General features: G+C 71.0%; 665 protein-coding genes, 1 tRNA gene, 6 pseudogenes and 1 CRISPR repeat array (2 of these 673 cut by a window edge). Of the genes and pseudogenes, 328 read left to right on the forward strand and 344 right to left on the reverse strand.

The features are described from left to right. The 3 genes from WMF34_RS33105 to WMF34_RS33115 all read left to right on the forward strand — a co-directional run. Positions 1-120, forward strand: the 3' portion of a protein-coding gene (locus tag WMF34_RS33105) for an HPP family protein (RefSeq protein ID WP_437990311.1). Its footprint begins 990 nt before the window's first position; 120 of the gene's 1,110 nt are visible here — the last part of the coding sequence; its start codon lies beyond the left edge, outside the window; the stop codon is at positions 118-120. Between the two features lie 478 nt (positions 121-598). Beyond that, positions 599-2,899: a CapA family protein gene (locus tag WMF34_RS33110; RefSeq protein ID WP_437990312.1), complete on the forward strand. Its 2,301-nt coding sequence runs from the start codon at positions 599-601 to the stop codon at positions 2,897-2,899. Positions 2,900-3,166: 267 nt separating this feature from the next. Next, positions 3,167-4,075, forward strand: coding sequence for a M23 family metallopeptidase (locus WMF34_RS33115; RefSeq protein WP_437990313.1), 909 nt, complete (start codon positions 3,167-3,169; stop codon positions 4,073-4,075). 28 nt (positions 4,076-4,103) lie between these two features. On the opposite strand, the gene WMF34_RS33120 is transcribed toward WMF34_RS33115, so the two are convergent. The 4 genes from WMF34_RS33120 to WMF34_RS33135 all read right to left on the reverse strand — a co-directional run bounded on the left by WMF34_RS33120 (position 4,104) and on the right by WMF34_RS33135 (position 9,685). Next, positions 4,104-5,048: an RluA family pseudouridine synthase gene (locus tag WMF34_RS33120; protein ID WP_044966392.1), complete on the reverse strand. Its 945-nt coding sequence runs from the start codon at positions 5,046-5,048 to the stop codon at positions 4,104-4,106. 5 nt (positions 5,049-5,053) lie between these two features. Next, a complete protein-coding gene (locus WMF34_RS33125) occupies positions 5,054-6,520 on the reverse strand; it encodes a hypothetical protein (protein WP_044966394.1) in 1,467 nt (488 codons plus the stop codon). A 62-nt stretch (positions 6,521-6,582) separates the two neighbouring features. Beyond that, positions 6,583-8,163, reverse strand: a complete 1,581-nt coding sequence (locus tag WMF34_RS33130; RefSeq protein WP_437990314.1) for a hypothetical protein — start codon at positions 8,161-8,163, stop codon at positions 6,583-6,585. A gap of 184 nt (positions 8,164-8,347) precedes the next feature. Beyond that, positions 8,348-9,685 (reverse strand): Stp1/IreP family PP2C-type Ser/Thr phosphatase, encoded by a 1,338-nt coding sequence (locus WMF34_RS33135; RefSeq protein ID WP_012239102.1) that lies wholly within the window; start codon positions 9,683-9,685, stop codon positions 8,348-8,350. A 260-nt stretch (positions 9,686-9,945) separates the two neighbouring features. Between WMF34_RS33135 and WMF34_RS33140 the strand changes: the two genes are divergently transcribed. Both WMF34_RS33140 and WMF34_RS33145 read left to right on the forward strand, forming a co-directional pair. Continuing rightward, entirely contained in the window at positions 9,946-10,683 is a 738-nt protein-coding gene (locus tag WMF34_RS33140) for a hypothetical protein (RefSeq protein ID WP_437990315.1), read from the forward strand. Positions 10,684-10,808: 125 nt separating this feature from the next. Beyond that, positions 10,809-12,020 carry a tetratricopeptide repeat protein gene (locus WMF34_RS33145; RefSeq protein WP_437990316.1) on the forward strand — a complete coding sequence of 404 codons (1,212 nt, stop codon included), beginning with the start codon at positions 10,809-10,811 and terminating at the stop codon, positions 12,018-12,020. Here the strand turns inward: WMF34_RS33145 and radC are convergent. The 4 genes from radC to WMF34_RS33165 all read right to left on the reverse strand — a co-directional run bounded on the left by radC (position 12,017) and on the right by WMF34_RS33165 (position 16,322). Beyond that, on the reverse strand, positions 12,017-12,796 hold the full coding sequence (radC, locus tag WMF34_RS33150) for a RadC family protein (protein ID WP_012239105.1): 780 nt from the start codon (positions 12,794-12,796) through the stop codon (positions 12,017-12,019). The genes WMF34_RS33145 and radC overlap by 4 nt on opposite strands. Positions 12,797-12,954: 158 nt before the next feature. Then, on the reverse strand, positions 12,955-13,683 hold the full coding sequence (locus WMF34_RS33155) for a competence/damage-inducible protein A (protein WP_012239106.1): 729 nt from the start codon (positions 13,681-13,683) through the stop codon (positions 12,955-12,957). 15 nt (positions 13,684-13,698) lie between these two features. Then, a complete protein-coding gene (xseB, locus tag WMF34_RS33160) occupies positions 13,699-14,073 on the reverse strand; it encodes an exodeoxyribonuclease VII small subunit (RefSeq protein ID WP_437990317.1) in 375 nt (124 codons plus the stop codon). Then, positions 14,070-16,322, reverse strand: coding sequence for a HEAT repeat domain-containing protein (locus tag WMF34_RS33165; protein ID WP_437990318.1), 2,253 nt, complete (start codon positions 16,320-16,322; stop codon positions 14,070-14,072). Before WMF34_RS33165 ends, xseB begins: the two co-directional genes overlap by 4 nt. 219 nt (positions 16,323-16,541) lie before the next feature. Between WMF34_RS33165 and WMF34_RS33170 the strand changes: the two genes are divergently transcribed. From WMF34_RS33170 to WMF34_RS33180, 3 genes are all read left to right on the forward strand, one after another. After that, positions 16,542-18,368: a radical SAM protein gene (locus WMF34_RS33170; protein ID WP_157907911.1), complete on the forward strand. Its 1,827-nt coding sequence runs from the start codon at positions 16,542-16,544 to the stop codon at positions 18,366-18,368. 206 nt (positions 18,369-18,574) lie between these two features. After that, complete coding sequence (locus WMF34_RS33175; RefSeq protein WP_437990319.1) at positions 18,575-20,332, forward strand: protein kinase domain-containing protein; 1,758 nt, start codon at positions 18,575-18,577, stop codon at positions 20,330-20,332. Between the two features lie 377 nt (positions 20,333-20,709). Further along, complete coding sequence (locus tag WMF34_RS33180; RefSeq protein WP_044969674.1) at positions 20,710-21,030, forward strand: hypothetical protein; 321 nt, start codon at positions 20,710-20,712, stop codon at positions 21,028-21,030. Here WMF34_RS33180 and WMF34_RS33185 read toward each other — a convergent pair. Then, positions 20,997-21,467 carry a GNAT family N-acetyltransferase gene (locus WMF34_RS33185; RefSeq protein WP_012239112.1) on the reverse strand — a complete coding sequence of 157 codons (471 nt, stop codon included), beginning with the start codon at positions 21,465-21,467 and terminating at the stop codon, positions 20,997-20,999. The two genes, WMF34_RS33180 and WMF34_RS33185, sit on opposite strands and share 34 nt — an antisense overlap. Before the next feature lie 375 nt (positions 21,468-21,842). On the opposite strand from WMF34_RS33185, the gene WMF34_RS33190 reads away from it, so the two are divergent. The 3 genes from WMF34_RS33190 to WMF34_RS33200 are packed head-to-tail and all read left to right on the forward strand — an operon-like array spanning position 21,843 to position 25,240. After that, positions 21,843-22,706: a lysophospholipid acyltransferase family protein gene (locus tag WMF34_RS33190; protein WP_012239113.1), complete on the forward strand. Its 864-nt coding sequence runs from the start codon at positions 21,843-21,845 to the stop codon at positions 22,704-22,706. After that, a complete protein-coding gene (locus WMF34_RS33195) occupies positions 22,703-23,638 on the forward strand; it encodes an SDR family oxidoreductase (protein WP_012239114.1) in 936 nt (311 codons plus the stop codon). The genes WMF34_RS33190 and WMF34_RS33195 overlap by 4 nt, the downstream gene beginning before the upstream one ends. Positions 23,639-23,674: 36 nt before the next feature. Further along, the gene (locus WMF34_RS33200; protein WP_437990320.1) at positions 23,675-25,240 is read left to right on the forward strand and encodes a dipeptidyl-peptidase 3 family protein; all 1,566 of its coding nucleotides are present in this window, start codon (positions 23,675-23,677) and stop codon (positions 25,238-25,240) included. A gap of 15 nt (positions 25,241-25,255) precedes the next feature. On the opposite strand, the gene WMF34_RS33205 is transcribed toward WMF34_RS33200, so the two are convergent. Together WMF34_RS33205 and WMF34_RS33210 are read right to left on the reverse strand one after the other, a co-directional pair. Next, complete coding sequence (locus WMF34_RS33205) at positions 25,256-26,947, reverse strand: hypothetical protein (protein WP_437990321.1); 1,692 nt, start codon at positions 26,945-26,947, stop codon at positions 25,256-25,258. After that, positions 26,944-28,056 carry a hypothetical protein gene (locus tag WMF34_RS33210; protein WP_437990322.1) on the reverse strand — a complete coding sequence of 371 codons (1,113 nt, stop codon included), beginning with the start codon at positions 28,054-28,056 and terminating at the stop codon, positions 26,944-26,946. The genes WMF34_RS33205 and WMF34_RS33210 overlap by 4 nt, the downstream gene beginning before the upstream one ends. A 223-nt stretch (positions 28,057-28,279) precedes the next feature. On the opposite strand from WMF34_RS33210, the gene WMF34_RS33215 reads away from it, so the two are divergent. The 10 genes from WMF34_RS33215 (at position 28,280) to WMF34_RS33260 (ending at position 39,647) form a co-directional block, all read left to right on the forward strand. Next, positions 28,280-29,626, forward strand: a complete 1,347-nt coding sequence (locus WMF34_RS33215) for a serine/threonine-protein kinase (RefSeq protein WP_437990323.1) — start codon at positions 28,280-28,282, stop codon at positions 29,624-29,626. 91 nt (positions 29,627-29,717) lie between these two features. Beyond that, complete coding sequence (locus WMF34_RS33220) at positions 29,718-30,704, forward strand: AAA family ATPase (RefSeq protein WP_012239119.1); 987 nt, start codon at positions 29,718-29,720, stop codon at positions 30,702-30,704. After that, positions 30,701-31,609, forward strand: a complete 909-nt coding sequence (locus WMF34_RS33225) for a DUF58 domain-containing protein (RefSeq protein WP_012239120.1) — start codon at positions 30,701-30,703, stop codon at positions 31,607-31,609. The genes WMF34_RS33220 and WMF34_RS33225 overlap by 4 nt, the downstream gene beginning before the upstream one ends. Beyond that, complete coding sequence (locus WMF34_RS33230) at positions 31,606-32,889, forward strand: hypothetical protein (RefSeq protein WP_437990324.1); 1,284 nt, start codon at positions 31,606-31,608, stop codon at positions 32,887-32,889. The genes WMF34_RS33225 and WMF34_RS33230 overlap by 4 nt, the downstream gene beginning before the upstream one ends. Continuing rightward, a complete protein-coding gene (locus WMF34_RS33235) occupies positions 32,886-34,031 on the forward strand; it encodes a VWA domain-containing protein (protein WP_012239122.1) in 1,146 nt (381 codons plus the stop codon). The genes WMF34_RS33230 and WMF34_RS33235 overlap by 4 nt, the downstream gene beginning before the upstream one ends. After that, positions 34,028-35,182 carry a vWA domain-containing protein gene (locus tag WMF34_RS33240; protein WP_437990325.1) on the forward strand — a complete coding sequence of 385 codons (1,155 nt, stop codon included), beginning with the start codon at positions 34,028-34,030 and terminating at the stop codon, positions 35,180-35,182. Before WMF34_RS33235 ends, WMF34_RS33240 begins: the two co-directional genes overlap by 4 nt. Continuing rightward, entirely contained in the window at positions 35,169-36,263 is a 1,095-nt protein-coding gene (locus WMF34_RS33245) for a tetratricopeptide repeat protein (RefSeq protein ID WP_437990326.1), read from the forward strand. The genes WMF34_RS33240 and WMF34_RS33245 overlap by 14 nt, the downstream gene beginning before the upstream one ends. Continuing rightward, positions 36,260-38,203, forward strand: a complete 1,944-nt coding sequence (locus WMF34_RS33250; protein WP_437990327.1) for a BatD family protein — start codon at positions 36,260-36,262, stop codon at positions 38,201-38,203. The genes WMF34_RS33245 and WMF34_RS33250 overlap by 4 nt, the downstream gene beginning before the upstream one ends. Continuing rightward, a complete protein-coding gene (locus WMF34_RS33255) occupies positions 38,200-39,036 on the forward strand; it encodes a hypothetical protein (protein WP_437990328.1) in 837 nt (278 codons plus the stop codon). Before WMF34_RS33250 ends, WMF34_RS33255 begins: the two co-directional genes overlap by 4 nt. 29 nt (positions 39,037-39,065) lie before the next feature. Continuing rightward, a complete protein-coding gene (locus tag WMF34_RS33260; protein ID WP_012239127.1) occupies positions 39,066-39,647 on the forward strand; it encodes a hypothetical protein in 582 nt (193 codons plus the stop codon). Positions 39,648-39,677: 30 nt separating this feature from the next. On the opposite strand, the gene WMF34_RS33265 is transcribed toward WMF34_RS33260, so the two are convergent. Next, positions 39,678-40,241 carry an ExbD/TolR family protein gene (locus tag WMF34_RS33265; RefSeq protein ID WP_437990329.1) on the reverse strand — a complete coding sequence of 188 codons (564 nt, stop codon included), beginning with the start codon at positions 40,239-40,241 and terminating at the stop codon, positions 39,678-39,680. A gap of 690 nt (positions 40,242-40,931) precedes the next feature. Here WMF34_RS33265 and WMF34_RS33270 point away from each other — a divergent pair. From WMF34_RS33270 to WMF34_RS33285, 4 genes are all read left to right on the forward strand, one after another. Continuing rightward, the gene (locus WMF34_RS33270; RefSeq protein WP_157907078.1) at positions 40,932-41,795 is read left to right on the forward strand and encodes a helix-turn-helix domain-containing protein; all 864 of its coding nucleotides are present in this window, start codon (positions 40,932-40,934) and stop codon (positions 41,793-41,795) included. A gap of 175 nt (positions 41,796-41,970) precedes the next feature. After that, positions 41,971-43,110, forward strand: coding sequence for a cardiolipin synthase ClsB (clsB, locus tag WMF34_RS33275; protein WP_231864373.1), 1,140 nt, complete (start codon positions 41,971-41,973; stop codon positions 43,108-43,110). 47 nt (positions 43,111-43,157) lie between these two features. After that, positions 43,158-43,997, forward strand: coding sequence for an AAA family ATPase (locus WMF34_RS33280; protein WP_437990330.1), 840 nt, complete (start codon positions 43,158-43,160; stop codon positions 43,995-43,997). Between the two features lie 2 nt (positions 43,998-43,999). Then, on the forward strand, positions 44,000-45,208 hold the full coding sequence (locus WMF34_RS33285; RefSeq protein ID WP_437990331.1) for a vWA domain-containing protein: 1,209 nt from the start codon (positions 44,000-44,002) through the stop codon (positions 45,206-45,208). Positions 45,209-45,231: 23 nt separating this feature from the next. Here WMF34_RS33285 and WMF34_RS33290 read toward each other — a convergent pair whose 3' ends face one another. The 3 genes from WMF34_RS33290 to WMF34_RS33300 form a co-directional block, all read right to left on the reverse strand. Continuing rightward, on the reverse strand, positions 45,232-46,095 hold the full coding sequence (locus WMF34_RS33290; protein WP_012239133.1) for a Uma2 family endonuclease: 864 nt from the start codon (positions 46,093-46,095) through the stop codon (positions 45,232-45,234). 58 nt (positions 46,096-46,153) lie between these two features. Then, positions 46,154-46,843, reverse strand: coding sequence for a sensor histidine kinase (locus tag WMF34_RS33295; RefSeq protein ID WP_012239134.1), 690 nt, complete (start codon positions 46,841-46,843; stop codon positions 46,154-46,156). A 110-nt stretch (positions 46,844-46,953) separates the two neighbouring features. Next, positions 46,954-49,890 carry a TIGR03960 family B12-binding radical SAM protein gene (locus WMF34_RS33300; protein ID WP_437990332.1) on the reverse strand — a complete coding sequence of 979 codons (2,937 nt, stop codon included), beginning with the start codon at positions 49,888-49,890 and terminating at the stop codon, positions 46,954-46,956. 125 nt (positions 49,891-50,015) lie between these two features. Between WMF34_RS33300 and WMF34_RS33305 the strand changes: the two genes are divergently transcribed. From WMF34_RS33305 to WMF34_RS33320, 4 genes are all read left to right on the forward strand, one after another. Further along, entirely contained in the window at positions 50,016-50,357 is a 342-nt protein-coding gene (locus WMF34_RS33305; RefSeq protein ID WP_157907079.1) for a hypothetical protein, read from the forward strand. A 121-nt stretch (positions 50,358-50,478) separates the two neighbouring features. Next, positions 50,479-51,564, forward strand: a complete 1,086-nt coding sequence (locus WMF34_RS33310) for a YihY/virulence factor BrkB family protein (protein WP_437990333.1) — start codon at positions 50,479-50,481, stop codon at positions 51,562-51,564. Positions 51,565-51,769: 205 nt separating this feature from the next. Beyond that, positions 51,770-53,644 (forward strand): ATP-binding protein, encoded by a 1,875-nt coding sequence (locus WMF34_RS33315; RefSeq protein WP_437990334.1) that lies wholly within the window; start codon positions 51,770-51,772, stop codon positions 53,642-53,644. Continuing rightward, the gene (locus tag WMF34_RS33320) at positions 53,641-55,914 is read left to right on the forward strand and encodes an ATP-binding protein (RefSeq protein ID WP_437990335.1); all 2,274 of its coding nucleotides are present in this window, start codon (positions 53,641-53,643) and stop codon (positions 55,912-55,914) included. The genes WMF34_RS33315 and WMF34_RS33320 overlap by 4 nt, the downstream gene beginning before the upstream one ends. A gap of 432 nt (positions 55,915-56,346) precedes the next feature. On the opposite strand, the gene WMF34_RS33325 is transcribed toward WMF34_RS33320, so the two are convergent. After that, entirely contained in the window at positions 56,347-58,617 is a 2,271-nt protein-coding gene (locus WMF34_RS33325; RefSeq protein WP_437990336.1) for a DUF3160 domain-containing protein, read from the reverse strand. A 510-nt stretch (positions 58,618-59,127) separates the two neighbouring features. On the opposite strand from WMF34_RS33325, the gene WMF34_RS33330 reads away from it, so the two are divergent. The 3 genes from WMF34_RS33330 (at position 59,128) to WMF34_RS33340 (ending at position 62,782) form a co-directional block, all read left to right on the forward strand. After that, complete coding sequence (locus WMF34_RS33330; RefSeq protein ID WP_437990337.1) at positions 59,128-59,754, forward strand: glutathione S-transferase family protein; 627 nt, start codon at positions 59,128-59,130, stop codon at positions 59,752-59,754. A 170-nt stretch (positions 59,755-59,924) separates the two neighbouring features. Further along, positions 59,925-62,021, forward strand: a complete 2,097-nt coding sequence (locus WMF34_RS33335; RefSeq protein ID WP_437990338.1) for an ABC-F family ATP-binding cassette domain-containing protein — start codon at positions 59,925-59,927, stop codon at positions 62,019-62,021. Further along, a complete protein-coding gene (locus tag WMF34_RS33340; protein ID WP_437990339.1) occupies positions 62,018-62,782 on the forward strand; it encodes a glutaredoxin domain-containing protein in 765 nt (254 codons plus the stop codon). The genes WMF34_RS33335 and WMF34_RS33340 overlap by 4 nt, the downstream gene beginning before the upstream one ends. Positions 62,783-62,845: 63 nt before the next feature. Here WMF34_RS33340 and WMF34_RS33345 read toward each other — a convergent pair whose 3' ends face one another. From WMF34_RS33345 to WMF34_RS33360, 4 genes are all read right to left on the reverse strand, one after another. Continuing rightward, positions 62,846-63,172 carry a hypothetical protein gene (locus tag WMF34_RS33345; RefSeq protein ID WP_437990340.1) on the reverse strand — a complete coding sequence of 109 codons (327 nt, stop codon included), beginning with the start codon at positions 63,170-63,172 and terminating at the stop codon, positions 62,846-62,848. 352 nt (positions 63,173-63,524) lie between these two features. Next, the gene (locus WMF34_RS33350) at positions 63,525-63,815 is read right to left on the reverse strand and encodes a hypothetical protein (RefSeq protein ID WP_437990341.1); all 291 of its coding nucleotides are present in this window, start codon (positions 63,813-63,815) and stop codon (positions 63,525-63,527) included. Positions 63,816-63,869: 54 nt separating this feature from the next. Beyond that, positions 63,870-64,238, reverse strand: a complete 369-nt coding sequence (locus tag WMF34_RS33355; RefSeq protein WP_044966407.1) for a hypothetical protein — start codon at positions 64,236-64,238, stop codon at positions 63,870-63,872. Between the two features lie 161 nt (positions 64,239-64,399). Continuing rightward, positions 64,400-64,840, reverse strand: coding sequence for a hypothetical protein (locus WMF34_RS33360; protein ID WP_012239150.1), 441 nt, complete (start codon positions 64,838-64,840; stop codon positions 64,400-64,402). A 415-nt stretch (positions 64,841-65,255) separates the two neighbouring features. Between WMF34_RS33360 and WMF34_RS33365 the strand changes: the two genes are divergently transcribed. Both WMF34_RS33365 and WMF34_RS33370 read left to right on the forward strand, forming a co-directional pair. Next, on the forward strand, positions 65,256-65,864 hold the full coding sequence (locus tag WMF34_RS33365) for a hypothetical protein (RefSeq protein ID WP_437990342.1): 609 nt from the start codon (positions 65,256-65,258) through the stop codon (positions 65,862-65,864). Beyond that, complete coding sequence (locus WMF34_RS33370) at positions 65,861-67,567, forward strand: M23 family metallopeptidase (protein ID WP_437990343.1); 1,707 nt, start codon at positions 65,861-65,863, stop codon at positions 67,565-67,567. The genes WMF34_RS33365 and WMF34_RS33370 overlap by 4 nt, the downstream gene beginning before the upstream one ends. Here WMF34_RS33370 and WMF34_RS33375 read toward each other — a convergent pair. The 3 genes from WMF34_RS33375 to WMF34_RS33385 form a co-directional block, all read right to left on the reverse strand. Next, on the reverse strand, positions 67,548-68,333 hold the full coding sequence (locus WMF34_RS33375; protein WP_437990344.1) for a leucine-rich repeat domain-containing protein: 786 nt from the start codon (positions 68,331-68,333) through the stop codon (positions 67,548-67,550). The genes WMF34_RS33370 and WMF34_RS33375 overlap by 20 nt on opposite strands. Before the next feature lie 60 nt (positions 68,334-68,393). Next, positions 68,394-68,864, reverse strand: a complete 471-nt coding sequence (locus WMF34_RS33380; RefSeq protein ID WP_012239155.1) for a ferritin-like domain-containing protein — start codon at positions 68,862-68,864, stop codon at positions 68,394-68,396. A 480-nt stretch (positions 68,865-69,344) separates the two neighbouring features. Then, positions 69,345-69,563 (reverse strand): hypothetical protein, encoded by a 219-nt coding sequence (locus tag WMF34_RS33385; protein WP_044969688.1) that lies wholly within the window; start codon positions 69,561-69,563, stop codon positions 69,345-69,347. Positions 69,564-69,948: 385 nt separating this feature from the next. Between WMF34_RS33385 and WMF34_RS33390 the strand changes: the two genes are divergently transcribed. Continuing rightward, positions 69,949-71,292, forward strand: a complete 1,344-nt coding sequence (locus WMF34_RS33390; RefSeq protein WP_437994681.1) for a DUF1552 domain-containing protein — start codon at positions 69,949-69,951, stop codon at positions 71,290-71,292. A 15-nt stretch (positions 71,293-71,307) separates the two neighbouring features. On the opposite strand, the gene prs is transcribed toward WMF34_RS33390, so the two are convergent. From prs to WMF34_RS33405, 3 genes are read right to left on the reverse strand one after another with little or no spacing between them, the layout of a single operon-like run. Continuing rightward, complete coding sequence (gene prs / locus WMF34_RS33395) at positions 71,308-72,231, reverse strand: ribose-phosphate diphosphokinase (RefSeq protein WP_012239158.1); 924 nt, start codon at positions 72,229-72,231, stop codon at positions 71,308-71,310. Next, entirely contained in the window at positions 72,228-74,249 is a 2,022-nt protein-coding gene (locus WMF34_RS33400; protein ID WP_437990345.1) for a class I SAM-dependent methyltransferase, read from the reverse strand. The genes prs and WMF34_RS33400 overlap by 4 nt, the downstream gene beginning before the upstream one ends. Beyond that, positions 74,249-75,274 carry a LolA family protein gene (locus WMF34_RS33405; protein WP_437990346.1) on the reverse strand — a complete coding sequence of 342 codons (1,026 nt, stop codon included), beginning with the start codon at positions 75,272-75,274 and terminating at the stop codon, positions 74,249-74,251. Before WMF34_RS33405 ends, WMF34_RS33400 begins: the two co-directional genes overlap by 1 nt. 286 nt (positions 75,275-75,560) lie before the next feature. On the opposite strand from WMF34_RS33405, the gene WMF34_RS33410 reads away from it, so the two are divergent. Both WMF34_RS33410 and WMF34_RS33415 read left to right on the forward strand, forming a co-directional pair. Continuing rightward, the gene (locus WMF34_RS33410) at positions 75,561-76,835 is read left to right on the forward strand and encodes a SpoIIE family protein phosphatase (RefSeq protein ID WP_012239161.1); all 1,275 of its coding nucleotides are present in this window, start codon (positions 75,561-75,563) and stop codon (positions 76,833-76,835) included. A 303-nt stretch (positions 76,836-77,138) separates the two neighbouring features. Continuing rightward, positions 77,139-77,657 (forward strand): nuclear transport factor 2 family protein, encoded by a 519-nt coding sequence (locus WMF34_RS33415; protein ID WP_437990347.1) that lies wholly within the window; start codon positions 77,139-77,141, stop codon positions 77,655-77,657. Between the two features lie 1,287 nt (positions 77,658-78,944). Here WMF34_RS33415 and WMF34_RS33420 read toward each other — a convergent pair. Together WMF34_RS33420 and WMF34_RS33425 are read right to left on the reverse strand one after the other, a co-directional pair. Then, entirely contained in the window at positions 78,945-80,060 is a 1,116-nt protein-coding gene (locus tag WMF34_RS33420) for an aminopeptidase (protein WP_012239163.1), read from the reverse strand. A gap of 107 nt (positions 80,061-80,167) precedes the next feature. Then, positions 80,168-81,514, reverse strand: coding sequence for an SAM-dependent methyltransferase (locus tag WMF34_RS33425; protein WP_012239164.1), 1,347 nt, complete (start codon positions 81,512-81,514; stop codon positions 80,168-80,170). 439 nt (positions 81,515-81,953) lie between these two features. Between WMF34_RS33425 and WMF34_RS33430 the strand changes: the two genes are divergently transcribed. From WMF34_RS33430 to WMF34_RS33495, 14 genes are all read left to right on the forward strand, one after another. Continuing rightward, on the forward strand, positions 81,954-82,817 hold the full coding sequence (locus WMF34_RS33430) for an urease accessory protein UreD (protein WP_437990348.1): 864 nt from the start codon (positions 81,954-81,956) through the stop codon (positions 82,815-82,817). 54 nt (positions 82,818-82,871) lie between these two features. Further along, positions 82,872-83,582, forward strand: coding sequence for an urease subunit gamma (ureA, locus tag WMF34_RS33435; protein WP_437990349.1), 711 nt, complete (start codon positions 82,872-82,874; stop codon positions 83,580-83,582). Beyond that, entirely contained in the window at positions 83,579-85,294 is a 1,716-nt protein-coding gene (gene ureC / locus WMF34_RS33440) for an urease subunit alpha (RefSeq protein WP_437990350.1), read from the forward strand. Before ureA ends, ureC begins: the two co-directional genes overlap by 4 nt. A gap of 103 nt (positions 85,295-85,397) precedes the next feature. Continuing rightward, positions 85,398-86,060: an urease accessory protein UreF gene (locus WMF34_RS33445; RefSeq protein ID WP_437990351.1), complete on the forward strand. Its 663-nt coding sequence runs from the start codon at positions 85,398-85,400 to the stop codon at positions 86,058-86,060. Between the two features lie 9 nt (positions 86,061-86,069). Further along, entirely contained in the window at positions 86,070-86,984 is a 915-nt protein-coding gene (gene ureG, locus WMF34_RS33450; protein ID WP_437990352.1) for an urease accessory protein UreG, read from the forward strand. Between the two features lie 318 nt (positions 86,985-87,302). Continuing rightward, the gene (locus tag WMF34_RS33455; RefSeq protein ID WP_012239170.1) at positions 87,303-88,163 is read left to right on the forward strand and encodes a response regulator; all 861 of its coding nucleotides are present in this window, start codon (positions 87,303-87,305) and stop codon (positions 88,161-88,163) included. Between the two features lie 139 nt (positions 88,164-88,302). Continuing rightward, the gene (locus WMF34_RS33460) at positions 88,303-88,998 is read left to right on the forward strand and encodes a succinate dehydrogenase cytochrome b subunit (protein ID WP_437990353.1); all 696 of its coding nucleotides are present in this window, start codon (positions 88,303-88,305) and stop codon (positions 88,996-88,998) included. Between the two features lie 19 nt (positions 88,999-89,017). Continuing rightward, positions 89,018-90,931: a fumarate reductase/succinate dehydrogenase flavoprotein subunit gene (locus WMF34_RS33465; protein ID WP_012239172.1), complete on the forward strand. Its 1,914-nt coding sequence runs from the start codon at positions 89,018-89,020 to the stop codon at positions 90,929-90,931. After that, entirely contained in the window at positions 90,931-91,704 is a 774-nt protein-coding gene (locus tag WMF34_RS33470; RefSeq protein ID WP_012239173.1) for a succinate dehydrogenase/fumarate reductase iron-sulfur subunit, read from the forward strand. Before WMF34_RS33465 ends, WMF34_RS33470 begins: the two co-directional genes overlap by 1 nt. A 1,170-nt stretch (positions 91,705-92,874) precedes the next feature. Continuing rightward, positions 92,875-93,657 (forward strand): DUF5995 family protein, encoded by a 783-nt coding sequence (locus WMF34_RS33475; protein ID WP_012239174.1) that lies wholly within the window; start codon positions 92,875-92,877, stop codon positions 93,655-93,657. A gap of 47 nt (positions 93,658-93,704) precedes the next feature. Next, positions 93,705-94,760, forward strand: a complete 1,056-nt coding sequence (gene msrP, locus WMF34_RS33480) for a protein-methionine-sulfoxide reductase catalytic subunit MsrP (protein ID WP_437990354.1) — start codon at positions 93,705-93,707, stop codon at positions 94,758-94,760. A 2-nt stretch (positions 94,761-94,762) separates the two neighbouring features. Further along, complete coding sequence (locus WMF34_RS33485) at positions 94,763-95,422, forward strand: sulfite oxidase heme-binding subunit YedZ (protein WP_012239176.1); 660 nt, start codon at positions 94,763-94,765, stop codon at positions 95,420-95,422. 108 nt (positions 95,423-95,530) lie between these two features. Further along, entirely contained in the window at positions 95,531-97,036 is a 1,506-nt protein-coding gene (locus WMF34_RS33490) for a hypothetical protein (protein WP_437990355.1), read from the forward strand. Between the two features lie 199 nt (positions 97,037-97,235). Then, positions 97,236-98,576, forward strand: coding sequence for an IS4 family transposase (locus tag WMF34_RS33495; RefSeq protein WP_012237105.1), 1,341 nt, complete (start codon positions 97,236-97,238; stop codon positions 98,574-98,576). 75 nt (positions 98,577-98,651) lie between these two features. On the opposite strand, the gene WMF34_RS33500 is transcribed toward WMF34_RS33495, so the two are convergent. After that, a complete protein-coding gene (locus WMF34_RS33500) occupies positions 98,652-99,242 on the reverse strand; it encodes a DUF420 domain-containing protein (protein ID WP_012239178.1) in 591 nt (196 codons plus the stop codon). A 158-nt stretch (positions 99,243-99,400) separates the two neighbouring features. Then, complete coding sequence (gene gor, locus WMF34_RS33505; RefSeq protein WP_437990356.1) at positions 99,401-100,828, reverse strand: glutathione-disulfide reductase; 1,428 nt, start codon at positions 100,826-100,828, stop codon at positions 99,401-99,403. 123 nt (positions 100,829-100,951) lie between these two features. On the opposite strand from gor, the gene WMF34_RS33510 reads away from it, so the two are divergent. The 9 genes from WMF34_RS33510 (at position 100,952) to WMF34_RS33550 (ending at position 109,997) form a co-directional block, all read left to right on the forward strand. Further along, entirely contained in the window at positions 100,952-101,986 is a 1,035-nt protein-coding gene (locus WMF34_RS33510; RefSeq protein ID WP_044969702.1) for a lysylphosphatidylglycerol synthase domain-containing protein, read from the forward strand. Between the two features lie 336 nt (positions 101,987-102,322). Further along, positions 102,323-103,129, forward strand: a complete 807-nt coding sequence (locus tag WMF34_RS33515) for an acyltransferase (protein WP_012239181.1) — start codon at positions 102,323-102,325, stop codon at positions 103,127-103,129. 15 nt (positions 103,130-103,144) lie between these two features. Beyond that, positions 103,145-103,375: an acyl carrier protein gene (locus tag WMF34_RS33520; RefSeq protein WP_012239182.1), complete on the forward strand. Its 231-nt coding sequence runs from the start codon at positions 103,145-103,147 to the stop codon at positions 103,373-103,375. Then, positions 103,372-104,547, forward strand: a complete 1,176-nt coding sequence (locus WMF34_RS33525) for a hypothetical protein (RefSeq protein WP_012239183.1) — start codon at positions 103,372-103,374, stop codon at positions 104,545-104,547. Before WMF34_RS33520 ends, WMF34_RS33525 begins: the two co-directional genes overlap by 4 nt. A gap of 70 nt (positions 104,548-104,617) precedes the next feature. Then, the gene (locus WMF34_RS33530) at positions 104,618-105,577 is read left to right on the forward strand and encodes a GNAT family N-acetyltransferase (protein WP_012239184.1); all 960 of its coding nucleotides are present in this window, start codon (positions 104,618-104,620) and stop codon (positions 105,575-105,577) included. A gap of 118 nt (positions 105,578-105,695) precedes the next feature. Next, positions 105,696-106,409 carry a pirin family protein gene (locus WMF34_RS33535; RefSeq protein ID WP_044966415.1) on the forward strand — a complete coding sequence of 238 codons (714 nt, stop codon included), beginning with the start codon at positions 105,696-105,698 and terminating at the stop codon, positions 106,407-106,409. Between the two features lie 323 nt (positions 106,410-106,732). Beyond that, positions 106,733-107,212: a hemerythrin domain-containing protein gene (locus WMF34_RS33540; protein ID WP_437524352.1), complete on the forward strand. Its 480-nt coding sequence runs from the start codon at positions 106,733-106,735 to the stop codon at positions 107,210-107,212. Between the two features lie 469 nt (positions 107,213-107,681). Then, on the forward strand, positions 107,682-108,329 hold the full coding sequence (locus WMF34_RS33545; RefSeq protein WP_231864378.1) for a hypothetical protein: 648 nt from the start codon (positions 107,682-107,684) through the stop codon (positions 108,327-108,329). Positions 108,330-108,392: 63 nt separating this feature from the next. After that, on the forward strand, positions 108,393-109,997 hold the full coding sequence (locus WMF34_RS33550; protein WP_012239188.1) for a S8 family peptidase: 1,605 nt from the start codon (positions 108,393-108,395) through the stop codon (positions 109,995-109,997). A 7-nt stretch (positions 109,998-110,004) separates the two neighbouring features. On the opposite strand, the gene WMF34_RS33555 is transcribed toward WMF34_RS33550, so the two are convergent. The 7 genes from WMF34_RS33555 to WMF34_RS33585 all read right to left on the reverse strand — a co-directional run bounded on the left by WMF34_RS33555 (position 110,005) and on the right by WMF34_RS33585 (position 116,374). Further along, on the reverse strand, positions 110,005-110,481 hold the full coding sequence (locus tag WMF34_RS33555; protein WP_012239189.1) for an STAS/SEC14 domain-containing protein: 477 nt from the start codon (positions 110,479-110,481) through the stop codon (positions 110,005-110,007). After that, the gene (locus tag WMF34_RS33560) at positions 110,427-110,852 is read right to left on the reverse strand and encodes an STAS/SEC14 domain-containing protein (protein WP_044966417.1); all 426 of its coding nucleotides are present in this window, start codon (positions 110,850-110,852) and stop codon (positions 110,427-110,429) included. Before WMF34_RS33560 ends, WMF34_RS33555 begins: the two co-directional genes overlap by 55 nt. A gap of 154 nt (positions 110,853-111,006) precedes the next feature. Further along, the gene (locus tag WMF34_RS33565; protein WP_044966419.1) at positions 111,007-111,432 is read right to left on the reverse strand and encodes an STAS/SEC14 domain-containing protein; all 426 of its coding nucleotides are present in this window, start codon (positions 111,430-111,432) and stop codon (positions 111,007-111,009) included. An 85-nt stretch (positions 111,433-111,517) separates the two neighbouring features. Continuing rightward, on the reverse strand, positions 111,518-111,943 hold the full coding sequence (locus WMF34_RS33570) for an STAS/SEC14 domain-containing protein (RefSeq protein WP_012239192.1): 426 nt from the start codon (positions 111,941-111,943) through the stop codon (positions 111,518-111,520). A gap of 139 nt (positions 111,944-112,082) precedes the next feature. Further along, entirely contained in the window at positions 112,083-113,726 is a 1,644-nt protein-coding gene (locus WMF34_RS33575; RefSeq protein ID WP_231864379.1) for an MXAN_6640 family putative metalloprotease, read from the reverse strand. After that, the gene (locus tag WMF34_RS33580) at positions 113,723-114,511 is read right to left on the reverse strand and encodes an HmuY family protein (protein ID WP_012239194.1); all 789 of its coding nucleotides are present in this window, start codon (positions 114,509-114,511) and stop codon (positions 113,723-113,725) included. The genes WMF34_RS33575 and WMF34_RS33580 overlap by 4 nt, the downstream gene beginning before the upstream one ends. 39 nt (positions 114,512-114,550) lie before the next feature. Then, positions 114,551-116,374 carry a hypothetical protein gene (locus WMF34_RS33585; protein WP_012239195.1) on the reverse strand — a complete coding sequence of 608 codons (1,824 nt, stop codon included), beginning with the start codon at positions 116,372-116,374 and terminating at the stop codon, positions 114,551-114,553. Between the two features lie 414 nt (positions 116,375-116,788). On the opposite strand from WMF34_RS33585, the gene WMF34_RS33590 reads away from it, so the two are divergent. Next, a complete protein-coding gene (locus WMF34_RS33590; protein WP_437990357.1) occupies positions 116,789-118,369 on the forward strand; it encodes an ATP-binding protein in 1,581 nt (526 codons plus the stop codon). 22 nt (positions 118,370-118,391) lie between these two features. On the opposite strand, the gene WMF34_RS33595 is transcribed toward WMF34_RS33590, so the two are convergent. Beyond that, positions 118,392-119,174, reverse strand: a complete 783-nt coding sequence (locus WMF34_RS33595) for a Uma2 family endonuclease (RefSeq protein WP_012239197.1) — start codon at positions 119,172-119,174, stop codon at positions 118,392-118,394. A 120-nt stretch (positions 119,175-119,294) separates the two neighbouring features. Here WMF34_RS33595 and WMF34_RS33600 point away from each other — a divergent pair, with 120 nt between their 5' ends. From WMF34_RS33600 to WMF34_RS33610, 3 genes are all read left to right on the forward strand, one after another. Continuing rightward, on the forward strand, positions 119,295-121,607 hold the full coding sequence (locus WMF34_RS33600; protein ID WP_012239198.1) for an ArnT family glycosyltransferase: 2,313 nt from the start codon (positions 119,295-119,297) through the stop codon (positions 121,605-121,607). Positions 121,608-121,662: 55 nt separating this feature from the next. Next, the gene (locus WMF34_RS33605; protein ID WP_437990358.1) at positions 121,663-122,262 is read left to right on the forward strand and encodes a TonB family protein; all 600 of its coding nucleotides are present in this window, start codon (positions 121,663-121,665) and stop codon (positions 122,260-122,262) included. A 216-nt stretch (positions 122,263-122,478) separates the two neighbouring features. Next, positions 122,479-123,525 (forward strand): hypothetical protein, encoded by a 1,047-nt coding sequence (locus WMF34_RS33610; protein WP_437990359.1) that lies wholly within the window; start codon positions 122,479-122,481, stop codon positions 123,523-123,525. Positions 123,526-123,549: 24 nt separating this feature from the next. Here the strand turns inward: WMF34_RS33610 and WMF34_RS33615 are convergent, their stop codons facing one another. Continuing rightward, positions 123,550-124,596, reverse strand: a complete 1,047-nt coding sequence (locus tag WMF34_RS33615; protein WP_437990360.1) for a glycosyltransferase family 4 protein — start codon at positions 124,594-124,596, stop codon at positions 123,550-123,552. Positions 124,597-124,970: 374 nt separating this feature from the next. On the opposite strand from WMF34_RS33615, the gene WMF34_RS33620 reads away from it, so the two are divergent. Further along, the gene (locus tag WMF34_RS33620) at positions 124,971-126,656 is read left to right on the forward strand and encodes a hypothetical protein (protein WP_437990361.1); all 1,686 of its coding nucleotides are present in this window, start codon (positions 124,971-124,973) and stop codon (positions 126,654-126,656) included. Positions 126,657-126,718: 62 nt separating this feature from the next. Here the strand turns inward: WMF34_RS33620 and WMF34_RS33625 are convergent, their stop codons facing one another. Further along, positions 126,719-128,560 (reverse strand): glycosyltransferase family 39 protein, encoded by a 1,842-nt coding sequence (locus WMF34_RS33625; RefSeq protein ID WP_437990362.1) that lies wholly within the window; start codon positions 128,558-128,560, stop codon positions 126,719-126,721. Between the two features lie 106 nt (positions 128,561-128,666). Between WMF34_RS33625 and WMF34_RS33630 the strand changes: the two genes are divergently transcribed. Genes WMF34_RS33630 through glyA form a run of 3 tightly spaced genes read left to right on the forward strand, consistent with a single transcriptional unit; the run spans position 128,667 to position 131,443 of the window. After that, a complete protein-coding gene (locus WMF34_RS33630; protein WP_437990363.1) occupies positions 128,667-128,807 on the forward strand; it encodes a hypothetical protein in 141 nt (46 codons plus the stop codon). A 57-nt stretch (positions 128,808-128,864) separates the two neighbouring features. Beyond that, positions 128,865-130,175, forward strand: a complete 1,311-nt coding sequence (locus WMF34_RS33635; RefSeq protein ID WP_437990364.1) for a dihydrolipoamide acetyltransferase family protein — start codon at positions 128,865-128,867, stop codon at positions 130,173-130,175. Then, on the forward strand, positions 130,172-131,443 hold the full coding sequence (glyA, locus tag WMF34_RS33640) for a serine hydroxymethyltransferase (RefSeq protein WP_012239205.1): 1,272 nt from the start codon (positions 130,172-130,174) through the stop codon (positions 131,441-131,443). Before WMF34_RS33635 ends, glyA begins: the two co-directional genes overlap by 4 nt. Positions 131,444-131,582: 139 nt before the next feature. Here the strand turns inward: glyA and WMF34_RS33645 are convergent, their stop codons facing one another. Beyond that, positions 131,583-132,404: a hypothetical protein gene (locus tag WMF34_RS33645; RefSeq protein WP_437990365.1), complete on the reverse strand. Its 822-nt coding sequence runs from the start codon at positions 132,402-132,404 to the stop codon at positions 131,583-131,585. Between the two features lie 272 nt (positions 132,405-132,676). Between WMF34_RS33645 and WMF34_RS33650 the strand changes: the two genes are divergently transcribed. Beyond that, positions 132,677-132,958: a hypothetical protein gene (locus WMF34_RS33650; RefSeq protein WP_012239207.1), complete on the forward strand. Its 282-nt coding sequence runs from the start codon at positions 132,677-132,679 to the stop codon at positions 132,956-132,958. 199 nt (positions 132,959-133,157) lie between these two features. Beyond that, positions 133,158-133,775 carry a hypothetical protein gene (locus WMF34_RS33655; protein WP_231864382.1) on the forward strand — a complete coding sequence of 206 codons (618 nt, stop codon included), beginning with the start codon at positions 133,158-133,160 and terminating at the stop codon, positions 133,773-133,775. Between the two features lie 204 nt (positions 133,776-133,979). Here the strand turns inward: WMF34_RS33655 and WMF34_RS33660 are convergent, their stop codons facing one another. Continuing rightward, a complete protein-coding gene (locus WMF34_RS33660) occupies positions 133,980-134,318 on the reverse strand; it encodes an HU family DNA-binding protein (RefSeq protein ID WP_012239209.1) in 339 nt (112 codons plus the stop codon). 351 nt (positions 134,319-134,669) lie between these two features. Further along, on the reverse strand, positions 134,670-146,840 hold the full coding sequence (locus WMF34_RS33665; protein ID WP_437990366.1) for a tetratricopeptide repeat protein: 12,171 nt from the start codon (positions 146,838-146,840) through the stop codon (positions 134,670-134,672). Between the two features lie 289 nt (positions 146,841-147,129). Here WMF34_RS33665 and WMF34_RS33670 point away from each other — a divergent pair, with 289 nt between their 5' ends. Together WMF34_RS33670 and WMF34_RS33675 are read left to right on the forward strand one after the other, a co-directional pair. Further along, positions 147,130-147,321, forward strand: coding sequence for a WD40 repeat domain-containing protein (locus WMF34_RS33670; RefSeq protein WP_157907083.1), 192 nt, complete (start codon positions 147,130-147,132; stop codon positions 147,319-147,321). 15 nt (positions 147,322-147,336) lie between these two features. Beyond that, positions 147,337-147,429: pseudogene (locus WMF34_RS33675) on the forward strand (hypothetical protein); the annotation flags it as partial. Between the two features lie 87 nt (positions 147,430-147,516). On the opposite strand, the gene WMF34_RS33680 reads toward WMF34_RS33675, so the two are convergent. Then, positions 147,517-149,544, reverse strand: coding sequence for a leucine-rich repeat domain-containing protein (locus tag WMF34_RS33680; protein WP_437990367.1), 2,028 nt, complete (start codon positions 149,542-149,544; stop codon positions 147,517-147,519). Between the two features lie 322 nt (positions 149,545-149,866). Here WMF34_RS33680 and WMF34_RS33685 point away from each other — a divergent pair, with 322 nt between their 5' ends. Continuing rightward, positions 149,867-150,595, forward strand: a complete 729-nt coding sequence (locus WMF34_RS33685; protein WP_044969704.1) for an enoyl-CoA hydratase/isomerase family protein — start codon at positions 149,867-149,869, stop codon at positions 150,593-150,595. Between the two features lie 124 nt (positions 150,596-150,719). Here WMF34_RS33685 and WMF34_RS33690 read toward each other — a convergent pair whose 3' ends face one another. Beyond that, on the reverse strand, positions 150,720-152,303 hold the full coding sequence (locus WMF34_RS33690; protein ID WP_157907084.1) for a HEAT repeat domain-containing protein: 1,584 nt from the start codon (positions 152,301-152,303) through the stop codon (positions 150,720-150,722). A gap of 344 nt (positions 152,304-152,647) precedes the next feature. On the opposite strand from WMF34_RS33690, the gene WMF34_RS33695 reads away from it, so the two are divergent. Beyond that, the gene (locus WMF34_RS33695) at positions 152,648-152,845 is read left to right on the forward strand and encodes a hypothetical protein (protein WP_437990368.1); all 198 of its coding nucleotides are present in this window, start codon (positions 152,648-152,650) and stop codon (positions 152,843-152,845) included. Positions 152,846-153,326: 481 nt separating this feature from the next. On the opposite strand, the gene WMF34_RS33700 is transcribed toward WMF34_RS33695, so the two are convergent. Next, complete coding sequence (locus WMF34_RS33700) at positions 153,327-153,479, reverse strand: hypothetical protein (RefSeq protein WP_437990369.1); 153 nt, start codon at positions 153,477-153,479, stop codon at positions 153,327-153,329. 178 nt (positions 153,480-153,657) lie between these two features. Between WMF34_RS33700 and WMF34_RS33705 the strand changes: the two genes are divergently transcribed. Continuing rightward, complete coding sequence (locus WMF34_RS33705) at positions 153,658-155,187, forward strand: IS1380 family transposase (RefSeq protein WP_437994682.1); 1,530 nt, start codon at positions 153,658-153,660, stop codon at positions 155,185-155,187. 461 nt (positions 155,188-155,648) lie between these two features. Here WMF34_RS33705 and WMF34_RS33710 read toward each other — a convergent pair whose 3' ends face one another. Then, complete coding sequence (locus WMF34_RS33710; RefSeq protein WP_437990370.1) at positions 155,649-156,326, reverse strand: DNA alkylation repair protein; 678 nt, start codon at positions 156,324-156,326, stop codon at positions 155,649-155,651. A gap of 1,287 nt (positions 156,327-157,613) precedes the next feature. On the opposite strand from WMF34_RS33710, the gene WMF34_RS33715 reads away from it, so the two are divergent. Beyond that, on the forward strand, positions 157,614-158,687 hold the full coding sequence (locus tag WMF34_RS33715) for an SBBP repeat-containing protein (RefSeq protein WP_437990371.1): 1,074 nt from the start codon (positions 157,614-157,616) through the stop codon (positions 158,685-158,687). Between the two features lie 129 nt (positions 158,688-158,816). Here WMF34_RS33715 and WMF34_RS33720 read toward each other — a convergent pair whose 3' ends face one another. The 6 genes from WMF34_RS33720 to WMF34_RS33745 form a co-directional block, all read right to left on the reverse strand. Next, entirely contained in the window at positions 158,817-160,139 is a 1,323-nt protein-coding gene (locus tag WMF34_RS33720; RefSeq protein ID WP_437990372.1) for a ferritin-like domain-containing protein, read from the reverse strand. A 146-nt stretch (positions 160,140-160,285) separates the two neighbouring features. Next, positions 160,286-161,863: a leucine-rich repeat domain-containing protein gene (locus WMF34_RS33725; RefSeq protein WP_437990373.1), complete on the reverse strand. Its 1,578-nt coding sequence runs from the start codon at positions 161,861-161,863 to the stop codon at positions 160,286-160,288. Positions 161,864-162,305: 442 nt separating this feature from the next. Continuing rightward, positions 162,306-163,892: a caspase family protein gene (locus tag WMF34_RS33730; RefSeq protein WP_437990374.1), complete on the reverse strand. Its 1,587-nt coding sequence runs from the start codon at positions 163,890-163,892 to the stop codon at positions 162,306-162,308. Beyond that, positions 163,889-164,656: a DUF4384 domain-containing protein gene (locus WMF34_RS33735; RefSeq protein ID WP_437990375.1), complete on the reverse strand. Its 768-nt coding sequence runs from the start codon at positions 164,654-164,656 to the stop codon at positions 163,889-163,891. Before WMF34_RS33735 ends, WMF34_RS33730 begins: the two co-directional genes overlap by 4 nt. After that, complete coding sequence (locus WMF34_RS33740; protein ID WP_157907086.1) at positions 164,653-165,162, reverse strand: RNA polymerase sigma factor; 510 nt, start codon at positions 165,160-165,162, stop codon at positions 164,653-164,655. Before WMF34_RS33740 ends, WMF34_RS33735 begins: the two co-directional genes overlap by 4 nt. A gap of 19 nt (positions 165,163-165,181) precedes the next feature. Next, positions 165,182-165,886, reverse strand: coding sequence for a hypothetical protein (locus WMF34_RS33745; protein ID WP_437990376.1), 705 nt, complete (start codon positions 165,884-165,886; stop codon positions 165,182-165,184). Between the two features lie 583 nt (positions 165,887-166,469). Here WMF34_RS33745 and WMF34_RS33750 point away from each other — a divergent pair. The 3 genes from WMF34_RS33750 to WMF34_RS33760 all read left to right on the forward strand — a co-directional run bounded on the left by WMF34_RS33750 (position 166,470) and on the right by WMF34_RS33760 (position 168,886). Next, complete coding sequence (locus WMF34_RS33750; protein ID WP_012239223.1) at positions 166,470-167,066, forward strand: hypothetical protein; 597 nt, start codon at positions 166,470-166,472, stop codon at positions 167,064-167,066. Positions 167,067-167,173: 107 nt separating this feature from the next. Further along, positions 167,174-167,857 (forward strand): hypothetical protein, encoded by a 684-nt coding sequence (locus WMF34_RS33755; RefSeq protein WP_012239224.1) that lies wholly within the window; start codon positions 167,174-167,176, stop codon positions 167,855-167,857. 498 nt (positions 167,858-168,355) lie between these two features. Beyond that, entirely contained in the window at positions 168,356-168,886 is a 531-nt protein-coding gene (locus tag WMF34_RS33760; RefSeq protein ID WP_437990377.1) for a hypothetical protein, read from the forward strand. 65 nt (positions 168,887-168,951) lie between these two features. On the opposite strand, the gene WMF34_RS33765 is transcribed toward WMF34_RS33760, so the two are convergent. From WMF34_RS33765 to WMF34_RS33785, 5 genes are all read right to left on the reverse strand, one after another. Next, complete coding sequence (locus WMF34_RS33765) at positions 168,952-170,019, reverse strand: hypothetical protein (RefSeq protein ID WP_437990378.1); 1,068 nt, start codon at positions 170,017-170,019, stop codon at positions 168,952-168,954. A gap of 197 nt (positions 170,020-170,216) precedes the next feature. Further along, positions 170,217-171,647: a M56 family metallopeptidase gene (locus WMF34_RS33770; RefSeq protein WP_437990379.1), complete on the reverse strand. Its 1,431-nt coding sequence runs from the start codon at positions 171,645-171,647 to the stop codon at positions 170,217-170,219. Then, positions 171,644-172,018: a BlaI/MecI/CopY family transcriptional regulator gene (locus tag WMF34_RS33775; RefSeq protein ID WP_437990380.1), complete on the reverse strand. Its 375-nt coding sequence runs from the start codon at positions 172,016-172,018 to the stop codon at positions 171,644-171,646. Before WMF34_RS33775 ends, WMF34_RS33770 begins: the two co-directional genes overlap by 4 nt. Before the next feature lie 104 nt (positions 172,019-172,122). Next, entirely contained in the window at positions 172,123-172,518 is a 396-nt protein-coding gene (locus WMF34_RS33780; protein WP_437990381.1) for a GFA family protein, read from the reverse strand. Between the two features lie 132 nt (positions 172,519-172,650). After that, positions 172,651-173,559 (reverse strand): pirin family protein, encoded by a 909-nt coding sequence (locus tag WMF34_RS33785; protein ID WP_437990382.1) that lies wholly within the window; start codon positions 173,557-173,559, stop codon positions 172,651-172,653. A gap of 1,087 nt (positions 173,560-174,646) precedes the next feature. On the opposite strand from WMF34_RS33785, the gene WMF34_RS33790 reads away from it, so the two are divergent. Next, entirely contained in the window at positions 174,647-175,402 is a 756-nt protein-coding gene (locus WMF34_RS33790; RefSeq protein WP_437990383.1) for an SIR2 family NAD-dependent protein deacylase, read from the forward strand. A 77-nt stretch (positions 175,403-175,479) separates the two neighbouring features. Here WMF34_RS33790 and WMF34_RS33795 read toward each other — a convergent pair whose 3' ends face one another. Then, positions 175,480-179,163, reverse strand: coding sequence for an SUMF1/EgtB/PvdO family nonheme iron enzyme (locus WMF34_RS33795; RefSeq protein ID WP_437990384.1), 3,684 nt, complete (start codon positions 179,161-179,163; stop codon positions 175,480-175,482). Positions 179,164-180,463: 1,300 nt separating this feature from the next. Here WMF34_RS33795 and WMF34_RS33800 point away from each other — a divergent pair. From WMF34_RS33800 to WMF34_RS33810, 3 genes are all read left to right on the forward strand, one after another. Further along, positions 180,464-181,876, forward strand: coding sequence for a spondin domain-containing protein (locus WMF34_RS33800; protein WP_012239241.1), 1,413 nt, complete (start codon positions 180,464-180,466; stop codon positions 181,874-181,876). A 307-nt stretch (positions 181,877-182,183) separates the two neighbouring features. After that, complete coding sequence (locus WMF34_RS33805; RefSeq protein ID WP_437990385.1) at positions 182,184-183,092, forward strand: alpha/beta fold hydrolase; 909 nt, start codon at positions 182,184-182,186, stop codon at positions 183,090-183,092. Positions 183,093-183,837: 745 nt separating this feature from the next. Continuing rightward, a complete protein-coding gene (locus WMF34_RS33810; RefSeq protein ID WP_437990386.1) occupies positions 183,838-184,761 on the forward strand; it encodes a hypothetical protein in 924 nt (307 codons plus the stop codon). A 161-nt stretch (positions 184,762-184,922) separates the two neighbouring features. On the opposite strand, the gene WMF34_RS33815 is transcribed toward WMF34_RS33810, so the two are convergent. The 5 genes from WMF34_RS33815 to WMF34_RS33835 all read right to left on the reverse strand — a co-directional run bounded on the left by WMF34_RS33815 (position 184,923) and on the right by WMF34_RS33835 (position 190,540). Further along, positions 184,923-185,933 (reverse strand): cupin-like domain-containing protein, encoded by a 1,011-nt coding sequence (locus WMF34_RS33815; protein ID WP_437990387.1) that lies wholly within the window; start codon positions 185,931-185,933, stop codon positions 184,923-184,925. 68 nt (positions 185,934-186,001) lie between these two features. Beyond that, positions 186,002-186,282: a CRISPR direct-repeat array (repeat unit 26 nt; unit sequence GGCGGCGGCATCGGCGGGATGATCTC). Positions 186,283-186,595: 313 nt separating this feature from the next. Next, positions 186,596-187,861 carry a hypothetical protein gene (locus WMF34_RS33820; RefSeq protein WP_437990388.1) on the reverse strand — a complete coding sequence of 422 codons (1,266 nt, stop codon included), beginning with the start codon at positions 187,859-187,861 and terminating at the stop codon, positions 186,596-186,598. Positions 187,862-187,939: 78 nt separating this feature from the next. Beyond that, positions 187,940-188,947, reverse strand: a complete 1,008-nt coding sequence (locus tag WMF34_RS33825; RefSeq protein ID WP_012239248.1) for an RNA polymerase sigma factor — start codon at positions 188,945-188,947, stop codon at positions 187,940-187,942. After that, positions 188,944-189,531, reverse strand: a complete 588-nt coding sequence (locus WMF34_RS33830) for a dihydrofolate reductase family protein (protein WP_437990389.1) — start codon at positions 189,529-189,531, stop codon at positions 188,944-188,946. The genes WMF34_RS33825 and WMF34_RS33830 overlap by 4 nt, the downstream gene beginning before the upstream one ends. Before the next feature lie 232 nt (positions 189,532-189,763). Continuing rightward, entirely contained in the window at positions 189,764-190,540 is a 777-nt protein-coding gene (locus tag WMF34_RS33835) for a DUF1287 domain-containing protein (protein WP_437990390.1), read from the reverse strand. A gap of 184 nt (positions 190,541-190,724) precedes the next feature. On the opposite strand from WMF34_RS33835, the gene WMF34_RS33840 reads away from it, so the two are divergent. Next, complete coding sequence (locus tag WMF34_RS33840) at positions 190,725-191,459, forward strand: iron-containing redox enzyme family protein (protein WP_437990391.1); 735 nt, start codon at positions 190,725-190,727, stop codon at positions 191,457-191,459. Between the two features lie 112 nt (positions 191,460-191,571). Continuing rightward, positions 191,572-192,567, forward strand: a complete 996-nt coding sequence (locus WMF34_RS33845; protein ID WP_437990392.1) for a hypothetical protein — start codon at positions 191,572-191,574, stop codon at positions 192,565-192,567. 13 nt (positions 192,568-192,580) lie between these two features. On the opposite strand, the gene WMF34_RS33850 is transcribed toward WMF34_RS33845, so the two are convergent. Next, positions 192,581-193,876, reverse strand: coding sequence for a serine hydrolase domain-containing protein (locus WMF34_RS33850; protein ID WP_437990393.1), 1,296 nt, complete (start codon positions 193,874-193,876; stop codon positions 192,581-192,583). 347 nt (positions 193,877-194,223) lie between these two features. Here WMF34_RS33850 and WMF34_RS33855 point away from each other — a divergent pair, with 347 nt between their 5' ends. Both WMF34_RS33855 and WMF34_RS33860 read left to right on the forward strand, forming a co-directional pair. Further along, the gene (locus WMF34_RS33855) at positions 194,224-195,831 is read left to right on the forward strand and encodes a sigma 54-interacting transcriptional regulator (protein ID WP_437990394.1); all 1,608 of its coding nucleotides are present in this window, start codon (positions 194,224-194,226) and stop codon (positions 195,829-195,831) included. Positions 195,832-195,899: 68 nt separating this feature from the next. Beyond that, entirely contained in the window at positions 195,900-196,280 is a 381-nt protein-coding gene (locus WMF34_RS33860; RefSeq protein WP_437990395.1) for a hypothetical protein, read from the forward strand. Between the two features lie 292 nt (positions 196,281-196,572). Here the strand turns inward: WMF34_RS33860 and WMF34_RS33865 are convergent, their stop codons facing one another. Continuing rightward, positions 196,573-197,082: a DUF4267 domain-containing protein gene (locus tag WMF34_RS33865; protein WP_437990396.1), complete on the reverse strand. Its 510-nt coding sequence runs from the start codon at positions 197,080-197,082 to the stop codon at positions 196,573-196,575. Positions 197,083-197,097: 15 nt separating this feature from the next. Between WMF34_RS33865 and WMF34_RS33870 the strand changes: the two genes are divergently transcribed. After that, entirely contained in the window at positions 197,098-198,033 is a 936-nt protein-coding gene (locus WMF34_RS33870; protein ID WP_437990397.1) for a cupin domain-containing protein, read from the forward strand. Between the two features lie 121 nt (positions 198,034-198,154). Here the strand turns inward: WMF34_RS33870 and WMF34_RS33875 are convergent, their stop codons facing one another. From WMF34_RS33875 to WMF34_RS33890, 4 genes are all read right to left on the reverse strand, one after another. Continuing rightward, positions 198,155-198,934 (reverse strand): hypothetical protein, encoded by a 780-nt coding sequence (locus WMF34_RS33875; protein WP_437990398.1) that lies wholly within the window; start codon positions 198,932-198,934, stop codon positions 198,155-198,157. Positions 198,935-199,394: 460 nt separating this feature from the next. Then, positions 199,395-200,363, reverse strand: coding sequence for a hypothetical protein (locus tag WMF34_RS33880; protein ID WP_437990399.1), 969 nt, complete (start codon positions 200,361-200,363; stop codon positions 199,395-199,397). Further along, the gene (locus tag WMF34_RS33885; RefSeq protein ID WP_437990400.1) at positions 200,360-200,899 is read right to left on the reverse strand and encodes an RNA polymerase sigma factor; all 540 of its coding nucleotides are present in this window, start codon (positions 200,897-200,899) and stop codon (positions 200,360-200,362) included. The genes WMF34_RS33880 and WMF34_RS33885 overlap by 4 nt, the downstream gene beginning before the upstream one ends. 122 nt (positions 200,900-201,021) lie before the next feature. Then, positions 201,022-202,089, reverse strand: coding sequence for a hypothetical protein (locus tag WMF34_RS33890; RefSeq protein WP_044966440.1), 1,068 nt, complete (start codon positions 202,087-202,089; stop codon positions 201,022-201,024). An 808-nt stretch (positions 202,090-202,897) separates the two neighbouring features. Here WMF34_RS33890 and WMF34_RS33895 point away from each other — a divergent pair. Together WMF34_RS33895 and WMF34_RS33900 are read left to right on the forward strand one after the other, a co-directional pair. After that, positions 202,898-204,778 (forward strand): thrombospondin type 3 repeat-containing protein, encoded by a 1,881-nt coding sequence (locus WMF34_RS33895; RefSeq protein ID WP_437990401.1) that lies wholly within the window; start codon positions 202,898-202,900, stop codon positions 204,776-204,778. A 101-nt stretch (positions 204,779-204,879) separates the two neighbouring features. Next, positions 204,880-206,718 carry a hypothetical protein gene (locus WMF34_RS33900; RefSeq protein WP_437990402.1) on the forward strand — a complete coding sequence of 613 codons (1,839 nt, stop codon included), beginning with the start codon at positions 204,880-204,882 and terminating at the stop codon, positions 206,716-206,718. 161 nt (positions 206,719-206,879) lie between these two features. Here WMF34_RS33900 and WMF34_RS33905 read toward each other — a convergent pair whose 3' ends face one another. From WMF34_RS33905 to WMF34_RS33915, 3 genes are all read right to left on the reverse strand, one after another. Further along, the gene (locus WMF34_RS33905; RefSeq protein ID WP_437990403.1) at positions 206,880-207,110 is read right to left on the reverse strand and encodes an alpha/beta fold hydrolase; all 231 of its coding nucleotides are present in this window, start codon (positions 207,108-207,110) and stop codon (positions 206,880-206,882) included. Between the two features lies 1 nt (position 207,111). Then, the gene (locus WMF34_RS33910; protein ID WP_437990404.1) at positions 207,112-207,720 is read right to left on the reverse strand and encodes an alpha/beta fold hydrolase; all 609 of its coding nucleotides are present in this window, start codon (positions 207,718-207,720) and stop codon (positions 207,112-207,114) included. 271 nt (positions 207,721-207,991) lie between these two features. Next, a complete protein-coding gene (locus WMF34_RS33915; protein WP_437990405.1) occupies positions 207,992-209,494 on the reverse strand; it encodes a hypothetical protein in 1,503 nt (500 codons plus the stop codon). A 165-nt stretch (positions 209,495-209,659) separates the two neighbouring features. Here WMF34_RS33915 and WMF34_RS33920 point away from each other — a divergent pair, with 165 nt between their 5' ends. Beyond that, entirely contained in the window at positions 209,660-209,845 is a 186-nt protein-coding gene (locus WMF34_RS33920) for a hypothetical protein (protein WP_157907098.1), read from the forward strand. 6 nt (positions 209,846-209,851) lie between these two features. Here WMF34_RS33920 and WMF34_RS33925 read toward each other — a convergent pair whose 3' ends face one another. The 4 genes from WMF34_RS33925 to WMF34_RS33940 form a co-directional block, all read right to left on the reverse strand. Then, positions 209,852-211,840, reverse strand: coding sequence for a DUF7151 family protein (locus WMF34_RS33925; protein WP_437990406.1), 1,989 nt, complete (start codon positions 211,838-211,840; stop codon positions 209,852-209,854). A 264-nt stretch (positions 211,841-212,104) separates the two neighbouring features. After that, positions 212,105-214,939 (reverse strand): serine/threonine-protein kinase, encoded by a 2,835-nt coding sequence (locus WMF34_RS33930; protein WP_437990407.1) that lies wholly within the window; start codon positions 214,937-214,939, stop codon positions 212,105-212,107. Between the two features lie 108 nt (positions 214,940-215,047). After that, on the reverse strand, positions 215,048-216,046 hold the full coding sequence (locus tag WMF34_RS33935) for a DUF6268 family outer membrane beta-barrel protein (protein ID WP_437990408.1): 999 nt from the start codon (positions 216,044-216,046) through the stop codon (positions 215,048-215,050). Beyond that, positions 216,043-217,395 carry an alpha/beta hydrolase family protein gene (locus WMF34_RS33940; protein ID WP_437990409.1) on the reverse strand — a complete coding sequence of 451 codons (1,353 nt, stop codon included), beginning with the start codon at positions 217,393-217,395 and terminating at the stop codon, positions 216,043-216,045. The genes WMF34_RS33935 and WMF34_RS33940 overlap by 4 nt, the downstream gene beginning before the upstream one ends. A gap of 100 nt (positions 217,396-217,495) precedes the next feature. On the opposite strand from WMF34_RS33940, the gene WMF34_RS33945 reads away from it, so the two are divergent. Further along, positions 217,496-218,158, forward strand: coding sequence for a TetR/AcrR family transcriptional regulator (locus WMF34_RS33945; RefSeq protein ID WP_012239279.1), 663 nt, complete (start codon positions 217,496-217,498; stop codon positions 218,156-218,158). 62 nt (positions 218,159-218,220) lie between these two features. Here the strand turns inward: WMF34_RS33945 and WMF34_RS33950 are convergent, their stop codons facing one another. From WMF34_RS33950 to WMF34_RS33965, 4 genes are read right to left on the reverse strand one after another with little or no spacing between them, the layout of a single operon-like run. Beyond that, complete coding sequence (locus tag WMF34_RS33950) at positions 218,221-218,670, reverse strand: hypothetical protein (protein ID WP_437990410.1); 450 nt, start codon at positions 218,668-218,670, stop codon at positions 218,221-218,223. 5 nt (positions 218,671-218,675) lie between these two features. After that, positions 218,676-219,500: a hypothetical protein gene (locus WMF34_RS33955; protein WP_437990411.1), complete on the reverse strand. Its 825-nt coding sequence runs from the start codon at positions 219,498-219,500 to the stop codon at positions 218,676-218,678. Next, positions 219,491-221,542 carry a hypothetical protein gene (locus WMF34_RS33960; RefSeq protein WP_437990412.1) on the reverse strand — a complete coding sequence of 684 codons (2,052 nt, stop codon included), beginning with the start codon at positions 221,540-221,542 and terminating at the stop codon, positions 219,491-219,493. The genes WMF34_RS33955 and WMF34_RS33960 overlap by 10 nt, the downstream gene beginning before the upstream one ends. 13 nt (positions 221,543-221,555) lie before the next feature. Further along, positions 221,556-222,209 carry a peptidoglycan-binding protein gene (locus WMF34_RS33965; protein ID WP_012239282.1) on the reverse strand — a complete coding sequence of 218 codons (654 nt, stop codon included), beginning with the start codon at positions 222,207-222,209 and terminating at the stop codon, positions 221,556-221,558. A gap of 229 nt (positions 222,210-222,438) precedes the next feature. Here WMF34_RS33965 and WMF34_RS33970 point away from each other — a divergent pair, with 229 nt between their 5' ends. After that, entirely contained in the window at positions 222,439-223,035 is a 597-nt protein-coding gene (locus tag WMF34_RS33970; RefSeq protein WP_437990413.1) for a hypothetical protein, read from the forward strand. Between the two features lie 181 nt (positions 223,036-223,216). Here WMF34_RS33970 and WMF34_RS33975 read toward each other — a convergent pair whose 3' ends face one another. The 9 genes from WMF34_RS33975 to WMF34_RS34015 form a co-directional block, all read right to left on the reverse strand. Then, the gene (locus tag WMF34_RS33975) at positions 223,217-223,951 is read right to left on the reverse strand and encodes a ferritin-like domain-containing protein (RefSeq protein ID WP_437990414.1); all 735 of its coding nucleotides are present in this window, start codon (positions 223,949-223,951) and stop codon (positions 223,217-223,219) included. Then, entirely contained in the window at positions 223,948-224,616 is a 669-nt protein-coding gene (locus WMF34_RS33980; protein WP_437990415.1) for a hypothetical protein, read from the reverse strand. The genes WMF34_RS33975 and WMF34_RS33980 overlap by 4 nt, the downstream gene beginning before the upstream one ends. 219 nt (positions 224,617-224,835) lie before the next feature. Beyond that, the gene (locus WMF34_RS33985; protein ID WP_437990416.1) at positions 224,836-227,613 is read right to left on the reverse strand and encodes a protein kinase domain-containing protein; all 2,778 of its coding nucleotides are present in this window, start codon (positions 227,611-227,613) and stop codon (positions 224,836-224,838) included. Positions 227,614-228,474: 861 nt separating this feature from the next. Next, positions 228,475-229,731, reverse strand: a complete 1,257-nt coding sequence (locus WMF34_RS33990; protein ID WP_012239288.1) for an MFS transporter — start codon at positions 229,729-229,731, stop codon at positions 228,475-228,477. Beyond that, entirely contained in the window at positions 229,728-230,138 is a 411-nt protein-coding gene (locus WMF34_RS33995; protein WP_437990417.1) for a hypothetical protein, read from the reverse strand. Before WMF34_RS33995 ends, WMF34_RS33990 begins: the two co-directional genes overlap by 4 nt. Before the next feature lie 2 nt (positions 230,139-230,140). Next, positions 230,141-230,767, reverse strand: a complete 627-nt coding sequence (locus WMF34_RS34000; RefSeq protein WP_012239290.1) for a YdcF family protein — start codon at positions 230,765-230,767, stop codon at positions 230,141-230,143. 24 nt (positions 230,768-230,791) lie between these two features. After that, the gene (locus tag WMF34_RS34005) at positions 230,792-231,958 is read right to left on the reverse strand and encodes a DegT/DnrJ/EryC1/StrS family aminotransferase (RefSeq protein WP_437990418.1); all 1,167 of its coding nucleotides are present in this window, start codon (positions 231,956-231,958) and stop codon (positions 230,792-230,794) included. Further along, on the reverse strand, positions 231,955-232,734 hold the full coding sequence (locus tag WMF34_RS34010; RefSeq protein ID WP_437990419.1) for a WecB/TagA/CpsF family glycosyltransferase: 780 nt from the start codon (positions 232,732-232,734) through the stop codon (positions 231,955-231,957). Before WMF34_RS34010 ends, WMF34_RS34005 begins: the two co-directional genes overlap by 4 nt. After that, positions 232,731-234,146 carry a radical SAM protein gene (locus WMF34_RS34015; RefSeq protein ID WP_437990420.1) on the reverse strand — a complete coding sequence of 472 codons (1,416 nt, stop codon included), beginning with the start codon at positions 234,144-234,146 and terminating at the stop codon, positions 232,731-232,733. Before WMF34_RS34015 ends, WMF34_RS34010 begins: the two co-directional genes overlap by 4 nt. A 152-nt stretch (positions 234,147-234,298) precedes the next feature. Between WMF34_RS34015 and WMF34_RS34020 the strand changes: the two genes are divergently transcribed. Next, a complete protein-coding gene (locus WMF34_RS34020; protein WP_012239294.1) occupies positions 234,299-235,564 on the forward strand; it encodes an oligosaccharide flippase family protein in 1,266 nt (421 codons plus the stop codon). Between the two features lie 52 nt (positions 235,565-235,616). On the opposite strand, the gene WMF34_RS34025 is transcribed toward WMF34_RS34020, so the two are convergent. From WMF34_RS34025 to WMF34_RS34035, 3 genes are all read right to left on the reverse strand, one after another. Next, positions 235,617-236,504: a sugar transferase gene (locus WMF34_RS34025; RefSeq protein ID WP_437990421.1), complete on the reverse strand. Its 888-nt coding sequence runs from the start codon at positions 236,502-236,504 to the stop codon at positions 235,617-235,619. A gap of 61 nt (positions 236,505-236,565) precedes the next feature. Further along, the gene (locus tag WMF34_RS34030) at positions 236,566-237,363 is read right to left on the reverse strand and encodes an SDR family NAD(P)-dependent oxidoreductase (protein WP_012239296.1); all 798 of its coding nucleotides are present in this window, start codon (positions 237,361-237,363) and stop codon (positions 236,566-236,568) included. Next, a complete protein-coding gene (locus WMF34_RS34035) occupies positions 237,356-238,408 on the reverse strand; it encodes a radical SAM protein (protein ID WP_437990422.1) in 1,053 nt (350 codons plus the stop codon). The genes WMF34_RS34030 and WMF34_RS34035 overlap by 8 nt, the downstream gene beginning before the upstream one ends. A 140-nt stretch (positions 238,409-238,548) precedes the next feature. On the opposite strand from WMF34_RS34035, the gene WMF34_RS34040 reads away from it, so the two are divergent. Beyond that, positions 238,549-239,487 carry a UDP-glucuronic acid decarboxylase family protein gene (locus tag WMF34_RS34040; RefSeq protein ID WP_012239298.1) on the forward strand — a complete coding sequence of 313 codons (939 nt, stop codon included), beginning with the start codon at positions 238,549-238,551 and terminating at the stop codon, positions 239,485-239,487. Positions 239,488-239,710: 223 nt separating this feature from the next. On the opposite strand, the gene WMF34_RS34045 is transcribed toward WMF34_RS34040, so the two are convergent. After that, positions 239,711-240,658 carry a glycosyltransferase family 2 protein gene (locus tag WMF34_RS34045; RefSeq protein ID WP_437990423.1) on the reverse strand — a complete coding sequence of 316 codons (948 nt, stop codon included), beginning with the start codon at positions 240,656-240,658 and terminating at the stop codon, positions 239,711-239,713. A 322-nt stretch (positions 240,659-240,980) separates the two neighbouring features. On the opposite strand from WMF34_RS34045, the gene WMF34_RS34050 reads away from it, so the two are divergent. Next, on the forward strand, positions 240,981-242,618 hold the full coding sequence (locus WMF34_RS34050; RefSeq protein ID WP_437990424.1) for a hypothetical protein: 1,638 nt from the start codon (positions 240,981-240,983) through the stop codon (positions 242,616-242,618). A gap of 142 nt (positions 242,619-242,760) precedes the next feature. Then, positions 242,761-244,083, forward strand: coding sequence for a winged helix DNA-binding domain-containing protein (locus WMF34_RS34055; protein WP_437990425.1), 1,323 nt, complete (start codon positions 242,761-242,763; stop codon positions 244,081-244,083). A gap of 66 nt (positions 244,084-244,149) precedes the next feature. Here the strand turns inward: WMF34_RS34055 and WMF34_RS34060 are convergent, their stop codons facing one another. Both WMF34_RS34060 and WMF34_RS34065 read right to left on the reverse strand, forming a co-directional pair. Beyond that, on the reverse strand, positions 244,150-247,569 hold the full coding sequence (locus tag WMF34_RS34060; protein WP_437990426.1) for a Kelch repeat-containing protein: 3,420 nt from the start codon (positions 247,567-247,569) through the stop codon (positions 244,150-244,152). Positions 247,570-247,818: 249 nt separating this feature from the next. Then, on the reverse strand, positions 247,819-250,755 hold the full coding sequence (locus WMF34_RS34065; RefSeq protein WP_437990427.1) for a hypothetical protein: 2,937 nt from the start codon (positions 250,753-250,755) through the stop codon (positions 247,819-247,821). A gap of 397 nt (positions 250,756-251,152) precedes the next feature. Between WMF34_RS34065 and WMF34_RS34070 the strand changes: the two genes are divergently transcribed. The 3 genes from WMF34_RS34070 to WMF34_RS34080 all read left to right on the forward strand — a co-directional run bounded on the left by WMF34_RS34070 (position 251,153) and on the right by WMF34_RS34080 (position 254,956). After that, a complete protein-coding gene (locus WMF34_RS34070; protein WP_437990428.1) occupies positions 251,153-252,520 on the forward strand; it encodes an endo-1,4-beta-xylanase in 1,368 nt (455 codons plus the stop codon). Between the two features lie 178 nt (positions 252,521-252,698). Next, a complete protein-coding gene (locus WMF34_RS34075; RefSeq protein WP_437990429.1) occupies positions 252,699-253,151 on the forward strand; it encodes a hypothetical protein in 453 nt (150 codons plus the stop codon). After that, the gene (locus tag WMF34_RS34080; protein ID WP_437990430.1) at positions 253,148-254,956 is read left to right on the forward strand and encodes an FAD-dependent monooxygenase; all 1,809 of its coding nucleotides are present in this window, start codon (positions 253,148-253,150) and stop codon (positions 254,954-254,956) included. Before WMF34_RS34075 ends, WMF34_RS34080 begins: the two co-directional genes overlap by 4 nt. Positions 254,957-255,169: 213 nt before the next feature. Here WMF34_RS34080 and WMF34_RS34085 read toward each other — a convergent pair whose 3' ends face one another. Continuing rightward, a complete protein-coding gene (locus WMF34_RS34085; RefSeq protein WP_437990431.1) occupies positions 255,170-256,579 on the reverse strand; it encodes a hypothetical protein in 1,410 nt (469 codons plus the stop codon). A gap of 62 nt (positions 256,580-256,641) precedes the next feature. Between WMF34_RS34085 and WMF34_RS34090 the strand changes: the two genes are divergently transcribed. After that, on the forward strand, positions 256,642-257,637 hold the full coding sequence (locus tag WMF34_RS34090; protein WP_437990432.1) for a TetR/AcrR family transcriptional regulator: 996 nt from the start codon (positions 256,642-256,644) through the stop codon (positions 257,635-257,637). A 512-nt stretch (positions 257,638-258,149) separates the two neighbouring features. Here WMF34_RS34090 and WMF34_RS34095 read toward each other — a convergent pair. The 5 genes from WMF34_RS34095 to WMF34_RS34115 all read right to left on the reverse strand — a co-directional run bounded on the left by WMF34_RS34095 (position 258,150) and on the right by WMF34_RS34115 (position 263,557). Then, complete coding sequence (locus tag WMF34_RS34095; protein ID WP_437990433.1) at positions 258,150-259,037, reverse strand: putative glycoside hydrolase; 888 nt, start codon at positions 259,035-259,037, stop codon at positions 258,150-258,152. Between the two features lie 215 nt (positions 259,038-259,252). Further along, positions 259,253-260,419, reverse strand: coding sequence for an ABC transporter permease (locus tag WMF34_RS34100; protein ID WP_012239323.1), 1,167 nt, complete (start codon positions 260,417-260,419; stop codon positions 259,253-259,255). Positions 260,420-260,469: 50 nt separating this feature from the next. Further along, positions 260,470-261,636, reverse strand: coding sequence for an ABC transporter permease (locus WMF34_RS34105; RefSeq protein ID WP_437990434.1), 1,167 nt, complete (start codon positions 261,634-261,636; stop codon positions 260,470-260,472). Further along, positions 261,633-262,331 (reverse strand): ABC transporter ATP-binding protein, encoded by a 699-nt coding sequence (locus tag WMF34_RS34110; RefSeq protein ID WP_012239325.1) that lies wholly within the window; start codon positions 262,329-262,331, stop codon positions 261,633-261,635. Before WMF34_RS34110 ends, WMF34_RS34105 begins: the two co-directional genes overlap by 4 nt. Further along, complete coding sequence (locus WMF34_RS34115; RefSeq protein WP_437990435.1) at positions 262,328-263,557, reverse strand: efflux RND transporter periplasmic adaptor subunit; 1,230 nt, start codon at positions 263,555-263,557, stop codon at positions 262,328-262,330. The genes WMF34_RS34110 and WMF34_RS34115 overlap by 4 nt, the downstream gene beginning before the upstream one ends. Before the next feature lie 400 nt (positions 263,558-263,957). On the opposite strand from WMF34_RS34115, the gene WMF34_RS34120 reads away from it, so the two are divergent. The 8 genes from WMF34_RS34120 (at position 263,958) to WMF34_RS34155 (ending at position 292,558) form a co-directional block, all read left to right on the forward strand. Continuing rightward, positions 263,958-264,785: a hypothetical protein gene (locus tag WMF34_RS34120; RefSeq protein WP_437990436.1), complete on the forward strand. Its 828-nt coding sequence runs from the start codon at positions 263,958-263,960 to the stop codon at positions 264,783-264,785. 813 nt (positions 264,786-265,598) lie between these two features. Further along, positions 265,599-276,272, forward strand: a complete 10,674-nt coding sequence (locus tag WMF34_RS34125; RefSeq protein ID WP_437990437.1) for a neuraminidase-like domain-containing protein — start codon at positions 265,599-265,601, stop codon at positions 276,270-276,272. A 45-nt stretch (positions 276,273-276,317) separates the two neighbouring features. After that, positions 276,318-277,574, forward strand: coding sequence for a glycosyltransferase (locus tag WMF34_RS34130; protein WP_437990438.1), 1,257 nt, complete (start codon positions 276,318-276,320; stop codon positions 277,572-277,574). Between the two features lie 17 nt (positions 277,575-277,591). Continuing rightward, entirely contained in the window at positions 277,592-284,872 is a 7,281-nt protein-coding gene (locus WMF34_RS34135; RefSeq protein ID WP_437990439.1) for a SpvB/TcaC N-terminal domain-containing protein, read from the forward strand. Between the two features lie 1,645 nt (positions 284,873-286,517). Next, positions 286,518-287,663, forward strand: coding sequence for a metallophosphoesterase (locus WMF34_RS34140; protein ID WP_437990440.1), 1,146 nt, complete (start codon positions 286,518-286,520; stop codon positions 287,661-287,663). Between the two features lie 141 nt (positions 287,664-287,804). Then, entirely contained in the window at positions 287,805-288,704 is a 900-nt protein-coding gene (locus WMF34_RS34145) for an MOSC domain-containing protein (RefSeq protein ID WP_437990441.1), read from the forward strand. A 684-nt stretch (positions 288,705-289,388) separates the two neighbouring features. After that, entirely contained in the window at positions 289,389-291,158 is a 1,770-nt protein-coding gene (locus tag WMF34_RS34150) for an RICIN domain-containing protein (RefSeq protein WP_437990442.1), read from the forward strand. A gap of 14 nt (positions 291,159-291,172) precedes the next feature. Beyond that, complete coding sequence (locus WMF34_RS34155) at positions 291,173-292,558, forward strand: WD40/YVTN/BNR-like repeat-containing protein (protein ID WP_437990443.1); 1,386 nt, start codon at positions 291,173-291,175, stop codon at positions 292,556-292,558. Positions 292,559-292,601: 43 nt separating this feature from the next. On the opposite strand, the gene WMF34_RS34160 is transcribed toward WMF34_RS34155, so the two are convergent. Further along, the gene (locus WMF34_RS34160) at positions 292,602-293,861 is read right to left on the reverse strand and encodes a peptide-N-glycosidase F-related protein (protein WP_437990444.1); all 1,260 of its coding nucleotides are present in this window, start codon (positions 293,859-293,861) and stop codon (positions 292,602-292,604) included. Positions 293,862-294,083: 222 nt separating this feature from the next. Between WMF34_RS34160 and WMF34_RS34165 the strand changes: the two genes are divergently transcribed. Beyond that, entirely contained in the window at positions 294,084-294,413 is a 330-nt protein-coding gene (locus WMF34_RS34165; protein WP_437990445.1) for a hypothetical protein, read from the forward strand. An 84-nt stretch (positions 294,414-294,497) separates the two neighbouring features. Here the strand turns inward: WMF34_RS34165 and WMF34_RS34170 are convergent, their stop codons facing one another. Continuing rightward, positions 294,498-295,463 carry a matrixin family metalloprotease gene (locus WMF34_RS34170; RefSeq protein ID WP_437990446.1) on the reverse strand — a complete coding sequence of 322 codons (966 nt, stop codon included), beginning with the start codon at positions 295,461-295,463 and terminating at the stop codon, positions 294,498-294,500. Between the two features lie 128 nt (positions 295,464-295,591). On the opposite strand from WMF34_RS34170, the gene WMF34_RS34175 reads away from it, so the two are divergent. Beyond that, on the forward strand, positions 295,592-296,263 hold the full coding sequence (locus WMF34_RS34175; protein ID WP_437990447.1) for a Mut7-C RNAse domain-containing protein: 672 nt from the start codon (positions 295,592-295,594) through the stop codon (positions 296,261-296,263). A gap of 463 nt (positions 296,264-296,726) precedes the next feature. Next, complete coding sequence (locus WMF34_RS34180) at positions 296,727-298,583, forward strand: glycoside hydrolase family 15 protein (protein ID WP_437990448.1); 1,857 nt, start codon at positions 296,727-296,729, stop codon at positions 298,581-298,583. A 149-nt stretch (positions 298,584-298,732) separates the two neighbouring features. Here WMF34_RS34180 and WMF34_RS34185 read toward each other — a convergent pair whose 3' ends face one another. From WMF34_RS34185 to WMF34_RS34195, 3 genes are all read right to left on the reverse strand, one after another. Then, entirely contained in the window at positions 298,733-299,446 is a 714-nt protein-coding gene (locus WMF34_RS34185; protein ID WP_437990449.1) for a hypothetical protein, read from the reverse strand. Between the two features lie 478 nt (positions 299,447-299,924). After that, positions 299,925-300,860 carry a hypothetical protein gene (locus tag WMF34_RS34190; protein ID WP_437990450.1) on the reverse strand — a complete coding sequence of 312 codons (936 nt, stop codon included), beginning with the start codon at positions 300,858-300,860 and terminating at the stop codon, positions 299,925-299,927. 228 nt (positions 300,861-301,088) lie between these two features. Continuing rightward, positions 301,089-301,883, reverse strand: coding sequence for a hypothetical protein (locus WMF34_RS34195; RefSeq protein WP_437990451.1), 795 nt, complete (start codon positions 301,881-301,883; stop codon positions 301,089-301,091). A gap of 730 nt (positions 301,884-302,613) precedes the next feature. Between WMF34_RS34195 and WMF34_RS34200 the strand changes: the two genes are divergently transcribed. Continuing rightward, positions 302,614-304,077: a serine/threonine-protein kinase gene (locus WMF34_RS34200; protein ID WP_437990452.1), complete on the forward strand. Its 1,464-nt coding sequence runs from the start codon at positions 302,614-302,616 to the stop codon at positions 304,075-304,077. Between the two features lie 132 nt (positions 304,078-304,209). Here WMF34_RS34200 and WMF34_RS34205 read toward each other — a convergent pair whose 3' ends face one another. Beyond that, positions 304,210-305,598, reverse strand: a complete 1,389-nt coding sequence (locus WMF34_RS34205) for an extracellular catalytic domain type 1 short-chain-length polyhydroxyalkanoate depolymerase (protein WP_437990453.1) — start codon at positions 305,596-305,598, stop codon at positions 304,210-304,212. A 176-nt stretch (positions 305,599-305,774) separates the two neighbouring features. Further along, positions 305,775-306,620, reverse strand: a complete 846-nt coding sequence (locus WMF34_RS34210) for a helix-turn-helix domain-containing protein (protein ID WP_012239348.1) — start codon at positions 306,618-306,620, stop codon at positions 305,775-305,777. Between the two features lie 71 nt (positions 306,621-306,691). Here WMF34_RS34210 and WMF34_RS34215 point away from each other — a divergent pair, with 71 nt between their 5' ends. Then, entirely contained in the window at positions 306,692-307,366 is a 675-nt protein-coding gene (locus WMF34_RS34215) for a glutathione S-transferase family protein (protein WP_437990454.1), read from the forward strand. Positions 307,367-307,432: 66 nt separating this feature from the next. On the opposite strand, the gene WMF34_RS34220 is transcribed toward WMF34_RS34215, so the two are convergent. After that, on the reverse strand, positions 307,433-308,386 hold the full coding sequence (locus WMF34_RS34220; RefSeq protein ID WP_437990455.1) for a pseudouridine-5'-phosphate glycosidase: 954 nt from the start codon (positions 308,384-308,386) through the stop codon (positions 307,433-307,435). A gap of 99 nt (positions 308,387-308,485) precedes the next feature. Here WMF34_RS34220 and WMF34_RS34225 point away from each other — a divergent pair, with 99 nt between their 5' ends. Then, complete coding sequence (locus tag WMF34_RS34225; protein ID WP_437990456.1) at positions 308,486-312,043, forward strand: protein kinase domain-containing protein; 3,558 nt, start codon at positions 308,486-308,488, stop codon at positions 312,041-312,043. A gap of 30 nt (positions 312,044-312,073) precedes the next feature. On the opposite strand, the gene WMF34_RS34230 is transcribed toward WMF34_RS34225, so the two are convergent. The 8 genes from WMF34_RS34230 to WMF34_RS34265 all read right to left on the reverse strand — a co-directional run bounded on the left by WMF34_RS34230 (position 312,074) and on the right by WMF34_RS34265 (position 321,915). After that, the gene (locus tag WMF34_RS34230; protein ID WP_437990457.1) at positions 312,074-312,394 is read right to left on the reverse strand and encodes a hypothetical protein; all 321 of its coding nucleotides are present in this window, start codon (positions 312,392-312,394) and stop codon (positions 312,074-312,076) included. 52 nt (positions 312,395-312,446) lie between these two features. After that, the gene (locus WMF34_RS34235) at positions 312,447-315,605 is read right to left on the reverse strand and encodes a CHAT domain-containing protein (RefSeq protein ID WP_437990458.1); all 3,159 of its coding nucleotides are present in this window, start codon (positions 315,603-315,605) and stop codon (positions 312,447-312,449) included. Next, the gene (locus WMF34_RS34240) at positions 315,605-316,996 is read right to left on the reverse strand and encodes a sigma 54-interacting transcriptional regulator (protein WP_437990459.1); all 1,392 of its coding nucleotides are present in this window, start codon (positions 316,994-316,996) and stop codon (positions 315,605-315,607) included. Before WMF34_RS34240 ends, WMF34_RS34235 begins: the two co-directional genes overlap by 1 nt. 68 nt (positions 316,997-317,064) lie before the next feature. Further along, positions 317,065-317,892, reverse strand: a complete 828-nt coding sequence (locus WMF34_RS34245; RefSeq protein ID WP_012239355.1) for a hypothetical protein — start codon at positions 317,890-317,892, stop codon at positions 317,065-317,067. Between the two features lie 327 nt (positions 317,893-318,219). Further along, entirely contained in the window at positions 318,220-319,026 is an 807-nt protein-coding gene (locus WMF34_RS34250; RefSeq protein ID WP_012239356.1) for an ABC transporter permease, read from the reverse strand. Positions 319,027-319,093: 67 nt separating this feature from the next. Further along, positions 319,094-319,930, reverse strand: a complete 837-nt coding sequence (locus tag WMF34_RS34255) for an ABC transporter permease (protein ID WP_437990460.1) — start codon at positions 319,928-319,930, stop codon at positions 319,094-319,096. After that, on the reverse strand, positions 319,927-320,925 hold the full coding sequence (locus WMF34_RS34260) for an ABC transporter ATP-binding protein (protein ID WP_437990461.1): 999 nt from the start codon (positions 320,923-320,925) through the stop codon (positions 319,927-319,929). The genes WMF34_RS34255 and WMF34_RS34260 overlap by 4 nt, the downstream gene beginning before the upstream one ends. A 351-nt stretch (positions 320,926-321,276) precedes the next feature. Further along, entirely contained in the window at positions 321,277-321,915 is a 639-nt protein-coding gene (locus tag WMF34_RS34265) for a hypothetical protein (RefSeq protein ID WP_437990462.1), read from the reverse strand. A gap of 1,212 nt (positions 321,916-323,127) precedes the next feature. Between WMF34_RS34265 and WMF34_RS34270 the strand changes: the two genes are divergently transcribed. The 5 genes from WMF34_RS34270 (at position 323,128) to WMF34_RS34290 (ending at position 330,834) form a co-directional block, all read left to right on the forward strand. After that, entirely contained in the window at positions 323,128-326,397 is a 3,270-nt protein-coding gene (locus tag WMF34_RS34270) for a glycosyl hydrolase 115 family protein (RefSeq protein ID WP_437990463.1), read from the forward strand. Positions 326,398-326,639: 242 nt separating this feature from the next. Then, the gene (locus tag WMF34_RS34275) at positions 326,640-327,878 is read left to right on the forward strand and encodes a glycosyl hydrolase 53 family protein (RefSeq protein WP_437990464.1); all 1,239 of its coding nucleotides are present in this window, start codon (positions 326,640-326,642) and stop codon (positions 327,876-327,878) included. Positions 327,879-327,900: 22 nt separating this feature from the next. Beyond that, complete coding sequence (locus tag WMF34_RS34280) at positions 327,901-328,839, forward strand: LysR family transcriptional regulator (RefSeq protein WP_437990465.1); 939 nt, start codon at positions 327,901-327,903, stop codon at positions 328,837-328,839. Positions 328,840-328,853: 14 nt separating this feature from the next. Beyond that, positions 328,854-329,483 (forward strand): class I SAM-dependent methyltransferase, encoded by a 630-nt coding sequence (locus WMF34_RS34285; RefSeq protein WP_012239363.1) that lies wholly within the window; start codon positions 328,854-328,856, stop codon positions 329,481-329,483. Positions 329,484-330,060: 577 nt separating this feature from the next. Then, positions 330,061-330,834 (forward strand): DUF6748 domain-containing protein, encoded by a 774-nt coding sequence (locus tag WMF34_RS34290; RefSeq protein ID WP_437990466.1) that lies wholly within the window; start codon positions 330,061-330,063, stop codon positions 330,832-330,834. A gap of 298 nt (positions 330,835-331,132) precedes the next feature. Here WMF34_RS34290 and WMF34_RS34295 read toward each other — a convergent pair whose 3' ends face one another. Genes WMF34_RS34295 through WMF34_RS34315 form a run of 5 tightly spaced genes read right to left on the reverse strand, consistent with a single transcriptional unit; the run spans position 331,133 to position 339,585 of the window. Continuing rightward, positions 331,133-332,827 (reverse strand): DUF262 domain-containing protein, encoded by a 1,695-nt coding sequence (locus tag WMF34_RS34295; RefSeq protein WP_012239365.1) that lies wholly within the window; start codon positions 332,825-332,827, stop codon positions 331,133-331,135. A 7-nt stretch (positions 332,828-332,834) separates the two neighbouring features. Beyond that, positions 332,835-333,812: a hypothetical protein gene (locus tag WMF34_RS34300; RefSeq protein ID WP_012239366.1), complete on the reverse strand. Its 978-nt coding sequence runs from the start codon at positions 333,810-333,812 to the stop codon at positions 332,835-332,837. Next, positions 333,809-335,074 (reverse strand): AAA family ATPase, encoded by a 1,266-nt coding sequence (locus tag WMF34_RS34305; RefSeq protein WP_012239367.1) that lies wholly within the window; start codon positions 335,072-335,074, stop codon positions 333,809-333,811. Before WMF34_RS34305 ends, WMF34_RS34300 begins: the two co-directional genes overlap by 4 nt. 9 nt (positions 335,075-335,083) lie before the next feature. Further along, positions 335,084-338,107, reverse strand: a complete 3,024-nt coding sequence (locus WMF34_RS34310; RefSeq protein WP_437990467.1) for a glycosyltransferase — start codon at positions 338,105-338,107, stop codon at positions 335,084-335,086. Positions 338,108-338,127: 20 nt separating this feature from the next. Further along, the gene (locus WMF34_RS34315) at positions 338,128-339,585 is read right to left on the reverse strand and encodes a formylglycine-generating enzyme family protein (RefSeq protein WP_437990468.1); all 1,458 of its coding nucleotides are present in this window, start codon (positions 339,583-339,585) and stop codon (positions 338,128-338,130) included. A gap of 1,182 nt (positions 339,586-340,767) precedes the next feature. On the opposite strand from WMF34_RS34315, the gene WMF34_RS34320 reads away from it, so the two are divergent. Then, entirely contained in the window at positions 340,768-342,018 is a 1,251-nt protein-coding gene (locus WMF34_RS34320) for a hypothetical protein (RefSeq protein ID WP_437990469.1), read from the forward strand. 213 nt (positions 342,019-342,231) lie between these two features. Here WMF34_RS34320 and WMF34_RS34325 read toward each other — a convergent pair whose 3' ends face one another. Continuing rightward, the gene (locus WMF34_RS34325; protein ID WP_437990470.1) at positions 342,232-343,023 is read right to left on the reverse strand and encodes a tetratricopeptide repeat protein; all 792 of its coding nucleotides are present in this window, start codon (positions 343,021-343,023) and stop codon (positions 342,232-342,234) included. 500 nt (positions 343,024-343,523) lie between these two features. Between WMF34_RS34325 and WMF34_RS34330 the strand changes: the two genes are divergently transcribed. The 3 genes from WMF34_RS34330 to WMF34_RS34340 all read left to right on the forward strand — a co-directional run bounded on the left by WMF34_RS34330 (position 343,524) and on the right by WMF34_RS34340 (position 347,298). Then, the gene (locus tag WMF34_RS34330; RefSeq protein WP_437990471.1) at positions 343,524-344,822 is read left to right on the forward strand and encodes an STAS domain-containing protein; all 1,299 of its coding nucleotides are present in this window, start codon (positions 343,524-343,526) and stop codon (positions 344,820-344,822) included. A gap of 342 nt (positions 344,823-345,164) precedes the next feature. Next, positions 345,165-346,658: a lamin tail domain-containing protein gene (locus WMF34_RS34335; protein ID WP_437990472.1), complete on the forward strand. Its 1,494-nt coding sequence runs from the start codon at positions 345,165-345,167 to the stop codon at positions 346,656-346,658. A gap of 454 nt (positions 346,659-347,112) precedes the next feature. Further along, positions 347,113-347,298 (forward strand): hypothetical protein, encoded by a 186-nt coding sequence (locus WMF34_RS34340; RefSeq protein WP_157907114.1) that lies wholly within the window; start codon positions 347,113-347,115, stop codon positions 347,296-347,298. Between the two features lie 13 nt (positions 347,299-347,311). Here WMF34_RS34340 and pssA read toward each other — a convergent pair whose 3' ends face one another. The 4 genes from pssA to WMF34_RS34360 all read right to left on the reverse strand — a co-directional run bounded on the left by pssA (position 347,312) and on the right by WMF34_RS34360 (position 351,139). Next, positions 347,312-348,238 (reverse strand): CDP-diacylglycerol--serine O-phosphatidyltransferase, encoded by a 927-nt coding sequence (pssA, locus tag WMF34_RS34345; RefSeq protein ID WP_437990473.1) that lies wholly within the window; start codon positions 348,236-348,238, stop codon positions 347,312-347,314. A 218-nt stretch (positions 348,239-348,456) separates the two neighbouring features. Continuing rightward, positions 348,457-349,095 carry a hypothetical protein gene (locus WMF34_RS34350; RefSeq protein ID WP_012239376.1) on the reverse strand — a complete coding sequence of 213 codons (639 nt, stop codon included), beginning with the start codon at positions 349,093-349,095 and terminating at the stop codon, positions 348,457-348,459. Positions 349,096-349,101: 6 nt separating this feature from the next. Further along, entirely contained in the window at positions 349,102-350,505 is a 1,404-nt protein-coding gene (locus WMF34_RS34355; protein WP_044966486.1) for a selenium-binding protein SBP56-related protein, read from the reverse strand. Between the two features lie 277 nt (positions 350,506-350,782). Next, a complete protein-coding gene (locus WMF34_RS34360; protein ID WP_012239378.1) occupies positions 350,783-351,139 on the reverse strand; it encodes an antibiotic biosynthesis monooxygenase family protein in 357 nt (118 codons plus the stop codon). A 457-nt stretch (positions 351,140-351,596) separates the two neighbouring features. Between WMF34_RS34360 and WMF34_RS34365 the strand changes: the two genes are divergently transcribed. From WMF34_RS34365 to WMF34_RS34405, 9 genes are all read left to right on the forward strand, one after another. Further along, a complete protein-coding gene (locus WMF34_RS34365) occupies positions 351,597-352,715 on the forward strand; it encodes an NAD-dependent epimerase/dehydratase family protein (protein ID WP_437990474.1) in 1,119 nt (372 codons plus the stop codon). Next, positions 352,712-353,848: an SDR family NAD(P)-dependent oxidoreductase gene (locus WMF34_RS34370; RefSeq protein ID WP_437990475.1), complete on the forward strand. Its 1,137-nt coding sequence runs from the start codon at positions 352,712-352,714 to the stop codon at positions 353,846-353,848. Before WMF34_RS34365 ends, WMF34_RS34370 begins: the two co-directional genes overlap by 4 nt. Next, positions 353,845-355,146 (forward strand): TIGR04295 family B12-binding domain-containing radical SAM protein, encoded by a 1,302-nt coding sequence (locus WMF34_RS34375; protein ID WP_437994683.1) that lies wholly within the window; start codon positions 353,845-353,847, stop codon positions 355,144-355,146. The genes WMF34_RS34370 and WMF34_RS34375 overlap by 4 nt, the downstream gene beginning before the upstream one ends. Then, positions 355,139-356,323: a glycosyltransferase family 4 protein gene (locus WMF34_RS34380; protein ID WP_437990476.1), complete on the forward strand. Its 1,185-nt coding sequence runs from the start codon at positions 355,139-355,141 to the stop codon at positions 356,321-356,323. The genes WMF34_RS34375 and WMF34_RS34380 overlap by 8 nt, the downstream gene beginning before the upstream one ends. After that, complete coding sequence (locus tag WMF34_RS34385) at positions 356,314-357,459, forward strand: CgeB family protein (protein WP_012239383.1); 1,146 nt, start codon at positions 356,314-356,316, stop codon at positions 357,457-357,459. The genes WMF34_RS34380 and WMF34_RS34385 overlap by 10 nt, the downstream gene beginning before the upstream one ends. Continuing rightward, entirely contained in the window at positions 357,456-358,595 is a 1,140-nt protein-coding gene (locus WMF34_RS34390) for a CgeB family protein (RefSeq protein ID WP_437990477.1), read from the forward strand. The genes WMF34_RS34385 and WMF34_RS34390 overlap by 4 nt, the downstream gene beginning before the upstream one ends. Then, a complete protein-coding gene (locus WMF34_RS34395) occupies positions 358,592-359,755 on the forward strand; it encodes a CgeB family protein (protein ID WP_437990478.1) in 1,164 nt (387 codons plus the stop codon). Before WMF34_RS34390 ends, WMF34_RS34395 begins: the two co-directional genes overlap by 4 nt. After that, positions 359,752-360,759, forward strand: coding sequence for a UDP-glucuronic acid decarboxylase family protein (locus WMF34_RS34400; RefSeq protein WP_437990479.1), 1,008 nt, complete (start codon positions 359,752-359,754; stop codon positions 360,757-360,759). The genes WMF34_RS34395 and WMF34_RS34400 overlap by 4 nt, the downstream gene beginning before the upstream one ends. A 129-nt stretch (positions 360,760-360,888) precedes the next feature. Continuing rightward, a complete protein-coding gene (locus tag WMF34_RS34405) occupies positions 360,889-361,851 on the forward strand; it encodes a hypothetical protein (protein ID WP_012239387.1) in 963 nt (320 codons plus the stop codon). Between the two features lie 44 nt (positions 361,852-361,895). On the opposite strand, the gene WMF34_RS34410 is transcribed toward WMF34_RS34405, so the two are convergent. Next, positions 361,896-362,537, reverse strand: coding sequence for a Uma2 family endonuclease (locus tag WMF34_RS34410; protein ID WP_437990480.1), 642 nt, complete (start codon positions 362,535-362,537; stop codon positions 361,896-361,898). 180 nt (positions 362,538-362,717) lie between these two features. On the opposite strand from WMF34_RS34410, the gene WMF34_RS34415 reads away from it, so the two are divergent. The 9 genes from WMF34_RS34415 to WMF34_RS34455 all read left to right on the forward strand — a co-directional run bounded on the left by WMF34_RS34415 (position 362,718) and on the right by WMF34_RS34455 (position 373,227). Beyond that, positions 362,718-363,479 (forward strand): TetR/AcrR family transcriptional regulator, encoded by a 762-nt coding sequence (locus WMF34_RS34415; protein WP_437994684.1) that lies wholly within the window; start codon positions 362,718-362,720, stop codon positions 363,477-363,479. 79 nt (positions 363,480-363,558) lie between these two features. Further along, positions 363,559-364,023, forward strand: a complete 465-nt coding sequence (locus WMF34_RS34420) for an ABA4-like family protein (protein WP_437990481.1) — start codon at positions 363,559-363,561, stop codon at positions 364,021-364,023. A gap of 1 nt (position 364,024) precedes the next feature. Next, positions 364,025-364,858, forward strand: a complete 834-nt coding sequence (locus WMF34_RS34425; RefSeq protein WP_437990482.1) for a hypothetical protein — start codon at positions 364,025-364,027, stop codon at positions 364,856-364,858. 249 nt (positions 364,859-365,107) lie between these two features. Beyond that, entirely contained in the window at positions 365,108-367,525 is a 2,418-nt protein-coding gene (locus WMF34_RS34430; protein ID WP_437990483.1) for a type VI secretion system Vgr family protein, read from the forward strand. 81 nt (positions 367,526-367,606) lie between these two features. Then, a complete protein-coding gene (locus WMF34_RS34435) occupies positions 367,607-370,528 on the forward strand; it encodes a DUF2169 family type VI secretion system accessory protein (RefSeq protein WP_437990484.1) in 2,922 nt (973 codons plus the stop codon). 7 nt (positions 370,529-370,535) lie between these two features. Then, a complete protein-coding gene (locus WMF34_RS34440; protein WP_437990485.1) occupies positions 370,536-371,627 on the forward strand; it encodes a pentapeptide repeat-containing protein in 1,092 nt (363 codons plus the stop codon). 67 nt (positions 371,628-371,694) lie between these two features. After that, positions 371,695-372,285, forward strand: coding sequence for a DUF3540 domain-containing protein (locus WMF34_RS34445; protein ID WP_437990486.1), 591 nt, complete (start codon positions 371,695-371,697; stop codon positions 372,283-372,285). A 33-nt stretch (positions 372,286-372,318) separates the two neighbouring features. Continuing rightward, positions 372,319-372,675 (forward strand): DUF4150 domain-containing protein, encoded by a 357-nt coding sequence (locus WMF34_RS34450; protein WP_157907928.1) that lies wholly within the window; start codon positions 372,319-372,321, stop codon positions 372,673-372,675. Between the two features lie 189 nt (positions 372,676-372,864). Then, a complete protein-coding gene (locus WMF34_RS34455; RefSeq protein WP_437990487.1) occupies positions 372,865-373,227 on the forward strand; it encodes a hypothetical protein in 363 nt (120 codons plus the stop codon). Between the two features lie 78 nt (positions 373,228-373,305). Here the strand turns inward: WMF34_RS34455 and WMF34_RS34460 are convergent, their stop codons facing one another. The 8 genes from WMF34_RS34460 to WMF34_RS34495 all read right to left on the reverse strand — a co-directional run bounded on the left by WMF34_RS34460 (position 373,306) and on the right by WMF34_RS34495 (position 380,634). Further along, entirely contained in the window at positions 373,306-374,361 is a 1,056-nt protein-coding gene (locus WMF34_RS34460) for a glycosyltransferase family 4 protein (protein WP_437990488.1), read from the reverse strand. Beyond that, positions 374,352-375,218, reverse strand: coding sequence for a PIG-L deacetylase family protein (locus WMF34_RS34465; protein ID WP_437990489.1), 867 nt, complete (start codon positions 375,216-375,218; stop codon positions 374,352-374,354). The genes WMF34_RS34460 and WMF34_RS34465 overlap by 10 nt, the downstream gene beginning before the upstream one ends. Positions 375,219-375,529: 311 nt before the next feature. Beyond that, the gene (locus WMF34_RS34470; protein ID WP_437990490.1) at positions 375,530-376,414 is read right to left on the reverse strand and encodes a beta-xylosidase; all 885 of its coding nucleotides are present in this window, start codon (positions 376,412-376,414) and stop codon (positions 375,530-375,532) included. Continuing rightward, positions 376,411-377,214: a TIGR04290 family methyltransferase gene (locus tag WMF34_RS34475; protein ID WP_437990491.1), complete on the reverse strand. Its 804-nt coding sequence runs from the start codon at positions 377,212-377,214 to the stop codon at positions 376,411-376,413. Before WMF34_RS34475 ends, WMF34_RS34470 begins: the two co-directional genes overlap by 4 nt. A gap of 11 nt (positions 377,215-377,225) precedes the next feature. Beyond that, positions 377,226-377,954, reverse strand: a complete 729-nt coding sequence (locus tag WMF34_RS34480; protein WP_012239402.1) for a sugar phosphate nucleotidyltransferase — start codon at positions 377,952-377,954, stop codon at positions 377,226-377,228. Between the two features lie 40 nt (positions 377,955-377,994). Then, positions 377,995-379,065, reverse strand: coding sequence for a CgeB family protein (locus WMF34_RS34485; RefSeq protein WP_437990492.1), 1,071 nt, complete (start codon positions 379,063-379,065; stop codon positions 377,995-377,997). Next, on the reverse strand, positions 379,062-380,045 hold the full coding sequence (locus tag WMF34_RS34490) for a DUF4202 family protein (RefSeq protein ID WP_437990493.1): 984 nt from the start codon (positions 380,043-380,045) through the stop codon (positions 379,062-379,064). Before WMF34_RS34490 ends, WMF34_RS34485 begins: the two co-directional genes overlap by 4 nt. A gap of 346 nt (positions 380,046-380,391) precedes the next feature. Next, positions 380,392-380,634: a hypothetical protein gene (locus WMF34_RS34495; protein WP_012239405.1), complete on the reverse strand. Its 243-nt coding sequence runs from the start codon at positions 380,632-380,634 to the stop codon at positions 380,392-380,394. Between the two features lie 357 nt (positions 380,635-380,991). On the opposite strand from WMF34_RS34495, the gene WMF34_RS34500 reads away from it, so the two are divergent. Both WMF34_RS34500 and WMF34_RS34505 read left to right on the forward strand, forming a co-directional pair. Next, complete coding sequence (locus tag WMF34_RS34500; RefSeq protein WP_437990494.1) at positions 380,992-382,101, forward strand: STAS domain-containing protein; 1,110 nt, start codon at positions 380,992-380,994, stop codon at positions 382,099-382,101. Between the two features lie 223 nt (positions 382,102-382,324). Continuing rightward, positions 382,325-382,786 (forward strand): macro domain-containing protein, encoded by a 462-nt coding sequence (locus WMF34_RS34505; protein WP_437990495.1) that lies wholly within the window; start codon positions 382,325-382,327, stop codon positions 382,784-382,786. 113 nt (positions 382,787-382,899) lie between these two features. On the opposite strand, the gene WMF34_RS34510 is transcribed toward WMF34_RS34505, so the two are convergent. From WMF34_RS34510 to WMF34_RS34535, 6 genes are all read right to left on the reverse strand, one after another. Beyond that, complete coding sequence (locus WMF34_RS34510; RefSeq protein ID WP_437990496.1) at positions 382,900-383,130, reverse strand: VF530 family DNA-binding protein; 231 nt, start codon at positions 383,128-383,130, stop codon at positions 382,900-382,902. 119 nt (positions 383,131-383,249) lie between these two features. Further along, positions 383,250-383,696: a DUF2147 domain-containing protein gene (locus WMF34_RS34515; RefSeq protein ID WP_012239409.1), complete on the reverse strand. Its 447-nt coding sequence runs from the start codon at positions 383,694-383,696 to the stop codon at positions 383,250-383,252. 457 nt (positions 383,697-384,153) lie between these two features. Continuing rightward, on the reverse strand, positions 384,154-384,579 hold the full coding sequence (locus WMF34_RS34520; protein ID WP_437990497.1) for a hypothetical protein: 426 nt from the start codon (positions 384,577-384,579) through the stop codon (positions 384,154-384,156). Positions 384,580-384,865: 286 nt separating this feature from the next. Beyond that, positions 384,866-386,158: a trypsin-like serine protease gene (locus tag WMF34_RS34525; RefSeq protein ID WP_437990498.1), complete on the reverse strand. Its 1,293-nt coding sequence runs from the start codon at positions 386,156-386,158 to the stop codon at positions 384,866-384,868. A 943-nt stretch (positions 386,159-387,101) separates the two neighbouring features. Beyond that, the gene (locus tag WMF34_RS34530; protein ID WP_437990499.1) at positions 387,102-388,844 is read right to left on the reverse strand and encodes a hypothetical protein; all 1,743 of its coding nucleotides are present in this window, start codon (positions 388,842-388,844) and stop codon (positions 387,102-387,104) included. A 192-nt stretch (positions 388,845-389,036) separates the two neighbouring features. Further along, positions 389,037-389,825, reverse strand: a complete 789-nt coding sequence (locus WMF34_RS34535) for a penicillin-insensitive murein endopeptidase (protein ID WP_437990500.1) — start codon at positions 389,823-389,825, stop codon at positions 389,037-389,039. Positions 389,826-390,047: 222 nt separating this feature from the next. Between WMF34_RS34535 and WMF34_RS34540 the strand changes: the two genes are divergently transcribed. Beyond that, positions 390,048-390,905 (forward strand): CvfB family protein, encoded by an 858-nt coding sequence (locus WMF34_RS34540; protein WP_437990501.1) that lies wholly within the window; start codon positions 390,048-390,050, stop codon positions 390,903-390,905. Between the two features lie 21 nt (positions 390,906-390,926). Here the strand turns inward: WMF34_RS34540 and WMF34_RS34545 are convergent, their stop codons facing one another. Beyond that, positions 390,927-391,394, reverse strand: a complete 468-nt coding sequence (locus tag WMF34_RS34545; protein WP_157907930.1) for a Dps family protein — start codon at positions 391,392-391,394, stop codon at positions 390,927-390,929. Between the two features lie 25 nt (positions 391,395-391,419). Continuing rightward, the gene (locus WMF34_RS34550) at positions 391,420-392,016 is read right to left on the reverse strand and encodes a YqgE/AlgH family protein (RefSeq protein ID WP_012239417.1); all 597 of its coding nucleotides are present in this window, start codon (positions 392,014-392,016) and stop codon (positions 391,420-391,422) included. A 162-nt stretch (positions 392,017-392,178) separates the two neighbouring features. On the opposite strand from WMF34_RS34550, the gene WMF34_RS34555 reads away from it, so the two are divergent. Genes WMF34_RS34555 through WMF34_RS34565 form a run of 3 tightly spaced genes read left to right on the forward strand, consistent with a single transcriptional unit; the run spans position 392,179 to position 395,354 of the window. Continuing rightward, complete coding sequence (locus WMF34_RS34555) at positions 392,179-392,589, forward strand: 6-pyruvoyl trahydropterin synthase family protein (RefSeq protein ID WP_012239418.1); 411 nt, start codon at positions 392,179-392,181, stop codon at positions 392,587-392,589. Between the two features lie 55 nt (positions 392,590-392,644). Then, on the forward strand, positions 392,645-394,147 hold the full coding sequence (locus tag WMF34_RS34560) for a DEAD/DEAH box helicase (protein WP_437990502.1): 1,503 nt from the start codon (positions 392,645-392,647) through the stop codon (positions 394,145-394,147). After that, positions 394,134-395,354: a DUF790 family protein gene (locus tag WMF34_RS34565; RefSeq protein WP_437990503.1), complete on the forward strand. Its 1,221-nt coding sequence runs from the start codon at positions 394,134-394,136 to the stop codon at positions 395,352-395,354. The genes WMF34_RS34560 and WMF34_RS34565 overlap by 14 nt, the downstream gene beginning before the upstream one ends. A 43-nt stretch (positions 395,355-395,397) precedes the next feature. Here WMF34_RS34565 and WMF34_RS34570 read toward each other — a convergent pair whose 3' ends face one another. Next, a complete protein-coding gene (locus WMF34_RS34570; protein WP_437990504.1) occupies positions 395,398-396,447 on the reverse strand; it encodes a PHP domain-containing protein in 1,050 nt (349 codons plus the stop codon). A gap of 221 nt (positions 396,448-396,668) precedes the next feature. On the opposite strand from WMF34_RS34570, the gene WMF34_RS34575 reads away from it, so the two are divergent. Next, complete coding sequence (locus tag WMF34_RS34575) at positions 396,669-397,778, forward strand: hypothetical protein (protein ID WP_012239422.1); 1,110 nt, start codon at positions 396,669-396,671, stop codon at positions 397,776-397,778. Positions 397,779-397,801: 23 nt separating this feature from the next. Here the strand turns inward: WMF34_RS34575 and corA are convergent, their stop codons facing one another. Continuing rightward, positions 397,802-399,007, reverse strand: a complete 1,206-nt coding sequence (gene corA, locus WMF34_RS34580) for a magnesium/cobalt transporter CorA (RefSeq protein ID WP_437990505.1) — start codon at positions 399,005-399,007, stop codon at positions 397,802-397,804. A gap of 320 nt (positions 399,008-399,327) precedes the next feature. Here corA and WMF34_RS34585 point away from each other — a divergent pair, with 320 nt between their 5' ends. Further along, a complete protein-coding gene (locus WMF34_RS34585; RefSeq protein ID WP_437990506.1) occupies positions 399,328-400,653 on the forward strand; it encodes a hypothetical protein in 1,326 nt (441 codons plus the stop codon). Between the two features lie 39 nt (positions 400,654-400,692). Here WMF34_RS34585 and WMF34_RS34590 read toward each other — a convergent pair whose 3' ends face one another. Then, positions 400,693-401,112 carry a GFA family protein gene (locus WMF34_RS34590; RefSeq protein ID WP_437990507.1) on the reverse strand — a complete coding sequence of 140 codons (420 nt, stop codon included), beginning with the start codon at positions 401,110-401,112 and terminating at the stop codon, positions 400,693-400,695. A gap of 225 nt (positions 401,113-401,337) precedes the next feature. Between WMF34_RS34590 and WMF34_RS34595 the strand changes: the two genes are divergently transcribed. Then, positions 401,338-402,882 carry a hypothetical protein gene (locus tag WMF34_RS34595; protein WP_437990508.1) on the forward strand — a complete coding sequence of 515 codons (1,545 nt, stop codon included), beginning with the start codon at positions 401,338-401,340 and terminating at the stop codon, positions 402,880-402,882. A 5-nt stretch (positions 402,883-402,887) separates the two neighbouring features. On the opposite strand, the gene WMF34_RS34600 is transcribed toward WMF34_RS34595, so the two are convergent. Then, on the reverse strand, positions 402,888-405,116 hold the full coding sequence (locus WMF34_RS34600; protein ID WP_437990509.1) for an NADP-dependent isocitrate dehydrogenase: 2,229 nt from the start codon (positions 405,114-405,116) through the stop codon (positions 402,888-402,890). A gap of 812 nt (positions 405,117-405,928) precedes the next feature. Here WMF34_RS34600 and WMF34_RS34605 point away from each other — a divergent pair. The 8 genes from WMF34_RS34605 (at position 405,929) to WMF34_RS34640 (ending at position 425,100) form a co-directional block, all read left to right on the forward strand. Further along, positions 405,929-407,137, forward strand: coding sequence for an ATP-binding cassette domain-containing protein (locus WMF34_RS34605; protein WP_012239428.1), 1,209 nt, complete (start codon positions 405,929-405,931; stop codon positions 407,135-407,137). Between the two features lie 113 nt (positions 407,138-407,250). Continuing rightward, positions 407,251-409,545 carry a hypothetical protein gene (locus tag WMF34_RS34610; RefSeq protein ID WP_437990510.1) on the forward strand — a complete coding sequence of 765 codons (2,295 nt, stop codon included), beginning with the start codon at positions 407,251-407,253 and terminating at the stop codon, positions 409,543-409,545. Positions 409,546-409,550: 5 nt separating this feature from the next. Continuing rightward, the gene (locus WMF34_RS34615) at positions 409,551-410,537 is read left to right on the forward strand and encodes a trypsin-like peptidase domain-containing protein (protein WP_049876467.1); all 987 of its coding nucleotides are present in this window, start codon (positions 409,551-409,553) and stop codon (positions 410,535-410,537) included. Between the two features lie 799 nt (positions 410,538-411,336). Then, positions 411,337-422,373: an amino acid adenylation domain-containing protein gene (locus WMF34_RS34620; protein ID WP_437990511.1), complete on the forward strand. Its 11,037-nt coding sequence runs from the start codon at positions 411,337-411,339 to the stop codon at positions 422,371-422,373. A 70-nt stretch (positions 422,374-422,443) separates the two neighbouring features. Beyond that, positions 422,444-422,995, forward strand: coding sequence for a transposase (locus tag WMF34_RS34625; protein ID WP_437990512.1), 552 nt, complete (start codon positions 422,444-422,446; stop codon positions 422,993-422,995). Between the two features lie 290 nt (positions 422,996-423,285). Continuing rightward, positions 423,286-423,489, forward strand: coding sequence for a hypothetical protein (locus WMF34_RS34630; protein WP_437990513.1), 204 nt, complete (start codon positions 423,286-423,288; stop codon positions 423,487-423,489). Between the two features lie 67 nt (positions 423,490-423,556). Next, positions 423,557-424,180: a hypothetical protein gene (locus WMF34_RS34635; protein ID WP_437990514.1), complete on the forward strand. Its 624-nt coding sequence runs from the start codon at positions 423,557-423,559 to the stop codon at positions 424,178-424,180. A 197-nt stretch (positions 424,181-424,377) separates the two neighbouring features. After that, positions 424,378-425,100 carry a hypothetical protein gene (locus WMF34_RS34640; protein ID WP_437990515.1) on the forward strand — a complete coding sequence of 241 codons (723 nt, stop codon included), beginning with the start codon at positions 424,378-424,380 and terminating at the stop codon, positions 425,098-425,100. Positions 425,101-425,688: 588 nt separating this feature from the next. Here WMF34_RS34640 and WMF34_RS34645 read toward each other — a convergent pair. The 3 genes from WMF34_RS34645 to WMF34_RS34655 form a co-directional block, all read right to left on the reverse strand. Further along, positions 425,689-430,785, reverse strand: a complete 5,097-nt coding sequence (locus WMF34_RS34645) for a protein kinase domain-containing protein (RefSeq protein WP_437990516.1) — start codon at positions 430,783-430,785, stop codon at positions 425,689-425,691. A 160-nt stretch (positions 430,786-430,945) separates the two neighbouring features. Further along, complete coding sequence (locus WMF34_RS34650; protein ID WP_437990517.1) at positions 430,946-433,090, reverse strand: response regulator; 2,145 nt, start codon at positions 433,088-433,090, stop codon at positions 430,946-430,948. Further along, on the reverse strand, positions 433,087-439,056 hold the full coding sequence (locus WMF34_RS34655; RefSeq protein WP_437990518.1) for an AAA family ATPase: 5,970 nt from the start codon (positions 439,054-439,056) through the stop codon (positions 433,087-433,089). The genes WMF34_RS34650 and WMF34_RS34655 overlap by 4 nt, the downstream gene beginning before the upstream one ends. A 480-nt stretch (positions 439,057-439,536) precedes the next feature. Here WMF34_RS34655 and WMF34_RS34660 point away from each other — a divergent pair, with 480 nt between their 5' ends. Genes WMF34_RS34660 through WMF34_RS34670 form a run of 3 tightly spaced genes read left to right on the forward strand, consistent with a single transcriptional unit; the run spans position 439,537 to position 443,510 of the window. Continuing rightward, positions 439,537-439,959: a hypothetical protein gene (locus tag WMF34_RS34660; RefSeq protein WP_044966516.1), complete on the forward strand. Its 423-nt coding sequence runs from the start codon at positions 439,537-439,539 to the stop codon at positions 439,957-439,959. Beyond that, positions 439,956-440,987, forward strand: a complete 1,032-nt coding sequence (locus WMF34_RS34665) for a peptidoglycan-binding domain-containing protein (protein ID WP_012239437.1) — start codon at positions 439,956-439,958, stop codon at positions 440,985-440,987. The genes WMF34_RS34660 and WMF34_RS34665 overlap by 4 nt, the downstream gene beginning before the upstream one ends. 3 nt (positions 440,988-440,990) lie before the next feature. Then, positions 440,991-443,510: a hypothetical protein gene (locus tag WMF34_RS34670; protein ID WP_437990519.1), complete on the forward strand. Its 2,520-nt coding sequence runs from the start codon at positions 440,991-440,993 to the stop codon at positions 443,508-443,510. A gap of 137 nt (positions 443,511-443,647) precedes the next feature. Here WMF34_RS34670 and WMF34_RS34675 read toward each other — a convergent pair. Continuing rightward, positions 443,648-443,825 (reverse strand): annotated as a pseudogene (locus WMF34_RS34675) (carboxymuconolactone decarboxylase family protein); the annotation flags it as partial. A 23-nt stretch (positions 443,826-443,848) separates the two neighbouring features. Further along, a pseudogene (locus WMF34_RS34680) lies at positions 443,849-443,980 on the reverse strand (helix-turn-helix domain-containing protein); the annotation flags it as partial. Positions 443,981-444,147: 167 nt separating this feature from the next. On the opposite strand from WMF34_RS34680, the gene WMF34_RS34685 reads away from it, so the two are divergent. Beyond that, a complete protein-coding gene (locus WMF34_RS34685) occupies positions 444,148-445,458 on the forward strand; it encodes an MBL fold metallo-hydrolase (protein WP_437990520.1) in 1,311 nt (436 codons plus the stop codon). A 53-nt stretch (positions 445,459-445,511) separates the two neighbouring features. On the opposite strand, the gene WMF34_RS34690 is transcribed toward WMF34_RS34685, so the two are convergent. Continuing rightward, entirely contained in the window at positions 445,512-445,991 is a 480-nt protein-coding gene (locus tag WMF34_RS34690) for a carboxymuconolactone decarboxylase family protein (RefSeq protein ID WP_044969807.1), read from the reverse strand. Positions 445,992-446,127: 136 nt separating this feature from the next. Between WMF34_RS34690 and WMF34_RS34695 the strand changes: the two genes are divergently transcribed. Further along, positions 446,128-447,021: a sigma-70 family RNA polymerase sigma factor gene (locus WMF34_RS34695; RefSeq protein WP_012239442.1), complete on the forward strand. Its 894-nt coding sequence runs from the start codon at positions 446,128-446,130 to the stop codon at positions 447,019-447,021. A gap of 50 nt (positions 447,022-447,071) precedes the next feature. Here WMF34_RS34695 and WMF34_RS34700 read toward each other — a convergent pair whose 3' ends face one another. The 7 genes from WMF34_RS34700 to WMF34_RS34730 form a co-directional block, all read right to left on the reverse strand. After that, positions 447,072-447,542 (reverse strand): cupin domain-containing protein, encoded by a 471-nt coding sequence (locus WMF34_RS34700; protein WP_012239443.1) that lies wholly within the window; start codon positions 447,540-447,542, stop codon positions 447,072-447,074. A 161-nt stretch (positions 447,543-447,703) separates the two neighbouring features. After that, the gene (locus WMF34_RS34705) at positions 447,704-448,390 is read right to left on the reverse strand and encodes a DJ-1/PfpI family protein (RefSeq protein ID WP_437994685.1); all 687 of its coding nucleotides are present in this window, start codon (positions 448,388-448,390) and stop codon (positions 447,704-447,706) included. Between the two features lie 179 nt (positions 448,391-448,569). Then, positions 448,570-450,045 carry a hypothetical protein gene (locus tag WMF34_RS34710; RefSeq protein WP_437990521.1) on the reverse strand — a complete coding sequence of 492 codons (1,476 nt, stop codon included), beginning with the start codon at positions 450,043-450,045 and terminating at the stop codon, positions 448,570-448,572. 86 nt (positions 450,046-450,131) lie between these two features. Further along, on the reverse strand, positions 450,132-451,067 hold the full coding sequence (locus WMF34_RS34715) for a hypothetical protein (protein WP_437990522.1): 936 nt from the start codon (positions 451,065-451,067) through the stop codon (positions 450,132-450,134). 150 nt (positions 451,068-451,217) lie between these two features. After that, positions 451,218-452,468 (reverse strand): pectate lyase family protein, encoded by a 1,251-nt coding sequence (locus tag WMF34_RS34720; RefSeq protein WP_012239447.1) that lies wholly within the window; start codon positions 452,466-452,468, stop codon positions 451,218-451,220. A gap of 242 nt (positions 452,469-452,710) precedes the next feature. After that, positions 452,711-456,586, reverse strand: a complete 3,876-nt coding sequence (locus tag WMF34_RS34725; protein ID WP_437990523.1) for a protein kinase domain-containing protein — start codon at positions 456,584-456,586, stop codon at positions 452,711-452,713. A gap of 287 nt (positions 456,587-456,873) precedes the next feature. After that, positions 456,874-457,203: a DUF2934 domain-containing protein gene (locus WMF34_RS34730; RefSeq protein ID WP_012239449.1), complete on the reverse strand. Its 330-nt coding sequence runs from the start codon at positions 457,201-457,203 to the stop codon at positions 456,874-456,876. Between the two features lie 378 nt (positions 457,204-457,581). Here WMF34_RS34730 and WMF34_RS34735 point away from each other — a divergent pair, with 378 nt between their 5' ends. After that, positions 457,582-458,676 (forward strand): sigma 54-interacting transcriptional regulator, encoded by a 1,095-nt coding sequence (locus WMF34_RS34735; protein ID WP_012239450.1) that lies wholly within the window; start codon positions 457,582-457,584, stop codon positions 458,674-458,676. A 375-nt stretch (positions 458,677-459,051) separates the two neighbouring features. On the opposite strand, the gene WMF34_RS34740 is transcribed toward WMF34_RS34735, so the two are convergent. Together WMF34_RS34740 and WMF34_RS34745 are read right to left on the reverse strand one after the other, a co-directional pair. Beyond that, positions 459,052-464,202 carry an AAA family ATPase gene (locus tag WMF34_RS34740; RefSeq protein ID WP_437990524.1) on the reverse strand — a complete coding sequence of 1,717 codons (5,151 nt, stop codon included), beginning with the start codon at positions 464,200-464,202 and terminating at the stop codon, positions 459,052-459,054. Positions 464,203-464,550: 348 nt separating this feature from the next. Continuing rightward, a complete protein-coding gene (locus WMF34_RS34745; RefSeq protein ID WP_437990525.1) occupies positions 464,551-465,342 on the reverse strand; it encodes a helix-turn-helix domain-containing protein in 792 nt (263 codons plus the stop codon). An 86-nt stretch (positions 465,343-465,428) separates the two neighbouring features. Between WMF34_RS34745 and WMF34_RS34750 the strand changes: the two genes are divergently transcribed. From WMF34_RS34750 to WMF34_RS34765, 4 genes are all read left to right on the forward strand, one after another. Beyond that, on the forward strand, positions 465,429-466,511 hold the full coding sequence (locus WMF34_RS34750; RefSeq protein WP_437990526.1) for a glycoside hydrolase family 16 protein: 1,083 nt from the start codon (positions 465,429-465,431) through the stop codon (positions 466,509-466,511). Between the two features lie 227 nt (positions 466,512-466,738). Next, complete coding sequence (locus WMF34_RS34755; protein ID WP_437990527.1) at positions 466,739-469,114, forward strand: alpha-amylase family glycosyl hydrolase; 2,376 nt, start codon at positions 466,739-466,741, stop codon at positions 469,112-469,114. 151 nt (positions 469,115-469,265) lie between these two features. After that, positions 469,266-469,751 carry a hypothetical protein gene (locus tag WMF34_RS34760; RefSeq protein ID WP_437990528.1) on the forward strand — a complete coding sequence of 162 codons (486 nt, stop codon included), beginning with the start codon at positions 469,266-469,268 and terminating at the stop codon, positions 469,749-469,751. 78 nt (positions 469,752-469,829) lie between these two features. Continuing rightward, positions 469,830-473,876, forward strand: a complete 4,047-nt coding sequence (locus WMF34_RS34765; RefSeq protein ID WP_437994686.1) for a kelch repeat-containing protein — start codon at positions 469,830-469,832, stop codon at positions 473,874-473,876. A gap of 139 nt (positions 473,877-474,015) precedes the next feature. Here the strand turns inward: WMF34_RS34765 and WMF34_RS34770 are convergent, their stop codons facing one another. After that, positions 474,016-475,218 carry a hypothetical protein gene (locus tag WMF34_RS34770; protein WP_437990529.1) on the reverse strand — a complete coding sequence of 401 codons (1,203 nt, stop codon included), beginning with the start codon at positions 475,216-475,218 and terminating at the stop codon, positions 474,016-474,018. Positions 475,219-475,694: 476 nt separating this feature from the next. Here WMF34_RS34770 and WMF34_RS34775 point away from each other — a divergent pair, with 476 nt between their 5' ends. The 3 genes from WMF34_RS34775 to WMF34_RS34785 all read left to right on the forward strand — a co-directional run bounded on the left by WMF34_RS34775 (position 475,695) and on the right by WMF34_RS34785 (position 481,097). Beyond that, complete coding sequence (locus tag WMF34_RS34775) at positions 475,695-476,105, forward strand: hypothetical protein (protein WP_437990530.1); 411 nt, start codon at positions 475,695-475,697, stop codon at positions 476,103-476,105. Between the two features lie 173 nt (positions 476,106-476,278). Continuing rightward, positions 476,279-480,343, forward strand: a complete 4,065-nt coding sequence (locus WMF34_RS34780) for a kelch repeat-containing protein (protein ID WP_437990531.1) — start codon at positions 476,279-476,281, stop codon at positions 480,341-480,343. A 103-nt stretch (positions 480,344-480,446) separates the two neighbouring features. After that, positions 480,447-481,097, forward strand: coding sequence for a hypothetical protein (locus WMF34_RS34785; RefSeq protein WP_157907123.1), 651 nt, complete (start codon positions 480,447-480,449; stop codon positions 481,095-481,097). Between the two features lie 181 nt (positions 481,098-481,278). Here the strand turns inward: WMF34_RS34785 and WMF34_RS34790 are convergent, their stop codons facing one another. Beyond that, complete coding sequence (locus WMF34_RS34790) at positions 481,279-482,316, reverse strand: D-alanine--D-alanine ligase (protein WP_012239464.1); 1,038 nt, start codon at positions 482,314-482,316, stop codon at positions 481,279-481,281. Between the two features lie 773 nt (positions 482,317-483,089). Here WMF34_RS34790 and WMF34_RS34795 point away from each other — a divergent pair. Continuing rightward, complete coding sequence (locus tag WMF34_RS34795) at positions 483,090-484,691, forward strand: ATP-dependent DNA ligase (RefSeq protein WP_437990532.1); 1,602 nt, start codon at positions 483,090-483,092, stop codon at positions 484,689-484,691. A gap of 268 nt (positions 484,692-484,959) precedes the next feature. On the opposite strand, the gene WMF34_RS34800 is transcribed toward WMF34_RS34795, so the two are convergent. After that, positions 484,960-487,680, reverse strand: coding sequence for an ATP-binding protein (locus WMF34_RS34800; protein WP_437990533.1), 2,721 nt, complete (start codon positions 487,678-487,680; stop codon positions 484,960-484,962). A 31-nt stretch (positions 487,681-487,711) separates the two neighbouring features. Then, positions 487,712-487,921, reverse strand: coding sequence for a hypothetical protein (locus tag WMF34_RS34805; RefSeq protein ID WP_157907124.1), 210 nt, complete (start codon positions 487,919-487,921; stop codon positions 487,712-487,714). 16 nt (positions 487,922-487,937) lie between these two features. On the opposite strand from WMF34_RS34805, the gene WMF34_RS34810 reads away from it, so the two are divergent. Beyond that, positions 487,938-488,030 carry a cell wall metabolism sensor histidine kinase WalK gene (locus WMF34_RS34810; RefSeq protein ID WP_231865082.1) on the forward strand — a complete coding sequence of 31 codons (93 nt, stop codon included), beginning with the start codon at positions 487,938-487,940 and terminating at the stop codon, positions 488,028-488,030. Between the two features lie 439 nt (positions 488,031-488,469). Beyond that, complete coding sequence (locus WMF34_RS34815) at positions 488,470-489,708, forward strand: IS3 family transposase (RefSeq protein WP_437994687.1); 1,239 nt, start codon at positions 488,470-488,472, stop codon at positions 489,706-489,708. 187 nt (positions 489,709-489,895) lie between these two features. Here the strand turns inward: WMF34_RS34815 and WMF34_RS34820 are convergent. Together WMF34_RS34820 and WMF34_RS34825 are read right to left on the reverse strand one after the other, a co-directional pair. After that, positions 489,896-490,144 (reverse strand): annotated as a pseudogene (locus WMF34_RS34820) (transposase zinc-binding domain-containing protein); the annotation flags it as partial. 21 nt (positions 490,145-490,165) lie between these two features. Continuing rightward, positions 490,166-491,053, reverse strand: coding sequence for a Kazal-type serine protease inhibitor family protein (locus tag WMF34_RS34825; RefSeq protein ID WP_157907125.1), 888 nt, complete (start codon positions 491,051-491,053; stop codon positions 490,166-490,168). Positions 491,054-491,422: 369 nt separating this feature from the next. Here WMF34_RS34825 and WMF34_RS34830 point away from each other — a divergent pair, with 369 nt between their 5' ends. Further along, positions 491,423-491,824, forward strand: a complete 402-nt coding sequence (locus tag WMF34_RS34830; RefSeq protein ID WP_437990534.1) for a hypothetical protein — start codon at positions 491,423-491,425, stop codon at positions 491,822-491,824. Between the two features lie 263 nt (positions 491,825-492,087). On the opposite strand, the gene ric is transcribed toward WMF34_RS34830, so the two are convergent. Then, positions 492,088-492,762, reverse strand: a complete 675-nt coding sequence (gene ric, locus WMF34_RS34835) for an iron-sulfur cluster repair di-iron protein (RefSeq protein ID WP_044969819.1) — start codon at positions 492,760-492,762, stop codon at positions 492,088-492,090. A 130-nt stretch (positions 492,763-492,892) separates the two neighbouring features. Between ric and WMF34_RS34840 the strand changes: the two genes are divergently transcribed. The 3 genes from WMF34_RS34840 to WMF34_RS34850 are packed head-to-tail and all read left to right on the forward strand — an operon-like array spanning position 492,893 to position 494,860. Beyond that, positions 492,893-493,873, forward strand: coding sequence for a sigma-54 interaction domain-containing protein (locus tag WMF34_RS34840; protein ID WP_231864408.1), 981 nt, complete (start codon positions 492,893-492,895; stop codon positions 493,871-493,873). Between the two features lie 52 nt (positions 493,874-493,925). Then, on the forward strand, positions 493,926-494,435 hold the full coding sequence (locus WMF34_RS34845) for a hypothetical protein (RefSeq protein WP_437990535.1): 510 nt from the start codon (positions 493,926-493,928) through the stop codon (positions 494,433-494,435). Further along, complete coding sequence (locus tag WMF34_RS34850; protein WP_437990536.1) at positions 494,432-494,860, forward strand: hemerythrin domain-containing protein; 429 nt, start codon at positions 494,432-494,434, stop codon at positions 494,858-494,860. Before WMF34_RS34845 ends, WMF34_RS34850 begins: the two co-directional genes overlap by 4 nt. 235 nt (positions 494,861-495,095) lie before the next feature. Here the strand turns inward: WMF34_RS34850 and WMF34_RS34855 are convergent, their stop codons facing one another. The 3 genes from WMF34_RS34855 to WMF34_RS34865 all read right to left on the reverse strand — a co-directional run bounded on the left by WMF34_RS34855 (position 495,096) and on the right by WMF34_RS34865 (position 497,637). Continuing rightward, complete coding sequence (locus tag WMF34_RS34855; protein WP_437990537.1) at positions 495,096-495,734, reverse strand: hypothetical protein; 639 nt, start codon at positions 495,732-495,734, stop codon at positions 495,096-495,098. 77 nt (positions 495,735-495,811) lie between these two features. Continuing rightward, positions 495,812-496,945 (reverse strand): hypothetical protein, encoded by a 1,134-nt coding sequence (locus WMF34_RS34860; protein ID WP_437990538.1) that lies wholly within the window; start codon positions 496,943-496,945, stop codon positions 495,812-495,814. Then, entirely contained in the window at positions 496,942-497,637 is a 696-nt protein-coding gene (locus WMF34_RS34865) for a hypothetical protein (RefSeq protein WP_437990539.1), read from the reverse strand. The genes WMF34_RS34860 and WMF34_RS34865 overlap by 4 nt, the downstream gene beginning before the upstream one ends. Before the next feature lie 601 nt (positions 497,638-498,238). Here WMF34_RS34865 and WMF34_RS34870 point away from each other — a divergent pair. Genes WMF34_RS34870 through WMF34_RS34880 form a run of 3 tightly spaced genes read left to right on the forward strand, consistent with a single transcriptional unit; the run spans position 498,239 to position 500,578 of the window. Beyond that, entirely contained in the window at positions 498,239-498,913 is a 675-nt protein-coding gene (locus WMF34_RS34870; protein ID WP_437990540.1) for a hypothetical protein, read from the forward strand. Positions 498,914-498,936: 23 nt separating this feature from the next. After that, positions 498,937-500,031, forward strand: coding sequence for a hypothetical protein (locus WMF34_RS34875; protein WP_437990541.1), 1,095 nt, complete (start codon positions 498,937-498,939; stop codon positions 500,029-500,031). Continuing rightward, the gene (locus WMF34_RS34880) at positions 500,006-500,578 is read left to right on the forward strand and encodes a hypothetical protein (RefSeq protein ID WP_437990542.1); all 573 of its coding nucleotides are present in this window, start codon (positions 500,006-500,008) and stop codon (positions 500,576-500,578) included. The genes WMF34_RS34875 and WMF34_RS34880 overlap by 26 nt, the downstream gene beginning before the upstream one ends. An 856-nt stretch (positions 500,579-501,434) precedes the next feature. Here the strand turns inward: WMF34_RS34880 and WMF34_RS34885 are convergent. The 4 genes from WMF34_RS34885 to WMF34_RS34900 form a co-directional block, all read right to left on the reverse strand. Next, entirely contained in the window at positions 501,435-501,944 is a 510-nt protein-coding gene (locus tag WMF34_RS34885) for a hypothetical protein (RefSeq protein WP_437990543.1), read from the reverse strand. Next, positions 501,932-502,258 (reverse strand): hypothetical protein, encoded by a 327-nt coding sequence (locus WMF34_RS34890; RefSeq protein ID WP_437990544.1) that lies wholly within the window; start codon positions 502,256-502,258, stop codon positions 501,932-501,934. Before WMF34_RS34890 ends, WMF34_RS34885 begins: the two co-directional genes overlap by 13 nt. Before the next feature lie 113 nt (positions 502,259-502,371). Beyond that, the gene (locus tag WMF34_RS34895; protein ID WP_437990545.1) at positions 502,372-503,748 is read right to left on the reverse strand and encodes a serine/threonine protein kinase; all 1,377 of its coding nucleotides are present in this window, start codon (positions 503,746-503,748) and stop codon (positions 502,372-502,374) included. A 53-nt stretch (positions 503,749-503,801) separates the two neighbouring features. Further along, positions 503,802-504,866 carry a hypothetical protein gene (locus WMF34_RS34900; protein ID WP_437990546.1) on the reverse strand — a complete coding sequence of 355 codons (1,065 nt, stop codon included), beginning with the start codon at positions 504,864-504,866 and terminating at the stop codon, positions 503,802-503,804. A gap of 414 nt (positions 504,867-505,280) precedes the next feature. Here WMF34_RS34900 and WMF34_RS34905 point away from each other — a divergent pair, with 414 nt between their 5' ends. Further along, positions 505,281-506,102, forward strand: coding sequence for a hypothetical protein (locus WMF34_RS34905; protein ID WP_437990547.1), 822 nt, complete (start codon positions 505,281-505,283; stop codon positions 506,100-506,102). Positions 506,103-506,570: 468 nt separating this feature from the next. On the opposite strand, the gene WMF34_RS34910 is transcribed toward WMF34_RS34905, so the two are convergent. Both WMF34_RS34910 and WMF34_RS34915 read right to left on the reverse strand, forming a co-directional pair. After that, entirely contained in the window at positions 506,571-506,852 is a 282-nt protein-coding gene (locus WMF34_RS34910) for a cupin domain-containing protein (protein ID WP_012239482.1), read from the reverse strand. 222 nt (positions 506,853-507,074) lie between these two features. Further along, positions 507,075-507,977: a nucleotidyltransferase domain-containing protein gene (locus tag WMF34_RS34915; RefSeq protein ID WP_012239483.1), complete on the reverse strand. Its 903-nt coding sequence runs from the start codon at positions 507,975-507,977 to the stop codon at positions 507,075-507,077. A 140-nt stretch (positions 507,978-508,117) separates the two neighbouring features. Here WMF34_RS34915 and aroA point away from each other — a divergent pair, with 140 nt between their 5' ends. The 15 genes from aroA (at position 508,118) to WMF34_RS34990 (ending at position 525,661) form a co-directional block, all read left to right on the forward strand. Beyond that, positions 508,118-509,503: a 3-phosphoshikimate 1-carboxyvinyltransferase gene (gene aroA / locus WMF34_RS34920; RefSeq protein ID WP_012239484.1), complete on the forward strand. Its 1,386-nt coding sequence runs from the start codon at positions 508,118-508,120 to the stop codon at positions 509,501-509,503. A gap of 53 nt (positions 509,504-509,556) precedes the next feature. Next, positions 509,557-510,369, forward strand: a complete 813-nt coding sequence (cmk, locus tag WMF34_RS34925) for a (d)CMP kinase (RefSeq protein ID WP_080599094.1) — start codon at positions 509,557-509,559, stop codon at positions 510,367-510,369. Continuing rightward, the gene (locus WMF34_RS34930; protein ID WP_157907128.1) at positions 510,353-511,333 is read left to right on the forward strand and encodes a hypothetical protein; all 981 of its coding nucleotides are present in this window, start codon (positions 510,353-510,355) and stop codon (positions 511,331-511,333) included. The genes cmk and WMF34_RS34930 overlap by 17 nt, the downstream gene beginning before the upstream one ends. A gap of 4 nt (positions 511,334-511,337) precedes the next feature. Then, positions 511,338-512,483, forward strand: coding sequence for a hypothetical protein (locus WMF34_RS34935; protein ID WP_437990548.1), 1,146 nt, complete (start codon positions 511,338-511,340; stop codon positions 512,481-512,483). Next, positions 512,381-514,468, forward strand: coding sequence for a 30S ribosomal protein S1 (locus WMF34_RS34940; RefSeq protein ID WP_437990549.1), 2,088 nt, complete (start codon positions 512,381-512,383; stop codon positions 514,466-514,468). The genes WMF34_RS34935 and WMF34_RS34940 overlap by 103 nt, the downstream gene beginning before the upstream one ends. A gap of 192 nt (positions 514,469-514,660) precedes the next feature. Continuing rightward, positions 514,661-515,047: a YfiM family protein gene (locus tag WMF34_RS34945; protein ID WP_012239489.1), complete on the forward strand. Its 387-nt coding sequence runs from the start codon at positions 514,661-514,663 to the stop codon at positions 515,045-515,047. A 118-nt stretch (positions 515,048-515,165) separates the two neighbouring features. Continuing rightward, positions 515,166-515,717, forward strand: a complete 552-nt coding sequence (locus WMF34_RS34950; RefSeq protein ID WP_012239490.1) for an HIT family protein — start codon at positions 515,166-515,168, stop codon at positions 515,715-515,717. Then, positions 515,714-517,171 (forward strand): AI-2E family transporter, encoded by a 1,458-nt coding sequence (locus tag WMF34_RS34955; RefSeq protein ID WP_437990550.1) that lies wholly within the window; start codon positions 515,714-515,716, stop codon positions 517,169-517,171. Before WMF34_RS34950 ends, WMF34_RS34955 begins: the two co-directional genes overlap by 4 nt. A gap of 167 nt (positions 517,172-517,338) precedes the next feature. Further along, on the forward strand, positions 517,339-518,286 hold the full coding sequence (locus tag WMF34_RS34960; RefSeq protein WP_437990551.1) for a hypothetical protein: 948 nt from the start codon (positions 517,339-517,341) through the stop codon (positions 518,284-518,286). Between the two features lie 147 nt (positions 518,287-518,433). Beyond that, complete coding sequence (locus WMF34_RS34965) at positions 518,434-519,375, forward strand: hypothetical protein (RefSeq protein ID WP_437990552.1); 942 nt, start codon at positions 518,434-518,436, stop codon at positions 519,373-519,375. 150 nt (positions 519,376-519,525) lie between these two features. Then, positions 519,526-519,951 carry an HIT family protein gene (locus WMF34_RS34970; RefSeq protein WP_012239494.1) on the forward strand — a complete coding sequence of 142 codons (426 nt, stop codon included), beginning with the start codon at positions 519,526-519,528 and terminating at the stop codon, positions 519,949-519,951. A gap of 658 nt (positions 519,952-520,609) precedes the next feature. Beyond that, positions 520,610-521,278 carry a carbonic anhydrase gene (locus WMF34_RS34975; RefSeq protein ID WP_012239496.1) on the forward strand — a complete coding sequence of 223 codons (669 nt, stop codon included), beginning with the start codon at positions 520,610-520,612 and terminating at the stop codon, positions 521,276-521,278. Between the two features lie 107 nt (positions 521,279-521,385). Then, positions 521,386-522,945: a SulP family inorganic anion transporter gene (locus WMF34_RS34980; RefSeq protein ID WP_012239497.1), complete on the forward strand. Its 1,560-nt coding sequence runs from the start codon at positions 521,386-521,388 to the stop codon at positions 522,943-522,945. A gap of 303 nt (positions 522,946-523,248) precedes the next feature. After that, a complete protein-coding gene (locus WMF34_RS34985) occupies positions 523,249-524,802 on the forward strand; it encodes an FAD-binding oxidoreductase (RefSeq protein ID WP_437990553.1) in 1,554 nt (517 codons plus the stop codon). Positions 524,803-525,094: 292 nt separating this feature from the next. Further along, the gene (locus WMF34_RS34990; RefSeq protein ID WP_437990554.1) at positions 525,095-525,661 is read left to right on the forward strand and encodes a PDZ domain-containing protein; all 567 of its coding nucleotides are present in this window, start codon (positions 525,095-525,097) and stop codon (positions 525,659-525,661) included. Positions 525,662-525,703: 42 nt separating this feature from the next. Here WMF34_RS34990 and WMF34_RS34995 read toward each other — a convergent pair whose 3' ends face one another. The 7 genes from WMF34_RS34995 to WMF34_RS35025 all read right to left on the reverse strand — a co-directional run bounded on the left by WMF34_RS34995 (position 525,704) and on the right by WMF34_RS35025 (position 535,558). Continuing rightward, complete coding sequence (locus WMF34_RS34995; RefSeq protein ID WP_437990555.1) at positions 525,704-527,122, reverse strand: pyridoxal phosphate-dependent decarboxylase family protein; 1,419 nt, start codon at positions 527,120-527,122, stop codon at positions 525,704-525,706. Next, positions 527,119-528,063, reverse strand: a complete 945-nt coding sequence (locus WMF34_RS35000) for an alpha/beta hydrolase (protein ID WP_437990556.1) — start codon at positions 528,061-528,063, stop codon at positions 527,119-527,121. Before WMF34_RS35000 ends, WMF34_RS34995 begins: the two co-directional genes overlap by 4 nt. Positions 528,064-528,191: 128 nt before the next feature. Further along, entirely contained in the window at positions 528,192-529,157 is a 966-nt protein-coding gene (locus WMF34_RS35005) for a PEGA domain-containing protein (RefSeq protein ID WP_437990557.1), read from the reverse strand. Beyond that, positions 529,154-530,113: a hypothetical protein gene (locus tag WMF34_RS35010; RefSeq protein ID WP_437990558.1), complete on the reverse strand. Its 960-nt coding sequence runs from the start codon at positions 530,111-530,113 to the stop codon at positions 529,154-529,156. The genes WMF34_RS35005 and WMF34_RS35010 overlap by 4 nt, the downstream gene beginning before the upstream one ends. 7 nt (positions 530,114-530,120) lie before the next feature. Further along, positions 530,121-531,866, reverse strand: coding sequence for a protein kinase domain-containing protein (locus WMF34_RS35015; RefSeq protein ID WP_437990559.1), 1,746 nt, complete (start codon positions 531,864-531,866; stop codon positions 530,121-530,123). Positions 531,867-532,116: 250 nt separating this feature from the next. Next, a complete protein-coding gene (locus WMF34_RS35020) occupies positions 532,117-534,615 on the reverse strand; it encodes a beta-glucosidase (RefSeq protein WP_437994688.1) in 2,499 nt (832 codons plus the stop codon). A 331-nt stretch (positions 534,616-534,946) separates the two neighbouring features. Continuing rightward, entirely contained in the window at positions 534,947-535,558 is a 612-nt protein-coding gene (locus WMF34_RS35025) for a hypothetical protein (protein ID WP_437990560.1), read from the reverse strand. A gap of 336 nt (positions 535,559-535,894) precedes the next feature. On the opposite strand from WMF34_RS35025, the gene WMF34_RS35030 reads away from it, so the two are divergent. Together WMF34_RS35030 and WMF34_RS35035 are read left to right on the forward strand one after the other, a co-directional pair. Beyond that, positions 535,895-536,461, forward strand: coding sequence for a DUF2127 domain-containing protein (locus tag WMF34_RS35030; protein ID WP_437990561.1), 567 nt, complete (start codon positions 535,895-535,897; stop codon positions 536,459-536,461). 108 nt (positions 536,462-536,569) lie between these two features. Continuing rightward, the gene (locus tag WMF34_RS35035) at positions 536,570-537,178 is read left to right on the forward strand and encodes a hypothetical protein (RefSeq protein WP_012239508.1); all 609 of its coding nucleotides are present in this window, start codon (positions 536,570-536,572) and stop codon (positions 537,176-537,178) included. On the opposite strand, the gene WMF34_RS35040 is transcribed toward WMF34_RS35035, so the two are convergent. Continuing rightward, positions 537,167-537,844 (reverse strand): RNA ligase family protein, encoded by a 678-nt coding sequence (locus WMF34_RS35040; protein ID WP_012239509.1) that lies wholly within the window; start codon positions 537,842-537,844, stop codon positions 537,167-537,169. The two genes, WMF34_RS35035 and WMF34_RS35040, sit on opposite strands and share 12 nt — an antisense overlap. Positions 537,845-537,943: 99 nt before the next feature. Between WMF34_RS35040 and WMF34_RS35045 the strand changes: the two genes are divergently transcribed. Next, positions 537,944-539,074 (forward strand): AAA family ATPase, encoded by a 1,131-nt coding sequence (locus WMF34_RS35045; RefSeq protein ID WP_012239510.1) that lies wholly within the window; start codon positions 537,944-537,946, stop codon positions 539,072-539,074. A 418-nt stretch (positions 539,075-539,492) separates the two neighbouring features. Here WMF34_RS35045 and WMF34_RS35050 read toward each other — a convergent pair whose 3' ends face one another. The 3 genes from WMF34_RS35050 to WMF34_RS35060 are packed head-to-tail and all read right to left on the reverse strand — an operon-like array spanning position 539,493 to position 544,477. Further along, entirely contained in the window at positions 539,493-542,660 is a 3,168-nt protein-coding gene (locus WMF34_RS35050; protein WP_437990562.1) for an ATP-binding protein, read from the reverse strand. A gap of 12 nt (positions 542,661-542,672) precedes the next feature. Then, positions 542,673-543,428: an enoyl-CoA hydratase/isomerase family protein gene (locus WMF34_RS35055; RefSeq protein ID WP_437990563.1), complete on the reverse strand. Its 756-nt coding sequence runs from the start codon at positions 543,426-543,428 to the stop codon at positions 542,673-542,675. After that, entirely contained in the window at positions 543,425-544,477 is a 1,053-nt protein-coding gene (locus WMF34_RS35060) for a RimK family alpha-L-glutamate ligase (protein WP_012239514.1), read from the reverse strand. The genes WMF34_RS35055 and WMF34_RS35060 overlap by 4 nt, the downstream gene beginning before the upstream one ends. 340 nt (positions 544,478-544,817) lie before the next feature. On the opposite strand from WMF34_RS35060, the gene WMF34_RS35065 reads away from it, so the two are divergent. The 6 genes from WMF34_RS35065 to WMF34_RS35090 all read left to right on the forward strand — a co-directional run bounded on the left by WMF34_RS35065 (position 544,818) and on the right by WMF34_RS35090 (position 550,010). Further along, entirely contained in the window at positions 544,818-545,987 is a 1,170-nt protein-coding gene (locus tag WMF34_RS35065) for an acyl-CoA dehydrogenase family protein (protein ID WP_012239515.1), read from the forward strand. Between the two features lie 222 nt (positions 545,988-546,209). Continuing rightward, a tRNA-Ala gene (locus WMF34_RS35070) sits at positions 546,210-546,282 on the forward strand. Between the two features lie 86 nt (positions 546,283-546,368). Further along, the gene (cobT, locus tag WMF34_RS35075) at positions 546,369-547,457 is read left to right on the forward strand and encodes a nicotinate-nucleotide--dimethylbenzimidazole phosphoribosyltransferase (protein WP_437990564.1); all 1,089 of its coding nucleotides are present in this window, start codon (positions 546,369-546,371) and stop codon (positions 547,455-547,457) included. Continuing rightward, complete coding sequence (locus WMF34_RS35080) at positions 547,454-548,221, forward strand: adenosylcobinamide-GDP ribazoletransferase (protein WP_437990565.1); 768 nt, start codon at positions 547,454-547,456, stop codon at positions 548,219-548,221. Before cobT ends, WMF34_RS35080 begins: the two co-directional genes overlap by 4 nt. A gap of 15 nt (positions 548,222-548,236) precedes the next feature. Continuing rightward, positions 548,237-548,869 carry a histidine phosphatase family protein gene (locus WMF34_RS35085; RefSeq protein ID WP_012239518.1) on the forward strand — a complete coding sequence of 211 codons (633 nt, stop codon included), beginning with the start codon at positions 548,237-548,239 and terminating at the stop codon, positions 548,867-548,869. A 22-nt stretch (positions 548,870-548,891) separates the two neighbouring features. Next, positions 548,892-550,010, forward strand: coding sequence for an arginase family protein (locus tag WMF34_RS35090; RefSeq protein ID WP_437990566.1), 1,119 nt, complete (start codon positions 548,892-548,894; stop codon positions 550,008-550,010). Between the two features lie 6 nt (positions 550,011-550,016). Here WMF34_RS35090 and WMF34_RS35095 read toward each other — a convergent pair whose 3' ends face one another. Further along, positions 550,017-550,889 carry a sulfurtransferase gene (locus WMF34_RS35095; protein WP_437990567.1) on the reverse strand — a complete coding sequence of 291 codons (873 nt, stop codon included), beginning with the start codon at positions 550,887-550,889 and terminating at the stop codon, positions 550,017-550,019. 750 nt (positions 550,890-551,639) lie between these two features. On the opposite strand from WMF34_RS35095, the gene WMF34_RS35100 reads away from it, so the two are divergent. Further along, complete coding sequence (locus WMF34_RS35100) at positions 551,640-551,942, forward strand: hypothetical protein (RefSeq protein WP_044966549.1); 303 nt, start codon at positions 551,640-551,642, stop codon at positions 551,940-551,942. 155 nt (positions 551,943-552,097) lie between these two features. Here the strand turns inward: WMF34_RS35100 and WMF34_RS35105 are convergent, their stop codons facing one another. The 3 genes from WMF34_RS35105 to WMF34_RS35115 form a co-directional block, all read right to left on the reverse strand. After that, positions 552,098-553,624 (reverse strand): DUF1552 domain-containing protein, encoded by a 1,527-nt coding sequence (locus tag WMF34_RS35105; protein WP_437990568.1) that lies wholly within the window; start codon positions 553,622-553,624, stop codon positions 552,098-552,100. Between the two features lie 83 nt (positions 553,625-553,707). Continuing rightward, positions 553,708-555,186: a DUF1592 domain-containing protein gene (locus tag WMF34_RS35110; RefSeq protein WP_437990569.1), complete on the reverse strand. Its 1,479-nt coding sequence runs from the start codon at positions 555,184-555,186 to the stop codon at positions 553,708-553,710. 521 nt (positions 555,187-555,707) lie between these two features. Further along, positions 555,708-557,768, reverse strand: a complete 2,061-nt coding sequence (locus WMF34_RS35115) for an O-linked N-acetylglucosamine transferase family protein (RefSeq protein ID WP_437990570.1) — start codon at positions 557,766-557,768, stop codon at positions 555,708-555,710. Positions 557,769-558,379: 611 nt separating this feature from the next. Between WMF34_RS35115 and WMF34_RS35120 the strand changes: the two genes are divergently transcribed. Next, the gene (locus tag WMF34_RS35120; protein ID WP_012239525.1) at positions 558,380-558,952 is read left to right on the forward strand and encodes a hypothetical protein; all 573 of its coding nucleotides are present in this window, start codon (positions 558,380-558,382) and stop codon (positions 558,950-558,952) included. 86 nt (positions 558,953-559,038) lie between these two features. Here the strand turns inward: WMF34_RS35120 and WMF34_RS35125 are convergent, their stop codons facing one another. From WMF34_RS35125 to WMF34_RS35135, 3 genes are all read right to left on the reverse strand, one after another. Continuing rightward, the gene (locus WMF34_RS35125; RefSeq protein WP_437990571.1) at positions 559,039-559,812 is read right to left on the reverse strand and encodes an FxLYD domain-containing protein; all 774 of its coding nucleotides are present in this window, start codon (positions 559,810-559,812) and stop codon (positions 559,039-559,041) included. Between the two features lie 196 nt (positions 559,813-560,008). Continuing rightward, positions 560,009-561,640, reverse strand: coding sequence for a DUF1552 domain-containing protein (locus WMF34_RS35130; RefSeq protein ID WP_012239527.1), 1,632 nt, complete (start codon positions 561,638-561,640; stop codon positions 560,009-560,011). Positions 561,641-561,659: 19 nt separating this feature from the next. After that, on the reverse strand, positions 561,660-563,417 hold the full coding sequence (locus tag WMF34_RS35135; protein WP_231864416.1) for a DUF1592 domain-containing protein: 1,758 nt from the start codon (positions 563,415-563,417) through the stop codon (positions 561,660-561,662). Positions 563,418-563,435: 18 nt separating this feature from the next. Here WMF34_RS35135 and WMF34_RS35140 point away from each other — a divergent pair, with 18 nt between their 5' ends. The 3 genes from WMF34_RS35140 (at position 563,436) to WMF34_RS35150 (ending at position 567,157) form a co-directional block, all read left to right on the forward strand. Next, positions 563,436-563,873: a hypothetical protein gene (locus WMF34_RS35140; RefSeq protein ID WP_437990572.1), complete on the forward strand. Its 438-nt coding sequence runs from the start codon at positions 563,436-563,438 to the stop codon at positions 563,871-563,873. A gap of 712 nt (positions 563,874-564,585) precedes the next feature. Next, positions 564,586-565,362: an FxLYD domain-containing protein gene (locus WMF34_RS35145; RefSeq protein WP_437990573.1), complete on the forward strand. Its 777-nt coding sequence runs from the start codon at positions 564,586-564,588 to the stop codon at positions 565,360-565,362. A gap of 250 nt (positions 565,363-565,612) precedes the next feature. Then, positions 565,613-567,157 carry a helicase HerA domain-containing protein gene (locus tag WMF34_RS35150; RefSeq protein ID WP_437990574.1) on the forward strand — a complete coding sequence of 515 codons (1,545 nt, stop codon included), beginning with the start codon at positions 565,613-565,615 and terminating at the stop codon, positions 567,155-567,157. 75 nt (positions 567,158-567,232) lie between these two features. Here WMF34_RS35150 and WMF34_RS35155 read toward each other — a convergent pair whose 3' ends face one another. The 5 genes from WMF34_RS35155 to WMF34_RS35175 form a co-directional block, all read right to left on the reverse strand. Beyond that, positions 567,233-568,918 carry a serine/threonine protein kinase gene (locus tag WMF34_RS35155; RefSeq protein ID WP_437990575.1) on the reverse strand — a complete coding sequence of 562 codons (1,686 nt, stop codon included), beginning with the start codon at positions 568,916-568,918 and terminating at the stop codon, positions 567,233-567,235. Between the two features lie 195 nt (positions 568,919-569,113). Continuing rightward, positions 569,114-570,715, reverse strand: a complete 1,602-nt coding sequence (locus WMF34_RS35160; RefSeq protein WP_012239533.1) for a DUF2254 family protein — start codon at positions 570,713-570,715, stop codon at positions 569,114-569,116. Positions 570,716-570,881: 166 nt separating this feature from the next. Further along, positions 570,882-572,000: a hypothetical protein gene (locus WMF34_RS35165; RefSeq protein WP_012239534.1), complete on the reverse strand. Its 1,119-nt coding sequence runs from the start codon at positions 571,998-572,000 to the stop codon at positions 570,882-570,884. A gap of 244 nt (positions 572,001-572,244) precedes the next feature. After that, positions 572,245-572,580, reverse strand: coding sequence for a hypothetical protein (locus WMF34_RS35170; RefSeq protein WP_044966555.1), 336 nt, complete (start codon positions 572,578-572,580; stop codon positions 572,245-572,247). Beyond that, a complete protein-coding gene (locus tag WMF34_RS35175) occupies positions 572,577-572,852 on the reverse strand; it encodes a hypothetical protein (protein WP_437990576.1) in 276 nt (91 codons plus the stop codon). Before WMF34_RS35175 ends, WMF34_RS35170 begins: the two co-directional genes overlap by 4 nt. A 614-nt stretch (positions 572,853-573,466) precedes the next feature. Here WMF34_RS35175 and WMF34_RS35180 point away from each other — a divergent pair. The 3 genes from WMF34_RS35180 (at position 573,467) to WMF34_RS35190 (ending at position 576,685) form a co-directional block, all read left to right on the forward strand. Further along, the gene (locus WMF34_RS35180) at positions 573,467-574,165 is read left to right on the forward strand and encodes a tetratricopeptide repeat protein (protein ID WP_437990577.1); all 699 of its coding nucleotides are present in this window, start codon (positions 573,467-573,469) and stop codon (positions 574,163-574,165) included. A gap of 64 nt (positions 574,166-574,229) precedes the next feature. Continuing rightward, on the forward strand, positions 574,230-575,636 hold the full coding sequence (locus tag WMF34_RS35185; protein ID WP_012239537.1) for a protein-disulfide reductase DsbD family protein: 1,407 nt from the start codon (positions 574,230-574,232) through the stop codon (positions 575,634-575,636). Between the two features lie 41 nt (positions 575,637-575,677). Continuing rightward, the gene (locus WMF34_RS35190; protein WP_437990578.1) at positions 575,678-576,685 is read left to right on the forward strand and encodes a hypothetical protein; all 1,008 of its coding nucleotides are present in this window, start codon (positions 575,678-575,680) and stop codon (positions 576,683-576,685) included. 36 nt (positions 576,686-576,721) lie between these two features. Here WMF34_RS35190 and WMF34_RS35195 read toward each other — a convergent pair whose 3' ends face one another. From WMF34_RS35195 to ribF, 3 genes are read right to left on the reverse strand one after another with little or no spacing between them, the layout of a single operon-like run. Beyond that, positions 576,722-577,699 carry a hypothetical protein gene (locus tag WMF34_RS35195; protein ID WP_437990579.1) on the reverse strand — a complete coding sequence of 326 codons (978 nt, stop codon included), beginning with the start codon at positions 577,697-577,699 and terminating at the stop codon, positions 576,722-576,724. Positions 577,700-577,757: 58 nt separating this feature from the next. Continuing rightward, positions 577,758-579,983: a hypothetical protein gene (locus WMF34_RS35200; protein WP_437990580.1), complete on the reverse strand. Its 2,226-nt coding sequence runs from the start codon at positions 579,981-579,983 to the stop codon at positions 577,758-577,760. A 49-nt stretch (positions 579,984-580,032) separates the two neighbouring features. Continuing rightward, positions 580,033-581,034, reverse strand: coding sequence for a riboflavin biosynthesis protein RibF (gene ribF, locus WMF34_RS35205; RefSeq protein ID WP_437990581.1), 1,002 nt, complete (start codon positions 581,032-581,034; stop codon positions 580,033-580,035). A 155-nt stretch (positions 581,035-581,189) separates the two neighbouring features. On the opposite strand from ribF, the gene WMF34_RS35210 reads away from it, so the two are divergent. From WMF34_RS35210 to rplI, 6 genes are all read left to right on the forward strand, one after another. After that, positions 581,190-582,152: a ribose-phosphate pyrophosphokinase gene (locus WMF34_RS35210; RefSeq protein WP_044966563.1), complete on the forward strand. Its 963-nt coding sequence runs from the start codon at positions 581,190-581,192 to the stop codon at positions 582,150-582,152. A gap of 214 nt (positions 582,153-582,366) precedes the next feature. After that, entirely contained in the window at positions 582,367-583,056 is a 690-nt protein-coding gene (locus WMF34_RS35215) for a 50S ribosomal protein L25/general stress protein Ctc (protein WP_012239543.1), read from the forward strand. Between the two features lie 124 nt (positions 583,057-583,180). Next, complete coding sequence (gene pth / locus WMF34_RS35220) at positions 583,181-583,852, forward strand: aminoacyl-tRNA hydrolase (RefSeq protein WP_437990582.1); 672 nt, start codon at positions 583,181-583,183, stop codon at positions 583,850-583,852. Positions 583,853-583,960: 108 nt separating this feature from the next. Further along, entirely contained in the window at positions 583,961-584,500 is a 540-nt protein-coding gene (rpsF, locus tag WMF34_RS35225) for a 30S ribosomal protein S6 (RefSeq protein ID WP_012239545.1), read from the forward strand. Positions 584,501-584,503: 3 nt separating this feature from the next. Further along, positions 584,504-584,824, forward strand: a complete 321-nt coding sequence (gene rpsR / locus WMF34_RS35230) for a 30S ribosomal protein S18 (protein ID WP_012239546.1) — start codon at positions 584,504-584,506, stop codon at positions 584,822-584,824. Positions 584,825-584,834: 10 nt separating this feature from the next. After that, the gene (gene rplI, locus WMF34_RS35235; RefSeq protein ID WP_012239547.1) at positions 584,835-585,287 is read left to right on the forward strand and encodes a 50S ribosomal protein L9; all 453 of its coding nucleotides are present in this window, start codon (positions 584,835-584,837) and stop codon (positions 585,285-585,287) included. 148 nt (positions 585,288-585,435) lie between these two features. On the opposite strand, the gene WMF34_RS35240 is transcribed toward rplI, so the two are convergent. Continuing rightward, positions 585,436-586,356, reverse strand: coding sequence for a PfkB family carbohydrate kinase (locus WMF34_RS35240; RefSeq protein WP_437990583.1), 921 nt, complete (start codon positions 586,354-586,356; stop codon positions 585,436-585,438). 508 nt (positions 586,357-586,864) lie between these two features. Between WMF34_RS35240 and dnaB the strand changes: the two genes are divergently transcribed. From dnaB to WMF34_RS35255, 3 genes are read left to right on the forward strand one after another with little or no spacing between them, the layout of a single operon-like run. After that, positions 586,865-588,367, forward strand: coding sequence for a replicative DNA helicase (gene dnaB, locus WMF34_RS35245; protein ID WP_012239549.1), 1,503 nt, complete (start codon positions 586,865-586,867; stop codon positions 588,365-588,367). 15 nt (positions 588,368-588,382) lie between these two features. After that, positions 588,383-588,811: a hypothetical protein gene (locus WMF34_RS35250; protein WP_437990584.1), complete on the forward strand. Its 429-nt coding sequence runs from the start codon at positions 588,383-588,385 to the stop codon at positions 588,809-588,811. Between the two features lie 44 nt (positions 588,812-588,855). Next, positions 588,856-591,654 (forward strand): CehA/McbA family metallohydrolase, encoded by a 2,799-nt coding sequence (locus WMF34_RS35255; protein ID WP_437990585.1) that lies wholly within the window; start codon positions 588,856-588,858, stop codon positions 591,652-591,654. A 123-nt stretch (positions 591,655-591,777) separates the two neighbouring features. On the opposite strand, the gene WMF34_RS35260 is transcribed toward WMF34_RS35255, so the two are convergent. Continuing rightward, the gene (locus WMF34_RS35260; protein WP_012239552.1) at positions 591,778-592,617 is read right to left on the reverse strand and encodes a hypothetical protein; all 840 of its coding nucleotides are present in this window, start codon (positions 592,615-592,617) and stop codon (positions 591,778-591,780) included. Positions 592,618-593,326: 709 nt separating this feature from the next. Here WMF34_RS35260 and WMF34_RS35265 point away from each other — a divergent pair. The 4 genes from WMF34_RS35265 (at position 593,327) to WMF34_RS35280 (ending at position 600,296) form a co-directional block, all read left to right on the forward strand. Beyond that, on the forward strand, positions 593,327-595,246 hold the full coding sequence (locus WMF34_RS35265) for an ATP-binding protein (protein WP_437990586.1): 1,920 nt from the start codon (positions 593,327-593,329) through the stop codon (positions 595,244-595,246). 222 nt (positions 595,247-595,468) lie between these two features. Continuing rightward, the gene (locus WMF34_RS35270; protein WP_437990587.1) at positions 595,469-596,458 is read left to right on the forward strand and encodes an L-threonylcarbamoyladenylate synthase; all 990 of its coding nucleotides are present in this window, start codon (positions 595,469-595,471) and stop codon (positions 596,456-596,458) included. Positions 596,459-596,775: 317 nt separating this feature from the next. Beyond that, positions 596,776-597,978 carry a YcbK family protein gene (locus tag WMF34_RS35275; protein ID WP_437990588.1) on the forward strand — a complete coding sequence of 401 codons (1,203 nt, stop codon included), beginning with the start codon at positions 596,776-596,778 and terminating at the stop codon, positions 597,976-597,978. Between the two features lie 260 nt (positions 597,979-598,238). After that, complete coding sequence (locus tag WMF34_RS35280; RefSeq protein ID WP_012239556.1) at positions 598,239-600,296, forward strand: PrkA family serine protein kinase; 2,058 nt, start codon at positions 598,239-598,241, stop codon at positions 600,294-600,296. A 67-nt stretch (positions 600,297-600,363) separates the two neighbouring features. Here WMF34_RS35280 and WMF34_RS35285 read toward each other — a convergent pair whose 3' ends face one another. After that, positions 600,364-600,681 (reverse strand): hypothetical protein, encoded by a 318-nt coding sequence (locus WMF34_RS35285; protein WP_012239557.1) that lies wholly within the window; start codon positions 600,679-600,681, stop codon positions 600,364-600,366. Between the two features lie 33 nt (positions 600,682-600,714). Continuing rightward, on the reverse strand, positions 600,715-601,470 hold the full coding sequence (locus WMF34_RS35290) for a PP2C family protein-serine/threonine phosphatase (RefSeq protein WP_012239558.1): 756 nt from the start codon (positions 601,468-601,470) through the stop codon (positions 600,715-600,717). A gap of 133 nt (positions 601,471-601,603) precedes the next feature. Here WMF34_RS35290 and WMF34_RS35295 point away from each other — a divergent pair, with 133 nt between their 5' ends. Next, positions 601,604-602,812 carry an FIST signal transduction protein gene (locus WMF34_RS35295; protein WP_437990589.1) on the forward strand — a complete coding sequence of 403 codons (1,209 nt, stop codon included), beginning with the start codon at positions 601,604-601,606 and terminating at the stop codon, positions 602,810-602,812. Between the two features lie 82 nt (positions 602,813-602,894). On the opposite strand, the gene WMF34_RS35300 is transcribed toward WMF34_RS35295, so the two are convergent. Continuing rightward, on the reverse strand, positions 602,895-605,294 hold the full coding sequence (locus WMF34_RS35300) for a protein kinase domain-containing protein (RefSeq protein ID WP_437990590.1): 2,400 nt from the start codon (positions 605,292-605,294) through the stop codon (positions 602,895-602,897). Positions 605,295-605,409: 115 nt separating this feature from the next. Here WMF34_RS35300 and WMF34_RS35305 point away from each other — a divergent pair, with 115 nt between their 5' ends. From WMF34_RS35305 to WMF34_RS35320, 4 genes are all read left to right on the forward strand, one after another. Continuing rightward, positions 605,410-606,477, forward strand: a complete 1,068-nt coding sequence (locus WMF34_RS35305) for an ABC transporter ATP-binding protein (RefSeq protein ID WP_437990591.1) — start codon at positions 605,410-605,412, stop codon at positions 606,475-606,477. After that, positions 606,474-607,280: an ABC transporter permease gene (locus WMF34_RS35310; protein ID WP_012239562.1), complete on the forward strand. Its 807-nt coding sequence runs from the start codon at positions 606,474-606,476 to the stop codon at positions 607,278-607,280. Before WMF34_RS35305 ends, WMF34_RS35310 begins: the two co-directional genes overlap by 4 nt. A 5-nt stretch (positions 607,281-607,285) precedes the next feature. Continuing rightward, positions 607,286-608,071: an ABC transporter permease gene (locus tag WMF34_RS35315; protein WP_012239563.1), complete on the forward strand. Its 786-nt coding sequence runs from the start codon at positions 607,286-607,288 to the stop codon at positions 608,069-608,071. 115 nt (positions 608,072-608,186) lie between these two features. After that, positions 608,187-610,094, forward strand: a complete 1,908-nt coding sequence (locus tag WMF34_RS35320; protein WP_437990592.1) for a PAS domain-containing protein — start codon at positions 608,187-608,189, stop codon at positions 610,092-610,094. Positions 610,095-610,158: 64 nt separating this feature from the next. Here the strand turns inward: WMF34_RS35320 and WMF34_RS35325 are convergent, their stop codons facing one another. Beyond that, positions 610,159-610,989, reverse strand: a complete 831-nt coding sequence (locus WMF34_RS35325) for an EI24 domain-containing protein (protein WP_437990593.1) — start codon at positions 610,987-610,989, stop codon at positions 610,159-610,161. A gap of 140 nt (positions 610,990-611,129) precedes the next feature. Beyond that, on the reverse strand, positions 611,130-612,095 hold the full coding sequence (locus tag WMF34_RS35330) for a hydrogen peroxide-inducible genes activator (RefSeq protein WP_437990594.1): 966 nt from the start codon (positions 612,093-612,095) through the stop codon (positions 611,130-611,132). Positions 612,096-612,241: 146 nt separating this feature from the next. Here WMF34_RS35330 and ahpC point away from each other — a divergent pair, with 146 nt between their 5' ends. After that, positions 612,242-612,805 (forward strand): alkyl hydroperoxide reductase subunit C, encoded by a 564-nt coding sequence (ahpC, locus tag WMF34_RS35335; protein WP_437710813.1) that lies wholly within the window; start codon positions 612,242-612,244, stop codon positions 612,803-612,805. Positions 612,806-612,900: 95 nt separating this feature from the next. Continuing rightward, positions 612,901-614,463, forward strand: a complete 1,563-nt coding sequence (gene ahpF, locus WMF34_RS35340; protein WP_012239568.1) for an alkyl hydroperoxide reductase subunit F — start codon at positions 612,901-612,903, stop codon at positions 614,461-614,463. Between the two features lie 41 nt (positions 614,464-614,504). On the opposite strand, the gene WMF34_RS35345 is transcribed toward ahpF, so the two are convergent. Beyond that, positions 614,505-615,407, reverse strand: a complete 903-nt coding sequence (locus WMF34_RS35345; RefSeq protein WP_437990595.1) for a LysR family transcriptional regulator — start codon at positions 615,405-615,407, stop codon at positions 614,505-614,507. A gap of 148 nt (positions 615,408-615,555) precedes the next feature. Here WMF34_RS35345 and WMF34_RS35350 point away from each other — a divergent pair, with 148 nt between their 5' ends. From WMF34_RS35350 to WMF34_RS35375, 6 genes are all read left to right on the forward strand, one after another. Further along, positions 615,556-616,179 (forward strand): glutathione S-transferase family protein, encoded by a 624-nt coding sequence (locus WMF34_RS35350; RefSeq protein WP_437990596.1) that lies wholly within the window; start codon positions 615,556-615,558, stop codon positions 616,177-616,179. Then, complete coding sequence (locus WMF34_RS35355) at positions 616,176-617,177, forward strand: flavin-nucleotide-binding protein (RefSeq protein WP_437990597.1); 1,002 nt, start codon at positions 616,176-616,178, stop codon at positions 617,175-617,177. Before WMF34_RS35350 ends, WMF34_RS35355 begins: the two co-directional genes overlap by 4 nt. A gap of 132 nt (positions 617,178-617,309) precedes the next feature. After that, entirely contained in the window at positions 617,310-618,785 is a 1,476-nt protein-coding gene (locus WMF34_RS35360; RefSeq protein WP_437990598.1) for a sensor histidine kinase, read from the forward strand. Beyond that, positions 618,782-618,907 carry a hypothetical protein gene (locus WMF34_RS35365; protein ID WP_012239573.1) on the forward strand — a complete coding sequence of 42 codons (126 nt, stop codon included), beginning with the start codon at positions 618,782-618,784 and terminating at the stop codon, positions 618,905-618,907. The genes WMF34_RS35360 and WMF34_RS35365 overlap by 4 nt, the downstream gene beginning before the upstream one ends. A 2-nt stretch (positions 618,908-618,909) precedes the next feature. Then, complete coding sequence (locus tag WMF34_RS35370; RefSeq protein ID WP_012239574.1) at positions 618,910-620,292, forward strand: sigma-54-dependent transcriptional regulator; 1,383 nt, start codon at positions 618,910-618,912, stop codon at positions 620,290-620,292. Between the two features lie 476 nt (positions 620,293-620,768). Beyond that, on the forward strand, positions 620,769-621,239 hold the full coding sequence (locus WMF34_RS35375; RefSeq protein ID WP_012239575.1) for a response regulator: 471 nt from the start codon (positions 620,769-620,771) through the stop codon (positions 621,237-621,239). 186 nt (positions 621,240-621,425) lie between these two features. On the opposite strand, the gene WMF34_RS35380 is transcribed toward WMF34_RS35375, so the two are convergent. Continuing rightward, positions 621,426-622,451 carry a Rieske 2Fe-2S domain-containing protein gene (locus WMF34_RS35380; RefSeq protein ID WP_012239576.1) on the reverse strand — a complete coding sequence of 342 codons (1,026 nt, stop codon included), beginning with the start codon at positions 622,449-622,451 and terminating at the stop codon, positions 621,426-621,428. A gap of 77 nt (positions 622,452-622,528) precedes the next feature. Here WMF34_RS35380 and WMF34_RS35385 point away from each other — a divergent pair, with 77 nt between their 5' ends. Next, positions 622,529-623,572, forward strand: coding sequence for an AraC family transcriptional regulator (locus WMF34_RS35385; protein ID WP_437990599.1), 1,044 nt, complete (start codon positions 622,529-622,531; stop codon positions 623,570-623,572). Positions 623,573-623,666: 94 nt separating this feature from the next. On the opposite strand, the gene WMF34_RS35390 is transcribed toward WMF34_RS35385, so the two are convergent. Beyond that, positions 623,667-624,857, reverse strand: a complete 1,191-nt coding sequence (locus WMF34_RS35390) for a hypothetical protein (RefSeq protein WP_012239578.1) — start codon at positions 624,855-624,857, stop codon at positions 623,667-623,669. Between the two features lie 401 nt (positions 624,858-625,258). Between WMF34_RS35390 and WMF34_RS35395 the strand changes: the two genes are divergently transcribed. The 3 genes from WMF34_RS35395 to WMF34_RS35405 all read left to right on the forward strand — a co-directional run bounded on the left by WMF34_RS35395 (position 625,259) and on the right by WMF34_RS35405 (position 629,308). Further along, positions 625,259-625,816, forward strand: a complete 558-nt coding sequence (locus WMF34_RS35395; protein WP_231865083.1) for a CAP domain-containing protein — start codon at positions 625,259-625,261, stop codon at positions 625,814-625,816. Between the two features lie 72 nt (positions 625,817-625,888). After that, on the forward strand, positions 625,889-627,028 hold the full coding sequence (locus WMF34_RS35400; RefSeq protein WP_012239580.1) for an acyl-CoA dehydrogenase family protein: 1,140 nt from the start codon (positions 625,889-625,891) through the stop codon (positions 627,026-627,028). 225 nt (positions 627,029-627,253) lie between these two features. Next, a complete protein-coding gene (locus WMF34_RS35405; protein ID WP_012239581.1) occupies positions 627,254-629,308 on the forward strand; it encodes a M3 family metallopeptidase in 2,055 nt (684 codons plus the stop codon). Positions 629,309-629,890: 582 nt separating this feature from the next. On the opposite strand, the gene WMF34_RS35410 is transcribed toward WMF34_RS35405, so the two are convergent. Together WMF34_RS35410 and WMF34_RS35415 are read right to left on the reverse strand one after the other, a co-directional pair. Next, positions 629,891-631,729 carry a hypothetical protein gene (locus tag WMF34_RS35410; RefSeq protein ID WP_049876472.1) on the reverse strand — a complete coding sequence of 613 codons (1,839 nt, stop codon included), beginning with the start codon at positions 631,727-631,729 and terminating at the stop codon, positions 629,891-629,893. A gap of 823 nt (positions 631,730-632,552) precedes the next feature. Continuing rightward, on the reverse strand, positions 632,553-632,729 hold the full coding sequence (locus WMF34_RS35415; RefSeq protein ID WP_157907138.1) for a hypothetical protein: 177 nt from the start codon (positions 632,727-632,729) through the stop codon (positions 632,553-632,555). Between the two features lie 201 nt (positions 632,730-632,930). Here WMF34_RS35415 and WMF34_RS35420 point away from each other — a divergent pair, with 201 nt between their 5' ends. Continuing rightward, on the forward strand, positions 632,931-633,260 hold the full coding sequence (locus tag WMF34_RS35420; RefSeq protein WP_044966576.1) for a PilZ domain-containing protein: 330 nt from the start codon (positions 632,931-632,933) through the stop codon (positions 633,258-633,260). Positions 633,261-633,766: 506 nt separating this feature from the next. On the opposite strand, the gene WMF34_RS35425 is transcribed toward WMF34_RS35420, so the two are convergent. Both WMF34_RS35425 and WMF34_RS35430 read right to left on the reverse strand, forming a co-directional pair. Continuing rightward, positions 633,767-636,370 carry a hypothetical protein gene (locus WMF34_RS35425; RefSeq protein WP_437990600.1) on the reverse strand — a complete coding sequence of 868 codons (2,604 nt, stop codon included), beginning with the start codon at positions 636,368-636,370 and terminating at the stop codon, positions 633,767-633,769. Between the two features lie 16 nt (positions 636,371-636,386). After that, positions 636,387-636,992: a 5-formyltetrahydrofolate cyclo-ligase gene (locus WMF34_RS35430; RefSeq protein ID WP_437990601.1), complete on the reverse strand. Its 606-nt coding sequence runs from the start codon at positions 636,990-636,992 to the stop codon at positions 636,387-636,389. Between the two features lie 335 nt (positions 636,993-637,327). Between WMF34_RS35430 and mscL the strand changes: the two genes are divergently transcribed. After that, a complete protein-coding gene (gene mscL / locus WMF34_RS35435; RefSeq protein WP_012239586.1) occupies positions 637,328-637,777 on the forward strand; it encodes a large conductance mechanosensitive channel protein MscL in 450 nt (149 codons plus the stop codon). 136 nt (positions 637,778-637,913) lie between these two features. Here the strand turns inward: mscL and WMF34_RS35440 are convergent, their stop codons facing one another. Then, positions 637,914-639,143, reverse strand: coding sequence for a phospholipase C (locus tag WMF34_RS35440; RefSeq protein ID WP_437990602.1), 1,230 nt, complete (start codon positions 639,141-639,143; stop codon positions 637,914-637,916). Positions 639,144-639,620: 477 nt separating this feature from the next. Here WMF34_RS35440 and WMF34_RS35445 point away from each other — a divergent pair, with 477 nt between their 5' ends. After that, positions 639,621-640,304 (forward strand): DUF885 family protein, encoded by a 684-nt coding sequence (locus WMF34_RS35445; RefSeq protein WP_437990603.1) that lies wholly within the window; start codon positions 639,621-639,623, stop codon positions 640,302-640,304. Here the strand turns inward: WMF34_RS35445 and WMF34_RS35450 are convergent. The 13 genes from WMF34_RS35450 to WMF34_RS35510 form a co-directional block, all read right to left on the reverse strand. Continuing rightward, positions 640,292-643,288 carry a toxin TcdB middle/N-terminal domain-containing protein gene (locus tag WMF34_RS35450; protein WP_437994689.1) on the reverse strand — a complete coding sequence of 999 codons (2,997 nt, stop codon included), beginning with the start codon at positions 643,286-643,288 and terminating at the stop codon, positions 640,292-640,294. The genes WMF34_RS35445 and WMF34_RS35450 overlap by 13 nt on opposite strands. A 363-nt stretch (positions 643,289-643,651) precedes the next feature. Continuing rightward, positions 643,652-644,098: a DUF4265 domain-containing protein gene (locus WMF34_RS35455; RefSeq protein WP_437990604.1), complete on the reverse strand. Its 447-nt coding sequence runs from the start codon at positions 644,096-644,098 to the stop codon at positions 643,652-643,654. A gap of 8 nt (positions 644,099-644,106) precedes the next feature. Continuing rightward, positions 644,107-646,341 (reverse strand): RHS repeat domain-containing protein, encoded by a 2,235-nt coding sequence (locus WMF34_RS35460; RefSeq protein WP_437990605.1) that lies wholly within the window; start codon positions 646,339-646,341, stop codon positions 644,107-644,109. 171 nt (positions 646,342-646,512) lie between these two features. After that, complete coding sequence (tnpC, locus tag WMF34_RS35465; RefSeq protein ID WP_012234914.1) at positions 646,513-648,177, reverse strand: IS66 family transposase; 1,665 nt, start codon at positions 648,175-648,177, stop codon at positions 646,513-646,515. After that, entirely contained in the window at positions 648,174-648,596 is a 423-nt protein-coding gene (gene tnpB / locus WMF34_RS35470; RefSeq protein WP_012234915.1) for an IS66 family insertion sequence element accessory protein TnpB, read from the reverse strand. The genes tnpC and tnpB overlap by 4 nt, the downstream gene beginning before the upstream one ends. Then, positions 648,590-648,928 carry an IS66 family insertion sequence element accessory protein TnpA gene (gene tnpA, locus WMF34_RS35475; RefSeq protein WP_012234916.1) on the reverse strand — a complete coding sequence of 113 codons (339 nt, stop codon included), beginning with the start codon at positions 648,926-648,928 and terminating at the stop codon, positions 648,590-648,592. Before tnpA (WMF34_RS35475) ends, tnpB begins: the two co-directional genes overlap by 7 nt. Further along, positions 648,846-649,283, reverse strand: a complete 438-nt coding sequence (locus WMF34_RS35480; protein WP_437990606.1) for a hypothetical protein — start codon at positions 649,281-649,283, stop codon at positions 648,846-648,848. The genes tnpA (WMF34_RS35475) and WMF34_RS35480 overlap by 83 nt, the downstream gene beginning before the upstream one ends. 17 nt (positions 649,284-649,300) lie before the next feature. After that, on the reverse strand, positions 649,301-649,669 hold the full coding sequence (locus tag WMF34_RS35485) for an SMI1/KNR4 family protein (protein ID WP_080599099.1): 369 nt from the start codon (positions 649,667-649,669) through the stop codon (positions 649,301-649,303). A gap of 86 nt (positions 649,670-649,755) precedes the next feature. After that, the gene (locus WMF34_RS35490; protein ID WP_044966583.1) at positions 649,756-650,973 is read right to left on the reverse strand and encodes an RHS repeat-associated core domain-containing protein; all 1,218 of its coding nucleotides are present in this window, start codon (positions 650,971-650,973) and stop codon (positions 649,756-649,758) included. Between the two features lie 24 nt (positions 650,974-650,997). After that, complete coding sequence (locus WMF34_RS35495) at positions 650,998-651,471, reverse strand: hypothetical protein (protein WP_231864420.1); 474 nt, start codon at positions 651,469-651,471, stop codon at positions 650,998-651,000. Positions 651,472-651,485: 14 nt separating this feature from the next. Next, a complete protein-coding gene (locus WMF34_RS35500) occupies positions 651,486-652,352 on the reverse strand; it encodes an IS4 family transposase (RefSeq protein WP_012239591.1) in 867 nt (288 codons plus the stop codon). 451 nt (positions 652,353-652,803) lie between these two features. After that, positions 652,804-653,244 (reverse strand): DUF4265 domain-containing protein, encoded by a 441-nt coding sequence (locus WMF34_RS35505; protein WP_080599100.1) that lies wholly within the window; start codon positions 653,242-653,244, stop codon positions 652,804-652,806. Beyond that, positions 653,244-663,455, reverse strand: a complete 10,212-nt coding sequence (locus WMF34_RS35510; protein WP_437990607.1) for a SpvB/TcaC N-terminal domain-containing protein — start codon at positions 663,453-663,455, stop codon at positions 653,244-653,246. Before WMF34_RS35510 ends, WMF34_RS35505 begins: the two co-directional genes overlap by 1 nt. A 336-nt stretch (positions 663,456-663,791) precedes the next feature. On the opposite strand from WMF34_RS35510, the gene WMF34_RS35515 reads away from it, so the two are divergent. Together WMF34_RS35515 and WMF34_RS35520 are read left to right on the forward strand one after the other, a co-directional pair. Beyond that, on the forward strand, positions 663,792-664,604 hold the full coding sequence (locus tag WMF34_RS35515) for a hypothetical protein (protein ID WP_437990608.1): 813 nt from the start codon (positions 663,792-663,794) through the stop codon (positions 664,602-664,604). A gap of 521 nt (positions 664,605-665,125) precedes the next feature. After that, a complete protein-coding gene (locus WMF34_RS35520) occupies positions 665,126-666,820 on the forward strand; it encodes an adenylate/guanylate cyclase domain-containing protein (RefSeq protein WP_437990609.1) in 1,695 nt (564 codons plus the stop codon). Positions 666,821-667,284: 464 nt separating this feature from the next. On the opposite strand, the gene WMF34_RS35525 is transcribed toward WMF34_RS35520, so the two are convergent. Together WMF34_RS35525 and WMF34_RS35530 are read right to left on the reverse strand one after the other, a co-directional pair. Then, positions 667,285-668,268 (reverse strand): phosphotransferase enzyme family protein, encoded by a 984-nt coding sequence (locus tag WMF34_RS35525; RefSeq protein ID WP_437990610.1) that lies wholly within the window; start codon positions 668,266-668,268, stop codon positions 667,285-667,287. 12 nt (positions 668,269-668,280) lie between these two features. Next, positions 668,281-669,594 carry an MFS transporter gene (locus WMF34_RS35530; RefSeq protein ID WP_437990611.1) on the reverse strand — a complete coding sequence of 438 codons (1,314 nt, stop codon included), beginning with the start codon at positions 669,592-669,594 and terminating at the stop codon, positions 668,281-668,283. Positions 669,595-669,627: 33 nt separating this feature from the next. Here WMF34_RS35530 and WMF34_RS35535 point away from each other — a divergent pair, with 33 nt between their 5' ends. From WMF34_RS35535 to WMF34_RS35550, 4 genes are all read left to right on the forward strand, one after another. Further along, entirely contained in the window at positions 669,628-670,431 is an 804-nt protein-coding gene (locus tag WMF34_RS35535; RefSeq protein WP_157907945.1) for a glycosyltransferase family 2 protein, read from the forward strand. A 1-nt stretch (position 670,432) separates the two neighbouring features. After that, the gene (locus tag WMF34_RS35540) at positions 670,433-671,893 is read left to right on the forward strand and encodes a C45 family autoproteolytic acyltransferase/hydolase (RefSeq protein ID WP_437990612.1); all 1,461 of its coding nucleotides are present in this window, start codon (positions 670,433-670,435) and stop codon (positions 671,891-671,893) included. 402 nt (positions 671,894-672,295) lie between these two features. Then, positions 672,296-674,803: a cytochrome c peroxidase gene (locus WMF34_RS35545; RefSeq protein ID WP_437990613.1), complete on the forward strand. Its 2,508-nt coding sequence runs from the start codon at positions 672,296-672,298 to the stop codon at positions 674,801-674,803. Positions 674,804-674,850: 47 nt separating this feature from the next. After that, positions 674,851-675,501, forward strand: coding sequence for a LolA family protein (locus tag WMF34_RS35550; RefSeq protein WP_437990614.1), 651 nt, complete (start codon positions 674,851-674,853; stop codon positions 675,499-675,501). A gap of 26 nt (positions 675,502-675,527) precedes the next feature. On the opposite strand, the gene WMF34_RS35555 is transcribed toward WMF34_RS35550, so the two are convergent. Then, positions 675,528-676,328, reverse strand: coding sequence for a hypothetical protein (locus WMF34_RS35555; protein WP_437990615.1), 801 nt, complete (start codon positions 676,326-676,328; stop codon positions 675,528-675,530). 245 nt (positions 676,329-676,573) lie between these two features. Here WMF34_RS35555 and WMF34_RS35560 point away from each other — a divergent pair, with 245 nt between their 5' ends. Next, positions 676,574-677,566, forward strand: a complete 993-nt coding sequence (locus WMF34_RS35560; protein WP_437990616.1) for an amidohydrolase family protein — start codon at positions 676,574-676,576, stop codon at positions 677,564-677,566. A 30-nt stretch (positions 677,567-677,596) separates the two neighbouring features. Here WMF34_RS35560 and WMF34_RS35565 read toward each other — a convergent pair whose 3' ends face one another. The 6 genes from WMF34_RS35565 to WMF34_RS35590 all read right to left on the reverse strand — a co-directional run bounded on the left by WMF34_RS35565 (position 677,597) and on the right by WMF34_RS35590 (position 687,361). After that, the gene (locus WMF34_RS35565; protein ID WP_437990617.1) at positions 677,597-679,168 is read right to left on the reverse strand and encodes a hypothetical protein; all 1,572 of its coding nucleotides are present in this window, start codon (positions 679,166-679,168) and stop codon (positions 677,597-677,599) included. A 111-nt stretch (positions 679,169-679,279) separates the two neighbouring features. Continuing rightward, complete coding sequence (locus tag WMF34_RS35570) at positions 679,280-680,332, reverse strand: hypothetical protein (RefSeq protein WP_437990618.1); 1,053 nt, start codon at positions 680,330-680,332, stop codon at positions 679,280-679,282. A gap of 98 nt (positions 680,333-680,430) precedes the next feature. Further along, the gene (locus WMF34_RS35575) at positions 680,431-681,750 is read right to left on the reverse strand and encodes a FecR domain-containing protein (protein WP_437990619.1); all 1,320 of its coding nucleotides are present in this window, start codon (positions 681,748-681,750) and stop codon (positions 680,431-680,433) included. Further along, positions 681,741-682,373 carry an RNA polymerase sigma factor gene (locus tag WMF34_RS35580; protein WP_012239606.1) on the reverse strand — a complete coding sequence of 211 codons (633 nt, stop codon included), beginning with the start codon at positions 682,371-682,373 and terminating at the stop codon, positions 681,741-681,743. The genes WMF34_RS35575 and WMF34_RS35580 overlap by 10 nt, the downstream gene beginning before the upstream one ends. A gap of 137 nt (positions 682,374-682,510) precedes the next feature. Further along, a complete protein-coding gene (locus tag WMF34_RS35585) occupies positions 682,511-684,385 on the reverse strand; it encodes an ABC transporter ATP-binding protein (protein WP_162144036.1) in 1,875 nt (624 codons plus the stop codon). A gap of 282 nt (positions 684,386-684,667) precedes the next feature. Next, positions 684,668-687,361 carry a penicillin acylase family protein gene (locus WMF34_RS35590; RefSeq protein ID WP_437990620.1) on the reverse strand — a complete coding sequence of 898 codons (2,694 nt, stop codon included), beginning with the start codon at positions 687,359-687,361 and terminating at the stop codon, positions 684,668-684,670. A gap of 270 nt (positions 687,362-687,631) precedes the next feature. Between WMF34_RS35590 and WMF34_RS35595 the strand changes: the two genes are divergently transcribed. Then, a complete protein-coding gene (locus tag WMF34_RS35595; protein WP_437990621.1) occupies positions 687,632-688,804 on the forward strand; it encodes an SUMF1/EgtB/PvdO family nonheme iron enzyme in 1,173 nt (390 codons plus the stop codon). Between the two features lie 157 nt (positions 688,805-688,961). Here WMF34_RS35595 and WMF34_RS35600 read toward each other — a convergent pair whose 3' ends face one another. The 7 genes from WMF34_RS35600 to WMF34_RS35630 form a co-directional block, all read right to left on the reverse strand. Further along, positions 688,962-689,960, reverse strand: coding sequence for a HupE/UreJ family protein (locus WMF34_RS35600; RefSeq protein WP_437990622.1), 999 nt, complete (start codon positions 689,958-689,960; stop codon positions 688,962-688,964). Then, positions 689,957-690,775 (reverse strand): peptidyl-prolyl cis-trans isomerase, encoded by an 819-nt coding sequence (locus tag WMF34_RS35605; RefSeq protein WP_437990623.1) that lies wholly within the window; start codon positions 690,773-690,775, stop codon positions 689,957-689,959. Before WMF34_RS35605 ends, WMF34_RS35600 begins: the two co-directional genes overlap by 4 nt. 137 nt (positions 690,776-690,912) lie before the next feature. Further along, positions 690,913-692,223 carry a polysaccharide deacetylase family protein gene (locus tag WMF34_RS35610; RefSeq protein ID WP_437990624.1) on the reverse strand — a complete coding sequence of 437 codons (1,311 nt, stop codon included), beginning with the start codon at positions 692,221-692,223 and terminating at the stop codon, positions 690,913-690,915. Between the two features lie 375 nt (positions 692,224-692,598). Further along, positions 692,599-693,486: a phosphotransferase family protein gene (locus WMF34_RS35615; protein ID WP_437990625.1), complete on the reverse strand. Its 888-nt coding sequence runs from the start codon at positions 693,484-693,486 to the stop codon at positions 692,599-692,601. 61 nt (positions 693,487-693,547) lie between these two features. Continuing rightward, the gene (locus WMF34_RS35620; RefSeq protein ID WP_012239611.1) at positions 693,548-694,591 is read right to left on the reverse strand and encodes an NAD-dependent epimerase/dehydratase family protein; all 1,044 of its coding nucleotides are present in this window, start codon (positions 694,589-694,591) and stop codon (positions 693,548-693,550) included. Between the two features lie 56 nt (positions 694,592-694,647). Then, entirely contained in the window at positions 694,648-695,685 is a 1,038-nt protein-coding gene (locus WMF34_RS35625) for a deoxyhypusine synthase family protein (protein ID WP_012239612.1), read from the reverse strand. Between the two features lie 355 nt (positions 695,686-696,040). Beyond that, positions 696,041-696,571 (reverse strand): cytochrome c-type biogenesis protein, encoded by a 531-nt coding sequence (locus tag WMF34_RS35630; protein ID WP_157907146.1) that lies wholly within the window; start codon positions 696,569-696,571, stop codon positions 696,041-696,043. A 346-nt stretch (positions 696,572-696,917) separates the two neighbouring features. On the opposite strand from WMF34_RS35630, the gene WMF34_RS35635 reads away from it, so the two are divergent. Next, positions 696,918-698,507 (forward strand): cytochrome B6, encoded by a 1,590-nt coding sequence (locus tag WMF34_RS35635; RefSeq protein ID WP_437990626.1) that lies wholly within the window; start codon positions 696,918-696,920, stop codon positions 698,505-698,507. Between the two features lie 260 nt (positions 698,508-698,767). On the opposite strand, the gene WMF34_RS35640 is transcribed toward WMF34_RS35635, so the two are convergent. Beyond that, the gene (locus tag WMF34_RS35640; protein ID WP_437990627.1) at positions 698,768-699,430 is read right to left on the reverse strand and encodes a peptide chain release factor-like protein; all 663 of its coding nucleotides are present in this window, start codon (positions 699,428-699,430) and stop codon (positions 698,768-698,770) included. Beyond that, complete coding sequence (locus WMF34_RS35645) at positions 699,427-700,662, reverse strand: RtcB family protein (RefSeq protein WP_437990628.1); 1,236 nt, start codon at positions 700,660-700,662, stop codon at positions 699,427-699,429. The genes WMF34_RS35640 and WMF34_RS35645 overlap by 4 nt, the downstream gene beginning before the upstream one ends. 197 nt (positions 700,663-700,859) lie before the next feature. Between WMF34_RS35645 and WMF34_RS35650 the strand changes: the two genes are divergently transcribed. The 5 genes from WMF34_RS35650 (at position 700,860) to WMF34_RS35670 (ending at position 706,600) form a co-directional block, all read left to right on the forward strand. Continuing rightward, positions 700,860-702,431, forward strand: coding sequence for a sigma-54 interaction domain-containing protein (locus WMF34_RS35650; RefSeq protein WP_437990629.1), 1,572 nt, complete (start codon positions 700,860-700,862; stop codon positions 702,429-702,431). Positions 702,432-702,650: 219 nt separating this feature from the next. Then, positions 702,651-703,802 carry a zinc-dependent alcohol dehydrogenase gene (locus WMF34_RS35655; RefSeq protein ID WP_437990630.1) on the forward strand — a complete coding sequence of 384 codons (1,152 nt, stop codon included), beginning with the start codon at positions 702,651-702,653 and terminating at the stop codon, positions 703,800-703,802. Positions 703,803-703,828: 26 nt separating this feature from the next. Then, positions 703,829-704,221, forward strand: coding sequence for a hypothetical protein (locus WMF34_RS35660; RefSeq protein WP_231864424.1), 393 nt, complete (start codon positions 703,829-703,831; stop codon positions 704,219-704,221). Between the two features lie 172 nt (positions 704,222-704,393). Further along, complete coding sequence (zwf, locus tag WMF34_RS35665; RefSeq protein WP_437990631.1) at positions 704,394-705,788, forward strand: glucose-6-phosphate dehydrogenase; 1,395 nt, start codon at positions 704,394-704,396, stop codon at positions 705,786-705,788. Then, the gene (locus tag WMF34_RS35670) at positions 705,785-706,600 is read left to right on the forward strand and encodes an HAD hydrolase family protein (protein ID WP_437990632.1); all 816 of its coding nucleotides are present in this window, start codon (positions 705,785-705,787) and stop codon (positions 706,598-706,600) included. Before zwf ends, WMF34_RS35670 begins: the two co-directional genes overlap by 4 nt. A gap of 39 nt (positions 706,601-706,639) precedes the next feature. Here WMF34_RS35670 and WMF34_RS35675 read toward each other — a convergent pair whose 3' ends face one another. Together WMF34_RS35675 and WMF34_RS35680 are read right to left on the reverse strand one after the other, a co-directional pair. Then, on the reverse strand, positions 706,640-707,239 hold the full coding sequence (locus tag WMF34_RS35675) for an HdeD family acid-resistance protein (RefSeq protein WP_012239622.1): 600 nt from the start codon (positions 707,237-707,239) through the stop codon (positions 706,640-706,642). 357 nt (positions 707,240-707,596) lie between these two features. Continuing rightward, a complete protein-coding gene (locus tag WMF34_RS35680; protein WP_231864425.1) occupies positions 707,597-707,986 on the reverse strand; it encodes a hypothetical protein in 390 nt (129 codons plus the stop codon). Between the two features lie 248 nt (positions 707,987-708,234). Here WMF34_RS35680 and WMF34_RS35685 point away from each other — a divergent pair, with 248 nt between their 5' ends. The 5 genes from WMF34_RS35685 to WMF34_RS35705 all read left to right on the forward strand — a co-directional run bounded on the left by WMF34_RS35685 (position 708,235) and on the right by WMF34_RS35705 (position 713,792). Further along, the gene (locus WMF34_RS35685; protein ID WP_269454205.1) at positions 708,235-708,360 is read left to right on the forward strand and encodes a hypothetical protein; all 126 of its coding nucleotides are present in this window, start codon (positions 708,235-708,237) and stop codon (positions 708,358-708,360) included. A 393-nt stretch (positions 708,361-708,753) separates the two neighbouring features. Further along, complete coding sequence (locus tag WMF34_RS35690; RefSeq protein WP_437990633.1) at positions 708,754-710,037, forward strand: PAS domain-containing protein; 1,284 nt, start codon at positions 708,754-708,756, stop codon at positions 710,035-710,037. Between the two features lie 199 nt (positions 710,038-710,236). Then, positions 710,237-711,310: a cyclase family protein gene (locus WMF34_RS35695; protein WP_012239625.1), complete on the forward strand. Its 1,074-nt coding sequence runs from the start codon at positions 710,237-710,239 to the stop codon at positions 711,308-711,310. Positions 711,311-711,611: 301 nt separating this feature from the next. Then, positions 711,612-712,019 carry a hypothetical protein gene (locus WMF34_RS35700; RefSeq protein ID WP_012239626.1) on the forward strand — a complete coding sequence of 136 codons (408 nt, stop codon included), beginning with the start codon at positions 711,612-711,614 and terminating at the stop codon, positions 712,017-712,019. Positions 712,020-712,661: 642 nt separating this feature from the next. Further along, positions 712,662-713,792 (forward strand): polysaccharide deacetylase family protein, encoded by a 1,131-nt coding sequence (locus WMF34_RS35705; RefSeq protein ID WP_437990634.1) that lies wholly within the window; start codon positions 712,662-712,664, stop codon positions 713,790-713,792. 23 nt (positions 713,793-713,815) lie between these two features. Here WMF34_RS35705 and WMF34_RS35710 read toward each other — a convergent pair whose 3' ends face one another. Continuing rightward, the gene (locus WMF34_RS35710; RefSeq protein ID WP_437990635.1) at positions 713,816-714,691 is read right to left on the reverse strand and encodes a helix-turn-helix domain-containing protein; all 876 of its coding nucleotides are present in this window, start codon (positions 714,689-714,691) and stop codon (positions 713,816-713,818) included. A 393-nt stretch (positions 714,692-715,084) separates the two neighbouring features. On the opposite strand from WMF34_RS35710, the gene WMF34_RS35715 reads away from it, so the two are divergent. Both WMF34_RS35715 and WMF34_RS35720 read left to right on the forward strand, forming a co-directional pair. Continuing rightward, entirely contained in the window at positions 715,085-715,990 is a 906-nt protein-coding gene (locus WMF34_RS35715; RefSeq protein WP_437990636.1) for an SGNH/GDSL hydrolase family protein, read from the forward strand. A 9-nt stretch (positions 715,991-715,999) separates the two neighbouring features. Then, positions 716,000-716,074 (forward strand): annotated as a pseudogene (locus WMF34_RS35720) (hypothetical protein); the annotation flags it as partial. 5 nt (positions 716,075-716,079) lie between these two features. Here WMF34_RS35720 and WMF34_RS35725 read toward each other — a convergent pair. Continuing rightward, positions 716,080-717,690, reverse strand: coding sequence for an FAD-dependent oxidoreductase (locus WMF34_RS35725; protein WP_437990637.1), 1,611 nt, complete (start codon positions 717,688-717,690; stop codon positions 716,080-716,082). 91 nt (positions 717,691-717,781) lie between these two features. On the opposite strand from WMF34_RS35725, the gene WMF34_RS35730 reads away from it, so the two are divergent. Then, positions 717,782-718,558 (forward strand): TetR/AcrR family transcriptional regulator, encoded by a 777-nt coding sequence (locus tag WMF34_RS35730; protein ID WP_437990638.1) that lies wholly within the window; start codon positions 717,782-717,784, stop codon positions 718,556-718,558. 11 nt (positions 718,559-718,569) lie between these two features. On the opposite strand, the gene WMF34_RS35735 is transcribed toward WMF34_RS35730, so the two are convergent. From WMF34_RS35735 to WMF34_RS35760, 6 genes are all read right to left on the reverse strand, one after another. Continuing rightward, a complete protein-coding gene (locus WMF34_RS35735) occupies positions 718,570-719,910 on the reverse strand; it encodes a cytochrome B6 (protein ID WP_437994690.1) in 1,341 nt (446 codons plus the stop codon). Between the two features lie 595 nt (positions 719,911-720,505). Beyond that, complete coding sequence (locus tag WMF34_RS35740; RefSeq protein WP_437990639.1) at positions 720,506-721,207, reverse strand: thermonuclease family protein; 702 nt, start codon at positions 721,205-721,207, stop codon at positions 720,506-720,508. Positions 721,208-721,560: 353 nt separating this feature from the next. Continuing rightward, positions 721,561-722,868 (reverse strand): hypothetical protein, encoded by a 1,308-nt coding sequence (locus WMF34_RS35745; protein ID WP_437990640.1) that lies wholly within the window; start codon positions 722,866-722,868, stop codon positions 721,561-721,563. A 197-nt stretch (positions 722,869-723,065) separates the two neighbouring features. Then, positions 723,066-724,610: a S28 family serine protease gene (locus WMF34_RS35750; RefSeq protein ID WP_437990641.1), complete on the reverse strand. Its 1,545-nt coding sequence runs from the start codon at positions 724,608-724,610 to the stop codon at positions 723,066-723,068. A 298-nt stretch (positions 724,611-724,908) separates the two neighbouring features. Beyond that, entirely contained in the window at positions 724,909-726,087 is a 1,179-nt protein-coding gene (locus WMF34_RS35755) for a lipase family protein (protein WP_437990642.1), read from the reverse strand. Positions 726,088-726,264: 177 nt separating this feature from the next. Continuing rightward, positions 726,265-727,443: a lipase family protein gene (locus WMF34_RS35760; RefSeq protein ID WP_012239637.1), complete on the reverse strand. Its 1,179-nt coding sequence runs from the start codon at positions 727,441-727,443 to the stop codon at positions 726,265-726,267. A gap of 1,150 nt (positions 727,444-728,593) precedes the next feature. On the opposite strand from WMF34_RS35760, the gene WMF34_RS35765 reads away from it, so the two are divergent. The 3 genes from WMF34_RS35765 to WMF34_RS35775 all read left to right on the forward strand — a co-directional run bounded on the left by WMF34_RS35765 (position 728,594) and on the right by WMF34_RS35775 (position 735,180). After that, positions 728,594-732,910, forward strand: coding sequence for a VIT domain-containing protein (locus tag WMF34_RS35765; RefSeq protein ID WP_437990643.1), 4,317 nt, complete (start codon positions 728,594-728,596; stop codon positions 732,908-732,910). Continuing rightward, complete coding sequence (locus WMF34_RS35770; RefSeq protein ID WP_437990644.1) at positions 732,907-734,160, forward strand: hypothetical protein; 1,254 nt, start codon at positions 732,907-732,909, stop codon at positions 734,158-734,160. Before WMF34_RS35765 ends, WMF34_RS35770 begins: the two co-directional genes overlap by 4 nt. Before the next feature lie 123 nt (positions 734,161-734,283). After that, entirely contained in the window at positions 734,284-735,180 is an 897-nt protein-coding gene (locus WMF34_RS35775) for a Uma2 family endonuclease (RefSeq protein ID WP_012239641.1), read from the forward strand. Positions 735,181-735,238: 58 nt separating this feature from the next. Here the strand turns inward: WMF34_RS35775 and WMF34_RS35780 are convergent, their stop codons facing one another. Both WMF34_RS35780 and WMF34_RS35785 read right to left on the reverse strand, forming a co-directional pair. Further along, positions 735,239-736,138 carry a dienelactone hydrolase family protein gene (locus tag WMF34_RS35780; protein ID WP_012239642.1) on the reverse strand — a complete coding sequence of 300 codons (900 nt, stop codon included), beginning with the start codon at positions 736,136-736,138 and terminating at the stop codon, positions 735,239-735,241. 63 nt (positions 736,139-736,201) lie between these two features. Further along, positions 736,202-736,609 (reverse strand): response regulator, encoded by a 408-nt coding sequence (locus WMF34_RS35785; protein ID WP_437990645.1) that lies wholly within the window; start codon positions 736,607-736,609, stop codon positions 736,202-736,204. A gap of 761 nt (positions 736,610-737,370) precedes the next feature. Here WMF34_RS35785 and WMF34_RS35790 point away from each other — a divergent pair. From WMF34_RS35790 to WMF34_RS35800, 3 genes are all read left to right on the forward strand, one after another. Beyond that, positions 737,371-738,291 (forward strand): protocatechuate 3,4-dioxygenase, encoded by a 921-nt coding sequence (locus WMF34_RS35790; protein WP_437990646.1) that lies wholly within the window; start codon positions 737,371-737,373, stop codon positions 738,289-738,291. Between the two features lie 202 nt (positions 738,292-738,493). Then, entirely contained in the window at positions 738,494-739,777 is a 1,284-nt protein-coding gene (locus WMF34_RS35795; protein ID WP_437990647.1) for a diaminopimelate decarboxylase, read from the forward strand. Positions 739,778-739,868: 91 nt separating this feature from the next. Beyond that, complete coding sequence (locus tag WMF34_RS35800; protein WP_437990648.1) at positions 739,869-741,914, forward strand: bifunctional metallophosphatase/5'-nucleotidase; 2,046 nt, start codon at positions 739,869-739,871, stop codon at positions 741,912-741,914. A 32-nt stretch (positions 741,915-741,946) separates the two neighbouring features. On the opposite strand, the gene WMF34_RS35805 is transcribed toward WMF34_RS35800, so the two are convergent. From WMF34_RS35805 to WMF34_RS35820, 4 genes are all read right to left on the reverse strand, one after another. Continuing rightward, on the reverse strand, positions 741,947-742,474 hold the full coding sequence (locus WMF34_RS35805) for a DinB family protein (protein WP_044966610.1): 528 nt from the start codon (positions 742,472-742,474) through the stop codon (positions 741,947-741,949). Between the two features lie 218 nt (positions 742,475-742,692). Continuing rightward, positions 742,693-743,808 carry a hypothetical protein gene (locus WMF34_RS35810; RefSeq protein ID WP_437990649.1) on the reverse strand — a complete coding sequence of 372 codons (1,116 nt, stop codon included), beginning with the start codon at positions 743,806-743,808 and terminating at the stop codon, positions 742,693-742,695. 426 nt (positions 743,809-744,234) lie between these two features. Next, complete coding sequence (locus WMF34_RS35815) at positions 744,235-746,238, reverse strand: hypothetical protein (RefSeq protein ID WP_437990650.1); 2,004 nt, start codon at positions 746,236-746,238, stop codon at positions 744,235-744,237. Between the two features lie 373 nt (positions 746,239-746,611). After that, the gene (locus WMF34_RS35820) at positions 746,612-747,529 is read right to left on the reverse strand and encodes a prephenate dehydratase (RefSeq protein ID WP_437990651.1); all 918 of its coding nucleotides are present in this window, start codon (positions 747,527-747,529) and stop codon (positions 746,612-746,614) included. Positions 747,530-748,070: 541 nt separating this feature from the next. On the opposite strand from WMF34_RS35820, the gene WMF34_RS35825 reads away from it, so the two are divergent. Further along, complete coding sequence (locus WMF34_RS35825; protein WP_012239653.1) at positions 748,071-748,712, forward strand: sigma-70 family RNA polymerase sigma factor; 642 nt, start codon at positions 748,071-748,073, stop codon at positions 748,710-748,712. 12 nt (positions 748,713-748,724) lie between these two features. On the opposite strand, the gene WMF34_RS35830 is transcribed toward WMF34_RS35825, so the two are convergent. Then, positions 748,725-749,171, reverse strand: coding sequence for a helix-turn-helix domain-containing protein (locus tag WMF34_RS35830; protein WP_012239654.1), 447 nt, complete (start codon positions 749,169-749,171; stop codon positions 748,725-748,727). Positions 749,172-749,521: 350 nt separating this feature from the next. Here WMF34_RS35830 and WMF34_RS35835 point away from each other — a divergent pair, with 350 nt between their 5' ends. After that, entirely contained in the window at positions 749,522-750,103 is a 582-nt protein-coding gene (locus WMF34_RS35835; protein WP_012239655.1) for a hypothetical protein, read from the forward strand. Positions 750,104-750,150: 47 nt separating this feature from the next. Here the strand turns inward: WMF34_RS35835 and priA are convergent, their stop codons facing one another. Beyond that, positions 750,151-752,574: a replication restart helicase PriA gene (gene priA, locus WMF34_RS35840; protein WP_437990652.1), complete on the reverse strand. Its 2,424-nt coding sequence runs from the start codon at positions 752,572-752,574 to the stop codon at positions 750,151-750,153. Positions 752,575-753,046: 472 nt separating this feature from the next. On the opposite strand from priA, the gene WMF34_RS35845 reads away from it, so the two are divergent. Beyond that, positions 753,047-753,646 carry a DUF2231 domain-containing protein gene (locus WMF34_RS35845; RefSeq protein ID WP_437990653.1) on the forward strand — a complete coding sequence of 200 codons (600 nt, stop codon included), beginning with the start codon at positions 753,047-753,049 and terminating at the stop codon, positions 753,644-753,646. Positions 753,647-753,710: 64 nt separating this feature from the next. On the opposite strand, the gene WMF34_RS35850 is transcribed toward WMF34_RS35845, so the two are convergent. After that, positions 753,711-755,177: a serine/threonine-protein kinase gene (locus WMF34_RS35850; protein ID WP_437990654.1), complete on the reverse strand. Its 1,467-nt coding sequence runs from the start codon at positions 755,175-755,177 to the stop codon at positions 753,711-753,713. Positions 755,178-755,348: 171 nt separating this feature from the next. Here WMF34_RS35850 and WMF34_RS35855 point away from each other — a divergent pair, with 171 nt between their 5' ends. The 4 genes from WMF34_RS35855 to WMF34_RS35870 all read left to right on the forward strand — a co-directional run bounded on the left by WMF34_RS35855 (position 755,349) and on the right by WMF34_RS35870 (position 760,126). Then, positions 755,349-756,347, forward strand: coding sequence for a helical backbone metal receptor (locus tag WMF34_RS35855; RefSeq protein ID WP_012239659.1), 999 nt, complete (start codon positions 755,349-755,351; stop codon positions 756,345-756,347). A 104-nt stretch (positions 756,348-756,451) separates the two neighbouring features. Then, complete coding sequence (locus WMF34_RS35860) at positions 756,452-756,718, forward strand: acyl carrier protein (protein WP_012239660.1); 267 nt, start codon at positions 756,452-756,454, stop codon at positions 756,716-756,718. Further along, a complete protein-coding gene (locus WMF34_RS35865; RefSeq protein ID WP_012239661.1) occupies positions 756,715-758,520 on the forward strand; it encodes a fatty acyl-AMP ligase in 1,806 nt (601 codons plus the stop codon). The genes WMF34_RS35860 and WMF34_RS35865 overlap by 4 nt, the downstream gene beginning before the upstream one ends. A 208-nt stretch (positions 758,521-758,728) precedes the next feature. Beyond that, positions 758,729-760,126, forward strand: coding sequence for an MFS transporter (locus WMF34_RS35870; RefSeq protein ID WP_437990655.1), 1,398 nt, complete (start codon positions 758,729-758,731; stop codon positions 760,124-760,126). A 58-nt stretch (positions 760,127-760,184) separates the two neighbouring features. Here WMF34_RS35870 and WMF34_RS35875 read toward each other — a convergent pair whose 3' ends face one another. The 7 genes from WMF34_RS35875 to WMF34_RS35905 all read right to left on the reverse strand — a co-directional run bounded on the left by WMF34_RS35875 (position 760,185) and on the right by WMF34_RS35905 (position 765,927). Beyond that, positions 760,185-760,790, reverse strand: coding sequence for an HAD family hydrolase (locus tag WMF34_RS35875; RefSeq protein ID WP_012239663.1), 606 nt, complete (start codon positions 760,788-760,790; stop codon positions 760,185-760,187). Positions 760,791-760,866: 76 nt separating this feature from the next. Next, positions 760,867-761,460 carry a Uma2 family endonuclease gene (locus tag WMF34_RS35880; protein WP_012239664.1) on the reverse strand — a complete coding sequence of 198 codons (594 nt, stop codon included), beginning with the start codon at positions 761,458-761,460 and terminating at the stop codon, positions 760,867-760,869. Positions 761,461-761,569: 109 nt separating this feature from the next. Beyond that, complete coding sequence (locus tag WMF34_RS35885) at positions 761,570-762,877, reverse strand: hypothetical protein (RefSeq protein ID WP_012239665.1); 1,308 nt, start codon at positions 762,875-762,877, stop codon at positions 761,570-761,572. Further along, entirely contained in the window at positions 762,874-763,791 is a 918-nt protein-coding gene (locus tag WMF34_RS35890; protein WP_437990656.1) for a hypothetical protein, read from the reverse strand. Before WMF34_RS35890 ends, WMF34_RS35885 begins: the two co-directional genes overlap by 4 nt. Continuing rightward, complete coding sequence (locus tag WMF34_RS35895; RefSeq protein WP_437990657.1) at positions 763,788-764,633, reverse strand: hypothetical protein; 846 nt, start codon at positions 764,631-764,633, stop codon at positions 763,788-763,790. Before WMF34_RS35895 ends, WMF34_RS35890 begins: the two co-directional genes overlap by 4 nt. Continuing rightward, the gene (locus WMF34_RS35900; protein ID WP_012239668.1) at positions 764,608-765,417 is read right to left on the reverse strand and encodes a ParA family protein; all 810 of its coding nucleotides are present in this window, start codon (positions 765,415-765,417) and stop codon (positions 764,608-764,610) included. The genes WMF34_RS35895 and WMF34_RS35900 overlap by 26 nt, the downstream gene beginning before the upstream one ends. Before the next feature lie 93 nt (positions 765,418-765,510). Continuing rightward, positions 765,511-765,927: a hypothetical protein gene (locus WMF34_RS35905; protein ID WP_044966617.1), complete on the reverse strand. Its 417-nt coding sequence runs from the start codon at positions 765,925-765,927 to the stop codon at positions 765,511-765,513. Positions 765,928-766,136: 209 nt separating this feature from the next. Between WMF34_RS35905 and WMF34_RS35910 the strand changes: the two genes are divergently transcribed. The 4 genes from WMF34_RS35910 (at position 766,137) to WMF34_RS35925 (ending at position 770,998) form a co-directional block, all read left to right on the forward strand. Next, a complete protein-coding gene (locus WMF34_RS35910) occupies positions 766,137-768,746 on the forward strand; it encodes a TonB family protein (RefSeq protein WP_437990658.1) in 2,610 nt (869 codons plus the stop codon). Continuing rightward, positions 768,743-769,480: a hypothetical protein gene (locus WMF34_RS35915; RefSeq protein ID WP_437990659.1), complete on the forward strand. Its 738-nt coding sequence runs from the start codon at positions 768,743-768,745 to the stop codon at positions 769,478-769,480. The genes WMF34_RS35910 and WMF34_RS35915 overlap by 4 nt, the downstream gene beginning before the upstream one ends. Continuing rightward, a complete protein-coding gene (locus WMF34_RS35920) occupies positions 769,477-769,935 on the forward strand; it encodes a hypothetical protein (RefSeq protein ID WP_437990660.1) in 459 nt (152 codons plus the stop codon). Before WMF34_RS35915 ends, WMF34_RS35920 begins: the two co-directional genes overlap by 4 nt. Before the next feature lie 133 nt (positions 769,936-770,068). Next, entirely contained in the window at positions 770,069-770,998 is a 930-nt protein-coding gene (locus WMF34_RS35925; protein WP_437990661.1) for a hypothetical protein, read from the forward strand. 45 nt (positions 770,999-771,043) lie between these two features. Here WMF34_RS35925 and WMF34_RS35930 read toward each other — a convergent pair whose 3' ends face one another. The 5 genes from WMF34_RS35930 to WMF34_RS35950 all read right to left on the reverse strand — a co-directional run bounded on the left by WMF34_RS35930 (position 771,044) and on the right by WMF34_RS35950 (position 778,128). Next, a complete protein-coding gene (locus WMF34_RS35930; RefSeq protein ID WP_437990662.1) occupies positions 771,044-771,784 on the reverse strand; it encodes a DUF4215 domain-containing protein in 741 nt (246 codons plus the stop codon). 106 nt (positions 771,785-771,890) lie between these two features. After that, a complete protein-coding gene (locus WMF34_RS35935) occupies positions 771,891-773,132 on the reverse strand; it encodes a hypothetical protein (protein WP_437990663.1) in 1,242 nt (413 codons plus the stop codon). Next, positions 773,129-774,712, reverse strand: coding sequence for a tetratricopeptide repeat protein (locus WMF34_RS35940; RefSeq protein ID WP_437990664.1), 1,584 nt, complete (start codon positions 774,710-774,712; stop codon positions 773,129-773,131). Before WMF34_RS35940 ends, WMF34_RS35935 begins: the two co-directional genes overlap by 4 nt. Then, positions 774,705-775,349 carry an RNA polymerase sigma factor gene (locus WMF34_RS35945; protein WP_437990665.1) on the reverse strand — a complete coding sequence of 215 codons (645 nt, stop codon included), beginning with the start codon at positions 775,347-775,349 and terminating at the stop codon, positions 774,705-774,707. The genes WMF34_RS35940 and WMF34_RS35945 overlap by 8 nt, the downstream gene beginning before the upstream one ends. Before the next feature lie 1,816 nt (positions 775,350-777,165). After that, a complete protein-coding gene (locus WMF34_RS35950) occupies positions 777,166-778,128 on the reverse strand; it encodes a retron St85 family RNA-directed DNA polymerase (protein ID WP_437990666.1) in 963 nt (320 codons plus the stop codon). A 316-nt stretch (positions 778,129-778,444) separates the two neighbouring features. On the opposite strand from WMF34_RS35950, the gene WMF34_RS35955 reads away from it, so the two are divergent. After that, complete coding sequence (locus WMF34_RS35955) at positions 778,445-779,605, forward strand: protein kinase domain-containing protein (protein WP_437990667.1); 1,161 nt, start codon at positions 778,445-778,447, stop codon at positions 779,603-779,605. Between the two features lie 287 nt (positions 779,606-779,892). On the opposite strand, the gene WMF34_RS35960 is transcribed toward WMF34_RS35955, so the two are convergent. Beyond that, entirely contained in the window at positions 779,893-780,237 is a 345-nt protein-coding gene (locus WMF34_RS35960; RefSeq protein ID WP_437990668.1) for a hypothetical protein, read from the reverse strand. Between the two features lie 133 nt (positions 780,238-780,370). Between WMF34_RS35960 and WMF34_RS35965 the strand changes: the two genes are divergently transcribed. Both WMF34_RS35965 and WMF34_RS35970 read left to right on the forward strand, forming a co-directional pair. Further along, on the forward strand, positions 780,371-780,694 hold the full coding sequence (locus tag WMF34_RS35965) for a hypothetical protein (RefSeq protein ID WP_437990669.1): 324 nt from the start codon (positions 780,371-780,373) through the stop codon (positions 780,692-780,694). Further along, positions 780,691-780,948, forward strand: coding sequence for a hypothetical protein (locus tag WMF34_RS35970; protein ID WP_437990670.1), 258 nt, complete (start codon positions 780,691-780,693; stop codon positions 780,946-780,948). Before WMF34_RS35965 ends, WMF34_RS35970 begins: the two co-directional genes overlap by 4 nt. A gap of 146 nt (positions 780,949-781,094) precedes the next feature. On the opposite strand, the gene tnpA (WMF34_RS35975) is transcribed toward WMF34_RS35970, so the two are convergent. Further along, complete coding sequence (tnpA, locus tag WMF34_RS35975) at positions 781,095-781,406, reverse strand: IS66 family insertion sequence element accessory protein TnpA (protein ID WP_437990671.1); 312 nt, start codon at positions 781,404-781,406, stop codon at positions 781,095-781,097. Between the two features lie 8 nt (positions 781,407-781,414). Next, a complete protein-coding gene (locus WMF34_RS35980) occupies positions 781,415-781,693 on the reverse strand; it encodes a hypothetical protein (RefSeq protein WP_437990672.1) in 279 nt (92 codons plus the stop codon). Positions 781,694-781,956: 263 nt separating this feature from the next. Between WMF34_RS35980 and WMF34_RS35985 the strand changes: the two genes are divergently transcribed. After that, positions 781,957-782,490, forward strand: a complete 534-nt coding sequence (locus WMF34_RS35985; RefSeq protein WP_437990673.1) for a hypothetical protein — start codon at positions 781,957-781,959, stop codon at positions 782,488-782,490. A 1,203-nt stretch (positions 782,491-783,693) separates the two neighbouring features. Further along, a complete protein-coding gene (locus WMF34_RS35990; protein WP_437994720.1) occupies positions 783,694-784,062 on the forward strand; it encodes a hypothetical protein in 369 nt (122 codons plus the stop codon). A 151-nt stretch (positions 784,063-784,213) separates the two neighbouring features. Here WMF34_RS35990 and WMF34_RS35995 read toward each other — a convergent pair. From WMF34_RS35995 to WMF34_RS36025, 7 genes and pseudogenes are all read right to left on the reverse strand, one after another. Further along, a pseudogene (locus tag WMF34_RS35995) lies at positions 784,214-784,599 on the reverse strand (hypothetical protein); the annotation flags it as partial. Between the two features lie 471 nt (positions 784,600-785,070). Next, positions 785,071-786,372: a peptidylglycine alpha-amidating monooxygenase gene (locus WMF34_RS36000; protein ID WP_437990674.1), complete on the reverse strand. Its 1,302-nt coding sequence runs from the start codon at positions 786,370-786,372 to the stop codon at positions 785,071-785,073. A 679-nt stretch (positions 786,373-787,051) separates the two neighbouring features. Continuing rightward, positions 787,052-788,575 (reverse strand): glycine betaine ABC transporter substrate-binding protein, encoded by a 1,524-nt coding sequence (locus WMF34_RS36005; protein ID WP_437990675.1) that lies wholly within the window; start codon positions 788,573-788,575, stop codon positions 787,052-787,054. Further along, a complete protein-coding gene (locus tag WMF34_RS36010; RefSeq protein WP_437852777.1) occupies positions 788,572-789,366 on the reverse strand; it encodes an ATP-binding cassette domain-containing protein in 795 nt (264 codons plus the stop codon). The genes WMF34_RS36005 and WMF34_RS36010 overlap by 4 nt, the downstream gene beginning before the upstream one ends. Continuing rightward, a complete protein-coding gene (locus WMF34_RS36015) occupies positions 789,363-790,652 on the reverse strand; it encodes an SUMF1/EgtB/PvdO family nonheme iron enzyme (RefSeq protein ID WP_437990676.1) in 1,290 nt (429 codons plus the stop codon). The genes WMF34_RS36010 and WMF34_RS36015 overlap by 4 nt, the downstream gene beginning before the upstream one ends. Continuing rightward, positions 790,649-791,614 carry an L-histidine N(alpha)-methyltransferase gene (gene egtD / locus WMF34_RS36020; RefSeq protein ID WP_437990677.1) on the reverse strand — a complete coding sequence of 322 codons (966 nt, stop codon included), beginning with the start codon at positions 791,612-791,614 and terminating at the stop codon, positions 790,649-790,651. Before egtD ends, WMF34_RS36015 begins: the two co-directional genes overlap by 4 nt. A 125-nt stretch (positions 791,615-791,739) precedes the next feature. After that, positions 791,740-792,000, reverse strand: a complete 261-nt coding sequence (locus WMF34_RS36025; RefSeq protein WP_437990678.1) for a hypothetical protein — start codon at positions 791,998-792,000, stop codon at positions 791,740-791,742. 887 nt (positions 792,001-792,887) lie between these two features. Here WMF34_RS36025 and WMF34_RS36030 point away from each other — a divergent pair. Together WMF34_RS36030 and WMF34_RS36035 are read left to right on the forward strand one after the other, a co-directional pair. Then, the gene (locus WMF34_RS36030) at positions 792,888-793,061 is read left to right on the forward strand and encodes a hypothetical protein (protein WP_157907150.1); all 174 of its coding nucleotides are present in this window, start codon (positions 792,888-792,890) and stop codon (positions 793,059-793,061) included. Positions 793,062-793,241: 180 nt separating this feature from the next. Beyond that, positions 793,242-793,433 (forward strand): hypothetical protein, encoded by a 192-nt coding sequence (locus WMF34_RS36035; protein ID WP_437990679.1) that lies wholly within the window; start codon positions 793,242-793,244, stop codon positions 793,431-793,433. Positions 793,434-793,462: 29 nt separating this feature from the next. Here WMF34_RS36035 and WMF34_RS36040 read toward each other — a convergent pair whose 3' ends face one another. Further along, positions 793,463-794,548, reverse strand: a complete 1,086-nt coding sequence (locus WMF34_RS36040) for an MBL fold metallo-hydrolase (RefSeq protein WP_437990680.1) — start codon at positions 794,546-794,548, stop codon at positions 793,463-793,465. 327 nt (positions 794,549-794,875) lie between these two features. Here WMF34_RS36040 and WMF34_RS36045 point away from each other — a divergent pair, with 327 nt between their 5' ends. Next, positions 794,876-795,496 (forward strand): TetR/AcrR family transcriptional regulator, encoded by a 621-nt coding sequence (locus tag WMF34_RS36045; protein ID WP_437990681.1) that lies wholly within the window; start codon positions 794,876-794,878, stop codon positions 795,494-795,496. 71 nt (positions 795,497-795,567) lie between these two features. Here the strand turns inward: WMF34_RS36045 and WMF34_RS36050 are convergent, their stop codons facing one another. After that, complete coding sequence (locus tag WMF34_RS36050; RefSeq protein ID WP_437990682.1) at positions 795,568-797,922, reverse strand: DUF3160 domain-containing protein; 2,355 nt, start codon at positions 797,920-797,922, stop codon at positions 795,568-795,570. A gap of 243 nt (positions 797,923-798,165) precedes the next feature. Here WMF34_RS36050 and WMF34_RS36055 point away from each other — a divergent pair, with 243 nt between their 5' ends. Together WMF34_RS36055 and WMF34_RS36060 are read left to right on the forward strand one after the other, a co-directional pair. Further along, positions 798,166-798,486 (forward strand): hypothetical protein, encoded by a 321-nt coding sequence (locus WMF34_RS36055; RefSeq protein WP_437990683.1) that lies wholly within the window; start codon positions 798,166-798,168, stop codon positions 798,484-798,486. Between the two features lie 62 nt (positions 798,487-798,548). Continuing rightward, positions 798,549-799,721: a hypothetical protein gene (locus tag WMF34_RS36060; RefSeq protein ID WP_437990684.1), complete on the forward strand. Its 1,173-nt coding sequence runs from the start codon at positions 798,549-798,551 to the stop codon at positions 799,719-799,721. 169 nt (positions 799,722-799,890) lie between these two features. Here WMF34_RS36060 and WMF34_RS36065 read toward each other — a convergent pair whose 3' ends face one another. From WMF34_RS36065 to WMF34_RS36075, 3 genes are all read right to left on the reverse strand, one after another. After that, the gene (locus tag WMF34_RS36065) at positions 799,891-800,322 is read right to left on the reverse strand and encodes a hypothetical protein (protein WP_437990685.1); all 432 of its coding nucleotides are present in this window, start codon (positions 800,320-800,322) and stop codon (positions 799,891-799,893) included. A 93-nt stretch (positions 800,323-800,415) separates the two neighbouring features. After that, entirely contained in the window at positions 800,416-800,955 is a 540-nt protein-coding gene (locus WMF34_RS36070; RefSeq protein ID WP_437990686.1) for a hypothetical protein, read from the reverse strand. Further along, the gene (locus WMF34_RS36075; protein WP_437990687.1) at positions 800,942-801,478 is read right to left on the reverse strand and encodes an RNA polymerase sigma factor; all 537 of its coding nucleotides are present in this window, start codon (positions 801,476-801,478) and stop codon (positions 800,942-800,944) included. The genes WMF34_RS36070 and WMF34_RS36075 overlap by 14 nt, the downstream gene beginning before the upstream one ends. Positions 801,479-801,656: 178 nt before the next feature. Here WMF34_RS36075 and WMF34_RS36080 point away from each other — a divergent pair, with 178 nt between their 5' ends. Both WMF34_RS36080 and WMF34_RS36085 read left to right on the forward strand, forming a co-directional pair. Beyond that, entirely contained in the window at positions 801,657-801,986 is a 330-nt protein-coding gene (locus WMF34_RS36080; RefSeq protein WP_012239696.1) for a hypothetical protein, read from the forward strand. Between the two features lie 200 nt (positions 801,987-802,186). After that, the gene (locus WMF34_RS36085) at positions 802,187-803,383 is read left to right on the forward strand and encodes an endo-1,4-beta-xylanase (RefSeq protein ID WP_012239697.1); all 1,197 of its coding nucleotides are present in this window, start codon (positions 802,187-802,189) and stop codon (positions 803,381-803,383) included. Between the two features lie 148 nt (positions 803,384-803,531). On the opposite strand, the gene WMF34_RS36090 is transcribed toward WMF34_RS36085, so the two are convergent. The 5 genes from WMF34_RS36090 to glgC all read right to left on the reverse strand — a co-directional run bounded on the left by WMF34_RS36090 (position 803,532) and on the right by glgC (position 808,499). Next, positions 803,532-804,413: an alpha/beta hydrolase gene (locus tag WMF34_RS36090; RefSeq protein ID WP_437990688.1), complete on the reverse strand. Its 882-nt coding sequence runs from the start codon at positions 804,411-804,413 to the stop codon at positions 803,532-803,534. Positions 804,414-804,505: 92 nt separating this feature from the next. Next, a complete protein-coding gene (locus WMF34_RS36095; RefSeq protein WP_012239699.1) occupies positions 804,506-805,264 on the reverse strand; it encodes an RsmE family RNA methyltransferase in 759 nt (252 codons plus the stop codon). Beyond that, a complete protein-coding gene (locus tag WMF34_RS36100) occupies positions 805,261-806,214 on the reverse strand; it encodes a 50S ribosomal protein L11 methyltransferase (protein ID WP_012239700.1) in 954 nt (317 codons plus the stop codon). Before WMF34_RS36100 ends, WMF34_RS36095 begins: the two co-directional genes overlap by 4 nt. Before the next feature lie 123 nt (positions 806,215-806,337). Continuing rightward, on the reverse strand, positions 806,338-807,033 hold the full coding sequence (locus WMF34_RS36105) for a metallophosphoesterase (RefSeq protein ID WP_012239701.1): 696 nt from the start codon (positions 807,031-807,033) through the stop codon (positions 806,338-806,340). A 197-nt stretch (positions 807,034-807,230) separates the two neighbouring features. Continuing rightward, a complete protein-coding gene (gene glgC, locus WMF34_RS36110) occupies positions 807,231-808,499 on the reverse strand; it encodes a glucose-1-phosphate adenylyltransferase (protein WP_044966636.1) in 1,269 nt (422 codons plus the stop codon). A 493-nt stretch (positions 808,500-808,992) separates the two neighbouring features. Here glgC and WMF34_RS36115 point away from each other — a divergent pair, with 493 nt between their 5' ends. Next, a complete protein-coding gene (locus tag WMF34_RS36115; RefSeq protein ID WP_012239703.1) occupies positions 808,993-809,697 on the forward strand; it encodes a hypothetical protein in 705 nt (234 codons plus the stop codon). A gap of 43 nt (positions 809,698-809,740) precedes the next feature. Here WMF34_RS36115 and WMF34_RS36120 read toward each other — a convergent pair whose 3' ends face one another. Both WMF34_RS36120 and WMF34_RS36125 read right to left on the reverse strand, forming a co-directional pair. Further along, a complete protein-coding gene (locus WMF34_RS36120; RefSeq protein WP_012239704.1) occupies positions 809,741-810,127 on the reverse strand; it encodes a hypothetical protein in 387 nt (128 codons plus the stop codon). Between the two features lie 99 nt (positions 810,128-810,226). Next, on the reverse strand, positions 810,227-810,595 hold the full coding sequence (locus WMF34_RS36125; protein WP_012239705.1) for a hypothetical protein: 369 nt from the start codon (positions 810,593-810,595) through the stop codon (positions 810,227-810,229). Positions 810,596-810,879: 284 nt separating this feature from the next. Here WMF34_RS36125 and WMF34_RS36130 point away from each other — a divergent pair, with 284 nt between their 5' ends. The 5 genes from WMF34_RS36130 to WMF34_RS36150 all read left to right on the forward strand — a co-directional run bounded on the left by WMF34_RS36130 (position 810,880) and on the right by WMF34_RS36150 (position 818,066). After that, the gene (locus tag WMF34_RS36130) at positions 810,880-812,778 is read left to right on the forward strand and encodes a chloride channel protein (protein ID WP_231864429.1); all 1,899 of its coding nucleotides are present in this window, start codon (positions 810,880-810,882) and stop codon (positions 812,776-812,778) included. Between the two features lie 335 nt (positions 812,779-813,113). Further along, complete coding sequence (locus WMF34_RS36135) at positions 813,114-813,581, forward strand: response regulator (RefSeq protein WP_012239707.1); 468 nt, start codon at positions 813,114-813,116, stop codon at positions 813,579-813,581. A gap of 53 nt (positions 813,582-813,634) precedes the next feature. Next, positions 813,635-815,263, forward strand: coding sequence for a circularly permuted type 2 ATP-grasp protein (locus tag WMF34_RS36140; RefSeq protein WP_012239708.1), 1,629 nt, complete (start codon positions 813,635-813,637; stop codon positions 815,261-815,263). Further along, complete coding sequence (locus WMF34_RS36145; RefSeq protein WP_012239709.1) at positions 815,260-816,297, forward strand: alpha-E domain-containing protein; 1,038 nt, start codon at positions 815,260-815,262, stop codon at positions 816,295-816,297. Before WMF34_RS36140 ends, WMF34_RS36145 begins: the two co-directional genes overlap by 4 nt. Before the next feature lie 23 nt (positions 816,298-816,320). After that, entirely contained in the window at positions 816,321-818,066 is a 1,746-nt protein-coding gene (locus WMF34_RS36150) for a class II glutamine amidotransferase (RefSeq protein WP_012239710.1), read from the forward strand. Between the two features lie 51 nt (positions 818,067-818,117). Here the strand turns inward: WMF34_RS36150 and WMF34_RS36155 are convergent, their stop codons facing one another. Together WMF34_RS36155 and WMF34_RS36160 are read right to left on the reverse strand one after the other, a co-directional pair. After that, positions 818,118-820,256 carry a glycosyl hydrolase gene (locus tag WMF34_RS36155; protein ID WP_437990689.1) on the reverse strand — a complete coding sequence of 713 codons (2,139 nt, stop codon included), beginning with the start codon at positions 820,254-820,256 and terminating at the stop codon, positions 818,118-818,120. 279 nt (positions 820,257-820,535) lie between these two features. Beyond that, a complete protein-coding gene (locus WMF34_RS36160) occupies positions 820,536-821,123 on the reverse strand; it encodes a peroxiredoxin (RefSeq protein WP_012239712.1) in 588 nt (195 codons plus the stop codon). A gap of 599 nt (positions 821,124-821,722) precedes the next feature. Here WMF34_RS36160 and WMF34_RS36165 point away from each other — a divergent pair. Both WMF34_RS36165 and WMF34_RS36170 read left to right on the forward strand, forming a co-directional pair. Continuing rightward, positions 821,723-822,907 (forward strand): acetyl-CoA C-acyltransferase, encoded by a 1,185-nt coding sequence (locus WMF34_RS36165; RefSeq protein WP_012239713.1) that lies wholly within the window; start codon positions 821,723-821,725, stop codon positions 822,905-822,907. Next, positions 822,904-823,779: an MBL fold metallo-hydrolase gene (locus WMF34_RS36170; RefSeq protein ID WP_437990690.1), complete on the forward strand. Its 876-nt coding sequence runs from the start codon at positions 822,904-822,906 to the stop codon at positions 823,777-823,779. The genes WMF34_RS36165 and WMF34_RS36170 overlap by 4 nt, the downstream gene beginning before the upstream one ends. A gap of 87 nt (positions 823,780-823,866) precedes the next feature. Here the strand turns inward: WMF34_RS36170 and WMF34_RS36175 are convergent, their stop codons facing one another. The 3 genes from WMF34_RS36175 to WMF34_RS36185 form a co-directional block, all read right to left on the reverse strand. Next, a complete protein-coding gene (locus WMF34_RS36175; RefSeq protein ID WP_044966643.1) occupies positions 823,867-825,342 on the reverse strand; it encodes a sensor histidine kinase in 1,476 nt (491 codons plus the stop codon). Between the two features lie 1,209 nt (positions 825,343-826,551). After that, positions 826,552-826,791 carry an MbtH family protein gene (locus tag WMF34_RS36180; protein ID WP_012239717.1) on the reverse strand — a complete coding sequence of 80 codons (240 nt, stop codon included), beginning with the start codon at positions 826,789-826,791 and terminating at the stop codon, positions 826,552-826,554. A gap of 525 nt (positions 826,792-827,316) precedes the next feature. After that, a complete protein-coding gene (locus WMF34_RS36185; protein ID WP_012239718.1) occupies positions 827,317-828,174 on the reverse strand; it encodes a GNAT family N-acetyltransferase in 858 nt (285 codons plus the stop codon). Between the two features lie 540 nt (positions 828,175-828,714). Here WMF34_RS36185 and WMF34_RS36190 point away from each other — a divergent pair. Continuing rightward, on the forward strand, positions 828,715-829,032 hold the full coding sequence (locus WMF34_RS36190; protein WP_012239719.1) for a putative quinol monooxygenase: 318 nt from the start codon (positions 828,715-828,717) through the stop codon (positions 829,030-829,032). On the opposite strand, the gene WMF34_RS36195 is transcribed toward WMF34_RS36190, so the two are convergent. The 3 genes from WMF34_RS36195 to WMF34_RS36205 form a co-directional block, all read right to left on the reverse strand. Further along, positions 829,013-829,915 carry a LysR family transcriptional regulator gene (locus WMF34_RS36195; protein ID WP_012239720.1) on the reverse strand — a complete coding sequence of 301 codons (903 nt, stop codon included), beginning with the start codon at positions 829,913-829,915 and terminating at the stop codon, positions 829,013-829,015. The two genes, WMF34_RS36190 and WMF34_RS36195, sit on opposite strands and share 20 nt — an antisense overlap. A gap of 122 nt (positions 829,916-830,037) precedes the next feature. Then, a complete protein-coding gene (locus WMF34_RS36200) occupies positions 830,038-830,838 on the reverse strand; it encodes a hypothetical protein (protein ID WP_044966645.1) in 801 nt (266 codons plus the stop codon). 334 nt (positions 830,839-831,172) lie between these two features. Then, the gene (locus tag WMF34_RS36205) at positions 831,173-835,147 is read right to left on the reverse strand and encodes a protein kinase domain-containing protein (RefSeq protein ID WP_437990691.1); all 3,975 of its coding nucleotides are present in this window, start codon (positions 835,145-835,147) and stop codon (positions 831,173-831,175) included. Positions 835,148-836,023: 876 nt separating this feature from the next. Between WMF34_RS36205 and WMF34_RS36210 the strand changes: the two genes are divergently transcribed. Then, positions 836,024-836,425: a hypothetical protein gene (locus WMF34_RS36210; protein WP_231864430.1), complete on the forward strand. Its 402-nt coding sequence runs from the start codon at positions 836,024-836,026 to the stop codon at positions 836,423-836,425. Positions 836,426-836,610: 185 nt separating this feature from the next. Here WMF34_RS36210 and WMF34_RS36215 read toward each other — a convergent pair whose 3' ends face one another. Then, positions 836,611-837,555: a LamG-like jellyroll fold domain-containing protein gene (locus tag WMF34_RS36215; protein WP_437990692.1), complete on the reverse strand. Its 945-nt coding sequence runs from the start codon at positions 837,553-837,555 to the stop codon at positions 836,611-836,613. A 364-nt stretch (positions 837,556-837,919) separates the two neighbouring features. Between WMF34_RS36215 and WMF34_RS36220 the strand changes: the two genes are divergently transcribed. After that, complete coding sequence (locus tag WMF34_RS36220; protein WP_437990693.1) at positions 837,920-838,648, forward strand: hypothetical protein; 729 nt, start codon at positions 837,920-837,922, stop codon at positions 838,646-838,648. Positions 838,649-838,661: 13 nt separating this feature from the next. Here WMF34_RS36220 and WMF34_RS36225 read toward each other — a convergent pair whose 3' ends face one another. The 7 genes from WMF34_RS36225 to WMF34_RS36255 form a co-directional block, all read right to left on the reverse strand. Beyond that, a complete protein-coding gene (locus WMF34_RS36225) occupies positions 838,662-839,534 on the reverse strand; it encodes a DNA-formamidopyrimidine glycosylase family protein (RefSeq protein ID WP_012239739.1) in 873 nt (290 codons plus the stop codon). 90 nt (positions 839,535-839,624) lie between these two features. Continuing rightward, positions 839,625-842,375 (reverse strand): hypothetical protein, encoded by a 2,751-nt coding sequence (locus tag WMF34_RS36230; RefSeq protein WP_437990694.1) that lies wholly within the window; start codon positions 842,373-842,375, stop codon positions 839,625-839,627. 115 nt (positions 842,376-842,490) lie between these two features. After that, positions 842,491-843,231 (reverse strand): phytanoyl-CoA dioxygenase family protein, encoded by a 741-nt coding sequence (locus WMF34_RS36235; RefSeq protein ID WP_157907158.1) that lies wholly within the window; start codon positions 843,229-843,231, stop codon positions 842,491-842,493. A gap of 32 nt (positions 843,232-843,263) precedes the next feature. Further along, on the reverse strand, positions 843,264-843,563 hold the full coding sequence (locus tag WMF34_RS36240; RefSeq protein ID WP_012239742.1) for a hypothetical protein: 300 nt from the start codon (positions 843,561-843,563) through the stop codon (positions 843,264-843,266). A gap of 253 nt (positions 843,564-843,816) precedes the next feature. Beyond that, positions 843,817-844,461, reverse strand: coding sequence for a DUF2267 domain-containing protein (locus WMF34_RS36245; RefSeq protein ID WP_437990695.1), 645 nt, complete (start codon positions 844,459-844,461; stop codon positions 843,817-843,819). A 233-nt stretch (positions 844,462-844,694) separates the two neighbouring features. Continuing rightward, positions 844,695-845,828 (reverse strand): PAS domain-containing protein, encoded by a 1,134-nt coding sequence (locus WMF34_RS36250; RefSeq protein WP_157907159.1) that lies wholly within the window; start codon positions 845,826-845,828, stop codon positions 844,695-844,697. Positions 845,829-846,014: 186 nt separating this feature from the next. Next, positions 846,015-846,926, reverse strand: coding sequence for a LysR family transcriptional regulator (locus tag WMF34_RS36255; RefSeq protein ID WP_044966663.1), 912 nt, complete (start codon positions 846,924-846,926; stop codon positions 846,015-846,017). A 99-nt stretch (positions 846,927-847,025) separates the two neighbouring features. Between WMF34_RS36255 and WMF34_RS36260 the strand changes: the two genes are divergently transcribed. Continuing rightward, positions 847,026-847,919: an SDR family oxidoreductase gene (locus WMF34_RS36260; RefSeq protein WP_437990696.1), complete on the forward strand. Its 894-nt coding sequence runs from the start codon at positions 847,026-847,028 to the stop codon at positions 847,917-847,919. Here the strand turns inward: WMF34_RS36260 and WMF34_RS36265 are convergent, their stop codons facing one another. From WMF34_RS36265 to WMF34_RS36285, 5 genes are all read right to left on the reverse strand, one after another. Next, positions 847,920-848,750 (reverse strand): SagB/ThcOx family dehydrogenase, encoded by an 831-nt coding sequence (locus WMF34_RS36265; RefSeq protein WP_044966665.1) that lies wholly within the window; start codon positions 848,748-848,750, stop codon positions 847,920-847,922. It abuts the gene before it with no gap. A gap of 124 nt (positions 848,751-848,874) precedes the next feature. Then, entirely contained in the window at positions 848,875-850,266 is a 1,392-nt protein-coding gene (locus WMF34_RS36270; RefSeq protein ID WP_437990697.1) for a YcaO-like family protein, read from the reverse strand. Next, positions 850,263-851,249 carry a TOMM precursor leader peptide-binding protein gene (locus WMF34_RS36275; protein ID WP_012239749.1) on the reverse strand — a complete coding sequence of 329 codons (987 nt, stop codon included), beginning with the start codon at positions 851,247-851,249 and terminating at the stop codon, positions 850,263-850,265. Before WMF34_RS36275 ends, WMF34_RS36270 begins: the two co-directional genes overlap by 4 nt. A 270-nt stretch (positions 851,250-851,519) precedes the next feature. Continuing rightward, positions 851,520-851,819 carry a hypothetical protein gene (locus WMF34_RS36280; RefSeq protein WP_437990698.1) on the reverse strand — a complete coding sequence of 100 codons (300 nt, stop codon included), beginning with the start codon at positions 851,817-851,819 and terminating at the stop codon, positions 851,520-851,522. Positions 851,820-851,961: 142 nt separating this feature from the next. Beyond that, the gene (locus WMF34_RS36285; protein ID WP_437990699.1) at positions 851,962-852,117 is read right to left on the reverse strand and encodes a hypothetical protein; all 156 of its coding nucleotides are present in this window, start codon (positions 852,115-852,117) and stop codon (positions 851,962-851,964) included. An 88-nt stretch (positions 852,118-852,205) separates the two neighbouring features. Here WMF34_RS36285 and WMF34_RS36290 point away from each other — a divergent pair, with 88 nt between their 5' ends. Then, positions 852,206-853,750, forward strand: coding sequence for a hypothetical protein (locus WMF34_RS36290; protein WP_012239750.1), 1,545 nt, complete (start codon positions 852,206-852,208; stop codon positions 853,748-853,750). A 530-nt stretch (positions 853,751-854,280) separates the two neighbouring features. Here the strand turns inward: WMF34_RS36290 and WMF34_RS36295 are convergent. Then, positions 854,281-855,201, reverse strand: a complete 921-nt coding sequence (locus WMF34_RS36295) for a transposase (RefSeq protein ID WP_044963635.1) — start codon at positions 855,199-855,201, stop codon at positions 854,281-854,283. Between the two features lie 328 nt (positions 855,202-855,529). Here WMF34_RS36295 and WMF34_RS36300 point away from each other — a divergent pair, with 328 nt between their 5' ends. Continuing rightward, the gene (locus tag WMF34_RS36300; RefSeq protein ID WP_437990700.1) at positions 855,530-856,849 is read left to right on the forward strand and encodes a DNA polymerase beta superfamily protein; all 1,320 of its coding nucleotides are present in this window, start codon (positions 855,530-855,532) and stop codon (positions 856,847-856,849) included. Further along, positions 856,846-857,625, forward strand: a complete 780-nt coding sequence (locus tag WMF34_RS36305) for a nucleotidyltransferase domain-containing protein (RefSeq protein WP_437990701.1) — start codon at positions 856,846-856,848, stop codon at positions 857,623-857,625. Before WMF34_RS36300 ends, WMF34_RS36305 begins: the two co-directional genes overlap by 4 nt. 36 nt (positions 857,626-857,661) lie before the next feature. Here the strand turns inward: WMF34_RS36305 and WMF34_RS36310 are convergent, their stop codons facing one another. The 3 genes from WMF34_RS36310 to WMF34_RS36320 all read right to left on the reverse strand — a co-directional run bounded on the left by WMF34_RS36310 (position 857,662) and on the right by WMF34_RS36320 (position 861,635). Beyond that, the gene (locus tag WMF34_RS36310) at positions 857,662-859,431 is read right to left on the reverse strand and encodes a serine/threonine protein kinase (protein WP_437990702.1); all 1,770 of its coding nucleotides are present in this window, start codon (positions 859,429-859,431) and stop codon (positions 857,662-857,664) included. A gap of 72 nt (positions 859,432-859,503) precedes the next feature. Further along, the gene (locus WMF34_RS36315; protein ID WP_012239756.1) at positions 859,504-860,100 is read right to left on the reverse strand and encodes a TIGR00725 family protein; all 597 of its coding nucleotides are present in this window, start codon (positions 860,098-860,100) and stop codon (positions 859,504-859,506) included. 254 nt (positions 860,101-860,354) lie between these two features. Beyond that, positions 860,355-861,635, reverse strand: coding sequence for a GDSL-type esterase/lipase family protein (locus tag WMF34_RS36320; protein ID WP_437990703.1), 1,281 nt, complete (start codon positions 861,633-861,635; stop codon positions 860,355-860,357). A 538-nt stretch (positions 861,636-862,173) separates the two neighbouring features. On the opposite strand from WMF34_RS36320, the gene WMF34_RS36325 reads away from it, so the two are divergent. After that, positions 862,174-863,808: a S8 family peptidase gene (locus WMF34_RS36325; protein WP_437990704.1), complete on the forward strand. Its 1,635-nt coding sequence runs from the start codon at positions 862,174-862,176 to the stop codon at positions 863,806-863,808. A gap of 26 nt (positions 863,809-863,834) precedes the next feature. Here WMF34_RS36325 and WMF34_RS36330 read toward each other — a convergent pair whose 3' ends face one another. The 5 genes from WMF34_RS36330 to rtcR all read right to left on the reverse strand — a co-directional run bounded on the left by WMF34_RS36330 (position 863,835) and on the right by rtcR (position 873,264). After that, entirely contained in the window at positions 863,835-864,995 is a 1,161-nt protein-coding gene (locus WMF34_RS36330) for a trypsin-like peptidase domain-containing protein (RefSeq protein WP_437990705.1), read from the reverse strand. Positions 864,996-865,069: 74 nt separating this feature from the next. Beyond that, positions 865,070-868,213: an AAA family ATPase gene (locus WMF34_RS36335; RefSeq protein ID WP_437990706.1), complete on the reverse strand. Its 3,144-nt coding sequence runs from the start codon at positions 868,211-868,213 to the stop codon at positions 865,070-865,072. Further along, positions 868,210-869,253, reverse strand: coding sequence for an effector-associated domain EAD1-containing protein (locus WMF34_RS36340; RefSeq protein ID WP_012239761.1), 1,044 nt, complete (start codon positions 869,251-869,253; stop codon positions 868,210-868,212). Before WMF34_RS36340 ends, WMF34_RS36335 begins: the two co-directional genes overlap by 4 nt. Positions 869,254-869,605: 352 nt before the next feature. Next, positions 869,606-871,360, reverse strand: a complete 1,755-nt coding sequence (locus WMF34_RS36345; protein WP_012239762.1) for an alkaline phosphatase family protein — start codon at positions 871,358-871,360, stop codon at positions 869,606-869,608. 251 nt (positions 871,361-871,611) lie between these two features. Beyond that, positions 871,612-873,264 carry an RNA repair transcriptional activator RtcR gene (rtcR, locus tag WMF34_RS36350; protein ID WP_437990707.1) on the reverse strand — a complete coding sequence of 551 codons (1,653 nt, stop codon included), beginning with the start codon at positions 873,262-873,264 and terminating at the stop codon, positions 871,612-871,614. 206 nt (positions 873,265-873,470) lie between these two features. Between rtcR and WMF34_RS36355 the strand changes: the two genes are divergently transcribed. The 3 genes from WMF34_RS36355 to argF all read left to right on the forward strand — a co-directional run bounded on the left by WMF34_RS36355 (position 873,471) and on the right by argF (position 876,849). Beyond that, complete coding sequence (locus WMF34_RS36355) at positions 873,471-874,697, forward strand: RtcB family protein (RefSeq protein ID WP_437990708.1); 1,227 nt, start codon at positions 873,471-873,473, stop codon at positions 874,695-874,697. Positions 874,698-874,749: 52 nt separating this feature from the next. Continuing rightward, positions 874,750-875,769, forward strand: coding sequence for an RNA 3'-terminal phosphate cyclase (gene rtcA / locus WMF34_RS36360; protein ID WP_437990709.1), 1,020 nt, complete (start codon positions 874,750-874,752; stop codon positions 875,767-875,769). A gap of 144 nt (positions 875,770-875,913) precedes the next feature. Next, entirely contained in the window at positions 875,914-876,849 is a 936-nt protein-coding gene (gene argF, locus WMF34_RS36365) for an ornithine carbamoyltransferase (protein WP_012239766.1), read from the forward strand. A 22-nt stretch (positions 876,850-876,871) separates the two neighbouring features. On the opposite strand, the gene WMF34_RS36370 is transcribed toward argF, so the two are convergent. Next, the gene (locus tag WMF34_RS36370) at positions 876,872-879,382 is read right to left on the reverse strand and encodes a PAS domain-containing protein (RefSeq protein WP_437990710.1); all 2,511 of its coding nucleotides are present in this window, start codon (positions 879,380-879,382) and stop codon (positions 876,872-876,874) included. A gap of 256 nt (positions 879,383-879,638) precedes the next feature. Here WMF34_RS36370 and WMF34_RS36375 point away from each other — a divergent pair, with 256 nt between their 5' ends. Further along, a complete protein-coding gene (locus WMF34_RS36375) occupies positions 879,639-880,184 on the forward strand; it encodes a hypothetical protein (protein WP_231864435.1) in 546 nt (181 codons plus the stop codon). Positions 880,185-880,213: 29 nt separating this feature from the next. Here WMF34_RS36375 and WMF34_RS36380 read toward each other — a convergent pair whose 3' ends face one another. After that, the gene (locus WMF34_RS36380; RefSeq protein ID WP_437990711.1) at positions 880,214-881,995 is read right to left on the reverse strand and encodes a hypothetical protein; all 1,782 of its coding nucleotides are present in this window, start codon (positions 881,993-881,995) and stop codon (positions 880,214-880,216) included. Between the two features lie 402 nt (positions 881,996-882,397). On the opposite strand from WMF34_RS36380, the gene WMF34_RS36385 reads away from it, so the two are divergent. Then, positions 882,398-884,725 carry an AAA family ATPase gene (locus tag WMF34_RS36385; protein ID WP_437990712.1) on the forward strand — a complete coding sequence of 776 codons (2,328 nt, stop codon included), beginning with the start codon at positions 882,398-882,400 and terminating at the stop codon, positions 884,723-884,725. Positions 884,726-884,774: 49 nt separating this feature from the next. Here WMF34_RS36385 and WMF34_RS36390 read toward each other — a convergent pair whose 3' ends face one another. Together WMF34_RS36390 and WMF34_RS36395 are read right to left on the reverse strand one after the other, a co-directional pair. Beyond that, positions 884,775-885,896: a DUF4419 domain-containing protein gene (locus WMF34_RS36390; RefSeq protein ID WP_437990713.1), complete on the reverse strand. Its 1,122-nt coding sequence runs from the start codon at positions 885,894-885,896 to the stop codon at positions 884,775-884,777. A 624-nt stretch (positions 885,897-886,520) separates the two neighbouring features. After that, positions 886,521-886,832, reverse strand: a complete 312-nt coding sequence (locus WMF34_RS36395) for a hypothetical protein (protein WP_044966675.1) — start codon at positions 886,830-886,832, stop codon at positions 886,521-886,523. Between the two features lie 1,129 nt (positions 886,833-887,961). Here WMF34_RS36395 and WMF34_RS36400 point away from each other — a divergent pair. The 4 genes from WMF34_RS36400 (at position 887,962) to WMF34_RS36415 (ending at position 909,240) form a co-directional block, all read left to right on the forward strand. Continuing rightward, the gene (locus WMF34_RS36400) at positions 887,962-905,700 is read left to right on the forward strand and encodes a hypothetical protein (RefSeq protein WP_437990714.1); all 17,739 of its coding nucleotides are present in this window, start codon (positions 887,962-887,964) and stop codon (positions 905,698-905,700) included. Positions 905,701-905,847: 147 nt separating this feature from the next. Continuing rightward, positions 905,848-907,107, forward strand: a complete 1,260-nt coding sequence (locus WMF34_RS36405; protein ID WP_012239774.1) for a metallophosphoesterase family protein — start codon at positions 905,848-905,850, stop codon at positions 907,105-907,107. 168 nt (positions 907,108-907,275) lie between these two features. After that, a complete protein-coding gene (locus tag WMF34_RS36410) occupies positions 907,276-908,493 on the forward strand; it encodes a cytochrome P450 family protein (RefSeq protein WP_012239775.1) in 1,218 nt (405 codons plus the stop codon). A 126-nt stretch (positions 908,494-908,619) separates the two neighbouring features. Then, positions 908,620-909,240: a Uma2 family endonuclease gene (locus WMF34_RS36415; protein WP_012239776.1), complete on the forward strand. Its 621-nt coding sequence runs from the start codon at positions 908,620-908,622 to the stop codon at positions 909,238-909,240. Positions 909,241-909,271: 31 nt separating this feature from the next. Here WMF34_RS36415 and WMF34_RS36420 read toward each other — a convergent pair whose 3' ends face one another. From WMF34_RS36420 to WMF34_RS36440, 5 genes are all read right to left on the reverse strand, one after another. Next, positions 909,272-911,344, reverse strand: a complete 2,073-nt coding sequence (locus WMF34_RS36420; RefSeq protein ID WP_012239777.1) for an amylo-alpha-1,6-glucosidase — start codon at positions 911,342-911,344, stop codon at positions 909,272-909,274. After that, the gene (gene treZ, locus WMF34_RS36425) at positions 911,334-913,280 is read right to left on the reverse strand and encodes a malto-oligosyltrehalose trehalohydrolase (protein ID WP_012239778.1); all 1,947 of its coding nucleotides are present in this window, start codon (positions 913,278-913,280) and stop codon (positions 911,334-911,336) included. Before treZ ends, WMF34_RS36420 begins: the two co-directional genes overlap by 11 nt. 345 nt (positions 913,281-913,625) lie before the next feature. Beyond that, on the reverse strand, positions 913,626-915,887 hold the full coding sequence (locus WMF34_RS36430; protein ID WP_437990715.1) for an ATP-binding cassette domain-containing protein: 2,262 nt from the start codon (positions 915,885-915,887) through the stop codon (positions 913,626-913,628). After that, positions 915,884-918,733 carry an ATP-binding cassette domain-containing protein gene (locus WMF34_RS36435; protein WP_437990716.1) on the reverse strand — a complete coding sequence of 950 codons (2,850 nt, stop codon included), beginning with the start codon at positions 918,731-918,733 and terminating at the stop codon, positions 915,884-915,886. The genes WMF34_RS36430 and WMF34_RS36435 overlap by 4 nt, the downstream gene beginning before the upstream one ends. 137 nt (positions 918,734-918,870) lie before the next feature. Further along, positions 918,871-920,040 (reverse strand): HlyD family secretion protein, encoded by a 1,170-nt coding sequence (locus tag WMF34_RS36440; RefSeq protein ID WP_044966681.1) that lies wholly within the window; start codon positions 920,038-920,040, stop codon positions 918,871-918,873. 168 nt (positions 920,041-920,208) lie between these two features. Between WMF34_RS36440 and WMF34_RS36445 the strand changes: the two genes are divergently transcribed. From WMF34_RS36445 to WMF34_RS36460, 4 genes are all read left to right on the forward strand, one after another. Then, entirely contained in the window at positions 920,209-920,430 is a 222-nt protein-coding gene (locus WMF34_RS36445) for a microviridin/marinostatin family tricyclic proteinase inhibitor (protein ID WP_044966683.1), read from the forward strand. 388 nt (positions 920,431-920,818) lie between these two features. Then, positions 920,819-921,055 carry a microviridin/marinostatin family tricyclic proteinase inhibitor gene (locus WMF34_RS36450; RefSeq protein ID WP_437990717.1) on the forward strand — a complete coding sequence of 79 codons (237 nt, stop codon included), beginning with the start codon at positions 920,819-920,821 and terminating at the stop codon, positions 921,053-921,055. 45 nt (positions 921,056-921,100) lie between these two features. Further along, a complete protein-coding gene (locus tag WMF34_RS36455) occupies positions 921,101-922,099 on the forward strand; it encodes an MvdC family ATP-grasp ribosomal peptide maturase (protein WP_437990718.1) in 999 nt (332 codons plus the stop codon). Next, positions 922,096-922,746: the 5' portion of an MvdD family ATP-grasp ribosomal peptide maturase gene (locus tag WMF34_RS36460; RefSeq protein WP_437990719.1), read on the forward strand. 375 nt of this gene lie beyond the right edge of the window; only the first 651 of its 1,026 coding nucleotides appear in the window; the start codon lies at positions 922,096-922,098; its stop codon lies off the right edge, out of view. Before WMF34_RS36455 ends, WMF34_RS36460 begins: the two co-directional genes overlap by 4 nt.

Genomic DNA, 922,746 nt, shown 5'->3' on the forward strand with positions numbered 1-922,746 from the left:
GTGCACGAAGCGCTGATCGTCGACGCCAAGATGCGCCTGCGCGGCATCGTGACCCAAACCGATCTCCTGGCCGTGATCGGCCGCGCGCAGCTCGCCAAGGGCTCGGCGCTGGTCGGGTAGCGAGCCCCGGGGCAGTACGCCCCTGTGCGACACAGGCGCGCATCGCCACAGCGCACCATCCATGCACACGCCTTCACGCGCAGGAACACCCTGCTACGCCGGCAAGACGACAAAACCACAAAACCACAAGACGACAAATCGCCGGCTGCTCCACTCGAGCGTATAGCGAGCGATGATCGAAGCATGATAGTCTCGAGACAATCGTCTTTGTCTCCAGCGCCATCGCTGAAACGGATCGAATCGTGCATGGGTCGGCGCTCTCGCGGCCTTTTTAGCAAGGGCTGAGCGGCCAATCGACGCTCGCGACCCATCGTCGGCCTTGGTCACCTCGGAGTTCGGTCACACGGCACATTTGCACGTTTGCACGCTTGCACGTTTTTTTTGCACGTGTTGAGCCGGCCCTGAAGGAGCTCTGGCGCCCATCACGCCTGTTGAGGTCATCCGTCCTCGAACAGGCCCCAACCGATCGGGAGCGAACATGGCAGAAAGACCCCTTGTCCGCGTCATCACCTCCACGCCGCTGTCCGTGTGCGCTGCGGCCTGCGCCTGGCTCGCCGCGAGCGACGCGTCGGCGGCGTTCCAGTTCGACGCCACGGAGGCCGCGTACGACGCGACCTACGCGGCGGCGCCCATCGACGTGACCGGCGTCGTCGTCGACGAGGCGGGGTCGCCGATCGCGGGGGCGGAGGTGACGGCCATCGGCTGGGGGAGCGGCGCGGTCAACCACGGCGAGATCGCGTTCACCGACGGCGCGGGCGCGTTCACGCTGGCGGCGCTCGCGCGGCGCTCGGTCCTGCTGCGCGTCGAGGTCGACGGGTACTACAGCGAGATCATCCCTGCCGATCTGCACCTGCCGCTCGCCGAGGCGGCCGCCGGGGTCGGCCGCGTCGTGCTGACCGAGCAGCGCGCGGGCCGCGCCCGGATCCTCGTGGGAGGCGACACGATGTTCGGTCGGCGCTTCATCGACAGCGACGAGGACGGCATCGAGGGAGAGGAGGGCGACCTGATCCGCCCCGCGACACGGCAAGCCGACGCGAGCGCCGTCCTCTCCTTCCTGCGCGACGTCCTCTCGTCGGCCGACTACACCCAGGTCAACCTGGAGTGCCCCGTCACCGCCAACCCGCAGACGCCCCACCCTTACAAGTCGTTCACGTTCTTCTCCTACCCCGAGACGGTCAGGGCGCTCGCGCTCTCCGGCGTCGACGCCGTGAGCCTCGGCAACAACCACATGTTCGATTACCTGGGGGCAGGCGTCGCCGACACGCTCACCGCCGTCCCGAACGCCGGCCTCGACTGGTTCGGCGCAGGGCTCGACGAGACGATGGCGAAGGGCACCGTGCTCTACCGGACGCTCCGCGGCGTCGACGTGGCCTTCCAGGGGTTCAACCAGCTCGTCAACGACGGGACGACGCTCCCGGAGTACACGCTCACCGCCTCCGACGGGCCTCCTCCCAAGGCCGGCGCGCTCGAGCTCAGCCTCGCCGAGATCAGCGACTTCATGGCGGAGGACGCGGTCGGGCGCTTCGCCATCCCGGTGCTGCACGGAGGCATCGAGTACAGCGACTATCCGTCGTCCGGCATGCGGCGGCGGTTCACCCAGCTCGTCCAGAAGGGCGCCGGCATGGTCGTGGCGCACCACCCGCACACGATCCACGGCATCGGGCTGTACAACGCCGGCGCCGGCCCCCGCTATATCTTCATGTCGCTCGGCAACATGGTCTTCGATCAGGACGTCTTCGAGACGTTCCAGTCGTACCTCGCCGCCATCGACATCGACGAGGACGCGAGCGGCAACCGCGCGGTGCACCGCGTGCAGCTCATCCCATTCCAGAACGAGGACTACGTCCCGAAGCTCGTGGGCGGCGCCTGGCTCGGCCGGGCGATCCGCCACATCGGCCACCTCTCCACGACGCTGCCGGCGGCGCCCGCGCCCGGCGAGGCGGCGGACGGCCTGACGGGGGCGGTCGTGTTCCCGAGCGGCCCGCGGGCCGCCGCGGCGAGCAGCCCCTCGCAGTACACGACGAGCGACGCGGTCGAGACGCGGACCGTGCCGCTCACGAGCCGCCGCACAGGCCCCCTCGCCCACCTGCGCTCGAACCCGGCGGACTCGCTCGCCGCCGTCCGGACGACGGCCGCCGCGAGCTGCGATTACGGCCGGGAGATCATGCTCTACGGCGACTTCGAGGACGGCGACGTCGACGACACCTCCCACGAAGGCTCGATGTGGTCGATGAGCGAATTCCGCTACATCGAGAACAGCGTCGTCCACAGCGGGACCGGCGCGATGGTGTTCCTGCGCAAGTCGAGCAACACGACCGAGGCCGCGACCTACATGAACAACCGCGTCAAGTTCGAGCCTGGCCGCAAATTGACCCTGACCGGCTACATGAAGGGAAACAACGCCGGCCAGATGCGCGTGCAGGTCTACTGGTACACGAGCGGCGGGACCAGCGTGTCGAACAGCGTCGTGTACACGCGCGCGGCTGGCACCTACGGCTGGCAGCCGTTCACCGTCGACCTGACCCCGCCGGCGAACGCGGGCTCGGTCCGGTTCTATTTCAGGGCGGGTGTGCCGGCGAGCGGCGAGGCCACCTCGTTCCTCGACGACGTGTCGCTCATCGAGTGGGAGGGCACCATCGCCGACAGCTCCCTCGGGTTCGCGTTCGCCACGCCGAACGACTGGAGCTTCGTGCGCTGCACCGCCACGGATCCGGCGCTCACGAGCCTCGGCGTGACGATGACGCACCGGTCGTACGCGCTGGCCGCGGCGACGCCCTGAGCGCGCCGCCGCGGCCCGCGAGGGCGGAAGGCGAAGCCGCCCGCGAGCTGCAGCCCCTCGGCGCGCCCCGAGACGACGCTCGCGACCCCGAGCTGGAGCCCGCTGCTCCGCGGGCGAGGAATCGAGCGGCGTCGATGGCGGCGCCGCATGGATCCATCACAGCACCCCTGACCTCGACTTCCGCGCGCTGCTTCGATAGCCTGCGTGTGGGCGCCGCGCCGTGGACTCGCCACCTGCGCGGAGCCCACGCGCCACGGACTCGCCACCATGAAGCCATCGTCTCTCGCGCCCGTGCTGGCCCTCTCCGCGCTCGCCGCCGGCTGCGGCTCGGAGCCTGAAGGCCCAGACCTCGTGTGGCCGATCGGGGGGACGGACGAGATCCAGCCGATGTCGTCGAGCTTCGGTCCCCGCCTGCAGACCTCGCGCGATGGCGTCTACGACTTCCACCGCGGCATCGATATCCCCACCGTCATGGGCACCCCGGTGTACGCGGTCGCCGACGGAAAGGTGATCCGCGCGGGCCGCTATCAGGATTTCGAGGACGTCGTTGTGCAGATCGAGCACTGCGATCCGCCGGGCCCGTGCCTCTACAGCACCTATATCCACCTGGCGATGCCGCTCGTCGAGACCGGCGATCAGGTCGGGCGCGGTCAGCACATCGGCTATACCGGGCTCGCCGCCAGCAGCCTGTTCCCCCACCTGCACTTCGAGATCCGCGAGGGAGGGCACGAGAAGGTGTACTGCGTGCACCCGCTCCGCTTCCTGCCCACGCCGGGCGGGCTGCCCCCGGCGCTCTCCGTGCGCCGCACCGACGAGGACGCCACGTCGAGCGTCTCGGTCGAGGTCGAGGCCACCCTGCCAGGCATCTCCCCGGGCCTCGTCGAGCTCGCGGTCGCGACGTCCAGCCGATCGACCGGGGAGGTCATCGAGGAGCGCGTGTTCAACTACGAGGAGTGGAACCGCAAGTATACAGGGGAGGGAGACGCCGCGACCATCGACGAACAGAGCCTCGGAGGCATCCGGATCGAGCCGGCGAAGTTCAACGCGCAGTCCGCGGCGTACGTGATCGCGTTCCGCTTCAGCGACCTCGGCGGGACGGCGTCGGCCGACGACCTCCAGATCACGGCGCGGGCGCGCGACGTCGACGGCCATGTCGTCGAGGCGCGCGCGCGCTGAGGCGACGCCGCGCGGCGCGGCGCGCGGCTCAGGCCTCGCCGACCAGCGCCGCCATGTCCGCGGGCAGCGACGACGTCACCACGAACGCAGGCACCGCGTCGCTGCCGCCCCACCCGATGTAGTGCGCGTGCAGCGCGTGGCGGCTCAGCCCCTCCACCGCGGGCCCGCCGTAGAGCACGTCGCCGGCCAGCGGGTGCCCCACCGACGCGAAGTGCGCCCGGATCTGGTGCCGCAGCGCCCGCGGGGCCCGCGCCTCGACGAGCTCCCAGAGCCCCACCTGCCGCACGCGCTTGTACATCGTCGCGGCCGGCCTCGGGGCGTATCGCGCCACGTCGCGCGGGTGGATGCACGGGTAGACCCGCTTCTTGTCCTTCGGGTGCGGCGCGAGCGGCACCTCGATCGAGCCCATCTCGGGGAGATCGCCGATCTGGCAGATCAGCAGGTAGCGCTTGTCGAGCCGCCCCTCCTTCAGCCCGGCGCCGAGCGCCGCGAACGCCGCGGCCGTGCGCGCCGCGAGCACGAGGCCGCTCGTGTCCGTGTCCAGCCGGTGGCACAACCCGGGCTCCCGCGGAGAGAAGCCGATGCCCGCCATCTCGGGGTACCGCGCCACGAGCGCGTTCGCGACCGTCCCGCGCTCGCCCGGATGGAGCGGCGCCGTCGGCACCCCGGCGGGTTTGTTCACCACCACCAGGTCGTCGCGCTCGAGCACCACGTCGAGCGGCGCGGAAGGATCCGGCGTCGCCGCGCCGGAGGCCTCCGTCGGCTCGACGTCGACCTCCAGCACCTCGCCGGCCGCCGCCACGTCGCCCTTCGACGCGCGCCGGCCAGCGCCGCTCTTCCCCACGCCGAGGACGCGCACGCGCCCCTCGGAGAACAGCCGCTTCGCGCCCGCACGCCCCAGCCCGGGGAGAAGCTGCACGAGCAGCTTGTCGAGGCGCGTCCCTGCATCCAGCTCGGTGATCGTGATCTTCATAGCTCCTACGGAATCGCCCCCTGCCACCCGAGGCCGAGCGCGGGCGCTCGCCGGCTCCCGACCACGCTCTCTCCTATCACTCCCAGCGTGGGCAGGCCGAACCGGTTCCACGAGGGGCCCGCGCTGCGGGCTCCGGCGCCGGCAGGGCGGGTAACGCGCCACGCGACGCCCGCCCCGAGCAGAAAGCCCGCGGCCGTGGCGCCGACCCAGGCCCGCTGCTGCGCCTCGGTCGGGGACTCGAACACGAGCGGGCTGGCCAGCGCGGCGGCGCCCAGCCCGCCGAGCATCGCGCCCACGTCGATCGCCAGGATCTCCGACGGCGTGACGTCGAGCTGCGTGGCCGCCGCGGCCGCCGCCAGCCAGCCGAGCGCCGCGCCGTAGCCCATTCCAGCGATCGGCGTCCGCTGCACGTCGCCCCGCCCCGCCCACTCGACGAGCCCGCCCAGCATGAGCCCCAGCCCACCGCCCGACTGCGCCATCAGCGCGCCGCCCTCGGACATCCGGCCCAGCGAGAGCCCGAGCGCCGCCAGCGTGATCCCGGCGGTCCCGCCGATCAGCCCGGACGCCCAGCGCTCCTGGGCCGGATCCGCCGCGTGCTGCGCGAAGCGGCCCTGGTAGATCAGGTGCCCCGCGAGCGTCGGCCACCACGTGCCGGACCCGAGGTACCACGCGTCGGCCACGCCGACGTCCCACTCCTCCGCGATGATGATCGCGCCGCCGAGCCCGATGCCGGCGCCGACCGCGAGGAGCGGATAGAGCAGGCGCGGATCGTCCGAGCCGCTCGATCGCTGGATCGAGAAGCCCACGAGGCCTCCGTAGAGCGTCGCGTTGGCCGCGAGCGTCGCCTTCCCCATGCTGCGCGCCGGCGTGGCGAGGCGCCCGCGGCACCGCTCGGGGCACGGCTCCTCGCGGGCCGACGCAGGGGCCGCGGCGGCGCCGGCGTCGAGCTCGGCCAGGAGATCGCGGAGCATCACCGCGGCGCGCACCGCGAGGTCGTCCCGCGCGACGCGCTCGACCCGCACCCTCAGCGACCTCGATCCGCCGGACGCAACGGCGAGCCTGAGCTCGGCCTCGTCGCCGTGCAGCTCGAGGCTCGGCGCGATGAAGAGCTTGTCGCCGGAGCGCGCGCGCTCGATGAGCTCGGCCTCGTCGGGGCGCGATCGCGACCCGACGCGGCCCGCGAGATCCACCGAGAGGCCGAGGTCCTGCGCCGTGTCCGACAGGAGCGCGTCGAGCGCGCTGGCGAGCGGCGCGGCGCGCTCCTCGGCCTCGGGCGCGACCGCGGTCGCGAGCACCACGGCCGATCGCGACGGCCGATCGGGTCGCGGCGACGGCGACGGTCGCTCGTCTCCTCCGGAGCGCGCGGGCAACGCCGCGCCTTCGGGCTGAGCCGACGCTGGCAGCGCCGCGGCGAGCGCCGCGGCGAGCGCCAGGGCGCCCGCGCCACCGCGGAGGTGCCTGGGGTCGATCATGGGGTTGCTGCTTCGGCCAACGGCGGCGCTCGCCGCGGTGGCCACGCCGCTCGGGGCGTCGATCAGAACATGAACGTGCCGCTCGCGAAGAGGTCGAACGTGTTGCTGTCGTTGACGTAGAAGCGGCGGCCGACCGCGTTGATGGTCGGGCGGTAGTTGGGGTTCGGGCTGCCGGTGACGGTGAGGCGCCCGTCCGCGTCCTGGCGGCGGCAAGGCCCTGCCGCCCCGAGGCTGTCCTTGAACTGGGAGTTGCACGGCTGGTCGCCGCCGATGCCGTGCCCCCCGTCGTGGCGGAAGCCCGCGCCGATCTGGAACTTCACGAGCTCGGCCGCCCGCCACGTCACGCTCGCCGAGGCGCGGTACGAGCCGTACGGCTGGACGTCGCTGAGCCCCGTGAAGTACGTCCGCTGCGAGCCCTGATCGACGATCGACGGCGAGCAGGCCCTCGCATCGCCCGTCCTGCACAGGTCCGGGTCGTACGCGTCGTTGTCGCGGAACGCCGCCCACTGCGGCTGGCGCAGCGAGCCCGCGTCGCTCGAGCCGAGCGCGTCGAACAGCTCCGAGTAGTCGCGCCCCTCGGAGTGGTACTCGCCGGTGAAGCGCAGATCGAGCGTGAGCCCGGTGTACTTCTCGCGGTTCTCCCACGGGACGATCATCACGCCGAGCATCACGCTGCCGACGAGCGGCGGGTGGTTCACCAGCGACGTCTTCAGGTCGGTGAGGCCGTAGTCGCTCGACTCCTGCTGGAACTCGAACAGCGCCTTGAACCCGCCGTACGGCTCGACGTACTTGATCCGCTTCGACAGGTACGTGTGGACCTCGAGGCCGATGGTGCCGCGCGACACGCCGGGGTCGCGCTGGGCGACCCGCTGCCCATCGAACTCGCTGTCGCTGCTGTTGTTCCGGTTGACGTCGGTCGGATCGGCGCACTTCACCTGGCCGCTCTTCGGCGACTCGGTGCAGGCGTGCATCGGCTCGCTCACGGGGAAGCGCCCCTCGACCCCGAACAGCCAGGTCGGCTTCGTCCGGTCGCGGGCCTGGTTCATGATGTTCACGTCGAGGCCGACGGCGAGGTACTCGATGCCGCTCCGGTTCGGCGACGTGAAGGGCATCTGGAACAGCTGCTCCCCGGGGGCCCCCGCGAGCGCGACGGCCTGCGCCTCCGCCCCGGCGCTGCCGTTGAGATCGGTGAGCTCGCGCGAGTGGTTCAGGATGAGCGGCATCCTGAGGTAGAGCGCCAGGTCCCGGTAGAGGCCGACGTCGAGGCGCAGGTTGAGCTTCGAGGTCGCCTCGTTGTAGGTCGCCACGTTGAGCAGGTTCGACGTGTAGCCGCCCGACGACAGCCCCGGCCCGGCGATGCTCGTCTCGCGCCGGATCTTCGCGCTCTTCGTCGCGTACTCGAAGCCGAAGCTGAAGTTCAGATCAAAGGTGTCGCCGTCGTCGAAGGCGTCGACGACGCTCGTGATCTCGCCGGTCTCCATCATGAGCCGCGGCTCGGTGGCGCTCCGCGGCTCGTCGGCGGCCGCGGGGGACGCCGCGAGGAGAGCCGCCGCTAGGGCCGCGAGCGACGCGAACGCCGAGCCCCCAGCCACGTTGATGGCGACGCGAGCGAGATGGCCTTCGCAGTACCTTCTGCCGTGCATGCTCATGGTTATCCGTCGGACGGACGCTACCGGCCGGGGTAGGAGGGTGTCAATCCGCGAATCGCTCGCCCGGCTCGTGCGGTCCCGCCCCGCCGCTCCCGCCGCGGCAATCCGCTCCGTTCCGCTCCGTTCCGCTCCGTTCCGCGCGGCCGCCGCCGCGGGGGCGCGGCCGCGGGGGCGCCGTTCAGCGCGCCGAGGAGCGCTCCTCGGGGGCGAACGGGCTCTTCCCCTCCTCGCTGTCGGGGAAGATCTCGCTCGTGATGTCCTCCGCGGCGAGCTCCTCGCGGGCGGTGCTCAGGTCGCGCGACGTCTGGTCGAGCCGGTCGGCGAGCACCCCCAGGAACTGCCAGAGCAGCTTCACGGCGAGCTCGTGCTCCTTGCGGAGGATCTCGAAGAAATCGGCGCGCCGGACGGCGATGAGCTCGCTCTGCTCCACGGCCGAGACGGTGGCCGAGCGCGGCATGCTGCGGATGAGGGCCATCTCGCCGAAGTGCTCGCCCGGGCCGACCTCGCTCAGCACCGATTCGCCGCGGATGATCCGGACGAGGCCCGAGAGCACGATGAAGAGCTCGTCGCCGCGATCGCCCTCGCGCACCACGATCTGGCCGGGCTCGAACGAGAGCACCTCGGCGACCTGCATGACCCGGAGCATCTCGCGCTCCTGCAGGCGCGCGAAGAGCGGCATCTTCGCGAGCACGTCGCGCTTCAGCGCGAGCAGCCGGGCGCGGACGCTGTCGCGGTGGTCGCCCTGGCCGAGCCGGACGAGGATCGCGGTGATGTTGTCCTTGCCGCCCTTCCTGTTCGCGAGATCGATGAGGCCGTTCGCGGCGATCTCGCCGTTCTCCTCCTCGAAGAACGGCTCGAGCTCCGCGGTGTGCGCGATGTACCCGTGGAGCCCGTCCGACGCGAGGAGGAACTGGTCGCCCGGGAGCACCTCGATCGTGAGCGTGTCGACCTCGACGCGCTCGTACACGCCGACGGCGCGCGTGATCGCGTTCTTCTGCGCGACCTTCTCGATCTGATCGCGCGTGAGCTTGCCGCGCTTGATGAGCTCGTTGTAGACGGTGTGGTCCTCGGTGACCTGCTGGATGCGGCCCTCGCGGAGGAGGTAGATGCGGCTGTCGCCGACGTGCGCGATGTAGCCGTGCGAGCCGGCGATGAGGAGCGCGGAGAGCGTCGTGCCCATGCCGCGCTTCGTCGTGTCGGCCTTCGCCTCCTCGTGGATCCGGGCGCACGCGCGCTGGACGGCGTGCTCGAGCAGGCTGAGGACCTCCTTCATCGCGGCGCGCCGCACGTTGCTGCGCGCCTGGTTCTCGATGAGGTCCCGCTCCTTCTTCAGCTCCTCGTGGATGATGCGGACGGCGAGGGCGCTCGCGACCTCGCCTGCGGCGTGCCCGCCCATCCCGTCGGCGACCACGAAGAGCGCGAGCTTCTTGTCGACGAGGTAGTTGTCCTCGTTGTGGTCCCGCATGCGGCCGACGTCGGTGGCCGCATAAAACCTGATGTTTTCGGACAGGCCCATCGGTTCGGGCAGGCTAACCGAGGGCGCGGGAGGAAATCACTACCGATTGCGCCCACCACGAACGAGACGGTGGAGGGCGTCGACGGACGACCTCCTCCCGTCCATCGCGCCCTCGCCGCGCCCGGGGCGTGCCCGCTGGCGTGGCGCGCGCGGCGCGCCGCGTGCGGCGTCGGGAGGCGCTCGGGGGGCGGGTGGGGAATCGACCGCGTGGCCGCGGTTACGAGCGGCGGTACATTCGGAGCGCGTAGAATGGGGGTTGTATGCGGCTCGTCCTCTTCGATAACACCGACGTCGGGTGGGGTAGCGCGCGGCGGGCGAACGGCGCGAGGCGGCGCGATGGCGCGCCGGCGCGCGCGCACCCAGCCGCGGCGGACTCCGCCGGTTCCGCCGAGACCGGGGACCTCGAGGTCCTGGGCGAGGCCGTGGGCGCGACGATCGGGCTCACGCCGATCTGGCGCGCCGGCGTGCTGCTGCACCGCATGACGGGCGCGGCCGACGCGTGGCAGTCCGCCGCGAGCTGGGCCGAGGCGCTCGGCTGGGCGGCGCGCGCTGCGCGGGAGCGCGGCCGGAAGATCGCGTCGCTGCAGGCCTGGGGGCACGGCGGCTGGGGGTACATGCGCATGGGCGCGACGCGGCTCGACGAGGCCGCGCTCCGGCCCGGCTCGCCGCTCGATGAGGCGCTCGACGCCCTGAGGGCCGAGCTCGCGGGGCCGGACGCCCTCGTGTGGCTCCGCTGCTGCAGCGCCTTCGGCCACACCGGCCGGTCCTTCGCGCAGGCGCTCGCGAGGCGGCTCGGCTGCCGCGTCGCGGGGCATACGTACATCATCGCGTTCTACCAGAGCGGGACGCACTCCCTGCGCCCGGACGAGACGCCGTCGTGGGATCCACACGAGGGCGTGCGCTTCGACGGCGGGGTCCCGACCGGAGCCAAGTGGTCGTCACGCGGGGCGCCGAACACCGTCTCGTGCCTGGCGGGCGATCTCCCGCGGGGCTACTGACGCCGAAGGCGCGGGTGAGGTGCCGCCGCGGGTGAGGCTCCGCCGCGGGTGAGGCTCCGCCGCGGGTGAGGCCCCGCCCGCTCCGGCGCTCGACCCGCGCCGCCGCGCCGGCGTACGCTGCCGCGATGACGTCGTCCGGAGCGCAGCGAGCGCGCGCGCTCGATCTGCTGAGCCGCGGAGACATGGCAGGCGGGATCGCCGGGCTCGAGGGGCACGTCGCGGGCGCGCCGGACGACGCGGGGGCGTGGCTCGCGCTCGGGGCCGCGTACGCGGCGGAAGAGCGCTGGGCGGACGCGGCGAGGGCGCTCGCGCGCGGGGTGGAGCTCGGCGGAGCGGAGGACGGAGGGGAGGAGCTGATCGAGGCGCGCCTCGCCTACGCCCGCGCCCTGGTCCGCCTCGGCCGGCTCGACGAGGCGGCCGCGGAGCTCCGGCGGGGCGCGGCGATCGAGCCGCCCGATCCGCGGGCGCTGCGCGAGCTCGGGGTCGTGCTCTACGATCTGCGGCTCTACGACGAGGCGGCGCGCTGGCTCGCGCGCGCGTGCGAGGCGGCGCCGGAGGACGCGCGGGCGGCCTTCGCGCTCGGGCTCGCGCACGAGGCGCGGCGGGAGATCGCGCCGGCCATCGCGGCCTACCGCGAGGCGGTGAGGCGCGCGCCCTCGTTCGCCGACGCCCGGCTCACGCTCGCGGACGCGCTCGCGTCGATCGGGGAGCACGAGCGAGCGCTGGGCGAGCTCGAGGCGCTGCTCGCGCGCGAGCGGAGCCACGAGCAGGCGGCGAGGAACCGCGAGGTGCTGCAGCGCGCGCTCGCCGAGATGCGCGCGCGCCGGCTGCTCGGCAAGACGGAGCGGGAGCTCGCGCGATCGGCGCTCGTCACAGAGGCGCAGCTCAGGCGCCGCGAGGCGCGCGCGGCGCCCGCGACCGCGGAGGGCGCGGCGGCGCGGCAGATCGTCCGCTACACGGCGCCGCTCCTCGAGCTCCACGTGACCCTCGACTCCCCGAACAATGGCCCCGGGAGCGGCGCGATCGAGGCGCTGCACCTCGCGCTGACCGATCCGGAGCGCGCCGCGCGCGCCGAGGACGACGTCTTCAAGGTCACGGTGATCGGCGAGGACGGCCGGCAGGCGCCGGTCAGCTACGCGACGGGCGCGTCGCTCACGCTCGTGCGCGAGGCGATCGGCTGCCCGATGACGCAGGCGAGCGCGCTCTATACCTCGCTGCTGAAGGGGAGCCCGTCGGTCGACTGGGGCGGCGCGACGCTGCGGTTCGCGAGCGTGCCGGGCACCGGAGGGGCGCCCGGCGGAGAGCGGCACGGCCTCCTGGTCGGCCGGCGCGCCTAGCCTCGGCTCGGCGGGGCGGCGCCGCGCGGCGCGTCGCCGGGCGCGATCATCCCGAGATCGAGCAGCGAGGAGTAGTGCCCGTCCGGCGCGAGGATGACGTGGTCGACGAGCGGCACGCCGATCACCTCGCCGGCGGCGGCGACCGCGTTGGTCATGGCCACGTCCTCGGGCGACGGAGCCGAGTCGCCGCTCGGGTGGTTGTGCACGAGCACGAGCGCCGAGGCCGCGTCCGAGAGCGCGGCGCGCAGGATGTCCCTGGCGGTGACGGAGCACCCGTGGAGCCCGCCCTGCGCGACCCTGCGCGCTCCCCTCATCCCGTTGCGGCCGTCGAGCGAGATCACCCACATCTGCTCGTGATCGAGCGGGCCGAGCTGCGCCGCGCACCACGCCGCGATCGAGGCCGAGGTGCGCACCGGAGGCCGCGGGCGCACCGAGCGCTCGAAGGCGCGCCGCCCGAGCTCGAGCGACGCCGCGATCCGGAGCGCCTTCGCGAGACCGAGGCCGGGGTGCTCGGCGAGCGCGTGCGGGCCGAGCCGCGCGAGCCCCTCCAGCCCGGCGAAGCGCGAGAGGAGCGCGGCGGAGACGAGCGTCACGGGGGTGCCGACCAGCCCTGTGCCGAGCACGATCGCGAGCAGGTCGGCGTCGCCGAGCGACCAGATCCCCTCCTCGAGCGCGCGCTCTCGCGGGCCGACGAAGGCGGCCAGCGCCGAGGGGTCGTCGGTGCACGTCTCGGGGAGGTGATCGGACAGCAGGGGGGCGCGCTTCCACGGGGTCATGCGCGAGCGACAAGCACGCGGCGGGCCCGCCCGCCCGCCCGGGGCGCCGCGGGGGCGCGCGCGCCGGCGAGGCGGCGGAGCGGCGGCGGAGGGTGGCGGCCGCCAGGCCCTCACGCCGTCGCGCCCTCGCCCGGAGCGGGAACGGAGACGCGCGCGCGTCACTCGACGCGGACGATCGTCTCCGCGGGGAGGCTCTCGGCGAACGCGTCGCGCGCCGCGCGCACCCTGGCCTCGACGAGGCCGTCGAACGTGAGCTTCGTGCGGTACTCGACGCCGGACCACCTCGGATAAGAGCCGATGTCGACGTCGCGGTGGGCATCGACCACGCGGTCGAGCATGGGCTTGAGCTGCCCCTCGTCGAGGGTCGTGAACACCGCGAGCGAGACGAACGGCGCCCCGCCGGAGAGCTCCGCCTGGATGAGCGCCTGCTTCGCCCGGAAGATCTGCGGCACGCCGGGCAGCATCCACACGTTGCGCATCACCACGCCGGGCCACGCGGCGCTGCCGCCGGTCACGAGCCGCGCGCCCTCCGGGATGCGGGCCATGAGCAGGTGCCCCTCGGTGAGCCGATCGCCGTAGTAATCGCGCAGGAGGCTCTCGATGTTGGGCGCGCTGACCACCGGCACGCCGAACGCGCGCGCGACGCCCGCGATCGTCAGGTCGTCGTGCGTCGGGCCCACGCCGCCGCTCGTGAAGACCCAGTCGTGCGACGCCGCGAGCGCCCGCACCTCGGCGGCGATCACCTCGAGCTCGTCGAGCACCATGACCGCCCGCTCCAGCCTGACGCCGAGCGCGCGCAGGGTGCCCGCGAGCACGACCAGGTTCTCGTCAGCGATCTTCCCGCTGAGCAGCTCGTTGCCGATGATCAGCGCCGCTGCGGTCCTCATGTCACCCTCTTCCGCTCAGCTCTCGAACTCGCGCGTCACCGGGCGCCCGTCGGCGTCCATCCCGAGCAGCTCCTCGACGCGCTTCTCCGCGCGATCGAGGCGCTCCTGCGCCGACCGCGAGAGGCGGATGCCCTCCTCGAAGAGCGAGAGCGCGCGCTCGAGCGGCAGATCGCCGCCCTCGAGCTCCGCGACGATCTTCGCGAGGCGGCGCGTCGACTCCTCGAACGACATCGCGCCGGCGCCCGCGTCGCCGCTCCGCGGAGCGCGCTCGGCCTCGGCCTTCGCCGGCGCCCCGGCGGCGCCGGGCTCCGCGCTCGGTTCGACGCGTGATTCGGCGCGTGATTCCACGCCCGCGCCGCCCTCGTCCGTCGCGTTGCTCATCGTCGTCATGAGCCAGCGTCCCCCGGGGGTGCGGCCGGCGCAAGCAGGACGGCGCTCGCGCCGGGCGGCACCGCCGGCACGAGGAGCACGCCGTCGGGATCGGCCACGACGGGGACCGCCAGCCCATCCGGCCGGACGAGCCGTGCCGGACGCGAGGAAGCGCTCCCGGACGCGCTCGGGTCGTTGGGGACGATGGCCACCCACACGACGCCCGTCGCCAGCGCGGAGCGCGGCATATCGAGGGCCCGCGCGTCGGCGCCGGAGAGGGCGGCCCGCGCGAGCGCGCGCACCCCTTCGTCAGGATCGAGATCCCGCGCCGCGACGAGGACGCGCCTGCGCTGCACCTCGGTGCGCCGGGACAGGCCGCGGACGATCGCGCGGCGCACCGCGGGGTCGTCCTCGAAGCGGTACGCGCGGGCGAGAAGGGAGACGCTGTCGGGCATCGGGTCGCTCCCGAGGCCGAGCGCGACGTGCGCGCGCACGACGGGATCGCCCCCCTCGAGCAGCCGCTCGATCCTGCCGCGGACCACCTCGTCATCGCGGGACGCGAGCGCTCGGGCCGCGAGCGGCGACAGCGGTCCGCCCGCCTCCGCGAGGGCGGCGAGCCGCGAGGTCGCGATCGCCCCGCCCCCGGGCTCCGCGAGCAGCGCGACGCCGGCGGAGATCGCCGCCGCGTCGGGCGCCGCGTCGCCGCTCTTCGCGGCGTTCGCGGCGTTCGCGGCGTTCGCGGCGTTCGCGGCGCCGGGCGCCGGGTCGCCGCCCGGCGCCGCGAGCGCCGCGAAGAGCGGCGCGAGGGCGGCGAGGGCGCGCTCGCCCCGAGCGAGCGCGCCGCGCGCCGCCGCGTGGACCGCCGCGCGATCGCAGGACGACGGGGAGCAGGCGCCGACGACATCGACCGCGTCGCGGAGGCCGAGCGCCACGGCGCCGAACACCCCGACCGCGCGATCGCTCGACCCGATCGGCGCGGCGAGCGCGGCGAGCAGCCGCTTCTCGAGCGCCTCGGGCGCGTCGCGCAGCGCGAGCCCGCGGACCACCCCGGCGCGCAGGCCGAGCCTGCGGAGGTCCGCGTCCTTCGCGGCGCGCGGGCCGTCGAAGAGCTCCGCGAGCGCGGCCCGCGCCTCGGCCCCCGGCATCGTCGCCAGCGCGAACGCGGCCGCCGTCGCCAGCTCGGGGCGCTCGCTCAGGACCCGGCGCAGCTGCCGCGCCGCCTCCGCGCCGCCCGCGCGGCCGATCGCCGCGACCGCGCGGGGCCGCGCGTCGTCGGGGAGCAGCGGGAGGGCGCGCGCGAGCGCCGGCGCGAGCCGCTCCGCCGGCCCGAGCTCGGCCAGCCTGAGCCCCTCCATCCGCCCGAGCTCGGATCCGAGCAGCGCGGCCACGGCGTCCGCCGCCTCCGGCGCGCCGAGGTACACGAGGATCTCCGCCGTCGGCTCGAAGAGCCCCGGCTCTGGCTTGCGGAGCCACGCGCGGGCCTTCGCCAGCGCCGCCTCGTCGCCGAGGCGCGCGAGGGCGCGCGCCGCGGCCACCTGCGCCGCCCTGTCGCCGCCCTCGAGCATCGGCCGGAGCGCCGCGATCGCCCGGAGATCGCCGAGATCGCCGAGGAAGCTCGCGAGCGCCGGCTCGATCCGCTTGCGGCTGCCGAGCAGGAGCTGGAGCGACGCGGGCGGGTGCGCCTTGATCGCGCGCGCGGCTGCCTCGCCCGCGGCCCCGCCCTGCACGATCGCGTTCACGAGCACGCCGAGCGCGCGCCGCTCGCCCGTGCGCGCGAGCGCGAGGGCGGCGGTGCCGCGCAGCACCTCGCCGAGCGGCGAGGCGGCGCCGCGCGCGGGCGCGCTCTCCGAGAGCTCGCGCGCGAGGAGCTGGCGCACGCTGTCGCGCCGCGCGTGCGGCGCGAGCGCCCGCACCGCCGCGAGGCGCGCCCTGGGATCGCGCGCCCCCGGGGCGCCGTGCTGCTCGAGCGCGGCGAGCAGCGCGCTCACCGCCTCCTCGGTGCCGATCGCCCCGAGGCGCTCGATGCCGCGGAGCCGCGCCGCCGGGTCGCTCGACGACAGCAGCCGCTCGCCGACGGGCACGCCGAGGCTGCCGCGCAGCGGCGTCGCGCCGGGCTCGGCCCTCGCGGACGCCTTGCCGCCTTCCTCCGCGGCCCGCGGCGCCCGGGCGGTCCGCGAAGCCGGCTGAGGCGCCGCCGGGCCCGCCATCGCGGTGGCCGCGAGCGCCGCGGCGAGGCCCAGGGCGCGGGGGTTTCCAGGGAGGAATCGCATTCGCTGCGCCGCACTATCCCGCGATCGACGGCCCGCTGTCACGCCCCAGGCCGAGCCGCGCCAGCGCCGCGTGACAGCCTGGAATTTGATGGAAGCACGCGCTAGGTCGACCTACCGTGCAGCCGCGATATGCGGCTGTGAGAGAGGTGACGCTTGATCGACCTGGTACGGACACTGGAAAAGGCCATCACGGTCTCCGCCGGCAAGGCGTGGCCGGTCTTGCAGCGACTGAGCCGCCTCGGCGGCGAGCCCAGGCCGTTTCACCCGAAGTGGAGCGATAAGCCGATCCCGAGGGGCGGCGAGCGCACGAAGCCCCCGCTCGGCTGGCCTCGCGAGACGGACAGCCTGTGCCCGCGCTGCGTCAAGGAGGCGCGCGCCGAGATCCTGAGTGGCAGGGCGGATTGGACCAAGCTCATCACGGACAAGCCCGGGGAGATCCGCGCCAGCATCGTCGCGCGCGAAGGCCGCGTGGTCATGGAGAAGACGTGCCCGAAGCACGGCTTCTTCTCGGACACGATCTCGATCGACCCGGCGTTCCTGGCCCGGATCGAGCGCCTGTTCGGCGGCCGCGACGTCGAGATGACGAAGGACAGGATCCACGACCACGGATCGAGCACCATCCGTTACGGTCGCGGCGCGGTGCTCACGGTCGACCTGACGAACCGCTGCAACATGATGTGCGACCCGTGCTTCATGGATGCCAATCAGGTCGGCTACGTGCATGAGCTCTCCTGGGAGGAGATCACGAGGATCCTGGACGACGCGGCGGCGGTGCGCCCGCGCCGCCAGATGTCGATCCAGTTCTCCGGCGGCGAGCCGACGCTGAGCCCGCACTTCCTCGACGCGATCCGGTACGCGCGCGAGAAGGGCTATTTCGCGGTGCAGTGCGCGACGAACGGGATCCGCTTCGCGGACGAGCCGGGCTTCGCCAGGAAGGCCAAGGAAGCGGGCCTCCGGATGGCGTACCTGCAGTTCGACGGGGTCACGAACGCCGCGAACGGCCACCGGAAGATCGGGAACCTCTACGACGTGAAGCTGCGGGCGATCGAGGAGCTCTCGGCCGCCGGGATCGACGTCATCCTGGTCGTGACGATCGTCAACGGGGTCAACAACGATCAGGTGGGGCCGATCATCGACTTTGCGGTCCAGAACGCCGACAAGATCACCGTCGTCAGCTTCCAGCCGGTCAGCTTCACCGGCCGCGACGAGGACATCTCCGACGAGCTGCGCGAGAAGCAGCGCTATACGCTGAGCCACCTCGCGCACGACATCGCCCGGCAGACCGGCGTGACCGACCCGCTGCGCGACTGGTTCCCCCTGTCGGCGCTCAGCCCCTTCGGCAACGTGACCGACCTCCTCGACGGCCCCGACAAGGACTGGGGGCAGATCAACTGCGGCTGCCACCCGAACTGCGGGATCGGGACCGTGCTGTTCGTCCACAAGAAGACGAAGCAGATGGTCCCGCTGCTCGACTTCATCGATGTCGAAGGGCTGCTCTCCGACCTGCGCGCGATCTTCGACGCGGGGCGCGGCCGCGCCCTCACGAAGGCGCAGGTCGTCACCGCGCTGCTGCGCCATTACCAGCCGGACAAGGCGCCGCCCGGCTTCCACCTCGCGACGCTCGTGAAGCAGTTCATGAGCCAGACGGGCGCCGCGCACGCCGGCGAGGGCGACGCCCGCGAGTACGAGTGGCGGGTCCTTTTCGTCGCGGGCATGTGGTTCCAGGACCTGTTCAATTACGACTTCCGCCGCACCGAGATGTGCATCATTCCGTACGGAACGCAGCTCGGCGAGATCAGCTTCTGTGCGTACAACACCGGGGCTGGATGGCGGAATATCCTAGAAAAAATGAAGGCCAATGCCACGGTGGCCGAGTGGTACAAGAAGCACGGTAGGCACCCTGTCTATGCGAAGAATCAGGATCTTCCTTTACCCGCCTACGACAACCCCCTAACGATCATCGAGCACGACCTTGCGTTGCGCGAGCGCGAGCAGGGCGGCGCGCGCTCACGGCGGGTGGCCAGGCGGCTGCCGATCGTGAGCTGATCGCGCTCCCACGCGGCGCGGCCCCGCATCGCCGAGAGACAGGTCACGTGAGCCGCTGGGCTCGGCGCCCCTGGGCTCGGCGATCAGTCGCAGGGCACCTCACATCGACACAGAATCCGGTTCTCCTCGCGGCCGTGTGGGAGGAGGCTCGCGTGAGCGGCGCGGGAGTCGTGGAGAACGCACCACGCATGGTGTAGTCTGGTCACGTGACCTTGCACGCGGGCCGCTATGAGAGCTTGCGCGCCATCGCGTCAGGCGGCATGGCGACGGTGTATCTCGGGCGGGCCCTGGGCGCCGGCGGGTTCGAGCGCCTCGTCGCCCTGAAGATGATGCACCCGCACATCGCGGCGGAGCCCGAGTTCGTCGCGATGTTCCTCGACGAGGCGCGCCTCGCGGCGCGGGTCCGCCACCCCAATGTCGTCGCGACGTTCGATCTCGTCGAGGACCCGCTGTTCCTCGTCATGGAGTACATTGAGGGGCCGTCGCTGCACAGCCTGCTCCGCACGTGCGCGCGGGCGAAGCGGCCCGTCCCGCTCGGGATCGTGCTCCGCATCTTCCTCGACGTGCTCGCGGGTCTCCACGCCGCGCACGAGCTCACGGGGAGCGAGGGCGAGCCGCTCAACCTCGTGCACCGCGACGTCTCGCCGCAGAACGTGCTCGTCGGCGTCGACGGCATCGCGCGCATCACCGACTTCGGCGTGGCCCGCGCCGAGACGAGGCTCATGTCGACGCGGGGCAACGCGCTCAAGGGCAAGCTCGCCTACATGGCGCCCGAGCAGATCCGGGCCGCGAACGTCGACCGTCGCAGCGACGTGTACTCGGCCGGCGTGGTGCTCTGGGAGATGCTCACGGAGGAGCGCCTGTTCAAGGCCGACAATGACGGCGCGCTGCTCGCGCAGATCCTCCAGGGCGCGCCCACGGGTCCGCGCGGGGTGGTCCCGTCGGTGCCGGCCGCGATCGACGAGATCTGCCTGCGCGCGCTGCGCACCGACCCCGACGAGCGCTTCCCGACCGCCGCGGCGTTCGCCGAGGCGCTGGAAGACGCAGCCACGCAGACGCCGGGCCTCGCCGTGTCGTCGCCCCGGGCGGTGGAGGCGCTCATCAAGGAGGTCGGCTTGCGCGGGCCGCCGGAGAGCCTCACCGCGCCGGTCAGCGCGCGGGGCGCTCCCGCCTCGGCGCCCAGGTCGGGGCGATCGCCGCTGAGCCAGCGCTCTCCGTTGAGCGATCCTCTGAGCCCGCGCTCTCCGTTGAGCGATCGTCTGCCCCTGAGCCAGCGCGCTCCCCTGACCCAGCGGAGCGTCGAGGCAGCACAGGACAACTCGGGCGCCGAGGGCAGCGCGCCGGGGCTGGGCGCCGTCGTCTCCGAGGCCGTCTCCCGCGGCCGGCACCACATCGTGCGCCGCCGCGTGCTCGCCAGCGCCTGCGCGGTCGCGCTCGCGGTCGGGGCGGGCGCCTTTCTCGCCGTCGGCCAGCAAGAGCCAGCCGCTCCCTTCACGGCGGAGAGCGCCTCTGTCTCCCGGGTCTCGTCCTTCTTCCCCGCGGCAGCGGCGGCCAGCGGGCCGGTCCAGGCGGCCGCGCCCGGGCATCCCGGCGAACCGGCCGGGTCCCCGGTCCCTGGGGGCTCCGCTCAGGGCGTGATTCCCGGCGGAGCCCCCCAGAGCCCCGCCCCTGACCGGTCCACCCACGGCTCCGCGCCCGGTGGGCCCGCGCAGGTCCCTGCCCCCACCGCCAACCGCGCGACGAGCCCCGCCCCGCGGCCGAGCTCCCGAGCGACCTCGCCCGCGGCCGTCAAGCCGAGGACGAGCCGGCCCGACACGCGCACGACCAGCGGATCCACGGCTCCGACGGCGAAGCCGGCCACCCGCTCCTCGACCGTTCGGAGCGCGGCGCCGAAGACCGCGCCAAAGGCGCCAGAGCCGAAGCGGAGCGCTCCGCGGACGACCTTCAAGCCATCCGGCCTGTGACGCACACAGGGCTGTGACGCACGACGTCACCGCCGAGATAGCCCAAGACGGTACGTGCGCATGGATCCAGCGCGCCCCCCGGGCCGAGCCATGATCCTTTTCGCCGCCTCGTCCAACACTCCGACCATGGAGACACGTCCAACACCTCGACGACCGCGAGCACCCGCGACCTCGGCGCCGACAACGCGACGTCGCGTCGCGCTATCGCACATTGAACGCGCGGCGTCGCCTACATGCTCACGGAAGACAGCAGAACGTCAGTGGTCGCCTCACGAGCGCGATATGGGAGGTAGGCTATTCTTGTCGTGGGGCGGTATGTGCTCGCCCAAGTGAAAGACGCGCCGCGCGTCGGACGTTACCCCGGGGGGAACCAGCTCATGCGCTCGCTTTTTGAGCAGGTCGTCGAGTGCTGTGGCCTCGCACCCGCGTTCGCCAGAAAGATCATCCAGGAGGCCTGCGAGCGGAGCGATGTGTCACCGCCCGAAGCGATGACGCCAGCCGATCTCATCCGCACGCTCCCTCACATCCGCCAGGCCCTCGGCGTCTTCCTCGATCCCGGGGAGGTGGCGCTGAAGACGGCCGCGATGCGAGCCCTCGTCAAGGGCTCCTGGCCGTCGATGGCCGCGGTCGTCCCCCCTGGTTCGAACCAGGAGACCCGGCCCCCTCAGGACGAGCCGAAGGCCAAATCGAGCTCGTAGAGCTCGTAGTGCGAACGCCGCATTCCGAGCGCGACGTACGTCGACTGCGCTCGCGCGTTCGCGGTCTCCACGTACAGGCGGATACCGCATACGTCCCCCGCGTCCGCCGCCATCTCGTGGACTCGCCGATACAGCGCCCGGAAGACCCCGCTGCGCCGCTGCGCGGGGGTCACATAGACGGACTGGATCCACCAGAAAGTACCGTTTCTCCAGTCACTCCATTCGTAGGTGATCATCAGCTGCCCGGCCATCTCGGACGCGTGCTCGGCCACCAGATAGAACCCTTTGGCGGCATCCGCGATCAGCGCGGCGGCGCCGCGGAGGGTGGTGGCGGCATCCAGCACCTTGCCCTCCGTCTCGAGCGCCATCGCCCGGTTGTTCGCCGCGATCAGCGCGGCGTCGGTGGGCGCCGCCCGGCGGATCACGAGCGCTGTCACGAGGCGACCTCCCGGCGGGCGTCGCAGGGACGTTCTCCGGCCGTACGGCCGGAAAGCGCGGAAGCGCGGCATCGGATCGACATGGTCGACCCCATACCGCGGGCAGCACGGCTGCTCAATGACGACGCGCACCACGCGCACCACGCGCGGCGCATCGATCCAGCGACGAGCGCGCGGCCGGTGACGACCGGTCGCGAAGGAGTCGCCGCGGCGCGTTATGTTTCGAGGAGCGATCCTCGACGAGCGCGCCCGGCGCTCGGCGCGTGGTCCATGGCTCCGCCGCGCCGGCGGCCTCTTGCGCCGGTTGGCGGAGGTTGTGCTCCTCGCCCGATCGCGCATACCCTCCGGGCGCCGAAGCCTCCCGGAGGGTGACCCTTGACACTGCTCGTCAGCGACTCGATTGCCCAGCGCGTCCAGCGGCTGGAGATCCCTTTCAACAGCTTCGGGGTCGATCCTTACGGCATCTCCCAGAAGCACCTGGGTCTCTTCTTCTCCCTCCTGGACTTCTTCTATCATCATTACTTCTCGGTGGGCGTGACGGGCCTGGAGAACGTCCCCGCGCGCGGCCGGGCGATGCTCGTCGGCAATCACTGCGGGGGAGTCGCCATCGACGGGGCGATGGTGGTCGCGTCGATGTTCTTCGCGATGGATCCGCCGCGCCTGGCCGAGGGGATGGCGGAGAAGTTCATCAATCGCCTCCCCTTCACCTCGCTCTGGTCGAGCCGCACGGGGCAGTTCACCGGCCTCCCCGAGCACGCGAGCCGCCTCCTCGAGGACGAGCGGCTGCTCATGGTGTTCCCCGAGGGGGCGCGCGGCACCGCCAAGCTCTACAGCGAGCGCAACTCGCTCGTGCACTTCGGATCGGGGTTCGTCCGGCTCGCGATGAAGACGAGGACGCCCGTCATCCCCTTCGGCTTCGTCGGCGGCGGCGAGGCGGTGCCGACCATCGCCAACTCGTACACGATCGGCCGGCTGTTCGGCGTGCCGTACATCCCGATCACCCCGTACCTCGTCCCGGCGCCGCTGCCGGTCCAGCTGGAGATCACGTACGGCGAGCCGATGACGTTCGCCGGGACCGGCGCCGAAGAAGACGAGGTGATCCTCGGCCACGTCGAGCAGGTGAAGGCGAGGATCGCCGAGCTCATCGAGGCCGGGCGAAAGCGGCGCCGCGGGAAGCTCTCGCTGGACTGGCGCGGCGCCACGCCGCCCAGGCCCGCCTCATCGAAGGAGCACGCATGAGGGTCCTCATCCCAGGGATCACCGGCCAGCTGGGCCGCATGGTCGCGACCCGCCTCCTCGAGGAGGGGCACGAGGTGATCGGCATCGACCGGCGGCCGTGGCCGGCCGCCCCGGCCGGCATCGAGATGCACAACGTGGATCTGCAGAAGCGCGCCGCGGAGGACGTGTTCCGCAAGAGCCGGCCCCAGGCCGTCATCCACATGGCGACCGTGACGCACCTCGTGGAGCAGACGGAGGAGCGGTATCGGATCAACCTCGGCGGCACGCGCGTCGTCTTCGACAACAGCCGCGCCTGCGGGGTCGAACACGTGATCTTCGTCGGCCGACACACCTACTACGGCGCCGGCCCCGAGTCGCCGCTCTACCACACGGAGGAGGATCCTCCGATGGCGGTGTCCACCTTCCCCGAGCTCGCCGACCTCGTCGCGGCCGATCTCTACGCCTGCACGGCGCTCTGGCGCGCTCCCGAGCTCTGCACGACCGTCCTCCGCATGTGCTACACGCTCGGCCCGACAGGCCACGGCACGCTGGCGAGCTTCCTCCGCGGCCCCCGCGTCCCGTACGTGCTCGGGTTCGACCCGCTGTTCCAGTTCATGCACGAGCAGGACGTCGTGACCGCCATCTGCCTCGCCCTCGAGAAGCGCATCCGCGGCGTCTACAACGTCTCTGGCCCGCAGCCTGTGCCCCTGTCGCTCATCATCCGCGCGGCGGGCCGGGTGGCGGTGCCCCTCCCCGAGTTCGTGCTGCGCAACGCGTTCGGCCGCTTCGGCCTGCCGAAGCTCCCTCGCGCGGCGCTGACCCACATCAAGTACCCCGTCGTCGTGGACGGGGCCGCGTTCCGCGCCGCGACCGGGTTCAAGCACGCCATCGACGAAGCCCAGGCCATCCGCGAGTACCGCGACGCCCACCCGGTCCCGGCGAGCCGCCCCTGAGCCGGGGACAAGGTATCATGAGATAAGGAGGTCCCGATGTTGTCCGAGAAGGTCAAGCAGTTCGCGCCGGCCAGGCTCACCGCGGACATCGACGATCTGCCCGAGCCGGAGAGGAGAGCGCTCGGCAAGCTCATCGAGGCTTCGCGGCAGCTCGATCCCGTGTTCGATCGGCAGGCCTACGCCGGGAACCCGGAGCTCCGCGAGGAGCTCGTCGCGGACGGCACCCCGGAGGGGCGGGACAGGCTCGCCTACTTCGACATCATGCGCGGCCCGTGGGACAGGCAGGATCACCACCGCCCCTTCGCCATCGACAGGCCCCATCCGCCTGGCGCTGGCTTCTACCCAGAGGATCTCTCGGCCGACGAGCTCAACGCGTGGATCGAGCAGCACCCGGGCGACAAGGAGGCCTTCGAGAGCCTGTTCACGCTCATCCGCCGGGACCAGGGCCGGCTCGTCGCCGTGCCGTACAGCCAGGCCTACGCCGCGTGGCTCGGCCCCGCCGGCGCGCTCCTCGAGGAGGCCGCGGCGCTCACCGCGAGCGAGAGCCTAAGGCGGTTCCTGAGGTCCCGGGCCGCCGCGTTCCGCTCCGACGACTACTATGCATCCGACAAGGACTGGATGGACCTCGACAGCCGCGTCGAGGCGACCATCGGCCCTTACGAGACCTACGAGGACGAGCTCCTCGGCCTCAAGGCCTCGTTCGAGTCGTTCGTCACGGTGAGCGACCCCGACGCTTCCCGGAAGCTTTCGAAGTACAAGGAGCTCCTCCCGGAGATGGAGCGCAACCTGCCTGTCCCCGAGGACGTGAAGACCGCGCGGGGCGGCGAGAGCCCCATCCAGGTCGTCGACCTCGTGTTCAGCGCCGGCGACGCCCGCAAATCGGTCCAGACGATCGCGTTCAACCTGCCGAACGACGAGCGCGTCCGCGCCGAGAAGGGGGCCAAGAAGGTCCTGCTCCGCAACGTCATCGAGACGAAGTTCGAGCTGATCATGCGCCCTATCGCCGAGCGCATCCTCGACCCGGCGCAGCTCGAACACCTGTCCTCCGACGCGTTCTTCAACGAGACGCTCTTCCACGAGCTCTCGCACAGCCTCGGCCCTGCGTTCACGACCGTGAGCGGGGAGCGGGTCGAGGTGCGGATCGCGCTCGGCCCGACGTACTCCGCGCTGGAGGAGGCCAAGGCCGACGTGATGGGCGCTTACAACGTCCTCTTCATGATCCAGCGAGGCCACTTCGCGGCCGATTTCAGGGAAAAGCTCCTCATCTCCTATTTCGCAGGGCTCTTCAGGAGCACCCGATTCGGCGTGGCCGAGGCGCACGGCAAGGGGGCCGCGCTCCAGATCAACCGGTTCCTCGAGGAGCGCGCCGCCCGCTTCGACCCGGCGACACGGCGCTTCACCGTCGACGCCGAGGAGCTCGAGGCCGCCATCACCCGCCTCGTCCGCGATCTCTGCATGGTGCAGCACCGCGGCGACAGGCAGGCCGCCGGCGAGCTCCTCGCCAGATACGGAGAGGTCTCGGCGCCGATGCAGCACGCGCTCGGCGGCCTCGAGGGGATCCCGATCGACATCCGGCCGATCTACCCGCTCGCCGGCGAGTGAGCCGCCAGCCGGCGCTCACGGCCCGATCTGCACGAGGAACGCGTCGCCGGCGCCCTGGCTCGCGCCCGTGGCTGCCTCGCGATCGAGGACGCCGTCGAAGCGGCCGGTCACCCAGCCATCGCCGAGGAGATCGACGGCGACGGCGGCGCCGCGCTGCTCGCCCGAGTCGCCGAACGAGCGCAACCAGATCGGGTTGCTGGCAGGGTCGAGCTTCGCCACGAACACATCCGCGGCGCCCACGGCCGAGTGCGCCTCCGTGCCGATGTCCAGGTTCCCCAGGAAGGAGCCGGTGAGGAGGATGTTGCCCGCGAGATCGACCGCGACGGAGGCGCCCTCCTGGTCGGCGTCGTCGCCGAAGTCCTCGCACCACTGCAGGACGCCGTTGTCGTCCAGACGGATGAGGAAGACGTCCTTGTCTCCATTGCTCGTGAGCAGCGACTCGCCGAGGGAGATCGCCCTCCGGAACGAGCCGGTCACGAGGATGTTGCCCGCTCCATCGATGGCCACGCCGAGCGCCTCGGCCGCGTTGGTCGCGTCGGCCGCCTTGCTCCAGACGTGATCGCCCGAGGGGTCGAGCTTCGCGACGAACAGGTTGGTCTTCGCGTCGGTGGTGAGCGGCCTCTCGCCCCCGAGATCGATCTCCCCGCTGAACCAGCCGACGACGACGATGTCGCCGTCGCCGTCGACGGCGACGCCGGTACCGGCCTGATCTCCCTGGCCGCCGAGCCGCTTGGCCCAGTCGACGTGGCCGGCGGCGTCGAGCTTGACCAGGAAGGCGTCGCTCCTGCCGTGGCTCTCGAGGGTGAACCGCTCGCCCCGGCGGCCCTCGCCGAAGTCGAGCGTGCCCGAGAACTCGCCGGTGATGAAGGCGTTCCCCGCCTGGTCCACGGCGACCGCCGCCGCGTGTTGCGTGGCGTCGTCGCCGAACCGCCGGCTGAACTGGTGCGCCCCGGTCGCGTCGAACCGCGCCACGACGACGTCGGCGCGGCGGCCGGCGCCCTCGAGCACGCCGCCGCCGAAATCGACGTCGCCGGCCGCGCTGCCCGCGAGCACCACGTCGCCCCCCGGCGCCAGCGCGACCGCCCGGGCGACGCTGTCCGCGAAGCGGCGGCCGAACCGGAACCGACCCTCGCGCCGGGAGGCGTCGCGGGAGAACGAGACGAGGAAAGCGTCCGGCTCACCGAGCGCGCCCAGCTCGTCCGATGGGCCCGCGCCGAGATCGGTGCTGCCCGACGCCGAGCCGACCACCACGACGGCGTCGGCGGAGGCGGCGACGCCCAGGCCCTGCTGAGCGCCGGCCCCTCCGAGCGCGACGCTGTGCACGGGGTCGCCCGTGCACGCTCGCCCGTCGCAGTTCTCGTCCTCGGGCGTGGCGCAGCTCTCGAACGCGGGCAGCACCTGGCCGACGCAGGCGCCGACGTCCGTCCCGTCGTCATTGCACGCGGCGACGCCGGCGACGCAGAGGCCGACGCCCTGCGTGCCCTGCGGCCCCGCGTAGCAGGCCGCCTCGGTGAGCGGAACGCAGATCTCCTGAACCTCGGCGCCGCCGCCCGCCCCGCCGCCGCCGCCGCCGCCCCCCTCGCCCACCGGCGCGGGATCCGCCGCGACGTCGGGGAACGGCGCGATGAAGGCGCACGCGCCGAGGCCTGCGCAGGCGAGGGCGAGCGCGGCGACGACGCCCGCTCCGGGGCGAGGTGCGCCGCTCACAGCACTCCCCGCACGGCGACCCCGGCGCCGTCCGCGCCGACCCACGGCGAGAGCGCCGTCGGGCGGGGGATGCGCGGCGCCGCGGGCGCAGGCCGCCGCCCGGCGGCGTCCGGAGGAGCGGCACGCGAGGAGGACGAGGGCCAGAAGAGGTAGGTGGCGAGGCCGCCCGCGATGACGGCGGCCCCGGTGAGCACCGTGCTCGTGACGGCGAGCGCTTGCCCGCGGTCGCGCAGCGCCTGCCGCTCGCCCAGCGAGCCCGGGGCAGGGTTCTCGTTCTTCTTCAGGAAGCTGTGCCGCACGTCGTACGCCATGGCGCCCGTGACCACGGCGCCGGCGGCGAGCGCGGCCGCCGTCCCCACGACGACCACCGGCGAGATGCGCGGGCCAGGCGCGGGCGCGCTGGGCAGCGCCTGGCGCGCGGGCGCGCGCGACAGCGGGACCGCGAGCGAGCGCTTGCGGCCGAGCTCGGCCCGCAGCTCGACGACCGCGCCCGTCTCGGCCTGCACCGTCGCCTCGAACCGCGCCGCATAGTTCTCGGCCGCCACCACGACCCGCCGCGCCCCGGGGCTCACGAGGATGGCCGCGCCGACGAGCGCGGCGTGGATCGGCTCACCATCGATCTCGACGCGCACGCCGGTCGCGTCCTCGGGCAGCTGCAGGACGAGCTGCGACGTCTTCACGCGAAGCTTCTCCAGTCGTGCCCGCGACTCCCTGGCGAGCGCGATCTCGTTCCGCGCGGTCGCGCCGGACGCAGCGAGCTCAAATGCGTTGAGCGCCTCGACGACGTGGCCGAGCGCCTCGTGACAGACGCCGAGGTGATACCAGAGCGGCGGGGAAACGACGATCTTGCTGATGCGCTCGTACGTCTCCAGCGCCTCTGCCCACCGGCCGCTGTCCTCCGCGGCGAGGCCGAGCGCGAAGAGGCGCCGCGCGGACGCGAGCTCCGCGGCGCTCGGCTTGTGGGGCGCAGCGACAGCCGCAGTGTCGCTCGCGACCGCGGCCGGCGGCGCGCGGCCGGCGTCCTCCGGGGAAGGCTCGGCGAACGCAGCCGGACCGACGCCGACCAGGGCGAAGAATACCACTCCGCCGATGGTGATCCGATGCTTCACCCACGCCTCCTTCCATCACCAAGCGATAGAGGCAGTCTAACCGTACTCACGCCGACCGATCCTCGACAACTGGAAAATTGTTTGAGATTGGCGTCCGATCCTGGAACGCTCTTGCACGACCCGCCTGGAACGCTCTCCCACTGTCGGTGAGAGCTTCAGCATGGTCGGACTCACGACGACACAGGAGTCGCAGGTACGAGCTGTGATAGCGCCCGTCGATCTTGTGCCAGGCCAGCTTCTCGGCCGCTATGAGCTGCTGATCGCCATCGCGCAGGGCGGAATGGGGACCGTGTGGGCGGCCCGAGAGCGCGGCGGGGCGGCGGGCGACAAGATCGTGGCAGTCAAGACGATGCTGCCGGCGCTCTCCAGCGATCCGCGCTGCAAGCGCATGTTCCTCACCGAGTCGCGCATCGCCTCCCGGATCAAGCACCCCAATGTGTGCGCGATCCTGGATCAAGGTGAGCAGAGCGGGGTGCTCTACTTCGTGATGGAGTGGATCGACGGCGACGCGCTCGTGGCGCTGCTCGGCGGCAGCACCCGCAAGCAGGGCAGCCCGCTCCCCCTGCCCGTCGCGGTGAGGATCGCGATCGAGGCGGCGCGCGGGCTGCATGCGGCCCACGAGCTACGGGACGACGGCGGCGCGCTGATCGGGCTCGTTCACCGGGACGTCTCGCCGCACAACATCCTGATCACGCGGGACGGCTCGGTCAAAATCGCCGATTTCGGCGTGGCCAAGGCCATGGCGCAGGTGGACAACCCGACGACCAACACCGGGCACATGAAGGGCAAGATCCTCTTCATGGCGCCCGAGCAGGTCTATAGCGAGCAGCTGGACCGGCGGTCCGACGTCTTCGCGCTCGGGATCGTGCTCTATCAGCTGACGACGGGCACGCACCCGTTCGCCGCCAGCCACGACCTCGCGACGATGGCGCGCATCGCGCGGCCCGAGCCGGTCGATCCGCCGGGCCCCCTCGTCCCCGGGTACCCCCCCGCGCTCGAGGCGGCGGTGATGCGCGCGCTGGCCAAGGATCCGGCCGAGCGCTTCGCGACGATGGCCGAGCTCGCGGACGCGCTCGAGGAAGTGGACGCCGCCCTCGGCAGCCGCCCTGGCGAGGTCACGGGGTACATCCGCAACGCGCTCGCCGCGCGCGCCTCGCGTCGCGCGGCGCTGATCAAGGACGCCTTGCGCGCCGCGGAGGGCAGGGCGCGGGGGCGCGCCCCCGCGCGCCTGGACCCGCGCCGCCGCGCCCGGACGATCGCCACCGCGGCGGCGCTCGTCGCCTCGGGCGCGCTGCTCGGAGCGGCGACGCTCCTGTGGATCGGCCTCGGGGAGGGCCCCGGCGCGCCGCCCGTGGCGGTGCCCGCGGCGCCGGCCGTCACGGTGGAGCCGCGCCCGGGGGTCGCCACCGCCGAGCCGCGCGCCCCGGAGCCCGCGCGCGTGTCAGAGCCGGCCCCGTCCACCGCGCCCGCGGCGCCGCCGTCCTCCACCCCCGCCGCGAGCGCGAGCCCGCCTCGCTCCCGATCGCCTGCCGAGACCGGGCGCGCCAAGTTCCGCGAGCCCGGCTTCTAGCGCGCGCCGCGGCCCCGCCTCGCGCCGAGGAATATTCGATCGGCGCCGGTTGTCCTCGGGCGGCCGGGCTTGCTATGAGCTCCCACCCGTTATGCACGACGTACGCGCCCTGAACGAGCTGGTCGCCAAAGAGAGCGCCTTCATCGACACCCTGCTGAGCGAGGTCGGCAAGGTCATCGTCGGCCAGACGTACATGATCGAGCGCATCCTCATCGGGCTGCTCACCGGGGGGCACGTCCTCCTCGAGGGCGTGCCGGGCCTCGCCAAGACGCTCACGGTGCGGACGCTCTGCGACGCCATCCACGCGAAGTTCTCGCGGATCCAGTTCACGCCGGATCTGCTGCCCGCCGACCTCATCGGCACCGTCATCTTCAACCACCAGAAGGGCGACTTCACCTCCAAGCTGGGCCCGATCTTCGCGAACCTCGTGCTCGCCGACGAGATCAACCGCGCCCCGGCGAAGGTGCAGAGCGCGCTCCTCGAGGCGATGCAGGAGCGGCAGGTCACGATCGGCGACACGACCTACCCGCTGCCGAGCCCGTTCGTGGTCATGGCGACGCAGAACCCGATCGAGCAGGAGGGGACCTACCGCCTCCCGGAGGCGCAGGTCGACAGGTTCATGCTCATGGTCAAGGTCGGGTACCCCGCGCGGGCCGAGGAGCGGCAGATCATCGACCGCACGACGGGGGTGGTCGAGGGCAAGGCCGCGAAGGTGACGACCCCCGAGGAGCTCGTGTCCGCGCGCAAGGTCGTGCGCGACGTGTACATGGACGATCGCGTGAAGGACTACATCGTGGACGTGGTCTTCGCGACGCGCGAGCCCGGGCAGAAGGGGATGCGGGAGCTGAGCAGCCTCATCGAGTACGGGGCGAGCCCGCGCGCCTCGATCGCGCTGGCGCTCGCGGCGCGCGCGCACGCCTTCCTGCGCCACCGGGGCTACGTCACGCCGGAGGACGTGAAGGCGATCGGCCCCGACGTGCTCCGGCACCGGGTCGTCCTGACCTACGAGGCGGAGGCCGAGGAGGTCACGTCCGAGCAGATCGTCCGGCGCGTGTTCGAGGTGGTCGAGGTGCCGTGATCAAGGCCTCCGGCTCGAAGAACCCGCTGCCGCCGGAGCTCCTGAAGCAGCTCCGGCGCATCGAGATCCGGACGCAACGGCTCGCCAACGAGCAGCTCTCCGGGACGTACTCGTCCGTCTTCAAGGGCCAAGGGCTCTCGTTCCGCGAGGTGCGCGCCTACCTGCCCGGCGACGACGTGCGCTGGATCGACTGGAACGTCTCGGCCCGCATGAGCGAGCCGTTCGTGAAGGTGTTCGTCGAGGAGCGGGAGATGACCGTCATGCTGGTCGTCGACGCCTCGCAGAGCGAGCAGTTCGGCACGCGGCGCGCGTCGAAGGCGCGCGTCGCCGCCGAGATCGCCGCGCTCTGCTCCTTCAGCGCCATCAAGAACAACGATCGCGTGGGCCTCGTGCTCGCGACCGAGGCCATCGAGAAGCTCGTCCCGCCGAAGAAGGGGGACAAGCACGTGATGCGCGTCATCCGGGAGATCCTCGGGCACGAGCCGAAGTACACGGGGACGAACCTGAAGCTCGCGCTCGAGACGCTGGTGAAGGTGGCCAAGCGGAGGAGCGTGGCCTTCGTGATCAGCGACTTCTTCGCCTCCGGCTTCGAGCGCTCGCTCTCGCTCGCGAGCGCCAAGCACGACGTGATCCCGGTGATGCTGGTCGACCCGCGCGACGAGGAGCTGCCCGACGTGGGGCTCGCGACGTTCGAGGACCTGGAGACCGGGGAAGAGGTCGTGGTGGACACCGGCGACCGGGCGGTGCGCGACCACTACCGCGCCGCCATGCGCAAGCTCCGGAGCGACCGCGACAAGCTGTTCAAGAAGCTCGCGCTCGACGCCGTGGTGGTGAAGACCGGCGAGAGCTTCGTGAGCCCGCTGCGCGACCTGTTCGCCAAGCGGGCGCGGAGGCTCAGGCGATGAGGGCGCGTCGCTCGGCGGTCCGCGCCGCGCGCGGCGCGAGCCCGCTCGCGTGGGCCGCGCTGGCGGCGGCGCTCGCGTGCGCGTCGCCGGCACGATCGCAGCCGGACGCCGGCGGCGCCGGAGGGCCCGCCGCTGACGACACCCCGCCGCCGCCGGCCCCGGCGCCGGCAGCCGCGGCGCCGGCAGCCACGGAGCGCGGCGGAAGCGTGTGGGCCTCGTGCGCGGAGCACGTGCCGCCCGGCGCGACGCGCCCCCGGATCGAGGAGACGTTCCCGAAGAACGGGTTCAGCGGGTACGCGGCCCACCTCGAGATCACGGTCACGCACGGCAAGGGCGAGACGGTGCTGCCGGAGGGCTTCAAGGTCCAGGGCGACAGCGACGCCGCGCGCGCGATCCAGAAGGCGGGGTTCGTCCTGCCGGAGGCCGACGCGGGCGCGGGGCCGACCAGCGCGACGACGGCGACCGACGCGGGCGCCACGACCCGGCTCGTCATCCCGTTCGTCCCGCTGCCCAAGGAGCCCGGGAGGAGCGCCCTCCTGCTGCCGCCGGTGCCGATCGCCGTGTCCCGCGCGAGCGGGGAGCTCGTCACCGTCTGCACCCGGCCGCACGAGATCGTGATCGAGGACCCGATCGCCAACGAGCGGGACCCCAAGGTGAAGCCGAACCCGCCGCCGCGGCCGCAGCGGGAGGAGTGGGTGCTCGCGAAGCAGCTCACGGCCGGCATCCTCATCGGCGCGGCGCTCGGGCTGCTCGTGGCGTGGCTCGTCCGGCGCTGGCTGCGCCGGCCCCGCGTGGTGGCCGCGCCGCCGCCCAAGCTGCCGTGGATCGCCGCGCTCGAGGAGCTCGAGGCGCTCCGGCGCTCCGACCTGCTCGGCGAGGGGCGGACCGGTGAGTACTTCGACCGCGTGAGCGACTGCGTGCGCAAGTACCTCGGCGCGCGGTACGGCTTCGACGGCCTCGAGACAACGAGCGACGAGATGCGGGATCTGCTCGCGCGGGTGCGCCCGCCCGTGCCGGTGCTGCCGCAGATCGCGCGGTTCCTCGCCGACTGCGACCTCGTGAAGTTCGCGCGCCTCCAGCCGAGCGAGGCCGACTGCCTCACGGCGCTCGACGACGGCGAGAACATCGTGCACCGCACGACCCCGCCGGCGGCGCGGCCCGGCGACGGCGCCGGCCCCCGCAGCTCGCCCGCCGGCGGGCAGCAGCCGCCCGCTCGCCCGTCCCGGGCGCCAGAGCCTGCTCGCCCGTCCCGGGCGCCAGAGGGAGAGGAGGCGCCTTGAGCCGCACGAAGCGCGCAGCGCTCGCCCTCATCGCGACGCTCGCCGTCGCCGCGCTCGCCTGCGTGTACCCCTACGTCGCGCGCCGCGACGCCTGGCCCTCGGCGAGCTGGCAGAACCCGTGGTTCTTGCTCGCGCTCGTCGCGGTGCCCGTCGTCTGGTACTGGGGCATCTTCGCGGAGGACGCGCGCAGGCCGCGGCTCCGGCTCGGCACGGTCGCGCCGCTCGCGCGCGGGCCGCGCGGCCTGCGCAGCCACCTGCGCGACCTGCCGGGCGTGCTGCGCGCCGTGGCGCTCGCGCTGCTCGTCCTCGCGATGGGGCGGCCGGTCAGCGTGCTCCGCGAGCAGCGCTCGGACGACAAGGGCATCGACATCGTCGTGGCGCTCGACCTGTCGGGCTCGATGCGCGCGATCCTCGACGCGCGGGCGAGCGACCTCCCCGGCCAGCCCAAGCTGCCGCGCGGCAAGCGGCTGACCCGGCTCGACACGGCCAAGCTCGTCCTCCAGGACTTCATCAGCCGCAGGAGGACCGATCGCCTCGGCGTCGTCGTCTTCGGCAAGGCCGCCTACGTGCTGTCGCCGCCGACGCTCGACTACCACCTGCTGACGCAGATGGTCTCGCAGATGACGCTCAACGTGATCGACGGCAGCGCGACGGCGATCGGCGACGCGCTCGGCACCGCGGTCGCCCGCCTGCGCAGGAGCGACGCGCAGTCCAAGGTCGTCATCCTCCTGACCGACGGCGACTCGAACGCCGGGGCCATCTCCCCCGAGTACGCGACCCACCTCGCGACCTCGCTCGGCGCGAAGGTCTATACGATCCAGATCGGCACCGACGACGAGGTCGAGGTCGAGGACGGCATCGATCTCTTCGGGCAGCCGCGCTACGTGCGCCACCGCTTCCCGGTGAACCCCGCGCTGCTCCAGGAGATCGCGCAGAAGACCGGCGGCGCGTCGTACGTGGCGACCGACGCGAAGGCGCTCGCGGACAGCATGCACGACGTGCTCGACCGGCTGGAGAAGACCCGCTTCGAGGCGTCGAGCGCCGCGTACGAGGATCTCTTCCCGTTCCTGCTCCTGCCCGGGGTGTTCCTGATCGGGCTCGACGCGCTCCTGCGCGCCTGGCTGCTCCGGAGGTTCCCGTGAACTTTGCGGCCCCCTGGTTCCTGCTCGGGACGGCGTTCGCCGCGCTGATCGGCCTCCTGCTCATCCTGGGCGGCTTCGGCGTGGCGCGCGCCATCAGGCGCTTCGGCGACGAGGATCGCGTGAAGGCGCTCACGACCGCCGATCCGGCGAAGCGCCGCGCCTGGAAGGGCGTGCTGCTCGTGCTCGCGACGGCGCTCGCGTTCGTGGCCGCGGCGCGCCCCCAGTACGGCAAAGGCACGCGGCTCGTGCCGGCGACCAACGTCGACGTGGTGGTCGTGCTCGACTACTCGAAGAGCATGTACGCGCGCGACGTCGAGCCGTCCCGCATCTTCCGGGCGAAGGTCGAGGTCGCCCGCCTCATCAAGGATCTCGAGGGCGCGCGCTTCGGCGCGGTCGCGTTCGCCGGCGAGCCGATGGGCTTCCCGCTGACCGCCGACGGCGCGGCGATCGCGCAGTTCTTCCGCCAGCTCGACCCGAACGACATGCCGATCGGCGGCACGGCGATCGCGCGCGCGCTCGACCAGGCGAACGAGCTCCTGAAGCGCGATCCGAAGTCCGCCGAGCACAAGCGGATCATCCTGCTCGTCACGGACGGCGAGGACCTCGAGGGCTACCCGCTGAGCGTCGCCCAGGCGATCGGCGCCCAGGGCACGACGATCCACGTCGTCCAGATCGGCGGGCGCACGCCGGAGCCGATCCCGGAGATCGGCCAGGACGGCCGCATCGTCGGGTGGCGGACGGATCGCCAGGGCAAGCCGCTCACGACCGAGCTGTCGCTGTCGGGCGAGCAGCAGCTCGCGTCGATCGCGCAGGCGACGCCGGGCGGGCAGATCATCCGCGCGGAGAAGGGGACCACGGGCATCGAGACGATCGCCGCGGAGCTCAGGCGGCAGATGAAGAGCGAGCTCTCGGAGCGGGTCGAGACGGTCTACGCGGACGTCTACTTCTACCCGCTCGGCCTCGCGATCCTGCTCCTCATCGCCGAGGTGTTCCTCAAGGACGCTCCGCGCCGTCGCTTCGTGGCGGCGCGCCCCGAGGCCGCGCCGAAGCGCGCCGCGTTGCTGAAGGGGCGCCCGCTCGGCGCGGACCTCGGGGCGGGAGCGGGGCAGGCTCCTGGGGGCAACGCGGGAGGGCCGCATGCCGCGTCGTGATCGCAAGCGCGTGGATCTCGCCGGGTTCTTCGCGCGCCGCGGGCGCTGGATCGCGATCGGGCTCGCCGCCGCGTGCCTCACGGGGGCCGCGTTCTCCGCGGCGACCGGGTGCAGCGGGTGGGATCCGACGTCCCCGTTCGAGCGGAACGCGCCGGCGGTCGACCAGGCGATCCGCGATCTCGACGCGGGCAACCTCGAGTCTGCCGAGCAGGCCCTCGCGAGCTACCTGGGGACGGGCCCGTGCAGCGACGCCGGCATCGGGCTGCCGGACTCCGTGCGCCAGAAGCCGAACGGCTCGTTCGATCTCGGGCTGACGCTGTTCCACCTGGCCGAGCGCTACGGTCATCGGTTCGGCGACGAGGAGCTCGCGGACGGCGGGCCGGAGCAGGAGCAGCGCGACGCGCTGCGCGGGATCGAGATCGACTGCGCGCTGATCCTCCTGAAGGCGATCGGGGCCGATCCGAGCGTGCCGGCCGATCTGCGCGCGCGGGCCCGCTACCTGTCCGGCAACCTCGAGTTCCTGCGGCGCAAGTACGAGGACGCCGTGACGTATTACGATCAGGCGCTGGCCATCATCCCCGGGGTCCTCGAGGAGGCCGGCGGCGACGGCGTCGGCCGGGACGCGGCCTGGAACCGGGCGATCGCCCTGCGGCGCATCGAGGACCAGAAGGACGCCGCGCCGCCGGACGCCGAGCCCGATGCGCCGCCCGACGCCGAGCCCGACGCGCCGCCGGACGCCGAGCCCGACGCCGAGCCCGACGCGGGCGACGACGGCGGCGACCAGGACGCGGGCGACGACGGCGGAGAGCCTGACGCGGGCGACGACGGCGGCGGCCAGGACGCGGGCAACGACGGCGGCGACCAGGATCAGAGCCCTGACGCTGGCCCGCAGGACCAGACGCCCGACGCCGGCTCACCCGAGCAACCCGAGCCGCCGCGCGAGCAGCCCCAGGAGCCGCCGCAGACCGGTCGGCAGGACGATCGCATCCTCGACCAGCTCGAGGAGGCGCCGACGTACCAGGAGCAGGAAGCGAAGAACAAGGCCGGCATGCGGCGCGGCCGCGGCATGGAGGACAAGTGACGCGCCCGCTCGCGCTCGCCCCCCCGCGCCTCGCGCCGCTCGCGACCGCGCTGCTCGTGGCGTTGCTCGCGTTGATCGCCCCGCTCCGCGCGCGCGCCCAGCAGCAGCCGGAGCTCTCCGCGCGCGCGAGCTCCACCGACGTCGAGGTCGGCGAGCCGTTCACGGTCGAGGTGAAGGCGCTCGTCGAGCGCGGCGCCGGCATGCCCTCCGATCCGGAGCTGCGTGTCCCGCCCGACCTCTCCATCGTCTCCGGCCCGAGCATCGGGACGCAGATGAAGACCCAGCTCGGGGGCGGCGTCATGATCACGCAGCTGGGCATCAGCGCGACGTGGCAGATCGTCGCGAACAAACCCGGCCGCTACACCATCCCGGGGCCGACGATCTCGTGGAACGGCAGGCGCCTGCCGGCGGCCCCGATCATGATCAAGGTCGCGCCGGCGAGCGGGCGGCCTCGCCGGCCGAACAACCCGTTCCTGTTGCCCGGCGGCCCGCTGCAGGGCTTCCCGTGGCCGTTCGGCGGCTCGGGCGGCCTCTTCGACGACGAGCCGACCCAGGAAGAGCCCGAGCCCGAGGCGACAGAGCTGGCGATGCCGCGCGAGCCGGACCCGGTGGTGTTCCTTCGCGCCATTCCCGACAAGACGGCCGCGGTGGTCGGCGAGCAGGTCACGGTCTCGTTCTACCTGTACTTCCGCGAGAACGCCGAGATGACCGAGCCCCGCGCGGCGCCCGCCGCGGACTTCCTTCGCCACCCGCTCCTCGAGGACCCCCGCAACGAGCGGCCCGTGTACACGCGGGTCGGCGGGCACCGCTACGCGGCCCGCCTCGTCGACAAGCTGGCGCTGTTCCCGCTGAAGACGGGCGAGCTGCACACGGGCAGCATGCAGACGCGCATCAGCGGGCGCCGGATCGGCGCGCGCGTGCTGCGCGAATCGAACGACGTCGTCGTCAAGGTCACGGAGCCGCCCCTCGCCGGCCGCCCGTCCGGCTATGTCGTCGGCGACGTCGGTCAGTTCACGCTCAAGGCGACGGTGCAGCCGCGCCAGATCGAGCAGGGCGGCTCGGTGGCCGTGACCGTGCAGATCGCGGGCACCGGCAACTTCCCCCAGTCGCTCCGGGTGCCGGAGCGGACCGGGCTCGAGTGGCTCGACCCGGAGAAGCGCGACGCGATCGAGCCGCGCGGCGGCGCGATCGGCGGCACCCGATCGTTCGGCTACGTCGTCCGGATCCAGGAGAGCGGCGCGGTCGATCTCGGGAAGATCGAGCTCCCCTACTGGGATCCGGCGCAGAAGCGCTACGTTGTCGAGCGCGCCGAGCTCGGCGTCGTCCAGGTCAGCCCGGTGGCCCCTCCGGCGTCGTCCGGGCCGCCGTCCGGGGCGCCTCGCGCCGGGGGCGACGGCGCTGGCCGGGGCGAGCCGTTCGCCGGCATGCCGGGGCTCCGCACGTCGCTCGGCCCGCACGCCCCGCCCGCGACGCTGCCCCTCGACGGCGCGCCGTTCTGGCTGCTCCTGGCCGCGCCGCCGCTCGTCGTGACGCTGTTCGGCGCGGGCGATCGGCTCCTGCGCCGGGCCCGCGATCGCCGCGCGGCGGGCGCGACCTCGCCCGCCCGGCTCGCGGCGATCGCCCAGCGCGAAGCGGAGGAGGCGGCCGCGCAGGGGGATCTCGGGGCGACGGCCGCGGCGATCGAGCGCGCGGTGCACCGGGCGATCGAGTCCGCGACGGGCCTCCGCTCGCGCGGCGTCCTGCTCGCGGAGCTCCCGGGCGAGCTCGGCCGGCGCGGCGTCCCCGGGCCGCTCTCGTCGCGCGCTTGCGAGGCGCTGGCCGCGTGCGAGGCGATCCGGTTCGAGCCGACCGCGCAGGAGGGCGGCGGCGCCGCCGCCGCGGCGCTCGTCGAGCAGAGCCGCGCCGTCGTGACCGAGCTCGCGCGATGGAAGCCCGCGTGAACGGCCGCCGCACGCGCCCCCTCGCCGGCGCGCTCCTCCTCGCCGGAAGCCTCGCGCTGGCGCTGCCGTCGAGCGAGGCGCGCGCGCAGCCGGCGGAGCCCCCGGAGGCGCTGTTCCAGGAGGGCACGGCCGCGCTCGGCCGCGGCGAGTACGGCGCGGCGATCGACACGTTCGAGCTGCTCGCCGACCGCGGCTTCGTGCACCCGGACGCGAGCTATAACCGCGGGCTCGCCTACGTCACGCGCGTCCGCGAGGGCGCGGATCGCCCGGGAGACCTCGGCCGGGCGGCGGCCGCGTTCGAGGAGGCGCTGCGGCTCCGCCCCGGCGACGCCGACGCGGATCACGCGCTGGATCTCGTGCGCGCCGAGATCACCCGCCGGCGCTCGCGCCGCGCCACGGATGCGGTCGACGTGCGCCCGACGCTCGGCCGGGTCATCGTCGGCCTCGCCTCGGAGCGCACCTGGGCGGCGGCCGCGCTCCTCGCGTCGCTGCTCCTCGCCCTGGGCGTGGTCCTGCGGCGCCGCCCTGCCGGTCCTGCGCACGTCGCGGGCAGCGTCCTTGCGCCGACGGCGCTCGTCGCGCTGCTCGCGCTGGTGCCGCTCACCTATGCGGCGCGGCAGCTCCGCCTCACGACCCGGGCTGGCGTCGTGGTGGTCCCCGAGGTCCGGCTCCTCGACGAGGACGGGCGCGCGCTGCCCCGCGCGGAGCAGAGCGCGATCCCCGAGGGCGCGTCGGTCGAGGTCGGCAGGAGATCGGGCGGGCTCGCGGAGGTCCGCTGGGGCGCCACCGAGGGCTGGGCTCCGGTGTCGAGCATCCGGTTGCTCGCTCCATGAGCCGCGCCATCGTGTGCTAGGTTGTCCGCGTGTGGGTACGCCGCGCAGCCATTCGCCCCGTCCCCTCGTACGCTCAGGTGCCGGCGCGCGTCCTGTCCGAGATCGAGGATCAGCTCGCCGAGGATGACGACGACTCGCGCAAGCAGCTCGACGACGCGTTCACGCGCTTCGAGCAGACGCAGCCTGCGCTCGCGGACCGGATCTCCTCGGTGCTGTCCGGCCCGCTCGACGAGACGGCGCTCGCCCTCGGCTATTTCCTGACGCTGGCGATCTGGCTCGCCTTCGACGAGCTGTTCGGTCAGGACCTCGACGAGGTCACCGAGACGGCGCTCACGGGCGTCGAGGAGTCGCTGAACCTGGACGAGCAGATCCGCCTCCACGATCCTGCCGAGGCGGTCGACTCGGACGACGTCATCGCGATGGAGCAGCCCGACGTCCTCGCCTTCGTGCAGGAGCACCTCGACGCGGCGCTCGAGGCGAACGCGCACGAGGTCGACGTCGACGACGTCCACGCGATCTACCGGGTGGTGCTGATCGAGGTCCTGGCGCTGAGCTACGCCGTCCGCCCGCCCTCGAACTGGGTAGCGCTGACGACCGAGTTCACCGCATAACGCGTTTCCCCCGTCTCGCGACCACCGCCCTCAACGTGCGGAGAAGGTGGCCAGGAAGGCTGGCATCTCGGCGCTGCGGCCGTCCTCGAGGAGGACGGTTCGGCGCGGGGCATTGATCGCGTCGAGCACGGCGACGAGCTCACGGAACGGCGTCTTGTTGTCGCTGTGGAGCACGGCTTGATCGGCGCGGCGGTCGCTCGGGGCGCGGTGCTCGCCGCTCCGCTCCCACTCGCGCCGGATGGCCTCGCCGAGCTCTCTGTAACGGATCGCGGTGGCTCCCGCCCCGCCGATCTCGACAGGACGTTTGGGGACGCTCACCTCGCTCAGGACGGTCGCGCCCTGCTTCCACACGAGGTTGAACCGGTCCTCGCCGACATGGACGTGCATCGTCCTGAGAGGCTCTTTCTGGCACTCCTCCCCGCACCCCGTGGCGGCAGGCACATCCGCGCTGGTCTTGAGCCGCGAGCTCGTGACCCACACCGCCGTGATCAGCAGGAAGGCGATGGTCACCATCAGCAGATCGATGAACGGAATCATGTTGATCTCGCTGTTTCGCGCCCGCCTCTCGCCACCTCCCACGTCGACGCCCGCCATGGCTGCCTCCTCGTGTGCTCGTGTTGTCGCCGCGCACTGGCCAGCTCCGCGGCCGCGCTGCGAGATAGGAGGACAGAGGGCGGCGCGCGCCGGATGTTCCTGGAAAGCACCAACGTCCGCTCCCCCCGCCACGGGTGAACCTCTCGCGCGCGTGGACCGCGCCGGCGATCCCGATGAGGGCAGAGCGCGACGAGCAATCCCTCGGGCGGCCCACGCTCCGTATCGTCCACTATTTCGGAGGCGCTTCGATCCGCCCAGCTCAAAAAAAGACGCAACGCGTCGTTATCGAGCAGCCTCATCCTCGGGCGCCCTGAACATGGAAAGGGCGGATGAGAAGCTCGATTTCTTCGGCGTAAGCGAAGATACGGCAACCTCGCGCCGTGGACGAGAGGGCGTCGTGCCGTCCTCGGGTCAACGCAGCGTGCCGCCCCTCGTGCGTCATGGCCGATCTGTCTCTTGACAGACAATCCGTTATAACGGATGATGTACCTACGGGTTGGAGGTGAAGCGGATGCGCCCCCAGAGTGCTCAAGTGATCGACCTCGAGGAATACCGGCAGCAGCGGCGGGCGGCTCGGAACAAGCATGTTCCCGAGAGCAACAGGCCGATGTCATCGGAAAGCTCTTTGACCATACCGGTCGTCCTCTGGTGGTTCCCGATCTGGACGTGGATGCCCATCTGGCAGGTGCGATGAAATCCGTCCGTCAGAACACGCCGCGGAGCTCGCCCGGGCTGGTCTCCGGCGATGGGCTCGGCGCGTCGTTGCCCGTGGAGGGCTATCAGAACGGCGTGCAAGCGTCCGCCGCATCGACGGGGCGACCCCCTCCGCCGGCTGGACCGCGCTCGCACCGCAGGCCGGAGAGCTTCGCTGGCCCCGCGAGCTCGTACTCCAGCCGCACCGACGGAACCAACGGAGAAGCGCCGCAGCGGGACGTGGACGAGGCGTCTGGAGACGCCTGGGCCTACGAGATGGCCCCGCAGGACGCCTCCTCGGCGCTCACTGGCATCGTCGGGGCCAACCTGCGTCGCCTCCGGACCAAGCGTGGGCTCTCCCTCGAGCGGCTGGCAAAGGCGTCTGGCGTGAGCCGGGCGATGCTCAGCCAGATCGAGCTCGGCCAGAGCACGCCGACGATCAACGTGCTCTGGAAGATCGCGCGGGCGCTCGGCGTGCCCTTCTCGGCGCTGATCAGCGACCAGTCGCTCGGCGGCACATCGCTCATCCTGGCCGCGCGCGCCAAGGTGTTGACGTCGCATGACGGCTCGTTCACGTCCCGCGCGCTGTTCCCGTTCGACGTGCCGAGGACCGTCGAATTCTACGAGATCACGCTCGCGCCTCTCGCCACCGAACACGCGGATCCTCACCCGCCGGGCACCGTGGAGAACCTCGTGGTGACCGCCGGGACGCTGGAGATGGTCGTCGGCGCCGAGCGCCATGTGCTCGCGACCGGCGACGCGATCATGTTCGACGCCGACGTGCCCCATCAGTACAGGAACCCGACCGATCAGCAGGTCATCCTGTACCTGGTGATGACGTACATCGAGAAGACGGGCTGATCGGGGCGCTCGACAGCCCGGATCACCGAGGCGCCAAGGACGCCGAGAGGAGAATCACGCCTTCCGGCGCTCCTCTTCTCGCTGACCGACGCCGGCCAAGCATCACGCCGGGGCGCCACGCGCCCGTCCGCGCTATCATCGCGCCGCCTCGTCCCGGGCAGCCTGGCCCCGCCGCATGTCCCAGCCCCCTCCCGCGCCCGCGTTCGCCGAGATGACCGTCGGCGCGCACCGCCTCGCGCTCCTCAAGGACGGCGCGCAGACCTACCCGGCCATGCTCGAGGCCATCGCCCGCGCCCGGCGCACGATCTGCCTCGAGACGTACATCCTCCGGGTCGATCGGACCGGCCAGCGCTTCGCCGAGGCGCTCATGGAGCGGGCGGCGGCCGGCGTCGAGGTGAACGTCCTGTTCGACGCCTGGGGCTCCTCCGTCTCGTCGTCCTTCCTCGACGAGCTCCGCCGCGCCGGCGTCCGGCCCCACGCCTTCCGCCCCCTCGACCTCTCCGCCCCGCTCGGGAAGGTCGCCCGCCGCGACCACCGCAAGGCGCTCATCGTCGACGGTGCGATCGCCTTCACGGGCGGCCTCAACCTCTCCGACGACTACGCGGCTCCGGAGGATGGCGGCGCCGACTGGCGCGATACCCATCTCCGCATCGAGGGCCCCGCCGCCGCCGAGCTCCAGTACTTCTTCTTGCGCACGTGGCAGCGCACGGGCGGCGCCCCCATCGACGACGAGCGCTACGGCTACGCCGAGCGCAGGCCCGACCCCGCCGTCCAGATCATCAGCAACGACCTCCCCCGCCGCAGGCACCGCCACGGCATCCGCGACGCCTACCGGCACGCCATCGAGCGCGCCCGGCGCAGGATCTTCATCACCAACGCGTACTTCCTGCCGCCGCTCCGGATCATCCACGCGCTCTCCTCCGCGGCCCGCCGCGGCGTCGACGTCAGGATCATGGTCGCCGGCACCACCGACGTGCCCGCGGTCCTGCTCGCGTCGCGCGCGATCTACGGCCACCTCCTCGACGCCGGCGCCCGCATGTTCGAGTGGCGCGGCCGCGTCCTTCACGCCAAGACCGCGGTCATCGACGGCCTCTGGTCCACCGTCGGCTCCACCAACCTCGACAGCCAGTCGCTCCGCATGAACCTCGAGGTGAACGCCGTCGTCTCGCACCGCGGGTTCGCGGGCGCGATGGAGCGGATGTTCGCCGACGACCTCGCCCACTGCCACGAGATCACCGCCGCGCGCTGGGCCGAGCGCCCCCTCTGGGAGCGGGCCGCCTCGTGGACGGCCTACCTCGCGCGCGACTGGCTCTGATCCCCGCGCGGTCCGCCGCGCTCGGCGGGGGGTGCTACCGTTCCGGCATGTCCGACTTCCGCCGCTTCCGCGGCACCGAACGCTACCTCACGAGCGAGGCGCTCGAGGCCGCCGTCAACTGCGCGCTGGTCCTGGAGCGGCCGCTCCTCGTCAAGGGAGAGCCCGGCACCGGCAAGACGCTGCTCGCCGAGGCCATCGCGCGGAGCCTGTCGGCCGAGCTCATCACCTGGCACGTCAAGAGCACCACGCGGGCCCAGGACGGGCTCTACGTCTACGACACCGTGCAGCGGCTCTACGACGCGCGCTTCGGCGACGGCGACGTCCGCGACATCCGCCGGTACATCAAGCTCGGCCCGCTCGGTAAGGCGTTCAACGCCTCGGCGCGCGCCGTGCTCCTCATCGACGAGGTCGACAAGGCGGACCTCGAGTTCCCGAACGATCTCCTCCACGAGCTCGATCGGATGCGCTTCCGCATCGCCGAGACCGGCGACGAGATCGCCGCGCGCGAGCGGCCCGTCGTCATCATCACCAGCAACAACGAGAAGGAGCTGCCGGACGCGTTCCTGCGCCGCTGCGTCTTCCACTTCATCGATTTCCCGGAGCCCGAGCTCATGCGGGAGATCATCCGCGTCCACCACCCCGATCTCGATCGGGCGCTCGCCGACCAGGCGATGCAGGTCTTCTACGAGATCCGGAAGAACACCCGGATCCGGAAGCGCCCCTCGACGAGCGAGCTCATCGACTGGATCGCCGTCCTGCGGAGGGCGGGCGTGGGCGAGGTGAAGCTCGACAAGGCGCTGCCGTTCCTCGGCGCGCTGCTCAAGAAGGAGCAGGACCTGGTCGCGCTGGCCGATCAGCTGGCGGGCGGCAGGCGGTTCCGGTCGTAGCGATGTTCGTCGCGTTCCTCTACGAGCTCCGGGCCCGCAAGGTCCCGGTCGGCGCCCAGGAGGCCGTCGGCCTCGCGCGCGCGCTCGCCGCGGGCCTCCACGAGAGCTCGCTCGAGGGCTTCTACCACGTCGCGCGGGCGATGCTGGTCCACTCGGAGGCGCACCTCGACGACTTCGATCTGGCGTTCGCCCAGCACTTCCGCGGCGTGCACGTGGAGGCCAAGGCGGTGACGGAAGAGCTCCTCTCGTGGCTCCGGGATCCCATCAAGATGCGCGCCCTCTCGGACGAGGAGAGGGCGATGATCGAGGAGCTCGATCTGGAGGAGGTGCTCCGGCGGTTCGAGGAGCGCCTCCGCGAGCAGCGCGAGCGCCACGACGGTGGGAACCGGTGGATCGGGACAGGCGGCACCTCACCGTTCGGCCGCGGCGGCTTCCATCCGAGCGGCATCCAGGTCGGCGGCCCCGCGGGCGGGCGCAGCGGCGCCGTGCAGAACGCCGACGCCCGCCGCTACCGCCCCTACCGCAGCGATGTCACGCTCGACGTGCGCCAGATCGAGGTGGCGCTGCGCAAGCTGCGCGCCTTCGCGCGCGAGGGCGGCGATCGCGAGCTCGACATCGAGGCGACGATCGACGCGACGGCCAGGAACGCGGGCGAGATCGAGATCGTCACGAGGCCCCCGCGCCGGCCGAACACGCGCGTGATCCTGATGATGGACGTGGGCGGCTCGATGGATCCCAGCGCCGCGCTCGTGTCGCAGCTCTTCAGCGCGGCGAAGCGCGCGACGCACTGGAAGGAGCTGAGGAGCTACTACTTCCACAACTGCGTCTACGAGAGGGTCTTCAGGACCGAGGGGCTCCTCGACCCGGTCCCGGTGCGCGAGCTCCTCCGCGAGTGCGGCAAGCACCACAAGCTCGTGATGGTCGGAGACGCCTCGATGGCGCCCTACGAGCTGCTCGGCTCGTCGGGCTCCGGCGGCGGCGCGGGCTCCTCGTTCGACCCCGACGCGCGGCTGCCCGGCGTCGCCTGGCTGATGATGCTGCGCGACCATTTCGACCGCGCCGTGTGGCTGAACCCGGACGGGATCGGCCCCTACCCCCACCCGACCGTCGACGCGATCAAGAGCATCTTCCCGATGTTCGCGCTGACGCTGGAGGGCCTAGGAGAGGCCATCGCCGAGCTCGTCCGCGGCCGCGGCCGCGGCCGCGCCTGATCCGCGCGGCGCGCGGGCCCAGGTCAACGGCCCGCGCGGCCGAACACCTCCGCCGTGGCCGACGCGACGAGGGCGCGGTCGAGCCAGAGGTCGAGCTCGCGCTCGCTCCTGCACGACGAGATCTTCGCGGCGGCCGCCTTCGTGAGCCGCAATCCTCGCCGAGCGAGGACACGCCTCAGCGCGTCGCGCTTGCCCTCGAGGATCCCCTCCTCGCGCCCCGCTTCGCGGCCTTCCTCGCGCCCCTCTTCGCGGCCTTCCTCGCGCCCCTGCTCGCGGCCTTCCTCGCGCCCTGCATCGAGCACGGCGTCGAGATCCTCGTATCCGCGCCGCTGGAGGAGGTTGGTCAGCGTGCTCTTCTCCGCCTCGCTTCGGTCGTAGAGCGCCTCGACCCGGACCGCGTTCTTCAGGATGCCCGGCGCGCTCAGCAGCTCCCCGGGGAGCGCGACGCGCACCTTCCGGCGGGGCTCGTGCACCTCGACCCGCCGTGGACCGGTGAGGCGCACGACCCACAAGAGCTTCGTACCGGCCTCGAGCAGGTCGGCGATCTTCTCCTTCAGCGCCTCCTCGTCCTGCCCCACGTCGGCGTACTCGATCGCGAGCTCCGGCACGCCCTTCACCCAGCCCGGCCTGTCGGGCACGTTCCCCACCGCGACGTCCGGCGCCCGGAGGGTGCCCGGATCCGGGGAGTACCCCGTGTCCACGCCCACCTCCTTGACCGCCGGGTCCCACCCCACGACCGAGCTGCCCAGGTGGTTCGGCCCCGAGGCACGCCCCCCCGTGGGGGCGCAGTAGACGGGGTGGCCGTTCGACAGCTCGTACGGATCCCCTGCGCGAAGGTGCTCCGCGCGGAAAGGGCCGCGCTCCGCCGTCCGGCGCTTCACCTGCATGAGGGGACGATAGCACGCCGGGGATGCGCCCCGGGGAGCTCGCCACGCTCCGCGCCCGTCACGCGTTCGGCAACCACATGCGGAACGCCGCGCCCCCGCACCGGCCCGCCGTCGCGGTGATCTCGCCGCCGTGCGCCTCGACGATGACCCGGCTCAGCGCGAGGCCGAGGCCGGTCCCCTTCACCTTGGCGGTCACGAGCGGCTCGAAGAGGTGGTCGGCCACGCACGGAGGAACGCCAGGGCCGTTGTCCTCGATCTCGAGGTGCGTGCGCTCGTCGCCCCTCCACGCCCGCGTGACGATCACACCGCCGGACCCCTCGTCGAACGCCTCGATCGCGTTGAGGTAGAGGTTCGAGAAGACGCGCTCGAGCAGGATCGGGTCGCACAGGAGCGTGAGGTCGGCCGGCGCGACGGCGACCTCGAACCGGACCGCCGTGGGCAGCACCAGCGCGTGCCGCGCGCCCTCGATGAGCCGGCCGAGGTGCGCCGGCTCGCGCCGCAGCGGCTCGCCGCGCGCCAGCCCGAGGACGCTGCCGATGACCTCGTGCGCCTTGCGGATCTCGCACGTCACCCGGTCGAGGTGGCGCAGCAGGCGAGGCCGATCGTCGAGGTCGCGCTGCGCCAGGTAGAGCGACGACTCCGCGACCGCGAGGGCGTTGCGCAGCTCGTGGGCGACGCTCGCGCCGACCGCCCCCGCCGCGGCCAGGCGCGCCGCGCAGCACGCCGTCTCGTGAGCGTCCTTTTCCATAAAGCAAAGCGCAGCGTAGCCGATCCCCGAGCGATCGCCCGCGCGCGCTCCAAGCTCCGCGCCCCGCCGCCGCCGGGAGGATCTTTACGACACGACCGTCCCGGGCTGGCTCACTCGGCGTCCGCGGCGAGCGGGAGGGCCGGCGTTCGCTCCGGAGCCGGCTTGACGCGGCGCGCCCGCTCGAGATCGAAGAGCGAGAAGCGCTCGCCCGCTGCGGAGCCCGCCGGCGAGGTACGGCCGAACAGCTGAAGCCGCACGGCGCGGTGCGGCGGCGGCGTGATCGCGCCCGGCGCCTCCCCCGGCTCTCCCGTGATCACCGCCGCGACCTCGGACGACTTCACCGCACCCGAGCCGCGGATATCGACCTCGACCTCGAGGGCGACGAGATCGCCGACGAGCCCGGCGCGCGCGAGCGCCGCGTGGACCTCGGGCCCGCCGACCTCGGCCCGCACGAGGTACTGGCGCACGTCGACCATCTTGGCGAGCCGGTCGATCTCCCGGCGGATCGGGAGCGACGCCGCCGAGAGGGCGGCGCTGCAGCGGGCGGCGAGGAGCGCCTCCGCGTCGCCGCCGATCGCGGAGCGCGCGAAGGCGAGCGCGTAGCGCGCGCCGGCGATGAGCTTGCTCAGGGACGGGTCCTCCGGGCCGAGCTTGACGGCGCCGCTGAACACGAGCCCGCGCGGGCTCGCGGCCGACATCGCGGCGACGAGCGCGTCGAGCGCGGCGGGATCGAGGTCGCGCTCGAGGCGGAGGTCGACGTACTCGTCGAGGCTGATCACGCCGAGCGAGAGCGCCGGCGAGAAGGTCATGTCGGGCTTCGGGTGGAAGCCCGCTGTGTAGGTCATCGGCGCGCCGACGCGCCGGAGCACGCGGGGCAGCTCGCGCACGACGTCGAGGTGGCCGAGCAGCGCCATCGGCCCGGCCTTCTCGAAGCGGAAGCGGTAGCGGAAGCCGCCGCGCCCCTTCGGCGCACGCGCGCCAGAGGGACCCGCGGCGGCCGCGGGCGGCGCGGCGGCCGCGGGCGGCGCGGCGGCCGCGGGCGGCGCGGCGGCCGCGGGCGGCGCGGCGGCTGCGTCGGTGAGCACCGGCAGCGAGCGCCGGTGGGCGCCGAGCCGATCGAGGAAGGTGAGCCGCTCCTCGCGCATCTGCGTCATGTCGCAGGCGACGCCGCAGTCGTAACAGACGAGCCGCCGCGCGTCGGCCTTGGCGTCGTCGACGTTCGTGTGGTGGACGAACATGCCGGCGACCTTGCCGCACGGCGGGCTGAGGCGGCTCTGGAGCGCCTTCCTGTACTCCTTCGCGAGGAAGCCCTCCTCGAGGCCGACGTCGATGTGATCCCAGGGCAGCCGCGCCGTCACCGGGAGGGTGCCGAGGTACTTCGCGCGGTCGACGCCGACGTGCGTGAACGCCTCCTCCCACACGGCGAGATCGAGCTTGTCCTCCCACGAATCGAAGCGGGCGCCGCGCCGCCAGGCCCGCTCGAGGACGTCGGCGAGGGGGCGGTCGCCGCGGGCGAAGATGCCCTCGAGGACGCTGGCGTGGGCCTCGTGGGTCTTCAGCGTGACGGCGCGGTACGGCCGCACCGTGTCCTTGAGCAGCTGCTGCTTGCGCCCGACCTCGCCGAGCGTGTCCATCGCCGCCCACTGGAAGGGCGTGTGAGGCTTGGGCACGTGGGTCGAGACGCTGACCGTCACGTCGACCGGCTTGCCCTTGCCCGCCGCCCTCCTCCCGGCGCCGGCCGCGCGGGCGCCCGTCTCGACGATGCCGCGCACGTCCTCGTCGGTCTCGGTCGGCAGGCCGATCATGAAGTAGAGCTTCATCTTGCCCCAGCCCCGGCTGAACACGCGCTCGGCCGTCTCGAGGAGCTGCTCCTCCGTGACGTTCTTGTTCACGACGTCGCGCATCCGCTGGGTGCCCGCCTCCGGCGCGAAGGTGAGGCCGGTCGCGCGCACGCGCTTGAGCTCGTCGAGCAGGTCGGGCTCGAGCCCGTAGGCGCGCAGCGACGACACGCCGAGCGAGATGCGCTCCGCGGTGAGGCGCTCGGTGACCTTCTTGATGAGCGGCGAGATGCACGAGACGTCGGCGGTCGACAGCGCCGTGAGCGAGACCTCGTCCTGGCCGGACCTCTGCACCGCGCGCATCACGGTGTCGACGATCTGCTCGGGATCGCGCTCGCGGACGGGCCGGTAGATCATGCCGGCCTGGCAGAAGCGGCACCCCTCGGTGCAGCCGCGGGCGATCTCGATCGACATGCGGTCGAAGATGGCCTCGGGCCCGCCCGTGGGGCTCTCGTCGGGGAACGGGTACCTGTTCAGGTCGACGAGGGCGCGCTCGATCGGGAACGGGATCCCGGAGGCGAGCGGGCGGTCCACGACCTCGAAGCCGGTGTCGGGGTCGAGCCGGGTCGCGTAGAGCGAGGGCACGTAGACGGCGCCGAGGCGCGCGATCGCGGCGAGCCGCTCGCGCCGCGGCACGCCCTCGCGCTTGAGCCGCGCCCACGCGAGGGCGACCTCGGTCGCCTTCTCCTCGCCGTCGCCGATGACGATGGCGTCGAGGAAGGGGGCGATCGGCTCGGGGTGGGTCGCCGTCGGGCCGCCCGCGATCACGATCGGGTCGTCCTCGCCGCGGTCCGCCGCGCGCAGCGGGACGCCGCCGAGGTGCAGCATCGTGAGGATGTTGGAGTACGTGAGCTCGAACTGCAGGGAGAAGCCCACGACGTCGAAGTCCCTGAGCGGGCGCGCGGACTCGAGGGACACGAGCGGCAGCCCGCGCTTCACGAGCTGGGCCTCCATGTCGACCCAGGGCGTATAACAGCGCTCGGCCAGCGTGCGCGGGTCGTCGTTCAGCAGCTTGTAGAGGATCTTGAAGCCGAGGTGGCTCATCCCGATGTCGTAGACATCCGGGAATGCCAGGCAGACGCGCGCCTCGACCGACGCCCAGTCCTTCACGACCGAGCCGACCTCGCCGCCCGCGTAGCGCGCGGGCTTCTCCACCTGATCGAGGAAGGAGGCGTACGGGTGATCGGCGAGCAGGGGGAGGCTGTCCATGGCGCTTCGGCGCGTAGCATGGCCGGCCGGCGCCGGCACCCGCGGCTCGCTCGAGCCAGCTCGAGCCGCCGTCCGGGGCCGCAGGCCGGAGCGGCGCGGCGGTCCGCTTGGGCTATGCTCACGACGTGCGCGAGCGTGATGCCCATCATGTGGAGATCGACCGGGCGAGGCACGTCGAGTACCGGGACCCCAGCGAGTTCGACCGGATCGCCTTCGCCATGCGCACGCTGGACCGCCTCCGGCCGAAGCGGATGACGGTGGCCGTCTACCCCGCGATCGCCGCGATGCGCGTCGAGCGCGGGAGCAACCTGCAGCGCGGCGAGGGCGGCTCCTGGGCGATCGTCGGCATCCCGCCGCACGCGAGCCGCGAGCACATCGCCTACGCCCTCGCCGAGCTCGCCGGCGTCGAGTCGGTGCCCTACGCCGTACAGAGTCTCCTCGCCGCCGACAGGAACACCGACGCCTAGGCGCGAGCCGTAGCGCCGGAGCGCCGCTGCGCGGACATCGCCGCTGTCCCGAGATGAGCCGCGCGCGGCGGCGGGGCGGATGGTGTTGCGCCCCGCACGAGGGAGAGCGACGCTGCCCTCCGTGCCTGCTCGGATCCGGCAACAGATCGCGCGCCACCGCGCAGCGAAGGCGGTGTGGAGCGTCATCGTCAGCCTGGATCGCCACAACGGGCCGCGGGCGGCGAGCGCGATGGCCTTCGACGCGTTCCTCAGCCTGATCCCGCTCGCCGCCTTCGCCGGCTATGTGCTCAGCCGGGTCCAGCGGTGGTCGGATGTGGTGGTGCGGCCCATCCTGCAGGCGGCGCCCCCGGACGTCGCGACGCTCGTCTCGGAGGAGCTCATCCGGCTCTCGCAGTCGTCGGCGGTCGCGCCGATCAGCATCACCGGCTTCCTCTGGATCACGTCCTCCGGGATCTCGACCGCCATGGGCGTGTTCGACACGATCTACAACACGCGCGAGCGCCCCTGGTACGTGCGCAGGGCGATCGCGGCGGCGTGCGTGATGGCCAGCCTGGCCGTGGTGCCCGTGGTCGCCGGCGTGGGCGTGCTGATCGGCACGCTCTCCGGATCGACCGGCGCCCGCATCGTCGCCTTCGCCCTCCCCGGGGGCCTCGTCATCTGCATGGTCGCCGCCTTCTTCAGGATCTCGATCCAGCGCCCGAACATCGAGCGACGCCGGATCTTCCCGGGCGCGGTGCTCACGGTGGTGCTCTGGTCCGCCGTGTCGACCCTCTTCTCGCTCTACGTCGCCACGCTCGGCCGCTACGCCACGTTCTACGGGAGCCTCGCGACCGTCGCGATCTTCCTGTTCTGGCTGTGGCTCCTGGCGCTCGCGCTGCTCATCGGGGGCGAGCTGAACGCGCGCCTGGAGCGGGAGCGCGCCGGCGTGACGTCGATCCCGCCCCCCGGCAAGTGGAGCGCGCTCGCGCTCTCCGATCTGCCCGAGCTCTCCGACCTGCCCCAGAGCGTCACGCCGCCGCCCCAGAGCGCCACGCCGCTGCCCCTGAGCGCCACGCCGCTGCCCCTGAGCACCACCCTCCCCCAGGGCGCAACGCTCCCCCGCGGGGTCGCGGCGCGGCTCGGCGACGCCCAGGGCGCGGGCAGCGCGGACGAGGACGAAGCGCGCGGCGCACCGAGCTCGCCGCGCGAGCACCAAGCCGCCGGGTAGGTCGAGGCGGCGGGAGGCCGACGCCCCCGGCGGCCGCGGGCTGAAGGACGGACGGCCGACGCCCGGCGGTTCGGCTCGGCACGGGCGGTGAAAGCGCCGTCGCTCGTCCGCCACTCGGCGCTCACTCGGCGCGCATTCGCACGGTGGGTGCGCGCACTTCGCGCAGGGGCATGTCGAGGGCGGGCGTGAGGGGGAGCAGTCGAGCGTGCACGCGCACTACGGAGCGGGGGGTGACGGGGGCGGCGACCGGCGCGCCGCGCCTTTGCCGGGCGACGCCGGGCTGTACTTTCTGGGGGCGCTGCACGAGCTCGTCGCCGTCGGCCTGCACCGCCCCGCGCTCGAGGCGCTGTGCGCGGGGCAGCGCGACATCGCGGAGCCGCCCATCGACCGCGCCTACCTGCTCAAGATCCTCGACGAGGAGATCTGCCGGCAGTTCGGGCATCCGCTCCGGCCGCTCATCGAGCTCGTGCTCAACGCCGCCGACGCGGCCCGCGCGCCGCAGCCCGTCGTCGACGTCGCCGTCACCGATGGGCGCGTCGAGGTCAGCGACGCCGGCGCCGGCATGGGGCTCCGGGCAATCCTCTCACGGCTGCTCATCCCGTTCGCGACGGACAAGCGGCCAGGGATCGATCTCGGCCGGTTCGGGGTCGGGTTCTTTTCCGTGCTCGGGCTGGGGCTCTCGGATCCGGAGAGCTTCAGCCTTCACGTCACCACCGGCGACGGCGTCGAGGGATGGGCGATCCGCGTCGTGGCCTGGCCCAGCGCGGGCGACGCGGGCAGCGCGCCTGCGAGCGCCTCGGAGGAGCCCGGGCAAGCCCGCGGCCGCGCGTCGCCCGAGCTCACCGCCGCCCTGATGTGCTCGGTGCGCCGGATCGCGCCGCTGCTCGGGACGCGCGTGCGCGTCACCTCGGCGCTGCTCGAGACGGCCACGGTCCGCGCGTACCTGCGCGACGCGCTCCACTTCTTCCCCGCGAGCCGCGCCCTCGTGCTGCTCGACGGCGCGGCCGTGAACGACGGCCGGCTGATCTCCGGCGGGCAGCTCATCCAGGAGCGGGTCGCGGTCGCGCCAGAGCCCCCCGGCGCGGCCGCGCTGGAGGCGCGGACCCACCTCGGCGACGCGCTCCTCGCGCGCTTCCACGTCGGCGGGCGAGGGCTGCTCCCGAGCATCTCGGCGGCCACCTTCCATGCCGGGGTCAAGGTCGACGCCTGCCTCGCCCTCGCCGAGCTCGCGCTCATCGATTTCCCGGCCGCCGTCGAGCTGACCGAGGGGCGGGACGCGCTCAAGATCGGGCCGGAGTTCACCGCGGTCGCGACGGCCTTCTACCGGCGCCTCATCGAGCTCGCGGCGGCGAGCGGCGAGGGCCGGCGCACGCGCGACAGGCTGGCCGAGATGGCCGCCCAGATCAGCGCGCTCATGCTGCAATCCGCGGGCTGGGACGAGGTCGCCCTCGATCTCGCGCGCGCCCTGCTCGGCCCCGGGCGCTGCATGGTGACCCCCGAGCGGCGCGAGGCGCTGCTCGGGTTCCTCGGGCCGAGCGTGGCCGAGCGGCTGTTCGTGCCGGAGAGCTTCTGGGCGGAGCGCGAGTGGCAGCCGCACCTGCCCGGCGAGCGCGAGCTGCTCGAGGACGAGCTCGAGATCGACGCGCCGGAGACGCTCTCGGCCCTGGCGCGGCGCCGCGGCGACCTCTCGGGGCTGCCGCTGCTCGTCGCGCGGGCGACGAGCCCGCACACGACGATGGTCGCCCTCTGCCGGAGCCGGCTCCAGCCGGACCGCGGCGCCGGCGCAGCGGCGCGCCGGGCGCCGGGCGCGCCGCCGCTCCCCGACGCGCCGGGGCGGCGGCCGGCGGGGCCGCTGCCGTGCCTCGGCACGCGCCGGCTCCTGCTCATCCGCGACGACAGCGCGGCGGTGCGGCGCCCCTCGGGCTGGAGCGACTGGTACGCGTTGCGGGCCGCCTTCGACCGGGCCTCCGGGGTGCGCGAGGCCGATCTCGAGCGCGATCTCATCGTCGGCGAACCCGTGGACGGGGCGGCCTTCGCGGCGCCCGGGCCCGGCGAAAGGACGTCTGGAGGCGAGCCATGACCCAGATCTCGTACGGGCTTTTCTCGGAGCTCTTGCTCGTGCGGATCCACGGGCGCGCCGAGGCCTACCTGCAGGCGAGCAGCGCGGAGCGCCTCGCGCTCGTCGCCGCCTGCCGCGGCGAGGCGACGGTGCCCGACCTCGCGCAGCGCATCCTCTCCCGCACCATCTACGCGCAGGCGTCGTCGCGGATCGGCCCGCTCCGCGAGCTGCTCCAGAACGCGCTCGACGCGTCGCCGCCGGGCGCCCGCATCGACGTCCGCTCGTCCGAGGACGGGCGCGAGATCTCGGTCACCGATCAAGGCCGCGGCATGAGCCGGACCGAGCTCCTCGCCGACCTGCTCGTGCCCTTCCGGAGCGGCAAGGCGGGCGAGCCCGACGTGATCGGCGAGCACGGGATCGGCTTCTTCTCCGTGCTCGAGATCGCGCCGTGGATCGAGGTGGTCACGGCGACGCCCTCGGGCGGGCACCGGCTGCTCGTCGCGCCGCTCGGCGGGGGGCCGCCCTACGAGGACTTCTCGTGGACGCTCCTGTCCCTGCCCCGCCCCCCGCCCGCGCCGTACGCGGACGGCGGCCGCGCGGGCGCCCCTGCGCGCCGTGTCGACGAGCGCGCCTCCGAGCCGCCCCGCCGCCCGACGACGGGCACCTCGGTGAGGCTGTCGCTCGCGCAGCCGATCTCGCGGCCCGCGCTCGCCGCGGAGGTCACCGCGGCGGTGGGGCTCGTCGACGCGACCGTCGCGCGGATCTACGTGGACGGCGCGCTCGTCAACACGGCGCGCGGGCGCCTCCGCCGCGCCGCGGAGGTGCCGCTCCGGCTCCCGCCGTCGGGCGAGCTCTGCGGCGCGGTCGAGCTGTTCGTGGGCCGGGGCGACGGCATCGAGCCGCAGCTCACGATCACCCAGAAGGGGCTCACGGTGGCGACGCGGATCGATCCGTTCCCTGGCCCCGAGCTCGGGCTTCACCGCGAGCTGGCGCGGGCGATCACGGCGGCGGGCTTCGGCCTGGTCGCGGAGCTGCCGCTCGGCGTGCCGCTCAACAAGGGCCGCTCGGCGGTCGCGGCGACCGCGTCCACGGCGGTCGAGGCGGCGCTCGTCGCGGCGTTCGAGCGGTTCGTCCTGCGCGACGCCCTGTACGACCGCGAGCTCCTGCGCGCGGTCGATCACCGCCTCTCCTCGGTCCTCGACCGGCTCCTCCACGCGGCGCTGCTCGGCGAGAGCATCACGATCGCGTCCGCGCAGGCGGTGGACGAGCTCGATCCGGTCGCGCGTACCCCCACGGTGGCTGCGCCCGAGCAGGTCATCCGCTTCGCGAGCGGGCTGCTCGACGCGCCCCTCTTCCGGTCGATCGTCGCCGACACCGGCCAGCGGCCCTCGGGCGCGGCGCTCTCCCCGCTCGGCCAGGTCCACTACCGGAGCGCGCCGCTGACGCTGCGCGAGCTGCTCCAGGCGCACCGGACCGGCGCGCTCCGCCCCCTCGAGGCCGCGCCGTCGCTGTCGTCGAGCCAGGTCCGCAGCACCGCCCGCTGGCCGCTCGGCGCCTCCGGTCCGGGGCCGGAGGCCGCCATGGGGCGGGAGGCCGCCGGCGTGCGGCCCGGGGATCTCGTGTACCTGGCGCTCGACGAGCCGCTCGCGCAGGCGTTCTGGCGGCGCCTCGCGAGCGAGGGCGCGGCGTCGCAGCCCCTCCAGGCCGCCGCCGGGGCGCCGCCGCGGGCGCCGAGCGCCGCGCCGTGCCCGATGCCCCGCACCTCGCGCGAGGCGCTCCTCAAGACCGCGATCGACGTGCCCGGCGTCCGCGCCGTGGCCGCGGCCATGACGATCATCGAGCGGCTCGATGCGGCGATCTCCGAGTCCGCGGACCTCCCGGCGTCGCCGATCTGGGTGCACCAGGACCTCTACGGCCCCGACGAGATGGCGCACACCGACGGGAGCGGGATCAGCGTGAACCTCGCGTCGACGCGGGTGCGGGCGCTGCTCACCGCGGTGCTCCTGCGCGACGACGCGGTCGCCTTCACGGCGCTCGCGGATCTCCTGCTCCACGAGAAGACGCACGTCTCGCTGGCGAGCTACGTCCCGCGCCCGACGGCCGAGCACGGCACGAGCTTCTACCGCCGCAAGGACTGGATGCGCCGCCGCCTGCTCGCGGCGATCGCGAGCGGCGCCGTCGCCGACCCGATGCGCTGGCTCGCGGTGGCGCGGCGGGGGCTCGCGAGCGCGGCGCTGCCGGCGCCGTCGGAGCTCTCGCAGGCGTTCCTGGCGGCGGCCGCGGCCGCGTGAGGCGCGCCCGGCGCCGCAGGCGCGAGGCCACCGTGGCGGCTGCGTTCAGCTCAACCCGGAGGCTGTCCGGAGCCGCCGGGCAGAGTTGAAACTCAACCCGGAGGCTGTCCGGAGCCGCCGGACAGAGTTGAAGCTCAACCCGGAGGCTGTCCGGAGCCGCCGGGCAGAGTTGAAACTCAAACCGGAGGCTGTCCGGAGCCGCCGGGCAGAGTTGAAGCTCAAACCGGAGGCTGTCCGGAGCCGCCGGGCAGAGTTGAAGCTCAAACCGGAGGCTGTCCGGAGCCGCCGGGCAGAGTTGAAACTCAACCCGGAGGCTGTCCGGAGCCGCCGGGCAGAGTCGAAACCCAAACCGGAGGCTGTCGTGGAACAGGCTGCCGTGTGCGGGCTCACTTCCGGACCGAGCGCCAGGCGCCGAGTCCGATGTACGCGAGGTCAGCGGGAGACGAGGTCCTTCATCCAGGCGACGTCGTCAGGCGTCGCCTGGTGGAGCTCGCCGGCCCACGCCTCGTCGGTCATGCGCTGGAAGTCCCCGGTGATCTTCTCGAAGTACGAGGAGGCGAGCCCCACGAAGGCGCGCGGCGTGCCGCAGGGATCGGCGGTGACGACCATGAGCCGCGGCAGGCCGGTGCCCACGTGCAGCACGCGCCCGACCGGCGCCCCGCCCTCGTCGGTCGGCTGCGTGTGCACGTCGGCGATCGTCGGGTCCTGGATCACGGTCTGGGACATGTCGAAGAAGAGCTCGGCGTACCAGCCATCCGCCCCCACGTCCGAGCCGCAGCCGCTCTGGATCCGGACGGCCTGGTTGATGAAATCGAGGTGCTCCGCCGTGAGGGGCACCCCGGCGCGCTCGTTCTCGGCCATCTCGCCGAGCGTCCGCGCGACGCTCTGCAGCTTCGCGAAGTACGCCGGCACCCGCTGACCCAGCAGCGACGGCGCGCCCGACAGATCGAGCGTCTCGACCACGCGGGCGCCCTGCTCGGCCAGATCGGCGATGCGCGCGAAGAACGCCGGGTACGGGTCGACGTAGGCGTCCGGGAACTCGCACGTGGCGCCGCCCGTGTACGACTGCTTGGCGTAGAGCAGCGTGTCGTGCCGGAGCTCGGCCCACGAGGCGAGCTGGGTGTTCAGGAGGCGCCGGCCCCACGCCTCGGTCTTCGCCACCGCCGGCAGCCCCGCGTCGTCGGCGAGCGCCTTCGACGGCGACAGCTCCCGCAGCGCGCCGAGCCAGTGATTGTAGAGGTTCTTGCTCCAGAAGTCGCCGGGGTGCGCGTCGACGAGCACGCGCATCATGTGCAGGTCCGGCGCGTAGGGGAACTGCCCGAGCTCGGGCGCGAGCAACAGGCCCGCCTGATCGTTGCCGAGCGCGGCGAAGCCCACGTCGAGCGGGCTCGGCATCATGCGCTTGACGGTGCCGCCCTTCACCCGGTCGTAGACCACGTTCGAGAAGACGTGCGAGTCGACGACGTACCGCTGGCCGAGCAGCGCGAAGCTCGACGAGAGCGGCATCGTGCCCTTGCCGAGGCCGTTGATCATGATGTGGCTCGAGATCCGCTGCGTCCCGTGGCCCTTCTTCACCACGACGTCGATGATCTGCTCGTCCGAGAGCCCGGCGAGGCCGGCGGCGCCGGCGAGGCCGAGGTCCGCGAGCAGGACGTCGAGCTCGGGCAGGGTCATATAGTCGCTCTCGCCGACGAAGGTCTGGACCGTGTCGTCGATGCGCGTGTACCGGGCGAGGGTCTCCGCGCCGGCGAGGGCGCGCAGCACATAGGCGCCCTCGAGCTGCCGCCGCTGCAGGACCTGCGTGCCGTCCTGCTGGGTCTCGAGGAAGCGGAAGTCGACGCGGCCGAGCCACATCATGCTGCGGAAGTAGCGCTGGAGCACCGGCGAGTCGGTGTAGTGGCCGCGTGGCTCGAACTGCGAGAAGTCCATGATCCGATCGGAGCCGAAGAGGCGCACGCTGCCCGCGCCCTCGTGCGCCTTGGCGCCCGCGACGAGCTCGTCGATCTTCGCGGCGTCGGCGCCCGCCACGGGCGCGACGGGCACGTCGTTCAGCAGCGAGAGCGCCACGGCCGTGAAGAGGTCGGCGTCGGCGCGCGCCTCGGCGCCGAGCTCGCCGCCGGCCCCTGCGGCGAGCTGCGCGCGCATCTCCTCGAGCATCGCCCCTAGCTCGGGCGCGAGCGCGGCGAGCTCCACGCCCTTCAGGATCGCGTCGTACGAGCGGTGGACCGCGTACAGGATGGAGTCGGCGGAGACGTAGAGCGGCAGATCGAGCGCGTAGATGCTCGCGTAGCCGTAAGCGAAGGTCGGAAAGGTCTTCTTCTCCGAGATGACGAAGCCGTTCGCGGAGAGCTTCGCGAGCTCGTCCTGGTCGAGGGCGAGCGAGGTGCCCTGGACGAGCGAGAGGCCCTCGGCGTCCGCAGGCGCGTAGGGCAGGCCCGAGGCGAAGGGGACAGCGTACCTCGAGGCGAAGTCCTCCGCGGTCATGTTCGCCGAGGACTCCTTCTCGTCGAGCAGCGCGCTGAGCTCCGCCTGCTGCTCGGGCCCGAGCGGCGCCGGCGGCTGCTCCGACTGCGTACCCCCGGTCTGCGTGCCGCCCGTCTCCGTGCCGCCGGTGTCGGGCTGCTGGTTGCTCTCGCCGGAGCAGCCGCCGGCGAGGGCGAGGAGGATCGGAACGACGTGAAAGTGAAGAAGCATTTTGCGCATCGTGTTTTCCTTCCAGAGCGCGCCTCCAGTGCAGTGCGCGGGGCGCGGCGCCCCCGCTGCGGGCAAGGACGGTGCCGCGGGAGCGAGGCGCGCTCCCCTCTTCGCCCGCAACAGGAAAGATCTGCTCCAGTGCAGCAGGATACGACACCATCGCGATGGATGCGGCGCCGAGGAGAGCTGACGTGATGTCACCGCGCCGGGATCAGGTCCGGTCGTTCGAGATCCGTGCTTCGCGCGGAGAGGGCGTGGTGAAACCGTGAAGACGGCCGGAGAGAAGAAGCGCTCGTGTTGTCCCGGCGACTGTCCTCTTCGCGTTCACGCCGATCGGCGCCTGAGCAACCGCCCTCGCTCACCCGCGCTCCCCGTCCGATTCTGTCGATTTCTTGCTCCCCATGACAAAGTGGGAACATCGATGTTTCGACGGGGCCCCGAGGAAACTTGGCGGTCCCATGCACGATGAGCGTGACGGCGGCGAATCGGATCCACTACAAGGGGCGCCGGAGGCGAACCATGACCATCACGTTCTATTACTCCCCCCAATCGAGCGCTGGGCGCATCCGCCTGACGCTCGCCGAGCTCGGTGTCCCCCACGAGGCCGTCCGGGTCGATCTGCGCGCCGGCGACCAGAAGAAGCCGGAGTTCCTCGCCCTCAACCCCAATGGCCAGGTGCCGACCCTCGTCATTGACGGCACCCCGATATTCGAGTCGGTGGCGATCCAGATCGCCCTCGGCGAGCGTTACGGCGTCGAGAAGGGCCTGTGGCCGGCCCCCGGCTCGCCCGAGCAGCTGATGGCCCTGACGTGGCTCGTCTGGGGCCAGGTCAACCTGACCAGCGCCCTGTTCCGCTACATCAAGAACACGAGCGACTGGTTCCCCAAGGAGCAGCAAGACGCGAAGCAGGCCGAGGCGGCGATGACCGAGGCGCGCGGCCTGCTCCGCATCCTCGACGGCCGCCTCGACGGCCGCCAGTACGTCACCGGCGAGCGCTGTACCCTGGTGGATCTCGACCTCGCGTCCGTGCTCGGCTGGGGGCTTCAGGCGGCCAAGATCGACATCTCCGAGCTGAAGAACTTGAAGGGATGGCTCGGCCGCATCATGGAGCGCCCGGCCGTGAAGGCGGTCATGGCCGAGGGCTGAGCCCGGGCGCCTCGCTCGCCCGGGCGGGCGAGGCGCGCCCCTGCCTCTTCGTCGCCCGCGGCGAGCGCTCACGGTCATCCACGTTGTCCACGCGATGTGGGCCGCGCCGTGTGGGCCCCGCGCCCCGAGCGCCCTTGCGCGCGCCGGACACATGCTAGAACTCGGCCGCAATGACGGTCCTCCAGGTCGCCGACCTCAGCTTCGGTTACGGCGCGGACAGGCTCTTCCAGGGCATCACCTTCTCCCTGGAGCAAGGCCAGCGCGCCGCGCTCGTCGCCCCGAACGGCGCGGGCAAATCGACGCTGCTCCGCCTCGTCGCCCGCGAGCTCACCCCCGACACGGGCGCTGTCGTGATCCGCAAGGGGATCCGGTTCGCGTACTTCCGGCAGTCGCACGAGCTCGCGGCCCAGGGCACGGTGCTCGACGCCTTCCTCTCCGGGTTCTCCGAGGTGCTCGAGCTGCGCCACGCCCTCACCGCGGCGCAGCACGCGGCCGCCAGCGGCAGCGAGGCCGATCTCGCCCGCCTCAGCGATCTCACCGACCGCTACCACATCGCCGGCGGCGACGACCTCGAGCGCCGCGTGGAGATCATCGCGGCCCACCTCGGGTTCTCGCCCGCCGACATGGATCGCCCCGTCTCGAGCCTGTCCGGCGGCGAGCGCGGGCGCCTGCAGCTCGGCGTGGTGCTCGCCATCGAGCCCGATCTCTTGCTGCTCGACGAGCCCACGAACCACCTCGACATCGAGACCATCACCTGGCTCGAGAAGCACCTCGCGGGCCTCGGCGGCGCGCTCCTCTGCGTCTCGCACGACCGCGCGTTCCTCGACGCCGTCTGCCCGCACACGTTCGAGCTCGGGCAGCGCAGCTTCCGCGCCTACCCGCTCAAGTACAGCGACTACGCCGTCGCCCGCGAGGAGGACCTCGCCCGGGAGCGGGAGCTCGCCGAGCGGCAGGAGGCGTTCGTCGCCAAGACCGAGGACTTCATCCGGCGCAACATCGCCGGCCAGAAGACGAAGCAGGCGCAGAGCCGGCGCAAGATGCTCGAGAAGCTCGAGACGATCGACCGGCCCGAGGACGTGTGGGCGACCGCCGAGAGGGTCCGGTTCCGGTTCGCGCCCGCGCCGCGCAGCGGGGACATCGTGCTCGACGCGCGCGGGCTCGGCGCCTCGCGCGGCGGGCGCACGCTCTTCTCCGGCGTGGACCTGCTCCTGCGGCGCGGCGACCGCGTCGGCATCGTGGGGCCCAACGGGACCGGCAAATCGACGCTGCTCAAGCTGCTCGCCGGCGCGGGCGCGCCCGAGGACGCGGGCGACGTGCGGCGCGGGACGAACCTCTGCCAGGGCTACTTCGACCAGCACCTCGGCTCGCTCGACCCGTCGAGGACCGCGGTCGAGGAGATCCGCAGCGTGCGGGCCGACATGAACGTCGACGCGACGCGCCAGTACCTGTCGCGCTTCCGCTTCTACGGGGACGACGCGCTCCGGAAGGTGCAGGGCTTCTCCGGCGGCGAGCGGAGCCGGCTCGCGCTCGGCAAGCTGCTGCTCGAGCCGCGCAACCTGCTCTTCCTCGACGAGCCGACGAACCACCTCGACATCCCCGCCGCCGAGATCCTCGAGGAGGCGCTCGCGGGCTTCGAGGGCACGGTGCTGCTCGTCTCGCACGACCGCAGGTTCCTGGAGGCGGTGACGACGCGCGTCGTCGCGGTGCGCGAGGGGCGCGTGGACATCTACCCCGGCGGCTTCCGCGACTACCGCGACAACCTCGAGAAGCTCGCGGCCGAGGCGGAGGAGGCGGAGCGCGCGCGCGAGGAGGGCGAGAGGGCGAAGGGCGCGCGGGGAGCGCGGAAGACGGCGAGCGCGCCTCCGCCGCGCGAGGAGCCGAAGGCGGAGGCTGCGGACCGGGGCGCGAAGGCGTCTGGCCGCGCGGTGCGGCGGAGCGGCGCGACGATGCCGCCGCCGGACGACGCGGGCGCGGGCGACGCGGCGGCGCGGCGGCGGGCGTTCGAGAGCGACAAGGCGGCGGCGCGGGCGGCGGAGCGCAAGCGCAAGCGGGTCAAGGAGCTGGAGGCGGAGATCGCGGCGGGCGAGTCGCGGCTCGCGGAGATGCGCGAGGCGCTGAAGCAGGACCCGGGCGGCGACTGGGCGAAGCTCGCGGCGGCGGCGCGCGAGGAGCAGGCGCTCGCGAAGCGCGTCGACGCGGCGATGGCGGAGTGGATGGCGCTCAGCGAGGAGCTCGGGGCCTCGGCGACGGCGGGAGGCGAGGCGTGAAGCGGCGGGCGGGGGGCGCGCGGGGGGCGCGGATCGCGGGGGTGCTGCTCGCGCTCGCCGCGGCGGCGCTCGGCCCGGCGTGCAAGGAGAAGCGCGACGACGGCACCACGCCCGCGCAGGCCGTCGCCGAGCTGCCGCCGCTCGAGCTCCGCGACGACACGGCGAACCTGATGCTGACGTGGATCGACGAGAAGGGCGACACGCACGTCGAGCTGCATCCGGCCGACGTGCCGGCCGAAGGCCGCGCGCTCGTGCGCGCCATGCTCTCCGACCGGACGGAGGGGACGCGGGACGCCTTCTACGTCGCGGATCTGACGCAGAAGCGGCCGGACGGCACGTATGCGGTCCGGACGATGCCGCGGAGGGAATGGGAGTCGCTGCTGGAGAAGCGGCGCGCCGAGCACATCGCGAAGACGGCGCCGCCGCCCGCGGCGCCGGGCCCCGGCGGCTCGGCGGGCGCCGGGGCGCCGGGCGCGCCGAGCCACCTCGCGGGGGTCACGGTGATCATCTACGGCGCCTCGTGGTGCAAGCCGTGCCACCAGGCCGCGGACTACCTGCGCTCGAAGGGGATCGCCGCGGTGGTGAAGGACATCGAGGAGGACGCGGGCGCGGCCGCGGAGATGCAGGACAAGCTCGCGAAGAGCCACCAGCGCGGGGGGAGCATCCCGATCATCGACGTGCGGGGGCAGATCCTCGTCGGGTTCAGCCCGGGGGCCATCGACCAGGCGCTCGCGCGCGCGGCGGGCGGAACGACGCTCTGAGGGGGCGGCTGCGGGCCGAAGCATCGATGATGCGGCTCGGCACATGCTCGCCGCGTCTGGACGTTATCCGATAAATATCTCTACGTCATCGTCAGCGCTGTTGATCCTGTCGAGCTCATCGATAAGCCGATCGAGACGCTCGAGGATCGCTTCGCGATGCGGCTCTGACGAGACCCACAAGGCGCGCAGAGCCGCGAGTTCTCGGATGACGTCCGGCAGGTCGCTTCGCTCCACTGGGATTCCGGTCTCGAACAAGGGGACCCACTCTAGCCCGAGCACCTCGGCCGCCGGCACCCAGAACTCCTTGAAGGTGGCCTGCGAAGCGACCGGAACGAGGCGATTCGACCTGGTGTCACCCTGCCGTGAAGTTGTCATCAGAACAACCGACATGGCCCCTCCATCTAGTTGCCCAATTCCGCAGTGAACGTCCAGTCAGGAAACTTCGCACCAGGCTTGCGATCTCGCATCGACGGCAGTCTGGCCAGCTCGGACGGGCCTGGATCAATCTGGCGCAAACGATGGTCTTCGCAACAGGTGCCGGCGCTGGGAACCGCTTTATGATCCGCTTCAGGCATTCACCATCCCCATCTTCGGCCCGCTCACCTGGCGCGTGGACATTGCTCAATGGCGAGGCTCAACACCAACAACGCGAGCCGTCGGAAGCGCATGGGCTCGGCGAGCGGCTTCCCAGCCCCACCAGCGTCGGCATCTTCACGTGGCGGACGGATGCAGTGTGACAGGGTCAGCCGCCCTCCAGAATCCATCCTTGTGAGATCTGGGCGGGCCAGTGACCTCGGAGCCGTATCAACGCGGTAAGGCCCTCCTGAATTTCGTCGATCTCGTTACTGTAGATGACGATTCCATCGATCAACAGATCAAGCTCGACCGGCTCCCCGTGTTTCACGCCCATCTCGTCGGCGCGGTGGGCAGAATGAACGGATTTACCCCGTGTGAACGTGCCATCGATGAGGCGACCTGTCACATGTGCCCCATCGGCTGTTGTTTTTATAGCGTAGACCTGGAATTTTCCCATATTCTCTGGTCGGGTAGGCCGGGGTCGACTACCCCCCGGCGTACCCGACTCGGCTCACACCATGATGAAGAAAGAGTTACCGTCGCGAAGCAACCTGAGAATGAACCTGAGCCAATAGTCCTCTTCCACCACACGGGAATCTATTCCCTCCAGTGCGATCCGCAATGCAGCAGATCGCTTCTGCGCGTCCTCCAGCGGCACATCACCCTCAATCTCACAGTCTGGATAGACTGGCCACGCCTCTCTGTCCACGCCATGTCGCTCGGCCAACGATTTCACCTCCTCTACTGAGGACCAACCGAGAAACTCCGTCCCTCCATCAACACCGACGACCTCCTGCTGACGCTCCCTCGATGGGTTGGTAACGTTCTTCAATTGGAACTCCTTGCCCCACACCAACGTCGCCGGCATATTCCTCACCATCTCATAGAGCGACCTGCTTTGGAACTGGTGACGCGCTTGATTTGAGTTAGCGTGTCATCGGATACAGGCAGCCACGGCGGGCCTCCGCGCTCGTCAGGGGCGCGGCCGGCTCGGCATCACCCCGCTCCCGCCGGTGTGCGCAGTCTCCTGGAGCTGCAGCGTCAGAACTGGCTGCACTCCACCTGCTCGATGGAGAGCCCCGCACGCGAGATCGCAGGGACGAGACGCTCGAGATACCAGGTAAAATCGACGATACCAGGGACCTCACGCACGTCGCGCACGTTGATGGTGAGGCTGACCCGCAACCAGTCATCGCTGGGATCCAGGAGGAATGCTCCGCCGGAACCAGCATCCTTGTGTACCAGGGAGACCCCCACGAGCTCGCCCACATCCTCCTTGTGCTTGATCACGGCAAGGACATCCGACCAGCGATCGAGCCGCGCCCACTGCCAGTCGAAATCCCCTCGATCCCCGGCCGGCAAGTAGCTTATATGCCCATGATCATCGTAGGACCAACCAGCTTCGAGCAAGGCGGCCACGACGTCCTGGAATTTCGAACTGAGTCCCGGAATGCGGACATCGATCGAGGCAGAGCGACTCATTCAAGCCTCAGTTGTTCACCGGGTGCGAGGACGGAGAGGCAGCGGCGCCTACGTGTATCCTACATCCTCCTGTCGCCGGCGAGAAAGATCTCGCGCATCACAGGAAGAACCCGAGGTTCGAGCAGGTTCGCGGGGGCTCCCCGATACAGCCTCATCGAGGGCTGATCCAGCACGACGTCGCCGCAGACACCGAAGAACGGGTCGTGTTCCTGGGATACGTCCAAGGCTCACCGGCGCGGCCTCCGCGGTCTGATCGACCCTGGCCTCGCTTGACACGCTGGCTCATGAAACCGCCTCGCACGGCGTTTGGTCGTCCGGATCACACCCGGGCGACATCGCGCTCGCGTGCCGCCATCCCCTGGCCACGCATGCGGGTTCTCGACTAGAATCGATGATCCCCCGTTCGGGAGGAGCCATGCGCGGCGTGCCTCTTGTTGTATTCATCCTCCTCTCTGTCGCGGTCGCCGCGTGCGACCAGGCCGCGCCCCCCTCCGAGTCGCCGCCCGATCCAGCGGCCGCCCAGCCGCTGTCCGCGGCGGCAACCCCGGTGATCTCCGCCGTCACCTGGCCGCCGGCCGCCTCGGTCGACCGGAGCGCGCTCGCGGCGCTCCCGGAGACGGCGGCCCACGCCGCCAGGGCCTCGCGGGTCCCGGTGCTCGTGCCGTCGCGGCGCGAGCTCCTCGCGGCGCCCGTCCTCGTCGCCAGGGAGCACTGGACCTCGTTCTGGGCAAAGACGGACGCGATCACCGTCTCGCTCACGATGACCCGCCTCGCGCACAAATATCCGAGCATTCCACCATTCCAGGGGTCCCGCGCCGTGCGCGGGGCGCCGGCGTTCGTCACGGCGAACGAGTGTATCTGGAGCGCGTCGTGGACCGAGAACGGCGTCTCGTACGCGCTCGACGTCGAGTGCGCCTCTCCTGAGGCGCCGGCCTGTGCCTCGGACGCGCTCGTCCTCGAGCTCGCCTCGGAGCTCGTTTATGTGGGCGGCGACGAGCCGAGGGCCGCGGGAGACATGCCATGATCGCGCCGCTGCGCCCGCTCCGCCCGCCGCGCCCCCGCCCCACCGCGCTGGCCTCGTTGATCGCGACAGCCACGCTCGCGCTCCCGCCGAGCGCCGCCGCGGCCGATCCGTTCTCGTACCGTCCGGCCGGCGAGCTCCTTCCAGGCTCGGGAGAGGGGCGCGCCGACGACATCGTGTATGCGCCCTCCATGCGCTTTCCGCTCGAGGAGGGCCCGGCGTTCGCCAACTCCCAGGTCTACGGCAAAGGCGGGAACGCGGGCCCGGCCGGTGGACAGTGCGATAGGGACAACTACGCCTATCCGTGGCGCGACAACTACTGCGAGTCGCGCTCGTGGGAGATGCCTCTCTGCCCCTCCGGCACGGGGCACCAGGGGCAGGACATCCGGCCGGCGACGTGCGAGGCGGGGAGACACTGGGTCGTCGCGGTGGTCGATGGCACCATCACGAGCGTCGGCGGCTACTCTGTCTACCTGACCGGCGAGGACGGGACTCGCTACGACTACCTGCACATGTCGGATGTCCAGGTCTCGCCCGGCCAGGACGTGTCGCGGGGAGAGCGCATCGGGCGGGTGTCCAACGTCTACGGGAGCACGCCGACGACCATTCACCTGCACTTCAACGTGCGGCAGTCCGTGAGCGGCGTCGGCGTGGTCTACGTGCCGCCCTACACATCGCTCGTCGCGTCGTACGAGGCGCTGCTCAACGAGCCCCCCGAGGGCGCCCTCGAGACAGCCGGCTGCAGCGGTATCGCGGGGTGGACCCGCGACCCGGACGCGGAGAGCGCGCCGGGCGACGCGCGGCTCTACTTCGACGTCCCCGCGACCGAGGAGGGCGCGGAGGGCTACAGCTTCCCCGCGGACGTGCGCCGCGACGACCTCTGCGAGCCGCTCGGCTCGTGCGCGCACGGCTTCGAGGCGCCGATGCCGCTCAGCCTGCTCGGGGGCGACCACGCGGTCCACGCCTACGGGGTCGACGCGCTGAGCGGCGAGGAGGTGGAGCTCGAGGGGAGCCCGAGGCCCCTCGAGTGCCCGCTCGACCTTCCCTCCGGCGTGAGGCGGCCGCTCGGCGGCGACGGCGCGCTGGACGCCTGGGGGTTCTCGCGGTTCTGGGACGTCGCCATCGCGCCGGACGCTGCCCTCCAGGCGCTGCCGGAGGGCGACGCGTTCCCCTCGTCGCCGCTGCTCGTGCGTGCCGACGGCGGCGCGGCCTCCCTCTGGCTGATCGACGGCGCCGAGCGGCGGGCCGTGCCGGACGCCGAGGCGGCGGCCGCGTGGCATCTCGATCCGGGCGAGGCCGTCGTGTGGCCGGCGGCGAGGCTCGCCGCGCTGCCGCTCGGGCCGGCGCTGCGGCCGCGCCCGTTCCTGGTGCGGGGCTCCGGGCCGGCGCTCCACGTCATCGACGCGCCGCCGCTGCCGGGCGAAGGCGGCGGCGCGGGCGCCGGCGGGGTGGGCGAGGCCGGCTCCGGGGGCGCTCCAGCCACCGGAGACGCGGAGGAGGGCGCGCCCGGCACGAACATCGGCGTTCACGGGCAGCTGCGCTGCGAGTGCGGCGCAGCCGGCGCGGGCGCCGAGGGCTCCCCTGGGGCGGGCTGGCAGCTCGGCCTCTTCGCGGCGGCGCTCGGCGCGGCCCGCACGCGGCGGCGCTCCGCGCGGCGCGCAGGCGGCGGCGCGAGGGCCGGCCGCCTCAGCCTTCGTGGATCTTGATCCCGGGGATCGACCGGAGCGGGCTCGCGTCCTCGACCCGCGAGCCCTCGAGGTAGACGTTCTTCAGGCTCTTGAGCTCCCGGAGCGGCGACACGTCGCTCACCCGCGTCCGCTTCATCTGGAGCATCTCGAGCTTCTTCAGGCCGGCGAGCGGGCTCACGTCGGTCACCTCGGTCTCATCGAGCTGGAGCTCGGTGAGGCTGGTGAGGCCGGCGAGCGGCGAGAGATCGGCGACGGGCGTGCGGCCGATGTCGAGCCGGTCGAGCTTGACCAGGCCGGAGAGCGGCGAGAGGTCCTTGACCAGGGTCGCCGAGACGCGCAGCGACTCCAGCCGGAGCAGGCCCTTGATCGGGCGGAGGTCGTCGATCTTGCCCGGCGGCAGGTAGAGCCCTTTGACGCCCGTGAGCTCGGGGAAGAGGCACGGATCGAGCTCGTCGAGCCCCTGGGCGTCCGACAGGTTCATGGTCTTGATGTTCTTGAGCTCGGCGCGCTTGATCGGCCCCTCGGGCTTCTGGAGCTGCTGCCGCACCCTGGCCTCGAGCGCCGGATGAGAGAAGGTCACCGGATCGCTCTTGGTGCACACCACCTCTTGCTTCTTCGGCGGCGCGCTGGCCGTGGCCGCGGGGCTCGCGGCGGGAGGCGCGTCGGCGGGCTTCGCAGCAGAAGGCGCGGCCGAGGCCGCTCCCGCGACCGGCTTCGGGGGCTCGTCGCAGCCGAGGAGGAGAAGGGCGACGCCAAGGGACGCAAGGACGAAAGGGCGAGTCATCGCCGCGATGATACACGAGACGACGGGAGAGGGCCGCGCCTTCCCAAGGGCGCTCGCGCGCTACAGCGGCAACAGCAAAAGCCCTTGTCGCGAGTCGAGCTGCTCGGAGAACCAGTCCCGGTGGCGCCGCTCCACCGCGAGCGAGTGCCGGAGGACGTCGCGCGCGCGCTCGGAGAGGCCTTCACGGAACGATATCATCCGCTCGTAAGCAGCGCAGCTGTCCTCCTCGTAATGCCTCATCGCCTCGAGGATCGCGCGATCTCCGACCATCCCGTTCGTCAGCGCCTTGCTTCTCAGCTTGGGTCGGACGGCGCTCTCCACCGGCGGCTCGCCGAGCTCGTGGGCCAGGGCGGCGAGCACCTCGAGGTGACGCTCGTGATCGTGAAGGAAGCCCGCGAGCCGGCTCTTGTCGCCTGGTCGGCTCATCCGCGAGAGCGCTGCTGCGAGCGCGTCCACCGTGGACCAGTTGAGCTCGATCAGTTCGGTCAAGGACCCGATGAACGCGGCTTCGCCGCCGATCACGGACGCCATGGAATATCGCTCCTCTCCTCGCGGAAGCTGACCGCCCGCGTGAAGAGGGAGGTGGGCGGGTGCTTCTCCAGGCCTTCGATGCTCGCAAGCCCGGTGCCGGAGCCCGCCTGTGCAGCCGCTATCCATCGCTGCGCGCGCGTCGTCCAGGAAACCCGCGGTTCTCCACGCTTGTCGCCCGCCGCCGCGCCCGAGACGGCCCGCTGGAGGGCCCGCGCTCGAGGAGATGCGAAGACTCAACCCAGATCGAGGCCGCGGCGGCGGCGCCGGGTCGAGCGCGCGCCGGACCAGGACGGAGCCGTGACGCGCCGGGGCGCGATCGGCGCATGCTCACGCCGCGCCAGGCAGCGAAGCGCGAGCACGTCCTGGACATGAGCGCGCCTCCAGCCGAAGCGCGAAGGCGGCGTCGTCCAGGTCAGGATCGAGAGAGGAGAGATGGACTTCGGTCGAGGGCGCTCCGGCGGCGCGCTCGGCGGAGATCCGCTACTTCTTGCCAAAAAGGCCGCCGAGCGAGCCTGCGAGGCTGCCGACGTCGAGGTTCGCGATGGCAGGGGCCGCCGCGCCGAGCGCGGTTTCGACGTGGGCGGCGAGCGGCGCGGGGAGCTTCTCTTTCAGAAAGCCGACCACCGTCTCCACGGCCACGCGGGCCTTGTCTTCCGAGATGCCAACCTTCTCTGCGACCTGCCGTACCAGCTCGTCCATGGCCTCGACGCTCATCCTTTCTGCGCGAGCCGCGCTCGCCGCGAGAGCATCCACGCGCCGATCGGCGCCGGCAAGGGAATTCGGCGCCGCGCGCTGCGCGCTGGACGACGTGGCCCCTCGCAGCAGCGCGCGGCGGCATGTGCTCGCGTGGTGAGCCGCATCGTCGTGAGCCCCGCACGACAATCCCCCTGGTCATTTCGTAAAGAGTGTTGTTCAATCACGGGGTCTCAGCTTGCCCGGTGCGGGCGAGGGAGAGAACGATGTCCGGGTCCTCAGGCCACGAACCTGCGCTTTTCGTCGAGCTCACCCAGACGGACGGTTTCCTCCACATGGCTGCCTGAAAGGAGCGAGGGGTATGTCGAGATTCCGCTTGAGCCGGCGCGCCATGCTGCGAGGCGCTGGCGCCATCGCCATCGCGCTCCCGTGGCTGGAGATCATGGGACCCGAGCGCCCGGCGCGCGCGCAACCCGCCCCCGCGCGGCGCTTCCTCGCCGTCTACACGCCCGGCGGGACCTTGATCGACCGCTGGCGTCCGACCGGCACCGAGACGAGCTTCACCCTGGGCCCCATCCTGGCGCCGCTCGCGCCGGTGCAGGACCGGCTGCTCGTCGTCGACGGCCTCGACATGAAGAGCGCGCGCGGGGAGCAGCACCAGAGCGGGATCATCGCCTGGCTCACCGGCACGGATCAGATGACCACCTCGACCGGCTACGCGAGGGGGCCGTCCATCGATCAGGTGATCGCCTCCCGGATCTCCGCCGGTCAGAAGGCGAAGGCGAGCGTCCAGCTCGCGGTGCGCTGGGGGACGGGCAAGTCCCACGGCCTGATGTCGCCGATGAACATCGTCAATTTCGAGGACACCGCGACCCACAACCCCATCCCGCCGCGTCTCGATCCGGTCGAGACCTTCACCGAGCTCTTTGGCACGCTGAACCCCGGCGCCAGCAACGACGCCGCCCTCCGCCTCGCGCGGAAGCGATCGATCCTCGACTTCGTCGACCGTCGCTACGCCGCCGTCTCCGCGAGGCTCGGCGCGGCCGACAAGCAGAAGATCGACCAGCACCTGACGAAGATCCGCGAGATCGAGCAGAGCCTCGGCAGCACGCCGGCTGCGACGAGCGCTTGCCGGGCCCCGACGAGGGTCGACACGTCCGACTACGACCCGAGCGCGGGGCTCAACTCGGACGACGCCGGCTCGATCGCGGACAGCTCGACCGACGCGGCGATCCCCAAGGTGGGCAAGCTGATGACGGACATGCTGGTGATGGCGCTCGCCTGTGACATCACCGCGGTCGGCACCCTGCAGTGGAGCGACACCGAGGCGAAGCACACGTTGCCGTGGCTGAACCTGACCGAGCACCACCATTTCTACCAGGAGATGGGCGGCTTCAGGCCGGCCGAGTGCGAGCTCATCTACACCTGGTACTCGGAGCAGCACCTCTATCTGTTGCAGGAGATGGCGAAGGTCGACATGGGCGGGCACTCGCTGCTCGACGAGAGCGTCGTCTTCTTCGGCTCCGAGATCTCGGATCCGCCGACCCACAGGAAGACGGACATGCCGTTCCTGCTGGCAGGCGGCGGCGGGGGCCTGCGCACCGGGCGCTGGGTCCGGTACCCGAGCCTCCCGCACAACAACCTGCTCGTCTCGATCTTGAACCTGTTCGGCGACCCCCGGACCACGTTCGGCTTGCGTGAGTACTGCACCGGGCCGCTCACGAACCTCACGTAGGGGGCCGGAGGCGCCCTAGGTCTCCCGCTCGAGCGCGCGCACGAGGAGCGGCGCCACCGAGTGGAGGGCGCCGGGCGCGTCGGCGAGCTGCTGGCTGCCAGGGTGGGAGTCGGTCCCGAGCAGCGTCGTGAACACGGAGGCCTTCCTGATCTTCTCGAGCGAGTCGCCCGGCAAGACGAGGTGGCTCGCGACGGCGTGGACCTTGGATGCGCCGGCGGCGAGGTAGGCGCGCCCCGCCTGGACGAGCGATGAGCCGGTGCGGACCATGTCATCGTAGATGACGACCTCGCGGCCGGAGACATCGGCGTTGATGCCGGTCACGCCGACGCCGTCGCCTCTCCGCTCCTTGTACACGAACGCCGGCTCGACGCCGAGGCTGCGGGCGAGGCTCTGCACCCATTTGGCCCGACCGGCGTCCGTCGCCGCCAGCACGTACGGGCGATCGCCCATCAGCTCGCGGACCGCCTGCGTGATGAGCGGAGCGCCGTAGAGGTGGCGCGTCACGTGCGAGTCGCTGAAGTAGAACTCGATGCCATCGGTGTGCAGATCGAAGAGGAAGATGCGCGTGCCCGCGTCACACGAGGGGATCGCCGAGATGAGCCGCGCCCGCGTCTTCGCGGTCACCACCTCGCCCGGCTTCACGGCCCTCTCCATGGTCGCGTAGCCGAAATAAGGCATCACGATGGAGAGCGACCGCGCGCCTGCGCGCGAGATGGCGCAGCCGAGGTCGTAGATCTCCAGCCAGTCGAGGTCCCGGGGGGCGCCGCCGAGCAGGACCACGTCGCGCCCCCAGCAGTCGACCGCGACGCGCAGGTAACGCTCGCCGTCGGGGAAGCTCTTGCGCTCGACGAGGCCGCGCTCGAAGTCGCCCGCGGCCAGGAAGGCAGGCTCGAGGTAGCTGTACGAGCTGATCGTGATGAGCAAACGCCGCTGGCTCATCGCGCACCTCGGCGGGTCGTCCGGGCCGGAGCGGGCCCTCGGCGCGCGCCCCGGGCGGGCGCGGCCTTCGCCGCCCTCGCGAACGGCGCGGCCTTCGCGGACGGCACAGCCTTCCCTGCCTTCGCGAACGGCGCGGCCTTCGCGGGCGGCGCGGCCTTCCCTGCCTTCGCGGATGGCGCGCCCTCTCGGGCCCTCGCGGACGGCGCGCCCACGCTGGCGAGGACGCTCTTCAGGTGGGACTCCGCGCCTGGTTCGCTGGGAAAATCGACGGGATCGGGGAGATCTTTCATCTGCACGACGTCGCATCCTGCTTCACGCGCGGCCTCGTGCAAATGGCGCCGGAACCTGGCGCGCGCGATGCCGCGGTGGTTGGTGCAGGCGAGCAGCCTGCCGCCTGGGGCGAGCACGCGGAAGGCGAGCGCCGCGAGCGCGCCGAAATCGCTCGCCGCGCTGAAGCGGCTCTTCTTCGTGGTCGCGAAGCTCGGCGGATCGAGCACGACCAGGTCGAAGCGCCGGTCGGACTGGGCGGCGGCCTTGAGCCACGGGAACACGTCGGCCTCGACGACGACGTGCGCCGCCGGGTCCGCGCCGATCGCGGCGAGGTTGTCGCGCGCCCAGGCGACCACGCCCCGGGACACGTCGACCGTCACGCTCTCGCGCGCGCCGCCCGCCACGGCCGCCACGGTGAACGCCCCCGTGTAGGCGAACAGGTTCAGCACCCGGGCCCCCCGGGCCAGCTCCCGCACCCGCCGCCGGTTCTCGCGCTGGTCGAGGAAGATGCCGGTCGAGAGCCCGTCGCCGAGCCGCACCTTGAACGGCAAGCCGTGCTCGAGGACGGTGAGCTCCTCCGGGGCGTCCTCCCCCCGGACGGCGTGCCGCGGCGCGAACTCCTCGCGCCGCGCGTCGACGATGACGCTCGCGTGCTTCGGGCGCGCCTTGAGGTAGACGCCCTTCGCCCCGAGCCGGTGGGCCGCGTCGAGCACGAGGTCCCGCGGCGGCGCGCCCGGCTCGCCCTCGCCCGCGCCGAACAGCGACACGACGAGGTGCTCGCCGTACAGGTCGACGGAGACGGAGGGGAGGCCGTCACCCGCGCCGTGGACGAGCCGGAGCGCCGTGGTGTCGCCGGCCCGCGCGATCCCGTACCGCCGCTCGGCGGCCTCGCGCATGGCGCGCTCGACGGCCGCGACGCCGCCCGCGTACGGGTCCACCGGCGCGGCGGCGAGCCACGCCTCGAAGACTGCAGGCAGCCGCGAGCGGAAGGTCGCGGCCGCGCCCGTGGCCGGGTGATCGAGGCGGAGCTCGGCGGCGTGCAGGAGCAGGCGCGGGGCCTCGGGGCCGCCGTAGAGCGGATCGCCGGCGATGGGGAGGCCGATCGCCGCGAGCTGCACCCGGAGCTGATGCGTGCGGCCTGTCTCGGGCCGGAGCTCGAGCAGGGCGCGGTCGCCGCGGCGCTCGAGGAGGCGGTAGCGTGTGATCGCCAGCACGCCGCTCGCGGCCCGATCCTCCCGCTTCGCGGCCCGATCCTCCCGCCCCGCGGCCCGATCCTCCCGCTTCGCGGCCCGATCCTCCCGCTTCGCGGCCCGATCCTCCCGCGCCCCGCCGCTCTCGGCGAGCGCGCGCATCGCACCTCCCGGCGCCGGGACGAGGCGGTGCCGCAGGGTGCCGCGCGGCGGGCGATCGCCGAAGCCGGAGACCGCGGCGACGTACGTCTTCTGCACCGTGCGCCCCTCGAACTGCCGCGCGACGGCCGCGTTCGCCTCACGCCGCCGCGTGAACAGGAGGACGCCCGACGTGTCGCGATCGAGCCGCTGGTGGATCCCGAGGTACGCCTCCGCATCGCCCCGGCCGCGGAGGAAGGCGCGGAGGCGCGTCACCATGTCGTCGATCCGCTCCGCCTCCGGCGCGTGCGTCGACAGGCCAGCCGGCTTGTCGACGACGATGAGATCGCCATCCTCGGCGAGGATCCACTCCGGATGGATGTCGGGAAAGAGCTCCGAGAGCGAGAGGCGCGGGGTCATCAGTTCTGCTTGACGTCGGTGCCGGGCGGCGCCGTGAACTGGAACTCCGCCGGATCGATCGACGCGGGCTGCGACGCGCTCTCGAAGTCGAACCGGTTCCGGTTGCCCTGCGCGTCGACGATGAGGACGCGGCGCACGACGCCAGGGTCCTTCTTCGCGAGGAGCGCCTTGTCGATATAGAACATCACGAATTCGTAGTGGGGAGTCGGCGCCCGCGGCTTGCCGACGAGCACGGGGCCGCCCTCGAACTTCGCCTTGTCGTTGAAGGTGAACGTGAACGACGGGCGGAGCCCGTGGCCCATGAGGAACGAGAGGGCGCCCGGATACTCCGAGTTCTGCACCGGCGTGACGAACATCTGCCGGTCCTCGGCGACGTAGACCTTGAGCGACACGCCGTCGGAGACGATGCGGTTCTGGTTCGGCGGATCGTAGCGAAACGAGATCCTGTCCGGCTTCTGGACCGACAGCGCGCCGCTCTGCTTCTTGACGGCCCCCGAGACCTTCTGCGTGTGCTCCTGCTTGAAGCGGGCGAAATATGTATTCTTGCCCACGAAGATCGCGTCGACCTCGGCCGCGACGGCGTCCGCGGATCCCGCCTCGGCGGGCGGCACCGCGGGCGGCGCCGCCGTGCCGGGCGCGGGCGCGGAGGTCGCCGCCGGCGCCTCGGCGCGCCCTCCGCCCGCGTCGCGCGCCGCGGCGTCGCCGGCGGGCGTCCCCGCGTCGCGCGCCGCGATCGCGGCGCCCGCGTCCTCGCGCTTCCGGCCCGCGTCCTCCACCGGCGCGCCCGCGTCGGCCGGCGCCCCCGCGTCCGTCGTCGGAGCGCCCGCGCTGGCAGCCGCCGCGGGGGCGCTCGCCTGCGGCGGCGCGTCGGCCGACTGCGGCGTCGCGTCGACCGGCTGCGGCTGGGCCGGCGCGGCGGAGGGCGAGGCGTCGGGCGCCGCGCCGGCGGGCGCGGGCGGCGCGTCGCAGGCCGCCACGACCAGGGCAGCGGCCGGGAGGAGGGCGACGAGGCGGAGGCGGTTCATCGAAGAGCTCGCTTTCAAGGAGAGTGCGTCGCGTGTTCTAGGACAGGTAGGGCCGAGGTGGTAGCGCCGACCTCCACCACCCCGAGCCCAGCGCCGGCGGCATCGACGGCGATCTCGCAGCGTCGCCGGGACGCTCGCGACCGTCGTCGCTCGAAAATTGGGCCGCGCCGAGGCCAGGAACGCCGACGCGCGCCGGGGCACGCGCTGGCGACGACGTCGTCATGAGCACCCGGGGCGAGACCATGTCTTGACCCCTATTTCCACGTAGCCCAAACTCTCCGGCCGCATGCGCGCCGGCACTCCCTCCCTGATCGATGCGTCGTCGCTCATCCTGATCCTGGACGTCTCGCGCAAGCTCGCGGCGCCGTGTGATCTCACGGAGCTGCTCGAGCTCATCATCAAGACGGGGCGGGAGGTGATAGGCGCCGACCGCGGGAGCGTCTTCCTCTACGACGAGGAGGCCAAGGAGCTTTACTCCCGTGTCGCCACGGGCGAGGCCCAGATCCGCGTCAGCATCGACAAGGGCATCGCCGGGGAGTGCGCGCGCAAGCGCCAGACCATCCTCGTCGACGACTGCTATTCCGACCCGCGGTTCAATCAGGAGATCGACCGCCGGACGGGGTATCACACCAAATCCCTCATCACGGTGCCGCTCATCGGGCTCGACGACAAGCTCGTCGGCGTGCTCCAGATGCTGAATTCGAAGGCGGACCACTTCGGCCCGGACGAGCGCGACGTGGCGGAGCTGCTCGCGGCGCAGGCGGCCGTCGCCGTGCAGCGCACGCTCCTGCTCGAGGAGCGCATGATCAAGCTGAAGCTCGAGCACGATCTCACCATCGCGCGCGACATCCAGCAGAACATCCTCCTGCGGCGGCTGCCGCGCTGCCCCGGCTATTCGCTGTCGGCGTTCAGCAAGCCGGCGGACGACACGGGCGGCGACATCTACGACGTCATCCGGCTCGACGAGCGCGTGGACATGTCGCCGATGCTCCTGCTGCTCGCCGACGCGGCCGGCCACGGCATCGGCCCCGCCCTCAGCGTGACCCAGTTCCGCGCGATGCTCCGCATCGGCCTGCGCCTCTCGGCCGACATGGACGCGCTCATGCACCACGTGAACCAGCAGCTCATCGAGGACCTGCCGAACGACCGCTTCATCACGGCGTTCCTCGGCATCCTCGACCCGACGACGCACCAGCTCCGCTTCCACGCGGCCGGGCAGGGGCCGCTGCTCCATTACCGGGCGGCCGAGGGCCAGGTCGTGTGGCGCGATCCGTCGACCGTCCCGCTCGGCATGTTCAAGGATCTCGACCTGCCCCCGACGCCGCCCCTCGTGATGGCGCCGGGCGATCTCCTCGTGCTGCTGACGGACGGCTTCTACGAGTACCAGGACGCCGCCGGGCAGGTGTTCGGCAAGGAGCGCGTCGGCGACCTCATCCACCGCCTGCACGCGCGCCCCACGTCCGACATCCTGGGCGCGCTCCTCGCCGAGGTGCGCCGCTTCGCCGGCTCGGCCAAGCAGATCGACGACCTCACCGCGCTGCTCGTGAAGCGCGACGCCTAGAGCGGAGCTCGCCCGCCTCCCCTCTCCCCGTCCTTGCGCTAGCTAGGCCGCGATGAGCGACGCCGGTGCCGCCGCATCTTCTACGGGCGCGCGGGCTTTCGATCGCTCTCGGCGAGTGCTGCGCCGCCGCCGACGATCCCGCGGCGCTGCGAGCTCCGCGCCCTGCGCGAGGCGCGCGATCGGTGCCTCGAGCCGATCGTGGGGCGATAGCTGCGATGGCCCACACAGCGGGCGCCAGCGGAATCGGTCCCGCGGTTCCGCGGTTCCGCGCGCTCGCGCGGCGCCTTCGCCTATACTTGCAGCATGAAACGCTGGATCCCGCTCGGGCTCATCGCCGCCGGCGCCGTCCTCGGCGCGGCGGCGCTGCTGCTGTCGCCCTCCGAGGAAGAGCGGATCCGCGACCGGCTCACCCAGCTCGAGAACGCGGTGCGCATCGACGACGGCGAGCGGAATCCGCTGGTGCGCCACGGCCGCATTCGCGGTGAGTTCGCCGAGATCTTCACGAAGGAGGCGAGCGCCCGCATCGCCGAGATCGGCGACAGCCTCCGCGGCCGCGACGAGCTCGCGAACGCGGCGACCCAGGCAGCGGTCGTCTATCAGACCGCGGAGGTGAGCCTGGGTAGCACGGAGATCCAGATCGACCCGGCCGGCATGACGGCGGAGGTGACCGCCACCGCGACGGTCACGGGCGCCCGGCATGGGCATGAGGTCCGGCGCGACGAGCTGCCCGTGGTGCTGCGGCTCGAGAAGATCGACGGCGAGTGGAAGATCATCTCTGCCACCGTCCACCCCAGGCACACACCCGGCGACGACGGTCGCTGACCGCGCTCAGACTCCAGACGTCGGCCGCTGACAACCGCGCTCAGGCCCGAGACGCGGCCAACAGCGAGCTTCACGGCGTCGAGGACGCGCCAGGGAAGCGCTCGTGCGCACAAAAAAAGAAAGGCCGGTCGGGAAGAACCCGCCGGCCTGAGGCCCGCTTTCGCGGACCCACCGGGACCGCACAGGAGCGCCGGTGGAGGGGAGTCCACCGGAGTCCTGGAGAGGCCCGCGATCAGAAGAGATCAGAAGTCAGAAGAGAGAAGTCAGGAAAGCGATACGAAGCGCAATCAAGTAAAGAGCGAAGAAAAAGCGAAGACGGGCGGGAGATTAAGACAATCCGAGAAGCCAGTCAAACCGAAAGATGAAGCTGAAGCGAAGTGCAAAGCGCAAACCGGAACCGAACGAGCAAGCTCAAGCAAAGCAGGGGAGAAGCTGAAGCGAAGCGGGAAGCAGGGTCGACATCGAGAGCGGCACAACAGATAAGAAAAGCTCAGACCGAGGTCTGACAAGCTGGTCATGCTAAGCCAACTCAATTGGCGACGCGCGTCGCGCGTGCCTCGGCCATCCCTCCTTAATCGCCTCGTAAGGCGTCTGTCGTCACGTGAACCGAAGCTCTCCGCCGGCACCCGGCGACAAGTCAATCAAGGAGCCCGATACCGCAAGGGCCATGGCATTCGGGTGACGGCGGGGTCGCGATCGCTCGGCTAGCGCCGCCGATCACCTCGCTTGGCGTCCCCCCCGAAGACCGGGGCAGCATTGCGAAGGTCATGCCAGGGGTCCCCCCTTCGAGTCCCCATTGAAACAGGACGACGAGCAGGGGCGACATCTGGTGGATACATAGAGCAACCGGCGGGCCAACGGCGAAGGAGCCGCGGTCCTGGCGCCCAGCAGCCAAAATTGCCGCTGAAACCCTCCCTCCGAGGCGCGCGCGCGAGCCAGGAGGCCAGCACCGGTCATACATTTCCGCAGGGACTGGTCCGATCCAGGGATGGGTTCAGATCCAGAACGCAAACCTTACCTGGACATGAATAGGTTCATCATCGAGCCGCTGGACGCCCCGCATTGCACCGTGGAAGCAAACAAATGCAATAGGACAGGACGACTGCCGTCGACGCTTTGCGTCGTGTCTCGACGGCGTACTCCCCGCCAAAGGCGCAGCGCGCTACGCGGTGCAGCCCGCAATACGCAGCGCGGCGCGCAGCTCACCGCACATCGGTGCAGCGCACGGCACATGGCGCATCGCACGGCACACAGCGCAGCGCGCGGCGCACAGCGCAGCTCGCTGGACTACCTGCAGCCGGCCTCGATGAGCGGCTCGACCACCCGGGCGATGTTCTCTTGGGGCGTGGAGAACTTGTGGCGCTCGAGCTTCCGCAACGCGCCCAGGAACCTCGGCCAGCTGCCACCGCAGGTCGCGAGCAGCGCCCGGAGCTCCGGAGTCCCCGAGTTGTAGACGCGGAACTGCACGAGCGAAGCGTTGTTGATCGGACGCCGCGCCCCGATGTCGGCCTTGAGCCGGGCGAGCACCGCGTCCTTCTCCGCCCGCTTCTCGGCGTCGGGCGCCGGGGACGCATACAGCCGATTGAGGTGGACGTAGGCCGCGTGCAGCGCGCGCGTCCGCACCTCGCTCCTCTCCATCTCCCTCATGTAGGCCGTCTTCTCGGCGGAGAAGGGGCCCACCCGCTCGTCCAGGTAATGCTTGGTGAGCTCGTCCCCGACGAAGCTCGCGAGGCTCTCGTTCAACCTCGTCTGCCCCTTCACGTACAGCGTCGCGTGCAGCGACTCGTGGAGCACCACGTTGGCGAGGTCGCCGAGCGCCTCGTCCCCGTCCGAGATCATCGTGGACAGGACCGGATCCTCGAGCCAGCCGAGCGTCGAGTAGGCGCCCGCCGGACGCACGTCGACGTCCCAGCCGGCCGCCTTGAGCGGCGCCGCGAACGCCTTGGCATCCTGGAGATCGAACCACCCCATGTAGGGGACCGTACCCACGATAGGAAAACTCCATGTCTTCGAGCGGAACCGCAGCGGCTCACACGCGCTCACCACCCAGACCGCGGCTGGGCGATCGAGCTCGACATACGTCCTGTAATTGCCGGTCGGGGTCAGCCCGTGACGCTCCCCGAAGCGCTTGATGTGCGGGACCTCGCGCAGCAGCGCGCGCGTCCGCCACGGCTTGCGGGCGTCGAAGGCGGCGTCCTCGAGCGACTCGGCGCGCCAGGCCATCGAGAGCTGGCCGAGGCTCGCCTGCGCGATGTAGCGGACCTGGGTACACGATGCGAGCAGGAGACAGAGCGCGACGAGCCCCGCGGCGGCGCAGACCAGGCGCGCCGCGGAGCGAGGGCGCGACACGGACCACGAGGGCGCGGCGCCGCGACGGGCGCTGGCCGCAAGCCTTTCGCTCATCCTTAGCTGATAGCTGGCCGCGCGGGCTTAACAAGCTCTTCCGCGCGATGGACGCGCGCGCCGCCGACACGCGCGCACGCGCGGGGCGCGCGGGCGCGCCCGACAGATCAGGACGGCAGCGCCGCCCCCCACGAACTGAGCTGCACGGCCGGGACGATCGGCGCGCGTTCCCGCAACGAGTGCTCCTCCGTGGCATACAGGGGCTCGCGTGCGAGGGGGTAGTCGCGTGGAGCCCCGTTCGCCAGCACCATCTGGATGGCGCCGAGGTGCCCGCTGCGGAACGCGGCGGCCGCGCACGCGAGATAGAACTCCCACGTCCTCATGAAGGCGCCGTCGAAGCCGGTGACCCGCTCGATCTTCTCCCTGTTCTCCAGGAAGTTACGGCGCCAGCAGCGCGCCGTGAGCGCGGAGTGGCGCCGCAGGTTCTCCGCGTCGAGCACGTCGAGGCCGCGCGCCGAGGCGCGCGTCGCCATCCCCTGGAGCGAAGGAGGCCAGTACCCCGGGAAGATGTGCTTTTGCAGGAAGGGGTCAGTCCGCGACGACTCCTGCTCTCTGGTGACGCTCTCGAGCAGGCACACGCCGCCCGGGGCGAGCAGCGCCTTCACCCTGTCATAGAACACCTCGATTCGGCGCTCGCCGGCATGGCACATCGAGCCCAGGGAGACGAGCCGCTCCCACCGCGGCTCGTCCTCGAGCTCGTCGCAGCTCATCACGCGGACCTCGACCGGGAGCCGCCGCGCCGCCGCCTGCTCGCGGATGTACCTCGCCTGGTTCTCGCAGAGGGTGATGCCGAGGCACTGCACCCCGTACGCCTCCGCGGCGTGGAACATGAGGTGCCCCCATCCGCAGCCGAGATCCACGAGCCGTTGCCCGCGCCGGAGCGCGAGCTTCCGCGCGACGAGGGAGATCTTGTGCGCCTGCGCGTCGTCGAGCGTCTCGCCCGGAGAGCTGAAGTAGCCGCACGACGTCTGGAGGCGCCTGTCCAGGTAAAGAGGGTAAAAGTCGTTGCCTAGCCCATAGTGACGCTCGACGGCGAGCCTCTCGCGCCTCGCCGCCCCGGAGAGCAGCCCGAGCCGGAGCGCGTCGAGCACGCCCGAGAGGCCGCGGTCGAACGACGACGACGCGGGCACGAGGCGCGGCAGGCGGGCCTCCACGGACCGCGCGAGCTGGAACAGCCCGGCGAGCGAGTCCTCGAGATCTCCCTCGAACGTGACCTCGCGCCGGACATACGCCTCACCGAGGCCGAGCGTGCCCCGGAGCGCCGTCTCGCAGAGCGACCGACGCGTCCTGAACGTCACGGCGAACTCGGGCGCGCCCGCGCCGAAGCGCAGCCGCTCGCCGCCCCAGAAGCGCAGCTCGAACGGGGTCCCGCCCTGGCGCTCCAGCAGGCGCGACGCCGCTTCCTTGAACCGACGAGACCACGGCGGCATTTCGCCCTTCCTGACGATGAACATCGGACCCCCTCCGCGGCCCCCCGGCCGCCCGACGAGCTGACCCGAGCTGGGCTTTCCCGTCAAGCAACATGTCATCCATGCAAACGACATCACAACGAGTCACGGAACGCCCACAGCGGCCGGCGGACACCCCGGACATGCGCTGTCGTCAGGGACAGGAGGAACGCAGTGGCTGGCTCGCTGATAACACCGTAGGGGTGTTCGGGAGAGCCCCGACAACATGTTCACATGTCCGGGATGTTTCATGTTCCAGGCGAAGAAGGGAAATCGGGAAGATGATTCGAATTTCTCCCTACCTTCCTGGTCGTGTTCCTCGTCGCGTGACGTACGTGTCCCCTCGTGTGCGCTGCGCCCCCTCGCGCCCGACGCGCGCTGCGCGCCCGACACGCGCTGCGCGCCCTCGCGGCCGGGGCGCGGTCCGTGGTACGCACGCCGGCCCGTGACCACGCCCAGCGATTCTCCCGCCGCCCTGCGAGACCCGCCGCCGCCCGCGCGGCGCGCGGGGAAGGCCGGCAGCGGTGAGCTCGTGTTCACGCGCGTCGCGGGGCGCACCGTGCTCGAGAAGGCGCTCGCCAGGAGCCCGCTCAAGCTGCTCGCTCCGAGGAACCACGGGCAGGCGGCGTGGGTGTTCGTCGCGAGCTTCGGCGGCGGCCTCGTCGGCGGCGACGAGCTCCACCTCCATGCGCGCGTCGGTCGCGGGGCCGCCGCGCTGCTCAGCACCCAGGCCTCGACCAAGGTCTACCGCTCGCCGCTCGTCAGCCGCCAGCGCCTCGAGGCCGAGGTTCAAGCAGGCGGGCTCCTCGTCGCGATCCCCGATCCGGTCGTCTGCTTCGCGGGCTCGCGGTACGAGCAGGACATCGACGTCGCGCTCGCCGACGACGCGTCGCTCGTGCTCGTCGACGCGCTGTCCTCGGGCCGGAGCGCGCGGGGCGAGCGCTGGGCGTTCGATCGGTACGCGTCGCGCGTCCGGGTGAGCCGCGGCGGGCGGGCCGTGCTGCTCGACGCGACGCGGCTCGATCCCGCGCACGGCGCGCTGCCCGAGCGCATGGGGCGCTTCGACGCCCTCGCGACGCTCGTCGCGCTCGGCCCGCGCGCCGCGAGCGCGGCGGAGGCGCTGCTCGCGCCGCGGCCGCCGCCCGAGCGGCGCGCCGAGCTCGTCGCGTCGGCCAGCCCGCTCCGGGGCGGCGGCGCCGTCGTGCGCGTCGCGGGCACGAGCGTCGAGCGCGTGGCCGGCTTCCTCCGCGGCGCGCTCGCCTTCCTCGCGGGTGAGCTCGGTGATGATCCGTTCGCACGAAAGTGGTAGCTTCGCGCCGCGCCGGCAAAGCCGCGGCATCGCCGCGCCGGAGAGAGGGCGAACATGCACCTTGCGCCTCGTGATCTCGACAAGCTCGTGCTGCACGGCGCGGGCTTCCTCGCCCAGAAGCGCCTCGCGCGCGGGGTCAGGCTCAACTACCCGGAGGCCGTCGCGCTCATCGCGACGCAGATCCTCGAGCTGATCCGCGACGGCCGCAGCGTCGCCGAGCTCATGGATGTCGGCCGCCGCCTGCTCGGGCGCGCGCAGGTGATGGCCGGCGTCCCAGAGATGATCGCCGAGGTCCAGGTGGAAGGGACCTTCCCCGACGGGACGAAGCTCGTCACCGTCCACCACCCGATCGCGCTCGAGCACGGCGATCTCGCGCTCGCGCTGTACGGCAGCTTCCTCCCCGTGCCCGACGTGTCGCTCTTCCAGCCGGCAGGCCAGGCAGAGGTGACGGCCGGCGAGGTGCTCGTGACGCCCGGCGAGGTGCTCGTGAAGCCCGGCGAGATCGAGCTCTCCCCCGGCCGGCGGCGGCTCTCCCTCCCCGTGAAGAACCTGGGCGACCGGCCGATCCAGGTGGGCAGCCACTACCCGTTCTCGGAGACGAACCGCGCGCTCGAGTTCGACCGGACGGCGGCGGCGGGGATGCGGCTCGACATCCCCGCAGGCACCGCGGTCCGCTTCGAGCCGGGCGACGAGAAGACGATCACGCTGGTGCAGGTCGGCCCGCACGGGGCGGCGCACGCCGCGCGGGAGGAGCAGCAGGCATGAGCCACACGATGCAGCGGCGGCACTATGTCGATATCTACGGGCCGACGGTCGGCGACCGGGTGCGGCTCGGCGACACCGGCCTCGTCGCCGAGGTCGAGCGGGATCACACGTCCTACGGCGACGAGTGCAAGTTCGGCGGCGGCAAGGTGCTGCGCGATCGCATGGGGCAGATGGCCGGCGCCTCGAACGACGAGGCGCTCGACTGCGTCATCACGAACGCGCTCATCGTCGACTGGACCGGCGTCTACAAGGCCGACATCGGCATCAAGCGCGGCCGCATCGCGGCGATCGGCAAGGCCGGCAACCCGAGGGTGATGGCCGGCGTCACGCCGGGCATGATCGTCGGCGTGACGACGGAGGTCATCGCCGGCGAGGGCCACATCGTCACGGCCGGGGGCGTCGACGCGCACATCCATTTCATCTGCCCGCAGCAGGGGTACGAGGCGCTCGCGTCGGGCGTCACCACGTTCGTCGGCGGCGGCACGGGCCCGGCGACGGGCACGAACGCGACCACGTGCACCCCGGGCGCCCGCCACATCTCGCTGATGCTGCAGGCGACGGACGTCCTGCCGCTCAACATCGGCCTCACGGGCAAAGGCAACACCTCGTCGCCCGAGGGGCTGCTCGAGCAGGTGCGCGCCGGCGCCGTCGGGCTGAAGCTGCACGAGGACTGGGGGACGACCCCGCCCGCCATCGACTGCTGCCTCAGCTTCGCCGAGCACGAGGACATCCAGGTCACGCTCCACACCGACACGCTGAACGAGTCGGGCTACGTCGACGACTCCATCGCGGCGTTCAAGGGCAGGACGATCCACTCCTACCACTCCGAGGGCGCGGGCGGCGGGCACGCGCCCGACATCCTGCGCATCTGCGGCGAGCCGAACGTCATCCCGAGCTCGACGAACCCGACGCGCCCGTACACCGTCAACACGCTCGACGAGCACCTCGACATGCTCATGGTCTGCCACCACCTCGACCGGAACATCCCGGAGGACGTGGCGTTCGCCGAGAGCCGCATCCGCGGCGAGACCATCGCGGCCGAGGACATCCTGCACGACCTCGGCGCGATCAGCATCATCTCGAGCGACAGCCAGGCGATGGGCCGCGTCGGCGAGGTGATCACGAGGACCTGGCAGACGGCGCACAAGATGCGGGATCAGCGCGGCCGGCTGCCCGAGGAGCAGGGCGACAACGACAACTTCCGGATCCGCCGCTACGTGGCCAAGTACACGATCAACCCGGCCATCGCGCACGGCATGTCCCACGAGATCGGGTCGGTCGAGCCGGGCAAGCTCGCGGACCTCGTGCTGTGGCGTCCCCAGATGTTCGGCGTGCGCCCGGAGCTCGTCATCAAGGGCGGCCTCATCGCCTGGGCGCAGATGGGCGATCCGAACGCGTCGATCCCGACGCCTCAGCCGTACTACATGCGCCCGATGTTCGGCTCGCTCGGCGCGGCGGTCGGCGAGACGAGCATCGCGTTCGTGTCGAGCCGCGCCATGGACGAGGGGAGCATCCGCCGGCTCGACCTGAAGAAGCGCCTCTCGGCGGTCCGCCGGTGCCGCAAGATCGGCAAGGCCGACATGCGCCTCAACAACACGCTCCTGCCGATCACGGTCGATCCCGAGACGTACGAGGTGCGGGCCGGCGGCGAGCTCCTCCGCTGCGACCCCGCGAAGATCCTGCCCCTCGCGCAGAGGTACAGCCTCTTCTGAGGCGGGGAGCCCGCTCTCGGCCGCTCCGCGCCTGCGGGTTCACCCTTCTCTCCGTCTGCTTCCGTTCGCTTCCGTCCGCTTCCGTCCGCTTCCATCCGCGCGCATGAACAGGTGGCTCCTCCTCCAGCTCTCCGATTCCGCGTTCCCGGTCGGAGGGTTCGCGCACTCCGCGGGCCTGGAGGCGGCGGTGCAGCTCGGCGAGGTCGGGCCCGGGAGCGCGCTCTCGTCGTTCGTCGCGAGCGCGCTCTGGCAGGTGGGCCTCGGCGCGCTGCCGCTCGTGCGGGCTGCGCACGAGCGCCCGCTCGACATCGCGGCCGTCGACGACGCCTGCGACGCCTTCCTCGTGAACCACGTCGCGAACCGGGCGAGCCGGACGCAGGGCCGCGCGTTCCTCGCGACGAGCGCGCGCGTCTTCCCCTCCGCCGAGATCCGCCGCCTCGACGCCGCCGTGCGGGCGCGGGAGGCGCTGGGCCACCACGCGCCGGCGTTCGGCGCGGCCCTCGCGGCGCTCGGCGTCCCGCGCGAGGACGCGCAGGCCGTCTACCTGCACGCCTCGCTCCGCGGCGTCGTCTCGGCGGCGGTGCGCCTCGGGCTCATCGGGCCGCTGGAGGCACAGCGACTGCAACTCGAGAGCGCGCCGCTCCTCGACGCGGTGCTCCATGAGTGTGAAGATCACGGCGTCGACGAGCTCGCGCAGCCGGCGCCGCTCCTCGATCTCTTCGGGGCCACGCAGGATCGGCTCTACTCGCGTCTCTTTCAATCGTGAGGTGACAGCATGCACGACCCCGGCGAGCACGGGCACGGGCGCCACGACCACGACCACGACCACGTTCACGACCACGACCACGACCACGACCACGTTCACGGGGGCGGCCACAGGCACGCGCACGAGCACGAGCACGAGCACGCGCACGCGCACGCGCACGCGCACGAGCACGGGCACGCGCACGAGCACGGGCACGCGCACGCGCACGCACACGAGCACGCGCACGGGCACACGCACGAGCACTGGGCGCATCCGGGGCTCTTCAGCGAGCGGGACGCGCCGAAGGACCGCGATTTCTCGGCGCGCGCGTTCACGGTGGGGATCGGGGGGCCCGTCGGCAGCGGCAAGACGGCGCTCGTGCTCGCGCTCTGCCGCGCGCTGCGCGACAGGATGCCGCTCGGCGTCGTCACGAACGACATCTTCACCCAGGAGGACGCCGAGTTCCTGCACCGCAACAAGGCGCTGCCGCCGGAGCGCATCCGCGCGGTGGAGACCGGGGGCTGCCCGCACGCGGCGATCCGCGAGGACATCAGCCACAACCTCGTCGCGCTCGACGACCTCATGGATCACGTCGCGCCCGCGCTCCTCATCGTCGAGAGCGGCGGCGACAACCTCGCCGCCCAGTACAGCCGGGAGCTCGTCGACTACACGATCTACGTGATCGACGTCGCCGGCGGCGACAAGGTGCCACGCAAGGGCGGACCGGGCATCACGCAGTCGGATCTGCTCGTCATCAACAAGACCGATCTCGCTCCGCACGTCGGCGCCGACCTCGGCGTCATGGAGCGGGACGCCCGGAGGATGCGGGGCGACGGGCCGTTCCTGTTCGCGCAGTGCAACCGGAGCCAAGGAGTCCCCGAGATCATTGACCACATCCTCTCCGCCATGCGCCGCGCGACCACCACGGCGCCTCCCGCGAAATAGGCCTCTATCGCGCGCCTGCCGCTGCGAGAAGCGCTCACGCTCCACAGGAGTCGGCATACCGGAGCACATCTGCGCCGGACGCGCGGCGCCGCACCCTGTTAAAGGAGGACCGCGGCAACGCCGCTTCGACTTCCGTTTCGCTGGAATACCGGTTCTATTGGACCGTAGGCGGACTTCGGACGGGTGGTAGAGGGCGGAGAGGGCTCCGCCGGGCGGCGCGACTTCCACCACGACCGCCGCGATCGCCACGCGATCACGGCAGCGCCGGATGGCGAGGCGGCGCGGCGCACCCGTCGTAGACCAGAGGAGGAGGCATCAGTGAGCCACGCCCGACCCCATGTGCTGGTGGTGGACGCCGAGAAGAGGGTCCTCGACAGGCTCGCGCTCGAGCTGCACCAGGGCGGCTTCGACGTCACCTGCGCCGAGAGCGGGCTCGCGGCGATCGAGCTCGTCAAGGCGCGCCGCTTCGACCTCGTGGTCGCCGATGTGGGGGCGCTCGGCAGGGAGGGCGGCGGGACGATCGCCGCGCTCAAGGCGCTCGGCCCGGACCTCGAGATCATCGTCGGCGCCCCGTGCTCGAGCGCGCAGGCCGCCGTGGAGTGCATCGAGCACGGCGCCTACGACATGCTGGAGAAGCCCTACGACATCGACGACCTGAAGCGGCTGCTCGAGGCGGCGATGCTGCGCACTCACCTCGACGCCGTGGCGGCCGTCCACCAGGCGAGCGCCGCCCTCGTCGCGTCCCTCTCGCGGGACGACTTCCCCGAGCGCGCCGTGGATCTCGCGGCGAAGGTCGTCTATACGACCGGCGCGGCGCTCTCGCTGGCGCTCGATCAAGGGGCCGCCCTGTACCAGGCGGCCTCCGGCGCCGAGGTGTCCGCGGCGTTCATCGCTCGGCTCGCCGGGCGCATCGAGGGTGCGCTCGCGCCGGTCCGCCTGTCCGCGGACGACGCGCCCGATCTGCTCTGCACCGCAGAGGGCGATCGCTTCGGCGCCGCCATCGTCGCGCCGCTCCGCCTGGGCGAGAGCTCGTTTGGCGGCCTCGTGGTGCTCCGCGACGAGCGCCTGCCTGCGTTCACCAGCCAGGAGGAGCAGGCCATCGGCATCTTCGCGATTGAGCTCGCGCTCGCCTTTTACGGCCACAAGGTACGGCGCTCGCTCGGCCCCTGCGCCGCCTGACGCGCGCGGGATGGATGATGAGGCGCGCGGCGCGCTCGTCCGCGCCGAGATCTGCGGCGAGCGCCCGCAAATTCTTCGGCGATCGAGCTCAAGATTCCCTCTGGCGAACGCGTTCGCACCCCACTAAAGGAGGGGAGCGATGAGCCCCACCGCTGCACCATCGACTCTCCCCGCCAGGGCCCAGCGCGCCGCGACCTTCTACCGGGACCTCGTCGGCAAGAAGATCGCGATGGCGCTGAGCGGCGTCATCTTCTTCGGCTTCGTGATCGGCCACATGACCGGCAACCTGCAGGTCTTCCTCGGCCGGGAGAAGATCAACGACTATGCCGCCTTCCTCCACGGGACGCCCTCCCTGCTCTGGGGGACGCGGATCGTCCTCCTCGCCGCCCTCATCGTCCACGTCTACACGGGCGTGACGCTCGCGCAGCACAGCCGCGCTGCCCGGCCGGTCCCCTACCAGGTGAAGGGACAGCGGCACCCGAACGTCGCCGCGCGGACGATGCTGCTGAGCGGCGGCGTCCTCGCCGCCTTCATCGTCTATCACCTGCTCCACCTGACGACGGGCACCCTGCACCCCGACTTCGTGCCGCTCGACGCCTACGACAACGTCGTGAAGGGCTTCAGCTCGGCGCCCGCGGCGATTGCCTACGTCGTGGCGATGGGCCTGCTCGCGCTGCACCTCTACCACGGCGCGTGGAGCATGTTCCAGTCGGTGGGCTTCAGCCATCCGCGCTACACGCCGGCGCTCAAGAAGCTCGCGGCCGCGTCGTCGATCCTGCTCTTCGTCGGCTTCTCATCCGTCCCGCTGGCCGTCCTGTTCGGCATCGTCCGCTGAGCCCGGAGCCTCCGTCATCATGCAGCTCAATGCGAAGATCCCCGAAGGTCCCATCGAGAAGAAGTGGGACCAGCACCGCTTCAACCTGAAGCTCGTCAACCCGGCGAACAAGCGGAAGTACACGGTCCTCGTCGTCGGCACCGGCCTCGCCGGCGGCGCGGCGAGCGCGACGCTGGCCGAGCTCGGCTACAACGTGAAGAGCTTCTGTTTCCAGGACTCTCCGCGCCGCGCCCACAGCATCGCCGCGCAGGGCGGCATCAACGCCGCGAAGAACTACCAGAACGACGGCGACAGCATCTACCGCCTCTTCTACGACACCGTGAAGGGCGGCGACTACCGCGCGCGCGAGGCCAACGTGTACCGGCTCGCGCAGATCAGCGTGAACATCATCGACCAGTGCGCCGCGCAGGGCGTGCCGTTCGCGCGCGAGTACGGCGGCGTGCTCGCGAACCGCTCCTTCGGCGGGGCGCAGGTGTCGCGCACGTTCTACGCGCGCGGCCAGACGGGGCAGCAGCTCCTCCTCGGCGCCTACCAGGCCCTCGAGCGGCAGATCGGCCTCGGCAAGGTGAAGATGTACCCGCGCACCGAGATGCTCGACCTCATCGTCATCGACGGCAAGGCGCGCGGCCTCATCACCCGCAACCTGATCACCGGCGCGCTCGAGACGCACCTCGGCGACGCGGTCGTCCTCGCGTCGGGCGGCTACGGCAACGTCTTCTTCCTCTCGACGAACGCGAAGGGGTCGAACACCACGGCCATCTGGCGGGCCCACAAGCGGGGCGCGCTCTTCGGCAACCCCTGCTTCACGCAGATCCACCCGACGTGCATCCCGGTCTCGGGCGACTACCAGTCGAAGCTGACGCTCATGAGCGAGTCGCTCCGCAACGACGGCCGCATCTGGGTGCCCGCGAACCCGGGCGACACGCGCCCGCCGGAGCTCATCCCCGACGGCGAGCGTGACTATTACCTCGAGCGCCGCTATCCGAGCTTCGGCAACCTCGTGCCGCGCGACGTCGCGTCGCGCGCGGCGAAGGCGGTATGCGACGAGGGCCGCGGCGTGGGGCCGACGCGGCTCGGCGTGTACCTCGACTTCTCGGACGCCATCCGGCGCCTCGGCAAGCCGGCCATCGCCGAGCGTTATGGCAACCTCTTCGACATGTACGAGCGCATCACCGGCGACGACCCGTACAGCGTCCCGATGCGCATCTATCCGGCCATCCACTACACGATGGGCGGGCTCTGGGTCGACTACAACCTGATGAGCACGATCCCCGGCCTGTACGTGCTCGGCGAGGCGAACTTCTCCGACCACGGCGCGAACCGGCTCGGGGCGAGCGCGCTGATGCAGGGCCTGGCGGACGGGTACTTCATCATCCCCTACACCATCGGCGATTACCTCGCGTCGACGAAGCTCGAGCGGGTCGACGACCTCCACCCCGCCGTGAGGGACGCCGAGCGCGACGCGAGCGCGCGGCTGAACAAGCTGCTCGGCGCGAACGGCTCGCGCACGGCCGACTCGTTCCACCGCGAGCTCGGCAAGATCATGTGGGAGCAGTGCGGGATGGCGCGCAACGCGGCCGGGCTCAAGGGCGCGCTCGCGCGGATCCCGGAGCTCCGCGAGCAGTTCCACCGCGACGTCCGCGTCTCGGGGACGGGCACCGGCCTGAACCAGGAGCTCGAGAAGGCGGCGCGCGTCGCCGACTTCTTCGAGCTGGCGGAGCTCATGTGTCGTGACGCGCTCGACAGGGAGGAGTCGTGCGGCGGGCACTTCCGCGAGGAGCACCAGACGCCCGAGGGCGAGGCGAAGCGCGACGACGACCGCTTCTCCTATGTCGCCGCCTGGGCATGGCGAGGCGAAGGTCAGGCCCAGGAGCTCCACAAGGAGCCGCTCCAGTTCAACGAGGTTCACCCTACGCAGCGGAGTTACAAATAATGCGCCTCACCCTCCATGTCTGGCGGCAGAAGGGCAAGTACGAAGCGGGCCGGTTCGTCACGTACGAGGTGCCCGACGTCAGCGAGCACATGTCCTTCCTCGAGATGCTCGACGTGCTCAATCAGCGGCTCATCCTCAAGGGTGAGGAGCCAATCGCGTTCGATCACGACTGTCGCGAGGGCATCTGCGGCATGTGCGGCTTCATGATCAACGGCCAGGCGCACGGCCCCCTCCGTGGGACGACCGTGTGTCAGCTGCACATGCGTCACTACAAGGACGGCGACGTGCTGTGGCTCGAGCCGTGGCGGGCGCAGGCGTTCCCGGTGGTGAGCGACCTCGCGGTGGACCGCAGCGCGTTCGACCGGATCATCGCGTCGGGCGGCTTCGTCTCGGTGTCGACGGGCAGCGCGCCGGACGCGAACGCGATCCCGGTGCCGAAGGTGGTCGCCGAGCGCGCCATGGACGCGGCGGCGTGCATCGGCTGCGGCGCCTGCGTCGCATCTTGTCCGAACGCGTCCGCCTCTCTCTTCACCGCGGCGAAGCTCACGCACCTGAACCTCCTGCCGCAGGGCGAGCCGGAGCGCGATCAGCGGAGCCTCAACATGGTCGCCCAGATGCGCGTCGAGGGCTTCGGCCACTGCACGAACGTCGGCGAGTGCGAGGCGGTCTGCCCGAAGGAGATCCCCCTCGACATGATCGCGAAGATGAACCGCGACTACCTGCGCGCGACGCTCGTCCACCGCGACGTGCAGGCCAAGGGCGGCACCGGCTGAGGCGCCGCACCGCCGGCCTCACCCGAGGCCGGCGGCGCTTCCTCTCCCTCCTCCCCTCTCCTCGACAGCGAACGCTCTCCTCCCGCACGTCATGAACGGCGGCGCTCCGTCGCCGTCACCCCGCCGCCAAGGCGGGCGCGCCCCGGATTGAGCACCGGCTCGCCGCCCGATGCCCCGCGCCGAGGGGTGCGCCTGTGGCCCGCGGGGTCAGGCTGGCCCTTCGGCCCATCACCGCCCGTACGGCCTGCCCCCGGTGCCTGCAGGCGCAGGCTGCAGCGCCTCGGCGCGAGGCCCACCCGAGCAGGGCCCCGCGGCATGACAGGCGAGCCCTGGTGCCGCGGGTGCGCCAGCACGATCCCGACGGCCGCCACCGGTGTGGCACGAGGCCGCCGTCATCCCCCTTTTTCGTACAATTTTTCACCAAAACCACAAGATTTTGCAGGCCGCCTGTGGAAAACAGACCGGGAGTTTCCTGATCATCGACTCAGGTACTTCCTAAACAATCTTCACATCACGAGCCCCAACCGTACAGTCAACGTGGGATAAGCACTCGGCATGTTTCGAGAACATCTCGTCGCGACTCGCGCCCATGCCAGTGGGGGCTTTTCGAGTGTGACGAGCCGTCGCTCCAGTAGCAGCGCAACCGCGAAGATGCCGTGGCGCTCTCCCGCGCCGCAATGAAACGTGTCAGGGTCAACAGGCACTTGTTCGAGGTCACGAGTTGGAATAACCTCGAAATTGTCCTGAACGGGATCAGGCGTCATAAGACAATTGTGGTCACCCCACACCATGTCGTAGACTAGGTCGAACTTAGAGCGCCGCAGCGAGGGGGGGGCATCCCGCGGCGAGCGCGTCGAGGATCGCATCGAGTATCGCTCTTCTGCGGAAGCCGGTTCGAGGGGAGGGCCGGCAGGAGGAGAAGCCAGAGGCAACGGCCGCGGCGACCTTTCTCCCGGCGGGTCAGGAGATCCGCTTTCCACATGGGAACGACGCGCACCGGGACCGCAAACCAGACCGACCGGGGCCGGGCAGATCGCCTGACGGCGCCCTGCTGCACCGTTCGTGCTGCGCGTCGCCGGCGCGCGCCGGGGCCTGCGAGGCTGGTCGGATGCGGGAGTTCGAACATCAGACAGGTCTCTTGGACGAGCGAAGAAGTAGGAGGGGAACTTCATGAGGTGCTGCATCGACGGCCTTAATCTGCATCCGACGAGCGTCCACGATGCTGCCGTTGCTCTCGATACCGTGACGGATCGGCTCCTCGCCGCGGGGGATCGGCGAGCGGCATTCACCGACGTCTACGGTATCGTCACGCGCGCGGTCGCGGCGCAGGTCGAGCGACGCGATGGCATGTTCCTCGAGCCGGCGTGGATCTCGCGCCTCGCGGGCCGGTTCTGCGAGCGTTACCTCGAGACGCTCGGCTGGTACGATCGGGGCGCGGCGCAGGACTGCGGCGCCTGGCACATCGCGTACGCGAGCACGGCGTCGCGGTTCACGCCCCCCGTGCAGAACGCGCTGCTGGGCTTCAGCGCCCACATCAACTACGACCTGATCTTCGGGATCCACGCGACGATCGTCGAGTTCGGGCACGGCGCCGACCGGGCGATGCTCGCGCGGCTCAAGCACGATCACGATCAGATCAATTCGCTGCTCCGCGCCTCGGTCATCGAGGCGCTCGCGCGCCTCGCCGCGCGGCACGGCTGCCCCCTCAGCGCGTTCTTCCTGGAGACCGCGCCGGAGGTCGCGGTCTGGGTGTCGATGGAGATGCTCTCGCGGTGGCGCGAGCGGGTCTGGGACGACGTCCTGGCGCTCCTCGCCGCGCGCGGCGGGAGCGAGCGGGCGGCGCTCTCCCGCGGGATCGAGCGGCGCTCCACGCGCATCGCCCAGATGCTCGCGCTGCCCTCGCTCCACCAGGCGCCTCACACGGCGCTCCGCCTCCTGTCAAGGGCCGCGTGATCGCGGCCGACCGCAACCGGAGCCTCGCCCGATCGTAGAATGGGGGCATGAGCAAGCTGCCCAAGGAGCCGCCCGCCGGCGAGATCACCCCTCCAGCGCTCTACCTGCGGCGGCGCGAGCTCCTCAAGAACGCGGCGCTCTTCGCCGGCACCGCGTCGGCCATCGGCGGCGGCCTCGTCTGGCTCACGGGCGGAGCGGCGCGCCTCTCGGCGGCCGGCGCCCCCGGCGGCGAGGCCACGCCGCTCGGCAGCGCGGCCGCGCCGCCCGGCAGCGCTGGCGCGCTGCCAGGGCCGCAGGCCGCCGGCGCGTCGTCCTCCGGGACGAGCTCGAGAGACCCGTTCGTTACCGACGAAGCGCGGACCTCCTACGAGGACATCGTTTCGTACAACAATTTCTACGAGCTCGGCCTGAGCAAGTCGGAGCCGGCCCAGAACGCCGGCCGGCTCAGGCTCCGCCCCTGGGCCATCGCGTGCGAGGGAGAGGTGAAGAAGCCCGAGGTCATCGACCTCGACACCCTCCTCCGATGGTTTCCCCTGGAGGAGCGCGTCTATCGAATGCGCTGCGTCGAGGCGTGGTCGATGGTGATCCCCTGGCTCGGGTTCCCGCTCGGCGCGCTGCTCAGGCGCCTCGAGCCGACCTCTCGCGCCCGGTACGTCCAGTTCACCACGCTGCTCGATCGAGAGCAGCTGCCCGGCCAGCGGAGCGACGTGCTCGAGTGGCCTTACGTCGAGGGGCTCCGGATCGACGAGGCCATGCACCCTCTCACGATTTTGGCCGTGGGCCTCTACGGCAAATCGCTGCTCGGCCAGAACGGAGCGCCCGTTCGCCTGGTGGTGCCGTGGAAGTACGGCTTCAAGGGGTGCAAATCGATCGTCAGCATCAAGCTCACCGAGCGGCAGCCGGCGACGAGCTGGAGCCGCGCCGCGCCGGACGAGTATGGGTTCTATGCGAACGTGAACCCCGCGGTGGATCACCCGCGCTGGAGCCAGGCGACGGAGCGGAGGATCGGTGAGCTGCGCCGCCGTCCCACGCTGCCATTCAACGGCTATGCGGAGGAGGTCGCCGGCCTCTACAGCGGGATGGACCTGCGGGAGAGCTTCTGACGATGCGCGCGCCAGCGAGGACGATCTCGCCGCCGCGCGCTGCCGGCGCCGGCGTGCCGGCTGGCCGGAAGCTCGGCTGGCTCCCGCCCGCGGTCGTCGCCGGCGGGCTGATCCCGCTGGTCGTGCTCGGACTGCGCGCCGGGGCCGGGGCGCTCGGCCCGGACCCCGTCGCCGAGGCGCTGAACCAGCTCGGCCTGCTCGCGCTCGTGCTGCTCGTCGCCTCGCTGGCGGCGACGCCGCTCAAGCTCGTGTCGGGCTGGACCTTTCCGCTGCGTATCCGCAAGGCGCTCGGGCTGCTCGCGTTCTTCTACGCGTGCGCCCACTTCCTGACGTATGCGATCGTCGATCAGGGCCTCGACGTGCGCGCGATCGTCGAGGACATCACGGAGCGCCCCTTCCTCCTCGCCGGCTTCGTCGCGCTCCTCGTGCTCGTCCCGCTCGCGGCGACGTCGACCGCGCGCATGCTGAAGCGCCTCGGCGCCGCGCGATGGAAGCGCCTGCACCGCCTCGCCTACGCCGCCGCCGTGCTCGGGATCGTGCACTTCTTCCTCCGCGTGAAGAAGGACGCGACGGAGCCGATGATCTACGCGGCGCTGCTCGCGCTCCTCTTCGCCGTGCGCATCGCGAGCGCCGTCCTGCACAGACGCGCGGCGCCGCGCTGAGGCGCCAACATCGCGCCGCCGCGCCGCCGCCGCGCGGCGAACCTGCCGCGCGGCGACGCGCGTTCGGATACCATGGGGCTTCGGCGTGGAACGCGTGAGGACGGCGTCATGAGGCTCTTCACCATCGGGGACAGCATCTCTCAGGGCTTCATGTCGCTCGGCGCGGCGCGCACCCAGCTCGCCTACTCCACGTGGATCGCGCGTGCGCTCGGCGTCGACGTCGGCGACGCGCTGTCGAGCCCGGCGTACCGCGTGCCCGACTACCCGGCCCACGGGCTGCTGCTCGATCTGGAGGTGGTGCTCCGCCGCCTCCAGCTCGCCTTCGGCACCACGATCGACAGGCTCGAGTGGGCCGCCGTCCTCCTGGAGATCAACCGCGTGCTCGACGTGGCCGAGGAGTACTACGAGCGCGGCGAGGGGGCCGGCCGCTACCGCGGCGGGAGCGTGCCCTGGTTCCACAACGTCTCGGTGTACGGCTTCGACGTGGCCGACGCGTGGCTCGTGACCCCGCGGCTCTGCAGGGAGCGGATCGCGGCGGCGCCCGGCGCCAGGGACGGCTTTTTCCAGGGGCCCAACGCGGCGTTCTACCGGACCGCGCTCCGCGTCCTCAACCCGTCGAGGGACGAGCGCCTCGACGGGTACAGCCAGCTCGACTGGCTCGGCCACCACGCGCGCGGCGAGGGCGTCGAGAACCTCCTGCTCTGGCTCGGCCCCAACAACGCGGTCGGCTCGGCGATCCTCCTCAGCGTCGCGGCGACCGAGGACAGGCCCGAGCGGCGGCCGGTCTCGCTCAGCTTCGACGAGCGGACCCGGGCGCAGTGGAACCTCTGGATGCCCGACGACTTCGTCGCCGAGTACGGCGAGCTGCTCGACCGGGTCGACACCCTGATGCGGCGCAACGAGAGCCCGGGCTGGCGGGTGTTCGTGGCCAACGTGCCTCACGTGACGATCGTGCCGATCGCCACGGGCGTCGGCGACCCGCTGCCCGGCCTCCCGCGCTACTACCCGTATTACACCTATCCCCCGCTCGCTCGGGGCACCCGCCTGATCGAGGCGGGCGCGCCGCACCTCACCGCGGCGGACGCGCGGCGCATCGACGAGACGGTCGACGCCTGCAACGCGCGGCTCGTCCGGCTCATTGAGGAGAGGAACGCCCGCCACCGCACGCCCCGGTATCACCTCGTCGACGTCTCCGGCGGCCTGGATCGGCTCGCGTACCGGCGCACCGGCGGCGAGCCGTCGTACGAGTTCCCCGCGTACTTCGCGGCCAACGTCGCGCCGCCGATGGACACCCGCTTCTACCACGTCGATCGCGCCGGGCGCCGCAAGGCCGGCGGCATCGTGAGCCTCGACGGCGTTCACCCGAGCGCCATCGGCCAGGGCCTCCTCGCCCACGAGTTCCTCAAGGTCATGAAGGAGGCCGGCGTCCCTGGCGCCGACCCGGACCGCCTGCCGTGGCCCAGCATCGTGGCGAGCGACACGCTCTACCAGGACCCGATCCCGCTGATGGAGGAGATCTACCAGTACGAGGAGCTCTCGTACGCCGTGCTCTCGGCCTACCGGTACGTCTTCGGAGGGCTCCAGGGGCGCCGCGGCAGCATCAAGGACTTCTAGAGCGGTTCCACCCGCCCCTGGAGCGTCGCAGAGCGGCGGTCACCCGCACAGGAGACGGGCCCAGATCGGCGTTTTCGGCGCGCAAGCGCACTCCAGTCTCAAGATCCTACACATCTCGCTTGATGTGTGCTGGGCGACGTGATCAAAGCTGCGGATGGGTTCACCTGCAGCAGAGCACGCAGCGGCACTCGCCGAGGAGATGAGCGACGCGCACTTCGGCGATGCGCGGCTTTCGAAGCGCCAGACCAAGCTGGTGCAGAAGCTGGCGCAGGCGCCGGACAAGAGCTTCCCCTCGCTCTTGTCCGACAGCGAGCTGGAGGCGGCGTACCGTTTCTTCGGCAACGACGCCGTCACGCCCGCGGCGATTCTGGCTCCGCATGTGCGCGCCACCCTCGCGCGCATGGAGGCCGAGCCGGTCGTGCTCGCCATCCATGACACCACGACCCTTTCCTTCCGCTCGGACGGCCAGCGGCAGGGGCTCGGACGGCTGCGCTCCTCGGGGCAGACGTTCTTCGCCCACTTCACGCTGGCGGTCAGCGGCGATGGAACGCGCCGCCCGCTCGGCGTGCTCGATCTGAGCACGCACGTGCGCGACGACGGCACGACGGACAACGAGCACGACCGCTGGGGAGAGCAGGTGGAGCGAGTCGCGGTCTTGGGCGCTGCGCCGCACGATGTGGTGCACGTCATGGACCGCGAAGGCGACGACTACGGCCTGTTCGCGCAGCTTCTGAGCGCAGGGCATCGGTTCGTGATTCGGCTCGCGCACAATCGCCTCGTCGAGGCTGACGCCCTCGGAGCGGAGGCCAAGCTCGAGCAGGCGCTCGCGCATGTTCAAGCGGTGGCCGTGCGCGAGGTAGAGCTTTCGCCGCGGCCGGCAGGCAATCGCAGCCCTCAACAGAAACGGCTGCATCCTCCGCGTGCAGGACGCTTGGCCAAGCTCGCCCTTGGAAGCACGCGCGTGACCCTGCGGCGACCGAGATCCCAGCCGCGCGAGCTGCCTGCGACGCTCTCGTTGCGGGTCGTACGCGTCTGGGAGATCGAGCCGCCGCCGGGCGAAGCGCCGGTCGAGTGGGTGCTGCTCACGAGCGAGCCGGTCGAGTCCGTCGAGCAGCTGACGCAGCTGGTCGACTGGTACCGGGCGCGCTGGATGGTGGAGGAGCTCTTCAAGGCCCTGAAGACCGGATGCGCCTACGAGAAGCGCCAGATCGAGGACCTGCACGGCCTGCGCAACGTGCTGGCGCTCTTCGCGCCCATCGCCTGGCAGCTATTGCTGCTGCGCAGCGAGGCTCGGCGCGCTCCGGAGCAGCCCGCGACCGCCGTGCTCACGCCCACCCAGCTCGAGGTGCTGCGGGTCTTCGCGCGCAAGCCCCTGCCCGAGAACGCCACGGCCCGCGATGCCTTCCTGGCGATCGCCGGGCTCGGCGGACACCTCCGGCGAAACGGCGAGCCCGGCTGGCAGACCTTGGGCCGTGGCTACGAGCAGCTGCTCACCCTCGTCCAGGGCTGGAGCGCCGCGAGGGAGGTGGGGAAAATATGATCAATCCTGAGACTCCAGTGCGCTGAGCACCGAAAACGTCGAGGTGGGCCCGTATCCGAAGCGGGTGACCGCCGCTCACGGCACTGCCGGCGTGCTGCCGCGCAGCATGAAAAAGATGAGCACCCCCGTTACGGAGACGTAGAGCCAGAGGGGCAGCGTCACCCGCGCGACCTTGGCGTGCTTCGCGAAATTCGCCTTGTAGGCGAAGTAGAACGACGTCAGCGCGAGCGGCACGATGCCCGCCGAGAGCACGATGTGCGAGATGAGGACGGCGAAGTAGACGGCGCGCAGCGGACCGGTGCCCTGGTACTTCGTGTCGCCGTGGACGAAGTGATAGGCGAGGTAGCCGACGAGGAACAGCGACGAGGCGGCGAACGCCGAGACCATCAGGTACTTGTGCACGACCATCGCGCGGCGCTTGATCGCGATCCAGCCCGCGACGAGGAGCGTGGCGGCCGTCGCGTTCAAGGCGGCGTTCAGCGGCGGCATGAAGCGGAGATCCGCGCCGCCCGCGCCCCGCCGGATGATGAGGATGTAAGCGAGGAACGCCAGCGCGGCCGCGGAGAGCACGGCATTGAAGGCGTAGAACGATCGGTCGCTGGTGCGGGCGAGCAGGCCGACCGGCTTCAAGTGGCTCGAGGCGTGGGACGACATCGCGCGGTCCATACCAGAGGAGCGCGCCGAGCGCGAACGCGAGCGAGCAAGCTCGGATCAGCGAACGGAAGCGGACGGAAGCGGACGGAAGCGGACGGGGACGACCGCCAGCGCTCGCCGACGGACCGAAGCGGACGGGCGCGGACGGCGCCGCCCCGCGTGACGCCGGGCTACGCGGAGCTCGGCGCGATCCCCATCGGCGTGGGGCTGCGATCCGCGTTCCGCAGCGGCTCGCGCATGGTCACGAACTCCTCGGCAGCGGTCGGGTGGACGCCGATCGTCGCGTCGAACTGCGCCTTGGTCGCGCCGCACTTCAGCGCGACGGCGAACCCCTGGACGATCTCGCCGGCGTCGGGCCCGACCATGTGGACGCCGAGCACCCGGTCGGTCGCGCGGTCGACGACGAGCTTCATCATCGTCTTCTCCTCGCGCCCGGAGAGGGTGTGCTTGAGCGCGCGGAAGGTCGAGAGGTAGATGGCGACGTCGTGGCGCTCTCGCGCCTGCGCCTCGGACAGGCCGACGGTGCCGACGCTCGGCTGGCTGAAGACGGCGGTCGGGATGCCGGCGTAGTCCACGCGCGCGCGCTCGCCGCGGAAGAGCGTCTTCACGAGCGCCATCGCCTCGGCGATGGCCACGGGCGTGAGCTGCACGCGCGAGATCACGTCGCCGAGCGCATAGATGGACGGGACCGACGTCTGGAATGCGTCGTCCACCACGACCGCGCCCTCCTCGTCGAGCTTCACCCCGACCTCCTCGAGGCCGAGCCCCTTGGTCTTCGGCAGGCGCCCCGTCGCGTACAGCACGCAGTCGGCCGCGAGCTCGGTGCCGTCGGCGAGCGTCGCGACGAGCGCGTCGCCCTGCCGCGCGAGGCTCTCGACGCTCGCGCCCAGGCGGAGGTCGAGCCCCTTCTTCTGGATCTCGGCGGCCAGGAACGCCCGGATGTCGTCGTCGAAGCCGCGCAGGAGGTGCAGGCCGCGGTGGATCAGCGACACCTTGGCCCCGAGGCCGTGCAGGATGCCGGCGAGCTCGACCGCGATGTAGCCGCCCCCGACGATGACCGCCCGCCGCGGCATCGTCTGAAAGTGGAACAGGTCGTCGGAGGTGACGGCGAGCTCGCGCCCGGGGAGATCGGGGATCCACGGGTAGCTGCCGGTCGCGACGAGGATCCGCTCGGCGGTGATCCTGACGCCGTCGATCTCGACGGCGTGGGGATCGACGACCCGGGCGTGCCCCCGCCGGACGTCGGCGCCCGAGTTCTTCAGGAGCCGCTCGTAGACGCCGTTCAGGCGCTCGATCTCCTTGTCCTTGTTGCGGAGGAGCGTCGGCCAGTCGAACGACGGGCCGGCGTGCCCGTTCCCGCTGGCGCCGTGGCCGGGCACCGTCCAGCCGTAGCCGGCGGCGTCCTCGAAGTCCTCGGCGTAGTGCGAGGCGTAGACGAGGAGCTTCTTCGGGATGCACCCCAGGTTGACGCAGGTGCCGCCGAGGTGGCGCGACTCGGCGACGGCGACCCGGGCGCCGTAGGAAGCGGCCATGCGGGCTGCGCGCACGCCGCCGGAGCCGGCGCCGATGACGAACAGATCGTAATCGTACTTGGACATGGCGGACGACTATGCCCCATGTGGGGCGCGGTCGCCGCGCGCCGTGCGGTCGCGCGCGACGGGCTCCGCTCCCTCCGGCTTCGGCTCGGCCACCGGCGCGGGGATTCTGCTACGGTCCCGCCGTTGCGCTCCTCGACCCACACGGGAACCTTCGCCGACGCTCCGTCACCACGCCCGCGCCCGCGCGACGGCGACCTAGAGGAGCGTCCCGCGCCGCGCCTCGCGGGGCGCGCGCGCCGCGCCCTGCCCTTCGCGCTGGCGGCAGCGCTCGTCGCGTTCGTCCTCGGTCGGCTCGACTTCGACGCCTTCCGCGCCGCCCTGTCGCGCGTCGACGCCCCGCTCTTCGTCGCCTTCGCCGCCCTCTTCGTGCTCGCGCTCCTCGGCGCCGACACGTTCGCGACCGTCCTCGTCTACCGCCGCCTGATCGCGCCCGTCGCCTTCCGCGATTTCCTCGTGCTCCGCGGCGCCTCCTACCTCCCGTCGCTGCTCAACCACCACGTCGGTCAGGCCTTCATCACGGTCTTCCTCGCGCGCGTGCACGCCGTGCCGCTCGCGCGCGTCGCCGGCGCGACGCTCGTCGTGTACGCGTCGTGGCTCGGCTGCCTGCTCCTCCTCGCCGCCGTCGCCGTGCCCGCGAACGGCGGGCCGCTCGCCGGGTCCGCCCTGCTCCTCGCGGCGGGCGCGCTCTACCTCGCGATCCTCGCGCTGCGCCCCGCCCGGCTCGCCCGCGCGAAGCTCCTCGCCCCGCTCTTCGAGGCGGGCGTGCGCGGCCACCTCGTCGCCCTCGCCGCGCGCATCCCGCATCTCCTCGTCCTGTTCGCCGGCACCTGGCTCCCCTTCTGGTTCTTCGACGTGCGCGTTCCTCTCGGAGCCGCCCTCACGTACATCCCGATCCTGATGGTGGCGGTGACGCTCCCCATCACGCCGCAGGGCTTCGGCACGCGCGACGTGCTCGCCGCCGCGCTCTTCGAGGGCTTCGCGGCCGGCGCGACGCGCGACGCACGCCTGGCCGCCATCGCCGCCTCGACGACGACGTGGGCCGTGGCGCTCACCCTCGTCGAGGCCGCGCTCGGCCTGGCCCTGCTCCGGGGCGTTTTGCCCCATATGGAGGCAAAGCGCCCCACGGACGCTCCCCCGTCCGGCCATGACGCGGCGTAACGCGGCTCGCCGTCACGTTATTTCAAAATCTTGCAACCAGGCTACTCGCCAACGTCGATTGGCGCATCGTTTGCCATGGAGCAGAAGAGCGGCGGAGAGCGGCGGAAGAGCGGCGGAGAGCGGCGGAAGAGCAGCCAAACAGAGGCCCAGCAGAAACCCGGCAGAGACCAAAGAGGCCCTGCGGAGGCCGAAGAGAGATAGGTCGGCCAGGAGCAGGTTCGGCGTGGCGAGTTTCGGGTTATAGTCTCCGGCCCCCTGGCGTTCGTTTCGTCCTTCTGGCCGCGTGCGACCCGCTGAACATCGCAGACTGGACCAGTCCGCGCCGAGCGACCCTCTATGAAGAATCTGGTTCGTTTCCTCGCCTCCTCCGATCACGACGTCGCCCGCGCCCTGCGCCACGTGCGCCGGCAGGTCCGCAGCTTCACCCTGCCCGCGCCGCGGCCGCTCGTGGTCCCGATGCGCATGGCGTTCGAGGCTGCGCGCGAGGTGTATTATTTCGGTGCGCGTGTGCTCGTCTGCGAGCCGCATTTCAAGTCGCACTGCGCGCAGTACGGCAAGGGTGTCCGGACGGGGACCTTCATCCACTTCATCAATGGGCGGGGCGACATCATCCTCGGTGACAACGTGGTGCTCGACGGCAAGACCGACTTCATCTTCGCCGCGCGGTTCTGCGACCGCCCCACGCTGCGGATCGGCGACAACACCGGGATCGGGCACGGCTGCCGGATCGTCGTCGGCAAGTCGGTCACCATCGGCAAGCACTGCATGATCGCGGCGGGCGTCTTCATCCTCGACTCGAGCGGCCACCCGAGCGATCCAGAGGCCCGGAGGCGGGGCCTGCCTCCCTCGGACGCCGAGGTGCGGCCGGTCGTCATCGAGGACAACGTCTGGCTCGGGACCCGGTCCACGATCTTCCCGGGGGTCACGGTGGGCGAGGGCAGCGTGGTGTCGGCGGGATCCATCGTGATGGCCGATGTCCCTCCGTACACCGTCGTCGCTGGCAATCCGGCCCGGCGGGTGGCATCACTCCGGACCGAGCCGCCGCCGCCTCCCGCGCCCGCGGCGGACCGCGCCGATGCGAGCGCGAGGAGGCACGGCGCGGACGACGCTGCGCGTCGCTCGGGCTCTGACAGCGCATCTTAACCCTGGAGTTCTTTCATGATGATCGAGGTGGAGAAGGTGATCGATGTCATCGTCACGGTCGGCCGCTTGCCCGCCGCGATCAAGCCCGATGACGACATCTACGACGCGGGGTTCTCCTCGGTTCGAGCGCTCCAGCTGCTCACCGAGCTGGAGGACCGGTTCAACGTGGCGCTGCCCGACGACCGGTTCAGCGTCGCCCGCACGCCGCGCGCGCTGAGCTCCCTCATCCAGGAGCTCGCGCCGTGAGGAGGGTCGTCACCGTCGAGCTCGCGGCGCCTGCGACCGAGATGGCGCAGGAGGAGATTCCCAAGCAGATCGCCTTTCTCTCGAAGGAGATCGCGAACATCCGCTTCGTCCGCGAGGGCGCCGCGCTGGAGTTCGAGGCCCCCGAGGAGCGCGCGGCCGACCTCGCGAAGGCGGCGGAGGGCCTCGCGCGCACCATGCAGCGCAGCCTGCGCCAGCTCACGCGGAAGCTCGTGTACCGCAGCCCGGCGTGTGATCGGGTGGAGTTCCGGGGCGGCGCGCTCCCCGCAGGGATCACGCAGATGGGCCAGGGCCAGGTCGCCCTCGAGGGCATCCCGCTGCGGCTCTACCGCTACTTCGATCGCTCGCTGGAGGCGCTCGGCGCGCCGTTCTCGCCGAGCCCGATCCTGGTGCCGACGTTGATCCCGGCGGCGACGCTGGCGAAATGCGACTACTTCCGCTCGTTCCCGCACATCGTCACGTTCACGTGCCACCTGCCGGAGGACATGCCGCTCATCGAGGATTTCCGGGCGCGGCATCAGGACCGGGACACGCTCGACGAGCGCGCGCTGAGCGACATGGCGCCGCCGGAGGTGTGCCTCTCGCCGGCGGTCTGTTACCACGTGTACGCGGCGAACCGGGGCCGGGTGCTGCCGGCTGGCGGCGCGCGCTACGCCCTCGCGGGCCGCTGCTTCCGCTACGAGTCGAGCAAGATGGTCGACCTGCGGCGGCTCTGGGAGTTCACGATGCGGGAGATCGTCTTCCTCGGGTCGCGGGAGAACGTCCTCGCGCTGCGCGAGCAGGGGAACGAGATCGTGGCGCGCTACCTCGACGAGCACCGGCTCGCCGGCGAGATCCGGACGGCGAGCGACCCGTTCTTCATCGCGCCGGACGCGGCCGCCAAGACGTACTTCCAGATCAGCAGCGAGACGAAATACGAGATCTCGTTGATGCTCCCGGAGGGCGAGCGCGTGGCGGCCGGCTCGCTGAACTACCATACCGACTTCTTCGGCCGCGCGTTCAGCTGCGATGTCGAGGGCGCGGGCCCGATGCACAGCGTGTGCATCGCGTTCGGCCTGGAGCGGTGGGTCTACGCGTTCCTGGCCCAGCACGGCGGCGATCCGGCCGGCTGGCCCGATGTCGTGCGGCGCGCTCCCGAAATGGCAACCCTGTAGAGCGGCGCATCGCCGCTCCGCCGCTTGCTCGCAGTTCCGTTTCCCGGGGGATGTGAGAGGCATCGCGTCCATGAAGTTCGAGCGCGTCGATCCGGTCGCGGCGGCGGAGGAGGCCAGCTTCGTCCTGCGCGAGGCGTGGCCTCCGCCGACCCTCCATTACACGGCCGGCTACCTGAGATGGCAGTTCGGCTTCCCCGGCCCGTCGCCGCAGGCCGTGCTCGCGCGAAAGGGCGGCGAGCCGGCCGGCTTCATCGGCGTCGCGCCGCGCCGCTTCCGGTTCCGGGGCGCCACGTCGGAGGGATATGTCCTCTCGTTCGTGAGCGTGCGGCCGAAGTTCCAGGGGCAAGGGCTGGCGAGCCGGCTGTACACGGAGCTCCTCGCCGGCCTCCGGACGACCCGCCTGCCCATCGCGGTGTTCGTGGAGGCGCGGTCCGCGCCCGCGCAGCGCGTGCTCTTCAAGGCGGTGGCGGCGGTGGGTCTCGAGCTGAAGCAGCTCACCACGTGCCGGAACCACGGCTTTCTCCCCCGGGCGAGCGCCGCGCCGCCGCGGGCCGTGGCCGCGCCGGCATCGGCCGTGCAGGACGTGCTCGCCGTGATGGCGGCGTGCAGCGGCGAGCGCGTGTTGTGGTCGGCGCCCGACGCGGCGCACCTCGAGCACGCCCTCCGCGATCCACGGCCGCGCCGGCTGTTGCTCGTCGAGGAGGCGGGCCAGGCCGTCGGCGCCGCGGTGGTGTTCCTGTCGGAGATCGCGACCGCCCGGGGGATCGACCGCGTGGCGACGCTCGGCGCGCTCTTCCTGCCGGAGCCGACCGCCGATCGGCTCGCGGCGGTGATGCGCGCGGCGTCGGAGGCTTTCGGCGGAAAGACGACCGCACCGACGGTGAGCGCGCCGAACCTGGCGATCGTCCCCCAGGACCAGCTCAGGCCGGCCGGCGTGCGCGCGACGGCCGCGACCTTCGACGCGTTCGTGATCCACCCGAAGGGCGGGCCCTGGCTGGACGCCGAGACGACCAACCTCGAGGTCGTCTGACGCGACCGTGTCCCAGGGGCATCCATCTACGTCGTAGATGGTTCCCATCAGAACAATGCCGATTCACAAGATGGATCGGCGGGCGCATGCTGAGTTCATGGCCAACAGCACTTCTTCGATGGTGATCCGGCGCTCTGGCGAGCGGGGCTATGCCGACCACGGGTGGCTGCAGTCGTTCCACACGTTCTCGTTCGCCGACTACCAGGATCCGGAGCACATGGGCTTCCGTGCGCTGCGGGTCATCAACGACGACCGCGTCGCCCCGTCGCGGGGGTTCGGGATGCACCCGCACCAGAACATGGAGATCGTCACCTATGTCCTGGAGGGGGAGCTCGCGCACAAGGACAGCATGGGGAACGGGTCGATCATCCGCCCTGGCGAGGTCCAGCGCATGTCGGCGGGGACGGGCGTGTACCACAGCGAGCACAACACCTCGAAGGCGGGCGCGACCCACCTGCTGCAGATCTGGATCGTGCCCGATCGGCGCGGGTATACGCCGAGCTACGAGCAGAAGGCGTTCTCGAAGGAAGAGCGCCAGGGCAAGCTGCGGCTCGTCGCCTCGCAGGACGGGCGCGAGGGCTCGGTCACGGTCCACCAGGACGTGAGCCTGTTCGCGGGGCTCTTCGGGCAAGGCGAAGAGGCGCGCTACGAGCTCCCGGCCGGCCGAAACGCCTGGGTCCACGTCGCGCGCGGGAGCGTCGAGCTGAACGGGACGCTGCTCGAGGCCGGCGACGCGGCGGCCATCGGCGCCCCCGGCGCGGGAGGAGCAGGTCAGTCGCTCCACCTCGTCGGGAAGGGCGCGGGCGAGGTGCTGCTGTTCGACCTCGCCTGAGGGGCGGCGCTCGCGCGCTCCGCTCGCCGGAAGCTCGATGGGACAGAGGAGACAGCGGGAGATCGCGCCCCTGATCCACGGCGTCAGGAGAGGCCTGCCGCCTGCAAGGGAGCTCCCTGGGGCAAACAGGCACCTTGCGGGCGGCGGCGCGACATACCGCCATGATCGTCATCCCTCTTCGCTCGACCCCCGCAGACGCGCCATGTCGCCGCCGCGCTGCGGATCCGACGCCAGGGCGCAGCTGAATCTGCGAGTCTCGATCTGACAGGCTTTGCGCGCCTCTCCGGCTTGCTCGCCGGCGGTATCCGCTCCATAGAGATCTCATGGATGCCATCGATCTCCTCGTACGCCACCACCGCGAGCTCGAGCAGCGATTCTCCGAGCTGAAGGAGGCCTCTTCCGTCACCGCGGCGCAGTTCTCCGCGGCCGCCGACCTCCTCGCCACCCACATCACGATCGAAGAGCAGGACTTCTACCCGGCGGTCCGGGCTCGCCGCACCGAGGATATCCTCCTCGAGTCGCTGGAAGAGCACCTGTCCATCAAGCGCGTGCTGGCCGATCTCGTGGCCCTCGACGCCGCGGACGAGACGTTCGGGGCCAAGCTCCATGTGCTCGCCGAGCAGCTCGAGCACCACCACAAGGAGGAGGAAGAGCACCTGTTCCCCAAGGTCAGGAAGCTCCTTGACGACGGCGCGCGCGAAGCGCTCGGGCAGCAGATGCACGCGAGGATGCGCGCGCTGCAGCAGGGGGAGCCCCGCAGGCTCGTCCTGGGCCAGACGGACGCCGCAGCGCCCCTCCCCTGAACCATGCGCTGCCTCTCCAGCCCCCTCTCCCCGGTGGCCCCCGGTGCCGTGAGCGCCCGGACACGCAGCTCAGAGACGGCCGGACGGCTGAGCGGCTGGATAACTGGACGGCTGGACAACGGGACGGCTGTTAGAAACGATACCCTCACGCAACACGCGCGTGCTGAAGCCGGACGTAAAAACCTGAGCCGCACGCACGCCCTAGCGCCACCCTACAAGTCAGCCAGACCCGAGAAATTCGTCGGAGCGAATGCGATTTTTCTAGTAGGAGTTTCCCTACGGTTGTTATCCTAGACTGCTGCAAGTCTCGTGGCAGGGGTCCGGAATGGCCGCGGGAAGAGAGCATGCTGCGAAGAAGCCGATGGACACGGCCTGATGCCGTACGCCAGCGGCTCGGCGCAGCGGGCGCTGTCCGGCGCGCGAGCGAGCGATGTCCAACGCGCACCGGGGGATCTTCGACGGAGGTAGGATGACGGCTCGACCTGTACTCTCGATTGACACATCCTTCGACCCGGACAGCGCGTGGTTCGCGGCCGGACGCACGCAGCTCTACGGGCGTATGGGAGAGCAGTTCTCCATCGTACCGTTCGGACGCGCCAGCGCGGAGCGGAGGCGGATACTCCGCCAGATCGCGCGCGCCGAAAGCACGGGCAATCCCTTCCGGGCGATCGTTGTGTCGTCCCACGGCAAGACGAGCTGCGTTGTGGACGACGAGTCGCCCGACGGCATCCTGCTGTCGCACGAGAGCCCGGCGCAGGAGATCGAGCTCTGGGCGCGCAATCGCGTGCTCTATTTTTGCTGCGGCGAGACCGCGACCGGCCCGCTGTTCGACAGGCTCCTCGACGCGGGAGCGCGGGCGGTGGTCGGCTTCACGGGGAGGCTCGGCGCCACGACCGTCGACGGCAAGTTCTTCTGGCGGCTGCTCGATCACGAGCTGGTGACCTGCGCGCTGCACGACCAGCAGGTGCCGGGCTTCGAGAGGGCGAGGCAGCAGTTCCTGGAGCGCGTCACGCTGCGGCTCACGTCGCTCCCCGACGGCGGAGCGGTGCGGGACGAGCTCTCGAAGATGAGGGACATGCTCGTGTCGATGGTGATCCGGGGCCCGGGGAAGGGCTAGCCCCACCGCGGCGCGCTCTCCGGTAGACCGAGCGCCGCGGGGTCCGGTAGATCCAGGAGAGCCATGAGACGCAAGCCGGCGGCGGTGCTCTCCTCGGCGGCGCTCCTCCTTGCCGCCATGGCGGGCGACGGCCTCGCCAGCCCGCGCGCGGCCGTGCGCGAGGATGCGGAGGAGGCGCGCGACGCGTGGTTCATGGACGGCGGGCGCCACGTCGCGGTCGAGCGGCTCGGTCCGGCCGCGCTGGGCGCCTCCTCGACGCCGCGCGCGCTCGCGCCGGTGCGGCTCCGCTATCCAGGCGGCCGGACGGTCGAGGCGAGCGTCGGCGCGACCGCGATCGTGGAGGTCGAGCCCGGCGCGCTGGACATGTTCGACGCGCTCGGCGCCGCTGGCGTGGAGCTGGTGAGGCCGCTGATGCCCTCGATCGGGCTGTGGCTCGTCCGGGACAAAGGCGGCGGCGACGGCCTCGACCTCGCCCAGCGCCTCCAGGGCGCGGCGCGGCCGGCCTTCGTGCGCGAGGCGATCCCGGACCTCCACGTGCGCCTCAAGGCGCACGGCGCGCCGTTCGCGCCGGACGATCCGCGCCTGCCCGACCAGTGGTATTTCGACGACCTCCGGATGCAAGAGGCCTGGGGGCGCGCGCAGGGAGACGCGGCCACGTCCATCGTCGTCATCGACACCGGCTGCGACCTCGATCACCCCGATCTCGCCGCGAAGATGGATCCGGGCCTGGACGTCATCGACGACGACGACGACCCCACCTACCAGCCGGGCGAGCAGAGCGTGAACCACGGGACGGCCTGCGCGGGCCTGATCGCCGCCGACACCAACAACGGCGTGGGCATCGCGGGCGGCTGCCCCGCCTGCAGGCTGCGGTGCGTGCGGCTGATCGACGACGAGCCGCGGCCGATCTCCGCCTCGGTCGACGCCTTCGAGTTCGCCCTGCAGGTGAACGCCGCCGTCGTGTCGAACAGCTGGGGGTACGCCGACCCGATGCCCGTCCCCAGGGTGGTCGAAGCCGCGATCAACCGCCTGTTCGACGCCGGGCGCAACGGGAAGGGGGCGCTCGTCCTGTTCGCCGCCGGCAACGACGACCGGGAGATCCTCGACGACGAGCTCCAGGCCGTGCGCGGCGTCCTGACCGTGGGCGCCGTCAACCACCTGGAAGACGCGACGTCGTTCACGAACCGCGGGAGATCCATCGATCTCGTCGCGCCCACGGGGACGCTGAGCACCGACATCGCCGGGAGCGAGGGGGACGACGCGAGCGACTACACCGACCGGTTCGGCGGCACCTCGTCGGCGTGCCCTGTCGCCGCCGGCGTCGCGGGGCTGCTCGTGAGCGCCGCGCCCGAGCGGACCGCGGGCGAGCTCTACGACGTCATGATCCGGACGGCGCGGCTGGCGCCCTACGCGGTCCCCGACGAGAGCGGGCACGATCCCATCTTCGGGCACGGGATCATCGACCCTGTCGCGGCGCTCACGGAGGTGCTCGGGGACGAGCCGCCGCCGCTTTCGGGAGGCGGCGAAGGCGCCGGCGACCAGCGCGCCGGCTGCGCGTGCGCTTCGACCGGCGCGGGCTCAGGCGAGCGGCGAGGCCTCGCGGCGGCGGCGCTCCTCGGCCTGGCCGCGGCGGCGCGCCGGCGCGGCGCGGCCCGCGCGCGCCGCTGAGGGGATGTCAGGCCCCGGGCTGCCGCCCCGTCCGGAGCGCGCCCCGCTGCGCGAGGAGCCACGCGCGCGCCTCGCCTTCCGTGTCGAAGAACGCGATGGCGTGCGAGCGCTGCGCGAGGAGGTTCATGCTCTTGAAGACGAGCGTCCCGATGACGCGGATGGAGAAGCTCGCTCCGAAGACAGCGACCGCATCGAGGCGCGCCGAGCTCAGCCCTTCCGCGAACGCCTTGCGCGCCGGAGGCGGGAGCGCCCCGTTGCCGCGCGCATCGGCGAGCACCAGCACGTCGCGGCCGCTGTCCCGCACGCGCTGGCACGCGGCGGTGATCGCGCGCGCTATCGGCTCCGAGATGTCGCCCACGATCGCGACGAACAGGACGCCGTCGGGCTCTTCGCGGAGATCGAGGCGCGCGCCCTCCGGTCGGGGATCGCTCACGCGCCCCGCCGCCGCGTCGCCCGGAGCGCGTCCCGCTGGGAGAGCAGCCATGCGCGCGCCTCGCCCTCCGTCTCGAAGAACTCGACCGGATAGGATTGCCTCGTCAGGATCTGCACGCTCTTCGCGGCGAGCGTGGAGACGACGCGCACGGCGAAGCTCGCGCCGAACACCGCGATCGCGTCGAAGCGCACGCCGCGGAGCTCCTCCGCCATCACCTTGCGCGCCGACGCCGAGATGGTGCCGGTGCGGCGCGCGTCGGAGAGCACGAGGACCGCGCGGCCGCTCTCCGACAGGCGCCTGCACGCGGCGGCGATGGCGCGCGCCGTGTCGTCCGAGATATCGCCCTCGATGGCGGTGCACAGGATCCCCTCGGCGTCCTCGCAGAGGGCCCGGCTTGCGTCGTCGATGCGGGGGTCGCTCATGGCGTGCACGGTAGCTCGTTTGCGCGGCGGTACGACGTTCGCTCGCTCACGGACGCCACCCGCGCGACGACCGGCGAAGCGGCCGATCGAGCGCGTGGGTCGCGGCTCGGGGCTGCGCATGCGCCGGGTCGTCCGCGCGCCGCCGAGGGTGACGTCACGCCTGGATCCGCCGCCCGACCCGGAGCGCTCCCCGCTGCTTGAGGAGCCACGCGCGCGCTTCGGCCTCCGTCTCGAAGAACACGAGCACGGGGAGCCGCTTCGTGAGGAGGTTGATGCTCTTCACGATGAGCGTCGCCATGACGCGGATGGAGAAGCTCGCTCCGAAGACCGCGATCCCGTCGAGGCGCGCCGAGCGCAGCCCGTCCAGGTACACCTTCCGCGCCGCCGGCGCGACCGCCCCGCAGCGACGCGCGTCGGCGAGCACCAGGACCTCGCGGCCGCTGTCCGTCAGGCGCTGGAAGGCGTCCACGAGCGCGCGCGCGTTGTCCTCCAGGACATCGCCGTCGGTCGCGATGACCAGGAGGCCATCGGGCTCCTCGCGGAGCTCGAAGCGCGCGCCCGCCGGACGGGGATCGCTCATGCCAGGCATGGTAGCGCGTCCCCGCGACGCGCGTCCGGCCCGCCGGCGCTGGGCCGGCGGCGCCCCCCCCGGAGGGCGGCGGGCGTCATGCGCCCTGCCGCTGCGTCGCCCGGATCGCGTCTCGCTGGGCGAGCAGCCACGCGCACGCCTCGTCCTCCGTGTCGAAGAACGCCATCGGATAGACCTCGCCCGTGAAGAATTGCACGCTCCTCGAGGCGAGCGTGGTCACGACGCGCACGGAGAAGCTCGCCCCGAAGACCGCGACCCCGCCGAAGCGCACGCCGCGCAGCTCTTCCGCCATCGCGCTGCGCGCCGCCGCCGTCAGGGTCCCGACGCGGCGGGCGTCGGCGAGCACGAAGACCTCGCGACCGCTCTCCGACACGCGCCGGAACACAGCGCAGAGAGAGCGCGCGATCTCTTCCGAGATATCGCCCTCGATGGCGAAGCGAAGAATGCCGTCGGCGTCCTCGCGGAGGAAAGGGCATACGTCCTCGGAACGGGGCTCGCTCATCTCCAGCAGGCTAGCGCATCCGGCTCACGGGACGACGAGCGCCCGGGGCCGGCGCGGCAGAGCGCTCGCCGGGTGACGCGGCTCACCGAGCGCCGCTCGCCCTGCCACCGAGCGCGTCGCCCGGCGCGTAAGCTCCCTTTCAGCGCCGGCGCCGGCGCGCGGCCAGCGCGAGCAGCGAGGCGCCCAGCGCGCAGCCGAAGGACGCGGCGGAGCTCGCGGCCGCGGCGGCCGGCGCCGCGACGCGGCAGCCGCACCCGCCGTCGTCGACGCCGCCCGCTGCGCCCTCGGCGGGCGCCTCGCCGCCGGCGCCGCCGCCGCCGGTGGCCTCCGCGGCGGCCCGGCACGCGGCGACCTCGTCCGGCGCGCCGATGCACAGCGTCGGCTTGCGAGATTCGCCTTCTTGCAGGCCGTTCACCACGATCACGGCGAGGTCATCGGCGCCCGCCGTATCGACCAGCGCCGCGCCGGAGGCGACGTCGCCGGCGCGCACCACCTCGCCGTACACGCGGCCGCGCCGCGGCGCGAGCAGCAGCGCGAGGCCGGAGAGCTGCGCCGGATCGCCCGCGGGCGCCGCGAGCGCGGCCGTCATGGTCGCGCGCCCGGCGGGGGAGACGCTGAAGTACTGCGCCGACGCGTGGAAGACGCGCAGCCCGTCCGCGTAGGGCGCGGCGACCTCCTCCGGGGCGAGCCCGCGGTAGCCGGACCCGGCGGCGTAGGAGCGCTCGGGATCCGCGGCCGATCCGGTGAGCAGGTTCCAGGCGGCGAACTCCACGAACGCCTCGGCGAACGTCGTCTGCGCCCGCGACGAGAGCAAGGGGTCGAGCTGCTCGAACCACACCGGATCCGCCTCGCCGTTCGCGCCGTCCTCGAGGCGCTCCCAGAGCGCGCGGACCGTGCCGTCTCCGAAGCGCTCCTCGAGGAACTGGAAGAAGAGCGCGCTCCCGTAGCTGAAGGGGTCGACCGGGCCGGTGAAGGGCACGTCGAGCGACCGATCCGTGTTCGCGAGGTAGCCGTCGACGAAGCCCTCGAAGTCCTTCAGCGAGGGGTCGAACGACTCGGTCGCCCAGACCGCGGTCCCCTCCGTGATCAGCGTGTCCTGGCCGTGGTCGTAGCCCGCCTGCACCGCGTGGAAGAGCTCGTGGCTCCCGAGGATCCGGTTCGCCGCCAGCGTCGACGGATAGCCGTAGCCGCTGTAGTCGTTCTCCTGGGTCATGAAGCCGGCGCAGCGGTCCCCGCCTTCCTCGGCGCAGGCGTCGACGCGGAACGCCCCGTCGCCGACGCCGGCGAAGTCGACGAGGTAGACGTCGAAGCGGCCGTCGCCGCCGTTGTCGGGCAGGTCCTCGTCGCTCCTCGGCGGCCGGAAGCCGAGGACGTCTCGGTAGTGGGTGATGACCTCGTCGTAGACGGCGGCGACCTCCTCGACGAAGTCGGGGACGCCCGTCGCGTCGCCGTCCTCGGCGGGCACCGCGCAGCGCCCCTCGCGCGCGAAATGGACGAGGAAGCTCCCGGACGCCGACGCGAAGGTCTCGACGACGTCGTCCGGATCGAACCGGAACTGGAGGCTCGTGCCGCGCGAATCGGGCCGTTCGAGCGGCGCCGCGGCGGGCCCGTCGAGCGGCGCCGCGGCCGTGTCGTCCGCGCCGCAGCCGGCGAGCGCTGGCGCGAGCGAGGCCGCGAGCGCCGGCGCGAGCCAGGCCGCCGCGCGGCCCAGGCGGCGCCACGGGGCCGCGGCGCGGGCCAGACCGCGGCGCCACGCGGGCGCCGCGCAGGCGGTCCGCGTCACGGCAGGAACGCCCACCGGATCTGGAAGTTGGCGGAGCCGGTGTCCTCCATCGGGATCATCCCGGTCTCCTGGCACTGCGCCTGCGTCTGCTCGTTGTAGAAGTGCGTGACGGTCAGCTTGAGGCGCCGGCCGTCGGCGAGCTGGAGCACGTAGACGAGGCCCGTCATCTTCACGCACCCGGGGTAGGTCCAGTAGCCGGAGAGCGCCGTCGCCGGGGAGTCCAGCCCGGAGCCGTCGGGGATGAGCCTGCAGCTCTCGGTGAAGTACTCGTCGCTGCGGAGCCTCGGCTCGCCGGGCGCCTCGGTGATCCCATCGTAGTCCGGGGTGCCCGGGAGCCGCGCCGCCGTGACGCAGGAAGGCCCGGAGTGGCCGCTGTTGATGCGCACGATGTAGCGCCGGAAGGCGATGTCCCAGTCCATGGACTGGAGCGATGCCTCGTCGGAGATCTCGACCTTCTCGAGGCCGGCGTCCGTGAACCGGGCATAGACGTAGGCGTCGGGCTCGGAGGCGAAGGGGCCGCCCGCGGTGGCGTCGACGAGGGAGCGGATGCCGGCGCCGTCCTGCTCGTTGACGATCTCCCCGGGCGCCACGGCGTCCTGGAGGTTCATCTGCTGGAAGACCTCGTCCTCGCAGGGCACCGGCGTGGGCTCCGTGCAGACGGGCCCGGCGGGGAGCCCGCCGCCCTCCGCGCCGCCAGGGCCCACGGGGTCCTCGGAGCCGCAGGCGCACACGGCGACGAGGGCGAAGCCGGCGGCGACGAGGAGAGACGCAGGCGAGGTGCGCATGGGCTACATGGTAACCCAAAGTCGGAGCCGGCGTGCCCGCTAGGGCGCGCCGCTGCGCCGGTAGAGCCACCAGTCTCCGACGTGGTCGACGGCGACGATGCTCGGGTCCTTCGCGAAGAGGTGATCCGCCCCTGCCCGCCGGCGGACGAGGAACCAGTCGAAGAAGGCGCCGTGGCGGCGCACGTCGAATATCGAAGGCGTCCACTCCCACCGGAGCGGCGTGGGCGGCGGGACGACGGCGCCCGGCTCCTCGCGGGGCCTGTAGGCGACGGGCGAGGCGTCCCAGACGGCGAAGTGGAAGCTGAGCCAGCCGCCTCGCGTGGCCTGCACCCAGGCGGGGAGATGGATGAACGGCGTCGTCGTCCGGGTGGAGCCGCCGTGATCGAAGACGAGGTAGAGCAGCCTCGGCGCCTGCGGGATGCGGGCGATGATGGCGTCGAAGTCCCGCGTGCTCTGGTCGAACCGGCGGTAGTTGTCGCGGACCACGGCGCCGAGGAAGACGGCGGCGGCCGACAGCGCGAGCACGGCCGGCACCTTGAGCCAGGGTGATCGCGGCAGGTCCGGGAAGGCGCCGAGGGCCAGGAACAGCGCGGCGACGATCTCGCGCGGATAGACGTACCACCAGAGGCCGATCTGCAGCGGCAAGCTCAGGAACAGGCCCAGGAACACGATCGCGCAGGCGACCGGGACGAGGGCGGCGAGGCGCGCGAAGGACCACTGCGGCGAGGGCGCCGCGCCGGCCCCGGCGCCAGCGGGTAAGCGCGCAGCATCGGCGCTGGCGCCTTCGGGTGAGCGCGCAGCATCGCCGCCGGCGCCTTCGGGTGAGCGCGCAGCATCGCCGCCGGCGCCTTCGGGTGAGCGCGCAGCATCGCCGCCGGCGCCTTCGGGTGAGCGCGCAGCGTCGCCGCCGGCGCCGGCGAGCCGTGCGGCGGCGCCGGCGGCGCAGACGAGCAGCGCGGCGAGCACGAAGCGCGCTGCCCGGCCGGCCGCCGCCGCCTCGGCGGGGTCGGTGAAGCTCGTGAAGAGGAGCGACGGGACCTCGCCGAGCCGCTCCCAGTGGAGCGCGGGCGCGATGGGCGCCGCGTGCAGCGTGTCGGTCCGGACCGCGAGCCACGCCGCGAAGAGGGCCAGCGAGGGCGCGAGCGGGAGCGCGATGGGGCGGAGCCGCCGCGTCGCCGGGAAGACGACGATCGCCGTGCCGACGACGGCGGCGAGCGCGAACGGGAAGCGGAAGATGTGCGTGAAGAACAGCGCGACGAGCGCGAGCGCGAGCGCGATCTGCCGGCCGCGCGAGGGGCGTTCGAGGAGCAGGAGCGTCAGGCCGACGACCATCGCGAAGAGGCCGAGCGCGCCCATGTGGTTGAGGAAGCCCCAGTGGGTGAGGTTGCACCAGACGAGGAGCAGGCCGAGGACGCCGAGGAGCGGGCTCCGCTTCAGGCCGTGAAAGAGGACGGCGAGGCCCGCGGGCAGGAGCGCGAGCATCGCCGCCGCCGCGACCTTCACCGCGGCCACGGGAGGGAGGACGAGCATCAGCAGGGCGCCGAGCGCGTACATGGACATGTACGGGACGGCGAGCGGCTGGAGCGTGAACTGCTCGCGGAAGTGCCACGCCGGGTCGAGGTAGTGCCTGAACGCCGCCGTCTCGGCCGCGTGGAACGGGAGATCGGTCATCGGCGGATAGCGGACGACCGCGAGCGGGACGGCGATCACATAGACGGACGCGGCGACGACGACGAGGGCGAGCGCCGCGCTGAGGGGCGCACGGCGCGCGGCGCCAGCGCCGCGGCGGAGCAGGCCGGAGAGCGCGCGGCGCGCGGGAGCGGGCGCCGCCAGAGGCTCCGCCGGAGGGGACGGGGTACCCAAGGTGGCGGGAAGCTACCATCTCGGAACCGACCCGAGGCCCTGGGAGGCCCTCCTGGAGAGGTCGCGATGTACCGGCTCCCCCTACCGAGGGGGGTTCGGTCGATCTGGAACCGACAATGGGGCCTGGGAGGCCCTCCTGGACAGGTCGCGATGTACCGGCTCCCCCTCCCGAGGGGGGTTCGGTCGATCTGGAACCGACAGTGGGGCCTTGGATGGCCGCCTGAAGAGGTCGCGATGTGCTGGCTCCCCCTCCCGAGGGGGGTTCGGTCGATCTGGAGCCGACAATGGGGCCTCGGATGCCCGCCGGAAGAGGTCGCGATGTGCCGGCTCCACCTCGGCGACGCCAGCGCCGCGACGCCCGCGCCCGCCGCACGGCCCTTGCGGCCACCCGGCTCCGGGACGCAAGCTGCGCGCATGGCACGCCGCTTCAACACGGCCGGCCCCTGCCGCCCCGATTTGCACTACATGATCCCGGCCGAGCGGCGCCTGCCCGAGGCGCCCGGCCTGGTGGAGCAAGGCGCCTATTTCGTGGTCCACGCGCCACGGCAAACGGGGAAGACCACGGCGCTCCGCGCGCTCGCCGATCAGCTCACCGCCTCCGGCCGCTGGGCGGCGCTGCACTTCTCCTGCGAGGCGGGTGAGGCGGCGGGCGACGACTACGGCGCGGCCGAGCGCATCCTGCTCAGCTCGCTCCGGGCGCGCGCCGAGCTCACCCTTCCCCCCGCGCTGCATCCGCCTGCCTTCTCCGACGCCCCGGAGGGCCACCGCGTCGAGATCGCGCTGCGCGCCTGGGCCCGCGCCTGCCCGCGGCCGCTGGCGCTGCTCTTCGACGAGATCGACGCCCTGCGAGGCCAGAGCCTGCTCAGCGTGCTGCGCCAGCTGCGCGCCGGCTTTCCCGATCGCCCCGCCGACTTTCCCGCCGCGGTGGTGCTCTGCGGGCTGCGCGACGTGCGCGAGTACAAGGCGGCGAGCGGCGGCGACCCGAGCCGCCTCGGCACGGCCAGCCCGTTCAACGTCAAGCTCGAGTCCCTCAAGCTCGGCGATTTCGACCCCAGCGAGGTGCGCGAGCTCTACGCCCAGCACACGGCCGACACCGGCCAGGTCTTTGCTGAAGAAGCGGTCGAGCGGGCCATCGCCCTCACGGCCGGGCAGCCGTGGCTGGTCAACGCGCTCGCCCGCGAGATCGTGGAAAAGCTCGCGGTGCCCGCGAGCGAGCCGATCACCGCGGCGCACGTCGAGACGGCCAAGGAGCGCCTCATCCTGGCGCGCGCCACCCACCTCGACTCGCTCGTCGCCCGCCTGCACGAGCCGCGCGTCCGGCGCGTGCTCGAGCCGATCCTCTCGGGCACGCTCGCGATCGTCGGCGACGCCTACCAGGACGATCTCCAGTACGCCCGCGACCTCGGGCTCATCGCGCCGAACAACCCCGCGCGCATCGCGAACCCGATCTACCGCGAGGTCATCGCCCGCGTGCTCGCCGGCGACGTGGAGCCCGTCATCCTGGCCGAGCCGAGGAGCTTCGTGCTGCCCGACGGCCAGCTCGACGTCGCGCGCCTGCTCCGGGAGTTCGCCGCCTTCTGGAGGGAGCACGGCGAGGCGCTCTCCGGCAACCTCGGCTACCACGAGGTCGCGCCGCAGCTCGTGCTGATGGCCTTCCTGCAGCGGGTGGTGAACGGCGGCGGGCTGCTCGAGCGGGAGTACGGCCTCGGCCGGGGGAGGATCGACCTCCTGATCCGGTGGCCCTACCGCGCGCCGGACGGGTCACGCGCCGCGCAGCGCGCGGCGCTGGAGCTCAAGGTCTGGCGCGAGGGAGAGAAGGATCCCACGCCGAAGGGGCTCGCGCAGCTCGACGGCTACCTCGCCCAGCTCGGCCTCGACGAGGGCGTGCTCGTGCTGTTCGACCGCCGCGCCGCGGCGGGGGACGTCGAGGCGCGCACGCGGATCGAGGAGGCCCGGACGCCGTCGGGCCGGCGGGTGACGCTGCTCCGGGCCTGAACGGCCGCGGGCCGCGCGAGGCTCACGGGGCCCCGGGTCCCTTGCCCCTCGCCCCCGCGGCGCTCGCGATCTGGGCCTCGAGCGCCGCCACGCGCTCCAGCGCGGCCTCCTTCGCCGCGCGCTCCGCCTCCTTCGCCGCGCGCTCCGCCTCCTTCGCCGCGCGCTCCGCCTCCGCGGCGGTCGGGAAGAGCTCCTCGCCCTCGGGCCCCGTGGCCAGCCGGAGGCGCGCCTCCTCGCCGGCGCCGATCACCCGCAGCCAGCAGCCGAGCACGCGCGCGTGGATCCTGTCGACGTTCGTCGTCTCCACCCGGACGAAGCCGCGCGTCTTCAGCCTCCGGTAGCGCTGCCACCGCACCCGATCGCGGCCCCGCTCCCAGTCGGGATCGAAGATCACGAGCTCCTTCACCCCGAGCTCCCTGTAGCGCTCGGGCGCGTCCACGTAGTCCTTGTAAGGCTCGTCGGACGAGACGACCTCGAGCGCGAAGCTCGGGGCGATGCCCGTCTCCCACACCTTCCAGCTCCGCACGCGCCGGCCCGGCGGCACGCCAGGGAGCACGTACACGTCCGGGGCCACGACCTTGGAAGGGTTGAACTGCTGATAATAGATGAACTGGTCCGCCCCCACGAACCTCGGCCGACCGAGCGCCTCGTACCAGCGCTCGATGAGAGGACGGAGGAGCTCCACGATCCACGTCTGAAGGGAGTCCTCCCCCATCTTCTTCTCCACCGGATAGAACGTCGGATCACGCTCCTTGCCGTCACGGTGCGCCCGCCGATGGACCTGCCTGTGCGCCTCGGTCGACATGCCCCCATCCTACCCGACCGGGGCGCGCGCATCGACCCGCGCCGCAGCGGCGCGCGGCGCCCGCTCCTCGGCGCTCCACCTGCCCGCGCGACGCCGCCGACGCGATAGGCTGCGCCCACGTTGCTGCCCCCGCGCCTCGCCCCCCGTCCGACCGACCTGCGCGGCCTCCCCGCCGCGTCCCGCCGCGAGGCCCGCGCGGCGCTCGCCGTCACCGCGCTCGCCACGGCGTGGTTCGCGCTCGCGGCGGCGTGGGAGATGTTCGGACCCGTCCTCGCCGGACATTACGCGTCGTCGGCGAGCGTCGGGATCATCGCGGAGAACATGCTCCGCTGGAAGATCCCCGGACCCGTGTGGGAGTACACAGCGAGCCGGCCGGCGCCCGGGATGTACTACTGCCACCACCCGTGGGGGATCTTCTGGACGACGGCCGCGTTCATGGAGGTCCTCGGGCGGCACGACGTCATCTGCCGCCTGCCCGCCGTCCTTCTGAGCGCCGCGACGCCGCCCCTGCTCTACGCCCTCGGCCGGAGCGTCTACCGCCCCGCCGCGGGGGCCGCCGCGGCGGCGTCGTTCGTCGTCCTGCCGATCACGCTCTCGTTCGCGAACTTCAACGCGCTCGAGGTCCCGGTCATGGCCTGGACGCTGCTCGGGCTCTTCGGCTACGTCCGCCTGTTACAGACATCCAGGCGCCGTTACCTCGCGCTGAGCGCGCTCGGGCTCGCGCTCGGCATGCACGCCGACTGGCCCGCGTTCGTGCTCACGGGCGGGCTGCTCGCGTTCGGCGCGATCCGGGCCTACCTGCTCCCGAGGCGCGTCTTCGGCCCGCTCCCCGAGCGGCGCTACGCCGCGTGGTGGGTGCTCACGGCCTCGCTCGCCGCGCTGACGGCCGCGCTCTACCTGGCCCTCTTCCAGCATGCCGGCAAGCTCGGCGACCTCCTGATGAGCTACGGGCTCCGCTCCTCGGGGAACGCCGAGCCGCTCGGCAAGGTGCTCGAGAGCCGGCGGTACTGGCTCGAGCTCTCGTTCACGCCGATCGCCATCGCCGCCGGAAAGCTCGCCGCGATCGTCTGCGCGGCGCGGCTCGCCCTGCTCCGGCGCGAGCACGACGCGCTGCCGCTGCTCTACCTCGCGACCGCGGCGGTGCAGTACGTCGTCTTCCGGCAAGGCGCCGACATCCACATCTTCTGGCCGCACTACTTCGCGGCCTACTTCGCCCTCGCCGCCGCCGCCCTCGTCGACACCGGCGCGGCGCTCCTGGAGCGCGCGGCCGCAGCGCGGCGAGCCGCGCGGGTCGCGACGCCGTCGGGCGGGCCGGCGCTCGACGCGCCGTCGGGCGGGCCGGCGCTCGCGGCGCTCGCGCTGTGGCTCGTGCCGCTCGCCGCCATCCTGCGCGACGGGCTCCCGGCGCTGCGTTATGCACGCGAGACAGGCGGGCGCTTCAACGAGCGGGGACACCTCATCGACTCCGACGGGGCGAAGACGGCGTTCCTGCGATGGCTCGCGCCGAGGCTGCCGGGGACGCCGACCGACGCGCCCGTCGCGATGCACGAGAGCATGAAGGCCACCTGGGCCCAGGTCTGGGCGCTCGGCGGGCGCGTCGTGACGCCGAGCCGACCCCCGCCGAAGGAAGCGCCGCCGCGCGGCGCCTACCTCGTGGACACGCGGTTCATGCTCGACCGGGATCAGGCGAGCCTCGCGCAGCGCTTCGACGTGACGGCGGTGGGCCCGTTCTGGGCGCTCGGCGCGGGCGCCGGGGCGCGCACGCTCTCGGCAAGCGGCGCGAGCGGCATCGAGGCCTTCTCGTTCCGCGAGCGAGAGCCGGGGCTCCTCGCCTGGTACCTCGTCTCGGGCACCGAGCCCGAGCGCGAGATCGTGCCCGATCCGTTCCTCACGTGGGAGCTCCGCGCGCACTTCGGACAGCCAGCGGAGCCGCCGGCCGCGCCGCCGGAGACGCTGGAGCAGAAGCGGATCGCGCACAACATGGCGCTCAGCGCGGGCGACGGCGCGCGCGCGGCGGCGCTCTTCGCGGAGATCCGCGCCGCGCTCGCGCCGATCGAGGCGCGGTTCGACGACGGCACGGAGCTGCTCGGGACGACGTTCCACGAGGGGGCCTGCTCGCTCCTCACGATCTTCGTGCGCGCGGGGGGCCCGGCGGCGAGCGACGTGGTGCTCGCGGTGCGCTCCCGGGTCGTCGAGCGCGCCCCGCTGTCCACGACGATGGCGGACCCGGTCGTCCGCGAGGTCGGACCACCGACGGCGATCTCGCCGCAGCGCTGGAGGACGGGCTTCCTTTATGCCGATCCGGTGCCGATCCGGAAGCGGCCAGGGACGGAGGTGTTCTGGGCGTCCATGACGGCGCGCGAGCGCGGCCGCGCGCCGAAGCTCGTGGATCGCGGCGGCGCGTCGGAGGTCGAGGTCCTGCGGCTGCGCTGAGCGAGCGCCGCTATCCCCGTGGACACGGCCCCGCGTTCGGGTTTTACCTTCGGGCATGAGCTCTCGCCGAACAGGGTTGGTTCTGATCCTCGCGCTCGCGGCGGGCTGCGGCGCCCCGCCAGCCGCCCAGTCGCCGGCGCAGCCCGCCTCGGAGGGGCCGAGGTCGTCGGCGTCCCCGGAACCGACGACCTCGGCCCCCCCGGAGCCGAAGCCCGCGGCGCCCCCGCCGGACGCGCAGGCCCCCGCGGCGGGGACGCCGGTCGATGCGCCCCCGCCGCCGCCGGCCACCGCGAGACCGGACGGCAACGTGAGGCCCGGCGCGGCCACCGCGACCGGCACGCTGGGGGGCAACATCTCCGAGATGCAGGTCCGCGACGTCGTGGAGAAGCACGGCGAGCTGTTCGACGAGTGCTACAAGATCGGCGTCAAGAGCTCGCCGAAGTTCACGGGGAAGGTGACCGTCAAGGCGACCATCGGTCCGACCGGCAGGGTGAACAGGGCTGACGTGGTGAGGTCGACGGCGAAGAATCAGCAGGTCGATCGCTGCGTGGCCGATGCCTTCGAGAAGATGCAGTTCCCCTCGCCGCAAGGCGGGGTGACGACCGTCATCACCTTTCCCATCGAGTTCAGCGGCGTCGAGCTCGTGCAACCCTGAGGAAGACCGCGTCGGGCTCGAAATTTACAGTACCCACGGTGCGACGTCACACCACGAGGCCATGACACACGCGGTCGACCCCAATGTCTGTCCTTAGAACCGCTATTTCGCGTTGCGCAAAGCCCCGCCCGGAAGACACCATGACACCTCGCTCTGGTGCTTTCGGCGACTCGCCTGGGTCCGCCGCCATCAACGCCTAACTTCTTGGAGAGAGCCATGAACTCGAGATCTCGCCTGTCGTCCTTCGGTCGGGTTCCGGTCGGACATCTGCTGCGGGTCGCGTGCATCGCTGCGGCGCTGCAAGCGGCCGCGTGCTCCAGCGCCGACGGCCCCAGCAGCGCCGGGAACAGCGGCGGCACGACGGGGAGCGCGGGCAGCGCGGGCAGCGCGGGCAGCACGGGCAGCGGCGGAGACGACGTCGGGGGCGTGGCCTCGAGCAGCGGCGGAGACGACTTCGGCAGCCTGACCACGAGCGCCGGCAGCGGCAACAGCAGCTCGGGGAGCGGCGCGCCCAGCAGCGAGGACACCTGCGATGGCCTGGACAACGACGGCAATGGCATCGTCGACGACGTCGACGTCGCCGGCGACGGCGTCTGCGACTGCCTCCGCATCGCCACGCTGGGCGAGCCGGGCCAGTGGGGCGACGGCGACGTCTTCGAGTCCTGGTTGGACCAGCGCAGCATCAACGGCGCCGTCGGCCTGAACGACGCCGAGCTCACCGCGGAGGAGCTCGCAAAGCACCAGGTCATCGTCATCCAGGACGTGAGCGAAATCGGGCGCACGTACTCGGAAGCCGAGGTCGAGGCGCTCCGCGACTGGATCTCGAAGGGCGGCGGCCTCATGACGTTGATCGGGTACGGCCAGACCCGGGAGCGCGCGAACGTCAACACGCTGCTCGCTCCGCTCGGCGTCAGCTACGACGCAGCGCAGATCCTCCCGAGGCGAGGCGGCGCCACGGTGCCCATCACGGAGTGGACCGCGGGGCATCCGGTGCTCGACGGGATCGAGGCGGTCGGCGTGGACACCGGTTACCCGGTGGTCGGCGAGGGCACCACGCTGGCGACCGGCGACGGCCACGACGTGCTGAAGGCGCTGGAGGTCGGCGATGGCCGGGTGCTGGTCTGGGGCGACGAGTGGATCACCTACAACAGCGAGTGGGTCGATCATCCCGAGTATCAGGTCGAGCGCTTCTGGCTGAACGCCATCAAATGGATGACGCCAGCCAACGAGTGCCAGGTGGCCATCCCACCCCAGGTCAACTGAGCCCCTCGACCTCCCGCGCGGCGATCACGCCGCCCGGGAGCCCTCGGCGCGCCGCGGGCCGGTCACGGTCCGGTAGAGCTCCTCGTATTTGCCCACCATCACGGCGCTGCTCCAGCGCTCGCGCGCGCGGCGCGCGCAGGCGGCGCGATCGAAGCGGGCCAGGCCCGCCGCGAGCGCGGCGAGGCGCGACAGGTCGCCCGGCGGCGCCAGGTAGCCGGTGACGCCCTCGTCGACGATCTCGGGGAAGGAGCCGCGGCGAAAGCCGAGCACCGGGGTGCCGCAGAGCATGGCCTCGATGGCGATCAGCCCGAACGGCTCCTCCCACTGGAGCGGGCAGAGGACGGCGCGGGCCCCGCGCAGGAGCGCGACCTTGCGGTCGTGGCCCATCTCCCCGAGGTCCGATATCCCGCTCTCCCGGAGGCGCGGGGCGACCTCCTGGAGATAATAGATCCGGTCCTTGGGGTGCGCGCGGCCCGCGAGCTTGATCGGCAGGCCCGCGGCCCTCGCGATGTCGAGCGCCAGGTGGGTCCCCTTCTCCTCGGCGTAGCGGCCCAGGTGGGCGAGGTAGCCCTCGTCGCTCAGGCTCGGCGGATAACGCCCCGGCGTGACGCCGTGATGGATGACGCACGAGCGCGGCAGCGGGATCTCCAGGGCGCGCTGCCGCGCGCTGATCGCCACGTACGCGACCTCCGGGTGGCGCGCGTAGATGCGCGAGCTCTCGCCGCAGGGCGCGTGGTGCAGGGTGTGCACCGCCGGGACGCGGACGAAGCGGGTGAACGGGACGGCGATCGGGCTGTTCACGTGGATCACGTCGAACCCGTCCTCGCGCGCGATCTCCGAGAAGGCCCAGGCGACGTGGTTGACCTCGTCTTCCGGCGCCGGAGGCCAGCTCGGGCTCCCGTAAAGGGACCGGCGACGGCAGCTGACCACCGAATCTCCCGTCGCGAAGAGCGTGACCTCGTGTCCGCGCGCCGACAGCCCCTCGGCCAGCTCGTGACAGAACAGCTCGGTCCCGCCGTACCCGGAGGGAGGCACCCGGATGAACGGGGTGGAAACGATCGCGATCCGCATGCTCTTTGCTCCTCGGTCGCCGCGCCGCGACCGGGGCCATGCTCGCCCCCGCTCGCAGCGGAGCGCATACCCGCACTCGGGACCCATCAACGAGCATGCCAGCGGGCTGCTCCCCACCTGCCCGGCCGAGGGAGCGCGCGAGGACAGCGGCTGCGCAGCAGACGCGGCGCGGCGCCCGCCAGCCAACGCGATCCGGACCGGCGCGCGGCGGTGCGGCGCTTTCTTCAAGCGTCTCATGCGTCTAGGATGCGCCCTCCCGCTCGCTCCTGCGCGCGGGGCAGCGCGGGGAGCGTCGCGAGCCCGAGCGCCCCGGCCAATCTGCACACAGGTGGTCAATGACTTCGAGATCGAATCGTTACGGATCGGCGCTCGCGTTGAGCATTTCGCTGGTGGCCACCGCGGGCTGCCAGATGGTCACGATGCCCGATCGCAGCCTCATCCATGAGGACACGGGAGGGAGCGGCGGACAGGGAGGAACGGGCGGAGGGGGCTCCGGCGGCAATGACGGCGGCGGCGGGAGCAGCGATGGCGGCGGCGGGAGCAGCGATGGCGGCGGCGGGAGCAGCGACGGCGGAGGTGGCTCCGGCGGTGGCGATGGCGGCTCCGGCGGTGGCGATGGCGGCTCCGGCGGTGGCAATGGTGGCTCCGGCGGTGGCGATGGTGGCTCCGGCGGTGGCAACGGCGGGAGCGATGGTGGCGCCGGCGGAGTCGATGGCAACGGCGGCAACGGAGGCGACGCTGGAGCCGGCGGGGACGGCGGAGCGGGCGGCATCGACGGCTCCGGCGGCGGCGGCGACGTCCCGTGCACCGGCGACACCGACTGCCCCGCGCCTGACGGCGAGTGCGCGGTCGCGAGGTGCGTCGACGGTGGATGCACGACCGAGCCCGTTGCCTCGGGGACGCCCGTGAAGGAGCAGATGGCCGGCGACTGTCGCGAGCGCGTCTGCGACGGTGACGGCGCGGTCATGGAGGTCGACGACGACGACGATGTGCGCGACGACCACAGCCAGTGCACGGTCGACTCCTGCCGCGATGGCTCGCCGATCAACGCCCCGGTCGAGGCCGGCACCTGGTGCCCCCTGGCCGACGGCGGGCTGTGCAACCCCGCCGGGGTCTGCGTGCAGTGCCTCGTCGACTCGGACTGCCCGACCGAGGTCTGCATCGACTACGTCTGCCAGGTCGCCTCGTGCGAGGACGGCCTGCACAACGGCGACGAGGGCGGCATCGACTGCGGCGGCAGCGCCTGCCCTGCGTGCGGAGCGCCGGCCAGGGTGACCTCCGTCGATTATCCGGTCATCGCCGTCGGCGGCGCGCTCGTGCTCACCGGCTCCGGCTTCACCGGGGCGACGGGGGTGACCGTGGGCTTCGCGCCGCAGCCCTTCACGATCGACTCCGACACGCAGATCACGATCCCCGCGCTCTCGGACGCGACGCCGATCGGCCCGGGGGACATCGTCGTGAACCGGCCGGGGGCGCGGTGGACGTCGTTCCCGGTGACGGTGATCCAGCTCCAGATCAACGAGGTCGACGCCGACACGGCGGACAGCGGCGACCTGCTCGAGTTCATCGAGATCAGCACGGGCTGGCGGTACGTGAGCCTCGCCGGCTACACGCTCGTGCTCTACGACGGGGCCACCGACGGCTCCTACCGCGCGATCGAGCTCGAAGGCACGACGGACGTGGGCGGGCTCCTGCTCGTCGGCACCAGCGGCGTCGTACCGACGCCCGCCATCGTCCTCCCGACCAACACCCTGCAGAACGGCCCGGCCGCGGTCGCCTTGTACCAGGCGCTGCCCGCGGAGTTCCCTGCGTCCACGCCGGCCACGGCGGCGCGCCTCATCGACGCGCTCGTCTACGGACCGGCGGCCGAGCCGGACGCGCAGCTCTTGAACGCGCTGATCTCGAGCGCTCCGGGGCGCGTCCAGGTCAGCGAGGGCGCGACCTCCGCGCTGTCGGAGGCGCAGTCGATCCAGCGCTGCGCCGACGGCCTCCGCGACGGCCGCCGCTTCGGGGCGGCGGCGCCCACCCCTCGCAGGCCCAACACCCTCCCCTGCCCCTGAAGAAGGCGCGGCGCAGCTGGCAGCGCGCCGCGCCGCCGCCGCCCGGCGCTGGGCTCCGGGGCTCAGCGCTCGAGGTGGATCTCGAAATCCTCGATGCTCACGGCGAGCTCGTAGCGCTCCTCGATGAGCCCCGCGAGCTCAGGGAACCCGTTCAGGGTGTCGCGCGAGTCGATCACGTCGCCGGTCACCGAGGGGAAGACGTCGTGGCGCTCGACCACGATCGCGGCCGGCGGGCTCGCGGCGAGGTCGCGCATCAGCGCGTCGCGCGCCTCCTGCCGGGCCCACGCCGCGCGCTGCGGGACGTTGTAGAGGTAGCGCGTCGCCGGCGGGCGATCGGCGAGATCGTAGATCACCGGCTCGAAGCCCCACACGAACACGGGGCGCCCCGGCGCGACGCGCTCGCGCAGCCACATGGCGACCTCCCGGTTCGCCGCGGCGTTGACGTCGGCGACCGACGCGAGGCGATCGAGGCGCGCCTGGTCCCTCGCGCCGGTGGCGAGCACCGCGATCCGCTTGGCGCAGCGCTCGATGTAGTCGTCGGCCACGTCCTTGGTCGCGGAGCGGGCGAAGGCGGTCGCGACGAGCGCCGCGAGGAGCGCCGCCGCGGCCGCCTTCGCGCCGGACCGGGTGCACCGCTGCCACGCCTTCCAGAGGCCGAGCGCGGCGAGCATCGCGGTGAGCGGCCACGTCGCGCCGTAGTGGTAGGGGAAGAACTTCGCCTGCATCACGACGCCGACGAGGTGCATGGCGATCACGCCCGAGAGCAGCGCCACGCCCGCCCGCTCGTGGCGTTCGGGGTGCAGCGCGACCAGGCAAGCGAGGCCGAACGCGAGCGGGCCGGAGTAGTGGACGAGCCACTCGCTGGCGCCGTACCACGCCATGCCGAGCACGCTCGCGCCGCGCCAGCCGAGCGCGGTGTAGTGCGGCGTGAAGACGAAGAGGACCTCCCGCAGATCGCCGAGCGCGCCCCTCAGGGCGAACCAGGCGGCGCAGGCGAGCACGGGGAGCACGCCGCCCAGCGCGATGAGCAAGGCGGGCCGGAGCGCCGCCCAGAGGAGCGCGGCCGCCGTCGATCGGACCGGCCCGGACGCGGGTGTCGCAGAGCGCGCCGGCTCGCCCTGGAGCGCGGTCGGACCGGCGTCGATCCAGCGCTGGACGGCGGCCCGCGCCGCGCCGCGCCGCGCGAGCTCGGCGAGGGCGGGCGCGGCCAGCGCGACGGCGAGCACGACGCCGCCCCCGGCGAGGGGCGGCTTGAGGAGGCCGGCGGCGCCGAAGAGCGCGCCCGACAGGACCAGCGCGGCGCCGCGCGGCGCCGGGCGGGGCGCGCCGTCGCGGCCGCGCGGCGCCGGGCGGGGCGCGCCGTCGCGGCCGCGCGGCGTGGCCACGAGCAGCGCGGCGATGGTGAGCATGCCGCCGAACGACTCGGGCTGCGCCGTGTGCCAGAAATCGAGCTGGGCGTGCACCAGCACGGCGAGCGCCGCGGCGACGACGCCGATCCGCCGGTCGCCGAAGAGGCGGGCGGCGAGCGACGCCATCGCGAGGCACATGCCGGCGAGGCCGAGGACCTCGAGGACGCGGATGCCCCACTGCGCGGGACCGAAGAGGGCGCGGGCGAGCGCGTAGATGAGGAAGATGCCGGGCGGCTTGAAGTCGAACGCGTCGCGGTAAGGCATGCCGCCGTCGAGCACCGCGCGCGCGACCATGGCGTAGATGCCCTGATCGCGGCCGTAGCCGTAGGTCAGCACCTGCAGCAGCAGGAACGCGATGACGCCGAGCGAGGCCGCCCGGATCGCCCGCGCCCCCACGACGCGCGGCGGCCCGGCGGCGAGGCGCTCGCGCGCGCTCTCGCTCGAGGGGGCCAGGGGGGCGGGGGCTGCGGTCGCATCCGGCGCGGCGTCACGCACGGGGCCCTTGTACCGGCTGGGGCCCGCCAGCGTCTACGTGCGTCGACATACGATTCCAGCCGCCCTGCGCCCAGGTGGAGGCGCGCCTCGGTGGAGGCGGCTCGCCGTGGCCGAGACCGACGCAACCGACGCGACCGACGCGACCGACGCGACCCACAAAAAAGGATACACACCGGACGAACACTGTGTCGTTGCTCTCGAAGGGCGGGCGGCGTATACGACCGTGCCGCCTAGCCCGGAGAGGTGAAACGGGCGCTCACGGCGGCGCGCGTTGGAGGCGCGAGAAGCGATGGTCGAAGTCCGCATGCCACAGCTCGGTGAGAGCGTGGTCGAGGGAACCGTCTCGAGGTGGCTCGTGCGCGAGGGCGATTTCGTCAAGCGCGAGCAGCCGCTGCTCGAGGTCGCGACCGACAAGGCCGATACGGAGATCCCGGCGCCCGTCGCGGGTCGTGTCTCGCAGATCGCGGTGGCCGAGGGCACCGTCGTCGCCAAGGAAGGTCTGCTCTGTCGGATCGACGAGACGGCGCAGGGCGAGGCCCAGACGACGGCCCAGCGCGCGAGCGCGCCGCCGGCGCCGTCCGAAGCGCGGCCCGCCGCGCCGGCGCCCGGCAGCAACGGACACGACGAGAGCGCCCGCCCCCTGACGAGCCCGTCGACGAAGAAGCTCGCGCGCGAGTCGGGCGTCGACCTGCGCGACGTGCACGGGACAGGCGATCACGGCCGGATCACCCGCGACGACGTGATGCGCGCGGCGCACGGCGCGTCGGCCGAGCCGGCGCCTCAGCCGAGCGCGGCGGCCCAGCCGGCGAGCGCGGCCGCGGAGCTCTCGCAGCTCATCCAGGCGAGCGGCGGGTTCGTGCCGCCGGTGCCCGGCGTCGGGTACGGCGCGTACAAGGTGCCGCCCTACTCCCCGAAGCCCGGCGACAAGGTGGTGCCCTTCAGCCGGCGCCGCCGCATCACCGCCGACCACATGGTCTATTCCAAGGTGACGTCGCCGCACGTGGTGACGGTCGCCGAGGTCGACCTGCACGAGACGTCGAAGCTGCGCGACCTCCACAAGGACGAGTTCAAGCGGGCGGGCGTGTCGCTGACGTTCCTGTCCTTCATCTGCGCCGCGGCCGTGCGCGCGCTGCGCGAGCACCCGGAGTTCAACGCTCGAGTGCTCGAGAACTCGTACGTGGTGCTGCGCGACGTCAACCTCGGCGTGGCGGTGGACACGCCCGGCGGCCTCATCGTCCCGAGCATCAAGCACGCGGACGAGCTGTCGCTGCGGGGCATCGCGAGGAGCATCGACGAGCTGGCCGGGCGCGCGAAGTCCGGCAAGATCACGGCCGACGATCTCGCGAACACGACCTTCACGGTCTCGAACCCCGGCCTCAAGGGGAACCTCTTCGGCGGCGCGATCATCTCGCAGCCGAACGTGGGCATCCTCCGGATGGGGGAGATCAAGAAGCGCGTCGTGGTGGTCACGAAGGACAAGGAGGACTCGATCGCGATCCATCCGGTCATGTTCCTCGCGCTGTCGTACGACCACCGCATCATCGACGGGGTGCTGGCGAACTCGTTCCTCTGGCGCGTCACCGACATCCTCACACGCGGGGAGTTCGAGGTATGAGCGTGACAAGCGAAGTGCAGGGCCTGCGGGCGCTCAACGAGGTCGATCCGGAGATCGCCGAGCTGATCCGCCTGGAAGAGCGGCGGGAAGCGGACACGCTCCGGCTCATCGCGAGCGAGAACTACGTGTCTCGGGCGGTGCTCGAGGCGACGGGCTCGGTGCTGACGAACAAGTACTCCGAGGGGTACCCGCACAAGCGGTATTACGAGGGTCAGCAGCAGGTCGACGTGGTCGAGGAGCTCGCGCGGACGCGGGTGGCCAAGCTGTTCGGGGCCGACCACGTGAACGTGCAGCCCTACTCCGGGAGCCCGGCCAACCTGGCCGTCTACCTCGCGTTCGCGCAGGCGAACGACACGATCATGGGCCTCGGCCTGCCCGCGGGCGGGCACCTGACCCACGGCTGGTCGGTGAGCATCACCGGGAAGTACTTCAAGAGCGTGCCGTACGGGGTTCGCGAGAGCGATCACCGCATCGACCTGGATCAGGTCCGTGACCTGGCGCGCGCCCACCGGCCGAAGCTCATCTGGTGCGGGACGACGGCGTACCCGCGCACGCTCGACTTCGCCGCGTTCCGGGCGATCGCCGACGAGGTGGGGGCGATCCTGGCGGCGGACATCGCGCACATCGCGGGGCTCGTGGCCGCGGGGGTGCACCCGTCGCCGGTGGGCATCGCCGACGTGGTGACGTCGACGACGCACAAGACCTTCCGGGGCCCGCGCGGCGCGATGATCCTCTGCAAGAAGGAGCACGCGGGCGCGATCGACAAGGCGGTGTTCCCCGGCCTCCAGGGCGGTCCGCACAACCACACGACCGCGGCCATCGCGGTCGCGGCGAAGGAGGCCTCGGAGGAAGGGTTCCGGGCCTACGCGAGGCAGATCGTGGTGAACGCGCAGGCGCTCGGGCGCGCGCTGGAGTCGCGCGGCTTCCGGCTCATCACCGGCGGGACCGACAACCACCTCTTGCTGATCGACATGACGCCGAAGGGGATCGCGGGCAAGCCGTACGCGCAGGCGCTCGATCGCGCGGGCATCGTGGCGAACTACAACTCGATCCCGTTCGATCCGCGCAAGCCGTTCGACCCGTCGGGGCTCCGCATCGGCACGCCGGCGGTGACGTCGCGCGGGATGGGCGTCGCCGAGATGGAGCGCCTCGCGGCGTGGATGGATGAGGTGGCGCAGAACGTGAACGACGAGGCGCGCATCGCGCGCATCGCCGCCGAGGTCGCGGAGCTCTGCCGCGGCTTCCCGGCGCCCGGCATCCGGCTCTAGCCAAACCTGCGGCGAGCCGCGGCGCTGCGGCCGAGGACGCCACGGAGAGCGATCTCCTGGCGTCCTCGGCGCTTTTGTGGCCGATACCCGAGGACGCCGGGGAGAGCGATCTCCCGGCGTCCTCGGCGTCCTGGCGGCGTCACTTCACGTAAAGCTGCGCGGCGGCGACGCCCGAGCCGGAGGTGGCCTTCACGATGTACTTGGCGTTGATGCCGACGGGGAGCGACCAGCGGTAGCAGTTGCCCCGACCGCCGAGCGCGGCGTTCGAGCCGCTCGAGTTGTCCTGCGCCAGCACCGATGAGCCCATCGGGATCGGGGTGAGCGCGACCAAGCTGATGTCGAGCTCGGTGATCCCCGCGCCGACACCGACGATCGTGTAGCACTTGCCGGGCATCAGCTGGATCTGCTGCTCGAGGGTCTGTCCGGCGCTGAACTGCCCCGCGATCGGCCCTCCCTCCTTCGTCATGCCGGGCGCCTCGGTCGCAGCGAGGTTGTTCAGCGGGATCGTCGCGGCGGAGGCGAGGTTCGGATCGATCGCCGAGGCGCTGCCGGAGCTAGTCCCGCCGCTCGGGGCCGGCTGCTGCCCGCCGGTCCCGCCGGTCTGCTGGCCAGGGAGCGGGAACGGCCAGGGAAAGCCGCCAGGCTGCGCCGTCGGGGCAGGCTGCGTCGTCGTCGGAGCAGGCTGCGTGGGGGCCGGCTGCGTGGGGGCCGGCTGCGTCGGGGGGGGCTGGTACCCCGGCTGCTGGTACCCGGGCTGCTGGTACCCCGGCTGCTGGTACCCGGGTTGCTGATACCCCGGCTGCTGATACCCCGGCTGCTGGTACCCGGGCTGCTGGTAGTAGCCGGGCGGGGGCTGGTTCGCGTAGTTCGGCGGCGGCGTGGACGCCTCCCGCTGTTGACAACCAGCAGCGAGGGCAGCGGTGAGGACCAGGGCAGGCAGGACGCCAATCGTACGGAGCAAAAGAACCTCCTCGAATTTCCGGCAGAACGCCGCGTTCAATCTCACTGACGGGCTCGCGACGCAACGGGTGGCTCGCGGGGAGCTCCCCGGCGCGCCCCCCGAAGCCCGCTCAACCGAGCTCCAGGTCCGTCCGCCGGATGTCGCTTTGGACGTGGCACGCCCTCGCTTTCATCGCGTCCATCCGACGGATTGATGCTGTTTCTGCCATGATTTCCCGGGTTATTGCGGCCAGGCGCGGCTGGCCGGGGCCCAAAAGTGAGGTAGCCTACGGCATGACCGACCACGGCTCCCGAGCGAAGCTCGATCGTCCCGGAGAGTTTGCTCAGTGGTTCCTGGAACGAGAAATGCTGGCGAGCGCCGGCATGGGGCTCGCGGCCGACAGGGCGCGGCTGCACCTCGGACGCGCGGTCACGTTCCTGGAGCAGGGGATGCTGCGCGAGTCGCTGGTGGAGGCGAACTCCGCCGCGTACCTCGATCAGGCGATCCGGCCCGAGGCGCTGCTCATTGCGCGCATGTGCATCCTGCGCGAGTTCGTGGGCGAGTCCGGCGGCTGAGCGGCGCGAACACCCGAACGCCCGCGCCAGCTTGCCTGCAGGCTTGCGCCGGCGGCGCGGCCGCGCAAGACGCTCGCACATAGCCCCCGCCCCCTGGCGGGTGTATGAGCGCCGCGAGCACAGCTGTCCCAACGAGGGGCCGCGGCGTGCGGCAGGGCTGTGCGCGAGGAGGCCGCAGATGACGGTGACGGGTAGGTCGTTGGGTTCAGCAGTGCTCCTGGCGCTGTCGGTGGCAGCGCTGGGCTGCGGCGGCAGCAGCAAGGAGTCGGAGTTCGCGGACGACGCCCCGGACGCGGGGACGCCGCCGCCGCCCCCGCAGCCGACAGCGTCCGTGCCGCCCCCGGACGCCGGCTTGCCCCCGGTCGCGGCGCCCACGGTGGCGCCCTGCGATGGAGTCCAGTCGCTCGCGATGACCACCATGTTCCAGGGCCGCGCCGCCGGCGAGGCGCCGAAGATGCAGCCGGAAGGGGCGCCCGTCTGCAGCGTGGTGCCCGAGGGACAGACGGCCTCTGGGCAGACCTTCATGCTCCAGCCGGGCAATTGCTACACGTTCCTGGCGCAGGCGCTCCCCACCGTCACCGAGGTGGACGTCCAGCTGGAGCTCGATCTGAACGCCGGAGGACAGCCAGGGCTCGCTGCGTTCAACCTGAAACCGGTGCTCGCCGTCGACTCGGACACCGGCCCGACTGCCGCCATCGGAGCCAAGCAGAGCTGCTACCAATGGCCGTTCCCCATCGCGGCGACGGCCAAGCTGGTTGTCAAGGCGCGCACCGGCTCGGGACCGGTGGCGGCGCAGGCCTACAGCCGCAAGAAGTGAGCTGACCTCGCCGCGGGGGCGGCGGCGGCATCGAGCCGCCCGGGCCCCCCCGGAGGCGGCGCGCGTCGCCGGCGCCGCGCGAGCCGCCCCGCTGCGCGCGCTGGGCGCCCTTCCGCCGCCCCGGCGACGGCGTGCCGAGGCCATGGAGCAAGAACGGCCACGTCGCCGTGGCCGCCCTGCGCTCCGCTGGGAGATCCCGTAAGACTACAGGAGCGCGTCCTTGATGGCCTTGATCGGCCGAGCGCGGACCGACTTGCTCGCCGGCTTCGCGGCGAAGGTCATCGGCTGCTTGGTAAACGGGTTGATCCCCTGGCGCGCCTTCGTCGCAGGGCGCTTGACCACCCGGAACTTCGCGAAGCCGGGCAGCGTGAACACGCCCGACTTCTTCAGCTCGCGATGACCGATCGTGATGAGGGACTCGAGAACGTTCTTGACCTGCTTGCGGCTCAGCTCATCACCGGCAGCTTCGGTGATGGCCTGGATCAGGCCGCTCTTGCTCAACGTCTTCTTCGCGCCGCCCCCGGCCGTCTTCTTACTTGCCATGGCACTCTCCTCGGACATGAGCTCGCGCGCGACACCTCGCCGCGCACAGCCTCAGTGAACCTTACACACGACACAGGACAAAAAAAGACAAAACTGCGGGGAGAAATAGCGATTTCTGAGACGGGGCATCGCGCGGACCCCTGAAAGACCGCGCCGGAGCGGCGCGCCAGAGGGGCAACCAGCCGCCGGGAAGGGCGGCGGCGCGGCGCCGTAGCGGGCCGGAGAGCGTCAAAAAACGCCTGGAGTCGCGCGGTTTTGCGCGCTCCACGCCCCGGCGCGCGCCGCCTGGGGCGGCCGCGGAGGCGGCCGCCGCGACCTGGGCATACCCGCGGAGACGCGCGGGACAGGCCCTCAGCCGGCGCGCAGCTCGTCGAGGAGCGCCCGGGCCGCCTCGAGCGAGCCGTCCTCCGAGACGGACTTGTCGAGCATCAGGCGCGCTTTCCGTCGGTCGCCGGCCGCGAGCGCCATCGCCCCGAGGTGGTAATAGGCGAGCGCCCGCGCGGCGGGCGTCGTGCCTCCCTCGCCGGGCTCGGGGGAAATCTTCATCAGGGTGACCGCGCGGTAAGCGCGCGCGGCGATGTCCTCTTCCCCCAGCCCGAGCGCGCTCTCGCCGAGCTCCATGGCGATCTCGCCGTTCTGAGGATCGTTCTCGAGCGCCCTCGTGAGCGCCGTGAGCGACTCGTGCAGATTGCCCTCGGCGTCCTCGATCCGCGCGACGCGGTGGTAGACGGCGCCGAGGTGCCGCGAGCGGCGCCCCTTGGCAGCCACGATGAGCTCGGCGGTGACCGCGCGCGCCTCTCTCGAGTCGCCCGCGGCGATCAGCGCGTCCACGAGCAGGAGGGCAACCTCGTTATCTTCAGGGCGCAGGGAGCGCGCCTCCCGGAGCGCCGCGGCCGCTTGCGCGGCGTCGCCGACGTCGAGCAGCAGGCGGCCGGCGGCGACGAGGAGCGTGAAGCGGCCGGCCACGTCGGACGCCGCGGCGGCGTCCTCGAGCGTGATGGCGGCGAGCTCGCGGTTCGCGCCGATCTCCGCGTAGAGCGCGCGCAGGCGATCGCGGATCTCGGGATTGCCCGGCGCGGCGCGGAGCGCGCGCTCGAGCCCGCCGCGGGCGTCGCCCAGGTGGCCCGCGCGCGCGCACGTGCCGGCCAGGAGGAGCGCCGTGGCGACGAGGGCGTCGCCCTCCTCGAGCGCGATGAGCCTGCGGTAGACGGCGCTCGCGGCGTCCCACCGCGCGGCGGACTCCTCGAGGCCGGCGAGCGCCTTGAGCGCGGCGCGGTCCTTGGAGTCGGCGTGGAGCAGATCGCCGAGGTGGGCGCGCGCGCGCTCGACGTCGCCCGAGCGCGCGAGGATCTCGGCGAGGCGCAGCCGGAGCGCGCGCGGCGAGGCGGCGCCCGCCGCGTCCTCGCTGAGCGTGCCGCCGGCCTCGGCCTCGGCGGACCGCGCGCCCGCGTGGTCCGCGCGCGCGAGCGCCCGCTCGAGCTCGGCGACGAGCTCGCTGGCGTACTCGGCGCCGCCGAGCGCGTAGGCGCGCTCGAGATCGGCGAGGGCGCGGTCGCCCTGGCCGAGCGCGCCGTGGACCTCGGCCCGCGCGCGGTAAAGCCACGGGTCGTCCGGGCTCGCCTCGAGCGTCGCCGTGAGCGCGCGGGCCGCGCGGGCGTGGTCGGAGACCGCGCCGCACGCGTCGATGAGCGCGATCAAGACGTCGCGATCCCCGGGCGCGACGCGGAGGGCGCGCTCGAGGAGCTCGGCCGCCGCCGCGGCGTCGCCCGCGCGATCGCGGAGGATCTCGGCGGCGCGGCAGAGCGACGCGACGCGCGCCTCGTCGCCGTCGGCGCCGTGCGCCGTCAGCACGTGGAGCTCGGCGAGGGCGTGCCAGGCCTCGCGGGCCGCGTAGCGCGACGCGAGCTCCTCGCGGAGCCGGTCGTTCGCGGGGTAGACGGCGTACCCGGCCTTGAGGGCGGCCTCCGCCGCGGCGTCGTCGCCGCGCGCGCCGTGCAGCTCGGAGAGCTCCAGGGCGAGCTGGGCCGCCTCGCCGCCCTGCTCGGTGCGCAGGAGCTTCTCGAGCGCGTCGATGAGGTCGTCCGCGTTGTCGCGCTTCCGGCTGAGGCGCACGAGCGCGCGGAGCACGTCGCGGTTCGCGCCGTCCCAGTCCGCGGCCCCGAGATAGACGTCGCGCGCGCCGCGGTCGTCGCCGCGCTGCTCGAGGAGGGCGCCGAGGCGCATCGAGATCGAGGCGATCGAGGCGACATCCGCGCGATCCTTGGCGGCGTCGAGCTGCAGCGCGAAGAGCTCGCCGAGCTCGTCGGTGCGGCCGGCCTCCTCGAGCATGGTGGCGAGGAGGATGGCGGCCTCCATCTGGGTCGGATCCTCGTCGAGGATGTCGCGGAGCAGGGCCGCCGCCTCCTCCGGCGACTCCCGCGCGAGGAGGCGCGCGCGCTCGAGGCGCAGCGCGCAGCGCTCGGCGAGATCGTCGACGAGGGGCGCCGTCTCCTCGAGCAGCGCGGAGAGGCGCGCCGCGTCGCCGCTCCGCCGGTACACGCCGGCGAGGGGCGTCCAGATCTCGCGCTCGGCGGGCTCGCGGGCGCGGAGCTCCTCGTAGAGGCGCGCTGCGCGGGAGAGGTCGGCGAGCGGGCCGGCGGCGAGCTCCGCGGCGTGCAGGAGCAGCGCGCGCTCCTCCTCGGGCGCCGAGGCGCGCGCGGCGCGCTCGCAGAGCGACGCGGCGGCCGCGAGATCGCCGGCCTCCTCGCGGAGCTCCGCGAGCGCGACGAGCGCCCACGCGGAGCCGGACGGATCGGACGAATCGGACGGATCGGATGAATCGGACGAAGATCGCGCGCCCGAGCCGACGATGCGCAGCAGGATCGACTCGGCCAGCCCGCGATCGCCGAGCGCGCGGGCGGTGCGGACGGCCTCCTCGAGGACCCCGGGGCCCTCGACCTCGGCGAGGAGCAGCAGCGCGTCCACGAGGGCGCGCGGCCGCCCGCTCTGCCGGGCGAGGCGCTCGAAGAGGCGGATCGCGCGCGGGTTCCTCGGATCGGCGCGGAGCGCGTCGCGCAGGATCGACTCGGCCCGGTCCGGATCGGCGTGGAGGTCGAGCGCCTCTTCGAGGAGCGAGATCGCCTGATCGACGTCCGCCGCGTCCGCCGCGAGCAGCGCGGCCAGGCGGTACCGCGGCCCGGCGCGATCCGCGCCGCCCGCGGGGGCGGCCGGCGCGTCGGCGAGGCCGATGCGCTTGCGGAGGACGTCCGCCTGCGCGGCGCGGTCGCCGAGGCGCGCGTAGATGGCCTCGAGCGAGCTCCACACCTGCTCGATGTCGGTGCCCGCGTCGCGGCCCGCGCGGGCGTAGAAGGGCGCGCCGGCCGCGATCTTCGCCTCCGCGCGGCGGTAGACGGCCGCGGCGCGCTCCTGATCGGCCGGCGAGAGCTCGAGGGCGCGGCCGAAGCGGAGCAGGAGCGCGACCTCGTACGGCTCGGACGCCGCCCGGGCGACGAGCCGCTCGACGAGGTCGAGGTACCGCTGCGTCTGGCCCGAGCGGCGCGCGAGCTCGAGGGCGGCGTCGTGCGCGGCGCCGGCGCCCGGCGTGAGATCGAGGGCGCGCAGGCGGGCCGAGAGCGCGGGCTCCGGGCGATCGAGCGGGCCTTCGTAGAGCGACGCGAGCTCGCCGAGCGCCGCGGCGGCGTCCTCGGCGGGCCCCTCGGCAGGGCCGGCGAGCCGCGCCTCGAGGGCGCGCGCGAGCAGGTCGTGGCGCCCGCGGGCGCGCAGCGCGGCGAGGAGCTTCTCGTGCTCGGCGTCGCTCTCGCGCGCCGCCTCGAAGGCGGACTCGACGTACTCCGCCTCGCGATCGGGCGCCCCCTGCCGGCGCGCGATCTCGCCGAGCGCGAGCAGGACCTCGGCCCGGCTGAACGAGGTCGAAGGCGGGAGGCCCACGCTGGAGCGCATCGGCGGCATCGTGCTGCGCCGCACGCCGACGAGCCCCTCGCCCTCGTCGCGGGGCCGGCGCGCGACGAGCAGCAGCGCGCGGTAGGCGCGGTGCGCGCGCTCGAGCTGGTCGTCCTCGAGGGCGAGGCCGGCGAGGCCGTGGAGCGCGTCGGGGTGCGCGGGGTCGACGCGCAGCGCGAGGTCGAACTCCGCCATCGCGCGGGCGCGATCGCCCGTCGCGAGCGCGACGCGGGCGAGCTCGTAGTGGACGAGCGCGCGCTCCTTGGGGCGGCGGGTGCCGAAGTCGGCGATGATCCCGCGCAGGGCCGCTGTCGCGTCGTCGGTCCTGCCGGCGGCGGAGAGGGCGCGGCTCCGCGCGAGGCGCAGCGAGAGGTCGTCCGGCGCGAGCGCGATGGCCTCGTCGAACAGCGGGATCGCGGCGGCGGGCGAGCCGCCGCGCGTGAGGTAGAGGTCAGCGGCCTCGCGGAGGAGCGAGAGCCGGGCCGGCGCCTCGTCGGCGCGCGCGGCGTCGCCCGCGATGAGCGCGGCCAGGGCGCTCCACGCGCCCGACGCGCGGTAGAGGTACGCGAGCCGCTCGCGCAGCGGCGCGGGCTGCGCGGCGCGGGGCAGCGCTCGCTCGAGGGCGGCGCGGGCGCGATCGGCCTCGCCGGCGGCGAGGTACGCGTCCGCGAGGCGGAGCGCCGCCTGGTGCAGCTCCTCGGGCGCCGCGCCGGCGCAGAGCCGCTCGAGCGCCTCGGCGGCGGCCGCGTGCTCGCCGCGGCGCGCGAGCAGCCGGGCGAGGGCGTCGAGCGCCTCGACGGACCCGATGTCCGCGGCGCGGCGGTAGCTGGCGATCGCGCGCTCGGGCTCGTTGAGCTCGTGCTCGGCGAGGGACGCCGCCTGGAGCCAGAGCTCGGCGGCCGCCATGCCGGCGTCCGCCGACCCGCGCGCCGCCGCCTGCTCCTCGCGGAGCAGCATGAGCTCCCGGTGCAGCCCGCCCGCCTCGAGGAGCGAGGCGAGCCTGTCGATCGACGGGCCGTGCCCCGGGCTCTCCGCGAGGTTCCGGCGGAGCAGCGCGATCGCCTCGGACGCGCGCGTGGCGTCCGCGAGGAGCTCCGCGGCGTCGTAGCGGAGCGCGACGCGGCGCTCGAGATCGCCGGAGACCTCGATCTGCCGCTCGCGCAGGCGCACGAGCTCCTCGCGCCGCCCGGCCGCCCGGAGCAGCGCGGCGAGGCTCTCGCCGACCGGCTCGTCCGTCGGATCGTCCGCGAACAGCCCGCCGTAGAGGGCGATCGCCTCGCCGGGCTCCGCCGCCTCGGCGGCGACGCGCAGCAGCCGGCGCCGCTCGCTCGGCGCGAACGGGAGCGCGGCGCCGCGCCGGCACAGCGCGACGATCTGCGGCCTGTCGCCCGCGCCCTCGAGCATGCCGACGAGCGCGTCGATCGCCCAGAGGGCGGCGCTCGAGGCTGGCCACGCGCCGGGCGCAGGGGGCTGCTCCTCCGCGTCGGCGAGGCGCTGCACGGCGATCTCGAGGAGCCCGGCCGCGATCTCGCGGGCCCGCACCGCGTCGCCGGCGTCGCGCGACGCCTCCACGGCCTCGCGGTGGAGGGCGAGGTCGTGCCCGGTCGCCGCGGCGAGCCGGAGCAGCGTCGGGACGAGCGAGGGCCCGCGCCGCCGCCGCAGGAGCTCCGCGAGATCGAGCAGGATCGCGCGGTTCGCCGGGTCGTGGAGGAGCGCGCGCTCGAACGCGCGCTCGGCGGCGTCCTCGTCGGCGCGCGCGTCGCGGTGCCAGCGGCCCACGCGGGCCGTGAGGTCGCGGAGCGTGGCGGCAGGGACGTCGCCGCGGCGCTCGAGCTCGGGCAGCGCGTCGGCGATCGTGTGCCAGCGGCCCGCGAGGTCCGTGAGCCGCAGGAGGCCCTCGGGCGGCTCGGCGCCGGGCGACAGGAGGAACGCGCGGAAGGCGAGCTCGAAGGCGCCCTCCCGGTCGGCGCCTCGCTCCTCGAGGAGCGCCGCGGAGGCCTTCAGGATGGCGACCCGCTCGGTGTCCGTCCCGGCCGCGGCGAGCCGCGGCTCGAGCAGCGCGATCTGGCCGCGCCAGTCGTCCGCGTCGGCGCAGATCTCGAGCAGCGCGCCGACGGCGGCGACCAGCGCGCCGCGGTGCTCGGCCGACGCCGGGTCGATGCGGCGGAGCAGCTCCTCGAGCCCCGCGCGCGGCCCGGGCGAGCGCGCGTCCCGCTCGCCTTCGGCCGCCCCCCACTCGCCCTCCCCGCCAGAGCCCTCGACGCCCGCGCGGCGCGCGTCCCGCTCGGCCTCGTGCGCGCGGCGGTAGCCCTTCACGGCGAGCTCCCACGCGAGCGTGCGATCACGGTGCGTGTCGCCGAGGCGCTGGAAGAGCTCCACGCTGCGCGCCGCGCCCGCCCCGCCGGGGAGCGCGCCGGCCGCGGACGCCTCGACCTCGAGCAGCGCGACGAGGTCGCCCCAGCGCTCCGCGCGCGTGTAGAGCGCGCAGAGCGCGTCCCCGCTCTCCGGGTCGGGCGCGAGCTCCTCGCGGATGCGGCGCCAGGTGGCGATGGCCTCGTCGGCGTCGCCGAGCTCGCGCTCGAAGAGCCGCGCGACGCGCCCGAGATCGCGGCGGCCGCCCGCGCCGCCGCGCACGGCCGCGCGGCGCTCCAGCACGGCCGTGAGCTCGCGGTACCGCCCGCCCTCCTCGAGGAGCGCCGCGAGGCCGTCGAGCGCCGCGAGATCCTGGCGGTCGTCGACGAGGCGCGCCGAGTACGCCGCGATCGCCCGCGCCTCGTCGCCGAGCCGCGAGGAGGCGAGCCGCGCGAGCTCGCCGAGGGCCTCGCGCCGCGCCGCCGGATCCGTCTCGATCGCGGCGAGCGTGTCGAGCACGTCGCACCGCTCGGCGACGCGGTCGGCCTCCGCGAAGAGCCGATCGAGCGCGCGGGCGGCGTCCCGCGCGGCCTCCGCGTCGCCGCTCGCCTCGGCGAGCGAGAAGAGCCGGCGGAAGAGCGCGATCGCCCCGTCGGCGTCGCCGAGCCGGTCGCGGCGGAGGAGCGCGGCGTCGCGCACGAGCGAGAGCGCCTGCCGCGCGTCGCCGGCGCGGGGCTCGGCCGCGGCGAGGACCTCGGCGAGGCGATCGTGCCGGCCGAGGCGCTCGGCGAGCTCGGCGAGCTCCGCGCGATCGCCGGCCTCCGACGGCCTGAGCTCGACGAGCTCGGCGAGCCGCGCGAACGCGCCCGGCTCGTCGCCGAGGGCGTCGCGGCGGAGCCGCACGATCTCGCGCAGCAGCGCCGGGCGGTCGCCGGCGTCGGCGCCCGCGAGCTGGATCTCGAGCACGCGCACGAGGTCCGTGGGCCTCGCCTCCTCGCGGTAGCGCTCCGCGAGCAGCGCGGCCGACCGCTGCCGCGCCGCGAGCGCGCCGGCCTCGCCGGGCGCCTGCTCGGGCGGCAGCGCCCCGAGGATCCGCTCGAGCAGCGCGAAGGCGTCGACGGGGCGCGGCGCCGCGCGGGCGGCGCGCGGCTCCGGGGGCGCGTCGAGGAGCCGCTCGACCACGGGGAGCGCCGACGCTGCGTCGCCGACGCCCTCGATCCAGAGGAGCGCGACGCGCTCGCGGAGCCGATCCGCGGCGTCGCCGGAGAGCCTCGGCAGCTCGGCCGACAGGAGATCGATGAGCGGGCGGTGCCTGCCGTGCCGCTCGTAGAGCCGCTCCAGCGCGGCGCGGGTGCGCGCGTCGTCCTGGAGCGGGAGGAGCTGCTCGAGGTAGCGCATCGTGCGCTCGCCGTCGCCGGCGAGGTCGCGCGCGACGGCCGCGGCGTCCTCCAGCAGGAAGACGCGCTCGTCGGCCGCCGAGGTGCGCTCGAGCATCCCGTCGTAGAGCGCGAAGAGGTCCTCCCAGCGCTCGGCCGCGTTGTAGGCGAGCTTCAGCCGCTCGAAGCCCCAGAGCGAGCCAGGCACGAGCTCGACGAGCCGGCGGAGCAGCGCGAGGGCGGCCTCCGGCGCGTCGAACCACTCCTCGTGGTGCTCGACGGCCCGCCGGCCGATCTCCTCGACGATGTCGGGCGGGAGCGCCGCGCCCGCGTCGAGCGCCGCGGCGTGCGCGGCCGCGACGCGCTCGGGCTGCTTCGCCCGGCGGCCGAGCTCCTCGAGGCGATCCCAGAGGGCGAGCTCGCCCGGCAGCTCGGAGACCGCGCGCAGGGCGACGCCGAGGCCGCGCGGCGCGTCGTGATCGTGGTGCTCGAGCAGGCGCTCGAACCAGCCGCGGCGGACGGCGGCGCGCTGCGCGGCCGCGAGGCTGCCCGCGTCGAGCAGGGCGCCCGGCGCGGCGTCCGCCGGCGAGCTCGCGAGGAGCGCCTCCAGCAGCGCGACGCGCGCCTCGGGGTCGTCGAGCGCGTCGCACGCGCGCTCGAGGAGGAGCGCCGCGCGCGCCTGCGTCTCGGGGCGCCCGAGCGCGCGCTGCGCGATCTCGACCACCGCGGGCCCGATCGTCCCGGCCTCGATCGCGGGCGCGACCGCGTCGAGCGCGTCCGCCGGTCGATCCAGCCGATCGAAGAGGAGCGTCGCGAGCTCGACGTCGAGCGCGACGCGCGCGCTGCCCTGGCTCCGATCGCGGCGCGCCGCGAGCACCTCCGCCGCGCCCTCGTGATCCCCCACCTCGGCGAGGAGGCGCCCCCGCGCCGCGAGCGCGTCGTCGTTCTCGGGATCCGCCTCGAGCAGCCGGGCGTAGAGCGCCGCAGCCGCCGCGCCGTTGCCGATCTCCTCTTCCCACGCGGCCCACGCGGAGAGCGCCCTCGGGCGCTCGGCCTCGTGCCCGCGCTCCACGAGGAGCGTGAAGAGCCAGCGCCGGTCCACGCGGCGAGCGAGCGTGTCGGCGCTCTGCGCGAGGAACGCGCGGAACGCCTCCAGCGCGGCGGCGTCGAGCGCGCCCGGCGCGGCGTCGCCGTCGTCCTGTGGCGAGAGCAGGCGCCGGTAGACGGACGCGGCGTCGTCCTGCCGCTCGGGATCGGCGGCGAGCACGCGCGCGAGCGCCGCCTCGATCGCTCGGGCCCGCGCCGCCGCCTTGCCGGCGGCCGAGCCCCCCTCCCCCTCGGCGCTCATGCGATCGCGGAGATCGAGCGCGGCGTCGACGAAGCGCGACGTCGCGCGCGCCCGGATCGCCGCGTCCTCGAGCGCCGCGAGCGCGGCGAGCGCCTCGTCGTCGGACGCCGCCGTCTCGAGCAGGACCTCGCAGACGGCCGCGAGCCGGGCCCAGGCCCCCTGCCCGCGGTAGAGCGCCGCGAGGCGGGCGGCGGCGTCGCGGTGCTTCGGCGCGACGGAGAGCACGCGCTCGTAGAGCTTCTGCGCCCGCTCCGGATCCGCGAGCGGCCCCTCGGCGAGCCCGGCGGCGCGCTGCCAGGCCGTCACCGCGGCGTCGAGGTCGCCCGGAGCGGCCTGCGCCGCCGGGGCGTCCGCCGCGCGCGCGGCGTCGGCCGCGTTGGCCGCGTGGATGCCGAACGCCGCGAGCTCGCCGAGGCGCTCCAGCCAGAGCGCCTCGTCCTGAGGATCGCCCGCGGCGGCGACGCGCCGCTCGAGCACCTCGCGGAGCAGCGCCGCGTCGCCCGCGGACAGCGCGAGCGCCTCCATCGCGGAGAGCGCGGCGCCGTCGAGCGCCGCGCCGCTCGAGAGGATCGCGCGGTAGTGCGCGACCGCGCTCGGGACCTCCCCGCCCCTCGCGGCCGCGTCCGCCATGCGCAGCTCGTGGGCGACGCGCGCGTCGGGCGCCACGCCCGGGAGCCGCTCGGCCAGCGCGCCGTAGAGCGCGCTCCACGCGTTGCCCGCCGCGTACGTCTCGAGCAGCGCCTCGTACGCCGCGTCGTCGCCCGGGTCGTCCTCGATGGCCGCGCGGTACGTCGCGGCCGCCCCGGCGAGGTCGCCGACGTCGCGGCGCTGGATGGTGCCGATCGCGTGCAGCAGCTCGCGCCGCCGCGCGGGCGCGCACGGCTGCGCGAGCGCCTCGCGGTAGAGCGCGAGCCGCTCCTCGGGGCTGCCCTGCTCGCGCAGGAGCGCGTCCACGCGCGCGATGAGATCGAGCGACGAGGGCTCGAAGGCGAGCGCGCGGCGGTAGAGGGCGAGGGCCTGCGTCACGTCGCCGCTCGCGAGCAGCGCCTCGCCCGCGCGCCGCGCGAGGTGCGACAGCGCCGGGCTGTCCACCGCGCGATCCCCGAGCGCCCCCGCGAGCGCCGGCGCGCGGCGCGCGGACTCGCTGCCGTGCTCCGTCAGCCGCTCGACCTCGGCGACCCACCGCGCGAGCCGCTCCGGCGCGTACGCGGTCGCGAGCGAGAGCCCGCGCGCCGAGAGATCGAGCGCCTTCTTCGGGTCCCTGAGCTCGCGCTCGGCCACGGAGGCCGCCTCCTCGAGCGCCGCGAGCCTGCCCGACACGTCGGCCGGCGCCGGCGCGGGCGCGCCGGGGGCCCACGCCACGGGCCCGAGCTCCGCCTTCGTCTCGAGCACGCGCACGAGCAGCGGCGCCGCCTTCTCCGCCCGCGCGATCGGCTCCAGCACCGCGCAGGCCGCGAGCCGCTGATCGTCGGTCAGCAGCAGGTGGGAGCTCTGCCGCGACGACTCCGCGCCGGCGGCGCCGTTGCCCGGGGGCGCGCCCAGCATCTTCTCGACCGCGAGCCGGCTCGCTCGGTCGGTCGGATCGAGCGCGAGCGCCTGGCGGTACGCGGCGATCGCGCCGGCCGGATCGTCGAGCCGCGCCATGCGGATCGCGCCGATCCGGGCGAGCACCGAGGCGCGGTCCTGCCCGGCCGCGAGCTCGGTCTCGGCCTCGAGGAGCGCCTCGAGCTCGGCCCAGCGCCGCTCCTGCTCGAGCAGCGGGATGAGCCGCGCGTGCGCCTCGCGCGACGCCCCGAACGCCGCGAGGTAGCGGCGCCAGGCGGCGACGGCGGCGGGCAGATCCGCGAGCCGGGTGCGCAGCTCGGCCGCGCGGAAGGCGAGCTCCCGCGCCGCGCGGCGGTCCGGCTCCGCCTCGGCGCGCCGCTCCAGCACCCACGCGAGGCCCTCGTGCGCCGAGGTGGCCTCGTACAGCCGCTCGAGCGCGGCGAGCGCGCCCGGCTCGCGCGAGGAGCCTGACTCCGCGAGCCTGCGGTAGGCCGCGATCGCGCCCGCGGCGTCGCCGAGCTCCTCCTCGTAGAGGCGCGCGAGCCGCTCCGCCGCGGCCTCGCGCGCCCCGGCCTCCGGCTCGGCCTCGGCGAGCCGCTCGAGCGCGCCCGCGAGCCCGCGCGCGTCGCGCTCGCGCTCGCAGAGCTTCGCGAGCCCGCGGGCCGCGCGCCGCGCGGCCGCGTCGTCGGGCTCGCCGTCGAGCGCCTGCTGGAACGACGCGCGCGCCTTCCTGCCGTCCCCGAGGCCCTCGTACAGCTCGCCGAGCTCGGCGGCGATGCGGGCCTTGAGCGGCTTGTCCTTGGCGCCGGCCGACGCGCGCACGAGCACGCGCGCCGCGTCGGCCTGGCGGTCGAGCGCCGACGCGAGCGCGACGAAGCGCTCGCGCACCGCCTCGTCGGACGGGTCGACCGCGAGGATCTGCTCCGACAGCGAGAACGCCGACGCGAGATCGCCGAGCCGCTGGAACTGCAGCTCGACGAGCCGCTTCTGCACCTCGACGCGGCGCGGCCCGCGCAGGTTCTCGATCTGGAGGGCCATCATCCGCGCCGCCTCCGGGTCGTCCCCGCGGCGCGCGTGGGCCGCCTCCAGCGCCGCGGCCGCGCGCACGAGCACGGTCTTGCGCGCGAGCAGGGCCTCACCGGCGCGGAGGGCGGCCTCGTGGCCCGGGCTCTGCGCGAGCACCTCCTCGACGTGCGGCAGCGCCCGCTCGAGCTCCTTGAGCGGGCCGCTGTAGAGGTCGATGAGCCGCCCGCGGATCTCGAGCGCTCCGTCCGGCAGCCCCTCTGCGGTGAGCGCCTGCTCGAGCATCCTCGCGATCTCCTGGTGCCGCCCGGCGCGCGCGTAGCGCGCCTCGAGCTCCCGGCGCGCCGAGGCGTCGCCCGGGTCGACCTTGAGGATCTGCTGGAGCAGCTTGATCGCGCGCTCCTCGTCGCTCGCGCCGCTTCCGGTGACGTCGACGAGCTCGAACGCGCGGCGGAGCAGCGACAGCTGCTCGGCGCGGTCCGCGCGGTGGCCCGCGGCGAGGGCGTAGAGGTCCGCGAGCTTCGCCGGCTCGTTCGCCTCCTGGAGGATGCGCTCGAGCCGGAAGAACGCCTCCTGGTGCGAGGGCAGCACGGAGAGCGCCCGCTCGAGGTAGGGGCGAGCGCCGCCGGGGTCGCCGAAGGAGTCGGCGAGGAACTCGGCGGCGCGCACGAGGACCTCGGCCTGGGCGGCCTGCGGGAGCATCCCGAACCGCCGCTCGCCGACGAGGCGCTCGTAGGCGAACGCGAGCTCGGAGAACCGGTCGTGGCGGGCGGAGGTCTCGTGGAGCTTCGCCCAGAGCTCCGGGTGCAGGCTCCCCTTGGCCGCCGCGGCCACGAGCACGTCGAGCGCGGCCGCCTCGTTGTCGATCCCCTGCTCCAGCGCGGCTTCGAGGTTGTCGATACGGAACGAGACGCGCGCGCTCTTCGTGTCCTGCTGCATGTGGATCCGGACCTCGGCTGGCGGTGGAGCAAGGGGCCGGCGTGCCGGCGCTGCCGTCGAACCTGCGCCCGCAGTGCGCTGCGGAGCGCTGCCCAAGGTAACAGGAGCGTTTCCCAAATGGGCTCGGGGATCGGGGCCCTGCGCTGGCGGGGATAGGCAGATCTTCGCGGGCGGACGGCGATCCTGCGCGGCGTGTGAGTGAGGATGCGGTCGCTGGCTGCCGAGCGGCGGAGGCGCGGAGAGGGGGAGAACATGCGACATCGGCGGCGCCCGATGTCCGGGGCGCGGATTGGCTGCACGGCTGAACTCGGCAACCGGAAGCGGTTCGCGGAGGGCAGCCTGGGACGAGGCACTCCGGCCCATCCGGATCCACTGCGGACCAGTTGACGGGGTTCGGAGCGTCGCGTTCTCGCCAGACGGCACCTTCCTCGCAGCCGGCTGCGGCGACGGCGCAATTCGCGTTTGGGAGATGGGCAAGTAGGAGCAGCCAGCGAGAGTCCTTGAGGGCAAGACGAAAAAACGGATTACGTCGGTCGCTTTCGGCTGGCGCCGAGACATGCTCGCCTCGGGGTCGCCCGATGGCACCGTGCGCCTCTGGAATGTCGCCACCGGCAAACTGGTTTACGTACTTCCCAGGCACAGAGGCGCTGTCGAGAGCGTGGCCATGCCCGCGGGCTCAGGGCGAGCAGGTCCCGGTACCGTTGTCCGCCGCGCGCACGCGGTCGGGCACCCAGTCGAGGCGCTCCACGAACGCCTCGACCTCGCAGCTCGGCAAGCTCTCGTTGCCCGAGATCTCGATCCAGCCGCTGACCGTTCGAGCGCCCAGGCCGCGGAGCGTCGCGAGCGAGCGGTTCCCGTCGACGATGAGGCTCTCGAGATCAGCCAGGCCCTCGAGTCCGGTCAGCCCGAGCAGCGCGTCGTTGTCCTGAATGGCGAGCTGGTTCACGCGGACCAGGCCACGCAGCGCGTCGATGTCCACGAGCGATTCGTTGCCTTCGAGCCTCACGACACCGGTCACGCCGTCGCCCTCGCTCAACGAGCCGAGCCCGTCGAGGCTGGTGAGCCCGGGGTTAGCGGCGATCTCGATCCCGTTTCGGACGTTGCGGAGGCCGCTCAGGTGCCGGAGATCCGTGAGCCGGGGAATGTTCGCGATCGCGAGCAGAGAGAGGTCCGAGATCTGCTCCACGCCTGTAAGGCTCATGAGTCCGGCGTTATTGCCCAGGGAGAGCACCGACAGCTCGGTCACGCCGGCGAGGTCGGACAGGTCCGCCAGCGAGCCGCAATCGGTGATGACCAGCTCTCGCAGGCGCGTCAGGCCGCCGAGATCGATCCTGGTGAGCTTGGGGTTGGAGGTGAAATAAAGCGACTGCACTTCGCTCGAGTCCGAGCCGAGGTGCGCGAGAGCGTCGGCGATCACCAGCTCGGGATTCGATTCGACAACGGCGTACAGGACACCACGGAGCGAGAACATGCCCGTGAGCGTGCCCATCGATGAATTGCCGGTGATGATGAGACCGTCGACGGTCTCGAGCCCCCCGAGCCCGACCAGGTGCCGGAGACGCTCGTTCCGCGCGATGGAGATGGATCCCGCGTGACGGAGCTGGTCGAGTCCGTACAGCGAGGTCAGCTGCGGGTTGTCCGCCACCACGAGGTCCTCGACGGTCGAGAGCCGCGAGACACCGTTCAGCTCGCGGAGCCCGTCGTTCCCGGAGATGTCGAGCACGTCGAGCTCCTCGACGGCCTCGAGGCCGTCGAGGCTGATCAGCGCGTCGTTGTCGATCACGCTGATCTGCCCGCTGCGCAGGCTCACCAGCCCGTGCAGCGTCAAAAGCCCGTCGTTGCCCTCGATCCAGAGCTCCCCCCGCTCGAAGCTCTCGAGGCCTGGCAAGAACAGCAGCGCATCGTTGTCGACAAGGCGGAGCGTCCCCCGGCGGAAGCGCTGCAGCCCGTCCAGCGACACGAGCTGGTCATTGCCCTCGATCCGCAGCACCCCCTCCTCGAACCTCTCGAAGCCTGACAAGGAATCGAGCGCATCGTTGTCGACCACGTGCACCTCGTGCAACGTCAACCCGACGCCGGCGACGCTCTCGAGGATCGGGTTTTCACGGATCTCGATGTTCCCCTTGACCTGTTGCAGGCTCGGAAGCCCGCCGAGACGGAGCAGCGACGCGTTCCGCGCCACCTCCAGCCGCGCCCCGATGAAGGAGAGGGAGTCGAGCCCGTCGAGGCTCGACAACAGCGTGGTGTCGCTGATCACGAGGCGGCCCGAGATCCTCGTCAGGCACGCGAGCGGGGACAGGTCGGAGACCTCGCCGCCGATGTCGAGCCTGCCGTTGAGCACGGTGACGCCGCGCAGCTTCTCGAGATCCTCCTGGCGATTGACATTCCAGGGGCCGCTTTCCACGCGGGCCGGGTCGCACCCCTGCTCGGCGCCCCCCGCGCCGCCGGCACCCGCGCCCCCCGCGCCACCGACGCCCGGCTCGCTCGGCCCGCCTCCCGAGGATTGACCGCCTGAGCTGGCGCTCGCGCCGATCGCCGGGTCGCCCGAGCTCGATGACGTGGCGCCGGCACCGCCAGCCCCTGCCGTCGATCCGACCTCGCCTTCCTCCGCCGGCGGTCCCTCGATGTCGAGCGCATCCCGGGCCCCACAGGCCGACGCGAGCGCAATCGCCGCAAACACGCCCACCCACCACGGGTTCCGCATGCTGCGATGTTGGGCTCACCGCGATCCCGCGTCAAGAACGACCGGGGGCTGGAACCGTGCGGCTGCAGCACGGAAATTTTGCAGGAGATGCTGAGCGCGTCGTGCCCGTCTCGCTCGTCTGGGACCTCTGACAGGTCCGCTCAGGGTGGCTGTGGCATGAAAGCGTGTTCGTTCGGCGCGTGGATCATCTGTTGATAGAGCGCCGCGTTTGCAGGAGGGATCGCCTGCGATCTCGCACACGGAGCCTGATCACCACGGCCGCGGCGCGGGGGCCAGGGCGAGCGAGCTTGCGCCGCGCTCGTCTCTGGGCGATCGTCTCTCCATGCAGTTCGTCGAGGTGCTCACCAGAGACGGCATCGCCGAGGTCACGCTGAGCCGACCGAAGGTCAATGCCATGAACCAGGCGGTGCTCCGCCAGCTGGCCGACGTCTTCCAGCGGCTCGCGGAGGACGACGCCACGCGCGGCGTGCTCGTCCGGGGCGCAGGCAACTGCCTCTCTGCGGGTCTCGATCTCCGCGAGGTCGCGTCGCTCGACCGAGAGGGGCTTGGAAGCTTCCTCGACGATTTCGACGCCGCCTTCGGCGCCGCTTTCCGTTTTCCGAAGCCGCTCGCCGCCGCCGTTCACGGCCATGCGATCGCGGGCGGGCTCCTGCTCGCGATGTGCGCCGACTTCCTCGCCCTGGGCGCCGGCGACTACAAGGTCGGTCTCCCCGAGCTCGCCGTGGGCATCGCCTTCCCGCGCGTCGCCTTCGAGATCGCCCGGACCGCCTCTCCCGCCCGCGCGCTCCGGAGGCTCGTCTTCGGCGCGGAGCTCCATTCCCCCGCGAGCCTCTTCGACATGGGCGTCGGCGACGCGCTCTCCGCCGAGCCGCTCGAGGAAGCGCGCCGCGTCCTCGCCACGGCGTGCGGCCGCCCCGCCGCGGCGTTCCGCCTCGCCAAGGCGAGCCTCCGCAGGGACGCGTGGGAGCGGGTCGCGGCGCAGCCGCCGGCCGAGCGGGAGGCCCTGATGGACGCGCTCCTCTCCTCGAAGCAGGCCTTTCTGCCGGCATGAACGCGCAGCGCCCGGCGCAGAAGGGCCGTCGCTCGCGCCCCTGAGCGCGCCAGTCGCCGAGCTCCCCGCCGCCTCGCAGTCTGCGGTGGAATCACTTCGTGGCTCGACGATCCAGCGCTCTCCTTCAAGGCCAATCGTCGACGGATGACCCCGCCGCCCAGGGCGCGAGCGCGAGCTGAACATCGATGTTGTCGACCTCGCTGAGCGCGTCGCACAGTCCCGGGTGGAGACCGAGACGCTCGCACGCGGAGAGGAGCGCGACGTGAACCGCCCAGGTAATCTGCGGCGGCTCGGCGAGCAAGGGGAGGAGCGCCACGACCTCGGCGTGCGCGCCGAGCTTCGCGAGCGCGTCCACGGCGCCGCACCGGACCGGCTCGCGCGCGTCGCTGCGCGCCAGCGCGAGCAGCCGGGGGATGGCCTCCTCCTTGAGCGCATGGGTCGCGTACGTGTTCAGGGTCTCGAGGGCATGCGTGCCTGTCGTCCCGAGCTCGCCCAGGTGCTCCCAGGCGGGCCCCGCGAGGGCCCGGTTCGCAGGGAGCTCGCCGAGGCAGTACATCGCGCTCTTCCTGACGTAGAAGGCAGGATCGCGGGTGAGCCCGAGAAGGGCCTCCTGCTCGTCCCACGCGGCGAGGAGCGACGCGGATCGCTCGCGGATCCAGGGATCCGGATGACCCGCCAGGAACGCCGCCGCTGCGCCGCGATCCGCCGCGACGCCCGCTGCTCGGAAGCGGTCCGCGAACCGATGCTTCCTCTCCGCCCAGCAGCCGTCGAGATCGGCATAGAGCGCGAGGAGCTCGGCCATCTCGAGAACTGCCTCGGATCCCTGATCGCCGCCGGGCGAGGAGATGGGGCCGCGCGCGGCGGGATCGTCCGCCTCCGGCGCGTCATCGTCTCCCAAAACGCCAAGGAGATGCCGGACCGGCTCCATCCACGCGAGGAGAAACCGCCGCTCGGCCGGCCCGGCGCGCTCGAGCGCCCACCGGAACCTCCCCTCGCGGATCTCGAAAGCGCAGGCGGCCGCCGCGGCGCGCACCCGCTCGTCAGGGTGCCCGCACAGCGCGGCGACCGCGTCGAGGCAGCGCCGGCTCGGGTAATAGTGGAGCGTCTCCAGCGCAGCGACGGCGACGTCGACCGCGGGATCCGCGGCGGCGCGCAGGAGCGGCGCCTCCGCCGCGACCGGCTCGTCCCATACAAGCGCGTCGGCGGCGACCTTGCGGATACCCGCGTCGGGGTGCCCGAGGGCGGCGATCATCAGCGCCTGGAAGCGCGGCTCCGAGAAGCCGAGCGCGAGGGCCTCTATCGCTTCCTTGTGAAGCGTGTGCGCGGGATCCCGGGCAACCGGCTCGACGAGGTCCGCCTCGGCGCGCCCCATGAAGAGCAGCGCGTGACGGCGAAGCACGATGTCGCCCTCCGCCCAGGCGGCCCTGAGCCAGGCGCCGCCCGGTGGATTCCCGGCGCTCCTCAGGATCGCGCCCGCAGCCTCGCGCGCCGCCTCGGGCAGCTCGCGCGCCTCCACGATGCGCATGAGCCGCGCCGCCGCGCGCGGGTCCTCGACGCGCGCCAGGGTCGTCGCGATCTCGTCCCGCTCGGCCTGGGAGCGCTCGGGCAGCACCAGCCAGCCGAGGAGCCGCTCGGTCCACGACCGGTCCTCGGCGCGCTGGATCTCGTCGTGGGGAATGGCCTGGAAGCTCTCGCGGCGATCGTTCACGGTGAGGCCCGCGATCCTATCAGCCGGCGAGGCGCTCACCGAGCGGCGGGAACGTGCGCCTGTATCGAGCGGGAAGAGGCGGGTCGAGCGGCGGATCGGCTCGGCCAGGAGAGGCCCGCCGTCGTTGCCGGAGGTCGAGGGCTGGTTGTGCGGCGCCCCAGCCGCGTTTACCGGCGGGCGCGCCGGTCAGCCGTGAACGCGGCCGGGACCTGCGCGACGGGAACGGCCGGAGGCCGCATCAGGGGAGCGGCGCCCACAGCGTGCCGCAAACCCCACCCGTGGAGTTGATGCGGTCCACGTATCCATACCCCGTGATTGGGGTGTCGGGACACTGGTATCGATTCGTGCCTATCGTGGTCGGGCTCAGGGACGACGGCGAGCCGGTACCCCAATCCCCCCCGGGCGTGCTGCACCGGACCTCCGGCGTGCAGTATAGCCCGGCACTCGTCGTGATGCACCGGACCGCCGTCGCGACCTTGTTGCTCGGGCAATCGGTCGTCCAGCCGTGGTTCGACGTGGACGATGGACCGGGCGTACAGTAGATCCGGAAACTGGTGCGAGCCGAATTGCTCTCCCAGCGGGTCGCGAAGCTCCCGTTCGCGCACGTGGGCTCGACGAAGGGGGTGCATCCATGGATTCCGCAGCTCCCCGACGACCACCCCGTCCAGCCCGACACCGTCGAGGCCAACGTCGCGTCACCGGTCTCCTCGGTGCCGTCCGACTCATCTCCGTCCGACGCGTCCATCGCGCAGCTCGCAGTGGCGAGGGCGATGCACGCGAGGAAAGCTGTTGCTAATGACCGTGTTCGCATATTCTACATCCTTTTGCTGTTGTGGGTGTGATGCCTGCCAGCGGTCCGTCCGCTTCGATGGATGCGGCTTGTCCGCGTCGAGGGAGAAGGGAGGGTGAACCGATCGGGGAATGTCGACTCGCCTGTAACGGCACGCCGCGACGCGCGCCGGTTGATACCGAGTCGGATGGCGCCATGCACCGCTGCAGCGGCGCGAGCGCTCGCTCGGCCCCTCACGTGTAGAAGTTGAATTCCCTTGGTTGGATGTCGAGCTGTCGTGCCTGGACATCGAGCTGGCCGCCCATTCGCGTGCCTCGTCCGATCCTTCCGGCGGCGAGCCCGGCCGCGAACGCCAGCGCGAGCGTCGCACCAGTCACGATGAGCACGCGATCAGCTCGTCACAGACGGCGCTTCAAGTCACCTTTCCCGTGACTGCATCTCGTTGATCGGAGTCTAGTCCTCAATCAAGCGCTTGGAGATCGCTCTTTTTCGGGATCAAAATGAAAAGCCCGGGTGTTTGTCGAGTTGCTGAAGCTTGACAGAGAACACCCGGAGGCTTTTCAGGTGAAGGATCGACGAAGTTGGGTCCGAAGTGAAGCGAGAAAGATCGCCCGGCGACTGAAGCCCGCCCAGGGTGGACGCGACCCGCGTGGAACGGGTCCCGAGCTCGCCGCTCGCACGATTCGTTACGAGGCATCGGATCGGGTTCACGCGATCCCGTGCGGCGGGATCGGTGCCCTTCATCAACTGGCCTGCAAGGTCGGGCTGGTGACCGCGCTCGACACGAGGCTGCCGATCTTAAAGCGCCGGCGCCCGTACAGCGAAGCCGACCATGTGCTCAATATCGCCTATAACATCTTGTGCGGCGGAGCCGTCCTCGACGACATCGAGGTACGCCGCAACGATGTGGCGTTCCTCGATGCGCTCGGTGCGCGCACGATCCCCGACCCTACCACCACGGGCGACTTCTGCCGGCGCTTCGAGGCCGAGCAGATCCAGAATCTGATGGACATCGTGAACGACGTGCGCGTCGGCGTCTGGCAGAGACAGTCGCCGGCGTTCTTCGAGCAGACGGCGCGCATCGACGCGGATGGCTCGATCGTCGCGACCAGCGGCGAGTGCAAGCAGGGCATGGACATCGCGTACAACGGCGTGTGGGGCTACCACCCGCTGGTGGTCTCGCTCGCGAACACCGGCGAACCGCTGTTCATCGTCAACCGCAGCGGGAACCGGCCTTCCCAGGAAAGAGCACCCGAGTTCTTCGCCCGTGCCATTGCGCTTTGCCGTCGCGCCGGATGGACAGAGATCCTGCTGCGCGGCGACACTGCGTTCTCGCAGACCGCGCACTTCGACCGTTGGCACGACGACGGCGTGCGCTTCGTGTTCGGCTTCGATGCGTCCAAGCCGATGGTGGAGCGCGCCGAAGGCGACGACACGAGCGAGTATGATGCGCTCGTTCGCGAGGCGGATACGGTCTTCGAGGGGAGGGAGAGGCGCGCGAAGCAACCACGCATCAAGGAGCAGGTGGTCCGCGAGCGCGAATATCGCAATCTGCGCCTCGAGCGTGAGGACGTGGCAGAGTTCGAGCATCGACCCACCAGGGCCACGCGGTCGTACCGTTTTGTCGCGCTCCGCAAGACCCTCGTCGAGGAACGGGGCCAGCGGTGCCTGGGACATTCCTTCCGCTACTTCTTCTACGTGACCAACGATCGCGAGATGACGTGCGAGCAGGTCGTCCGCGAGGCCAACGGACGCTGCAACCAGGAGAACATGCTCGCGCAGCTCAAGAACGGCGTCCCGGCGCTGCGCGCTCCCCTCAACACGCTCGAGTCGAACTGGACGTACATGGTGATCGCGTCGCTTGCGTGGTCGCTGAAGGCTTGGTTCGCTTTGATGCTGCCCACGAAGCCGCGATGGCGCGAAGCCCACGAGGCCGATCGAGAGCGCGTTTTGCGCATGGAATTTCGCTCCTTCGTGCAGCGGTTCATTCTCGTTCCGGCTCAAATTCTCCATACCGGTCGAACGCTCGTCTATCGGCTCCTCGCCTGGCGCCCCGAGCTGCCCGTTCTCTTCCGCTTCCTTGATGCTCTCTGACGACCGGGCTTGCCCGACGCACTGAGGCACGGGCAGGTCGACGGTGGACCCACAACCCCACAACATGAAACGAGGATTCCTTGACCAGCCGCAGCGACGATCACCGAGCTCCGGCTCTCCGGCAGGACGGATCCGTTCGACGATTCGAGACGGCGGACCGGCTCATTTCACGGATCGCCAAGCGCTTGATTCAGGTCTAGTGTGCTGCATCGCAAGGCGCAAGATCTGTCCGCGCCAATTCGGTGCACCCGATGCCGGCGCCCGACGGTCTGACAGACCATCATGGAATCATCCAGCACGGGAGCGCGCGCTTGACCTTACCCCCGGCGCAGTCTGCTCCTGTTGCAATTGGATTGTTCTGCTGTCCCCCGTCGCGTCGCGCCTCGCCTCGCGGCGGGCCGAGCGCAGGCGCGCGAGCATGCCGATTTCACGCCATCGGTAGCGGGGCGCGCCGCCCCCCTTCACTTGCCCCGCGTCTTCGCCGCCTTCTGCCGCCGCACCATCTCCGCAATCCAGACCGGCGCGAACGGCGGCGTGCAGCCCGGCGACGCCGGGTAGTCCTTGAGCACCTCGAGCCGCTCGCCGATGGCCACCGCGCGGGCGCGCAACCCGGGGTTGTGGATGCCGATCTCGGCGAGGCAGTGGTTCATCGACCACTGCTTCGGGCCTGGTGCCGCCTTCATCTCCGCCTCGATCTGGTCGAGCAGCGCGGAGAGATCGAGCCCGGCTGGGCTCTTCACGACGCGGTCCGTCGTCAGGCTCCAGCCGGCGCGCCCGACCAGCTCGCTCGCGGAGTCCTTCCAGCGGACACGCAGCTCCTCGACGTGCCGCGACGCCTTCACCACGTTGACGATGAACCAGTCGAGGAGCTTGGGATAGCCGATCTCCCGGACCATCGCGTCCAGCTCGTCCGCCGAGAAGGCCTTTGGCTTGAACACCAGCGTCGCCAGGAGGCGGGCGTCGGGGTCCCCGGTGCGCCACAGCTCGCCTGCCAGGGCGTGGTCCGCCTTCAGCTGCTTCGCGAGCGCGCGGAGCTGGGTGAGGTTCACGCCGTGGGCGTCTCCGGCGCGGGCGTTGACCTCGCGCATCTTCTCGTTGCTCAGCGCGGCGAGCTCCCGCAGGACGTCGGTGAGGTTCATGGTCTGGAGCTAACCGTATCCGCGCGCGCCGTCCAGCGGCGCGGCGCCGCCTCGGGTGGCTACGCGGATTGGTTGTTGAACCAGCGCCGTTGTTCCAGGAGGGCCGGCGTGCCCCCGCGCGGACGACCAGAGCGTGTCTCGAAGCGCTTTCGGGTGCTCGCGGTGGCGTGAAGGGCGCCACGCCCCACCGCGAAGCGTGGGGCGGCTCAGGGCGCCGCGGGCGGCACGGCGAACGCCGCCGGCTGAGCGTCGGAGGTCGTGGCATGCCGCTGAAAGGAAAGTCCTTCCCGTCGCAGGTGTACTCGAGGGGGAGGGTTTCCCCGAGAGCCCGAGCGCTGCGCTCAGCGCGAAGGCGTCAGGCGGCGGCAGCCGCCTCCCACCCTCGCATTGGATCGCGGAAGGCAGGGGCGCTCGCCCCATGACACCCGCAGATCGCCGCGAGCAGCAGCGCCACAACCTGTCAATCACACTGAAAGCGCGATCCTGCTCGAAGAACTCGCCGACTTCCTCAGCAGAGTGGCGTACGATACTTCAGCGCTCGCGCTGCGCGGGGGCAGTGGGGTCAGTATGCATTCAAACCACGATCGCCAGCGGCCAGCGTACCGCCAGGTCAGCGGCTTGCTCCTCGGCGGAATCGTCCTTCTCGGCTGCGGAAGCACGGTCCGCGAGGATGACACCCGGCCTTCTTCCGGAGGCACAGGCCACTCGGAAGGCACCGGAGCGACAGGCGGCGGAACATCGAGCGGAGGAACGGGCGCGAGCGGCGGCCTTGGGAGTGGCGCTGGGAACACGACCGCCGCCGCCGGCAACTCGGGCGGCAGCGGAGGGGCGTCGGGCGGAGCAACCGACGAAGGCGGAGGGACCTCAGGCGGAACAACGGGCGAAGGCGGCGTGGGGCCGGGCGGAGCCACGGGCGAAGGCGGAACGCCCGGCGACGGAGGAGCAGGTGGCGCGCCGGACGACAGACCCAAGATCTGTCCTGATGGCTCGTTCGACCATGACGGCGACCCCAGCAACACCTGCAAGGCGTGGTCGCGATGCCCCCCGGGTCAGTACATCGCGAAGGAAGGCACCGACACCAGCGATCGCCAGTGCGTGATCTGCGGCGATGGTACCTTTTCGACGATGCAAAACGTGCGCGCGTGCACGCCCTTCACGGATTGCGCGCCGGCTTCGAGCTCATGGCCACAGGGCGGTGTGGCGACCGCCGGAACAGCAACCGCCGATGCCGTATGCGCCGACCCTTATTACAAATTCGGTTCGGAGGGCTCGTACGCGGCCTTTGCCGTGGCGGTCGACGGCGGCGGCAACGTTTACGTCGCGGGAAACACCTACGGCGCGCTCGGAGCGGACGGCGGTGAATCGGACGCCTTCGTCCGCAAGCTCGATGCGCATGGAGCCGTTGTGTGGACTCAGCGGTTTGGGACATCGAGCGACGACCACGCCAAGGGCGTGGCGGTCGACGGCAGCGGCAACGTCTACGTGGCTGGAACCACGGGGGGCGGGCTCGAAGGCGCCAGCGGAGGCTTTGGCGACGCGTTCGTGCGGAAGCTCGACTCGAGCGGCGCGACGCTGTGGACACGGCAGCTTGCCACGTGGCGTTCGGAGTCGGCAAACGCCTTGGCTGTCGATGGCCAAGGAAATGCTTATGTTGTCGGAACCAGCTACGGCGGCGGCCAGAACACGGGTGAGGCGTTCGTGACCAAGATCGACACGAACGGCGCGCCAGCGTGGACTCAGCTGTTTGGTGGGCCAGACGAGGACGAAGCCATGGCCGTGGCGGTCGACGGCAGCGGCAACGCCTACGTCGGCGGATACACCTCCGGTGGCGTCGTCCCAGACTCGGACCGAGGACAGCGGGACGCCTTCGTCCGGAAGCTCGACTCGAGCGGAGCGACGTCATGGACTCGGCAGTTCGGCTCCACGGAGAACGACTTCGTCTTCGCCGCGCGCGTGGACGGCAGCGGGAACCTCTATGTTGCGGGGAGCACCGCCGGCGAGGTCGGCGGCCCGAGCGAGGGATCCCCGGAGGCCTTCGTGCGCAAGTTCGACGCAGACGGCGCGACGTCATGGACTCACCACGCCGGCAATGCGTCCTACGACTACGGCTTTGCCCTGGCCATCGACGGCAAGAACGACGTCTACCTCGTGGGATCCACGAGCAGCGGCGAAGAGGACGTCTACGTGCGCAAGCTCGACGCGAGCGGCGCAGCGCAATGGACCAAGGAGATCGGGACGCCGCGCAGCGACACGGCGCTCGCCGCGGCCGCAGACGCCGACGGCAATCTGTACGTCGCCGGGTACACCGGCGTGTTCTTTACCACGTCGGACCCATTCGTCCTGCACGTGCCCGCCGAATGACCCTGGGCCGTCCGCCCGACGGGCCGCCGGGACTACGCTGAGCGTCTCCAGCGGCGCAACTCTCCCGGCCCGTGGCGCCTGAATTTCCGGCGACGGCTCATTCTCAATCGGCTTTTCTCGCAGGATTTCTCACCCGCGGTGCTGGGCCGAAAGCAGCGTGCGCATGGCCGGCGTGATGACGTCCGCGATCGCGCGGCGCTGCGTGGTGGCCAGGGCGGCGCCTTCGAGCCGCCCGTGCGCGGCCAGGGCTGGAGCGGCCTGTGCCGGGGCGGCCGGCGGGGGCGCCGCGAGGGCGGCATCGAACGCCGCAGCGACCGCCCGGCGCACCGCATCGCCGCCCGCCTGGAGCGCCCAGGCCACGAAGCGCCACGCGAGTTCGGCGTGCCTGGCCTCGTCCTCGGCGATCGTGGCAAGGACGCTCCGGACCGCGGCGTCGCTCGCGTGCGCGAGCTGCTCGCTGGCCTGCACCGCGGCGAGCGTCTCGCCGACGCAGCCTTCACGGACGGCGCGCGCCGCCATCTCGGGGAGATCCGAGCTCACCTCGACGAGGCCGCCGAACTCGAACGGCGCGGGCTCTAGCGCCGCGCCCGCGTACGCGCTCGCCAGCCCGAAGCAGAGCGCCGCATGGCGCACCTCGTCGAGAGCGGCCTCGTGCGCGGCGGCGAGCATCGCGGCGGGGGCGCCGACGGCCATCATCTCCAGGGCGAAGCGCGAGAACGAGGCGATGGATGCGTGCTCGAGCAAGGCGTCGCGGAGCCACGCATCGGCCAGCGCGGCGCGATCTGCCGGCGTCAGCTGCGCGACGTCCGGGCGCACCGCTGCGCCCCACGCGCCCGCCTCCCGCCGCGCTGCCCGCGCGGTGCGGGCGCGCTCGCCCACGACGAATGGGCGGCCCACGGAGGCGCATTCCGCGGTGTAGTCGTAGCAGCACTGACCATCTCGAAGGACGCCCTCGCCGATCTCGTAGACTCCGCAGCCGCTGCCTGGGAAACGGTGTTTACTATCGTAAGGGTTGACAGGAGGGCACGGGCTCGCGGGCGCGCCGCCCTGGCCCCCCACGCCGCCAGCTCCCCCTGCACCGCCCTGCCCGCTGACCTCCTCCCGCGGGATGCAGTGGGTGCCTTCGACGGTGTCGTAGTAGACACCACCCGAGCTCGCCGACACGGGGCCACCGTCGATGCCGCCGCCTTGCCCGTCCATCTCACCACGCGATCCCGAGCTCGCGTCGTCCTCTCCACGCGATCCCGAGCTCGCGTCGCCCGAGGTGCGGCCGCCGCTTCCCGCGGTGAGGCCGCCGCCACCTTCGCCCGACGTGCGGTCCCGGACGACATCGCCGCTGCACGCGGCGCCTCCAGCCACCATGCCGAGCGTCGCCGAGGTGAGTATCGCGCGGGTCAGCCGGTGAGCGAGCGCGATCCGAAATTGAGCCGAAGAAAAGGATGTCGTTGTCATGGGGCCGCCTGTGAGCAGCAAGCATGCCAGACACGAGATCTTGGGGAATTCAGCGCTTCTGTGCCAGAATAGCCGGCACATCCTGACACAGAGATGGGCGCGCGTCGGTGTCGAGCGTCAACAGCGGCGGTGGCCTCCCCGCGGGCTCAGGGCGAGCAGGTCCCGGTACCGTTGTTCTCCTCGATCGTGCTCTCGGGCAGCCAGTAGAGGCGATCCATGAATGCCTCGACTTCGCAGCTCGGCAAGCTGTCGTTGTGCGCGATCCGCATCCAAGCAGCGATCGTTCGAGCTCCCAGGCCGCGAAGCGTCGCGAGCGACCGGTTCCCCTCGACGAAGAGGAAGGTGATCTCGGCCAGGTCCTCGAGCCCGGTCAGCGCAGGCAATGCGTCATTGCCCTGGATGGTGAGCTGGCGTACGTGGACCAGGCCGCGCAGAGCGTCGATGTCCACGAGCGCATCGTTGTCCTCGAGCGTCACGCTGTCGGTCACGCCGTTGCCCTCGCTGAGCGAACCGAGCCCGTCGAGGGTGGTGAGCGCAGGATTACCGACGATTCCGATCCCGTATACGTTGCGGAGGCCGCTCAGGGGTCGGAGATCCGTGAGCCGAGGATTGTGGCTGATCGACAGGTGATCGAGCTCCGAGAGCTGCTCGACTCCCGTGAGGCTCATGAGTCCGGCGTTATCGCCCACGCCGAGCGCCGCCAGCTGGGTGACGCCGGCGAGATCGGACAGATCCGACAGGGAGTCACAGCCGGAGACGGAGAACATTTGCAGGTGCGTTACACCGCCGAGATCGATGCGCGTGAGCTTGGGGTTGCCCGAGAAGTAAAGCGCCGGCATGAGGTCCTCGCCCGAGGGAACATGCGCGAGAGCGCCGGCGCTCACGAGCTCGGGATTCCCACTGACAGTGAGATACTGGATACCGCGGAGCGATAGCATGCCGTCGAGGCTGACCATCGAGGGATTGCCGCTGACCTCGAGAGAGTTGACGGTCTCGAGCGCCGCGAGCCCGGTCAGGTCCACGAGACGCTCGTTCAACCCGATCTCGATGAACCCCGCTTGGACGAGGCCGTCGAGGCCGCGCAGCGAGCTCAGCTGCCGATTCTTCCACAAAAAGAGGTGCTCGACGCTCGTGAGCCGCTCGATACCTTCCAGGCTGGCGAGCCCGTCGCTCTCGGAGATGGCGAGCTCATCGAGCTCCTCGATGGCTCCGAGGCCCTCGAGGCTGGTCAGCGCGTCGCTGTCGAAGACGGTGAGGCTCCCTCGGCGGAGGTTCCCCAGCCCGTCCAGCGTCGCGAGCCGGTCGTTGCCCTCGATCCAGAGCTCCCCCTCCTCCATGGTTTCGAGGCCTGACAAGGACTCGAGCGAATCGTTGTCGATCACGCGCAGCTCCCCTACGTTCACCCCGACGCCGGTGAGGCTCTCGAGGAGCGGGTTTTCACGGATGTCGATGATTCCCGTGACCTGTCGCAGGCTCGAAAGTCCGCTGAGGCTGAGCAGCGATAGGTTCCGCATCACCTCCAGCCGCATCCCGATGGAGGAAAGGGCGTCGAGACCGTCCAGGGTAGACAGCTGAAATGTGTCGTTGATATCGAGGCGGCCCGTGATGGTCGTCAGGCACGCGAGCGGGGACAGATCGGAGACTTCCCCGCCGATGGTGAGCCTGCCATCGAGCACGGAAACACCGCGCAGCTTCTCGAGATCCTCCTGGCGATTGGCATTCACGACGCCGCCGAGTGAACGGCCCGGCTCGCACCCCTGCGCAGCGCCCCCCGCTCCCCCGTCCCCGCCTGCGCCTCCGTCCCCGCCTGCGCCTGCGGCTCCGCCTGCGCCTGCGTCCGGCTCGCTCGGCCCACCTCCCGAGGATTGACCGCCTGAACTGGCGCTCGCGACGACCGCGGGGTCGCCCGAGCCGGATGACGTGGCGCCGGCACCGCCAGCCCCTGCCGTCGATCCGACCTCGCCTCCGCCCGCCGGCGGTTCTTCGACGTCACGCACAATCCGGCCATCACAAGCCGGCGCGAGCGCAATCAGCGCAAGCACGCCCATCCACCACGGCTTCCCCATCCCACGACGTTGAGCTCACTCCGATCCTGCGTCAAGACCCCGGGGCGACGCTGGAGGTGCGCAATGGCGACGCGGCAATTTTGCAGGATCGCGGCCCGCGTCAAAGGCTCATGCCCACGCCCACGCGGAGCCGCATGGCCACCGCGGCGCCGACCTCGCTTTCGTCGCTTCCCGCGCGTTGCTGCTTGAAGACGTACGTCTGCGCCGCCGCCTCGACGCCGAGGTAGAAGCCCTCCGCCAGATCGATGTTCACCCCTGCATCGACGCCGAACGCCCCTGCCAGGCCATGGCGGTCAGGCGCGCGCCCGGCGGTCTCGAACCGCTGCGTCATGACGGCGAGGCCGACGTCCACCCCGACACCGAGGCTGATCACGGGCAGATCCAGGGAGCGGGACAGGCGCACATCCAGGCCCAGCTCATCATTGCTCGCCGCGAGGCGCTCGTTCTGGAAGGCGCTGCGGCACGCGCTGAGCCGGGGCGCGACGCCGAGGTGCTGGAGCTCGATCCCGTATCCGACGAAGCCGCCGTGACAGAGCGAATCCCCCGGGACAAGAGGCGTCCTGAGCTGATAGCCCGCCACCGGCCCGTGCGCGACCTCGCGGACGCCGCCGCCCTTGCGCACGAGCCGGGCGAACATGACGCGGCTCAATCGCTCGTCGCCGACATCCATCGTCTGCCCTGCCCCGGCGTCGACGCTCCCCTCCAGGAGAAAATCGGGGCCTCGCCCCCGCACGAAGTAACGGCCAGGGCGCAGGCTGACGGTCCGCGTCGCGTCGCTCGCCCCCACCTCGGCCACCACCGCGCCCTCGCTGGAGTCTCGCATCACGAGGTAGGCCCTGCCGGCGGGAAAGCGGAGCACGCCCCGGAGCGACGCATGGACCGGCAGCTCGGTCAGGACGAGCTTGCCCTGGCCGCGGAGGTCGTAACGGAAGGTGGGGTGCTGCGCCCCGGCCCACGTGCGGCTCGTGGCGCGCAGGGTGCTCTCGTACGCGTGGCGGTACGCCTCCTCGAGGGAGACGGCGCCGTCCCGATCCGCGTCGGCCGTCCCGAGCAGCCCCGAGACGAGCGCGTGGGTGAAGAACGACCCTTTGAGCTCATCGGACTCCTGCGCGTCCTCGTTTCCGGAGCTCGACGTGAGCGTCACCATCCCTTGCCCGGCGAGCCGCTGATCGAGCTTGATGACGAAGGGGGGCGCGCTCGTGCCGCCCTTGACGCGCGTCAGCGCCCCGGAGCGGCACGAGTCGACGATCAAGAGCCGCGCCGAGGCCGCCGAGCCGCGGACGAGCTGCTCGAACTCCGTCAGCGAGAGCGGCGTCGGCCCGAGGTGAAGCGCGTTCGCGTCGGCGTGGCCGGAGTAATAGACGAGGTAAAGGACATCGGTGTCCGGGCTCGAGATGGCCGCGCGGACACGGTCGTTCATCGTGATGAGCGTGCGCCGGACCGTCTCCGCGCCCTCGCTCCGCAAGAGCACCAGGTTCGCCGGGGGAAAGCCGCCGAGGTCCTTGAGCACGTCGTACATCTTCGACGCGTCGTCCTCCGCGTACCGGAGCTCGACCTCGCCCTTCTCTCCGGCGTTGTTGCCGATGAGCACCGCGAAGCGCTCGATACGCGCCTCGGCCGGGGCCGCGGAGGCGGCGGCGGCAAGGCCGCACGCCGCGGCGAGCGCCGCTCTGCGACGGCGAATCACGGCGACGCCGCGACCTTCTCCGCCGTGAGCGCGTCGACGTCGCAGCCCGGCGGGGCGGGCGGCGCGCCGGGGTGAGCCGCGAGCGCGGCCCGGAGCGGCTCGACCGCGATCGCCTCCGAGCAGAACAGCCCGAAGATCCGCTCGGTGCCGAGCGTGTCGTCGAGCACCGTGCTCTGCGGGAGGAGGACCTCCCGGCCCGGCTCGATCCGCGCCGCGACAGGACCGCTCGGGTAATACACGCTCGCCTGGGAGGCCCCGTCGACGCTCAGGATCACGAGATATCGCGCCTCCGCGCTGGAGTACGTGAACTGGATCGCGTCGCCTGGATGGAGCCTCTCGCCCGCCCCGCCAGGCAGGACGCTCCCGCCGCGCTTGACGTAGAAGCCGATGTGCTCCGCGCCCTTGATGCGCTCGCCGGGGATCTCCGCGTCTCGTCCCTCTGGCGGGGCGTGGAAGCGGAAGAAGAAGAGCGCCGCTGCCGCCGCGGCGAGCGCGCTCGCCGCCGCGGGCGCCAGCCATCGACGCGGCGGGCGGACCTTCTCCGCGGCGCGGGCCGCCGGGGCGCCGCGGGCGAGCCGCAGGGGCGGCGCCGACGCCGCGAACGAGGCGCGCGCCGCCTCCATCTCGGAGCGCCGCGCCGAGCACCGCGAACAGCCAGCCACGTGCGCGCTCGCCCCCTGCGCCGCGGCCGCGTCGAGCTCGCCCGCCATGAGCTCGTCGAGCATCAGCTCCGAGAGGCACCCTTCGGGTCGCGCTGGCGTCATGGACTCGAACTCCCTTCTCTCATCCGGTCGGAGAGCGTGGCCTTCAGCCGCTCCAGCAGATTGCCGACGTGCCGGCGGGAACAGCCCATCACGCGCGCGATCTCCTCGTGGGTCATCTCATCGGAGTAATAGTGGACGGCGACCTGCGCGAGGTCGCCCGGGAGCTGCGCGAGGAGCTCCCGCGTGAGGAGGGCGTTCTCGGCGGACGCCGCCGCGCTCTCTTGCTGCAGGGGTGCAACGTGGGTGTCGAGGAGCCGCAGCCGGTTCTTGTGATCGCGGATGCGGTTCAGGCACGCGTGCGTGGTGGCGCCGTAGAGCCAGCCCACCATCGGGCCCTTGCCGTCGAGCTGCCCGGGCTCGCCGAGCAGGGACGCGAAGACATCCTGGAGGATCTCCCGCGCCTCCTGCTCGTTCCCGAGGAGCCGCCGCGCCCGGCGCAGCACGAGGTGCCCATGCTGCCGGTAGGCCGCCTCGATCAGCGACACCAGCGCCTCGCGATCCTCCACGTCCCAGCGTGTACCACGATCAGTGCCAGTCGGGGTACGTCAAATCCTGGGAGGGCGCCATCCGGACGGTGAGCGTCGTGCTCGACCCGCCGGCGGAGGGACGGATCTTGCTCTTCGCGTCATGCCCGTAGCAGGCCTTGTGCTCCGCCTCCGTCGTCGCCGCGGCGTCGCAGGCGTCGAAGGCCGCTTGCAGCTCTGCATCCACCTCGCCCTCGCGGCGGAACACATCCATGACGTGGAATCCGGGGGAGACCTGCCCTCCGAAGAAATTCGACCAGAAACCGTCTGCGGCCATCTCGCTCTCGACGTACACGATCACATGGTCCTCATCGACGCCGAGCGAGGCGCCCTCCCCGGCGGAGGCCTCGTCGAGCGCCGCCTCGATGGTGGCGATGCCGACCCGGGTGTCGACGAGGCCTTCCTTGCTGAAATCGTTGAGCGCGATCTCCTGCGGGGGCTCATGGATCGACAGCGTGAAGCTCGCGGGGAAGCTCCCGGTCACCGCCGCGCGGGCGGGGAAGCTCTCGACATCGCTGGAGCCGTCTACCGTGTTCCAGACCAGCACGGCGTCGACCGGCCCCGCAGGCGCGACGCTGAGCTCATTGACGATCGTCCCCTCGACCGTCAGCAGCGCCTCGCCCGGATACTCCGAGCCCACCTGGGGGTCGCCGCACGCGGCGAGCAGGAGCGGAAGAGCAAAAGAGAGCATCGAACGAAAGTTCATGACATTTCTCCTCGAAAAAAGAACAACGAGCCCTGGTGAACGAGCAAACCGTTTATCCGCGAGAGGACGCCACGCGCAGCGCGCGCCGCCACCGCCACGGCGCGGTCGCGCCGCCGGCGGAGCTCTCCTGGATGCACGGCGGGGCGCCTGCCGTTCAGTGCAGCGCGGCACCCCGGAGGGGGACCCGCCTTCGCTGGCCCCTTCGACCTGGAGAGACCGCAGGGGTCCCGGTTTGGGCACGGGTCGATGTCGATTGCTCGTATTACAGCCACGCCGTACGTTTACCTCCCCACCATCTGACCGAACCAGCTCGGGCCGACGACGCTCGAGTTGCGCGAAGCTGGCTCAAGCCGCTCGCCGCGCGCCGCGCGCGTCTCCTCCTGCACCCCCGTGAACGCCGGCGCGCGGCGCGCTCGCGGCGCTTGGCGCATCGGTTGCTATTCCACGTCGCCAGCAGGCGCTCGAACGCAGACGGCGAGGCCGCGTGGAGGTTCCCGACCCACGCACGCCTGGCCGGAACCCTCCGGCCGATGCCCGACCGACGATGCCCTGCCGACACGACAGAGAAAGGAGCCTTGCTGTCATGAACAAGATCGCCGTGCTGTTCGGAGGCTGTGTTGCGCTCGCGTCGATCGCCGCGGCCTCTCCCGCCCAGGCTGGCTGGACCGGCTACGTCTCGGAAGAAGACGCCCCCGCCTACTGTCCCGGCCCCGAGGCCGCCACCGGCTTCGCGTGCTGGGGGGATTACTGCGACGAGGTCGCGCTGCACTGCAACGGATTGCCCTCCTGGAGCTCTCTGGACATCTCCACCAGGTACTGGACGAGCTACTTCTCCGAGGAGGGGGACAGCGATCTCGGCGAGGTGGTGTGCTCGGACGGCCCGAGCGGCGGCAGCTGCGAGGCGTTCGAGCTCGGCGACAACGTGCGCTACTGCTTCGGCGGCCGCGGGAGCAAGGGCATCGTGACGGGCATCGATTGCGCGGACAGCTACTGCGACGAGATCTCGCTCGAGTGCACCAAACCTGCGGCTGGGCGCCTCACGGGCTGCTCCTGGTCGGGCTGGTTGTCGGAGGAGGAGTGGTACGTACACTTCGGCACGAACCGGTTCATCACGGCGGTGGAGTGCAGCGGCGACTACTGCGACAACAAGCGGTTCTACGTCTGCTCGCTCGTCCAGTAGCGGCCCGGGCGCCGCGGCGCTCGCCGCGGGGTCGGCCGGCGGCTCGTGCGTCACCGGGCGTCGAGTTGTGATACTGCTCGTCTCCCCGGGGGGAGAAGGAAAGCACCATGTCGGAGTCGAAGCTCGCCGCGCCGCAGATGGTCATCGACAGCCGTATGCTCTATTCGAGCTGGGTCCCAGCGGATCCGGCCGCCGCCGCGGCGCTGCTGCCGGACGGGATCAGGCCGGCGGAGAACAAGGCCATTTACATGAACCAGTACGTGGTCGACAAACCGGAGCAGACCTCCGGCTTCGGCGCATACTCGCTCACCTACCTGGGGCTGGATCTCGCGGATCACACGACGCCCGACGGCGGGGCCCCGGCCCGGTTCTTCACGCACTACTTCAACTCCTCCGAGACGGTGCGCCGGTACGTGCGCGAGCGCGGCGTGCCGGCGTCGCCCGGGGCGACGACGCTCGAGCTGCACGGCAGAGAGCTCGTGGTGACCACCTCGGTCGACGGCGTGCCCATCATCCGGACGAGGGCGCTCGTCGGCAACAAGATCGGCGTGGTCGCGCGCGGCCACCTCGCCTACGTGACGAAGGTCGACGGGCGGCTCGTCGCCGGCAACTACCCCTATATCGCGGACATGGCCGACCCGTACGAGCTCCTCGCCGTCGAGTTCCTCGCGAAGGATCACCCGGTGTACGCGCTGCGGCCCGGGAGCCCGGTCCAGGTGGTGAAGAGCGCCTCGTGGTACTCGCCCCGCAGCTCCTTCGTGTATCCGGGCGGAGAGCGGGACCTCTTCTGACAGACTCCCCCGGCAGCGCTTCGCTCCGGCGCGGCGCTCGCCGTGGCCGGCGCCGCAGCGCGTGCCGGGCGTTCACCAGGACGCCAAGGCCGCCAGGAGAGCCAGGATTTTCTCTCCCTTTCGTCCTTGCGCCGGATGGCTCGACTTCACGTCGTCCTATCCGCTTCGCCCGAGCACCAGAGCGCCGTCCCGTGTGGGCCCGCCGCCGCCATGGCAGGGCGAGCGGCCCTGTACCGATCCTGCCCGCGCCGGCGAGCGCGCGCACACACACACCGAGGGACAGGCGGCCAGGGTGGATTGGATGGGATCTCGACAGAGCGCGCGGTCGCGAAGGAGGGAAGGCTGGAAGACCCATGAGCGCTTCGTCCTCGATCATCGCGCCACGGGCGGCGACGGGGACCCGCGCGGCCCCGTCGTGCACAACGCGGCGCCGGGTACGTCGGTTGCTCCGAGCCCGTCCGCGGCCGGAGCCGGCCGCTCGTACAAGGGAGAGAACGAATGAATCGACTGATTCGACTCGGAGCACTCTCGGCCTTCCTGTCGCTCGTCCTCTGGGGCGGCAAGGATGTGGCGGCCGCTCCGATCCCCGCCGCGCTGAGCAGCAAGCAGCTCAAGGACCTGACGACCGCGGACGAAGACACGACGTGTCAATCGCTCACGCCGAACCTCGTGCTCACCAAGCAGGATACCTGCGAGTTCGTCGGGCTCCTGTGGTCCACGGTCGGGCAGGTGTGCACCGTCGTGAGGGACAAGTGCCTGGCCGAGGGCCAGCAGCCGCCGGCGCGAGCGGACGAGACGGCCACGCCGAGCTGTCTGCCGCCGGCCGATACGCGCGTCGGCTGCACCGCGACGGTAGCCGAGTACGAGGCGTGCATGCTGGCGAACGCCGAGAAGGTCCGAGCGCTCAGCTGCGATTCCGCGACGAGCGCGCTCGAGGCCCCCGTCGCGGCGTGTGACGTCATCGCGCAGAAATGCCCCGATCTCGGCAACACCGACGACGGCCAGGGCCAGGGCGAAGACCAGCCCTGACGCCGCCGCAGGGCGCGCCCCGCAGGACCCCGCCCGCCTCGGGCCGGCCGCGGGGCGCGCCGCGGCTACAGCGCCGCGCTCCCGATCTGCTGGATCGTCGCCTCCACCCGCAGCCGCCCTCGCTGCTCCGGTGACGACTGGATGAGCTCGTTCAGCTTGCTGTGGATGACATAGAGCTTTCCGTCGCGGAGCACGCCGGTCGTCGGATAGACGTCGCCGAGCCGCTCTACCGCGCGCAACCTCGCGGTGCTCCAGCCGTCCTCGCTCGACAGCGAGAACGCGGCGTTCGACGCGACGCCGGCGGCCTGGTTCGCGACGACCACGAGATCTTTTTTCCCCACCAGGGTCAGCCCGTCGCCGCCCACGAACCGCTCGGCGACATCGACCCTGGCGAACCGCGACGGGTTCGCGAGCGGCACCTTGAACAAACTGCCATCGCTCTTCTTGACGACCAGCAGATAGCCATCGGGGTGGACGACCACGCCGTTGAGGTTGATCCCATCGCCGGCAAATTGCTCGTCCCGCAGGAAGACGGCCGCGTTCCCCTGCGGATCGACCTTGTAGATGGTCGGCGAGAAGCTGTCGGTCACGTAGGCGTTGCCGGCGGAGTCCAGGGCGATGCCGTTCACGAGGTGAGCGCCGGGGGACAGCGGCGCGAGATCCACGTAGTGGATGGCCTTGCCCGTGGAGAGATCGTAGACGCCCACGGCGGCCAGGTTCTTCGGCCCCGCGGAAGACGGCTTGATGCTCGCGCCGAGATCGGAGCTCACCGCCCAGAGCCGCCCCCGCTCGACGTCCACGGCGATGCCGAGCACCGAGCAGAGGCGTGGGTCGTCGACGACACGGGAGACGCCGCCATCGCCGTCCACCGCGTAGATCGCGCCCTCCCTGAACGAGCTCACAAGGAACTTGCCTCTGCTGCTGTCGAATTCGATCGTCTCCGGATACAGCGCTGGCCTGTGGACGGTGATGGGCTGTCCCGTTCGCTTCAGGGTGACGACCTCCGCGCGCGCGCAGCCGGCGGCCGTCAGCCCGATCGTCGCGACCGCGCACAGCGCCCGGGCGGTCAACCCCGCACGCGCCGCGCGCGCAATCGTGCGCCGCGCGCTCGGCGTCCTGTTCATGATCGACATGTCAGCTCCTGTTCTGCCGAGACATCCCCTCAGTTTCTTTCGAGAATTCACAGGGAGGCGGGGAGACGGGGAGGAAAATCTTCAAAATGCTCCCTGTCTCCCCGCCTCCCTGTTCAATTTCCCCGCTGAAAACGGCGGCAAAATGAGGGGGATTCCTCGGCCTGTTCTGGACAGGCCCGTGCGGTGTGCGGAGCGCGCTACCGAAGCGCGCTGCCGGACGCCCGCGGGCGCCTCTCCCACGTCACCCATTCGTCGACGAATCGCTCTTCGATCCAGGCCTTCGCGGCGCGCGCGTGCCTCAGCTCCTGGCGCAGCTCGAGCACCCGCACGGCGGCCTGGGTGTCCGCGCGCTGCGCGTCGGGGAGGAGCAGCGCTTCCTCGAGCCGCGCCTCGATCTCCCGCTCGCGGCGCGCGAGCTCGGCCATCTGCTCGCTCGCCGCGGCTGCGTCGGGCGGCAATGCCGTCACGTCGAGGGCAGCGCCACGATCCCGCGCGAGCGCGCCAGCCGCGCTTGTCGCGAGCAGCGGCGGCCGCGCGCGCGCCACCTGGACGCTCAGGCCCGCAGCCGCCACGCCGGCCGCGGCGAGGCTCGCGATGGCGCGCCGCCGGGCCCGAGGGCTCGGCGTGGATCGCGCCCGGCTCCCCGCATCCAGGAGGCGCCGGACGCGCGGAAGGAGCGCGCCCGCCGAGCGCGCCATGGCCGGGACCAGCGGCCGCCGCGGGGCGAGCGACGCCCCCGACGCGACCTGGACCAGGGCGCGCGCCAGACCGAGGGGATCCCCCGTGAGCTCGACGGCGCGATCGTCGCAAGCGAGCTCCGCTGTCTGGCGGAAGCGGGACGACGCCCAGTGCACGAGCGGATGCGCCCACAGGACCGACTGCACGAGGCCAGCGGCCGGAAACCACAGCCCGTCGCGGCGCTCGATGTGCGCCAGCTCGTGCGCGAACACGGCGTCGACCTCAGCGTCGGTGAGGGCGGCGAGCCTCGCCAGCGGGACGCAGATCTCGGAGGCTCCGATGACGAGCGGGCTGCCGACACCGGCGCTCTCCGTCAGCGCGACCGGGCGCATTCCGATCCGGGCGCGCAGCCGCTCCAGCCGCCGGAGTAGCCGCGCGTCTTGCACCGCCCTGCGCCCGCGGAGGCCACACCACAGCAGCAGCGCCGACGAGGCGAACCGCAGCAGCCCCAGCGCGGCCGCTCCGGCCGTGCACGCGGCGAGCAGGTTCCACGCCTGGCTTCCCCCGGCGCGCCACGCCGGTGATCCGGCGCCGGCGCTCTCCCCGGTCGAGCCGCCGATCTCTCGTGCGGCATCAAGGACCGCCCGCGCGGGAGCGTCCTCGAGCGACAGGACCGCGATCTCTCCAGGAGATGCCGTGTCCCCGGGCGCACGCTCGAAGGCCCATGACATCGCCGCCGCGAGCAGCAGTGTCGCGAGCGGACCGAACAGCGCCATCTTCCAGAGCAGGTGCCGCGTGGAGGACGAGAGGGATCGCCGGCGAGCCAGGAGCGCCGCCGCCCCGGTCCACACCGCGGCGTGGGCCGAACAGGTGAGCAGCAGCGCCAGCCAGAGGGCCGCCATGCCGGGCCAGGCGCCCGGCCCCGCGAGCAGGTGGAGCGCCACGATCACGCGCCTTTCTCCTTGATCAGCCGCTGCATCTCCTCGAGCTCTTCAGGGCTGAGCTGCTCCGACTCGAGGAGCTGCGCGGTGAGGGCCGAGGCCCTGCCGCCGAAGAACGAGCGCAGCACGCGGTGGAGCACGCCCCTGGCCGCCTCCTTCTGCTCGACCGACGCGCGGTACACGAACTGTCTGCCAGACCGCTTGCGCTCCACCCACCCCTGCTGGCTGAGCCGCTGCAGCAAGGTCGCCACCGTCGTGGGAGCGAGCTCCCGCCCGTCCTCCGCCATCGCGGAGGCGACGTCCCCGACGGAGCCTTCCCCGACGGCCCAGAGGGCCTTCATCACCGCGAGCTGCAGATCGGTCAGCGCTTCGGTTCCCACGACGACAAGTGTCGTTCATGGGCGGCCCTCCGTCAACTACAAATGTAGTCGATCGAGCTCCGGGGCGGCGGCCTGCGGGATCCCGGGCCCGGTCGGGCCGCGTGTTACGCCGGCAGCTCCTCGAACTGGGGGTAGGCGTCGGTGATCTGATGCCAGGGCGCCTTCGAGCCGACGTAGATGTGGTGATCGGGCCCCTTCGCCGGCGCGCCGTCGAGCGTGCCGAGCTGCACGTGCGCGAACCGCTGCTCGCGGACGACGTCGTACACGGGCGAGAAGCACTGTTTGCAGACGCAGCGGTACCCGTCCTCGGACTCGCCGACCCGGAGCAGGTGCTCCCGCCCCGCGGTGACGCGGAGCCTGTCGATCTCGATTCCGCCGATGGCGGCGCATGCGGCACCGGTGCGCCTCCGGCACCTCGAGCAATGGCAGTAGAAGGCGTAGCCGAACGCGTCGTCGACCTCGAAGCGCACGGCACCGCAGTAACAAGCTCCGTTCAACATGGCCCGTCTATCTCCCTTGAACGCGGCGCCTGAGCGCGCCGCTCCGGCTCCCTCGAATGCGGCGCCTGAGCGCGCCGCTCCGGCTCCCTCGAATGCGGCGCCTGAGCGCGCCGCTCCGGCGCTCGCGCCCCCTCACCCGTCGGGGAACGGGATGAACTCGATGTCGTCGCCCGGCACCTTGGGAAAGAGCCCTGCCTTCCAGTCCTGCTTCGCGCGCTCGATGCGCTCCGGCGAGCTCGAGACGAAGTTCCACAGGATGTGACGGTCGCCTTCGAGCGGGGCGCCGCCGAGGAGCATCACGCGGCTCTGCGAGAGCGCGCGGAGCTCCGGCTGCGCTCCGGCGCGGAACACGAGCATCGTCCCCTCGCCGAAGCGCTGGCCCTCGCAGCCGACCGACCCGTCGATCACGTAGGCCGCGCGCGCCGCGTGCTCCTCGGGCAGCGGGAGCGTCGCGCCCGGGTCGAGCTCCGCGTGGACGTAGAGCGTCGGCGACAGGACGCCGACCGGCGAGCGCGCGCCGTAGGCGTCCCCCGCGATCACGCGCAGCGTGGCGCCTTCCCGGGTGACGACGGGGATCGTCGCCGCCGGGTGGTGCTCGAAGCGGGGCGCGTCCTCCTCGTGCGCCATCGGCAGCGCGAGCCAGCACTGGACGCCATGGAGGTGCGCCTCGTGCGCGAGGTCGCCGCGCTCGGAGTGGACGATGCCGCGCCCGGCGACCATCCAGTTGACGTCGCCCGGCCGGATCGGCTGCGCCGTGCCGAGGCTGTCGCGGTGGAGGATCTCCCCCTCGAACAGGTACGTCAGCGTCGCGAGCCCGATGTGCGGGTGCGGGCGCACCGAGATGCCCTGTCCCACGGCGAAGCGCGCAGGGCCCATGTGGTCGAAGAAGACGAACGGGCCGACGAGCCGGCGGCGGACCGACGGCAGCACGCGCCGCACGGAGAAGCCGCCCAGATCGCGGGCGCGCGCGTCGATGACGAGCTCGATCGCGTTCGCGGGCGAGTCCACGCAGGCGGGTTCATGGTCGGCGTAACGGCTCATCGGGGGCTCCTTCGCAGCGCTGGGCGGGGGTGCGCGGGGCGCCGCCTCGGTCCAGGGATCGCTACCCTAGCCCAGGAGGAGATGCCGATGTTTAGTTACTCGTCGCCCTAGTTTTTCCCTGGCTGCTTGGGGGTAGTGTCGAGCTCCCCGTGTTGAGAATCAAGCTGGTTGATGCTTCCTCGCTCGGGCTGGCTGATGACCATCGTGACGGTGAGCGGGCCCCGGTTACGGGCGTGATGGTCGGCTCATCGCGTCCTGAGCGTGCCGGGGTGCTCGGACGCGTCAAGGGTTCCCTCGCAGGGCTCGGCGGCTGCGCCGCGCTTGACGCGCCCTGCGCGCCCCGGCGGCCACGTCGCGCGGGCGATGGGCGGACGGAGCCTCCGGCGGGGGCTCCGGGCACCGGATGGGGGCGATGGCCATCGTGCGCGTGAGCGAGCCATCATCCTGCGTGAGCGAAAAGCGGCTCCTACCCATCATCTAACGGTAGCGTCAACAGTAGGGAAAGCGGCTCGGCCTCCTCCGCGAGAACAGCTTCAGCGACGCCGTCGAGCTCGTCAGGAGCGATCATGCCCAAGTTACCGACCCGACGGTGGCGCGGGTTGCGTCGCGCCGGACTCGGGCAGCTTCCGGTACCGATCCGCTGGCTCATCTCGCCCAGCAGGATCGGGGCCGTCGTCCCCACCCCGAGGTCGCGGCACGCCCCCTCCTGGAACCGCTCTGGCTGGTGGAGCCGATGCCTGCGATCGCTCGACCGCGCAGGGGAGCGCCGCGCATACTGAGTCGGTCAGATTGCTGCGGAAAACTGATGGTGGCTGCGCTCCCCGCGCTTCTGCATGTGCGGACCGAATCCGAGGCAGAAGTAGTTCCGCCGGTATCCAGGCGGCGGCATCCGCGCATGGAGAGCTGTCGAACGGACTTTCCCCACCTATTCGACGCATCGCATCATCATTCAACATACCCCGCTGATAATGATCTGCCCGTTCAGATTTTAGTGTAATGTCACTCTGTGGCGACCCGACGGCTTCCTAAAGCTATCCGCACGCAGCTCGACCCAGTTCGCGCGCTCCTCCATGGGGGGCAGAACGCGGTGCTACCCGTCATCGGCTCCGGGCTCTCGCAGGGACTACTCTCGTGGACCAAACTGCTCGAGCAGCTCATCGCCACCGTGCCCACCGCGGTGACTCGCAGCGAACTGAGCCACGAGCTGAAACAGGGGAAATATCTCGAAGTGGCCGGAGATCTCGAGCAGCTGCTCCATCCCGGGCGCGTGAGCGATGCGATTAAGCGGGAGTACCAGCGCCCAGCTGCGATCGCGCCGCGTGCGTACGAGCTAGTCGCCGCCCTGCCAGTCGCACACTTCGCAACGACCAACTACGACCCGTGGCTCAAGAACGCGGTGAGCCAGCGCCGCGCCCAAGCGCCGCAGGTCTATACGCCCTTCGATCCGGGGGCGTTCTCCGACCTCTCTGCCGGCGCACCACTGCTGGTATTAATGCTCCACGGGGATGCCGATCGCCCGCAAACATGCGTGCTCAGCGAGGCCGGCTACCGGCGCCTCGTGCACTACCCGGTCTACAGGGAAGCATTAAGAGTGCTCGTAGCGGCCCGTTCGCTGCTCTTCATTGGGCACTCGCTCACCGATCCGGATCTCCGGCTGGTGCTCGACGAGTGGCAGGAGGTGTTCGGCTCGGGTGGCACACCTCGGCATTACCTCCTTGGTGTGGGCATCTCGATGCGTGACCAGCAGCGCATGCTCGACCGAGGAGTAATGCCGATTGAGTACGGTGCGGCCGGGAACTACGCGCTGCTCGAGCCAGTGCTTGAGTATTTGGCCACGCCGTAACGGAGCGTAGCGCGCGCTGAGCAACAGACATCGGTGTTCGTTGTCCGCCAGGTGGCATGCCTCGCGTCAAATGCGAGTCACGTAGTTCTCGGGGCAGCTAGTACACACCGAAATCCAACGTATCTTGCTTGCATTTCGGGAGGGTACCAGTCACGCCTGCTCAGTCGAGGGGCATCAGGAACAACAACTGCATTGTAGCCTCGCTGTGCCCGGCATCGCCGTTTACCTTTATAATCCATGGTTTCACTTCCTAATTTTGGGGCCCTTGCCTCATCAAGTAAACAAGGATCTGGACCTAACAGATATGAGTACGCGCGGGGGTCATACCAGTCGAGACACCATTCAAACATGCATCCGACTTGATCCCAGCTTCCGTAAGGTCCATGGTTCGTCGGAAAAAGCCCAACTGGCAAAATTTCGCGGGGCAGATTCAGCCTCGTTCCTTTGAGTCCCCATGGCCAGCCGCGTTTCGGATAAGGATTCTTTTCTCGATCGATCAGATACTGTCCACCACGCGTCGCCTTCTCCCACTCCGCCTCAGTAGGCAAGCGTACCACTAGTCCATCTTCGGAGTGTAGCAAATGTGAATTAAGCCACCTGCAATAGGCCTCAGCCTCCCACCACGAGACACCACCGATCGGCACGTTGGCAAAGTTGACTCTCTGTCGAGACCACTCCGTCGGAGCCAGAATCCCTCGCCGTTCACGCCAGGACCATCCCTTACGGGACCACCATTGCTTCTCGGCGTATCCGCCATCCCTGAGAAACCGTGCATATTCGCCGACCGTGACTGGCCAGCGTTGGACGTAGAAGTCCGACAAGTAAACCCAACCTGACGGGGTGTTATCTAAGAGTGCTTCATCTGTAGAGACCTTTTCGTTCCCTCGCCAGAATTCGCCAGCTGGCACTTTTACCCATTGTCGATCCGGACGGAGTCGGGGGTCACCTTCCGAACACAGTGCGAGCGCGCCAGCGACGCCGACCCGATCGAGCATCGTTCCTGGCTGCGCTTCGGCTTCGAGCAACGGCTCCGCTATGGCAGCAATGATCTTGGCAATGCTATCAAGACCGCTCACATCATACTCGCGAAGATCGAACAACGCGCGTGCAGTGGTCGCCAGCGCAGCCATCTGATCATGCGCATCCGGCAGCATCTTCACGTGCTGAAGCAAGCCGTTCAGGATCTCTCGTGTTTGGACCTTGTCGGATAGTGCCTTGAAGGCGGGCGCGAGCACGACGACCTCGCGCCAAGATGCGTTCGCAATATACTTTGCCAGTAAGTCGATACGGTCACCGCGTTCTACGCAGATGCATCGCGCTGCAAGAAACTCCTGGAACTGGAGATGACGAAATCTATATGAACCGTCACGGTCCGGAACTAGCAAGCCACTCCGCTCCGCCATGGTGCTGATGATCGAGCGGCACTCAGCGGGTTCTCGGCGCCGCGACGATCCATCTGAGAGCCGTTCTGCAACGAGTTTTGTGAGCGGGCCGATTTCGATCGTCTGCGCATGTTCAACCGTTTCCTGGATGCGAAGCGCAATCTGCTGAAGTAGGCCAAGCTTCTGATCTTGCGTGAGTTCGTCAGGCCGGTCCATACCGTCTTCTACATCCTTCGCCTGCTGCCATAGATGGGCAAGAGATTGAACACAATGCTCGTAGAGATCCGCTCGACGCTCGGGTAGCCTGCCGTAACTCTGATGGACGACAGCAATTGCAGTCAGTAGGATTGGGGTGCGTGCCAAGGTAGCGAGATCGCCGCTCCGGTTTGTGACTTGACGAATACGCCCGAGCAAGTCGCTCGCCTGACGGTTCGCTTCATCCTCGCTGGTGAGCAGAGCGCGGTACCAGGCGTGGACGAACCGGTCTACCTGCGCGTCGTCGAGGGGCTGCACAGTCGTATGAGAGAGGTTGCCGAGCTCGGTGAGCATGCGTCTCGCGATACCCGAGAGACCCGCGGGACGGCTCGTGAGCAGAAAACGGCAGGCGGCGTGCTCGCGCGCGGCGTCGCGCACGATGTCCGCTGTCCGGTCGCGGAGGTGCGCGTCGGCGATCTCGTCCAGCCCGTCAAGGAGCAAAGCCACGCCACCATGCTCGAGTGCGGAGCCGAGCCATCCCCCGCCGCCGGTCATCGAGCCAACTATCTCGCGCAGATACTCGACGAGCAATTCCGCACCTGCGGTTCGCCGCCGCTCCTCGGGCTGCCTGCCCACCCAGCTCGCGAAACGCCTTAGGAAGACGAAAATCGGGACAGGGAATGGTGCTGAAAAGCCCATAGCGAGGGCGCGCGCAGGGTGGCCGCGGTGCGCCTCGACTAGCGCCATGGTGACGTGCTTGAGAACGGTCGTCTTACCCGCACCCGGTGCGCCTTCGATGAGGAGATGGCGCGCAGCCCGCACGGCGTCTTCGATTGATTGGCGGCGGAGTAGCTGCGCGAGTGCGTCGATATTTGTGCTCCCCGCATGGATTCGCGACCACATGGCCAGAAGCACATCCGGACGGTTTACCTCATCTTCGCTCGCCCCGATCGCGCGAAGCGCACTCATGATGAGAGGCCGAAGGTCATCGGGTACGTACGTTGCGGAGGCGAATAAGTGCCTATCTAACCTATACGCCAGCCGCGCAATAGGGTTCTCGCCATTGTCTGGACTTATTGCCCCCCCACGCGTACCTGTTCTCTTTGCATGGCGCCTTCGTTTGCTCGCACGTGTACCGTTATCGTTCGTGGGTTCGGCGGTCGTTCGCTCCGGCCGCGCAACGTCGAGCGACACGTACACCCTCTCCACTGGAACGGCCTGGACGGCGCGATCACGAAGCAGACCCGTGAGCACCACCGACCCGTGCTGCGAGTCGACGCAGTCGAGATAGCGCGACAGCTCGCGTCCCCTAAGGCTCTGAGCCTTGCCATATCCGGTGGCTGCCACCTGCGGTACCGTCGCGAGGCGTATCAACACTTGCTCAAGTGGATTGTCCCCCATGGAGATTAGGTCGAGCACCTCGACACCGCACCGTTCGAGTCTCTGCGCTGACATTTTGCCTACCTTCGTGCCGAGTAGGAAGTGCCGTAGGTCGCCGCCCGGAGAGAACACCGATTGCCATCCTTCGAGGAGTAAATGGAGGTCAGGGTCCAGATCCCCCGTACCGATGAGAAGCAGCGTACGCTGATCGAGAAGTGCGGACATCGCGGCGCGATACGCCTGGCCGTGGACAAGCTGGCGGTAACCAGTCTCGCTCGCCACACAGGTCGCCGGGCGATCCGCATCGCCATGCAGCATGAGGACGAGCGGCGGCGAAGAGGGCCGGGTGTCCCCGAACGCGCCCGGATCCTCGGGCACATAGACGCGCGGGGCCTCACGGACTTTCCGTGCGAGAGCATTCTTTAAGAATGGGTGGTACGCAGTCGTAGCGAAGTGCGTGACCGGCAGCATGGCAATGCGATTGAAGATTGGTGGCGCCTCCCTCTTGGGGCGGCGGTAGAGTTGCGCGATGCGTGCTGTGAGTTTGGACCTGCCCACGCTTCCATCCGCTTCGAGCGCGCTTGCCACGTCCTGGAACCGCTTCTGGGCAAGCGCATCACGCATCTCGCCGGCGAGCGCAGCATCCTCGACGAGCTCGATGAGGTCGACTAGCATCTCGTGGAACGTCGGCAGCCCGCTTGGCACGTCAGCACCGACGAGCGGGAGGATCGAATTAGTTTCGTTGTGGAGTCTTCGCCGGAGGAGTTCGATCCGTTCCAGCAACGATGCAGAGGGTTCGGTCATGCGTACATCCCCGCGATGCGAGACGTCATGCTGACGCACCCACATGGTCCACGTCAACGCCCCCGCCCACCACACGCTTCGGCTCGCCGTCATAGCAGATGGCCAGGGAGGCATGCGTCCCGGGGAGCTGGGGGCGACTACCCTAGCCGCCCCGACCGGCAAGGCCATCGGACATGCCGCTCCGTGTCAAGACGAGGGGCCGCGGCCAATGTAGGAGACTGGCTACAGGGCGGGACGTCACAATCAGCGGTTGCGTCCCCTCCTTCGCCTTGGCGCTGACAGCGCGCGAGTTCGACGTGTTGGCGCTGACAGCGCGCGAGTTCGACGTGCATCCGCGCCCTCAACCGGGTGCCCGCCGCGGAGCTCCGTGGAGTCTCGTACCATGACGTCACCCGCCGCGCCCACTCCTGGCAACCCAGCTCACATTGTTCGGGTCCCCAATCCAGCGTCGCCGAAATTTGTCAGGCACACGCAGGGCTCACTAAAGAGCATACAACGAATAGGCGTTTGCGGGACTGCGCCTGAGCAGCAGCGGCGGCGAGGTCCCGGCGCAGTCCCGCAAACGCCTATTCGTTGAGCCCGCGTTGGGCCAACCCGAAAACTGGGGTGGCCAAGCCCCAAGCTGAACCCATCGAAATCATTAAATTTATCCCCGTTCTCTCCTCGGTACCAGGGAAGTTCTTGGGCGACGGCGCTGGCGCGGAGGAACGAACGGCGGAGACTTCCACAATTCTCAATGGCTACACGGCGGGACACGGGCGGCTGACCCCTCTTCCGGTGTGGCCCGACGCGAGCCCAACCGGCCGCCTTGTGATCTCCGGTATGGACGAAGGTCACCCCCGGCCCACGAGGCCCTGCCGCCCGCGTTGCTGCTGCTGCCCGCGCCGGTGCCGCCGCCCGAGCGCCACGCTCGCGGCGATCGAGTGAAAGCTGCGGGCGTGCTGACCCCTCTACGCGAGCCGCGGTTTCGCCAGCGCTGCGGGCGTGCCGAGCGGGGCGCCGCCGGGTCGATCACAGAGGAGTCCGAAGTGAGGCGCCCACGCGCTCGAGGCGACCGACGGCCGCGCTGAACAATTCTTCCCGAGCGCGATCGTGCAGGCGCGTGCGAGGGTCGCGAAACCGATCTGCACCCGCCGCGTAGCACCCTCGAACCACGCGCCACTGGCCATCGCGGGCCGACGCGGGCGCCCGCGGCCGCTCCGGTCTCCAGCGCGTTGGAGGAACGATCGCTGCACGCCGCTCGCCGCGGCGGGGGCGATCCAGTTCGCGTCATCTCATTCACTGCTTCTGGAGGATCGTCATGAAGATTCGGCGTCGCACGCTGTCGGCCATGTCCCTTGTCCTCACCCTCGCCGCTGCTTGCAGCGATGGCGGAGGCGGCGATACCACAGGCGCCGGCGGCATGGGCGGGGAAGGCGCTGGCGGATCTGCTGTCGGGGATGCGGCCACGAGCTTCGAGGTGACCATCGAGAACGTGACACCCGCGCGGGATTACCGGGTGGCCGGCGTGTTCAACACGCCCGTGGGCGAGAGCATGCCCGGACCGCTCTTCCCAGAGAAGAGCTTCGAGTTCCGCGTCGGCGCCCTGCCAGGCGACAGCCTGTCGTTCACGACGATGTTCGGGCAGTCGAATGATCTGTTCTATGCGCCCGATGGCGCCGGGATCGCGCTCTACGACGAGGCGGGCAACCCGGTGAGCGGAGACGTGACCGGCCAGGTCCTGCTGTGGGACGCAGGCAGCGAGGCCAACGAGGAGCCGGGCGCGGGGCCGAACCAGGCGCCCCGGCAGAGCGGCCCGAACACGGGCGCCAAGGACCCGGACAACACGGTGCGGCTGGTCCAGGATGGCTATACCTACCCGGCGGTCGAGGAGGTCATCCAGGTGATCGTGACGCCGGAGCCGGGCAATGAGTTCACGATCCGGATCACCAACATGTCGGAGGTGGGGACGCTGATGCCCGAGGGCGGGGAGCCAGCCGCCGTGCCGCTGTCGCCGGGGCTCTTCGTGGTGCACACGATGGAAAACCCGCTGTTCACGGTCGGGCAGGCGTACCCCGGTAACGGACTGGAGGCGCAAGCCGAGGACGGGAACCCGATGATGCTGCACGAGGGGGTCATGCCCCGCGCGGGGCTGACCTCGCCGGCGGCGCCGGGCGTCGCGGTGGTGCACGGGGCCGCAGCGCCGCTGTTCAGGTCGGGCGAGGCGGACCGGAGCAAGGGACTCGAGATGCTGGCCGAGGACGGGAACCCGACCACGCTCGCGGAGTCGCTGGAGGCCGAGGTCGGGGGCGAGAGCGGGCTCTCGTCGGTGCTGGTCTACGACACGCCCGTGGGCGCCTCGATGCCGGGGCCGCTGCTGCCCGGCGCGAAGTTCAGCTTCAGGGTGACCGCGCGGCCCGGCGAGCGGCTGAGCTTCGCGTCGATGCTGGGGCAATCGAACGATCTGTTCTTCGCCCCGAGCGAGGAGGGGATCGCGCTGTTCGACGCGAGCGGCGAGCCGGTGAGCGGCGATGTCTCCGACCAGGTCTCGATCTGGGACGCGGGCACCGAGGCCAACCAGTGGCCCGGCGTGGGCCCCGACCAGGCGCCGCGCCAGGCCGGGCCGCAGATGGGCGCCGACGATCCCACGGACCGGGTGCGCTCCGTCGATGACGGTTATCTGTATCCTGCGGCCAGCCAGATGCTGAAGGTGACCATCAGCCCGGCGCGGTAGCGGGGACCACGAGCAGCAGCGCTGGCTGCTGAATCACGGCCCCGGGGACGCCCGGGGCCGTTCACGCGTGACCTCCGAGCCTGTCGCTCACGCAAAGGCCCAGTTCTCCTACCTCGGTAGACCGCTCGCGCTCGAGCGTGGCTGACCTCAGCAGAGCCTGCGGGCGCCGGCCAGTGGCAATGAGCCGGCAGCGAGCCGATGCGAGCGGCGGACTCGACTACCGGTCCGAGCTTGCTCGCCCCTCGGGTGCCACCGACAACCCGAGCAGCTGGTCGCGAGGTCGCGCATGCTACCGTCCGTTCCGATCATGGAAGGCTCGATCCTCCGGCACATCGTTGCAAGCGATGGGACGCGCATCGCGTGGCACACGCACCAGCGCCCAGGCGACGAGGTGCAGCTGCGGGATCGAGCGCCTGTCGTCCTCACGAACGGCCTCAGCACGACCGAGAACTTCTGGAAGCACCTCGTCAGCGCGCTCGCAACGACGACCCACCTGGTCCACTGGAGCTACCGGGGTCACGGGCAGAGCGAGACGGCGCGCTCGGGCGACTACGCCATTCCGACCCACGCAGACGACCTTCTCCGGGTGACGGAGGCGGTCCGTGCTCGTAGTACGTTCGCCGGCGCGCCGGTGCACATCGCCTTTTCCATGGGCGTCACGGTGCTGCTCGAGCTCTACCGCCGCCGCCCAGATCTCGTGCGCGCGATGGTGCTCATCGCCGGCGGCGCCGATCACCCTTACGCGTCGAGCGCCGCCTTCCGGATCCCCGGCGCGCGCGCGGCCCTCCGTGTGGCGCTCCGGACGGCGGCCCCCATCGTCCCTCGTAGTGCGCCGGTCGTGCGCCGCGTCACGGCGTCCAAGGCCCTCTTCCCCCTGGGCCAGGCCACGGGCGTCTTCGGGCCCGAGGCGCCTCGGGAGGAGCTCGAGCATTTCCTCCGCGCCGTCGGGACCATGGACCTTCGCGCTTACTGGGAGTCTCTGCGGTCGTTGATGGAGGCACGCGCGTCGGACGTCCTCCCCCAGGTGCGGGTGCCGGTCCTGGTGATCGCGCCCGAGCGCGACGTGATGGCCCTGCGGGCCGATCTCGACACGCTGCGCCGCCTCATTCCGGGTGCCGAGTGGATGATCGTGCTCCGCACAGGCCACGCGATGCTCCTCGAGGCAGGGGGCGCGGTATCGGCCCGCATACAGGAGTTCTTGCTCGGCCTACAGTAGCCAAGAGCCCATGGGCCAAGCTCCCGCCACCTGCACAGCCGCCTCGCCTGTAGCCGCTCCCTCCTCGCGCGGTGTCGCCGGGCGCGCTCGGTCCACAGGTGCCTATCGGTCTTGTCCCTCTCCAGCGGCAACAGACTGGACAGGACACGGGCATGATCGCCGAAGAGGAGGCTCGGGTGTACGAAGGAATTGTCACCTCGAGCCGGACCGCTTCGATATCACCCGGCAGCAGAGCCGGCACCTGACCTTCGGGAGCGGCGCTCATTACTGCCCCGGGGCCTCGCTCATCCGGATGGAAGTGGAGGAGTCGGTGCGCGCCCTGCTCTCGCTGCCGCGCTGGGAGCTCGCCGAAGAGACGTTGAGCTACGCCGGCTCGAACCTGCAGGACCGCGGGCCGAGCTCGCTGCGCGTTCGCTTCCCCGCAGCCTGTAGCGGGCGGGCTCGGCCCATTGGCCGGCGCGCCGCTGGCCGCTGACGCCCCGACCGAGGCGGCCACCCGAAAAGAGACAATCACCCAGCTCCTCGAGGACGTAGCCAGCGATCTGGAAGGCACGAGGGGCGCCGTGCGTCCCGATCGACGCAGGCCACGGATCGCCGCAGGAATCCTGGCGACACGCTCCGCACCGGACACGGCGAGCAGCGCACCGGTGGCGGGGACGATGGTACCAACCAGGCTCTTGCGGCGGGCGCTCCCGCTCGATATTCAAGCTGGACGATGTACCGTGCATCCGACGATGCGGCCCTCGTGCGAACGGCCGAGGCGCAGGTCCTCGCGAGCTACGCCGCGCTCGTGCAGGTCGTGGCGCGTGTCGCGGCCCTCAATGCGCGCCTCGTGGAAGGCGGGGTGGCTCCGATTCCGCTCGCCACGTACACGCCGCCGCCCGCCGCGGTGGGGGTGCCGGCCTCCGTGGATCTCCTCCAGGGCCAGCGCGCGTACTACACCGGAGAAGCAGCTCGCCTCGGCGAGGCCCTCCGCGCGATGGAATCGGTGCTTGCCCAGCGCGCTCGTCCTGTCGCGCCGCTCCGGCCGGGGCCGCGCGCCGTGCCTGCCGCGTACGTCTTCGCGGAGCTGTCCCGCGGGGCATGGTCCTTCTTCAAGATCGCCCTGTTTCCTCCCTTCACGATGCTGATCGCGCCGTTCCTGCTCCTCCCGTGGTACGCTGGGCCGCTCGCGGGCGCCGCAGCGATGGCTGCGTTCCTCGTCGTGCTCTGGGGCGTGTCGTTGGCGGTCGCGACGAAGCGCTTGCGGCTCCTCGCGCGCGGCGAGGTCGGCACGGTGCTCCAGAAGAGCGAAGCGTACTCGGGCGTGCGGCTCAGGAACTGGCCCGTGCTCTGGACGAACGGCTGGGACATCTCGCTGCGCGCGTACTCGGGCCTCGGCTCGGTGACGACGCTCACGGTGCAGACCCCGCGCGGACGCATCGCGCAAGTCACGGTGCGTACGGGGCCATCGTTCCGCGGCGTCGTGCTCGTCGATCCCGAGACGGGCGGCGGCCTGGCGAACTGCGACTTCGCCTCCGCCCCGCGGCCGGATGCGCGGGGCGAATGGGACCCAGCTCTCCCGGGGCGCGTCTGGGCGGCGGCCTGTTTCTCGGTCGTCGCGTCGCTCGCGCTCGCCACCGCCACGACCGTCGCCGCGCTCGTCTCTCTGGATCTCCTGGCGTTTTAGCTCGAAGCTCGCTCTGCGGAGCTGCCCACTTCCCCGTGTGCCGGGGCACGATCAAGACCGATTTCACGGATGGCCGCGGAAGGGGTATGCCTCCAGGAAGATAGGAATGCTCCTGCGACCACGTGAACGTTCACGCTGGTGACCGATGGTCGAGCGTCTCGCTAACCGATGTTGCTCGGCCGGTACCAGTCGAAGTCGTTGTGGAACGGAAAGCTGTTGATCCCCAGGCTGATGCTGGCGTCGAGCGCGCGGACGTGGTGCCACCAGCCCACCGGGATGAAGAGCGCATCGCCCGGCTCGAGCACGACGTCCTTCACGAGCACCGGGGCCATCGGGTCCTTCTCCGGATCCCGACCGGCGTACATCGCGCGTGCGCCATCGAACAGCGACGTCTCGAACGGCGCGATCATGCGGTAACGCTTCCTGCCATACACCTGCCCGAACAGGATGTTGGACGTGTCGTAGTGCAGCGGCGTGACGGTCCCGGCAGGGCCGAGCCAGAGCGCCGAGGCGCCCAGCAGCCGCTGCGCGGCGCAGTACCCGTCCGGGAGCACCACGTCGTCCAGTAGCGCGCCGAGTTTCGTCCGCTCGAGGACGCGGTTGTTCGCGACCATGTAGAAGTCGTTCGTCTCCTCGTTCGCGGCGCCGGCGATGCGCGCGACGAAGTCGCGCAGCGGCGTGCTCTCGGTGTGCCGCGCCGCGTGCATGTCGTAGTCGGGATCGCTCTGGCGTCCTGTCGTGACGTCGACCACGACATCGCCGAAGCGCTCGGAGAGGTACGCCGGGGTCCACCGGCCGAAGGCGGGCCAGCGGGTCACGACGTCGGTCAGGATAACCGGGATGTTGCCGGCGACATAGACGTCGCGGAGCTCCTCGCCAGACACGCCGGACCGCCGCGGGATCCCCGTCGGATCGCAGGCGACCGACGCCATTCTCTGCTGGAGCCGCGCCAGCATCTCGTGCCGCCGCGCCGACCTCGCGAAGGGCCGAGCGGCGACGAAGATGGGCGAACGGACGATGGCCGAGAGCAGCTCTCCGGCCTGCGTGCTGCTGACGCCGGCCGCCTGGAGCTGCTCCGAGATCTGGCCCTCGGGCACGCCGCGCAGCAGGTTCTCCGCGGCCCAGCGCCACCACTCGGGCGCAACTTCCAGCTCGCGTTCCTGTTCGCCCATCTTCGACCTCACGATGTTGGGGAGCGCAACGGTGCGACGATCGAACGCCTCACTTGCACGGGGGAGGAGGCGGCGGCATCGGCGGGATGATCTCCTCGCCCGGAGGCGGCGGCGGCGGCATCGGCGGGATGATCTCCTCGCCCAGAGGCGGCGGCGGCGGCGGCATCGGCGGGATGATCTCCCCCTCGTCCCCGACCGGCGGCGGCATCGGCGGGACAATCTCGCCGCCGTCGCAGTCCGGAGGAGGCGGCGGCATCGGCGGGATGATCTCCTCGTCCGGAGGCGGCGGCGGCATCGGCGGGATGATCTCCTCGTCCGGAGGCGGCGGCGGCATCGGCGGGATGATCTCGCCTTGATCGGGGTCGTGTCCCTCGTCGACGCCCGGAGGACCACAGGCGACGACGAAGACGGCAGCCGCCGCTACAGCCGCTCGAGACACCCGCTGCACCAGGGCCGCCGTCCGAGGCGGCGGCGTGGGCAGCGGCGATAACAAGGCTGCATCGTCCGAAAGAACGTCACGTGACATGAACACCTCCGCTCAACGCAGCGTGCAGGACATGTGCCATCTCGCTACCGCCGGATATCCCTGAAGATCTCGCCTTCTACAGCGCCGCCCGACGCACCCGTCGCGCGTGGCCCAGAGTGGCTCAGCAGCGCGCGGCTCACCGCAAGGCCCGCGCGAGCGCCGCCTCGTCGACCTCGTCCTCGGCGGCGCGCTCGAGCGCCGCGCGCAGCGCATCGTCCGCGGTGGCCCCCGCGGCGACGCGGATGCGCTCCTGCGCCTCGGGGTGGCCGGCGACGCGAAGGAGCAGGGCGGCGCCCACCCGGCGATCCCGCGGGGCGCTCACGTCGTCGAGGGCGAGGAGCGCGTCCTCGGGGGTCAGGCTGGCGGCGCGGTAGTCGCCGGCGGCGAGCAGCTTGCGGAGGTCCTCGCGCCAGGCCGCGAGGTCGCGGCCGCGCCGCTCCAGCGCCTCGGCGCCGCGCGGCGCCGCGCCGGCGGCGGCCCCCTCGTGCGCATCGCGGATGCGCTGCGCGAGCGCCTCGGTCAGGGCTTCCCCCGTCCGGAGCACGAGAGGGATGCCGCCGCCTCGGCGAGAGAGAACGAGCCGATCACCGCGCATCCCGACCGAGTTGAGCTCGGCGTAAGGGACCCAGACGGACGAGAAGGGCCGATCGATGCGCACGCCGTCGGTGCCCACCACGACCTGGGTGCGGCGCGCGGCGCGACGGAGGAGCCACGTCGACGCCAGGGCGAGGGCAAACCACGCCACGATCGGCCCGGCGCTGCGAGAGGCCGGCAGCGGCAGGGCGATCGCCGCGATCACGATGAGCCAGAGGATCATGAAGAGCGGCAGGCCGACGCAACCGGCCGCGAGCTCGCGGTGGACGCTGCCGAGCGAGACAGCGACGCGCCGCTCCGTCGGGCCCATCCCGAGGGCCGCGAGCAGGCGCGCGCCCTCCTCCTCCCGCGCGACCTGCACATCGATCACCCGCCCGCGGCTCAGGCGGAGCTCGACGCGGACGCGCAGATCCGACAGGACCATGCCGGAGCGGATCTCGGCGCGCGGGATCGAGCGCTCCACGGAGCCGAAGGCGAAGCGCAGCCCGGCCGCGTCCGCGGTCACGCGGACCGGCCGCTTCCAGCGGATGCCGGTGGTGATGGCCAGGGCGCTCGCGAGGGAGAGGCCCAGCGCGGCGACCACGCCGGGCACGGTCATGGCGAGGGCGCTGAGCGCGAACCCGCGGAGGCTCGGCTCGCCCAGCGCGCTTGCGAGGATCACGGCGAGCACGCTGGCCAGGAAAGGCCCCGCGATCGCGAGCAGCGCGAGGCCCGCGAAGATGCGGCCGAGGCCCTCGTGGCGCACCGCGAGCCGGTAGCTCGTGAACTCGAAAGCAGGTCCGGAGGTCGCCCCCATCGCCAGGGCCATTCTGCGCCCTTTGTCGGGGAGACCTCCAGCACGTACTTGTCGGCTTGCCCCTCGGCGTGATTCGCCGCGCTCGAGTCGCTAACCGTGGATCCAGTAGCGGTAGCCGTTCGTGCGGAAAGGCACGTCGAGCTCGCGGCAGATCTCGGCGATCACATCGGGGGTGAAGAAGTAGTTGCGGATGCGGGCGATGTGCTCGCCGTCGGTCTCGACGGTCCAGACGGTGCGCACCGCCGGTCCGGTGTCGTGATCGAACCAGAAGAGCAGCAAGAGCTCGCCGCGGTGCTCGCGCACCTCGCAGCGCGGCGGGCCGCCGAGGTAGCCGACCAGGTGACGGGCGTCGACCCCGCCGGCGTCGGTGGTCGTGATCGGCGAGAGGCTGCCGACGAACGACCCGGTGCGCGGATCCGCCGGGGGCTCGCGCCCGTACTCGGTCACCACGCCGACGATCTCGGTGATCGAGCTGTCGAGGAGCAGCGAGGTCAGGGCCGGCAGGTCGCGGGCGTTGAAGGCGGCGCAGAAGGCGTCGAGCACGCCCGGCGCGGGCGCCCGGGGCTCGTCGGCCTCGGGCGCCACGAGCTTGCCGCGGCCGCGGTGCAGCGCCGCCTTGACGGCGCCGACCGAGGTCGAGAGCGACGCGGCGACCTCTTCGAGCGAGAAATCGAACACGTCCTTGAGAACGACCGCCGCGCGCTCCTGGGGCGACAGGTGCGCGACCAGGGTGCCGGCGGCCTCGCGCGACGCCCGCTCGTCGGGCGCGTGCCCTGGCGCCACGGGCGCTGCCGCGGGCTCGCCGAGCGCGTCGCGCTCGAGCCGCTGCCGCCGGGCGCGGTCGATCCAGAGGTTCGACGCCACCCGGAACAGCCAGGCGCGCGGGTTGGGCAGCTCGTGGAACAGGGTGCCGAGCGTGACGAAGCCGCGGGCCATCGTGTCCTGCACCAGGTCCTCGGCGTCCCACGGGCTCCGGGTCAGGTAGCGGCAGTAACGGTACAGCTCGGGCCGGAGCGGCTCGAACACGTCGAGGAACCGCTGCCATGACGCCTTCACGTCATTGCTCAGCTCGCCGAGGTCGCGCGGCTCGTCGCTCATGACCAGACCGGCTCGTAGCACAGGACCGACAGCCCGCCGCCGAGGTTCTGGGTCCGGATCTGCCGCAGCGAGAGGCGCTTGTCGCGGCGCGCGAACAGCGGCGTACCGCCGCCGAGCACCACGGGGTGCACGATCAGGCGGAATTCGTCGACCAGGCGGTGCTCGATCAGCGTCGACACCAGCGCGGCGCCGGCCCACGCGACGATCGGCTTGCCGGGCTGCCGCTTGAGCGCGGCGATCTCCTCGGGGCCGCGGGCCACGCGGGTGTTGGCCCACGCGGCGTGCGTCAGGGTCCGGGACAGCACCACCTTGGGCAGGGCGTTCATCTTGCGCGCGAACGCGAGGTCCTGGGGCGAGCGCGGGTGGGCCTCGGCGTCGGGCCAGTACTGGAGCATGAGCTCGTAGGAGGTGCGCCCGTACACGGCCAGGCCGACGGAGTCGATCATCTCGTCGCAGTACCGCTCGAACTGCGGGTTGCCGTCCTGGAACCAGTCGAGCTCGCGGCCCGGGCCCTCGATGTAGCCGTCGAGGGAGGTGATCATGGAGACGTAGAGGCGTCGTTCGGTCGGGGTCGTCGTCGTCATGGCCCACCGACGAACGGCGCGGCCGGAAGGATACGGGGGGCGAAAAAAAATTGTCGGGAGGAGAGGAAGACGGAGAGATTCACAGGGAGACGGGGAGGCGGGGAGGCGAGAGATGGGGATCGGTCGTTCGAACCTGCAGGCTCGGCGCCGGCGGCTTCGGACGGCATCGCTACGGGGCGGCGAGCAGGCTCGAAGGAGGATCCCCACCTCTCGCCTCTCCACCTTGCTCTGTCTATCTCTCTCTCCTCCCCGTCTCCCCGTCTCCCTGTGCACTCTCTCTTGCTCTGTTGCCTGTCCCTGAGCGGCTCAGACGGAGCCTGAAGTGGCCAAGCACGGTCCACGCGTCAAGGGCGTCATCCTCGCTCGGCGTCGGCCCGATGTTGTGCAGGACGAGCGGGAGGCCGCGCGGCCCCTTGCGATCGCTGACGATGCCCACGTGATCCGGCGTGCACGAAGGGCACGGCTTGAGGGCCCAGACCACGATATCGCCAGGCTCCCAGGTGCGCGCCGCGGCCTCGTCGAACGTCCTGGGAAGCGACGTGGCGTGGGCGCGCAGGTAGGTAAGCATCGGCCCGACGCGGCGATGATCGATGTTGCGATCGGGACGCTCGACCGTCGTGTAGACCGCCCGGCGCGCGAGGATGTCTTCGTGGATCTTCTCCTGGAGATCGACGCCAGCGGCGCGGACGGCACGGACGACGACATCGGTGCAGACGCCGCGATCGGGGGCCGGATCACCGTTGGGGTAACCGATCGCGACCCACGCTGGATCGTAGGTGACGCCACGGGCGACCTCGAGGCGGGCGCGGGCGACGATCGGATCGCCTGACGCGGGCGCGATGGCAGGCTCGGCAGGAGGCGCCGGAGCAGGCTCAGGCGCGGGCGCGGGCGCCTCCGCGCGTCCAGGCCCAGCGGCCGACGCGTGGCGGCTCTCGCGCGGAGCAGGCCCTTGCGAGCCACAGGCCACGAGGGTGACCGCGGCGACGAATCCCCAGGAACGTGAGCTCATGGCGCGTCATCGGCCGGAGCGGGCGATCTGTGACAAGGACGGCGCACGAGCGCCCCCAGGCTCTCGAGCTCCCCCGGTCTGCCCTGGCGGCGCGCCGCCCTCCGCGCGACCTGCGACGACGGCGCTGGGCAGACGCCGTTGGTGCTGTACAACCAAGGCTCACCCCTTGCCGAGGAGCTGCCGCATGACGCGTCGTCTTCAGGAACGCCTGCTCGCGATCATGGACCGCAAGAACCACTGGGCCTGGGCGCACCTCACCGGCCCCGGCCTCACGCGAGACCAGCTCGCGGTTCACTTCAGGCACGAATACCGGGTCTACGTGCGCGACTTCCCGGTGCTGCTCGCGCGCGTGCTCGGCCAGTCGCCGCCGGCCGCGGTGCGCAGCGCCCTCGCCGAGAACCTCTTCGAAGAGCAGACGGGCAAGCTCTCGCTGGGCGTGTCGCACCCGGAGCTCTTCCTGGAGATGATCGACGGCCTGGGCATCCCGCGCGCGACCATCGAGGACGAGTCGCTCCCGCTCGAGCCCGAGGCCCACGCCTACCGGACACTGCTCGACCGCGCGAGCGCGGCGCCGCCGTGGGTCGTGGGCGCGGCGGTGCTGACGATCTTCGTGGAGGGCAGCGTGCACGAGCGCGCGGAGCTCCTCGGGCAGCGCGAGGCGCCGCCGATCGAGGAGGCGCTGCGCGCGCACCCGATGGTGCGGCACTACGGGTGTCCGCCCGAGCGCATGCGCCTGGCGAGGGCGCACCGGGCAGTCGAAGGAGGGCACCGGCGGGACGCGTGGGAGATGGTGCTGGGTCACGCGCCGGACGAGGGTCCGACGGCGGACGCGGTCGCGTCGGCGGTGGCCGCGGCGCACGCGGCCTGGCTGGCGTACCGGGATGGAGTCGCGCGCGCCATGGGGCTCCGGCAGGCCTGAGCCGGCCCCGGCGCACTCCTCCGGTTCTGCCTGACACGCGCGGGGTTCACTGATAGAATCGCGCGCATCGCTTGGGCCGTTCTGCGCCCGTTTCTTGAGGAGATCTCCCCGTATGTCCTTCTCGGCTCGTTCCTTTGCCTTCTTTGCCATGTACACGCTCGCGTCCGTGGCCGCGTGCGGCGGCGAATCCAGCTCCGGGGCCGGCGGCGCCGGCGGGTCGGGCGACGACGCCGCGGGCCCGGGCCCCGGGAGCACCTCCTCCGGCCCCGGCGCGACCAGCGGCGGCGCCACGAGCGGCGGCGGCGGCGCCACGAGCGGCAGCGGCAGCGGCAGCGCGACGACGAGCAGCGGCACGGGCGGCGCCGCCAGCAGCAGCGCCGCGAGCAGCGGCTCAGGCGACGTCACCACGACCACCACGAGCACCGGAACCGGCGACACAACGACCAGCACGGCGGCGACCGGGGGCACGGATCCCGGCGGGTGCAGCATCTTCTGCTCCGACTTCGAGGGCGGCTCGCTGCCTTCCGAGATCCAGTTCTTCCCGGACTACCTGCGGCCGAGGATGGGCGAGTTCGTGACGCTGGACAGCACCGGTCACAGCGGCTCGCGCTCCGTCAAGGTCACGGGCACGGACTTCAGCCAGATGCTCGGCGTGGCCGTGCCGAGCAAGTTCTGGGGCAGGATCTACCTCAAGAGCGCCACCGACATCCAGATGGGCCACAACACGTATGTCGCGGCCGTGGAAGGCAACGGGGATCCCAACAACGGGGAGCAGATCCGCATCGGCGAGCACCAGTGTCAGCTCGAGCTGAACCGCAAGAGCGACGACAAAGAGATGCTCTCGAACGGCGGAATGTACATGTGCAGCGGCGGCGTGAAGCTCGTCGCGAACACCTGGTACTGCCTCGAGTTCCACTACGACGGGCCGGGCCGCTCGGTGAGCGTGTTCGTGGACGGCACCGAGGTCAACGCGATGCACGTCACGGACTGGGGCCCGTACGACTACAAGCTCTTCAAGTTCGGGTTCGAGAAGTACCACGGCGGGGCCAAGACGATGTGGTACGACGACCTCGCGCTCCACTCGGAGCGCGTCGGCTGCGGCAAGTGAGCCCGCGCCGGGCTCAGTCGTCGATGACGGCGTTGACGATCCCGTCGAAGAACTCCGTGTTCCCGACCGCATCGAGCATCCGGTTCCAGCCGATCTCGTCGAACGGCGTCGGCACGCCGTGGTTCGTCAAGATGACCCCGATCAGCTCGCGGCGGCGATCGATCCACAGGAAGCACCCGGTGCCGCCCGCCTTGCCGTAAGAGCCGCTCGAGAGGCGCGACCCGCCGCTGGAGAAGCGGTGGGTCGCGAGCTCCCAGCCATAGCCCTTGGGCGTCAACAGGAGGTTCGCTATCGGCGATACGTCGGTCTCCGACGCCCTCACCTCGGGCGTCTGGTTGCTCACCATCGCGGCGGCGGCCTGGCGGCTCAGGACGCGGACGCCGCCGTACCTGCCGCCGTTCAGGATCATCTGGCAGAACACCGCGATGTCCCGCGCCGTCGAGAAGACGCCATCACAGCCGGCGATCCCGCCGAGCGCGTGATCCTGCTCATCCTGCACCTCGCCGCGCAGCACCCTCCCCCGGAGCTCGGAGTAGCCCGTGGCCGCGGTCCGCGAGATGAGCGCCGCCGGCGGGTTGAAGGTCGTGTCGCTCATGCCGAGCGGGCCCCAGATGCGCGCCTTCGCGAAGGCGTCGAGATCCATGCCCGAGGCGACCTCGATCACCCGCCCGAGGAGGCGGTAGGTGAGATCGCTGTAGAGCACCTGCGTGCCAGGCACGTACTCGAGCGGCGCCTCCGCCATGCGCTGCCAGACGCGCTCGGCGTCCGGGTCGTCCAGGAACTGGCTGTCCAGCGGCAAGCCGGCCGTGTACCGGAGCATGTCGCGCACCTTGATGGCCTGCTTGCCGTTGGCCGCGAACTCCGGGATGAAGTCGGCCACCCGATCGTTCATCCGCAGCACGCCGTCCTCCACGAGGATCACCGCCGACGTCGACGTCGCGAGGACCTTGGTGATGGAGAGCAGGTCGAACAGCGTGTCGAGCGTCATCGGCTCGTCCGCGCCGCGGACCCGGGAGCCGAACGCCCGGTGCCCGACGATCCTCCCCCGCCGCGCCACCAGGGCGACCGCGCCCGGGAAGAGGCCGTCGGTCACCCGTCGCTGGATGCGCGCGAAGACGTCCTCGATGCGCTCCGAGCACAGGCCGACGCCCTCGGGCCGCCCAGGGACGAGCCGCTCGTACGTCGTCTGGATATGCGCCTCAGCCACCCTGGCCGACAGGACCGCCGGCGCGAACGCGGCCACCGCCGCCGTGCGGCCCAGCCCCTGGAGAAGGCGCCTGCGATTGAAAAATCCATGCTCGGTGCACATGCTCGCTCCTGATCCGTGATCCGTGGGGGGCCGGGTCGCGCCGCTGCAGAGCCCGCTCGGGCGCGCTTTCGCGCGCCGTCGCCGAGGTCGCCATCGACGCTCGCGAGCGCCCGAATTCCTGGACAGCAGGAGGTGTGCCGAGCAGCGGACCCAGCGATTCGCGGCGCCGCCGCGCGAGAGCGCCGGCGGACCGGTGCGCCGATCGTGCACCCGCCTGCACGATCGGCCGCGCGATCGCCCGCGCGGTGCCGGCGCTCTGCACGGTCTTGCACGATTCGTGCAAATCTTCGTGCAGATCAACGCCGAACCAGCGCACGGCGGCGCGCGGCGCCGCGTAGGATGTGCTCGTGGACGAAGGCTTTCCCGGCAGCGATGTGCGGGGCTCCTGCGCGACGACGCTCCGGCTCGCGATCGTGGCCGGCAGCACGATCACCTTCGCCCCGCTGCCGCCCCACGGCCGCGTCGTCCTCGGGCGCGACGAGGGGTGCGACGTGCGGATCGACGATCGCTCGGTGTCGCGCCGGCACGCGGCCCTCCACGTCGGCCCGCCGCTCCGGATCGAGGACCTCGGGAGCGCCAACGGCACCTTCGTCGGCGAGCCGCAGGCCCGCGCGCTGACGGCGCGCACGCACCGCCTGCGGCGCCTCTCGCGGGAGAGCGCCGAGGTCGGCGTCGGCGAGCGCTTCAACCTCGGCGCGACCACCGTCGTCGTCGGCCGCGCGCCCGGCGGGGCGGCCGAAGAGCCCGACCGCGGAAAGCCGCCCGCGGACATCGTGCTGCTGGCCCCGGCGATGCTGGCGCTCTACGAGCAGGCCGCCCGCGCCGCGCGGAGCCCCATCAGCGTGCTCATCCTGGGCGAGACGGGGGTGGGCAAGGAGGTGCTCGCCCGGACCCTCCACGCGCGCTCTCCGCGGTCGAGCGGGCCTTACGTCGAGCTGAACTGCGCCGCGCTGCCGCCATCGCTCCTCGAGGGCGAGCTCTTCGGCCACGAGAAGAGCGCCTTCACGGGCGCCAGCCACGCGCGCCCTGGCCTGCTCGAGGCGGCCCACGGCGGCACGCTGTTCCTCGACGAGATCGGCGAGCTGCCCCTCGCGTTCCAGGCGAAGCTGCTCCGCGTCCTCGAGGACCGGAAGGTGCTCCGCATCGGGGGCCGCACCCCCCGCCGGCTCGATCTCCGCTTCGTGGCGGCGACCAACCGCGATCTCGAGGCGGAGATCGCGCGCGGCGCCTTCCGCCAGGACCTCTACTTCCGGCTGAACGGCATCTCCCTCGTCGTCCCGCCGCTCCGCGAGCGGGTCGCCGAGATCGGCCCGCTCGCCGGCAGGTTCCTCGAGGAGGCGTGCCTGCAGCTCGACCAGCGCGGCGCGCCGCGCATCTCGCCGGAGGCGCTCGCCGCCCTCGAGGCGTACGCCTGGCCGGGGAACGTGCGCGAGCTGCGCAACGTGATCGAGCGCGCGGCGGTCCTGTGCGCGGGGGAGTCGGTCCTGCCCGCCGATCTGCCGCCGCACCTGATGAACGGCGCCACGCCCCCGTCGAGCGGCGCCGCGTCGCGGCCGAGCGGCACCATCCCCCCGCCGCCGCCATTGCCGCCGAGCGGCGCCGCGCTGCCGCCCAGCGGCGCCGCGCTGCCGCCCAGCGGCGCCGCGCTGCCGCCCGCCGGCGCCGCGCCCCCGTCGAGCGGCGACGCCCCCCCGTCGGGCCGCGCCGCGCTGCCGCCACCTCCGCCCAGCGGCACCGGGCTGCCGCCGGCCGACGCGCCGCCGCCGAGCGGTGACGCCCTGGCGAGGCTCCGGCTCGAGATGAAGGCCGCCGACCGGCAGCGCGTCGTCGAGGCCCTCGAGCGGTCCGCGGGCAACCAGACGCGCGCCGCCAAGCTCCTCGGCGTCTCGCTGCGCACGCTGATCAACCGAATCGACGAGTACGGCATCCCGCGGCCGCGCAAGCGGTCGCCCTGAGCGCTCACGAGCGCGACGGAAGCGCCGCACCCCCGGCGCCCAGGGCGCGGGACGCCCGCAGAGGAATCATGACGGACAACTATCGAGCAGAACAGTTGTTTCCCATAGCAGCACCGCAATGGATTCAAGGCGACGACGGTGTATGGGTGCGTGACTGGGAAGTGCGTCTGATCGCGGCGCCAGATGAGCGGCAACTCGACAAACTGATGCATCTCTCAGAAGAGGGGATCGACGTCGTAGCCACAATGAGCCAGGACGGACGCACGATACGTCTGCGAAGCGCCACCAGGTTAAATCCGTTCGGCGATGACATCTTCCATGGCTCAGCCTATCGAATGCTGCGTAGGATCGATGGCGAGATAGGGCGCATCGAGTTGATTCAAGGGCAACCTAGGGGAGCCTGGCAGCCCTTTCGACAGTCCACACTGGGACACGATCGCGATTCCTAAGCAGACCTATGCACGATCACTACCGCTTTGACGGGGTTAAGGACTACGGCATCCCGCGGCCGCGGAAGCGGTCGCCCTGAGCGCTCACGAGCGCGACGAGAGCGCGGCGCGCTCGTCCGCCACGCCCAGCGCGGGCCTTGACGATGGGCGGCGGCTCGGTGGGGATGCCGAGACGGATCAGGAGCGCCACGATGGCTTCGCGCTCGGAGACGTCGGCGAGGAGCCGCCGGCGCCCACCACTCCCTGTGATCGACCATCGCCCCGATCGGACTCCTTCAAGCACCTGGAAGGATCACGCACGGCGGCGGAGCTGCAGCGCGCCGAGCGCGATGCAGAACACGGCGGTGCCCCAGTGGATCGCGAGGTAGCCCGGGTGAGCGCCGCGCCACGCGAGCACGATGGCTCCGTCGACGACGGGGATCACGGAGCCGAGGAGCAGCGCGAGCGCCGCGGCGCGCCGCTCGCCAAGGAGCGTGAAGGCGATGAGCAAGGCGCCGACGGAGAGGTCGCGCGCTCCCTTGGCGACAGCGTACGCGGCGAGGCCAGCGAGCGGCACGCCGAAGGCCGCAGCCGCGGCGCCGGGGACAACCAGGAAGCGCGCGCCGATGAAGCACAGGGTGAGGCCGGTGAGCAGCGTGGCGATGCCCGCGCCGCCGAGGCGGCGCGACGGGAGGGACGAGGCGGAGGAAGCGACGGTGGCGTTGTCCATGGGCTGGATGTAGCCCTCGGCGGACGCGCCCGCGATGGCCGACGCGCGCAACGAATGTCCCCAGACGCTCACGTTGCGCGCGTTCTGGATCATCGTTAGGATCGCACCATGTACCAGGATGATCCGCTTTCGAGCCGATTTTCCATGGCAAAACTCTCGTCCGAGCTCGTCTGCCGGACCGCTGCGCGAGGGGCCTGGGCGCTCGATCTTCCGGCGCGTCCGATCCTGGTGCTCCACCACGTGACCGAGGGGAGCTGCGTGCTGCGCGCCGGGCGAGAGGCGGTCTCGCTCTACCAGGGCGACGTGGCGCTGGTGCGACCGAACGTGGGGCACCGCGTCGACCACGGCGACGCGAGGGCGAAGCCCGTGCTCCTCGACCGGTGGCTCGAGGTCGCGCGAGAGGAGGACGGCGAGCGCGTGCTCGGCCGCGGCGCCACCGCGGCGCGCGCGCTGTGCGGCGTGTTCCGGTTCGAGCACGACGCGCTTGCCCCCTTGCTGCAGGTCCTGCCGCCGGTGATCCACGCCGGCGCGCGGGCCATCGAGGCGCGGCCCTCGTTTGCCGACGCGCTGGCGCGCCTCCGGAGCGAGCTGCGCGAGGCGCGCCCGGGGGCGGGGCTGGCTCGCCGTCGCTGGCTCGAGCTCATCCTCATCGAGCTCGTGCGGCTGCTCGCCGACCGCGAGCCCGCGAAGCTCGCCGCGCTCGGCGCCACGCAGGACGTCGTCGTCGCCCGCGCGATCGCCGAGCTCGTGCAGGACCCGGCGCGCGCGTGGGACGTCGACACCCTGGCGCGAACGGTGGGCGTCTCGCGCGCCACGCTCGCCCGGCGGTTCCTCGAGGCCACGGGCGCGCCGCCCATGGCGTACCGGGCGACGCTGCGCACCGAGCACGCGCGCCGCCTGCTCCGCGAGACGACGCTGTCGAACCAGCAGATCGCCCACGCGGTCGGGTTCGCCACGGTGCAGGCGTTTCAGCGCGCGTTTCGGCGCGAGACCGGGGCGACGCCGTCGGCTGTCCGCGCGCAGCTGCGCGCCGCGCACGGCTGAATCACCGCGCAGGAGCGTCGATCAGCGCGTGGCGTAGATCGAAACAAGCAAACGTCTCGTTCGCTCGGGAATCGCCAGCCCCTCGACGAGAGGATTCTTCTCCGTCACGGAGCCAGGGATGTCAGGGGCATCGAGCTGCGGTGTACTCGCCGTTGGCGTCGAAGTCGTGGGTATCGGTGCCGCTCAGCCGGATCACGACCTCCGCGGCGTCGATGCTCACGATCTCCATCGTGCCGGACCTGAAGGAGCCATCCCCCCACCAGCAGCCGCCCCTGTCAGGGCGGCTCACAGTGTAGTACGAGAACAACACCTCCGGCGCGCTCAGATCGATGATGCCGGGCACCTGCAGCGCAGGGGGAATGCTGATGCTCCACTGCCAGTTGCCGCAGCCGGTGGTCCCGGATGGATCCGAGCAGCGGCTCACCGGGGAGCCGAAGACGATGAAGAGATCGTTCGGAGAAGTGCCCGGCCCGGCGGACGAACCGGTCCCGGACTCTCCGGGGGACTCATTCCTGAAGAACGCGATCGCGCCGGCCGTCGCCGGCCCGGAGCCGCTCCCGGTCGAGGCGGAACCGCCGGCGCCTACCGACGAGGCGCCCCCGGTGCTGGAGTCGCCGCCACTCCCTACCGACGAGCCGCCCCCGGTGCTGGAGTCGCCGCCACTTCCGACCGACGAGCCGCCCCCGGTGCTGGAGTCGCCGCCACTCCCAACCGACGAGCCGCCCCCGGTGCTGGAGTCGCCGCCGACGCCGCCGCTGCCGGTCCCATTGGCGCCATCCTCGGGCCCGGCACCTTGACCGCCGTCGTCGCTGTCATCGCCGACCTCCACCAGGGCGGTGCATCCGGCGCCGAAGGTCTGGAGCATCATCAGCCCAAAGAACAATGAAATGGATGTGTTCACGAGGCGTCGCATTCGTATCTCCCCGGGCCTGTCAGCGCAGCCCGTTGTCACTCCATGAATGGCGTCGTTCGTCTGTTTTTATGATCTCCTGATCGATCTTCGTTCGGGTACGACGGCGGGCCTGAACAAGGCGGCGGCGCTGGATCGCCTCGAGGCCGCGCCGGCGAGAACGGTGAGCCGCAGCGCAGGAGCGGCGAGCGGCGCTCAGGGGCAGCGGAGCGCGTCGTGGACGCCGCTGACGTCGATGCCGAAGGTGTCTGTCCCCTCGAGCTTCACCACGAGCTCCGCGGCATCGCTGCCCACGAGCTCGACCGTGCCGTCGAGAAAGCCTCCTTTGCCGCGAGCAGAGCAGTCGTTACAACCGGCGTCCGGTGTGGCAACGCCGTGAGCCGGTGACCTCGAGAGATCCGCCGATCGGCGCCCTGGCCTCGCCGGGGCGACGGCAGCCCGCGGCCTGCTGTCACCGCTGCGCGCCTCTCAGCTCCGGAACGAGGATCTCGAGCCTGCGGCGGTAGGCGGAGCTCGGGTGCGCCGCGACGAAGCGGTTCGCGCGCGCGAGCGCCTCGCCGCCGCGGCCGAGCGCCTTCAGCGCGCCGACCGCGATCACCTCGCGCTCCTGGGCGAGCGCGCCGCCCGGGAAGCGCGCGAGGTGGGCGTCGGCGAGCGCGAGCGCCTCCGCAGGGCGCGCCGCGAGCGCGTCCTGCGCGCGCTGCAGCAGGCCGAGCTCCGTCTCCGCGTCGGGCAGCGCCGCCTGCGCCGAGCCGCCCGCCGCAGGCGCGCCGGTCGTCGCGGCGGACGCGCGCGCGGGCAGCGGCGCGCCGGCCGTCACGGCGGACGCGCGCGCGGGCAGCGGCGCGCCGGCCGTCACGGCGGACGCGCGCGCGCGCGGCGGCTCCGAAGGACGCGCGCGCGGCGGTTCCGCAGCGGGGGGCGCCTCCGCGGGCACCTCCGGCGCCCCCGCGGCGGACGCCGCTGCGGCCCCCGCCGTGGCTGCGGCCGCGACCACCGCCGCGCCGGGCGGCGCCAGCGGCGCGGCGGGCGGCGGCTGCGAGCGCGACGGCATGAGCCACACCGCCCCGACGAGGACGACGCCGAGCGCCGCGCCGACCGCCAGGCCGGAGAGCACCGACGGCGGTGCGATAGCCCCGGTCGCGGCGATCCCCGCCGGAGCGTGTGTTGCCGGGGCGCTCTCGCCGACGCCGGTCGCCGGGGCGCCCGCGCCGCCGCCGGTCGCCGGTCCACCGCCACCCGCGGGGCCGCCGGGGTCCTTGCCGCCGCCCGGTCCGCCCGGAGGGTGGAGCGGCAGCCGCGCCGCGAGACGCGCGAGCTGCGCCTTGTCCGGCGCGTCGCGCCGGGCCGCTTCGAGGGCCAGGCGGAGCACGTCCGAGCCGCCCTCCGAGCCGATCTGCTTGCGAGGATCGCCGCTCATACGTTGCTCCCCTCGGTGATCCGCGCGGCCCCGCCCCGCGGCGCGCCGAGCTCGTACCGGCGCATCGCCGCCTCGATCTGCACCCGCGCCGCGCGCAGCCGCGAGTACGCCGTCTGCAGCGGGCACCCCGCCGCCTTCGCGATCTCCGCCATGGGCACCTGCTCGATCTCGTACAGGACGAACACCGCGCGCTTGTCGTCGTCGAGCTGATCGAGCGCCGCGTCGAGCCGGTCGAGCGCGCGGCGGCGATCGAGCGTCTCGTCCTGCGGCGCGGCCATGACCTGCTCCGGAACGGCCTCGGCCACCTCCTCGCGCCGCCGGTGCGGCCGCCGCCGGTACTCCGACGCGAGCCGCAGGCAGATGCCGTAGAGCCACGTGCGCAGCGCCGAGCTGCCGTCGAAGGTGTCGAGCTTCCGATGCACCGTGAGGAAGACTTCCTGACAGACGTCCTCGACGTCGGCCTCGCCGACGCCGAGCCTCCGCAGCACGCGCCACACGTACGCCGCGTTCTCTTCGAAAATCTCCTCGAGGGTCATCGCGAGAGGCCGGGGCGCAAGGAAGCCGGGCCCTGACCTTGATGGTCGCGAGCGCGCGGTTTTCTGAAAGAAAAGCGACGCCGGGCTTCGAATCAGAAAAATCAGCGGAAGCTACGGAAGTATCACGGGAAATCGACGCCAATAACGACGTCCGCCGCCCCGGCGAGCGGCGCCATCCGGAAGACCTCGCGATCCCGGCCCTGCGCGTCGATGTAGTAGAAGGTGTCGCGCACGATCGGCACGATCAGCCCGAGCCCGCCCCCCACGGTGAGCGGGCCGGCGAGCTGCCGGGTGAGGCGGACGTCGAGCGCGCCGCCCGCGGTCAGGCGCTCGTCGGCGCGGTCGACGCCGAACCCGAGGCCGCCGACCTGGAGCGCGCCGAGCCGGACGCCCGCGCACGCGGAGAGCCGCGTCTCGCCCCCGAGCGAGACCGGGCACGCGGACACGAACCCCTCGCCCCAGGAGAAGCGCGTCGAGGAGGCGCCGGTGGTCGCCTCGTTCGGGAGCCAGATCGCCCCCCCGACCTCGAACGACCAGGACCGCGGGGGCGTGAGGCGCGCGCGGAGCGCGGCGGCGATGCCGGGCGAGGGCAGGAGGCCGAGCCCGAAGAGCGGGCCGGCGCCGACCTCGACGCGCCACGGCGCCGGCGGCGGAGGTGCCGGCGGCGGGACCGGGACCAGGACGCGCTGCACGATGACCTGCGGCGCCGGCGGCGAGGGCGCGGGCGACGGCGCTGGAGGCGGCGCCGGCGCCGCCAGCGGAGGCGCGCCGGGGGACAGCTTCGCGCTGGGGTCGATCATGAGCGCGATGGCCAGGGCGAGCTCGTCGTCGATCGCGCTGCAGCGCGGCGACGCCGTCGCGATCTCGCGCGTCCCGAGCACCGCGCCGCCCGCGTCGGCGACAGCGATCTCGGCGCGCCACCCGCCCGTGCCCCCCGGCTCGATGCGCCCTTCGACGGTGAGCTCGGCGCGGGCGGCCGAGACGAGCGCCGCGCGCCCGAGGCGCGCCTCCACCGCCTGCGCGAGCGCGCGCGCCCCGACGCACGCCTCGGCGCCGGCGAGCCGCACCCAGCTCAGCGACGCGGTCTGCTCGCCGGACGACGCGCGCGCGGGGCGCGCCGCGGCGACGAGCGCCGACGCGGCGAGCGCCGCAGCGACGAGCCCGAGGCGCGCTGCGCGGGGCGCGGTCACGGGCCCGGCGAGGCCGCGATCCCGACGTAGGTGGGCTCGGCGACCTCGGCGACGCGGCCGGTGGGCCAGAGGGCGCCGGTCGCCTCGCCCGCGGCGTGCTGCGCCCGCGTCCGGCGCCCGAACGCGGCCTCGCGAGGATAGCCCGCGCAAAGCCATTCCGACCTGTCAAGAATTTCCCGCCAACGACCGGCAGTCGACATAACGTTCAAAGGTACGATCCACTGATCCGCCTACAAAAATCAACAGACCCAACGAGCTCACTCGGCTGTGGTGGTTCGTCTACACCACGCTGGAGCCGAGGCTGCTCGGCGCGCACGATCTCTTCCTCGTTCTGGACGGCGATCCCTGCGCGCTGTCCGATTCGGAGGACTCCGCGACCGTGGACTGCGCCGATCTCGGGGATCGCCGGGACGGCTGTCTGATCCTCGTTCACGCGCGCCTTCCGGCGCGTGATCGGCGGGACCCCGGGGGCGTACCAGCGCGGACACGAAAGCGGAGCGAGGCCGGAAGACGCGCACGGGAAGGAGTCGAGGCGGCCATCGTCATGACGGTGGCGTTCGAGCCTCCAGCGACCCCGCCGCGGCGATCCTCACCGGACGGTGAATTTTGGCAAGCGCTGTCGCATCTAGGGTGGGAAGCGACGAACTCTGGACCGTGCAGCTCGACGGGCGCAGCGCGGCCCGGCGGGTCTCCGGGCAGATCCGATGTGCTCCCTGCCCCGTGCGCTCCGGTGCGAGCGCCCCGAAACCGAGGAGGAACGATGCGCCTTCACCGCAAAATTGGCTTTTTGCCATTCTGTACGCCTGGCTTGTTGTTCGGCTTCGCGCTGCTGCCCGATGCGGCGCACGCGGCCACCACCGCGATCACGTACACCATCGCCCACGCCGACTGCGGCGCGGACACCAGCTTCGCGCTGTACATGAACGGCACGCTGCTCGACACCGTGCCAAGCTCGAACGACTGCGGGTGCAACGTCTCGCCGCTCCGGGCGAGCATCACCGATCCGGCGTTGCTCGAGCTCTACAACCCCATGAGCTGTAACGACTTCCGGGTCGCGACGGTCGGTGATCATTTCGTTGCGTGGGGCTACGTGCGCATCGACGTCGCGTCGGACGAGGGGGCGGCGTCAGCGTGTCTGTTCGACGGCAACCTGTCCCGCCCCATCGCGCGCTGCGCCGATCGGGATATCTGCCTAGGCTACGCGCTCAATGCCCCCTCCGTGGGGAACCTGGACGGGGATGGCGACGGCGTCACGGCGGGTGCGGGCTCGGGGTGCGACAACTGCTTTGACGTCTACAACCCGGACCAGAGCGACGCCGACGGCGACGGGTTCGGCGACGCTTGCGACCGCTGCGTGGGCCCGGGGTCGTACGACGTCGACCGCGATAGCTTCTGCGACGACGGGGCGGACACCTGCCCCTACGACTACAACCCGGACCAGAGCGACGCCGACGGCGACGGGTTCGGCGACGCTTGCGACCGCTGCGACGGATCAGGGTCGTACGACGCAGACGGCGGTAGGCTCTGCGACGCCTGCTACGCGTCCGCGGACTCCGACGAGGACAACGACGGGATCTGCGACTCGGTGGACAACTGCTACTACTACAACCCGGACCAGTTCGACTTCGACATTGACGGCGTGGGCGACGCTTGCGACTACTGCGACCGAGGAGGGACGTCCGACCCCGACGCAGATGGGCTCTGCGACTTGGCGGACAACTGCCCCTACTACGGCCACCCGGACCAGAGCGACATCGATGGCGACGGCGTGGGCGACGCCTGCGACAACTGCGCGAGCGGGGCGAACTCCGGCCAGGAAGACAGCGACGGTGACGGGATCGGCGACCCCTGCGACGAGTGCGTAGGCCCAGAATCGGACGCCTTCGACTGGGATGGGCTCTGCGGAGTGGCGGACAACTGCGACTACCACTACAACCCCGACCAGAGCGACGCCGACGGCGACGGCGTAGGCGACGCCTGCGACAACTGCGCGGCCACGCCGAACCCCGGCCAGGAAGACGGCGACCATGACGGCGTGGGCGACGCCTGCGACGTCTGCTTCCGGTCCGCGAACTCCGACGGGGACACCGACGGGATCTGCGACTCGGCGGACAACTGCGTGGGCTACCATAACCCCGGCCAGGCCGACAGCGACGGTGACGGCGTCGGCGACGCGTGCGACCCCTGCGTGACGATCCAGCGGGGCACCTTCGGCCAGGTGGCGGACACGGCGATCTGGGCGCTGTACCCGAGCTACAACGAGGGCAGCTCTTCCTATGTCCACACGGGCCTGAGCAACGGTGCGGAGAAGAACGCGCTGTACCGCTTCGAGCTCGACTCCATCCCGTACGGGGCCACCGTCGCGTCGGCCACGTTCAGCACCACGCTCTACAGCTCCGGCACGGGCGAGATCCGGGTGCACCGCATCAACGCCTCCTGGGCGGAGTCCACGGTGACCTGGAGCAGCTTCGCCGACAGCTTCGAGCCGGCCGTCGAGGCGACGTTCCTCGGGGCCTCGTCCGGCGTCGCGACCGTCGACCTGACCGAGCTCGTCCAGGCGTGGGTCGACGGCGTGCACCCGAACCACGGTTTCCTCCTGGAGGAGGACCTGACGGCGCGCACCAGCTACCGCTCGAGCGAGCACGACATCCTCGGCGACCGCCCCTCGCTCGAGGTGTGCTTCCACTGACCGCCTCCTGACCCCGGCCGCTCCCGCCGCGTCGCGGGCCCGCCGGTTGAACGGGGCGAACCGCGGCGGCATCAGAGCCGCGTGCTAGCCCCGGAGGCCCCATGCGTTTCCCTCGGACGCTCGCCGGTTGCGCGGTCGCGTCGTGGATGTCCCTCTCGACCACCTCCGCGCTGGCGGAGGTGGTCCTGGACCAGATTCAGTTCTTCGGACGAACCACCTGGAGAAAAGATGACAAGAGCGCAATATCCGACTTCAACAACATCCAGGTCAGCATCGCCGCAATACCGTACGAAGATGTCTATTCCGTCGAAGCGGAATACGCAGGGGTGACGACCCCGCTCACCTTCAACGACTACAACGATCGCTACTACGCGACGATCGACACGAGCGCGGTGCCCTACGGCCCTCACACCTTGACGTTCACCGCGTACGACAAGCTCGGAAGGGCGTCGACGCGGCAGTATACCGTGCACAAGTACGCGCCGCCCAGCGTCTGGGTGGCGAGCCCGCGGCCAAACCGCACGCTGACCGGGGACACCCGCATCGCTGCGACGTGCGTGGGGACGCCTCCCTATTCCTGCACGCAGCTCAAGGCGCGCGTCCGGAGCCAGGTGCGCGATGAGGTGCTGGTGGGCGTCCCGTCGTCGGTGCCAGGGAGGATGGACGTGCTGCACTCCCTGTCATCGCCGCTTCAGTCGGGCGAGGTGCTCACGATCAGGCTCGAAGCGACGGACGACGTGGGCCCCATCTGGTACGGGCCGACCCTCGGCGGGGGACTCGGCTTCCACGACTGGGCGCTCCCGCGCGTCTACGTCGAGCGGAGCCCGAAGCTCACCGCCGTCCAGCGCGCCCCCGGCGCCATCCTCGATTTCGACGCGACGCGCGTCCTGTTCATCGATCACGCGCTCCAGATCGGCGTCGTCGATCGCATGACGCAGCAGGTGACGTGGCTCGGGGAGCTCCGGATGCACCATGATTGGATGCACAAGCCTGGTTACGGGGCGCTCACGCCGTCTGGCGTCGCCATGCAAGCGTGGTACGGATATGTCTTCCTGTGGAAGGACGGCGCGCTGGACCGGACGCCCAGGCAGGGCCGCCTCGACGCGGTGAACGGCGATACGCTCCTGTGGACGAGGGCCGACGACGACGAGGCCATCGTGCACACGTTCTCGACAGGCACCGAGACGAGCTTGTGGCTCGACCCTGGCAGCGCGTCGCCGTTCCAGGCGGACATCACGGCGTCAGGCGACACCTACTACAGCACGCACGAAGAGCCGTGGATCCGCGGGCCCGGCGAGATCCGCCTCGGGAACCATCCCGGCTACTTGCAACGGCCGATCACCGACGGGACGAACGTCGCCGGCCGGTGGTGGAACGGGTCCGTGAGCTCGAGCTACCTCTACACGGCCGGCGGCGCGGAGGTGTTCCTCGGCGACTCCAGGACCGGCGATGCGGCAGGGCTGCTGCTGCACGCAGGGTATGCGGCCTACCTGAAGAGCGACGGGGCCGTCAACCAGGTATGGCTGCGGACCCCCGCGGGCGACGAGCACCAGCTGAGCGACTTCGCAACGCCGAGCCGGTTCGATCAGCAGGAGCTGCGCATCGGGCACGACGGCATCAGCGACACCGGCGAGGTCATGTTCCTCAACGACAAGAAGCGTTACATCGGGCGGCCTGGCGCCGCCCCGGAGGAGATCAGCAGCGACCTCGGACACGGGCGCTGGTTCGACGGGGACTGGTACGTCACCCTCGGTGACACCTTGTTCAAGGTGGCGAGCGCAGAGGCGCCGGCCTTCCTCGCCGCGCTGCCGGGCGACGCGGCGCTCGTCAACGCCTGCCTTCAGGGCGACCGAGCTGCCATGTCTGCAAGCCCCGATCTCACGAATGAAAGGCATCGGACGTTTGCCTCAGGGAAAACCCGGGGAAAGCCTGAAGGATGACCCTGGCCCGCATCCTGCTAAGTGTGTAGACCAGAGCGCCCGTGACGGCTTCCCCCCCCGCCGTCGAATGGGCGCTCTTTTTTTGTGCCCTTGCAGGGGGCGCAGCCGGCTCCGCCCCGTGCGGGCAGGACCGGCGCGCTCGGCTCCGGGGCGTCCGTCGCTCAGGGCGCGCCGAGGAACTCCCGGATCGTTGCCAGCGCCTCGTCGCGCGCGTCGTCGAGCACCGCGTGCCCGGCGCGGGGGAAGCTGCGCGCCTGGACGAGCTCCCGGGGCAAGGCGGCGACGAGATCGCGCGCATCCGCGGTCGTCGCGAACGGGTCGAGATCGCCGGACAGCACGAGGGTGGGGCACCGGACGCGCGCGAGGTCCGCGCGCAGGTCGTAGGTCTGCATCTCACCCGCCACGAAATGGCCGCCCACGTCGAGGTGGAGGACCGCGCGGCGGAGCGCGTCTTCCTCCGGCGGCGACTGGCGGTAGAGCGGGAGGCAGACACGGATGTAGTCGTGGAAATTGGGCATGGGATCCGCGAAGAACCGGCGCGACGTCGGCCGCCTGCGCGCCCCCGAGCCGCTCGAAGACGTGCAGCATGCGATCGAGGCGGAGCTTCGCGGTCGTGCTCGTCAGGATCAGCTTCCCGGGGTGATCGGGGTATCGCGCCGCGTACGCCTGCGCCACCACGCCTCCGAACGAGTTTCCGAGCACGACGGGCCGCTCGATCCCGAGCGCGTCGCAGAACGCCCGCACGTCGTCCGCCCACGTCTCCAGGTTCCACCGCTCGGGCCCGCTGCGATCGCTGCGCCCGCAGCCGCGGTGATCCAGATAGACGACCTGCGCCACCTCGGCGAGCGCCGAGCCGAACGGCACGAACTCGGTATGATCGCTTCCCGGCCCGCCGTGCAACAGGATCACGGTAGGTCGCTCCCGCATCGCGGGCCCCTCGGGGACGAGCTTCGCCCCTTCCACATCGAAGAACAGCCGGACATCGCCTGTCTGCACTCTCATCGTGATCGAGTGAAATCACGGACCGCGGCGCGACGCCAGACCTCGCGCCGACGGCAGAACGCGCCATGTGTGGCAGATCGCCGCGCGACGCTCCGGCGGCGGCGGCCGGCGTCCGCCGCTGCTGCCGCGCTCGCCACGTCGCTGCGTCACCTGGCGAGCGCCGGGAGGCACCGGCTTGCTCTCGCCGCCGCCTTCCCTGAAGCGGCGCACCACCTCGCGGAGTTGCTCCCGGCCCTGCCGCAGGGCGCCGCGCGGGCGCCCTACCGGCGCTTCAGGGGCAAGGGCCTTCGTACGGGTAGCCATGCGCCCACCCGCACCAGTCCGCCTTCGACGACGACGTCGCATAAGGATAGTAGGCGGTGCAGTAGTTTGGGTCGCTGTGGTAGACGTACTGCGCGGGCGTGCCGCTCGTGGTGATGTTATAGCCGGGGTAGGCGTTATGCCCGCACAGCTCGGCCTCGCCCAGCGAGTTGGCGAGGTACACCGGGGTCGCGACCAGGCAGCCGACGACTTGTGCGCCGCCCACCATGTAGACTTCTTCGACGTTCACAGCAAAGTGCTGCGCCCCCGACCCGGCCGTCTGCCCCGAGCACGTCTTCGGAGCGCACGCGCCGCAGTCTTTCGAGCAGCTGTCGCACGTCTCGTTGTTGTCACAGACGCCGTTGCCGCAGCACGAGCCGCAGTCGGTCGAGCACGTGCTGCAACTCTCGCCGAGGCCAGGCTCGCAGGCGTGGTTGCCGCAGCACGAGCCGCAGTCGGTCGCGCAGTTGCCACACCACTCGTTGCCGTTGCAGATCCCGTCGCCGCACTTGCAGTCGGACGGACAGCTCGACGGCGTCTCGCCGTTGTTGCACGCGCCGTCGCCGCAGCCGGCCACCATGCACTCGCCGAACCACTTGCGGCACTTGCCGTACGTGTACCCGGTGCCGTTGTCGAAGCAGACGTCCGGGATGCCGCTCATGAACATGTCGTCGTCCGTGACCTTGGTCTTCTGCGCGCCGCCGTCCTCGAACAGACGGCACTCGATCGGGCGCCCGTCGGGCAGCGTTGCGGCGCCGAACCACTTGCGGCAGGTGCCGGTCGGGGTGCCGTCGGGTATGCACGCCTTGAGGTTCGACGTCAGGTACACCGCACCCGACGGGCTCGTCATGTCGGCCCTGCCCTCGTTGAAGACCGAGAAGAGCACCGGCGTGTGGCTCGGGTCGGTGGTGCGGCAGTTGCCGAACCACTTGCGGCAGGTGCCGCCCGGGGTGCCGTCGGGCATGCACACCTTGCCGTCACGCTTGAAGTAGAGCGCCTGCGTCGGCCCGGCCATCTCGGTGGCGCCGTCGTTGAACACGAAGCACTCGACCCCCTGCCCAACCGGCAGCGTCGCGCACTGGCCCGGCACGCCCGACGCGCCGCACGCCTGGCCCGCCGGGCACGAGCCGCCGGTGCAGATGCCGCCGCAGCCGTCGGGCGCCCCGCACGTCTTGCCCGAGCACTGGGGCGTGCACCCACACTGGTAGGCCACGCCGCCGCCGCCGCAGGTCGTGCCCGCCGGGCAGGAGCCGGCGCTGCACTTCCAGCCGCAGCCGTCGGACGCCCCGCACACCTTGCCCGCACAGCTGGGCGTGCACTCGGGGGGAGGCGGCGGTTCGCAATCCTCGCATTTGGCTGCTGCGCTATACGGCTCGAGGAATTCGGGCGGATCGGAGTCGGGCGAAGCGCTGCACGCGACGACGATCGCGGCGCCGCCGAGGGCGAGGGCGAGATATTTGCCGAAGGTCTGCATAAACAAACGCGTCCTTTCATGCCGGCCCGGTCGGGGCCGGCGAGGCGGCTGCGCGCGCACCCCCAAGGGCCCGCCGCGCGGCAGCGCGTTGGACGCATATCAACCGTCGTGCCAGCGGGATGAGCCAGGCTTTTCCGCCAAACGCGGGATTAGGTTGAGGTGGTCTTGCGCAAGTTGCGCCAGGTTCGCTCGAACCGGACCCGTCTTTACGGAAGGCGGCTCGCCGCGATGCGAGGGCAGGTCGCGAGCGCCCCGGAGCTGCACCCGGACCTCTCCGCCGCGCTCCTGCACGAGATGCGCGAGATGCGGCGGGAAGCCCGCGCGCTGGGCGCCGCGCGCGACCGGCCGTGACCGCCGTCACTCACACGTGCCGGCGTCGTCGTTGCCGCCGAGGTAGACCTGCTCCGCCTGCCCCGTGAGCTGGGCGGCGAGCGCCTCGGCCTCGCACTGCGGCAGCGCCGGGTTCATGGAGATGTTCAGCGCGCCCGGGATCCTGGTGAGCGAGGGAAGGGAGAGGTCCGTGAGGCGGTCGTTCGACGAGATGCCCAGTCCATCGACGCGGCGGAGCGCGGGCATGTCGACGACCCCGAGCCGGTCGTTGCCGCCGCTCCCGACGCGCCCGATCTCGATGAGCTTGGCCCGCTCCAGCCGCGCGAGCCCGACGCGCGTCATCGCGTGATTGCCGTGGATCTCCAGGAAGCCACCGAGGACCGAGAGCGCTGCGAGGCCAGAGAGATCCTCCAGCGCGAGGTTATCCTCGACGGTCATGAGGCGAGAGACGCTCTCCAGCTGCGCCAGGCCGCCCAGCCCGGCAAGCCGCGGGTTCCCCGACAGCGAGAGCCACTCGGTCTGGCGCAGCGCAGGCAGCGAGAAGTCGGTCAGCGACGGGTTGTACCAGATGCCGACCTGCTCCTCGACGGTGGCCAGCGCAGGTAGCGAGAACGAGGTGAGCCTCCCCTGATCGCGGATGATGACGCGCGGCGCGCTGGCGAGCCGCGGCAGCTCGAGGGCCGTGAGCTGAGCGCAGCGCGCGAGGACGAGGGTACCTCCCACGCCCCGCAGCTCCGGGAGCGACAGCCGCGCGGCGCCCTGCGCGTCCACCACGTCCAGATCGCCGGCGACCGTCAGGAGCCTCGGGAGCGCGATCTCGGCCGCCGCGATCCCCCATACGATCAGGTCGCCGCGCACCGCCTCCAGGACGGGGAACTCCAGCGCCTGGACCGCGAGGCTGTCCCGGAGCTCGAACCGGCCGGCTTCGATCAGCGCGGGGAACGCGACCCGCTCGAGCGCCGCGCCTCGGAGGTGGATGCCGCCGCCGCTGCGCCGGAGCGAGGGCATCGCGAGCTCCGCGAGCTCATCCGCCTGGATCGCTATCGCGTCGAGGCGGGGCTCCAGCCTGGCTCCGACCTCGGCGAGCTCCGGCAGCTCCGCCGCCGTGAGCTGGTCCACCCACGAGAGTCCCAGGGCGCCGCCCACGCGCGCCAGCGACGGCAGCGAGAGCGATCGGAGCGCTGGCGCGAAGATCACGGAGAGGTCGCCGCCGACCTGCGCCAGCGCCGGCAGCTCCAGCCGCTCCAGCGCGTACGCGTGCTCCACCTCGAACGAGCCGCCGACATAGACGAGGTCGGGGAGGGACACGACCGTCGCGAGCTCCGGAAGGAGGGTCAGCGTGCCCGTGATCACGCGGATGCCCTCGAGGGCCCGGAGGTCGTCGAGGTCGGTCACGGCGTAGTCGCCCACCAGCGACGCGCCGCACACGTGATCGGTGTGGTCGATCTCCTCGTCGTCGAGCGTGCCGTCGGCGTTGTCGTCCAGGCCGGCATGCACGGCCGCACCGCCGGCGATGCAGTTCGATCCCGCCTGCTCCTCGTCGATCCGGACGAGCCGCTCCGGCGTCTGCTCGGGCTCCTCGGGCGGGGCGCCAGCGCACACGTACGTGGTGCCGGAGACCTCCTGCGCGTCCAGCGCCCCGTCGCCGTCGAGGTCGAGCCCGGAGCGCACCGCCGTCCCGCCATGAGGGCAGTGCTCGCCCCGCGGCTCCTCTGCCCGCGTCGTGAGGAGCTCCGGCAGGTCTCCCTCTCCCGGCTCGGCGCAGACGTACTCCGTGGCGTCGATCTCGCCCGGATCGAGGACGCCGTCTCCGTCGTCGTCTTCCCCCTTGTGGATGGCGCGGCCCCCTTCAGGGCAGTTTGCGCCCGGGGGCTCGTCGTCGATCCGCACCGCGGGCGCCGGCGATCCGCCATCGTCGGCGGGCGGTGCGGCGGGGGGCTCGGAGCCGCACCCGCCGCTGGCGAGGGCGAGGGTCAGCAGCAAAGGGGCGAACGCGCTGGGGCGATTCTGGTGCATGGTGGGTGCGTTTCCTGTCCGTGGAGCGCAGGCGCTTTGCGAGCGCTGTACCAGGGCTGCGCCAGGGCCCCTGGCCGCCCGACCCACGCTGGCGGCGGCCGGGGCGCCCGGCGCCGCAGGTGGGCGGGTTGAGCAACACTGGCGCAACTCGCGCTGGAGCCGCTCGACGTCGGCCGGAACGAGCCGGGCGAGAGCCGTCGATAGACGACGGGGAGCACGCGCAACCAATACACGCGAGGCCTCGGAAGCGGCCTCCCCGAGCGCTCACGACCGCGACGAGGGCGCGGCCCGCTCGTCCGCCTCGCCCAGCGCGCGGGACGCCCCTTCCCGGATCCCGCGGAGCACCGCCTCGACGTCCCGCTCCGCGCCGAGGGCGAGCCCCCGGTCCGCGAGCGCCCGCGCGGCGGCCGGGTCGCTCCCGGCGAGCGCCTGCTCCGCCGCGTGCAGGTAGAACTCCACCGCGAGCCGCGGCTCGCCGCCCCGCTCGAAGTGCTCGGCGAGCACCTTGGCGTCGTGCTCTCCCGCCTGCAGCAGCCACTCGGCGGCGAGCCGGTGCCCGAGCGCGCGATCGTGGTCCGGCAGCATCGCGTAGCAGCCGTCGCGGATGAGCGCGTGCCGGAACGCGTACTCCTCCTCGTCCGAGAAGCGGCTCTGCTCGCGGCGCTCGAGCAGCTCGCGCTGGAGCATCCACGGCAGCCAGTCCACCGCGAGCGTCGACCCCCCGGCATCGCCGAGCAGGGCGAGCGCCCCGGTCTTCCAGAACGCCTCGCCGAAGATGCTCGCCGCCCGCAGCAGCCGCCGCGCCTCCGCGGGGATGGCCTCGAGCCGCGCCTCGACCATGCCCAGGATCGTCTCCGGCAGCCTGTCCGCGCGCCCCTCCGCGACCGCCCGGATGAGCTCCTCCAGGTAGAAGGCGTTGCCGCTCGCGCGCTCGACGAGGCGCGCGACCTCGGAGGGCGGGAGCCCGTCGCCGAGCATCTGCCGCACGAGCTCCTCGGCCGCGCGGCGCGGCAGCGCGCCGAGCGTGATCTCGTGGACCTCGCTGCCCTCCCAGAGGACAGGGAAGACCTTCCGCACCTCGACCCGCGCCAGGTAGAGCACCGCGAAGGGCCGGTCGCGGAGCTCCCGGAGGACCCGCCCGATGAGCTTCAGCGACGCCGCGTCGCCCCACTGGATGTCCTCGAGCACGAGCAGGTAGGGCCCCGCCGCGCACGCCGCCTCCATGAAGTCGAGGTAGGCGAGCGGGATCTGATCGGCCATCAGGGCCGGGCTCTGCCGCGCCTCGAGGAACCTCGGATCGGCCTCGCCCGGGAACGGCGTGCCGACGATCTCGCCGAGGAACGCGGCGATCCGCGTCCTCTCGCCAGGCGTCAGCGCATGGGCGCGGGCGACCAGCGAGAGGAGCCGCTCCCGCTGCGCCGGGGCGGGCTCGCCGCCGGTGATGCCGGCCGCGCCCCGGAGCGCGGAGCCGAGGAGCGAGAACGGCGAGCCCGCGCTCAGCGAGTCGCCGCGGCCGACCGCGACGGTGAGCTCGGGGTGCCGCTCCCGCAGGATCTCGATGAGCTCGTACCGCAGGCGGGATTTGCCGATCCCGGGCGGCCCGGTGATCAGGATGGCGCGGGGCTCGGGCCCGCCGAAGCTGTCTTCGAGGAGCTCGCGCAGGTTCCGGAGCTCCCTGTCGCGGCCGACGTAGGGGCTCGGCTTCCCGAGGAGCGTCCGCGCCGACCGCCCGACCTCGCGCTCCTGCAGCAGGAAGAACGTGCCGGGCCGCGCCGGCTCGATCTCGAACCGCGCGTCGAGCAGCGCCCGCGTCACGTCGTCGATCCACACGGGCGCGGGCCTCCGCTCCGGGCGCGCGTCGCGCTCCGCGAGGGCGAGGAGCGCGGCCGCGCGGTCCATGACCGGGCCGACCGGGAGGCTGCCGGTGTGCTCGGCGCGGCCGGTCGTGAGCACGACGGAGGCCTCCGGCACGAGCTCGACGAGCGTGAGGGCGCACCGCGCCGCGCGCGCCGCCTGCAGGGCGGCGTCGCCCACGCCGGCGATCGAGAGCACGATCGTCCCGTCGGCGAGCGCGTCCACGCGGGCCCCGAACGGCTGCGCGCTCGTGTAGAGCTTCCTCGTGAGGTCGCTCGGCTCCGCGGCGACGAGCGTGCTGGCCGCGCTGTCGCAGGCCGAGAAGCGCGGCTCCCGCGCGGCCACCAGCGAGAGCAGCCGGAGCTCGCACGCCGTGATCGCCTCGTACAGGACGGGGGGCGCGGCCAGGCCGCTCGTCGGATCGCGCTCGAGGGCGTCGAGCGCCTCGACGACGGCCGAGCCGTCGCGCGGCCGCTGCTCCGGGTCCTTCGCGAGCATGCGGGCGACGAACTCGTCGAGCTCCTGCGGCAGCTCGGGCCGGAGGTTCCGCACGCGCGGCGGATCTTCCATGAGGAGCTTCGCGAGGAGGGCCATCACGTGCTGGCCCTGGAACGCGGGCCTGCCCGTGAGGCACTCGAAGAGCACGGCGCCGAGCGAGAAGATGTCGGCCCGCGCGTCGAGGCGATCGCGCTCGCCGGTGGCCTGCTCCGGGGCCATGTAGCCCGGGGTCCCCATCACCGAGCCGGTCTGCGTGAGCGCGCCGATGGTGCGCTTCATCCGGGCGATGCCGAAATCGAGCACCTTGAGGCCGGTGACCTCGCCGCCGACGAGCAGCAGGTTGCCCGGCTTGACGTCGCGGTGGACGATGCCCCGCGCGTGCGCCGCCCCGAGCGCCTCGGCGGCCGCGCGGAGCAGGGCGAGGCTCTCCTCGAGGTCGAGCTTCTGCCGGGCGAGGCGCTGCGCCAGGCTCTCCCCTTCGAGCCATTCCATGGCGAGGTAGGGCACCCCGTCGGGGGTGATGCCGTGAGCCACGTGCCGGACGATCCGCGGGTGATCGAGCTCGGCGAGGATCCGCGCCTCGTGCTCGAAGCGGTGCGCGGCGCTCCGGTCGGGCTGGCCGAGGAGCTTGAGCGCGACCTGCGCCCCCGTGGCCCGGTCGACGGCGCGGTAGACCGTCCCCATCCCACCGGAGGCCGCGACGCGCTCGAGCTGGAAGCGGCTGTCGATGACCTCTCCCGGGCGCATAAGGCGGAGGATGCACCGGCGTCGAGCCGTCTTCAACGGTCCGGCGGGCACCCGCCCGTCGGTGTGCGGCTATACGCTCGCGGGGCGCGCCAGGCAGTGAGTCGCGCTTCAGCTCTTCGGGATGCGCCATGTCACGCCGGCGCGGAAGAAGAGCACATTCGGGATGCTCTGCCCGCCTCCGGGGATACCATCGTCCTCATCGTTCATCGGCTCGTAGCGACGGAACAGGCTGTGTCCCGCCTGGGCGGTCACCCACACCGACGAGAAGGCGCGCACGCCGAGGGTCACGCCCGCGGTCGCGACCGAGTAGGCGACATGATCGAGGCACTGCTCGGGCCGCGCCGCCCGCTCGTCCTGCTCGGTCGCCGGGTCGTCGGCCGGCTGGGCCGCGCACGGCCACGCCCCGGCGACGCGCGGGTCGCGCACGGCGTAGGCGTTCCCCGCCACGTCCGCGCGCAGGCCGACCTCGACGCGATCCGAGAACAGGAGCTTCGCCGACGCGAAGCCCGGCAGGAAGGCCTCGACGCGGAAATGGGGGCTCGGCGTCCACTCGACGTACGCGGCCGGCAGCGGGAGGAACGAGCCGAAGCTGTACGACGCGAGCGCGCCGCCGCCGAGGACGAGCTTCTCCGAGAGCGTGTGGGTCACGAGCCCGAGCGCGCTGACGCGGACGAGCCCGCCGTCGAAGGCCTCGAAGTCGCCCGCGAGCCCCGGCGCGACGCGCAGCGAGAGCGACCAGTCGTGGGGCAGCAGCTGGACGAACAGCACCGGGACGTCGACGGCATGGAAGGCCCGGAGCTCGTCGAAGCCGGGCGGGGCGCCGGCGTACGAGATCGCCTCGACGTGGTACGTCGCCCCCGGGATCAGGAACGTCCTCTCCCCGAGGGGGATCGGCACGTTGGCGTTGACCTCGTACGACGAGATCTGCGCCCGCACGGGGCGCGGGTCCTCGATCGCCGCGCCCGGCATGTACTGCGCGCTCAGGTCCACGAGATCGGGGAGCTGGGCCCACGCCGCGCGCGGCGCGAGGACCGCGACGACCGCGAGCAGCGGCGCCAGGGCGAGGAGCCGCGGGGGGCGCGCGGCGGCGCGATCGGCGGGCCTCATCGCGCCACCCGCTCGTCGAGCCAGTCGAACAGCCGCGCCTGGGCGAGGAGCTGGTTGCCGCCCTGGCAGTGGACCTGCGACGCCGTGCCCGCGTCGAATACCATCATGTGCTTCGGGCACGTGAGCGCGCCGTAGAGGCGCTCCGACTCGCCTGGAGACGCGTCCTCGGCGCTGCCCTCCATGATCAGTGTCTCGCAGCGGATGCCCGCGACGCCGTCGGCATTGTCGTACTTGCGGAGCTCGTCGATCACCTCGTGCGGCGTCGAGACGCCGTGCTTCCATGTCACGTCGTCGAAGTACCAGCGCGCGTCGGGCAGCACAACCGAGGCGGCGTCGATGGCGCGGTCGAAGGCCGCGGGGCCGCGCGCGTGCAGCTCGAGCAGGCCGGGCATCGACGCGAAGTGGCGCAGCATCGCGTCCCGCCAGCTGACGACGCCCGGGTTGGCGACGAGGGCGCGCAGGCGGCGCTCGCGCGAGGCCGCCCGCGGCGCGAGGTAGCCGCCGAACGAGAGCCCCATCAGGACGAGCTTGCCGGCGTCGAGCCGCTCGTCGCGCTCGGCGAAGTCGAGCACGCGCCCCACGGGGACCTCCCAGTCGGGCCGGAAGGGGTGCCCGTGGAGGCGAAGCGAGGCGCCCTGGCCCGGGCCGTGGAACGAGAGGACGTGGTAGCCCCGCTCGAGCGCGCCGTCGATGACCCACATGGTGTCCTCGGGCCACGCGTGGAGGCCCTGCTGCAGCACGATCGTGGGCGCGCGCGCCACCCCGGGCGCGTAATGGACGCGGCCGTGGAGCACGCCGCTCTCGTAGGGGATATCGACCTGCCGGGAGTCGTAGCCCCGCATGCGGAGCGCCCGGTCATGCAGGTCGAGCCCCGCGATCGTCGCCTCGACGAGGCGCGGGTCGGAGCGATCCGCGTAGCGCATCAGCCCGGCGCGGTAGTAGGCGCCCGCGCGCAGGAAGTGCGACGCGGCGCTGCGCGCGTGGCCGCGGGCCTCCGCCTCCTCGCCGTAGCCCTGCACCCGCTTCGCGGTGGCCAGCCACTGCTCGAACCACGAGCGCTCGTCGCCCGGGCGGATGCGGGTCGCTGTGTCCAGCACCTCGCCGACGTCGGTCAGCCCCATCGACGCGAGGCCGAGCCAGAACACGATCTGCGCATCCATCACCGGCTGGCCGATGAACTTGAACCGGTACCAGACGGGCGCCGCCTGGCCCTGCCCGAGCGTGTCGTCGCCGTGGAACCGGGCGGACGCGACCTCCTGATCGACCCCGCGGCGGCCCGACGCGAACCCGAGCGCCGCCGCGCCCCCCGCGACCGCCGTGTGGGTGAGAAATCTCCGCCGATCGAGCATCGGTGCACCTCCAGCGCCTGATGAAACAATTGATTGAAACAAGTGTTTCAAGCATTGACGCCTGCCAGGCGCATCGTCAAGGTGTGTTTCAAACAATCGTATGAACGACCGTGACCCCCTCGCCCCTGCGGACGATCTCGATCCACGGCAGCGGCTCGTGGTCGCGGCGATCGATCAGATCGAGAAGCACGGCATCGGGCAGCTGACGGTGCGGAAGCTCGCGGCGGCGGCCGGCGTCAACATCGCCGCGGTGAACTACTATTTCCGGTCGAAGGAGGCGCTCGTCGCGGCGGCGCTCGAGGGGTCGATCCAGAACATGCTGTCGGACAGCGAGGATTTCCTCGCCCGGATGCCGGGTGATCCCCTGGAGGCGCTGAGCGGGCTGCTCGGCTACTACCTCGAGGGCGGGATGCGGTACCCGAACGTGGGCAGGGCGCTCCTGCACGACGCGTTTCACGCGGACGACTACAGCGGCCCTTTCCCGAAGCTCTTCGCGCCGGTGATGGAGCGCCTGCGCGATCTCGTCCGGGCGGCGGTGCCCGGGCTCGAGGAGCGGGCGGCGGCGCGCCGGGTGGTGGCGGCGCTCTCGGCGGTCTTCTTCCCGACGTTCTTCGCGGGGCTTTACGAGGGGCTGAATGCGCTCGGCTCGCCGGCCGACCGCCTCGCCTACGCGCGAGAGCTGGCGCGGCAGACGCTGGCGCCCCCCGCGGTCCCGGAGCCGGCGGCGCCCGCGCCCCGCGGCAGGCCGCAGAAGCGCGGGTGACCCGCGGGAGAGCGCGGGAACCCGCCAGAGCGGCGGCTAGTCTCTGCCGCGCCCTTGCTCCTTCACTCGCACTGGGGCGGCGACGGCGCAAAGCACTCCCCCGCCGCGTTGCAGTACGTCCTGCCACACTTGAGCTTCGGCTTCGCATCGGGCAGCGGGCCGCGCGCGCCCGGCGAGGGCTTCCTGATCCCCGCGGCGCTCATGGACGGCGCAGCGCTCGCGGGCTGCGCGGGCGGCGCAGCGCTCGCGGGCTGCGCGGGCGGCGCAGCGCTCGCGGACTGCGCGGGAGCGGGTGCAGTGCCCGGCGGCGCGGCGGTCCCGGGCGCGGTCGCCACCTCGGGCGCCTCCGTGACGGCCCCGGGCGCCGTCGCTGCAACCCCGGGCGCCGCCGCGGCGCTGGACGCATCCGGCGCCGCGCGGTCGGGCAACGGCGCCTGGGAGCGACCGCAACCGGAGCTCGAGGACGCCGCGAGCCCCAGGGCCACGGCAACGACGCACGCTCGTGGGCTCATCTTCATCACCGATGGCTCCGTGCCCACGCGATCTCGCTCTGCCCGGCCGCGATCGCGTCCATCCACGCCGCGAGCCCCGGATACGCCGCCTTCACCTGCTGCGCGTACCCGGCAAACGCCCCGGGATCTCGCGCGGCCTGAAGCTCCGCGGCGAGCCCGCACGCCTCGGGCGCGAACACGCCGCCGAGCACGCGGAGCCGCGCCGGGTCGATGGCGGCGAGCTCCTCCGGGCCGTGGATCAGGTACTTCATGAGCCTCGGATACCGCAGCGGATCGCCCGGATCGGCGGGCGGCGCGAGCCGGGTCGGATCGGACGGCGGCCGGCGGAGCCACCGCCCGAACGAGCCGGCCGCCTCGACCTCGGGCCGGAGCTCGTCGAGCGACGCGCGCTCCGCGCCCGTGGGCTCCCGGAAGCGCAGCCGTCCGCGGCCGCTCGCGGCGACGTGCGGCGGGGCTCCGTAGAGCAGCACGCCGTCGACCTCCCCCGCCGCCAGGTCGTCCGGCAGGAGCTCGGCGATCTCCACGAGGAGCCTGCGGACCTCGCCGGCCCGCAGGCGGAAGCTCGGCGCCGAGAGATCGGCGTCCACCACGGCCGTGGGCGCCTCCTCGAAGAACGGCTCCGCTTCGCCCGGCCGCCACAGCCTGATGCCTATCGCGCCCCGCAGCGCCGCGGGCGACGGCAGCGGCAGCCGCATGAGCGACGCGCCCGGGGGCACGCTGCCGATCGTGATGCCCACGAACATCGGAAAGCCGAGCACATACTGCGGCTCGACATCGATGCCCACGAGGGCCGGGCCCGGAGGTGTGATGTCCGGAGCGCTCACTTCCACGCGAGCCCCTTGTTGTCCTCGAGGTGGACCCGCCTCACCTCCTTGAGGTGCCTGCCGCAGACGTCGCTGCCGGTCTTCCCCGACGTCCCCCGGATGAGGTTGCGCTTGTCGTCCAGCATCCAGTTGGGCCTGTAGTTCATGCAGCACGTCTTGTCCCGCGGCGCGCGGAAGTCGAAGTACCCGCACTTGTGCGGCATACCGAACGCGTGGACGAGCTCATGAACGATGGTCCCGACGATGCGGCCGCGGTACGTCGGCTTTGGCAGGCCGGTGCCCGCGTCGCGGTAGGCGCTGTGGTGCGTGAACATGATGGTCCGGCCAGCAAAGTACTCCTTGCCCTTGGCCGTCACCGTGGGGCTGATGCCGGCGGTGTAGAAGGCGCCCGGGTTGAACACCTTGGCCTTCACGTTTGCGGCCATCCCGTAGCCGCCCGGGGTCACGGCGCCGCCCTTCTTCCGGAACCTGGGCGAGTAGTTGAACCGCACCTTGTACGCATGCGCGAGCGACCCGTCGCCCGCCGTGAAGTCCGGCTGGGCGTCGTGCTCCACGATCCAGCAGCGCGTGATCGGGCCGGCCGCCGTCGTCTCGGTCTGAACGCTGAACAGGTTGAAGCCGACCGTCTCCGAGCCGGAGGTCAGCTCGGCGAAATCCACGTCGGGGAACGTCCCTGGGATCTCGAAGAACTCGAAGAGGTTGGCGCCCGCGCCGCCGCTCTTCAGCTCGACGTCCCCCTCGAAGACCTTGTCGCCCTTCTTGCTCGGCAGGGGGTGCGGCTCCATCGCGGAGATGACGCAGAACCAGCCAGGGTTCGACCTGTTCGAGAACACCTTGTTCACGTAGGCCACGCACTCGGTCTCGAGGTCGTCGTCCTTGGGCGCCATGTGCGGCTGGTCCGGCACCTCCTTCTCCGGCTCGCAATCGAGCTGGACGCAGCACGGCTCGAACGGCACGGGCACCTCGTCCATGGGCAGGGCGAACGCGCTCTTCATGCGGACGGACTCGACCCGGATCCGGTGCCACATCGTCATGATGCCGGTCTCGGCGCCGAACCCCTCCACGTGCGTTGCAGCGTCGATGTCCGCCCGGAGGATGAAGTTGTCCCCGGCCGTGTCCGGGCAGTGGAAGACGACCTTGCTCTCGTCGCCGACGATCGTCGTCTTCGCCTCGGTCGCGGCCGCGGACGCAAGCGCGAAGCCGGCGACCGCCTCCCAGGGCGGGCTCTTCGCTGGCTTGCCCTCGTTATCGGCCGCGCGCGAGCCCTTGTGATCCCCGGCGGCGTCATAGTCCTTCTTGTCGACGTACGCCCCCCACGCGGCGTGAAAGCCGGGATCGTCGTTGGTCGGGTCGTCCGGCTCGACGACCGTCCACCGGATCTTCGCGTCCGCGGGGAGCTTCCCCCGCTGGATCGTCACCTTGGCGGTGAGCTGGATGAGTTGCTTGTCCTTGGCCCAGCTCCCGGCGAGGTCGCTGTTGAGGTACACCCGGCCGAGGTGGTCCTGGCTCGTGTACCCGGGCCTCGCCTCGGCGCGCTTCACCCCCGGCGCCCCCGGCGAGACAGGCGCGTGAAGGCCCAGGATCTCCGTGATGGAGACGAGCACGGTGTTCGGCACGCGCAGCGTCGCGCGCGTCTTCTCCCCTTCGGCGACGCGGGGCACGAGCGCCGCGCCCGGCGCGGCGGGCACCTCGCGCGTGAGCACGTCGCAGCGCAGGAGCGGGCCTCCGCCGAGCTCGTGGACCCGGGTCGGGTAGGGGCTGCTCAGGCTGCCCGTCACGGCGCCGAGGCGCTTCGGGCCGGCGTCGCCCTGATCGTCCCAGATCTCGACGGCGACCGGGATCACCCCGTTCGCGGCGACCTCGAGCTTCCACGGGATCGCCTCCGCCGTCAGATCGACCTCCCTGGCGCCAGCCGGGATCGGCTTGCTGCGCCCGAAGCGCCGCCCGGCGATGAACCCCAGCGCATACGGCTTCTTCGCGCCGGCGAGCAGCCCGTCGACGCCGAGGACCTTCTGGAGGGTGATCGTGACCGCGGCCGTCTGTGCCATTCGTTCGTCCTCGTCACGCGCCGTCGTGGCGTTTCAGGAGCTTCGCCCGCGTCGCGTCGTCGAGGACCCCGGTCGGCGTCAGCCCCGACGCCGACTGGTACCACGCCACCGCATTGGCCAGCTCGGGCCCGTCCTTGCCGTCCACCTCGCGGGAGAAATAGCCGAGGTTCTTGAGGCGCCCCTGGACGCCGCTCGGGACCTCGATGGGATCGAGGTGCCCGAGCTTCAGCGCCCAGGTGACCCCGCCTGCGCGCGCCGTCTCGTTGCCCGGCGTGTCCGGCCAGGCCGCGAGTTCGGCGTCCGCCAGGTCGGCGGGGATGGGGTGCTCGATGGGGCTCTTGCCGTCCGTCGTGCCGGCGACGACGACGTCGCGGTACGTCAGCTCGTACGCGAACGGCTCCTCGACCTCGAGGAGGAGGCGGAGCATCGTCTTCGGGACCTTGACCGTGAAGACGTGCTTCCCGCCCGTCGCGACCTCGACCTCCTTTGGCGCCGCGTCCGGGATGATGAGGACGTCGCCCGGATAGATGAGGTTCGGGTTGGGGCGCTTCTTCTTGAACTCGGCGTTGTCAGGATGGTTATAGATGACGCGCCAGTCGGAGAAGCCGTACTTCGGGGCGATGCTCGAGAGGCACTCTCCCTGTCGGACAACATGCTGGTGGGGCATCGTTCATCCCATGATCCCATCCCATGCTCCCGGAGCGAGCATCCGCGAGCAGGCGATGCGTCGAGCACCGTAACGCGCCCGAGCGGCGCCCTCAAGCGCCGCGAACGGGCCGGCGCGAACGACCGTGAGGAGCGGGGGCGACGGGGGGGGCGCGACGGCCAGGCCCCCGCATCGATGCCCTGACCCGCTCCTGGCCCGCTCTTGACTCTCCCCCGCGCGGCGTGATGCCATGGTCGAGGGGCGAATCGAGAACGCGATGCGCGACCGCTGGGGTTTCGGCTGCTTCCCTGACAAGGTGTGGATCGCCCGGCGGGTCGATGCGCCGTTGCCGGACGGGGCCAAGGCCCTTCCTGCGCTGGAAGCGACGTGGCAGCTGGAGGCGTGGCTCTCCGACGGCGTCCACGGCAGGGTGCTCCTCGCCGAGATCGGCGAGGCGCTCGGCATTCCGGTGTCGACGGGGCCTTCGTTCGATCCGACGGCGCTCGGAGCGCGGCTGCGGGAGGCGCTGCTCGACGGCCGCCTCCACGCCTACCGGATGCCGTACGTCGCTTCCGGCGCGCGCTTCGCGCCGCCCGAGCCGCTCGAGCGCGACGCGCCAGCGCCTGCGCCCAGGGAGGACAAGACATGGGTCGGGATTCAGCTCATGGACGACGGGGACCCGCCGCAACCTGTCCCGTTCAAGAGATACCGTATCGAGCTGCCGGACCGCTCCGTTCGCGAGGGATTGCTCGATCAAAACGGCCAAGCCGTGATCGTCGGCATCGATGCCGGGACATGTAAGATATCGTTCCCTCAGCTCCACGCGGACGACTGGCGGCCCGCCTAGAGCGGCGGTCACCCGCACAGGAGACGGGTCCAGATCGGCGTTTTCGGCGCGCAAGCGCACTCAAGTGCGCTGAGCACCGAAAACGTCGAGATGGGCCCGTATCCGAAGCGGGTGACCGCCGCTCTAGGCGCACGTCGCCCTCCGGGCACTGGTCTGGCCCCGGATGCTCTTGCGGCTGCGCTCAGCAATCGAAGAAGCGGCGAAGCCCGGGGCGGATGACCTCCTCGATGGTCTCATCGAGCAACACCCGGGCTTTCAGGCCGCTGCACAGCCCGAGCTGCTCCCCGTCCGGCGGGGCGTCGTGGGCCGGTAAGTGCGCGTGCTCGTGCTCCACGAGGTGCCGGAACGCGACGGGCAGGTAGCGCTCGACCGCTTGCCGCTCCGCCGAGGAGAGCTCCGGCGCGACCTGCTCGAGGAGGCGCCAGCCGAAGCGGGCGTGTCCGACCTCGTCGGCGTAGATGCGCGTCAGCAGATCGAGCAGCGGCCCGGGCGGCATCTCCAGCCGCTCCGCGCCGATGAGGGCCACGGCCACCGTCTCGCTCATGCAGCAGATGTGGATCACGTTGCGGAGCGCGGCCGCGCGGGGGGGCGCGTCGCGGTGCAGGGGGAACTCCGGGCGCTCCGGGACGCTCGCGGTCGCCGTCCCGCCGAGGGCCTCCACCACGGCGCCGCAGAGGATCCCGTGGCGGCGCTCCTCGTCGGCAAAGCCCCGGCACGCCTCGACGAGCTCCGGCGGGAAGCTCGCCTCGGCGAGCTGGCCTGCGAGCGCCTCGAACACGGCCGACGACCCGTGCTCGTTCACCATCCGCGCGTGCCAGGTGCGGATCGCCGACGGGAACAGCGCCGCGGGATACCCGCTCACGTCGAAGGTACGCGCGCGCGCCTCGCCGCGGAGATCGAGCGTCGCGGCGTTCATGCGACCTCCGACGGGGCATAGGCGTCGAGCGCCGGCGGGACCGGGGGGCCCCAGGGCGTGCAGAATGTCCGCGTATAGAGCTCCGCCTCGGGAGCGACGACGTCGCCGAAACAGCAGGCGTGCCGGACGGGCTCGGCCTCTCTGTAGGAGATCGCGTCGGCGTCCACGCCCACGATCAGCGCCGTGCAGCAGTTCACGAAGGAGGCGTCTCCAGCGAGGGCCGCCCACTGCTCCTCGGAGATCCCCGTCCCGGGGGCGGGCACGTGCTGCGCCGTGTAGTCGACGCAGCACTCGAGCTCCGCGCGAGGGCGAGCCTCCGTGTCGTCGAGGCTCACCTGCTCGGCGCACGCGAGCCCGGTCGGCATGGGCGGCGCGCCGCCCGCCCCGCCCGCGCCACCCGCGCCGCCCTCGTCAGGCGTCGGAATGACCCCGCTCCCCGTCGAAGGTTCCCCACCGCCGCCGGTCGTCGCACCGACTCCGGTCGTCGCGCCGACTCCGGTCGTCGCCCCGCCGCTGGCCGGGGCCGGGGCGTCCGGCTCCTCCGCCGGGATCTCCTCGTCGGGATCCAGCGGAGACGACTGCCCGCCAGAGACGTAACGTCCGCTGCAGCCCGCCAGGGCGCCACAGGCCAGCGCTCCCAGCGCGACCCTCGCTGCTGCACGCAATGCTGCCCGTCTCGTCTCCTCACGCATAAGCTCTCCTCCAGTAAATAGGCTGTTTGCCGCGGGGCGCGGCGCGGGCCGAGCACTCGGCCCATGTGGACCAGTGTAGGCGCGCGACACGGCGAAGAGAATCTGCATTTTCCGCACACCATTGAACCGAAATTCAGAACAATGGCGCCGCCGGTTCCCATGGCCGGAGCGCGGCACGATGAGCGGGAGCGGTCACTCGACCGGTCGGCAGGCGATCGCCTTCATCCTCGCCCGCGCCTGCTCGGCGGTCACCGAGCGCGGGCTGGCGTTCCCCCAGCGATCGATCACGCTCGCGTAGGCCTCGCACGCGCCGGAGATCTCGCCCATCTGCTCGAGGGCCTGACCGAGGAACCAGAACGAGCGGACGTACCTTACGGGCCAGCCCAGCATATCGCACGTCGTGACCGCCTTGCGAAGCGTGGGGATCGCATGGAGAGGCATGCCCGCGAGGTAAAAGACAGCGCCGACGTCCGCCTGGACCTCTTGCCCGACTTGATTGCTCATCAGCGCGGTCATCGGCAGCACGGGGACGGCCTCCGCCGCCTCCTCGGGGTGCTCGATCCACCGCGCGTAGGCCTGCACCACGGCGGAGCGCGCAGGGTCGGCCGCACCCTGCACGCTCGACGGCGACAGGAGCTCGGCCACCTTCTCCTGGAACTCGGCCCTGGCGATGAGGCCGGCATGCAGCATGACCCGCAAGAGGTCCGGCGAGCCGCCGGCGCAAGCGCTGTAATTGTCAAGACACGTCTTGGCGATGTCCGCTGCCTCGCGCCTGCGATCGGTCTCGAGGCAGACATCGATGAGCGCGCGGACGACATCGGCATGCCCCCTGGAATCCGCGCTGATGTACATGCGCGCCTGCCGTAGCTGTCCCTCGGCCTGCGAGAAATTGCCCTGGATCGCGTTCAGGTTCGACTCATCGAGCAGCGCGGTAAAGCGCCGCTCCTTGTGCGGCAGCGAGACCCGGCTCTGCCGCATCGCCTCGCGGACCGCGTCGAGAGAGCGCCCTTGCGCATAGCTCGACCACGCAAGCCTGCGAAAGATCAGCCGGCCCCTTCCGCTCGTCGTGGGCCGCGTGAGCCACAGGTCCTCCTCGACGTCCGCGCAGCGTCCGAGCGCGCTGTGGTGCTCGCTCCGGATCTCGTAACAGCTGGCCGCCGTGGGCGAGATCGCGAGGCACCGGTCGAGGGCGGCAGCGGAGTCGTTGAAGCTCCCGAGCTGCCACAACGACTGCGCCAGCGTGGCCCATCCCTGCGCGTACTCGGGGTCGATCGCGATGACCCGCCTCGCCGCAGCGACGCTGGTATGGACGTCCGATCGCAGCGCGCACCGCGCGAGGAGGGCCAACAGCTCCGCGTCGCGATCATACGGGTGCCGCGCCGTGAGCGCGGTCAGCCGCTCCGTGCAGCGCGCCGAATCCGCGGGGTCACGGCCGAGCGCGGGCTCCATGGCCGCAAGGAGCGCTCGATCGCGGGGGTCGAGCTCGGCGCTCAGCTCCTCTGCGCGCCGATAGTGATCCCGAGCTTCGGCGGGCTCCGGCGCGTAGATCGCGAGGCGAAGGTGCGCCTCGGCAAAGGAGTCATCGACGGAGATCGCCTGCCGCAGGCCGTCCACCGCCTTGCCCTCGTTGGCATCGCCAGCGGCCTTCAGCGCGGCGCTGTACAGGGCGAGCGCCGTGGAGATGGAGCGCGGCCCGGGAACGGTGGTCGCCCCGACCGGACGAGGCCCTCCGCGCAGCGCGAGCGCCCCAGCGATGACGGCCGCGAGCGCCATGGCGAGGCTGATCTTCCAGGCCGCCGCCCGCAAGCCGAGGCGCCTTTCGGTCGAGCGGAGCTCATCGCGGCGCGCCGCGGCGCCGAGGCGCTCGGTCGCGGCCAGGGGGTCCACCACGTCCCCATCCGCCGCCTCGCCGCCCAGCGCCCTGGGCGGCTCGGAGATGCCCAATGCGGGCGGCTCCGGCGCGCCGAAGCTCGGCGCCGCGCCCTGCGCGAACGGCGCGAGCGCGCGAGCGACCTCGCTCAGGTCGGAGAGCCGAGCCTGGCGGTCCGTCGACAGCAACCGGCCAACCACCCTGGCGAGCTCCCGGGGCACGTCGGGCGCGACCTTCTCCAGCGGGGGAATCGCGCCTGTCACGATGATCTTGAACACCTGGCCGGCGTTGTCGGCCCGGGTCGGGAGCACGCCCGAGAGGCATTCGTAAAGAATGAGGCCGAGCGACCAGTTGTCGGTTCGGTGATCGATCTGTCGGTCTCCGAACGTCTGCTCCGGCGACATGTAACAGGGCGTGCCAAGCCTCGTCCCGCTCTCGGTGAGCCCCGTTGTCTGGGCGTCCTGTCCGCTCGTGGCCGTCAGCTTCGCGATGCCGAAGTCGAGGACCTTGACCCGCTCGCTCGATCCGTCGACAAGGAAGATGTTCTCCGGCTTCAGGTCGCGGTGGACGATGCCCAGCGCGTGCGCCGTCCCGACGGCGGAGATGACCGGCAGGAAGATGGAGGCTACCTCGCCGAGGGGCAGCCTCGGCTCGCGACGCAGCCTGCTCGCGAGCGACTCGCCGGACAGGAGCTCCATGACCATCACCGGCGCCCCGCCCTCGATCTCGACGTCGTGAACCTCGACGACGTTGGGGTGGCGGACGCTGCTCGCGAGCTTCGCCTCGCGCAGCAGGCGCATGCCCACCACGCCGCGCACGGCCCCGCCCTTCACGAACTTGAGCGCGAACGGCTTGCCAGTCAGCGTGTGGCTCGCGGCCCAGATCACGCCCATGCCCCCTTCACCGAGCAGCCGTTCGAGCCGGTACCGGCCGGCGACGACGGCACCTGGACGCCACGTAGGCCGCGCGCGCTCGTCGCCCTCGCCGCGCTTGTCGCCCTCGCCGCGCTCGTCGCCCTCACCCGGCGGAGCGTCTTTTCCCGCAGTGGGTTGGGTCGCCTCGAGGCCCTGCGTCAGGTCCGCTCTCGATGCGATACGCACGGCAGACTACACTACCCGACCGGCCCTCCCTGTCCAGATCGGAAACGAACGCGCCCGACGTGCTGTCAGCTCAACAGGAAGGCGGTAAAGCGAGGACACGTTTGCACGTTTGCACGTTTGCAAGTTTGCAAGTGCAAGATTCTTCCCACATCCCTGCAAAGTTCTCTGGGCAGCGAACAGCACCACGATGCGCCCGACGGCAAATCGCCCCTGCCCTCCTTGTTCAATTTGCCCGCTGAAAATGGCTGCAAGTGAGGGAATTTCTTAGTCTCTCCACAGCTCATCGCGTATGCGTCCCGATCCATCCGCTCGCTCGACGTCTGCCGAGCCATGACGCCGTGGCTCCAAGGACATCGTCATCACCAGATAGCGCGGTCGACCAAAGAGAGGCGTCGGCCATGAGCGGCGGCGTCTTCATCGCGACGCCCTTCGCGCCGCGCGCGCGCTCCTCGCGGGTGCCCGTGCCGGAGGAGGAGAGCGTCAATCCCGGCGGAGCGCTCGAGTGGCTCGTGGCGGCCGAGTCGCGCGTGCGCGGCGCGAAGGGCGTCCGCGGCCTGGTCGTGCGGCCGCCCATCGTCTACGGCGACGGCGGAGGCCCGGTGGCGGGCCTGGTGCAGGGCGCGCGCGCCGCGGGGGTGGCGCGTCCTATCGACGATGGCGAGAACCGCTGGTCCACCGTCCACGTGCGGGATCTGGCGGTGGCCTACGCCCTGAAGCATCCTCTCGAATTTTTTTCGGAAAAATTCACAGGGAGGCGGGGAGACGGGGAGTTGAAATCCCATGAATCTCCCCGCCTCCCCGTCTCCCTGTTCAATTTCTCTTTGTCAGGTGTGCTCCCACAGCCACACATCCATCCCCGCCTCACGGCGAAGCGCCGTCGCTCGCCGCCGCCTCCCCTGCTCGCTTGCTGTCGAGGGCGAGCAGCACGAGATAAGAAAAGGTACAGACAACGAGGCTGCCGAACACGAGCATCGGCAGCGAGTAGGCCAGCCGCTCCAGGCCCACCCCCTCGATCAGCTTGCCGGTGAGGGCCGGGAGGACCATGCCGCCGAGGCTGTCGCCGACCAGCACGAGCCCGGTCACGAACGCCGTCATGGGCACGATCTGCCCCGTGAGCGTGAAGCCGCTGGGCCAGAGCGGCGCCATGAAGAGCCCGAGCCCGAGCGCGACACCCCACAGGAGCGCGCTCGAGGGCGGCAGGAGCAGCATCATCGCGGACAGCACGAGACAGCCGCCCAGCCCCACAGGGATGACCTGGCGCGGCGTGAAGCGGATCGCCACCGGGATCGAGAGCAGCCTCCCGATCGTGAACGAGAGCCAGAACCCCGAGGTGAGGTACGCGGCCCCGGTCGCCGAGACGACGCCCAGCGTGAGGGCATAGGTGTAGATCCAGCTCCCGAACGAGATCTCCCCGCCGACGTAGGCGAACAGGTACAGCACCGCGACGAGCACCGGAAGGAGGGGCAGCGCGCGATCCGCGCCCTTCACCGCGGCGTCCTTCCCGGCCTTTTCCTGAGGCTCGGGACAGTGTCGCATCGAGAGCACGCCCAGGGCGACGAGCGCCGAGAAGGCGGCCACGGCCCAGTACGCCGCGTGGTAACCGCCCCAGGCGCCCGGGACGCGCGCGACAAGGAGCGGCGACAGGAACGCGCCCAGCCCGAAGCAGAAGTGCAGCCCGTTCATGTAAGGGCTGACCTTCTCCCCGTGCGTCCAGAGGAGCAGCGCGTTCGCGCCCGTGTTGACAAGCCCCTCCGCGAGACCCCGGCAGAACGCCACGACCACGAGCAGCCATAACCACGGGATGGCCGGGATGGCAGCGAGACACGCCGCGGCGATCAGGTGCGCTCCCCCGAGCAGGGTGTGCCCGTGCACGCGATCGAACAGCTTGCCTCCCCAGAGCGTACCGAGCGTGTAACCGACCCCCCCGCCGAGGAACAGCGAGCCCATGTCCCCGACGCTGGAGCCCGTCTGCCGCGCCAGGTCCGGCAGGGTCGGCCCGGTGATCGCCGTGATGAGGCCCAGGCAGATGAAGAGCCCGTAGTAGCCGGCCGTCTGGCGCAGCGCCCTGTCGCTCCACCGGCTCGAGACCGGACGCTCCTCCACGGCTGCAGTGCTCATCGCTTCGCTCCTTTTACCCGATGCGGGGACTCATGTTCCGGCCCCGGCGCGGCAGGGGATCCGGGGGGATCGTCGGCGCGCGAGGCGCTGGCCGCGCGCTCCCGCTCGTGCTCGACGCGCCACGACTCGAAGGCCAGCGCCTGGAGCGCGGAGAGGACGAGGACGGAGACGTCGGTGTTGACGTAGAGCCAGATGAACCCGAGCCCGAGGCCGCGCACGAGCAGGGCCACCGCCGCCCCGACGGCGACGTTGCCGCCCCAGAACAGGAGGCCCACGCCCACGCAGCGGATCGCGCGCCGGAGCGCCGGCGGGAGGAGCCCGGCGCGCATCCCCCGGCGGCGCCCCGCCGCGTAGACCACGCAGGACGTGGCGGCGACGACGCCCAGGATGTAGAGCGCGTCGGGCACCGCTACACCTCCCCGCGGAGCCGCGACAGCGCGCGCGCCGCGAGCTCCTGGAGCAGCCGGCCGATCGCCGAGAGGCGCTCCCCCGGGATGTTCGACGCCGGCGACCCCTCCGGGACGGGCGCGGCGAGCACCTCGAAGCCCGCGCGCTCGAAGAGCCGGCGCGCGCGAGCGATGCGGTGCGCGCCGGTGACGAGCAGGATCCTCCTTGCGCCCCTCGGCAGCAGGAGCTCCGCGCTGCGCTGGGCTTCCACCGCGGTCGTCAGCCCGCGCGGCTCCGTGAGCAGGGCCGACGCGGGGACGCCGAGGCGCTGCGCGAGGCGAGCGCGCGACTCGGCCTCGCTGGCCGGCCCGTTGCGGCTGCCGAGCATCAGCACGAGCGGCGCTCGCCCCTCACGGTACAGCGCGACGGCCTCGACGGCGCGCCGGAGCGAATCCTCCGGGAGCCGCCCGTCCGGATCGACGTCCGCGCCGAGGGCGACCACGGCGTCGGCCTGCCCTGCGTCGGGCGCCGACGCCATCCAGCGATCGAGCGGCGCGGCGACCGGGGTGAACGCGGCGACGGCGAAGGCCATGAGCCCGATCACGCCGGCCGCGGTGCTCACGCGGTCCCACGCTCCTTCCCTGCGCATGGCGTCGGATCCCTGGAGCCGCCCCTACGTGGCGCCCAGGAGCGCGGGCCTCGAGGAGCGCGCGGACAGCCGCCGCGCCTCCAGCTCCTCCGCGACGCCGTGGATGGCGGCCTCGACGCGCTCGAGCGTCTCCTCGCTCATCCGGCCGTGCAGGGGCAGGCAGACCTGGCCCGCGCAGAGCCGGTCCGTGTTCGGGAGGACGAGGCCCGCGGGGGAGCAGTCCAGCGCGTGCAGGGGCGGGTAGAAATACCGGCGCGCCTCGACGCCGCGCCGCGCGAAGGCCGCGATGACGTCGTCGATCGGGGCGTCGATCAGCCCGACGCCGAGGTTCTGCCCGTTGGGGTTCACGCCCGGCGGGATGCGCTGGGTGCGGTACAGCTGCGGGTGCCGCGACAGGGCCGCGCGCAGCCGGTCGAGGTACGTCCGCCTGCGGGCCAGCGCCTCCGGGAGCCGGCGGAGCGACGAGAGCGCCAGGGCGGCGCGCAGCTCGTCCAGCTTGGCGTTCATCCCCGGGACCGACGCCGAGAGCGGCTGCGCGAGCCCGTGGTTGCGCAGCCGGCGCATCGCCGCGCTCACCTCGCGGTCCGGCGAGACGACAACGCCGCCCTCCGCGGCAACGAGGACCTTGGTGGCGTGCAGCGAGTAGGTCGTCGCGGTGAGGAGCGCCTCGGCCTCCCGGCTCGCGGTCTCGGTGCCCATGCCGTGCGCGTTGTCGTAGATCACGGCCGCGCCCGCGCCGCGGGCCTCGCGCGCGATGGCGGCCAGATCGGGCGGGACGCCGAACACGTTGACCGGGAGGACCAACGTCGCGCCGTGCTCCGCGAGCAGGCGGCGCAGGTGCCCCGGATCCAGCGTCCAGGTCTCCGGGTCGATGTCGCAGAAGACCGGCTCGAAGCCCGCGTGCACCGCGGCGTTGAGCGTCGCGATGAAGGTGAAGGCCGGGAGGATCGCCTTGCCCCGCCGCACCGCCGCGGCCTCGATGGCGAGGCTGATCGCGACGGCGCCGTTCGAGACGGCCACGGCCTCCTCGACGCCGAGGAACGCCGCGATCGCCCGCTCGAAGCCCTCGGCGAGCGGGCCGCCGTTGCTGAGCCGCCCCGAGCGCAGGACGTCGGCGATCTGCGCCGCGATCGCGTCCGGCTCGTCCACCTGCGGCGAGACCATGGGGATGAAGGGTCGCTGGTCGCTCATGCTTGTCTCTCCGGGCGAAGGCGCTGGTGGACGACGCGGCCGATGAACTCCGGGATGCCGAGCAGGTACCGCCGCCAGAGCCGCCGCGGCTCGACCGCCAGGCGGTAGAGCCACTGGACGTGGCTCCGGCGCACCCACTCGGGCGGGTACGCGACGGCGCCCGCCACCTGATCCAGCAGCCCCCCCATACACCAGGTGGCGCGCACCTGGAGCGCCGCGAGGTGCTGGCTCACCCAGAGCTCCTGCTTGGGCGGGCCGAGGCCGACGATGAGCAACGCGGCGCCCGACCCGTTGATCTGCCGGACCACCGCCGCCTCCTCCTCGGGGGCGAAGTACCCGTGGTGAACGCCGGCGATCCGGAGCCCCGGGCGCTCCGCGACCAGGCGGCGCGCGACCTCGTCGGCGATCCCGGGCGCGCCGCCGAGCAGGAAGACCGACGCCCCGCGCTCGGCGCAGAGGTCGACGATCCGGCCCAGCTCGATCGGGCCCACGTTGATCCGCTCCGGGCACGGCCCGCCCAGCAGGCGCGCCGCCCAGACCACCCCGATGCCGTCGGCGTACACGACGTCGGCCCGGGAAACGGAGGCGCGGTACGGCGACTCGCGCGCCGCCAGCGTGGCGCAGTACGCGTTGACGTAGGTGTAGTAGTCGGGCCTCTCGCGCTCCGCCCGCAAGGCCTCGTCCAGGCGGCGCAGCAGCTGCTCGAAGGAGAGCCGCGCGACGGGGACGCCGAGGACGTCGACCCGGGGCGCGATCGAGGGCGCAGCGACGGTCATGCCTCTCCCCTGGCCGGCGCCACCTTGTCCTGCGCGCTGATGAACGCGCGAGGATCGCTGACCGGGGCGCGATCGAGGACGGGCCGCGCCTCGTCGGTGCCGAACATCGCGACGTAGTCGCCGTGGAACCCGTCGCAGATGTCGCGGAGCGCGCAGCGCTGGCACCCCGCGCCCTTCTGGTAGCCGTTGTGCTCGACGCGGTTCAGCGCGTCGTGGCGGTAGGCGGCGTCGCGATCCCCGCGGCGGCGGAAGAGCCGGTAGGACAGCCCTTCCAGCTTCCTCATCACGGGGCCGAGCCGCGGGTCCGTGTCGGCGCGGAGCATCCGGCCCCGGAGGTCGATCGCGTCCGCCAGGCGGAGGAGCGGCTGCCGGAGCCGGCCGAGGCGCGGCCGTGCGCCGAGCGGGACGGGCGGCGACACCGCGCCGGCCCGCATCCGCTGCGGGCCCTTGTTGGTCCACGTCCAGCTCGCGAAATCCCACTCGTGCGGGTCGTACGAGAGCTGCTGGTAGTTGTACACCGACGGCCAGTGGCGCTCGGGGACGATGCAGTGGGGCAGGTACCGGACGTTCGCCTCCACGCCGGCCTGCGCGAGCACGTCCAGGGCCTCGTCGAGCGGGCCCCGCAGGTCGCCATAACGAGGCACGTTCTCCGCGGTGCGGGCGCCTTCCTTGCGCTGATCCGCGAACGGGTTGAAGGCGAGGAAGTTGACGGCGCGCGCCCCCAGCTCCACCGAGAGCCTCGCGATCGCCGGGAGCTGCGGCACCGCGAGCTTCGACATCACGCAGTTCACGCGGAACGGCACGTCGAGCGCGATGAGGTGGTTCAGCGCGCGCATCTGGCGCACGTGCGCGCCGCTCACGCCCACGGCCAGGTCGTGCGCCTTGCCGAGCCCCTGGACGCTGACAAGGAAGTCGGCGACGCCGGAGTCCTTGAACTGCTGCGCCTTGTCGCGCTTGTCGAGCACCAGCGCGTTCGTGATGAGCGTCGGCGCGAGGCCGATCCCGGCGCAGTACCGGATGAGCGCATGGATGTCGCGCCAGATGGTCGGCTCGCCGCCCTGGATGTCGATCGCGTCGTTCCCGTAGAACTCGACGAGGGTCCGGCAGATCTCCTGCGCCTTCTCCAGCGACATGAACGGGTGCTCGGGGTGCTCCTTGTCCTCGATCCGATCGAGGAAGTAGCAGAAGTGGCAGCGCAGGTTGCACGTCTGCCCGAGCCACAGCACGCCGCGGCGCGTGAGCTCCCGGGTCCGGCCGTGGGGCCGCGGCGCGGCGGCCGGGCGCGTGGCCGGCACCGCCAGGGCGCGGGCTCGCTCGAGCAGGATCTCCGGCGGCTCGATGTCCGCCGAGACCAGCGACTCCTTTCGCCTGAGCTGCACCAACGAAACGTTGCCATCCGTGCTGGTCTTCACGTGGTCCTCTCCTCGATTGGATCCTTCACGTGAGGCGCGGCGCCCCGCCGCTCCACGTGACCGCTGACGGGAAGTTGAACCGCACCGCGATCGGGGCGATAGGGGAGCGGCATGCGCGCGCGGCGACCTCCGGAGAAGGATCTCCTCCATCCATGACGTCGTCGGCGCTCCGCGAGGACGCCCCGCCGCCGGCGAGGCGAAGCGTCTCGGGCAGCATGGCGCTGAAGACCGCGAGCGATCTCGTCTCGCGCGGCGTCCGCATGCTCCTCGCCGTCGTCGCCGCGCGGCTCCTGGGGCCCGCGGGCTTCGGCGACTACAGCTACGCCTTCGCCGTGGGCTTCCTGCTCGGCGAGCTCGCGGACCTCGGCCTGCACCTGTTCATCGCGCGCGAGGTGGCCCGCGATCCCGGCGCGCCCATCGGCGCGCTCGTGCGCCTCAAGCTCGCCGTGACGCTGGCCGCCGGCGCCGTCGGCCTCGTGGTCGGCCTCCTCGCGGGCGCGGCCTCGCCACGCCGGACGCTCGTGTGGCTGCTGACGGCCGCCTGGCTGATGGCCTCGTTCGTCGAGATGCTCAACCAGGTGTTCCGCGGGCACCAGCGGATGGAGCGCGAGGTGGCGGTCGCGGTCACCATGGCCATCACGTCCTTCGGGCTGGGGACGGGCGCGCTGCTCTCGGGGCTCGGCGCGCTCGGCCTGGCGTGGGCCCTCGTCGCGGGCCACCTGGTCGCCCTCGCGCTGGCCCTGGCCCTCGCCGCCCAGCTCCTCGATCGCCGGCAGTGGTCCAGCGAGGGCGCGGCGCTGCCGCAGGGCTTCCTCCGTGAGGCCGGGCCGCTCGCGGTGGTGATGCTCGCCAGCCCCCTCTACTTCCAGCTCGATCTCCTGATGCTGGGCTGGATGAGCACCCCCCACGCGGTCGGCGACATGAGCGCGGTCCAGCGCATGATCGGCGGCGCCATGATGCTGCCGGGCGTCGTGCGCGCGGCGGTCTTCCCCGCCTTCGTCGCCAGCCGCTCCGCGAGTGCCCGGAGGCGCCTCGCCACGCTCACCTTCGTCGGGCTCATGGCCGCGGGCGCGCTCATGAGCGCCGTTGTGTGGTGGATGGGCGGGCCGCTCGTCCGGCTCGTGTTCGGCCCCGACTACGCGAGCGCCGTGCTGCCGCTGCAGCTCCTGACCACGGCGCTCGTGTGGATGGTGCCGGAGCTCGCCATCGGCCCGATGCTCTTCGCCGCGGGCCAGCAGCGCCCGTACGCGGCCCTCTGGACGGCCACCGTGCTCCTCATCGCGGCCGGGGACCTGTGGGCGGTGCCCGCGCACGGCGCCGCCGGCGCGGCCGCGGTGAAGCTCGTCGTCACGCTCGGCCTGGTGGCCGGCGAGGTGATCGTCCTCTTTCGCGTCAGGGACCACCTCGGGGCCTCCTGAGCGGCCGGGGAGCGGTCCTTTCACGGCGTCGTCGATCGCCCGGCGCACGGCGTCAGTAGCTCCCCACGCCGAAGAGCATGCGCAGCGGCGTGATCGCCATGATCTTCAGGTCGCCCCAGAAGCTGGCGTTCGCCAGGTAGTAGATGTCGAGGATGACGCTCTGGTCGAAGGTCACCTGGTTGCGCGCCACGACCTGCCACAGGCCGGTGATCCCGGGCCGGCCTTCGGTCCGGAGGCGGTGCCACGGCTTGAGCGCGTCGAACTCCGCCATCGGATAGGGCCTCGGCCCCACGAGGGCCATCTCGCCCGTGAGGACGTGGAGGAGCTGGGGGATCTCGTCGAGGCACAGCCAGCGCAGGACGCCGCCCAGCCGCGTGACGCGCGGATCCCTCGGGTCCTTGGGGATGACGACCCCGTCGTCGCGCACGAAGCCGGGGATCTCGCCGCGGATGACCGAGAGCCGCGCGGCGTCGCCCCTGTCCTCGCCGTCCCGGCGCTGCGTCCGCATCGTCCGGTACTTGAAGAACCGGAACGGCTTCCCGCGCAGCCCTGCGCGCGGGGCGATGTGGAACGGCCCGCCCGGGGACTCGAGGTGGATCAGCAGCGCGATCGTCAGCCACAGCGGCGCGCCCCCGAGCAGCACCGACAGGGCCACGAGCCTCTCGACGGCCCGGGTGGCCGCGGCGTCGAGGCCGCCCCGCTCGCCCGAGCCGAACCGGACCACCGGGAGCCCGTCCGCGGTCCGCTCCGACAGGCCGAGGCGCTCCGCGAGCCACTCGAGGTCCCGCGAGGCGATCGCGACCGCCTGCCCCCGCCCGCGCGCCTGCCGCAACACCTCCCCCACCGCGTCGAGGCCCTCGACGACGACGGGCGCGCCCGGATCGAGCGGAGGAGGCGGCGCGGTTGCACCCTGAGGGAAGGACGTCGTTGCACAGGTCAAGAAAACCTCCTGGTGGTCTCCGGTCCGGCGTCGCGGCGGTCCCCCGCCCTGCCGTCTCGCCTCAGCCCTCTCTCAGCTGCTCCCCGAACGCCCGGCGCGTCCGCCACCGCGCCCACGCCGGAAAGAGCTCCCCCACCACGCTGCGGAGGCGGAGCCGCAGCGGAGCGCCGCCCTGCGCCCGCGGCGCGCGCCAGAGCGCGGCCACGCTCTCGGCGACCCGCTCCACCGGGACGCCGCCGTCGTGCGGCCGGGACACCGAGCCCCGGCGCCGCCGCTCGTCCTCGTGCAGGCCCGTGTCCACCCACCCGGGGTGCACCTGGGAGACCCGGATCCCCCGGGGCGCGAGCTCGAGCTCGAGCGCGTCGCTCAGCCCGCGGACGGCGAACTTCGTGGCGCAGTAGACGCTCTTCATGGGCACGGCGCGGAACGAGACCTCGGAGCCGACGTTGATGATGTGGCCGCCGCCGTCCCCCATCGCCTGCGCCGCGTGCCGGCATCCCAGGATGACGCCGAGGAGGTTGGTGCGGACGATCGCCTCGACCTCCTCGAGCGCCATCTCGTCGAGGCGCCCGTAGCCCTCCCGGGCGGCGTTGTTGACGACGACGTCGATCCCGCCGAGGAACGCGCGCGCCGCGCCGAAGAAGGCGCGCTGGGAGGCGTCGTCGCCGACGTCCACCGCGCCCGTGCCGAGCCGGCCAGCGCCCTCGGGCGCGGCGCCCTGCTGCAACGCGAGGAGCGCGCGCTCGTCCCGCGCGCCGGCGAACACCCGGTGCCCCTCCGCGAGCGCGCGCGCGACGATGGCCCGCCCGATCCCGCGCGAGCCGCCGAGCACGACGATGGCGAGCGTCCGCTCAGGCACGCGCGACCCGCGCCAGCAGATCTCGCCCCAGGCTGCGCGCGAGGAGCCGCTCGCTGCTCACGAGGTGCTGCTGGTTGAGCCACGGCGCCGCGCAGGCGAAGCACCCGTGATCGCGCAGGTGCTCCCACGCGGCCCGGACGCCGACCTCGAGCACGCTCCTGGCGGGGAAGTCCGCGAGCCGCTGGTTGCACGGGTACATGCGGCCGTCGCCGTCGATGAAGGCGTAGTACCGGCCCGCGCTGCACGGCAGGTACTCGAAGCGCTCCCGCTGCTCCTCGCGGGTGACGCGATCCCCGCCGTGGTGCTGCCACCAGCGCGCCATGTTCTCCCAGACGCGCTCGCGGAAGACCATCGGCGCCCCCCGGCGCTTGTGATCGAGCAGCGCGTCCGCCAGGGCCTGCCGCTCGCCCGCGTCGAGGGAGTTGTCGCCGTGCATGCGCAGCTGCCGATCGGACTGCGGGGCGTAGGTCATGACGACCTCGAGCCGCGCGCCGAAGCGGCCCGCCAGCTCGAGGAGCCAGGGCACCTGGTCCTTGTTCCGGCGGTTCAGCACCGCCTTCACGATGCGCGGAATGCCGCGCGCCTGGCACGCCTCGAGCGCGGCCATGGCCACGGCGAAGGTCCCCTGACCGCGGTTCAGATCGTTAATCGGCTCCGGACCGTCGACGCTCACGACGATCGAGCTCAGGCTGGCGAGCTCATCCACGCGCTCCTTGACGCGGAATCCGCTGGTGACCATTCCCACCGAGATCCCTCGGCTCACCGCCCGCTCGACGATGCGGCCAATGGATTTGTGCAGCATCGGCTCGCCGCCCGTGAGCGTCAGGACCGCCGTCCCCAGCGCCGCCGCCTCGTCCACGATCGCGAACAGCTGCTCGACCTTGAGCTGTCCGATGTCGTCGTGCCGGTGGTGGTAGTCGCCGTAGCAGTACTCGCAGCTCAGGTGGCATCGGTTGGTGACGCACACATCCACCCAGATGGGACGCGCTTCGCGGGAGAGCTTTGCGCGGACGAGCGAGCCCAGGTAACGAGGTGAGCGGTGCACGCGCTGCATGATAAGGAACTCGCCTCCAGATGTCATCCGGTCTTTGTAATACCTATTTCCTATGGTAAGGAGAAATCGACCAATCACGGCGCCACGGCCCAGAGCTTTACCGAACAGCGCGTCAAGGAGGTATTTTTCCGATGAGTGCGAGCAAGCGAATCCTGGTCACGGGTGGGGCTGGTTTCCTCGGGTCGCACCTCTGCGCGCGGCTCCTGGCCGACGGGCACCACGTGATCTGCGTCGACAGCATGGTGACGGGGCGTGACGAGAACCTCGGGCCGCTGCTGAAGAACCCGCGGTTCGAGCTGCACCGCTGCGACGTGAGCGAGCCGCTCCGCTTCGAGGTCGACCAGATCTACAACATGGCCTGCGCGGCGTCGCCCGTGAAGTACCGGGCTGATCCGGTGCACACGCTCAACACGAACGTGTTCGGCGCGATCAACGTCCTCCGCCTGGCGCAGGAGCTGGGGGCCCGGGTCCTGCAGGCCTCCACCTCCGAGGTCTATGGCGACGCGCTCGTTCATCCGCAGCACGAGGACTACTGGGGGAACGTCAACCCCATCGGGCCTCGGGCCTGTTACGACGAGAGCAAGCGGGTCGCGGAGACGTACTTCTGGGAGTACCGCCAGACCCGCAACGTCGATACCGTCATCGTGCGCATTTTCAATACCTATGGCCCGAACATGGACCGGAACGACGGCCGGGTCATCGCCAACTTCGTGGTGAAGGCGCTGCGCGGCGAGGCGCTGGAGCTGTACGGCGGAGGCCACCGCACGCGCTCGTTCTGCTTCGTCAGCGACCTCATCGAGGGGCTGGTCCGCGTGATGAACGCCAAGGACCTGACCGGACCGGTCAACCTCGGGAATCCGGCCGAGACGAGGATGCAGGACCTCGCCGAGCTCATCATCCGCAAGACCGGCGGGCGCGCGAAGCTGACGATGAGCGATGCCCTCATCGACGATCCCCAGCGGCGCAGGCCCGACATCTCCCGGGCCACCGAGCTGCTCGGCTGGCGTCCGGTGGTGGATCTCGACTCGGGCCTCGATCGCACGATCGACTGGTTCCGCCCGCGCGTCTGACGTCCGGCGATGCGCGCGGGGAGCCTTCGTGGGACACGGGATCGGCCGTACGAACACCGATCACGTGGATCGAGCGTGAAATAAACCGCCAAGAGCGCCAAGAGCGCCAAGAACAAAGAAAATATCTTGGCGTCCTTGGCGCCCTTGGCGGTTCGAAATTCTGCTCTTTTCTGGCGGGTTTGAACCGTTTGCCGCCCTGGAGGCGCCCTGCCGGGACGGGCGCTCAGCCGCCCTTCGACGGGAGGCGGCCGGAGGTGGCCATGACGCGCCCGCCGCGGCCGGCGCTGACGTCCGCCAGGATGCGGTCGCGCTGCGCCCGGATCCGCTCTCCGAGCACGCGGTGGATCGCAGCCCTGAGGGCCATCCCTCCGAGCCCGCGCGTGACCGCGAAAGGCCCCGGCGCCGATCTCAGCCGGTCCAGGAGGATCCTCGGCGCCGTCTGCGCCGAGAGCAGGCGGGCGCCGTCGCGCCGGTAGAGCTCCGGGTAGCTCGAGCGGAGCTGCTCTCTCGCGGCGGCATTGCGCGCCAGCGCGCGGACCACGTCGGCCATGCTGTCCACCTCGAAGTGGATGGGCGCCTCGGGGACCACGACCAGCGCGTCGCCGGCGACGAGCGCCGTGAGCCACGAGTCCTCGGTCACGAGGTCGACGGGGAGCCGAGGGAGCGCCCCGGCAGGCAGGAGCCCACGATCGGCCATCACCGCGCCCAGCCGATCGCGATCGATGGCATAGAGGCGACCGGAGATGTAGTCCTGACCGAGGCTGGTCGTCAGCAGGCGGAGGACGGTGCCGAGCGGCGGCGGCGGCGCCCCGCGCGGCTGCTCGAAGGCCGCGGCGACGGCGGCGCGCGGAGAGCGCTCGAGGGCGCGCAGCAGGGCCGAGATGGAGCCCTCGGCGGGGCGCACGTCCGCGTCCGTGAACACGAGGCGACGGTTGCGCGCCCGGGCCACGAGGGCGTTCCATGCGTTGTTCTTTCCGAGCTCGCTCTCGATGACGGCGAGCCGCGGCTCCCGCCCCCGGAACGCCTCGACGACGCGCTCGGTGCCGTCCGTGCACCCGTTGAGACAGACGAGGATCTCGTCCACCTCGGGGCCGAGCCGCGACAGCTCGGTGAGGGTCGCCTCGATGGTGCGGACTTCGTTGTACGCCGGCAGGCAGATGCTGGCAGCCATCGACTCCGACGCATACCACCACGCCGGCTCGGGTGTCACGCGGCGCGCGACGCGCGGGATGGCCGCCCAGGAACTGACGATGCCGGCGATGCCGACGATGCCGACGATGCCGACGATGCCGGCGATGTCGACGACGCTGACGCACCCGCATCCATTGCACGAATTTTATGCTTGGGTAAGTCTACTGATTATGTTAGCGTCGGAACAACCCCGCGTGACTACAAAGTCCGCCGGAGGTTCGCGCCGTCGCGCTGGTTTCGCGCCTGACGTCATCGTGATCCTTGGGTGTGCCGGTCCAGGTGCGGCGCTGAAGGGAGAGCTCATGCACAGGCTTGTTGCGTTCGTGCTCGCTGGCACGGTGCTTCTGGGGGCCTCGCCGCCGGCGCATGCGAAGCGCCCGGTCCTCGCCGAGGGCTCGCCGATGCACGGCACCAATGGGATGAATGTGGGGCCGGATGGTCGGCTGTACGTCGCGAGCTTCCTTGGCAATGAGATCGCCATCGTGAACCGCAAGAGCGGAGCCATCGTGGATCGGCTCGACGCGTCGGACGGGATCGATGGCCCGGACGACCTCACGTTCGGCCCGGATGGCTCGCTCTACTGGACCTCGCTCATCCCTGGCAATGTCGTGCGGCACGCGCCGTCCGGCGCGATCACCCAGCAGTTCGTCGCGCCGGGGGTCAACCCCATCACGTTCTCCGATACGGGGCGGCTCTTCGTGGCGCTCGACTTCTTCGGTGACGGGCTCTACGAGGTCGATCCGGAGCTGTCGGCTCCGCCGCGCCACATCGCGAGCAACCTCGGCTTCCTGAACGGCATGGACTGGGGGCCCGACGGCAGGTTGTACGGGCCGATCTGGACGCAAGGCAGGGTGATCAGCATCGATGTGGACTCCTGCACCGGCGCGGTCGACCCGGAGGTGGAGTGCGACCTCCAGACGGTCGCGGACGGCTTCGTCATCCCCGCGGCGGCCAAGTTCGACGGGCTCGGCCGGCTCCACGTGGTCGATCAGAACGGCGAGGTGGTGCGGATCGACATCGAGACGGGCGAGAAGGAGGTCATCGCGGAGCTCACGCCGGGGCTCGACAACCTCGCCTTCGACCCGCAGGGCAATCTCTACGTGTCGAGCGCCAGCGACGGCTTCATCGTCCGGATCAGGCCGAACGGCCAGGAGCGCACGATCATGCCCGGCGGCATGATCATGCCCGGCGGCGTGGCCGTCACGACCGAAGGATGTGCCGAGTCGGTCTATGTGGCCGATCTGTCGTCGCTGCGGAAGTTCGATGGAGACACGGGCGCTCCGCTGGGCGTCGAGCGGTCGTTCCTCGGCCAATCGGAGTTTCACGCGCCTGCCACGGTGTCGGCGGACGGCCCGAATTTGATCTTGACCGCGTGGTTCAGCAGCGTGGTTCAGACCTACGACCCGGCGACGGCGACGGTCCTCGAGACGTACAGCAACTTCGTCTCGCCGCTCAACGCGGTCCGGTTCCAGGGAGATCTCGTGGTGGCCGAGCTCGGCGCGGGGCCTGGCGCAGCGCGCGTCGCCCGCCAGACGGGCGGCGGCCCCGTGACGCTCGCGCCGATGACCGTGCCCTCGGGCCTCGCGGTGTCGGGAGGCGACCTCTGGGCCGCCGACTGGGCCACGGGCCAGATCCTCCAGGTGGCGGCGGGGGGCGTGACGCTCTCTCCGCCGCTCGTGGTGGCCGACGGCCTGGATCAGCCGGAGGGGATGGCCGTCGATCTGGACGGCACCCTGCTCGTCGTGGAGGTCGGAAAGCGCCGCCTGCTGCGCGTGGACCCGTCGACGGGGGACACCTGGGTCGTGAAAAAGCACCTCAAGGTGGGGCTCGACGCAGTGACGGGGACGGTGCCGACCTATGCATTGAGCAGCGTCGCCGTGGGCCCGTCAGGGACGATCTATGTCTCTGGCGACAAGGACAACGTGCTCTATCGATTCTGACCCAATCGCGACGAGGCGGCGCTGTTCTCGTTCGCCCTCACCCCCTGAATCCGGATGTGAGGCGCGCGACCTGCTGCGCTGGCCAGGAGCAGCGGGCGGCCCATAGAGGATGAGCCCCGTTTCGCGTAAGCTCGCGGGCTGCATGACCGTCCCGACGCTGACACGAAGAGACCTCAACCGGGCCACGCTCGCGCGGCAGATGCTGCTCGCGCGGGAGCAAACGTCGGTCGTCCACGGGATCGAGCGGCTGATCGCCCTCCAGGCCCAGCTGGCGCGGCCGCCTTTCATCGGGCTCTGGTCGCGGCTGGCGGCGTTCCGGCGCGAAGAGCTCGTCCAGCTCGTCGTGCGCCGCGAGGTCGTCCGGGCGCCGTTCCTGCGCGGCACGCTGCACCTCGTGAGCGCAAGGGACTACCTGGATCTGCACCCGGTCATCGCGCCGGTGCTCCACGCCGCGACGCGGTCGGTCCTCCGCGAGCGCGCGGACGCCCTCGACATCGCTCGGCTGGTCGCCCTGGCGCGCGCGTACTTCGACGCGGAGCCGCGGACCATGGACGAGCTGCGCGATCACCTGGCCGAGCTCCACGCCGGCGGCGACGTGCGGGCCATGGCCCTCGCGGTTCGCATGCACCTGCCGGTCGTCCAGGTGCCCGGCGAGACCCCATGGGGATACCCGGGAACGGCGGACTTCGCCCCGGCGGCGTCCTGGCTCGGCAAGCCGCTCCGCGACGGCGGCGCGCCGCAGGCGCTCGTGCTCCGTTACCTCGCGTCGTTCGGCCCGGCGACAGCGACCGATGTGCAAACGTGGTCCGGCCTGACCCGCGTCAAGGAGGTGCTCAACGCTTTGCGAGAGCAGCTCTCCGTGTTCCGCGACGAGCGAGGCCGGGAGCTCTTCGACCTGCCCGACGCGCCGCGGCCGCCCGCGGACACCGCCGCGCCGGCGCGGTTTCTCCCCGATTACGACAATCTCCTGCTCGCGCACGACGACCGCACGCGGGTCATCGCGGACGAGCATCGCCCGCGGATCGTCATGTCCGCCAACCTGCGCATCCTGCCGACGTTCCTCGTGGACGGGTTCGTGGCCGGCACATGGACGATCGAGCGGAAGAAGGCCACGGCCGCGCTCGTGCTCGAGCCGTTCGAGGCGCTTGGCAAGGCGGCGCGCGAGCAGCTCGCCGAGGAAGGGGAGGCGCTCCTCCGATTCATGGAGGAGGACGCCGGCGCGTTCGAGGTGCGCTTCGGGAAGGCGGGAGCCGCGAAGGCGCCTGCCGCGCGAGCGAAGGCGAAGAGCGACGGAGCCGCCAAGGCGCCTGCGGCGGGGGTAAAGGCGAAGAGCGGCGGAGCCGCCAAGGCGCCTGCGGCGCGGGCTAAAGGCGGGGGTGCAGCGAAGGCGCCTGCGGCGCGGGCGAAGGCGAAGAGCGGCGGAGCCGCCAAGGCGCCTGCGGCGCGGGCGAAGACCACGAGATGAGGCCGCCAGCTGCCCCCCTCATTTTAGTGGCATTGTGGCGAGAGAATTAGAAAGCAGGGAGACGGACTACCGAGGATGAGCGCGGCTGGAGCGGCCGCCGACCCGCGACCGCGAGAGTCGGCGCCGAAGCGCGGCTCCGGCGACAGCGAGATAGAAGGCCATGGTTCCGCTACCTGCCGCCGCTGGCCCCATGGTGCAGCCGTGGTCCCGCGGCGATCCCTCTCCGGAGCCGCTCGATGAGCTCGATGACCCGGTGTGTTCGTCGCCTCCGGCCCCCGCAGCGCTGCTCGATGCGGTAGCCGCCCCTGGGCCGCCGGCGCTTCCTGCACCATTCCCGCCGTCGCCGCCCGCAGTGCCCGTCGAGCTTCCGCCCGCCGAGCCAACGGATGAGCTCATTTCGCTTCCGCCGCCGGCGCCGCCCACACCACCAGCGCCGCCCACGGCGCTGTCGCCGCCAACGCCACCAGAGCCGCCAGCACCGCCCACACCGCCAGCACCACCCGCGTCGCCAACGCCACCAGAGCCGCCAGCACCGCCAACGCCACCAGCACCGCCCGCACCACCAGCACCACTTGTGTCGCCAGCACCGCCAGCGCCGCCAACGCCACCAGCACCGCCAGCGCCCCCCGCGTCGCCAGCGCCGCCTACGCCACCAGCGGCGCCCGCGCCACCAGCGCCGCCAACGCCACCAGCAGCGCCCGCGCCACCAGCGCCACCGGCGGCGCCCGCGCCACCAGCATCACCAGCGCCGCCAACGCCACCAGCACCGCCCACGCCGCCGCTTCCGCTGCCAGCGCCGCCCGCACCGCCGTCTCCACCGCCAGCGCCGCCCGCACCGCCGTCTCCACCGCCAGCGCCGCTGTCTCCACCCGGGCCGCAACCATTGTCCCCGGCGCTCCGCGGCTCGGGATCGTACAGCTCCGCGTTCGTGTTCCCGTCCACGACGAGGACCTTGTCGCCCGGAAGCAGCGCGGTCACATGAGCGAGGTGGGACATCACGGTGGATGGGGCGGGTGTCCAGGAGTTCGTCGAAGGACGATAGATCTGCGCGACCGTCCCGCCGATGGCGAGCACCTCGCCCGTCGACAACAGCAGGGCCGAGTTGTTCACGCCCGACCCAATCAACATCGGCCCCGTGGGTGTCCAGACGTTCGTCGCCGGGTCGTAGACCTCCGCCGTCGTGTCGACGACGAGCACGCGGCCGTCCAAGAGCCGCGTCGCCGCAGGGTGGCTCCGAGGCGTCCCCATGGGTGCCGCCAGCGACCAGGTATGGGTCGCTGGATCGTAGATCTCGGCGCTGGCGACCGCTACGGCGGTCGAGGGGCCCGTGCTGTCTTCGAGGCCGTTGCGCCCGCCGACGACCAGCACCCTGCCGTCTTGCAGCAGCGTCGCCGCGTGCTCCGCGCGCCCGACGTTCATCCGCGCCACAGGGACCCAGGTGTCGTCGACCGGCCGGTACAGCGCGGCCGATCGGATCCTGTCGATGGTGTACGGGTCGAGGGGGTCAAAAAACATCTCACCTCCCGCGATGAGCACCTCGCCGCTCCCGAGCAAGGTCGCCGTGTGTTTGGATCGCCACACGCCGTCCGGCGCGGCCAGCGTCCAGACATCCGTCGCCGGATCGTAGATCTCGTTGTTCAACTCCAGCGCTGGAGAGTCGTTCGGGATACCGCCGCTGATGAGCACCCTGCCGTCGGCGAGGCGTGTCAGATCGGGAGAAGACCGCGCGAAGTTCAAGGGAGCCGCCGTGGAGAGCGTCATGCTGGAGGGGTCGTAAAGCTCGTTGACCGCAATCGGGCCGATGCCGCCCGCGATCAGGATCTTTCCGTCCGGGAGCTCCACTGCCTTTGCGAAGTTCCGCGGCGTGTTCACCGGTCCGATCGGCGTCCCTGCGGGAGCGGCCGAGGGATCATAGATCTCGGCCCCCGGATGGCGCAGGCCGCCGACGAAAAGGACCTTGCCATCCGGAAGCAGGGTCGCCGTACCTGCGCGGCGGGCCCCGTCGTTCACGGGACCTGACGAGAACGTTCGCGTGCTCGGATCGTAGACCTCGACCGGGTAGGCAATGTGGAGGTTCGATCCCATGCCCGAGACGACGACCCGCCCATCGCACAGGCGCGTCGCCGTGTGCCTGTCGCGCGGCACGCTCAGCGAGCCCGCGGGCGTCCATGCGTTGGTGTCAGGATCGTAGACCTCGGTCGCGACCCCCCAGCTGGACACCACAAGCACGTCGCCGTCCTCCAGCAAGGTCGCCGTATGCCCGGATCTGGCTTGAAGCATGCTCGGCCCCGGGGTCCACGCGCCGGTGGTGGGGTCGTAGATCTCGACGCTGGAGGAGCTGTTGCTCGCCGCGGTCCTGCCTCCCGCGACCAGCACGCGGCCGTCCAGCAAGCGCGTCGCCGTGTGGTCATTGCGCGTGATGGCCATCGCGGGCGTCGGCGACCAGCCGCCCGTCGCGGGATCGTAGATCTCGGCGGTGGCCGCCGCGAGGCTCCCGGCGACGAGCACCCGCCCGTCGTCGAGCACCGTCGCGGTATGCGCCCCCCGCGCCCAGGTCATGGGCGCGGTGAAGGTCCACGTGTCGGTCGTGGGGTCATAGAGCTCCGCCGTGCCGAGCGCCCCGCCGCCACCCGTGACGAGCACCCTGCCGTCAGCAAGCAGGGTCGCCTGGTGATCCCCCCGCGGCTCGTTCATCGGAGCAGCAGGCACCCAGGCGTCGAGCGCGGGATCGTAGATGGCCGCGGTGGCGACCGCGAACAGCGAGTAATCGGTATCCTGCTTGTATCCGCCCGCGATGAGCACCCTGCCGTCCGCGAGCGAGGTCGCCGTGTGCACCTCGCGGAGCGTCGCCTCGGGTGCGGCCGTGACGGTCCACGCCGGGTCGACGAGGAGCGGCATGCCTGTCTCCTCGACCCAGAGCGAGATCACATCGCCTTGCACGTCCAGCCGGGTCGCGATGCGCCCGAGCGGCGAAGCATAGGCCTCGGGAGCCGACACGAGGATCCGCGCCTCCCCTGCCGCGTCGAGGACCTCCACGCTCGCCCCGCGGCGCTGGAGGCGCGCCCCTTCGACCTGCCACGAGGCGAGCGGTCCTCCGGCCGGCGCCCCTTCCGGGAACCAGAGCCATTCCTCCACACCGTGTCGCTGCGCAGTCCAGAGCGCAAAACCGCCCGCGCGAGGGTACGCGAGGGCGGCGCCGGCCTTCTGGCCTTCGCCGCGCACCCCGAGCTCGCGCACCTCGATGCCGAGCCCGCCCGGCAGGTCGAACCGCACGGCCCCGCTCCCGTCCGAGGGGAACGCGAGCGACAGGCCACCTCGCGACGGGCTCGGCGCGAGCTCGAAGCCCCCCGCGACGGGCCGGAGCGCATCGCCGCCGCGGAGCACGGCCCGGGCGCGCTCCTCGAACTGCGCCTCCAGCGCCTCGACATCGAGCGCGTCGCCCGCAGGCGCCGCACATCCGACGCTGCATGCCAGACCGACGAGCAAGAGCGCCGCCCCCCATCGCACGAAGCACCACGCAGCAAAGCGCCACGCAGGGCCGAGAATCGCCCCTGAGCCCATATTCCTCCTGTTCCTTGCGGACCGCCCGACCGAATCGCGGGTGTCCTCTCCCTGCGGTGCGGCTCGCCCTCCTGACATTCACATCGCCAGGAGGCCATGCCGCTGTGGAGCGCAGGAGGCCCATCGATGGACGATGGCTCGGGTCGCTGCGACCGACCTGCGGAGTCGCTCGACCTATGGCGCCAGCTTCACGAGGAAAGCGTCTTCCGTGCCGTCCGCGGCGAGCGTTCCCCCGCCGAGGTCGACCTCCCCCACCGTGCTGCCAGCGACGAAGGCGTATCCCCCGCTGTCCACGGCGACCGACCAGGCTTGCTGGACGTCGGGACCGGCGAGCTGTGCGACCGACAGCAGGTCGCCCGCGCCGCTCAACCTGGCCGCGAAGGCGTCGTAGTCGCTCTGGCTCCCGGTGGAGAAGGGGCTCCCGACGAAGTCGCCCGACCCATAGAAGCTGCCGCCGAGCAGCACGCTCGCCCCGTCGCTCGCGATGCTCGACACCCACACATGCAGCCCGAAACCTTTGCTCCAGAGGTGGTTGCCGAGCGGATCGAGCTTCGCCAGGAAGGACTCGTTGGCCTCTGGCAAGCTCGACAGCGGCCCGCCGCCGAGATCCAGGGTCGACCCGAACTTGCCCATCACGAAGAGGTTGTCGTCCGCGTCCACCGCGACCGCCCGGCCGGACTGCCACGCGTCGTCGCCGAAGTTCTTGCTCCACAGGTGATTGCCGAGCGCGTCGTACTTCACGATCAAGACGTCGTCCGAGCGCCGCGTGGCCTTCGACAGCGGCCCACCGCCGAAATCGGCGGTCCCCCGCAGCGCGCCCACCACGATCACGTTGCCGGCCCCGTCGGCGGCCGCGCTCCACGGACGCATGTAGTCCGTCCCCACGAAGCCCCTGCTCCAGAGGTGCTCGCCGCCCGGAGAGAGCTTCACGAGGAACGCATAGCGGCCGACCGTGTTCGTCGGAGGGACGCGGCCACCGCCGAAATCGATGCTCGTGTCGGAGCTGCCGGACAGGAAGATGTTCCCCGCGCCGTCGACCGCCAGCGCATCGAGCCACCTGACGCCGCCGGTGCTCAAGCGCTTGCTCCAGAGGTGGGCGCCGGACGGGTCGTATTTCGCCATGGCGATCGCCGGGATGCCGCGGCCGACCGGCCCGCCGCCGAGGTCGATGTCGAGCGATGCCTCGGCGCCCACGAGGAGGACGATGTTGCCAGCGCTGTCCACGACCATGCGCCGGATCGGGGTTGGCGAGAGCGGCGGGCCCACGTCGAAGGCCCTGCTCCATAGATGCTCGCCGGCCGGAGAGAGCTTTCCCAGGAAGATCGCGGGCCCCCCCGGCGCGAGCTCTCCGCCGCCGAGATCCACGGCGCCGCCGAGCGCGCCCAGGAAGACCGCGTTGCCGTCGCCGTCGGCTGCCACCTCCAGGATGGAGTGCTGTACGCCGTCGTCCTGCCTCCCTTCGCCGAGGTGGCACTGCGACGCATCGCCGCCGGTCGATGACGCGAACTCCACCACGAAGCTGTCATCCCAGCCGGGGGAGCAGCCGGGGAAGTTGTAATCGCGGCACCCGATGAGATCGCCTGGCTGGAACTGGCCGTCGTAGCGGCCCGCGAGCATCCCCCGCGGACCTTGTTCGGTGACCTTCCAGGCGAGCCCCGCCGCGCGCTGGTCCTGGGCGTCGCCTGCGCGGCGGCTCCAGAGCGGCGCGCCGCTCCCGTCGAGCGCGGCGTAGAAGAGGTCGTCGCCGCCGGCGCTCGTGAGCGGCCCCGCGCCGAGATCGATCTGACCCTGGAACTCCCCCGCGAGCAGGGACACATCCCCCTCCGCAGAAGCGATGGCCTTGCCGCGCTGATCGGCCTCGTCGCCGAAGCGCGCGCTGTGGAGGTGGTCCCCGGTCACGCTCAGCCAGGCCACGAAGACGTCGCGGCCTCCCGCGCTCACGAGCGGCCCCCCGCCGAAGTCCGCCTGTCCCTCCAGGTCACCTATCAGCAGCACCTCGCCCGTCGCGCGCGCGTCGAGGTCCCCGACATGCTGGTCCTGGGCGTCGCCGAAGCGCTTGCTCCAGAGGTGCTCGCCGTGGGCATCGAGCCTGGCCACGAACACGTCATCGCCGCCCGCGCTCACGAGCGGGCCGCCCCCGAAGTCCGCCTGCCCCTGCAGATCGCCGGCCACGAGGACGTCGTCCGCGCTGTCCACCGCGATCGCCTCGCCGCGCTGGTCCGCGGCGTCGCCGAACCGCTGGCTCCAGACGGCATTGCCGTCAGGATCGAGCTTGGCGACGAACACGTCGTCGCCGCCGGCGCTCACGAGCGGGCCGCTGCCGAGGTCCACCGTCCCCTGGAACCGTCCGGTCACGAGGAGGTTTCCTTCGCTGTCCGCCGCGACCGCCTCGCCGCGCTGATCTGCGGCGTCGCCGAAGCGCCGGCTCCAGACGTGCTGGCCGTCGGCGTCGAGCTTGACGACGAAGATGTCGTCGCCGCCGGCGCTCGTGAGCCGGGCGCCGCCGAGATCCACGGTTCCCTGGAACACGCCGACCACGACGACGTTCCGGGCGGCGTCCACGGTGACGGCGCGCGCCCGCTGTCCGCCGGGGCCGCCGAGCCGCCGGGACCAGAGGGGGATGTACGCCCAGTCGGGATCTTCGCTGTCGCGCACGAGCTTCATCACGAAGGCATCATCGCCGCCGGCGCTGTACATCGAGCGCCAGCCGTTGCGATCCATGGCTCCCGCGAAGTGGCCGGTGACGATCATGCCGCCGTCCGGATCGATGGCGACGTCGGCGGCGACCTGCGCGTGGGCACCGCCGAAGCGCTTGCTCCAGACATGGCCTCCTGTTCCGTCAGCGCCTCCGGTGCCGCCGGCGCCGCCTGTTCCCCCGACACCGCCTGTTCCGCCAGCGCCTCCGGTGCCCCCGACACCGTTCGTTCCGCCAGCGCCGCCGGTGCCGGCGGTGCCGCCTGTTCCCCCGACACCGTCCGTTCCACCCGCACCGCCGGCGCCGCCCGTGCCCCCGACTCCACCGGTGCCGCCCGTGCCCCCGGCTCCGCCGCCGCCCGTGCCCCCGGCTCCACCGGTGCCGCCCGTGCCCCCGGCTCCACCGGTGCCGCCCACTCCCCTTGCGCTCGCCTCGCTGGTAGCCGGAGATGATCCCGCTCCGCTGCTGGAGCCCTCCTGCTCACCGACGTCGCAGGCCAGCGCGGGCACGGTGATGGCCAGCAGGACAGCTGTCCTTGTCAGCCTTCGCGCCCCGCGGACCGATCGCCACCGCCCTCGCGACTCATCCTTCGCGCACATGCATCCTCCACCCGGCTCGCTATGTTGCGCCAGCTCGACAGGACATTCACGAGAAAGCTGGATCCCGTCAGGGTTCACCCGCGTGCGGAAGGAGAAAAGAACACCTACACCGAGACAATTTGTAATTAGTATTACCAAACAAACGGTGCTGGACGCCCTGACTCGCTGTCGCCGGCACGTATCGGGTAGAGTCCGGGTCCGAGGGATCGCACCGATGCGCAAGAATTTGATCTCGATTGGTTTGCTCAGCTGCCTGCTCTGGTCCTGCACCTCCTCCACGTCGACTCCAGACGACGATGCGGCCACGGGCGCCACCACCACCAGCAGCACGGCGAGCACGGCTCAAACGAGCGGAACATCGGCGAGCGCCGGGGGTGGCGCGGGCGGCAACGACGCTGGAGGCAGCGGCAGCACGTCGGCCGGTGGGGGTGAAACGAACGAGGGTGGAAGCGGCGGCACGGACAGCGCTAGCTCTGGAGGCACGGGCGGCGCGGGGACAGGCGGCGAGGGCACGGGCGGCATGCCCGATGAAGGCCCCCCCAAGAACCTCGCGGAGAAGTACGCGAGCCTCTTCCCGATTGGGGCAGCGGTGGATTCGCAGTCGTACATGACGCACGCCGCGCTGCTGAAGACGCACTTCAACAGCGTCACCGCCGAGAACGAGATGAAGTTCGAGTCCCTGCAGAGGAACGAGAACAACTTCACCTACGACGCGGCGGATCGCATCGTGAACTTCGCGGTCACGAACAAGATGAAGGTCCGCGGGCACGCCCTGGTCTGGCACAGCCAGAACCCGGCATGGCTGTTCTCTAACGGCTCTGGCGGCACCGTGTCGAGGCAGACCTTGCTGACACGCATGAAAAACCACATCAGCAACGTCGTGCGCCACTTCCGGGGCAAGGTCTATGCGTGGGACGTCGTGAACGAGGCCATGATGGAGGACGGCTCGTACCGCACGGGCAACCTGGCCGATGGCCAGAGGAGCCGCTGGCACGAGATCCTCGGCGAGAGCTACATCGCGGAGGCCTTCAAGGCCGCGCACGAGGCCGATCCAGACGCCAAGCTGTTCTACAACGACTTCTACAACTACATCCCCGCGAAGCAGCAGGGCATCTACAACATGCTCAAGGGCCTGCTCGACCAGGGCGTGCCGGTCCACGGCGTCGGGCTGCAGGCACACCTCAACATCGAGCCCTCCACGGTGACAACGAACCAGGCGTATCACCAGAACGTGGCCAACATGGAGGAGGCGATCAAGCTCTATTCGTCGCTCGGCCTCGATGTGCAGGTCACGGAGCTCGACATCTCGCTGTACATCCCCGGCGTGACGTACAACCAGAGCACGTTCTACACGACCGCGACCTTCACCGACGCGCTCAAGGCCAAGCAGGCCGCGCGCTACAGGGAGTTCTTCGAGCTGTTCCGGAAGTACAAGTCCGTGATCACGGGCGTCACCTTCTGGGGCATCGCGGACGACAACACCTGGCTGTCCGAGTTCAGCTCCGGGCGCAAGGACTTCCCCCTGCTCTTCGACGTCAATCACACCCCCAAACCCGCCTACGACGCCGTGGTGGGCTTCTGAGGGGTCATGGACGCCCGACGAGCCGGCCTGTCCCGGCTCGCGCTCGCGCTCGTCGAGGCGCGCCCGCGCCGCGGGCGATGACCTGAGCCTCCGGCTCCCACGGGCGTGGCCACTTCCGGCCACCCCATGGCCACTCACGGCCATTGTGCACGTGATTCCCGTGCTTTATCCCTCTGCCATGAGCTCCGAACACGCGCCATCCTCCACGGCGTGGGCCGTGGGCAAGGCCCTCTGCATCGTGTCGGCCGTCGCTTACGGCCTGTTGACCGGGCTGATCGACATCCTCGATCCGCATCACCTCCGGAACCCCGACTGGCCCGGACACGCGAGGTTCCACCTGCTCTGGCAGATCAGCGCCGGCGCCCTCGGCGCGCTCGCTTCCATCTACCTCTTCTGGACGGCCACGCCGCGCACCGTGGAGCGTGTCCGGACAGGCGCCTTCCTGGGTGCTCTCCATATCGGCGGGTTCATCCTGGCCGCCGCCTTCACGAGCGCCGCCGGCGCCGAGTTCGACGCCGGTGGCCGGGTCCTGCTCGGCTTTCTCCCGCCGAACATGCTGCACCTGGGCACGTCCGCAGCCCTGCTCTTCGCCGGCGTCTCCCTGTGTCACAAGAAAGGGGCCGCCACATGAGCCATCACACCGTCTCTGCTCCTGTCGTCATCATCGGCGCTGGCCCCTCAGGGATGGTGAGCGCGCTGTGCCTCGCCAGGCGCGGCATCGACTGCGTGCTCATCGAGCGCCGGCCGGGCCTCGAGAATCACCCCAAGGCCCACGAGCTCTCGGCGCGCTCGATCGAGATCCTCCACGAGCTGGGGCTCGGTCATGGCGAGCTGTCCGCGGAGGCGTCGCCGGAGGAGGACGCCGCCAAGATCCTGTTCTGCGGCACGATCGGCGAGGAGTTCGGCTGCATCGATCTGCGAGCCAACGGCGTCGGGCGCAAGTACCGAGAGCACCTCGAGGCGCCCATGCCTTACCTCAACCTCTCGCAGGTCGAGCTGGAGAAGCTCCTCCGCGGGCGCGTCTCGGCGTCGCCGCGGATCCAGGCGCTCCATCACCATCAGTGGGAGTCCTTCGAGCAGGACGCGGACGGCGTCACGAGCCGGATCACCGACCGGGCGACGGGCGAGACCTTCTCGGTCCGGAGCCAGTACGTCATCTGCTCCGACGGCGCGGGGAGCCGGAGCCGCAAGGCCCTCGGGATCGAGATGAAGGGCCCGGACAAGCTGCTCGACGTCGTCAACGCCTATTTTCAGGCCGATCTGCGCCGCGTGGTCCGCACCCGGGGCAAGCTCTACTTCATCTTCTCCCCCAAGGCGCCGGGCAGCGTGTTCATCGCCCACCACGTCGAGAAGCGCTGGGTCTTTCACCTCCCCGTGGCGACCCCGCACGAGAAGATCGAGGAGTACACGCCCGAGGTGATGAAGAAGAAGATCAAGGCGGCGCTCGGGCGGGACGACGTGGATATCGAGATCACCTCGATGAGCCACTGGCGCATGACGGCGCAGGTGGCGGAGCGCTTCCGCAGCGGGCGCGTCTTCCTGGTCGGCGACGCCGCCCATCGCTTCCCGCCCACGGGCGGGCTCGGCATGAACTCCGGCATCGGCGACGCGCACAACCTGGCCTGGAAGCTCGCGATGGTGATCGAGCGGCGGGCCGCGCCCGGCCTGCTCGACAGCTACGAGGCCGAGCGCCGCCCGGTCATCGAGACGAACTGCGACGAGAGCCGGCTCAACTTCGAGAGGATGAGCGAGGTCGCGGAGGCGTTCGGGATCGAGGTCGAAGAAGCGCAGTGGGTCAACGAGAAGCTGGCGAGCTCCACGATGCGCGCGCTGCCTGCCCCGCTCCGCGCCTGGACCGAGCGGCAGGTCCAGCACTACGGCGAGAGCATCCTCTCGCGGTACCATCGCGATCCCTCGGTGCGAGAGCGTGTCCTCGCGGCCATCGCGCAGCAGAGGTCCCATTTCGACCGGATCGGGCTCGACCTCGGCTACACGTACGAAGAGGGCGCGCTCGTCGGCGACGGCACGAGGCCGCCGGAGGTCGATGATCGGGTGTCCTCGTACCTCCCGTCGACGCGGCCGGGCGCGCGATTCCCGCATTTCTGGCTGGACGGCAACGGGAGACAGCGCGGCAGCCGCTCCATGATCGACTACGGCGCGTCGATCCTGCTGCTCGGCGCGGCCGTCGAGGCGCTGCCCGCGGACCTCGAAGCGCTGGAGGATGTCGAGGCGCGCCACGGCGTCCGGCTGTTCAGGTTCGGCTCGGCCGACATCCCTGCCTGCCACCAGGCCGCGGTGCACGCGCTCGCGCAGATCGAGCAGGACGGCGCGCTCCTGATCCGACCGGACGGGCATGTCGCGTGGCGCCAGCAGCGCGGCGTCACGCTGTCCGTGGAGCTGATCGCGTCGATCGTGGAGCAAGTCTACGGGGTCTAGTTCCACCCACCAGGAGTCCTGCCGCCTGGACGCGCTGGGGGTGGCTCGGGGTACGCGCTGCGGGCGGGGCGATGTCGGCGACGGCGTTCGGCCTGCTAGGGGCGGCGGCAGCGCGGGGGGCGCGCGCCGCGCGGGGGCGGCCGGCGGGGGCTGACAGGCGTCGTGGCGCACTGCGCTCCTCCGCAAGGCCGCGGGCGAGGGGCGGTCGCGGCGTCACGGCGTCATCGGCAGCGCGACCAGGAGGTTCAGGTTGCACATCTCGTTCTGCGTGCCCCACCCCGGCAGCACCGGGGCCTCGGCGTCGCGCGTGTCGAAGGTGCATGTCACCTCGAGCGAGGAGCTCGGGTCGAGCAGCGGGAGCGTGCGATACCAATAGACGCCCTGCCAGTGGACGTCCCAGTCGTTCACGCGCGCGATGCAGCTCTCCTGCGTCCCCGACCTCACGCGCAGGTCGAAGGTGCGCCCGCGCTCGTGCATGTGCGGCATCACGCCGAGCACCTCGATCGGCGGCAGCGCCGGGTCGAGCGTGAGCTCCGCCCGCGTCCTGCGCCATGTGTAGGCGGCGTCCTGCTGGCCGGGCGGCAGCGTGTCCGGGCCGTCCGGCTCGAAGAGGGTCGTCATGAAGCCGTCGTCCCCGATGAACACGGCGCGCCGCTCCACGGTGTCCTCGTAGCGGAGCCGGAGGCGCGTCGAGTCCTCGGCGGAGGCGCCCGCGTGGTCATGGATGTTGTAATGCACCTGGACGACGAAGGCGTCCTTCGCGGAGACCGGCGCCCCGGTGCCGCCGGGGAACTCGACCACGTCCTGCCCGGGCGCCCACGCGAACAGCGGCTGGAACGGCAACTCGTCGGCCGGTCCGCCGAAGCACTCCCAGCCGGGCCGGTCCGGCGAGGCCTCGTCGAGCTCCGTCATCACGTCCTGGTTCGTCTTTCCCTCCGCCAGCGACGCCTCCGAGGGGGTCACCCGATAGACCGTGACGTGATGAACGATGGACCGGACCCCGGGCGTCACCTGATATCCGGTGATGAAGCGGTCCGCGTCGAGGCTCGGGTCCACGGGGAAGCACCTCCACTCGTCGTGGGCCGCGAGGGGATCGGTGGGGTCGACCAAGGGGGTGATCGGCGGTGTCATGTAGTCGACCCCGCCCTCGAGCGTGGGCACGGGCGGGGTGGGCGGCGCGCCCGCGCGATCGCCCTCGGCGCGCGCCCCGGTCGCCCAGCGATGGATGACGTCGAGCTCCTCGGCGGTGAGCGTCTCGTCGTCCTTGAAGTCGCCGCACGAGCCGTCGTGCTTCACAAGGAAAGGGGGCATATGGCCGCCCCGCACCGCGTCGTCGATCGCGCCGGCGCGCGCCTTCGCCGAGACGTAGTCGTCGAGGCGGAAGGGCGCGAGCCCGCCCTCCTGATGACACGCGGCGCACTTGGACGCCGTTATCGGCGCGACGTCCTGCCAGAACGTCGGCTCCTGCGCCGTCTCCGCCTCCTGCGCCGCGCATCCGAGGGAAAGCGCGAGGAGCGGCACGGAGGCCGCGAGGCCGGGCGCGTGGAGGAGCAGGGTCGTCGTTCGCGTCGTTCGCGTCGTTCGCGTCGTTCGCCTCGATGGCCTCTCGTCGTGCTGCTTCAAGCGGACCTCCAGCAACTGTTTACGTCGTACACTGAATTGTGTGTGGTATACGCAGTTGAAGGATGGCTGTCAAACCAAAGAGACGGCGAAAAACTGCGACGGAGTACAGCGGGGGCGGCGACGCCGTGCGCAGCCTCGAGCTCCTCTGGGGGGTCAGGAAGCGGCCGAGCCGGGGGCCCAGGCCCGGCCTGAGCCTCGATCAGATCGTGCGGGCCGCGATCGAGCTCGCCGACGGCGAGGGGCTCTCGGCGCTGTCGATGGAGCGGGTCGCCGGGAAGCTCGGGTTCACCACGATGTCGCTGTACAGGTACGTGCCGGGCAAGGCCGAGCTCCTGGATCTCATGCTGGACACCGCGGCGGGGGAGCTGCCCCTCGTGGACAGCGTCCCCGGGGGATGGCGGGCCAAGCTCGAGGCGGCGGCGCTCGCCGACTGGGCGCTCTACCACCGCCACCCGTGGTTCTTGCTCGTGACGCCGGTGCGCCCCGTGATGGGGCCGAACGGGATGGCGGCGTACGACGCGGAGCTCCGCGCGGTCTGCGGGATCGGCCTCACCGGCCGCGAGGTGCTCTCCGCCGTCCACCTCGTCGACGGGTACGTCCGAGGCGCGGCGAGGCTCTCGGTGGACGCGGTCGAGGCCGAGCAGGAGACCGGCGTCACCGACGAGCAGTGGTGGTCCGAGCGCGCGTACTTCTGGGACAAGCTCTTCGACCCGGGGCGCCACCCGACGATGGCGAAGCTGATGCGCTCGGGCGCGTTCGACGACCACCCGTTCACGGAGGACGTGTTCCTGTTCGGCCTCCAGCGCGTGCTCGACGGCATCGAGGCGCTCGTCCGGTCGCGCTCCGGTCAGTGTGACGAAAGTCCCGAAACGTCACGACCCCCGGCGCGCGTTGGTGACGAAACTCCCGGCGACGCCCCCCGGCGTGACGAGGGGCCGACGTGCGCGCAGTGCGGCCGCGAGATCGCTCAGCCTGCCACGGGGCGGCCGCGGGCTTACTGCTCGCGGGCGTGCCAGCAGCGCGCTTACCGGGCGCGCAACGCGTCCGACGGGCGGTGATCGCCGCCCCTGTGCGCCTGCCGCCGAAGCGTGGCCGTACCCCTCAGCGCGGCCAGCATCCAGGCCGGCGCCCACCAGCAGCGGTGGAGCAGCCGGCGGTCGACGCGCGCGAAGCCGGCCTCGTGCAGCAGCGCCGCTCGCGCAGGCTGCGGAGTGAAAGCGGCCCCCTGGTCTAGGCGCCGACCCCGATCGGTGATGCCGCGAGCCCTTGACCGTCGTCGATGCGGCGGCGGAGGGCCTGGACCGCGGTCGATGCGGCGGCGGAGGGCGCCCCGTCGGGCCACGTCGGAGCTACCCGCGGCGGCGAAACAGGCGGAAAACCATGGAAATTCGCTACTGTTTTCGGCGACCACTCGTCATCGGCCGGTGTTTCTGGCGGGATTTCTGACCCGCGGTACTAGCCCGTCCGGTCAGGCGGCGGCATGCGGGCAGCAGCGCGGCATGGCAAGCGCTCTCGCCGCGGCAAAGCCGCCGGATGGCCCCGCTGCGGGCGTGCGAGAGCGGCCGCGCTCTCACGCCGTGTCCTGCGGCGCGCCGACGAACGCGCTCTCGTCGTAGTGGCTCCGGGGGTTCCACGCCGCGTAGCCCGCGCAGCCGGCGTCGTCGATCGCTCGGATCTGCTCCCGGATGTGCCACGGCGTGTACTCGTACCGCTGCATGGGGCGCGAGCTGTCCAGATCGAACGCCTGGATCCAGCTGCGCAGCAGCCCGATGCGCCCGGGGAGCGATGCCACCCTGCGCCAGCCGGCCGAGAGGGAGGCATACAGGGTCTCGTAGGGGTGATGCGCAGGGTTCGCGAACCCGAAGCTGCCAGGGCCCCAGTGCGATGGGTACGGCATCGGCATCACGTAGTCGAAGAGCTCCACGGCGTCCTCCAGCCGCTGGCCTATCCCGTCCTGCGGCCCGAGCAGCGTGAACCCGAAGACATCCGCGGAGATCGGGCGAGACGCGGCATTGCCGACCTCCGCGCGGAGGAACTCGAAGAAAGCGCGGATCGTCGGCGTCCTCTCCTCGATCGGCGTCCGCGACCGCGGCTCGCGCGCGGCGCCATAACGCACATAATCGTAGTTCACCTCGTCGAAGCCGGCGTCGTACGCCCGGAGCGAGATCTCCGCGATCTCCCGCCATCGCGGCTGAGATCCTGGGTCGTACCAGCCCCGCGGGCCGCCCTTGAACGCGACGAGCCGGGCGATGAGGTAGACGCCGGCCTCGCGCAGGACGCCCAGCTGGGCTTTTGTCACCTCGTCCCGCTCGAAGAGGAGCGCGCCCTCCTCCGATCGGATATCGATCACCAGGGAGTTCAGCTCTGTCCGCTGGACCAGGGAGGAGAGCCGGTTCAGCCGGTCCACGCTCCTCCCTGCCGCGAAGTTCACGTAAACCGCCTTGGTGATCGTGGGCATGCTGTTCCCCCCGCCGAGGGGAGAGCACGTCCCCGGCCAAGGGAGCGCCGCGCGCGCCGGAACACCTTTCGCGGCCCTTTTCAGCGGGGAAATTGAACAGGGAGGCGGGGAGACAGGGAGTATTTGAAGATTTACCTCCCCGTCTCCCCGCCTCCCTGTGAGCTTTCCGAAGAATTTGCGGGGGATGCCTCAGGCACCGCCCCCCGCGCCCCGGGTCACCCCCGCATCGCCTGGATCGGGCTGATCCGCGCAGCGCGGAGCGCCGGGAAAAACCCGCCGAGCAGGCCCATCACCGCCGCGATCGCCACCGACGTCAGCAAGATCCCGGGCGTCGGCTCGAACGTGAACACGACCTCCGACCAGCTCGCGAAATTGACGGTCGAGAAGCGCACGAACCTCATCCCGAGCGCGGCGAGCACGCCGAGCGCCCCGCCCGCCAGCGCGAGGAGGACCGACTCGATGAGGAACGACACGAGGATGCTGAACCGCGAGAAGCCGAGCGCCCGCAGCGTGCCTATCTCGCGCTGCCGGTTGGCGATCGACGAGTGCATCGTGATCATCGCGCCGATCATCGCGCCGATCGAGAAGAACACCGCGATGAGCACGCCCATCACCTTGATGAACATGCTCGTCCCCTCGGACTGCTTCTCGTAATAGACGCTCTCGCGCATCACCTCGAGCCCGAGGTTCCGGTTCTGCTCGATCGACGCCTCGAACGCGTCGAACTTGCTGGCCGAGGCGAGCCGCGCCCGCACCGCGGAGACGCCCCCCTCGCGCCCGAACGCCGAGCGCGTCGTGTGCAGGTCGGCCCAGACCTCGGACTCCGACGAGGAGCCGCCGTCCTCGAACACCCCCACGACCTTCACCGGCCGGTTCTTTCGGAGCTCGAACGACTCGCCGATCGACAGGCCCTTGAAGCGACCGCTGATCGCCTTGCCCACGATCACCTCGTCCGTGCCCGGCTGCGCCGGCCGGCCCTCGATGATCTTCACGTGCGAGCGGAACGCGAGCACGTCCTCGGGCACCCCGCGCACCTGCACGTTGGAGATGCCGTCCGTGCCGAGCTTCTCGAGGAGGATGACCGCGATCACCTCCCCCACCCCGTCCGGCTTGCCGTCCTGCCGCTTCGCGACCTCGGCGCTCGCGAGGATCACGCCGATCTGCTGCTCCTCGATGCTGCTCACCATCTCGGCGTCGGAGCCCTTCCGCATCACGATCGCGACGTCGTCGCGCGCGGTGCGCCCCAGGGTGCGCTCCACGCTGTTCGCGAGCATCAGCACCGACGCGAACACGAACACCACGAGGCCGAGACCGGACGCCGTCGCGAGGGTCGTCGTCTTGCGCACCACCAGATTTCGAACGTTGTAGGCGACGGGGATCATGAGCGCTCTCTCCCGCTTTCAGGGTGTCGAAGACAGGCTGCGTGGGTCGCTCACGCCACGCGCCGGAGCGCGTCGGTGACCGAGAGTTTCGAGGCGTTGTACGCCGGGATGAGCGACGCGACGAGCGACAGCCCCATCGAGAGCAGCACCGCCATGACCATCGTCGAAGGCTCGATCCGGAAATAAGGGAACCAGGCGCCCATGTCCTCCTCCAGCCACCGGCCCAGCCCGAGCTCGACGATCGGATACGAGACCACGAGCCCGAGCACCCCGGCCAGGAGCCCGATGGTCGCCGCCTCCCCGATGATGAAGATCCTCACGTGCTTCGGCTCGAACCCGAGCGCGCGCAGCACGCCGTACTCCCGCGTCCGCTCCCGGACGCCCATGGCGATCGTGTTGCCGAGGATCATCATCATGATGAGAAGGATGATGATGGACACGACGTTGAGCGCCGTCAGCACGGCCGACATCATCGCCATGAACGACAGGTTCATCGCCCGCTCGCTCATCGTCGCCGTCTGGACGTCCCTCTCGTCGAAGATCTTGTCGATCGCCGCGCTGATGTCCGCGCTCCGCGAGGGGTCGTCGATCCGGGCGGTCATCCAGCCGATCTGGTCGCGCTGCCGCTCGGGGAGCGACTCGTTCAGGTAGTCGTAGTGGAAGATGAACTGCGACCTGTCGATCGACTTGCGCGTCGCCGTGTAGATCCCCGAGACGTTGAACTGCCAGTTTCCCGGGTAGATCGTCCCCTCCAGCGTCACCGTGTCGCCCGGCTTCACCTTGAGCCGGGTCGCGAGGACGTCGCCCACGATGGCGCCCTTCCTGTCGCCCAGCCACCGCTCCATGTCCTCGGGCGAGACGACCATCTCGTCGTAGACCTTGAAGAAGGTCTTCGACTCGACGGCCATCGAGGCGAAGAAATTGTTGGCGTCGCGCGGGTCCTTGGCGCCGAACCAGCTCATGAAGGACCCCTCCGTCACGCCGGGGACCTCGCGGACCGTGTCCATGTAGCGCTTCGGCAAGGGGAGGATGAACGATATCTTGTGCCGCGTCGCGATCCGGTCCTTCGCCGCGTGGTCGGCGGCGACGTTCCACGCCGAGAGCACCGTCCGGAGGAGCACGAACGCGAGCACCGCCACCACCGCGCCGATCACGGTCAGCAGCGTCCTGAACTTGTTGCGAAGGACGTTCCTGGCGGCGACGGAGACGAGGTTCATGACAGGTTCCCCTTGTCGAGCCGGCGCGTCACCGTCGCGCGCTCGGCGGCCTGCGGATCGTGCGTGACCATCAGGATGGTCTTCTTGAACTCCTTGTTGAGCTTCTCCAGGAGCGCCAGGATCTCGTCGGCGCTCTTGCGATCGAGATCGCCGGTCGGCTCGTCCGCCACGATGATCGTCGGGTCGTTCACGATCGCCCGTGCGATCGCGACCCGCTGCTCCTGGCCGCCGGAGAGCTGCCGGGGATAGTGGCCCATCCGCTCCTCGAGCCCGACGACGCGCAGGGCCGTCTGCGCGCGCTTCCGCCGCTCGGACGAAGACAGGTTCGTGAGCAGGAGCGGCAGCTCGACGTTCTCGACCGCGGTGAGCACCGGCATCAGGTTGTAGGCCTGGAAGATGAAGCCCATCGTCCTGGAGCGGAAGCGCGCCAGCTCGCCGTCGCTCATCCGCGTGAGGTCCTGCCCCGCCACGCGCGCCGTGCCGCGCGTCGGGCGATCGAGCCCGGCAATCAGGTTCAGCAGCGTCGATTTGCCCGAGCCCGAGGGCCCCATCAGCGCCTCGTACGACCCCTCCGGGATGTCGAGCGTGATGTTGTCGAGCACCACGATCGGCTCCTTGTCGCGGAAATAGCTCTTGCCGACCCCCTGCAGCTCGACAATGGGCTTCGGCTTCCCGTCGCGATACCCCTCGGTCATTCGCTCCCCTTTTCCTTCTCTTTGATCTTCTGACCGTCCGCGAGCTCGGGGGACGGCCTCGCCACGAGGCGCGCCCCCGGGGCCGGGCCGTCGAGCAGCTCCAGCCCGCCGGGCGCGGGGCCGCCCACCTTGATGGGCACCATCTTCACCTGGCCCTCGTTGACCACGAACACCACCTTGGCGCCGCCCCGCTCGACCACCGCGGCCTCCGGGACGACCCGCTTCGGCGGCTCCTTCATCGCCTCCTCGGACAGCGCCTCGGAGAGGAAGCTGACCCGCGCGCTCATCTCCGGCAGCGCCTCCTTCGGCTCTCCGACGAACTTCACCTTCACCGGGATGGTCGCCTTGGCGCGGTTCACCCGCTTGCCGATCTCGAGCGTCGTGCAGCGGTGTCGCTTCGAGGGATACGCGTCGAGGACCACCTCGCACGGCTTGCCGGGCTCGACGAGGTAGAGGCGCGTCTCCGGGACATCGGTCTCGACGACGAGCGACGTGAAGTCGGCGATCTCGACGAGGTGCGGCAGCTCGAGGCCGACGACCTCGCCCACCTCCGGCGGCTTCGACATGATCGTGCCGCCGATCGGCGCGACGATCTTCCGGTCGGCCAGCGTGACCCGGAGGCTCTCGACGTCGGCCGCAGCGGCCTTCACCTCGGCGTCAGCCGCCGCCGCCGACTGGGTGAGCGAGTGCATGCGCGCGGTGAGGTCATCCATCGAGGCGCGGCCGGTCACCTGGCGCTCGACCAGCAGCCGCTCCCGCGCGAGCTGCTGCTCCACCTCGCCGATGCCCGCCCGGGAGGCCGTGGCGCGCGCCCGCGCCGCCGCGACCTTGGCCTGGGCCGCGGCCACGAGGCTCTTCTGGTCGGCGTCGTCGAGCTCCACGAGCAGGTCGCCCTGCTTCACCACGTCGCCTTCCTTGACGTGCACCCGCGCGATGCGGCCGGGGAACTTGGCCCCGACCTTGGACACCACCTGCGGGACCACGTACCCGGTCGACGTCACGGAGATCGACGCCTGCGCCGGCGAGACCAGCGCGACCTCCGTGGTGGTCACCTCGGTCTTGAAGAGCGCGCTCTGCGCCTTCGGCACGGCGAACGCGGCGGCGCCGGCGACCGCCGCGAGCACGACCGCGGCGACGAGGACGGTGCGGAGCGGGCTCCGCCGATCGGGATCGACGTCCCGCTGGATCCGCAGCGAGGCGAGATCCGAGCTGAGCTGGTCGGACACGGCGTCTCCTTAACACGCTTCCGGCGTCGCGTTGAAGTTCTATCGCCCATTTCTGACGCGCGGCGCCACCCGCGCCCGACACGCAGGATGCGGCCTCACGCCCGGCCCTGGAGCGGCGCTTGCTTCGTATCGAAATCGCCTCCCGCCGTGACAATCCGCCCGTCCAGACCGCAATGCGCAGCGCGGCTGTGCCCGCTGCGCCTCCCCTGTGGATGTGCGCTTCCTGGCGCGCAGCGGTGCTCGGATTGGTGCCTGCGGCGCTGTGCGGCGCTGTCTGTGTCGACGCGGGGCGCGGGGCCGCGGTGCGGCTAGGGTGCGAGATGCGCGCCTTGCGCTCCAGGGGCTCCGGAGACCAACACCCCGTCTCGACGCCCCGACGCCGCACGTCTACGCTGTCACGATGGGTTTTGTCGCGAGCCTTTTCATCGTCTACGGGGTCGCCGGGGTGGTGCTGGGTGTCGCGGTCGCCATCGCGATCGGGCGCTGCCTCCACCACCGGCGGCGCTCGCAGATCGCCGCGTATGCGCGGAGCCCTTCGGCGTCACCCGGCGCGATACGCGAGGGGTTTGCGCTCCTGCGCGGCGAGGTGAGCGCGGAGGACGCCGCGCCGGCAGACGCGGTGATCGCGGTCGAGATCCCGTGCGGCGGCCAGGCGGGCGCCGCGCCGAGCGCGTGGCAAACCCGGGCGCGCGCGTTCTCGCTCCGGCTGGCCTCGGGCGCCACCGTGCGGGTCGAGCCGGCGAGCAGCAGGCTGACCCTGGATACCACCTTCGTCCCGACGAGGCGTGGCGGCGCGCCCGCCTACGTGTCCGAGGTCCGCCCCGGCGACACGATCTACATCGCGGGCTCGGTGCGCCGCGAGATCGACGCGAGCGCCGCCGGCACGGGCTACCGCGACGCCGCGCGGGCCTGGGTGCTCCGGGCGCCCGCGCACGGCAGCCTCTGCGTCGCTTCCGAGACGGTCATCGCCCACCACGCCCAGCGCGCGCGGTTCCACCGATCCTGGGCGCTCGCGCTCGGCGGGGCGCTCGCGGCGCTTCACCTCGGCCTGTTCCGCGCGTTCCACGCGAGCATGCTCGGCGCCGTCGATTCGGCCGGGAGCATCGACATCGGCCCGGCCGCGCTCGCGCTCTTCTTCGTCGGCGCCGCGGCGCTCACGTACCGCACCCTGGCCGAGCAGACCTCTCCCTGGATCGAGCTCCGCGTGGATCGCTCGAGGGCGACCTAGCGCTCGAGGCGGCGAACCGGCGCGGTCCGTGGTTTCGAGCTCGCGGCGCCGAACCGCGGCGAACCGCCGCTCCGGCGCGATGGTCCACGACGACACCGGCGACGACGCGCAGCTCCGGATGAGCCGCGCCGGCGCCGACCGCGACGTCTTCACCGCAAAAGCTCTCACGCTGCTCCACAGGGCCGTAGGACCGAGCCTGCGCGAGGTTCGACCGCGCCGCCGCCGCCGCGCTGCCCCCGGCGGCGCGACTCGAGCACTCCCGCGATGGTCGTCAACAAGCCTGCTCGGGGGAGCAAAAGCCAGCCTGAGTGTCAGCACGCCGTGACGCGCTGCTCCCACTGAACGCGCCTGACTATCGAATTCTTCTCCGACGTCGGCTCCACGGGATCACCCGTCCATCTCCACTCGGGATCACCGTCCCAATGCCCCGGCCACGTGGTCTCGACCGGGTCCTAAGTCCATGGTCCGAGGTTGACCACCAGTCTGCACGCTGACATATTCGTCCATCGCGGAACGCCGCTCGCTCGCCAGCACTCGAGGGCAGACAGCCCGCGCAGCCGGCGAAGCCACGGCCGCCGCAATCGCACATCATCGAGCAAGCAACTGACGTCGAAAGCGCATTCCATCAGAATGCGACAGAAGCCGTAACGCGCCTGTCGCACACGGTTTGCGACGAGAACACGCCGCCACGCTGACGATCTGCCACGTTCCCCGAAAGGGAGCGCCGCCCCGGCACGGCCATGAGGCAAGCCAGGGTATGGCGCGCCATTGCCGCCATTGAGGTGCGCGCGAGCGTACCTGAGAGGAAAGAACATGTCAGTCCCGAACCCGTATCTCATCCACATCGACCTGTTCTGGCCCAACATGAGCCGTCCGACTCAGAACGAGATCGCGCGCGTGAGGGCATTCGACGTCAACAACTCTGTCGAGACGGAGGTAGGGCAGAGCGGATACGACGCGGAGACCGGCGGCTGGCAGCCGGTGATCGTGGAGAAAATCGAGGCGTTCTACCCGGGTCGAGAGCAGCCGAACCTGCGCTTCAGGGTCTACAACGCGAGCGGGCAGGAGGTGGGCTGGACGGACACCTTCAATGCGATCCAGAGCGGGTCGAAGGTGCGCATCATCATCGGCCAGAGCGCCGAGATCGTGGGAAGCGCGACCTGGAGCGCGTCTTCGCGCCAGCTTCGTGTGATCGGGACCGTGCGGAACAAGCTCGGGCTCGCCGTATCGGGCATCTTCATCCAGGCGTATCACGTCGCCTGGACGAGCACCGGCATCAAGGAGATCGCGCTCGGCACGGCGACGAGCGGCGCAGGGGGGGATTACGAGATCCCCTACGACCTGCCCCCGGTAGAGGCCACGCCGACCCTCAATGGCACGCCCGCGGGGCAGATCAACCTGATCGTGTACGCGAACGAGGTGCTGGATCCCGAGGAGCCGACGCTGAAGAGGCTGTCGTCCTCCGAGGTGATCTTCAATGCCACCCGCGAGCAGCGGCTCGATGTGGAGATCGATCGCGTGGCCGCCAGCGCAGACTCCGAGTACGAGCGCCTGAACAACGGCCTGAAGACCAGCCTGGGGATCGACGAGTTCGCCCGGATGTCGACCCTCCGCAGCCTCGATGAACGGCCAGATTTCCTGTCCCTCGTCGCGAGATCGAGCGGCTTCGACGAAGAGCAGATCCGTGCGTTCGCTCGGGCCTCGCTCATCGCGGCGGAGATCAACACACAGGTTCCTCCCTCGGCGCTGAGCCCGTCCATGTCCCCGGAGGTCATCTACCCGCTCGTGCGCGCTGGGCTCGGAGACAACCTGCACGCGCTGCTCGACGTGAACCCCGATCAGTTCTTCCAGACCCTCGTCGCCGCCGTCCACCGCGGGATGGTCTCCGCGACCCTCGAGGAGAAGATCTACCCGACCCTGGTCGGGGATTGGCGAACGGTGCTCGCGAAATCGATGAATTTCGTCCCGCTGACCCCGGGCAGCAAGCCGCCGTGGCAGCAGCAGCTGCTCGAGCTCGTGCTCGGCAAAGAAGAACGATATCCCAAGATCCTGTCCGTCACCCCACAGTCATTCGGCACCAATACCACAGATCACCTGGTCGTCATGCCCCCGACGACGGCCGGCGACCTGCTCATCGTGCTGTTCGCCTGCTCCACCGAGCCGGACGCGACGCCGGCCGGCTTCACGCAACTGTGGAACAGCAACCACCTTCCGAGCGCGCCAATGCGCATCAGCGGCTACGCCGCGGTGGCCAGCGGAGGCCCTGGCGGCAACACCGTCAATTTCCATACATCGAGCTCACTGCAGGCGGCGGCGCAGGTGTATCTGGTGGCCAAGAACAGCTGGAAGGGAACGATAGCCGAGGGCGTCGCAGCTGGAACAGCGGTCCATGACATCGCCAACCAGACGAATCCGCCGGTGTGCGACCCGCCGGGAGGTATCGCGGACACCCTGTGGATCGCGTGCGCGGCGATCACCGGCGGGCCGAATGTGTCATCGTGGCCCAACAACTATGAGGACCACCAAACCACGAAGTCGTCCTCGGGCGCCGAAAACTGCCTGCTGCTGTCCGCCTCGCACGCGACCCCAGGCAACAGCGAAAACCCGTCGAGCTTCGTCCTCGATACCCCCATTCCTCACGAGTGCATGGCGCAGACCATCGGAATTCTACGCATGCCCGCAGAGCAGAACCCGTACCGGGCCAAGAAGGAGGCGCTCATCGGCGCGCACTTCGACAACCTCGGGGAGCTCGCCGAGCTCCTCTCGGCGCTGGTCGATGATGAAGCGCTCACCGAGCAGGAAGCGGAGGACATCACCTTCGTGTTCGAGATGTACGAGAAGGTCGGCCGCCATTACCCGATCGTCGCCTCCGTCTACCCCCACAAGTCGACCCAGGGCTGGAAGACGATCGAGGATCTCGCCACGGTGCCGCTGGAAGGTCAGGTGTCGAACTACTGGATATACTATGCCATGCACGCGGAGCCCAACGGAGGATATCCGGGCGACCTCCCGGGACCTGGGCACTCCAAGGCAGTCATTTATGGCAGGCGCCTCTACGAGCTGTTCGGCAAGGTGAGCCCGCAGCGTCGCTTCACCGCGCGCATGCAGGAGGCCCCCGCTTTCGCGGCAGTGAGCCAGTTCTTGACGGACCACCCCAAGTTCAGCCTCGAGAAAGGCAACGTCGACGACTACCTCGCCGGCAACGAGCTCACCCTGGATGAAGAGATCGTCGATTCGATCAAGCAGATCCAGCGCGTATTTCGCTTGACCTCTGATTTCGAGGCTGCCGCTCACCTCATCGACCAGAAGCTCGACTCTGCGGTTCGAATCGCGCGCATCCCGGAAGACCGATTCCTGGCCGACCACGAAGAGCATGTGGGCGGACTCACGGCGGCGCGCGACATCCACCGCACGGCGTCTCATTACGCGAACGAGATCCTGTTCACGCTGGTCAAGTTCCACCAGAACCTGAACGAGGTAGGCGGGATGACCGCCGTGCCCGGGCCAGTCAATTTCTCCGTCCTCGATCCAGAACACGGCCACACCGCCGGTCTCGTGCAGACCACACCGGCGAGCACGGGGAGCCCGCAGAGGCTCCCGAACTGGATCACCCTGTTCGGCGACCTCAGCAAATGTGCCTGCAAGCATTGCCAGACGGTGATGAGCCCCGGCGCGTACCTGATCGACCTCCTGGAGTGGGTCGACGGTGCGCCCAAGAGAACGCTGTTCGAGCGCCGGCCCGATCTCGAGGACATCGAGCTCACGTGCGCCAACACGAACACGGTCCTGCCTTATATCGACCTCGTCAACGAGGTGCTCGAAGCAGTCGTCGAGCCGCTCGATTTCACCATCGACCTCACGCCCACGGCGCTGGACCCGGCAAAGGATGGTGATGCGGAGGCGCTCGGCTCGCTCCGCAGCGCCCTCGACGCGGAGGGGTACGTGCTCAGCGAGCGCGCGGTCGTCACTCGGAGCGCCGCCTATACCAACGCGAGCAACGAGTGGATCGTCGAGGAAGACGCCGTCCGCTTCAGGATCCGGGGCAACGCCGCGCCGCTCACGGTGTATCCGGCTCTCCAGACCAGCGGGACGAACGACTCGCTCGAGGTGTTCCCGGAGCACTTCAACAGCAAGGCTTACGACACGCTCGCGCAGGCCGTCTTCCCATTTCATCTTCCGCTGGCGCTCGGCAGGGAAGAGGTCGACGTCTTCCTCAAGCACAAGAACATTCGAAAGCATGAGATCCTCGAGGCGTTCTCGACGAGCGACGTCGACGTGAAGCTCGGGGATCCGGACATCGCGCTCGCCTACCTGAACCTGATTCCCTCCGAGGCTCAGGCGATCCTCGGCGCGGAGCGCCCCGTCTGGGACTACTGGGGCTTCACGCTCACGACCGGCGAGGAGGCGGTGACCATCCGGCGGCCCGACAAACCCACCGTTCAGATCACCGCCGCGACCACGCCGCCCGACGCGAGGCCGGCCTGGGTCAAGCTCGTGACCCTGGTGCCCGTGTTCCTGCACCGCACGGGGCTGAGCTACCAAGAGCTGCTCGAGCTCTTGGATACCCGCTTCGTCCACGTCCAGGCCGCCGATCCGCACGGGCTCCACGTCGTCTCGAGCGCGGACGAACTCGTCGAGTGCAACTACAACGAGTTCCAGATCGCGCACCTCAATTCGAACACGCTGCGGCGCATCAGCTTCTTCGTCCGGCTCTGGCGCAAGCTCGGCTGGAGCATGCGCGAGCTCGACGCCTATCTGATGGGCCTCGAGGGCGGCAACATTCCCAGCAACCTCGTCAGGCTCGCCCAGGTGAAGCGCCTGGTCGACGAGCTGAGGGTCCCGCCGCTCGACGTCGTCGCCTGGTGGGCGGCCCTCGACACGCGTCGCACCGGGCGAGTCAAGAAGAGCCTGTTCGACGAGGTGTTCCTGGTGGGCGCCCCGAGCCAGGCCGAGTACCAAGGGCTCGAGCGGGTGCGGCTCGGCGCGACGATCAACCTCTCGACGGTGACGGACGACGAGGACTATCCGGCGCACATCCGCGCCGCCCTTCGCCTGAAGTCGGCCGATATCGAGCGGCTCTGGGAGGCCGTCATCGAATCACAGCCGGGCACGAACCTCGGGCTGGCCGAGCTCACGAAGATGTACCGGGTAGCGACGTTCTCGAGAGCCATGGGGCTCTCGGTCGCCGAGTTCTACGACCTCACGGCGCTCGTCGGGAGCCCATTCACGACGGGGGGGGCCGATCTCCAGGCGGCCATCCTGAACACCTACGCCGCGATCCGAGAGCTGAAGCGAGCTCGGGCGACGCGCATGTCTGCCGCTGAGATCGCTTACTATCTGCGCCATGAAAGCGAGCCAGGCGACGCGTTCATCCCTGCGGCGGACGCCACGGATCGCGCCGTCCTGCGGCTCTCGGCGGCAGCGGCGGAGATCGAAGCGGCCTATCCGGACCAGTTCCCTGACGTGGCCACGCTGAGCACCGCCCTCACCAAGGTCATGCCGGCCGACAAGGTCGTGCGGATAATCCAGATCATCGAGGGGCCGCCCCCGCCGCCCAGCCTGGACGATTTCGACCCTGCCGATCCCGATCGGCAGGCGAAGTACAACGCCGCGCTCGTGGCGTACGAAGAGCTGATATTCCAGAACCGTGACGTCCTGTGGAACTACCTCTGGCGATTCGTCCCGCACGCGCTCAGCAACACAGTCCTTGAGCCATTGACCACCTACAACGAAAGTCTGTCGCGCCCGGCGCGCTACAAGATCGTATGGGACCTGATCCGCACTCACCTCGTCGAGCAGGCGCGGACGGCCTCGGCCATCACCGTGGCCGCCGAGCTCATGAACCTCGCGCAGGACACGACCCAGATCCTGCTCACGAAGGAGCTGAAGAGCTCGACCTCGGATCACCCCGCCCTCGACGAGTGGAAGAGCTTCCTGAAAGGGGGATGGAACACCGAGGTGCCGGGTGAGAGCAGGGCTTTCGTCGTCATCCCGCGGGACGGTATCTACCGCTTCGTCGTCTCCGTCGGCATACCGGACGGAATCGGCCTCGAGCTGACGTTATGGGCGAACGGCCAGTGGGTCCCCTTCAGCGGGTGGGGGCTCGGCCAGGGGAGCACACAGCTCATCTACGCCATGCAGACGTTCAAAGCAGGCATGGTCCTCGACATGAAGATCGACTATGCCGGCCCGGAGCCCGTCTCGCTGCACTGGCGAGTCGACAACGCGGACATCGCGCCCGTGCCGCCGAGCGCCATCATCCCATTCCGGCCGGAGGCTCATCTCAAGCTGTTCAAGGCCGCCGGGCTCGTGAGAGGTCTCGAGCTGAGGAATCCGGAGCTGAAATACCTCATCGAAGCAGCCAGCTTGATCGGGCTGTCGCTCGACGCGCTCCCCGTGCGTACGGCCGACGCGGACGTCCCGTGGTCGGCGCTCGCGGGCTTCATCGATCTGCTCGGCCTCCAGCGTTCGGTGGAGCTCAAGACGACGACCCTGTTCGAGTTCTGGAGCGAAGGCGGCGGCTCGGCCGACGCGAACATCGATGACGTGGCGGCCCTCACCGGATGGCAAGCAGACGACATTTCGGCCGTCTTCGACCTGCTCTATCCGGCTCCGCCCCCGCATCCGCCCTGGAATGGCCCGAATCGCTCGCAGCTGCTCAAGCTCTGGCATGTGCTCGAGGCGACGATGCGGATCGTGCGACGGCTCGAGCTCAAGGCGAGCCAGGTCATCGACCTCTTGCTCAGCCCGGCGCCGACGATCGGCGCAGCCGTTCGGCTCAGGAACGTCCTTCGATCGCAGTTCACCAGGGACGCCTGGAAGGAGGTCTTCAAGCCGCTGCGCGACCCGCTCCGGCGGCGCCAGCGCGACGCCCTCGCGGGATATCTCACGAGCCGCACCATCGAGATCGGCGGCAATGAGCACCACTTCTTCGACGAGAACGACCTCTTCGCTCACTTCCTGATCGACGTCGAAATGGAGCCCGACACGCTCATCTCGCGCATCCGGCTCGCCTTGAACGTCGTGCAGCTCTTCGTCCATCGCGTCTTCCTCGGGCTCGAGGACGACGCATCGCTGATCCAGCTCGAGCGGGCCAAGGACGAGTGGTCGTGGATGCAGAACTATCGGGTCTGGGAGGCCAACCGAAAGGTCTTCCTCTACCCGGAGAACTGGATCGAGCCCGAGCTGCGCGACGACAAGACCGAGTTCTTCACGGAGCTCGAGAACGAGCTCCTCGAGGGCGACATCACGCACGAGCGGGGCGTCACCGCCCTCCGCAACTACCTGGAGAAGATGAGCGAGGTGTCGAACCTCGAGGTGGTGGGCACCTACGCCGAGGACGTCTTCTCTTCCGGTGTCAATCACGTCCTGCACGTCGTTGGACGCACGCGCTCTCAGCCGCGGAGCTTCTACTACCGGACGTTCCAGGCCAAGCAGTTCCACGACGGGATCTGGACGCCGTGGAAGAAGATCAACCTCGAAATCAACGCCGACGTCGTCGCGCCGGTCGTCTTCAATGGCCGCCTGCATCTGTTCTGGCCCCTGGTGCAGAGCAAGCAGAAGCCACAGCCCCTGCCGGCGAACCAGAGCTTTGTGGACGGCAACAACGCGGGAAAGATGCGGGCGGAGTTCCAGGCGGAGATACGCCTCATGTGGAGCGAGTACGTGGCCTCCGACAACAAGTGGCTCAAGCCCAAGCTGTCCAAGAGCCGCGTGACGGACAACCATGCCGAGACGATCTTCGATCGGGAGCTCGGGGAAGAGCAGCCCCGGACGACGGGCTATCACCTGCGCGCCGCGGTCGCGAGCAGCGAGTACGTCTCCGTGGATGTCGTCAAGACGAACGTGCCGGGGGGGGACGGCGTGCTCAGCCTGAAGGACCTCAGCTCGTTCGCCGCCTGGTTCAGGCGCGACAAAGACTTGCTCCGCCCGACGCGGCTCGGCACGTTCGCCGTCTGGGTTACGGGCGAGGATACGCTGGGGTCCAGCGACCTCGTGCTCGCCCTGGGGGAGGACTGGCCGGAAGGAACCCTGCTCAAGCAGAACGCCGCCGTTGAGGTGACGTACCCCGTCAACAACAAGGTCGCCGGCGATGAGCTTCGCTTCCTGGGCAATACGCCGTTCTTCCGGAGGACCCCGGGCGTGTTTCGCGTCTTCGGCACGAACTTCCCCTATCTTGGCGGCGCTCAGCGCAAGCCCTTCTTCTACGAGACGCCCTCCAATAGCCTGTTCGCCGTGAGCAAGGGGGTCGTGACGCGGTCGGGCTTGAGCCGGGAAAAAACGCACGTCGCCTCGTTCTCGACCTTCCACCATCCGCTGGTGATGGAGGTGCGAAAGCGCCTGCAGGCGTTCGGTCCGGAAGGCATCATGAACCGCCCGACGCAGGCCCTGCCCGTCGCTGACAACCGGTACTACTCGAACTACTACTACAACTACTACGGCCATCTCTACCTCGGCTACCACATCGCCGGCGACAGGCAGGCCTGGGGCACGACGCAGCGCATGATCGAGGCGGAGCTTCACCCGAGCCGGAGCGTCGCGCAGCCGTATCCGCTGCCCACGATCGAGTTCGGCTATGGAACGCCGTTCGGCATCTACAACTGGGAGCTCTTCTTCCATCTGCCGATGCTGATCGCGGGACGCCTGAGCCAGGACTTGAAGTTCGAAGATGCGATGAAGTGGCACCACTATGTCTTCGACCCCAAGCAGGAGCTCACTCGATACGAAAATACCAAGCGGTGGGTCGAGGGCCTGCCGGTCGGCTGCCGCTACTGGAACTTCCTGCCGTTCTTCGCCAACAAGGACGCGACCGATAGCCTCTCGGCGACGCTGGGCCTCAACAAGGCGCTGTCGGCCTACGATCGCCAGGAGCTCACCGCGTTGATCGACGACTGGCGGAGTAACCCCTTCAACCCGCACCTCATCGCGCGGCAGCGCCTGGTGGCGTACCAGAAGTTCGTGGTGATGAAGTATCTCGACAACCTCATCGCCTGGGCGGATCAGCTCTTCCGGCTGGACACCATCGAGTCGATCAATCAAGCGACGCAGCTCTACATCCTGGCGGCCGAGCTGCTCGGCGATCGCCCCGAGGAGGTCGAGCCGCTGACGGGCGAGCCCAAGTATACCTATCGTGATCTCAAGGCGCGGGGCGTCGACGGCTTCTCGAACGCCATCGTCGACGTCGAATACCGGCTCGTGAGCAACAGCGAGCACCTCAAGCAGACCAAGCTCGACCCGGAGGGCTCGGCAGCCGCCTCGATCAAGAGCCTGTCGCTCAAGACCTTCTACTTCTGCGTGCCGAGGAACGAGCGGCTCGATCGCTACTGGGACACGGTGCAGGACCGTCTGTTCAAGATCAGAAACAGCATGAACATCGACGGTGTCAAGCGGCAGCTCAAGCTGTTCGAGCCGCCGATCGACCCGGCCCTGCTCGTGCGCGCCGCCGCGGCGGGCCTCGACCTCGGGAGCGCGCTCGTGCAGCTCAACGCACCGATGCCCTGCTACCGCTTCGGCACGTGGATCCAGCGTGCGGTCGATCTTGCGAGCGAGCTCAAGGGCTTCGGGGCGGCGCTGCTCGCGGCGCTCGAGAAGAAGGACGCCGAGGAGCTGCAGCTTTTGCGCCAGGGGCATGAGATCAAGATGCTCGAGCTCGTGCGCCGGACGCGGCAGACGCAGATCGCCGAGGCCGAAGAGAACATCAGGGCGCTCGAGCTGTCGCGGGCGCTCGCGGAGGAGCGCCACACGGAATACCGCACGCGCTCTCGCATCAGCAAGACCGAGAAGACGCAGATCTCGACGACCGAGTGGAGCAACCTGCTCGAGGTGGGTCAGGGTACATTCCACACGCTCGGCGGGCTGTTCGCGACGGTCCCCGACGCCGACGCAGGCGTGGTGGGGCCATTTCCGCTCATCAACGTGAACACGAAGATTGGAACCGCCTTCGTCACCACGATGAACTCCATTGCCAGCGCGCTCGGCGCCGCGGCCAGCTGGACGCGAGGCCGCGCGAACCTCGCCGGCATCAACGCCGGCCACGAGCGGCGCTGGGAGGAGTGGAAGCTGCAAGAGCGGCTGGCGCGGAAGGAGATCGACCAGATCAACCAGCAGATCGTCGCCGCGCAGATCCGGCGCGACATCGCGCAGCGCGAGCTCGAGAACCATGAGGCGCAGATGGAGCACGCGGAGGAGGTGCGCGAGCTCCTGCAGGAGAAGTTCACGAACCGCGACCTCTACCAGTGGATGGTGCGCGAGCTCAGCCGCACTCACCAGCAGGTGTACAAGCTGGCCCATGACGTGGCGAAGCTCGCCGAGCGCACCTTCCAGTTCGAGCTCGGCGTCGAGGGGGCGAGCTTCATCCAGTTCGGATACTTCGACAGCTTGCGGCAAGGGCTGCTCGCCGGCGAGAAGCTCGTCCTCGATCTCAAGCGCATGGAGGTGGCGTACCTCGAGCGCAACAAGCGCGAATTCGAGATCCAGAAGCCGATCTCGCTCGCCGCGATCAACCCGGCAGCGCTTCAAGACCTGCGCGAGAGGGGCGCCTGCGAGTTCGAACTGCCGGAGGTGCTGTTCGATCTCGACCACCCTGGCCAGTACTTCCGGCGCATCCGGGCGGTGCGGCTCACGATCCCCTGCGTCACCGGGCCGCATACCAGCGTCAGCGCCAAGCTCACCTTGCTCGGCAGCGCCATCCGCAAGCAGAGCACGGCCAATCCGGCGGCGTACGCCTATACCGGCTACGACGACCCTCGGTTCGTCCATGACCTCGTCGGCATTCAATCGATAGCGACGAGCAGCGCGCAGAGCGACGCGGGGTTGTTCGAGCTCAGCTTCCGCGACGAGCGCTACCTGCCGTTCGAGGGCGCAGGCGTCGTCAGCCGCTGGAGGCTCGAGCTGCCGACCGCGTACCCGCAGTTCGACCACAACACCATCTCCGACGTCGTCATGCAGCTCAGCTACACGGCGCGCGACGGCGGCGGGACGCTCAAGGACGGCGCTGAAGCCGCCATCGTCGCCGGGCTCAACAGGATCTTGAAGGTCGTCTCCGAGCCGGAGACCGGGCTCGTGCGGGCCCTTAGCCTGCGCAAGGAGTTCCCCGACGTGTTCCACCGCCTGCTCGTCAACCCGGGCGAGCCGGTCGATGTGACGCTCCTGCCCGAGCACTTCCCGTTCGTGATCCGGCGCGCCCGCATGACGCTCGAGCTCGCCAACGTCGTCAATGACGAGGGCTACGTCGACGTTCACGTCATCACCAAGCCCGGCGCCACGCTGAGCGGCGCCACCCTCTCGCTGAACGGCGGCCAGCAGAAGCCGGTGACCCCGCAAGATGGCATCGCTGTGCAGTCCCTGCCGAAGGGCGGCGATGACTCCACGACGCTGCTCCAGAGCTGGGCCGCCGAGACCTGGGCGCTGCAGCAACAGGGCATGAGCGCGGAAACCGTCGAGGACATCGTCGTTATCGTGAAGTACACGGCGGCGGCCGCCGGTTGAAAGCTGAACCGTCAACGGTCTCTACGACGTCATGAGGAGAGCAACATGGCAAGAGTAATGATCTGGCCCGACATCTACAGAGAGCAGGGGCACTGGCTCCCCTGCGTCAACCTGGCCAACTCCCTGCATAGCGCCGGCTATACCGTGAAGTTCATGGGCATCCCGGACTGCAGCGACATCATATCCCAGTATGGAATCTATCAGAGTCCGATTCTAGCATCGGTGTACCCGAGCGGATACTCGTTCGAGAATAAGCTCGAGCCGATCGACCAGCGCTGGAAGCCGCACCATCTGCTGCCGATATGCCGAGGCGAGCTCGATAATATTTTTCTCGGGCCGTCCGCGCCTGACCTGCTGATCAGCGGCTATTTCACCGCGCTTGAAACCCTGATCATCCACCGCAAATACGGGATCCCCTTCATCATCGTCACCACCTACCTCCGGCACCCCGACGACACGCCTCGGCTCCACGCCAAGACGAAGCTCGTCTACATGCCGCGCGCCGTCTCGCAGAAGATCATCGACGCCGTCTCGCCGGCGCCGGGCCTCGACATCGATCAATTCATCGAGCCGCTCCGAGACCGGCTCGAGTTGATCCCCTGCCCCCGTGCGTTCGACTTCACTGACGACGACTGGACCCATGGCGACCATGTCAAATACGTCGAGCCCATGATCGAGAGGCAATGGCTGGGCGGAGGCCCCCTGCCCAACGACCCGACCGACATCCCGACGGACAAGAAGCTCATCTTCGGCACCTCCGGCTCGCAGGTCCAGGACTACGAGTTCAAGGCACGGCAGTTCTTCAGCAACCTTATCGCCATGATGAGCACCCATGAGATGGACAAATACCACCTCGTCCTCGCCGTCGGCGACAAGCTCCTCGCCCAGCTCAGCGTCGAATACGGGATCGACGTGGACAGGCACAACAATCGCCTTCCGAAGAACGTCAGCCTCTTCTCCTGGGTCTCCCAGCTCGACATCCTGAAGCGAGCCGAGGTGGTGTTCATGCACGGCGGCCTCGCCACGATCAAGGAGTCCATCTGGGAGGAGGTCCCCATCGTCATCGTTCCCCACGGCAAGGACCAGATGGACAACGCCCTGAGGATCCGGCGGAGCGGCATCGGTGTCGTGTCCGAGGTCGCCGACCTCACTCCGCAGCAGCTCCGCGGCCTCTTCACGGCGGCCACATCGAGCAAGTGGATCCGGCAGAAGCTCGCGAAGATGAAGGCGTTGTTTCAGGTCGAGGAGAGCAAGGCACCGAAGCCCAGCATTCAACTGATCCAGAGCGTGGTGGCCCCTTGAACCGTCGGTGAGGCGTCATGAAAAAGAGAGAGCGATCCAGCGACGGCCGTAAAGGCCAACCGGACACGACGTCGACGAACCGCGCGCAGGCGGCGCCCGATCAGGGCGCTGAAGCGCGCGCTGCGCGCGAGGACGGCGGGTCCGGCGACGGGAAGGGCCGCGAACCTGGCGGGCAGCCTCTGTTGCCCGCGCTCACCCTGCCGAAGGGCGGAGGTGCCATCCGCGGCATCGGCGAGAAATTCTCGGTCAACCCGGCGACGGGCACCTCGTCGCTCGCCGTTCCGCTCCCCGCGTCGCCCGGCCGCGGCGGGTTCGGCCCCCAGCTCCAGCTCGCGTACGACAGCGGGGGCGGCAACGGCGCCTTCGGCCTCGGATTCGCTCTCTCGGTCCCGAGCATCTCCCGGAAGACGGACAAGGGCCTGCCTCGCTACCTGGACGACATCGATTCTGACGACTTCATCCTCTCGGGCGCCGAGGATCTGGTCCCCACGCTCAGCCAGACCGGCGAGCCTGAGCTCGATCGCGGTACCCATGTCGCGCTCACCTACAGGCCGCGGGTGGAAGGCCTCTTTGCGCGCATCGAGCGCTGGATCCGAAAGGACGACGGCGACGTGCACTGGCGTGTGACCACCAAGGACAATACAACCCACTTCTATGGCCAGACGCCCGAGACGCGCATCGCGGACCCCGGAGGCCCGGAGGTGGGCCGCGGTGCGCGCATCTTCAGTTGGCTGCTCGACGAGAGCCGCGACGACAAGGGCAACATCATTCGTTACGAGTACAAGGCCGAGGATCGCACCGGCGTCGACCCTTCGGACTTGAGCGAGAAGAGCCGCTTCGAGCGCCAGGGAGGGGATCTTGTCTTCCTTGCCACTGCCCAGCGTTACCTGAAGCGTGTCCGTTACTGCAATGCGGTCCCGTTCGTCGCGAGCGGCTTCATGATGGAGATGGTGTTCGATTACGGCGAGCACGCGCCCGCCGAGGCGACCACCACCGCCGTACCCACACCGGCGGACTCCGGACCGGGGACCTCGCCCTGGACGGTCCGCCAGGACCCGTTCTCGAGCTACAGGGCCACGTTCGAGGTGCGCACGTACCGGCTTTGCCGTCGCGTGCTCATGTTTCACCGCTTCCCCGCCGATGGCACGCCGGTGCTCGTCAGGTCGACGGACTTCGAGTATGACGCCAGCGGAGCGTTCACCTATCTCGTGGGTGTCACGCAGGCGGGTTATCTGTTCGACACGGTCACGAGCACGTGGCAGCGGCAGGTGCTCCCCACGCTGCGCCTCGACTACGTGCGGCCCGTCATCAACGACACGCTGAGCGCGCTCCCGCGCGACAGCCTCGTGGGGATCGAGGACGGCGTGGATGGAGCGGCCAAGCAGTGGATCGATCTCAACGGCGAGGGCATCCCGGGGGTGCTCATCGACGAAGGGTCAACCTGGTACTACAAGGCGAACCGCGGGCAAGGAAAGCTGGAGGCGCCCCGTACCCTCTCCGCCTTGCCCGCGCCGAGCACGCTCGTGGGGGGCATCCAGCAGCTGGAGGACCTCGGCGGGGATGGCCAGCTCGATCTGGTCGCCTACGGCGCGCCGCTCTCCGGCTACTTCTCGAGCACGAAAGAGGGCGGCTTCGAGGCGCTCCGGACGTTCGAGTCCCTGCCGAACATCGACTGGATGGATCCGAACCTGCGCTTCATCGACCTCGATGGCGACGGCCTCCCGGATCTGCTGATCACCGAGGACCACGCGTTCGTCTGGTACCGCTCGAAGGCGAAGCAGGGCTTCGGCGAAGCCCAGCGCGTCTTCCATCCGGACGACGACGAGCGCGGGCCGGCGGTCGTGTTCGCGGATCCGGAGCAGAGCATCCAGCTCGCCGACATGAGCGGCGACGGGCTCGTCGACATCGTCCGCGTGCGCAACGGCGAGGTGTGCTTCTGGCCCAACCTCGGTTATGGGCGCTTCGGCAAGAAGGTCACGCTGGAGAACAGCCCCGTCTTCGCGGCCATGGACGAGTTCGACGCGCGGCGCGTCCGCTTCGGCGACGTCGACGGCTCGGGCACCAGCGACATCTTCTATCTGGGGAGCGATCGCGTCGCCCTTTACCTGAACGAATCCGGCAACCGCCTCGCTGCGCCCGTGCACATTCACTCGCTGCCGCCGGTGGACAACGTCGTACGGCTTGGCATCGTCGATCTGCTCGGCCAGGGCACCGCGTGCCTGGTCTGGTCGTCGCCGCTCCCCACGGCGCGTTCCATCTTCTACGTGGACCTGATGGCGGGCGCGAAGCCGCACCTGCTCCGCTCGGTCATCAACAACCTCGGCGCGGAGACGACGATCAGCTACGCGCCTTCGACGAAGTTTTACCTGGAGGACAAGGCCGCCGGCATCCCATGGCTCACGCGCCTCGCCTTCCCGGTGCACGTGGTCGATCATGTCGAGCGCGTCGACGCGATCTCGAAGAGCCGGCTCGTGACGACGTACCGCTATCGGCATGGGTTCTTCGACGGCGTGGAGCGCGAGTTTCGTGGGTTCGCCCGCGTCGAGCAACGCGACGCGGAGGAGTTCACGGTGGGAGCCTCCGGGACCGAGCTCTTTCAGGCGCCGGTACGGACGGTGAGCTGGTATCACACGGGCGCTTGGCTCGAGAAAGAGCGGCTGGAAAGGGAGCTGGCGGAGGAGTACTTCCAGAAGGGGCCGGCCGCCATGCTCCTGAGGGACACCGTGCTCCCTCAGGGCATGTCCATTCAGGACGAGCGCGAGGCAGCGCGAGCGCTGCGCGGGAGGTTGCTGCGCCAGGAGATCTACGCGCTGGACGGCACAAACAAAGAGAACATCCCGTATCTCACGACCGAGCAGAGCTTCGAGGTCAGGCGCATCAAGACGAGCGAAGGCACGCGGCACGGCGTCTTCATGGTGCATGAGCGAGAGCGTGTCCTCATTCACAGCGAGCGCAAGGCCGACGATCCGCGCGTCGTCCACGACCTCGTGCTCGACGTCGACGAGTTCGGCAACGTCGAGCGCAGGGTATCGATCGCGTATGCACGCGCCACGGGAGAGCCGGAGCAGCGACGCGCATGGACGACAATGACGGAGAGCGATTACATCAACAAGCCAACGGAAATCACGTGGTACAGGGTTGGCCTCCAATGCGAAGAGCGGCTCTTCGAGCTCACCGGGCTCACGCTGCCGGCCGCTGGACAGGGCCTGCTGGCTCGCTCCGCGCTGCACGATGAACAGGGGACGGGTGTCCTCGATATGCTTGATCCAGAGGACGATTTGCCCTACGAGGGAGAGTCGACCGGCCTTGCACCCCAGCGCCGCCTGATCCAGCGAACGCAGCAGGTCTTCTACGAGGACGACCTTAGCGGGCCCTTGCCGCTCGGTGAAGTCGAATCCCTGGCGCTGCCCTACAAGCGCTACGAGCTCGCGCTGACGCCGGGGCTCGTGAGCGAGATCGTCCAGGATTCCGGGCAGTTCAGCGCGACGGCGTTCGACCCTGCGGTGTTGTTGTCCGAGGGGCGTTATGTCCAGCGCGACGGGGGGTACTGGACGGCCAGCGGCCACCTCGTCTTCGATTCCGCGCGCTTCTACCTCCCCGTCGAAGCGGTCGACCCGTTCGGCGAGCACTCCTTCGTCACCTATGACGATTTTGCGCTGCTCATCGAGACCACGACGGATCCGCTGAACAATCAGGTTCAGGCCGAGAACGACTACCGCGTCCTTGCCCCGTGGCACATCACCGACCCAAACCTCAACCGCTCCGCCGTCGCCTTCGACGCGCTCGGCAGGGTCGTCCGCAGCGCCGTGATGGGCAAAGACAACGCGAACGAGGGTGATACGCTCGACAACCCGACGTCGCGCATCGAATACGACATTCTTCGCTGGCAGGTCGAACAGAAGCCGGCCTTCGTGCACACGTACGCGCGGGAGGTACATTATGCCGACAGTCCGAGTACCCCGTTTCGAGAGAGCCTCGCCTACTGCGACGGCTTCGGTCGCGTGGTGATGCAGAAGGTCCAGGCCGAACCCGGCGACGCGCCGCTCCGCGACGTTCAAGGTGTCCTCGTGCGCGACGGAAATGGAGCGCTCGTCAACGGACCCGTGGCGGCCCGCTGGGTCGGGACAGGCCGCACGGTCTTCAATAACAAGGGCAATCCGGTCAAGCAGTTCGAGCCGTTCTTCAGCTCCACCGCCGAATACGAGGACGAGGCGGACCTGGTGGAATGGGGCGTCACTCCCATCCTGCACTACGACCCGCTCGATCGCGTCATCCGCACGGAGTTTCCCGACGGCACCGAATCCCGCGTCGAATTCGATACCTGGCTCACACGGACGTTCGATCAGAACGACGCCGTCATCGGCACGCCCTGGCTGGCCGAACGGCAGTCGGGCTCGGCGAGCCCTGCAGAGCAGCGGGCCGCGACGCTCGCGCTCGAGCATGCGGACACACCGTCGGCCACGCACCTCGATGCGCTCGGTCGTGCCTTCTGGACCGTGATCCCCAACAGGATCCACGGGGTGGATGCCCCCTCCTACCAGACACGCAGCAAGCTCGATGTGCAAGGCCATGTGCTCCGTATGCTCGACGCGCGCGGCGTCGAGGCGGTTACCGAGCAGTTTGACGTCCTTGGGCGGCGGTTCTCCACGGCGAGCCCGGACGGTGGAGTTCGCCTGGAGGTCGTCGATATCGGTAACAAGCCGGTGCGCAGTTATAACGGCAGAAGGCAGAATCGCCGTTACACCTACGACGCCCTACAACGCCCGACACGCACGTGGCTGTTTGTCGACGGCGAAGCCGAGCGCCTCGTCAAGCGCGTGGTCTATGGCGAAGCGCATCCTGAGGCGCAGCAGCGCAACCTTCGCGCGCAGGCGTACCAGGTGTATGATGGCGCGGGTGTGGTGACCAGCCAGGCGTACGACTTCAAGGGCAACCTGCTGCAGGCGTCGCGCCATCTGCGCAGCGAGGTGCACGCTGGCGCCGACTGGTCGGTGCTCTCGGCGCTCACGGACGTGTCGGCCATCGCCGCCGCGGCCGCCCCGCTGCTCGAGGCCGAGAGCTTCGAGACGCAGACGGAGTACGACGCGCTGAACCGGCCCACGCGCCTGATCGCGCCGGACCCGGATGCCAGCGAGATCAAGCCCACCTACAACGAGGCGGGCCTGGTCGAACGCATCGACGTGCTCATCCGGGACGCGGCGGCATGGACGACGTTCGTTGACAACATCGACTACGACGCGAAGGGCCAGCGAGAACGGATCGTCTACGGCAACGGCACGTCCACGGTGTACACGTACGATCCGCTGACCTTCAAGCTCGCGCGCCTCCGGACGACGCGCAGCTCGGACGGCGCCGTTCTCCAGAACCTCACGTACACGTACGACCCCGTCGGGAACATCGTCGAGATCAACGATAGCGCGCAGCAGACGGTGTTCTTCAACAACGCCGTGGTGTCACCGAACGCGCAGTACGTCTACGACGCGGTCTATCGCCTGATCGAGGCGACGGGACGAGAGCACGCGGGCGGGCTCGCCGACGTGCAGCGCGACCAGAACGACCTGCCGATCCAGGCGCTGCCCCACGCGAACGACACGCAGGCCCTCAGGAACTACACCGAGCAATACTTTTATGACGCCGTCGGCAACATCCAGCGGATGGAGCATCTGGCCGGCGCGGGGACCTGGATCCGGCGGTATTCCTACGAGATGACGAGCAACCGGCTCAAGAGCACCTTCGGGGATCCCGAAGACGAGCCGTCCAGCCCGATGTATCCCCATGATGCCCATGGCAACATGACGGCCATGCCGCACATCGCAGCGCTCACGTGGGATGAGAACGACCAGCTGCGAAGCACCGATCTCGACGGCGGCGGAGTCGTGTATTACGCCTACGACGCCGCCGGCCAGCGCGTGCGCAAGGTCTGGGAGCACAGCGGGCTCGTCGAGGAGCGCATCTACCTCGGCGGCTACGAGGTCTACCGCAAGCGCAACGCGACGGGGCTCGTGCTCGAGCGACAGACGCTGCACGTGATGGATGGCGCGCGGCGGGCGGCCATGGTCGAGACCAAGACGGTCGACACCTCGGGGCCGTTCACGGTGACGCCACGAGTGCGCTACCAGCTCGACAACCACCTCGGGTCGGCGTCGCTGGAGGTGGACGGGGCAGGGCTCGTGATCGGCTACGAGGAGTATCACCCTTTCGGGACGACGGCGTATTGGTCGGCGGCCTCGGGGATCGAGGTTTCGCAGAGGAGGTACAGGTACACGGGCAAGGAGAAGGACGAGGAGACGGGGCTGTACTACCACGGGGCAAGGTACTACGCGCCGTGGCTGGGGAGGTGGACGGCGGCAGACCCAGCGGGGATGGTGGATGGGCCGAATCTGTACATGTATGTCTCCGGGCGCCCCATCACGCTGACGGATCCGTCAGGCGCCCAAGGAAAATCGGGTGATGATAATCAGCAACAGCACAGCCATGATACTCGACCAAAGCAACCCCGCCGCTCGCCGCCCCCGGCATCACTCAAAGAGGCTATAGAGAAGTTCGAGGACGTCAAAATCTCAGAACCTAAGGATTTGACACCTGAGGAGCGCGAGCTCATTTTCGGCAAGCCGGACATCAATCAAGCAGAAGGATACTCCACTCCATGGGAGGCGGCGCGTGCAGCGCTGCAAAAATATAACCCGGAATCGATTTTGAGCAAAGAAGCAGCTCCTCCCGGCACCTCCGACGTCAACTTCGGCGTCGAGTATGGTGGACTCATCTACAAGAGTGGCGAACGCTTCTACTACACAGAAGCAGTAATAGGTACGAATGGCAACGAAGGGTCGCCTAGCGTTGATGTTTGGGAGACACTCAGCAACGTGCCCGGCGATCCGGAGCGACGCATTGTTGGCGACTATCACACCCATGGCGGGAAGGTCCGGGATATGGACGCCGAGCGCTTCTCGGGTTCGCCGCTAGAGCGACTGGACAAAATTAATGATGTTTCACCGGGAAAAGTTGTCATCGTCCCTGCGGAGGTAGCATTGGCTCACACCATGAAAACTTCAATAGATGTTGCGGAGAGCATACTCGAACAGCAGGCCAAGCGGGGAGACATCGCGGGAAGCAGGACAGATCTTGATAGGCAATCTAAGTATATCCTCGACAGAGAGACCTATACTTCTTTTCTGGGAACGCCGGAGGGCCGTTTCGGGATTTACATCCCAGCCAAGGATCTCGAATTCTATTTCTCTCCCAACGCGCGGTTGCTGCCGCCAGGGCAGCTGCCCCCGGCGGCCGCATACGCGAAATAGGCTCGTTGCTGAGAAGCATCCGTATCGTCCAAGGGGCAAGAATGAATTTCGCCAGGTGCGTCAAGTTTCTCTTCGTCTTCTGGGAAATTCTTGCGACGGCTGGCTGCGCTGCGGGAGCCGTGCATCGTTCAGGACAGGGGACTGCGGAACGTGGCCCCCCGGAAACCCCGACGGTGAGTGCGCAGGTCCAACCCGAGAAGCCGGCTGTGTGCTCGGGGGGCAAGTCGCAGCCGGAGGCTCGTCTTGTTGCTCTCCGAGATGTCCTAGACGACCCGGATCGGTATTTAGGTATCCTCGTCAAAGTGCATGCGTTCGCGGTGCTGAGGTTTGAGGCAAGCTCCCTCATCACGTCGGAGGGCATGCTCGCATTGGAGTGGACGCACATTCGATTCGTCCAGAATCATCAGGCATGTGATCAACGCGTGATCTATGTGGAAGGGCGGCTTCAGAAGCGCCAGTGGCGGGGGACTGAAACTCCAGTCTTCATCGCTGAATCGATGACATCGACAATGGTGCATAGCGAACAGTAGGGAGTTCAAAGCTGGAATCGAACCCAGGTTACTGCTTTCCCCCTCCTTTCCCCGAGGCACCAGAAGGTGAGAGATCCCGCACCTGCGGTCGCACCAGTGGTCCACGCCGAGGGAAGAATCCGCACCATGTCCATGCGCCACGTGAAGACGCCGAAGCGGGTGGGGCTGGTCGGTGCCGATCGCCGGGCCCGTGCGCCTTCGACCGGCCCGGTGTTGTTTTGGTATTGAGCCTCGCCATCGGGCTCGATGGAGGGTGCTCGTGTGGACGCCGAGGGCGGCGGCGACCTCTCGGATGGACCGACCTTGACCACGAAGCGCCACGGCCCGCCCGAGGTCGAACTCGACCCTGGGCCTGCCGGGCTTGGCGCCACGCCTCCCGAGCTACTCAATTCCGTCGGTCGAAACTCCGCCGGGAAACCGCTTGGACTTGTACAGGAAGGCCGAGTTTCGGACGATATTCGAGTTCCCCTAGCATCGGCGCTTGGTCCCGTGCATGGCCTTGACTACCGGGAGCGGTCGGTGTCCGGCTCGTTATCGCCCTCGGCGATGGCTTTGCTGTCTTCGGGCTCGTCCTCGTCCTTGGGCTCATCCATCAAATACATCGACTGATGTCATGGAATCTCGGAGCGGAGCAGTCATGAATCCTATCAACGCGCTTCGGCTTTATCTCATGTCACGTATGCGGAACAAGGAGGGTGTCGCAGGAGGCCTGAAGCGTTTAGGCGTCGATAGGGCGGCGTTCGATGTGGTGGTGGTCACCTGTCCGCGGAGCGACGTCCTCCAGGGCACGGAAGGTCCTTCCAAGCCCCGTCCCGAAGCCCGGCCTCTCTGGAAGCAGTACGGCGGAGAAGGGGGCGCTGCGCGCCTGCGACGCCTGCAAGTGATGGCAGGATGGCGCTCTCCCTCGTTCGATCTCATCCAGGCTCGGAGGGCTCATCCCCTGCCTCGTCGCGCTCGACGCTCGAGCGCCGGGCACTTCACGCGCGGCTCCTCACTCAGGTCATGGCCGAGACGGCCGAGCTCCGGATGCTCAAGACCAGCGGCGGAAGGCGGCCGTACAGCGTGACAATCGACAAGCGTTTGCCCGAACCTGAGGACATGCTAAAATACGCGCCATGGCCGCGCCTCAGCCAACGGTGACACCGCGGCGCATCTTCGTGATGGGCGACCCGCAGGCGCCGATGGCCAAGGTGATGGCCGTGCTCGCGTCGCACGCGTTGCTCGGTGCGGACGGCCGGCTGGTCAACGACGTCGTGCTCGTGTCGATCGGCGATCACTTCGACTATGACCTCGATGATCCGGTGGGCGCGGGCGCGGAGGGGCTCCGCACGCTGCGCTGGCTGGCCAGCCACGATCCCGCGCAGGTGAGGCTCCTGTTCGGCAACCATGACGCGGCGCGGGTCATGGAGCTCGCCGGCCTCGACGACGTGCGGTTCGCTGCGGCGCGCGCGCTCGGGCGCTCGATCAAGGAGACCAGGCGGCGTGAAGGCGCCGAGGCCGCCGCCCGGCGCCAGCGCGACGAGTTCGCAGCGCAGTTTCCCGATGTGGCGACCCCGGGGCTCGCGGCGCGTGATTACGCGTCGTTCAGCGAGTCCCAGCGCGAGCTCGTCATCGAGCTGCTGCTCCGCGGCCGCTTTCATCTCGCGCTCTCAGGCGTGCTGCCCGACGGCCGCGCTGTGCTCCTGACCCACGCGGGCGTGACCACGCGCGAGCTCGCGATGCTGGGCATGCCGGACGAGCGCGACCCGCACCGGCTGGCGGCGGCCCTCGAGCGACAGTTGCGCGCCGCGGTCGACGCGCGGCGCACGGAATGGCAGAGCGGCGCGCGCACGCCCCTTTCACTCGAGCCTCTCCACATCGCGGGCGCCGCGGGCAACGAAGGTGGCGGCCTCCTCTACCATCGACCTGCGTGCGTCGATCGCGTGGGCGGCGATCCCGCATGGGAGCTCGATCCGGCGCGACCGCGGCGCTTCGAGCCGCGTTCGCTCCCGCGAGGCCTGCGACAGGTCGCCGGTCACACCGGTCACAGGAAGTGCAAGGCGGAGCTCGGTCACGACTGGCTCACGGCGGCAGCGCACCAGAAGGAGATCGGAGGAATCCGCACGCTGCGCGTCGACGGCGATGTCGTCACGTACGACCTCGGAATCCTGGACGATCGACCCGGAGCTGCCGATCTCTACCTGATCGACGGGGAGATGCGGTTCACCGCGGCCGCCGATTACGCTTTGCTCCCGCTCGCCGAGCTGATCGTCCCCGTGTGAACCCGATGCGCGTGTTTGCCGCTGCGCGCATCTAGGCTACGGGCGGCGGCGGAGCCGAGCGAGGCGCGAGGCGCCGTGTCGGGCCGTCGATCTCCTGGCGCCGAGCTCGACCGGAGATCGAGCAACGAGTAAAGAGACGGCATGCACCCGGACGAGCAGCCCACCGGAACGGTAGTTTCGATATGGCGCTATCCGGTCAAATCGATGCAAGGCGAGGAGATCGACGAGGCGGAGATCACCGACCGCGGCGCGATCGGCGACCGCGCCTACGCCGTCCTGGACCGGGAGACGGGGCACGTCGCGAGCGCCAAGCACCCCGGCAAGTGGGGCGCGCTGCTCGCGTGCCGCGCGGCCTTCGCGGCGCCGCCGCGCCCCTCGGCGCCCTTGCCGCCCGTGTGGATCACGCTGCCGGACGGCGCCGTGCTCAGCAGCGCGCAGCCGGACGTGGATCGGGCGCTCTCGCGCGCCCTCGGCCGCGACGTCGCGCTCGTGAGCCGACCGCCCGACGCGGCGACGCGTGAGGCGGATCGGTCGCCCGCGGACGGCTCCGCGACGCAGGCCACGATCGTCGAGGAGCCGATGGCACTCGCCGCGCCGGCGGGCACGTTCTTCGACGTGGCCGCCATGCACGTGCTGACCACGGCGACGCTCGACCACCTGCGCGATCTCCACCCCTCGGGGCGCATCGAGGCCCCGAGGTTCCGCCCGAACCTCGTCGTCGCGACGGCCGCGGGCGAGCGCCGCTTCGTCGAGAACGGCTGGATAGGCCGCGCGCTGGAGATCACCCAGGAGGTCCACCTCGAGGTCATCGATCCTTGCCCCCGCTGCGTCGTCCCCACGCTGGCCCAGGGCGACCTCCCGCGCGATCCCGGCCTCTTGCGCGCGCTCGCCCGGCACAACGCGGTCGCGAGCGCGACCGTCGCCCCCGGCGTCGTGTTCCCGGCCGTCGCCGGGGTCTACGCGACCGTGCGCCGCGAGGGCGCGATCCGCCGCGGGGCCGCCGTCCAGCTGGGCGGGGCGCCCGTGTCCCCGCCCCGCTGAGAGGCCCTGCCGCGGGTCCCCTCAATCGCTCTCCGCGCTCCGCGCCCACGGCCAGGCCGCGCCCCGCGGAGCTCCGAACGGAGCGACGGCCGACAGGGCGCGCCGCGAGCGCGCCAATCTACCCACATCACCGCCCGCGCACTCACTGGAGAACTCACGCGCTCACCCGCGACCACGGATTGCCGCCCTCGCAGCAAATCGCGCAGAATGCCGGCCGAGTTCGCTCGATCGACCGAGCACAAGAGCTCATCCACCAACTCACGTGGTCTGACTGGGGTGGTGTTTTCATGTCCATTCAGGATCCCTCGCGATCCACGCCAGTCGCGCAAACATCATATCGGAGTGGATCACGGGCCGTCCTCATGTGATTGTTTCACCCAGAGAGGCGCGCCGCCCCTGTCAAGCCGGTAGCACGACTGTGGCCGCGGATTTGCTCTGAAGGCACAGGCACTCGCGAGGGTGGGTGGACGGCAGCACGCGCGGCGATCGCGAGCGATGGCCGCGCGGATCCGCGAGCGGATTGGCCGTCAAGTTACATCAGCAGCGGAGAGGCTGGCGGCGCTTGCGGCCTCTCCTTGGCAGCGCTCCGTCGCGCCGCGCCCTGGCTCCTGAGGGGGAGGGTGCGGCGCTCTCCGACCTCGGGGGAGATGGGCGCATCGGACCGAGCCAGGAAAGGAAGATCCAATGAAGCGCTTCAAGTCACACCTCACGACGGCTGCCCTCACCGCAGCGTGCGCTTTCGCGCCCGGCTGTCTGATCCTCGACGCCGGTGACGAGGGCGAGGGGCCGGCCCCGACCGCCTCGGGGACGCTGACCGTCGCCGTCGCGAATGGCGAGGCGCGGTACATGCTGGAGCGGGAAGATGGGGTGTTCGTGCGCCTCGACCTGGGCTCGATGGCGGACGCGGCGCCAGGCGCCGAGCCGTCGATCGACTGGCGCACGGCGAGCGGCTCCCCCGTGGACGTGTTCGGCACCGAGACCGGCGACGGGACGATCGTTGTCGCCACGATGCGGCCTGCCGAGGGGATCGGCGAGCTGACGAACGCGCTCGTCACGACCGGGACCAAGCGCGTCCTTGTGCTGCGCGTGCAGTTCGACGGCGGCCAGACGCTGGGCACGGAGCAGGACGTGCGCAACACGATGGCCGGCGCGGCGACCCACCTGGCGGGCTCGTCGTTCGGCAAGATGCAGCTCGAGTACGACGTCGCCGGCCCGTTCAACATCGCCTTCGGCAAGTGCGACGACTACAACCGGTGGCAGAACGAGGCCAGGACCGCGGCGAGGAACGCCGGCTTCGATCTGAACGCGTACCAGCACTACATGATCTGGGGGAAGATGGATTGCGGGTACGCCGGCATGGGCGCGCAGCCCGGCAACGCCACCTGGATCGCCGGCCTCTGGCCCGAGGTCGTCGTGCACGAGCTCGGCCACAACTTCGGCCTGTGGCACGCCTCCTCGCGGACGTGCCGCAACGCCGGGGCGACGGTGACGATGAGCAACGACTGCACCTTCGACGAGTACGGCGATCCGTTCGACCCGATGGGCAACGGCGGGAAGCAGCACTTCAACGCCAACTACAAGGTGAACCTCGGGTGGATCCCGTCGTCGCAGGCCCAGACGGTCACCGCCGACGGGACGTATACGCTCGCCCCGATGACCGAGGCGAGCACCGGGACCCAGCTCCTCCGCGTCAAGGGCCCGAACGACATCATGTACCAGATCGAGTTCCGCCAGCCGGCGGCGACGAACGTCGTCGACTCGCGCAACCTCTCCACGAAGGGCGTGCTCATCCATGCGTTCTTCACGCAGTCGCGGGAGAGCGGCCGGGCGCACCTGCTCGACATGATCCCTGGCGGGAACTTCAGGGACGCGCCGCTCGCCGTCGGCGCTTCTCATCAGCTCTTCGGGACGAACGCGACGCTGAAGCTCCTCTCCGTGTCGGCCACGGGCGCGCAGGTCCAGATCTCCGGCCTGGGCGGCGGCACGACCGACCCCGGCGGCGGCACGACCGACCCCGGCGGCGGCACCGGCGGCACCACCGGCCAGAGCCTGGCGGCCCTCCATTCCGGCAAATGCATGAGCGTCAACGCGGCGAGCCTGGACAGCGGCGCCACCGTCGTCCAGCGGCCGTGCACCGGGGCGAGCGACCAGCAGTGGAAAGTCGAGATCATCAGCGGCACCACGGCGACCGTGAAGAACGTGAACAGCGGAAAGTGCGCCGACGTGCAAGGGTCCAGCCGGAACAACGGGGCGAACATCACGCAGGCGGACTGCAACAGCAGCAAGAACAGCCAGAAGTGGGATCTCATCGATCGCGGCAACGGCGTCGTCTCGCTGCGCTCGGTCAACAGCGGAAAGTGCGTGGACGTCTACGGGGCCAGCACCGCCGACGGCGCCAGGCTCGCCCAGTACACGTGCAACAACGGGACGAACCAGCAGTTCCGGCGGCAGTAGCGAACCTCGCTTCGATGAACCGTATCGCTCTCGGGCTCGCCGCCGCCGCGGCGGGCCTCGCCCTCTCCGCCGCCCCGCCCGCGCGCGCCAACGGTCGATACCCCACCGCCGGCCAGATCCTCGTCGATCCCGCCGATCCCGAGCACATCGTCGTCCGCGCGACCTACGGCGTCCTCACCACCCATGACGGCGGCGAGCGCTGGTCGTGGATCTGCGAAGCGGCCATCGGCTACAGCGGCTTCGAGGACCCGATGCTCGTCGTCACCGCCGACGGCTCGATCCTCGCCGGGCTCTTCGACGGGCTCAGCGCGACGCACGACCGCGGCTGCGACTGGCATATCGCCGAGGGCCCGCTCGCCCAGCGCAACATCGTCGATCTGTCGATCGATCGCGCGGATCCCGCGAGCGTCCTCCTGCTCGGCTCCAGCGTCATGGCCAGCGACGCGATCTTGACGCAGGTCTGGGAATCGAAGGACGACGGACGGACCTGGACGCAGGCCGGGGGCGACCTCCCGAGCACGTTCCTCGGCGTGACCCTGGACAGCGCGCCGAGCGATCCGCGGCGCATCTACGTGAGCGGGCGGCGCAACGGCCCCACGTTCGAGGGGATCGTGCGGCGCTCGGACGATCGCGGCGCGACGTGGGAGGAGCTCGACGTCCCTGGCAGCGACGATCGCAACCTGCCGTACCTCGGCGCCGTGGACCCGAAAAACCCTGACGTGGTGTACGTGCGCCGCGACGGCGACGGCGCGGATGCCCTGCTGGTCTCGCGGGACGGGGGCGCCACGTGGCGCGAGGTGTTCCAGGCGGCGAGCCTGCTCGGCCTCGCCCTCTCGCCCGACGGGACCGAGATCGCGGCCGGCAGCGATCTGGACGGCCTGTGGGTGGCGCCGACGGATACCCTGGAGTTCACCCAGGTTGGGCAGCTCGGCGTCCGCTGCCTCACCTGGACGGCGCGGGGCCTCTTCGCCTGCGCCGACGAGCCCGTGGACGGCTTTTCCGCCGGCGTTTCCACGGACGGGGGCAGGACGTTCTCGCCGCTCATGACGCTCGACCGGCTCTGCGGCCCGCCGGAGACCTGCGGGGGCGACAGCTCGACCGGCCGGACCTGCCCCGGGCTCTGGCGGGCGACAGCGCGCTTCGTCGGCGCCGGGGCCTCGTGCGAGGCCGGCGCCGGCCCGGGCGGCGCCGCGGGCGCGGGCGGGGGCGAGGCGAGCGCCGGCGGGGGCGAGGCCGGCGCGGTCGCAACCGAGCCGAGCGCCGGCGGCGGCTGCTCCTGCGGGGCGTCGGGCGGGGGGCGCGCCGGGGCGCTGCTGAGCTGCCTCGCCGCGGCCGGCGGCGCGCTCCTGCGCGCGCGGCGACACGGACGCCGCCGCGCTCAGGCGCCGGGAGCGCGATGACGGCGCGGGCCGTTCCCGCGTCGGGTGCTCGCGTTTGAAGCTCCTAACGCGCCTGCACGTAGAGCGAGAACGGGATATTGCCCTCCCCGCCGACGAAGGTCGCGTCTGGGACGTCGATCACGAACTCGTGCGTGCCGGCGCTCGCGGCGCCCCACGGGACGATCCGGGTGTCGATGACGTCGCCAGGGCACCAGTTGCTGAACGACTGCCACTCTTTGTCCGACCGCGGGGACGGCCCGTAGATGCCGTTGCCCTGGGTGTTGTACTTGCGAAACGGCTCGCACGAGGTGCGCCCGGGCTTGTACTGCAAGGCCAGCTCGCCGTCGACGTACACGTAATGCTCGCGGCGAATATACTCCTCGCCGCCCTGGTTGGCGCCGTGATTCGACGTGATCAACACGAGCTGTGCATTCTGTGTATCCGCCGGCAATTCGAAGCTGACGGTCTTGCGGGTCGTGCCGACCTTGTCGCTGGCGCCCTTGGCGTAATTGTTGAATTCTTCGCCGATCGCCAGCGGCAGCAGGACGCTGAAGTCCTGGGCCTCCCGCGTGCTGTCGGTATACAACAGCAGCGATCCGAGCTGCGTGTCGTTGCGACCAGCGCACCCGCGGACCTCGTCGTTCGCGGCGTAAGGCACGCCGAAGATGCCCAGTTCGAACCAGAAATCGTGTTCGGCCAGGAGGTCGGGGTCCTTCAAGATCGGCACGAGGTTGCTGGCCTCCCACTCGTAGGGCACCGTCTTCGGCTGCTTGTTCATGTCCATGAACGGCGTGACGAACCGTGCGACCTCGATCCGGTCGACCTGGCCGGGAACGTAGGTCTGAGCCCCCTTGGGGACCAGCGCCAGGTTGACCGAGCCGAGCCGGTCGTAGTTGTCGCACAGCGCTCCCACGATGACGCGGACCTTCAAGGTGGTCTGGACCTTGGCGAGCAGCTCGCCGGTCAACCTGGTCGCGACAAGCGAGTTGTTGTGGCGGATCACGCCGGCCGGGATCGGTTCGTCAACGGTCTCGGCGTAGCCGTCGTAGAACGTGATGTCCTCCAGCACCGGAACCTCCTCGGGCTCCCGAGGCGGCACGTCGCCGCTGCCACCGCTGCCACCAGTGCCGCCGCTGCCGGCAGTGCTGCCACTGGCGCCCGTGCCGCCGCTGCCTGCGCTGGTCCCGGTCACTGCGCTCGTGCTCCCGTTGCTCTCGGAGGTCCCGGTGCCTCCGCCGGTGCCCGCGTCAGAGCGCTGTTCATCCGTGCACGCGGCGAGCAGAGCCAACGGACAGAGGAATGGGATCGCACGACGCAGGTTCATTCGTCGAACTTATCAGATCGCCCGCTCGATGTCGTGCTGGAGCGGCGGCGGAGGTCGAGAGATTCGGGGGCGCGTACCAGGCCGAGCAGCTCCCTCCGGGACTAGAATTATCCAGCGTGACAAGCATTGGACTCACATTGAGATCGTCCCGGCGAAACCGATGCGCGTGGATAAACTTCAGGAGCTACGCAACCAGATCAACGTGGAGAAGGAAGGGTCGTGATGACAGACGAGAGGCGACCGCTCGTCGCCAGGTTGGACCTGGGCGACTTTGGAGAGCTGGAGCAACTCGAGACTCACTCCAAGGGGTATCTGAGCACGGCATCCGTGTTGCTACCGGGCGGCGGGAGGATTCCTGTGTTCTTCTACGACACCGCCCGTTTGGCGCAGGATCTGGAGTCGGCAAAAGAAGCAGGGCGTCCATTCATCGCCGAACCCGGGATGATTGTCCTCGACGAGGTGACCCGCACCAACATGGAGAATGCGGTCGAGCATCTCGCCGAGGAAGGATTCTTTGACCGCTTCCTCCTCAGCGAGCAGACGTGGACGTAAAGCGGCGCGGTTGCCCGTCGTGACGACACAGCCAGCGACCGTGACGGCGAAGTCGGAAAGCCCCTCGCGCAGGCCGCAGGGCGCCTAACGTCGGCCGCGGCGGGCCTCACGCCTGCCGCGCTCGCCGGCGCGGGGGCGCCCGGCGGCGCGGAGCCAGGTGGCCGCGCCGACCGCGATGACGGCGAGCGGGGTGCTCCACTTCGATCCGGCGGCGGGCGGCGCCGCGCTGCAGCGGACCAGCTGGTCGTCGGCGCACTCGGGCGAGAACCCGTGCGGCGGGATGGGGTTGCAGGTCGACGCGGAGAGATCCCGAGGGGGGTAGATCTGGCAGATGCCGGCGATGTCGTCGTCGTGCAACGTCCGGAAGTTCATCGGGTCCGCCCTGTCGTACCTCGAGTGCATGGTCGCCTCGGGGCCGGCCATGGTGTGGTCGAGGCCCAGGAAATGCCCGGCCTCGTGCGTGACGATGGCGAGCAGATCTTCCCTCGGCGCGGCGGAGTCGTCCCCGACGGTGAAATCGTAGAGATCGGTGTTGATCTCCATGTCGGCCCCCCAGAGATTACCGGTCTTTTTGTCGAACTGCACCGTCGTGAGCGCGAGCATCTCGGTGTTGTGTCCCGCGGCCGCGAGCCACTCCAGATCGCGGAAGACGACCACGTTGGCGTTGCCCGGCACGAGGCCATCGACGATCCTGGTCTTGCCGTCCCTGGCGTTGAGCTCCACCGCTCCGCAGGCGACGGGCCCGAGGTTCTGGACGCGAAGCCCCGGCGTTCCCCCGTCGCAGGGCGCCTGCATCCACGTGTCGAACGCGGCCTCGAGCACGTCGGAGATCTCCTGGTAGGAGATCTCGCTGGACGCGTCCTCCTGGATGCTGAAGCCGATGCAATCGCCCGCCCAGCGGAGCGGCTTGCATTCGCCGACGGGCTGGTCGTCCTGCAGGCAGAGCTCCGACCTCTTGCAGGTGTTCGAGCGGCAGTAGGCCGACGCCTGCTGCGCGCTCGCCAGCACGGCGAGGGCGGCCGCCACGCAGGAGCACCTGGCACGCTTCATCGACATCGACTCCTCCACGATCGGTTGACCCTACAGCGACGGTAGCAGCGCGAGGCGGGCGCGTGGGGATTTCGCCGGCGGCGCCCTTGCCACCCGCTGGCCTTCCGCCATCCTGAGCGTGATGGGGCATGCTCGTGGGTGAGGCGGGCGGCGGAGCCGATCCGGCGCAGGGCGGCACGGCCTCGGCGCAGGACGGCGCGGCGGCGCAGGACGGCGCGGCGGCGCAGGACGGCGCGGCCCCGGCGCAGGACGGCGCGGCCCCGGCGCAGGGCGGCGCGGCGGCGCCGAGCTTCCTGTGCGACGCCATGCTGGGCGGCCTGTCGCGCTGGCTGCGCGGCGCGGGCTATGACGCCATGTTCGAGCATGGCATCGACGACGGCGATCTCGTGCGCCTCGCGCAGCAGACCGGCCGGGTGCTGCTGAGCTCCGACGCCGGCGTGTTCGAGCGGCGCTGCCTCCGCACCGCGGCCGTGCGCGGGCTCTACGTGCCGCGCGGGCTGCGGCCGACGGAGCAGGCCGGCTTCGTGCTGCGGGAGCTCGGGCTGCCCGTGCGGGACCCCCGCTGCATGGCGTGCGGCGGCGCGCTCACGGCCGCCCCGAAGGACAGCGTCCGGGATGCGGTGCCGGCAGTGGTGGCGGATCGCCACGACGAGTTCTGGCGGTGCGATCGATGCGGCAAGGTCCTGTGGAAGGGCAGCCACTGGGACGGCATCGTCGCCGGATTGGCCGCCGCGGCCGGCGTGGCCTCCACGACCGAGGCCGCTGCACCACCGGCGGGCGGCCGAAAGCCCCCGCCGTGACGCCGCGGGTGGGCACGATTCATTCATCGGCCAGGACCGCCCGCGTGCTGTAGATTGATACGTACGTGGGAACGGGTGCGAGGATGCCCGCGAGATGCCGTGGTCCGAAACACGGGCAACCCACGACGCGGCTCAACCTGAAGGTCAATCGCCTCCCGCCGCTCGGCCACGCTCGATGGCGGTCTCCCACTGTAGCTCCGCGACTCCGAATTCCCCATCGTCGACCTCCACGACGATCCGCTCGTCGCCGCTGAACTCCAGGGCGCAAACGCTTCCGTGTTCCTCGCAGACGAGCGTCGTGCCGCCCCCCGGGAGAGAACCTTGATGAGCTTTCTTGCTTGCAGCATGAGCGAGCGGACGCGTTGGGACGCGGCGCTGCGACCGCGGATCGGATCAGGCGGTCTGGGCGGCGAACGATCAGCACCAGGATTGCGGTCCAGGCATGGACACGCATAGTGTAGTCATGTCAGCTCCGCTCGAACACTACGGTCTCATCGGTGACACGACCACGGTCGGTCTGGTCTCGCGTTACGGCTCGCTCGACTGGCTCTGCCTGCCACGCATCGACTCAGACGCGTGTTTCGCGAAGCTGCTCGGACGCGACGACCACGGCTACTGGACCATCCGGCCAGCCACGGCGATACGAACCCTGGAGCGGCGCTATCGGCGGGACACGCTGGTCCTCGAGACCGAGTTCGCCTGTGAGAGCGGCCGCGTGCGCCTGATCGACTTCATGCCCCCTTGCGTCGCCCCGCGCGACGCCACCCGGCTCGTCGACGGAGCCCACGACGTCATCCGGATCGTCGAAGGAATCGAGGGCGAGGTCCCGATGCACTCCGACCTGAGGGCGCGGTTCGGCTACGGGCGCGTGATCCCGTGGATCCAGTGCGCCGGAGGCCGAGCGACGCTCACGTCTGGACCCGCCGCGCTCGCGTTCAGCAGCCCAGCATCGCTTGACCCCGACTGGAGCGCCGCCCGATTGGAGACGAACTTCGCCGTCCGCGCGGGTCAGCGCCTGCCGTTCACCCTCACGTTCTACCCGTCGCATGAACTCGCGCCGGCGCACCCCGTCGACGCGGAGCAGGAGCTCGCGCGGACCGAGCGTCACTGGCGAGAGTGGGCGGGCCGTTGTCGCTACCAAGGCCGCTGGCGTGATGCCGTCGTGCGGTCGCTCCTTACGCTGAAGGCGCTCACCTATGCGCCCACGGGTGGGATCGTGGCGGCGCCGACCACGTCTTTGCCGGAGGACCTCGGCGGCGTTCGCAACTGGGACTATCGCTACTGCTGGTTGCGCGACTCCACGCTCACGCTCGACGCCCTGATGCGCGGCGGGTACCTCGAGGAAGCTCAGGCCTGGCGCGACTGGCTCATGCGCGCGGTCGCGGGCGCTCCTGCGCAGCTGCAGATCATGTACGGCGTGGCCGGGGAGCATCGGCTCACCGAGATCGAGCTGCCGTGGCTCCCGGGATACGAGGAATCGAGGCCGGTGCGGATCGGCAACGGCGCCTACGATCAGTTTCAGCTCGACGTCTACGGCGAGGTGCTCAACACGCTCTACGATGCCCACGCGCACGGCCTGCCGGATCTGCCGCACACGTGGGACCCGATCGTGGAGATCGTGGACTTCGTCGAGAAGTCCTGGCAGCGGCCGGACGAAGGCATCTGGGAGATACGCGGGGGGAAGCAGCTGCACTTCACGCACTCGAAGCTGATGACCTGGGTGGCCGTGGATCGCGCCGTACGCATGATCGAGGAGTTCGGTGTAGGCGGACAGCATCGACTGGAGAAGCGGCTCCAGCGCTGGCGCGCGCTGCGCGAGGAGATCCGCCTCGACCTGCTCGATCGCGGATTCAACACACGCGTCGGCGCTTTCACTCAATCGTACGGCTCGGATGCCCTCGACGCCAGCGTGCTCCTGATCCCGCACATGGGCTTCCTGGCCGCCGATGATCCCCGCATGCTGTCCACGGTCGCTGCGATCGAGAAGGGCCTCACCCGGGATGGCCTCGTCCTGCGCTACGCGACCGAGACGGGGGTGGACGGTCTGCCGGGGGACGAGGCGACGTTCCTCATCTGCAGCTTCTGGCTCGCCGACAACTACGCGATGGTCGGTCGCCTCGACGAGGCGGAAGCGCTCCTCGATCGCCTGGTCTCCCTCCGCAATGATATCGGCCTGCTCGCCGAGGAGTACAGCCCCGAGCTGCGCCGCCAGCTCGGCAATTTCCCGCAGGCGTTCTCTCACATCGGCCTCGTCAACACCGCTCACATCATCGAGGCTAGGAGAGCGGGCAAGGAAGTGTCCTTGCCCTCCGCGGCGTAGGTTCTGGGACACAGCGTCCTGGTGGACGGCTCGCAGGGCTCGCCCGCCCCCGACGCGAGCAGCGCCTGAAGTCGCTCGTTGACCGATCGATGGTCAATGATCCCGGTGAAGACCGACGAGCGCAGCTAGCGTTAGACGCGCGTTCGACGCTACAGGCACGTGTTGTCGACGACCACGCCGGTCTCCCGGAAGCGCACGGTCCCGGGCTCCCCGTCGAGCGTGACGGTGATATCCATGTCGATGATGCACGGGATGTCGGTGTTCGGCTCAGCCTCCCACGACATCGTCCCGGTGGCCCCGGTCACGGTATACGTGCGCTCGTCGTCGGGCGGCATGCCCGGCCCGGTGCAATCGTCCATCTGATCGGTGAGCGCCACGTCCAGCACGCCCCAGAGGCCCTCCAGCTCGACCCCGGCATAGAGCGGATCGCTGTCGGCGAACGCGGCGATCGAGATCACCAGACACCGATCTCCTCGCAGGTCGGCGTGGTGCACGTAGACACGGTCGTGATCGGCGATCACGTAATCTGCGCTTGCGCAGACCGTATCCCTCGACGCGTTCACCCCGGCCGCGTGCGCCATGCACTCATTGCAATAGGTGCGCTGATCGCACCCGCAGACCCCCTGACATTCGTCCGGGCATTCCCCGACCCTCGGCCTCGGCGTGCATTCCCCCTGCGCCTCTGCGGAGCACGCCAGGTCGGGCGTCGCGCAGTACTCCGTCTCGCCGCAGGTCGCTCCCGCGCTCCCTCCGCAGGCGACGGGCGCTGCGCCTCCGCTTCCGCCTCCGCCGTCGCCGGTCGCGCCGCCGCCAGCGCTGCTGCTCGTGCTGCCGCCCGCGCCGCCGGCTCCGATCGGGGACACGGTTTCATCATCGCTGCAGGCGGCGAGGAGGAGGCCACACAACACGGAGCCAAGGATTTCATGTCTCATGAACGGACTATGCCACGACCGCTCGCCGGAGAGGAGCGGCCAGGGCGGTGTCATGCCCCTGTCGATCTCCGAAACGCCCGGCCCTTTGCGGAAGCAATGCCGTGCTTCCGCCGGCAAATCGCTCCAGCCAGCGCCAGCGCGATCGCCGCGAGCGGCGCTCCGAGCGAGCCGTGCGCGCCGGCCACGGTGCAGCCGCAGCCGCTGTCCGCGCCGGAGCCGCCCGCGCCGGAGCCGCCCGCGGCGGCCCCGCCCGAGCCGCCGCCGCAGACCGTGCCCTCCTCGCAAGTCACGGTGCTGCACGGGTCGACGGCATTACACGCCTTGTCCGAGGGGCACACGAGCTCTCCCCTGCCGCACGCCTGCACGCACACGCCCCGGTCGCAGACGTGCTCCGGCGGACAGAGGGCGCTCAGGCGACGCTGCGCGCGGGCCCGGACGCGGGCGCGGCGCTGTACGTGGCGCGATAGCGCTCGTACCGCTCGAGGAGCTCGCCCGTGGTCTTGGGCATCGGCACGCGCGCGCGCGTGATGTACGAGATCACGTTCTTGCCACGGACGATCAGCTCGACGCCTTGGGCCGCCTGCTCCCGCTCGTGCGGCGAGGCGTCCGCGCCGAGCAGCGGCTGGAAGCCGGCGAGCTTCTCCGCCGATACGACGAACGACGTCCAGACCTCGAAGATGTCGTCGTCGGTGCGCAGCGTCTCGCACTTGATCTTGGCCGCGTGCGCGAACTCGCGGGCCAGGCGGTCGAGCCCGGCGAACATCGGCGAGCCCGCGAAGGTGGCGATCATCGCGTCGCGAATGCCGTCGATCGCCCTCATGCTCTGGGCGATCTTGACATACCGGCTGTTGTAGAACGCCTCGATCGGGAACGAGAACGCCTTGAAGGGCTCGCCCCAGAGCTCGTCAAGACCTTCCTCGCCGCTGCGGTGGAGCACCATCTTCCCGAGCGTCAGCGCCTCGAGGAGGTGCTCTCCGCACTCGCGCATCAGGGCGTTGTCGGGCTCGATCGTGACCCCGAGCTCCTGGATCTCGACGAGCTTGGTGAAGATATCCGCCGCTCGATTGAAGATCGCGCCCGCGAGCATGGCGGCCTTGACGCGCTTCCGCTGCGGATCGGTCTCCGACTCGAAGGCGAGCCGCGCCTCGTCCAGCCGTTTCCCTGGGACGTTGATGCCGTGCTCGACGTGGTTGAACAGGCGCCGCGTCAGCGCCTCGATGAGGCGCTTCTTCGCGAGCAGCGTGTCGGCCGGCGCCTCGTAGGCCTTGATCCAGTAACCGTAGTAGTAGACCCGCAGCTGGCCGTCGATGATCTGCTTCTTCCCGAGCGGTATCGCGCTTTCCATGGCCCGCCTCCGATCGGCTGCCAGGCGGCGCCCCTGCGCGGGAGGCGCGCGGGGGAGCATGCCCGTGCGACAGCCGAGTAGCATGGGCGCAAGGCGGCCCGCAAGACGTGAGCGACGCGATCCGGCGGAGTTTTCCGCCGGAAACCGGGACTTAACCGACAGGAAAGACAGCGGCTCGCGGCGTCGCCGCGGCCGAGCGCCAGCCCGCGCGCCCGCCGACCTCGGGGGCTACTGCGCGCACCCCTCGAGCTCGGCCATCATGCGCCAGAACGCCATGGCCTTGTTCTCGCAGGCGCCCTGGGTCGTGTGGGTGTGCTCGTATTCCGCGTTGCCGGACGTCTCCACGTCGTAACGCGGGTGCTGCATCGGGATCTCGACGCCGTCCACCGTCGTGGTGTGCCGCTCGCCGTCCGCGTGGACGTCGAGGTCCTCGAAGTCATAGAGGATCTTCCCATGCTCCCGGCAGAAATCGCGGATCTGCTGGTTGCGCGCCGCGCGGTTCACGCCGTTGTACTCCTCGTCACCGGGCCCCGTCATGTAGATGAAGGTCACCTCCGGGAACTCCTGCCCGAGCGCGTCGAGCACGTCGAGGTACCGCTGCACGTCCTCCTCGGTCTGCTCGGAGATCTCCGAGGACCACGCCCACATCGAGTACCGGATCTCCGGGTGCCCTCCGAGGATGGTGCGCACGTCGTTGATCCCGGCCTCGGTCGCCCAGTACTGCTCGCCCGGGATGAGGTCGGTGTCGATCATCCCGTCCCACATCAGGAAGGCGCCTTCCTGCTGCGGGACGTCGCAATACTCCGTCTCGAAGGCGTAGGTAGGGGTCTTCGCCTCGATGCTCTCGGCGCCGACGATGATCTGGAAGCCGTGCGAGCGGTGGGCGTAGTGGAAGACGAAGTCCCCCGACTTGAGCGCCTCGGCGCAGCTCGCCGGGATACCGTCCAGGCTCGCGTGCCGGTGGTCGAAGGTCCGCGCGTTCGCGGGATCGGGATTGGGATCGCCGCCGGACGCCGTCGTCACCCCGCCGCTCGACGCCGACGTCGACGCGCCGCCCGACCCCGTGGTCGCCCCGCCGCCCGACCCGCTGGTCGCCCCGCCGCCCGAGCCCGTGGTCGCCCCGCCGCCCGACCCGGCGGTCGCCCCGCCGCCCGTTCCACTCTGGTCTGCCGGGCTGTCGTCTTCTCCGCAGGCCAGCGCGCCGAGAGCGAGGGAGAGACCAGCTGCGATGATAGTTGGATTGCGAAATAATTTGTTCATTGCAGTGTGGATTCTAGACGGGGGCAAGGGGATCGCAATAGCTCTCGCAGGCGGTCTCGTGCTTCCGCGCGGGTTCGGAGGTGGGGGCGTCGTGGTCTCCTCTCACGGCGCCGGCGCCGGCGCCGGCGGACCGCCGCGGAGGCCCGGCGTGCTGCGCTGCGCAAGCAAGGCCCCCGGTGCTCCGCGCGCGAACGCGCAGCGCCGGCGCGCGCGGCGCCCGCGCTCGCCGGCGTCCCGAGCGCATCCCCCCTCGCCGAACACCGCCGCTGTCAGGAACGTCACGCATTGATGGCGCTGTCGACGCCCGCGTCGGACCCGGACCAGCCACGGCGATCCGGGGAGTCATCTCGCGGCCGTGTCGAGCCCGAGGCGCCCGGAACGTGGCGCACAGAAGGATAATCCATCTGACATCTCCCGCCTCGTCGTGGCCGGCGCCTTTCCTATCCTGTACGCTCCCCTCGCCTCCCTCGGCTATCAGGAGGAAGCCATCACCATGCAGTTCGCTCCGGATTCCGTCGTAGGTGGGAAGTATCGTCTCGAACGACCTCTCTCGCACGGCGGGATGGGCTCGGTGTGGGTGGCGCGACACGTCAACTTGGGCTCTCTCGTCGCGGTCAAGTTCATGGACCCGACCTATGCTGCGTCGTCGACGTTCCTCGCCCGCTTCGAGCGTGAAGCCAGGATCGCGGCGAGCCTCCAGAGCCCACACGTCGTCTACGTCCAGGACTTTGGCGTCGACGACGACACTCCGTACCTCGTGATGGAGCTGCTTCAGGGCGAGGACCTGGGCACGCGCCTCTTGCGCGTCGGCCGGCTCTCTCTCGTGGACGCCACCCTGATCCTGGTGCAGGCCGGCAAGGCCATCCGTCGCGCGCACGACGCCGGCCTCGTCCATCGCGATCTCAAGCCTGCCAACCTGTTCCTCATGCGCCTGGAGGGAGAGCAGGACGAGGTCGTCAAGGTCCTCGACTTCGGCATCGTCAAGGACACCGGCGCGGCGCTGACGGAAGAGGTGACCCGCACCGGGGAGCTGCTCGGCTCGCCCCACTACATGAGCCCGGAGCAGGTCCGGGGCGAAAAGGACATCGATCAGCGCAGCGATCTCTGGTCGCTCGGGGTCATCCTCTTCTATGGCGTCACGGGCGAGCTGCCCTTTCAGGGGGCCCAGCTCGGCGCGGTGATCGCCAACATCCTGGTCGGTCCGGTGCCCAGCGCGTCCCTGATCGCGCCCGACCTGCCGCCGGAGATCGATGCCTTCTTCGCGCGGGCGCTGGCCCGCGAGCGGGCGGAGCGCTTCCAGTCGGTCGGAGAGATGATGGGCGAGCTCCGCCGTGTCGCGGGCATGGCGTCGCCATCGATTCCGGATCTGCAATCCCCGTGCTCCGGCGTGCCGAGCACCGCTCGGCCGAGGCTCAGCGGGACGATAGCGCTCGACGTCGCCAGGCTCGACGAGCCGGCGGCCGCGCCCCGCTCGGCGAGGCCAGGCACCCTGACCGGCGCCGGATCGACGGCGCAGGAGGCCCGACTTCAGAAACCTCAGCGCGCGAGGCAAGCGATCGGCATCGCGATGGCGATGCTCGTCGGGGCCAGCGTCACCATCGCGCTCCGTCGGGGCGGATCGAGCGCCGGGGGCGAGGCGGGCGCGAAGGTCGCCTCGGCCGGCGCGCCGGCGTCGGAGGAGGTCGCCGCCCGCGCGTCGGCAGAGGTCGAGCGCTCCTCGGAGCCGCTGGAGAGCGTGACGCCCGCGGCGCCCGCTGCAGAGGCGACGGGCTCAGCAGCGGACGCCGCCCGCGAGACGGCGGCGCCCCCGACGTCCACCACGGCAGCACGGCCGCCGTCGAGCGCCACGCCCAGGACACCGCACGCGGGTGTCCCGGCTCCTCCGAGGAGGCCGCCGAACCCGCCGACGACCGCGCCGGGGCACGACCGCGCGCCGATTCCGGAGGTGCCCTTCTAGCGCGGAGACCCCTTGTTGGCATTTTCAGGGAGAAATAATTGAACAAGGAGGCGGGGAGACGGGGAGAGTGATGGGATTTCGCTCCCCGACTCCCTGTGAATTCTCTCGAAAAAGCCGAGGGGTTGCTTCAGTTCATCGACAAGACACGTGTCGGGTGCGAGCGTTTCGCTGCTGGCGACGGAGCGTCAACAGCGCGAGGCCCATGGCGACGACCGCTGCGTACGAGCTCTTCGGCTTGGCATCGCCGGCGACGACGGCGCACCCACCCGATTCACCTGCAGACTCCGAGCCCGCGCCGGTGGTGGCGCTGTCCGCAGCGCCGCTCGTACCGCCCGTACCGCTCGTGCCGCTCGTGCCGCTCGGGTCGCTGCCGCCCGTCGTGGTGACCTCGCCGCCACCAGCGGGCTGCCCGCCAGAGCCGACGGTCACGCCCTCGCCCGCGCTTCCGCCGTCACCCGAGGCGCCGCCGCTCCCCGCAGCAGGCCCGGCGCCGCCGACGTTCTGATCACCCCCGGAGCCGTCGCCCGAGCCACCCGTGCCGCCGCTGCCGGCAGCCTCGGAACAGTCGGTCTCCGGATCGGCGCCACCGGCCTTGTCGAGCCCGAAGAACGCGAGGATGGCGTCGGCCTCGTACGGCATGGAGTGCGCGCCGTTTCTTCCCGACCAGGCCTCGAACACCGTCTGACCACACTCGTTCTTCCAGAACTGGCGATCATAGGTGGTCCCGCCCGATGTGATCATGTCGGTCGAGGTCGGGGTCTCGCTCAGCTCGAGCACGTTCGTCCATTCCTTGATCGCCTCGGCCTGGTTCTTGTAGTTGATCGTCGCGTCCGCCGTGCCGTGGAAGATCTGAAGGCGCGGGCGATGCCCCGTGTACCCAGGAAACATCCCGCGAACCTGATCTCCCCATTGCTGCGCCGACTTGCTCGTCCTGCCCCCCGCGCAGTTGTTGCTCCATTGCTGGCCCGCGTCGAAGCCGTCCGCCCAGCACCCGGCCGCCACCCCCGCCCTCGCCGCGCCGGCCCGGAAGATGTCCGGGTACACCGCCAGCATGGCTTGCGTCATCATCGCTCCGGACGAGCCGCCCATCACGTAGACGCGCTTCGGGTCGCCTTTGTACTTCTCGAGCGTGTACTTCACCATCTGAGCGACGGCCTGCGTGTCGCCGCCGCCGTCGTGGGTCAGCGATTTCGTCGTGCCCACGTCCCAGCAATTCCGGCCGGTGGCCTCCGGAAGGATGATGATGAAGCCGTTCTTGTCGGCGCCCGCCTTGATACCCGAGATGCTGTTGAAGAACGAGCTCAACGGCGTGCTGCACGAGTGGCAGCCCACCACGATGGGCGGATTCTCGGCCAGCTTGTCCGGCACGTAGATGTTCATGTTGACGTAGCTCGGGACGCCGCTCGCCCCCCACGTCGCCCGGCTCACCGCCTGCACCGACGCCGCGTACACCGGCATGGCCGCGAACAGCCCCGAAGAGAACGACGCGACAACGAAAACGCGATTCTGAAATCGACGCATGTTCGAATACCTCTAAAGCTGGAGTCGCCGACGACGGCGCGCGATTGGCGCGCGGATGCTATCGACAGGGGAAGTTCGACGCAAGCCGCTCGGGATCCTTCCAATCCGCAAAATTGAACCAAGACCTCGCGCGTCAACGGGTCTTCCCGCGCTGCGGATGGCCGTAAACCCGCAGCTCACCCGTTCACGCCGGGCGGGCCGCCTTTCGACCTCGCTGCCGCGCACCGCTCTGCATAGACGGCCGGCGTGAAGCCGACCTGGGCCTTGAATTCCCGGATCAGGTGCGCTTGATCATGATACCCGAGCTCCTGCGCGAGCGCCGCCCACGCGACGGGCGCGCCCGTGGCCACGCGCTCCGCGGCCTCCTGCACGCGTGACCGCCGGATGATCCACTTGGGCCCGACGCCGATGTACCGCTCGAACGCGCGGTGCAGCGTGCGCACCGAGACGCCCGCGATCCGGGCGAGATGCTCGGCGCGGTGGATGTCGCGGTCTTCCTGCGCGCGGACGGCCAGCGCCGTCGCCTCGCCGAGCCCGGCGTCCTCCGGGCCCTTGCGTGCGCGCAGGAGCGCCTCCACGGCGCGGATCGCGACGGCGTCGTCCGGCTGGTCGAGCACGGCGCGCTCGAGCGGCCCGGCCGCGCCGCCGAAGATCTCGACGAGGGGGACGACGCTGTCGACCAGCCGGCGCATGGGGAGGGGCGCGAACGGGAAGAAGCCGCCTGGCTTGAACTTCGTCGCGACGACGCGGCCCGTGCCCTCGAGCCGGACGACCTCGCGCCGGGTTCCGATGCCGTGCACCGCCGAGCCCGGCGCCTCGATGGCCAGGTTGACGCAGGGGTGCGGCAAGAGCTCCTGCTCGAACGGCGCGGTGAGCGACCAGCGGACGACCCAGTGCCAGTCGACGAGCCTGGCCAGGTCCGGCGCGGGCGCGTGGCGGTGCAGCTCGAAGGAGCGCTGGAGACCCGCGGCGGGGTTCAGGATGCCGCGGGTGGGGTCCTCGGGGGTGATGCTCGGGCTCATGATCGCGCGTGGCGCTGTTTTACAATACCGGGCCTGGCCCGGGCAGTAGCGTCCGCCCCGGAGGCAGCAACATGGCTGATTCGACCACGACCCCGAGGGGCAACCTCGTCTTGTTCCATTCCCCGAACTCGCGCTCGGTGGGCACGCGCATCCTGCTCGAGGAGCTGGGCGCGCCCCACGAGCTCCGCGTGCTGAACATGAAGGCCGGCGAGCAGCGCAAGGCCCCTTACCTCGCCGTGAACCCGCTCGGCAAGGTGCCCGCGATCCTGCACGACGGCGCGCTCGTCACCGAGCAGGTCGCGATCGTCATTTACCTCGCCGATCTGTTCCCGGAGGCCGGCCTGACCCCGGCCATCGGGGATCCGCTGCGCGGGCCGTACCTGCGGTGGATCGCGTACTACGGGTCGTGCTTCGAGCCGGCCGTCGTCGATCGGGCGATGAAGCGCGATCCGGCCCCGGCCGCGACGTCTCCGTACGGAGATTTCGATACGATGTTCGGCGTCGTCGCGGAAGCGCTCCGGAAAGGGCCGTATCTGCTCGGCGAGCGGTTCTCCGCGGCCGATGTCCTGTGGGGCAAGGCGCTGGAGTGGATGGTGAAGTTCAAGCTCGTGCCCGAGCTGCCGGAGGTGACGGACTACGTCGCGCGGGTGTGCAGCCGGCCGGCGTTCGCGCGGATCGCGGCGAAGGACGCAGAGCTCGCCGCGGCGCACGAGGCCGCGGCCGCAGCGGAGGCGCGGGCGAGCTGATCGCCGCCCAGAACCCCTCGGGGCCGACGATCACGTCGCCCACCGCGAGCGCGCGGTGGGCCTCGCTCATGCCTTGGCCTTCGACTTCGACTTCGACTTCGCTCCGAGCTCGCTCATCGCCGTGGCGATCTCCGCCGCCACCGCCGCGTTGTTCTCGACCAGCGCGATGTTCGCGATGAGGCTCTTGCCCTCGGTGAGCTCGAAGATGCGCTTCAGGAGGAACGGCGTCAGGTCCTTGCGGCTCACCCCCTCTGCCTCGGCGCACCGGATCGCCTCCTCGATCCGCGCCTCGATCGCCCTGGCGTCCATCGCATGGCTCTCGGGGATCGGGTTGGCCACAAGGACCCCGCCCATGCCGAGCTCGAACTGCAGCGCGATGACCCTGGCCGCCTCCTCGGCGCTCTCGATCCTGTGGTCCACCTTCTGCCCGCTCTGCCGCGCCCAGAAGGCCGGGAAATCCTCGGTCTTGTAGCCCAGGACCGGCACGCCATGCGTCTCCAGCGTCTCCAGCGTCTTGGGAATGTCGAGGATCGATTTGGCCCCGGCGCAGACCACCGCCACCTGCGTCTGACTCAGCTCCTCGAGGTCGGCGGAGATGTCGAAGGTCGTCTCCGCCCCGCGATGCACGCCGCCGATGCCCCCGGTGGCGAAGACCTGGATACCGGCCCAGGCCGCCGCCATCATCGTGGTCGCCACGGTCGTCCCGGCCATCCCACCCAGGACCAGGAGCGCCGCCACGTCGCGCCGCGAGGCCTTGGCCGCCTTGCCGCCCCCCCTGGCCAGCCGCTCGAGATCTTCCCCCTTCACGCCCACCCTGAGCTTGCCGTCCATGATGGCGATCGTCGCCGGCACGGCGCCGTTCCGGCGGACTACCGCCTCCACGCGCCGCACCATCTCGAGGTTCTGCGGATACGGCATGCCGTGCGTGATGATGGTCGACTCCAGCGCGACCACCGGCTGGCCGCCAGCGAGCGCTTTCCTGACCTCGGACGAGATGGAGAGGTGGTCCTTGATCGACACGCGGAGATCCTCCGGCTGCGAGGGTCTGGCGCGTATATCGCGTCCGCGCCGCAGCGAACACCGCTATACTCGGGCGCCGCGAAGCCCATGAGCGCCCCGGTGAGCCTCGGAGACGTCGTCGCCGGCAGATACCGCGTCGAGCGCCTGCTCGGCCAGGGCGGGATGGGCGTGGTCATGGCCGCCCGCCACCTGCACCTCGGCAACCAGGTCGCGCTCAAGCTGCTGCGCCGGGACGCGCTGGTCGACGCCGCGGCGCGGGAGCGCTTCCTGCGCGAGGGGCGGGCGGCGGCGGCGCTGCGCGGCGAGCATGTCGCCCGCGTCTTCGATCTGGGCTTCCTCGACACCGGGGATCCATTCCTTGTCTTCGAGCTGCTCGAGGGCTGCGATCTCGGCGCGCTGCTGCGGGCGCAGGGGCCGCCTCCGGTCGAGGTCGCCGTGGGGTACGTGCTGCAGGCCTGCGAGGGGCTGGCCGAGGCGCACGCGCGCGGGATCGTGCACCGCGACCTGAAGCCCGGGAACCTGTTCCTGGCGCGGCGGGCCGACGGCTCGCAGCTCGTGAAGGTGATCGATTTCGGGATCGCGAAGCACACGCTCGCGCCCGCGCCCGCGGCCGCCGGGGAGCAGCTCACGAGCACGTTCGCGGTGCTGGGCACGGCCCTCTACATGGCCCCGGAGCAGATGCGCTCGGCGCGCACCGCCGACGCCCGCTCGGACATCTGGGCGCTGGGCGCCGTGCTCTACCGATTGCTCAGCGGGGCGCCGCCCTTCCCCGGGGAGTCGCTGCTCGACGTCTGCGCGGCCATCCAGCGCGGTCCGGCGCCGCTCGCCGCGGCCCGCCCCGGCACCCCGCCGGCGCTGGAGGCCGCCGTGCTGCATTGCCTCCGGCAAGACCCGGCGGAGCGCCCCGCCGACGTGGCCGCGCTCGCCGCCGCGCTGGCGCCGTTCGCGCCGCACGAGGGGCAGGCCGCGGAGCGCGTCGCCCGCACGCTGCGGGGCGGCGGCGGCCCGGCGGCGCCGCCCGCGCCGCGCGGTCAGCCCTCGGGAGAGCCTGCGGCGGCGCCTCCCGAGATGGCGAGCGCGCCGGCCGCGCCGCCGCTCGCCGAGCGCTCGCCTGACACGGCCTCCGGCTCCGCCGCAGGCGCAGCGCCGACGCTCTCCCGGGCAAACGCCCCTCCAGCGCGCACCCTCTCCCGCGCCGAGGCCCCCGAGATCAAGGTGCACCCGCCGCTCATCGCCCGGCAGGCGGCGCTGGCGGCGCTGGCGGGCGCCGCGGATCAGATCGCCGGCGGGGCGCGCTTCGTGGTGATCACCGGCCCACTCGGTATCGGCCGCACGCGCGTGCTGCAGGCCGGGATCGAGGCGGCCGGGCTGCCGGCCGAGCGCGTGCTGCGCGGGAGCTGCTCGCCCGAGCGGCAGAGCCCGCTGCGGCCGCTGCGCCGCGCCCTCGACACGCTGCCGCCCGGCGGCCGCGCGGCCCTCGCCCAGCTCTCCGACGCCGTGGATCGCGCGCTCGCGCCGGCCGCGCTGCCCAGCGCCGGCGACGCGGACAGCGCGCTCGAGGGGGTCGAGGCGGCGCTGCTCCGCGCCGCCGCCGAGCCGCTGCTGCTCGCGCTCGACGACCTCCAGTGGGCCGACCCGACGACGCTGCGCCTGCTCTCGCTGCTCGCCGAGCAGGCCGCGAGCGGCGATCCCGCGCGGCTGCTCGTGCTCGCGGCGGCCCGCAACGAGCCGAGCCCGTCCCCGAAGCTGCGGGCCTTGCTCGGGGTCGTGCGCTCCAGGATACGGCCCGGGATCAAGCACCTCGCGCTGGAGCGGCTGGACGAGGCCGACTCCGAGCGGCTGGCGCACGCCATCGCGCCGCTCTCCGCGGAGCTCGCGCAGACGGTGGCGCGGGGCTCCGGCGGCGTGCCCTTCTTCGCGGTGCACGCGCTCCTGGCCTGGCGCGAGACGGGCGCCATCACGTGGCAGGACGGCGTGCTGCAGGCGGCCTCCGGGCGGGCGCTCCACGAGCAGGTGCCCGGCGTCGCGGAGCTGGTCGAGGACCGCCTCGCGAGCCACTTCGAGCCGGGCAGCGACGCCGAGCGCGCGGGGCTGCGCGCCCTGGCCGCGATCGCCCTGTACGGCGGCGGCCTCGGCTTCGAGGTCCTCTACCGCGTGGTGGCCAGCGACGAGCTGCTCGAGAGCGCCGTGCACGCCTGGGTCGAGGCGGGAATGCTCACCGTGTCGGGGGAGCCGCCGGAGATCGGCTTCGGGCAGGAGATGGTGCGGCAGGCGGTGCTCGGCGTGGCGCGCAAGCGCCCCTGGTTCCCGCGCCTGCACCGGGCGCTCCTCGACGCCATCGCCGCGGGGCCTGGCGCCGCGGCGGACGCGGCGTTCCTGGCCGCCGGCTACGAGAAGCTCGGCGCCGTCGAGCCGGCGCGGGCCTGGCTGCAGCGAGCCATGGATGCGGCCTTCGCGGCCGGGCTCTTCGAGGAAGCCGCCGGGCTCGGCGATCGGCTGGCGGCGCTGGCCGGCGATCCCGGCGAGCGCGCCGCGATCGAGCTCGACATCGTGCGCGTCCTCTTGCGAGGGCGCGCCTTCGAGGACGCGAGGCAGCGGCTGGAGCGGCCGGGGGCGAGCGCGGGCGCCCTCGCTCCGGCGAGCGCCGCGGGCCTGCGGCGGCGCATCTACCGGCTGGAGGTGGCCCGCGGGCTGCACGAGGCGGGCAGCGGGGACGAATCGCTGCTCGCCGACGCCGACGCGCTCGGCGACGAGCGGCTGCGCTGCGAGGCGCGGATGGCCCTCGCCGGGGTGACGCGCGGGCCTCGCGCCATGGCGCTCGCCGGCGAGGCGGTCGAGCTGGCGGTGCGCTGCGGCCCCGGCCTGGAGCTGCCGGCGCGCGTGCTGCGGTTCGAGCTCGACTACGAGGCGGATCGCTGCGACCTCGAGCTGGCGGACGCCGATCTGAAGCGCGCGCTCGAGCTCTCGGCGGCCAGCGCCTCGGTGTGGCGGCAGATCGAGATCGACGGCGATCTCGCGGTGGTCGAGGCCGAGCTGGGGCGGCTCGCGGCGGCCATCGAGCGGCTCTACGGGCTCGCGGCGCGGGCCGAGCGCTACGGCATGCGGGCGCAGCGCCGGCTGCTCCTGCAGAACCTGGCGGCCTTCCTGCTGCGCGCCGGCCGCGCGGCCGAGGCGGCGGAGGTGGCGGGGCGCTCCGCGGCGCTGGCGACCGAGGCCGGCGATCCGGCGCTGCGCGGCGTGGCGCTGTCGCTGCGGGCGGAGGCGCTGCGGCGCTGCGGCGACGCGGGCGCGGCGCTGCGCTGCGCCGACGAGGCGGTCGCGCTGCAGGAGAAGCGCGGCGACGCGATGCTCTCGCTGACCCTGCTCCGGCGCGCCGAGCTGCTCGCCGGCATGGGCCGCAGCGCCGAGGCGCTGGCGGACGCGCGGGCCGCGCGCCGCGTGGCCGAGCAGCACCGCGAGCGCGACCGCGTGCTCTGCGCGGATCTCTGGGAGGCGCTGCACCTGGCCCGGCGCGGCGCCGCGCCGCCCGAGGAGGTGGCGCGGGCGCTCGCCGAGGCGCAGGCCGCGGACGTGACGCTGCGCGAGCTGACGATGAAGCTGATGGAAGAGGCGCGGGCGTGGCTGGAGCAGCGTCCGGCGCCCGCCGCCTCGGGCTGAGAGGGCAGCGGGTCAGCGCGGAGCAGCGGGTCAGCGCGGGCGCTGGGGCACGATGACCCCGCGATCCGGCTTGCACGCCTTGTCCTTCTCGCTCCAGAAGCAGCCGGGCGGGCAAGCCGGCGGCGGCTCGGCGGGGGTGCCCGCCGGCCACACGCACTCCTCGACGACGCCGCCCGCCGCGGGCGCGGCCGAGCGATCAGGCGCCGAGCCATCGGGCGCGGCCGCCCCCTCGGGCGCGGCCGAGACATCGGGCGCCGCCGCCCCCTCGGGCGACGTCGGCGCATCGGGCGGCGGGGTGGAGCCGCACGCGACGAGGAGGGCGGTGAGTAAAATTACAATTGAGCGACTCACGTTGCTGCGCATCGCACCGTTTTCCTTCTTTTCTGTCCTCATGCGCAAGAGCTCAGGCGCGCCTGTCCTCGGGCCGGCGCTGCCGTCGAACGCACCCCAGCAGGAGCGCGGCGAGCGCCAGGGCTGCGGCGCTCCCGTTCGATCCCGGGCCGACGGCGCAGCCGCAGCCGCGCGGGCCGGGCGCGACCGGCGGGGGCGGCGCCGGCCGCTGCGGGACGTCCTTGCCGTCGAGGCTCGACCAGTCTCCGGCGCTGATGAAGCCGGCCCAGTAGAAGGGGTGCTGGTTGCCGGGCGCGGCGCGCACCGCGAGCGCGGCCTCGCGCAACGCCTCGCTGCGCCCGCCGCCGCCCTGGAGCCGGCGGTGGTACTGCACCATCAGATCGCGCGTCTCCCGATCGCTGATCTTCCACAGGCTCATCACCAGGGACTGCGCTCCCGCCATCAGCACCGCGCGCCGGAGGCCGTACACTCCATCGCCGCTGCGGGCCGCGCCGACCCCGGTCTCGCAGGCCGAGAGCACAACGAGCCGCGTCCCGTAGAGATCCAGGCCGGCGAGCTCGTGCGCGGTCAAGATCCCGTCCTCTCGCCCCGTGACGGGCTGGTTGGCCGTCGCCAGCGCCAGGCCGCCGCGCAGCAGCGGGCTCTCGAGGGCCCGCCCGGCCGACGCGACGACGGGCGGCAGGAAGAAGCCGTGCGTGGCGATGTGGAGGATGCGCGGGTGCGCCACGGCCTGCACGGCCTCCTCGGTCGCCGCGGCGCCGGTGAGCGCCTTCGCTCCCGGGATCACCGCGCCGATCGCCGCGATCTCCTCGGCCGTGCCGGGCAGCGGGCGGAAGCGGATGTCGCCGAGCTCGATCGAATCGGGGCCTGCCCCCGGGCGGTAGCGCGAGCGCTGCCGGTCGGGATCGCCGAAGTCCGGCGCGCCGATCAGCACGGCGGCCGGCCCGGGCTCGGGCGGCGTCTCATCGTGGAGGAAGCGCACGAGATCGCGCCCGCTCGACAGGTAGGTGAAGGTGAAGCGCTCGATCAGCGCGCGCCCGCCCTCGTCGAGCAAGGCGCCGAACGGGACCAGGTTGAGCTCGCCGTCCGGGCTGATCAGGATCCGGCGCGCGTCGCCAAGGAGCGGCCGGAGCGGCCGCAGCACGCGCTCGTCGAGGGCCCGGGCGGCCGGCGCCGGATCGCGCCGCGGGCTCGCCAGCGCCTGCCGCAGCTCGTCCACCAGGCCAGCGGCGGCGCGCGCCTCGCCGAGGTCCACGAAGCGGGCGGCGCCGCGCCGGCGCAGCACGTACGCCGCGAGGCGCGGGGCCTCCGCGGCCTCGCCCACGGGGCGGCGCACGATCATCTCGACGAGCGCCGCGTCCTCCGGGATCGCCGCCTTCACCTCGGCGAGCGTCACCAGCCGGTCGTCGCGCAGGAGGGTCGCGCCGCGCTTGCCCAGCTCCGCCTCGAGCCGGGCCTTCTGGCGCTCCAGCTCGGCGAGCGCGGCGTCGTGCTCCGCGGCCGGCACGGCGCCCGGGCCGCGCACGATGGCGTCGACGATCGCGCCCTGGATCGCCACGAGCTCGCGGAGCAGCCGCGCGTCCTCCGGCCTCTGCCGATCGCGCAGGGCGGCGCGGCCCGCCGCCAGCGCGTCGAGGGCGCGGCCTTTGCGCCGCAGGATCGTGGTAAGCGCCAGGTCCACCGCCGCGCCGCCCTGCGGCGAGGCCGCCGCGGGCAGCGCCAGGACGAGGTCGGTCTGGCCGCGCAGCGCCTCCACGGCGGCGAGCTTCTGCTCCTCGGAGCTGTCCGCGAGCAGCGCCGCCGCGCGGCGGTCGCGGATCTCCGTGCTCCGCGCGAGGGCCTGCGCCGCGCTCGGGATGCTCCCCGCGCGCAGGTGGCCCTCGGCGAGCGCGTCGAGCGCGTCGGCCACCCTGGGGTGCAGGGGGCCGAAGACCTTCTCGACGATCGCGAGGGCCCGCCGCGAGAGCGCCTCCGAGCGCCCCGGATCGGGCCGTCCGCCGCCGCGGGCCAGGGCGGCGCGCCGCAGCAGCGCCTCGGCCACGGCGGGGTGATCCGGCCCCGACGCCTCCTCGAGATCGGCCTGCGCCCGCTGGTAGAGCGCGGCGGCGGCGCCGTCGTCGCCGGTCGCGCGCCGCAGGTCGCCGAGGTGCAGGCGCAGCGCGGCGGTGGCCGGGTGCCCCGGCCCGAGCACCTGTTCGCGGATGGCGAGCGCGCGATCGAGCAGCGGCGCGGCCCGCGCCGGCTCGCCGCGCTGCATGTGCCCGAGCGCGAGGCCGTCGAGCGACTCGGCGGCCGCCAGGTGCCCGGGGCCGAGCGCCTCCTCCTGGAGCGCAAGCGCCCGCGTGAACGCCTGCACGGCGCGGTCGGGCCTGCCGATCGCCAGGTGGAGGCGGCCGAGGCTGTCGAGGACGCGGGCGAGGCGCGGGCTCGGCGTGCCAGCGCTGCGCGCGCGGGCGCTGGCGGCCTCGAGCGCCTTGACGAGCAGCGGCTCGGCGACCTCGGGCTCGCCCCTCTCCAGGGCCAGATCGGCCTGGTTGCGGAGCAGCTCGACCTGCACCGCGGGCGCGCCCCGATAGCTCTCCGCGGCGAGCCTGAGCATGGCCTCGGCCACGTCGTGGTCTGCCTTCATCGCGAACAGGCGGCCGACCTCGCTGTAGGCGAGGCAGGGGAACGGGCTGCCCAGCAGCGCGTCGAACGCGACGATCTCGCGCCGCAGCCCCTCGGCGGCGGCGCTGTCGCCGCGGAGGGCCGCGAGGCGCGCGAGCCCGGCGATCGAGAGGCCGGCGAGCTCCTCGTCGCCGGCGACGAGGATGCGCCGGTAGATGGCGTGAGCGCGCGCGAAGACCTCCTCGGCGCGCCGGTGCTGGCCGAGCTCGATCAGGATCCACCCGAGCTGATCGAGCGCCGCGCCGACGAACAGCTCGGGCGACGGCGTGGCCGGGGTGTGCTGCTTCGGCAGCCGGCCCTTGTAGAAGGCGACGACCTTCTCGTGCAGGGCGACGTCGCGCTCGGCGAGCGCGGCGGCCTCGGCCAGGCGTTCCTCCTCGAAGAGCCTCTCCGCCCCGAGGTGCGCGACGTCCGCCTCGTTCAACGTGGCGTTGAGCCCCGCCGGGCCCTCTGCGCCCGCAATGCCGGGCGGCAGCGCGAGCAGCAGCGCCACGCCCGCGGCGAGCCACGGCGCGCGGCGGGCGGCGGCCCGCGAGGCCGGCATCAAGGCTCCCCTTTCGGCCGAATTCCGTGCTTGTCGAGGAGCTTGTGCACGAGCTGCCTCGACACGCCCATGGCGCCGGCCGCGCGCGAGATGTTGCCCTTGTGGCGGCCCAGCCAGGCGGTCAGGTAGCTCCGCTCGAACTGCTCCATCACCATCTCGCGCGCCTCGAGCAGCGGCATCTCGAGCAGCGGGTCCAGGCGCGCCGCCGCGGCCACGGGCCCGGGCGCGGGGGCAGGTGGGCGCGCCGCCACGGCGCCCTCCTTGAGGGGCCGGAGCAGCTCGTCGACCGTCTCCGGGAACAGGAGCAGGCGCGCCACCACGTTGCGCAGCTCCCGCACGTTGCCCGGCCAGTCGTGGGCGGCGAGCAGCGACAGGGCGTTCGGCGGCAGATCGGCGAGGGAGCGAGGCGGGTTGTGCGCGGCGAGGAAGCGCTCCACCAGGGCGGGGAGGTCGTCCTTGCGCTCGCGCAGCGCCGGGACCTGGACCTCGACCACGGCGAGCCGGTAATAGAGGTCCTCGCGGAACTGCCCCTCCGCCGCCCGGGCGCGCAGGTTCCTGTGCGTGGCGGCGACGACGCGCGCGTCGAACGGCCGGAAATCGCTGGCGCCGAGCCGCCGGACCTGGCGCGCCTCCAGCGCCCGCAGCAGCTTGGGCTGGAGCTCGAGCGGCAGCTCGCCGATCTCGTCGATGAACAGCGTGCCGCCGCTCGCCTCCTCGAGCAGGCCGGCGTGCGCGGCCTGGGCGCCGGTGAAGGCGCCGCGGGTGTGGCCGAACAGCTCGGACTCCACCAGGTTGGCCGTCGTCGCGCCGCAATCGAAGACGACGAAAGGCCCGTTCCTGCGCGGGCTGTGCTCGTGGATGGCCCTGGCCAGCACCTCCTTGCCGGTCCCGGACTCGCCGAGCAGGAGGAGGGTCTGATCGGTGGCGGCGGCGCGCTCCAGCTTGGCGAAGAGCGCGCGCATGGCGAAGCTCCGGCCGATGGCGTCGCCGAACATGCCAGTCGGCGACAACGGCACGAGCCGGGGCTCGCCGGCCGGGTGGACGACGAGCTCCGAGTCGCCGACGAGCACGGCCACCCGGGGGGCGAGGCGCGCCTCCAGGATGGCCGTCTGGCCGAGCAGCGTGCCGTTCTTGCTGCCCAGATCGCGGAGGAAGATCCCCTCGGGCGTGAGGCGCAGCTCGCAGTGCCTGCGCGAGACCCGGGCGTCGGGGACGACCAGGGTGCAGTCCTGGCCGGTCCCGACGATGACAGGGCTGATATCGAGGGGCGCCTCCGTCACGTGACCTTGCGGCGAGGTGACGCGGACACGGAGGGAGGGCATGCGGAGCGAGCGATCGCGATCCACGCTCGTGAGCGTGCAGGGCTCGGGCTCGTCCCTGGCTGGCTTCATGCACCGGACAGTACGTGGATCGCCCGGCGAAAGCTATCGCGCGCGGCCGTCCCCGCGCGGCGCGGATCTCACTTCACGCGGGCCGTGCGCAGCCTCGTCTTGGAGTCGGCCTCGTCGCTCACGATGTCGAGGGCGTCGTTGGTCTTGGCCCAGTCGAACGGCATCCACGAGAACGACATGCCGTTCGCGTTCGAGGTGTCCTCGTCGTCCGTCATGATCCAGCCGTCCGCCCGGCTGTCGGAGAGGTGTGCGCGCGCCAGGATCCCGTAGCTGAAGCCGAGGTTCGGGAAGCCGATCATCGCGCCGGCGCTGCCGCGGAACAGGCAGAACCCGAGCGTGGTCTTCGAGGGGCTCTGCGTGGAGGTGTTGGGAAAGATGTTCCCCGTGGACGAGTTGCTGTTCGACGTGTCCTCGTTGTCGAAGGTGCGCGAGAACGCCTCGGAGCCGGCGGGGCAGGCGCTGCCGAGCCTGAGCACGGCGTACGGCTCCCCGCTGTCGAGCGGCTTGAAGAAGCTCCCCGGCACGCGGCAGAAGACGAACCTGGTGTTGCTATCGCTCTGCGTCGCGCCGATCCAGCCGGCGTGATCGTTGCCGTTGCTCGTGTCCTCGTCGTCCATGAAGATCGTGATCTGATCGAAATTGGAGGGGCACGCGCTTGCCGGGATGACGCCCACGTCGTTCACCCCCAGCGCCGACTCGGCCTCACCGACGTCCTCGGCCTCGCCCGAGCCGATGTCCAGGCCGTCGCCCAGCTCGTCCGCGCCGTCGCCCGGCTCGTCCGTGCCGGCGACGCAGCCCGGGGTCATCAAAGCGGCAGCGCCGAGGAGCGAGAGCGCGAAGGTGGTGTTGCAGAGAGCGATTCCGACGTGTCCGAGGGTCTTGTTGAGAGAGAGCATGGCAAGTTCTCCATTGTCATCGGGCGGCGCGGGCCGCCTCGCCGGTTTCCGTTGTTCTCCAGCGCGCGAAGCCCATTCTTCGCTGCCGTCTGGACGCCGGGGCGCTTTGGCGCTCTGGCGGTTCAACGAGTCAACGCTTCAACGCCTCGACGCTTTTGCAGGCAGCGTGCCGAGCCCGCCCCGCACGCATTCCTGCGGAGCGCGCCGCCGCGCGCCGCCTCCGGCTGTCAGCGACCATCGACAGCTGTCAGCGATCGATGACACCTGACAGCGCCTGCTGACAGCGCGGTGGCCTTTGCCCTTTGCGCTGGCCTCCCGCCCGCTGCTTCAGGACCCGGTGGACTGGTACCGCCGCTCCCCGAAGCGCCAGATGCGCAGCGACACGAGCAGGAACGCCACGCCCACGAGCGGCGACGCCCAGCGCGCGGCCTCCGGCAGCGCCGGGACCGTGGGGCGATCGAGCAGCGCCCCCGCGGGGATGTAGCTCACGAACGCGAGCGGCACGACGAACGTGAAGAAGCGCCGGAACCAGTCGCGGTACAGGGTCAGCGGGTACTGCGCCGCCTCCGTGCCGCCATAGGTCAACGCGTTCATGATCTCCAGCGACTCGACCGTCCAGAAGCACAGCGTCGCCTGGAGCACGAGGAGCCCGTAGAACACGCAGGCGCCGCCGACGATCGCGCCGGCGAGCAGCGCCAGCTTGGCGGCCGTCCACCCCACGCTCAGCGCGCTACCGGCCCACAGGAGCATCACGAGGCCGACGGCGAGCCGCCCTGCGCGCAGGAACTGGAACTCCCCGGTGGCGACCTGGAACGCCGTGGAGCGCGGGCGCAGGAGGAGCCGGTCGAAATCGCCCGATTTCACCATCGCGGAGAAGGTGTCGAACCCGCGGCCGAACGACTCGGCGAGCGCGAACGAGACGTTGACGAGGCCGAACAGCAGCGCCACCTCCGCGAAGCGCCACCCCCGGACCGCGCCGAACCGGTCGAACAGCGCCCACGCCCCGAGCAGCTCGATGCCCACCGTGATGAACTGCCCGACAGACCACATCACGAACGACGCGCGATACTGCATCTGCGCCCGCAGCGACGCGGCGGCCAGCCGGAGGTAAAGCCTCGTTGCATCGAGCGACATCTCGTCTGTTCCTCGTCTGTTCCTCGCCTCGCCTCGCCTCGCCTCGCCTCGCCCTCGCCCTCGCCCCTCAGCCGCCCTGCACCACGAGCCGGCGCAGGCCGCGCGCGACCATCGCCCTGCCGAGCGCCACGAACACGGCGGTCCACAGCGCCTGGTGCAGCAGCACGCCGGGGAGCGCCCCCGCGGGCAGGTGCCCGAGGTAGAGCCGGAACGGCGCGTCGACCATGCCCCGGAACGGCAGCGCGTCGAGCCACGGCAGCATCCACCCCGGAAACAGCGGCAGCGGCACGATCATGCCGGAGGCGACGAGCACGAGCGACGGCACGATCCGCGCGATGCCGTCGCCGGACGTCGTCCACAGCATCGTCGACGTCACCGCCGTCGCGAACGCGCCCACGAGCGCCGCCGCGCCGACCATCGCCGCCGCCCACGCGCCCGCGGCGGCCAGCGACGGCGGCAGCCCCATCCCGAGGAGCGGCACCGCGACCGCGAACATCGGGACCGCGCGCAGCAGCGTCGGCGCGACGCGCGCGGCGAGCGCGCGGGCGAGCCAGAGCGCGTGAAGATCGAGCGGGCGCGCCAGCTCGTAGCCCACCGCGCCGGTGCGGATCAGCTCGCGCACCTCGGGGTCGGGGTTCGTCGAGAACGGCAGCAGCTGGAAGAACGCCTGTCCGAGCCACGTGTACGTGATCGCCTGTCCGAGCGCCATCGGCGGCGGCGCGCCCGAGACGGCGTTCCCGTAGAACGCCTCGAGCACCATGACCTTGATGAACCCCCAGAACAGCTGCGTGCCGAATCCGGCCGCGGCGGCGGCGCGGTACTGCAGGAGCGCGCGGCAGCGCGCCCGAAACACGGCGACACAGGCGGCGAAATTGGCCGCGAAGCGCTCGAACGGCGCGCTCACGGCGGCGCCCCCGCCTCGCCGCCCTCGCCGTAGAGCCGCGCCACGATCTCGTCGATGGGCGGGTTCTGCACCAGGAGGTCGCGCACCGGGGCGCGGGCCGTGACGCGCCCGACCAGCTCCGCCGTCGAGATCACGGCGGGGTCGAAGCGCAGCGTCACGCGGGCGCCCTCGCGGCGGATCACCTCGGCGCGCGGCTCGGCGATCTCCGCCGCGGGGTCCGCCAGGTCCACGATGAGCCAGCGCTCCGCGGTGACCTGCGCGCGCAGCGCCTCGAGCGAGCCGTCCGAGAGCACCCGCCCCCCGGCGATGAGGATGACCCGCGAGCAGAGGGCCTCGATGTCGTCCATGTCGTGCGTCGTCAGGATCACCGTGACGCCGCGCTCGCGGTTGAGCCGCTGCACGAAGCGCCGCACCGCGAGCTTCGAGACGGCGTCGAGGCCTATCGTGGGCTCGTCGAGGAAGAGCAGGTCGGGCGCGTGGAGCAGCGCGGCCGCGAGATCGCACCGCATGCGCTGGCCGAGGCTGAGCTGCCGCACCGGCGTGTCGAGCAGCGGCCCGAGATCGAGCATCGCGACGAGCTCGTCGCGCGCGCGGGCGTGATCGGCCGCGCCGACGCGGTAGATGTCCCGGAGGAGCTCGAACGAGTCGATCACCGGCAGATCCCAGAGGAGCTGGGTGCGCTGGCCGAACACGACGCCGAGGCGCCCCACGTGCGCGACGCGCTCGCGCCACGGGACGCGGCCGGCCACCTCGCATCGCCCCGAGTCCGGCACGAGGATGCCCGCCAGGATCTTGACCGTCGTCGACTTGCCTGCGCCGTTCGGCCCGATGTACCCGACGAGCTCGCCCCGCTCGAGCGAGAACGAGACGCCCGCGAGCGCGTCGACGGCGCGGTAGCGCGGGCGCACGAGCCCGGCGAGCGCGCCCAGGGCGCCCGGCCGGCGCTCGGCCACCCGGTACGCCTTGCGCAGGTCCTCGACGACGATCAGCGGCATGACGGCGGCCAGGGTCTCACGGGCGGCCCGGGAGCATACTGGACCTCGGCCGGGCGGCCAGCGCCCGCGTGCCCCGACCTAGGTCAAGCCGCCTGCGCCGCGAACGCGGACCTCCAGCGCGCGTCTCTCGGCGCCTGCGGATACGCGCCTGCCGACCTGGGCCCAGCGCTGAGCCGCAAGCTGATGGCCCTCGCGCTGCTGCACCGGTACAGCCATCTCAGGTTCCAGCTCGGGCTCGAAGGCTGGGAGTCCCGCGTCTCCTCGCTGCCCGAGCTGGAACAGACGATCTGGCCGTTCTGACGGGAGATCTGGCCGAGCTCGGCGGCTCGCGGCCGGCGCGCCCCGCCGCGATCACATGGCCGCGAGCAGAGCGGCGACGTCCTCGCAGGAGTGCTCCTCGACGGCCCGGCAGTTCGCCACGTCAGCCCACGGCCGGAAGCCGCACCCCTCGGCGTCCTCCTCGCACGCCGCTTCGACGTCCGGAGAGACGACGAGGTCGCAGATCCGATGCGGCGACGGCGCCTCCCACACCGGCGTCGGCCCGCACTCCATCCCTTCGCGCCCGCAGTGCCTCTCGCGGGTCTGCACCAGCGCGGTGCCGTCGCCCAGCACGAAGATCAGCGATTCGGTCTCGTCGACGTACGGGCCAGGCGTGAGCAGCGAGCTGAGGACGCCCGTGCCGCCTCCGATCACCAGCTTGGCCGCGCACGGGAGCGCCTCTGGCGGGCTCGGATAGGCATGCATGGTGACCGGTTCACAGCTCGGCTCGAAGTTGCAGGCGAACAGATCCAGGGCCGGATCGGTCGCCTCCGCGCCGCCGCCCGACGTGGTCTCGGACGACTCCGGCCCGGGATCCGTGTCGTCGCCCCTGTCCGGCTCCGCCTCGGCCTCGGCGCCGTCCGAGCCCTCGACGCGCGCGCAAGCGACGATGAACGGAAGCTGTGCCGCTGCCAGCAGGAGCGCTCCCTGGATGACGCGATGTGCTCTCATGGTATTGCCCTTTCCCAACGAGCCTGTGGAGACTGTGCCATGCATGGCGCAAAGCAAGCGGCGCGCCACACCGTCCCCGCATCGCGGCGGCGCCCTTGCTCTCCGCGGCTCCAGCCTCCATCCGCAGGCGGACAGCGCGCGGGAGACGTCGCCCCCCGAAGCGCCACGATACTGACGCGCCTCCTTCAAGGCCTGCCGCTGACCCATGATGGCACAAACGGACCATCGGACCCGCCACCCGGCACACAATGACGCAACCCCGTGCCTCGAAGCTCTGCTGGGGCGCCCCAGAGCCTCCTCTTGCAATGGCGCTGTTCTCGAAGCAGTATCGCGGCGGAACGGGTCAGCCTGGCTCTACCCCTCTCTTCGTCTATTTGTAACGAGTCCTACTTATCCTTGTTCACTTCGAGGCAGCGTGGCTGACGCGGCCATCTTGGCGTTTTGAATGTCGTTGCGCCGTCGCTCTCGACGGTTGCAGATGCTCAGGGAAACATCGTTTACCAGAACAACGCCTTCTTCCCCATCGACGAGCGGAACTTCATAAACACTGTCACTCATCACCGCTGCGGTACGCCAGGAAAAGCGCGCACCAGGCCACAGCCACCGCGACGCATGGCGGCGTCCCCCCGTGCGCCACGATCACGAAAACGGATGCCGACCCTAAAAATCGAGGCGATTGCGTGATCAGATCGGCGTGCTGCGGGAATTCTCCCGGGCCACACCAGCGAGGTGCAACCTGGGTGACACCCAGCCAACTTGCGCAGAGAAGGCGTACTCTGCCTCCGAGCTTCATCTGTCAACGACCATCGACCACGGAACCCAGCCCGACCGCAGGCGACGCGGCGTGCAGCGAGGGGCCTTCCGCGCCGGACCGTGTCCGCGCGTCAAGGGCGCCTCGCCGCGGGCCACGGGACCGTCGGTGTGCATGTCACGCTCTGGTGAGATCACCCGGATCGCCACGGTGTGATCGCTCGGAACAGCGCCTCGTGATCACCGGGATCGCGATCACGATCGCGCGGATCGCCGCAGGGATTTGGACGATTGCATAGGAGCGCCCGGCCTCAGCGCCGGAGGTCACGGCCCGTGTCCAGCGCGGGCGCGTCGACGACGCCGGTCAGCCGCATCAACGAGGGAAACACCGTTATGAGTTACGCACGCATGGTCATCAGGAAGGGTCGAATCGGATCCTCGCTACTCTGCTTGCTGCTCCCCATGTCGCTCGCTTCGTTGACCGCCTGCGGGTCGGATGGAGCGAAGGGCGATCCGGGAGAGCCGGGCGCGCCCGGCGCGCCCGGAGAGCCGGGGCCCGAGGGCCCGCCCGGCGAGACGCCCGTGTCGCCGGTCGACCCGGTGACGGGCTCCCTGGAGAAGTACGTTTCAACCGAAGGTGGAGCGGGCCGCTTCCCCCTCGCCGTGGGCGGCAAGGTCGCTCCGCTGGTCGTCAGCGAGAGCGATTATGCGGGCGTGAACCGCGTCGTGGACGACCTCGCGGCGGACATCCAGCGGGTGACCGGCGCTGCCGCGGCCGTCGACAACGAGATCCCGGCGTCGGCGAAGGAAGTGGTCCTCGTCGGGACGGTGGGCAATAGCCCGATCATCGATCAGCTGGTGGAGGCCGATCGGCTCGACGTCTCCGGCTTGACGGGGAAGTGGGAGACGTTCGTCACGCAGATCGTCGAGCAGCCGGTGGAGGGCGTGGACCGAGCGCTCGTCATCGCGGGCAGCGACCAGCGCGGCACCATCTTCGGCGCGTACGACCTCTCCTCGCAGATCGGCGTGTCGCCCCTGTACTGGTGGGACGACGTCCCGGCCCAGAAGAAGCAGGCGCTCTTCGTGCTCCCCGGGCAGCACACCCAGGGCGAGCCGAAGGTGAAGTACCGCGGGTTCTTCATCAACGACGAGAACCCCGCGACGGGCAACTGGGCGGCCAAGATGTTCGGGCCGGGCAAGGCGGAGGGCTTCCCCGGAGGGCTCAACCACCTTTACTGGGAGAAGATCTTCGAGGTCGCGCTCCGCATGAAGGCGAACTACATCTGGCCGGCCGTCTGGGGCCGCGCGTTCGCCGAGGACGACCCGGAGAACCACGCGACGGCCACGCGGTACGGCATCGTGATGGGGACCTCGCACGAGGCCCCGATGATGCAGGGTATCGAGGAGTGGAATCGCCACGTGGTCGCGGCGCAGAGGGATGCGGCAGGCACCATCACCAAGGCAGGGAGCGATCCGTACGGCGGCACCGGCGAGTGGCGCTTCTCGGTGAACTCCGATGCGCTGAAGAAGCACTGGACCAAGGGCATCCAGCGGATGGTCGACGAGAAGATCGAGGGCGTCGTCACGCTCGGCATGCGCGGCCCCGGCGACGTCAGCCTGCCCCCGGCGGACGGCATCCCGCTCATGAAGAACATCGTCGAGTCCCAGCGGAAGATCCTCGCCGACGTGACGGGGAAGGACGTGACGACCATCCCCCAGGTCTGGACGCTGTACAAGGAGATCCAGGGCTACTGGGACGAAGGCATCACCGTGCCGGACGACGTCACGGTGGTCTATTGCGACGACAACTGGTCCAACATGAAGCGCCTGCCGAAGCTCGGCAAGCAGCGGGCCGGCGGCTACGGCCTCTACTACCACTTCGATTACGTCGGCGGCGGCCGTAATTACAAGTGGGTCGACACGATCCTCCTGCCCAACGTCTGGGAGCAGCTCCACCTCGCCTACAACTACGGCGTGGATCGGCTCTGGGTCGTCAACGTCGGAGACTTCAAGAACGAGGAGCTCCCGCTCCAGTTCTTCCTCGACTACGCGTGGAACCCGGACCGCTGGCCGGTCGAGCGCATCGGCGACTGGGAGCGGCGGTGGACCGAGCAGCAGTTCGGCTCCGAGCACGCGGACATCATCGCCGACATCCTGCACAGCTACTCGCTGCTTCAGTCGGATCGCAAGCCGGAGCTGACCAACCGGAAGATCACCGTCGATTACGACCTCATGGTCAGCGCGCCCACGACCGACGTGCCGGATCCCGACACGGCCGCCATCACGTACGACGACGGCGCGAGCCCGTTCAGCCTGACGAACTACCGCGAGCTCGAGAGCGTCACGGAGGAGTGGGAGGCGCTGGCCTCGCAGGCGGAGTTCGCGGCCAGGCTCCTGCCGGAGGAGGTGCAGGACGCCTACTTCCAGCTCGTGCTCTACCAGGTGAAGGCGACCGCCAACCTGTACGCGCTGCGCCTGGCTGGCTTCAAGAACAAGCTCTACGCGGCGCAGGGGCGCGCGGCCACGAACGACCTGGCGGCCGTCGCGGAGGCGCGGCTCCAGGACGATCTGGCGCTCTCCTACTACTACAATCACGATCTCGCCGACGGGAAGTGGGAAGGCTTCCAGACGCAGCCTCACATCGGCTACGGCGCGCCGGGGAACCCGTCCTGGCAGCAGCCGGAGCACCAGTACAACAACATCCAGGAGTTCATCTGGCCTGAGCTCGTCTCGATCGAGGTCCCCGAAGCGGCGGAGCTCGGCGTGGCGATCGACGGATCGAGCAACTTCTGGACGGCCGCCGGGGCAGGCGACGGGACCGCGGTGACCCCCGAGCTGCCGGCGTTCAGCCGGTATCAGACGCAGCCCGAGCAGTACATCGAGGTGTTCAACCGCGGCCGCGAGCCGCTCGAGTACGCGATCGACGTCGCTCTCCCGGTCGAGTGCCCCGCCGGCTGGGCCGCGAACACGCCGTGCCCGCCGTGGCTGAACGTCTATCCGAGCCAGGGTGTCGTCGACAAGGAGGTGCGCGCGACGGTGAGGGTGGACTGGGTCATGATCCCCACGAACCAGACGTTCCCGGTCGATGTCCCGATCACGGTCACGGGCTCGGACGGGAGCTCGGTGGTGGTCACGGCCCGCGTCGAGGACCCGCGGCAGGTCGCGTGGAAGCCGAACCGCTTCATCGAGGCGAACGGCTACGTCTCGATGGAAGCGGACCACTTCAGCCGCGCGATCGGCACGGATGACGTCGAGTGGAAGGTGCTCCCGGACATCGGGCGCACCGGGTCGGGGGTGACGCCGTTCCCTGTGACGGCCGAGGCCCAGGAGCCCGGCGCCGCGTCGCCTCGCCTCGAGTACGACATGCACCTCACGAGCAGCGGCCCGGTGAACGTGTATGTCTACGTGTCGCCCAGGAACAACTTCCAGAACTGGGCCGAGGGCCTGCAGTACGGCGTGTCGTTCGACGACGGTCCGGTCCAGAAGGTCAACACGAGCCACGCCGTCGAGCTCAACGGCAACGGCAACAAAATCTGGGAGCGGCACACCTCGGACAACGCCAACATCATGCGCACCAAGCACACGATCGCCGCGGCGGGTGATCACACGCTGAAGGTGTGGATGGTCCATCCGGGCGTGATCGTCCAGAAGATCGTGGTGGACGCCGGTGGCATGAAGGAGAGCCTCCTGGGCCCGCCCGAGAGCTACTGGATGGGCAAGGGGCCGGAGTAGCAATCAACCATCGTCTGTGAGCAGTCCGAGGGCCCGCCGCGCACACGCTGTGCGGCGGGCTCTCGCCATTTCTGCGCCCTGGCGCTCTGCGCCCTGGCGCCTGTCGACAGCGGATCTTTCTACCGGCGGCGCCGCGATCGTGGGCGCGCGTTCTTCGTGCGCCGTGATCGCGCGCATGGCCAATGGTAGGATCCTCGCCGGGATCAGGGATGCTGCGACAGAAGCTGGGATGGATGGGTGTGGTGACGCTGCTTCCTGCGCTCGCCGCGTGCGGTGAGAGCTCGGGGGCCGGGGCGGCCGGCGGGGGCGGCGCCGGTCAGGCCGCATCGACCGGCGCCGAGGCGTCCACGGGGAGCGGCGCGGGCGGCGCGAGCGGCAGCACGAGCGGCAGCGGAGCCGGCGCGGGAGGAGCGTCCGCGAGCACCGGCGGCGCGGGTGGGACCTCCGCGAGCGCGGGCGGCGCGGGCGGCGCGGGCACGGGCGGGAGCGGTGGCGACGGGACGCCGGGCGCGCCCCAGGGCTTCATCCTCGGCGCGGACATCTCCTGGGTGCAGGAGCGCGAGGCCGGAGGCAAGGTGTTCCGCGACATCGATCCACGGACCGGTGCGCTCGTCGAGAAGGACATCCTCGAGATCTTGAAGGCGCACGGGTTCAACTGGATCCGCTTGCGCCTGTTCAACGACCCGACCGCGGTGTACGCCGACGCGGCCGTCGACGACGACCCCTACTCGCGCGAGGGCTTCTGCGATCTCGAGCACACGATCGAGATGGCGCGGCGCGTGAAGCGAGCGAACATGGGGTTCCTGCTCGACTTTCACTACAGCGACGTATGGGCCGACCCCGACGATCAACACAAGCCCGTCGCCTGGACCGATCTCGAGGGCGGCGCGCTGGCGAGCGCCATGCGCGAGTTCACGCGGGACGCGATCGAGCAGCTGAGCGCCGCCGGCGCGCGCCCGGACATGGTCCAGATCGGCAACGAGATCCCGCAGGGGCTGCTGTGGCCTGACGGCTTCGTCACCGGGCAGGCGTTCCAGGGGCTCGGCTCGCTCCTGAAGGCCGGGATCCAGGGCGTGAAGGACGCCGACGACACGATCACCGTCATGCTGCACCTCGACCGCTGCGACGACAACGCGGCGACGCGCTGGTGGGTCGACGGGGTGCTCGGGCAGGGCGTCAAGTTCGACGTGCTCGGCCAGTCCTGTTACACCGAGTACCAGGGGCCGCCCTCGGGGTGGAAGGCGAACTTCGATGATCTCGTGAAGCGCTATCCCGACCTGAAGTTCGTGGTGGCGGAGTACTCGTGGGAGAAGCGCGCGGCCAACGACCTGATGTTCAACCTCCCGGACAAGCGCGGGCTCGGCACCTTCATCTGGGAGCCGACCGAGTGGCACGAGCGCATCTTCTCGCCGAACGGCGATATCATCGAGAGCATGATCGCTCCCTATGATCAGATGAAGGTCGACTACCAGGGCTTCTAGCGGCGTCGTGGACTGGGATGACGTGCGCCATTTTCTCGCGCTCGCTCGGACGGGCTCCGTCCGCGCGGCGGGCTCGCTGCTCGGCGTGAGCCACTCGACCGTGGCGCGGCGGGTCGAGGCCCTCGAGGCGCGGCTCTGCGTGAAGCTGTTCGACCGGCACCGCGACGGGTACCAGCTGACGGACGCGGGCAACGAGATGGTCTCGGGGGCGGAGCGCGTCGAGCGGGAGATGGCCGCGCTGGAGCGCGGCCTCGCCGGGCAAGACGCGCGGCTCGAGGGGCCCGTGCGGGTGACCTGCACCGACCCGTTCATCGCGAAGATCCTCCTCCGCGCCCTGGCCGGCCTCTGCGAGCAGCATCCCGGCATCGAGCTCGAGCTGGATGCCGACGCCAAGAACCTGGATCTGTCGAAGCGCGAGGCCGACGTCGCGGTGCGTGCGCTCGTGCCCGGCGCGTCCCCGCCGGAGCACCTGATCGGGCGGCGGCTCGCCCCCATCACCCTCTGCAACTACGTCGCGGCCGCGCACGCTGCCCAGCTCGACCCCGAGCGCGGCGCGCGCCCCGCGCGCTGGCTCGGATCCAGCGTGCACAGGATCGTCAGGGAGCTCGTCGCGTCGTCGAGCTATCCCGAGGTTCCCATCTGGGGCACGTTCGAGTCGATGGCGATCATGATGGAGGCCGCACACGCGGGCCTCGGCTTCGTGATGTTACCCACGTACGCCGGCGATCCGGAGCCCGGGCTGCAGCGCCTCGCCAGGCCGGACCTGCGCCACGTCGCCGATTTCTGGCTCCTCAGCCACCGCGATCTCCGGGACAACGCGCGCCTGCGGGCCGCGCGCGAGGCCATCACCGCGGCGATGACGGAGCGCGCGGCCCTGTTTCGCGGCGAGGCCGAGGGGTGGCGCGAAACTGCGCCCCTGCGTCACGAACTTGCACCGGGCGCAGGCGCGCCGCGTGCGTAGATTCTTCGACCACGATGACCGCCGACGCCAAGTTCTGGGACGACATCGCCGAGAAGTACGCCGCCAAGCCGGTGGAGAACGTCACCGCCTTCGAGCGCAAGAAGGCCATCACCCGCGAGCGCCTGCGCCCGGGCTCGACGGTCCTCGAGATCGGCTGCGGCACCGGCTCGCTCGCCCTGGAGATGTCGCCGTTCGCCGGCCACATCCACGCGATGGACGTCTCGGGCGAGATGATCCGCATCGCCAACCAGAAGAAGCAGGCCCAGGGCGTGACCAACGTCACCTTTCGCCAGGGCACGCTGGACGGACCTGCCCCGTACGAGCCCGAGCACTTCGACAGCGCCTGGGCCTACTCCATCCTCCACCTCGTCCCCGATCGGCGGCGCACCCTCAAGACAGTCTTCGATCTCCTCAAGCCCGGCGGCTCGTTCATCTCGTCCAACGTCTGCCTCGGCGGCACCTGGGTACCTTACGGCGCGATCATCACGGTGCTGCGCTGGTTCGGGAAGGCGCCGGTCGTCCACAGCTACGATCGCGAGACGATCCTCCGCGAGATGCGCGAGGCAGGGTTCGTCGAGATCGAGGAGCGGGAGGTTGGTGGCGGGAAGATGGTTGCGTTCGTCGTGGCGAAGAAGCCGGGGTAGCGCGCAGCTCGCCACGACCGACCCTCATGCGACCAGGTCGCCAAGGAGCCGCCGGATCCCCCTGGTCCTCGCCGCATCCGATGGCGTCCGCTCCGGGTCATGACGAATCCGTGAGCGCGCGCAATCCCGCCTCTTTTCCGTTGTGTTTATCGGACCCAACGGTTCAGCACCCAAGGCCCCCCCTTCATTATGCCGCCCCTTTTCAGCGGGGAGATGGAACAGGGAGGCGGGGAGACAGGGAGTATTTTGAAGATTTCCTGCCCCGCCGCCCGCCTCCCCTGTGAATCTTTTCTGAAGAATTAAAGTCAGGTCAATTTCGCGACGCCTCGTCGCTCGTCGAATTCTTGCTCCGACCAGCGTTTCACTCGGCAGGTCTGCTAGCACACTCCATTCATTCGTTGGAGGCGATCGTCTCCGGGCGAAGCACGGCGAGCAGGTGGCAGGGCGGCAGGGGCGTACCGTGCTCGCGACAGCTCGCCCCCTCGACGCGTGGAAGCCCATGAAGGCGCTTCGGGCCTGCGGACCGGCCGAGGCGCTCGCATCCACGTTGACCCGTGTCCGCTCCTGGAGAACACCGATGTTCAACCTCATCCATCATCGCCTCTCGCTGCTCTCCCTGCTCGGCGTGCTGGCCGCGCCAGCGCTCGCCTGCGAAGCCCCGCGCGAGGGCGGCCTCGCGGGGGACCTCGCGCAGGCCGAGCTCGACGTGGAGGACGATGTCGGCGCGCTTGCCGCGGCCGAGGTCGCCGTGGCGGACTATTTCATCGCGACCCGTCCTGACTACCGCAGATGCGCGGCGCCGATGTGCGGCGGCCATTTCGTCGCCCGCGTCAACACCAGCGTGGCCCGCTGCGCCGATGGAACTTGGCAAGAAGAATGCCACATGTTCGAGCTGGATCTGTCCGGGCTCGGGCTCGATCGCTCGACCGAGGCCAAGGCCAGAGAGGCGTTCGGTGCCGGGCAGGCGCTGGTCCGCGGCGGCCTGAAGCAAATCGTGCTCGGCGACCTGCGGTCGCGGCCGGCGGACGTCCTCGTCGCCAGCGAGATCTGGCTCGGGGCGACGGGCAATGCGCCGAAGGGCCACTTTTCTCGGGTCGACAGCAGCGGGATCGTGTGCGTGACGTATCCCTGTCCCTCCTTCTCCGAGCACAGCCTGAACACCAACCTGAGCGGCTCACTCGACGGCGTCGATCTGTCCGCGTCCGGGGCCACGGCGAAGCAGGTCGAAGGCGGCATGACGGCGCTCTCAACGACCGGTCTGCTGATCGCCGGTCAACATGCGATCATCACCGGTCCGGCCGGCTCGATGAACCGCCTCGACGCGGCGGAGTTCTACCTGCGCCTGAAGTGACGCCGGCTGGGCGGAGGCACCTGCCTTCCGAGCCCTCATTCATTGGCCAGAGCCAGTCCTGCGCGCAGCTGAGAAGCTACGCCGAGGGCGGCATCCAGCGCCGCGGGAGGTCGGCAGCGGCCGGTCGAAGCCCGACCGGACCCGCACCACCCATCCGTAGGGCAGCGCGATCTCGATCGGCTCCAGCGCGACGACCGATGCGTCCCTCACCACGTGGACCAGATCCACCCGCCGCCCTCGTGCGCGCCAGCTGTTCGAATTCGGTCGATTTCTCAGGCTCCGCAACAAGGGCTTGCCACTATATGCTTGGCGCTCCACCGAGCGTGGGATAAAGGCGCCGGAGCACGCGCTGAAAGCGCGCGTCTTCCAGGCCGTTCAGGTGGCCTTCGCGCAGCCGGACGAACATATCATAGTCGCCATCACGGAACGCCTGGTATGCCTCGTAGCTGATGATGTGGCTGGCGAGAAATTCGCTGGGCGGTCGCTCAGCCGACTGGAGGAGCCTTCGCATTGTACCAATGGATTCTGGGCGAACGAGGACGCGTGCGCCGGGGCTGCCGGAGACCGCCGGCCTCTTGGCCTGCGCCGAGGTGATGAGCTGTGTCATCGCACGGTTTCGGTGCGCCGCGAGAAGCCTGCTGCAATGCGCTCGCGTCACTTCTTCCGAGGGAGCCGAAGGAGCCCTCGGTTTGTACCTGGCCATCAACAGGGCCACGCCGCGCGCACGCGCATGACGAAAGTCGAAGCGCGGCAGCGGACGCTTGGTTGGCACCTTGCCAGGCGGCTGCGCGAGCATCTCCCCGGTGGCCAGCGCGCGAACGTCGTCGAGGAGCTGCGAGAACCGGGACTCGCTCATCTGCCGCTGGAACATCTCGGTGTAGGTGGTCAACCAGAGCCAGTCACGAAGACGTTCGAGCACGTCCGCATCCGGCTCTGGCCTCTCTCGAAAAGCTGCCGCGATGAGGACGATCTGCGCAGTGTAGGGGACCAGATCCGGAGCCCAGATCGACACTTTCGTCCTCAGGAATCGCGCGGCGTGACAGAGATGGGCCTCGACTTCTCCCAGGATGTCGGGCTGTTTCTTCAGTTCCTTACCGACAGCCTCAGAATCGTCATCATAGACGGCTACTCCGAGCGCGATCTTACAAACACGGAGGATAGTCTGGTCGTCGATCTCGTCCCATCCGAGCTCGGCAAGAGATCCCTGCTTCATCTCCTGCAGACGGTCGAGCAGGTCGAAGCTTGAGGACCACGTGAGCGCATTCACCATATGCACTTCGCTCATCGTGACGTGTTGGCTGTTCACGCGCTGAAAAGTCCGCGTTACGAGCTCGACGTTCTCCGACGTCACGGGGACCGTCGGAAATTTATACTGACGAAATGCATCGGCGATCTCATCTGACAAGCTCACGAGGTCATCCGCATCGGCATAGAGCTCGTGTTCCCTCCCGCCCGCACGCCTCTCACCGACCAGATTTCTCTGAAATTTGACCAAGCGGGCCCCCTGAAGCATATCCGTGAGTGGGAGATGGTGTGGGAGCACCGCCCCGAGATCCTGCCGCGTAACAAACACCTTAGCGCGCAGATCGTAATATACCTGAAACGCCTCCGAGGGCTCGTTCGTATCGTCGCTGTCTTGCTCCAACTTTTGGGCGCCGATGAGCGCGAAGTACAGCGTCGTGAGCCTCTGCTCCCCGTCGAGCAAATATTGACGTACAGGTGCACTCCTGTCCGCGATAGGCAACAGAAACGGACCAAGGCGCTCTTTCACTGACATCTCGCCGGAGCGCGTTCGCCAGAGCATGACGGTGCCGATCGGAATTCCTTCCAGAATGCTGTCGAGCAGCGCAAGCCTCATCTCCTTGGGCCACACGAGCGGACGCTGAAACTTGGGGATAACAATCTGGCCGCTACTGATCTCTTCAAGCACCTGCGGTAGGTACCGGATCTGCGGTTCGCTATAGAACCCTGCCAGTGACTCTCGTACCGTCATGATTCCCTCACCGGATCCGCTCGACGATTTCCCGAGCGAATTGCTGCACGTGGGCCACGACTGTCGCGCGCTCCAGCTCGTGAAACTGGACGTGACCGTCTCGGTACAAATTGGCGATATGCACATCCAATCCATGATGAAGCAACCGGCGCGTCTCGCCCGAGATGACAGCGAACAGCTCGCCTGCCCGATGGACGTTCGGCAGGTCTTTTTCGAAGCCCTCCTTCATATTGTAGTGTGCGCGCTGGTCGTCCCGGAGCGCGAAGAGCGCCTCAACCTGGGCCTTACGCTTGTCCCGCGTTCGCCCCTGCGCTAGTTGGCACCACCGTTCGAGCGCGGCACGCGGCAGATAGTTCTCGATGGCCCGGCGCTCGAGCTGGTGGTGGTGCACGTCGGGATAGCAAAGATTCCGGACGACCTCCGACTTCGAGCTCGGCGCTCCTGGCCGCATCGCATCGCTGTCGAACATGGCCGAGGAGCGCATCCGCGTCGCGACATGCCCTCGGACCTTCTTCACCCGCTTTTCGAGCTCGCCGAGCCCTCCGCAGTGCTCCGCCTCGACCCACTCTCGAGAGAGCCGCTCTTCCAGGAACTCACGCGTCGCGCGGTCGCACATGCTCAAGAGGAAGGCGCGGTCTGTTAGGCCATTCTCCAGGAGGAGTCGATAGGGACGCTGGAGGAAATCGATGGCGTCGCCGAATGTCAGTATCGGATGCGGGTAGGACCACGTCGACTCCCCGCGCGCCGTTACCCAGACCTCATGATAGGATGGTTCCAGCTCGCTCTGGCGGAGACCGTCCCCGACAACGCGTTCCCAGTCTGCGCGCGTCGCCTCGTCCAGCCCCGCGAGCCAGGCCGTGTACGCCGTCGCTTGGTCGTCGCGCACGACGATCCTATGCCTTTGAGTCGCGCCAAGCCATAGCAGCACCATCAGATCCGCGGTCGATGTGTCGACAAAGACCTCCGCGTCGAGCAGCACCATCATGACGGTACGCCCCTCCGCGCCAGGAAGAGCTCGCGCGCTATCTTCGCGTCCTCGGAGAAGACCCCCGCCGGCCAGTCTTTCGGACGCCCCCGAGCGTCCAGTGCGATCCCGCGGCAGTCGGACTCCCCGTTGGGCAGACTCTCGAGCCAGAGGATGGACACGTCCTCGGGCTGGAGTTTACCTTGCGCGATCAGCAGTTGCACGAAGAGTAGCAGGTTCTCTGAGTGGGTCTCGATCAGGAGCCTCGGGTGGGACGGCGCCTTGATCACCTCACCGAAGAACTCGGCCAGCGCCCGCTCGGCCCGCGGGTGGAGGTGCATCTCTGGCTGCTCGATGGCGAGAACGGCGCCCGGGGGGAGATCGCCCACGGCGGCCGTCGCACCGAGCACCAGCACCGGCAGGACCTGACTGACCCCCTCTCCGACATCGACGATCGAGATCCGCAGAGGCGCCCCTTCGACGGGCTCGAGCTCGATGGCGAACTCTTCTCCGCTGTCGCGAACGTCGATGGCTTGACCAAACATCTTGCGCAACACCGCCGAGACGCGAGGCAGAATGATTTTCCTGCCACGCGCGTCATAAGCGAGCTTTGCCGCCGCCTCCTTGCCGCTGCTCCCCAGCCGCACCGGCTCGCCCTGATAAACCCCGCGACGCTCGGGCGCCGCGCGTACCGCGCCCAGCCAGTGCACCGACTCCTGCAATGACTCCAATCGCTGCCAGCACTGGCCGAGCACCACTCGGACATCTCCGGGGACGGAGGATGCGGCGCCTTGCCCCGACAGCACAGGCCGGAGATCTTTGAACGAGAGCGTGACGGTCAGCAGCGGGCTGCCAGGAGCAGTGATCTCGTACCGGCCCGGCTCTCCGGGAACATCGATGGCATGGAGGAGCTCGGCGCCGTCCGCGTCGCGGGCGAAGAACTCGCTGACCAGGTGTCGCTTGTCGTCCTCGCGCAGCGAGATCTCAATGGCACGCGCCGGCTGCTCGTCGTCATCCCAGGTCAGGCCGAAGACGAGCTTGTTGCGCGATGAGAGCCGCGTCGCGATATCCGCGTAGGTCGGCTCGCGCATGCCCTCGGCCTTGAGCGCCAGCGGGCCCACGTTCGCGCCGCCGGACGACGCGGACAAGAGGGGCAGCGCCCGCACGAGCGCGCTCTTGCCAGCGCTGTTGTAACCGAAGAGGAGCGTCAACGGACGCAGCTCGACGAGCGTGCGCCGGACGAACGAACGGTAGCCTTCGACGCTGAACGAGGTGAGCGACACGCAGCGACCTTACCACGGGGACGCCTCCCGCCCGCCCAGGCACACGCCCACGTAATCGGCGACCATCCTCTCCAGCGAGAACCGCTCCCGCGCGCGCTCCCAGCCCGCCGCCCCCATGCGCGCCCGCCGTGCCGGATCGGCGCCGAGCTCCACGAGCGCCGCGGCGAGCGCCTCCGCGTCGCCCGGCGGCACCAGCCGGCCCGTCACGCCGTCGTCCACCTGCTCGGACATGCCGCCGACCGCCGTGGCCACCACCGGCAGCCCCTCGGCCATCGCCTCCAGCGACGCGTTCGGGCACCCGGCGGGCTCGGCGATCAGCGCGAACACGTCGAGCTCGCGCAGGAACGCGCGCGTGTCGGCGAGCTCGCCCACCCACTCGACCGACAGCCCCGCCGCCATCCGCCGCAGCTCCTCGGCGTGCGCCTCGGCGCCGCGCTCCACGCCGCCCGCGATGCGCAGCACGTGCGGCGGCAGCCGCGGCGCCACGAGGCGAAGCGCGGCGAGGAGCTCGTCGAGCTTCTTGTGCGGGTGGATCCGCGCCGCCGTCCCGATCGCGAGCCGCCCGTGCCCGCCGCCGGACGCGCGCGGCTCGGACGCCGGCGAGCACGACGCCGCCATCGGGCGCGGGCCGAGCGCCACGCCGTTCGGCACGACATGCGCCGGCGCCCCGAGCACCTCGACGGCGAGCGCCGCCTCGGCCCCGTACTTGACGATCACCCCCGCGAGGCGAGCGCCATAGTCGCGCGGCGCGCGGTACGGCAGCCCGCGGCGCGGCGAGGCGAAGTAGCGGCGCAGCGAGGCGAAGTACATCTCGCCCGGGCTGATGTCGAAGAGCGGGACGTCGAGCAGCCCGTCGGCCAGGAGCACCTTGTGCTCGGCGATCACGTTCCACATCAGCACGGCCTCCGGCGGGTCCTCCTCGATCGCGCGCAGCAGGCGCTCCACCGCCTCGGCCGGCTCGATGTCGGCCGGCGGCGGCACCGCCAGCACCGGGATGCCCGCGGCCGCGAGCGCGCGCCGCCCCGGCGTCGGGTACTCCGGCTGCTCCTCGATCACGGCCGCCCGGCCGCGCACGCCGGCCGCCGCGAGGCCGAGCAGCAGCCGGCGCGCGCTCGACTGGGCCCCACCCATCGAGAAGTTGTTCGTGACGAGGAGCAACCCGTCGCCCCGGTGCACCCCGCGGTTCCGCGCGATCGCCCGCGGGTAGAGCCGCGCGTACCCCTCGGCCATCCGCGCGAGGCTGAAGTGCCGCGCCACGACCTCCCGGCCGCTCGGCGGCCCCACGCCGGCGCGCGCCTCCGCCACGACCTCCCGGCCGCTCGTCGACGCGTCGCGCGCGCCGCCCTCGGCGCCGGCGCGCGCCGCCGCCACGATCGCCCCGGCGAACCGCTCGGGCGCGGCGTCGAGCGGCAGGTGGACCATCGCCGGCGTCTCGGCCGCGATCTCCGCGGTGCCGCCGGCGCCGGTCGCGACGACCGGGAGGCCCGCCGCGAGCGCCTCCAGGTGCGCGAGGCTCAGCCCCTCGTGGGCGCTCGGCGACACGAGGACGTCGGCCGCCGCGAGCAGCCCGGCGACGTCGCCGACCGCGCCCGCGAAGCGCACCTCGGCGCGCAGGCCGAGCCGGTCGACCTCGCGCCGGATCTCCGCCTCCGCGGCCAGCGCCTGCTCGCTGCCCGGCGATGCGCTCCCGGCGATGACGAGCCGAGCCGCTCGCGGGTCGCCGGCCGCCGCCAGCGCGGCCCGCGTGGCCGCGAGGATTCCAGGCAGCAGGTGCAGCCGCTTCTGCGGCCGCGGGTTCGCCACGGCGAGCAGGACGAGGTCGTCCGGCGCGATCTCGAGGCGCCGCCGCCACGCCGCTGCCTCCGCCGACCCGGCTCGGCGCACCGCCTCCGCCCCCCCGGCTCGGCGCACCGCCTCCCCCGACCCGGATCCGGACCGATGCGCCTCCGCCGCCTCGGCCCGGCGCGCCGCCTCCGCAGGCGCGAGGTCGATGCCGTTCCAGACCGTGCGCGCCGGGATCGGCAGCGCGCGCTCCGCGAGCTCCGCCTCGACCGCGCGCGCGCACGCAACGAGCAGCGCCGCGCCGTCCGGCGTGAGGCGATCGAGCCCCGCCGGCCAGCCTGCAGCCACGTTGTGCACCGTGACGAGCGGGCGGTACCCGCGCGCGGACAGCCGCGCGAGGTCCTCGGCGTCGAGCAGGTGCGCGTGCGCGAGATCCGCGCCCCACGCGGCGAGCCCGCGGGCGAGCGCGTCGAAGCGCGCCTCCCGATCGCCGCGCGCATCGGACAGATCGAGCGCCCCCGGCGGCGCGGCGAACGTGGCGCGGGTCGGCCGGTACACCGCGCAGACGAGCGAGCGCACGCCGCGCCGCGGCAGCTCCCTCGCGAGGTCGATCGCGATCCGCTCGGCGCCCCCCTGCTGCAGGCTGGTCACCACCTGCGCGACCCGCGGCGCCGCGTCGTCGCACACGTCGAGCGGCGCGTGCCGCACCACGCGCGCCCGCCGCGCCCCGAGCTCACCCTGGAGCGCGGCATCGAGCGGCTCGCCCGCGCCGAGCCGCGCCGCGACGCCCGCGGCGAGCGCCCCGTCGAGGTACACGCTCGCCGCGCGGGGCAGCCCCGGAGCGCGGCGGGCGCGCGCGGCGCGGCTCAGCTCGCCGCCCGTGGCCCGCAGCAGCTCGGCCCACGCCGTGGCGTCCGGCCCGGCCGCGGAGGGCGCGGCGAGATCGATCGGCGCAAGGACGGCGCCGAGCGCGCAGAGCGGCAGCCCGGTGTCGCTCGGCGGCGGGAACGGGTCCGGCTCGATCGCCGCGGAGAGCGCAGGCCAGGCGCCCCCGCGCACGAGCCACACCGGCCCCGCCGCGAGCGCCTCCGCCGCGGCCGCGAGCGGCGCCGCCGTGAGGTCGACCGGCGCGAGCCCGGCGAGCCGGAGCGCGCGCAGCGTGCGGCCGGCGCGGGCGCGGTGCGCAGGCGCTTCGGCGAAGACGGCGCAGAGCGGGCGGCGCATGCGGGAGCTGCGGAACGTGCGGGACATGCGAGGGCGAGCGGCGCGGCTCAGTAGGCCGACGGATAGCCGCGAAACGGCGCGGCGGCGGCCACGTCCGGCGCGCTCGAGATGCGGTCCCTCGACCGGTGCCGCCCGGCGGCCGCGCGCGGCGCGGCGGACGGCGCCGCGGCCCACCCGGCCGCGCGCGGAGCGGCCCACGCGGCCGCGCCGATCTGCTCGACCTCCACGGCGGACGGGACGCCGCCCGTGTAGACGAACTGCCCGCGCGGGCCCGGCTCGATCGGGACCGACGCGCGCCGCATCGCGCCCTTCACGAGGCAGCGGTAGTGGAGCATCGACCCGTGCAGGTGCGGGGGCGCGTGCAGCCAGAAGCCGTCGCCCTGCGGCCGGAACGTCACGCCGGGCGGCGCCCCCGCCATGGGCCTGCGGCCGACGGCGCGGTGCACGAGCAGGCCGATGAGGCCGATGACGGCGCTGGCCAGGACGAGGCCGCCGCCGACGAACCCCACCGTCGCCGCGGTCGACCAGGAGCTCGAGCGCGGCGCCTGCGCGGTCGCCGCCGGCGGCGGGGTCGGCCCTGGCGCCGCGGCAGGGGCGCTCGCCGAGAGCGCGGCGACAACGCGGAAGCCGTTGTCCGCGTTGCGGCTGCCCGGGTCGTTGCGGTACCGCGCCGCGGCGCGCAGGTGCTTCGCGTCCTTGAGCCACGACCCGCCGCGCAGCACGCGGCGGGGCTTGTCGCCGGCAGGGGGCGCCGTCTGCTCGGGGTCGACCGCAGGGCCGGGCGCATAGGGGCCGTACCAGTCGCGACACCACTCGTAGACATTGCCGCTCATGTCGTGCAGGCCGAAGGCGTTCGGCTGCTTCTGCCCGACAGGCCTCGTCCCGCTGCCCGCGTTGCCCTTGAACCACCCGATGGCGGCCGCGGCGCTGTCGGCGTCACCCGCGTAGAACCGCGTCTGGGTCCCCGCGCGGTCGGCGTACTCCCATTGCGCCTCCGTCGGCAGGTCGAAGGCGCGGCCGGTCTTCTGCGTCAGCCAGCGGGTGAACTCGCCCGCGTCCTTGAAGGTCACCAGGGTCACCGGGTGCACGTCGGTCTGCGGGAAGCCGGGAGTCCTCCAGGTGAACTCCTTGCGCTGCGAGAGCCCCTTGCCGTCGAACCCGAACCCGCCGGAGGCGCCGACCTCCGCCTCCGTGCGGTAGCCGGTCTCCGCGGCGAAGCGCGCGAACTGCCCGACCGTGACCGGAAACTTCCCCAGGTAGAAGTCGCGGCCGAGGGTCACGTCCCGGACCGCCTCGTCGTCGCCGCGCCCGGCCTCCGCGGGCGGCGAGCCCTGGCGGAAGCGCCCCGCCTTCACCAGCACGAGATCGAGCTGCACCCCCCCGAGGTCGATCGCGACGGCGGGCGCCGGATCCGCGGCCCGCGCCGAGTCCGGGGCGAGGAGGGCGACGGCCGCCCCGAGGGCGATCGCAGGAAGGACGTGGCAGGCGGTGGCGCGAGGCTGCACGGGCCCACGCTACCAGAGAGCGCGGCCGAGGTGCGCTCGCAGCGACCCGGGCGGCGCAGCCGACCGAGCGGTGACCGAGCGGTGGTGGCGCGGCGGTGGGCGCCCGGATGGCCCTCGCCCCGCCGGAAGAGCGGGCGCGCCGGCGCGCGCCCCTGCCTCGCTACCTTGCGCCACGCTCGCGACATCACACTTATGAAAACATCTTTACAGTTCTTCACTCAACACATGATCTGACCGGCACCAGCGCGAAAACAGCTACAAAACAGCCCGCCAATGCCGCTCCGGGTGACCCATCGGCGCCGGGAGCGAGGCTCGACAGGCGCTCGTCCGCATGGCATCCAGCGATGCTCGACGCCGGACTCCAAAGCGGCCCCGCGCGTCCTGGCCACAACTCACAGCGAAGCGAAAGGATGTACGCACTGTCGGCCGAGGCCTTCGATATGCCATGGTACGCGGGCGAGCGCGGGGCGCGTGGCTCGTCCTCCGGCGCAGAGGACGTCGTATCCTTGCTGCGCGATGGCCGCCTGACGACCGATCGTTCAGCGTGGGAGCTCACGGCGAACGACCCGCGGCGCGCCTTGAACCGCGCGCTGCGAGCGGCTGCACGAGCACAGCCTGTCCTCGCTCTCGCGACAGACTCACGTGTGGGTGGCGAGGGGATTCCCTCATCCCGCCGGCACGAGGGAGCCGCCGAGTCGTCCCATGCGCCCCTCGCCGCGGCGGGCGGCAGCGAGGACAGTGGGGAGTTCGGCGCGGCGCCGAGCGTACGTGTCGACGTGGTGAGCGGTACGATCATCGCTTTCGGCACGTCGGCGTTTGATCTGCAGCGAGGCGTCAACGAGGACATTGCTTTTGGCGGCGGCGATCACTATTGCATCGGGGCGACGCCGGCTCGCCTCGAGGCGCGGCTCGCCACGGACACGCTGCTCGGCCGCTCTCCGAGGTGGGGCTCGCGGGACCGGCCGAGCGGGCGCGGCCGCCCTCGATCCTGGGGATGACTTCATTATCCGTCCGCCTCCGCCCTCGATGGGATGAGGTCGGAGCGGACATGCCGGCGCGGACCGGCCGACTTCGATCGATTTCTCCGGGTGCGCGCCCCTCCGCGAGCGCCCGGGAGCCATGCGCGCGCGACACGACCGGCGCGCGCGAGATGCGATACCAACACACGGCAGGGATCAACGCATGCGAACAACGACCTCACTCATCGCTCTCCTCGGCGCAGTCGCGCTCTTCGGCTGTTCTTCCTCGGACTCCGGCCCTCAACCCTCCGAGGACGAGCTGCTCGCGCCGCCGGCCGAGGGCACCGGAGTGCAGTATCGGATGGTCTCCACGCTCGATCCGGGGCAGGAGATCGAGCGCTGCCAGCTCTTCGTCGCGCCGCCGGAGGGGCTCAACGTCAACCGGGAGCTGGTGCGGTATTCCGGCGGGAGCCACCATGTGCTCCTCTACGCGACGCCGTACACGTCGATCCCGACCGAGACGCGCCGGGGCGTCGCCCTGGACGCGACCCAGGTCCACGACTGCAACGACGGCCCCCAGGCCGACTGGGACGTCACCGGCGTGGTCGCCGGCTCCCAGTCGCCCGACGGCAACTCCTTCCTTGAAGGGCTCCCGGAGGGCGTGGCGCTCAAGGTCGCGCCGGGCACGGTGCTCCTCATGAACACCCATTACGTGAACGCTTCGCCCGAGGCCATCGAGACTGACGCGCGCATCAACCTCTACACGATCGCGGACGACGAGGTGAAGGTCGAGGCGGGCATGCTGTTCCATTACAACCCCTTCATCAACGTGCCGGCGCGCGGCAAGTCCACGGCGCGCATGCGCTGTGTCACCGAGAACGACATCTCGGTCGTGAGGATCCAGTCGCACATGCACCGCCGCGGCGTCGGCTATGTCGCGCACAAGGTCGGTCTCGACGGCACGATGAAGGAGCTCTATGCCCACGACCGGTGGGAGGGGGTCCCGTCCCAGGAGTTCACGCCGTTCCTCGAGGTCAAGGCGGGAGAGTCCCTGGACTACCGCTGCGAGTACAACAACGTCGAGGATCGCACCATCGCGCAGGGCCTGACCAGCCGCGACGAGATGTGCATGCTGATCGGGCCGTACTTCCCGCGCTCGCCGGCCTACGAGAACTGCCAGACCGAGGAGGGCCTGGTCGCGGCGACGTGGTTCGGCGACGGGACGGCCACGTGCGCCGAGACGTTCGAATGCATCAGCAACGGCAACGGGGAGGCCGAGGTCTTCGGCTGCGTGGTGAACAGCTGCGAGAGCGTCGGGCCCCAGCTCTCGGCGGCGCTCGCCTGCCAGATGACGGGAGGGAACGGCGCCTGCATCGAGGCGTGCAGCGGCGAGGACGCCCAGGCCTGCAACACGTGCGTGGGCGAGGCGTGCGCCGCGGAGATGGAGGCCTGCCAGACCGCGACGTGCGACTGACGTCGCGATGACAGGCGCCGCGGGGCGGCCCTGCGCCATCCCGCGGCGATCCTCCCGCTCCCGGAGACGATCCTCCCGCTCCCGGGGGCGATCCTCCCGCTCCCGGGGGCGATCCTCCCGCTCCCGCGCCGCTCGTTCAGGGAGCCGCGAGGAGCTCGGCCGCGAGCGCTCTCCCGTTCCACGCCCGCCTCGCGCATGGCGCCAGCGCTCGCGTCAGAACTTCCCCTGGAGCTCGATCCGCCCGAGGCCCACCCCGGCGCTCCAGACCACGCCGCGCGGCGCTCGCGGCGGCGCGCCCGCAGCCGCAGGCGCGCCAGCGGCGTCGGGCGCGCTGCCGCCGCCGGGCCGGACCACGACCAGCACGACGCCCGCCGCGGCCGCCGCCGCGCCCACGACGAAGCTCACGGTGGACACGTGGCCCAGCGTGGCCGCTGAATCGGCGTCGCCTTGCAGCTCTGCCGGGCAGCGCCGGCCCTCGCAGCGCGACCTGATGTCCGAGACCTGCGACAGCGACATGAGGCCGGTCACGGCGCCGACGCCGATGCCCACCGCCCCGAGCCCGAACGCGACGCCGGCGGGGACCAGCGAGCCGCCGCCCTCCGCCCCGGCCGGCGCCGCGGGCTCGGCGCGAGGAGGCGCCTTCGCCGCGGCCGCGTCCAGCGCGGCGCGCACGGCCGCGAGCTCGGTCTCGGCGTCCTTCCGCGCCTCGAGGAACGCGGTCGGCGGATCCTCCGGGAGCGGCTCGCCGAGGACCTGCTCGTACAGGTCGCGCGCGGCCTCCAGGCGGCCGAGCTTGCGCTGGCACCGCGCCATGTAGAGCACCAGCGTCGGCGCATGAAAGAGGCGATCCGCCTCCTGGAAGACGTCGAACGCCTCCTGCCAGCGGTCCGCGCCGTACAGCTTGAGCCCCTCGTGCGCCTTGGTCCGGGCGGCCTGCTGCGCCTCGGCCGCGGCGCCGTCCGGCGGAGGCGCCCCGAGCGCCGGCACGGCAGCCAGCAACGTCACAACGAACGCACACCGGCGAAGACAGTTCGAGAGCATCATCATCCTTGTCCGTCAGAAGCCGTCACAAGCGGTCAGAGCGGTCAGAAGCGGTCGAAAACTGGAGCAGAAGCCGGAGAGGGCGCCGCGGCCGTCGCCTGCTCCACGGCCCCGCGCGCGCCGCCTCGCCGCGGCGGCTGACACCTTAAGGGGAAGAGCGCACCACCGTCCAGCGACGACTCGGACGACTCGGATGGCGAGCGCCGTGATCTCCCAGGATCCCCGGCGCGCCCGCCGCCCGCCCGGCGAGGTCACCGCGGCGCCGCGGCGCTGGCCAGGGGCCGCGCGCGGCGCCGATCCATGGCGAACGAGCGAAACGAAGGGACGACGCCGCGTCGAAACGGATTCGATACATGGCGCATGGTACGGCTTCATGCATGACTTGCCCCCTCAAACGCTCGGATGAACTGGCGGCGCGAGCTCGATTGAGGCTCGACAATGTCCTGACGGATGAGCGGTCGCTCGTGGACCTGCTCCGGGTGGTCACCGTCGACGTCCACGAGGCAGCGAGCGTCGAAGAGGCGCTGCATCGTACCATCACGCACATCTGCAATCACCTCGGCTGGCCGGTTGGGCATGCGTACGTGCCGGCCGCGGACGATCCGTCTCTGCTCCTTCCCACGGCGCTCTGGCACCTGAGCGATGAAGCAAAGTTCGCGACGTTCAAGGCTGTCACGGAAGCGACGCAGTTCACCGCGGGGCTCGGTCTCCCCGGGAGGGTGCTCGCCTCGAAGGAGCCGGCGTGGGTGCGCAACGTCACGGTGGACGCCAATTTCCCGCGCGCCAGGCTCGCGAGGAACCTGGGCGTGAAGGCGGGGTTCGCGTTCCCCGTGGTGGTCGGCGCGGACGTCGTGGCCGTGCTGGAGTTCTTCTCCGACGCCGAGCACGCGGACGACGGGAAGTTCACGGCGACCATCGGCCGCATCGCGCGGCAGCTCGGCCGCATCTTCGAGCGCAAGCACGGGCAGGAGATGCTGAGCAGGGAGCGGGACTTCATGGCGGCCGTCATGGATCTCGTCGACGGCCTCATCGTGGTGCTCGACGCGCGGGGTCGCATCGTCCGCATGAACAGCGCCGCCGAGCAGGCGCTGGGGAGCGCGCGGGGGCTCCGGGAGGCCCGGTTCCTCTGGGATCTCACGCCCGATCCGCGCGCGTCGGCGCAGCTCAAAGACCTCTTCGAGCAGCTCGGCGCGGGCGGGTCGAAGAAGCAGGTGGAGGTGCCGTGGGCGGCTGCAGACGGCGCCCGCCGGGTGACGGCGTGGTCGGGCGCCGTCCTGCGCGGCAGGGACGAGCGGGTCCGGTTCGTCATCATGACCGGCATCGATCTGACGGAGCGCAAGCGCGCCGAGGAGGAGCGCGCGCGGCTGCAGGAGGAGGTGATCAAGGCCCAGGACGCCGCGCTGGCGAAGCTGTCCGTGCCGCTCATCCCGATTTGCGACCACGTGGTGGTCGTGCCGCTCATCGGCCCGCTCGAGGCCGGGCGGGTGCGCCGCATGATCGAGGCGCTGTCGCGCGGCATCGCGGACCGCCGCACGCGGATCGCCATCATCGACCTGACCGGCGTGGACGAGATCGATCCGCCGGCGATGGAGGCGCTGCTCGAGGCGGTGCGGGTCGCGGGCCTCCTCGGCGCGCGGGTGGTCCTCACGGGGATCCGCCCCGAGGTCGCCCAGCGCCTCGCCGAGCGCGGCGCGGACATGGGCCGCTGCGCGGTGAAGAGCTCCCTCCAGAGCGGGATCGCGTTCGCGATGGCGAGCCGCTGAGCCGCTGAGCCGACCAGCGCGCCCGACGTCGGGTGTCGTCCGTCCGTGACCGGAACGGCATCATCACTGCATGGAACAGGGACGAACGCGACACCGTCGCGCCCTCGTTCCGTGCTGTAATGAGGCGCTCCTGACAACCCCCCTCATTATGCTGGCATCTTCAGAAGATAAAATTCAACAGGGAGGCGGGGAGACGGGGAGAGAGAGAGAGAGAAAAAAAATTCATTGTTCTCCCCGTCTCCCCGCCTCCCTGTGAATTCTCTCGAAAAATTCGAGGGGATGCTTCAGGAGACGATCCCCAGAAAGGTCGGGTGCAGCGCTATGCGATCGACGTCTTCCCTCTTGAAGCGATCCTTATGGGTTCGGCTGCCTCTGCTCGCCTCGGCGCTCGCCGTGGCCGCGTGCGCGGCCGGTCCGCCGCTCGACGTGGACGAGGCCGCGGAGGCGGAGCTCCTCGGCGAGCACAGCGACGCGCTGTCGACGCGCGTCCGGCTCATGGCCGCCAACATCACGAGCGGCAACCACCAGAGCTACGATCCCGGGCACGGCCAGCGCATCCTGAAGGGAATCAAGCCCGACATCGCCCTGCTGCAAGAGTTCAACTACGGCGGCAACACCATCTCCGAGCTCCGCGGCTTCGTGGACGAGACGTTCGGCGCCGGGTTCAGCTACTACCGCGAGAACGGGGCGCAGATCCCGAACGGGATCGTGAGCCGGTGGCCTATCGTGGCGGCCGGCGAGTGGGACGACACGTCGGTGAGCAACCGGGACTTCGCGTGGGCGCGCATCGATATCCCCGGCCCTGGCCACGTGTTCGCGATCAGCGTCCACCTCCTGACGTCCAGCGCGGCGGCGCGCAACAAGGAGGCGCAGAACCTCGTCTCGTTCATCGAGGCGAACGTGGCCCAGGGCGATTACCTGGTCATCGGCGGCGACTTCAACACGGGGAGCCGGACCGAGGCGTGCGTCTCGAGCCTCTCGGACGTCGTCGTCACGGCCGGGCCCTATCCCGCCGACCGGAACGGGAACACGAACACCAACGCCGGCAGGACGAAGCCCTACGACTGGGTGCTCGTCGACGGCGATCTGGAGGCGTACGAGACGGCCGTCGTGATCGGCGGGAGCAGCTTCGCGAACGGCCTGGTGGCGGACACGCGCGTCTACTCGCCGCTCTCCGAGATCAGCCCCGCGCTCTCGCCGGACAGCGGCGCCCCGAACATGCAGCACATGGGCGTCGTGCGCGACTTCCTGGTCCCCGACGGCGGCGGCGGTGCCGGCGGAGCCGGCGGCAGCGGCGGGGCCGGCGGCAGCGGCGGAGCTGGCGGCAGCGGCGGAAGCGGCGGAGCCGGCGGAAGCGGCGGGGGCACGGGCACCGCCATCGTGATCATCAACGAGGTCCTCGCGAACGAGCCGGGCAGCAACACGGCCGGCGAGTTCGTGGAGATCGTCAATGTCGGCACGGCGGCGGCGGCCATCGCCGGATGGACGCTCTCTGACGGCACGTCGACGCGCCATACCTTCCCGGCCGGCGCGTCGCTCGCGCCCTCGACGGCCATCGTGGTGTATGGCGGCGCCTCCGCCGTGCCGAGCGGCAGCGGGGCCGTCGCGGCGTCCACGGGGTCGTTGAACCTCGGCAACAGCGGGGACACGGTCAGGCTGCGAAACGCCTCGAGCGCGACCGTGGACGCCGTCACCTACGCGAGCGGGCTCGCCGCGCAGGACGGCATCTCGATGAACCGCAGCCCCGACGCCTCCCCGGAAGCGCCCTTCGCCCTGCACAGCACCCTTGGCGCGAGCGCCTCTCCGGGCCGTCGCGCGGACGGCTCGGCGTTCTGAGGCGCCACCCGGACACATCCCATCGAGGTCGAGGCCGAGCGCTGAAGCGCCAAGTGCGCCGCCAGCACGAGCCTGCTCGCGGCCGCGCAATGGCCACGCCAGAGGCCGGTACCCAGGGTTGACGGGAACCACCAGGGCTCTAGATGGTGGAGCGCGTCAAGGCCGGAGAGGGGCCTGACGTACAGCCGATCGTTCGGGACAAGCATCGTTCTCTCAATGGCAGGAGGGGTGATCCATGAGCAGGCTACGCCGCGGTCTCGCTACCCTGGCCGTCGTGTCGCTCACGTCGGCGGCCGCCTATGCGCAGATGATGATCTATGCGTATTCCGGGCCGACCACCAGGGCCGGAGGGGTCACCGGGACCACCCATCGAACGTTCACCTATGTGTCGATGGGCAGATGGGAGGCACGAACGAAAAATATCTGGAGTGATGGGCTACAGGACCCCGAACAGGTGGATTACTACCTCGAGTACGACAGAGGGCCCGGGAAGGTCTGCTTGAGCCACGAGCACCAGGACCCGATCTGCCTCCTGGACGACGGGATCTACACGTATCGCGCGTGGCCGGGGTCCCCGAGCGCCGAGGTGAAGTGGTGGAAGCAGCAGGGGAACGGATACTGGCAGTCGGGGAGGCCGTGATCGGCGGGCCGCGCTACGGCCGCTCCTCGCCTCCTCCGGCGCGCGCCTCAAGCGCAGCCGGAGCGCCGCGCCGCAGCGCCGGGAGCCGCCAGAGCGACTCGACGACGCCGAGCAGGACATAGACGCCGAGCCCCCCGGCGAGGACGAGCGCGGGCCCCCATCGGATGGAGAGGAGCGCGCTCGATCCGAGCGCGAGCGCGATGGCCAGCAGCGTGCGGGGGCCCGGCCGGAGATCCTTGAACGAGCGGAACCGGAGGGTCGACACCATCAGCATCGAGAGGAGCAGCGTCGTCGCGAGGACCGCCGGCGCGACGCCGGCGCCGCCGAGCTGCCCGCCGGCGCCGTGGCGGGTCATGACGATCGCTATGAGGATCCCCGCGGCGCCCGTGACGGGGAGGCCCACGATGTACCTCGCGGGCGACGGCGGCCCGCCCGCCTCGCCCATGGAGAGGACGTTGAAGCGGGCGAGCCGGATCGCGCCGCACGCGGCGAACACGGACCCGCCGAGCACGCCGGCGAGACCGAGGCGGTGGAGCGACCCCTGATACACGAGCAGCGCCGGGGCCACGCCGAAGGAGACGAGATCGGCCAGCGAGTCGAGCTGGACCCCGAACGCGCTCTCGGTCCGGGTCATCCGCGCGACGCGGCCGTCGAGCGTGTCGGCGAGCATCGCGACGAGGAGGAGGAGCGCGGCGCGCTGGAGGTCGTCGTCGGACCGCGCGGAGGCCGAGAGCCGTATCGCGTCGAAGCCGCAGAAGACCGAGGACAGCGTGATCAGGTTGGGCAGGAGGTACAGGGCCCGCCTTGGCGCGGGCCGCGGCCGCTCCAGCGCCACCTCGCCGCGAGCGCGCTCGGGGCGCGCGCTCGTCGCCTGCCCCGGGCCCGCGGGACACCACGGCCCGACGCCGGTGTCCCACGCTGCTGGAGAATGTTCTGACATGGTGCCGATCCCGCGGGACAGGGGCGCCGCGGCTGAAGGCCGCTGCCCGATGAGCGCGCCCGGCCGGCCTCGTAGTACACGAGGCGGCTCGCGTTCAAGCGGCAGGCCGCTCGGCGGCGCAGCGGCGCGCAGGCGGGCCGTCGTCGCCCCTCGCGGTGTCGAGGCGGGCGCGGGCGAGCTCGGTGGCCAGGCCGCCGCCCGTCACGACGGCCTGGACGTCAGAGCAGCGCCGCGATGACGCCGGCCCCGATGAGCGCGACCGCCCAGGCGCGATCGAGGTTGAACCAGGCGGTGCGAAGGATGGCGACGCCGAGCTTGTGATAGACAACGAGCGCGACAGCGGCCGCCGCCCCCATCATGGCGGCCGTGTGGACGAGGACCGCGGCGAGGTAGCCCAGCGGGCTCGCGAGCGACAGGCCAGCCGCGTTGTGGCACCCGCCGCCGTGGCACGGAGCGGGGCTCTCGGCGCCGAGCAGGAAGACCGGGAGCAGCATGAGCCCCGCGCCGTGCGCTGTGGCCATCAGGAAGGACCACCAGGTCAGGTCGAGGAAGCCGACGCGCATCCCGACCCACCTCGGGTGGCGCGGCCTCACCAGCTTGAGCACGCCGAACACGACGAGCGCGGCCGCCGTGAGCCACCGCAGCGCCGCGGCGGGGACGCTCGCGAGCCCGACCCCGAGCAGCGCGACCGTGAGGCCGATCGACGCCGCGTGGCCGAGCGCGATCGGGACGAGCGCCCGCCGCACCGCGCCGCTGCTCTTCTCCTGCAGGCCCAGGGCGACCGCGAACAGCCAGCCCATGCCAGGGTTGATGCCGTGATAGGCGCCGAGGAGCGCCAGCGTGAGCCAGGGCATCATGGCCGGCTAGGGGTAGCAGAACGAGTCGGACGACGCGTCGCCCCCCTCGAGCCGCACCTGGTGAGGGCGCAGCGAGCCGAAATCGACGAAGAACTCGGGATCGACCGCGAGGCCCCCGCCCGCCGCCACATCGATCTTGGCCATCCAACCGCCGACGCCCTCGGGATAGAACTGCTCGTCCCACGACGCATACAGCGAGTTGGTGAAGTAGACGCGCCGGCCGTCGCGGCTCACCTCGACCATCTGCGGCCCGCCCCGCAGCGGGCCGGAGCGGGGATGCGCCGCCCGCCGCACGATGCCGCCGAGGTGCACCGAGCCAACCAGCTTCGGGTGGAACGGGTCGGATACATCGTACTGGCGGAGCTCGCCCGTGCCCCAGCAAGACACGTAGAGGAACCGGTCGTCGAGGGAGAGGTTGATGTCGGTGATCAGCGGCGGCACCGCCTTGAAGCCCTTGAGCAGCGGCGGCAAGAGGTCGGGATCCGCGGGCTCGGCCGGCACCTCGATCACCTTGCGGATCGCCCACCGGTCGCCGTCGCGATGCCAGAGCCAGATCGAGGCGGAGAGATCCTTGACGCTCACGACGACGCCGACGAAGCCATAGGCCTTGGTCGGATCGTGGGCGGGGCGGAGCTCCAGCGCCATCTGGTGCTCATCGCCCAGATCCAGCGCCTGGAGGTGCTTGCGCTTCCGCAGGTCCCACACATGAACGCGGTGGCCGTACTTCTTGCCGAGCAGGAGCTCCGGATTCACGCCTTCCTCGATCATCTTCGGCGTCCCCCACTCGCTCGTGAGGAGGGTGTCGTGGCCGAGGTGCCACCAGAAGTCGTAGTGAAGGAACTGGGGCCCTCGATCGATCTCCCATCGGCCGAGCACATCGAAGCTCTCGCAGTCGAGCACGAAGATGCCCCCGGGCCCGTCGCCGTCGGGGCCGCCGAGCGCGCTCACGTAGATGCCGTCGGGGCCGCAGTGCAGCGTGTGCGGGCGAGAGTAGCCTGCCCGCTTCGCGATCTCCTCGGCGCGCACCGTGTGGACGAGCTCGGGGCGGCGCGGGTCCGGCTTGACGTCGAAGACGAAGATGTTCGACGAGCGGAGCGCCGGGAGCAGGAGAAAGCGGCGCTCGACGTGGGGGTGCGGCGCGTAGGGGCACAGGGCGGCGCTGCACGCGTTCCAGCCGGAATGGTGCAGCTCGTCGCCGTAGGTCGGCAGCTCGTTGACCGAAACCAGGGTGCCGTACGCCGGCGACCGCGGATCGAGATCGACGACCGTGAGCGCGTCATGGCGCAGCTCGCCGGGGCGCTTCAGCGCGGCGCCCGCGTCGAGCGCGGTCACGTAGGCCAGCCGCTCGGGCGGCGCCTCCATCGCCAGGCGCGGCGACGGGTAAAAGGTGGGATCCGGACGAAACCGCATGCGCTGCGTCTCCTTGGTTCTGGGCGTTCGCGTGTCGTTCCAGGCGCCGCCCGCGAGGACGGCGCGCGCTGCCCGCGGCGCGAGGCCGTGAAGGGCGGCAGGCGACCTGGCCGATGCGCCTCCTCCCCGGGCGGCTCCGCGCGTCGGGCCGGGTTCAGTCAGACCGTCGACGTGGATCCGTTATAACAGAGGCCTCGCACGGGGTCTACCGTCCCGGCAGGCGCCGCGCTCGATCGCCGGCGCGCTCCGGGCCTACCCCTGCCGCCGCGCTCCGGGCCTACCCCTTCAGATCGGTGCTGAGGAACACCTCGTGGATATCGAGCTTGCTCGGGCCCGCGAACATCTCCTTCGGCGCGCGGTTCCGGTGCGCCTCCGCGAACGCGGGGCTCCTCGTCCAGGCGATGAAATCGTCCATGGACCGCCACCAGGTCTTCACCTCGTAGAACCCCTGCGCGTCCGGGTCCGGGCTCCACGCGCCGGTCGCGTGGTCCAGCTTCATCGGCTTCGGCCTGTGGACCTCGTTCCGGATGAAGCCGGGCGCCTGATCGACCAGGTGGACCCTGTTCTTGAAGCGATCCTCGAAATCGGCCTCGTGGCCCTCGGCGACGGGAATGCGGTTGGTGACGACGATCATCGCTCCTCTCCTTCTTGCTTTCTTGCTCGTGCGGGAGGCCCGCGCTGCGGGCGGCGGCAAGCTTAGCAGCGCCCGTGCCCGGCCGGGGCCGCGCGGCGCTGGCGCCGCCCGCGCGCTCGCGCCGCTCGCACGCCGGCAGAATGCCTGGGAATCCCCCGGAGCTCAACGCAATGCCGCTGGCGACACGCAAGCGATCAGAAGCATCGCTACGGATTCACCCTAACCGCTCCGACGTCAGCGGATCTCGCGCACTCGAACGGTACAGACTGGCCCGGTAGACAGACGGGAAAGCCCCTATGGGCTCGCCAGACTCGAGCATTCCTCAGCGGAGCACGGAAAATCGCACGGAGCGGGCCCTTGTTGAATACCTCACAAACCGTGTTGCGTGATCGTGAGTCGCATGATACTCGGATGGCGTCCGGGGCAACGATCATGCCCTGTTTCGAACCAGAGGGATATGACGAGTCACGTCCTCATCACCGGTGGAGCGGGGTTCATCGGCTCTCACGTGGCCGACGAGCTCCTGCGCCAGGGGGTCCGCGTCCGGGCGCTCGACAGCCTGGTCCCCCAGGTGCACGGCCCCGACCGCCGCCGCCCGGCGTACCTCGACCCGGAGGTCGAGCTCATCGTGGGTGATGTCCGCGACCGGGACGCGGTGAAATCGGCGCTCCGCGGCGTGGACGCGGTCGTCCACTTCGCGTCCGCGGTCGGGGTCGGACAGAGCATGTACAAGATCGCGGAGTACACCTCGATCAACAACCTCGGCACCGCCGTGCTGCTCGAGGAGCTCGCCGCGAAGCCGGTCTCGAGGCTGCTCGTCGCCTCCAGCATGAGCGTGTATGGCGAGGGGCTCTACCGGGCGGCCTCCGGCGCGGTGGTCCCCGGCGCGAGTCGGCCGCTCGAGCAGCTCAAGCGCGGCGACTGGGAGGTCCGGAGCGAGGCCGGCGAGGCGCTCGTGCCCATCCCGACGCCCGAGTCCAAGCCCCCGTCGCTCGAGTCGGTCTATGCGCTCTCCAAGTACGACCAGGAGCGGCTCTGCCTGATGATCGGGCGCGCGTACCAGATCCCGACCGTCGCCCTCCGCTTCTTCAACGTCTACGGCCGCCGTCAGGCCCTCTCCAACCCGTACACCGGCGTCCTCGCCATCTTCGCCGCGCGGCTCCTCAACGACCGTCCGCCCGTGATCTTCGAGGACGGGCTGCAGCGGCGCGATCTCGTGAGCGTCACCGACGTCGCCCGCGCCTGCGTCCGGGCCCTCGGCGCCGACGCCGCGGTGGACCAGGTGCTCAACATCGGCAGCGGGCGGTCGTACACCGTACGCGAGGTCGCCGAGCGCGTCCGCGACGTGATGGGGAAGAGCGGTATCGAGCCCGAGATCGTCGGGAAAGCCCGGCTGGGCGACGTCCGGCACTGCTTCGCCGACATCGGCGCTGCGCAGCAGAAGATCGGGTATGCGCCCCGGGTCTCGCTCGAGGAGGGGCTCCGCGATCTCGCCGACTGGCTCGAGGGGCAGGTGGCGAAGGACGCTGTCGCCCAGGCCCGCGCCGAGCTGGAATCCAGGGGGCTGACGGTATGAGCGCCGCGGCGGATGGCCCTGGCGGCGCGACCGCTGCGCCGGGGCGCCCGGCGCTGATCACCGGCGGCGCCGGCTTCATCGGGGCCAACCTGGCCCACCGCCTGCTCCAGGCGGGAGAGGCGGTGATCCTCTTCGACAACCTCTCCCGCCCCTCGGTGGCGCGCAACGTCGAGTGGTTGAGGCGCACCCACGGCGACCGCGTCACGCTGATCACCGGCGACGTGAGGGACGCCCGCGCGGTCGCGGCCGCGGTCCGGCGCGCCTCCAGCGTCTTCCACTTCGCCGCCCAGGTGGCCGTGACGACGAGCCTCGTCCAGCCGGTGGAAGACTTCGAGATCAACGCCCGCGGGACGCTCAACGTGCTCGAGGCGATCCGCGCCGAGAGCGCCCCGCCGCCGCTCCTTCTGACGTCCACCAACAAGGTGTACGGCGGCCTCCCCGACCTCCCGCTCTCGTGCAGCGGCCGGCGCTACGAGCCCGCGGATCCGGAGCTCCGGGCCTCCGGCGTCTCCGAGGCCCGCCCGCTCGACTTCCACAGCCCCTACGGCTGCTCCAAGGGCGCGGCGGACCAGTACGTCATCGATTATGCCCGCACCTTCGGGCTCCCCGCGGCGGTGTTCCGGATGAGCTGTATCTACGGTCCTCGCCAGTTCGGGACCGAGGACCAGGGGTGGGTCGCGCATTTCCTCCTCCAGGCGCTCCGGCGGGAGCCGATCACCCTTTACGGCGACGGGATGCAGGTCCGGGACGTGCTCTTCATCGACGACCTCGTCGACGCGCTCCTCCTCGCCCGCAGGGACATCCGGCAGATCGCGGCGTCGGCGTTCAACGTCGGCGGGGGCCCGGAGAACACCCTCAGCCTGCTCGAGCTGCTCGATCTCATCGAGGAGCTCGACGGCAGGCGCCCCCTGATCGGCTTCGAGGGGTGGCGGCCGGGCGATCAGCGGTACTACGTCTCCGACTGCCGCCGGCTCTCCGCGGCCACGGGGTGGTGGCCGCGTGTCCGGGTCCGCGAGGGGGTGCGCAGGCTGCACGGCTGGCTGCGGGAGATGACGGAGGCGACCGGCGCCGCGAAGGCCGCCGCCGGCGCCGGCCAGCCAGCGAAGGAGCCGTGCGCGGGGGGCGTCCGGTGAGGTTCGCGCTCGTCAACCCGGCCTGGAGCTTCGAGGGGAGCATCTATTTCGGCTGCCGCGAGCCTCACCTGCCCCTCGAATACGGCTACGCCAGGGCGCTGCTCGAGGCCGCGGGGCACGAGGCGACCCTCGTCGACGCCCAGGCCCGGGGCCTCGCCGACGGCGCCCTCCGCGACGAGGTGGCCGCGCTCCGCGCCGACGCCATCGTGGTGACCACCGCGCCGAGCTACCTCTTCTGGCGCTGCGCCCCGCCCGAGCTCCGCGTCCCGCAGCAGGCGCTCCGCGCGCTCCACGGGCTGCCAGGGCTCCGGCTCGCGGTGGGCCCCCACGCCTCCACCACCCCCCGCGCCACCCTGCGCAAGCTCGGGGTCGACGCCGTGGTGATGGGCGAGTGCGAGGACGTGCTGGTGGAGCTCGCCGATCGCCCGCGATCGCGCTGGGGCGAGATCGACGCGATCGCCTGGCTGGAAGGCGACGAGGCGCGCGTGCAGGGCGGCCCGCGTGCGTCGGACATGGCCCGGCTGCCGGCCCTCCGCTGGGACGACGCGACGGTGGCGCGCCACGCCCACCACCACCACCGCTTCGACACCGCGCCGATCGGCCCCGGCGCCGAGGTCGAGGCGTCGAGAGGGTGCCCCTACCACTGCACCTTCTGCGCGAAGGACAACTTCCGCGACGGCTACCGCAAGCGCCCCCTCGACGTGCTCCTCGACGAGATCGACGGGCTCGTCGCCCAGGGGGTTCGTTACGTCTATTTCATCGACGAGATCTTCCTGCCGGATCGCCCGCTGCTCGAGGCGCTCGTCGATCGCCCGGTGTCGTTCGGCGTCCAGATGCGCGTCGACAGCTGGAGCCGGGAGATGCTCGACCTGCTCGGGAGAGCGGGGTGCGTCTCGATCGAGGCAGGGGTGGAGAGCGTCACCCGGGAGGGCAGGAGCCTTTTGGCCAAGCGCTGCAGGCTCTCGACCGAGCAGCTCGGCGATCTCCTGATCCACGCCAAGAAGAGCGTGCCCTTCGTCCAGGCGAACCTGATCCAGTCGCCGACCGACGATCCCGCGGACGTCGCCGCCTTCCGGGAGCGGCTCCGGCAGCACGGCGTGTGGGCGAACGAGCCGGTGCCGATGTTCCCTTACCCGGGCTCGCCCGAGTACACGATGCGCTGGGGCACCCCCGACGACGAGGCGTGGGAGCGCTCGGTCGCGCACTACCTCGATCAGTTCGAGCGCTTCAGCGACCTCCAGGACAGCCGCCCTCTCCCGCTCTCCGCGCTGGAGATCGCGCCCCCCGGCCATGGCTGACGCCGCGCGCGCCCCCGGCTCGGTCCTGATGACCGCCGACACGGTGGGGGGCGTCTTCTCCTACGCGATCGAGCTCGCGCGCGCGCTCGCGGCGCGCGGGGTCCGGACGTCGCTCGCCACCCTCGGCGGGCCGCTCTCCGCGGCCCAGCGCGAGGCCGCGGGCCGCGTGCCCGGGCTCGCCGTCTTCGAGAGCTCCTTCCGGCTCGAGTGGATGGAGGACCCGTGGGACGACGTCGCGCGCGCCGGGGACTGGCTCCTCGAGCTCGAGGAGCGCGTCCGGCCGGCGCTGATCCACCTGAACGGCTATGCGCACGGCGCGCTCGGCTTCCGCGCCCCGAAGCTCGTGGTGGCCCACTCGTGCGTCCTCTCCTGGTGGGCCGCGGTCCTCGGCGGGGAGGCGCCGCCGCGGTACGATCGCTACCGGCGCGAGGTGGCCCGGGGGCTCGCCGCCGCGCCGGCGGTGGTGGCCCCGACCCGGGCGATGCTCGACGCGCTCCTGCGCCACCACGGCCCGCTCCCCGGGGGCGCGCGGGCGGAGGTGATCCACAACGCCGCCGACCCCGCGCGGTTCGCCCCGCGCCCCAAGGAGGAGCTCGTCCTCGCGGTCGGGCGGCTCTGGGACCAGGCCAAGAACATCGAGGCGCTCGGCGAGGTGGCCCCTCACCTGCCCTGGCCGATCCAGGTGGCCGGGAGCGACGTCCGCCCCGGCGGGGGCGCGGGCGGGACACCCCTCCCCTCGCCCCTCCCCTCGCCCCTCCCCTCGCTCGGACACCTCGGCGTGCTCTCGCCGTCCGCCGTCGCCGCCGCGCTCGGCCGCGCGTCGATCTACGCTCACCCGGCCCGCTACGAGCCGTTCGGCCTGTCGGTCCTGGAGGCGGCGCTCTCCGGGTGCGCCCTCGTCCTCGGCGACATTCCCAGCCTGCGCGAGGTCTGGGGGGACGCGGCCCTCTACGTGGATCCCGGCGACACGGAGGCGCTCCGGCGCGCGCTCCGGGCGCTCATCGACGCGCCCGGCGCGCGGCGCGAGATGGCCACGCGCGCCCGCGCCCGCGCCCTCGGCTTCTCGCCGCGGCGGATGGCCCGGAGCTACCTGCGCCTCTACGGCGAGCTCCTCGAGCGCGGGCCTGGCGAAGAAGATCGCTCGCCGTGGAGAGGGGAGCACGCGCCATGCGCATAGCCCTGTTCTGCCACTCCCTGCTCTCCGACTGGAACCACGGGAACGCGCACTTCCTCCGCGGCGTGGTCACCGAGCTCGCCGAGCGCGGGCACGAGGTCCGCGCCTTCGAGCCGAGGGACGCCTGGAGCCTCCAGAACCTCGTGGCCGATCACGGCGAGGCGCCGCTGCGCGAGGTGAGGGAGGTCTACCCGCGCGTCGATCCGATGAGGTACGACCTTGCCTCGCTCGACCTCGACGAGGCGCTCGAGGGCGCCTCGCTCGTCCTCGTCCACGAGTGGAGCGAGCCCGAGCTGGTCGCCCGCATCGGCGCGCACAGGGCACACGCGTCGCGCGCGTCGTACCGGCTGCTCTTCCACGACACACACCACCGGTCGGTCACGGATCCCGGGGCCATGACCCGCTACGACCTCACCCGCTACGACGGCGTCCTCGCCTTCGGCCGGGTGATCCGCGATATCTACCTCGCGCGCCGCTGGGCCCGCCGGGCCTTCGTCTGGCACGAGGCCGCGGACGTGCGCGTGTTCCGCCCGCGCCGCGAGGCCCGGCCGGAGCGCGATCTCGTGTGGATCGGCAACTGGGGCGACGAGGAGCGCACCCGCGAGCTCGACGCGTTCCTGATCGGCCCGGCGCGCGATCTCGGCCTCTCCGCCCGCGTGCACGGGGTGCGCTACCCCGAGCACGCCCGCGCCGCGCTCGACGCGGCCGGGATCGAGCACAGGGGCTGGCTCCCCAACTACCGCGCTCCCGAGGCGTTCGCGCGGGCCAGGGTGACCGTCCACGTCCCGAGGAGGCCCTACGTCGCCTCGCTCCCGGGGATCCCGACCATCCGGCCGTTCGAGGCCATGGCCTGCGCCATCCCGCTCGTCTGCTCGCCGTGGAGCGACGCGGAGGGGCTGTTCTCGCCCGGCCGCGACTACCTCGTCGCCCGGGACGGCGACGAGATGAAGCGGCGCCTCGCGGCCCTGCTCGCCGAGCCCGCCCTGGCCGCCGAGCTGGCGGAGCGGGGGCGCGCGACGATCCTCGCGCGCCACACGTGCGCCCACCGGGTCGACGAGCTCCTCGCCATCGCCGCCGAGCTCGGCGTCGAGGTCGACCGCCCCGCGCCCGCCGCCACACCCCAGCGAGCCACGTCATGAACCGACGCAACCCACGCCCGACCGCGAGCCGATCGCTCGACATCGCCTTCTTCGGATCGAGCCTCGTCTCCGCCTACTGGAACGGAGCCGCTACCTACTACCGCGGCATCCTCCGCGCCCTCGCGGCGCGAGGGCACCGCATCACCTTCCACGAGCCGGACGCCTACGATCGCCAGAAGCACCGCGACATCGAGGACCCGCCGTGGGCCCGCGTCGTCGTCTACTCCGGCACGGACCCGGCAGAGCCCAGGCGGCTCGTCGAGCAGGCCCGGAGCGCCGACGTCGTCGTCAAGGCCAGCGGCGTCGGCGTCTTCGACGAGCTGCTCGAGGCCGAGGTCGCCGCGCTCGATCGGCCGGGGCTCACCACGATCTTCTGGGACGTCGACGCCCCGGCCACGCTGGAGCGGGTCCGCGCCGCGCCGTCGGATCCCTTCCGCGCGCAGATCCCGCGCTTCAACCTGGTCTTCACCTACGGCGGCGGCGACCCGGTGGTGCGCGGCTACGAGGCGCTCGGCGCGCGGCGCTGCGCGCCGATCTACAACGCGCTCGACCCCGAGACCCACCTCGAAGTCCCGCCAGATCCTCGATTTCATTGCGATTTTGCGCTGCTCGCCAACCGCCTGCCGGACAGGGAGCGGCGCGTGGAGGAGTTCTTCCTGCGGCCCGCGGCCGCGCTCCCCGGGCTCCGGTTCCTCCTTGGCGGCAGCGGCTGGCAGGACAAGGTCATGCCCCCGAACGTCCGGTACGTCGGGCACGTCTACACGGCGGACCACAACGCCTTCAACGCCAGCGCCCGCGCGGTGCTGAACGTGGCCCGCGACAGCATGGCGTCGGTCGGCTTCTCCCCGGCGACCCGGGTCTTCGAGGCCGCGGGCGCGGCCGCGTGCCTCGTCACGGACGCCTGGGAGGGGATCGAGCTCTTCCTCGAGCCCGGGCGCGAGGTGCTTGTCGCGAGGAGCGGCGACGACGTCGTGGAGATCCTCCGGGCGCTCACGCCCGAGCGGGCCCGCGCCATCGGCAGGGCGGCGAAGCAGCGCGTGCTGGCGGGGCACACCTACGCCGAGCGCGCGAGGCAGGTCGAGGCGCTGCTGGCCCGCCCCGACGGCGCAACCCTCACCGCGATCGCGCCGCCGTGAAGCCCATCTCCTTCGTCTTCCTGGGCCTGTCGATCACCTCGTCGTGGGGCAACGGCCACGCGACGACGTACCGCGGGCTGCTCCGGCGGCTGGCCCAGCGGGGGCACGGCGTGCTGTTCCTGGAGCGGGACCTCTCGTTCTACGCCGAGAACCGCGACCTCCCGAGCCCGCCCTACGGCCGGACCGAGCTCTACCGGGGGCTCGACGATCTCCGCGCGCGCTTCGGGGGCGCGGTGCGCGACGCGGACCTGGTGGTCGTCGGGTCGTACGTGCCCGACGGCGCCGAGGTCGGCGCCTGGGTGACGGAGACGGCGCGCGGGAAGACCGCGTTCTACGACATCGACACGCCGGTGACCCTCAAGCAGATCGAGCGGGGCGGCGCCGGGTACCTGTCTCCGGCGCTCATCCCGCGGTACGACCTGTACCTCTCGTTCACCGGCGGCCCGACGCTAGAGCGGCTCGAGCGCCGCCACGGGGCGAAGCGGGCGCGGCCGCTCTACTGCGCGGTGGATCCGGACGAGTATTTCCCCGAGCGCGCGCCGCCCCGGTGGGATCTCGGCTACCTCGGCACGTACAGCGCCGATCGCCAGCCCACGCTGGACCGGCTCCTCGTCGCGCCGGCGCGCCGCTGGGGGCGAGGCCGCTTCGTCGTCGCCGGCCCGCAGTACCCGGCGGACATGGGCTGGCCCACCAACGTCGAGCGCACGGATCACGTCCCGCCGGGCGAGCACCGCGGCTTCTACGGCGCGCAGCGCTTCACGCTCAACGTCACCCGCCGGGACATGATCGAGGCGGGGTACTCGCCGAGCGTGCGCCTCTTCGAGGCCGCGGCCTGCGGGGTGCCGGTGATCAGCGACGACTGGCCTGGCCTCGACGAGCTCTTCGAGCCGGGCAAGGAGATCCTGGTCGCCCGCTCCCCGGAGGAGGTGCTCCACCTGATCCGCGAGCTCCCCGAGCGGGAGCGGATCGCGATCGGCCAGCGGGCGCGCGAGCGCGTGCTCGCCCGACACACCGCGGCGCACCGCGCCGAGGCGCTGGAGAGATACACCCGGGAGCTGCTCGACGAGCAGGACGCGCCGGAGCGCCGGAGCGCCCGGGGGGCCGGGGACGATGACGTCGACGTGGGGAGTCGACCTGGAGAGGAGGTCAGAGAGACATGAGCGCAGCGCTCCGCATCCTGGTGACCGGGGGCGCCGGATTCGTCGGCTCCCACCTGTGTGATCGGCTGATCCGCGAGGGCCACGAGGTCGTCGCGCTCGACGATCTCTCGACGGGCTCCCGGGACAACGTCGCCCATCTCCTCTCTCACCGGCGCTTCCGGCTGGTGGAGCACGACGTCATGCAGCCGTACGAGCGGGAGGTCGACCGCATCTACAACCTCGCCTCGCCGGCGAGCCCGCCGCATTACCAGCGCGATCCGGTCCGGACCACGCTGGTCAACGTGCTCGGCGCGCTCCACGCGCTGAAGCTCGCCGAGGGCTGCGGGGCGCGCGTCTTCCAGGCGTCGACCAGCGAGGTCTACGGCGATCCCGAGGTCCACCCGCAGCCGGAAGGCTACCGGGGCGCGGTGAACCCGATCGGGATCCGCTCCTGTTATGACGAGGGGAAGCGGTGCGCCGAGTCGCTGCTCATGGACTTCCACCGCCGCGGCGTCGAGGTGCGCCTGGCGCGGATCTTCAACACGTACGGTCCGCGCATGGCGCTCGATGACGGTCGGGTGGTGTCGAACTTCATCGTACAGGCGCTCCGGGGTGAGGACCTCACAGTGTACGGCGATGGCTCCCAGACACGGAGCTTCTGCTACGTGGAGGACCTCATCGAGGGGATCGTCCGGCTGATGGAGCACCCGGCCGAGACGGGCCCGGTGAACCTGGGCAATCCCGAGGAGTTCACGGTGCTTGAGCTCGCCGAGGAGGTGCTTCACCTGACCGGGAGCCGGGGTCGGGTGGTGTTCCGTCCGCTGCCCGAGGACGATCCGAGGCAGCGGCAGCCGGTGATCGACCGCGCGCGGCGGGTGCTCGGCTTCGAGCCGAAGGTGCCGTTGCGCACGGGACTGCGCCGCACGATCGAGGGTTTCCGGAGCGCGCTCGGGCTGGGCCATCGCGCACCTGGGCTCCCGGTGTCGGACGATGACGCACCGTTGCCCCGTGCGGCGAACGGCTGAGCCGCGCCGACCGTAGAGTCGGTGCGGCGCCCATGATACCGTCAGCTCTCTGACGCCCGATTGTCGCACAGGGCCGTGCGGCGAACGGCAGGGGCACTGCGCCCTTAACTTAGAGCGAAGGAGAGCGGCATGGATCTCAGGGCATGGTGCGCGGCGCTCTGCGCGGCGACGGTGGGTCTCGTGGGCTGCGGCGGGGACTCGGGAACGAGTGGTACCAGCGGTTCGTCGGACGGCTCGGGCTCGGGCAGCGGGCAGGGGAGTGGTTCCAGCGGCCAAGGGGGTTCCTTCGGCGAGGGGGTCGGCTCCGGGATCGGATCCGGCAGCGGGACCACCGGGGGAGGCGGCAGCGGCGCGGCTTCCTCGGGGTGCGAGCACGTCGATGTCGTATTCGCGCTCGACAACTCCTCGAGCATGGATGAGGAGAAGGCGTCGATGCGCGACGTCGTTTTCCCGGCGTTCGCGCAGGCGTTGCTCGATATCGATGGCATCCTCGACTTCCGCGCGGCCGTGATGGACGCCTGCCCCCTCCCCGCCACCTTCCACACGCGCGGCGCCGCGGGTGACTGCTCGTTCCAGAGCGGCAAGGCATGGATGGAGAGCTCGAGCACCGACCTCACGAGCGAGTTCCAGTGCGCTGCAGATCTCTATGTGGACGACATCGAGTGCACCGAAACCAATGACGACGAGCAGCCCGTGTCCTCGATCGCCGCCGCGCTGGAGCCGCCGTTCTCGGACGCCGAGAACGCGGGGTTCCTCCGCAACGACGCGCTGCTCGTGGTGGTGGCGATCACCGACGAGGACGAGCAGCCCGCCCCGCGCCAGACGCCGCAGCAGATCCACGATCGGCTGGTCGCCGCGAAGGGCGACGCGAAGAACGTGGTGTTCCTCGGCATCGGCGGAAGGCGGCAGTGCGAGGGCGCTTATGGGGACGCGGAAGAGGCCGAGGACATGCAGAGGCTCGTGGACCTGTTCGCCGCCGATGGCCGTGGGTTCTTCTGGGATCTCTGCGAAGGGCACCTCGAGGACGGCCTCACGAGCGCCCTCGCGGCGATCGAAGAGGCGTGTGTGGAGTTCGTGCCCACCGTGAACTGACGATGAACTGACGAAGGGCGGCGCCGTGAGGCGCCGCCGGCAGGCTACCGCGGCAAGCTCTCCTGGTCTTCCTCCGGCGCTTCGCCCTCGTCGTCGCCGAGCTGCTCGACTTCCCCCCACAAAGCATCGAGATCCAGCCGGAGCCCTTCGCATCCAGGCACATCGATGCTCCCATCGGTCGCGTCGAGCGCGTGCGCGTAGCGCCCATCCGCCCCGAGCTCGAGGAGCTCGATGCTCCGGAGCTGCGGATCGACGATCCAGTACCAGCGCACCCCGAAGGCGGCATATTCGCGGAGCTTCTCGACACGATCGCGGCGCCCGTCGCTCGGCGTGGGGGAGACGACCTCGACGGCGATATCGGGCGGGATACGCACCAGCCCCCGCGCTGGTGGCCTCCGGCTTCCGGGGAAAAAGACGGTCACGTCCGGCTTCCGGCCCCGCTGCGGCTTCACCGCGAATTTTGCGTCCGAGCCGCCCACCAGCCCGCCGCGGGGGGTGATCCAGGCGCGGAGCATGTGGATCAGCCAGCCGACCACGACCTCGTGAACGTAGCCGGACACCTCTTCCTCCACGAGCAACCCGTCCACGAGCTCGCCCGGCTCATCCTCGGGCAGGGCCGCCCACTCGACGAGCGACATCCGCCGGCCTGACGCGGGTGCGGGTGAACGAGCCGCAGCCTGGACCATGAACCGAGCCTATCACGCCTGCCGCAAGGGGTGTACCGCGAGGGCGGCCCGCCCGCTGCTCCCACCAGGCGCGCACAAGCATCCGTCACGCCTCGGCGAGGCGCGAGGCGTGAGGGCCGGCGGGGGTGACGGCGGACCCGGGAGACCGCCGCAATGCGCTCGAGATAAAGAGCCTTGACGGTGGACCATGCTACCGTTATAAAAAGTAACACCGTTACGAACGACAACGGGGGCGGCGGCCGCGCCGCCCGGAGGCCAGGCGACACGGACATGGCGAGCTCGCGCCCGAAGACCACGAAGACCAGCGGCACGACCCAGGCGGAGCGCCTGCAGGCCTCGAGCCAGCAGCGCCGCGAGCAGCAGAAGGAGAACCTGCGGGGCGCGATCCTGGCGGCGGCGGGCGAGCTGTTTCTGGAGCAGGGTTACGAGGCGTTCTCGATGCGCCAGGTGGCCGAGCGCATCGGCTACTCGGCGACGACGATCTACCGCTATTACGAGGACAAGGACGATCTCCTGTTCGCCATCGTCCACGACGGCTTCACCGAGTTCCAGCGGGCGCTCGTCGCGGCCGCCGAGAGCACGGCGGACCCGATCGAGCGGCTCGTGGCGCTCGGCGCCGCGTACGTTCGCTTCGGCATGGACAACCCGGTGCACTACCGGCTGATGTTCATGCAGCGCTTCGACTTCGTCTTCGACCAGCGGAAAGCGCGGCAACAGCCGATGATCGATTCGTTCGACGTGCTGCAAAACGCGGTCGCGTCCGCGATGGATGCCGGCGTGATGCAGCGCGGCGACGTGGAGCGCCACAGCCAGGTGGTCTGGGCCCTGGTCCACGGGATCACCGCCCTCGGCCTGGCCGACCGCGGCCGCTTCACGGCCGACGACGTCGACCGGACCCTGGAGATCGCCATGAAGATGATGGTCCGGGGCCTGCGCCCCTGATCGCTCTCTTTTTTTCCCGCAAAGTTAACACTGTTACTAATAGTTTCATCGTTACAACCAGCAGCCGGTGGAGGGTATGATGGATAGGGTCTTTGGGCTGAGCGGCCTGCTCGTGATGCCGTTCTGGTTCCTGATGGTTTTTCTGCCCCGCTCTCGATGGACGCGGCGGATCATGGAGTCGCCGCTCGTGGTCGTCGCGCCCGCGCTGCTCTACACGGCGCTCGTCCTCCCGGTCCTCCGCGAGGTGTTCCCGATCGTCAACCAGCCGAGCCTCGCGGCGGTCGCCCCGCTGCTCGGCTCGCCCGCGGGCGCCACGATCGGCTGGGTTCACTTCCTCGCCTTCGATCTCTTCGTGGGCCGGTGGGTGTACCTCGACAGCCGCGATCGCGACATCTCGCCGTGGCTCATGGCCCCGGTGCTCTATCTGACGCTGATGCTCGGGCCGCTGGGGTTCTCGCTCTACCTCGCCGTCCGCGCGATCGCCGCTCGATGGCCGCGCGCCGTCGTCACCACCGCGGCTCCGCGCCCCGCCGGGGAGGCCTGACATGAGCGCGCGCTCGCTGAGCCCCTCGCCCTCGCTGCCTCGCTCGATCGAGGAGCTCCTCCGGCGAAGTCCCGTCCTGTTCATGGCGGCGGCCGCCCACGTCGCGCTGCTCGTCGTGCTGCTCGCCGTCGCGCCGCTCGACGTGCGCCTCGTGATGGGGGTGAACCCGTGGATCAAGCCCGCGAAGTTCGCCGCCTCGATCGCCATCTACCTCCTGACGATCAACTGGCTCGTCGGCGATGTCGCGCTCCCGCCGAGAGGCCGCCGGGCCGTCGTCTGGGGCACGGTGGCGATGGTGAGCTTCGAGATGATCGCGATCACCGCGCAGGCGGCGCGGGGCGTGGCGTCGCACTTCAATCAATCGACGCTGTTCGACGGGGCGGTGTTCACGCTCATGGGCATCGCCATCCTGGTGAACACGGCGCTCGCGGCGTACCTCGCGTACAGGTTCTGGGCGACGCGACCTCCGCTGCCGGCCCCGTATCTCTGGGGCATCCGGCTGGGTCTCGTCCTGTTCCTGCTGGCCTGCGCGGAAGGCGGCTTCATGTCGGCGCACAACGCGCACAGCGTCGGCGTCGCCGACGGCGGGCCCGGGCTCCCCGCCGTCAACTGGAGCACGCGAGGGGGCGACCTGCGCATCGCCCACTTCTTCGGGATGCACGCGCTGCAAGCCGTCCCGCTGGTCGGCTACTGGCTGTCGGCGCGGGCGCAGGGGTCTGGGCCGCGCGCGCGGCGGGCCGTGGGGTGGGTGATCGCGTTCGGCGTCGGCTACGGCGCCGTCGCGCTGGCGCTCTTCCTGACGGCCCTCGCAGGGCGACCGCTGATCCGGATGTAGCGCGCCGAGAGGACGGCGGTCCTGCGCCGCTGGCGGCAAAGAGGCGAGCCGGCGCGGACCGCTGCCGCGTGACGATGGGCGCGAGCGGGACGTCGCCAACCGGACGACATCGCCTGCGACGAATCCGTCACTTCATCGTCATCGATAGACAACAACAAGCAGGTAATCTGCCACACAATTGACACACATTCCGTCTAGGCTCTCCAGCGCGTCTGCGCCTGCCGCTGTTTCCCACCCGCGAGGCTCGCCATGCCTGACAATTTCGTCGTCCAGTCAAGCGCCCTGCCCTCTTCCACCAAGCTCGTAGCTTTTCACGGCACCGAGGGCATCTCGAGGCCCTATCGCTTCGAGCTCTACCTGGTGATGACGAACGACGTCGGCCAGAGCTTCGATATGGCGGCGGCCGTGGGGCAGCCGGTGAGCATCTCCCTGGAGCGGAGCGACGGCGGCGAGCCCTTCCTTCGGAGCGGCGTCCTCGGCAGCATCGAGCTCATCAACGAGTTCGCCGGCCGGTCCGTCTTCCGGGCCACCATGGTCCCGCGCCTCGCCTTGCTCGCCATGTCGTTTCACAGCCGTGTCTTCACCGCGCAGGCCATCCCGGCGATCCTTCAAGCCGTCCTTCAGAAGGGCGGCGTCACGGACTGCTCCCTCCTGCTCCAGGGCTCCTACACCGCCGAAGAGCATGTCTGTCAGTACCGCGAGACCGACTATGCCTTCGTCGCCCGGTGGATGGAGCGCGAAGGCATCTATTATCACTTCGAGCACGGGGAGGGCGGCGAGACGCTGGTGCTTGTCGATGACAAGTCGGCCCATCAGCCCCATGGCGGCAAGCCCATTCGTTATTACCCGCAGCCAGGCGGCGCCAACACGGCGAAGGACACGTTCCACGCCTTCACCTGCCGGCATGACGCCATGCCCGGCACGGTCCGCCTCAAGGACTACAACTACGCCACGCCGGCCGTACCGGTCACCGGGCAGGCGTCGGTCAGCCCGAGCGGCTTCGGCGAGGTCAGCCTGTACGGCGCGCGGTTCTTCTCGTCGGGCGACGGGGCGCGGCTGGCGCGGATCAAGGCCGAGAGCCTCTCCGCGACCGGCGTCGTCTACCAGGCGATGGGCAAGGCGGCGACGGTGGTCCCCGGGTTCACCTTCGAGATCGAGGACCACCCGCGGGCCGCGTTCAACACGAAGTACCTGACCATCGAGGTCGAGCACTGGTCCAACCAGGCCCCGGACATGCCCGAGCTCCGCGACTTCGCGACGTGGACCGAGAACTACCGCATGGAGGCCAAGGCCATCCCCGTGACGACGCAGTTCCGCGCGCCGCAGGTCACCGAGTGGCCGCGCATCTACGGCACCGAGATCGCGATCGTCGAGGGCGCGGCGGTCAGCGAGTACGCGCAGATCGACACCCATGGTCGCTACCGGATCAAGTTCCACTTCGACGAGAGCGACCTGAGCGGGGGGAAGGCGTCGACATGGGTCCGGATGCTCCAGCCCCACGGCGGCGGCATCGAGGGCTTCCACTTCCCGCTGCGCGCCGGCGTCGAGGTCATGTGCGCCTTCGAGGGGGGCGATCCCGATAGGCCGGCCATCGTCGGCGTCGCGCCCAACGCGCTGACGCCGAGCCCGGTCACGTCGGGGAACAACACGCGGAACGTGATCCAGACGGGCGGGCGGAACCGGCTCGAGCTGGAAGACCAGGCCGGGCAAGAGCGGGTCACGCTGTCGACGCCTTATGACAACACCTACCTCCGGATGGGGGCGCCCAACGGCGGCGCGTCGTACGAAGTCAAGTCGCAGGGCCACGCTTACGTGTTCATCGGAGGCTCCTCCGAGAACATCGTGTGTGGCAACCGAACGGCGCTCACCGTCGGCATCTCCGAGAGCGTGATCGGGGGCTTCAGCTTGAGCGCCGTCGGGGGATACGCCGGGAGCTTCATCGCCGGATACTCACAGAACGTGATCTTGGGCTATCGCCACACGACCATCCTCGGCAACGAGAAGACGATTCTCCGCGGCAACCGAAAGACGGCCATCACGAGGAACCGGTCCACGACGATCGGGGGCGACGACACGTTCAGGCTCGTGGGCGATCGCACCGCCCACATCGGCGGCGACAGCGGCCTGCGCGTCCTCGGGAGGCGCAACACCAGCATCCAAGGCCGCGACAAGAGCACTTTCTTCAATGGGCGAGAGACGACGATCTACACGTCGAGCCAGACGACGGTCAACGGCACCAGCGAGGTCGATATCAACGGCACGCGACGTGCGGACGTCCGCGGTCACGCCACCAGCAACTTTTACGCAGGGCGAACGACGACGGTTCACGCGGGGGGAAGCAGGAAAACGGTCAGGGGCGGTAACATCGCCGAGGTCTTCGGCCCGGTCAAATTCACGCTCCACGGACCGAAGCAGAGCACTGTCAATGGCCCTGCCGAGAGCACCATCACCGGGCTCTACAAGACCACGATCGGGTCCCGGGTCGAGATCATCCGGGGGACAAAGACCGAGAGGATCAACGGGCTGGCATACAAATATGCCCCCAACGAGGTGAAGAAGGTGACGCGGGCAGAGCTCAACGCGAAGAACATCCACTACACATCCAACCTGTGTCGCATTCAATACCAGCTCGGCTTCCACAAGGGGCAGCTGCACCTCATCCAGTAATTCACCTGCTGCTCGCGGAGCAGCCTCGCGCCGAGCGCCGAGTCGAACGCCCCATCGAGCCCGCCCCCTGGAGTCCGTCGGATGAAAATCGTCAAGCCCATGCGCCTCGGGGTGGTGCCGAGGGTCTTCATGCACCAGCGCGCCCCGCACCTGGTGGTCACCACCTTCGTCGGCTTCTCCTACGACCGGCCGGCCCGGCTGCTCTATGAGCCCACGGTCTGGAAGATGGCCATGGAGGAGCTCGGCGAGGACGGCCTCTTCGACGAGTTCAACCCCAAGACCCGGGGCGAGCTCCTCGTCACGGGCCGCTGCTATCCGCCGGGGCGCCTCGCCCGCCCCGCGAGCTCGGTCCGCGTCCAGCTCGGACCGATCGACAAGAGCCTCTACGTCATCGGCGACCGGACGTGGGGGATGCTCGGCATGTCGGATCCGGCGCCCTTCACCGAGATGCCCGTCACCTGGCGAAACGCCTTTGGCGGGAAGGATTTCGCCAAGAACCCGCTGGGCAAAGGCCACGGCGACAAGAGCGCGGCGCTCCCCAACATCGAGTCGCCCAGGCACCTCATCCACGCGCGCGGCGACTGCCCGATGCCCGCCGGCCTCGACGGCTACGACCTGACGTGGCCCCAGCGGTTCTCCAAGATCGGCACCTACGACGCGGCGTGGCGCGACGAGTGCTTCCCTGGTCTCGCGCGGGATCTGGACCCGACGCTGTTCAACATGGCCCCGGAAGACCAGCAGATCGACGGGGTTTTCCGGGGCGACGAGGCCTTCGTCGTCGAGAACATGCACCCCGACAAGCCCCGGATCGAAGGCGCCCTCCCCGGGGTCGTAAGTCGATGCTTCGTCGTCCTCAAGGCGAGCGACGGTGTGGAGATCCACGAGCCCGCGATGAGGCTCGACACGGTGCGTCTGTTCCCGCACCGCGAGCGCGGGGTCGTCCTCTTCCGCGGCGGCATCGAGATCTCCGAGGACGACGCGGACGACGTGGTCGCCGTGCTGGTCGCCTGCGAGGCCATGGGTGCTCCCAGGCCCGCCGCGTATTACCACGATTACCTGATCCCCCGGCTTGGCCTTCCGAGCAACGATCTCCCGGAGGATCAGGACGACATGCTCATGCCCGAGCCCGAAGACCCGGAGGCGCCGCCGCTGCCCGATGACACGCTCTCCGGGCTCGCGTCGAAGCTCAGGCGAGAGGGGTTTCTGGGAGGCACTCCGGCTCGATCCGTCGAGCGCGCGGCTGGAGCCGCGGCCGACGAGGACGAGGCGGAGCCAGCCACGGAGGAAGACGAGAGCCCCGCGTGGTCCCAGGCGGACACGGGGGTGAACCACGAGGCGGACCCGGAGGCGCTCGCGTTTGCAGCCTCGGCGACGGCGCCCGCCCTGGAAGACGACCCCGAGGAGGCCGAAGCGCTTCGCGCGCAGGAAGCGCTCACGGAATGGGGCAAGAAGCAGCTGCGAGACCGTGGCATCGATCCAGAGGCGCACCTCGCCCGGGAAGAGCCCTCCGGCGACCTCGCGTCCCTCGATGATCCGGAAGAATCCGAAGAGGCCGTGGTCCGCCTCGTCGAGGGCAAGCTCGGCAGCGGGCTGACGGCGCACGGGGTCGACGTCGGCGCCTTGCTGGCCAGGGCGCGTCAGAACGACGCCGAGCGTCCGAGCGAGATCAGGATGTCGGAGGTCCGCGAGCGCATGCGGCGATCGCTGACGAGCGAGGGCTTCACGCCAGAGAAGACCGAAGAGCTGGTGTCGTCGCTGGATTGGCGAGCCTTCGAGGAAGAGGCCGCCGCTGGCGAGGACCTCGACGACCCATTCCACCTCCCCGACGAGGCGCCCGAGGCTGCCCGCGCGCTGCCCGAGGACGAGGCCTGGGGGGGTGAGCCCGCGGACGGCGAGGGCTTCGCGTCGGCGGAGGATCTGGACGACAGGGCTTCGTCCTTCGCCGAGCTGGGCGAGGACGGGCCGCGGCTCGCGCACCTCCTGGCGGCCTCCGCGCCCCTCGACAGCGAAGAATCGCTGCGACTTCGCCGCGACGTGGAGGCCGGGCACAAGGAGGGGCGGAGCTTCGCGGGGTGCGACCTCACGGGCGCCGACCTCTCTCACCTCGACCTCGAGGGGATCGACCTCGAGGGCGCCATGCTCGAGTCGGCCTTTCTCACCGGGAGCGTCCTGCGAAAGGCGAAGCTCACGGGAGCCGTCCTGGCGCGAGCCAACCTGGAGGCCGCGGATCTCTCGGAGGCCAGGCTCGACGGAGCCAATTTCGGTTCGGCGTGCCTGCGGGACGTGAAGGCCACGGGAGGCGTCGAGTTCGCCGAGGCCGTGCTCGTCAAGGCGGACCTCTGGGGAGCGGATCTGTCCGGCGCCAACCTCTCGCGCGCCGACCTCTCCGAGGCTAACTTCTGCGACACCAACCTGGAGAACGTCGTCGCGGAAGAGGCGATGTTCCAGCAGGTGGATCTCACGGGAGCGCGCCTCGTGGGCGCGCGGCTCTCGGGGTGCACCTTCAACGAGGTGAACGTGACCGAGGTCGATTTCACCGGCGTCGACCTGAGCTCCGCCACGTTCATCGCCGCCCAGGGCGACCGCGCCGTCTTCCGGAACGTGATGGCAAAGGACCTCACGAGCGTGATGGGCTCGTCCTTCGCCGGCGCAGACTTCTCCGGCGCGACGCTCGCCGGCGCGAACCTGATGGGGACGAGCCTCGCCGGCACCGACCTCTCCGACGCCGACCTGCGCGGCGCGCTGCTCAACGAGGCCGACTTGACGGAGGCGCGCCTCGATCGCGCGAACCTCGCCGAAGCCATGCTGACCCGCGCCAACCTCACCAGGGCGTCGCTCTACGCCGCCGACCTGAGGCAGAGCATCCTGAACAGCGCGCGCGTCGAGGGGGCCAACTTCGAGAAAGCCAGCCTGTTCAGCGCGTGCGCCGATCGAATGGTTGGAGATGACGACACGAGCTTTGCCGGCGCCAACCTCAAGCGACTCAGGGTAATACCGGCCTAGAGGGAGCATGGACAGGGAAGCGCTGCGCAAGCTGATCGAGCAAGAAGAGGTCGTTTCGGAGCTGGACCTGTCGGGCTTCGACCTGTCGGGGCTCGACCTCTCCGGCGGGATCTTCGAAGATGTCCGCTTCACCAACGCCAACCTCACCGGCGTCAAGGTGCGCGAGGCGATCTTTCACCGCTGTGACCTCGCGGGAGCCAACCTGAAGGGGCTGGATTTTCACCTTGGCACGGCCATGGACTGCACGCTCGCGGGGGCCGTGCTCGCCGGCGCCTCGCTGGTTGGAGCGAGCGTCTCGGCCGTGGACCTCGAATCGGCCGATCTGACCGGAGCCGATCTCTCGTCGGCCACCATCGACCATGCCCAGCTCAAGAACGCCCGACTGGTCCGGGCCGACCTGACCGACGGCACCCTGTTTGGCGTCACGCTCGAGGGCACGGACTTCTCTCAGGCCAACCTGACCAGGGCCGTCCTGTTCCGTCAGGACCTGTCCCAGGCCATTCTCACGGGGATCACCCTCGTGGAAGCGATCCTGGTCGAGGTGCGGATGGGGCCCAAGGACTTCCGGCGGATGGACCTCAGCAGAGCGCAGTTTACCAGCGCCGACCTGCGCGGCTGCGATTTTTCAGGGGCCACGCTGGCGCAATGCGGCTTCAAGGGCGCCGACTTGACCGGGGCTCGGCTGGACGGCGCCGTCGCCCAGCGGGCCGACTTCGTCGAAGCGACCCTGATGAACGCGAGCCTCACCCAGGCCGACCTGAGCCAGGCGCTCTTCGTCGACGCGCGCGCGGGCGCCACGAACCTCTCGGGCGCGCGGCTCGAGATGAGCGTCTGGCACCGGGCGAGCTGCCCGGGTGCCCGCTTCTGCCGGGCAGACCTGAGCCACGCGGACTTCTCCCACGCCGATGTGTCGTTCGCCGACTTTTCCGACGCGACGCTGTCGCGCGCGCGGCTGCACCGCGTGGCGGACAAGGGCGCGATCTGGCCGCCGAGCAAGGCGCTGGCGCACGGAGACGACCAGGAGCTCAAGGAAGCAGAAGACTGGCAGGCCAACGTCCTTGGGAGGCCTGCCGGCGGTCAACGCACCCCTCACTCATGAGGAAACCATGCAGAGCGCAGCAAGAGCGAGACAAACCCAGCGGGAAGCCCACGCCGAACACGGCGCCGTGCTCCGCGTCGATGGCCCCGCGTACATCGTCGAGACCGAGAGCGGCGAGGTCCGCGCGAAGCGCGCGACGAGCTGCCTGCTGGAGCCCGCCGCGGGAGACCTGGTGCTCCTCACCGCCGTGAACGGCGCGCATTACATCCTCGCCGTTCTCGAGCGGGAGGAAGGCGCGCCCTCACACCTCGTCTCCGAAGGAGATCTCCAGATTCGCCTGCGGCGCGGCTCGCTGGGCATCGCGGCGCCCGACGGTGTACACCTGGCAGCCGGCAAGGACCTCTCGATGGCCGCGTCGACCTTCCATGTCCAGGCCAAGGAGGGGCACGTCGCGCTGGAGCTGTTCACGTTCCTCAGCAAGATGGCCCGCGGGGAGGTCGACCGGGCCAAGCTGATCGGCCGGAGCCTCGACTCGGCGCTCGAACGGCTGTCGCAGCGGGTGAAGCGCTCCTACCGCATCGTGGAAGAGGCTGACCATGTGCGCGCCGAGCGCATCGACTATGCGGCCAAGGGCAACCTCGCCATCCACAGCGAGAACGCCAAGATCACCGCGTGCCACGTCGTGAAGATCGACGCCGATCAGATCCAGGTAGGGTGACCGACCATGTTTGCAATCACATCGCGCGGTGGAATGGACTTTGGCATCCCGGACGTCTGCCGTCTTCCGACGACCATCCCCGTCCCGTTTCCAAACTTTGCGGCGAAGCCCATGGGGACGTCCCCCGCGTACAAAGTGCGCATCGGGCCCGCTCCCGTCCATACGCTGGCGACGACCATTCCGCTCACGTCCGGCGACAACCCCGGGCTCCTCGGCGGCGTGATCTCCGGCCGCAACATGGGCCCCGCGAGGCGTCTCCGATTCTCTCGCAACACGCTGTGGCAGGGAAAACCGGCGGTGGTGCTCAGCGCGAGCGGCCTCGGGAACCAGATCAACACGAACTCGACGACCATCGTCCCGAGCCAGACCAAGGTCCTGATTCTCAAGTGACGTCCGCTCGGTCATCCGCGAGAGCCGCCCGCGAGAGCGCCCCGAGATCCCGCCCCGTTCTGACCGCCGAGGGACACCCACGTGGCCATCGATGAAACCACCCGCATCCGCCTGGGGATCATTCAGAAGAAATACGGAGATCGCCTGGCCCGGAGCACGAAAGGCGATAGCCCGCCGGATCGGCGCCAGATGTTCATTGATGAATTCCGGCGGATCCTGGCCGACATCTTCGTTCCCACGTTCGAGGCCATCGGCCGTGAGCTCGCCTCGTCAGGGCACGCTTACCGGATCGAGCAGGACGTGGGCGAGAAGACCCCGAGCATCGAGTTTCACCTCCTGCTCCGGGGCGCGCCGGCGAAGGCGAACAACCTGATCCGCCTCTTCTACAGCGCCGAGGCCGCGGGCGACGGAGAGGTGATCGCCGAGGTCAACGTCTACCAGACCCTGACCGAGCTCACGCGGTTCCGGGTGCTGTCCCGGGTCACCCGAGAGGTCGCGGAGCAGATGTGCGTGGACGCCATCGAACACGTCTTCGCCTGCAACGCTCGCTGAGAGGCCTTTGTGATGCCCGCGGCGCGGCCGCAGGCTTCGAGCATCGCCCTCCATCCTCCAGCACGGCGACCCGGCGCTTCACCCTTCGCGCAGGATCCGGCGGTACGTCTCGAGGTACGCCGCCGCCGCCGCCGCCGCCGAGAAGCGCTCCTCGGCCGCGCGACGGCACGCCGCCGGGTCGAGCCGGTCGACGCTCGCCATCGCGTCGGCCATCTCCGCAACGCCTTCCACAAGGAACCCCGTCCGGCCGTGCTCGACGATCTCGGGCAGCGCGCCGGCGCCGCGCAGCGCGATCACCGGCGTGCCCGAGGCCAGCGCCTCCAGGGCCACGAGCGAGCTGGTCTCCTGCACGAGGCTGGGGACGAGCAGGCACCGCGCCGCCGCGAGCAGGCGGCGCTTCCGGGCGAGGCCCACCGGGCCGATGAAGCGCCGCACAGGCCCGGGCCCGCGCAGCATCGGCAGCAGGACCTCCTGGAGATACCGCGTGTGCTCCTCGTACCCGAACGCCTGGCCGGCGATGAGCAGCGGCACGCCCGCGCGGACCGAGGCCTCGACGGCGACGTGATAGCCCTTCTCCGGGCAGATCCGGCCCAGCGCGAGGGCGAAGCCGCGCTTGTGCCGCCTCGGCCGGTAGTGCTCCAGCCGGACGCCGTTCGGGATCTCGGGCAGGAGCCGCGCCCCCGGCGGACAGGCGCGCCGCTGCGTCGCGGACACGCAGTGGAGGAACGTCCTCGGCCGCTCGAGACAGAACACCGCAGGTGAATAGAAGCTCGGCGGGAGATGGAGGGTCGCGAGCACCGGCACGCCCGGCTCGGGCAGATAGCGATCGAAATCGACGCCGTGCAAGTGGACGAGGTCGATCGGATACCTGTCCAGGGCCCGGGCGACGGCGCTCCGGTGGTGGCACAAGGCCCGCTCCCTGGCCGCCTCGTCGAGGACGGCGCCCGGCGGGGGCGCCGGCGTGGCGACCAGCGTCCCCGCGCACGCGGAGCCCTCGGGGGCGACCACGATCGACCGGTGGCCGCCGCGCGAGAGCGCCTCGTCGAGCATCGAGAGGACCTGCTCGGCGCCGCCGACGGCGTCCGGACCCACGGGCGCGAGCGGATAACCGACGAGCAGGACCGTCAGAGGCACAGCTCGCGCTCGAGGCCGAGCAGCGTGAGCGTCTTCGCGGCGAGCCGCCGCCAGCGCGCGCCGTCGATCGGGAAGCCGAGGCGCTCGTAGTGGAGCGGGCCGTCGTGCGGCGGCCGGCGAAAATCGTACGCGGGCGCCGGCCGGAAGCGCTCGACCTCCGCGCCGAACGGGGCGAGCACCTCCCGCTGGCTGGCGAAGCAGGCCAGCATGGCGCGCTTCCGCGACGCCTCGATGTCCGAGAGCCGGAGCGCGATCTCGGGGACGCCGGGGTGCGCGATGAACTCGCCGGTGAGGAGGCGGCCGCGCGCGGCGTGGTACGACGCCGCCTCGAAGATCAGCGGCGCGGTGACGCCGTTCCAGAGGGCGAGCACCGCCGCCGCGTGGACGGCGAGCGCCACCGCGTCGTGATCGGGGTGGCCGCCCTCGTAAGGGTGGGTGAACACCACCTCGGGCCGCGTCCGGGCGAACAGCTCGACCAGCCGCCGGGTGAGGCTCGGCGCCTCCTCGATCGCCTCCTGGTCGACCGCGCCGAGGCACCTGAGCCGCCCCGCGGGCACGTTGCCGGCCGACATGGCGCGGGTCACCTCCTCGCGCCGGAGCGCGGCGTAGCGCTCGCGCCCGATGCCGGCGAGGCCCGCCGGCACGAAGCGCTCGTCGCGCGGCGCCCCGTCGGTCACGTGGACCACCTCGATCGGGCTGAGCCGGCCGATCCGCGCGCCGAGCCCGATGGTCTCGTCGTCCGGATGGGCGAGCACGACGAGACAGCGCGGCGCCCGGCCCGACGAGAGCCACGAGAACGGCGGCCACGCGAGCTCCTGGGCGGAGGGGCCCTGGCGGCGCAGCACGGCGAGGTTCACGACGGCACCTCCGCGCGCCCGCGGCACGGCTCGGCCCGCGGCCCCGGTCGCCCCCCCGGGGTGCCGCGGTGCTCCTCGGGTAACCTCTTTCGCTTCGGCGTGCTCGCGATGTGGGACATGAGCCACCTGGAGCGCATGCGGTCAGGTCGTCCTGGCGCAAAACGCAGCGATCTCCACACTACCAAACGGCGACGCGGCGCGCCAGACGGCGCGTAAAGCGCGGACAGACGAGCCGGCGCGTACCCGCCCCTCGCCTCTTTGCGCTCTTTGCGCTCTTTGCGCGCGTTACGCACGTTACGCACAGCGTCGTCTCATGCGTAGCGCCGCGTCATCCGGGCGCAGAAGTCGGCGAACTCCTCGATCCGCTGCGGAGGGCTCGTGTGGTGGGGCCGGACGCCGGCGTGCTCCGGGGTGAAGCAGTAGGTCAGGGTCACCTCGAACGGCTCGAGCGCCTTCATCTGTCGGTCGAACCAGGCCTCCGCGCCGGGGCGGAAGCTGTCGGCCCAGCTGAGGCCCGTGCGGAGGTGGCGCACCCCGAGCTCCTTCAGCCACGCCACCGCGTCGTCGAGCCGGTGGTCCTCGAAGTGGAACCACTGGCATAGACCGAATTCAGGGGTGTACTCCGGGAAGAGCCGGAGCGCGCGCTTCGGCGTCCCGTCCTCGCGGAGCAGGCCCATGTAGAAATGCCGGTAATACGACGAGCCCTCGGCCTCGCGGTGCCGGGTCGTCGCCGGCCACGCGCGCGGCAGATCATAGAGGCTGTACCAGTGGATCCGCTCGACCTTGCCGCGGAGCAGCTCGGCGCTCCGCCGGAGACCGAACTCCTGCACCTCCTCGGCGCCGAACGTGGAGACGCCGATCTCGGTGATCCAGAGCGGCCTGTCGGTCACCACGCGGATCTCCTCGATCTTGGCGGGCCACTCGTGGATCTGCCAGTGATTCCAGTCGAGAGGGAAGCCGTGCACCGCGACCACATCGACGTGCTCGAGCACGCCCTGCCGCCCCATGTTGGCGATGAACCCCGGATCGATCGGCGAGATGCCGCCCAGCACGCGCAGCAGCCAGTGGCGCTCGCTCCGGATCGCGTCCGCGGCGAGCTTCACCATGGTTCCGTACGTCGTCCACTCGGGGTCGATCTCGAAATCCCAGTGCGACTTGTTGTTGGGCTCGTTCCAGAGCATCACCGCCTCGATCACGCCTGCTCTCCCTTCACGAAAGCTCGCCTCGCCGGGTAGACGGCGCCAGGCGGACGACCGGCGGCCCTCGCGCGCCGGCGGCAGAGGTAGACCTCGGGCTCGGGGTGGTTCACGATCTCGAAGCCGGCGCTCCGCAGCATCGCCTCGGCGCAAGCCCGGTTGGGCACCCACCAGTTGGTCGGGTCGTGCGCATAGCTGTGCTCCACGAAGTGGAGCCGGGGATAACCGGCCTCGTCGAAGATCTCCTCCTCGGAGAAGGGGAAATCTTCCTCCAGCGGCGCCACCTCCGCGCTGCCGCGCTGCATGCTCTGGAAGATCAGCGTGTGTCCGACCACGTGCTCGTGGAGCAGATCGAGCGCCAGGAGCGGGTGGCGGAGGTGGTAGAGGACGCCCAGGAAGAGCACGAGATCGAAGCGCTCTCCGAGGCTGCCGACGTCGTACACGGAGAGGTTCCGGAACTCGATGTCCGCCCCGGAGACCTCCGCGGCGAAGCGCGCCTGCGCCAGGTAGTCCTCGTCGCTGTCGATCCCGAGGACGCGCGCCGCCCCGCGCCGCTTCATCTCGAGCGAGTAGAAGCCGGCGTTGCAGCCGATGTCGAGGACCGTCTTGCCCGTGAGATCCGCCGGGACGGCGTCGGCGAAGCCCCTCCATTTGAACGCGGGGTAATCCCCCAGGAAATGGTCGGGCGCCGTCTTCACCCCGCGGAGATCGAGGTTGTGGAACCACGGCCCGAGCCCGCGCACGCGCTCCTGGATCTGCTCCCGCGTCCACTTCGCCGCTCCCTCGACGCACCTCTCCATGGCTCCTCCCCTCACGCGGCGGCGCGGCTGAGGAGCTGGATGGCCTCGTGGTAGCCGTGCAGCGTCCCCACGTCGACATAGGCCTCTCCGGCGCGCACGGCGCGCGCGCTGCCGCCGCGGGCGAGGTACTCGTTCACGAGCGTCCCGATGTACGGGTCCTCCCGCCCGCGCTCGCGCCAGAGGTCGTGGAGCTCCTGCATCACCGCCCCCGTGAGCCTGAAGGCGCCCCAGACCCACCGCGAGCGCGCGTTGCGCTGCTTGACCTGGATCTCGAGCACCCGGCCCCCCTCGTCGGTGACGACCGCGTCGAAGAGCTCCGGATGCTCGACCGGAAAGAGCAGGAACGAGAGCCCCCCGCCGCCGAGCGAGCAGAGCCCGTGCTCAGGGAACCACACCGTGTCGGGGAGCCCCACGAGCACGTCCTCCTCCGGCCGGATCCAGGGGAGCGACCGGAAGATGGCGTCGCAGAGCCCGGCGGCGGCCGGCTGCACCACATAACAGATGTGCGCCGGGCCGACGCTCGCGCCGTAGTACTCGACGATATCCGACTTGCCCGGCGAGATCACCATGCAGAGCCGGGTCGCGCCGGCGAGCACCATCCGGTCGATGAGGTACTCGCTGACCGCGCGCGGCCGCTCCACGTCGCCGTCCAGGCGCGTCCCCACCGGGAGCAGCTCCTTCGAGAACGCGAGCGGCTGGATCCTGCTGCCCAGGCCCGCCGCCGGAATCACTCCCCACATCGCGCCGTCCCTCCGTTCGATGAGCCGACCTCGGCTCCGTTCAGTGAGCCGAGACCGACTCGAGAATGGCCACGAGCTCCGCCGCGCGGCGCGCGGCGCTGTGCTCCGCGAGCGCCCGCTCCCGCGCCGCGCGGGCGATGGCCGCGATCTCGCCCTCCGGGAGCGAGAGCGCCGCGACCGCCTCGTCCGTGGTCGCCGCCACGAGGATCTCCCTCCCCGGCGTGAAGAACCGGTCGAGCCCCTCCCACCCGTCGCTCAGGATCGGCGTCCCGCAGGCGGCGGCCTCGAAGAGCCGGCCGGAAGGGCAGTAGCCCATCGCCGCCATCGCCCCCCGCGTCACGTTGAGCGTCAGCCGCGAGGAGCAATAGAACGCCGGGTGATCCGGCGGCGCCACGTGGCGCAGGTAATAGACGTTTTGCGCCCACGGGAAGTCCTCGGGATAGAGCGAGCCCCCGATGACGAACCGCCGCTCGGGCAGCCTCCTCGCCGCCTCGAGGAAGAGGCGGGAGAGCGCCGCCTGCCGGTCGGCGGCGTACGTGCCGAGGTACGAGAGATCCCCGCGGAAGCCGTCCCGCGGCGGGACCGGGCGGTGCACCGCCGGGTCCGCGCTGCCGTAGAGCGGGAACACCCGCCGGGCGCCGAGCTGCGCCTGGAGCCGATCGAGCGCCGCGCCGCCGGTGTAGCTGAGCACGCAGTCGAAATCGGCGAGGCCTCGAGGGCCGATGTAGCCGACCGGCTGTCCGGCCTGGATGCGATCCAGCGTCACCGGCGTGTCGAGATCGTAGAAGACCTTGAGCGCGCCGGACTCGAGGACCACGTCGGTCGCGGGGCCGCCGTCGGGGCAGTACGACGTGACCATCGCCGCGTCGGCCTCCCGGACGGCGCGCCTGGCCTCGGGAAGGACGTCCTCGAACGAGGTGTAGAGCCGGAGCGTGTTGCCGTGCGAGAGCGCGGTCAGGTCCCGGTGCGCGGCGTAATAAGGGACGTCGCGCTCGAAGAAGGTGACGCGGTGCCCGGCCCGCCCGAGGGCGGAGACGACGCCGCGCCACAGCGTGGCGTGGCCGTTGCCCCAGGACGAGCTGATCGTCAGACCGAAGATGACGAGCCTCATGGCGGAGCGGACCTCCTCGATGCCTGCGTCTCCGGCGCAAGCGCCGGCGGCCTGCCCGGCTCGCCGGGGATCATCGCTTCCACCTCGGGGCGGCAGCGGATCCGCGGCAAGAGCGCCCTTGCCTCGGGCCGGAGGCGGCGGAGCGTGTACGCCACCTTGGCGCGGGTGTGCTCGGCCCCGTAGCAGTCGAGGAACCCGGCGCTGTTCAGCGAGAAGAACGAGAGCGCGTCGGCGTCGTTCAGCAAGGCGAGCTCGGCGTCGTCCCCCGGCCGCTCGTGCGACGCCACCAGGGCGCCGATCCGGTCGAGGACCTCCGGCGCGAGCCCGACGCCGGTGAGCGCGGCGCGCGTCAGGACCGCCCCGCGCCGCGCGTGCTCGTCCTTGAACGCCTGGTAGTCCGGGGCGCGGTGCTCTCTCCGGACGTCCGCCTCGGAGACGAGCCGCTCCACGTCGTGGAAGAGCGCCGCCACCTGGACGGCGACGCCGGCGCGCGGCTCGAGCCGGAGCATCCATTGCCAGACGTCGATCGCATGATCGTGGTCGGCGCGGACGAGCGGCCTGTCGAGATCGTGGAGCTCCCGGTGACGCCCGAGGACCCGGTCGAACACCTCGGTCGCGGAGGCGAGATTCCTCCTGCGGAGGAAGCGCTGGCACCGTGTGAGGACCTCGTGGGCGGCGCGCGCGGCGCCCGCTCGCTCGAGCCCCTCGATGCGGAGGTCGAAGAGGCCGCCGGCGTCGAGCGCGTGCAGGCGGGTGTCGAGCGCCCACAAATCGAGCGCCGACGCGCGCCACGCGCGGGCGTCGACGACGGCGTGGAGCGCCCCCCCGGATGGGCCGGGCGCGCCGCTCTCCACCTCCACGCCAGGGAACTCCCTGGAGAGCGCCGCCCTGTCGGACGGGGAGAGGAGCGGCGTCCCGCGGATCGAGCGTCCATCGCTGCTCGAAGAGGGGCCATCGATGAGGATGAGGCGCTTGAGCATGAGCGTGCGCTCTCCGGTCAGCCACCGGGATGGAGCTCGACACAGCTGCCGCGCGCGGCTGCCGCGGACGAACCGGGATCGCAGGTGGGGAACCTATCGCCGCGGTCCTCACCGCACCATCGCGGAAATTCCGTAGAGCAACGTCGGGAAAGAAATGAGCGCGAGACGTGGGATCACCGTAGCCACGCCAGCCGCGGCTATCTCCCCTCGACGCGCCGCCGCGAGCCCCGGCGTCCGCTCCGCGGCCGCCTTGCCACGACGGCCGTACCTGGTCCGCCTGGGCTGCGCGCGCGCCGGCCGGGGTCGCCCGGGCGTGGCCCACCGCCCCTGATACCGCATCTCCCGCTCACAGCGGAGTCTCCGGAGGGATGACGACGGGGTTGATCGCTCGAACGCTCGCGCCGGCCGGGTAAGCGTCGCTGTTGTTGTGGAAGGGCACCTCCGACCCCCAGCCCCACACGGTCACGCTGAACGGGCCATCGCTGTACGCCTCGTGTTTGCCGTTGCTGCACCCCTCCTGGCTCTGGAAGTTGTTCCGCACGAGATCGCGCCAGGTCACCTCGACCTGTCCCGCGCTGTCCACGGGCATCTACCGGTCGCTCGGCGTCGCAAGGCTGCTCGCCGCTGGACTTTTACTGGGCAAGAAACTTCTTTTCGCAGGGAGAGCGAGAACAGGTCCATCCAACAGCCATGCGAAATCGCGACGTACGCAACGACAGAGAGCAGCCTCCGCATCGGAGCTCTCCCCCATGGCGGCGGATCGAGGAGGGCGAGGCGGCATGTTTCCAGTCGGCGCGGGAGCTGGCCCAGGAGGATGGCAGCGCGGCCAGGTGCTCCTGCCGCCGCTCCAGGCCGAATTTATGAGGAGCATCACACGGCGGACCGGCGCCCATTGCGCGCCGCAGCCCGGTAAGCGAGTGTGATACCGATGCAGCTTGCGCAGCGCTTGGCCGGGCTTGAGCTGTCGGCCATCCCCGTGTGGGTCCTCGACGTGGACCGCTCGCGGGTCTGCTGGGTGAACGAGGCCGGCCTGGAGCTGTGGAGGGCGCAGGATCGCGACGAGCTGTTCGCGCGCGATTTCTCGGCGGTGCCTGCGCCGATCCGGACGCGCTTCGAGGCCCTCGCCGCGCAGCTGCGCGAGGGGGGCGTCGTGCGCGAGAGCTGGACCTTCTACCCGCGCGGGGTGCCCGTGACGGTGACGCTCCACTCCTCGAGCGTCGAGCTCGACGATGGGCGAATCGCGATCTTGAGCCAGGCGCTCCCCCCCGGGGGAGCGCCTGAGCCGGAGCTCGTCCGAGGCATCGAGGCGCTGCGCCACACCTCCGTGATGATCGCGTTCGTCGACCCGAGCGGAGACCTCCTGATGCAGAACCCAGCGGCTCTGCGGGCGTTCGGCCGCACCGGGACGTGGAGCGCCTGGCTGGGTGAGCCCGGCGAGGCGGACGCGATGCTCAGGGCGGCGCTGGACGGCGACATCGTGACGCGAGAGATGCTCGTCCGCACCGTGGACGGGGAGCGCCTGCACGCGATCGAGGGGCGAGCGGTGCGTGATCCCGTGACGGGCGCCCTGGGGGTCTTGTTCCACCACACGGACGAGACGGCGCGAATCGGCGCGGAGCGCTCCGCCGAGGAGCGCGGCCGCCTGCTGGACGAGCTGAACGCGACGCTGGCGCTCGTCGAGCAGCAGCGCGGTGAGATCCTCGCCCTCTCCGCGCCCATCCTGGACGTGGGAGAGCGCGCGCTGGCGCTGCCGATCATCGGGGCGCTCAACCGAGAGCGGAGCGCGGAGATCGCGGCGCGGCTCCTGCCTGCGATCGCCGGCGGCGGGGTCGACCGCGTGATACTCGACATGACCGGCGCCGCGGCGCTCGACGACGCCGGCGCCAGGCACCTGATCGAGATGGTGCGCGCCATCCGGCTGCTCGGCGCGTCCGCCATGATCACGGGCATCCAGCCCGCGCTGGCCCGCGCCCTGGTGGCATCGGGCTTTGACGGGACGGGCATCACCCTCGTGGGCTCCATCGCTCAGGGCCTCTCGCGTTCCAGGAAGCGCTGAGCTGGAACCACCGTCGATCGATCTCCGCGACTTCCGCGACATGCGCTGCGACGCGCGCGGCAATTGCGAGGGCGAGCGGAGCGCCTTTTCCTTCACGGACGCCGCGGGCACTGGGCGCCGGGGAACGGTGATCGACGTGTACATGTCTCGTCGATGAGCGCTGCGCGCTGTTCACCCGGGCAGGCGGCGTGGAAACCGACCGCGGCAGTGCTAGGGTGCCCGCGTGCCGACGATCTTCACCAAGGGCGATCTCCTCAACACCCCGGATCTTCACGCGTACGCGCACGGCGTGAGCTGCGTGGGCAACATGGACACGGGGATCTCCGTGACCTTCAAGAAGCGCTGGCCGGGCCTGCTCCCGGCGTTCGAGCAGCGGAGCGCCGAGCGGAGGCTCCAGCTCGGGGAGGCCTTCGTCTGGAGCGAGGGCGGCGACACGGTGTACACCCTCGCGATCCAGGAGAACGCGACGAAGAGGCCCACGCTCGCCGCGCTCGAGCGCTCGCTCGCCGCGATGGTGACGCACGCCGCCGGGGCGGGGATCGCGCGGATCGGCGTGCCGCGCGTGGGCGCCGGCAAGACCGGCCTCGAATGGCTGCGCGTCAAGAGCATCCTCGTCAAGGTCGCCACCGACAAGCCGGTCACGCTCGTTGTCTACGAGCAGTTCGTGCGTGCCCCGGGCGCCTGACTCCAGCGCTGGAGGAGGCGTGGTGCGTCAGGGACGCGCCGCCCGGCTCGCGGTGAGCACGACACCGCGCCGCTCCCGGCTCCCGGCGCTCGGCGTGCGATCGAGCCGGCCGGTCACGGGCTGGGCTTGGCTTTGTCCCGCAGGTAGAGGGCCTCCACCTGCTGCCGGGCCCACGGGGTCCGTCGCAGGAGGTGCAGGCTCGACTTGATGCTGGGATCGTACTTGAAGCAGCGAATGTCGATCATGCGCCCGAGCTGCTCCCAGCCATGCTGCGCGACCAGGTGCTCGAGGATCATCTGGAGCGTGACACCGTGAAGAGGATTGTCGGGCTGGGGCTGAGTCATATCGATGCTCGGGGGGCGATCGCCCCGGAGGGCCATCGCGAGCCCGCGGTGTAGCACGTCGCGCGGCGGCCGCCGCACCCACGCCGCCCGCGCGGCCGACGACCGGTGGATGAGAAGTCTTACTTCTTCAGCCAGGTCTGGGTCCTGCCGAGGAGGGAGATGCCCAAGAAGCCGCGCACCTTCAGCTTCTTCCCGCCCTCGATCGCCTCGAGCTTGCAGCTATAGGTCTCGCCGTTGTTCGGATCCAGGATCGTACCGTCGTCGTACTCGTCGTCATCGCGGACCATGTTCCTGATGATGACGAGCCCCACGATGGGCTTGTTCTTGTCGGCCCCCTCACAGGCGGTACAGATCTTCGGCTTCCCCTTCTCGTCGAGCGGCTGCTTCAAGCTCACGATCTTGCCGAAGATCTTCCCGCCCCTCTCGTAAATCTCGACCACCGACTGCTCGACCCCCTGCTCATCGATCGTCCGCCACTGGCCGGTCACAGGGAGAGGATCCGCGAGCGCGAGCGAGGTGGCGAGGGAGCAGCCCAGGGCGGCAAAAAGAGCCAAGAACCTCTTCATGTCGTCACAACTCCTTTCATCGATCCGCGAAGCCACGGCGTTCGGCCCTGGCGTGGTGCTTGATTCGCATGTCGGTGCGCGCCGCTGAGCGCGACATGCCTCGGAGGGCGGACGGGGCGCCGCGCCGTTTGTTCATCGGGCCGGAGGGAGCGGCGGCGGGAGGCAGGGCTCCGGTCAGAGGGGGAGCCGAACGGTCGACATGGCTCCTCTCGCAGCAGCCCTGCGGCACGGTGGACGTCATTTTCCCCCTGAGGGTACCGAGCGGGTTCGTGGAGCGCAACGGCGCCGTGCGGCCGCGCGCCGGGGCGTTTGGTGGCCAGAGAACGGTTGATTCCACGGGGCTGGATCCCGCCGCGGCCGAGCTACCCACGGCCCGCGCCTCGGCCGCGCGCGTCCGTCCGTGCTGGGCCGGTGCGATCCCGCCTGACCGCCTGCAAAGGCGGTCATGTAAGGTTCTCTATGTCAACCAGCGCGTGCAGCGTGGCCGTGCGGTCGGACCGGTGATGCCCACGAGCCCTTCACCGCGGACAGTGCTTGGCGGCGTTCGCGGTTTCTTCTTCACCCGGCCCGACACGGGCCCGCGCGAAAGCACGCGTCCTGAGGTGCTCCCGTCGGCCCGAAGCCCGCCAGAGCAGCATGCCCCGCGGAAACGAACGCCGGCCCCCGCATAGCGCGCGAGCGGCTTCACCTCGCTCCCGGTCCCGACGCCGACGATCAGCAGCGACGCGGCCTCCTTGTCGGGGAGCGCAGCGGCGATCACCTCGGCGATGACCTGCTGCATGACGCCATAACCCGCCCAGAAACGGCGCACCTGGTCGTCGTAGCTCAAGGCTCGCTCGCGCCCGAAGTCCACTGCATGTTTCCCGAGCTCGTCCGTCTTCATCACGCCTTCTCCTCGGCGGACGGTCGCCCGGACCGCCTTCAGCGGAGGAGTATCACCCCCTCGCGCGGCCTCGACACGGCGGGGGTTTCGATCCGATTGGCGGGGATTTCTGTCGTGACCCCAGCGGCTTCGAGCACCGCGTGCCGGCACGAACGCCGTCGCTCCAGGGGATGAGGTGGCGGCCCGGGTCGTCCACGAGGCGATCGGTCGCCTGCTCGGGCCGCCGGTGGCACCGGAATGGTGAGCCTCGCGACGCGAGAGCGCTGGCCGCTCCGCGCGCTCGCTCCTACAAGCGCTCGATGAGGAAGCTCCGGGTCTGGTCGTCGAAGCTCTGGGGGGCGAGGTTCGCGTCTGCCGTGAAGACGCGCGACTCGGCCGAGTAGCGCCAGAGCCCGTTGTAGAGCGTCAGCTTGAAGCCGGAGGGGACGCGGACGGAGCTGACCCTCTGGTCCCATGGGGTGCTGTAAAAGAGGCCGGAGCCGACGCCGTATATGACCGATTGGCCCGAGAAGTTGGCGTGCTCGTAGAAGGTGACCACGTCGAGCTGCGGGTCCGAGGCGTTCGAGACGACGATGCTCGAGATCGTGTCGCTGAAGCCCGCGGCCACGAGATCCGTGTCCGACGTGAAGACGCGCGCCTCGCCCCCGAAGCTGCCGTGCATGAAGGCCGTGACCCGGAGCCCGGCGGGGACCCTGATGGCGCTCGCGCGGTTGTCTCCGATGATCGTCGAGTTCGGGAGGTCGTGGCGGCCGATCCCGAAGCCCTGCGAGATGCCGGAGAAGTTCGAGAGATCGTGGAGCACCACCCGGCCGCTGGGGTGGACGGTGGGGCCGCCGGCGATCGTGGCGTCGATCCAGGCGCGGTGGCGCGCGACGTCGACGCCGAGCTGCTTCGCGTGCAGGTTCGTGCCGTTCTGCCCGTTCGAAGCCGAGAACACGGCGACCTGACGCCCATCGACGAACCACGGGCCGCCGGAGTCGCCGCTCCAGCCCGAGCCCGTCACGCCCGTCGCCAGGAGCTCCTCGACGGAGTACCAGCCGTCGATGTGGAGGGTCGCCTTCTTGAGCGACGGCGCCATCACGAGCGGCGTGCCCTCGCTCCCCCAGCCGTAGGCCGTCGCGTCGCTGCCGATCGCGACCGACGTCGCCTCGGCCAGCTGGACGACCGGGCCGCTGGCGTCCTCGGTCAGGTGGAGCAGCGCGATGTCGGCGGCGGCCGAGGGCACCTCGACGGCGTCGACCGCGATGCGTTGGCCCGCGAGGTACGTGTTGCTGCCGACGCGCACCGCCGAGGTCTCGCCCTCGTCCGCGATGCAGTGCTGCGCGGTGAGCACCCAGCGCGCCGCGACGAGCGTTCCGGTGCACTGGTAGAAGTCGCCGGTGCTCCGCACGTCGAAGATCTGCACGGCCCAGGGGCTCGCCTCGGCGAGCTCGCCGCCGATGATCGCGGACGAATGCGACCCCAATGCATCGAGCGCCTCGTCGGACGCGCCTTCAATCGAGCAGCCCGTAAAGAGGCCGAGCGCGGCGCCCGCGCACACCGCGAGACCAAGCTGATGACCAAGTTCTCTCTTCTTCATTCTGCCTCCACATCATGATTCCGTTCAGACGATCGTTCGCGCCGTCGGAGTCCGCTCCGCCAGGAGCCAGCGTTCGTCAGCGATCAACGTGACGGGGCCTGTGATTGCGGCGCGCCAGGCTCGGCGACGGCATCTCCGCGCAGACCCATGGGGGCACCGGGCTGAAACCGGTGAAGGGACAGCCGGAGCGGCAGGCCCGGAGGCGGGCATACGAAATCCGCCCGAAACGGCTCAAGAATCGCGTCCAGAGTATGTTGCGCTACCCCGAGCGGCGCCAGGCGGCGATCTGGAACGGCCGCGTTCGAGGCGTGGAACAAGGAGCCGGCATCCCGCCGCACCTCGCCCGCCCCGCGAGGTGACGCTGCGGGCGACGTCGAGCAGCAGCGCCGGAGCGCGCGGCTCGCCAATCTACGGCGTCCTCGCGCACCGGGCCACGACGCCGCGGCTGCGGAACGCCGGGTCGAAGTCGACGCGGAAGGAGGAGAGCAGCTCCGACGCGCCGACGTAGAAGCCCCCGCCCTGCTCGGCCGCGCCGCCGAGGAGCGACCTCTCGGTCGATGCCAGTCCTCGGGGCCAAGGGCGTGGACCTGCCGTCGGCGAGAGCAAGAAAGCAGCGCAGGCGTGCTCGGCAGGAAGGCTCCGCGCCTCTCGGATCAGGCGCGCAGGTTCACCAGCACCCCGCGCTGTAAACGCATAGAGTCACCTCGTGTCATTTCGGATGCCCTCCTGTAAACGTCCGGGCACACGTAGTGTCATTTCGGATGCTCTCCTGTAAACGTCCGGGCACACGTAGTGTCATTTCGGATGCCCTCCTGTAAACGTCTGGGCACACGTAGTGTCACTCCGTCCGGTGCCGGGACGCCGCGGCCATGAGAAGCGCCCCGGGCTTCGCGCCTGCCCTGGTTCGGCGCGTCCCAGCGTCCCAGATCCCTGGCGGAATCGCTCACACGCGGCGCTGGCCGAGCGCCCCCGAGGCGGCCGCGGGGCGGAGGCCCTCGATCAGGGCCGCGCGGTAGCGGTGTCGCGCCGCGGAGAGGCGCAGCGCCTCGCCCTCGTCCGCGATCGACGCCGCGGCCATCGCGGCGTGACCCAGACGCAGGAGCGTGTAGGCGAGGAGATACGCCGGCAGGCGCCGCTCGGGATCATCACCGGAGCGGCGCCGGTACCGCTCCAGGAAGGCGCGCCGGGCGCCTCGCGGCATCCGCCACTCGACGATGGCGCCGGCGAGATCCCAGGCGATGTCCGTGGGGCCAGGGAGGAAGTGCTCGTCGCCGTGCCCGCAGGCGTCCACCTTGACCAGCTCACCCGCGGCGGACCTGCGCCACTCGTGGGGATCCATCCTGCCATCGACGATCACCGGACGCGCGAGCTCCAGGTGGAGCTCACCCGGGAGCTCCCTCCGCATCTCCAGCGAGAAATTGGTGCGTGCCATCGCAATGAGCTCGTCGGCCGCAGGGCTCGGCACAGGGAAGGCCGAAGCGCGAAAGGCGCAGTAGTCGGCGAGGCGCTCGAGCTCCGCGGAGGACAGATCATCGGCCTGGAGCGGTCGGCCAGGGAGCCATGGATACGAGCAGAATCCCTGGCCCTCGTCGCGCGGCTCCGGCCCGAAGCCGGCCCGGAAGATGCCGTATGCCCGCTCCAGACACTCCGCCCCGTAGCGGCCCATCCCTTCGAACTTGAGGATCCGGCGTTCGTCGCGGGAAATGTATTTGAGGCGCTCCATGGACGTCCAGGAGGGCGGCCAGCGCGATTCGTCCTCATAGCAGCGGCGGCGCCACGCCCCGGCGCCGATGGGCTCGCCCGCGTCGCCGGGGAGCTGCGCCCCGCCCTCGGCGCGCTCCGAGCGGAAGGACCGCCAGCGGCGGGCGGCGTCCGGCGCGACGAGCGCGTCGGGATCGGGCGCGCGGGAGCCGAGGAAAACGATGCTGGCGTGCGGGACGCCCGCGCGGACCAGGGCGTCGCCGGCGGCGAGGAACGAGGAGCCGCTGAGGCCCGGCCCCTCGTCGACGACCCAGAACCGCGCTCCCTCGGTAATGCCGTCCTCGACCCAGCGGATCTGCCCGGCGTCGAGCTCGACGCGGCGGTCGTAGGGGTGACCTGATGGGCGCACGGTGGTGCGCCCGGCCCGGATCCCCTGCCCGCGGAGCGCCGCGGCCGTCACCGCGCTCAGCGTCGTGCCGATGCTGCGGATACCGGCGACCCGGACCGGCGCCGGCGGGGACGCGAGCCGCTCGGCCAGCCGGGCGAAATCGAGCGGGTGGAGCGCGTAGAACGAGAACCCCTCGGGCGGCGACGTCGAGACGATGGCCGGGACCACGACGGCCGTGAGGGCCTCGGGCGTGGCCAGACGGCTGGCCGTCCGTGGCCCGACGTCTGGCTGTCCGTGGCCAGATGGCTGGCCGCCCGCGAGCGCGCCCGCGCCGTCGCCGCGGATCAGCGCGGCGGCGAGATCGTCGGTGAGCTGCGCCAGCGCCGAGGCGCTCTCCGCGCCGGTGTCGGCGAGGAGGGACTCGAGCTCGCCTGCGCGGATCAAGGCGCTGAGCACGAGGTCGTGAGGGCGCTCCGCGCCTTCGGGGCCGGCGATCGCCCGGAGGTCGCCCGCGAGCTCGTCGACGAGCCGCCGCCCCGGGACGTCGCGGCGGCCGCTGCGGAACACGTACATGCGGTATCCGGAGCTGTCGTCCATGGCGGGCTCCGCGCCTCACCGCTGCGCGACGCGCGACCCGCGCCGCTCGCGGGCCTTCCCAGCGGTAACGTCATGGAACCAGCTCGTCAAGCCACCGGCCTCGTGCGTGGAGGAGAGCGACGGGCCTGACTCGGTCGCGGCCGGGGGCGGCAGCGCGAGCGGCTCCGGCGCCATCGCCGTCGACAACTTCGCTCAGCGCGGGCGGCCGGCCGCGAACGCAAAATCGATGTGCACGTGCTCGTCGTGCCGCCACCACACCGGGCCGCGGGGGATCGCCCCTGCGAGCGAGCCCAGCTTGCGGCCCGCGGGGCTCGCGAGCAGCAGCGGCACGTACTCCGGCGCGAGGATGATCCGCTGGATCCGGAGCTTCCTTGGCCTGGCCTTCTCGTCCAGCGCCGACAGCAGCCGCGCGAGATCGTCGAAATCGATCGTCAGCTCGCCCGATCGGCCCTGCGCGTCGAACTCGAGGTCATAACCGAGCTTGTTCCAGGGATAGGTCGACACCTCCGCGGGCCGCCCCGCGCCGTCGCGCAGCGGGACGAAGATATCGACGCTGAGCCCGTTCTGGTGCGTGCGGTGAGGCCAGAACGGGCCGCCATCGCGGTGGCCCGTCTCCCCCACGACGAAGCGCCGCCCTGGCCTGGCGGCCGCGCACGCGGCGAACGCCTCTTCCAGCGCGTCGCGAACCGCGCCGTGCACGTACTGGCGTCCGAGGCTGGCGCCCAGGTAGGAATAGGTCACATGACCGGGCCCCGAGGGGCGGAGCGGGTGCCCGTGCAGCAGCCGGCCACGCGCGGGGCTGCCGACGCTCTCGGACGGCGCCGCGCCGTCGAGCCAGACGCGGCCGTGCGCCACGACGAGGGGCGCGACGAGCAGGAGACCGGCGGCGACCGCGAGTCGCTTCCACGCCCGACGGGGCGCGCTCGTCGTTCGCGGAGCCACGGCGGGCGGCGCGCCCCGAAGGACCTGGAGGAGCTTCACCCCGACCGGCTTCCTGGGAGATCGATCACGTCGTTCAAGCGAGAAACGAACCATCGAGCGCGCCAGGAGGAGCTCCAGCTGCTGGCGTTCTGGCGCCTCGGCAGCTCACCATTCGGTGTCTTTCCGGCAGCTTCAACTGATTTGTGGGTTCGGAGCTCATCGCGCCCGAAGAGACGCGAGCGGCCGACCGCGCGCCCCCGCCCTGTGCAAGACTGCGCGCCGATGCCGTACGACCATCTCCTCGGGCGCGTGGTGACCCTGCCGGTGCGGCGCTTCGGCCCGCCGGGCGCCTTCCTCTCGGCCGATCCAGACGACCTTCGCCCGGACGCGCCGGTGCTCCTCTTGCCGCGCAGCGAGGTGCCCGAGGGCGCCAGGGAGGGGGACGAGCTCGAGGTCTTCGTGTACCTCGACTCGGAGGATCGCCCCATCGCCACGACGCGCCGGCCGAAGGTCACGCTCGGCGAGGTCGCCTTTCTGACTGTCACCGACGTCGCGCCCTTCGGCGCCTTCGTCGACTGGGGCCTGCCCAAGGAGCTGCTCGTCCCCCGCGCGGAGCAGACCCGCGACCCGCAGGTCGGCCAGCGGCACCCGGTGGGGCTGCTCGTGGACAGGACCGGGCGCCTCGCGGGGACGATGCGCGTGAGCGAGATGCTGCGCGACCAGGGCGAGTTCGATCTCGACGAGTGGGTCGAGGGTGAGGCGTGGCGCAACGAGCCGGGGATCGGCCTCTTCGTCATCGTCGAGCGCAGGTTCGTCGGCCTGCTCCCCGCCGACGAGCCGCACGCGCTCTCCCGCGGCCAGGCGGCGCGGTTCCGCGTGGCGAGCGTGCTGCCCGACGGGAGGATCGATCTCTCGCTCCGCGGTCACGCGCACGAGGAGGTCGAGAATGACGCGCAGGAGATCCTCGCGCGGCTCTCGCGCCCGGGCGCGCCGAGGGTCGGCGATCGCTCGAGCCCCGAGGAGATCCGGGCGCTCTTCGGCCTGAGCAAGAAGGCGTTCAAGCGGGCCGTCGGCCGCCTGCTGAAGGAGCGCGCCGTGGCGATCGACGGCCAGGGGTTCCTCGTCAAGAGCGCGCGCTGAGCCGGCCGGGCGACGCGGGGGCTACTCGAGCAGGCTGCGCAGCATCCAGGCGGTCTTCTCGTGGACCTGCAGGCGCTGGGTGATCAGATCGCAGGTGGGCTGATCGTTGGCGTTCTCGGCCACGGGGAAGAGCTCACGCGCCGTGCGCGCGACCGTCTCGTGGCCCTCGACGAGGCGCTTGATCATGTCCGTGGCCTTCGGAACGCCGTCGTCCTCCTTGATGGTCGAGAGCGCGACGAACTGCTTGTAGGTCCCCGGCGCGGGGAGGCCGAGGGCCCGGATACGCTCGGCGACCAGGTCCACGGCGAGCGCCAGCTCGTTGTACTGCTGCTCGAACATGAGGTGGAGCGTCTGGAACATGGGCCCCGTGACGTTCCAGTGGAAGTTGTGGGTCTTCAGATAGAGCGTGTACGTGTCAGCGAGGACGCGTCCCAGCCCCGCGCCGATCAGCTCTCGGTTCTTGGCGTCGATTCCGATATTGATCTCCATAGGACTCCTCTCGTGTCGTGAGCTCTCAGGCTTCTCCGATGCTCCGCATCGACATCACTTCGATCGGGCGCAGGCCGAGCAGCGCATACGCCTGCTCCCAGCGCTGGGCCGCCTCCACGTCGAACAGGATCCGCTCGTCGAGGGACACGGGCAGCCACGCGCCCGCGGCGATCTCTCGCTCGAGCTGGCCGGGCCCCCAGCCGCTGTAGCCGAGGAGCACCGTCCTGCGCCGCGGGTCGGCGGCGGCCGTGCCGCGCACCGCGTCGGCCGCGAGCGTGTCGAACGCGCTCCGGGACGACGTGACACGCACCCGGGAGCCCACCGGGATCACGCCCGTCTCCTCGGCCCCGAGCGCCGGATCGAGGCACAGGATCCACCCCGAGCTCGGCTGGACCGGCCCGCCGAGGTAAACCGGCGCCGGGTCCTTCAGGTCGTTGCCATAACCCGCGAACGACAGGAGCTCCCCCAGCGTCATCGGCGCCGGCCTGTTCACCACGAACCCCAGCGCCCCGCCCTCGCTGTGCACCGCGAGGAGCACGACCGTCCGGTCGAAGTTCGGATCGCCGAGCGGCGGCGACGCGATGAGGAACCCTGGGGCCAGCACGCTCGCTTCGCTGTTCATCGGCGATCCTCCCTCGCAACGGTCAACCGGTCACTGCGTCCCGCACGAACCCGTCCGCCGCGGCGGGGGCCGGACGGGGGGCCGCCCCCACCTTACTCCGGCGTGCCGTGACAGGCGATTGGGATCTCCCTCCAGCGCCGGCGCGGCGGGTATAGTGGAGCCATGTACACCGTCGGCGTCCGCGATCACATCATGGTGGCCCACAGCCTCAAGGGCGTGCAGTTCGGCCCTGCGCAGCGCCTGCACGGCGCGACGTACACGGTCAGCGTGGAGGTCGAGCGCGAGGAGCTCTCGCCCCTCGGCCAGGTGGTCGAGACGAGCGCGCTGCGGGATAGCCTGCGCGCCGTGCTCGCCGAGATCGACTACCGGAACCTCGACGAGCACCCCGCGTTCGAGGGCAAGCGCTCGACGCCGGAGCTCATCGCGCGCTACATCCACCGCGAGCTCGGCCGCAAGCTCCCGGTGAGCGCCGGCAGCGCCCTCACGATCACGCTGAACGAGTCCCCCCTCGTCTGGGTGCGCTACCGCGCGCCGCTCCGGGGCGCCTCGGTCATGCCGACCGAGCTGGCCTGATCGCCGGCCGTCTCCGCTTGGCACGCGGCCCTGCCCGCGGCAAAAGAGCGCGCCGATGACCGAGCCGGTCCGCACAGCGCCGATCGTCCTGAGCTTTCAGGGCGGCACCCTCCGCATCGAAGGCCTCGCCCCGCGCCCGGCGCTCGCGCCTTCGCCCGCGCTCGACAGCAGCGCGCTGCCACCGAACGCAGACGAGCGCGCGGGCGAGCCCGACGGCGGCGACGCCGGCGACCCCGCGCTCGATGGCGGCGCGCCGCTCGACCCCGCGTGTCTGCCCGCGTCCTGCCGCTGGGACGCGCGGGAGCGCGTCTACCGCGTGCCGGCGATCGACTACGCCGAGCTCGTCCTGAGGCTCCGCGCCCGCGGCGTCCCGTTCACCGACGCCGCCCGCAAGTACGAGGCGCTCCCGCTCGTGCCGCTCGCCAAGCACGACCCGTTCCCCTACCAGCGCGAGGCGCTCGACGCCTGGGCCGGGCGGCGCAGCCGGGGCGTCGTCGTGCTCCCGACGGGCGCGGGCAAGACGTTCGTCGCGACGCTCGCCATCGCCGCCCGGCAGCGCAGCGCGCTCGTGGTCGTCCCCACCCTGGATCTCCTGAACCAGTGGTACGACGGGCTCTCCGCCGCGTTCGGCGTCCCGATCGGCCTGCTCGGCGGCGGTTACCACGACGTCCTCGACCTGACGGTGACCACGTACGACTCCGCGCACGCCCACATGGACCGGCTCGGCGCCCGGTTCGGCCTCGTGATCTTCGACGAGTGCCACCACCTGCCGAGCCCGTCGTACGCGCTCGCCGCGAAGATGTGCCTCGCGCCCTTCCGCCTCGGCCTCACCGCCACGCCCGAGCGCGCCGACGGCCGGGGCTACGACGACCTCATCGGCCCGATCGTCTTCCGCCGGGAGATCACCGAGCTCTCCGGGCAGTACCTCGCGGCCTACGACGTCGTCCGGCTCGAGGTGCCGCTCTCGGACGACGAGCGCGCCGCGTACGAGGCGGCGCGCGCCGTGTACATCGGCTTTCTGCGCGCGAACGGCATCCGCATGCCCGAGGGGTGGGGCCAGTTCATCCTGCTGAGCTCGCAGTCCGACGCCGGCCGCCGCGCCTTCGAGGCGTACCGCCGCCAGCGCAGCCTCGCGCTGTGCGCGCCCGGCAAGATCGACGTCCTCGCCCGGCTGCTCCACGCCCACCGCGCCGATCGGACCCTGGTCTTCACCGAGGACAACGCCACGGTCTACCAGATCTCGCGGCAGTTCCTGCTGCCGGCCATCACCCACCAGACCAAGGTGAAGGAGCGCAGCGCCATCCTCGACGCCTTCAACCGCGGCGCGCTGTCCGCGGTGGTCACCTCGAAGGTGCTGAACGAGGGGGTCAACGTGCCCGAGGCCAACGTGGCGATCGTCCTGTCGGGCAGCGGCTCGGTGCGGGAGCACGTCCAGCGGCTCGGCCGCATCCTGCGCCGGAGCGAGAACAAGACGGCGATCCTCTACGAGCTCGTGGCCCTCGGCACGAGCGAGCAGCGGGTGAGCGACAAGCGCCGGGAGCACATTGCTTACCAGTGACCTCGTCCGCGTCCGCCGCCGGGGCGGGCTGGTCGTGCCGCAGTACCTCCGCGGGGCGGCCGCCGAGCGCCTGCTGCCGGTCGCGCGGGCGTACATCGACATCCTCTCGCAGCGCGTCGGCGAGCGCCGCGACGAGGTCGAGGCCGCGCTCGACGCCATCGAGGTGCCCGCGCGGGATCGCGTGGCCTCGCTCGGCCTGAGGAAGGTGCTCGAGGACGGCTGCGAGTACGAGGTGCAGGAGGGCGTCGATCCCGAGGCGCTCCGGCGCGAGCTGTTCCACGCGGCGGCGGCGGCGCACCGCGCCCTCGACGTCCGCGCCCGCTTCGACCGGGCCGCCGTGCTCGACGAGGTGGCCGCCCGGCTCGGCACGACGCCCGCCGCGATCGAGGCGGGCCTCTACGCCGACCTGCGCGGCGCCGAGATCCTCCGGCGCGCGGCCGCGGACGCGCCCGAGATCCTGCTCGATCGGTACAACCTGGCGCTGGCGCAGTCGATCCTCCTCCGGGCGACGCAGGTGACGATCCGCATCGAGGGGGAGAGCGCCCAGCGCTACCGGCGGATCTTCCGGGCGGCGCGCTTTCACGGGCTCATCCACGTGGTCCAGGGAGATCCGGTCTCCGGCTACACGATCGCGCTCGACGGCCCGTTCAGCCTGTTCGACGCGGTGCAGCGGTATGGCTTGCGGCTCGCGATGTTCCTGCCGTCGGTGCTCTCGTGCGCCTCGTTCCGGCTGCGCGCCGACCTGCGCTGGGGGCGCGACAAGGAGCCGCTCGCCGTCGAGATCGGCCCGGCGGACGGCCTCCTGTACCACGGGCGCGAGCTCGCGGAGACGACGCCCGAGCTGGACGCGTTCTGCGAGGGGTTCAGGAAGCTCGGGTCGCCCTGGACCGTGTCGCCGAACGAGCGGCTGTTCGCGCTGCCCGGAGAGGTGGTGTGCGTCCCTGACCTGGTGTTCCTGAACGCGGAGACCGGGGAGGAGGTGTACCTCGAGGCGTTCGGGTTCTGGAGCCGGGACGCGGTGTGGCGGCGCGTCGAGCTGATCCGGAAGGGGTTTCCGGCGAGGATCCTGCTCGCGGTCGGCAAGCAGCTCCGCGTGAGCGAGGAGGTGCTGGGCGACGACGAGGCCGGGGAGATCTATGTCTACCGGGCGACGATGTCGCCGCGGGCGGTGCTGGCGCGGCTGGACGGGAAGCGCGGGGGGGCGTGAGCCGTTGCGGAGGGCAATCTGGCGTCCACGACGCCCGCGGCGCTCACGGCTCCACGGTCGCGTACGCCGGCGTCCACGCCCGCTTCCCGTCCGGCCGCGTGATCCGCGCCCGCACGTAGCGCTCCCCGCCGCGGAGCCGGTACGTCGCCCGCCCCTCCATGGGCTGCTGCCGCTCCAGCACGCGCCCGCCGCGCCCGACGAACTCGACGACCGCGCCCGCCGCCGCCGGCCAGACCGAGAATGCGTCCCCGGCGAGCGCGATCCTCCGCAGCCTCGCCCCGGACGACGCGTAGAGCCGTCCCCCGGCGAGCGCGCTGCAGATCGCGGCGCGCGACGCCTCCCGCGAGAACACCTCGATGAACCCGCGGCCGGGCCCCGCGGGCGGCGCGCCCGACCCGGCCGTGAGCTGGTGCAGATCGTCCACAGCGACGCCGACGATCCCCCCTCCCGCGGCGCCGCGCACCGTCAGCACCGCATCCCACAGCGCCTCGTGCGACGGGCGCGTCGCGTCGCCGTCCGTGTACACGTACGGGTGCCCGCTGTGGATCTCGAGGAGCTCCGCCGCAGGCGCCGCCAGGAGGTCGCCGGCGGATAACGACCAGTCGAAATTCGGATGGTTGATGAGCGCCACGCCCCCCTCCGCCCACACACGCCCGATCGCCCACTTCAGCGCCTCCCCCTTGGTCAGGAAGGCGCCCCCGCCGATCGTCGCCCGCGTGCAGAGCGCGTTCACGTGCACGGCCTTCCCCTCGGCCCACATCGTGACCTCCTCGCCGGGGATCACCGCGAAATTCGACGCCGACGACGGGTCCTGGAACATCGCAGGATCGACGCGCTGGTTGTGCTCTGTCAGCGCCACGAAGGAATACCCGTTCTCGCGGTACCAGCGGACGACGTCGCGCGGCTCGCTGTCTCCATCGCTCAGGGACGTGTGCGTGTGGATGTTCCCGCGCTGGAACACCTCCACGTCGAGCGCCTTCTCGAAGCGCGGGCGGCCCGGCGGCCCGTGCCCTCCGGGAGCAGAGCCCGAATCGGGCGAGAGGCGCTCCGCCCTGCCGGCGAGCGCGAGGAGCGCCGCTGCGCCGATGAACACGAGAGCACTCCAGCGTCGGCGCATGCTCATTGCAATGACATGGAGAGTATACAGAACGCCAGGGCCGCGACCAATTCGCGGAGCGCGCGCCCACGCCTCTGCCGCCGCGCGTCACCTCTCCCGCTCTCCAGCGCGCACCCTGTGGTGCGCGCGTGCGCGCCCACCTCCTCTTCAACTTTTAATTACCCCGGCCCACCGGCGTCCGGCGGCATACTGCTCCCGTGACGCCCCCCCTCCTCGCGCTCGTCATGATCGTCAAGGACGAGGCCCCCTCCATCCGCGAGACCCTCGCCTCGGCCAGGCCCCACGTCGACCGGTTCACCCTCCTCGACACCGGCTCCACCGACGGCACACAGGCCCTCGCGCGCGCCGCCATGGCGGGCGTCCCCGGCGATCTCGTCGAGGAGCCCTTCGTCGACTTCGGCGCGACGCGCAGCCGCGCCCTCGACCTCGCGGGCGACGCGGCCGTGTTCACCCTCATGCTGAGCGGCGACGAGCGCCTCGTCGCCGGCGGCGCGCTCCGTCGCTTCTGCGAGGAGCGCCGCGACGCGTCGGGCCCCGGGCACGGCGCCTACCACGTCCGCGTGCGCTACGGCGATTCCGTCTACGACTCCGCCCGGCTCGCCCGCGCCTCGGCCGGGTGGCGCTACGTCGGCGCCACCCACGAGGTGCTCTCCAAGGAGGGCGAGCCGCCCCCCTCGATCCGCGTCCCCGACGCCCACATCGTCCACGACCTCTCTCGCCGAGACGCCGCCGCCCAGACCCGGAGGTGGCAGCGCGACCTGGAGCTGCTCTCCGCCGCGCTGGCCCGATCCCCCCGCGACGGCCGCACCGCCTTCTACCTCGCGCAGACGCTGGAGTGCCTCGGCCGGCACGCGGAGGCGTTCGAGGCTTACGAGCGGCGCGCCGCGCTCGGCGGCTGGCAGGAGGAGGTCTACGAATCGCTGTTCCGCATGGCGCGCACCGCCGCCGCGCTCGGGCGCCCCTGGCCCGAGGTGCAGCAGCGCTACCTCGACGCCCACGCCCACAGCCCGCACCGCGCCGAGCCGCTCTTCGCCGTCGCCTGGCACTGGTACGGACAGCGCTGCTGGCCGCTCACCTACCTCTTCGCCTCCCGCGGCGCCGCCCTCCCCTTCCCCGCCCAGGCCACCCTCTTCGTGGACGCCGAGGTCTACGAGCACAAGCTGCTCGACCTCGTCGCCACCAGCGCGTTCCACGTCGGCGAGCTCGCCGCCGGCGAGGCGGCGCTGCGCAAGGCCCTCGCGCGCCGCCCCGGCGATCCGCGCCTGCTCGGGAACCTCGCGTTCTACGCGCCCGCGAAGAAGCGCTGACGCGCCGCGCTCACCGCCGCCGCTCAGGCGCCGTCGTCGTCCTTCCTGATCCAGCCCTTGCGGCGATAGTACGTGAGCAGCCCGACGACGCTCGCCAGCATCAGGCACCATACGAACGGATAGCCGTAATACCAGTCGAGCTCCGGCATGTTGTACGGCGAGCTCTCGTGGTGGAAGTTCATCCCGTAGATGCCCGCAATGGCGGTGACCGGGAGGAAGATGGTCGAGATGATCGTGAGCACCTTCATGATCTCGTTCATCCGGTTCGACATCCCGGAGAGGTGGAGATCCATGAGGCCCGAGCTGAGCTCGCGGTAGGTCTCGACCATGTCCATCAGCTGCACCGCGTGATCGTACGTGTCGCGCAGGTAGAGCCGCGTGTCCTTGGAGATGAGCGGGTTGTCCTCGCGGAGCAGCGCGTTGACGAGATCGCGCTGCGGCCAGATGGCGCGCCGGAGCGTGAGCAGATCCCGCTTCAGATCGTGGATCGGCTTCGACATCCGGCGCTTCGCGTCGATGACCTCGATCTCCAGGTCCTCGATGTGCTCGCCGAGCCGCTCGAGCACCGGGAAGAAGCCGTCGACCACCGCGTCGAGCAGCGCGTACGCCAGGTAATCGGCGCCCCGCTCCCGGATCGAGCCCCGGCCGGTGCGGATGCGCTCCCGCACGGCCTCCATGACGTCCCAGTCGGCCTCTTCCTGCACCGTCAGGACGAAGCTCTTGCCGACCAGGATGGCCAGCTGCTCGGTGCGCAGCACGCAGCGCTCGTTGACCTGCGCCATCCGCGCGATGATGAGGACGTGCTCGCCGCCGTAGACGTCCGCCTTCGGCCGCTGGGGCACGTTGACCATGTCCTCCAGCGCGAGCGGGTGGACATGGAAGATCTCGCCCAGCCGCTCGAAGGTCGACTTGTGCCCGAGCCCCCGGACATCGACCCACGTGATGGAGGGCCGGTCGTCCGTGAGGTAGGGGATGCACCCGTCGACGCTCTGGATTTCCTTCTCGGACACGACCTCGGCGTCGTAGTCGATGACGAAGATCTTCGGCCGCCGCGTGTCCTCGATGACGAGCGTCCCGGGCGGCGACGCCGGCGGCGGCTCGTGCCCGAGCCGGTCGCGCCTGGGCCGCAGCGTCGTCCGGTCGAGGTCGGTCCTCTCCTGGACCCAGGAGGCGCGCGGCTGCGGCGCGCTGCTGCGCCGCGACTCGGGGGGTAGCGTGGAGCTCGTCACGGGGGCGTGATGGTAGACCAAGATCCCGCGGTATCGAGCGATGGATGACGCGATGGACGACGCGACGGATGACGCGATGGATGAGGCGATGGATGACGCGACGGGTGACGCGCGGGAACGAGCGCGCGCTGGCGCTCGCTCCGCGGCGCCGGGTGGCGTATGCTTATGGGGCCGCGGAGGGGAGATGCTGGTCGGGCCGCGGCGGGGAACGGGCGCTCGCAGGGCCGCCTCTTCCTCCCTGTTCCTGCTGGCCGGGGGAGCGCGCGACGCGCGCCGGCCTGCGCCTCGCGCCGCCGCGCGCCCTGCCCTTCCGGATGCCCATGGGAACGACCCTCGACATCGCGATCGGCCTCGTCAGCGTCTTCTTCCTGCTCAGCGTCCTCTGCTCGGCCATCCACGAGGCGCTCGCCGGCGTGCTCCGGCTGCGCGCGCTCAACCTGGCGCAGAGCATCGAGATCATGCTGGCCGACAGCGAGCTCGACGCGCACGTGAAGCAATCGCCCGGCGCCGCCGACACCGCCGCCCCCAGGAGCCCCCCGCTCGAGCAGGCCATGAAGCGCGCGGCGCGGCGCGCTGTCGAGTTCATGCGCACCCGGGTGATGCCGGGGCCGCTCCCGAGCCCGCTCGCGGCGAAGCTCCGCGAGCACCCGCTGATCAAGGATCTCAAGTACGGCTGGGTAGGGCCGTCCTACATCCCGTCGCACGCGTTCGTGGCCGCGCTCATCGACACCCTGCGGCAGGTCCCCTGGCCCGGCAGCGCCGCGGCGCTGCCCCCGCAGGCCGGCGCCACACCTGCGCAGACCGGCGCCGCGCCTTCGCCGGCGGGCGACGCCGCTTCCACGCCCCAGCAGCAGGCGAGCGACGGCGTCCCTCCGCCGCAGGCGAGCGGCGCCGCGCCTGCGCCGGGCGAGATCGCGGCGGCGCCGAGCCGCGACGAGGACCCGCTCGACGAGCTGAAGAACATCATCCGGAGCATGCCGCCGAAGAGCGATCTCCGGCGCGCCCTCACCACGATCGTCGACTCCACGGTCAAGGACATGCGCGAGGCCAACATCCGGCTGGAGCGCTGGTTCAATGACGCCATGGACCGGGCCGCCGGCCGGTACAAGCGCCGCGCGCAGCTGATCATCAGCGCGACGGCGCTCGTGCTCTGCGTCGGGTTCAACGCCGACAGCATCCGCCTCGCGGGCGCCCTCTCGCACGACGCGGTGGTGCGCGCCCGGCTGATCGCGGCGGCGCAGGAGATCGCGAAGTCCCCGCCCCGCGCCGCGCCCCAGGCCGGCGGCGTCGACCAGAACGAGGACATCATGGCCGCGATCGCCGAGGGAAGCGGCGCTCGCTCCCGGCTCACCGGGCTCGACGTCGAGATCACCTGGGGCGTGAAGGCCCCCGAGCACACGAGCGTTCCGAAGCTCTGGAGCGCGATCGCGGCGATCCTCGGTCAGGGCATCGTCGGCTGGATCCGCGGGGTGCTCGACAGGCTCCTGACCCCCGGCATCCTCATCACCGCGGTCGCCGCCTCCCTCGGCGCGCCGTTCTGGTTCGACCTGCTCAACAAGCTCGTGAACCTCAGGACCGTCGGAAAGAGCCCCGAGCCTTACGAGCCCCCCAAGGGCGCCGGGCCGGACAGCAGCGTGACCCGCTGACCGTGCCCCGCGCTCGAGGGGACGACACGCCCGGCCGTCCTACCACGACGCCGGGTACTCATCGTGGGTTGGAAGCCCTCCGCTGGCGCACCCCCACGGCGCTCTGGATCCCCAGAAGATGTGATCCGTCGGCGACATGGGCGGCGCTGTATCCAGCGAGCCGGCCGGGACGACCATGATCTTGCCGCCGCGCCGCAGACGCGGGACGGGACACCCGCAGTGACTGCAAAACCACTTCCCGAAGCTCTTCGCCGTGGGCAGCTCATAGCGCGTGATGGCCTCTTCCCCTGACAGCCATCGGAGCTGGCCGGCATCGACGGCCAGATTCGTGGCGTGGCCCGTGCCCGTGCCTTTGCGACACCGCGAGCAATGGCAATGGGCCATCAACTTGAACGGCGGTTCGACCTCGAATGTCACCGCCCCGCAAAGGCAACCCCCGTGAATGCTGGACTCGCTCATCTGCTCTCTCCAGGCGCCTGACGCCGCGATGGAATGGGACGCTCAGCTTATCCGATCTGGCCGGCGAGGATCGAGCTCGGTCCGCCCGGCGCGCCCGGAACACGACGCCGTGGCCGCCCCGACACGCGCCGCGGCCGCTCTCCTTAGGACGGGCAGCGACGGGCAGCGGCATTTCGCCCGTGCCTCCGACCTGGTACGCAGGCTGCTAGATCCAGGGACCGGACCATGAAGACATTGAGCGCTTGCTTTCTGCTGGGGATCCTCGTTGGCTGCCAGAAATCCGAGGAGGCCGGCCTGCCGGCGGCGAGCTCGGGGCCGAGCGCCGGCTCGGGCGCTCCGGCGGCGGCCGCCGCGGAGACAGCGTCGCCGGCCGCCGCGGAGGCGGCCTCGTCGGTCCCCGCGCCCGCGACCGCGGCGCCCACCGAGCCGGCTCCGCCGCCGACCGCGCCGGCGTCTCCTGGTGCGCCGGCGTCCTTCAAGGACGGCCGGAGCGAGTCGATCGCAGCGGCCGTCGGCCTCGGTTGCGAGGCGAAGAGCCTCGACGGCTGGCTCGAGCTGCTTTGCCGGAAGAAGAACGGGACCGGAGGGCACCCTGTTCGCGCGGTGATCCACGATCCGAGCGCGGAGGCCGCGGCCGAGAAGCCGAGCGAGCCGGCGGCGGCCGACGACGCCGGCGAGGGGCCCGACGCGGGCCCGTCGAACGAGGTCCTCGCCGACGAGCGCGGCGAGCTCCGGCTCGTCGCGCCGTTCCGGGCCGACGCCAAGCAGAGCGTCACGCTGGAGTGGACCGACACGCGGTACGAGCTCCAGATCGACGGCACGACCGCGAAGCTCGACTGGGCCGGCTCCGTGGTGTCGCACCGGCGCGCCTGCCAGGAGCTCCTCGATCAGAACCGAGCGCGCATCTCCGGCGCGCAGAAGCTCGAAGGGCCCGAGAAGGTCTCGGCGGCCGAGGCGACGCGCCTGCCAAAGTTCGGGGTCTGCCAGCCGGCGGGGCTCGGCTCCTGGGCGCTGTCGCTGACGCGCTTCGCGGGCGCCGGCGAGGGCGCGGCGCGGGCGCTCGCCTTCGACATCGAGGTCGTGCGGATCGACCTCGAAGGCAAGCGCTTCGCGGCGCCGCTCGGGACGATCGAGGTCGCGCCCGGCGGACTCGCGATCTCCGCGTTGAACGTCTATGACTTCGACGACGACGGCAACGACGAGCTCATCGTCCCCTACGAGCTCAACGCGCTTGCCGCGGGCGCGAAGCCGGCGGCGCCGAGCCCGATCTGGACGTTCTCGAACGGAGCGGTGTCCGCCTATGCGAAGGCCCCGAGCGTCTCCGGCGGCCTCGGCATCGAGCACCTCGACCACGACATGCGGCCGGACATCGGGAGCTACGGTCCCTTCGTCGCGTGGCTCGGCGCGGACTGCGGCGTGAAGAGCTGCCCGCCGCGCGTGACCGGGCCGAAGTTCTACTTTCACTCGGTGCAGGACGGTTCGTTTTCAGCGACCGACGCCAGCGCGACCGGGGCGCTCGGCCGCGCGTGCGGCAAGAAGCCCGCGGCGATCGTCGTGACGGCCGGCAGCGGGGTGAACGTCGCTCAGACGGCGAAGAACCTCGTCTGCGCGCGCGCGCTGGGAGCCCCGCGGGAGGCGCTCGAGGGCGAGCTCACGGCCAAGCGCGCGGACCTCTGCGGCGGCGCGGCGACCTGCGCGCTGTCGAGCACGTTCGAGGCCTGGCTCGACGCGGCGCTCCCGGCTGAGCTGGGGAGCGCCGCGAAGCCGTGAATGATTCAGGAGAAGCCGTCGATGGCCGCGTTCAGCGTGGCGCTGGGCCGCATCGCGGCGAACGTCTTCTGATCGTCGAAGTGGTAGTAGCCGCCGAGGTCGACGGGCTTGCCCTGCGCGCCGATCAGCTCGCCGTCGATCTTGGACTCGTTGTCCGTCAGGGTCTGGGCGAGCTTGCCGAACTTGGCCGCCAGCTCCTTGTCCTCGGTCTGCTTGGCGAGGGACTGCGCCCAGTAGAGCGCGAGGTAGAAGTGGCTGCCGCGGTTGTCGATCTCGCCGACCTTGCGCGCCGGGCTCTTGTTGTTCTCGAGGAACAGGCCGATCGCCGTGTCCAGCGCCTTGGCGAGCACCTTGGCCTTGGCGTTGCTGGTCTTGTTGGCGAGGTCCTCGATCGACACCTGCAGCGCCAGGAACTCACCGAGCGAGTCCCAGCGCAGGTAGTTCTCTTTCTGCAGCTGCTGGACGTGCTTCGGCGCCGAGCCGCCGGCGCCGGTCTCGTACAGGCCGCCGCCGGCCAGCAGCGGCACGATGGAGAGCATCTTGGCGCTGGTGCCCAGCTCCAGGATCGGGAACAGGTCCGTCAGGTAGTCGCGCAGCACGTTGCCGGTGACGCTGATGGTGTCCTTGCCCTCCTTCATGCGGCCGAGCGTGAACTCGATCGCTTCCACAGGGCTCTTGATCGGGAGCTCCAGGCCCTTGGTGTCGTGCTCGGACAGGTACGCCTTGACCTTGGCGATCAGGTTCTTGTCGTGGGCGCGGTTCTCGTCGAGCCAGAACACCGCCGGGGCGCCCGTGGCGCGCGCGCGGGAGACGGCCAGCTTGACCCAGTCCTTGATCGCGATGTCCTTCGTCTGGCAAGCGCGGAAGACGTCGCCGGCCTCGACCTCCTGCTCCAGCAGGGCGTTGCCGGAGGCGTCGACGATACGCACCGTGCCGCTCTCGGCGATCTTGAAGGTCTTGTCGTGTGAGCCGTACTCCTCCGCGGCCTGCGCCATGAGCCCCACGTTCGGCGAGGTGCCCATCGTGCGCGGGTCGAACGCCCCGTGCTGCTTGTGGAACTCGATCGTGGCCTTATAGATGCCGGCGTAGGAGCGATCGGGGATCGTGAACTTGGTGTCGTAGAGCTTGCCATCCGTGCCGTACATCTTGCCGCTGGAGCGGATGGCCGCCGGCATCGAGGCGTCGATGATCACGTCCGAGGGCACGTGCAGGTTGGTGATGCCGCGGTCGGAGTCGACCATGGCCAGCGTCGGGCGTTGCTCGTAGACGGCCTTGATGTCCGCCTCGATCGCCGCCTTCTCGTCGGCCGGCAAGCCCTGGATCTTCGTGTACAGGTCGCCGATGCCGTTGTTCGGGTCGAAGCCGACCTTGGCCAGCGTGGCCGCGTGCTTCTCGAGCGCGTCGGCGTAAAACACGCTGACGGCGTGCCCGAAGAGGATCGGGTCGCTGACCTTCATCATGGTGGCCTTGAGGTGCAGGGAGAACAGCACTCCCTGCTTCTTCGCGTCCGCCACCTGCTCGGCGTAGAACGCGCGCAGGGCCTTGGCGCTCATCACGCTGGCGTCGACGACCTCGCCCGCCTGCACCTTGACGCTCGGCTTGAGCACGGTCGTCTTGCCGCCGGCGACGAGCTCGATCTTCAGCTCCTGCGCCTTGTCGACGACGACCGACTTCTCGCTGCCGTAGAAGTCACCGCCCGACATATGAGCGACGTGGCTCTTCGAGTCGCGGCTCCACGCGCCCATCGAGTGCGGGTGCTTCTTGGCGTAGTCCTTGACGGCGGGCGAGGCACGCCGATCGCTGTTGCCCTCGCGCAGGACGGGGTTCACGGCACTGCCGAGCACCTTGGCGTAACGCGCCTTGATCGCCTTCTCCTCCTCCGTCTTCGGCTCGGAGGGATAGTCCGGCACGGCATAGCCCTGCTGCTGCAGCTCCTTGATGGCGGCCACGAGCTGCGGGATGGAGGCGCTGATGTTGGGTAGCTTGATGATGTTGGCGTTCGGCGTCTTGGCCAGCTCGCCGAGCTCCGCCAGGTGGTCGCCTAGCTTCTGGTTGTCCGTCAGGCGCTCGGGGAAGTTGGCGAGGATGCGGCCCGCCAGGGAGATGTCGCGCGTCTCGACTCGAACCCCGGCGGCCTTCGTGAACGCCTCGACGATCGGGAGGAGCGAATAGGTGGCCAAGGCCGGCGCCTCGTCCGTCTTCGTGTAGATGATGGTAGAATTTTGCGTTTCCACTGTTTTCTCGAGGGTTGAACCGGTCGGGATTGTTGGAAAGGTTTCGCCCGGTGCCAAGGGCCCGTCGCACCGGCACAATGCCTGGCACCGAAATTTGCGCAAGCCCCTGGCTCCGGGCCGAGGCGCCGCCGGCCTGGCCCGCCGGATGCACGAGCGGCGGGCCATGGCGGAGCCGCGGCCAGAGCGCGGCGCAGCGCGTAAGTAGAAGGAGCCGGCTCGCTACGCGATCAGGTGTGCGCGGCGAGCGGATCGGGCGGCATCGCGGGCATCCGAGGACAAGGTCGTGAACCTTCGAGCGCGGCGCAGCGCGCGAGACGCGTCGCGTCGACCGGCCGTGGGCACACGTCTCCCCGGCTCGGGGTTCATCGCGACGCGACTGCCCCGGGTCGCCTGGATACGCTCTCCCGTGGCGCCATCCAGGCTCACCGTGACCGAAGAGCCGCTCCCGTCGTTGCTCACGCGGCTGTCGGTCGGCCCCACGGGCAGGCCGTCATCACAGTCCCCGCCCGCCTCGCGACAGCAGTTCTTGTACGCTGCCTTGGCGAACCAGACACAGATCCGGAAATCGATCCGGTCCGGCAGGTCGTGACAGCTCGCCTTGTCGTCCTGGTAGTTCGCGTCGCACTCCAGCAGGGTGGGCGCGAGCGCCGCGCGAGCCCGCGAAGGCGCGCCGGATCCCCCCGGTACGTCGCCCAGCCAGGCCCCTCACCCTCCCACGTCCGTTCGCCGCGCTGCACCTCGGCGCACCAGCAAAAGCAGCCGGCTCGCTGCGGTGATTACCTCCGCGCGGCGGCGTGGGATAACATCCCAGCATGACTCGATCCACCGGTCAGGCGTCGCCCCCGGTCGACACCCGCAGCAGCCTCCGGCGGGCGTGTGTTCAGGGAGACGTGCGCCGGGCCGCGCTCTATCTCTCTCTCTTCGTCGACGGCCTCAAGGAGGACGCACAGCGAAGGCACGCTGCTGCCCTCTTGCCCCGCCTCGACGCGCTCGAGCGGAAGCTGGCCGAAGAGGGGCTCATCGAGGCGCACCTCCAAGAGCGCGATAGGCTCCTGGAGGAGATCCGAACGGTGTCCGAATGGAGCACCGCAGCCGCCGATCCCGGACCGACGAAGCCGCTCCTCGAGATGAAGGCTGTGTGCCGGCGCTTCTCGAGCTCCAGCTTCGCCCTGGAAGAGATTGACCTCGAGGTGCGCGCCCGCGAGATCGTCGGCGTGGTGGGGCTGAACGGCAGCGGAAAGTCCACGCTGCTGCGGATCGCGGCGGGCCGGTTGCACCACGAAGGGAAGGTCTCCTATCCGGCGATCGAGGCCGAGCGGTCGGAGAGATCGATCCTCGCGAGGATCGCCTACGTCGCGCAGGAGCCGGAGCCCTGGGCGGGCCGGCTAGGGGAGCACCTGAGCCTGCTGCTCGCCTTCCACGGGATCACCGGAAAGAAGAACGAGCGTCGCACCGCGGAGGTCCTCGAGCAGTTCGATCTCGCGAAGAGCGCGCGCGAGCGCTGGAACGAGATCTCGGGCGGCCTGCGCGCGCGATGCGCGCTCGCGCTCGCCTTCGCGCCGTGGCCGAGCCTGATCGTGCTGGACGAGCCCATGGCCTATCTCGACCCGGGATCGCGGCGCTGGTTCCTCGATCAGATGTGCCGGCTCGTGAACGTGCCACAGCACGCCACGGGCATTCTCGTGTCGTCGCATCTCGTCCCAGAGCTGGAAGCCATCGCGACCCGGGTCCTCGTGCTGGAGCAAGGGCGTCTCGTGCCTGCGAGCGCAACGTCACAGCCAGAGGCCGTCGTGCTCGACATGGCGGTCGATCAGCCGTGGCGCACCGGCGAGACGCTGCAAAGGAGCCTCGGCCTTGGCGCCAATGAGATCCGCATCGAAACACGACCGGATCCCCGCCAGGTCCGGATCACGCTCCCGCCGGGCGTGCACCGCGGCGCCGTGCTGCGGGCGCTCGCCGAGCACGGCATCACGCCGGTGCGGTTCTCCGATCTGACCAGCTCTGTGGCGCGCAGGCTGTGAAGGGATCCATCTCCTCCTGGGCTGGCGCGTTCCTCGGGTGGCTCGGACGGCGCGCGCCCCGCGTTCGTATCCTGGGTCTCCACTGGGTCGTGCCTCTTTCATTGCTGCTCCACGTGACGGCGGTCGTGGCCTCGTCGACGATCCCCATCGTCGCGCACGATCTGCCTGATCTTGACGCCTGGGGCGCGTCCTTTCTCATCCTGGGCGTGGTCGCCACGGCGCAGTGGATTCACACGCAGTGGCGAGATCGGGAGCGCTTGCCCCTCGGGCTCCGTCCGGGTCTGGCGTGGACACCGATCGTGGCGTTGCTCGTCGTGGTCGCTTTTGTGTCGCCAGCATCGACCGCGACCCGGGTGGCCGCTGAGCGAATCCGCGAACTCGGCCGTGAAGAACGCGTGAAGAAGGCGTTGCACAACGACGGCGCGCTCTACGATGCAATGCGCCTTTCGGTGTCACGCGGGCGCGACCTGTGTTCCCAGCTCGGAATGGGCTGGGGGAAGGACCCCGAAGAGAGCGCGGATCGAGTTCGCTCGTCCAAGGCGACAGCGTGGCTCGACGTCCTCTCTGGCTCCAACGAACTCAGCGGGCTCCTGCCCGAGGCGTGCAAGCGTGGAGATGACGCGGCAATCGATAAGATCGTGGAGCCCCGCAGGCAGCCGATATTAAATAACCGCCATCAGTTCTATCGCGCGACGTCGCTCGAGCTTCACACCCGCAGAACCCCTCGACCGTCGTTATTTCGGCGATTTTCAGGCATAAGAAAGGCATTCGTATACGAGGACCCTTACTGGATCTACGTGCTCGGAATCGGCTGCACGGTCTGCGCAAACGCCGCGACCCTTGGCGGGCAAATATCCCGAAAGCAACTCGTCCGCCGGGCATCCATCGTGTGCGCCATTTTATCCCTTGCCTCTATCTTCATGCACGGACCCATCCTCGATTTTTTCTGGATTGCCAGTGTTGTCGGGCTGGGGATAGCGAGCGCATTCGTGGTTCGAGCGCTCGTGAAAGGCCAACGATCCAGTGGCGCCGACATCGGACTGACCGTCTCTTTCGTCGGAGCACCGGGCGCGCTGTTTCTGCTGTCCATGCGAGGGAGGCTCCCGTGGGCGACTGAGACGGGCTTGCTCCTCGCGTGCGCATGGTCGGTCGTGCTCTCCATCTGGCTCTGGTGGCTCGGAGGGCGCTACCGTACACTCCCCTTCGAGGACGGCTTGCTCGCGAGTACCACTCGCGGCATTGAAGCGCTAGAGAGAGGCTCATCGTGGATCGCTCGCCGAAGCCCCGAGCTCGCGCAGCTATGCCCAGTGTTCATCCTGCCGGTCACTCTGGCTGTCACCGTGCTCGCCGGCACGACCAGTGGGATGTCCATCAACCCTGCGTCCGTCCCCGATCCGGAGGCCCTCGCCAATACGTTTCTGGCGATCGGAGCCGCCACCGGCTCGGTGTGGCTCGCTCTTCAGTGGCGGCTGCGCGCCGGGCTCCCCATCGGCACGCGTATGGGCTGGCTCACGGGGCCGCTTCCGGTTCTCCCGGTGGTCGCGATGCTCTTGGCAGCAGGACCCCTTGCGGGCGCCCGGCAAGCGAACATCATCGCGACAGTCGTCAAGCAAAAGGACGCACACGACGCTGTCATGCTTTTGCTGGAGGATAGAAAATGGCTCAAGCATCGTTCCTATGAATTCACTCTGGACAGAGCAGCAATACTCGACAGGCTTCGCAGCGGTCGTACGCCGCCGATGGAAGTCGTCCATGCAATGACTCGCCTGGGAGGGTTCGACGAACACGACTTCGAGGTGCTCCGTGCAGCGCAGTCGGCCTCGGACATGGCCACAGTGGAGCGATTGTTTCTCGAGAAAGGATCTCGTGTCGAGTCGAACCTATCTCTCCTGGCCCGCGCGTCACCAGAATTACGCGATTGGCGTCTCAATCGCCTCATGCCACATTTCCCCTTCTGGTTCATGAAACCCGCGGCGCCTCTCTTCGCGGTCATCGTGGGCGCGGCGCTCGTCCTCCTGTCCGCGCTGGCGAGCGTCGTCCGACCCAGCCATGGCGCGGTGTCGCTGGCCGCGATCATCGTTGCCTGGGCCGTGGCGGGTGCTCTGCGGGATGGCCCGAGGCTCGAGCAGGAGTTCTTTCTTCCAGCGGTCGCGGTGCTGTTCTCCGTCGCGTGCGCCGTGGTGGTGATCGGCCTCCGCAAGGCGCGCCGCACCCCGTGGACGGACCGGAGCCTCGTCGTCCTGGTGCTGTCCGTGCCGCTGGGGATCGCAGCGTCCGCCTACCGCGTCGTCGACGCGTCGCACATGAACATCGTCTACGCCGTGACCGGTGGATGGCTCGCCGCGGTGACCATCGCGCATCGATGGCTCGCGGGCTGGTATCGCGATCTTCCCTTCGAGGAAGGATGAGACCCATGGATAACACATTCTTCGACGAGCTCAGGGATCTGGTCGGGGACGACGAGCTGGAGAAGGCGCTGGCTCGACTGCTGACGTTCGTACAGCGCTCTGACCGGCACGTTTATAACGCAGCGCTGGCGCTCAAAAGCTCGCTACGCAACCTCGACCGGCAGCGCCTGGACCCGAGCTTCTCGCCGCAAGATCGAAGCAAGGCGCGCAGACAGCTCGCGGCCGATCTGCTCGCCGTGATCGACGAGGCATCCAGGATCCGTGAGAACGAGCGACCCCTCCAGCAACCCCCGGTGAGCGCACGACCGCTCTCGACCGACCTGCCGGGCGGCACGCTGGAGAAGATCATCGGCGCGGACCGCCTGATGAGCCTCGCCTGGGTCCGCAAGGGGCTCCAGGCGGCGCGCGCGGTGTGCCGCGTCGAGACGCCGAGCGGGGTCGGCACGGGCTTCCTGATCGAGGGGCGCCTGCTCCTCACGAACCATCACGTGATCCCCGATCCTGGCGTCGCCGAGCGCTCCGTGATCGCCTTCAACTACGAGGACGACGATCGCGGAAACCTCCTTACGGTCCACCGCTACAACCTCGACCGCGCTCGGTTTCGCACGAGCGAGGGCCTGGACTGCACGGCCGTAGGCGTGGGCGCGGGCATCGCCGAGGCAGGGGACCTGGCCGAATGGGGAGCTCTGAAGCTGACGCTCCGGCGCCCATCGGTGGGCGAGTTCGTGACGATCATCCAGCATCCCGGGGGCGGCCTCAAGAAAATCGCGCTGAGCGAGAACCAGGTCGTGAATGTCCAGGAGGAGATCGCCCAGTATACGACGGACACGCTCCCGGGCTCCAGCGGCTCGCCGGTGCTCGACGACCGCTGGGAGGTGGTCGCGATTCACCACGCCGGCGGCCATCTCTCGAAGAGGGATGGCACGGGAGCACGTCACTTCATCAACGAAGGCATCCTGTCCGCCGCGGTGGACAGGGCCGTGCTGATCTGAAGCGACAGTTCACAGCCGCGCTCCGTGCCGCCAGCGAGCCATTCCCTAGGACGGCCACGAATCCGGCACCACGGCGATGCGTGGTGGAAGCTGCAGCCTCCACCTGCCGGCGGTTGCAGCCTCCAGCTGCCGGCCGTTGCGACCTCCAGCTGCCGGAGGTCGCCGCTTCCATGGGATTGCGCGGGACGAACCGGAGACGACAGCCCGGCAGATCGGAGCGAACGGCGGGCTCGCCCTGCCTGTCGCCCGCGCGTCGTCCAGTCATGTCCGTCCCTGGTTCTCTGAGAGGCAGCGGTGCAGCAGAGGACCGAGCCTATCGACGGCTGCCGCGAGCACAATTCTGACGTGATGCGCTGGAAGCTACCCCGACGGTGAGGAAGAGGACCAACTCAGGGTGAAGCGGAAGCCGGATTTGTCTATTGGCCCACAAGAGCAGGCGCGAGGTCGGGATCCCGGAATCCAGACAAGGTCCATCAATCGCCAGCATCCGCATCCTCCCAAATACAAGCTGGCGTGGTGGTGTCCATACTTCATACTGCGTAGCGTGTGCATCGCGCCCCCTCGCGATGCGATCGACATCGATTTAGTATTTTCTGCATTTTACAATCTTTGGCCCAGCCTGGCGCCTGCTCCTCGTGCCCAGGTGACCAGGCGGCCCTGATGTCTGAGGAGCGTACGACAGATCAGCAAGCACGGTGTGCGCGCAGGTGTGCGCGCGTCGAACGTCCGACGCGGCGCGCGGTTGCTCCACGCGCATCGATGCAATCGACCCCTATCAGCAACAAGGAGGTCATCCGCGATGAACGAAATTTCCTGTTCTCCGCTCTCTCTGGAGCAAGAACGTGCGTGGGTGCTCGCCCGGGGCCGAGGCGCCACGCCGGGCTTGAACGAAGGGGGCGCGGCGTGGCTGGACGGCGAGCTGGATGTGCCCAGGCTGGTCCATGCCATCGAGAAGCTCACGGGGCGTCAGGCGATCCTGAGGACATCCTTCGCAGAGCACGAGGGGCGGCCGGTGCAGGTCGTCTCGCCGCGGGCAGACATCGCCTTCCTCGAGGTGGATCTCGGCGCCGAAGGGCAGCCCGCCTCGGATGAATCCGCGCTCGCGATGGCCCGCCGGGAGATCGCTCGGCCCCTCGATCTGGAGCGCGGCCCCCTCTGGCGCGTGAGCCTCATCCGGGTGCATCCAGGGCGCCACCTCATCGCGCTCTCCATGCACCCCCTCCTCTCGGACGGCAAACCGAGCGTGACGCTGTTCTTTTCGGAGCTATTCGACGGCTATCATGGCGTCGAGCTGCCGGCGCCGCCGATAAGCTACCAGGACCACGCACGGCGGCAGCGGGAGCACCGGACCGCAGAGCTCCTCGACAGGCAGCTCGCGCACTGGCGTCGTGAGCTCTCGGGGGCACCGGAGGCGCTGGAGATCCGGACGGATCGGCCGCGGCCCGCGGTGCGGACCTTCGCCGGAGGTTCGGTGGCGTGCGCGCTCGATCGGGAGCTCGTGCGAGAGCTCCGCGCGCTGGCCCGGGAAGAGGGCGTGGCGCTGTCCGCGATCCTGCTCGCGGGAATGCACGCCGTGCTCCACCGCCATACCGGCCAGGACGACGTCCTCATCGGCGTTCCGCTGTCCGGACGAGACGAGGAGACCCGAGGCCTCATCGGGGCATTCGGGAATCTCGTGACCGTACGGGGCAGGCTGGGCGCAGATCCGAGCTTTCGCGCGCTCCTGCGCCAGGTGCGCCGATCCCTGCAGGAGGGGAGCGAGAACGGGGATCTCTCGTTCACCTCTCTGGTCGAGCAGCTCTCGCTGCCGCGGGATCCAAGCCGCGCACCGCTCGTCCAGGCCATCTTCTCCAGCGAGCCGAGCACGCTGGAGCCGAAGCGAGGCGCGCTGCTCACGCTGACGGAGGTGGCGCTCGAGGCGACCGAGGTGGCCTTCGAGCTCGCGGTCCGCGTCGAGGAGACCGACGCGGGCGTAATCGCGCGCGTCGATTACAATCGGGACCTCTTCGAGCGCGCGACCGTCGAGCGGCTGCTCGGGCGCTGGGCGGTGCTGCTGCGCGGGGCGGCGGGCGACCCGGAGCAGCGCGTCTCGGAGCTGCCGGTCCTGACCGAGGAGGAGCGCCGCGCGCTGCTCGCGTGGAACCACGGCGAGGTGTTCGATGCGCCGCGCGATCGGCTGCACGAGCGGGTCGAGGCGCACGCCCGGCGCACCCCGTCCGCGGTGGCGGTGGTGTTCGAGCGGCAGCGTCTCACCTATGCCGAGCTGGATCGGAGGAGCAACCAGATAGCCCATCTCCTCCGGGAGAGCGGCGCGGGGCCCGAGGTCCCGATCGGCGTCTGCCTGGAACGATCGCTCGAGATGATCGTGGCGCTGCTCGGCGTCCTCAAGTCCGGCGGCGCCTATGTCCCGCTCGACCCCTCTTATCCGGCGGACCGGCTCGCCTTCCTGCTCGAAGATGCCGGCGTCCCCGTGATCCTCACCGAGGAGCGCTTCGCCTCCCGGCTCCGGAGCGGGAGCGCGAGGGTGGTGTGCCTCGACGCGGATCGGGCCATGATCGACCGGCAGCCCGAAAACAAGGTGGCGCCCTCGCCGAACGAGCGTCCGGAGAACCTCGCGTACATCATCTACACCTCGGGATCGACCGGGGAGCCCAAGGGCGTGATGGTCAGCCACGCCAACGTCCTTCGCCTGTTTGACACCACCGCCGGATGGTTCCGCTTCGGCGATCAGGACGTGTGGACGACGTTCCACTCGTTCGCTTTCGACATCTCCGTCTTCGAGATCTGGGGCGCGCTCCTCCACGGCAGTCGCCTCGTCGTCGTGCCGCGGCCGGTGATCCACGCGCCGCAGCTGTTCTACAGGCTCCTCGGGGACGAGGGGGTAACGGTGCTCACCCAGACGCCGTCGGCGTTCCGCCTGCTCGTCCACGCCGAGGAGACGATCGAGCCGGAGGCCAGAGAGCGACTCGCGCTCCGGCTCGTGATCTGCGGCGGTGAGGCCCTCGACGTGACCGCGCTGAAGCCGTGGTGGGAGCGCCACGGCGACAGGGTGCCCGCGATCCTCAACCTCTACGGACCCACCGAGACCACCATGTTCGTCACCTACCGCCCTGTCGGCCTGCCCGATCTCGAGCGGCCCTGGTCGAGCATGATCGGCCGCGCGGTCCCCGATACGCAGGTGCTCCTCCTCGATCGCAACCGCGCGCTCGTCCCGGTCGGCGTCCCCGGAGAGATTCACGTCGGCGGCGCGGGCCTCGCGCGCGGCTACCTCCACCGGCCCGAGCTCACGCAGGAGCGGTTCATCGAGCACCCGTTCAGCGACGACCCAGGCGCTCGCCTGTACAGGACAGGTGATCTCGCGAGCTACCTCCCGTCGGGAGATCTCGAGTACCTCGGTCGGGTCGACGACCAGGCGAAGATCCGCGGCCACCGCATCGAGGTGGGCGAGATCGCGTCGGTGCTGGCCCAACACCCCGAGGTACGCGAGGCCGTCGTGGTGCCGCGCGAAGACGCGCCCGGGGAAAAGACGCTCGTTGCCTACGCGGTCCCTCACCGAACGAGCCAGGGCGACTCGGCGAGCGACGAGCGCGTGTTGGCTCCGGCGCTCCTCGCCTTTCTCGAGAGCCATTTGCCGAGCTACATGGTCCCTTCCGCGATCGTGCTGCTCGCGTCGTTCCCCACCACGCCGAACGGGAAGCTCGACCGCAAGGCGCTGCCCGCGCCGAGCGGCGCTCGTCCGGAGCTCCGGCGCGCGCTCCTCGGGCCGCGCTCCGAGCTGGAAGAGGAGCTGGCGCAGCTCTGGAAGGAGCTCCTGCGCGTCGATCACGTCGGCGTGCACGACAGCTTCTTCGCGCTGGGCGGCGACTCGCTGCACGCGCTCCGGCTGTTCTCCCGCTTGCGCGGCGCCTTCGGGATCGACGTCACCTTCCAGCAGCTCTTCGCCCACCCGACCATCGCCGCGCTCGCCGCGCTGATCAGCGGAAAGGAGCGCGCCGCGGCCCGGAGCGATCAGGCCATTCCGAGAGGCGCCCGAACGGGAGCGATCCCCCTGTCGTTCGCGCAGGAGCGCATGTGGTTCCTCCACCGGCTCGCGCCGGAGAGCAGGGCCTACAATTGCCTCTGTCCCTTCCGCCTCGCCGGCGACATCGACGTCCCTGCGCTCGACAGGAGCCTCCGTGAGCTCGTCCGCAGACACGAGATCCTGCGCACGGTCTATACGGAGCTCGACGGCCAGCCCGTCCAGATCGTCGCCGAGGACGCCTCCTTCCGGCTGGAGGTCGCGGATCTCCAGCACCTCTCCGGGGAGGAGCGCGAGGCCCAGGCGGAGCAGCACCTCTCGTCGGAAGCCCAGAGGCTCTTCGATCTGAAGCGCGGCCCCGTCTTCCGCGCAGGGCTGCTCCGGCTCGGACCTCGGGATCACGTCCTCTGGTTGCACATCCACCACATCGCCGTCGACGGCTGGTCGCTCGAGGTCGCTTACCGTGAGATCGCGGCGCTCTACGATGCCTTCTGCGGTGGGGCTCCGGCGGCGCTGCCGGACGCGCCGCTCCAGTACGCCGATTTCGCCTCGTGGCAGCGCGAGCAGATGACCGAAGAGGTCCTGTCGGAGCTGCTCGCCGGCTGGAAGCAGAGGCTCCTCGACGTGCCGCCCTTGCTCGAGCTGCCGAGCGATCACGTCCGGCCGGCGGTCCAGACCTTCCGCGGCGCGACCCTCCCGTTCCAGCTCGATCCGGAGGTCGGAAGGGCGGTCCGGGACCTCGGCGCGCGAAACGACGTGACCGTGAACATGGTCCTCCTGGCCGTGTTCGCCGTCCTGCTCCACCGCACCACGCAGCGCGACGACCTCCTGGTCGGCCTGCCGAGCGCGGGCCGGGATCACGCCGATCTCGAGGCGGCGATCGGCTTCTTCGTCAACGTGGTCCCCATCCGGATCGACGTCTCCGGTGGGCCGTCGTTCGAGGAGCTGCTCCGCCGCGTGAGGGGCGTGTGCCTGGACGCCTACGCGCACGACGGGCTCCCGTTCGAGCGGCTCGTCCAGGAGCTCCAGCCGGAGCGCGACCCGAGCTACAGCCCTCTCGTGCAGATCGTGTTCGCGCCGCAGCCGCCCGCGGAGCGGGAGCTCCACCTCCGCGGGATCGAGGCGCGCGCCATCGCCACGGACACGAGGAAGACGATCTTCGACGTCTCGCTCTATGCCTGGGAGAGCACCGGCGGCGTCGCCGGGATGCTGGAGTACAGCACCGACCTCTTCGAGCGGGCGACGATGGAGCGGATGTTGAGTCACCTCTTCACGCTCCTCGCCGCCGCGACCTCGGACCCCGCGCGCTCCGTCTCGTCGATGCCGCTGCTCCCGGAGCGCGAGCGGCGCCGGCTGCTCGTCGATTGGAACGACACCGGCGCCGATTTCCCTCGCGATCGGCGCGTCCTGGATCTGTTCGAGGAGCAGGCGGCGCGCGCGCCGCACGCCGCCGCTGTCGTGTCCGATCGCGGCTCGCTCACGTACGGGGAGCTCGATCGCCGGGCGAACCAGCTCGCGCGCCGCCTGCTCGAGCTGGGCGTCGCGCCCGATACCCTGGTCGCGATCTGCGCGGAGCGCTCGCTGGAGATGGTGGTCGGGATCGTCGGCGTCCTCAAGGCGGGCGCGGCGTATCTCCCGGTGGACGCGGAGATCGCGAGAGAGCGGCTGGCGTTCCTCCTCGAGGACTCCGGGGCGCCGGTGCTCCTCACGCAGGAGCGCCTCGCCGATCGCCTCCCGCCGTTCGCGGGCGCGGTGATCCGCCTCGACGCCTACTGGCCGGAGATGGCAGCGCGCGACGGGTCGCCCCCTCCGGTGTGCGCGGGCCCCCGGGATCTGGCCTATGCCATCTACACGTCGGGCTCGACCGGCCGCCCGAAGGGCGTGCTCGTGGAGCACCGGAGCCTCATGAACCTGGCAGCGTGGCACGTGCGGCGCTTCGCCGTCACCTCCGCGGATCGCGCGACCCTCGTCGCGAGCCCTGGCTTCGACGCGTCGGTATGGGAGCTCTGGCCGTACCTGTGCGCGGGAGCGTGCCTGTTCATCCCCGGGGAGCCGCTCCGCCGCTCCCCGGACGAGCTGAAGGCGTGGCTCCTCGCGCGAGGGATCACCGTCTCGTTCTTGCCGACGCCGGTGGCAGAAGAACTCCTGCGCCTCGACTGGCCTGCTTCCGTCGCGCTCCGGTACCTGCTCACCGGAGGAGACAAGCTCCGCGTCTGGCCAGGCGCGGGGCTCCCCTTCGAGGTCGTGAACAACTACGGTCCGACCGAGGGGACCGTCGTCGCGACCTCCTGTGTCGTGCCGAGGGCGCGGCCGAGCAGCGGGGCGGCGACCCTCGACCCGTCGATCGGCCGCCCCATCGACAACATGCGGGTTTACCTCCTCGATCCGCGCGGTGAGCTCGTCCCGGTGGGCGTCCCCGGCGAGCTTTACCTGGGAGGCGCCGGCATCGCCCGCGGGTACCTGAACCGGCCCGAGCTCGACGAAGCGAGGTTTCTCCCCGACCGGTTCGCGGACGAGCCGGGCGCGCGCATGTACCGCACCGGCGATCGCGCCCGGTGGCTCGCTGACGGAAACATCGAGTTCCTGGGGCGGGTCGACAACCAGGTGAAGATCCGCGGCTACCGTATCGAGCTCGGCGAGATCGAGGCCGTGCTGCGAGAGCACCCCGCCGTGGAAGAGGCCGTCGTGGTGGCGCGGGAAGATGCGCGGGGCAACAAGCGGCTCGTCGCCTATGTCATCCCTCGCCTCGATGACGGCGGCGCCGCGGATCAAGCCCCGGCCCTGCAAGCGGAGCACGTCTCGGCGTGGCAGGCGCTGTACGACGGCACCTACGGGAAGGCCGGCGCCGGCGTGGATCCGGACTTCAACATCACGGGCTGGAACAGCAGCTACACCGGAGAGCCCATCGACGCCGGAGCGATGCGCGCATGGCGGGATCACACGGTCGAGCGGATCCTCTCGTTCCAGCCGCGCCGGGCATGGGAGATCGGCTGTGGGACGGGGCTCCTGCTCCTGCAGCTGGCCCCGCAGTGCGCCGCCTACCTGGGGACCGATTTCTCCGAGAAGGCGATCTCGCTGCTCCGCCCCGAGCTCGCGCGCGGCACGCTCTCGCATGTGTCGCTGCAGCGCCGGGAGGCGAACGACTTCAGCGGCGTAGAGCCGGGCAGCTTCGACGTGATCGTCTTGAACTCGATCGTGCAGTATTTCCCCAGCGCCGATTACCTGCGCTCGGTGATCGAGGGCGCCGTGCGCGCGGCGGCGCCCGGCGGCGTCGTGTTCCTTGGCGACATCAGGAGCCTTCCGCTGCTCGAGGCGTTTCACACCTCGGTGCAGCTTCACCGCCTGCCCGCGAGCGTGACCTCGGCCGAGCTCTTTGCCCGGGCGCGGCGGGCGGCCCTGGGCGAGGAAGAGCTCGTCCTCGCGCCCGAGCTCTTTCACGCGCTGCCCGGCGAGGTCCCGGGCGTGGAGCACGTGGAGTGCTGGCTCAAGCGGGGTTCGGACGCCGACGAGATGACGCGCTTCCGCTATGACGTGGTCCTGCACGTGGGCGTGGCGCCCGAGCCCATCGCCATCGGCCGATCCCTGGACTGGGCTGCCTCGGAGGGCCTCGCGGGCGTCGAGCGAGCGCTGCGCGAGGGGGGCTCCGGCGCGCTTCTGGTCCTGGGGATCCCGAACGCGCGCGTGTACGCCGACGTGGTCGCCGCGAGCCGGCTGCGGGAAGGAGGCGACGCCGAGCTGGACCGCGCCGCTATCGCTGCTCGGAGCGCGGCGGCCGCGATCGAGCCGGAGGCGCTGTGGGCGCTCGGCGCGCGCCTCGGCTGCTCGGTCCGGATCACCGCGTCGAGGACCTCGGACCCAGGCTGCATGGACGTGCTCTTCGAACGCTCGGTCGAACGCTCGGAGGGCGGCGCGCCGCGGCCGCGCGCCTGGGTCCAGGCGCGGCCCGGGGAGACCTCGCCGGCCCGGTCGCTCGCGAACAGCCCTCTCCGGAGGCAGAAGGCGCGCGTCATACCTGAAGGCCTGCGCGAGCACGCCGCGGCGAAGCTCCCCGATTACATGGTTCCGGCCGCCTTCGTGAAGCTCGACGCGCTGCCGCTCACAGCGAACGGGAAGGTCGATATCGCGGCCCTTCCGGCCGACGATCGCGCGAGACCCGAGCCGCGGGCGGAGCCACCCGCGCCCTCCTCGAACATCGAGGGGATCGTCTCCGAGATCTGGCGCCAGGTGCTCGGCGTCGACGAGGTCGGCCTCGACGATCCTTTCTTCGAGATCGGCGGTCACTCGCTGCTCCTCTCCCGGGTGCGCGCGGGGATCCGGGCGCGGCTAGGCGAGGACGTGCCCCTCATGGAGCTGTTCCAGTACCCGACGATCCGCAGCCTCTCTGCACGTCTGAAGAGGGGCTCTCGGGCGGCCGCCCCGGGAGAGAGCGCGGCCTCCGGGCGCGAGCGCGGCGCCGCGGCTTCCGCGACCGAAGCGCCCGCGCGGGAGGCGCTCCCCGAGAACGCCATCGCCATCGTCGGAATGGCGGGTCGCTTCCCGAAGGCGCGCAGCGTCGACGCGCTGTGGTCGATGCTCGAGGGCGGGGGCGAGGGGATCTCCTTCCTTTCACCCGAGGAGCTGGAGGCGCTCGGCGTGGAGTCGGAGCTCTACCGGTCGCCCGGGTTCATTCCGGCGGCCGGCGTGATCGAGGACGTCATGTGCTTCGACGCGGCGTTCTTCGGCTACAGCGCGCAGGACGCCGTGCTCATGGACCCGCAGCAGCGCGTCTTCCTCGAATGCGCCTGGGAAGCGATGGAGAGCGCCGGCTACGACCCGCTCGCCTACCCGAAGCCGATCGGCGTATTCGCCGGGAGCGACGCGCCGAGCTACTGGATCGAGCAGGTCGGGCCGCTTCCGGCCGCGCCGAACTCGGAGCACCACCGGATCTATACCGGGAACGTGACCGACTCCCTGACCACGCGCGTGGCCTACAAGCTGGGGCTCCGGGGGCCCGCGGTGAGCGTCATGACGGCGTGTTCGACGTCGCTCGTCGCCGTGCACCTCGGCTGCCAGAGCCTCCTCACCAGGGAGAGCGACATGGTCCTCGCGGGAGGCGTCGGCATCCTCACGCCGAAGAGGATCGGCTACCTCTACGAGGAAGGCCGGGTCACCTCGCCCGACGGCCATTGCCGGCCCTTCGACGCCGAGCCGAGCGGCATCGTGGCGAGCAGCGGTGTCGGCCTCGTCGTCCTCAAGCGGCTGAAGGACGCGCTGGACGACGGCGACACGATCCACGCCGTGATCCGCGGATCCGCCGTCACCAACGACGGCGCGCTCAAGGTGGGTTACACGGCGCCGAGCCTGGAGGGGCAGGTCGAGACCCTCGCGCGGGCCCACGCCGCTGCCGGCGTGAGCCCGGAGAGCATCACGTACGTGGAGGCGCACGGCGCGGGCACGCGGCTCGGCGACTCGATCGAGGTGGCCGCGCTGGCGCGGGTGTTCCGGAAGGCGACCGACAGGGTCGGCTTCTGCGCGCTCGGCTCGGTGAAGAGCAACCTCGGCCACCTCCGCGCGGCGAACGGGGTGACCGGCCTCATCAAGGCGACGCTCTCGCTGGAGCGCGAGCTCATTCCCGGGACGCTCCATTTCCGCCGGCCCAGCCCCGAGATCGATCTCGCGAGCAGCCCGTTCTTCGTCAACTCCGCGCCGCGCGCGTGGAAGCGCGGCGGAGCCCCGCGCCGCGCCGCGGTGAGCGCCTTCGGCATCGGCGGCACGAACGCGCACGCCGTGCTCGAGGAGGCGCCGGAGACGGCGCCGTCCGGCCCGTCCAGGCGCTGCCAGCTGCTCGTCGTCTCGGCGAAGACGCGCGCCGCGCTCGAGAGGAGCACCGATCGGCTGGCCGAGCACCTGCGGCGCGCGCCGGAGCGCTCGCTCGCCGACGTCGCGTTCACCCTGCAGCGCGGCAGGGTGCCTTTCGCGCACCGCCGCGCGGTGGTGTGCGCGGATCCGGCCTCGGGAGCGGCCTGCCTCGATCGGCGCGACCCCGCCCGCGTCTTCACGCAGGTCGCCGGCAAGCGGCCTCCGGAGGTCGTCTTCATGTTCCCCGGCGCGGGCGCGGAGCATGCCGGCATGGGGCGCGAGCTCTACCTGCAGGAGCGCGCCTACCGCGAGAGCATCGACCAGTGCGCCGACCGCTTCCGTGACGAGCTGTCGGTCGACCTCCGCGACTGGCTCTTCCCCGAGGCGCAGGAGCGCGCCTCCGGCGACGCGGAGATCGGCTCTCCGCGCTTCAGCGCGGCCGCGGCCGCCCTCTTCTCGACCGAGGTCGCCCTGGCGCAGCTCCTGATGTCGTGGGGGATCCGCCCGGCCGCGCTGTTCGGGTACGGCGTGGGCGAGGTCGCCGCCGCGTGCGTCGCCGGCACGCTCTCGCTCGACGACGCGGTCGCGCGGGTCGCGCTGCGCGGGCGCGCGGAGGAGGAGGCCGCGGGATCGACACGCCCCGAGGATCGCATCGCCATGCTGCTGGCATCGGCCGATCGCGCCCTCCTCGAGATCGGGCCCGGCTCCACCCTGGCCTCCGTGGCGTCGCGGCACCCGGACGCGGAGCGACGGGTCGCGACCACCCTGGCGGGCCCGGGCGAGGGCGCCGGCGACCTCGAGGCGCTGCTCGCCGCGGTGGGCCGGCTCTGGTGCGCCGGCGTCGACGTGGACTGGGCTGCGTTCTCCCGGGACGAGCGCCGGAGGCGCGTGCCGCTCCCCACGTACCCGTTCGAGCGCACCGCTCACGTGCTCGACACCCCCTGCACCGTGGGCCCGGCCACGGTGCGATCCCTGCCGTCGAAGATCTGGAGTCCGCCGGCGTCGTCCGGTCCTCCCTCGGTCGCGGTGCTCACCGAGCGCGTCCGGGAAGCGCTGCCTCCGAGCTCGAAGGCGCCCCTGAGCCCCGCGATGACGCAGCGGAGCGGGAGCGCCGCGGTCCTCACGGCCAGGCGCGCTGCCGGACAGCTCCTCGTCTCGCTGCAGGCGGGGGCGCCGGACGCCACGCCGCTGTTCTTGATCCCGCCGCTCGGCGGCACGGTCCACCTCTATCGCCCCCTCGTGCAACGCCTGGGCAGCGAGCAGCCCGTCCACGGGATTCAACCCACCGGGGCGGATCCGAGCGAGCCGGGCTTCATGAGCGCCATGTCCGTCCCCGCGATCGCGGCCCGGTACGTGGAGGAGATCCTGAGCGTCAGACCCGAGGGTCAGTACCTCCTGGGCGGGCATTCGGCCGGCGGCGTTGTCGCGTACGAGATGGCGCAGCAGCTGCTCGCGCAGGGGCGCAAGGTGCCTTTGCTGGTGCTGCTGGACACGGGCAGCGTACAGGGAGCGAGCGACCGTTCTCCGGCGAGCGCCCTGGCCCACGAGATGGCGAAGATCCAGGCGATCGCGTCGCAGAGATACCGCGGCTTCGTGGCGGCCATGGAGGACGACGCGCGGCTCCGCGCCGAGGTCACGAGCACATGGCAGGCGCTCGCGAGCTACGCGCCGCAGCCGACGGACGCCAGCGTCCTGTTCCTGCGCGCGCGGGAGCAGATCAGCCCGGAAGACGCGGTCGCCGTCCATGCCTGGATGGACCTCGCGCGAGGGGAGTTTGCACTCCAGGTGGTGCCTGGCAACCATTTCACGATGCTGGAGCCGCCCCACGTCGCGCACGTCGCCCGCGCGATCCAGCAGCGCATCGCGGCCGCGGTGAGGCCCGCGCTCGCCGACCCGCCGGAGGGGCGGGCGCTCCGGAGGTCGAGGGCCAGGCCGCTCGGCGCGGAGAGCGTGCCCGAGAGCGGGCCGCCGTCGCACTGAGCTGGGTCCTCGGCGGCTGGGTACGTCCCTGGCTCTGCAGGAGGTCTTGCCGAGCCGTCCGGTCCAGTAGGTGTCCGGCAACTTCCCGGAAGCTCTGGTCACGCGTCGGCGCCAGCTCATCGAGATGCGAGCTATGGCGATGGCCCGACGCAAACTCGCCCCTCGGGACGTTCGGCCCAGCATCGAGAAGCTCATCGCCTTCCTGTCCAAGCAGATCGAGGAGACCGACCGAGCTGACCACGCGCATCCAGACGCACTCGACATGGCGTGCCAAGGACGAGCTACTCCAGTCGGTCAATGGCGTCGGATGCGTCGTTACCACCACGCTTCCAGAGCTGGACCCCTCGACGGCAAGCAGATCGCTGCGCTCGTCGGGATTGCTCCCTTCAACAACGACAGCGGCAGAATAAACGACCGCCGCAGCATCTGGGGCGGCCGGGCAGCCGTGCGCTCCGTGCTCTACATGGCCTCGGTCGTCGCTAAGACCCACAACCCCGTGCAGCGAGCCGCCCTCTACGGCCGGCTCGCTGCACGGGGCAAGGAGCCGAAGGTCGCCCTCGCGGCTTGCATGCGCAAGCTCGTGACCATGCTCAACGCGATGCAGCGCGACCAGCGCGCGTAGAGCCCGCCGGTCCTCGCCCGCACGGCAGAAACGGCTTGGCGAGGGAAACACCTGCTACCCTATGGCGCTGGACAGCGTTTCGGCCTTGCGGCGCAGAGCCGAGCCGTGAGACTTTCAGTGGGGGAGGCTACAGAAGGCAACGATCCAGACAGAGCTGGCCCGGCGGCTTCGGTTGACCAATCGACTGATAGTTCGGCGGACTGGGCTAGGCCGCGACTGGATCCGACAAGGACATAAGACAACATGACTCTCATCAACAATACAGTAAACAGCCAGATTTGGAGGTGAATATGAGCGGCAAGGGTGGCGGTGGTGGTGGTGGAGGCAAGAGCGGCGGTGGCAAGAGCGGCGGTGGCGGCGGTGGCAAGAGCGGCGGTGGCGGCGGTGGCAAGAGCGGCGGTGGCGGAACGGGCGGGGGCAGGCCCGCGAACGCGCCGAGCACCACGGGGAATCCTTCCGGCGGCGGGAGGGGCAACAATCCGCCCTCGAAGTGAGGGATGGCTTACCGAGCCATGTGCACTATGATGGGATAAGTCGCGAGAAACGGCGTGAGGCAACACAATGGCGTTCGATCTTGCGGAGCTTGCCAAAGCAGTGATCGAGGTAGTCAACGATGAAGCGTCGTTTCTCGCCAAGTACGAAAGCAACTGGGCAGGTGTATACGGCCTTCCGGGACGTCGAGAGTCTCACCTAGTAGCTGCATTCGCATCGCATCTGCGCCGCGCGTACGATGCGAGGTGCGTACTAGACGATAGCCTCTGGTGTCGCCCAGATACGCGATGCGACCTGGCGGTGCAGGTCGGTGACGTGGCCTCGGATCGATGGGCATGGATCGAGCTGAAGACGATGCCGGTCGAGGACGCCAGGGATAAGCTGGCGAAGGCTCATGGCGACATCAGGAAGCTCGATGAAGCTGCAGTCGATCGAAGAAATTTGCCCCAAGCTATTGTGATAGTCGGCTACGATCACGGTGGAGGAACACTGGGGCCACGTCTCACGCGCTTCGCTCGTGCTCACGGTCTCGATCGCTGGTCGAATCCGGGCAACGGCGTTCAGGTTCTCGATCTGCCGGCCTCGCCAGGACGCCAGCACTACGTGCATTCGGTCGTCGGCGTGTGGGCACGACAGGACAGGCGGACGAAAGTTCTTGACTGTAACGGACGTTGCCACTTGGCGGCATCATGACGCGGCATGCAAGTCCTGAAGAGCCGCCGAACAAACCAATGATGCTGACTGTGCGCCGCGCCTCGTTCCGCTCGGCACGGCGCACAGTCAGCACATTGACGAGCGCTCGTTGGGCAGAGCAGAACATGCCTACTCAGCGGGCCATCATTACAATATCGACGCAACCCAGACGAGAGACCAGACCAACAAATATGAACGTGTTCGACACGATCGTGGCGTCGGGGATTACTAGCGGCTTGGTCGCTGCGGCTTTCACTTGGCTGGCAAAGACATGGCTCAGCGAACGGCTCAAGCAATCGATTCAGCATGAGTATGCAACGCTGCTTGAAGCGCACAAGACCACGCTGAAGGCTGAAGCGGACATGAAGCTCGCGGAACTGCAGGCCGGACTGACCGCGGCCAACACGAGCGCGATCGAACGACTCAAGGCCGATCTTCAGGTCGCAGCTGCGGAGCGACAACTCCGGTTCAAGCATATCTATGACCGGGAGGCGGAAGCGATCGCGGAAACGTATGAAAATCTCAGCGACCTCAGGAGCAAAGTCGTGGCATACGTATCGATCATGGAGACCTCCGCCATGGGGACGCGCACCGAACGCCGCGATGCGGTGAACGCAGCCATGAGCAAGTTTACCAGTCGTTTCCGTCTCCACCGTCTGTACTTGCCGCGACCAATGGCTGACGCTGTTCATTCATTCGTTCGCGCGCTGTCTCGCAAGGCCATCGACTTCAACGTTCGCATAGATATCAACGATACACCAGATCACGATTCGATCAACACGTGGACAGCCATAGATGAGTTCATGGAGAAGGAAGCTCCTCGTCTCTTCGACGAGCTCGAGCGAGAATTTCGCCGTCGTCTGGGCCAAGAGGAGATGTCCGGCGAACCAATGGCGGCATCGCATGGCGCGCGTGCCTAACCTGGCGTTGCCCCCGAGGCTGCCCACCATCGCTTGCGCTCCCCTCGGCCGGTAGGGGTGAACACCAATTCGCTAGCGAACCGCGCCGATGTAGCTCGGCCTCCGCGGCGCTCCGCTTCTGTCCTATCCGGGCGCCTCGTCATGCGGCCTGTCACCGTCGGCGCGACCTTGCTTGCCCCTCCGGTGCTGGCGCCAGGCCGCGCTGCCGACCGAACGCGTCGTGGACGACCCGAGCCGCAACGTGGTTCCCGAGGGCGACGACGCAGCTGCGGGCGTTGGCGAGCGCTGCGAGCACGACGGCGCGAGGCGATGGGTCGGCCGGCGCGAGCTCCCCGGACCTCGGGTTCGCCGGTTGGGCCCACGTCGGGTCCATGCCCTGAGGTATCCCCTCAAATTTTCGAGGAATTCACATGAAGACGGGAAGCAAACTCTCTAGGAAATGAGGGGGTTTCTCAGGTCCATGCCTTCTGAGGCGATGCGATCCGTCGTCACGCCCCTCTCAGCTCCCGGGTGCTCAGACGGATCGCACCGGTTCGCCATCCCAGATTCGTCCTCGGGCAGCGCAGTACCACCTGCCCCGGCCGCCCCTCACCGCGCGCGCGTTCCGAGGGGCACGCCGCGGCCCCCCACCCGCTGCAGGGCATAGGCGATGCCGCTCTGGAGCGTCCCCTGCGTGACCACCGCGCCGAGGTCGATCTGCAAGCGAATGAGCGTCTGTGCGACGTCGGGGCGGATGCCCGTGATCACCGCCTGCGCCCCGAGCAGCCGGAGGGCGACGGCGGCGTTCATCAGGGTGCTCGCGACGTCGCCGTCGACCGTGCTCACGCCGGTGATATCGATGATCACGACCTCGGCGCCGCTCGATTCGACCCCCTGGAGCGCCGTGCTCAAAACCTGCTCCGCCCGCTGCCGGTCCATCATCCCGATGAGCGGCATGACCATGATCCGGTCGGTGATCGGGATGATGGGCGTGGAGAGCTCCGCCAGGCGAGCGCTCTGCACGCGGATGATCTCCTCCTGGAGCTCGGCGCGCGCGTGCTCGCTCCGCTCCCGCGCCGAGAACTCGACCCTGAGCTGCTCCTCGGCGAGGCGCAGCGACTCCGTGCGCCTGTGCAGGTTCGCGTAGAGCACGGCGTTCTCCACCGCGGTCGCTGCCTGCGCCAGGAGGAGCTTCGAGAGCTCCAGCCGGGCCGGCGTGAACACGTTGGTCGCCGTGTTGTTCTCCAGATAAAGAACGCCGTTCGTGCGCCCCTGGTGCACCATCGCCAGGCAGAGGATCGATCTCGGGTTGTTCGCGGCGACGTAGGCATCCGCGGCGAAGCGAGGCTCATGGCTCGCGTCCGCGAGGACCACCGGCTGCATCGTCCTCGCGACGTACTGCACGATCGAGGCGGGGACCTCGGCGCTGCCCTCGACGGGGAGCAGCAGGCCGACGCTCACCGCGCTCGGATCCACGGTGATCGACGCCTCGATCATCAGCTGATGATCGCGCTCCAGGACGAGGACCCCCTTCTTCGCGCCGGCGTTCTGGATCGCGATGTCGAGCAGCCGGCTGACAACGCTCTCGAGGACGACCTCGCCGGCGATGGCCTGAGCGGCCCGGATGACCGCCTCGACGTCGAGCACGCTGGTGCTGAGCCTCGTCGTCGAGGTGGTCTGGACCGCGGCCCGGGCGTGCTCCAGCATGCCAGGCGGCGCCGACGTGAGCGCGACCTTCTGCACGAGCTGCGGCGCCTCGGCCGCCAGGCGGTCCGCCTTGGCGGTCGCTCCCCACTGCATGTAGCCGTGGTGGGCGTCGGTCAGGTGGGCGCGCGCGCTCCGGGTGAGGCCGTTCGCATGGTGGAACTTCCCGGCGAGCTCGCTCGCCAGCGCCTGGTCGCGCGTGAACCCGGCCTCCTCGGCGCCCTCGATCGCCCTGTCGTAGAGCTGCGCCACGGCGTGCCGGTCGCCGCCCGAAATGCGCGCGATCTCCGCCTCGGCGAGGAGATGCTTGTGCGCGTAGCTCTTGGGGCAGAGCTCCGCCCAGCGGGCGAGCTTCTCCCGGTGCGCCGACAGCGCCGCAACGAGCCGCTCCTTCTCGGAGGCCGGCGCGCCGTCGCACGAGGCGGCGAGGATCAGGCACGAATAGAAGACGAGCTCGGTCGCCCAGAAGTTGTTCACGCAGCCGGCGGTCATCTTCTCCGCGGCGGCCATGAGCGCGCGCGCGGCGCCGTGGTCGCCGTGGAGATAGGCCAGCTGGACCTTTTGCGTGTGGTACCACGCGGCCACATAGCTGAGCTCCGGGACCGAGACCGTGCTGGCGAAGGCGGCCTCGTCGAAGGTGTCGTCGCTCAGGGTGTGCGTCCCGGCGGTGCCCCCCGTGAGGTTCGCGACGACCTGCCTTGCGCACGTGAGGATGAGCGTCGTGAGCTTGTCGTTCGTCTTCCGCATCAGCGCGAGATCCTGCTCGATCTCGCCGGCCACCGCGCCGAGATCGTCGCCGAGGCTCAGGCTCGCCGAGATCATGTGAATGCAGCAGTACGACGCGTACGCCAGATCTCCCGACTCGAGGCCGGCCTGCCGGGAGCGGGCCAGGAGCTTCACCGTGTCCCGGAGCGGCTCGAAGAAATGGAGAATGCACGCGAAGGTCATGAGGAGCATGCACGTGATGCGCTGGTTGGGGATCCGCTCGTTCAGCTCGATACCCACCCTGGCGAACTGGTAGGCTTCCTTGTACCGGTCGTCGGTGGTCCTCGGCTCGAAGACGCCGTCGATCAGGAGCGCCGCATAGAGCACGCACGCGTACGCCGTGGTGCTCGAGGTGCCGCACTCCACCGCGAGGTTGATCTGCATGATGAGCGTGAGCGGACCGAGCACCGGCAGCCCGAGCGCGGAGGCGGGCTGCGTCAGGTCGGCGAGGAGACGGAGGATGGTCTGCTTCTCTGGATCGGCGACGGTGGGCAGCCCCAGGAGAGCGGAGATCGGGCGGCTCGCGAGGTGGGCCTGCATCGCCTCGAGCTCTCTGCCGAGCAGCGCGCGCTGCTCCTCGGCCGCCGCGGGGATGTCGACCCCGAGCAGCGCGAGGGCCTCGAGGCCGCATCGCACGACCGCGGAGAGGTCGCCGCGCATCAGGTGGAACGACATGCGCAGGTTGCGGACCTGCGCGCCGTCCAGCGGAGATCTCGCGTGTTCGAGGAGCGCGTCGAACAGCCGCTCTCCGGCGTCGAAATGGCCTGTCAGGCAAAGGCACTCCGCGAGCCCGGTGGTCAGCGCGAAGGTGAGTTCGTGCCGCTCGTCCCAGCGTCTCGGGCCGAGCGCGCTCGTGCCGGCCTCGAAGTAGCTCGCGGCCGCCTCGTACGCCGCGCCGGCCTTCGCCCTCCTGCCCGCCTCGAGGTTCAGGCGCGCCAGCGCGACGCGCTCTTCCGGATCGGTGATCCGCGGCATACCGAGGTTCATGTGGGTCGCGACCTCGAAGACCTCACCCTCCATGCCGCCGGGGTCGCTGTCCGCGAGCAGGAGCCGCCCGATCTGGAGGTGGATCTCCTGCTTGCGGGGCCCGTCGAGGAGCCGGTAGGCCGCTTGCTGGACCCGGTCGTGCAAGAACCGGTAGGCGGCGTCGAGCGCGAGCTCCGGCTCGTCCGCCTCGCCGGTCATCGCGCCGCCCAGGGCCGCGTCGAAGAACCTGGAGTCCGCGCCGACGGCGAGGATCAGCCCCTCACGGAGCGCCGCCGACAGCTCGCCTGCCACCTCGCGGCGCGGCCTGTCGGCCACCCTCGCCAGCGTCTTCAGGTCGAAGCGATAGCCGATGCACGCGGCGAGCGTGAGGGTGCGCTGCTCGCTTCCATCGAGCTCCAGGAGCCTGCCCGCCATGAAGTCGACGACGTTGTCCGTGACCTTCATCCGCTGGATGCGCGGCAGATCCCAGGTCCACTCGCGCCGGGCCGGATCGAAGGAGACGAGCTTCTCGGCGTGCAGCGCCCTCATGAACTGGTTCATGAAGAACGGATTGCCGTGGGTCTTGCTCATCACATGGCGCGCGAGCGGCTCGGCCCGCTCGGGGTCGCAGGAGAGCGTGTCGGCGAGGAGCCGCGTCACGACGGGGAGCTCGAGCGGCTTGAGGTCGATGTCGCCGACGGCGACCCCGGCCTTGCGCAGCTCCCCGAGGGTGATCGAAAAGAGGTGGCTCTCGTCGACCTCGTTGCGGCGGTACGCGCCGATCACGAGGAAATGCTTGATCTCCGGTTCTGTCAGGAGCTGCTCGAGGAGCTTGAGCGAGGCCGGATCCGCCCATTGCAGGTCGTCGAGGAAGACGACGAGGGGGTGCTCCTGGGCGGGGATGGCGCTGCAGAATTTCCGGAACGCGAGGTGGAAGCGGGCCTGCGCCTCGGTCGGTCCGAGCGGCTCGACGCCGGGCTGGGGGCCGAGGAGGAGCTCGAGCTCGGGGACGAGGTCGACGAGGTGCTGGCCGTTCTGCCCGACGGCGTTCGCGATTCGCTCCTTCCACAGCGCGAGCGCCTCCGCGGGCTCGGTCAAGAAGGCTCGGACGAGCTCCCGGAAGACATGCGCCACGGCCGCGTAGGGGACGCTCCGGTTGATCTGGTCGAACTTGCCAGCGACGATGTACCCCTTGCCCTGCGCGATGGATTTCTGGATCTCGCCGACGAGGAGCGACTTGCCGATACCGGCGTGGCCGGACACGAGGAGCAGCTCGCTCGCGCCCTGGCTGACGCGCCGCCACGCGCCTTCGAGGACCGCGAGCTCCGCCTCGCGGCCGTAGGCCTTCTGCGGGATCCGGAGCGCGTCCACGTAATCGTGGCGCCCGAGCGCGAACGGCTCGATCGCCGACGCCGCCTCGAGCTGCGTGAGGCACTCGGCGAGATCCATCCGGAGCCCGTAGGCGCCCTGGTACCGATCATCGGGGCTCTTCGCCAGGAGCTTCATGACGATGTCAGAGACGGAGCGCGGAACGTCGGGCGAGACGCGCGCCGGCGGCGGCGGGAGCCTGGCGATGTGGCAATGCACGAGCTCCAGGAGGTCCTTCGTCGGGAAAGGGAGCTTGCCCGTCACCATCTCGTACAGGGTGACCCCCAGGGAGTAGAGGTCCGTGCGCAGATCGATAACGCGGTTCATCCGCCCGGTCTGCTCCGGGGACATATACGCCAGGGTGCCCTCGAAGGCGGCGGGGCTCCTCGGCCGCTGTGCCTCCTGGGAGAGGCGGGTGGCGCTGCCGAAGTCCATGATCTTGGCGTTCCACGTGGACGGTTCGACGATGATGTTCTGCGGCTTGATGTCCATGTGAACGGCCCCGCTCCGATGAATGGATTCGAGCGTGCTCGCGATGGATATCGCGATCCGGAGCGCGTCTTCGAGGGTGAGGGAGCGTGCCGCGATGAGCTCATGGAGCGTGCAGCCCCCGGCGTCTTCCATGATGAGCGCCAGGCTCGCCCCGATCTTCACGATGCCCAGGACGTGAACCACGCCGGGCAGCGCGAGCTCCTTGGCGATGGCGTACTCGTACCGAAGCCTCGCGACCTCGGCCGGCGCTGGGCGCTCGTTCCTGAGGCGCTTGACCGCGACAGGAGCCCGGTCCTCGTTGCGGTATCCTCGGTACACGGTCGACGCAGCGGATTCGTGGATGAGGCCTGTCAGGGTGTACCCGGGGATACCGATCATGGACCAGTTGTAGAGCGCTTCTGTGCGCTGCATCAAGCGGTCCGCACGGCCATTCGAGGGAAATCCGCCACGGCGCCGCCGTGCTCTCCAACCCGGGTGCAGCCGGTCCACAATGTGCGGGCATGAAGCTGATCGCGGAGCGCGCCGAGCCCCGCGTGCGCGGCGAACGGATCGGAGCAGGCGGCGTCGATCCTCATCTCGCCCCGCCGTGGATTCGCCCGGCCAGGGTCGCCACGTGTGCCACCAGATCCGGTGGCTTCACCGGCTTGGCCACATGCATCTGGTATCCGGCCATGAGCGCCCGCGCGCGATCCTCGGCGCGCGCAAAGGCGGTCAACGCCAGCGCCGGCACGCTCCCTCCGCGCTCCTCCGGCAACTGCCGCACCTTCCGGATCAGCTCATACCCGCCCTCGTGCGGCATACCGATGTCGCTCACCAGGACCGTCGGCTGGTGCCGCTCCAGCTCCGCCAGCGCCTCCACGACCGAACCCGCCGTCCGCACCTCCGCCTGGCACTCGGCCAGTATCCGCAGGAGCAGCTCTCGCGTGTCCGGCTCGTCGTCCACCACAAGCACCCGCACCCCCTTCAGGCTCAAGAGCTCCCCGGCGCGGTGCCGTGGCGGCCGGCGCTGCGGCATCGGCGGCGGCTCTCCTCCGGCCAGCGCCTCGGCGTGCTTGGCCGAAAGCGGCAGCTTCACCGTGAAGCTCGCCCCCTGATCCTTCCCCGCGCTGCTCGCCTCCACCGTCCCCCCGTGCAGCTCCACCAGGTGCTGCACGATCGAGAGACCCAGACCCAGCCCGCCGTACTCGCGCGTGGTCGAGGCGTCCGCTTGCCGGAATTGCTCGAATACGTACGGCAAGAACTCCGGCGCGATGCCGATCCCCGTGTCGCTCACCGCGAGGCGCGCGTACGTCCCCTCGCGGCGCAGCGATACCTTCACCTGCCCGCCTTGCCGCGTGAACTTCATCGCGTTGCTGACCAGATTCCACACGATCTGCTGGAGGCGATTCGGGTCCCCCATGACCTGTTCCCCGGCCGACTCGACGCTGAGCTCGAGGCGGATCCCCTTCGCCTTCGCCGCAGGCTCCGCCGATTCCAGCAGCGTTTCGAGCATCTCGGTCAGATCGACCACCTCCACGTCGAGGCTCAGCCGCCCGCCGATGATGCGCGACATGTCCAGGAGATCGTCCACGAGCTTGGATTGCGCCCGCGCGTTCCGCTCGATCGTCCCGAGCGCCCGGCCCAGGATTTCATCCGACGGACCGCGCAGGCGGAGCAGCTGCGACCAGCCGAGGATCGCGGTGAGCGGCGTCCGCAGCTCGTGGCTCAACAGCGCCAGGAACTCATCCTTCAGCCGCCCGGTGCGCTCGAGCTCCGCCCGCGCCGCCTGCTCGCGAGAGAGGAGCATCTCCCGCTCCGCCTCGGTCCGCTTTCGATCGCTGATGTCCGTGGAGATCCCGCAGACCGCATACGCCCGGCCCGACTCGTCGAAGAGCGGACACTTGATCGCGATGTACGTGTGGAGCCCATCGCCCTGGGGCACGCTCTCTTCTATCTCCAGCGGCCCCCCGGCCGCCACCACCCGCCGGTCGAAAGCGCGAAGCGCGTCGGCGCACTCCGCGGGGAACAAATCATAGTCGGTCTTGCCGGCAATCCACTGCGCGGTCACATGAAACAGCTCTTCGTAGCGGCGGTTGATCATCAAATACCGTCCTTCGAGGTCCTTGACGAAGATGACCGCCGTGGAGTTGTCGATGATGGCCTGAAGCAAGTGCTGGCTCTCGCGCAAAGCGAGCTCCGCGCGCCGGCGCTCGGCGTTCTCCGCCTCGAGGGCGGCGTTCGAGCTCGCCAGCTCGGCCGTGCGCTCTCGCACCCGTTGCTCGAGCTCCTGGTGAGCGCGCAGGAGCTGCGCGTTCTTCGCCTCGAGCTCCTTTTGCGCCTCGCGCAAGCTCAAATGCGTCCTGATCCGCGCGAGCACCTCTTCTATCTCGAACGGTTTGGTGATGTAATCGACGCCCCCCGCCTCGAACCCCACGAGCTTGTCCGCCACTTCTCCGAGGCAGGTCATGAATATCACCGGGATGTCTCGGGTGCCCTCGGCCGCCTTCAGGCGCCGGCAGGTCTCGAACCCGTCGATCCCAGGCATCACCACGTCCAGCAGGATCAGGTCGGGTTTCATGAGGCTGGCTCGCTTCAGGGCCGCCTCCGCGTCCTCGGCGGCGAGCGCCTGATGACCGGCGGATTCCAGATGATCCACCAGCAGGGCCAGGTTCGTGGGCATGTCGTCCACGATGAGGATCGTGGGCTCACGAGCGCCGGGCGCGGAGGCTCTGCTCATGATCGCCGACCGTCGGCCACCACCTGGCCTGCCGCGGCGTGCTCCTCGACGAACTCCTGCAGCTTCCGCATCTGGTACGTCCGCGCCAGCGTCTGGAGCTGATCGAGCCAGGGGCCGAGTCGCGGCTCGACTTGCTGCATCCGCTCCGCCTCCGCCAGCACCTTCCGGATACGGCCCGACGCCACGAGCCGCGACAGCAGCGATAGCTGTTCGGCCGAGGGCGGCGCCAGCGCGTCATCCCCCTTGACCACCGCGGCGGCGGGGGCGTTCACCGGTTCATGCGTCCATTCCACGCGCAGAAAACGGGCGATCTTCTCGAAGAGCAGGCTGGCATGCACCGGCTTCGGCAAGAAGTCGTCCCAGCCGGCGTGGGCCCCCTTCGGCCGTTCGGCGGCGGTGACGTTCGCCGACGAGGCCAGGATCACCGCCCCGTCGAGCTCGGGCATCTGCCGAAGGCGGCGCGTGGTCTCATAGCCGTCCAGGCCTGGCATGGCCAGGTCCATCAGGATCAGCGCCGGCCTGTGCTCCAGGGCGAGCCGCAGCGCGGATTCGCCGCCGTCGGCCTCGACGAGATCGAAGCCGATGGGGACCAGCAGATCGCAGAACAAAGCGCGGTTGCCGGGGTTGTCGTCCACGACGAGGATCTTGCGGCGCTCGCCGCGATACCCGGTGATCGTGGCCCACGCCGGGGCCTCGTCGGCGGCCGCGGAAGAGGGCGCCTCGGCCAGCGTGAGCGTCACGGTGAACGCGCTGCCTTTGCCGAGCTCGCTCTCGACATGGATGGTCCCGCCCAGCTGCTCGACGATCCTCTTGCTGATGGCGAGGCCGAGCCCCGTGCCCTCGCTCTTCACCCGCTGGTCTCCCACCTGCTCGAAGGGCTCGAAGATGCGCGCGAGGTGCTCGGGGGCGATGCCGGTGCCCGTGTCCTCGATCCGGAAGCGCACGTCGCGCGGACCACCTCCGCCGTCGTCCAGCACGTCGACGAGCAGGGTGACCGCGCCGCGCTCGGTGAACTTGATGGCGTTGCCGAGCAGGTTCAGGAGCACCTGCGTCAAGCGCTTCTCGTCGGCGTGCACGGCGGCGAGCGCCGGGCCCCGCACCTCGTAAGTGAAGGCGATGCCCCTCTGTTCGGCGCGCACGCCGCAGAGATCCACCACGTTGTGCACGAAAGAGGGAAAGTCGAACCTCCGGGGGACGAGCTCCATCTTGCCCGCCTCGATCTTCGCCAGGTCCAGGAGGTCGTTGAGCAACGCCAGCAGGTGCTCGCCCGATTTCTTCACGATCTGCACCCCTTCGCGGCTCTTCGGCGAGAGCTCGGGCGCTCGCATGAGGAACTGGGCGTAGCCCAGGATGCCATTGAGGGGCGTGCGCAGCTCGTGGCTCATGCTCGAGAGGAAATCGCTCTTCGCGCGATTGGCGCGGTCGGCCGCCTCCTTGGCGATCCGCAGCTCCGCCGTCCGCTCCTGGATCTTGACCTCCTGGTCCCGGTACAGCACGGCGTTCTCGACGGCGATCGCCGCCTGCGAGGCGAGCACCGACAGGAGCTCCACGCGCGCCGGAGGGAACGCCGACGGCACGTCGCGGTGCTCCAGGTACAGCACGCCCACGACGTGGCCTCGATGCGTCAAGGGCAGCGCCAGCAGCGAGAGCACCGCGTGCAATGCCAGGTACGGGTCGCCGGCGAAGCGCGCGTCGGACCGCGCGTCGCCCGTCACCACCGGCTCGCCCGTGCGGGCCGCATATTGCACCACCGCCACCGGCACGTCGTGGCTCTGTCCGAGAGGCTCCGACAGGCCCGCCTCGATGCGGGTCCCCTCCACCCATAAACGAGCGACGACCGAGAGCGCCTCCCCTTCGCTGAGCACCAAAGCGCCGCGCTGCGCCCCCGCGTTCTCCAGCGTGAGCTCCATGAGCCGGCCCACCACGCGCCCCGGGTCGAGCTCGCCCGAGAGCGCCTGCGCCGCGCGCACCGCGGTCTTCACGTCGAAATGCGCGCCCGTGGACCCGCCCGTGGTCGTGGTGGTCGCCGTCACGGTCGTGCGCTCGGAGGCCGACCCGTGCATGGACGCCTTGAGCACGGCGGGATACCTCGCGCCCAGATGGGCGACCACCGCGTCAGCACCCCAGCGCGCGTAAGCGTCGCGCGCCTCTCGCAGGTACATCGCCCCGACGTGGCCCTTGCCCTCCTCCAGCCGAGACTCGGCGGCGAGCTGGGCCGCCAGGGCCTCGATGTGCAGGAAGCGGTGCTCGCGGGCCAGCTCGATGGCCTCGTCGTATCTGACCGCTGCCTCATCGCGCTTGCCCAGGACGCGGGCGTATTCGGCCTCGCCGAGGCGCAGCTTGTGGAGGAAATTGGCCTCGCAGCCTTCGGTGAAGTAGCGCAATCGCGCGAGGCTGTGCTCGATGTGCTGCCGCAGCCGCGCCCGTTCCTCGTCCGTGACGGCGTCGGGCCAGCGCTTCGCCGCCGCGAGCGCGAGAAAGAGCGCGATGTCTGTCACCATAGGAATCCCGAGGAGGTCCGCCTGGAATTGCTCCGCCTCCCGCATCCTCGACAGCGCCCGCTCCCACTTGCCGACGGCGCAGAACAGATACCCTTCCAGGGTGCGAGCGAACCCTCCGGTGTACCTGTCCCCGTCGGCCAGGAGGGAGCGAGAACCTCGCGGCAACGGCTCCTCCTCCAGGAGGCGCTTGGCGCCGTCAGGAGACATCAAGACATCGCAAAAGGACGCGACCAGCTCGAAGTGGTGTCGCCCGACGGCGTCCCCTGCGCGCTGCACCAGCTCCCAGCGCGCCTTGTGCTGCACATCGACCTGGCCGAGCGGCAGGCCGCGCCACAGCCGGTAGTAGAGCAAGTCGCACAAGAGCCCCCAGCTCGTGCCTTGAAACGACCCGATCTTCAGGCCGGCCGCGATGGCTTGCTCATACACGGGGGACGCTTCATCGATGGGCCTCGAGTGGCCGAGGTAGATCCCCTTGAGCGCGAGGCACTCGGGCAGCATCGCGGAGCCCACGCGCTCTGCGGCGCGCACCCCAGGCGTGAGCCAGCGCATGGTGCGGCGATACATGCCCGTCGCCACCGACCACGCGTTGGCGAAGCTGCAGATCATGAGGGTGGCGGCGGGCGTCAGCGCGTCCCGCCGTATCGCCTCGGACACGATGCGGGCGATGACGAGCGAATACAGCATCGGCCGGCCGCCGTAGATCGCGCAGAGCTGCGCCTGCGTCATCAGGGCATCGATGAGCCGGTGCTCCAGCGACGGATCGACCTGCATTCGATCAAACCCGTCCGGCTCGCGATCGAGCCATCGATCCAGCGCGGTGGACTCTCGCAGGAGCGCGGCCTGGCACGCCTCATCCGTGTCGGGGAACGTGATGCCCTGCTTCGCGAGGGCGGCCATCCCGAGCCCGATTCCCCGCGAGTACTGGCCCGTGGCGACGCAGCAGCGCGTGCGGATCTCCTGCGCCGAGAGCCAGGCGACCTCCGGCAGGGGCCTGTCCAGCAAGGCGAGCGCGCGCGCCTCGACGTCGTCGAACTCCCGCAGCAGATAGGCGGCCTCCAGGCGCTCGAGCCCGATCTCCGCCGACAGCGCGCGCTCCTGCTCCCAGGCCCGCTCGCCGAGGAGCGCCTGGGCGCTGTCCAGCAGGTGGGTCATCAACCGGTACGAGCTCGCCGCCTTCGCGGCGCGCGCGGCCTCCAAATTCAGCCGCGCGAGCTCCTTGCGCTCCTCCACGGACTCGAGCCGCGCCGCGCCCAGGTTCAGGTGCCGCACGAGCTCCAGGAATTGCTGGGCCGTCCCCCCCTCGGCGCGATGACGCGCCTCTAGCCGACGGCCGATCTCGAGGTGCGCGAGCACCCGTTGCTCCGGCGAGATCCGCTCATAACTCGCCTGCTGCACGCGGTCGTGCAGGAACCGGTAGGCCGCGTCCATCGCCGCTGCGCCGATGACCCCGAGCGCCTGCGCGGGGCGGTAGGCCCCATCGACCGGCACCACCAGCTCTGTGTCCAGCGCCGGCCATAACGCCCCCGTCACGCGGGCGCGCTCCCACCCGCTGAGCCGCTCCAGGTCGTGCAGGTGGAACGTGTGGCCTGCGCACGCCGCGAGCCCCAGGAGCTGCTGCGTCGGCTCGGGCATCTCACGCACCTTGCCCGTCAGGAGCGCCACCACGTTGTCGGTGACACCCGCCTTCTCCAGCGACGATTGCTCCCACCGCCACGCCCCGGTCTCCGGGTCCCTCACCACCTGCCTCTGCCGGTGCAGGGAGAGCAGCAGCTGCTCCAGGAAGAAGGGGTTTCCGCGGGTCTTGCGCGAGAGCACGCGCGCCAGCGGCTCCACCCGCGCGGGCTCGCTCTCCAGCGTCCGCGAACACCACTTTTGCACCTGCTCTGCCGACAGCGGGCCCACCGTCATCCGCGAGACGTTGGCGTCGCTCTTTTCCACCGCCTCCACGAGCTTCCACAGCGGGTGCTCGGGCGGCGTCTCGTTGTCGCGGTACGCCGCGATCACCAGCAGCGATTTGCGCTCCACGTCCGTCAGCAAGGTCTGCAGGATGATCAGCGTGGCGCTGTCGGCCCATTGCATGTCGTCCAGGAACATCACCAGCGGCGGGTTCGGCGCCGTGACGGCTCGCACGAAATTCAGCCACGTGAGCTTCTGCCGGTTGAGCACCTGTTCGCCCTCCACCGGCGGCACCGGCGGCAGCTTGCCCATGACCAGGTCGAGCTCCGGCACCACGTCCGCGATGAGCCGCGCGTTGTCCCCCACCTCGCGCCGGATCCGCTCCTGCCAGGCCTCGAGCACCGCCTCCGAGCTGGAGAGCCATTGGCGCATCAGCGCCCCGAACGCTTGCGCCAGCGCCGCGTAAGGCGTCGACCGCGCGAGCTGATCGTGCTTTCCCGCGATCAGGAGCCCGCGCCCCGCCTGCGCGATATCCCTGTAGACCGTGCGCACCAGCGCCGTCTTGCCGATGCCCGAGGGGCCGCCGACGAGCAGGAGCTCGGTCATGCCCTGCGCGGCGCGCGCAAAGGACTCGCCCACCCGCTCGACGTCGCGCTCCCGCCCCACGAGCACCTGCGGCAACCGGAGCTTGCGTGAAAAGTCCTTTCTTCCCAGGCCGAACGGCTCCACCGTGCCCCGCTCGTCCCATTGATGGAGGGCCTCCTCCAGATCCTCCGCCGCGCCGCGGGCCGTCTGGTAGCGCCGCTCGGGATCCTTGGCCAGGAGCTTCGCCACGATGGCTGCCACGGCCCTCGGCACCTCCGGGGCGACGGCGTCGAGCGGAGGCGGGTCCTTGGCCAGGTGCGCGTGCACCAGCGAGAGCGGATCACGCTCCGTGAACGGCAGCCGCCCCGACGTCACCTCGAAGAGCGTCACCCCCAGCGAGTAGAGGTCCGTGCGCGTATCGAGCGCGCGCGCCGTGCGCCCCGTCTGCTCCGGGGAAATATAGACGAGCGTCCCCTCCAGCGCCTCGGGGATGCTCGCCTCGGTCGCCTCCTGGGACAGCAGCGAGGCGATGCCGAAGTCGAGCAGCGTGACCCTCTCGCACGCCTCGTCCACCAGCACGTTTTGCGGCTTGATGTCCTTGTGCATCACGCCAGCGGCGTGCACCCCCTCGAGCACCCGTGACAGGAGCCGGCCGAGCCGCAGCGCTGCCCCGACCGGCACGCGCCCCCGCCTGGTGAGCAGGCGATCGAGCGAGCCGAGGCCAGGATCCTCGAGCACCAGCGCCGCCGCGCCGCCCCGCTGCTCCAGCGCCCGTGCGCGCGCCACCCCGGGCACCTCGGCGAGCTGCATGAGCACCTGGTGCTCGTGGATCAGCCGCCCCATCACGCGCGGACTGGCCACCTCGGCCACGGGGATCTTGATTGCCACGCGCGCCCCCGAGGGGACATGGACCGCGCGCCATACCCGTGTCTCGTTGCCGTCGTAGATTACCTTTTCCAGCGTGTAATCCGGCAGCTCCATCATTGCCCCCCTCGCATCCTTCAGGGGCGCTGCTGTCGGAGCCTCATCGTAGTGTCGAGCAGGACGGAATGCGACCAGCGATCCTCCCTCCAGGGAGATTTTCGGGCGACCTCTGCTGCGCGACAAGGCAGTGGTCGTCCCCGCGCTTCCCGGCGGCCGAGCAGGTTCCTGCTTGATCTGTCCTCCCGCGCCGCTCAACCGGCGCTCCGCGCGGGCGCGCGCCGGCCTGTACCTGCGCATCCAGTGGGCCGACATCCAGACCTCGTTCGAAGATCACGAGGCCGTGCCGTACGTGCGGATGCTGCGGCGCTCGTCAACGAGGCTGATCAGGATGTCTTGCCCGCACTGCCAGTCCGACAGCGGTCCTCTCGATCCATCACGATCTCCGTCGCATTGCAGCGTTTCGCGCCCCCGAAGCGCGAGCGCTCGGGCTCATTTTCGGCTTGCCGGCGTCCGGAACGACCATGTAGTATCTTTCGCAGCATGTTGACGATTCGCGCGGAGCAGCTTCGGGTCCTGGCCGCCGCGCGCGAGGCGTGCTTCATGAGGGATCTGGAGGCCCATGTCCGGCGCCATTTCCCGGCGGTCGCGGAGGCGCAATCCCCGTCGGCGCTCCAGGCCTCGCTGCGCGGCGCGGTCGCGCGCGCCACCGCCCTCGGGCTCGAGAGTCCGCAGGACCTGTGCCTCTATGCCAACATCGGCGCGGTCCTGGGGTGGGAGTTCGAGGCGGCGCCGCAGCACGCCTGGATCGGAGATCTGCTCCGTGATGCCTCGATCGCGTCCACCTCCCATCGCCTCCGCCTCGCGGTGAACGAGGTGGGACGGCGCCTCTCGCTCGAGGAGCAGAATCGCGTGACCGAGCAGCAATTCAAGGCCACCGCCCAGGCCCGCGCGGGCTCGACATGAACCCTTCCACCGGCGGCCCCACCTCGCAGGCGTTCTTCCAGGCGAACACCTCGGCCGGCGGCTTTGGCACCGTGCCCCTCCAGGGCACGACGACCCCGTGCCCTCCGGTCACCAAGAAGGCGCTCGAGGTCACGGTCGTCGAGCGTATCGGAGAGGGCGTGCGCCCGCTCGGCGATCATCTCATCGAGCTCTCCAGAGGACAGGCGCGCTACCGCCTGCCAAGCTCCGCGTTCGGCCCGGCGCGCTTCGAGGGGCTCGACAGCGTGACGCACGGCTTGACCCTCGTGGGCATCGACCAGGACGCGTGGGACGTCATGATCAGCGAAGGGCTGCCCGAGCAGAACATCACGAGCAACCTGTCCCCGGACTGGCGCCCGCCGGAGGAAGCGCAGCTCGGCGGCGGAGAGCACACGGTGCAGCCCGGTGAGGGCGTTGACAAGCTCGCGCTCCGCTTCGGTCACCTCCCCGAGATCCTCTGGGGCTACGAGCCCAACGCGCCGCTCCGCGGCGCCCGCGAGAGCCGGAACACGCTCCACCCCGGCGACAAGCTCCACGTGCCGCCGCGGCGCCCGAAGCAGATCGACGTCGTCCCCGGCCATCATTACGTGCTGGTGCGCAAAGGCACCATGTCCCGGCTCCGCCTCCGGATCGAGGTCGCGTTCGAGCCTCTCGACATGGCCCGTTATCTGCTCGAGATCCCGAATTTCCCCACGTTGAGCGGCCCCACGGTGAACGGCTACATCGACGTGGCGGTGCCCGCCTCGACCAGCGCGGTGCGCGTGACGATCGACGGCTTGCCGCGGCCGATCCAGCTCCGCCTCGAGACGCTCCTGCCCCTCCGGAGCGACGCCGGCGTCCAGCAGCGGCTGCACAACCTGGGCATGCCCTGCGGCCGCACCGATGGCACCATGGATGACCAGGCGAGCGCGGTGTTGCGGCGCTTCCAGCAGATGGTGAAGCAAGCGCCCACCGGCGCGATCGACAACAACGTCCGCGCCGCGCTGTGGAACCTGCACGATCGAGGGTGATCCATGGCCGATCCGCTGACCATCGCCGAGCTGCTCGAGCGCCGCCGCGCCAGGATCGCGGCCTGCCACGACGCCGCGCTGAACGTGCTCGAGAATCGCGCCGGGAGCCTCTCGGATCCGAGCGACCACACCACGGTGATCAACCTGCCTCTCCCGCCCACCGTCTTCACGGTGGTGAGCTGGAACGTGCAGACCTTCGAGGCCGGCAAGAGCCTGGGGACCCCCTTCGTCAACCAGGTCATCAACAGGGTGCTCGAGGCCCTCGACGCGGACGCCTGCATCCTCCTCGAGAGCCGCGCCGACTCCTACGTCAACATGAACGCCATCGAGACCGGGCACGTCGGCACCTCGGACTGGAAGCAGATCGCCAACGAAGAAGACGTCGTCGAGGACGACGAGGACGACGACGACGAGCCGGACGACACCACCCTCCAGGAGGCCCTCCTCGACGAGCAGGATGACGCTCCCATCGACGGCGGCGAGCCGCTCACCTACGCGCAGAACGTCAGCGAGATGACCGGCAAGCGCTGGCTCCCACCCAAGGTCATCGCCGTGTACGACCCGTTCATGGTGCCGCTCTGTCGTGACATCCGCGATCTCATCCGGATCAACACCATCGAGCAGAAACGCCAACAGGCGGGGAAGCTCCCGAAGAAGGAGCAGGGGCAGAAGGACCGGCTCACGAAGAAGCTCGCGACGAAGGGGAGGCTCACGCTCAAGGAGCAAGAGCGGCTGCAGCGGCTCCTGAAAATGGAGCAGGAGCGGACCGGGAAGCTCACGAAGAAAGAGGAGAAGACCCTCGCGTCGCTGACGAAGAGGCGCGACGCGAAGCTCCAGAAAGACCCGCATCACTACGACGACGCTCGGATCCCGGACGCCAACCGCGCGAAGTTCGCGTCGAGCTACAACTTCCACCCGAAGATCTTGAAGGGCCTTTGCGTGGGGGACGGCGGCGCTCCCTCCGTGGCATGGCGGGCCGCGCTCGCCGAGGAAGGCGCCGCTCCTCTCCGCGACTACTACGATCTCTACTTCATCCAGAATGACTGGTCGGAGGGGGTCGTCCCCTGGGGCCAGGACCTCTCCGGCGTCACGGCGATGTCCAACTGGCGCTTCTTCCTCCGCTTGAAGAGCTGCGTCTGCGGCGAGTATCTCGGCGCCGGCGCGTGCGCCCAGTGTGAGCCGAGGGGCCCCTACACCACCGCTCTCGCCAACCTGCGCCAGGCGGTCGACGCGGTCACGTTCTACCGCTGCACCTGCCAGGAGAGCTATTCGATCCTCCTCCGGCAAGAGACGGAGGTGATCGGCTCGAGCGCCACGGGGCAGTGGATGCAAGGCAAGCTCGTCTCCGTCAAGGCCGCCGCCGCGCGCCTCTTGATGCGGGCCCCCGACGAGCACGACAATTCCCACGGCAAGCTCGTCATCAAGTCGGGCCCGCTCCTCGGTTTTCAAGACCAGAGCGTCGGCTTCTACGGGCGCTGTCCCTATCTCCTCCCGGTCGAGCTCTGGCTGCCTTACCGCGACGTGAGCCACAAGCTGTACCTGGTCGCGTTCCACGCCCCGTTCGGGGCCGACAACCTCGACGGCATCAAGCTGCGCGCCGCGGCCATGCGCGAGCTGCTCGAGGGAGGCGTGGGAAAAGGGTCGAAGCTCGGCGACGAGCCCGACGTCATGGTCATCGGCGACTTCAACCTGGACTGGGCGCCGAGCTTGACGAAGCCCAGCAGCCAGCAGCAGATCGCCAACGAGCTCTACGCGCATCTCACGGGCAAAGGGTTCGTCCCGCTCATCGACGGCGGCGTGGCCAGCTCGCTCATCAGCATCCACGGCCAGTCCAAGTGGAAGCAGACGAATCCAGTCACCTCCGAGTACACGAGCAGCGCCTACGACAACTGCTTCCTTCGCGGCGACGACGTGCGCGCGCACGTGGCCAACGCCGCGGTCGTCGACGTGATCTCGTGGATCGAGGACAACCTCGGAGACTTCGATCTCCCCGCCACGGATCCGCAGCGCGACACGCTCGGCGCGCTGCCCACGAAGACACAGGCCTTCTACATCTACCGGAAGTACGTCAGCGATCACCTGCCCATCGTCTGCGACATCCTCGTGGCCCCCATGACGCCCCGGATGAAGCACCTCGCAGAGTCTGCCCGCGTCGAGGCCAACCAGCAGGAGGAGCGCCGGATCCGGGAGCAGGGCAAGGCCCTCATCCGGCTCACCAACCTGTCTCAGCACGAGGTGGTGTTCGGCTATCAGGAGCTCCTCTCCTGCGACACGACGACGGAGACCGTCGACAGCTATCAACCCGGGGGCGACAAAACGGGCCGCGTTGGCGCCTTCGTGGGCACCGTGGATCGTCACGAGGACGATCACCTCATCCTTCGCTGCGAGCCGATGCGCGGGCACGTCGCCTGGCTGGCGTGGCGCCCCGAGGCGCGCCCGCGTCAGATAGCGATGATCCTCAAATACCACCCACCCGGGACGCGCATGAAGTGGATCGTGCGCAATCCCAAGCCGTTCCATTGACGCAGCGCCTGACCCGGGCGGGTGGGGCGATGGAGCAGCTGGTTGATCTCGACCCAGCAGGCGCGGGGCAGGCGGTCCTCCAGCGCGGCGGTCGTCGCATCGGGCGTCCGCGTCGCGACGTAGCCCCAGCGGTTCGTATCGAAGAGGTTGGTCAGCGCGATGTGAAGGGTCAGCGCCGCGAGCGCTGGCTCGTCGTAATGCTCGCGGCCTCCTCCCAGACGTCATCGGGCACTGGATCCGCGATCACTGAGCCTCGTCGAGCGCGAGCGCGGCGCGCTCCGCGTCGGTGAAACAGGGCGCCTCGCGCCAGGCTGCGTGCGCTCGAGGAGTCTCACGCCGAGCGACGCCTCGAGGCGAGCCACACGCTGGCTGACCGTCGAACGCGGCAGCCGCGGCGCTTTCGCCGCCGCGCTGAAGCTCCCGAGCTGCACCACCTCCACGAACGTCGCGATCGCGTCGAAGTCGAACATTGTGCAGCCTGGTCGAACGGGCTATTCGCCCGCCGCTACCTGGTCAAGCGCAGCGGGAGAAGCTACCGTCATTCTTGACACTGCCACGACTGGCAGCGAAGAAACGGAGAACTCCGAGCTCGGCTGAGAGCTTCTCTACCAGCGATTGCCATCCACGAGGTACCGCGATGCAAGACGAAATGCAGGTTGAGGCGTGGGGAGAGCTATTCGTTACGCGCAAGTGCTGCGGCGCCGGCACGTGCCGGAACTACGCGCCGGAGCTCCTGGGCGAGGTGGTGCCGGCCAGCGAGCTCCGGGGAGGCCGCCGCCTCTCGGTGCTGCCGGGCTCCTACGAGGAGGGCGCCTTCACGGGTGTGCTGCGGCATCCGCGGAGCAAGGAAGAGCTGATGGCGGCGCGGACGGCGGTCGCGGCGTGCCCGTTCGGCGCCATCACGCTCAAGCCGGGCGCGGCGCAGGTTCGCCGGGGCGATCTCGGGTCACCTTGGCGCGGTTTTCCGCGGCCCATCGAGGATCGTGTCTGGGTCATCGGACAGCCATCCATCAAGAACTTCGGCGCCGTGTCCTATTTCATCGAGCGCGACGGAGGCGGGGTGCTGATCGATCCCCCGAAGCCGAGCGAGGAGGTCTTCCGCTGGCTCGCGGAGCACGGCGGCGTGCGGTGGCTCTTCCTGACGCACCGGGATCATACGCACCACCACGCCGAGCTCGCCAGCCGCTTCCCGGGTTGCCGCCGCATCCTCGGCGCCGCGGACGTGCTCCTCCGTGAGAACAAATACATGCCCTCGACCGGCGACGTGGAGATCAAGCTCGGGAACGAGCTCGGCCCGCTCTCGCTCGAGGGGGAGCCGCTCTCGCGAGAGGCGGCCAAAGAGGCCGAGATCATGGTATTGCCGCAGCCCGGGCACACGCCGGGCTCGTTATGCCTCCTCTATCGAGGCCGCTTCCTGTTCACCGGCGATCACCTGAGCTACTCGCGCTTCCTGGGTCAGCTCGTGGCGCATCGATTGCAATGCTGGGAGGACTGGGAGCGCCAGATCCGCTCGGTGCGGTACCTGCTCGCGGCGGCCGAGGCCGGCTGGCTGAGGTTCGCGTGGGTGTTGCCGGGCCACGGGGAATGGGCCCGCCTGCCGGGCGAGGGGAGCGCGGCCGAGACGGCCGCGGAGCTCCGCCGCGTCATCACGTCGATGGAGCAGAAGCCGAAGGGGCATACGCCGCTGGGCCGCTGGATCCTCTACGTTCGGAGCCGGATGGCGCCCGAGAAGACGCTCGGGCGCGCGCTGCGCGCGATCGGCGGCGGGAGCGACGCCTGGGTATTGCCGCGCGGCGCGCGGAGCTCGCTCACCGATTTCGATCCCGACAAGGCGCAGGTCGCCCTGCGCCGGCTCTATCTCCTCGGCGCCGCTGCGCTTCTGGCCGCCGGCGGGGCCGTATGGCTCACCGCGCGCCGGGGCATGAGCGCCCCTTCTGGTCGCTCTTAGGACGCAGGCTCCACACCTTCGCCTCGTCCGCGGTTGCCGGCGCGCGCTCCTCGTCAGCGGTTCTCCGCGCGCGCGTCGAGCCTCGCCGAGCCGGCGATCTGCCTCGTGGTGACGTTGAACCGATTGAAGAGGTTGGTCAGCGCGATTTGCAGGGTCAGCGCCGCGAGCGCCGGCTCGTCGTAATGCCTCGCGGCCTCCTCCCAGACGTCGTCGGGCACCGGGTCCGCGCGGTCGCTGAGCCGCGTCGCGGCCTCGGCGAGCGCCAGCGCGGCGCGCTCCGCGTCGGTGAAATAGGGCGTCTCGCGCCAGGCCGCCACGGCGAACACGCGCTCGTCGGTCTCACCCGCCTTCTTCATCTCGCGCGCGCCGATGTCGACGCAGAAGCCGCACCCGTTGATCTGGCTCGCCCGCAGGTGGACGAGCTCGAGCGTCCGCGCCGGCACGCCGCTCTTCTTCACCGCGCCGATCAGGGCGTAGATCGGCTGCATGACGTCGGGGATGACCATCGCGGGGTTCTTCATCCGTGCTTTCAGCATGTTCGTGCTCCTCCCGAGGGGCTCGGGTGTGCTCGCCAACCGTGACGGGGCGCTGAACGTCCGTTCGCGCCGTCACATGGGCTAAGGTTCGTCCGTCACAGCCATGACGAAGCACGACGAGGGAGTGTGACCGATGGGTGAAAATAGTTGGCTGGCGGAGCGGTTCGAGGCCCACCGAGCCCATCTGCAGGCCGTGGCGTACCGGATGCTCGGCTCCCTGAGCGAGGCGGAGGACGCCGTGCAGGAGTCCTGGCTCCACCTGAGCCGCGCCGACACGAGCGGCGTCGAGAACCTGGGCGGGTGGCTGACGACGGTCGTGGCGCGGGTCTGCCTCGACATGCTGCGCTCGCGCAAAGCGCGGCGCGAGGACCCGATGGCGGCGCCCGACCCCGCCGTGGACCGCGAGGCCGGGACCGACCCCGAGCGCGAGGCGGTGCTGGCCGACTCCGTCGGCCTCGCGCTGCTCGTGGTGCTCGACACGCTGACCCCCGCCGAGCGGCTCGCGTTCGTGCTCCACGACCTGTTCGCTGTGCCCTTCGAGGAGATCGCCTCGATCGTGGGCCGCTCCCCCGCTGCGGCGAGGCAGCTCGCGAGCCGCGCCCGCCGTCGCGTGCAGGGCGCGCCCCCGTCTCCGGACGCCGACGTCGGCCGCCAGCGCGAGGTCGTCGACGCCTTCATCGCGGCCATGCGCGGCGGCGACTTCGACGCCCTCGTGGCGATCCTCGATCCGGACGTCGTGATCCACGCCGACGCCACGGCCGAGCCCCCGGCCGGGGGCGAGGTCCGCGGCGCGCGCGCCTGGGCCAAGCAGGCGATCCCCGCCGCGCGCGGCGCCAAGTTTGCGCGCCCCGCCCTCGTGGACGGCACGGTGGGCATCGTCTTGGCCCCGAAGGGGCGGCTCTTCCGGGTGCTGCGCTTCACGCTGGCGCAGGGGAAGATCGCCCGGATCGACGTCGTGGGCGACCGCGAGCAGCTCCGCGATCTCGACGTGTTGGTCCTCGACGGCGGACCGCACCCGGAGATCTAGGCGTGGACCCGATCCCATCTCTCGCGGTGGTCATTCACCACCTCATCCACTCAGTAAGGTGTCCCGTCCTTGCGCGTGTAGACGTACTTGCCGCCCACCTTGCGGAAGGCGAGATCCTCGTCGGGGTACTCCGCGCTGTCTTCGGGATCGCGGTTGCTGATCTCGAGGTAACGCGCTGGCGCGGCGCTGCGGTTGACGAAGTGATGCCCGTTGCGCGCGCCGGCCGGAAAGCCCGCGCACTGACCCGCCGTGAGCACCTGCTCGCCGTCGTCCGTGCGCAGCACCACCTCGCCCTCCAGCACGAATACGAGCTCGTCCTCGTGAGAGTGGTAGTGCCGCAGCGCCGACTCCTTGCCCGGGAAGAGCGTGGTGAGATTGACGCCGATCTTCGTCAGGCCGAGCGCGTCGCCGAGCGCGCGCTTCTCGCGCGGCGTGACGCGCGCGCGAAGCGGCTCGGGGTACGTCGAGCCGGTGCGGGGCTCGAGATCGCTGGGGTTCAGGGCAGGGCGTTCGAGGGGCATGATCATCTCCGAGCAAAGCGGCTGCGCTCAGCGGCCGCGCGGTGTGGGCCTGAGCGTGGAGGCGAGCGTCGCCGGGCTCAAGGGGCTCGCGGGGGCTCACGACCAGCCCCCCTCCCCGATCGTCTCCCGGAGGGAGAGGGAGGAGGCTCCCGGGAGCGCGGTCACACCGGTCGGGCGAGCGCGGCCAGCAGGGCGGCGCGGCGCTCGGGATATTGAAGCAGGGCGCGATCGCGGACGCGGGTGAGCACCTCGGCGGGCGCGGTCTCGGGGGAGCCGGCGCCGAAGGGAGGCTGCGGATCGTACTCGATGCTGAGCTGGATCGAACGAGCGACGTCCGCGCCGGCGATCTCCGCCACCAGGGTGAGCGCGAAGTCGATGCCGGCGGTGACGCCGCCGCCCGTGATCACGTTGCCGTCGCGCACGACGCGCGCCGCTTCGGTCTGGATGCCGAGCTCGGCGAGCAGCGGCCGGAACGCCCAGTGGCAGGTGGCGCGTTTGCCGTCGAGCAGGCCCGCGGCGGCGAGCAGCAACGAGCCCGTGCACACCGAGGTGACGTAGCGCGCGGCGCGGCCGAGGCGCTGGACATGCGCGACGAGCTCCCGATCACCGAGGGCCGCCGTGAGGCCGTAGCCCCCGGGCACGCAGATGGCGTCCGCTTCGGTGACGTCGGACAGGCGGGCGAGCCCGGTGAAGGTGAGGCCGCTGTCGGCGGACAGCGAGCCGCCCTCGCGGGAGGCCACCACCAGGCGCGCGCCGGGCAGGCGCTGCAACACCTCGAACGGGCCCGTGAAGTCGAGCTGCGTGAGCTGGGGGAACAGGATGAAGACGATAGTAAACGGCCTTTCCATGGCGCGCCTCTCTGCCGGAGTTGACCGAACCATCCCACGATGGCAGCTTGGCAGGAAGGACAAATAGTCCTCCTTTCCTGCCAAGCCCATGCCCCACGCGATCAGCGTCGTCGTCTTTCCGGGTTTTCAGCTGCTCGACGCCCCCTCTGAATCGTCCCACCCCGGCTCCAGCCGCGTCGTCAGGAGCCGCTGAGACGCTCCTTGGCGCGCGCCCTCACGAACATCGCTCCGTCGCGCGCAAGCCCCGACAGCACGGCGGCTGTGGCTCGCGGGTGGTCCGCGACGGCGTAGCGGACATACTTGTTCTCGTCGGCGGCGCGCCGCTCCAGGATCTCGAGCGGACAGTCGGCGCGCCATACGATGTGACGGCGCACGACGAAGTCCGGGTCGTGCTCGAGGTCGAGCAGCAGGGGCAGTGGACATCTCTCGTTTCTGCCAACCTGCAAGCGCACATACGAGTCGGGGTCCCGCGCGAGCTGCGACAGCATGCGCTCGGTCGTGCTCGGATTCTGCGCGACAGCGCCACGAACGAAGGCGCTGGTGGAGTCGGCCAGCTGGACGAGGATCGGCTCCGGTGTGCGCGGGTGTTTTGCGATCTCCTCATGGTTGTCGCGCAGGGCGCTCGCGGCGGCGAGGATGTCCGGCGTCACGCCTGGATGCGCGAACACGGCGCGACGCAACGTTTCGCTCGGGGCACGGCTCCATTGGCGCAGGCACGCTTCGGGACACTCGGGGCGCTTCACGAGCTCGAGCTTCACCCTGGTGTCGCCGTCGCTCGCAAGCACTTCGAAACGCTCGGCGCTCAGCGCGCGGCGCCGCGCCAGACGCCGACGAACCTCCACGAGCGGGTCGCGCAGCAGGCCCTGCAGGCGCGCGGCGTCGAGCGCTTCGTGGGTCGCGAGCAGCAGACGCACGGCGGGCGGCGGACTGTCCGTGATCTGGGCGTAGAACGCGGCGGGGAAGTCCGGACGCCGCAAGAGCGCGAGCAAGACGCGTTCATTCCGATCAGCGAGCAGCTCGGGCATCCTCGCGTCGTCCCACGGCAGCGACGCGGCGGCGGTGGCGCGATAAGAAGCCAGTCGGTGTTGCGCGAAGGCACGCAGTGTGTCGAGCGAGAGACCCATGCGCGTCTCGGCGATGAGCCGCACGTCTGCGTCGGCGTCGTGACGGAAGCGCTCGAGCCAGTCGCGCGGACACTCGCGGTGAGAAGCGACGGCACAGCGTGCCTGGCTTCCGAGCTCGGCAAACTCGGCGAGCACCGGGGCGGGCACCGGCTCGTTGCGTGCGATTCGCGCGAGGTCTTCGCTGAAGTGATGCGGAATCGCCGCGGCGTGTCTCGCGATCGCGCGCACGTTGCCGTCGCCGTCGGTCCAGAGCAAGCGGCGGAGCGGCTCGTCACAGCCTGGATGGGCGGCGACAACGCACCGGACGGCGCGCGAGGCGTCACGCACGAGCTGCGCGAGGACCTCGCGAGGAGCGCCCGTGCGGCGGGCGAGGGCGCGACGAACGTTGATGGCCTCGTCGGTGGCGAGCGAGAGCAGCGTCGCGAGCGGCGTGCGCGGGTGCAGCGCCGCCTTGATGCGCAGACTTTCGCTGGAAGAGCGCGCAAGCGCTTGCAGATCCTCGGCGCTGAGCTCTGCTGTCCGTCGCTTCATTCACAGGGATATTTAGCAGACCCCCCGCGCCAGCACAGGTCCGTCCCGCAGGCCCTGTCCCTTCGCGCCACGCGGCCGAAGCCAACTCAGAATCTGGCCCCCACGGCGAGACGGAGCGTCGCGAGCTTGCCCTGCTCCAGGCCGAACCCGAGCGGCTCGTCCAGCGCCACGAGCAGCCCGGCCCGGAAGTACAGGCCCGAAGCGGGTGGCTCCACCCCGACGAAGGGCTCGGCCGCGAGTTGCATCTTGTCGGTCTGTGTGAGCGGGAACGCGGCCTGGAGCCGCGCCCCGACCCCGAACCCTCCCACGCTGCGCAGCTCCGCCTCGTTGCTCTGCTCGATGAAGAACTCCGTGTCGCCGCCGCCCGTGGGGATGGCGAACATCGCCACGAGATCGCTCCGCACATAGAGCGCCTCGATCGGGCGCAGCTCGATGCCGCCGCGGGCCCGCAGCGGGACGTGCTCCAGGAGCGCCCGCTGCGTGTCGAAGTACCCCCGCACGGCCAGCGCCGCCGCCGCGGCCGCCTTCGTGTCGTCGGACGGATCCTGCGTGATGGGGATGGAGGCCGAGAGCCCGCCGACGAGCATCAGCATGGGGGAAATGTTCCCGGCGTAGTGAAGTCCTATCGAGGGATTGCCGAAGAAGAACCCCTCGAGCTCCGGCGCGACGGTCGCCGCGTCTTGCTCCCCCGCGCCGGGCTCGTTCGCCTGGCTGCTCCCGTACGCAAACGGCAGCTCTGCGTCGAGGTGGAGCCCCCCGATCAGCCTGATCTGGGCGACCGCTGCGAAGGACGCCACGAAGGACTTCCCCTCCCACGCGCCGCTCGTCCCGTCGCTGCTCACGGTCTCCCAGTCGGGGAGGTTCGCCTCGATGGTGCTGGTGAGCACGTCCGCCTCCACGCCGAGACGGAAGCCGTAGGACTTCGCCCACTGCGCTTCCGTGACGGTTTCCTCGGCAAACGCTGGCGGGGTGAACGAGAGCAGGAGGGAGAGGGCGGCGAGGGACGAAGCAAGCTGGCGCATGCGGACAGCGTATCTTTTTTTCCGTCCGGGGCCATCCAGCGGGACGATGGCACAGGCAGCCCGGAGGAGAGGCAGCCGCCAGCCGGCCGCTCAGCTGTAGATTCGACGAACCGATGAGGCCCTCTCCGGCCTACCAGCCGGGGGGAGCTCTCAGTAAGCGAGCGTGCAGGTGTTGCCGGCTCCGCACTCCTTGGAGGTGACCGCCGCGACGACCTGGGACGCCGGCATCGGCGTGTAGCGGTACGGGATCTCGAAGACGGTGCCCCTCGAGTCGTTCAAGTCGTCGCCGGTCCCCTGGTTGCCGATCCCCTTCCAGCCTCTTGGACTGCCCATGTCCGTCCAGATCGACCTGTTCTCATCATAGACGCAGTTCTCGGCGATGAGCGCCATGTCCTTGCCCACGCCGTGGATCTGCCCGCCGCCGGTCTTGTGGTAGTTGTTGAGCATGTGGACGTTGCCGTACCGCCCGCGAGGCTGGCGTGAATCGACGCGCTCGCCCCAGTGGCTGTTCATGTACGTGATGTGCAGCTTGCCCTGGCTCGCCGGCTCGTCGTCGCTGCCGGCGATCAGGTTCGAGAACCGGTGCTCCTTGTCGTATGTATAGTAGAAGCGCGACCAGGAAACGGTGACGTAGTCGGCTCCCTGGGTGATGTCGCAGTTGCCGTCCTGACCGTCGGAGATGTCCAGATGGTCCAGCCAGACGTGATGGGCGCCGTTCCCGGTGTACACGGCGTCTGCGCCGGCCTTGCACTCGTCGTAGCTGGCGCAACGCGCGCCCCGCACGGCGAGGTTGCGGATAATGATGTTGTTCACGCCGGCGCCGCTCATCCGGATGTTGCCTGTGATGGTCACGCCGGGGCCGATGCCGATGATCGTCTTGTTGGCGCCTGGCGCGAGCGTCCCGCTGTAGTTCCCGGGCTTCACGAGGATGATCGCCGGGGTCGAGCCCTTCGCCGCGTCCTGGAGCGCGCTCATCGAGTCCACCGTGATGGCCGAGCTCAGATCCGTGCCGCCGCCGGTCGTGCCGCCAGCGACGCTCGCGAAGCCTGGAACGGGATCCGTGATGTGGAGGTCCCCAACCGGCGTCGACCCGCCGGTACCGCCGCCACCAGCGCCCGCTCCATCCGTGTCCCCGCCACCAGCGCCCGCTCCACCCGAGCCGGCCGCGCCCGCGGCGACGCCGCCCGTTGCGCCGGTGGTGGCTCCGGCCCCGCCTGTTCCGCCCGTGGTGGTACTGGCACCGCCCGTGGTCGTCACGCCACCTCCGCCGGTCGTCTGCCCCGCGCCCGAGGTTCCTCCAGAGCCCGCGCCGGCGCCGGGCGTGGTGTCGGGATCCGTCGAGCTGCAAGCGATCAGCAAGCCGAGGATCGAGAAGGAGGCGAGTCGATACGCGTGGGTCATCGTTCCTCTGCGGGTGATGGAAGCCAAGCTTCGTTCCCTCAGGTTGCGCGGCGCCCCCACCAGCCGTCACAAATCGGCGGGCGCGGGCGCGCGCCCATCGCATACCGGCCTGAGGCGCGGGTGCTTGTCATCCTCCTGGCCGCGGTCCCCCCAGCGCCCCCCAGCAAGTTCCAGGCGCGTTGTCGCGTCTCGCGAGAACGCGCCCGGAACATGCCCGCAGTGCATGCCGGGGACGCCTCCCCTCACCTGTCCACGCGGTCGAGCCAGGCGCGCGCGTCCTTCTCCAGCAGCGGATCCCCGAGCCGCACCGACAGCTCCAGAAGATCCTCGAACTCCCGCCGCGCCAGCGCGTCATTGCGCGCGTTCTTCAGCAGCATCGCCGCCGCCCAGCGGCCCTGCAGCACGTCGTGCCAGTAGCCCTGCTCCTCCGCCCGCGCGATGAGCGCCTGCAGCCGCTCCCGCGCGTCCCCCGCCCCCGCCACCCCGTCCAGGTACGCGAGGTACATCCGGTTCGAGGCGGCCACCCGGTCGTACCCCGCCTCGTCCGCCCGCTCCAGCGACTCCGCGAAGAGCGACCGCGCCCGCTCGTGCTCGCCCAGCCGCACGCACGCGTACGCCAGGTTGTGAAGGTTCACAACCCCGTCAAACCGCAGCCCGAGCGCGCGGCCCAGCGCGATCGCGCGCTCGGACGCCCCCGCCGCGGCCCGGAAATCCCCCGCGTAGAGCTCGATCGTCACGAGCAGCTTCGCCCGCACCGCCTCCGCGACCCGATCGCCCGGGGCGGCCGCCTCCCAGCGCGACAGCGCCTCCAGCGCCCCGGCCCGATCCCCCGAGGTCGCCCGCGCCAGCGCGACCGACTGGAGCGCCCGCGGATCGTCGGTCGGCCCGAGCGCGGCGAGGTCGAGCGCGGCTCGCCGCGCGCGCGCGAGCTGCCCCTGGAGGCACGAGACCTCCACGTCGACCGTCAGCGCCTCCTGCAGGAGCTCGCGGCGCCCCACCGCCATCTCGACCACGTCGTCGAGCAGGTCGTGCGACAGCCGGAACAGGTTGGTCGCCCCGAGCGCGCGCGCGAGCTCGATGCGCAGCTTCACCCGGAGCTCCAGCGAGCCGACCGCATCGACGCGCGCAAGGATGCGGTCCGACGCCGCCGGCAGCGACGGCGCGCGGCGCGCGTGGCCGACCGCCTTCGAGAGGATCTCCACCCACCGGGCGAGCTCGTCGGGCTCGCGCCGCGCGACGTCCGCGAGCTCGAACGCCCGCGTCATCGCGGCGATCGCCGCGTCGAACTCGCCGCGGCGCACGCGGACCCCCGCCGCGCGCGCCAGGTGCCCCGCCGCGCCGTCCGCGTTCCCGAGCGAGAGCGCCCCGTCCACGGCGCGGCCGAGGTGGGAGTCGACGAGCGCGAGCACCGCCGGATCGTCCCCGCCCACGCGCTCCAGCCACTCGGCCGCAAGCCAGTGGCCGAGCGCCCGATCCGCGTCCGTCAGCATCTCGTAGGCCGCGTCCCGCACGAGCGCGTGACGGAACGCGAACTCCGGCTCCCCGCGGAACATCGACTCCGGCCGCGGCTCGAGGAGCTCCCGCTTCTCGAGCGTCAAGAGCCACGACTCGAGCTGCGGCACCTGCCCGCCCCCGCCGAGCATCGCCTCCAGACCCCCCCGCCAGAACACCTCGCCCATCACCGCCCCGGCCCGGAGCACCCGGCGCGCCTCGGGCTCGAGCGCCGCGATCCGCGACTGCATCATCGCGAGCACCGTCTCCGGCACCTCCCCCGCTCGCCTGTCCGCCGTCGCGCGCACGAGCTCCTCGAGGAAGAACGCGTTCCCCGCCGACCGGTCGACGAGCGCCGCGAGCTCGGCCTCGGGCGGCGCGTCGCCGAGGACCTCCCGCACGATCCGCTCGCACGCGCGGCGCGACAGCTCCCCGAGCCGCATCTCCGTCGCCTCGCGATCCTCCCACAGGCCCGGGAACGCCTCGCGCACCCCGGGGCGCGCCAGCGCCAGCACCATGAGCGGCTGATGCCGCAGGAACCGGAGCGCCGCGTCGAGCGTGTCCACTGTCGCGCGATCGCAGAAGTGCAGGTCGTCCAGCACGATCAGCACCGGCTGCGCGTCGCACTCGGCCCGCAGGAAATCGAGCCACGCCCGCCGCGCCTGCTCCTCCATCACCGCGCGATCCTGCCGCGCCGCGCGCAGCGCCGGGCTCTCCGGGAACGGCACCCCGACCAGCTCGCCGAGCAGCTCCGTCACCCGCTCCCGCGCGGCCTCGCCGACGTGCCGCGCGACCCGCGCCGCGAGCTTCTCCCGCCGCGCCTCCGGGGGCTCGTCGTCGAGCAGGCCCGCCGCGCGCCGCACCGTCTGCGCGAGCAACCCGAGCGGCGCCGCGCCGCACATCGGATCGCCGTGCGCGCGCCACACGGTGACCGGCTCGCTGCGCGCCTCGACCCGCCGGAGCAGCTCGTACCCGAGGCGCGACTTGCCGACGCCCGCGCCCGCCGTGACCAGCACCACGCGCGCCACCCCCTCGGTGGCGCACTCGTCGAGCACGTCCTCCAGCGCCCGGAGCTCCCGCTCGCGCCCCACGCAGGTCGTGGGCTTCCCGAGCACCTTGCGCCCGCCGTCCTGCGGCTCGCGCGCGCCGAGCAGCGTGGGGCCCTGGCTGCCCGCCGCGATCTCGAAGCGGTCGCCGAGCAGCGCGGCCGTCATCTGATCGATGAGCACCGGCCGGCCCGACGACGGATCCTCCGCGGCGTGGCGGACCCGCGCGTCGAGCAGCGCGCCCGTGCGATCGATGACCTGCCCCACCGCCTGCGTCCCGGCGATGACGTCCCAGCCCGTCGCCAGCGCCACCCACGCCCCGGGCAGCAGCGCGTGGATCGAGAGCGCGCAGCGGGCGGCCTTGCCGGCGAGATCGGTCGGCGAGCCCGCGCCGGCGACGACCGCGGCGACCGAGCCGTCGGCGAGCACCTCCAGGACCGCGCCGTGCGCCTGCGCGGCCTGCCGGACCTCGTGGAACGGCGTCGTCGGCGGCGGCGCTGGCCGGGGCTTCATCGGCGGCGCCGGCGCGAGCAGGCCCTCGGGCAGCGCGTCCTTGCTGCCGGAGACGACGGTCGCGTGGTGGCCCGACAGCATCGTGTCGCTCGCCCGCTGGGCTCCCGCGATCGCCTGCGGGCGAGCCGACGGCGGGCCGCGCCTGCCCGCGCTCATCTCGGCGGCGAGCACGACGCTGACGAGCCGGCGCTCGCTCTTCGTCAGCGCGGGCGTCGGCAGGCCGTTGCCCGTGGACATGTTGCCCTCCACGACGCTCAGCATCCGGAGCTCGGCGGCGACCTCGCCCGCGTCCGCGGGGCGCTCCGCGGGGTTCTTCGCGAGCAGCCGGGCCACGAGCAGGTCGAGCGGCGGCGGGATGTTCGGGCAGAAGGTGCTCGGGCGCGGCGCGGCCTCGAAGAGCACCTTGGCGAGGACGGACAGCGGGTGCTGGGCGACGAACGGCGAGCGCCCGGTGAGGCACTCGAACAGGAGGCACCCGATCGAGTAGAGATCGGCGCGCGCGTCGACGTCGACGTCGCCGCGGACGCGCTCCGGCGCCATGTAAGCCGGCGTGCCGATCGCCGAGCCGGTGAGGGTGAGCTCGTACGTCGCGTCGGCCTGGCGCGCGATGCCGAAGTCGATGAGCTTCGCGCTCCCGATGTCGCCGCCGGGCAGGAACACGTTGGTCGGCTTGAGGTCGCGGTGCACGATGCCGCGCGCGTGGACGGCGGCGAGCGCCTCGGCGACGCGGCCGACGAGCATCAGGCTGTGCTCGATCCCGAGCGGACCGCGCGACAGCCGCGCGCCGAGGTCCTCGCCCTCGAGCCACTCCATGGCGAGGTAGTAGAGGCCGTCCGCCGTGACGCCGTGGTCGATGTAGCGGGCGACGGCGGGGTGCTCGAGCTCGGCGAGCAGGCGCGCCTCCCGCTGGAAGCGCACGACGTGCTCCCTGCCCTGGTTGAAGATCACCTTGAGCGCGACCGCGTGGCCGCTCTGCCGGTCGAGCGCCCGCCATACCGCGCCCATCCCGCCGGAGCCCGCGAGGCGTTCCAGCTGGAAGCGGTTGGCGAGGACGTGACCTGAATGCATGGCGCAAGTATCGGTGTGCAGACCTCCGCGGTCCAGGCGGCCGGAGCGCGCGTGGACCGCGAACCGTGGGCCCACCGCCCACGCGGAGCGCGAGGATACTCATCCCGCGGCGCGGCTACGAGCCTCGAAGGCCCGCGGGCGCAGCCGCCGGGCCGGCGGGGGCGGCGGGAGCGCGGCCGCGGCCCGCCCTCGCCGGCCGACGGGGCCGCTCACGCCCGCGCGAGCGCGCCTGTCGGGCTCGCAGGGGCGCGCGGCCTCGCGCCGCCCGCGCCGCCGCCGCGGAGACCTCAGCTGGCGAGGCGCTCGAGCCGCGCGTCGACCTCGCGCTCGGCGTTCAGCCAGTCTTCAACGGGGTTGTTCCGGAAGCCGGCCCTCTCGGCATATCCATAGGCCACCTTGGCGATCAGGCCGTGGCGCTCCTCGCGCGACAGCCGCGGGCGCGGCGGCGCGGCCTTCGGGGCACCGGCGCTCGCGCGCTCGGCGGCGCGCTCCACGGCCGCAGAGGGCATCTCGACGGCGGCGGGGGCAGAGACCGCGCTCTCGGGCTGCGCCGAGGCGACCGGGCTCGTGGCCCGGGTGGTCTTCGTGCGGGCCGGGGTCTTGCGCTTCGAGCTCATCTCGTCGTCTCTCCTTTCGGGTACACGGGTCGACTAACCCAGGTCCGCGCGTACGCACAAATTTTGAGCACGTAGTTCCTCGGCGCCCCCCCGCCGCCGGTCGGGATCTCCCTTCCAAGAGACCGTGATTCGCGGTAGAGTCGATGTCGCTGACCGGGTGAGATCACCCGGCATGTGTCAGCCATCATCCCTCGTTGTTCGTCGCCACCTCGTGGCCGGCGTTCATCCGCCATCGTCCATCTGTCGTTCCCACCGTCGTTCCCATCTTCGTTCACGGCGGCCCATCCCTGATCGCCGCCTGCGCTGAGGACAGCTCGGTAATCCAGACAACGGCAGGCGCGCCGCTCGCCGTCTGCCCATGAATCGAGGAGATGCGATGTGGAAGAAAGCGCGGCCCCTTCCCGGCGCACGGAACGCCTCTGCTCATCCGGCGGCGGGATGACGCGCGTCGTCTGCGTCGAGGACGACAGCGAGGTGCGGCTCATCGGCGCCTCGGAGCGCTGGGCGCGCGCGATGGAGCAGCTGCGCCGGCTTTCGGAGCACGAGCGCGCGCCGCTGCTCATCACGGGGGAGCCTGGCACGGGCAAGGAGCTCTGCGCGCGGCGCCTTCACGCGGCGAGCCCGCGCGCGGGCGGCCCCTTCGTTGCGGTGAGCGCGGCGCGGCTGCCGGCCGAGCGCCTCCTGGAGGAGCTCTTCGGCCTGGCGGCCGGGGCGGACGGGCGGCCCGCGGCGCGCCCCGGGCTGCTCGAGCTGGCGCGGGGGGGCACGCTGTTCCTCGACGAGATCGGCGCGCTCCCGCTCGAGCTCCAGCCGCGGCTCCTGGCCGTGCTCGACGGGGAGCCGCTCTGCCGGATCGGCGGCGGGGAGGCGCTGGTCGCGGACGTGCGGGTCATCGCCGCGACGAGCCAGGATCTCGCCGCGCGCGTCCTCGGGCGGTCGTTCCACGAGGCGCTCCACCGGCGCGTCGGCGGGCTCGCGCTCTCGCTCCCCCCGCTGCGCGAGCGCGACGGCGACGTGCGCAGGCTGGTCGAGCACTTCCTCCAGCGCCAGAGCGGCGCGACGGGGCTCGCGAGCGCCGGGGTCGCCCCGCGCGCGCTCGCGCAGCTCGAGGCGTACCCCTGGCCGGGGAACGTCCGCGAGCTCCGGGGCGTCGTCGAGCGCGCGTTCCTCCGGGCCCACGGCGCGCCGCTCGATCTGGAGCACCTGCCGCCGGAGATCGGCGCGGCCACGCGTCCGCCCGCGGCACCGCGCTCGGGCCCGCCGGGCGCGCTGCGGCCGTCGCCGCCCGCGCGCGGCAGCGCGTCGCTCGGGGAGGCCGTGCGCCGCCACATCCTCGCGGTCTACGCGGCCCAGAACGGCAACGTGACCCGCACGGCGAGCGCGCTCGGGATCACGCGGGTCTCCCTCCGCCGGCACCTGCGCCAGTACCTCGCCGCGGACGCGCGCGACAAGGAGCCGCTGAGCGATCGCTAGGGCCGCGCGCCGCGCTGCACGCGCCGGCACCAAGCATGGCGTCAGCCTTCTGTCACATAACGGATAACGGCGCTGGAAGAGCCGCCTCTGGGATCGAAGCCAGACCACACGGAGCCCCACGCGTAGTGCTTTCCGGGCGTGAGGCCGTGAGCCAACAACCACGGATCATTCGCCGCTTTCCGCTGCATCTCTTCCTCGTCGCCCGCGACCAGCAACATCCTCGTCGCCCGCGACCAGCAACATCGCGTACAGTACCCAGATATCGCTCGAAAGCAGTTGTTCCACGCCGTCTGCAGCCTCCCCACAAAACGTCTCATGACCCGGCGCCGCGCCGCAAGGCCGGGTCGGCAAAAGGCGGCCCGCGCGCCCCTCTCCTCAGGACGGCTGCGCGAGGCCGAGCTCTCCCTCCGGATCGACGGGCAGCTCGACGATGAAGGTGGTCCCTGAGCCCAGCTGACTGCGCAGATCCACGCGCCCTCCGTGCGCTCGCACGATCTCCCGAACGAGGTACAGCCCGAGCCCGAGGCTCTGCGCTTGATGAAGCCCCGTCGCGCGCTCGAACGCCTCGAACACGCGCCGCTGGTCGGCCTCGGCGATCCCGATGCCCTGATCGGAGACCGAGAGGCGAGCGACTGCCCCGTCCCCGTCGGTGACGATCCGGACCGGCTTTCCGGCGCCGTACTTCATGGCGTTCGTGAGCAGGTTCGTCGCGACCTGCTCGAGCCGCAGCCGATCCCACTGGCCCACGACGGCGCGCTCCGCCTGCACGTGGAGCGCACATCCAGCCAGCTCGGCCTGCTCGCTCAGCCGCCCGACGACGTCCCGCACGAGAGCCGCCAGGTCCACCGGCTCACGCGTCAGGGCGAGCCGCCCCTTCTGGACGCGCGAGAGGTCGAGCAGGCTGTCGATCAGCAGGTCGAGCCGGCCGAGCTGGCGCCTGAACGACATGAGGGACGACGATAGCCAGGGCGAGGAGACCGTCTCTTGCTGCTTGATCGATCGCGCGAGCGCGTCGAGCTTCAGATGGAGGCCTGTCAGCGGCGTCTTCAGCTCGTGGGCGAGGAACGCCGTGCGCCGCTCCGCGGCCTCCGCCGCCGCCCGCGCCTCGCGCTCCCTGGCGAGCAAGAGCGCGTTCTCGAGGGAGATGGCCGCCTGCGTGGCGAGCAGCTCGAGGGCGAGGAGCCGCTCGGGCGTGAACGCGTGCGTGGTGACGTTGTTCTCGAGGTACAAGAGACCGAGCACCTCGGCCTGCCGCAAGATGGGGACGCAGAGGACCGATCTCGGATTGTGCCGGACGATGTACTCGTCCCCGGAGAACCTGCCCGCCTTCGCTGCGGCGTCATCGAGGAGCACGCGCTCCTTGGTGAGCCGCACGTAGTGGAGGAGCGAGGCAGGGAGGAGCGGAGAGGACGACACCGGCAACGACTGGAGGACCCTGGTCACGGTGCCCTGTCGCTCCTCGATCGCGGCCTCCGCCTCGATCGTCAGGCCGCCGTCCCGCACCAGGATGAGGCAGCCCTTCTGGGCGCCTCCCTGCTCGAGGACGAACTCGAGCAGGGTTCGCAGGAGCTTCTCGAAGAGGATCTCGCCCGAGATCGTCTGCGACGCCTTGACGACCGCGAGCACGTCGAGCAGCTCCGTGCGGGCCGCGAAGGTGGCGGTCGGCTCGAGCGGCCGCCGCTCGAGGAGCTGCGGATAGCGCTGCTCGAGCTGCTTCACCTTGCCGTCGGCCCCCCAGCGCACGTAACACGAGCGGGCCTCGCGCAGGTACGTATCGGAGAAGCGCTCGAACCCTCGCGCTCGATAGAACCGAGACGCGAGCTCGTAGGCGAGCGCTTCGATGTGGACGAAGCCGCTCTCGCGCGCCGCGCGGATGGCCTCTTCATAGAGGCGCATCGCGTCGAGATCCCGGCCCTCGACGCGGGCGACCTCGGCGGACACCAGGGCATAGCGGCTCCGGAAGTTCTCGGGGCAGCTGTCGGCCCAGCGCCTCAGCTTCTGGAGCGGCGCCTCGAGCGCCTGAGCCAATCGCTGCCGCTGCTCGGCCGGCGCCTCTGTGTGGAGCGCCGTCACCGTGAGCGCGTGGTAGAAGTGGTGCGTCGCTTCCATGGCCAGAGACGCCGCCTGCCCCTGCATCAGCGCGGCGGTGGCCGCGGACTCCAGCGCTTCGGCGTGACGCTCGTGCGTGAACGCGGCGACCTGCTTCATGATATGAACCATCGCGATCCCAAGGCCGAAGCCCGCCTTCTCGAGGATCGCGAGGGAGCTCGCCTCGTCGAAGTCGCCGCCGTCGAAGCTCGTGGGCCCCCGCGTCGCTCCCTTCAGGCTCGCCGCGAGCTGCTCTTCGAGCCGGACCACGTGGTACACCACGTCGTTGTGGGTCTGCCGGGCGAAGGCGGTGTATTTCCGCGCGACCTCGATGACGCGGTCGAGCGGATCGCCGTTCTCGAAGACGACCCACACCATGTTGTACGTCAAGTAGCCGGCGAAGATGAAGTCTCCGACGTCGAGGCAATCGAGGAACGCCCTGTCCATGAGCGGGATGCTCGTCGCGTAGTGCCTGTGCCAGATGCTGATGACGCCCGCGTGGTGGAAGAGCAGCCTCCCCTTCAGCATGGCCGTGACGCTCTTGAACTTCTCGTTGAGCCTGAGCGCCATCTCGGAGAACTGGAACGCGCAGGGGACGTCGCCGAGGATGGACACCATGACCGCGGCGTAACAGCTATAAACGAAAGAGGACTCCTCGGCGTGTCCGTGCTGCAGGGACGCGTTCACCCCCTTGGCGGCAAGCAGCGGCCAGAGCGCCGGTCGCACGGAGAACACGAGGGGGGCCGACTCGGCGACCAGGCTGATGAACGCCCGCACGTCCTCGTCGGTCGCCACGGGCGCATCGACGAGATCGGCCACGCGACGGCCGCGCAAGGCGATCGGCACCTGCCGGATCTCGGCCTCCACGGCGGCGTGGATCTCCTCGTCGGCCTCCGGGAGCGTCGCCCCGTAGAGCCGCAGGGCCTCGATCATGACCGTCATGGCGTCGCGGTGCCACCCGGCGATCTGGTAGAGCCGCATGCGCAGCCGGTGGGCCCTGGCCCGGTCGGGCCTGGAGCGCGCGTTCTGGAGGATCAGATCGAACAGCTCGTCGGCCGGCTGGAAATTGCCGACGATGGACTCGCATTCGGCGAGCTCCAGGTGGAGCCTGAACGTGTCCTCGTACCGCGCGCTCCAGGCGTCCTGCGGCAAGAGGGATGTCGCCTGCGCCAGGTAGCTGCGCGCGGAGGCGTAGGCGACCGAGGCCTTCGCCTTGATCCCTGCCAGGAGGTTGAGCCGGCAGAGCGCCTCCCTCTCGCGTGGATCGGTGATGAGGTGGGCGCCGTGGTTGAGCTGGGTCGCGACGTCGAAGGCCCGCTCCTCGACCGCCCCGCCCGGCAGACGAGACACGAGGCGCCGGCCGATCTCGAGGTGCACAGCGGCCCGCCGGGCCTCCGGGATGAGCGAATAGGCCGCCTCCTGGACGCGGTCGTGGAGGAACTTGTAAGTGCCTTCGTGGCAGAGGACGAGCCCCGCGAGGATGGCCTGCCAGACCTCCGCGTGCAGCGCCTCCTCCGAGCGGTCGCGCGCTATCGTCAAGACGCCGACCTCCGCTGCGCTCCCGAGGCAGGCGAGCTGCTTCAGCGCCTCCTGGGTGCCAGCGGGGAGCCGCGCGAGCTTGTCGACCATCAGATCGACCACGTTGTCGGTGAAGCTCTTGGCGCGGATCTTCGCCATGTCCCACCGGAAGGCGCCCGCGCGCGGGTCGAGCTCGATCAGCTGCTCTTCGTGGAGGGCGAGGAGAAACTGGATCGCAAAGAAGGGGTTGCCGGCCGTCTTCTCGTGGACCAGGGCCGAGAGCGGCGCGGCGTCCTCGGGGCGGCATTGGAGCATATCGCTGACGAGCATGGACAGGTGCTCGCGGGAGAGCGGGCCGAGCACGAGCTCCTGGACGTGCGCGCCCTGCCTCCTCACGTCGTCCAGCGCCGTCATGAGCGGGTGCGAGGGGGTCACCTCGTTGTCGCGGTACGCGCCGATGACGAGGAGGTGGCCCGTGTCGAGGTGCGTCACCAGATCCTGCAAGAGCGCGAGGCTCGCCGAGTCGGCCCACTGGAGATCGTCGAGGAAGAGGACGAGGGGGTGCTCTTTACGGGCGAACACGCCGATGAAGTGCCGGAAGACGGTGCGGAACCGGTTCTGCGCCTCGACCGGCGGCAGCTCGGGAGCCGGCGGCTGCGGGCCGATGACGAGCTCGAGCTGCGGGATCAAGTCCACGATGAGCTGCCCGTTGACCGTGAGGACCTCGAGCAACCGCCGCTTCCAGGCCGCGATCCTCTCGCTGTCGGCGAGGAGCTCGAGCACGATCTCCTGAACGGCCTGCACGATGGTGGAGTAAGGGATCTCGCGCTTGTGCTGATCGAATTTTCCCGAGGCGGAGAACCCCCGCTCGCGGGCGACGGCCCTGTCCAGCTCGTGGACCAGCGTCGACTTGCCGATGCCGGAGTAGCCCGAGAGGAGCACGAGCTGTGGAGATCCGGTGTCGACAACGCGCTCCAAGGCGCGCAGCAGCACCGCGATCGCCTCGTCGCGCCCATAGAGCTTCTGCGGGATGCGCAGGCGGCCCGACGCGTCCTGCTCGCCCAGCGGGAACGGCGCGACGCTGCCGTCGCAGCGCCATGCGTCGAAGCACCGTTTCAGATCATGGCCGAGGCCGCGGGCCGTCTGGTAGCGATCCTCGGGCATCTTCGCGAGGAGCTTGAGCACGATGCGCTCGACCGCCTCCGGCACGTCGGGGACCACCTCGGACGGCGCCGCGAACGCTCGGGCGACGTGACAATGGATCCATTCGAGCGGATCGCGGGCGTCGAAGGGGAGCTTCCCCGTGAGCATCTGGTAGAACGTGACCCCCAGGGAGTACAGATCGCTGCGGCTGTCGACCCCACGGTTCATCCGCCCTGTCTGCTCAGGCGACATGTAAGGGAGGGACCCTTCGATGAGGCGCGCCGGCTCCAGGGCGTGCTGTTCGCGGGAGAGCCATGAGGCGAGCGCGAGATCGGCGATCTTCACCTCGCCGGTGGCAGGAATGACCAGGATGTTCGCGGGCTTGAGGTCTCTGTGGACGACGCCTCGCTGATGGATGTCGGAGACGGCATCCGCGATGCGGACGGCGAGCTCGAGGAACCTGCCGATCGCCATCGGCGCGCCGAGCAGGCGCTCGAGCGGCTCAGCGCCTGCGTCTTCCATGACGAGGGCGAGCGCCCCGTCGTACATCTCGAGGGCGAGGGGCCTGACGACGGCGCCCACGTCGAGCATCTTGCCCATCTCGTACTCCCTCTTGAGCCGGGCGAGGTCCTTCGGCCGGCAGCTCCTCGGGTCGAGCACCTTGAGGACCACCGGATGGCCGTCGGCGCTTCGAACAGCGCGGTACACGGCGGTGCCGCGGCCCTCGTGAATGGTCTCGGAGATCGTGTACGGAAAGGGAGGGGACGGGCTCGTCATGCGGGCGATGGGCAAGGCAGCCTCGGCAGCGGCGGCAGAAGCCCTCTCCCCGCCAAGGTATACCATTGCCCGCCCCCGCATCATGGCCACCGTTGCGGGCGATCCGGCGCGGATCCGCGTCGGCCGGCGGGCTCGGCCGCGCGCGGCTCCCGAGGGCGCCGTCGCCAGGCTGCCTCGGCCGAGAGCCGCTGCGCTCAACGCGCCTCAGGCGATCGAGGCCGGCACGCTCGACGCCCCGGGCGTGCGGGCTATCGGGCGCACGTCGTTCCAGGAGAACCTGCCGGCGCAACCCTGGCGAGCGAGGGAGTCCGCCAGGTCACCGGCATATCACCGTTACCCTCCGTGCATCTACACGGTCATTTCGGTCAGCACCGCGCGCTGGCCGCCGAAATAGTCCTGGGGCGCGCAGCCGAGGGCGCGCGTGAAGACGCGGTGGCATTGCGCATAACTCCCGAACCCGACGGCGTACGCCGCGCGCGCGAAGCTCGCGCCGCGATCCACCTCGGCGATGAACTGCATCAGCTTGAGCCGCGCACGGTACTCGACGACGTTCACGCCCACGTCCTTGCGAAAACGCCGGCTGATCCCGCTCTCGCCCGTGCGCAGGCGCGCCGCGAGGGCCGCCCCGGGGAGATTCGGATCGAGCCGCAAGAGCTCGAAGATACGGCGGCTTACCACGTGGGGGAGCGGCATGTTCGACAGCGACCGCTCGAAGAGCTCCGCGAGGCGATGCTCCACGACCGAGATGTCGCGCGCTCGGTCGAGCGCGCCGAGGAGCGCGAGCTCGCCGGCGAGCACGGCCGGCGTGAGCTGCACAGCGTCGAGCGCGACCTTCGACGCGGCCCCCGCGACGCGAGCCCCCAGCTCGGGGCGGAGCGCCGCGACGTACAGAACGAAATCGCTGCTCTCCTCGAGGAGCGCGTGATCTTGCCCCGGCGCGAAATAGAGCAGCGTGCCCGCCACGAGCGGCACCACGCGCTTTCCCACGCCCATGATGCCCCTGCCGCGAGCGACGAGGTTGATCTCCGGCTCCTCGTGGAAATGTCGGGGCCGACGGTACTGCGGCTGGTGACGGAAGACCTGGGCGCGCCGGCCGGCGAGCATCGGAAAGGGCTGGAACAACGCGGGCCGAGCGCTCAAGGCCGGGTCAGTGTGCGGCAGCGGGGACGCGGACAGGAAGCAAAAAATGCGAAGCGCTCTCGCACCCGGTGCGCCACGTGGAGCTCATGATGTCTTCGACGCGCTGCACGGTCGCTTTGCTTCTGTTCTCCGCATTCACCGCGCTGGCCTGTGACGACTCCAGCCAGCCTTCGGGCTCGGCGACGGGGGCTGGCGGGGACGGCACCGGCGCGGGGGCTGGCGGTGGTTCCAGCGCCGGAACGGGTAGCTCCGTGGCGGGGGCTGGGGCTGCGGATGGCACCTCCAGCGCCGGAGCCGGCGCGGGCGGCGCGGGCGGCGCGGGCGGCGCAAACGGCACAGGTGGCGCAGGTGGCGCAGGCGACGCAGGCGGCGCAGGCGGAACGGCGGGTGGCACAGCAGCGGCAGGCGCCACGGGGAACGGCGGCTCAGCCGGCGGCCCTCCCCCGGCCGAAGAGGCCTTCACGCTGCTCTTCCGCGACGATTTCGATCGGCTGGACGCAGCTCGCTGGCAGCTGATGACACATTCCTGGACGGAGAATCTGGCGCTGTTCTCGCGATCCGCCGCTACCATCGAACGTGGTCAGCTCGTGCTCCGGCTCACGCCGGCCCCTCAGGGCACCACCGACAGCTCCGGAGCCGCCAAGTCCTTCCTGGGTGCCGAGGTTCGCTCCGTCGACTCGCTCACGTACGGGCGCGTGCGCGCTCGCGTCAAGTTGGCCCGAGGGTCGGCGGTCATCTCGTCCCTGGTCACGATCTACACCCCCTGGCCAGCGGACAACTGGAACGAGCTCGACATCGAGTGCCTAGGGGCCGAGCCGAATGACGTGCAGTTCAACGCCATGGTGTACACCGGCGCTCCGGTACGGCCCCCGGTGACGCAATCCGTCAGTCCGACGCAGCATCCGCAGAAGGTGGACCTCGGCTTCGATCCGAGCGAGGACTTTCACACGTACCAGATCGAATGGACACCGTCCGGCGCCCGCTTTTCCGTCGACGACGTGCTCCGACACGAGTGGACGGAGCGCATCGACCTCATGGTGCTGCCGCAGAACGTGCTCATGACGATCTGGGCGTCGTCGAGCGCGGCCTGGGCCGGAGCCGTGACGGCCGAGACGGGCACGGCGAGCGCGACCTACGATTGGATCGAGCTCTATCGGTACACGCCTTGATCGGGTCGCGAGACCAGGCCGCTCCGAGCGCGTGAGCTCACGCGGTTCGGCCCGACAACGCACGAAGCGAACGCCTGGGTGCGGGGCGGAGCCCCGACGGAACCTGCGCGCGCCTGTTAGCGACGCGACAACATGGGTGGAGCATCGCTGTTCTCCGCAGCGGCTGCGGTGGTTCAGGGCGACGCGCGCGCTGACATGCCTCTCGCGATCGGATACTGCTCGAGGCCATGTCGCGCCGCCGTTCTGCCGTCATGATCGCCGCTGTCTCCGCCGTCATGCTCCCTGCCGTCCCGCTCGCGTGTGGGGGCGATCGCGAGCTCGACGCGGGCCAGGGGAAGGGCACGAGCGGCGCCGGGACGGCAGGCGCCGGTGCTGCTGCTGGCGGCGAGGCGGCTGGCGCAGGCGGCGAGGCCGCAGGCGCTGGCGGGGCTGGCGGCGGTGCTGCGCAGTACGGGAACGTGCTCTGTCCGACCTCGTTCACGTTCAACGCGCCTCCCGGGGCCACGGATGTCCGCGTCGCCGGCGAGTGGAGCGGCTTCGATCTCGGCGCTGCCCCGCAGCTGCAGGGCGGTACGCAGGGCCGGCTCGTGGCCACCGTCGACCTGCCGCCGGGGCTCCACGGCTACAAGATCGTCTATCGGTCCGGCGGCGAGGTCTCGTGGGTGCTCGACCCGGCGGAGGGGCGCCGCAAGTACGTCGACGGGGTCGAGAACTCGGCCGTCAAGGTCCCTGACTGCCGCCTCCCGTCGTTCTCGGTCGCGTCCAGCCAGGCGACGCGGCCTGCCGCCGGACAGGGCGCCTTCGAGGCCCGGCTCGTCTACCGGGACGGCATCGAGGGCGCGGGCCCCGAGGCGGCCGCGTTCGAGGCGGTTCTACAGGACCAGGACGGCGAGGCGCGCCCGCTCACGGATCAGGAGCTCTCGGTCGACGCGCGCGGCGACGTGCGGATCTTGCTGGGAGGCCTCGACGACGGCAAATACCGCGTCACCCTCCGCGGGGCGACCCGGAGCGGCCGCGCCGGTGAGCCGCTCCGGCTGGTGTTCTGGGTCGAGGCCGAGCCGTTCTCCTGGGAGGACGCGCTCATCTACATGGTCGTCACCGATCGTTACCGCGACGGCGATCCGTCCTTGAACCCGCCCGCCACGCCGGGCGCCGACCCGCGGGGCGACTGGGCCGGCGGAGATCTCGAGGGGCTGCGGCAGGCGATCGAGGACGGCACGCTCGACGCGCTGGGCGTGCGGGCCATCTGGCTCACGCCGTTCCAGGAGAACCCCGCCGGCGCCTACCCGGCGAGCGATGGAGTCCACCAGGTCACCGGATATCACGGTTACTGGCCCATCAAGGCGCGCGAGGTGGATCCGCGGCTCGGCGGCGCCGGAGCGCTCCGGGCGGTGGTGGCCGAGGCGCACCGCCACGGGATCCGCGTCCTCCAGGACTTCGTGGTGAACCACGTGCACGAAGATCACGAGTACGTCTCGTCTCACCCGGACTGGTTCAGGACGGGGTGCGTCTGCGGGACGGACGGGTGCGACTGGACGTCGCACGCGCTCGATTGCATGTTCGCGAGCTACCTCCCCGACGTGGACCACACGGTGCCCGAGGCCAACGCCGCGTTCGTGGCGGACGCGATCCACTGGCTCGACACGTTCGATCTCGACGGGCTCCGCGTGGACGCCGTGAAGCACGTGGAGGAGATCGCGACGCGCAACCTCGCCGCGGAGGTCCGCGAGGCGTTCGAGCCGGCCGGCACACGTTATTTCCTGATGGGCGAGACGGCGATGGGCTGGAGCGACTGCGCCGACCCGTGCAACGACGAGAACTACGAGACGATCGCGAGGTACATCGGCCCTCAGGGGCTCGACGGCCAGCTCGATTTCGTCCTCTATCACGGGGTCTCTACCCGGACGTTCGGCTGGGGTGAGGAGGGCATGCTGCACGCCGCGTACTGGGTCGAGCACGGGCAGCGGCGGTGGCCGGAGGGCGCGATCATGACGCCGTACATCGGCAGCCACGACACGGCCCGGTTCGCGACGATCGCCGACTACCGCGACGAGACGGGGCCTCGCGGCCGGGAGGTCCCGGGCCGCCAGTGGTCGGACACCGCGGGAGCGCCCGAGTCGCCCGAGGTGTACGCGCGGGCGCGCCTCGCGATGGCGTGGCTCCTGGGCCTCCCGGGCGCGCCGCTGCTCTATTATGGCGACGAGTACGGCGCGTGGGGCGGCGCCGACCCGAACAACCGCAGCCTGTGGCGTCCGGAAGAGGATCTCACGGCGGACGAGCTGGAGACGCTCGATTTCGTGCGCGCGCTCGGGGCCGCGCGCCGGGACATCCCCGCGCTCCGCCGGGGCGCCTACGTGAACCTCACCGCCACGGAGGACACGCTGGTCTTCGGCCGCCGGCACGGCCGGGGGGAGTCCGCGGTGGTGGCGCTGACGCGCGCGGGGACAGCGCAGCACATCTCGGTCGAGGTCGCTCAGGCGCTGGGCCTCCCGCCCGGCACCGAGCTCAGGGACGCGCTCGGCGGCGCAAGCGAGGTCGTCTCCGCGGCCGGCGTGCTCTCGATGAGCGTCCCGCCGGGCGGGGCGGTGATCTTGGCGCCGTGATCGCTGGCAGGACGGCGGGAGCGGGCTGCGGCGGCGAGCGCGGGCGCAGCGGGAGCGGCCAGGCGCCTGGACGAGCGCGGGAGGACGCGGCGACGCGCGCGCTGTCCGATTGAGCTCCGCGGCCGCCCCGGGTATGTCGGAGCGGTACGACATGCAGCCACCCAACGCGAGCCAGTTGCCCGAGGAGCTCCGCGCGCCGCCCCCGCGCCCCTGGGCGGCCTTGCGGCACGTCCGGCACCAGCTGGCTGGCGTCGGGTACTCGCTGCTCTTCTGGGCGGGGTTTGTCGGGGTCGGCTCGTTCTTCCGGCACATCGATCTCGTCGCGATGCTCCTCGCCTTCTCGTACGCCGTCATGCCGGTCGTGCTCCTGTATCAGGCGCTGGGCAGCTATGCCGCGTGCCGTCTGGCGCTCCGCGGCGCGCCGTCGGCGGCGCACATCTACGAGGGAGCGGTCGTGACGAGGTACGGGACGGTGAACATCTGGCATGTCGTCGTCGCCGGCCAGCACGTGCGGATTCGCGCGAACGCGCCGCTCGACAAGAGCGTGGTGGTCCTCGTGACGCCCGAGACGCGGAGCGGCAAGCGCCGAGTCGGGGTCTATCATCCCCGGTTCGGGATCTGCACATCGCTCGTGTGAGCCGCGCTCGCGGCGCTGTTGTTGCGGGCGTGACCGCGTGAGACATTCGCCAGCATGCGAGCTGGGTCGTGTCTCCGCGTGCTGGCCATGGCCATCTTGGTGCTGGCGGTGGTGGGGTGGATGGGCGCGCTCGGGTGCGCGGCGGGGCACGACGGCGCGGCGGCGGCGGCGCTCGTGCAGCGCCGGTTCCCGGCGCAGGCCGCCGAGGTGCTGGGCAGCGGCGCTCCCGGCGCGCCGGTGCCGACCGGCGGCGGCTTCGCGCTGGGCGCGGCTGGCCTTTCGGGGCGCGGGCCGCGGCTCCAGGCCGAGCTGCCGCGCGACGGCGGCGGCTGGATGCGGCTCTCGGGCGCGGGCGGCTTCGAGGTGCGGGTGCGCGAGGCCGGCGCGTCCGGCCCGGGGGCGGTGGTCGACGGCGCGGTGATCTACGGCCGCGCGGGCGGCGCGTCGTTCTGGCGGGCGGTCGCCGGGGGCATCGAGGAATGGCTGACCGTGGCGCCGGGCGCCGTGCCGGCGGGTGAGCCCGCGGCCGTCTGGGAGGTGGACGGCGCGGCGCTGCGGCAGCGCGGCGAGGCCGTCGAGGTGGTGGACGCCGCGGGGACGCCGCGGCTGCGCGTCACCGCGCCGCGAGCGTTCGCGGAAGGCGGGCGGCCGATCGCGGCGCGCCTCGAGGCGCGCGGGGCGGAGATCGCGCTGCTTGTCGAGGCGTCGGGGGAGCTGCTGCTCGTGGATCCGCTGTGGCGCGCCGTCGGGGCGATGGCCACGCGGCGGGACGCCGGGCACACCGCCACGCTGCTGGGCGGCGACGACGGGCGGGTGCTGGTCGCGGGCGGCTTTGACGGCGAAGGCTATCTCGCGAGCGCGGAGCTGTTCGACCCGGCGGACGACAGCTGGGCGCCAGCTCAGCCGATGAGCGCCCCGCGCCAAGATCACGCCGCCCTGCTGCTGGACAGCGGGCAAGTCCTCGTCGTGGGCGGCTCTGACGGCTCGGGCACGGTGGCGAGCGTGGAGCTGTACGACCCGGCGGAGGACCGCTGGACGCCAGCGCGATCGATGAACGCCGCGCGCCAGGGCCCCACGGCGACGCGGCTGGACGACGGGCGGGTCCTGGTCACAGGCGGCTGGAGCGACGGCACGTTCCTCGCGAGCGTGGAGCTGTTCGACCCGCGCGAGGGCATCTGGACAACGGCGCGGCCGATGAGCACCGCGCGTTATGGGCACACCGCGACGCTGCTGGCCGACGGGCGGGTCCTGGTCGCCGGCGGCATCGGGGCTGCGGGCGAGGTCCCGACCGTGGAGTTGTTCGATCCGGCGACGAACACCTGGACCCCAGCGCGATCGATGAGCACCGTGCGCCGAGGGCACACGGCGACGCTGCTCGACGGCGGGCAGGTCCTGGTCACGGGCGGCTTGACGAGCGACGGCACGTTCCTCGCGAGCGCGGAGCTGTTCGACCCCATGAACGGCAGCTGGGCACCGGCGGCGCCGATGAGCATCGGGCGCTTTGACCACACGGCGACGCTGCTCGACGGCGGGCGGGTCCTGGTCACAGGCGGCCTCCACTCGTCGTACCTCCACCTGGCGGACGCGGAGATCTACGACCCGAGGGAGGGCGCCTGGTCGAACGCGCCGGCGATGGCCGTCGGCCGCAGCTTTCATACGGCGACGCTGCTCCCGCGCGGCGGCGTGCTCGTGACGGGCGGCAATCAAGGCGTCGAGGCGAACGCCGAGATCTACGACCCGCCGGGCACGAGCCCGTGGGCGGAGACAGCGCCGATGCGCGACGCGCGCTACGTGCACACGGCGACGCTGCTGGGCGACGGGCGGGTCCTGGTCGCGGGCGGCTACGGGGCCGACGACAACGACCTCAGGACCGCGGAGATCTACGACCCGGCCGACGGCACCTGGACCGCGGCGAAGGAGATGCGTGACGCGCGCTACACGCACACGGCGACGCTGCTGCCGGACGGGCGGGTCCTTGTCACGGGCGGCTACGCGAGCAACGCGGAGGGTGCGCTCGCGACCGTGGAGATCTTCGACCCCATGACGCGCGGGTGGACAGCGGCAGCGCCGATGCTCGCCGCGCGCCAGGGGCACACGGCCACGCTGCTGGCCGACGGCCGGGTCCTGGTGACAGGAGGCGTCGGGGCCGACTACGTCAACCTCGCGAGCGCGGAGATCTACGACCCGGCGGACGGCACCTGGACCGCAGCGGTGGCGATGATCGCCGCGCGCCAGGGGCACACGGCCACGCTGCTGGCCGACGGCCGGGTCCTGGTGACAGGCGGCTACGGGCCCCGAGGTGACGCCCCGAGCGCGGAGATCTGGAGCCCCGGCGAGCGCGGCTGGACAGCGGCAGCGCCGATGATCGCCGCGCGCCGGATGCACGCGGCGACGCTGCTGGACGATGGGCGGGTCCTGGTCACGGGCGGCTCCCCGGATTCGGAGGGGATCAGCGGGCTCGCGAGCGCGGAGCTGTACGACCCGGCGACCGATCGCTGGACGACGCGAGCTCCCATGAGCACCGCGCGCCAGAACCACACGGCGACGCGGCTCCTGGACGGGCGGGTCCTGGTCGCGGGCAATGCCTCGGTCAATGGGCACGGCAGCGCGAGCGCGGAGGTGTACGACCTGGCCACGGACAGCTGGTCTCCGGCAGGGACGATGTACTCCGAGCGATCTCAACACGCAGCGACCTTGCTGCGCCATGGCAAGGTCCTGATCACCGGCGGCATGGGCCCCGGCATGTATATCGCCAGCGCCGAGCTCTACACCGCGGCTTTCCCCGGCGCCCCTTGCGAGACCGACGCGGACTGCGCCGGCGTTTCCTGCGTCGACGGCGTCTGCTGCGACGTCCCTTGCGCGGGCGCGTGCATGGCCTGCTCCGCCGCGAAGAAGGGCGCCGGACCCGACGGCGCATGCGGGCCCATCCAGGCCGGCGCCGATCCGGACGGCGACTGCGCCGAAGAGCCGGCCTCCTCCTGCGGCACCACCGGCGTCTGCGACGGCCGCGGCGGCTGCCAGCTGCGGGCGCAGGGCACCCCCTGCGGCGCGGCCTCGTGCAAGGACGCCTCCGAGCTCGTCGAGGCCCCCCTCTGCGACGGCCGCGGGGTCTGCGCCGAGGGCGACACGCGCTCTTGTGCCGAGTACCGCTGCGTCGCGGGCGCCTGCCTCACGGGCTGCACCTTCGACACCCAGTGCGCCGACGCGGCCTACTGCGCGGCGACCGGCGGCGACTGCCTGCCGAAGAAGCCCGTCGGCGCCGCGTGCTCGCTCCCCAAGGAGTGCCTCAGCGGGCAGTGCAGGGCCGGAGCCTGCGCGCTCGACACCGACGAGGACGGCATCGCCGACAGCGAGGACAACTGCCCTGCGGTCCCCAACACGCTCCAGGCCAACACCGATGCTGGCCTGCCGGCGGGCGATCTCCTCGGCGACGCCTGCGACGACGACGACGACGCCGACGGCGTCGGCGATACGGTGGACAACTGCCCGCTGCTCGCGAACCCCGACCAGGCCGACGTCAACCGCGATGGGGTCGGCGACGCCTGCGATTGCGACAACCCGCGCAAGCCCGACGGCAGCCCCTGCGACGACGGCAACGCCTGCACGCAGACCGATACTTGCCAGAACGGCGCCTGCGTTGGCGGCGATCCCTTCGTGTGCCCGCAGCCCGACACCTCCACCTGCAGGCGCGCCGTCTGCGCGCCGGCCACCGGCGCCTGCGAGAGGCGCTACAAGCTCGACGGCGCGCCCTGTCCAGGCGGCGAGTGCATCGCCGGGGGTTGCTTGCTCGCGGAGGCCGCCAGCGGCTCCGGAGGCGGCGCGGGGGGCGAGGGCCAGGGCGGCAAGGGCGACGGCGGCGGGGGCCAGGGCGGCGACGCGCAGGGCGGCGGGGGCCAGGGCGGCGACGCCGCCGCGAATGGCTCCGGCGGGTCCGGCGGCTCCAGCGATGCCGGCGGCGCGCCTCCGGCGGCTGCACCGGAAGGGAGCGCCCAACCGCGCGCGCACGGCAACGGCTGCGCCGTGGCGCGTGGCGCTGGCCCTGACGCGGGCGGCTCGTCCGTGCCCTGGCTCCTCCTCGCCGCGCTGCTCGCTGCACGGTCCAGGGGGTTCCGCAAGGCAGGCTGATTTACCGCCGTTCGCCGAGTTCTCGCGGGTCGTGCCCGTCCGACAGGCTCCCGGGCGGTTCGGTCATGCCTCGCTCACGCGCAACCAGGGACGAACTTGGGCCTCATCCCGCCGGGTCACCGCCCCGGCGCCGCCGGCCTCAGGGGCGAGCTGCGGGTCGGGACCCCGAGCTGGAGGTGGTGAGCGCCGTCTCCCCGTCGGGGGCGGCGCCCCCGCCCGTGAACGGCGCCGTGCAGAACAGCGCCTCGACATTCGCCTTCTGGCAGTGGCCATAGGCGCTGGGGGTGCGGTCGCAGCTGAGGGACCGACACTCCGCAACGTCGAAGCAGATGGCGCCTTCGGACTTGCTGCCGGGGGCCACGTCGTTCAGGCCGTCGTGACAGACGCCCTGGTCGCAGTAACCGCTGTAGCTGTCGATGCTGATCAGACCGTCGAACGTGTCGGTGTTCTCGCTGGAGCAGTCCTGGTGGCTGCGGCAGGCGGTGCAGGTGGCGGCCAGGGTGGCCTGGGAGGTGATCTTCATGAGGCCGCTTTCGCAGTCGCCAGGGTCCAGGACCTGCTCGCCGTTCTTGTGGAGGCGCTGGCAGGTGTGCTCCTCGGGATAGTCCCCGCCGGCGAAGTAGGCGCGCAGGGCGGCCGTTGTCGGCATGCAGCGGAGCCCGGGCGCGCACAGGTCCGTGTTGCTGTCGCAGGGGCTCCCCTCGGCAGGCAAGGGCGGAGCGGGGCGGCAACGGCGGCCGTCCGTCTCGCTGGTGCAGGCCAGCCCGGCGGCGCAGAGCAGATCGGGGCAGAGCTCCCCCTCGGCGGGCAGCACCAGGCAGGTCCCGGCGGTCGACTCGGAGCTGGCCGGTTGGCAGATGGTCCCCTTGCAGGGGTTCCCGCCCAGCGCGGCGGCGCCGGCCAGGTCGCAGGCGCTGCCGGGCTCCAGGGCCGGCTTCAGCAGGGCGGTCATGTCCAGGGCGCCGTCGGGCTCGCGGCAGCCGTCGCCGGACCGGCGCAGGCGGGCGACGAGGTCACCGCCGGCCTGTTCGTCGTAGATGTACTGGGGGTTGCCGAGGGCGGGCAGCATGGTCGCCTCGCACAGGGCGGTCTCGCCGGCGGCGCAGGCGGCGTCGTCGGCGTACTTGCCGGTCGTCTGCGTGCAGCAGCGCTGCACCCCGGCGCAGCGGGCGGCGGACCATTCGGCGCAGAACGCGGTCAGGGGCACGGGATCGGCGGGCGCCGGCGAGTTGCCGCCCGAGTCGCCGCCCGACGAGCAACCGGTCAGGGTCAGGGCGACGGCGAGGGCCAGGACGGTGCGTCGCAGCGAGGGGGCGGCAGAGCGGAAGCAAGTCGATGTCATGAGCGCGATTTCTATCACGTTGAGTAGCGGAGTTGACGGGCGGTGGAGCCCGAGCAATCGGCTGATCCCCTCGTGGACGACAGAGCCGCGACGTGATCCCCGAGGGCGGCGGTGCGGTTGAGGGCGCTGGCCAGCGAGGCGACCACGGCGGCGTGAGGGCCGTCTGGGCCACGCGCCCATGCGCTCCGACACCAGCGTCAGCCCTCCCCGGGAGCCGGACGCTCTTGCGGCTCGCGACGGCTGCGCCTCGACTCGTTCACCACGACACTTCGCCTACCGGTCGACGAGGAGCGGCCCGTCCTGCTGATCCCAGAGCGGCTCTTCGTCCTCGCCCGCATCGTTCATTATCTCAAGGTCATCTACCGCTCTTACCAGCACGCCTTCGAGACGCCGCAAGAAGCCGAGAAAGACCTGAAGCCCGCTTCGCTCGCGATCTCGACGCACAAGCATCGATCGGCGTCGACGACGGGCTCGGCGTGAGGCCCGATCTCGAGCGCTCCTCCGCGGAGGACATCGAGCACGCCCAGCTGGCCTGGAGCCACCGTGTCCTGGGCGAGTACCGCGGGGTGGTGATCTACACCGATCTGCTCGCCGCCCTCGTCGAGGCCGAGGCGCCGTACCCGGCGCTCGCCGACGTCCACCGGATCAGGCGGGTCTTCGCGTCGTTGCTGCGCGACGAGGTGCGCCACGCCGCCGCCGGGCGCTCCCTCGTGGCGCGGATCGAGCGCTCGTACCCAGAGAGCGAGCTCGCGGGGGTACAGGCGCGCCTGCACGCCCGCCTGCCCGAGGAGCGACGGCACCTGCGCGAGCAGGCGCTCGCGCGGGCCGTGGGCGGCCCGGGGCGACAGCTCGGGGCGAGGCTCGCACCGGGCGATCTCGAGGCGTGAGCTGGGACATCGACTTCGTCCGTGAGACGCGGAGCGGCAAGCGCCGAGTCGGGGTCTATCCTCCCCGGTTCGAAATCTGCACATCGCTCGTGTGAGCCGCGCTCGCGGCGCTGTTGTTGCGGGCGTGACCGCGTGAGACATTCGCCAGCATGCGAGCTGGGTCGAGTCTCCGCGTGCTGGTCATGGCCGTCCTGGTGCTGGCCGTGGTGGGATGGATGGGCGCGCTCGGGTGCGCGGCGGGGCACGACGGCGCGGCGGCGGCGGCGCTCGTGCAGCGCCGGTTCCCGGCGCAGGCCGCCGAAGTGCTGGGCAGCGGCGCTCCCGGCGCGCCGGTGCCGACCGGCGGCGGCTTCGCGCTGGGCGCGGCTGGCCTTTCGGGGCGCGGGCCGCGGCTCCAGGCCGAGCTGCCGCGCGACGGCGGCGGCTGGATGCGGCTCTCGGGCGCGGGCGGCTTCGAGGTGCGGGTGCGCGAGGCCGGCGCGTCCGGCCCGGGGGCGGTGGTCGACGGCGCGGTGATCTACGGCCGCGCGGGCGGCGCGTCGTTCTGGCGAGCGGTCGCCGGGGGCATCGAGGAATGGCTCACCGTGGCGCCGGGCGCCGTGCCGGCGGGTGAGCCCGCGGCCGTCTGGGAGGTGGACGGCGCGGCGCTGCGGCAGCGCGGCGAGGCCGTCGAGGTGCTGGACGCCGCGGGGACGCCGCGGCTGCGCGTCACCGCGCCGCGAGCGTTCGCGGAAGGCGGGCGGCCGATCGCGGCGCGCCTCGAGGCGCGCGGGGCGGAGATCGCGCTGCTTGTCGAGGCGTCGGGGGAGCTGCTGCTCGTGGATCCGCTGTGGCGCGCCGTCGGAGCGATGGCCACGAGGCGGGACGCCGGGCATACCGCCACGCGGCTCGGCGGTGACGACGGGCGGGTCCTGGTCGTGGGGGGTTATGGCGGCGAAAGCTATCTCGCGAGCGCGGAGCTGTACGACCCGGCGGACGACGGCTGGGCGCCGGCGCGGCCGATGAGCGAGGCGCGCGGCCAGCACGCCGCTCTGCTGCTGGCCAGCGGGCAGGTGTTGGTCGTGGGTGGCCGGGGCAGCGAGGGCTTGTTGACGAGCGCGGAGATCTACGACCCGGCGGAGGACCGCTGGACGCCGGCGCGACCGATGGGTGCCGCGCGCGAAGGGCACACGGCGACGCCGCTCGGCGACGGGCGGGTCCTCGTCACGGGCGGTCTCGACGGTGAGCTCGCGCTGGACAGCGCGGAGATCTACGACCCGGCCGAGAACACCTGGACCGCCGCGGCGCCGATGAGCGTTCGTCGTTACCAGCACACGGCGACGCCACTCGGCGACGGGCGGGTCCTCGTCACAGGCGGACTCGAGTGGCGGGGCGCGCTGGACAGCGCGGAGATCTACGACCCGGCCGAGAACACCTGGACCGCCGCGGCGCCGATGCGCGTCGCGCGCCACGAACACGCGGCGACGCGTCTGAACGACGGGCGCGTCCTCGTCACGGGCCGCTCGACGAGCGACCGGTACGGCGAGGGCGAGGAGGAGGAGGAAGAGGGAGAGCTCGCGAGCGCGGAGATCTACGACCCGGCGAGCGACGGCTGGGCGCTCACGGCGCCGATGAGCGTCGCGCGCACTCGCCACACGGCGACGCTGCTGGACGGCGGCTCGGTCCTCGTCACGGGCGGGTCCGCGTCGTCCGAGTCCGGGTCCCTGGCGGGCGCGGAGATCTACGACCCGGCGGCAGGCTCGTGGTCGAACGTGCCGGCGATGGCCACGGGCCGCAGCGCTCATACCGCGACGCTGCTCCCGGGCGGCGGTGTGCTCGTGACGGGCGGCAATCAGGACTTCGGCGCGAGCGCAGAGATCTACGACCTGTCGGGCGCGAGCCCGTGGTCGGAAGCGGCGCCGATGCTCGACGCGCGCTACGACCACACGGCGACGTTGCTGAGCGACGGGCGGGTCCTCGTCGCGGGCGGCTACGGAACCGCCTATACCAGCCTCCCGGGCGCGGAGCTCTTCGACCCGGCGGAGGGAACCTGGACCGCGGCGGAGGCGATGAGCGGCTCCCGCAGCGCGCACACGGCGACGCTGCTGAACGATGGGCAGGTCCTCGTCGCGGGCGGCCAAGGGATCGACTATCTCAGCCTCTCGGGCGCGGAGCTCTTCGACCCCGACACGCGCGGCTGGAGAGCGGTAGGGCCGATGAGCACCGCGCGCCAGCTCCACACGGCGACGTTGCTGAGGGACGGGCGGGTCCTCGTCGCGGGCGGTTATGGGGCCGACTATATCAACCTCTCGAGCGCGGAGCTCTTCGACCCCGACACGGGCGCCTGGTCGGCGGCAGAGCCGATGAGCACCGCGCGCCAGGGTCACACGGCGACGTTGCTGAGGGACGGGCGGGTCCTCGTCGCGGGCGGTTACGGGGCCGACTATACCAACCTCTCGAGCGCGGAGCTCTTCGACCCCGACACGGGCACCTGGTCGGCTGCAGAGCCGATGAACGCCGCGCGCCAGAGCCATACGGCCACGCTGCTCGATGACGGCCAGGTCCTCGTCGTAGGCGGTTATGGGGCCGACAACGCCAATCTCGCGGCCGCGGAGGCGTATGATCCGGCGACCGATCGCTGGACGGCACGGGCTCCCATGAGCACCGCGCGCCAGAACCACACAGCCACGTCGCTCCTGGACGGGCGGGTTCTCATCGTGGCGGGCATCGCCGGCGCTTACGGTTATGAGGGTAGCGCGACCGCGGAGGTGTACGACCAGGCCACCGACAGCTGGTCTCCGGCAGAGACGATGTACTCCCAGCGATCCAACCATGCGGCGACGCTGCTGAGCGATGGCAGGGTCCTGGTCACTGGCGGCGACGGGCCCGGCGGCATCCTCGCCGACGGCGAGCTCTTCATCCCTGCCCTCCCCGGCGATCCCTGCGACACCGACGCGGACTGCGCCGGCGTTTCCTGCGTCGACGGCGTCTGCTGCGACGTCCCTTGCGCGGGCGCGTGCATGGCGTGCTCCGCCGCGAAGAAGGGCGCCGGCCCCGACGGCGCATGTGGGCCCATCCCGGCCGGCGCCGATCCGGACGGCGACTGCGCCGAAGAGCCGGCCTCCTCCTGCGGCACCACCGGCGTCTGCGACGGCCGCGGCGGCTGCCAGCTGCGGGCGCAGGGCACCCCCTGCGGCGCGGCCTCGTGCAAGGACGCCTCCGAGCTCGTCGAGGCCCCCCTCTGCGACGGCCGCGGGGTCTGCGCCGAGGGCGACACGCGCTCTTGCGCCGAGTACCGCTGCGTCGCGGGCGCCTGTCTCACGGGCTGCACCTTCGACACCCAGTGCGCCGACGTGGCCTACTGCGCGGCGACCGGCGGCGACTGCCTGCCGAAGAAGCCCGTCGGCGCCGCGTGCTCGCTCCCCAAGGAGTGCCTCAGCGGGCAGTGCAGGGCCGGAGCCTGCGCGCTCGACATCGACGAGGACGGCATCGCCGACAGCGAGGACAACTGCCCTGCGGTCCCCAACACGCTCCAGGCCAACACCGATGCTGGCCTGCCGGCGGGCGATCTCCTCGGCGACGCCTGCGACGACGATGACGACGCCGACGGCGTCGGCGATACGGTGGACAACTGCCCGCTGCTCGCGAACCCCGACCAGGCCGACGTCAACGGCGATGGGGTCGGCGACGCCTGCGATTGCGACAACCCGCGCAAGCCCGACGGCAGCCCCTGCGACGACGGCAACGCCTGCACGCAGACCGATACCTGCCAGAACGGCGCCTGCGTCGGCGGCGATCCCTTCGTGTGCCCGCAGCCCGACACCTCCACCTGCAGGCGCGCCGTCTGCGCGCCGGCCACCGGCGCCTGCGAGAGGCGCTACAAGCTCGACGGCGCGCCCTGTCCAGGCGGCGAGTGCATCGCCGGGGGTTGCTTGCTCGCGGAGGCCGCCAGCGGCTCCGGAGGCGGCGCGGGGGGCGAGGGCCAGGGCGGCAAGGGCGACGGCGGTGGCGGCCAGGGCGGCGAGGGTCACGGCGGCGACGCCGCCGCGAATGGCTCCGGCGGGTCCGGCGGCTCCAGCGATGCCGGCGGCGCGCCTCCGGCGCCTGCACCGGAGGGGAGCGCCCCGCCGCGCGCGCATGGCAACGGCTGCGCCCTGGCGCGTGGCGCTGGCCCTGACGCGGGCGGCTCGTCCGTGCCCTGGCTCCTCCTCGCCGCGCTGCTCGCCGCGCGCTCCAGGGGTTTCCGCGACTCAGCCTGATCCACCACCGGACGCTTGGTCATCCCTGGTTGTACGCTTTCGGCAGGGGCCCCCGCCGGGGAGGATGCGTGCAACTGCGCGCATGGACGCGTACTCTCGGTGCATGGCACGTCCTCACCTGCTCCCGTTCACCGTGGTGTCGATCGCTGCGCTCGCCGCCTGTGACCGCTCCGAATCCGCGAGCGCGCCTGCGTCCGCGGGCGCGACCGCCGCGACCGCGCCGGCTGCGCCTGCCCCGATCGGCACGTCCGCCGTGGCGCCGGCGGCGAGCTGCCCGGCGGGCAAGTGGGAATACGACTATGCCGATATGTTCCTCGAGACGCTGACGCGCAACTCGTCGGGCGCGCGCGTCGTCAGCGAGCGCGGGAAGTACGTCTGCACGTTCAACGGCAACGAGCGTGGCAGTTACGTGTGCGAGACGAGCGAGGGCGGCGTCGAGAACGTGTTCGAGGCGCCCACGGCGGGGATGGCCCTGAAGATCACGGTCAAGATGAACGGCCGCTCCAGCGCTGAATACGAGCCCGCGGGCCCTGGCCGCTGGAAGACGACGCGCGCCGACATGAGCGGGTTGCGCGTCGAGACCAAGGCCACGCTCGGCGGCCGCGACATGCCCGTGCCCGCGACCAGCGCCTTTTCCGGCATGGACCGCCCAGGGACCGTCTTCGAGTACCGCTGTGAAGGCGACGTGTTCAAGCTCAAGCCCATCGTCGAGGGCATGGCGACCGACTTCATCACGATGAAGCGGGTGCCTTAGAGCCTGTCCCGGGGTAGGGCGGATCGAGCCAGGTGGCCGAGGTTGGGTGCAGCGCCAGACGCGACGAGGAGTCCTGCTGCAGTAGCGGGAAATTGAACAGGGAGACGGGGAGATCGGTGGGATTTTACTCCCCGTCTCCTCGCCTCCCTGTGAATTCTCCCGAAAAATTCGAGGGGACGCTTCAGATCGCCGACTTCACGAGGCGCAGCCGCTTCTCGGCCTGTCCCCGCTCGCTGAGCCGCAGCTCCGAGGCGGCGGGCGCGCGGCGCCGCACCGGCTGGTGCAGCCTGGCGCTCGCCAGGATGGCCTCGCACAGGTCGCCGAACTCGTAGCCTGCGGCCTCCGCGATCTTCGGCAGGAGGCTTGTCTGGGTCATGCCCGGCAGGGTGTTCACCTCGAGCACGTACTCGTTCTCTCCGCCGGTCACGAGCAGATCCACCCGCACCGCGCCCGTGCACCCGAGCGCCTGGGCCGCCCGCTCCGCCAGGTTCAGGACGCCGCGATAGCGGGTCGGCGGGAGGCGCGCCGGCATGTGGTACTCGGTCATGCCCGGCGTGTACTTGGCCTCGTAGTCATAAAGCCCCTTCTTCGGGACGATCTCGATCGCGCCAAGGACCTTCCCGTCCAGGATCCCCACGTTGACCTCGGTCCCCGCCACGAACCGCTCCACGATGGCGGCGTCGTCGAACTCGAACGCCAGCGCGAGCGCCGACTTCAGCTCCTCGAGCGACCCGGCCTTGGTCACGCCGAGGCTCGACCCCTCGCCGCGCGGCTTCACGATGACGGGGAACCCGAACGAGCCATGGACGGCATCGAGCTCCTCGAGGTCCTGATTCGCACCCACAGTGTAGTAGGGAGGCGTCGGCACGTTGTGCAGCCGGAACATCTCCTTGGCCTTCAGCTTGTCCATCGCGAGGGCGCTCGCGAGCACGCTCGACCCCGTGTACGGAACCTGGGCGAGCTCCAGGACGCCTTGCACGCACCCGTCCTCACCGAGACGTCCGTGCAGTGCCAGGAACGCCGCGTCGAGCCGCGCGCGCTGCAGCGTCGCGCAGAGCTCCGCGCCGAACCTGTCCCCGAGTGTGATCCGCACGACATCGTACCCGCGGGCCTCGAGCGCCTCGGCGACGGCCGCGCCCGAGCGCAGGGACACGTCGCGCTCACCCGACGAGCCGCCCATCACGACGCCCACCCGCTTCCGGACTTGCCGCTCCACCATCGAAGAACCTCCGTCGCCTTCCCGTGCGGACACCAACACCACGTCAGCTCCTTCCAGTACAGTCCAGCTGCCGGAGAGGTGCTGCGCAAAAACCAAGCCAGCTGCTCCCAAGGCCAAAATCCGCGGCCTTGTCAGCGGAGGGCGCTATTCCTGAGCTGTGGTTGAGGAAAACCGCGCCCGCCCGCCGTGTTCACCTGCCCACGGCGTGCCGACCGCCAACCCGGTATCAAGGCCCGCGGCGGAGGTCAACTAAACGGAGCGATCGCGCCGTCGAGGGAGACGGGCGCGGCTGGGGCCATCTCGCGGCGTATTCGGCAGTCTGCGGCCACGGCGGGGCAGCGCCGCGCGCCCTCCCCCCGCGCGGCGGCGCAGGCGCGTCGGGCGCTTCGCACCTGGCGAATCGATGGCGCGCAGCACCCGAGATCCAGCGCCCGAGATCTTCTGAAAGGCGATCGCGCTCTCGCCTGCTCGCGGCGCCGGCGGCGACCGAGCGAGGCACTCGCCTGCAGATGACATGATAATTCTTCGCCCCTCCCCGCAAGTGGTTGCAAGCGGGAGTGACCGTCATTCCGGCGCGGGAGAGCGCTTTTCTGCTCCGCCGCGTTACACCCTTTGGTAGGCTCTCTCTGCCCACGCGGAGACCACTTGGCGCCCATGGGCCAGGTTCGATCCTGTGGAGTTCCCCGGCTCGGTTGCGGAGGACACCCTGCAGCGGCCTCGTCAAAAGACCCGTCGAGCGTGAGCTCTCGAGATGCCAGGGTAGGGTTGCCCGCGTGCTCGTTTCCGACCTTGTCGCCACCTCCGAGCGTGTCGCCGCGCTCTCTCGCCGTGTCGAGAAGATCGGCGCGCTCGCCGCGCTCCTGCGCCGCCTCTCGCCCGCGGAGGTGCAGATCGGCGTCGACTGGCTCACCGGTCGGCTGCGCCAGGGGCGGCTCGGCCTCGGGCCTTCGGTGTTCGCCGAGGCCCGCCGGGCCTCTCCTTCCGTCGCCCAGCCTGCGCTCACCCTGGGGGACGCCGACGCGGTCTTCACGGAGATCGCGCGCGCCTCGGGGGCGGGGGCCGGGGGGGAGCGCCGCGCGGCGCTGGCGGGGCTGTTCGCGCGCGCCACCGATCTCGAGCGGGACTTCTTCGCGCGGCTCCTCGCCGGCGAGCTCCGCCAGGAGAGGCTGGAGCCGGTCATGGTCGACGCGGTGGCGCGCGCGGCGCGGGTGCCGCCGGCCTCGCTGCGGCGCGCGGTGATGCTGGCCGGCGACGCGGCGGAGGTGGTCAAGGCCGCGCTCCTCGAGGGGGCGCTCGGCCTCCAGCGCTTCTCGCTGCAGCTGCTCCGCCCCGTGCAGCCGATGCTGGCGCAGTCGGCCGACGACGTCGTGACGGCGCTGAGCGAGCTCCGCGCGATGGCGCTGGAGTGGAAGCTCGACGGCGTGCGCGTGCAGGCGCACAAGGCCGGCGACGAGGTGCGCGTCTTCAGCCGCGGCCTCGGCCCGGTCACGAAGGCGGTCCCCGAGATTGTCGAGATCGTCCGGGCGCTCCCGGTCCGCTCGGTCGTGCTCGACGGCGAGGCGCTCGCCTTTCGCCCGGACGGCGCGCCGCACCCGTTCCAGGTCACGATGCGCCGCTTCGGCCGCGCGCACGACGCGGCCGCGCTGCGGGCCGAGCTGCCGCTGCGCGCCCTGTTCTTCGACGTGCTGCACCTCGACGGCGAGGATCTGCTCGACCGGCCCGGCAGCGAGCGCACGGCGGCGCTCCGGCAGGTGCTCGACCGGTCGCTGCGCGTCCCGCGCATCGAGCTGCCGACGGCGGCCGAGGCCGAGGCGTTCTTCGCCGACGCGCTCGCCCACGGCCATGAGGGCGTGATCGCCAAGTCGCTCGCCGCGCCCTACGAGGCGGGGCGGCGCCGCGGCACGTGGCTCAAGGTGAAGCGGGCGCGCACCCTCGACCTGGTGGTGCTCGCGGCCGAGTGGGGGACCGGCCGGCGCCGGGGGCTGCTCAGCAACCTGCACCTCGGGGCGCGCGATCCCGCGGCCGGGGGCTTCGTCCTGCTCGGCAAGACGTTCAAGGGCATGAACGACGAGGTGCTCGCGTGGCAGACGCAGCGGCTGCTGGAGCTCGAGATCGGCCGCGACGCAGACACGGTGTACGTGCGGCCGGAGATCGTCGTCGAGGTCGCCTTCGACGGCCTGCAGTCGAGTCCGCGGTACCCCGGGGGGGTCGCGCTGCGGTCTGCGCGGGTGAAGAGATACCGGCCTGACAAGCCTGCAGGCGAGATCAGCACGATGGACGAGGTGCGGGCGATCCATGCGGGTGCGCTTGCGGGCGAGGCGGCCGAGAAGGGACAGGCCGGTGGTGGAGGAGAGGAGTTGGAGGACGACGGGTGAGGCTCCGGTCGAAGCGACAGCGCGCTCCGTTTCACGACCCTCCCTGCATCCGGCGAGGGGGATGGCAGGGACAAGGATCAGCAGAGCAGGAGCCATGTTGCGCATGGCGTGACCTCCGCGCAGCAAGCTACGTCCCCGCCCAAGGACCGCCCCTTCATCCCCTCTTGAAGCGATTCGCGCGCTCCTTCCCGCGGCGCCATCACCCTTGCTCTCCCATCCAGTCCGCAGGCCCCCGGAGAGGGTGTTCGTGGAGCGGGGTGGGGGCCCCCTACCTCCGCTCCCCCCCGCGCGGATCGCCCCCTCCCCCCGCGGCCGGCTCCACCGCGACGTAGTGGACCGGCAGCGCCGGATCCAGCGAGTACCCCTCTGCGTCTCTCCGGAGCCACGGCTTCATCCCGAGCTTCCGCAGCTGGTTCATCGCCACGTAGATCCGGTTCGCCGCCGCGTCCGGCAAGATCCGCTCACCGGGCCACCCCGCCTCCTTCAGCGCGGCCAGGGAGAGCCCTCGGCCGGGCGCAGACCGCTGCTGCTCGGCCAGCGCGTGCAGCAGGCGCCGCGCCGCGTGGCGCTCGCGCAGGTCGTGCCAGCCGCCGCCCGGCGGGCGGACGAAGCGCGCCCCCTCGGTCAGGAGGAGCTCGCGCTCGCCCTCCGCCCGCGCCTCGGGCAGGCCGCCCAGCGCCGCCAGGCTGCGCTCCAGGATCCGGAGCAGCAGCCGCACGTCGTCGGATCGGCTCGCGCTCGACGGCGATCCCTCCCGGGCGCGCGCGATCCTGCGCCGCGCCGCGCCCGCGTGCGCCGCCGCCTCCTCCCCCCGCCCCGCGCGGCGCGCCGCCTGGGCGAGCGCGAGGTCGACGAAGCCGGACGCCACCCGCGCGAGCTCCACGTCGGGCTCGTCCCCGAGCTGCGCGAGCAGCCGCTCCGCGGGCTCGATCGCGCGCCGCGCCTCGTCCACCTCGCCGACCGACGCGAGCGCCGCCCCGAGGCGGCAGAGGGCGATCCCCTCGGAGCGGCGGTCCCCGACCTCGCGGAGCAGCCCCACCGCGCGGCCGTGGCACGCGCGCGCATCGGCGAGGCGCCCCTCCTCGTGGTGGAGCGCGCCGAGGTTGCCGAGCGTGATCGCGAGCAGCCGGAGATCGCCCACCTCGCCGAGGATCGCGGCGGCGCGCTCGTAGCGCCGCCGCGCCTGCGCGGGCGCCCCGCGCTCCTGCTCGAGCAGGCCGGCGTTCGTCGAGAAGATGCCCTCCATCCGGCCGTCGCCGATCTCCGCCGCCATCGCGATCGCCTGCTCGTAGTAGGCGGCGGCCTCGCCCTCGCGGCGCTCGTCGTGGTGGAGCGCGCCGAGGTTGCCGAGCGCTCGCCCCTCGGCGCGGCGGTCGCCGAGGGCGCGGTGGAGCGCGAGCGCCTGCGCGTAGTGGTCGCGCGCGCGCTCCATGTCGCGCCGGCCGTGGTGGAGCACGCCGAGGTCCGCGAGGATCCCCGAGAGGAGCGCCTCCGCGCCGAGCGCCGCCGCCTGCGCGCGGGCGCGCTCGAGGTCCTCGAGCGCGGCCTCCGCCTGCCCTCGGAGCCGCCGCGCGCGCCCCCGCGCCGCGAGCGCGCGGGCCACGACGCGCGGATCGGCCGCGAGCGCCTCGGCCGCCGCGAGCGCGCGGTCGAGCAGCTCGAGCTGCGCCCCGAACGGCCCCCGGGTGCTGAGCACGGGCTCGACGGCGCAGAGCGCCCGCAGCGCGCGCTCGGCCGCCGCCCCGGAGCCGGCGCGAGGCGCCGTCGCCAGGGCGAGCGCCCCCTCGGCGACGGCGAGCAGCTCCTCCAGATCGCCGGCGATGCGGTTGAGCGCCTCGAGCGCCCCGCGCCGCTCGAAGTCCGCGGCCGCCGCCTCGCCGGCGGCCAGGTAGAACGCCGCGTGCCGCTCGATCGCCGCCTCGCGCTCCCCGCGCTCGGCGAGCTTCTCGGCGGCGAGCTCTCGCACCACCTCGTAGAGCGCGAAGCGCGTCGCCCCGTCGCTCCTCGGGGGCGCCGCGCGGAGCAGCGACTTGTCGCGCAGCGCCTCGATCCGATCGATCGCGGCGGCGTCGGGCTCCGCGAGGACGGCGGCGGCCGCCGCGAGCGTGAACGGCCCGTGGAAGGCGGAGCAGCAGGCGAGCGCCCGTCGCTCGCGGTCGTCGAGGAGGTCCCACGACCACTCGATCGCGCTGCGCAGCGTCGCCTGCCGCGCCTCCCTGCCGCGCGCCGCGCCCGCGAGCAGGTCGAGCCGGCTCCCGAGCCGCGCGAGCAGGCCGCGCACGCCGAGCACGCCCTCGCGCGCCGCGGCGAGCTCGATCGCGAGCGGAATGCCCTCGAGCCGCCGCACCAGCGCGGCGACGTCGGCGAGGTGCTCGTCGCCGGGCGGCGGCGGCGGCGCGGAAGCGCGGTGGGCCGCGGCGCGATCGAGGAAGAGCGCCACGGCCGCGCTCCGCTCGGTCGAGCCCTCCGCGGGGAGGCCGAGGGGGCCGAGCTCGTAGCTGATCTCCCCTGCCAGGCGGGTGCGCTCGCGCGACGTCGCGAGGAAGCGGAGCTCGGGCGCCGCGCGCACCCACGCGTCGAGGGCGGGCGCTGCCTGCTCGAGCACGTGCTCCAGGTTGTCGAGCACGAGCAGCGCCGGCCCCTCGGTCGCGAGGGCGCGGCCGATCCGCTCGACGAGCGTCGCTTCCCGGCGCCCTGCCGCGACCTGCGCCCCGATCGCGCGCGCGACCGCGCCGCAGACGGCGCGCAGGTCGCGGCAGGCGGTGAGCTCGCAGAGCCACACGGCCTCGCCGGCGTGCGCCTCGGCCCAGCGGCTGGCGAGCTCCAAAGCGAGCCGCGTCTTGCCCATGCCGGCCGGGCCCCAGAGGGTGACGAGCCGCTCGCCGCGCCGGAGCAGCTCGGCGATCGCGACGAGCTCGCCCTCCCGGCCGATGAAGCGCGACGCGGGCAGGGCAAGGTGCCGCCTCCGCGGCCGAGCTGCGTCCGCCATGCGCCGACCTTCGATCGGACGGGGGCTGGATTCAACGCCGGAGCGGGCGGACGGGCGTGAAGACGACTGCGCCGGTGCGGCAGCCGCCGTCGACCGCCGCGTAGAGGCCCTCGATGCGGTCGAGCGCCGCGGGCCGCGCGCGAAAGGCGAGCTCCGCGCCCTCCGGCGTGCGCAGCCGGCCGGATCCGCCATCCTGGCAGGCGCCGGAGACGGCGTGCCTGGGAGTTGGGCTGGGGCTCACGATCGCGAAGGGCCTCGTGGAGGCCCACGGCGGGAGGATCTGGGCGGAGAGTCGGCCAGGAGTTGGCACCACGCTCTTCTTCACGCTCCTTCTGGCCCCGCCGGAATGACGAGCGCGGCGCGCTGGGCGCGGGCACCGGCGGCGCGCCGGACAGCGCGGATGATCGTCGGCCGTTCAAAAGCCCTCGAGCTTCGCGCACGTGCCCATCCCGACCTCGTGGCCCGGCCATGCCCAAGGCGGCGCCGGCCACGACGCCGCGCGTCCCTCAATCTCCGTGCTCGGCACCCCCTCAAACTTCGCGAGTACGCTCATTCATCCGCAGCCTGGCTGGCCTATTTTCGGCCCAGACCATCTCATCAGCACACTCGCGGCGCTGGGACAGAGCGAGAGCGGCGTGCCCTTCGCGTCGGCCAGGACCGGCGCATCGCCGAGCTCGAGAAGCGCTCCGCGCGGCTCGAGGAGAAGCTCGCGCTCGCTGAGAAGCTCATCGATCTCCCCAAAAAAGTCTCTGCCATTCTGGGCATCAACCTCACGAGCGACGAAGAGCGCTGATGGACGTTATCGAAGAGCTCGATGACCCGCACGTCCCCATCGCGCAGGCGTGCGCGACACTCGGCGTCAGCCGCGCTACGCTCTACCGGCAGACCCAGCCCGCGAGGCCACCCGCGCTGCGGGGGCCCGTTCCGAGCCCACGCCGTCTCAGTGACCCCGAGCGGCAAACCGTGCTCGAGGTGTTGCACAGCGACGAGTTCGTCGACCAGCCCCCGCCGGAGGTCTACGCGACGCTGCTGTCGCGCGGCGTCTACCTTGCCTCCATCCGTACGATGTACCGCCTGCTCGCGGCGTCCGGCGAGAGCGGCGAGCGACGCGCGCAGCGTGGGCCGACGAAGCATGCCAAGCCGACGCTCACCGCCACAGCCCCCAACCAGATCTGGACGTGGGATATCACCAAGCTGCGCGGGCCGCTGCCCGGGGTCTTCTACTGCCTGTACGTCGTCCTCGACCTGTTCAGTCGCATGACCGTCGGCTGGCTGCTCGCCGAGCGCGAGAGCGCGGAGCTCGCCGAGCACCTCTTCGCAGAGACGGTCGCCCGCCACGGCGTCGAGCCCGGTTCGCTCACGGTGCACGCCGACCGCGGCTCCGCGATGAGGTCGGAGGGGCTCGCCCAGCTCCTCGGCTCGCTCGGCGTCGTTCGTAGCTTCAGCCGGCCTCACGTCAGCGATGACAACGCCTTCTCCGAGTCGCAGTTCAAGACGCTCAAGTACCAGCCCGACTATCCGGACCGCTTTGCCTCGCCGGCTCATGCACGAGCGTGGTGCCAGGAGTTCTTCGGCTGGTATAACGACCTTCATCAGCATTCTGGTCTTGCGCTCTTCACACCTGCTGATGTATTCTACGGCCGCGTCGAAGATATCGCGGCTCGGCGCCAGGTCGCCCTCGACACGGCCTACGCCGCGCATCCGGAGCGCGTAGTTAAAAGAAGCCGGATCGTTGCGCGGAGAAGTGTGGCGCGGCGATCCGAAGTGGCGGGACCGCGAGCGTCGCGACGCGTCGTTCATGGGTCGAAAGAGTGGGTCGAGCGCGGCGCCGAGCGTGCAGAGGGGCGCATTGGCGTGCCGCGGGCACACGTCGCCCTCCGGGCGTTGGTCTGGCCCGGGATGTTCTTGCGGCTACGCGGCGTCTCCGAGCGCCTTGCGGCGCAGGACGGTGCTCTTCCAGTACGGCGGCCGCCGCGTCGGCGCTGGGGGAGCGGCCTGGAACGTCGGTCGGCTCGCCGAGCGCGGTGAGGAAGCGGGCAATGCTGCTCGGCTCGGTGAGCAGGGCGACGAGCTTCATCCTGCCCTTGCAGGCCGGGCACTCGAGGACATCGATCGCAAACGTGCGGCGCAGAAGCTCGGCGCGGTTTGCCGACCGCCCGAACAGCGCACCATCCTGGGCGAGCCTGCGGCGCCAGGGGAACGGAAACGTCAGAACCCATTGACGGAGCGCCACCTCGGGCAGCACGTCCTCGATGAGGTTCGCCGCCGTGGCGCACATGCGCCGGCCGAGGCACGACGGGCAGAATCCACGTCCTTTACAGCTGAACGCGACCAGACGGCTCTCGTCGCAGCCATCGCACCGAAGCCGCGCGAAGCCGCGGCAGAGCAGCCCGCAATCGAGGTAGGCTTCGAGCTCCTTCTTCGCGTGCTTGGGTATCCGGACGGCGATGGCGCCGTCATCGATGGCGCCGTAAAGCGCCGCGCTTCACAGGCGCGCGTCGCAAGCGCCGCGCGACGCCACCGACACCCCCGCCGCGTTCGCGGTGCAGGCGTTGCTGTACGTCCTGCCGTCGCAGCCGCAGACAGGATCGTACACCTGGAGGCAGGCCCGCGGGGTGGGCTCGCACGTGCCCATCTGATCGCCCGCGCCGCACTGGGCCTCCGGGCTGTAGTCGCAGAAGAACCCGCGCTCGCACGCGAGGCCGGCGATGCCGCCGCACGCCTGCGCCTCGGGAGCCCCGCACTCGCCGGACGACGCCACCGACACGCCCGCCGCGTTCGCATAACAGGCGTTGCCATACGTCTTCCCGTCGCAGCCGCAGACCGGGTCGTACACGTCCAGGCACGCCTCCGGGATGCGCTCGCAGGTGCCCGTCTGATCGCCCGCGCCGCACTGGGCCTCCGGGCCGTAGTCGCAGAAGAACCCGCGCTCGCACGCGAGGCCGGCGATGCCGCCGCACGCCTGCTCCTCGGGAGCCCCGCACTCGCCGAGCGACGCCACCGACACGCCCGCCGCGTTCGCGGCGCACTCGTTGCCGTACGTCTTGCCGTCGCAGCCGCAGACAGGGTCGTACTCCTTCGTGCACATCTTCGGGATGGGCGTGCAGGCGCCCCACTGATCGCCCGCGCCACACATGGCCTTGATCTCGTAATCACAGAAGAAGCCGGGCTTGCACGTGAGCCCTAGGAAGCCGCCGCAGAGGGCCACCGAGATGGTGCCGCCTGCCCTCGCCTCCTGCGCCTCGGAGGCGATCGGCTCGACGGCCTCGTCGGCCATCTCCACCTGACAGCCCGCGGCGAACGGGGCCATCGAGAGCGCGAGCCAGAGCGCGGAGGCGAATCGATGATTGTGGATACGACGCTGAACGTTCATGATGTCTCTCCATGGGGCCTCGCCGCTCCCGGCGGCGGTTGCAATGCACGAGCACCTTCCTCCGCGGCGGCGACATGCGCAGCGTCGAAGCGAAGGATCGACGCGTTGCTCGACGCGGCGATCGCCGTGTCGAGGACGCCTCAGCGACGCGCCATCGGGGTCCGTCGCCGTGTTGCGGAGGCATAGTTCCCTTGGCAGGAGTCGGGCCATGCGGCTTTTGCGGGGTTCACGCCTTTCCGCGGTCCCCGGGCGGTCCGGATCGGGCAGGGGCTTGCTCAAATAGGCGCGAGCTTGCGCAACTTGCGCGACAGCGCCCCGCGGGGGACTCCGGCCCGCGGTTCGAGGTGCGGTTCGAGGTAGGGGGCGCGGATGCACCGCCGCCTTCGCCCCGCCGCCTCCTGCGCCGCCCTCACCGCGCTCCTCAGCAGTTGCAGCGCCACGCCCGACGCCGCCTCCGCTGCCCAGGCCCCCGCGCACGGGCAGCACGGCGCCGGCCCAGCCGCTCATGCCGGCGCTCACGGCGGCAACGCCGGCCACCACGTCGGCAACGCCGGCCACCACGGCGGCAACGCCGGCCACCACGGCGGCAACGCCGGCCACCACGGCGGCAACGCCGGCCACCACGGCGGCAACGCCGGCCACCACGGCGGCAACGCCGGCCACCACGGCGGCAACGCCGGCCACCACGGCGGCAACGCCGGCCACCACGGAGCGCGACGTGTCCGGGTGAACGCCGCCCCTGTCCGTGCGACGCGCGACGTGTCCGGGTGAAATCGCGGCGAGGAGGGTGTTGACGGCCCTGGTGGCGCGGCGCGCGGGGGCGTGGAGCAGGTGGTGCGGAAGCGCACGAGGTCGAGGTAAGCGCGCGCGGCCTTGCCGACGTCGCCCTCCAGGGCGGCGAGCGCGTCGAGCACCGCCTGCGGGTCGCCGCGCTTGGCGAGCGGCGTGGTCCCCTGCAAGAGCGCGAGCGCGGCGGGCCGCGACGCGCTCGACCACCCCAGCGCCGCCGCTTCACCGCATCGCGGCGCTCCCGCTCACGAACCGAAGCGCGGCGCGAGGACGTGGTTCTCGAGGTGAACGTGCTGAAAGATGTCCTGCTCGATCGCCTGAAGCTCCCCGAACAGCGCGCGATAGCTGCCACAGGCCCAGTCGGGGAGCGCAAAATCGTCGCTCGCATCCCGGATGGTCTCGAGGAGCTTCGCCACCGCGAGGTGCTCGTCGCGCATCGCCGCGAGGGCGCGCGTCGTCTCCGGGTCGACGTGTGCGCCCGCCGAGCGGAGCGCCGGAAACAGCGTCGCCTCCTCGTCGTCGAGGTGCAGGAGCAGGGCCTCCGAGAGCTCGCCCACAGCGCCGTCGAGGGCGCGCAGCTTCGGGTTGTGCTCCCCGTGAACCCGCGCGACCTTCGCCGCGAGCGGCCGCACGAAGGGCAGCGCCTTTCGCAGGTACGCGTGGTGCTTGCCCACGATGTGGTCGATGAGCGCGGGCGTCGGGACCTCGCGCACCGCGCCCGGCGCGCCGCCTCGCCGCTCCGCGATGGCTCGCTCGAGCTGCCCCAGGAGCGCGGAGAGCTCGACTCCGCGCTCCTTGGCGGCTTGCTCGAGGCTGAGCTCTCCGCGGCAGCAAAAGTCGATGCGGTGCTGCTGGAAGACCTGGGCGCACTCGGAGTGATCAAGAACGATGTTGGCGACCGATCGGGTTGGGTTCAGCACGGTGGACCTCCTGTCGTCCGCGTAAGCAGGGCGCGTGCCGGAGATCCATCGCGCGCGGATCCACCCGATTTCGCCCCCGAAATCGCTGGCGGGCTTGCCTCCTCTCCGGTCGCGTTCCAAAATGGAACGCATGGAACACCCGCGCCAGAGCTGCGAGGTTTGCGGCCTGATCCCGCTCGCGCCGCGCCTGTCCGGTGCGACCGATGTGGTCGCCCGCAGCGCCGCGATGCAGGCCGTATTTCGACGCGTGGCGCGCTTCGCGAGGAGCGAGGCGCCGGTCGCTGTCCTGGGCGAGACGGGCACCGGCAAGGAGGTCGTCGCGCGGATGCTGCACGCGAACTCGCCGCGCGCGTCCGGCCCCTTCGTTCCGGTGAACGTCGCGGCCTTGCCGGCCGAGCTCCTCGAGTCCGAGCTCTTCGGGCACGGCAAGGGAGCCTTCACCGGCGCCACGCAGAATCGGCGCGGGCTGTTCGAGGCGGCGAGCAAGGGGACGCTCTTCCTCGACGAGGTGGCCGAGCTGCCCCTGCCGCTGCAGGCCAAGCTGCTGCGCGCCCTGCAGGACGGCGAGATCCGGCGTGTCGGCGAGAACCAGGCCTTCGAGACCGACGTCCGCATCGTCTGCGCGACGCACCGAGATCTCCTGCAGCGCGTGCGAGGGGGGGCGTTCCGCGAAGATCTCTATTATCGCCTCAAGGTCCTCTCCGTGCAGGTTCCGCCCCTCCGGGAGCGGCGAGACGACATCCTCCCGCTCGCGCGCCGCATGCTGGGCGAGGAGCGCACCAGGGCGCATGGCTTCACCGACGCCGCGCAAGCCGTGCTCCTTCGCCACCCCTGGCCGGGCAACGTGCGCGAGCTGCAGAACGCCGTGAAGCACGGCGCGGCGCTCGCGACCGGCGCGAGGATCGACGCCGAGGACCTCCCGGAGGAGCTGCTCACGCCGCCGCCTGCACCTCGCGCACCGTATGCGCTTCGGTCGCTCGCGGAGGTCGAGCGAGAGCACATCCTCCGCGTCCTCGATGCCTGTGGCGGCTCCCAGGCGGAGGCCGCGCGCGTGCTGGGGGTCGGGCGCAACACGCTCTGGCGCAAGCTGCGCGAGTACAGCGCGAGCTGATGGCACGTCTCCTGCAATTCTCGTGATCAGCATCTCGTGAAAGGAGGCGCTCATGCTCTCGACCCAGTTCACCCACCACCTGTCGCTCGAGGTGTCGTGCCCCGCGTGCCCGGAGACCTACGCGGTCCCGCTCGACGCCATCGAGCAGAGCCAGCGCCTCGTCGACGAATACGGGCCCTGCTCCGGAATCGTCAGCTACGAGTGTCCGACTCCGTACCTCGCGTCGCTCGCGCCGCGAGCAGCGATCGCGCGCCTGCACGAGGCGGTTCGCGCGTTCGAGGAGGAGGTCCGGGGCAGCGGCGCGCGCGCCGTATGGGCCGACGGCCAACCCGACACGCCGGAGAATGGGCCTCGTCTCGGCAGCATCATGAAGGCGTTGCTGGCCTCGCCAGGTGCGGCAGCCGCGGCGGCGAGCAGGGCCGCGCCCTCGCCAGGTGCGGCAGCCGCGGCGGCGAGCAGGGCCGCGCCCTCGAGGCCGCCGTCCGAGGTCGCGGCGATCACCGTGGAGCTCACGTGCTGGGACGACGACGGCGGCGCGCCGCAGGGGCCGGGGTCGGCGTGAAGCGCGATCGGCGGCTCCGCGGTCTGTCGTCGGAGCATCACCACGCCCTCGTCCTGGCCCGCGCCGTCGAGCGGCGGATCGACGCCTGGTCGACGTCGGAAGGCGCGCGCCTCCGCGAGCAGTTCGATCGGGAGCTCGAGCCTCACTTCCTCGCGGAGGAGCAGGTCCTCCTGCCCGCGCTGCGCGCCGCGGGCCGGCTCGACCTCTGCGAACGTGTCGAACGCGACCACGCCCGCCTGCGACGCGCGGCCACGTCGGCGTCGGCGGGTGACGCGAACGCCGCTCGGGCGTTCGGAGCAGAGCTCGCCGAGCACGTGCGCTTCGAAGAGCGGGACTTGTTTCCCGCGTGCGAGTCGCTCCTCGCCGACGAGATCCTCGACGAGGTCGCGCGCCGCGCGCCCAGGGAGGATTCACCAGGTCCATGACCCCACGGGCGGCGTGTCGATCACGAGGATCGGGTTGACACGAGGATCGGGTTGACGGCCTCCTCCTCGCAGGACTCCGGTGCGAGCACCGTCGTCGCGGCAGAATGCCGAGCGTCCTGCGCCATCGCCGACGCGCTCTGCGCCGCCGAGGACGGGCGCCGGGCCGGAGCGGGCGGACGGCGGGGATGCGGCGGGACGGGCGCGGTGGGGCGCCGGAGACGCGGCGGGCGCTCAGTCAGGGTCGCACGAGCGGGGTCACGAGCAGCTTCTTCCGTGCGCCGCTGAGCTCGACCTGCACCTCGATCCCGCGCCGATCGAGCACCGACAGCGGGCGGATCGGTGTCACCTGGGCATAGAGATCGCCGGCGCCGCACCAGGTGCCCTGGAGCGCGGGCGCCTCGGCGTCGTCGGGCGTGAAGACGACGGCGCCGGTGCGGCAGCCGCCGTCGACCGCCGCGTAGAGGCCCTCGATGCGGTCGAGCGCCGCGGGCCGCGCGCGAAAGGCGAGCTCCGCGCCCTCGGGCGTGCGCAGCCGGCCGGACTCGCCGTCCGGATCGGCGGTCGCCGTCCACCCGTCGCTCTCGAGCGAGAACGCGCCGCTCGGGTCCTCGGTTCCCTCGAACCACCGGGTCATGGTCGCGTAGCTGCTCACGCCGCCGCAGACGTAGAGCGTGACCGCACCCTCGCCGCGCACGAGGGCGAGCACGGCGTCCGTGCCGTCGACCGTGCCGACCGAGATCTCGGGCGGCGGCGCTTCGGGGTCTGCAGCGCACGCCGCGCAGAGCACGGCGCCGAGCACCCCGGCGGCGCGCGCGAGCGCGCGAGTGCTCTTCCTGGAGACAACGATCCCACCGGAGCGATGAACAAAGCGCATGGGGTCTTATTTTAGTCGAGACCCGGGGCGGAGGGAGCGGCAGTTCCGTGCCAAAGGCAAATGGGAGTCCGTGAGCGCTACGCCCCGCCGTCCGGCGGAACATCGCCGGACAGCCCCTTTCGTCGCGCGGCGCGGACCGCCGCGAGCCAGTGCACCTTGGCCGGGTCGCTCTCCCACGGCGGGGCTTCCCGGTAGAGCGAGTCCCAGAACTCCCGCGCTGCCGCCTCGGCGGTCGCGAGCTCGCTCTCGCCCTCGGGCGCGTCCTCGACGGCATCCACGAGAGCACGCCATGGGTCCGAGTCGTAGCCTCTCAGGTTCGGCCACGGCCTTGCGGGCTCTCCGTCGAAGAGCCCATCGCTGCTCCGGAGATAGCCCTCGTACGCGCTCTGGGCCACGGCGTCTCGCCGGCGACGGTTGACCTCGTCCACGCAGGAGTGGCGGTAGGACTCGGCCCATTCGCGGTCCTCCTCCGGCACGTCGTCTCGCCAGGCGCTCGCATAGAGATCGCGCAGTTCCTGCAGGAGCACCGCCGACTCCTTGAGAACCGTTGTGTGACGCAACGCGTCCGCGAGGGCTCGGTTGCGCGCCGCGCTCGGCCCGGGGAGAGGATGCGCCCTAAACGTCCAGGACCGCGCAACCTCCACCACCGGGCGGATGGGCCTCGTCATGGATCTCGGGAGCCCGCGGCGCCCGCGCCGAAACCCCCTCTGAAAGGCGCGGAGCGCCGAGGGCCGGTCCACCTCGGGGGCGTCATCGACCGTCAGCGCCCGCCATAAGGACGTCCGGTGGAGACGCGCTGTCGGATCGCCCGTCGCGCCCTCGCCCTCACCCGCGACCGTCTGCCCGAAGTCCACGACGAACGCAAAAAACGCGCTCTTGACGGCTTCGAGCAGCATCGGCCACGGTGGAGCGGGCTCCTTGTCGAACCTGCCCGTGAGGCTCTCGGGAGAGCCCGCGTCCACCCTCGGGCGGATGGCCTCGGGCCGCGAATCGTCGACCCACCTCCCGAATTTCTCGCGATGCGCCTCGGCCCATGCGCGGTCCGCCTCGGGCAGGTCGTCGTGCCATGCTTCGGCGCACAGCCTGCCCAGGGTCTCGAGGTCCATGTTCCGACCCCAAATATCCTTGGGCGGAAATAGGCAACTCGCCGTGCCCGCCTCGACCTCGCTGCGCCGCATGAGGTACCACACGCGCGACGTTTTGAGCTTCATGGATGATCCCCTGGCTCACCGCCCGTCGGGTCGGTGGGTTGCTCGTCCGGAAGGTCCGTTGGCCGAGGTGGGCACCCCCAGCCCGGCCCCGCGCCGAGCGGGCACAGGAGCGGGACGAGCTGAGGGGCAGCAAATCCCGGAGGCGGCGCCGGGAGCGAGATAAGCCAGTCGATCAGCTCATCGACTGTGATCGATCTGGGGTTCGTCAGGTCGGACGGCACCTTCTCCGGCTCGTAACGAAAATCCCACACGAACCTGCACTCGACCTGCGTCACGCCCGGCACCTGCTCCTCGTGCAGGATCTTGAGATTCATGGCCGCATTGCCCCGCCCTTGAAATTCGTCGGCACACATCATGTAGGTCACGGCGATATTTCCTCCTCCAAGGAGACACTGGATCAAGTCCTCGACGGTGTACGTCGGCTCCTGGTCATTCCAGCCGCTCCAGGTGCCGCCGGCCTTCAACCGGCACTGGAGCTTGCCCACCTGATCTTTGCGGTCCTTCTTGTAGGTCAGCAGCCACCTCAGCGCATTGGTGTTCAATTTCCTTTTTTGCAAGTCCGATAGCACATCGGCCGGCAGCGCCGCGATCCGTCGTCTGAGTTCGTCGCGATCGTCGGGGTCCACGATCGAGCAGCCAAGGGCGATCACGGCGACCGCAGCGACCGCCACAGCCTTCAGGAGCAGCTTCATGCGCGCAGGATTCCATGGAGAGGCGGTGAGCATCAAGCCATCCGCGCGCCCCGTCCCCGCGCCGCGCCTTCGCGATGCGCACTGCGGGTGTCGCTGTTCCTGAGCGAGCTCGCACGGGCGCGAGAGAGGACCGCGCTTCATCCCCGCGCCAGAGCGGCGCCACCGCCCCAAACCCGATACTTACGCCTGGGACGATATCGCCAGAGGCCGGGGCGATAAAAAAATGCCCATCGGGTCGTATTTTAGTCGAAACCCGGGGCGATGAAACCGGAGTTCCGCGGTGGACGGCCCCGGGTTCGTGCTCTCTCAACCCGGGTCGAGCGGCGCGAGCGTTCGCCGAGAGCCGCGCTCGAAAGAACGGCGCAACTCTGCGCTGCTGGTGAAGGGCGGGTCGGGCGGGCTTCCTCGACCCGGCGATGTGGGCAAACATTTCGGCACCGTCACTGCACTTCTTCAAACGCGAGACCCCGGCCAGTGGCGGCGCTTGGGCGCCGGTCAGCGTCCTCCAGGTGGTCCGTCGCGGCTTGACCGGCGGCGGCGACCGCTGGTAAGGTCGGCCACCGTCTGCGGGTACGTGGATCGGTGAATCAGGGGAAAACCGATGAATCATCGGCGCGGCGTTCTGCTCGTCGTGTTTGCCTGCGGCTGCTCCATCGTGGATCCCAGCGATCGCGACGAGCTGAGACACCAGCTCGCGTCAATGCCACTCCAAGAAATATCGAGGCTCAAGAGGCTAGGCATGAACGCCGCGGCCCTCGACTGGCTTCAGGGCAGGCCACCGGGAGATCAAATGGGCAAAATCCAGTGCCGCTACCAGGCTGGCGGTCAGTGGACCGAGTGGGCCGACCAGGAGCCGTCCTATATTGTCGCAGACATGCGCGTCTGTCTCATCGAGGAACCTTTCTTGGTGACCTACCTGATGTGCAAGGACGAATGGGAAGCGCTGCAGCGTCAAATCAGAAAAACTGATCTCATGAACAGCCTGCCGATCCCGGGCGGAGCGACCGTCGAGTGCCGGTTCGTATGGGACTTCCGCTACGAGCCGGACAAGGTACCGGCCGAGCTCACGGACCCCGACGCGGTCGACATGGACGACATCATCAATACCCTGATCGCGCTACCCGCGCCGCCTCCTGGGTGGGCCTTTCCTCGGCTCGTCCCTCTCCTCTGCCCGCTCGGCGCGGGGCCAGGCTGGGGATGCCCGCCCACGCCCACGGACCCGACCGGCGGACAGCCCACGGACCCGACGGGAGGACAGCCGGGAGATCGGCCATGAGGTGGCTGGCGAAGCACCCTGGAATGCTCGCAGTGCAGGAGGCAGGCTACGGATACGGCCTGTTCACGACCAAGAGCCCCGATCTCTGGAAATGGCACCTCGAGAATCTCGGCCAGCTGTGCGCAGAGGCGTGGGACGATGGCCTGCCCGAGGAAGACCACGCATGGGCGGAGCCGTATCGCAAGAAATTCAGCAGATGGCTTGACGTTCCTGGACACGCTGACATCGGCCACAAGGCGAATGCAGCGGATCTCCAGAACCGCCATGGCCGCTTCGGCGGAGAGCCCGCGCCACCCTGGCCCATGCTGCTGGAGGCCGTCAAAAGCGCTTGTTTTGCGATGATCGAGACCGCCAAACAGATGCGCCCCGGCGCGAGCGAGCGTGCGGCGGAGGATCCCATGTCGCGCCTCCACAGGACCTATTTCTGGCGAACGCTGACGTCCGACGATACGGCCGCGGAGATCCGAGCCGAGGCGCTCCGCGCCTTTCGGAGGGGATTTCGGATCGGCCGCCGTGGAAGACCGAGGACGCTGACGAGGCTCATCCACCCGATGCTGGAGCCTCCCGCGATCTGGGATATTGCGGCGCCCGCGCTTCCCGGTCCGAGCGCCGCGCGCGAGCGGGCCATCAGGGCGCTGCCGGTTCCGGACGATCCGAAGGAGCTTGCGGCACGCGAGCAGGAGCTGCGAGCGCTGTATGCGATCGCATGGCGAGATGACGTGCCGGAGGAGGACCGCCTCTGGGCAGCGTTGTACCGTGAAACGTGCATGCTGTGGGTGAATCAATGCCGGAGAAATGCCCTGGCGCAGAGCGCCTATGAAGGCTATCTCCAGAGCAGCGATGGACGCTTCGGCAGCGGGCCTGCTGGACCGTGGCGTAGCGTGGACGCCTTCGCCAAGGAACCCTGGTATTCTCTCGTGGACCGTGTCGAGGACGCGCCCGAGGGCGAGAGCGAGCCGGCGACGGCCGAGGCAGCAGTATGGGAATACTGGGATGCGCTCTACCGGGACGCCCCGCTGTGGGACAGCGACCCCGACCAGGTGCACTGGCTGGCGGCGGTCCGCGCCGCTCGAAGGAAGGCGCAGGCCGACGATGGTCCGCCGGCGATGGGCAGGTAGCGCTCGGACGGGGTCGCGCGCCGGGCTCGTCGCGCTGTCGCTCCTGCCCGCGGTCGCGCGGGCGGAAGAGAGCGCGCCGCCGCGCTGGGAGATCGACGTCAAGGCGACCTACGTCGTACTGGGGTCGCGTGCCACGCGCGCGACGGGCGGCATCATGCCATCGGTCACCGGCTTGCGCCGATGGCCCGTCCGCAACGCCGTGGACATCGGCATCGGCGCCGACGTGGGCCTCTTCGGTCTGGGCGGCGACGCGCGCTGGCTCGGCGTGCTGACCGGCCCCACGGCGGCCGTCCGGGGCAGGCCGTTCCGTGCGCCGGTGTCCTTCGAGCTCGCGGCGCGGCTCGACTTCGGGCGCATCCCTGTGTGCAACGCATGGGGGTTGTGCCTGCGTTATCTTGGATTCTTCCCGGCCATGGAGGCCGGCGCGGCCTATCTATCGACGCAGCATGTGGCGATCGTGGCGACGTGCGGTGTCCGCTTCATCCGCACGCTCGCGTGGTCGGGTGTCAGCGTGGAGCCCGCAGCGGCGGGCCGAATCTTCTGGTAGGTATGACCTTGACGGGCGTAGAGCCCACCGACCCCACGTGCGGTCGACCCGGAGATTGCTCATGAACCCTTCGCTGGAGGAGACGAAGCCCTTCGTGACTCGCATCGTGCGCGAGGCGGCGCTCGGACACGCGCTGTTCTCGACCAAGGATCCCGAACAATGGAGGTCGCACTCCGAGGAGCTGGGCAAGCTGTGCGCCGAAGTGTGGTACGACGATCTGCCGGAGAGGGACCGCGCATGGGCGGCGGCGCACCGCGAGAGCTTCAGGAAGTGGGTCGACGATCAGGGACCGAACGGCACAGAGCCGGGAGCCAGCGAGAGCGCTCTCCGGGGCAGCCAGGGGCACATTCCCCGGACGTTCACCCCGCCGTGGCCGATGCTGCTCGCCGCCGTCGAGAGCGCGTTCCTCGCCTTCGTCAATGCGTTCGACGAGACGCCTGCCAGCGACGGTGAACAGGCCGCGGCCGGGGCAGCCTCGCGCCTCCACCGTACCTACCTCTGGCGGATCCTTTCTTCCGACGACACGGCCGAGCAGCACCGGCCCGGGATGCTCCGCGCCTTCCAGCGGGGTTTTCGGCTCGCTCTCCGCGGCGCCCCGAGCTCGATGAAGAAGCCCATCCCTCCGATGCTGGAACCACCGTGGTACTGGGGCGCCGGGCTGCCGGGGTACCACGGACCGAGCGCCGCGCGCGAGCGAACCCTCCGTGCCGAGCGCGACCAGGCCCTCCAGGCTCCGCCAGTACCCGACGATCGACAGGGCGCACTGGCTCGCCGCGGTCCGCGCCGCTCGAGCCAAGGCGCAGGCCGACGACGGTCCGCCCGAGAGGGCGCGATAGCCCCGGGAGAGCCCGTCCGCCTAATCGGCCCCGCTGCAGTCCGAGACGTGAAAGACCGCCGTCTCCACGCGCGCCGTTGCCCCGTCGAAGAGCCGGATGATGTCACACGGCCCCGCCGTCACGTCGGCCTCGTACGGGTCCGTTGGCTGCTCCTGGACGATAATCTCACAAGGACCCTGGTAGAGATCTCCGTCGATCGTCGCAGATACATGAGGCAGGCCGCCCCCGTCCATGACGTTGATGAACGAAAGCCGGGCACCGTCCCCCTTCTCCACCACCACGCTGAGGCCGCCCGAGTTCCGTACCACGCACAGCCCTGTCGGATCGTCGTCCAGGCCCACAAGTTTCGTTCCGTTGCCGCCGGTGTCGATCACCAGCTCTTCGCCGGCGCGCGTCACAACCGCCTTGCCCGAGACCTCGGGCTCGGCTTGAGCGAGGCATCCTCCACCCGAGCTCCACACGACAACCCACAACAGCGGCGAGAGCGCACGTGCGAGAGAATTTGCCATCGGCTCGCTCATGTCGTGCATTCGCCGAAGCTTAGAGGGATCACCGTCGGCGGGTGCCCCGCGGGCGTGCAGCACATCACGTGCTCTTTTCCATTCTCCTCGACATACACCGCGCGTTCCTCGTATCCCTCGTAGCAGATCTCCTCGTCCTCGGTCGGGATCACGCAAAGGGTGTACCCGTCCGGGAGGTCATCGCGAACGACGCCTGCGCAAGCACGTGCGAACGACGGCGACTCGGGTGAGGTGGAGGTATCTTCCCGCCAGCCATCCCAGAGGACCTCTGTCTCTTCCGCACAGCCTTGCACCTCGTTCTGCGTGCCCTTCCAGAGCCACACGGCACGATCGCCCTCGTGGGGCCCTGTGCCAGGGCAGTCGCGGTCGGGGACACAACCTACCGCGGCCGCAGCGCCGATGAACAGAAGAACACATCGCATCGACAGAAGCCCTCCTAGTACATCGCAGGACCACAGCTCACATCGCCGGTCTCGCAGTACGCCCGGCCCAGCTCGGCTCTCGTCGCCACGCTCATTTTGCGCGAAAGCGCGGTGCGCGGCCGGTTGTCCGCTTCCCTCAATGCGGTCGGCGCCGAGCCCAGCGTTCGCGTCCAGCGCCGTACCTCTCGTGGCGGAGAGAACATATCCACCAGGGTCGCCCCATGCTTCTCCGCGCGGAGCATGATCCGAGCCGGGTGGATCAGGCAGAGCACCCCGGCGCCTATCGCAGCCAACGCCGCGAGCGAAGCAGCGATGCGTAGGGGGAGTGACCGGGGCGACATTCCAGAAGGCGTGCGCCGGGCGGCCAGGAGCTCTCGATCCGGTTGCCGGATCAACGACGGTGGGGGTGGCAAAACCGGCTCCTCCGGGGTGGAGGCCGGCGACGAGGGCACATCGAGCGGGGGAACCTGCGGCAGCGGAGGCTCGTCCTCGTTCGACGGCGCAAGCCCCGATGGCACAGCCCCGGGCGCGACCTCGGACGGGCAAGTATCCGGGCCTTCCATCACCGATGCTCGCGACCGTGGCCCTTCCATGCGCGAGCTGCGCAGCGTTGACGGCGCTGCGCCAGCGCTCGAAGCCCGATCATCACGGCAGCTCGGCGCCTGGTCCAACGTAGGCCATGCGTCCACGAGATCTTCGAGCACGGTGATGAAGTGGTTGACGTTCCTGTATCTGCGACGCGGATCCTCAGCCAGGGCCATCTCGATCGCGGCGGCGACAGCGCGCGGGGTGTCGTTCGGGATGACCGGGGTCGTACGCCGCGCCCCCAGTTCACCGGTCTGGCCGACGTCGAGCGAGCGACGGCACACGAGCTCGTACAGCAGGGCCCCGAGGCCATAGACATCTGCGCGTGGGCCAACACGGTCGCCGCTCAGCAGCTCCGGCGCCACCAGCGGCTCTCGTGCGGCTTCGTGCGGCTCGATCCGGAACAACCTGACCAGACCGAACTGGCGGATGCAGTAGTCGCGCTGCGACGTAATGAACACGCGCTCCGGACTCAGCGCCCCATGACACCAGCCCAGCGCGTGGCAGCGCTCGATCGTGCGGGCGATCTCTATCACCATCCGCAACGCGGTCGCCCCGAGATCGACCCCGGATATAGCGTCCTTGATGCCGATACCGTCGCTCCGCCGGCACGCGACCCAGGCAGATAGGCCGCCTGCGTCGCCGTAGAGAACGGGCTCGATCTGCGGCACCGCTCGCGAGATATCCTGCAGCCGCCTCAACTCGGACGTGAAGGCCTTCCTGTCCAAGGCTTGGCCCTCGCGAACGTGCAACAACACCGTCGTTCGCTCATCGCCTACTTGCCGGGCGAGGAACGTGCGGATCATGCCATCGTGAACCTCACCGAGGATCCGGTGACCTTCCCAGACCGCACCAGGCTCTACCACGAGAATCGCACCTCCGCGCCAGCCCTGCGCGCGCGGATCTGAGTGCCATTCGGCAGCACCGCAACCGCGAGTGTTGCGGCCCCCAGGGCGGTCCCGGCAACAAGCGCTGCCGTGCTGAGGTGCTGCTTTACCTCGACGGCCTGCTGCTCGCTTCGAAACACGCCCGCTGCCTGAATGTCCGAGTGGGGCTTGCACATCTTGTCTCTCAAAGCGCTGTCCTCGATAGATGCCACGATGTGCAGCACGATGCCTGAGACCAGGAATGCGCCCGACGCTGCGGAGCCCGTATAGAGAAGCCACGGCGCCAGACCGGGTTCCGGCCGTACCGGCGCGCCCGCCGGCGTCGCCTTCAACGGAGCGACCGAGCGCACGCTCGCCGGTTCGACGCTCAGGAGGACGACGCGCGATTCTCTCGCGGTGACGTGCACCGTGGAGCGTACCTTGCGGCCATCCGGCAACATGGCCGTCACCTCATGCTGCCCTGGCGCGACGTAGATCTGACCGCTCTCGTCCACGATGCGCCCGTCCACGAGCACGGGCGCCGCCCCGGCGGGCGCGAACACGTGGAGCTGCGCCACCTCGAGCCGCACCGCCGCCAGGTCCGCGTGCCGCGTGTCGTGGAGCCGCCGCTCCCTGGGCGTGGCCGGCGGGCGCATCTCCTGCACACACCGCGTGAGCTCCACCACGGCGTCCACCCAGCGCCCGAGCCGGCGGTCGAGCTGCCCGAGCTGGCAGATCCCCACCGTGGAACGCTCGATATCGTAGATCTGCGCCCACAGGTCGCGTGCGCGCGCGACGTCGAGCCGGTCCAGGGCGGCCTCTGCCTCCTTGATCATGGCTGTCACGCGCGGCGACCGAGGCGGCGGCTGCGCGGCGAACGCTGGATCGAGCGCGAGGAGGAACATCGCGACGGCCGCCACATGCGACCAACAGATGACCAGCGCAGAACGCAGCAAAGCGCACCTCGGCCCTACCAAAGGGACCGATACCGCGCCGGCCCAATCCGGCGCGGTACCGTCTTTCAGCTCAGCCTCGGCCTCGGCCGGAGCGGCGTCCATCCCTCGGGCAGACGTGCACTAACATAGGTCTGCCCGCGCTTTGAATCCCCCACAGGCCGAATTTGCCCTCGCGGACGCATTGCAAATCGCGCCCCCAAATTCTCACCAAATCGCCCTCCTGGGCGGTCGGGGTGCACCGGCACGGAGCACGCCTCTGGTGATACGGAGCGCGCGTCTGGTGAGGAAGAGGGCCTCTCTTGGGAAAAGAGGGCCTCTTTTGGAAGAAGAGGGCCTCTCTCTCAGAAGATGAGCACATGCCCTGGCCGCCCATCCGGGCTCCCCGAGGCGGGCCGAGCGCAACGAGCGATCCTCCGGCCACGGAGCAAGATCGCGACGGCTGCCCGAGCGCGCGGGGCGTTGCATCCAGCCAACCCGGACCGAGATTCGGGACGCCCCTGACGAAGGAGGAATTTCATGGGTTATCGCAATCTCACCCCGCAAGCGATGGTCAACATCTCGGGCCCCTGGCTCGATCCGGAGCAGGATCGGAGGGTCTTCACGTCGCTGCCGCTGCTCGCGCCGCTCCTGCCCGCGGTCGAGGAGGCGCACGGCCGGATCCTCACCACGCAGCGGCTCGGCTCCAGCCTTCAGCAGCAGGCGAAGGCGCTCATGGAGAAGGCCCTCGCGCTCGACGCCACGCACGATCGCAAGCTCCGCGGGGCGTACAACTACCTCGGCGCGCTCGCCGAGATGACCGACGACCCCGCGTTCGCGGCGGCGGTCCTCGATCTGCGCGACCGGCTCGCGCCGGCGGGGCTCAAGGCCGTCTCGCGCAGCTACGGCGACCAGGCGGGCGACGCCAAGCTGCTCCCGTCGCGGCTCGACGACGCGTCGGAGAAGCTGCTCAAGAAGCTGAAGACGCCCGAGGGGCCGCTCGCGCAGGTGGTGGACGCCTGGGTCGCGGCCGCGCTCGAGATCGAGAAGGTGGAGGCGCAGCGCGAGCAGCTCGCGCTGAACGCCCCGTCGAACACCGACGGCGCCACGCCGCGGGAGGTGGTGAACGCCCGCAACGCCTGGATCCGCGTGGTCCGGGCCGTCGAGACGAACCTCGCCCTCGAGAAGGCGGCGACCGGGGAGATCGCCGAGCGCCTCCTCGGCCGGCTCCGCCGCGAGTCCGCCCGGGCCGACCGGCGCGGCCGCAAGGGCGGCGCCGAGGGCGCGGCCGAGCCCGCGCCGGTCGATGACGCCGCGCCACCTGCTGCCGGCGACGACGACGATTCCTTCGACAGCGCCTGAGCTGGCACTCCTGACCTTGCGGGGCGACGGATCCCCTCACCGGGGCGCGCGAGACAAGACATCTTGCTCGATCCGCCGCTCTCCGCCCCATCAAAGTAAGCTATCTTCCATTTATCGCCGCCTGCCGGCGGGTGGGCGGCTGCCCACTCGCGCGGAACGCTCGGCAGGCGACAAATATGAAAGATTCCTTACATCAATCCGCTGGCGAGCGGCGATCATAGGTAAGAAGCCTTACATCAAGGCGCCGCCGAGCGGCGCTTGTAGGCAAGATGGCTTACTTCGATGCACCGCCGGGCGGCGATCGCCGGCAGTGGACTTGCCCGGAACGCCGCCGGGCGGCGATCTCACGTAAGACATCTTACTTCCATGCACCGCCGGGCGGCGATCACCGGCAGCGGACTCGCCCCGAAGCGCCGCCGCGCGGAGATTGCCGACAGTCGCTTTGCCCGGAGGCGCTGCGCCCGCCGCTCAGCCGAACCGGTAGTGCTTGCGCACCGGCGAGCGCACCTCCCAGGTGCAGCTCAGCCCCGCGGGGAACGTCACCAGATCCCCCGCCTGGATCCGCACCGGCGCGCCGCCGCCCTCCGCGGGCGTCACGATCACGTCGCCCTCGAGCAGGTAGCAGATCTCCCGCTCGTCGTAGTGCCACGAGAAGGTCGACACCTCCTTCGTCCAGATGGGCCAGCCGCGCGCCCCGAGCTTCGCCAGCTGCTCCTCCGACGGACCGTGCTCCAGCTTGATCGACTCCATGGCTCCTCGTCCTCGCTTCATGCGCCGCCGCCACCGGGCCCGCCCCCGCGGCGCCCTCGGCGATCGTCGCGGCGATGCTAGGACACCGGTCACGTCGATCGGGCGAGAAATGAGCCGCCAAGGCGCCAAGGACGCCAAGAACAAACCACAATCTTGGCGTCCTTGGCGCGCTTGGCGGTTCGAATTCCTGTTCTTTTCCGGGGTTTCAACCCGCTTGTCGCTCTAGCAGCTCGGCCCGTCGCCGCGGCACAGCTCGCGCACCTCGCGCGCGATCGCCTCCATGCGCCCGAGGCTCGCGAGCAGCGCCTCCGCGCCCTCGCCGGGCGCCGCGAGCGTCGCCTCCACCCTGCCGGCGAAGCCCTCGGGGCACCGCGGGAGCGCCCGCGTCCTCGGCAGGGCGCCCTTCTCGTTCGAGAGGTAGCGCTCGTTCAGCGCGAACAGCGCCTGCACCAGGCAGGCCGCGGCGCGGAACAGGCAGCCGCTCACATAGAACACGTCGCCGCGCCGCCCGGCCTTCCTCGCGGTGTCGATGGCGAAGCCGGCCTCCCACAGGAACCTCTCGAGCAGCGCCCTCCGCAGGGCCGGCGGATAGGGCGTCACGAGCGCCTTCAGCGGGGCCAGCGCGCCCTCAGGATCGAAGAGCGGCCGGCAGTCGTGGATGTCCGCCAGGTAGTTGGCGCTGAGGAAGCCGTGCGGGTGACCGGGCTGGTAGTCGCACGTCACCTGCCCCGCCCGGCACTCCCCGATCACGCGCCGCACACGCGCGAGATCCCGGTAGAGCCAGTCGACCCGGTGCCCCTCGATCTCCAGCCACGCGCCGCCGTTGATCCAGGGCCCCCAGGCGCCGGGCGGCGTGACGACGTCCTCGACGGCGCTCGCGTGGAGCTCCCGCGCGAGCGGCGCCACGTCGCCCTCGGCCCCACCCGCGCAGAGCTCCCGCGCGAGCGCGCGCAGCGCCGCGAGGTCGGGCGGGCTCTCGGGCTCGTAATAGATGCCCAGATCGACGTCCGAGTCCGGGTGGCCCGCGCCGCGAGCGCGCGATCCGCCCAGCACGACCGCCACAACGCCCGGGATCGCGCCGAGCCGAGCGGCCACGCGCGCCGCCACGTCCACTGCCTCATCCATGCCGCCTCCGCCTCCTGTCGATCCCCACCGCGACGCGGCGACCCTAACATCGAGGCGCCCGCGCGGTCCCACCCGGCGCGCGGCGCCCTCGGCGCCCCGCCCGCTGTGCCTGCGGCCGCCGTTCTGCTACACGGCAACCCGTGCCCGACCTCATCGTCCACCCGGCGGAGCGGCCGCTCATCGGGAGCGTGCCGGTCCCTGCGGACAAGAGCATCGCCCACCGGGCGCTCCTCCTCGCCGCGCTCGCCACCGGGCAGAGCCGCATCCGGGGCGGGACGCTCGGCGGCGACGTCCTCTCGACCGTGGGCGCGCTGCGCGCCATGGGCGTCCGCGTCGAGGAGCCGTCGCCGGGCGACCTCGTCGTCCACGGCGCCGGGCTCTCCGGCCTCCGCGCCCCCGACGGCCCCATCGACTGCGGCAACTCCGGCACCACGATGCGCCTCCTCGCGGGCATCCTCGTCGCCCAGCGCTTCGCCGCGCGGCTCGTCGGCGACCCGTCGCTCTCGCGCCGCCCCATGGAGCGCGTCGCGAAGCCGCTCCGGCTCCGCGGCGGGCGCATCGAGGGGCAGCTCGATCCGCGCAAGATCGGCGAGATCACGGCGCCGCTCGACGTCGGGCCGCTCCCCGAGCCGCACGTGCTCTCGTCGATCGAGCACGAGCTCCCCGTCCCGTGCGACCAGGTGAAGAGCGCCCTCCTCCTCTCCGGCCTCTACGCCGACGGCCCCACGTTCGTGCGCGAGCCGATCGTCTCGCGCGATCACACCGAGCGCATGCTCACCGCGCTCGGCGTGCCGATCGACTCGGTCGGCGCGATGGTCTGCCTCGACGCGGCCCGCTTCTCCGGCGCGCTCCCGGCGTTCGAGATCGACGTGCCCGGCGACCTCTCCGCGGCCGCGTTCCTCGTCGCCGCCGCGCAGATCGTGCCGGGGAGCCGCGTGACCGCGCGGCGCGTGGGCCTCAACCCGACCCGCACCGGGCTGCTCGAGGTGCTGCGCGACATGGACGACATGGATGGCAGCGTCGCCGTCGAGATCAAGGGCGAGGCCCTCGGCGAGCCCACCGGCGACGTCCACGTCGCGTCCGCCTCCTCCGGCGCCGGCCTCCGCGCCGGGCGCGCGGGCGGCGAGCTCGCGTCGCGCGCCCTCGACGAGCTGCCGATCCTGCTCGGCCTCGGCGCGCGGGCGCGCGGCCTCACCGAGGTGTTCGACGCGCGGGAGCTGCGCGCGCAGGAGACCGACCGCATCGCGGCCATGGCGTCCGTGCTCGGCGCCTTCGGCCTGCGCTGCGAGGAGCGCACCGACGGGCTGCTCGTCGAGGGCAGGCCCGACCGGCCGCTCGACGCGGCCGACGTCGACAGCCGCGGCGATCACCGCATCGCGATGACGGCCGCCGTGCTCGGGCTCGCCGCCGGCGGGCCCACGCGCGTCCGCGACGCGGGCTGCATCGCGACCAGCTTTCCCCTCTTCGTCGGGACGCTGCGCGCCCTGGGCGCGCGCATCGAGGTCGAGGGCGCCCGCGCCGCGTGAGCGCGCGATCGGTGAGGCGATTCCGTGAAGAAGAGAGAGGAGGAGGAGCGCAGGTGACCGAACGACAAGGACAGGACGACGCGCACCACCTCCCGGCCCGGGACGAGCCCCGGCGGCTGCGCGTCGCGATCGACGGGCCGGCCGGCGCCGGCAAGGGCACGGTCGCGCGCGGGCTCGCCGAGCGGCTCGGCTACCTGCTCGTCGACACCGGCGCGATCTACCGCGCCGTCGCGCTCGCGGCCCGCCGCGCGAGCCTCACGTGGGAAGAGGAGGGCGAGATCGGCGCGCTCGCCGAGGATCTCGCGCGCGGCGGGCGCATCGCGCTGGAGCGGAGCCCGCACGGCATGCCGCCCGACTCCTCCGCCCCCCCGCCCGCGAACGCCCCGGCCCAGTCGAGCCTGGGGGGCAGCGGCATGCGCGTGCTGCTCGACGGCGAGGACGTCTCCAGCGCGATCCGCGCGCCCGAGATCAGCCTCGGGGCGAGCCGGGTCTCGGCCATCCCCGCGGTGCGCAAGGCGCTGCTCGCGATGCAGCGGCAGGCCGGCGCGGGCGGCGGCGTTGTGCTCGAGGGGCGCGACATCGGCACCGTGGTGTTCCCGGACGCCGAGGTGAAGTTCTTCCTGACGGCGCCGGCCGAGATCCGCGCGAAGCGGCGGTACGACGAGCTCGTCGCGCGCGGCATGCCCGTCAGCTTCGAGGCGACGCTCTCCGACGTGCTCCGCCGCGACAAGGCCGACAGCGAGCGCGCCGTCGCGCCGCTCCGCAAGGCCGACGACGCGATCCTCGTCGACTCCGGGCACAGGAGCCCGCAGGAGATCATCGACGAGATGGCGACCCTCGTGGAGATCCGTGCGCGCGGCGGCTGAGGTCCGCGCCGCCGCCGCCGCCGCCGCCCTGATGGCGCTCGGGCTCCCGGCCTGCGGGGACGCCGCGCCGCGGCTCGCGGGCGGCGGCCCCCCCGCGCGCGACGCCGCGAGCCCTGCAGGCCCGCGCGTCGTCCGGCGCATCGAGCCGGCCGATCTGCTCCCGGCCGATCTCGATCTCGTCGTGCGCGTCGACGTCGCCCGCATGCGCGACGGGCTGGGCCAGGCGGCCTCGGACGAGCTCGCCCGGCGCGCGCTCGACGAGGTGCCCGACGAGGCGCTGGAGAGCGCCCTCCAGCGCGCCGACGTCGTCTGGCTCGGCCTGCGGCTCGCCGATCTCGAGGAGGGCGATCGCGTGGTCGTCCTCGAGGGCCGGATGGCCGGGCTCACGCCCGATCCCGGCCGCTGGGAGCCGGCGCCGGCGGCGCAGGAGGGCGGCGCCGCCGACCGCGTCGCCGTCTTCGACCGCCGCGGCGCCGTCGCGGGATCGCGCGCCGACACGGCGCGGATCATCGCGCTCGGCGATCGCGCGGTCGCGCTCGTGTCGGCGGTCGAGGTGAGCAGCGTCGCGCGCGTCCTCCGCGACGGCCCCGACGCGCGCCGCGGCGACCCGGCCGCCGAGGGGCTCGTGAGCCTCGACCTGCGGGCGCGCCGGCTCCCCCCCTACCTCGCGCGGCGCTTCCCGTCGATCGGCGCGCTCGTCGCGGGCGTCGCGCGCGTCCGCGCCGTGGCGTCCCTCCACGACGAAGGGGTGCGCCTCGACGTGGAGCTCGTCGGCGTCGACGCGGCCGGCGCGGCGCGCGCCCGCCGGTTCCTCGAGGTGCTCCGCGACAACGTCGAGGAGGGTCGTTACGCAGATCTGATGAAGGAGCTCTCGATCGAGCAGGTGGAGAGCACCGTGCGGCTCCGCTGGCTCTTCCCCGCGCCCCTCGTGCTCGCCCTGCTGTCCGGGCGCTCCCCGGGCTAAGCCGATGCCTGACACCCTGATCGAAGAACCGATCCGACCGACCGTGACCGACGACCTCGCCGCGCCCGCGCCGGCGCCCGAGGGCGATCCCGCCCCCGCGGACGCGCGCCCTGCGCCGCCCGGCGAAGCCGCCCCGCGGCGCCCGGGCCGCCCCCGCGGGGCCGCGTGCCTCGTGGTCGCGCTCGCGCTCGCCGCGCTGCTCGCCGGCGCGGCGCTCGGCGTCTACTTCTTGTTCTGGCGCTATGTGCCGACGGCCCGGCAGCACATCCCGGGCGACGCGAACATCGTGGTCCGCCTCGAGACGGCCGACCTCGCGCTCTTCGGCCCCGTGCGCCAGCACTTCCTCCCGCTGCTCGACGACGCGCCCCGGACCGCGTCGCGCAAGGCGCGCATCGAGGCGGCCACCGGCCTCGATTTCCCGTCGGATCTGCGCGAGATCGTCGTCGCGTCGACCGACGCCGCGAGCTGGGTCGCGCTCGCGGGCGGGCGCATCCCGAAGGGCCGCTTCGTCGCCGGCATGGAGAAGGTCGCCCGCGACGAGGGCTGGACCGGCGTCCGCCGCGAGGGCGAGCTCCTCCTCCTCGGGCCGCGCGCCGTGCTCGGCCAGGCCGACGACGGCACGATCGTCCTCGGCACGGACGTCGAGATCGTGAAGGCCGCGCTGCCCGCGTCGCCCGACGCAGACGAGTGGCGGCGCCTCGATCTGCCCGAGCAGGGCGCCGTCACCTTCGCGCTCACCAGCGCCGCGTGGTCCGGCGCCGCCGCCGCGGCCTCCGGCGTGCTGCCGCGGGCCGGAGCGCTGTTCCGCCGCATCGACCACGCCTCGGGCACCCTCACGCTCGGCGCGGAGCCCGCGCTCTCGATGCTCCTTGCGCCGGCGTCGGGCGAGGCCGCTGCTGCGCTCGCCCCGGACACCCAGGCGTTCCTCGGCAGCCTCAAGCTCGCCCTCGCGTTGCTCCCCGACGTCGTCGACGTCGTCGGCGCGCGCGCCGCGCTCGAGGGAGCCCAGGCCCTCGCGCAGGGAGATCTCGTCGAGATCCGGACGAAATGGCCCCACGAGGGCCTCGATCGCGCCTGCGCAGAGCTCGCACACCGCGCCCGAGCCGCGCGCGACGCGCTCGACGCGAGCGCGCCGGCCGGCGCGCCCTGAGATCGCGCTGCTTTGGGCGGGCGGGCACATCCTTCCCAGCAAAACGGATCGGACCTACAAAAACCTCCAGTGGCTCGGTCGTTGCATTGACAGAGGCCCCTCCTCAGACTACAGGCTCGCCTCTCCCGAGGGGCCCGGGTGCATCGGTACGCGTGTGCCTGCCCCTCCGCCGCTCGTGCGTGGCACCTAGGGTCCACGCCTGCGCCCGCGCGGCGAATCCCAGGGAAGGAAAGGAAACAAGAACGAACAACATGACTAGTAACATCCATATGGAGGCAGGCTCGTCCGGGGCGAGCATGGAGAGCTTTGCCGCGCTCTTCGAACAGAGCGTGGAAGGGGGCGATTTCGCGCGTGAAGGAGAGATCATCTCCGGCACCGTGGTCGCAGTGAACCGCGACTCCGTCGTGGTCGACATCGGCGGCAAGAGCGAGGGCGTGATCGCGCTCCGCGAGTTCGCGGACGCCGCGGGCCAGAGCGCCGTCAAGGCGGGCGACAAGGTCGACGTCTACATCGAGAGCCGCGAGAACGACGACGGCCTCGTGACCTTGTCGAAGGAGAAGGCCGACAAGATGAAGGTCTGGGATGAGATCTCGAACGCCTGCGAGGCGGACGAGCTCATCGAGGGCACGATCAGCCAGCGCGTGAAGGGCGGCCTCTCGGTCACCATCCGCGGCGGCGTGAAGGCCTTCCTCCCGGGCTCTCAGGTCGATCTGCGCCCGATCCGCAACTTGGACAAGCTGATCGGCCAGACCTACAAGTTCAAGGTCATCAAGTTCAACAAGAAGCGCGGCAACATCGTGCTCTCGCGGCGCGTGCTCCTGGAGCGCGAGCGCGACGAGATGAAGGCCAAGACGCTCGAGACGTTGACGGAAGGGATGACCGTCAAGGGGACCATCAAGAACATCACCGAGTACGGCGCGTTCGTCGACCTCGGCGGGATCGATGGCCTCCTGCACATCACGGACATGTCGTGGGGCCGCGTGAACCACCCGAGCGAGGTGTTCCAGGTCGGCGACGAGGTCCTCGTGAAGGTCCTCAAGTACAACGCCGACACCGAGCGCGTCTCCCTGGGCCTCAAGCAGACCCAGGAGGACCCCTGGAACCACGCCGAGGAGGCGTACCCGGCGGGCAAGAAGGTCCGCGGCAAGGTCATGTCGATCACCGACTACGGCGCGTTCGTCGAGCTGGAGCCGGGCGTCGAGGGCCTCATCCACGTCAGCGAGATGAGCTGGACCAAGAAGGTCAAGCACCCGTCGAAGCTGCTCGAGGTGGGCCAGGAGCTCGAGTGCCAGGTGCTCGAGGTGGACGCGCGCGCGAAGCGCATCAGCCTCGGTCTCAAGCAGCTGGAGCCCGATCCGTGGATGCTGTTCACGGACAAGTACCACCCCGGCGACAAGATCGCGGGCAAGGTCCGGTCGCTCACCGACTACGGCGTCTTCGTCGGGATCGAGGAGGGCGTCGACGGCATGGTCCACAAGAGCGATCTCTCGTGGTCGGTGCGCGTCAACAACCCGAGCGACCTCTACCACAAGGGCGATGACGTCGAGGCGATCATCCTCTCGATCAACCACGACGAGAAGAAGGTCTCCCTCGGCATCAAGCAGCTCTGGGACGACCCGTGGCCGAGCATGCTGACGGAGTACCCGCCCGGCCGCGTCCTCGACGACGCCCAGGTGGTGAGCATCGTCGACTACGGCGTGTTCGTGCGGCTGCGCGAGGGCGTCGAGGGCCTCATCTCGCAGAGCGACGTGCAGGAGCCCGAGGAAGGCAAGCTCAAGGTCGGCGACAAGGTGAAGGCCGAGATCTCCTCGCTCGACACGGTCGACCGCAGGCTCTTCCTGACGATGAAGAACATCGGCATGGAGCGCCCCGCCCCGGTCCGGCAGCAGCAGCAGAAGCGCAAGGACGACGACGACAAGCCGGTGGCCGGCACGATCGGTGATCTCATCAAGGAGAAGTTCGGCGCCAAGCTGGACCTGAAGTGACGCGGATCGGCGCGCGGCGTCGCTGAGGCGGCCGCGCGCCAGGCGCTCACCCGCCGCACGTCACAGGTGCGGCGGGCCGAGGGCGCCCCCGGTGCCCCCGGCTCGCCGTGTGGACCCGATGTCGACGAGAGGCGAGGCCCTCCCCAGGGCCTCGCCTCTTGCTTTTTCCGCGAGGCCGCGGACGATGCCGCGATGAGAGGCCTCCTCGCGCGCTCCGCCCTCGGGGCGCCCGTCCTCGCCGCCCTGGCGCTCAGCGCGCTTCCTGCCCGCGCCGACGGCCCCCGCGCCGCGGCCGCCGACCCGTGGTTCGGCGATGACAAGGCGCGCCATTTCTGCGCGTCAATCGCCCTCGCCGGCGGCGGGTACGCGCTCGGTTCGCTCGCGACGAACGACGTTCGGCAGCGGCTCGCGCTGGGGGCCGCGCTCGCGCTCGGCGCTGGGCTGGCGAAGGAGGCCTTCGACGCCGCCGGGCACGGCACCCCCTCGGCGCGCGACCTCGTCTGGGATGTGCTCGGCACCTCCGCCGGGCTTGGCCTCTCGCTCTGGTTCGATCTCGGGGCCACGCCGATCCAGTTCTGAGCGCGCGCCGGCGGCGGAGCGGCAGAGCGCGCGGCGCGCCTGTGAGGTGAGAGCGCGGCGTGGTGACGAGCGAGCGGTGGTCCCGCGCGCGTTGCCGCCGTGCTAGCGTCTCCGCGACATGGGCAACCCCCTGTGGGCGCCCTGGCGCATCGAGTACATCCTTGCGCCGAAGGGCCAGGCCGACTGCATCTTCTGCGGCATCCCCCGCGCATCCGAGCAAGAACAGCGCGACCGGCTGGTCGTTGCGACGACCCGCCGCGCGTTCGTCATGCTCAACCGCTACCCGTTCGCGTCGGGCCACCTCCTCATCGTCCCGCACGCGCACGTCGCCTCGCTCGACGCGCTCGATCCGGCCGATCACGAGGCCCTCTTCCGCCTCGTGCGCGAGTCGACGACCCGCCTGCGCGCCGCGCTCAAGTGCGAGGGCATGAACGTCGGGATCAACCTTGGCACCGCGGCGGGCGCCGGCATCGCCGAGCACCTGCACGTCCACATCGTCCCGCGCTGGCCAGGCGACACCAACTTCATGCCGGTGCTCGCCGACGTCCGCGTCGTCCCGCAGGCGCTCGAGGCGACGCGGGACCACCTGCTCGGCTTCTTCGCCGACCTCCCGGCGTCGCTCGTCGACGAGGGCCCCCACGGCCGGGCCGCGCGCGGCGAGGCGCTGTGAGCGAAGGCCCCTCGCAGCGCACCGTGTTCCTGACGATCAGCGCCGTCCTCACGGCGGCGCTGCTCATCGTCTCCCACGCGGTGCTGCTCCCGTTCGTGCTCGCGCTCGTGGTCGCCTACGTGCTCACGCCGGCGGTCCTCCGGCTCGAGCGCGCGCGCGTCCCGCGGTGGGCGGCGATCCTCGTCGTCTACGCGCTCGTGCTCTCCGGGATCGCGGGCTTCTTCGCCCTCAGCGTCCCGCGCCTCGTCGCCGAGGGGAAGGCGCTCACCGCCGAGGCCCCGCGCCTCGCCGCGCGCCTGCGCGAGGAGTACCTGCCCGCGCTCGACGCGCGGCTCAACCGCTGGTCGGGCCGCGAGCCCGAGGCGCCGCCGCCGGCGATCGCGCCCGACCAGGAGCCCGATCAGGCCGCGCGGCACCCTGGATCCATCGAGGCCCCTGGAGGAGACGAGGGCGTCGATCGCCCGCCGATCCGCATCTTGCCCGGGCCGGACGGCTCGTTCGACGTGCAGATCTCCGACGACGTCGAGGTCCGCGAGACGCGCGACGGCGTCTGGCAGATCGCGCAGGCGCGCCCGAGGCACCGCGGGCTCTCCAGCGCGAACATGCTCCAGGAGGGCTACGAGAAGGGGGCCACCTACCTGAAGGAGAACTCGCTCGCGGTCCTCCGGATCGGGCAGGCCATCGCGACGGCCATCTCGCGCGGCATCTTCAACCTCTTCATGACGTTGATGCTCGCCGGCTACATCATCCTGACGCACGAGAAGATCCTGCGCTTCTTCCGCGAGCTCTGGCACCCGACCTCGCGCGACTCGTTCGATCGGTTCCTGCGCCGGCTCGACCGGGGGCTCTCCGGCGTCGTCCGCGGGCAGCTCCTGATCTGCCTCGTCAACGGCGTGCTCTCCGCGATCGGCTTCTGGCTCTTCGACCTCAAGTACTGGCCGATCCTCTCCGTCCTCGCGGGGGTGATGTCGCTGATCCCGATCTTCGGCTCGATCCTGAGCTCGATCCCCGCGGTCCTCATCGGCCTCACGCAGTCGTTCGGCACGGCGGTCGGCGTGCTCGCGTGGATCGTGGGCATCCACCAGCTCGAGGCGAACTTCCTGAACCCGAAGATCATCGGCGACGCGGCGAAGATCCACCCGGTCCTCGTGGTGCTCGCGCTGCTCGTCGGCGAGCACTTCTTCCAGATCACCGGCGCGCTCTTCGCGGTGCCCTGCCTCTCGCTCGCGCAGACGATCTTCCTCCACTTCCGCGAGTCGACGCTGGGCCTCGCCGATCCGACGGCCACGATCCCGCCGCAGCGCGGCGTCCCGATCATCGCCCCCGCGATCGAGCCGCTCCCGCCGCTGCGCGGCTTCGAGCCCGCCCGCCCGGCCTCCACGCCCGTCCCCGCCCCCGAGCCCGAAGGCGAGCCCAGCGCCCGCAGCAGCGACCCCGACACGGCCGCGAGCTAGTTTTCCTCAGGGCTCCGCCCCGAACCCCGCGTCCGCTTCGCGGCCGCCCACCGCCCGAGCCCCTCCCCCGGGCCGATCGGCCCGTCCGTCCGCCTCCGCTGGCCGCTCCCCCGCAAGCCGGCTATGAGACCCCGCGCCCCGCGCAGGAAATCAGCTCCACGACCTCGATGAAGACCCCCGGCAAACCCACCCCGAAGAAGCAGAGCCCCAAGCAGCAGCGCGAGCAGGCCATCGCCGCCCTCCGCAGCGGAAAGCCCCCCGCCGACCCGCTCTCCCAGCTGAACCCGCGCTCGCTCGCCATCCGCGTCGGCATCCCGGCGCTCATCGTCTGGGCCATCGCCCTGGCCATCCCGGGGATCTGGCCGAAGGCGGTCGCCGGCGTCCTGACGGTCATCGTGGGCGGCGTCATCGTGTGGGCGCTGCGCTTCGCGACCCGGACGCGCGCCGTCGCGCAGATCGTGCAGACCGCCGACTCGGCCGAGGCCCGCAAGGACGCGATCGCCAAGCTCGACACGGAGTTCAAGAAGGACGACGCGGCCGCGACGTTCGCGAAGGCGCAGCTCCAGATGCAGGAGGACCCGCGGGCCGCGCTCCGGACGCTGGAGACCATCAACCTCGACAAGGTGATGGCCCCGATGGCCGACGAGGCGCGCGCCCAGCGCGGCATGATCCACCTCATCCTGAGCGAGACGGACGAGGCGCGGGCGCTCGTCGACAAGATCGACATGACCCGCCACAAGGAGCCGAGGATCCGCGCCATGATGGCCGCCATCGTCGGCGAGGCGTGGGCCCGGACCGGCCAGGCCGGCAAGGCGGTCGAGCTGCTCGAGACCTTCGATCCGAACGACGAGGCGTTCGCCGAGCTCAAGCCGCAGCTGCTCCGCTCGCGCGCGTTCGCCTATGCGTGGGCGAACAACACGAAGCAGATGAAGACCACGCTGCGGAGCCTGAGCGCGCTCAACCCGCAGTACCTGAGCGGCTTCGTCACGAAGAAGAAGAGCCCCATGGGCGTCCCGCCGCGCGGCGTGCACCCGATGCTCGAGAAGGAGGCGTTCGAGATGCTGATGCGCTCGGGCGCCATCCCTCGCAAGATGCAGCAGGTGCGGCGCGGCTGACGCGCGGCGCGCGGTGCGCGGTGCGTGGTCGACCAACGAGCGGCCGAGGCCGACAAGCGCCGCGCCTCGCCGTCCGCGCGCCGAGCCCGCCCGGCGAGAGCGGCCCCTTGACGAGCGGCGCGGCGAGCGGCTCAGATGCGCGCCCTCATGAGAGGAACCGCGCTGCTCTACAGCTCCCATAACCGCTGCAACTTCATCCACGACCACTACATCGCGCAGCGGGCGCTCTCGGGGCGGGACAACAAGCGCATCCTGTTCCTGCCGATGTCGGAGGCGCCCCGCGACGGCAACGAGCGCGAGCGGCAGGAGTTCGCGTACGGCAACTTCAGCTGGTTCTTCCGGTTCTACGAGCGCTTCGGCCTCGAGCACGTGCCGTTCTACTGGAACAGCGACCTGCGCAGGGAGGACGTCGACGTCCTCTGGCGCTACCTCGCGTCGTCCGAGGTGGTGATCCTCGGCGGCGGCTACAGCACGACAGGGCTCTGGCGCTACAAGCAGCTCGGCGCGATGTTCGACGGAGAGCCCGGCAAGTTCGGGCGCCTCCTGCACGAGCGCCGGCAGCGGGGCCTGCTCACCGTCGGGTTCTCCGCCGGGGCCGACCAGCTCTGCCAGCACCTCTTCCGCCGGGTGTGGGACAGCCCCGGCGACAACGACGCGTTCGGCCTCGCGCGCGACACGCTGGTCACGCTCCACCACGAGCCGAGCCGCAACGGCGATCTCTGGCACGCGGCGCGGCGCATGCCCCGCTGCTTCGTCTTCGGGCTCCCGAACGACTCCGGGGTCCAGGTGGACTGGGGAGTGCTCCCGTCCGGCAACATCTGGCAGGTCTACGAGCTCATCATCGACACCTCGTGGGACGATCCCTCCGACGCGCTCCACGTCAAGACGCGGCAGGGCGCGCTCATCGACCACTTCGACCACACGGGCCGCCACTGGGCCTTCCACGGCGGCGACCACGTCGTGCGCGTCACGTCGCAGGACGGCCGCTTCGACCGAGCGTGGATGACGGCCGGCAGTCTTCTCCTCGACTACTGGACGCGCGAGCCTGCCACCTATGGCTCGATAGACGACATCCTCGCGAGCCATTGATCACTGATCGCGCGCCCCCTGCGCAGCCGTGCCCGCCCTGTGTGGCCGCGGTCGCGCGCTCTCAGCGTGACCGCGGACGCGCTCCGCTCCCCGCGCTCCCGGCATTGACGCCTGGCAGGTGGCGCGTCATCGAAGAGCGCGAAGCCCGCCATGCCGCCCCGCCCCTGCGTGTTCTGCAGCATCGCCCGGGGCGAAACGCCGGCCCACGTCGTGCTCGACGAGCCGGAGGTCATGGCGTTCCTGGATCACCACCCGCTCTTTCCCGGCCACTGCCTGCTCATCCCACGCGCCCATCATCAGGTGCTCACCGACGTTCCGGCGTCGCTCGTCGGTCCGCTCTTCGCGACCGCGCAGCGCCTCGCGCGCGCTGTTGAGTCCGCATGCACGGCTGAAGGCTTCTTCGTCGCCATCAACAACCGCGTCAGTCAGAGCGTCCCCCACGTGCACATCCACGTGGTCCCGCGCCGTCGGAGGGACGGTCTCAAGGGCTTCTTCTGGCCTCGTTATAAATATGCGGGTGAGCACGAGATGCGCGGCTTCCGCGACGCCATCGTGTCGGCATTGACGGTAGGTTGAATTCTGTCGCTGGTACGGGTATCTGGACGTGGCGCCGTGCTGGCTCAGGCGCGAGACGTCCGTCCCAGATCGGGACATTCTGCCACACACGCTCTGCACCTCGTTGTGTCTTGCGATGAACCGAGACCGCTGCCAGGTTAGGGAATAGACAGGGCGCTGCCCTGGTTCCCGGGGCCGACAGCCTCTCACTCCTCGAACGATGCTGGCCCTCCGGTCATTTTTCCCTCGGATCGCGCTGCTCTTCGTGCTGATCCTCGCCCCCGCTGCGCTGGGACGGGCGAATATCAGCATCATCGAAGCCGGCAGCTCCGATGTTTCGGGATCGTTTCGTACCGGGGCCAGCGAGAACGACGCGGGGGGCCTCGAGGCCTTGCAGCCGCAGCTCCGCGACGGGGCGCATCGTTCGATCGCCTCGCGATCGGCGCCGCGCGCCGGCGCGGCGCCGCCGCGCGCCGTCCTCGTCGCCGATCTCCGGCCTGTCCGCGTCCCCTCCCCCGTCCCCCACCCTCCCCTCCGTCGTCCTCCACCACGCTTCCTGAACTGACAGGCTAGCTCCGTGGCTGAGTCCGCTCGCGGTCCAGCTCGGAGTCGCTGGAATCGGAGGTGTTCATGACGATCGCCGCGCCGTATCGGCGCGGTCAACGAGAGGGTTTATTCCATGCAGAAGCTCGCGGACGGATTGCACAAGTTCCATGCCGAGGTGTGCGGTACACATCAGGACCTCTTCCGCAACCTGGCGAGGGGTCAGCGGCCCGAGGCGCTGTTCATCACGTGCTCGGACAGCCGCATCAACCCCAACCTCATCACGCAGACTCAGCCGGGCGACATCTTCATCGTGCGCAACGTCGGCAACATCGTGCCGCCGTACGGCGCCGGCAACGGCAGCGAGGCCGCCGCGATGGAGTTCGCGGTCGCGCACCTCGGGATCAAGCACATCATCGTCTGCGGCCACACGCACTGCGGCGCGATGCGCGGGCTGCTCGATTCCGCGGGCCTCGACGAGCTGCCGGCGGTCAAAGGGTGGCTCCAGCACGCGGAGCTGACGCGCCGCCTGGTGCAGGAGAACTACCCGCACATCGAGGGGGAGGATCGGCTGACGATCACGGTGGAGGAGAACGTGCTCGCCCAGATCGAGAACCTCCGGACGCACCCGACGATCCGCGCGCGGCTCGCGCGCGGCGAGCTCTCTCTCTACGCCTGGGTCTTCAAGATCGAGACCGGACAGGTCTTTCAATTCGAGGCTTCGACCGGCCAGTTCGGGCCGATCGGTGACGCTGCGCCCCCATCGGCGCTGCCGGAGTCGACGGTCTACCGGCGGGCCGTCTGAGCGCCTGTTCGTCGCCGATCCACGTCTTAACTCGAATCGAGAGGGCCCGTTCGATGCAGCTTCCGAATACCATCCATGCAGGCGCCGGGGTGAGTCCCGCCGGCGCCGTGACGCTTAGTCCCGAGAGCCCGGGTGCGAGCCAGGAGTCGCCGCCCGCGGAGAGCGCGCCGCCGCTCGACCCGCGCCTCACCGCGAACCTCAAGTACGACATCCCCGCCGGCCTCGTCGTCTTCCTCGTCGCCCTGCCGCTCTGCCTGGGCATCGCGCTCGCGTCGGGGGCCCCGCTCCTCTCCGGCATCGTGGCCGGCATCGTGGGCGGGCTCGTCATCCCGCTCGTGAGCCGCTCTCAGCTCAGCGTGAGCGGCCCGGCGGCGGGGCTCGCCGCCATCGTGCTGGCGGGCATCACCAGCCTGCAGAGCTTCCAGGCCTTCGCGATGGCCGTGGTGATCGGCGGCGTCCTTCAGCTCGGGCTCGGCGTGCTGAGGGCCGGCGCCATCAGCCATTTCTTCCCCTCCTCGGTCATCAAGGGGATGCTCGCGGCCATCGGCGTCCTGCTCATCCTGAAGCAGGTCCCCCACGCCGTCGGCTTCGACAAGGACAACTTCGCCTCCGAATCGTTCAAGGCCGACGGCGGCAACACCTTCACGATGATCGGCCAGGCGGCGCAGGCCATCGAGTGGGGCGCGTTCCTCCTCAGCGCCATCTGCCTCGCCATCCTGGTCGGGTGGGAGAAATCGCGCCTCGCGAAGATCTCCTGGCTCCCCGCGCCCCTCGTCGCCGTGCTCGTCGCGACGCTCGGCAACGAGCTGTTCAAGGCGGCGATCCCGTCGCTCGCCCTCGAGCAGAAGCACCTCGTGACGCTGCCCACGGGCGACCTGGTCAGCGCGCTCCAGCTCCCCGACTGGTCCGCGATCCTGCGCCCCGAGGTGTGGGTGCTGGGCGTGACGCTCGCGATCGTGGCCAGCCTCGAGACGCTGCTCAACCTGGAGGCCGTGGATCGGATCGATCCGTGGCACCGCAAGTCGCCGCCGAACCGGGAGCTCGTCGCGCAGGGCCTCGCCAACATGCTCTCCGGGTTCGCCGGCGGTCTCCCGGTCACGTCGGTCATCGTCCGCAGCAGCGCCAACACGAACGCCGGCGCGCGGACGCGGGTCTCCGCCTTCGCGCACGGCGCGCTCCTGCTGCTCGCGGTGGTCTTCGCGGCAGGGCTGCTCTCGCGCATCCCGCTCGCGTGCCTCGCGACGATCCTGCTCGTGACCGGCTACAAGCTGGCCAAGCCCAAGATCTTCGCCGAGATGCGCCAGCTCGGCTGGAACCACTTCATCCCGTTCGTGGTGACGATCGTGGCCATCGTGCTGACCGATCTGCTGAAGGGCATCGCCATCGGCCTCGCGGTCGGCGTCCTCTTCGTGCTGAGGACCCATATGTCCCGCGTCTTCGACGTGATCCACGAGGGGGCTCGCGTGACCATCCGGTTCAACAAGGCGGCCTACTTCTTCACCCAGGGCAACCTCGTCACGCTGCTCGAGCGGCTGCCGAGCGACACCCACGTGGTCGTGGACGCCCAGGGGGTGTCGTACATCGACCACGACGTCGCGGAGCTGATCCGGCGCTTCCAGCAATCGGCGCATCGACGGAACATCCACGTCGAGCTCCGCGGTTTCTAGAGACACTCGGACACCGGCACGTCCCCGCCCCGCCCGACGAGCCCCCTCCCCGGGGGCCTCCCGGGCATTAACCAAGCTTCGCGACGCGCTCTCCTACATCCGAACGTTTACGTAGACGTGGACGTTTACGTAAACGTGGTCGTGGACGTTCACGTCCACGTTGGTGATCGATGGTGGGGTGAAGGGGGGGCTTTGTGCCCTCAGCGTGATCGAACGAGCTCGGTTAACGTTGGGGCCCCCGGGGGGCCCGCGAAAACAGCGGCTAATTTGGCCCGCCGCGCCGCATCGAGCGAAGCTGGTCGGATGCGCGCTGCTCTCGATCGGACTGGGACGACGGGCGAGCTTCTCACGCCACGGCTCGACGAGATCCGACGGAGACCGCTCTTCGCGCTCCAGGGCTACAGCGGGCTGCACCGATCCTGCGGAGACGTGTACTTCCCGGCGTCGGTCGAGGAGCTGAGGGTGCTGTTCCGCATGGCGAGGCGGACAGGGCGCAGGATCACGTTCCGCGCCGGAGGGCAGTCGTTCGACGGCCAGGCGCTGAACGACGACATCGTGATCTCGATGCACCACTTCCGATCCATCGAGATCGACACGCAAGGAGCGCGGATGACCGTGGGCGCCGGCGCGACCTGGGGAGCCATCGCCCGCGCGCTCGCCGCCCACGGCTTCGTGCCCTACACGGTCGTCTCGACGAGCCACGCCACCGCGGGAGGCACGGTCTCGGGCGACTGTCTCTCGCGCTTCTCGGGCATCGCCAGCAAAGAGGGACACTACGTCGAGCGGCTCTCCCTCCTCTCCCTCGACGGACAGCTGCTCTCCCTCAGCCGCGATGAGGCGACGAGCGCGCTGTTCCACGCGGTGATCGGCGGGCTCGGCTACCTCGGCGCGGTGATCGACGTCACCTACCGCGTCGCGCGCGTCGCCCCGGCAGGGACGCCGATCCGGGTCGTCACCCAGGCGACGCGCTGCGCCTCGCTCGAAGAGCTCGCGACGGCGCTCCTCCCGCGCGCGGAGCAGCTCCTGCACGCCGAGGGCGGCACCGCGGACGAGGACGGGTGGATCCCGGAGGCGCTCTTCTCCATCGCCTTCCACACCCTGGAGGGGAGCAGGAGCATGGTCCTCCGGTCGCGGTACGTCCCGGGGACCTCGCACGAGCTCCGCCCGCTGCTGATCCATCGCCCCAGGCACGTGCTCCGCGTCCCGATCGAGTGGCTGATGCGCGCCTCCGTGGTGAGCCGGGGCCTCTGGACGCTCATCGACCGCTTCCTCTTCGATGTCTCACGCCCGTACGTCGATGAGCTCATGGGCTACCTGTTCTTCATGGACGGCAACGTCCGCGCGAAGCGCATCGCGCAGACCCTCGGGATGCCCATGCTCACGGTGCAGCAAGCGTTCATGATCCCCTACGACCCGGGCGCCCAGGAGGACAGCCTGCGCCGGCTCGTCGATTTCCTGGGCAAGGTGGACGAGATCGCGTCCCGAGACGGCATACCGCCGCTCCTGCTCGACGTGCTCCACATCCAGGGCGACCAGTTCCTCCTCTCGGCGAACCGCGGGACCGACGGGTTCGCGGTGACGCTCGCGTTCGAGGCCTCGGAGGAAGAGAGCGCCCACCGGATCGGCCTCCGCCTCAGCGAGCTCAGCGCCCGCGCGCTCGAGCTCGGCGGCCGCGTCTACCTGGTGAAGAACGTCCACGCGACAGCGGAGCACCTCCAGGCGATGTACGCGCACGCGCTCCCGGAGTTCGTCCGCCTGAAGCGGCTCGTCGATCCCGACGGGCTCCTGCGCAACGAGTTCCTCGAGCGGGTGTTCCCCGCGCACTTCGGCTCGGCGCCACGGCCCGCCAGCCCGTGAGCACGGCGCGCCGAAGGACGGACACCCTCCCTGCTTTCCGGTGAGTTCAAGGCGCGCGGACGCCGCTCGGACTCACGAGAGACGGAACAGCGAGGGCGCGGCGAGAGAGGGAGAAGAACGCTCTCCGCGCCCGCCTCGCCCCGGTCTTCGCCGCGCGCCGAACAACGGCCCGGACAGCGGCGAGGAATCGGTGGTTGGGATCTTGCAGCTCTCGACATGAGCGACAGGAGCGAGGTGAGCGACGTGAGCACGCGATAGGACGCGTGGCGAACGCGCGGAGGACGCCGGGGCCATGCATGGCAGTCAACAGCGGGATCAGCCCCTCCGTGCGCGCGGCGCGTACGGGTGGGCTCGACGCCTCTCCGGGGTGCTCACGCCGCTCGTCCCGCTGGCGGTCAGCGCGTGCCGCGGCGACTGCCCGCGCGTCGAGGCCTCGCAGCGCATCGAGGACACGCAGCAACGCGCCGGCGCGCCAGCGAGCCCGGAGGCGACCGCAAGGCCAGAGAAACGCGATAGCCGGTCGAGCCGCGCGCCGATGGCCACCTCCGTCCCGGCGCCCTGGCTGCTCACCATCCAGCCGACCGCGGGGGAGGGCGCGAGGATCGCGAGCATGGATATCCGCAGCTTCACGTCCCCGCTCCTGGAGCCGGGCGACGTCATCCTCGCGGTCGACGGGCAGCCGGTCCACTCGCTCGCAGGCCTCGAGGGCTACCTGCGCGCCCGCGTGCCCGGCGACATGGTGGTGCTCACCGTGCTCCGCAACGAGACCACGATCGACTATGCGATGCTCCAGGTGCCGGCCGGCGACGCTCCGGCGCCCCCGTCAGCCGCGGCGACCAGGTCCAGAGGCGGCGGCTGACCGCCTCGCGTCCGCCCGCGGCCCCGGTCCGGGGCGCGTTCGTCAGGGCGGCGGCGCGCGCTCGACGGCGAGCGCCTCGATGCGCGCCGCGAGCGCCTCGATGTCCCCGTCCGTCGTCTGCGGGTTCATGATGACGAGGCGCAGCCACGACTCGCCGCGCAGCGTGGTGCGCGTGATGTAGAAGCTCCCCTCCTCCACGATCTGCCGCCGGACGCGATCCTGCGTCGCCGAGTCGCGGCCGATCCGGAAGCAGAGGATGTTGGCCTGCGGGGCGCCGAAGCACTCGAACGCCGGCCGGCGCGCGAGGAGGCCGTGGAAGCGCCGGGCGGCGTCGAAGAGGCGCTCGACGTGCGCGGACAGGCCAGCCTCGCCGACGAGGGCGAGGTTGAAGAACAGCTTGAGCGACAGCTGCGCCTTCGTGCACTCGAACGTGAGCTTGGACAGATCGACGCCCTGCCGCTCGTCGTCGCCGTGCAGGTACGGCGCGTACTGCTCGTAGGTGCCGGCGAGCGCGGCGGGATCCCTGACGAGGACCGCGCAGGCCAGCGTGGAGGTGCCGAGCATCTTGTGCATGTCGCAGACCAGCGAGTCGGCGAGCTCGACGCCGTCGAGGAGGTCCCGGTAGCGCTCGGTGAAGCGCGCCGCCGCGCCGTGGGCGCCGTCGACGTGGAGCCAGAGCCCCTCCCGCCGGCAGAAGGCGCCGATCTCCCGCAGCGGGTCGAAGGCCCCGTTCGGCGTCGCGCCCGCGTTGGCCACCACGGCGAGCACCCGCTTGCCCGCCCGCTTCACCTCCTCGTACGCCCGCGAGAGCGCCCCCGGGATGATCCGCAGCGCGTCGTCCACGGCGACCTTCACGACGGCATCGACGCCGAGGCCCAGGATGGCGGCGGCGCGCGCGACCGAATAATGCGCCGCCTCCGAGGCGAGCAGGACGAGGCCGGGCGGGACGCCCGCCTTGAAGCTCCCCGGGGCGACGCGCTCCCTGCACGCGAGCAGCGCGCTCAGGTTGCCCAGGCTCCCGCCGTGGGTGATGACGCCGTCGCCCTCGGCGCCCCAGCCGATCTTGCCCCGCATCCAGCGGAGGAGCCCGCGCTCGATCGCGGTCCCGGCAGGCCCCATTTCATAGACGGCCATGCCGTTGTTCAGGACGCCGTGCACGAGGTCGGCGAGCGACGACGACAGCATCGGCACGGCCACCTGGTGGCCGAAGTAGCGGGGGTGGTGCAGCCGGTTGCTGTTGTCGAGGACGGTGGCGACGAGGGCGGCGAGATCCGCGCCGCCGTGCGCGACCGTGCGATCGAAGTCGAGCGCGGCGAGGATCTCCTCGATCGATCGCTGCACCAGCACCGGCCCTTCCCGGCGCTGCGCGCTGCGCACGTGATCCGCGAGCAGCGCGCCCAGGCGGGCCGCCTCGCGCTCGAGGAAATCGGGGGAGAGCGCGGTCGTCAGCGCGTCCTTCATCGCGTCCGCGCTCCTCGCCCTCTGCCGGGCGCCTTGTCGCCGCCTCGCCTGCCGCCCAGGAACGCGAACGCCTCGTCGACCTGCTCGTCGGTCATCGCGTGCCCCGCGCGCGGCTTGCCGAGCGACCTCGATGGCCACTTCAGCCTGCGGAGCATCTTCGCGAGCGCCACCTGGTCCTTGTGCGCCGGGTCCTTCCCGCCCCAGCCGACGAACACCGGCGCGCGCAGCTTCGTCTGCGCGCCCGCCCGCTGCAGGTAACGCGCGCCCGATCCGCCTGCGAACGCCGCGTAGCCGTCGACCGGCAGCCGCCCGCGCATCGCCAGCGACGTCGCGTAGTACGCCCCGTTCGAGAAGCCGAACACGAGCACCCGCTCGAAGCGCGCGCCCGCGCGCCGCTCGAGCTCCGCGCGCGCCGCGTCCCACTCGGCGAGCAGGGCGTCCTCGTGGGCCGTCTGCGCGGCGGAGGCGGTGGGCCAGCACCACCAGTCTTCCATTGAATTTGGCATCGCCTTCGGACCGATCCCCCGCCGGCCGCGCGGCATCATCACGGCGGCCCCGTGCCGGGCGCCGGCCCGCGCCGCGCCCCGCTGCTGCGCCCACTGCCACCCGGAATCGGGCTGGACGACGCCGTGCAGGAAGATCACGAGCACCCGCGGGCCAGGCGCCGGCTTGGCCGGCAGGAAGGCGCACACCTCACCGGGCAGCGACGCGAGCTCGGGCGCACACCAGCGGGCCGCCGCCGGATCCTGCGGGGATGCGGCCGCGCTCGCCGCGGGCGCGGCCGCAGGGGGCGCGCTCGCCGTGGGTGCTGCTGCGGAAGGAGCGGTCGCCACGGGCGCGGCCGCGGGGGGCGAGGAGCTGGTCCCGTCGCCGTTGGCCGAGGCGGATGCGCCCGCGGCCAGGAGCGCGGCCAGGGACAGCACCGTCACGAGCGAGCGCATGGGCGCGCAGTACCATGTCCGCGCTTCCGCCGGGAATACCCCTCGCCGCCTCTCTTTTGCGTCGTTGCCCCGCGTCCTGGCGTCGAGCGCTCGCCGCCGGCGGTGGGTTCAGCGCGGACCGCGCGGCGTCAGAGCCGCACCTCGATGCCCGCGCCGGACGTGCTCAGCCACGGCGTCACGGAGCCCGCCTTGGTCGTGCTCGGCGCGGGCTCCTTCAGCAGCAGGTAGAGCCCGACGCCCACGGTCGCGACGCCGGCGACGCCGAGGACGTCGCCGGCGATCCCCTTGGCCCGCGCGGCGCCCGCGTCGGCGCCCGTGCTCGAGCGCGCATCGCCTGCCTGCTTCAGGCCCGAGAGCCCGAGGATGGCCCCGCCGGCGAAGAGCGCGCCGCCCGCGCCCAGGACGACGAGCGGGAGCGTCCGGCTCGATGATGCATCGGCAGCGCCAACCACGGGAGGCAGAGCGCCTCCAGCAGCCGAGGCTTGCCTCGTCTCGGTCGTGGCTCGCGCCAGGGCGATCGGGACCTCGACCGAGCTGCCCGCGCCGACGCTGAACCGGGCGACCGCGGCGCGGAACCCCGGAGCGCTCGCCGCGATCTCGTGAGCGCCCGGGTCCAGCTCGATGACCTGACCAGGGGCCTCGCTCAGCGGCCTCCCGTCCATGGTCAGCGTCAGCCCGCCGATCTCGGCGGGCCTGACGGCGATCGTCGCTCGGCCGATGCGCCCTTCGAGCGCCGCGACCGCCTCGCGCGCTGGCACGACGTAGGGAGAGGTCGTCGGCGTCGGCGGCTCGGCCAGGAATGCGCGAAAGCTGGCGAGCGCCTCGACGAGGTGTCCGGTCTCCTTCTGCGCGACGCCGAGGCTGTAACGCGTGAGGGGAGCCGCCTTGATCTGGAGCGATCGGGCGTACAGCGCGCGCGCCTCCTCCCAGCGCCCCTGCTTCGCCAGCTTGGCCCCCTGGACGAACAGCACGCGCGCGGACGCCACATCGCCCGCGCCCTGCGCCGACGCGGCGAGCGGGGCCGCGGCCACGAGCAAGGCCGCGGCGAGCGCGACGCCCAGGCGCGCGGAGCGCGGTGCGGGGCGCGCGCTCATGAGCAGTCTCCTCGCCGGCACTTCGTACCGGCGGGGCATCGGTTGCCACAGGCGCCGCAATGATCGTCGTTGTTCCACAGGTTGGTCTCGCAATGATGCGCCGCGTCCCCGTCGCAATCGGCGTAATGGCCATTGCAGGTCGCCTCGGTGCCTGCGCCGCTGCTCGCTGCAGCGCCTCCCGCGCCGCTCCAGCTGCTCGCGCCCTCGCCTCCCGCGCCGCTCCCACCAGCGCCGATTCCGCTGCCGTCGCCTCCGCTGCCGTCGCCTCCCGCGCCGCCTCCGCTGCCGTCGCCTCCCGCGCCGCTTCCGCTGCCGTCGCCTCCCGCGCCGCTCCCACCAGCGCCACTTCCGCTGCCGTCGCCTGCACTGCTGCTCGGGCCAGGGCCGCTCCCGCTGCTCGGGCCAGCGCCGCTCCCGCTGCTCGGGTCGGGGCCACTCCCGCTGCTCGGGCCAGCGCCGCTCCCGCTGCTCGGGTCGGGGCCGCTTCCGCTGCTCGGGTCGGGGCCGCTTCCGCTGCTCGGGTCGGGGCCGCTTCCGCTGCTCGCTCCCGCGCCGCTCCCGCTGCTCGGGCCAGCGCCGCTCCCGCTGCTCGGGCCAGCGCCGCTCCCGCTGCTCGGGCCAGCGCCGCTCCCGCTGCTCGGGCCAGCGCCGCTCCCGCTGCTTGCGCTTCCGCTGCCTCCGCTGCTTGTCGCGCTCTCGTCGCCACCGCCGCCCGCGGTGGTCCTGCTCGTGCTCGCGCCGCTGCTCCCGATGAGATCGCCCCCGCCACGCCCGTCGCCGACCTGGTCGTCGAGCCCTCCAGCGCCCTCTGTATCGCCGGCCTTGTCGGACAGCTCCTCGCTGATCAGAGCGGAGCAGCCTCCCGGCCCGAGCGCCGCTGCAGCGAGCGTGACCAGGAGGAGCATCAGATCGCCAGAACCACGAAGGGAGCGGTGCTTCACCCCGGGAGTGCGCATGACCACCTCAGAAGTCGGGCGCCGCAGGCAGCGGCATGGACGTGGAGTCAGGCCGTGGACGCGGCGACGCAGCTCGCGGAGCGCGCGGCTCGACCCGCTGAGCGCGCGGCTCGGCCACCTGAGCGCGCGGCGCGATCCGTTGGCTGGCCGGCTCGGCCACCTGAGCGCGCCGCTCCGCAGGCGCCGGCAAGAGCTCATCCCAGGGATCGCTCGGCTCCTCCCACGGATCGCTGTGCTCGTCCCGCTCGGCAGGCGCGCTGTCCGCCGCCGCACCCCTCACGGCCGCCTCGGAAGCGGCCGCGCGCCGCGCGCCGGCATCCGGGGGCGCGACGCCGATGGAGGACGCAGCGGACGCCGTCCCGCGCAGCGCTTCCGACGCGCCCAGGGCGACGGCAGGAGCAGCCGCCATGACCGCCGGCCGAGCGGTGCCCGCGCTCGCGCTCCCACCCCGCGCGCCCAGCCCCAGGACGACCACCAGAGGCGCGGCGAAGGCGAGGACCCCGGCCACGAGCGCCTTCTGGAGCCACGGCGAGGCCGTGAGCCCGAGCCGAGCTCCGCGCCATGCCTCGGCCATCCTGATGGTGCCGCCCCGGCGCGCGACGGGCGCGGCCGCCGGCGCCGGCAGCGCGCCCGGCGCCTCCCGCGCGCCGGCCGGGCGCTGCGCCGCCACCTCCGCCCCGGAGGCCGCGCCCGCAGGCGCGGCGATCGGAGCCGCATTCTCCGCCGCGAGCGGCGGCTCGGCCCCGCGCGCGAGCCACTGGTGAGCGAGCGACGTGCCCGCCACATCCGCCGTCACCCCGCGCTCGACCGCCCAGGCGGCCAGGGCGCGGCCGAGCGCGCGCATGCTGGGCCATCGATCGGCCGGCGACTTGGCCAGCCCGCGCCGGAGGATCGCCCACAGCGCCTCGTCGCCGGCGCCGAGCTCTGTCGTCGGCACCGGCTCCTTGCTGAAGATCGCCACGATCACCGCGCTCAGCGTCTCCCCGCCGAACGGCCGCCGCCCGGTGATCAGCTCGTACATCACCACGCTGAACGCCCAGACGTCGGTCTGCTCCCCGACGTCCAGCTGGCCGTCGGCCTGCTCCGGCGACATGTACTCCGGGCTGCCGACGATCATCCCTCGCTGCGTGATCGCAGGGCTCGCCGCGTTGGCGAGCTTGGCGATGCCGAAGTCGACGACCTTCGGGACGTGGCCGCCCGCGCCGTCGGGCACGATGAGGATGTTGGCAGGCTTGATGTCGCGATGGACGATGCGCTGCGCGTGGGCCGTCGCCAGCGCACACGCGACCGGCAAGAGCATCTGGACCGCCTGCTCCGCCGGCACCCGGCCCCTCGCCTCCAGCCAGCTCGAGAGCGGCGTGCCCTCGAGCAGCTCCATCACCAGGAACGGCTCGCCCGCGTCGGTCTCGCCGAAATCGAACACGCGCACGATCGCCGGATGGCCGAGCTTCGCCGTCGCGCGCGCCTCCCGGAGCAACCGCTCGGCGGCGTGGCCGTCGAGCTGCTCCTCGTGGAGCACCTTGATCGCCACGTCGACGTCGAGCCAAAGGCTGCGCGCACGCCACACCGTGCCCATGCCCCCCGCGCCCAGCCGGCCCACGATCTGGTACTTGCCCGCGAGGACCTCGCCCACGGCGCGCTCCCTCTGCGGCGATCCACGGACGCTCGACGAGACGCCGCCCGTGCTCTCATCGCCTCTCCCGGCGAGCGCGAGCCATCCGCTCTGGCCGGGGACATGGTGCTCGTCCATCATGGGTCGCCCTCCTGGAAAGCAAGCGGCGAACCAGGCGCCGTCTCCTCACCTCCGCCGGCGCCTGCGCGACCCCCCAGCCCACGTCCCGCCGCGCGCGCAGCGTCCGGCGAGCTCGACGCTCGCCCGCGCGCCCTCGGGGCGAGACGACAAGACGAGCACGGACTCCCCTTTCCAGCCGGGAATCGGCCGCGCGCATCGGTCACGCTGGGGCAATTTGCATCAAGTGCCGCGCGGCCGCGCGGCCGCGCTCTCACTCGTGCAGGTGCACCGCGGTCTGTCTCGTCAGGACGGCGGCCGAGTGTCCCGCATGCAGCGTGTACACGCCGGGCTCCACCTGCCATCGGCCTGCCGCCCAGTGCGCGAAGGCCCGCGGCTCGACGGTGACGGCGACGTCGACCGTCTGATCGGGCTCGGCCTCGACGGACGCGAAGCCGGCCAGCCAGAGCGCGGGGCGCTCGACCTCGGAGTCCGGCCGCGACAGGTAGAGCTGGACCACGTGGCGCCCGCGGCGCGTCCCGACGTTGCGCACGCGCACCCGCGCCTCGACCGCCGCGCCGGCGGCGACGCTGGGCGCTTCCACGTCGAGGATCTCCCACCGCGTGTAGCCCAGGCCGTGCCCGAACGGGTAGGCCGGGGTGACGCCTGCGCGCGCCCAGGCCCGGTACCCGATGTGCAGGCCCTCGGCATAGACCAGCTTGCCGTTCTCGGGCTTCGTCGAGAGCACGGGCACGTCCTCCGCGCGCGCGGGCCAGGTCGTGGGCAGGCGGCCGCCGGGCTCCACGGCGCCGAGCAGCACGTCGGCGGCGGCAGCGCCGAACTCCTGGCCCGGGAACCACGTGAGGAGCACCGCGGCCACCTCGTCGCGCCACGGCATGGTCACCGGCCCGCCGGAGTTCACAAGCACGATCGTCCGGGGGCTCACGGCCGCGACGGCACGGATCAGCTCGTCCTGGCGGCCGGGGAGCCCGAGCGTGCTCCGGTCGAAGCCCTCGCTCTCGATCGCCTCGGTGGTGCCGACGACCACGATCGCGACGTCGGCGGAGCGCGCGAGATCCACGGCGCGCGCCAGCTCCTCCTCGTCGGACAGCGCCGGAACCTCGGCGCCCAGGGAGAACGCCACCGCGAGCGTGCCCACGGGGACGGTGTGCGTCAGGGCGAGATCGATCTCCTGGCCGGCGGCCAGGGACAGCTCGGCCGCCCGCTGCGGCGGGGCGAGCAGGGCCGCGGCCATGTCGTCCTTGTCCGGCAAGACCACCTCGTCGAAGAGGACCTGCCCGCCGGCGGTGAGGCGGTAGACGCCCACGCCGGCCACGCCGATCCGGTAGAGCCCGGCCTCGGCGGCGCGGAACCGCGCCGTCACCTCGATCGTCGCGGCCTCGTTCGCGCGCTGATCCCCGATGAAGGTGAGGCGTCCGACGTCGCGGTGCTCCTCGTGAAGGACGCCGCCCTTCGCGTCGAGGAGCCGCACGTGGACGCCGCGCTGGCCGCTCACGGGGTCGACGACCTGGTCCCCGGCCACCGGCACGAGCCCTTCGTGGATGCGGGTGCCTACGGCGTGGAGCACCTCGGCGCGCCGGCCGAGCGCGGCGCGCAGCCCGTCCAGCGGCGAGACCGCGTAGTGCGGGTGGACGCTGGCGCTGCCGCCCCCCTGGATCCGCCCCGCCGCGGCGCTCGGGCCGATCACGGCGATGCGCCGCAGGCTGGCCGCGTCGAGCGGGAGCGCGTCGCCCTGGTTGCGCACGAGCACCATGCCGGCCGCGGCGGCCTCGCGGGCGAGCGCCCCGGCCTCGGCGCTGGAGAGCGGGGCCGGGGCGGGCGCGGCCGGCGCGACGCCCTCGAGGGCGCCGACCCGGGCGGCGAGGCGCAGCAGGCGGCGGACCTTGTCGTCGATGGCCTTCTCGGGCACCGCGCCGCGGCGGACGGCGGCGACGAGCGCCGCGCCCCACGGCCCTCCCGGGCCCGGCATGGCGAGGTCCAGCGCCGCGCGCGCCGCGGCCTCGGTGGAGCGGGTCGCGGTCCAGTCGGAGACCACGACGCCGTCGAAGCCCCACTCGTCCTCGAGCGGCGACGCGAGCAGCGCGCTCTCCGTCAGGGTCACCCCGTTGACGGCGTTGTACGAGGCCATCACGAGCCACGCGCCCGCGCCGGTGATCATCCGCTCGAAGGGCGCGAGGTAGAGCTCGCGCAGCGTGCGCTCATCGACCCGGACGTCGACCGTGAACCGCTCGGTCTCCGAGTCGTTGGCGACGTAGTGCTTGGGCGTGGCGCCGACGCCGTGGGCCTGCAGCCCTCGGACGTAGGCGGCGCCGAGCCGGCCGGTCAGCAGCGGATCTTCCGAGAAGCACTCGAAGTGCCTGCCGCCGAGCGGGCTGCGGTGCAGGTTGACGGTCGGCCCCAGGACGACGTCGACGCCCTTGCGCCGCGCCTCCGACGCCAGCGCGGCGCCGACGCGCTCCAGCAAGGCCTCGTCCCATGTGGCCGCGAGGGCGGTGGAGGAAGGGAGGCACACCGAGGGGTCGCGCTCGTCCCAGCGCTCGCCGCGCACGCCGACCGGGCCATCGGAGACGACCATGCGGCGCAGGCCGATCGCGGGCTCGGGGTGCGTGCTCCAGAAGTCGGCGCCCGTGAGCAGGCGGACCTTCTGCTCGAGCGACAGCGCGGCGAGGGCGTCCGCCACCCGCCGTTCGACGGCCTCGGGCAGGTGATCGGTCTTCTGGGGACGAGCAGCGTGCGAGTCGGCGACGGCCATGGACCCTCCTGGATGCGCGGAGGCGCCGCCGACTGAGGCGGCGCCGAGCACGGTGCTACCACGGTCGAGGAACACCGGGCTCACAGGAGCGTCACGGCCGCCGGTGAGCTCGCGCTCCGCCGGGATGGTGGAGAGGGCCACCTTCTGTGTTCGCGTGGCGGCGGGGCGGGGGGGTGCGAGGCGCATCGGAGGATTCTCCCGCCGCGCGTGTGGCGACGAACGCCCCTTGTGCTGCAAACATGGCTCCTTCCCGGGTTTCCGATGGCGGCCGGCATCGCCGTCGATGCCGGCCGGTCCAGCTGCACCCGAGCCCGGGCTTCCTACCGGGGGGCTATCCCTTCGCGGGCGCTGGGACCGCCGCCTCGGGCGCCGTCGAGCGCTGGTAGCGGCGTATCGCCGATTCCCCGATTGCCCGGGAGACGGCCGTCGCGGCGAGCGCCCCCGTCGCCACGGCGAAGGCCGGGTTCAAGCTCACCGCGAGGACGGCCACCGGCGCGGCGGCGCTGGCGGCACAAGCCGCCACCACGGCCGCGAGCTCCTTGACGCGCTCGGATTCGTCGATGTCCTTCCCGAAGAGCAGCGCTATCTCGAGGACCAGGTAAAGGTGCATCCTGGTAAGGATGGATGTGCCGGCGACGAACCCCACGCCTTCGTACACGATGCCGAACCCCGGGATGATGGAGGGCACATGGACGACGCCGCCCGCGGCGAAAGAGATCGCCTTGGTCGATGCGATCAGCCGGCGCGCCTGCTGCTCCGGCGACTCGTCTGGATACATGCGCCGCACGCGGGCCACCACGGATTGGATACGGGATTTTCGAAGCCTCAGGATGAAGTAGAAAAAATCATCGGTGAACAGGCTTTGCTGACCCGCTTGCTGCTGCCCGACGGCCATATGTACCCCACTTGCAGGAATGCCTCGTGCGGATTCTGCCCTGATCAAGAGATCATCGGCGAAACATCATGATGATACACGCTGGCGGCCACGGCTGCCGCGAGAGCGGCCAGGCGCTAGCGAAACAAGGCCGCGCAGCCGGCCGGGACGTCGCAGGCCACGGCCCGAACTCCGCACACGTCGCGCCTCCTGCCGTCCTCGACACGCGTGATGTCAATGAGGTCGAGCTCCGCGAGCGCACGGTCGCGCATGTCCCGAAGTTCGGGCCCATCCTTGCCTCGTGGCCGGGTTCGTTCCATGGCGCCCCGATGGTTGAGCTCGGCGGGCCTATTCGAGATCGATAGGGGCCGCCGCGCGCGGGAGACACGTGCCAGGATGGAGCGCATGGCCGCCAGGGATCGATTCGCAGCCGGTCAGGCCCATGCGCTGCGGCGGGCGCTCGGCGTGCGCGTCATCATCGTCTACAAGCTCGCCAAATCGGTGTTGCAGATCGTACTGGCGATCGCGATCTTCCTCCTGGCCTCGTCCGGGCTCGCCGCCAGGGCTCACGCGTTCGCGGTCACGCTGGGCAGGGAGAGCGCGAGCGCCTGGAGCGCCGCGCTGATGGACGTTGTCTCGAAGGCGACGACGCCGCACGGCGCCCACGTCGTGAGCGCCGCGCTCGCGGCGGACTCCCTGCTCAGCTTCATCGAGGGCTCGTCGCTCCGCCATGGCTACAGGTGGGCCCCCTGGCTGGTCGTCGGAGCGACAGCCTCGCTCGTCCCCTTCGAGATCATGGACCTCGTCCGCCATGGATGGCGACTGACGCGCATCGTCATCCTGGTGATCAACATCGTCATCGTGGCCTATCTGAGCCGGCGCGCTCGGCGCGAGCACCGGAGCTGCTCGGCAACCACAGGCTGCGACACGACGCTCCCCCCTGGTGCCGGCGAGCGGACGATCGAAGGTTAACCGTCCCGCCAGCTCCACGAACCGCGCGGCGATGTCGAGCGCGCGCCGACCGTTGCGCGGGGATGGCAACGGCGCGATGCTCACCGCCCCTCGAGCGGGGCCGCTGCCATGAGCCTCTCCACCGTGCTCCGCGTCCTCGGCCGCAAAGACGGCGAGATCCACAGCGTGTTCCGCGCCGGGTCGCGCGTGTACGGCACCGCGTCCGCGACGTCCGACGAGGACTTCGTCGCCGTCCTCGCGCGGCGCGACGCGCGGCAGGACCTCGCCTTCGCGCCGGGCGTCAACGTCGTCGTCCACGGCCTCGACACCTTCCGCGACGCCATCGCCGAGCACAGCGTCTTCGCGCTCGAGTGCCTGTTCCTGCCGCCCGAGCACCGGCTCAAGGAAGGAAGGCCGCCCTTCCCGTTCAAGCTCGACAGGAAGAAGCTCGCCGCGTCGGCCGCGAGCCGCTCCGCGTCCGACTTCAAGAAGGCCGGCGCCCGCTTCGACGACGAGCCGGAGGCCTCGAAGAAGAAGCTCTTCCACGCCCTCCGGGTGCCGCTCTTCGCCGTGCAGATCGCCGAGTCCGGCGTCCTCCACGATTACGGCGCCGCGAACCCGTACTGGCGCGACATCGTCGCGGACGAGCGCCTCGACTGGGAGGAGTACCGCAAGGCCTACGGCCCGATCCGCGAGGGCCTCTGCGATCGGCTCGCGGCGCTGGCCTCACGGCGGTGACGCGGAGACCGGCGCCGGCGCGAGCCGCTGGGGCCGGATCTCCTGGTGCATCCAGTGCTCGTCCGTCTGCACGTGCCCGCGCCGCACCCACTTGGCGAGCCGCCGCTGGAACGCCGCGTCCGGGAACTCGCCGGCGGCCCGCACCACCACGCCCTCGCGCGGGCCGCCGAACGCGGAGGGCTCGCGCGCGAGCGCGGTCGTCAGCGCCTCGAGCTCGCGCTCACCCTCGACGGTGCCCCGGAACAGGACGGGCACCGTGGGGAGCCCCAGATCGTTCGCCTGGGCCACGACCATGTCCCACTCCCAGAAGAGGCCCCGCACGTCGTCCCGCACGCCGAAGACCAGCGAATACCCCGGGAGCGCCTCGTACTCGATGGAGTGGACCGCATAGCAGTACTCGCAGAAGAGCGACATGCCCTCCGAGAGCAGGTGCGCGATGCTCGCGTGCGTGGCCTTCGCGAGGTCGAAGCTCGGGTGGGACGGAGGGCCCGCGTGCGAGCGGGAGAAGACGCTCGCACGCGTGTACGTGAGGTTGCTCCCGTCGCACTTCTCGGTGATGACGATCTCGACGCCGAGCAGCCCCGACACGTCCGCCATCCGCTTGTCGTCAGACGTCCCGCCGGGGGACCACGGCAGGTGGAACGAGCGAGGGTATTTGGCGGACATGGCGGCGACAGGGTAGCACCGGCGTCCTTTCGCGGACATGCTACGGCCCTCACGCGCGTCGCGCGGCGTTGACCGCACGCTCGCCAGGGGCCCTCCGTCATGTCCTCCGCGTCCTCGCTCCTCGACCTGCTCACGCCCGATCCGGGGCGTGTCCCCTGGAACGAGCTCCAGGTCTTCGACTGGGTCCGCGCGCTCGAGGCGTGCCCGCAGGACCCGATCCACCACGCCGAGGGCAACGTCTGGATCCACACCCGCATGGTGCTGGAGACGCTCCTCGGGCTGCCCGAGTGGCAGGCGCTGCCGGCCGAGGAGCAGCGCGTCGTGTACCTCGCGTGCCTCCTCCACGACGTGGCGAAGCCGGCGACCACCCGCGAGGAGGACGGGCGGATCACCGCGAAGGGCCACTCTCGCGCGGGGGAGCTCCTCGCGCGCCGCCTGCTCTGGGAGCTCGGCGCGCCGTTCGCGCTGCGCGAGCAGGTGTGCGCGCTCGTGCGCTATCACCAGATCCCGTTCTATCTCATCGAGCGCGACGACGCGCGGCGCGTCGCCGCCGAGATCAGCCTCCAGGCGCGCTGCGACCTGCTCGCGCTCGTCGCCGAGGCCGACATCCGAGGGCGCGTCTGCGCGGACATGGGGCGCGTCGTCGACAACATCGAGCTCTTCCGCGAGTTCTGTCGCGAGGAGGGGTGTTACACCGCGCCGCGGTCCTTCGCCTCGGCTCACACGCGCTTCGTGTACTTCCGCGCCGATCCCGCCGGCGGGCGCCACCCGGACGTCGAGGTCTACGACGACACGCGCTCCGAGGTCGTGGTGATGAGCGGGCTCCCGGGCGCCGGGAAGGATACCTATGTTCGCCACCACCTCGCCGGCTGGCCGGTCGTCTCCCTGGACGCGCTGCGGAGCGAGCTGGAGATCGATCCGGCGGACACGCAGGGACAGGTGGTCCAGGCCGCGCGCGAGCGGGCGAAGGAATACCTGCGGCGCGGCGAGCGGTTCGTGTGGAACGCGACGAACCTCTCGCGGCAGCGGCGCGGCCCGCTGCTGCAGATGGCGGCCGACTACGGGGCGAGGATCCGCGTCGTTTACGTGGAGGTGCCTGCATCGACGCTGTTCGCGCAGAACCGGGCGCGGGAGGCCGCGGTGCCCGAGGCGGTCATCCGCCGGATGATCGAGCGCTGGGAGATCCCGGCCAAGACCGAGGCCCACGAGCTGGTCCTGGCGGTGCGCTGACGCCGACGTCCCCTGCCCTCGCGCCGGCGCCGCCGGGTGGAGCGGCACGGGTCGGCCGGCTGCGCCCGCATGCGGCATGGGGTACGCTGCGCCTGGAGCGACGTATGCCCTTCCAGAGCGAGAATTCTTTCATCCCGATTCCCCCGCCCGGCGAGGACGAGCTCCCGTACGACGATGGAGAGCCGATGGAATCCGAGCGCCACCGCGCGCAGATGGACCTGCTCATCGAGGCGCTGAAGCTGCTCTGGCGCGACCGCGACGACGTGTACGTCGGCGGCAACATGGCCATCTATTTCAGCGAGTTGCAGGCGAAGAAGAACGGCTCGCCGCCCGGCTCGCGGCCTACGAGAAGCAGTTCGGCCCACTGCCCGGCGGCGGCTCGGGCTAGCGGCTCCCCGACCACCGCCGGCCGCCACGGTCAGCCCCAGCCGACCCGCTCGCCCCTTCCGAACCCCGGCGCCAGCATCGCCGCCCACCGCGCCGGGCTCTTGATCCGCTCCCGCGCCATCACCGCGTCCGCCACGAGGAGCCGCTGGAGCCCCTTCTCCCCGCCGAGCAGCTCGCCCGCCTGGCGCCGCGCCGCCGCCGCGTAGAGCGGCATGTCCGCCGCGTCGAACCCGGCCGCCGCCGCCTCCAGCTGCGCGATCGCCGCCTCCCTGTCGCCGCGCAGCTCGGCCGCGCCCGCGCGGATCAGCGGCACGAACGGGTCCGACCACGCCGTCTTCTCCCGGGCGAGCGCCGCGGCGTCCCGGAGCGCCGCCTGGATCAGCGGCTCCGGCTCGGGCGCCGCCTCGGCCACGGCGAGCGCCGTGCACGCGCGCTCGACGTGGGCCATCACCCGGCTGTTCTGCATCATCAGCAGCATCGAGCCCTCGAGCCTCGGCCAGGCGTCCGTGAGGCGCTTCATCGCGGCGCCGGCGCGGCCCGCGTACCGGTCGACGTAGGTCTCGCCGAGCAGCCCGACGAAGTGCTCGAGGTGGAACCCCGACGTCGTCCACCTCGACAGCGCCCCCGCGATCGCGCCGCGCGCGCCCGCCACGTCGTCCGACGCGAGCGCCACCCACGTCGCCTGCACGCTGAAGATCGCCGCCGCGTAGAGATCCCCCCGCTGCTCGGCGGCGCGGAGCACCGCCGGCGTCGTCCGCGCGAGCGCGTCGATCTGGCCGCGGTAGTACCGCGCCCACGACGCCATCAGCTGCGTCGTCGCGAGCTCCCAGGACACGCCGGCGCAGCGGTCGCGCAGGAGCTCGTCGGCGACCTCGTACCACGCGGACGCCGCCTTCCAGCGCCCGGCCGTGAACGCCTCGAGCATGCCCGACACCATCATCGACAGGCCGAGGAGGTGCGGGCTGTCGAGCCGCTCCGAGAGCGCCCGCACCGCGGCGACGAGCTCCTCCGCGCGCGCCCGGCCCGGCGCCCCCATCATGCACGCGGACGAGGCCTCGAACGCGAGTGCGCGGCCGACGCGGTACGGCTCGCCGGCCCGCAGCGCGAGCAGCAGGGCGCGCGCCGAGAACTCGGCGGAGCGGACCATGTCGACGCCGGACAGCCCCACCGTCACCGTCCAGCAGGCGTCGATGCGCGCGAGGTCCTCCGGCCGCACCTCCGCCTCGGACCGCTCGCGGAACCGGAGGCCCCTGAGGCGCAGCTCCGCCCGGTGCAGGAGCAGCGCCACCAGCGCGCGCCGCGGCGTCTCCGGGAACGACAGGCCGACCGCCCGGAGGACGGCGCGGACGAGCTCGATCCCCTCGTCGATGTGCCCGCTCCGCAGGTACTGCTCCGCGGCCCGCCGGCGGAGCTCGAGCGAGAGCGCGCCGTCCGCCCCCTCCGCCGCCGCCGCGTAGATCCTCGCCGCCTCGGCGCTCTTGCCCGCGTTGACCAGGGCGTCGGCGCACCGCACGCCGAGCGCGCGCCGCTCGGCCTCGGGGACATCCGCCTCGCGCGAGCGCAGGCCGAGCGCGAGCTCGTAGAGCCGCGCCGCGCGCTCGAACGCGAGCGCCTCCGCCGCCTCCTCGGCCGCGCGCTCGGCGAGCCGCCCCGCCCGCGCCGCGTCCCCCGCGCCCAGCCAGTGCCGCGAGAGCGCCTCCGCGTCCGCCGTCCCCAGCGCCTCGAGCGCCCGCCCCAGCCGCCGGTGCCGCGCCGCGAGCTGCTCCGGATCGAGCCGGCCGACGACGGCCGCGCGCACCCTGTCGTGCGACGCCTCGACGAGCTCGCCCTCGCCGGCGCGCCGCGCGGAGATCAGGTCCTCCATGAGCAGCAGCGTCATCGCCGGGGCGCGCTCGTCGTCGCGGAGCTTCGCCGCGCGCGCCACGACCGCCGCGTCGATCGGCTCCCCGGCGACAGCGATCACCTCCAGCAGCCGGAGCGCCTGCGCCGGCAGGCGGCGGAGCCGCGCGTCGAGCGCCCTGCCCCACGCGGCGTCGCCCCGGGCGCCGTCCTCGCCCGAGAGCTCCTGCGCGTCGCGGGCGAGCTCGCCGAGCAGCCGCGGGTTGCCCCGCGAGGCGCGGGCGATCGCGTCCGCCCGCGCGCGGGTCACGTCGTCGCGCGCGAAGAGGAGCGCGAGCGAGAGCTCCTCGGCCTCGAGCGGCGAGAGCGGGCCGACCGCGATCTCGCGCAGCTCGCCGTCCCGGCGCGCCGGCTCGATCCGCCCCCGCGCGCCGGCGCTCTCGGCCTCGGCGTCCCGGCGCTCCAGGCCCATCCCGTCGAGCAGCGCGCGGAGCGGCGCGCTCGTGGCGACGTCCTCGTCCCGGAAGCTGCCGAGGAACATCATCGCGGGCGCGTCGGGAGGCCGCGTGAGCTCGAGCAGGAGCGCCACGCTGTCGATGTCGCTCCACTGCAGGTCCTCGATCGCCACGACGAGCGGGCTGCGCTCGGCGATGCGCCAGAGCAGCTGGCGGAGCGCGGCGAAGCTGCGCTGCCGCAGCTCCTGCGCGTCGGGCGACTCGCTCGGGCGCGGCGCCGACGCGACGGCCGGCACGCGCGAGAGCACCGGGAACACCCGGGCGAGCGCGCGGACGTCGCGCGGCAGGAGGCGCTCCACCTCGTCGTCCGACACCCGCCGGAGGAAGCGGCTCAGCGCCTCCATCACGCCCCCGAACGCCTTGTAGGACTCGGCCGCCGCGAGCGCGCAGCGCCCCCGCAGGACGACCGGCCCCTTGTCGCGGCGGAGCCCCATCAAGAAGTGGTGGATGAGCGCGCTCTTGCCCATGCCCGCGGCGCCGTGGACGAGCACGGCGACGGGCCGCTCCAGCACGAGGGCCTCGGCGGCGCGCTGGAGCGCGCGCAGGTGCGGGCGGCGGCCGATGAAGTGCTCGATCGTCGGCGGCGCGGGCGGGAGCAGCGCGCTCGCAGGCGCGGCCTCGGCGCTCGCAGGCGCGGCCTCCGCGCTCGCAGGCGCGGCCTCCGCGCTCGCAGGCGCGGCCTCCGCGCTCGCAGGCGCGGCCTCCGCGCTCGCAGGCGCGGCCTCGGCGCTCGCAAGCGCGGCCTCGGCGCTCGCAGGCGCGGCCTCGGCGCTCGCAGGCGCGGCCTCCGCGCCCTGCAGCGGGGGCTCGGCGCCCTCAGGGTCCTGCCGCTCCGCGCCCTCCACGCCGCGCCACCGTCACTTCTTGCTCAGGAACGCATCCATCGCACGCCGGTGCTCCGGGCCGTTCCACTGCTCGGTAAACGCCCGCCGCTCGACCTCGGCGGCGGAGGCGCGCAGCGCCTCGCGCACCTTGTGCAGAGACCGCTTCATGGCCGCGACCGACGCGCGCGGACCCTCGGCGATGCGGCCGACCTGCGCGATCGCTCGGCTCCGCGCCGCGCCGGTGGGGACGACCTCGCTCACGAGGCCGACGCGGAGCGCCTCGGCGGCGTCGATCCTCTCCGCCGTCAGGAGCAGCCGCGCCGCCGCGAGCGGCCCCACCCGCTCGCAGAGCCGCGTCAGCCCGCCCCAGGCCGGGGAGAGGCCCATCTTGACGTGCCGGAACGAGAGCGCGGCGTGCTCCTCGACGACGACGAAATCGCAGAGCAGCAAGAGCTCGCAGCCGCCGCCCAGCGCGTCGCCCTGCACGGCGGCGACGATCGGCACCTCGCTCTCCTCGAAGGCCGCGAGGCCCTCGAACAGCCGGAGGACCTCGCCCCCCTCCGCGCCGCCGGCGGCGAGCGCGTGGAGCTCGCGGATGTCGCCGCCCGCCACGAAGACGTCGCTGCTCGTCGCGGTGAGCACGACGCCGCGCACGCGCGGGTCGGCGCTGGCGCGGCGGATCGCCTCGCCGAGGCGGCCCGCGAAGCCGCTGTCGATGGCGTTCCTGCGCTCGGGACGATCGATGGTCAGGACGACCGCATCGCCGGCCGCCTCGACCCGCAGGGTCACGAGAGGGCCCTCCGCGCGCCCCTCCCGCCGGTGAGCGCCGCGGCCTTCCGGCGGCTCGCGCCCGCCCCGTTCTCGGCCGCCGCGCGGCTGAGCCGCCGCGGCGCCGGCATGCGCTCGTCGTGGATCACCTCGGCGATCCGCGCCTCGAGCGTGCGGCGGCTGAGGCCGCGCTGCTCCACCGCGTACCGCTCGGCGTAGCTGATGATCGCGCCCGCGACGTCGACGCCGCTCGCGCGCTCGATCCCCTCCAGGCCGGGCGAGCTGTTGATCTCGAGGATCTTGGGCCCGGAGCGCGCCTCGAGCATGTCGACGCCGGCGACCTCGAGGCCCATCGCCTTCGCGGCGCGGATCGCGACGCTCCGGTAGGCGCGCGGCAGCTTCACCCGATCGCCCTTGCCGCCGCGGTGGAGGTTCGAGCGGAACTCCCCCGGCTTGGCGACGCGGCGCATCGAGGCGACCACACGGCCGCCGACGACGATGACCCGGATGTCGCGCCCCTTCGACTCGCGCACGTACTCCTGGAGCACGATGTCCTGGCCCATGGCCCAGAACGTCTCGAGCAGCGCGTGCACGGCGTGGGGCGTCTCGGCGAGCATCGTGCCGATGCCCTGGGTCCCCTGCTGGAGCTTCACGATCGCGGGGCAGCCGCCGACGAGCGACAGCGCCGCCTCGACGCCGGCCGGGCTGCGGGCGCACACGGTGATCGGCACGTTGAGCTTGCGGCGCGTGAGCAGCTGGAGCGCGCGCAGCTTGTCGCGGCTCCTCGCGATCGAGACGGCGCCGTTCAGGACGGGGACGCCCATGAGATCGAACTGACGGACGACGGCGAGGCCGTAGTTCGTGATGCTGGCGCCGATGCGCGGGATCACGATGTCGAAGCGGGGCACCGCCGAACCACCGACGAGCAACGACGGGCGGCCGCGCGACACGACGATCTGGAAATCGAGCGGATCGATGACGCTGACGTCGTGACCACGCGCGCGCCCCGCGAGCACGATCCGGCTCGTCGAATAGAGGGACGCGTTGCGGGACAGGACGAGGAGTCGCATGTGGCCCGGAGGCTAGCAGAGCCGGCAGACTGCGTGGATGGATGCGCGTGCCGATTCATTTTTCGCTCTTCGGCGGTTCTTCTGACGCTCGCGCCGCGCCCCGCACGGTCGCGCGCCGCGCCATCGGCCCTCGTTTTCCATGGGGCTCCGCGCGGGCCCCGTGCGGCGCCGCGCGTTCCCGCGCGTCCCCCGCCCCGCGGGACGCCGCGCGGCGCCGCGGGGTTCCCCGCGCGGCCGTGCGGCGGACCAGGCGCGGCAGAAGCGCCGAGGTGCGGCGCTTGCGCTGGAAAATGTTTCGTGTACGAATCATCTCGGTCGTGCCGGCGAGGAGGGGTTCACGATGTGGCAGCCGTTCACGGAAGAACATCAGCAGTTCAGGAAGACGGTGCGGGCCTTCGCAGAGAAGGAGCTCGCTCCTCATGTGGAGGAGTGGGAGTCGTCGGAGTGCTTTCCCAGCTGGGTGTTCAAGCGCGCCGGCGAGCTCGGGATCCTGGGCGCGCACTTCCCGGAGGAGCACGGCGGCGCCGGGCTCGACTACTGGTTCTCGGCGGCCAAGGCCGAGGAGCTCGTGCGCTGCACGATGGCGGGCGTCTCGATGGGGCTGCTCGTGCAGAGCGACATGGCGACCCCGGTGATCAGCGACATCGGCACGAAGGAGCAGATCGAGGAGTTCCTCAAGCCGGCGCTCGCGGGCGACAAGATCGCCGCGCTCGGCGTCTCCGAGCCGGCGGCCGGCAGCGACGTGGCCGGGATCCGGACGATCGCGCGCAAGGAGGGCGATGATTACGTGCTGAACGGGCAGAAGACGTTCATCACGAACGGGACGCGCGCCGATTTCGTGACGCTGCTCGCCAAGACATCGCCGGACAAGGGCGCCCACGGCTGCTCGTTCTTCCTCGTGCCGACGGCGCTCCGCGGCTTCAACGTCGCGAAGAAGCTGAAGAAGATCGGCAACAAGTCCTCGGACACCGCGGAGCTCTTCCTGGAGGACGTGCGGGTGCCGGGGCGCTACCTGCTCGGCGAGCCCGATCAGGGCTTCGCGTACCTGATGCAGAACTTCCAGACCGAGCGGCTGGTCGCCGCGGTGAGCGCGATCGCGAGCTCGTTCATGACGCTCGACGGCACGGTCGAGTACGGGCGCGAGCGGGTGGCGTTCGGCAAGCCGATCATCAAGCGCGAGTCGTGGCAGCACAAGCTCGTCGACCTGTACACGCGCTGCGAGGCGGCGCGCGCGTTCGCCTACAAGTGCGTCGACCACTACAACGACGAGCGGTACGTGCGGAAGGTGCCGATCAGCTTCGACACGGTGAAGCTCATCTCGATGGCGAAGATCCTGGCCGGCGACGTGGCGAACGACGTCGTGGACACGTGCCTGCAGTTCCACGGAGGCTGGGGCTACATCGAGGACTTCCCGATCGCGCGCGCCTGGCGCGATCAGCGGCTCCTCCGCATCGGCGGCGGGACGACCGAGACGATGAAGTACTACCTGGCAAAGCTGATGAACTTCTGAGCGCCCCGCGGCCCGGCGGCCGCATCGCCGCCAGGCCGCGCGGAGCTCGCCGCTGGGAGCACCCACCCGGCAACGGGCGCAAACACGCGCAAACGCACGCAAACACGCGCAAACAAGCACAAACAGCCGCGAACCGACGCCCTCGGACACAAAAGCGCGCCGGTCGAAAAAAAGTAGAGACAAGCGGCGCGAGAGGCTGTAGATATCCCGCTCCCAACGACCGGGGCTGTAGCTCAGCTGGGAGAGCGCATGACTGGCAGTCATGAGGTCAGGGGTTCGATCCCCCTCAGCTCCACCGATAGGACCGAAGGACTCCTGTTTCTGTAAGGAGTCCGCACCGCCGTGCCCGCTCGCCGGCGTGTCGGAGTAGAGAACCCGGACATGGCTCTCTTGCCTCACTGGGTCTTCCCGGAGCTCGACGCGAGCGCGTTGGGCGCGGCGCGCGCGCGACAAGACACGCTGACCAAGCCGCGCGGCAGCCTCGGAGTCCTCGAGGATCTCGCCGTGGCGCTCGCCGGCATCCAGGGCGGGGCGCCCGCGAGCCGGCCCGCGGCGGCGGTGCTCTTCGCCGCCGATCACCCCGTCGCCCGGCACGGCGTGTCGGCGTACCCGCCAGAGGTCACGGCGGCGATGGTGGCGAACTTCGTGCGCGGCGGCGCCGCCGCCAGCGTCCTCTGCCGGAACCTCGGTGTCGATCTGCGGGTCGTGGACGTCGGGGTCGCCCACCCGTACGAGCGCGTCGACGGCGGCGATGGCGCGCGGCTGCGGCGCGATCCGGTCGCCGACGATCCCATCGGCGACCTGCGGATCGAGGACGCGCTCTCGGAGGTTGTCTACGAGCGCGCGCTCCGCGCGGGCGCCGCGGAGATCGACGCGCTTGATAGCGACACGCGCGTCGTCCTGCTCGGCGACATGGGCATCGGCAACACGACCGCGGCGGCGGCCATGACGGCGCTGCTCCTCGGGCTCGCGCCGGAGGACGTCGTCGGGGCGGGGACCGGCGTCTCCGGCGACGCGCTGTCGCGCAAGATCGAGGTCGTGCGCGACGCGACGCGACGCGCGCAGGAGGTCTCGGGCGTCCAGCGCACCGATCCGCACCGCGTCGTGCAGGCGGTCGGCGGGAAGGAGATCGCCGCGCTGGTGGGCGCCATGGCGCGGGCGATCGAGCTGCGCATGGCGGTGCTCGTCGACGGCTTCATCGTCTCGACGGCGGCGCTCGCGCTCGTCCGGATGTGCGCCGAGGCGCGGTCGGGCATGCTCTTCGCCCACCGCTCGGCCGAGCGCGGTCACGCCCACGTCCTCGCGGCGCTCGACGCGCGCCCCTTGCTGGACCTCGGGATGCGGCTCGGTGAGGCGAGCGCGGCGCTGGCCGCGCTGCCCCTCCTCGACGCGGCCTGCGCCCTCCACGCCGGCATGGCGACGTTCGCGAGCGCGAGCGTGCCGGATCGCGCGCGGCCCGGGACTCCATGACGGCGCCGCCGGTGCTGCGCGGCGCCCGCGCAGCGGCGACCTTCCTCACGCGCGTCCCGGTCGGCGGCTTCCCCTACGCCGAGGCGGACTGGCGCTGGGCCTCTGCGTGGTTCCCGTTCGTGGGCGCCGCGCTCGGCGCGGCCCAGGCCGCGGTGTGGCTGCTCGTCGATCGGAGCGGCGCGCTCGTCGCGGCGAGCGTCACCGTGGCCCTCGGGCTGCTGCTGACCGGGGCGTTCCACGAGGACGGCCTCGCGGACACGGCCGACGCGCTCGGCGGCGCGTTCGATCGCGCTCGGATCTTCGAGATCCTCAAGGACAGCCGCATCGGCGCGTTCGGCGCGGCGGCGCTGATCGTCGTCCTCGTGCTGCGCGTCGCCCTGCTCGCGCGGCTCGACGCCGCGGCGCCCGTCGCCCTCGTGCTGACGCAGTGCCTCTCGCGCACCCCGCCGATCTGGCTGATGGTCGCGCTGCCCTACGTGACCCAGAGCGGCTCGCGCAGCCGCCCGGTGGCGCAGGCGGCGCTCCCGCAGGCGCTGCTCGGCTCCTTCTGGCCGGCGCTCGCGCTCGCCGCGGCGCACGCCGCCGGGGCCCTCACGGCGGCCGAGGCGGCGGGCATGCTCGTCGCGGCCGCCTCCGCCGCGGCGATCTGCGGCCTCCGCTTCCGCGCCCGCGCCGGCGGGCTCACGGGCGACTTCCTGGGCGCGACGCAGCAGATCGCGGAGTGCGCCGCGCTGCTCGCCCTCGCGCTCGTGCGGGGCGGCTGAGCCGCGGGCGCGCGCGTGGATCCCCTCGCCCACGGCCTCGTCGCCTTCCGCCACGCCCCCGTCGCGCTCTCCGGCGTCTGCTACGGCCGCCTCGACGTCGCCGCGGAGCTCCCCCCGGAGGCTGCAGCGGCCGCGATCGAGCGCGCGCTCCGCGAGCTCCGCGTCCGCCCCGGCGTGGTCTTTTCGTCGCCGCTCTCCCGCTGCGCGCTCCCGGCCGCCGAGCTCGCCGCGCGCCTCGGGGCGCCGCACGCGGTCGACGAGCGCCTGCTCGAGATCTCCTACGGCGCGTGGGAGGGGCGCGCCTTCACGGACATCGAGCGCGACGACCCGGCCGCGTACGCCGCGTGGCTCCGCGACTGGGAGCGCGTCGGGCCGCCCGGGGGCGAGTCGGCGATCGAGGTCGAGTCCAGGGTGCGGTCGTTCTGGCGCGAGCTCGGCGCCCAGCGCCGCGTGGACGGCGTGGACGTCGCGGACGTCGCGTCCCGCGCGCGCCCGCACCTCCTGGTCGCGCACGCCGGGGTGCTGCGCGCGCTTCGGGTCGTCGCGCGCGGCGCCAGCTGGCCCGCGGCGATGAGCGCGCCGGTCCCTCACCTCACGGCCGAGCGCTTCCCTCTCCCTGCGTCCGCCCTTTCGCTGGCGGACCTTTGAGGGGCGCGTACCCTCGTCGGGCATGACCCCGCAAGAAGAGCTCGCGCTCCTGCTGCGCCCGGCGGCCGGAGGCCTCTACCTCGTCTCGACCGGCCGCGCGCAGCAGCTCGAGGTCCAGCGGCGGCTCTACGGCGCCGCGACCGAGGAGGAGGTCCTCGCGCGGTTCCGCGCGTCGCTCGACCGCATCGCCGGCGCGCGCGCCGTCCTGCTCGGCGTGCCCTCCGACGTCGGCGCGGGGTTCCTCCGCGGCTCCAACATGGGCCCGCAGGCCATCCGGACCGCGCTCCTCGACGCCTTCCCGGACTTCGTCGAGCGGGCGCGCGAGGTCGGGCTCGTCGACATCGGCGACGTGTTCGTCGTGCCGCAGCTCCTGCACGACGACATGCTCTCGGAGGCGCAGAAGACCGCGTCGCGCCGCGCGCTCTACCCTGGCGTGCCCGAGCCCGTGGCGTCGCGGCTGCCGGTCTCGCCGCTCTCCATCGCGGAGCGCGCGCTCGATCTCGTCTTCTCGATCAACCCGGGCGTCGCCCCCATCGTGCTCGGCGGCGATCACTCCACGGCCTTGCCGGTCGCGCGCGCGATCGCCCGCGCGCGGAAGCGGCCGTGGGGCATCGTCCAGCCGGACGCGCACACCGATCTCCTCGAGGAGCGGCTCGGGGTCGCGTACTGCTTCGCCACGTGGTCGTACCACGCGAACGAGCTGGTCGGGCGGGGCGGCCGGCTGACGCAGGTGGGGGTCCGCGCGTCGCAGAAGCCGCGCGAGCACTGGGAGAGCCGCTACGGCGTGCGGCAGTTCTGGGCGGCCGAGTGCCGCGCCGATCCGGCGGCGGCGCTCGACGCCATCGTGGCCCACGTGAAGAGCACCGGCGTCGAGGGCGTGTATTTCTCGAACGACATCGACGGCACGGACGCCGCGTACGCCGACGCCACGGGGACGCCCGAGCCGGACGGCCTGTCGCCCGAGTTCGTCGTGGCGCTCATCCGCCGGCTCGGGCGCGAGGTCGGCCTGATCGGCGGCGACGTCATGGAGGTCGCGCCGGCGCTCCAGCCGACGCCGGAGAGCGCGGCGCGCACGGTCGCGCTGGCGGCGCGCTACCTGCGCGAGACGATCGAGGCCACCGTCGGCCGCGCGCTCGCCTGACGCCGCTCAGGGCTCGGGGCCTCTGGCCGCGGGCAGGGCGGCGTCGCGGGCCCAATCGCTCCAGGACCCCTCGTAGAGGATCGCGTCCTCGCGGCCGAGCGTCGCCAGGGCGAGCAGGTCGTGGCAGGCGGTGACGCCGGAGCCGCAGTAGCAGACCACGGTGGCCGCATCGAGCGCGCCGAGGTCGCGGTAACGCCGCTCGAGCTCCGCGCGCTCGCGGAAGGCGCCCCCGGGGGCGCCGAGGTTCTCGACGAAGGGGGCGGAGCGGGCGCCGGGGATGTGGCCCGGGCGCGCGTCGACGGGCTCGCTCTGCCCCTCGTAGCGCTCGCGGGCGCGCGCATCGAGGATCACCGCCGCGGAATCGCGGCGCAGCCTGTCGACAGCCGCCTTGTCCGCGACCGGGGCGCCGCCGGGGGCGAGATCCATGGCGGGCGCTTCCGCGATCGTGGGAGCCCCGGTCGAGAGGGGGTGTCCCGCGGAGGTCCACGCCTGGAGTCCCCCGTCGAGCACGCGCCCGCCAGGATGACCGAAGTAGCGCAGCAGCCACCAGAGACGGGCGGCGATGGCGCCCCCGGCGTCGTCGTAGCCGACGACCACCGAGCCTGGGGTGACCCCGATGCGGGCGAGGACACGCGCGAACGCCGCCGCGTCGGGCAGCGGGTGGCGGCCTGGTCCGCCGTGCGCCGGGCTGGAGAGATCGGCGTCGACGTCGAGGTGGACGGCGCCCGGGATGTGCCCGCGGGCGTACTCGTCGGCGCCGCGGCGACCGCCGAGGTACCAGCGACAATCGACGACGCAGACGCGGGGATCGCCCGCGTGCGCCGCGAGCCATGCGACATCGACGAGCGGACCGGGGGCCACGAGGAGGGGATCGAGCATGGGCGAAGGGTACCCACCCTGCTCTCGCCCGGCCACATCGCGTCCTCACCATGTTCACCGTGCCCGGCTGCGCCCGGTCGCGCTGTGCAGCCGCACGCCTTTATCGCGCTCGGCGCGCGCCCCCAGAGCGGCGGAATTTGCAAGCGCTTTTGGCCGTCGAGACTGGCTTGAGAGCGTAAGGCACGTACATCAATCAGCGCATACAGCACCCCTGGTTGCGAGGATGCCCACCACAAACCGCTTGATCTTCGAAACGCGTTTGCTTGTGCTGCCTACCCGCGCCGGAGGACAACCCTGGCCTCGCTCAGCTCTTCACCAAGCGAGCCGCTACGGCCACGGGCGACGTGTTCACAAAAGTTCGGCTTCACGAGATCCATTGATCGATCGCGCCTCTGGAGGTCGGACGAATCGAAGCCTTTCCCATTGTCCCCGCGGGGAAGAAAGCTATACTTTTCTCTCCAGCCAAACTCAGCACGATCTATGAAACTTCGATTTTCAAACTTCGCAGCAGCAGCAATCGTCACCCTCCTCTCACCTCTCCCAGGCTGCTCCGATGACGGAGACACCGGGAGCTCGGCAGCCGGAGGCACGACCACTGGAGCGTCCACCTCGAGTGCATCCGGGTCCGGCGGGCAGGGCACGGGCGGGGATGGCGCTGGAGGGGCCACGTCCGCGAGCTCGAGCTCCGCGGCGTCCGGTGGTGGCGGCCCGACGGTCGAGCCAACCTTTGACACGATCCGGTACGTCGTCGTGGAGGCTCACTGCTCCGATGCGACCTGCCACAACGGCGAGGCGCAACCGACACTGCTGGACGACGAGACCCTCTACGCGACCCTGACCTCACACATCTCCGAGGCCTGCGGCAACATTCCGGTCGTCACCCCCGGCGACCCAGCGCGGAGCGCCCTCGTCAAGATCATCAAGGAACCCTGCGGGGATGCCGGCCGCATGCCCAGGGGCTGCAACCCCGCACCCGGCCCAGAATACACTTGCCTGCCCCAGGAATACATCGACGCGATCGAGCAGTGGGTCCTTGACGGCGCGCTTCATTGAGCGGCCGATGCGTGGTGCGAGCCGAGGCCTCACTGCTGCCGAAACCTTCCGCCGCAGAGTCGCGCCCGTCCTGGGCGCACCAGGCAAAAGGCCCCTCCTGAGAGGAGGGGCCTTTTTTATTTCGCTCGAGCCGGCAGCCCCGGCACGAGCGACGATCAGCCGTTCGCGCGAAGCGCCTTGAACTCACCAGCGTCCTTGATGGACACTGGATTGTTCTCGCTGGCGAAGAGCTTGGTGTCGTCGTGCTTGCCGAAGTGAGTCACCTCTGCCGAGCCGCCGATCGCCGGGAAGCCGTCCGCGCCGGCCTTCACCCCGATGGCGTTCAGCAGGTTGCAGAAGTACTTGTTGATCGGCTGCGTGGCGACATCCGGCGGAGTCCCCGTGCCGTCGATCTCGCCGAACTCGAGCTTCGTCTGGCCCGGCCCGCAGGCAGCCTCGCTGTTACCGACGGCCAGGTCAGCCTTGCCACCCTCGACGTTCACCGCCTGACCCGTCTTGAAGTAGCCGCCGCAGCTCCCTGCCTGGAGGATCGGCAGGTTGTTGAGGTTGTGGCTGTTGCCGTCGGAGTCCTCCTGGAACCAGACGGTCGCGGTGTTGTCGAGGAGCTTCCCCTCACCCTCCTCGATGCTGTCGAGCCGACCGACGAGGTAAGCGAACTTCTTCGCGTACCAGTCGTCGATCTGCTGAATCATCTCGATGACGCCAGGAACGCAATCACCACCCATGTTGGCGTCGCCAACGCGGTGGGAGATGCCATGGGAGTCCTTCGAATGATTGATGCCGTCCCACTTGAACGTGAGGGTCCCGGGGAACTTCATGAAGATGACGCGGTTCTGGTCGCAGATGGCCGAAAGCACCGCGAGGTCCATCATGACGTTCGTCGACTTCGACAGGTCGGTCCCGAGGCCACCCCCCTGCGAGGCCGCTTGCACGGACTGGGCCGTCAGACCGAGCGCCTCTGCCTGCGCGGCGCTGCACTGGGCCCTGACCGTGTTCGTGGTCTGGTGGAGGAGTTCCTTCCAGTCGGAGAGCCGCTGCTTGTCCGCCCTGCTCATCCTGACCCTCTCGAGGGTCTCCAGATCCTCCCGCACGACGTCGATCACACTCTTGCCGCGGGCCACCTTGTACGTATCCTGCGACACGGGGCCCTGGCCGAAGAGGCCCGTGAGGTTATTGTAGATCGTCGTCGGAGACCCGATGCCGGGGAAGATCTGCTTGGGCTTGTCGTACGAGAAATTGGAGAACGAGTCCTGCCGCACTCCGCCGATCTGCATCACGAGGGGAGCGGCGCCGTTGGGGTTGACCTGCTCCGCGGCGATGTGATCGAGCGACCGCCCGGTCGACTTCGCGTTGAACTTGTCGCTCTCGGGCGTCACCGGGTAGCAGGTGAAATACGACCCCATGACCTGACCGTGGGGGTCGTTGTTCTGGCCGTGGGTCCGCCCGAAGCTCCACTCGTTCATCGCCCGGATGCCACGGGGCATCAGGAGCTTCTTTGCAAAGGGCGCGAGGTGCTTGAGCGTCGTCGCCTCGTAATCGGCGGCGGTCAATTCGCCGTGGGACTTCTTCGGGAACCACCGGTTCGTCAGGCAGCCATAGTGCGTGAAGAGCACGATCAGCCGCTTCGGAGCGCCGCCGCCGGCCGACTGCGCCTCGGCGTCACGCTCGGCGACAGAGCCCAAGAACGGTGCAGCGACGACGGCTCCACCCAGGCCTCGGAGGAATACTCTTCGGTTGAGGTTCTTCATCATGGTCGTATTCCTTCTCAATCCCCGAGGACGGTGCGCAGGCGGAACGAATCGGCCTGGGTAAGATCCGTGAGCAAATTGATGATGGTATAGCCGTCGCTCGACAGCTTGTCGCTGAGCTCGTTGACGGTGCAGGCGTCGTTCGTGTTCGGCACCCGCCGGCGCGCCCAGGAGACCCACTGCTCGGCATAGTGACGCTTGGCGATCGCACCGGCGCCGAGCTCGGTCATCATCTCGAGGGGTGTCGTGATCGTCTTCGTGTTGGTGTCGCTGAAGTAGACGTCGTCCGTCGCGTTGATGTCGCCGCCGAGCGGATCCTTCGTCTGCACCTTGCCAACGGAGTCGAACCTCTCGAGCACGAAGCCCGGCGGGTTGACGAGCTTGCTGTGGCAGTCGACGCACCCCGCGGGGGAGGTCAGCGCCTCGATGGCCTCACGCTCCGTGGAGAACGGGCCCGGAGGCCGCGGCGTCTGGTCGGCGCCGGGCGTCGGCTTCAGGGTGAGCCCGAGCAGCCTGTTGGCGACGAACGCGCCCCGGAGGATCGGGCTCGTGGCGCCGAAGGACGAGTAGGAGCTCAGGAACCCGACGCGGGTCAAGAACCCCGGCCGCTCGTTCGGGTCGAGCTCCACCCGCGTCAGATCCGCGCCGTAGTCGGCGGCGTTGAGCCCGTAGATCGGAGCGGTGTCCTTGTTCACGTAGGCGACGTTGCTGAGGAAGATGTCCTTGAACGACCCCCCCTCGAACGCCACCTCCTCGAAGAAGGCGTCGATCTCGGCCAGCATCGGAGCGACGATGTCCGGGGAGTAGTCGGGGAACTTGGTCGTGTCGTGCTCGACCGTCCCCCAGTGCGACCCCTGACGGATGTCCGCGTAAGCACGATGGAAAAGCGCCACGATCGGCGCCGTCTTGGTGCGGTCCTGAACCATCCGCTCCGCCTGCGCGAGGATCTGCTCCCTGGTGGTGAGCTGACCCGCGTCTGCGGCGGTGTTCAAGGCGTCATCCGGAATGGATCCCCAGAGCAGGAACGCGAGCCTCGTCGCCACCTCGTGGCTGGAGAGCTTGATGGCGCCGTTCTCCGCGTCGTCCGTCAGCTCGGGGACCGTGATGAACGAGGGCGAAGCGAGCATGGCGAAGAGGATGGCCTCGGCGACCTCCGCGGGCGTGCCCTTGGGCTCGAGCGCGTTGAACCGCATGTAGCGCTGCACCTCTTCGTCCGTCACAGGGCGGCGGAAAGCCTTGCGGCCGAAATCGCGGATCGTCGACTCGAGGCACCCGGCCGCCGCCGGATCGCAGGCGATGAACTTGGACTTGTTCGCCCCAGCCATCACCTCGGCGGCGATGCTTTCGGCGGCCACGAGGTAGGAGTTCCAGGCGATGTCCGTGATGCTGCCCTCGAAGTCGGCCACGAGGAGCGAGGACGGGTTGCCCGTGGGAGCGTTCGGCACGTTCGTCACGCCGAGCAGATCCCTCACCACCGCGTCGTACTCCCGGTTCAAGAGCCGCGGGACCTGGGATGTCGCCCAGATGCCGGGAGTGCAGACATCCGGGTCCCCGGGGTCCGGCTCGTCCGGCCCGCCCCCCGTACCGGCGCCAGAGGTCTCCCCGCCGCTGGAGGAGACCCCAGGTTCGCCGGGTGCGATCTCGCCAGTGCAACCAGCGAGAAAAGTTGATGATGTCAAAAATGTTGCCGTACCGATGTACGCTAGTTGCCGCAGCGTTCGCATAATGTGACTATCCCCGACCTGCGCCGAACTGATCCCTCAGCGCAGGATTCCAACGCGGCCCAACCGGCGAGTCCTCGACTCGGTGAGCTGGCGCCCACAAGCGCTGTGGAGGCCGCTCGCGTGGTGGAATCTTCGCGCATGGCTTTACGAGAACGTGTCATGAGCGCGGAGCGCCGGAGCGCCGGGCCCACGCGGCGCATTCATCACTCGAGAGCGCGACAGGCTCGGCAGCGAGACCGCTCAGGGGTTCGCCTCGAGCGCGGCGAACTCGCCTGGATCGTGCGGCCTTCGCCTCAGGCTTGAGCGCAGAAACGGCGCCAGATGTCGCGGTAGATCGACTCGAGATTGCGGGCGAAGCGCGGGCCGTCCATGAGCGGCGACTGCTTCATGCGATCGCGCAGCGTTCGGCGAAGCTCGCCCAGGTGCTCGAGGTCCTCGGCGAGCGAGCTGGCGACCCGAACGTAGTGTTCCGGCGTCGTCGCGATGAGCTCCGGCAGACCCAGGTTCATCGCCTGGCAGACGCCGGCGCGGCCGACCACGGTTTCACCTGCGAGGGTCACCACCGGGACGCCCATCCACAGCGCGTCGAGGCTCGTGGTGTGGCCGTTGGAAGGGAACGTATCGAGACAGATGTCGATCTCGCGGTACCTTCGCAGATAGTCGAGCCGCCCGCACCGATCGACGAACTCGATCCGATCGAGCTGGACGCCCCCTTCCGCGAAGATCGAGCGCACCCGGTCCCGCGCCTTCCCCCGAGGCGCCATGAGCGTGAGCCGCGACCTGGGCACCGCGGCCAGCACCCTCGTCCAGACATGGAGCACCCCTTCATTCACCTTCCTGAAGTGGTTCAGGCAGCCGAAGTTGACCCTCCCCTCCGCGAGAGCGGGGAGAGCGCTCACGTCGGGCACGCCGGTGAGCGGGTCGTAGCACCAGAAGGAGTCGGGGAGCCGAAGGGTCTCCTCCGTGTAGACGTCCGTGTTTGCGCCGGGGGGATCGAGGAAGGGATCGGACAGGCGATAGTCCATCGTTTCGAGGCCCGTCGTGCCGGGGTACGCCAGCCAGCACACCTGAAGGGGAGCGGGCCGGCGGGCAAAGACCAGGACGCGGCGGTCCGTCATATGCATGGTGAGATCGACCAGGATGTCGATCCGATCCCGTCGAATGACCTCGGACAGGGCAGCGTCGTCCAGCGCCGCGACCTCGCGAAAGACGTCGGCATGACCGCGAATGCGATCCGTCAGGTTATCCGGCTTGTCCGTGCTCGAGTAGCAGAAGATCTCGAACTGCCGGTGGTCATGGTTCTGGAACACCGGGATCGTGAAGAGAGACTGGACGTGCGTCCGGAAGTCGGGTGACACGTAGCCGATGCGGAGCCGCCGGTCGGACGAGCGATCGGTCGTGTGAGGGGCAGCCTGCGCGGCGAGGGGACGGGCATGCCGGGCATTCCACGCGCGCGCCTCGGCGAGGATGTCGCTCTCGGTGACGTTCGGCCAGAACGGCATGTTGAAGAGAAGAGCGCTGTGCGCAGCGGGGTCGTCGGGGCACAGGGCGACCGCTTCGCGGTACATCGCCTGGGACTCGTCGAGGAGCCCCGACTCGCCGAGCGCGGCGGCGAGATAATCCCGAGCGACATGGAAGTTTCGGTCGATCTCGAGCGCTCGACGCAGATCGTCGATCGCTTCGTCGAAGCGGCCGGCGTCCGCGTGAATCGCGCCGAGCGCAGTGTACGCGTTGGCCATCCGCGGGTTGAGCTTCAGCGCCACGCGATACCAGACCGCGGCGTCGTCCGACCGGCCGCCGAGGCGCAATGTCTCGCCGAGGGCCGCCAGGGCATCAGGTGCGCTCAAGCTCGACTCGGGGCCGCGCGTCGCCGCCGGACCGACCCCGGCGGCAGCACCCCGTCGGCCCCTCAGGCTCGCGAGGCGCTCGACAGCCTGCAATAACCCAGGCTCGAGATCGCGGGCGCGCTCGTAGCACGCCGCAGCCGCGTCCAGGTCCCCTTGCTCCTCGAACGTGAGAGCGAGGTTGAACACCGCTTCGGCGAAGTCGGGCTTCCGCGCGACGGCCATGAGCAGCACGGCGACCGCCTGGGGTCTCCGGCCGAGGCAGCGATACACGTCGCCGAGATGCGACAGGTAGAGGGCGTTGTTCGGGGCGACGCGGACGGCTCGCTCGAGGAGCGCGGCGGCCTCCGCGAGCCGACCGGATTGCACGGTGATCACGCTGAGAAGAAGCAGCGCGTCGCCATTCCCGGGCGCTTGCTCGAGCACGCCGCGATAGAGGAGCTCTGCGCGATCGACCTGCCCGGCCCGATGAAACTGCACTGCCAAGTCGAAGAGCGAAGCGGCGGTCACGGGGAGTTCCTTGTCGAAAGAGTTCTGGATCTCGCCGAGCAGGATGGCTGCGCCCGGGCGCTGAGCGCAAGCCAGTTCTCATGTCGACCGGCGCGTCCAGCATGGCTGTACGATGGGAGAGCCACTTCGGGAGGGCCACTTCGAGGAGCTTGACTTTCGGATGGCGCCTGGAGCTCCTCGCCCCTCCCGAGTTGATCGTGCCGGACCGAGCCAGGCAACCGAGCTCGGGCGCCGCGCCTGACGCAGCGAAGAGCCCTGCTGACATGGTGCGACGAGGAGCAACGACGCGACGCGCCCGTCCCTCCGCCTGGTGACGGGAGGTTTTGAGAGGCGCTCAGGGCACGTGAGACCGGCTTGAGCGCACAAGGCACGAGTGTCAATCGACGCGTACAGCATGGCTGTACACCAGGATGGCGTCCACGAACCGCTTGATTTTCGGATGGCGTTTGCTCATTCTACCCGCACAAGAGGACGTTCCACGTCTCGCGCAGCTCTTGCCTGGGGGCGACGTGGATCGCGCGTCGCCTCTGCAATCCGAAGCTCGAAGCCTTTTGCTTCGATCCACGGGAACGAGAGCTAAACCTTCTCTCTCACCATCCTCGTCGTGAACCATGAAACTTCGATTCTCAAGCTTCATCGCGGCAGCATTCGTCGCCATCCTGTCACCGCTTTCGGGCTGCTCCGATGACCCTGACGATACCGGCGCTGGCGGCGCCGGCGGCACGGATGCCGGAAGCACGAGCGCGAGTGTGTCTGCCTCGAGCGCGGTCGGGTCCGGCGGTGCGGGCGGGGCTGGCTCGACCAGCGCGAGCACCGGCACCGGTGGCGACGGCGGCTCGACCGGCAGCGGCAGCGGGCAAGCACCGACGTTCGAGACGTTGCAGTACGTTGTACAAAACGCTTGTTGGGGGGCGGGTTGCCATAACGACGAGATGAACCCCCTGGACTTGATGATCGACGGAGAGCTTCACACGAGGGTGAGCTCCCACGTGACCAAGAACTGCGGCAATCTCATCGATACCGGTAATCCGGAAGAGAGCGGGCTCATCAGGATCCTGAAGGGGCCGTGCGGCGGAACTCCGCGAATGCCCCTTGAATGCGTCAGCGATGGGGATGCCGCGTGCATCCCCCCCGACTACATCGAGGCGCTCACGCAATGGATCGCTGACGGCGCGCAGGAGTAGCCGGGCTCGGCGAGTAGCCGCCGACGGGTCGCGGCGCCCCACGGGCGCGTCGTGTCAGGGGATAGCCGAGCGACCCGTCGGACGGCCTACTGCTTTACCATCGCGCCTGCCGGATATGCGGCTTGATCAGCGCCGGGCATGTCCACGGTGCTCGTCTCGAAGGCCCAGCTGCCACCCGGCGGAATCTGGACTGTGCCGGTGGCGATCGCGACGCCGAGCGGGCGCCCGACGCGATTGACGGAGAAAACCGTGACGGAGGGGTCGCTCACCGCCACGTCGAGCCCGTTGAAGAGCGTGCCCGTGTACACCGTGCCGGCGCCACCCGTCACGGCCTTCACCTCGCTGGCGGTGAGGCCATCGATGGGAACGACGTCGAGAGCAAAGTAGGGGCACCGGTAGACGACGTATCCCACATCTTCGATCACGATGTCCGAGGGCAGATCCATCACCGCGGTCATGGTCACGTCACCTGGACCAACACACGCAGCGATCGCGTCCGAGCCATCCGTGACTCGATAGAAATGCTGAGTCAGCAACCCGTTGATCCCGGATGCCAGGGACTGCTGAGCCTTGTTGTAGAGCTCGACGGAGAGGGCAGCGCTGCAGGCCGGGGTATCCCCGTCGTTCCTCAACGCGGCGTAGAGCTCGGTGTTGGTCGGTCCTTTGCGGAGGGTCAGCGCGATCACGTTGAGCACGCCGTTCCCGCCAGGGAGCGCCATGATGGTGAGGTCTTCGGGGACGATGAGCGCCTCGTCACCAGTGTCCCCGCCCACCCCGGCACCGTCGTTCGCCTCGCCCGAGCAGGCCAGCGGGAGGAGCACGGCAGCAGGGAGGAGGAAGCGCTTCGCCAGCATGAACATGAGAAGAGATGCCCAGCCTATCGCTGCCCGCCATCGTTGGACAGCACGGAGTCGCGCCGTGAGGCGCACCACGAAGAGCGGCGATTTCGCGATGCCCGCGATCGCCGACCGCGCACAAACGCAAAGACCCCTTCGGTAAGAAGGGGTCTTTGGACCCGAGCTCGTCGGGGTGTTCAGGACCTGGCTCCGAGAGCGCTCAGGCCTTGAGCTCCGTGAACCCGCCCGGATTCTTGATCGAGGCGCCGGCGACTGCGCCCTTGCCACCGATGAACTCTTCCGTCTTGTCGGAATAGCCGAACTTGGTCACCTCCGCGGAGCCACCCTTCGCGGGGAAGCCGTCCGCGCCCGCCTTCACGCCCATGGCATTCATGATGTTGCAGAAGTACTTGTTGATCGGCGCGTTGCCGACCTTCGGATCGGTCCCGGTGCCCTGGTTGATACCGTTGACCTGGCCGGTGCCGTTGGCGCACTGCGACTCGCTGTTGCCGTTCGTCGGGGTCGACGAGGGGTCAACGTTGATGATCTGACCGGTCTTGAAGTAACCGCCACCGCTGCCGGCCTGGATGATCGGAGCGTTGTTGAGGTTGTGCGCGTTGCCGTCCGACATCTCGTTGAACCAGATGGCGACGCTGGTGTCGAGGACCGTCTGCCCATTCCCCTGGGGGATGCTGTCGAGCATTCCGACGAGCTTCGCGAACTTCTGCGCGTAATAGGTGTCCACCTTGACGAGCCACTCGAGCGCGTTGGGCAGGCAGCTGCCGGTCATGCCGGCGTTGTCGAGGCGATGCGAGAGGGAGTGCGACTCCATCGTGATGCCGAGCCCCTTGAAGTTGTAATTTCCCGGGTACTTCAGGAAAATGACGGGGTTGGCGTTGCAGGCGGCCGCGAGCGCCGCGATGGCCGAGCTGATGTCCGCGCCATCCAGATCGCCGGAGACCTTCGTCGTGAGGACGTCGACGCCCAGGCCGCCCGACGACGCCTTGGAGGCGTTCGCGGAGGTCGCGCCGAGCATCGCGCCGAGCTCCTCGCTGCACTGCGCGGAAGCCACCACGGTTCCCGTCTGGTTGAGGAGCTCCTTCCAGGCTGCGAGCTTGCGCTTGTCGGCCTGGCTCATGTCGAACCGCTCGAGCGTCTGCAGATCATCCTTCACGAGGTCGAGGATGCTCTTGCCGCGGAGCGCCGCGTAGGTGTCCGGGTTCATCGGCTGCCCCGTCTGGAAGAGGCCCGTGAGGCTGCTGAAGGCCTGCGACGCGTTGAGGCCCCTGAAGATGGTCTCGGCGGCGGAGTAGGAGATCGCCGACTGAGAGTTGTCATTCTGGCCAGCCGTGGCGATGAGCAGCGGCGTGCCCTGCGGGCTGAGCTGCTGGGCCATGACGTGATCCAGCGAGGGACCGACGGGCTTCGCGTTGAACTTCGTCGCCTGGTTGAAGCTGAACGGGTCGTTGCTGTTCGGGGTGACCGGCTGGCAGGTGAAGAACGACCCCACGATCTGCGTGTGGGAGTCGTTCCCCTGTCCGCGCTTCATGTTGGAGGTCCACTCGTTCATCGAGCGGATGCCGCGCGGCATGAGGAGCTTCTTCGCGTAGGGAGCGAGGGCCGCGAGGCTCGTCGACTGGAGGTCAGCGGCCGTGAGCTCACCCTGGGTCTTCGTGGGGAACCACTTGTTCGTGACGCACCCATAGTGGGTGAACATCACGATGAACGCTTTCCCGCCCGAAGCGGTCTGCGCCTTTGCGTCGCGCTCCCACACGGAGCTGAGGAACGGCGCAGCCAGGGCGGCTCCGCCCAGGCCACGAAGGAAGATTCTGCGGTTCAGTTGCTTGCTCATGGTCAAGTTTCCTCAGCTTTCACGGCGTTTCGCGGACGCGCACGCGGAACGAATCCGCTTGAGTGAGATCGGCCAGCAGGTTGAGGATGCTGTAGCCACCCTCAGACAGCTTCATGTCGATCTGATCGACGACGCACTTATCCTTCCCGTTCGGATCTCGCCCGAAGGCGTAGGAGACCCACGACTCGGCGTAAAGCTGCTTGGCCTTCTGAAGCTGCGCGATCTCCTGCATGAGCGCCAGCGGAGAGGAGATCTCCTTCACGTTGCCGTCGCCGAAGTCGATGGTGTTCGTCGTGACGCTCGCGTCGATCGCACCGCCGAGAGGATCGGTCGTCTGCCACTTTCCGATCCCGTCGAAGTTCTCCATCACGAATCCCGGAGGATTGATGATCGAGTGGCAGCCTTTGCAGCTGGCCGGCTCCGTCAGCTTCTCGATCTTCGCGCGTTGCGTCGAGAAATCTCCCTGAACGGTCTGCATGGTAGCGCCGGGGATGGGCGGACCCGGGTTGACGCCGAGCAGGTACACCGAGATGAACGCGCCTCGCAGGATCGGGCTCGTGGCGTCGTAGCCCGCGTAGGAGCTCAAGAACCCGACGCGCGTCAGGAAGCCCGGCCGCTGGTTGGCGTCGAGCTCCACCTTGGTCAGCTCGGTGCCGTAGCTCGCGGGATCGAGCCCGTAGATCGCCGCGTTGTCCTTGTTGACGAAGGCGACATTGCTGAGGAGGAGGTCGTCGAACGAACCGTTCTCGAACGCGACGTCCTCGAAGAAGGCGTCGAGCTCTGCCTGCCAGCTGGGCTTGGCGGCGTCGGAGTACAACGGATACGTCTCGGTGTCGTGATCCATCTTCCACCAGTGGGCGTTTCCGTTGTTCATCTGCGCCCAGTTGCGGTGGAACGCCGTCACGAGCGGCCCGGTCTTGTCGCGCACGGCGATCATCCGCTGCGCCTGCGCCAGGATCTGCTCCTTGGACTGGAGCTCGTCGTTGTCGGCCGCCGCGCTCAGCACCTCATCCGGAGCGGAGCCCCAGAGCAGGTACGAGAGCTTCGTCGCCACCTCGTAGCTGGACAGCTTGATGCCCTGACCCGACGCATCCGCGTCGGTCGCCAGCTCGGGGAGCATGAGGAACGAGGGCGACACGAGGAAGCCGACCAGCGTTGCCTCGGCGACCTCGGCGGGCGTTCCTGCCGGCGTAATCTGGCCCAGCTTCTGGAATCGCGCCACCTCCAGATCGGTCAGCGGGCGACGGAACGCCTTGCGGCCGAAGGTCTTGATGGTCTGCTCCAGGCAGCCGTCCGCCGCAGGGTCGCAGCTGATGAACTTGGACTTGTTCGGCCCAGCCATCACCGCCTTGGCGATCTTCTCGGCAACCTCTTGATAGAGCCGCCACGCGTCGGGGGTCATCGGGCCGTCGAAGTCGTCGACGAGCTGCTCGGACGGCAGCTTGCTGTCGACGCTGGTGACGCCAAGGAGATCCCGAACCGTGTTGTCGTACTGCCGGTTCAGCAGCCGAGGGATCTGGCTCGTGATCGGGATGCCGGGGATGCACTTCTCGGGGGGACCGTTGTCGGGTTCGTCCGTGCCCCCCGAACCGGTGCTGCCGCTGCCGCTGCCGGAGGTCTCCCCGCCGCCGGTGATCCCACCTTCGTCGGGCGCTATCTCGCCGGTGCAGCCAGCGAGGATGGTCAATGAGGTGAAAAATGTTGTCGTACCAATGTACGATAGTTGCCGTAACGTTCGCATGACCTCACTATTCCCGGTCCGCGCCGAAGTGATCATGGGAGCGGATCAAAAGTTATGGATCAGCCCGAGGGTCGCCAACCGCGAGATCACGCGCGTCTGGCCGACCGCTTCCTCTGGAGACGTGATAGTGAAACGCCGGCGTACGGGCGGCGCCCTGATGCCCTCTTCGACCTCGAGAAGCTGCCCGATTGGCGCGCGGACGCCGAGTTCGCCGCGAAACAGCGGCGCGCGCGGGCCACTGCAGGGGCCGCCAAGCGCGTCATTGCGACGCGGCGCGGCGGCGCGATCGGAGCCATTAGCACGCTCTCCTCGGCCGCCTCATCGAGCGCGAGCGCCGCGGAGTGGAGAGAACGCGTGCACCACGACATCGCACGAGGCGCCGTCGACGGTCGGGGGATGTGCCTCGCCGTGCCATGGGCTACGGCGCAGCTCGCCGTTGACGTCGAGCCCTGCGCGCGGCAGCGGCGCGCGGGCGATTCAACCTTTCTCTAGATAGAGCTCCATCCACGCGATATCTCCAACAAAAAAAAGCTCGCCCGCGAGATGCAACCATGCTGCATAGCGCCAATGGGAACGGAGCATCTGTCGCCGGGATCGAGCGGCCCATCGCCAACAGTTGAGGAGTGCTCGACGAGAGCTCGCTCGGCCGCGAGAGGCCGGCGCTTCTTGCGCGGGCGCACAGGTCTCGCGAATCCAGTAGGTCCCCAAATGTGCAACCATGGCATTCCAAACCCCGTGTCCTTCGTGGGCAACGCGCCGCATCACCCAACGTGAGGACCATCACGCCAATCGGGTCATTTGCGGTCAGGGCGGTCACTTCTGGCTCGGAAAGCCAGGTTTGCTCGCGACGTCGTCGACGCGGTTCATGGGAAGGACGCGGCCTCCCCCTCCTCCGGGGCCTTCGCGAGAACGGGCGCGCGGCCCCGCTCGACCAAGCGCTGGGTCGATGTTGCGCGGGTGTCGACCGGGCGCGCCGAGGCGCTCGTCGAGGCGATTCGCCCGGCGGCCGCTGAGGACGCGGGGGATGCCGCGGATGAAGACGCGGTGTCGTCGCCGTGGAGTCGAGGGCTTGTGGACTTGAACACTCGCTCTCCAAGCTTCACAAGGTCGGCGCTTGCCCGTGAGGCGGTGTGACGCTAGCCTGAGCCCTCGGAAGCCAGCTTTTCTGCCCCTCGCCCTCTGCACAACGATGCAATCGAAGTCCTTGGTCGTCATCGGGGCTGCCGCTCTTGCCCTCCCTCTGGCGTGCTCGGGGAGCCCCGATGAGGGGGCGGGCAACGGCGGGAGCGGACGTGGCAGCGGCGGGGACCCCGGCGAAGGCCTGCGTTTCGTGCCGGAAGGCTTGTCCAGCACCGACATGGACGAGGATGGGGCCGGGCTCGAGCTGGTTGCCTTCACCCTGGTGCAGGGGGCGGCGAGCCCCGAGCTCTACGCCGCGGTCAGGAATGACGGGGAGACCCCGTCCTGCGACGCCGGCCTGATGTTTTACTTCATCGACAAGGCCGACCAGCTCGTGACGACCTGGGGCGGCAGCTTGCTCAGCGGTCGGCTCTATCGGCTGGACGACGGCTCTGGCGTGATGATCCCCTGCATCGCCCCGGGCGAGATCGCGATGACCGGTTCAGCGGATCTCCCCGGTGAGCTCGTGATCGAGGAGCTCGGGTATCTGAAGCATAGGTTTCCGGCCTTCACCGTGGACGTGGTCCCTGTCGATGCCGTCACCGTCAGCGAGGTGAAGACCGTCGGCAGGGGCGCCGGGAGCGCCTACACGGGCACGCTCGAGAACCGACTCGATGTGGCGGTGAGCGATCCCAAGATAACGGTCTTCCCGGTGAATCGAGCCGGACGGCCGCTCGGCATGGCGACGAGCAGCGCGGCCGCCGACATTCCGCCGGGCGGGATCTGGACCTTCGAGACGACCACCGTGGGCGATGTCGGCGCTGGTCACGTCGCCTATCCGACGGTTTCGGTTCCTCCGTGAAGCGGGGTGCCGGCTCGCGTGATACGGATTCGGCCCGGAGCAGACGAATGAGGCGCAGGAAAGTACGTCGCAGCGAGCCGCACGGCGCGGACGAGCCCGTAGCGCGGGTCGCGCCCGGTCGCAGAGAGGCGCGACATGCCCTGTGGCCTTGGACTCCGCCGCGATGCTGCCCCCGCCTCCCGCGCGTCCGCGCGCTCGCCTACTGTTCACCAAGAGCGCGCCGACCCGACCCCCGGCCCGAAGCGACCCAGTGAGCCCCATCCTCTCCCTCTGCGACGGCTACCAGCTCGACCTCTCCGTCTACGCGCGCACCGGGCTGCGGGTCGGCATCTGGGCCTCCTCCGGCCGGGGCAAGAGCTTCGGCGTCGGGGTCCTCTGCGAGGAGCTGCTCGCCGTCGGCATCCCTGTCGTCGCGATCGATCCCGAGGGGGAGCTCTACACGCTGCGCGAGCGGTTCCGCGTCCTCGTCCTCGGCGGCGCCCACGCGGACCTGCCGCTGCCCTCCGGCGAGCGCGCGGCGGAGATCGCGCTCGCGAGGGTGCTCGACGAAGGGCTCGGCCTCATCGTCGATCTGTCGGATCAGCCGACGAGCCGCTCCCAGCAAGAGGCCGCGCTCCCGTTCCTCGAGCGGCTCTGGGTCCTCCTGTCGGAGCGCCGCGCCCCGGCGGCCGTCGTGATCGAGGAGGTGCACATCTTCGCGCCTCAATCGGGCGCGTCGCTCACCTCCGATATCCTGCACCGGTTCGCGAAGCAGGGCCGCAAGCGCGGCGTCCTCCTCGTCGTCGCCAGCCAGCGCACGCAGGCGGTCTCGAAGGAGCTCATGAGCCAGCTCAACTTCCCCGCCATCGGCGGCTTCGAGATCGAGCGCGACTACGACGCCGTGAGGGCGCTCGTCGACGGGCACACGTTCGAGGAGTTCCGCGCGCTCCCGGCCGGCGAGTTCTTCCTGCCCGCCGCCGGGCGATTCGAACGCTGGCGCGCCCGCCACACCGCCCACGGCGGCGAGGCGCCGAGCTGGACCGGTGAGCCCGGCGGCGTGCCGCGCGTCGCGGACGCCACGCTGAGCACGCTCCTCGACGAGCTGCGCGAGGCGCTCGCGGCCGAGAGCGCCAGCCAGCAAGGCCCGGATCCGAGCGCCGCGCTGCGAGCCGAGATCCGCCGCCTCCAGCAGCAGCTCGCCCGGGCCGACGAGGCGCGCAGAGCCGCCGAGGCCGAGGCCGAGCGGCTGCGCACCGCGCTGCAGGTGGCCGGCGTCGTCAAGGTGGTGATCCAGAGCGAGATCGTGGCGCGCGTTGGCCATGGCGAGGTCGCGCAGGCGCCGGCGGCCGCCGCCGTACGCGCTCCCGCGGCCGCCCCCGCGGCTCCCGCGCTCGGCGCGCCCATGGACCGCGTCCCGGGGGCGCCCGCGCTCGCGCCCGCCGCGGCGTCGGGCGGCGCGGCCGTGAAGATCACCGCGAGACCGGCCTCTCCGTCGCTCCGGGATCTCGCGATGCCGGCCACCACGATGCTCGAGGTGCGCGGCGTCAAGCAGATGGTGAGCGCCGCGAGGAGCCACGCGCGGCGCCGATCTCCCCGGTCCGTGGCGCACGTCGCGCTGGCCGCGAAGCTGCTCGCCCGCGGCGCGGCGCTGACCGCGGAGGAGCTCGCGGCCCGCGGCGGCTCGCGCAGCCAGGTCGAGATCCGGCGCGCCGCGCACGCGCTCGCCGCGCTCGCCCGCGCGGGCTTCGCCTCGCTCCAGGGCGGCCGTCACGCGCTCAACGAGGCGGCCGTGCTCCGCGCGATCCAGGGCGGCTGACGAGAGGCAGCTCCGAGCCGAGCCCTGGCGGGGGCGCCCAGACGCTCGCGGCGCGCAGGCGCCGCCCGAGCCGCGCTAGCAGGAGGAAACGAAGATCAGGCGGATCGTCGCCAGCGTCCCGAGCACGAACAGCCCTGCATAGAAGATCGTCCGCTTGCGCCGCAGCTGCTCGGCGCTGAGCCCGGTAGACGCGGGCTCCTCACCAGGCGCCGCCTCCCCGCCGGCGTGCACCGCCGGCACCGCGGTCGGCTCGCTGCCTGCGGGCGGCCTGCCCGCGACGGGCGGCGTGCTCGCTCCGGATGGCCTGCGCGCGACGGGCGGCGTGCTCGCTCCAGGCGGCCTGCCCGCGACGGGCGGCGTGCTCGCTCCGGATGGCCTGCGCGCGACGGGCGGCGTGCTCGCTCCGGATGGCCTGCGCGCGACGGGCGGCGTGCTCGCCGTGGAAGCGACGCCGTTCGCAGCCTGGGGCGCGGCCAGCGCTCGCTGGAGCTCCCCCTCCTGCGTGGCCGACATCGCATGCTGGCGCGGGCGCTGCGGAACATCGTCCGGGCCGTCGAAATCGAGGTACTGCACCGAGAGCGAGCCCGTCGCGGCGCCGAGAGGGAGCGGGGCGTCGCTGCGGCCCGCCGCAGGAGCGCCGTGCCGTCCATCGGGCGACGAGGGGCGGACCGACCTGCGGTCAGCGGACGTGGTCCCGAGCGCCGGCGCCTTTCGCCCGAGGCCCGGCGAGCTCTGTCTCGGCGCGCTCTCCGGAGGGAGCGACGGTGAGGCGCGGTACCCGGCGCCGCTCAGCGAGCCCGTCCTCGCGATGCAGGTCTCGACGTGCTCCTTCAGCTCGCTCCGGGCCTCTTCCTCGGCGCCGTGGCCCATGTCGCGGAGCACTTGCTCCAGATCGCCGGCCAGCTTGCCCGCGCTGGCGGTCCGCTTCTCGATGGAGAACTCGGTCGCCGCGTCGAGCGCAGCCGAGAGCCGCGCGCCCAGGTCGGGCAGGAGCTCGCGCGCGCGAGGGATCGGCAGCGACGCGACGCCCATGATCAGCTGCCTCTGCGTCTCGGCCTTGCGCACCCGGCTGCCGAGCAGCGCCTCCAGGAGCGTGATCCCCAGGGAGAACACGTCCGCGCGCCCGTCGAACGGCTCCCCGCGCGCCTGCTCCGGAGGCATGTACGGGAGCTTCCCCTTGAACACGCTGCTCTCGGACTGCTCGTCCGCGAGGCCCGGTATCCGCGCGACGCCGAAGTCGGTCAGGCAGACGCGGCCGTCCCGCCCGATCAGGATGTTGGACGGCGAGACGTCGCGGTGGACGACCGCGTAGCTCTGCCCTTCGTCCTCGCACAGGCCGTGCACGGCCTCGAGCGCCCTCGCCATCTCCCGGCCGATGTAGGCCACGGCGCGCGGCGAGAAAGCGCCCACCTTCCTGAGCACGCGATCGAGGGCGGGGCCGTCGATGTAGTCGAGCGCGAGGTACACCGAGCCCTCGAACTCCCCGAACTCGACCAGCCGGACGACGTTCGGGTGATCGAGCCGCGCGATCACCAGGGCCTCGGCGAAGAACGACTCCCTCGCGCTCTCGCCGAGCCCTGGCCTCGGGACCAGCCGCTTCAGCGCGACGTGGCGCCGGAGGTCGGGAGGCCCCTCCTCGGCGAGCCACACCTCCCCCATCCCGCCCTTGCCCAGCATCCGGATGAGCCGGTACTTGCCGGCGAACAGCTCCGGCGGCGGATCGGACTCGGCGTTCTTGCGACGAGGGCGGGAGGCGGGCATCTCGTGGTGTGCAGCGCTCGATCTCGACTCCGTCGAGGCTAGCCCTCCTGCTCGGGGTGGAGAGGGTGCAAGCAAGGCATGCCCGATCCTACCGCCGCCCGCGCGCCGCAGGAATCACCGCGTCGATGCCCGGCGCAGATCCAGCCTGCGTGCACTGGGTCCCGCCTCACCGAGAGGGCGCCGCTCACGCCTCGCTCACTCCTGCGTGTGCTCCTCGCGGATCGGCTCCCGCATGGTCGTCGCCGGGAACCACTCGAAGAAGCGGTGGATGAGCTGGCGCCGCTCGGGCTCGATGTACTCGAACACGGCGCCCCGGTCGTTGATCTCCCAGAACTCGTTGCTCGTCACGGCCAGGAGCTCCGCGCGGATGGAGCGCAGCCTGTCGGGCCGCTCGTCGCGCATGTCGCGGTAGATCTTCCGCGCGAGCGCCTCCTCCCCCTTCTGCAGGTAGTACGTGGCGAGCTTGACCTGCGCCTTGCGGACGCCGCGGAGCGACGGCTCCTGCTGGTCGAGCTCCGCTTCCTTGTCCACCTCGAGGAAGAGCTGGAGCAGCTCGTCCCGGGCAGGTGCGTGCAGGTCGTACGCGCGCTCGTTGACCACGCAGAGATCGAACGCGACGGTCTCGGTGAGGAACGCGAGCCCCATCGCGTGCGCCGTCTGCGCGTAGTACTTGAAATGACGCGCGATCTCGAGGACCTGATCCCCCCACCCCGCCTTGAGCAGCTCCTCCGCGAGGTAGCGGTACTGGTTCAGGTTGTTGTAGGCCGCGGCGATGTCCTTCGCGTTGAGCGACCTGCGCATGTAGGTGTTGAAGAACTTCACGACGACCGCGACGGCGGCCCGGTCTCCAGCGGCGATGGCGGTCTGCCCGATGTAGCGCGTGTCGATGGCGATGCGCGTGATGAGGTCGGGCATCGCCGTGAGCGCCTCGCGATAGACCATCAAGAACTGGCGGAGCGCCTTGTACTCGAGCCAGGTCCGCGCGGTCGACAGCTTGCCGAGCGCCTCGGCGTTCATGCTCACGAAGTCGGTGTCCTTCGCGAGGCGATCGCGGATCTGGAACCAGCGCGGATCGAGCGTCGCCTTGTGGGGCAGGTACGCGACGACGAGCTCCGACAGCGAGTCGATCGTCTTCGACGCGATCCCCTTGTCCTTCTGATCGATCGCGTTGAGCGCCACGTCGGCGAGCTGCTCCAGCGACGAGAGCGCCGTCACCCGCCGCTCGTCGACCTCGGCCTCACCCTCTCCGCCCGCGGGGCGCAGCGCCTGCTCGACGCCGCTCGTCTTGATCCGCCGGACCACGTTGTCGGGCTCGACGAAGTCGAACACGTACCCGAAGTAGGGCGCCATCATGAGCAGGCTCGCGGTGAGCAGCCCCATCGTGACGACGACGCCGTAGACGGGGACGAAGACGTCCTCGGTCGAGCCGCCCCCGCCGACGCGGATCGAGAAGTTGACCCACAGCGAGAACACCGCGCTGACGACGAAGAAGCCCATCACGAGCATGTTCGTCCGGTCGCGGAAGAACATCTCGGTGATCCGCGGCGTGTAACGGTTCGCGGCGAGCTGCACGATGATGGACGCGACCGTGATGACGATGCCGAGGATGGCGGCGATGACCTCGCCGATGCCGCCCATGATGTGCTCGGCGTCGCTCGGCGACATGCGCGCGAACACCTCCCAGAGCGAGAGGTGCGCGTCCTCGTGTCGCGCGACGTCGAGCAGGTGGACGACGGCGAGGGTCGCGACGCTGACGCCCAGGAGATACGACATCGGCCGCAGCCAGATGCGGGCCATGGTCGCGCCCCTGCGACGCTGTCGTTCGGCGTCGTCTGCGGTCCGATCGGGTCTCATCAGGTGACCGCCGCTCGGTCGACCTGCTTGCCGACCTGCCTGCCCTCCCGCTCCACGCTGCCCCCCACGCACCTGCTCCACGCGTCCGCCACGCCAGGCGGCAGCCCGGCTATTTCTTCTCCGGGGGGCTGTCGAGATCTTCCGCGAGGTAGCTGAGGATCACCTCGTCGAGCGATTTCTCGCTGATCAGGTCCTCACCGAAGATCGAGGCGCCCTCCGCCGGCCGGTTCGTCGCGAAGATGCTGGCCGGGCGCGAGGCCGCGTAGCGGCCGGAGCCAGGGCCGCCCGAGAAATGCTCGACCGCGACCTGGGGCGCGGGCGACGCGACGGGCTGCTCGGGGTGGACATTGCTGTAGACCCCGGCGCCGGAGGCCGCGGACTCCGCCCGCCGCCCGATCACCGACGCAGGCGGCGGCGGGAGGTCCTGGATCTGCTGAAAAAACGGCGTCTGTGCCTCGGCTGCGGCGCGCTCCAGCGCGTCGAGATCGAGATCGATGGACGGTTGTTCGGGCTTGATCTCGGCGGGCGACGCCGGGCGTACGGCCCTGCCGGCGAGCGGGCTGGCCGCGCGCCCGCCGCCGAGCGCCTGGAGCGCGACGGGATCGAGCTCGAGCCGGGGGCGCCCGCTGGCCGAAGCGGGCGCCGGCTCGGCCGCCGGGGCGCGGGGCGCTGCGGCGAGGGGCGCGGCCGCTGGCCTCGCGGGCGGCGCGGCGGGTCTGGGCGCCGGCGTCGGCGCGGCTGCCGGCTTCGGGCGCGGCGACGCATCGGGCACGACGGGCGGCATGACGGGCGGCGTGAGGGGCCGCGACGGCGGCGGCGCCTTCGGCGCGCCCGTCACCTCGGGTGACGATGGCGACGACGCGCGCGCGGGCTTGCTCGCCTCCGGGTGCGACGGGGCGGGGGCGGCGCCCGCGGACACGGCGCCTGCGGACACGGGCGGGGCGGCGGTGTCGTCGAAGAGGTAGTCGAAGTGACCGTCGCGCAGGGCGATGAACATCGCCTTGTGCTGCTCCTTCATGAGGCCGCGGACCGTCTCCGCGAGCGAGGCCTGACCGACGTGCTCCGCGTACGAGGTCTTCGTGGTCTTGAGGATGCGCCCGCCGTCGGCGAAGAGGTGCGTGATGATGTGAGGATGGCGAATGCCCGAGTCCTCAGTCTGTATGTGGAACAACCGCCCCTTGTGCCGGACGTTGTTGTTGAAGCCGAGCAAGGGCGACGGGGCTTTCACGACAGGCAATCCGAGGGTGGGGAGGTGAGGAGATCGCGCCAGCGGGGAGCGCTCGCCACGGCCGAGACTATCACAGCGCGGCGCGCCCGGAACGATTCGCAGCGCGCCGGCGTCCCTTCACGTTCCTCCGCTGCGCTTCCGCCTTCCTCCGCCCGTCCTCGCCCGTCCTCCGCCGCTCCTTCACCGTCTCCTCGGTAGGGGAGCATGTCGGGCCTGGTCCTCCGCGGACCACGCGCTGGTCGCGTCAGGGCAGACAGCGCTCCAGGTCGTCCGCAGTTCCCGCCTGGAGGGCGCACGCCACCTCCGCCTGCGTGAGGTCGGCCTCGCAGCGGACGAAGCCGCGCTCCCCGGCGGCCGCGCGCGCCATCGCGGTCCTCTCGGCCACCTGGGACGCAGCGGGCTCGGGGTTGGCCGCGCGCAGGACGAGCTCGACGTACCGATCGAGGAGCGCGGCGCACGCCTCGGCGGACGGGCGTGGAGCGGCGCGACGGAGCGCGGCGCGCCCCACAAAGATACCGAGCACCAGCAGGACGATCGCCAGGGTTGCCAGGACGTCGGCGCGGGTCGCGGGGCGCGTCACTCCAGACACGTATCGACCTGCTCCGGGGTCGTTGCCTGCCGGACGCACACCATCGCCGCATCGGTGATGCGGCGCCCGACGCACCTGTCGATGAGCTCCTTGCCGCGGGCATCCCGCACCGCCGCCGTGCGCTCCTCGACGATCTTCGGATCGACGACGTTCTGCGCCCGGAGCTCGATCTCGGCGCTCCTCCGGAAGATGGCCTCGCACTCGTCGCGGCTGGCCGGGTGCCCGCACCCGGCCAGGAGCGGCAGACCGGCGAGCAAGGCCAAGCATGGCGCGAGCCTGAGGACCCGACCCAGGTTGAGGACCCGACCCAGGTTGGGGAACCCACCCAGGTTGAGGACCCGACCCAGGTTGAGGACCCGACCCAGGTTGAGGACCCGACCCAGGTTGAGGACCCGACCCAGGTTGCCGGAGACCGTGGAGACGGAATACCGCCTCCTTTGAAGGGAAGTTGAGCCAGGACGGCGACGCATGGCCGCGACGATGGCGCCACGCTCGATGGGGCGCAACCAGGTCCAGCCGAAGCCGACAGCCCGTACTGGCGCACGGCCAACCCCAGCCGGCACCCCGCCGTCGTCCACGACCGGCCACCTGCCAGCCATCTGGCCCGAGTCAAGATGGAATCGTCGCGTATTGCTGGAACGCGTGTGCAGGTCTGTTAGGATTGCTTTCTGTGCGCAAGGCGAGCGAGCACGGTGACAGCGTGGGCGGCGCTCGATCCGTCCGTACGGGCTCCGGGGGTACGCGGCGACGCACGAAAGCGACGGCGCAATCCGTTGCGGGCAGCGGGAGTAACGCTCGCCCCGACGCTCCACGAGAGAAACGGCCGAGCAATCCGCCGCGACGGCGCGCGCCCGCGGCGGCGCTGACCGCGGAGGAGATGTTGCGGCGCGCGCTGGGCGCGGCGACCCCGCGATCGCGCGCGATCTGGGCGCGGCGGGGCCTGTCGCTCCGGGGGCCGCTCGACAGGACGACGCAGGCCATGCTGCTGCGGCAGCTCTACCTCGCGTATTTCGAGACACGCCGCTTCGAGCGGGCAGCCGAGGTGGCGGAGCAGATCCTGGCGCTCGGCGTGCTGAGTGACGTCGCCCACCAGGACGCGGCGCGCGCGAAGCAGGCCCTCGGGGACATCGAGGGGGCCGTCGGGCACCTCCGGCTGGCGGCGCGCACGGGGCCGGCGAGCCGGAGGGCGTTCCACTGGTGGACGCTGGGCAGCGTGTATCACCTGGCGCGCCGGTACGACGAGGCGATCGGCGCGCTCACACGCGCGGCGCGCTGGGGCACGCGGGACAAGCCGCTCTACCAGGGGCACCTCGCCGTCGTGCAGTGCGAGAGCGGCAAGGCGGTGGAGGGGCTCGGCGCGCTGATCGATCGGCTCTCGGAGGTGCCGGCGGGCCAAGGTTACGGCCGGTTCGTGCTCGGGCAGATGGCCTACTTCGACCAGCGCTGGGACGAGGCCAAGAAATACCTGGAAGCCTTCGTCCAGCGGAGCACATCGGGGAGGGCCGCGGTCGCGATCGCGCTCGGCGCGGAGATCGAGGCGGCGCGCCGGACGCTCGCGTCCCTCGCGGAACGCTGATGCCGGCCTGAACGGACGGCGGCCCGCCGCACGACCCCGATCGCTTTGCTATAGAACCCTGGTGATGACCGCTTCGACTCGTTTCAAGGCAAGCGCCGGCGCCGCGCCGGCGGGTGTCCGACGCGGCGCGCTCGGACGCGCGCTCCCGGCGCTGGCCGCGCTCTCCGCGCTCGCGTCCCCGGCGATCGCGCTGGCCGGCGATGAGCGCGATCTCTTCACCCGCGGTCTGGAGGCTGGCCCGCTCTTCGCCGCGCTCGCCGCGCTCGCGGGCGGGCTGCTCACGTGCCTCACCCCCTGCGTGTACCCGATGATCGCCATCACGGTGAGCATCTTCGGGGCGCGGGAGGCGAAGTCCCGGCGCGAGGCGATGCTGCTCTCGACGAGCTTCGTGCTCGGGATCGTCGTGCTCTTCACGACGATGCTCGTGGCCGCGGCGCTCACGGGCAGCCTGTTCGGCGGCGTGCTCTCGAACAGGTGGGTCATCGTCGGCATCGCGGCGGTGTTCATCGCGCTCTCGCTGTCGATGTTCGGCGCGTTCGAGATGACGCTGCCGGACACCCTGATGCAGCGGCTCTCGCAGGTCGGGGGCATCGGCTACGGCGGCGCCTTCCTGCTCGGCCTCGTGAGCGGCCTCGTCGCCGCGCCGTGCACCGGGCCCGTCCTCACGGGCATCATCCTCTGGATCGGGAAGACCCAGAATGTCGGCCTCGGCGCGCTGGTCGGCGCCACCTTCTCCCTCGGGCTCGGCCTGCCGTTCTGGCTCGTCGGCGCGTTCGCGTTCGCGCTGCCGAAGGGCGGCAAGTGGATGCTGGGGGTGAAGTCGTTCTTCGGGATCGTGATGATGGTCGTCGCGCTCTATTTCCTGAAGACGACCTTCCCGGCGCTGTCGTCGCTCGCGCAGCCCACGCCGCAGTTCATGGCCATCATGGCGGGCCTCGTCGCGGTCGGCCTCGCGCTCGGCGCGGTGCACCTCTCCTGGGACGACGGCGGCGCCGGCGTGAAGGCCCGCAAGGGGGTCGGGATCGCGCTCACGGTGGCCAGCAGCTTCCTGCTCGTCGCGAGCCTGGATCTGCCGAAGCTCGCCTCGCCCGTCCCGTCGGCGGTTGCCGGCGAGGCCGTGTCGCCGCAGCTCACGTGGCTGCACGAGGAGCCGGTGGCCGTCTCCAAGGCGAAGGCGGAAGGGCGCCCGTTGCTCGTGGACTTCACCGCGGAGTGGTGCGGCGCCTGCAAGCAGCTCGCGAAGGAGACCTTCTCGGATCCCCGCGTCATGGCCAAGGCGGCGCACTTCGTCGCGGTGAAGGTCGACGCGACGGACGACGAGGATCCGCAGATCGACGCGGTGAAGGGCAAGTACAAGGTCGTCGGCCTGCCCACGGTGGTGCTGTACGACTCCACCGGCGCCGAGCGGAAGCGCTTCAACGACTTCGTCGGCCCGGACGTGTTCCTGGCCGCGCTCGAAGGCATCCAGTAGCGCGCTGCGCCTGGCAGCAGCGCGCCGCACACGCCGTCGGCATGGCTCAGGAGGACCGAACGCCGCGAGGAGGGAGCGACGGGCGCCGCGCCCATCGCGGCCAGTCCGCCACGAACCTCCGCACCTTCCTGCTCGCCGCCCTCGCGCTCTGCGCCCTGCTCGTCGCAGGGTGCGGCGCGGCGGCGGGGCCCACCACCGGGACCGTGGTGATCGGGGTGACGAGCGAGCTCCTCGCGGGCGCCGACATCGACCTGCTGCGCGTCGTCCTGCGGGCCGGCGGAGACGTGGTCCACGAGGACGCGCTGGCGAAGAAGAACGGGCAGCTTTTCTTCCCGCGGGAGTTCTTCTTCAGCGATCTCGAGGATGGCACGGCCGTGGAGATCTCCCTGGAGGCGTTCGGCGCGGACGACGCCGAGAGGCCGCTGCTCACCCGCACCGCGTCGACCCGGGTGATCGGCGGCCGCACGCTGCTGCTGCAGGTGCGCCTCGAGCGGGAGTGCGTCGTCGCGCCCGGGGCGGCCACTTGCCCGGCGCCGCAGACCTGCGTGGCCGGCGGCTGCAGCGCCCCCGACGTGGATCCCCGGCAGCTCGATCCCTACAGCACGTCGTGGAACGCGGGCGCGGAGCCGGACCTCTGCAAGCCGGCCGACGGGGGCGAGCCGGTCGTCATCGTCGGGGAGGGGCAGGCCGACTACTTCCCGCTCGATGACCTCGACGAGGTCCAGGTGGAGGCTGGACCTCAAGGCGGCTACCACATCTTCGTCGCCATCCGGCTCAAGAACCTGCGCCGATCCGGCTCGCTCACCGTGGTGCACGGCGTCGTGCCCGAGCTCGGCTATGCCATCGAGCCGCTCGAGGTCATCTTCACCCTGGATCCCGACGAAGGCGGCTTCTGCAAGCTCGCCGGGCTGCGGTTCCGGCTGGATGGCGAGCGGAAGATCGAGGAGCTGCTCGGGAAGGTCGTGGAGGTCGAGGTGACGGTGAGCGATCCCGACGGAGACGCCGGTACCGGCAGGCGCGCGGTGACGCTCTCGCAGACCATCCTGTAGCGCGCGGGCGCCCTGCGCAGGCGGAGGCGCGCGGGCTCACTCGCGCGCAGCGCGCCACCGCGTCATCCAGCCGCCGGTGAGCAGGTCGAGGGACGCCTCTGCTTCGAGCGCCGCGAGCGTCGCGGCGCGGCGCTCCTCGGGGCTCTGGCCCGGATCGGCCGCGAGCGCGACGGCGCGCTGCCACGCGAAGAGCAGCTCGAGGACGCGCGCCGTGAGCTTCGTTTGCAGCTCGGCGCGCTCGCGCCGGAGGCGCTCCAGCGCGATCTCCTCGTCGGCGAAGACGATCCGGTCGAGCCGCCACGTCGCGCGCGCCTCGAGCCACAGGCTCGTGCCGCCGGACGCCGTCCTTCGCGCCGGATCGTACTCCGTGGGGGCCAGGCTCTCCGCCTCATCGACGAGCCGAGAGACGCGGAGCCGGAGCTCCGGGAAGAGCGACGACGTCCGCGCGCGCGACGCGATCGCGTCGATGCGCGCCTCGGGATCGAGGAGGCGGGATCGCCGCAGCGCCGCCTCGACGATCGCGCGGGCCATCGCCGGCGTGACCCGGACCGGCAGCGGGAGCGGCGGCTCCACCTCGGCTGGCTGCGCGGGCGGAGGCGGCTCCGGGAGCTCGATCTCCGGCGCCGCGCGCGGCGGGCTCGGGGCCGCCGGGGCAGGCTTCAGCCGAGGCGCCGCGGGCTCGGCGACGGCGGACGGTGGAGACGGCGCGCCAGGGCGTGCGGATAGCCGCTCGAGGGGGATGCTCGCGAGCAGCATGCCGGTGAGGGAGCGCTCGCCCCCTTCGAGCCGAGCGATCCCGAGCTCCACCGCGAGCCAGAGCGGCTGCGCGCCGCCCGGGGACGCGGCCCAGAGCTCGTGGGGCGCGGTGTCGAGGCGGTCCACGCGCGGGTCGAGCGCCGTGGGCTCGTCGTCGAGGGGGAGCTCGGCGCGCGCCTGCCGCGTGAACAGGGCGCAGGCGAGCGCGCCGAGGAGGAAGAGAGCGGAGCTTGCGATGGATCGGTGGTTCGGGTGCACGCGAGGTGGGTCGACCGCCGCGCGTCCCGAGTTGCGTGCGACGGGTCAACCAGGTCGCTCAGCGGCCCCGGGAAGGCGGGCGCGCCCGGGTGGCGAAGCTCCGCCAGAGCTCCGATCCACCACCAAGGGCTCGGACCCGATCGGCGCCAAGTCGCGGCCCGCCGCCCGGAGCGAGGCCCCGCTCCGCGCTCGTGCGCCGGAGCGCCTCGCTGGCGTGAGGTCCCGCGCTCCCGCCGCCACCTCGGAGCAGCTCGCTCGATCCGCCGCGGGTCGCCGCGACCGCCTGCGCGATCGCCTCCGGCGTCGGCGCCGTTCCTGACGGGAAGCGAGCTGGTCCCTCGCTCGCCGCGCCGCGGGTCGCCGCGACCGCCTGCGCGATCGCCTCCGGCGTCGGCGCCGTACCCGAGGAGAAGCGCGCCGGCGCCTGGTCGGGCAACGCGAGCGTCGGCTCCGCGGCGAGCGTCGCGCCGCGCCCAGCCGCGACCGCCTCGAGGTCGTGAGGCGCGGCCGCTCGGGCAGCCTCGGCGGCCACGTCGCCGATCGCGGCCGGCGCAGCAGGCTCCACGGCGCTGCTCGTGACGGCCGCCGCCGCAGCCGCCTCGACATCGGCGTCACCGCTGGCGACCGGCGCGCTCGGCGCCGGAAGAGCCGTGGTCACCGGGCCTCCGCTCGCGCCGACCACGACGACAGGCTCACCGTGCTCTCCGCTGGTACCGGGGATCGACGGTGACGCCGTCCCCGCGGCGATCAGCGCCGGGGATGCCGCATCGCCGGCGCCGCCCTCGAGGTGCCGCTCGGCGACGTTCATCGCCGCGGTGGGGCTGCCCGGCGGGATCTCGCCCGCCAGCGCTGGCGCAGAGGCCGGTGGCTCCCCCGAGGTCTCGCCCGCCAGCGCTGGCGCAGAGGCCGGCGGCTCCCCCGAGGTCGCGCCCGCGAGCGCTGGTGCAGAGGCCGGCGGCTCCTCCGAGGTCGCGCCCGCGAGCGCTGGCGCGGGGGCCGGCGGCTCCTCCGAGGACGATCTCGGCGAAGCCGGCAACGCGCGTGGCACGGCGACCTCGAGGCCGACCGCGAAAGGCTCGAACACCTCGCCGGCGAGCCAGCCCGTGCACATACGGAGGTTCGCGCCGGACGGGATGTCGCGCACGAACATGTCCCCGAAGAGCGCGTCGATGGCGAGATCCCGCTGCTCGACCACGGGCCGCTCCCAGCTCGGGAGCACCGCGACGACGCGGATCGCGAGCTGCCCTTCCGGGCGACGCGCCCGCGCTCGCGCGAGCGTCCTGGGACGCACTTCCCAGTAGAGGTAGATCGTCTCGTGATCGACCGCGATGCCGACGATCTCGTCGACGTCATACCGCGCCGGGAGCTCCGCCCGCTCGTCGCGCAAGGCCGCCGCAGGACCCAGCACCCCCCCTGCGGCGACGGGCGACGCCGTCGCTCCGGCGCCTGCCGGCGAAGGATCTCGCGGAGGCTGCACCGGAACGCCGCCAGGCGCTCCGGCAACGGGTCCGGGTTCTTCCTGGTGCTCGCTCGCGATGGCGGCCTCGCGTGGCTCGGTCGCGCCATCGTCTCGCGCGAACGGAGCAGGAGAAGCCTCCGCGGCGGCGCTCTCCGCATCCTCCGCGTCCGCGTTAGCGCCCGCATCCTCGGCGGCTGCGTCCGCATCCTCCGCGTCCGCGTCAGCGCCCGCATCCTCGACGGCTGCGCCCGCATCCTCGGCGGCTGCGTCCGCATCCTCGGCGGCTGCGTCCGCATCCTCCGCGTCCGCATCCTCCGCGTCCGCGTCCTCCGCGTCCGCGTCCTCCGCGTCCGCGTCCCGCGCTTCCACGCCTGCCCCCTGCCCGCGTGCCGCGCTCTCGGTCAGCCTCTCCCGGAGCCGCCGCGCGTCCTCGTCCTCCGGCGCTCGCGCGAGGATCTCGTCGAGCATCGCGATGGCGCGGTCCGTGTGCCCCTGGGACGCATAGATCTCGGCGAGCGTCGTGGTGGACCGCGGCCGCGGCGGGGGCGGCGGCGGCGGCCACTGCTCCGGCGGCGCCTCGCCGCGCAGCGCGCGCGCGGTCTCCGGCATGTGCAGGCCCCGCTCGACCACGCGCGAGAGCAGATCGCGCGCCCGCCCGAGGAAGCCGCGGAGGCGGGCCCGCTCCGGCTCGCTCTGCGCGGTGCGCGCCACGATCTCGTCGATGAGCTCGACCTTCGTGAGCAGGCGCGGCCGGGGCACCCCGAGCCCCTCGGCGCGCGCTATCAGCTCCTCCCGCGTCAGCCCGTCGAGCTCCCGGCGCTCCATCGCCGCCGACGCTACCACATCCGACGCTCGCTCACCCTCGCCGGACCGCTCAGCGAAACGCCCCCTCCGCCGCCGGATCCGCGCTGATCGACGCGAGCCGCGCGCGCGCCGCCTCGGCGTCTCGCGCGATCTGCGCCTTGAGCTCCGGCAGCCCGGAGAACCGCCGCTCCTCGCGCAGCCGGGCGATCAGGTGCACGCGCAGCGCCGCGCCGTAGAGATCCTCGTCGACGTCGAAGAGGTGCACCTCGAGGTTCGGGCGCGCCTGCCGCGACGCCTCGACCGTCGGGCGGACGCCGAGGTTGGCCACGCCGCGCGCGAGCGCGATCGCGCGGCCCGATGAGGTCACCCGATCGACGAGCGTCGCGTACACGCCGAACGGCGGGAGCGCCTCGTCGATCTCGTCGATGTTGCAGGTGGGGAAGCCGATCGTCCTGCCCCGCCTCGCCCCCTGCGCGACGACGCCGGACAGCATGTGCGGGCGCGACAGCATCCGCTCGGCCGACTCGAGATCCCCGCGCGCGAGGGCCGCTCGGACGCGGGTGCTCGACCACGCCCCCTCGGCGTCGCCGACGAGCGCGTGCGATCGCGTCTCGAAGCCGAGATCCTCGCCGAGGCGCCCGAGCGTCGTGAAGTCGCCGGCGCGCCCGCGGCCGAACCGGAAGTTCGCGCCGACCAGCACGACGCGCGCCGCGAGCCGATCGAGCAGCACGCGCCGCACGAACTCCTCCGGCGTCTGGGCCGCGAACGCGCGGTCGAACGTCACCGCGTCGACCCGGATCGCCGGCTGCACGCGCTGGATGAGCTCGATCTTGCGCGGCAGCGCCGTCAGCGTCGCCGGCGGGGTCCGGCCGAGGACGCTCGCGGGGTGCGGGGCGAACGTGAGCGCCACCGGCTCGAGCCCCCGCCGCCCCGCGTCCAGCGCCGCGTCGGCGAGCAGCGCCTGGTGCCCCAGATGAACGCCGTCGAAATTGCCGATGATCACCAGGCTGCCCCGCGGCCCGGCCGCGGCGCGCCCGCCCTGCCCGGAAGCGGCGGCAGCGAAAGACTCCACGGCCGCTACCTAACCCGAAGCAGCGCCGAACGAAATGCGGGTGGACGCAGGCGAGAGCAGCGCCGCCCGTCACGATACACACGTACAGCCAAGCGATCGCTGTACAGAGTCGCTTGACGTGCCCATGTCCGACTGATAGAGCCGCGCTCCCCGAAATGGGCTGGAGGCGCGCCGTGTTCAAGAGAGTCAGTATCTTCTCCGGCAACGCCAATTTCCCCCTTACCCAGGAAATCTGTCAGGTCCTGGAGCAACCGATGGGGAAGTCGCGCGTGTCGCGCTTCTCGGACGGCGAGACGTTCTGCGTCATCCAGGAGAACGTCCGAGGCGTCGACACCTACGTCGTGCAGCCCACCTGCTCGCCGGTCAACGACAGCGTGATGGAGCTCCTGATCATGGTCGACGCGCTCCGCCGCGCCTCGGCCGGCTCCATCACGGCGGTCATCCCCTACTACGGCTATGCCAGGCAGGACCGGAAGGTCGCGCCGCGGACGCCGATCACCTCGAAGCTCGTCGCCGACCTCATCGTCGCCGCCGGGGTGAACCGGATCGTCGCGCTCGACCTGCACGCCGGGCAGATCCAGGGGTTCTTCAACATCCCGTTCGACCACCTGTTCGCGATGCCGGCGCTGCTGGAGCACCACCTCCGCGAGCATTACGGCAAGGACGTGGTCATCGTCTCCCCGGACGCGGGCGGCGTGGAGCGGGCCCGCGCCTACTCGAAGCGCCTCCAGGGCACGCTCGCGATCATCGACAAGCGCCGCGAGCGGGCGAACGAGAGCGAGGTCATGAACATCATCGGCGAGGTGGCCGGCAAGGACTGCCTCATCCTCGACGACCTCATCGACACCGCCGGCACCCTGGTGAACGCGGCCAACGCCCTGATGAAGCAGGGCGCCAGGAGCGTCGCCGCCTGCGCCACGCACCCGGTCCTGTCCGGGCCGGCGGTCGAGCGCATCAAGGACTCGCCCCTCACCGAGGTCGTGGTGACGAACTCGATCCCGCTCTCGGACGAGGCGAGGGCATCCGGTAAATTCAAGGTCGTCTCGGTGGCGCGGCTGCTCGCCGAGGCGATCCGCCGCATCCATCACTCGGACTCGGTGAGCTCGCTCTTCGTCTGACCGGCCGCGCGCGTTCGGCGGCGGGACGCCTCGGCGACGCAGGTCGCCTGCGCCCCCTCGCCAGGACACACCAAAGAACTCACAAAAGACACAAAACGCGCCCTCCGGCGACGAAGGCTCGACTTCCTCTTCTCCGTTCTGCTATAGCGCCGCACCCTACGCCGGGGTGGAACCGCGCACCGCGGACCCCTGGATCACTTCTGGAGCCGTCGTCATGGACATCATCAAGCTCAACGCCACGAGGCGCGAGGATAGCGGCAAGAGCGCGTCGAGCCGCCTGCGCCGCGCCGGACAGATTCCCGCCATCGCCTACGGGCGCGAGCTCGCGCCGCAGTCGGTCGCCATCTCGCCGAAGGCGCTCCTTCAGGTGCTCGGCTCCGATCACGGCAAGAACTCCGTGGTCGAGCTGGCCATCGAGAACGGCCAGACGCTCACCGTCATGGTGCGCGACTACGACTACCACCCCATCTCGCGGGAGCTCGTCCACGCCGACTTCATCCAGGTGAAGCTCGACCAGCCCGTCGACGTGCAGATCCCCTTCCGCTGCGTGGGCAAGCCGAAGGGCGTGGTCACCGGCGGCGTGCTCCAGCAGATCTTCCGCACGATCCCCGTGCGCTGCCTGCCGGAGAAGATCCCGTCGTTCATCGAGATCGACGTGACCGAGCTCGACCTGGGCGACTCGTACAAGGCCAGCGGGCTGAAGCTGCCGGAGGGCGTGAAGACGCTCCTCGCGGACGACCAGACGATCGCCGTCGTCAACGCGCCCGAGAAGGCTGGCCCCGAGGAAGAGGCGAAGCCCGCCGCTGGCGCGCCTGCCGCTGGCGCGGCCGCTGCGCCGGCCGCCGGCGCGGCTGCCCCCGCGAAGGGCGCGGCCCCCGCGGCCGACAAGAAGGACAAGAAGTAATCCGGGAGCGGGCCGCCTCGCGCCTCCGCACCGCGAGGCGCGCGCGGCCCGCCCTGCCCCGCTCCTCGCCTGCCCCACCTGCCTCGCCTGCCCGATTCCAGGGACTCAGCAGAACCAGCTCGTCATGCTGCTCGTGGTCGGCCTGGGGAACCCCGGCAAGGAATACGCTGCTCACCGGCACAACGTCGGCTTCATGGCCATCGACGCGCTGGCCGACGAGGTCCGGGCGGATCCGTTCCGCGAGAAGTTCTCGGGCGTCCACGCTCGGGCAGAGATCGCCGGACAGCAGGCGATCCTGCTCAAGCCGATGACCTACATGAACGAGTTGGGGCGCAGCGTGCAGCCGGCGATGGCCTTCTTCAAGGTCGCGCCCTCCGAGCTGATCGTGCTCCACGACGAGCTCGACCTGCCGTTCGGCACGGTGCGCCTCAAGGTCGGCGGCGGGCACGCGGGCCACAACGGGCTTCGCTCGATCATCTCGCACGGCGGGACGGGCAACTTCGGGCGCGTCCGCCTCGGGGTGGGACGGCCGCCGGCGGGTTTCCGGGGCGAGGTCGCGGATTACGTCCTGTCGGGGTTCGACGCCGTCGAGCGCGCGAGCCTGCCCGACTGCTTGAAGCAAGCTGTCCAAAGTGTGCTAGAAGTCGCCGCCCGCGGCTTCGAGGCCGCGATGAACGTCCGAAACACCCGGCCCAAGCCGGGCAAGAGGCAGAAGGGCGAGGGGGATGGGTCGACGGATCCAGCCCCCGCCGCGAAGGAAGGGAAGGGTCCCCTCCCCCCGACGCAGAAGCCCTGATCCTCTACGGGACAGCCTGCCGAGCTCGCCGGTGCGTCGCTCGACAGGCTGTTCCTTTCCTCGCTCCGGGGCGCCGCCCCGGGGCCATTGGCCGAGAGGGAAGACTGAATGAGCCGACAGGTAACGGCGCCCGGGCGCGCCAGAGAATACGAAACGATCTACATCCTGCGACCCGACATCGACGCCGACGGCGCCGAGCGGATCGGGTCGCGCCTCGCCGAGGTCGTCGGCCGCGAGTCGGGCCGGCTGACCAAGGTCGAGACGTGGGGGCGCCGCCGCCTCGCGTACGACATCGCCAAGCACCGCCGCGGCGTTTACGTCTACCTGAAGTACCTCGGGGGCGGGAAGGTCGTCTCCGAGGTCGAGCGCAACCTGCGCCTCTCCGACGGCGTGCTGAAGTACCAGACGGTGCTCGTGCGCAACGACGTCGAGGTCGAGGGCGTCACGATCGCCGACGAGGACGTGAAGTTCGAGCGCCTCGAGCTCGCGCCGCTGGAGGACGACCGCGACGATTCGCGCGAGCGCCAGCTCGGCCTGATCGAGCCGGAGCGCCGCATCGACCGGAGCTCCGAGCAGGCCCCGGCGGGCGATCTCGACGATGCCGAAGAGGCTGAGGCGGAAGGCGCCGCCGACGAGGAGGAGAGCTGAGCTATGAACGGCCGCAACAACGACATGGGCCGCAACGGCGGCGCTGACTACGACGATCGCGACTTCGGGCGCACGCCCGACCTGAACGCCGACGCCCCCGGGCGCCGCCGCACGGGCCGGAAGCGCGTCTGCCGCTACTGCGCGGACAAGGCGCTGGTCATCGACTACAAGGACCCGCAGGCGCTCAAGTACTTCATCTCGGAGCGCGGCAAGGTCGTCCCGCGCCGCATCAGCGGCAACTGCGCGCGCCACCAGCGCAAGGTGACCCTCTCGATCAAGCGCGCGCGCAACATCGCGCTCTTGCCGTTCACCGTCACGGCGTAGGAGGTCGATCATGGCAACCCACATCCATGTGGTCCTCACGGAGGACCTCCACAACGTCGGCAAGAGCGGCGAGCTCGTGAAGGTTCGCCCCGGCTTCGCGCGCAACTACCTCATCCCGCGCGGCCTCGCGGTGGGCGCCACCGCCGAGAACGTGTCCCGCATCGAGCACGAGAAGCGGGTCGCCGAGTCGCGCGCCGCCAAGACGCGCTCCGAGGCGGAGCAGCTCGCGTCCAAGCTCAACCAGGTCAAGCTCACGATCAGCCGCCCGGTCGGCGAGGGCGACAAGCTGTACGGCTCGGTCACGGCGCGCGACATCGAAGAGGCGCTCGCCGCGCAGGGCTTCAGCGTCGACCGGCGCCGCATCGAGACCGACGCGATCAAGTCGCTCGGCGCCCACCCCGTCGTGATCCGCCTCGCCCCGTCCATCACGGCGTCGGTCGAGGTCACGGTCGCCGCCAAGTAGCGCGGCGCCAGGGAGCGCGGCTCGATCCGCGCTCCCGCGCTTCCCCTCCCCTCTCCCGCCGCCTCCGCGCGCCTCCTTCGGCCGCGCCCCGCGCGCCTCCTTCGGCCGCGCCCCGCGCGCCTCCTTCGGCCGCGCCCCCGCGCCCCCTTCAGCCGCGCTTCCGCCTCACCCACGCCCGCGCGACGTCGTGCCCCCGCGCCACCGCGCGCAGCATGAGCGCCGCGTCCCCCCACCGCGCTCGCTCCTCCCAGACGAGGCTCGCCAGCATCCCGGCGCAGAAGGCGTCGCCCGCGCCCGTCGGATCGTGCGGGCGCACCGGGCGCGGCGCGACGGCGCGCTCGCCCCCGGGGCCGAGCAGGAGCGTCTCCCGCGCGCCGTCGGTGACGACCAGCGTCGCCTCGGGGCGGAGGCGCTCGCGGAGCGCGCGCGCCGTCGTCCCCAGCACGTCGAGATCGCCGGCGCTGCACTTCACGAGGTCCGCCTGCCCGAACAGGCGGAAGCAGCCGCGCACGCCTGCGCCGGAAACCGGCGCGGCGCCGGCCTCCGCGCCGGGAACGGACGCGGCGCGCGCGGCGCGCGGCCACATCCGCGGGCGCGCGTTGACGTCGACCGCGACGGCGCACCCTTCGCGGCGAGCGCTCGCGGCCGCCCGCGCGAGCGCGCCGCTCGCCCCGCGCACCGGCGCGATCCCGGTGAAGTGCACGACCCGGGTCTGCCATCGTTCCGGCAGCGCTGCAGCGAGCGCCTGCGCCTCGCTCTCGCCCTGCCTGTACCCGGCGAAGCGCGCCTCGCCGCGCTCGATCGCCACGAGCATGAGGCCTGTGCGCGCCGCGCTCAGCGAGAGCCGCCCCACGTCGATGCCGGCCGCCGCGACCTCGTCCCTCAGCCCGCGCCCCATCGCGTCATCGCCCAGCGCGGCGCACAGCCCCGAGCGTATCCCGAGCCGGACGAGCGCCGTCGCGGTGTTCACCGCCCCGCCCCCCGGCACACGGCGCAGCAATTTCGCTTGCTCGAGCGGAATGCCTTCGGGCGCATAGAGATCCCACAGCGCTTCACCGACGCAGACCACCTCGGCGGGCTCAATCCTTGTATGGCGTGTTTTGTGATCCACAATGGCGGCTCCCCGCGATGGCTCACGCCGAGGCGCGAAGCGTCATCGCAGCTGAGTCAAGCGCGAAAAGAAATCGCGATGAGACCGGGGTTGCTCAATTTCCATACCTCGCCGTCGGCGGCGGCGCCTCGCCGCGAGGACCCTCGGCAGCGACCGCCGAGGAGGCCTCCGCGAAAGCGTCCGAGCAAGCGTTCGAGCCTGCTTCCTCGCAAGCCTCCGATCATGCCTCCGACGATGGAAGAGCGCCCCCTCGACGTGGAACCTGCATTGGGATGCCGACCGCACGAACGCTCACTGCAATGCAAACAGAAACCCTTCTCAGGGCTGCCCATGTTCTGGTAGACGGAAATCGACCCTGCACCCGACGCCCCGGAGGAACGTTTCCCCTCCGGGGCGTCGCCCATTTCGGCACCTGTGGAAAAGCTCGGGGCGGGATGGGGGGAATCGGTGGGGAGGAGAAGCACGGATGATGAGAATGATGGAGCGCCGCGGCCAGCGGCCTCAGAGGATCGAGCCTCCCATCGTCGCCGGACGCGTGCCGCCGCACGACCTCGACGCCGAAGCGGCGGTGCTCTCCGCCATCCTGCTGCACCGCGACGCGCTCGATCGGGTGCTCGAGATCCTGAAGGCGGACCACTTCTACAGCGAGGCGAACAGCCGCGTCTATGAGGCCGCGCAGGAGCTCGCGGCCGCCGGCACGCCCATCGACATCGTCTCGGTCGCGTCGTGGCTGCGCGACCGGGAGCGCCTCGCCCAGGTGGGCGGCGCGGCGTACCTCGCCCAGCTCGCGGACGCGACGCCCGCGGTCGCGCACGTCGCGGCGCACGCGCGGGTCGTCTACGAGAAATGGCGCGTGCGGCAGCTCATCGCCACGTGCCAGCGCGTCGCGGCCGAGGGGTACGGCGACGTCGGGGTGGTGCAGGAGTTCATCGACGGCGCGGAGCAGGCGGTCTACCAGCTCGCGCGCACGCCCCAGGGGACGGCGACCCAGCCGATCGCCCAGGTGCTCAAGGCCGCGTTCGAGCAGATCACCGCCGCCGCGGAGCGCGGCGACCGGATCACCGGCATCTCGACCGGGTACGAGAAGCTCGACGCCAAGACGGCGGGCCTGCACGACGGCGACCTCTCGATCATCGCCGCCCGCCCCGGCATGGGCAAGACGTCGTTCGTCCTGAACCTCGCCGTGAACGTGGCGTCGCCGCGCACGGTGAGCTCCCCCGGGCCCGACCAGTCGGGGCACGGCATCGAGCGGCACGACCCCGGCTTCGGCGCCGCCGTCTTCTCGCTCGAGATGCCCCGCGAGCAGCTCGCGACACGTATGGTCTGCAGCGAGGGCCGCGTCGACGTCGGCAAGCTCCGCCAGGGCTTCCTCCAGCCCGACGACTGGCGCCGCCTGACCGAGGCCGCCTCGTTCCTGTCCACCCTCCCCATCTGGATCGACGACACGCCGGCCATCACGCTCCTCGAGCTGCGCGCCAAGGTGCGGCGCATCCAGGCCGAGTACGACCGGCCGCCCAGCGATGGCAACTCGGGGCGGCGCATCGGGCTCGTCGTCATCGACTACCTGCAGCTCATGAAGGGCCGGGACGGCGTGGCCAGCCGCGAGCAGGAGATCAGCGAGATCTCCCGCGGGCTCAAGCAGCTCGCGAAAGAGCTCAAGGTGGCGGTCATCGCGCTCTCCCAGCTGAACCGCGCCGTCGAGACCCGGACCACCAAGGACAAGCGCCCTCAGCTGTCGGACCTCCGCGAGTCGGGCGCCATCGAGCAGGACGCCGACAACATCATCTTTATTTACCGCGACGAGTACTACAACCCGGAGACGACCAACCACAAAGGCATCGCCGAGATCATCGTCGCCAAGCAGCGCAACGGGCCGACGGGCAAGGTGCTCACGCGGTTCACCTCGTCGTGCACCCGGTTCGACAACCTCGCGCCCGGCGACTACCCGGAGATGGTCGACGACGAGTAGGCTGCGACGCACGCCATGTCCGCCTGGTACGTCCCTGCCCTGCTCGCCGCGCTCTGCATGGCCGGTCACTACCTCATGCTGCGCGCGGCGGCAGGCCGGATCGGAGACGTCCTTGGCGCGCTGTGCCTCGAGGGCACCGCGGCCGTCGGGATCCTCGTCTTCTTCCTCATCCGCCCGGGCGCGGAGACGCCTCCGTCGGCCCCGGGGGTGCTCTGGGCCTGCGCCGCCGGCCTGTGCATCAGCGGCGTCGCGACGCTCACCTTCATGGCGCTCCGCATCGGCGGTCCGGTGACCGCGACGGGGCCGATCGTGTTCGCCGGCGGCATCGCGATCGCCGCGCTCTTCGCGCCGCTGCTCTTCGGCGAGGTGTTCACCGCGCGCCGCGCGCTCGGCGTCGGCCTGGGGCTCGCCGCCCTCTTCGTCCTCGCCACCGAGCGCTCCTGACCCAAGGCGCGCCGCGGCCGCGCATCGGAGTCGGAAGAGGATCGATGACCCGCTCGCCCGAGTGCCCCCGCCCCCCCAGAAGCCCCGCGGGGCGCGCGGCGCGCCGCGCCCTCCGCTCGGCGCGCCTCTTCGCGCTCGCGCTCACGTCCGCGACCTGCGCGCCGCCCGTGCAGGGCGGCAGCGTCGTCGTGTCCTCGGGCGCTGTCGAGCGCCTCGGCATGCTCTGCCGGTGGGGCCGCGGCGGCGGGGAGCAGGGCGATCTCTGCCCGAGGGACGGCGGCGCCGCGCGGCCGGCGCGCGTCCGGCGGATCACGGGGCCCGCGGACGCGCTCTCCGGTCCGCTCGCGGCGGGGCGGCCCGGCGACTACGTGCTCGAGAACGACGAGATCGCCGTGGTCGTCGATCAGCCCGGCCCCGGGGCTGGCCTCGCCGAGAGCGGCGGCAACCTCATCGACGCGGCGGACGCGCGGGCGCGCCGCGACGAGCTCGGGCAGATCGTCACGCGGCTCGGCGCGCCGCCGCGGCAGGTGATCTATCGCGACATCACGACGGGCGGCAGCGAGGACGGCGCCGCCTGGATCGAGGCGCGCGGCGAGGTGCGCGGGCGCGATCTCGCCGGCGGCGCGCTCTCCGTCACCACCCGCTACACGCTCCGGCCGCGCGACCGGGCGGTCATGATCACGACGTCGCTCCGGAACGACGGCGACCGCCCGGTCGAGGCGCTCGACCTCGGCGACGTCGTCCACTGGGGCGCGGCGGAGCACGTCGCGCCCGGCATGGCCCCGGGGCTCCGCGGCGAGCACGAGGCGCCGTACCTGGCCGGCGTCGGGGCCGGCGTCGCGTACGCGCTCGCCCCGGTGGACGGCGCGGCGGTCCGCGCGCGGAGCGGCGAAGGCTTCAGCGATGTGACGTTCGCTCGGCAGGCCGCGCTGCCGCCCGGCGGGCGCGCCGCGTACCAGCGGATCCTCGCGATCGCGCCGCGCGGCGACGCGCTCGCCGTCGCGACGGAGCTCTTCTTTCTCGGCGGCGGCGCGCCCGGCGGCGTCGCGCTCGAGCTCGTGGACGGCCGCGGCGCGCCGCTCCCGCCCCTCGCCGGCAAGGCGACGCTGACGCCGATCGCCGAGGACGGCGCCGCGCCGCCCGCCGCCGCGCTCGATCTGTGGCTGCGAACCGGCGATGGCGCGCCGCTCGCCGCCGAGGCGCCGCCCGGCCTCTACCTCGTCGGCTTCGAAGGGAGCGGCCGCCGCGCGCTGGGGGGCGCGCGGATCCGGATCCGCGCCGGCGAGTTCGCCCCCGCGCGGCTCACGCTCTCCGGCGCCGGCCGGCTCTACCTCGGGGTGCGCGAGGGCGGCGCCTCCGCGCCCGCCGCGGACCCCGATCCCCTCGGTCCGCTCGCGCCGGCGAAGGTCAGCCTCTTCGACGCCGCGACCGGCAAGGCCCTGTCGCCGCCCCGGCTCGCGCTCCTGGGCGAGCTCGATGCCGCCCTTCCCCCTGGGCGAGTCCGCGTCGTCGCATCGCATGGCCCCGAGTACGCGCTCGCCGAGGCGACGGTCGACATCGCGGACGGCGGAACGTCGCGGCTCGATCTCACGCTGGAGCGGGTGGTCGACACGTCGGGCTACATCGCCTGCGACCTCCGGCAGCACACGGCGCGGAGCGCCGACGCGGGCGTCTCCTCGGCCGCGCGGCTCGTCTGGAACGCGGCGGAAGGCGTGGAGTGCGCGGTGGCGAGCGAGCACAACCTCGCCTCGGATCTCCAGCGGGACGTCGCCGCCCTGCGGCTCGAATCGCGGCTGCGCATGCTCCCTGGCGTGGAGCTCACGAGCGGCCGGAGCGGCGCCGGGCTCGGGAGCCTCGGCGTGTTCCCGCTCGGCAGGGAGGCGGCCGCGCCCCGCGAGGGCGCGCTGCGGTGGGTCGACGAGACCGCGAGCGAGATCCTCCGCGAGGTGCGCGCGCTGCCCGGCGAGCGCGTCGTCCAGGTGAGCCGACAGCACGGCGGAGGCTCACCGCTGCACGGATCCGGGGCGCCGCGGGCCGCGCCGGATCAGGGCCCGAGCCTGCTCGCGCAGATCGTCGGAGACGGCGCCGATGCCGTCGAGGTCTGGACCGGGCGCGACGCGGCCGCGCGGGACCGCGCGCTCGAGGAGCTCTGGGCGTTGCTCCGCGCGTCCCACCCGGTCACGCCGACGGCGACCAGCGACAGCCACGGGCTGCACGGCGCGGAGGCGGGTTATCCGCGCACCTACGTCGCCGTGGCCGACGATGATCCTGGCCGGCTCGACGTGGCTGATCTCGTCGCGGGCCTGCGGCGCCGTCGCGACGTCGTGATCACGAACGGCCCGTTCGTGACGATGCGCCTCGGCGACACCCGCCAGGGCGGCGTCGCCTCGCCGCGGCGCGGGTCCCGCGGCGGACCGCTGTCGCTCTCGATCCGCGTCGAGCGCGCCCCGTGGGTCGACGCGCGCGAGCTCCACGTGCTCGTCGGCGGCGTCGCGAGCGGCGCGCCGATCCCGCTGGAGGGCGCGCGCACGACGCCCGCGGGCGCGCTCCTCGACGAGATCGCGATCCCCATCGTCCTCGGGGCCGGCGGCGGGCGACGACCGCCGCGGCCCGACGCCCGCGCCGGCGCAGCGCGCGGCGACCGCGGGCCCGGGCAGAGCGCGCACGGCGCGATCTCCGTCGCCGAGGACACCTTCGTCGTCGCGATCGTCCGGGGTCGGCGCCCGCTCGAGCCGGTGCTCGCGGGAGACCCGGGCGAGATCCTCCCGTTCGCGATGACGGCGCCGCTCTGGATCGACGCCGACGGCGACGGCCGCTCCCTCGGCCGCGCCGCGGCGCCGTGAGCGCGGCGAGCTCGGTGGCGCGCCCGGCACGGCAGCGCGGCCCCGCGGGAAGGAGGGCAGCACGCGCTGCTGCGAGCCGGCCGGCGGCTGACCTCGCGCGGCGCTCGCGGGGGCTGGCTCAGCTCACGAGCTCGCCGCCCCTCGCGCCGCCTCCAGTCCCCCTTCTTCACCCACCGCCGGCTCCCGCGGCTCCTCCCCGCTCGACCCCTGGCCCGCGGGCGCCCCGCCATACCGCTTTCCGGCCCGCTCCGAGGCCTTCAGCACGGGCCCGCGGATCGTCTCGATCGCCTCGGCCGGCGCGTCGGAGAGCTCCAGGTTGGAGAGCACCGCGGACACGACCCGGAACCATTGGCTGCGCGCCGCCGCGATCGTCGCCTTGGTCGCCGGCGCCGTCCTCTCCTTCGCGGCGAGCTCGTCCCGCCGGTGCTCGATCGCCTCGAGCTCCTTGCCCGTCTTGATCCATCGCTGCGCCGTGTGGAGCAGCGTCGTCTTCCCGGGCGCCGGGATCCCCTTCAGGAACTCGCCGATCGACGGCTCCTCGTCGAGGAGCCGGGCGACACGCGCGGTGTTGCCCGCCTCGGCGGTCGGCGAGGCCTTGATGATGGTGAGCCCCTTCGGGAACAGCTTTGGCTGCACCTGGTCGCAGGTCGCGGCGCGCTCCCTGTCCGGAGGGTCCTCTCCGAGGCAGTGCTCGCGGTGCGCGTCGATGCCCCAGCACACGGCCTTGGCGAGGTGATCGTGGCGCTCGTCGACCCGCGCGAGCTCGTCGTTCAAGGCGTTCATCTCGCCCGACGGCCCCGCCTTGCTCGGGCGCACCGCGAGCACGGCCTCGTGGGACGCGACCACCTTCGGGTGCAGGCCGGCGATCTCGGGGATCGAGAGGAACAGCCGCTTCCGTTGCGCGTTCTCGACCCACGGGGACACGAGCGCGACCATCTCTTCGATCATCAGGTGTTTCAACATCGCGTAGACCTCCTTGACCGGGGTACGGCGTATCCGGCCAGGAGATCGCGGAGCTGGAGAGCCCGTCAAGCGACCCGCTGGTTTGCGACGGCGCAAGACCGATCCGGCCGGTCAGAAAGATGCTGCTCCAGAGGTCACGACCAGCGCCGGCGCTCGTTGCGAGCCCGCGGACAGGTCGCGATCGATCGCGGAGGATCTTTTCGGCCCGGGAACAGGTCCCGATCAAAAGAAATGGATTTTTTCATACAAAAGGCGTGGTCCCGACCAGGCCAGCGGCTCAAGAGGAGCCTCGCGATGGGTGGAGACCACGCGGGGGGCATCCGCACGGAGCGGCCGGAGGGGTCGAGGCCCCTCGGCTGCACACCGGTTGATGCAGCGAGCAGCGCGTGCCTAATACATCGACCGGCTCGCCGAGCGCGGCGGCAAGCGGGCGATGCTCCTTGCCTCGGTGATCATGGCGACGAGCTTCATCCTGCCTTTGCACGCCGGGCACTCGAGCACGTCGACGGCAAACGTGCAGCGAAACAGCTCGGCGCGGTTTGTCGAAGGCGCGATAGCCGCTGCGCTTTGGCACGCCCGAGATGGCCGACGAGCGAAGGTCTGGGACGTTCGACCTGCTCAGGCGCTCCGCCTGGCGTCCATAGCCGGGGGCTTGTGGATGGGGTAGTGTGCGCATTGCCCGAGGATCGGGCGCTCACGAGGAGCTCGCATGGCCATCCGCCGCAACTTCGACATCCGGAACCTCGTTCGCGAGCTCGCCGAGAACAAGGTGAGCGCGCTGGAGATCCTTCGCGAAGCGCTCTCGAACGCGAAAGATCACGGCGCGGAGCGGGTCTGGGTGAAGACGGCCAAGGACCAGCGCAACGAGGTGACGGTCACCATTGCCGACGACGGCGAGGGCATGGACAGAGAGCGCCTGGAGGCGTTCTGGGGCGTTGGTGCGTCGGCAAAACCGACGTCGACGCAGCCGATCGGGTACAAGGGGCATGGAACCAAGCTCTTCTTCGACTGCCGACGGCTCTCGGTCGCCACTCGCACCAGCCCTTCCGATCCCTGGTGCGCAACCACGCTCGACATGCCATTCGAGAGGGCCGAAGCTGATATTCCCGAGCACGCCCTGGGGCCCGAAGATCTCCTTTACCAGGAGATCGAGGAGATCGGGCTCCAGGAGGCGACCGGCACGATCATCCTCATCGAGCAAGTTCGTTTCGAGGATCGGGCCGAGCTGCTCAACCGGACGAGGGTGGAATCCTACTGTGACTGGTTCACCGCCGTGGGAGACATCCGCTCCGGGCTCTACGATAGGCGAATTGATTTCCACCGGGCTATCGCGACGCATGATCCGATGCTCGACGACCTGCGGCCGCAGGACAGCGAGATCCGTCCGATCGAGGTCCGACTCCGGACCAACGGGGAAAAGGCATACTACCCCATCGGCCTGGGACCGACGAACCGGGACAAGGAGTTCTTGCTGGCCTGGAAGGACGACATCGACGAGTTCAGGAGCCAGCCCGGGCTGCTCGCCTATGGCCACCGCTTCGCAGACACCTACGAGAGCACCGTCGGCGCGACCCGGGTGCGCGACGACACGAGCGCCATCCGGCTCACCTCGCCCGCCAACTGGACGACCGAGGACGGGATCGCCATCGTGGCGCGCGTCGAGGGGCATCGCCGCCAGCTCCAGACCTACATGGAGGCGATGTGGTCGGGGCATCCCGGCATCTACGGCTTCGAGCAGCGCTTCGGCCTCTGGCTGTGCCGAGACTTCATCCCCATCACCCAGCGGAACGATCTGCTACGCAAGGCGCTCGATCGAGCCGCATCTTCCAGGCTCCGGTTCGAGATCACCAACCTGCGAAATTGGAAGGTGTTCATCAACCACCAGAGCTTCCGCCTGACCGCCAACCGGAACGACGTCTCCAACAAGGCGAGCCTCGAGGCGAAGATCGAGGATGCGCTCGTGGCCGTGCTCGAGCAGGCGCTACGGCAGGCCACCTTCCGGGAGTGGGTGGAGCGACTGAAGAGCGCGACCCTCGAGCGGCGCAAGGACCGAGAGATCGCCCAGATGGCGAAGCGGCTCGACGATGTGGAGCAATGGATCGGCCTGAGCTCGAAGAAGGATGGCATCGATCCGATGGAGGTCAGAGGGCTGCCCGAGCTCAGCGAGGATCACTCCCTCCTCCTCAAGGCTCCACGCTCGGAGCAGGAGCTCTTCTATGTGTACGGGCTGATCTCCGGGCGCTTCGAGATGCCGATCCACATCATCGAGTACGACGCGACGGAGGGCGTCGACGCGATCGGCAAGCTCAGGGAGCCGAGGCTGCTGAGCGACAAGAAAGCGCATGTCCGGGTGGAGTTTAAACTGGACGTATCAGCGAACAACCCCATACATCACTTCTTCGAAGCGATCGACGTCATCATCTGCTGGTCGGTCGGACGGGTCGGAGACATCTACGAGGAGAGCTCCGCAGGGATCGGCAAGCTACGGAAGCGGGCGAAGAGCGCGCTCGTGCCCCCGCTCGACACGCATGAGATTGTCCATGAGGTGAACGGACGAGAGCGAGTGATTCCGATTCTGGAGCTCTCGTCGCTCTTCCCGCCGACAGCAGGGCGCCGGAAGCGCGCCTGAGGCGGGCGAGACCGACGCGACGCTGACCGTGGATTACGACTGGCTGGCCGGCGTCGCCGAGCTGGTGAAGAAGCTCATCGCCGCCGCGAGCACGGTCCCGGCGGCCGGCCGCACGGCCGAGTCGTGAGCGCTGGGCGCCCGCACCGCGCGCCCAGCGCCCGGCACCGCGCGCGTCGGTTTTCATTTGCCTCCCGCGCGCCCGGGCAACATGGACCGCGGCGCATGCGAACCGAGCGGCTCGCCGCTGACGCGGCATCCATCGCACGGGCCGCCGAGATCCTCCGCCGCGGAGGGCTCGTCGCCTTCCCCACGGAGACCGTGTACGGCCTCGGCGCGCGCGCCGACGACGCGCGCGCGGCGCGCGGCATCTTCGAGGCGAAGGGGAGGCCGCCCGGCAACCCGCTGATCGTCCACGTCCCCGATGTCGCGTCCGCCCGCGCGCTCGCGGACGGCTGGCCAGCGGACGCCGAGCGGCTCGCGCAGGCGATGTGGCCAGGGCCCCTCACCCTGATCGTCGCGCGCCGGCCCGACCGCGTCGCCGGCGTGGTCGCCGCCGGCGGGCCGACGGTCGCGATCCGCGTCCCCGTCCACCCGATCGCGCGCGCCCTGCTCGACGCGGTCGGGCTGCCGATCGCCGCGCCGAGCGCCAACCGCTCCACCGAGATCTCGCCGACCACCGCCGAGCACGTCGAGAAGAGCCTCGGCGGGCGCATCGACGCGATCCTCGACGGCGGGCCGACCGCCGTCGGCATCGAGTCCACCATCGTCGACGTCACGCGCTCGCCGGCGCGGGTGCTCCGCCCGGGGCACGTCACGGCCGAGGCGATCGCCGCGCTCGTGCCGGTCCAGGCGGCCGCCGGGCTGGTCACCGCCCCGGCCGAGCGCGCCCCGTCCCCGGGGACCCACGCGCGCCATTACGCCCCCCGCGCGCAGGTCGCGCTGGTCCCCGCGCACGCCGTCCGCGGCGAGCTCGCTCGCGCCGCGCAGGCCGGGTCGCGCGCCGGCGCCGTCGAGCACGGCAGCCGCACCGCGACCGGGCCGCACGCCGAGCTCCTCCCCGGCGATCCCGCCGGCTACGCCGCGGCGCTCTACGCCGCGTTGCACCGGCTCGAGGACGCCGGCTGCGACGTGATCGTCATCGCCGCCGTCCCCGAGGATCCCGCGTGGGACGCGGTGCGCGACAGGCTGACGCGCGCCTCCGCGACCCCCTGAGCAAGCGCCGCCACGCTCAGGGCCCGAAGCCCGCCCATCGGGTCACCAACGTGAACGTGGACGTGGACGTGGACGTGAACGTGGTCGTGGTCGTGGTCGTTCACGGCCTACCGTTGACGACCACGACCACGACCACGACCACGTAAACGTTCACGTTCGGATGTAGGAGAACGCGGAGCGAAGCTTGGTTGACGCCCAGGGTTCCCCCCCGGCAGGTGTGTTTTCACCCCCCAAGCTGGCGGTTTGTGGCAAATCAGGGTCGCCCGCCCGCTGGGTGAGCTACCTTCCTCGCCCGACCCGCGCCCCTCGTCGATCCCATGCCGGCAACGTCCCGCGCCGCCATCCCCAGCCTCGCGACCGCCCTCGGCCTCGCTGCATCGCTCGTCGCCGCCCCCCAGCGCGCCGGCGCCAGCCTGCTCGACGAGCCGCCGAAGCGCGCGAGCTTCAACCTGAACGAGACGGTCGCGCCGGAGCTGCCGCTCCTCCGCGCCTTCCACAACGCCGCCGTCGAGCGCCCCGGGCCGTTCCGGCTCTACCTGAGCAGCGCCTACGGGAAATGGCGGCAGCAGCCGTGGTGGCAGCTCGCCTGGGGCGGCGCGCGGCCGGACGCCGCGGACGCGCTCGGCGAGCACGCGCTCGCCTCCCCCGCCCTCGGCTCCACGGCGTTCGCGAGCGCCTGGTCCCCCTTCACCCCCTTCGAGCCGCCCGGCACCCTCCACCTCGAGCCGGCCGCGCCGGCGTGGTTCCGCCAGCTCGATCCGATCCTCGGCCCGCCGGTGCTCGCGACCACGGGGCCGAGCCTCTCCTCGAACGGCTTCGATCTGCTCTGGGATCCGCCGAAGAAGCAGCCGCTCGACTGGCGTTGCCGCAGAGGCCCTGTCCAGTTCGCCCGGTACGGCGGCCAGCACGACGCCTTCGAGCTCGTGCGCTGCGACGGCTCCGTCGCGCCCGGGGCGCTGGATCGCCTGTCGATCATGGCCCGTCCGCCCGACGCGCCGGATCCGGGCGCAGCGCTCCCCGACGAGCCCGACGCCGACACCTGGCAGCGGGCGCTCGAGTGGGTGCCCCAGGTCCGCCTCGTCCACCCGCGCCTGCTCTGGCTGCTCCAGCAGATCGCCGACGCCTTCCCGCGCCGCGGGATCCACATCTTCAGCGGGTACCGGCCGCGGGCGCCGACGACGCGCGACGCGCCGGCCGCGCGCAGGCCGACCTCCGGCACGCACCACAGCCAGCACGCCGAGGGGCGCGCCATGGACATCCTCGTGATGGGCGTCCCGAACACCGCGCTGTTTCAGTTCTGCCGCACGCTCGACGACGTGGGCTGCGGGTTCTACCCGAACAGCAAGTTCGTCCATGTCGACGTGCGCCGCCCGGGCGCCGGGCGCGTCTTCTGGATCGACATCTCCGGCCCCGGCGAGCCGTCGGAATACGTCGACTCCTGGCCCGGCGTCGTCGAGAGCGGCGGGCTCTCCTGGGGAGGCGCGCAGGGGGCGCGCTCCGGCGGGGCCACGCCTCGCTGACGTCGCCTCCCCGCGGTCGCCCTCGCACCTCGCACCTCCACCCGCGCGACCGGCTGCTCCGCCGCGCGCTCCCGTTCCGGATGATGGAGCGCGCCCCGGGGCGCGGTGACTTGCCTCCCCGCGATCGGTGTTAAGCTTGGCGTCTTCCCCCTGGGCGCGCGACGCGAGACGGGGGCGGAGCTCGGCGAGCCGAGATCTGTCCCCCGCACCTCCGGCGGCCAAGGCCGCCCCGCGGTCGCCCTGGAGAAAAAGGGTGCGAAATGGGCGAGTTGCGGACAGGGATGGTTGAGAAGATCGCGGCGATGCAGGACTTCGCGCTCTACCGCGATCTCGCGTGGGAGGGCACGTTCGAAGAGTACCTCCAGATCGTGCGCCAGAACCCGCAGGTGACGCGCAACGCGTTCCAGCGGGCGTACGACATGATCATCCGCTACGGCATCGAGGAGTACACGGACAACAAGAAGAAGCTCATCCGGTACAACTTCTTCAAGGACGAGATGCACGGCGGCGCCGACGCCGTGTACGGGCTCGACATCCCGCTGATGCGGCTCGTCCACGTGCTCCGGGCGGCCTCCGAGGGGTACGGCCCGGAGAAGCGCGTCATCCTGCTGCACGGCCCGGTCGGCTCGTCGAAGTCGACGATCGCCCGGCTCCTCAAGAAGGGCATCGAGCACTACTCGACGACCCCCGACGGCGCGCTCTACACGTTCGACTGGGTGAACCTCGACGACGTCGGCATGGCCGGGACGGAGAGCGCCCGCTTCAAGTGCCCGATGCACGAGGAGCCGCTGCGCCTCGTCCCGCCGGCGTGGCGCGACCGCGCGTTCCGCGAGCTCGGCCTGTCGAGCGCGCAGCACCACGTCCGCACCGAGGGCGACCTCGACCCCGCGTGCCGCTTCATCTTCAACCGCCTGATGGACAAGTACGGCGGCGACTGGTCGAAGGTGATGCAGCACGTGCGCGTGCGCCGCCTCGTGCTCAGCGAGAAGGACCGCGTCGGCATCGGCACCTTCCAGCCGAAGGACGAGAAGAACCAGGACTCGACCGAGCTCACCGGCGACATCAACTACCGCAAGATCGCCGAGTACGGCTCGGACTCGGACCCGCGCGCCTTCAACTTCGACGGCGAGTTCAACATCGCGAACCGCGGCATCGTCGAGTTCATCGAGGTGCTGAAGCTCGACGTCGCGTTCCTCTACGACCTGCTCGGCGCGTCGCAGGAGCACAAGATCAAGCCGAAGAAGTTCGCCCAGACGGACGTCGACGAGGTCATCATCGGCCACACCAACGAGGCCGAGTACAAGAAGCTCCTGAACAACGAGTTCATGGAGGCCCTCCGCGACCGCACGATCAAGATCGATATCCCGTACATCACGAAGGTGTCGGAGGAGATCCGGATCTACGAGAAGGACTTCAACAAGGAGAAGATCCGCGGCAAGCACATCGCCCCGCACACGCTCGAGGTCGCCGCGATGTGGGCCGCGCTCACCCGGCTCGAGGACCCGAAGAAGCACAACCTGTCGCTCGTCCAGAAGATGAAGCTCTACGACGGCAAGGTCCTGCCCGGCTACACGCAGGACACCGTGAAGGAGCTCCGCAAGGAGGCGTCGCGCGAGGGCATGGAGGGCATCAGCCCCCGCTACGTGCAGGACAAGATCTCGAACGCGCTCGTCAACGACCTCGGCGAGGGGACGATCAACCCCTTCATGGTCATGAGCGAGCTCGAGAAGGGCCTCCGGCACCACTCGCTCATCACGAACGACGAGCAGCGCAAGCGCTACACCGAGTGCATCGGCATGGTGAAGCGCGAGTACGAGGAGATCGTCAAGAACGAGGTGCAGCGGGCGATCAGCGCCGACGAGGACGCGATCCAGAAGCTCGCGGCGAACTACATCGACTCGATCAAGGCCTACACCCTGAAGGAGAAGGTGAAGGACCGCTTCACCCGCGAGGACGTCGAGCCCGACGAGCGGCTGATGCGCTCGATCGAGGAGAAGATCGACATCCCCGAGAACCGCAAGGACGACTTCCGCCGCGAGATCATGAACTACATCGGCGCGCTCGCGGTCGACGGCAAGAAGTTCGAGTGGCACACGAACGACCGGCTGCGCCGCGCCCTCGAGCTCAAGCTGTTCGAGGATCAGAAGGACGCGATCAAGCTCCAGACCCTCGTGTCGAGCGTCATCGACAAGGAGACGCAGGAGAAGATCGACATCATCAAGACCCGGATGATCAAGTACTTCGGGTACAACGAGGTCTCGGCGCGCGACGTGCTCGACTACGTCGCCAGCATCTACGCGCGCGGCGACACGAAGTGACCCGTCGCGGGGGCGCGGCGGCGCTCTTGGCAGCGCGCGCCGCGCCGCTCGCCCTCGCCCCCCAAGCTCAGCCTTCGCGCCTGACCTTCGCGAGCTCGCGCTCCCCGTCCCGCCGGAGCTTCGCGATCTCGCGCTCGAGCGTCGCGACCTCGCGCTCCAGCGAGGCCACCGTGCGCTTGAGGTCGCGGACCTCTTCGACAGACGCCAGGCCCATCGCCTTGGCGAACGTCTCCTTCTGCTCCGCGGTGAACGAGGAGACCCGGCCGGGCACGCTCATCGCCGTCATGAACAGCCGCATGAACCGCTCGTCCTGCATCAGCTTCGCCACGTTCGGGTTCGCGGCGAGCCTCATGCCCTCGGTGACCAGTCTGTCCTTCAGCGCCATGCGGGCAGCGTAGCCGACTTTCGCGCCGGCGCGTCAGCCCACCTCGACCAGCACCGCCGTGATGTTGTCCCGCCCCCCGCGCCGATTCGCGAGATCGATGAAGAGGTCGACCGCCAGGTCGCCGCCCTTCGAGGCGATGCTCGCGACCTCCTCCTCGGCGTGGAGATACCCGTGCAGCCCGTCGGAGCAGAGCAGGTATCGATCGCCCTCCTCCACGGCGACGATCGAGGTGTCGACCTCGACGTAGTCCCGGTTGCCGACCGCGCGCGTGATCACGTTGCGGTGGGGCGAGCTCTTGGCCTCGTCCACGGAGATGAGGCCGTTCTTGATCTGCCACGCGATCAGCGTGTGATCCTCGGTCATCTGCACCGCGGTCCCGTTGCGCACCTGGTAGATGCGGCTGTCGCCCACCTGGCCGGTCACGAGCGCGCCGCCGACGATGAGCGCCGCGCTGATCGTCGTGCCCATGCCGCTCTTGTCGCGATCGAGCTCGGCGATCGCGAAGACCATGTACGTCGCCGCCTGGATCGCGCCCTCGAGGATGCGCAGCACGGCGCGCGCCTTGGGCTGCGTCAGCGGCTCGTTCGGATCGCCGATGGCGGGCAGGCCCCGCTTCACCATGCCGTAGATCGTCTCGACCGCCTCGGCGCTCGCGACCTCGCCGGCCGCGTGCCCGCCCATGCCGTCCGCGACGATGTAGAGGCGGAGCTCGTCGTCCCGGAAGAACGCATCCTCATTGGCGCGCCGGTGGCGCCCGACATCGGTGCGGCCAAATGATTGGATCCTCATCGAGCTTGCCCGGTCCTTCGCTCGCCGTCCCGTGAGGAAATCCCCGAGGCGCCGGCGCGACTGTCGCACGATAAACTTCTTGGGTGGGGCCTGTCGAGTGGGCGGAGGCTCGGTTAGGATGGGCGAGCCAGCCATGGCACGAAGCTTCTCCGCGACCTGTGGGCCGGATGGCCTCCTCCAGCACCTGGCGGACCTGCGCAGCGCGGTCCCGTCGCCGTCAGGCGGGGTCGTCTTCGTCTCCGGACAGCTCGCCCAGCGCGCGTCGGGCGTCGCCGAGCTCGTCCGAAGCGCCTGGCGCGGCGTCCCCGCCTGCGTCGTGCCGGCCGCGGGCGTGCTCAGCGAGCGCGGCGAGATCGAGGGGGACACCGGCGCGAGCGGCGTGCTGTGGTCCGGCGGGCAGGTTACCCCCTTCGCGCTGCCCGAGCGCGCCGAGGAGCCGAGCCGCCTCCTGCGCGAGGCGCTCGCCCGCGCCGTCGGCCAGCGCTCCGCGACGGCCATCCTCTTCGCCCGGCCCGGGGCGTTCGCGCCCGAGCGGCTCGAGGCGCTCACCTTGTCCGCGCCGAACGCGTGCCTCTTCGGCGCCGGGACGGCCTCCGGCTCCGCCATCGGCGTGACGTCGCAGGGCGAGCTCATCGAGGGCCCGGCGACGGGCCTCGCCATCACCGGGTTCGCCCCGCCGCTCGTCGACGCCTCGCCCGCCGCCAGGCTGCTCTCCGGCTTCCACCGCATCGACGAGGCGAGCGGCGGCGTCGTGCTCCGCGCCGACGGGCGGCCGGCGCTCGACCTGCTCTCCGCCGCGACCGCCACGCTCGGCGAGCCGCCCAGCGCGCAGCAGCTCATCCTCGCCGCGCTGGCCGACCCGCCGCTCGATTTACCGGCCGCGTTACCGGGCGCGCCGGGCGCCGACCGCGGCGGGCCGCGCGGCGACGCCGCCGAGGCGGAGGCGCTGGATTCCGTGCGTTACGTGCTGCGGCCGGTCCGCGGCATCGATCCGTCGCGGCGGGGGCTCCTGCTCGGCGACGAAGCGAGGCCCGGCGCGCGCCTCGCCTTCGCGGTGCGCGACGCCGCCATCGGTCGCGCCGGGCTCGAGGGGATCGCCCGGCAGGTGTCCCGGAGCGCGCTCGGGTCGGCCCCCCGCTTCGCGCTCTACCTGACCTGCGCCGGGCGCGGCCAGGGCCTGTACGGGACGCCCGACGTCGAGGCGCGCATCCTGCGCCAGCGCTTCGCCGACCTCCCGATCGCCGGCATGCACTCGAGCTTCGAGATCGCCCCCTGGGCCCGGGGCCAGGCCAGGCTCGCCCTCTACACCGGCGTGCTCGCGCTGTTCCGCGCGCCGAGCTGAGCGCTGTTCCGCGCGCCGAGCCGAGCGCTTTTCCGCGCGCCGAGCCGAGCGCTTTTCCGCGCGCCGAGCCGAGCGCCGCGCCTCAGCGCTCGCGGTAGACCGCGACCACCGCGGAGGCCCGCCGCTGCACCGCCGCGTGGACGTCCGCATACCGCGGCTCGTCGCGCAGGGGCGCGAGGACCGGACAGCGCTCGAGCCAGATCAGGTCGAACAGGCCGTCGGCCAGCGAGAGCTCGAGCGCGGTCAGCGCGAGCTCTCGCTGGCCGAGGAAGGCCGCGAACTCCGCCTGGAGCTGCCGGATGAACGACGTGCGCCGCAGCGCCGTGACGGCCGGGCGCTCCCCCTCGACCGGCACGGGCCGGACGTCCGAGAGCCGCCCCTCGATGAGGTCCTCGATCACCTGCGCGAACGGCGCGGGGAGGTCCGGGAAGGCCTCGCTCACGCGCCTCTGAGCGAGCTTCTCGACCACCTCCGGGTCGCGCTGCCAGAGCGCGCGGCGCATCCGCAGGACGGTGTAGCCCGAGCCGCTCCCCACCGTCGGATGCGCCCGGATCACGTCGTCGGCGTCCGACCACCTGTCCAGCAGCGTGTACGCGCGCGCCAGCGCCTGCGCCGCCAGCACCACCTCGGGATCGCGCGCCAGCGCGGACCGGGCGCGCCGCGCGCCCTCCTCGAAGGCGCCGCACTCGAGCAGGATGTGGCCGATGAGGCCCTCCGCCTCGGCGTTGCCCGAGCGGCACGCGAGCGCCGCCTTGAGCTCCCGCATCGCGCCGACCACGTCGAGGCGCTGGAACCGCACCGACGCCATCGCGAGCCGCGCGTCCGGCAGCCCGGGCGCCGCGGCGACGGCGCGCGACGCCGCCTCCGTGGCGAGCTCCCCGCCGCGGTCCGTGAAGAACCAGAAGCGGCAGCGCGCGATCGCGTAGGCCGACAGGATCATCGGATCTTCGGGCGCGCGCGAGAGCGCCTGCTCGAACAGCGCGATCGCCCGCTCCTGGTGCTCCGGCCAGAACCTGCGGTACTCGTGGCGCCCGCGCAGGAACAGGTCGAGCGCGACGGGATCGCTCGGCGCCGTGCGGTTCGGCGCGGCGCCGTCGAGCGTCAGCGCCTCCGCGACCGCCTCGGCCACCTCGTCGTTGATCCGCAGCACCTCCGCCTCGGGGCGATCGAAGCGCTTCGCCCACAGCTGGAACCCGTCGGCGACGCTGATGAGCCGCGCGCTGATCCGCACCGTCCCGTCGCGCCGCCGCACCGAGCCCCCGACGACCACCTGCACCCCGAGCTCGCGCCCGATCTCGCGCGGATCGAGCTCGGGGGCCGAGCGCCGCCCGAGCGCCCCGCGCGGCCTCACCCGGAGGCCCGGCGTCATGGAGAGCGTGTCGACGAGATCGTCCGTCAGCTCCTCGGCCAGGTACGCGTCCGACGCAGGTCCCTGGTTCGCGAACGGCAGGACCACGACGCTCTTGCCGCCGTGCTCGGCCCCCCCGGAGCTCGCCCCCGGGGTCACCCCGGAGACCGCCGTCCGCCCCTGCGGCGGCGTGAACGCCGGCGGCGTCACCGTGGCCGGGCGGGTGAGCGAGGCGAGGTCGTGCACGACGCTCTCGACGGACGGATACCGGTCGCCGCGCTCGCGCGCCATGCAGCGGAGCACCACGCGCGCGAGCGCGTCGGGCAGGTCGGCGCGCCGGAGCCGCGGATCCGGCGGGTCGGCGAAGAGCCGCGCCGCGGCGACGGCGAGCGGCGCGTCGCCCTGCCACGCGCGCTCGCCCGTGAGCATCTCGAAGAGCATCGCCCCGAGGGCGTAGATGTCGGCGCGCGCGTCGACGTCGTCGGCGCCCTGCACCTGCTCGGGCGCCATGTACGCCGGCGTCCCCATGACCGCGCCCAGCGTCTTGCCCGCCTCGCCGCTCGCGACCGCGCGCGCGATCCCGAAGTCGGTCAGGACGACGCGCCCGTCGCGCCCGAGCAGCACGTTGTCCGGCTTGAGGTCACGGTGGATGACGCCGGCCCGGTGCGCGGCGTGGAGGCCCGCGCAGACGCCCTCCACGACGTCCAGCGCGCGGGTCACGCCGAGCCGCCGCTCGCGCGCGAGCAGCGCGGCGAGCGGCTCGCCGTCGACGAACTCCATCGTCAGGAACCGGTCGCCCTCGTGCTCGCCGATGTCGAAGACCCGCGCCACGTTCGGGTGCGTGACCTTGCGCGAGAGCCGCACCTCGCGCCGGAACCGATCGGTCACCTCCGGCGCGACGCTGAGCTCCCGGCGCAGCACCTTGACCGCGACGAGCTCCTCGAGCTCCAGGTCGCGGGCGCGGTACACGCTGCCCATCCCGCCGATGCCGACCAGCCCGAGGAGCTCGTACCGGCCTGCGAGGACCTGCCGTGGGCCGGTCGCGACGGCGTCCGCGGAGTCGGCCGCTTGCCGCGCGCCGCTCGCCGCGAGCGGAAGATCGTGGATCGTGTCGTCCTTGAAGCTCTGCGGCATAGGGGAATTCCGGCGGCCGTTGCCCCCCGCGTCACGAGATTAGCCCACGGGATCGGCCGGTCGAGCGCCGACCGTCGCGGGAGCGCCAGCACGGAGGTGCTAGTCTCCGCCGCCCATGGCAGAGGCGTCGAGCTCCATCGTGGTGGAGTCGCTCTCCAAGACGTACCAGGTCCACGAGCGCGCCGCCGGCTTCTCGGCCGCCGTGCGCTCGCTCTTCCGGCGCCGCACCAAGGTCGTCCACGCCGTCGAGGACCTCTCGTTCTCGATCGCGCCCGGCGAGCGCGTCGGCTTCCTCGGCCCGAACGGCGCCGGGAAGACGACGACGCTGAAGGTGCTCTCCGGGCTCCTCCACCCGTCGGGCGGCAAGGTCGAGGTCGCCGGCTTCGTCCCGCGGCACCGTGAGCCCGATTTCCTCAAGCGGATCACCCTCGTGATGGGGCAAAAGCAGCAGCTGCTCTGGGACCTCCCGCCCGCCGAGACCTTCGCGGTGAACCGAGCGATCTATGGGATCGGCGACGCGGATTTCAAGGAGACCCTCGGTGAGCTGGAAGACCTCCTCGGCATCGCCGAGATCGCGACGAAGCCGACGCGGCAGCTCTCGCTCGGCGAGCGCATGAAGTGCGAGCTGGCGGCGGCCCTGCTGCACCGGCCGGAGATCCTGTTCCTCGACGAGCCGACGATCGGGCTCGACGTGGCGATGCAGCTCGGCGTCCGCGAGTTCATCCGCCGCTACAACGAGCGGCGGGGGGCGACGATCGTGCTCACGTCCCATTACATGGACGACGTGGCGGCGCTCTGTCCGCGGGTCATCGTCATCGACAAGGGCAGGCTGCGCTACGACGGCGACCTCGCGGCGCTCGTCCGCAGCATGCGGCCCCACAAGCGGATCGCGCTGCACTTCAAGAATCCGGTCGACCAGGCGATCCTCGAGCGGGTGGGCGCCGTCCTCTCGCTCGATCCTGGCCACGCGGTGCTGCAGGTGCCGCAGGCGGAGCTGCGCGAGGCCATGTCCTGGCTGCTCGGCCACACCGACATCTCGGATCTCACGGTCGAGGATCCCCCCCTGGAGGAGGTGATGCGCGAGCTCTTTTCGGGCGTGGAGCCCTCGGCGACGCCGGAAGGCGAGCCGGAAAGCGCGCCGGAAGCCGGGCCGTCGGGCTCGACGGGCGGGGCCGCGTCATGAGCGAGCTCGCTCGGGCCGCCCGGGCGTTCCCGACGCTGCTCCGCGTCGGGATCGCGGCCGCGCTCGCGTACCGGGCCGAGATGCTGATCTGGATGCTCACGACGACGATGCCGCTCGTGAGCCTCGCGCTCTGGTCGGCGGTGGCCGCGAGCGCGCCGGTCGGCCGCTTCGGGGCGAGCGATTTCTCCGCGTACTTCCTGGCCATCCTCATCGTCCGGCAGCTGACCGGCTCGTGGCTCGTCTGGGAGATGAACATGGACATCAAGAGCGGCGCCCTCTCGCAGCGCCTGCTCCGGCCCATCCACCCGCTCTTCTCGTACGCCGCCGAGAACCTCGCCGCGCTGCCGCTCCGGGCGGCGCTCTGCCTGCCCATCGCGGTCGTCGCGCTCGTCGCGACGTCGGGAGAGCGGTTCCAGCCGACGGCCCTCGAGCTCGGGCTCTGGGTCCTCTCCCTCGCCGGCGCCTGGGCGATCAACTTCTTCACCATGGCGCTGATCGGCTCGCTGGCGTTCGTGATCGACAGCTCGACCGCGGTGTTCGAGGTCTACCTCGCGGCCTTCATGGTCTTCGCCGGCTACCTCGTCCCGATCGAGCTGTTCCCCTCGTGGCTCGCCGATCTCGCGCGGGTGCTGCCGTTCCGTTACAGCCTCGCGTTCCCTGTCGAGCTCATCACCGGCCTGCTCGACCCGGGCCGCGCGCTCACCGAGCTCGCGGTGCAGTGGGCCTTCGCCGCCGCGTCCGCCGCCGCCGCGCTCGTCGCGTGGCGCGCGGGGGTCCGGCGGTTCTCGGCGTTCGGCGGGTGAGCGGCGTGCGTTACCTCCGGTTGCTCGCGACGCAGCTGCGCGTGTCGATCGCGCTCGGGATGCAGTACCGGTGGGAGTTCCTGCTCGGCGCGGTGATGACCGTCGTGTGGACGGTGGTCGGGCTGGTCCCGCTCCACATCGCGCTCGCGGCCCGGCCGCCGGTGCAGGGCTGGACGTACGAGCGGGCGCTCGTCGTCGTCGGGTGGTTCACGCTGCTCAAGGGCATCCTCGAGGGGGCCGTGAACCCGTCGCTCATCAGCGTGGTCGACCAGATCCGGAAGGGCACGCTCGACTTCACGCTGCTCAAGCCGGCCGACGCGCAGTTCCTCGTCTCCACGGCCCGGTTCGAGATCCGCAAGGTCGCGGACGCCGCGGCCGCGGTGGCGATCTTCGCCTACGCGTTCGCCCAGATGGGGCGCGCCCCCGCGCCTGCTCACGTCGCGCTCGCGCTCTGCCTGCTCGTGACGGCGACGCTGGTGCTCTACTCCATCTGCATCCTGGTCATCTCGGCGGCGTTCTGGGTCGTGCGCCTCGACAACCTGGCCTACCTCTTCAACTCCATCTTCGATTTCGCGCGCTGGCCGGTCACGATCTTCAGCGGCTTCTGGCGCGTCGTCTTCACCGTGATCGTCCCGCTCGGGCTGATGACCACGTACCCGGCGGAGGCGATGCTCGGCACCATCGCCCCGCGCACGGCCGCCGCCGCGGCGCTCGGCGCGCTCACCTTCAGCGCCGTCGCGCGCGGCGTGTGGAAGCGGGCGATAGGCCGGTATACGTCGGCGTCGAGCTGAGCCTCGCGAGGGCTTCCGGCGAGCGGCGCGGTGCGTTAACGTCACACGATTGCCCTCCGGGCGCGAGGAGGGCTAACGGACACCGGGGGGCGAGCGGGATCGGGAAGGAGACGCGGTGAAGGACGGAGGGCTGACGCTCGAGGAGTTGGGTCGGAGCATCGTCGATCTCGCGATGACCGAGGACGTGATACGCCGCCAGGTGATCGCCCTGCTCCCGGTCGGGCGCCGCGCGGAGCGGGAGCTCGATGTCCTCGGCAGGCCGTCGCGGCTCACGATGGACTTCGAGGTCGGCGAACCGGCGGCGACGCGGAGCATGAGCGGCGCGTTCGATGTCGCGATCCCGCACGCCGTGACGGTGCGGGTCGACGCGGAGGGAGAGGCGAAGGAGCACCGGCTCGACGCGGCCCTCGCGCTGCGCATCACGCCGAGGCCCTGCGCGCCGCTCGGGATCTTCCTGGACGTCGCGGAGCTGCCGGCGGAGTCGGTGAGGTTCGCCGAGTCGCGGGCCTCCGCGAAGGACTACCTGCGCGGCCGGATCGAGGAGGAGGTGCGGAGGGAGCTGCTCCGCCTCGTGCGCGCGCGGATCGCGGAGAGCCGCGCGGATCGCACGCTCGACCTGGAGGAGCCGCTCCTCCGCGCGCTCGGGGACGCCTCCTGGGCGGGGCAGGAGGAGGTGGAGGAGCCGGACGGGCGGGACGCGCCGCCGCCGAGCCGGGTGCGCGGGGCCGGCGGCCCGGCGAGCGGGGCCGGGCTGCTGGACGCGCCGCTCAGCGACCTGGACGCGCAGCTCCGGTTCTTCGGCAACGCCATGCCCCTCCAGGTGTGGACCGCGCGCCCGGACGGCCAGCTGAACTTCGTGAACCGGGCGGTCCTCGACTATTTCGACCGCACGGAGGAGCAGATGATCGGCGAGGGCTGGCTCGCGGTGCTGCACCCGGACGACGTCCCGAAGACGGTGGCGGCGTGGACCCGGAGCCTCGCGACGGGCGAGCCGTACAACACGGAGTTTCGCCTGAAGCGGGCGAGCGATCAGACGTACCGGGAGCACGTGGTCAGCGCGCTGCCGCAGCGCGACGCCGCGGGGAACATCTTCCGGTGGATCGGCGGCACCACCGACGTGGCCGAGCTGCGCCGCGCCGAGGCCGCCCTCCGGAGGAGCGAGGCGCGCTACCGGCTCTTCGCGGAGGCGTCGAACGAGGGCGTCTGGTTCTGGAACCTCCGCGAGGACACGGTGGAGTGGAGCGATCGCATGCTCCAGATAATCGGCGTCCGCCGCGAGGCGTGGGGCGGGACGTTCGCGAGCTTCTTCGAGCGCGTGCATCCCGACGACCAGGGGGCGGTGCAGGCCGCGCTGAGGGCGCACCTCGAGGAGCGGCGGCCGTTCGAGGTGGAGTGTCGGCTGCGGCGCGAGGACGGCGAGTACCGCGACGTGTTCACCCGCGGCATGGCCGAGTGGGACGACAAGGGCGTGCCGTTCCAGATGGCGGGCGGCGCGACGGACATCACCGAGAAGAAGCGCCAGCAGGCCGTGCTGAACGAGCGGCTCGCGATCATCGAGCAGCAGCAGGAGGCGATCCGGGCGCTGTCGACGCCGATCATCGAGGTCTGGAGGGGGGTGCTGACGATGCCGGTGCTCGGCGTCCTCGACGAGGAGCGCGCCCAGCAGATGATGGAGGTGCTGCTCGAGGCCGTGGCGCGGACCCGCTGCCGTCACGCGATCATCGATCTGACCGGGGTGAGCGCCGTGGACGCGGCCACGGCCGATCACGTGCTGAGGCTCATCGACGCCGTGGCGCTGCTCGGGGCGCAGGGCATCGTCGTCGGCATCCGGCCCGAGGTGGCGCAGACGGTGGTGTCGCTGGGGCTCGATCTGTCGAACATCAAGACGCTCTCGAACCTCCGGGAGGCGCTCCTCTTCGCGATGCAGTCGAGCGGGGTGTCGGTCAAGCGGCGGCGCAAGCGCAGGGCGGGGCGCGAGCGCGCGGACGACGCGGGGGGGACGCGCGCCTCGCGCGACGGGTGATCGGAAGCGCGGTCGCGCAGCGTCGCCTGAGCTCCTCGCTGTCCACCGCGACGCTGCGATCAGCTCAGCGCGGCGCTCGCTTGGTGGCCTCCCAGCGCTCCAGCGTGACGACGAGCCGCGCCGCCCCGAGGACGCCGGCCGGCAGCACGATGAGCAGCGCGCAAGGCAGGAACGAGAGCAGCGCGAGGCCGAAGCCGAAGCCCATCACCGCGGGGAGGTTCCGGCGCACGAAATCGATCCGCTCTGCCACGGGCACGCCGCGGATCGACAGCGGGCAGTCGCAGAGGTCCCACGCCCCCGCGAGCGCCGTCACCGCGAGCTGGAGCGGGACGACGACGACGCTCGCCGGCGCGAAGAGGAGACCCACGACGCCGAGGACGAGGAGGATCGGGAGCGTGGCGGCGAGCGCCACGAGCGACGACTGCAGCGCGCGCCACATGTCCGCGAAGAAGCCGACCTCAGGCCACGGGGGCGCCCCGAGATCGGCCTCGGCCCTGCGCACCATCCGCTCCAGCGCCGTCCCCGAGAGCGGCTTCGCGAGCCCGAACGAGATCACGAGGGCGGCCACGAGCACCACCGCGAGCGAGAGGATCCGCAGCGCGGCCATGAGCACGGTCCAGGGCCACCCCGTCCCCGGCTCCCTCACGATCAGCTCGACGAGCGAAGGCGCGAGCTTCACGCCGACGATGGAGAGCACGACCATGAGCACCAGCGCGATGCCCGTGGGGACGAGCGCGAGCGGCCAGAGGTCCGGCGTGCGAAAGAGGTAACCGTAGCCGCCCAGCAGGGCCTTGAGGCCCGCGCCGAAGCCGGGGCGTTCGAGCGGCACGAGCCCCGCGGTCGGGCGCTGCGCGGCCGCCGTGGGAGCGCCGCGAGGAGCATCGGGGGGGATCATCCGGCCACGAACGTCCCAGCGGTCGTGCGTCCGGTCAACACCTTCCGCGCGCTGGCATCCGCCGCTGGACGAGCTCGCGCCGGCCGTGCGGCGAAGGCTGCCTCATCGTCGATGCGTCGATGACCTCCGAGCCTGCCTCGTCAGCCCTCGGGGAGCAGCGGATCGAGCACGCTCCCGCCCGGGGGCGAGGGCCCGAGCGCGCGGCCGAGGTGCTCGCGGATCGCGGCCGCGAGCGACTCGGTGACGCGCCTGCGCAGCTGAGTCCGCGACGTGACGAGCCCGATCTCCCGGAGCGGGATCGGCCGGGCGAGGGGCCGCACGCGGTCGCGGCGCTTGTCCGGGGGCAGCCCTTGCGCCACCAGCGCGGGCAGCACCGTCGCTCCGAGCCCGGTGTCGACAAGGCCGATCAACGTCTCGAAGCTGCCGCTCTCGAGCTGAACGCCGCGCGGGGGCCTCGCCTGACCGCTCCTGCAATACGAGAGCACCTGGCTCCGGAAGCAGTGCCCCTCCGGGAGCACCCACAGCTCGCGATCGCTGAGGTTCGCCTGCGTGACCGTCTTGCGGTCGAGCAGCGGGTCGCCCTCGGGGAGATAGGCGACCATCGCCTCGTGTCCGAGCGGCGTCTCGCTCAGCCCCGGGGCGTGGAGCGGCGTCGCGGCGAGCCCCGCGTCGAGGGTGTCGGCGCCGAGCCGCTCGATGATCTCCTCGGTCTTCAGCTCCTCGATGAACAGCTCGACGCGCGGGTGTGCCTTCACGAAGGGGTCGAGGAACAGGGGCAGCACGGTGGGAGCGAGGGTCGGGATGATCCCCAGCCGGTAGCGCCCCGCCGGAGCGTCGTCGCCGGCGACGATCTGACCGAGCCGCTCCGTCTCCCGGAGGATCTCGCGCATCTGAGCGATGGCGCGCGCCCCCTCCTCGGTCACGAGGACGGGCTTCTTGCTGCGGTCGAACAGCACGGTGCCCAGGAGCTCCTCGAGCTTCTGGACCTGCATGCTGAGCCCGGACTGCGAGACGTGGCAGCGCTCGGCCGCCGTGCGGAAGCTGCGGGTCTGCTCCACCGCCACGGCGTAGCGGAGCTGCGTGAGCGTCACCTGCTCGAGGTCCATGGCCGGAGGAGTATCACAAAAAATGAACGTTTCATAAAATCGTTCGATTGGCACCGCGGGCGCAGAACGACCACGTTGCCTCTCGCCGGCGCGGAGGCACGAGACGCCCCCGCCCCGAAACGAGGAAGAGAGAAGAGGAAAAGAGAATGTCGCTCATCAACACCCGCATCAAACCGTTCAAGGCCACCGCGTTCCACCAGGGGAAGTTCGTGGACGTCTCGCACGAGTCGGTCCTCGGCAAGTGGTCGCTCTTCGTGTTCTACCCGGCGGACTTCACCTTCGTGTGCCCGACCGAGCTCGAGGACCTCGCGGACCTCCACGGCGAGTTCAAGAAGCTGGGCGTCGAGATCTACGGCGTCTCCACCGACACGCACTTCGCGCACAAGGCGTGGCACGACACGTCCGCGGCGATCAAGAAGGTCAACTACCCGCTCGTCGGCGATCCGACCGCCACGCTCTCGCGCAACTTCGGCGTGCTCATCGAGGAGGAGGGCCTCGCGCTCCGCGGCTCGTTCCTCGTGAACCCCGACGGCGTCATCAAGGTCTACGAGATCCACGACCTCGGCATCGGCCGCAGCGCGGCGGAGATGCTCCGCAAGGTCAAGGCGGCCCAGTACGTCGCCACGCACCCGGGCGAGGTCTGCCCGGCGAAGTGGGACGAGGGCGCGAAGACCCTCAAGCCGTCGCTCGATCTCGTCGGCAAGATCTGAGGCGTTCGGGCGTCGCCGCGCGTTCCGCGGCGACGCCCGACATCTCTCGTGACTCGCCTCGTGACCCGCTCGTATTCGCCGGAAGGAACGCAGCCATGCTCGAAGACTCCATCAAGACCCAGCTCCGCGACGTCCTCGGACGGCTGACCCGTCCCGTCGCGGTCACCGCCTTCGTCGACGACTCGCAGGGGTCGGAGGAGATGCGCGCGCTCCTGCGCGACGTCGCGAGCGCCTCGTCCCTGGTCGAGCTCCACGAGCGGCGCGAGGGCGCCGAACGCACGCCGTCGTTCGGCATCCACTCCCCTGGCGAGGAGCCGCGCGTCATCTTCGCGGGGCTCCCGCTCGGTCACGAGCTCACCTCGCTGATCCTCGCGCTCCTGCACGTCGGCGGCCATCCGCCGCGGGTGAGCGCGGAGGCGCTCGAGCAGATCGCGCGGATCGACGGCGAGCTTCGGTTCGAGACCTACTTCTCTCAATCGTGCCAGAACTGCCCCGACGTCGTGCAGGCGCTGAACCTGATGGCGGCCAAGAACCCGAGGGTTCGCCACGTCGCCGTCGATGGCGCCCTCTTCCAGGGCGAGGTCGAGCAGCGGAAGATCATGGCCGTGCCGACCGTCTTCCTGAACGGCGAGCCCTTCGGCCAGGGTCGGATGGAGATCGAGCAGATCCTCGCCAAGCTCGACGACGGCTCCGCCGTGAAGAAGCGCGCCGAGGCGCTCGACCAGCGCAAGCCGTTCGACATGCTCATCGTCGGCGGCGGGCCCGCCGGCGCTTCGGCGGCCATCTACGCGGCGCGCAAGGGCCTCGACACCGGCATCGTCGCCGAGCGCTTCGGCGGGCAGGTGATGGACACCCTCGCCATCGAGAACCTCATCTCGGTCGTGGAGACCGACGGGCCCAAGCTCGCGGCGGCGCTCGAGCAACACGTGCGCGCGTACCCCGTGGAGCTCCTCAAGCACGAGCGCGTCACGTCGATCACCCCCGGCTCACCGTTCGAGCTGCGCCTGGCGAGCGGCGCCACGCTCCGCGCGAAGAGCGTCGTCCTGGCGACGGGCGCCCGGTGGCGCGACATGAACGTCCCCGGCGAGGCCGAGTACCGGACCAAGGGCGTGACGTACTGCCCGCACTGCGACGGGCCGCTGTTCAAGGGCAAGCGAGTGGCCGTCATCGGCGGCGGCAACTCCGGCGTCGAGGCGGCGATCGATCTCGCGGGCGTGGTCGGCCACGTCACCCTGCTCGAGCTCGCCCCCGCCCTCCGCGCCGACGCGGTCCTCGTCCGCAAGCTCAAGAGCATGCCCAACGTCGAGATCGTCACGCGCGCGCGCACGACCGAGGTGGTGGGCGACGGGCAGAAGGTCGTCGGGCTCCGCTGGGAGCACACCGAGACGAAGGAGCAGCACCAGATCGAGATCGCGGGCGTGTTCGTGCAGATCGGCCTGCTCCCCAACACCGGGTTCATCAAGGGGACGGTGGAGCTCAACGGCCTCGGCGAGGTCGTCGTCAACGACCGCGGGCAGACGTCGGTGCCCGGCCTCTTCGCCGCCGGCGACATGACGACCACGCCGTTCAAGCAGATCGTCGTCGCCCTCGGCGACGGCGCGAAGGCCGCCCTCGGGGCCTTCGAGTACCTCATCCGCGCCACCGCGCCGGCGGAGTGAGCGCCCTCCGGCCGAGGTTCGACGCGCGAGCCCGCCTGCGATCACGAGCTCAGCCACGCCTCGGACCGGAGCCGATCGACGAGGAAATCCACGAACGCGCGCACCCTGACCGCCGCCCGCCGGCCCTCCGGGTGGACGACATGGATGGGGACCGGCGGGGGCTCGTGCGCGGCGAGCACGATCGAGAGGCGCCCGGCGCGCAGCTCCGGGTCGATCTGATACGAGAGCACCCGCGCGAGCCCTCGCCCGGCCACGGCCGCTGCAATGGCGACGTCGGCCGTATTGGCGAGGAGCTGCGATGACGGAAAGACCCGCTCGACCCGCGAGCCCGACCCGAACGACCATTCCACCGGGGAGCCCGTCCAGGAGAAAGCAATGGTGTCGTGACGCGCCAGATCGGCCGGCGCCTTGGGCTCGCCCCGCGCGGCGAGGTACTCCGCCGAAGCGCAGACCACCCGGCGCACGGAGCCGACGCGGATCGCGCTGAGCGATGAGTCCGGCAGGTGGGCAATCCGGACGGCGACGTCGAGCCCCTCGTCGACCATGTCGACGACGCGGTCGACAAGCAGCGTCCACGCCGACACGCGCGGATGGAGGGCCAGGAAATCGAAGAGGGCGGGCGCGACGAACATCCGCCCGAACAGGACCGGCGCCGTGACGCCGATCTGCCCGCGCAACGCGGTATGGGACCCGGCCGCCGACGCCTCGGCCTCCTCGATCTCACCGAGGATCCGCTTGCAGTCCGCGAGGTACCGGGCGCCCGCCTCGGTCAGGCGGACGACGCGCGTGGTGCGGTGCAGGAGCCGCGTGCCGATGCGCTCCTCGAGCGCGGAGATGGCCCGGGTCACCGCCGGCGGTGACATGGACAGCCGCCGCGCGGCCGGCGCGAAGCCCTCCTCCTCGGCGACGGCGACGAACACGCGCATGGCGTCGAGGCGGTCCATCGGATTATTCCAGTTTCTGGAATGGTCCCTTGTCAAGGACGAGCATTACCCTTGGCCGCGGGAATGGGCACCCTGGCTCGGCGAGCGCGGGAGCCCCACGCGGACTGCGCCGCTCCCCGCCGACATCCACAGCCGAAAGGACACCTCGATGACCCTCCCTGCCAGCCCCATCCGCCTCTACCGCTATCCGCTCTCGGGACACGCGCACCGCGTGGAGCTGTTCCTGTCGCTGCTGAGGCTGCCGTTCGAGAGGGTCGACGTCGACCTGAAGAGCGGCGCTCACAAGACGCCCGAGTTCCTGAGCAAGAACGCGTTCGGTCAGGTGCCCGTGATCGAGGACGGCGACGTGACGCTGGCCGACAGCAACGCGATCCTCGTGTACCTGGCTGCGCGGTACGACCCGTCGGGGCGCTGGCTCCCGCGCGATCCGGTGGCGGCGGCGCACGTGCAGCGGTGGCTCTCCGTGGCCGCCGGGCAGCTCGTGGCGGGGCCCGCGGCGGCGCGCGCCGCGAGCGTGTTCGGCCGCAAGCTGGACGTCGAGCAGGCCAAGGGGATCGCCGCCCAGCTCTTCGCGGTGCTCGACCAGCACCTCGCGGACCAGCGGTTCCTGGCCGGCGACGAGCCGACCCTCGCGGACATCGCGATCTACACCTACACGGCGCACGCGCCGGAGGGCGGCGTGTCGCTCGATCCGTACGCGAACCTGCGCGCGTGGCTCGCCCGCGTGGAGGGGCTGCCCGGCTTCGTGCCGATGAAGAAGGCGCTGTCGTGACCTCCCTGCCCGGGTGGACCAGGGAGGGCTCGCCCTATCACCCGGGCGAGATGGCCGTACAGGCGCGGGCCGGGGCGCGCGAGCGCGCCGAGAAGGCCGGGCGCCGGATCATCCGGGACTTCATGCCCGACCAGCACCGCGAGCTGTTTGCGCAGCTGTCGTTCCTGCTCGTCGGGGCCCTCGACGCAGAGCGCCGGCCGTGGGCCTCGATCGTCGTGGGGCCGCCGGGGTTCATCTCGTCCCCGGATCCGCGGACGCTCGCGGTGAACGCTCGCCCGGGAGCCGGCGATGCGCTCGGCCCGCACCTCGTGGCCGGCGCGCCCGTCGGCCTCCTCGGCATCCAGCTGGAGACCCGCCGCCGAAACCGGATGAACGGGACGATCACCGCGGCCGACGAGCGAGGCTTCGTGGTCGAGGTCGGGCAGAGCTTCGGCAACTGCGCGCAGTACATCCAGGCGCGAGAGCCCGAGCTCGTGAGGGCGCCGGAGGCGGCCGCCGCGCCCCCGGCGCGGGCGGAAGGGCCGGCGCTGTCCGCCGGCGCGGCGGCGCTGATCCGCCGCACGGACACGTTCTTCATCGCGACCGCGGCGCCGGCCGCGCGGGGAGGCGACGCGATCGAGGGCGCCGACGTGTCCCATCGGGGCGGCAAGCCGGGCTTCGTGCGCGTGACCGAGGAGGACGGCCACACCGTCCTGACCTCGCCGGATTTCACGGGCAATTTCGCGTTCAACACGCTCGGCAACCTGGCGCTCTGCCCGCGCGCCGGGGTGCTGTTCGTCGACTTCGCCTCCGGCGGGGTGCTGTCGCTGACCGGCGAGGCCGAGGTGCTCTGGGACGGGCCGGAGCTCTCGGCCTTCGCCGGCGCCCAGCGGCTCCTGCGGTTCCACGTGGCCGAGGGCGCCTGGCGGGAGGACGCGCTGCCGCTGCGCTGGTCGGCGCCGGTGCCCGCGCCGCAGCTCGCGGCGACCGGCTCGTGGGAGGACGTGGCGCGCGGGTGACGCCGCGGCCCGCGGGGGCCCGTCCAGGGGAGTTTTGCCCCATCGGGGCGATCCGGGGCGGGCCCGGGCGGGTCAGCGTGTGGACGGGTACCTTGAGAACGCGTACGCGTCCTGCATCCTACCGGCGACCTCATGCGACTCGCCAGCAAGCTCACCCTCGCCCTCGTGCTCGTCATGTGCGCGGCGCTCAGCCTGTATGGCTACCTCTCCGTCCGGCGCGAGCGGGCGCTCTTCGAGGCGGACATGCGGCGCGACGAGCACCTCATCGGCATCGCGCTCCGCGCGGCGGTGGTCGAGACGTGGCGCCGGGACGGGATGGGGAAGGCGCTCCAGCTGCTCGACGAGATGAGCGAGCGCGAGGACGGCGTGCGCTTCCGCTGGGTGTGGCTCGACGCGCCGGCCGGGGATCGCTTCGCGCCCGCGCTGCCGGCCGCCGAGATCGAGGAGCTCTCGCGGGGCACCGAGGTGTTCCGGATCGAGCGCAAGGGCGACAGGAGCGGGCGCTTCTACACGTACGCGCCCGTCGGGGTGGAGCCCGAGCGCGTCGGCGCCATCGAGATCTCCGAGTCGCTCGAGGAGGAAGAAGCGTACGTCCAGGCGAGCGTGGTCAACACCGTGGCCACCATCATCGCCCTCGCGGCGCTGAGCGGGCTCCTGGCGATGACCTTCGGGCAGGTCCTCGTCGGGCGCCCGACGCGGCGGCTCGTCGACAAGGCGCGGCGGATCGGGGAGGGCGACCTCGGCGGGCCGCTGCTCCTGCCGCAGCGCGACGAGCTCGGGCGGATCGCCCACGAGATCAACGCGATGTGCGAGCACCTGGCCGAGGCGCGCGAGCGCGCGGGCCGCGAGACGACCGCGCGCATCGCGGCGCTGGAGCAGCTCCGGCACGCGGATCGGCTCACCACCGTGGGCAAGCTGGCGTCGGGGCTCGCGCACGAGCTCGGCACGCCGCTCAACGTGGTGGGCGGCCGCGCCAAGATGATCGCGCGCGGCCTGCCGCAGGAGGAGGCGGTGGAGAGCGCGCGCATCATCGCCGAGCAGGCGGACCGGATGACGAAGATCATCCGGCAGCTGCTGGATTTCGCGCGCCGCCGGGTTGCGCAGAAGACGCCGGCCGATCTCGCGCACATCGCGCGCCAGACGCTGGCGCTGCTGGAGCCCCTCGCCCGGAAGCGGAGCGTGACGCTCCGCCTCGACGAGGCGAGCGGCGGGGCGGCGCGCGCCGAGGTGGACGCAGGGCAGATGCAGCAGGTGCTCACGAACCTCATCATGAACGGCATGCAGTCGATGAAGCGGGGCGGCGAGCTCACCGTGCGGGTGGAGCGCGCCCGCGTGCGCCCGCCGGCCGACCACGGCGGCGCCGAGGGCGAGCACGTCGCCGTCCGGGTGACCGACGGCGGGGAGGGGGTCGCGCCCGAGAACATCCCCCGCATCTTCGAGCCGTTCTTCACCACGAAGGACGTCGGCGAGGGCACGGGCCTCGGGCTGAGCGTTTCCTACGGGATCGTGCGCGAGCACGGGGGCTGGATCGGCCTGGAGAGCGAGCTCGGCAAGGGCTCGACGTTCACGGTGTACCTCCCGCCGAGCGGCCAGGATGACGCAGGATGACGCGAGGGGCTGAGGGCGAGGGCGCGCTGGCCGGGGCGGCCGCCGCGCCGCGGCTGGCCGCGGGCGGGGCGCTGTACTACGCGAGTTATCGAGGAGAGATGGCGGGCGAGCCATCGAGGTGACGATGGGCAGGCGAGCGCTGATCATCGACGACGACGAGGCGATGTGCGCGTGGCTCTCGGCGGACCTGCGGTCGCGCGGCGTGGAGGCGACGACCCGGACCTCACCGGCGGAGGCGCTCGCGCTGCTCGAGGCAGACGAGGGCTTCGACGTCATCCTGACCGATCTGAACATGCGCGGGATGGACGGGATCGCGGTCTGCGGACGGGCGGCCGAGATCCGGCCGGACGTGCCGGTCATGGTGATCACCGCGTTCGGCAGCATCGAGACCGCGGTGCAGGCGATCCGCGCGGGCGCGTACGACTACGTGACCAAGCCGGTCGACATCGAGGCGCTGGCGCTGGCGCTGGAGCGGGCGATCGCGCACCACGCGCTCAAGGCCGAGGTGCGGCGGCTGCGCCGCGCCGTGGCCGGGCCCGGCGGGTTCCCGGACCTCATCGGCCGGAGCGCCGCGATGCGGGGCGTGCAGGACCTGATCGAGCGCATCGCCGACGCGGACGCGACGGTGCTCATCACCGGCGAGAGCGGGACGGGCAAGGAGGTCGTCGCGAAGGCGATGCACGCGCGGAGCCGCCGCAAGGAGGGGCCGTTCGTGGCGATCAACTGCGCGGCGGTGCCGGAGTCGCTGATCGAGAGCGAGCTCTTCGGGCACGTGCGGGGGGCGTTCACCGACGCGCGCGCGGCGCGCTCCGGGCTGTTCGTCGAGGCGAACGGCGGGACGCTGCTGCTCGACGAGATCGGGGAGCTGCCGCTCGCGGTGCAGCCGAAGCTGCTCCGCGCCCTCCAGGAGCGCCGGGTGCGCCCGGTGGGCGGGAGCGCGGAGGTGCCGTTCGACGCGCGCATCATGGCCGCGACGAACCGCGACCTGGACGAGGCCGTCGAGGCGCGCCGCTTCCGGGAGGACCTGTACTACCGGATCAACGTGCTCCACGTGGAGCTGCCGCCCGTGCGGGCGCGGGGCAGCGACGTGCTGCTGCTCGCGCAGCGCTTCATCGAGGATTTCGCCACGCGCTGGGGCAAGGAGGTGGTCGGCCTGTCACCGGCGGCCGCGGAGCGGCTGCTCGCGTACACGTGGCCGGGCAATGTGCGGGAGATCCAGAACTGCATGGAGCGGGCGGTGGCGCTCACGGGGTACCCGGAGATCACGGTGGAGGACCTGCCGGCGAAGATCCGGGAGCACCGGCCGTCGCACGTGCTCGTGGCGGGGGACGACCCGTCCGAGCTGGTGCCGCTCGAGGAGGTGGAGCGGCGGTACATCCTGCGGGTGCTCGAGGCGGCGGGCGGGAACAAGACGCTGGCGGCGAGGATCCTGGGGCTGGACCGGAAGACGCTGCACCGGAAGCTGGAGCGGTGGGAGCCGGGCGCCGGGGGGACGAAGGGGAGCTGAGAGGGTGGGCGGGGTGGGTCGGGCGACCTGAAGCTCGAAGCCCACGTCGAGGCGCGGAGGAATACCCCGGGCGGGGAACGACGCCCCACCCCGGATGGCCCACCGGGGGGTCGCCGCCCGTCCCGCTGCAACCCGCCCGTCCGCCGCAACCTGGGTCGGCGTCCGCCGCAACCTGGGTCGGCGCCTGCGGCCTCAACCCCGGTCGGTTCCGGCCACCCCAACCCCGGTCGGTTCCGGCCAGCCCCCAACCCCGGTCGGTTCCGGCCACCCCAACCCCGGTCGGTTCCGGCCACCCCAACCCCGGTCGGTTCCGGCCACCCCCAACCCCGGTCGGTTCCGGCCACCCCAACCCCGGTCGGTTCCGGCCACCCCAACCCCGGTCGGTTCCGGCCACCTCAACCCCGGTCGGTTCGGGGCGGCCGCCGTTGGGCGGCACGCGGCCTGCAATACAGGCGTCTCACCAAGGAGAGAGCCCGATGCCCCCCGACTCGATGCGCGGTCTTGCCTCGATCCTGAATACGCCCCCTGAGCCGGTGCCGCGCGTCCACCCCGGCGCGACCCCCATCCGCGTGCTGCTCGCCGAAGACGACAGGGAGTTGCGGCGGCTCCTCGCCACCGCCCTCCGCCGCGACGGCTACGAGGTCCTGGAGGCGCACGACGCCAAGCACCTCCTCGAGTTGATGGGCGAAGCGCTCGTCTCCGGGAACGGCGCCCCGGTCGATGTCGTGGTGAGCGACATCCGGATGCCAGGCGCGAGCGGGCTCGATCTGCTCGCCGGGCTGCGCCGCGACGACTGGACGACGCCGGTGGTCCTCATCACCGCGTTCGGCGACCCGGAGACGCACGCGGAAGCCTACCGCCTGGGCGCCGACGCGGTGCTCGACAAGCCGCTCGACGTGGACGATCTGCGGATCGTGGTCCAGACCCTCGTCTCGATGCGCGGCTGACGCACCACGCCGCTGGGGAGCACCTCGCGATCACGGACATCACGAGATGGCGCGCCGGCGGGAGCCTATCGACGAGCACCTGGCCTACACATAACCCTTGTCAGGAGCGCGCCAGTTGACCGCTGGATACGCTTTCAACATCGTCGTGGAGCAGATCCGTGCGTTCGTGAGTCGCCCGGCGCCGCCTCACCCCGCCTCGACCGGCAGCCGGCGCGGCTCCCCCACGCGCTGCGCCTTCAGCCGCGCCCGCCGCATCTTGTGCCACGCGAGGATCCCCTCGTCCGCGCGCACGAAGCGACACGCGTCGAGATCCGCGTCGCGCGGCTCCGAGGACGCGAGCATCCGCTCGTCGCCCGGCTGGATCAGCCAGAACTCCGCCCGCACCCCCAGCCACGCGAGCAGCCGCCCGATCACCGGGATCGGCACGTAGTACCGCCCCACGATCGCCGTCCGCTCCGCGTCGATCGGCGCGCACCCTGCCATGCCCACCACGCGCTTCCCGAACGAGAGGCGCAGCACGCCCGGGAAGCGCACCTCCATCTCGAACCTCCACCCCCGACGGCCGTCCCAGGGCTCCCCGTCGTCGTGGCGCAGCACCGCCTCGGCACGGATGACGTCGCCCTCCACGCGGACCTCGCAAGGGTCGAGCATCGCGCCGACGCCGGGGAACCAGGGGCGGTGCGCGAACGGCAGGTGGTGGAAGTCGAGCATGCCCTCCATCGCGCGCGCGAACGGCACGTCCCAGTCCACCGACGCCGTGTGGGCGTGCCGCTCGTCCGGCGGCAGGCCATCGAACCAGGGCACCGGCGGCAGCTCGGCCGGCCGCTCGCCCCAGAAGAGCCACACGAAGCCCCGGTGCTCCCGCGCCTCGTACCGGGTCAGCGCGAGCGCATCCCCCGCGCCGCGCGCGCTCGCGCCGCGCCCCTCGCACGGGATCGCGACGCAGCGCCCGTCCGAGGCGAACCGGAAGCCGTGGTACGGGCACTCGATCGCCCCGTCCACGACCCGCCCGAGGCCGAGGTCCGCGCCGCGGTGCGGGCAGCGCGCCCGCGCCGCGACCAGGGCGCCGCGCTCGTCCCTGAACAGCACGAGCCGCGTCCCGAAGCGCTCGACGGCGACCGGCCGCTTGCCCACGCAGGCCGCGTCCGCGATGATGTACCAGGCGCCCTCGACGAACGCGCCGCGCCCTTCCTCGATGCCGTGCTTTCGCATGATGCTCCTCCGATCGCCCGGAAGCCTGGTGCCGGCCCGGCCGGGGAGCAGTGACAGCGCGCGCCACAAGGGCTGACATGCGGCGCCAGGCCCCGCGGGCGCCCGCCCCGACGATCTGGGCCCGCACCGCCGCGCAGCTCGCGGACCACGCCGCGGAGCGCGGGGCGGATCGGCGCGCGCTGCTCGAGGCCGCGGGGCTCGCCGGCGCGGCGCTCGCCGATCCGGACGCCCGCGTGCCGCTCGCGGCGTTCTACGCGCTCATCGAGGCGGCGGTGGCGGCGACCGCCGATCCGCACCTCGGCCTCGACTTCGCGGCGCGCTTCGAGCCGGAGCACTTCGACGCGCTCGGCTTCCTGGCCATGAGCAGCCCGACCCTCGGCGAGTCGTTCCGCCGGATGCTCCGCTACCAGCAGATCTGGAACGAGGGCGAGCGCTACACGCTGGAGATCCGCGGGCGCCGCGCGCACCTCGGGTTCGTGCCCTTCGGGCCCGACCGGCCGGCCCACGGCCAGCTCGCGGAGATGTTCGCGTTTGACGCGCTCGTGAACGCCGGGCGCATGTGCGGCGCGCCGATCCAGGCGCTCGCGGTGCGCTTTCGCCACGCGCCGGAGGGTGAGCCGGAGGAGAAGGCGCGGCGGCTCGGCTCGCCGGTGCTGTTCGGAGCGCCGGCGACCGAGCTGGTCCTGCCGGTGGAAGAGCTCGATCGCCCGCTGCCGCACGCGAACGAGGCGCTCGCCGCGTTCCTCGAGCGCCACATGAGCGCCGCCGCGGCGCGCCTGCCGGGCGCGGCGCCGCCCGCGCTGTCCGACCGCGTGCGCGCGCTCCTCGGCGAGCGGCTGCGCGAGGGGGCCGACCTGGGCGCGCTCGCGGCGCGCCTGCGGATGAGCCCGCGCACGCTCCAGCGCCGCCTCGGCGACGAGGGGACGTCGGTCCACGCCCTGCTCGACGAGGTACGGCGCGGGCGCGCTGCGGCGCTCCTCGACGCGGACATGGCGATCGGGGAGGTGGCGTATCTGCTCGGCTATTCCGAGCCGAGCGCGTTCCACCGGGCGTTCCGGCGCTGGACCGGCGTGACGCCGGAGGCGTTCCGCGCCCGGACCAGGGGCGCAGCGCCGCGGTGAGCGGCCTGCGCCCGCGGCTGGCCTGACGGGCTCCTTCACGCGCGCCCGGCCGCGGCCTGCGCCGCTGCCGGGCCTGCGCTCACGGGCCCTGCGCTCACGGGCTCGGGGGGGCGATCTCCAGCTTCGCCATCACGCTGGCGCTGCCCGTGAGGCTCGCCTGGATGTTCTCGACCGCCTGCGTGATCGCGTTGGTGGCCGGGATGAGGCACGCCCCCGCCTTCACGCTGCCGGTGGCCGCGCCCTCGAGGTTGCCGCCCGCCTGGACCACCGCCTCGGCGCTGGCGAGGAGCAGCTCGCCGCGCGCGTGCGCGACGACGAGCAGCCGCGGCAGGTTCGCCTTGAGCGTCGCGATCGCCGCCTCGACCTCGGCCCCACCCTCGATGTTGACCGCGGGCTCCTTGCAGCTGGCCTTCGCGCTCGCGCTCGCCTCGCAGGAGCCGCTGCACTCCGCGGACCCCTGGCACTCGGCGCTCGGCGGCTTGAGCTCGGCCCTGCACTTCGGCGCCTTGAACTGGACGTCGCACGAGCCCGAGCAATCGGCGTTGCACTGCACATCTGCCTCGGCCGCGAACGAGCACGAGCCACGGCACTCGCCCGTGCAGGTGCCCTGGCACTCGCCGCGGCAGTCGCCGCCGGCGGTCGTCGCGGAGCACTCGCCGTCGCACGTGCCCTCGCACGTCCCCTGGCACGTCCCCTCGCAGTGGACCGCCAGGTTGGCCGAGCCCTCGCACGAGCCGGTGCACTTCCCCTCGCACCGCCCCGAGAGCTGACCGGGATCGCAGCGCGCGACGATCTCCGCCGGGGTCAGCTGGCACTCGACGTTGGCGCTGCACCTCGCCTCGCAGTTCGCCTGTACGCTCGCGTCGACCGTGCAGCTCGGCGGCTGGAAGGTGATCGACAGGTCGGCCGTCGCGTCCCCGAGCGCGTCGACGGCGAGCTCACACCATTGCTCCGCCCGTTCGTTCGGCTTCGTCGCCGTGATCGTCGCCACGTCCGCGCCGAGGTCCAGCGCGATCGCCTGACAGGCGCTCGTCACGTCCGCCACGATGGCGCCCGCGGCGCCCGTGAAGTCCGACACGGACTGCATGAAGGCACCATAATTGAGCTCTGCTTCGCCCTCGAGACCCCATTTCACCGTGGCGAGATCGGCGCCCGGCGTGAAGTCGCGACAGCAGACGTCATTCTGCAGCTCCGAGACCTTGTCACACCCCATCGCCGGGACGACGGAGAGCCCTGCCAACGCCAGCGGGAATGCCGCGATTCGCCACGTCACACGGATATTCATCGGGAAACTCCTTGGTTCTTTGTCGGGCGTGCCGCTGGTGCGGGACTGCCACGGAGAACGGCGAAACCCCATGAGGGAGCACGCTCGCCTCCGAGCTCGGCCTGCAGCCGCCTCCGAAGCAGGGCGACAATAGCTCATAGATCGACCCACATGACAAGGCCCATGCTGCGGAATTGTTGCTCGTCTCGACGTCACCCTAGGGCGAAGCCCGTCAGCACGGGAGGCATCGACGACGAGATCTGTTGATGTTCATGCCGACGGCAGAGGCAGGAAGAACGCCCGGTCGCGGCCGTCCAGGGGAAGCCGCGGGCGCGCCATGACACGGCACGTCGTGGGTTCAACCAGCCTTCATCGAATCGCCGTTGCAGAGCTCGGCCGAGCCGTAGGACAATGGCCCCGTGATGACGCTCGGCCCACGGCTCCCCCGGTTCGTGCAGCTCTCTCTCCTGCTCGCCCTGACGGCCGGTTGCGGCGCGTCGTCCGACGACGAGGGCCCGACGAGCGGCCAGGCCGCCGGCGAGCCGCCCAGGATGACCGGGATGACGGCGGCCCACAATGCCGCGCGCGCCGCCGTCGATCCGCCCGCCGATCAGCCGGTGCCCCCTCTCTCGTGGTCGCCCGAGATCGCCGCGGTGGCTCAGGCCTATGCCGCCCAGTGCATGTTCGGCCATAGCGCGAGCGATTATGGAGAAAACATCTTCGCGTCGGCCGGCTCGTCACCCACACCGGAGGATGTCGTCGCCTCGTGGGTCGACGAGGCGGCCAACTACGACCTTGCGAGCAATGCCTGCAGCTCCACCTGCGGCCATTACACTCAGGTGGTATGGGCCGACTCCCTGCGGCTCGGCTGCGGGGTCGCCGATTGCACGACCGGCTCGCCGTTCGGCGGTGGCACCTGGCAGATCTGGGTGTGCAACTACGATCCTCCCGGCAATTTCGCCGGAGAGCGCCCCTACTGAGCGCGCGCGTCGTCGGCGCGCGCCGTCCTCGTCTCCTCCCCGCCCCTCGCCGGCTCTGGTATCGCAGCGGCGATGGACTTCGGGTGGACCCCTTCCCAGCGCGCCGTCCACGACCGCATGCGCGCCCTCGGCGCCGAGGCCGACGCCGCGGCCCCGGACGATCGCATGCGCGTCCTCGCCCGGGGCGGCGCCCTCGGCCTGCCGATCGCCCGCGATCTCGGCGGCGAGGGCCTCGACCTCGTCACGACGGCGCTCGCCTACGAGGGCCTCGGCGCGACGCTGCGCGACGGCGGCGTCCTGCTCGCGGCGGGGGCGCACCTCTTCGGCGTGGCGCTCCTGCTCGCGCGGGTGGGCACGCCCGCGCAGCGGCGCGCGTGGCTGCCGCGGATGGCGAGCGGCGCGTGCATGGCGACGGTCGCCGCGACCGAGGCCGGCGCGGGCTCGGACGTCGCGTCGGTGCAGGCCAGGGCCGACCGCACGGACGCCGGCTACCGGCTCACCGGCGACAAGCGGTACGTGACCTGGGCCGACCGGGCCGACGTGTACCTCGCGATCGCGCGCGACGGCGGCGGCCGCGCCGGAGGGGCCCCGGCGCGCGGCCTCACCGCGCTGCTCGTCCCCCGCGCCGCGGGCGACGGCGCCGCGCGCGTCCTCCCCGGCGCGCCGCTCGCGACCGCGGGCCTCCGCGGCGCGCGGCTCGCGCCCGTCTCGTTCGCCGGCTGCGAGGTCGGCCACGACGCGCTCCTCGGCCGCGCCGGCGCCGGCCTCGCCGTCTTCCAGATCGCGATGACCTTCGAGCGCGCGCTCATCCTCGCCTTCCGCCTCGGCGCCATGGAGCGCGCCCTCGGCGAGGCCGTCCGTTTCACCCGCGAGCGCGAGATCGGCGGCCAGGCGATCGCCCGCCACCAGGCCGTCGCGCACCGCCTCGCGCGGATGAAGCTGCGGCTGGAGACGTCGCGGCTGCTCATCTACCGCGCCGCGTGGGCGCTGGATCAGGGCGAGCGCGGCCAGGCCGAGGCCGCGCTCGCGAAGTGGCACACGGCGGACTCGGCCGTGGCGTCCGCGCTCGACGACCTCCGGCTCCGCGGCGGCGCTGGCTACCTCGAGGAGAGCGGCCTCCCCTCCGCCATCGACGACGCCCTGGGCGGCAGCATCCATTCGGGGACGTCCGACGTGCTCGCCACGATCGTCGCGCGGTGGCTGGGCGTCTAGCCGCTCGCCCGCGCTTCACCTCGTCTCACCGAGCTCCTCCCTCGCCGTGGCATCAGGCCCCCGGGGAGGGTGCTCGGCCCCCTCCCATCCAGCATGGAAGAACTTGGACGACGAACTACTGGCCAACCCTCGCCGGCGCCTTTACCAAGGTAGGGCTGCGCGGACCGGCCGAGGGTCGCCGGCCCGCGCCCGTCCGCCGGCCCTTCAAGCCCAACCAGGAACGATATGACCGAAGCGACCGACAATCCCCTGCTCACTCTCGGCTTCGAGATCCCGTTCGATCGCATCCGGAGCGAGCACGTAGAGCCCGCTGTGCGCGCGCTGCTCCAGGACGCCCGCGCCCGGCTCGACGCGCTCGTCGCGGCGCCCGGCCCCCGCACCTACGACAACACGCTCGCCGCGCTCGAGGCCGTCACCGAGCGGCTCGACCGCGCCATGAACGTCGTCTCCCACCTCGAATCGACGTCCACCACCCCCGCGCTGCGCGCCGCGTACAACGCCGTCCAGCCGGAGGTCAGCGAGTTCCTGAGCGGCATCGCCCTCAACGAGGGCGTCTACGGCGCGCTCAAGGCGTACGCGGCCACGCCCGAGGCCGCGGCGCTGACGGGCCCGCGGCATCGCTTCCTGAAGAAGACCCTCGACGATTTCCGGAGGAGCGGTGCCGAGCTCGACCCGGCCGGCAAGAAGCGCCTCTCCGAGATCGACGTCGAGCTCGCCACGCTCACCCTGCGCTTCTCGCAGAACGTGCTCGACGCGACGAACGCCTTCGAGTTCGTGGTCGAGGACGCCGCCCGCCTCGCCGGCCTGCCGCCGAGCGCGGTCGAGGCGGCCCGTCAGGGCGCGAAGGACAGGGGCATCGAGGGGTACCGCTTCACGCTGCAGGCGCCGAGCTACATCCCCGTGCTCACGCACCTCGACGACGGCTCCATCCGCGAGCGCTTCTACCGCGCCTTCAACACGCGGGCGACGGAGGGCGACCACGACAACCGGCCGCTCATCCGCCGCATCCTCGAGCTCCGCGGGGAGAAGGCGAGGCTGCTCGGCTACGCGAGCTTTGCCGATCTCGTGCTCGAGGACCGGATGGCGAAGACGGGCGCCGCGGCGCGGCGCTTCGTCGACACGCTGCGGGCGCGCACCGAGCCGGTCTTCGCCCGCGAGAAGGAGGAGCTCGCCGCCTTCCGCCGCGAGATCGAGGGCCCGGACGCGCCGCCGCTCGCGCCGTGGGACGTCGCCTACTACGCCGAGAAGCTCCGCCGCGCCCGCTACGATTTCGACGACGAGGCGCTCCGCCCGTATTTCCCGCTGGATCGCGTCGTCTCCGGCCTGTTCGAGGTCGCCCACCGCCTTTACGGCGTGCGCATCACGCCCTGGCAGGCCGCCCCCACGTGGCACCCGAGCGTCCGCGCCTACCAGCTCGTCGAGCCGAACGGCGCCCAGAGCGCCGCTTTCTATCTCGACTTCGTGCCGCGCGAGCAGAAGCGCGACGGCGCCTGGATGCACGGGCTCGTCACGGGCGCGCCGAGCGAGGACGGGCGCGCGGCCGGCGAGGATGCGCGCCACCTCGAGGTCCTCGCGGGCAGCTTCACCCCGCCGGTCGGCGGCCGCCCCGCGCTGCTCAACCACCGCGAGGTCGAGACGCTGTTCCACGAGTTCGGCCACATGATGCACCACGCCTCGAGCCGGGTGCCGATCCGGAGCCTCGCCGGCACCAACGTCGCCTGGGACTTCGTCGAGCTCCCCTCGCAGATCATGGAGAACTGGTGCTGGGAGCGGGACGCGCTCGATCTCTTCGCGCGCCACCACGAGACGGGCGCGCCCGTCCCCGACGACCTGCTCCAGCGGATGCGCGCGGCCCGCACGTTCCGCGCGGGCGCCGCGACGATGCGGCAGCTCGGCTTCGCCGAGATCGACCTCGCGCTCCACATGGACTGGACCGGAGAGCAGGGCGATGTCGTCGAGTTCGCGCGCGAGGTCCTCGGACGTTACTCGCCCGTCCCGCTGCCCGAGGGCTATGCCATGATCGCCGGCTTCTCGCACCTCTTCTCGAGCCCGGTGGGCTACGCAGCGGGCTATTACTCGTACAAATGGGCCGAGGTGCTGGACGCCGACGCCTTCTCCCGCTTCCAGGAAGAGGGTCTGTTCAGCCGGAAGGTGGGTGACGCGTTCCGGAGCCAGATCCTCGCGCTCGGCGACACGCAGGACCCGATGGATCTCTACAGGAGCTTCCGCGGCCGCGAGCCCACCCTCGACGCCCTGCTCCAGCGCAGCGGCCTCGCCTGAGCCTCCGGGGCGGCCCGGTGGCCGCCCGGCGCCGCATCCATGAGTTTCATCTCTGGCCATGTGTCCGAGCGGAGCTTTCGTGAGGCGTTAAGCAGGCTCGTTCGGTCAGGCTCAGGGCGCGAAGCCCGCCTCTCTCCACCCCACCATCGGTCACCAACGTGAACGTGGACGTTTACGTAAACGTGGACGTTTACGTGGACGTGGACGTGGTCGTGGTCGTCAACGATAGGCCGTGAACGACCACGACCACGACCACGTTTACGTCCACGTCCACGACTACGACCACGTAAACGTCCACGTAAACGTTCGGATGTAGGAGAACGCGGCGCGAAGCTTGGTTAAGGTCTACGCCCCATCGACCTCCGTAGGCGCGAGGAGACGGTGTTCTTCGCGCGGCGCGGGGAGGGCCTCTGTCTGAGCCCAAATGACAAAGCTCCTCCGGCGAAGCCGGAGGAGCTTTGCCTCAGGTGAGTCCGGCGGGGTCCCCGCGACGCGCGAAGAACACCGTCTCCTCGCGCCGGGCCCCCTCGGACGACCGCCCCGAGGAAGCGCCGGCGCTCGTCGCGCCGGCCCCCCGTGGGATCACTGTATCTTGAAGTTGCAGGCCGACAGCGTGGCCGTTCCGATCGTCTGCGTCATCGCCCAGTTCGCGAGCGAGGCGACGCTGGCCTGCTCGGACCTGAACGCGTAGTTGCTCGCGAGCTGCACCTCGGTGCCGTTCTTCGGCCGGATGTACACCGAGTACCGCTTCGCCGCCACGTCGACCACCATCCGGACGGTATAGGTCGTCCCGCCGGTGTACGGGAACACCCGGAGCGCCTGGTACCTCGCGCCGTTCCGGACGCGGACATTGCCTTCCTCGTCGAAGATGACGATCGCGGCGAGCTGGGTCCACTGGCTCGCGGAGGCGCTCGAGAGGCCGACCACAGCGTCGATCTTCGACGCGCTCGGCGTCACGTCCCAGGTCGCCGTGAAGGTGCCCCGCTGGGTCGAAGGCAGCTGCGAATTGAACCATTTGCCAGCGTTGACGACCGAGCACACCGGCGCCGTCGGCGTGGGCGTCGTCGGCGTGGGCGTCGGCGTGGTCGGCGTGGGCGTCGGTGTCGTCGGCGTGGGCGTCGGCGTCGTGGTCGTCGTCCCGAACTCGAACGCGCCGAGGTCGACCGCGCCCACGGCCGTCCGCCGCTGCGCGGAGCCGACGGCCGCGAGCGCCGCCTTCGGCGGGTGGTACAGCGGCATCGCGAGCGGCGACGGGAACGTGCGCCCCGAGATCCCCGTCGTCGAGCTGACGCCCGCGTTCCGCAGCGGGCTCGTCGAGAGCAGCGTCACGTCGCGGTTGCCGATGCTCGTGAAGCCGGGATCACTCACGATCAGCGTCCCCGTGAAGCCGGAAGGCACCGTCGTGCCCGTGGGCACGGCGTTGTTGACGCCCTTGATGAGCGGGCTGCCGGTCGTCCAGCTCGCGTCGTCACGGAAGACCTGAACGCTCCCGCCCCCGACGCGATAGAAGATGTTGTTGTGCAGCTCGATGCTCTCGATGCCATCGAACAGGTGGATCGCCGCGCTCGACCCCGCCATCAGCAGGAACGTGTTGTTCACGAACCGATACCGCCCGTTGGTGTCGCCCGTGCCGTCGCCGCCGACGCGGATCACGTACTGCGTGTGCGTCTTGCGGAAGACGTTGCCGACCACATCGGAGTCCTCCCGCGCGAGCCCCGGATCCTGCCCGTCGGGGCCGATGAGCTCGAGGTCCTTGTAGAGCCCGCCCTCGATCCAGTTGTAATAGATCTCGTTCCGCTCCGCGCGGGTCTTCACCGCGTTGCCGCCGATTGCATCGTGGACATAGCTGTGCTGCATCCGGAACACGGAGCCCGGGTAGGCGGACTCATCCGTTGCGATGTAGATCGGGTGCTTCTGCGTACCGCTACCGCAGTTATAGACCTCCACGTATTCCACCAACAGCGAACCCGAATCGCTGTCGGCGCCCAGGATCCCGTGCGCTGGGCAATCGTGGATCACGGAGTCACGGATCGTGACATCGTGCCCGTGCTGGAAGATGCACCTCGAGGTGCCGCCCGTCACATCGAACCCCTCGAAGACGATGTGGTTCGCGTTGATCTCGATCGTGTTGGTGCCGCCCTTCAGGACGGGGCGCTTCCCGCCGACGCGAACGCCGCGGATCGTGATCTTCGAGGTGGGCGTGCCCCATTTCGTGAGCCTGATGTTGCCCGAGTACGTCGCGTTGCCGTCGACCTCCACCACGTCGCCCGGCTGCAATCTGCTGGCTACCTCACCGATGGTCTTGTAGGTGCGCGTGGGACCGACTTGATACGTCGTGCCGGCGGCCTGCTCCTCCGCGTCCAGCTCCTCTGCGGTCACGTCCTCGTCGAGCGGCGCGCAGCCGAAGCCGACGATCGACATCGCCAACAGGGAAGCGATGACCTTACCGGCGGCAATCGACAGCGACCCAAAGCCTTGAGAAATTGAATGCATGGCTTTATCTCCCCCGGCGTCGTCGAACCCCTGTGGTGAACAGGACCGTAACGGGCGAAAGCATCAGGGGGCAGAAGAGGAGCCTCCCGCTGCGTGCCTTCGCGCCGCGAACCATCGGTGCAGACCATTCAGCACCAGAGGGGCGGATACCGGCGCTCTCGTGAAACAACTTATTCCCGGATTAACACGACGGGTCAAGACGAAATGCTTTCGAAAACGAAACGAACACCCAATTAGGTCGCACACCTCGGCCGTTTTTCACATCACGGTTGCAAATTTTCGATGCAAAACTGCAATGCGCAGTCCGTCCGCTGATGTAAGGAAGGTATAGAGAAGTGGTCGTCCGCTCGCTTGAATGCAGACGAAATCCCCGGCAAATGTGGGTGAACTCCCAATGCGACAGGGTTCTCCATGTCGGCCAACGACCTTTACCTACCTTGCCCCCGCATTCGCTATCTCGGCCGCGGCGCCTGTGACCCGAGGGAGGCCGCGCGCTTCCTCGGCGACACCGCTGCACCGCAAGCAAGAAACCAGCTCGCAGCCCTGCTCGATCGCTCGGCGGAGAATCAGCCATACGCGTCGCGGCTGGCCTGCCGCGGTCGACGCGCGCGACGCGGGCTCGCGGGAGATCGTGGAGAGGGACGACGGGCCGGCGTTCAGCGGGGAGATCGGCGGCGTCCGCGCGGCATCACGCTGCTCGCCGCGCGGGGGAGATAGGCGGGAATCGGCGGGCGCGCGAGCGGGCGAGCGGTCAGCGCCTCCCCTTGAAGCCCATCATCTGCTGCACCACCGCCTCGCTCTCCTCGGCGATCGCGCCCTCCTGCGCCGCGCGGTCGGCGCAGTCCTCACAGACCTTCTTCTTCTTGCTTCCGACCTTGATCGTCTTGAGCTCGTCGACCTCGTTATCGCATTCCCGGCACGTGGGCATCGCCACACCTTCCTTTCGCCGGGCCAGCATATCGCACCGATCCCGCGCGCGCCGAGATCGCGCCCCGGCGCCGCGAGCGGACCGCGCGGAGATCGCGCCCGGCGCCGCGAGCGAACCGCGGGGCTCGCCCGCCCGATGTTTGGCCCGGACGAGCCCCGCGACCTAGGCTCGCCGCGTCACGAGGACACCAAGGAGGCTCCCATGGATCGGAGGCAGGGCGCGCGCGCTCAGGTCGACTTCCCCGTCTCGGCGCTCGTCGATGGCCACCGGCACCGGTGTCGCGCGATCGATCTCTCCCCCACGGGGATGGTCGTCGAGCGCGCGCCCGCGCTGGCAGGCCGGGCGCTGCCTGCCGTGACCCCGTTCGAGCTCGACCTCGGGGTCGGGCGCCCCATCCGGCTGCGCGCCCGCCCGGTCTGGGACCGCGACAACCTGCTCGCCGTCCGCTTCGTGGTCATGAGCGACGCAGACCGGCTCACCATCGCCGAGCACCTCGACCAGCGCGCCCACCGCCACGAACCCCTCCATTAGAGCGACGGTCTCCCGCTTCGGATACGGGCCCACCTCGACGTTTTCGGTGCTCAGCGCACCGGAGTGCGCTTGCGCGCCGAAAACGCCGATCTGGGCCCGTCTCCTGTGCGGGAGACCGCCGCTCTGCTCTGGCTTGCGCGCCGAAAACGGCGAGGTGGGCCCGTATCCGAAGCGGGTGACCGCCGCGCTGCTGCGGGTCGGGGCAGAGGGGGGCGGAAAACGAGGGAGATGGGGCAGACGGGCGGGGGGAACGCCTCGAAACGGAGGGGTGGGGGACGTCCACGACACCATGCTCGGTTGCAAGGATGAAATCGCAGGATTGCACTACCGGGGGGATTTGCCCGGGACATCTATGCGAATTTTAAATCTATTTCCGTCTTCTCGCGGTGGCATGTGAGCTGCTAATTCACGGACGAGCGTTGCTGGTGCGGCCTCTCCCCCCCTAGGCCCCGGCGACGCTTTTTTTCTTTTGTCGCTCGCTGGAGCGACGAGCGATGGGCCACGCGCTACGTGCGTGGCTCTCGTCGTCGGCGGGCAACGGAGATCGACGCCCGCGGAATGCTGGCGGCAGAGCGGCGAAGCTCGTCGAGCGCGTGCTCGGGCAGGCGCGGCGCGCGCGGCTCGGCGGCGCCTGGCTCGGGAGGGGCGGGCGCGCGGGCGCCCAGGTACGGCCAGAGGCTCTCGCGGATGGGCGCCGGCAGGACGTTCTCCAGGTACTCGAGCGCGGTCCCGCGGAGGTGGGCGTCGTCGGCGTGGAGCGCCCTGTAGGCGATCTCGAGCGGCTCGCGCTCCAGGCAGAGCGAGAGGACGCGGAACACGTGCTCCAGGCTGCGGCTCGTCCGCTCGACGAGCAATCGCTCGGCCAGCGGCGCCTCGACCGGAGCCGCGACGCCGGGGGGCTGGGCGTCCCACACCCGGCGGCCGATCGCGATCTCCCGCATCGCCGCCTCGATCACGTCGTCGCGCCGCAGGTGGATCGGCGCGCGCTGCTGGAGGAGCCGCGCGAGCGCGACGCCACACTGAAAACGCACCTCGAAGCGCTCGTCGGCAAGGCCCAGGATCAGGCCGTCGGCGGCGCGCTGGGTGGGACAGGCCTGGAGCACCCGCGGGATGCGGCGCCGGAGGGCGACGCTCACGGACGGATCGAGGAGCGCGTCGGTAAGCTGGCCGGTCGCGCGGGGGGCGACGGCGCGGAGCGCCCGGATCACCTCGGAGGTGAGCCCCTCGCGCTCGAGGAGCGGGAGGAGGTGCGGCACGAGCGCGGGGTCCGGCTCCCGGACGAGCGCCCGGCGGATCCGCTCGGGATCGCCGGAGCGCAGGTCGGCCGTGGCGGCGAGCACCGGATCGGACGCCAGCGCGGCCGACGCGGCGCGCGCGGACAGCGGCCCGTCGACGCCCCTGCGATCACCCGCCGGAGGCCGCGGCGAGTCCCCGGGGGCGGGGCCGGAGAGCGACGCGCGGCCGGAGAGCGGTGAGCGGCCGGAGAGCGGTGAGCGGCCGGAGAGCGGCGGGCCGGGGTGCGACGTGCGATCGCCGTCGGCGGAGGCGCGCCCGGCGTCGTGCCGCGCCGCCGCGGCGTTCCGGAGCGCGGCGAGCTCGGCGAGGACCCTGTCGCGGCTGAGCGCGTCGACGGTGCCGCTCAGGGTGCGGCGGGTGGTCGCGTCGACGACGTTCGTCGGGTCGAGCGAGACGGCGCCGGAGCGCAGGCTGCCCTCGAGCGCGGCGACGTAGCCCCGGTGCAGCCGAGGCGTGAAGAGCAGCGTGACGCCCGCGGCCGCCGCGCCGAGGCCGAGCAGCAGCGGGAGCGACGCGCCCGGGGCGAGCACGAGCAGGGCCATCGCGAGGCCGCTGCCCGCCGCGGTGCCGATCCGGTCGAAGCCGACGTCGATGAGCGTCTTGATCGACCGCTTCTGGTCCGGGGGCAGAGGCGTATAGAGCAGCTCGTAGCCCGACCGGAACAGCGAGTTCCGGAGCACCGCCTCGGTCGCGCGGACGATGGAGGCGGCCCAGAGCCGCGGCGCGACCACCAGGGAGAGGGTGCTCGCGACGACCGCGGCCGGGAGGATGCCGATGGTGGCGGCGAGCCCGAGCCGGTCGAGCGAGAAGGTGGCGGCGAGCGACTGCACGAGGAACGAGAGCACGCTCACCGAGAGGTGGAAGAGCGCGAAGAACGAGAGCAGCGCGTTGCGATCGGTCATCGCGGCGGCCGCCTCGGCGCTGAGGGCCACGTCGAACAGCGCACCACTCACGGCGCCGAGCCCGACGAGCAGGCCGAGGTCCCGCAAGTGGCTGTTGTCGCGCAGCGCGGCGAGCCCCGACCCGCCGGCGCCAACCTGGGTGCGCCCCGCCTCAACCTCGGTGCGCTCCGCCTCAACCTGGGTGCGCCCCGCCTCAACCTCGGTGCGCCCCGCCTCAACCTGGGTGCGCCCCGCCTCAACCTCGGTGCGCCCCGCCTCAACCTGGGTGCGCTCCGCCTCAACCTGGGTGCGCCCCGCCTCAACCTCGGTGCGCCCCGCCCCGCCGGTGGCGCCGGCCGCGCGCGCGAGGCCGGCGCCCAGGTGGTGGGTGGCCCAGGCGGTGAGCGCGCTCACCGCGGAGAGGGCGAGGAGCATCGTCGGAGCGTCGATGAGGCGGCTGGCCCGCCAGGCGAACAGGCCGCCGATCACGCCGCCGACGGTCCCGCCGCCCGCGATGCGCCCGATGGAGTGGCGGGCGGTGTGGGGGTCGAAGCGCTCGTTGACGAGCGACCAGAAGGCGGAGATGAGCGTCGCGCCGAAGACGGCGATGTGCAGGTAGAAGACGAGGGCGGCGGCGCCGGGCGCGCGCCGGGCGAGGGCCCACTCCAGGGCGAGGAGCACGGAGCTCGCAGCGAACGTGGCCGGGACGACGCGCGCGGGGGAGAGCTGGAGGAGCGCGCGCGAGAGCAGGACGACGGCGCCGAACGACAGGGCCGCGCCGGCGGCCATGACCTTGGGGACGTCGGCCGCGCCGAAGCTGGCGAGGAAGAGGGCGTCCCGGGTCGCCCGCCCGGCGACCTGCTGGGCGATCATCGCGCCCGAGGCGATGGCCGCGAGGAGGACGGGCCTGTCGCTCGCGCTGTCCTCTCCCACCTGCGCCCTGGGCATCCTAGGCGGGTTCGGCGGCGAGCACGCGGGCGTCGGTGACGATGGTCCCGAGCGGGACGTCGCCCGGGGTCGCCGGCACCTCGGCGACGAGCTGGAAGTCGAACACGACGCCCACCGCATGCGCCGGGGGGCAGAAGCGCGGCAGGGTGCTGTCGTAGTAGCCGGCGCCATAGCCGATCCGGTGCCCTCGGGCGTCGATCTGCAGGGCGGGCACGACGATGACGTCGAGCGCGGCGGCCTCCTCGTCGGTCGCGTCGGGCTCGCGGAAGCCGAGGCCGCGCTCCTCCATGGCCTCGGGATCCTCGACGAAGCGGAAGGTCATGGCGCGCGACTCGGGGTCGATGGAGGGGTACGCGACCTGGGCGCCGCGGGCGCGCAGCAGCGGATCGAGCTCCCGGAGGTCGACCTCGTTGCGCCCCTCGATCGGGTAGAAGAGCGCGACCCGCCGGGCCGCGACGAGGGCCGGCAGCTCCGCGAGCGCGCGCTGGATCCGGCGCGATCGCTCGAGGATGGCGTCGAGGGGGATGGAGCTGCGGACGGCCCGAGCGCGCTTCCGCAGCTCGGCTTTGGCGCGGTAGCGCAGGGCGGCCTCGGCGTCGGGGTCCATGGCTCGGTGGTTCCTCCGGCGCGCATCCTAGAGAGCCGCCCCGGGCCGGGGAACCGCCATGTGCGAAATCCGTGTGAGGTGGCGCAGTTGGCCCCAGGTGTGGCGCTCTTGCACGGAGGGCGGGGCAGCGGCCGCGAGCGGCTGGCCAGGGGGAGCCCACGGACGAGCCCGGTGGCACCGTTCGTGCTGATGGCGGCGGCCGGCGGCTGCGCGGACGGCGGCGATCGCCGCTGCCGCGCGGTCCGCACAGACAGCTGGTAGTGTCCTGATCGCGGAGAGACGATACCGGAGCGGTGCGATCGCGAGGGCAGGAGCCCCCGACGCCGGAGGAAGCGATGTTCTGGGAGGATTTCAAGAAGTTCGCGATTCGTGGCAATGTCGTCGACATGGCCGTGGGCGTCGTGATCGGCGCGGCGTTCGGCAACATCGTCAAGACGCTGGTGGATCACCTGATCATGCCGCCGATAGGCCTCCTGACGGGCGGCATCGATTTCAGCCGGCACTACATCGTCCTGAAGTCGCCGAGCGGGCCCGGTCCGTACGCGACCCCCGAGGAGATGGTGAAGGCCGGCGCGGTGCTCCTCCAGTACGGGGTCGTCATCAACAGCCTGGTGAGCTTCTTCATCGTCGCGCTCTGCGTCTTCCTCCTGGTGCGGCTCATGGGGAAGCTTCAGAGGCAGCACGCGGAGGAGGTGACGACGAAGGAGTGCCCCGAGTGCGCGATGAGCATCCCCATCAAGGCGGTGCGCTGCGGGCACTGCACGGCGGCGCTGAAGGGCGCGTGACGCGAAACGGAGAGGTCACCGCGCGGGCGGCGCAGCTTCCGCGGCTCGCCGGCGAGCGGGCTCCCCGTCGCGGCAGGGCGCGTCGACGCCGGTGTCGCCCGGGGGGGCGCGCGGCCGCGGATGGCCGCGCTCTGGCTCAATGGTTCTCGACGGGCACGCCGGCCTCGAGCACGGCCTTCTTCAGCGTCAGAATTTCCTGCTGGGCGTCGGTGAGCTCCATCGAGTGAAAGCCGGACGGGGCGGTCGAGCCCATGTGGATCGGGGCGACCGCGGTCTCCAGGATCGGGATACCATCGAGCCTGCGCTGGTCGGTGCGCGGCCTCGGCTCGCTGAGCACGGAGAGCAGGCTCGGAGACGCGGTGACCCGAGGGCTCAGCGCGTTCACGCGATCGGGCGCGAACAGCTCGAGCGCGGTGCGCGCGATGCACGTATGATCGAGTGTTCCGTGGAACGGCACGCCGCGCGGAGCCCACGGCGAGACGACGAGGGCCGGCACGCGAACGCCGAGCGTATCGAACGGCGCCGCCTCGCTCGCGGGCGACGGCGGCGGGCGCACGTGGTCGTAGAACCCGCCATGCTCGTCGTAGGTCACGACCAGCGCCACATGCGGCCAGGCCGGGCTCGCGATCAGGTGGTTGTAGATGCGCGCGATCAGGTTCTGACCGCGCGCCACGTCGGCCGGGGGATGGTCGTCGTTCGCCCAGTTCAGCAGCGCGTCCACGTCCACCAGCGTGAAGTTCGGGTCGATCCACGAGACGCTGGGCAGCGTGCCTTCACGGCAGGCCCTGTAGAACGAGGAGATCTTCGCGATCGGCGGCCCGCGGTGGCCCTTGTATTTCTCGACGGTCCGCAAGAACGCGATGTCGTGCGAGTAATAGCGCCACGAGTCGACCGGCAACAAGTCGAAGAACGTCGCGTGGTCGAACCATTGCAGGTTGCCCGTGCGCCCGCCGCTGGTCCCGCAGAGCGCGAAGAACCGGTTCGGCCACGTCGGGCCCGCGAACGAAGCGAACCACTGGTCGCAAACGACGAACTGTCGCGCCAGGCTATCGTACGTCAGCAGATCGCGCTGGTCGTACCAGCTCATGATCTCGGCGACGTGGCTGTTCGTGCTGTAGCCTTTCACGAAGCCGTCCATCGCGCCGCCGTTGATCTGCCGCACGACCTCCTTCCGGTGGTGATGCGGGCGGATCCGGACTCTCGTGCTCTCGAGATGATATCCAGTGATCGGCGTGCCGTTATCGTCCGAGTTCGTCGCGCCGATCACCCCATCGACGTCCATGCCCGTGCCGCGCAGGTAACCCAGCATGTGATCGAAGGAGCGGTTCTCGAGCATCACGATGACCAGATGACGAATGTCTGCCATGTTCCACCGCTCGCTTTCCCATGCGGCTCAGCGCTGTGCCGGCTGACGCGGCCGCGCAGGGCCAGTTTCACTATCCTGAATTCATCTACCGAGATCTGCCACCGGAGAAGGAGATCCAACGTCTCCGAAGACGTCAAGCCCCAGCTGCGCGGACCTGACCCGGGTTGCCTGAAACTTTTCCATGCGCTCCGACGTCCCCTGAAAAGCGGTGCCAATTCAACAACTTGTCCATGCGCCGAGGGGGCCGCGCTCACGCCGCAGGCCACGGGAGGCATCTTCGGTGCGCGGGTACGTTGCTCCTCTGCTTCCGGTTGGCGCTCCAGGGCCATCTCGGCCCTGCTCGACGACCGCATCCCGCCGCCGCGCCGAGCCACGGCCCTCGCACGGCTCCGGCGGTACGCCGGGCTGGAGGCGAGCCACGCGCCCATCGCCGAGCTGGCGAGGAAGAGGCTCGACCAGGAGCTCGGGAAGCCCGGCTTGCCGGCGACCTCCAGGATGGAGATCGAGCGGCACCTCGCCACCAACGCCCGCGTGCGGGAGGGACTCGGTGAGCTCTTCCGGAAATACGCCATCAGCGGCCACGAAGAGCCGCTGGCAGCGCTGAATCGTCAGCTCGAGACGTACGACGCGGCGCTGCGCAAGGACGTCCTCCCGAAGGCGCGGACCGACTTCGCGCTGCCGCCGCCGCTCTACGCGTACATGCTCGAGCTGCATGGCGTCGACATCCCGCCCTCCGCGCTCGCCCGGCTGACCCACGCCGCCTTCGACGATCTGAAGGCGCAGATGCAGAAGCTCTCGCTGCCCCTCGCGAAAGCGCGCCACTTGCCGAGCGCGGACTACCGGGACGTGATCCGCGCCCTGAAGAAAGAGCAGCTCGTGGGCGAGGCGATCTTGCCGCATTACAAGGAGCGGCTCGCCCAGATCGAAGAGATCATCCGGAAGGAGCGCCTCGTCACGCAGCCGGAGCGGCCGGCGCGCATCCGGCTCGGCACCGCCGCCGAGAGCGCCGAGATGCCGGCGCCGCGCATGCGGCCGCCGCGGCTGCTCGACAACCAGGGAGAAGCGGGGGAGTTCGTGCTTCCGCTCAGCCTGCCAGGGCGCCCTCTGATCAGCTGCGGAGGATCGACGATTTCACCCATGCCGCGGCGTCATGGACGCTGACCGCCCACGAGGCGCGCCCCGGGCACGACCGACCGGTACGTCTGCTCCCGGATCGCATGATCCTCGCGCCATCCGTCGCACCCAGCCGGAACCGGCGTGGGACACGCCTGCGGCACGTACCGGTAGCTCGCCTGGTCCTTCGTCAGGATGTTGCCAATCTCGTCGTACGCGAACGACAGCCGGTACCGGTACTGCCAGTCTCTCCGGTCCTGGTACGTCCCGCTCGCCGAGATCAGCTGGTACAGATCGTCGTACCCGTACTCCTGCGTCGTCGGCCCCACCAGCACCGACCCCGGCATGTCCTGCTCGTACGGCACCTCGTTCCGCACCCGCTCCAGGTTGCCCGCCACATCGTACTCGTACCGCATCCGCTGGAACGCCCGCGCCGGCCGGCCGCGCTCCGCGAGGTACCGGTCGCGGTGGTCCGCGTTGATCTCCTGAAGCCGTCGCGACTTCTCGTAATACCGATACGACGTCGCGATCCCGTTGCCGTGCACCACCCTCACCCGTTGCTCGAACTCGTCGTACCCGATGTGCTGCAGGTACTGCGTCACCGCGGGCTCGTCCGGATGCTGCGGGTTCGTCTGCGTGTTCGTTCCCACCGCCGACCGCACAAGGCCCCCTCGGTCGTAGCCGTACGTCACCACCTCCGCACCGGAGCCAGGGAACTTCATCGACAGCAGCCGCCCGAACCCGTCGAAGTCGTACTCCATCGTCGCCTGGTACGGCCCCCGGTGCGGCTCCCTCAGCCGGGGGAACTCCGTCGTCAGCTTCGCCACGTTCCCCAGCCGGTCATACCAGAACGTCCTCGTCCCCGCCTCGCTCTGCTCCTCCACCAGCCGCCCGGCCCGGTTGCCGTGATCATCGCCTGCCTCGCCCGGCGCGCCGTACACATACGTCACGTCCGTCGAGTCCGGGTAGTTCACCCGCGTGAGCCGGTTGAAGTCGTACTCGTACCGGATCAGCTTGTTCGCGCCTTCCGCCAAGAGCTTCGCCGTCTGCCGCGCACCGACGTTGCCCGACCGATCGTAGCGCCACTCCGTGCGCCCCATGTCCGGGCTGGTCAGCGTCACCATCCGCCCCAGTGTGTCGTACGCCGCCGTCGTCACGTTCCCGCGCGCGTCCGTCACCCGCACCAGCTCGTCGACCGCGCTGTACCCGTACCGCGTCATCAGCGTCGTCCACGCCTCCGACCCGCGCAGCCGATTGCGCTCCTCGACCGCCACGATCGCGTTGTCCACCTCCTGGTACGCCTTGCGCACCTTCCCCTTCGGGTCGACCTCCGTCGCCACGAACATCGCCACGCCGTCGAGCTCGTCGATACCGTAGCTCGTCGTCGTCACCGCCTCGCCGCCCTCGGCCTCGTCGTCCGGCTCCCTCCGCTCGACGATGCGCGAGAGCACGTCGTACTCGAACGTCGTCGGGTGCTTCAGCGCCACGTCCACGAACGCCGTCGCCTCCCCCGTCGCGAACACCGGCTGCCCCTGCTGCCAGACGCGCCCCCGCTCGTCCAGCACCACCCGGCCGCTCACGCTCATGCCCACGATAGGCGCGGCCCCCGTCCCTGGGTCCTTCTCCAGGTCCTTCTTCGTCTGGATCACCCGGTCCAGCCCGTCGATGAACGTCACCGTGTCGATCGGATCCCCCGGGTGCTGCACGTCCTTGTGCCGCGTCCGCGCCCACGCCGGCATCGCGACGCTCTCCCCGGGCTGGAGCGCATACTCGAACGCGATCGTCGCCTCCGCCGCCGCCAGCGGGTCGTCCGGACCGAACACGGCCCGCAGCCGCCCGAACGCATCGAAGTCGTAGTGGACCTCATGGCCGTTGACGTCCCGCACCGCGCTCACCGCGCCGTAGCGGTAGTCCGACCACGTCTCCGAGAGGTATCCGAACGAGTCCTCCACCCGGGAGAGGTACGTCTCCGCCACATCGTCGTACTCGTACGTCAGCGTGAAGCCCCGCGGCTCGATCGCCTGCTCCAGGTTGCCGTACGCGTCGTGCGAGAACTCCCATGTTGGATTCGTCGCTGCGTCGCCCGTGTACGGCGCGCCCGTCGCCGGATCCTTGCCCCCGATCACCGTGCTCGTGATCCACTTCAACGCCCCGGTCACCTCGTCGTACCCCGCGGTGCGCTCCCGCAGCAGCCTCCCCGCGCTGTCGCGCGCCTCCACGCTGTCCGCTCGCACCACGTGCGGCCCGTCGTACGTCACGTAGTGGATCGTGGTCGTGACGTCGTCCTCCAGCGTGCCTGGCTCGCCGTGCTCGATCACCTCGATGAGGTTGCCGCGGTCGTCCCAGTCCCGCTCCTCGCTCGTCTGTTTGCCAGGCGCGCTCGGGTCCGTCGTCTTGCCCTCGTACCACGACATCGTCCTCAGCTCTTCCCCGGGGAAGAACGAGCCCGTCAGCGTCGCCTGCGCCCCGGGCGCGCGATAGGCCACCTCTTGCCGGCTGAACAGCCGCCCCTCGGCGTCCTGCTCGATCACCTCGGCCACGAGCCCGCGCCGGTAATAGTCCTGGTTGTGGTACCGCGTCACGATCTGCGAGCCGTCCTCGCGCGTCGCCGTCACCTGCGCAAAGCCGTAGTCCTCCCGCTCCGCCCGGTCGTAGAACCCGCTCTGGTGGTAATCGAACGTGTGCACGTACGCCGGCGTGCCCATCCCGTCCTCCACCTCCACCCGCGACAGCACCCACTTGCTGCCGGGCATGTCCACGCTCAGCTCGTCCGGGCTGCTCGCATACGCCACCTTGTTCCCCTCACGCGCATAGTCCAGCCGGATGCTGCCGCCAAGCGGACGCACCACCCGCGACAGCCGGTTGGTCTTGCCCGTCAGGTTCAGCCGCGCACGAAGCGCCGGGTCGCTCTCGCGCAGCATCCCCTCGCTCAGCTTCAGCACGTGATCCGCCGTCCCGTCCCCGTCCACGTCCTCCCATGCGAGCTCGCTCCGTCCGTCGGAGAGCCCCGATGACCTCCGTCCCCTCGGGATCGATGATACAGAGGAGGTTTCCCTCGATGTCGCGACCGGTCACCGTCTCATGCCGGACCGATTCCTCCCCGGTCGCAATCGCTCCGCTCTCCGCCACCACCCAGTAGGCCGGCCGAGGGCATCGAGGGGACGCCATTGTCGAGCAATAGCCTGGCGAGGGGGTGATGCGGGGGCGGGCATGCGAGACGTTCGCGCACGTCCCCTCGGCCGCCGCGATGTTCAGGCGCTCGCGGGGCTCACGCGCTTACCGCGTCGGGCTCGACGTGTCGGGAGATGCTCGGCGCGCGCGGTGTCCACGTACAGACGAAGCCTGAGTGCCGGTCGTGCGGGGACATGCGGGGGCGGGCGGCGCGAGCACGGCGTTCAGTCTTGCTCGTGGCGCAACGATGGAAACGCTACTGCGACCGAGTCGCTGTCTAGATGCGCCAATGCCGCATCGACAGCCTCAATTCGGACCGATTCTGGAACCTCGACCGAGTACACCCCTAAGTCCTCAAGCCCCACGGTGTTACAGCCAAGCTCCCGCAACTCGGCCAGAACCGCGCTAATCGTCTCCGACTGCCTCATCCGCAGCAACCAAACAGTACTCCGTCCGGATTTCACAACATGCTTCCAGCCGATCACCTTATAGCTCCCGGCCTCAAGCGTGGCACCGATCACGTCTCCAACCGATAGCCCTTTCACGAACAACGGTGGAACCTGTGCGACGTAGCCCTCGGGCGCCACTCGGAACGGTAGCGACTCAACCGCCACTGGAGGCCAGTCATCCTCCACGTCGAGGGGAAAGGAAAGAGACACAATGGATTCCATCGGGCTAGTCATTTGGCGTGCCTTCCTGCGTGACATTCCGGGCAGACCACCACTGGCCTGCTATGGCGTCCGCCGCCTTCCACGATCGGCGGATCGTGATGAACTTGTGCCTGGTTGGGCGGCGTGCGTACTCCCTTTTGGCTCGGGATGTTCTGCACCGGTGCACCGCAGTCCGTACACGCCATCTGACCACCTTTCTGCGCCGCATTCTCCGCCTTTGCCGCCGCCTTCTGACTCTTCGTGAAATCACCGATCCGCCTTCCAGAGGCCGTCTTCTCCACTCCACCGCCTGCGGCGCCTGTAGATGATGCTGGCTGCTTTCCAGCCGTCTGCCCCGGCTGCGCCGGGGGTGCCGCCTGCGGAGAACTCGCCGGCTTCGCCGCTGGCGCCGGTTGCGGACCCTTCGCTGGCTGCACCGCCTGCGGCGGCTGCGCAGGTGCGGCTGCTGGCTGCGCCGGCGGCCGAGCAGCCTGCTGCTGCATGACGAACCTGAACAGCAGCCGGCGCATGCCGTCCCCGATACCGCGAGACGTGCGACCCGCCGCCGCAGCGCCAGCGTTCATCCGCTGCAGCATCTGCTCCTGGTGGAACTTCTGCCCCGCCGGCCCGTTGAAGCAGCTCGGGTGCCGGCACCCGTTGGCCCCGGGAGGGAAGTTCCGATGCGCCCCTTGCGCGCTCCGCCCATCCGGGTCGACCAGGTTCACCGGGTTGTTCAGCGTGTAGCTGTACAGCCCGAGGTTCCCGGGGTTGAACACCCCTCCGCTCGGCCCTCCGTCCATGTACTCGTCCAGGATCGGATCCGGGCTCAGCCACACACTGCTCCTCGGGTCGTAGTACCGCGCCCCGAAGTAGTACAGCCCCGTCGCCTGGTCCAGCTCCTTCCCCGTGAACACGTACGCCCGCCTCAGCTCGTACCGCGAGTCCGACGCGTCGATCCACAGCTCTCCGCTCGGGAAGTACTCGTCCCGCTGCGTCAGCGTCTGCTCGTTGTTCGACGCGAAGCTCGTGCTGCCCAGGTGGTCCGGGTGGTAATACAGCGTCGGCGGGTCACGGAACCAGTCCGGATCCATCTTGCTCGCTATCCGCGTCTGCCCCGCGTAGATGTGCTTCGTGACAAACCGCCCGTCCCGCAACGTCAGGTGCTGGTCGTGGTATGCCGTCTCCTCCTCGCCGCTCACGTGGTGCAGGTGCACCCGCCGCTCGCCGTCGCCGTCGTACAGCATCCGTGACAGCACCTGGCCGTTCTGCGACACCCGCGTGACGCGGTTCTCCTCGTTCCACTCCGTCGCACGCGTACCCGAGCCAGGGTAAGTCCAGCCCGTCTGGTTGCCGCTCGCGTCGTAGCTTATCACCCGCGACCACGGGGCCGACTCCGCCACGAGCTGCTCGTCGATGCGCCTCGGCGCGTGCGGCTGCGGGCCCGGGTACTGGTACTCCGACCGGTACGTCTGCTCCCGGATCGCATGATCCTCGCGCCATCCGTCGCACCCAGCCGGAACCGGCGTGGGACACGCCTGCGGCACGTACCGGTAGCTCGCCTGGTCCTTCGTCAGGATGTTGCCAATCTCGTCGTACGCGAACGACAGCCGGTACCGGTACTGCCAGTCTCTCCGGTCCTGGTACGTCCCGCGCGCCGAGAGCAGCTGGTACAGATCGTCGTACCCGTACTCCTGCGTCGTCGGCCCCACCAGCACCGAGCCCGGCATGTCCTGTTCGTACGGCACCTCGTTCCGCACACGCTCCAGGTTGCCCGCCACATCGTACTCGTACCGCATCCGCTGGAACGCCCTCGCCGGCCGCCCGCGCTCCGCGAGGTACCGGTCGCGGTGGTCCGCGTTGATCTCCTGAAGCCGTCGCGACTTCTCGTAATACCGATACGACGTCGCGATCCCGTTGCCGTGCACCACCCTCACCCGCTGCTCGAACTCGTCGTACCCGATGTGCAGCAGGTACTGCGTCACCGCGGGCTCGTCCGGGTGCTGCGGGTTCGTCTGCGTGTTCGTTCCCACCGCCGACCGCACAAGGCCCCCTCGGTCGTAGCCGTACGTCACCACCTCCGCCCCGGAGCCAGGGAACTTCAGCGACAGCAGCCGCCCGAACCCGTCGAAGTCGTACTCCATCGTCGCCTGGTACGGCCCCCGGTGCGGCTCCCTCAGCCGGGGGAACTCCGTCGTCAGCTTCGCCACGTTCCCCAGCCGGTCATACCAGAACGTCCTCTTCCCCGCCTCGCTCTGCTCCTCCACCGTAAGCGCCCGGCCAACGCCATGGGCACAGCCCCTTGCGGCTCTCGCCGGGGTCGACGATGCTGGGCGCGGGGCGGCGTCGGCCCACGACTCGGCGCGGGCACAGACGGTCCTGAAAGAAGGCCCGGCGAAGCGGCATCCGCCTGCGTCGCCGGCCGAGGCTCGCGTTGTTCAGGTCGCGTCGGTATCGCCGGCGCTCGGAGCAGCGCGCGACGATCTCGCCCATGCGTCGGGCAGCAACTCGTCCAGGCGGTCGCGCTGCCAGCCCGCCTGCAACCTGCCGATGACGTCTGTCGCCCAGGCGAGCGGGTTGACTCCGTGCATCCGACACGAGCCGAAGATCGTATAGCCGATGGCCAGGCGCTGAGCGCCCTTATCGGAGCCCGCGAATAAATAGTTTTTTCTTCCGAGGGCTACACGTCTTAGCTGCCGCTCGACTTCGCCGTTGTCTATCTCGAAGCGTCCATCCGTGAAGCAGCGCCGCCACGCAGCCGCCTGATTGATGGCGTACTGGGTAGCGATGCAGAGCGGCGTACCTGGTACGAGCCGAAGGTGCAGCTCGTGAATCCACTGATACAGCTCGTCCACAACGGGGAGCGACCGCTCCTGCCGGCGCGCCAGCCGCGCCTCCGTGGACAGCGCCTCCTCTTTGCAGGTCGACTCGATTCGGTAGATGGCTTTGAAGTACGAGAGCGCTACCGCCGCTCGCGCGTCGCCACCCTTGGCCGCCTTCTCGAACTTGGCGCGGATGTGCATCCCGCAGCCGAGCCGACGCTCCTCGGGCACGATCATCTCGCCGTCGTCGCCTCCGCGGAGCATCGCGCCATAGCCCGCGTACCCATCGCCCTGCAAGTAGCCGGTGAAGCCCTGCAGCAGCGCGGCTGGATGCTTCGCCTTCCAGTCCGGTGCGTACAGGAACGCCACGAGACCCGCCCCGACGAAGGCCCAGATATGACCTCGCTTCACCCCCGCCGGATGATCTCGATCCAGCACCCGCATCCCCGTGTCGTCGGCGCGCAAGTAGAACGAGTCCAGCACCCGCTCCGCGATCCTCTCAGCCACCGGAGCGAGCACGTCGAGCGCGAAGGCCGACCAGTCGCCCAGAGTCGACGGAGACAGCGACACGCCGAAGCGAGCGTATTGCTGCGACTGCCGGTACAGCGGCATCGAGTCCTCGAACTTCTCGACAAGGATGCTGGCGAGCAGCCCCGGTCCCGGACGCCCTCGGTCCATCACCTTCTCGCTGTCCGCCGTCGTTACACCCTGCTCCGGGCAGCGCGGGCAGGCGAGCTTCTCCCGCTGCTCCTCGATGATCTTGAACTGCGCCGGCACGAACTCGAGCACTTCGCTCGTACGATGGCCAATGCACTTCTTGTCCGCGCCGCACTGCGGGCACGTCCGCTCGGCCTCGGGGACGGGCACCACGCGCGTCTCACGCGGAAGGTGTTCGGGAAGCGGCGCGCGCCCGCCCCGTCCTCGCGGCGGCTTCGGCGGCTCAGGGGGTTGCGGCACCAGCCCCTGCTCCGGCTGCGGCGCAGCGTCCGCGCCGAGCTCCGAGCCCGCCGCCCCCGGCGGAGCTTCCGCCCCGAGCTCGGCGAACATCAGCATCAGCTGCTCGGTAGAGACCTGCTGGCTCTTGCGGCCGTACAGCTCGCGCAGCGCGCTTGCGAGCCTCGCCGAGAGCGCGGTGTTCTTGTCGCGCAGCTGGACCAGCAGTCCGAGCACCAGGTCGATGAGCTCCGGAAGCTGCCCGGCGGCCGCCAGCTGCTCGAGCTTGCTCCGCACGTCCGCCAGATCGGCGGGCAGTTGTGCCTGGGACTGAAGAGGACTGGTCACGTGGCGCGCGAGATAGCTATCCCACGCGCATCCATCAAGCTTTGCTTCGACGGAGCAATTTTTCTCACGCTGGGTCTCCAGCGCTTGCGCCGCACGGCCTCGGACAGGTCGAACCCTTCGAGCATCAGCGACAGCTCGGCCGCCTCGACCTCGACGTGGGTGGCCCCCTTGGGCAGGTCGCGGGCGAGGTGGAAGCGCCCGCGGGCCAATTTTTTCGCCACGATCATGTAGCCGGTGCGGTCCCAGAACAAGACGCGCACCTGGTCACCACGCCGATTCCTGAACACGAACAGATGCCCGCAGAGCGGGTCAGCTCCGAAGCGCTGAGAGACCAAGGCCGACAGCCCATCAAAGCTCTTGCGCAGGTCCGTGGGCTCGGCTGCGATGTACACGCGCACCGACGGCGGCAGCGTCAGCATGGCGTCTCCTCGGCCGCGAGCGCCAGGACCCGCTCGAGCGTGGCCGGGTCGAAGCCCGGCCGGACCCGCACCACCCGCCCGTTGGGCAGCGCGATCTCGATCGGCTCCGGCGCGACGATCGATGCGTCCGCCACCACGTGGACCGGCAGAAAGCGCGGTGCTTCGGTCAACGACGACGGCGAGGGCTGTGAGGGCCGGTCAGCTCGCAGCTTCCAGCGCCACCAGTAGAGCTGCTTCGGCTTGTATCCTTCACGCCGCGCGAACCTCTCGGCGCTCAGCCCGCTGCGCTCCCATCGCTCCACCCGCTCGGCCCACTCCGCCTTCGTCGCCATCGCTTCCTCCTTCGCGATGGGGATAGGTAACCGGCGCCACGCCAACGATCACGATGGCGTTGGTCGGGCGCTTACCCTCCACCAGCCGCCCGGCCCGGTTGCCGTGCTCGTCGCCCGCCTCGTCCGGCGCGCCGTACACATACGTCACGTCCGTCGAGTCCGGGTAGTTCACCCGCCTGAGCCGGTTGTAGTCATACTCGTACCGGATCAGCTTGTTCGCGCCTTCCGCCAAGAGCTTCGCCGTCTGCCGCGCACCGACGTTGCCCGACCGATCGTAGCGCCACTCCGTCCGCCCCATGTCCGGGCTCGTCAGCGTCACCATCCGTCCCAGCGTGTCGTACGCCGCCGTCGTCACGTTCCCGCGCGCGTCCGTCACCCGGCGTCGCTAGTAAAGTCTGGAGACAGCTCATCGAGGTAAAGCTGGCTCAAGAATTGGTCGAAACTCTCTGACACCGGGAACATAGAGCCACCGTACCCATCCCAGAAAACGACGCCTCCTGACGGAGTCAAGCAGAACACGTCGGCGCCTTCGGTGGTCGCGATGGGTATCAAACCAGCGGGAAGATCGCTACCATTCGCCAGATTCCATGCAAGATCATAACACTCCATCGGATGACCAACTCCGAAGAAGAAGTGTATACGCGCATAAGGACTCGCCTCGCACATCGGAACGACCACAAGATCTCGCTCTGGACGACCACCATTCCTTATCAAGAGGAATTTGCGGTAGCCATCAGGCAAGACAAGACCGAACTACTGCTCGACAATTTCAACGTCGCTTCCGACGACAGGTTTAGCCGCTTCATGAGTACGTATCATCGTCACTCCTACTTGGCTGAAACAAACCCACCCGTGTGCCCGGTCTTCTGGTGAATAGCTCTCGGGACGAGCTGCATCGTCCTCCCGTCCTGGTGATGATGCCGCGTCATCCCTGACGGTGTCTCCTTCAAACCTGCCGCCCGGTTCGCGGCAGCGAAGTCGCCAGGCCGTGTTCCCGAAGGAGTAATCTTCACCTCGGCCGCCACTACCCCGGCTGCCCGGAAGTCGGGAAATCCCTTCGAATCGAAGGGTACGCCTGTGACCGGGTGAGGCTTCCCAGCCAAGTGGCCATTTCGCACCGGTGCGCTGACTCCTGCCTTCGCAGTTGTTGAGGATGAGTCCGATTGCTGGGGTGCAGCTTGCGGCGGCTTCGCTGGCTGCGCCGCCACGGGCGCCTTCGCTGGCTGCGCCGCCACGGGCGCCTTCGCTGGCTGCGCCGCGGATGCCTTCGCCGGCTGTGCTGGCGGTGCTGGCCGCGGTGGCTGCGCCGGCGGCGGTGGGGGCGACGAGGGCGCCCGCTGCTGGGCAGCAGGCGGAGGCACCGGCGCAGGCGCTGAGCTCGTGGGTACCTTACCCTGCGCCTGCTGCTCCGCGATGCGCTGTGCCTGTATTATCTGGTTATAACGAGCGGCCTCAGGTCCGTACCAGCCATTCGGGCTCCGCTCGCCATTGCTACCAGGCGGGAAGTTCCGGTGCCCCCCTTGCGCCTGACGCCCATCCGGGTCGACCAGGTTCACCGGGTTGTTCAGCGTGTAGCTGTACAGCCCCAGGTTCCCCGGGTTGAACACCCCTCCGCCCGGCCCTCCCTCCATGTACTCGTCCAGGATCGGATCTGGGCTCAGCCACACACTGCTCCTCGGGTCGTAGTACCGCGCCCCGAAGTAGTACAGCCCCGTCGCCTGGTCGAGCTCCTTGCCCGTGAACACGTACGCTCGCCTCAGCTCGTACCGCGAGTCCGACGCGTCTATCCACAGCTCTCCGCTCGGGAAGTACTCGTCCCGCTGCGTCAGCGTCTGCTCGTTGTTCGACGCGAAGCTCGTGCTGCCCAGGTGGTCCGGGTGGTAGTACAGCGTCGGCGGGTCACGGAACCAGTCCGGATCCATCTTGCTCGCTATCCGCGTCTGCCCCGCATAGATGTGCTTCGTCACGAACCGACCGTCCCGCAGCGTCAGGTGCTGGTCGTGGTACGCCGTCTCCTCCTCGCCGCTCACGTGGTGCAGGTGCACCCGACGCTCGCCGCATCCACCTCATCACTCCTTTTGAAGAATGGATGCGAGTTCTGGAAACCCGCGCCGAGCGATCTGCATCTCGTCCTCGGATAGCAACATATATGCCTCGCGCTCATGCGAAATCGTAACGAGCAACACATCTCCGCTGCGGCGGAGGAAACAGGGGTCCTCCGGTGCGGCGGGATGAATCCAGCTGAATAAGCTGGCCGCTTGTTGCTTCATCCGTTCCAGAAGCCCCTCGCCAGCGGAGTATCGATAAACAGTAGCCTCGTCGGCATACAGCACTGTCCCAGGCCATTCTTTTTCCCGGGAAGCATCCAAGAGAAAAGGGCTCAGGAGGTCCAGCTGGCTCTTGATAGAATCTCCCGGATCTAGTTGCGGATCCCGTACGACCAGAAGCATCGTCGGAGCTATCATACAACAAAATTCTACCAGCTGTCCGTACACGACCCCTCCTGGCTCATCCGTAAAAACGTAGCAGTCCATTTCTTTCATTCCTTGCATCGTCTTCACTTGACGGGGATGTGGTCGACCGGACCCACGTGACCGTGCGGCTTTTGTCCAGGCCCGGGCGTGGAACTCGGCGATCTCAGCGGGTGGGCCTCGGGCCCTCGCACCTGGCGATAGAGCGAGTGCGTTCGCTTCTTGACCGTGTTGACCTTCAGAGTTCGATCGAGCCCGGAGGCCTCGCTGGCGGCGCCGAGCAGCGTCAAGAGCGTGTGCGCCATGGCGACCAGCAGCAGGAGCCGATCGCGCCGGGCCGCATCGCGGATGTGCGTCGCCGACAGCCCCATGCCGAAGTGGAGGTCCTTGGTGTCGCGGAAGGTCTCCTCGATCGTGAACCGCCGGCCATAGAGCTTGACCACCTCCGTCGCCTTCGTGGTCGCGAGCGACGTCGCCAGGCACCATGCCTCCTTCATGCGCGCCGCCTTCACGAGCACCACGGCGCCCACGGCGGCACGCTTGTCCGTCACTCGCGCGCCGACCAACGACTTCGGCCGGCCGTTCGACGGCACCCAGTCCTCGGCGGGACGCACCGCGCCCTCGGCCGATTCAACGAAAATGCAGCCTCGGAACCGGATGACGAAGTCCCAGCCGAACGCTTCCAAGAGCGCGTAGAGCTCCTGGTAGCCGAACGCCCGGTCGGCCAGGAGCGTGATGTTCGCGTTCTCGGGCAGCCAGGTGTGCAGCCGCTCGACCATCTCCAGTTCATGTCCGGTGCGCTGATCCTTCAGCGCCGACTTCTTTACCGTCTTCCAAGCCAGCGGCATCGCCCGACCGTGGGTCGTCACCATGTAGGCGCAGAGCGTCGTGTGGTCGTCCTTGTCGAAGTCGGTCCAGTCGAGGGCGATGAGAATCGACGCGTTCTCTCCCACGACGAATCGGACAGAGCGCCAGCACGATGTCGAGCGACAGGGCGTCGTTACCCAACATGCGGTCGACCTGCTTGACGCCGCTCTTGGCGGTGATCTGCGCGACGTTCGCGTAGGCCTGCCCGATGGCGTGGATCGACAGGACGGCGGCGTTCAGGACCCCGGCGACGCCGTTTGCCAGCGACAGCACGCGCAAGGCGTGCAAGTCGGCGCCGAAAACGCGGTCCACGAACTCCCGGGTGTGCTCCAGACCGAGCTTGTCTCGGTCGGGCTTCTGGGTCGAAAGCGACTCGGCAACGGTCACGGGTGGCATCATGCCGCATCAACCATCAGTCGGGCGATGGATTCCCGGCTCCGTGACGAACGAGGGGATCCCTCAGACCGCCGACCGCACAAGACCCCACGGGCAATAGTGTCCTGTTCTGGATTAGCGCGCACAAACCGCAACCTCATCCTATTGCCTCAAAATCGGCTCCTCATAGTCGATGTTTCCATCATTCGCCTCAGCCTGCAAATAGGATTGCACTAGCGATATATCAACAGTATTAGGGACGCTTACAGCAAGCAAACCGTGCCCCTCCAAGTACTCAGTGAAGCATCCGATCATTGTAAGATGCGCGCTCAACCGATCGACACAGGATCGCTCGAAAAACACGATCCGCACAAGGGAGTTCCCGGAGCCACACAGCAACCTTTCAAACCAAAGGTCTCCCTCGTCTTCGCGCACGAGCACCGTGTCTCCAAGCGTCGCGTCGCGTGCGAAGAAAGGCACGTTATCTAATATGTACTCTCCAGCACCCGTCCCCGGCTGAGCCCAGAGAGACTCCACGGCGATGGGCGGGTATCCATCTTCATCTTGAATCAGACGAAAATGTACCTTTTCAAGTCGGCTCATCAGCGAGGTCCTTTGCGGAGATTGCAATCACGACAGAGCACCTGCCCATTGTTAGGGGAACCGTTTCCGTTCTTAATCTTCGGGATGATGTGATCGACATGCGTTTCGTTCTTTGGAGGTGTCACCCCCGTCCGGCTCTGCTGAGCCGGGACGGTAGGTTGACCGCAGCTAGTGCATGTAGTCTGACCGGCATTTGCCGCAGCGTTCGCGGACTTGACTGCAGCTTTTCCAGCTCGTGTGAAATTTCTCCCTGCGCGTTCACCTCCTGCTCCACCTTTTGCAGATCCTGTGGGTGACTCCGGCTGCTTCGCTGTCGCCGGCATCGGCTTTGCGGGCGGTGCCGCCTGCGCCGGCTTCGCTGGCTGCGCCGCCGCGGCTGCCTTCGCCGGCTGTGCTGGCGGTGCTGGCCGCGGTGGCTGCGCCGGCGGCGGTGGGGGCGACGAGGGCGCCCGCTGCTGGGCAGCAGGCGGAGGCACCGGCGCAGGCGCTGAGCTCGTGGGTACCTTACCCTGCGCCTGCTGCTCCGCGATGCGCTGTGCCTGTATTATCTGGTTATAACGAGCGGCCTCAGGTCCGTACCAGCCATTCGGGCTCCGCTCGCCATTGCTACCAGGCGGGAAGTTCCGGTGCCCCCCTTGCGCCTGCCGCCCATCCGGGTCGACCAGGTTCACCGGGTTGTTCAGCGTGTAGCTGTAAAGCCCGAGGTTCCCCGGGTTGAACACCCCTCCGCTCGTCCCTCCGTCCATGTACTCGTCCAGGATCGGATCCGGGCTCAGCCACACACTGCTCCTCGGGTCGTAGTACCGCGCCCCGAAGTAGTACAGCCCCGTCGCCTGGTCGAGCTCCTTCCCCGTGAACACGTACGCTCGCCTCAGCTCGTACCGCGAGTCCGACGCGTCTATCCACAGCTCTCCGCTCGGGAAGTACTCGTCCCGCTGCGTCAGCGTCTGCTCGTTGTTGGACGCGAAGCTCGTGCTGCCCAGGTGGTCCGGGTGGTAATACAGCGTCGGCGGGTCACGGAACCAGTCCGGATCCATCTTGCTCGCTACCCGCGTCTGCCCCGCATAGATGTGCTTCGTGACAAACCGCCCGTCCCGCAGCGTCAGGTGCTGGTCGTGGTACGCCGTCTCCTCCTCACCGCTCACGTGGTGCAGGTGCACCCGCCGCTCCCCGTCGCCGTCGTACAACATCCGCGACAGCACCTGCCCGTTCTGCGTCACCCGCGTGACGCGGTTCTCCTCGTTCCAGTCCGTCGTCCGCGTGTCCGAGCCACGGTACGTCCAGCCGGTCTGGTTGCCGCTCGCGTCATACCGCATCTCCCGCGGCCACGGCATCGACTCCGCCACCAAGTGCTCCTCGATGCGCTTCGGCGCGTGCGGCTGCGGGCCCGGGTACTGGTACTCCGACCGGTACGTCTGCTCCCGGATCGCATGATCCTCGCGCCATCCGTCGCACCCAGCCGGAACCGGCGTGGGACACGCCTGCGGCACGTACCGGTAGCTCGCCTGGTCCTTCGTCAGGATGTTGCCAATCTCGTCGTACGCGAACGACAGCCGGTACCGGTACTGCCAGTCTCTCCGGTCCTGGTACGTCCCGCTCGCCGAGATCAGCTGGTACAGATCGTCGTACCCGTACTCCTGCGTCGTCGGCCCCACCAGCACCGACCCCGGCATGTCCTGTTCGTACGGCACCTCGTTCCGCACGCGCTCCAGGTTGCCTGCCGGGTCGTACGCATACCGCATCCGCTGGAACGCCCGCGCCGGCCGGCCGCGCTCCGCGAGGTACCGATCGCGGTGGTCCGCGTTGATCTCCTGAAGCCGCCGCGACTTCTCGTAATACCGATACGACGTCGCGATCCCGTTGCCGTGCACCACCCTCACCCGCTGCTCGAACTCGTCGTACCCGATGTGCTGCAGGTACTGCGTCACCGCCGGCTCGTCCGGATGCTGCGGGTTCGTCTGCGTGTTCGTTCCCACCGCCGACCGGACAAGGCCCCCTCGGTCGTAGCCGTACGTCACCACCTCCGCCCCGGAGCCAGGGAACTTCAGCGACAGCAGCCGCCCGAACCCGTCAAAGTCGTACTCCATCGTCGCCTGGTACGGCCCCCGGTGCGGCTCCCTCAGCCGGGGGAACTCCGTCGTCAGCTTCGCCACGTTCCCCAGCCGGTCATACCAGAACGTCCTCGTCCCCGCCTCGCTCTGCTCCTCCACCAGCCGCCCCGCCCGGTTGCCGTGATCATCGCCTGCCTCGCCCGGCGCGCCGTACACATACGTCACGTCCGTCGAGTCCGGGTAGTTCACCCGCCTGAGCCGGTTGTAGTCATACTCGTACCGGATCAGCTTGTCCGCGCCTTCCGCCAAGAGCTTCGCCGTCTGCCGCGCACCGACGTTGCCCGACCGATCGTAGCGCCACTCCGTCCGCCCCATGTCCGGGCTGGTCAGCGTCACCATCCGCCCCAGCGTGTCGTACGCCACCGCCGTCACGTTCCCGCGCGCGTCCGTCACCCGCACCAGCTCGTCGACCGCGCTGTACCCGTACCGCGTCATCAGCGTCGTCCACGCCTCCGACCCGCGCAGCCGATTGCGCTCCTCGACCGCCACGATCGCGTTGTCCACGTCCTGGTACGCCTTGCGCACCTTCCCCTTCGGGTCGACCTCCGTCGCCACGAACATCGCCACGCCGTCGAGCTCGTCGATATCGTAGCTCGTCGTCGTCACCGCCTCGCCGCCCTCGGCCTCGTCGTCCGGCTCCCTCCGCTCGACGATGCGCGAGAGCACGTCGTACTCGAACGTCGTCGGGTGCTTCAGCGCCACGTCCACGAACGCCGTCGCCTCCCCCGTCGCGAACACCGGCTGCCCCTGCTGCCAGACGCGCCCCCGCTCGTCCAGCACCACCCGGCCGCTCACGCTCATGCCCACGGTAGGCGCGGCCCCCGTCCCTGGGTCCTTCTCCAGGTCCTTCTTCGTCTGGATCACCCGGTCCAGCCCGTCGATGAACGTCACCGTGTCGATCGGATCCCCCGGGTGCTGCACGTCCTTGTGCCGCGTCCGCGCCCACGCCGGCATCGCGACGCTCTCCCCGGGCTGGAGCGCATACTCGAACGCGATCGTCGCCTCCGCCGCCGCCAGCGGGTCGTCCGGACCGAACACGGCCCGCAGCCGCCCGAACGCATCGAAGTCGTAGTGGACCTCATGGCCGTTGACGTCCCGCACCGCGCTCACCGCGCCGTAGCGGTAGTCCGACCACGTCTCCGAGAGGTATCCGAACGAGTCCTCCACCCGGGAGAGGTACGTCTCCGCCACATCGTCGTACTCGTACGTCAGCGTGAAGCCCCGCGGCTCGATCGCCTGCTCCAGGTTGCCGTACGCGTCGTGCGAGAACTCCCATGTTGGATTCGTCGCTGCGTCGCCCGTGTACGGCGCGCCCGTCGCCGGATCCTTGCCCCCGATCACCGTGCTCGTGATCCACTTCAACGCCCCGGTCACCTCGTCGTACCCGGCGGTGCGCTCCCGCAGCAGCCTCCCCGCGCTGTCGCGCGCCTCCACGCTGTCCGCTCGCACCACGTGCGGCCCGTCGTACGTCACATAGTGGATCGTGGTCGTGACGTCGTCCTCCAGCGTGCCTGGCTCGCCGTGCTCGATCACCTCGATGAGGTTGCCGCGGTCGTCCCAGTCCCGCTCCTCGCTCGTCTCTTTGCCAGGCGCGCTCGGGTCCGTCGTCTTGCCCTCGTACCACGACATCGTCCGCTGCTCTTCCCCGGGGAAGAACGAGCCCGTCAGCGTCGCCTGCGCCCCGGGCGCCCGGTACACCACCTCTTGCCGGCTGAACAGCCGCCCCTCGGCGTCCTGCTCGATCACCTCGGCCACGAGCCCGCGCCGGTAATAGTCCTGGTTGTGGTACCGCGTCACGATCTGCGAGCCGTCCTCGCGCGTCGCCGTCACCTGCGCAAAGCCGTAGTCCTCCCGCTCCGCCCGGTCGTAAAACCCGCTCTGGTGGTAATCGAACGTGTGCACGTACGCGGGCGTGCCCATGCCGTCGTCCACCTCCACCCGCGACAGCACCCATTTGCCGCCGGGCATGTCCACGCTCAGCTCGTCCGGGCTGCTCGCATACGCCACCTTGTTCCCCTCACGCGCATAGTCCAGCCGGATGCTGCCGCCAAACGGACGCACCACGCGCGACAGCCGGTTGGTCTTGCCCGTCAGATTCAGCCGCGCACGAAGCGCCGGGTCGCTCTCGCGCAGCATCCCCTCGCTCAGCTTCAGCACGTGATCCGCCGTCCCGTCCCCGTCCACGTCCTCCCATGCGAGCTCGCTCCGTCCGTCGCTCAACCCGAGCTGCGCCGCGATCTCGAGCACGATGCACACGTACGGCGTCGGGATCTTGATCGGCACGCCATACCCCGCGTTGAACGCCGTCGTCTCCGAGAACGACAGCGCGTCGTTGCTGCCGTTGATCTCCTTCGTGAACTTCTTCTCCAGCACGACGCCCCACGGCAGCGCGCCGCTCACCGCCGGCGCGCTCCACCTCTCCTCGGGCCCGAAGCGGTCGCCGAGGTTCAGTCGGACGCGGTAGTAGCCCTGTCCAGGTTGCTTGATCACCCGGTCGGGCAGCCTGTCGCCGTTCAGGTCCACGAAGTCGACGAGCGTCCGGCTCACCGTGTGCGCGATGCCGCCGCCGATCCCCGCATAACCCACCTGCAGGCTGTTCGTCGTGTTGTCCTGCACCCGCACCGACGAGAGCTTCTCCGGAGACCAGACCCGGCTCAGCGCGGTCAGCGGATCCCCGTCGACCTCCGGCAGCGGCTCGAACGGATCGCCGCTCGGATCGAGCGACGCCCAGGGGCGCTCGTCGCCGAAGCGGTAGCCGAGGTTCAGCTGCACATGGAGCACGCCGCCCGCGCTCCTCACCTTGTCCGGGAGCCCGTCGCCGTTCACGTCGAGCAGGTCGCGCGTCGTCTGCGACGTGCCCCAGCTCTTGCCGAGAGAGGGCAGCACGCTGAGCACCTCCTTGGTCTCGGCGCTCGCCTCGATCTTCTCCGCAATCGCGGACGCCGCGGATCCGAAGCCGAACCCGAACCGCGCGCTCATGGTCTCGATGACCCGGATGTCCCCCGGCCCCTCGAGGGTCAGTGCGCCATACTGCCCCGGCTGCTGCCCGTCGCACCGGCCGCCGCCGCCGCACGTCTGGATGCGCACGCCGCCCTGCGTGACGGCATCGGGCCGTCCATCGCCGTTGACGTCGACGAGCTCCAGCTTCGACTCGGTTGTCCCGGTCGTCACCTGGAACGACCCGATGAGCGCGAGCTCCGCCGAGCCCGAGCCGTTGTGGCTCTTCCTCAGCCCGGGGACGTTGGCCACGTCCTCCGGCCGGACGCCGCCGACGCGCGACGGCTTGAGCTCCCCGGCCCGGATGTACATGTCCGCGCCCGAGCCCCGGAACACCGGGCCGCTGACGCTGCCCACGAGAGGAAACCCGGCGTCGCCCGGCGACCAGCTCGCGTGGTATCCCTCCCAGTGAGGCTCGACGCGCGTGAAGTAAGGCGGCCTGTTCTCCTCCGGCCTCCGGCGGAGCTGGTTCTCGTCGAACGGGTACTCCGTCGTCCACTCGCCATAGCTGAAGCCGCGGAACCCGCCCACCATGCGGGCGTCCACCTGTTCCAGCTGCGACAGCGGAAGCGCCGTCCCGCCGATCGTGCTGTCGCTCAGCTGCACGGGCGCCACGATCGACTCCTCGGGCACCGAGATCGGCCCGCCGTCGCCGGGCGACGCTTCGAGCCCGCAAACCCTCTTTCCGGACGGAGCACCGGACCTGGGCGCGCACTCGCCCACAGCGCGGCAGCTCCCAGGATCCGCGTCGTGGCCGCACACCTCGGTGTAACGGGCGAACCCCTGGTACTGCACGCGCGACGGGTCGACCACGTTCTCGCCGAGCTCGGCGTACAGGAACAGGAGATCGCCCTGGAGCACGGCCACCGGCCACGCGATCTCGGTGCCGAGCTGCGCGCCCGACACCCTGGTCCGATGGAGCTCGACGCTCTGCCCCGAGTCGACGTCCCGGCGCACGAGCCGCACGTCGAACGCATCGAGCGCGTCGGTCCGGACGAAGCTCGCCTGCACCGTGACCTGCCCGTCCGCCCCCGCGGCCCAGCCAGGCACGCTCCGGTCGAGCACGGAGAAATCGTCCGCGAAGGTATAGGTGTACAGCGGGCGCCCGAGCGCGTCGGGGCGCATCATTTCTCGCGGAACCATCCGCCGGCAGGTGTCCAGCAGGCAGAGCTCCGTATAGCGGATGCGCGGGTTCCAGCGCGTGACGTCGCCCTCGATGTCCTCCTTCGGGTCCACGCGGAAATAGAGCGCATCCGTCGGACGGACGCGGACGCGGACGCCGCTCCCGCACCCCCCATCGCCCTCGGGGACACACGCAGCATCGCTCGGCCCGATGTCCCTCTGCCAGAGCAGCTGTTGCTCGCGGTGAAACTTGTCATTCGGCAGCGGCGCCAACGTCGTCTTCGTGATCGACGCCGTCACCCCGTCTCCCGCGCCGCCCCCGGCCAGCGACACGCCCCCGTCGATGATGATGATCCCGTCGATCGGCGGCACCCATTTCACGAGCGCGCTGGTCCGGTAGAACGCGTTGCGGAGCGCCTCGACCTGCTCGCCATCGCTGAAATCCTCGTCGATCGTGAACCCGGCGCCGCGGGCGCCCGGCCCGAGCCGCGCGTTGTTCGGGTTCAGCGTCGCCCCGCTCCCGTCGAGCAGCTCCGGGAAGCCGTCCCCGTTGATGTCGAGCAGCAGGCTCTGCGCGGTCGCGGTGCTCCAGGCGCGGTTGCCACCGAGACCTCCGAGCTCCTGGAACAAGTGCATCGCCCCCTGCAGACCGACCGTGATCTGGTGCGTGCTGCCCGCGCTCTCCGGCGAGAACGCGTTTCCGCTCGACCGATCCGGGAGCGAGTTCAGCCAGACGCCGTTGCTGCCCACGAAATCCGGGAGCCCATCGCCGTTGATGTCCGTGAACGCGACGTCCTCGTCGTCCGCCCCGAACGAGACGGAGACCCCCACCCCGGCGTGCGGATCACACACCGTCGGCCCCACGCCGACGAACGCGCTGAGCCCCCCTTCGACCGAGCTCGTGGCCCCGAGGCCATCGCGCCCTTCCGCAGGACGGCCCCACTCGGTCGGCGCCGAGAACACCTGGAGCTCGCCGTCCTCTTGCTGGAGGCCGAAGTACTCGAAGCCGTGCTCGTAGAGCATCTCCTCACCGCCGTTTCCATGGACAGCGATGCTCTTCAGCAACGACTTGTGATGGTGCCGCGGGTCCGGCGTGTCGTACGCGAAATGATAGCTCCGGATGATCTCCTCGGCGCCGGGCGCCTGGCCCATGGTCACGTCGACGCGCGTGAGCCGCCGCGTCGTCCGCACCTCGAAGCCGGCGCGCGCCGAGCTCACGACGTCTCTCCGCTGCGCTCCGTCGTCCACGGAGAAGACCACGTGATAGTGCGCTCCAGGGAAGCCGCTCTCGTGCTCCGTGTAGTCGATCCGCTGCGGATAGAGCTGCACCCAGTCCTCGCCCTCGGGCGCGTCCTTGAAGTACGAGATCCGCATCCGGTTGCCGAACGTGTCTTCCACCCGCTCCAGGTTCCAGCGGAAGATCCCGGCCTCGCCGGACCGGTCCGTAAGGCGCGCGTCCGCGCTCTCGCCGTAGGTATACCGGGTGCCGTCCTTGTCGGTGACCACCCAGTGAAAGCTCCCGGGATCGGCCCCGAGGCGCTCGATGCGATCGAACGCGCCCTCGACGCGCCGCTCGTACCTGCCCGGCTGATCGGGGATGGCCCGCAGCATCTGGCCGTCGAGCGAGTAGAGCTCGTCGCCCGTGTACCGGGGCACGCCGAACCGCGTGTCGATCTCGATCGCCGAGACGCGCAGATCCCACCCCACGCCGAGCCAGCCATTGTCCAGCTCGCTCTCGTACGTGACCGCCAGATCCGGCGCGATGCCGCGCCGGCCCGGCGGCACCTCGATCGGGAACGACAGCTGCGCCGTGCCCTGACCGTTCGCCTCCGGCGGCTCGATGAACGACACGCCCGCGGACGGGCTCGCGAGCTGGATCCCCTTCATCGCGTTGGGATCGAACGACTGCGCCCCCGGCTGATCCGGCATGGAGATCGCCGCGTTGACGAAATCGGTGAAGTGATCCGTCAAGCTCGTGAGCTCCCGGGCCCCGCCCTCCTCGACGCGCCCGAGCTTCGTCCATCGCTGGACCGTCTCGTCGAAGTAGAAACCGAAGATCTCCCTGGCCCTGGCGCCGCTCGGGATCGCCGTGGCGTCGACAGGCAACGTCAGCTTCACCGGCTTCTTGAACTTGAGCCCGTGCGGGCCGAAGCGGAACGCGCGCCCCTCGGGCGTCACATTGCGCATCGCGCGCCCCATCGGCTGCACCTGGACGGGCATCAGCGGGCGGATCGTGATGCGCGTCGTCTCTTCCAGCGCATCGGGCGGGAGTTCGAGCGTGGCGCCCGCGAACGAGAGCACCGCGCCCTTGTCCGGGCTCACCACCGCGCCATAGGGCGCGCCGTGGTCCACGACGAGCCCGCTCGGCGCGGCGCCCGCGGCGCACGGACCGAGCTCTAGCTCGCGATCGAGGCGCGTGCCGTCCTCGAGCCGCGCCTCGAGGCGCGCCGTCCACGTCCGGTGACTCGCCCCCTCGGGCTCCGGGAGCGTGAGCTCGAAGCTGCCGTCGTCGCCCAGCGCAACCGGCTCCGGGCCGGCGAACAGGCGTGCTCGCGACGCGTCTTCGCCGGCCAGATCGAGGAACCCGCGCACATGGGCCCTTCCCTCGGCGCACTCACCGTGCAGCGGCGTGCTCAGCGCGATCCTCCGCGCGCGGGACGGGACGGGGCTCGCCACCACGGCGACGTCCGACACCTCGGCGCGGCTCCCCTTCGCAGGCGTGATCTGCACGGAGGCCGCCCCCGGCCATGTCGCTGACTCCGGGAGATCGAACCGGTGCCAGCCCGGCGGCAGGTCCTTCAGGTCGAAGCGAAGCCCCTCCGCTCCTTCGCTGGGCGCAATCCGGAGCTCCCCGGCGCCCGCGCTGGTCAGCTGGAAGAGGAGCGCGTACGGCGCCACAGCCGCGCCGAAATCGAGGCTCAGCGCGTCCGTGCGAGGCGCGCGCTCGCCGCCGGCCGGCCGGGCGCGCGCCTCGGCAGCGGAACGCGCCTCGATCACACCGGCGTGCGGGATCCCGACCACCCGGAGCGCGCTCACGATGAATCCGTGCTCCTGCTCCGCGGAGGGCCGGAACCGCACCACGTTGTCGCCGCGCCTCAGCCACGCGGGCGCGATCTCCTCGACTTGCAGGCCTCCGGTCGCGGGCGCTGCCGCCGGGGAGCCGCCGCGCGGGGCCGTGCCGTTGATCTGCCGGCTCACGCTCGACCAGTGGCCGCGGCCCTCCAGCTGGTAGACGAGGAACGCGCGCGCGAGCGCCCGTGGATCGGTGTCCACGTGGAGCGACAGCGATTGCTCGCCGCCCGTGCGCGTCACGGTGGCCCGCTCGGAGGTCGCGGCGAACTGGTAAGCCCCGGCGAGCCGCCCGGCGAGCACGCGATCGGCGAGCTCCACCTCCGAGAGGCCGCGCGTGGGCGCGCCGGCGGTCCAGAACAGGATCTCTTGCGGCCCGCGCTCGCCCGAAGGAAGCCACTCGATGACGACGTGCTGGGCCGTGACCGCCATGGGAAGACGCGTCCAGCGCTCGCCCGTGTCGTGGAGCGGCACGTCGACGAGGCCGGAGACGGCCTGAAACCCCGCGCCGTCCTCCGCGCCGACCGTGAGCGCGCCCTCGCTGCGCCCGTAAAGCGAGAGCGCCTCGAGCGAGGTGGGCTGCGGAAACGAGACCCGGATCCGCACCTTCTCCCCGGTCTCGCTGCGAAGCCCCGTATCGCGGCGGCCGTCGAACAGCACCCACGGGTCCGCAACCGGGCCGGGGCCATCGGCGCGAACGTCCGCTGGCAAGGCCACCATCGGGACGACGGCGAGACCGCCGTGGCCGCCTGCGGGTTCTGCCGCGCTCGCGAGCACGGCGGCGTCCCCGGCGAGCGCCGCCGCGGGCTCGGCGCCGCCGCGAGCGCCGGTGAGCCGCGCTCGGAAGGGATCGCCTATCCGGCGCAACGTCGACGCTTGAGCCCACGCGCCGAGGGGCGCGCTCACCACCATGAGCAAGAGAACGCAACCCGCGCACCGCGGCCATACCCGTCTCATCCACCCGGACGTCATCGCTTGCCTCCGCGGGCGCGAAGGGAGCAAACGACATCGTAAATAGCAATTACAAGCGATAACAAGCGGGGCGGTCTCGCCGCGAAAGGCGCCAGATTCGACCGGTTCCCAGCACGATTTCAGCGCACCCGAAGGTGCTGCGCGTCCGAGCCATCGAATTCGGACTACCGGATGCGGAGAAGTTCATTATCCTGTGACGCTCCAGCAACACTCCTTGGCTCGCCCTCTCGGCCGCCCGTGCGGCCGTGGGGGTGGCCGATCACGCCATTCACGGAGGTGACCTTGCGCAATCTCACGATCGGGGACCTGAAGCTCGCGCTGCGCGATCTCTTGACCGACAAGGCCGATGAGCTGCGCCTGTCGGCGACAGGCAAGCTGTATGAGCCGAGGCTCAGGGCGAAGCAGAAGGAGATCGACGCGATCCCCGACGCCGCGGGCACGCAGGCGCCGCTCGCCAGGGAGCTCGCCGAGGCGGACGCCCGGCACGACGGCCTCGGGGCGGCCGTCTTCTTCCTGTGCAAGGCCGTCGAGGCGCACCCCGCCTTGCCGGCGGCGCTCAAGGAAGCGGCGGCGACAGCGCAGCAGGCGTTCGTTCCGAAGCTCGACGTGCTCCGCGCCCCGTACGCGGACGAGGCGTCGGCGGCGCTCGACAACCGGCCCGAGCTGACCCGGCTCAAGGCGGAGCTGAAGGCCGCCGCGACCCCCGGCGGAGGGACGCTGCACGACTGGGTGAAGGCGTTCGTTGCCGCCGGCGACGACATCGACGGCCTGCTCCGCAGGCGCGCCACGCTCCTCGCGACGGGCGAGAACGCCGCGGCCACCGGCCCGCTCCGCGGCGCCGCGGTCGGGCTGCTCGGGCGGTTCCGGGAGGCGCTCCGGGACGAGATCCAGGAAGAGGGCAGCAAGCTGCCGGCCGACCACGAGGCGCGGCTGTTCGCCTACGTCGACAAGCTCAACGCCGATCGCGAGCGGGCCCTGCGCGGGCGCGCATCGCCCGAGCAGGCCCCGCCCACGCCCTCCAGCCCGCCGACGGTGCCCAGCGAGGTGGCGCCGGCCGCGCCGGTGGTGAGCGCCGATCCCGAGCTGTAGCCGGACCGCTCGCGGCGACATGCCGGGGGCCTGCTCGCCGAGGCACCCGCCCATGTCCGACATGCCGGGGGCCTGCTCGCCGAGGCACCCGCCCATGTCCGACATGCCCGGCGGCCTGCTCGCCGAGGCACCCGCCCATGTCCGACATCCCCGGCGGCCTGCTCGCCGAGGCACCCGCCCATGTCCGACATGCCCGGCGGCCTGCTCGCCGAGGCACCCGCCCATGTCCGACATCCTCGGGCGCATCAGCCCAGCAGGCGCTTCCCCATGTTCGACATACCGCCAGGAGGCCCAGCAGCGCCCGCGCCGCCTCGCTCACCCCCCGCCAACAGCCGCGCGCGCAGCGCGTTCACAGATGTGCTGACGCGCACCGCTACGCTCATCACCAATGCCCGCTACATCTTGGCCGTCCACACCGAGGCCCTTCTGGTCTCCTTCAAGGAGCGCTCGAGCTTCGACGTCAGGTCGACATGTCGACGCGCTGTCCACCGGAAGCCGACTTTGCTTTGATGAAGGCCTTCATGTTCCGCCTCAGCACCGTGCGCGCCAAGCTCACCGTCCTCGTCGCGCTCTCTTCGCTCGCGACCCTCGCGGCCCTCCCCGTGCTCTCCTGGGTGATGCACCGGCAGCTCCTCGCGCAGATCAGCGAGCGCGTCCCGCAGGCGATCCGCAACTTCCGGCTGGAGCTCAGGCAGCAGCAGCGCGCCATCTCGGCGACCTCACGTCAGGCGTCTCGTGCGCGCGAGCTGGTCGAGGGGCTCCGGCTGCGGAACGAGTCGGACGTGGGGACGGCGCTCGAGGCCGTCATCGCCGCCCACCCCAACGTCGCCATCGTCGCCTTCGATGAGCTCGGCAATCGGGTCGCGGCGAGGGGGCTCGATGCGCCGCCCCCGAGCACGGACGAGGTCCCCGGGCTGACCGAGGGCCTCTCGGGCCTCGCGGAGATGGACGACCTGCGGGACGTGCTCGTCCATGGGTGTGATGGACAGCAAGGCTCGCCGCCCGCGTACATGATCGCCCAGCATGCGAGGAGCGACGCCGGATCGCTGCTCGCCTGCATCCCCATCGATCACACCTACTTCGACGAAGCGGCGACGAGGCTCGGCGTGGAGATCGCGCTCGTCGATCCGGCGGGCAAGAGGATCACGGGCACGGCGCGCTTCCCGACCGAGCTGCTCCAGGGCGCCGTCATCGGCGACGAGACCCACCCCACGATCGTCGAGCACGCGAGCTCGCTGTGGGCCCTCTCCCGCTTCGCGCCCCGATCATTGCGGGGCAAGGCCGGCGATTTTTCGATCGTCATGGCGCTCGACGTGAGCGACGTCCGGAACATCGTGCGCCAGAACCTGATGTTCGCGGCCGGCGTGCTCACCCTCGCGGCGCTCTTCTCGCTGGTCCTCGGCGCGCGCCTCGCAAGCACGATGTCGCGCGCGCTCTCCCGCGTGAACGTCGCCCTCAAGCACCTCGAACAACAGCAGTACGTCCATGTGGAGGCGGTGAAGACCGGCGACGAGCTGGAGGATCTCGCGACCGGCTTCAACTCGATGGTGGACGGCCTCAAGGAGCGCGACAAGCTCCGCAGCACCTTCGGCAAGTACATGACCGAATCCGTGCTCGAGCACCTGCTCGCCGGCAAGGTGCAGCTCGGCGGCGAGACGCTCACCGTCTCGATCCTCTTCTGCGATATCCGGAGCTTCACGACCATCAGCGAGAGGATGAACGCCCACGAGCTCGTGGGGCTCCTCAACGAGTATTTCACCGAGATGGTGGCCATCATCCTCGACGAGGGCGGGGTCGTCGACAAGTACATCGGCGACGCGATCATGGCCGTGTTCGGCGCGCCCGTCCCCAGGCCGAACGACGCCGTGCGCGCCGTGCGCGCGGCCATCCGCATGCGCGCCGCGCTCGACCGCTTCAACGAGCGACTCGCCAGACGGGGAATCCCGGCGCTGAAGACCGGCGTCGGGATCCACACCGGCGAGGTCGTCGCGGGCAACATCGGCAGTGAAGCGCGGATGGAGTACACCGTCATCGGCGACGCCGTGAACCTCGCCTCGCGCCTGGAGAGCGCGACCAAGGAGCTCGGCGTGAGCGTGCTCCTCAGCGAGGACACGCACCTCCTCGTGAAGGACGCCTTCAACACACGTCCCATCAGCGAGATCACGGTCAAAGGCCGCGTGCAGCCGGTGATGACCTACGCGGTGGCGGATCTCTGACGAGCGCAAAGGGGCGATAGCGCATCAAGGCGCTCGGCGCGGCGGGGGTGCGCGTGACCGCGGGCTAGCACCCAACGCCTCCGATCCCTTCGGAGCGTTCAGCGACGACTTTCTCCTCAATGCATGTTGGGCGGAAAGGAAGAAGGAAAGATTCGCAGGGAGGCGGGGAGGCGGGGAGGCGAGAAGGGTCCCCACCTCTCGCCTCTCCACCTTGGTCTGTATATATCTCTCTCCTCCCCGTCTCCCCGTCTCCCTGTGAACTCTCTCTTTCTCTGTCTCCCGCCCAACGAACCGCTGGTGCTGACCGCGCTTCGCGCGGTGCCTCGCCGACCATCCACGATGCACTCAGCCCGAGGCGGTCGCGTTCATCGAGCGCGAGTTCGGTCCGGCGGTGGCTCAGGCACATTCGGCCAGGCACGGCCCATCTCCCGACGTGCCCGCCCGCTCCCGCGCAGCCGCGCTCGTCACCCCCCCGCGAGCAGCCGCGCGATCTCCCCGCGCTGGCGCCGCGCCGAGCGCGCCAGGGAGAGCTGCCCCGCCGCCCGGTACAGGTTGTGCGCGACCCGCGTCGGGAAACGCGACGGGTCCCAGCCGAAGTACCGGTCCTCGAACGCATCCCGGCAGAACCTCGCCGCGAGCTCCAGCGCGATCCGCTCCGCCGCGTCCACGAGCGCCTCCCGCTCCTCCGCCCCGAACGGCCTCGCCTCGCGGTAGCCCGCCACCGCGGCGGCGAAGACCTCGAGATCGAAGCGCGTCTCGGTCGAGTCCTCCCCGACCGGGTTGCACCACGACCGCCACGCGTCGCCGAGCTCCACGTCGATCGACTGCAGCGCCAGCGTGTCGAGATCGAGCAGGCAGATCCCCTCCCCCGCCTCGGAGAAGCGCAGGTTCGAGATCTTGAGGTCGCCGTGGCAGTGCCGGACCGGCAGGTCGAGCCGCCCCCGCCACGTGCGAAACGCGTCGAGGATGGCGTCCGCCAGCCGCCGCCCCTCACCCCCGGTGGCCGCGCCGTCCAGCCGCTCCATGTGGAGCGCCGTGTCGTGCGCGCCCGCGCGGACGTGGCGGTACACGTGCTCGAGATCGTCCACCGCCCGGTGGAACCGGGCCGCGAGCTCCCCGGCGGCGCGCGCCAGCACAGGAGAGCCGACCCGGTGGTGCGTGCGGCCAGGGACGAAGTCCATCACCCGCCACACCGCGCCCTCCGCGTCGCGCGCGCACAGGGCGCCGTCGCCGGCGCGAAGCAACCGCGGCGTCGCGAGGCCGCGGGCCGCCAGGTGCGCCGTCACCGCCTCGATGTCGTCGTGGACCTCCGGGGCGAAGATGGGGCTCACCCGCTGGACCACGTACCGCGGAGGGTCGCCGGCCAGCCAGGTGCCGTTGATGAGGCCCTCGTCCTCGCAGCGGCGCACGGAGAGGCCGCTCAGGGGCGCCCACACGTCCGGGATCATCGGGGCGAGAAGCTAGCTGCGCTCGGTCTCGGAGGGCAAGGGAGGCGGCGCCGAGACCGCCGAGACCGCCGAGACCGCCGCGGCCCGCCGGCGCAGCATCCACTGCGCCCCGAGCCACGTGACGACGCCGGCGCCGAGGCCGAGCCAGGCCGAAGCCGCGGGCACGCCGGCGCGCTCCACCAGGAACGCCCCGCCGAGCAACGTCCCGCACAGGCCCGCCGTGAGGGCCAGGTTGTCGGCGGCCGAGAGCCGGCCGACGAAACCATCCAGCGAGAGCCGCTGGATCTCCGTGCTCGACAGCACCCAGTTCGCCCCGCTGCCCAGGCCCCACACGAGCACGACCGCGAGCAGCGCCGCAGGGTGGCGGGTCACCGCGAACACCGCGATCGCCCCGAACGTCACCCAGACGGCCCCGGTCGCCGCGAGCTCGCCCCGCAGGCCGCGGCGGACCAGCGCGACGCCGACCAGCGGGCCGACCCCGGTGCCCGCGCCGCGCACGCACTGGAGGATGCCCAGCGTGAGCGCGCCCGTGCCCGCGAAGGGGAGCTGCGTCGCGACGAGGTTGAGCAAGAGGAGCGCCCCGCCGTTCGCCATGTGGACCGGCGTCTTCGCGAGCACCGCGGCGAGCAGCGGCGGCCGCTCCCACGCGTGCCGCCACGCGTGGACCATGTCGCGGCGCACCGACGCGAGCGCCGACAGCATGCCGCCCTCCGCCGGCCGCCCCTCCGCCACCATCGGGGGGAGCCCCCGGAGGAACAGCGCCGCCAGGCCGAACGACGCCGCGTCCAGGGCGAGCGCAGCCGCAGGGCCGAGCCCCGCGATCAGGCCGCCGACCGCCATCCCGACCGCGAACATGACGCTCCACGTCGCCGACGCGATCGCGTTCGCCTCGAGCAGCTCGTCCTCCTCGACCACATGGCGCAGCACCGCGCTCTGCGCCGGCAAGCGCAGCGCGCCCACCGACGCGCGCACGAAGACGAGGAGCTGCACCCCGACCACGCTGCCGGCGACCGCGGCCCCCAGCATCCCGACCGTGAGCGCGCCCTGCACCACGCTCGTCGCGACGAGCAGCCACCGCCGATCCAGCCGGTCCGCGAGCACCCCCGCCACCGGCGCGAACAGCGCGATCGGGAGGTGATGCCCCACCATCACCAGCGCGAGCGCCACGACCCCGCCCCCCTCGCCCCCCAGCGCGAGCAGGCTCACAGCGACGAAGCTCATCCAGTCGCCGAGCAGCGAGACGACCTCGCTCATCCAGACGCGACGGAACGCAGGACGGCGGCGGAGCAGACCAGGACGGCGCTCCGGGCGCCTGCCGCTGTTCATCCAGGGCACACCATGGTAATCGCGCTCTGTCTCATGCGGATCTGCGCCATCATTCCCGCCTACCAGGCCGAGCGCAACGTGGGGGACGTCACACGGGAGGCGCTCCGGGTCCACGGCCTGGCCGGCGCCGTCATCGTGGTGGACGACGGGTCGAGCGACAGGACGGCCGAGCGGGCGCGCGCGGCCGGCGCCACGGTGCTGGGCCACCCGGAGAACCAGGGCAAGGGCGCCGCCCTCCGCACCGGGATGGAGTTCGCCCTCGCCTCAGGCTTCGACGTCGCGGTGACGATCGACGCGGACGGACAGCACCCGCCGGAGGAGGCGCGGCGCCTCATCGAGGCCGACGCCGACCCCGAGGCGCTGGTGCTCGGCATCCGGGATCTCGCGGGCGCGGGCGCGCCGCGCGCGAACCAGATCTCGAACCGGATCTCGAACTTCTTCCTCTCCCTCTTCGCCGGCCGCCCCTTCGCGGACACCCAGTGCGGCCTGCGCCGCTACCCGCTCCGGACGACGCTGTCACTCGGCGCCCGCGACGAGGGGTACGCCTTCGAGGCGGAGATCCTCCTGCGCGCGGTGGCCGCCGGCGTCCGCCTGGTCGAGGTGCCGATCCGGGTCATCTACCCGCCCGAGGGCGAGCGGCTCACCCACTTCGACAGCGTGCGCGATCCGGCGCGGATCATCCGCCGGGTGGTGGCGACGCTCGCGCTCACGCGCGGGCTCCGCCACGTGCCGGCCGAGCCGGTGCTGGCCCCCGACCCGGTCCGCCCGGCCGCGGCGAGCGCGCTCGCCACGGAGCTCGACCCCCACCCGCGGCAGCCGGCGACGGCGCCTCCCTGATTTGCGGCCGCCGCGCCTCGCACGCCACCGCCGCAAGCTCCTCGCGGCCGCCGCGCTCCTCGCCGCGCCGATCCTCGCGCACCTCGGCATCGCCGCCACGACGCGGATCGAGCCGCCCCCGATCCGCGCGGCCGCCGGCGAGCCCGAGGCGAGGCCGGGAGGGCTACGCGTGCTCGGCCCGGCCTACGTGCGCCGCCGCGGGCGGATCCTCGAGGCGCGCCTCTCCGGGTCGCCAGAGGAGATCGGGCACCAGCACGGGCGGCTCTTCTACCCGGAGATGGTCCAGAACGAGGGGACCCTCTACGAGCAGTTCCACCGCCACGTGCCGGTCGCCCCGCTCCGGTGGCTCATCATGGACCTGTCGCGCCTCGAGTTCCGCGACGTCGACGAGGGCATGACCGACGGCGTCCGGCGCGAGATCGCCGCGCAGGCCCGCGCCTTCTCGCCCGACCCGTTCGACGGCGTCCTCCCGACGTACCACCGCTTCGTCTTCCTCCAGTCGCTCTACGACATCGCGCTCTCGTTCGAGCACTCGCCGCTCATCGGCTGCACGAGCTTCGCGCTCACCGGGACGGCGTCGGCGGACGGGCACGCGGTGCTCGCCCGCAACTTCGACTTCGAGGCCGGGCCCGTCTTCGACGAGGGCAAGGCGGTGTTCCTCGTCCACGAGCAGGGGAAGATCCCGTACGCCTCGGTGTCCTGGCCCGGCCTGATCGGCGCGGTGACGGGGATGAACGCCGCGGGCCTCGCGCTCGTCGTCCACGGCGGGCGGGCCGGCGAGCCGCGGGCGGCAGGCGAGCCGGTCGTCCACACGATGCGCGAGGTGCTCGGCCGCGCGCGGGGCGTCGACGAGGCGCTCGCGATCCTCGAGGCGCGCGCGCCGATGGTCTCCCACCTCGTGATGCTGGTCGACGCGGGCGGCGAGGCGGCGATCGCCGAGCGGGCGCCCGGCGCGCCGCTGCACGCGCGCCGGGGCCGCGGCAAGGTCCCGCTCACCAACCACTTCGAGGGGCCGCTCGCGGGCGATCCGCGCAACCTCCGCGTCCAGGCCGAGACCTCGACCCGCCCGCGGCGCGAGCGCCTCGACGAGCGGCTCGCGGCGCTGCCCGAGGGCGCGACGATCGAGGCGGCGATCGACGTGCTGCGCGACCGGCGCGGGCGCGGCGGCGCGCCGCTGCCGCTCGGCGATCGGCGCGCGATCGACGCGCTCATCGCCACCCACGCGGTCGTCATGGACGCCACGGCGCGCGTCCTCTGGGTCAGCGAAGGCCCCCACCTCGCCGGCCGCTTCCTCCGCTTCGACCTCACCCGGCTGCTCGACCCCGCGTTCGACCCGGCGCTCGACACCGCCGAGCCCGACGCCCTGCCCGAGGATCCGCTGCTCACGAGCGGCGACTACGCCGCCTGGGAGCGCGCCGGCTCACCCCACGAAGGCGGGGAGCGCGGCAACGACAATCCTTAAAATAAACAGACGCAACCCAATAACCGCTCCGTCCCTCGCGCAAGCGCGGCGGCGCCGTCTCCATGCCGTGACGCCACGATCGCCAGCGTGGCGAGCGTGGCGAGCGAGCGCGACAGTCCCGCGCCCGGGACGCGCCTCATCCCACGGCGAGCACGAAAGCGCCGCGCCGCCACGCCTACGAAGGCCCTCCCCGCAGCGCAGCAGCGACATACCCGGCGCGAAATCGCAAGTTTTCGGCGTGGTTTCGGGGTGCCCTCTCTCCCACGCCCATACACCGGAGGTGGGACACCTCTCGTCCGGCGTGGCCTTACCGCAAGATTGCCTAGCGCGACCTTCCGTCCGACAATGCGATTCGGGGCGCCAAGGTCGCGGCATCGGAGCGGCGACCGGGTCGACCAGACCATGACGGACATCAACCTGATCAACACGACCCTCGATCAACGGTACCTCATCCTCGGGCTGCTCGGGGAAGGCGGGATGGGGGCGGTCTACGAGGCACGGCACCTGGGCACCGGCCGCCGCGTCGCCGTCAAGGTGATCACGAGCAAGCTCGCGCAGGACGAGGCGGTGATGGCCCGCTTCGAGCGCGAGGCCAGGGCGGCCGGCGCGATCGACAGCGAGCACATCGCGAGCGTGCTCGACAGCGGCAGGGACCGCGCGACCGGGCTGCCCTTCCTCGTGATGGAGCTGCTCAACGGCGAGGACGTCGACCAGATGCTCCGGCGGCTCGGCCCCCTGCCGCCCGAGCTCGCGCTCTGCATCGTGGCCCAGGCGTGCATGGGCCTCATCAAGGCGCACGACGCGCGCGTCCTCCACCGCGACATCAAGCCCGCCAACCTGTTCCTGGCGCGGCGCGACGGGGGCGAGTACGCGGTCAAGCTGCTCGACTTCGGCGTCGCCAAGATCCAGGCCGACGACTCGTTCGAGCACCACCAGGAGCTCACGGCCACGAGCAACCTGATCGGCTCGCCCATCTACATGTCGCCCGAGCAGGCGCGCAACATGCGGGACGTCGACGGCCGGACCGACGTCTGGTCGCTCGGCATCGTCCTCTTCAAGATGCTCGCCGGGCGCACCCCCTACAGGAACTCGCGGGGGCTCGGCGAGCTCATCGTCGCGATCTGCTCGACCCCGGCGCCGCCCATCCAGACGCTGGCGCCCTGGGTGCCCTACGAGGTCTCCGAGATCGTCCAGCGCGCGCTCCAGATCGACAGGAACCTGCGCTTCCAGAGCGCGGCGGAGATGCTCGACGAGTGCCGGATGCTCCTGCCGCACGGCATCTCGATCCACGAGAGCATGCTGCGGCCCCTCCCCGACTCGGTGCAGGCCGACATGCCGCCGCCCTCGCAGGGGCCGCCGAACCCCGACGCCCCGACGCGGCGCCCGCCCACGCCCGTGGGGACGCCCCGCAGCCGCACGCCGACGCCCGGGAGCACGTCCCGCAGCTGGCCGGACCCCGGCGAGATATCGACGCGGCGCCCGCCCACGCCCGTGGGGACGCCCCGCAGCTGGCCCGAGCACGTCACGCACAGCGGGCAGCTCGGCCAGAGCGGTCACCACCACGCGACCCAGAGCGGCCACCACCACACGACCCAGAGCGGCCACCACGCGACCCCGCACGGCCTCCTCATCCGCGGGCTCCCGGACGGCCCGCCGCCATCGAGGACGGTCTCGGGCACCTCCGTGCCCTTCCACAAGACGATCATCGTGGCGGGTGACCAGCCCACCGCCCACGTGCGCCCCCGCAGCAAGGCGGCCCCGCTCGTGGTGGCGGCGGCGCTGGTCGCGGCGACGGGCGCCGGCGTCGGCGCCTGGCTGGTGCAGAAGACGACGGCGTCCGCGTCCGCCCCGGCGACCGGCGGGACGCAGCCCGCGCCGGCGGCCGCCGCCCCGGCCGCGCCCACCGCGGCGCCGGGCGCGTCCGCCGCGGCCACGGCCGAGCCGGCCGTGCAGATCGATCCGGAGCGGCTCGGGAGCTTCAACCCGCTGCCGGCGGTCATCACGTCCTCGAGCAACCCGCTCACGGACGAGAAGATCAACCTCGGCCGGATGCTCTACTACGAGACGCGGATCTCGAAGAACCACGACCTCTCGTGCAACTCGTGCCACCCGCTCGATCGCTACGGCGCGGACGGCGCCAAGGTGTCGATCGGGCACGCGCACCAGAGCGGCCGCCGCAACACGCCGAGCGTGTACAACTCCGCGGGGTTCTTCTCGCTCATGTGGGACGGGCGCTTCGACAACGTCGAGGCCCAGGCCAACGGGCCGATGATGAACCCGAGCGAGATGGCGATGACGCCGGTGCGGCTGGAGGCGACGCTGCGCTCCATCCCGGAGTACGTGAAGGCGTTCGCCAGGGCGTTCCCGAGCGATCCGTGGCCCGTCAACGCCAACAACACCGCGAAGGCGATCGGCGCGTTCGAGCGCAAGCTGATCACGCGCGGGCGGTGGGACCTGTTCCTGGAGGGGGAGCCCGAGGCCCTGACCAACGCGGAGAAGGAAGGGTTCAACACGTTCGTCGAGGTCGGCTGCGTGACGTGCCACTTCGGCCCGCACGTCGGGGCGACGATGTTCCAGAAGCTCGGCCTCGTGCGGTCGTGGCCCGACACGATGGACCGCGGCGTCTTCGAGATCACGAAGAAGCAGGCCGATTTCATGGTCTTCCGGGTGCCGACGCTCCGCAACGTGGCCATGACGGCGCCGTACTTCCACGACGGGTCCGTCTCGTCGCTGCAGGAGGCGGTGCGGCTCATGGGCAAGCACCAGCTCGGCAAGGACCTGTCCCATGCGCAGGTCGAGCAGATCGTGGTGTGGCTGAAGAGCCTGACGGGCGATCTCCCGAAGGAGTACATCGCGAAGCCGGACCTGCCGGAGAGCGGGCCCAACACGCCGAAGCCCATTGCAGATTGAGCGCGGCCCGCTCGTCTGACATGACCATGTCAGAGGACGAGGCGAGGATGCAGCGACGATCTTTCCTGATGGGGCTCGCGGTGTGCGGCGGGGCGCTGTCGATCGGCAGCCACGCGCGCCGCGCGCGCGCGGACGAGGTGGGCGACGCGCTCGCCGAGATCACGCGGGCGCGCGCGTCGGTGAAGACGCTGGTCGCGCCGTTCACGCAGGAGCGGAGCATCGGCCTGCTGGCGACGGCGGTGAAGAGCGACGGCGAGATGACGCTGGTGCTGCCCGACCGGCTCCGGTGGGAGCTGAAGCCGCCGGACGCGATCACCTACTGGATCACGCCCGAGGGGTTCGGCTTCGCGACGCCGAAGGGCGCGGCGGGCGCGGGGCGCGGCGCGGCGGGGCGCTTCGGGGCGGTGCTGTCGGACCTCCTGGTGCTGCTCGGCGGCGATCTCGGGAAGCTGCGGGCGCGCTACGATCTGTCGATCCCGAGCCGCGCGGACGGGATCACGCTGGCGGCGCGGCCGCGGGCCGAGGAGGTCGCGAAGCACGTGCGCAGCCTCGAGATGACCTCGGGGCCAGAGCTGTGGTCGGTGCGGCGGGTGGTCATCGAGGAGCGGAACGGCGACCGCAGCGTCATCGCGTTCGGCAAGGTGGCGCGGGACGTGAGCGTGGATCCGGCGCGGATGAAGGCGCCGAAGCAGGGCTGAGCGGGCGCCGCGGCGCTAGGCGGAGATCAGCACTCGCACTCGTCCTCCCCTTCATAGGACTTGGCGACGAAGCTCATGTCGTACGGGTAGTTCGCCTCGGGCGGCCCATAGATGCGGAGCAGCAGATCGTTCGCCGAATCTGCGCCCCCTCCATCGAGCCATACCCGTCCATGATCGCTCTCCTCGGCCCCGAGGAGCTCCATCGTGGCAGCGCTGTAGACCTCCACGATCAACGTGTTCTCTGGACCGGGGGGCGGAGTGTACTGCTCACAACCCGCGCCGCACAGCCCTGCCCCGGAGGCCAGGACGCGAAGGCTCCAGTTGACCTCCTCGATCCCGAGAGAGGTGGTGTCGAGCAGGTACCAGTCCTCGTCGCCCTGGCAGAGGACGAAGTCGATCTTCGAGAACCACGCGCTGGGACCGAGGCTGTCGTCGGTGTGGTCATAGGCGAGCGGAGCCGCAGCGGCGGACGCGTCGTTCGCCTCGTAGGCGTCGTCTGCGCAAACAGACGCTCCGCCGCCCCCGGTCGCGGCCCCGCCTGCACCAGCCCCGCCAACGCCGCTGCCGCCGCTGCCGCCGCTGCCGCCGCTGCCGCCGCTGCCGCTGGTGGCGCCGCTGCCGCCACTGCCGCTGGTGCCGCCGCTGCCGCTGCCGCCGCTGCCGCTACCGCTGATGCCGGTACTGCCGCTGGCATCGCTGCCGCCGCCTCCTTCGGCGCCTGAGCCCGCGCCATCGTCCAGCCAGCGCGAGCAAGATGTCGTTCCAAACAAAGACGCGTAGAGCGCCGCGAACCCCATGAGACGAACCGAGCTACGAATGAGCGACATAGACAACTCCACTGGGCACGAATGAACAACGACCTCCAGGGCGAAACTTCGCCCTGAGGCGCGAACATCGAGCGTTCGCACAAAGCAGGCTCAGAAGCGAATCGTCAGCTCACATCATTTTTCATATCTCCCGACTCCCTCCTTTCTCATGGCGCCATCCCCGCCACGGCGTATCCTTGTCGGCGATGGATCCAATCGTCGCTCATCGCTCTCGTGGTCGCCGCCGCCCTCATCGCCCTCCTCCGATGAGCTCGCGCGCCGAGCGCGGCGCTCGCGTCCGGAGCATCGCGTGGGGCGCCGCGCTCGCCGCCGTCCTGGGGTGCCGTTCGTCGCCGCCTCCGCCGGCCCGCCAGGAGGTCATCGACATCCATGTGCACCTGACCGAGGCCAGCGCGGTGGCACCATTGCTCGCGCACATGGCCAAGCATCACGTCGATCGCGCCGTCATCCTGGCGAGCCCGGACCTGACAAGCGGCCGCGGCGGCGCTGGCCTCTCCGGCTACCGCGCGGGCAACGACATCGTCCTCGACGCCGCCGCGGCTCACCGTGGAAAGCTCATTCCCTTCGTCACCCTGGAGCTGGGGGACGCTGACATCCCGTACCTCGCCGAGCTGCGCCGCCGGGGCGCCTGCGGCGTGAAGCTTTACCAGGGGCACAACCTCTTCCACGAGCGTCCCCTCGATGACCCCTCGCACCAGGCGATGTGGCAGGCGCTCGCGGCTCAGGCGGTTCCGGTTCTGCTTCATGCCAACACCGTCCGTTACAGGGGCGAGCTCGAGGCGGTCCTGCGCGCCTTCCCCGACCTGCAGCTCGTGTGCGCGCACCTCTGCGGCAGCCGCACCGACCTCGCGCGCATGGAGTCCCTGATGGAGGCCTTTCCGCGCCTCCTCGTCGATACGAGCCATGGCTCTGCCGGGCCGGCGACAGAGGGGTTCGCGAGCCTCGAGCGGGAGCGCGCCCGGCTCCTCGGGCTGTTCTCTCGCTGGCCCGAGCGCTTCCTGTTCGGGACCGATCTCGTGACCAGCGGGCTGGACCCCATGTCCATGGAGCTGTGGGACCTGCAGGTGGAGTCGAACATGGGTCTCTTGAAAGAGGACAAGTTTCGCTTCTTTCGTCAAACCGCCGATCAACCGGCCCGCACCATCGGCACCTATCAGGGCCTTCACCTGCCTCCCGAGCTCCTCGGCCCCGCCCTCGGACAGAACGCCGCGCGGTGGCTCGGCGCCTGCCTGCGGTGAGGGCCACCTCGCGGATCGCCGCCCGCGGCCTCAGGGGCCGAACTTCGCGAGGAAGATCGCCCGGGTCGTAGACGTCGGAGCCGCCAGCGGCCCCGTGCCAAAATCGATGGTGCCGAGGAACGGGCCGGCGGCGTACACGTGGCCGGTCGCGTCCATGGCCGTGGAATAGCCGTACTGTTGCCCCCTGCCGCCGGTGTGCTTCACCCAGCGGACCGTGCCCGCCGCATCGAGCTTCGCGACGAAGGCATCGCCATAGGTGCAGTCCATCAGGCCCGTGCCGAAGTCGACGTCGCCGTAGATCAAGCCGGTGATCGCGAGCTCGCCGTCCACGGTCGCCGCGACGTCCAGCGCCGTCTGCGGCCCATACTGCCCGAGGCGCTTCGCCCAGAGGAGCTCGCCTGCCGGGCTCAGCTTGGTCACGAAGGCGTTGCCGCCCCACGTGACAGAGCCGGGCTCGAGAGGACCGTACCCTCCCTCGCTCACCAGAGGACCTGCGCCGAAATCCACGCTCCCGAGGAACGTCCCGCTGATGACGACGTTTCCAGCGCCGTCGATCGCGACGCCGTACGCCCTCTGGAGCGCCTCGTCGCCGAACCGCTTGCTCCAGACGTGCTCACCGGCGGCGTCGAGCTTCGCCACGAAGATATCCTCGCTGCCCGCGGTGATCAGCGGCTCGCCGCCGAGGTCGATCGCCTCGGCGAAATAGTCGCCGAAGCTGCCGGCGAGGACGACGCTGCCCGACGCGTCGAGCGCGACGTTGTGGATCTCCGTGTAGCCGAGCTGCTTGTTCCAGAGGCAATTCCCCGCAGGGTCGAACTTCGCGATGAACGAGTCCATGTCACCGACGCTGGTCAGCGAGGCGCCGCAGACGCTGATATGGCCCATGAACGTCCCTGCCACGACGACGTTCCCGGCTGCATCCATGGCGAGGCTGTCCGCCCATTGATCACCATCGACGCCGATCCGAGCCGACCAGACGTGATCTCCGTCTGCCGTGAAGACGGCCACGAAGGCGTCGCCGCCCGACTCCTGCCCCACCAGCAAACCACCTCCGAAGTCGACGCCGGTCCCGTAAACCACCCCCGTCGTGGCAATGAGCCCCGCCTGGTTGACCGCGACGTCATTCGGGTAGGCCGAACCGGAGAATTCCTTGTGCCAGAGGTTCTCTCCTTCCTCGTCGAATTTCGCGAGCGCGAAGGCCAGGGCGCCCCCGGTCGAGAGCGGACCGTCGCCGAAGTCGACGCCATCGGCGCCCGCCGTGGCGACGACGAGGTTGCCGGGCTCGTCCACGGCGATGCGGCTGCCCACCCACACGTTGGGTTGGCGTGGGTTCGAGGCGAAGTGCCGGCTCCACAGAGAGTCGCCGCTGCCGACGGCGTCGCCGGCGCCCGCGCCGCCGCTGCCGCCTGCGCCGCCTGCGCCGCCTGCGCCGCCGCTGCCGGCGACGGCGTCGCTGCCGCCTGCGCCGCCGCTGCCGGCGACGGCGTCGCTGCCGCCTGCGCCGCCGCTGCCGGCCCCGCCCGCTCCGGTCGCGCCACCCCCGGCGCCCTCATCGCGTATGGGATCGAGCGGGATCCTGTCGCATGCGGCGACAAGCGTCATGAGCGCGGTGCATCCAGGTACGAGGAGCTGTTTCAAGGAGGCCTCTCCGATCTCGATTGAAGAAGTGCGCGTGGCTTGCTCCTATGAATGGCCGCCTGTCGTGGCGGCGGCTCACCGCTGGACGACGACACCGAGCGAGAACGACGCGAGCGGGCTGAATGTCGAGATCACCCGTCCTGCAAACCGGATGTCGACAGGCGGGATCGCCGCGCCGCCGAGCGCGCCCGCCGTGAGAGCCACGGAGTCGACGAGCCGGAGACGCGCCTCGCCTCGCCCGTACACGAAGGCGGTGAACGTGGACTCATCGCTGTCGATATAGGGCGGTCTCGCATCGCCGGACGCGCTCACGTAACCGAGACCCACGCCGGGGGAGAGGACGAGTCCGAACCGACGGCTCCTCTCGATGGGCGCGAGGGCGAGCTCGGCGCCGAAGAGCGAGCGGCGAAAGCGAACCTTGCCTTCGGACGCCTCGATCTCGGGACCGATGACCGGCAGGTCCGCCAGGAGGCCGGCGCCGATCCGGGCCGAGGGCCAGATCCGGAGCGAGGCATCGAGCGCCAGCGAGGCGCCAGGCGCCTGCCATCCCACGGCGATCGCGAAACCGACTTCGACGAGCGGGATCCTGGGCGCCAGAGCCACCGCGAACGGCGGCGAGGGCGGCGCCCAGGCGCGGATCGGCGGGCTCCGCCACGCCTCACCGGGCAACGCGGCTGGAGGCGCGGCAGGAGAGGGCTGGACCGGGGCCGGCGCGACGGCCGCCGGCTCTGGTGCGACGGCTCCGGCGGGGGCCCCGGCCGTCGACGCCGTCGACCGGAGCGCCCGCACCAGCTCCGCCGCGCGGAGCACCCGGGTGTCGAGCGGGCCGTCGGGCGCCACGCTCGCGACCAGGTCCGCGCGCCCGCTCGAGTCCGACCAGATCTCGATGGCCCCCTCCTCGCCTTCGGGGATGACGATGAGCAACCCGCCGGAACCCGCCGCCACCGGGCCCGCCTGGACGTGTACCTGCAGGCCCGCCGCTTCGAGCTCCTGCGAGAGCCGGTACGCGAGCGCCCCGCGCGCGCCGGCGACGACCGTGATCGGCGGCGCCTCCTCGGCGGAGCACGGCGCCACGAACGCCGTGAACGCCGCCAAAGCGACGAGCGCGCAGCCGATCGAGCGCGCCACGGCGCGCGCCCCCGGCGAGCGCAGGCGGCGCCGGCGCGGCGGCCGCGACCTCCGCGGAAGGAGGCTCGATCCAGCGCGCAGGCTGCCGAGCGGACCCCTCAATCGGCCCCATCGGCGAGCGTCGCCGCGAGCCCGGCGTGGGCACCGTTCGGGTACGCCGCGAGGTAGCGCGCGGCGAGCTCGCGGGCGCGCGCGCGGAGCTTCAGGTTCCTCGCGCACTCTATCGAGCGGCCGAGCGCCTCCGGCGCGAGCGCGCCGCGCGGCCTCTCCGCGAGGTACACGGCGAACCAGCGCTCGGCCTCCGCCCAGGCGCCGCGCCCGTCGAACGCCATGCGGCCGAGGTGGTACGCCGCTGCAGCCGCGGCGTCGCTCCCGGCAAACCGCTGCCGCGCCGCCTCGTAGAACCTGGCCGCGACGTCCGGCTTGCGGGAAAGCCGCGCCGCGGAGCCGAGATCGACGAGCTCCGCGCCGCCGGCGCGCCCGAGCACCGCGTCGATGCCCAGGAGCTCCACGTCCGCGAGCGCCTCGCCGAGCTTGCCCGCGGCGAGGTGCGCGCGCCAGCGCTCGGCGGGGGCCTCGGCCAGAGGCTCGCCCGCGCGGGGCCGCGGCGCGCCGAGGGAGGGCGGCGCGGGGGCGGGCGCGGGGGCGGGCGCGGGGGTGGGCGCGGATGCGGCGGCGCTCGCGCCCGGGAGGAGCGCGGGCGGCTGCGCGGAGGGGGTGGCCTCAGGATCAGGCGCTGGCGACGACGCCCGCGGCGCGGCGGATCGAGGAGCCGCGCACGCCACCCGCGTCGCTTCGGGGGCGGCGAGGGCGCGCCCCGACGGGTCGACGCATGGCCCCAGGATGCGCACGCGGCCGGTGATCATCGAGACCGTGAGCTCCTCGGCTTCCGTGTTCCACGTGATGTCGAACTCGGTGCCGATCACGTGGACCTCGAAAGGGCCCCCGGCCACCACCCACCGGGTGTCGTCGCGATGCACGACACGCACGCGCAGCGAGCCGCGCTCGAGGAGGACGCTCGCGCCCCGGGGGCCGACCTCGGTCACGCGGGCGCGCGTCCCGGGCGCGAGGTCCACGCGCGACCCGTCCGAGAAGTCGAGCCCGACCTGCGACGCGTCCGCCGCCACCCACCGGCCGACGGCGCCCGGCGCCCCCGCGACCCGGTAGGTCAACGGGTCGCCCGGCCGGAGCAGCACGAACCAGAGGACCGAAGCGGCGACGCACGCCGCGGCGAGCGCGACGCCGAGCCGCCGCGAGCGGGGAGCCGCCCTGGCGCTCAGCGAGAGCGCGGCCTCCTTGCGGTAGATCGCCTCGAGTCGATCCGTGGTCGACGGCCGCACCAGCCGCTCGAGCGCGGCATCCTGGTGCGCGGCGACCCGGCGCCCCACGGCCGCGACGTCTTTGGTCCTCAGGTCCATCGGTCGCCCTCCGCGAGCCAGGAAGAAAGAGCTTCATCCTTCTTGCAGCGCTCGACGAACGCGAGCTCCGCGCGCTGGATCCGGCGCTTGACGGTGGCGAGCGACACCTTGCACGCAGCGGCCACCTCCGTGAGCTCCTGGCCCTCGACGATGCGCAGCGTGAAGGCCAGCCGATCGTCGGCGTCGAGCGTCTCCAGGGCGCGGTAGAAGGCACGCACGCCCTGCCGGGCCTCCGGATCGGCGCTGGCCGCGACCTCCGGCAGCTCGTCGCTCGCGAAGAACGCGAGCCAGCGGTGCCTGCGCCTCTTGCGGAGCGCCTCGCGCGCGACGAACACGGTGACGCTGGTGATGAAGGGCTTCAGCGCCTCGGGCTCGCGCACGTCGTCGATGCGGGAGAACACCCGGGCGAACACGTCCTGGACCAGATCCTCGAGGCTCCGGACGTCGCCCAGGATGCGAAACAGCATCCGCTCGACGAGGCCCGCGTAGGTGTCGAGCAGGCGGCGCTCCGCCGCGGGGTTCCGAGCGTGCAGGCCGCGCAGGATGTCGGGTGAGGTGACCTGCGCGCCGGCAGGACCGTCGGGTGGACGGGGCTTTCGAACGACGCGGAGGTGCACGGACATCGGGTAGCCTCTAAGATGGCCGGCCCTCGCCGCGACGGCTCAGCGCGGGCGTGCGGCGTCGCCCTGCGCCCCCGTTCCTGGATCATGCGTTGACCCGGCGCCTCGGGCTCCGCCCGCACGATCGCGTCGGGCTTTGCTCACGCGACCGCGCCGGACGCCGCCGCGGCCTCGAGCAGCGCTGGCTCCAGCGCTCCTGCCCGGCCCGGGCCTCTCGCGCCGGAGGGCTCGTGCGCCCGCCAGAGATCCATCATCCGGCGGTACGCCCCGCCGCGGCGGAGGAGCGCCGCGGGCGGGCCCTGCTCGACGACGCGCCCGCCCTCGATGACGACGACGCGGTCGGCGCGCAGGGTGGTGGAGAGCCGGTGCGCGATGAGCAGCGTGGTGCGGCCCTGCGAGAGCCCCTCGATGGCCCGCTGCACCGCGGTCTCGCTCTCGATATCGAGGCTGCTCGTGGGCTCGTCGAGGATCACGACCGACGGGTCCTTGAGCAGCGTGCGCGCGATCGCGAGGCGCTGCCGCTCCCCGCCGGAGAGCGCCACGCCGCCGCGGCCGACGAGGGTCTGGTACCCGAGGGGGAGCCGCTCGATGAACTCCTCCGCGCAGGCGGCGCGCGCCGCGGCGCGGAGCGCCTCGCTCGTCGCGTCGGGCGAGCCATAGCGGAGGTTCGCCTCGATGGTGTCCTCGAAGAGGAACGGCTCCTGCGTGACGATGCCGAGCCTCCGCCGGAGCGCGCGCTGCGACAGCGCCCGGAGGTCGAGCCCGTCGATGCGGATCGCCCCGGAGGTCGGATCGTGCAGCCGCAGGAGCAGGTCGGCGAGCGTGCTCTTCCCGGCGCCGCTCGGGCCCACGACCGCCACGAACTCGCCGGCCCGGATCGAGAGCGAGACCCCGTCGATGACCGCCCGCCCGGCGGCGTGCTGGTAGCGGAAGCTCACCTGGTCGAGCTCGAGGTCGCCGCGGATGTGCTCCGGGCTCACGGCGCGCTCCGGATCGGCGACCGCGACCTCGGCGTCGAGCACGCCGAAGATCGCCGCCAGGCCGACCTCGGCGCGGCGCGCCGTCTCGTAGACGCCGAGGAGCGTCTGCGCGGGGCCATAGAGGCCGCCGACATAGCCGAGGAACGCGACCAGCGTGCCCACGCCGAGCTCCCCGCGGAGGACAAGGAGGCCCCCCACGCCGAGCAGCGCCACACGTCCGATGTTGACGCAGACGCTCCGGCCCGCGGAGAGCCGCGTCTGGAGGCGGATGCTCTTGAGCACCTCGCCCTGCGCCTCCTCGACGGAACGGATGAACCGGGCGTGCTCGTCCGCCTCGCGCGCGAACGCCTTGACCGTCTTGATGCCCGAGAGCACCTGCTGAAAGCGGTTGTAGATCCCGCACCAGCGGTCGAGCACCTCGCGCTCGCGCTCCACGAGGCGCGCGGTCGTCGCCCTGCCGAAGAGGAGCGGAGGCACGATGAACCCGACCGCGACCAGCGCGAGCAGCGGGCTCAGCCGGAGCATGATCCCGAGCGAGACCACGAGGTAGACGAGCGCCGGGAAGAGCTGGAACGCGACCGAAGCAAGGCAGTCCATGAGCGACGTGATGCCGCGATCGACCCGCGTCATCGTCTCTCCGACGCCCCTCTCCTGATGGTACGAGAGGGGCAGCGCGTGCAGCCGCGCGGTGGTCTCGTCGAGCAGGTCGCGGTTGATGCGGAGCCGCACCCGCCACACGGCGAGCGCCGCCAGGCCCTCCGCGATCTGCCGGAGGACGACGAGCGCGCACAGGGCGAGCGTCAGGCAGGCGAGGGCCCGGGCGCTCTGCTCCCCGGGCGCGGCCGGCCCGCTCCCGGGGCCGAAGACACCAGCGCTCGCCGAGATCTGGTCGAAGATCGCGCGGTGCGCGAGCGGCTCGAGCGCGGGCAGGCCGCCCGAGACGAGCGTGAGCGCGAGGCACACGGAGAGCCTCGCGCGATGGGGAGACAGGTAATTCAGACTCCGGCGCAGGTCACGGATCAGGGATCGCTTCACGGCCAATGCTCGTTCGCGCCTCATCGCAGCGCAGGAGAAGGCGCCAGGCGCGGCCGGATACGAGCAGGGGATAGCCCTAGGCGCAACGGTCTTCTCTGCGCGTTCGAATGGAATCATCGGTGTCCCAGGAACCCGCGGAGCCGAGGGATCCTGGGAGTCTGGATCACGCGCCGGCGCGGGCGGCGGCCGCGCCGACTCGCGCGCTCGCGCCGACTCGCGCGCTCGCGCCGGCGGCGCCCGGCGACATGGGGCCGCCGGGGCCCGCGGCGCGCTCGCGCGGGGTCAGCGCGCCGGCGAGACGTCCACCACGCTCGCCGGATCCGTCACCGCGCCCGGCCCGAAGTGGAACTCGAGCGGCTCGTTGTCGAGCCATTGCGGAAGGAGGTTGTTGTAGAAGGCGCTGTCGCGGTGGAGGTCCGACCCGCCGGGGAGCCCGAAGCGCATCTTCGGGCCCGCTGGATCCGCGTCGATGACCAGGCGGATCGACGGCCCGTTGGCGAAGGCGAAGCTGGGCTTCTCGCCGTCCGGCGGGAGCGCGCGCGATCTCGGGTTGGCGACGTTGACGGTGAAGAGCCCGCCCGGCGCGGCATAAGGCCCGTCGTTGTACACGGCGAGGCCGAAGTTATCGAAGATGCTGCGGAGCGTGAGCGTGTGGACGCGGCCCCAGCGCCAGTCGTCCGCCGGGCCGATGGCCGCGAGCGAGGCGGCCGCCTTCGCGAGCGCCCGGAGCACGATGTCGTCCTGCGTCTCCGCCACGCCGTCGGTTGTCACGTCGTCCCAGAGCAGAGGGCCCGAGCTCAGGCGCGCCGGATCGCGCAGCGCGCGCGCCACGACGGTCAGCCCGAACCCGGGCTCATCGAGGCCCGCGGCCGCCGCCTCGTCGCCCAGCGCCTCGCTCACGATCGCATAGAACGTCGCGTGGAACGCCGTGCAGCCGATCGACTCGGCGGCGAGCGTCGCGTCGTCCACCTTGCCCGCGTCCACCGGATCGTGCCCGTCGAGCCCTGTCGGACATGTGGTGTCCCAGGCGGCGAGCGCGCCGACGACGGCCTGCTCCTCGTCCGTCAACGTCGCCAGCTCCGCGGCCGAGAGCACGGCAGGCACGACGAAGCTGCCATAGAGCGAGTACGTGTCGCCTTGCATCGCCGTCATGGTGTCGGGCGAATGCGCGTCGCCGCCTTCGGCGAGCAGATCCAGGATCCGCTGCTCGCGCGTCCCGTCGGCCTTGTCCCACGCCTGGAGCGCGCCTTGCCCGTCGTTCGTGGGATCGCCGTCGGCGGTCGCGCCCGTCATGTCGCCGTTCGCCGTCGCGATCGCGGCCGCAGGCGGGTTGAGGAGCTGCGGCAGCTCGGCGAACGGGATCGGGTCGCCCCACTCGGCGCTTCCGTCACCCGGGAGCGGCAGCCACGCGGGCACCTCGGGCGACGCCCAGGGCCGCGCCGGCACCTTGCTGTACGGGAACCAGCCGATGTTCCCCTCGGTGTCGACGACCACGAAATTCTGGCTGGCGGAGCTGGCCGCCTCGAGCCCTCTCCTGGCTTCGTCGACGCTTCCAGCGCGCCCGAGGGCGAAGAACGCGTCGAGGTCCGTCCCGCCGTCGTGCCCGCGCCACCGGATGGTCACGGCGGTCCCGGCGCCCGCGTCCTCGCTCACGATGGGCCCGTGGTGCGGGACCCAGCGGAAGGTCTTCTCGATCGTCTCGCCGGAAGCCGCGTCCTTGAACGAGAACTTCTTCTCGACGATCGCCACGTCTTCCCCCTTGAAATCGACCGACGCGCCGTCCCCGGTCAGCGTCTCCAGGTAGACGTCGGCCAGGTCGTAGTACGCGGTGGTCACGCCCCAGCCGATGGACTCGTTCTGTCCGATCATCACGCTCGGCATGCCCGGAAACGTGCCGCCGGCGACGTGGTATTCGCCGTCGCCCCTGCTCTTGGCGTCGAGCTCGACGGGGAACCAGATGCTGGGATTGCCGAGCAACAGGTGCGGATCGTTCGCCAGGATGGCGTGGCCGCTCTCGGTGCGGCCCGGGCCGACAGCCCAGTTGTTCGACCCGGCGTCGCCCGCCATCTTGCGCCGGCCGTCGCCGACCTTCGCCGCGCGCTTCGCCGCGCCCGTGAAGAGCGCCCGGTGCGGCGAGAGCCGCGACACGGCCGCCGGCGCGAAGGGCCGCACGAGGTCCGCCGTCTGCGCGGCGGGCACGGTGGACGCGTCGAACACGGGCGCTGGCGAGAACAGATCGGCGGCGAGCGCCGCGTCGAACAGCGGCACCTGCGCCGCGAGCTCGAGCTCTCCTTCGCTGTTGTTCGAGAGGTCGTTGAGCACGTAGAGGCCGACGGCGGCGCTGTCTTCCGGGCTCCAGTCGCGGATCGGGTCCTTCACCATGAGCGCGAGGTTGTACTCGACGGTCAGCGTCGCGCCGTTCCTCTTGTTCCGCATGTCGGCGAGCCAGGCGTTCACGCCGCGCGCATACGCGTCGAAATGCCCTTTCACCTTCGGGCTCGCCTGCTCGTAGAGCGCCCTCTCGAGCGGCTCGCCCTCCCGCGTCGTGAAGAAATGGCGGTTCTGATAGTCCTGCTCGAGCACCCGCGCGCCCGCCTTCACCAGCCCTCCGAGCGACCCCTCGACGAGGTTGCGGATGAAATCCATGAAGAAGAAGCGGTTCTGAGCGTGGAAGTAACCGAGCGCGGCGAAGCAGTCGTCGTCGGACGCGCACTCGAGGTGAAGGACCCCGAGCTCGTCGGTCACCGCCCGGACCTCCCCGTCGAGATCGGGAATCGTCACGCCGCCGGGGTCCGATCCCCCTGCGCCGCCGCCCGCTGCTCCCCCGCCCCCCGCGGCTCCCCCGCCGCCTTCACCGCCATTGCCGCTTGCCGCGCTGGACGGGGCCTCGCCGTCGTCGCCGCACGAGACGGCGGCCGCCGAAGCGGCAAAGACGAGCGCGAGGACCAGCGAACCGAATCGAGCCGTACGCATCATCAGCGATACTCCTTCTGCCTTCGGGCGGACGATATCACGCGCCTCCGGCGGGAACGGCGAGCTGCGCGCGTCGATAGGTTGCCGGAGCAGAGGGCGAGATCCGGCAGCGTCGGCGCGGGGAGCCGGTGCCCCCGGAGAGCGCCCGGCGCGCCGCCGCCCGGAGCGAGCGCGCCCCCGCCGGACCGCCTCCGGCCCGGCCGGGGCGCGCGGCGTCGATCCGGGGGCGCGAGCCTGGTTCCCCTCGCCGAGATCTCGACTATGACGCCGGGCATGCGACGCCTCCTGCTCCCCCTCTCCCTCCCCGCCCTGACGCTCGCCGCCGCCTGCTCCGGCGCACCCCCGGAGCCGGCCCAGACGGCGCCGTCCCCGCGCGCGCACGACGGCCGCCCGCCCGCGGCCGCGCCGTCCCCCCCCGAGGCCGGAGCCGCGGCGCCCGCCGCCCCGGAGGCCGGCGCGCCCGCCGCCCAGGCGGGGACGGCCGGCGGGGAGACCGCCGCCGCGGAGGAGCAGGCGTGCCCTGCCGACATGAAGCTCGTGGAAGGCGAGTACTGCAGCGAGGTCGAGCACACCTGCCTCCGCAGCTGGTACGACAAGTCGAACAAGAAGACGGTCTGTGAGGAGTTCGCCCCCGCCCCGGCCCGCTGCACGGGCGACAGGACGAAGAAGCGCTATTGCATCGACACGTACGAGTGGCCGAACAAGAAGGGGGAGCGGCCCGAGGTGATGAACCGCTTCCACCAGGCGCAGGTCAAGTGCGCCGCCGTCGGCAAGCGCCTCTGCACCGAGTCGGAGTGGACGCTCGCGTGCGAGGGCCCCGAGATGAAGCCGTTCCCGTACGGGTACTCGCGCGACGCGACGAAGTGCAACGGCGACCACCTCTGGGACGATCCCGACATGAAGAAGGTCGCGAAGCGCGATCCGGGCGAGCTGGCCCGGCTCTGGAAGGGGGTGCGGAGCGGGTCGCAGCCCGAATGCATCAGCGACTATGGCGTCGCCGACCTGCCGGCGAACACCGATGAGGTGGTGGCGAGCGAGACGAGCGGCGGCTGGCGCGGCAAGTTCGACAGCGTCCACACCGGCGGCCCCTGGTACAAGGGCGTGCGCAACCAGTGCCGGCCGAAGATCTACACCCACGACGAGGGGTTCTATTATTACTTCCTGAGCTTCCGCTGCTGCGCCGAGCCCGACGGCAAGGCCACCGAGCCGCGGACGCCCCGGCAGGTCCAGGAGGGGTGGGACATGTCTCGCGTCGAGCGGATGGCGCAGTTCACCGTCGAGCAGATGCGCGGGAAGCTCGAGCTCAAGGAGCAGGGCAAGTGCGAGTGCAAGCCGACCGACATCCTGTGCAAGACGATGTGCGGCACGCTGCTCGGGCCGGGCGCCGTGGACGCAACGCCCGGAGGCGGCGCGCCCGCGGCGCGAGGGAGCGGCGAGAAGCGGTGAGCGGTTTCCGCCCGCCTCTGCACATGCCGAGCAGAGCGGCGGTCACCCGCACAGGAGACGGGCCCAGATCGGCGTTTTCGGCGCGCAAGCGCACTCTGGTGCGCTGAGCACCGAAAACGTCGAGGTGGGCCCGTATCCGAAGCGGGCGACCGTCGCTCTACATGCTGGCGTCCGTCAGCATCGCCACGACGCGCTCGATCGACCAGTAGCCTGCCATTGCGCCCATCGCATACAGCACGCCGCGCCTCACCGTCGCTGGTTGCGTGGGGACCCGCGCGCCGAGGAGGCGCAGCGCGACCACCAGCGCGATCACGCCGAGCTGACCGAGCTCCACGCCCACGTTGAAGAACAGGAGCGCAAGCGGCACATGCCTCTCCGGCAGCCCGATGTCGAGCAGCGACGACGCGAACCCGAGCCCGTGAAGCAGCCCGAAGGCGAACGTGACGGCCCATGGGGCCCGGCGGGTCAGCGAGTCGGTCGACCGCATGCACTCGCCGCAGATCAGCACGATCGAGAGCGCGATGGCCGCTTCGACCGGCGGGGCCGGCAGCGTCAACCAGCCGAACACGGCGCAGGCCAGCGTCAGGCTGTGCGCGACCGTGAAGGCCGTGACAGCGCCGAGCAGCTTCCGGCCGCCGCGCACGAGGAGCGTGAGCGCGATGACGAAGAGGAGATGGTCGAACCCGGTCAGGATGTGCTCGACGCCGAGCCACGTGTAATCGACCATGATCGGCCGGAGCGCGCCGAGCCCGGCGGAGGCGGGGATACCGTAGACCAAGAGGCTCGGGTCGTTGCCGGTCAACACCCGGACAAGCCGGCTTCCATTCCGCCACTCGACCGCGACCATCACGTTGGTCTCGGTCCCCTCGAGCCAGGGGAGCTCGATGGTGCCGACGAGGCCGTCGTGACCGCAGTCGAGATACGCTCCCTCGACCTTGCAGGCCGGAGGGAACACGGCGGGCGTCGCGAGCTCGGCCTGGAGTGCGGCAGAGCTCGCCTGCCAGCGCACGAGGAACCGCCCGTCGTGACCTTCCACCTCCGTCAGCGAAAGAAGCGCTGAGTTGAGCGCGTGGCCGGCAGCGGGGACAGGCGCCAGAAGCAGGGCCAGCAAGAACGGCAGGAACCGAGCCAGCCGGAGCAGACGAGAACGATTCAAGGGCTCTCCTTGAACCTGTACTGCGCAAGGAGGCTCTTGACGAGCTCGTCGACGGCTTCCTTCTTCTGTGCGGCGACCCAGTCGGCGGTGAGGATCGCGCGGATCGCCTCGCGGCTGGGCAGCCCCCCGCTTATCTGGTTGACCCGCACGAGCAGCAGGCTGTCCTGGGTCTCCAGGGGCTGCCACGTCGCGAGCGGCGAGCTGCCAATGCTCTCGGAGACCGCGGGTCCGAACTTGTCTGCGATTGAATCGCGGGTGAGGTTGCCACCCACGATCGGACGACCGAGCGTCCTTGGGTCCGCACCGTCGGCCAGCGCCCGTCGATACGTCGACCGCTGCTCCTCTGCAGCCGGATCGCTCCTGGGAAAGGTCACGACCTCGAAATCGTACCGCAGCGGCGTCTCGTACTTGCTCCGGTGAGAAGCCAGCCACGCGTCAAGCTCTGCGTCCGTCGGCTCCCGCGCCGCCACCGGCTGAGCCGCCCGTGTCCGCAGCTTCTCGGCCAGCGCGACCCGCACCGTCGCATCCTGCCGATCGAGCCCCTCCCGCAGCGCCTCACGGTAGAGCACCTCGTCCCGCTTCCACCCGTCGAGCGCCTCCGCCAGCTCCGCCGCCGTCGGCGCCCGCCCCATGGTGTCGCGGAACTGCCGCTCCAAGTCCGCCTTCAGCCCCGCGCTGACGACGATCTCCCTGGGATCGCCGGCGACGAGCCGGTGGCCGAGGAACAGCAGCGCGCCGATGAAGAGGAAATGGATGACCGGGTCGCGGAGCAACCGAGCGAAGCTCCCCATGGTTCTACTGCTGATGTCAGGCATGAAACGCGCTCTCGCTGGGGGAGAGGAGACCCAAACGCTCCGGAGACGTCAAGCCCCCGCTGCGGGACCTGTCCTGGGTGGGGTCGACTCCGCCCGAAGCCGCGCCCGCAGCGGCGCGGGGCTTCGGGCGGCTCGCGTCACGGCGAGAGCGTGACGGACTTCGCGTCGAGCGCCACTTCGTAGTAGCCGTGCGGATCCCACTTGAGCGGGGCGCCGTTCTGCTTGAGCGTGCCGCCAGTGACCGTCACGCGCACGTACTTCCCGGGCGGGAAGTTCTGGGGGAGCGTCCAGCTGTAGGTCGTGTCGTTCCCGTTCTTCATGTTGGTGCCGTCGGTGATCGCCTTCTGACCGCGCCAGTAGGCGCCGATGGTCTCCATGGTGCCGATCCACACGTCGCCGTACTCCTTGACGGCCTTGACGTGATCGGACCAGGCCTGGAACGGGATGGGCTGATAGGCGCCGTCGTTGCCGCCGGTGAAGCCGTGGATGCAGAAGGTGCGCCACTTCTTGCCGCTTCGCGCGCTCGCGACCTCCGAGTCCATCTGCGCCTTGGAGGCGTTGGTCGGGGGAATGTAGGTGGGCAGAACGAACGGATTGCTGTTGTCGTTCGGGCCGATCAGGGCGTTGGACACGCCGCGGTTGATCATGAAGCGCGTCCGGGCGATGCCCTCGTATACACCCGCGCCGTTCGGGGCCGCCATCGTGTACGGCGTGACGCCGTACTTGTCCTTGATGTCCTTCGTCGCGGCGTCCGTATCGGAGCCGCTGTCGTTGCTCGAGTGGCTCCTCGTGTGGTTGGCGAGCTCGTGCCCGCGCGTCAGAGCCTGTTTCCAGACCGCGTTGTTCGCTTCCTGCTTACCGGTCCAGACGTAGAAGGTGAACGGCACGTCGAGCGCCATCATCTCATCGAAGTGCTGGATCTGGGTCTGGTTCACGTCGTCGAAGCTGTACGTCACGGCGCCCGCGAAGCCGGCCCAGTCGAGGACCTTGAACCCGCCCGCCGCGCCGGACGGCTTCGGCACATTGCCAGCGCCGGGCGCCGGCGGAATGCCGGAGTCGGGCAGCGATCCTCCATCACCGCCGCCGCCCGTCCCTCCTCCACCCGCACCCGCTCCGCCGGTGCCAGCCGGGTCCGAGCCGCCGGTGCCGGCCGGATCCGAGCCGCCGGTGCCAGCCGGATCCGAGCCGCCGTTGCCCCCCCCGGACGACGCCGAGGTCGCGCTGGGATCCCCGCCGCCGGAGGAGGAGCTTCCCGGCGTGCCGCCGCCGTCGCCGCCGCTGCTGCTCGTCGTCTGCTGGCCACCGGTGGTGCCGCCGGAGGTGTCCTCCCCGTCGTCACCGCCGCAGCCGCTGACGTGCAGCGTGCCCAGCAACAACATCGCACCGAGCGCCAGGGACGATGACGCAGGAAAATTCTCGAAGTGGAGGAATCGCAAAGATTTCAGCATGGGGTGAGGATACAAAACCCCCGGAAGGCGCTCAAAGGATTAAGCGCGACGCACGCGGGCCGACGCATCGTGCGAAGGGCTCATATGTTACCAAAAGTAGCGAGCGGCTCGCACGTTACCAAAAGTAGCGAGCGGCTCTCACACGTTACCAAAAGTAGCAGGGCCGCGTCAGCGGAGCGCTCCGCCGTATCTTTCTAGCGACGCGGCGACTGCCGGAGCGTACCGGGCTTCGCGTCGGCCTCATGTGCAGCGCCGTCCCCCTGACCCGCCGGGTGTATTCCACTCCACCCCTGCCTGGACGATCGGCAAAGCAGGCGGGCGGCCCCGTGGTGAAGGCCGGAGGAACCGCCCGCCGCGTGGGTCCAAGGGTCCGCTTCACGGATCCCCCTGGTGTCCGAGCAACACGCGCCGACACCATCGATGCAGGCGCACGTCGTCGGTCGCGAACGACCAGCGGGCGGCGAGCCATCGCTCCGCAGGCTCGAACAGCGCGTCGAGGTGCTGGGCCAGCAGCCACTCCCGGGCGAGGCGTCGGTCGCGATCCGTGGCGGTCGTGGTGATGAACGGCGTGAGGTAGATGACGGCCGAGAGCGGATCGAGCCGAGCGTCTCCCACGATGGGTAGGCCCCCGAAGTCGATCACGGCGCTCACCTCCTGGCCTTCGACCAGCACATTGCCTGGATAGAAGTCCATGTGCACGAAGCTCGGTCGCTCCGGCTCGGGCAGCGCGGCGGCCAGAGGCGCCGGATCGATGCCGTCGAACGCGCTCCCGGCGGAGGTCAGGCTCTTCCTTGCGCGCAGCTCGAGGTAAGCGCTGTAAGAGGGCGTCCGGATCGGCTCGGCTTCGCAGAGGTCGCCGTACCACGCAGCGCTCACGCGCAGGGCTCGCAGGCGCGTCGAGGCCTCGAGAAAGCGAAGGATGAGCTGTTCCCGCTCGGCGCCGGCCGCCTCGCCGAGCACCTGCAAGAGGGGCCGCCCGGGGAGCCGCGGCTCGAAGGTGATGAGGCGGCCGTGCAGCTCGGTCATCTCCAGGACGCGCGGGATCGAGAACGGCACCGCGCTCGCGCCCTGGTGGAAGTCCTCGAGCAGCTGGGCCCGTCGAACGACCGTCTCCCGGACGGTCCCGGGATGGTGGACGCGCGCGACCCGCTCGCCCCCCAGCGCAAACACGCAGGCTTCACCGCCGACGCCGAGCAGCGCATCCCGGGTCAGGCCGAGGTGGCTCATCACCTGCAGCAGGGGGGCGTCGTCGTCGATGCTCATCCCGAGGTCCGCTGCGGGCGACTCGTGATCATGATCTCGCTCGCCCGGCGCCGCGCGCCCCTCAGAAGAAGACTTTCAACAGGCCGATCGCGCCCTGCTTCCAGGGCACGCGATGGGTCACGCCCGAGCGGCTCTCGAACTCGCTCCGGTGCGCCCGGTACCACTCGAGGTTGCGCACCAGCGCGTCCTTGTTCGAGTACCTCGGCGTGAAGCCGAGCACCCGCTCGGCCTTCTCGATCGACACGAACGAGTCCTTGGACGCCGTCTCGTAGACCCACTTGTAGAGCGGCGACACGCCCATCGCCTCGAGCGCGCGCAGGCCGAGCACCGCCGGCGCCGCCGGGAAGGGCACGATCTTCTTGCCCTTGCCCACCGCGTCGAGCACCGCCTGGTAGTCCTCGCCCATGGTGGTGAAGTCCTTCGCGCCGATGTTGAAGGTGTCGTTGGCGATCGACGCCTCCTTCGTCATGCACAGGGTGATCGCCTCGCAGAGATCGGCCACGTCGAGGAGCTGGTAGCGGTTCTTGCCGTCGCCGATCATGGGGAAGCCCTTGCCGTCGAGCGCCCAGTCGTAGAGCAGGGCGAAGACCCCGAGCCGCTCCGGGCCGATGAAGGACTTGGGCCGGATGATGGGCACCACGAGCCCCCGGCCGCGCTCCTCCAGGCACACGACCTCGGCCTGGATCTTCGCCTGCCCGTACGGGCCAACGCCGTCGAGCCGGTCGTCCTCGCAGAGCGGGTGGTGGTCGGGGATGCCGTACACGGCCGTGGAGGAGATGTGCACGGCGCGCTCGACGCCGTGACGGCGCGCGGCGCTCATGACCAGGCGCGTGCCGATCACGTCGGTCGTGTAGATCTCCTCCGCCGTGTACAGGGGCAGCGCGGCCGCCGTGTGCACGACGAAGTCGTGCCCCTTCACCGCCGCGTCGACGACCGCCGCGTCACGGATATCCCCGCGCACCTCGCGGATGCGCGACCGCTCGGGGTAGTCGAAGTCCAGGAGGTCGAGCGACGTGACGTCATAGCCGCGCTCGAGCAGGTGCCGCACCAGATTGATCCCGAGGAAGCCCGCGCCGCCCGTGATCAGGACCTTCTTCTTGCTCATCGTCTTACAACCTCGCTTCAGGGACAGGAATCAGGAGTAAGGAGAGCCGCCGGCGCTCACGCGCCGCGCGCCTCGATGATGGCCCGCGCCTCGGCCGGGTGGCGCTTGCACTCGAGCAGCGCTCCGAGCAGGAGCGGCGCCACGATGGTGGCGTCCGACTCGATCACGAACATGGGCGTGTCCTCGGTCAGCTTGTCCCAGGTGATCTTCTCGTTGGGCGTGGCGCCGGAGTACGAGCCGTAGGACGTCGTCGAGTCGGAGATCTGGCAGAAGTAGGCCCAGGGCCGGGCCGGCTCTTCGAGATCGTACTTGAGCGACGGCACCACGCAGATGGGGAAGTCCCCCGCGATGCCCCCGCCGATCTGGAAGAACCCCACGCCCGCGCCTTCGCTGAGCGCGCGGTACTGATCGTACAGCGCGACCATGTACTCGATGCCCGACTTCACGATGCTCGCGCTGCACTCGCCCCGCTTCACGTACGACGCGAAGATGTTCCCGAAGGTCGAGTCCTCGTGGCCCGGGACGACCAGCGGCAGCCCGGCCTCCGCGGCGGCGAGCAACCAGCACTCCTCGGGCGGTCCACGGTGGAGCGCGGGCTCGACCGCCCGGACCAGCTCGTAGAAGTACTCGTGCCAGAAGCGGCGCTCGCCGCTCGCCGTCGCCCGCTCCCACATGGGGACGACGTGCTTTTCCACCGCGCGGAAGGCCTCGTCCTCGGGGATGCTGGTGTCGGTCACGCGCCGCATCCGGTTTTCGAGGATCCGCGTGTCGTCCTGCTTGGTGAAATAACGGTAGTCGGGGAAGTCACGGTAGCCGTCATGCGCCACGAGGCGAAACAGCGACTCCTCCAGGTTGGCGCCGGTCACGGACATGCCGTGGATCAGGCCGGCGCGGATGGCCGGCGCCAGCGTGATGCCGAGCTGGGCCGAGGACATCGCTCCGGCCACGGCCCAGAACATCTTCCCCCCGCGCTCGATGTGCTCCCAGTAGGCGAGGAGCGCGTCGCGCGTCGCGCGGGCGTTGAAATTCTTGTAGTTGCGGAGAACGAACGTGAGAAGGGGCAGCGTCGTGGCCCCCGACTTCGTCTCAACCATGTTTCGCCGAGCCTCAGCGACCACGAAGGTCGTCCCGGTGGCCTCGGGTCGCGCAGGCCACCAGGGACGCGCTACGGACCGGCGCAGGCCGGGCCGCCATCGCAGCGTCGGGTGGCTTCGGGGGCACCGTAGCATGAATCGCGCGGTTCGTGTCAAGCCGGGCGGGAACCATGCAGGCTAGAGCGACAAACGGGTTGAAACCCCGAGAAAAAGCAGAAATTTCACAGGGAGGCGAGGAGGCGGGGAGCGAGAGACGGCGAGAAGGAGAGATTCTTTTTTTCTTCCTCCCCATGCGGGCCCGCGGATGGGGGCGGATCGTCAACGTCTCCTCCGATCAACCGGGAAGGCGGCGCGCTCACGCGTCGCGCTCGCGGAGCTCGTCGTCGAGACGCTCGTCGTACTCGTCGCGAGCAGCCGCGAGGGTGCCTCCGGACGGAGCGGCCTGCGCAACGTTGCTCCGCCACGATCGCAACAGGGCGAAGATCCCGAGGAAGGTCGCCGCGATGATTAGCAGCAATCCCAGCGCGACCTTGCCGAGCGTGCCTGACGAGGGCGCCGCGCGGAGGCGCTCGCCATAACGCGCCACGAGGTCCTGCTCGATGGCGTCGGCCGCCTCGCCCCGCCGGAGACGCGCGTGGATCTCGCGGCGAAGATCGCGCGCCACCTCCGATTCGTGGACATCGAGCGTCTGATCCCAGCAACACGGCGCCAGCAGACGCGCCGCGAGCGCCCTCTCGCCAGGCGCCGGGGTCGAGTCGACGAGCTCGGAGGCGGCCTGGCTGGGCGGCGCGGGCTCGGCCCTGCCGCTGAGCGCCATGCCCGCGACGGCTGCGGCCAGCGCTGCCACGCGGCGCCAGCGCGAGCTCCGCCGCGACCGGAGACCCATCGATCCGCTTGCCTTTCGCACGCGGTGAGGGAAACGGGCCGGGTCATTGGCAGACCCGTCGTGGTCTCGCTGGATCATGGCGAGACAGGCTAGCGTCACCCGCTGCCAAGGTCCTGCGACACGATGTCGCGCTCATCGCCGCGCGGCGCAGAGCGCAGGCGGGACCTCGAAGCAGAGCGCCGCCCGGCCGAAAAAGTAGGCTGGGAGCGGCCCGTCCGAGGCTCGGCCGGGTTGTTCCAATTGCCGCGGTTTGTCCGGTCCTGCAGCATTTGATTCTGCCCGCAAGGCATCTCGCGCGGTCCGAGGACCGCTCGAGGATCGGTCTAGCGCTTGCAAACGGACGAGCATGAGCAAGAACCGACCAACCTTGCCACGGACGACTGTCGTGCTCGCAGAAAGGCCGATTTGCCGCGGCGTCGTCGCGTTCGTCACGACATCGCTGGTCGGTTGCGGCATCGCCAGCGTGTGGGCACAGACGAGCTGTCCGACCCCACCTCCGCCCGACGCGATCGCCCGCGCACAGGAGGCTTGCCAGGTCGCGGTGCAACGGCCGGAGCAAAGGAAGACCGCCCACGACCTCTCCGACATCTTCAACGCGCGCAACGCCGAGCCGTCCTCTCCCGTGTTCCTGAGCCAACCGAAGCAGGGCAGGGTCTCGGGGTTCGACTTCTACCGGGATCCGCTGAACTCGGACAAGCCGAACGAGGATCCCACCGCCATCATGAAGCGGGAGATCGCGAACAAACCCAACGTCATGCGCGCTCAGCAGAAGCTCCTCGAGCAGCGCTACGATCTCACCCCCAGATTCGACCCCGTCGCCAAGATGTCGCGCGGCAAGCCGCTCTGCGTGGGCCCGACGGCGCGCCTCCAGAGCGGGTTGACCTGGGAGAAGCTGGCCGCCATGCCTCCCCTGGAGATCAAGCGGCAGGGCATCTTCCCGTATCCGTCGCTGCCCCATCCCCTGCAGGCGAACGGCGGCCAGGTCTTCCCGAAGATGCAGATCGCGATGTTCCCGCGGCTCGAGCGCTTCGACGTGGACTTCGATCTGCCGGAGGCGTTCCTGCCCGAGTTCCCGCCCGCGATGTTCCTGAGCAACCGGCCAGAGCTCGGCGACGTGTCGCGCGGGGAGGTGGTGTCGATCAACAACTACTACCGGCTCTTCAAGGACATCCTCACGCCGGTGCAGCTCGACGGGCTCCGGCTCCTCCTGACCTCGTTCCCGCAGGAGGAGTTCAACCCGACCGACGATCGCAAGTCGCGTGAGCCGAGCCTCGGCGTGACGTGCCTCGACTGCCACATCAACGGCCATACGACGGGGCAGTTTCACCTGAACCCGGACATTCGCCCGCAGGAGCGGCGCCTCCGCCTCGACACGGTGAGCTTGCGAGGGGTGTTCAACCAGCAAATCCACGGATCGAAGCGGAGCCTGCGATCCGTCGAAGACTTCACGGAGTTCGAGCAGCGCACGGCCTACTTCAACGGCGATGCCATCCACGCCATGAAGAAGGGCATGAACATCCTCGACCGCATCCAGGTCAGCCACATGGCGCAGCTGCAGAACATGCTCGATTTCCCGCCGACGCCCAAGCTCGACCCGGCGACCGGCCGCCTCGACCACGCGAAGGCGACCCCGAGCGAGCTGCGAGGCGAGCAGATCTTCTTCGGCAAGGGTCAATGCGGAAGCTGCCACACGGCGCCCTTCTATCTGGACAACCAGCAGCACGACCTGCATCTCGAGCGCTTCCTCAAGGACGAGCCGGGGGACGGCCCGATCAAGACCTTCACCCTGCGCGGCATCAAGGACAGCCCGCCGTACCTGCACGACGGGCGTTGCCTGACGCTCGAGGACACCGTGGAGTTCTTCAACATCGTGCTCGGATTGAACCTCTCGCGCGACGAGAAGAGCGATCTCACCGCCTTCATGCGGCAGCTGTAGCCATCAGCGCGAGCTGGAAGAAGACGGCGTTGAAGCGCCGCACCTCGACCGGCCCCCTCCCCGCGCTGATCTGCACCCCTTAGCCGCGCCACCACAGCCCGGCCACGCTGATGCAGGCGCGCATCGCCCAGCTGCACCGTCTCCAACTCGCGCACGATCGACGGCATCGCTGCCGGGACATCAGGATTTCCCATGACATTTCAGATGCTTGGCGGATCCGAGCGGGCCGGCAGGCCGGCGACATGGCGCGGGCGCTCCCCTCACCGCGACTCCCGCGCCTCCTCCACCACGAGCGCGCTCTTCCGCCCCACCCGGTACGTCCTCACCGGCTCTCCCCGGACGATCCGGTCGTGCTCGCTCCAGCGCGCGGCCTCCCCTTCTGCGACGCGCCGAGCGGCGCGCTCGGCGAGCCGCTCGGCGATGCGCTCCACCCCGCGGCGGACGTTCGCGCGCTGCGAGCGTTCGTCGGCGACGCGCACCGTGATCCCGCTCGGCCGGTGGTGGATCCGGACCGCCGATAACGTCTTGTTCACGTGCTGCCCTCCTGGCCCGCTCGCTCGGCAGGCCGAGATCTCGAGCTCGCCGAGATCCACCCCCGCGCCCGCGCCCTCCCCGGCGTCCGCCCCCGCGGCGTGGACCGCCACCCCCGCGAACCACCGCTTGCGCGCCGCCTTCCCCCGCGCCGCGCTCCGCTCGACCAGCGCGTGCGTCCCGAGCTCGCCCTCCAGGCAGCGCCGCGCGTCGCCCTCCACCAGGATCTCGACCGACGCCGGCGCGTCCTCGTCGCCGTGCAGCGTGACGTCGACCACCGCGAGCCCGCGCTCCTGGCAGAGCGCCTCCATGCGCTCGGCGAGCCGCGCCACGAAGCGCCGCACCTCGATAGGCCCCCTCCCCGCGCTGATCTGCACCCACGACCGGCTCATCGCTTCACCGTGAGCACCGGCACGAGCGGCGCGACAGGCGTCGCCAGGCCGGCCTCGACGAGGCTCTCGATCACCGGCTCGATCGGCTTGTACGCGTCCGGGTGCTCCTCGAGCAGCAGCGCCGGATCGTCGCACACGACGCGGCCGCCGAGCTCCGTGCGGGCGAGCTCGCGCCGCCGGTACCTGGCCGCGATCTTCTCGCGCGCCTCGCTGCGCCCCATCTTGCGGCCCGCGCCGTGCGCGACGGAGCGCAGCCCCGCCTCGGCGTCGCACGAGCGCATCACCCACGACGGCGCGCCGCGCGACCCGAGCACCACGGTGAAGTCGCTGCCCCGGGCGGGCGCCGCGCCCTTGCGGTGCACCCAGGCCAGCTCGCCGCCCACGGCCTCGCGCGCGACGTCGTTGTGGGTGAGGTCGAGCCCGCCCGTGATCGTCGACGCCCGCGAGGCGCCGAGCGCGCGCAGCATCCGGTACGCGAGCAGGAGCCGGTTCGCCCGCGCGAAGCGGCACGCGCCGGCGAGCTCGCCGAGGTACGGGTCGGCCGCGTCGCCCTCGAGCACCGCGCCGCCCCAGCGCTGCCCCAGCGCGCCGCCGAGCCCGCGCGAGCCGGAGTGCGCCACGACGACGAGCTCCCCCGCGGAGAGGCCGAGGGCCTTCGCCGCCGCAGGGTCCCGCAGCGCGCCGACCCGGGCGACCTCGAGGAAGTGGTTCCCCCCGCCGACCGAGCCGAGCGCGCCCTCGTAGCCCGCGCGGTACGGCGAGGCGTCCCCGCTCGGGCGAAGGCCGTCCTCCGGCTCCGCCGCCGCGAGCCGCGCGAGCGCCTCGGGCGCGCCGTCGACCTCGGCAAAGCCGCGCGCGCCGCGCTCCCAGACCCGCTCGAACACCGCCCGCGGGTCGCACTCGGCGAGCGGATCGTCGTCCATCGCCTGCCGCGCGCGCCGCTCGAGGACGTCCGGCGCCATGCGGCCGATCGACGTCGCGACGAGCCGCACGCCGCAGCCGGCGTCGCCGCCGATGAGCTCCGGGACGACCCGGTCCGCGAAGGCGAAGGCCGCGCCGATGGGGATCCCCCGCCCGGCGTGCAGGTCCGGCATGCCCACCGCGCGGACGCAGCCCGGCAGCGCGGCGACGCGCGCGAGCTGCTGGACGGCGTTGCCCTCGAGCCAGACGTCGTCGCGGGCGACCAGGCGGGCGTGGGCAGGAAGGACGGCGCTGTCGGCGGGGGCTTTCATCGAGATCTCCGGGGCAGGTGGCAAAGGCAGACGCAAACGCGGATACGAAGGGGAATGCCCATGGGAATGCGGAGGAGACTTGCGGCTTCCGTGCCAGCGCGCGGCCCGCTGCGACGCCGGCAGAACGCCTCAACGTGGTGCGCCGCGCACCAGATAAAGTGGTACATCATGCACCATACATGGTGTACGGTGCACCAGTGAATCGCCTCCTCCTCACCTGGTCGGACGCGGGCACGCTCGGGCCGGCGCCGGCGCACCATGGCCGCCGGCCCGAGGGCGATCGCGGGCCGGTGCTGCGGCTCCTCGACCAGGAAGAGAGCCGCTACGACGCGATCGTGGTCCTCACCATCCCGGCGGGCGAGGCGCCGTCGCGGGCGCTCGTCGAGCGGGCGCGGGCCCGCGCGCCGCGGATCGAGCTCCGGGTCGTGGACGTCGACGATCCGTCGGACCACGCGAAGCTCTTCCGGGCGCTCGGCAAGCTCTCGGCGCAGCTCAAGCGCGCCTTTCCGCCGGCGGCGTGGGCGACGGACGTCCTGCTCTCGGCCGGCACGCCGCAGGCGCAGACGCTCTGGGTCATCCTGGTGCAGGCGGGGATCCTGCCGGCGCGCATGCTCCAGGTGATCCCGGCGGCGTTCGTGCCGCACCCGCACCCGCGGCCGGTGCGCGAGGTCCGGCTCGACATCGAGGGTTTCCCGGAGATCCGCGCGCTGCGCGAGGAGGTCGTGCGCCTGCGGGCCGAGGCGCGCACGCGCGACACGGTCCTCGTCGGCGATTGCGAGCCGATGCGCTTCCTCCGCGCCCGCATCGCCCGGGTCGCCGCGACCGACGTGCCCGTGCTCATCGTCGGCGAGACCGGGACCGGAAAGGAGCTCGCGGCCAGGGCGATCCACGAGCACAGCCCGCGCGCGAGAGGGCCGTTCATCGCGGAGAACTGCAGCGTCTTCGCCGAGGGCGTGCTCGCGAGCGAGCTGTTCGGCCACGAGGCGGGGGCCTTCACCGGGGCCGCGGGGCGGCGGCGCGGCGTCTTCGAGCAGGCGCACGGCGGGACGCTGTTCCTCGACGAGATCGGCGAGCTGTCGCCGCGGGTGCAGGCGTCGCTGCTGCGCGTGCTCCAGGACGGGACGCTGCGGCGGGTGGGCGGCGAGGCGAAGATCGAGCTCGACGTCCGCGTGCTCGCGGCCACCCACCGCGATCTCGCGGCGATGGTCGAGGAAGGGACGTTCCGCGAGGATCTGTACTACCGGCTCCGCGGCGCGATCATCGAGGTTCCCCCGCTGCGCTCGCGGGGTGGCGACATCGAGGTGCTCGTCGGCGCGTTCCTCGACGAGGTGCAGTCGCGGCGCAAGGGGCGCGGGCTCGAGGTGACGCGCGAGGCGCTGAGGCGCCTTTACCAGCACGCCTGGCCGGGCAACGTGCGCGAGCTGCGCGCGGAGGTGCAGCGGTGGGGCGTGTTCTGCGAGCACACGGTCGACGTGGGCGATCTCGCGCCGGAGATCGCGTCGCCGGCGGCGCGGCCGGCGAGCGGCGGCGCAGGCGGGATCGCGCGAGCGTCGGTGTCGGAGGCGGGCGGCGAGGAGGTCGCGCCGCTCGCGGAGGCCGTGGCGTCGGCCGAGCGCGCCGCGATCGGACGCGCGCTCGAGGTGCACGAGGGCAACCTCTCGCGCGCTGCGCGGGCGCTCGCCATCGACAGGAACACCCTGAAACGCAAGATGGCGGCCTATCGCCTCGGCAAGGGGGCGCCTGCGCGCTCGGCGATCCGAAGAGGCTGAAGCTGCCCCCGCTGCCGAAGAAAGAGAAGAAGAGGACGAACGACCGCTGATGGGGCGAATGGCGCCCGGGCCGCCGGCGCCAGCAGCGATGTCCTCGATGTCCCGAGGCTGGGCGCCCGAAGCCCGGAGCGCCGATGCCTACGCCAGGTGCACCCACGAGCGCGCGCGCCTGGTTCAGCCCTTGCATTGCCTCATCGGGCAAGCTGGGAGGTCGTGCGAATGCTGGCGCTCACATACCATGGGCCGAAGAACGTCCGCGTCGAGGAAAACCCGGAGCCTCGGGTTCAACATCCGAACGACGTGGTCCTGCGCGTGAGTCGCGCCACGATCTGCGGATCTGATCTGCACCTCTATCATGGCTACGTGCCTGACACGCGCGTGGGGACCATCTTCGGCCATGAGTTCACCGGCGTCGTGGAGGAGCTCGGGGCCTCGGTGCAAACGCTGAAGCGCGGCGACCGCGTCGTGGTGCCCTTCAACATCGCCTGCGGGACGTGCTTCTTCTGCCAGCGAGAGCGCACCTCCGCGTGCGAGAACACGAACCCGCTCACCACGCTCGCCAGCGGGATCTTCGGTTATTCACACACGACCGGCGGCTACCAGGGCGGCCAGGCCGAGCGCGTCCGCGTCCCCTTCGCCGACGTCGGGCCCATGAAGATCCCCGACGACCTCTCGGACGAGGACGCGCTCTTTCTCTCGGATATCCTCCCCACGGGGTATCAGGCCGCGGAGATGGGGGACATCGGCCCCGCGGACACCGTGGCCGTCTTCGGCTGCGGGCCCGTGGGCCTCGTGGCCCAGCGGTGCGCATGGATCCTCGGCGCGCGCCGGGTCATCGCCGTCGATTCGGTCGGTTACCGCCTCGACTTCGCGCGCCGGCACAACAAGGCAGAGACGCTCGATTTCAGCGAGACCCCGGATGTCGTGTCCGCGCTCCGGGACATGACAGACGGCCGCGGGCCGGACGTCTGCATCGAGGCGGTCGGCCTCGAGGCGAACGGCTCGGCGCTGCACGACGTGCTGGGCAAGGCGCTCAAGCTCCAGGCCGGCTCGCCCGTCGCCCTCAACTGGGCGATCCAGTCGGTCCGCCGCGGCGGGAGGGTCTCGATCGTCGGCGTCTACGGGCCGCCGTGGAACCTCCTCGACGTGGGCGCGGCCATGAACAAGGGCCTGACGATCAAGACCGGGCAGTGCGACGTGAAGCGGTACATGCCCCGCCTGCTCGAGCACGTCCGCAGCGGGAACATCGACCCGAGGGCGCTCATCACCCACCGCGCCCCGCTCGAGGCGGCCCCGGAGATGTACCGGGTGTTCGCGGCGAGGACCGACGGGATCCTCAAATGCGTGCTCATTCCGCGGGGGGCCAAGTGAGCTCCGTCATCGAGGAGGGGACGATCATGGAAGCCGAAATCGTGCTGCCGAGGGAGCTGCCGTACTGGGGAGTCGATCTTTGCCTCGAGGACAGGCCAGGCGTCCCGAGGGAGGTGCCGCCGCGCCTCCTGGAGAGCGCGCATTGGATCGAGCCCGAGCAGCAGCCGATCGAGGGGCCGCTGCTCAGGCACCCAGGGCGCGCCCGCCCGACACCGGTGTTCAGCACGGCATTGCCGCCGAGAGGAGCGAGCGGCGCGCTGCGCCGCATCGCCTACAAGGTCCCGGATCACCGGCTCTCCCACTGGGTCGCGCTGTTCATCGCGGATCGGGTCGACGTGATCGAGAGCCTCCCGCTCCTGTTGAAGAGGCGGGCCGTCAGGGCAGGCAGGCCCAGGCGCACGGCGTCACAGCGCGCGTGACGAAAGGCGTGCTCGCGCCGATCCAGCGTGGCACACGCGATGCCGGATCGGGACCAGGGCCCCCGGGCCATGGCGAGACGCGAGGAGCCGAGCGCATGCGCACTGGATGGATGGAAGGTAAGGAGAGCTCGGGCACGCGGCGCGTGATGTCCGGCGCCGCCGAGCAGGCGGCATGAACGCCGCCGACGCGCTCGTGCTCTTCGGAGCGACAGGCGACCTGGCCTTCAAGAAGATCTTCCCGGCGCTGGCCGGGCTGGTCCGCCGCCGCAAGCTGGAGGTGCCGATCGTCGGCGTGGCCAAGAGCCCGTGGAGCCTCGATCAGGTCTGCGCCCGCGTCCGCGAGAGCCTCGAGCGGGCGGGCGCGTTCGAGGCGGGCGTGGTTCGCGAGCTGTGCGCGCGGCTCTCGTACGTGAGCGGGGATTACGCCGATCCGGCGACGTTCCACCGCCTCCGCGAGCGGCTCGGCACCGCCCAGCGGCCGCTCCACTACATGGCCGTGCCGCCCGACCTGTTCGAAGAGGTCGTCAAGGCGCTCGACCGCTCCGGGTGCGTGCGGCGAGGGCGGCTCGTCGTCGAGAAGCCGTTCGGCCACGATCTGGAGTCCGCTCGGGCGCTCTACCGCACGCTCGTGAGCGTCTTTCCGGAAGAGGAGATCTTCCGGATCGACCACTTCCTCGGCAAAGAGCCGGTCCAGAACATCGTTTACTTCCGCTTCGCGAACGCGCTGCTCGAGCCGGTCTGGAACTCCCACCATGTCGAGAGCGTCCAGATCACGATGGCCGAGCGGTTCGGCATCGAGGGCCGAGGCCGGTTCTACGACGCCACCGGGTGCATCCGCGACGTCCTGCAAAACCACCTCCTGCAGGTGGTCGCGTGCCTCGCCATGGATCCACCCCCGTCCGGGGACGCGGACGCCGTGCGCGCGGAGCGCGTCCGGCTGCTGCGGGCCATCGCGCCGCTCGATCCGGCGCACGTCGTCCGCGGTCAATACCACGGGTACCGCGGCGAGCCGGGCGTCGCGCCAGGGTCGCAGGTCGAGACGTTCTGCGCCGCGCGGCTCCGCATCCGCACCTGGCGCTGGGCGGGCGTGCCGTTCTTCATCCGCGCCGGCAAGCGCCTCGCGGTCGCGGCGACCGAGGTGATCGTGCTGATGCGGCGGCCTCCGCACGCCGTGTTCGACGATGTCGGGCGCGGGGATCCAGACTACGTGCGCATCCGGCTCGCCCCGGCGCCGGAGCTCGCCGTCGGCGTGCGGATCAAGGCGCCCGGCGAGATGATGGCCGGACAGCCGACCGAGCTGCTCGTGACGAACGACCTGTCCGAGGCGCTGGGGCCCTACGAGCGGCTCCTCGGCGATGCGCTCGCCGGCGATCCGACCCTGTTCGCGAGCCAGGCCGAAGTGGAGGCGCAATGGGCCGTGGTCGATCCGGTGCTCGACCAGGCGACGCCGCTCTCGCCCTATGAGACGGGCAGCTGGGGCCCAGCGGAAGCCGACCGCCTCGCCGCCGACCTCGGCGGGTGGCGGACGCCCGCCCTGGCCACCCCGGTGGCGAGGAAGGCCGCATGACCGGGATTCGCGTGCTGCTCGCCGACGTGGACGGCGCGCTCCTCACGCCCGACGGCGTGCTCACCCCCAGGGCGGAGCAGGCGGTGAGTCGGCTCCGCGACGCCGGGATCGACCTCGCGCTGATGAGCAGGCGCTCGCCGCGCGGCCTGCGCGTCCTGCTCGGCCGGCTGGGGATCGCGACGCCCGTCGCCGCGTTCGGCGGCGCCGTGCTGGTGCGGCCGGATCTCTCCGTGATCGAGCAGCACCCGATGGACAACGGCGCGGCCGCGGTCGTCATCGCGACCCTGGAGCGACACGGCGCCGCGGTCTGGGTCTACCAGGGCGACGACTGGCTGGTGCGCCGCGCCGGCACGCCGCACGTCGCGCGCGAGCAGGCGGTCGCGCAGTGTGTCCCCAAAGTCGTCGAGCGCTGGGAAGGCGTCGTGGACAGCGCGGTCAAGATCGTCGGCGTCAGCGACGACGCCGAGGGGCTGGAGCGCGCCGAGTCGGACCTCCAGGGGGCCTGCGCGTTCTTCTCCGCGTCACGCCCCGTGCCCCATTGCATCGAGGTGGTGCACCCGCGGGCCAACTCCGGAGAGGTCGCGAGGACCCTCTCGGCGCGCCTCGGCCTCTCCGGCGCGGCCATGGCCGCGATCGGCGAGCTGCCCGACCATGTGCTCATGTTCCGGGAGAGCGGGCTCAGCATCGCCATGGGGCAGGCGCGCGCCGTCGTGCAGCGGCAAGCCCACTTCATCACGCTGTCGAACGCCGACGAGGGCTTCGCGCACGCCGTGGAGACCTGGCTGCTCGCCACGAGCGGAGGTGGCCAGTGAGGGACGAGCGTTGGCGCTGTCGCCGGCCCGGGGCGCCTGTCACATGCTGGCCACCGGCCGCTGTCGCGCGCTGGTCCCGATCAGCAACATCGACGTGCCGCTGACGAGGACGTTGACGCCGACGAGCAGCCCGATCGCCCACGCCGCGGTGCTCGGCCAGCGCCACCAGATGAGGACCCCGAGCGCCAGCGCGAGCAGCCCGTCGAACAGGAGCCAGCCCCAGGCGGGCATCTCGCGATGCTGGAGCGCGCGGACGATCTTGAGGAAACCTTCCGCGAAGAAGAAGGCCGCGAGGATCAAGGTCAGCGTGACCGTGCCCGTCACCGGGAAGGCCACGATCAGGACGCCCGCGGCGATCTGGAGCAGGGCGCTCGCGAGCGACCACCCGCAGTTGGCCCATTGCCGGTGCTGGATGGCGTGGAGGCCCTGGAAGAGGCCGCTCGCCACCAGCACGGCCCCGATGGCGACCGCCGTGACCAGCGAGGCGATCACGGGCATGAGGATCGCGAGAGCCCCAAGCACCAGGAGGGCGATGCCGAGCCCGATGAACGAGCCGCGGTTCTCCCGCAAGGTATGAGGCTCGACCAGTTGCAATCCGAAGCTCGTCGTACGAACAGGGTCCTCCCAGCGATCAGCCATGTGTGCACCCTCCTCTTCCCGGAGCTGGAGTTTCGCCGTAACCGCAACCGCAATTGGAAGCCCAGCGCCTCACCGGCGTGCCCGCTCGCCGCGACGAGCGCCACGCGCTCCGCCGAGAGCGCATGAGCCGGGCGGGGCACGGCAGGGGTCGGACCACGGCGAACAAGGTGCCGCCCCCGAGCGGTGTCAAGTGACTCCAGAGCGGCCGGCCTCGCGCGTCCGTGATCGGGTTGCTCACCCCCTCACGCCCGGGGGATGGCGGGCGGCCCTCTCCGCGGCGTGGTTCTACCAGCGATCAGCCATCCGTGCGGCCGGGCCGCTCGGCCGGCGAGCCAGCGCAGGAGCGCCCGCCCGCGCTCACTCGTACCACGTCGGCACGATCTCCCGCACCTCGGGCAGCGCGGCGATACGACAGACCTGGTCCCAGGCCGCGTCGTCGAGCGCGCCATGGCGCGCGGTGCACTCGGCGTCTCCCGTGGGGAAGAAGTACAGGGTCTCCGCGGGCACATCGCACCTGGCGCGCCCCCGCGACGAGCCGGCCCGGATCGCCGGCGCGATGCCCCGCACGCGCGCGAGGAGCGCCGCGTCGTCCGACGGCAGGCAAAACTCCAGGGATCCATCGTTCACGCACCCCGTTTCCCGGGTGAACGCGAGCTTCTGGGTCGGGCACGACGGCGCAGGGGGCGGGGGCCCCTCGACGACCCCATCCCCCGGCGTGGACGGCGGCGCCGACGTACAGCTCGCCAAACACGCTATCAGCCAACGAGAGATCGCGAATCGTCGCATGGATCCACTCCCCATGTGCTCCGGCGGCGCACACGCAGCCGATATCGCAGAGACGCTGGACCTGTCAACCCGGAGGGCCCGCAGTTTGGAACAATCTGGCGTTCGGCGGGACGCTGTTCTCGAACCGCAACGGCGCCGACGGCGCGAACAACTCCTGGACGGCGGGGGGTGTCACGGCCTCGGACGCGGACTTTCAGGATCCGTCCGAAATGGGGCTGGACGCTCCGCGACAGGCCGACGGCAGCTTGCCCGTGCTCACGAATTTCCGCCTCGCGCCGGACAGCGACGCCATCGACAAGGGCGTCGACGGCGGAAGGTCGCCTCTCATGTCGTGAGCGGCCTCCACCTGACGTGGAGGCAAGCAGCAGTGTTGCGGGCGGCGGCGGCGGCGCAAGCAGCAGTGTTGCGGGCGGCGGGAACGCGGGCAGTAGCACGGCGTCCGCTGGTACAGGCAGTCCTGGGACTGGCGCCGGCGGGGATCGCGGCTGCCGCATTGGCGGTCCAGGTCAGCCGACGCGCAGCACTTCCACGTTCATGACCTTCGCGCTCGCGCTCGCCGTCTTGCCGGCAAGGCGCCTCCGCGATGCGCGCCGCCGACGGCTGGCGGCCCGGGAGGCAGCCAGCGCCTTTGTCGAAAAATACCGCGCGATCGTGCTGGAGCCAGGATTCCCAGGAAAATTGTGGCCCACCTCAGCCCGAGGCTGGGATAACCTCGCCCTGGAAGGCCGATGGACGCGCAGAAGACCGTGGCACTCGAGGCGGAGCTGGACGCGTTGCAGAAGGAAGTGCAGCGCCTGCGCTCCCGCGTCGCCGAGCTGGAGGCGGCTGGCCGCGGCTTCCCGGAGCGCTTGGTCGACGCGCTGCCCAGCGTCGTTTACGTGCTCGATCTCGATGAGGGGCGGTACGTCTACCGGAACCGGGAGCTCGCCGGTCTCCTCGAAGAGGGCGGCGGAGCCGCGGCCGGCTCGCCCCGCGGCGACGGCCTGTCCTCGGTAGTCCATCCGGACGATATCGGTCGCATCGAGGAGTACCGGGCTCGCGTCGCTGCCTCGGAGAGCGGGGAGCAGGCCACGGTGGAGTACCGCGTGCGCGGTCGCGACGGCGGCTGGCGATGGTTCCTCGAGCGAGGCGTCGCGCTCGGCCGCGATCCGGAGGGACCGGGGCGGCGGATGCTCGGGTCGGCGCACGACATCACCGCGCGCAAGCATACGGAGCAGATGCTCGAGCGGAGCGAGAGCCTGCTCCATGCGTTCCTCGAATACACGCCGTCCATGGTGGTCGCCGTGGACGCCGCGGGCCGGCTCCTCCTCGTGAACCGCGAAATCGAGTCGTTTTACAAGATGAGCCGCGAGGAATTGCTGGGGCGCGTCGTCTACGACCTTCTCCCGGCGCCGGCGGCCGCCTCGATACGAAAGGCCAATGAAGAGGTGGCGGCCGCCGGGCGCCCGGGCGCATCCGAGCAGGTGCTCGTCTACCCGGACGGTCCGCGCACCTACCTGTCGACCAAGTTCCCCATCCGCGACGCCGAGGGGAAGATCTACGCGGTCGGGACGATCTCGGTGGACATCAGCCGGGCCAAGCAGGCCGAGGCCGAGCGCGCGGAGATGCAGCGGCAGCTCATCGAGATGCAGCAGGCGACGATCCAGGAGCTCATCACGCCGCTCCTGCCGCTGGCGCCCGGCGTCGTCGCGATGCCGATCGTCGGGAGCGTCGACCCCGCGCGCGCCGAGCAGATCCTGACGACGTTGCTTGAAGGGATCGCCGACCGGCAGGCCAGGATCGCCATCCTCGACATCACCGGGGTGAAGGTCGTCGACGAGCGGGTGGCGCGATCCTTCGTCGACGCGGCCCGGGCCGCGGGATTGCTCGGCACCCGGGTCGTGCTCACCGGGATCAAGCCGCAGATCGCGCAGACGCTCACGACGATGGGCGCCGATCTGAGCGGCATCGTGACCAAAGGCACCCTGGAGAGCGGCATTGCCTACGCGCTCGGACGCCGGCTCCGCTGGTGACCGAGCGCTCCCACCGAGCGACCGGGTGTACGCGGATACGCACAATGCCTTCACGGCATTGGCGAAGCCCGCGATGACCTCGTGAGAGCAGGTTCCTGGCGCCCCTGACGGTGTACTCTATGGATGACATGCGCCCGCGCCCATAACGGAGCGCGGAGCGCTGTCGGTACAACGTGCGATGTGACCCAGGAGGTTGCCTATGAAGCCTGGAGTGATGCCGTTGCGTGGCGCGATCGTTGTGACCATGGCCGTCAGCCTGGTCGCGGGGGCAGCGCTGGCCCGGGGCGTGCCGATGCTGGAGAGTTACGATCCGATGCCCGGTCCCTCGCCGTGGGGCCCTGACGACGAGGCGGGCGCCTCCAACACGCAGACGCCGGACAAGGTCCTCGAAGGCAAGCGCCTGATCAAGGAGGGCAAGGTCTATCGTCTGGGTCACGTCTACGAGCCGGGGATGCCGACGTTCCCGGGCAACCAGGGGCTCTCCGTGGAGGCCGGGCCGACCGCGGTCATCCAGCAGCAGGTCACGAACTCCGAGGTGATGCACGGGGAGTTCGGCCAGATGGGGACGGAGTTCGACGCGCTGGGCCATTTCGGCTACATCCCGCCCGGGAGCACGGACCCCGCCGACGCGCTCTTCTACAACCAGTTCACTGGCGCCGAGATCCTCACCGAAGACGGGCTCGCGCACCTCGGCGTCGAGCACGTGAAGCCGCTCGTCACGCGCGGCGTGCTCCTCGACGTCAAACGCTACGCGAACGGCGGGCAGACGCTCGCGTTCGGCCAGGAGATCACGCTGGCCATGGTGAAGAAGACGCTGCGCGCGCAGAAGATGGACGAGCGCGACATCGGCGTCGGCGACGTCGTGCTGATCTTCACGGGCTGGGAGGAGAACTGGGAGCTCGGCACCGAGGGGTATTACACGCAGCCAGGCGTGGGGCTGGCCCAGCCGGGGATCGGGATCGAGGTCGCGAAGTGGCTCGCATCGAAGGGCATCGCCTGCGTCGGGTCGGACAACTTCGGCATCGAGGTCACCCCGCCGAAGCCTCCGGTGGCGCCGGGGGTGGTCTTCCCGGTGCACCATCACCTGCTGGTGAAGAGCGGAATCTTCATGCACGAGGTGATGGTGCTCTCGGAGCTGGCCGCGGATCTGGCCGCGGAGCTCCAGGAGCGGCCCCACGGCCACAAGAGCCCCTACGAGTTCTTCTACGTCTACAGCCCGCTGCCCCTCCGGGGCGCGTCCGGATCACCGGGCATCCCGCTCGCGATCCGCTGAGCGGATCGGCGCGCCGGGGCCGCGCGCGCCCGCGTCACCCGGCGAAGCGCTGGGGCCCCTGGACCATTCCGCCGGCCGAGCGCATCCCTCGCCGCTCCTGCCTCAGGATTTGCCACTGCGCGTCAGCGCGACTCACGCGGTGGGGCTCGCCGATCAGGTTTCGATTACGTGTCGGAGGCGTCTCTTCCGGCGGCGTCGAAGGAACAGCCAGGCCACGCCGGCGAACTCGGCAGCTCCACCCGGGGTGCCAGGCCTGCTCGCTCGCTCCGCTGCTCTGGGTCTGATAGAATGGTCGTTGGTCATGCTCGAGCTCCTCCGCAACGCGCACCACACGGTGACGATCGACCCGGTTTCGCAGATCGCACGGGTCACGCGGAGCGCGCTGCCGTCCGAGTCTGTCGCGCAGTTCGAGGAGCTGTGGATGGAGGTGAGCCGCGCGCTCGACCGGGTCGACCGCCATCGGCTGTGTCTGCTCATCGATCTGCGCGCCGCGGTGGGGCGGAACGACCCGCAGTTCGAGGCGGCGATGCAGCGGATTCGGCCGCCCGTGATGGGCCGCTTCCGGCGCGTCGCCATCCTCGTGCGGACGACCGCGGGGGCGCTGCAGATCCAGCGCCATTTCCGCGAGGACGGCATCGATCGGATGATCGGCAGCGACGAGGCCCGGCTGCTCGACTACCTCCGAGAAGCACCGGCGCGCGTCCGTTGATGTGGGTCGCCAGGCCGACCCCCGGCCCGCCCTCTTCAGTGCTCAGGCGAGCCAGGCGCGGCTCACCTTTCGTGACCGGCCGGCGACGATTTTTGTAACCTGGCGAAAACGAACGACTTTGTGGGCCGGCGACCGGGCCGCCCACGCGGGCTCTCGACGGGCTCCTGGGCCGGTGAGATGTCGCCCTCGCGGGACGTGCCCAGTCGAAGACTGGGACGGATCACCACTCCTGGGCCGCTGTTCATGTCCTTATTGAGCTTTGCGGCCCCCGTACTCCGGCCTTCTCGTTTGTTGTGCGATGTGCTTGTCAGTTCGTGAATTCGACGTATAGTGTATTCGAGTCGCGCCCCTGCCGTCCGCAATGTAGTCATGCGGCGTGTTGCAGCGCTCGTGTCGATCTCTGCCAGGTCGAGGCCCCATCCGTCCCGGCTTCGCTCTTGCGATGCCCTGGACGGTGTGTTCCGTACCGGAGAGCCACGGCGCGGCGGGAGGACAGCGAGACATGCCTGGCGCTCGATGAGCGGCCGAGTCGAGAGATCGACAGTCTACTCGATGGGGGGAGAAAGGAATGGTGGTACGGACCGATTGCGGTATCGAGGCGCGTGATCTCAAGGATCGACGGACCTACCGGGGGGACGACTCATGTCGAACGCAATGCGATGGCTCTCCGATCTCCTGGCCGCACCGTGGGCGACGCGGCCATTCACGCCGATGATGCACGGCCATTCGACCATCATCGTGATGCATCGGTTCGCCGACCCGGATCGCGGGATCGAGGGCCTGGATCCGCGCGCCCTCCGGCGCGCGCTGCAGTTCCTGCGACGCGAGCGGTATCCGCTCGTGTCGCTCGAGCGGGTGTTCCGGGGCCTCGCGGGCGAGGAGCCGCCCATCGACCGGGCCGTCGCCTTCACGATGGATGACGGCACGATCGACCAGGCGACGGTCGCCGCGCCGATCTTCGCGGAGTTCGATTGCCCGGCCACCATCTTCGTGGTGAGCGGCTATCTGGACGGCCATCTGTGGTGCTGGTGGCACCGCGTGGAGCACGTGTTCGAGACGACGCGGCGCCGCGAGCTCAGCGTGATGGTGGGCGGCCTCCGCCACGTCATCCGCCTGGACGACGGCGTCCCGCGGGCGCAGCTCGCGCGGCGCTTCATGGAGCGCTGCAAGCGCGTGCCCGAGACCGAGAAGCTCCGCGCCATCCAGCGGCTCGCCGCCGCGGCCGAGGTCGATCTCCCGGCGCGCCCTCCCGCGCGGTACGCGCCCATGTCGTGGGATGACGTCCGCGCGTGCGAGGCGCGCGGCATCACGTTCGGACCGCACACGGTCACCCATCCGGTGCTCTCCAGGACGAGCGACGCGCAATCGATGCACGAGATCCACGTGTCCTGGGCGCGCCTGCGCGCCGAGGCCAGGCGCCCGGTCCCCATCTTCGGTTATCCGAACGGGCACGTGGGGACGGACTTCGGTCCTCGCGAGTGCGCGACGCTTCGCCGGCTCGGCTTCCTGGGAGCCGTGACCAACTGGCCTGGCGACCATGCGACGGTCAGCGGATTCCGTAGCTCCGCGGACGCGCCGTTCTCGGTGCCGCGGATCGACTTCGGCGCGGATCACCGGAGCCTCATCCGCTCGGTGTCGGGCGTCCTGCGGACCAAGCAGCTGCTGCAGCGGCAACTCGCCCTGCGAAGCGCGGTGGCGCCGGTCGATCCGGGCATCATGCTGGATGGCTCTCAGGACGAAGCCGAGGGCCCGCCGGCCCCGCTGGTCCAGTGATCGCGGGACCCGCGCGCGGCCGCTCACTTCTTTCGATAGGCGCCCGGCGTCGTCCCCGTGCGGCGCTTGAACGCCGTCGTGAGGTGCCCCTGATTGGAAAAGCCACACTCCAGCGCGATCTCCGCGATGGACAGCCGCTCGTCCTGGAGCATGGTCATCGCCTTCTCGATGCGGCGCGAAATGACGTACTGGTGGGGAGTCTGGTGAAAGGCGCTCTTGAACAAGCGCGAGAAATGGTCCGGCGAGTAGCCCACCAGCCCCGCCAGGTCGACGAGCCCGAAGTTCGAGGAGAGCTCGCTGTCGACGAATTTTTCGATCTGGGTTCGCTGGCTCCTCGAGAGGCTCGCGTTGCGCAGCGAGATCTCCGCCCCGGATCCCGCTCCGTACCGCGCCGATAGATAGGAGGCCAGCGCCAGGCAGAGCGACTGCACGTAGACGGCCCCGAAGTACTCCTGCCCCTCGGCCTGCGCCTGCAGGCGACGGACCAGGTCGACGACGTGGGCGTCGACCAGACCGAACCGCGGCTCCCGCTCCGGCACCAGCACGGCGGACGGAGACGCACAGAGCGCCAACATGGATGCTTCGGGGAAGTTCACCGACGTGCACACGGAGGGCCGCCCCCGCCACTCGACGCTGTACAGCCTGGTCCTCCGCGGCAAGAGGTCCATCATTCCCGAGAGCCGCTCGAAGGAATGCTCCCGGACCTCGCCCGACGTCGGCTCCGCGAAGCGAATGTCGACCTGCGAGGGGCCTCCCGTCCACACCAGGACCGCATCGCTCGCCGCCTCGAGCCCCTCGAGCCGGCCGCTCTCGGGCACATACCCGATCCGGAGGGGCAGCCCCACCCAGTCCGATCCGGTGAGCGCCGCGCCGTACTTTGCTGAGAACTCCGCGGTCATGCCTGGGGTCGCCCCGGAGCATCGTCGGCGTCGCGGAACACGGGGGTCAAGCCCCTCGTGAGCCGGGCATGTGAGCGCACACACACCTCTGATCGCTGGCGCCGGGTGGATCGGGTCCCGCGCGTCGGGATCCTGAAAACCTTCGCCGGGAATTTGAACGACCTCTCTGCGAGCGCCACGTACCCTTCCCTTCACTTCCTCGCAGAGGCTGTGCGGGTGGTGTGGCATTGCGCCGAGCTCCCGCCCCTCTGCTTACAACACAATTTTATTCGGTCGCTGACCGGGAGCGGGGCTCACATGTCTACCTCGACCTCTTCGCTGCTCGTCCGCCGTGGCGCATTCGGCACCTTTGCCCGCGGGATTCCGCTCGTGGGCCTTCTCTTGGTCGGTTCCATGGCCTGCTCCAGCGCTTCCGATGGGTCCGACGGCTCGGGCGGCACCGGAGGAGGGGCTTCTTCCTCCAGCAGCGCCCAGACGACGAGCGCGGGTGAGGGCTCGGGAGTCTCCTCGACGACGAGCGGAGCGAGCAGCACGACGGCGACAAGCGGTTCGGGCGGTGGGGCTTCTTCCAGCAGCTCGAGCAGCGCCGGAGGGGCCGGAGGCGCGAGCAGCAGCAGCAGCAGCAGCAGCGCGGCGGAAGGAACGAGCGGGAGCGGGGGCTCTCCGGATGCAGGGTTCCAGCCTTGCCCTGCGACGGGCGCCTGCAAGATCCTGCCCCTCGGGGACTCGATCACCTTCGGTCTCGGCTTCGACGGCGGCTACCGGGTCGAGCTCTTCCACCTTGCCACGCAAGACGGCCACGAGGTCACCTTCACGGGCACGCAGCAGGCGAACGGCCCCGCGATGGTCGATGGCAAGCCGTTCCCCCGCAATCACGAGGGCATCAGCGGAGAGACCATCCAGCAGATCGCCAATCGTATACCGACCCCGGGGCTCCGGGACATGCCGCACATCGTGCTGCTCCACGCCGGCACCAACGACATGTATCGAGAGCCGAACGGCGCCGACACCCGCCTGGGCGCGCTCATCGACGAGCTGATCGCCGAGGCGCCCGACGCGCTGATCGTCGTGAGCAACATCATTCCTTTCCCGATGGGCGCAGGCGCGGTCAACACGTACAACGCCAAGATCCCCGCGCTGGTCGAGGCGCGCGCCAGCAAAGGCGCGCACGTCCTCTTCGTCGATCAGTTCAAGGACTTCCCCACGTCCGAGCTCGGCGACGGGGTCCATCCCAACAAGGCCGGCTACGCCCGGATGGCGGGCCGCTGGTACGACGCGATCTCCGATTACCTGAGGTGATCCGGCCTGGTGCCGGAGGCGAGCGTCCCCCACGTCAGCTGGGGAAGCAATGGTTACGGGAAGATCGGCGACGGGACCCGTACAAGACGTTACGCGCCGACGGCGGTCTCGGGCCTCTCGTCGGGAGTCATCGTATGGCGCGGGGCGGACGACACCCGCCCGAGGGCATCGGCGAGCGCGCCAGCCGGATCCTCCGGCAGGTCGAGCGAGCGCCACGCCACATAGCCGTCCGGGCGGACCAGCGACGCTCCCCCGGCCCCGAGGCCAAACGCCCTGCAGAGCGCGCCGTCATCGGATGACCGCACATCCGCCCCGATAAGGACGCATTCGAGCTCGATGCCCAGCTGCTCGCCGGCCTGCGCTGCGGCGGGGCGCCACCGCGCGTCCTCGGTGAGCAGCACCCAGCGTCGCTGGAGCAGATCGAGCGTCGACAGCCGCTCGCCGCCCCTCACCACCCACGCGTGCGGCGCGCGCGTGCCGGGCTGACCCGCCCATTGCTCGGGCCGCAACGCCGGCGGGAGCCCGTCGCCGGCGCCGAGCACCGCCGTCGATCGGACCAGCTGCCCGAGCTCCATGGCGTCGTCGTCGAGGATCGGCACGCCTCCGGCGGTCCCGCCCGCGTGCGCCTTGTAGTCTTCCCGGGCGAAGATCTGGTGATGCCGGAGCCACGCGATCGGGCGCCGCTCGGCGTCGTACGTGTCGAGCAGCTCCGGCGTCGACGCGCCGGAGAGGACCGCAGAGAGCTTCCACGCGAGGTTGTGGGCGTCCTCGATGCCGGTGTTCGCGCCGTAACCGCCCCGGTTGGGCGGCAGCGTGTGCGCGGCGTCCCCGGCGAGGAACACCCTGCCGGACGTGAATCGATCGGCGACGAGGGCGCTGATCTCCCAGCGCCCGGTGGTGACGATCTCGATCTCCAGGTCAGCCCTGCCGATCGCCCTGGAGATCAGCGCTCTCAACGTCGCCGCGTCGCGCTCCTCGTCATCCCAGAAGATCAGCACCCAGCGGCCATCGCCATAGGTGGTGAGGAATGCGCTGAAGCCCGGCTGCTCGATCGCGAACTGCGTGACCCCCGCTCGAAGGTACTCCTCGAGCGGAGCCCGGAAGAGGACGCTGCGCACCGCCCGGATGTGCCCTCGCCCGGTGCGGCCGATCCCGAGCGCCTCGCGGATCGCGCTGCGGTGGCCGTCCGCCGCCACCAGGTAGGAAGCGCGCAGCGCGACCTCTCGCCCGTCGCGCTCGCGCAGCCACGCGGTCACGCCGCCTGGGTCCTGCTCGAAGCGGGTCAGTTCGGTCTCGAGCCTCACGTCGGCGCCGAGCTCGACCGCCCTGTCTCGAAGCCTGGGCTCGAGACGATCCTGGGCGATCGCGGCGCCCGTGCACGGCGAGCGCTCGATCGGGGGCGCCGCCTGCTCCCCGGGCGTCCACGGGACCTCCTCGAACCACGCCCCGGCCAGGCTCTCGACCCGAGCCCGGCGCAGCCGGAAGCCGGGCGGCACCTGCGGGATGTGCGGTCCAAGCCCGACCGCGCGATAGAGCTCCAGCGTCCTCGGCGTGTAGCCGATCGCGCGCGGATGCGGCGAGCTGCCGGCGTGCCGTTCGACCAGCACCGTGCGCACACCTCGCCAGGCCAGAAACACCGCGGCCGACAGGCCCACCAGGCTGCCCCCGACGACGAGCACCGACGTCGATTCTACGTGCATAAAAACCGTCCTTGATACAGTGTATTACTACGATACAGTGTATCGCGTCGGATTTGTTGTCAACCGGGTGCCGATGCGAACAAGACGAGCGATGACCGCACGGCAGAAAAAACCGCACGCGACCGGCGCCTCCCTCATCTGGGAGCGCCCGGAGCCGGCGCTCCGTCCCGCTCCCGGGCCGCTGAGCAGAGACCGGATCGTGCGCGCCGCCATCGCGCTCGCCGACGCGGAAGGCCTCGCCGCGGTGTCCCTGCGCAAGATCGGGGCCTCGCTCGACGCCGGCCCGATGCGCCTCTACGGCTACCTGGACACCAAGGAGGAGCTGCTCGAGCTCATGGTGGACGCGGTGTACGGGGAGATGGCGTCCGCTGGGCCGATCCCCGGCGGCTGGCGCGAGGCCCTCCGGACGATCGCCCACCGCACCCGTCGGGCCGCGAGGGAGCACGGGTGGTTCATCGATCTGCTGGGCGGCCGCCCCCATCTGGGCCCGAACGCCCTCGCGCACCTCGAGGCCTCGCTCGCCGCGCTGAGCGGCGCTCCGGGCTTCGAGGACATCGACGTCGTCATGATGGCGGTCGGGACCGTCAACGCCTATGTGCTCGGCGCCATCCGCGCCGAGGCCAACGAGCTGCGCGCCGAGGTCGCGAGTGGCATGGATCAGACCGAATGGCAGCGGGCGTCGGAGGCGTACATCCGCCGGATGATCGCCACCGGCCGCTTCCCGACGCTCGCCAAGGTGGTCAAGGACGCCACCCACCCGCCGGCCGACGCCGCGTTCGACAGGGGTCTCGACTGCGTGCTCGACGGCATCGCGGCGCGCCTCTCCTGCGGCGCGGCGGCGGGAAAAGGCCCCCGCGAGCGGCGGTAGCCGCGGCCTTTCTAGAGCACCCGCAGGAACGCCGTGAGATCGGCCTTCTCCTGCGCCGTCAGCTTCGTGCCGAGCACGAGGTTGAAGAACTCCACGGTGTCCTCCAGCGTGAGCAGGCGCCCGTCGTGCAGGTACGGAGGGCTGTCCTTGATGCCGCGCAGCGGGAACGTCTTGATGGGGCCGTCCGCGGTCGCCATCCGTCCGTTGATGAGCACGGGCTTGAAGAAGCGCTCCGCCCGCAGGTTGTGCATCAGGTTGTCCGTGTAGTACGGCGCGGCATGGCACGTCGCGCACTGGCCCTTGCCGTTGAAGATCTGCTCTCCGCGGAGCTCCTCCGGCGTGGCCTTCGCGGGGTCGAGGCGCCCGTTCAACGCGAGCTTCGGCGCCGGGGGGAAGTCGAGGATCTCCTCGAACTCGGACATCGCGTGGACCTGGTGCCCGCGGTCGAGGATGTTGATCCCCTTCTTCACGGCGATGACGATGTCGCCGTCGAAGTACGCCGCTCGCTGCTCGAACTCGGTGAAGTCCTCGACGGTCTTGAGCGCGCGCTGCGAGCCGAAGAGGCGCTGGATGTTCACGCCGCGCAGCGTGGGGGTGTCGACCCGGTGACGGAACTCCTGCGGCCTTATGTCGCCCACGAGGTGGGTCGCGTTGTTCGTGTGCCCGTTCGCGTGGCAATCGAAGCAGGCGACGCCGAGGCTCGCCTTCTCCGAGCGCCGGTCCGCGGTCGCGTTGAACTGCATCTGCGGGAACGGCGTGACGAGGAGGCGGAGCCCCTCGAGCTGCTTCGGGTTCAGGATGCCGTTGAAGAGCTCGTAGAAGTTGTCGATGGTGACGAGCTGCCCCTTGGAGACGTCGCCGAGATCAGGCCGCGTCGTGAGGTAGATCGGCGGCGGGAACTCGGAGATCAGGTGATCCGGGATATCGAAGTCGAGATCGAAGCGCGTGAGATCCCTCCCCGTCTGGCGCTTCAGCTCCTCGATCTGGAGCTTCGGGAAGACCATCCCGCCTTCCGGCTGGTTCGGGTGGGGCAGCGGCAGGAAGCCCTGCGGCCAGAGCCCCTGATCCCGGATGGCGTCGGGCGTGAGCGCGGCCAGCGACTCCCACGTCGTCCCCTTCTCGAGCTTCACGCGGACGCCCCCCTGGACGGGCTTTCCGCGCGACATGGTGACGCCTGGCGCGGGGCGGTTCGAGAGGTCGTACCGGGCCTCGAGCAGCGTCTGGTGGCGCTTCATCACCGCGGGTTTGTCGGCCTTCATCCGGGCCATCAGCGCGGCGAACGGCTCCTTGTCGTCGACCGGCAGGTAGCTCGTGCGCGGCGTGGCGGGGCCGGGCGGCGGAGACGCGTTCATGGGCGCCCTCGGGCCCGTCGGCGCGACCGCCTCGGCCGTCCCCGGCGGCGCGCCACGCGTGCTGTCAGGCACCAGAGGTACCGCCCCCGGCGTCGAGGCACAGTTCACGAGGCCGAGCGAGAGCGCGGCAGTGCACGCGACCACGCACGTGATATCCATTCTCTTCACAGGCATACGAGCGGCTCCTTCACGAGGGGTACGTCGTCAGAAATGGCTGGCCGAGCGCCCCGCCTCCCGGCGCGCGGAGCTCCCGTCCAGTGCACACGAATGGCGGCTCGCCGGGCACACAGCCGAGGCGCCATGGGCAGTTCCGCCCGCAGGCGACTCCTGTGCCAGAAGCGCGCCCGCTGTGCGATCCATCCCTGATCAGGCGCGGAGCGGGGCGATTTGCGCGGGAGATCGTGCCTCCTCGCACGGATCGGCGAACGAGCACGCCTCGCGCCATCGCGGGTCACCGCGCCCACGGAGCTCACGAGCGCGCTCGTCCAGCCGATGTGCGGTGCGGCGCGAGGCAAACTGCCACGGTCCGTGGCATCATGGCCCGCGTCGCGCCGCATGCGCGACCGGGGCGCGCACGCGCCCCGCGGCGGTCCGTTCAGTCGCCCTGTTCGCCCCGCTCCGGCCTGACGCGGAAGAACGGCGCCCTGACGTCCTTCGCGTCGAAGAAGAACACCCGATCCCAGACGGGGACCCGCTCCCGCTCCGCCAGATCGTACACCTCGCCTCGGGACAGGCTGCCGACGAGCTTCGCGCTCGACTGGCCTCGCATCCTCCACCGGAACTCGTACGGGAGCAGGACGCTGGCGTCGCCGAACATGCCGCGGCGCTCGGCGAAGCTCCGCCGCGCGGCCTCGGAGAGCTCCCGGGCATACCGGAGGTTCGGGGCGACGATGTAGGTCGTCGCAAGGCCCTCCTCCAGCATCTGCCGGTTGATGAGCCGACCGCGCGACAGGACGTACCCGAGGACGCGACCGTAGGCGTCGAACGGCTGTTCGTCCGTCTGGATCTCGACCTCGGCGCCGTCGGGGAGCAGCTCGGAGAGCCGCTCGGCGGCCAGCTCGGCCCAGTAACCTTGCGAGGCGCCGAGGAAGTGCGTCTCCGGCGTATCGATGGAGAGCATACGGACAGGATGGATCACGCCGTGCTCGTCGCGCACGCGGAGCGTGTCGCCGTCGACCGTCCTCACCACCTCGGCGAGGAACCTGTCGCCCGGCAGCTCCCGGCGCAGCCCCCGCCTCCGGTAGACAAGAGACACGTAGTCGATGAACCTCCGGAACTCCGGAAGCAATCCTGCCATCGCCCCCTCCTATGATGGATAGCCCCACAGAAACCGCCGTTCGCGTATCGCAGGGACTTTCGCCCTGCCCAGGCGGCCTGTTCCATGAAGATATAGAGAGGGCCCTGGCCCTATGAAAGCGCTCGCCGCGCCTGACCCGCGGGGCGCGAGGTGGCCTGAAGCGCCGGTCGGGCGGGGAGGAAGAGTTGAACGCAAAGGCGCAAAGGCGCAAAGACGCCCAAAGGCAAGAGGGAAGATTTCCTCCTTCGCTTCCTTGGAGCGCCGGCGTTGCAATCTTCGCCTGGCGCCTTCACGAGCTTTTCTCTCTTCTCTTGGCGTCTTTGCGCCTTTGCGCCTTTGCGTTCAATTCTTCTTCATAGCGCCGCCCTCCGGGCGTCGCCGGCGCCGATCTCCTCCAGCAAATCATCCTCGTCCTCCCCCGCGGACACCTTCTCCAGCGCCAGCCTCAGCTTCGGCTCGGCGCTCGCCTCGGCGGCGACGCGGATCCGTCTCTCCACCGCTTCGCCCCCGTGCGGGCGCGCCGCGAGCGCCGCGGCGACGCGCTGCTCCGGCGGCGCAGAACCGTCCTCGACGATGCGCAGCACCTCTTCGAGGTCGTTCCCCGCCGTCCGGTATCCGGTGCTGGCCACCAGCGACCCCAGCGCTCTCTTCCACTCGGCCAGCGGCCGGCCATTGCGCGCGATGACCGCCAGCAGCCGCGCCCGGTCTTGCATCGCGACGGCGGTCTGAGCGGCCTGAATACGCACGATCAGCGCCGTGGCCTCGGCGGGGCTGGCCGCCGGGACGGTGACGGACTCGCCGTGCCGCAGGCCGATCTTCACGAAATGATAGACGCCGCCAACTCCCCCGTGGGTGAGAGCGACCTGGACGATGGCCCTGTGCGGGAGGAACCGCCGCCGGAACGCGCTCTTGACCATCACGCCGTCGGTGCCGATATGCACCCAGCTCGGCGTCACCTTGGACCAGAGCCATGCCGCGACGCCCAGGAGCGGCGCGAGCCCGCCCATCGCCACCATCGGACCGAGCGGTGCGATGGACCACTGCGCGATGGCCGTGAACAGCAGGATCAGCAGCGCCAGCGCACCCGGGGCGAGGATCAGGACGAAGACGGCCAGGAGACAGCCCGCGATCTTGCGACCGCTGGAGTCCTCGCGGTACGTGCGCATCCGCACCGCGCGCGCCTGCGCCCCCGCCCCGGCCCGCGACAGGAGGTCGATCGCCTCCTCCTCCGAGGCTTGCTCGACGGCGGCGACGCGCCCATCCGAGAACGACAGCACCGCGGCGTGGCCGTTCGGCGTCCGCTCCGTCCAGCCGCCGGCGAGGAGCGCGAGCGGCAGACTGCTCTCCTTCGCTCCCTCCGTGATCAGCAGCCGCTCGCCCTCGATCTTCACGCTGCCGTCGCGGAGGCGGCGCTCGCCCGGCCCGCGGTCCGCGCCGGCGAACGACAGCGCGCTGGCGAAGTAGCTGCCAAGGCCGATCAGCGCGGCGACGAGCGAGGCCTTCTCCATCCCGAGCACGGCTAGCCCCCACGGAGCGGCGAACGTGCCGACGAGCGATGCGACGACCACGGACCCGAGGAGGCGCTTGTCGCGGCGGGCGTCCTGCACCTCGACCTTGCAGAGTCGCTCGAGCGAAGCCGCGCCGGGAGCGCCCTCGCTCATTGCTGCAGCCGCATCGCCTGCTCCCCGTGGTCCGCGGTGGTCATCGGTCGAGGTTAACCCGGGGTCATCCAGCCGCGCCAGCGCCCTCGGCGATCGCCGGCAACATCGTCGTGGTCGCCTGGCAGCATGAGGGCGAGGACATGACGGTGCTGGGCGGCAGCTCCGCGAGCAGCGTCGCGATCGAGAAAGACAAGAGATCAGAGAGCGAATCGCGGGCGCAGCATGCGAAGAGAGCGGGGGACGGCAGCGCGCAAGGGCTGCGCCGTCACGAGCGACCGTGGCACACCCGCCCACCGGGCGAGCGTCGCCACCGCGGCGTCCCTGTCGGCCGGGGCGAGGCCGCCGATGTGCGCGCCGTGGTTGGCGCCCGGCGCGAAATAGCGATACGAGTCCACCGCCGCGCCGAGATCGAAGGCCCCGGCAGACCAGGGGTCGTTCTCGCCGTAGACGAACAGGAGCTCGCTGCCTTCGGTGGCGACCCAGCGCGCGACGTCCTCCATCGCGGCAGGCGAGAACTCCGGCTCGATGGGGATGCTCGGCAGGCGGTCGACCGACCCCCAGTCGAACGTGAGCAGGTCAGCGATATCCGTGGTGTCGGGCAGGGGGGCGCCGAGTTCTGTGTAGCATTGCCAGTAGTACGGCTCGTAGGCGAGATATGCAGCATCGGCGCCGGCGCTCACGGGAGAGATCAGGCCGAGGGCCAGCCACAGGTCATTGTCGGACGCCGACACATCCGGGATCTGGTCGCAGGTGGCCTCGAGCGAGTAGAGCCAGAAGTAGAATGGGAGCCATATCACGGCGCTCTCGAGCTGCGCCTCCACGCCGAACAGGTCGTACGTCACGCCCAGCGCGTCCGCTTCCGTCTCCGCGCGCTCGAGCATGGCCGGGCGCCGGAGCAGCACCTCGCGCCGGAACGCGGCGATGCGCTCGCGGCAGTCGGCCTCGCCGACCTGGTTCAGGAAATCGATGTAGCGTGGATCCTCCACGCCGTGGCTGAGCGGAGTCACGTAGGCCACCGTGCCGTCGACGTCATCGGGGTAGAAACGACGATGGTAGACGGAGGTCATTCCCCCCTTGCTCGCACCCGTGGAGATCCATCTCCCGGTGTAGATCGAGCGGAATGCTTCGACGACGCGGTGGTGATCGGCGGCCGCCGCTTCGATCGTCATCTTGGTCCAATCCGCCGGCTCCGGGCGCGACGGCGCGAAGAACCGGTGCTCGATGTAGATCTGGTTTGCGTTCAGGAGCGCGGTGGGCTCTTCGATGTACTGGTCGGGGAGAACCAGCGAGTAGCCGGTCGAGGCGAGCACGAGCGGCGCGCTCGAGTCGCGGTGGTGCAGCGCGAGCCGCTGCCGGAAGCGCTCGCCGCCCGGGGCATCGTGATCGACAGGCTGTTCGAGCTCGATGACGAAGAACCGATAGCCGGGGATCTTGGACGCCTCTTCCGTGACCTCGGCGACGTCGAGCGCGCGCAGCTGATCCAGGAGTTCCACAGCGGCGCCGCCACCGCCAGCCGACCCGCCCACGCCGCCGCCGCCGCCCGTCGCGCCGCCGCCGCCCGTTGCGCCGCCGCCGCCGCCACCTGTCGCGCCGCCGCTAGCACCGCCCTCACCGGTCGAGCCGCCGCCGGTCCCGGCGCTCGCGCTTGTGTGCGAGCTCGCGGAAGATGTCGTCGAGGCGCTCGCCTCTCCGCTGCCGTCATCTCCGCAGGCGGCGACGGCCGCCTGCGCGAGCGATATCAAGAAGGCAGCGCTGCTTTTCTGAATCGTCCGGTCGGCCATCGTGGCGGCAGCGTGCCCGATCGGCGTTCGGAACGGCGTGGCGCAGCAAGATTTCCACCTTGCGGGTGAGCCATCCCAGAGGAGCAGCGCCGGGGAGGCATGAGCAGGAGAGCGCCGTCCTCGGGCAGCCCGCGCCTCGCTGAGCGCTTGGGCCGCGGCGCGCCTCATGGTCGCGGCACGCAACAGCCCTCGTGCTTCAGCAAGCTCGCACCGTCGGTGCCTCGATCCCCATCAGCGCGTCCCGCCCGGCCTTCCCGGCTCACACGAGCTCGATGTCGGCGGCCCCCTCCCGGGATACGCGCAGGTACTTGATAGGCGAATGATCGGCGACCGACAAGCGCAGCGGAATGAGATTGAGGACGGGGAGATTGCCGAAAAATTCTTGTTGGATCCCCGCCAGCGCAGCCTGGCCAATGGCCCCCAGGAGCGTGCGCTCCTGCCTCGTCGAGGCTCGGCTCGGCAGCCATTCAGCGCCCTCTTTCGCGGTATACAGCGAGCCGAAATGCACGAAGCGACCCATATTTAGCGCAGGCAGGCCCGGGAAGACGTCGTTGCGATAGACATGCCTGAAGAGCCGTTTTCCGAGATCTCGTTCGAACCTGTCCTTGAAGTCCTGGTAACCGACCATCGGCTGCCCGTACGTGTACACGCCGCGCAGCTTCTCCCGGAAGTATGCGAGCCGAGGCTCCACGAAGAGGAGCGCCGCCGTGACGATGGCGAGCGCGCCGCCCAGGCTGTGACCGGTGATGTAGAGCGCCTCCAGCACATCGGGGTCGTCCCCCCTGGGTGGCCGGAGCACCCGCCGCGCGGCGCCGACGTCCGCCCCGGCGCGGCGCCGATCGTCCCCGCAGCCCCGCGGGTCTCTCCTGAGGCAGTCGCTCCACATGGCCCTCTCCCGCGCGACGGCTTCGCAGATGGATCCGCCCTTGCGGGCGCTCTGGAGCAAGGTTCTGAGGGTCGTCGTCAGCATCATCGCGGCATGGAAGAAGCCGCCATGAATATGGCCTGCCGAGAAGAAGGGAACCACCCTGGAGCTGCCGTCCGACAGCCAGTTGATGATGTTCAGTGGCCCCGTGCCACGGAAGCAGAGGATACACAGCCTCCTATCCTCGCTCTGGACGAGGTATGCGGTCACGTCCGTGAGGAGCGCAGGGTTGCGATCCGTGAGCGCCACGGTCTCGTTCCAGGGAACTCCGGCACGGCGATGCATCGTCTTGGCAAAGGTGTCCGGGTCGGAATACGACCAGCATGACGCTGAGCCGAGGATAGCAGCCAGCTGCTGGTCGTATTCTCCTGCCTTCACCTGAACCATGTGGTCGACGCTGTCCTCGTGCTCGAGCCCGAGCGCCGCAGGAGACCACGCTTCAATCGATCCAATCCGCTCTGCGCGTTTATCGCGCTGGGAGCTCCTGGTTACTCGAATTGCCTCTAATTTCATGCCCCCTCGCTCGGATCACCTGTTGCCTGCTATGCGACACGGAGGACATGTGCGGCTATCGCCGGGTCGTCTCTGCGCCTGCCCGGTCCTCGCGGCATTGGCCGACGTGTCGAGTCCCCTCTGTCGCCCGCCGAACGGCCTGATCCGCGTCATCCGGTTGGGAGAGCTGCCGGGCCGCTAGGTGAACGTCACGCCGGCCTCGGCCTCGGACGCGCGTAAGTAGTAGAGCGGCAGGTGGTCGGCATACGAGATGCCCGGCGGAAGGAGAGGGACGACGGAAAGGCCGACCAGCATTTCCTGAAAGAACCATGACAGGACCCCGGTGAGCACGGAGCCGACGAGGGTGCACGACTGGGGCGTCAAGGTTCGGCTCGGCACCCATCCTTTCCCTTCCTCCGATCTGTACAGGGAGCCAAAGTGCACGAAGGGCCCCATCGTCCACGCCGGCAGGCGCGGTATCGAGTCATTGCGATAGACATGCCTGAAGAGCATTTTTCCGAGGTCTCGTTCGAACCTGTCCTTGAAGTCCTGGTAACCGACCATCGGTTGTCCGTACGTGTACACGCCGCGCAGCTTCTCCCGGAAGTACGCGAGCCGTGGGTCCTCGAAAAGGAGCGCTGCCATGATGACGGCGAGCGCGCCGCCCAGGCTGTGACCGGTGATATAGAGCGCCTCCAGCACATCGGGACCGTCCTCTCGGGGCGGCCGGAGTACCCCGTGCGAGGTGCCCGAATCCGCCCCGAGGGGGCCCGGATCATCCTCGCTGCACCGCGGGGCTTCCTTGCCGCAGTCGTTCCAGATGGCTCGTTCCCGTGCGACCGCTTCGCAGATGGAACCGCCCTTGCGAGCGCTCTGGAGCAAGGTCTGCAGGGTGGCGGCCAGCAGCATGAGGCCGCGGAAGAAGCCTCCATGGACGTGCCCTGCGGCGCGGAAGGGTTCCGGTCTGCTGCTGATGGTCGTAAACCATTGGATCGCGTTCGCAAAGAAATCCGCGCCAGGGAAGCAGAGGACGCACAGCCTCCTGTCCTCGCTCTGGACGACATACGCAGCCGTGTCCGTGAGGAGCGCAGGGTTGGCCGCCTGGACGCGGACGGTCTCGTTCCAGGGGATCCCGGCGTGACGGTGCATCACCCTGGCGACAGTGTTCGTGTCGGAATAGGCCCATATGGAGGATATGCCGAAGATGGAGGCGAGAAGGCGATCGTGTTCTCCTGCCTTCGCCTGGATCATGTAGTCGACGTTGTCGACGCATCTGAGCGCGTCCTCAATGGCGAAAGACGTCGTGGCGGATTGGGTCCCCGTTGCGCCCGCGTCACACCGATCGAACCTGGTCACTCGAATCGCCTCTAACTTCATAGCCCTAGCCTCTCTCGGGCCCCGCGTGACCTGTCGCTCGCACGCCTCGTCACGCGAAGCGCGCGCTCGCGGTCCGGCGCCCTGGCGTTGCGCCTGGCATTCAGGTCGAGAAGCAATCGATATGCCTTAATCCTTCGCAGCGCTGTGGAGGGTTTCCAAGGGATACAGAGGGCGTGGTTTCTGCGCCCACGATGCTCCGGGCAGAAGCACCTGGCAGTGCTGCGACGTTTGGCGTCCGACACCCTCATGAGCAGCCAGCCGGCGGGGCCGTCCGCATGTGCCTGGGCCCCAGGGCTCCACCGGAGTCTCGAACACTGATCAGGTTGCTTTCGTGAATTTTCGGCGCTTCGAGGGAGTGCCGTAAGCGCTGCGTGAAGCGCCGTCTCCCTCCGGCCCCCTTCACGATGGCGTGGCTCGCGTCGCACCCGCCCAGCAAGGTGATCGCCTGTTCCACGACGCTGGTGGATCAGCAGGACGACGACGCGCCGGAAGCTGGACAAGGCGAAGCCCCCGCGAGCCAACCGCGGCTACACGGCCACATGGAGGGGCTGCACCACCGCCGCGAACCGATGGCGTTCGGGTTCGACGCCGCGCAGCTAGGCACACGACCCGCACCCGTGATGACGAGCGCACGCCGCTCCTCTGAAAGCGCTCGCCGCGCCGGACCCGCGGGGCGCGAGGTGGCCTGAAGCGCCGGTCGAATGGAGAGGGAGAATTGAACGCCAAGACGCCAAGAGACGCCAAGAGACGAGAGCGAACACTTTCCTTCTTCGCTCCCTTGGCACGCTGGCGTTGCAGTCTTCTTCTGGCGCCTTCACGAGCTTTTCTCTCTTCTCTCGGCGTCTTTGCGCCTTGGCGTCTTTGCGCCTTTGCGTTCAATCCCTCTTCTCTTTGCGTCTTTGCGCCTTTGCGTTCAATTCTTCTTCTCTTGGCGTCTGGACGGCTCGAAGCTCGTCCCCACACCAGGCGGCAGCCGGATGCGCGCAGCTGGCCGTCCCGCTCCGGCTTGGGGCTACGCTTCCTCGGCGCTTTCCCGTTACGATGACCAGCGCGATCGCTTGGGCAGATCGTCGGGGGGGCATGGGACGTCTGCATGCGGCCCCGCGCTGGGCTCCCGGGGGCGAGGGCCACCGCGGCGAGGAGGTCTTGGATGTCGTCGCACGAACAGGTAGAGCCGGCCGATACGCCGGCAGAAGAGGGCGCAGCGAGGGCGGGGGCGGAGCTTGCGCGCCGCAGGCGCGGCCTGCGCTTCCGGCTCGCGCTCGGGGCGCTCGCGCTCGCCGCCAGCGTGACAGCGCTCGTCCTGACCCACGAGACGAAGCCCGAGAAGACCAGCGCCATCGGCGCGCGGCTCGAGCTGTCCTCGGGGGAGGTCACGCTCGCGGCGAACGCTCAGGGCGAAAGGAAGTCGACGGTGGTGTCCGGGATCCCGGTCCCCGTCGGGGCGAAGCTCGCGACCGGAAAGGGCGCGCGGGCGCTCGTCCGGCTCGCCGACGGCTCGGCGGTGTTCCTCCGCGCAGACTCGGAGATCACGCTCCGCGCAGAGGGGCTCTCGATCGCCCAGGGCGAGGTCTGGCTCGACGCGCCGCCCGAAGGGCGCGGCGGGCTCTCGCACGCGCTCGGGGACGTCAACGTCTCGGCGGCCGACGCCGGCCTGTCGATGAGGCGCTCGGGCGACGCCGTGAGCGTGTACGTGGCCCGCGGGCTCGCCGTCGTCGCGGCCCCCGGCGGCCGCGTCGAGGTGCACGCAGGGGAGCAAGCGACGGTCGCCGGCAGCGCCGCGCCCAAGGTCGCGCCGCTCGCCTACTGGGAGGACTGGACCGGAGGCATGGGCGACCACCGGCCGCTCGCAGGCGAAGGCAGCGGTTCCGGCCGGATCTACGGCGTCGACCTGCAGGGCGCCCCCGGGACGCAGGCGCGCACGCTCGAGATCAGCCGGCAAGCCGTGCGGGCCGTCCTGCGCGACGGCATCGCCGAGACCGAGGTGGACCAGACCTTCTCGAACCCGGGCGGACGCCAGGTCGAGGGCTGGTACTGGTTCACCGTGCCCGAGCGGGCCATCGTGAGCTCGTTCGCCGTGGAGACCAACGGCGTGCTCGTCGAGGGCGAGGTCATCGAGCGGAAGGAAGCGGCGCAGCGCTACCAGACCGCCGTGCAGACCGGCCACGAGCCGGCCCTGCTCGAGTGGGTCGACGGGCACAGCTACCGCGCCCGCATCTTCCCCGTGCCCGCCAGCGGCTCCCGGCGCGTCGTGCTGCGCTACGTGGAGATGCTCAGCGCGCCATCAGGTAAGCTTTCTTACGTTTACCCGATGCGCGCGAGCGATCCCGTGCAGATCGGCGAGTTCTCCCTCTCCGTGGATCTCGGACAGGCCGGCCAGGGGCTGCAGATCGCGACGCTCGCCGACGCGGTGGTCGAGGACGGCGGGCGGCGGGTGAGCATGCGGCGGAGCGGCTACGAGCCGCGCGCGGACTTCCAGCTCGAGGCCTCCGTCAAGGTGAAGCCGTCGCCGCTGCGGGTGTCGCGCTTCGCCGCGGGCGAGGACCGCGCGGACTACGTGATGGCCAGGTACGTGCCCGACGTGGACTGGGCCGAGCTCAAGGAGCTGCCCGCCGACCTGGTCGTCGTGGTGGACACGTCGGCGTCGGCCGACGAGTCGGCGCGGCAGCAGAAGGCGGCGGCCGCCGAGGCGATCCTGCGGGCGATGTCGCCGTCGGACCACTTCGCGCTGATCGCGCTCGACTCGGCGCCGGCGGTCCTGCACCCGAAGGACGGGCTGGCCGAGGCGTCGGACAAGGAGATCTCCGCCGCGCTCACGCGGCTGGCCGAGCACGCGACGGGGGGTGCGACCGACCTCGGCGCGCTGTTCGAGTCGGCGCTCGGGCGGGTGCACGGCAAGGAGCAGCCGGCGGTCATCTACATCGGCGACGGGCTCGCGACGAGCGGCGAGGTGACCGGCGCGCGCCTCGCGGAGCGGCTTCGGCGCTCGCTCACGGGCTCGCGCGCGCGCTTCTTCACCGTCGGCGTCGGCGAGAACTCGAACCACGCGCTGCTCCGCGAGCTCGCGCGCGCCGGGGGAGGACAGGCGTTCCGGATCGACGAGGCCGAGGGCTCGACGTCCGAGGTGCTGCGCCTCGCCGGCGCGATCAAGACGCCGACCATCACCGATCTCGCGATCGACCTCGGCGCGGGGCTCGACGAGCCGATGCTCACCGCGAGCGGCAAGGTGTCGCGCGGCGAGGAGGTGGTGCTGCTCGCGCGCACGCACCACGCGCTGCCCACGAAGGCGATCGTGAAGGGGCGGCTCGCGGGGAAGGAGTACACCCGCGAGCACCCCATCGAGCTCGATCGGGGCGTCGGCGCGGCGCTGGTGCCGCGCTTCTGGGCGGCCGAGAAGATGCGGCGGCTGCTCGCGGACGGCGACGACATCGAGGCGCACCGGGGCAAGGTGGTCGAGCTCGGGCTCGACTACGGGCTGATCACGCCGTTCACGAGCACGCTGGCGCTCGAGAGCGAGCAGGCCTACGTGAACCAGGGGATCCGGCGGCGGCGCTCGCCGCTCCGGGGCGAGCGGCTGACGGCGCTCACGCCCCAGCGAGAGCGCGAGCTCGCGGCGCTGCTCGCGCCGCCCTCCGCGGCCGTCGCCGCCGGGTGCTCGAAGAGCGAGCCGAGCGCGAGCTACGAGGAGAGCTCGGCGAAGGAAGGCGGCCACGGCGCGAGGGCGCAGGCCGCGGCGCCTGCGCCGGCGATGGCGCCGGCGATCGCGGAGCAGGGCAACGAGCGGGACCAGAGCCCCAAGGGAGGTGTCGCCGCGCCCGGCGCCACGCTGGCGGCCCCGCCCCCCGCGCCCGAGGCGGCGCGCCCGGCCGAGGAGGCGGAGCAAGAGCCCCTGCGGCAGAAGCAGGAGGCCGCGGCGAACCAGCCGGCCGCCCCCCGCCCGCTGGCTGCGCCCATGAGCGCGCCAGCGGCCGACAGGCCGTCCGAGCTCGCATCGATCGGCTCGACCGGCCTCAAGCGCGCGACGGGCGGCGGCGGTGCGATCGCGCCGTCCGACGCCATCCCGCGCCTGGAGAAGGCCCGCAAGACAGCGCCGGCGGCGGTGCTCCCCGCTTCCCGGACCTCCCCGCCGCCGAGGCGCCCGCAGGTCGCGATGGCGCCGTGCAGCGACACCGCGCGGCGGCCGCTCGCCGAGCGCATCGTCGTCTGGTCGAAGCGCCTCGCCCGCGCCACGGCGGCGGAGCAGCTCATCGCGCGCTACGAGGGCGCGCTCACGACCTGCGAGCTGCCGGACTGGCGATCGAAAGCCGCGCTCCTCTCGCTCCTCCAGGCGAGGGTGTCCACGGAAGGCGGCGCCGAGGCGCTGCTCGCCCGGTTCGCCGGCGAGCCCGAGGCGCAGCGGTTCATCGCGCACGCGCTCCTCAGGCGGAGCGTGGACCCCGCGATCTCCGCGGCGGTGCGGCGCACGCTCTTCGGGGGCGTCGATCCCAGGGCGAGCTGGGCGCTCCTCGACGAGCGGCTCGCGGCGCTCCCGGCGGTGGACGAGCGGCTCGCGCTGGTGCGGCAGGCGCTCACCGAGCGGCCCGACGATCCGGAGGGGGAGATCCGGCGGGTGCGCCTGCTCGCGGAGGCGGGCCGGAAGGACGAGGCGCTCGCCTACGGGCGGCGGCTGCGCGACCGCGGCTTCATGAGCCCGGCGCTCGCGCTCGATCTCGGCGACGTGCTCGCGTCGAGCGGCTTCGAGGCGGACGCGCTGCGCACGTACTCGGAGGTCGTCGAGTTCGATCCGACGAGCCCCGCGTCGCGCGCGATGCTCGGCGACGTCTACCTCCGGCACGGCTGGTACGCGGCGGCGTACCGCCAGTACACGACGCTCACGGACCTCGCGCCGGCCGAGCCCCAGGGCTGGCTGCGGCTCGCCGCGGCGGCCGCGGGCAGCGGGCGCGTCGACGAGGCGCTCCGCATCCAGCGCAAGGTCGCCGCCGCGGAGGGCACGCCGGGGCCCGACGATCCGCGCGCGTGGGCGCGGCTCCTGTCGGCGGCGCGCATCGGCCGGCTGCTCGCCGGGGGCGGCGGCGCGGCCCCCGCGGCCGGCGCCGAGGCCGAGAGCCTCGCCCGCAAGCTGAAGGAGCTCCAGCTCTTCAGCGGCCCCGGGGCGCTGCGCGTCGTGCTCTGGGAGGACTACGCCGCGGAGCTCGCCCTCGCGGCGCGGGACGGCCAGGTGGACGCGGCGCTCGGCGACGGCACCTTCGCGCCGGCGGTCGGGCTCGCGGCGGTGCAGCTGCCCGCCTCGGAGCTCGCGCGCCTCGACTGGCGCGTCCGGTTCCGCAGCGACGCGCCGGGGCGGGACGTGCGCTTCGTGGTGACGACGATCGTGTGGGACGGGGCGTCGTTCCAGGTGACGAGCGCGCCGGGGTCGATCGGCGCGAAGGACCGGGAGGTCGCGCTGGCGAGCCGCGCGCTGCCATGATCGACGTCTCGCTGCTCGGCTGGCTCCTCGTCACGCTGACGTCGCCGCTGTCGCTCGTCCTGCTGCTCGTGGCGCTCGGCTCGGTGGCCTACCTCGGCGTGACGGCGCTCGAGGCCGCGCCCCGCCAGCGCGGCGCGCGCGCGGTCGGCACGGGCGCGGCGGCCTGCGCGCTCGCGGCCGGGATGGTCGGGCTGCGCGTGGGCGCGGGCGCGGGCGCGGCCGTCCCGACGGCCGCCGTGGGGCTCGCCGCCGCGGCCGCGCTCGGGGCGACCGCGGCGTGCGCGTGGACCTTCGGCGCGCGCGCCGCGGCCGCGCTCGGGGCGGCGCGGGCCCGCCGGAGCGCCGCGGCGCTGCGGGCCGGCGACGAGCGGCGCCGGCTGCTCGCGGCGAGCCAGCGCGCGTACGCCGAGGGAGACGACCTCGCCGCCGAGACGGCGGCGGCCGACGACGCCGTCGCGCGGCTGCGCGCCGCGGTGGGCGCGCTGGCCGGCGCGCGCGCCGCGCTCGAGGCGAAGCGCGCCGGCGCGCAGGACGGGCCGCCGGCCCCGGAGCGACCGGAGGCGAGCGCGCTCGCCGAGGATCTCGCGCGCGCGTGCGACGAGGCCGCGCTGAAGCTGTCGATGGGCCAGCGGGTGCTCGCCGCCGCGGAGGCCGCGGCGCTGCGGATCGCGTGCAACGCGCCGCTCCGGCGGCTGCTGCGGCGGCGGCCGCGCGAGGCGACGCAGGCGCTCGCGACCCTGGGCGCGGGCGCGCTCGCGCCGGCGGCGGCGTCGATCGAGGCGTTCCTCGGCGAGGTGCGGGCGGCGCGCGCCGAGGTCGTGGAGATCGCGGAGCGGCGCGCGCCGGGCGCGCCCGGCGCCGTCGACGATGCGACCGGTCCAGAGGCGGCGGAGGGCCCGGCGGCGCTCGCGTTGCGAGAGCTCGCCGCGATGGAGTCGGCGTACGGCGCGCTGCTCGATCGGCTGCGCCTGGCGGAGCTCCACGCGTCGGCGCGCGCCTCTGTCGAGCAGGTCGAGAGCGCCGCGGGCGCGCTCTCCGCGACGGCGAGGGCGGCGGCGATCGACCCGGCGGCGATCGGCGCGCTCGTGACGGAGATAGGGCGCGCCGAGTCGGCCGTCGCCGCCGCCGCGCCGGAGGCCGGGGGCTCGCGCGCGCTCGCCGAGGCGCTCGCCGCGGGCTCGGTGGCGCTCGATCGGAGCGACGCGACGTCGCTGGCGGAGCTCATCGCAGCGCTGCGCGAGCTCCGCTGAGGCGATGAGCGACGACCGCCCTGAAAATCGAACGGAAAACGATGCCTGGCCGTAAGGGGTGCCCTTGGCGCGCGGCGCCCTGGGAGCCTCCCCGAGCGAGGTCGGTTGAGCTAGGCTTTGCGTGTGGTTCAGGCCCTCCCTGCCGGTTATCTCTTCGACCCTGCGGACCCGCGCGCGCCGACGAGCGAGCAGTGGGCGCGGATGACCCCGGCCGAGCGCGCGCGCGTCGTCGACATGCTCCCCGCCGAGGTCCCGCTGGAGCTCATGCCTCCCGAGGGAGACCCGCACCGCAAGGCGAAGCGCGACGCGCTCGACGCCCTGGACGGCTTCTTCCGCCGCACCGCCCGCAAGATCTACCTCTCTTCCGAGCTCGCCGTCTTCTACCCCGGCGAGCCGCGGTTCGCGCCCGATCTTCTCGCCGTGGTCGACGTCGAGCCCCACGAGCGCATGCGGTGGGTGGTCGACCACGAGGGCAAGGGGCTCGATCTCGTGATCGAGGTCCACGTCGCCGGCAGCCGCACGAAGGATCACAAGCTCAACGTCGACCGCTACGCCCGGCTCGGCATCCACGAGTACTTCCTCTTCGACCGCGCCCGCCTGCGCCTGCACGCCTACAGGCTGCCCGCGGCCCAGGAGAGCGACCCGTCACGCCCGCGGGCCTACCAGCGCATCGTGCCTCAGGCTGGCCGGTTCGCCTCCGAGGTGCTCGGCCTCGATCTGCTGCTCGACGGCCCTCGCCTCCGCTTCTTCGCGGGCAACGCCCCGCTCGAGGACGCGGGCGAGATGATCGCACGCCTTGGCGGGATGCTCGATCAGGTCATCTCCCACCAGGAGGACGCGCAGCGTATCGCCGAGGAGCTGGCCGCGGAGCTCGACAGGGAGCGGCGCCTGCGCGAGGAGGAGCAGCGCCTGCGCGAGGGGGAGCAGCGCCTGCGCGAGGAGGAGCAGCGCCTGCGCGAGGAGACAGAGAAGCAGCTGGCGCAGGCGCGCGCGGAGATAGAGCGGCTCAAGTCCCGCTGAGCGCCTGGCCGGCGAGGGGGATGGCCGCTTGAGCCCTCCTCGCCAGCCCCGCCGCTCATCACCCCTTCAGCTTCGCCGCCAGGAACCGCCGCGCCTTCTCCCACGCGTCCGCCGCGGCCTTGGTGTCGTACCGCTCTCCCGACGGGTTCGCGAAGGCGTGGTCGGCGTCGTACCGGAGCACCTCGTGCTCGATGCCCGCGTCGTGGAGCGCCTTGTCGAAGTCGTTCACGACCTCGGGCGGGATGCCCTTGTCCTGGTTGCCGAAGATGCCGAGCACGGGCGCCTTGATCGCCTTGAGCTGCGCGGGGTCGGTGACGAGCCGGCCGTAGTAGATCACGGCCGCGTCGAGCTCGGGCTCGTTCAGCGCGAGCTTGAGCGACCACGCGCCGCCGAAGCACCACCCGATCGAGGCCGTGCGCGGCGCGAGGACGCGCGCGTCCGTCGTGAGGAAGCGGTGCGCCGCGCGCACGACCTCGATCCCCTTCGCCTCGTCGACCGCCTTCATCGCCGCCATCGCGTCGTCCGGCGTGGTCGCGACCTTGCCGCCGTAGAGGTCCACGGCGAGCGCCGCATACCCGTCCTCCGCGAGGCGATCGGTCCAGTGCTTGATGTGCTCGTTCAGGCCCCACCACTCGTGGATGACGACGACGCCCGCGATCGGCGGCTTCGCGTCCCGCGGCAGGCTCAGGTACGCCTTCGTGCCAGCCACCTCGACCGTCTGTCCTCGCGCGGGCGGGGCCTTGTCCGCCCTGAGCTGGTGGAGGGCCTTGAAGTCCTCCTCCGAAAGCAGCCCGGTCGGGCCGACCTCACCGGGCGCGCCGGACGACGCCGGCGCCGGCGCCGCCGCGGGCGGCGGCTCGACGCGGGGCGCGGGAGACGAGGCAGAGCAGGCGGCCGCGACGAGCAGCGCCAGCGGCGCAGCCACGCGGAGGCGGCGTAGGTGGGACAGGAGCGTCATGGCCCGCACCCTACCAGCTCGGAGCGGTGCGCCGGAAGCCTCGCCGCGAGGCGTCGCGCCCGCCTACGTCGCGACGCGCAGGCCCAGCTGGCTCGACGCGACCCCCCGCCGGACGGCGGCCACCAGCGTATCCGGGGCGAACGGCTTGGCGACGAACGCGTGGGCGCCGAGCCGGAACGCCCGCTCCCGCTCGCGCGACGAGGACATCGACGAGACGATGACGACCGCGACGTCGCGATGGTGCCGGCTCTGCCGGATGAAACGGATGAGCTCCAGGCCGTCGATGTCCGGCAGGTGGATGTCGATGATCACCGCGTCGTACGCGCCCCCGTGCATCCGCCGGAGCGCCTCGAACCCGCTCGCCGTCTCGGCGACCTCGACCGCCGGCCCGAGCTCTGGCGCCCCCTCGAGCGCCGCTCGCATGTAGGTCCGCATCGCGGCGGAGTCGTCGATGAGGAGGATGCGGGTCATGCGGGGGTCCGGCTCGAGCTCTCGGGGGGCGCCTAGTACACCACAAACGGCAAAATCAGAAGCGATTGTCGGCCTTCCGACAGGAGAGCGCGTCCCCGGCGGCGCCCCCTGGGCCCTCCACGCCCGGCTGCGCGCTGGTCAGGTGCCCCGCGGCGGCCTCCGAGGACCGGCCTGCCCCTTCCTCGAGCCCATGCCGTGATCACATCGGCGCGTTCCGGGAATTCGTCTGAGTCACACAGGAAACCTTGTGCGCGCCGCGCGCACTGCAATTCTTCACCAGAGCTGCTTCGATGAGAGCCCTGGCTCTGCCACGATAGAGCTGGACGGGGCGAGAGCTTCCCATTCGCGGTACGTCGCTCCGGTACCGCGCACCTCGGCGCGTCGCCCGGTTCTTACTTAGGAGGGCCAAGCCCGTATGTCCTTGAAGCACTGTCTCACCGTGAACAACGGGTGGGGCAGCCTGTCCTCGGGCAGCTTCGGTACCCGTGCTCTCCGACCCATCCTCGGCGCGCTCATCCCGTCGCTCGTCATGGCGGCGTGCCAGTCCGAGACCGGGGACGGCGATGACGCGCCCGATGACGACGACGCGGCGCCGACGGGCGTCTCCTCGGCGACCGGCGGCGCTGGCGGCGTCGGCCACGGCCCCACCGTCAGCCACGGCGCCAGCATGGGCAGCGCCGGGGCGGGACGCCGCTCCCTGTCCGGTCGAGCCAGGGTGATTGCACGGGTCAGATCAGCGACTCATCGAAGGAGACCGTTGTATGCGAAATAGCCAAGGAGCCGTGCCGCGAGAGCTGCTCGACTGGGTCTTCAACCGTCGGCAGCCCCTCGTCAAGCTCGGGGCGTTCGCCATCACCAGGCCCGTACTCGTGTCCTGCCGGGAGGACGACGAGAGGGGCGGCGACCTGAGCGGGAGCGGCACCGGCGGCGAAGGGGGCACGTGGAACGGCCCTGGCAGCTCGGGCAGCTGCACCGCCGGCCCCTTCGCCACCAGATCGAGCAGCGCCGGCGGCGGCGTGGGCGCAGGCGGCGCCGACGCGCTGGATCCGTCGCTCTTCAAGGGCGCCGGCAGCTGCCGATTGACCGCCACGGACATCGGGGGTCCGTTCTTCATCGACGACAGCGAGATCCCGAACGACATCAGCCTGTTTCGCAGCGACATCCGGGACGCCCACCCCGGCTGCGAGCTCCGGCTCTATGTCCGCCTGCTCGACGCCCGGAACAACAACGAGCCCATCCCCGACGCCGAGGTCTACATCTGGCACTGTGACGCGGATGGGCGAACCAGCGGCTTCGAGCATCAGAGCCCCTCCACGCCGTCCACGGGCGCGGCCGAGCGCACGCCGGAGAGCCAGGATCGGTTCTGCCGCGGCGTGCAGCTCTCGGACCGCAACGGGATCGTGGGCTTCAAGTCGATCTATCCCGGGTCGGACGCGGGGCGGCCGGTCCACGTCCACATGGTCGCTCGCATCAACGGAGCCACGACCAGGCTGATCACGACGCAGCTCTATTTCGACGCGGACCTCAGCGCGGAGGTCTTCCAGAAGGAGCCAGCCTACGCGGCTCGCTCGGCGAACCTCGCGGCGCCCAGCCTCGATCCGCCGCCAGGCAGCGTGGTCATGCCGGCCACGTACACCTCGGGGCTGATCACCAGCATTCTCAACATCGTCGTCGATGCCTGAGCGCACGGGTGTCCCCCCGGGGGGCCGCGCGTCACGCCCACGGCTCGACCCGGGCCACCCCTCGGCGAGCCGGGACCGCGCCTGCCCGCTGCCCGTTGAACGTCACGAAATTTCGAGGAAACAGGGCACCTCTGCCGTTCGCCGCGCCGGCGCGGGGCGGACAATCGCCCTCCGGAGCGCCAGACTGCGGCAGGGAGGTTCCATGAGCGACACGGATCGGCTGGATCCCGGGAGCATGGCGCGCGCGTTCCGCGAGGCGCGGCGCCGCGGGATGGATGTGGAGCCGGCGGTCCTGTTCCACGACCTGGGGCGCATGCGGGCGCGCATCGGACGGATCGGCGCGGCGTTTCCGCCGGGCGCCCTCCACACCGTCGCGATCAAGGCGAACCCCCTCGTCGAGGTCCTGCGGGCGGCGGTCGACTGCGGCGCTGGGCTCGAGGCGGCCTCGCTCGAGGAGGTGAAGCTCGCGCTCGCCGCCGGCTGCCCGCCCGACCGCATCGTCTACGACTCTCCCGCGAAGTCCCGCGCCGACATCGCGGAGGCCCTCCGCCTGGGCGTGCGGATCAACGCCGACAACCTCGACGAGCTCGGACGCATCGACGAGCTCGTCGGTCACGGGGGGGCGGCCAGCCGCATCGGTCTGCGCATCAACCCGCAGGTCGGGGCCTCCAGCATCGCCCTGACCAGCGTGGCGGATCGGCGCTCCAAGTTCGGGGTCCCCCTCGAACAGGCGGACGCGGTGCGCGCCGCCTTTGCGCGGTACGCGTGGCTCGCCGGGCTGCACGTGCACGTCGGCTCGCAGGGGTGCGCGCTCTCGCAGCTCATCGACGGGATCGGCCGCGTCGAGGCGCTGCGCCAGGAGCTCCGGCGCGCGATGGGCCCGCTCGCCGCCGGAACCATGGATATCGGCGGCGGTCTGCCGGTCGCCTACCGGAGCACGGACCGCCCCCCGGCGCTCGAGGACTACGCGGCCGCGCTGCGGCGCGAGGTGCCGACGCTCTTCGAGGAGGGGACCACGCTGATCACCGAGTTCGGGCGCTGGATCCAGGCGGGCTGCGGCTTCGCGGTCTCGCGGGTGGAGTACGTGAAGAAGGACTCGGCCGGGCGCACCGCGATCCTTCACCTCGGCGCCGACTTCCTGCTGCGCCGCGCGTATCACCCGGACGACTGGCACCATGACTTCATGGCGCTCGATCCCGAGGCGGAGCCCAAGGGGGGGCCGCTCTCGCCGTGCACCCTCGGCGGCCCGCTCTGTTTCGGCGGCGACGTGCTGGCCCGCGAGCTCGCGTTTCCGGAGCTGTCGCCCGGCGATCTCGTGCTCATCCGCGACACGGGGGCTTACACGCTGAGCATGTGGTCCCGCCATTGCAGCCGCGGCATCCCTGCTGTGCTCGGCGTCGACGCCGACGACCTCCGGGTCCTGCGCGAGCGCGAGCTGCCAGAGGACGTCGTGGCGTTCTGGAGCCGCGGCCGCGGCCGGCCATGAGCCCGCCGCGCGGCGTTCACATGGCCGTTTCCAGGGGAATCCAGCATGTGGCACCATGGAACGGCGAGCGCTGCGACGTGGAGGAGCAGAGATGAGATCGAGCGGAGCTTCGTGGGTCCTCGGGCGATGCGCACGAACGTGGCGGATCACGCTCCTCGGAGCCGCGCTGTGCGTGCCCCCCGTCGCCAGCGCGGGCTGCGGCGATGACGAGGGGACGACCACCGCTTCGGTGTCGAGCGGCAGCGGCGGCGCGACGGGTACCAGCTCGGGCGGCGGCGCTGCCGGCTCGGGTGGCTCCGGCGGCGATGCCGGCTCCGGCGGCGATGCCGGCTCCGGCGGCTCCGGTGCCGGCGGCTCGGGCGGCTCCGGCGCGGCTGGCTCCGGCGGCTCCGGCGGCTCGGACGGCGCTGCCGGCTCAGGTGGTTCCGGCGGTACCGGCGGCTCCGGTGCCGGTGGCTCGGGTGGCTCCGGCGCGGCTGGCTCCGGCGGCTCGGACGGCACTGGCGGCTCCGGCGGCGACACCGTGAGCGTGCAGATCATCGCCTTCAACGACTTCCATGGCAACCTGGAGCCCCCCACGGGCAGCAGCGGCAGGATCACCGTATCTGCCACGCCCACCAGCACCACCGTGGACGCCGGCGGCGTCACTTACCTGGCGTCCCGCGTCGCCGCGCTCCGCGCCACGAACCCGAACACCGTGGTGGTCTCGGCCGGCGATCTCATCGGCGCGAGCCCGCTGGTGTCGGCGCTCTTCCATGATGAGCCCACGATCGAGGCCATGAACCTCCTCGGCCTCGACATCAACGGTGTCGGCAACCACGAGTTCGACAAGGGCACAGCGGAGCTCCTCCGGATGCAGTACGGCGGGTGCAGCCCGGCCGACGGCTGCGCGGACGGCACCTTCTTCCCGGGCGCGAGCTTCAAGTTCCTCGCCGCCAACGTCGTCGTGGACACGACGACCGGCAGGACGCTCTTCCCGCGCTACGACATCCGCGAGTTCGACGGCGTGAAGATCGCTTTCATCGGCATGACGCTCGAGGACACGCCATCCATCGTGACGCCGATCGGCGTCGCGGGGCTGTCCTTCATGGATGAGGTCGATACGGTGAACGACATCGTCCCCGAGCTCCAGGCGCAGGGCATCGAGGCGATCGTCGTGCTGCTCCACGAGGGAGGGCTCCCCACCGGCCTCTTCAACGAGTGCCCGGGCCTCTCTGGCCCCATCGTCGAGATCGCCACGAACATCGACCCCGCCGTCGACGTGATCGTCTCAGGGCACACCCATCAAGCGTACAACTGCATCCTCGGCGACAAGATCGTGACGAGCGCGGCGTCGTTCGGCCGCCTGGTGACGGACATCGATCTGGAGATCAGCAAGAGCACGGGCGACGTGACGGCGAAGACGGCGAACAACGTCATCGTGACGCGCGAAGCGCCCAACGAGGGCGTGAGCACCCTGGTGACGCGCTACAAGGAGCTCGCGGCGCCGCTGGCCAGCGTGCAGGTCGGCACCATCACCGCGACGCTCGACCGCGCGGTCCCGGCCATGGGCGCCGGGCTGTTCACGATGGGCGCGGTGATCGCCGACGCCCAGCTCGCCGCCACGCGCGACGCGAGGACCGGCGGGGCCGAGATCGCGTTCATGAACCCGGGCGGCATCCGCGCGGACCTCACCTACGAGGCCTCGCCCACCGAGGTCAGCGACGGGGTGGTCACGTTCGGTGAGGTATTCACGGCGCAGCCCTTCGGCAACAGCCTTGTCGTGATGACCCTCACGGGGGCGCAGATCCACACGCTGCTGGAGCAGCAGTTCCGGCTGGACGCGGGGGGCGTGCGACAGAGCCTGATCCTGCAGGTCTCGGACGGCTTCACGTACACGTACAGCCAGAGCGCGCCCATCGGCGCGAAGGTCGACATCGCCTCGATCCGGATCAACGGCGTCCCGATCGAGGCGGCGCGGACCTACCGGGTGACGGTGAACAGCTTCCTGGCGACGGGCGGCGACGGCTTCACCGTGCTCAACGACGGCACCGATCGCCTCGGCGGCGCGCTGGATCTGGACGCGCTGCGGGACTACTTCGCGGCGAACTCGCCCGTCTCCCCGCCCGCGCTCGACCGGATCACGGTCGTGCCCTGATCGGGCCTCCTGGAGTTGCGCAAGCTCGCCCTCTAGCTGCGCGGCCTTCGTGCGTAGAGGAAGCGTGCATAGCCGATCTCGGCGGCGTTCTTCGTGAGCTCGACGTTGGCCCACGCGACGACATCACCGAACGGGCGGTCCTGGAAGGGCCATCGCGTCCGTCGTGTCGAGCGCAGGTCGTCGTCGGTAGCCTGCTCGAGCGCCGCTCGCCACTGGCCCTGAAGTCTTCCGAGCCATGCGCGCACGTCGTCGGCGTTGCCAGGCCACGTCACGTTCTCGCGAGCGAGAGCGCCGTCGCCGAAGGCGTGGTCGAGCACCATGGACCACCAGAAGCCGAGATGCCACGTCAGCCACGCGATGCTCGGCGGGCCGAGATCGTAGCCCTCGTGCTCCGGCCAGTCGGCGCGCCACTGGCCATCGGGGGTTTGACGAACGTGCAATCCCTGGTCAGCAGGGCGCCACAAGCACTCTTCGGTGGAGAGCCCGTCGAGGTGAAAGCTGGTGAGCTGCCAGGCTATCTCGAACTGCCGTAACAAGCAGCCGCCGACTTCGCTGGCCATCGACGAGGGAGCGGCGTCAGGGCCATCACGTCTCATGGCCCCGACTCTAGCACTGCTGCGGGAAGTCGGACAGGGAAGCGAGCCGCCGTGACGCGAAGGACGCCAAGAAACCAGCGAGCTCAGAGGGAAAACCGCCGGGACGGCGCTTTCTCTCTCTCCTTGGCGGCCTTCGCCATGGCGGTTTTTCTGCCGATCCGGGGCAACTTCCCGCAGGTGTGCTAGCCCGGATTCACCGCGATCTGCATCTGAGCGATCACGATGTCCCCGTCCATCACGGCCTTGGCACGAAGGCCGCTGTTGCCCGCTTCGTCGGCCTTGATGGCGCCCTGGTAGTAATTCGCCAGGTTGCCGGTGGTGCGCGCCTTGTACGGCTCGTACTTGGTATGAACGGAGTCGGTGAAGGCGGGATCGAAGTAGAACTGCGTCGTGAAGATGTGGTCTCCACCCTGGTACGTGGTGCGCCCCTTCGACATCGACCCCTTCTTGAAGCAGACGAAGTGGATGTGAACGTCGCGGCCGTTGTACCAGCCGGGGAAGATGCTGCGGAACGAGACGACGCCGTTCGCGTCCGTGGTCTGCACGCCGCGACAGAAACGGTCCGTGTTGGTGAGATCGTTCTGACCCGGCCTGCCCGCGTAGGGCGAGTCGGGCTTCTGCTCGTTGGCGGTCCCCCTGGTCCCGAAGCCGCTGTAGAACCCCTGCCCGTCCGTGTGCCAGATGTAGACGTCCACGTCGGGCAGGCCTACCCCCTTGCCATCGCAGTCGGGCGCGCTCAGGTCGACCACGCGCAGGTGGAGGTGCATCTCCACACCTTCTGGCGCGCTCTCATTGTAGCGACCACGAATGTCCTGTCGGATCAGGGAGATGTCGTCGTTCTTCTCGAGCTCGTGAATGAAGAAGGGGCCCTGGCCGGCGCCGTCCGTCTTGTTGATCGCCCTGCACATCGGCACGTTGTCGAACGGCGGCGCCTCGAGGCCGTCGCCGCCGCCGCTGCCGCCGCTACCTCCCGTACCCGGCTCGGAGCCGCCCTCGCCCGAGCCGCCCGAGCCCGCCGTGGAGCTGGTGCTGCCCGGTCCCGCGCCGCCCGAGCCCGCCGTGGAGGTGGAAGGATCGGCCCCCCCGCCTCCCGAGCCCGAGCCCGGGCCCGTGGTCCCGCTGCCGCCCCCGGAGCTCGCAGAGCCTCCGCCGGTGCCGGCGCCGCTGGGGTCATCCGACTCGCCGCCGTCTCCGCACGACACGGTGACGGCAATCACTCCCAGCCCCAGGAGCGCCTGCCGCCGGTCAACGACCTTGAACAACGGGCCCTGGGTCTCGGTATCTCGTTCCTTGCTCATAAAGCAGCTCTCCTCAGGTGGTCGATGACCTGTCCGTCCGGCGGACAAGGCGCCGAAAAGGCGGCAACATCTTCCCAAGAACGGCGACAGTAAAGCATGGCGGCGCGGGGCGTGGAAGATGGGACCCGAGCTGATCCCACATTCCTACCCTCATGTAGTTATCCTCCGCTGTTTCACGCGCATCGGCGCGTCAGGTATCGAGGGTGACAGGGGCCTGCACGCCACCCCGGATCCACGTGCGAAGAGCCACGATCAACGCCGGGAATCCCATGGCTCAGGCCGGCATTCGTCGCTTGTTGCACATCGCCTGGTAGAAGGCCCCGCAGGCAGCGGCTGTGGAGTAAGACGAGGCATCCTTCGATGCACGAGTGCGTTGTGGATACAGCGCACTTTTCCAGGAGAGAGGCGAGTCGCGCAAGCGACCTTTCACCGCACGATCGCGGGCCGCGGGGGCCACACCATCCGCTGCTCGGCCGCGAGCGCGGGCGAACGATGGATGGAGGGCGGCGCCGCGAACGACGCCTCCGGCGAGCCGCCGCCGGCCGCGGTCTTCTTCGGCCACCAGTTCATGCTGAGGTGGATGTGGTGGTGGTGATACGGCCACCCCTCGCCGTACGCCATCCGATCCGAGAAGCTCGCGAGCTCGTCGTCGGTGATCTTCCGCCGATCCCGGGCCGGAAGGGCGTTCAGCTGGGCCGCGGTCCTCGACAGGAACGGCGCGATGACCTTGTCCACGCCGATGACGCGCGTGCGGGGCGAGCGGAACAGCCTGGCCATGAAGAACGCCTCCCGCTCGAGGTCGACGATGTGCTTCCGCTTCGCCGCCGAAGAGCAGTACCCGTCCTCGTGCTTCGACCCGTCTCCGCAGATGATCTCCCCATCGTTCGATCCGTCCGTCTGGAAATAGGCGATGTCGATGTTGCCACCCTGGTCGTGCGTCGACTCGGGGTGACGCGGGCTGTCGACGTCGTAGCCGGGCGTGACGCCGTTGATCTGGCAGACGTCGATCAGCGAGAGCGGCGTCGTGCCCGGGAACGCGCGCAGCGTCTCCGCGAGGGCGTCCCGGACGAGCATGATGAGCTCGCGCCGAGCAAAGCGGTAATTGCTGAACGTCTCCCAGATGTAACCGCCGCCGACCACCAAGTCGTCGGGGTCGGGGAACGGGAACGGCAAGAGCCCGCCGCCGCGCTCGCCGAAGCCGGCGCACTCGTCGAACGAGAAGCCGGCGTCCACGCAGCTCGGGCCGTCGACATACGGAGTCGACGTGACGTCCAGGCCATAGACGTTCTGCGCGCCGTCGTGGCCGACGACCCGGACGAAGTACTCGGCACCACCCCGCTCGGAGTAGAACCCGTAGAACTCGGTGTCCGTCTCCTGATCGCGGTACGCGTACGGGTACTGCGCGCCGTTGCGCGCGCCGAGCAGGCGGCCCACGCCGTCATAGACCACCAGATCGATGTCCCCGGCGGCCTGACGGAACCGGATGCCCACGCGGACGATGGTCCGCTCCGGCACCACGATCTTGAACCAGTCCTCGTCCCCCTCGCAGAGAGTGAGGTCCCTCGTGACGCCCATGGGCGCGGTCACCGCTGCTCCCAGGTCGTCGTTGGGCTCGAGCGCGTCGCCCTCGGCGCCGCAGGCGGAGGGGCCCTTGCGGCACGCGCCGCCGTCGCAGGAGCTGCCCTCCGGACACCAGCCGGACGGGACGTCGGGTGAGCACGCGACATCGTCCGATACGCAGAGCTCCCCGAGGCAGGTCGTGCCCTCCGGGCAGGTCGAGGCGCCGTCGCAGCCGGCGAAGCAGGCCGACCTGCCCTCGCCGTCGACGGTGTGACACACGTAGCCAGGCCGGCAGTCGAGATCGCTGCCGCAGGTGCTCAGGCACACCGGCGAGCCGCCCTCCGCCGCGGGGAAGCAGCCCGCGCCTGGCCCGCACTCGTCATCGCTCTCGCAGTCGAAGGCGAGGCAGTACCCCTCCACCCAGCCGTTCGGCGCCGAGGGATCCTCGTCACGATAGCAGGTCGCGCCGCGCAGCGAGCACGCCTCGTCGGCGTCGCAGGCCGCGCCGATCCCCCCGGCGCCGGCCGTGTCCTCCGCGCACGCCGCGCCGCAGGCCGCGTTGCACCCGCCGCCGCGCCGAGGAGAGCACAGGCCATGACGGCTCTGCACGCCATCGCAGGTCTCTGGATCATAGAGGGGATAACACACCCCCGAGTCGGTCAGGATGTCCGTGTTGAAGCAGCGAGAGCCGGGCGCGCAGCCCTGCTCGCTGTTCGGCGCCGTACACAGCCCCTCCGCGCGCTGCATGCAGATGCCGAGCATGCAGACGGCCGCCTCGCCGTCGCAGTCCGCATCGCAGCTGCAGCTCGCGCCGGCGGGGAGGCGCTTCTGGCTCGCCCCGCCGCTCTGCACCTCGCTGTCGACCGTCAACTCCGATTCCCATGGGCCCACATCACACGCTTCCAGAGAACCCATGAGCGCCGGCACCACAACGAAGAGCCATCGCCAATGTAGATCCATGCCACCCTGCCTCGTGAGGAGTGCGAAACCGCACCTGCCGAGCGTTCTAGTCACAGGCGAGGGCCAACTGGTTATTGAAAAGAGCGCGTGAGTCACGCGGGATACCCCGCGCGAAGATATTCCCAGCTTCGCAGCGGCGTTGTCCTCCCCGCGCGTGGGGGCGCCCACGCGACGAGCGGCTGGCGCGCGTCCGCCGCGGTGGACTCGCGGTCATCCGACGCACCGGCCGATCCGCGCGGCGCCCGCGCGGATCGGCGAGCGTCACCGGGTCGGCCCGGGGCGCCTACTCGTACTTCTGGCTGACGCGGAACGAGCCGAGCGAGCGTACGCCCGTCGCGTGCTGCTCGAGCAACGCGAGGGCTTCCTTGAACGCAGGCTCCTCCGTGCTGCCCTCGCACTCGACGAGGAAGAGGTACTCTTCAGGGCTGTCCGGCAGCGCGCGAGAGACGATGCGCGTGAGGTTGATGTGGTGTCTCCCGAGCGCGGAGAGCGCCGCGACCAGGGCGCCCGGGCGGTGGTCGAGCCCGAACAGGAGCAGCGTCCGCCCCCCCGAGGCCGGCGGCTCCGCGGCCTTCCCGACGATGAAGAAGCGCGTGATGTTCTCGCCCTTCGCGCCGAGCTTCGGCACGAGGATCTCCAGCTTGTAGATGGCCGCCGCGCCCTTGTTGCCGATCGCGCAGGCCTCGCCGTCCTGCGCGGCGCGCTCGACCGCCTCGGCGGTGCTCTCGGCCTCGAGGATCTGCGCGTCAGGGTAGGTCTCGCGCAGCCAGTCGCCGCAGTGCTTGAGCGGGACGAAATGCGAATAGATGCGCTTCGGCGCCACGCCCGCCCTGCCGAGGAGCGACAGCGTGACGTGCAGCGAGAGCTCCTCGCACACGGCGAGCGCGGCGCCCGTGCCCTCGCGGCGGATCAGCTGATCGACGGTGTCGTAGATCGGTCCGCCCACCGCGTTCTCGATCGGCACGACGCCGTAGGTCGCCGCGCCGCCGGCCACGGCGTCGAACACCTCCGAGATGGTGCGCCGGGGCGTGAGCTCCGCGCTCGCGCCGAAGCGCCGGGACGCGACCTCGTGGCTGAACGTCCCGGGCCGCCCGAAGTAGGCGACCCGCTGGCGCGCCGCCGGGGCCCCTGCCCCGTCGCTCGCCGCGGGCGCCGCGTCGTCGCCGCGCGCCGTCCCTGGCTTCCCCGCGTCAGCCGACATGAGCGATGGGCGCCTCGCCAGCACCCGCGCGGACGGTCGCGAAACGCCCCCCGCAGGGCGCGCCGCTCCGCCGTGGGGCCGGCATCCTTCGATGGAAGCTGTGCATCGAGCGCCGCCTGTCTACCGGCGCGATGCGGCGGCGTCCAGCGAGGAAAGCAGCGGCGGCTCGCGTGTCTCGCGTGTCTGTTTACCTACCCGCGCGAGGAGGCGCCCGCCGCCGCGGTGCGCCAGGCAGCCGCCGAGCCCGCCCGTGCGTCGAGCGCGCCGCAGCAGGCGGGCGGGAGCACCATCGTGGCCCACGATGCCAGAAGCCCCCCTGGCGCGGTTCGGGTGAGGAACGATCGTTACATCCCGAGAACCATCGTCAAGCGGCGCTTTCCCGAGCGATTCGGCCTGCATGCGCGCAGTTGCGCAGGCGGAGGGCGGCGCAGGAGATGACCACATGCACATACCTTCGACCACTTTTTCGATCGAATTTTGCCTGTGATCGCCGCAACCAGTTTTTGCAAGTTCCGTTTCTTGTGATAACGATCGTTACGCGATGTCGGGAACGGGGCGTGGAGGCCACGGTTCAGGGCCGCCGAACGACAGAGAAGGGGCCTACTGGCGGATCTTCAACAAGAAAACGATCGTGCTCGTGCGGCGATGGCTTCGCCTCCTGGGGGTCCCGCGCCGGGATCGCTGGGATATCGCCCAGAACGTGATGCTCGCGGCGCATGAGAGCTTCGGGAACTACGATCCGGATCTCGGGCCGTCCGACCGCTGGCTGAACAAGATCGCTGTCCACGCCGCGTCCCACTACGGGCTGCGCGAGCGGCGCCGGAGGGAGGAGCCGTTGCCTGACGACTTCGACGCAGAGCTCGACGAGCCCTCGGCCGAGGAGCAGATCATCTCGGCGTGCGATCGCCTGTTCGCGCGCGCGGTCCTGCGCGAGCTCGACGCCGAGCTCGGCGCGATCCTCATGGCCCACGACATCGAGGGCGTCCCCATGGCGGACTTCGCGAGCCGGGCGGGAGTCCCCCTCTCGACGGCGTACAAGCGGCGGAGCCGGGCGCTCGCCGCGTTTCAGCAGCTGGCCACGCGGCGCCTCGCGTCGATGCCCGGCGCGGAGGCGCGGGGCGGCGGCCGGCCGGAGTCCGGCGCCGGGCCATCTCGCGTCGGCGGCTGGTCCGCGCGGACGTGACGGCTCAGGGGCTCATCGCCCGCGCCGGCTCGATGACGAGGGGGCGGAGCCGCGCGACCCGCGCTCCTCGGGCCGAGGCCGCGAGCGGAGCCGCGCGCGCTCCGGATCCTCGTTGATGAGCGCGAGGATGGCCTGCTTCTTGGGCGAGTCGTCGGGCTCGATCAACAGGAAGAGGAGCGCCTCCTGGAGAGCCTCGGGCGCGCGATCGAAGCGATCGGCGACGACCGCGGAGACCGGGCTCCTCCCGTCGCCGGGCAGGAGGAGCCGAGCATCGCAGTTGAGCCCCTGTGCGATGAGCGCCAGCGCGCCGAGCCCGAGATCGCGCTCGCCGCGCTCGACCTGCCGCAGGTAGGTCGCCGAGAGGCGCGCTTTCTCGGCGAACTCGGCGTAAGTGAGCCCGTGCAGCTGCCGGAGCACGCGAATGGCTCGACCGACCTCCTTGGGAAGCGCATCGCTCATGGCCGGCGCAGCCTATCAACTCCCGCCGCGGCCGTAAAAGCATGATCGCACGCTTCTCCCTGCATTCGCGCGGGGCGCACGTCGATGTCCGTTACTTACTATAACTGATTCAGCTCCTCCAAGAGCGCCCGGGAGTGCGAGTTCTCGCGCTTCTCGATCGCTATGCCGGTGAAGAGAGGCGCTTGGCCGCCGCTCGGGTCGACGTGGGGTCAGCGTCGGTTGCGTCGGTTGCGTCGGTTGCGTCGGTTGCAGCCGCGGGGCGCTTCTGTCATTCCTCGCGCGTTCGCTGGCAGGATGTGCGCTGGTTCGAGCGCGTGTCTCGGCCCCTGCGGGGGACGGCAAGGGGTTCGATGATCCGTCTGGAGCTTTCAGGAGAGCACACCCGGCTGCACTCGACGCTGTGCGCCCAGTGCCCGCAGGGCCCCGCGGGGTGCTGCGTCAGCCCGCCCGAGCTCGACTGGACGGACATCGGGCGCATCGTCTCCCTCGACGGCCGTGGCTGGCTGCTCGAGCAGATCGCCGCAGGCAACCTGCTCCCCGTGAGCCGCGGACTCGAGCTCCGGCGCGTGCGGAAGCGGGAGGAGCGCACGGCCCCGCGGCAATCGAAGTGCGTCTATCACGGCGCGCGCGGCTGCACCGTCCCCGCCGAGCGGCGGGCCGCGACATGCAATTACTTCCTCTGCGAGGACGCCTTCGCCGAGCGCGCGGACGGCCAGACGGATCCTGCGTCCGCCGAGGGCCGCCGGGCGCACGCGCTCCTCCGGGACGTCTACGGCCGCTGGGACCGTGAGCTCGCCGAGGCGGTCGCGTCCCGCCCGGAAGGGCCGACGTGGGACGCGGCGTTCCTCGACTGGCTGGGCGCGGAGTTCGAGCGGCTCTCGCGCGCGTCGCGCGACGAGCTCGGCGAGCTCACCGCGCGTGGATCTGGATAGAGAGCGCCGCTGGCGCGGCGAGCGCGCCCGTCTCCAGGGATCGCCCGTCACAGCATGGCGACCGGATCCACGTCGATGATCACCCGGGCGTTCCGGTCAAGGCCATCCCTTATCAGCCCGGCCAGCGCCGCGAGCGCCCCCCGGAGCGGACCGCGATCGCGCGCCCGGAGGAGCACCCGGAACCGGTAGCGCCCGCGCAGCCGCGCGATCGGCGCCGCCGACGGGCCGAGCACCTCGACGCGCCGGGAGGCCCCCTCGGGGCAGGTGCGGGCGTGGGCCGCGAGCTTCGCCGCGGCGCCGCGCCCCACGCTCTCGTCGACCGCGTCGATCCGGAGCAGCGCGAGGCGCGTGGCGGGCGGATAACCCACCTCCTCGCGGTCGCGGATCTCCCGCTCGAGAAAGCCAGGCACGTCGTGCGCCGCGGCGAACGCGATGGCCGGGTGCTCGGGGTTGCGCGTCTGGATGAGCACACGGCCGGGGCGGTCGCGCCGCCCCGCGCGCCCGGCCACCTGCACGAGCAGCTGGAAGCCGCGCTCGGCCGCGCGGAAGTCGGGCAGCCCGAGCGCGGCGTCGGCGTTCACCACGCCGACCAGGGTCACGTTGGGCAGGTCATGGCCCTTCGTGACCATCTGCGTGCCGACCAGGATGTCGATCTTGCCCTCGCGCATCTTCGCGAGGATCGCCTGCGAGCGATCCTTGCCGGCGACGTCGCGATCGAGGCGCGCCACGCGCGCCTCCGGGAACGAGCCGGCGATCGTGGCCTCGAGCCGCTCGGTGCCGAGCCCCTCGAGCAGCAGGTTCCGCGCGCCGCACGCGCCGCAGCGGTCCGGCAGCGGCCCCGCATAGTCGCAGTAGTGGCAGCGCAGCCGCCCCCCCTCCGGCCGCTCGTCGAGCGGCGCCGCGGGCGCGGGCGCGCCGCCCGGCGAAGGCGGGCGCGCGTCGCGGCGCCGCCCGCGGTGGTACGTCAGCGCGACCGAGCAGGCGTCGCACGTGGTCAGCGTCCCGCACGAGCCGCAGACGACGCTCGGCGCGAAGCCGCGGCGGTTCAGGAAGAGGATCGCCTGCTCCTTCGCCGCGAGCGTCTTCTCGAGCGCGCGGTGCAGCGGCAAGGAGATCAGCGGATCGCCCGAGGGGCCGGCGCGGAAGCGGCGGAGATCGACGAGGGAGACCTCGGGGAGGCTGGCCTCGCGGTGCGCGCGGTCCGGCAGGCGCAGCTCGGCGAGCTTGCCGCGGCGCACCAGCGCGACGGACTCGATGGAAGGGGTCGCGGAGCCGAGCACGCACACCGCCCCCGCGCGGTGGGCGCGGAGCAGCGCCATGTCGCGCGCGTGGTAACGCACGCCCTCCTCCTGCTTGAACGAGCCGTCGTGCTCCTCGTCGACGAGGATGAGGCCGAGGTCCGGCACCGGCGCGAACAGCGCGGAGCGCGCCCCGATGGCGACGCGCACCTTGCCGCCGTGGAGGCTCGCCCACATCGCATGGCGATCGGCGTCGCTCAGCCCGCTGTGCAGCACGGCGAGCTCGTCGCCGAAGCGGGCGCGGAAGCGCGCGACGAGCTGCGGGGTGAGGGCGATCTCCGGCACCATGACGAGCGCGCCGCGGCCCCGGTCGAGGCAGCTCTTGATGGCGCGCAGGTACACCTCGGTCTTGCCGGAGCCGGTCACGCCGAAGAGGAGGAACGCGCTCGGCCGCGGCTCCTGCCCGGCGGGCCGCGGCTCCTGCTGGGCGATCGCGGGGTGCTCCCCTCCCCCGGACGGCGCGAGCGCCGCGAGCGCGGCGTCGATGCGCGCCGCGGCCTCGGCCTGCGCCGCGTTGAGCTCGGGGGGCACGTCGCGCTCCTCGGCGCGGCGGAAGAACGGGTCGCGCGGCGGCTCGCGCTCGTCCAGGGCGACGAGGTTGCGCTCGGCGAGCTTCTTCAGGGCGCTGCGCGCGTTGCCGAAGCGCTCCTCGATCCGCGCGACCGGCTGCTCGCCGTTCGCCCGGAGCAGCGCGAGCACCGCCGCGGCCTGCCCGCGGAGCGTGCCGGGCTCCTCGACGACGTCGGTCGCGCTCGCGTACGCGACCTTGCGGCCGCCGACCTGCTTGGCGCGGCCGAGGTCGAGGACGCCGTCGAGCTCCCCCTGGGCCTTGAGCGCGCGCACCTGCTCGCGCTCGATCGCCGGCAGCGCGAGGCGGAGCACCTCGCCGATCGGCGCGAAGTAGTAGGCGGCGAGCTCCTGCAGGAAGGCGAGCAGCTCCGCTGGCAGCGCCGGGCGCGCGTCGACGAGCGCCGCGAGCGGCTTGATCTTGGACGGATCGATGGCCGCGCTGCGCTCGCTGACGGCGAGCACCACGCCGAGCAGCTTGCGCCGATGGAACTCGCAGAGGACGCGCGCCCCCGGCCTCACCTCGCCGGCGAGCGCGGCGGGGACCTCGTAGGTGAAGGCCTGCGAGAGCGGGACGGGCACCGCGACGTCGGCGAGGAGGGGCATCGCTCCGGGAGGCCGCGCGCGGCGCGGCACGGGCGAGATACCAGAGAACGCCGCCCAGGACGAGGAACGCAGGGCGTGCGCGCGGGCGCCGTGCCCGGAAAGGAAAGACTCCAAAAAAAAGCGCCACCGGGGCCTCGGGGGGGGGAAGGCCGCGCCGGCAGCGCTGGCCGGACATAGAGCACCGTCCATGCCATCCGCGGGGTTCGCGATTCGAACGTATTTCACTTCAGATGGGGCGCTCACTGATTTCGAACCTGAAATTTTAGTAAAACACCATTGCAAAAGCGAACTGCGCGGCCTGCTCGAGCGTCGCGGAGGCACGCGCCGCGGGAAGGGATGGGAACGCCCCACCCGCTCCCGCGGGGTCCGCCGATTGCTCGGGATCCGGTCAGGGGTTCACCGCTGGACGGCCGGCGGGGCGGGCGCCATGCGCTGGAAATCCGCGCAGCCACGCGCCTCGGAGGAGGGGAACATGATCGGAAGCGCAGTCTTGGGGGGAATCGAGGAGCAGGACTGGATCGACCGGATGGCCGACCCGCTTCAGCGCGGCATCCAGTCCGTCCTGAGGCGAGCGCCGACGGTCGCCAAGGTGCTGCATGGCAAGTTCCTCGGGCACCCCTTGCACCCGGTGCTGGTGACCATCCCCATCGGCGCCTGGTCCTGCGCGCTGGTGCTCGATCTCGCCGGCATCGGCCGCAGGCGGCGCCGTCTCCATCGGGGAGCGGACGCGACCGCGGCCATCGGCCTCGGCGGGGCGCTCGTGGCCGCCTTCGCCGGGCTCGCCGACTGGAGCACCACCCTCGGCCCCGCGAAGCGGATCGGCTTCGTCCACGGCGCCATGAACCTCGCGATCGCCGGCCTGTACGGCGCCTCGCTCACCTCCCGGGCGATCGGGCTGCGGCCGCTCGGGATCGCGCTGTCGACCGCGGGGTTCGGCCTCGCGGGGGCAAGCGGCTGGCTCGGCGGAGAGCTCATCTACCGCTACGGCGTCGGCATCGGCAACGACGCGTGCGAGCGGAGGCCGGAGATGCAGGTGCCCGTGCCCGAAGCGCCGATCGCCGACGCGGGCTGACGGCGACGGGCGCCGGCGCGCCCGACGGGAGCGAGATGCGACGTTCTCCTCGCCCGAGCGGGCGCTAGCGCGCCGCGAGATAGCAGCCGGCGATGACGAGCGCGGCGAGGGCGAACAGCAGCGCGTTGTGCACGAGCCATGGCACGGGCCAGCGCTGCTGCGGGCGAGCGAGCGGAGGCTGCGCCCTGGCCCAGGGCGGGGGCTCGGCGAAGGCCAGCGCGGCGGGCTCTGGGCCCTGCGCGCCGGCCGCCCTCGCGGGCGGCGCGGGGGCCTCCATCGCCGGCGGCGCTGCCATCACCATCGCCGGCGGCGCTGCCATCGCCATCGCGCCCTGCGCGCCGATGTCCATCGCGCTCGGCGTGACGGCCTCCCTGGCGCTCGGCGCGATGGGCACGGTCGCGATCGGCTCGATCACCGCGGGCGGACCGAGCTCCAGCGCGCGCACCGCGCGCTCGCGCGCCCGGCGGGGCGCGACCAGCTCCGCGCCGAAGTTGTCGCGCAGCCACGCCCCGAAGCGCAGCGGGCTCGCCGTCAGCTCGGCCGCCGCCGCGTAGGCGGTGATGTCCTGGAGCATCGCCGCCGCGCTCGGGTAGCGGTCGTCGGGCGCGACCGCGAGCGCCCGCGCCACGATCGCGTGGAGCGCCGCCTCGTCAGGGAGCCCGCGCTCCACGAGCGGCGGGATCGACGCGCGCCGCGCGAGCTCGAGCAGATCGCCCCGCGCCGCTTCCTTGGAGAGCGCGGCGCCGGGGCCCGCGCTGTACATCCGCCGGCCGGCGAGCAGCTCCCAGAGCAGGATGCCCGCCGCGAAGACGTCGGATCGCGCGTCGAGCGCCTCGCCCCGGGCCTGCTCGGGGCTCATGTAGCCGGCCTTGCCCTGCAGCGCCTCGTCCATGGCCCCGCAGCGCTCGTGCGCGCGGGCGATGCCGAAGTCGCAGAGCTTGATCTCGCCCTCGAAGCTCAGGAGCACGTTCGACGGCGAGACGTCGCGGTGCACGACGCCCTTCCGGTGGGCGTACGCGAGGGCCTGGAGCGCCTCGGCGATGATGAGCAGCGAGAACGCGACCGGGAACTTCACCTTCTGGCGCGCGCAGCGGCGGAGCAGCTCGCGCAGGTCGAGGCCCTCGACGTACTCCATCGCGATGAAGAGCGAGCCGTCCTCGCGGCAGAGGTCCTCGACCTGCACGATGGACGCGTGGCGCAGCCCCGCCGCGAGCCTGGCCTCGCTCGCGAGCATCTCGACGAAGCGCGGGTCGTGCGCGAACCTCGGGGCGACCTCCTTGATGGCGACGAGGCGCGCGGCGCCGAGGTCCGTGCGCACCCGGGCCAGGTAGAGATCGGCCATCCCTCCCTGGCCGATGTGATCGAACAGCGTGTAGCGGCCGATCTGGCACGGCAGCAGCCGCCCCCCGCGGGGCGCCGCCCGTCGGCGGGGTGTCTCCTCGCGCGCGGCGCCGAGGGGGAGAGCGGGCAGGCCGGAAGGCGGGTACGGGAGCGTGCCTCCGCGACGCACATCGAGGCGATCGATCTGCACGAGCCGTCGTCGCAGACTTCGCCCGGGCGGGCCAACTAAGTGGACGCGGCGCTGTTCAGGCCCCGGGGCGCGCAGCTCGGGCGCGGCGCAGTCCACGTCAGTCCACGTCAGTCCACGTCAGTTCACGTCAGTTCACGTGCAGCGCGCGCGGCGGCGGGCTACATCCGGCGCATGGCGTTCAGCGCAGGCTGGGGACCGGCCTTTGCCGGGTCGTTCATCCGCATCGTCGACGACCGGGGGCGCAAGCACGAGTGGCGCGCCCCTCCGCGGCGCATCGTCTCGCTCGTGCCGAGCGACACCTACTCGCTCCTCCGGCTCGGCGCCCGGGATCGGCTCGTCGGCCGCACCCGCTACTGCGTCGCGCCCGCCGAGGACGTCGAGGGCATCGAGCTCGTCGGTGGCACGAAGGACGCCGACGTCGACCGCATCGCCGCGCTCGACCCCGACGTCGTCGTCGCGAACCAGGAGGAGAACAGCAAGCGCGACATCGAGCGCCTCGACGCCGCGGGGCTCCGGGTGCTCGTCTCGTTCCCGAAGCGGGTCGCCGACGGCGTGGCGCACCTCGCCCGGCTGGCGCGCCTGCTCGGGCACGCCGCGGCGAAGCCCGGCGCGCCCGCCCCCCCGGCGTACGTGGAGCACGGCGCCCCGGGCCAGCCGCCGCCGGCCGCGGCGCGCGAGCAGGTCGCGGCCGCCTACCGCGCCCACGCCGCGGCCGAGGCGCGGCGCCGCGAGCGCCCGCCGATCCGCGCCTTCGTCCCGATCTGGATGGACCCGCTGATGACCGTCCACGGCGACACGTTCCTCTCCGACATGCTCGATCTCGTGGGCGCGCAGAACGTCTTCGAGGATAGGCCCCGGCGCTACCCGCTCGCGGCCGACCTGGGCAAGGCGCCGCCGCTGCCCCCCGAGCGCGTCGAGGGCCGCGACCTCCGCTACCCCCGCGTGACCCTCGACGAGGTGATCGCCCGCGCCCCGGAGCTCGTCCTGCTGCCCGATGAGCCGCACGCCTTCACCGACGCCGACGCGGCAATATTTCGCTCCCTCGACATCCCCGCTGCCCGCCGTGGCCACGTGATCAGGTGCGACGGCAAGGACCTCATGTGGTACGGCGCGCGGGCGCTCGAGGGGCTCAGTCGGCTGCGCGAGATCGTCGACGCCGCCCGTCCCTGATGCACGCGCGAGCGTCGGGTCAGGGGGTGCGACGCCGAATTCCCGCGGCCTTGCGGCCGAGCAAGCCCCTCCTCGCCACGCCGCAGTTGGGGTAGGAACGTAGGATGACGTGGACACGGGAGACGTTGCGGGCAGAGATCATCCAGCTCCTGGAAGGACACACGGCCGGCGAGGTAAAGATCGAGGAGTCGAGCCACCTCGTCGCCGACCTCAGCCTCGACTCGCTGGGAGTGATGGAGATCGTCGCGGATATGGAGGATAAGTTCGACCTCTCGATCCCCGACGACATGTTGCGCGAGGTCGACACGGTCGCCGACGTCGTCAAGGCCATCGAGCTCCGGCTCAAGAACGAAGGAAGGCTCTCGGGATGACGGCTGTTTGGAAACCGCGGACGGTCGCGCAGGCGATCGAGGACGCAGCGGCGAGCACGAAGACGGGCTATCGCTTCATCGAGGAGTCCAGCGAGAACGAGCCGTTCTTCACGCACGGGGGCATCGAGCGGGCCAGCGCGCGCTTCGGCGGCGCGCTCCAGGCGCTCGGGCTCCAGAAGGGCGATCGCGTCGCGTTGATCCTGCCGGACAACGCCGATTTCATCTTCGCCTTCCTGGGCGCGATCCGCGCGGGCGTCATCCCGGTGCCCATCTACCCGCCGACCGGCCTCGGCAAGCTGACCGGCTACCTCGAGAACACGCTGCACATCGTCGCGAAGAGCGGCGCCAAGGTGCTGCTCACGAGCGCCGAGATCAAGCGGATGCTCGGCACGATCCAGGCGCAGGCGCCGGCGCTCGAGCAGATCGTGGCGGTGGAGGGCCTCCGGGGCGCCCGCGAGGAGCTCAAGCCGGTCAAGGTCGAGCTCGACGACGTGTGCTTCCTCCAGTTCACGAGCGGCTCGACGTCGCGCCCGAAGGGCGTGGTGCTCACGCACGGGAACCTGGCGGCGAACGTGCGGGCGATCGTGGATCTCGGCCTGGGGGTGCGCGAGTCGGTCGACACGGGCGTGTCGTGGCTGCCGCTCTACCACGACATGGGGCTCATCGGCTTCGTGATCGCGCCGCTCTACTACGTCAACACGATCACGTTCCTGCCGCCGCTCCTGTTCCTGAAGCGCCCGGTGCGCTGGCTGGAGACGATCACGCGCCACCGGGGCAACGTGTCGTTCGGCCCGAACTTCGCCTATGCGCTCTGCGTGAAGCGGATCCGAGAGCAGGAGATGGCGGGGCTCGATCTCTCGACGTGGCGGGTCGCCGGGTGCGGCGCCGAGCCGATCCGGGCCGACAACCTGCGCGCGTTCGCCGAGAAGTTCGCGCCGGTCGGCTTCGACGAGAAAGCGTTCGTCTGCTCGTACGGGATGGCCGAGAGCACGCTGGCGGTGTCGTTCAGCGCGCTCGGGGCCGGGCTGCAGACCGACGCGGTGGACGGCGAGACGCTCTGGAAGGAGGGCAAGGCGACGCCCGTCCCGGCCGACAGCGAGGGCGCGTCGTCGCTCGTGCAGTGCGGGTCGGCGTTCGAGGGGCACGAGATCGCGGTCTTCGCGTCGGACGACGCGGAGAGCGCGCGCCCGCTCGGCGATCGCGAGGTCGGGGAGCTCCGGCTGCGGGGCCCGAGCGTGATGCCCGGCTATTTCAACGACCCGGATCTCACGAAGGAGGCGTTCGCGGGCGGCTGGCTGCGGACCGGCGATCTCGGGTACCTCGCGGAGGGCAAGGTCTATATCTGCGGGCGCTCGAAGGAGGTCATCATCGTCAACGGGCGCAACTACTACCCGCAGGATCTCGAGTGGGAGGCGAGCCGCGTCTCCGGGGTCCGCAAGGGCAACGTGATCGCGTTCGGGACGATGAAGCCGCACAACGACCGCGAGCGCGTGGTCATCGTCTTCGAGACCCCGGCGTCGGACGAGCAGGAGAAGCAGGCGCTGAAGGGCGAGGTGCGCCGCGTCGTCCAGCAGGCCATGGGGCTCACCGTCGATGACGTGGTGGCGGTCGGGTCGGGCATCCTGCCGAAGACCTCGAGCGGGAAGCTCCAGCGGAGCAAGACGCGGGAGCTCTACGAGAACGGGGAGCTCTTGATCCGCAGCTCGTCGCGCGAAGGGGACCGGCTGGACGCGGCGAAGGAGTTCGCCAAGAGCCAGATCAACTTCTTCCGCCACGCGATCTTCCGCGGGCGGGGTGGGTGATCCTGGAGGGGGCTCGGAAGGGCCCCCTGGCGCTCTCCGGGGCTGCCTCACGGCAGCTGGCCGCGGCTCTCGCTGGTAGCTCTCAGGACAGCGACACGTCACTGCACGCGCTTCGACCTCACGGACGGAGTTCGAGCGAGCGGGCGCGCGGGGGAAGCGCGAAGGCATGGCCGCTCATGCGGGGGGCCATTATCGTCGAAGGGCGTCCATGCCCGTGTGGCTCAACCAGCTGCTGCCGATCGTGCTCCTGCTCGCGGCCATCGCGGTCGTCATGCGGCGGCTGCCGAAGATCGATCTCGGGCACTCGGAGGAGTTCCGGCGCAGGCGGTTCTTCAACTGGTTTCCGCTCGGGCTCACGTACGCCTTCCTCTACATGGGGCGGTACAACCTCTCCGCCAACGCGCCGGAGCTCGACGCGCTGCACCTCGTCAGCAAGCACGAGTTCGGGAACATCGACGGCTGGGGCTCGGCCGTCTACGGCGTCGCCTTCCTGCTGAACGGGCCGCTCACCGACCGGTGGGGCGGGCGCGCCACCATCCTGATCGCCGCGGGCGGATCCGCGCTCATGAACGTCCTGATGGGCGTGGCCGTCCGCCTCGCCCAGGAAGGGCGGCTCGACCACGGCGCCGCCATCACCGCGATGACGGTGCTCTTCTCCGCCAACATGTACTTCCAGAGCTTTGGCGCCGTATCCATCGTCAAGGTCAACGCGCCCTGGTTCCACGTCCGCGAGCGCGGGATGCTCGGCGGCGTCTTTGGTATCCTGATCTCGCTCGGGCTCTACTTCGCCTACGACTGGAGTCGATTCATCGCCAAGCACCTGCCGATGCCGTGGATCTTCCACGCCCCCGCCCTGCTGCTGCTCGGGTTCCTGGTGCTCGACTTCTTCCTCATCCGCGATACGCCGGGCCAGGCGGGGTTCAAGGACTTCGACACGGCCGACGCCTCCTCCGGCGACACCGGCGAGCGCCAGGGGGCGATCGAGGTCGCGCGGCGCATGTTCTCGCAACGGGTCATCTGGATCATCGTCGCCATCGAGTTCTGCAGCGGGTTCCTCCGCAACGCCGTCATGAAATGGTACCTCATCTTCGCCGGCAAGACCGGACTCCAGGGCTTCGTGTCGGCGCACTGGGGCGTGCTCCTCTGCATCGCCGGCATCCTGGGCGGCGTGTTCGCCGGCTTCATCTCCGATCACGTCTTCGATTCGCGCCGGGGCCCGGTCGCCTCGGTGCTGTATGCAGGCCTCGTGCTCGGCGCGGTCGTCGTCCTCTTCACGCTGAGCTTCCCCATCGCCGGGTGGACCGTCGTGTTCATGTCGCTCTGCGTGATCGGCGTCCACGGCATGCTGTCCGGGACCGCGAGCATGGATTTCGGCGGGAAGAAGAACGCCGGCGTCGCGACCGGCATCATCGACGGCTTCGTCTACCTGGGCACCGCGGCGCAATCGTTCCTTTACGGGAGCATCCTGCCCTCGGGCGACGCGGCGAAGACCCCGGGGAACTGGATGCCATGGCCCGCGGCCATGCTCCCGGTCGCGCTCGTCGGCTTCGCGCTGGCCACGCGGCTGTGGAACGCGCGGCCCGAGCGGCGCGCGGCGGCCCACTGACGCGCCGGCTCCACGCGAGCCAGGCGAGGTATCCCCCCGCCGGCCCCCTCCGCCCCGCTCACCCGCGCTCGGCGGCGAGCGCCCGGGGATCGACGAAGACCCACGGCATGCCCGCCGCCTGCGCGGACTGGATCCCCAGCGTGGCGTCCTCGAAGACCAGGCACCGCGCGGGCTCGACGCCCAGGCGCCTCGCCGCCTCGAGGAACGGGTCGGGCGCCGGCTTGGGCCGCGCGTAATCCTCCGCAGCGACGACCTCGTCGATGTACCCGCGGAGGCCCAGGAACTCGAGCGTCCGTTCCACCGACGCCCGTGGGCTCCCCGAGACGACGGCGCGCTTCACGCCCGGAGGCGCCTCGCGCAGCGCGGCCACGACCTCGGGCACGCCTCGCACCGTCGGTATCAGGCGGTGGTACGCCGCCTCCTTCGCCGCGAAGACCTCTGCGACCGGCATCCGCAGCCCGTACTTTTCGTTCAGGCGCTCGACGATCCGGTCGGTCGGCATACCCGCCCAGCCGTAGAAATCTTCGCCGGAGAACTCGCACCCATGCGGGGCGAGCGCCTCGAGCCATGCCTGGTAATGGAGCGGCATGGAGTCCGCGATCGTCCCGTCGCAATCAAAGAGGTAGGCGACAAACGAGCCTGAGGGGAATACGAGTCCTGGCATGGGCCGCACCTCGTAGCACATCGGCAGGCCTCCCGCCGGTGCACCGGCCATCCCGGAGAGCTCGCGGCTCAAAACCTCATGCTTCGCCCGCGGGCGAACATTCCTGGAAGACGCCCCGATACACCTCGTCGAGCGGAAGACGGCACCCGATCGACGACAGCTCCGCGACGCCGCTCTCCCGCACGTCATGGAGCGTCCAGGTGCCATCGTCATTGCGGCGCAACACCTCGACGCGCCTCCTCTGGTACGAGACGAGCACGTACTCGCGCAGCGAGGGGACGGCCTGGTAATGAGCGAACTTGTCGCCACGGTCGTAGGCCTCGGTGTTCGGCGATAACACTTCCACCAACACGACTGGGTTCAGAATGCTGTTCTCGTCCTGAGGATCGCGCTCCAGCCCCCCGCACACCACGCTGACGTCCGGGTACGTCGCGAGCCCTGTCGCCGGGATACGCACCCGTACATCGGAGTTGTACACACGGCAGCGTCGCTCGAGCAGCTGGCTGCGGAGCACGCTGGCCACGTTGACCGCCATGAGCCCATGCTCCGGCGTGCCCCCGGCCATCGCGAAGATCTCGCCGTTCACATGTTCGTGCTTCGCCTCGCTCGCCTGCTCGCGGGCGAGGTACTCGGCGAACGTGAACGTCAGCTTTCGCGCGGGCTCGGCCATGGTCGACCTCCTTCCTCGTAGTCTAACGCGCTGTCACGCGGCGAGCGAGCCGCCCTTCCCGCCGGCTCGGACAACGATGCGCCAGCGAGAGCGGAGGGAGCGGCTGCCTTCACCACCTGTCCTCGACCGCCTCCACCCGCACCTCGCACGCGCCGTCCCCCCTGAGCGGCGACTTCGTCTCTTGCACGCGGAACCGCGTCCCCACCTTGAACAGCCCACCATACGTCTCGGCGTCGATCGGCCGCACCGTCCCGAAATCGACGCGGTGCAGGAGCTGCATGATGGCCAGCGCCGTCCCCTGTTGAAACAGGAGCCGCGCCCGCGCCGTGGACCCGTGCTTCATGGCGTAATACGCGCTCTCGTGCGTGATCGGCGCCCGCAGCACGAGCGCCCGGCCCGGCTGGAACTCCGGCGCGGAGAGCGCCCCCCAGCCGAGCGCGCGGGCGAGCCCTAGCAACTGCTCCAGGCGCTCGTGCTGATCCCTGCCCACCGGACCGCACGCCGCCTCGAACGACGAGGACGAGAGCATCCCCCCGAGCAGGTGGAACGCGCCCGTCTGCGCCGCCTCCCGCACGAGCGCCTCGAACACAGGGACCAGCTCGGGAGAGCGCCGCTCGATGAGGTGCACCGTGTCGAACGTCTTCTGATCGATGTACCCCACCGGCAAGAGCGCCAGGTTCACCCCGTACGCCGAGATGAGCCCGCGCTCGTCGGACCGCAGCGCCCCGAGCTCCTCGAGCATCGCGCCCTCGACGCGCTGCGCCCGCGAGAGCGGCCCGCCCTCCGTCTCCCAGCGCACCCGCGCCGACTCGATCTGCTTGCGCGTCAGCGCCTCGCCGAAGCGCGGCCGCTCCGACCGCCGCGTCAGCAGGAAGGTGCAGGTCGCGTCGCCCCGCGCGATGCACGTCACCTCGTCGGCGTCGAGCCGCCCCCAGTCGGACGGGAACGCGAGGCTCGCCGCGGCCGCGCAGTAGCCCGAGGCGAACGCGTCCACCGCCAGCCGGTTCTGGATCCGACCGCCGTACTTCGCGAGGAAGCTCGTCCCGTGGAAGAGCGAGTCCGCGTGCACCGCGCCGCCCTCCGCGCTCACCTCGAACCGCAGACGCCCCTGCCCCATCGCGGCGAACAGCTCGCCCGCGAGCTCGAGCTTCTCCCGCGGCGACGCCCCGTGGCGGTCCTCGTACAGCGGCCCGAGCAGCGCGTGCGCCGCCTCGAACGCCGCCTGCCGGCGCACGCCGCGGCTCTCCCCGCCGAGCGCGTCGAAGATCGTCTGCTCCAGGAAGAGCGCGAAGTGGTGGGAGTGCGCGACGACCAGCTGATCGGCCACGTGGAGCAGCCCGTGCGGGACGATCGGGCCGACCAGATCGCCGAGCGGGCCGTCGATGCGGCCCCGCAGGCCGTGCCGGAGCGCCGTCACAGGAGCCTCCGCAGCGCGGCGCGCTCCAGGCCGAGGATGTCCGCGACCGCCGTCTCGACGAGCACCATCGCCTCCGCGCCGAGCCCGTCGGGGTGCTCGAGCGCGAGCGGCGTCAGCCCGGCGCGCAGGGCGAGCCGGAGCCGCGCCACGTGAGGCTCCGGCGCGCGCGCCTCGAGCAGCGCGAGCAGCCGCTGGATCCGCGCGACCTCGGCCGACGGTGGATCGACGGGCGGCGGCGTCCCGCCTGTGCGGCGCGACGGGATGCTGGACGAGCCCCTCGGCGGCGCCGAGCGCGCGACGCCCCGCACGAGATCGTCCACCGTGTCCGCGCTGAGCGGCTCCTCGAAGAGCCCCGACGGGTCGCTCAGCATCTCCTCGGGCGGCTCCTCGAGCGGCAGCTCGGGCGCGAGCGTCGCGGCGAGCCGCTGCGCCACGAGCCGCGCCATGCCGAGCGGCATCGTGCCGTCGAACAGGCTCGCGACGACGCACGCGCGGACGCGGCGCAGGAGGACGGTCCGGCCGCTCAGCTCCAGCGTGACCACGGGGTCCGGGAGCTCCTCCGCGCGGCCCTGCGAGCGCGGCGGCTTGCTCGACGACCGCGCGCCGCGGCCGCGGGCGGGGCGGATCGAGCCCTCCCGCTCCGGGACGAGCCGCTGCGCGGCGAGCTGGCTCCCGAGGTACGCGTCGCGCAGCCCCGCGGCCACGTCGCTCGGGGAGAGGGCCGCGCCCTCGCGGACGAACACGGCGTGGACGCGCGCGTCGCCGAGGTGGAACACGACGATGGCGTCGAGGCCGCCGACGCCGTAGCCGATGCCGTCGAGCGCGATCGGCGCGAGCGGGTCGTCGTCGTCCAGCGCGCCCGCGCCGGCCGCGACGCCACGACCGAACGAGGGCTCGCCGTGCTCCGCGCTCACCCGATGACCCCGACCGCGGCGTCGATCGCGTGCCGGCACGCGATCCGGACGGCGTGCGCCTCGCGCGGCGTGAGCGGGCCCGGGCGCATCAGGCCGACGATGTACTCGGCGGAGCGCACCTGGAACCCGATGAGCTGGAAGAACGGCCCGTCGCCGACGCAGAGCTCGAAGCGCTGCGACGGGGCGCCGGGCAGCGCCGCGACGAGCGAGCCGATCGCCGACGCGATGAGGCCCGAGGCGGCGAGCCTCGCCTCCGTGTCGCGGATCGCGCCGGCGAACGGGAGCCCGGCCGCATCCGCGAGGAACACGTCCGTGGCGCCCGTCGCCTCGGCGATCCACTCGAGCACCCGCTCGCAGCGCGCGACCGGCCCGCCCGCGGCGGCGAGGTCCGGGAAGCGCGGCGCGCGGCCCGACGAGAGCGCCTCGATGGCGCCGTCGAGCCGCTCGTCGAGGGGCTCGCGCGCCGCCGCGAACGAGGGCGGCGAGCCCAGGGGCCGCAGGTCGAGCGGCGCGCCGCGCCGCGAGTCGACGTCGTCGGCCGACGAGGGCAGCGCGCCCCGGAGCCCGAGCTCGCCGCCCGCGCCCGCGCCCGACAGGGGGCTCGACAGGGGCAGGAGGTCGCTCGAGGGCGCGAGCTCCTCGAACGACGGCGAGAGCGGCGACGAGGACATCGGCTCCGGCTCCGCCCGCGAGGACGGCGGCCGGGACTCGAACGACACGAGCGGCTCGGCCGCGGGCGCGACCGACGCCGCCCGCGGCCGCCGCGACCTCGACCGCTTGACCAGCGCCGTCGCGGTGACGACGGCGCCGTCGACATCAAAGGAGGAGCGAGATCGGGCCATCGTCATCGTCCGGCGAGGTGGGGTCCAGGCGAACCAGCACGTCGTTCGCGAGCTGATCGAAGACGCGCGCGAGCGGCGGAGGGCGCTTCTGCATGAGCAGGAGCGGCGCCCCGCGCAGAGACGCCTCGAGGAACGCCTCGTCGCGCGGGATGACGGTGTCGAGGATGATCCCGTCGGGGAACTTCGTCCAGAGCGTCTCGGCGACGTCGAGCGACGCGGACGCCTGCCGGTCGAACATCGACAGCACCATGCCGAGCAGCGACAGCTGCGGGTTCTTCTCGGCGCGGACGCGATCGATCACCGCGAGCAGCTGGCCGATCGAGCGGAGCGCGAGCGGCTCGGCCTGGAGCGGCAGGAGCGCGTGCGTCGCCACCTCGAGCGCCCGCGTCGTGACCTTGCCGAGCCCCGCGGGGCAATCGACGACCACGATGTCGAAGTCCGGCGAGAGCCGCGCGAGCACGCTCGGGAGCACGGGCCCGCGGGCGAGCGCGTCCTCGAAGCCCGCGACGGTCGTGGGATCGACCCGGCCGACGGTGAGCACCTGGAGCTCTGGCTCGCGCGTCCGGAGCAGCACCGACTCGAGCCGCTCGGCGCCCGTGAGCAGCTCCGCGACGCCCGGCCGCGCGCGGTCGGCGAGGCCCAGCGACAGCCCGAGGCTCCCCTGCGCGTCGAGCTCCAGGATCAACGCGCGGTTGCCCGCGCGCCCGAGGGCGAGCCCGAGGTTGAGGGAAATCGTCGTCTTTCCGACGCCGCCCTTCTGGCTCGCGACCGCGATGACGTGCATGGACTCCCTGACGGCGCGCTGTCGTGGCGCCCGGGGGCCATCCTACCAGGACGGGTGCTGCTGAGAACTAGTCCCGTCCCTGACGAGCGCGAACTAGAGCAGCGAGATCCGCTTCATCAGCGTGCCGCACAGATCGCTCTGCGGGTTGCGCTCGCGCTCGATCTTGAGGCCGGCGCGGAAGATCTTGTCGGCGCTCTCGACGTTGCCGAGCACGACGTGGCAGAGCCCGAGCAGCTCGTGGTCGCCGGGATCGCCGTGGATCGACACGAGCTCGGTCAGCGCGGGGACCGCGGCGCGGTGGGCGTCGATCATCGCCTCGGTCGGCGTCGACGGGACGCCCTTGGCGAGGATCATGAGCCGCAGCACCTGGCGCTGATCCTCGGGGCGCTGCTTGAGGAACTCCGGCTTCTGGAAGAGGTCGCGGTATCCCTTGTAGGCCGCGTCGAGGTCGCCACCGCGCGCGAGGGCGACGATGGTCTTGACCGCCTGGACGAGCGTCTCATTCGGCATGACGAGACGATACACGGCCCCGCGCCCCGCGGCGAGACCGCCGCTGCACCGGCGCGACGTGTCGCCGAGGAGCCGAGGCGCCGAGGAGGCGCGCGGACGTCGCGTGGACGTCGCGCGCTTCCGTCGCCGTCGTTTGCGCGCGCTGCGCGGCGGTGCGGCGCTTGCGGCGCCGCTGTGCGGCGTGGTAGTCGCGTTCAGCTCGGTTGCTCATGCGCTGGCTGTCCTTCCTCTGCTGCCTCTCCGCGGCCGCCCTCGCCGCGCCTCCGGCGCTCGGGCAGCCTGAGGCGCGGCCCGAAGCGCCCGTGGCGCCGCAGATCCTCGAGCACGTGGATCCGGAGTACCCGCCCGAGCGGCTCGCGGAGGGCATCGACACGACGGTCACGCTGTTCGTCACGGTCGAGAAGGACGGCACGGTCAGCGACGCGGTCGTGGCCGAGTCCGGAGGGGCGGCGTTCGATGACGCGGCCATGAAGGCCGTGCGGCGGTGGCGTTTCTCGCCGGCCATGCGCGGCGGCGCGCCGCTGCGGGCGCGGATCCGCGTGCCGTTCCACTTCGCGCCCGGCCCCCACGAGCAGGAGCCCGCGCCGGCGCCGGCCGAGCCCGCGCCGCCCGCGTCCGCGCCGGCGCCGCCGCCGAAGGCCCCGCCGGCGCCGGTGGAGGAGTTCGCCGGCGGCGTCGCCGGCCCACACGCCGTCGCCGAGCCCGGCAAGCCGATCGAGATCCACGTGCAGGGCCGGCCGAACCCGCCGCGGCGCGCGTCGAGCGACTTCCGGATCGGCCGCGCGACGCTGTCCGCCGCGCCCCACGCGACCGCCGCCGACCTGCTCCGCACCGCGCCCGGCGTCCACATCGCGCACCCCGAGGGCGACGCGGTCGCGCAGCGCATCTTCCTGCGCGGCTTCGAGGCCGAGCACGGCCAGGACGTCGAGCTCCGGGTCGGGCCGATCCCGCTGAACCAGCGCTCGCACGTGCACGGCCAGGGCTACGCCGACCTCGGCGTGATCATCCCGGAGGTGGTGCGGTCGCTGCGCGTCGTCGAGGGCGTCTACGATCCGCAGCAGGGCGACTTCGCGATCGCGGGCAGCGCGTACTTCGACCTCGGCGTCGAGGAGCGCGGGCTCCTGCTGAAGGGCACGCTCGGCTCGTTCGGCACGCGGCGGCTGCTCGCGCTCTGGGCCCCGGAGGCGCAGTCCGAGGACACGTTCGGGGCCGCGGCGGTGCGCGCCACCGACGGCTTCGGCGACGGCACGCGCGGGGCGGTCTCGGGCGGCGCGATCGGCCAGTACCGCGTGCCGCTGCCGGACGAGTTCTCGGCGCTGCTCCACGTGGCGGCGCACGGCGCCCGCGCGAACCTCGCGGGCGTGGTCCGGCGGGACGACATCGAGGCGGGCCGCGTCGACTTCCACGGCGCCTACCCCGACGTCTCGGCGCGCTCGCAGTCGGCCGCGTCGACCCGGCTCCAGCTCGCGCTCCTCGTCGAGCGGGCGGACGACGACGGCTCCCGGAAGAGCGCGTGGCTCTGGACGATGGCGTCCGGGTACCGGAGCCGGATGAACTTCACCGGCTACACGCAGCGCTCGCGCGAGCGCCCCGCGTGGACCGGCCGCGGCGACCTCTTCGAGCAGTCGAACCACGACGCCGCGCTCGGCGGGGGCTTCACTTACAGCACGCCCGAGGCCCCGGTCACCTCCTGGCTCACCGGCCAGGTCGCGCTCGGCGCCGAGGTGCAGACCGACTGGATCGTTCAGGCGCAGAACCTCCTCCAGCAACCCCAGAACGAGACGTGGGATCGGCGCATCGACGCCTCGATCCAGCTGACCGGGATCGGCGTGCACGGCGACGTGCTGCTCGAGCCGGCGCGCTGGGCGCGCCTGCGCGGCGGCCTCCGCGCCGATCTGCTCGTGTTCGACGTGGACGACCGCCTCGGCAACTTCATCCCGGCGGCCCAGAAGGAGACGCACATCGTGGGGTTCCGGCGCACGGCGGCGGGCGTGGCCTTCGGCCCGCGGGCGACGCTGGAGGTCGATCCGCTGCCCCGGCTGCGCCTCTCCGCGTCCTACGGCCACGGCTACCGCTCGCCGCAGGCGCTGTGGCTCGAGGACGGGGAGAACGCGCCGTTCACGGCCGTGAGGAGCTACGAGGTCGGCGCGACGTTCCGCCCCGGCGGGGGCCTCAGCGCGACCGCGGCCGCTTACGAGACGCGCCTCTCCGAGGACGTCGAGGCCGACCCGACCGAGGGCGGGAGGATGCGCCTCATCGGGCCGACGACCCGCCGCGGGGTCGTCCTGTACGTTCAGGCGGCGCCGAGCCCCATGCTGGTCTCGACCGTCAGCGCGACGTTCACCCACGCCACGAAGGACGCGCCGCCCGCGCCGACGCCCGAGGATCCGAGCCCGTCGTACGTCCCGGGGGAGCCGCTGCCGTTCGTGCCGCCCGTGGTGGTGCGCGCGGACCTCTCGCTCCGGCGGGAGCTCGTCGCGATCGCCGGCGCGCCCATCGAGGGGCGGCTCGGCTACGGCGCGACGTTCCTCTCGCCGCAGCCGCTGCCGAGGGCGCAGCGCGCCGCGCCGGTCTTCGTGATGGACGCGTCCCTCGCCTTCCGGCGGCGCCTCGGCGCGGGGGGCGGCGACGCGCCGTCCCGGCCCTGGATCGAGGTCGGGGTCGAGGCGCAGAACCTGCTCGACGCCGAGTACGCCGACGCCGAGTACTCGTTCGTCTCCAGCTGGCCGACCACGCCGGTCCCGTCGCGGCTGCCGGCGCGGCACATCAGCGCCGGGCCGCCGCTGACGATCCTCGGCAACGTGACGCTCTCCCTATGAACGACCGCCTGGCAGCGCCGAGCGCCCTCCTCCTGCTCCTCGCGGCGCCCGCGATCGGCTGCGCCGACACGAGCCAGCCCGAGGTCTCCTACGACGCGATCGCCGAGGCCGCGCCTCCCGGCGCGATCGCCGCGGACGCGTGGACGGTCGAGCTCGAGGAGGCGACGGCCGCCTTCGGGCCGGTGTACTTTTGCGCCGCGTCCGGCGGTGCGGCGACGCTCTGCGACGCCGCCGTCGCCGAGATGCTCTCGATCACGCGCGTCGACCTGCTCGATCCCGCCCCCCAGCCGCTCGGCCGGGTCCACGGGTTCGAGGGGCGGATCCGGAGCGCGTCGTTCGATTACGGCGTCCACTGGTTCCTGACCGAGGCGTCGCCCACGCCGGCGCCCGAGGCCCCCGGCGGCCACTCCGCTCGCCTGCGCGGGCGCGCGACGCGGGGCGCGCAGGTGCTCGACTTCGTGGCCGACGTCGACGCCGTCCCACAGAACCCGGGGCAGAACGCCGTGCCGAGCATCGGGCTCGCCGCGCGCGTCGGCGCCGAGCCGGTCCGCCTGGTGGTTCGCTTCGACGTGGCCGCGTGGATCGCGCGCGTCAATTTCGACGAGCTGGCCGCGGGCGGCGCGGCCGAGGTCGCGATCGCGCCGGGCTCGCGGGCGCACAACGTGCTGGTCAAGGCCATGACCGCGCAGGACCTGCCGGAGCTCCGCTGGATCGACGCGGCGGTCGCGCCATGAGGCGCCGTCGCGGCGGCGCCGCCGCCGGCCCGGCGCGGGCGCTCCCCCGCGCCGGCTGGGGCGCCCGCTGGCTCGTGGTGCTCGCGTTGCTCGCGCAGCTGTGCGGCCTCTCGCACGCGCTGCTCGTCCCCCACGCGCGCTGCGAGCACGGCGAGCTCGTGCACGTCGCCGCCGCCGCCGCGCTGCACGAGGCCGAGCGCCGCACGCCCGGAGCGGAGGTCGCCGAGCGCCGCACGCCCGGAGCGGAGGTCGCCGAGCGTGCCGCGGGGGGCCACCTCGACGACGACCACTGCGATGTGTTCACCCTGCGCGGCCAGCTCGGCGCGCCCGTGCACCCCGTGGCCGAGGCCACGCTGCTCGAGGTGCTCTGTCCGGCCTCGCTCCGGTCCTCGTCCGAGGTCCGGCCCATCCCGCTGCTGATCCTGGCGCCGAAGAGCTCCCCGCCCGCGGCCTGATCCCCCTGGGCCTCATCACAAGAGACGACGCGGGCGCGGGGCGCGCGACGCAGCGCGGGCCTGTGCTCGCCGGGCGCGCCCGTGCGCGCTCGCTCGGATCAAGGCGGATTCCGGACGATTCAGGAGCTCGATCATGCAGAGAATGAGAGAAACAGGGTTCGTGGTGGCGACCTGCGCGCTCGCGCTCGTCGCCGGGTGCGGCGACGACGGCGCGGCGTCGGAGACCGGCACGGTGCAGGTGTTCGTGGAGCCGGAGGACACGATCCCGGAGGGCCTCGAGCCGGGCACGGGAGAGGAGAACATCGCCGACGGCTGGAAGGTCACGTACACGCAGTTCCTCGTGACGGTGGGCAACGTGCGCGCGGGGCGCACGGACGCGGGCGAGACGCTCGTCGACCCCTCGGTGTTCGTCCTCGACCTCAAGAACGCCCCGGCCACGCGGTACGTGATCGCGGAGTTCCAGGACGTGAGCGCGGTGCGCTGGAACCGCTTCGGGTTCGATCTCCCGAACGCGCGTGCTGGCGTGAAGACGTTGCCTCCGACCAGGGAGGACGACGTGGCGCTGATGGTGGAGAACGGCTATTCCGTGTTCTTCGAGGGCGTCATCGAGAAGGCGGGCGGCGAGTCGTGCCCGCCGCCCGGGGACACGTGTGTCCCCGCGGAGGAGGTGCGCTTCCGCTGGGGTTTCTCGGCCGGGACGTCGTTCGACGACTGCGCGACCGAGGACGGGTTGACGGGCTTCGGCGTGCCGACCAGCGGCACGGTCGCCGTGAAGCCGACCATCCACGGCGATCACTGGTTCTTCGACAACATCACCACCGGCGTGGAGCTGACGAAGCGCTACGCGCAGTACATCGCCGACTGCGACCTCGACGGGGACGGCGAGACGACGATCGAGGAGCTCAGGCAGGTGAGCGCCACCGACGTGTTCGGCGACGAGTACAACATCACCGTGCCCGGGGACCCGATCGAGACGGCGTACGACTACGTCGTCGCGCAGGCGCGTACGCTCGGCGATTTCCAGGGAGACGGCGAGTGCCCGACGCGCTCGGTGCTGCCGTGACCGGCTGAAGGCGGCGGGGCGCGCCGCCCCACGATGCTCACGGCGCTATGCCGGGCCGATCTGACAATCGCTCGTACACCCGTCTCCCTCCGCCGTGTTGCCGTCGTCGCATTGCTCCCGCGGCGGCTCCGCCACGCCGTCTCCGCACACCGCGCCCGCGCTCCCCGCCGCGCGGAGCTGGCAGTCGCTCGAGCAGGCGTCTCCGTCAGCCGTGTTGCCGTCGTCGCACTGCTCCCACTCCGGGTCCACAACGCCGTCTCCGCACACCGCGCCGGCGCTCGCCCCGCCCGCGCCCGCCGCGCGGAGCTGACAGTCGCTCGAGCAGGCGTCTCCGTCAGCCGTGTTGCCGTCGTCGCACTGCTCCCACTCCGGGTCCACAACGCCATCTCCGCACACCGCGCCGACGCTCGCCCCGCCGGCGCCCCCCGCTGCGCGGAGCTGACAGTCGCTCGAGCAGGCGTCTCCGTCAGCCGTGTTGCCGTCGTCGCACTGCTCCCACTCCGGGTCCACAACGCCGTCTCCGCACACCGCGCCGGCGCTCGCCCCGCCCACGGCGCTCGCCCCGCCCACGGCGCTCGACCCGCCCACGGCGCTCGACCCGCCCACGGCGCTACCTCCGGACGCGCAGTCCGTCGAGGAGGAACAACATTCGACACACGCCCCCGTGCTCGAGCTCTCCTCCGGCGAGTCGACTCCTTCGATGAAGCGCACCTCGCACGCGGCCTGCATCAAGAACAGCCCTGCGACGGCGAGCAGCGGACGGCGCGAAAGAAGCTTATGACGCATGACTCTCCCTCTCGAAGCGAAGCCGGGATGTGCCTCGCTCTGGTAAGTGGGCGCGAGCTCCTCTCCGTGGCTCACCAAAATCAACGATTCAGAACCATCCGGCGATTCAGAAGCTCACCTGCAGGCCGAGGCTCGGGAGCAGCGCCGGGCGCCCCGTGCGGCCCACCTCCACACCGGCGATGGTGAAGACAGGCTGTCTTGCGAGCACGAAGACGTCGAGCGCCGCGTGGACGGCGAGGTACGGTAAGACGCGGACGCCGACGCCGCCCCCTGCGGAGACGCCGGCGGCGAGCCAGCTCTGACGCCGGTCGTGATAAGGAGGGTTCGCCCGGCCGGCGACCGTCACATGGTAGACGCCCGCGCCGAGCGAGATCACCGGATGGATCCGCCACGCCTCGGGGCCGGCGGCGTACGCCAGGCCGAGCATGGCCGCGGTCTGCCGCAGCGCCACGCGCCCGCCGGGAGCGTCGAGGTTCCTGGCCACGACGGCCGGTACGAGGGTCCCGCGCAGCGAGACGCTCGCCGTCAGCTCGTGCCCCACACGGAAGTAGGGCCCGGGGACGACCCCGACGTCGCCGGTCAGCGCCGCGAGCCCCGCCTCGACGCTCAGCCGGAGTTTGTCGGACGTGGGCGCCGTGGGCGCCCGGGGCGCGGCGCTCCCAGGGTCGAGCCGCCCGGGCGCGGCCGACCCGTGCGCCGCCTGGGATCCGCCCGCGGGCGTGGCCGACCCGCGCGCCGCCCGGGATCCGCCCGCGGGCGCGGCCGGCCCGCGCGCCGCCGTGGATCGATCCGCGGGCGCGACCGCCGCTCGCGGCTGCAGCGGCGCCGCGTCGAGCGCGATGGCCTCGCGCCCCGCCGGCGCGGCCGCATCGGCGATCCATTGCGCCACCCGCTCGGGCAGCTCGCGCCGCTGCTCGCCGCTCAGCTCGAGCAGGCTGGCCCGGAGCAGCTCCGCCGACCGCACGGCGAGATCGCTCGCCGCGTTGCTGGCGCCGGGGACGCCGAGCTCCACGCGGCGGACCAGCGTCTCCTTCGTCGCGTGATCCGCGATCCACGCGCCGGCGACGGCGCCGCCGTCGGTCTCGAGGATGGCGATGGCCGCGAACACGCCGCCCGCGCCCTCGATCTGCGCGCGCCCGTCGGCGCCCGGCGCGCCCTCCAGGGAGCGGACCGAGAAGCCCACGGCGCGCAGCTCGCCCTCGAGGCGCACCGTGGCCTCCTCGACGACCTTCCCGGCGTGCGGCGCGCGCACCACGATCACGCCGATCTCCTCCGCGGCGCTCGCCTCCCGGGACACGAAGAGCGCGGCGCACAGCGCAAGGGCAAGCCCGAACCCGCTGCGCCTCATGGGCGGCGGAGGATCTCCGCCGCGGCGGCCGCGAACGCCCCGTGCGGGTGGCGCGCGAGGTACTGCGCGGCGATCGGCCGGGCCGCGCCGTCGCCCTGGGAGGCGCGCAGCACGACCATCTTCCGCCCGAGCGCCTCGGCGGCCAGCGAGCCGGCCGGCGACTCGGCGAGGTACCGATCGTACCAGTCGATGGCCGCCGCGGGCGAGCCCGCCTCCGCCATGCGACCGAGGAGGAACGCCGCCGAGCGCGCCTCGGGCGAGCCTGGGAAGCGCGCGCGCTCGGCGAGCAGCGCGCGCCGCGCGAGGTCGTTCCGCCCCGTGTAGCGCGCGGCGTCGGCCAGCGCGGCGATCTCCGGCAGCGGGCTCGCCGCGATCGTCGCGTCGATGCCCCGCGCCTCCGCCACCGCGATCGCCCCGGCGAAGTCGCCGCGGGCGACATGCTCGCTGCAGCTCCCCGAGGCGGGCGCAGGCGCCACGGGCGCACGGACCGCAGCCGAAGCTGGCGCGAGCGCGGCCATCGGCTCGGTCGTGACCGGCGCTCCCGCCGCAGCCGTTGCTCCCGCAGTGGCCGTTGCTCCCGCCGCGGCCATCGCTCCCGCCGCAGCCGGCGCTCCCGCCGCGGCCGGCGTTCCCGCAGTGGCCGGCGCTCCCGCCGCGGTCATCGCTCCCGCCGCAGCCGGCGTTCCTGCCGCGGCCGGCGCTCCCGCAGTGGCCGGCGCTCCCGCAGTGGCCGACGCTCCCGCCGCGGCTGCCCCGCCCGTCTCGGCCGGCGCCCTGGCGTCCTCCAGCATGCCCATCTCGGCCGGTGCCCCGGCGTCCTCCAGCACGTCGGTCCTCGCCGGCGCGTCGGCTTCGCGCAGCGCGCCGCCTCCTGGCGCGCGCGCGCCGGCGGCGCTCAGGTCCGCGATCGTGAGCTCGCCGCGGATCACGTCCGCGACCAGGCGCTGGCCGCCCTGGAGCGCGACGCCACCCGCGACGAGCGGGCCGCGGACCGCGACCGAGCCGCTCTGCATGGTCAGCTCGAGCCGCTCGCGCTCCCAGCTCAGGTCGAACTCCGTGCCCGTCACCCTGACGGTGAACGGCCCTGCCGCCGCGACCCACTCGGCCTCGGGCAGGTGCGCGACCCGGAAGTGCGCGGCGCCGCCCTCGATGTGGATCTGCGCGCCGCGCGCCGTCACGGCGGTGACGCGCCCGCGCGCCCCCGGGGCGAAGCGGACGGTCGTCCCCTCGCTGAAGCGCGCCGTCGCCCCGCTGGCTCCCCCGCGCACGTAGGTGTCCGCCAGCGCCGCGCCGTCGGCGCGGTCTCCCGGCGCGACACCGTCCACCTGGTACGACAGGCGCGCCGCCGGGCGCAGCGCCCAGAGGCCCAGGATCACGAGCAGCGGCGCCAGCGCCGCCGGCAGGAGCCAGCGCCGCCGCGGCGCGAGCGGCAGCACGGGGCGCTCGACCTCGTCGATCAGCCGCGCGCGGCCGCGGGCGAGCGCGCGGTCTGCCGGCGAGACCGCCCCCGCCTCGCGCGCCAGCGCCGCGAGCCGCCGCAGGGCGACCTCCGGCGGAACCCCGGGCCTCGGATCAGCCATCGCTCACCTCCTCCACGGGCTCGACGTACGCCGCGAGGATCGGATCCCGCTCGGCCATCGCGTGGACGCGCGCGGTCACCTTCGCCAGGTGGCGCTTGGCCGTGGCCAGGGACATCCCGCTCGCCTGCGCGGTCTCCGCGAGCTCCAGCCCCTCGACGTGACGCAGCACGAAGAGGAGCCGCGCCCTGTCGTCCAGCCTGTCGAGCAGCGCGTAGAGCCGCGCGACCGCCTCGCGCGCGCCCTCGTCGACGCCCTCGGCCGGCTCGTCCGGCAGCGCGCCGCTGTCGGTGAGCGAGAACCAGCGCCGGAGCCGCCGGCGCCGCAGCGCCGACCGCGCCACGCGCACGGCGATGCCGAGGAGGAACGGTCGCAGCGCCGCGGGATCCCGCAGGTTCTTCACCTCCCGGAAGAACTGCAGGAACGTCTCCTGGGCGTGATCCTCGACGTCGCCGCCCGGGCCGAGCACGCGGCGGAGCAGGCCGTGCACCAGGGCGCCGTAGCGGTCCCAGACGGCGCCGGCGGCGCCTGGCTGGCCCTCGGCAGCCGCGCGGGCGAGGCCGGCGTCGTCCAGGCCGGCCAGTGGGCTCGGGCGGACGAGGGTAAGCCGGGGAGCGAGGGCTGCGCTGGGCAAGACCACGGGAACTGGACTAGGTGGTCGCGAGCGGCTCCCGGTGGCTCACAAAAGCGACGGGGGCGAAGCGAACGCCGCGCGCACCTCGCGAAGGGCGATCTGGATCTGTCGATGGGAAAAGGACAGGCCGCATCGAGGGGGGAGACCGACGCCGGAGCGCCGGCGAGAAGGGGGCCAGGGATCGCGGGGTCGGAGGGCGGCGTCTCCAGCGCGAAGACGGGTGCCACCCGTCTTTTCTTGGAGCCACGTCCACCAGGAGACGGGTGCCGGCCCTCTCATCTTGCAGCCGCCTCCACCGCGGAGACGGGTGCCACCCGTCTTTTCTTGGAGCCACGTCCACCGGGAGACGGGTGCCTCTCGTCTTTTCTTGGAGCCACGTCCACCGGGAGACGAGTGCCACTCGTCTTTTCTTGGAGGCACGTCCACCGGGAGACGAGTGCCACTCGTCTTTTCTTGGAGGCACGTCCACCGGGAGACGAGTGCCACTCATCTTTTCCTGGAGGCACGTCCACCAGGAGACGGGTGCCGGCCCTCTCATCTTGCAGCCGCCTCCACCGCGGAGACGGGTGCCACTCGTCTTTTCTTGGAGCCACGTCCACCGGGAGACGGGTGCCTCTCGTCTTTTCTTGGAGGCACGTCCACCGGGAGACGAGTGCCACTCGTCTTTTCTTGGAGGAACGAATTTGCGGTGCCGAACCGTCGGGATCCGTCGCTTCGCCCGGGATTTTTGGGGCACCAGACCACCGATTGCCCCCATTCGGAAGGCATCGACCCAACCCGGGCCCAGCCGCCGGTGCTTGGGCGTGGCGAGCTCGCGCCAGCCGACCCGTCGCCTCGGGCCGCCGTGGTCGCCTCGCTCGCCGGCCCCCTGAGCCGTGCCGTCGCCCTCGGCGATGAGGACGCGGCTCGTGTTGTCCACGAGGCGATCGGACGGCTTCTCGGCCTGCCGGTGGCACTGGATGAGCGAGCAAGCTCGCTTCGACGGTAGCTTGCCGCATCAGGACGGCCGTACGCGTCCGGCCTGGAGCGTGAGAGGCGGGAGATGAAGCGCCTCGCCTCCTCACGACGAGGAAGCTCAAGAAGATGCAGAAGAAGCGCCGACCGTCGCGCCGCACGAGGTGACCGGTGGCCCCGGTCAGGATGCGGCTCATGTTCGACGCGCTGATCCCGCCGACGAGATGGGATCGGGTGCTTCGGGCTGCGTCGCGCACCGAGGCGCGCGTGCAGGTGCAGAAGCCGCGGAAACTGGCCGCAGCGTCGAAGAAGTGGGCACCGGCGCGCGCCCGGAGCGTGAGGGCTGTAGCGCCCGTCATGCCTCGCCCACCTCGACGATCGTCCACCCACGCGCCGAGAGCGCCAGGATGCGACGAGGACGCAGCCATCGTCGTAGAGTAGCTCCAGCAGGACGGCCGGCGCTGTCGGAAGAGTTTGCATACGACCGACATTGATCGTGGCTGCTGTGCCGCGATATAGAAGGTTATCGATGGCCGGATGGTGCTCCTGAGGTGCAGCTTTTCGCCAGGAGCTGACACGCTGAAACAGCCCGTTCGCGTTGAGAAGATCAGCGTAGTACATCGCATTCACTCGGCCGAGAAAAGGTCGATCTCGACGTACCGCCGAGGCCGTCGGTCATCGGAGCCGCCCCTGGGTCTTTGTAGCACGGATCCGCGCGCTTCTCTCCGTCGAACGCTGAGCTCTGCGGCGCGCGTAGCGCGTCCGCAGCAGCGTGCATTAGCCGGCATCGCTCGGGTCGCTGTTGGTGGCGCCGCCCAGTCTGAGGCACAGAGCGGACGCGCCAGGACAGAGGAGGCTATTAGCACGCTCAGTCGATATCCGCTCGGACGCGCAATCGCTCGAGTCCACTTGCGGTCGCGTTCGCACGCAACCGCTCGATATAGCGAACGAGGATCCGATATCGGGCCGGGTCCGCGTCCGACACATAGTCCAGCCAACCCTGGATTGCATCCAGGCTCAGGGTATCGCGCCCGGTATGGGCGCGATGGATCCGAGCGCGAAGTTCACGAAGCTGCTGGCGTCCAATTCCGACCGTCTCCGACGCTAGCACAAGACCGGTAATCGTTTTCCTGCTTCGCGGGCCGACCAATCTTGACTTGCGACGGTTTAGCCTAAACCCCGCATCATGAACAATGTGGGAAATGAAGGGGCGCGCTCGCGCGAGTACGCGGACACAGGATGACGAGAACGACAAGTCGTCGGCGTACCGCGTGTAGACGATGCCCCTTCGTTCCGCGAATTGTGCAAGGCGGCGGTCCATGCGAAAGCAGACCAAGTTAGCTAGCCGGGGCGAGGACGGCGCGCCTTGCGGCAGCGCACCCATACACGTGCACAAGCGTGCAAGCATGGATGCGGCAGGCGAAGGATAACCCGCGACCCGGAACACTTGTGTAACCTGCGCCATCGAAATCGATGAAAAAAAATTCTCGATATCTACAGTCAAAATCGCCCGTGCGCCGCGGTGCTGCTCTGCATGGTACCGAAGCTTACTGCCACGCTCAAAACCGTATGAACTCGGCGTTGTATGAAGCTTGTCCAGGATGCTTCGCAATATCCATCGCTGCGTGGACCGCAGCATGCGAATGGGATGCGCGATCGGCCGAAAGCCCCCAGTTTTCTTGGCAATGCGGAAGGTGGTGTACGCCTTGTGTCCGGCGAATAGCAACCACCAAAGCTGGCGCCCTGAGAGACGTGCGTGGACTGCGAGATCCTCAAACGTCTCGATCCGTGGCAGGCCGTGGATGTCGAAAGAAGCTGCCTGGCGTCGCATTATTTCCGGGCTGTGATAGGCGAGAGGCTCTCACCCTCCTACACTCTACGCGATCACGGAGTTTAACGACGTGTCCGCGTTATCTTGCGCATGCATTGGGAGCTGAGGTGACGAAACATCACCCACACGGGTTTGAGCAAGCCCAGACCCGGCTGAGAGCCTCTCTAGTGCGCAGCTTATCACTCAGCCACCACTGCATGCAAGACCCAGACGCCCTTCGAAGCTGTAGGTAGGTCTATGTAGGGCCATCGGGCAGCGTGAACGACTGCAGAAAGCGTGCGGCAGGTTGGTTGACAGATGGTATCATCCGTCAACGATGGCGGCACCGCCGTACAAACTATTCATCGAGCCGGTCTTGCGCTATTTGGCGTTGCACGACTCGACCGTAGCGACAGGCGCGGTGTGCGAAGCAGCGGCTCGCGTGCTGCAATTGAGCGACGACGATCGCGCAGAACAATTGCCCAGCGGCGGGCCAGTCTACAAGAATCGCGCGTCATGGGCGCTCAACTGGCTGAAGCGCGCGGGCCTGGCACAGGCGCCGAACCAAGGCGAATGGCAACTGACCGTCTCGGGCAAGCAGCTTGCCGCTGAGCACCTGGTGTTGACCCGTGAGTTGCTATCGACGTTCGCCGCAAAGGTTGAGGAGCGTTCCTTAAGTTTAGGTCCCAGTCGCGCCGGGCCCACCTTAGAGTCAGCACCCATAACACCTACTGGAGTCGGCAACAGAAAGGCGTACCGGCTTCCGCCACGTCCGCTGGCCGTCGGAGGCCAGGCGGAGGTCTACGAGGCCGTTAGAAAGGCTGATAACAAGACGCTTGTCCTAAAGCGAGTTCGGGAGGCCTTGGGCCAAAACAGGATGCGACGCGAGATAGAGGTGCAGTCCTCGCTTCGGCATGCCAACATTATGCCCATTCTAGACTGGGACAGCCTCAATTACACCTGGTACGTGATGCCTCGCGGCCGGCGTGTCATGTCGGAGCTCACGCGGCCAGTCGAGCCAGATCTACTCTGCCGGATAGTGAAGAGTGTAGCTGCCGCGCTCGAGGTTGCACATGCTGCCGGGCACCCACATCGAGATGTCAAGCCTCAGAACATCATCGAGTTGGATGGTGCACACGGCGAGGGGCAGTGGGTGCTGGCCGACTGGGGACTGACGCGGCGCGCGCCGGGAGCAACCACAGCCGAGTGGACGAAGACCGGACAGTTCTTGGGCAGTGCGGGTTTCGCACCCCCTGAGGCATATCAAGACGCGCATAACGTCGGCGCGCCCGGCGACGTCTACGCTTTGGGGCAGGTTATCGCTTGGGCAACAGGCGTTGATCCCGTGCCGAACGTCTCCCCGACGGTCATGGCACCATGGCAGCAAGTCGTCGGGCCTATGACGCAGCAGGAAGCGCGGAAGCGACCGCAAACAATGGCGGAGGTTCAATGCTTACTTTCAATAATCTTCGACCGCGATGACGCTAAGGGATGCTAGCGCCTGAACTCCAGACGATGATTGTCTGAGATCGTCGCTGAGTTCTGAAAGCGCCGGTCGAAGCAATGCATTGCGCTGTTGACGCTCAGGCTGGCCGATGGTCCGCCGAGCAGGCAGCTTGATGGCCATCGCGGGCGTGTGCGGTGGCGGTCAAAGAGAGCGATGGCCATTGTTCGGACGCGCGCCGCAAGGCAGCTCGCAATGGCCATCATGGTTGGTGGCCGTCGGCGCCGGCGAGGTGTTTCTTCGCCAGCGCCGAGGGGGGGCGCCCGTCGTGTCGGTCAGCGTCAGCTGCCGTCCGTCCCCAGGTCGCCGACGATGCGCGCCATCACGTCACGCTCGACGAGTTTCTTCTTCCGTCGCGCCGCCTCGCGCAGCGCGGCGGTGGCCATGCGGTCGATTTCGCGCAGGCTCGAGCCAGCCGCCTCGTGGAGCAGCGTCAGAGCGTCCGCGGTGAAGACGTCGCGGTCGGCGCCAGCACGGCTCATCCGTAGCCGCACGTACTCGCCGGTATCGTCGGGGACCATCGCGCCGATCGAGAGACGCCGCTCGATGCGCGAGTACAGCGAGCGATTTTTGCGCAGCTCAAGCCGGTCTTGAAGGTCAGAGAGTCCTACCAGGATCAGCGACAATAGGGCGCGGCTGTCCCATTCATAGTTCGGTGGGCGACCGGAAACCGACCCGGCGCAAGCCGGGTACGGCGCCGGCCGCCCACCGAACTACGCCTGGGATAGCCGCGCATTGCTTTCGCTCGTGTTGCTTGGCTTGCCCGAGCTCGGCGAGCGGCTCCGCGTGCGCCGCAATCGCTCCCTGTATTCGCGACTCCATTACCGATTGACCATCGACCCGCTCACGCCGGACGATACGGCCGACTATCTGCGTGTACGTCTCGGCCGAGTCGGCTGCACGAAAGAGCTCTTCACCTCGGACGCGATCGCGATGCTGCACGAGGCGGCCGCCGGTAGCCTGCGCGACACCGACCGACTCGCCACGGCCGCGCTCCGCGCCGCAGCGCGCAAGAAGCGCAAGCTCGTCGAGCGCGACGTCCTGAGCCGCGTCCTGCAGCTGGACGCAGAGGAGGCCGGATGAACCCCGTCCCCTTGGCCGAGGGGGACACGCGGCGCGGCGACGCCGCGGGCAGCGCAGCCGCCGCCCTCGTCGCGGCCCTCGCGCTCGCCCGCTACGCGCTCACCGCGCGCTACCCGGGCGACCCGGATCCGCTTTGCCCTCGTCTCTACGCCGTCGACGTCGTGCTCCACTACCTCGATCGACTCGACGACGCTCTCGCTCGCTACGACGCCGTCCTCGACGGCGATGACCGCCTCCCCCTCCGCATCGACTGAGAGCGCCGGCGCTCTGCGACCGCCGCAGTCACCCGGCGCATCGCCTGGCTGCAATCGCGGTGAGCGGAGATCCAGGTCGATGATGGCCATCACAGAGCCGGATCTTCCGGCCATCAAACAGCCTGCTCGGTAACAGCCCGCCGGAATCATCGCGCCGCTCCGTCGAGGGTACGGACCACCTCCGCCAGCAGCGCGGGGTCGAACCCCGCGGCGACGCGCACCCGCGCGCCGCCGACCTCGACGACGAGCTCCGCAGCGCCGCTCGTCACGGCGGGCGCCTTCGGCACCAGGCGCAGAAAGCGCGGGGGCTCGGCCCGCGACAGCCGGCTCGACCAGCCGTGCAGCGTCGAGGCCGCAAATCCGCGGCTCCGAGCGAACTCCTCCGCCGTTTCACCACTCTCGCGCCACGCCCGAACGCGCTCGGACCACATCACTTCGGTCGCCTTCGTCCTTGCCATGCACGCCATCATGAACTGGACAGCGCGGCCGGGGTGAGACGGCGCTTCGCGCAGCGCTTACGGTCGTCCACTTGGGCACGCTCAGGGCCGTCGCAGATGTCGAGGTGAACGTCGGCCAGCTCGGTGCAGTGGCTCTCCACCTGGCCGAGTGCAGGAGCGACGCTGGCAAAGGGCGAGCGTGGCGACGTCGTCCATCTGGCCGAGTACAGGAGAGGCACCAGCGACGAGGCGCGCGGGCGCGAGCTCGGCGCCTCTCCGCCGCTGCGGTCGTAGAGGTCGAAGCGCATGCCGGACAGCACGGTGCGGCCGCCATAGTCAAGCGGAAATAGTCGCGGCGCTGCGAATTTACCGCGAGGGCCGTTCGCCAACCATTTGGTTGACGAACACTCCAGCCGCGTAGCCGCCTTGCGCACCGGCGCACACCCGGGACGGGTCGACCCCCATCCACTGCGGTTGCACCGCAGCGTTTCTCGTTGACGCCCGCGCCACACGCCCAGGAAAATCGTTCGTGCCCCACAGCGCACGTCGCGAGCTGGCCAGGGCTTCCGCCATGTCCATGTGCGCACACGGCAACGTCGGTCTGCTCTGCGCCTGCGCGCTCGTCCTTGTTCCGGCGTCAACGCAGGCACTCGAGTTCAGCGGTGGCGTGAGCGTGGGTGGGATCCAGGTCGGGACCGAACCCAAGCTGGCCGTGAGCCCCTTCGCCGGCTGGCTCTGGCGAAAAGAGCGGGACTTCCGGATCGAAGTCCACAACATGCTCAGCATCATTCCGGGGGCACGTGTAGGGGTTTACGATCGAACGGCGGTTACCGTTGGATACATCACGAAGACGGGCAACGTCAGCCTTGGTCCGGCCCTGTCGCTCTACTCGATGCCGGTATGCGGTGCCGTGCTCTGTAACCGCGTGATGGGGCTTGCTCCAGGCGGGCGCGCACAGTCCGACTGGTATTTCGCTGGGCGTCTGGGGGTATCCACGAGCTTCAACGTGGACTGGGCCGGCGGGAGCAGCCGTGTTCTTCCTGGAAGCGTGGTCGTGATGGTGACCGCTGGGCCTATCTGGAGATTCGGGGGAGAGTCGAAATGAACAAGGTGTTGGCCGTTGGATTTATCGGTCTTGCGGGGTGCAACTTCGATGTCGGGGATTGCTACCTCCGGAGTGAGGGCGAGAGCGGCGCCGGCGGGATCATCATCACCGCGACAGGCGCGGGCGGCTACGGGTTCGGCCAGACAGGGGCCGGTGGCATCGGGCCCGTACCGCTGGAGACGCAGGACATGGATCCGCCTTCTCCTCCGGTCTGCAACATCGCGAGCCAGACGCCGTGTGAGGAGAACTGCGAGGCGGACTACGAGTCTGACAATATACAGTGTGGAAAGAACGAGGGCGAGGCGCAGCGGACAGCTTGTCGGGATAGCGCGTACGCTAGATACAAGAACTGCCGCGACGGTTGCGAGCAGACAAGCAACCGCAGCTGCGATGAGAAGTATCAGGATTGCGTCAACCACGGCCCGTGGTCTTGTGCAAGACCAGGGTCAGGAGACCCAGGCGAGACGAAGTGTAAGACCTGCAGTAGACGATGCGAGTCCGGGGATCCTCCATCGCGAGATTGCAAAAAGTGCTTGTTCTGAGGCTCCAATGACGATTCACGTCACTTCAAATGAGGATATTCGGAGAGCGATCCGGCGCGGCCTTCGCCTTCCTGTGCGTTTCGTGGGCGATAACGTGCTGGAGGGGCCGTGCGCGTCCGGCCCCGATGTCCACCGTGAGAGGCGGAGCAATTATTGGAATCTGCGAGGGCGGGAAAGAACACGATTTTGTTCGCGGTTTCATGATGTTATCAACGCTTTGAAATCGCGACAGAGAATCGTCGTGTGGACGTCCGGGTTGTGGAGGGACAGGCTGATGCTGTGGGCGCTCTGCGCGTGGAGGCTCGGCTATTGGCCCGAGCACCCGGATCTCGACATCGTCGTCCTGGGAGATGCGCCGGAGGATGGGTTTGGCCGTGGATTCGTCCACGTGAAGCCAGCTGACGCGCGCCGCGGTCTGGACGACGCACTCACTCTATCTCGGACGCGCGTCCAGCACATGGCGCGCTCTTGGCGAAAGGTATCCGGTCGGTCTCCGATCCTGTCCATCGAGGGGGGGCGCGCAGATCGAGTACCGAACGATCTCGCAGAGCTGGGCGCCCACCAGGCGGCATTCTTCCCTCGAGTGGACGGTAGGACGCTCACTTTATCTTGGGTTGACGAGCTCTTGTTCGCGTGCCTCGGACAAGACTGGTTGACGCCCGTGGACGTATTCATGCACCGTTCATCGGCTGGCGAAGAGCTGCGCGCTGGTTGGGGGATGCGCATCGGCGATTGCTTTCTCGCCATGCGGCTGCGCCAGTGGGCCGAGCACCGAGGGGCGGAGGCCGCGCTGGAGAGTGTCCCCTATAGGACGGACAGAGGACCTATGCTGGAGGCTCGCTATAGGTTGACGGCTGTCGGCGATGAAATAAAGCGGCATGGTCTTGCTGAAATCGCTCAAGGAGCGCCGCTGCCGGTGTGGGGTGTCACAGCGTACGATCCGCTGGCTCCTTGGGTCGTGGTGGACGGCGGCACACCTCACCAGCGCGTCCAGCGACTTGAAGATCGCGCTACGCAGAAGGAGGAATGACGCCTGCGCCCACACGCGCGTCCGTCTGGCCGAGTTCCGCGGCTGCCTCGGTCGTCACGCCGGATGTTACGGCGATCACGCTATGGCGGATCGCCCGAGGCGTATGCCGCTCACACCGTTTACAGGGTTCGCCTGATGTGCCGTGATCCCATTCAGGGAAGCGTTGCGTCTCGACCTGGATGCCGTCCTCCCCCGTGATCTCGTCGCCAGACCCATCTCAGCTCACGCCGCCCTTGCCTGGCGGTCCGAGAGTATAGGTGACCCCCTCGAGCGTGAGCTGGTCCTCATCGAGGTAGGCGATGCCGATCGAGTCGCCGCCGCGCCCGGGGCCGCCGTAGCCGCCATCGCCCCCTCGGCCGCCGTTGCCACCCTGACAGGACCAGGTGCCGTCCTCACGGCGCCGCCGGATGCGCCTCGACCGCCTTTGCCCCCTTGCTCGGGTGGCCCGCCGTCGCCACCCGGTCCCCCGGCGAGTGTCTCGATCAGGGTGTCGCGTACCGTCAGTTTGGCGTGGAGCGCGACAATCCCGATCGTCGGGAGGCTCCCGAGCACGCATCGCCGCCATACACGCCGTCAGCCTTGTCTGCCGTGCGGTTCAGCCCGGGCCATTCCTCGCCATCCGGCCGTTTGGACGAGCTCAGTAGGGTACAGCTAAACGGCAGGATGCCTTCCGCTTGGTGCTACGTCGCGGTAATCCCAGGCGTTTCAGGCGTGGAAGGCCTGCCTGATCGCATAAGCCCGTTCTGTCAATGAGCTCGTACAGTCGGACTGCACGAACCAGGAACGGCTCCGAGAATCTTGGCTTTGCGGAACGCGTTTGCTTGTCCTATCCGCTCGCTGAAAGCGAAGCGATCGACGCGGCCGTTCGGGGTGGCGCGCGGATCGAAGAGACCCTCGAAGGCGCCCGGCGGCGCGCGCGGTGCTCCTGTTCGCCAGGCTTACGAGAGCTCTCACCGAACGGCGCGCGCCTCCGCTTGGGCACAGGCCGCGCGTCTTGCACGAGCTGGTCTATTTTGTCGTCACACAGGACACGTCTTCCGTCGGAGAAGTCAAGTCCTCCACCTTTGACTCTAGCTCTTGAGACGGATAGTACATCACGAAATTATAGCACATCTCATCCTGCGTCCGCTCCCCGAATTCCACGGCACGGTTACCCGGGTTGTCCCACGCGCAACGCGTCCTCACAATGTCGCCGCCTCGAAGGATGGTATCGTTGTCGTACCAGATCTGGTTGTCGAAGTTCCACGGATCGGCGAGCCCCAGGTTGCTCGGCTCGCTGCCGTCCGTGGGCACCGTGTTGCTCGACAGGTGCTTGCCGAGGGTGTGCATGTGCGGCATGACACTGATCACCGAAATCGCCCCCATATCCTGCGGGAACTGGTAATCGCAGCTCACGTCGAGCGAGCCGTGAGGCGGGATGTTGATGTCTTCTGTGCCGAACGCGAAGATGCCGGCGTCGTTGGGGCGGAGCTCCGTCGTCGTGCAGACGTCGAAGCCCGTGCTGTCTTGCTGCCCGTCGAGGCCCTTGATGTTGCTGTAGTGCACCTGGATTGTGAAGTGTGCCGTGCCTTCCAGCGGGAAGCCCGCCTCCAGCGGCAGCTCCGTGGCCTTGCCGCCGGGCGCCCAGACGGCCAAAAGAGGCCCCATGATGTCGCCCCCATTGCACGGCGTGGGCGTCGAGGGAGACGCCTCATCCGCCTTGAAGAGCAGGATATGGTGTACAATGGTGCTGTTGTCGATGCGGGGCACGATCCCGACGAGGTGTCGTTTCTGGCCGATCTCTACATCGACCCCATAACACATATACTGGTCCTGGACGTCCTTCGGCATGACGTAAGGCGCGGACGGCGCTAGCAGGACATCCGGTGTGCAGCTCAGGGTCGGAGGGTCGATGGTTCCGCCGCCGCCCGGGTCGACGCACGTGTCTTTACCGGCCGGCATGCCGGCGGCGATCCATTGATCGAAGATCGCGAGCTCCGCGGCGGTCAGGGGCTCGGTTGGGGGCGGAGGCATGGGGCGCGCGGTGTCGCGGGCGCGTGCGGCGACGAGCTCGTAGACCTTCTTGTTGGGATCGCTCACCGCGGGCGCGACCAGATCGCTCCGGTCGACCAGCGGGAACGGCGCGCCGAACTTCGGGGACGCCCCGTGACAGGTCTGGCACTTCGTGGAGAGGATCTTGTCGACGTCGCACGGCAGCGCTTCCGCGTTGCCGTTCTCCGGACCGGAGCCGGATGAGCCGCTGCTGCCCTTCTCGGCGTCGCTGCACGCGACGACCACGAGAGCGGATAGGAAGGACAGCGCCGAGAACAAATAACGAGTACGATTCATGCGAGCTCCTCGGGGAAAAGTGCGACCTGAATCGGTGTTCGGGGGTATCGAGCGCTGATCTGCAGCTTTTCGGAAGGGCGGTCGAAGACCGAGATTCCGAAAAACGCCGTCGAATTGGGTGGAAGAAGAACGCGCGCCGCGAGCTCCCGAGAACAGCGGGAGACTTGGCGCGTGAGAGCACCGGCGACCCAGGTCTACGGACGGGCCGGCGACCTGGCGTCGGTGCTACTTCGGTGAGTGCCCGCCCGCTCTGAGACTGTTCAACGGTGCGCTCACGCGGAAGGTATCGAGGCGCTCGCGCGCCAGGAGGCGCGGTGCCGTCGGGTCAAAGCTCGGCTGCGGACCAGGGTCGCGCGCGGGGATCCATCTACGGGGCGCGCCCGAGCCCGCTACGGAGGCTCAGCGGCGTGCTCGGGCCGAACGCGCCGTGGCGCGCCGCCGTCGTGGTGTACGGCCGCGGAGGCGTTGCCGCCGTCGCTCGCGCCATGGCCGTCTTCGGGAACGATGACGGTGCCAGTAGGGTACAGCTATACGGTAGGATGCCTTCCGCTTGGTGCTACGTCGCGGTAATCCCAGGCGTTTCAGGCGTGGAAGGCCTGCCCCATCGCACAAGGCCCGTTCTGTCAATGAGCTCATCCAGTCGGACTGAGCGCAGAAGAATTCAGCGCCGCAATTCATCGAGGAAACGGGCGGCCACCGCGGCGGGCGAGCCCTTCTTCTCGTCCACGGCCGCGTTCATCTGGCGCATCTTCCGCGCGTCGATCGTCCCCGACAGCCCGCGCAGCGCCTCCAGCACCTCCGGGCGGGTGCGCGCGAGCCGATCGCTCACCAGCACGAGCGCGTCGTACGGCGGGATGGCCCGGCGATCGTCCTCCAGCAGCACCAGATCGTCGGCGACGATCCGCCCGTCGGTCGAGAAGGCGGTGATCACGTCCACCTGCTCCGCCCGCAGCGCCTCGTAGAGCAGCGATGGATCCATGCTCCGCGCCTCGCGGAACGCGAGGCCGTACACGCGCTCGATGGCGCGCCACTCCGGCCGCTGGAAGATCTCGTAGTCGCCCCCCACCCGCAGCGATCGCGCGCGCGCCCCGAGATCGCTGATGCGCCGGATCCCCAGCCGCTCGGCCTCGGCCCGCGGCATGGCGAGCGCGTAGGTGTTCTCGAACCCGAGCGCGGCGGCCACGTGGACGTCGTACCGATCGAGCAGCTCCCTCTCCACCGTGGCCAGCACCGACGCGCGGTCCGCGCTCTCCGTGCTCCGTCTCAGGACGTTCGCCCAGAGGGTGCCCGAGTAGTCGACGTAGACGTCGATCTCGCCGCTCTTCAGCGCGTCGAACACCACCGTCGATCCGAGCGATCCCAGCGTCCGCGCCGGCACGCCGGCGACGCGCTCGATCCTCCCGGCGACGATGCCGGCGAGGATGTACTGCTCGGTGAAGGTCTTGGCGCCGACGGTGATGGACACCTGATCATCGCGCGCGAGGAGGGCGCGCACGACCGGGGTGGCCGCGAAGGCAGCGAGCCCGGCGAAGCCGCCGAGACACAGCAGCACGAGGCGCCGGCTGTGGCGCGTGACGCCGGCGAGCAGGCCACGCACCAGGCCGTCCAGCACCAGCGCGAGCCCGGCCGAGGCCACACAGCCGATCAGCACGGCCGTGAAGTTGCGCGTCTGCAGCCCGCTGAAGATGTAGTCACCAAGGCTCGGCGCCCCGACCGGCGTGGAGAGCGTGGCGGTGCCCACCGTCAGCACCGCCGCCGTGCGCACGCCGGCCACGATCACCGGGAGCGCCAGCGGCAGCTCGACGCGGCGGAGCTGCTCGCGGGGCGTCATCCCCACGCCGCGCGCGGCCTCGATCACCGCCGGATCGAGGCCCGAGAGGCCGGCCGCCGTGTTCCTGAGGACCGGCAAGAGGCTGTAGAGGAAGAGGCCGATCAGCGCCGGCAGGTAACCGATGCTGCGCGCGCCCAGGGCCGCGAGCACGGGCACCATGAAGGCCAGGAGCGCCAGGCTCGGGATGGTCTGGACGACGCTCGCCACGCCCAGCACCGGCCCCTCCAGGCGGCGCGATCGCGTGACCAGCACGCCCAGCGGGACGCTCACGGCCACGCCCAGCGTCAGGGCGACCAGCGTCAGCCCGAGGTGGGCGGCGAGGTAGCGCGGGAGGAGGGCGAGCTGCTCCTTCACGAAGCGTCGCCTCCAGCGATCGTTCGCGCGGGCGCGCCCGCGATCAGCGACTCGACGGCGCGCGCCTGCTCGAGCGGGCCGCGCACCAGATCGGCCACGTAGTCGTCGGCCGGCGCGCGCACCAGCTCGCGGCCGGGCGCGAGCTGCAGGAGGCGCCCGCCGCGCATGACGCCCACGCGATCGCCGAGGAGCAGCGCCTCGACGACGTCGTGCGTGACGAAGATCGCCGAGAACCCCAGGCTCCGGCGCACCCGCGCGAACGATCGCTGGAGGCGCTCGCGCGTGATCGGATCGAGCGCGCCGAACGGCTCGTCGAGCAGCAGCACGCCCGGCTCGGCCGCCAGCGCCCGCGCCACGGCCACGCGCTGCGCCTGGCCGCCGGAGAGCGCGTCGGGCCGCCGATCGCGGACCTCGGCTGGATCCAGCTCGACCAGCTCCAGCAGCGTGTCCACCCGACCCCGGATGCGCCTCGCGTCCCAGCCGAGGAGCGCCGGCGTGATGCCCACGTTCTCGGCGACCGTCAGGTGCGGGAAGAGCCCGAGCCGCTGGAACACGTAGCCGATGCGGCGCCGGAGCGCGTGCGGCGGCACGGTGGTCACGTCCTCGCCCTCGACGCGGATGCGACCCGAGCTCGGCTCGATGAGCCGGTTCGTCATCTTCAGCGTCGTGGTCTTCCCCGATCCCGACCCGCCCAGCAGGACGACCAGCTCGCCGGGCTCGACGCGCAGGGAGACGCTGTCGACAGCGGCGATTCCATCGTAGCGCTTGGTCACCTGATCGAGCTCGATCATCGCCGCCGAGAGCGTGGCTCCTCGCGTACGACCCGGAAGCTCGAAAAGACATAGGGATAGTCCCGGCGGTACCAGTTGCGGAAGCTCGGCCGGAGGAACCCCTCGTCGGTCGCCCACGAGGCGCCGAAGACGACGTCGTGCTCCCCGTCGAAGAAATCCGCCGAGTACCCGGGGTACGTGCGGGCGTACGCGACGAAGCCGGGCAAGGGCGCGAAGGGCGTGGACGTCCACTCCCAGCCATTGCCCACCAGCTCCTCGACGCCGAACGCGCTGGCGCCGTCCGGGTGGCTGCCCGTCGGCGCCGGCGACCATCCGCGAAAGCCGAACTGGCCATGACGCGGCTCGCCCGGCGCGTGCCCCCACGGACGCGCGCGCACACCGCCGCTCGGCTCGCCGAACGCGGCGCGGCGCAGCTCGGCCTCGGTCGCCAGGCGCCCACCGCGCCAGACTGCATAGGCGCGCGCCTGCTCGCCCGAGACCTGCGCCGGCCAGCCCGACGCGACCTCGAAGGAGACAGGCCCGAAGATCGTCTTCACCGCCAGCCCGCCTCCGCGGCGCACGAACGTACGGGGCGTGAGCGCGGCCAGCGCGCCGTCTTGCATCGCCTCGAGGAAGGCCAGGTAATCGCCGTTCCGCACCGGCAACGAGTCGATGGTGAAGCCCGGGACATCGATCTCCGCGCGCCCGAACTCGTTGTCCCAGCCGAACGGGATCGCCTCGAAGTCCGCGCCGATCACCACGCGGCCCGCCGGGACGTGCCGGGGCTCGGCCGCGCGCCCCGCGCCGCCCACGAGCGCGGGCGCGCCGCCGGGGCGCCGCGCGGCGCCGTGCTCCTGGAGCATGTACATCAGGGTCTCGTGGTGCATCCGCTCGTGCTCGATCACGAGCTGGAGGATCCGCCCCCGCGCGCCGAGCACGTCCTCGGCGCGCGCCAGCACGTCGGGGATGCGCGCCCGCACGGCGCGGCGGACCTCGTCGCGGTACGCGATCACCTCGGCGATCGCCGGCCACACGTCCCTCGACGCGGCGCGGGCGCCGTCCTCGTCGGCCGGATCGATCCCGCGCTCGAACAGCACGTCGAAATCGCTCCGCATGGGCCCGAGCCCGAGGACGCCTCGGCCGATCTGGTTCCACGCGAAGGCCGGGAGGTGCCCCAGGTAGAACGAGAAGGGGTGTCGCAGCGCGATGGGCCGACGCCCCATCGACGCCTCCGGGACGAGCGCGAACAGATCGTCGCTGCGGCGCCACGCGGCGGCGAGGAGCGCCTCGAACGAGGCCTCCGTCACGCGTCGCTCCGCCGGAGCAGGGCCAGCGCGAAGAGCTGGTCGGGATCGGTGTGCCACGAAGACACCACGAGCCCTCCGGCCCGGGCCGAGGCCTGGAGCGAGTCGCGCGTGAACTTGCAGCTCACCTCGGTGCGGATCTCGGCGCCGCGCTCGAGATCGAGCCGCAGATCGAGCGCCGGGATCTGCACGCGCATCCGCCGCGAGGCCACGAGGCGCATCTCGATCCACGCCCGCGCCGCGTCGTAGAAGGCGCGGTGCGCGAACGCGTCGGGCGCGAAATTCGCCCCGAAGCGCCGGTTGATCACGCGGAGCGCGTTGCGGTTGAAGGCCGCCGTCACGCCCTCCGGATCGTCGTACGCGGCCTCCAGCCGGGCCGTGTCCTTGACCAGATCGGCGCCGACGAGGAGCGCGTCCGACGGCTCCATGACGCGCGCGACCTCGCGGAAGAAGGCGCGCCGCTCGTCGGGGTAGAGGTTGCCGATGGTGCCCGCGAGGAAGATCACGAGGCGCCCCCCGCCCCGGCCGAGCCGCGGCAGGTCGGTGGTGAAATCACCGATCACGCCGCGGAACGTGTACTCCGCGTAGTCGGCGCGGAGGCGGCTGATCGACGTCTCGAGGAAGAGCCCGTTCACGTCCAGCATCGTGCACGTCTCGCCGCCACCCACCCGCCGCCAGGCGTCGAGCAGGATGCGGATCTTGCGGCCCGCGCCGCTGCCCAGCTCGACGAGGCGCCGCGGCCGGACGGCGCCCAGGATGTCTCCGGCGCGCTGCTCGAGGATGCCGATCTCCGTGCGCGTCGGGTAGTAGACCCCGAGCCGGGTGATCTGCTCGAACAGCTCGCTCCCGAGATCGTCGTAGAAGTAGACGGACGGGATCTCGGGCAGCGATCGTGTGAGGCTCTCGCGCAACCGAGCGCGCTCATCGGGTGAAGGGTACGCGTCCTCCGCGAATGTGGAGCTCAACAGGACCTCCTTGAGGGAGCGCTGGGCAGCGCGTCCATTGGGAGGAGAGCGGCGGACGTCAAGCATGGATCCCCGGCGTGCCGCCGTGGACGATGCTCGGTGAAACCCGGGCAGCGCGGGCGTACTCAAGGGGTGTGCAGAAAACGGGGGCCGGGCAGGTAGAGCCAGCAGGGTACGGCCAAACGGCAGGATGCCTTCCGCTTGGTGTTACGTCGCGGTGATCCCAGGCGTTTGAGCAGCCGCTCGCCGAGCCACTGCAGCCCGTAGGCGAAGCCGCCCACCTCCTCGAGCACCTGCTCCACGTGCGCCGCGGCGCCTTGCGCGGCCACCTCCCTCGCGGCTTCCGCATCGAGCGGCCCGACCCAGATCCGCTGCGAGCTGGTCAAGAATCGCGGCGTCAGCCCATTCTCTTGAAACACCTCCTAGAGATGCCGCCGGGTCATCGCTGGCGCGCGCGATGACGATGGTGCGGGATCAGACCGGCGGGACTTCGTCAGAATCCAGCGGTGCCAGAGGATCAACGACATGTGGGGGAGATCATCGGCACTCGATCAATCGAGCGGAAGGGGGTGGACACCCGCTGGAGGCACTGGGGGTGCCATGGCCAACTTCGGCACAAGGCGACACGAGCCTCGCGCGCCAGATGAAGAAGCAACGGAGATCGGGGCACAACGTATCTGGCACGAGCTTTGCCTGGAGCGAACGTATGCCACCCCAATCATCGATGCGCAGATCATGGGCTGCTGTCACCGTCGCGCTGCTGACGGCCGCACTGCATGCGGCGTGCGGCTCTGTCACCGTTGCGGATACCCCGAGCTCCACGTCGACCGCCGGCACCAGCGGGAGCTCCGGTGCGGATACCCCGAGCTCCACGTCGACCGCCGGCGCCAGCGGGAGCTCCGGTGCGGATACCCCGAGCTCCACGTCGACCGCCGGCACCAGCGGGAGCTCCGGTGCGGAGGCAGCTGGCGAGGCGTGCGGGATGAATGGGCCTTGCGAGCCGGGGTCGTATTGCCTGTTCGGCGACCATGCGTGCGGGACGAGCCCGCCCGACGAACTCTGCCCGACGGATGGCTACTGTGCTGTGCCCGGTTCATGCAGCGGCCTGGGCGGTCCACCTGTCTGCGGCTGCGACGGCAAGGTCTACGACAACGCGTGTCTCGCGGACTCCGCCGGCGTGGGCACTTCGAGCCTCGGAAACTGTGGGCCCGCGCCTCAAGGGCGCTTCGCGTGCGGCGAGCTGTTCTGCGAGAAGGCGGCTCAAATATGTATCGTGAACCATCCCGACGGCTGCGGGTCCCCCTGGCACGAGTGTCGCGACCTGCCCCAGGGCTGCGATAGCGCCAGCTGCAATGGGTGCGTCGACGAGTCGAACGAGTGCCTCGATGTCCTCCAGTGCAGCGCGGACGCCAACGGCGACATCACCGTCACGTGCATCACCTTCTGATCCCGACGACGAGCGATCCGGCAGCAGCTCCGCCGATACAGGAAATCTTCCTGCGCGCATGGGCCACACGGCCTCGACGCGGAGGAAGATCGGGCGCCGCCGTCAGCGGCGCAGATCCAGTTCATCCGCGAGCGGATCGGTCGCCGCGACACCGACGCGCTGTTCGCCGACGACGAGGCGATGCGGCTGCTCACCGAGCTGGGGCCGGACCTCAACATCCTCACGTATGGCTTCAACTTCAAGCATCCTGACGGACGCGTGAACCGGAGCCTCGCGCTGGCGAACCGCCGGAACAAGGCCGTCTATGAGGTCCTCAGCCTCAAGCCCGGCGAGGATCCGTCCGGGCACCCGCGGATCCATCCGCGGGGGTGAGCCCGTCCGTGCGTCCTCGCGGCGCCGCGCTACTTCCTCTTCGCGTCGTCGACGTAGGGGGCGGGCACCCAGCGGTAGGACGCTCCGTCTCTCCGGACGCGGCCCAGCCCGGGAAACGGGGCGTGGGTGTGCGCGACGAGGTAGCCCTTGTCGGCCGCGTCGGCGAGCGCCTTCTTGCGCGTCTCTACAGCCATCGGCGCGTTCACGTCGAAGGCCACCGCCACCGAGGGATCGTCGAACTGAACGGCCATGATGTGAACGAGGTCGCCCCACAGGAGGAGCCTCTGGCCGCCGCTCTCGAGAGCGTACAGCGTGTGGCCGGGCGTGTGGCCGTACGCCGGCTCCGCGCGGAACCCCGGAAAGAACTCGGCCGCTCCGGCGAACGGCTTCACTTGCCCGGCGTCGAGGTACGGCTGCAACGTGGCTTGCGCCGCGGCGAAGAACTGGGCTTGCATGCCCGAGGACTTCGCGGCGCTCGCCTTGTCCATCCAGTAGTCGAGATCCTTCTGGTTCAGGTGGACGGTGGCGTTCGGGAAGGCCCGCTTCCCGCCGATCACGAGCCCGCCGGCGTGATCCGGGTGAACGTGCGTGAGGAAGACGTCGGTGACGCTGTCGGCGCTCACGCCCACCGCAGCGAGCGACGCGGGGAGCTTCCCGGTCGTGGGGCCCATGAGCTCTGCGCACCCGGTGTCGACGAGGATCGTCCTGCCGTTCCTGTGGATCAGGAAGGTGTTGAAGGACACGTCGATCGGCGACCTCTGGAAGGATTGCGCGAGGAGTCTGTCGACCTCACCCGGCTTGGCGTTGAGGACGAGGCCATTCGAGATATCGAGGCCGAACGTGCCGTCGGAGAGCACGGTCACGTCGATGTCGCCCACGCGCGTGTGATAGAAGCCCGCCTGGCGCCTCTCGCCGCCGGACGGAGTCAGCGCGCTCGCCGCCGGAGACGGCGCCGGTGCCGCCGGCGTCGCGGCGGGCTGCTCCGGAGCCGCCGGGCTCTTCGGAGCGCTGCTGCTCGGCGGGGCCGGGGCGGCGCACGCGGCGGGGAGGGTGAGAGCGCCTCCGAGCAGCAGGAGTGAGGCCGCGATGGACGCGATTCGCCGCGTGGAAATCATCCGCATCATCGTTCTTCTCTCCGGGCTCTCTTCGGTCGCTGGCGGCGCGCGAGCGCTGCTCGCCGCCCGTCGGCGGGACGGCGGCCCGTGTTCGCCGCCCGTTCGCCGTTGCACAGTACGTCCAGGAATGTAGACTTTCTATGCCTGAAACATCAGAAAAAAAATAAACCGATCGTCCAGATGAGGCGCTTGACGGGCGCCGGAGGAGCGGGCGATGGACGCCCTCTGCCGACTCTTTCATTCGCTGCACGTCGAGGCGACCAGGTCCGTGACGGCGGCGCGCCCGTCGAAGTTGACACAGTGTAAACTATGCCCCATGTTGACACGATGTCAAGCAAGGACGGGGAGACCCGCGCTGCGATCCTCGAGGCCGCGCGCCGGCTGGTGACCGAGCCGGGGCGTCGCGGCGTCTCGATGGCGGAGATCGCGTCGGCGGCCGGGGTGTCGCGCCAAGCGGTCTATCTGCACTTCGAGACCAGGACCCAGCTCTTGGTCGCGCTGGTGCGTCACGTCGACGAGGTGCATGGGTTCGCCGACCTGGTCCGAAAGTGCGAGCGCGCCTCCGACGCGCGCACGATCCTCTCCGAGTTCATCGGTGCGTGGGCGGGCTACGTCGCCCACATCACCGACGTGGCGCGGGCCATGCGGGCGGCACGGGCCACGGACGAGGACGCGGAGCTCGCGTGGCGCGACCGCATGCGCGGCTTCACGGGCCTCTGCGCGGGCTTCGTGGCGCGGCTCCAGGCCGAAGGCGCGCTGGCCGAGGAATGGTCGGCGCCGGATGCGGCGGACTTCCTGGCCACCCTCCTGTCGATCGGGAACTGGCAGGAGCTCATCGAGGAGCGTGGCTGGTCCCGGCCGCGCTACGTCCGCGCGATGCGTCGGATCGTGGAGCAGAGCCTGCTCAGGCCGATGGAGATCAAGACGGCACCGAGGAGGCGCTCGTGAGCGGCGCGCAGCCGGAGCTCTTGGCGCAGGGCTGGGTGGAGATCGGCCGGCCCCTGCAGCCGCGCCGGTCTCTACTCCGCCAGCACCGGCGCCATCCACGGCACGTCGGCCGGCGGATCTTGATACAGCTTCCGAGCCCATTCCTGGTCGGTGAGTCGGGTGAAGCCCTCCGCCAGGTGCTCGTGGTAGGCGAACACTGCGCCCGCGTACGCGCGCGGACCCTGACAGGTATCGACCGTCATGACCATCATGCGTGGATTGCCGGTGCCCACGTGCAACACCGACGGAGATCGCGGGACCGGCAGGTCGCCTCCGATGTCCGTGTGCACATCGGCGATGGTCGGGTCGCTCTTCAGGCCGTCGACGGGATCGAAGAACAGGTCTTTGTACCAGCCCGTTTGCCAGGGGTCGCCGCTGCCACCGCCCTCGATGTGAATTGCCTGCTTGATGAAGGTCAGATGCTCCTCCGAGTGCGGCATGCCCGTCCGCTGCGCTTCCGCCATTTCACTCAAGGTGGTCGCGATGCGTGACAGGGTGCCGAAGTAGGCGCTCACCTGCTCCGCCAGCGCGTTGTTACCGTTCAAGCTGAAATCGAGGGTATCGACCAAGGCCTGGCCCTGGCCGGCGAACTTGGCGATCCTTTGAAACAGCTCGGGGTAGGGCTCGACGTACGCATCCGGGAAGTCGCAGCCATTGCTGCCGGTATACGACTGCTTGGCATACAAGATCGTGTCGTGCCTGAGCTGCGCCCACGATCCGAGCTGGGTGTTCAGCAAGCGGCGCCCCCACGCCTCGCTGCGCGCCACGCTGGGCAGACCTTCCGCGGCTGGCCCGAGGGTCGTGGCGTTCGCCGAGAGCGTCTGCAGCGCCCCAAGCCAAGACGTGTACAGGCTGCCTTCCCAGTACGACGGCGGGTGGGCGTCGGCGATGACGCGGACGGCCGCCAGATCGCCGGCGTAGTTCCACTCTTCGAGCTCACTCGCGAGCAGGCTCACCGCGTGGTCGTTCTTCAGGGCGGCGAACGCGGCGTCGAGCGGGTTCGGGACCACGCGCGTCGAGGTGCGGTCGTACACCACGTTGGAGAACACGTGACTGTCGATCACGTAGCGCTGCCCGAAGAACGCAAAGCTCGCGTTGAGCGGGAACGTGGAGTCGCCGCCGTCCTTTCGCATGATGTGGCTCGCGATGCGCTGCTCGCCGTAGCGCCCGTTGATGATCGCCTGAGCGATCGTCGCGTCGTCGATGGCGGCAAGCCCGCTCGCATCGGACACCCCCAGGCCTCTCAACAGCTCGTCCAGCTCGGGCACGATCATGTAGTCGTGCTCACCCACGAACGCGGTGATGGTTCGATCGATGCCCGACCAGTCTTCCAGCGCCGCGGCGTCCATCAAGTCACGCAACGCCAGCGCCGCCTCGAGCTGGCGGCGCCAGAAGACGCGCGAACCAGTGGGCATGGTCTCGATGAGCCGAAAATCGATGCGCCCCATCCACATCATGGCGCGGAAATAGCGCTCGAGCGCCACCGTGTCCGTGTAGTGGCCCCGCGGCTTGAATTGCGAGAAGTCGAAGCGGCGCGAAACGCCGAACATGGACTTTAGCTGCTCTCCGTCGGCCGCCTCGGCGTGAGTCAGGAAGGACGCGACGTCGGCCTTGCTGGCACCCGCCACGGGTTCGCTCGGCGCTCCCATCAGCAGGCTGCGCGCGACGGTCAGGTAGAAGTCCGCGTCGGCTGCCGCCTGCTGCGAGAGCCCGGAATTTCCGGACGCCAGGCGAGCGCGCATCCCGTCCAGCAAGCGGGTGACACGCGGGATCAAGACGGCTTGTTCCAGGGCCTGCAAGATGTCGTCGTACGAACGGTGCATGGCTTCGAGCACCATGTCGCCGCTCACGAAGACCGGCAGATCGTGCACGTAGATGGCAGCGTAGGCGTAGGGAAAGCTGGGATAGGCAAGTCGACTGGAGATGACGAAGCCGTTCGCGGCCAGGACCTCGAGCTCCGCGTCATTCAGGCCCAGCTCTGATCGCTGGATCAGATCGAGGTTCTGAACGTCCGTGAGACCGTAGCCCAGATCATTCGAGAACGAGACCGCGTAGGCCTCCTGGAGGGATGCCGCGTCGTGTTGTTTGGCGGCGGCCACCTGGGCTTCGACTTCGGTCGCTGCGACCGAGCTGAGCTCGAGCTGCACCTGGGTTCCGACCTCTGTGGGACGCTCGTCGCCGGGACCGGCGGGGCCCGGCCCACCCGGTTCGGTGGAACCAGAACACGCCGCGAGCAAGCCAACGCTGACCAGGGTGGAGAGAATTCGTTGGGTGTGCACGGATTTTCCTGCTCCTTTGGCGGCACGGGGGCCGGTGTGCCGGTGTGCCAAACCCGGATCGTTGTGCCGCGGCACCAGGCCGAAGGACGCTCGAATCGCGGGTTTCATCCACTCCATGTGTGCCAACGCCACAGCAAAGCAACCGGCGTGCCAGCCCTCTCAGCCGACAAGCGGCTTCCAGGCTTCCCTCGGGCTCGAGGTACGCGTGTCGGCATCACCTGCCAGGGCGCGCGGGGGAGGCGCGCTCGGCGGGGTCGGGCTTGCAGGATCGGCCTTGCTCGCCTTGTCGTCCTTGACACGGGTTGACGAAGCCGTCGTAATTGCGTCGTGCTGACCATCCGGCGCGAGCAAATGAGACTCCTGGCCCGGCGCTCGGACGCCGAGCTCATGCCGCGCCTGCTCGAACGCGTGCGGGTGATGTATCCGGAACAGGTCTGGAGCACGAACGACGAGGCGCTGATTGAGCGCCTGAAGGCGCAGCTCCAGCGGGCGGCGGGCCACGGGCTTCACCTCGAGGCCTACGTGACCAGCTATGTGGATCTGTGCTTCGAGCTCGGCGACTCGTTCGAGGAACAACCGGAGTACGCGGCGCTCGTCGCCACGCTCCGCGCCCGGGATGTGACCAGCGAGGCCAAGGCGCGGGCCATCGCGGACGAGCTGGTGATCGGGTAAGCGATGGGACGGCGCCCGATCGCGGCTGTGTGGGCGAGTGTCGCTGAGGTTCGGGTGCGCGCGTGCCGTTGAACGTGACGTTGTTGTTGCGGGCAGCCGCGCGCTGCCAGCGGCGCATCGGCCGGATCGACGAGGAGCTCGTCCGTCTCGACCACACCACGGCCCCGCCCGGCAATACCGACTGGCCCACCGAGCGCCAGCACATCCGCCGTGTGCTCAACAAGGCGCGAAAGCTCCAGAACGAGCGGCGCATCCTGCTCCGGCGCCTGGCCAAGGTCGAAGAAGGCCAGATCCCACCCCAGCACGCAGGCCGGGCCCGGCTCTATCGCCGCAATTTGCTCATGGGCCTGGCCAGAAACTACGCCCGCTCGAAGCCCATGCAAGGCCGGGCACACGACCTGGTCGACATTGTCGGCACCTGCGTGACCGAGCACCGAGAGGCTCTGTTCGGCCAATGGATGATCACCAGCCTCCGCGAGCTCAACACCGCGCGACGTTCGGGCCAGGCTCGACGCTTCATCTACGCCAACGAATGGGATGGTGGAGTCTATCGCTTCCCGGAGCGGTCGTGGATGGCGGACGCGCCCGTCGACGACGGCCACCCCGCCCACTCCGTCACCATGAACTTCGCCAACACCGATGACTTCAGCCCGTCCGCCGCCCTCGAGGATCTGTTCACCTGGGACGCCCATCCCATCGCCATCGAGTGCATGAGCGCGCTGCACATCTGCTTTCTGCGCGCCTTCATGAAGACGGTCGGCACGGCGGCGCTCGACACGGTCACCGAGGACATCGTGCAAGTCGCCTCGGGAGACGAGGGCAGCGTGAGCAAGCTGCGGGTGGCGCTGGAGGTGGACTCCGTCGACCAGCTGCGCCCCGGTGATTGGGTGTACTTCTACAATCATCCGGACTATGTCAAGCGCCACCGCGACAGCTCCTTCGCCACGTGGCAGGGTGCCAATGCCGTCTACCTCGGCAACGTCGGCGGCGAGCCGCGCTTCACCACGTTCGATTCGCAGGACCCGGCGTGGACCGAAGCCGAGTTCGTGGCGTTCCTGCTGCGGGAATACAACCGCAAGCCGGGCGGCCCGAACGGGGGACAGCTGGCGAACAGGTTCCCCCAGCTGGCTTCGTCCGACGACGTCCCCGGCCTGCGTTGCCCGAACCCCGAGCAGCGGGGGCGGATCAGCCCGGTCTATCGCATCGACGTCAAAGAGCTGGCGCGCTGGCGCTGAGGCGACGTCGAGCTACCGGAGCAGCGCCAAGAGGTTATCTCGCTCGTCTCGAACTGGGCACATCTGCCGGTGTCAGGCAGCGGTGTCCAAGTCGTCGGCATGACGCGCGACCTCGGCGCCTTCGCGACGGTCGCCGACACCGAGCGCGAGACAAGCAAGCCTCTCCTCATCACCTGACGTCGATCCCTTTTTCTCTCAGGCGCCGGAGGATGTCCTGACCGTTCATCTCCCAGAGGTCACCCGGGTCGATCTCTCGCGTTTGGCCGTCCCTCCCCTTCACAATCCACACCTCAATCTTGCGATTCTTTCTGTCCCTGGCAGTGCCAATCGCGATGGACTCGACCTCAGCGAGACGAAATCCCTTCACGGTCGGCGCGAACCAGAACCCCGTGGTCTGCTCCAGCTTGTCGTCGTCGAGGACGACCCGATCCATCGCCAGCATCGGCGCGAAGAGGCCACCCGCTACCGCGGAAACCCCGAATGCGATCAAGGCGACCACGAGCGGCAGACGCCTCCACAGCAGGAGCACGCCGATCGACGCGGCAAGCACCGCGACGGCGATCGCAATGCCGGGCACATAGCTTGGGAAGCTGTAGATCATGCTGTCTTACCTGACGGACCTCGCGTTCTACCGCGAAACCCGAGCGAATGTAAGGACGCCGAGCGTGCCATCCCACGGAAGCCCCCGTGCAGGCTATGTCGGAGCGCGCAAGAGCACTTTCGCGGACGCAGCGCCGAGGACCAAGCCAGCGCCTGCGCCGAGGAGACCCGAGATGCCGAGGCCCGCGCAGCCCAGGCTCGCGGCCAGGACCGCGACGCCGCTCGCCCCGAGCCAGGTCGATGCGGGCGCCGAGCCCCGGACGAGGCGGGCGCCGAGCCACACGCCCGATGGAACACCGACGCCCAGGCACACGGCGGTGCACACGGAGAGGAGCGGCGCGTCCGCGCAGGCCGGAGCCACCCGGCCGGCGGCGAGCCCCGCCAGGAGCGGCAGCGCGCCGGCGAGGAGCCCGTAGCGCACCGAGTCCGCCCCCTGCCGGTCGCGCCAGCGCAGGAAGAAGCTCGCGCCGAGCAGGAGCACCCCGAGGCACGCGCAGGCCTCGCGCTCGCCCGTCTCGAGCATGCAGACGAGCACGACGGGCGCCAGTATCCACGCCGCGCGCGCGGCGACGCGCAGCCGGCCGACCTCGTATGCGCGGAGGCCAAGGCGCTTCAGCTGCTCACGGTTCACCATGGATGTGCCTCCAGATTCCGCGCAGACGGTCGAGCGCGCGCTGCTTGCGCTTGCGGAGCGTGGCGCCGGCGGCATCCGACGTGCCGTCCACGAGCCCGAGCGACACCCGATCTTCCTCCGTGAGCGAGCCCACGGCCTGCTCGAACGCGAGCGCGATCTCCCGCGCGAGGAGCTGCTCCTCCTGCGACGCCGCGCCATCCAGCTGTCGTGCCACGGACGCTTCGTCGAGGACCTCGCGGCGGCGCTGGAGCCGGCGGCGGTGCGTCATGATCTCGTAGCTGGCGATCCCGAACGCCCACGAGAGGCCGTCGCGGCTTCGATCGAACTCGGCGATTCGAGCGCAGACCTTGTAGAAGACCTCCTGCGCGACGTCCTCGGCGTCCGCGCCCCGGCCCACCCCACGCTCCGAGAACGAGAGGATCACGGGCCAGAGGTCGTCGAGCAGGACGTCGAACGCGGTCCGGTCTCCGTCGGCGAGCCGGACCATGGCGTGGTGGATGGCTTTCCGGCGGGCTGCATCCATGCGTACTTGGCCTTACCTCGACGACCCCGAGCGATTGCAAGCGCTCGGGCACGCTACGGTAGGCGGGCGGCGTTCGCGCGTGACCCGAAAATCGTCCGGGCCGGTGGGTCACGCTCGGTCCGACGCTGCCTAGTGGGGCGCGCGCGGCTCGCGGTGAGCCGCCCAAAGGAGCCCCCGAATGAGCACGCCCACGGTCCACACGTCAGAGCCCATCCTCTCGAAGCGCCACCTCCGCCTCGCGGGCGTGGCCGCCTTCATCGGCTGCGCTGTCTGCTGCGCCATCCCGCTGCTCGCCGCCGCAGGCCTCGGCAGCGGCGCCATCGCCACGCTCTCGTCGGTGTTCCGCCCCGGCTCCGAGTTCCTGGTGGGCGGGAGCGTGTTCGTCGTCGCTCTCGGCGTGATGGCCGCCCGAAGGTGGTTCAAGAGGAGCGATGCCTCGGGGTGTGGTCCTGCCTGCAAGGTGGACGGGAGCTGCTGCGATCGCGGCGCGGCGACGAGGAGCGCGTGATGTCGAGGGACCCGTCGTCGTGCCGGAGGATCGCCCCACCGCACGGGTCGTGATAAATCCGAGGGGCAACGGGGACTCCAGGGGCCGGTCTGTCGGGCGTGCGTGGCGCCGGGCGCATGCTCTCTACCTCGCGCTGCTCACCTCGGCTTTCCCGCTCCGGGAGTCACCGGTCACGATCCTTCAGCTTGCGGGTGGTTGGCATGAACAAGAACCGTTCTTCTCGATGGCTGTGCGGCACGACCTCGATCGCGCTCGGGATCGCGGCCCTCTCCGGCTGCTCTGGCAAGGTGGACAAGGCTGACGATGGCCCGAGCGGCTCGTCGAGCGCGGGCGGCACGACGGGAGCGGGGGGCCATGGCGCCAGCGCCGGCGCAACGGGCGCCGGCGGAGCCGCCACGGGCAGCACGGGCGCTCTGGGATCTGGTACGGGCGGCTCCGGCGACGGCGGCAACGGAGGCGCCGGAGGCGCTGGACCGAGCAGCTCCGGGGCCGGCGGTTCCAGCGACGGGTCGGGTGGCTCGGGCGGCAGCACCGGCAAGTTCGTCGGCAACATCACGACGGACGGCCAGGTGCGCGACGGCTTCATCCAGCACTGGAACCAGATCGCGCCCGAGAATGAGGGCAAGTGGCCCTCTGTCGAGAGGACCCGCGGTGTTCGAGAGTGGAGCAGGCTCGACGCGATCTACGAGTACGCGCAGGACAACGACATCCCCTTCATGCAGCACAGCTTCGTGTGGGGTGCCACGCAGGCGGCGTGGCTCACGAGCCTCCCCGCGGAGGAGCAGCGGCAGGCCGTGAGGGACTGGATGCAGGCGTTCTGCGAGCGGTACCCCGACACGAAGTACATCGTCGTCGTCAACGAGCCGCCGCCCCACACCGTGCCTCCCTTCATGAACGCCATCGGAGGCGGCGGCGAGAGCGGCTATGACTGGATCGTCAACTCCTTCAAATGGGCTCGCGAGTTCTGCCCGGACGCGACCTTGATCCTCAACGACTACAACAACATCGAGTACGAGAGCGATCACAACCACTTCGTCGAGATCGTGAAGGCGGCGCTGGAGGCGGGCGCCCCGATCGACGCCCTCGGCGCGGAGGCCCACGACGCGTACAAGATCGACACAAGCACCGTGAAGGGCTACATCGACAGGCTCGCCGCCACGGGCCTGCCCGTGTACATCACCGAGTACGACATCGACCTCGCGGACGACGACGAGCAGCGCAGGGTGATGGAGGAGCAGTTCACGATGTTCTACAACCACAGCGCCGTGAAGGGCATCACCCTCTGGGGCTACGTCGTCGGGTCCACCTGGAGGGACCGCACGGGCCTCCTGCACCCGGACGGCACGATGCGGCCGGCAATGACCTGGCTGATGGACTTCCTCGGTCGCGGCGAGTGATCTCCCTCGCACGACCGTGCCGCGGCGCTCCTTGGCGCGCACGACCGTGACCTACGTTTCGGGGTCAGAGACGGCATCGCCGGAGCACCTCGATGGCGGGCTGTCGTGGGGCGAGGACACGCTCGGGATCTAGTTCCGACGCGCGGAATCAGCGCGCCTCGTGCTCGCGCCAGAAGGCGAACGCCTCGTCCAGGTACACCTCCTTCGCGCCGTGGCCGACCGGGTGCTCGGCGACGCGCACGGGCCAGCCCGCGCCGCGGAGGACGCCCGCGAGGGCGCGGGCCGAGGCGCCCACCGTGTCGTGGGCGCCGAAGCCGATGTAGAACGGCCTCGGCGCGAGCGTCGCGAGCTCGGGCGTCGCGCGGCCTCCCCCGCCGGACATCGCGCCGAACCCGTCGGCGTCGATCCCGCCGCGCAGCGCGAGCGCCGCGGCGAAGTACGCGCCCGACGACGAGCCGGCGACATACACCCGCGAGAACGACGCGCCGGCGATCTCCTCGAGCCTCCTCCGCTTCTCCGCGAACACCGCGACGAACGAAGCTGCGTGCTCGTCGTACGCCCGCCCGCCCGTCGGCCAGCCCCGCCAGCTCGCGTAGCCCTTCGGCGCGAGGCCGACCTTGCCGCGCGGCATCAGCGCGGCGGCGCCCGCGCGCCGTGCGGCGCGGGACACGACCGTCTCGAAGTTGGTCTTCTGCTGGCTCTCCTTCCCCGGCGGGACGATGCCGTGGAAGTAGAGCAGCAGCGTCCGGGTCGGCGCGTCGGGCAGGACGTAGCAGGTCTCCTCGTCGAGCGCGTCGACGCCATCGATGCACCAGTCCGTCTCGACGTGCGGCGGGCGCGCTCGAGGCCACGGCGCCGGCTCAGGCGATGCGGTCGGGGCGGCGGCGACGATCGGGATCGGCGCTGCAGCCACGAGGCCGGGCTGCGCTGGACCGAGCGCGGCCCCGTCGCCCACCGGCGCGCGCGCGCTCCTCGGAGCGTCTGCCGTGTTGCTGCACGCGCAGAGCGCGACCGCGAGCGCGCCGAGCAACGCCGCGATCCACCGCGCCGCACCTCGCGGCGACGAGCCGCTTGCGCTGCGACCAGCGCTGGCCAGCGCGCCGCTCGCCGTCCGCCGCCCCATCACCCCGCGCGCGCGTCGCTCACCGCGATCAGCGCCCCGAGCGCCGCCGCGCACACCGTCTCCGTGCGCAGCGTCAGCGCGCCGAGGCGCACCCGCTCGAACCCGAGCGCGGCGCACATGCCGAGCTCCTCCGGCGTGAACCCGCCCTCCGGCCCGACCGCGAACGCCGCCTCCATGCCCGGCGACAGCGCGGCCAGCCGCGCGCCGAGCGGCGTCTCGGCGTAGGGATCCAGGCACATCCCCAGCGCGCCGCCCTCGGTCGACGGCGCCGCCCCCGCCTCGGCGAGCGCCGCCGCGAGGCTCATCGGCGCCTCCACCCGGGGCGCGTCCCCGCGGCCGCACTGCCGCGCCGCCTCGATCGCGATCCGGCGCCAGCGCTGGCTCTTTTCCTCCGCGGGTCGCGCCACGCTCCGCGCCGAGATCGCCGGGATGATCCGCGTCGCACCGAGCTCGGTCGCGTCGCGCACCACCGCGTCCATCTTGTCGCCCTTGCCCACGGCCTGGATCCACGTGACGCGCCGGCCGGGCCGCAGCGCGGCCGGGCGGGGCGCGTCGATGCGCGCCTCCGCCCCGCGGCGGCCGATCGACTCGAGCGTGGCCTCCGCCTCGACGCCGAGCTCCGGATCGAACACGACGAACCGATCCCCCTCGCGGAGGCGGTGCACCCGCACGACGTAGCTCGCCGCCTCGGGCGGCAGCGCGATCACGCCGGCCGCGATCGCGCCGAGCGGCACCCGCAAGAGCCCCGGGCCGCTCATCCCGGCGAGGACGCCGCGCCGCCCGGCGCGCGGAACAGGATCGCCACCCAGCCCTCGCCGCCCGCGTCGCCCCGCCCCGCCCTGCGATCGCCGCCCGGCGACGCGGGATCCGGCCGGGTCGCGACGTGCTCGAGCGGGCGCGGAAGCGACGTGTACCGCGCGATCAGATCGTCGCGCTCGCTCTCGAGGATACCCGACAGGATCAGCCAGCCGCCCGGCTCGAGCACGCGCGCGAGCTCCGGCGCCAAGGGCCGCAGCACCCGCGCCTCGATGTTCGCGACGACCCACGGGAACCGCCGCGTCACCGCCTCGACCACGCCGGCGCTCGCCTCGATGCGGCCCTCGAGGCCGTTGCGCGCCGCGTTCTCGAGCACCACCTCGATCACGTCCTCGTCGTTGTCGATCGCGACCGCCCGCTCCGCGCCGAGCAGCAGCGCGACGAGCGCGAGGATGCCGCTGCCCGTGCCCACGTCGAGGATCTCGCGGCCGCGGAGCTCCGCCGCGTGCTCGTCGAGCAGCTCCGCCACGAGCGCCGTCGTCGCGTGGAGCCCCGTGCCGAACGCCCTGCCCGGCTCGAGCAGGAGCACCCGCTCGCCCTCGCGCTCGGGCGCGCGCTCCGCCCACGGCGGCACGACCGTGATCGTGGGCGTCAGCGCGAACGGCGCGAAGTGCTCCTTCCACGCGTCGCGCCAGGCGTCGCCCACCACCTCCTCGAGCCGCGCGGCGAGCGGCGGCGACTGCTCCCCGAGCGCCGCGATGGCCTCCATCGCCTCGCCGTGATCCTCGAAGCTGGCGACGAGCGTCACCTGGCCCGAGCGCGCGCCGCGGACGAGGGTCTGCTCGTCGCGCTGCTCGACGCCGCTGGCGCCCAGCTCGAAGAGCAGGGCGCCGATCTCGTCGGCCTCCGGCTCGGGGACATCGACTGCAACGAACGGGTATCGAGGCTCCACCTGGCTTGCTCCGTGACGGGCCGCCGGCCTGGAGAGCGGCCGCGGCGCGGACGGGAGCCTAACGAAATTCCAGCAGAGAGGCGCGGCCGATCGCGCGGAACCGCTGGAAGACGCGGAGCATTTTTAACGCCCCACGTAGCGGCGCCGCGCCGGGACCGAGACGAGCACCTCGGAGCGCGCCGCCGGCGGCGGGACGCGCTCGCCGTCGTGGAGCACCATCGCGGTCAAGCGCCCCCCGTAGACCGCGCCCGTGTCGATCCCGGTCGCCCACGCGTGCATCTGCGGCTCGCTCCGCGCGTTGTGGCCGAACACCACGTGCGGCGGGCCCTGGTACGTCTGGCCCCACAGCGTCTTGCCGCCGCGGCGCTCGACCGGCTCGCCGTAGCGGCCGAGGCAGCGCACGTACATCAACGTGTGCGGATCCTGTCGCTCGATCGGCAGCCCGGGGATCAACCCTGCATGGACCACACGGAGCCCGTGCTCCGGCAGATCCAGCCAGTACGGCAGCGTCTCGAGCCACGCCCAGTCCCGCTTGCGCAGCTGCTGCGCGGTCTCCTTCGAGAGCTCCCCCAGCGGCTCGCCGCGAGGATCGCTCCGCCCGGCACGCCAGCGGAGCAGCCGATCCTCGTGGTTGCCCCGCACCGAGATCGCGCCGACCTCCCGGAGCAGATCGAGCGTTCCGCACGGATCAGGCCCGCGCACGATCAGATCGCCGACCATGACGACCCGATCGCCCGATACGAGGCCCACGTGCTCGATCAGCCGCGCCAGCTCGTCCCGGCAGCCGTGAACGTCACCGATGATGATCGTGCGCGGCATCGCACACCCAACGTAGCAGGGACGCCCGTTCCATGGGGGGCGCCCAGGCCCGTCCCCGCGGACGCGGCAGGACCGCGCGGCCCGGCCGGCGAGCGCGCGGCGATCGCCACGCGCTGCGATCGAAATTTTACATGCAATTCAGGAGAGTTACGCGCCGGCCCCCCGGACGGCGCCGCGCGGGGCCCTGGTCAGGCGCATTACGGAGAGTCGATCTTGGCGCGCTTCGGGATCACGACGATCCCGCCCTCGCTGACGAACCACTTCTTGCGGTCCTCCTCGAGGTTGAAGCCGATCTCGGCGCCGGCGGGGATCTCGACGTCCTTGTCGATGATGCAGCGGCGGAGCTTGACGTGGCGCCCGATCTTGACGTCCTCGAACAGCACGCACTCCTCGATGTGGCTGAAGGAGTTCACGCGGACCCGGTTCGAGAGCACGCTCCGGTGGATCCTGCCGCCGGAGATGATGCACCCGAGCGAGACCAGGCTGTCCGTGGCGATGCCGACGCGCGCGTTCGCCTCGTCGCGGAAGACGAACTTGGCGGGCGGGTCGTGGCTGATCCCGGTCCGGATCGGCCAGCGCGGGTTGTAGAAATTGAACGCCGGCTGGATGCTCACGAGATCCATCTGGGCCGCCCAGTACGCGTCGATCGTCCCGATGTCGCGCCAGTACCCCGCGCCCTCGTCCTCGCCGGGGACGCGGTTCTCGTGGAAATCGTAGACGTAGACGCGGCTGCCGCTCTGGACCATGCGCGGGATGATGTCGCGCCCGAAGTCGTGCGCGCTGTCCTCGGTCGCCGCGTCGTGCTCGAGGACGTCGAGCAGCGCCTTCGTCTTGAAGATGTAGTTGCCCATCGAGGCGAGGCACATGCCCGGCCTGCCGGGCATGCTCGGCGGATCCTGCACCTTCTCGTGGAAGGCGATGATGCGCCCCGACTCGTCGCACTCGATGACGCCGAAGGCCCGGGCCTCTTCCTTCGTCACCGGGATGGCGGCGACGGTCACCTCCGCGTCGCGCGACAGGTGATCGTGCAGCATCTGGCGCACGTCCATCTTGTAGACGTGGTCGCCGCCGAAGATGCAGAGGTGCTCGGGCGACTCGTCCGTGATGACGTGCTGGGTCTGGTAGACGGCGTCCGCCGACCCCTTGAACCAGCTCTTGCCCGTGCGCTGCTGCGCAGGGACGGTCTCGATGAAGCTGTCGAGCATCGGCGAGAGGCGCCAAGCCCGGGCGATGTGCTCGTCTAGCGACGCGCTCTTGTACTGCGTGAGGATCTTGATGCGGTGGAGGCCGGAGTTGACGAAGTTCGAGAGGACGATGTCGATGATCCGGTAGCGGCCGCCGAACGGCACGGCCGGCTTCGCCCGGTCGTGCGTCAGCGGGCCGAGCCGGCGGCCCTCGCCGCCAGCAAGGATCATCACCAAAACCTTCGACGCTTCGAAAGCGGCGCGCAGGGAGGTCTCGCGCATGGGACGGAGAGGGTACTCGATCGATGTTGCCATCGCGAAGAGCGGAAACACGTCCTTCGCGTATTCGAGGCAACCCCGGGACCGGGAGAACGCCGCGGAGCCCCGCGCAACCCGGCCTGGCGGCGCCGGGCGGAGCCCGGGCGGGTCGCGCGCGCGCCTCGCCGAGCCCGCCTCTCGCGCCCTCCTGCCCCCGCGATCGGGCGGCGCCGGCAGCGGCCCGTCGCGCTCTACCGCCCTCCGCCCGCCCTCCGCATCGGCGCGCTGCCGCGCGGCCCTCCGCCGCGACGCGCCGATGCGCGACGAGGCTCGATGAAGAGAGGGGGACGTCTCCGTTTCTCTTTACGATCGACTCGCGGCCGTGTTAGCCGTTTCCGCCGCCGCGCGCGCATGCGAGAGGCGCCTGACCCGCACGCGGCGCACCGCTGTCCGAGGGCTATTCCAGCGCTGGATCTTTCCTGCTGGAGGTGCCCGTCACGCTGACCTTGGAGATGCCATGAACGCCCGATTCGGTCGAACCCTCCTCGCCGCTATCCTCCTCGTCGCGGGCACTTCAGGGTGCGGAACGGACGAGCAGCCCTACCAGGCAAAGCCCGCCTTCAGCGGCCGCAAAGCGACCCTGCCCGCGGTGCCGACGCTGCCCGCGAAGAACAAGAAGCAGGGCGACGCTTACACGGTCTGGGGCGTCACGCACGACCTCCGGAGCCGCGTCCACTTCGAGGACGTGAACGGCAAGAAGCTCTCGATCGTCGGCTACATCGTCAAGACGAACCTCGCCGAGGCCCCCGCCTGTGCCGTGCACAAGACGGGCAAGGGTGACCCGCCGGACTGCAAGGCGCCGGTCCCGAGCTTCGCGATCGCCGACGAGAAGGGCGAGACGAAGGACATGATCGAGGTCATGGGCTGGGCCTCGAACTTCGCGCAGATCTACAGCATGATCGAGGCGATCGACAAAGCGCCGCGCGGCAAGGAGGGCGAGGCGAAGCTCACGGACGAGTTCTGGGGCCAGGAGCTGCCGAACCCGATCCCGGCCGTCGGCGCGAAGGTCAAGGTCACCGGCACCTACGGCGTGACGTTCACGAAGTCGACCGGCGGCGCGGCGGCCAACCCGAAGTACGGCATCCTGTCCGCGGAGCAGATCGAGTACCTCGAGCCGCCGCCCGAGAAGGCCACCCTCCCCGGCATGAAGCGCAAGCCCTGACGCAGCCGCCGGCGGCGGCCGTGCGCCGCCGCGCCGCGCCGCTTCACGTCAGGATGGACCGGATCCCGCTGCTCGGCTCGATCGCCGCCGACTCGAAGACGGCATCGACGAGCAGCCGCCGCGCCGACTCGTCGTCCGCTTCCCGGCGATCGACGCGCACGAGCGACGCCGGCGCCTGACGGGTGATCGCGTCGAACACCTCCCGATCGAACCGGTACAGCTCCTCCCCCACGATCACGGCGTACAGCTGCGACGCCGCGCTCGCCGCCCGGAGCGAGCGCAGATCGCACTCGCGCACCGTCACCCCGAGCCGGGCCCCCGCCTCCCGGCACACGGCGACGAGCTCGGCAGGACAACCGGCCACGATCACGAGCGGAGCGGGCGGAGCGTTCGGGACCACGGCCTTGCGCGGCTTCGTACCGTCCTCCATAGGCGCCTCAGCGTAGGCCACGAGTCGAGTACGCCGGCAAGGGAATTGTTTCGTCAGGCACCACCGGCGAGCCCGTCTTTCCGCGCGAGACAGCGGCGATCAACGCACCCCCGCTCCCTGCTGGATGTGCCACCCCCGCCCCTCTGCCACGCCGATGAAACGGATCCGCCCCGACCGCTCCATATCGTCGACAAGCTCCTCCGCCTCGAGCTGCGAGATGTCGATCCGGTCGCAGAGCACGTCCCGGAACCGGGTCTTGCCCTGCACGTAATCCTCGTCGATCAACGGGCCGAGCGAGCTCGCCAGGATCTCGGCGGCCAGCTCGAGCGCCACGACGGGCGTGACCACGGTCTCGGCGGTCGTGCGGACGCTCTCGTCCGTCGTCTGGACGGCCGCGTCGCCCATCGTGACGCTCGCGTCTCCGGTGATGAGGGTGCCGTACTCGACGGTGCTCCGATCGGTCGTCATGACTCCACCTCGTCCAGGCTCGGGCGGGTCCGGATGCCGCGCCCGCGCCAGGCTTCCTTCCTCGCTCATGGAGCGCGGGAGGCCCGAGCGGAAGCCGAGCGAAGACCGAGCGGAGACCGAGCGAAGACCGAGCGGAGACCGAGCGGAGGCCGGCACCGCGAGGGCGCCTCCGGGGACGGCGATCCTGGCGGCGATTTCAGGCGGCAACCCGCCGAAGATCAGGGAAGCTACCGCTCCTGCCAGGCCCATCGCTCGAGGGGGGGAGGCCCTGGGGCCACGAGATCATGATGTCGTCCCGCGAGTACTCCCCATCACGCCCCAGCCGCACGGGGGCGGCGCGCACGCCGATGCCCCGCGCGCGGGGGCTGATCCCGTTCCAGCTCGTCGGTCGGGTGCTGCTCCACGCGATCCTCGTCGGCGTCACGGCCGGCATCGCCGGCTCGCTGTTCTTCGCCGCCCTCGAGCTCGCCGAACACGAGCTCTTCATCGCGGTCACCGGCTACGAGCCGCTCCGCGCCAAGGGCGAGGCGGTGCTCTCGAGCGCGCACATCGGGGCGTTCCGGCCCTGGCTCGTCCTCGTCCTGCCGGCGTTCGGCGCCCTCGTCGGCGGGGTGCTCACGACGAAGCTCGCGCCCGAGACCCGCGGCGGCGGCGGCGACGCCTTCATCCGGGCGTTCCACCACCTGGACGGCAACTTCCGCCGCCGCGTCCCGGTGGTGAAGGCGCTCGCCTCCATCTTCACGCTCGGCTGCGGCGGCGCCGGCGGGCGCGAGGGGCCGACGATGCAGATCGGCGGCGCGATCGGCTCGATCATCGGGCGCGCCCTCCGGGTGGACACGCGCGAGCGGCGGATCCTGCTCATCGCCGGCGCGGCCGCGGGCATGGCGGCCGTGTTCCGGACGCCGCTCGGGGCCGCGCTCCTCGCCGTCGAGGTGCTGCACCGCGACGACTTCGAGGCCGACGCGCTCATCCCCTCCATCCTCGCGAGCGTCGTCTCGTACTCCGTCTTCATTTACTTCTTCGGCGAGTCGACCCTCTTCGCGCACGCGCCCCGCTACCCGTTCATCCCGAGCCACCTCCCGCTCTACGCCGCGCTCGCGCTCGTCGTCTCGCTCGTGGCCACGGTCTTCCTCCGGACGCTGCACGCCGTGGAGCACACGGTGCACCGGATCCGCCTGCCGCTCTGGGCGAAGCCAGCGCTCGGCGGCCTCGCGCTCGGCGCGCTCGTGACCCCGCTGCTCATGCTCCTCGGACCGCGCTTCGACAGGCCGGGGCAGGGGTTCGGGATGCTGGGCGCGGGTTATGGCGCGGCCCAGATCGCGATCACGGGGGCCCCGTGGCTGCCCAGCGGGTGGACCGCGGTGCATCTCCTGCTCGTGCTGCTCGCCACGAAGATCGTCGCGACCTCGCTCACCGTCGGCTCGGGCGGCAGCGCGGGGGACTTCGGCCCGTCGCTCGTGCTCGGCGCGCTCACGGGCGGGGCCTTCGGGCGCGCGGCGGAGCTCCTCCTCGGCGACCCGCGCATCGATCCCGGCGCGTTCGCGCTCGTCGGGATGGGCACGTTCTACGGCGGGATCGCGCACGTGCCGATCGCCTCGCTCGTCATGGTCTGCGAGCTCGCCGGCAGCTACGACCTGCTCGTGCCGCTCATGCTCTGCGAGGGCATCGCCTTCGTGGCGCTCAGGCACAGCACCCTGTACCGCGCGCAGGTCGCGACCAAGCGCGAGTCCCCGGCGCACCGGGGTGAGCTCATCGTCGACGTGCTCCGCAGCATCCGCGTCGCCGACATCGTCATCCGCAGCCGCCCGTTCGTGTCGTTCGAGGCGCGGACCCCCGCCTCGATCGTCGTCGAGCGCATCGCGGCGTGCGAGTGGCAGGACACGTTCCCCGTGCTCGCCGAGGACGGCAAGGTCGTCGGCACCATCGACGCCGAGATCCTGCGCGCCACCGCGACGAGCCCCGAGCTCTCGGGGCTCGCGATCGCGCACGACATGATGGCGAGCCCCGCGTCGGTCAGCGAAGCGGAGGACCTGCACCACGCGCTCCAGGTGCTGCTGGAGCTGCGGGTGCGAGAGCTCCTGGTCACCGACGCCGAGGGCAAGATCGTCGGCATCCTGGACGAATCCGACGTCACGCGCGCCTACCACGACGCGACGGCGGAGCTGGAGAGCGCGGGACAGTAGGAATCCCGGAACAGGCGAGCGACGACGACGCACGACGCGCGGCGGACGCATGGCGCGCACGTCCTGGAAATTCGGGAATGGCCAGCCTTCCCGCGCCCGCGCGTCCACGCGGCCCGACACGCGCGTGTCACGGGCGTGCGCGCGCGGATGTCCCGGTCGCGCCGCGCGCCCGATCGTGGTTCGGGCGTAATGACGCAAGCGCGCGGACCCCACCGCTTTCGGGAGTCTCCTGAGCTTTCAATCTTGGATTCCACGCAGCGACGGAACGGAGCGCGTGGGGAATACTCTCGTTCATCCGGAGAATTCGGGGTCCGGAGAGCGCAGGGGAGAACGGCATGCTGGTCGATACGCTCGGAGGTCGGACGGTGCGGCGCAACGCAGAAGTACGAACACGATCGAGCGCGCCGAACAGCCGCGCCAAGCTCGTGGTCGTCGTGGACGACGAGCCAAACATCCAGGAGGTCGTGAGCATGATCCTGGAGAGCGAGGGCGGCTACGAGGTGCGCTGCGCCTCGAACGGCGAGGAGGCGCTGGCGTTGCTCGACCAGATCGCGCCGCCGGATCTGCTCGTCGTCGACATCATGATGCCGGTGATGGACGGCTGGGGCCTGCTCACGGCGCTCCGGCACAACGAGAAGACGGCCCGTATACCAGTCATTGTTTCATCCGCGTCTTCAAAACATGACGCGACGAGCCTCGGTGTCGCTCGGGTGCTGCCCAAGCCGATCGACTACGACGCCTTCCTCGCGGCGGTCGACGAGCTCACGCGCTCCAGAGAGCGGCAAATCCTCGACGCCGAGTAGGCCGCGTCGATCAGCCGCCCGCGCCACTGCCTCCATCGCGGCAGAAACCGCAAATGGCCCATGGACCTCCAGGGCCGTCCAGCGGTAGCTTCACTCCAGTGTTGTTAGAGAACCCGGGTGCCGGCCTCTTCGCCGGCTACACTCCCCTCCCCGGCGCCTACGACGAGCTGTTTGGTCGAGACGGCGCTCCTCGCCCCGAGTTCCTGCGCACTGCCACGCTCCTCGGCGCGCTCGCGCCGAACGAGTTCGCGCGCGCGCAGCAGCTCGCGGAGCTCGCCCTGCTCAACCAGGGCGTCACCTTCTCGGTCTACGCGGATCAGCGCGGCGCGGAGAAGATCTTCCCGCTCTGCCTCATCCCCCGGATGCTCTCCGCGGCGGACTGGGCCCACATGGAGCGGGGCCTCGAGCAGCGCGTCCGCGCGCTCGGCCTCTTCCTCGACGACGTCTACGGGGACCAGCGCATCCTCAAGGAGGAGCGCGTCCCCCGGGACCTCGTGCTCGGCTCCGGGCAGTACCTGAAGCAGGTCCACGGCCTGCGGCCCCCGGGCGGCGTGCGCATCCACATCGCGGGCGTCGACCTCATCCGCGATCCGGCCGGGACCTTCCGGGTCCTCGAGGACAACCTCCGCACGCCGTCCGGCGTCTCCTACGTCCTGGAGAACCGGCTCATCAGCAAGCGCGTCCTGCCGCACCTGCTGGACAAGGCGCGCGTGCAGCGGGTCGACCACTACCCGGCCCGGCTCGCCGAGACGCTGCGCTCGGTGTCGCCCGCGAGCCCGAGCGGCACGAGCGCCGTCGTGCTCACGCCGGGGCCCTACAACTCGGCCTATTTCGAGCACAGCTTCCTCGCGCGCACGATGGGGCTCGAGCTCGTGCAGGCCCCCGACCTGTTCGTCGATCAGGACCAGGTCTTCGTCCGGACGACGCGCGGCCCGCGCCGGGTCCACGTCATCTACCGCCGCATCGACGAGGCGTTCCTCGACCCCGAGGCATTCCGCCCCGACAGCCTGCTCGGCGTGCGCGGCCTGATGCGCGCCTACGCCGCCGGCAACGTCGCGCTCGCGAACGCGCCCGGCAACGGCGTGGCGGACGACAAGGCCGTGTACCCCTTCGTGCCGGAGATGATCCGCTACTACCTCGGCGAGGAGCCGGTCCTCGAGCAGGTCCCCACCTACCTCTGCATGCGCGACGACGACCGGCGCTACGTGCTCGACCACCTCGAGCAGCTGGTCGTCAAGGCGGTCGACGAGGCCGGCGGCTACGGCATGCTGATGGGGCCGCAGTCGACCGCCGCGCAGCGGGACGAGTTCCGGGCGCGCATCCAGGCGACGCCGCGCCGCTACATCGCCCAGCACCGGGTCGAGCTCTCGACGAGCCCCACCTGGGACCCGACCGCGAAGACGGCGGTCCCGAGGAGGCTCGACCTGCGCCCCTACGTGCTGACGGGCCGCGACGGCGCGTGGGTGCTGCCCGGCGGGCTCACGCGCGTCGCCCTGGTGGCGGGCTCCTACGTCGTCAACTCGAGCCAGGGCGGGGGCTCGAAGGACACCTGGGTCCTGAAGGGCCCAGGCGAGGGCGCGCAGCGCACGCCCTCGATCGGCGGCTCCGACGCGAGCCCCGCCGCCGCGAACAACGACCCTCCCGGCGCCGCGCCGGGACCTGCCCCCCCGGAGGCCCCGTGATCTCCCGCGTCGCCGATCACTGCTTCTGGTTCGGCCGCTACCTCGAGCGGACCGAGAACATGGCCCGCATCCTCGCCGTCACGCAGAACCTCGCGCTCGACGCCGAGATCCCGGCGCACCAGTGCTGGCTGCCGGTCATCATCGTGGCCGGGCAGAAGGCGCACTTCGGGGCCGAGCACGGCGAGGAGGCCGCGGCCGACGGCGAGCTCGTGCAGCGCTACATGAGCTTCGACGAGGACAACCCGACGAGCCTCCGCAGCTCGATCTCGGCCGCGCGGTGGAACGCGCGGTCGATCCGGGAGGTCGTCAGCCTCGAGGTGTGGGAGACCGTCAACGAGCTCCACCTCTGGGTGAACAGCGACGAGGCGCGGGAGGAGTTCAGGACGAGCCGCTACGCCTTCTACCGGCGCGTACGCCAGCTCACACAGCTCTGCCTCGGGCTCACGCAGAGCACGATGCTCAACGACGCGCCGCTCGATTTCATCTGGCTCGGCGTGCTGCTCGAGCGGGTCGGGCAGACCGCGCGCACGCTCGACGTGCACCACCACGCCCTGACCCACCTGCCGCCGCCGCCGCCGTCGGAGATGAGCGCCCAGGCGCAGGGCGCGCTGCGCAGGCAGCACCGGGTCGTGGAGACGGCGCTCTGGCTCTCGCTCCTCCGCGCCTGCTCCGGGTTCGAGCCGTTCATGAAGCTCAACCAGGGTCAGGTGAGCGAGCAGGCTGTCGCCCAGTTCCTCCTGTACGAGCCGCGCTTCCCGCGCTCGATCCGGCACTGCGTCCACGCGGCGTTCGCGCGCCTCTGCGAGATCCGGCCGCCGGACAGCGTGGCGCTCCCCGGCGGCGAGAGCCTCGAGCGGCTCCAGCTCCTGCACCAGTGGGTGGCCGACAGGGCCACCGAGGCGTTCGACCCGATGGCGGTCCACGCGGCGCTCACCCATGTGGTCGACGAGACGGCGATGATCTGCGACGGTATCGGGCGCGAGCTGCTCGGTTACGGGCCGCCCGACAATAGCCCCACGGTCACGAGCCAGTAGCCGCCAGAGTCGCCGACGTACCCATGCCGAATCTCCTCGCGATGTCGTTCGAGGGCGAGCTCGCCCCATGTTTCGATCTCACCTGCCTGCAGCCCGGACGCAAACTGCCTGACGGCTGGGGCATCGGTTACTACCCCGGCGGCGAGCCGAGCGCCTCGGTGCTCAAGGAGCCGGCGCCGCCGCAGGGGAGCATCCGCAGCGAGCTCGTGAAGGCGTGGGAGCACCTCGAGTCGTCGCTGCTCGTGCTGCACATCCGCACGGCGACGTGGGGCAGCGTCAATGACGCCAACACGCAGCCGTTCACCCGGAGCTGGGGCGGGCGCGACTGGCTGTTCGCGCACAGCGGCAGCCTCGTCGACCGGATCGAGGTCGATCCGAAATCGCTCTTCCAGCCGGTCGGCTCGACGGACACGGAGCTCATCCTGTGCGAGCTCATGCGCTGGATGGCGTCGGAGAACCTCCGGAGCATCGGCGACGTCGATCCGGCGGTGCTGCGCGACTGGTTCGACGAGATGAACGAGCACGGCCCCCTCACGACGGTCCTGGCCGACGGCCGCGATCTGGTGGTCTACGCGGATCGCGATCGCGAGGGGGACGCGTTCCTGTGGGAGGTGCTGCCGCCGTACGAGCGCCTCGCGTTCGGGGACGACGATCTGGAGGTCGACCTCACGCGCCGGGGGGTCAAGAGCCGCAAGGGCGTCATCGTCTCGTCGGAGGAGCTCAAGGTCCACGCGGGCGGGCGGGCGGCGACCTGGAAGCGCGTGCCGCCGGGGCACCTCGTGGTGCTGCGGCAGGGGGCGCTCCGGGCCACGGCGTCCCCGCGCACCGACCGGCGCAAGCCGTCGTCGTCCACGCCGCCGCTCTCGTCGCGCCCGGTCCGGCGCCCCGTGCACGCGGCGATCCGCCGCTTCCAGGTGGTGCACCGCACGTCGTACCACTACGCGACCGCGGTGGAGCGCAGCACGCACCTCCTGCGGCTGACGCCTGCGCACGACCGGCTCCAGACGCTGCTTCACAACGAGATCGACGTGTCGGTCGAGGGCCAGCAGCGCGAGTACGACGACGTCTTCGGCAACCGCGCGCGGCGGGTGCTGCTCGACACGCCGTTCCATGATCTCGTCATCGAGTCGAGGTCGCGGGTGGAGCTGCTCGACACCGATCCGCTGAGCTTCCGCCCGCTGCGCGCGCGGTCGACGATCCCGCTCGTGTGGATGCCGTGGCAGCGCCAGATCCTGCAGCCGTTCCTCCTGCCGCCGGAGCTGGCCGAGAGCGAGCTCGCGGAGCTCAGCGAGTACGCGATGACCTTCGTCGAGCGGAACGGCTACGATCTGCTCGACACGCTGCTCGACCTGAACGCGTCGATCTTCGAAGAGTACGAGTACAAGCAGGGGTCGACCAACCTGTTCACGACGGCGTTCGACGTGTACGCGAACCGCCGCGGCGTGTGCCAGGACTTCACGAACCTGTTCATCTGCCTGACGCGGCTGCTCGGCGTGCCGTCGCGCTACGTGTGCGGGTACATCTACACGGGGCCGAAGCACGAGAACCAGCGGCAGAGCGAGGCGTCGCACGCCTGGGTGCAGGTGTACCTGCCGGAGATCGGGTGGAAGGGCTTCGACCCGACGAACGGGATCCTGACGCAGACCGATCACATCCGCGTCGCGGTCGGGCGCAACTACGTGGACGCGACGCCGACCTCGGGCACGATCTACGTGGGCGGCGGGGCGGAGCGCCTCGCGGTCGACGTGCGGGTCGAGCCGATCGACTGAGAGGTCGACCGGCTCAGCGCCGCCGGGCGCTCGATGGAGAGGTAGGGCGGCTCAGGGCCGCGTGGCGATCCAGTAGAGGAGCGCGGTCCGGCTGAGGCCGTCGTCGAGCGTGGTGAGCGCCTGCGCCTCCTCCCAGGCCGCCTCCTTGTCGACGGTCGCGTGCGCCGCGATCAGGAACGCTTTCCAGGGGTCCTCCGCGTCCTCCGTGGTCTCCGAGATCACGGGCCACGCGTCCTGGACCCAGTCCTTGGAGATGAGCGACTCCGAGATCGGCGTGATCGGGAGCAGCTGGATCCCATAGACGTACTCGGGGTTGGGACCGAACCACGTCCCGAAGTCGGCCTTCGTGGACCAGAGCACGCCGACGGCGCCGTTGTTCTTGAACGGCTCGGGGTAAACGGTGCTGTCCGCGGTCACCTGCCAGTACTTCTGCGCCGAGGCCGTCTCCATGGCGAGGAGCACCCGGCCGAGGTTCTTCACGTCCTCGTTCTCGAGCGCCTCGCCGAGGAGCTGCATGCTGTACCAGGCGTTGACGGCCTCGGAGGTCGACTCCTGATTGCGGCCGTCCGCGAACGGGAACAGCCCTGACGCCCACGAGTGGCCCCTGAACCAATCCATGTTGCGGAACGGCGTGAAGAACGTGTCCTTGGCGCTCGGGTTCGCGATGTCCCGGACGAGCCAGAGCGCCTTGTCCCCGTACTCCTCGCGCCACGCCTCATCACTCTTCGCCAGCACGGCGGCCGCGTAGAGGAAGTAGCCGTAGTGGAAGTGGTGATCGTTGTAATACGCCTGGCCGAAGTCGGCGGTCTGGTCCGCCAGGCCGTTGGTCGTCACGAGGCCGCCCCAGGTCGTGTCATAGACGAGGGGGTTGTCGTTCTGGCCGTTGAGCCACGGGTTGAGGCGCGACTTGAGCCGCGCCCTGAGCTCCTCCGCAAGATCCGCCTTGCCGACCACCTCGGCGATCTGCGCGAGGCGCGCGAGCTTCGCGATCTGCTTGCCCCCGAAATAGGGGTCTGTCCCGGCGACCGCCTCGTCGGGCATGAAGCCCTTGTCCTCCTCGAGGGCCGTGACGATGTCCATGCCCCAGTCGTCCGAGACGCGGCGCGGCGCGTCCCAGCCGATCGTGCTGAGCGGGTACTCGAGCTCCCAGCTCGCGCCGGAGATGCCCTTCATCTGGCCGATCACGGTCGGGTACGAGACGTCCGCCGCCTTGAACATATCGAGGTGATCCAGATGGTGCGGCAGCGCCATGGTCAGGAGATCGCCCTCGCCCTCGGTCTGCCAGACGAAGCGCACCCTGGCCTCGTCCTCGGTGACCGAGGCCTCGATGTCGCCGCCGACCGGGATGGCGGCGGCGTGCTTGTCGAGCACGGCCGCGGCGTTCGGCCCGGGGACGAGCGCGAGGCGGAGCGAACCCTCGTACGGCTCGTCCGCCGTCATGGAGAGGGCGTCCCACTCGAGGCTGATCTCGGGGAACGCATAGAGCACCCACGTCTGGCCGTTGTTGAGCGAGATCTCGAATCGGTCGCCCGTGACCGTGGTGGGGCTCGTCGACTCGCCGTTGACCTCGGTGATCGCCACGCCGTCGCCGGCGCGGACGGACGGGGCGAGCCCGTCGTACGTGGCCGTCACGTACGGCATCCCGTACACGATGGGCGCCGTCATCGTGCCGCCCTGCGCCGCCCACTCCACGGTGACCGACAGGAGATCGGCCGACTTGACGGTGTGGCCGGAGAAGGCCTGGCGCGCGCTGAGCGCGAGCTGCGTCAGGTCCGCCGAGGTGACGGACGCGCTCTCCACCACGACGGCGGGCCGGGAGATCGACAGCGCCTGTCCGACCGCCTTGAGGTCGTACGGCGCGGCGTTGATCCGCTGATCTCCCTGGCCGAGCGCGAAGTTCATCCAGGTGGCGTTCGTGGGGAGCGGGGCCTTGAGATCGGCCAGCACGGCGCCCGGCGCGAGCGGGTGCTCCGCCTCCGTGAACTCCGGAGCGACGTCCGAAAGCGGCTTGCTGCGGTCGAGATCCCACGTCTCGACCGGCACGCCGCCGGTGCCGCCGGTGCCGCCGTCGCCGCCGCCCCCCCCGCTGCCTCCGCCGCCGTCGCCCTCGGTCACCTTGGGCGGCGGCTCGTCATCGCCGCACGCGGCGATCGCGGACAGGCAGCTCAGCAAAGCAAAAGTCCGTAGCATCGGATGCTTCAACATCATAATCCAGCTCCCTCGCTCCCTCGCTCCAGCGCTCATCGCTCCACCTGCCCCGAAGCGGATCGAGAGATGAGCCCTGGTGTCGTGGTAGTTTCATCGATTTGCAAGCAACGGCACAGATTCTTTCATGAAGCGCCGGGCCCGTCCAGCTTGGCGAGCCCGCCGTCCGCGCGCCGGAGGGCCTCGCGATGCCATCCATCAGGCGATCGACAGCCCGCACGCCGCGAGTCGGCTATGTCGTTGTCCGACGCTTCATGCGGTTTTTTATCGCGTCTTCGCAGGCGCCTTGGCCGCGCTCTTCGCCGGCGCCTTGGCCGCGCTCTTCGCAGGCGCCTTGGCCGCGCTCTTCGCCGGCGCCCGTGCTCCAGGCGCGGGCGGCGCCTCGCGGCCGCCGCCTCCGCGCACGAGCGCGAGCACCTCGTCCGCGTGTCCGTCGACCTTCACGGCGCTGAAGGCGTGCTTCACCGCGCGGTCGGGGCCGATGATGAACGTGCTCCGGATGGTGCCCATCACCTTCTTGCCATACATCGACTTCTCGCCGTAGACGCCGTAGGCGTTGTGCGCGGCGAGATCCGGATCGCTGAGGAGCGTCACCCCGAGATCGTACTTGTCCCTGAACTTCCGGTGGCGTTCGACGGAGTCGCGGGAGACGCCGAGCACGACGGCGCCGGCCTCGGCGAAGGCGCGCAGGGCCGCGGAGAAGGCCTGGGCCTCGCGCGTGCAGCCGGGGGTGTCGTCCTTTGGGTAGAAGTAGAGGACGACCGTCTTGCCAGGGAAATCCGCGAGGCCCACCGTCTTACCGCTGTCGCTTTCGAGAGAGAAATCGGGGGCACGATCGCCTGCATTCACCATCGCTCGTTCGCTCCTTGTCCGCCCGGGCGCAGGGAGGACAGCCCCCCTTCCCCATCGGCGCGCACGGTATCACGCGACGTCCCCGGCGTACCACATAGCGCCCCCCGGCCCGCGCCAGCGTCGCCGCGCGCCGCGCGCCGCGCCCAGGCGACGAGTCGGCGGGGCCTCGGCCTGGAGGGCGCGGGCGCTCAGGGCCAGCCCGGATCCGGCTCGGGCGGAGCTTGATTCCGTCCGAGAGCGGCCGCACGACGACTGCGTTCCTCTCCCGGTTTCGCGCGCCTGCGCACAGCCGCGGCGCGCGCCCCGCGAGGCGCGGCGCGCGGCGGCTGGGTGGGAACACACGATCTCGAGGGAAGCGCTCGAGGGAAGCGCGAGCAGCCCGGTCGCGAAGAGCCCGGCCGGCGGAGCGAGGCAGGGGGGCGCTCGATGATCGATGTGAACCCGCGAACCGAACGAACCGCGCAGGCAAGCGCGCGGGCAGCGGAGCGTCCCCGGGGCCGGCTTGCCCCCCCAGGCCAACCGAGGTACCCAAGGCACATTCGCAAGGCGCATGGCTGGCGTCATCGAATGAAATGGCATCAGCGCTGCTGGAGGAGATCATGACCCTGCCCGTCCCCGTGTACATCGTCGCAGCGGCCCGGACGCCGATCGGCGCGTTCCAGGGCGCACTCTCGCCCTTGCCCGCCCCCCGCCTGGGTGAGGTCGCCATCCGGGCGGCGCTCGAGCGGGCAAAGCTGTCTCCGGAGGCCGTCGAGGAGGTGTTCCTCGGCAATGTCCTGTCCGCCGGTATCGGGCAGGCTCCGGCCCGGCAGGCCGCCATCTTCGCCGGCATCCCGAGCAAGGTGCCGGCCACCACCGTGAGCAAGGTCTGCGGCTCGGGCCTCCAGGCCGTCATCTTCGGCGCGAAGACGGTGGCGCTCGGCGACGCGGACGTCGTCGTCGCCGGCGGCATGGAATCGATGTCGAACGTGCCCTACTACCTCCCGCAAGCGCGCTCCGGCTACCGCATGGGCGACGGCAAGCTCGTGGACGGCATGATCCACGATGGCCTGTGGGATCCGTACGGCAACTTTCACATGGGCACCGCGGGCGACGCGTGCGCCAGGGAGCACGGCTTCTCGCGGGAGGCGCAGGACGAGTACGCGAAGGAGAGCTTCCGCCGCGCTGTCGCGGCCCAGCGCGAGGGGCTCTTCGCCGCGGAGATCGCGCCCGTCTCCGTCCCGCAGAAGAAGGGCGACGCCGTGATCGTGAAGGACGACGAGGGCCCGCCTGCCGGCAAGCCCGAGAAGTTCGCGTCCCTGAAGCCCGCGTTCCAGAAGGACGGGACGATCACCGCGGCCAACGCGTCGTCGATCAACGACGGCGCGAGCGCGCTCGTGCTGGCGAGCGAGCGGGCCGTCAAGGAGCACAAGCTCACGCCGCTCGCGCGGATCGTCGGCTATGGCGGCGCCGCGCAGGCGCCCGAGTGGTTCACGACGGCGCCGGCCGCGGCCATCGCGAACACAACGAAGAAGCTCGGCATCCCGACGGACCAGATCGACCTCTTCGAGGTGAACGAGGCGTTCGCGGTGGTGGCGCTCGCGGTGAACAAGCTCTCCGGCCTCGACGCCCAGAAGGTCAACGTCCGCGGCGGCGCGGTCGCGCTCGGCCACCCGATCGGCGCGAGCGGGGCGCGCATCCTGACGACGCTGCTCTTCGCCATGAAGGACCGGAACGCGAAGCGCGGCCTGGCCACGCTCTGCATCGGCGGCGGCGAGGCGCTCGCGGTCGTCGTGGAGCGGTGATCCGCCCGCAGCCCGTCGGGCCCGGCGTGCGCGGCGTGGAGGCCTTCCCCGCGCGCACGCCGACCCTGCCGCCCGCGACCCACACGAACAGCTACGCGCTCGGCGGCGGCGAGGTGCTGCTCGTCGAGCCGGCCACGCCGTACGAGGACGAGCGCCGCGAGTGGCTCGCCTGGGCGCGCGGCTTCGCCTCCCAGGGGCGGTCGCTCGTGGCGATCGCGGTGACCCACCACCACGCCGACCACGTCGGGGGCGCGCGCTTCTTCGCGGCCGAGCTCGGCTTGCCGGTCTGGGGGCACGCCGAGGCGGCCCCGCGCCTCCCGGGCGTCCCGCTCGCGCGCCGCCTCGCGGACGGGGAGGTGGTGCGGCTCGGCGGGCCGGAGCCGACGGCGCTGCGGGTGCTCCACACGCCGGGGCACGCGCCCGACCACCTCTGCTTCCTCGACGAGGCGCAGGGCGCCCTGGTCTGCGGCGACATGGTCGCCGGCGAGGGGACCATCCTGATCGATCCCCGGGAGGGCGACATGGCGGAGTACCTCGCGCAGCTCGATCGGCTCGCGGGGCTCGGGGCGCGGGTCGCGCTGCCGGCGCACGGCGGGCCGATCGGCGCGCCGGAGGCGCTGTTCCGGCGCTACATCGCGCACCGGCTGGGAAGGGAGCGGCTGGTGATCGCGGCGCTCGAGGCGGCCAGCGAGGGCGGCGCGGGCGGCACGTCGATCGATGCGCTCTTGCCGGTCGTCTACGCAGACACGGCGCCGCTCGTCTGGCCGCTCGCGCGGCTGAGCCTCGAGGCTCACCTGATCAAGCTGGAGCGCGAGGGGCGGGTGGTGCGCAGCGACGACCGATGGCGGCGCGCGGCGGGGACGGGCGCCTGAGCGTACGGCCGGGCGGAGCGGGATCACGTCGTGGAGGCGTCGCCCTTCGCGCGCCGCGCGTCGCGGCCTCGAGCACCGCCTCTCCCATCAGGACGCGCGCGGCAGCTCGACCCGGAACACCGAGCCGGCGCCCGGCTCGCTCTCGACGAGGAGGCGGCCGCCGTGCGCCTCGACGATGCGCTTCGCCACCGCGAGCCCGAGGCCCGTCCCCGGGATCGCGCCCGCCGAAGCCTTGAGGCGCTGGAACGGCTCGAAGAGGTGCGCCAGATCCGCCGCCTCGATCCCGACCCCGCGGTCGCGAACCGCGATCTCGGCGCGGCCCGCGCCGCCGTGGACCGCCACATCGATCTGGCCGCCGGCGGGAGAGTACTTGAGCGCGTTCGACAGGAGGTTGTTGAGCACCTGCTGGATCCGCGTCGCATCGCAGCGGACGAGGACCGGCGCCTCGGGGAGCGAGAGATCGATCGGGTGCTCCGGCGAGACCGGGCGGTAGAGCTCGGCCGCCTCCTGCACGAGCTCGCGCAGGTCGCGCTCCTCGACCCGGAGGTCGAGCTTGCACGCCTCGATCTGCGACGCGTCAAGGAGGTCCCCGACCATGCGCTCGAGGCGATCGACCTGCCGTCCGACGAGCGCCATGGTCCGCTGCACGCGCGGCTCCGACGGGGGGCCTCCGTCGTTGAGGAAGCCGACCGACAGCCGGAGCGCCGAGAGCGGGTTCCTGAGGTCGTGCGCCACGCCGCCGAGGAACGCGAACTGCGCCTCGCGCTGGCGCTCCAGCGACTCCGCCGTGCTGTTGAAGGCCCGCGCGATGTCCCCGAGCTCGCGCGGCCCGACGAGCGGCGCGCGCGCGGCGCGGTCCCCCGCGCCGTAGCGGCCGATCGCCTCCTGGATCGCGACGACAGGGCCGTAGACGAGCCGCCGCGCGCTGATGAGGACCAGGGACGCGCCCGCGATGAAGAAGAGGACGGCCGCGACGCCGGCGGTGGTCGCGCGCCGTCCCAGACGCTCTATGAGCGCCTGGGACGCACGGGCCTGCTGGAGGTTGATCTCGACCAGGCGGTCGAGGGCATCGAACGCCTCGTCGAAAGCAAGCGAATCGGTCGCCAGCGCCGGCGCGTCCGGCGAGGGGGGTGAGCCGCCGGCATCGCCGGCTCGAAGCCCGACGAGGTATTCGTCGACGCGCCGCTCTGCGTCGACGAGCACGTCGCTCTCTTCCTGGCTGCTCACGTAACGGTGAGCCTCCGCAAGGCCCTCCCTTAGCTCGATCTCCCACTCGTGGAAGGTGGAGCTCGGCCCGCCGCTGGCGGACCCGGCGCCGCGGTGGATCTGATGTGCATCGCGGAGGAGGTCGATCTGCAGGCTGTGCACCAGGCGGACGCTCTCGATCGCGTCGCCGAGGATCCCGGTGGCCTGCTGCATGGTCGCCGAGGCGGCCATGAGCGCGGCGATCACGGCGATCGCCGCGCCCGTGAGGAGAAATGTCGCGATCCCGAGGAGCGTGCTCAGGCTTGGCCGCCTCGAGGAGCCGAGCTCTGGCGCGCGCCGCGCCGCTGCTGATTCCATGGCGTCGATTGATCCGATTTCGCGTCCGAGGCAACTCGGACGCACCGCCGCCCCCGAGCGGCGCGGCCCTCCGCGCTCGCCCGCGGGCGCGGCGCGTCTCCGCCGCAGCTGGTGACGGCGCGATGGCGGAGGGTGGAGGCCATCGATGTCGGGCCCGGCGGCGGCGCCGGCGAGCTCGGCTCAAACCTCTCTGTACCCGTTGCGGTAGGTCTTTACCTTGTTGCGGTAGGTCTTTACCTTGCAGTCCGCGGGGCTGCAGTCGCACACCCTCTAGAGCGACACGGGCTGAAGCCCCAGAAAAGAGCAGAAATTTGAACCGCCAAGCGCGCCAAGGACGCCAAGATTGTGTTTTGTCCTTGGCGTCCTTGGCGGCTCATTTTCGCTCGATCAACGGGATCGGTGCCCTAGATGCAGCACCAGGGGTAGAGCGTTGATACAACCCATGTCTTGTCGTGCTTGCAGCGCATCGCCCCACCACAGTTGCCGCCCCCGGAGTCGTTCTCGCAAGCATAGCCGACAGCATCGCACGGTTCGCCTGGGCTGGCGCCCTCGCACGGAACGCAGCTCGCGTTGGCCCCGGAGCATCCGCCGCACGCCGATTGCTCCGTCTTGAGCCAGGCTGCCGGCCGCGCCGCGCAGCTGCTCTGAGTATCGTCGGGATCACCTTCATTGAGTTTGCATTCGAACACGAGGACGCAATCGCCCGTCGTGTACGTGCAGATCTTCCCGATCTCAGGACACGCTGTCGACTCGACAAGCACCTCGCTCGGGCACCCGGGCGAAACCGTCGTCTCCCCGCTCGGCGCGCCGCCTTCCCCGCTCGGCGCGCCTCCGGACCCACCCGCTGAAGCGCTCTCTGCGTCGAGGTCCACGTGCGGAGAGCAGCCGATGAACAGGGGCACAACGAGGGCAACACAGACGAGAAAGAGGTGACGCATCCGCTCCTCCGGGCCGGGCCTGCCCTTAGCAATCGCCGTTCCGCGGCGATCCTTGCCTTGTTTCATGCGCTACGTCGAGCGCAGGAGTTCCCCTCTGGCCCAGGTTGGCACGCTTCGGCAGGCCCCCATGGCACAAGGACCTCCGTCCAACCAGCGTGCTCCAAATCCAGCCTGCCCGGTCCAGCCTGACCAGGCTGCCGGGCGGACGGCGCGGACTCCGCTTTCATGGCCATGTCGCCCCTGTCGCCGCCCTCCTCGCCTCATGGCGGCGTCAGGAGAGCCACTCCGCGCGCGCTCGGGCGACCTCCGCCGGGGCGCATCCCTCCTCCGGGGCGCGCAGGCGCTCCCATGCCTGCTCGATATAAGCGAGGCACTCCATGATGGATCCCTGCTTGCCGGCCTCCCGCGACCCGCTCGGGATCGCGCGCTCGACAGGGCAGACGGTGTACTGCTTCTCGTGATCGACGACGACGCGATAGGTGGCTGCGTCCTGCCGCTCTTCCTGGTTCATCTTCCCCTCCGCGGGTCGGCCCGATTGCGCTGCGGGGTCGCACCATAACCTCGGTCCCAGCGCCGTCGAGCCGGAATCTCCGAGCACGGATCGCAGGATCAGGCCGTCTCCGCCCGAGACGGCATCACGCCGGGATCGATGCCCGTGTCACGAGATCACGCCAGCGAACCGGTGCCCCATGGATCCGCTCCCCATGGTTCGACGCATGACGCCGCGGGCCCGCAACGCGGGACGAGGCCACTGGACAGCGCCCCGTCAAGCGCTGGGCGCCGCGAGGGCGACGTAGTCATCCAGGGCCAGCGCGAGCGCGCCGGCGGTGGGACGGGTCGCCCGCGTGGGCCTGTCCGAGCCTGGCGAGCGTCGCGTCGTCCTCGTCCTCGACGCCATCGTCGAACAACCACTCGAGCGTCGCTGTGATCTCGTCGAGGACGAGCGGCCCGCGCTCGAACGGGTCGCCTGCGGCGGCGGAGGCGCTGCGGCCGCGAGGGTCCGGAGACTCGCGGAAGTCCGCGATATTTTTCAGGCTCAGTAGAGGATTGAGGGCAGGAACGCGCCTGCGGGCTCGTTGTAGAGACCGACACTCATGAGCGTCATCGGCTGGACCACGCGTAGTCCATGGTCCAAACACCAACGGAACAGCTCCCCGTTGCGGGTTGGTAAGAGGAAGCCGGGACCCGGGAATGCGGAAGCCGCCCCGATGAGTGCTTTCAGCGCGTCGTTCGTCTCGCCGACGGCATGACCGAAAAACGCGACCGGCGTGGCATAGCCGGTGATGCGCCCCCCGTACTCGGCGATGGTCGCGGTTCCCTGCTTGATCGCATCGAGCAGTTCCCCACGACGGTCATGGCCGTGGACTTGCACACAGACCCGATTGCAGGCGTCCAGATCACGCTCGGTGGCTGGGCGCACGCTGTAGCCGGGCATCTGCACGGCGAGGGGCGCTCCTTGCATGATGGACAGCGGTTCGCGGGCCACGAACCCCAACCTGGCATACAGGGAGAGCGAGCGGCTATGATAGGCGGCCTGGACCAGCCGGACCCCCGGATAACGCTGCTGGGTCACCCGATCCAGGACATGCTGCATCAGCTGGCGTCCGACCGCGCGATTTTGCATGGCGGGATCGACCGTGATCGGGCCGATGCCCGCCACCGTCGAACGCCCGTCGAGGAAGTTGCTGCCGACAACCCGGCCGTCAAGCTCGGCGACCACCGCATAGAAGCAGGGGTGCGCGAGCAGCCCCGTCAGGAGCGCGGTGGCGACTTCGGGCGAGGGCAAGTCCGGCGGAAAGCCGTGCTGCTCAGCTATTGTCTTGAAGGCATCGTAACAGATCGCACCACAGGGCTGCGCGTCTTCGACGTTGCCCGGTCGTAGCGTGACGTTCATCGGGACTCCCTCCATCCACTACTCATCTGGTTGACCTCCGGTTGTTGCGACGCCCAACGGCCGGCCGTTGAGCCGCGAGCCCGAGCCCTGCCACGCATCGCCGCCGCTGCACCTGTCGCCACCGCTGGTCAGCTCAACGCTCCGCCCGTCCGCGGCCCCATGCGCGCTCGACGGTGCATGAGGCCCATCGTACATGACGCTCGGCGTGCACGGATCGCGCTTCGCGCCAGCAGAGCGCGGTCGAGGCAGGTCGGTCTCGCCAGCGCCCAGGGGCACCTGACCACCGCCCCCGGCCGTGTAAAGCACGAACGTAACGCGGCGCCTCGCCCCTTGCGTTATCCCGGGAGCGGGCGCGTCCCCCCTGCCGAATCCGCCACACGCGGCGGCCGTCCCCCGGTGGCCGCCGCAGGATCGCGGGGAAACGCCATCCACGGCGCTGATGGATCCATCCAGAACATCGAATGGTCGGCCGGACGCGCGTCGTTACAACTCTCTTCACCGAAGCGCGGCGCGCCGTGCGCCGCCGAAGAGGAGGATCCCATGACCGCTGCTTCCCCGACCGCCGTGACGCTCTCCCTCCTGGCCCGCATCGAGGCCAAGCCCGGCAAGGAGGCCGAGGTCGAGGCGCTCCTCCGCTCCGCCGTCGGCCTCGCCGCCGAGGAGCCGCGGACGGTTCACTGGTTCGCGCTGCGCATCGGGCCGACGACGTTCGGCATCTTCGACACCTTCGCGGACGAGGTGGGGCGCAAGGAGCACCTCGCGGGCCGCATCGCCGCCGCGCTCATGGCCAAGGCGCCGGAGCTGCTCGCCGCGCCGCCCGTCATCGAGCACGTGGACATCATCGCCGCGAAGGGGTGACCGGCCGCGCCCGGGCAGCGCGTGAGAGGAGCGCGTCCCAGAAGAGCTGCAAGCCCGGCGCCGGCGTGCGATCGCCCGAGCGCACCAGCGCGACGGTGCGACGGAGGGCCGGATCGACGAGCGGGCGCTGCGACGCGCCCGTCAGGAGCACCGAGTGCTCGGGCATGAAGGCAAACCCCAGCCCCGCGTGCACCAGGCTCTGGACCCAGTCCTCCCGGTCGGTGCGGTACGCCGCGTACAGGTCCACGCGCCGCGCGGCGCACACGCCCGTCACCTGCTCGCGCATCTCGCAGGCGAGCCGATCGAGGTAGGGCTCGCCGTCCAGATCCTCGAGCCGCAGGCCCTCGCGCGCGGCCAGGTGGTGGCCGGGCGGGAGGACCACGACGTAGCGCTCCTCGTAGAGGGGCGCCACCACGCACCAGTCCGGAACCGCGTCGCCGAGGTTCGAGACGATGACGTCGACCTCGGCCTCCTCCAGCCGCCGCAGGAGCTCCCCCTGCACGGCCACCGCGATCTCCAGCTCCACCCCCGGCGCCTCCGCGCGGAACGCCGCCAGCGAGCCCGCGAGCCGCGCAGGCCCGATGGTGCAGAGGATGCCCACACGGAGCGGCACCTGCTTGAGGCGCCGGTGGTTGTCCGCGATCACCTGGACGGCCTGCATCTCGTCCCGCAGCCGCTGGAGCCGCGGCAGCACGCGCTGCCCCAGCGCCGTGAGCTTGGCGCCGCCGCGCTCGCGCAGGACGAGCGGCCCGCCCAGCTCCTCCTCGAGCTTCTTGATGGCGGCCGTGAGCGCGGGCTGCGAGACCGCGCACCGCTCCGCGGCGCGCGTGAAGCTGCGGGTCTCGGTCACCGCAAGGAAATACCGGACCTGATGCATCTCCATGGCCGCGCATCTTCGCCCGACGACGCCGCCCGCGCCAAGGAGGGCGGCGCGTTCGCTCGGCTCCGATCAGGGCTGCCGAGGGAGAAGACGACCGGCGGCCCCTCTCCCCGGGAGGGCGAAGGTCACCGCAGCGCGGTGGTGATCACATAGCGCGTCTCGCCGAACTCCGGATCATCGCATTCCTTGTAATACTCGCCGGAGCGGTTGAGCTTGCCGCAGTACTCCTTGCAACGCCCGACGATCTCGATCATCCCGCAGCCCTCGAGATCGCCGTCCGCGTCGAGCTGGCCCGCGGCGCAGTCGCGCTTCGCCGCGCGCGCGACATCGACGTTCGCCGGGTTGTAACAGGCGCGCAGGTACGGCGTCTCCGTGAAGAGGTTCCCCCAGAAGGCCCCCTCGACATGAGGGTACTCGTCGAGCTCGCCGCACCCGACCTCGTGATGCAGCGGGTTCTGTCGGGAGCGCATCGAGATGCTGACCGAGACTCCATAACGGTTCGTGTGGGCGGCGAGGCACGCGGAGACCATCCGCTTGCCCTCGTCGTCGAGCGGGCGCCGGTCCCACCGGGGCGCGAGGCCGAGGTGTCCGGGATAGACCTCCTTGTGGGTCGCGCCCGCGCGGTCGGTCCAGGAGAAACGGAACGACTGGGACTCCTTGAGCGCGCAGCTGACCGTGTACTTCACGAGCGACCGGAAGAGATCGCCCCTCGCGCCAGGATCCCTGAGAGCGGAGGCCGCCACCGGGCTCAACGCGTTCACGCTGAGCGCGTTGGCGCTCAGCGCATTCGCGCTCAACGCATTCGCGCTCAGCGCATTCGCGCTCAGCGCATTGCCGGTCGCGAGCTCGTCAGCGCTCGAGCCGAGCTCCTCTGTTTCATCCCCCGCTTCGAGCGCCTGCTCGGGCGCGACGCAGCCGGTAGCCACGAAAAGGATGCCTGCGCACCCAAGTACAGCCCTGGTTTTCACGTGATGAGACCTCAGGTAGCGAGCCAAGGGGAGCGCCCACGCTCCCCGATCACAGCACGCCCTCCGGCGCGTCGCTCAACACAACGACAGCCGGGAACTCTCCACGTCAACGATCAGGGTACGGCAAACCACTTCGACTGTCAGCCATTAAATTGCACGTCCCCCGCGGATTCCTCCGTGGGACAGCAACGCTTCGTCACGTTCCGTCACGTTCCGTCACGTTCGGCCACGTCCCGTGACGTTCAGTCACGTTCAGTCACGTTCGGCCACGTTCCGTCACGTTCGGCCACATTCAGTTCCGGTGGTTCCGCCCGGCTCCGACAGCTCCGACCCACTGCGATGCGAGCTCCAGGGTGCGGGCGTTGTCCGGAACGTGTGAGAGAAAGCGCCCGCGCCACTCGGGATCGCGAACGCCGGCGGCCCGGTCGAGCAGCTTGTCGCGCGCCGAGGAGATGGCGACCGCCGCGCTGGCCGCGTCGCCGACCGCGGAGAACGCCTCCGCGTGGACCAGTCGGATCATCGACTCGCCCTCTTCGATCCCGCCGAGCGACTCGAGCGCTGCCAGGGCCTCGCCGGCGGCCGCGAGCGCCTCGGCGGCGCGCCCCAGCCCGATCAGCGCCCGGGCGCGGATCGCCATGGCCGTGACGCGGAACGGCGACGCGCTCTCCAGCGCCTCGGCGAGGCGCGCCTCGCGCTCCGCGCCCGCGAGATCGCCGGCGAGCAGGGCTATCTTCGCGAGGTACGAGCGCGACACCACCTCGGCGCGCGGGTCGCCCAGCCGCTGGCTCGAGGCGAGGGCCGCCTCCTCGACGGCCCGCGCCTCGGCGAGCCTGCCGCGGTAGGCGAGGACCTGCCCGAGGCTCGCCTGCGCCGCCGCCGCCACCTCGTGCAGACCCATCCGCTCCGTGGCCTCCAGCACGGAGCGGAGCGCCGCCTCGGCGCCGCCGAAGTCGCCGAGCTCGCCGTAGGAATAGCCCAGGTTCGCGCGGGTGATGCACGCGTTGCGCCGGTCGCCGACCTGCTCGAACGCGACGAGCGCGGCCTCCAGGCCGGTGACGCAGGCGCCGGGATCGCCCCCGCTCATCGCGCGGAAAGCGCGCGCCTGGTGCAGCCCCGCGACCACCTCGGCCCCTGCGCCGGCGCCGGTCGACGCCCCGTCGCCCATGGCGCGCTCCACCTCCGCGATGAGCCCATCGACGATCGCAGGCCGTCCGGCGAAGGCCAGCGTCGAGGCGCCCATGCAGAGACAGGTGCTCCTCGCGCTCTCCGCGCCCTGCGAGGCGGTGACGACGACCGCCTCGTCCATCCACCGCTCCACGCGGTCGAAGCCGCCCAGCTTGCTCGCGGCCGCGACGGCCTGCGTGACGGCAGCGAACCACGGCGCCGAGCCGGGCGCGAGGTGCCGCGCCGCGTCCGTCCCCCGCTGCTCGGCCAGCGCGAGGTCGCCCCGCCACACGTGCGCCTCGGCCTGGACCAGCCGGAGCGCCCCCACCACCGCGGGCTCCGGCGCGCACTCGAGCCCGCGCTCGGCCCGCGCGATGGCAGCGCCGAGATCGTTGCCCTCCAGGGCGTGCTGCGCCGCGCGCAGGTACGCCGCCGCGGCCCGCGCGGGCACGGCGCCGCGCTCGAAGTGCTCCGCGAGCGCCATCGCGTCGGGCTCGCCCGCGCCCTCCAGCCAGGCGCCCGCCAGCGCGTGGCCCAGCCGCCGGTCGGCCTCCGTCAGCATCCCGTACGCCGCCTCGCGCACCAGCGCGTGCCGGAAGCGGTACTCGACCTCTCCGCGCAGCCGCCCGGGGCCGCGCCGGTGGACCACCTCGCGGCGCTCCAGCTCCGAGAGCCAGCGCGTCACCTCGGCGCCCCCGAGCAGCGCGCTCACCGCGCTCGGCCAGAACGCCTGGCCGAACACGCTCGCGGCCCGCAGCACGCGCCGCGCCTCGGCGTCGAGCGCCTCGATGCGCGCCTGCACCATCGCCAGCACCGTCTCCGGCAGGTCCGCGCCGTGGCCGGCCGCCACCGCGCGGACCTGCTCCTCCAGGTAGAACGGGTTGCCGTCCGCCCGGTCCACCAGCGTGGCCACGAGCTCCGCGCTCGCCTCGTCGCCCAGCGCGGCCCGCACCAGCCGCTCGCTCGCCCGGCGCGTGAGCGGCGGCAGCATCATCTGGTTGCCGAAGCGCCCCTGAGACAGCCCCGGGAAGGCCTCGTGCACCTCGGGGCGAGCCAGCCCGAGCACCAGGAACGGCAGATCCCGCAGGCTCCGGAGCGCCGCCTCCACCATGGTCAGGGTGGGCAGGTCGCCCCACTGCAAGTCCTCGAGGATCAGCAGCACGGGCTGCCTCGCGCACTCGGCCCGGATGAACTCCTCCCACGACAGCCGCAGCTGATCGCCCATCAGCTGCCGGTTGCGCCGCGCCGCGCCGACCCGGATGTCGTCGTCCGGGAACGGCGCGCCCAGGAGCTCGCCAAGGAAGGCGCTGACGCGCCCGACGTCGAGCTCCGGGTGGCGCTCGACCCGCGCCCTCACCTTGCGCCGCCGCTCCTCCAGCGGCTCGCCGTCGACGATGCCGATCGCGCTCCGCAGCGCGCGCGACAGGAGGCCGAACGCCGAGCCCGAGCTCATCGGGTCCCCCTGGCCGATCCACACCTCCACGTGGGTGCCGTCCGCCAGGTCGGCGCCGCCCCCGCCGCGCGCGCGGTCGGCCGCTCGCGCGTTGCGCGCCGACACCGTCTCGAGGAACTCCTGCCGCAGCCGCGATTTGCCCATGCCGGCCGCCGCGACCACCAGCAGCGCGCCGGAGGTCGACTCCTCGGTGCTCCGATCGAGCTCCGCGGCCAGCACCGCGAGCTCCCGCTCCCGCCCGAAGCACGCCACCGGCTTGCCGAGCAGCGCCGGCGCCGACGTCACCCGGAGGTCGTCCCGCGCCCCGTGGAGGAAGCGCGCGCCGCCCTCGCAGCTCGTCTCGAACCGGCCGCCCAGGAGCCCCGCCGTCACCTCGTCGATGCGGACCGCGGCGACCGCGCCGGGCTCGCCGCGCGACGGCAGGAGCTGGACCGCCCGGTCGATGAGCTCGCCCATCGGGATGCGCGACGTCAGCTCGGCCCGGCCGGTCACGAGCGAGACCTGCGCGCCGCCGAGCAACGCGCGCAGCGAGAGCGCGCAGCGCGCCGCCTGCGCGGCGAGATCGGTGGCCGCCTCGGCGCTCGTCAGCACGAGCAGCGGCGATCTCGCGTCGATGAGCTCGATCTGGCCCTGGTAGCGCTCCGCGAGCGCGTAGAGCTCGTCGGCGCGGCCCGTCGCCCGCGCCTGCTCTTCCTCCTGCGAGCGCGTCACCTCCTCGGGCGCCGAGCGCTCGTGGGCGAGCACGAGGCAGGTGACGCGCCGCTCGCTGCTCGTGAGCTCCAGGACGGGCGCCAGCGCGGCAGGGTAGGCGCCGTCCGCCGCGCCGGCGCGGCTGAGGTCGATCGCGCGGAGCTCCTCGGCGACGGCCGCGCCGTCGCGGGGACGCCCGTCTGGCTGCTTCGCGAGCATCCTGGTGACCAGGACGTCGAGCTCGTCCGGCAGGTCCGGGCGGACCTCGCGGAGGCGCGGCGGCTCGTCGAGCAGCACCTTGACCATCACGGCGAGCGCCCCGGCGCCCTGGAAGGCGGCGCGCCCGGTGAGGCACTTGAAGAGCACGCAGCCGAGCGCGAACACGTCGGCGCGGGCGTCGACGCGCCGCTCGCCGCGCGCCTGCTCGGGCGCCATGTACTCCGGGGTCCCGAGGACGGTGCCCGGCAGGGTGAGCTGCTGATCGATCCGGAAGCGCGCGATCCCGAAGTCGAGCACCATCGCGCGATCGAGCCGCCCCTCGACGAGCAGCAGGTTGCTCGGCTTGAGGTCGCGGTGCACGACGCCCTGCCCGTGGAGGGCGCCGAGCGTCTCCGCGATCCGCGCGACGACGTCGACGCTCTCGGCGGGGGTGAGCCCTCGCCGCGCGATGCGCTCGGCGAGCGTCTCTCCGGCGAGCCACTCCATCACCAGATACGGCTTGCCGCCCGCCGCGACGCCGTGGGCGATGTACCGGACGACGCCGGGGACGCGCAGCGCCGAGAGCGCCTCCACCTCGCAGGAGAAGCGGCTGAGCTCACCCTTCTCGGCGCGGCGAAGCACCTTGAGAGCCACCGTGTCGCCGCTTCGCCGGTCGCGCGCCCGGTAGACGTGCCCCATCCCGCCCGAGCCCGCGAGGCCCTCGATCTGGAACCGCTCGTCGACGATCTCTCCGACGCGCATCAACGGCCGTGAATCCAGCGATATCACGCGCGCCGCCCTCCCGGTCTGGATACAGGCCCGGGATGGTGGGGCGACTCACCTCCAGCGCGACCGCGACCGGATCGAAGGCGCGATGCGACGCGTCAGGGCTGGAGTCTCACGAAGAACACGCCGGGGCGCTCGGGGAGGTCCGGCTCCGCGCACGCGCTGGCCGCCCGCCGGCGCGAACGGGGGGTTCTCGACGGATACGTGCGTGTGCGCAGGCCGTCCAGGTGGCGCGCCGAGCGCGGGGAAATCATCGACGACGAGGGCGCCCGTGATGGGGGAACGGCGCCGGCGCCGGAGAAGGCGCCGCCGGGTGCCGTGTTCCGCGGGCTCGCTTCAAGGCATCTGAAAAGCCATCGAAGAGCGCATCTCGCCATGTCGATAAGCCACGTAGTCGCGTCATGTCGATGGGTCGGTCTGGCGCATCGCGGACCTCGTCATCGCGCCGGCGAAGGGACCTGCCTGCGCCATCGACGGACGCGGGACCCCGCTGACGGCGCCCAGGGTGGGCGCGCTCGAGCGGCGCGGAGGCGGCGCGCGCCCGGAGGGCGGCCCTGAGGCGCGCTCGCCGGCGGGCCCGCGCCTCCGCCCGCCGCGTGGCGCCAGGACGTCCGCGCGGCGCGAGCGAGGACGGAGACGGCGCTCGGCGGACATCATGAATGAAGTTTTTCTCTCCTGACGTTATCTTCGCCTCGGTGGCGTTCGTGATGAAGATCTTGGCCCCCGACGCCGTCTCGCCTCGGCGGCGTTCGCGAGCCGGCTCGGCGACCAAGGTGGCTGTTGACTTCCACCCGCGGAACTGCAATGTCTCTCGCTGCGCTTGCCCTTACCCACAGGAGACGTCGGATGTCGATGAGCAAGAAGCTGATGAGTGCCGTGTTGATGACCGTCGGCATTGGCTTTGCTGGAGCCGCGTGGGCCGCTGGCGGGACCGCGGACCTCCCCGCTTCCGTCGCCGAGAAGAAGGATTTCGGCTGCGGCGCAAAAGGACAGAAGGCCTGTCCGATGCAGGGCTGGATGAAGTCGGTGATGCAGTCGGCGACCACGAGCGGCGACGGCGCGAAGATCGCGGAAGCGCTGAAGTACGTGGCGGCGAGGCCGCCGAAGGGCATGGACAAGTGGGTCGCGATCTCGAACGACGGCATCGAGAAGGCCAAGAAGGGCGACATCGACGGTGCCAAGGCGAGCTGCAAGGCCTGCCACGATCTGTACAAGGCGGAGTACAAGGAGAAGCTCCGCGACGCCCCCTTCTGAGGCGCATCTCTCCTCTCTCGCGCTCTTCCCTTCCTCCGTTCTTCCTTACGCGCGCCCAGAGCGCGCATTCTCTTCGGGCAGCCCTGGCCGGTCGCGCCGGGGCCCGCCAGTCGGTCTGCGGTGACGGCCATGAGCCGCCCCGCGGGCCAGAGCCCCCCCGCTGGGTGCGCGCCTGACGGCGCAGCTCAGCAGCCGCCGCCGGCAGCCGCGCAGATCTCCTGGGGCGTGAGCGTCCGGCCGAAGATGCGGAGGCTGTCGAGCAGCCCGTTGAACTCGTCTTCCCCCGAGGGCTCGTCCGAGCCGATGTGGACGGGCTGTTCGCCGGAGGCGATCACCGGGCCAGAGGGGCTCCGGTCGACCTCGACGCCGTTCACGTAGAGGCTCTGCGTCTGGCCGTCGGAGAGACAGGCGACGTGCGTCCATTGCCCGGGAACGATGGGGTAAGTCACGTTCCGCTCGACGCCCATGGTGCAGCGGATCTGTCCGCCCGGCATCAGGAAGAGCGAAGGCTTCCCGCCGCTGTCGATCACGGTGTATCGCCGCTTGTCGGGGAGAGAGGCGGGGTTGATCCAGACATCGATGGTCATCGCGGAGGCGGTCCATGCGGCGTCGTGGCGGAAGTAGAGTTTGCTCCCCATCGTCACCGAGAGCGCCTGGCCGGCACGGCCAGGCGCGTAGTGCAGGCTGCGCACCCGCTCGGGCGTGAAGTGATGCTGCGAGGCGTCGTCGGGGTTGCCCTCGAACGCGAAGCACGCGATCAGCGATGGAGCCGCCGCCCCGCACAGCGGCTTGGGAGCGCCGCCGGGCTCTTCGACCGGATCCTTGCCGGGCTCTTCGACCGGATCCTTGCCGGGCTCTTCGACGGGCGCGCCACCGGGTTCTTCCGTCGGCGTTCCGCCGGGTTCTTCCGCCGGAGCGCCGCCAGGCTCTTCGATGGGAGCGCCGCCAGGCTGTCCGGCGATGGCTCCACCGGGTTCTTCGACGGGAGCGCCGCCAGGTCCTCCGGGTTGAGCCTCGGATTCACCTGACCAGCCTGTGCCTTTCGTGTCGAGGGCGCAGCCCGGCAGCGACAGAAGAAGCACGGCGACGCCGGCCAGGCGATGTACAGAGTGATGGGATTTGCAAAGCATGCTGCGTTTCCTGCGGGGCGCTCAGCGTAGCTCAGAACGCCGCTCCCTGTCACCGTGCCTCGCCACGAAGGCTCGACTCGCGCCGGCGCGCCGCACGCCGATGCAGTGAGAAGAAAAATGCACCACAGAGGCGCAGAAGAAGAGGCGCGGAGTGTGAAGCCTCCGCGTCTCCTGGGTCGCGTTCGAGCAAAGAGAAGACCGTGAGCGCGGACGGGTCGGCGTTTTTTTTACGGTGGTGGACGACAAGTAGACTGTTGCTCGACGTCGTGGTCCGGTTCATGGACGGATTCATGGACCGACACGGGGCTCCGCTCCTGCTGCTCACGGCGACGTGGCTCCTGGCTGGCTGCGACAGGGAGGCCCCGTGATCGACGAGGTCTGGGTGGCCGGCGCGGGCGCCCAGGGCATCAAGGTGGACAACGAGCGAGGCCCGGCGGCGCTCACCGTCCGTGGCTCGCTCGTCGAAGGGGCCCATCGGGTCGGCGTGCACAGCGCGGGCGCCGAGCTCGCCCTCGAGTCGTCCGTCGTGCGAGGAACCCTCGAGTCCGGCGAGGTCGAGGGGACGGGCGTCGGCGCGAACCGGGGAGAGGGCAACACGCTCCCGCAGGCGTCGGACGGGCGTTTCGGCCGGGGGATCGAGGTCCACGCGCTTGACACGCCGAACGGGCGGAGCGGCCTCGTGCTCCGGTCGTCGCTCGTCGAGGAGAGCGTCGATTCGGGGCTCGCCCTCTTCGGATCTGTGGCCACCCTGGAGGAGACCGCGGTCCGCGGCACGCGGAGCTCAGCCGATGGGCTCCAGGGAAACGGCGTCACGATCGTCAAGGATCCTGGCGACTCGGAGGCCACGTTGACCGGCGTGCGCATCGAGGCGAGCGACGGCGCCGCCGTCGCGAGCTTCGGCGCCTCGGTGGCGCTCGCGCGCAGCACCATCGAGTGCAACTTCATCGATCTCAACGTCGAGACGGAGAGCGGCACGGCGGGCAAGATCACCGACGGCGGCCAGAACCAGTGCGGCTGTCAGGGCGTGAGCGTCCCGTGCAGGGCGAAGAGCGCGGGGCTCGCGCCGCCGGAGCCGCTGCCGGAAGCGCTGTGACGCCGGCCTCGCCTCAGCCCGGCTCCCGCCTGGCGCGGCGCGGATCCCCCGCTGCGCTCCGCCGCGCCTCCGGCTGACAGGCCGGGCAGAAGATCGCGTCGTGCCCGTGGACGCTCGCGCGACGGAGCTTGTCGCCGCAGCGCGGGCACGGCTGGCCCGGACGCCCGCGGACCTTGAGGAAGTCGCGCAGCCGCTCGTCCAGCGCCGGCGCGCGCCGGGCGATCGTCCGGGTCGCGTCGCCGAGGACACGGGCGATCGCCGCGTGCAGGCGGTCGGTCTCCTCCTCGGAGAGGCTCTGGACCGTCGCCTTCGGGTGGATCCTTGCCTCGAAGAGCACCTCGTCGGCGTACGAGTCTCCCATGGAGTCGAGCGCCGTCCCGTCCATCAGGAAATCCTTGGCGAGGTCGCGCCGCCCGCGCGCCGCGGAGCGAAACGCCTCCTGCGTGAACACCCGAGGATCGAGGACGTCGAGGCCGACGCGCTGGAGCCCGGGGAGCCTGTCGAAATCGCCCCGCGCGAGCACGTAGACCTTGCTCATCTGCACGTCGTCTCGGACCCTGAGCTCGCGGCCGTCCCCGAGGGTCAGCGAGAAGGCGAGATCGGTTGGAATCCGCGTCTCTCCTGGCCGCGTGATCGAGAACCGCCCTGCCAGCATCGGGGAGATCACGAGATCGAGCGCGCGCGCCCCGTCGAGCTCGAAGACCACGGCGTGCGCCCGCCGCGCCACGCGCCGGATCTCCGCGCCCGGCAAGAGCGCGTCGAGGCGCTCCGGGAGCAGGACGTGCAGCACCACCGAGTTCTCGGCGCGCGCCGCGGCCACGGCCGCGCCCGCGAGCTCGCGCGCGAGGATCGGAACGACGTACTCCAGGTCCGGGCGCTCGGGCACGCCTCCAGGATACAGATCTCGCCGCGAAGATCGCGCGACTTCGGGCGAGGCGCGAAAAAGAGGCGCGGCGGCGCGCTTTTCACGCGCTGATCACGCGCTGATCCGCGGGGACTCCTCGCCGAGCGCGGCCTCACCGGCGTCGCCCCGCCTCGGCCGCTGCGCCCCCTGGATCACGAGATCGTGGCGCCGGGCGAGCGCGTACACGACGCGGATGAGCGACGTCTTGAAGGCCTGCTCCGGCGGCGGGTTCAGGTGCACGACCCGGCGCTCGCCCGGCGGCGCGACATGGCTCGCGCCCCGGGGCTCGCCCCGCCGCGCGACGGGGCTCGCGCCCCCGGGCTGGTCGTCCTTCGGCTCCTCGACCTCGAGCGCGATGGGGATGGCGCCCCGGGGCTCGAGCGCCCTCCGGATGTCGTCGAAGCGGAGCTCGCCGCCCGCCTGCCCCGCCACGTCGGGCGGCGGCGCCTCGATGCGGACGAGGTCCTGCCCGCCCTCGCCGAGGAGCTCATCGTAAAGAGCCGTTACTCCCGGGACGAAGGCGCTGTGGACCATGAAGTAGTTCTTGATGCGCTCGGTGCTGACGAGGCTGACCCGCACGGCCAGGCCGCACTTGTCGGGGGCAAGGAGGCTCCGGACGTGCTCGCCCTTCGCCACCGAGGAGAACTCCGCGAGCACGTGCAGCGCCCCGCCGTGCGCGAGCTCCCGGCTCGCCAGCGCCCGCGCGAAGCGGATGACCCGCATCGCCGTGCGCGCGTCGCGATCGAGCCCCTCGGGCTCGCTCAGGAACACCGCCGCGGAGAGCGGCGCGCCGCGCGCCACGCAGCGCACCGCGAGCGAGGCGAGGTCGTGCCCGTGCTGCGTGTACACCGTCGCGCTGCCCCCGCGCGGGAGCGAGAGCATCACCCCGTCCGAGCCCGGCGGCGCGCCGCCCGGGCCGGGCGTCACGCCGAGCGAGGCGAGCCGATCGGGGAGCGGCATCCGCTCGTCCCCGCGCTCCCCGAGGACCAGCGTCACCTCGACGCCCGGCACGAACCGCGCGAGCGCGTGCAGCAGCGAGGGCAACGCGGGGCTGTACCCGACGATCAGCACCCGCTCGATCTCGCCGAGGTGCAGCGAGAGCTTCGCCGCCCACTCGTGCGCCGCCGTCGCGCCGTCCGACGCCGCGGCGCGCTCGATCCCCCGCCCCCTGTAGAGCTCTCGCCCGTAGTCCAGGAGCGGCGCGTAGGTCGCCGATACGCCGATGAGCCCCCTGAGCCGCTGCGCCGGCACCCGGCCCGCCCGCGCGCCGAGCGCCCACGCCGGCGACCCCTCGGGCGGATCGAGCAGCGGATTCAACCACGGTACGAGCCCCTCGACCGACACGAGCTTGCCCTCCTCGCGCTTCGGCACCGCCGCCTCGTCCCCGAGGAACACCCCCGCGAGGATCACCTGCTTCTCGCAGGCGGCGCGCGCCATGTCCGAGAACGAGAGCTCGTGCTTCGGCGCCTTGCCGAGCTTGCCGACGGCGCAGACCGCCTCCTCGCCCAGGAAGATGTGCGTGTAGAACTCGGAGCCGTCCGCGGTCATGAGGTCGGTGTAGAGGGACTCCACGCCTGGCGTGAGCAGGTGCTGGCAGAGGAAGAAGCCGAGGAACCGCTGCATGTCGAGCGGATGAGTCCCGGGCCCGCCCACCTCCTGGATGAGATCGCGGTTCTTGCTCTCCTGCACCTCGACGAACACGTGGCCGTGCGGGTTCTGCGTCCGGAACGAGGAGAGCGTCATCGCCGTCAGGGCGTCGGCGTCGGGCCCCGCGTCGGGCCGCGCGAGGATCAGCGCCCGCTTCGCCTCGGCGGCGCCCACGAGCTCGAGCGCCTCCGGCTGCGCGCCGTCCCCTTGGCGGTAGGTCACCCAGCGCATCCCCGGCGCGTAGAGGTAGGCGGGCGGGTCGTCCTCGGTGCCGAGGAGCGCCATCCGCGGGAGCGCGTGGCGGGTCGGCGGGGGCCCGCGGCGGGTGAGCCACAGCCAGAGCTCCGCGAGCCGGATGCTCCGGAGCGCGCGGTGGCGCTCGTACAGCCGGACGAACTCCTGCACGAGCATCTCGGCCTCGTGCACCGGGCCGATCACGAGCGCGTGCCCCGCGTAGCGGACCGGCCGCCGCCGCGCCGCGCGCACGACCTGGTCGACCACGTTGGCGCCGATGCCGATGATGAACGACGTGATGAAGACGCCCACCATGGTGAGGCCGAGCGAGACGACGGCCACGACGGGGTGAACCCGGAGGTTCTCGACCAGGTTGTCGGCGCTCTCGATCTGCCGGAAAGACCACCAGATCCGGTCGATGAAGTCGGTGTCCGGGGTCGGGCCGCGGCCATCGTAGTCGTGCGTGATCGCGAGGTGGCTGAGCAGCACGGAGGAGCCGAACGCGAGCCCCCAGACGGCGAGCGTGACGAGCCCGAACTGCTCGAGAAGCTCGCGCCGCGTCATGATCGCGTAGAGGTCGATCGCGATCTCGCGCGTGAAGCGCAGGAGCAGGAAGAGCCGCGAGAGCCGCAGTATGGGGAGGGCGTGGGCGGCGTGCGCGTCGAGGATCCGCTCGAGCGGCAGGAAGCTGACCCAGGCGATGATGTCGAAGGCGAAGAGGAGCACGTCGAGGCGCGACCGCCCGTCCCCGCGCTGGTGGAGGAGGACGGCCCGGAAGAGGAGCTCGACGCCGAAGATCGCCAGGAAATACGGGCGGAGCTGCTCGTCGAGGCCCTGGATGGGCAGGACCGAGACGAGGATCAGGAGCGAGATCGCGGCCTTGACGGGGCGGGTCTCCAGCCCGCCGGCGAGGCGGTGGAGCAGGGGCGGGCGGGGCGCCATGGGCGGCAAGGATAGGCGACCTCGCGCGAGAAGAGGGCCGCCGCGACGGCGACGCCGGCACCCGCATGCGCGAGGGGGCGGGCGCCGCGGTGACGGGGCGACGGACGGCCGTACCTCAGATCGCCGGCAGCGCCCACCGACGCACGGTCGGACGAGCGAAGGTGTAGAGGGCGTCGATCGTGCGACGCGGAGGAGCTCGAAGGTACGTTGCGCGGTGGATCGACCACGCGTGGAAGATACACGCGTCTCCGGCGCGCAAGGCGACGCGCGCGGCGTTCGGCATGTGCGGCGTGGTCCGATCGGCGCCCCTGCGGATCCGGAGCTCGTCCGGCGTGTCCCAGCGGGCGTGGGATCCGGGGACGATCTCGAGCCGATCGTCGTCTTCCAGCGCCACCCTGAAGTGGACCGATGTGGTCGTCGCGACGATCGCGCGCTCGATTTCTGGATCGGATTGGCCGAACTGGCTGTCTCGGTGCCAGTCCCCGTCCCAGTCGCGCCGGGTCTGCTCGTGGTAATAATGCGCGTCCTTCAGGCGCGGGGCGTCTTCCTCTCCTTCTCCCGCTCCCGCGCGCGAGAGGCCGGCGAGCAGCTCGCAGACGCGCCGGGAGCCGACGAACGCCGAGATGAGCTCCAGCGCGCAGGGATCGTCCTGAAAGCAGGTCGCGCCGTCCGTGAGGAGCGAGATGCTGGGGGTCGAGTGACCCGTCTCCCGGGAGAGCGCTCGTGTGCGGAGGAGCGCGGCGTCGCACGCGCGGCGGAGCTCGGCGCGCTCGGCGATGTCGAGGAAAGCGCGCATGATGAAGAAGCCTTGCGCGCGAAAGGCGTCGATTCGATCTCTCGTTGATGTGCTCATCATGACCTCGCGATACCCGGGATCGCGGAGATCACTCAATGGATGGCCCGAGGCCCACGCATCGCCAGGGCGACGAGGGGGCTCTGAGGGAACGGCCGCGGGCGGAGCCGGCTCGAGACGACGAGACACGCGAGCCTGCCAGCGATCTCGAAGGTCGCGAGCGCGGCCGGCGCGCCGAAGTAATCGATCGGCACGAGATCGATGTTTCGCGCCGCCTTCGGCGTGGAACGCTCGTCGAGGATCTGCGCGAGCGCCTTCTGGTAGCTCTCGCCGGTCCGGGCCATCCTGGCGCGGACGTCGGCGCGCAGCTTCTTGTGGTGGTGGCGGTTCCCCATCGGCCCTGTCCAGGTGATCTGCCGAGATCGGTCCTTGTCGGCCGGCACCGACGAAAGAGCGGCAGCATCACGAGCGAAGACCGCCGAAGGGCAGCGCCCTCTTCGCCCCTCGCGGAGCCGTGCCGGCGGCGAGCGAGGAGCCGGGCCCGGAGCAGCCCGTGGGGCGAAGTGTTCGCGGGAGCACGGCCGCTGTCAAGCGGGCGCCGGGGGCCGCCGTGCCGGGTGGGCCGTCCGCGCTGAAGCGTCTAGTAGATCAGCGCTGCGTCTCGCTGACGGGGTGCTCGGGGCCGGGGCGCCCGTCAGCCAGCGTCTCTCGGAGGCGCTCCTGCGTCAGCCCCGGGCTGCTCGACAGTTTGGTATCCGTGTGGGGATCGTCCGATCGGGCGACGGACTGCGCATGGGCCGTCTCGGGGCGCGCCTCGCTCACGGGGTGGCGGCTGCCAGGCCGCCCCGTTGCGAGCGTCGAGCCCTGGCCGGTCTCGGGCGGAGACGCGGCGTGCGCCGGCCGCGGCGGGGGAGCTCCGGCCGAGCGCGGCGCGAAGAGGTCCGCCCAGTCCGGCAGGTGCCGCTGGAGCCGCACGCGCTCGGCCTCGGGCAGCGCCTCGCCGATGACCTGGCACACGGCCTGGGCGTGCTCCATGCCAAAGCCGCGCGGCGCGCCCTCGCGGCGGGCGATGCGGTCGTAAAGCTCGTCGCGATCGAAGTCGCCCTGGTACGTGGCGCCGCGCACCGCGGCGGCGACCGGACCCGGCAGCCTACCGGCGACCGCGGCCGCCTCCTCCACGAGCAGCCGCTCGCCGAACGTCCGTGCTGTCACGGCGATCGCACGCTCGGCCTGGTCGCGGCCCTCGAAGCCGGCGCGGCGCTGCACTTCCTCGACGAAGCGGTCGTAATCCATGGGGGGCCTCCTTCGGGAGATGCGAGGCCCGTGCCAGGCGCGTGCCCAGCGTGAAGGGTCCGGCCGGCAACCTCGGCAACCTCAACCTGGGTCGGGTCGCCCGGCGACAACCTCAACCTGGGTCGGGTCGTCCGGGTCGTCCAACCCCAATCTGGGTCGGGTCGTCCACCTGGACCGACGACCTCAACTTCAACCTGGGTCGGGTCGTCCAACCCCAACCTGGGTCGGCAACCTCAACCCGGGTCGGGACGCCCGCCTCTGGTCGCCTCGCGCAGCGTGCGCCCGATACAATGCTTCAGGCCCGCCTGGAGGTCGGAAAGCGTCGTGATCTCGGCGAGATCGATCCCGAGCGAGACGATCGTCTGGGCGACGCTCGGCCGGATCCCGGTGATGATGCCCTCCGCGCCGAGGAGCCGGATCGCGCGGACGAGATCGACGAGATAGCTCGCGGTCTTCGTGTCCACGGCCTCGACCCCGGTCAGGTCCAGCAGCGCATAGCGGGCCCCGGTGCGCACCACCGCCTGGAGCAGGCTGTCCATCACCTCCGCCGTCCTCGCGCTGTCGACCACGCCGATCATCGGGAGCGCCAGCACGCCCTTCCAGACCTGCAGGATGGGTGTCGAGAGCTGGCGGATGACCTGCTGCTGCCGCTCGATGATCGCCAGCCGCTCCCGGAGCTCCTTCTCCGCGCGCCGTGCCTCGGTGAGATCGAGAGTGATGCCGACCACCGAGTCCACCTCGCCCCCCTCCCCTCGGACCGGGACGAACCAGTTCTCGATGGGCTTTCCGTCCGCTTCCATGACGTTGTGCATCGGCTCCCCTCGAAGCGCCCTGCGCAACCCCCCGGTCTGGTGCTCCTTGTAGATGTCGAAATTGTTCAGCCCCACGAGCTGTCCTGGCTTCATGCCGGCCGCCGCGAGCGCCTTGCCGTCGTAGTAGGTGAACACGCCGCTGGCATCGCAGGCCCAGACGACGACATCGAGGTTCTCGACCAGGGCACGGAGGATGTGCTGGTGCTCCGCCTGACGCCTGGACGCCTCGAGCTCGGCCGTCACATCGCGGCCGATGCACACCACGCCCGCCGCCTCGCCCCGCGCATCGAGCACGCGGTGATGAACCCACACGACGGCGACGTCGCCGCCGTCCCTCCGCGTGTGACGCAGGCGCTGCTCCCCGCTGTCCTCGTCGAGCAGCCGCCGCCACAACCCCGCGCCCTCGGGGACAGGGAGCAGCTCGGCGATGGATCGACCCATCGCCTCCTGCCTCGAGAACCCGAGCTGCCGCGCGGCGCTCTCGTTCCACGCCGTGATCGCCAGATCCAGCCCATATTCGACCACCGCGAGCGGCGATCGCGCGAGAGTGTCCACGTGTGCGCTCATGTCCAGGTGCCCCGCCCGCGATGCGCCGGCGGCCTCGGCTGTGCAGCCTAACCTCACGACCTGCCGGCAAATCAAGCCTTAAGGGGCGCCCGCGTGGAGGCGCGGATCACATCTCGTCGCAGCGCGGTCGTGGGTCCAACACGTGTGTAATGTTCGCGACAACCCGATGGGGCGCTAGCCCTCACCGGCGCGGCCCGCGCGCGCCTTGAGCTGCATCCGCAGCGCCTCGACCACGTGATCGCGCAGCGCGACGGTCTTCCTCGGCAAGTGCTGGCCGCTCGGGAACACGAGGAAGACGCCGCCCGTCGGCGCCGTCCAGCGCGGCAGCACGCGGACGAGCCCTCCAGCGAGCACGTCCTGCTGGACGAGGAAGGTCGGGAGCAGGCCGATCCCACCGCCGTTGCGCACCACCTCGCGCGCGAAGAACCCGTCGTTCACGAGCCACCGGATGCGGAGCCGCGCGCCGGCCCGCGACACCTCGTCTCGCCCGAACGGGCTCGTCTTGATGAGCGCCACGCCATCGTGCCCCGCGAGATCCTCCAGCGTCCTCGGCGTCCCCCGCGCGGCCAGGTACGCGGGCGAGGCGTAGAACTGGAGGTGCAGCTCGCCCACCTTGCGCGCCACCAGCGTCGAGTCTCGCGGCTGCTTCGTGAGGAACCGGAACGCAGCGTCGTACCCCTCTTTCACCAGATCCACGGGCTGCGTCGACAGGTGCATCTCGACCGTGATGCGCGGGTAGCGGCGGCAGAAGGCGGCGAGGATCTCCGCCAGCACCTCGGTGGCGAAGTCCGCCGTCGCGGTGAGGCGCAGCGTGCCCGACGGCTCGTCCTCGAGCTCCGGGAGCCCCTCGATGGCCTCCGTCAGCGCCTTGAGCCGCGAGCCGAGCCGGTCGACCAGCGCGTGCCCGGCCGTCGTCAGCGCCACGCTGCGCGTCGTCCGCTGCAAGAGCCGCACGCCGAGCGACGCCTCCAGCGACGCGACGCCCCGGCTGACCGTCGACTTGGGCACACCCAGCCGGCGCGCCGCCTCCGTGAAGCTCGCCGTCTCGGCGACCGCCGCGAAGACGGAGAGGTGGTTCAGATCCATTGTTCCCATTTCGGCACACAGTAGCCAGTTTATGCGCATTGCACCACATTCGATACAGCGGCAAATATCCACCCAACCTCGTCACAAGGAGCTCTCACCATGTCTCAGCCTCTCCTCGTCACCGGCGCGAACGGCCAGCTCGGGCGGCGCGTCGTCGATCTCTTGCTCGCGCAGGGCGCAGGGCCGCTCCTCGTCACGACCCGGCACCCGGAGAAGCTCGGCGAGCTCCGCGCCCGCGGCGTCGAGGTGCGGCGCGCGGACTTCGACGCTCCCGCCTCGCTCGCGGAGGCGTTCGCCGGCGCGGCGCGCCTGTTGCTCATCAGCACCGACGCGCTGGACCGCCCGGGCCGGCGCATCGCGCAGCACCGGAGCGCGCTCGAGGCCGCGGCGAAGGCGGGCGTGCGGCACGTGGTCTACACGTCGCTGACCAACCCCGGGCCGGGCTCGCCGATCACGATCGCGCCCGACCACCAGGCCACCGAGGACGCCCTCGCGGAGAGCGGGCTCGGCGCGACCGTCCTGCGCAACAACCTCTATACGGATTTCCTCGTGGCCTCGCTGCGGCGCGCGCTGGCGACGGGCCAGCTGGTCGCAGCGGCCGGAGACGGCAAGGCCGGGTATGTCACGCGCGAGGACTGCGCCCGCGCCGCGGCCGCGGCGCTGGCGTCCGATTTCGACGGCAAGCGCGTGCTCGATATCACCGGGCCGGCGGCCGTGTCCCAGCGCGAGCTCGCGCAGATCGCCTCGTCCGTCACAGGCAAGTCGATCGAGTACGTCCCCGTGCCGCGTGATGCGCTGGAGCAAGGCATGCAGAAGGCCGGGATGCCCGCGGCGATCGCCGGGCTGCTCGCCTCCTTCGACGAGGCGATCGCCCGCGGAACGCTGGATGTGGCGACGAGGGCGGTGGAGGAGCTCACCGGCACGCCCGCGGAGGACGTGCGGAGCTACCTTGCGCGCCACCGGGCAGCGCTGCTCGCGCCGGTCGAGGCCTGATCAGGCGGGGACACCGATGGCGAGCGTGTAGACGACAGACTCGTTCACCCCATCCATGCCGAGGAGATCGTCGATGCCGCGGTCATAGTAGCCGCCCAGCGGAACGCCGCCGAGCTGAAGCGACTGGGAGGCCAGCAGCACGTTCTGCGCCAGATGCCCGGCCTCGATCAGCGCGAACCGGTACCCTCGGAGGCCGTACTTGAACCGGTTTCGCCTGAACATCGCCGCGATCAGCAGGACCACGCACGCGCCCATCACGATCCCGGGAGCGACCATGGAGCCGCCTATCTCCTCCCGGCAGTCGCCAGCCCGCACCTGCTCCAGGGCGTGCTGGAAGGGGTCGTAGTGGTACACGCCGGAGGCAACACCGTCGACCTCGAGGACGGCGCAGTAGAGATCCAGGGGGTAAAGCGCGCCTCCGGAGGGGACGGTCCGCATCGTCATCGGGCTCGCGGGGACCGTGTGGGTGATGCCGTACCCGGCGTACACGAGGCTCGAGAGCGCCTGCGCGTCGATTCGCGCGCCGCTGAACTGGCGGATCGATCTGCGCTCCCGCAGGAGCGCCGTCAGGCCCACATCGGGCAGCGCCGGGCCTGGCAGTCGAATCGCCTCGCCGAGCACATACCGCTTGGTCGACCTCGCCGTCGAGCGCTGGAGCTGCGCGCTCGTCTCCAGGAGCGTCCTGCCAGCGGCCCCCTCGCCGAGGATGCCAGGATGGAGCTTGGAAGCCTCATGGTATGTCTCCGCCGGATCATCGAGCTCCACCTGGTCTCCATAGACCAGCTCCGCGACATTGACCGTGGCCGCATCGGCTTGACTCGATTTCATCATGTCCCCCTGTTGCCCCGGTCAGCGCGCCACGGCGCCACGCCGCCGTCCAGCGCGTTCCGTCTCTTCAGCTCGTTCGACGACGGACGCCGTGGATGACGCCCGCTCGTCCCTCTCTCGCATGAGCTCACGGGAACGGGTGCGGATGGACGTTGATGTCCGCAAACGAGAGAGGCCGGGAGCGGAGCCCCGCCTCGTACGCCGCATGATAGAGCCGCTTGCCGCCGAGGAACCGCGCGGTGTGAGGGGCGTCGAGCCGGCAGAGCTCGGGGCAGATCACGCGCACCACCCACAGCCCGGCGTCGCGCACATCCGGCGAGGTGATGTCGACGAGGTACGCACCGACGCCTCGCCGCGCGAGCGCTCGCACGGCCGAAGCGGTCTGACCGAGCACGTCCGTGCCCTCCAGGGGGGGCACCTCGCCGAGGTGGCGCCGCTCTCTGCTTCCATCGAGGAACGCGGAAGACGCGGAGCTCTCTCGCAGCGCATGGTAGAGCGCATGATCGTCGAACGTGCGGACTTGATGCGCCTCCAGCGCGCGCCGTCCCCCGGGCAGAGCGCTCAAGAGCTGCTTCACCAGCACCCTGGTCTGGAAGGCCCCGCGCAGCGCCTTCCGTGCAGCCTCCTGACCGGTCGCCGCGCTGGCAGCGCCGACGGTCAGCGCGGGCTGCCCGGCCAGGGCGCATCGCGTCACGCCGATGGCGGTCGGCACGCGGAAGAAGACGCTCGCGTCGAGCGCGGCATAGTGAATGCCCGGTGGGGCCGGGACCACGCGCTCGTCATGACGAGGCGAGTCGTCTCCCTGCCAATCCAGGAGCGGCAGCTCCAATCGGTTGTTCCATGCGAGCATGAACGCGTCGCGCTCGATGACCTCCATCAGCGCGCTGAACGCAGCCTCTTCCAGCGTACCGCCCAGCGCGGTCCCGCTGCTCGTCGAGTAGGCGATCTGCGGCTCGCCGCGCGCGAGGTGTGAGCCCATGAACGTCAGCTGGGCCGGCAGCCACGCGGGCATCCCATCCTGGATGGACCAGCCACGCACCCACCGCACCCGGGTGCGGGAGGTGAAGGGCACATAGGGGAAGTCGCTCGACGCGTACTGCGATGGATGAAACAGGGCGAAGCTCTCCGGCTCCGGCGCCGCCCCGTCCAGCTCCTCATACGAAGAGAACACGAGTTCCCCCGCAGGCACATAAAACGACGAATACCGCTCGACAGCCTCGGCGACCGCCGCCACCCAGGCCGCCTCTCGATCGGGATGCACGGCGTTGGACGTGACCTCGGTCGGCGCGCCGACCAGATCCGAAAGGTCGCCCGTGTTGGCGCCAAAGTTGAAGAAGCGGCAGTCATCCGGAGCGCGGAGCGGCTCCACGGTGTCGCGCACGACGCCCGTATAGGGAGACACGAGGGTGCGCAGCCTGCGGGCGACCTCGGCGAGCGGCGTGCGTTGCGCGCGCTTCGGCGTGACGTGACCACGCGCCGGCTCGCCGCCCGGGGAGCGGAGCGGAGCAAACATGTTCATGGCTCCGTTCCTGCCTGCAGGGCGTACCAGGGGCTGGGGGCGCTCGCGGCGACGGCGGCGCTGCATGCCGAGCACCGGGGCACGCGGTACGCCATGTGCGTGTCGCTGCGGACGGTTGGACCTGGGTTGACCGCGTAAAACCGCCCTGGCAAGAGCGGGTCGCGCGAGACGATCCAGCGGGCCACGAGCAACGCGGCGAGGCCGCTCACGATCGCCAGCATCGCGCACGGCAGCGGGAAGCTGGGCGTGCTGCGCTCCAGGGCCCAGTATTGTCCGCGATGCGCGACGTTCGAAGCGAGGCGCAGCCGGTAACACGCGTAGCAGCAGGTTGCGTGCGGAAGGTAGAGCGGGCCTACCGCGGAGAACCTGCTGTCGTACGCGAGCACTTGCATCCAGGGGATACGTCGGCGCAGCGCTTCCGCGTTCCAGTGCGCCATCCAATCGAGCTCGCCTCGATCCGGAGCGACCACGACGAGGTCCGCCGAGGCCAGGTCGCCCGCCCCGGCATCGAACGACCTCCGCTGCACGCCCGTGACCCCGGAGAGGCTCACCTGGCGCGCGATCTCGTCGGCAAGAACGCCGGCACCGACCACCGCCACGCTGGCGTCGCTCAACCTTTGCTGCGTGAGGGACTCCGGCTCGTCATCGCGGTATGCCGCGTGGAAGCGGGCCGATTCCCGGACGGGCCGCGGCGCCGAGGCCCCGACGGGAGAGCCGCTCGTGAGCACCCCTTTCTCGGCCAGCAACCGCAAGGCGTTCGCGGTGGCGGGCGCGATGGATTTTCCCATGTACTCGATCACTTGCTCGACCGTACGCGTTCCATCGAGGATCGGAAGCAGCACCGGCAGCAGCTCGCTCGCTGCTTTGCCTTGAAAGCAGAGCGCCCTCTCTCCGTGCTGGAAGATCACCGCATCGTCCGTGATCGCGACCCGATACCATGTCTTGACACAGGGGAACTCGGGGACGTCGTCTAGCTTGTTCATACTCGCTCATCAGCTTCTTCGCGCTGCGGAGCTGGCGGCGAGGCCTCACCACGCCGCCAGCGCTGGCACGCAGAACGATGACTGGGGCAGAGCCCGTCAGGAATCAATGGATCGCCGGAAAAGGCTCCTCATCTGACGAAGAGCCCTGTCCGGTCGGATAGCACCGCCCGCGTCAACCGATGCAGATGGTGCTGCTACCGCTGCTGCACGCGGCGATGCCGACAAAGACGACGGACTTCGCGGCGCCGTGCTCATCGACCGTGAGGTCCATCAGATCATCGACCAACCATTCAAACATTTTCGCTCGTCTCCTGCTTCGCCAGATTTCAGCCGCCGGCTGCCCGACACACCTTCGTCAACGACGGCTCGGCCGACAGCCTCGACATCGAGGACGCCTGCGCCGAGCTGGATCTCGGCGAGGCCCTCTTCCAACGTGAGGTCCTGGAATCGTTCGACCAGGCGTCGGTCATGTTCGATTCCTTTCTGCCGTCGGTTACAGCTGGGCACCATCGCGAATCGCAAACGATGTGCCAGCCGCGAAGGTGTGCCCGGTCTCGCCTCGAGACCCATGAACCGCAGAGCAGAGCGGGCATTCTCGCTCGGGCACCGGGAGACCGGCCGAGCGAGCTGGAAGACACGCACGCGCAACCTCCTGCGCGATCGAGCAAAGCCCCACCGGCGCGCTGCGCGCCCGGTGGGAGACGCGCTTGCGTCAGCCAGGCTCGCCAGCCTGCGCCACGGCGCGAGCCAGACGAGCGAGCACCTCGCGCTCCTGCACCTGGCCCACGCAGACCGGCAGCGAGAGCGCGGCCTCGGCCTCGGCGTACCCGCCGCTGTAGAGCGGGCGAACGGCCCCCTGGGTGAGCACAGTGCAATCTGCTTCGCAGATTTCCTGAAATTGAACGCGAAACTCCCTTACGCTGGCCTCCCGGGATCTGCCTGGAGGAGGAATGTTCATGCGTCGATGGTCCGTTCTGCTGTGCGCTTCAGCTGTCGTTGCATGTGGTTCGGGGGACGACTCGCCGGGGTACGAGGAGTCGGGCGGCGGCGACATCAGCTCCGGGGGAGGTGGAAGCGCGGGAGGCGGGGGAAGCGGCGGGAACGGCGGGAGCGGCGGGCTCCCTCACGCGTTTCGCTATGGCGCCAACCTCGGCCACCGCAACGCGGACTGGGGCGACGACAAGGAGGCCACGCTCGCGGCGCGAGCGGGCGTCCGCAGCCTCCGCATCAAGCTGCCAGCGGCCCATTTCGCGAGGTGGGGATACGAGATCGAGGTCGGGGACATTCAATCGTACGCGTCCCTGGGCATGGCGGACCATATCGGGTTCCTCATCGGCTCCGAGTCGGTCGATCTGACGGTGGCGCCGGCCGACGCGGAGGACTGGCAGAACGAGTACTATATCCCGAAGAGCCTTTACGAGCCGATCTTCTCGGCCGATGGAACGGTGAATCCGGGCAATGCGTGGGCCTCTTACGTCTATCGGACCGTCGACACCTACAAGCCCTGGGTCAAGCTGTGGCACGTGTGGAACGAGCCCGATTGGGTGGCCGACTGGCGCGTCACGGAGACCTGGAGGACCGAACCGCCGAAGGCCGCCGATCTCCCCCGGTTCAATGGATCGATATTCGATTATATACGAATGCTGCGCGTCACGAAGGAGGCCGCCCGCAAGGCGGATCCAGACGCGCGGATCGCGACGGGGGGCATCGGATACCCCTCGTTCCTCTCGGCGATCCTGCGCTACACCGACAACCCCGATGGGGGGGCGGTCACGCCAGATTACCCGGAGAAGGGCGGCGCCTACATCGACGTGCTCGATTTTCACTATTACCCGATCTTCAGCCCGAAAAGCTCGGATGCGTCCGTCGACGATTTCCTCGCGTCGAAGGACGCCTTCGCCGCGACGCTCGCCGACGCCGGGGTGGAGGTGCAGGGGTGGAATGTCTCGGAGAACGGCGCGCCGCTCGCGCGGACGCCGGAGTACCCGGAGGTGGGGAGCCCGGAGTACGCGCGGAACTACCTCATCAAGATGATGACCATGGCACAGGCGCACGGCGTCGGCGGCGTCGACTGGTTCATCCTATCGAACGGCGAGGACGGGAGCGACGACGTGTTCGCTCACATGGGTCTCTACAACGACGTCGGCGCCCTCGCCAGCGTGGACGAGGCGACGAAGACCGACCTCGGCAAGGCGTATACGACGCTCAACGAGGTGCTCTTCGGCACGTCCTACGATGACAGCGCAACCAGGGAGCTCGCGCTGCCGGGGGGCGCTCGGGGCGCCGTGTTCACGAAGGACGCGAAGGACGGCAAGCGCCGGATCGCCCTCTGGGCCGTGACGGCGAGCAGCACGGAGGACGCGTCCGCGAGCGTCGAGCTCGCGACGGCAACGGGGTTCGAGGTCCACGCGTGGGACGGCGCGAAGACCTCCGCCGACGCGAGCGGCGGCAAGGCGACGGTCGCCCTCTCGGGCAGCCCAGTGCTGCTGATCGAACGGTGACAGCTGCGGCGACCTGATCCAGGTTGCCGGCGGCGACCTGACCCAGGTTGCGGCAACCCACTCTGCCGGCGACCTGACCCAGGTTGCGGCACGGGCGACCCGACCCAGGTTGCGGCACGGGCGGGCGACCCGACCCAGGTTGCAGCAGCCCAGCAGCCCCGACGCAGGTTGCGAGCCACCCGCCGGACCCGGGTTGATCTGCGGCCGGCAACGCAGCAATTTCAGTCGAGCTAAATTCTACTCGTGGCACGATCGAACCCCGGCTAGGCGAGCTTAAAGCCAAGCTGGGCTAATAGCTATGTTCGTTTTCCGGTACGAAGCTCCTTGTTCGATCACGCAGAGCCGACCGTAACCCCTCCGGTCCCACTCATACGCATTCGGAGCGGCATCGTCTCAGCACATCCTATTGCGCACCACGCCGCACAACGATCTGCCGCCCACACCACTGCCCCATACGGACGCGCCCCACGACAAGGCACCGATGCCCTCGCCCGTTCCGCCCGCGTCCCTGCCACGGCGCCGCTAGGGCTCTACACCGTGAGCACGACGTCGGCCACGCTGGCGCCGTGAAACGTGCGCATCCACCACGTCCCCGCGGGGAATACAGCGCTGCGTACGCCGGCACGCCATCGCTCCAGTGCCGCACGGTACGACGCTCGAAACGCACGCACAGCGGCACCAGCGATTCGCCACGCATCTCCCTGCTCGCGACCCACCGCAAACGTCGGATTGCCGTCGCGCAGCGGCTCGAAGCTCGTCACGCGCTCGTAAGGGGACACCTTGCCGGCTCCCTCGGCGCCCAAGAAGCGAAGCCCTCGCCGCTGCACCTCCGCGCGGGCCCGCGCTTCGAGCCGCTCGAGCTCGGCAGAGACGTCCTGGCGAAAGCCCTCCGCGCTGTCCTGCTCGATGGCCGGCGGCAGCGCGAGCGAGACCGTCGCTTCCTCGGGCCACTGGGGATTTTCCGGGTCGAGATACACCGAAGGCCGTGCCGCGCGCAGCACGCCGCGACCGAGCTCGTCCACATCCACCTTGGCGCCCGGCCACTCGCGCGCATGCTGCACCAGGCCAGCGGCGACAGGATTGGCCATGACATAAGCAATCTTCTCCACCACCGCTGCGCGCGTCAGCAGCCGCACCACGCTCGTGGCCTCGTGGTCCCATACCGGGCCTTCCCACCCGCGAAGCACCTTCGTGCCGAGCGCGACGATGCGATGGAAGAATTGCAAGAACCGCGGCAGGACGCCCCTCGAGTCGGTCACGACCAGGTGCAGATGCGTTGACATGGCGCAGAGCGCATGGACCTCGATATCGTAACGGCGGGTCGACACCGCGAGAACGTAGACCAAGAGCCGGGTGATTGCCGCATCCGGGCGGAAGAGCAGGTGCCGGCGCAGGACGCGACGGGTGATGAGGTAGGTGGCTCCGGCAACGATCTCGCGGGGCTGGCTCATGACAGGCGCACTAAAACAAGCGCCGTGCCAGGGATTTCCATCAATCATTTCGCGGCTCGACCAAGCTTCGCGGGTGGCGGCCGCCTGGCGGGCCGCCACCCGCGCTGGAGCCGTTGCGACTACTCCTAGCCCGACCTGGGTTGCGGTTAGTCCGACCCAGATCGGGACGCCAACCTCGGTCTGCCAACCTGGCCCATGGCCCACCGCCAACCTGGGTCGGACCCGGCGCGTCACCAACCTGGGTCGGCTCCGGTACCCCAACCTGGGTCGGATCCGGATCGGTCGCTCGCCCCCAACCTGGGTCGGGTCGTCATGGTAGCGTCCTCGCATGGAGCTCCGCCTACGCGGCCTCACCCACCTCGATCCGCTCGCCGTCCCTCTGCCCCACGGCACCGAGGTGACCACCCGGGTCGACCGCGTCCTCGGGGAGCGCCGCGTCCCGCAGGGCGCCATCGGGCGCGTCGTCGGCTCGGCGGGCGCCGAGCTCGACGTGATGCTCGTCGGCGTGGGCGTCGTCCGCTACCGCCGGGACGAGCTCGTCCCGCGCAAGACCGGCCAGGTGCGGCACGCAGAGCGGCGCAGCGCCGCCTGGGACGCGCTCCTTCCCGCCGTCGTCCTCGAGGCCGTCGTGGGGTCGCGCGCATGGGGGCTCGCGAACGAGGGGTCCGACACCGACCGGCGCGGCGTCTTCGCCCTCCCCTTCCCCTGGACCACAGGCCTCGCCGAGCCGCCGCGGGACCTCGTGAGCGCCGACGGCAGCGCCTCGTACTGGGAGGTCGAGAAGGCCATCCGGCAGGCCCTGCGCGCCGACCCGAACACCCTCGAGCTGCTCTTCGTCCGCACCGCCGAGGCGCGCGACGAGATCGGCGCCTGGATCCTCGAGGCGCGTGACGCGTTCGTCTCCTCGGCCATCTACGGCAGCTTCGGCCGCTACGCGCTCTCGCAGCTCAAGAGGCTCTCGCAGGCGCACCGGCTGGCCGAGCACCGGGAGCGCGTGCTCGACTGGCTCGCGAACGACCCCGCGATGTCGCTCGACGACGTCGCCCGGAAGCTCGCCACCATCAGCCCGCGCGCCGCGCCGACCCAGGTTGACCGCGAGCTCCAGGCGAAGGAGTACATCAAGCAGCTCTACCGCTCGCTCCACGACCAGGGCCTGCTGCCCGCGCGCGACTTCGCCTCGCTCGCGGCCTTCGCCCGGGCGGACAGGACGTCGCTGGACTTCTCCCGCGACCTCCGCCCCAAGAACGCCTACAACCTGGTTCGCCTGATCGCGACCGCCATCCGCTGGCTGCGCGACGGCGAGGTCGACCTGGTCGTGCAGGGCGATCTCCGCGAGACGCTCCTCGCCATCAAGAGGGGCGCCTGGCCGCTCGATCGCACCATCGAGCTCGCCGAGGCGATGACGCCCGAGCTGGAGGCCGCGCGGCTCGCAACCAGGTTGCCGCCGCACCCCGACGTGCCCCGCGCCGACGTGCTCCTCCGGCGGGTCCGCCAGGAGATCGCTCGCCGGCACCTCGCGGCGGAGCCCGGCCCCCTCGGCAAGGACGCTCCCCCCGCGCCGGTCGCAACCTGGGACGACGGAGACGCGGCGCCCACGCCCGGCAACGACCCCACGCCCGGCAACGAGGAGAGAAAGGACGACGTATGAACCCCCAGGTGCTCGAAGCAAAGCAGCGGGAGGTCGCGGCGCGCGTCATCGCCGAGGAGGAGGCCAAGCGCTCGCACCTCGTCATCGCGCTCAGCGGCGCGCACGCGTACGGGTTCCCCTCGCCGGACAGCGACCTCGACCTCAAGGCGGTTCACGTCGAGCCGACCGAGAAGCTGCTCGGCCTCCACCGCAGCAACGCGAGCCCCGAGCGGATGCAGGTCATCGACGGCGTCGAGATCGACTACACGTCGAACGAGCTCCACCCCGTCCTCATCGGCGTCCTTCAGGGCAACGGCAACTACATCGAGCGGATCCTCGGCCCCCTCCAGCTCCACGTCGATCCCGACCTCGCCTCCCTTCGCCCGCTCGTCGCCGCCGCGCTCTCGCGCCGGATCTTCCGCCACTACGTCGGCTTCGCCACGAGCCAGCTCCGCGCCTGGGAGGCGGGAGGCCGCTCGTCGGCGAAGAAGCTCCTCTACGTCCTCAGGACCACGTTGACCGGCGCCCACGCCCTCCGGACGGGCGAGATCGTAACCGACGTCACATCGCTCCTCGATCTCTACGGCTTCAGCGCCGCGCGCGAGCTGGTCGAGGCCAAGCGCGCCGGGGAGCAGGCGCCGCTCGCTCCCGACGTCGCCGAGCGCTGGGCCGAGCAGATCGCCCGCGCCTTCACGACCCTCGAGGCGGCCCGCGACCACGCCGTGCTGCCGGAGGAGCCGCCCAACCAGGGAGAGCTCAACGACTGGCTGCTCGCGCTGCGCAAGGCGCGGCTCTGACGCGCGGCGAGGGCTCGCAGGCACGCCAGCCCGGTCTCACCGCGGCAGCGAGCAGCCGTCCCCGCACGCCTTGCGGCCGTCGCCGCACTTCACCGCGGGCCCCTGCCCCACGCAGGTCACCGGGCATCCTCCCCCGGCGTTGGAGCACGCCACCGCGCACGAGCCCATGCACATCACCTGGCATTCTCCGACCCGATTGCACCTCACGACGCTCCTGTCGCCCACGACGTGGGCGCACTTGTTCACGTCCTCGCAGGTGATCGAGCACCCTGCGCCGCAGGTCACCTGGCACGTCTCCGCGTTGCGGCAGTCGGTCGAGCAGCCGTCGGCGCACGTCGTGTTGCACCCCTTGCTCCTCGCGCAGGAAGACTGGCAGTCACCGGCGCAGTGGCTCGCGCAGCTCTCTCGATCGGAGCAGCTCGGCTTGCAGCCGGGCGCGTCGCCGCACGTCAGCAGGCAGCTCGCCGGCACGTTCCCAGGACTGCCGCCCGGGCAGGTGCAAGGCACGCCCGGCGGGCAGCCGGCGGGGTCGACCGCGAGCGCCGCAGCGCTCCGGGCCCGCGCGGCATCCGGGAGGGACACCGGCGCGCCGCTCTCGCCGGCGTCGCCGGCGCCCTGGTCGCGGGAGGGCCAGAGCAGCAGCACCATGCCGACGCCCACGCAGAAGAGGAGCACCCCCACCCCGCCGACGACGGCGATCTGCGTCGCTCCCGGCGCGCGCGGCCCCCGTCCCTGAAGCGCGGCCCCCGCCCCCGGATAAGGCCGGCCCGGAGGAGCCCCCGTCGACGCGGCCACCGCCGCCGGCATCACCCCCCCCGGCGGGCTCGCGCTCGGGAACTGCGCCCCCACCGGCGGCCCGTCGGGGATGGCCCGGCCGTACGCGCGCGTGCGCTCGTCCATCTTGGCCAGCTCCCCCGTCGCGAAGGGCGGCTCCTCGCCCCGTCGCAGCGCGCGTATGTCGGCGAGCATCGTTTGCGCGTCCGGGTAGCGACGCTCGACCTGAAAGGCGAGCGCGCGGTCCACGACGCGCGCGACCCGCGGATCCACGCCCGGCGCCACCGTCGACAGCGGAGGAGCCGGCGTCGTGCCCCTCTTCACGAGGAGCTCTCCCTCGGTGAGCCCGTCGTCGTCGTGGACTCGACGGTTCGCGAGGACGGTGAACATCGTCGCGCCCACCGCGTAGAGGTCGGCCCGCCCGTCCACGTTCCTCCCCAGGATCTGCTCGGGCGCCATGTAGCTCGTCGTGCCCAGCACCGCGCCCGTCCGCGTCTTCAGCCCAGAGCCGCCCTGCTTCATGCGCGCGATCCCGAAATCGAGCACCTTGAGCCGCCCATCGCGGGTCACGAAGAGGTTGTCGGGCTTGATGTCCCGATGGACGATCCCGGCGTCGTGCGCCGCCTTGATGACCTCGAGGAGCGTGTCCATGTGGGCGAGGAGCTCGATCGAATCGATCGCACCGAGCCGCAACACCCGCTCGCGGAGGCTCTCTCCGTCGAGCAGCTCCATGACCAGGAACGGCTCTCCTCGCTCGGTCACGTCGATGTCGTGGACCTGCACCGCGGCCGGGTGCCCGAGCCGCGCGGCGGCGAGCGCCTCCTGCTCGAAGCGGGCGCGGAGCTCCCGGGATACGGCGCCCTCCGGGTGCAGGATCTTGATGGCCACGCGGTGCCCCACGTGATGAGTGGCCGCATAGACGGCCGCCATCCCCCCCGCCCCGATCAGCGCGTCAATCCGCCATTTTCCGTGGAGGATCGTCCCGACGCGGGCTCTCAGCCGCTGGATCTCGTCCTCTTCCGCTTCCGACATCGGCGCGGAGGCTAGCACGGGCTGCCGCGCGGCCGGCTCGCGCGGAGGCCGCGCCGCGCGCGCGGCGCCCTGTCACGCCCCCCGGCCGCGTCCGCGGCCCGCCGTCTCCCACGCCGTCGCCACCGCCTCTTCCGCACTCGCGACCGACACGATCCGATCCGAGCGCCGGTCGTCCACGCGCCCCCCGGCGAGCTGCCTCGCCCAGCCCCCGCTCGTCGCGAGCGCGAGCACCGGCTTGCCGAGCTGCCAGGCAACGGCGATCTCGCTCAGCGTGCCCGCGCCGCCGCCGACGACCACGACCACGTCGGCCATGGCGACGACCAGGATGTTGCGCCCGATCTGCATGCCGGTCGGGACCACGATGTCCACGTACGGGTTGGCCGTGGACGCCTCGTACCCTGGCAGGATCCCCAGGATATCGCCGTCGCGCCACGTCGTCGCCTCGCGCCCGCCGCGCGACACGGCGGCCATGACGCCCCCCAGCCCCCCGGTGACCAGCCGGAACCCCGCCTCCACGGCGCGCCGCCCGAGCTCGACGCACACAACCTCGGTCGCCGCGTCCACCGCGAGGCCGTTGCCGATCACCGCCATCACGGGGCGGCGCGGCACGTAGGGAGCGATGTCCCGCTTCGTGTCCTCCTCTTCTCGCTCGTCCCGATCGTCGTCCATCACGGCTCCGCTCCGGCGCCCGCTATTTCTTCAGCCGGCCGATGAGCTGATCGCCCAGCTTGGGCGGATCGATCTTCCCGAACCAGAGGCTCCACCCTGGAGGGCGCGGGCCGGCCGAGCCCACCCGAGGGCGCTGTTCCCCAGGCCGCCGTTCGTCCGCCCGATCGAGCTAGCCCCCGCGGCCGCGTGGAGTCAAGGCTCGCGCCGGCGCCGCGGGCGCGCTCGGTCGCGTGTCGTCCGGCCTCTGGTCGCGCTTACCGCTGCGCCGGGTAGAGGCCGTCCACGGCGTCGGCCCAGAGCTTGTTCATGGCCACCCGCCCGGCGGGATCCGGGTGCACCTTGTCGGTGAACCGGTCGGGGTGGTCCTTGAACCACGTATACAGATCCGGCCCAGGAGGGAGGCCGTTCTCCCGCGTCAGGGCGTCGATCGCCTCGTTGAACGCCGGGACCGCGTCGTGGTTGCCGTCCGGCGAGAACGGGATGTGCGCGAGCACCGGGACGCGGCCCGCTGCCTCGATCTTGTCGATGATCTGCTGCAGGTTCGCCTTGAAGGTGCTCGGGTCGGTCTGGCCCCAGGAGTCGTTGGTGCCATAGCCGATGGCGAAGTAGTGGAAGTCGGGGTTCAGCTCCAGGACGTCATCGATGCGATCGAGCGCGCTGGGCTTGTCGCTGCTCTTCGTGAGCTCGCTCCCGATGCCGCCGTTGATCATCGCCGGATAGTGGGCCGGGTGCGCCGCGTGCACGTTCTCGGCGAAGCTCGGCTGCGTGGCCGGGGTGTCGCGGTCGTAGGCGTACGCCGTGATGCTGTCGCCGAGGAAGAACCACGTGTCCTCCGCGCCCTTCGAGATGTCGTGCACGTCGATCTCGTCGAGCTGCACGCCGGTCTCGTCGCTCGTCGCGGGGGCCGCGGTCACGACGAGCCGGACCCAGCTCTTGCCGCCGAAATCGAAGCTGTGGGCGCGCGTGCGGACCGGGTTGTCGGTCACCTCCGCAACCTGGGTCCAGGTGCCGTCCGAGCCGTTCGTGGAGTCGCTCGACGTCTCCACGCGGTAGGCGCCCGGCGCCCCGTATTGCACGTCCGTGTAGTTGTAGTTGTACGAGGCCGTCCAGCTCAGGAGCAGCCGCTCGTACCCGGTGCCGACCTGGATGGCGACCCAGGCGGGCGCGCCCGAGGTGGGCTTGCCCGCGATCCAGGTCCCTGCCGACCTGTACTTGCCGTCGTTGATCACCGACGCCGTCCCCGCCGAGGCGAAGGCCGGCTTGCCGCGGGAGATGATGGGATTGGGCACGATCCCCTGCGCGTCCGCACCGCCGCCGGTGCCGCCACCGCCACCGCCGGTGCCGCCGCCGCCCGTGCCGCCGCCCCCCGTGTCCCCGGCGCCGCCCGTACCACCGCCCGCGCCGCCCATGCCGCCCCCGCTGCCGCCCGTGCCCTGCGAGGCGCTCCCGGTGTTCGCAGACGAGCCGCCTCCCGCGCCGCCGGAGCCGTCAGCGGGATCGCTGTCGTCCGAGCAGGCGGGCAAGAGAGCGAGCATCCCGACCGCAAGAGCGAGTGAACCGGATCCAAGGACTGAACCAAAAGCCATCTCGATCTACCTCCAGGGGCAGGCACTCTCGCATCATCGAACCGGCTTCGACAAGATGAACCGGTAAAGTTTGAGCATACCGCCCGTGGGTCGTGGAGCGAGCAGGACGCTACGCTGGTTCACGGTGCACCATTCGAACGAAGCGGCAATTTTGCAGCGACGATGCGGGTACGGTGTGCCTGGCGTCGCGGCGCTGAGCCGATCATCGCGAGGACGCGCGCCTGGTGACCGGCAACCCGGCAGTTTCGTGGGGGCGGATCCGCACCGCTTCGCCAGGGAGCAAACGCCATGGCCGCGCGAGCCAAGCGCCCCGGAGGCCCGGACGTCAGCCCGACCAGGCGCCGCGAGTCCCCCATGACGTCTGCGAGTGGTTTGCCATTCCTTCTCCTCCTCGTACCGCACTCTTGGTAACGTCGTCTCTGCCCGCACCGTGGGCCGCCTCTCGCGAAAGGTTTCCCGAGGGGCGGTGTGCATCCGGAGGTGACAGATGTACGAGTATCGATATGGCGGCCAGCAAGCCAAGGCGCGCAAGCTTGAACCTGCCAGCGAATACGTGGCGGTTCGGATCCCTCACACCGAGCTCGAGTCCCTCGAGGCGCTCGAAGGGACGCTCGAGCAGCTCCCGGAGGCGAAGCGGGTGATCCTCTTCGAGGGTGAGGGGCTGCTCGTGGTCAAACCCTCCGACCAGGCAGCGGGGGGCGCGCTCAGGGAGAAGGTGCTGGAGTCGCTGGACGACACGACCCGCGTCCTCGCCGAAGATCGCGTGCTCAAGGACACCACCGGCGAGCCGGTGGTGTACACGGACAAAGTGTACGTCCGCTTCGCGCCGGACGCCGCCGAGTCCGAAGTCGACGCCATCCTCGCGGGGCAGCCGATCGCCGAACGCGCCCCGGCAGGCCTCCACGGCAATTCGTTCATCCTGACCGTCGGACCGGACGTGGGCGCGGGGGTCTTCCGGATCGCGAACGAGCTCCTCGACGATCCGCGCGTGGAGGCCGCTCATCCCGAGCTCCTCCGAGAGAGCAAGCGCCGAGAAGCGACGGCCAATCAATGGCACCTGCGCAAGATCACGGTCGGCGGCGTAGGCATCGATCAGCACTGCAACGCCATGGAGGCCTGGGTGATGACGCGCGGAAAGGGGATCACCATCGCGCTCATCGATGACGGCGTGGATACCGACCATCCGGAGTTCGCGGTGGAGGGCAAGGTGGTCCACCCGTTCGACGCGACCCTGCAGCTCGATGATGCCAGGCCGAAGCGGCGCTCGGATATGCACGGAACGGCCTGCGCGGGGGTCGCGTGCGCCGCCGGCATCGACCGCGCGTCCGGGGTCGCGCCCGATGCGAACCTGATGCCCATTCGACTGGCGTCCGGCCTCGGCTCGATGGCCGAGCTCAAGGCGTTCAGATGGGCGGTCGACCACCACGCAGACGTGATCTCGTGCAGCTGGGGACCGACCGACGGCGAGTGGTGGAACGCCGCCGACCCGCTGCACGACGAGGAGTACCCCATCCCCGACTCGTTCCGCGAGGCGATGGAGTACGCCCTCACGAAGGGCCGTGGAGGCAAGGGATGCGTCGTGGTTTGGGCAGCGGGCAACGGCAACGAATCGGTGGACAACGACGGATACGCCTCCCACCCGCAGGTCGTCGCGGTCGCGGCGTGCAACGATCGCGGCAAGAGGAGCGTCTACAGCGATTACGGCGCCGCCGTGTGGTGCGCGTTCCCGAGCGGTGACTTCGAGCACCCGGAAGTCGACCACCCCGCTCCGCTGACCCCCGGCATCTGGACCACGGACCGGCGCGGCGCGCAGGGCTACAACAAGGGGCACCTCCGCGCCGGGGACAACGCCTTGGGGGACGCGGACGGCAACTACACTGCCACGTTCGGCGGAACGTCGAGCGCCTGTCCCGGCATCGCTGGGATGGCGGCGCTCATGCTCTCGGTCAATCCCAGGCTCCGCGGCGCCGACGTCAGAGAGCTCATCAAGCTAGCCTGTGTGCGCATCGACGCCGGGGGAGGCGCCTACGACGCCACGGGTCACAGCAAGTTCTACGGATTCGGCCGACCGGACGCGGCCGTCGCCGTGCAGCTCGCTCGCGACTTCAATCCCGGCGGCTGAGCGCCCCGGTAGCGGTGGGTGGGGCATCAGGACGCGAACGCCGTCGTTTCTCCCCTCGCTCGCAAGGATCTCATTATCGCCCGCATCGGGACACCTTCGTTCCCGATCGTGGACGCCGCCCCCGCGGCCGCGCGCAGGTTCCCGGAGTGGTGCAGTCCCACGATCTGGAATCGGCCGTTGAAGCAGGGCGATCCGGACGACCCGGGGCTCGTGTTGTTGCGGTACTTCATCCGGGTGCCCTTGCTGTTCACGGAGAGCACGCCGGGGGCGTTCCATGCGAGGGAGAGGGGCCCACCCTCCGGGTGTTGCAAGATGATGAGCGTCTGATTCTCCGCGGCGGCCGACGGCGGGTCGCTCGCCTGGATCCATCCGCGAGTCGATGCCTGGAACCCCGACGCCCCCGCCCCCACGACGTCGATGGTCGCATTCCCCGGCGCGCCGCTCGCGGCGAGCAGCGCGAAATCCAGGTGGCGCTCGCAGGGCTCGTCCGCGCTCTCCTTGCCGGCGAGCTCGTCGACCGTGGGCGGACTGTGGTGCGGGATCGCTTCGGCAACGGTGGTGCCGGCGAGCGAAAAGAGCACACCGGAGCGCTGCGCGCCGAGCAGCTGCTCATGCCAGTAATCGAAGCGGAGCTTCACATCCGCAGGACCGAAGCGCCCATCGAGGACGCTCGACACCACGTGATGGTTGGTGAGAACGCGATCCGGTCCGACGAGGAACCCGGTGCCCTTCGGCTGCCCGTTGATCTCGACGACACAGACCTGTCGGAGGCGCTGGGAGAACACCTCGATCACCTCGGCGAGGTTCAGGAACCCCTCGGCCGGATCCACGAGGCTCTGCAGCCACAAGCCCGGCGCCGCCTGATTCGCCCCATCCCCCGGCCCTCCCGCGGAGTCTACAGTGACCTTCGGGCTGACCCCGACCCTCGCGGCCACATCGGCCAGCGCCACGTCCTTCGCGCGCGATGCCATGGCCTGGAGCAACAGCGCCGACGTCCAGCCTTCCATCTGCGCGCGCTGGAGCGTCTTGAAGACGATCTGATCGAAGGGCAGCAGGGGGTTCGCGATGACGTCCAGCCGGTACCCCAGCCGGAAGAGCAGCATTTGCTCGAACGACGGAGTATCGAAGGCATCCACGAGAGCCTGGTGGAGCCGCTGGTGGTTGGCGGGCGTGAGGGACAGTCGCATCGGGATCTCCGGCCTTCTTCCGGGGCCTCACGGACTGGCGACGAGCACCCCGGAGTGCTCGTCGCCCATGCGCCTCAATCATCGGATAGCCATGCTTGAATCGCAGGGCGAAACCCCGCCGCGGCTGGATCGGCGAGCACGGCGGAGAGCAGCTTGTCGAGCATCCCCAAGTTAACGACGTCCCTGAGGGCAAGGTACCACGCCTCCTCGAGGCTGGTGTCCAGGACCATCCGGCTCGTGGGCACTCCGATCTGTTCCATCAATTGGCGGAGCATACCTGTCTCATAATAGGCCTGAACGAGGATGCCTCTGAGCTGCGCGAGCCTCGCCTCTCCGAGCTCACCGCGTTCTGGGCGCGTCTCCCTGCGCTTCCCGAAGCTGGCATAGATGCGTTGGAGAGGGATCAGGACCAGAGGAGGGGGTTCTTTCTTGAGGGTGAGATCGAACAGCGCATGTCCGGCGCCGTCCCCCTGCGCGCGCAGGTAGTTGAGCCACAGCTCTTCGGGCGGCCCTGCCACGTCGGCCCGGAACCGTTGGAGCGCGACGGCTCGCCCGAGCTCGCCAGGCGCCGCGGCGGTGGCCCCGAGCACCTCGTCCCAGGCCGCGAGCCCTCGCGCGAGCGACCGCAGCTGCGTATCGGTCGGGAAGCCAAGTCCGATCCGCGAGAGCGCCTCCCGGACAAGCTCCACCCTCTCGAGAGCGAGCGTCGCTGCCAGCTCCGCCACAAGCGCTGGCGTCCTCGCCCGGTCGCGGGGGCTCACCTGCGAGAGGAGCGCGTCGAGCCGCTCCCGGATCTCCTTCTCCGCCGGGTCATCCTCCGTTTCGACCCCTTTGGCCCCATGACTCGACCGATGTGCAAAAAACGCGGACACCTCCGCGGAAGCCCCGGCGCGCTGGTCCTCGCGAACGAGGCTCAGCTCCCGCAGAACGAGGTGGAGGCGCGCCGCCGAGTCCAGCCCGTCCGCGGAGAGGGCGGCCCGGACGCCATCGAGCCGTTCGGCCGCCGTGATGGACGAGAGTGCGCTGCTCGTCAGCGCAGCTTCGCAGGCCAAGCGTCCGTCCCCCAGCTCCAGCGCTCGCCGCAGCGCGATCGTCGCTCGCTCCAGGGCCTCTCCCTCCTTCCCGAGCGCGGCGAGCGCCTTCGCCTCCAGCAACGCGAGGCCCGGCGTGAGCGGAATATCGGGCCGTTCGCGGAGGACGGCCAGCGCGCCGGCAGGGTCAGAGTCCGCCAGCAGCTTCGAGGCGCGCAGCTGTGCCGCCGCGGAGTCCCACGGCGGCTTTTCCCTATCAGCGACGGCGCCGGGGGACGATTTCGACGCTGGCGCGGATGATGCCAATGGCGCCTTCCGGCCGAGATTTGCGAATAGAAACGTCTGCGCGCTCGGCGGAAGTTCGTCCGCGCTCGACAGCAGCGCTCGACGGTTGGCCTCGTTGAGGTACGGCTTCAGTTCCTCCGACGTGTCGCCCGCCGCGAGGCGATGGTAGATCATCTCCGTAACGGCCTCCGAGTCCTGGCCGCTACGCTCGTAGAAGGTCGCCGCGGCCTCATGGATCGCCTGGAGCTGCTCCGCGCCAAGACTCCGAGGCAGAGCAGACACCACCATGGCGCGGAGATCCGGGAGGTGCCTGAGCCTCGGCTCGTCGCCGTCCGGGGAGGCGGCCGGCACGCTCTCGACGAAGGCGATCTCCTTCGCGAGCTGCTCCAGCAGGGACCTCGCCGTATCGATGGAGTCGAGGCCGAGCCCGCAGACCGGATTCAGCACCTCCAGCACGACGCGGGGCGTGAACACCCGGAGCGCCAGGCTCGCGTGGGCGAGCTTCGACAGCCGCTCCCGATCCTCCAGGCGCCCGTGCAGATGACCGAGGATGCGCGTGTAGAGGAGCCCCTGCACCTGAACCGCGTGCAGCTCGTCAACGAGCACCTGCTCCGCGACGATCGAGCGCACTGCGTCCATCCCCTGCTTACGCACCACGTCGGCCGCCAGGAGGAGCGACAGCGGCGCAGTCCCGACGACCTCGATGACCTCGTCGATTTGGTCGGCGCTGAGCTGGGATGAGCCAACGGGCCCGTCGCGCAGCAAACCCGTCAGGAATGCACGCGCGTGCGGGAGCTCGAATCCCCCGAGCTCCATGTTGTCGATCCCGCGCTCGGGGACGCGCCCCGCGATCACCACACGGGCGCCAGACCTGGTGAACATCAGGTCTTCGATGAACCGCAGCATCCGTTGAACCGCCGCGGGTCCCCGGAACTGCACCTCTTCGAACGTATCGAGCACCAGGACGAGCGGCCTGCCGTCCCCGCCGGCGCTCAGAAGGTACGAAAGCTCGTCGATGCTCGATCTCGGCACCTCCCGCGCCTCCGAGACCTCGGCGTTCGCCGCGAGAGAACGGCGCTTGAGTGCTCGGATCCGGAAGCTCCGCGAGGTCCGCTGGAACGCCGGGCTCTGCGCGCCGAGCTGCTCGAGGATCTCCATGAACACCGTGTTCGGGTCGTCCACGGACACCGTCGGCGAGTCGAAGTCGACATAGGCCCATGGACGCGGCGGCGCCGCCCTGGCGATGTCCAGGGTGAAGCGCTCGATCAGGGCTGATTTGCCCATTCCCCCGGGGCCGTGCACGAGCAGCGGCGCGGCGGGCCCGGGCGTGTCGGCGCGCGCCATCAGCTTCCGCAGCTCGTCCTCGCGGTTGAAGAACGTCTGCATCGACTTCGTCATCGGCTCGAGGAGCTGTGCAAGGACGAGCCGGCTCCGCAGCTCCTCCTTCGATGGCACGGCGGGGAGCCCGAGCTCCCGCACCCACCTCTGAACCTGGAGCCCGGCGCGAAGCTGCTCGGCGCTCATCCGGTCCACCGGCGTCGACTTCCCGTGCAGCCACGCGTCGAGCAGCCCCTGCGCGTCCGACGTCGACCCGGGATTGGCCGCGCGCGCTCGCAGGATCGCGTCGACTCCACCCTCGCGTCGAAGGTTGTGGAGAACCTGGATCCGTATCTCTTCATCAAGCGCCCACCCCGCGCCCGACACCGGAGTGCACTCCTGCAGCAGCGCCTGCACCGTCCCAGGCAAGGTCCCCTCCGCGGGGCGCAGGCCGCTCGGCTCGAACGTCGCCAGCGTGGCCGCCGCCCGGTGATAACCCGAGTCGGCCGTACCTCCCTCTCCCCCTTTGGTGAAATCGATATCCGCGCGCAGGGAGCGGGCGTCCTTCGCAGCGATGCGGCTCATGACGCGATCCCCGGAAAGAGCCTCAGCGCCTCCTCGCCGATGCGCCTCGTCAGCTCCCTCGCTGGGACGGGTTTGTCGCCCGGCGCGACCGGCGCGTAGATCTTGACGATCGCCGCCTCCACCGCGGCATCATCGATCTTCGCCCCGACGAACTCCCCCACGGCATGGAAGAACCGGGCCACGTCGTCCCTCTGAACGCCCTTTGCGATGTCGACCAAAGGCGCGAAGTCGCTCACGTCGTCGTCCTCCCTCAGCCCCACGATGACGAGCCGGATGTCCGCGAGGTCGCTGTCCGCGATGCTCATGAGCTCCCTGACCAACCCCATCACCTCCGGCGGGGGCTCCACCTTGTCCAGGTGATCGAAGAACACCCAGCAGCGAACTCCGCGCTTCTTCACCGCACCGGCGAACCACTCGGCGAGCTGGAGAGTCTGCCGCGGCTTCCGCGCAAATTCGTCGAACTTCGGCTGCAGATCGGCATCGAGCTGCTCGGCCATGCTGCCCATGACCTCTTTGGCCCGCGCGTTCTGCCATTTGACGAAGTCGATGTAGATGGCTGGAAACGACTTCTCCTTCGCCACCGTGTTCAGGAAGTGCCACGTGTGCGTCTTTCCCGCCCCGGCTCCGCCGCGGAGGAGCACGATCCGATTCCCGGTGCTGGCGTGCATGCCCTTCAGGATCGCCCGAGTCGACTCGCGGTTGACGAACCCGCCACGCGTCGTCAAGAAGAGGTTATACGGGTCGCCCGGCACCCTCGCGCCGGCCGCACTCCAGTCTTTCAAGATCGCGTCGATCACGGCGTGGAGACCGACCGCGCCGGGCTTGCCCTCCTTGAGCGCCGTCAGGAGGGCGCTCAGCCAGCTCTGCTCTTCCGCCTTCTGCACGACCTTCGTCAGCAGCTGCGGCAACGCGGCCGGCGGGCTCAAGTCATCGAGCCTCTTTCCCAGGTGCAGGGAGAGAAAGGTTTCGAAACTCGCGATATCGAAGGCCTTCTCCAGCTCGTCAAAGAATGCCTTCCGCTGCGCTCCAAGAGTCCCCATGGCTCGCGGTTCTCGATCTGGCGGTCCGCCTTCCGGTGCTTCCACCCGGGCGCGCGCCGCCGCCCGCGCCCGACTGGGACCAGGCCTGCGCCCGGCCACTTCACGGAAGCATGAAGCGCATAGCGGCGTCAAGGTCCAGGCGCGCGAGGCGGGGCTCGGGGAGTGCGTTACTTGGGAGCCGCCGAGGCGCCATAAGACGCCAGGAAATATCAACGATTTTGCGGTTTTGGCCTCTTGGCGGTTGGGGCCTCTGCGGCGCGCACCGCACCGCCGGGGCGCGCTGTCTGTCCATTCGATAGACAGCTCGGGCAGGCGAGTTCGCGGAGCACCGGCCGCGGCTCAACCTCTGCGATCACACGGGAAAATCGCCCGATGGACCGGCTGCAGCGCTGGTGCCTTGGTCGCCATTCCCGGACGACTCGGCGGCTGGATTCGCGCCTGCCTTGCTCGCCTCTTCCCTGGAACGCTCTATCTCGCGGAGCTCCGCCCGGCTGATGCCGACGCGCCACGCCTCCGCATGGCGTTCCTCGACCTCGTCGCTCGGCGTGAGGATCTCGCTCCGGGGAGCGAACATGCTCACCTCACCCATGCCCCCCAGGCCGGCGTCACGGCTGCGCGGCGCGCGCGGCGCGCGCGGCGCCCTCGCGTCTGCCGTGGCGGCCGCTTCCTCCCGCACCCCTGTGACGAAGTCGACGATCTTCTCCTGGGATCGCCCATCGAGCGCTCGCACTTCGTCGGTGATCGCGCCCCACGCGTCCGGTCCCGCGAGCTCAGCCTTCACCGCCGCTGCCGCCAGAACGAACGGTCCGGCGGATGCGCCGAGCAGCGTGGGGTCGCCTGCCATCTCGGGGATGGCTCTCTGAAACGAGCGAGAGACCAGCTCCGGCGGCCACGCCGGGTCCGGCAGCCTCTTCGGCGTGTCGCGCCGCGCGGAGTCCAAGGAGAAGAGGTGCTCCAGCGAGTTGGCGCTCGCGTCCCGCTTCGTCAGGGGCGGAAGATCGAAGCGCTGCGCGACGGTCCTCAAGATGGACGTGTGATCGTAGACCCTACTATCGACGAGATTCCTGGGGATGAGCGGAGAGATGATCAGGGCCGGCACCCGCGGCCCCAGCCGCTCGAAATCGAACGCGCTGTTCGAGGAGCCGTCCCCCGGTGCCGGCGCCTTGGGCGGCCGAACATGATCGAAGAACCCGCCGTGCTCGTCGAAGACGACGATGAGCGCGCTGCGCTCCCAGACGCGCGGTACCGCCCGGATCGTCTCATAGACATCCTTCACGAGGAGCTCGGCTTTCACCATATCGCCGATGGGGTGCATCGAGTTTCCTCGGGAATAGTGCCCGACGATGGCGTCGTACCGCGGCTCGATGAAGATGTACTGCGGCCGGAACGGATCCTGATTCAGCTCCCAGGTGAACTGCGAGAACTCCTTCACCCCCGCCGCGGAGATGCCATCCAGGAGTACGCTCATGTTCTCGATGCGATCATGCACGAAGATCTCCCACGGGATCCCCTTCTGACGAAGCCGACCGAAGATGTGGCCATTCCTGAAGTCGTAGCCGTCGACGGTGTGCCGCACGATCTGCCAAGTGGTCGGGCTGCCGGCGATCCCGCCCGATGTGGCCGCATGCGCGAACATTCGGTTCGGAAACGTCGGCCCAGGCACGGAGCTGAACCAGTGGTCGCAGATGACGAACTCGCTGGCAAGCGCGTTGAACACCCGAAGGTGACCTGGCCCGACGCAACGAACGGCATCCTCCATGTCCGGGTCTTCGCCGCCTCGGTCCGCGATGAAGCCGCCCATCGTGATGCTCTCATCCGAATAGGGCCCATCATGCCTGGGACCGCAGAGCTGGCGCTTCACGTCCTCGAACTCATGGGGGACATCGCGCCTCAGACGGTTCCTGGCGAGGAGGCTATTCTTGTCGATCTGAACCGACTCGCCCGAGCTGTTCTTGAGAAAGAGCGTCTTGTCGCTGAGCCCCTCGATGCCGACCTTCTCCCCGGTCGTCGCGCTGGTGCCTGCGATGTCCGACAGACCGAAGAGGTGGTCGAACGATCGATTTTCGAGCATGAGCACGAAGAAATGCTGCACGTTCTTTAGCGCCACTGGAATCTCCTAGCTGGCGTCGCGAGACGCCGCCCTCCGGTCAGGGAGAAACGTTCGCGCGTCGGATCGGCATGGTAGGCAGGCTCAGCATTGGCAGCAAGCGTCGCTTCGCGCGCGTGGCCGCATCCTCCTGCGCTGGGTGACCGCAGGACGGTAGAGGCACCGTCAGTGGGCCATGAGGCTGTAACCCGACACCCTGTTCGGCAGTCCAGCGCTGCATGCGGCGGCGGCTCGGCAGCCTCCTTCCTTGGCTAACCGGCCCCCGCCACCTCGCTCCAGTCGATGTCGAACCGCGCCAGGTACTTCCGCAGCCGGTCCGCGTCGTTGACGCTCTTCTTCTTCGCCCGCGACGCCGCGAACAGCACCCGTCCCGCCTCCGACAGCGATCGCGCGCCTTTCAGCACCCGCAGCACCTCGGCGAGCTGCACCCGGTCGAACGGGTCGAGCGCCGCCGCCCGGCGCGCGCCGAGCGCCGCGACCACGAGATCGTCCCCGTCGCTCCCCTCCCCCGCCGCGCCGCCCCCGGCGAACGTTCGCCCGCCCGCCGCCGGCGCTCGCCGCCAGGCCTCCACCAGCCGCCCGATCTCCTCCTCCACGATCGGCACCCCGATCCTCCCCCCGGGCGCGAGCGTCGCCATCCGCGTCACGGCCGCGTTGAAGTCCCGGAAGTTGCCCGGCCACACCGCCTCTCGCGACGTCGCGAACTCGAGGAACCGCGCGCGCGCGTCGCGGCTCATCGTGATCCGCACGCCGAGCAGCCGCGCCGAGGCGTCGAGCTCGTAATCGAGGTTCGGCTCGATGTCCTCGACCCGCTCCCTGAGACCCGGGAGCCGGAAGGTCCACAGGTTGATCCTCGCCAGGAGATCCTCCCGGAAGCGCCCCGCCAGAACCTCCAGCGCGAGATCCCGGTTCGTGCCGGCGAGCAGCTGGAACTCGCTCCTCACCTCCCTGTCCGAGCCGACCGGCAAGAACGCCTTCTCCTCGATCGCCCGCAGCAGCATCGCCTGCTCGTCCGCGCCGAGCTCGCCGATCTCGTCGAGGAACAGCACCCCCTCGTGCGCCTTGCGCAGGAGCCCCGGGCGGTCCTGGAGCGCCCCCGTGAACGACCCCTTCGTGTGCCCGAACAGCGCCGACATCGCCCCGTCGCCGCGGATCGTCGCGCAGTTCAGATCCACGAAGTCGCCGCCCACCTGCCGGCGCCCCTTCTTGAGGTCGTAGATCTTCCGCGCGAGCTGCGATTTGCCCGCCCCCGTCGGGCCCATCAGCAGGATGGGCGCGCGCGACGCGATCGCCACGTGCTCGATCCGCTCGATCAGCCGGTTGTACGCCGCGTTGCGCGTGTCGATGCCGCTCTTCAGGAACGACACCCCCTCGCGCTGCTCCTTCTGGAAGCGCGAGGCGATGCGGTCGTACTTCGAGAGGTCGAGATCGATGATCGTGAACGACCCGGCCGCGAGCTCCTCACGGTCGCGCTTCGGCGGCGACGTCTGGATGAGCCGACCCGGGAAGTACCGCGACTCGGTGAGCAAGAACAGGCAGATCTGCGCGACGTGCGTGCCCGTCGTGATGTGGACGAGGTAGTCCTCCCGGTCCGGCGCGAACGGGTACGCCCTCGCGAAGTCGTGGAGCGCGCCGTACACCGCCTCGAAGTCCCACGGATCGTCCACCTCGACCACGTGACCGCGGATGTCCGTCTCCGGCGAGGCGCGCCGCACGTCGCCCATCACCGTCTCGGCCAGGCCCTCGAAGCGGCGCTGGTAGAGCAGCTCGAACCGGTCGACGAGTAGGTCCTCGTGCTGGCAGAGCGCCACGCTCGGGCGCCAGCGCGACCAGCGCTCCGCCGTCTTCCCGGTGTCCAGCGTCGGGCCCAGCATGCCGAGGACCACGGTCGTCTTGCGCGTCATAGAATGTTCTCTAACCGATTTATACACAGGTCTAATCCGCACTGCCAGCTGCCCCGCGATCGCCTGGATTTCGAGTGGCACGCGCCGTGCGATACGCAGACGCAGGAACGACGAACCGACGGAAACGACGGAGACCGACGGACCCCGCCGCGAACGCGCGCCGCGGCGCGCGCCGGACGGCTCGGCCCCTCACCGGAGATCTTGCCATGGAGCGAAGCTACAACGTCATCCCCACGGACTCGGGCGTGCCCATCAAGGCGTGGACGGTCGGCGTGCCGTTCGAGACCGCCGCGGAGGCGCAGCTCAAGAACCTCGCCGCGCTGCCGTTCATCCACAAGTGGATCGCCGTGATGCCCGACGCGCACCAGGGCATCGGCGCGACCGTGGGGAGCGTGGTCGCGACGAGCGGCGCGGTCATCCCGGCGGCGGTAGGCGTCGACATCGGCTGCGGGATGATGGCGGCGCGCACGAGCCTCTCCGCGTCGCAGCTGCCGGACGCGCTGCGCGGGCTCCGGGCGGCCATCGAGGGCGCCGTGCCGCACGGCCGCACCGACAACGGCGGGAAGAACGACCGCGGCGCGTGGCGCTCGCCGCCCCCGGCCCAGGTCGCGGCGTGGGCCGAGCTCGAGCCGCGGTACCGGCAGATCGTCGAGAAGCACCCGCGCATCGGGCGCGGCTACGCCATCGAGCACCTCGGCACGCTCGGGACCGGCAACCACTTCATCGAGCTCTGCCTCGACGAGGAGGACCGCGTCTGGGTCATGCTGCACAGCGGGTCGCGCGGCGTCGGCAACCGGGTCGGGAGCTACTTCATCGAGCTCGCCAAGCAGGAGATGAGGCGCTTCTTCATCCACCTGCCCGACGCCGACCTCGCCTACCTGCCGGACGGGACGAGGCACTTCCACGACTACATGCAGGCGGTGTCGTGGGCGCAGGACTTCGCGGCGGTGAACCGCGAGCTGATGATGGCGCAGGTGGTCGAGGCGCTCCGCGGCTCGGGCGAGCTGCCGCCCTTCGACGCGACCGTGGAGGCGGTGAACTGCCACCACAACTACGTGGCGCGCGAGCACCACTACGGGAAGGACGTGCTCGTGACCCGCAAGGGCGCCGTCCGCGCGCAGGCGGGTGATCTCGGGATCATCCCGGGCAGCATGGGCGCGCGCTCGTTCATCGTCCGCGGGCTCGGCAACCCGGAGAGCTTCTGCAGCTCGAGCCACGGCGCGGGCCGCGTCATGTCGCGGGGCGAGGCGCGCCGCCGCTTCTCCGTCGCGGACCACGAGGCCGCGACCGCGGGCGTCGAGTGCCGCAAGGACGAGGACGTGATCGACGAGACGCCGGCGGCCTACAAGCCGATCGACGACGTGATGCGGGCGCAGAAGGATCTCGTCGAGATCGTCCACACCCTGCGGCAGGTCGTCTGCGTGAAGGGGTGAGCCCCGCGCCCCGGCGCCGTGATATCGCTGATCCAGGGGAGAGCCGATCGCCATGCTGACCATCGATGGATCCATCGGAGAGGGAGGGGGCCAGATCCTCCGCACGACGCTCGGCCTCTCGCTGATCACGCAGACGCCCGTCCGCATCACCTCGATCCGCAAGGGCCGCGCGCGCCCGGGCCTGATGCGGCAACACCTGACCTCGGTCCGGGCCGCGGCCCAGATCGGCCGCGCCGAGGTGTCGGGCGCCGCGCTCGGATCGCAGGAGATCGTGTTTCGACCGACCGCGATCGTCCCCGGCGAGCACACGTTCCAGGTCGGGAGCGCGGGGAGCACGACGCTCGTGCTGCAGACCGTCCTGCCAGCGCTGCTCCGCGCGCCCGCGCCGTCGGCGCTCACGCTCGAGGGCGGCACGCACAACCCGCTGGCGCCGCCGTTCGACTTCCTGGACCTCGCCTACCTGCCGCTCGTGCGGCGGATGGGGCCGGACGTCACCGCGACGCTCGTGACGCCCGGCTTCTACCCGGCCGGCGGCGGGCTGGCCCGCGTCTCGATCGCGCCGGCGCCGGCGCTCGCGCCGCTCGAGCTCCTCGAGCGCGGGGAGATCCGCGGCCGGCGGGCGGTCGCGACGGTGTCGAACCTCCCGGGCGCCATCGCCATGCGCGAGCTCGACGCGGCGGCGGCGGTGCTCGGCTGGGAGCCGGACTGCTTCAAGCCCAGCGTGCTGAGGGGCGGGAACGGCCCGGGCAACGTGCTCACCATCGCCGTCGAGAGCGAGCACGTGACCGAGGTCTTCACCGGGTTCGGCGCGAAGGGCGTGCGCGCGGAGTCCGTCGCCACGAAGGCGGCCGAGGAGGCGCGCGACTACCTCGCGGCGGGCGTCCCCGTGGGCGAGCACCTGGCCGATCAGCTGCTCTTGCCGATCGCCCTCGCGGGCCGCGGCGCCTTCCGGACCGTACGCCCGTCATCCCACACGACGACCCACCTCGGGCTGCTCCGAGATCTCCTCGGGATCCGCGCGTCCGTCGAGGAGATCTCGGACGCGGCGTGGCAGATCGAGATCTGGCGCTGAGCGCGGTCCACGGCGGATCCACGGCCGATTGACGGCGGCGTCCCGGTTGTGCCACATCACGACGGGCGTACGGCGCGCCCCGCGTCGCGGGCTGCCCGCGGCACGACGGCGCGCCCGGACGGCGGCGACGCGGAAGGCGGGACAATGGCGAAGCGCGATTACCTCAAGATCACGGACACGACCCTGGCCGAAGCGCACCGCGTGCTCAGGCTCGCCGCTCGCCTGAAGGAGGAGCCGAAAGGGCGGCGCACGACGATGCTCGCCGGCCGGGCCATCGCGGTCGTCCTGGAGAAGGCGAGCACGCGCACGCGCGTGTCGTTCGAGGTCGGCATCGCGCAGCTCGGCGCCCAGCCGGTCGTGCTGAGCACCCAGGGCAGCCAGCTCGCCCGCGGCGAGCCGATCCGCGACACGGCGCGCGTGCTCGCCCGGTACTGCGACGCGATCGCGTTCCGCACGTCGTCGACCGCGCGCCTGCTCGAGATGGCGGAGGCGAGCGTGCCGGTGATCAACGCGCTCTCGGACGACGGCCACCCGGTGCAGGTGCTCAGCGACATCTTCACGATCCAGGAGGCGCTCGCGGCGAGCGGGGACAGGACCGGCATCGCCGGCCGGCGCGTCGCGTTCCTCGGCGACTGCGCGAGCAACATGGCGCGCTCGTGGCTCGAGGCGGCGCAGCTCTTCGATTTCCACCTCGTGCTCGCGGGGCCCGAGGGGTACATGCCGCCCGCGGACGAGGTCGAGCGCGCGCGGAAGACGGGCCACGTCACGATCACCCACGACCCGCGCGAGGGCGCGGCGGGCGCGGACGTGGTGAACACGGACGTGTGGGCGAGCATGGGACACGAGGCCGAGGCGGAGAAGCGCCGCGCCGCGTTCGCCGGCTGGACCGTGGACGCCAAGGTGATGGCGAGGGCCGCGCAGCACTCCATCGTGCTGCACTGCCTGCCGGCGCACCGCGGCGAGGAGATCGACGACGAGACGCTCGAAGGGCCGCGCTCGCGCGTGTGGGATCAGGCCGAGAACCGGCTGCACGTGCAGAAGGCATTGATGCTGTGGCTGCTCGGGGTCGAGCTGGCCTAGAGCGGCCGCGCGCCGCGCGGGGTCAACCGAGGAGGGCGCCGCGCCGGGAGCGGGCGGGGGCGCCGTCGCCGCCCGAGCGGCCCGTGAGATCCGCGACGACCTGCACCAGGTCGGCAGGGTCGATCGGCTTGGCGACGTGCTTCTGGAAGCCGGCCGCCAGCGCCCGCCTCCGGTCCTCGATCCGGGCATAGGCGGTCAGGGCCACGGCGGGGATGCGCCGGATCTCGTCCCGGCCCGCCGCGCGGAGCTGGTGGATCAGCGCATAGCCGCTCTCCCCCGGCATACCGATGTCGCTGAGCAGGACATCGGGCCTCAGCCGCTCCAGGACGCTCATGGCCTCGCTCGCCGAGCCGGCCGTGGTGACCCGCGCGCCCGCTCCCTCCAGCAAGAACGCGAGCATCTCCCGGGCGTCCGGCTCATCCTCGACGACGAGGACGTGAACGCCGAAGAGCGGCGGCGGCTCCCCGCTCCACGGCGGGGCGCGCCCCGGCGCGGACGGCGGCCCCTCGTGCCCGGCGGAGGGCGCCGCGGGCAGGGGGAGCGTCACCGTGAACGTCGATCCTGCCCCCTCGCCCGGGCTCTCCGCCTCCACCGTGCCGCCGTGCAGCTCGACGAGGTGGCGGACGATCGCGAGCCCCAGGCCGAGCCCGCCGTGAGCCCTCGTCGGCGAGGAGTCGCCCTGGCGGAAGCGGTCGAACACATACGGCAGGAACGACGTGGCGATGCCCTTGCCGTTGTCCGTGACCGAGATCGCGACCTGGGAGTCGCTCCTCCCCACCCGGACGGTGACCAGCCCTCGCTTCGGGGTGAATTTCACCGCGTTGGAGAGCAGGTTCCACATGACCTGCTGGAGGCGATCCGGGTCGCCGCACACGTGGCTGAGCCCCTCGCCCGGCTCGACGCGGATCTCGATCTCCTTCGCCTTCGCCGTCGGCGTGATGGTGTCCACGGCGGCCTCGATGACCGCGGCGAGATCCACGGCGATCGTGCGGAGCCGCAGCTTGCCCGTGATGATCCGGGAGACCGTCAGGATATCGTCGACGATCTGCGCCTGCGCGTGGGCGTTGCGCTCGATCGACGCCATGCCCTGCTTGACGCGCTCCGGGGCGAGGGCCTTGTCCTTGATCAGCCGCGCCCAGCCCAGGATCGCCGTGAGCGGCGTCCGCAGCTCGTGGGAGACCGTCGCGAGGAACTCGTCCTTCATGCGGTTCGCGTCCTCGGCCCGGATGCGGTCCTTCTCCGACTGGGCGAGCGCCTGCTGCTCGCGGCGGAGCAGCTCCGTGCGCTCGTGCTCGAGCTGCTTCAGCTCGGTGATGTCGACGACGGCGCCCGTCAGGAACAGCGGGGAGCCGTCCCGATCGGCGACGATGCGCCCGCGATCGTGGACCCACCGGATCGACCCGTCGGCGCGGACGACGCGGTGGATGATGTCGTAGATGCACCGCTCGCGGACGCTCCGCTCGTGCATGGCGATCACGGCGTCGAGATCTTCCGGGTGGACGCGGGTCAACCAGTCGCCCACGGGCTGCGTCGTCTCGCGCTCGTCCAGGCCCAGGATGCGGTTCAGGCTCGCGTCCCTCGTGTCGTACCGCGTCTCCAGGTCGACTCGCCACGTGCCCACGTCCGCCGCCCACGTGGCCAGCCGGAGCCGATCCTCCCGGTCCTGGAGCGCGCTCTCGATCCGGAACCGCTCGGTCAGGTCCACCGTCGCGCCGACCATGCGGATCGCCCTGCCTCCCGCGTCGCGGAGCACCGCGCCGCGATCGAACACGCGGGCGACGGAGCCGTCGCCGCGGTAGACGCGGTACTGCGCCGACCAGGTGTCGGCGTCCCCGTGGATGAGCTCCTCGAGCGCGCGCGCAATGCGGTCGCGATCCTCGGGCAGCATGCGGTCCACCCACCACGCGCCGGTCGGGGCCGTCTGCTCGGGCGTGTAGCGGAAGACCTCGTGAAATGTCGCGTTGCGCTCGACCCGGTCCGTCCGGATATCCCAGTCCCAGATCGGGTCCTTGATCGCTCGACCGAGGAGGCGATAGCGCTCGTCCTGTACGTCCGCCTCCAGGCGCGCGGGCGGCTCCCTGGCGCCTGCGTGCGCGGCGCCATCGGCGGGGCCCGCGAGCGCGACCGCGGCCTGATCGGCGAGCGCCTCGATCAGCCAGGCATCCTCGCCGGAGGCCGGGGCGGCGCGCTCGACCGCGAGCACGCCAGAGACACGGCCGCTGACGATCAGCGGCGCGGCGGCGACGTGGGCCGCGCCGTCCAGCGCTCGCGCTATCCCGTCGTCGGCGCTCGGGAGCGGGCGGCCAGAGAGCTCGGCGAGCAGCGCCGGATCGAGCCCCAGCGCCGCTCGCACGACCGGGCGCTCGTCCTCGTCGTTCAGGATCAGGACGGCCCTGCCGGAGCCGCTCAGGCGCGCCGCCGCGGAGAGGACGATCTCTTGAATCGCGGGCGCCGAACACGCCGACGCGAGCGCGTGGCTGGCCTCGGTCAGCGCGCGGATCTGCGAACGGTGCCTCTCCTCGTGTTCGATCACAGGCAGACGATTCTCGGATGCCGCATGAGGGTGCTCTCGCGGACGATGGGTGTACATCCCTGACCCGATCAGCCGGGCACGCTCTTGGAACACGGCGCCACCACACCAGAGCACGAGCAGGCGGTATGCCTCTTGCGGCCCAGTCATAGGAGCGCGTGGACATGCGCGCCAGCCGAGCCGCAGGAGATCCGGCGCAGAAAACTTGGCCCGGTATCCCGATTCCTGAGCAAACCCGCGCAGCGTGGATTTCCGCGACATGCCGCCCGAGCTCCTCCTGGCCGTGGCCGGCGCGGCGCTCTCCTTCGGGCTGGTCCAGACGCTCCGGCTCGCGTGGAGGCGCGCATGGCAGCGGCGCCGGCTCTCGCGGTGCCGGGCGCAGGGCGCCGCGGGAGAGGCCCGCGCCGAGGCGCTCCTCCGCGAGCTCGGCTACACCATCGTCGGCCGGCAGGTCGCGGTCTCGTACGGAGTCCAGATCGACGGCGAGCCGGTCAGCGTCGGGCTCCGCGCCGACTACCTCGTGGCGCACGGTCCCAGGCGGTATGTCGCCGAGGTGAAGACGGGCCGGCTCGCGCCGCGCATCGACACGCCCGCGACGCGGCGGCAGCTGCTCGAGTACCGCGTCGCGTTCGACGTCGACGGCGTGCTCCTCGTCGACGCGGAGTCCCGGCGGGTGCGGTCGGTGGTGTTCCCGCTGCCCGCCGGCGCCGCGGCCGCGTCACCGTACGGCGCGCGCCTCGCGTGGGTCCTGGCGGCCGTCGTGGGGGGCCTCGTCGCGGCGATGGCCGCGCGCTCCGCGGGGTGACGCGGGCGCGCGGCGGGCCAGAGCGCGGCCTACGCGCGGCTCGCGGCGCGGCGCGCGCGGCGCCTGCGGCCGGCGAGCAGCAGGAGACCGAGCCCGAGCAGGCCGACCCTGGCCGGCGAGGCCTCCGAGGTCGCGCCCGCGCGGCAAGCGCAGGACGTGTCGGGCTTGTTGCCGCCCGTGCCGCCGCCGCTCGCGCCGCCGGAGCCGGAGCCAGAGCCGGAGCCGGAGCCGGTGGTCAGATCCACCGGATCGTCGAGCCCCACGTCGGGTCCGATCGGCCCTCCGCTCGCGGCGGAGGCGGCGCCGCCGTGGACCACCGGCTCGCCGCAGGCCCCGTTGACGCACGGCGCGTTGCCGGGGCAGACGGCGCCCGCGCACGCATCGACGCAGCTCCCGGCGACGCAGACCTGCCCGTCAGCGCACGTCTTGCCGTCGCAGCCGGTGTCGACGCAACGGCCGTCCTCCCCGCACACCTTGCCGGTCGGGCAGGTGCGGCAGCCGCAGTTGGACTGGCAGATGCCGCGCTCGCAGACCGCGCCGTCCTCGCACTCGATGTGGGCGCAGAGATCCACGCACCGCCCGAGCTGGCACTCCTGGTTCGCGGGGCAGACGACGCCGTCGCACCCGCCCACGCAGTTGCCGCCGACGCAGATCTGGCCGCCGGTGCACTCCTTGTCGACGCACGCCGGCTCCACGCAGAAGCCGTCGTCGTTGCAGACGAGGCCGAGGTCGCAGACCACCTCGCCGCGCCCGCAGTACGGCACGCACGCCCCGCGGTTGCACACGAAGCCCTCGTTGCAGAGCCCCTCGCCGTTGTCGACCTTGCCGTCGCAGTCGTTGTCGATGTTGTCGCAGGTCTCTTTCTGCTCGCCGGGCTCGAGCACGGGCAGGCACTGGACCTCGCCCTCGGTCGCGCAGCCCGTCCTGCCCACGGCGCACGCGCCCTGCAGGCCCGTATCGCAGACCTCGCCGCCGCCTTTGCAGGTCACGCCCGTGATGTAGTAGACGAAGTCGTTGAAATCGCCGTCGTTCTCGTACCCGCCCTGGTTCCCCTTCCAGCTCGTCGCGGTCACGGGCAGGTCCTCGAAGGCGACATAGAACGCGTCGGGCTCGGCGGTCGACGTGTAGATCAGCGTGGTCACCCACGGCTCGTTCGGCGTGCAGCTCGTGCAGACGGTGTTCAGCTCGCGCTGCGAGAACTTCGTCTGGGTGCAGTAGGTGCCCGCCTTGCCGATCAGCGCGAAGCCGACCAGACCGCCCTGGTACCGCCGATCGTTCCGGATGTCCGCCGCCGAGAACTGCCGCGGCGTCCAGCCGTGCTGCCCCGTCTGGGTGGTCTCCATCGTGGCCAGCGGGCAGAAATCGTCGTCGTCGCAGTCGAACGCCGTCGAGGTGTCCGCGGGGATCAGCTCGTAGATCTGGTTGTCCGGCGGGCGCACGCCGCTCGCGGTCGCGTTGTACCAGCCGAACGCGACCTTGCACCCGCCCCCACGCAGCACCAGCTCTCCCGAGAACCCGCAGAGCGGCGAGAAGACACCTGGCTCCGTGCTCGCGTCGGCCACCGGATCGATGTCTTCGTCCCGGTGCATGAAGAGCCCTTCAAGCGTGACAGCGTCGTCCTCGAAGCCCCGGCTCCTCACGAGGCCAAGCTCGTTGTCCTTGACCGGCGTGGGCAGGCGCGTGCCGTCCAGCTGCTCCACAGCAGCGCTCGCGGGCACGGCCCCCGCGAGCGGGGCAAGCGACAGGAACAAGGAAAAGGCGGCTCGATCCGCGCGGCGGCGAGGCGTCATGAAATAAGGCGTTTGCGGCATGAACACCACTCTACACCTCCCGAGGAGACCAGGGTGGATGAGATTACACATCTCCACACCGCGAGAATTATGCAGCACGGTTGTTCCTGCGTCGCGGCGCGCGGCCGCTTTGACGCACGCCGTCACCACGACGCATGGAGTAGATCTGACGTTGAGTCGACCGCCAGCGTATTCCGGCGCCGCTCCGCCTCGCGCCGGGACAGGCCTCCTCGGGGCGCTGCGCGGACGACTGCGGCGGAATCGGCACAATGGCGCAATGAAAGAGGGGAGCAATGAAACGACGGCGCGCGCAACGAAACAACCAACCGCGCGGCCGATCAACGCAGCGGCGCTCCCGGCGCGGGGTGTTGCCCGGGTGTGGTAGGCTCGCGCGGTCAGGCTGCGCGTTTCCACCGCCACCGTATGACCAAGAAATCGCTCCGCGTCTATTTCATCGCCCACCACGACGGCCGCTTCACCGGCATCCTCCTGCGCACGTGGGCATTCCTCTTCGATCGGCCGGCGCCGTCCGCCTATGGCGCCTCCGAGGACGAGGTGCTGCGCGCGATCGAGGTCGAGCTCCACGCGAGGCTCGCCACGGACGAGGACGATCTCGATCGCTACCTGTGGGACGAGTCGTTCGAGGTCCGCTCGCTGGACGTCGACGTCCACCCGCAGACCACGGTCAAGCGGACCGCCGTCGTGGGCCGGCGCCAGATCCCGCTGCGGCTCACGTACCTCGCGAGCAAGCTCGCCGAGGGCGGCGTCCGCGTGATGCTCCCCCGCTTCGGCTGGTCCGTGGTCCTCGAGGATCTCTCGATCGCGCCCGACGTGCTCCGCCAGCTCGTCACGAGCGCGCTGCTCGGCGAGTCCCCGCGGTCGCTCTTCGATTTTCGCCGGGAGGGAGACGAGTACGTGCGCCCGTGGTCGCCGCGCCGGATGGAGCGCGCCGGCCGGAGCGCTCGGCGCCCGGAGGACGAGCGCCCCACGCTGCACGCCGTCTCCGAGGATCTCGTCGAGAAGGCCGCGCGCCAGCGGCTGCCGCTCGCGGTGGGTGAGTCCGAGGAGCTGGAGCGGGCGCTGCCGCTGTTCGACGCGGCGCGCGCCACGTCGATGCCGTCCATCCTGCTGGTGGGCGGCCCGGGCGTCGGCAAGACGACCTGGGTCCACCGGCTGGCGCGGCGGTTCGCGGCGTGGCGAAGGGACAAGGCGCGCGCGAGCTCGCCGGGCCTGTTCAGCACGTCGGCCGATCGGCTGCTCGCCGGGATGAAGTACCTCGGTATGTGGCAGGCGAGGTGCCTGAGGCTCGTGAGCGAGCTGTCGCACGAGGGGGATCTGCTCCACGTCGGCGCGCTCCTGCCGCTGCTGCGGCCGCAGCCGGACGGCGCGTCGATCGGCGACGTGTTCCTGCCGGCGCTCCGGACGGGCGAGGTGAGCCTCATCGCGGAGTGCACCGAGCCGGAGCTCGAGGCGTGCCAGCGCCGCGCGGCCTCGCTCGTGGCGTGCTTCCAGATCGTCCGGCTGCGCGAGCCGGATGCGGCCGCGGTGCCTGCGCTGCTCGCGGAGTACGAGGCGCGGAAGGAGACGCGCGTCCGGCTGCACCCGGCGGGCAAGAAGCGGCTGGTGCAGCACCTCGCGATGTTCCGGCGCGACGTGCTCTTCCCCGGCAAGGCGTTCCGCTTCTTCGACTGGCTCGCGCAGGAGGCCGGTACGCGGGCCGGCGCGGAGGCAGAGGCGGCCGGCGCGGCGCCGGCGCGCGTGCTGTACCCGCGGGACGTGTCCGAGGCCTACGCGCGCCACTCGGGGCTGCCGATCGAGCTCATCGCCGACGAGATCCCCGCGAGCGCCGAGACGATCGCGCGCGGGCTGAAGCGGCGCGTGATCGGGCAGGACGAGGCGTGCGACACGGCGGCGCGGGTGCTGGCGCGCTTCAAGGCCGGGATGAACGACCCCGAGCGCCCGTGCGGCACGCTGCTGTTCGTCGGCCCGACCGGCGTGGGCAAGACGGAGCTCGCGAAGGAGCTCACGCGGTCGATGTTCGGCGACGAGGGGCGGATGATCCGGCTCGACATGAGCGAGTACAGGCTCCCGGGCTCGTCGGCGCGCCTGCTCGCGGCGGGGCCGGACGCGACGACGCTGGCGCAGCGCGTGCGGCAGGAGCCGCTGTCGCTCGTGCTCCTCGACGAGATCGAGAAGGCGCACCGCGAGGTGTTCGACCTCTTGCTCGGGATCCTCGGCGAGGGGCGGCTGACGGACGAGGACGGGCGCCACGTGGATTTCCGGATGGTGCTCATCGTGATGACGTCGAACCTCGGCGTCGCCGACCGGGCGCCGGTCGGCTTCGGCGGCGACGACGAGCGCGTCCTGCCCCCGGGCGCGCGGCGCGGGGCGCCGGCGGGCGTGCGCGAGCACTTCCGGCCGGAGTTCGTGAACCGCATCGACCACGTCGTGCAGTTCCGGGGCCTCGGGCGGGACAGCGTGCTCAGGATCGTCGATCTCGAGCTCGCCAAGGCCGAGGCGCGCACAGGGCTCGTGCGGCGCAACCTGAGGCTCCGCGTGCTGCCCGAGGCGCGATCCTTCCTGGCCGAGGCGGGGTTCGATCCGAGGCGCGGGGCGCGGCCGCTGAAGCGGGTGATCGAGGAGCGGGTGATCACGCCGATCGCGGCGCGCATGGCGGAGGATCCGGGGTGCAGGGATCGGGAGGTCGTGGTGGCGGGCGGGGGCGCGGGGCTCGAGGTGCGGTTCGGGTAGCCGGCCGAGAGGGGGCGGGCGCAGCCCTCGCCGAGCGGCCTTGCGCCCCTCAGCCCGCGCCGGCGGGCTGTTCGACCCCGGGGCCGGGCTCACCGTGCACGACGGCCCACACGAACTCCGGAATGAGCGCGAGCGAGTGCTGGTCCTGCGTGACGCCGATGAGGCCGCTGACGAACTCCAGGGGGTGCTCCCGGCGCTGCGCGTCGATGAACCGCAAGGGCACGCTGGTCAGCCCCGGCGGGAGCTGCGCGAACCCGGGTCCCTCCGGATCCGCCAGCGCGGAGAGCGGGTTGCGCCGGGCCTCCGCGGCCTTCCAGCGATCGAGCCAGCCGTCGAGGTACGCATTCCAGACGAAGTGGTCGGCCGGCCAGGCGCGCAGGTACGGAAAGAGCACGTGGATCCACCCGGTGAGCTCGTCCGCGGCGTTCTCGTACCGGAAGAAGGCGCGCCAGAACGCTGGATCCTGGCGCCCCTCCGCCGCGGCGACGATCTGGTCGACCACCGGCAGGAGCACGTCAGTCCAGCGCTCCGCCCCGAAGGGGACGAACGCCGCCGCGCGGTGGCGCACCCAGCGCCAGTCGTCCGCCGTGCCGAGCAGGTAGATGCGCGGGATCCCACGATCCGGAAAGCTCATGTCCGCGGGGAAGGGCGGCTGCCACTCGAAGTGCGGCACGAACGGCGTCATCACCGTGAGCTCCGACGCCACGCGCTCCACCGGTCCCGTGGTGGAGAAACTGGCTGTCACGAGCTCCCGCAGCTTGCCGATCCGCGCGGTGATCAGGGTGGAGAAATCCGAGAACGCGACGGGCCACGGGTTCACCTCGCCCAGCGTGAAATCCGGCCGATCGATCCTCAGCTCGAAGTCGCTGTCGTCGAGGAGCACCTGACGCCGCTGCGCCTCGTTCGCGGCGACGTGGAGCGTGAACCCCCGGGCAAGGCAGAACCAGACCACGTCGGGTGACAGCACGAGGGGATAACGCTGGGTATAGGCCATGTAGGCCGCCTGGACGAGCGGGTGCACGTCCGTGCGTCCGACGAGGGGCAGGCGATGGCGGTAGGCGGCCTCGACGGGCGAGACGAGCAGGCTCTGCACCGTCGCTTCCTCGTCGAACGCGGGCAGGGGCGCCGTCGAAGGCGCGACCTCGGCAACGTCGATCGTCGTGACGCTCATGGCTCCTCGTCCTCCTGGCCCTGCGCGACGGCTTCATGGGCCAGCGCTGCCGTAGATAGAACCTCGTACACAAGCGCGCCGCGCGAGACAACTCGCGCCGGCGGCGGCCGCGCAGCGAGCGGGCTCAACCCTGGAATCGCCTCGGCAGCACCTCGACCTCGTCGGGCGCGCCGACGCACGGCCGCGCGCCAGACGCGTGAGCGGAGAGGCAGCAAGCGCTCACCCACAACGTAATATTCCAGTAAAGCTGACACGTCCGTGGGTGCAATCGGAGCGCCAGGTTACCTGCTCGGCGGACCGACCGCAATCGCGATGCTTGTCGCCGCGCCGCCCTGGATGCATGCGCGGATTCGGTCCCGGCGGAGCGCCACAATGGCGCGAAGGCGCGGGGATCTCCGGTCCACAAGGCGGATCCGGAGAGATTCGCGGTTGGCCGAGCGGGGCGACATGGCACGGCATATCCCGCGTGAAGGCGAGGATCGAGGCGCTTGGCAGCGCATGAATTTCGCGTCATTCATGGCGCATGGCCTCCTCGCGCACCTCCTCGCGTAGCCGTTCGCCTTCGCCGTCGAAAGCCACAGGTGTCCGCGGGGGGCTGCGCGCCCAGATGAAGAGCTCGGGCAATTACGCGCATTCCGTGACCGACGCCGGCGGCACGTCCAGCAGCACGGCCGCGCCCAGCGCCGTGAACCAGGCCGCGGCTCCCAGCCCGACCCCGAAGCCAGACCCCTTCTCCGGCTGGGATCCCGTCACGCGGAAGAGCACCAGCAAACCGAGCTCGCCCGGCCCGACGACCACGACGACGGCCGCGCCGCACAGTCCATCAGGGAGCCAGTTCGGGAGCACGACGACCGGCAACAACAGCCCCAATGTCGGCCGAGCACCCACCAGCGCGCCAAGCTCCCCGACCGCGACGCCGAGGCCGCCGCTCTCCAACGCCGGGAACCTGCAGGATCCGGTCAGGCCTCGCTCCGCCGATGGCGGCTTCCCCAAGGGCTCCTCACAGCCTCAGACCACCGAGCCCATCGTCAGGCCTCGCTCCGCCGATGGCGGCCTCCCCAAGGCCCCCACACAGCCTCAGACCACCGAGCCCACCGTCAGGCCTCGCTCCGCCGATGGCGGCCTCCCCAAGGCCCCCACACAGCCTCAGACCACCGAGCCCATCGTCAGGCCTCGCTCCGCCGATGGCGGCCTCCCCAAGGCCCCCACACAGCCTCAGACCACCGAGCCCATCGTCAGGCCTCGCTCCGCCGACGGCGGCCTCCCCAAGGCCCCCACACAGCCTCAGACCACCGAGCCCACCGTCAGGCCTCGCTCCACCGATGGCGGCCTCCCCAAGGCCCCCACACAGCCTCAGACCACCGAGCCCATCGTCAGGCCTCGCTCCGCCGACGGCGGCCTCCCCAAGGCCCCCACACAGCCTCAGACCACCGAGCCCATCGTCAGGCCTCGCTCCGCCGATGGCGGCCTCCCCAAGGGCTCCACACAGCCTCAGACCACCGAGCCCATCGTCAGGCCTCGCTCCGCCGATGGCGGCCTCCCCAAGGGCTCCTCACAGCCTCAGACCACCGAGCCCATCGTCAGGCCTCGCTCCGCCGATGGCGGCCTCCCCAAGGGCTCCTCACAGCCTCAGACCACCGAGCCCATCGTCAGGCCTCGCTCCGCCGATGGCGGCCTCCCCAAGGGCTCCTCACAGCCTCAGACCACCGAGCCCACCGTCAGGCCTCGCTCCGCCGATGGCGGCCTTCCCAAGGGCTCCTCACAGCCTCAGACCACCGAGCCCATCGTCAGGCCTCGCTCCGCCGATGGCGGCCTCCCCAAGGGCTCCTCACAGCCTCAGACCACCGAGCCCACCGTCAGGCCTCGCTCCGCCGATGGCGGCCTCCCCAAGGGCTCCACACAGCCTCAGACCACCGAGCCCACCGTCAGGCCTCGCTCCGCCGATGGCGGCCTCCCCAAGGCCCCCACACAGCCTGCCGACCAGCCATCTCCGGGCCTCGGGAAGGGTCCCCAAGGGAACACCAAGGCGACGGAGCCAGGAAGCACGGGTCCCAAGGGGGGCGAGGTGCCCGGAGGGACGCCCCCGAAGGAGACCGTCGCAAAGGACAGCACGTCAGCTCAGACCTCCCCCAAGACGGGCGAGACCGGCGCGAAGAGCGCCCCCGCCGGTAAACCCGCTTCCACCGCGGAGCCCACGCGCGCCAGTCCCTCCGACTCGAAGTCACAGCCCGCGGGGCAGGGCTCCCGGCAGCCGGGGACCGGCGGCTCGGGACCATCGCCGGGAAGCTCGTCCACCACGGCCGACCCGGCGCAGGACGGCAAGGTGACATGGATCGCGGACAAGGTCGTCGAGAAGTCCGAATGGAGGACTCATACGGGTAGAGGCAGCCGCAAGAAGGCGAAGCGAGGCCTCCCGAGCATCGCCGAGCAGCTGACCAGCGGCGGCTTCCCCACCCATCCCGCGCAGGCGAAGAAGGATCTCGGGAGGCGCTTCCCCGGGGGACCGCTGTTCAACGAAGCCGAGTGGAACGCCTTCGAGCAGCTCTCCTCGACCCCTCAGGGACAGCGCTGGCTCAACGCCTCCGGCATGCTCACGCTCGACCAGGTCAAGCGGTACCTGTCGGACGACAAGAAAGAGAATCGCGAGAGGTTCCGCGGCTTCCACCAGCTCCACAAGCCGAGCAAGGTCGTCCTCGCGAGCTACGTCTCGCGACAGAGGAACAGCGGCGAGGGCGGGCAACGCTTCGATGGCACCCCTCCAGCCGCGGTGGCCCTGTCGATGGAGGCGAGGCACGCGACCGACCCGGCGAGGCGGGGCGAGCTCAAGCAGGAGATCGATCGGGGCATCGCGGCAGAATGGGCCAAGACGCTCGAGCACACGGCGCCGAACGACGACGCGACCACGGCGATCGCGCTAGGCGCCGTGCCGAACCCGACGGGAAGCGGCACCCTCTCGAACGACGACGTCCTCGCCAGGCACAACCAGTCGATCGAGGTGCTCACGAACGTCTTTCACCTGCTCCAGGAAGGCGCCGAGATCTACGACGACAGCGCGAAGAGCCATGTCCCGCTCCGCGACGTCCCCGTCGCCAAGCTCCTCTCCCACGGCGGCCGGGTCAACATCCAGATCCCCGCGGGCACCCCCCCGTACGCGGTGACCGAGCTCCTCGGCATCACCGACGGGCACGGCAACCCGCAGGCCGGCGTGTTCCCGCGCGCCTTCGGGACGCACCACATCGCGCTCGGCAAGGGCAAATTCAAGGAGGAAGGAGGACACGTCGCCGCCATCAAGTCCAAGCTCGACGACACCGAGCTCTACGGCATGAACCTCGCCATCGGCGGCCTCGGCCTCAAGGACTTCAACGGCGACGTCATCCTGCCAGACGGCGCTCACGGCCACATCTTCATCGGCCACCGGCCGCCCAGGTCGGACAGGCCGGGCGCCCTCCAGATCGGCATCGAGACGACAGGGCCCAACGCGCCCAGCACCGTCGGCTACATCCACAACTGGCGCTCCACCGAGAAGACCGCCAACCCCATCTCCAGCGTCGGCGGCCTCAAGCAGGACAAGATCGGTGACGACCAGATCAAGAATGCTCGCACCGTCGACCTGGGCAAGCTCGGCGACGACTGGGCCGGGGTCCTCAAGGACCGAGCGGACAGGTTCGAGCGTGACCTGGCGGAGAGGGGCAGAGAGGCGATCGACGAGCTCGTCGGCCCGCGCGCCCTGCCGCCGGAAGGCATCGAGGACACCGATCGGCGTGCCTCCGAGCACCGGTCGGGAGGGCCCGATCGGGAGCCGCGGGACGGCGAGCCCCGCGATCCGCCCGGGGATCGGGCGTCATCACCGAAGGAAGATGCCCAGGACACCGAGCCGCGCGCCCCCGAGCAGCCGACGCGAGGGGCAGAGCAAGCCCCCAAGGACAACGAGCCGCGCGAGCTGCGCGGTGATGCCCCGGAGCAGAGGACAGCCAAGGCGACGGAGGCCTCGAGTCCTCAGGCGGGCGCTTTGCCGGCGCAGGGCGCCCAGGAAAAGGCGCCGGAGAGACCCGGCCAGCCACGGCCAGAGACGGCCCCGCAGCTGCCCGCGCGGCCCCCCGGGAACCCGGCCACGGCCATCACCACCGGGATGATCGCGCCGGCCGGCTCGCCCGCGGCCAGCGCACAGGGCTCCTTCGCAGCCTCCGCGACCCCGAACCCGGGGACTCTGCCGTGGCTCGATGACAGCAGCGACGAGGAGGACATCGAGAGCACCTCCGATCTGGTCGTGAACGCGCTCCCCGACGAGTACCTGCATGACTCGATGGTGACGTTCGACCCGGAGAACGTGCCGCGCCCCCTCGTGAGCCCCAGGCCATCGCAAGCGGCCATCGACAGCATCCTCGACCGCTGGAAGTTCGACGATAACGTCTCCTTCAAGGACGATCTCCGCACCGATGGGCTCACGTTACCGGGCGAGGACCCGGACATCGGCCCAGGGCCCTTCGAGAGCACCGTCTTCCCGGCCGGCATTGGAGTGCCCGTCACCTTGCCGCCGGAGCTCGTTGAGCTGCGCGTCGTGCTCACCATCGCCCATGAGCTCTCTCATGCCTACCAGTACGACACCTTCAAGCTCATCAACCTCGAAGGCAAAGAGGCCGAGTTCGATCGCCTGCCACCGAACGAGCGAGATCGGCATGAGACCGCGTTCGCACAGCAGAAGGCGGCGCTCGAGGTGCTGGGCTACCAGTCGGAGCTCGTCAATCTGGAGCGCTTCAGGAAGACGCTCAATCAGGACGAAGCCCGTGCCTACCACGATGGGCTGCAGGCCATGGAGGACCAGGCGAGGACCCGGCGGGACGAGCACTTCGAGCAGCTCACTCCGGAGCAGCAAGCCCTGTTCATCCAGGATGGAATCGAGGCCGTCCTCGATGACATCCAGCGTGGCGTCGACGAGGAGTTCTTCGGTAGCGATGCGCAGGACGCAGACGCGCAGGACTCGGAGAACGAGGACCAGAGCCGTGACGACGACGAGGATCACAGCGATACGAACTCAGACCCCGACGACCTGGAGGACCAGACTGACGACGACGGCTCCGAGGACGAGGACGACGACGAGGACGACGACGAGGACGACGACGAGGACGAGGACGACGACGAGGACGAGGACGACGACGAGGACGAGGACGACGACGAGGACGAGGACGACGACGAGGACGAGGACGACGACGAGGACGGAGGTCGCTTCGCGCCATCGCAAGGGCCCGAGCCCGGCCGCGAGGCCCCGCCTCTAGCGCCGTTGACGCCTGCAGGCGGACAGCAGGCCGGCGCGCGCGGCGGGTCCTCCGCGACGAACACCAGAACCGACGGGGACGGCAGGGGTGTCGAACAGCGGTCCGGGGCCCCCAAGGAGCTCGGGGTCGACCCGAGCGCCACGAAGCAGGGTGCCACTGTCACCGGAAGCCCCGCTCCATGGGACACCGGCTCTTCCACCACCACCGACGGCCTCGCGACCCAGAGCACCTCCACGACCGATGGCAAGGCCTCGATCGATGCGACGCTCAAGGCGCTGAACGAGAAAAGCGCCCAATGGTCTCATCCGGCCACCGACGACAACAAGCAGGAGGCCGCGGCGCTGCTCGGCGAGCTCATGCGAGCTCAGGGCGTGGATGAGTCGCTCATCGAGCGGCTCGCGGAGCTCATCGAAAACCCCGACTCCCTCTCCCAGTCCCAGTTCGCCATCTGCGCGCTGAACGGCGTGCTCCACTCGTTGCTCACCTCCGACCTGGGCGGGTTCGCGCGCGTGGTCGCGGCCGAGTTCTCCGGCAAGCTCTTCGACCGCGAAGGCAAGCTGCTCGCCGACTTCTCGCTGCCCGCGCAGGGCGAAGACGGCGCTGCCACGAGCCCGAAGATCGCCGATCCCATCCAGCGTGCCATCCGCGGCGAGATCCCGCTGGACCAGGCACCCATCGGCAACAAGCTGCTCCAGAACGGCATGAAGAAGGCCGGGGCCAAGCGCGCCGACGTCGAGCGCAAGGGGGGCGCCCTCTCCGACAAGCACGTCCTCGATTACCTCCTCGCCCGGGGCATGGGCAAGATGCTCAGCAAGCTCGCCCCGGACCAATACAAGGCCGACGCCGAGAACACCGCCCAGGCCATCCCCGGCTACCTCGACAAGGCAGCCACGAGGCCCGAAGGCGCCGCCGGTCCGTCCAAGAAGCACGGCGATCTGCTGCTGTCGGCGAACTCGCTGGTGACGCTCTTCAACGGCATCCTGGGCGGCGACGCCCGGACCATGGTCGCCGGTGACGGCTACGACGTCGACCGAATCAACGACGTGCTCTCGCGGCCCGACCAGGCCCCGTTCGCCCTGGCCACGGTCCTCGACGGCAAGGCGCTCGCCGAACGTGCGAAGGAGTTCGCGAAGGATCCAGCGAAGTCCAGGCCGTTCGACGACGCGGGCACGTTCGACGCGTCGAGCACGCACCAGGTCGTCATCAACGGCAAGATCACGGACAACGGCACGCACTACACCGTGCCCATCTATTCCTGGGGGCAGACCTTCTCCGTCGACGTGAAGAAGGAGGTCATGCCGAAGCTCTTCACCGTCGTTACCTACGGCTCGTTCGCCACGGCGCCAGGGCAGGCGCAGGCGCCCGCCACGTCCGGTTCAGCCCAGGACCAGGCCGCGAACGTCACCGGAATGCTGCCCGACGAGACCCCCGCGCCCTCCAGCGGGAGGAAGCGGACAGCCGCGCAGACGCACAGCGACGACGAGCAAGACGCTCCGGCGAGCTCCAAGAGAGCGAAGAATGCGGGGCAGCCCTCCTCTTCGTCGCCGGCGGCGCAGCCGGCGCCGAGGAGCGGCACAGGCCTCCTGGCGTTCCGGCACATCGACGCGCTCCAGGGCTTGATGCGCGACATGTCGAATACGACCCCGGAAGCGCAGACGATGCGGGGGATCCCCGGCGGAGGGGCGTTCACCAGCAAGCGCGGCGAAGACGGCGAGCTGCGCGCCGATCTGCGTCCGGACGAGGTTACCACCCTTCGCCAGAAGGTCGACGACTTCTCCCGCGTCGCTCAGGACCTGCTCACAAGGACCCAGGACCTGCCGCAACAGGATCTGACCCTCTACAGGGTCATCAACGATCTCGACACCAGCTCGCTGAGCGAGGGCGACACGATCGACGAGATCCTCCCGAGCTCGACCTCATGGACCTCCGATCTGGCCCTGGATCAATGGGTCAAGGACGGCGGGCTCGTCATGAAGATCAACACCACGAGCCATTACCCGACGGTCATGTTCTCCTACCCCGACCAGCAGCGGGGCGTGGACCCGATCGCCTACAATCAGGATCAGAAAGAGGTCCTCCTGGTGCCTTCGCGCATGACCATCACCAAGGTCACCCCGCGAGAGCACAACGGCAAGCATTTCCACGAGGTCGAGGTGACGCCCGCACAGCTCGAGTCCGACGAGCTCGACGCCGTGTTCGAGAGAGCCTCCGAGCGCATCAAGGAGAAGCAGAACGCCAAGCCGAAGGAGAAGCACTTCGAGTTCGAAGAACAATCGGCCATCGCCGCGCAATTCGGCGATACCGTGGCCGACGAGATCTTCGGCTACGTCGACAAGCTCCCCGACCGCAGCGAGCGGGAGATCGTGGTTCGCGACAAGGACGGTACCCCCTGGCGGATCGCCTCCGCGGACAGCATGTTCGGTATCGACCTGGAGGAGAAGAAGGCGACGCCCGCGGGGCGCCCCGTGGACCCCACGGCCATCACCACCGGCATGCAGGCGCCAGCGCCCGCCGCGTCCGGTTCAGCCCAGGACCAGGCCGCGAGCGCCACCGGAATGCCGCCCGATGAGACCCCCGCGCCCTCCAGCGCGAGGAAGCGGACAGCCGCGCAGGCGCAGAGCGAAGACGAGCAAGACGCCCCGGCGAGCTCCAAGAGAGCGAAGAATGCGGGGCAGCCCTCCTCTTCGTCTTCGTCGCAGACGGCTCAGCCCGCGCCGGGGAGGGCCCTGGCGTCCCGGCACATGGACGCGCTCCAGGGCTTGATGCGCGACATGTCCAACACCAGCCCTCAAGCGCAGACGATGCGCGGGATCCCCGGCGGAGGGGCGTTTACCAGCAAGCGCGGCACGGACGGCGAGCTCAGCACCGATCTGCGCCCGGACGAGCTGGACACCCTTCGCCAGAAGGTTGACGACTTCTCGAGCGTCGCTCGGGACCTGCTCGCACGCACCCAGGACCTGCCTCAAGAGGATCTGACCTTCTACCGGGTCATCAACGGTCTCGACACCAGCTCTCTGGTCGAGGGCGGCACGCTCGACGAGCTCCTCCCGAGCTCGACCTCATGGACTCCCGATCTGGCCCTGAATCAATGGGTCCAGGACGGCGGGCTCCTGATGAAGATCAACACCACGAGCAAATACCCGACCGTGATGTTCTCCTACCCCGACCAGCAGCGGGGCAAAGAGCCGATCGCCTACAACCAGGCGCAGAAGGAGGTCCTCCTGGTGCCCTCGCGCATGACCATCACCAAGGTCACCCCGCGGGAGCACAACGGCAAGAGCTTCCTCGAGGTCGAGGTGACGCCCAGAGAGCTCAAGCCGAGCGAGCTCGACGACGTGTTCCAGAGAGCGTCCCAGCGCATCGAGGAGAAGCTGAACGCGAAGCCGAAAGAGGTGTCCTTCGAGGTCGAACAACGACCGGAGATCGTCGCGCAGTTCGGCGAAATTGTAGCCGACGAGATCCTGGGTTACGTCGGCAAGCTTCCCGACCCCAGCGAGCGGGAGATCGTGGTTCGCGACAAGGACGACACCCGTTGGCGGATCGTCTCGGCGGACGAGCGGTTCGGTATCGACCTTCAGGAGAAGGCGACACCCGCTGACATCGCCGGGAGCAGCGCCGCTGCGATGACCGGGGCCCCGGCGCCCAGCCCGGCCCGACCGCCCGCCCAAGGCGACGGCGCCTCAACGGACCATGCAGGCGCGCTGGCGACCGTCACCGGAATGGCGCCCATCCAGGACCCCGCGCCCGCCAGCGCGAGGAAGCGGACAGCCGCGCAGGCGCAGAGCGACGACGAGCAAGACGCTCCAGCGAGCTCCAAGAGAGCGAAGAATGCGGGGGAGCCATCCTCTTCCTCTTCTTCGCCGCAGCAGGTGCCGCCCGCGCCGGGCAGGGCCCTGGCGTCCCGGCACATGGACGCGCTCCAGGGCTTGATGCGCGACATGTCCAACACCAGCCCTCAAGCGCAGACGATGCGGGGGATCCCCGGCGGAGGAGCGTTTACCAGCAAGCGCGGCACGGACGGCGAGCTGAGCACCGATCTGCGCCCGGACGAGCTGGACACCCTTCGCCAGAAGGTCGACGACTTCTCGAGCGTCGCTCGGGACCTGCTCGCACGCACCCAGGACCTGCCTCAAGAGGATCTGACCTTCTACAGGGTCATCAACGATCTCGACACCAGCTCGCTGGTCGAGGGCGGCACGCTCGACGAGATCCTCCCGAGCTCGACCTCATGGACCTCCGATCTGGCCCTGAATCAATGGGTCCAGGACGGTGGGCTCTTGATGAAGATCAACACCACGAGCCATTACCCGACCGTGATGTTCTCCTACCCCGACCAGCAGCGGGGCAAAGAGCCGATCGCCTACAACCAGGCGCAGAAGGAGGTCCTCCTGGTGCCCTCGCGCATGACCATCACCAAGGTCACCCCGCGGGAGCACAACGGCAAGAGCTTCCTCGAGGTCGAGGTGACGCCCAGAGAGCTCAAATCGAGCGAGCTCGACGACGTGTTCCAGAGAGCGTCCCAGCGCATCGAGGAGAAGCTGAACGCGAAGCCGAAAGAGGTGTCCTTCGAGGTCGAACAACGACCGGAGATCGTCCAGCAATTCGGCGAAACCGTGGCCGACGAGATCCTCGGTTACGTCGGCAAGCTCCCCGACCCAAGCGAGCGGGAGATCGTGGTTCGCGACGAGGAGGGTACCCTCTGGCGGATCGTCGACGCGGACAAGCGGTTCGGTATCGACCTTCAGGAGAAGAAGGCGACGCCCGCTGACGTCGCCGAGAGCAGCGCCGAGGCGATGACCGGGGCCCCGGCGCCCAGCGCGGTCCACGCGGACGCCCAGGGCGACGGCGCCTCCACGGACCATGCAGGCGCGCTGGCGAACGTCACCGGAATGGCGCCCATCCAGGACCCCGCGCCCGCCAGCGCGAGGAAGCGGACAGCCCAGCAGGCACACAGCGACGAGGAGCAGGACGCCCCGGCGAGCTCCAAGAGAGCGAAGAATGCGGGCGAGCAATCCTCCTCGTCTTCGTCGCAGCAGGCGCCGCCCACGCCGGGGAGAGCCCTGGCGTCCCGGCACATGGACGCGCTCCATGGCCTGATGCGCGACATGTCCAACACCAGCCCTCAAGCGCAGACGATGCGGGGGATCCCCGGAGGCGGTGCGTTCACCAGCAAGCGCGGCACCGACGGCGAGCTCAGCACCGATCTGCGCCCGGACGAGCTGGACACCCTTCGCCAGAAGGTCGACGACTTCTCGAGCGTCGCTCGGGACCTGCTCACACGTACCCGAGACCTGCCGCAACAGGATCTGACCTTCTACAGGGTCATCAACGATCTCGACACCAGCTCGCTGGTCGAGGGCGGCACGCTCGACGAGATCCTCCCGAGCTCGACCTCATGGACCTCCGATCTGGCCCTGGATCAATGGGTCAAGGACGGCGGGCTCGTCATGAAGATCAACACCACGAGCCATTACCCGACGGTCATGTTCTCCTACCCCGACCAGCAGCGGCCCGGGGACGCGATCGCCTACAACCAGGCGCAGAAAGAGGTCCTCCTGGTGCCCTCGCGCATGACCATCACCAAGGTCACCCCGCGGGAGCACAACGGCAAGAGCTTCCTCGAGGTCGAGGTGACGCCCAGAGAGCTCAAGCCGAGCGAGCTCGACGACGTGTTCCAGAGAGCGTCCCAGCGCATCGAGGAGAAGCTGAACGCGAAGCCGCAGGTGAAGAGCTTCGATGCCGATGATCGAGCGGCCATCGCCAGGCAATTCGGCGATACCGTGGCTGACGAGATCCTTGGTCACGTCGACAAGCTCCCCGACCGCAGCGAGCGGGAGATCGTGGTTCGCGACAAGGACGGTACCCCCTGGCGGATCGCCTCCGCGGACAGCATGTTCGGTATCGACCTGGAGGAGAAGAAGGCGACCCCCGCGGACGCCGCCGGGAGCAGCGCCGAGGCGGTGACCGGAGCCTCGCCCGGGCGCCCAGCGACAGCGCTCGGCAGGCAGGCGACAGGCCAGACGCCGAACGGTCCCGCTCCAGGCCAACCCCGCGCTTCCACCACCAAAGACGGCCTCGCCGCGACCCAGCGCCGGCCGGCGGCCGACGGTAACGCCTCGATCGATGCCGCGCTCAAGGCGTTGAACGAGAAGAGCGCCCAATGGTCTCATCCAGCCACGGGCGCAAACAAGCAGGAGGCCAAGAGGCTCCTTGGCGACCTCATGCGCTCTCAGGGCGTCGATGAGGCGCTCGTCGAGCGGCTCGCGGAGCTCATCGACAACCCCAGCTCCCTCTCCCAGTCCCAGTTCGCCATCTGCGCGCTGAACAGCGCCCTCCACACGCTGCTCACCTCCGACCTGGGCGGGTTCGCGCGCGTGGTCGCGGCCGAGTTCACGGGCAAGCTCTTCGATCGCCAGGGGGGCCTGCTCGCGGACTTCTCGCTGCCAGCGCAGGGCGAAAACGGCGCCGCCATCGGCGCGCAGGTCGCCGATCCCATCCGCCGTGTCCTCCGGGGCGAGCTCCCGGTGCAGAACGCCGGGCTCGGCAACAAGCTGCTCCTCAACGGAATCAAGAAGGCGAAGGCCGGATCCGCCGACCGCGAGCGCAAAGGCAGCGCCTTCTCCGACGAGCACGTCCTCGATTACCTCCTCGCCCGGGGCATGGGCAAGATGCTCAGCAAGCTCGCCCCGGAGCAATACAAGGACGATGCCGAGAATGCCGCCGGCGCCATCCCCAGCTACCTCGACAAGACGACGCCGAGGGCCAAGGACGCGACCGATCCGTCCAAGAAGCACGGCGATCTGCTGCTGTCACCCAAGTCGCTGGTGACGCTCTTCAACAAGATCCTCGGCGGCGACGCCAAGACCATGGTCGCCGGGGCCGGCTACGACGTGGGCCGCATCAATGACGTCCTCGCGAGGCCCGACCAGGCGCCGTTCGCCCTGGCGACCATCCTCGACGGCAAGGCGCTCGCCGAGCGTGCCAAGGAGTTCGCGAAGGACCCCACGAAGCTCAGGCCGTTCGAGGATGCGCGCGCGATCGACACGTCGAGCACGCACCAGGTCGTCATCAACGGCAAGATCACCGAGGAGGGCGATCATTATGTCGTGCCCCTCCACACCTGGCAGCAGAGCTTCTCCATCAAGGTGAAGAAGGACGTCTTGCCGTCGCTCTTGCCGGTCTTCACGTACGGGACCTATCTCCCATCGCAAGCGCCGGCCGCGAACGACCCCGCCCGGAGCCAGGCACCGGTGCCCGCCGCATCCGGTACAGCCCAGGACCTGGCCGCGAACGTCGCCGGAATGCTGCCCGATGAGACCCCCGCGCCTTCCAGCGCGAGGAAGCGGACAGCCGCGCAGGCGCAGAGCGAAGATGCGCAAGACGCCCCGGCGAGCTCCAAGAGAGCGAGGAATGCGGGGGAGCCCTCCTCTTCGTCTTCGTCGCAGCAGGCGCCGCCCGCGCCGGGCAGGGCCCTGGCGTCCCGGCACATGGACGCGCTCCAGGGCTTGATGCGCGACATGTCCAACACCAGCCCTCAAGCGCGGACGATGCGCGGGATCCCCGGAGGCGGCGCGTTCACCAGCAAGCGCGGCACGGACGGCGAGCTCAGCACCGATCTGCGCCCGGACGAGCTGGACACCCTTCGCCAGAAGGTCGACGATTTCTCGAGCGTCGCTCGGGACCTGCTCACACGCACCCAGGACCTGCCTCGAGAGGATCTGACCTTCTACAGGGTCATCAACGGTCTCGACACCAGCTCGCTGGTCGAGGGCGGCACGCTCGACGAGCTCCTTCCGAGCTCGACCTCATGGACTCCCGATCTGGCCCTGAATCAATGGGTCCAGGACGGCGGGCTCCTGATGAAGATCAACACCACGAGCCATTACCCTACCGTCATGTTCTCCTACCCCGACCAGCAGCGGGAGAGAGAGCCGATCGCCTACAATCAGGACCAGAAGGAGGTCCTCCTTGTGCCCTCGCGCATGACCATCACCAAGGTCACCCCGCGGGAGCACAACGGCAAGCGCTTCCTCGAGGTCGAGGTGACGCCCAGAGAGCTCAAATCGAGCGAGCTCGACGATGTGTTCCAGAGAGCGTCCCAGGGCATCGAGGAGAGGCTGAGCGCGAAGCCGCAGGTGAAGAGCTTCGACGCCGAGGATCGAGCGGCCATCGCCGAGCAATTCGGCGATACCGTGGCTGACGAGATCCTTCGTTACGTGGACGAGCTCCCCGACCGCAGCGAGCGGGAGATCGTGGTTCGCGACAAGGACGGCACCCCCTGGCGGATCGCCTCCGCGGACAGCATGTTCGGTATCAACCTGGAGGAGAAGAAGGCGACGCCCGCGGGGCGCCCGGTGGACCCCGCGGCCATCACCACGGGGATGCAGGCGCCAGCGCCCGCCGCGTCCGGTTCAGCCCAGGATCAGACCGCGAGCGCCACCGGAATGCCGCCCGACGAGACCCCCGCGCCCTCCAGCGCGAGGAAGCGGACAGCCGCGCAGGCGCAGAGCGAAGACGAGCAAGACGCCCCGGCGAGCTCCAAGAGAGCGAAGAATGCGGGGCAGCCCTCCTCTTCGTCGCAGGCGGCTCAGCCGGCGCCGAGGAGCGGCGCCGGCCTCCTGGCGTCCCGGCACATCGACGCGCTCCAGGGCTTGATGCGCGACATGTCCAACACCAGCCCTCAAGCGCAGACGATGCGCGGGATCCCCGGAGGCGGCGCGTTCACCAGCAAGCGCGGCGAAGACGGCGAGCTCAGCACCGATCTGCGCCCGGACGAGCTTACCACCCTTCGCCAGAAGGTCGACGACTTCTCGAGCGTCGCTCGGGACCTGCTCACAAGGACCCAGGACCTGCCCCGAGAGAATCTGACCCTCTACAGGGTTATCAACGATCTCGACACCAGCTCGCTGGTCGAGGGCGGCACGCTCGATGAGCTCCTCCCGAGCTCGACCTCGTGGACCCCCGATCTGGCCCTGGATCAATGGGTCAGGGACGGCGGGCTCCTGATGAAGATCAACACCACGAGCCATTACCCGACGGTCATGTTCTCCTACCCCGACCAGCAGCGGGACGGAGAGCCGATCGCCTACAACCAGGGCCAGAAAGAGGTCCTGCTGGTGCCTTCGCGCATGACGATCACCAGGGTCACCGACCGGGAGCACAACGGCAAGCGCTTCCGCGAGGTCGAGGTGACGCCCACACAGATCCCGCCGCGCGAGCTCGACGCCGTGTTCGAAAGGGCCTCCGAGCGCATCGAGGAGAAGCAGAACAGCAAGCCGAAGGAGAAGCACTTCGAGCTCGACGAACAATCGGACATCGCCGCGCAATTCGGCGATATCGTGACCGACGAGATCCTTCGTCACGTCGACAAGCTCCCCGACCCCAGCGAGCGGGAGATCGTGGTTCGCGACAAGGCGGGTACCCGCTGGCGGCTCGTCTCCGCGGACAGCATGTTCGGTATCGACCTCCAGGAGAAGAAGGCGACGCCGGCGGACGTGCCGACAGGGTACAATCCAGCTCTGGACGGCGAGGACGATGCGGGCGACCTGCAGCCCCCCGCGCCCTCCAGCGCGAGGAAGCGGACAGCCGCGCAGGCGCACAGCGACGACGAGCAAGACGCCCCTGCGAGCTCCAAGAGAGCGAAGAACTCGGGGCAGCCCTCCTCTTCGTCGCAGGCGGCTCAGTCCCCGCCCGAGAGGAGCGGCACCGGCCTCCTGGCGTCCCGGCACATCAAGGCGCTCCACGACTTGATGCAGATGTCGGACACGAGCCCTGAAGGGCTGACGATGCGCGGGATCACCGGCGGAGGGGCGTTCACGAGCAAGCGCGGCGAAGACGGCGAGCTGAGCGCCGACCTGCGCCGGGACGAGCTGGACACGCTTCGATCCAAGGTCGACGATTTCTCCCGCGTCGCTCAGGACCTGCTCACAAGGACCCAGGACCTGCCCCGAGAGGATCTGACCCTCTACAGGGTCATCAACGATCTCGACACCAGCTCGTTGAGCGAGGGCGGCACGCTCGACGAGATCCTCCCGAGCTCGACGTCATGGACCTCCGAGCTCGCCCTGGATCAATGGGTCAAGGACGGCGGGCTCGTCATGAAGATCAACACCACGAGCCATTACCCGACGGTCATGTTCTCCTACCCCGACGAGCAGCAGGACAAGGACCCGATCCCCTACAATCAGGCGCAGAAAGAGGTCCTTTTGGTGCCGTCGCGCATGACCATCACCAGGGTCACCGACCGGGAGCACAAGGGCAAGCGCTTCCGCGAGATCGAGGTGACGCCCACACGGCTCCCGAAGGACGAGCTCGACGCCGCGTTCGAGAGAGCCTCCGAGCGCATCAAGGAGAAGCAGCACACCAAGCCGAAAGAGGTGTCCTTCGAAGTCGACCAACGACCGAAAATCGTCGAGCAATTCGGCGAAACCGTGGCCGACGAGATCCTTGGTCACGTCGACAATCTCCCCTACTCCGAGGAGATCGTGGTTCGCGACAAGGCGGGTACCCCCTGGCGGATCGTCTCCGCGGACAGCGGGTTCGGTATCGACCTCCAGGAGAAGAAGGCGGCGCCGGCAGACGCCGCTGGCAGCGCCGATACGGTGACCGGGGCCCCGGGGCCCAGCTGGACTCACGCGCCCCCCCAGGTCGACGGCGCCGCCACCACCAAGCAGCTCGGAAGCGCTCCGAGCACCGCGAATCAGGGTGCCGCTCTCACCGGAGGCGTAGCTCCAGGCAAAACCGCCGCTTCCACGGCCACCGACGGCCTCGCTGCGACAGGCAGCTCCCCCACGACCGACGGCAAGACATCGATCGATGCGCTGCTCAAGGAGCTGAACGAGAAGAGCGCCCAATGGTCTCATCCGGCCACGGACGAGGACAAGCAGGAGGCCGCGGCGCTGCTCGGCGAGCTCATGCGAGCTCAGGGCGTGGATGAGTCGCTCATCGAGCGGCTCGCGGAGCTCATCGAAAACCCCGACTCCCTCTCCCAGTCCCAGTTCGCCATCTGCGCGCTGAACGGCGTGCTCCACGCGCTGCTCACCTCCGACCTGGGCGGGTTCGCGCGCGTGGTCGCGGCCGAGTTCTCCGGCAAGCTCTTCGACCGCGAAGGCAAGCTGCTCGCCGACTTCTCGCTGCCCGCGCAGGGCGAAGACGGCGCTGCCACGAGCCCGAAGATCGCCGATCCCATCCAGCGTGCCATCCGCGGCGAGATCCCGCTGGACCAGGCCCCCATCGGCAACAAGCTGCTCCAGAACGGCATCAAGAAGGCCGGGGCCAAGCGCGCTGACCTCAAGCGCAAGGGCGGCGCCCTCTCCGACAAGCACGTCCTCGATTACCTCCTCGCCCGGGGCATGGGCAAGATGCTCAGCAAGCTCGCCCCGGAGCAATACAAGGCCGACGCCGAGAACACCGCCAGCGCCATCCCCGGCTACCTCGACAAGGCAGCCACGAGGCCCAAGGACGCCACCGGTCCGTCCAAGAAGCGCGGCGATCTGCTGCTGTCGGCCAATTCGCTGGTGACGCTCTTCAACGGCATCCTGGGCGGCGACGCCCGGACCATGGTCGCCGGCGACGGCTACGACGTGAGCCGCATCAACGACGTGCTCTCGCGGGCCGACCAGGCCCCGTTCGCCCTGGCCACGGTCCTCGACGGCAAGGCGCTCGCCGAACGTGCGAAGGAGTTCGCGAAGGATCCGGCGAAGTCCAGGCCGTTCGACGACGCGGGCGCGTTCGACGCGTCGAGCACGCACCAGGTCGTCATCAACGGCAAGATCACGGACAACGGCACGCACTACACCGTACCCATCTATTCCTGGGGGCAGACCTTCTCCGTCGACGTGAAGAAGGAGGTCATGCCGAAGCTCTTCACCGTCGTTACCTACGGCTCGTTCGCCACGGCGCCAGGGCAGGCGCAGGCGCCCGCCACGTCCGGTTCAGCCCAGGACCAGGCCGCGAGCGTCACCGGAATGCTGCCCGACGAGACCCCCGCGCCCTCCAGCGGGAGGAAGCGGACAGCCGCGCAGACGCACAGCGACGACGAGCAAGACGCTCCGGCGAGCTCCAAGAGAGCCAAGAATTCGGAGCAGCCCTCCTCGTCGTCGCAGGCGGCGCAGCCGGCGCCGAGGAGCGGCACCGGCCTCCTGGCGTTCCGGCACATCGACGCGCTCCAGGGCTTGATGCGCGACATGTCGAATACGACCCCGGAAGCGCAGACGATGCGCGGGATCCCCGGCGGAGGGGCGTTCACCAGCAAGCGCGGCGAAGACGGCGAGCTGCGCGCCGATCTGCGTCCGGACGAGCTTACCACCCTTCGCCAGAAGGTCGACGACTTCTCCCGCGTCGCTCAGGACCTGCTCACAAGGACCCAGGACCTGCCGCAACAGGATCTGACCCTCTACAGGGTCATCAACGATCTCGACACCCGCTCGCTGAGCCAGGGCGACACGATCGACGAGATCCTCCCGAGCTCGACCTCATGGACCTCCGATCTGGCCCTGGATCAATGGGTCAAGGACGGCGGGCTCGTCATGAAGATCAACACCACGAGCCATTACCCGACGGTCATGTTCTCCTACCCCGACCAGCAGCGGAACGGAGAGACGATCGCCTACAACCAGGACCAGAAAGAGGTCCTCCTGGTGCCTTCGCGCATGACCATCACCAAGGTCACCCCGCGAGAGCACAACGGCAAGCATTTCCACGAGGTCGAGGTGACGCCCGCACAGCTCGAGTCCGACGAGCTCGACGCCGTGTTCGAGAGAGCCTCCGAGCGCATCAGGGAGAAGCAGAACGCCAAGCCGAAGGAGAAGCACTTCGAGTTCGAAGAACAATCGGCCATCGCCGCGCAATTCGGCGATACCGTGGCCGACGAGATCTTCGGCTACGTCGACAAGCTCCCCGACCGCAGCGAGCGGGAGATCGTGGTTCGCGACAAGGACGGTACCCCCTGGCGGATCGCCTCCGCGGACAGCATGTTCGGTATCGACCTGGAGGAGAAGAAGGCGGCGCCGGCAGACGCCGCTGGCAGCGGCGATACGGTGACCGCGGAGACCGGCACCCCGACAGCTGCGAGCGCAGCGAGCCCGAGCGCCATCACCACCGGCTTCACCCCCGCCGCGAGCGTCTCACGGAACGCCCCGGAGGACATGCTGGCAGGGTACAACGCCTCGAACAGCCGCGATCACGCAGCCGCCCCGACCACCGCCACGATGTCCGGCAGCCCTTCCGGCGCCGGGCAAGCCGCGCAGCCCCAGGGAAGCCCCGTCGAGGATCTGATCCGCACGATCGAGGAGCGGAGCAGCACATGGCCTCGCCCGGCAGACGGCGAGCACAGGGAGGAGGCCGCCCAGCTTTTGAGCCAGCTGCTCCAGGCGCAGGGCGTGAGGAGCTCGATCGTCGAACGGTTGAGCACCCTCATCAAGCACCCTGCCTCGCTGTCGCAATCGGCGTTCACCAACTGCGCGCTGCACAGCGTCCTTTACACGACGCTCAAGAACGACCTCGCCACGGCATCGCACCTGGTCGTCGCGCTCTTCACCGGCAGGCCGCTCGGCCGGCTCGCGGGCGCGCCCGGCGCTGGCGCCTTCGGACAGCAAGGCTCGCGCTCTCGGGCGCTCAGCCACGGCCTGGAGCTCCTCCTGAGCCAGATGAAGGGAGACGTCCTGCCAGCGCACGGGCCGACTCCGAACAGACCGCTCCTCAACGGCCTCAAGACCGCCAAGGCCAAGCGCGACCGCCTGAAGGGGCAAGGCGCAGCCACCCAGGAGCTCGACGGCCACCTCTTCGACCACCTGCTCGCCCGCGGCCTCGTCGAGCTGCTCGGGGGGACGGCCGTCGCGGCGCTCGAGAAGCAGACCGACGGCGCCAAGGAGCCCGGCGTCGCCGCGGCGCAAGGCGATCTGCTGGTCTCGGCGAGATCGACCGCGCCCCTCATGAACGATGCGCTCGGCGCGGACGCGAAGATCATGACCAGCGGCTCCCCCGGCGAGCAGACGATCCGCAAGACGACGAAGATCCGGGTCGAGGTCCTGTCGGCCGAGCAGATCCGGAGAGAGTTCGGCCGTGAAGAGCTCTTCTCGGGTCCGCCGTCCCCGGTGAGCCCCGGCGCGGAGGGGCCCACGGCTGCACGCACGAATCCGGCGGACGTGGGCGCTGGGTACCGGCCTCAGGACGCCGCGAGCGGCAGGAGCGACGGGGCACAGACCGCGACCACCGCTTCCACGACGAGCGTCGAGAGCTCGCGGGAAGACAGCGCAATCCGCGAGGCGCCGGCCCCGCAAGCGACCGGCGCGCCGGCTGCTCTCGACGCGGGGCCCATCCCCGCGCCGATCGACGCCCTGGTGAAGACGCTCGTCGCGAAGAGCGCCGAGTGGTCCTCTCCGCGCACGCAGGCGGACAAGCAGGAGGCCATCGCGCTCGTGACCGAGCTCCTGCAACAGCTCGGCATGGACGCCCGGGTCGTCGACAGGGCGGGCGAGCAGGGCAAGGACACGCCTGATTCCGAGCACTCCGCCTGCACGTGCGTCCGTTAGGCCAGCGCCCGCGTCAGCCGCGCTCCGCGGGCGCGCTCCGCCGGCCTCCTCGCCAGGGCGCGGCTCGGCCGCTTCAGGCGAGCGCGATCCTCATCGGATGAGCAGCGCTCCCGGCGCCGAGCGGCTAAGCTCGGGCCGCGCCTGCCCATGAAGTTCGTCCACGCCGCCGACCTCCACATCGACAGCCCCCTCCGCGGGCTCGACCGTTACCCGGGCGCCCCTGTCGAGCAGATCCGCGGGGCCACCCGCCGCGCGCTCGAGAACCTCGTGAACCTCTGCCTCGCCGAGGAGGTCGACCTCCTGCTCCTCGCGGGCGACATCTATGACGGCGACTGGAAGGACTACAGCACGGGCCTGTTCTTCGCCGCGCAGCTCTCCCGCCTGCGCGCCGCCCGGGTGGACGTCGTGCTCCTCTACGGCAATCACGACGCCGAGAGCAACATCACGCGTCACCTGGAGCTCCCCGAAAACGCCCGGCGGCTCGATCCCCGCCGCCCCGAGTCCATCGTCTTCGAGCGGCTCGGGGTCGCCGTCCACGGACAGAGCTTCGCGACCAAGGCCGTCACCGACGATCTCGCCGCGGGTTATCCGGACGCGCGGGCGGGCCTCTTCAACATCGGCATGCTCCACACCTGCCTGGGCGGACGCGAGGGCCACGACAACTACGCTCCTTGCAGCCTGAACACCCTCGTCGGGAAGCGATACGATTACTGGGCGCTCGGCCACGTGCACACCCGGGAGGTGCTCTCGCGCGATCCGTACATCGCGTTCCCCGGCAACCTCCAGGGCCGCCACGCCCGCGAGACCGGCGAGAAGGGCGCCCTCCTCGTCGCGGTGGACGACGGCCGAATCACCTCGGTCGAGCACCGCCCCCTCGACGTCGTGCGGTGGAGCGCGTGCGAGGTCGATCTCTCCGCGGCCGCGAGCGCCGACGACATCGTGGATCTGACGCGGGAGGAGCTCGAGCGGCGCCTCGCCGAGGCGGACGGGCGCACGCTGGCCGCGCGGGTCTTCCTGTGCGGCGCGACGAAGGCGCACGCCGCGCTCCGCGCCGATTTCGAGCGCTGGACGGGGCAGATCCGCGCGATCGCCAACGATCTGGGCGGCGCGCTCTGGATCGAGCGCGTGCTCTCCCGGACGATCTCGCCGCTCCAGGTGGGCGCGCTCGAGGAGCGGGACGACGCGATCGGCCAGCTCACGCGGTCGCTGCGCGCGCTGCGCGACGACGAGGCGGGCCTGTCCTCGCTGCTGCGTGAGTTCGCGAGCCTCAGGAACAAGCTGCCCGTCGAGGCGCGCGAGGGGGACGACGCGATCCGCCTCGACGACCCGGCGTTCCTGCGCGAGGCGCTCGACGACGTGGAGCACACGCTGATCTCGCGGCTGCTCGGCGCGAGCGACGCGCCCTGAAGGTCGAGCGCGGCCCGCTCGAGCTCCGACGCCGCGGCTCGACGGTCGGCGGCGCGCAGCCCTCCGACCGCGGCTTGACGGCGCGCGGTTCTCCACCATGCACACCTCGCGATCCGGCGTGACGCGAGCATCACCTCGAACGTCCGGACGCCATGAAACGGGGGAATCATGGTCGACCAGGACGCTTTTCCGGAGCTGTTCCATCCGAGCAGCCGCGCCGAGCCGCACGCGATCTACGCGCGCATGCGGGCCGCGGGGCGCCTGCATCGCCTCGTTCACCCCCGCCTCGATGTGCCCATCTGGGTGGCCGTGCGTTACGACGACTGCGTGGAGCTCCTCAAGGATCCGCGCCTGATCCGCGACTTCCGCAAGCTCCCCGACGAGGTGCGCCGGCGTTATTTCCCGCTCAGCGACCGCACGACCTTCATGGATCAGCACATGCTCGACGCCGATCCGCCGGATCACACGCGGCTCCGGGCCATCGTCCAGCGGGCCTTCTCGCCGCGGATGATGGAAGGGCTGCGCCCGCGCATCCAGGAGATCGCGGACGGGCTCATCGACGCGGTGATCGACCGGCGCCGGATGGAGCTCATTGCAGACTTCGCGTTTCCGCTCCCCACCGCGGTGATCGCCGAGCTGCTCGGCCTCCCCGTCGAGGATCGCGGCCGGTTCCGCCGGTGGACGAAGATCCTCCTCGCGCCCGCGAAAGATCGCGAGTTCGTGGAGCGCGCCCAGCCCGTGGTGGAGGAGTTCGCGGCGTACTTCCGGGCGCTCGCCGACGCGCGCCGCAAGGCCCCGCGCGACGACCTGATCAGCGGCCTCTTGCTCGCCGAGGAGCAGGAGCACAAGCTGAGCCCGGCGGAGCTCTCGAGCATGGTGTTCCTGCTGCTCGTCGCGGGCCACGAGACCACCGTGCACCTCATCGCGAGCGGCATGCTCCTCCTGCTCTCGCACCCCGCGGAGCGGCGCCGGCTGGACGAGGACCCCGGGCTCGTCGGCTCCGCGGTGGAAGAGGCGCTGCGCTGCGAGGGGCCGGCGGAGCTCTCGACGATCCGCTGGTCGCTCGAGGACATCGAGCTGTTCGGCGCCCGCGTGCCGGCGGGAGAAGGGGTCGCGGCGGGGCTCCTCGCCGCGAACCGGGATCCGCAGCACTTTCCGGATCCGGATCGCTTCGATATCGGCCGCTCGCCGAACCGGCACATCGGCTTCGGGGGCGGTATCCACTTCTGCCTGGGCGCGATGCTCGCGCGGATCGAGGCGGCGATCGCCTTCTCGACGCTCCTCCGGAGGCTGCCGCGCATCGAGCTCGCCACCTCGACCCGCGACATCGTATGGAGCGAATGGCCCACGATCCGCGGCCCGGCGGCGGTGCCTGTGGTGTTCTGAGGCGGACAAAACCCTCCTCTCGTTGGTATTTTTGGCAAGAAAAAATCGAAAAGGGAGTCGGGGAGACAGGCGCCCAGCGCCTGCCAGCGCTCGCCGCCGGCTCCATCATCGGGTATCCTCTGGCCCATGCAGTCTGCCCCGACGAACTCCGCCCCCGAGGCCGAGCGACCGCGGCCCCGTCACGAGGAGAGCGACCAGCGCGTCATCCTCTACGGGATGACGTGGAAGGACTACGAGATCCTCCTCGCCGTGCGAGGGGACCGGGCCGGCGTGCGCATGTACTACCTGAACGGAGCGATCGAGCTGATGAGCCCGTCCCGCAGTCACGAAGGGGTCAAGAAAACCATCGCGCGGCTCCTCGAAGCCTATTGCGATGGGTGCGGCATCGAGCTCAGCGGATACGGCGCGTGGACGCTCCGCAACGCGCCGAAGGAGCGCGGGGCCGAACCCGACGAGTGCTACATCGTCGGCGACACGAACAAAGAAGTGCCAGACCTGGCGATCGAGGTCGTCTGGACGCACGGAGGTCTCGACAAGCTGGAGATCTACCGTGGCCTCGGCGTCGCCGAGGTCTGGGTGTGGGACCGCGACGAGGGCCTCCGCATCTTCGCGCTCTCGGGTGAGCGGTACCAGCTCAGCGCGCGGAGCGCGTTCCTTCCCGAGCTCGATCCTGCGTGGCTCGCGGGGTTCCTCGATCAGCCGACGCAGACCCAAGCGGTCCACGCGCTGCGCGCAGCGCTGAAGTGAGGCCGAGGCGCTCCCTGCCGGCAGGACGCGCTCAGCCCCCCGAGGGGGCCGTCCTGGCGTAGGCGCGCAGCACCTCGGCCACGCTCCACGCCTGGGCGACGCACCCGCGGGGCGTGAACGGCGGCTCGGCGTCGAAGATCTCGCTGATCGAGCCGGCGCAGGCCTCATCGAGGTGCGGCGCGAAGCCCTCGAGAAGGCGCCGCGCCCCGGCGAGGTCAGTGGGATATACCTTCAGCCAGGCGTCGATGAACGGGCCCATGAGCCACCCCCACACGGTGCCCTGGTGATAGGCCATGTCCCGCGCGCGGAGGTCGCCGAAGTACTTCGGTTTGTAGTCCGGGTGCCCCGGCGCGAGCGACCTGAGGCCCACGGGCGTCCAGAGCCGCTCCTTCACCTGATCGACGATCCCCTTCCAGCGCGCGGGCTCGAGGACGGGGTGAGGCAGCGAGATCGCGAGGAGCTGGTTCGGACGGAAGGCGTCGTCGGCGCCCTGCTCGCCGTCGATCACGTCGTAGAGATAGCCGTGCTTCTCGGACCAGAAGCGCCGGTTGAAGGAGGCCTTGACCTGCTCGGCGGCCGCGCCGTAGCGCCTCGCCGCGCCGTCGCCGTCGGACTCGCGCGCCCAGCGCTCGATGAGGCGCAGGGCGTTGTACCAGAGCGCGTTGATCTCCACGGGCTTCCCCCGGCGTGGCGTGACCACGTAGTCGCCGACCTTCGCGTCCATCCAGGTCAGCTGAACTCCCTCTTCCCCCTGGCGGATCAGGCCGTCCTGCGGGTCGGCGCGGATGCCGAAGCGCGTCCCGCGGGTGTGGTGCTCGACGATATCGATCAGCGTGGGGAGGATGAGCCGGAGCGTCTCGCGATCCCCGGTGGTCGCCAGGTAGCGATCGAGCGCGTGGAAGAACCAGAGGGTGGCGTCGGCGGTGTGGTAGAGCCCGTCGTTCTTGCCCTCCGGGAACATGTTGGGGATGAGCCCGTCCTTCACGTAATGGGCGAACGTGCGGAGGATGTAGCCCGCCTCGGTGTGGCGCCCGGTGACGAGCGTCAGCCCCTCGAGGCTGATCATGGTGTCCCGGCCCCAGTCGGTGAACCAGTGATAGCCCGCGATGACGGTGCGCACCTCGTCGCCCGCGGCCCGGGCCCGGGCGGCGTCCTCGACGCGGCCCGCGGGGCTGATGAGGAACTGATCGGCGCCGAGGACGAGCTCCGCCGCCGGCCCGCTGCGGACCTCGGGCGCCGCGGCGAGCAGGAGCCGCGTCCGGCGCTTGCGCTCCGCGCGCTGCACCTCGTCCGTGGAGAGGGCGTTGAGCGTCTCCCAGGCCTCCGTGGACGCGATCAGGGTCGCGCTGCCGGAGACCGGGAGCTCGAGGCTGAAGAGGCCAGGGCTGTAGAACTCGCCGACGGCGTCGTATCCGCGGCTCTGCTCGATCCGGTAGCGGACGTTGCGCAGGCGGGCGCTCTCGATCCTGAACTCGGCCCGAGCGCCCTGGACCTTCAGCCGGAGCGGCGGCAGCTCGCCCGGAGACGCGAGCTCGTAGCGATCCTCGACCACGGTGAGCGCATAGGGGCCCGCGACCGGCCGATCGAGCGCGCCCTCGTGCGGCCGGAAATTCACCCACGGCTGGAGCTCGATCCGCACAGGGCCCGTCCCCTCGACGAGCGTGTACGTGACATGGACCGTGTTCTGCGCGTGAGGCATGAGGAGGCGCCGCTCGATCGCCATCCCCGCGCCCTCGTAGCGCCAGACGGGGAGCCCGGCCTCGAGGCGGAACTCGGCGAGATCGATGACCCGCGCGGCGCCGTCGTCGAGCCAGGGCTCCTGACCGCCCACCTGGTACACCCTGTCCTCCGCGGTGAAGATCCGGGTGGAGAGATCGCTGAGCATCATGGTGCGACCGAGGGGGGCCGGCAGCGCGGAGATCAGCAGTCCATGGAAGCGGCGGGTCACAGCGCCGGAGACGGTGCCCGACGCGTAACCGCCGAGGCCGTTCGTGACGAGCCATTCCCGCGTGAGCGGGTCCGAGCCGCGCTCGGCGTCGTCCTGCGAGGTGGGGGCGGCGCCCCGGGACCAGACCATCCTCCGGCAGATCTCGTCAGCGTACATGCTTCTTGGGCTCCTCCGGGCGCGGATTGGCGCTCGTCTTCTCGGGGACCGGCGTCCCGACCACGGGGTGGAGGAGGATCGCCGCCTCGCCCGGGATGTGGACGCCCTCCTCGGTGATGACAGGTGGACTGCCTTGGCCCCCGTAGCGGGGGGACTCGCTGGACCACGACGTCTCCCAGCGGCGCCCCGGCGGCGGGGCGAAGAGCGGCTCCGGCAACGACCCTCGATGGATGTCCCGCCCGAGGTTGACGAGGAGCAGCCGGTCGTCGCCGTCGTCGCCGAAGTAGCGCAGGAGGAAGGCGTGGGCCGAGAGGACGGCCCCGTCGACGCCGCGCGGGCGCTGGGCCCGGATCACCGGATCGCGCCGGCGGAGCGCGATGAGGTCCTCGTGGAGGGCGTAGAGGGCGGCGTTCCGCTCGCGCTCGGAGAAATCGAGCTTGCAGCGCTCGAACGTCCGCGGGTCGCTCGGATCGTCGAGCTGCGCGCGGACCTCCGGCGCCGAGCAGGACGGGAACTGCTCGAGGAACTCCGCCCTGCCCTTGCGCACGAGCGGTGCGAGCTCGGGGTTGTGGTCGGCGAAGAAGAGGAACGGCGCCGAGGACCCGAACTCCTGCCCTTGAAAGAGCATGGGTGTCCCCGGGGCGAGGAGCAGGGCCGCCGACATCGCCCGGAGCCTGCCCGGGCTCACGATGTGACAGAGCCGCTCGCCTCGCGCGGTGTTGGCGACCTGGTCGTGGTTCTCCAGGAAGAGGACGAAGCGCGCCGGATCGACGCCGAGCGCCGGCGTCCCTCGCCGCTGCTTCTGCCATTGATAGCGCTGCCCCTGGAAGAGGAACCCGTGCTTCAGGGCGGAGAGGAGCTCCTGGGGCGAGCCCTCGTGATCGCTGTAATAGGCCTCGCTCCGGCCGGTGAGCGCCACCTTGGCGCTGTGGTGGAAATCGTCGTTCCAGATCGCGTCGAGCCCGTAGCCGCCCCGCTCGGCGGCGCGGATCAGCCACTCTTCCTGCGACTCGTTCTCGGCCACGAGGAACGTCTCCTTGCCCTTCGCCGCCTCCCGCACGCGGCGCGCGATGGCGGCGAGGATGTGATCCTTCGAGCCATCGTAGATGTTCTGCGTCGCGTCGAGCCGGAGCCCGTCGAGGTGGAACTCGTCGATCCAGTAGCCGGCGTTGGCGATGAAGTACTCCCTCACCGCCTCGGATCGCGGGCCGTCGAAGTTGATCGCCGCTCCCCAGTCCGTCTTGTGACGATCGGTGAAGTAGTCCCCGGAGAACTGGCCGAGGTAGTTGCCGTCCGGGCCGAGGTGGTTGTAGACGACATCGAGGATCACCGCGATCCCGGCGCGGTGCGCCGCGTCCACGAAGCGGCGGAGATCGTCCGGGCTGCCGTAGAGGCGCGTCGGCGCGAAGAGGTTCACGCCGTCGTACCCCCAGTTGAAGCGGCCGGGGACCTCGGCGATGGGGAGCAGCTCGATCAGGGAGACGCCGATCCGCGCGAGCTCCGGCAGCTCGCGGGCGGCGGACTCCCATGTGCCCTCCCGGGTGAAGGTCCCGATGTGCATCTCGTAGATGACTTGCCCCTTCAGCGGGGCGCCCCGGAATGCCGCGTCGCTCCATGAGAACGCGCCGGGATCGATCACCTCGGAGGGCCCGTGCGGCCCCTCCGGCTGCGACCGCGAGGCGGGATCGGGAGTGAGCGCCTCACCGTCGTCGAGCCGGAACCGGTAGCGGGTGCCGCTCGCCGCAGACGCGACGAGCCCCGCGAAATAACCGCCCTCCTCGGGCCGCAGCGGGGCGGCCCCGCCGCTCCCCGGCCCGGCCTCCAGGACGACCTCGACCTTGCGCCTGGCCGGCGCCCAGACACGGAAGTGGACTCCTTTCCCGACGAGCACCTCTGCGCCGATGGGCAGCCGCCTCTCCGTCTTGAACTCCAGCATTGAAATGAATTCTAAGCGCAACACAGATGACGTCCAGCGCCGATATGCACCTGACGACGCTACCGCTGTCACTGCTCAGCTGTCGAGCGCAACGTGCCTTACGGAGCTGCCTGAGCGCGATCAGGAGCAAACCGACATCGAGGTCGGCGCTGTCTGTGTGGCGAAATTGCGCGACGTGAGCTCGCTCTGAAGCGCGCGCCTTGGGCTCCCTCCTTGCCCAAGGCGCGTGTTCGAGGACACGAAAGAGATAGAGCGAGACAGGAGTCGACCCATCGAGATGGGGAGAGGCGATGAAGTGGGCTTGACGACCTTGCGATGGAAGGCGATGAAGCGCGCTCTCCGCGGCTACGGGTGGGCGATGACGACGAGGGTGCGCGCGCGCCGGAGCACGCAGCGCAACGCTCGCTCCAGCGTCTCCGGGTCGAGCGCCGCGAAGCTCTCGTCGAGCACCACGACCTCGGCGTCCTGCAGCAGCGCGCGCGCCATGTAGAGCCGGCTCCGCTCGCCGTGCGAGAGCTGCCAGCCCGTCTCGCCCACCACCTGCTCCAGCCCCCCCGGCATCCGGCCGAGCAGCTCGCCGAGGCCGAGCTCGTGGCAGATCTCCTCGGCCTCCGCGAGGTCGTCGGGCCTCGGCGGCCAGCGCCTGCCCATCAGCAGATTGTACGCGAACGTCCCGGCGAGGACGTGGTTCTCGTGGAACTGCGGCGCCGCCGCCACGCGGCGCCTCCACGCGGCGGCGCCCAGCATGTGGCGGTCGAGCCCGTTCAGCAGCAGCAGCCCCGCGTCGGGCGCGCGCAGCCCCGAGAGCAGCGCGCTCAGCGTCGACTTCCCGCCGCCCGAGGGCCCCTCGAGCAGGATGCGGTCGCCCGCCGCGATCCGCACCGACACGTCGGCAACCGCGGGGCGCGCCCGTCCCTTGTGCCGGAACGACAGCTCGTGCGCCTCCAGGACCACGGCGCGGGCCTCGGCGGCCTCCTGCCCGCGCGCGCGGGCCGGCGATCGCCCCGCGTCGGGGGGCAGCGGCGGCGGCGGCGGCCCGCCGCGGGCGGCCGCCTGGAACAGCGTGGAGACCTGCTCCCACGCGATCGCCGCGCTGGCGAGGCTCGACAGGCCGCCCGACAGGCCCTGGAGCGCGCGGCTCGCGAGCAGGACGCCCCCCAGCGCCACCGCGTACGCCCCGGCGGAGCCGGTGCCCGCGAGGAACGGCGGCAGGAGGCCGGCGATGCCGGCGATGAGCCAGCCGCGCGGCATCAGCGCGCCGATCTCGATCTGGCTCCGGTCGATGTCGCGCGACCGCAGCAGGTACTGGGCGAGCGCCTCGTCCTCGCCGTGGTGCCAGCGGCCGTGGCGCTCCTGGGCGAGGCGGGTCCGGTGGCCGACCAGGCGCTCGATGAGGTCGTGCGTCATCGCGAGCCGCGCGGCGGTCCAGCGCGCGCGCCGCCGGTAGAACCGCACGCAGAGCGCGAGGACCAGGGCCGCCCAGGCGGCGAGCAGCAGCGCGTGGATCGCGCCCGCCGCGCCCTGGGCGAGCACGGCCGCCGCCGCCGCGAGCTCGAACGCCGACGCGACCGCCGCGACGCCGCCGCCCATCGCGAGCCCCTCGATCGCCTCGGACTCGATCACGCGGCCGAGGAAGCGGCCCGCGCCCTCGCTGCGCACCTCCTCGGCGTCGAGCGCGAGCGCGCCAGAGAGCAGGCGCTGCTTGACCAGCGCGCTCGAGTCGATCGCGACGAGGCCGGACAGCCACGCCATGAGCTGGCGCAGCGGCACGACCGTCGCGAGCAGCAGCGCGCCGGCGACGAGCCACCCCTCGTCGAGGTGGTCGTCGAGGATGCTGCGCCCCACGGTCATCCACACCAGGATCCAGAGCGTGTAGGCCGCCGCGTGGGCCGCGAGCAGGCCGAGGAGGCGGCGCGGGATCCGCGCGGCCTGCGCCTGCCGCGCGAGCGGCGCGCCCGGCGGCAGGCGCAGGCTCCAGATGCCATCGATGATCACGGGCCCGAGGCGCTCGTCGAGCAGGGCCCGCCGCGCGCGCGCGCGCCGCCGCGGCCGCACGGCCGCGCGCGCGAGGACCCGCTCGATCTCCGGGAGCACCTGCGCCTCGATCGGGCGGCAGATGCGGCCGGCGATCGCCTCGACCGGGACGCGCGCCGTGGAGCGGTCGGCGCGGAGCGCGGCGAGGTCGCGCCCCCTGCGCCCCAGGACGGCGAGGAAGCGGGGCGCCCCGCCGTCGCGCAGCCACACGAGCGCGGGCGCGACGCGGAGGAGCGCCTCGCCGATCTCGTCGTAGCGCGCCGCGATCGGCTCCGCCTCGACGCCGAGGTACGCCGCGGCCTGATCGATCCACGCCCCGAGCGCGTCCGCGCTGCGGAGGTGCCCGGCGGCCGGGACGGGCGCCGCGACCGCGCGCGGGCCGAGGCCGCTCTGCGTCGCGAGCGCCTCGAGCGCGTCGCCGAGGCGCTCCGCCGGCCACTCGAGGGCGCCGAGCGGATCGACCGCCTGGTCCGGCCTCGCTCCCCACCCAGGTTGCGGCCTGGCCCCCCACCCGGGTTGCGCCTCCTCCCCGTCCGGCCGGGCTTCCCACCCGGGTTGCGCCTCGGCGGTCACCTCCGCTGGCCCTCCCCTGCCGCTCCGGCGCCCTCCCCTGCCGCTCCGGAGCCCTCCCCTGCCGCTCCGGCGCCCTCTCCTGGCGCTCCGGCGCCCTCCCCCGCCGCCTCGGCGATGCGCCCGCGCGCGACCTTCAGCCGGCGCCACCCGCCGCTCGACCAGAGCCCTCGCTGCACCGCTGCCTCGGCCTCGAGCAGCGCGCGGTAGCGCGAGCCGGGGCGCGCCGCGAGCTCGGACGGCGCCCCGTCCTCGACAACGCGCCCGCCGTCCACGACGAGCACCCGCTCGAACGATCGCGTCTCGCCGACGTCGTGGGTGACGCACAGGAGCGTCGCGCGCCGGAAGCGCCGCCGCGCCCGGGCGAGCAGCGCCCGGCGGCGCTCCCGGTCGAGGCCGCGGAACGGCTCGTCGAGGATCGCGAGCCGCGCCTCGCTCCGCAGCATCGCCCGGCCCAGGCGCAACCGCTGCCCCTCGCCGCCAGAGACGAGCCCTCCGCCCTCGCCGAGCAGGGTCTTCTGCCCCTCCGGCAGCCGCTCCAGCACCTCGCGCAGCTCGGCCTCCTCGACGACGGCGCCGAAGTCGGCCGCGTCGTCGGGCGCGCCGTAGCGGAGGTTGTCGAGGAACGATCGGTTCCAGATCTGGACCGACGGGTCGACCCACGCGGTCTCCTCGCGCAGCGCGCGCATCCGCTCGCCGTCGAGGGGGCGGCCGTCGACGAGCACCCGGCCCTCGCTCGCCCGGTGCCAGCCGAGCAGGACCCCGACGAGGCTCGACTTCCCCGCGCCCGAGGAGCCCACGATCGCCACGTGGCTGCCCGCCGCGATCTTCAGATCCACCCCGTCGAGGATCACGTGACCGGCCGCCTGGATGCGCACGCGCTCGAAGGTGATCGCGCAGCCCGCGCCGCCGGCGGCCCCTTGCGCGAGCGGCGCCGCTTCCGCGGGAGCGCGCGCGGGGGCGCCGGCGCGCAGCTCCTCCGGCGCGCCGAGCGGCTCGAGCAAGCGCAGCGCCGTGTTGCGGTGCCCCGGGTACTGGAGCAGCGTGCTCGCGAGCGCCTGCCCGATGGCGGGCAGCGCGAGCGCCCAGTAAAAAAGCAGGAGCGCCCGCGAGAGGGCGCCCCCGCGGGCGAGGAAATCGCCGAGGATCCACGCGGCAAGCGCGAAGCCGATCAGCGCCTGCGCCCCGTCGACGGCGAGGGCGGCGCGGAGGAGCGCGCGGCCGGCGAGCGCCCACTCCCCGAGCAGCCCCGCGTGCTCGCGCCGCACGGCCCGCTCCGCCGCGTGCGCCCGGATCGGCACGAGGCCGAGGAGCGCGTCGAGGTAGAAGCTCGTGAGCGCGCCGGCGTGGGTGCGGACGCGCAGGTCTCGCTCGACGAGGACGCGGTTCCCCGCGAACGGCAGCGCGAGCGCGAGCGCGGCGCCCGGCACGGCGAGGCGCGCGCTCCCGGGATCGATCCAGACGATCGCGGCCGTGGTCACCGCGAGGTCGAGCGCCGAGCGCGCGATCTGGCCGCCGAACGCGGGCAGGCCGCGGAGCACGTGCAAGCTGTGGCCGCGCTGCGCCATGTCCGAGGCCGGGCGGCTCTGGAAGTAGCGATCGCCGATGCGCGGGATCTTCGCGAGGAAGGCCATCCGCAGCCGGACCTCGAGGTGGCGCCCGAGCCGGATCATCCCCGTGGTCAGCGAGAGATCGAGGGCGAGCTCCACCGCGAGGAACGCCGCGAGGGCGATGAGGGCGGCGAGGCGCTGCTCGAACAGCGCGAGATCGTTCGAGATCTGGAGCAGGCCCCGGAAGAGGAGGCTCTCCAGCACCACCGTCGCGACGCTGAGCAAGAGCGCGCCGGCGAGCACGGCGGGCGTCAGCAGGCCGTCCTCGCGGATCATCCGGAGGAGCGCGCGCGCAGGCGGGATCTCGCGCTCCGCGAGGGCGGCCGCGAGGTCGGGGGGGAGGCGCGCCTCGCCGCGAGCAGCCGTCTCGCCGCCGGCGGTCACCTCACCGCGAGCAGCCACCTCACCGCGAGCGACCGCCTCGGCGTGCGCCGGGGGCTCGGGGGCGGAGGCGCCCGGCGCGCCGTCGCGGCCTGCCGGCGCGCGGGCGAAGCCGAGCGGCCGCCGCCCGCGGATCCGCACGAGCACGGCGCCCCGCGTGAGGACCATCGCCTCCCCGGACGGGTCGGCCGGCCCCGGACGCGCCGTCCAGAAGCCGGGCGGGATCATCTCCTCCCGGGCGGCCTCGGCGTCTCGGTCGAGCAGCGCGCCCAGCACGCGCGCTGCCTCGCGGCCGCGCCCGAGGCCGCCGGAGCGCACGAGCGACGTGACCAGGCGCGCGCCGGCGTCGAGCGCGGCGATCGCTCGCCAGTCCCGGTCCGACAGCGCCGCCTCGATCGGCCGCGTCCCAGCGCCGAGCCACGCGAGCCGGCGCCCGAGCGGCCGCGTGAACCCGTCGCTCGCGGCCCACCCACGGAAGTCCGCCGCGGACAGGGGCAGCTCGTGCTGGTAGAGCTCGGCTTCGAGCTGCCGTCGCGTGACCCAGCGCCGCCCCGTGCCCGGGTCCATGATCTGCGCGAGGCCGCCGTGCCGGCGCCAGATCACGACGATGTGGAGCGGCCCGGTCGACTGCCGCACGATCGCCAGGGCGGGCAGCGCCTGAGCCTCGTCGAGGAGCACGTGCTCCGGCGGCACGAGGATCTGCTGGGCCACGAGCCCGAGCTGCTCCGCGAGGTCTTCGAGGGTGTCGATGGAGGTGCCGTCGACGTCGGTCTGGCACGCCTCGCGCAGGCGCCCGTAGCTCACGCCGACGCCGAAGCCCTCGAGCACGCACTTGAGCGTGGCGGGCCCGCAATCCATCGCCGACGTCTGCACGACCTCCGGCGCGAGGAGCCTCCGCCGCGGGCTCGGCGGCCGGCGGCGGGGATCGGCGCTCGCTGCTCGCTCCGGCGCGGATCGTGGCGAAGATCGTCGATCGGCGCCCGCCGTCCCCTGGCTCACCCGTCCGCTCCGCCGCGGACCCTCACGATCTGCCCTGCTGCCCGCAGCACGAGCGACGCCGGCGAGACGCGCTCCATCTCGATGACGACGTTGCCGGGGAGCCCGTGCTGCATAGGGATCGGCGACGCGGGATCGGGGCGCACGCCGAGCTCCACGCGGATGCGGCCCTCCTGCGCCTCGCTGGCGACGCGCTCGACGGTGGTGGCCAGCGTGCCGTATTCGGTCCAGGGGAACGCGTCGAGGCGCAGGCGCCCCGCCTGCCCCGCGCGGATCCGCCCGACGGAGGAGGGCGGGAACTCCGCGATCACCCTGAGCTCGCCGGGCGGGACGACGGCGGCCACGACGTCCCCTTCGCGCACGAAGGAGCCGGCCCGCAGCACCGTGATTTCACCGACGCGCCCGGCGATGGGCGAGCGGATCTTGCGCCGCTCGATCTCGGCGAGCAGCCCCGCGATCGTCGCCTCCAGCACGAGCCGCTCCCCCTCGAGCGAGGCCGCCTCGCGGTCGAGCCGCGCGAGCTCGGCCTGCTGCTCGCTCTGCCCGGTGCGTCGCTCGACGTCGGCCCGCGCGGCGGCGCGGTCGAGCGCCTCGGTCGCCGAGCGCCGCGACAGCGCCTCGGCCGCGAGCCGCGCCGCCTCGGCCTCGGAAACGAGCCCGTCCTGCCGCAGGCGCACGGCCCGCGCCGCCTCGAGCTCCTGGAAGCGCGCGCCCGCCTCCGCCTCCTTGAGCCGCGCCTTCGCCTCGTCGATGCGCGCGCGCGCCGCCTCGGCCCCGTCGCGCAGCGCCCGCGAGCGCGCCGCGATCTCGGCCCGGAGGGGCCCCATCTGCCCCGCGATGGCCGAGAGCCGGGCCTGCTTGTCGTCCATGTCGCGGCGGAGCGGCTCCACGTCGAGCTCGACGAGGACGTCGCCCGCGGCGACCTCGGCCCCGAGGAGGTCGAGGCGGACCGCGGCGACCCTCCCGCCGAGGGGCGTCTCGACGCGGTGGGCCGCCTGCCCCACCTCGAGGCGCGCGCTCACGCTCGCCTCGTACTGCCCGACGCGCGCGAGGAAGAACCACGCGAGCCAGCCTCCGAGCAGGAGCGCGCCGAGCGCGGCGCCGACGATCGAGCCGCGATGGCCGTCGGTCGCGATCGCGTGGATCGAGCGTGAGAACCCGGCGGGCATGAGGGGTCGCGCCAAGGTACACGAGCGAAGGATGCGCAGGAAGTCGCACCCATCGCCCGGGTAAAGGCGATGAGCCTGGCAAAACTTCACGTGCAGCGCGGGCCAATTGAATGAATGCTCTCCCCTGCGGCTCCGCCGCAAGGCAGTCATTCCATCTGGAGGTCTCCCATGGCTGATATCGATCGTGATCGCGAGCAGAACGAGCAGAACGAGCAAACGGAGCAGGCGGAGACGGTGCCCTTCTTCGCTCGCTACCTGGAAGATCAGAAGCGCATCCGGACCGGCGTCAAAGCCGGCGGCATCTACCAGACCCTCAAGTACCCCTCGGACCGGGACGAGAACGTCACCATGAAGTACCCCTCCGACGGCGACGACGACGTGAAATTCTGAATTGAGCCGAGGGCGCCGCGCGATGGCCAACAGGATCGCCGTGTCGAGACGGCGTGCAATCCCGCGCGACACCACGTGACCTCGCTCGTTCTTGCGTAATCTTACGTAGCTCACACGACCATGAGTGAGCTCACGTGGCCAAGCTCAACACAATTCAATACCAGGCGTCCCGCGACCGCGGCGACTGCCGTTCCTTTTGCGCTTTTCGTGCCTTTTGTGCCAGTTGTGCCAGTTGTAAAATATGGCCACAACAACGGAATCATGCCTCGACAATCTCGCCGCGAGACGTCCATGAGGGCTTGCCAACCCGTTCGGCTGCTCGTCAAAGTAGCCCTCTTATCCTCGGCAGCTTCGTTGCCGCGGCAAGGCAACCATCTGGAGGTATCCCATGGCCGATATCGACAACCGTGAACTCGAGCAGCAGGAGCAGAAGGACGACGCCGAGGCGGTGCCGTTCTTCGCTCGCTTCCTGGAGGATCAGAAGCGCGTCCGTACCGGCGTCAAGGCCGGCAGGCCGCCCTTCCAGACGCTGAAGTACCCGTCGGACCAGGAGGACGGCGGGGGCGGCGGGAAGGACCCCATCTTCACCACGCTGAAGTACCCGTCGGACGGCGACGAGACCTGAGCACCGCATGGACCGCCCGCGCCCGTGCGAGAGAGGCATCCTGACGTGACGACGGCGAGCGCGAGCGTCCTCCTGGTCTCGCACTCCCAGGACGACTTCGGGATCGGGCGCGTGGCGGAGGCGCTGCGAAGGCGCGGCGCTCGCCCCGTCCGCCTGGACGTCGACCGGTTCCCTCGCGACATCAAGCTCTCGACGGCGCTCGGGCCGGGCGGCGTGCGCCGCCGCCTGGAGGACGCCGGGGCCGAGATCGGCGGAGACGAGATCTCCGCGGTCTGGCTCCGGCGCCTCTGGGCGCCGAGCCTCGGCGAGGGCATCCCCGAGGAGTACCGCGGCGCGTGCGTGCGCGAGTCGATGGCGGCGCTGACCGGCTGGCTGCGCGGGCTCCCCGCGCGGCGCTGGATCAACGAGCCCGCGGCCGAGGAGCGCGCCCAGGACAAGCTGCGGCAGCTCGCGGCGGCCGCGTCGGTCGGCCTTCGCGTCCCCGAGACGGTGGTGACGAACGACCCGGCCGAGGTCCGAGGCCTCTTCGCGCGCCTCGGGGGGAACGTGGTCGCCAAGATGCTCACGCCCTTCTCGACGAGCCTCGCTGGCGGCGCGCCCTTCGTCTTCACGCACGCCGTCGCGGAGGCCGACCTCGACGCCCTCTCCGGGCTGCGCCAGAGCCCCATGGTCTTCCAGGAGCGCATCCCCAAGGCGCGCGAGCTCCGCGTCGCCTGCGTCGACGGCCGGTGCTTCCCGGGCGCGCTCGACGCGACCCGCTACGAGTCCATCGCCGTCGACTGGCGCCACCCGGACGTCAGCGAGGTCGGCATCGGGTGGGAGCCGGACGCCCTCCCGCGCGACGTCGAAGCGCGGCTCGGCGCGCTCCTCCGCGCCCTCGGGCTGGTCTTCGGGGCGGTCGACCTCATCCGGACGCCGGACGGGGAGCACGTCTTTCTCGAAGTGAACCCCGCCGGCGAGTGGGGCATGCTGGAGCGGGATCTCGGCCTGCCGATCGCCGACGCGCTGGCGGAGGCGCTGCTCGCTCCGACGGAGAACCGGTGACAGTCCTCATCATCACGCACAGCGAAGACAACGAGTGCATCGACCGCGTCGCCGCCGCGATCGCCAGGCTGGGCGGCCGGGCCTTCCGCTTCGACACCGACGCTTTCCCTGCGGGGGTGCGGCTCTCGCTCTCGTCGGGGGCCGGGGCGGGCCGCTCCACGTTGACCACCCGGGACGGCGCGCTCGACCTCGGCGACGTGACCGCCGTCTGGTATCGCCGGGTCGCCTACGGCGCCAGGCTGCCCTCGTCGATGGATCCGCAGCTCCGGAGCGCGTCGGTCCACGAGGCGAAGCAGACCGCGGAGGGCATGCTCGCGGCGTTCCGCGTCCCGCAGGTCGACCCGTTGCCGGCGGTGCGCTTCGCGTCGAACAAGCAGGTGCAGCTCGACATCGCGCGCGAGGTCGGCCTCGACACGCCGCGCACGCTCACGACCAACGACGAAGACGCGGCGCGGGCCTTCGCCGCGACCTGCCCGGGCGGGGTGATCGCCAAGATGCTCTCGTCGTTCGCCGTCTACCGCGACGGCGAGGAGCAGGTGGTCTTCACGAACGCCCTCGAGGCCAAGGACCTCGCGGACATGCGGGGGCTCTCGCTCTGCCCGATGACCTTCCAGGAGAACATCCCGAAGGCGCGCGAGCTGCGGGTC

This window comes from Sorangium sp. So ce145 (genome assembly GCF_051525985.1).
GTDB classification, from domain to species: domain Bacteria; phylum Myxococcota_A; class Polyangia; order Polyangiales; family Polyangiaceae; genus Sorangium; species Sorangium cellulosum_B.

What these genes read in the sequence shown, in the direction of transcription:
- WMF34_RS35765 (WP_437990643.1), top strand. Translation starts at nt 728,594, where the DNA reads ATGTCGTCGCACGAACAGGTAGAGCCGGCCGATACGCCGGCAGAAGAG.
- WMF34_RS35290 (WP_012239558.1), bottom strand. Translation starts at nt 601,470, where the DNA reads ATGAGGATCCAATCATTTGGCCGCACCGATGTCGGGCGCCACCGGCGC.
- WMF34_RS35630 (WP_157907146.1), bottom strand. Translation starts at nt 696,571, where the DNA reads ATGGGTCTCCGGTCGCGGCGGAGCTCGCGCTGGCGCCGCGTGGCAGCG.
- WMF34_RS35825 (WP_012239653.1), top strand. Translation starts at nt 748,071, where the DNA reads ATGTCGGGAACGGGGCGTGGAGGCCACGGTTCAGGGCCGCCGAACGAC.
- WMF34_RS35845 (WP_437990653.1), top strand. Translation starts at nt 753,047, where the DNA reads ATGATCGGAAGCGCAGTCTTGGGGGGAATCGAGGAGCAGGACTGGATC.
- WMF34_RS34760 (WP_437990528.1), top strand. Translation starts at nt 469,266, where the DNA reads ATGCAGCCACCCAACGCGAGCCAGTTGCCCGAGGAGCTCCGCGCGCCG.
- WMF34_RS33850 (WP_437990393.1), bottom strand. Translation starts at nt 193,876, where the DNA reads ATGTGCACCGAGCATGGATTTTTCAATCGCAGGCGCCTTCTCCAGGGG.
- WMF34_RS35430 (WP_437990601.1), bottom strand. Translation starts at nt 636,992, where the DNA reads ATGGACCCCGACGCCGAGGCCGCCCTGCGCTACCGCGCCAAAGCCGAG.
- WMF34_RS33610 (WP_437990359.1), top strand. Translation starts at nt 122,479, where the DNA reads ATGAACTCGAGATCTCGCCTGTCGTCCTTCGGTCGGGTTCCGGTCGGA.
- WMF34_RS34555 (WP_012239418.1), top strand. Translation starts at nt 392,179, where the DNA reads ATGTACACCGTCGGCGTCCGCGATCACATCATGGTGGCCCACAGCCTC.
- WMF34_RS34010 (WP_437990419.1), bottom strand. Translation starts at nt 232,734, where the DNA reads ATGACCGTCGCTGCGCCCTCGATCGCGCCCCGGGTCGACGTCCTCGGC.
- WMF34_RS35785 (WP_437990645.1), bottom strand. Translation starts at nt 736,609, where the DNA reads ATGACCCGCATCCTCCTCATCGACGACTCCGCCGCGATGCGGACCTAC.
- WMF34_RS35565 (WP_437990617.1), bottom strand. Translation starts at nt 679,168, where the DNA reads ATGACGCTTGTCGCCGCATGCGACAGGATCCCGCTCGATCCCATACGC.
- WMF34_RS36315 (WP_012239756.1), bottom strand. Translation starts at nt 860,100, where the DNA reads ATGGACGACGATCGGGACGAGCGAGAAGAGGAGGACACGAAGCGGGAC.
- WMF34_RS34785 (WP_157907123.1), top strand. Translation starts at nt 480,447, where the DNA reads ATGGCACGTCCTCACCTGCTCCCGTTCACCGTGGTGTCGATCGCTGCG.
- WMF34_RS35370 (WP_012239574.1), top strand. Translation starts at nt 618,910, where the DNA reads ATGGGCAGGCGAGCGCTGATCATCGACGACGACGAGGCGATGTGCGCG.
- WMF34_RS34990 (WP_437990554.1), top strand. Translation starts at nt 525,095, where the DNA reads ATGCATGGCAGTCAACAGCGGGATCAGCCCCTCCGTGCGCGCGGCGCG.
- WMF34_RS33195 (WP_012239114.1), top strand. Translation starts at nt 22,703, where the DNA reads ATGAGGGTCCTCATCCCAGGGATCACCGGCCAGCTGGGCCGCATGGTC.
- WMF34_RS35090 (WP_437990566.1), top strand. Translation starts at nt 548,892, where the DNA reads ATGACCCCGCAAGAAGAGCTCGCGCTCCTGCTGCGCCCGGCGGCCGGA.
- WMF34_RS36080 (WP_012239696.1), top strand. Translation starts at nt 801,657, where the DNA reads ATGAGCACGCCCACGGTCCACACGTCAGAGCCCATCCTCTCGAAGCGC.
- WMF34_RS36270 (WP_437990697.1), bottom strand. Translation starts at nt 850,266, where the DNA reads ATGAACATGTTTGCTCCGCTCCGCTCCCCGGGCGGCGAGCCGGCGCGT.
- WMF34_RS34695 (WP_012239442.1), top strand. Translation starts at nt 446,128, where the DNA reads ATGGGTGAAAATAGTTGGCTGGCGGAGCGGTTCGAGGCCCACCGAGCC.
- WMF34_RS35745 (WP_437990640.1), bottom strand. Translation starts at nt 722,868, where the DNA reads ATGAGCGAGGGCGCTCCCGGCGCGGCTTCGCTCGAGCGACTCTGCAAG.
- WMF34_RS34290 (WP_437990466.1), top strand. Translation starts at nt 330,061, where the DNA reads ATGTTCAACCTCATCCATCATCGCCTCTCGCTGCTCTCCCTGCTCGGC.
- WMF34_RS36070 (WP_437990686.1), bottom strand. Translation starts at nt 800,955, where the DNA reads ATGGTGAACCGTGAGCAGCTGAAGCGCCTTGGCCTCCGCGCATACGAG.
- WMF34_RS34050 (WP_437990424.1), top strand. Translation starts at nt 240,981, where the DNA reads ATGCACAGGCTTGTTGCGTTCGTGCTCGCTGGCACGGTGCTTCTGGGG.
- WMF34_RS33245 (WP_437990326.1), top strand. Translation starts at nt 35,169, where the DNA reads ATGCCGCGTCGTGATCGCAAGCGCGTGGATCTCGCCGGGTTCTTCGCG.
- WMF34_RS35375 (WP_012239575.1), top strand. Translation starts at nt 620,769, where the DNA reads ATGCCCCCCGACTCGATGCGCGGTCTTGCCTCGATCCTGAATACGCCC.
- WMF34_RS33830 (WP_437990389.1), bottom strand. Translation starts at nt 189,531, where the DNA reads ATGACGACGACGACCCCGACCGAACGACGCCTCTACGTCTCCATGATC.
- WMF34_RS33900 (WP_437990402.1), top strand. Translation starts at nt 204,880, where the DNA reads ATGCGTTTCCCTCGGACGCTCGCCGGTTGCGCGGTCGCGTCGTGGATG.
- WMF34_RS34950 (WP_012239490.1), top strand. Translation starts at nt 515,166, where the DNA reads ATGGGCAACCCCCTGTGGGCGCCCTGGCGCATCGAGTACATCCTTGCG.
- WMF34_RS36265 (WP_044966665.1), bottom strand. Translation starts at nt 848,750, where the DNA reads ATGATGAAATCGAGTCAAGCCGATGCGGCCACGGTCAATGTCGCGGAG.
- WMF34_RS35530 (WP_437990611.1), bottom strand. Translation starts at nt 669,594, where the DNA reads ATGAACAGCGGCAGGCGCCCGGAGCGCCGTCCTGGTCTGCTCCGCCGC.
- WMF34_RS33915 (WP_437990405.1), bottom strand. Translation starts at nt 209,494, where the DNA reads ATGCAGACCTTCGGCAAATATCTCGCCCTCGCCCTCGGCGGCGCCGCG.
- WMF34_RS36140 (WP_012239708.1), top strand. Translation starts at nt 813,635, where the DNA reads ATGGCCCATGGACCTCCAGGGCCGTCCAGCGGTAGCTTCACTCCAGTG.
- WMF34_RS33335 (WP_437990338.1), top strand. Translation starts at nt 59,925, where the DNA reads ATGACGGTCCTCCAGGTCGCCGACCTCAGCTTCGGTTACGGCGCGGAC.
- WMF34_RS35980 (WP_437990672.1), bottom strand. Translation starts at nt 781,693, where the DNA reads ATGCGCTTCGACCTCTACGACCGCAGCGGCGGAGAGGCGCCGAGCTCG.
- WMF34_RS33140 (WP_437990315.1), top strand. Translation starts at nt 9,946, where the DNA reads ATGCGGCTCGTCCTCTTCGATAACACCGACGTCGGGTGGGGTAGCGCG.
- WMF34_RS33420 (WP_012239163.1), bottom strand. Translation starts at nt 80,060, where the DNA reads ATGAGCGAAAGGCTTGCGGCCAGCGCCCGTCGCGGCGCCGCGCCCTCG.
- WMF34_RS36235 (WP_157907158.1), bottom strand. Translation starts at nt 843,231, where the DNA reads ATGATGAGCACATCAACGAGAGATCGAATCGACGCCTTTCGCGCGCAA.
- WMF34_RS36295 (WP_044963635.1), bottom strand. Translation starts at nt 855,201, where the DNA reads ATGAGCCAGCCCCGCGAGATCGTTGCCGGAGCCACCTACCTCATCACC.
- WMF34_RS34095 (WP_437990433.1), bottom strand. Translation starts at nt 259,037, where the DNA reads ATGCCCACGATCACCAAGGCGGTTTACGTGAACTTCGCGGCAGGGAGG.
- WMF34_RS34205 (WP_437990453.1), bottom strand. Translation starts at nt 305,598, where the DNA reads ATGCGTCGATTTCAGAATCGCGTTTTCGTTGTCGCGTCGTTCTCTTCG.
- WMF34_RS33940 (WP_437990409.1), bottom strand. Translation starts at nt 217,395, where the DNA reads ATGCTCGATCGGCGGAGATTTCTCACCCACACGGCGGTCGCGGGGGGC.
- WMF34_RS34595 (WP_437990508.1), top strand. Translation starts at nt 401,338, where the DNA reads ATGAAGACATTGAGCGCTTGCTTTCTGCTGGGGATCCTCGTTGGCTGC.
- WMF34_RS35880 (WP_012239664.1), bottom strand. Translation starts at nt 761,460, where the DNA reads ATGGCCGAGCCCGCGCGAAAGCTGACGTTCACGTTCGCCGAGTACCTC.
- WMF34_RS34825 (WP_157907125.1), bottom strand. Translation starts at nt 491,053, where the DNA reads ATGAACGTTCAGCGTCGTATCCACAATCATCGATTCGCCTCCGCGCTC.
- WMF34_RS35275 (WP_437990588.1), top strand. Translation starts at nt 596,776, where the DNA reads ATGCCGGCAACGTCCCGCGCCGCCATCCCCAGCCTCGCGACCGCCCTC.
- WMF34_RS33840 (WP_437990391.1), top strand. Translation starts at nt 190,725, where the DNA reads ATGACGCGTCGTCTTCAGGAACGCCTGCTCGCGATCATGGACCGCAAG.
- WMF34_RS36450 (WP_437990717.1), top strand. Translation starts at nt 920,819, where the DNA reads ATGGCCGATATCGACAACCGTGAACTCGAGCAGCAGGAGCAGAAGGAC.
- WMF34_RS35030 (WP_437990561.1), top strand. Translation starts at nt 535,895, where the DNA reads ATGGCCGCCAGGGATCGATTCGCAGCCGGTCAGGCCCATGCGCTGCGG.
- WMF34_RS35915 (WP_437990659.1), top strand. Translation starts at nt 768,743, where the DNA reads ATGAACGACCGCCTGGCAGCGCCGAGCGCCCTCCTCCTGCTCCTCGCG.
- WMF34_RS35350 (WP_437990596.1), top strand. Translation starts at nt 615,556, where the DNA reads ATGACCCTCCCTGCCAGCCCCATCCGCCTCTACCGCTATCCGCTCTCG.
- WMF34_RS33720 (WP_437990372.1), bottom strand. Translation starts at nt 160,139, where the DNA reads ATGACAACGACATCCTTTTCTTCGGCTCAATTTCGGATCGCGCTCGCT.
- WMF34_RS35010 (WP_437990558.1), bottom strand. Translation starts at nt 530,113, where the DNA reads ATGCGCACTCCCGGGGTGAAGCACCGCTCCCTTCGTGGTTCTGGCGAT.
- WMF34_RS35640 (WP_437990627.1), bottom strand. Translation starts at nt 699,430, where the DNA reads ATGAGCCGGTCGTGGGTGCAGATCAGCGCGGGGAGGGGGCCTATCGAG.
- WMF34_RS34210 (WP_012239348.1), bottom strand. Translation starts at nt 306,620, where the DNA reads ATGAGCCCGAGCATCACCCCCGAGGACCCCACCCGCGGCATCCTGAAC.
- WMF34_RS35865 (WP_012239661.1), top strand. Translation starts at nt 756,715, where the DNA reads ATGACGGCTGTTTGGAAACCGCGGACGGTCGCGCAGGCGATCGAGGAC.
- WMF34_RS35265 (WP_437990586.1), top strand. Translation starts at nt 593,327, where the DNA reads ATGGCCATCCGCCGCAACTTCGACATCCGGAACCTCGTTCGCGAGCTC.
- WMF34_RS35365 (WP_012239573.1), top strand. Translation starts at nt 618,782, where the DNA reads ATGACGCGAGGGGCTGAGGGCGAGGGCGCGCTGGCCGGGGCGGCCGCC.
- WMF34_RS36010 (WP_437852777.1), bottom strand. Translation starts at nt 789,366, where the DNA reads ATGATCGAGCTCGATCAGGTGACCAAGCGCTACGATGGAATCGCCGCT.
- tnpA (WP_437990671.1), bottom strand. Translation starts at nt 781,406, where the DNA reads ATGGCAAGGACGAAGGCGACCGAAGTGATGTGGTCCGAGCGCGTTCGG.
- WMF34_RS35125 (WP_437990571.1), bottom strand. Translation starts at nt 559,812, where the DNA reads ATGTTCATGCTGGCGAAGCGCTTCCTCCTCCCTGCTGCCGTGCTCCTC.
- WMF34_RS33860 (WP_437990395.1), top strand. Translation starts at nt 195,900, where the DNA reads ATGACGGACAACTATCGAGCAGAACAGTTGTTTCCCATAGCAGCACCG.
- WMF34_RS33765 (WP_437990378.1), bottom strand. Translation starts at nt 170,019, where the DNA reads ATGTCGATCATGAACAGGACGCCGAGCGCGCGGCGCACGATTGCGCGC.
- WMF34_RS35790 (WP_437990646.1), top strand. Translation starts at nt 737,371, where the DNA reads ATGCGAAATAGCCAAGGAGCCGTGCCGCGAGAGCTGCTCGACTGGGTC.
- WMF34_RS36125 (WP_012239705.1), bottom strand. Translation starts at nt 810,595, where the DNA reads ATGACGACCGATCGGAGCACCGTCGAGTACGGCACCCTCATCACCGGA.
- WMF34_RS35190 (WP_437990578.1), top strand. Translation starts at nt 575,678, where the DNA reads ATGGCTCAGGAGGACCGAACGCCGCGAGGAGGGAGCGACGGGCGCCGC.
- WMF34_RS34160 (WP_437990444.1), bottom strand. Translation starts at nt 293,861, where the DNA reads ATGAACCTGCGTCGTGCGATCCCATTCCTCTGTCCGTTGGCTCTGCTC.
- WMF34_RS33975 (WP_437990414.1), bottom strand. Translation starts at nt 223,951, where the DNA reads ATGAACGCCGCGACGCTCGATCTCCGCGGCGAGGCGCGCGCGCGTACC.
- WMF34_RS35670 (WP_437990632.1), top strand. Translation starts at nt 705,785, where the DNA reads ATGACCGGGATTCGCGTGCTGCTCGCCGACGTGGACGGCGCGCTCCTC.
- WMF34_RS34105 (WP_437990434.1), bottom strand. Translation starts at nt 261,636, where the DNA reads ATGAACCTCGTCTCCGTCGCCGCCAGGAACGTCCTTCGCAACAAGTTC.
- WMF34_RS36035 (WP_437990679.1), top strand. Translation starts at nt 793,242, where the DNA reads ATGCGGCTGCTCACCGAGCTGGGGCCGGACCTCAACATCCTCACGTAT.
- WMF34_RS35420 (WP_044966576.1), top strand. Translation starts at nt 632,931, where the DNA reads ATGGATCGGAGGCAGGGCGCGCGCGCTCAGGTCGACTTCCCCGTCTCG.
- WMF34_RS33680 (WP_437990367.1), bottom strand. Translation starts at nt 149,544, where the DNA reads ATGCGGAACCCGTGGTGGGTGGGCGTGTTTGCGGCGATTGCGCTCGCG.
- WMF34_RS35180 (WP_437990577.1), top strand. Translation starts at nt 573,467, where the DNA reads ATGTTGCGGCGCGCGCTGGGCGCGGCGACCCCGCGATCGCGCGCGATC.
- WMF34_RS34525 (WP_437990498.1), bottom strand. Translation starts at nt 386,158, where the DNA reads ATGAAGAAGAGAGAACTTGGTCATCAGCTTGGTCTCGCGGTGTGCGCG.
- xseB (WP_437990317.1), bottom strand. Translation starts at nt 14,073, where the DNA reads ATGACGACGATGAGCAACGCGACGGACGAGGGCGGCGCGGGCGTGGAA.
- WMF34_RS35970 (WP_437990670.1), top strand. Translation starts at nt 780,691, where the DNA reads ATGAACCCCGTCCCCTTGGCCGAGGGGGACACGCGGCGCGGCGACGCC.
- WMF34_RS34485 (WP_437990492.1), bottom strand. Translation starts at nt 379,065, where the DNA reads ATGAGGCTCGTCATCTTCGGTCTGACGATCAGCTCGTCCTGGGGCAAC.
- WMF34_RS33320 (WP_437990335.1), top strand. Translation starts at nt 53,641, where the DNA reads ATGACCCAGATCTCGTACGGGCTTTTCTCGGAGCTCTTGCTCGTGCGG.
- WMF34_RS36210 (WP_231864430.1), top strand. Translation starts at nt 836,024, where the DNA reads ATGAGCAAGAAGCTGATGAGTGCCGTGTTGATGACCGTCGGCATTGGC.
- WMF34_RS33805 (WP_437990385.1), top strand. Translation starts at nt 182,184, where the DNA reads ATGGAAGGCTCGATCCTCCGGCACATCGTTGCAAGCGATGGGACGCGC.
- WMF34_RS34510 (WP_437990496.1), bottom strand. Translation starts at nt 383,130, where the DNA reads ATGACTCAGCCCCAGCCCGACAATCCTCTTCACGGTGTCACGCTCCAG.
- tnpB (WP_012234915.1), bottom strand. Translation starts at nt 648,596, where the DNA reads ATGCTGACGCTGCCGCCGTCGGTGCGCGTGTACATCGCAGCCGAGCCC.
- WMF34_RS33180 (WP_044969674.1), top strand. Translation starts at nt 20,710, where the DNA reads ATGCGCTCGCTTTTTGAGCAGGTCGTCGAGTGCTGTGGCCTCGCACCC.
- WMF34_RS33880 (WP_437990399.1), bottom strand. Translation starts at nt 200,363, where the DNA reads ATGAGCGGCGATCCTCGCAAGCAGATCGGCTCGGAGGGCGGCTCGGAC.
- WMF34_RS36095 (WP_012239699.1), bottom strand. Translation starts at nt 805,264, where the DNA reads ATGAGCGGCCCGGGGCTCTTGCGGGTGCCGCTCGGCGCGATCGCGGCC.
- WMF34_RS34480 (WP_012239402.1), bottom strand. Translation starts at nt 377,954, where the DNA reads ATGTGGGGAGTGATTCCGGCGGCGGGCCTGGGCAGCAGGATCCAGCCG.
- WMF34_RS35685 (WP_269454205.1), top strand. Translation starts at nt 708,235, where the DNA reads ATGGGGCTGGACGCTCCGCGACAGGCCGACGGCAGCTTGCCCGTGCTC.
- WMF34_RS35400 (WP_012239580.1), top strand. Translation starts at nt 625,889, where the DNA reads ATGGACTTCGGGTGGACCCCTTCCCAGCGCGCCGTCCACGACCGCATG.
- WMF34_RS33220 (WP_012239119.1), top strand. Translation starts at nt 29,718, where the DNA reads ATGCACGACGTACGCGCCCTGAACGAGCTGGTCGCCAAAGAGAGCGCC.
- WMF34_RS33845 (WP_437990392.1), top strand. Translation starts at nt 191,572, where the DNA reads ATGTCCTTCTCGGCTCGTTCCTTTGCCTTCTTTGCCATGTACACGCTC.
- WMF34_RS34855 (WP_437990537.1), bottom strand. Translation starts at nt 495,734, where the DNA reads ATGCGCTTTGTTCATCGCTCCGGTGGGATCGTTGTCTCCAGGAAGAGC.
- WMF34_RS35040 (WP_012239509.1), bottom strand. Translation starts at nt 537,844, where the DNA reads ATGTCCGCCAAATACCCTCGCTCGTTCCACCTGCCGTGGTCCCCCGGC.
- WMF34_RS35120 (WP_012239525.1), top strand. Translation starts at nt 558,380, where the DNA reads ATGAAACTTCGATTCTCAAGCTTCATCGCGGCAGCATTCGTCGCCATC.
- WMF34_RS35620 (WP_012239611.1), bottom strand. Translation starts at nt 694,591, where the DNA reads ATGAGCAAGAAGAAGGTCCTGATCACGGGCGGCGCGGGCTTCCTCGGG.
- WMF34_RS35525 (WP_437990610.1), bottom strand. Translation starts at nt 668,268, where the DNA reads ATGATCCCGGACGTGTGGGCGCCCCTGAGCGGCCTCTCCGTGCGCCGC.
- WMF34_RS35130 (WP_012239527.1), bottom strand. Translation starts at nt 561,640, where the DNA reads ATGAGCAAGCAACTGAACCGCAGAATCTTCCTTCGTGGCCTGGGCGGA.
- WMF34_RS35505 (WP_080599100.1), bottom strand. Translation starts at nt 653,244, where the DNA reads ATGAGCCGACTTGAAAAGGTACATTTTCGTCTGATTCAAGATGAAGAT.
- WMF34_RS35730 (WP_437990638.1), top strand. Translation starts at nt 717,782, where the DNA reads ATGACCGCACGGCAGAAAAAACCGCACGCGACCGGCGCCTCCCTCATC.
- WMF34_RS34750 (WP_437990526.1), top strand. Translation starts at nt 465,429, where the DNA reads ATGATGTCTTCGACGCGCTGCACGGTCGCTTTGCTTCTGTTCTCCGCA.
- WMF34_RS35935 (WP_437990663.1), bottom strand. Translation starts at nt 773,132, where the DNA reads ATGAGGCGCAGCGGGTTCGGGCTTGCCCTTGCGCTGTGCGCCGCGCTC.
- WMF34_RS36355 (WP_437990708.1), top strand. Translation starts at nt 873,471, where the DNA reads ATGGAGCGAAGCTACAACGTCATCCCCACGGACTCGGGCGTGCCCATC.
- WMF34_RS34360 (WP_012239378.1), bottom strand. Translation starts at nt 351,139, where the DNA reads ATGATCGTCGTCACCAACCGCATTCCCGTCGCCGAGGGCCACGAGGCC.
- WMF34_RS35560 (WP_437990616.1), top strand. Translation starts at nt 676,574, where the DNA reads ATGAGCTCGCGCGCCGAGCGCGGCGCTCGCGTCCGGAGCATCGCGTGG.
- WMF34_RS33125 (WP_044966394.1), bottom strand. Translation starts at nt 6,520, where the DNA reads ATGATCGACCCCAGGCACCTCCGCGGTGGCGCGGGCGCCCTGGCGCTC.
- WMF34_RS34190 (WP_437990450.1), bottom strand. Translation starts at nt 300,860, where the DNA reads ATGGAAAGCGCGATACCGCTCGGGAAGAAGCAGATCATCGACGGCCAG.
- WMF34_RS33755 (WP_012239224.1), top strand. Translation starts at nt 167,174, where the DNA reads ATGTCGGAGTCGAAGCTCGCCGCGCCGCAGATGGTCATCGACAGCCGT.
- ureC (WP_437990350.1), top strand. Translation starts at nt 83,579, where the DNA reads ATGAGCCACACGATGCAGCGGCGGCACTATGTCGATATCTACGGGCCG.
- WMF34_RS33515 (WP_012239181.1), top strand. Translation starts at nt 102,323, where the DNA reads ATGAAGAATCTGGTTCGTTTCCTCGCCTCCTCCGATCACGACGTCGCC.
- WMF34_RS36275 (WP_012239749.1), bottom strand. Translation starts at nt 851,249, where the DNA reads ATGAACAAGCTAGACGACGTCCCCGAGTTCCCCTGTGTCAAGACATGG.
- WMF34_RS35535 (WP_157907945.1), top strand. Translation starts at nt 669,628, where the DNA reads ATGCGGATCTGCGCCATCATTCCCGCCTACCAGGCCGAGCGCAACGTG.
- WMF34_RS34520 (WP_437990497.1), bottom strand. Translation starts at nt 384,579, where the DNA reads ATGAAGACGGACGAGCTCGGGAAACATGCAGTGGACTTCGGGCGCGAG.
- WMF34_RS35710 (WP_437990635.1), bottom strand. Translation starts at nt 714,691, where the DNA reads ATGACCGCGGAGTTCTCAGCAAAGTACGGCGCGGCGCTCACCGGATCG.
- WMF34_RS33930 (WP_437990407.1), bottom strand. Translation starts at nt 214,939, where the DNA reads ATGCGCCCGGGAGAGGTCATCGACAGCCGCTTCCAGCTCGAGCGCGTC.
- WMF34_RS33885 (WP_437990400.1), bottom strand. Translation starts at nt 200,899, where the DNA reads ATGACCCTCGAGGAGATTTTCGAAGAGAACGCGGCGTACGTGTGGCGC.
- WMF34_RS34020 (WP_012239294.1), top strand. Translation starts at nt 234,299, where the DNA reads ATGACGTCGTCGGCGCTCCGCGAGGACGCCCCGCCGCCGGCGAGGCGA.
- WMF34_RS35305 (WP_437990591.1), top strand. Translation starts at nt 605,410, where the DNA reads ATGGCAGAGGCGTCGAGCTCCATCGTGGTGGAGTCGCTCTCCAAGACG.
- WMF34_RS36375 (WP_231864435.1), top strand. Translation starts at nt 879,639, where the DNA reads ATGCCGCCCGAGCTCCTCCTGGCCGTGGCCGGCGCGGCGCTCTCCTTC.
- WMF34_RS33350 (WP_437990341.1), bottom strand. Translation starts at nt 63,815, where the DNA reads ATGGGAAAATTCCAGGTCTACGCTATAAAAACAACAGCCGATGGGGCA.
- WMF34_RS34170 (WP_437990446.1), bottom strand. Translation starts at nt 295,463, where the DNA reads ATGAAGCGTGCCAGGTGCTCCTGCGTGGCGGCCGCCCTCGCCGTGCTG.
- WMF34_RS34790 (WP_012239464.1), bottom strand. Translation starts at nt 482,316, where the DNA reads ATGGTGGAGCGGCAAGTCCGGAAGCGGGTGGGCGTCGTGATGGGCGGC.
- WMF34_RS33475 (WP_012239174.1), top strand. Translation starts at nt 92,875, where the DNA reads ATGAGGTGCTGCATCGACGGCCTTAATCTGCATCCGACGAGCGTCCAC.
- dnaB (WP_012239549.1), top strand. Translation starts at nt 586,865, where the DNA reads ATGATGAGAATGATGGAGCGCCGCGGCCAGCGGCCTCAGAGGATCGAG.
- WMF34_RS34755 (WP_437990527.1), top strand. Translation starts at nt 466,739, where the DNA reads ATGTCGCGCCGCCGTTCTGCCGTCATGATCGCCGCTGTCTCCGCCGTC.
- WMF34_RS35740 (WP_437990639.1), bottom strand. Translation starts at nt 721,207, where the DNA reads ATGGCAGGATTGCTTCCGGAGTTCCGGAGGTTCATCGACTACGTGTCT.
- WMF34_RS33950 (WP_437990410.1), bottom strand. Translation starts at nt 218,670, where the DNA reads ATGAGCCCACGAGCGTGCGTCGTTGCCGTGGCCCTGGGGCTCGCGGCG.
- WMF34_RS33970 (WP_437990413.1), top strand. Translation starts at nt 222,439, where the DNA reads ATGGTCGAGGGGCGAATCGAGAACGCGATGCGCGACCGCTGGGGTTTC.
- WMF34_RS34295 (WP_012239365.1), bottom strand. Translation starts at nt 332,827, where the DNA reads ATGACGGTACGAGAGTCACTGGCAGGGTTCTATAGCGAACCGCAGATC.
- WMF34_RS34650 (WP_437990517.1), bottom strand. Translation starts at nt 433,090, where the DNA reads ATGAGCAGAGCCTCCGCGCCCGGCGCTCGTGAGCCCACGATCCTCATC.
- WMF34_RS33960 (WP_437990412.1), bottom strand. Translation starts at nt 221,542, where the DNA reads ATGGCACAGACGGCCGCGGTCACGATCACCCTCCAGAAGGTCCTCGGC.
- WMF34_RS34945 (WP_012239489.1), top strand. Translation starts at nt 514,661, where the DNA reads ATGAGAGGCCTCCTCGCGCGCTCCGCCCTCGGGGCGCCCGTCCTCGCC.
- WMF34_RS33965 (WP_012239282.1), bottom strand. Translation starts at nt 222,209, where the DNA reads ATGCCCCACCAGCATGTTGTCCGACAGGGAGAGTGCCTCTCGAGCATC.
- WMF34_RS33355 (WP_044966407.1), bottom strand. Translation starts at nt 64,238, where the DNA reads ATGGTGAGGAATATGCCGGCGACGTTGGTGTGGGGCAAGGAGTTCCAA.
- WMF34_RS34145 (WP_437990441.1), top strand. Translation starts at nt 287,805, where the DNA reads ATGCACCCGGACGAGCAGCCCACCGGAACGGTAGTTTCGATATGGCGC.
- WMF34_RS35725 (WP_437990637.1), bottom strand. Translation starts at nt 717,690, where the DNA reads ATGCACGTAGAATCGACGTCGGTGCTCGTCGTCGGGGGCAGCCTGGTG.
- WMF34_RS33270 (WP_157907078.1), top strand. Translation starts at nt 40,932, where the DNA reads ATGAAATCCGTCCGTCAGAACACGCCGCGGAGCTCGCCCGGGCTGGTC.
- WMF34_RS33365 (WP_437990342.1), top strand. Translation starts at nt 65,256, where the DNA reads ATGCGCGGCGTGCCTCTTGTTGTATTCATCCTCCTCTCTGTCGCGGTC.
- WMF34_RS34550 (WP_012239417.1), bottom strand. Translation starts at nt 392,016, where the DNA reads ATGAACAGCGAAGCGAGCGTGCTGGCCCCAGGGTTCCTCATCGCGTCG.
- WMF34_RS34110 (WP_012239325.1), bottom strand. Translation starts at nt 262,331, where the DNA reads ATGACCGAGGGGTATCGCGACGGGAAGCCGAAGCCCATTGTCGAGCTG.
- WMF34_RS36185 (WP_012239718.1), bottom strand. Translation starts at nt 828,174, where the DNA reads ATGAACGTCACGCTACGACCGGGCAACGTCGAAGACGCGCAGCCCTGT.
- WMF34_RS33415 (WP_437990347.1), top strand. Translation starts at nt 77,139, where the DNA reads ATGAAACGCTGGATCCCGCTCGGGCTCATCGCCGCCGGCGCCGTCCTC.
- WMF34_RS33650 (WP_012239207.1), top strand. Translation starts at nt 132,677, where the DNA reads ATGACCGACCACGGCTCCCGAGCGAAGCTCGATCGTCCCGGAGAGTTT.
- WMF34_RS36305 (WP_437990701.1), top strand. Translation starts at nt 856,846, where the DNA reads ATGAACCCCCAGGTGCTCGAAGCAAAGCAGCGGGAGGTCGCGGCGCGC.
- WMF34_RS34165 (WP_437990445.1), top strand. Translation starts at nt 294,084, where the DNA reads ATGACAGACGAGAGGCGACCGCTCGTCGCCAGGTTGGACCTGGGCGAC.
- WMF34_RS35005 (WP_437990557.1), bottom strand. Translation starts at nt 529,157, where the DNA reads ATGAGCGCGCGCCCCGCACCGCGCTCCGCGCGCCTGGGCGTCGCGCTC.
- WMF34_RS33130 (WP_437990314.1), bottom strand. Translation starts at nt 8,163, where the DNA reads ATGCACGGCAGAAGGTACTGCGAAGGCCATCTCGCTCGCGTCGCCATC.
- WMF34_RS33760 (WP_437990377.1), top strand. Translation starts at nt 168,356, where the DNA reads ATGAATCGACTGATTCGACTCGGAGCACTCTCGGCCTTCCTGTCGCTC.
- WMF34_RS34320 (WP_437990469.1), top strand. Translation starts at nt 340,768, where the DNA reads ATGCGAACAACGACCTCACTCATCGCTCTCCTCGGCGCAGTCGCGCTC.
- WMF34_RS34880 (WP_437990542.1), top strand. Translation starts at nt 500,006, where the DNA reads ATGGTCCGCCGGCGATGGGCAGGTAGCGCTCGGACGGGGTCGCGCGCC.
- radC (WP_012239105.1), bottom strand. Translation starts at nt 12,796, where the DNA reads ATGACCCCGTGGAAGCGCGCCCCCCTGCTGTCCGATCACCTCCCCGAG.
- WMF34_RS33485 (WP_012239176.1), top strand. Translation starts at nt 94,763, where the DNA reads ATGCGCGCGCCAGCGAGGACGATCTCGCCGCCGCGCGCTGCCGGCGCC.
- WMF34_RS34455 (WP_437990487.1), top strand. Translation starts at nt 372,865, where the DNA reads ATGTTCATTGATGAATTCCGGCGGATCCTGGCCGACATCTTCGTTCCC.
- WMF34_RS33990 (WP_012239288.1), bottom strand. Translation starts at nt 229,731, where the DNA reads ATGAGCACTGCAGCCGTGGAGGAGCGTCCGGTCTCGAGCCGGTGGAGC.
- WMF34_RS36440 (WP_044966681.1), bottom strand. Translation starts at nt 920,040, where the DNA reads ATGCCCGCCGGGTTCTCACGCTCGATCCACGCGATCGCGACCGACGGC.
- WMF34_RS35020 (WP_437994688.1), bottom strand. Translation starts at nt 534,615, where the DNA reads ATGGCCGTCGCCGACTCGCACGCTGCTCGTCCCCAGAAGACCGATCAC.
- WMF34_RS34350 (WP_012239376.1), bottom strand. Translation starts at nt 349,095, where the DNA reads ATGATGCCCTGGCTCACGCTGGCGCTCCTCGGCGCCTATCACGGCATC.
- WMF34_RS34670 (WP_437990519.1), top strand. Translation starts at nt 440,991, where the DNA reads ATGGCCGATCCGCTGACCATCGCCGAGCTGCTCGAGCGCCGCCGCGCC.
- WMF34_RS36085 (WP_012239697.1), top strand. Translation starts at nt 802,187, where the DNA reads ATGAACAAGAACCGTTCTTCTCGATGGCTGTGCGGCACGACCTCGATC.
- msrP (WP_437990354.1), top strand. Translation starts at nt 93,705, where the DNA reads ATGAGCAAGCTGCCCAAGGAGCCGCCCGCCGGCGAGATCACCCCTCCA.
- WMF34_RS36135 (WP_012239707.1), top strand. Translation starts at nt 813,114, where the DNA reads ATGCTGGTCGATACGCTCGGAGGTCGGACGGTGCGGCGCAACGCAGAA.
- WMF34_RS34710 (WP_437990521.1), bottom strand. Translation starts at nt 450,045, where the DNA reads ATGAAGCGACGGACAGCAGAGCTCAGCGCCGAGGATCTGCAAGCGCTT.
- WMF34_RS35930 (WP_437990662.1), bottom strand. Translation starts at nt 771,784, where the DNA reads ATGCGTCATAAGCTTCTTTCGCGCCGTCCGCTGCTCGCCGTCGCAGGG.
- WMF34_RS33325 (WP_437990336.1), bottom strand. Translation starts at nt 58,617, where the DNA reads ATGCGCAAAATGCTTCTTCACTTTCACGTCGTTCCGATCCTCCTCGCC.
- WMF34_RS35810 (WP_437990649.1), bottom strand. Translation starts at nt 743,808, where the DNA reads ATGAGCAAGGAACGAGATACCGAGACCCAGGGCCCGTTGTTCAAGGTC.
- WMF34_RS33710 (WP_437990370.1), bottom strand. Translation starts at nt 156,326, where the DNA reads ATGAACCTCACCGACGTCCTGCGGGAGCTCGCCGCGCTGAGCAACGAG.
- WMF34_RS36165 (WP_012239713.1), top strand. Translation starts at nt 821,723, where the DNA reads ATGACCCTGCCCGTCCCCGTGTACATCGTCGCAGCGGCCCGGACGCCG.
- WMF34_RS34150 (WP_437990442.1), top strand. Translation starts at nt 289,389, where the DNA reads ATGAAGCGCTTCAAGTCACACCTCACGACGGCTGCCCTCACCGCAGCG.
- WMF34_RS35250 (WP_437990584.1), top strand. Translation starts at nt 588,383, where the DNA reads ATGTCCGCCTGGTACGTCCCTGCCCTGCTCGCCGCGCTCTGCATGGCC.
- WMF34_RS36120 (WP_012239704.1), bottom strand. Translation starts at nt 810,127, where the DNA reads ATGGAGGACGGTACGAAGCCGCGCAAGGCCGTGGTCCCGAACGCTCCG.
- WMF34_RS35210 (WP_044966563.1), top strand. Translation starts at nt 581,190, where the DNA reads ATGGGCTGGAGGCGCGCCGTGTTCAAGAGAGTCAGTATCTTCTCCGGC.
- WMF34_RS34400 (WP_437990479.1), top strand. Translation starts at nt 359,752, where the DNA reads ATGAGCGCAGCGCTCCGCATCCTGGTGACCGGGGGCGCCGGATTCGTC.
- WMF34_RS34435 (WP_437990484.1), top strand. Translation starts at nt 367,607, where the DNA reads ATGAAAATCGTCAAGCCCATGCGCCTCGGGGTGGTGCCGAGGGTCTTC.
- WMF34_RS33230 (WP_437990324.1), top strand. Translation starts at nt 31,606, where the DNA reads ATGAGGGCGCGTCGCTCGGCGGTCCGCGCCGCGCGCGGCGCGAGCCCG.
- WMF34_RS35770 (WP_437990644.1), top strand. Translation starts at nt 732,907, where the DNA reads ATGATCGACGTCTCGCTGCTCGGCTGGCTCCTCGTCACGCTGACGTCG.
- WMF34_RS35510 (WP_437990607.1), bottom strand. Translation starts at nt 663,455, where the DNA reads ATGGTGGTGAGCGCGCCCCTCGGCGCGTGGGCTCAAGCGTCGACGTTG.
- WMF34_RS34900 (WP_437990546.1), bottom strand. Translation starts at nt 504,866, where the DNA reads ATGGACGCCGCTCCGGCCGAGGCCGAGGCTGAGCTGAAAGACGGTACC.
- WMF34_RS36230 (WP_437990694.1), bottom strand. Translation starts at nt 842,375, where the DNA reads ATGGCGCCCCGCCCGCCCCTGCTCCACCGCCTCGCCGGCGGGCTGGAG.
- WMF34_RS33385 (WP_044969688.1), bottom strand. Translation starts at nt 69,563, where the DNA reads ATGGACGAGCTGGTACGGCAGGTCGCAGAGAAGGTTGGCATCTCGGAA.
- WMF34_RS34175 (WP_437990447.1), top strand. Translation starts at nt 295,592, where the DNA reads ATGCTCGTGGGTGAGGCGGGCGGCGGAGCCGATCCGGCGCAGGGCGGC.
- WMF34_RS35200 (WP_437990580.1), bottom strand. Translation starts at nt 579,983, where the DNA reads ATGGAGCGCCGGGAGCTCGACGGGCTGACGCGGGAGGAGCTGATAGCG.
- WMF34_RS33910 (WP_437990404.1), bottom strand. Translation starts at nt 207,720, where the DNA reads ATGAGAGTGCAGACAGGCGATGTCCGGCTGTTCTTCGATGTGGAAGGG.
- WMF34_RS35835 (WP_012239655.1), top strand. Translation starts at nt 749,522, where the DNA reads ATGATCCGTCTGGAGCTTTCAGGAGAGCACACCCGGCTGCACTCGACG.
- WMF34_RS33460 (WP_437990353.1), top strand. Translation starts at nt 88,303, where the DNA reads ATGAGCCCCACCGCTGCACCATCGACTCTCCCCGCCAGGGCCCAGCGC.
- WMF34_RS33330 (WP_437990337.1), top strand. Translation starts at nt 59,128, where the DNA reads ATGACCATCACGTTCTATTACTCCCCCCAATCGAGCGCTGGGCGCATC.
- WMF34_RS33520 (WP_012239182.1), top strand. Translation starts at nt 103,145, where the DNA reads ATGATGATCGAGGTGGAGAAGGTGATCGATGTCATCGTCACGGTCGGC.
- WMF34_RS35495 (WP_231864420.1), bottom strand. Translation starts at nt 651,471, where the DNA reads ATGAAAGAAATGGACTGCTACGTTTTTACGGATGAGCCAGGAGGGGTC.
- WMF34_RS35065 (WP_012239515.1), top strand. Translation starts at nt 544,818, where the DNA reads ATGTGGCAGCCGTTCACGGAAGAACATCAGCAGTTCAGGAAGACGGTG.
- WMF34_RS35985 (WP_437990673.1), top strand. Translation starts at nt 781,957, where the DNA reads ATGTCCATGTGCGCACACGGCAACGTCGGTCTGCTCTGCGCCTGCGCG.
- WMF34_RS34310 (WP_437990467.1), bottom strand. Translation starts at nt 338,107, where the DNA reads ATGTCCCGCACGTTCCGCAGCTCCCGCATGCGCCGCCCGCTCTGCGCC.
- WMF34_RS36240 (WP_012239742.1), bottom strand. Translation starts at nt 843,563, where the DNA reads ATGGGGAACCGCCACCACCACAAGAAGCTGCGCGCCGACGTCCGCGCC.
- WMF34_RS35900 (WP_012239668.1), bottom strand. Translation starts at nt 765,417, where the DNA reads ATGCACGTCATCGCGGTCGCGAGCCAGAAGGGCGGCGTCGGAAAGACG.
- WMF34_RS35595 (WP_437990621.1), top strand. Translation starts at nt 687,632, where the DNA reads ATGCGACGCCTCCTGCTCCCCCTCTCCCTCCCCGCCCTGACGCTCGCC.
- WMF34_RS35655 (WP_437990630.1), top strand. Translation starts at nt 702,651, where the DNA reads ATGCTGGCGCTCACATACCATGGGCCGAAGAACGTCCGCGTCGAGGAA.
- WMF34_RS35705 (WP_437990634.1), top strand. Translation starts at nt 712,662, where the DNA reads ATGTCGAACGCAATGCGATGGCTCTCCGATCTCCTGGCCGCACCGTGG.
- prs (WP_012239158.1), bottom strand. Translation starts at nt 72,231, where the DNA reads ATGAGCCAGCGGCGTTTGCTCATCACGATCAGCTCGTACAGCTACCTC.
- WMF34_RS33590 (WP_437990357.1), top strand. Translation starts at nt 116,789, where the DNA reads ATGGCACGCCGCTTCAACACGGCCGGCCCCTGCCGCCCCGATTTGCAC.
- WMF34_RS34495 (WP_012239405.1), bottom strand. Translation starts at nt 380,634, where the DNA reads ATGCCCGTGGACAGCGCGGGACAGGTCGAGGTGACCTGGCGCGATCTC.
- ureA (WP_437990349.1), top strand. Translation starts at nt 82,872, where the DNA reads ATGCACCTTGCGCCTCGTGATCTCGACAAGCTCGTGCTGCACGGCGCG.
- WMF34_RS33815 (WP_437990387.1), bottom strand. Translation starts at nt 185,933, where the DNA reads ATGGGCGAACAGGAACGCGAGCTGGAAGTTGCGCCCGAGTGGTGGCGC.
- WMF34_RS35215 (WP_012239543.1), top strand. Translation starts at nt 582,367, where the DNA reads ATGGACATCATCAAGCTCAACGCCACGAGGCGCGAGGATAGCGGCAAG.
- WMF34_RS35060 (WP_012239514.1), bottom strand. Translation starts at nt 544,477, where the DNA reads ATGCGACTCCTCGTCCTGTCCCGCAACGCGTCCCTCTATTCGACGAGC.
- WMF34_RS34080 (WP_437990430.1), top strand. Translation starts at nt 253,148, where the DNA reads ATGAGCCATCACACCGTCTCTGCTCCTGTCGTCATCATCGGCGCTGGC.
- WMF34_RS34865 (WP_437990539.1), bottom strand. Translation starts at nt 497,637, where the DNA reads ATGAAGCTGCTCCTGAAGGCTGTGGCGGTCGCTGCGGTCGCCGTGATC.
- WMF34_RS35015 (WP_437990559.1), bottom strand. Translation starts at nt 531,866, where the DNA reads ATGATGGACGAGCACCATGTCCCCGGCCAGAGCGGATGGCTCGCGCTC.
- pth (WP_437990582.1), top strand. Translation starts at nt 583,181, where the DNA reads ATGCTGCTCGTGGTCGGCCTGGGGAACCCCGGCAAGGAATACGCTGCT.
- WMF34_RS34265 (WP_437990462.1), bottom strand. Translation starts at nt 321,915, where the DNA reads ATGAGAGCACATCGCGTCATCCAGGGAGCGCTCCTGCTGGCAGCGGCA.
- WMF34_RS34285 (WP_012239363.1), top strand. Translation starts at nt 328,854, where the DNA reads ATGACCGCCGACGCCAAGTTCTGGGACGACATCGCCGAGAAGTACGCC.
- rpsR (WP_012239546.1), top strand. Translation starts at nt 584,504, where the DNA reads ATGAACGGCCGCAACAACGACATGGGCCGCAACGGCGGCGCTGACTAC.
- WMF34_RS35310 (WP_012239562.1), top strand. Translation starts at nt 606,474, where the DNA reads ATGAGCGAGCTCGCTCGGGCCGCCCGGGCGTTCCCGACGCTGCTCCGC.
- WMF34_RS34075 (WP_437990429.1), top strand. Translation starts at nt 252,699, where the DNA reads ATGAGCTCCGAACACGCGCCATCCTCCACGGCGTGGGCCGTGGGCAAG.
- WMF34_RS35545 (WP_437990613.1), top strand. Translation starts at nt 672,296, where the DNA reads ATGACGGACATCAACCTGATCAACACGACCCTCGATCAACGGTACCTC.
- WMF34_RS33490 (WP_437990355.1), top strand. Translation starts at nt 95,531, where the DNA reads ATGAGGCTCTTCACCATCGGGGACAGCATCTCTCAGGGCTTCATGTCG.
- glyA (WP_012239205.1), top strand. Translation starts at nt 130,172, where the DNA reads ATGAGCGTGACAAGCGAAGTGCAGGGCCTGCGGGCGCTCAACGAGGTC.
- WMF34_RS33825 (WP_012239248.1), bottom strand. Translation starts at nt 188,947, where the DNA reads ATGAGCGACGAGCCGCGCGACCTCGGCGAGCTGAGCAATGACGTGAAG.
- WMF34_RS36115 (WP_012239703.1), top strand. Translation starts at nt 808,993, where the DNA reads ATGAACGCCCGATTCGGTCGAACCCTCCTCGCCGCTATCCTCCTCGTC.
- WMF34_RS35410 (WP_049876472.1), bottom strand. Translation starts at nt 631,729, where the DNA reads ATGTCGATCGTCGGCTTCGGCTGCGCGCCGCTCGACGAGGACGTGACC.
- WMF34_RS35700 (WP_012239626.1), top strand. Translation starts at nt 711,612, where the DNA reads ATGCTCGAGCTCCTCCGCAACGCGCACCACACGGTGACGATCGACCCG.
- WMF34_RS34100 (WP_012239323.1), bottom strand. Translation starts at nt 260,419, where the DNA reads ATGATCCCCGTCGCCTACAACGTTCGAAATCTGGTGGTGCGCAAGACG.
- WMF34_RS35095 (WP_437990567.1), bottom strand. Translation starts at nt 550,889, where the DNA reads ATGCTCGATCCCCTCCTCGTGGCCCCCGGTCCGCTCGTCGATGTCGCA.
- WMF34_RS35360 (WP_437990598.1), top strand. Translation starts at nt 617,310, where the DNA reads ATGCGACTCGCCAGCAAGCTCACCCTCGCCCTCGTGCTCGTCATGTGC.
- WMF34_RS34425 (WP_437990482.1), top strand. Translation starts at nt 364,025, where the DNA reads ATGAGCGCGCGCTCGCTGAGCCCCTCGCCCTCGCTGCCTCGCTCGATC.
- WMF34_RS34405 (WP_012239387.1), top strand. Translation starts at nt 360,889, where the DNA reads ATGGATCTCAGGGCATGGTGCGCGGCGCTCTGCGCGGCGACGGTGGGT.
- WMF34_RS35300 (WP_437990590.1), bottom strand. Translation starts at nt 605,294, where the DNA reads ATGCCGCAGAGCTTCAAGGACGACACGATCCACGATCTTCCGCTCGCG.
- WMF34_RS33550 (WP_012239188.1), top strand. Translation starts at nt 108,393, where the DNA reads ATGAGACGCAAGCCGGCGGCGGTGCTCTCCTCGGCGGCGCTCCTCCTT.
- WMF34_RS34120 (WP_437990436.1), top strand. Translation starts at nt 263,958, where the DNA reads ATGGGTTTTGTCGCGAGCCTTTTCATCGTCTACGGGGTCGCCGGGGTG.
- WMF34_RS33165 (WP_437990318.1), bottom strand. Translation starts at nt 16,322, where the DNA reads ATGCGATTCCTCCCTGGAAACCCCCGCGCCCTGGGCCTCGCCGCGGCG.
- WMF34_RS36245 (WP_437990695.1), bottom strand. Translation starts at nt 844,461, where the DNA reads ATGGATTACGACCGCTTCGTCGAGGAAGTGCAGCGCCGCGCCGGCTTC.
- WMF34_RS35135 (WP_231864416.1), bottom strand. Translation starts at nt 563,417, where the DNA reads ATGATCACTTCGGCGCGGACCGGGAATAGTGAGGTCATGCGAACGTTA.
- WMF34_RS34200 (WP_437990452.1), top strand. Translation starts at nt 302,614, where the DNA reads ATGCAGTTCGCTCCGGATTCCGTCGTAGGTGGGAAGTATCGTCTCGAA.
- mscL (WP_012239586.1), top strand. Translation starts at nt 637,328, where the DNA reads ATGTTCTGGGAGGATTTCAAGAAGTTCGCGATTCGTGGCAATGTCGTC.
- WMF34_RS34635 (WP_437990514.1), top strand. Translation starts at nt 423,557, where the DNA reads ATGGCGTTCGATCTTGCGGAGCTTGCCAAAGCAGTGATCGAGGTAGTC.
- WMF34_RS33865 (WP_437990396.1), bottom strand. Translation starts at nt 197,082, where the DNA reads ATGATCCAGAACGCGCGCAACGTGAGCGTCTGGGGACATTCGTTGCGC.
- WMF34_RS33835 (WP_437990390.1), bottom strand. Translation starts at nt 190,540, where the DNA reads ATGAGCTCACGTTCCTGGGGATTCGTCGCCGCGGTCACCCTCGTGGCC.
- WMF34_RS34475 (WP_437990491.1), bottom strand. Translation starts at nt 377,214, where the DNA reads ATGGAGAGGTGCGTCGAGGGAGCGGCGAAGTGGACGCGGGAGCAGATC.
- WMF34_RS35950 (WP_437990666.1), bottom strand. Translation starts at nt 778,128, where the DNA reads ATGCGACGCCAGGCAGCTTCTTTCGACATCCACGGCCTGCCACGGATC.
- WMF34_RS35395 (WP_231865083.1), top strand. Translation starts at nt 625,259, where the DNA reads ATGACGCTCGGCCCACGGCTCCCCCGGTTCGTGCAGCTCTCTCTCCTG.
- WMF34_RS36410 (WP_012239775.1), top strand. Translation starts at nt 907,276, where the DNA reads ATGGTCGACCAGGACGCTTTTCCGGAGCTGTTCCATCCGAGCAGCCGC.
- WMF34_RS34005 (WP_437990418.1), bottom strand. Translation starts at nt 231,958, where the DNA reads ATGAGCGACCAGCGACCCTTCATCCCCATGGTCTCGCCGCAGGTGGAC.
- priA (WP_437990652.1), bottom strand. Translation starts at nt 752,574, where the DNA reads ATGCCCCTCCTCGCCGACGTCGCGGTGCCCGTCCCGCTCTCGCAGGCC.
- WMF34_RS36205 (WP_437990691.1), bottom strand. Translation starts at nt 835,147, where the DNA reads ATGCGCGTCGGAGAGATCGTCGACGAGCGGTTCCAGATCGAGGGCCTC.
- WMF34_RS33615 (WP_437990360.1), bottom strand. Translation starts at nt 124,596, where the DNA reads ATGCGGATCGCGATCGTTTCCACCCCGTTCATCCGGGTGCCTCCCTCC.
- WMF34_RS35920 (WP_437990660.1), top strand. Translation starts at nt 769,477, where the DNA reads ATGAGGCGCCGTCGCGGCGGCGCCGCCGCCGGCCCGGCGCGGGCGCTC.
- argF (WP_012239766.1), top strand. Translation starts at nt 875,914, where the DNA reads ATGGCGAAGCGCGATTACCTCAAGATCACGGACACGACCCTGGCCGAA.
- WMF34_RS33560 (WP_044966417.1), bottom strand. Translation starts at nt 110,852, where the DNA reads ATGAGCGACCCCCGCATCGACGACGCAAGCCGGGCCCTCTGCGAGGAC.
- WMF34_RS34410 (WP_437990480.1), bottom strand. Translation starts at nt 362,537, where the DNA reads ATGGTCCAGGCTGCGGCTCGTTCACCCGCACCCGCGTCAGGCCGGCGG.
- WMF34_RS33925 (WP_437990406.1), bottom strand. Translation starts at nt 211,840, where the DNA reads ATGCACCAGAATCGCCCCAGCGCGTTCGCCCCTTTGCTGCTGACCCTC.
- rpsF (WP_012239545.1), top strand. Translation starts at nt 583,961, where the DNA reads ATGAGCCGACAGGTAACGGCGCCCGGGCGCGCCAGAGAATACGAAACG.
- WMF34_RS33115 (WP_437990313.1), top strand. Translation starts at nt 3,167, where the DNA reads ATGAAGCCATCGTCTCTCGCGCCCGTGCTGGCCCTCTCCGCGCTCGCC.
- WMF34_RS34860 (WP_437990538.1), bottom strand. Translation starts at nt 496,945, where the DNA reads ATGAAGCTCAAAACGTCGCGCGTGTGGTACCTCATGCGGCGCAGCGAG.
- WMF34_RS35925 (WP_437990661.1), top strand. Translation starts at nt 770,069, where the DNA reads ATGCAGAGAATGAGAGAAACAGGGTTCGTGGTGGCGACCTGCGCGCTC.
- WMF34_RS36385 (WP_437990712.1), top strand. Translation starts at nt 882,398, where the DNA reads ATGACCAAGAAATCGCTCCGCGTCTATTTCATCGCCCACCACGACGGC.
- WMF34_RS33660 (WP_012239209.1), bottom strand. Translation starts at nt 134,318, where the DNA reads ATGGCAAGTAAGAAGACGGCCGGGGGCGGCGCGAAGAAGACGTTGAGC.
- WMF34_RS35645 (WP_437990628.1), bottom strand. Translation starts at nt 700,662, where the DNA reads ATGAAAGCCCCCGCCGACAGCGCCGTCCTTCCTGCCCACGCCCGCCTG.
- WMF34_RS34000 (WP_012239290.1), bottom strand. Translation starts at nt 230,767, where the DNA reads ATGCGCAGGGAAGGAGCGTGGGACCGCGTGAGCACCGCGGCCGGCGTG.
- WMF34_RS33345 (WP_437990340.1), bottom strand. Translation starts at nt 63,172, where the DNA reads ATGTCGGTTGTTCTGATGACAACTTCACGGCAGGGTGACACCAGGTCG.
- WMF34_RS35735 (WP_437994690.1), bottom strand. Translation starts at nt 719,910, where the DNA reads ATGAACGCGTCTCCGCCGCCCGGCCCCGCCACGCCGCGCACGAGCTAC.
- ahpF (WP_012239568.1), top strand. Translation starts at nt 612,901, where the DNA reads ATGCTCGAAGACTCCATCAAGACCCAGCTCCGCGACGTCCTCGGACGG.
- WMF34_RS33785 (WP_437990382.1), bottom strand. Translation starts at nt 173,559, where the DNA reads ATGAGCCGTTACGCCGACCATGAACCCGCCTGCGTGGACTCGCCCGCG.
- WMF34_RS35295 (WP_437990589.1), top strand. Translation starts at nt 601,604, where the DNA reads ATGGCACGAAGCTTCTCCGCGACCTGTGGGCCGGATGGCCTCCTCCAG.
- WMF34_RS33360 (WP_012239150.1), bottom strand. Translation starts at nt 64,840, where the DNA reads ATGAGTCGCTCTGCCTCGATCGATGTCCGCATTCCGGGACTCAGTTCG.
- WMF34_RS34260 (WP_437990461.1), bottom strand. Translation starts at nt 320,925, where the DNA reads ATGCCGCTGATCGTCGTCGAGGACCTGCGCAAGGCGTACCGGGTGGCC.
- WMF34_RS35520 (WP_437990609.1), top strand. Translation starts at nt 665,126, where the DNA reads ATGTTCCGCCTCAGCACCGTGCGCGCCAAGCTCACCGTCCTCGTCGCG.
- WMF34_RS34940 (WP_437990549.1), top strand. Translation starts at nt 512,381, where the DNA reads ATGGCCCCACGAGGGCCTCGATCGCGCCTGCGCAGAGCTCGCACACCG.
- WMF34_RS35780 (WP_012239642.1), bottom strand. Translation starts at nt 736,138, where the DNA reads ATGACGCTCCTGTCCCACCTACGCCGCCTCCGCGTGGCTGCGCCGCTG.
- WMF34_RS35605 (WP_437990623.1), bottom strand. Translation starts at nt 690,775, where the DNA reads ATGCCTGACATCAGCAGTAGAACCATGGGGAGCTTCGCTCGGTTGCTC.
- WMF34_RS34355 (WP_044966486.1), bottom strand. Translation starts at nt 350,505, where the DNA reads ATGCGGTTTCGTCCGGATCCCACCTTTTACCCGTCGCCGCGCCTGGCG.
- WMF34_RS34740 (WP_437990524.1), bottom strand. Translation starts at nt 464,202, where the DNA reads ATGACGAGCCCGTCCCCTCCCTTTCCGTACACGATCTCCGAGACCATT.
- WMF34_RS33535 (WP_044966415.1), top strand. Translation starts at nt 105,696, where the DNA reads ATGGTGATCCGGCGCTCTGGCGAGCGGGGCTATGCCGACCACGGGTGG.
- WMF34_RS35860 (WP_012239660.1), top strand. Translation starts at nt 756,452, where the DNA reads ATGACGTGGACACGGGAGACGTTGCGGGCAGAGATCATCCAGCTCCTG.
- WMF34_RS36175 (WP_044966643.1), bottom strand. Translation starts at nt 825,342, where the DNA reads ATGGAATCAGCAGCGGCGCGGCGCGCGCCAGAGCTCGGCTCCTCGAGG.
- glgC (WP_044966636.1), bottom strand. Translation starts at nt 808,499, where the DNA reads ATGCGCGAGACCTCCCTGCGCGCCGCTTTCGAAGCGTCGAAGGTTTTG.
- WMF34_RS35625 (WP_012239612.1), bottom strand. Translation starts at nt 695,685, where the DNA reads ATGGTTGAGACGAAGTCGGGGGCCACGACGCTGCCCCTTCTCACGTTC.
- WMF34_RS35580 (WP_012239606.1), bottom strand. Translation starts at nt 682,373, where the DNA reads ATGTCCGTGCACCTCCGCGTCGTTCGAAAGCCCCGTCCACCCGACGGT.
- WMF34_RS36320 (WP_437990703.1), bottom strand. Translation starts at nt 861,635, where the DNA reads ATGCTCGCTCTCTTGCCCGCCTGCTCGGACGACAGCGATCCCGCTGAC.
- WMF34_RS34970 (WP_012239494.1), top strand. Translation starts at nt 519,526, where the DNA reads ATGCCGCCCCGCCCCTGCGTGTTCTGCAGCATCGCCCGGGGCGAAACG.
- WMF34_RS35800 (WP_437990648.1), top strand. Translation starts at nt 739,869, where the DNA reads ATGAGATCGAGCGGAGCTTCGTGGGTCCTCGGGCGATGCGCACGAACG.
- WMF34_RS33390 (WP_437994681.1), top strand. Translation starts at nt 69,949, where the DNA reads ATGCTGCGAGGCGCTGGCGCCATCGCCATCGCGCTCCCGTGGCTGGAG.
- gor (WP_437990356.1), bottom strand. Translation starts at nt 100,828, where the DNA reads ATGTCCAAGTACGATTACGATCTGTTCGTCATCGGCGCCGGCTCCGGC.
- WMF34_RS36260 (WP_437990696.1), top strand. Translation starts at nt 847,026, where the DNA reads ATGTCTCAGCCTCTCCTCGTCACCGGCGCGAACGGCCAGCTCGGGCGG.
- WMF34_RS35385 (WP_437990599.1), top strand. Translation starts at nt 622,529, where the DNA reads ATGCGGCGCCAGGCCCCGCGGGCGCCCGCCCCGACGATCTGGGCCCGC.
- WMF34_RS35000 (WP_437990556.1), bottom strand. Translation starts at nt 528,063, where the DNA reads ATGCGCTCGCTCGTGACGGTGCTGTCCCTGGCCGCGCTCCTGGCCGCG.
- WMF34_RS36040 (WP_437990680.1), bottom strand. Translation starts at nt 794,548, where the DNA reads ATGATTTCCACGCGGCGAATCGCGTCCATCGCGGCCTCACTCCTGCTG.
- WMF34_RS34155 (WP_437990443.1), top strand. Translation starts at nt 291,173, where the DNA reads ATGAACCGTATCGCTCTCGGGCTCGCCGCCGCCGCGGCGGGCCTCGCC.
- WMF34_RS33285 (WP_437990331.1), top strand. Translation starts at nt 44,000, where the DNA reads ATGTTCGTCGCGTTCCTCTACGAGCTCCGGGCCCGCAAGGTCCCGGTC.
- WMF34_RS36155 (WP_437990689.1), bottom strand. Translation starts at nt 820,256, where the DNA reads ATGCTACGGACTTTTGCTTTGCTGAGCTGCCTGTCCGCGATCGCCGCG.
- WMF34_RS34630 (WP_437990513.1), top strand. Translation starts at nt 423,286, where the DNA reads ATGAGCGGCAAGGGTGGCGGTGGTGGTGGTGGAGGCAAGAGCGGCGGT.
- WMF34_RS36300 (WP_437990700.1), top strand. Translation starts at nt 855,530, where the DNA reads ATGGAGCTCCGCCTACGCGGCCTCACCCACCTCGATCCGCTCGCCGTC.
- WMF34_RS35615 (WP_437990625.1), bottom strand. Translation starts at nt 693,486, where the DNA reads ATGAGCATCGACGACGACGCCCCCCTGCTGCAGGTGATGAGCCACCTC.
- WMF34_RS36310 (WP_437990702.1), bottom strand. Translation starts at nt 859,431, where the DNA reads ATGTCGGAAGCGGAAGAGGACGAGATCCAGCGGCTGAGAGCCCGCGTC.
- WMF34_RS34800 (WP_437990533.1), bottom strand. Translation starts at nt 487,680, where the DNA reads ATGGCGGACGCAGCTCGGCCGCGGAGGCGGCACCTTGCCCTGCCCGCG.
- WMF34_RS34770 (WP_437990529.1), bottom strand. Translation starts at nt 475,218, where the DNA reads ATGACATCGACTTGCTTCCGCTCTGCCGCCCCCTCGCTGCGACGCACC.
- WMF34_RS36180 (WP_012239717.1), bottom strand. Translation starts at nt 826,791, where the DNA reads ATGAACCAGGAAGAGCGGCAGGACGCAGCCACCTATCGCGTCGTCGTC.
- pssA (WP_437990473.1), bottom strand. Translation starts at nt 348,238, where the DNA reads ATGTCAGAACATTCTCCAGCAGCGTGGGACACCGGCGTCGGGCCGTGG.
- WMF34_RS35345 (WP_437990595.1), bottom strand. Translation starts at nt 615,407, where the DNA reads ATGGACCGCCTCGACGCCATGCGCGTGTTCGTCGCCGTCGCCGAGGAG.
- WMF34_RS34705 (WP_437994685.1), bottom strand. Translation starts at nt 448,390, where the DNA reads ATGGAAAGGCCGTTTACTATCGTCTTCATCCTGTTCCCCCAGCTCACG.
- WMF34_RS33795 (WP_437990384.1), bottom strand. Translation starts at nt 179,163, where the DNA reads ATGACCGAACCCTCTGCATCGTTGCTGGAACGGATCGAACTCCTCCGG.
- WMF34_RS35895 (WP_437990657.1), bottom strand. Translation starts at nt 764,633, where the DNA reads ATGGCCCGATCTCGCTCCTCCTTTGATGTCGACGGCGCCGTCGTCACC.
- WMF34_RS33565 (WP_044966419.1), bottom strand. Translation starts at nt 111,432, where the DNA reads ATGAGCGATCCCCGTCCGGCGGGCGCGCGCTTCGAGCTCCGCGAGGAG.
- WMF34_RS33445 (WP_437990351.1), top strand. Translation starts at nt 85,398, where the DNA reads ATGAACAGGTGGCTCCTCCTCCAGCTCTCCGATTCCGCGTTCCCGGTC.
- WMF34_RS36055 (WP_437990683.1), top strand. Translation starts at nt 798,166, where the DNA reads ATGAGACTCCTGGCCCGGCGCTCGGACGCCGAGCTCATGCCGCGCCTG.
- WMF34_RS35575 (WP_437990619.1), bottom strand. Translation starts at nt 681,750, where the DNA reads ATGGACCTGAGGACCAAAGACGTCGCGGCCGTGGGGCGCCGGGTCGCC.
- WMF34_RS35555 (WP_437990615.1), bottom strand. Translation starts at nt 676,328, where the DNA reads ATGTCGCTCATTCGTAGCTCGGTTCGTCTCATGGGGTTCGCGGCGCTC.
- WMF34_RS33300 (WP_437990332.1), bottom strand. Translation starts at nt 49,890, where the DNA reads ATGGACAGCCTCCCCCTGCTCGCCGATCACCCGTACGCCTCCTTCCTC.
- WMF34_RS33545 (WP_231864378.1), top strand. Translation starts at nt 107,682, where the DNA reads ATGACGGCTCGACCTGTACTCTCGATTGACACATCCTTCGACCCGGAC.
- WMF34_RS34915 (WP_012239483.1), bottom strand. Translation starts at nt 507,977, where the DNA reads ATGGATGAGGCAGTGGACGTGGCGGCGCGCGTGGCCGCTCGGCTCGGC.
- WMF34_RS35795 (WP_437990647.1), top strand. Translation starts at nt 738,494, where the DNA reads ATGAGCGACACGGATCGGCTGGATCCCGGGAGCATGGCGCGCGCGTTC.
- tnpA (WP_012234916.1), bottom strand. Translation starts at nt 648,928, where the DNA reads ATGGCGACGAAGGCGGAGTGGGCCGAGCGGGTGGAGCGATGGGAGCGC.
- WMF34_RS34130 (WP_437990438.1), top strand. Translation starts at nt 276,318, where the DNA reads ATGGCAAGAGTAATGATCTGGCCCGACATCTACAGAGAGCAGGGGCAC.
- WMF34_RS34840 (WP_231864408.1), top strand. Translation starts at nt 492,893, where the DNA reads ATGGAACACCCGCGCCAGAGCTGCGAGGTTTGCGGCCTGATCCCGCTC.
- WMF34_RS33935 (WP_437990408.1), bottom strand. Translation starts at nt 216,046, where the DNA reads ATGAGGCCCGCCGATCGCGCCGCCGCGCGCCCCCCGCGGCTCCTCGCC.
- WMF34_RS33800 (WP_012239241.1), top strand. Translation starts at nt 180,464, where the DNA reads ATGAAGATTCGGCGTCGCACGCTGTCGGCCATGTCCCTTGTCCTCACC.
- WMF34_RS33155 (WP_012239106.1), bottom strand. Translation starts at nt 13,683, where the DNA reads ATGAGGACCGCAGCGGCGCTGATCATCGGCAACGAGCTGCTCAGCGGG.
- WMF34_RS33280 (WP_437990330.1), top strand. Translation starts at nt 43,158, where the DNA reads ATGTCCGACTTCCGCCGCTTCCGCGGCACCGAACGCTACCTCACGAGC.
- WMF34_RS33605 (WP_437990358.1), top strand. Translation starts at nt 121,663, where the DNA reads ATGAGCTCTCGCCGAACAGGGTTGGTTCTGATCCTCGCGCTCGCGGCG.
- WMF34_RS34370 (WP_437990475.1), top strand. Translation starts at nt 352,712, where the DNA reads ATGAGCGCCGCGGCGGATGGCCCTGGCGGCGCGACCGCTGCGCCGGGG.
- WMF34_RS34885 (WP_437990543.1), bottom strand. Translation starts at nt 501,944, where the DNA reads ATGCACGACATGAGCGAGCCGATGGCAAATTCTCTCGCACGTGCGCTC.
- WMF34_RS35045 (WP_012239510.1), top strand. Translation starts at nt 537,944, where the DNA reads ATGTCCTCCGCGTCCTCGCTCCTCGACCTGCTCACGCCCGATCCGGGG.
- WMF34_RS33465 (WP_012239172.1), top strand. Translation starts at nt 89,018, where the DNA reads ATGCAGCTCAATGCGAAGATCCCCGAAGGTCCCATCGAGAAGAAGTGG.
- WMF34_RS36280 (WP_437990698.1), bottom strand. Translation starts at nt 851,819, where the DNA reads ATGGGTCTCGAGGCGAGACCGGGCACACCTTCGCGGCTGGCACATCGT.
- WMF34_RS36215 (WP_437990692.1), bottom strand. Translation starts at nt 837,555, where the DNA reads ATGCTTTGCAAATCCCATCACTCTGTACATCGCCTGGCCGGCGTCGCC.
- WMF34_RS34420 (WP_437990481.1), top strand. Translation starts at nt 363,559, where the DNA reads ATGGATAGGGTCTTTGGGCTGAGCGGCCTGCTCGTGATGCCGTTCTGG.
- WMF34_RS34245 (WP_012239355.1), bottom strand. Translation starts at nt 317,892, where the DNA reads ATGCTCTCTCTCAACAAGACCCTCGGACACGTCGGAATCGCTCTCTGC.
- WMF34_RS34845 (WP_437990535.1), top strand. Translation starts at nt 493,926, where the DNA reads ATGCTCTCGACCCAGTTCACCCACCACCTGTCGCTCGAGGTGTCGTGC.
- WMF34_RS36340 (WP_012239761.1), bottom strand. Translation starts at nt 869,253, where the DNA reads ATGGGGACTCTTGGAGCGCAGCGGAAGGCATTCTTTGACGAGCTGGAG.
- WMF34_RS35380 (WP_012239576.1), bottom strand. Translation starts at nt 622,451, where the DNA reads ATGCGAAAGCACGGCATCGAGGAAGGGCGCGGCGCGTTCGTCGAGGGC.
- WMF34_RS36150 (WP_012239710.1), top strand. Translation starts at nt 816,321, where the DNA reads ATGCCGAATCTCCTCGCGATGTCGTTCGAGGGCGAGCTCGCCCCATGT.
- WMF34_RS35270 (WP_437990587.1), top strand. Translation starts at nt 595,469, where the DNA reads ATGCGAACCGAGCGGCTCGCCGCTGACGCGGCATCCATCGCACGGGCC.
- WMF34_RS35695 (WP_012239625.1), top strand. Translation starts at nt 710,237, where the DNA reads ATGAAGCCTGGAGTGATGCCGTTGCGTGGCGCGATCGTTGTGACCATG.
- WMF34_RS34140 (WP_437990440.1), top strand. Translation starts at nt 286,518, where the DNA reads ATGGCCGCGCCTCAGCCAACGGTGACACCGCGGCGCATCTTCGTGATG.
- treZ (WP_012239778.1), bottom strand. Translation starts at nt 913,280, where the DNA reads ATGCTGGAGTTCAAGACGGAGAGGCGGCTGCCCATCGGCGCAGAGGTG.
- WMF34_RS33595 (WP_012239197.1), bottom strand. Translation starts at nt 119,174, where the DNA reads ATGTCGACCGAGGCGCACAGGCAGGTCCATCGGCGGGCGCACCGTGAC.
- WMF34_RS33265 (WP_437990329.1), bottom strand. Translation starts at nt 40,241, where the DNA reads ATGGCGGGCGTCGACGTGGGAGGTGGCGAGAGGCGGGCGCGAAACAGC.
- ureG (WP_437990352.1), top strand. Translation starts at nt 86,070, where the DNA reads ATGCACGACCCCGGCGAGCACGGGCACGGGCGCCACGACCACGACCAC.
- WMF34_RS34960 (WP_437990551.1), top strand. Translation starts at nt 517,339, where the DNA reads ATGAAGACCCCCGGCAAACCCACCCCGAAGAAGCAGAGCCCCAAGCAG.
- WMF34_RS35805 (WP_044966610.1), bottom strand. Translation starts at nt 742,474, where the DNA reads ATGGCCAGCGAAGTCGGCGGCTGCTTGTTACGGCAGTTCGAGATAGCC.
- WMF34_RS35455 (WP_437990604.1), bottom strand. Translation starts at nt 644,098, where the DNA reads ATGGAATCCATTGTGTCTCTTTCCTTTCCCCTCGACGTGGAGGATGAC.
- WMF34_RS34540 (WP_437990501.1), top strand. Translation starts at nt 390,048, where the DNA reads ATGCCGTACGACCATCTCCTCGGGCGCGTGGTGACCCTGCCGGTGCGG.
- WMF34_RS35875 (WP_012239663.1), bottom strand. Translation starts at nt 760,790, where the DNA reads ATGCCAGGACTCGTATTCCCCTCAGGCTCGTTTGTCGCCTACCTCTTT.
- WMF34_RS33470 (WP_012239173.1), top strand. Translation starts at nt 90,931, where the DNA reads ATGCGCCTCACCCTCCATGTCTGGCGGCAGAAGGGCAAGTACGAAGCG.
- WMF34_RS36335 (WP_437990706.1), bottom strand. Translation starts at nt 868,213, where the DNA reads ATGAGCCGCATCGCTGCGAAGGACGCCCGCTCCCTGCGCGCGGATATC.
- WMF34_RS34390 (WP_437990477.1), top strand. Translation starts at nt 357,456, where the DNA reads ATGAACCGACGCAACCCACGCCCGACCGCGAGCCGATCGCTCGACATC.
- WMF34_RS35140 (WP_437990572.1), top strand. Translation starts at nt 563,436, where the DNA reads ATGGATCAGCCCGAGGGTCGCCAACCGCGAGATCACGCGCGTCTGGCC.
- WMF34_RS33905 (WP_437990403.1), bottom strand. Translation starts at nt 207,110, where the DNA reads ATGCAGACCTACGACCTGCGCGCGGACCTCGCGCGCGTCCGGTGCCCC.
- WMF34_RS34905 (WP_437990547.1), top strand. Translation starts at nt 505,281, where the DNA reads ATGGGTTATCGCAATCTCACCCCGCAAGCGATGGTCAACATCTCGGGC.
- WMF34_RS33500 (WP_012239178.1), bottom strand. Translation starts at nt 99,242, where the DNA reads ATGGACCGCGCGATGTCGTCCCACGCCTCGAGCCACTTGAAGCCGGTC.
- WMF34_RS33745 (WP_437990376.1), bottom strand. Translation starts at nt 165,886, where the DNA reads ATGAACTTTCGTTCGATGCTCTCTTTTGCTCTTCCGCTCCTGCTCGCC.
- WMF34_RS33945 (WP_012239279.1), top strand. Translation starts at nt 217,496, where the DNA reads ATGAACGACCGTGACCCCCTCGCCCCTGCGGACGATCTCGATCCACGG.
- WMF34_RS36045 (WP_437990681.1), top strand. Translation starts at nt 794,876, where the DNA reads ATGTCAAGCAAGGACGGGGAGACCCGCGCTGCGATCCTCGAGGCCGCG.
- WMF34_RS35855 (WP_012239659.1), top strand. Translation starts at nt 755,349, where the DNA reads ATGGCGTTCAGCGCAGGCTGGGGACCGGCCTTTGCCGGGTCGTTCATC.
- WMF34_RS35405 (WP_012239581.1), top strand. Translation starts at nt 627,254, where the DNA reads ATGACCGAAGCGACCGACAATCCCCTGCTCACTCTCGGCTTCGAGATC.
- WMF34_RS36065 (WP_437990685.1), bottom strand. Translation starts at nt 800,322, where the DNA reads ATGATCTACAGCTTCCCAAGCTATGTGCCCGGCATTGCGATCGCCGTC.
- WMF34_RS34585 (WP_437990506.1), top strand. Translation starts at nt 399,328, where the DNA reads ATGGGAACGACCCTCGACATCGCGATCGGCCTCGTCAGCGTCTTCTTC.
- rplI (WP_012239547.1), top strand. Translation starts at nt 584,835, where the DNA reads ATGGCAACCCACATCCATGTGGTCCTCACGGAGGACCTCCACAACGTC.
- WMF34_RS34040 (WP_012239298.1), top strand. Translation starts at nt 238,549, where the DNA reads ATGAGTGCGAGCAAGCGAATCCTGGTCACGGGTGGGGCTGGTTTCCTC.
- WMF34_RS36420 (WP_012239777.1), bottom strand. Translation starts at nt 911,344, where the DNA reads ATGTACGCTGACGAGATCTGCCGGAGGATGGTCTGGTCCCGGGGCGCC.
- WMF34_RS35035 (WP_012239508.1), top strand. Translation starts at nt 536,570, where the DNA reads ATGAGCCTCTCCACCGTGCTCCGCGTCCTCGGCCGCAAAGACGGCGAG.
- WMF34_RS35675 (WP_012239622.1), bottom strand. Translation starts at nt 707,239, where the DNA reads ATGGCTGATCGCTGGGAGGACCCTGTTCGTACGACGAGCTTCGGATTG.
- WMF34_RS35325 (WP_437990593.1), bottom strand. Translation starts at nt 610,989, where the DNA reads ATGATCCCCCCCGATGCTCCTCGCGGCGCTCCCACGGCGGCCGCGCAG.
- WMF34_RS34605 (WP_012239428.1), top strand. Translation starts at nt 405,929, where the DNA reads ATGACTCGATCCACCGGTCAGGCGTCGCCCCCGGTCGACACCCGCAGC.
- WMF34_RS35330 (WP_437990594.1), bottom strand. Translation starts at nt 612,095, where the DNA reads ATGGACCTCGAGCAGGTGACGCTCACGCAGCTCCGCTACGCCGTGGCG.
- WMF34_RS33820 (WP_437990388.1), bottom strand. Translation starts at nt 187,861, where the DNA reads ATGGCCCTGGCGATGGGGGCGACCTCCGGACCTGCTTTCGAGTTCACG.
- WMF34_RS35910 (WP_437990658.1), top strand. Translation starts at nt 766,137, where the DNA reads ATGCGCTGGCTGTCCTTCCTCTGCTGCCTCTCCGCGGCCGCCCTCGCC.
- WMF34_RS36380 (WP_437990711.1), bottom strand. Translation starts at nt 881,995, where the DNA reads ATGCCGCAAACGCCTTATTTCATGACGCCTCGCCGCCGCGCGGATCGA.
- WMF34_RS35635 (WP_437990626.1), top strand. Translation starts at nt 696,918, where the DNA reads ATGAGCAAGAACCGACCAACCTTGCCACGGACGACTGTCGTGCTCGCA.
- WMF34_RS34300 (WP_012239366.1), bottom strand. Translation starts at nt 333,812, where the DNA reads ATGATGGTGCTGCTCGACGCGGAGGTCTTTGTCGACACATCGACCGCG.
- WMF34_RS34215 (WP_437990454.1), top strand. Translation starts at nt 306,692, where the DNA reads ATGGCTGATTCGACCACGACCCCGAGGGGCAACCTCGTCTTGTTCCAT.
- WMF34_RS33780 (WP_437990381.1), bottom strand. Translation starts at nt 172,518, where the DNA reads ATGTTGAACGGAGCTTGTTACTGCGGTGCCGTGCGCTTCGAGGTCGAC.
- WMF34_RS34560 (WP_437990502.1), top strand. Translation starts at nt 392,645, where the DNA reads ATGACCGAGCCGGTCCGCACAGCGCCGATCGTCCTGAGCTTTCAGGGC.
- WMF34_RS33290 (WP_012239133.1), bottom strand. Translation starts at nt 46,095, where the DNA reads ATGCAGGTGAAGCGCCGGACGGCGGAGCGCGGCCCTTTCCGCGCGGAG.
- WMF34_RS33870 (WP_437990397.1), top strand. Translation starts at nt 197,098, where the DNA reads ATGTACCAGGATGATCCGCTTTCGAGCCGATTTTCCATGGCAAAACTC.
- WMF34_RS35760 (WP_012239637.1), bottom strand. Translation starts at nt 727,443, where the DNA reads ATGAAGTTAGAGGCGATTCGAGTGACCAGGTTCGATCGGTGTGACGCG.
- WMF34_RS34070 (WP_437990428.1), top strand. Translation starts at nt 251,153, where the DNA reads ATGCGCAAGAATTTGATCTCGATTGGTTTGCTCAGCTGCCTGCTCTGG.
- WMF34_RS35185 (WP_012239537.1), top strand. Translation starts at nt 574,230, where the DNA reads ATGACCGCTTCGACTCGTTTCAAGGCAAGCGCCGGCGCCGCGCCGGCG.
- WMF34_RS35280 (WP_012239556.1), top strand. Translation starts at nt 598,239, where the DNA reads ATGGGCGAGTTGCGGACAGGGATGGTTGAGAAGATCGCGGCGATGCAG.
- WMF34_RS34380 (WP_437990476.1), top strand. Translation starts at nt 355,139, where the DNA reads ATGGCTGACGCCGCGCGCGCCCCCGGCTCGGTCCTGATGACCGCCGAC.
- WMF34_RS36130 (WP_231864429.1), top strand. Translation starts at nt 810,880, where the DNA reads ATGATGTCGTCCCGCGAGTACTCCCCATCACGCCCCAGCCGCACGGGG.
- WMF34_RS36195 (WP_012239720.1), bottom strand. Translation starts at nt 829,915, where the DNA reads ATGGAGATGCATCAGGTCCGGTATTTCCTTGCGGTGACCGAGACCCGC.
- clsB (WP_231864373.1), top strand. Translation starts at nt 41,971, where the DNA reads ATGTCCCAGCCCCCTCCCGCGCCCGCGTTCGCCGAGATGACCGTCGGC.
- WMF34_RS36390 (WP_437990713.1), bottom strand. Translation starts at nt 885,896, where the DNA reads ATGAGCGTCACGACGATCGACGTTGCCGAGGTCGCGCCTTCGACGGCG.
- WMF34_RS36405 (WP_012239774.1), top strand. Translation starts at nt 905,848, where the DNA reads ATGAAGTTCGTCCACGCCGCCGACCTCCACATCGACAGCCCCCTCCGC.
- WMF34_RS34180 (WP_437990448.1), top strand. Translation starts at nt 296,727, where the DNA reads ATGTCAGCTCCGCTCGAACACTACGGTCTCATCGGTGACACGACCACG.
- WMF34_RS34235 (WP_437990458.1), bottom strand. Translation starts at nt 315,605, where the DNA reads ATGCCGGCCTCGCGGGCCGCCGCCCGCCGCGCGCCGTGGCTCGCCGCG.
- WMF34_RS36105 (WP_012239701.1), bottom strand. Translation starts at nt 807,033, where the DNA reads ATGCCGCGCACGATCATCATCGGTGACGTTCACGGCTGCCGGGACGAG.
- WMF34_RS33750 (WP_012239223.1), top strand. Translation starts at nt 166,470, where the DNA reads ATGAACAAGATCGCCGTGCTGTTCGGAGGCTGTGTTGCGCTCGCGTCG.
- WMF34_RS35590 (WP_437990620.1), bottom strand. Translation starts at nt 687,361, where the DNA reads ATGATGCGTACGGCTCGATTCGGTTCGCTGGTCCTCGCGCTCGTCTTT.
- WMF34_RS35755 (WP_437990642.1), bottom strand. Translation starts at nt 726,087, where the DNA reads ATGAAATTAGAGGCAATTCGAGTAACCAGGAGCTCCCAGCGCGATAAA.
- WMF34_RS35255 (WP_437990585.1), top strand. Translation starts at nt 588,856, where the DNA reads ATGACCCGCTCGCCCGAGTGCCCCCGCCCCCCCAGAAGCCCCGCGGGG.
- WMF34_RS34725 (WP_437990523.1), bottom strand. Translation starts at nt 456,586, where the DNA reads ATGCATTCAGGTCACGTCCTCGCCAACCGCTTCCAGCTGGAACGCCTC.
- WMF34_RS34385 (WP_012239383.1), top strand. Translation starts at nt 356,314, where the DNA reads ATGCGCATAGCCCTGTTCTGCCACTCCCTGCTCTCCGACTGGAACCAC.
- WMF34_RS35820 (WP_437990651.1), bottom strand. Translation starts at nt 747,529, where the DNA reads ATGTCGGCTGACGCGGGGAAGCCAGGGACGGCGCGCGGCGACGACGCG.
- WMF34_RS35260 (WP_012239552.1), bottom strand. Translation starts at nt 592,617, where the DNA reads ATGTTGAAACACCTGATGATCGAAGAGATGGTCGCGCTCGTGTCCCCG.
- WMF34_RS34125 (WP_437990437.1), top strand. Translation starts at nt 265,599, where the DNA reads ATGTCAGTCCCGAACCCGTATCTCATCCACATCGACCTGTTCTGGCCC.
- WMF34_RS36325 (WP_437990704.1), top strand. Translation starts at nt 862,174, where the DNA reads ATGTACGAGTATCGATATGGCGGCCAGCAAGCCAAGGCGCGCAAGCTT.
- WMF34_RS36190 (WP_012239719.1), top strand. Translation starts at nt 828,715, where the DNA reads ATGACCGCTGCTTCCCCGACCGCCGTGACGCTCTCCCTCCTGGCCCGC.
- WMF34_RS34615 (WP_049876467.1), top strand. Translation starts at nt 409,551, where the DNA reads ATGGATAACACATTCTTCGACGAGCTCAGGGATCTGGTCGGGGACGAC.
- WMF34_RS33495 (WP_012237105.1), top strand. Translation starts at nt 97,236, where the DNA reads ATGAGCGACGCGCACTTCGGCGATGCGCGGCTTTCGAAGCGCCAGACC.
- WMF34_RS35830 (WP_012239654.1), bottom strand. Translation starts at nt 749,171, where the DNA reads ATGAGCGATGCGCTTCCCAAGGAGGTCGGTCGAGCCATTCGCGTGCTC.
- WMF34_RS34910 (WP_012239482.1), bottom strand. Translation starts at nt 506,852, where the DNA reads ATGGAGTCGATCAAGCTGGAGCACGGTCCGTCGGAGGAGCAGCTGGCG.
- WMF34_RS35160 (WP_012239533.1), bottom strand. Translation starts at nt 570,715, where the DNA reads ATGGCCCGCATCTGGCTGCGGCCGATGTCGTATCTCCTGGGCGTCAGC.
- WMF34_RS34700 (WP_012239443.1), bottom strand. Translation starts at nt 447,542, where the DNA reads ATGCCCCTCGAACGCCCTGCCCTGAACCCCAGCGATCTCGAGCCCCGC.
- WMF34_RS33540 (WP_437524352.1), top strand. Translation starts at nt 106,733, where the DNA reads ATGGATGCCATCGATCTCCTCGTACGCCACCACCGCGAGCTCGAGCAG.
- WMF34_RS35610 (WP_437990624.1), bottom strand. Translation starts at nt 692,223, where the DNA reads ATGCTGAAATCTTTGCGATTCCTCCACTTCGAGAATTTTCCTGCGTCA.
- WMF34_RS35870 (WP_437990655.1), top strand. Translation starts at nt 758,729, where the DNA reads ATGCCCGTGTGGCTCAACCAGCTGCTGCCGATCGTGCTCCTGCTCGCG.
- WMF34_RS34490 (WP_437990493.1), bottom strand. Translation starts at nt 380,045, where the DNA reads ATGCTCAAGCGCCTCATCCTCATCGATGGCCCCTCTTCGAGCAGCGAT.
- WMF34_RS33555 (WP_012239189.1), bottom strand. Translation starts at nt 110,481, where the DNA reads ATGGCTGCTCTCCCAGCGGGACGCGCTCCGGGCGACGCGGCGGCGGGG.
- WMF34_RS33570 (WP_012239192.1), bottom strand. Translation starts at nt 111,943, where the DNA reads ATGAGCGAGCCCCGTTCCGAGGACGTATGCCCTTTCCTCCGCGAGGAC.
- WMF34_RS34975 (WP_012239496.1), top strand. Translation starts at nt 520,610, where the DNA reads ATGCAGAAGCTCGCGGACGGATTGCACAAGTTCCATGCCGAGGTGTGC.
- WMF34_RS33145 (WP_437990316.1), top strand. Translation starts at nt 10,809, where the DNA reads ATGACGTCGTCCGGAGCGCAGCGAGCGCGCGCGCTCGATCTGCTGAGC.
- WMF34_RS35390 (WP_012239578.1), bottom strand. Translation starts at nt 624,857, where the DNA reads ATGAATATCCGTGTGACGTGGCGAATCGCGGCATTCCCGCTGGCGTTG.
- WMF34_RS36255 (WP_044966663.1), bottom strand. Translation starts at nt 846,926, where the DNA reads ATGGATCTGAACCACCTCTCCGTCTTCGCGGCGGTCGCCGAGACGGCG.
- WMF34_RS33400 (WP_437990345.1), bottom strand. Translation starts at nt 74,249, where the DNA reads ATGACCCCGCGCCTCTCGCTCTCGGAGCTCTTTCCCGACATCCATCCG.
- WMF34_RS36330 (WP_437990705.1), bottom strand. Translation starts at nt 864,995, where the DNA reads ATGCGACTGTCCCTCACGCCCGCCAACCACCAGCGGCTCCACCAGGCT.
- WMF34_RS36415 (WP_012239776.1), top strand. Translation starts at nt 908,620, where the DNA reads ATGCAGTCTGCCCCGACGAACTCCGCCCCCGAGGCCGAGCGACCGCGG.
- WMF34_RS33635 (WP_437990364.1), top strand. Translation starts at nt 128,865, where the DNA reads ATGCCACAGCTCGGTGAGAGCGTGGTCGAGGGAACCGTCTCGAGGTGG.
- WMF34_RS36160 (WP_012239712.1), bottom strand. Translation starts at nt 821,123, where the DNA reads ATGGTGAATGCAGGCGATCGTGCCCCCGATTTCTCTCTCGAAAGCGAC.
- WMF34_RS34530 (WP_437990499.1), bottom strand. Translation starts at nt 388,844, where the DNA reads ATGGACGACAGCTCCGGATACCGCATGTACGTGTTCCGCAGCGGCCGC.
- WMF34_RS36435 (WP_437990716.1), bottom strand. Translation starts at nt 918,733, where the DNA reads ATGGATTGCGGGCCCGCCACGCTCAAGTGCGTGCTCGAGGGCTTCGGC.
- WMF34_RS34965 (WP_437990552.1), top strand. Translation starts at nt 518,434, where the DNA reads ATGAGAGGAACCGCGCTGCTCTACAGCTCCCATAACCGCTGCAACTTC.
- WMF34_RS34685 (WP_437990520.1), top strand. Translation starts at nt 444,148, where the DNA reads ATGCAAGACGAAATGCAGGTTGAGGCGTGGGGAGAGCTATTCGTTACG.
- zwf (WP_437990631.1), top strand. Translation starts at nt 704,394, where the DNA reads ATGAACGCCGCCGACGCGCTCGTGCTCTTCGGAGCGACAGGCGACCTG.
- WMF34_RS35715 (WP_437990636.1), top strand. Translation starts at nt 715,085, where the DNA reads ATGGCCTGCTCCAGCGCTTCCGATGGGTCCGACGGCTCGGGCGGCACC.
- WMF34_RS35550 (WP_437990614.1), top strand. Translation starts at nt 674,851, where the DNA reads ATGCAGCGACGATCTTTCCTGATGGGGCTCGCGGTGTGCGGCGGGGCG.
- WMF34_RS35660 (WP_231864424.1), top strand. Translation starts at nt 703,829, where the DNA reads ATGGAAGCCGAAATCGTGCTGCCGAGGGAGCTGCCGTACTGGGGAGTC.
- WMF34_RS34895 (WP_437990545.1), bottom strand. Translation starts at nt 503,748, where the DNA reads ATGATCCGCACGTTCCTCGCCCGGCAAGTAGGCGATGAGCGAACGACG.
- WMF34_RS35415 (WP_157907138.1), bottom strand. Translation starts at nt 632,729, where the DNA reads ATGCCCACGTGCCGGGAATGCGATAACGAGGTCGACGAGCTCAAGACG.
- WMF34_RS33735 (WP_437990375.1), bottom strand. Translation starts at nt 164,656, where the DNA reads ATGACGCCAGCGCGACCCGAAGGGTGCCTCTCGGAGCTGATGCTCGAC.
- WMF34_RS33530 (WP_012239184.1), top strand. Translation starts at nt 104,618, where the DNA reads ATGAAGTTCGAGCGCGTCGATCCGGTCGCGGCGGCGGAGGAGGCCAGC.
- WMF34_RS33425 (WP_012239164.1), bottom strand. Translation starts at nt 81,514, where the DNA reads ATGTTCATCGTCAGGAAGGGCGAAATGCCGCCGTGGTCTCGTCGGTTC.
- WMF34_RS33370 (WP_437990343.1), top strand. Translation starts at nt 65,861, where the DNA reads ATGATCGCGCCGCTGCGCCCGCTCCGCCCGCCGCGCCCCCGCCCCACC.
- WMF34_RS35940 (WP_437990664.1), bottom strand. Translation starts at nt 774,712, where the DNA reads ATGGCTGATCCGAGGCCCGGGGTTCCGCCGGAGGTCGCCCTGCGGCGG.
- WMF34_RS33685 (WP_044969704.1), top strand. Translation starts at nt 149,867, where the DNA reads ATGCAGTTCGTCGAGGTGCTCACCAGAGACGGCATCGCCGAGGTCACG.
- WMF34_RS33120 (WP_044966392.1), bottom strand. Translation starts at nt 5,048, where the DNA reads ATGAAGATCACGATCACCGAGCTGGATGCAGGGACGCGCCTCGACAAG.
- WMF34_RS34620 (WP_437990511.1), top strand. Translation starts at nt 411,337, where the DNA reads ATGAACGAAATTTCCTGTTCTCCGCTCTCTCTGGAGCAAGAACGTGCG.
- WMF34_RS34720 (WP_012239447.1), bottom strand. Translation starts at nt 452,468, where the DNA reads ATGACCCACGCGTATCGACTCGCCTCCTTCTCGATCCTCGGCTTGCTG.
- WMF34_RS33295 (WP_012239134.1), bottom strand. Translation starts at nt 46,843, where the DNA reads ATGGAAAAGGACGCTCACGAGACGGCGTGCTGCGCGGCGCGCCTGGCC.
- cobT (WP_437990564.1), top strand. Translation starts at nt 546,369, where the DNA reads ATGGCTCTCTTGCCTCACTGGGTCTTCCCGGAGCTCGACGCGAGCGCG.
- ahpC (WP_437710813.1), top strand. Translation starts at nt 612,242, where the DNA reads ATGTCGCTCATCAACACCCGCATCAAACCGTTCAAGGCCACCGCGTTC.
- WMF34_RS34430 (WP_437990483.1), top strand. Translation starts at nt 365,108, where the DNA reads ATGCCTGACAATTTCGTCGTCCAGTCAAGCGCCCTGCCCTCTTCCACC.
- WMF34_RS33200 (WP_437990320.1), top strand. Translation starts at nt 23,675, where the DNA reads ATGTTGTCCGAGAAGGTCAAGCAGTTCGCGCCGGCCAGGCTCACCGCG.
- WMF34_RS36075 (WP_437990687.1), bottom strand. Translation starts at nt 801,478, where the DNA reads ATGGATGCAGCCCGCCGGAAAGCCATCCACCACGCCATGGTCCGGCTC.
- WMF34_RS33110 (WP_437990312.1), top strand. Translation starts at nt 599, where the DNA reads ATGGCAGAAAGACCCCTTGTCCGCGTCATCACCTCCACGCCGCTGTCC.
- WMF34_RS34665 (WP_012239437.1), top strand. Translation starts at nt 439,956, where the DNA reads ATGAACCCTTCCACCGGCGGCCCCACCTCGCAGGCGTTCTTCCAGGCG.
- WMF34_RS35905 (WP_044966617.1), bottom strand. Translation starts at nt 765,927, where the DNA reads ATGCCGAATGAGACGCTCGTCCAGGCGGTCAAGACCATCGTCGCCCTC.
- WMF34_RS34270 (WP_437990463.1), top strand. Translation starts at nt 323,128, where the DNA reads ATGTCGCTCGCTTCGTTGACCGCCTGCGGGTCGGATGGAGCGAAGGGC.
- WMF34_RS34590 (WP_437990507.1), bottom strand. Translation starts at nt 401,112, where the DNA reads ATGAGCGAGTCCAGCATTCACGGGGGTTGCCTTTGCGGGGCGGTGACA.
- WMF34_RS34045 (WP_437990423.1), bottom strand. Translation starts at nt 240,658, where the DNA reads ATGGCTGCCAGCATCTGCCTGCCGGCGTACAACGAAGTCCGCACCATC.
- WMF34_RS34545 (WP_157907930.1), bottom strand. Translation starts at nt 391,394, where the DNA reads ATGGAGATCAATATCGGAATCGACGCCAAGAACCGAGAGCTGATCGGC.
- WMF34_RS36445 (WP_044966683.1), top strand. Translation starts at nt 920,209, where the DNA reads ATGGCTGATATCGATCGTGATCGCGAGCAGAACGAGCAGAACGAGCAA.
- WMF34_RS33135 (WP_012239102.1), bottom strand. Translation starts at nt 9,685, where the DNA reads ATGGGCCTGTCCGAAAACATCAGGTTTTATGCGGCCACCGACGTCGGC.
- WMF34_RS34090 (WP_437990432.1), top strand. Translation starts at nt 256,642, where the DNA reads ATGGCTGTCAAACCAAAGAGACGGCGAAAAACTGCGACGGAGTACAGC.
- WMF34_RS35080 (WP_437990565.1), top strand. Translation starts at nt 547,454, where the DNA reads ATGACGGCGCCGCCGGTGCTGCGCGGCGCCCGCGCAGCGGCGACCTTC.
- WMF34_RS34365 (WP_437990474.1), top strand. Translation starts at nt 351,597, where the DNA reads ATGACGAGTCACGTCCTCATCACCGGTGGAGCGGGGTTCATCGGCTCT.
- WMF34_RS35955 (WP_437990667.1), top strand. Translation starts at nt 778,445, where the DNA reads ATGGCGGCACCGCCGTACAAACTATTCATCGAGCCGGTCTTGCGCTAT.
- WMF34_RS35690 (WP_437990633.1), top strand. Translation starts at nt 708,754, where the DNA reads ATGGACGCGCAGAAGACCGTGGCACTCGAGGCGGAGCTGGACGCGTTG.
- WMF34_RS35285 (WP_012239557.1), bottom strand. Translation starts at nt 600,681, where the DNA reads ATGGCGCTGAAGGACAGACTGGTCACCGAGGGCATGAGGCTCGCCGCG.
- WMF34_RS33665 (WP_437990366.1), bottom strand. Translation starts at nt 146,840, where the DNA reads ATGCAGCAGGACACGAAGAGCGCGCGCGTCTCGTTCCGTATCGACAAC.
- WMF34_RS34830 (WP_437990534.1), top strand. Translation starts at nt 491,423, where the DNA reads ATGCACCGCCGCCTTCGCCCCGCCGCCTCCTGCGCCGCCCTCACCGCG.
- WMF34_RS34515 (WP_012239409.1), bottom strand. Translation starts at nt 383,696, where the DNA reads ATGAAGAGGTTCTTGGCTCTTTTTGCCGCCCTGGGCTGCTCCCTCGCC.
- WMF34_RS34645 (WP_437990516.1), bottom strand. Translation starts at nt 430,785, where the DNA reads ATGCAGCGCACAGAAGCGCTCTACAACTGGTCCATGATCGGTATCCCC.
- WMF34_RS33580 (WP_012239194.1), bottom strand. Translation starts at nt 114,511, where the DNA reads ATGCGCACCTCGCCTGCGTCTCTCCTCGTCGCCGCCGGCTTCGCCCTC.
- WMF34_RS33405 (WP_437990346.1), bottom strand. Translation starts at nt 75,274, where the DNA reads ATGAACCGCCTCCGCCTCGTCGCCCTCCTCCCGGCCGCTGCCCTGGTC.
- WMF34_RS33410 (WP_012239161.1), top strand. Translation starts at nt 75,561, where the DNA reads ATGCGCGCCGGCACTCCCTCCCTGATCGATGCGTCGTCGCTCATCCTG.
- WMF34_RS35155 (WP_437990575.1), bottom strand. Translation starts at nt 568,918, where the DNA reads ATGCCCGCCTCCCGCCCTCGTCGCAAGAACGCCGAGTCCGATCCGCCG.
- WMF34_RS36290 (WP_012239750.1), top strand. Translation starts at nt 852,206, where the DNA reads ATGCGTCGATGGTCCGTTCTGCTGTGCGCTTCAGCTGTCGTTGCATGT.
- WMF34_RS34660 (WP_044966516.1), top strand. Translation starts at nt 439,537, where the DNA reads ATGTTGACGATTCGCGCGGAGCAGCTTCGGGTCCTGGCCGCCGCGCGC.
- WMF34_RS34250 (WP_012239356.1), bottom strand. Translation starts at nt 319,026, where the DNA reads ATGTCGCTCGATGCAACGAGGCTTTACCTCCGGCTGGCCGCCGCGTCG.
- WMF34_RS34055 (WP_437990425.1), top strand. Translation starts at nt 242,761, where the DNA reads ATGACCGTCCCGACGCTGACACGAAGAGACCTCAACCGGGCCACGCTC.
- WMF34_RS34985 (WP_437990553.1), top strand. Translation starts at nt 523,249, where the DNA reads ATGCGCGCTGCTCTCGATCGGACTGGGACGACGGGCGAGCTTCTCACG.
- WMF34_RS33380 (WP_012239155.1), bottom strand. Translation starts at nt 68,864, where the DNA reads ATGGCGTCCGTGATCGGCGGCGAAGCCGCGTTCATCGGGTCCTTGACC.
- rtcR (WP_437990707.1), bottom strand. Translation starts at nt 873,264, where the DNA reads ATGACGCGCAAGACGACCGTGGTCCTCGGCATGCTGGGCCCGACGCTG.
- WMF34_RS34995 (WP_437990555.1), bottom strand. Translation starts at nt 527,122, where the DNA reads ATGAAGGACGCGCTGACGACCGCGCTCTCCCCCGATTTCCTCGAGCGC.
- WMF34_RS34440 (WP_437990485.1), top strand. Translation starts at nt 370,536, where the DNA reads ATGGACAGGGAAGCGCTGCGCAAGCTGATCGAGCAAGAAGAGGTCGTT.
- WMF34_RS34135 (WP_437990439.1), top strand. Translation starts at nt 277,592, where the DNA reads ATGAAAAAGAGAGAGCGATCCAGCGACGGCCGTAAAGGCCAACCGGAC.
- WMF34_RS33375 (WP_437990344.1), bottom strand. Translation starts at nt 68,333, where the DNA reads ATGACTCGCCCTTTCGTCCTTGCGTCCCTTGGCGTCGCCCTTCTCCTC.
- WMF34_RS34715 (WP_437990522.1), bottom strand. Translation starts at nt 451,067, where the DNA reads ATGCGCCAGCTTGCTTCGTCCCTCGCCGCCCTCTCCCTCCTGCTCTCG.
- WMF34_RS34730 (WP_012239449.1), bottom strand. Translation starts at nt 457,203, where the DNA reads ATGAGCTCGAAGCGCAAGACCCCGGCCCGCACGAAGACCACCCGGGCC.
- WMF34_RS34240 (WP_437990459.1), bottom strand. Translation starts at nt 316,996, where the DNA reads ATGAAGCCAGCCAGGGACGAGCCCGAGCCCTGCACGCTCACGAGCGTG.
- rtcA (WP_437990709.1), top strand. Translation starts at nt 874,750, where the DNA reads ATGCTGACCATCGATGGATCCATCGGAGAGGGAGGGGGCCAGATCCTC.
- WMF34_RS34875 (WP_437990541.1), top strand. Translation starts at nt 498,937, where the DNA reads ATGCTCGCAGTGCAGGAGGCAGGCTACGGATACGGCCTGTTCACGACC.
- WMF34_RS34655 (WP_437990518.1), bottom strand. Translation starts at nt 439,056, where the DNA reads ATGATGGAGCTGCCGGATTACACGCTGGAAAAGGTAATCTACGACGGC.
- WMF34_RS34935 (WP_437990548.1), top strand. Translation starts at nt 511,338, where the DNA reads ATGCCTGACACCCTGATCGAAGAACCGATCCGACCGACCGTGACCGAC.
- WMF34_RS34870 (WP_437990540.1), top strand. Translation starts at nt 498,239, where the DNA reads ATGAATCATCGGCGCGGCGTTCTGCTCGTCGTGTTTGCCTGCGGCTGC.
- WMF34_RS35440 (WP_437990602.1), bottom strand. Translation starts at nt 639,143, where the DNA reads ATGGCAGACATTCGTCATCTGGTCATCGTGATGCTCGAGAACCGCTCC.
- WMF34_RS36050 (WP_437990682.1), bottom strand. Translation starts at nt 797,922, where the DNA reads ATGAAACCCGCGATTCGAGCGTCCTTCGGCCTGGTGCCGCGGCACAAC.
- WMF34_RS34450 (WP_157907928.1), top strand. Translation starts at nt 372,319, where the DNA reads ATGGACTTTGGCATCCCGGACGTCTGCCGTCTTCCGACGACCATCCCC.